At 33.7% G+C, this 922,746-nt stretch carries 770 protein-coding genes, 10 tRNA genes, 1 rRNA gene, 1 pseudogene and 2 riboswitches; of the genes and pseudogenes, 350 read left to right on the forward strand and 432 right to left on the reverse strand.

All coding sequences use genetic code 11. From position 1 onward, the window contains the following. The 3 genes from ACFPTQ_RS00005 to ACFPTQ_RS00015 all read right to left on the reverse strand — a co-directional run. Positions 1 to 118: ribosomal RNA gene (locus tag ACFPTQ_RS00005) — 16S ribosomal RNA — on the reverse strand; the annotation flags it as partial. An 860-nt stretch (positions 119 to 978) separates the two neighbouring features. Continuing rightward, on the reverse strand, positions 979 to 2,214 hold the full coding sequence (locus tag ACFPTQ_RS00010) for an ABC transporter permease (protein ID WP_379772280.1): 1,236 nt from the start codon (positions 2,212 to 2,214) through the stop codon (positions 979 to 981). A 71-nt stretch (positions 2,215 to 2,285) separates the two neighbouring features. Continuing rightward, complete coding sequence (locus ACFPTQ_RS00015; protein ID WP_379772283.1) at positions 2,286 to 2,780, reverse strand: YkgJ family cysteine cluster protein; 495 nt, start codon at positions 2,778 to 2,780, stop codon at positions 2,286 to 2,288. A gap of 74 nt (positions 2,781 to 2,854) precedes the next feature. Here ACFPTQ_RS00015 and ACFPTQ_RS00020 point away from each other — a divergent pair, with 74 nt between their 5' ends. Next, positions 2,855 to 3,559, forward strand: a complete 705-nt coding sequence (locus ACFPTQ_RS00020) for a class I SAM-dependent methyltransferase (RefSeq protein WP_379772286.1) — start codon at positions 2,855 to 2,857, stop codon at positions 3,557 to 3,559. A gap of 60 nt (positions 3,560 to 3,619) precedes the next feature. Here ACFPTQ_RS00020 and ACFPTQ_RS00025 read toward each other — a convergent pair whose 3' ends face one another. From ACFPTQ_RS00025 to ACFPTQ_RS00055, 7 genes are all read right to left on the reverse strand, one after another. Continuing rightward, positions 3,620 to 4,252, reverse strand: a complete 633-nt coding sequence (locus ACFPTQ_RS00025; protein ID WP_379772289.1) for a 7-carboxy-7-deazaguanine synthase QueE — start codon at positions 4,250 to 4,252, stop codon at positions 3,620 to 3,622. Positions 4,253 to 4,376: 124 nt separating this feature from the next. Beyond that, a complete protein-coding gene (locus ACFPTQ_RS00030) occupies positions 4,377 to 6,047 on the reverse strand; it encodes a tetratricopeptide repeat protein (protein WP_379772291.1) in 1,671 nt (556 codons plus the stop codon). Between the two features lie 47 nt (positions 6,048 to 6,094). Next, the gene (locus ACFPTQ_RS00035) at positions 6,095 to 7,003 is read right to left on the reverse strand and encodes a PstS family phosphate ABC transporter substrate-binding protein (protein WP_379772294.1); all 909 of its coding nucleotides are present in this window, start codon (positions 7,001 to 7,003) and stop codon (positions 6,095 to 6,097) included. 232 nt (positions 7,004 to 7,235) lie between these two features. Continuing rightward, positions 7,236 to 8,048, reverse strand: a complete 813-nt coding sequence (locus ACFPTQ_RS00040; protein WP_379772297.1) for an energy transducer TonB — start codon at positions 8,046 to 8,048, stop codon at positions 7,236 to 7,238. A 40-nt stretch (positions 8,049 to 8,088) separates the two neighbouring features. Continuing rightward, positions 8,089 to 8,637, reverse strand: coding sequence for an ExbD/TolR family protein (locus tag ACFPTQ_RS00045; protein WP_379772300.1), 549 nt, complete (start codon positions 8,635 to 8,637; stop codon positions 8,089 to 8,091). Between the two features lie 19 nt (positions 8,638 to 8,656). Continuing rightward, a complete protein-coding gene (locus ACFPTQ_RS00050; protein WP_379772303.1) occupies positions 8,657 to 9,295 on the reverse strand; it encodes an ExbD/TolR family protein in 639 nt (212 codons plus the stop codon). Between the two features lie 40 nt (positions 9,296 to 9,335). After that, complete coding sequence (locus ACFPTQ_RS00055; protein ID WP_278034927.1) at positions 9,336 to 10,154, reverse strand: MotA/TolQ/ExbB proton channel family protein; 819 nt, start codon at positions 10,152 to 10,154, stop codon at positions 9,336 to 9,338. Positions 10,155 to 10,520: 366 nt separating this feature from the next. Here ACFPTQ_RS00055 and ACFPTQ_RS00060 point away from each other — a divergent pair, with 366 nt between their 5' ends. Next, positions 10,521 to 12,050 carry a helicase HerA-like domain-containing protein gene (locus tag ACFPTQ_RS00060; protein ID WP_379772305.1) on the forward strand — a complete coding sequence of 510 codons (1,530 nt, stop codon included), beginning with the start codon at positions 10,521 to 10,523 and terminating at the stop codon, positions 12,048 to 12,050. A gap of 69 nt (positions 12,051 to 12,119) precedes the next feature. Here the strand turns inward: ACFPTQ_RS00060 and ACFPTQ_RS00065 are convergent, their stop codons facing one another. Then, entirely contained in the window at positions 12,120 to 13,457 is a 1,338-nt protein-coding gene (locus ACFPTQ_RS00065; RefSeq protein WP_379772307.1) for an FAD-dependent oxidoreductase, read from the reverse strand. A 243-nt stretch (positions 13,458 to 13,700) separates the two neighbouring features. On the opposite strand from ACFPTQ_RS00065, the gene ACFPTQ_RS00070 reads away from it, so the two are divergent. Beyond that, positions 13,701 to 15,524: a hypothetical protein gene (locus ACFPTQ_RS00070; protein ID WP_379772310.1), complete on the forward strand. Its 1,824-nt coding sequence runs from the start codon at positions 13,701 to 13,703 to the stop codon at positions 15,522 to 15,524. Positions 15,525 to 15,596: 72 nt separating this feature from the next. On the opposite strand, the gene gldC is transcribed toward ACFPTQ_RS00070, so the two are convergent. After that, positions 15,597 to 15,932 carry a gliding motility protein GldC gene (gene gldC / locus ACFPTQ_RS00075; RefSeq protein ID WP_278034924.1) on the reverse strand — a complete coding sequence of 112 codons (336 nt, stop codon included), beginning with the start codon at positions 15,930 to 15,932 and terminating at the stop codon, positions 15,597 to 15,599. Next, complete coding sequence (gldB, locus tag ACFPTQ_RS00080; protein ID WP_379772313.1) at positions 15,932 to 16,894, reverse strand: gliding motility lipoprotein GldB; 963 nt, start codon at positions 16,892 to 16,894, stop codon at positions 15,932 to 15,934. Before gldB ends, gldC begins: the two co-directional genes overlap by 1 nt. A 100-nt stretch (positions 16,895 to 16,994) precedes the next feature. On the opposite strand from gldB, the gene nadE reads away from it, so the two are divergent. Together nadE and ACFPTQ_RS00090 are read left to right on the forward strand one after the other, a co-directional pair. Next, complete coding sequence (gene nadE, locus ACFPTQ_RS00085) at positions 16,995 to 17,795, forward strand: NAD(+) synthase (protein ID WP_379772315.1); 801 nt, start codon at positions 16,995 to 16,997, stop codon at positions 17,793 to 17,795. A 94-nt stretch (positions 17,796 to 17,889) separates the two neighbouring features. Further along, positions 17,890 to 18,519 (forward strand): LuxR C-terminal-related transcriptional regulator, encoded by a 630-nt coding sequence (locus tag ACFPTQ_RS00090; protein WP_379772318.1) that lies wholly within the window; start codon positions 17,890 to 17,892, stop codon positions 18,517 to 18,519. Between the two features lies 1 nt (position 18,520). Here the strand turns inward: ACFPTQ_RS00090 and dnaG are convergent, their stop codons facing one another. The 5 genes from dnaG to ACFPTQ_RS00115 form a co-directional block, all read right to left on the reverse strand. Beyond that, positions 18,521 to 20,584, reverse strand: coding sequence for a DNA primase (gene dnaG, locus ACFPTQ_RS00095; protein ID WP_379772321.1), 2,064 nt, complete (start codon positions 20,582 to 20,584; stop codon positions 18,521 to 18,523). 118 nt (positions 20,585 to 20,702) lie between these two features. Further along, complete coding sequence (locus ACFPTQ_RS00100) at positions 20,703 to 22,295, reverse strand: OmpH family outer membrane protein (protein ID WP_379772324.1); 1,593 nt, start codon at positions 22,293 to 22,295, stop codon at positions 20,703 to 20,705. A 28-nt stretch (positions 22,296 to 22,323) separates the two neighbouring features. Then, entirely contained in the window at positions 22,324 to 23,028 is a 705-nt protein-coding gene (locus ACFPTQ_RS00105; RefSeq protein ID WP_379772326.1) for a hypothetical protein, read from the reverse strand. Next, a complete protein-coding gene (locus tag ACFPTQ_RS00110; RefSeq protein WP_379775523.1) occupies positions 23,015 to 23,575 on the reverse strand; it encodes an RNA polymerase sigma factor in 561 nt (186 codons plus the stop codon). Before ACFPTQ_RS00110 ends, ACFPTQ_RS00105 begins: the two co-directional genes overlap by 14 nt. A 171-nt stretch (positions 23,576 to 23,746) precedes the next feature. Next, a complete protein-coding gene (locus ACFPTQ_RS00115) occupies positions 23,747 to 24,724 on the reverse strand; it encodes a polyprenyl synthetase family protein (RefSeq protein ID WP_379772329.1) in 978 nt (325 codons plus the stop codon). Positions 24,725 to 24,929: 205 nt separating this feature from the next. Between ACFPTQ_RS00115 and ACFPTQ_RS00120 the strand changes: the two genes are divergently transcribed. Next, positions 24,930 to 26,012 carry a sulfatase-like hydrolase/transferase gene (locus tag ACFPTQ_RS00120; protein ID WP_379772332.1) on the forward strand — a complete coding sequence of 361 codons (1,083 nt, stop codon included), beginning with the start codon at positions 24,930 to 24,932 and terminating at the stop codon, positions 26,010 to 26,012. Positions 26,013 to 26,076: 64 nt separating this feature from the next. Here ACFPTQ_RS00120 and rlmN read toward each other — a convergent pair whose 3' ends face one another. Continuing rightward, positions 26,077 to 27,120 carry a 23S rRNA (adenine(2503)-C(2))-methyltransferase RlmN gene (gene rlmN / locus ACFPTQ_RS00125; protein ID WP_379772335.1) on the reverse strand — a complete coding sequence of 348 codons (1,044 nt, stop codon included), beginning with the start codon at positions 27,118 to 27,120 and terminating at the stop codon, positions 26,077 to 26,079. A 108-nt stretch (positions 27,121 to 27,228) separates the two neighbouring features. On the opposite strand from rlmN, the gene ACFPTQ_RS00130 reads away from it, so the two are divergent. Next, entirely contained in the window at positions 27,229 to 27,870 is a 642-nt protein-coding gene (locus tag ACFPTQ_RS00130; RefSeq protein WP_379772338.1) for an O-methyltransferase, read from the forward strand. A gap of 69 nt (positions 27,871 to 27,939) precedes the next feature. Here the strand turns inward: ACFPTQ_RS00130 and ACFPTQ_RS00135 are convergent, their stop codons facing one another. The 3 genes from ACFPTQ_RS00135 to ACFPTQ_RS00145 all read right to left on the reverse strand — a co-directional run bounded on the left by ACFPTQ_RS00135 (position 27,940) and on the right by ACFPTQ_RS00145 (position 29,755). Continuing rightward, entirely contained in the window at positions 27,940 to 28,503 is a 564-nt protein-coding gene (locus ACFPTQ_RS00135; protein ID WP_379772340.1) for a phosphatase PAP2 family protein, read from the reverse strand. After that, positions 28,503 to 28,829 carry a Sec-independent protein translocase subunit TatA/TatB gene (locus ACFPTQ_RS00140; RefSeq protein WP_278034914.1) on the reverse strand — a complete coding sequence of 109 codons (327 nt, stop codon included), beginning with the start codon at positions 28,827 to 28,829 and terminating at the stop codon, positions 28,503 to 28,505. The genes ACFPTQ_RS00135 and ACFPTQ_RS00140 overlap by 1 nt, the downstream gene beginning before the upstream one ends. 185 nt (positions 28,830 to 29,014) lie before the next feature. Beyond that, complete coding sequence (locus tag ACFPTQ_RS00145; RefSeq protein ID WP_379772343.1) at positions 29,015 to 29,755, reverse strand: hypothetical protein; 741 nt, start codon at positions 29,753 to 29,755, stop codon at positions 29,015 to 29,017. A gap of 135 nt (positions 29,756 to 29,890) precedes the next feature. Here ACFPTQ_RS00145 and pepE point away from each other — a divergent pair, with 135 nt between their 5' ends. Further along, entirely contained in the window at positions 29,891 to 30,598 is a 708-nt protein-coding gene (gene pepE / locus ACFPTQ_RS00150) for a dipeptidase PepE (RefSeq protein WP_379772345.1), read from the forward strand. 91 nt (positions 30,599 to 30,689) lie between these two features. Here the strand turns inward: pepE and ACFPTQ_RS00155 are convergent. The 3 genes from ACFPTQ_RS00155 to ACFPTQ_RS00165 form a co-directional block, all read right to left on the reverse strand. Further along, positions 30,690 to 30,762 (reverse strand) — tRNA-Gly (locus ACFPTQ_RS00155). A gap of 83 nt (positions 30,763 to 30,845) precedes the next feature. Next, positions 30,846 to 30,918, reverse strand: a tRNA-Gly gene (locus ACFPTQ_RS00160). Positions 30,919 to 31,060: 142 nt separating this feature from the next. Beyond that, positions 31,061 to 31,789, reverse strand: a complete 729-nt coding sequence (locus ACFPTQ_RS00165) for a murein L,D-transpeptidase catalytic domain family protein (RefSeq protein ID WP_379772347.1) — start codon at positions 31,787 to 31,789, stop codon at positions 31,061 to 31,063. 186 nt (positions 31,790 to 31,975) lie between these two features. Between ACFPTQ_RS00165 and ACFPTQ_RS00170 the strand changes: the two genes are divergently transcribed. Both ACFPTQ_RS00170 and gpmI read left to right on the forward strand, forming a co-directional pair. Then, a complete protein-coding gene (locus tag ACFPTQ_RS00170; RefSeq protein WP_379772349.1) occupies positions 31,976 to 34,390 on the forward strand; it encodes a DUF5916 domain-containing protein in 2,415 nt (804 codons plus the stop codon). 141 nt (positions 34,391 to 34,531) lie between these two features. After that, complete coding sequence (gene gpmI, locus ACFPTQ_RS00175) at positions 34,532 to 36,055, forward strand: 2,3-bisphosphoglycerate-independent phosphoglycerate mutase (RefSeq protein ID WP_379772352.1); 1,524 nt, start codon at positions 34,532 to 34,534, stop codon at positions 36,053 to 36,055. 77 nt (positions 36,056 to 36,132) lie between these two features. Here gpmI and ACFPTQ_RS00180 read toward each other — a convergent pair whose 3' ends face one another. Next, positions 36,133 to 37,056, reverse strand: a complete 924-nt coding sequence (locus ACFPTQ_RS00180) for a LysR family transcriptional regulator (protein ID WP_379772355.1) — start codon at positions 37,054 to 37,056, stop codon at positions 36,133 to 36,135. Between the two features lie 126 nt (positions 37,057 to 37,182). Here ACFPTQ_RS00180 and ACFPTQ_RS00185 point away from each other — a divergent pair, with 126 nt between their 5' ends. The 5 genes from ACFPTQ_RS00185 to map all read left to right on the forward strand — a co-directional run bounded on the left by ACFPTQ_RS00185 (position 37,183) and on the right by map (position 43,579). Further along, positions 37,183 to 38,145 carry a sodium-dependent bicarbonate transport family permease gene (locus tag ACFPTQ_RS00185; protein ID WP_379772357.1) on the forward strand — a complete coding sequence of 321 codons (963 nt, stop codon included), beginning with the start codon at positions 37,183 to 37,185 and terminating at the stop codon, positions 38,143 to 38,145. Between the two features lie 172 nt (positions 38,146 to 38,317). Beyond that, positions 38,318 to 39,979, forward strand: coding sequence for a peptidase domain-containing ABC transporter (locus ACFPTQ_RS00190; RefSeq protein ID WP_379772360.1), 1,662 nt, complete (start codon positions 38,318 to 38,320; stop codon positions 39,977 to 39,979). A gap of 2 nt (positions 39,980 to 39,981) precedes the next feature. Beyond that, positions 39,982 to 41,328, forward strand: coding sequence for an HlyD family secretion protein (locus ACFPTQ_RS00195; protein WP_379772362.1), 1,347 nt, complete (start codon positions 39,982 to 39,984; stop codon positions 41,326 to 41,328). After that, on the forward strand, positions 41,328 to 42,716 hold the full coding sequence (locus ACFPTQ_RS00200; protein ID WP_379772364.1) for a TolC family protein: 1,389 nt from the start codon (positions 41,328 to 41,330) through the stop codon (positions 42,714 to 42,716). Before ACFPTQ_RS00195 ends, ACFPTQ_RS00200 begins: the two co-directional genes overlap by 1 nt. 44 nt (positions 42,717 to 42,760) lie before the next feature. After that, complete coding sequence (gene map, locus ACFPTQ_RS00205; RefSeq protein WP_379772367.1) at positions 42,761 to 43,579, forward strand: type I methionyl aminopeptidase; 819 nt, start codon at positions 42,761 to 42,763, stop codon at positions 43,577 to 43,579. On the opposite strand, the gene ACFPTQ_RS00210 is transcribed toward map, so the two are convergent. Continuing rightward, positions 43,568 to 43,702, reverse strand: coding sequence for a hypothetical protein (locus tag ACFPTQ_RS00210; protein WP_379772370.1), 135 nt, complete (start codon positions 43,700 to 43,702; stop codon positions 43,568 to 43,570). The genes map and ACFPTQ_RS00210 overlap by 12 nt on opposite strands. Between ACFPTQ_RS00210 and ACFPTQ_RS00215 the strand changes: the two genes are divergently transcribed. The 4 genes from ACFPTQ_RS00215 (at position 43,701) to pruA (ending at position 48,060) form a co-directional block, all read left to right on the forward strand. Further along, complete coding sequence (locus ACFPTQ_RS00215; RefSeq protein WP_379772372.1) at positions 43,701 to 44,465, forward strand: class I SAM-dependent methyltransferase; 765 nt, start codon at positions 43,701 to 43,703, stop codon at positions 44,463 to 44,465. The genes ACFPTQ_RS00210 and ACFPTQ_RS00215 overlap by 2 nt on opposite strands. Positions 44,466 to 44,543: 78 nt before the next feature. Then, positions 44,544 to 45,800, forward strand: coding sequence for a DUF5103 domain-containing protein (locus ACFPTQ_RS00220; protein WP_379772375.1), 1,257 nt, complete (start codon positions 44,544 to 44,546; stop codon positions 45,798 to 45,800). A 79-nt stretch (positions 45,801 to 45,879) separates the two neighbouring features. Next, entirely contained in the window at positions 45,880 to 46,266 is a 387-nt protein-coding gene (apaG, locus tag ACFPTQ_RS00225) for a Co2+/Mg2+ efflux protein ApaG (RefSeq protein ID WP_278034902.1), read from the forward strand. A 165-nt stretch (positions 46,267 to 46,431) separates the two neighbouring features. Continuing rightward, complete coding sequence (pruA, locus tag ACFPTQ_RS00230; protein WP_379772379.1) at positions 46,432 to 48,060, forward strand: L-glutamate gamma-semialdehyde dehydrogenase; 1,629 nt, start codon at positions 46,432 to 46,434, stop codon at positions 48,058 to 48,060. A gap of 101 nt (positions 48,061 to 48,161) precedes the next feature. Here pruA and rsmG read toward each other — a convergent pair whose 3' ends face one another. Next, positions 48,162 to 48,791, reverse strand: a complete 630-nt coding sequence (gene rsmG / locus ACFPTQ_RS00235) for a 16S rRNA (guanine(527)-N(7))-methyltransferase RsmG (protein WP_379772382.1) — start codon at positions 48,789 to 48,791, stop codon at positions 48,162 to 48,164. Positions 48,792 to 48,899: 108 nt separating this feature from the next. On the opposite strand from rsmG, the gene ACFPTQ_RS00240 reads away from it, so the two are divergent. Together ACFPTQ_RS00240 and ACFPTQ_RS00245 are read left to right on the forward strand one after the other, a co-directional pair. Beyond that, positions 48,900 to 49,994 (forward strand): fatty acid desaturase family protein, encoded by a 1,095-nt coding sequence (locus ACFPTQ_RS00240; RefSeq protein ID WP_379772385.1) that lies wholly within the window; start codon positions 48,900 to 48,902, stop codon positions 49,992 to 49,994. Positions 49,995 to 50,070: 76 nt separating this feature from the next. Next, complete coding sequence (locus ACFPTQ_RS00245; RefSeq protein WP_379772388.1) at positions 50,071 to 51,261, forward strand: pyridoxal phosphate-dependent aminotransferase; 1,191 nt, start codon at positions 50,071 to 50,073, stop codon at positions 51,259 to 51,261. Between the two features lie 91 nt (positions 51,262 to 51,352). Here ACFPTQ_RS00245 and ACFPTQ_RS00250 read toward each other — a convergent pair whose 3' ends face one another. Beyond that, positions 51,353 to 52,204 carry an AraC family transcriptional regulator gene (locus tag ACFPTQ_RS00250; RefSeq protein WP_379772390.1) on the reverse strand — a complete coding sequence of 284 codons (852 nt, stop codon included), beginning with the start codon at positions 52,202 to 52,204 and terminating at the stop codon, positions 51,353 to 51,355. Between the two features lie 135 nt (positions 52,205 to 52,339). Here ACFPTQ_RS00250 and ACFPTQ_RS00255 point away from each other — a divergent pair, with 135 nt between their 5' ends. From ACFPTQ_RS00255 to ACFPTQ_RS00265, 3 genes are all read left to right on the forward strand, one after another. After that, positions 52,340 to 53,428 carry a mandelate racemase/muconate lactonizing enzyme family protein gene (locus ACFPTQ_RS00255; RefSeq protein ID WP_379772392.1) on the forward strand — a complete coding sequence of 363 codons (1,089 nt, stop codon included), beginning with the start codon at positions 52,340 to 52,342 and terminating at the stop codon, positions 53,426 to 53,428. Between the two features lie 344 nt (positions 53,429 to 53,772). Beyond that, on the forward strand, positions 53,773 to 54,510 hold the full coding sequence (locus tag ACFPTQ_RS00260) for a hypothetical protein (protein ID WP_379772395.1): 738 nt from the start codon (positions 53,773 to 53,775) through the stop codon (positions 54,508 to 54,510). A gap of 174 nt (positions 54,511 to 54,684) precedes the next feature. Beyond that, entirely contained in the window at positions 54,685 to 55,107 is a 423-nt protein-coding gene (locus ACFPTQ_RS00265) for a hypothetical protein (protein WP_379772398.1), read from the forward strand. 135 nt (positions 55,108 to 55,242) lie between these two features. Here the strand turns inward: ACFPTQ_RS00265 and ACFPTQ_RS00270 are convergent, their stop codons facing one another. Further along, a complete protein-coding gene (locus tag ACFPTQ_RS00270) occupies positions 55,243 to 56,106 on the reverse strand; it encodes a helix-turn-helix domain-containing protein (RefSeq protein WP_379772400.1) in 864 nt (287 codons plus the stop codon). Between the two features lie 95 nt (positions 56,107 to 56,201). Here ACFPTQ_RS00270 and ACFPTQ_RS00275 point away from each other — a divergent pair, with 95 nt between their 5' ends. The 13 genes from ACFPTQ_RS00275 (at position 56,202) to ACFPTQ_RS00335 (ending at position 64,802) form a co-directional block, all read left to right on the forward strand. Next, positions 56,202 to 56,564, forward strand: a complete 363-nt coding sequence (locus ACFPTQ_RS00275; RefSeq protein ID WP_379772403.1) for a DUF983 domain-containing protein — start codon at positions 56,202 to 56,204, stop codon at positions 56,562 to 56,564. A gap of 53 nt (positions 56,565 to 56,617) precedes the next feature. Further along, complete coding sequence (locus tag ACFPTQ_RS00280) at positions 56,618 to 57,196, forward strand: Crp/Fnr family transcriptional regulator (RefSeq protein WP_278034894.1); 579 nt, start codon at positions 56,618 to 56,620, stop codon at positions 57,194 to 57,196. A gap of 150 nt (positions 57,197 to 57,346) precedes the next feature. Next, positions 57,347 to 58,063, forward strand: a complete 717-nt coding sequence (locus ACFPTQ_RS00285; RefSeq protein WP_379772407.1) for a pirin family protein — start codon at positions 57,347 to 57,349, stop codon at positions 58,061 to 58,063. 11 nt (positions 58,064 to 58,074) lie between these two features. Next, the gene (locus ACFPTQ_RS00290) at positions 58,075 to 58,359 is read left to right on the forward strand and encodes a GNAT family N-acetyltransferase (RefSeq protein ID WP_379772410.1); all 285 of its coding nucleotides are present in this window, start codon (positions 58,075 to 58,077) and stop codon (positions 58,357 to 58,359) included. A gap of 28 nt (positions 58,360 to 58,387) precedes the next feature. Then, complete coding sequence (locus ACFPTQ_RS00295; RefSeq protein WP_379772413.1) at positions 58,388 to 58,795, forward strand: OsmC family protein; 408 nt, start codon at positions 58,388 to 58,390, stop codon at positions 58,793 to 58,795. A 2-nt stretch (positions 58,796 to 58,797) separates the two neighbouring features. After that, entirely contained in the window at positions 58,798 to 59,031 is a 234-nt protein-coding gene (locus ACFPTQ_RS00300; RefSeq protein WP_379772416.1) for a (4Fe-4S)-binding protein, read from the forward strand. Next, on the forward strand, positions 59,024 to 59,554 hold the full coding sequence (locus ACFPTQ_RS00305) for an NADPH-dependent FMN reductase (RefSeq protein ID WP_379772419.1): 531 nt from the start codon (positions 59,024 to 59,026) through the stop codon (positions 59,552 to 59,554). Before ACFPTQ_RS00300 ends, ACFPTQ_RS00305 begins: the two co-directional genes overlap by 8 nt. Before the next feature lie 160 nt (positions 59,555 to 59,714). Beyond that, a complete protein-coding gene (locus ACFPTQ_RS00310; protein WP_379772423.1) occupies positions 59,715 to 60,389 on the forward strand; it encodes a response regulator transcription factor in 675 nt (224 codons plus the stop codon). 3 nt (positions 60,390 to 60,392) lie between these two features. Beyond that, positions 60,393 to 61,772, forward strand: a complete 1,380-nt coding sequence (locus tag ACFPTQ_RS00315; protein ID WP_379772426.1) for a HAMP domain-containing sensor histidine kinase — start codon at positions 60,393 to 60,395, stop codon at positions 61,770 to 61,772. A gap of 145 nt (positions 61,773 to 61,917) precedes the next feature. Further along, entirely contained in the window at positions 61,918 to 62,445 is a 528-nt protein-coding gene (locus ACFPTQ_RS00320) for a YceI family protein (protein WP_379772429.1), read from the forward strand. 175 nt (positions 62,446 to 62,620) lie between these two features. Then, the gene (gene fabD / locus ACFPTQ_RS00325) at positions 62,621 to 63,493 is read left to right on the forward strand and encodes an ACP S-malonyltransferase (RefSeq protein WP_379772432.1); all 873 of its coding nucleotides are present in this window, start codon (positions 62,621 to 62,623) and stop codon (positions 63,491 to 63,493) included. A 159-nt stretch (positions 63,494 to 63,652) separates the two neighbouring features. Further along, the gene (locus ACFPTQ_RS00330; protein ID WP_379772435.1) at positions 63,653 to 64,441 is read left to right on the forward strand and encodes a HipA family kinase; all 789 of its coding nucleotides are present in this window, start codon (positions 63,653 to 63,655) and stop codon (positions 64,439 to 64,441) included. Continuing rightward, the gene (locus ACFPTQ_RS00335) at positions 64,419 to 64,802 is read left to right on the forward strand and encodes a DUF3037 domain-containing protein (RefSeq protein ID WP_379772437.1); all 384 of its coding nucleotides are present in this window, start codon (positions 64,419 to 64,421) and stop codon (positions 64,800 to 64,802) included. Before ACFPTQ_RS00330 ends, ACFPTQ_RS00335 begins: the two co-directional genes overlap by 23 nt. Positions 64,803 to 64,838: 36 nt before the next feature. On the opposite strand, the gene ACFPTQ_RS00340 is transcribed toward ACFPTQ_RS00335, so the two are convergent. The 4 genes from ACFPTQ_RS00340 to ACFPTQ_RS00355 form a co-directional block, all read right to left on the reverse strand. Next, positions 64,839 to 65,159 (reverse strand): hypothetical protein, encoded by a 321-nt coding sequence (locus ACFPTQ_RS00340; RefSeq protein WP_379772439.1) that lies wholly within the window; start codon positions 65,157 to 65,159, stop codon positions 64,839 to 64,841. Then, positions 65,147 to 65,344: a hypothetical protein gene (locus tag ACFPTQ_RS00345; protein WP_379772442.1), complete on the reverse strand. Its 198-nt coding sequence runs from the start codon at positions 65,342 to 65,344 to the stop codon at positions 65,147 to 65,149. The genes ACFPTQ_RS00340 and ACFPTQ_RS00345 overlap by 13 nt, the downstream gene beginning before the upstream one ends. 106 nt (positions 65,345 to 65,450) lie before the next feature. Continuing rightward, on the reverse strand, positions 65,451 to 65,894 hold the full coding sequence (locus tag ACFPTQ_RS00350; RefSeq protein ID WP_379772444.1) for a nuclear transport factor 2 family protein: 444 nt from the start codon (positions 65,892 to 65,894) through the stop codon (positions 65,451 to 65,453). Positions 65,895 to 65,896: 2 nt separating this feature from the next. Beyond that, positions 65,897 to 67,030, reverse strand: a complete 1,134-nt coding sequence (locus ACFPTQ_RS00355; protein ID WP_379772447.1) for a DegT/DnrJ/EryC1/StrS family aminotransferase — start codon at positions 67,028 to 67,030, stop codon at positions 65,897 to 65,899. Between the two features lie 154 nt (positions 67,031 to 67,184). On the opposite strand from ACFPTQ_RS00355, the gene ACFPTQ_RS00360 reads away from it, so the two are divergent. The 3 genes from ACFPTQ_RS00360 to ACFPTQ_RS00370 all read left to right on the forward strand — a co-directional run bounded on the left by ACFPTQ_RS00360 (position 67,185) and on the right by ACFPTQ_RS00370 (position 71,019). Continuing rightward, entirely contained in the window at positions 67,185 to 68,417 is a 1,233-nt protein-coding gene (locus ACFPTQ_RS00360; RefSeq protein ID WP_379772450.1) for a 3-deoxy-D-manno-octulosonic acid transferase, read from the forward strand. A gap of 39 nt (positions 68,418 to 68,456) precedes the next feature. Continuing rightward, entirely contained in the window at positions 68,457 to 70,631 is a 2,175-nt protein-coding gene (locus ACFPTQ_RS00365; protein WP_379772452.1) for a S46 family peptidase, read from the forward strand. Positions 70,632 to 70,812: 181 nt separating this feature from the next. Continuing rightward, the gene (locus ACFPTQ_RS00370) at positions 70,813 to 71,019 is read left to right on the forward strand and encodes a hypothetical protein (RefSeq protein WP_379772454.1); all 207 of its coding nucleotides are present in this window, start codon (positions 70,813 to 70,815) and stop codon (positions 71,017 to 71,019) included. Between the two features lie 107 nt (positions 71,020 to 71,126). On the opposite strand, the gene ACFPTQ_RS00375 is transcribed toward ACFPTQ_RS00370, so the two are convergent. From ACFPTQ_RS00375 to mutS, 5 genes are all read right to left on the reverse strand, one after another. After that, positions 71,127 to 71,474, reverse strand: coding sequence for a YegP family protein (locus ACFPTQ_RS00375; RefSeq protein ID WP_379772456.1), 348 nt, complete (start codon positions 71,472 to 71,474; stop codon positions 71,127 to 71,129). A gap of 408 nt (positions 71,475 to 71,882) precedes the next feature. Continuing rightward, the gene (locus ACFPTQ_RS00380) at positions 71,883 to 72,176 is read right to left on the reverse strand and encodes a Bor family protein (protein WP_379772458.1); all 294 of its coding nucleotides are present in this window, start codon (positions 72,174 to 72,176) and stop codon (positions 71,883 to 71,885) included. A gap of 131 nt (positions 72,177 to 72,307) precedes the next feature. Then, a tRNA-Leu gene (locus ACFPTQ_RS00385) sits at positions 72,308 to 72,393 on the reverse strand. A gap of 13 nt (positions 72,394 to 72,406) precedes the next feature. Then, positions 72,407 to 72,479: transfer RNA gene (locus tag ACFPTQ_RS00390), tRNA-Gly, on the reverse strand. Between the two features lie 144 nt (positions 72,480 to 72,623). Continuing rightward, the gene (gene mutS / locus ACFPTQ_RS00395; protein ID WP_379772460.1) at positions 72,624 to 75,230 is read right to left on the reverse strand and encodes a DNA mismatch repair protein MutS; all 2,607 of its coding nucleotides are present in this window, start codon (positions 75,228 to 75,230) and stop codon (positions 72,624 to 72,626) included. A 164-nt stretch (positions 75,231 to 75,394) separates the two neighbouring features. On the opposite strand from mutS, the gene ACFPTQ_RS00400 reads away from it, so the two are divergent. The 3 genes from ACFPTQ_RS00400 to ACFPTQ_RS00410 all read left to right on the forward strand — a co-directional run bounded on the left by ACFPTQ_RS00400 (position 75,395) and on the right by ACFPTQ_RS00410 (position 79,666). Then, positions 75,395 to 75,823, forward strand: a complete 429-nt coding sequence (locus ACFPTQ_RS00400) for a DUF1573 domain-containing protein (protein ID WP_379772463.1) — start codon at positions 75,395 to 75,397, stop codon at positions 75,821 to 75,823. Positions 75,824 to 75,911: 88 nt separating this feature from the next. Next, entirely contained in the window at positions 75,912 to 76,448 is a 537-nt protein-coding gene (locus tag ACFPTQ_RS00405; RefSeq protein ID WP_379772465.1) for an RNA methyltransferase, read from the forward strand. A 32-nt stretch (positions 76,449 to 76,480) separates the two neighbouring features. Next, a complete protein-coding gene (locus ACFPTQ_RS00410) occupies positions 76,481 to 79,666 on the forward strand; it encodes a T9SS type B sorting domain-containing protein (RefSeq protein ID WP_379772467.1) in 3,186 nt (1,061 codons plus the stop codon). A gap of 1 nt (position 79,667) precedes the next feature. Here the strand turns inward: ACFPTQ_RS00410 and folK are convergent, their stop codons facing one another. Continuing rightward, positions 79,668 to 80,804, reverse strand: coding sequence for a 2-amino-4-hydroxy-6-hydroxymethyldihydropteridine diphosphokinase (folK, locus tag ACFPTQ_RS00415; protein WP_379772469.1), 1,137 nt, complete (start codon positions 80,802 to 80,804; stop codon positions 79,668 to 79,670). A 108-nt stretch (positions 80,805 to 80,912) separates the two neighbouring features. Here folK and sppA point away from each other — a divergent pair, with 108 nt between their 5' ends. Together sppA and ACFPTQ_RS00425 are read left to right on the forward strand one after the other, a co-directional pair. Further along, a complete protein-coding gene (sppA, locus tag ACFPTQ_RS00420; RefSeq protein ID WP_379772471.1) occupies positions 80,913 to 82,673 on the forward strand; it encodes a signal peptide peptidase SppA in 1,761 nt (586 codons plus the stop codon). 180 nt (positions 82,674 to 82,853) lie between these two features. Then, positions 82,854 to 85,514, forward strand: a complete 2,661-nt coding sequence (locus ACFPTQ_RS00425) for an AsmA-like C-terminal region-containing protein (RefSeq protein WP_379772473.1) — start codon at positions 82,854 to 82,856, stop codon at positions 85,512 to 85,514. Between the two features lie 54 nt (positions 85,515 to 85,568). Here ACFPTQ_RS00425 and ACFPTQ_RS00430 read toward each other — a convergent pair whose 3' ends face one another. After that, positions 85,569 to 86,363, reverse strand: coding sequence for a DUF2797 domain-containing protein (locus ACFPTQ_RS00430; RefSeq protein ID WP_379772475.1), 795 nt, complete (start codon positions 86,361 to 86,363; stop codon positions 85,569 to 85,571). Positions 86,364 to 86,462: 99 nt separating this feature from the next. On the opposite strand from ACFPTQ_RS00430, the gene ACFPTQ_RS00435 reads away from it, so the two are divergent. Beyond that, positions 86,463 to 87,989 carry a GH3 auxin-responsive promoter family protein gene (locus tag ACFPTQ_RS00435; RefSeq protein ID WP_379772478.1) on the forward strand — a complete coding sequence of 509 codons (1,527 nt, stop codon included), beginning with the start codon at positions 86,463 to 86,465 and terminating at the stop codon, positions 87,987 to 87,989. Positions 87,990 to 88,045: 56 nt separating this feature from the next. On the opposite strand, the gene ACFPTQ_RS00440 is transcribed toward ACFPTQ_RS00435, so the two are convergent. The 7 genes from ACFPTQ_RS00440 to ACFPTQ_RS00470 form a co-directional block, all read right to left on the reverse strand. Further along, positions 88,046 to 88,480, reverse strand: a complete 435-nt coding sequence (locus tag ACFPTQ_RS00440) for a VOC family protein (RefSeq protein ID WP_379772481.1) — start codon at positions 88,478 to 88,480, stop codon at positions 88,046 to 88,048. A gap of 47 nt (positions 88,481 to 88,527) precedes the next feature. After that, positions 88,528 to 88,935 carry a VOC family protein gene (locus ACFPTQ_RS00445; protein ID WP_379772484.1) on the reverse strand — a complete coding sequence of 136 codons (408 nt, stop codon included), beginning with the start codon at positions 88,933 to 88,935 and terminating at the stop codon, positions 88,528 to 88,530. A 10-nt stretch (positions 88,936 to 88,945) separates the two neighbouring features. Next, positions 88,946 to 89,359 carry an SRPBCC domain-containing protein gene (locus tag ACFPTQ_RS00450; RefSeq protein ID WP_379772487.1) on the reverse strand — a complete coding sequence of 138 codons (414 nt, stop codon included), beginning with the start codon at positions 89,357 to 89,359 and terminating at the stop codon, positions 88,946 to 88,948. Positions 89,360 to 89,471: 112 nt separating this feature from the next. Further along, positions 89,472 to 90,710 carry a phosphoserine phosphatase SerB gene (gene serB, locus ACFPTQ_RS00455; protein WP_379772489.1) on the reverse strand — a complete coding sequence of 413 codons (1,239 nt, stop codon included), beginning with the start codon at positions 90,708 to 90,710 and terminating at the stop codon, positions 89,472 to 89,474. Positions 90,711 to 90,863: 153 nt separating this feature from the next. Further along, complete coding sequence (gene clpX / locus ACFPTQ_RS00460; RefSeq protein ID WP_379772492.1) at positions 90,864 to 92,096, reverse strand: ATP-dependent Clp protease ATP-binding subunit ClpX; 1,233 nt, start codon at positions 92,094 to 92,096, stop codon at positions 90,864 to 90,866. A 75-nt stretch (positions 92,097 to 92,171) separates the two neighbouring features. Further along, complete coding sequence (gene clpP / locus ACFPTQ_RS00465; protein WP_278034852.1) at positions 92,172 to 92,849, reverse strand: ATP-dependent Clp endopeptidase proteolytic subunit ClpP; 678 nt, start codon at positions 92,847 to 92,849, stop codon at positions 92,172 to 92,174. Between the two features lie 201 nt (positions 92,850 to 93,050). Further along, positions 93,051 to 94,376, reverse strand: coding sequence for a trigger factor (locus ACFPTQ_RS00470; protein ID WP_379772496.1), 1,326 nt, complete (start codon positions 94,374 to 94,376; stop codon positions 93,051 to 93,053). 444 nt (positions 94,377 to 94,820) lie between these two features. Between ACFPTQ_RS00470 and ACFPTQ_RS00475 the strand changes: the two genes are divergently transcribed. Both ACFPTQ_RS00475 and ACFPTQ_RS00480 read left to right on the forward strand, forming a co-directional pair. Further along, positions 94,821 to 97,970 (forward strand): PAS domain S-box protein, encoded by a 3,150-nt coding sequence (locus ACFPTQ_RS00475; protein ID WP_379772498.1) that lies wholly within the window; start codon positions 94,821 to 94,823, stop codon positions 97,968 to 97,970. Continuing rightward, positions 97,957 to 98,358, forward strand: a complete 402-nt coding sequence (locus tag ACFPTQ_RS00480; RefSeq protein ID WP_379772501.1) for a response regulator — start codon at positions 97,957 to 97,959, stop codon at positions 98,356 to 98,358. Before ACFPTQ_RS00475 ends, ACFPTQ_RS00480 begins: the two co-directional genes overlap by 14 nt. Positions 98,359 to 98,380: 22 nt before the next feature. On the opposite strand, the gene ACFPTQ_RS00485 is transcribed toward ACFPTQ_RS00480, so the two are convergent. The 12 genes from ACFPTQ_RS00485 to ACFPTQ_RS00540 form a co-directional block, all read right to left on the reverse strand. Further along, positions 98,381 to 99,187, reverse strand: coding sequence for an MOSC domain-containing protein (locus ACFPTQ_RS00485; protein ID WP_379772504.1), 807 nt, complete (start codon positions 99,185 to 99,187; stop codon positions 98,381 to 98,383). Between the two features lie 36 nt (positions 99,188 to 99,223). Then, positions 99,224 to 101,722 (reverse strand): multicopper oxidase domain-containing protein, encoded by a 2,499-nt coding sequence (locus tag ACFPTQ_RS00490; protein ID WP_379772506.1) that lies wholly within the window; start codon positions 101,720 to 101,722, stop codon positions 99,224 to 99,226. 5 nt (positions 101,723 to 101,727) lie between these two features. Further along, a complete protein-coding gene (locus ACFPTQ_RS00495) occupies positions 101,728 to 104,268 on the reverse strand; it encodes a heavy metal translocating P-type ATPase (RefSeq protein ID WP_379772509.1) in 2,541 nt (846 codons plus the stop codon). Between the two features lie 87 nt (positions 104,269 to 104,355). Continuing rightward, positions 104,356 to 104,916 (reverse strand): helix-turn-helix domain-containing protein, encoded by a 561-nt coding sequence (locus ACFPTQ_RS00500; protein ID WP_379772511.1) that lies wholly within the window; start codon positions 104,914 to 104,916, stop codon positions 104,356 to 104,358. A 101-nt stretch (positions 104,917 to 105,017) separates the two neighbouring features. After that, positions 105,018 to 105,713 carry a DUF3347 domain-containing protein gene (locus tag ACFPTQ_RS00505; RefSeq protein WP_379772514.1) on the reverse strand — a complete coding sequence of 232 codons (696 nt, stop codon included), beginning with the start codon at positions 105,711 to 105,713 and terminating at the stop codon, positions 105,018 to 105,020. Between the two features lie 50 nt (positions 105,714 to 105,763). Further along, entirely contained in the window at positions 105,764 to 106,171 is a 408-nt protein-coding gene (locus ACFPTQ_RS00510; protein ID WP_379772516.1) for a heavy-metal-associated domain-containing protein, read from the reverse strand. Between the two features lie 146 nt (positions 106,172 to 106,317). Beyond that, complete coding sequence (locus tag ACFPTQ_RS00515; protein ID WP_379772519.1) at positions 106,318 to 106,650, reverse strand: hypothetical protein; 333 nt, start codon at positions 106,648 to 106,650, stop codon at positions 106,318 to 106,320. Positions 106,651 to 106,768: 118 nt separating this feature from the next. After that, positions 106,769 to 107,110, reverse strand: coding sequence for a phage holin family protein (locus ACFPTQ_RS00520; RefSeq protein WP_379772521.1), 342 nt, complete (start codon positions 107,108 to 107,110; stop codon positions 106,769 to 106,771). A 71-nt stretch (positions 107,111 to 107,181) separates the two neighbouring features. Beyond that, complete coding sequence (locus ACFPTQ_RS00525; RefSeq protein WP_379772523.1) at positions 107,182 to 109,101, reverse strand: family 43 glycosylhydrolase; 1,920 nt, start codon at positions 109,099 to 109,101, stop codon at positions 107,182 to 107,184. A 2-nt stretch (positions 109,102 to 109,103) separates the two neighbouring features. Beyond that, positions 109,104 to 110,213, reverse strand: coding sequence for a glycoside hydrolase family 43 protein (locus tag ACFPTQ_RS00530; protein ID WP_379772526.1), 1,110 nt, complete (start codon positions 110,211 to 110,213; stop codon positions 109,104 to 109,106). A 123-nt stretch (positions 110,214 to 110,336) separates the two neighbouring features. Next, entirely contained in the window at positions 110,337 to 111,098 is a 762-nt protein-coding gene (locus ACFPTQ_RS00535) for an alpha/beta fold hydrolase (protein ID WP_379772529.1), read from the reverse strand. Between the two features lie 103 nt (positions 111,099 to 111,201). Then, positions 111,202 to 111,915 (reverse strand): pyridoxine 5'-phosphate synthase, encoded by a 714-nt coding sequence (locus ACFPTQ_RS00540; RefSeq protein ID WP_379772531.1) that lies wholly within the window; start codon positions 111,913 to 111,915, stop codon positions 111,202 to 111,204. 115 nt (positions 111,916 to 112,030) lie between these two features. Between ACFPTQ_RS00540 and ACFPTQ_RS00545 the strand changes: the two genes are divergently transcribed. The 8 genes from ACFPTQ_RS00545 to murI all read left to right on the forward strand — a co-directional run bounded on the left by ACFPTQ_RS00545 (position 112,031) and on the right by murI (position 120,519). Further along, positions 112,031 to 112,687 (forward strand): CBS domain-containing protein, encoded by a 657-nt coding sequence (locus ACFPTQ_RS00545; protein ID WP_379772534.1) that lies wholly within the window; start codon positions 112,031 to 112,033, stop codon positions 112,685 to 112,687. Positions 112,688 to 112,692: 5 nt separating this feature from the next. Further along, entirely contained in the window at positions 112,693 to 113,577 is an 885-nt protein-coding gene (locus tag ACFPTQ_RS00550; RefSeq protein WP_379772537.1) for an NAD kinase, read from the forward strand. 166 nt (positions 113,578 to 113,743) lie between these two features. Beyond that, complete coding sequence (locus tag ACFPTQ_RS00555; protein ID WP_379772540.1) at positions 113,744 to 114,427, forward strand: DUF6089 family protein; 684 nt, start codon at positions 113,744 to 113,746, stop codon at positions 114,425 to 114,427. Positions 114,428 to 114,431: 4 nt separating this feature from the next. Then, entirely contained in the window at positions 114,432 to 115,172 is a 741-nt protein-coding gene (locus tag ACFPTQ_RS00560) for an isoprenyl transferase (RefSeq protein ID WP_379772543.1), read from the forward strand. Continuing rightward, positions 115,105 to 117,846 (forward strand): BamA/OMP85 family outer membrane protein, encoded by a 2,742-nt coding sequence (locus ACFPTQ_RS00565; RefSeq protein ID WP_379772546.1) that lies wholly within the window; start codon positions 115,105 to 115,107, stop codon positions 117,844 to 117,846. Before ACFPTQ_RS00560 ends, ACFPTQ_RS00565 begins: the two co-directional genes overlap by 68 nt. Positions 117,847 to 117,881: 35 nt before the next feature. Next, positions 117,882 to 119,108, forward strand: coding sequence for an OmpH family outer membrane protein (locus ACFPTQ_RS00570; protein ID WP_379772549.1), 1,227 nt, complete (start codon positions 117,882 to 117,884; stop codon positions 119,106 to 119,108). Between the two features lie 21 nt (positions 119,109 to 119,129). Further along, positions 119,130 to 119,630 carry an OmpH family outer membrane protein gene (locus ACFPTQ_RS00575; RefSeq protein WP_379772551.1) on the forward strand — a complete coding sequence of 167 codons (501 nt, stop codon included), beginning with the start codon at positions 119,130 to 119,132 and terminating at the stop codon, positions 119,628 to 119,630. A gap of 115 nt (positions 119,631 to 119,745) precedes the next feature. Next, a complete protein-coding gene (gene murI / locus ACFPTQ_RS00580; protein ID WP_379772554.1) occupies positions 119,746 to 120,519 on the forward strand; it encodes a glutamate racemase in 774 nt (257 codons plus the stop codon). A gap of 1 nt (position 120,520) precedes the next feature. On the opposite strand, the gene ACFPTQ_RS00585 is transcribed toward murI, so the two are convergent. Together ACFPTQ_RS00585 and ACFPTQ_RS00590 are read right to left on the reverse strand one after the other, a co-directional pair. Further along, the gene (locus ACFPTQ_RS00585; RefSeq protein ID WP_379772557.1) at positions 120,521 to 121,762 is read right to left on the reverse strand and encodes an aromatic hydrocarbon degradation protein; all 1,242 of its coding nucleotides are present in this window, start codon (positions 121,760 to 121,762) and stop codon (positions 120,521 to 120,523) included. Further along, a complete protein-coding gene (locus ACFPTQ_RS00590) occupies positions 121,763 to 123,085 on the reverse strand; it encodes a DUF4270 family protein (protein ID WP_379772559.1) in 1,323 nt (440 codons plus the stop codon). It lies immediately after the preceding gene. Positions 123,086 to 123,348: 263 nt separating this feature from the next. On the opposite strand from ACFPTQ_RS00590, the gene ACFPTQ_RS00595 reads away from it, so the two are divergent. The 5 genes from ACFPTQ_RS00595 to ACFPTQ_RS00615 are packed head-to-tail and all read left to right on the forward strand — an operon-like array spanning position 123,349 to position 127,344. Next, a complete protein-coding gene (locus ACFPTQ_RS00595; protein WP_379772562.1) occupies positions 123,349 to 124,164 on the forward strand; it encodes a hypothetical protein in 816 nt (271 codons plus the stop codon). Positions 124,165 to 124,179: 15 nt separating this feature from the next. Continuing rightward, the gene (locus ACFPTQ_RS00600; protein WP_379772564.1) at positions 124,180 to 125,184 is read left to right on the forward strand and encodes a Kelch repeat-containing protein; all 1,005 of its coding nucleotides are present in this window, start codon (positions 124,180 to 124,182) and stop codon (positions 125,182 to 125,184) included. Then, on the forward strand, positions 125,174 to 125,533 hold the full coding sequence (locus ACFPTQ_RS00605; protein WP_379772567.1) for a DUF4907 domain-containing protein: 360 nt from the start codon (positions 125,174 to 125,176) through the stop codon (positions 125,531 to 125,533). The genes ACFPTQ_RS00600 and ACFPTQ_RS00605 overlap by 11 nt, the downstream gene beginning before the upstream one ends. Continuing rightward, on the forward strand, positions 125,534 to 126,622 hold the full coding sequence (locus ACFPTQ_RS00610; RefSeq protein WP_379772570.1) for a sensor histidine kinase: 1,089 nt from the start codon (positions 125,534 to 125,536) through the stop codon (positions 126,620 to 126,622). Then, positions 126,622 to 127,344, forward strand: coding sequence for a LytR/AlgR family response regulator transcription factor (locus ACFPTQ_RS00615; protein ID WP_379775526.1), 723 nt, complete (start codon positions 126,622 to 126,624; stop codon positions 127,342 to 127,344). The genes ACFPTQ_RS00610 and ACFPTQ_RS00615 overlap by 1 nt, the downstream gene beginning before the upstream one ends. Before the next feature lie 116 nt (positions 127,345 to 127,460). Here ACFPTQ_RS00615 and ACFPTQ_RS00620 read toward each other — a convergent pair whose 3' ends face one another. From ACFPTQ_RS00620 to ACFPTQ_RS00655, 8 genes are all read right to left on the reverse strand, one after another. Further along, on the reverse strand, positions 127,461 to 127,982 hold the full coding sequence (locus tag ACFPTQ_RS00620; RefSeq protein WP_379772572.1) for a DUF3347 domain-containing protein: 522 nt from the start codon (positions 127,980 to 127,982) through the stop codon (positions 127,461 to 127,463). Then, complete coding sequence (locus ACFPTQ_RS00625) at positions 127,979 to 130,417, reverse strand: zinc-dependent metalloprotease (RefSeq protein WP_379772575.1); 2,439 nt, start codon at positions 130,415 to 130,417, stop codon at positions 127,979 to 127,981. The genes ACFPTQ_RS00620 and ACFPTQ_RS00625 overlap by 4 nt, the downstream gene beginning before the upstream one ends. A gap of 4 nt (positions 130,418 to 130,421) precedes the next feature. After that, positions 130,422 to 131,849, reverse strand: a complete 1,428-nt coding sequence (locus tag ACFPTQ_RS00630) for a RagB/SusD family nutrient uptake outer membrane protein (protein ID WP_379772578.1) — start codon at positions 131,847 to 131,849, stop codon at positions 130,422 to 130,424. A 4-nt stretch (positions 131,850 to 131,853) separates the two neighbouring features. Next, on the reverse strand, positions 131,854 to 135,495 hold the full coding sequence (locus tag ACFPTQ_RS00635; RefSeq protein WP_379772580.1) for a SusC/RagA family TonB-linked outer membrane protein: 3,642 nt from the start codon (positions 135,493 to 135,495) through the stop codon (positions 131,854 to 131,856). A gap of 137 nt (positions 135,496 to 135,632) precedes the next feature. Further along, positions 135,633 to 136,763, reverse strand: a complete 1,131-nt coding sequence (locus ACFPTQ_RS00640) for a FecR family protein (RefSeq protein ID WP_379772582.1) — start codon at positions 136,761 to 136,763, stop codon at positions 135,633 to 135,635. Positions 136,764 to 136,972: 209 nt separating this feature from the next. Further along, positions 136,973 to 137,539: an RNA polymerase sigma factor gene (locus ACFPTQ_RS00645; protein WP_379772584.1), complete on the reverse strand. Its 567-nt coding sequence runs from the start codon at positions 137,537 to 137,539 to the stop codon at positions 136,973 to 136,975. 220 nt (positions 137,540 to 137,759) lie between these two features. Next, complete coding sequence (locus tag ACFPTQ_RS00650; protein WP_379772587.1) at positions 137,760 to 138,275, reverse strand: gamma carbonic anhydrase family protein; 516 nt, start codon at positions 138,273 to 138,275, stop codon at positions 137,760 to 137,762. Positions 138,276 to 138,290: 15 nt separating this feature from the next. After that, positions 138,291 to 139,289: a type IX secretion system membrane protein PorP/SprF gene (locus tag ACFPTQ_RS00655; RefSeq protein ID WP_379772590.1), complete on the reverse strand. Its 999-nt coding sequence runs from the start codon at positions 139,287 to 139,289 to the stop codon at positions 138,291 to 138,293. Between the two features lie 146 nt (positions 139,290 to 139,435). Between ACFPTQ_RS00655 and ACFPTQ_RS00660 the strand changes: the two genes are divergently transcribed. Beyond that, a complete protein-coding gene (locus ACFPTQ_RS00660) occupies positions 139,436 to 140,335 on the forward strand; it encodes a NifU family protein (RefSeq protein ID WP_379772592.1) in 900 nt (299 codons plus the stop codon). A 123-nt stretch (positions 140,336 to 140,458) separates the two neighbouring features. On the opposite strand, the gene tsaB is transcribed toward ACFPTQ_RS00660, so the two are convergent. The 3 genes from tsaB to ACFPTQ_RS00675 all read right to left on the reverse strand — a co-directional run bounded on the left by tsaB (position 140,459) and on the right by ACFPTQ_RS00675 (position 143,867). Next, positions 140,459 to 141,127 carry a tRNA (adenosine(37)-N6)-threonylcarbamoyltransferase complex dimerization subunit type 1 TsaB gene (gene tsaB / locus ACFPTQ_RS00665; protein WP_379772595.1) on the reverse strand — a complete coding sequence of 223 codons (669 nt, stop codon included), beginning with the start codon at positions 141,125 to 141,127 and terminating at the stop codon, positions 140,459 to 140,461. Between the two features lie 64 nt (positions 141,128 to 141,191). Then, positions 141,192 to 142,487, reverse strand: coding sequence for an efflux RND transporter periplasmic adaptor subunit (locus ACFPTQ_RS00670; protein ID WP_379772597.1), 1,296 nt, complete (start codon positions 142,485 to 142,487; stop codon positions 141,192 to 141,194). A 6-nt stretch (positions 142,488 to 142,493) separates the two neighbouring features. Further along, entirely contained in the window at positions 142,494 to 143,867 is a 1,374-nt protein-coding gene (locus ACFPTQ_RS00675; protein ID WP_379772600.1) for a TolC family protein, read from the reverse strand. Between the two features lie 177 nt (positions 143,868 to 144,044). On the opposite strand from ACFPTQ_RS00675, the gene ACFPTQ_RS00680 reads away from it, so the two are divergent. Then, positions 144,045 to 145,451, forward strand: coding sequence for a DUF4403 family protein (locus ACFPTQ_RS00680; protein ID WP_379772603.1), 1,407 nt, complete (start codon positions 144,045 to 144,047; stop codon positions 145,449 to 145,451). Between the two features lies 1 nt (position 145,452). On the opposite strand, the gene ACFPTQ_RS00685 is transcribed toward ACFPTQ_RS00680, so the two are convergent. The 28 genes from ACFPTQ_RS00685 to ACFPTQ_RS00820 all read right to left on the reverse strand — a co-directional run bounded on the left by ACFPTQ_RS00685 (position 145,453) and on the right by ACFPTQ_RS00820 (position 179,751). Further along, on the reverse strand, positions 145,453 to 145,665 hold the full coding sequence (locus tag ACFPTQ_RS00685; protein ID WP_278034820.1) for a hypothetical protein: 213 nt from the start codon (positions 145,663 to 145,665) through the stop codon (positions 145,453 to 145,455). Positions 145,666 to 145,714: 49 nt separating this feature from the next. After that, positions 145,715 to 146,254 carry a DUF420 domain-containing protein gene (locus ACFPTQ_RS00690; RefSeq protein ID WP_379772605.1) on the reverse strand — a complete coding sequence of 180 codons (540 nt, stop codon included), beginning with the start codon at positions 146,252 to 146,254 and terminating at the stop codon, positions 145,715 to 145,717. A gap of 3 nt (positions 146,255 to 146,257) precedes the next feature. Next, on the reverse strand, positions 146,258 to 146,944 hold the full coding sequence (locus tag ACFPTQ_RS00695; RefSeq protein ID WP_379772607.1) for an SCO family protein: 687 nt from the start codon (positions 146,942 to 146,944) through the stop codon (positions 146,258 to 146,260). Between the two features lie 17 nt (positions 146,945 to 146,961). Then, positions 146,962 to 147,597, reverse strand: coding sequence for a hypothetical protein (locus ACFPTQ_RS00700; protein WP_379772609.1), 636 nt, complete (start codon positions 147,595 to 147,597; stop codon positions 146,962 to 146,964). 78 nt (positions 147,598 to 147,675) lie between these two features. Then, positions 147,676 to 148,026, reverse strand: a complete 351-nt coding sequence (locus ACFPTQ_RS00705) for a cytochrome C oxidase subunit IV family protein (RefSeq protein WP_379772611.1) — start codon at positions 148,024 to 148,026, stop codon at positions 147,676 to 147,678. Positions 148,027 to 148,045: 19 nt separating this feature from the next. Continuing rightward, positions 148,046 to 149,020, reverse strand: coding sequence for a cytochrome c oxidase subunit 3 (locus ACFPTQ_RS00710; protein ID WP_278034815.1), 975 nt, complete (start codon positions 149,018 to 149,020; stop codon positions 148,046 to 148,048). A gap of 42 nt (positions 149,021 to 149,062) precedes the next feature. Further along, positions 149,063 to 149,650, reverse strand: a complete 588-nt coding sequence (locus tag ACFPTQ_RS00715; protein ID WP_379772614.1) for a cytochrome c oxidase subunit 3 — start codon at positions 149,648 to 149,650, stop codon at positions 149,063 to 149,065. A 2-nt stretch (positions 149,651 to 149,652) separates the two neighbouring features. Beyond that, positions 149,653 to 150,555, reverse strand: coding sequence for a heme o synthase (gene cyoE, locus ACFPTQ_RS00720; RefSeq protein WP_379772617.1), 903 nt, complete (start codon positions 150,553 to 150,555; stop codon positions 149,653 to 149,655). Positions 150,556 to 150,759: 204 nt separating this feature from the next. Further along, entirely contained in the window at positions 150,760 to 151,209 is a 450-nt protein-coding gene (locus ACFPTQ_RS00725) for a hypothetical protein (protein WP_379772619.1), read from the reverse strand. Between the two features lie 68 nt (positions 151,210 to 151,277). Next, positions 151,278 to 153,398, reverse strand: coding sequence for a gliding motility protein RemB (locus ACFPTQ_RS00730; protein WP_379772621.1), 2,121 nt, complete (start codon positions 153,396 to 153,398; stop codon positions 151,278 to 151,280). 3 nt (positions 153,399 to 153,401) lie between these two features. Next, on the reverse strand, positions 153,402 to 154,145 hold the full coding sequence (deoC, locus tag ACFPTQ_RS00735; protein ID WP_379772624.1) for a deoxyribose-phosphate aldolase: 744 nt from the start codon (positions 154,143 to 154,145) through the stop codon (positions 153,402 to 153,404). A 136-nt stretch (positions 154,146 to 154,281) separates the two neighbouring features. After that, positions 154,282 to 154,671: a VanZ family protein gene (locus ACFPTQ_RS00740; RefSeq protein ID WP_379772626.1), complete on the reverse strand. Its 390-nt coding sequence runs from the start codon at positions 154,669 to 154,671 to the stop codon at positions 154,282 to 154,284. Next, positions 154,664 to 155,044, reverse strand: a complete 381-nt coding sequence (gcvH, locus tag ACFPTQ_RS00745; RefSeq protein ID WP_379772630.1) for a glycine cleavage system protein GcvH — start codon at positions 155,042 to 155,044, stop codon at positions 154,664 to 154,666. The genes ACFPTQ_RS00740 and gcvH overlap by 8 nt, the downstream gene beginning before the upstream one ends. A gap of 83 nt (positions 155,045 to 155,127) precedes the next feature. Continuing rightward, complete coding sequence (gene sprA, locus ACFPTQ_RS00750) at positions 155,128 to 162,351, reverse strand: cell surface protein SprA (RefSeq protein WP_379772632.1); 7,224 nt, start codon at positions 162,349 to 162,351, stop codon at positions 155,128 to 155,130. A 20-nt stretch (positions 162,352 to 162,371) separates the two neighbouring features. Then, on the reverse strand, positions 162,372 to 162,953 hold the full coding sequence (ruvA, locus tag ACFPTQ_RS00755) for a Holliday junction branch migration protein RuvA (protein ID WP_379772635.1): 582 nt from the start codon (positions 162,951 to 162,953) through the stop codon (positions 162,372 to 162,374). 22 nt (positions 162,954 to 162,975) lie between these two features. Next, the gene (locus ACFPTQ_RS00760; RefSeq protein ID WP_379772638.1) at positions 162,976 to 165,264 is read right to left on the reverse strand and encodes an NADP-dependent malic enzyme; all 2,289 of its coding nucleotides are present in this window, start codon (positions 165,262 to 165,264) and stop codon (positions 162,976 to 162,978) included. A 141-nt stretch (positions 165,265 to 165,405) separates the two neighbouring features. Beyond that, entirely contained in the window at positions 165,406 to 165,840 is a 435-nt protein-coding gene (locus ACFPTQ_RS00765) for a CBS domain-containing protein (protein ID WP_379772641.1), read from the reverse strand. An 87-nt stretch (positions 165,841 to 165,927) separates the two neighbouring features. Further along, entirely contained in the window at positions 165,928 to 166,875 is a 948-nt protein-coding gene (queG, locus tag ACFPTQ_RS00770) for a tRNA epoxyqueuosine(34) reductase QueG (protein ID WP_379772644.1), read from the reverse strand. Continuing rightward, a complete protein-coding gene (locus ACFPTQ_RS00775; RefSeq protein ID WP_379772647.1) occupies positions 166,872 to 167,225 on the reverse strand; it encodes a four helix bundle protein in 354 nt (117 codons plus the stop codon). The genes queG and ACFPTQ_RS00775 overlap by 4 nt, the downstream gene beginning before the upstream one ends. Before the next feature lie 84 nt (positions 167,226 to 167,309). Further along, positions 167,310 to 168,332: a Holliday junction branch migration DNA helicase RuvB gene (gene ruvB, locus ACFPTQ_RS00780; protein ID WP_278034786.1), complete on the reverse strand. Its 1,023-nt coding sequence runs from the start codon at positions 168,330 to 168,332 to the stop codon at positions 167,310 to 167,312. A gap of 101 nt (positions 168,333 to 168,433) precedes the next feature. Next, positions 168,434 to 170,230 carry a cytochrome c oxidase subunit I gene (locus ACFPTQ_RS00785; protein WP_379772651.1) on the reverse strand — a complete coding sequence of 599 codons (1,797 nt, stop codon included), beginning with the start codon at positions 170,228 to 170,230 and terminating at the stop codon, positions 168,434 to 168,436. A 27-nt stretch (positions 170,231 to 170,257) separates the two neighbouring features. Next, positions 170,258 to 171,412, reverse strand: a complete 1,155-nt coding sequence (locus ACFPTQ_RS00790) for a cytochrome c oxidase subunit II (protein WP_379772654.1) — start codon at positions 171,410 to 171,412, stop codon at positions 170,258 to 170,260. Between the two features lie 19 nt (positions 171,413 to 171,431). After that, entirely contained in the window at positions 171,432 to 172,799 is a 1,368-nt protein-coding gene (locus tag ACFPTQ_RS00795) for a quinol:cytochrome C oxidoreductase (RefSeq protein WP_379772657.1), read from the reverse strand. A gap of 27 nt (positions 172,800 to 172,826) precedes the next feature. Continuing rightward, positions 172,827 to 173,372: a c-type cytochrome gene (locus ACFPTQ_RS00800; RefSeq protein WP_278034782.1), complete on the reverse strand. Its 546-nt coding sequence runs from the start codon at positions 173,370 to 173,372 to the stop codon at positions 172,827 to 172,829. A 7-nt stretch (positions 173,373 to 173,379) separates the two neighbouring features. Then, positions 173,380 to 173,904 carry a DUF3341 domain-containing protein gene (locus ACFPTQ_RS00805; RefSeq protein WP_379772661.1) on the reverse strand — a complete coding sequence of 175 codons (525 nt, stop codon included), beginning with the start codon at positions 173,902 to 173,904 and terminating at the stop codon, positions 173,380 to 173,382. Beyond that, the gene (gene nrfD, locus ACFPTQ_RS00810) at positions 173,897 to 175,300 is read right to left on the reverse strand and encodes an NrfD/PsrC family molybdoenzyme membrane anchor subunit (RefSeq protein ID WP_066327074.1); all 1,404 of its coding nucleotides are present in this window, start codon (positions 175,298 to 175,300) and stop codon (positions 173,897 to 173,899) included. Before nrfD ends, ACFPTQ_RS00805 begins: the two co-directional genes overlap by 8 nt. A 33-nt stretch (positions 175,301 to 175,333) precedes the next feature. Further along, positions 175,334 to 178,387, reverse strand: a complete 3,054-nt coding sequence (locus tag ACFPTQ_RS00815; protein WP_379772665.1) for a TAT-variant-translocated molybdopterin oxidoreductase — start codon at positions 178,385 to 178,387, stop codon at positions 175,334 to 175,336. Between the two features lie 32 nt (positions 178,388 to 178,419). Then, positions 178,420 to 179,751: a c-type cytochrome gene (locus tag ACFPTQ_RS00820; protein ID WP_379772667.1), complete on the reverse strand. Its 1,332-nt coding sequence runs from the start codon at positions 179,749 to 179,751 to the stop codon at positions 178,420 to 178,422. A gap of 218 nt (positions 179,752 to 179,969) precedes the next feature. Between ACFPTQ_RS00820 and ACFPTQ_RS00825 the strand changes: the two genes are divergently transcribed. After that, positions 179,970 to 180,359: an SPOR domain-containing protein gene (locus tag ACFPTQ_RS00825; protein ID WP_379772670.1), complete on the forward strand. Its 390-nt coding sequence runs from the start codon at positions 179,970 to 179,972 to the stop codon at positions 180,357 to 180,359. Between the two features lie 546 nt (positions 180,360 to 180,905). On the opposite strand, the gene ACFPTQ_RS00830 is transcribed toward ACFPTQ_RS00825, so the two are convergent. The 19 genes from ACFPTQ_RS00830 to ACFPTQ_RS00920 form a co-directional block, all read right to left on the reverse strand. Beyond that, positions 180,906 to 181,166, reverse strand: a complete 261-nt coding sequence (locus ACFPTQ_RS00830; protein ID WP_379772673.1) for a hypothetical protein — start codon at positions 181,164 to 181,166, stop codon at positions 180,906 to 180,908. A 237-nt stretch (positions 181,167 to 181,403) separates the two neighbouring features. Continuing rightward, a complete protein-coding gene (infB, locus tag ACFPTQ_RS00835; RefSeq protein WP_379772676.1) occupies positions 181,404 to 184,301 on the reverse strand; it encodes a translation initiation factor IF-2 in 2,898 nt (965 codons plus the stop codon). Between the two features lie 50 nt (positions 184,302 to 184,351). Continuing rightward, positions 184,352 to 185,605: a transcription termination factor NusA gene (gene nusA / locus ACFPTQ_RS00840; protein WP_379772678.1), complete on the reverse strand. Its 1,254-nt coding sequence runs from the start codon at positions 185,603 to 185,605 to the stop codon at positions 184,352 to 184,354. 14 nt (positions 185,606 to 185,619) lie between these two features. After that, on the reverse strand, positions 185,620 to 186,084 hold the full coding sequence (gene rimP, locus ACFPTQ_RS00845; RefSeq protein ID WP_278034775.1) for a ribosome assembly cofactor RimP: 465 nt from the start codon (positions 186,082 to 186,084) through the stop codon (positions 185,620 to 185,622). Between the two features lie 169 nt (positions 186,085 to 186,253). Further along, complete coding sequence (locus ACFPTQ_RS00850; protein WP_379772681.1) at positions 186,254 to 187,474, reverse strand: M24 family metallopeptidase; 1,221 nt, start codon at positions 187,472 to 187,474, stop codon at positions 186,254 to 186,256. Between the two features lie 26 nt (positions 187,475 to 187,500). Further along, complete coding sequence (locus ACFPTQ_RS00855) at positions 187,501 to 188,484, reverse strand: ornithine cyclodeaminase family protein (RefSeq protein WP_379772684.1); 984 nt, start codon at positions 188,482 to 188,484, stop codon at positions 187,501 to 187,503. Positions 188,485 to 188,519: 35 nt separating this feature from the next. Continuing rightward, on the reverse strand, positions 188,520 to 190,757 hold the full coding sequence (locus tag ACFPTQ_RS00860; RefSeq protein ID WP_379772686.1) for a family 43 glycosylhydrolase: 2,238 nt from the start codon (positions 190,755 to 190,757) through the stop codon (positions 188,520 to 188,522). Continuing rightward, positions 190,693 to 192,795: a beta-galactosidase gene (locus tag ACFPTQ_RS00865; RefSeq protein ID WP_379772689.1), complete on the reverse strand. Its 2,103-nt coding sequence runs from the start codon at positions 192,793 to 192,795 to the stop codon at positions 190,693 to 190,695. Before ACFPTQ_RS00865 ends, ACFPTQ_RS00860 begins: the two co-directional genes overlap by 65 nt. Positions 192,796 to 192,801: 6 nt before the next feature. After that, the gene (locus tag ACFPTQ_RS00870) at positions 192,802 to 195,489 is read right to left on the reverse strand and encodes a DUF5695 domain-containing protein (protein WP_379772692.1); all 2,688 of its coding nucleotides are present in this window, start codon (positions 195,487 to 195,489) and stop codon (positions 192,802 to 192,804) included. 19 nt (positions 195,490 to 195,508) lie between these two features. Then, on the reverse strand, positions 195,509 to 197,200 hold the full coding sequence (locus tag ACFPTQ_RS00875; RefSeq protein ID WP_379772694.1) for a DUF885 family protein: 1,692 nt from the start codon (positions 197,198 to 197,200) through the stop codon (positions 195,509 to 195,511). A 40-nt stretch (positions 197,201 to 197,240) separates the two neighbouring features. Further along, positions 197,241 to 200,294, reverse strand: a complete 3,054-nt coding sequence (locus ACFPTQ_RS00880; RefSeq protein WP_379772697.1) for a beta-L-arabinofuranosidase domain-containing protein — start codon at positions 200,292 to 200,294, stop codon at positions 197,241 to 197,243. A 145-nt stretch (positions 200,295 to 200,439) separates the two neighbouring features. Continuing rightward, entirely contained in the window at positions 200,440 to 202,692 is a 2,253-nt protein-coding gene (locus ACFPTQ_RS00885) for a S9 family peptidase (protein ID WP_379772700.1), read from the reverse strand. Between the two features lie 190 nt (positions 202,693 to 202,882). Beyond that, positions 202,883 to 205,162, reverse strand: a complete 2,280-nt coding sequence (locus ACFPTQ_RS00890; RefSeq protein WP_379772703.1) for an NADP-dependent malic enzyme — start codon at positions 205,160 to 205,162, stop codon at positions 202,883 to 202,885. A 182-nt stretch (positions 205,163 to 205,344) separates the two neighbouring features. After that, positions 205,345 to 206,754 (reverse strand): APC family permease, encoded by a 1,410-nt coding sequence (locus tag ACFPTQ_RS00895; protein ID WP_379772705.1) that lies wholly within the window; start codon positions 206,752 to 206,754, stop codon positions 205,345 to 205,347. Between the two features lie 75 nt (positions 206,755 to 206,829). Beyond that, positions 206,830 to 208,989 (reverse strand): S9 family peptidase, encoded by a 2,160-nt coding sequence (locus tag ACFPTQ_RS00900; protein ID WP_379772707.1) that lies wholly within the window; start codon positions 208,987 to 208,989, stop codon positions 206,830 to 206,832. A gap of 49 nt (positions 208,990 to 209,038) precedes the next feature. Further along, positions 209,039 to 210,274, reverse strand: coding sequence for an NAD(P)/FAD-dependent oxidoreductase (locus ACFPTQ_RS00905; protein WP_379772710.1), 1,236 nt, complete (start codon positions 210,272 to 210,274; stop codon positions 209,039 to 209,041). An 81-nt stretch (positions 210,275 to 210,355) separates the two neighbouring features. Then, the gene (locus tag ACFPTQ_RS00910; RefSeq protein ID WP_379772712.1) at positions 210,356 to 211,366 is read right to left on the reverse strand and encodes a 4-hydroxyproline epimerase; all 1,011 of its coding nucleotides are present in this window, start codon (positions 211,364 to 211,366) and stop codon (positions 210,356 to 210,358) included. A gap of 1 nt (position 211,367) precedes the next feature. Then, positions 211,368 to 212,936 carry an aldehyde dehydrogenase (NADP(+)) gene (locus ACFPTQ_RS00915; protein ID WP_379772714.1) on the reverse strand — a complete coding sequence of 523 codons (1,569 nt, stop codon included), beginning with the start codon at positions 212,934 to 212,936 and terminating at the stop codon, positions 211,368 to 211,370. A gap of 19 nt (positions 212,937 to 212,955) precedes the next feature. Continuing rightward, on the reverse strand, positions 212,956 to 213,870 hold the full coding sequence (locus tag ACFPTQ_RS00920; protein ID WP_379772716.1) for a dihydrodipicolinate synthase family protein: 915 nt from the start codon (positions 213,868 to 213,870) through the stop codon (positions 212,956 to 212,958). A 141-nt stretch (positions 213,871 to 214,011) separates the two neighbouring features. Here ACFPTQ_RS00920 and ACFPTQ_RS00925 point away from each other — a divergent pair, with 141 nt between their 5' ends. Together ACFPTQ_RS00925 and ACFPTQ_RS00930 are read left to right on the forward strand one after the other, a co-directional pair. Further along, positions 214,012 to 214,854 (forward strand): AraC family transcriptional regulator, encoded by an 843-nt coding sequence (locus ACFPTQ_RS00925; protein WP_379772719.1) that lies wholly within the window; start codon positions 214,012 to 214,014, stop codon positions 214,852 to 214,854. 192 nt (positions 214,855 to 215,046) lie between these two features. Further along, positions 215,047 to 215,871 (forward strand): universal stress protein, encoded by an 825-nt coding sequence (locus ACFPTQ_RS00930; RefSeq protein ID WP_379772721.1) that lies wholly within the window; start codon positions 215,047 to 215,049, stop codon positions 215,869 to 215,871. A 44-nt stretch (positions 215,872 to 215,915) separates the two neighbouring features. On the opposite strand, the gene ACFPTQ_RS00935 is transcribed toward ACFPTQ_RS00930, so the two are convergent. Next, positions 215,916 to 215,986: transfer RNA gene (locus ACFPTQ_RS00935), tRNA-Gln, on the reverse strand. A gap of 239 nt (positions 215,987 to 216,225) precedes the next feature. Here ACFPTQ_RS00935 and ACFPTQ_RS00940 point away from each other — a divergent pair. Continuing rightward, a complete protein-coding gene (locus ACFPTQ_RS00940) occupies positions 216,226 to 219,504 on the forward strand; it encodes a DUF2723 domain-containing protein (RefSeq protein ID WP_379772723.1) in 3,279 nt (1,092 codons plus the stop codon). 92 nt (positions 219,505 to 219,596) lie between these two features. Beyond that, positions 219,597 to 220,244 (forward strand): polysaccharide deacetylase family protein, encoded by a 648-nt coding sequence (locus ACFPTQ_RS00945; RefSeq protein ID WP_379772726.1) that lies wholly within the window; start codon positions 219,597 to 219,599, stop codon positions 220,242 to 220,244. A 2-nt stretch (positions 220,245 to 220,246) separates the two neighbouring features. Here the strand turns inward: ACFPTQ_RS00945 and ACFPTQ_RS00950 are convergent, their stop codons facing one another. Together ACFPTQ_RS00950 and ACFPTQ_RS00955 are read right to left on the reverse strand one after the other, a co-directional pair. Next, positions 220,247 to 220,543, reverse strand: a complete 297-nt coding sequence (locus ACFPTQ_RS00950) for a thioredoxin family protein (protein ID WP_278034771.1) — start codon at positions 220,541 to 220,543, stop codon at positions 220,247 to 220,249. A 76-nt stretch (positions 220,544 to 220,619) separates the two neighbouring features. Continuing rightward, on the reverse strand, positions 220,620 to 221,855 hold the full coding sequence (locus ACFPTQ_RS00955; protein ID WP_379772729.1) for a metallophosphoesterase: 1,236 nt from the start codon (positions 221,853 to 221,855) through the stop codon (positions 220,620 to 220,622). 363 nt (positions 221,856 to 222,218) lie between these two features. Between ACFPTQ_RS00955 and ACFPTQ_RS00960 the strand changes: the two genes are divergently transcribed. The 5 genes from ACFPTQ_RS00960 (at position 222,219) to polA (ending at position 228,945) form a co-directional block, all read left to right on the forward strand. Next, positions 222,219 to 222,893, forward strand: coding sequence for a hypothetical protein (locus ACFPTQ_RS00960; RefSeq protein ID WP_379772732.1), 675 nt, complete (start codon positions 222,219 to 222,221; stop codon positions 222,891 to 222,893). Between the two features lie 237 nt (positions 222,894 to 223,130). Next, positions 223,131 to 223,631: a hypothetical protein gene (locus ACFPTQ_RS00965; protein WP_379772734.1), complete on the forward strand. Its 501-nt coding sequence runs from the start codon at positions 223,131 to 223,133 to the stop codon at positions 223,629 to 223,631. Between the two features lie 397 nt (positions 223,632 to 224,028). Further along, positions 224,029 to 224,595, forward strand: coding sequence for a hypothetical protein (locus tag ACFPTQ_RS00970; protein ID WP_379772737.1), 567 nt, complete (start codon positions 224,029 to 224,031; stop codon positions 224,593 to 224,595). Positions 224,596 to 225,181: 586 nt separating this feature from the next. Then, on the forward strand, positions 225,182 to 225,580 hold the full coding sequence (locus ACFPTQ_RS00975) for a hypothetical protein (RefSeq protein ID WP_379772740.1): 399 nt from the start codon (positions 225,182 to 225,184) through the stop codon (positions 225,578 to 225,580). 521 nt (positions 225,581 to 226,101) lie between these two features. Beyond that, a complete protein-coding gene (gene polA / locus ACFPTQ_RS00980) occupies positions 226,102 to 228,945 on the forward strand; it encodes a DNA polymerase I (RefSeq protein WP_379772742.1) in 2,844 nt (947 codons plus the stop codon). Positions 228,946 to 229,010: 65 nt separating this feature from the next. On the opposite strand, the gene ACFPTQ_RS00985 is transcribed toward polA, so the two are convergent. Beyond that, entirely contained in the window at positions 229,011 to 230,060 is a 1,050-nt protein-coding gene (locus ACFPTQ_RS00985; protein WP_379772744.1) for a LacI family DNA-binding transcriptional regulator, read from the reverse strand. Between the two features lie 355 nt (positions 230,061 to 230,415). On the opposite strand from ACFPTQ_RS00985, the gene rplM reads away from it, so the two are divergent. From rplM to tsf, 4 genes are all read left to right on the forward strand, one after another. Continuing rightward, on the forward strand, positions 230,416 to 230,871 hold the full coding sequence (rplM, locus tag ACFPTQ_RS00990) for a 50S ribosomal protein L13 (protein WP_278034760.1): 456 nt from the start codon (positions 230,416 to 230,418) through the stop codon (positions 230,869 to 230,871). After that, positions 230,871 to 231,257: a 30S ribosomal protein S9 gene (gene rpsI, locus ACFPTQ_RS00995; protein WP_278034759.1), complete on the forward strand. Its 387-nt coding sequence runs from the start codon at positions 230,871 to 230,873 to the stop codon at positions 231,255 to 231,257. Before rplM ends, rpsI begins: the two co-directional genes overlap by 1 nt. Positions 231,258 to 231,433: 176 nt before the next feature. Beyond that, complete coding sequence (rpsB, locus tag ACFPTQ_RS01000) at positions 231,434 to 232,198, forward strand: 30S ribosomal protein S2 (RefSeq protein ID WP_278034758.1); 765 nt, start codon at positions 231,434 to 231,436, stop codon at positions 232,196 to 232,198. A 147-nt stretch (positions 232,199 to 232,345) separates the two neighbouring features. Continuing rightward, complete coding sequence (gene tsf, locus ACFPTQ_RS01005; protein WP_278034757.1) at positions 232,346 to 233,308, forward strand: translation elongation factor Ts; 963 nt, start codon at positions 232,346 to 232,348, stop codon at positions 233,306 to 233,308. A 52-nt stretch (positions 233,309 to 233,360) separates the two neighbouring features. Here tsf and ACFPTQ_RS01010 read toward each other — a convergent pair whose 3' ends face one another. Then, on the reverse strand, positions 233,361 to 234,389 hold the full coding sequence (locus ACFPTQ_RS01010; protein ID WP_379772749.1) for a LacI family DNA-binding transcriptional regulator: 1,029 nt from the start codon (positions 234,387 to 234,389) through the stop codon (positions 233,361 to 233,363). Positions 234,390 to 234,544: 155 nt separating this feature from the next. Here ACFPTQ_RS01010 and ACFPTQ_RS01015 point away from each other — a divergent pair, with 155 nt between their 5' ends. From ACFPTQ_RS01015 to ACFPTQ_RS01080, 14 genes are all read left to right on the forward strand, one after another. Continuing rightward, positions 234,545 to 237,169: a TonB-dependent receptor domain-containing protein gene (locus ACFPTQ_RS01015; RefSeq protein WP_379772752.1), complete on the forward strand. Its 2,625-nt coding sequence runs from the start codon at positions 234,545 to 234,547 to the stop codon at positions 237,167 to 237,169. 92 nt (positions 237,170 to 237,261) lie between these two features. Beyond that, a complete protein-coding gene (locus ACFPTQ_RS01020) occupies positions 237,262 to 238,563 on the forward strand; it encodes an MFS transporter (protein ID WP_379772755.1) in 1,302 nt (433 codons plus the stop codon). 4 nt (positions 238,564 to 238,567) lie between these two features. Further along, positions 238,568 to 239,746: a glycoside hydrolase 100 family protein gene (locus tag ACFPTQ_RS01025; RefSeq protein WP_379772757.1), complete on the forward strand. Its 1,179-nt coding sequence runs from the start codon at positions 238,568 to 238,570 to the stop codon at positions 239,744 to 239,746. Position 239,747: 1 nt separating this feature from the next. Then, positions 239,748 to 240,671 carry a carbohydrate kinase family protein gene (locus ACFPTQ_RS01030; protein WP_379772759.1) on the forward strand — a complete coding sequence of 308 codons (924 nt, stop codon included), beginning with the start codon at positions 239,748 to 239,750 and terminating at the stop codon, positions 240,669 to 240,671. 130 nt (positions 240,672 to 240,801) lie between these two features. Further along, positions 240,802 to 241,449: a queuosine precursor transporter gene (locus ACFPTQ_RS01035; RefSeq protein WP_379772761.1), complete on the forward strand. Its 648-nt coding sequence runs from the start codon at positions 240,802 to 240,804 to the stop codon at positions 241,447 to 241,449. A 2-nt stretch (positions 241,450 to 241,451) separates the two neighbouring features. After that, positions 241,452 to 242,012 carry a DNA-3-methyladenine glycosylase I gene (locus ACFPTQ_RS01040; protein WP_379772764.1) on the forward strand — a complete coding sequence of 187 codons (561 nt, stop codon included), beginning with the start codon at positions 241,452 to 241,454 and terminating at the stop codon, positions 242,010 to 242,012. A 160-nt stretch (positions 242,013 to 242,172) separates the two neighbouring features. Next, positions 242,173 to 242,268: riboswitch (TPP riboswitch) on the forward strand. A 69-nt stretch (positions 242,269 to 242,337) separates the two neighbouring features. Further along, entirely contained in the window at positions 242,338 to 242,544 is a 207-nt protein-coding gene (thiS, locus tag ACFPTQ_RS01045) for a sulfur carrier protein ThiS (protein ID WP_379772767.1), read from the forward strand. A gap of 107 nt (positions 242,545 to 242,651) precedes the next feature. Continuing rightward, positions 242,652 to 244,475 (forward strand): phosphomethylpyrimidine synthase ThiC, encoded by a 1,824-nt coding sequence (thiC, locus tag ACFPTQ_RS01050; protein WP_379772769.1) that lies wholly within the window; start codon positions 242,652 to 242,654, stop codon positions 244,473 to 244,475. An 80-nt stretch (positions 244,476 to 244,555) separates the two neighbouring features. Beyond that, on the forward strand, positions 244,556 to 245,155 hold the full coding sequence (locus ACFPTQ_RS01055; RefSeq protein WP_379772772.1) for a thiamine phosphate synthase: 600 nt from the start codon (positions 244,556 to 244,558) through the stop codon (positions 245,153 to 245,155). Continuing rightward, positions 245,128 to 245,883 carry a hydroxymethylpyrimidine/phosphomethylpyrimidine kinase gene (locus ACFPTQ_RS01060; RefSeq protein WP_379772775.1) on the forward strand — a complete coding sequence of 252 codons (756 nt, stop codon included), beginning with the start codon at positions 245,128 to 245,130 and terminating at the stop codon, positions 245,881 to 245,883. The genes ACFPTQ_RS01055 and ACFPTQ_RS01060 overlap by 28 nt, the downstream gene beginning before the upstream one ends. Beyond that, positions 245,876 to 246,514 carry a thiamine phosphate synthase gene (locus ACFPTQ_RS01065; protein WP_379772778.1) on the forward strand — a complete coding sequence of 213 codons (639 nt, stop codon included), beginning with the start codon at positions 245,876 to 245,878 and terminating at the stop codon, positions 246,512 to 246,514. Before ACFPTQ_RS01060 ends, ACFPTQ_RS01065 begins: the two co-directional genes overlap by 8 nt. After that, positions 246,495 to 247,271, forward strand: coding sequence for a thiazole synthase (locus ACFPTQ_RS01070; RefSeq protein WP_379772780.1), 777 nt, complete (start codon positions 246,495 to 246,497; stop codon positions 247,269 to 247,271). Before ACFPTQ_RS01065 ends, ACFPTQ_RS01070 begins: the two co-directional genes overlap by 20 nt. 93 nt (positions 247,272 to 247,364) lie before the next feature. Further along, the gene (gene thiH / locus ACFPTQ_RS01075) at positions 247,365 to 248,477 is read left to right on the forward strand and encodes a 2-iminoacetate synthase ThiH (protein WP_379772782.1); all 1,113 of its coding nucleotides are present in this window, start codon (positions 247,365 to 247,367) and stop codon (positions 248,475 to 248,477) included. Between the two features lie 44 nt (positions 248,478 to 248,521). Next, complete coding sequence (locus ACFPTQ_RS01080) at positions 248,522 to 249,232, forward strand: HesA/MoeB/ThiF family protein (protein WP_379772784.1); 711 nt, start codon at positions 248,522 to 248,524, stop codon at positions 249,230 to 249,232. On the opposite strand, the gene aat is transcribed toward ACFPTQ_RS01080, so the two are convergent. Then, the gene (aat, locus tag ACFPTQ_RS01085) at positions 249,221 to 249,856 is read right to left on the reverse strand and encodes a leucyl/phenylalanyl-tRNA--protein transferase (protein WP_379772787.1); all 636 of its coding nucleotides are present in this window, start codon (positions 249,854 to 249,856) and stop codon (positions 249,221 to 249,223) included. The genes ACFPTQ_RS01080 and aat overlap by 12 nt on opposite strands. Before the next feature lie 126 nt (positions 249,857 to 249,982). After that, positions 249,983 to 250,354 (reverse strand): DUF3127 domain-containing protein, encoded by a 372-nt coding sequence (locus ACFPTQ_RS01090; RefSeq protein ID WP_278034743.1) that lies wholly within the window; start codon positions 250,352 to 250,354, stop codon positions 249,983 to 249,985. A gap of 327 nt (positions 250,355 to 250,681) precedes the next feature. Between ACFPTQ_RS01090 and ACFPTQ_RS01095 the strand changes: the two genes are divergently transcribed. Further along, positions 250,682 to 251,830, forward strand: a complete 1,149-nt coding sequence (locus ACFPTQ_RS01095; protein ID WP_379772791.1) for a sensor histidine kinase — start codon at positions 250,682 to 250,684, stop codon at positions 251,828 to 251,830. On the opposite strand, the gene ACFPTQ_RS01100 is transcribed toward ACFPTQ_RS01095, so the two are convergent. The 3 genes from ACFPTQ_RS01100 to greA form a co-directional block, all read right to left on the reverse strand. Further along, on the reverse strand, positions 251,827 to 252,999 hold the full coding sequence (locus ACFPTQ_RS01100) for a transglutaminase domain-containing protein (protein ID WP_379772793.1): 1,173 nt from the start codon (positions 252,997 to 252,999) through the stop codon (positions 251,827 to 251,829). The two genes, ACFPTQ_RS01095 and ACFPTQ_RS01100, sit on opposite strands and share 4 nt — an antisense overlap. A 64-nt stretch (positions 253,000 to 253,063) precedes the next feature. Continuing rightward, complete coding sequence (locus ACFPTQ_RS01105) at positions 253,064 to 253,453, reverse strand: HIT family protein (RefSeq protein ID WP_278036516.1); 390 nt, start codon at positions 253,451 to 253,453, stop codon at positions 253,064 to 253,066. A 63-nt stretch (positions 253,454 to 253,516) separates the two neighbouring features. Further along, on the reverse strand, positions 253,517 to 253,993 hold the full coding sequence (gene greA, locus ACFPTQ_RS01110; RefSeq protein ID WP_278034739.1) for a transcription elongation factor GreA: 477 nt from the start codon (positions 253,991 to 253,993) through the stop codon (positions 253,517 to 253,519). 162 nt (positions 253,994 to 254,155) lie between these two features. Here greA and ACFPTQ_RS01115 point away from each other — a divergent pair, with 162 nt between their 5' ends. Further along, complete coding sequence (locus ACFPTQ_RS01115) at positions 254,156 to 254,575, forward strand: hypothetical protein (RefSeq protein WP_379772796.1); 420 nt, start codon at positions 254,156 to 254,158, stop codon at positions 254,573 to 254,575. A 54-nt stretch (positions 254,576 to 254,629) separates the two neighbouring features. On the opposite strand, the gene ACFPTQ_RS01120 is transcribed toward ACFPTQ_RS01115, so the two are convergent. The 5 genes from ACFPTQ_RS01120 to ACFPTQ_RS01140 all read right to left on the reverse strand — a co-directional run bounded on the left by ACFPTQ_RS01120 (position 254,630) and on the right by ACFPTQ_RS01140 (position 260,478). Further along, positions 254,630 to 256,792 (reverse strand): TonB-dependent receptor, encoded by a 2,163-nt coding sequence (locus ACFPTQ_RS01120; protein ID WP_379772798.1) that lies wholly within the window; start codon positions 256,790 to 256,792, stop codon positions 254,630 to 254,632. A gap of 91 nt (positions 256,793 to 256,883) precedes the next feature. Continuing rightward, a riboswitch (TPP riboswitch) is annotated at positions 256,884 to 256,979 on the reverse strand. 94 nt (positions 256,980 to 257,073) lie between these two features. Continuing rightward, positions 257,074 to 257,475: an alternative ribosome rescue aminoacyl-tRNA hydrolase ArfB gene (gene arfB, locus ACFPTQ_RS01125; protein WP_379772801.1), complete on the reverse strand. Its 402-nt coding sequence runs from the start codon at positions 257,473 to 257,475 to the stop codon at positions 257,074 to 257,076. Between the two features lie 25 nt (positions 257,476 to 257,500). After that, positions 257,501 to 259,099: a DUF4301 family protein gene (locus tag ACFPTQ_RS01130; protein ID WP_379772804.1), complete on the reverse strand. Its 1,599-nt coding sequence runs from the start codon at positions 259,097 to 259,099 to the stop codon at positions 257,501 to 257,503. Positions 259,100 to 259,110: 11 nt separating this feature from the next. Continuing rightward, a complete protein-coding gene (pnuC, locus tag ACFPTQ_RS01135; RefSeq protein WP_379772807.1) occupies positions 259,111 to 259,752 on the reverse strand; it encodes a nicotinamide riboside transporter PnuC in 642 nt (213 codons plus the stop codon). Continuing rightward, complete coding sequence (locus ACFPTQ_RS01140; RefSeq protein WP_379772809.1) at positions 259,753 to 260,478, reverse strand: geranylgeranylglyceryl/heptaprenylglyceryl phosphate synthase; 726 nt, start codon at positions 260,476 to 260,478, stop codon at positions 259,753 to 259,755. Between the two features lie 131 nt (positions 260,479 to 260,609). Here ACFPTQ_RS01140 and ACFPTQ_RS01145 point away from each other — a divergent pair, with 131 nt between their 5' ends. Together ACFPTQ_RS01145 and ACFPTQ_RS01150 are read left to right on the forward strand one after the other, a co-directional pair. Beyond that, positions 260,610 to 260,891 (forward strand): hypothetical protein, encoded by a 282-nt coding sequence (locus ACFPTQ_RS01145; RefSeq protein ID WP_379772812.1) that lies wholly within the window; start codon positions 260,610 to 260,612, stop codon positions 260,889 to 260,891. Next, complete coding sequence (locus ACFPTQ_RS01150) at positions 260,892 to 261,284, forward strand: group III truncated hemoglobin (RefSeq protein ID WP_379772814.1); 393 nt, start codon at positions 260,892 to 260,894, stop codon at positions 261,282 to 261,284. A 1-nt stretch (position 261,285) separates the two neighbouring features. Here the strand turns inward: ACFPTQ_RS01150 and ACFPTQ_RS01155 are convergent, their stop codons facing one another. After that, a complete protein-coding gene (locus ACFPTQ_RS01155) occupies positions 261,286 to 261,918 on the reverse strand; it encodes a 4'-phosphopantetheinyl transferase family protein (protein ID WP_379772817.1) in 633 nt (210 codons plus the stop codon). Between the two features lie 331 nt (positions 261,919 to 262,249). Here ACFPTQ_RS01155 and ahcY point away from each other — a divergent pair, with 331 nt between their 5' ends. The 4 genes from ahcY to ACFPTQ_RS01175 all read left to right on the forward strand — a co-directional run bounded on the left by ahcY (position 262,250) and on the right by ACFPTQ_RS01175 (position 268,982). Continuing rightward, positions 262,250 to 263,566 carry an adenosylhomocysteinase gene (gene ahcY, locus ACFPTQ_RS01160; RefSeq protein ID WP_379772820.1) on the forward strand — a complete coding sequence of 439 codons (1,317 nt, stop codon included), beginning with the start codon at positions 262,250 to 262,252 and terminating at the stop codon, positions 263,564 to 263,566. Between the two features lie 270 nt (positions 263,567 to 263,836). Then, positions 263,837 to 264,163, forward strand: coding sequence for a hypothetical protein (locus ACFPTQ_RS01165; protein WP_379772823.1), 327 nt, complete (start codon positions 263,837 to 263,839; stop codon positions 264,161 to 264,163). Between the two features lie 217 nt (positions 264,164 to 264,380). Continuing rightward, positions 264,381 to 266,102: a hypothetical protein gene (locus ACFPTQ_RS01170; protein WP_379772826.1), complete on the forward strand. Its 1,722-nt coding sequence runs from the start codon at positions 264,381 to 264,383 to the stop codon at positions 266,100 to 266,102. A 72-nt stretch (positions 266,103 to 266,174) separates the two neighbouring features. After that, positions 266,175 to 268,982: an outer membrane beta-barrel protein gene (locus ACFPTQ_RS01175; protein ID WP_379772829.1), complete on the forward strand. Its 2,808-nt coding sequence runs from the start codon at positions 266,175 to 266,177 to the stop codon at positions 268,980 to 268,982. 327 nt (positions 268,983 to 269,309) lie between these two features. On the opposite strand, the gene rpmA is transcribed toward ACFPTQ_RS01175, so the two are convergent. After that, positions 269,310 to 269,576 (reverse strand): 50S ribosomal protein L27, encoded by a 267-nt coding sequence (rpmA, locus tag ACFPTQ_RS01180; protein ID WP_026712573.1) that lies wholly within the window; start codon positions 269,574 to 269,576, stop codon positions 269,310 to 269,312. Positions 269,577 to 269,600: 24 nt separating this feature from the next. Then, complete coding sequence (rplU, locus tag ACFPTQ_RS01185; protein ID WP_379772832.1) at positions 269,601 to 270,023, reverse strand: 50S ribosomal protein L21; 423 nt, start codon at positions 270,021 to 270,023, stop codon at positions 269,601 to 269,603. A gap of 240 nt (positions 270,024 to 270,263) precedes the next feature. On the opposite strand from rplU, the gene ACFPTQ_RS01190 reads away from it, so the two are divergent. Next, positions 270,264 to 271,589: a M16 family metallopeptidase gene (locus ACFPTQ_RS01190; protein WP_379772834.1), complete on the forward strand. Its 1,326-nt coding sequence runs from the start codon at positions 270,264 to 270,266 to the stop codon at positions 271,587 to 271,589. Beyond that, a complete protein-coding gene (locus tag ACFPTQ_RS01195; protein WP_379772836.1) occupies positions 271,579 to 273,021 on the forward strand; it encodes a M16 family metallopeptidase in 1,443 nt (480 codons plus the stop codon). Before ACFPTQ_RS01190 ends, ACFPTQ_RS01195 begins: the two co-directional genes overlap by 11 nt. A 74-nt stretch (positions 273,022 to 273,095) precedes the next feature. Here ACFPTQ_RS01195 and ACFPTQ_RS01200 read toward each other — a convergent pair whose 3' ends face one another. The 7 genes from ACFPTQ_RS01200 to mutY all read right to left on the reverse strand — a co-directional run bounded on the left by ACFPTQ_RS01200 (position 273,096) and on the right by mutY (position 279,585). Then, on the reverse strand, positions 273,096 to 273,962 hold the full coding sequence (locus ACFPTQ_RS01200; protein ID WP_379772839.1) for a DMT family transporter: 867 nt from the start codon (positions 273,960 to 273,962) through the stop codon (positions 273,096 to 273,098). Positions 273,963 to 274,062: 100 nt separating this feature from the next. Beyond that, entirely contained in the window at positions 274,063 to 274,689 is a 627-nt protein-coding gene (locus ACFPTQ_RS01205; RefSeq protein WP_379772842.1) for a hypothetical protein, read from the reverse strand. 114 nt (positions 274,690 to 274,803) lie between these two features. Then, complete coding sequence (locus ACFPTQ_RS01210; RefSeq protein ID WP_379772845.1) at positions 274,804 to 276,015, reverse strand: hypothetical protein; 1,212 nt, start codon at positions 276,013 to 276,015, stop codon at positions 274,804 to 274,806. Positions 276,016 to 276,152: 137 nt separating this feature from the next. Beyond that, on the reverse strand, positions 276,153 to 276,740 hold the full coding sequence (gene gldD, locus ACFPTQ_RS01215) for a gliding motility lipoprotein GldD (RefSeq protein ID WP_379772847.1): 588 nt from the start codon (positions 276,738 to 276,740) through the stop codon (positions 276,153 to 276,155). Beyond that, entirely contained in the window at positions 276,733 to 278,031 is a 1,299-nt protein-coding gene (locus tag ACFPTQ_RS01220) for a gliding motility-associated protein GldE (protein WP_379772849.1), read from the reverse strand. Before ACFPTQ_RS01220 ends, gldD begins: the two co-directional genes overlap by 8 nt. Positions 278,032 to 278,054: 23 nt before the next feature. Then, positions 278,055 to 278,495, reverse strand: coding sequence for a single-stranded DNA-binding protein (locus ACFPTQ_RS01225; protein WP_278034722.1), 441 nt, complete (start codon positions 278,493 to 278,495; stop codon positions 278,055 to 278,057). A gap of 55 nt (positions 278,496 to 278,550) precedes the next feature. After that, positions 278,551 to 279,585 (reverse strand): A/G-specific adenine glycosylase, encoded by a 1,035-nt coding sequence (gene mutY, locus ACFPTQ_RS01230; RefSeq protein WP_379772852.1) that lies wholly within the window; start codon positions 279,583 to 279,585, stop codon positions 278,551 to 278,553. Between the two features lie 134 nt (positions 279,586 to 279,719). On the opposite strand from mutY, the gene ACFPTQ_RS01235 reads away from it, so the two are divergent. Both ACFPTQ_RS01235 and ACFPTQ_RS01240 read left to right on the forward strand, forming a co-directional pair. Beyond that, positions 279,720 to 280,010, forward strand: a complete 291-nt coding sequence (locus ACFPTQ_RS01235; protein WP_007805026.1) for an HU family DNA-binding protein — start codon at positions 279,720 to 279,722, stop codon at positions 280,008 to 280,010. A 382-nt stretch (positions 280,011 to 280,392) separates the two neighbouring features. Then, positions 280,393 to 281,940 (forward strand): Rne/Rng family ribonuclease, encoded by a 1,548-nt coding sequence (locus ACFPTQ_RS01240; protein ID WP_379772855.1) that lies wholly within the window; start codon positions 280,393 to 280,395, stop codon positions 281,938 to 281,940. Between the two features lie 177 nt (positions 281,941 to 282,117). Here ACFPTQ_RS01240 and ACFPTQ_RS01245 read toward each other — a convergent pair whose 3' ends face one another. Continuing rightward, positions 282,118 to 283,284 carry an MFS transporter gene (locus tag ACFPTQ_RS01245; protein WP_379772858.1) on the reverse strand — a complete coding sequence of 389 codons (1,167 nt, stop codon included), beginning with the start codon at positions 283,282 to 283,284 and terminating at the stop codon, positions 282,118 to 282,120. A gap of 131 nt (positions 283,285 to 283,415) precedes the next feature. Between ACFPTQ_RS01245 and ACFPTQ_RS01250 the strand changes: the two genes are divergently transcribed. Beyond that, the gene (locus tag ACFPTQ_RS01250; RefSeq protein WP_379772861.1) at positions 283,416 to 284,246 is read left to right on the forward strand and encodes a helix-turn-helix domain-containing protein; all 831 of its coding nucleotides are present in this window, start codon (positions 283,416 to 283,418) and stop codon (positions 284,244 to 284,246) included. On the opposite strand, the gene ACFPTQ_RS01255 is transcribed toward ACFPTQ_RS01250, so the two are convergent. Then, positions 284,241 to 284,690: a nucleoside deaminase gene (locus ACFPTQ_RS01255; RefSeq protein WP_379772864.1), complete on the reverse strand. Its 450-nt coding sequence runs from the start codon at positions 284,688 to 284,690 to the stop codon at positions 284,241 to 284,243. The two genes, ACFPTQ_RS01250 and ACFPTQ_RS01255, sit on opposite strands and share 6 nt — an antisense overlap. A 38-nt stretch (positions 284,691 to 284,728) precedes the next feature. On the opposite strand from ACFPTQ_RS01255, the gene ACFPTQ_RS01260 reads away from it, so the two are divergent. Both ACFPTQ_RS01260 and ACFPTQ_RS01265 read left to right on the forward strand, forming a co-directional pair. Beyond that, positions 284,729 to 286,522: a 1-deoxy-D-xylulose-5-phosphate synthase gene (locus ACFPTQ_RS01260; RefSeq protein ID WP_379772867.1), complete on the forward strand. Its 1,794-nt coding sequence runs from the start codon at positions 284,729 to 284,731 to the stop codon at positions 286,520 to 286,522. Positions 286,523 to 286,546: 24 nt separating this feature from the next. Next, positions 286,547 to 287,620 (forward strand): DUF3078 domain-containing protein, encoded by a 1,074-nt coding sequence (locus tag ACFPTQ_RS01265; protein ID WP_278034714.1) that lies wholly within the window; start codon positions 286,547 to 286,549, stop codon positions 287,618 to 287,620. Between the two features lie 4 nt (positions 287,621 to 287,624). Here ACFPTQ_RS01265 and ACFPTQ_RS01270 read toward each other — a convergent pair whose 3' ends face one another. The 5 genes from ACFPTQ_RS01270 to ACFPTQ_RS01290 form a co-directional block, all read right to left on the reverse strand. Then, positions 287,625 to 288,971: a deoxyguanosinetriphosphate triphosphohydrolase gene (locus ACFPTQ_RS01270; RefSeq protein WP_379772870.1), complete on the reverse strand. Its 1,347-nt coding sequence runs from the start codon at positions 288,969 to 288,971 to the stop codon at positions 287,625 to 287,627. A 76-nt stretch (positions 288,972 to 289,047) separates the two neighbouring features. Beyond that, positions 289,048 to 289,509 (reverse strand): RDD family protein, encoded by a 462-nt coding sequence (locus ACFPTQ_RS01275; protein ID WP_379772872.1) that lies wholly within the window; start codon positions 289,507 to 289,509, stop codon positions 289,048 to 289,050. A gap of 87 nt (positions 289,510 to 289,596) precedes the next feature. Further along, complete coding sequence (locus ACFPTQ_RS01280; protein WP_379772875.1) at positions 289,597 to 290,124, reverse strand: hypothetical protein; 528 nt, start codon at positions 290,122 to 290,124, stop codon at positions 289,597 to 289,599. A 256-nt stretch (positions 290,125 to 290,380) separates the two neighbouring features. Continuing rightward, positions 290,381 to 291,130, reverse strand: a complete 750-nt coding sequence (locus ACFPTQ_RS01285) for an SDR family oxidoreductase (protein WP_379772878.1) — start codon at positions 291,128 to 291,130, stop codon at positions 290,381 to 290,383. Positions 291,131 to 291,200: 70 nt separating this feature from the next. Next, the gene (locus ACFPTQ_RS01290; protein WP_379772882.1) at positions 291,201 to 291,488 is read right to left on the reverse strand and encodes an ArsR/SmtB family transcription factor; all 288 of its coding nucleotides are present in this window, start codon (positions 291,486 to 291,488) and stop codon (positions 291,201 to 291,203) included. Positions 291,489 to 291,609: 121 nt separating this feature from the next. On the opposite strand from ACFPTQ_RS01290, the gene ACFPTQ_RS01295 reads away from it, so the two are divergent. After that, positions 291,610 to 293,361: an ABC transporter ATP-binding protein gene (locus tag ACFPTQ_RS01295; RefSeq protein WP_379772885.1), complete on the forward strand. Its 1,752-nt coding sequence runs from the start codon at positions 291,610 to 291,612 to the stop codon at positions 293,359 to 293,361. A gap of 39 nt (positions 293,362 to 293,400) precedes the next feature. Here the strand turns inward: ACFPTQ_RS01295 and ACFPTQ_RS01300 are convergent, their stop codons facing one another. The 6 genes from ACFPTQ_RS01300 to ACFPTQ_RS01325 form a co-directional block, all read right to left on the reverse strand. Beyond that, the gene (locus tag ACFPTQ_RS01300; protein WP_379772888.1) at positions 293,401 to 293,898 is read right to left on the reverse strand and encodes an RDD family protein; all 498 of its coding nucleotides are present in this window, start codon (positions 293,896 to 293,898) and stop codon (positions 293,401 to 293,403) included. Between the two features lie 171 nt (positions 293,899 to 294,069). Beyond that, positions 294,070 to 294,354 carry a type II toxin-antitoxin system RelE/ParE family toxin gene (locus ACFPTQ_RS01305; protein WP_379772890.1) on the reverse strand — a complete coding sequence of 95 codons (285 nt, stop codon included), beginning with the start codon at positions 294,352 to 294,354 and terminating at the stop codon, positions 294,070 to 294,072. Continuing rightward, on the reverse strand, positions 294,351 to 294,569 hold the full coding sequence (locus ACFPTQ_RS01310; RefSeq protein ID WP_379772893.1) for a hypothetical protein: 219 nt from the start codon (positions 294,567 to 294,569) through the stop codon (positions 294,351 to 294,353). The genes ACFPTQ_RS01305 and ACFPTQ_RS01310 overlap by 4 nt, the downstream gene beginning before the upstream one ends. 158 nt (positions 294,570 to 294,727) lie before the next feature. Then, a complete protein-coding gene (locus ACFPTQ_RS01315) occupies positions 294,728 to 297,118 on the reverse strand; it encodes a ribonucleoside-diphosphate reductase subunit alpha (RefSeq protein WP_379772896.1) in 2,391 nt (796 codons plus the stop codon). A gap of 181 nt (positions 297,119 to 297,299) precedes the next feature. Further along, the gene (locus tag ACFPTQ_RS01320) at positions 297,300 to 298,289 is read right to left on the reverse strand and encodes a ribonucleotide-diphosphate reductase subunit beta (RefSeq protein WP_278034709.1); all 990 of its coding nucleotides are present in this window, start codon (positions 298,287 to 298,289) and stop codon (positions 297,300 to 297,302) included. A 253-nt stretch (positions 298,290 to 298,542) separates the two neighbouring features. Further along, the gene (locus ACFPTQ_RS01325) at positions 298,543 to 299,121 is read right to left on the reverse strand and encodes a DUF3109 family protein (protein ID WP_278034708.1); all 579 of its coding nucleotides are present in this window, start codon (positions 299,119 to 299,121) and stop codon (positions 298,543 to 298,545) included. A gap of 203 nt (positions 299,122 to 299,324) precedes the next feature. On the opposite strand from ACFPTQ_RS01325, the gene ACFPTQ_RS01330 reads away from it, so the two are divergent. The 3 genes from ACFPTQ_RS01330 to ACFPTQ_RS01340 all read left to right on the forward strand — a co-directional run bounded on the left by ACFPTQ_RS01330 (position 299,325) and on the right by ACFPTQ_RS01340 (position 300,837). Next, complete coding sequence (locus tag ACFPTQ_RS01330; protein ID WP_278034707.1) at positions 299,325 to 299,903, forward strand: MarC family protein; 579 nt, start codon at positions 299,325 to 299,327, stop codon at positions 299,901 to 299,903. Positions 299,904 to 300,023: 120 nt separating this feature from the next. Then, the gene (locus tag ACFPTQ_RS01335) at positions 300,024 to 300,227 is read left to right on the forward strand and encodes a hypothetical protein (RefSeq protein WP_278034706.1); all 204 of its coding nucleotides are present in this window, start codon (positions 300,024 to 300,026) and stop codon (positions 300,225 to 300,227) included. Between the two features lie 4 nt (positions 300,228 to 300,231). Beyond that, positions 300,232 to 300,837, forward strand: coding sequence for an FAD-dependent oxidoreductase (locus tag ACFPTQ_RS01340; protein ID WP_379772900.1), 606 nt, complete (start codon positions 300,232 to 300,234; stop codon positions 300,835 to 300,837). Positions 300,838 to 300,840: 3 nt separating this feature from the next. Here ACFPTQ_RS01340 and ACFPTQ_RS01345 read toward each other — a convergent pair whose 3' ends face one another. The 3 genes from ACFPTQ_RS01345 to ACFPTQ_RS01355 are packed head-to-tail and all read right to left on the reverse strand — an operon-like array spanning position 300,841 to position 303,446. After that, positions 300,841 to 302,415 carry a S41 family peptidase gene (locus tag ACFPTQ_RS01345; RefSeq protein ID WP_379772903.1) on the reverse strand — a complete coding sequence of 525 codons (1,575 nt, stop codon included), beginning with the start codon at positions 302,413 to 302,415 and terminating at the stop codon, positions 300,841 to 300,843. A 1-nt stretch (position 302,416) separates the two neighbouring features. Further along, positions 302,417 to 302,848, reverse strand: coding sequence for a deoxycytidylate deaminase (locus ACFPTQ_RS01350; RefSeq protein ID WP_278034703.1), 432 nt, complete (start codon positions 302,846 to 302,848; stop codon positions 302,417 to 302,419). A gap of 4 nt (positions 302,849 to 302,852) precedes the next feature. Next, entirely contained in the window at positions 302,853 to 303,446 is a 594-nt protein-coding gene (locus ACFPTQ_RS01355; protein ID WP_379775529.1) for a HupE/UreJ family protein, read from the reverse strand. Positions 303,447 to 303,604: 158 nt separating this feature from the next. Between ACFPTQ_RS01355 and ACFPTQ_RS01360 the strand changes: the two genes are divergently transcribed. Continuing rightward, entirely contained in the window at positions 303,605 to 304,057 is a 453-nt protein-coding gene (locus ACFPTQ_RS01360) for a TerB family tellurite resistance protein (protein WP_278034702.1), read from the forward strand. A gap of 79 nt (positions 304,058 to 304,136) precedes the next feature. Here ACFPTQ_RS01360 and fbp read toward each other — a convergent pair whose 3' ends face one another. Continuing rightward, positions 304,137 to 305,150 carry a class 1 fructose-bisphosphatase gene (gene fbp, locus ACFPTQ_RS01365; protein ID WP_379772907.1) on the reverse strand — a complete coding sequence of 338 codons (1,014 nt, stop codon included), beginning with the start codon at positions 305,148 to 305,150 and terminating at the stop codon, positions 304,137 to 304,139. Between the two features lie 170 nt (positions 305,151 to 305,320). Here fbp and ACFPTQ_RS01370 point away from each other — a divergent pair, with 170 nt between their 5' ends. The 3 genes from ACFPTQ_RS01370 (at position 305,321) to ACFPTQ_RS01380 (ending at position 308,334) form a co-directional block, all read left to right on the forward strand. Next, positions 305,321 to 305,821: a GNAT family N-acetyltransferase gene (locus tag ACFPTQ_RS01370; RefSeq protein WP_379772910.1), complete on the forward strand. Its 501-nt coding sequence runs from the start codon at positions 305,321 to 305,323 to the stop codon at positions 305,819 to 305,821. A gap of 12 nt (positions 305,822 to 305,833) precedes the next feature. Continuing rightward, positions 305,834 to 307,090 (forward strand): aspartate kinase, encoded by a 1,257-nt coding sequence (locus ACFPTQ_RS01375; protein WP_379772912.1) that lies wholly within the window; start codon positions 305,834 to 305,836, stop codon positions 307,088 to 307,090. Between the two features lie 179 nt (positions 307,091 to 307,269). Next, a complete protein-coding gene (locus ACFPTQ_RS01380; RefSeq protein WP_379772915.1) occupies positions 307,270 to 308,334 on the forward strand; it encodes a glycosyltransferase in 1,065 nt (354 codons plus the stop codon). A 77-nt stretch (positions 308,335 to 308,411) separates the two neighbouring features. Here ACFPTQ_RS01380 and phoU read toward each other — a convergent pair whose 3' ends face one another. The 8 genes from phoU to ACFPTQ_RS01420 form a co-directional block, all read right to left on the reverse strand. Beyond that, complete coding sequence (gene phoU / locus ACFPTQ_RS01385; protein ID WP_278034698.1) at positions 308,412 to 309,074, reverse strand: phosphate signaling complex protein PhoU; 663 nt, start codon at positions 309,072 to 309,074, stop codon at positions 308,412 to 308,414. A gap of 63 nt (positions 309,075 to 309,137) precedes the next feature. Continuing rightward, positions 309,138 to 309,896, reverse strand: coding sequence for a phosphate ABC transporter ATP-binding protein PstB (pstB, locus tag ACFPTQ_RS01390; RefSeq protein WP_379772918.1), 759 nt, complete (start codon positions 309,894 to 309,896; stop codon positions 309,138 to 309,140). Between the two features lie 50 nt (positions 309,897 to 309,946). After that, positions 309,947 to 310,891 (reverse strand): phosphate ABC transporter permease PstA, encoded by a 945-nt coding sequence (pstA, locus tag ACFPTQ_RS01395; RefSeq protein WP_379772921.1) that lies wholly within the window; start codon positions 310,889 to 310,891, stop codon positions 309,947 to 309,949. 3 nt (positions 310,892 to 310,894) lie between these two features. Then, the gene (gene pstC / locus ACFPTQ_RS01400) at positions 310,895 to 312,130 is read right to left on the reverse strand and encodes a phosphate ABC transporter permease subunit PstC (protein WP_379772924.1); all 1,236 of its coding nucleotides are present in this window, start codon (positions 312,128 to 312,130) and stop codon (positions 310,895 to 310,897) included. Positions 312,131 to 312,222: 92 nt separating this feature from the next. Then, positions 312,223 to 313,056, reverse strand: a complete 834-nt coding sequence (locus ACFPTQ_RS01405) for a phosphate ABC transporter substrate-binding protein (protein WP_379772928.1) — start codon at positions 313,054 to 313,056, stop codon at positions 312,223 to 312,225. A 104-nt stretch (positions 313,057 to 313,160) separates the two neighbouring features. Then, positions 313,161 to 314,453 carry a porin gene (locus ACFPTQ_RS01410; protein ID WP_379772931.1) on the reverse strand — a complete coding sequence of 431 codons (1,293 nt, stop codon included), beginning with the start codon at positions 314,451 to 314,453 and terminating at the stop codon, positions 313,161 to 313,163. A 337-nt stretch (positions 314,454 to 314,790) separates the two neighbouring features. Further along, positions 314,791 to 315,906 carry a sensor histidine kinase gene (locus tag ACFPTQ_RS01415; RefSeq protein WP_379772934.1) on the reverse strand — a complete coding sequence of 372 codons (1,116 nt, stop codon included), beginning with the start codon at positions 315,904 to 315,906 and terminating at the stop codon, positions 314,791 to 314,793. 47 nt (positions 315,907 to 315,953) lie between these two features. Then, complete coding sequence (locus ACFPTQ_RS01420) at positions 315,954 to 316,640, reverse strand: response regulator transcription factor (RefSeq protein ID WP_278034692.1); 687 nt, start codon at positions 316,638 to 316,640, stop codon at positions 315,954 to 315,956. Positions 316,641 to 316,817: 177 nt separating this feature from the next. On the opposite strand from ACFPTQ_RS01420, the gene ACFPTQ_RS01425 reads away from it, so the two are divergent. The 4 genes from ACFPTQ_RS01425 to ACFPTQ_RS01440 all read left to right on the forward strand — a co-directional run bounded on the left by ACFPTQ_RS01425 (position 316,818) and on the right by ACFPTQ_RS01440 (position 322,428). Next, on the forward strand, positions 316,818 to 319,574 hold the full coding sequence (locus tag ACFPTQ_RS01425) for a TonB-dependent receptor (RefSeq protein ID WP_379772937.1): 2,757 nt from the start codon (positions 316,818 to 316,820) through the stop codon (positions 319,572 to 319,574). Between the two features lie 210 nt (positions 319,575 to 319,784). Next, positions 319,785 to 320,909, forward strand: a complete 1,125-nt coding sequence (locus ACFPTQ_RS01430) for a hypothetical protein (RefSeq protein WP_379772940.1) — start codon at positions 319,785 to 319,787, stop codon at positions 320,907 to 320,909. A gap of 103 nt (positions 320,910 to 321,012) precedes the next feature. Further along, positions 321,013 to 321,357 (forward strand): T9SS type A sorting domain-containing protein, encoded by a 345-nt coding sequence (locus ACFPTQ_RS01435; protein WP_379772943.1) that lies wholly within the window; start codon positions 321,013 to 321,015, stop codon positions 321,355 to 321,357. A gap of 90 nt (positions 321,358 to 321,447) precedes the next feature. Further along, entirely contained in the window at positions 321,448 to 322,428 is a 981-nt protein-coding gene (locus ACFPTQ_RS01440) for an acyl transferase (protein ID WP_379772945.1), read from the forward strand. A 21-nt stretch (positions 322,429 to 322,449) separates the two neighbouring features. Here the strand turns inward: ACFPTQ_RS01440 and uxuA are convergent, their stop codons facing one another. Continuing rightward, complete coding sequence (uxuA, locus tag ACFPTQ_RS01445) at positions 322,450 to 323,658, reverse strand: mannonate dehydratase (RefSeq protein WP_379772948.1); 1,209 nt, start codon at positions 323,656 to 323,658, stop codon at positions 322,450 to 322,452. 146 nt (positions 323,659 to 323,804) lie between these two features. Then, positions 323,805 to 325,097 carry a tyrosine--tRNA ligase gene (gene tyrS, locus ACFPTQ_RS01450; RefSeq protein ID WP_379772950.1) on the reverse strand — a complete coding sequence of 431 codons (1,293 nt, stop codon included), beginning with the start codon at positions 325,095 to 325,097 and terminating at the stop codon, positions 323,805 to 323,807. A 166-nt stretch (positions 325,098 to 325,263) separates the two neighbouring features. Here tyrS and ACFPTQ_RS01455 point away from each other — a divergent pair, with 166 nt between their 5' ends. Beyond that, complete coding sequence (locus ACFPTQ_RS01455) at positions 325,264 to 326,256, forward strand: NAD-dependent epimerase/dehydratase family protein (RefSeq protein ID WP_379772953.1); 993 nt, start codon at positions 325,264 to 325,266, stop codon at positions 326,254 to 326,256. On the opposite strand, the gene ACFPTQ_RS01460 is transcribed toward ACFPTQ_RS01455, so the two are convergent. The 3 genes from ACFPTQ_RS01460 to ACFPTQ_RS01470 are packed head-to-tail and all read right to left on the reverse strand — an operon-like array spanning position 326,249 to position 328,886. After that, the gene (locus tag ACFPTQ_RS01460) at positions 326,249 to 326,806 is read right to left on the reverse strand and encodes a DUF4296 domain-containing protein (protein ID WP_379772955.1); all 558 of its coding nucleotides are present in this window, start codon (positions 326,804 to 326,806) and stop codon (positions 326,249 to 326,251) included. The two genes, ACFPTQ_RS01455 and ACFPTQ_RS01460, sit on opposite strands and share 8 nt — an antisense overlap. Before the next feature lie 3 nt (positions 326,807 to 326,809). Further along, positions 326,810 to 328,150: a dihydroorotase gene (locus tag ACFPTQ_RS01465; RefSeq protein ID WP_379772958.1), complete on the reverse strand. Its 1,341-nt coding sequence runs from the start codon at positions 328,148 to 328,150 to the stop codon at positions 326,810 to 326,812. A 10-nt stretch (positions 328,151 to 328,160) separates the two neighbouring features. Next, positions 328,161 to 328,886 carry a polyprenol monophosphomannose synthase gene (locus ACFPTQ_RS01470; protein WP_278034684.1) on the reverse strand — a complete coding sequence of 242 codons (726 nt, stop codon included), beginning with the start codon at positions 328,884 to 328,886 and terminating at the stop codon, positions 328,161 to 328,163. A gap of 107 nt (positions 328,887 to 328,993) precedes the next feature. On the opposite strand from ACFPTQ_RS01470, the gene ACFPTQ_RS01475 reads away from it, so the two are divergent. The 3 genes from ACFPTQ_RS01475 (at position 328,994) to ACFPTQ_RS01485 (ending at position 330,921) form a co-directional block, all read left to right on the forward strand. Beyond that, positions 328,994 to 329,665 carry a DUF4271 domain-containing protein gene (locus tag ACFPTQ_RS01475; RefSeq protein ID WP_379772960.1) on the forward strand — a complete coding sequence of 224 codons (672 nt, stop codon included), beginning with the start codon at positions 328,994 to 328,996 and terminating at the stop codon, positions 329,663 to 329,665. Positions 329,666 to 329,679: 14 nt separating this feature from the next. Continuing rightward, the gene (locus ACFPTQ_RS01480) at positions 329,680 to 330,429 is read left to right on the forward strand and encodes a uroporphyrinogen-III synthase (protein WP_379772963.1); all 750 of its coding nucleotides are present in this window, start codon (positions 329,680 to 329,682) and stop codon (positions 330,427 to 330,429) included. Positions 330,430 to 330,567: 138 nt separating this feature from the next. After that, positions 330,568 to 330,921 (forward strand): hypothetical protein, encoded by a 354-nt coding sequence (locus ACFPTQ_RS01485; protein WP_379772965.1) that lies wholly within the window; start codon positions 330,568 to 330,570, stop codon positions 330,919 to 330,921. Between the two features lie 102 nt (positions 330,922 to 331,023). On the opposite strand, the gene ACFPTQ_RS01490 is transcribed toward ACFPTQ_RS01485, so the two are convergent. Both ACFPTQ_RS01490 and ACFPTQ_RS01495 read right to left on the reverse strand, forming a co-directional pair. Beyond that, on the reverse strand, positions 331,024 to 331,713 hold the full coding sequence (locus tag ACFPTQ_RS01490) for a zinc metallopeptidase (RefSeq protein ID WP_379772967.1): 690 nt from the start codon (positions 331,711 to 331,713) through the stop codon (positions 331,024 to 331,026). Between the two features lie 210 nt (positions 331,714 to 331,923). Then, positions 331,924 to 335,025 (reverse strand): leucine--tRNA ligase, encoded by a 3,102-nt coding sequence (locus ACFPTQ_RS01495; RefSeq protein WP_379772969.1) that lies wholly within the window; start codon positions 335,023 to 335,025, stop codon positions 331,924 to 331,926. Positions 335,026 to 335,237: 212 nt separating this feature from the next. Here ACFPTQ_RS01495 and ACFPTQ_RS01500 point away from each other — a divergent pair, with 212 nt between their 5' ends. The 7 genes from ACFPTQ_RS01500 to ACFPTQ_RS01530 all read left to right on the forward strand — a co-directional run bounded on the left by ACFPTQ_RS01500 (position 335,238) and on the right by ACFPTQ_RS01530 (position 340,927). Continuing rightward, positions 335,238 to 336,623, forward strand: coding sequence for an alginate export family protein (locus tag ACFPTQ_RS01500; RefSeq protein WP_379772971.1), 1,386 nt, complete (start codon positions 335,238 to 335,240; stop codon positions 336,621 to 336,623). Between the two features lie 86 nt (positions 336,624 to 336,709). After that, a complete protein-coding gene (locus ACFPTQ_RS01505) occupies positions 336,710 to 337,447 on the forward strand; it encodes a sulfite exporter TauE/SafE family protein (RefSeq protein WP_278034678.1) in 738 nt (245 codons plus the stop codon). A gap of 99 nt (positions 337,448 to 337,546) precedes the next feature. Beyond that, complete coding sequence (locus tag ACFPTQ_RS01510) at positions 337,547 to 338,425, forward strand: cell division protein FtsX (protein ID WP_379772974.1); 879 nt, start codon at positions 337,547 to 337,549, stop codon at positions 338,423 to 338,425. Positions 338,426 to 338,508: 83 nt separating this feature from the next. Continuing rightward, entirely contained in the window at positions 338,509 to 338,739 is a 231-nt protein-coding gene (locus ACFPTQ_RS01515; RefSeq protein ID WP_379772977.1) for a DUF3098 domain-containing protein, read from the forward strand. A gap of 73 nt (positions 338,740 to 338,812) precedes the next feature. Beyond that, positions 338,813 to 339,598 carry an undecaprenyl-diphosphate phosphatase gene (locus ACFPTQ_RS01520; RefSeq protein ID WP_379772979.1) on the forward strand — a complete coding sequence of 262 codons (786 nt, stop codon included), beginning with the start codon at positions 338,813 to 338,815 and terminating at the stop codon, positions 339,596 to 339,598. Continuing rightward, positions 339,598 to 340,311, forward strand: a complete 714-nt coding sequence (gene truB, locus ACFPTQ_RS01525) for a tRNA pseudouridine(55) synthase TruB (protein ID WP_379772982.1) — start codon at positions 339,598 to 339,600, stop codon at positions 340,309 to 340,311. Before ACFPTQ_RS01520 ends, truB begins: the two co-directional genes overlap by 1 nt. Before the next feature lie 67 nt (positions 340,312 to 340,378). After that, a complete protein-coding gene (locus ACFPTQ_RS01530; RefSeq protein WP_379772984.1) occupies positions 340,379 to 340,927 on the forward strand; it encodes a hypothetical protein in 549 nt (182 codons plus the stop codon). Positions 340,928 to 340,958: 31 nt separating this feature from the next. Here ACFPTQ_RS01530 and ACFPTQ_RS01535 read toward each other — a convergent pair whose 3' ends face one another. Further along, entirely contained in the window at positions 340,959 to 341,615 is a 657-nt protein-coding gene (locus ACFPTQ_RS01535) for a thioredoxin family protein (RefSeq protein WP_379772987.1), read from the reverse strand. A 106-nt stretch (positions 341,616 to 341,721) separates the two neighbouring features. Here ACFPTQ_RS01535 and ACFPTQ_RS01540 point away from each other — a divergent pair, with 106 nt between their 5' ends. From ACFPTQ_RS01540 to ACFPTQ_RS01555, 4 genes are all read left to right on the forward strand, one after another. Next, complete coding sequence (locus ACFPTQ_RS01540) at positions 341,722 to 342,507, forward strand: patatin-like phospholipase family protein (RefSeq protein WP_379772989.1); 786 nt, start codon at positions 341,722 to 341,724, stop codon at positions 342,505 to 342,507. Between the two features lie 61 nt (positions 342,508 to 342,568). Beyond that, positions 342,569 to 343,276, forward strand: coding sequence for a UMP kinase (gene pyrH, locus ACFPTQ_RS01545; protein WP_278034671.1), 708 nt, complete (start codon positions 342,569 to 342,571; stop codon positions 343,274 to 343,276). Between the two features lie 71 nt (positions 343,277 to 343,347). Then, complete coding sequence (gene frr / locus ACFPTQ_RS01550) at positions 343,348 to 343,911, forward strand: ribosome recycling factor (RefSeq protein WP_379772991.1); 564 nt, start codon at positions 343,348 to 343,350, stop codon at positions 343,909 to 343,911. Between the two features lie 115 nt (positions 343,912 to 344,026). Then, positions 344,027 to 346,522 (forward strand): DUF5686 family protein, encoded by a 2,496-nt coding sequence (locus ACFPTQ_RS01555; RefSeq protein ID WP_379772993.1) that lies wholly within the window; start codon positions 344,027 to 344,029, stop codon positions 346,520 to 346,522. Positions 346,523 to 346,564: 42 nt separating this feature from the next. Here ACFPTQ_RS01555 and ACFPTQ_RS01560 read toward each other — a convergent pair whose 3' ends face one another. The 5 genes from ACFPTQ_RS01560 to ACFPTQ_RS01580 form a co-directional block, all read right to left on the reverse strand. Then, complete coding sequence (locus ACFPTQ_RS01560; RefSeq protein ID WP_379772996.1) at positions 346,565 to 348,835, reverse strand: cation:proton antiporter; 2,271 nt, start codon at positions 348,833 to 348,835, stop codon at positions 346,565 to 346,567. 112 nt (positions 348,836 to 348,947) lie between these two features. After that, on the reverse strand, positions 348,948 to 349,667 hold the full coding sequence (locus ACFPTQ_RS01565) for a LytR/AlgR family response regulator transcription factor (RefSeq protein WP_379772998.1): 720 nt from the start codon (positions 349,665 to 349,667) through the stop codon (positions 348,948 to 348,950). After that, the gene (locus ACFPTQ_RS01570) at positions 349,633 to 350,391 is read right to left on the reverse strand and encodes a sensor histidine kinase (protein ID WP_379773001.1); all 759 of its coding nucleotides are present in this window, start codon (positions 350,389 to 350,391) and stop codon (positions 349,633 to 349,635) included. Before ACFPTQ_RS01570 ends, ACFPTQ_RS01565 begins: the two co-directional genes overlap by 35 nt. Positions 350,392 to 350,410: 19 nt before the next feature. Beyond that, complete coding sequence (locus tag ACFPTQ_RS01575) at positions 350,411 to 350,740, reverse strand: DMT family transporter (RefSeq protein ID WP_278034668.1); 330 nt, start codon at positions 350,738 to 350,740, stop codon at positions 350,411 to 350,413. Positions 350,741 to 350,742: 2 nt separating this feature from the next. Then, positions 350,743 to 353,013: a cation:proton antiporter gene (locus tag ACFPTQ_RS01580; protein ID WP_379773005.1), complete on the reverse strand. Its 2,271-nt coding sequence runs from the start codon at positions 353,011 to 353,013 to the stop codon at positions 350,743 to 350,745. A 196-nt stretch (positions 353,014 to 353,209) separates the two neighbouring features. Here ACFPTQ_RS01580 and ACFPTQ_RS01585 point away from each other — a divergent pair, with 196 nt between their 5' ends. The 6 genes from ACFPTQ_RS01585 to ACFPTQ_RS01610 all read left to right on the forward strand — a co-directional run bounded on the left by ACFPTQ_RS01585 (position 353,210) and on the right by ACFPTQ_RS01610 (position 361,263). Beyond that, positions 353,210 to 355,630: an efflux RND transporter permease subunit gene (locus ACFPTQ_RS01585; protein ID WP_379773007.1), complete on the forward strand. Its 2,421-nt coding sequence runs from the start codon at positions 353,210 to 353,212 to the stop codon at positions 355,628 to 355,630. Positions 355,631 to 355,656: 26 nt separating this feature from the next. After that, complete coding sequence (locus ACFPTQ_RS01590) at positions 355,657 to 356,487, forward strand: mechanosensitive ion channel family protein (RefSeq protein WP_379773010.1); 831 nt, start codon at positions 355,657 to 355,659, stop codon at positions 356,485 to 356,487. Between the two features lie 298 nt (positions 356,488 to 356,785). Then, a complete protein-coding gene (locus tag ACFPTQ_RS01595) occupies positions 356,786 to 359,398 on the forward strand; it encodes an MGH1-like glycoside hydrolase domain-containing protein (RefSeq protein ID WP_379773013.1) in 2,613 nt (870 codons plus the stop codon). 176 nt (positions 359,399 to 359,574) lie between these two features. Then, the gene (locus ACFPTQ_RS01600; RefSeq protein WP_379773016.1) at positions 359,575 to 360,024 is read left to right on the forward strand and encodes a DMP19 family protein; all 450 of its coding nucleotides are present in this window, start codon (positions 359,575 to 359,577) and stop codon (positions 360,022 to 360,024) included. A gap of 190 nt (positions 360,025 to 360,214) precedes the next feature. Continuing rightward, entirely contained in the window at positions 360,215 to 360,823 is a 609-nt protein-coding gene (locus ACFPTQ_RS01605; RefSeq protein ID WP_379773018.1) for an outer membrane beta-barrel protein, read from the forward strand. Positions 360,824 to 361,002: 179 nt separating this feature from the next. Beyond that, positions 361,003 to 361,263: a hypothetical protein gene (locus ACFPTQ_RS01610; RefSeq protein WP_379773020.1), complete on the forward strand. Its 261-nt coding sequence runs from the start codon at positions 361,003 to 361,005 to the stop codon at positions 361,261 to 361,263. 262 nt (positions 361,264 to 361,525) lie between these two features. Here ACFPTQ_RS01610 and ACFPTQ_RS01615 read toward each other — a convergent pair whose 3' ends face one another. Further along, positions 361,526 to 361,648 (reverse strand): hypothetical protein, encoded by a 123-nt coding sequence (locus tag ACFPTQ_RS01615; RefSeq protein WP_379773022.1) that lies wholly within the window; start codon positions 361,646 to 361,648, stop codon positions 361,526 to 361,528. Positions 361,649 to 361,959: 311 nt separating this feature from the next. Here ACFPTQ_RS01615 and asnS point away from each other — a divergent pair, with 311 nt between their 5' ends. From asnS to ACFPTQ_RS01655, 8 genes are all read left to right on the forward strand, one after another. Continuing rightward, a complete protein-coding gene (gene asnS / locus ACFPTQ_RS01620) occupies positions 361,960 to 363,393 on the forward strand; it encodes an asparagine--tRNA ligase (RefSeq protein ID WP_379773025.1) in 1,434 nt (477 codons plus the stop codon). A gap of 84 nt (positions 363,394 to 363,477) precedes the next feature. After that, complete coding sequence (gene rpoN / locus ACFPTQ_RS01625) at positions 363,478 to 364,938, forward strand: RNA polymerase factor sigma-54 (protein ID WP_379773027.1); 1,461 nt, start codon at positions 363,478 to 363,480, stop codon at positions 364,936 to 364,938. Positions 364,939 to 365,027: 89 nt separating this feature from the next. Then, complete coding sequence (locus tag ACFPTQ_RS01630; protein WP_379773030.1) at positions 365,028 to 365,459, forward strand: hypothetical protein; 432 nt, start codon at positions 365,028 to 365,030, stop codon at positions 365,457 to 365,459. A 434-nt stretch (positions 365,460 to 365,893) separates the two neighbouring features. Further along, positions 365,894 to 367,219 carry a sensor histidine kinase gene (locus ACFPTQ_RS01635; RefSeq protein WP_379773032.1) on the forward strand — a complete coding sequence of 442 codons (1,326 nt, stop codon included), beginning with the start codon at positions 365,894 to 365,896 and terminating at the stop codon, positions 367,217 to 367,219. Beyond that, a complete protein-coding gene (locus tag ACFPTQ_RS01640) occupies positions 367,216 to 367,827 on the forward strand; it encodes a response regulator (protein ID WP_379773034.1) in 612 nt (203 codons plus the stop codon). The genes ACFPTQ_RS01635 and ACFPTQ_RS01640 overlap by 4 nt, the downstream gene beginning before the upstream one ends. A 203-nt stretch (positions 367,828 to 368,030) precedes the next feature. Next, the gene (locus tag ACFPTQ_RS01645) at positions 368,031 to 368,423 is read left to right on the forward strand and encodes a hypothetical protein (protein ID WP_379773037.1); all 393 of its coding nucleotides are present in this window, start codon (positions 368,031 to 368,033) and stop codon (positions 368,421 to 368,423) included. Between the two features lie 2 nt (positions 368,424 to 368,425). After that, positions 368,426 to 368,776: a hypothetical protein gene (locus tag ACFPTQ_RS01650; RefSeq protein ID WP_379773040.1), complete on the forward strand. Its 351-nt coding sequence runs from the start codon at positions 368,426 to 368,428 to the stop codon at positions 368,774 to 368,776. 4 nt (positions 368,777 to 368,780) lie between these two features. Beyond that, entirely contained in the window at positions 368,781 to 369,707 is a 927-nt protein-coding gene (locus tag ACFPTQ_RS01655) for a hypothetical protein (RefSeq protein WP_379773042.1), read from the forward strand. Positions 369,708 to 369,950: 243 nt separating this feature from the next. Here the strand turns inward: ACFPTQ_RS01655 and ACFPTQ_RS01660 are convergent, their stop codons facing one another. Continuing rightward, positions 369,951 to 370,361 carry a YMGG-like glycine zipper-containing protein gene (locus tag ACFPTQ_RS01660; RefSeq protein ID WP_379773044.1) on the reverse strand — a complete coding sequence of 137 codons (411 nt, stop codon included), beginning with the start codon at positions 370,359 to 370,361 and terminating at the stop codon, positions 369,951 to 369,953. Between the two features lie 115 nt (positions 370,362 to 370,476). Further along, positions 370,477 to 371,067 (reverse strand): thymidine kinase, encoded by a 591-nt coding sequence (locus ACFPTQ_RS01665; RefSeq protein WP_278034659.1) that lies wholly within the window; start codon positions 371,065 to 371,067, stop codon positions 370,477 to 370,479. 205 nt (positions 371,068 to 371,272) lie between these two features. On the opposite strand from ACFPTQ_RS01665, the gene ACFPTQ_RS01670 reads away from it, so the two are divergent. The 7 genes from ACFPTQ_RS01670 to ACFPTQ_RS01700 all read left to right on the forward strand — a co-directional run bounded on the left by ACFPTQ_RS01670 (position 371,273) and on the right by ACFPTQ_RS01700 (position 378,196). Beyond that, entirely contained in the window at positions 371,273 to 372,310 is a 1,038-nt protein-coding gene (locus tag ACFPTQ_RS01670) for a hypothetical protein (RefSeq protein WP_379773047.1), read from the forward strand. Between the two features lie 23 nt (positions 372,311 to 372,333). Beyond that, positions 372,334 to 373,050: a 16S rRNA (cytidine(1402)-2'-O)-methyltransferase gene (rsmI, locus tag ACFPTQ_RS01675; protein ID WP_379773049.1), complete on the forward strand. Its 717-nt coding sequence runs from the start codon at positions 372,334 to 372,336 to the stop codon at positions 373,048 to 373,050. Between the two features lie 99 nt (positions 373,051 to 373,149). Then, on the forward strand, positions 373,150 to 373,494 hold the full coding sequence (locus tag ACFPTQ_RS01680) for a HopJ type III effector protein (protein ID WP_379773052.1): 345 nt from the start codon (positions 373,150 to 373,152) through the stop codon (positions 373,492 to 373,494). Positions 373,495 to 373,578: 84 nt separating this feature from the next. Continuing rightward, positions 373,579 to 375,267, forward strand: coding sequence for a single-stranded-DNA-specific exonuclease RecJ (recJ, locus tag ACFPTQ_RS01685; protein ID WP_379773055.1), 1,689 nt, complete (start codon positions 373,579 to 373,581; stop codon positions 375,265 to 375,267). Continuing rightward, positions 375,267 to 376,547 carry an MFS transporter gene (locus tag ACFPTQ_RS01690; RefSeq protein WP_379773058.1) on the forward strand — a complete coding sequence of 427 codons (1,281 nt, stop codon included), beginning with the start codon at positions 375,267 to 375,269 and terminating at the stop codon, positions 376,545 to 376,547. The genes recJ and ACFPTQ_RS01690 overlap by 1 nt, the downstream gene beginning before the upstream one ends. 159 nt (positions 376,548 to 376,706) lie before the next feature. After that, the gene (locus ACFPTQ_RS01695) at positions 376,707 to 377,750 is read left to right on the forward strand and encodes a glycosyltransferase family 9 protein (protein WP_379773061.1); all 1,044 of its coding nucleotides are present in this window, start codon (positions 376,707 to 376,709) and stop codon (positions 377,748 to 377,750) included. A gap of 89 nt (positions 377,751 to 377,839) precedes the next feature. Then, the gene (locus ACFPTQ_RS01700) at positions 377,840 to 378,196 is read left to right on the forward strand and encodes a hypothetical protein (RefSeq protein ID WP_379773064.1); all 357 of its coding nucleotides are present in this window, start codon (positions 377,840 to 377,842) and stop codon (positions 378,194 to 378,196) included. On the opposite strand, the gene ACFPTQ_RS01705 is transcribed toward ACFPTQ_RS01700, so the two are convergent. The 3 genes from ACFPTQ_RS01705 to ACFPTQ_RS01715 form a co-directional block, all read right to left on the reverse strand. Continuing rightward, positions 378,193 to 378,936 (reverse strand): UDP-2,3-diacylglucosamine diphosphatase, encoded by a 744-nt coding sequence (locus ACFPTQ_RS01705; protein ID WP_379773066.1) that lies wholly within the window; start codon positions 378,934 to 378,936, stop codon positions 378,193 to 378,195. The genes ACFPTQ_RS01700 and ACFPTQ_RS01705 overlap by 4 nt on opposite strands. Positions 378,937 to 379,023: 87 nt before the next feature. Beyond that, a complete protein-coding gene (locus ACFPTQ_RS01710; RefSeq protein WP_379773068.1) occupies positions 379,024 to 379,476 on the reverse strand; it encodes a 6-pyruvoyl trahydropterin synthase family protein in 453 nt (150 codons plus the stop codon). Between the two features lie 48 nt (positions 379,477 to 379,524). Then, entirely contained in the window at positions 379,525 to 380,292 is a 768-nt protein-coding gene (locus ACFPTQ_RS01715; protein ID WP_379773071.1) for an enoyl-CoA hydratase/isomerase family protein, read from the reverse strand. A 301-nt stretch (positions 380,293 to 380,593) separates the two neighbouring features. Between ACFPTQ_RS01715 and ACFPTQ_RS01720 the strand changes: the two genes are divergently transcribed. Continuing rightward, positions 380,594 to 380,667: transfer RNA gene (locus tag ACFPTQ_RS01720), tRNA-Ala, on the forward strand. A 57-nt stretch (positions 380,668 to 380,724) separates the two neighbouring features. Here the strand turns inward: ACFPTQ_RS01720 and ACFPTQ_RS01725 are convergent. From ACFPTQ_RS01725 to mtgA, 13 genes are all read right to left on the reverse strand, one after another. Beyond that, the gene (locus ACFPTQ_RS01725; RefSeq protein ID WP_379773074.1) at positions 380,725 to 381,207 is read right to left on the reverse strand and encodes a hypothetical protein; all 483 of its coding nucleotides are present in this window, start codon (positions 381,205 to 381,207) and stop codon (positions 380,725 to 380,727) included. Positions 381,208 to 381,309: 102 nt separating this feature from the next. Continuing rightward, complete coding sequence (locus tag ACFPTQ_RS01730; protein ID WP_379773077.1) at positions 381,310 to 383,799, reverse strand: TIM-barrel domain-containing protein; 2,490 nt, start codon at positions 383,797 to 383,799, stop codon at positions 381,310 to 381,312. Positions 383,800 to 383,906: 107 nt separating this feature from the next. Further along, complete coding sequence (locus ACFPTQ_RS01735; RefSeq protein WP_379773080.1) at positions 383,907 to 387,905, reverse strand: ATP-binding protein; 3,999 nt, start codon at positions 387,903 to 387,905, stop codon at positions 383,907 to 383,909. 170 nt (positions 387,906 to 388,075) lie between these two features. Next, entirely contained in the window at positions 388,076 to 389,953 is a 1,878-nt protein-coding gene (locus ACFPTQ_RS01740) for a glycoside hydrolase family 13 protein (RefSeq protein WP_379773083.1), read from the reverse strand. 25 nt (positions 389,954 to 389,978) lie between these two features. After that, positions 389,979 to 390,677 carry a hypothetical protein gene (locus ACFPTQ_RS01745; RefSeq protein WP_379773086.1) on the reverse strand — a complete coding sequence of 233 codons (699 nt, stop codon included), beginning with the start codon at positions 390,675 to 390,677 and terminating at the stop codon, positions 389,979 to 389,981. Between the two features lies 1 nt (position 390,678). After that, a complete protein-coding gene (locus tag ACFPTQ_RS01750; protein WP_379773089.1) occupies positions 390,679 to 394,011 on the reverse strand; it encodes an alpha-amylase family glycosyl hydrolase in 3,333 nt (1,110 codons plus the stop codon). 54 nt (positions 394,012 to 394,065) lie between these two features. Continuing rightward, a complete protein-coding gene (locus ACFPTQ_RS01755) occupies positions 394,066 to 395,184 on the reverse strand; it encodes a SusE domain-containing protein (protein ID WP_379773091.1) in 1,119 nt (372 codons plus the stop codon). Between the two features lie 15 nt (positions 395,185 to 395,199). Further along, on the reverse strand, positions 395,200 to 396,813 hold the full coding sequence (locus tag ACFPTQ_RS01760) for a RagB/SusD family nutrient uptake outer membrane protein (protein ID WP_379773094.1): 1,614 nt from the start codon (positions 396,811 to 396,813) through the stop codon (positions 395,200 to 395,202). Between the two features lie 31 nt (positions 396,814 to 396,844). After that, a complete protein-coding gene (locus ACFPTQ_RS01765) occupies positions 396,845 to 399,826 on the reverse strand; it encodes a SusC/RagA family TonB-linked outer membrane protein (protein WP_379773096.1) in 2,982 nt (993 codons plus the stop codon). A gap of 795 nt (positions 399,827 to 400,621) precedes the next feature. Continuing rightward, positions 400,622 to 402,733, reverse strand: a complete 2,112-nt coding sequence (locus tag ACFPTQ_RS01770) for a glycoside hydrolase family 97 protein (protein WP_379773099.1) — start codon at positions 402,731 to 402,733, stop codon at positions 400,622 to 400,624. Positions 402,734 to 402,984: 251 nt separating this feature from the next. Next, positions 402,985 to 404,628: a DUF6377 domain-containing protein gene (locus tag ACFPTQ_RS01775; RefSeq protein ID WP_379773102.1), complete on the reverse strand. Its 1,644-nt coding sequence runs from the start codon at positions 404,626 to 404,628 to the stop codon at positions 402,985 to 402,987. Between the two features lie 142 nt (positions 404,629 to 404,770). Then, positions 404,771 to 405,718, reverse strand: a complete 948-nt coding sequence (locus ACFPTQ_RS01780) for a lipid A deacylase LpxR family protein (RefSeq protein ID WP_379773104.1) — start codon at positions 405,716 to 405,718, stop codon at positions 404,771 to 404,773. Continuing rightward, on the reverse strand, positions 405,718 to 406,461 hold the full coding sequence (mtgA, locus tag ACFPTQ_RS01785; RefSeq protein ID WP_379773107.1) for a monofunctional biosynthetic peptidoglycan transglycosylase: 744 nt from the start codon (positions 406,459 to 406,461) through the stop codon (positions 405,718 to 405,720). Before mtgA ends, ACFPTQ_RS01780 begins: the two co-directional genes overlap by 1 nt. 128 nt (positions 406,462 to 406,589) lie before the next feature. Here mtgA and ACFPTQ_RS01790 point away from each other — a divergent pair, with 128 nt between their 5' ends. Together ACFPTQ_RS01790 and ACFPTQ_RS01795 are read left to right on the forward strand one after the other, a co-directional pair. Beyond that, complete coding sequence (locus ACFPTQ_RS01790; protein ID WP_379773109.1) at positions 406,590 to 408,491, forward strand: S9 family peptidase; 1,902 nt, start codon at positions 406,590 to 406,592, stop codon at positions 408,489 to 408,491. Between the two features lie 84 nt (positions 408,492 to 408,575). Further along, complete coding sequence (locus ACFPTQ_RS01795) at positions 408,576 to 409,772, forward strand: aminopeptidase C (RefSeq protein WP_379773112.1); 1,197 nt, start codon at positions 408,576 to 408,578, stop codon at positions 409,770 to 409,772. Between the two features lie 260 nt (positions 409,773 to 410,032). Here ACFPTQ_RS01795 and accC read toward each other — a convergent pair whose 3' ends face one another. From accC to pdxA, 6 genes are all read right to left on the reverse strand, one after another. After that, entirely contained in the window at positions 410,033 to 411,379 is a 1,347-nt protein-coding gene (gene accC / locus ACFPTQ_RS01800) for an acetyl-CoA carboxylase biotin carboxylase subunit (RefSeq protein WP_379773115.1), read from the reverse strand. Positions 411,380 to 411,498: 119 nt separating this feature from the next. Further along, a complete protein-coding gene (accB, locus tag ACFPTQ_RS01805; protein ID WP_379773117.1) occupies positions 411,499 to 411,984 on the reverse strand; it encodes an acetyl-CoA carboxylase biotin carboxyl carrier protein in 486 nt (161 codons plus the stop codon). Positions 411,985 to 412,009: 25 nt separating this feature from the next. Continuing rightward, complete coding sequence (locus tag ACFPTQ_RS01810) at positions 412,010 to 413,008, reverse strand: beta-ketoacyl-ACP synthase III (protein ID WP_278034634.1); 999 nt, start codon at positions 413,006 to 413,008, stop codon at positions 412,010 to 412,012. Between the two features lie 176 nt (positions 413,009 to 413,184). Next, complete coding sequence (gene rpmF, locus ACFPTQ_RS01815; protein ID WP_026715365.1) at positions 413,185 to 413,382, reverse strand: 50S ribosomal protein L32; 198 nt, start codon at positions 413,380 to 413,382, stop codon at positions 413,185 to 413,187. Positions 413,383 to 413,391: 9 nt separating this feature from the next. After that, positions 413,392 to 413,934 (reverse strand): YceD family protein, encoded by a 543-nt coding sequence (locus tag ACFPTQ_RS01820; protein ID WP_379773120.1) that lies wholly within the window; start codon positions 413,932 to 413,934, stop codon positions 413,392 to 413,394. Positions 413,935 to 414,024: 90 nt separating this feature from the next. Further along, positions 414,025 to 415,068 carry a 4-hydroxythreonine-4-phosphate dehydrogenase PdxA gene (gene pdxA / locus ACFPTQ_RS01825; RefSeq protein WP_379773122.1) on the reverse strand — a complete coding sequence of 348 codons (1,044 nt, stop codon included), beginning with the start codon at positions 415,066 to 415,068 and terminating at the stop codon, positions 414,025 to 414,027. Positions 415,069 to 415,124: 56 nt separating this feature from the next. On the opposite strand from pdxA, the gene ACFPTQ_RS01830 reads away from it, so the two are divergent. Next, positions 415,125 to 415,712 (forward strand): riboflavin synthase, encoded by a 588-nt coding sequence (locus tag ACFPTQ_RS01830; RefSeq protein WP_379773124.1) that lies wholly within the window; start codon positions 415,125 to 415,127, stop codon positions 415,710 to 415,712. A 27-nt stretch (positions 415,713 to 415,739) separates the two neighbouring features. Here ACFPTQ_RS01830 and ACFPTQ_RS01835 read toward each other — a convergent pair whose 3' ends face one another. The 3 genes from ACFPTQ_RS01835 to mce form a co-directional block, all read right to left on the reverse strand. After that, positions 415,740 to 416,051 carry a hypothetical protein gene (locus ACFPTQ_RS01835; protein WP_379773127.1) on the reverse strand — a complete coding sequence of 104 codons (312 nt, stop codon included), beginning with the start codon at positions 416,049 to 416,051 and terminating at the stop codon, positions 415,740 to 415,742. 272 nt (positions 416,052 to 416,323) lie between these two features. Continuing rightward, positions 416,324 to 416,397: transfer RNA gene (locus ACFPTQ_RS01840), tRNA-Ile, on the reverse strand. A 118-nt stretch (positions 416,398 to 416,515) separates the two neighbouring features. Next, complete coding sequence (gene mce, locus ACFPTQ_RS01845; protein WP_379773129.1) at positions 416,516 to 416,914, reverse strand: methylmalonyl-CoA epimerase; 399 nt, start codon at positions 416,912 to 416,914, stop codon at positions 416,516 to 416,518. Between the two features lie 156 nt (positions 416,915 to 417,070). On the opposite strand from mce, the gene ACFPTQ_RS01850 reads away from it, so the two are divergent. Then, positions 417,071 to 418,756, forward strand: coding sequence for an Ig-like domain-containing protein (locus tag ACFPTQ_RS01850; protein ID WP_379773132.1), 1,686 nt, complete (start codon positions 417,071 to 417,073; stop codon positions 418,754 to 418,756). On the opposite strand, the gene ACFPTQ_RS01855 is transcribed toward ACFPTQ_RS01850, so the two are convergent. The 4 genes from ACFPTQ_RS01855 to ACFPTQ_RS01870 form a co-directional block, all read right to left on the reverse strand. After that, entirely contained in the window at positions 418,753 to 419,517 is a 765-nt protein-coding gene (locus ACFPTQ_RS01855; protein ID WP_379773135.1) for an amidohydrolase, read from the reverse strand. The two genes, ACFPTQ_RS01850 and ACFPTQ_RS01855, sit on opposite strands and share 4 nt — an antisense overlap. A 141-nt stretch (positions 419,518 to 419,658) precedes the next feature. Then, positions 419,659 to 420,405 (reverse strand): succinate dehydrogenase/fumarate reductase iron-sulfur subunit, encoded by a 747-nt coding sequence (locus ACFPTQ_RS01860; RefSeq protein WP_278034628.1) that lies wholly within the window; start codon positions 420,403 to 420,405, stop codon positions 419,659 to 419,661. Positions 420,406 to 420,457: 52 nt separating this feature from the next. Next, complete coding sequence (locus ACFPTQ_RS01865) at positions 420,458 to 422,458, reverse strand: fumarate reductase/succinate dehydrogenase flavoprotein subunit (protein ID WP_278034627.1); 2,001 nt, start codon at positions 422,456 to 422,458, stop codon at positions 420,458 to 420,460. A 12-nt stretch (positions 422,459 to 422,470) separates the two neighbouring features. Then, a complete protein-coding gene (locus tag ACFPTQ_RS01870) occupies positions 422,471 to 423,136 on the reverse strand; it encodes a succinate dehydrogenase cytochrome b subunit (RefSeq protein ID WP_379773137.1) in 666 nt (221 codons plus the stop codon). Positions 423,137 to 423,504: 368 nt separating this feature from the next. Here ACFPTQ_RS01870 and ACFPTQ_RS01875 point away from each other — a divergent pair, with 368 nt between their 5' ends. From ACFPTQ_RS01875 to ACFPTQ_RS01890, 4 genes are all read left to right on the forward strand, one after another. Further along, entirely contained in the window at positions 423,505 to 424,866 is a 1,362-nt protein-coding gene (locus ACFPTQ_RS01875) for a hydroxymethylglutaryl-CoA synthase family protein (RefSeq protein ID WP_379773139.1), read from the forward strand. A gap of 139 nt (positions 424,867 to 425,005) precedes the next feature. After that, complete coding sequence (locus ACFPTQ_RS01880; protein ID WP_379773142.1) at positions 425,006 to 426,298, forward strand: aminopeptidase P family protein; 1,293 nt, start codon at positions 425,006 to 425,008, stop codon at positions 426,296 to 426,298. 227 nt (positions 426,299 to 426,525) lie between these two features. Beyond that, on the forward strand, positions 426,526 to 427,326 hold the full coding sequence (locus tag ACFPTQ_RS01885) for a TIGR00266 family protein (RefSeq protein ID WP_379773145.1): 801 nt from the start codon (positions 426,526 to 426,528) through the stop codon (positions 427,324 to 427,326). 84 nt (positions 427,327 to 427,410) lie between these two features. Further along, positions 427,411 to 428,193 carry an alpha/beta fold hydrolase gene (locus tag ACFPTQ_RS01890; RefSeq protein WP_379773147.1) on the forward strand — a complete coding sequence of 261 codons (783 nt, stop codon included), beginning with the start codon at positions 427,411 to 427,413 and terminating at the stop codon, positions 428,191 to 428,193. On the opposite strand, the gene ACFPTQ_RS01895 is transcribed toward ACFPTQ_RS01890, so the two are convergent. The 4 genes from ACFPTQ_RS01895 to ACFPTQ_RS01910 all read right to left on the reverse strand — a co-directional run bounded on the left by ACFPTQ_RS01895 (position 428,190) and on the right by ACFPTQ_RS01910 (position 436,843). Continuing rightward, the gene (locus ACFPTQ_RS01895) at positions 428,190 to 428,861 is read right to left on the reverse strand and encodes an ATP-binding cassette domain-containing protein (protein WP_379773150.1); all 672 of its coding nucleotides are present in this window, start codon (positions 428,859 to 428,861) and stop codon (positions 428,190 to 428,192) included. The two genes, ACFPTQ_RS01890 and ACFPTQ_RS01895, sit on opposite strands and share 4 nt — an antisense overlap. A gap of 300 nt (positions 428,862 to 429,161) precedes the next feature. Next, complete coding sequence (locus ACFPTQ_RS01900) at positions 429,162 to 431,924, reverse strand: PD-(D/E)XK nuclease family protein (RefSeq protein WP_379773152.1); 2,763 nt, start codon at positions 431,922 to 431,924, stop codon at positions 429,162 to 429,164. 63 nt (positions 431,925 to 431,987) lie between these two features. After that, positions 431,988 to 433,391 (reverse strand): OmpA family protein, encoded by a 1,404-nt coding sequence (locus tag ACFPTQ_RS01905; protein WP_379773155.1) that lies wholly within the window; start codon positions 433,389 to 433,391, stop codon positions 431,988 to 431,990. A gap of 284 nt (positions 433,392 to 433,675) precedes the next feature. After that, positions 433,676 to 436,843 (reverse strand): UvrD-helicase domain-containing protein, encoded by a 3,168-nt coding sequence (locus ACFPTQ_RS01910; protein ID WP_379773158.1) that lies wholly within the window; start codon positions 436,841 to 436,843, stop codon positions 433,676 to 433,678. Between the two features lie 159 nt (positions 436,844 to 437,002). Here ACFPTQ_RS01910 and rbfA point away from each other — a divergent pair, with 159 nt between their 5' ends. Continuing rightward, a complete protein-coding gene (rbfA, locus tag ACFPTQ_RS01915; RefSeq protein WP_379773161.1) occupies positions 437,003 to 437,395 on the forward strand; it encodes a 30S ribosome-binding factor RbfA in 393 nt (130 codons plus the stop codon). A gap of 4 nt (positions 437,396 to 437,399) precedes the next feature. Further along, the gene (locus tag ACFPTQ_RS01920) at positions 437,400 to 438,599 is read left to right on the forward strand and encodes an FtsX-like permease family protein (protein WP_379773163.1); all 1,200 of its coding nucleotides are present in this window, start codon (positions 437,400 to 437,402) and stop codon (positions 438,597 to 438,599) included. Positions 438,600 to 438,607: 8 nt separating this feature from the next. On the opposite strand, the gene dusB is transcribed toward ACFPTQ_RS01920, so the two are convergent. Beyond that, positions 438,608 to 439,600, reverse strand: coding sequence for a tRNA dihydrouridine synthase DusB (gene dusB, locus ACFPTQ_RS01925; RefSeq protein WP_379773166.1), 993 nt, complete (start codon positions 439,598 to 439,600; stop codon positions 438,608 to 438,610). A gap of 340 nt (positions 439,601 to 439,940) precedes the next feature. Here dusB and lepA point away from each other — a divergent pair, with 340 nt between their 5' ends. Continuing rightward, entirely contained in the window at positions 439,941 to 441,737 is a 1,797-nt protein-coding gene (lepA, locus tag ACFPTQ_RS01930) for a translation elongation factor 4 (protein WP_379773169.1), read from the forward strand. Positions 441,738 to 441,826: 89 nt separating this feature from the next. Here lepA and ACFPTQ_RS01935 read toward each other — a convergent pair whose 3' ends face one another. Then, positions 441,827 to 442,759: a 1-phosphofructokinase family hexose kinase gene (locus ACFPTQ_RS01935; RefSeq protein WP_379773171.1), complete on the reverse strand. Its 933-nt coding sequence runs from the start codon at positions 442,757 to 442,759 to the stop codon at positions 441,827 to 441,829. 242 nt (positions 442,760 to 443,001) lie between these two features. Between ACFPTQ_RS01935 and ACFPTQ_RS01940 the strand changes: the two genes are divergently transcribed. Beyond that, the gene (locus ACFPTQ_RS01940) at positions 443,002 to 443,958 is read left to right on the forward strand and encodes a helix-turn-helix transcriptional regulator (RefSeq protein ID WP_379775531.1); all 957 of its coding nucleotides are present in this window, start codon (positions 443,002 to 443,004) and stop codon (positions 443,956 to 443,958) included. Between the two features lie 46 nt (positions 443,959 to 444,004). Here the strand turns inward: ACFPTQ_RS01940 and ACFPTQ_RS01945 are convergent, their stop codons facing one another. Beyond that, complete coding sequence (locus tag ACFPTQ_RS01945; RefSeq protein WP_379773173.1) at positions 444,005 to 444,487, reverse strand: DinB family protein; 483 nt, start codon at positions 444,485 to 444,487, stop codon at positions 444,005 to 444,007. Between the two features lie 182 nt (positions 444,488 to 444,669). Here ACFPTQ_RS01945 and thiL point away from each other — a divergent pair, with 182 nt between their 5' ends. Beyond that, a complete protein-coding gene (gene thiL / locus ACFPTQ_RS01950; protein WP_379773176.1) occupies positions 444,670 to 445,716 on the forward strand; it encodes a thiamine-phosphate kinase in 1,047 nt (348 codons plus the stop codon). A gap of 55 nt (positions 445,717 to 445,771) precedes the next feature. Here the strand turns inward: thiL and ACFPTQ_RS01955 are convergent, their stop codons facing one another. From ACFPTQ_RS01955 to ACFPTQ_RS01975, 5 genes are all read right to left on the reverse strand, one after another. Next, a complete protein-coding gene (locus tag ACFPTQ_RS01955) occupies positions 445,772 to 446,452 on the reverse strand; it encodes a response regulator (protein ID WP_379773179.1) in 681 nt (226 codons plus the stop codon). Between the two features lie 8 nt (positions 446,453 to 446,460). Further along, the gene (locus tag ACFPTQ_RS01960; protein WP_379773181.1) at positions 446,461 to 448,527 is read right to left on the reverse strand and encodes a tetratricopeptide repeat-containing sensor histidine kinase; all 2,067 of its coding nucleotides are present in this window, start codon (positions 448,525 to 448,527) and stop codon (positions 446,461 to 446,463) included. Between the two features lie 98 nt (positions 448,528 to 448,625). Beyond that, positions 448,626 to 448,880 carry a hypothetical protein gene (locus ACFPTQ_RS01965; RefSeq protein ID WP_379773184.1) on the reverse strand — a complete coding sequence of 85 codons (255 nt, stop codon included), beginning with the start codon at positions 448,878 to 448,880 and terminating at the stop codon, positions 448,626 to 448,628. A 179-nt stretch (positions 448,881 to 449,059) separates the two neighbouring features. Then, entirely contained in the window at positions 449,060 to 449,923 is an 864-nt protein-coding gene (locus ACFPTQ_RS01970; protein ID WP_379773187.1) for a LytR/AlgR family response regulator transcription factor, read from the reverse strand. 331 nt (positions 449,924 to 450,254) lie between these two features. Beyond that, positions 450,255 to 451,796 (reverse strand): glycine--tRNA ligase, encoded by a 1,542-nt coding sequence (locus tag ACFPTQ_RS01975; protein WP_379773189.1) that lies wholly within the window; start codon positions 451,794 to 451,796, stop codon positions 450,255 to 450,257. Positions 451,797 to 451,894: 98 nt separating this feature from the next. Between ACFPTQ_RS01975 and ACFPTQ_RS01980 the strand changes: the two genes are divergently transcribed. Next, a complete protein-coding gene (locus tag ACFPTQ_RS01980) occupies positions 451,895 to 452,578 on the forward strand; it encodes a ComF family protein (RefSeq protein WP_379773192.1) in 684 nt (227 codons plus the stop codon). 195 nt (positions 452,579 to 452,773) lie between these two features. Then, positions 452,774 to 453,382: a superoxide dismutase gene (locus ACFPTQ_RS01985; protein ID WP_379773195.1), complete on the forward strand. Its 609-nt coding sequence runs from the start codon at positions 452,774 to 452,776 to the stop codon at positions 453,380 to 453,382. Positions 453,383 to 453,714: 332 nt separating this feature from the next. Here ACFPTQ_RS01985 and ACFPTQ_RS01990 read toward each other — a convergent pair whose 3' ends face one another. The 4 genes from ACFPTQ_RS01990 to purN all read right to left on the reverse strand — a co-directional run bounded on the left by ACFPTQ_RS01990 (position 453,715) and on the right by purN (position 457,844). After that, the gene (locus ACFPTQ_RS01990; RefSeq protein WP_379773198.1) at positions 453,715 to 455,613 is read right to left on the reverse strand and encodes an amidophosphoribosyltransferase; all 1,899 of its coding nucleotides are present in this window, start codon (positions 455,611 to 455,613) and stop codon (positions 453,715 to 453,717) included. Between the two features lie 179 nt (positions 455,614 to 455,792). Next, positions 455,793 to 456,716 carry a PfkB family carbohydrate kinase gene (locus ACFPTQ_RS01995; protein ID WP_379773200.1) on the reverse strand — a complete coding sequence of 308 codons (924 nt, stop codon included), beginning with the start codon at positions 456,714 to 456,716 and terminating at the stop codon, positions 455,793 to 455,795. A 76-nt stretch (positions 456,717 to 456,792) separates the two neighbouring features. Then, positions 456,793 to 457,272 (reverse strand): ribonuclease HI, encoded by a 480-nt coding sequence (rnhA, locus tag ACFPTQ_RS02000; RefSeq protein ID WP_379773203.1) that lies wholly within the window; start codon positions 457,270 to 457,272, stop codon positions 456,793 to 456,795. 2 nt (positions 457,273 to 457,274) lie between these two features. Then, the gene (gene purN, locus ACFPTQ_RS02005; RefSeq protein ID WP_379773205.1) at positions 457,275 to 457,844 is read right to left on the reverse strand and encodes a phosphoribosylglycinamide formyltransferase; all 570 of its coding nucleotides are present in this window, start codon (positions 457,842 to 457,844) and stop codon (positions 457,275 to 457,277) included. 176 nt (positions 457,845 to 458,020) lie between these two features. On the opposite strand from purN, the gene ACFPTQ_RS02010 reads away from it, so the two are divergent. From ACFPTQ_RS02010 to ACFPTQ_RS02035, 6 genes are all read left to right on the forward strand, one after another. After that, positions 458,021 to 458,257, forward strand: a complete 237-nt coding sequence (locus ACFPTQ_RS02010) for an acyl carrier protein (RefSeq protein WP_007137004.1) — start codon at positions 458,021 to 458,023, stop codon at positions 458,255 to 458,257. A 171-nt stretch (positions 458,258 to 458,428) separates the two neighbouring features. After that, the gene (gene fabF / locus ACFPTQ_RS02015; RefSeq protein ID WP_379773208.1) at positions 458,429 to 459,682 is read left to right on the forward strand and encodes a beta-ketoacyl-ACP synthase II; all 1,254 of its coding nucleotides are present in this window, start codon (positions 458,429 to 458,431) and stop codon (positions 459,680 to 459,682) included. Between the two features lie 9 nt (positions 459,683 to 459,691). Continuing rightward, the gene (rnc, locus tag ACFPTQ_RS02020; RefSeq protein ID WP_379773211.1) at positions 459,692 to 460,435 is read left to right on the forward strand and encodes a ribonuclease III; all 744 of its coding nucleotides are present in this window, start codon (positions 459,692 to 459,694) and stop codon (positions 460,433 to 460,435) included. 114 nt (positions 460,436 to 460,549) lie between these two features. Continuing rightward, positions 460,550 to 461,038, forward strand: coding sequence for an IPExxxVDY family protein (locus ACFPTQ_RS02025; RefSeq protein ID WP_379773214.1), 489 nt, complete (start codon positions 460,550 to 460,552; stop codon positions 461,036 to 461,038). A gap of 8 nt (positions 461,039 to 461,046) precedes the next feature. Beyond that, positions 461,047 to 462,480: a pyruvate kinase gene (gene pyk / locus ACFPTQ_RS02030; protein WP_379775534.1), complete on the forward strand. Its 1,434-nt coding sequence runs from the start codon at positions 461,047 to 461,049 to the stop codon at positions 462,478 to 462,480. Positions 462,481 to 462,668: 188 nt separating this feature from the next. Beyond that, the gene (locus tag ACFPTQ_RS02035; RefSeq protein WP_278034599.1) at positions 462,669 to 463,436 is read left to right on the forward strand and encodes a Bax inhibitor-1/YccA family protein; all 768 of its coding nucleotides are present in this window, start codon (positions 462,669 to 462,671) and stop codon (positions 463,434 to 463,436) included. A 53-nt stretch (positions 463,437 to 463,489) separates the two neighbouring features. On the opposite strand, the gene dinB is transcribed toward ACFPTQ_RS02035, so the two are convergent. After that, positions 463,490 to 464,575 (reverse strand): DNA polymerase IV, encoded by a 1,086-nt coding sequence (gene dinB, locus ACFPTQ_RS02040; protein ID WP_379773216.1) that lies wholly within the window; start codon positions 464,573 to 464,575, stop codon positions 463,490 to 463,492. A 10-nt stretch (positions 464,576 to 464,585) separates the two neighbouring features. Further along, positions 464,586 to 466,670, reverse strand: a complete 2,085-nt coding sequence (locus ACFPTQ_RS02045) for a recombinase (RefSeq protein WP_379773219.1) — start codon at positions 466,668 to 466,670, stop codon at positions 464,586 to 464,588. Between the two features lie 234 nt (positions 466,671 to 466,904). Here ACFPTQ_RS02045 and ACFPTQ_RS02050 point away from each other — a divergent pair, with 234 nt between their 5' ends. Then, positions 466,905 to 467,372 carry a CYTH domain-containing protein gene (locus ACFPTQ_RS02050; RefSeq protein ID WP_379773222.1) on the forward strand — a complete coding sequence of 156 codons (468 nt, stop codon included), beginning with the start codon at positions 466,905 to 466,907 and terminating at the stop codon, positions 467,370 to 467,372. Between the two features lies 1 nt (position 467,373). Here the strand turns inward: ACFPTQ_RS02050 and ACFPTQ_RS02055 are convergent, their stop codons facing one another. From ACFPTQ_RS02055 to uvrC, 8 genes are all read right to left on the reverse strand, one after another. After that, positions 467,374 to 467,877, reverse strand: coding sequence for a septal ring lytic transglycosylase RlpA family protein (locus ACFPTQ_RS02055; protein ID WP_379773224.1), 504 nt, complete (start codon positions 467,875 to 467,877; stop codon positions 467,374 to 467,376). A gap of 84 nt (positions 467,878 to 467,961) precedes the next feature. Beyond that, a complete protein-coding gene (locus tag ACFPTQ_RS02060) occupies positions 467,962 to 468,387 on the reverse strand; it encodes a hypothetical protein (protein WP_379773226.1) in 426 nt (141 codons plus the stop codon). Between the two features lie 149 nt (positions 468,388 to 468,536). Continuing rightward, complete coding sequence (gene pgi / locus ACFPTQ_RS02065; protein ID WP_379773229.1) at positions 468,537 to 470,180, reverse strand: glucose-6-phosphate isomerase; 1,644 nt, start codon at positions 470,178 to 470,180, stop codon at positions 468,537 to 468,539. A gap of 174 nt (positions 470,181 to 470,354) precedes the next feature. Beyond that, positions 470,355 to 471,587, reverse strand: a complete 1,233-nt coding sequence (locus ACFPTQ_RS02070; RefSeq protein WP_379773232.1) for a peptidoglycan DD-metalloendopeptidase family protein — start codon at positions 471,585 to 471,587, stop codon at positions 470,355 to 470,357. A gap of 33 nt (positions 471,588 to 471,620) precedes the next feature. After that, positions 471,621 to 472,556: a tryptophan 2,3-dioxygenase family protein gene (locus ACFPTQ_RS02075; protein ID WP_379773235.1), complete on the reverse strand. Its 936-nt coding sequence runs from the start codon at positions 472,554 to 472,556 to the stop codon at positions 471,621 to 471,623. Next, the gene (locus ACFPTQ_RS02080) at positions 472,556 to 473,326 is read right to left on the reverse strand and encodes a DUF3108 domain-containing protein (RefSeq protein WP_379773237.1); all 771 of its coding nucleotides are present in this window, start codon (positions 473,324 to 473,326) and stop codon (positions 472,556 to 472,558) included. The genes ACFPTQ_RS02075 and ACFPTQ_RS02080 overlap by 1 nt, the downstream gene beginning before the upstream one ends. A gap of 430 nt (positions 473,327 to 473,756) precedes the next feature. Beyond that, positions 473,757 to 475,958: a patatin-like phospholipase family protein gene (locus ACFPTQ_RS02085; protein ID WP_379773240.1), complete on the reverse strand. Its 2,202-nt coding sequence runs from the start codon at positions 475,956 to 475,958 to the stop codon at positions 473,757 to 473,759. 40 nt (positions 475,959 to 475,998) lie between these two features. Next, positions 475,999 to 477,798: an excinuclease ABC subunit UvrC gene (gene uvrC, locus ACFPTQ_RS02090; protein WP_379773242.1), complete on the reverse strand. Its 1,800-nt coding sequence runs from the start codon at positions 477,796 to 477,798 to the stop codon at positions 475,999 to 476,001. 123 nt (positions 477,799 to 477,921) lie between these two features. On the opposite strand from uvrC, the gene ACFPTQ_RS02095 reads away from it, so the two are divergent. Then, entirely contained in the window at positions 477,922 to 478,491 is a 570-nt protein-coding gene (locus ACFPTQ_RS02095; protein WP_379773245.1) for a 5-formyltetrahydrofolate cyclo-ligase, read from the forward strand. A 72-nt stretch (positions 478,492 to 478,563) separates the two neighbouring features. On the opposite strand, the gene ACFPTQ_RS02100 is transcribed toward ACFPTQ_RS02095, so the two are convergent. The 5 genes from ACFPTQ_RS02100 to ACFPTQ_RS02120 form a co-directional block, all read right to left on the reverse strand. Continuing rightward, positions 478,564 to 479,166, reverse strand: coding sequence for a lipoprotein signal peptidase (locus ACFPTQ_RS02100; RefSeq protein ID WP_278034590.1), 603 nt, complete (start codon positions 479,164 to 479,166; stop codon positions 478,564 to 478,566). Between the two features lie 110 nt (positions 479,167 to 479,276). Continuing rightward, entirely contained in the window at positions 479,277 to 479,657 is a 381-nt protein-coding gene (locus tag ACFPTQ_RS02105; RefSeq protein ID WP_379773249.1) for a TraR/DksA family transcriptional regulator, read from the reverse strand. An 8-nt stretch (positions 479,658 to 479,665) separates the two neighbouring features. After that, positions 479,666 to 483,067, reverse strand: a complete 3,402-nt coding sequence (gene ileS, locus ACFPTQ_RS02110) for an isoleucine--tRNA ligase (protein ID WP_379773252.1) — start codon at positions 483,065 to 483,067, stop codon at positions 479,666 to 479,668. 421 nt (positions 483,068 to 483,488) lie between these two features. Then, a complete protein-coding gene (locus ACFPTQ_RS02115; protein WP_379773255.1) occupies positions 483,489 to 483,941 on the reverse strand; it encodes a carboxymuconolactone decarboxylase family protein in 453 nt (150 codons plus the stop codon). A 67-nt stretch (positions 483,942 to 484,008) separates the two neighbouring features. Continuing rightward, entirely contained in the window at positions 484,009 to 484,584 is a 576-nt protein-coding gene (locus ACFPTQ_RS02120) for a Crp/Fnr family transcriptional regulator (RefSeq protein ID WP_379773258.1), read from the reverse strand. A gap of 505 nt (positions 484,585 to 485,089) precedes the next feature. Between ACFPTQ_RS02120 and ACFPTQ_RS02125 the strand changes: the two genes are divergently transcribed. After that, positions 485,090 to 485,809: a hypothetical protein gene (locus tag ACFPTQ_RS02125; RefSeq protein WP_379773261.1), complete on the forward strand. Its 720-nt coding sequence runs from the start codon at positions 485,090 to 485,092 to the stop codon at positions 485,807 to 485,809. Positions 485,810 to 486,026: 217 nt separating this feature from the next. Here ACFPTQ_RS02125 and ACFPTQ_RS02130 read toward each other — a convergent pair whose 3' ends face one another. The 3 genes from ACFPTQ_RS02130 to gdhA form a co-directional block, all read right to left on the reverse strand. Beyond that, positions 486,027 to 486,791, reverse strand: a complete 765-nt coding sequence (locus ACFPTQ_RS02130; protein WP_379773263.1) for a hypothetical protein — start codon at positions 486,789 to 486,791, stop codon at positions 486,027 to 486,029. Positions 486,792 to 487,127: 336 nt separating this feature from the next. Further along, entirely contained in the window at positions 487,128 to 487,841 is a 714-nt protein-coding gene (gene recO / locus ACFPTQ_RS02135) for a DNA repair protein RecO (protein WP_379773266.1), read from the reverse strand. Between the two features lie 164 nt (positions 487,842 to 488,005). Continuing rightward, positions 488,006 to 489,349 (reverse strand): NADP-specific glutamate dehydrogenase, encoded by a 1,344-nt coding sequence (gene gdhA / locus ACFPTQ_RS02140; RefSeq protein ID WP_379773268.1) that lies wholly within the window; start codon positions 489,347 to 489,349, stop codon positions 488,006 to 488,008. A 272-nt stretch (positions 489,350 to 489,621) separates the two neighbouring features. Here gdhA and ACFPTQ_RS02145 point away from each other — a divergent pair, with 272 nt between their 5' ends. Next, positions 489,622 to 490,428, forward strand: a complete 807-nt coding sequence (locus ACFPTQ_RS02145; RefSeq protein ID WP_417394293.1) for a THC0290_0291 family protein — start codon at positions 489,622 to 489,624, stop codon at positions 490,426 to 490,428. A 70-nt stretch (positions 490,429 to 490,498) separates the two neighbouring features. Here the strand turns inward: ACFPTQ_RS02145 and ACFPTQ_RS02150 are convergent, their stop codons facing one another. Then, positions 490,499 to 490,954 carry a DinB family protein gene (locus ACFPTQ_RS02150; RefSeq protein ID WP_379773274.1) on the reverse strand — a complete coding sequence of 152 codons (456 nt, stop codon included), beginning with the start codon at positions 490,952 to 490,954 and terminating at the stop codon, positions 490,499 to 490,501. A gap of 81 nt (positions 490,955 to 491,035) precedes the next feature. On the opposite strand from ACFPTQ_RS02150, the gene ACFPTQ_RS02155 reads away from it, so the two are divergent. From ACFPTQ_RS02155 to nadD, 4 genes are all read left to right on the forward strand, one after another. Then, on the forward strand, positions 491,036 to 491,392 hold the full coding sequence (locus ACFPTQ_RS02155; protein WP_379773277.1) for an arsenate reductase family protein: 357 nt from the start codon (positions 491,036 to 491,038) through the stop codon (positions 491,390 to 491,392). A gap of 264 nt (positions 491,393 to 491,656) precedes the next feature. Beyond that, complete coding sequence (locus tag ACFPTQ_RS02160; protein WP_379773280.1) at positions 491,657 to 492,517, forward strand: YicC/YloC family endoribonuclease; 861 nt, start codon at positions 491,657 to 491,659, stop codon at positions 492,515 to 492,517. A gap of 80 nt (positions 492,518 to 492,597) precedes the next feature. Beyond that, positions 492,598 to 493,170 carry a guanylate kinase gene (gene gmk / locus ACFPTQ_RS02165; protein ID WP_379773283.1) on the forward strand — a complete coding sequence of 191 codons (573 nt, stop codon included), beginning with the start codon at positions 492,598 to 492,600 and terminating at the stop codon, positions 493,168 to 493,170. Positions 493,171 to 493,261: 91 nt separating this feature from the next. Beyond that, the gene (gene nadD, locus ACFPTQ_RS02170) at positions 493,262 to 493,843 is read left to right on the forward strand and encodes a nicotinate (nicotinamide) nucleotide adenylyltransferase (protein ID WP_379773285.1); all 582 of its coding nucleotides are present in this window, start codon (positions 493,262 to 493,264) and stop codon (positions 493,841 to 493,843) included. Position 493,844: 1 nt separating this feature from the next. Here the strand turns inward: nadD and ACFPTQ_RS02175 are convergent, their stop codons facing one another. Continuing rightward, entirely contained in the window at positions 493,845 to 494,741 is an 897-nt protein-coding gene (locus ACFPTQ_RS02175; RefSeq protein WP_379773288.1) for a LysR family transcriptional regulator, read from the reverse strand. Between the two features lie 90 nt (positions 494,742 to 494,831). Between ACFPTQ_RS02175 and ACFPTQ_RS02180 the strand changes: the two genes are divergently transcribed. The 3 genes from ACFPTQ_RS02180 (at position 494,832) to ACFPTQ_RS02190 (ending at position 498,095) form a co-directional block, all read left to right on the forward strand. Then, complete coding sequence (locus ACFPTQ_RS02180; protein ID WP_379773291.1) at positions 494,832 to 495,590, forward strand: type 1 glutamine amidotransferase domain-containing protein; 759 nt, start codon at positions 494,832 to 494,834, stop codon at positions 495,588 to 495,590. Positions 495,591 to 495,674: 84 nt separating this feature from the next. Beyond that, positions 495,675 to 496,832: an iron-containing alcohol dehydrogenase gene (locus ACFPTQ_RS02185; protein WP_379773293.1), complete on the forward strand. Its 1,158-nt coding sequence runs from the start codon at positions 495,675 to 495,677 to the stop codon at positions 496,830 to 496,832. A gap of 267 nt (positions 496,833 to 497,099) precedes the next feature. Further along, on the forward strand, positions 497,100 to 498,095 hold the full coding sequence (locus ACFPTQ_RS02190) for an NAD(P)H-dependent glycerol-3-phosphate dehydrogenase (RefSeq protein ID WP_379773296.1): 996 nt from the start codon (positions 497,100 to 497,102) through the stop codon (positions 498,093 to 498,095). Between the two features lie 135 nt (positions 498,096 to 498,230). Here the strand turns inward: ACFPTQ_RS02190 and ACFPTQ_RS02195 are convergent, their stop codons facing one another. The 9 genes from ACFPTQ_RS02195 to ACFPTQ_RS02235 all read right to left on the reverse strand — a co-directional run bounded on the left by ACFPTQ_RS02195 (position 498,231) and on the right by ACFPTQ_RS02235 (position 517,146). Next, entirely contained in the window at positions 498,231 to 499,181 is a 951-nt protein-coding gene (locus ACFPTQ_RS02195; protein WP_379773299.1) for a glycoside hydrolase family 43 protein, read from the reverse strand. A gap of 235 nt (positions 499,182 to 499,416) precedes the next feature. Then, the gene (locus ACFPTQ_RS02200) at positions 499,417 to 501,708 is read right to left on the reverse strand and encodes a GH92 family glycosyl hydrolase (RefSeq protein ID WP_379773302.1); all 2,292 of its coding nucleotides are present in this window, start codon (positions 501,706 to 501,708) and stop codon (positions 499,417 to 499,419) included. Positions 501,709 to 501,795: 87 nt separating this feature from the next. Then, positions 501,796 to 504,072: a GH92 family glycosyl hydrolase gene (locus ACFPTQ_RS02205; protein WP_379773305.1), complete on the reverse strand. Its 2,277-nt coding sequence runs from the start codon at positions 504,070 to 504,072 to the stop codon at positions 501,796 to 501,798. Positions 504,073 to 504,777: 705 nt separating this feature from the next. Next, a complete protein-coding gene (locus ACFPTQ_RS02210; RefSeq protein WP_379773308.1) occupies positions 504,778 to 507,225 on the reverse strand; it encodes a glutaminase family protein in 2,448 nt (815 codons plus the stop codon). Between the two features lie 283 nt (positions 507,226 to 507,508). Next, positions 507,509 to 508,951: an IPT/TIG domain-containing protein gene (locus ACFPTQ_RS02215; RefSeq protein ID WP_379773311.1), complete on the reverse strand. Its 1,443-nt coding sequence runs from the start codon at positions 508,949 to 508,951 to the stop codon at positions 507,509 to 507,511. Positions 508,952 to 509,030: 79 nt separating this feature from the next. Next, positions 509,031 to 509,981: a DUF4973 domain-containing protein gene (locus ACFPTQ_RS02220; RefSeq protein ID WP_379773314.1), complete on the reverse strand. Its 951-nt coding sequence runs from the start codon at positions 509,979 to 509,981 to the stop codon at positions 509,031 to 509,033. Between the two features lie 46 nt (positions 509,982 to 510,027). Next, complete coding sequence (locus ACFPTQ_RS02225) at positions 510,028 to 512,082, reverse strand: RagB/SusD family nutrient uptake outer membrane protein (RefSeq protein ID WP_379773317.1); 2,055 nt, start codon at positions 512,080 to 512,082, stop codon at positions 510,028 to 510,030. 11 nt (positions 512,083 to 512,093) lie between these two features. Next, positions 512,094 to 515,447 (reverse strand): SusC/RagA family TonB-linked outer membrane protein, encoded by a 3,354-nt coding sequence (locus tag ACFPTQ_RS02230; protein ID WP_379773319.1) that lies wholly within the window; start codon positions 515,445 to 515,447, stop codon positions 512,094 to 512,096. A 511-nt stretch (positions 515,448 to 515,958) separates the two neighbouring features. Further along, positions 515,959 to 517,146: an aldose epimerase family protein gene (locus tag ACFPTQ_RS02235; protein ID WP_379773322.1), complete on the reverse strand. Its 1,188-nt coding sequence runs from the start codon at positions 517,144 to 517,146 to the stop codon at positions 515,959 to 515,961. A 297-nt stretch (positions 517,147 to 517,443) separates the two neighbouring features. Between ACFPTQ_RS02235 and ACFPTQ_RS02240 the strand changes: the two genes are divergently transcribed. Continuing rightward, the gene (locus ACFPTQ_RS02240) at positions 517,444 to 519,885 is read left to right on the forward strand and encodes a glutaminase family protein (protein WP_379773325.1); all 2,442 of its coding nucleotides are present in this window, start codon (positions 517,444 to 517,446) and stop codon (positions 519,883 to 519,885) included. 298 nt (positions 519,886 to 520,183) lie between these two features. On the opposite strand, the gene ACFPTQ_RS02245 is transcribed toward ACFPTQ_RS02240, so the two are convergent. Continuing rightward, complete coding sequence (locus ACFPTQ_RS02245) at positions 520,184 to 520,696, reverse strand: RICIN domain-containing protein (RefSeq protein WP_379773328.1); 513 nt, start codon at positions 520,694 to 520,696, stop codon at positions 520,184 to 520,186. Between the two features lie 373 nt (positions 520,697 to 521,069). Here ACFPTQ_RS02245 and ACFPTQ_RS02250 point away from each other — a divergent pair, with 373 nt between their 5' ends. Then, on the forward strand, positions 521,070 to 523,460 hold the full coding sequence (locus ACFPTQ_RS02250) for a beta-L-arabinofuranosidase domain-containing protein (RefSeq protein ID WP_379773331.1): 2,391 nt from the start codon (positions 521,070 to 521,072) through the stop codon (positions 523,458 to 523,460). 186 nt (positions 523,461 to 523,646) lie between these two features. Here ACFPTQ_RS02250 and ACFPTQ_RS02255 read toward each other — a convergent pair whose 3' ends face one another. From ACFPTQ_RS02255 to ACFPTQ_RS02280, 6 genes are all read right to left on the reverse strand, one after another. Further along, entirely contained in the window at positions 523,647 to 524,333 is a 687-nt protein-coding gene (locus tag ACFPTQ_RS02255; protein ID WP_379773334.1) for a basic secretory protein-like protein, read from the reverse strand. A gap of 48 nt (positions 524,334 to 524,381) precedes the next feature. Continuing rightward, positions 524,382 to 526,736, reverse strand: coding sequence for a GH92 family glycosyl hydrolase (locus ACFPTQ_RS02260; RefSeq protein ID WP_379773336.1), 2,355 nt, complete (start codon positions 526,734 to 526,736; stop codon positions 524,382 to 524,384). A gap of 233 nt (positions 526,737 to 526,969) precedes the next feature. After that, complete coding sequence (locus ACFPTQ_RS02265) at positions 526,970 to 528,055, reverse strand: LacI family DNA-binding transcriptional regulator (RefSeq protein ID WP_379773339.1); 1,086 nt, start codon at positions 528,053 to 528,055, stop codon at positions 526,970 to 526,972. 221 nt (positions 528,056 to 528,276) lie between these two features. Then, complete coding sequence (locus ACFPTQ_RS02270; protein WP_379773342.1) at positions 528,277 to 528,876, reverse strand: trimeric intracellular cation channel family protein; 600 nt, start codon at positions 528,874 to 528,876, stop codon at positions 528,277 to 528,279. A gap of 45 nt (positions 528,877 to 528,921) precedes the next feature. Further along, entirely contained in the window at positions 528,922 to 530,112 is a 1,191-nt protein-coding gene (kbl, locus tag ACFPTQ_RS02275; RefSeq protein WP_379773345.1) for a glycine C-acetyltransferase, read from the reverse strand. Then, positions 530,097 to 531,068: an NAD-dependent epimerase/dehydratase family protein gene (locus tag ACFPTQ_RS02280; RefSeq protein ID WP_379773347.1), complete on the reverse strand. Its 972-nt coding sequence runs from the start codon at positions 531,066 to 531,068 to the stop codon at positions 530,097 to 530,099. The genes kbl and ACFPTQ_RS02280 overlap by 16 nt, the downstream gene beginning before the upstream one ends. A 165-nt stretch (positions 531,069 to 531,233) precedes the next feature. Between ACFPTQ_RS02280 and ACFPTQ_RS02285 the strand changes: the two genes are divergently transcribed. Further along, positions 531,234 to 531,695, forward strand: a complete 462-nt coding sequence (locus ACFPTQ_RS02285) for an Lrp/AsnC family transcriptional regulator (RefSeq protein ID WP_379773349.1) — start codon at positions 531,234 to 531,236, stop codon at positions 531,693 to 531,695. A 67-nt stretch (positions 531,696 to 531,762) separates the two neighbouring features. Here ACFPTQ_RS02285 and ACFPTQ_RS02290 read toward each other — a convergent pair whose 3' ends face one another. The 3 genes from ACFPTQ_RS02290 to ACFPTQ_RS02300 form a co-directional block, all read right to left on the reverse strand. Then, complete coding sequence (locus ACFPTQ_RS02290; protein WP_379773352.1) at positions 531,763 to 532,170, reverse strand: hypothetical protein; 408 nt, start codon at positions 532,168 to 532,170, stop codon at positions 531,763 to 531,765. An 84-nt stretch (positions 532,171 to 532,254) separates the two neighbouring features. After that, positions 532,255 to 533,274, reverse strand: a complete 1,020-nt coding sequence (pheS, locus tag ACFPTQ_RS02295) for a phenylalanine--tRNA ligase subunit alpha (RefSeq protein ID WP_379773355.1) — start codon at positions 533,272 to 533,274, stop codon at positions 532,255 to 532,257. Positions 533,275 to 533,385: 111 nt separating this feature from the next. Then, complete coding sequence (locus ACFPTQ_RS02300) at positions 533,386 to 533,742, reverse strand: hypothetical protein (protein ID WP_379773357.1); 357 nt, start codon at positions 533,740 to 533,742, stop codon at positions 533,386 to 533,388. A 131-nt stretch (positions 533,743 to 533,873) separates the two neighbouring features. On the opposite strand from ACFPTQ_RS02300, the gene ACFPTQ_RS02305 reads away from it, so the two are divergent. Then, the gene (locus ACFPTQ_RS02305; RefSeq protein WP_379773360.1) at positions 533,874 to 534,404 is read left to right on the forward strand and encodes a CvpA family protein; all 531 of its coding nucleotides are present in this window, start codon (positions 533,874 to 533,876) and stop codon (positions 534,402 to 534,404) included. Positions 534,405 to 534,457: 53 nt separating this feature from the next. Here ACFPTQ_RS02305 and ACFPTQ_RS02310 read toward each other — a convergent pair whose 3' ends face one another. From ACFPTQ_RS02310 to ACFPTQ_RS02345, 8 genes are all read right to left on the reverse strand, one after another. Then, entirely contained in the window at positions 534,458 to 535,204 is a 747-nt protein-coding gene (locus tag ACFPTQ_RS02310) for a tetratricopeptide repeat protein (protein WP_379773363.1), read from the reverse strand. Positions 535,205 to 535,235: 31 nt separating this feature from the next. Next, positions 535,236 to 536,987 (reverse strand): BatD family protein, encoded by a 1,752-nt coding sequence (locus tag ACFPTQ_RS02315; RefSeq protein WP_379773365.1) that lies wholly within the window; start codon positions 536,985 to 536,987, stop codon positions 535,236 to 535,238. Between the two features lie 47 nt (positions 536,988 to 537,034). Further along, the gene (locus ACFPTQ_RS02320) at positions 537,035 to 537,793 is read right to left on the reverse strand and encodes a tetratricopeptide repeat protein (protein ID WP_379773368.1); all 759 of its coding nucleotides are present in this window, start codon (positions 537,791 to 537,793) and stop codon (positions 537,035 to 537,037) included. Positions 537,794 to 537,835: 42 nt separating this feature from the next. Beyond that, the gene (locus tag ACFPTQ_RS02325) at positions 537,836 to 538,870 is read right to left on the reverse strand and encodes a VWA domain-containing protein (protein ID WP_278034564.1); all 1,035 of its coding nucleotides are present in this window, start codon (positions 538,868 to 538,870) and stop codon (positions 537,836 to 537,838) included. Between the two features lie 88 nt (positions 538,871 to 538,958). Continuing rightward, positions 538,959 to 539,960, reverse strand: coding sequence for a vWA domain-containing protein (locus ACFPTQ_RS02330; protein ID WP_379773371.1), 1,002 nt, complete (start codon positions 539,958 to 539,960; stop codon positions 538,959 to 538,961). Then, positions 539,960 to 541,591 carry a hypothetical protein gene (locus ACFPTQ_RS02335; RefSeq protein ID WP_379773374.1) on the reverse strand — a complete coding sequence of 544 codons (1,632 nt, stop codon included), beginning with the start codon at positions 541,589 to 541,591 and terminating at the stop codon, positions 539,960 to 539,962. Before ACFPTQ_RS02335 ends, ACFPTQ_RS02330 begins: the two co-directional genes overlap by 1 nt. A gap of 38 nt (positions 541,592 to 541,629) precedes the next feature. Next, positions 541,630 to 542,493 carry a DUF58 domain-containing protein gene (locus ACFPTQ_RS02340; RefSeq protein WP_278034561.1) on the reverse strand — a complete coding sequence of 288 codons (864 nt, stop codon included), beginning with the start codon at positions 542,491 to 542,493 and terminating at the stop codon, positions 541,630 to 541,632. 72 nt (positions 542,494 to 542,565) lie between these two features. Continuing rightward, on the reverse strand, positions 542,566 to 543,570 hold the full coding sequence (locus ACFPTQ_RS02345) for an AAA family ATPase (protein WP_379773377.1): 1,005 nt from the start codon (positions 543,568 to 543,570) through the stop codon (positions 542,566 to 542,568). Positions 543,571 to 543,938: 368 nt separating this feature from the next. Between ACFPTQ_RS02345 and ACFPTQ_RS02350 the strand changes: the two genes are divergently transcribed. Further along, positions 543,939 to 544,691 carry an SDR family NAD(P)-dependent oxidoreductase gene (locus ACFPTQ_RS02350; RefSeq protein ID WP_379773380.1) on the forward strand — a complete coding sequence of 251 codons (753 nt, stop codon included), beginning with the start codon at positions 543,939 to 543,941 and terminating at the stop codon, positions 544,689 to 544,691. Between the two features lie 45 nt (positions 544,692 to 544,736). Here the strand turns inward: ACFPTQ_RS02350 and ACFPTQ_RS02355 are convergent, their stop codons facing one another. Both ACFPTQ_RS02355 and ACFPTQ_RS02360 read right to left on the reverse strand, forming a co-directional pair. Beyond that, the gene (locus ACFPTQ_RS02355) at positions 544,737 to 546,836 is read right to left on the reverse strand and encodes a tetratricopeptide repeat-containing sensor histidine kinase (RefSeq protein WP_379773383.1); all 2,100 of its coding nucleotides are present in this window, start codon (positions 546,834 to 546,836) and stop codon (positions 544,737 to 544,739) included. Beyond that, entirely contained in the window at positions 546,833 to 547,579 is a 747-nt protein-coding gene (locus ACFPTQ_RS02360; RefSeq protein WP_379773386.1) for a LytR/AlgR family response regulator transcription factor, read from the reverse strand. The genes ACFPTQ_RS02355 and ACFPTQ_RS02360 overlap by 4 nt, the downstream gene beginning before the upstream one ends. Before the next feature lie 163 nt (positions 547,580 to 547,742). On the opposite strand from ACFPTQ_RS02360, the gene ACFPTQ_RS02365 reads away from it, so the two are divergent. Then, positions 547,743 to 548,207, forward strand: a complete 465-nt coding sequence (locus ACFPTQ_RS02365) for a hypothetical protein (RefSeq protein WP_379773389.1) — start codon at positions 547,743 to 547,745, stop codon at positions 548,205 to 548,207. Positions 548,208 to 548,303: 96 nt separating this feature from the next. Here the strand turns inward: ACFPTQ_RS02365 and ACFPTQ_RS02370 are convergent, their stop codons facing one another. Beyond that, complete coding sequence (locus ACFPTQ_RS02370; RefSeq protein WP_379773391.1) at positions 548,304 to 549,119, reverse strand: DUF4382 domain-containing protein; 816 nt, start codon at positions 549,117 to 549,119, stop codon at positions 548,304 to 548,306. A 107-nt stretch (positions 549,120 to 549,226) separates the two neighbouring features. Between ACFPTQ_RS02370 and ACFPTQ_RS02375 the strand changes: the two genes are divergently transcribed. Continuing rightward, positions 549,227 to 550,369 carry an ATP-binding protein gene (locus ACFPTQ_RS02375; RefSeq protein WP_379773394.1) on the forward strand — a complete coding sequence of 381 codons (1,143 nt, stop codon included), beginning with the start codon at positions 549,227 to 549,229 and terminating at the stop codon, positions 550,367 to 550,369. Between the two features lie 13 nt (positions 550,370 to 550,382). On the opposite strand, the gene ACFPTQ_RS02380 is transcribed toward ACFPTQ_RS02375, so the two are convergent. Both ACFPTQ_RS02380 and ACFPTQ_RS02385 read right to left on the reverse strand, forming a co-directional pair. Continuing rightward, complete coding sequence (locus tag ACFPTQ_RS02380; protein WP_278034556.1) at positions 550,383 to 550,793, reverse strand: response regulator; 411 nt, start codon at positions 550,791 to 550,793, stop codon at positions 550,383 to 550,385. After that, complete coding sequence (locus ACFPTQ_RS02385; RefSeq protein ID WP_379773397.1) at positions 550,790 to 551,872, reverse strand: PAS domain S-box protein; 1,083 nt, start codon at positions 551,870 to 551,872, stop codon at positions 550,790 to 550,792. The genes ACFPTQ_RS02380 and ACFPTQ_RS02385 overlap by 4 nt, the downstream gene beginning before the upstream one ends. A gap of 324 nt (positions 551,873 to 552,196) precedes the next feature. On the opposite strand from ACFPTQ_RS02385, the gene ACFPTQ_RS02390 reads away from it, so the two are divergent. Together ACFPTQ_RS02390 and ACFPTQ_RS02395 are read left to right on the forward strand one after the other, a co-directional pair. Continuing rightward, positions 552,197 to 552,922, forward strand: a complete 726-nt coding sequence (locus ACFPTQ_RS02390) for a metallophosphoesterase (protein ID WP_379773400.1) — start codon at positions 552,197 to 552,199, stop codon at positions 552,920 to 552,922. Between the two features lie 24 nt (positions 552,923 to 552,946). After that, a complete protein-coding gene (locus ACFPTQ_RS02395; protein WP_379773404.1) occupies positions 552,947 to 553,444 on the forward strand; it encodes a DUF6646 family protein in 498 nt (165 codons plus the stop codon). A gap of 69 nt (positions 553,445 to 553,513) precedes the next feature. Here the strand turns inward: ACFPTQ_RS02395 and ACFPTQ_RS02400 are convergent, their stop codons facing one another. The 4 genes from ACFPTQ_RS02400 to ACFPTQ_RS02415 form a co-directional block, all read right to left on the reverse strand. After that, positions 553,514 to 555,067 (reverse strand): aldehyde dehydrogenase family protein, encoded by a 1,554-nt coding sequence (locus ACFPTQ_RS02400; protein ID WP_379773406.1) that lies wholly within the window; start codon positions 555,065 to 555,067, stop codon positions 553,514 to 553,516. A 10-nt stretch (positions 555,068 to 555,077) separates the two neighbouring features. Continuing rightward, the gene (locus ACFPTQ_RS02405; protein ID WP_379773408.1) at positions 555,078 to 555,875 is read right to left on the reverse strand and encodes a hypothetical protein; all 798 of its coding nucleotides are present in this window, start codon (positions 555,873 to 555,875) and stop codon (positions 555,078 to 555,080) included. Positions 555,876 to 555,976: 101 nt separating this feature from the next. Further along, positions 555,977 to 556,516 (reverse strand): 3-hydroxyanthranilate 3,4-dioxygenase, encoded by a 540-nt coding sequence (locus ACFPTQ_RS02410; RefSeq protein WP_379773411.1) that lies wholly within the window; start codon positions 556,514 to 556,516, stop codon positions 555,977 to 555,979. A gap of 171 nt (positions 556,517 to 556,687) precedes the next feature. Next, on the reverse strand, positions 556,688 to 557,782 hold the full coding sequence (locus ACFPTQ_RS02415) for an endonuclease/exonuclease/phosphatase family protein (RefSeq protein WP_379773414.1): 1,095 nt from the start codon (positions 557,780 to 557,782) through the stop codon (positions 556,688 to 556,690). Between the two features lie 234 nt (positions 557,783 to 558,016). On the opposite strand from ACFPTQ_RS02415, the gene ACFPTQ_RS02420 reads away from it, so the two are divergent. From ACFPTQ_RS02420 to ACFPTQ_RS02430, 3 genes are all read left to right on the forward strand, one after another. Next, on the forward strand, positions 558,017 to 558,916 hold the full coding sequence (locus tag ACFPTQ_RS02420) for a S66 peptidase family protein (protein ID WP_379775537.1): 900 nt from the start codon (positions 558,017 to 558,019) through the stop codon (positions 558,914 to 558,916). Between the two features lie 67 nt (positions 558,917 to 558,983). Next, positions 558,984 to 559,343 carry a YraN family protein gene (locus ACFPTQ_RS02425; protein ID WP_278034550.1) on the forward strand — a complete coding sequence of 120 codons (360 nt, stop codon included), beginning with the start codon at positions 558,984 to 558,986 and terminating at the stop codon, positions 559,341 to 559,343. Positions 559,344 to 559,461: 118 nt separating this feature from the next. After that, the gene (locus ACFPTQ_RS02430; protein ID WP_379773417.1) at positions 559,462 to 560,118 is read left to right on the forward strand and encodes an aspartate kinase; all 657 of its coding nucleotides are present in this window, start codon (positions 559,462 to 559,464) and stop codon (positions 560,116 to 560,118) included. A gap of 72 nt (positions 560,119 to 560,190) precedes the next feature. Here the strand turns inward: ACFPTQ_RS02430 and ACFPTQ_RS02435 are convergent, their stop codons facing one another. The 6 genes from ACFPTQ_RS02435 to ACFPTQ_RS02460 all read right to left on the reverse strand — a co-directional run bounded on the left by ACFPTQ_RS02435 (position 560,191) and on the right by ACFPTQ_RS02460 (position 569,206). Next, positions 560,191 to 560,958 carry an SDR family NAD(P)-dependent oxidoreductase gene (locus ACFPTQ_RS02435; RefSeq protein WP_379773420.1) on the reverse strand — a complete coding sequence of 256 codons (768 nt, stop codon included), beginning with the start codon at positions 560,956 to 560,958 and terminating at the stop codon, positions 560,191 to 560,193. A gap of 101 nt (positions 560,959 to 561,059) precedes the next feature. Beyond that, positions 561,060 to 561,992: a helix-turn-helix domain-containing protein gene (locus ACFPTQ_RS02440; protein ID WP_379773424.1), complete on the reverse strand. Its 933-nt coding sequence runs from the start codon at positions 561,990 to 561,992 to the stop codon at positions 561,060 to 561,062. Between the two features lie 69 nt (positions 561,993 to 562,061). Next, a complete protein-coding gene (locus ACFPTQ_RS02445) occupies positions 562,062 to 562,928 on the reverse strand; it encodes a TorF family putative porin (RefSeq protein ID WP_379773427.1) in 867 nt (288 codons plus the stop codon). Positions 562,929 to 562,939: 11 nt separating this feature from the next. Then, positions 562,940 to 564,958 (reverse strand): ATP-binding protein, encoded by a 2,019-nt coding sequence (locus tag ACFPTQ_RS02450; RefSeq protein ID WP_379773430.1) that lies wholly within the window; start codon positions 564,956 to 564,958, stop codon positions 562,940 to 562,942. A 230-nt stretch (positions 564,959 to 565,188) separates the two neighbouring features. Next, complete coding sequence (gene mfd / locus ACFPTQ_RS02455; protein ID WP_379773433.1) at positions 565,189 to 568,560, reverse strand: transcription-repair coupling factor; 3,372 nt, start codon at positions 568,558 to 568,560, stop codon at positions 565,189 to 565,191. Further along, positions 568,553 to 569,206: a hypothetical protein gene (locus ACFPTQ_RS02460; RefSeq protein WP_379773436.1), complete on the reverse strand. Its 654-nt coding sequence runs from the start codon at positions 569,204 to 569,206 to the stop codon at positions 568,553 to 568,555. Before ACFPTQ_RS02460 ends, mfd begins: the two co-directional genes overlap by 8 nt. A gap of 139 nt (positions 569,207 to 569,345) precedes the next feature. Between ACFPTQ_RS02460 and ACFPTQ_RS02465 the strand changes: the two genes are divergently transcribed. Continuing rightward, positions 569,346 to 569,828, forward strand: a complete 483-nt coding sequence (locus ACFPTQ_RS02465; RefSeq protein ID WP_379773439.1) for a hypothetical protein — start codon at positions 569,346 to 569,348, stop codon at positions 569,826 to 569,828. A 120-nt stretch (positions 569,829 to 569,948) separates the two neighbouring features. On the opposite strand, the gene ACFPTQ_RS02470 is transcribed toward ACFPTQ_RS02465, so the two are convergent. The 5 genes from ACFPTQ_RS02470 to ACFPTQ_RS02490 all read right to left on the reverse strand — a co-directional run bounded on the left by ACFPTQ_RS02470 (position 569,949) and on the right by ACFPTQ_RS02490 (position 576,643). Then, complete coding sequence (locus ACFPTQ_RS02470; RefSeq protein WP_379773442.1) at positions 569,949 to 571,823, reverse strand: M1 family metallopeptidase; 1,875 nt, start codon at positions 571,821 to 571,823, stop codon at positions 569,949 to 569,951. 64 nt (positions 571,824 to 571,887) lie between these two features. Beyond that, positions 571,888 to 573,519 carry a S8 family peptidase gene (locus tag ACFPTQ_RS02475; RefSeq protein ID WP_379773445.1) on the reverse strand — a complete coding sequence of 544 codons (1,632 nt, stop codon included), beginning with the start codon at positions 573,517 to 573,519 and terminating at the stop codon, positions 571,888 to 571,890. Between the two features lie 78 nt (positions 573,520 to 573,597). Continuing rightward, positions 573,598 to 574,458, reverse strand: a complete 861-nt coding sequence (locus tag ACFPTQ_RS02480; protein WP_278034542.1) for an MBL fold metallo-hydrolase — start codon at positions 574,456 to 574,458, stop codon at positions 573,598 to 573,600. A gap of 165 nt (positions 574,459 to 574,623) precedes the next feature. Next, positions 574,624 to 575,691: a M48 family metallopeptidase gene (locus tag ACFPTQ_RS02485; RefSeq protein WP_379773448.1), complete on the reverse strand. Its 1,068-nt coding sequence runs from the start codon at positions 575,689 to 575,691 to the stop codon at positions 574,624 to 574,626. A gap of 4 nt (positions 575,692 to 575,695) precedes the next feature. Then, positions 575,696 to 576,643: a YjgN family protein gene (locus ACFPTQ_RS02490; protein ID WP_379773450.1), complete on the reverse strand. Its 948-nt coding sequence runs from the start codon at positions 576,641 to 576,643 to the stop codon at positions 575,696 to 575,698. Between the two features lie 175 nt (positions 576,644 to 576,818). Here ACFPTQ_RS02490 and ACFPTQ_RS02495 point away from each other — a divergent pair, with 175 nt between their 5' ends. The 10 genes from ACFPTQ_RS02495 to ACFPTQ_RS02540 all read left to right on the forward strand — a co-directional run bounded on the left by ACFPTQ_RS02495 (position 576,819) and on the right by ACFPTQ_RS02540 (position 585,129). After that, the gene (locus ACFPTQ_RS02495; protein WP_379773453.1) at positions 576,819 to 577,148 is read left to right on the forward strand and encodes a HesB/IscA family protein; all 330 of its coding nucleotides are present in this window, start codon (positions 576,819 to 576,821) and stop codon (positions 577,146 to 577,148) included. A gap of 130 nt (positions 577,149 to 577,278) precedes the next feature. Continuing rightward, complete coding sequence (gene sufB, locus ACFPTQ_RS02500) at positions 577,279 to 578,730, forward strand: Fe-S cluster assembly protein SufB (protein ID WP_278034540.1); 1,452 nt, start codon at positions 577,279 to 577,281, stop codon at positions 578,728 to 578,730. A 34-nt stretch (positions 578,731 to 578,764) separates the two neighbouring features. Further along, the gene (gene sufC / locus ACFPTQ_RS02505) at positions 578,765 to 579,517 is read left to right on the forward strand and encodes a Fe-S cluster assembly ATPase SufC (RefSeq protein ID WP_379773457.1); all 753 of its coding nucleotides are present in this window, start codon (positions 578,765 to 578,767) and stop codon (positions 579,515 to 579,517) included. A 79-nt stretch (positions 579,518 to 579,596) separates the two neighbouring features. Next, the gene (gene sufD, locus ACFPTQ_RS02510; protein ID WP_379773460.1) at positions 579,597 to 580,913 is read left to right on the forward strand and encodes a Fe-S cluster assembly protein SufD; all 1,317 of its coding nucleotides are present in this window, start codon (positions 579,597 to 579,599) and stop codon (positions 580,911 to 580,913) included. A 215-nt stretch (positions 580,914 to 581,128) separates the two neighbouring features. Then, positions 581,129 to 582,343, forward strand: a complete 1,215-nt coding sequence (locus ACFPTQ_RS02515) for an aminotransferase class V-fold PLP-dependent enzyme (protein ID WP_379773463.1) — start codon at positions 581,129 to 581,131, stop codon at positions 582,341 to 582,343. A 7-nt stretch (positions 582,344 to 582,350) separates the two neighbouring features. After that, positions 582,351 to 582,791 (forward strand): hypothetical protein, encoded by a 441-nt coding sequence (locus ACFPTQ_RS02520; RefSeq protein ID WP_379773466.1) that lies wholly within the window; start codon positions 582,351 to 582,353, stop codon positions 582,789 to 582,791. Further along, entirely contained in the window at positions 582,781 to 583,200 is a 420-nt protein-coding gene (locus ACFPTQ_RS02525; RefSeq protein ID WP_379773469.1) for a SufE family protein, read from the forward strand. The genes ACFPTQ_RS02520 and ACFPTQ_RS02525 overlap by 11 nt, the downstream gene beginning before the upstream one ends. Before the next feature lie 86 nt (positions 583,201 to 583,286). Then, entirely contained in the window at positions 583,287 to 583,610 is a 324-nt protein-coding gene (locus ACFPTQ_RS02530) for an SUF system Fe-S cluster assembly protein (RefSeq protein ID WP_278034533.1), read from the forward strand. 82 nt (positions 583,611 to 583,692) lie between these two features. Continuing rightward, complete coding sequence (locus ACFPTQ_RS02535) at positions 583,693 to 584,205, forward strand: DUF2480 family protein (protein ID WP_379773472.1); 513 nt, start codon at positions 583,693 to 583,695, stop codon at positions 584,203 to 584,205. Positions 584,206 to 584,277: 72 nt separating this feature from the next. Continuing rightward, positions 584,278 to 585,129, forward strand: a complete 852-nt coding sequence (locus ACFPTQ_RS02540) for a DUF3078 domain-containing protein (protein ID WP_379773475.1) — start codon at positions 584,278 to 584,280, stop codon at positions 585,127 to 585,129. Positions 585,130 to 585,246: 117 nt separating this feature from the next. Here the strand turns inward: ACFPTQ_RS02540 and hflX are convergent, their stop codons facing one another. The 9 genes from hflX to ACFPTQ_RS02585 form a co-directional block, all read right to left on the reverse strand. Then, positions 585,247 to 586,473: a GTPase HflX gene (hflX, locus tag ACFPTQ_RS02545; protein ID WP_379773478.1), complete on the reverse strand. Its 1,227-nt coding sequence runs from the start codon at positions 586,471 to 586,473 to the stop codon at positions 585,247 to 585,249. Between the two features lie 101 nt (positions 586,474 to 586,574). Continuing rightward, complete coding sequence (locus tag ACFPTQ_RS02550; RefSeq protein ID WP_379773481.1) at positions 586,575 to 587,054, reverse strand: FKBP-type peptidyl-prolyl cis-trans isomerase; 480 nt, start codon at positions 587,052 to 587,054, stop codon at positions 586,575 to 586,577. A gap of 52 nt (positions 587,055 to 587,106) precedes the next feature. After that, positions 587,107 to 588,456: a DUF5689 domain-containing protein gene (locus tag ACFPTQ_RS02555; RefSeq protein ID WP_379773484.1), complete on the reverse strand. Its 1,350-nt coding sequence runs from the start codon at positions 588,454 to 588,456 to the stop codon at positions 587,107 to 587,109. A gap of 18 nt (positions 588,457 to 588,474) precedes the next feature. Continuing rightward, positions 588,475 to 591,312: a TonB-dependent receptor domain-containing protein gene (locus tag ACFPTQ_RS02560; RefSeq protein WP_379773487.1), complete on the reverse strand. Its 2,838-nt coding sequence runs from the start codon at positions 591,310 to 591,312 to the stop codon at positions 588,475 to 588,477. 257 nt (positions 591,313 to 591,569) lie between these two features. Then, a complete protein-coding gene (locus ACFPTQ_RS02565) occupies positions 591,570 to 592,097 on the reverse strand; it encodes a hypothetical protein (protein WP_379773490.1) in 528 nt (175 codons plus the stop codon). 40 nt (positions 592,098 to 592,137) lie between these two features. After that, on the reverse strand, positions 592,138 to 593,352 hold the full coding sequence (locus ACFPTQ_RS02570; protein WP_379773493.1) for an MFS transporter: 1,215 nt from the start codon (positions 593,350 to 593,352) through the stop codon (positions 592,138 to 592,140). 292 nt (positions 593,353 to 593,644) lie between these two features. Continuing rightward, positions 593,645 to 594,685, reverse strand: a complete 1,041-nt coding sequence (locus ACFPTQ_RS02575; RefSeq protein WP_379773497.1) for a Gfo/Idh/MocA family oxidoreductase — start codon at positions 594,683 to 594,685, stop codon at positions 593,645 to 593,647. 86 nt (positions 594,686 to 594,771) lie between these two features. Next, positions 594,772 to 595,098 (reverse strand): DUF6572 domain-containing protein, encoded by a 327-nt coding sequence (locus tag ACFPTQ_RS02580; RefSeq protein WP_379773500.1) that lies wholly within the window; start codon positions 595,096 to 595,098, stop codon positions 594,772 to 594,774. A 64-nt stretch (positions 595,099 to 595,162) separates the two neighbouring features. After that, positions 595,163 to 596,236, reverse strand: a complete 1,074-nt coding sequence (locus ACFPTQ_RS02585; protein ID WP_379773503.1) for an NADH:flavin oxidoreductase/NADH oxidase — start codon at positions 596,234 to 596,236, stop codon at positions 595,163 to 595,165. A gap of 154 nt (positions 596,237 to 596,390) precedes the next feature. Between ACFPTQ_RS02585 and rseP the strand changes: the two genes are divergently transcribed. From rseP to ACFPTQ_RS02605, 4 genes are all read left to right on the forward strand, one after another. After that, on the forward strand, positions 596,391 to 597,734 hold the full coding sequence (gene rseP / locus ACFPTQ_RS02590; RefSeq protein WP_379773507.1) for an RIP metalloprotease RseP: 1,344 nt from the start codon (positions 596,391 to 596,393) through the stop codon (positions 597,732 to 597,734). A 134-nt stretch (positions 597,735 to 597,868) separates the two neighbouring features. Then, positions 597,869 to 597,942, forward strand: a tRNA-Asn gene (locus ACFPTQ_RS02595). Between the two features lie 369 nt (positions 597,943 to 598,311). Further along, on the forward strand, positions 598,312 to 600,228 hold the full coding sequence (locus ACFPTQ_RS02600; protein WP_379773509.1) for a glycoside hydrolase family 97 protein: 1,917 nt from the start codon (positions 598,312 to 598,314) through the stop codon (positions 600,226 to 600,228). Positions 600,229 to 600,433: 205 nt separating this feature from the next. After that, positions 600,434 to 600,507, forward strand: a tRNA-Asn gene (locus ACFPTQ_RS02605). A 263-nt stretch (positions 600,508 to 600,770) separates the two neighbouring features. Here ACFPTQ_RS02605 and ACFPTQ_RS02610 read toward each other — a convergent pair. Next, on the reverse strand, positions 600,771 to 601,598 hold the full coding sequence (locus ACFPTQ_RS02610) for an SMP-30/gluconolactonase/LRE family protein (protein WP_379773512.1): 828 nt from the start codon (positions 601,596 to 601,598) through the stop codon (positions 600,771 to 600,773). 276 nt (positions 601,599 to 601,874) lie between these two features. Between ACFPTQ_RS02610 and ACFPTQ_RS02615 the strand changes: the two genes are divergently transcribed. The 5 genes from ACFPTQ_RS02615 (at position 601,875) to ACFPTQ_RS02635 (ending at position 605,668) form a co-directional block, all read left to right on the forward strand. Next, positions 601,875 to 603,053, forward strand: coding sequence for a PepSY-like domain-containing protein (locus ACFPTQ_RS02615; protein WP_379773515.1), 1,179 nt, complete (start codon positions 601,875 to 601,877; stop codon positions 603,051 to 603,053). Between the two features lie 144 nt (positions 603,054 to 603,197). After that, positions 603,198 to 603,782 (forward strand): RNA polymerase sigma factor, encoded by a 585-nt coding sequence (locus ACFPTQ_RS02620; RefSeq protein ID WP_379773518.1) that lies wholly within the window; start codon positions 603,198 to 603,200, stop codon positions 603,780 to 603,782. Between the two features lie 8 nt (positions 603,783 to 603,790). Continuing rightward, complete coding sequence (locus ACFPTQ_RS02625; RefSeq protein WP_379773520.1) at positions 603,791 to 604,225, forward strand: hypothetical protein; 435 nt, start codon at positions 603,791 to 603,793, stop codon at positions 604,223 to 604,225. Between the two features lie 74 nt (positions 604,226 to 604,299). Beyond that, positions 604,300 to 604,719, forward strand: coding sequence for a hypothetical protein (locus ACFPTQ_RS02630; protein WP_379773522.1), 420 nt, complete (start codon positions 604,300 to 604,302; stop codon positions 604,717 to 604,719). Between the two features lie 76 nt (positions 604,720 to 604,795). Next, positions 604,796 to 605,668 (forward strand): hypothetical protein, encoded by an 873-nt coding sequence (locus ACFPTQ_RS02635; RefSeq protein WP_379773524.1) that lies wholly within the window; start codon positions 604,796 to 604,798, stop codon positions 605,666 to 605,668. Positions 605,669 to 605,752: 84 nt separating this feature from the next. Here the strand turns inward: ACFPTQ_RS02635 and ACFPTQ_RS02640 are convergent, their stop codons facing one another. The 10 genes from ACFPTQ_RS02640 to ACFPTQ_RS02685 all read right to left on the reverse strand — a co-directional run bounded on the left by ACFPTQ_RS02640 (position 605,753) and on the right by ACFPTQ_RS02685 (position 618,946). Further along, a complete protein-coding gene (locus tag ACFPTQ_RS02640; RefSeq protein WP_379773527.1) occupies positions 605,753 to 607,738 on the reverse strand; it encodes a glycoside hydrolase family 97 protein in 1,986 nt (661 codons plus the stop codon). Positions 607,739 to 607,888: 150 nt separating this feature from the next. Then, positions 607,889 to 609,568: a glycoside hydrolase family 28 protein gene (locus ACFPTQ_RS02645; protein ID WP_379773530.1), complete on the reverse strand. Its 1,680-nt coding sequence runs from the start codon at positions 609,566 to 609,568 to the stop codon at positions 607,889 to 607,891. Positions 609,569 to 609,721: 153 nt separating this feature from the next. Beyond that, positions 609,722 to 611,023: an L-fucose:H+ symporter permease gene (fucP, locus tag ACFPTQ_RS02650; RefSeq protein ID WP_379773533.1), complete on the reverse strand. Its 1,302-nt coding sequence runs from the start codon at positions 611,021 to 611,023 to the stop codon at positions 609,722 to 609,724. A gap of 23 nt (positions 611,024 to 611,046) precedes the next feature. Continuing rightward, complete coding sequence (locus ACFPTQ_RS02655; protein WP_379773536.1) at positions 611,047 to 611,490, reverse strand: MaoC/PaaZ C-terminal domain-containing protein; 444 nt, start codon at positions 611,488 to 611,490, stop codon at positions 611,047 to 611,049. A 103-nt stretch (positions 611,491 to 611,593) separates the two neighbouring features. Next, positions 611,594 to 612,664, reverse strand: coding sequence for a Gfo/Idh/MocA family protein (locus tag ACFPTQ_RS02660; RefSeq protein WP_379773537.1), 1,071 nt, complete (start codon positions 612,662 to 612,664; stop codon positions 611,594 to 611,596). Next, entirely contained in the window at positions 612,664 to 613,893 is a 1,230-nt protein-coding gene (locus ACFPTQ_RS02665; protein WP_379773539.1) for an ABC transporter substrate-binding protein, read from the reverse strand. The genes ACFPTQ_RS02660 and ACFPTQ_RS02665 overlap by 1 nt, the downstream gene beginning before the upstream one ends. Before the next feature lie 5 nt (positions 613,894 to 613,898). After that, complete coding sequence (locus ACFPTQ_RS02670; RefSeq protein ID WP_379773542.1) at positions 613,899 to 615,035, reverse strand: CaiB/BaiF CoA transferase family protein; 1,137 nt, start codon at positions 615,033 to 615,035, stop codon at positions 613,899 to 613,901. Between the two features lie 3 nt (positions 615,036 to 615,038). Beyond that, complete coding sequence (locus tag ACFPTQ_RS02675) at positions 615,039 to 616,175, reverse strand: CaiB/BaiF CoA transferase family protein (RefSeq protein WP_379773544.1); 1,137 nt, start codon at positions 616,173 to 616,175, stop codon at positions 615,039 to 615,041. Next, a complete protein-coding gene (locus ACFPTQ_RS02680) occupies positions 616,172 to 617,320 on the reverse strand; it encodes an ABC transporter substrate-binding protein (RefSeq protein WP_379773546.1) in 1,149 nt (382 codons plus the stop codon). Before ACFPTQ_RS02680 ends, ACFPTQ_RS02675 begins: the two co-directional genes overlap by 4 nt. Positions 617,321 to 617,347: 27 nt before the next feature. Next, a complete protein-coding gene (locus ACFPTQ_RS02685) occupies positions 617,348 to 618,946 on the reverse strand; it encodes a hypothetical protein (RefSeq protein WP_379773548.1) in 1,599 nt (532 codons plus the stop codon). Between the two features lie 264 nt (positions 618,947 to 619,210). Between ACFPTQ_RS02685 and ACFPTQ_RS02690 the strand changes: the two genes are divergently transcribed. Next, on the forward strand, positions 619,211 to 620,080 hold the full coding sequence (locus tag ACFPTQ_RS02690) for an AraC family transcriptional regulator (protein ID WP_379773550.1): 870 nt from the start codon (positions 619,211 to 619,213) through the stop codon (positions 620,078 to 620,080). A gap of 815 nt (positions 620,081 to 620,895) precedes the next feature. On the opposite strand, the gene ACFPTQ_RS02695 is transcribed toward ACFPTQ_RS02690, so the two are convergent. Both ACFPTQ_RS02695 and ACFPTQ_RS02700 read right to left on the reverse strand, forming a co-directional pair. Continuing rightward, positions 620,896 to 621,816, reverse strand: a complete 921-nt coding sequence (locus ACFPTQ_RS02695; RefSeq protein WP_379773553.1) for a dihydrodipicolinate synthase family protein — start codon at positions 621,814 to 621,816, stop codon at positions 620,896 to 620,898. Positions 621,817 to 621,849: 33 nt separating this feature from the next. Then, positions 621,850 to 623,406, reverse strand: coding sequence for a sodium:solute symporter (locus ACFPTQ_RS02700; protein WP_379773555.1), 1,557 nt, complete (start codon positions 623,404 to 623,406; stop codon positions 621,850 to 621,852). A 653-nt stretch (positions 623,407 to 624,059) separates the two neighbouring features. On the opposite strand from ACFPTQ_RS02700, the gene ACFPTQ_RS02705 reads away from it, so the two are divergent. The 9 genes from ACFPTQ_RS02705 (at position 624,060) to ACFPTQ_RS02745 (ending at position 632,603) form a co-directional block, all read left to right on the forward strand. Next, positions 624,060 to 624,833: an HNH endonuclease gene (locus ACFPTQ_RS02705; protein ID WP_379773558.1), complete on the forward strand. Its 774-nt coding sequence runs from the start codon at positions 624,060 to 624,062 to the stop codon at positions 624,831 to 624,833. Between the two features lie 10 nt (positions 624,834 to 624,843). Continuing rightward, complete coding sequence (locus tag ACFPTQ_RS02710; RefSeq protein WP_379773561.1) at positions 624,844 to 625,083, forward strand: hypothetical protein; 240 nt, start codon at positions 624,844 to 624,846, stop codon at positions 625,081 to 625,083. A 79-nt stretch (positions 625,084 to 625,162) separates the two neighbouring features. Next, a complete protein-coding gene (locus ACFPTQ_RS02715) occupies positions 625,163 to 626,287 on the forward strand; it encodes a PQQ-dependent sugar dehydrogenase (protein WP_379773564.1) in 1,125 nt (374 codons plus the stop codon). A 210-nt stretch (positions 626,288 to 626,497) separates the two neighbouring features. After that, the gene (locus ACFPTQ_RS02720) at positions 626,498 to 626,956 is read left to right on the forward strand and encodes a c-type cytochrome (RefSeq protein ID WP_379773566.1); all 459 of its coding nucleotides are present in this window, start codon (positions 626,498 to 626,500) and stop codon (positions 626,954 to 626,956) included. A 109-nt stretch (positions 626,957 to 627,065) separates the two neighbouring features. Then, positions 627,066 to 628,091 carry a hypothetical protein gene (locus ACFPTQ_RS02725; protein ID WP_278034506.1) on the forward strand — a complete coding sequence of 342 codons (1,026 nt, stop codon included), beginning with the start codon at positions 627,066 to 627,068 and terminating at the stop codon, positions 628,089 to 628,091. Positions 628,092 to 628,109: 18 nt separating this feature from the next. Beyond that, complete coding sequence (locus ACFPTQ_RS02730; RefSeq protein ID WP_379773569.1) at positions 628,110 to 628,967, forward strand: polysaccharide deacetylase family protein; 858 nt, start codon at positions 628,110 to 628,112, stop codon at positions 628,965 to 628,967. A gap of 277 nt (positions 628,968 to 629,244) precedes the next feature. Next, complete coding sequence (locus ACFPTQ_RS02735; RefSeq protein ID WP_379773573.1) at positions 629,245 to 630,681, forward strand: circularly permuted type 2 ATP-grasp protein; 1,437 nt, start codon at positions 629,245 to 629,247, stop codon at positions 630,679 to 630,681. 31 nt (positions 630,682 to 630,712) lie between these two features. Then, the gene (locus tag ACFPTQ_RS02740; RefSeq protein WP_379773574.1) at positions 630,713 to 631,666 is read left to right on the forward strand and encodes an alpha-E domain-containing protein; all 954 of its coding nucleotides are present in this window, start codon (positions 630,713 to 630,715) and stop codon (positions 631,664 to 631,666) included. Between the two features lie 4 nt (positions 631,667 to 631,670). Continuing rightward, complete coding sequence (locus ACFPTQ_RS02745; protein ID WP_379773575.1) at positions 631,671 to 632,603, forward strand: transglutaminase family protein; 933 nt, start codon at positions 631,671 to 631,673, stop codon at positions 632,601 to 632,603. Between the two features lie 77 nt (positions 632,604 to 632,680). On the opposite strand, the gene ACFPTQ_RS02750 is transcribed toward ACFPTQ_RS02745, so the two are convergent. The 15 genes from ACFPTQ_RS02750 to ACFPTQ_RS02820 all read right to left on the reverse strand — a co-directional run bounded on the left by ACFPTQ_RS02750 (position 632,681) and on the right by ACFPTQ_RS02820 (position 648,430). Beyond that, entirely contained in the window at positions 632,681 to 634,012 is a 1,332-nt protein-coding gene (locus ACFPTQ_RS02750) for a murein hydrolase activator EnvC family protein (RefSeq protein ID WP_379773577.1), read from the reverse strand. A gap of 24 nt (positions 634,013 to 634,036) precedes the next feature. Further along, positions 634,037 to 634,813, reverse strand: a complete 777-nt coding sequence (locus ACFPTQ_RS02755) for a DUF4292 domain-containing protein (protein WP_379773579.1) — start codon at positions 634,811 to 634,813, stop codon at positions 634,037 to 634,039. Position 634,814: 1 nt separating this feature from the next. Then, positions 634,815 to 636,164 carry a tetratricopeptide repeat protein gene (locus ACFPTQ_RS02760; RefSeq protein WP_379773582.1) on the reverse strand — a complete coding sequence of 450 codons (1,350 nt, stop codon included), beginning with the start codon at positions 636,162 to 636,164 and terminating at the stop codon, positions 634,815 to 634,817. Positions 636,165 to 636,267: 103 nt separating this feature from the next. Then, entirely contained in the window at positions 636,268 to 637,278 is a 1,011-nt protein-coding gene (locus tag ACFPTQ_RS02765; RefSeq protein ID WP_379773585.1) for a sugar nucleotidyltransferase, read from the reverse strand. Between the two features lie 203 nt (positions 637,279 to 637,481). Beyond that, on the reverse strand, positions 637,482 to 637,916 hold the full coding sequence (gene dut, locus ACFPTQ_RS02770; RefSeq protein ID WP_379773588.1) for a dUTP diphosphatase: 435 nt from the start codon (positions 637,914 to 637,916) through the stop codon (positions 637,482 to 637,484). 31 nt (positions 637,917 to 637,947) lie between these two features. Continuing rightward, positions 637,948 to 639,423, reverse strand: a complete 1,476-nt coding sequence (locus tag ACFPTQ_RS02775) for a lipopolysaccharide biosynthesis protein (protein ID WP_278034497.1) — start codon at positions 639,421 to 639,423, stop codon at positions 637,948 to 637,950. A gap of 162 nt (positions 639,424 to 639,585) precedes the next feature. After that, positions 639,586 to 640,446, reverse strand: a complete 861-nt coding sequence (gene atpG / locus ACFPTQ_RS02780) for an ATP synthase F1 subunit gamma (RefSeq protein WP_278034496.1) — start codon at positions 640,444 to 640,446, stop codon at positions 639,586 to 639,588. Between the two features lie 77 nt (positions 640,447 to 640,523). Beyond that, positions 640,524 to 642,101: a F0F1 ATP synthase subunit alpha gene (atpA, locus tag ACFPTQ_RS02785; protein ID WP_278034495.1), complete on the reverse strand. Its 1,578-nt coding sequence runs from the start codon at positions 642,099 to 642,101 to the stop codon at positions 640,524 to 640,526. A 37-nt stretch (positions 642,102 to 642,138) separates the two neighbouring features. Next, positions 642,139 to 642,672, reverse strand: a complete 534-nt coding sequence (gene atpH / locus ACFPTQ_RS02790; protein WP_379773592.1) for an ATP synthase F1 subunit delta — start codon at positions 642,670 to 642,672, stop codon at positions 642,139 to 642,141. 4 nt (positions 642,673 to 642,676) lie between these two features. Next, a complete protein-coding gene (locus tag ACFPTQ_RS02795; RefSeq protein ID WP_379773594.1) occupies positions 642,677 to 643,177 on the reverse strand; it encodes a F0F1 ATP synthase subunit B in 501 nt (166 codons plus the stop codon). An 89-nt stretch (positions 643,178 to 643,266) separates the two neighbouring features. Continuing rightward, on the reverse strand, positions 643,267 to 643,464 hold the full coding sequence (gene atpE / locus ACFPTQ_RS02800) for an ATP synthase F0 subunit C (RefSeq protein ID WP_008465835.1): 198 nt from the start codon (positions 643,462 to 643,464) through the stop codon (positions 643,267 to 643,269). Between the two features lie 51 nt (positions 643,465 to 643,515). After that, on the reverse strand, positions 643,516 to 644,670 hold the full coding sequence (gene atpB, locus ACFPTQ_RS02805) for a F0F1 ATP synthase subunit A (protein ID WP_379773597.1): 1,155 nt from the start codon (positions 644,668 to 644,670) through the stop codon (positions 643,516 to 643,518). 539 nt (positions 644,671 to 645,209) lie between these two features. After that, positions 645,210 to 645,440, reverse strand: a complete 231-nt coding sequence (locus ACFPTQ_RS02810; protein ID WP_379773599.1) for an AtpZ/AtpI family protein — start codon at positions 645,438 to 645,440, stop codon at positions 645,210 to 645,212. Then, entirely contained in the window at positions 645,441 to 645,809 is a 369-nt protein-coding gene (locus ACFPTQ_RS02815) for a bactofilin family protein (RefSeq protein ID WP_379775539.1), read from the reverse strand. Positions 645,810 to 645,811: 2 nt separating this feature from the next. Next, positions 645,812 to 648,430: a tetratricopeptide repeat protein gene (locus ACFPTQ_RS02820; protein WP_379773602.1), complete on the reverse strand. Its 2,619-nt coding sequence runs from the start codon at positions 648,428 to 648,430 to the stop codon at positions 645,812 to 645,814. A 363-nt stretch (positions 648,431 to 648,793) separates the two neighbouring features. On the opposite strand from ACFPTQ_RS02820, the gene ACFPTQ_RS02825 reads away from it, so the two are divergent. Next, positions 648,794 to 649,843: a 2Fe-2S iron-sulfur cluster-binding protein gene (locus ACFPTQ_RS02825; protein WP_379773605.1), complete on the forward strand. Its 1,050-nt coding sequence runs from the start codon at positions 648,794 to 648,796 to the stop codon at positions 649,841 to 649,843. A 76-nt stretch (positions 649,844 to 649,919) separates the two neighbouring features. Here the strand turns inward: ACFPTQ_RS02825 and ACFPTQ_RS02830 are convergent, their stop codons facing one another. The 4 genes from ACFPTQ_RS02830 to ACFPTQ_RS02845 all read right to left on the reverse strand — a co-directional run bounded on the left by ACFPTQ_RS02830 (position 649,920) and on the right by ACFPTQ_RS02845 (position 655,407). Then, complete coding sequence (locus ACFPTQ_RS02830; protein WP_379773607.1) at positions 649,920 to 650,681, reverse strand: GLPGLI family protein; 762 nt, start codon at positions 650,679 to 650,681, stop codon at positions 649,920 to 649,922. A 10-nt stretch (positions 650,682 to 650,691) separates the two neighbouring features. Continuing rightward, on the reverse strand, positions 650,692 to 653,475 hold the full coding sequence (locus ACFPTQ_RS02835) for an outer membrane beta-barrel protein (protein ID WP_379773610.1): 2,784 nt from the start codon (positions 653,473 to 653,475) through the stop codon (positions 650,692 to 650,694). Positions 653,476 to 653,675: 200 nt separating this feature from the next. Next, positions 653,676 to 654,683, reverse strand: a complete 1,008-nt coding sequence (locus ACFPTQ_RS02840; RefSeq protein ID WP_379773612.1) for a glycosyltransferase family 9 protein — start codon at positions 654,681 to 654,683, stop codon at positions 653,676 to 653,678. A 118-nt stretch (positions 654,684 to 654,801) separates the two neighbouring features. After that, positions 654,802 to 655,407, reverse strand: coding sequence for a DUF4254 domain-containing protein (locus ACFPTQ_RS02845; RefSeq protein ID WP_278034484.1), 606 nt, complete (start codon positions 655,405 to 655,407; stop codon positions 654,802 to 654,804). Positions 655,408 to 655,505: 98 nt separating this feature from the next. Between ACFPTQ_RS02845 and upp the strand changes: the two genes are divergently transcribed. Further along, positions 655,506 to 656,159 (forward strand): uracil phosphoribosyltransferase, encoded by a 654-nt coding sequence (gene upp, locus ACFPTQ_RS02850; protein ID WP_379773615.1) that lies wholly within the window; start codon positions 655,506 to 655,508, stop codon positions 656,157 to 656,159. Here the strand turns inward: upp and ACFPTQ_RS02855 are convergent. Further along, a complete protein-coding gene (locus ACFPTQ_RS02855; protein WP_379773618.1) occupies positions 656,154 to 657,083 on the reverse strand; it encodes a DUF6427 family protein in 930 nt (309 codons plus the stop codon). The genes upp and ACFPTQ_RS02855 overlap by 6 nt on opposite strands. A gap of 136 nt (positions 657,084 to 657,219) precedes the next feature. On the opposite strand from ACFPTQ_RS02855, the gene ACFPTQ_RS02860 reads away from it, so the two are divergent. Continuing rightward, a complete protein-coding gene (locus tag ACFPTQ_RS02860; protein WP_278034481.1) occupies positions 657,220 to 657,450 on the forward strand; it encodes a DUF6341 family protein in 231 nt (76 codons plus the stop codon). A 241-nt stretch (positions 657,451 to 657,691) separates the two neighbouring features. Here the strand turns inward: ACFPTQ_RS02860 and purD are convergent, their stop codons facing one another. Beyond that, positions 657,692 to 658,966 carry a phosphoribosylamine--glycine ligase gene (gene purD, locus ACFPTQ_RS02865; protein WP_379773621.1) on the reverse strand — a complete coding sequence of 425 codons (1,275 nt, stop codon included), beginning with the start codon at positions 658,964 to 658,966 and terminating at the stop codon, positions 657,692 to 657,694. 153 nt (positions 658,967 to 659,119) lie between these two features. Here purD and ACFPTQ_RS02870 point away from each other — a divergent pair, with 153 nt between their 5' ends. Both ACFPTQ_RS02870 and ACFPTQ_RS02875 read left to right on the forward strand, forming a co-directional pair. Next, complete coding sequence (locus ACFPTQ_RS02870; protein ID WP_379775541.1) at positions 659,120 to 660,430, forward strand: phenylacetate--CoA ligase family protein; 1,311 nt, start codon at positions 659,120 to 659,122, stop codon at positions 660,428 to 660,430. A gap of 42 nt (positions 660,431 to 660,472) precedes the next feature. Further along, a complete protein-coding gene (locus ACFPTQ_RS02875; protein WP_379773624.1) occupies positions 660,473 to 660,991 on the forward strand; it encodes an ORF6N domain-containing protein in 519 nt (172 codons plus the stop codon). A gap of 167 nt (positions 660,992 to 661,158) precedes the next feature. Here the strand turns inward: ACFPTQ_RS02875 and ACFPTQ_RS02880 are convergent, their stop codons facing one another. Genes ACFPTQ_RS02880 through ACFPTQ_RS02900 form a run of 5 tightly spaced genes read right to left on the reverse strand, consistent with a single transcriptional unit; the run spans position 661,159 to position 666,606 of the window. Continuing rightward, positions 661,159 to 661,959: a glycosyltransferase family 2 protein gene (locus tag ACFPTQ_RS02880; protein ID WP_379773626.1), complete on the reverse strand. Its 801-nt coding sequence runs from the start codon at positions 661,957 to 661,959 to the stop codon at positions 661,159 to 661,161. Between the two features lies 1 nt (position 661,960). Further along, positions 661,961 to 662,944, reverse strand: coding sequence for a UDP-glucuronic acid decarboxylase family protein (locus tag ACFPTQ_RS02885; RefSeq protein WP_278034477.1), 984 nt, complete (start codon positions 662,942 to 662,944; stop codon positions 661,961 to 661,963). A gap of 56 nt (positions 662,945 to 663,000) precedes the next feature. After that, complete coding sequence (locus tag ACFPTQ_RS02890) at positions 663,001 to 664,680, reverse strand: DUF6909 family protein (RefSeq protein ID WP_379773628.1); 1,680 nt, start codon at positions 664,678 to 664,680, stop codon at positions 663,001 to 663,003. A gap of 6 nt (positions 664,681 to 664,686) precedes the next feature. Continuing rightward, a complete protein-coding gene (locus ACFPTQ_RS02895) occupies positions 664,687 to 666,168 on the reverse strand; it encodes a GH3 auxin-responsive promoter family protein (RefSeq protein WP_379773630.1) in 1,482 nt (493 codons plus the stop codon). A 51-nt stretch (positions 666,169 to 666,219) separates the two neighbouring features. Further along, positions 666,220 to 666,606 (reverse strand): peptidase, encoded by a 387-nt coding sequence (locus ACFPTQ_RS02900; RefSeq protein ID WP_379773633.1) that lies wholly within the window; start codon positions 666,604 to 666,606, stop codon positions 666,220 to 666,222. A gap of 330 nt (positions 666,607 to 666,936) precedes the next feature. Between ACFPTQ_RS02900 and ACFPTQ_RS02905 the strand changes: the two genes are divergently transcribed. Together ACFPTQ_RS02905 and ACFPTQ_RS02910 are read left to right on the forward strand one after the other, a co-directional pair. Next, positions 666,937 to 667,122 (forward strand): Sec-independent protein translocase subunit TatA/TatB, encoded by a 186-nt coding sequence (locus ACFPTQ_RS02905; protein WP_379773636.1) that lies wholly within the window; start codon positions 666,937 to 666,939, stop codon positions 667,120 to 667,122. Positions 667,123 to 667,268: 146 nt separating this feature from the next. Next, on the forward strand, positions 667,269 to 667,880 hold the full coding sequence (locus tag ACFPTQ_RS02910) for a porin family protein (protein ID WP_379773639.1): 612 nt from the start codon (positions 667,269 to 667,271) through the stop codon (positions 667,878 to 667,880). 59 nt (positions 667,881 to 667,939) lie between these two features. Here the strand turns inward: ACFPTQ_RS02910 and ACFPTQ_RS02915 are convergent, their stop codons facing one another. After that, positions 667,940 to 670,063: a Tex family protein gene (locus ACFPTQ_RS02915; protein ID WP_379773642.1), complete on the reverse strand. Its 2,124-nt coding sequence runs from the start codon at positions 670,061 to 670,063 to the stop codon at positions 667,940 to 667,942. A 33-nt stretch (positions 670,064 to 670,096) separates the two neighbouring features. Between ACFPTQ_RS02915 and ACFPTQ_RS02920 the strand changes: the two genes are divergently transcribed. Next, complete coding sequence (locus ACFPTQ_RS02920) at positions 670,097 to 670,381, forward strand: DUF1294 domain-containing protein (RefSeq protein ID WP_379773645.1); 285 nt, start codon at positions 670,097 to 670,099, stop codon at positions 670,379 to 670,381. Between the two features lie 64 nt (positions 670,382 to 670,445). Here the strand turns inward: ACFPTQ_RS02920 and rpiB are convergent, their stop codons facing one another. Both rpiB and ACFPTQ_RS02930 read right to left on the reverse strand, forming a co-directional pair. After that, on the reverse strand, positions 670,446 to 670,877 hold the full coding sequence (gene rpiB, locus ACFPTQ_RS02925; RefSeq protein WP_379773648.1) for a ribose 5-phosphate isomerase B: 432 nt from the start codon (positions 670,875 to 670,877) through the stop codon (positions 670,446 to 670,448). Between the two features lie 667 nt (positions 670,878 to 671,544). Beyond that, a complete protein-coding gene (locus tag ACFPTQ_RS02930) occupies positions 671,545 to 671,787 on the reverse strand; it encodes a DUF2007 domain-containing protein (RefSeq protein WP_379773650.1) in 243 nt (80 codons plus the stop codon). A gap of 118 nt (positions 671,788 to 671,905) precedes the next feature. On the opposite strand from ACFPTQ_RS02930, the gene rnr reads away from it, so the two are divergent. From rnr to ACFPTQ_RS02945, 3 genes are read left to right on the forward strand one after another with little or no spacing between them, the layout of a single operon-like run. Beyond that, positions 671,906 to 674,098, forward strand: coding sequence for a ribonuclease R (gene rnr / locus ACFPTQ_RS02935; RefSeq protein ID WP_379773653.1), 2,193 nt, complete (start codon positions 671,906 to 671,908; stop codon positions 674,096 to 674,098). Positions 674,099 to 674,109: 11 nt separating this feature from the next. After that, entirely contained in the window at positions 674,110 to 674,826 is a 717-nt protein-coding gene (locus ACFPTQ_RS02940) for a head GIN domain-containing protein (RefSeq protein WP_379773656.1), read from the forward strand. 39 nt (positions 674,827 to 674,865) lie between these two features. Further along, positions 674,866 to 675,543, forward strand: coding sequence for a LysE family translocator (locus ACFPTQ_RS02945; protein ID WP_379773659.1), 678 nt, complete (start codon positions 674,866 to 674,868; stop codon positions 675,541 to 675,543). A 263-nt stretch (positions 675,544 to 675,806) separates the two neighbouring features. Here the strand turns inward: ACFPTQ_RS02945 and ACFPTQ_RS02950 are convergent. Then, a tRNA-Cys gene (locus ACFPTQ_RS02950) sits at positions 675,807 to 675,877 on the reverse strand. Positions 675,878 to 675,983: 106 nt separating this feature from the next. Further along, the gene (folB, locus tag ACFPTQ_RS02955) at positions 675,984 to 676,343 is read right to left on the reverse strand and encodes a dihydroneopterin aldolase (RefSeq protein ID WP_379773662.1); all 360 of its coding nucleotides are present in this window, start codon (positions 676,341 to 676,343) and stop codon (positions 675,984 to 675,986) included. A gap of 142 nt (positions 676,344 to 676,485) precedes the next feature. On the opposite strand from folB, the gene ACFPTQ_RS02960 reads away from it, so the two are divergent. From ACFPTQ_RS02960 to ACFPTQ_RS02975, 4 genes are all read left to right on the forward strand, one after another. Continuing rightward, the gene (locus ACFPTQ_RS02960) at positions 676,486 to 678,606 is read left to right on the forward strand and encodes a glutamine--tRNA ligase/YqeY domain fusion protein (protein WP_379773664.1); all 2,121 of its coding nucleotides are present in this window, start codon (positions 676,486 to 676,488) and stop codon (positions 678,604 to 678,606) included. A gap of 431 nt (positions 678,607 to 679,037) precedes the next feature. Beyond that, positions 679,038 to 679,337: a YtxH domain-containing protein gene (locus ACFPTQ_RS02965; protein ID WP_379773667.1), complete on the forward strand. Its 300-nt coding sequence runs from the start codon at positions 679,038 to 679,040 to the stop codon at positions 679,335 to 679,337. Positions 679,338 to 679,363: 26 nt separating this feature from the next. After that, positions 679,364 to 679,714, forward strand: a complete 351-nt coding sequence (locus ACFPTQ_RS02970; protein WP_278034464.1) for a competence protein — start codon at positions 679,364 to 679,366, stop codon at positions 679,712 to 679,714. A gap of 2 nt (positions 679,715 to 679,716) precedes the next feature. Then, the gene (locus ACFPTQ_RS02975; RefSeq protein ID WP_379773671.1) at positions 679,717 to 679,971 is read left to right on the forward strand and encodes a DUF6327 family protein; all 255 of its coding nucleotides are present in this window, start codon (positions 679,717 to 679,719) and stop codon (positions 679,969 to 679,971) included. An 18-nt stretch (positions 679,972 to 679,989) separates the two neighbouring features. Here ACFPTQ_RS02975 and ACFPTQ_RS02980 read toward each other — a convergent pair whose 3' ends face one another. Continuing rightward, complete coding sequence (locus tag ACFPTQ_RS02980; RefSeq protein ID WP_379773674.1) at positions 679,990 to 680,970, reverse strand: SPFH domain-containing protein; 981 nt, start codon at positions 680,968 to 680,970, stop codon at positions 679,990 to 679,992. 77 nt (positions 680,971 to 681,047) lie between these two features. Between ACFPTQ_RS02980 and ACFPTQ_RS02985 the strand changes: the two genes are divergently transcribed. Further along, positions 681,048 to 681,689 (forward strand): outer membrane beta-barrel protein, encoded by a 642-nt coding sequence (locus ACFPTQ_RS02985; RefSeq protein WP_379773677.1) that lies wholly within the window; start codon positions 681,048 to 681,050, stop codon positions 681,687 to 681,689. Between the two features lie 34 nt (positions 681,690 to 681,723). Here ACFPTQ_RS02985 and gltX read toward each other — a convergent pair whose 3' ends face one another. Next, positions 681,724 to 683,229, reverse strand: coding sequence for a glutamate--tRNA ligase (gltX, locus tag ACFPTQ_RS02990; RefSeq protein WP_379773679.1), 1,506 nt, complete (start codon positions 683,227 to 683,229; stop codon positions 681,724 to 681,726). A gap of 157 nt (positions 683,230 to 683,386) precedes the next feature. Between gltX and ACFPTQ_RS02995 the strand changes: the two genes are divergently transcribed. The 7 genes from ACFPTQ_RS02995 to ACFPTQ_RS03025 all read left to right on the forward strand — a co-directional run bounded on the left by ACFPTQ_RS02995 (position 683,387) and on the right by ACFPTQ_RS03025 (position 694,975). Then, positions 683,387 to 686,665, forward strand: a complete 3,279-nt coding sequence (locus ACFPTQ_RS02995; protein ID WP_379773682.1) for a hypothetical protein — start codon at positions 683,387 to 683,389, stop codon at positions 686,663 to 686,665. Beyond that, positions 686,662 to 687,081, forward strand: coding sequence for an rRNA maturation RNase YbeY (gene ybeY / locus ACFPTQ_RS03000; RefSeq protein ID WP_379773685.1), 420 nt, complete (start codon positions 686,662 to 686,664; stop codon positions 687,079 to 687,081). Before ACFPTQ_RS02995 ends, ybeY begins: the two co-directional genes overlap by 4 nt. A gap of 164 nt (positions 687,082 to 687,245) precedes the next feature. Beyond that, on the forward strand, positions 687,246 to 689,117 hold the full coding sequence (mnmG, locus tag ACFPTQ_RS03005) for a tRNA uridine-5-carboxymethylaminomethyl(34) synthesis enzyme MnmG (protein WP_379773688.1): 1,872 nt from the start codon (positions 687,246 to 687,248) through the stop codon (positions 689,115 to 689,117). A 174-nt stretch (positions 689,118 to 689,291) separates the two neighbouring features. Beyond that, positions 689,292 to 690,140: a class I SAM-dependent methyltransferase gene (locus tag ACFPTQ_RS03010; protein ID WP_379773691.1), complete on the forward strand. Its 849-nt coding sequence runs from the start codon at positions 689,292 to 689,294 to the stop codon at positions 690,138 to 690,140. Positions 690,141 to 690,390: 250 nt separating this feature from the next. After that, a complete protein-coding gene (locus tag ACFPTQ_RS03015; protein ID WP_379773694.1) occupies positions 690,391 to 691,008 on the forward strand; it encodes an OmpH family outer membrane protein in 618 nt (205 codons plus the stop codon). Between the two features lie 149 nt (positions 691,009 to 691,157). Then, entirely contained in the window at positions 691,158 to 693,428 is a 2,271-nt protein-coding gene (locus tag ACFPTQ_RS03020; RefSeq protein WP_379773697.1) for a helix-turn-helix domain-containing protein, read from the forward strand. A 188-nt stretch (positions 693,429 to 693,616) separates the two neighbouring features. Then, the gene (locus ACFPTQ_RS03025; RefSeq protein WP_379773700.1) at positions 693,617 to 694,975 is read left to right on the forward strand and encodes a rhodanese-related sulfurtransferase; all 1,359 of its coding nucleotides are present in this window, start codon (positions 693,617 to 693,619) and stop codon (positions 694,973 to 694,975) included. A 120-nt stretch (positions 694,976 to 695,095) separates the two neighbouring features. On the opposite strand, the gene ACFPTQ_RS03030 is transcribed toward ACFPTQ_RS03025, so the two are convergent. Further along, the gene (locus ACFPTQ_RS03030; RefSeq protein ID WP_379773703.1) at positions 695,096 to 695,476 is read right to left on the reverse strand and encodes a hypothetical protein; all 381 of its coding nucleotides are present in this window, start codon (positions 695,474 to 695,476) and stop codon (positions 695,096 to 695,098) included. A gap of 51 nt (positions 695,477 to 695,527) precedes the next feature. Here ACFPTQ_RS03030 and ACFPTQ_RS03035 point away from each other — a divergent pair, with 51 nt between their 5' ends. From ACFPTQ_RS03035 to ACFPTQ_RS03050, 4 genes are all read left to right on the forward strand, one after another. After that, a complete protein-coding gene (locus tag ACFPTQ_RS03035; RefSeq protein ID WP_379773706.1) occupies positions 695,528 to 697,018 on the forward strand; it encodes a S41 family peptidase in 1,491 nt (496 codons plus the stop codon). A gap of 208 nt (positions 697,019 to 697,226) precedes the next feature. Next, entirely contained in the window at positions 697,227 to 698,534 is a 1,308-nt protein-coding gene (locus tag ACFPTQ_RS03040; RefSeq protein WP_379773708.1) for a PSP1 domain-containing protein, read from the forward strand. After that, positions 698,518 to 698,997, forward strand: a complete 480-nt coding sequence (locus ACFPTQ_RS03045) for a gliding motility lipoprotein GldH (protein WP_379773710.1) — start codon at positions 698,518 to 698,520, stop codon at positions 698,995 to 698,997. Before ACFPTQ_RS03040 ends, ACFPTQ_RS03045 begins: the two co-directional genes overlap by 17 nt. 9 nt (positions 698,998 to 699,006) lie before the next feature. Continuing rightward, complete coding sequence (locus ACFPTQ_RS03050) at positions 699,007 to 701,310, forward strand: penicillin-binding protein 1A (RefSeq protein ID WP_379773712.1); 2,304 nt, start codon at positions 699,007 to 699,009, stop codon at positions 701,308 to 701,310. A 303-nt stretch (positions 701,311 to 701,613) separates the two neighbouring features. Here ACFPTQ_RS03050 and ACFPTQ_RS03055 read toward each other — a convergent pair whose 3' ends face one another. Then, positions 701,614 to 701,754 (reverse strand): hypothetical protein, encoded by a 141-nt coding sequence (locus tag ACFPTQ_RS03055; protein ID WP_379773713.1) that lies wholly within the window; start codon positions 701,752 to 701,754, stop codon positions 701,614 to 701,616. Positions 701,755 to 702,137: 383 nt separating this feature from the next. Here ACFPTQ_RS03055 and ACFPTQ_RS03060 point away from each other — a divergent pair, with 383 nt between their 5' ends. The 4 genes and pseudogenes from ACFPTQ_RS03060 to ACFPTQ_RS03075 form a co-directional block, all read left to right on the forward strand. Beyond that, positions 702,138 to 703,244, forward strand: a complete 1,107-nt coding sequence (locus ACFPTQ_RS03060; RefSeq protein ID WP_379773715.1) for an efflux RND transporter periplasmic adaptor subunit — start codon at positions 702,138 to 702,140, stop codon at positions 703,242 to 703,244. Positions 703,245 to 703,283: 39 nt separating this feature from the next. Beyond that, on the forward strand, positions 703,284 to 706,397 hold the full coding sequence (locus ACFPTQ_RS03065) for an efflux RND transporter permease subunit (protein ID WP_379773717.1): 3,114 nt from the start codon (positions 703,284 to 703,286) through the stop codon (positions 706,395 to 706,397). A 2-nt stretch (positions 706,398 to 706,399) separates the two neighbouring features. Then, positions 706,400 to 707,869: an efflux transporter outer membrane subunit gene (locus ACFPTQ_RS03070; protein ID WP_379773720.1), complete on the forward strand. Its 1,470-nt coding sequence runs from the start codon at positions 706,400 to 706,402 to the stop codon at positions 707,867 to 707,869. Positions 707,870 to 708,090: 221 nt separating this feature from the next. After that, positions 708,091 to 708,321, forward strand: a pseudogene (locus tag ACFPTQ_RS03075) (CoA-transferase); the annotation flags it as partial. A 29-nt stretch (positions 708,322 to 708,350) separates the two neighbouring features. Here the strand turns inward: ACFPTQ_RS03075 and ACFPTQ_RS03080 are convergent. Genes ACFPTQ_RS03080 through ACFPTQ_RS03100 form a run of 5 tightly spaced genes read right to left on the reverse strand, consistent with a single transcriptional unit; the run spans position 708,351 to position 717,774 of the window. Beyond that, the gene (locus ACFPTQ_RS03080) at positions 708,351 to 709,166 is read right to left on the reverse strand and encodes a DUF3823 domain-containing protein (RefSeq protein ID WP_379773723.1); all 816 of its coding nucleotides are present in this window, start codon (positions 709,164 to 709,166) and stop codon (positions 708,351 to 708,353) included. Between the two features lie 26 nt (positions 709,167 to 709,192). Continuing rightward, positions 709,193 to 711,274: a RagB/SusD family nutrient uptake outer membrane protein gene (locus ACFPTQ_RS03085; protein WP_379773726.1), complete on the reverse strand. Its 2,082-nt coding sequence runs from the start codon at positions 711,272 to 711,274 to the stop codon at positions 709,193 to 709,195. Positions 711,275 to 711,307: 33 nt separating this feature from the next. Next, on the reverse strand, positions 711,308 to 714,478 hold the full coding sequence (locus tag ACFPTQ_RS03090; protein WP_379773728.1) for a SusC/RagA family TonB-linked outer membrane protein: 3,171 nt from the start codon (positions 714,476 to 714,478) through the stop codon (positions 711,308 to 711,310). 26 nt (positions 714,479 to 714,504) lie between these two features. Continuing rightward, a complete protein-coding gene (locus ACFPTQ_RS03095; RefSeq protein ID WP_379773732.1) occupies positions 714,505 to 715,947 on the reverse strand; it encodes a glycoside hydrolase family 76 protein in 1,443 nt (480 codons plus the stop codon). A 6-nt stretch (positions 715,948 to 715,953) separates the two neighbouring features. Continuing rightward, positions 715,954 to 717,774, reverse strand: coding sequence for a carboxypeptidase regulatory-like domain-containing protein (locus tag ACFPTQ_RS03100; RefSeq protein WP_379773734.1), 1,821 nt, complete (start codon positions 717,772 to 717,774; stop codon positions 715,954 to 715,956). Between the two features lie 660 nt (positions 717,775 to 718,434). Between ACFPTQ_RS03100 and ACFPTQ_RS03105 the strand changes: the two genes are divergently transcribed. The 5 genes from ACFPTQ_RS03105 to ACFPTQ_RS03125 all read left to right on the forward strand — a co-directional run bounded on the left by ACFPTQ_RS03105 (position 718,435) and on the right by ACFPTQ_RS03125 (position 722,266). Then, entirely contained in the window at positions 718,435 to 719,136 is a 702-nt protein-coding gene (locus ACFPTQ_RS03105) for a CoA transferase subunit A (RefSeq protein ID WP_379773737.1), read from the forward strand. Between the two features lie 132 nt (positions 719,137 to 719,268). After that, positions 719,269 to 719,928 (forward strand): CoA transferase subunit B, encoded by a 660-nt coding sequence (locus ACFPTQ_RS03110; RefSeq protein WP_379773739.1) that lies wholly within the window; start codon positions 719,269 to 719,271, stop codon positions 719,926 to 719,928. A 3-nt stretch (positions 719,929 to 719,931) separates the two neighbouring features. Then, on the forward strand, positions 719,932 to 720,672 hold the full coding sequence (locus ACFPTQ_RS03115) for a prolipoprotein diacylglyceryl transferase (RefSeq protein ID WP_379773742.1): 741 nt from the start codon (positions 719,932 to 719,934) through the stop codon (positions 720,670 to 720,672). Beyond that, positions 720,662 to 722,059 (forward strand): radical SAM protein, encoded by a 1,398-nt coding sequence (locus ACFPTQ_RS03120; protein ID WP_379773744.1) that lies wholly within the window; start codon positions 720,662 to 720,664, stop codon positions 722,057 to 722,059. The genes ACFPTQ_RS03115 and ACFPTQ_RS03120 overlap by 11 nt, the downstream gene beginning before the upstream one ends. Before the next feature lie 3 nt (positions 722,060 to 722,062). After that, positions 722,063 to 722,266 carry a hypothetical protein gene (locus tag ACFPTQ_RS03125; protein WP_379773747.1) on the forward strand — a complete coding sequence of 68 codons (204 nt, stop codon included), beginning with the start codon at positions 722,063 to 722,065 and terminating at the stop codon, positions 722,264 to 722,266. 111 nt (positions 722,267 to 722,377) lie between these two features. Here the strand turns inward: ACFPTQ_RS03125 and ACFPTQ_RS03130 are convergent, their stop codons facing one another. The 4 genes from ACFPTQ_RS03130 to ACFPTQ_RS03145 form a co-directional block, all read right to left on the reverse strand. Then, positions 722,378 to 723,979 carry a fumarate hydratase gene (locus tag ACFPTQ_RS03130; RefSeq protein ID WP_379773750.1) on the reverse strand — a complete coding sequence of 534 codons (1,602 nt, stop codon included), beginning with the start codon at positions 723,977 to 723,979 and terminating at the stop codon, positions 722,378 to 722,380. Positions 723,980 to 724,228: 249 nt separating this feature from the next. Beyond that, positions 724,229 to 725,062, reverse strand: coding sequence for an FKBP-type peptidyl-prolyl cis-trans isomerase (locus ACFPTQ_RS03135; protein ID WP_379773752.1), 834 nt, complete (start codon positions 725,060 to 725,062; stop codon positions 724,229 to 724,231). 124 nt (positions 725,063 to 725,186) lie between these two features. Next, positions 725,187 to 725,369, reverse strand: coding sequence for a hypothetical protein (locus ACFPTQ_RS03140; RefSeq protein WP_379773755.1), 183 nt, complete (start codon positions 725,367 to 725,369; stop codon positions 725,187 to 725,189). Positions 725,370 to 725,456: 87 nt separating this feature from the next. Next, entirely contained in the window at positions 725,457 to 726,896 is a 1,440-nt protein-coding gene (locus tag ACFPTQ_RS03145; protein ID WP_379773757.1) for a nucleoside recognition domain-containing protein, read from the reverse strand. A gap of 176 nt (positions 726,897 to 727,072) precedes the next feature. On the opposite strand from ACFPTQ_RS03145, the gene ACFPTQ_RS03150 reads away from it, so the two are divergent. Then, a complete protein-coding gene (locus tag ACFPTQ_RS03150) occupies positions 727,073 to 727,279 on the forward strand; it encodes a hypothetical protein (protein WP_379773759.1) in 207 nt (68 codons plus the stop codon). 8 nt (positions 727,280 to 727,287) lie between these two features. Continuing rightward, the gene (locus ACFPTQ_RS03155) at positions 727,288 to 728,325 is read left to right on the forward strand and encodes a hypothetical protein (protein ID WP_379773761.1); all 1,038 of its coding nucleotides are present in this window, start codon (positions 727,288 to 727,290) and stop codon (positions 728,323 to 728,325) included. Between the two features lie 13 nt (positions 728,326 to 728,338). Here ACFPTQ_RS03155 and ACFPTQ_RS03160 read toward each other — a convergent pair whose 3' ends face one another. The 4 genes from ACFPTQ_RS03160 to ACFPTQ_RS03175 form a co-directional block, all read right to left on the reverse strand. Continuing rightward, positions 728,339 to 729,052 carry a 3'-5' exonuclease gene (locus tag ACFPTQ_RS03160; protein WP_379773764.1) on the reverse strand — a complete coding sequence of 238 codons (714 nt, stop codon included), beginning with the start codon at positions 729,050 to 729,052 and terminating at the stop codon, positions 728,339 to 728,341. Between the two features lie 20 nt (positions 729,053 to 729,072). After that, positions 729,073 to 730,224: a serine hydrolase domain-containing protein gene (locus tag ACFPTQ_RS03165; protein WP_379773766.1), complete on the reverse strand. Its 1,152-nt coding sequence runs from the start codon at positions 730,222 to 730,224 to the stop codon at positions 729,073 to 729,075. A gap of 205 nt (positions 730,225 to 730,429) precedes the next feature. Continuing rightward, complete coding sequence (locus ACFPTQ_RS03170) at positions 730,430 to 730,915, reverse strand: methylated-DNA--[protein]-cysteine S-methyltransferase (RefSeq protein WP_379773769.1); 486 nt, start codon at positions 730,913 to 730,915, stop codon at positions 730,430 to 730,432. Beyond that, complete coding sequence (locus ACFPTQ_RS03175) at positions 730,905 to 731,798, reverse strand: LysR family transcriptional regulator (protein WP_379773771.1); 894 nt, start codon at positions 731,796 to 731,798, stop codon at positions 730,905 to 730,907. Before ACFPTQ_RS03175 ends, ACFPTQ_RS03170 begins: the two co-directional genes overlap by 11 nt. 254 nt (positions 731,799 to 732,052) lie before the next feature. On the opposite strand from ACFPTQ_RS03175, the gene ACFPTQ_RS03180 reads away from it, so the two are divergent. After that, positions 732,053 to 732,760: a class I SAM-dependent methyltransferase gene (locus ACFPTQ_RS03180; RefSeq protein ID WP_379773773.1), complete on the forward strand. Its 708-nt coding sequence runs from the start codon at positions 732,053 to 732,055 to the stop codon at positions 732,758 to 732,760. 55 nt (positions 732,761 to 732,815) lie between these two features. On the opposite strand, the gene ald is transcribed toward ACFPTQ_RS03180, so the two are convergent. Beyond that, positions 732,816 to 733,934: an alanine dehydrogenase gene (ald, locus tag ACFPTQ_RS03185; RefSeq protein WP_379773775.1), complete on the reverse strand. Its 1,119-nt coding sequence runs from the start codon at positions 733,932 to 733,934 to the stop codon at positions 732,816 to 732,818. Positions 733,935 to 734,132: 198 nt separating this feature from the next. On the opposite strand from ald, the gene ACFPTQ_RS03190 reads away from it, so the two are divergent. After that, the gene (locus ACFPTQ_RS03190) at positions 734,133 to 734,591 is read left to right on the forward strand and encodes an Lrp/AsnC family transcriptional regulator (RefSeq protein WP_379773778.1); all 459 of its coding nucleotides are present in this window, start codon (positions 734,133 to 734,135) and stop codon (positions 734,589 to 734,591) included. A gap of 56 nt (positions 734,592 to 734,647) precedes the next feature. Here the strand turns inward: ACFPTQ_RS03190 and ACFPTQ_RS03195 are convergent, their stop codons facing one another. The 13 genes from ACFPTQ_RS03195 to ACFPTQ_RS03255 all read right to left on the reverse strand — a co-directional run bounded on the left by ACFPTQ_RS03195 (position 734,648) and on the right by ACFPTQ_RS03255 (position 745,780). Further along, entirely contained in the window at positions 734,648 to 735,046 is a 399-nt protein-coding gene (locus ACFPTQ_RS03195; RefSeq protein ID WP_379773781.1) for a c-type cytochrome, read from the reverse strand. A gap of 63 nt (positions 735,047 to 735,109) precedes the next feature. Beyond that, a complete protein-coding gene (hemB, locus tag ACFPTQ_RS03200) occupies positions 735,110 to 736,105 on the reverse strand; it encodes a porphobilinogen synthase (RefSeq protein ID WP_379773783.1) in 996 nt (331 codons plus the stop codon). 84 nt (positions 736,106 to 736,189) lie between these two features. Next, positions 736,190 to 736,648, reverse strand: coding sequence for an IS200/IS605 family transposase (tnpA, locus tag ACFPTQ_RS03205; protein WP_379773786.1), 459 nt, complete (start codon positions 736,646 to 736,648; stop codon positions 736,190 to 736,192). A 234-nt stretch (positions 736,649 to 736,882) separates the two neighbouring features. Next, positions 736,883 to 737,791, reverse strand: a complete 909-nt coding sequence (hemF, locus tag ACFPTQ_RS03210; protein WP_379773788.1) for an oxygen-dependent coproporphyrinogen oxidase — start codon at positions 737,789 to 737,791, stop codon at positions 736,883 to 736,885. Positions 737,792 to 737,951: 160 nt separating this feature from the next. Next, entirely contained in the window at positions 737,952 to 738,923 is a 972-nt protein-coding gene (locus tag ACFPTQ_RS03215) for a hypothetical protein (RefSeq protein ID WP_379773791.1), read from the reverse strand. A gap of 74 nt (positions 738,924 to 738,997) precedes the next feature. Beyond that, a complete protein-coding gene (gene hemE / locus ACFPTQ_RS03220) occupies positions 738,998 to 740,023 on the reverse strand; it encodes a uroporphyrinogen decarboxylase (RefSeq protein WP_379773793.1) in 1,026 nt (341 codons plus the stop codon). Between the two features lie 48 nt (positions 740,024 to 740,071). After that, entirely contained in the window at positions 740,072 to 740,740 is a 669-nt protein-coding gene (locus ACFPTQ_RS03225) for a uroporphyrinogen-III synthase (RefSeq protein WP_379773796.1), read from the reverse strand. Further along, positions 740,740 to 741,666: a hydroxymethylbilane synthase gene (hemC, locus tag ACFPTQ_RS03230; protein WP_379773798.1), complete on the reverse strand. Its 927-nt coding sequence runs from the start codon at positions 741,664 to 741,666 to the stop codon at positions 740,740 to 740,742. The genes ACFPTQ_RS03225 and hemC overlap by 1 nt, the downstream gene beginning before the upstream one ends. Before the next feature lie 78 nt (positions 741,667 to 741,744). Next, on the reverse strand, positions 741,745 to 743,001 hold the full coding sequence (hemA, locus tag ACFPTQ_RS03235) for a glutamyl-tRNA reductase (protein WP_278034425.1): 1,257 nt from the start codon (positions 742,999 to 743,001) through the stop codon (positions 741,745 to 741,747). Between the two features lie 371 nt (positions 743,002 to 743,372). Continuing rightward, positions 743,373 to 743,960, reverse strand: coding sequence for a hypothetical protein (locus tag ACFPTQ_RS03240; RefSeq protein ID WP_379773800.1), 588 nt, complete (start codon positions 743,958 to 743,960; stop codon positions 743,373 to 743,375). A gap of 17 nt (positions 743,961 to 743,977) precedes the next feature. Next, on the reverse strand, positions 743,978 to 744,406 hold the full coding sequence (locus ACFPTQ_RS03245) for a hypothetical protein (RefSeq protein ID WP_379773803.1): 429 nt from the start codon (positions 744,404 to 744,406) through the stop codon (positions 743,978 to 743,980). Positions 744,407 to 744,523: 117 nt separating this feature from the next. Continuing rightward, entirely contained in the window at positions 744,524 to 745,363 is an 840-nt protein-coding gene (locus ACFPTQ_RS03250; protein ID WP_379773805.1) for a DUF5777 family beta-barrel protein, read from the reverse strand. A 27-nt stretch (positions 745,364 to 745,390) separates the two neighbouring features. Next, positions 745,391 to 745,780: an OB-fold protein gene (locus ACFPTQ_RS03255; protein ID WP_379773807.1), complete on the reverse strand. Its 390-nt coding sequence runs from the start codon at positions 745,778 to 745,780 to the stop codon at positions 745,391 to 745,393. Positions 745,781 to 745,934: 154 nt separating this feature from the next. Between ACFPTQ_RS03255 and ACFPTQ_RS03260 the strand changes: the two genes are divergently transcribed. The 9 genes from ACFPTQ_RS03260 to ACFPTQ_RS03300 all read left to right on the forward strand — a co-directional run bounded on the left by ACFPTQ_RS03260 (position 745,935) and on the right by ACFPTQ_RS03300 (position 753,131). Then, a complete protein-coding gene (locus tag ACFPTQ_RS03260; protein WP_379773809.1) occupies positions 745,935 to 746,303 on the forward strand; it encodes a c-type cytochrome in 369 nt (122 codons plus the stop codon). Positions 746,304 to 746,320: 17 nt separating this feature from the next. After that, on the forward strand, positions 746,321 to 746,860 hold the full coding sequence (locus tag ACFPTQ_RS03265; protein WP_379773812.1) for a YceI family protein: 540 nt from the start codon (positions 746,321 to 746,323) through the stop codon (positions 746,858 to 746,860). Positions 746,861 to 746,964: 104 nt separating this feature from the next. Beyond that, the gene (locus tag ACFPTQ_RS03270; protein WP_379773814.1) at positions 746,965 to 747,831 is read left to right on the forward strand and encodes a helix-turn-helix domain-containing protein; all 867 of its coding nucleotides are present in this window, start codon (positions 746,965 to 746,967) and stop codon (positions 747,829 to 747,831) included. Positions 747,832 to 747,941: 110 nt separating this feature from the next. Then, positions 747,942 to 748,955 (forward strand): ferrochelatase, encoded by a 1,014-nt coding sequence (gene hemH, locus ACFPTQ_RS03275; RefSeq protein WP_379773817.1) that lies wholly within the window; start codon positions 747,942 to 747,944, stop codon positions 748,953 to 748,955. A gap of 34 nt (positions 748,956 to 748,989) precedes the next feature. Then, the gene (locus ACFPTQ_RS03280; protein WP_379773820.1) at positions 748,990 to 749,547 is read left to right on the forward strand and encodes a CopD family protein; all 558 of its coding nucleotides are present in this window, start codon (positions 748,990 to 748,992) and stop codon (positions 749,545 to 749,547) included. Positions 749,548 to 749,627: 80 nt separating this feature from the next. Then, complete coding sequence (locus ACFPTQ_RS03285; protein WP_379773823.1) at positions 749,628 to 751,100, forward strand: sensor histidine kinase; 1,473 nt, start codon at positions 749,628 to 749,630, stop codon at positions 751,098 to 751,100. A gap of 9 nt (positions 751,101 to 751,109) precedes the next feature. Beyond that, positions 751,110 to 751,892 (forward strand): enoyl-CoA hydratase/isomerase family protein, encoded by a 783-nt coding sequence (locus ACFPTQ_RS03290; RefSeq protein ID WP_379773826.1) that lies wholly within the window; start codon positions 751,110 to 751,112, stop codon positions 751,890 to 751,892. A 72-nt stretch (positions 751,893 to 751,964) separates the two neighbouring features. Further along, positions 751,965 to 752,684: an endonuclease/exonuclease/phosphatase family protein gene (locus ACFPTQ_RS03295; RefSeq protein WP_379773828.1), complete on the forward strand. Its 720-nt coding sequence runs from the start codon at positions 751,965 to 751,967 to the stop codon at positions 752,682 to 752,684. Between the two features lie 48 nt (positions 752,685 to 752,732). After that, positions 752,733 to 753,131 (forward strand): hypothetical protein, encoded by a 399-nt coding sequence (locus tag ACFPTQ_RS03300; protein ID WP_379773831.1) that lies wholly within the window; start codon positions 752,733 to 752,735, stop codon positions 753,129 to 753,131. Positions 753,132 to 753,259: 128 nt separating this feature from the next. On the opposite strand, the gene ACFPTQ_RS03305 is transcribed toward ACFPTQ_RS03300, so the two are convergent. From ACFPTQ_RS03305 to ACFPTQ_RS03335, 7 genes are all read right to left on the reverse strand, one after another. Next, on the reverse strand, positions 753,260 to 754,711 hold the full coding sequence (locus ACFPTQ_RS03305; protein ID WP_379773834.1) for a TolC family protein: 1,452 nt from the start codon (positions 754,709 to 754,711) through the stop codon (positions 753,260 to 753,262). After that, positions 754,704 to 757,952: an efflux RND transporter permease subunit gene (locus tag ACFPTQ_RS03310; RefSeq protein ID WP_379773837.1), complete on the reverse strand. Its 3,249-nt coding sequence runs from the start codon at positions 757,950 to 757,952 to the stop codon at positions 754,704 to 754,706. Before ACFPTQ_RS03310 ends, ACFPTQ_RS03305 begins: the two co-directional genes overlap by 8 nt. Positions 757,953 to 757,974: 22 nt before the next feature. Continuing rightward, positions 757,975 to 759,057, reverse strand: a complete 1,083-nt coding sequence (locus ACFPTQ_RS03315; RefSeq protein WP_379773839.1) for an efflux RND transporter periplasmic adaptor subunit — start codon at positions 759,055 to 759,057, stop codon at positions 757,975 to 757,977. Positions 759,058 to 759,211: 154 nt separating this feature from the next. Then, positions 759,212 to 759,625: a hypothetical protein gene (locus tag ACFPTQ_RS03320; RefSeq protein WP_379773841.1), complete on the reverse strand. Its 414-nt coding sequence runs from the start codon at positions 759,623 to 759,625 to the stop codon at positions 759,212 to 759,214. A 158-nt stretch (positions 759,626 to 759,783) separates the two neighbouring features. Then, positions 759,784 to 760,434 (reverse strand): HD domain-containing protein, encoded by a 651-nt coding sequence (locus ACFPTQ_RS03325; protein WP_379773844.1) that lies wholly within the window; start codon positions 760,432 to 760,434, stop codon positions 759,784 to 759,786. A 173-nt stretch (positions 760,435 to 760,607) separates the two neighbouring features. Then, positions 760,608 to 761,594, reverse strand: a complete 987-nt coding sequence (locus tag ACFPTQ_RS03330) for an acyl-ACP desaturase (RefSeq protein WP_379773846.1) — start codon at positions 761,592 to 761,594, stop codon at positions 760,608 to 760,610. A gap of 10 nt (positions 761,595 to 761,604) precedes the next feature. After that, a complete protein-coding gene (locus tag ACFPTQ_RS03335; protein WP_379773849.1) occupies positions 761,605 to 762,339 on the reverse strand; it encodes a lysophospholipid acyltransferase family protein in 735 nt (244 codons plus the stop codon). A gap of 126 nt (positions 762,340 to 762,465) precedes the next feature. On the opposite strand from ACFPTQ_RS03335, the gene rnpA reads away from it, so the two are divergent. The 3 genes from rnpA to ACFPTQ_RS03350 all read left to right on the forward strand — a co-directional run bounded on the left by rnpA (position 762,466) and on the right by ACFPTQ_RS03350 (position 765,387). Further along, positions 762,466 to 762,852 (forward strand): ribonuclease P protein component, encoded by a 387-nt coding sequence (gene rnpA / locus ACFPTQ_RS03340; RefSeq protein ID WP_379773851.1) that lies wholly within the window; start codon positions 762,466 to 762,468, stop codon positions 762,850 to 762,852. A 91-nt stretch (positions 762,853 to 762,943) separates the two neighbouring features. Beyond that, complete coding sequence (locus ACFPTQ_RS03345) at positions 762,944 to 764,581, forward strand: S41 family peptidase (protein ID WP_379773854.1); 1,638 nt, start codon at positions 762,944 to 762,946, stop codon at positions 764,579 to 764,581. Continuing rightward, positions 764,581 to 765,387, forward strand: coding sequence for an OmpA family protein (locus ACFPTQ_RS03350; RefSeq protein ID WP_379773856.1), 807 nt, complete (start codon positions 764,581 to 764,583; stop codon positions 765,385 to 765,387). Before ACFPTQ_RS03345 ends, ACFPTQ_RS03350 begins: the two co-directional genes overlap by 1 nt. Here ACFPTQ_RS03350 and ACFPTQ_RS03355 read toward each other — a convergent pair. The 4 genes from ACFPTQ_RS03355 to ACFPTQ_RS03370 form a co-directional block, all read right to left on the reverse strand. Then, entirely contained in the window at positions 765,384 to 766,349 is a 966-nt protein-coding gene (locus tag ACFPTQ_RS03355) for a DUF4837 family protein (RefSeq protein WP_379773858.1), read from the reverse strand. The genes ACFPTQ_RS03350 and ACFPTQ_RS03355 overlap by 4 nt on opposite strands. 222 nt (positions 766,350 to 766,571) lie before the next feature. Continuing rightward, positions 766,572 to 768,584: a LysM peptidoglycan-binding domain-containing protein gene (locus ACFPTQ_RS03360; protein ID WP_379773860.1), complete on the reverse strand. Its 2,013-nt coding sequence runs from the start codon at positions 768,582 to 768,584 to the stop codon at positions 766,572 to 766,574. Positions 768,585 to 768,692: 108 nt separating this feature from the next. Further along, on the reverse strand, positions 768,693 to 769,880 hold the full coding sequence (locus tag ACFPTQ_RS03365) for a phosphoglycerate kinase (RefSeq protein ID WP_379773862.1): 1,188 nt from the start codon (positions 769,878 to 769,880) through the stop codon (positions 768,693 to 768,695). A gap of 217 nt (positions 769,881 to 770,097) precedes the next feature. Then, entirely contained in the window at positions 770,098 to 770,982 is an 885-nt protein-coding gene (locus tag ACFPTQ_RS03370; RefSeq protein ID WP_379773864.1) for a helix-turn-helix domain-containing protein, read from the reverse strand. 492 nt (positions 770,983 to 771,474) lie between these two features. Between ACFPTQ_RS03370 and ACFPTQ_RS03375 the strand changes: the two genes are divergently transcribed. From ACFPTQ_RS03375 to ACFPTQ_RS03410, 8 genes are all read left to right on the forward strand, one after another. After that, entirely contained in the window at positions 771,475 to 773,397 is a 1,923-nt protein-coding gene (locus ACFPTQ_RS03375) for a glycoside hydrolase family 97 protein (RefSeq protein WP_379773866.1), read from the forward strand. A gap of 25 nt (positions 773,398 to 773,422) precedes the next feature. After that, positions 773,423 to 773,767: an L-rhamnose mutarotase gene (locus ACFPTQ_RS03380; protein WP_379773869.1), complete on the forward strand. Its 345-nt coding sequence runs from the start codon at positions 773,423 to 773,425 to the stop codon at positions 773,765 to 773,767. Positions 773,768 to 773,854: 87 nt separating this feature from the next. After that, positions 773,855 to 775,588, forward strand: coding sequence for an alpha-L-fucosidase (locus tag ACFPTQ_RS03385; protein ID WP_379773871.1), 1,734 nt, complete (start codon positions 773,855 to 773,857; stop codon positions 775,586 to 775,588). A 156-nt stretch (positions 775,589 to 775,744) separates the two neighbouring features. Continuing rightward, positions 775,745 to 776,893: an ATP-binding protein gene (locus tag ACFPTQ_RS03390; protein WP_379773874.1), complete on the forward strand. Its 1,149-nt coding sequence runs from the start codon at positions 775,745 to 775,747 to the stop codon at positions 776,891 to 776,893. Positions 776,894 to 776,898: 5 nt separating this feature from the next. Then, a complete protein-coding gene (locus ACFPTQ_RS03395; protein ID WP_278034407.1) occupies positions 776,899 to 777,282 on the forward strand; it encodes a DoxX family protein in 384 nt (127 codons plus the stop codon). A gap of 21 nt (positions 777,283 to 777,303) precedes the next feature. Further along, positions 777,304 to 777,819, forward strand: coding sequence for an acyl-CoA thioesterase (locus ACFPTQ_RS03400; RefSeq protein ID WP_278034406.1), 516 nt, complete (start codon positions 777,304 to 777,306; stop codon positions 777,817 to 777,819). A gap of 179 nt (positions 777,820 to 777,998) precedes the next feature. Beyond that, positions 777,999 to 779,006: a recombinase RecA gene (gene recA, locus ACFPTQ_RS03405; RefSeq protein WP_278034405.1), complete on the forward strand. Its 1,008-nt coding sequence runs from the start codon at positions 777,999 to 778,001 to the stop codon at positions 779,004 to 779,006. Between the two features lie 170 nt (positions 779,007 to 779,176). Beyond that, the gene (locus tag ACFPTQ_RS03410) at positions 779,177 to 779,602 is read left to right on the forward strand and encodes a hypothetical protein (RefSeq protein WP_379773878.1); all 426 of its coding nucleotides are present in this window, start codon (positions 779,177 to 779,179) and stop codon (positions 779,600 to 779,602) included. A 69-nt stretch (positions 779,603 to 779,671) separates the two neighbouring features. Here the strand turns inward: ACFPTQ_RS03410 and ACFPTQ_RS03415 are convergent, their stop codons facing one another. Continuing rightward, positions 779,672 to 780,412, reverse strand: coding sequence for a lysophospholipid acyltransferase family protein (locus ACFPTQ_RS03415; RefSeq protein WP_379773881.1), 741 nt, complete (start codon positions 780,410 to 780,412; stop codon positions 779,672 to 779,674). A gap of 310 nt (positions 780,413 to 780,722) precedes the next feature. Between ACFPTQ_RS03415 and trpS the strand changes: the two genes are divergently transcribed. Next, positions 780,723 to 781,700: a tryptophan--tRNA ligase gene (gene trpS / locus ACFPTQ_RS03420; RefSeq protein WP_379773884.1), complete on the forward strand. Its 978-nt coding sequence runs from the start codon at positions 780,723 to 780,725 to the stop codon at positions 781,698 to 781,700. A gap of 134 nt (positions 781,701 to 781,834) precedes the next feature. Here the strand turns inward: trpS and ACFPTQ_RS03425 are convergent, their stop codons facing one another. Both ACFPTQ_RS03425 and dprA read right to left on the reverse strand, forming a co-directional pair. Then, positions 781,835 to 783,379 carry a TlpA family protein disulfide reductase gene (locus ACFPTQ_RS03425; RefSeq protein WP_379773887.1) on the reverse strand — a complete coding sequence of 515 codons (1,545 nt, stop codon included), beginning with the start codon at positions 783,377 to 783,379 and terminating at the stop codon, positions 781,835 to 781,837. Positions 783,380 to 783,471: 92 nt separating this feature from the next. Next, on the reverse strand, positions 783,472 to 784,572 hold the full coding sequence (gene dprA, locus ACFPTQ_RS03430; RefSeq protein ID WP_379773889.1) for a DNA-processing protein DprA: 1,101 nt from the start codon (positions 784,570 to 784,572) through the stop codon (positions 783,472 to 783,474). 102 nt (positions 784,573 to 784,674) lie between these two features. Between dprA and ACFPTQ_RS03435 the strand changes: the two genes are divergently transcribed. Continuing rightward, positions 784,675 to 785,634: an SPOR domain-containing protein gene (locus ACFPTQ_RS03435; RefSeq protein WP_379773891.1), complete on the forward strand. Its 960-nt coding sequence runs from the start codon at positions 784,675 to 784,677 to the stop codon at positions 785,632 to 785,634. A 38-nt stretch (positions 785,635 to 785,672) separates the two neighbouring features. Here the strand turns inward: ACFPTQ_RS03435 and ACFPTQ_RS03440 are convergent, their stop codons facing one another. Both ACFPTQ_RS03440 and ACFPTQ_RS03445 read right to left on the reverse strand, forming a co-directional pair. After that, positions 785,673 to 786,665 carry a TlpA family protein disulfide reductase gene (locus ACFPTQ_RS03440; protein WP_379773894.1) on the reverse strand — a complete coding sequence of 331 codons (993 nt, stop codon included), beginning with the start codon at positions 786,663 to 786,665 and terminating at the stop codon, positions 785,673 to 785,675. A gap of 107 nt (positions 786,666 to 786,772) precedes the next feature. Further along, positions 786,773 to 787,723, reverse strand: a complete 951-nt coding sequence (locus ACFPTQ_RS03445) for a helix-turn-helix domain-containing protein (protein WP_379773896.1) — start codon at positions 787,721 to 787,723, stop codon at positions 786,773 to 786,775. A gap of 280 nt (positions 787,724 to 788,003) precedes the next feature. Between ACFPTQ_RS03445 and ACFPTQ_RS03450 the strand changes: the two genes are divergently transcribed. The 31 genes from ACFPTQ_RS03450 (at position 788,004) to galB (ending at position 854,366) form a co-directional block, all read left to right on the forward strand. Continuing rightward, on the forward strand, positions 788,004 to 790,511 hold the full coding sequence (locus tag ACFPTQ_RS03450; protein WP_379773898.1) for an L-rhamnose mutarotase: 2,508 nt from the start codon (positions 788,004 to 788,006) through the stop codon (positions 790,509 to 790,511). Between the two features lie 142 nt (positions 790,512 to 790,653). Continuing rightward, positions 790,654 to 791,718 carry a Gfo/Idh/MocA family protein gene (locus tag ACFPTQ_RS03455; RefSeq protein ID WP_379773900.1) on the forward strand — a complete coding sequence of 355 codons (1,065 nt, stop codon included), beginning with the start codon at positions 790,654 to 790,656 and terminating at the stop codon, positions 791,716 to 791,718. Beyond that, the gene (locus ACFPTQ_RS03460) at positions 791,715 to 793,298 is read left to right on the forward strand and encodes a sodium:solute symporter (protein WP_379773902.1); all 1,584 of its coding nucleotides are present in this window, start codon (positions 791,715 to 791,717) and stop codon (positions 793,296 to 793,298) included. The genes ACFPTQ_RS03455 and ACFPTQ_RS03460 overlap by 4 nt, the downstream gene beginning before the upstream one ends. 1 nt (position 793,299) lies before the next feature. After that, positions 793,300 to 795,483, forward strand: coding sequence for a family 78 glycoside hydrolase catalytic domain (locus ACFPTQ_RS03465; protein WP_379773904.1), 2,184 nt, complete (start codon positions 793,300 to 793,302; stop codon positions 795,481 to 795,483). 3 nt (positions 795,484 to 795,486) lie between these two features. Beyond that, the gene (locus ACFPTQ_RS03470) at positions 795,487 to 797,151 is read left to right on the forward strand and encodes a hypothetical protein (RefSeq protein WP_379773906.1); all 1,665 of its coding nucleotides are present in this window, start codon (positions 795,487 to 795,489) and stop codon (positions 797,149 to 797,151) included. 107 nt (positions 797,152 to 797,258) lie between these two features. After that, positions 797,259 to 798,371: a glycosylase gene (locus tag ACFPTQ_RS03475; protein ID WP_379773909.1), complete on the forward strand. Its 1,113-nt coding sequence runs from the start codon at positions 797,259 to 797,261 to the stop codon at positions 798,369 to 798,371. A gap of 54 nt (positions 798,372 to 798,425) precedes the next feature. Continuing rightward, entirely contained in the window at positions 798,426 to 801,797 is a 3,372-nt protein-coding gene (locus tag ACFPTQ_RS03480) for a glycoside hydrolase family 2 TIM barrel-domain containing protein (protein ID WP_379773911.1), read from the forward strand. 88 nt (positions 801,798 to 801,885) lie between these two features. Next, on the forward strand, positions 801,886 to 805,281 hold the full coding sequence (locus ACFPTQ_RS03485) for a glycosyl hydrolase (protein WP_379773914.1): 3,396 nt from the start codon (positions 801,886 to 801,888) through the stop codon (positions 805,279 to 805,281). 136 nt (positions 805,282 to 805,417) lie between these two features. After that, positions 805,418 to 806,851 carry a sialate O-acetylesterase gene (locus ACFPTQ_RS03490; RefSeq protein WP_379773917.1) on the forward strand — a complete coding sequence of 478 codons (1,434 nt, stop codon included), beginning with the start codon at positions 805,418 to 805,420 and terminating at the stop codon, positions 806,849 to 806,851. Between the two features lie 123 nt (positions 806,852 to 806,974). Next, complete coding sequence (locus tag ACFPTQ_RS03495; protein ID WP_379773920.1) at positions 806,975 to 809,290, forward strand: DUF5703 domain-containing protein; 2,316 nt, start codon at positions 806,975 to 806,977, stop codon at positions 809,288 to 809,290. Between the two features lie 8 nt (positions 809,291 to 809,298). Further along, positions 809,299 to 811,767 (forward strand): pectate lyase family protein, encoded by a 2,469-nt coding sequence (locus ACFPTQ_RS03500; RefSeq protein WP_379773923.1) that lies wholly within the window; start codon positions 809,299 to 809,301, stop codon positions 811,765 to 811,767. 129 nt (positions 811,768 to 811,896) lie between these two features. Next, positions 811,897 to 813,912 (forward strand): aceric acid hydrolase, encoded by a 2,016-nt coding sequence (locus ACFPTQ_RS03505; RefSeq protein ID WP_379773925.1) that lies wholly within the window; start codon positions 811,897 to 811,899, stop codon positions 813,910 to 813,912. Positions 813,913 to 814,219: 307 nt separating this feature from the next. After that, positions 814,220 to 817,570: a SusC/RagA family TonB-linked outer membrane protein gene (locus tag ACFPTQ_RS03510; RefSeq protein WP_379773927.1), complete on the forward strand. Its 3,351-nt coding sequence runs from the start codon at positions 814,220 to 814,222 to the stop codon at positions 817,568 to 817,570. 19 nt (positions 817,571 to 817,589) lie between these two features. After that, positions 817,590 to 819,602, forward strand: coding sequence for a RagB/SusD family nutrient uptake outer membrane protein (locus tag ACFPTQ_RS03515; protein ID WP_379773929.1), 2,013 nt, complete (start codon positions 817,590 to 817,592; stop codon positions 819,600 to 819,602). Between the two features lie 124 nt (positions 819,603 to 819,726). Further along, positions 819,727 to 821,445 (forward strand): polysaccharide lyase, encoded by a 1,719-nt coding sequence (locus tag ACFPTQ_RS03520; RefSeq protein ID WP_379773931.1) that lies wholly within the window; start codon positions 819,727 to 819,729, stop codon positions 821,443 to 821,445. A gap of 91 nt (positions 821,446 to 821,536) precedes the next feature. Further along, a complete protein-coding gene (locus tag ACFPTQ_RS03525) occupies positions 821,537 to 822,202 on the forward strand; it encodes a DUF3826 domain-containing protein (protein ID WP_379773934.1) in 666 nt (221 codons plus the stop codon). 184 nt (positions 822,203 to 822,386) lie between these two features. Next, positions 822,387 to 825,539, forward strand: a complete 3,153-nt coding sequence (locus ACFPTQ_RS03530; protein ID WP_379773937.1) for a DUF6298 domain-containing protein — start codon at positions 822,387 to 822,389, stop codon at positions 825,537 to 825,539. Positions 825,540 to 825,558: 19 nt separating this feature from the next. Beyond that, entirely contained in the window at positions 825,559 to 826,962 is a 1,404-nt protein-coding gene (locus ACFPTQ_RS03535) for a glycoside hydrolase family 140 protein (RefSeq protein ID WP_379773940.1), read from the forward strand. A 102-nt stretch (positions 826,963 to 827,064) separates the two neighbouring features. After that, on the forward strand, positions 827,065 to 828,639 hold the full coding sequence (locus tag ACFPTQ_RS03540) for a glycoside hydrolase family 28 protein (RefSeq protein WP_379773943.1): 1,575 nt from the start codon (positions 827,065 to 827,067) through the stop codon (positions 828,637 to 828,639). Between the two features lie 10 nt (positions 828,640 to 828,649). Beyond that, positions 828,650 to 829,573: a glycoside hydrolase family 43 protein gene (locus ACFPTQ_RS03545; RefSeq protein WP_379773945.1), complete on the forward strand. Its 924-nt coding sequence runs from the start codon at positions 828,650 to 828,652 to the stop codon at positions 829,571 to 829,573. Next, a complete protein-coding gene (locus tag ACFPTQ_RS03550) occupies positions 829,573 to 831,438 on the forward strand; it encodes a six-hairpin glycosidase (RefSeq protein WP_379773947.1) in 1,866 nt (621 codons plus the stop codon). Before ACFPTQ_RS03545 ends, ACFPTQ_RS03550 begins: the two co-directional genes overlap by 1 nt. A gap of 144 nt (positions 831,439 to 831,582) precedes the next feature. Then, positions 831,583 to 834,363: a glycoside hydrolase family 78 protein gene (locus tag ACFPTQ_RS03555; protein WP_379773949.1), complete on the forward strand. Its 2,781-nt coding sequence runs from the start codon at positions 831,583 to 831,585 to the stop codon at positions 834,361 to 834,363. A gap of 11 nt (positions 834,364 to 834,374) precedes the next feature. Next, the gene (locus ACFPTQ_RS03560) at positions 834,375 to 835,817 is read left to right on the forward strand and encodes a prolyl oligopeptidase family serine peptidase (protein WP_379773951.1); all 1,443 of its coding nucleotides are present in this window, start codon (positions 834,375 to 834,377) and stop codon (positions 835,815 to 835,817) included. Between the two features lie 192 nt (positions 835,818 to 836,009). Beyond that, a complete protein-coding gene (locus ACFPTQ_RS03565) occupies positions 836,010 to 838,469 on the forward strand; it encodes a glycosyl hydrolase family 95 catalytic domain-containing protein (protein ID WP_379773953.1) in 2,460 nt (819 codons plus the stop codon). A gap of 88 nt (positions 838,470 to 838,557) precedes the next feature. Further along, positions 838,558 to 840,123 (forward strand): MGH1-like glycoside hydrolase domain-containing protein, encoded by a 1,566-nt coding sequence (locus tag ACFPTQ_RS03570; protein ID WP_379773955.1) that lies wholly within the window; start codon positions 838,558 to 838,560, stop codon positions 840,121 to 840,123. 176 nt (positions 840,124 to 840,299) lie between these two features. Then, entirely contained in the window at positions 840,300 to 843,056 is a 2,757-nt protein-coding gene (locus tag ACFPTQ_RS03575) for a glycoside hydrolase family 78 protein (RefSeq protein WP_379773958.1), read from the forward strand. A gap of 33 nt (positions 843,057 to 843,089) precedes the next feature. Then, positions 843,090 to 844,235, forward strand: coding sequence for a sialidase family protein (locus ACFPTQ_RS03580; RefSeq protein WP_379773960.1), 1,146 nt, complete (start codon positions 843,090 to 843,092; stop codon positions 844,233 to 844,235). A gap of 93 nt (positions 844,236 to 844,328) precedes the next feature. Continuing rightward, entirely contained in the window at positions 844,329 to 845,222 is an 894-nt protein-coding gene (locus tag ACFPTQ_RS03585) for a TIM barrel protein (protein WP_379773963.1), read from the forward strand. 115 nt (positions 845,223 to 845,337) lie between these two features. Beyond that, positions 845,338 to 848,070 carry a hypothetical protein gene (locus ACFPTQ_RS03590; protein ID WP_379773966.1) on the forward strand — a complete coding sequence of 911 codons (2,733 nt, stop codon included), beginning with the start codon at positions 845,338 to 845,340 and terminating at the stop codon, positions 848,068 to 848,070. 145 nt (positions 848,071 to 848,215) lie between these two features. After that, the gene (locus ACFPTQ_RS03595) at positions 848,216 to 851,719 is read left to right on the forward strand and encodes a malectin domain-containing carbohydrate-binding protein (protein ID WP_379773969.1); all 3,504 of its coding nucleotides are present in this window, start codon (positions 848,216 to 848,218) and stop codon (positions 851,717 to 851,719) included. A 208-nt stretch (positions 851,720 to 851,927) separates the two neighbouring features. Next, positions 851,928 to 854,366: a beta-galactosidase GalB gene (galB, locus tag ACFPTQ_RS03600; protein ID WP_379773972.1), complete on the forward strand. Its 2,439-nt coding sequence runs from the start codon at positions 851,928 to 851,930 to the stop codon at positions 854,364 to 854,366. A 56-nt stretch (positions 854,367 to 854,422) separates the two neighbouring features. On the opposite strand, the gene ACFPTQ_RS03605 is transcribed toward galB, so the two are convergent. The 3 genes from ACFPTQ_RS03605 to ACFPTQ_RS03615 all read right to left on the reverse strand — a co-directional run bounded on the left by ACFPTQ_RS03605 (position 854,423) and on the right by ACFPTQ_RS03615 (position 855,469). Then, the gene (locus ACFPTQ_RS03605) at positions 854,423 to 854,806 is read right to left on the reverse strand and encodes an energy transducer TonB (RefSeq protein ID WP_379773975.1); all 384 of its coding nucleotides are present in this window, start codon (positions 854,804 to 854,806) and stop codon (positions 854,423 to 854,425) included. A gap of 143 nt (positions 854,807 to 854,949) precedes the next feature. Beyond that, complete coding sequence (locus ACFPTQ_RS03610) at positions 854,950 to 855,246, reverse strand: type II toxin-antitoxin system RelE/ParE family toxin (RefSeq protein WP_379773978.1); 297 nt, start codon at positions 855,244 to 855,246, stop codon at positions 854,950 to 854,952. Positions 855,247 to 855,250: 4 nt separating this feature from the next. Beyond that, positions 855,251 to 855,469, reverse strand: a complete 219-nt coding sequence (locus ACFPTQ_RS03615) for a hypothetical protein (protein ID WP_379773981.1) — start codon at positions 855,467 to 855,469, stop codon at positions 855,251 to 855,253. 228 nt (positions 855,470 to 855,697) lie between these two features. Between ACFPTQ_RS03615 and ACFPTQ_RS03620 the strand changes: the two genes are divergently transcribed. Then, positions 855,698 to 857,587 carry a peptidase U32 family protein gene (locus tag ACFPTQ_RS03620; protein ID WP_379773983.1) on the forward strand — a complete coding sequence of 630 codons (1,890 nt, stop codon included), beginning with the start codon at positions 855,698 to 855,700 and terminating at the stop codon, positions 857,585 to 857,587. A 536-nt stretch (positions 857,588 to 858,123) separates the two neighbouring features. On the opposite strand, the gene ACFPTQ_RS03625 is transcribed toward ACFPTQ_RS03620, so the two are convergent. The 4 genes from ACFPTQ_RS03625 to ACFPTQ_RS03640 all read right to left on the reverse strand — a co-directional run bounded on the left by ACFPTQ_RS03625 (position 858,124) and on the right by ACFPTQ_RS03640 (position 862,543). Beyond that, a complete protein-coding gene (locus ACFPTQ_RS03625) occupies positions 858,124 to 858,534 on the reverse strand; it encodes a BrxA/BrxB family bacilliredoxin (protein ID WP_026713989.1) in 411 nt (136 codons plus the stop codon). A 111-nt stretch (positions 858,535 to 858,645) separates the two neighbouring features. Next, positions 858,646 to 859,791, reverse strand: coding sequence for a lycopene cyclase family protein (locus ACFPTQ_RS03630; protein WP_379773987.1), 1,146 nt, complete (start codon positions 859,789 to 859,791; stop codon positions 858,646 to 858,648). Continuing rightward, the gene (locus ACFPTQ_RS03635; RefSeq protein WP_379773989.1) at positions 859,788 to 860,291 is read right to left on the reverse strand and encodes a thioredoxin family protein; all 504 of its coding nucleotides are present in this window, start codon (positions 860,289 to 860,291) and stop codon (positions 859,788 to 859,790) included. The genes ACFPTQ_RS03630 and ACFPTQ_RS03635 overlap by 4 nt, the downstream gene beginning before the upstream one ends. Beyond that, entirely contained in the window at positions 860,291 to 862,543 is a 2,253-nt protein-coding gene (locus ACFPTQ_RS03640) for a TonB-dependent receptor (RefSeq protein WP_379773991.1), read from the reverse strand. Before ACFPTQ_RS03640 ends, ACFPTQ_RS03635 begins: the two co-directional genes overlap by 1 nt. Before the next feature lie 107 nt (positions 862,544 to 862,650). On the opposite strand from ACFPTQ_RS03640, the gene ACFPTQ_RS03645 reads away from it, so the two are divergent. Both ACFPTQ_RS03645 and ACFPTQ_RS03650 read left to right on the forward strand, forming a co-directional pair. Then, positions 862,651 to 864,519 (forward strand): Nramp family divalent metal transporter, encoded by a 1,869-nt coding sequence (locus ACFPTQ_RS03645; RefSeq protein ID WP_379773993.1) that lies wholly within the window; start codon positions 862,651 to 862,653, stop codon positions 864,517 to 864,519. Between the two features lie 66 nt (positions 864,520 to 864,585). Beyond that, the gene (locus tag ACFPTQ_RS03650; protein WP_379773995.1) at positions 864,586 to 865,239 is read left to right on the forward strand and encodes a metal-dependent transcriptional regulator; all 654 of its coding nucleotides are present in this window, start codon (positions 864,586 to 864,588) and stop codon (positions 865,237 to 865,239) included. Positions 865,240 to 865,337: 98 nt separating this feature from the next. Here ACFPTQ_RS03650 and ACFPTQ_RS03655 read toward each other — a convergent pair whose 3' ends face one another. The 6 genes from ACFPTQ_RS03655 to ACFPTQ_RS03680 all read right to left on the reverse strand — a co-directional run bounded on the left by ACFPTQ_RS03655 (position 865,338) and on the right by ACFPTQ_RS03680 (position 870,381). Next, positions 865,338 to 865,463 (reverse strand): FeoB-associated Cys-rich membrane protein, encoded by a 126-nt coding sequence (locus ACFPTQ_RS03655; protein ID WP_379773998.1) that lies wholly within the window; start codon positions 865,461 to 865,463, stop codon positions 865,338 to 865,340. Positions 865,464 to 865,469: 6 nt separating this feature from the next. Next, the gene (feoB, locus tag ACFPTQ_RS03660; RefSeq protein WP_379774001.1) at positions 865,470 to 867,569 is read right to left on the reverse strand and encodes a ferrous iron transport protein B; all 2,100 of its coding nucleotides are present in this window, start codon (positions 867,567 to 867,569) and stop codon (positions 865,470 to 865,472) included. Continuing rightward, complete coding sequence (locus ACFPTQ_RS03665; RefSeq protein ID WP_278034384.1) at positions 867,569 to 867,808, reverse strand: FeoA family protein; 240 nt, start codon at positions 867,806 to 867,808, stop codon at positions 867,569 to 867,571. Before ACFPTQ_RS03665 ends, feoB begins: the two co-directional genes overlap by 1 nt. 78 nt (positions 867,809 to 867,886) lie before the next feature. Next, positions 867,887 to 868,564 (reverse strand): SCO family protein, encoded by a 678-nt coding sequence (locus ACFPTQ_RS03670; RefSeq protein WP_379774004.1) that lies wholly within the window; start codon positions 868,562 to 868,564, stop codon positions 867,887 to 867,889. 48 nt (positions 868,565 to 868,612) lie between these two features. After that, positions 868,613 to 869,557 carry a DMT family transporter gene (locus ACFPTQ_RS03675; RefSeq protein ID WP_379774006.1) on the reverse strand — a complete coding sequence of 315 codons (945 nt, stop codon included), beginning with the start codon at positions 869,555 to 869,557 and terminating at the stop codon, positions 868,613 to 868,615. Further along, complete coding sequence (locus ACFPTQ_RS03680) at positions 869,557 to 870,381, reverse strand: NAD-dependent epimerase/dehydratase family protein (RefSeq protein ID WP_379774008.1); 825 nt, start codon at positions 870,379 to 870,381, stop codon at positions 869,557 to 869,559. Before ACFPTQ_RS03680 ends, ACFPTQ_RS03675 begins: the two co-directional genes overlap by 1 nt. A gap of 172 nt (positions 870,382 to 870,553) precedes the next feature. Between ACFPTQ_RS03680 and ACFPTQ_RS03685 the strand changes: the two genes are divergently transcribed. Further along, a complete protein-coding gene (locus tag ACFPTQ_RS03685) occupies positions 870,554 to 871,066 on the forward strand; it encodes a hypothetical protein (RefSeq protein ID WP_379774011.1) in 513 nt (170 codons plus the stop codon). 11 nt (positions 871,067 to 871,077) lie between these two features. Here the strand turns inward: ACFPTQ_RS03685 and ACFPTQ_RS03690 are convergent, their stop codons facing one another. Next, complete coding sequence (locus ACFPTQ_RS03690) at positions 871,078 to 871,449, reverse strand: hypothetical protein (RefSeq protein WP_379774013.1); 372 nt, start codon at positions 871,447 to 871,449, stop codon at positions 871,078 to 871,080. A gap of 218 nt (positions 871,450 to 871,667) precedes the next feature. On the opposite strand from ACFPTQ_RS03690, the gene ACFPTQ_RS03695 reads away from it, so the two are divergent. Further along, positions 871,668 to 873,629, forward strand: coding sequence for a transglycosylase domain-containing protein (locus ACFPTQ_RS03695; RefSeq protein ID WP_379774016.1), 1,962 nt, complete (start codon positions 871,668 to 871,670; stop codon positions 873,627 to 873,629). A 164-nt stretch (positions 873,630 to 873,793) separates the two neighbouring features. Here the strand turns inward: ACFPTQ_RS03695 and ACFPTQ_RS03700 are convergent, their stop codons facing one another. From ACFPTQ_RS03700 to ACFPTQ_RS03710, 3 genes are all read right to left on the reverse strand, one after another. Next, on the reverse strand, positions 873,794 to 874,831 hold the full coding sequence (locus tag ACFPTQ_RS03700; RefSeq protein ID WP_379774018.1) for an NADP(H)-dependent aldo-keto reductase: 1,038 nt from the start codon (positions 874,829 to 874,831) through the stop codon (positions 873,794 to 873,796). A gap of 113 nt (positions 874,832 to 874,944) precedes the next feature. Beyond that, positions 874,945 to 875,886: an OmpA/MotB family protein gene (locus tag ACFPTQ_RS03705; protein WP_379774021.1), complete on the reverse strand. Its 942-nt coding sequence runs from the start codon at positions 875,884 to 875,886 to the stop codon at positions 874,945 to 874,947. A 63-nt stretch (positions 875,887 to 875,949) separates the two neighbouring features. After that, positions 875,950 to 876,714, reverse strand: coding sequence for an exodeoxyribonuclease III (locus tag ACFPTQ_RS03710; protein ID WP_379774024.1), 765 nt, complete (start codon positions 876,712 to 876,714; stop codon positions 875,950 to 875,952). A 137-nt stretch (positions 876,715 to 876,851) separates the two neighbouring features. Between ACFPTQ_RS03710 and ACFPTQ_RS03715 the strand changes: the two genes are divergently transcribed. After that, the gene (locus ACFPTQ_RS03715) at positions 876,852 to 878,654 is read left to right on the forward strand and encodes a GNAT family N-acyltransferase (protein WP_379774027.1); all 1,803 of its coding nucleotides are present in this window, start codon (positions 876,852 to 876,854) and stop codon (positions 878,652 to 878,654) included. A gap of 104 nt (positions 878,655 to 878,758) precedes the next feature. Here the strand turns inward: ACFPTQ_RS03715 and ACFPTQ_RS03720 are convergent, their stop codons facing one another. After that, positions 878,759 to 879,040 carry a TM2 domain-containing protein gene (locus ACFPTQ_RS03720; RefSeq protein WP_278034374.1) on the reverse strand — a complete coding sequence of 94 codons (282 nt, stop codon included), beginning with the start codon at positions 879,038 to 879,040 and terminating at the stop codon, positions 878,759 to 878,761. Positions 879,041 to 879,133: 93 nt separating this feature from the next. Continuing rightward, positions 879,134 to 880,081: a 2-hydroxyacid dehydrogenase gene (locus ACFPTQ_RS03725; RefSeq protein ID WP_379774031.1), complete on the reverse strand. Its 948-nt coding sequence runs from the start codon at positions 880,079 to 880,081 to the stop codon at positions 879,134 to 879,136. 557 nt (positions 880,082 to 880,638) lie between these two features. On the opposite strand from ACFPTQ_RS03725, the gene ACFPTQ_RS03730 reads away from it, so the two are divergent. Then, on the forward strand, positions 880,639 to 881,694 hold the full coding sequence (locus ACFPTQ_RS03730; protein ID WP_379774034.1) for a family 43 glycosylhydrolase: 1,056 nt from the start codon (positions 880,639 to 880,641) through the stop codon (positions 881,692 to 881,694). Positions 881,695 to 881,762: 68 nt separating this feature from the next. On the opposite strand, the gene proC is transcribed toward ACFPTQ_RS03730, so the two are convergent. The 9 genes from proC to ACFPTQ_RS03775 form a co-directional block, all read right to left on the reverse strand. After that, positions 881,763 to 882,542, reverse strand: coding sequence for a pyrroline-5-carboxylate reductase (proC, locus tag ACFPTQ_RS03735; protein WP_278034371.1), 780 nt, complete (start codon positions 882,540 to 882,542; stop codon positions 881,763 to 881,765). 53 nt (positions 882,543 to 882,595) lie between these two features. Beyond that, positions 882,596 to 883,948 carry a magnesium transporter gene (gene mgtE, locus ACFPTQ_RS03740; protein WP_379774036.1) on the reverse strand — a complete coding sequence of 451 codons (1,353 nt, stop codon included), beginning with the start codon at positions 883,946 to 883,948 and terminating at the stop codon, positions 882,596 to 882,598. After that, positions 883,938 to 884,717, reverse strand: coding sequence for a 16S rRNA (adenine(1518)-N(6)/adenine(1519)-N(6))-dimethyltransferase RsmA (gene rsmA / locus ACFPTQ_RS03745; RefSeq protein WP_379774038.1), 780 nt, complete (start codon positions 884,715 to 884,717; stop codon positions 883,938 to 883,940). The genes mgtE and rsmA overlap by 11 nt, the downstream gene beginning before the upstream one ends. 133 nt (positions 884,718 to 884,850) lie before the next feature. Next, positions 884,851 to 885,162, reverse strand: a complete 312-nt coding sequence (locus ACFPTQ_RS03750) for a DUF4286 family protein (protein ID WP_055094966.1) — start codon at positions 885,160 to 885,162, stop codon at positions 884,851 to 884,853. A gap of 49 nt (positions 885,163 to 885,211) precedes the next feature. After that, positions 885,212 to 887,020, reverse strand: a complete 1,809-nt coding sequence (locus ACFPTQ_RS03755) for a tetratricopeptide repeat protein (RefSeq protein WP_379774041.1) — start codon at positions 887,018 to 887,020, stop codon at positions 885,212 to 885,214. Positions 887,021 to 887,151: 131 nt separating this feature from the next. Beyond that, positions 887,152 to 888,423: a serine--tRNA ligase gene (gene serS / locus ACFPTQ_RS03760; RefSeq protein WP_379774043.1), complete on the reverse strand. Its 1,272-nt coding sequence runs from the start codon at positions 888,421 to 888,423 to the stop codon at positions 887,152 to 887,154. A 191-nt stretch (positions 888,424 to 888,614) separates the two neighbouring features. Then, entirely contained in the window at positions 888,615 to 890,006 is a 1,392-nt protein-coding gene (locus ACFPTQ_RS03765) for a sensor histidine kinase (protein WP_379774045.1), read from the reverse strand. 104 nt (positions 890,007 to 890,110) lie between these two features. Next, positions 890,111 to 890,650 carry a DMP19 family protein gene (locus ACFPTQ_RS03770; RefSeq protein WP_379774047.1) on the reverse strand — a complete coding sequence of 180 codons (540 nt, stop codon included), beginning with the start codon at positions 890,648 to 890,650 and terminating at the stop codon, positions 890,111 to 890,113. 195 nt (positions 890,651 to 890,845) lie between these two features. Continuing rightward, complete coding sequence (locus ACFPTQ_RS03775; RefSeq protein WP_379774049.1) at positions 890,846 to 891,496, reverse strand: hypothetical protein; 651 nt, start codon at positions 891,494 to 891,496, stop codon at positions 890,846 to 890,848. A 271-nt stretch (positions 891,497 to 891,767) separates the two neighbouring features. On the opposite strand from ACFPTQ_RS03775, the gene metG reads away from it, so the two are divergent. The 7 genes from metG to ACFPTQ_RS03810 all read left to right on the forward strand — a co-directional run bounded on the left by metG (position 891,768) and on the right by ACFPTQ_RS03810 (position 898,570). Then, on the forward strand, positions 891,768 to 893,831 hold the full coding sequence (gene metG / locus ACFPTQ_RS03780; protein ID WP_379774052.1) for a methionine--tRNA ligase: 2,064 nt from the start codon (positions 891,768 to 891,770) through the stop codon (positions 893,829 to 893,831). A gap of 226 nt (positions 893,832 to 894,057) precedes the next feature. Further along, the gene (locus ACFPTQ_RS03785; protein ID WP_379774054.1) at positions 894,058 to 895,392 is read left to right on the forward strand and encodes an AAA family ATPase; all 1,335 of its coding nucleotides are present in this window, start codon (positions 894,058 to 894,060) and stop codon (positions 895,390 to 895,392) included. After that, the gene (locus ACFPTQ_RS03790; protein ID WP_379774057.1) at positions 895,392 to 896,078 is read left to right on the forward strand and encodes an RloB family protein; all 687 of its coding nucleotides are present in this window, start codon (positions 895,392 to 895,394) and stop codon (positions 896,076 to 896,078) included. The genes ACFPTQ_RS03785 and ACFPTQ_RS03790 overlap by 1 nt, the downstream gene beginning before the upstream one ends. Positions 896,079 to 896,110: 32 nt before the next feature. After that, complete coding sequence (locus tag ACFPTQ_RS03795; protein ID WP_379774061.1) at positions 896,111 to 896,983, forward strand: DMT family transporter; 873 nt, start codon at positions 896,111 to 896,113, stop codon at positions 896,981 to 896,983. A gap of 4 nt (positions 896,984 to 896,987) precedes the next feature. Then, entirely contained in the window at positions 896,988 to 897,674 is a 687-nt protein-coding gene (locus ACFPTQ_RS03800) for an HAD family hydrolase (protein ID WP_379774063.1), read from the forward strand. Between the two features lie 111 nt (positions 897,675 to 897,785). Further along, positions 897,786 to 898,304: a ferritin gene (locus tag ACFPTQ_RS03805; protein ID WP_379774065.1), complete on the forward strand. Its 519-nt coding sequence runs from the start codon at positions 897,786 to 897,788 to the stop codon at positions 898,302 to 898,304. Positions 898,305 to 898,384: 80 nt separating this feature from the next. Next, positions 898,385 to 898,570: a hypothetical protein gene (locus ACFPTQ_RS03810; protein WP_379774068.1), complete on the forward strand. Its 186-nt coding sequence runs from the start codon at positions 898,385 to 898,387 to the stop codon at positions 898,568 to 898,570. A gap of 171 nt (positions 898,571 to 898,741) precedes the next feature. Here ACFPTQ_RS03810 and ACFPTQ_RS03815 read toward each other — a convergent pair whose 3' ends face one another. Next, the gene (locus tag ACFPTQ_RS03815) at positions 898,742 to 899,077 is read right to left on the reverse strand and encodes a single-stranded DNA-binding protein (protein WP_379774070.1); all 336 of its coding nucleotides are present in this window, start codon (positions 899,075 to 899,077) and stop codon (positions 898,742 to 898,744) included. Between the two features lie 220 nt (positions 899,078 to 899,297). Between ACFPTQ_RS03815 and ACFPTQ_RS03820 the strand changes: the two genes are divergently transcribed. The 3 genes from ACFPTQ_RS03820 to ACFPTQ_RS03830 are packed head-to-tail and all read left to right on the forward strand — an operon-like array spanning position 899,298 to position 903,600. Continuing rightward, on the forward strand, positions 899,298 to 900,827 hold the full coding sequence (locus ACFPTQ_RS03820; RefSeq protein ID WP_278034359.1) for a carbon-nitrogen hydrolase family protein: 1,530 nt from the start codon (positions 899,298 to 899,300) through the stop codon (positions 900,825 to 900,827). 3 nt (positions 900,828 to 900,830) lie between these two features. Further along, positions 900,831 to 901,178, forward strand: a complete 348-nt coding sequence (locus tag ACFPTQ_RS03825) for a hypothetical protein (protein WP_379774073.1) — start codon at positions 900,831 to 900,833, stop codon at positions 901,176 to 901,178. Positions 901,179 to 901,200: 22 nt separating this feature from the next. Further along, the gene (locus ACFPTQ_RS03830; RefSeq protein WP_379774075.1) at positions 901,201 to 903,600 is read left to right on the forward strand and encodes a M28 family peptidase; all 2,400 of its coding nucleotides are present in this window, start codon (positions 901,201 to 901,203) and stop codon (positions 903,598 to 903,600) included. A gap of 73 nt (positions 903,601 to 903,673) precedes the next feature. Here ACFPTQ_RS03830 and radA read toward each other — a convergent pair whose 3' ends face one another. From radA to panC, 4 genes are all read right to left on the reverse strand, one after another. Continuing rightward, entirely contained in the window at positions 903,674 to 905,035 is a 1,362-nt protein-coding gene (gene radA / locus ACFPTQ_RS03835) for a DNA repair protein RadA (protein ID WP_379774078.1), read from the reverse strand. Then, positions 905,035 to 906,183: an alpha/beta hydrolase gene (locus tag ACFPTQ_RS03840; RefSeq protein ID WP_379774081.1), complete on the reverse strand. Its 1,149-nt coding sequence runs from the start codon at positions 906,181 to 906,183 to the stop codon at positions 905,035 to 905,037. Before ACFPTQ_RS03840 ends, radA begins: the two co-directional genes overlap by 1 nt. A gap of 134 nt (positions 906,184 to 906,317) precedes the next feature. After that, entirely contained in the window at positions 906,318 to 906,668 is a 351-nt protein-coding gene (panD, locus tag ACFPTQ_RS03845; protein WP_278034353.1) for an aspartate 1-decarboxylase, read from the reverse strand. A 14-nt stretch (positions 906,669 to 906,682) separates the two neighbouring features. Then, on the reverse strand, positions 906,683 to 907,561 hold the full coding sequence (gene panC, locus ACFPTQ_RS03850) for a pantoate--beta-alanine ligase (RefSeq protein ID WP_379774084.1): 879 nt from the start codon (positions 907,559 to 907,561) through the stop codon (positions 906,683 to 906,685). A gap of 79 nt (positions 907,562 to 907,640) precedes the next feature. Between panC and ACFPTQ_RS03855 the strand changes: the two genes are divergently transcribed. The 11 genes from ACFPTQ_RS03855 (at position 907,641) to ACFPTQ_RS03905 (ending at position 921,965) form a co-directional block, all read left to right on the forward strand. Further along, the gene (locus tag ACFPTQ_RS03855) at positions 907,641 to 908,444 is read left to right on the forward strand and encodes a glycogen/starch synthase (protein WP_379774087.1); all 804 of its coding nucleotides are present in this window, start codon (positions 907,641 to 907,643) and stop codon (positions 908,442 to 908,444) included. Between the two features lie 22 nt (positions 908,445 to 908,466). Further along, on the forward strand, positions 908,467 to 910,155 hold the full coding sequence (locus tag ACFPTQ_RS03860) for a DUF4270 domain-containing protein (RefSeq protein WP_379774090.1): 1,689 nt from the start codon (positions 908,467 to 908,469) through the stop codon (positions 910,153 to 910,155). A 9-nt stretch (positions 910,156 to 910,164) separates the two neighbouring features. Further along, the gene (glmS, locus tag ACFPTQ_RS03865) at positions 910,165 to 912,009 is read left to right on the forward strand and encodes a glutamine--fructose-6-phosphate transaminase (isomerizing) (RefSeq protein ID WP_379774093.1); all 1,845 of its coding nucleotides are present in this window, start codon (positions 910,165 to 910,167) and stop codon (positions 912,007 to 912,009) included. A gap of 190 nt (positions 912,010 to 912,199) precedes the next feature. Further along, positions 912,200 to 915,061: a TonB-dependent receptor domain-containing protein gene (locus tag ACFPTQ_RS03870; RefSeq protein WP_379774096.1), complete on the forward strand. Its 2,862-nt coding sequence runs from the start codon at positions 912,200 to 912,202 to the stop codon at positions 915,059 to 915,061. Between the two features lie 249 nt (positions 915,062 to 915,310). Then, complete coding sequence (atpD, locus tag ACFPTQ_RS03875) at positions 915,311 to 916,822, forward strand: F0F1 ATP synthase subunit beta (RefSeq protein ID WP_035656666.1); 1,512 nt, start codon at positions 915,311 to 915,313, stop codon at positions 916,820 to 916,822. A 75-nt stretch (positions 916,823 to 916,897) separates the two neighbouring features. Further along, complete coding sequence (locus ACFPTQ_RS03880; RefSeq protein ID WP_379774098.1) at positions 916,898 to 917,179, forward strand: F0F1 ATP synthase subunit epsilon; 282 nt, start codon at positions 916,898 to 916,900, stop codon at positions 917,177 to 917,179. Between the two features lie 61 nt (positions 917,180 to 917,240). Next, positions 917,241 to 918,434 carry an aminotransferase class I/II-fold pyridoxal phosphate-dependent enzyme gene (locus ACFPTQ_RS03885; RefSeq protein ID WP_379774101.1) on the forward strand — a complete coding sequence of 398 codons (1,194 nt, stop codon included), beginning with the start codon at positions 917,241 to 917,243 and terminating at the stop codon, positions 918,432 to 918,434. 6 nt (positions 918,435 to 918,440) lie between these two features. Beyond that, positions 918,441 to 918,848 carry a DUF2007 domain-containing protein gene (locus ACFPTQ_RS03890; RefSeq protein WP_379774104.1) on the forward strand — a complete coding sequence of 136 codons (408 nt, stop codon included), beginning with the start codon at positions 918,441 to 918,443 and terminating at the stop codon, positions 918,846 to 918,848. Then, on the forward strand, positions 918,849 to 919,469 hold the full coding sequence (bioD, locus tag ACFPTQ_RS03895) for a dethiobiotin synthase (RefSeq protein ID WP_379774106.1): 621 nt from the start codon (positions 918,849 to 918,851) through the stop codon (positions 919,467 to 919,469). Between the two features lie 42 nt (positions 919,470 to 919,511). After that, on the forward strand, positions 919,512 to 920,783 hold the full coding sequence (gene bioA / locus ACFPTQ_RS03900; protein ID WP_379774108.1) for an adenosylmethionine--8-amino-7-oxononanoate transaminase: 1,272 nt from the start codon (positions 919,512 to 919,514) through the stop codon (positions 920,781 to 920,783). A gap of 27 nt (positions 920,784 to 920,810) precedes the next feature. Then, entirely contained in the window at positions 920,811 to 921,965 is a 1,155-nt protein-coding gene (locus ACFPTQ_RS03905) for a beta-ketoacyl synthase N-terminal-like domain-containing protein (protein WP_379774111.1), read from the forward strand. A 130-nt stretch (positions 921,966 to 922,095) separates the two neighbouring features. Here ACFPTQ_RS03905 and ACFPTQ_RS03910 read toward each other — a convergent pair whose 3' ends face one another. Then, the gene (locus ACFPTQ_RS03910; RefSeq protein WP_379774113.1) at positions 922,096 to 922,572 is read right to left on the reverse strand and encodes a regulatory protein RecX; all 477 of its coding nucleotides are present in this window, start codon (positions 922,570 to 922,572) and stop codon (positions 922,096 to 922,098) included. Positions 922,573 to 922,746: the final 174 nt, after the last annotated feature.

A 922,746-nucleotide genomic window follows, 5' to 3' on the forward strand; every position in this document is an offset into this window, starting at 1 on the left:
CATACGCGTTACGCACCCGTGCGCCGGTCTCTAGGTCCGAAAACCTATACCCCTCGACTTGCATGTGTTAAGCCTGCCGCTAGCGTTCATCCTGAGCCAGGATCAAACTCTTCATCGTATATTGTTTATCCTGAATTAATTTCAGGATCATTTTATATTGACTCCAAGTTACTATCGGTTTATTCAAATCTCGCGATTCTATTACTCTTATTTTATTTGTCCCGTTTTAAAAACGAGACGGCTGTCAATTCAATATGTCTAGGAACGTGTCTTTTTGTTTTTAAACTGAATTTATTTCAGTTTCTCGCTTATCTCTCAAAGCGGCTGCAAAACTACAACTTATTTCTTTACTCACAAGAAAAATTTAAAGTTTTTTTTCGATTTATTTACCGAAGCTCAACTCCTCTTCTCTTGTCAATATTTCAAATAACTTTGCGTGTTTTGCGGGGTGCAAATGTAAATCGCTTTTTCAAATCTCACAAGCTTTTTTGAAACTTTTTTTTCAAACTTTCGTCCGAATCATTCTTCTTAGCTTGTCAGTATTTAATAGAACGTTTTCGCTGTTGCGGGTGCAAAAGTAGAACCTTTATTCGATTAAACAAGACCTTTTCAAAACTATTTTTTGTTTATTTTTTAATCAACTGATAACATGTGTTTTAATTTTTAAGAAATTTTTGGTTTTGTAGGAATTTGGAGTTTCAAGTATTGTTTTAACCGCAAAGAGCGGAAAGTTTCTTCGCAAAGAACACTAAGAACAGACCGATATCACTATATTACATAGTAGAAAATAAGCTTTTAAACAAATACCATAGCCCCGACCTGCCTGCCGGCAAGACTGGTAGAAATGGAAATCCTTATTGTTTTTTCTTTAAAAACAATACGATTGAAATGAATAGCAGGAAATAGCTCCAAAGAAAAAGAGGCTAAAACAGCATACAATCCGTTTTAACCTCTTGCCTTTTATTTTTACGTAAGATTCTAATCGAAACGTATTGCTTTTACAGGAGTAATCTTTGTAATAATATAAGAAGGTATCAGCAAAACAACAAAGCAAACCCCAACTGTCAAAACATTTAATAGTAAAATATAAAAGACATTTATATATACAGGCGCTTCGTTTACATAGTAATTTTCAGGATTAAGTTCTACAACCCCAAAATACTTTTGAATTAAAAGAATTGCAACACCAATAAGATTCCCCCACAACAATCCTCTGTATATTAAATAAGATGCATTATAGAGAAACATTTTTCGAATTGACCAATTATTTGCTCCAATTGCTTTCATAATCCCAATCATTTGAGTACGCTCCAATATCAAAACCAACAAAGCAACTACCATATTAATAGTCGCTACCAATATCATCACGATAAGAATCACCACAATATTAAAATCGAACAACTGAAGCCATTCAAAAATATAACTGTATTTCTGCACTATAGTTTGGGAATCCAAAGTTGAAGCTGTATGCTCATACACTTGTTCGCCTACCGTACTGATATTATCAAAATCATCTACAAAAACTTCAAAAGCACCAATCTGATCAGACTTCCATTTATTAATTCTTTGAACATGCCTTATATCACCCAAAACATAAGTAACATCAAATTCCTGGAAACCCGAACTAAAAACCCCTACAATCTTAAAACGTCTTATGTTTGGCAATTTATTTTGACCTTCTTTCATAAAGAAAGTATTGAACTCGTCACCTACTTTCAATTTCAATCTGTTAGCTAGATATTGAGAAATAATTACTTCCGGATTAAGTGAAGCTAATAGATTAGGTAATCTACCCGACACTAAATACTCCTTAATATTATCCCAACGGTAATCAGCACCGACCCCTTTAAAAACTATTCCTTCGAAGGCATCAGCAGTTCTAATAATTCCCGCCTTAGTTGCTACAGCCTGTATATGATCCACATCGGGCACAGAAGTAAACTTGGGATAAAATTTTTGATTTTTAGAAACCGGAACCAAAGTAGCATCGGATTGATTATTATCATAATTAGCAATAATAATATGTCCGTTGAATGCTGAAATTTTCTCTCTAATCTTTTGTTGAAGACCAATTCCAGTTGCCACCGAAACAATCATCATGATCATACCGATAGCAATAGCCGAAATAGCAATTTTTATAATTGGAGCTGATATACTACTTTTATTATCCTTTGCAGTAATAAGCCTTTTAGCAATAAAGTATTCTAGATTCAATTGATTTGGTTTTCGAAATTGATGTTCAAAAATACAGTTTTATTCTTAGCTAACCACATAATAAATAAACATTAAAGAGGCATTTTCTTTTTCATTTCTTCTACAATATTATATACTGCGGGACAAATTGGAATATTCTTTAAAGTAATATTGGTTATTTGTTGAAACTTCTTCCTGTCAGTATGCGGAAATTCACGACAAGCCTTAGGACGTACATCATAAATAAAACAAGTATTATCTGTATCCAAAAAAGAGCAAGGTACTTTTTGCAAAACATAGTCATTATCCTCATCAATTCGCAAATATTGTTCGATAAACTGTTGCGGTTTTTGACGCAAATGTTTTGAGATTCGTTCAATATCTGCCGATGTAAATAAAGGCCCGGTAGTTTTACAACAATTAGCACATTGCAAGCAATCTGTTTTTTTAAATTCAGTATCATGTAAATCCTGCATGACATAATCTAAATTCTTAGGCGCTTTCTTTTTAAGCTTATCGAAATACTTTTTGTTTTCAACTTGCTTATCTTTGGCCAACTTATTTAAGTTATTTAAAATTTCTTTCAAGTTTAAAGTTTAAAATTGAACAGCAAAATTAAACAACTTTAAACTTTAAACCATAAACTTTGAATCATAATACAATGAAGGACCTTTTTGGCAAAGCTATTCTTGATTACCAAACCAATAATTCGCCTCAAAATATTATTACTGAAACTACGATTTCTGAAGAAGACGAAATGAGCATTGCTTATTTATTTAGAAGCTTTGATGAAATGCCCGCTATTGAACAGAAAGCATTAGAGCTCGCAAAAGGCAAAATACTGGATGTAGGATGCGGTGCAGGAAGTCATAGTTTATATCTCCAAAATAAAAAGCAACTTGATATAACAGCAATTGATATATCGGCTAATGCAATCAAAACATGCAAACTTAGAGGTATTCAAAAGACTTTTGTTCAGGACATCTTGACTGTAGAAAATGAAAAATTCGACAGCATTTTACTCCTAATGAATGGAACAGGGATTTTTGGAACATTAGAAAACACTCCTAAATTTCTTCAAAAACTAAAATCTTTATTAAATCCGGGTGGACAAATCTTAATTGACAGCTCCGATATTATTTATATGTTTGACGAAGATGAAGATGGTGCTTTTGAAGTTCCAGCCAATGGTTATTATGGTGAATTAGAATTCACTATAAGCTACAAAGGACAAACTGAAGATTCTTTCCCTTGGTTATACCTTGATTACAACACCCTACAAAATGCCGCTTTAGACAACGGACTCCAATGTGAATTAATTGTAGAAGGAGAACATTATGATTATTTAGCAAAATTAACTCTCTAAATTTTAGCGCACAAAAAAACCAGAAAAGATTACTTTCTGGTTTTTTTATATTGAATGTCCTTAAGGAATATTTAAGTATTTATGTGTCTGAAGTGAAACTCTCCATTTTGGATTATCCATGACATAATCTACAATTAACGGAGTCATTTCTTCTTTTTTACTCCATTCTGGTTGCAAAAACAATTTGGCATTACTATTTACTTTCTCAGCTTGTTCTTCTGCAAAAATAAAATCATGCTTATTATGAATTATCACCTTCAATTCATCAGCATTATCATAAACGGTTTCGGTGGGTAATTTATTTTTTTTAGGAGAAAGACAAATCCAATCCCAAGTTCCTGACAAAGGATAGGCACCTGAAGTTTCAATATGCACTCTTAGATTACGTTCTTTTAATTTCGAAGTCAACAAACTCATATCCCACATTAAAGGTTCTCCACCAGTAATCACAATCGTATCCGCATATTTAGCTGCATTATCTACAATATGTTCAATTTTTGTCGGAGGATGTAACTCAGCATTCCAACTTTCTTTTACATCACACCAATGACAACCTACATCACAACCTCCAATTCTTATAAAATAAGCTGCTGTTCCCGTATGAAATCCTTCACCTTGTATGGTATAAAACTCCTCCATTAAAGGCAACATCGCACCTTTAATTACTTCTAATTGAATTTCTTTTGATAGCATTTTAATAATTTAGTGTGCAAAGATACATATTTTGCATTGGGTTTGTTTAATTTATGAATTGCTTAACAACGAACCATAAAAAAAGCCAGTATTGCTACTGGCCTCAATTATTTTTTTTAATCAACTATTGTAATGATTTAAGTGCTTGTATTGCATATTTATTTGCAGGATCAATCTCTAAAGCTTTATTAAAATGCTCTATTGCTTTTGCTTTATCAAAATTAGCATAACCAGCCCCCATCGTACTGTAGGCTTCAACTAATTTAGTTTTAACAGTAGGCTTAGCTAATTCCTCAGCACCTTTAGCATTTACATGATCTATATACTCTTGATAATACTTAATCATAGCTTGATCATCTTCTAACAAACTATTTGTTCTTGCACGAGAAATATAAGCATCAATAGTTTCTGGAGAAGCTGTCAACACATTTCCGTAAGCCACGTCTGCTTTTTTCAATGCCTCCATATCTCTATCAGCAACAGCTTTACCAGCATTAGCGAAATAAATAGAGTTACCTAAATAATAATTGTCAAGCAAGAACGATTTACTTTCTTTATAAGAAGTTGCTAACTCAAGAATAGCAGCGGCTTCTTTAAACATTTTTTTAGAATATAAATTTTGACCAAACTCACCTAAACCATCAACCACTGAAGGCTCAAGTTCTGCTCCTTTTTTAATTAAACCAACTCCTTCTTGAAATAATGTAGGGTCAATTGCAGATTCATCAGCATTTGTTCCTTTTTTAATTTTAGCTTGACCTAGATACAAATAATCTAAAGAAATAATTTTATTAGACGAATTATTGATAAATTCTTGCAAAGAAGCAATTGCATCATCAATATGTCCATTTTCATAAGCTGCATAACCTAAATATCTTAAAATTCTTGGATTTACTTTGTCCAATTCCTTCATCTTATTAGCTTCGATTTCAAGTGCTTTATAATCTTTTGCTAAAATCAAGAAATCAGCATGACGCATACGAGAAGCTAAAGAATAATCCGTCATTGTCATATACTTTTCATAAAAAGACAAAGCCTCTTTCATATATTGATCATAACGACCAGGAACATTCAAAGCCCAATAATAATAAGTCTCCGCTAATTCTCTATAAACAGGACCATAGTTCGGACTTAATGCAATTACTTCATTATAAGCAGCAACAGCTTCTTTGTATGCTTTTGCACCTTTCAACAAAACACCTAATTGAACTTTAGCTCTAATTAAAGAATTATCAGCTTGAAAAGCATTACGATATGCTGAGAATGCTTCATTTTGATTTTTATCACCATAATACGCATCTCCTAAAGCTAAAAGAACTTGTGGTTCAGCAGCATTCTTTTCTTTTGCCAACTCTAAAGTAGCCAAAGCAGCTTTGTAATCAGGATGAGCATTATTCATATAAGCTCTTGCAATATAAACCAACTCCTCAAAGTCTTTTTTACGCATTTCACTTTTTGCAGATTCAAACTTAGCTTTAGCAGCGGTTACATCATTTTTTTCTAAATCTAATTGACCCAAGCCAATGTAGTTAAAATGTGCTGCTTCTTTAGCTTTTAAACCTTCATCATAAGAGATTTTAGCAGAATCTAATACACTCTGATTTAAATAAATATTACCTAAAAGGAAATAAGCTTTACCTTGAGATGGATTAGATTTAATTATAGATTTTAAAGACGTTTTAGCCTTTTGGAATTGTTCAGCATCAATTTGTTTTTTCACTTCATTAATATCTTGTGCCTGTACAGCAAAAGCAGAAGAAAAAAAAGCAATACTTAAAATTTTAAATTTGTTCATTTTAATTTTATTTAATTTATTCATTTTCATTGTTTCTTAGCGCAACACTATATTCTATTCTTAATCAAAATTTTTCTACCAGGCATTACAGCAGGCAACATCCCCGATTTTAAAACAATTCTTTGCCCTATTTCACCGGCTAAAAAAGAAGCAAATCCCATTCCTAAACCTGTTGTTCCTTGACAGTTAACAATAAACAAATCACGTGCCAAAGGATAAGTTCCCTCTGCTAGATTATTTTGAGTTGGTGCAAAATAAGATTTTTTATTCAAACCTTCAACGTTTAAAACGTTAATATTAGTTAAAAAACCTTTAATTTCAGAAGAAGGTTGCAATAACCAATTAAGACCTACTACTCCTATCATACCATCATTTTCAGCAACAAATTTCACTACTTCTTCATTTGATTTAAATGAATAAACCTCTTTTTGAGGTACTTGCTGCACACCTGAGAGATTTGTTAAATAGCGAACAGTACTAGAATTTGGATTATCGAAAACCAAACCCTTTATTCTAGATTGAGAATTACCCTTTAAAAAAGATACAACATCTTTTAAAGCAATTAAACTATCCAAATCCTTTTTATTAGAGATTAAAGCAATTGCATCTGTAGCAAATTTAGTAACTCTTGGTTTGATTTTAGAGCGTTCAAAAAATTTAATTTCTGTCGAATCTAATGGTCTAGAAAGAATTACAACTCCAGATGTATCTTTCATGAAAGATTGCAATAATTCTTTTTCAGATTTAGCCACAAGAGTAATTTTAGCATTGTAGGTACTTTCAAAAACAGCTATCTGATCTTCAATCAGAGGCTTAACAGTCTCATCAACTAAAATTGTAATCTTACCCTTCAAAATCGACTCTTTTTCTTTTTTTATTTCGGATTGTTTACAAGAAACAAATAACGCAAAAACAGAAAAAACAGAAACTACGACTAACAACACTATTTTTTTCATTCTTCTTCTTTATTATCATTAATAATTCTGACACAACGAATAAAAGCATACACAATTAAAAGTGCTCCAAAAGCCAATCTATAATTGGTAGGTAAGGCTATAGGCAAATTTTTCATAAAAATAACTATAAGTCCCAATATGAAATAGAGTAGAAAAAACAAAATGCCTATAACGAAAAGAAATCGCTCTTTGAGCGATTTCTTTTGAATATTTGTAATAAATTTTCGTAGCATTATTCTGCACTTTGAATAGAAATCGGCAAAGAGTAAAGTACCCTAACTGGCTTTCCATTTTGAATACCTGGATTCCATTTTGGACATTTTTGCAACACTCTTATAGCTTCTTTTCCTGTTCCGTAACCAATATCTCTTAAAACTTTAATATCTGTTAACGAACCATCTTTCTCAACTACGAAAGTAACATACACTTTACCTTTCAAACCTTCTTCTTCAGGAGTACGATAGTTTTTACCCACAAAAGAATAAAACTTTTCCATACCACCTGGAAATTCAGGTTTTACCTCAATACCTGCAGTATTGTATACTTGATCATCTACTTCCTCAACAACTTGAGATGTTTTAGGACCATTTCCAGCTGGAGCTACAGTTAAAACAGCATCTGGATCTCCTTTAATTGTTTCCGTACCTGTTTTTTTATCTTTGATTTCTTCAATCTTAGGTGGTTCTTCAACTACTTCTTCAGCTTTAGCAACCACAGGTTTAACAAACTTCACCTGATCTACTGCTGGTGGAGGTGGTGGCGGCGGTGGTGCATTTAACTTAGGCGGTTCCACTTTCTTTGGAGGCAACTTTACATTTGTAAGCTTTACCTCTTTGATAGAGTTGTCTTCATCATCAGTAGATTTAGGAATCAAACTAATGATAAGAGGAGCACTAACAGCTAAACTAAAGAAGAAAGCACCAATAAGAAGGGCCTTAACAGTAGTCTTGCGGTTAGATTTTCTCAAATCGTAAGCTCCATAAAGTTTATTACGACCTTCGAAAACAATCTCAACCCATTGGTTTTTTAATATGTCTAATTTCATTTTTCTTAATTATTAGGTTATTAAGAAAACAAGATTGCTCTTATTTTCCCTCTAACAATTTTTGTTCGTCCGGTAAAAAATCGTTAACGATAGTATAGGTAGGAATTGAATTAATTGCCATCTCATCTAATACATCTACTACGTTCTTGTAATTTGATTTTTTACCAGGTTTGATAATTACAATCATACCTTGTTCAGGCTTTCCTTTAGAAGCAGTGTAAGCAGCCACTTCTTTTTTTCTCTTTATCAATTCTTTACGAATCCCATCCTTACCATAAGCGATAAGTTTTGGTGCCATAGGTGTATTAATAATACCCATGTAAAAGTACATTTGATCGTTATCTCCTAACAAAATAGTCATGGTACGATTTTCATCTACTTTCATATCATCAACCTTTTCCTTTGGATCTTTATCTGGCAAGCCCAAACTCATTGCTTGAGGTTTTGACAATGAGGTAGTAAGCATAAAGAAAGTGATCAATAAGAATGCTAAATCCACCATGGCAGTTAAATCCACCTTCGAATTCTGCTTCTTACTTCTTACCTTGCCGCCTTTATCACCACCACTGTCGGTATTTAATTCAGCCATTTTAGTATATTTTTTTTAATTAAAAATCTTTTCCTCTCAATCCTGTTACCAAACTAAAAGAATTGATATGTTGATCCTGCAAAATATCCATTACTTTTTTAATAACCGGATACTCTTCTTTAGCATCACCTTTAATCGCGATTTGTAATTCTTGTTTGCTACCTTTTGCATTGTTAAATTCATTGTTAGCAATACGAGCATTATAAATCCACTCTTTTAATTGATTATCCGTTGAATCCATCGGTATACCCGGCTGTTCAGCCTTAACACGATCAGAAGACTTCATATCAATTATTTGCTTAAGACTAGCAATTGGCACTCCAAAATCAGTCATTAAAGCAAACTTTTCTTTATCTTCTTCAGAAAAAGTCACACCATACTTATCCCCCATTAATTCTAGGGTTCTTTTACGAACATCTCTACCTTTTAAATCAAAGAAAACTTTATCTTTTCCATCTTTATTACCAACTGTTAAAGTTGCTAAATCAGACTCCGGTAATTTTGTTTGTACAGTAGACGCAGGTGTATCCACAGGCAATGCCTCAGGAACTTTAGCTGTAGCTGTCAAAATAAAGAAGGTAAGCAAAAGAAACGCAACGTCACACATCGCAGTCATATCTGTCGATGTCGACTTCTTTTTCATTTTTATTTTAGCCATTCTTTGTATTTTTTATTTTGATACAATTATATCAAAATGATTATTGTTTTAAACTTCCTCTAAATTTTCTGTAAGTATTTACAATTGTAGTACCTGCTTCGTCAATTGAATATGTTAAATCATCAATTTTTGCAGTAAAGAAGTTGTAAGCCACAATAGCTAAGATAGATGTAGAGATACCTGTTGCAGTATTGATAAGTGCCTCAGAGATACCTGTTGCAAGAGCAGCTTGGTCAGGAGTTCCAGCAGAAGCTAACGCACCAAACGCTTTAATCATCCCCGATACAGTTCCTAATAATCCTCCAAGAGTTCCTAAAGATACTAAAGAAGAAATAATAGTCATGTTTTTCTCTAACATTGGCATCTCAAGAGATGTAACCTCTTCGATTTCTTTATGAATAGTTTCAGAAGCTTCTTCACTGTTGAATCCTTCTTTTTTAACATCTTGGTATTTTACCAAAGCAGATTTGATAGCGTTTGCTACTGAACCTTGTTGTTTATCACAAGCAGCAATAGCCTCTTCAATTTGACCACCTTTGATACTAGCTTGAACATTTGACATGAAAGCGTCTAAGTTTCCTTTTCCAGCAGCTTTAGTAATTACAAAAAATCTTTCTAATGAAAAAGTAATTACCATTAACAACATACCTAATAATACAGGTACAATGAATCCTCCTTTGTAAACTTGTCCTAAAGTATTAATTGGGTGTCCAGTTTCAGGATTTCCACCCTCAAAGTTAGCAGGTGATCCCATGATGAATTTCCAAATCACAACTCCAACCGCCACACATAATAAAATAATGATTCCTGAAATCATTCCTCCTCCTTTTGAACTGCTCTCTTTTTTAACGTTTGCCATTTTTTTTTAAATTTTAATAGTTTTAAATAATTTATATTAGTTATAATTAACTTGTAGTTCCGCAAATTTATATGTTTCGTTCAAATAAAAAAATTTTTTTTCGTTATATTCAAACTATCCAAACACAAATTAACACTTAAGAAATATTAGGTTTGTTTTTTTATTAATATGATTATGTTTTTTCGGAGATATTAATAAAATTACATGTCAAATAGCTGATTTATACAATAATATTTCAACAAATAAAAAATGACTTTTTTTTTACATTTAACAAATAAAAACACTTAAAATTACAAAAAAAATAAAAAGAAGCACACAATTATGCCATTTAAAAACAATTACTAAAACCGAAACAACAAAATTCCTATGAATACTATTGAAAATTTCATCCAAACAATCAACCTGGGGCACGAATTCAAAGGTGAAAGCATATTACTAGGAACTGCCATTCTGGATGGACAAACTATTCCTGAAGCACAAATAAAAGTTCCATTAAAAACATTAAACAGACACGGTTTAATTGCCGGAGCTACCGGAACAGGAAAAACTAAAACCATTCAAGTTCTTTCTGAACAGCTATCAACTTATGGTATTCCTGTATTAATGATGGATATTAAAGGTGATTTTAGCGGTATTGCAAAAGAAGGTGAAGAAAAATCATTTATCACCGAAAGACACCAAAAAATCAACATTCCTTACACAACCACCTCTTTCCCCGTTGAATTATTGAGTCTATCCGAACAAAGCGGAGTCCGTCTTAGGGCAACTATTTCCGAGTTTGGCCCCGTTTTATTTTCTAGAATTCTAGATTTAAACGATACACAAGCTGGTGTAATTGCTATCCTATTTAAATATTGCGATGACAACAAAATGCCATTGCTAGACTTGAAAGATTTCAAAAAAGTCATCAACTACATTACAGAAGAAGGCAAAGATGAAATCACAGAAAGCTACGGAAAAATATCCACTTCTACCACAGGAATCATCCTCCGAAAAATAATCGAATTAGAACAACAAGGTGGCGATTTGTTTTTTGGAGAAAGATCTTTCGAAATTGATGATTTAATGCGAATAGACGAAAACGGAAAGGGCTATGTCAATATCCTTCGCCTGACTGATATTCAAGATAAACCCAAATTATTCTCAACTTTCATGCTTAGTTTATTAGCCGAAGTATACCAACAAATGCCTGAAAAGGGAGATACAGAGCAACCAGAATTAGTCATTTTCATTGATGAAGCGCACTTACTATTCAAAGAAGCAAGCAAAACGCTATTAGAACAAATTGAAACCATTGTGAAATTGATTCGCTCAAAAGGAATTGGAATCTATTTCATCACTCAAAATCCAATGGATGTTCCTAGTGGTATCTTGGCACAATTAGGACTTAAAATTCAACATGCCTTGAGAGCTTTTACCGCCAATGATAGACAAGCGATTAAACAAACTGCCGATAATTATCCAACTTCTGATTTTTATAACACCAGCGAAATATTAACCAGTTTAGGGATTGGAGAAGCATTTGTAACAGCTTTGAATGAAAAAGGAATTCCTACTCCACTAGCTGCCACCATGCTAAGAGCTCCTATGAGTCGTATGGATATTTTAACAGACAATGAAATACAAGAAATTATAAGCAAATCTAGATTAGTAAAAAAATACAATGAAGAAGTTGATCGCGAAAGTGCTTATGAAATGCTCAATAAAAAAATTGCCACAATAGAAACTGAAACAGAAAAAAGAGAAGCCGAAGAAACTGAAGCCAAACAAACAAGAACCAGTAAACAAGGACCTAGTACAACAGAAGTTGTAGGTAAATCGGTGATAAAAGTGCTCACAAGTGCCACATTTATTAGAGGTGCTTTTGGAATTCTATCAAAAATTCTTAAAAAATAAAAACAATTTCAATACCAAAAATTAATAGCAATTTCGAAAAGCAAAAACTACTTTGAAATTGCTATTTTTTTATTGCAATAATTCTAAAATTTTATTTTCTACTTGCTCACTATCCCAAATCGTTTCAATGTTTTCCATTCTCAAAACTTCTTCCATTATAGTATTTTGAAAATCTCCCAATGCTAGCGCTTCTACATATGGACGATCACTAAAAGTCACTCTACTATATAAAGGTATCCATTTGTCAGGATGTTTTTCTGAAAACCATTTTTCAATTTTCTTTTGCAACAAAAACTTATCATCCGCCGTTTTTGTACTCATTTCCATAAAGTTTCGATACGAAAGTTCAGCAATAGCATCAGCATTAGGTTTTCTAGATTTTTCATACTCTGAGAATACTTTTTCCCAATCATCACCATATTTCTCCATCATTTCATAAAGCACCGTAATATCTTCAAAACCAGCATTCATTCCTTGACCATAAAAAGGTACAATGGCATGACAAGCATCTCCAATTAAGGCAATTTTATCGGTATAAGTCCAAGGAAAACATTTCATTGTAACCAGTGTACTAGTAGGATTTTTAAAGAAATCTTCGGCTAAATTAGGAATTACTTCTACTGAATCAGGGAAATTCTTTTCAAAAAAGGCTTCGACTTCTTTTCGATCTGTTAAAGAAGCAAATGAATTTTCTCCTTCAAACGGCATAAACAATGTACAAGTAAAACTTCCGTCTAAATTAGAAAGCGCAATTAGCATATACTCTCCACGAGGCCATATATGAAACGAATTTTTATCTAATTTATGAGAACCATCTGCATTAGCAGGAATATTCAATTCTTTGTAACCTATATTTAAAAATTCCTGAGAATAATTAAACATACTTTGACGCTGCATACGATGACGAATTCTGGAAAAAGCGCCATCAGCACCAAAAACCATATCGTATTTTCGTTCTTCCCATTCGCCTCTTTCGGTCTCACCAATATGCAAAGTCGCAGTTGCCAAAGTAACATCCCAAATTCTTTGTTCAAAGAAAAATTCAGCACCTGCTGCTTCAGCAAGATCAATCATCTTACGATTCAAAGTTCCTCTCGAAATCGAATAGATAGATTCGCCCTCTTGTCCATAATTTTGAAACTTCAGACTATCCACCAGATGGATGGCACGTTTATCCATTGGGATAGCAATTTCTCGCACTGCATCACCTACACCTACTCCATCTAGCGCTTTCCAACCTCGGTTTGACATTGCCAAATTAATGGATCTACCCGAAAACTTTATTTTTCTTATATCCGGACTTCTATCGTAAATATGAACTGTATGACCAGCTTTTTTTAAGTAAATAGCTAATAAAGATCCCACTAAACCAGAACCTACAACTGCTATTTTTTGGGGAGTTTGCATTGTTTTTTATATAAAAAGTTAGGCAAAATTACTGATTTATTATTTGAACAAGCCTGAAAAAGGATAGTTTTTACCGCTTGAAAATATATATTTTGTTGGATATATCCAAAACCCAACTTCGAATTTGCAAATAATCATTTTACAATTTGCAAAAATACCACACAATATAAGGTACTAATATGATAATTATCAGTTTTTAAAAGAGAGATAATTCTAAAATTTGCACAAATTATTATTACAGGTATGAACAAAACAAAAAATCAACAAACAATTCATAATTTCCATATTCCGGTTATGGGACTCGCCTATACTATTGATAGTCCTATTAGAGTGGCACATTATGGAATTTCATCCGTAATTTCAATTGCAGACGATGAATTAATTGAAAAAATGAGTGCATTTTACCATCAAAAATTCAACTTACCGTATCAAGAAATTACAAAAAAAGTAGCCGATTATAGAGCAAAACGTATTACTTCTTATTTAAATCTAGTTGATACGATTGTAAAAGAGAAATTTGATAAATTTAAAAACGAATTAGCAGAAAGCAAGGAAGCTTTAGAAAACTACATTGCAATTCTACCTAACAAATCAGAAATCAAAAAAGGACTTGAATCGTTTATTGAAGGAGGAATAAATTGGAAGGAGAATGTTAAAAATTATATCGAAAAACACATAACTCCTGGGGCAATTGATGTCAATATTATGACAAAATTAGACAAAGACAACTTTGTAAAAAACGAACAATTGCCTGTTATTTTCAATGATGCGCACGCTGCCTTGAGAGGTTTTGCAAATAGTACTGTAAATTCCTCAATTGTACTTTCGGCGGGGATGAATCCGAGACTGTACAGCTACTTTGAAAATTTTGACAATTTTTACCCTGACGAAAACAACTGCTTAAAAAAGAAAATCACCTTGAAAGTGAGCGATTTTCGTTCGGCTATGATTCAAGGAAACTTTCTAGCAAAAAAAGGACTTTGGGTTTCTGAATACCGCATCGAATCAGGATTAAATTGTGGCGGGCACGCATTTGCTACAGACGGCTATTTATTAGGTCCAATTTTAGAAGAGTTCAAACAAAAAAAAGACCAACTAGTTCAATCTGCCCATGAATTGATGATTAAAGCCTTAGAACAAAAAGGAAAATTAATTCCAAACGAACCTTTAGAATTAAAAATCACAGTACAAGGAGGTGTTGGCACTTCTGAGGAGCACGATTTTTTATTAGAATACTACAATGTTGATTCGGTAGGTTGGGGATCGCCATTTTTATTAGTTCCAGAAGCTACTTCTGTAGATAAAGCCACTCGAAACCTGCTAATTAATGCTAAAGAAGAAGATTTATATTTAAGCCAAATATCTCCTTTAGGGGTTCCTTTTAACACTTTAAGAGGTACAACGAATGAAAAAATAAAGCAAAAACGCATCCAAGAAAGTAAAGCCGGAAGTTCTTGCCCAAAAAAATACTTGGCTTTAAATAAAGACACTGAAGGTAATGGAATTTGCACAGCATCAAAAAAATTCCAAGATTCTAAATTAGAAGAATTGGAAGCCAATCGAAATACAATTTCTAAAGAGAATTATGAAAAAGCGAAACAAGCCATCACTGAAAAATCTTGTCTTTGTGTAGGTTTAGCCAATGCTTCTTATTTAGAGAACAACATTAAAATAAAAGGACAAGATCAAGGTGTCGTTGTGTGCCCAGGACCAAATATGGCTTATTTTGATCAAGAAGTATCGCTGTATAAAATGATTCAACACATATATGGTTATACTTCTGTTTTAAGAACTCCAAATCGTCCTCATTTTTTTGCCAAAGAATTAAAAATGTATATTGACTATTTAAAAAATGACATTCAATCCATTAGTGACGAAATCAACAATGCGAAAACAAAAAAACTAGAATCTTTCAAAGCTAATCTTTTAGAAGGAATCAACTATTATCAAACATTATTTTCAAATATTCCAAATTTTGAATCCATCAAACAGGAAATCAATAAGCAGATTGAAAATTGTAAAAATGAAATCAATGCTATTGAAATTCCAAAATTACAACTGACTTAACAACAAAAAAGCAGCCTTCTCTATCTAATATTGAGAGGGCTGCTCTTTTTATAAAAACAACTTATTGCGATTTTAGTTTGTCAAATCTAATTTTTCAGCAAAATATTCGCAAAAATCTTTCATTGTAGCCGCCATTTTTTCATCACCAGTAGCGCGGTGAAAAGTATCGGACATAGCGACTAAAGTTTGATGAAAGAAAATTTTCATTTCATCTACAGGCATATCTTTAGTCCACAAATCAATACGCATACTTTCTTTAGCTTTACTATCCCAAACAGAAAGCATAATTGCTTTTGATTCTTCTAATTCTATTCCACCGTCTTTAGCCGTCCAATATAGTTTTTCCGGAATACGGTTTTCATCTAATTCTACTAGAAAATTAATTTCTGATTTATGTGTATTTGACATTATTTCTTAGGTTTATAATTTGATTTCTCGAAAATTTCTTTTGCTGATAATTGCATTAATTGGGGCAAAGATACTTCATTATTTTTCATAAACGAACGAACAATTTGCCAGCCTAACCAAGCCCCCACCCTTCCTGGTGATTCATTATCAATTTCTAAATAAAATTTTGAAAAAGGAGCCGGGCTTATAAAACGAGGTATCAACTTTTGATCGTCATCATACAGCAATTGTCCATCGATAAAGTAACGCCAAATATAACTTTCATTTTCCTGACACCATTGTAATTGCTCTTTAGTATAACCCATTTTTTCGGCATCGGTATATTCCTCTTCTAAAAGTGCATCTTTAAGATACAAGCCTTTTCCTGTATCAATCATTGCTGACAAGAACGATTTATCTCTTGTAGGCATTACTTGTCTTCTAGCAAAACTTTCTACCACATCAGGCAGCAATTGTCTCGGTTCAAAATTTTGTTTTATGTAGTTTGGAAATTGATAAAACTTATGGTCTTTACCTAAATACATTTCTAAGGAAATAATCATCAAACTATCAGCGTAAATCACCTTATTCGTATAATCCATTTCCGAGATAATAGTAAAAATCCTTTTAGGTGTTTGTACTTTTGGAAATTCATATTTAATCCTTTTTAAAACCCCTTCTATTTCTAATTGATAAGGCTCAAAATCAGGGAATTTTTTTTCAACTTCGACATACAATTCTCTCCATAGAGGGTTTTGCATTTTTTCTACCCAAACGGAATCATCATTACCTTCAGGGAAGAAAAAAGGGTACTCTTGTTTTATTTTTGATAAATCCTTAGGAGCCGTTTCAAAGAAGATTTTATCAAATCGAACTAGCTGAACATCCATAGGAATAGCCTCTATTTCTTGTTTTAACTTGTTTTTGGTTTCACAAGAACAAAAAAAGAAAAATAGAACTAAGGAAATTACACATGTTTTCATTTTATTTTAATTAAATTTGCAGCAATATATTTAGATAAACAGTAGTTTACATAAAATTTTGCCCAAAGATACGTCCCTAACGACTAAAATTTAAACTATAATGACTAAAAAAAGCACTATAAAAGTTGAAGAAGTTAATAACCAAATTATTAATTGGTTAAAAAGCTATGCAGAAAATTCTAAAGTTAACGGTTTTGTTGTTGGAATTTCTGGAGGTGTAGATTCTGCTGTAACCTCAACCTTATGTGCTCAAACTGGACTTCAGGTTTTATGCGTTGAAATGCCAATTCACCAACACCAAAGTCATGTAAGTCGTGCGAAAGAACATATCGAACAACTCAAAAAACGTTTTACTAACGTAAGTAGTGTACAAAGTGACCTTACCTCTGTTTTCGAAGCTTTTAAAAAGGAAGTCCCTACGGATTTTGATGAATACAAACTTAATTTGACACTTGCCAATACTCGTGCGCGTCTTAGAATGACAACCTTATACTATTACGCAGGAGTACATGGACTTTTAGTTGCAGGAACTGGAAATAAAGTTGAAGATTTTGGCGTAGGTTTCTACACTAAATATGGAGATGGAGGTGTTGATCTAAGCCCAATAGCTGATTTAATGAAATCAGATGTTTTTGCTTTAGCAGCCTACTTAGGCGTACCACAATCTATTCTAGAAGCACAGCCTTCAGATGGTTTATTTGGTGATGAAAAAACCGATGAACAACAGCTAGGTGCTAGTTATGATGAATTAGAGTGGGCTATGCTAGAAGACGAAAACAAAAATTCTCAAGAGAACTATTCAGAAAGACAAAAAGAAGTATTTAAAATCTACAAAAAATTAAACACAAACAACCAACATAAGATGAATCCTATACCCGTTTGTGTAATTAATCGATATTAATATGATTTTATCTATAAAATGTAGTATTATACTTTTTTTTTTCTACTTTTAGAATACAATTCACACAAAAATTAAACCCTAAAAAAAAAAAATCATGATTAAAGTTTGTCTAGCCGATAATTATCCGGTAGTACATTTTGGAGTAAAGTCTTACTTCAAGGACCATTCAGACATCTCAATTGCTGCCAATGTAGGTAGTTTTTTGATGATTAGAGATATCCTTCAAACAAAGGATATAGATGTTCTAATTTTAGATTTAGAATTAGAAGGTCTGTCAAGTATCTTTGAGGTAAAATCGCTATTAAAAGATTTCCCAAAGACTAAAATTATTATTTTCAGTAGTCTTTCTGAACAAATTTATGCGCCAAATGCAATCAAAGCTGGTGTTGCTGGATATGTTCATAAAAAAGAAAAATTAGAGACTCTTGGACAATCAATAATCAAAGTACACCAAGGTAAGGTTGTTATGAATGAAACAATCAAGAAAAATCTTGCTCTAATTGCTAAACAAAGTAAAAGCGAGCGCTTGTATCGTAAACTTTCTAACCGTGAAGTAGAGGTTTTACGTTATTTAAGTGGTGGAAAGAAAAATCATGAGATTGCAGAGATCTTAGGCTTAAACGAAAAAACAATTAGTACTTACAAACTACGTTTATTAACAAAATTAAATGTTACTAACCTAGTTGATTTAGTAAACAAAGCTAAGAATTTAGAGATCGTTTAATTCAAAAACGAGACATGACTCTACCCAGCTTTTTTGAAAAAGCACGAGTCAGTTCATTATAGTCTCTTATCATCATCAAAGACTCCATATTATCCTGATCAGGAGATATGGAGTTTTTTAATTCCTCAATAATTCTGCCTACCAAATACCATCTCAATGTTAGAATAGTTTCAGAAACATTTTGAGCAACAGTTTCCTGTTTGGTTTTAGGAAAAATATTTTGCCCTTCCCAATTATGCATTACCAAACGCTCATCTTCCATTAAAATATCAGTTACTTCCTGAGCGTAATCTGGTGATAAATGCATCAAATACTGCTCTAAACTAAATTTTTCGTTTTGTAAATAATAATTAATCAAGTCGTTAAAAATCTCACGAAACAAAGGATTTGCTAACTCAACCTCATCTTCTTGTAAACTCAAATAAATACGCTGAAATACTTTATAGGACTTCATTTCAGTCACGTTAACTATTTCTCCCTCTTCATTTGTTTTCATCAAAACATCTTCAAACTCCTCTGTTTTATTTCCATATAGCAATAAAATTTCGATAATCTTACGCTCCAAACGGTATAAAACATCTACTTTTTCTGCAGACTGAGCTTGATTAGTTTGATATCCCGGTTCTCCTGGATAATCCTCCGGTGGGCCAAATCTTGGATCTTCAGGATCTCCACCTGCATAACCAGTATTTTGAGGAGGTTGGTTTCTGTGAACTTCAAAAGGTTTTTGTTCCTGTTTTTGCTTTTTAGCAGCTTCAGTAGCATCCTTTTGAATCATCTGGGCTAACGTGCTAATCAATACCTGCTCAGAAATATCCATTATACGGGAACATTCCTGAATATAAACTTCGCGCTGAATACGATCCGGAATTTTAGAAATACTTCCTACCATGTCGCGAATCAAATCGGCTTTCTTGATAGGATCATTCTTAGCTTCATCCATTAGAAGCGAAGCTTTAAATTGTATAAAATCTTTAGCGTTATTCTCTAAATAAGCAACTAAATCATCATGCGGTGTTTTTTTGGCAAAACTATCCGGGTCATCCCCATCAGGAAAAGTACAAACTTTTACATTCATACCTTCTTCCAGAATCAAATCGATTCCACGAATAGAAGCACGAAGTCCTGCTGCATCTCCATCAAAAAGTACCGTTATATTTTTAGTCAAACGGTTAATTAATCGAATTTGGTCTGAAGTCAAAGCTGTTCCTGAAGAAGCAACAACATTCTCTATACCCGCTTGATTAAATTGGATGACATCTGTATAACCTTCAACCAAAAAACAGTTATTCAACTTTGCAATAGATTGCTTCGCTTGAAAAATGCCGTATAAAACCTTACTCTTGTGATAAATTTCACTTTCAGGTGAATTGAGGTATTTAGCCGCTTTTTTATCATTAGTTAATATTCGACCTCCAAATCCTAAAATACGTCCGGACATACTTTGGATAGGAAACATCACACGACCTTTGAATCGATCAAATGGGCGATCTTCCCTAGGGATTGTCAAACCGGTACTTTCCAAAAATTCCAACTTGTAACCTTTACCCAACGCTTCCTTAGTCAAAGCATCCCAGGTTTCCGGTGAATAACCTAAGCTAAACTTTTGAATGGTTTCGTTAGTAAATCCTCTTTCTTTAAAATAAGAAAGACCTATAGCTTTTCCTTCTTCAGTATTTAAAAGGGTTTTATGAAAATAATCCTTGGCAAACTCCGAAACCAAATACATACTTTCTCTCGCATCCATATTGGCTTTTTCAGCATCCGTTTGCTCCGTTTCTTCGATTTCGATATTGTATTTTTTTGCTAAATAACGAATAGCTTCCGGATACGTAAAATGAGAGTGCTCCATTAAGAAAGCCACGGAATTCCCTCCTTTACCCGAACTAAAATCTTTCCAAATACCTTTTGCAGGCGATACCATAAACGATGGAGAACGTTCATCAGAAAACGGACTCAAACCTTTAAAATTACTTCCCGCACGTTTTAATTGAACAAAATCGCCAATAACCTCCTCTACTCGAGCAGTTTCGAAAACAGTATCTATGGTAGCTTTTGAAATCAATTTATTTTTAAGATATAAAGTTGGAAAGCATCAAAGATACAATATCAATGGCAAAAATCAATTTCAATTTCAATGACAATGGCAATTTTAAAATTCAATTACTATTGTCATTAAATTTCTAATTAAAATCAAATCGTAATCCTAAAGAAACATTGTTTTGTTTCACCGGATTATCTTTAAACAACGGATTCAAATCATATTTTAAATACAGACTCGTTGCTTTGTAACCTATATAAGTACTTAATCCATAAACAAAAGTGTTCACGTTATAATCTCCTCGTGTTTTTTCTATTCTATGATACTCATTTTTATCATATTCAAGGATTTGTTTTGACTTCAAATTGGCTCCAAAATAACCGCCTAAACCAAAACGAAAACTATTATGGGATTTAAAATAGGTCTTACCGTCTTTTACAGTTGGTTTAGTAAAATCAAATTCCAAATGCAGTGGAAAAACCAAATTTACATTTCTAAATCGAGCATCTTTTTGAGGGATTGTATTTGTCATTAAATCAGTTTCATTGCCATTTACTACAAAATAACGATTATCAGTAGGACGTAAATCATTATACATCAAAGAAAAACCATATTTGGCACGCAACAAATTGTGATTAGGGAATATTCTGGAATTAAGCGTCAAACCCCATTCGTAAAAACGAGATTGGGCATATTTAAAATTGGAATGTGCCACTGCTCCATCTGTTACGAGATTATTAGCTCCCATTGCAAAAACAATCTGACTTGTTGTTCTTTTTATATGACGATTTAACTTATCTTTTTCTCCATTGTAAACCTTCATTGAAGCGATATTAATCTCTCTACTGTCATCAAAAGAACCATTATTACTTCCTAAAATTAGCGTTCCACCTTTCTTTTTCGGATTAACTTCTTCATCAACTTTTCCATCCACTTGATCCTGAATTAATTGATTTAACTTTTGTTCTTCAACAGCAACTTTTGTTTCAATGCTATCAGCATGTTGTTTTGCTATTTCCAGTTTAAGCTCTTCTGCTTTTTCTTTAGAAATCAACCCTTGTTCTAATTCCTTATCTAATGCATCAATTTCTTTTTTTAAAACTCTCTTTTCATATTCAGTAACCATTTTAATTTCATTACCAATCGCTTTTGCTCTTTTTTCAAAAGAAAGTATTTTATGTTCTCTTCCTTTATTTGGCCCCGTTTCAGGCACACTATCATCTACTATTTCAAGTTTAACATCTTTAAACCAAATCTGACCTGTTCCACTCAATAAAACACCGTAGGAAATCGAAGTTGCTTCATCTGGAACAAATAAAACAACTTCATATTTTGTCCAATCGTTCGTTCCTTTTATAGGTCTTCTCTCCATATTATCGAAAGCAAGAACATTAGTTGAATAATAATCTACACGCATCCAAAGTCCTGCCCAGGATTTCACCTTATCACTTTTTACATAAGCAGTCATTTTAAGCGTTTTTCCTAAATACGAATCCGATTTGATCGTTTTCATTAAAGTACCAAAATCTTTAATTTGACTTTTTACAGATTTAATTGTTAGAATATCTTGACTATCAAATTGTGCACTTTTTTCAGAATTCATTTCATAATTTGGAGATTCAGGCTGCCAATAATTCCAATCTAAAACCTGCTTATAGCTCCCTTTATTTTGTGCATTTAGTACAGTTGTCATTGCCACTAAAACTATTACTGCAAACAATATTATTTTTTTCATACTATTCATTATTAATTGATAATTGCTTTTATTCCTCGTAATTTCTATTAACTAAAACTGTTTTTATAACATTGAATTTTTTATTCAATCTGTCGAATGCCGATTCTCTATAAGATTGATTTAATTCAGTCTCAACATCAGATAACAAAGTATTTGGATCAACCGAAATAATTCTTTTTGTCTTTTGTTCTATTTTTTTGGACTCTATAATTTCAAATTTAGAATCACTAACTTCAGCTAGTAATTTTTCTGGCGAAACATATTTATATGTACTTACTGATTGTTCCTTCTTTTTATTAGACAAAATGATTGCAGTATCACTAGCTTGATTGAGATTTAGAACTTCCCTTTGATTCTTTATAGGTATTTGCTGTTTACTTTGAATACCACTAACTGCAAAACCTTTATGCAATTTCTTTTCGTAAATTTTAGGAAGTAAAATCTCTTTTTGGTTTACATTCTTTTCTTCTAAAACATCTTCACCTATTTTTTGTTCTAAAACCACAGGTGTATTTATATTTATTTTTGCAGAATCAAATTTGTTAAACAAAGCCGTTCCTACCAATAAAAAACCTAATACACTTGCTGCAACATACCACCAAGGAAATCTTCTTCTTGGTTTATCCTCAGCCGAAAGCATTCCCTCCAGTTTTGTCCAAGCTGCTGCTGAAGGATGAATTTCGCGTTCATTTAACTTATTTCTGATTTCTTCTTCAAATTTATTCGGTTCCATTGTCATACTTTTTTAAATTACTAAGCTGTCCTTGCAGCATTTTTCTGGCGTGAGACAATTGCGATTTTGATGTCCCTTCACTAATTCCTAACATAGCCGCAATTTCCTGATGCTTGTATCCTTCGATTACATATAAATTGAACACCATTTTATAGCCATCCGGCAAACTATCTATTAAATACTGGATTTCATCTACCGAAAACTGACTATCAATGTTGTTACAACTTTCTTCAAAATAGTTTTCATCTTCAACATATTTCACTTTCTTATCAACTCGAATGAACGAAATACATTCGTTTACCATAATGCGTCTTATCCAACCTTCAAAACTTCCTTTATGATGAAAATTATTTAGATTCACAAAAACCTTCATAAAAGCAGTAATCATTACATCTTCGGCTTGATGAATGTCTTTTATATATTGACGGCAAACGGATAACATCTTTGGAGAAAACTGAGTATAAATCTTTTGTTGTGCTTGCCGATTGCTCTCGACCGCTAACTGGATTAATTCGTTTTCTTGTTGATGTAAGTTGATTACTTTCAAAATAATTAAAGTGTTTCTATTAGCATAGACGATTTGCAAAACAAAAAGGTTGCATGGAGGGTAAAAAAAATCAATGACAATTTCAATATCAATGACAATAAAAATATTCCAAATCACTTCTAAATTAAAATTGAAATTGATTTTTGCTTTTGTGATTGCTATTGAAATTGCTTATTTTTTTCTTTCAATCACGTAATTAACCATGATTGTTAGAGCTGCTTTAAAATCAGAATCGGGGTAATTCTCTAATAACTGTAAGGCTTCTTGCTGAAATTGAATCATTTTATTTTCGGCATAAGCCAAACCATTATTGTTTTTGACAAAAGCAATTACTTCTTTGACGCGTTTTTTGTCTTTGTTATGGTTTTTAATCGAATTGATGAGCCAACTCTTTTCTTTAGAAGTACAAGTATTCAAGACATGAATTAAAGGCAAAGTCATTTTTTGTTCTTTGATATCAATTCCGGTAGGTTTACCAATGGCATCATCAGTATAGTCAAATAAATCGTCTTTAATTTGGAAAGCCATACCGATAAGTTCGCCAAATTTTCGCATATTCTCTACCTGAATCGCATCTTCAATAACTGATTTGGCTCCCAATGCACAACATGCAGCAATAAGTGTAGCGGTCTTTTTTCGAATAATTTCGTAATATACATCTTCGGTAATATCTAATCTTCTGGCTTTTTCTATTTGCAATAATTCTCCTTCACTCATTTCGCGAACAGCGACTGAAATAATCTGAAGCAAATCAAAATCGCCATTATCTATAGATAGCAACAATCCTTTGGACAATAAATAATCCCCAACTAATACCGCAATTTTATTTTTCCAAAGCGCATTAATAGAAAAAAATCCACGACGACGATTACTATCGTCCACCACATCATCATGCACTAAAGTGGCTGTATGAATCAACTCAATTACGGATGCTCCGCGGTAAGTTCTTTCATTTACATTTCCTCCCGAAATCATCTTAGCCGTTAGAAAAACAAACATAGGACGCATTTGTTTTCCCTTACGATTTACGATATAGTAAGTAATACGGTTTAACAACGCCACTTGAGAAGACATCGATTCATAGAACTTTTTTTCAAAAAGTTCCATTTCTTTAAATATGGGTTGTTTTATTTGAGAAGTAACATTCATTTGGAATTCAAAGGTACATTTTTTTAATAAATTAAAACAAAAATTAGCTTTTGATAAATTATTAAAAAATACTTAAAAATCCGGATGCAATAAAATATCTTTATATACTGGTTAGAAAAGTTAACCTCTCAATGCTGTAAATTAAACTTTTCTTAATACCACACCAATAAAAAGAACTCTATTTTTACCAACAAATAACTATTACATGAAAAAATTACTGATTGCATTATTGATTTTATTTAGCTCAATTAGCAATGCTCAAAATGCAGAAAACATTATTATCATTACCACAGACGGTTTAAGATGGCAAGAAGTTTTTGGCGGAATGGATGAAGTTCTAGCTCGAGATCCAAAATTCAACCAGAATGACAGCACCTATATTTTTAATACCTATTGGGACAAAAACCCAATTGAACGCAGGAAAAAACTAATGCCTTTTTTATGGAGCATTTTTGCAGCACAGGGACAAATATATGGTAATCGAAACTATGAAAACAACGTTAACAATGCCAATAAATATTGGTTTAGCTACCCTGGCTATAGCGAAATCATGACAGGATATGCAGACACACTAGTCAATTCTAATGCTTATCCCCCAAATCCTCATGTGAATGTTTTAGAATTTCTAAACAAACAATCAAAAATCAAGGGTAAAGTAGCCGCTTTTGGAGCTTGGGATGCGTTTGATCGTATTTTGAATGAAAAAAGATGTGGATTCCCAGTAATCTCAGCTTTTGACAAAGTAGGCGGTAACAAACCTACTGAAAACCAAAAACTAATAAATGCAATGCTAGAAGATTCATTTAGACCTTTTCATAATAATGAATGTTTAGATGTTTACACCCATTATGAAGCTTTGGAAGAATTAAAAATAAACAAACCACGTGTGTTGTATATTGCTTACGGCGAAACGGATGAATGGGCTCATGAAGGTTCCTACCGTTATTATCTGGATGCAGCACATCAAGTTGATACCTGGATGAAACAACTTTGGGAATTGATTCAAAAAGACCCTCAATATAAAAACAAAACAGCTGTCGTTTTCACTACTGACCACGGCCGAGGTGATGCCATAAAATCCCAATGGACTAGCCATGGTAGCCAAATTAAAGGAGCTTCCGAAATTTGGTTTGCAGCAATGGGGCCTAATATTCAAGCTAAGGGAGAAATACAGGAAAAAGGACAAATTTACCAAGAGCAATTTGCCCAAACTATAGCAAAAATTTTAGGCTATACTTTCAATGCTAATCACCCCATAGCAAAAGAAATCCTTGGAGTTATAAAATAAGCTACCTAAAAACAATAAAGGGGTTGCTTTTTAGGCAAACCCTTTATTGTTTTTACATTTAAAACTAAGCTTCTTTATTAGCCAATTGACCACAGGCAGCATCAATATCTTTACCTCTACTTCTTCTCACTTTTACCACCACACCTATAGACTCTAATCCTTTTATATAAGCATTAATTGCTTCTTCGGATGCTTGTTGAAATTCTCCATCATCAATTGGATTGTATTCAATTAAGTTCACTTTACAAGGAACATATTTACAAAACTTAACCAAAGCATCTACAGCAGCTTTATTATCATTGATACCTTTCCAAACCACATATTCATAGGAAACTTTACTTCGTGTTTTTCGGTACCAATATTCCAATGCCTCTCGCAAATCTGCTAGAGGGAAATTTTTAGAAAAAGGCATGATACGGGCTCTAACCTCATCAATTGCCGAATGTAAAGAGACTGCCAATTTGAATTTTACCTCATCATCAGCCATTTTTTTAATCATCTTAGGAATTCCTGAAGTCGAAACCACAATACGTTTAGGCGACATCCCCAATCCTTCTTCCGAAGTAATCATATCAATTGCCTTAATCACATTATTATAATTCATCAATGGTTCGCCCATTCCCATGAAAACAATATTCGACAACGGATGATTAAAATACAAGCGACTTTCTCTATCTATAGCAAGAACCTGATCGTAAATTTCGGCAGGTTCAAGATTTCGCATTCTTTTTAATCGCGCAGTTGCACAAAAATTACAATCTAAACTACAACCTACCTGACTAGAAACACAAGCAGTAGTACGGGTTTCGGTAGGAATCAATACCGATTCTACTACCAATCCATCATGCAAACGAACCGCATTTTTAACCGTTCCATCATCCGAACGTTGCATCGTATCGACCTTGATATGATTGATAACAAAATTATCTTCCAGCATGGCACGAGTTCCTTTGGAGATATTGGTCATATCCTCAAAACTGTGTGCTCCTTTGCTCCACAACCATTCATAAACTTGATTTCCACGAAAGGCTTTATCCTTATTGGTCACAAAAAAATTGCGCAATTCCTCTTTAGATAGGGCTCGTATGTCTTTTTTCTCAATTTGCATGCTGCAAATTTAATGACTATTTGTTTATTTATTACATCAATTCAAATAAATGCTCGTGTGTTGTTTTGATAATTTGGTAACTTTGCCCAAAATTGAAAAAATCAAAAAATGCATTTCATCTCTCCGGAATTAGAAGATTACGTTGAACAACATTCTGAAAATGAACCCGAATTATTAAAAGCTTTAAATAAAGAGACTTACCAAAAAATTCTTTTGCCTCGAATGCTAAGTGGCCATTTTCAGGGTCGCGTGTTAAGTATGCTTTCTAAATTAATTCGACCTGTTAACATTCTTGAAATTGGCACTTATACAGGATATTCTGCGCTTTGTCTATGCGAAGGAATGCAAGAAAACGGTATTTTGCATACTATCGATATCAAGGAAGAGCTAGTAGATTTTCAAAGAAAGCATTTTGACAAATCGCCTTGGGGAAAACAAATTGTACAGCATTTAGGGGAAGCTATTGATATTATTCCAACTTTGGATGTCAAATTTGATTTGGTTTTTATTGATGCCGACAAAGAAAATTACCTGAATTATTTTGAAATGATTGTTCCAAGAATGAATAAAGGTGGTATTATTTTATCTGATAATGTACTTTGGAGCGGCAAAGTACTGGAACCATTAAACCCTAAAGACATTAGTACCAAAGTACTATTAGAATACAATCAAAAACTGAAAGAAGATCCAAGAGTTGAGACCGTATTACTTCCTATTCGCGATGGATTAACGGTTAGTAGAGTATTATAAAAGAGTACTTAAACAAAAAACGCACATCTAAACTTTTAAATGTGCGTTTTTTGTATATCGTTTTTACACCTACAGCGGAAAATATTTAATTTGGGTAAACTGATATATTTTGTAAGCCAAGAAACCTGCGGTCATTCCAAAGATATAACCACTCAAAATATCCAGTGGGTAATGCAATCCTAAATAAATACGGCTGTAAGCAAAAATTAACGGCCATAAAAACAAAAAAATTGCATCTCTAAAATAAGGCTTGATAACATGATAAATAAACATGGCTGCTGCCATACTATTAGCGGCATGTCCAGAAAAATAACTAAATGATGATCGTGATTGTACAATCCTAATGAAAGACTTGATATCAGGATTATTACATGGACGCAATCTTTCTACTCCAAACTTCACCAAATTAGTGATTTGATCTGTTACCAGCAACAATAAGGCTATTGATAAAACCACATACAAGGTTTGTTTACCACCTATTTTTTTATAAATAATATAGAGCAATAATAGAAAAAAAGGAGTCCAATTGATTTGTCGGGTAATAAAAAGCCACAACCCATCAAAAGTCTCAGAGCCAAGTCCGTTTAAATAAACGAATAATCGAACATCGAGTGCTAAAAGTTTATCTAACATTAAAGACTACGTTTTACAGGACCTGTAATATCTTCGATATTCTCTTTTAGTTTAGTAACCTGAGTCACCGAATCCCCTAAAAGATCCTCTTTTACTTTATCAATTTGTGTATTTATACCACCTGTCATTTCTGATAAAGATTTTGCATCTAAACCATTTTCTTCAGCTCCTTTTTGGATTTCGCTCTTAATATCGTTAGTAGCATTTTTTAATTGAGCCATTGCTTTACCCATAGTACGTGCCACTTCTGGTATCTTGTCTGATCCAAAAAGCAACAATACCACAAACATTATAAAGACTAATTCTCCTCCTCCTATACCAAACATATTCTGCTTATTTTTTTGGCAAATATACCAATTTTAAAAAAGTCTACTTTAAAATTTTTCATAAATTAAACTCTTTGACAGACTTATAAAAAAGTGATTTAAAATGAAAATACTATCTGTTTTTTTCATTTTTAAAGACTAGCTTATTTAAAAAAAGAAACAAACACAATTCAAAATACACTAACTTATTTTATATCTTCTACTGCAATAATCGATTTGTATTTTTCAGCTAATTCTGCTAACAAAAACTCTATTGAGGTCCTGTTTTTTGTATCCAAAACTCGCGTAAATTTTTGATTATCGACCACATAATATTCAAAACCTTTTATATATTCTGATGGTAAACCTAATTTATTTACAAAATATTCATCGGTAAACATTTTCTCAAGTGTCCCCATGTAGGTCTCCTTCTTTTCGATTGCAATACCTTTTTTTAACATTGCACTTCTACCAGATATAAGATTTATTATTGGATCTAAACCCAGTGGATTTTGACGAAACGAACTTGCAGAAGCGTACTTTCGCTCAGCGGGAGTATATTTTTTTTGATTAGGAGAAATAATACCTAAGGAAACCGCATTAATATTACTGTAATTAATAATTGTAACTTCGTTCAATTCGCGAGCAACTGCGACTAAATGAATATTCAAAATTTTGTCTCCAAAATCATCTTCACACAACACTACTTCTTTTCTTTTAAACTGCAAACCTGAAAATACTAAAGTATCTCCTTCTTGAGCGTTAATAGAAAAATCACCCATTTGATTTGTAAAAACAGCTTGTTCTGTTCTTTTATTAATAACAGATACACCTTCTAAATTTGTTATATAGGCATTGATTTTTCCTTTCAAGACCAAGGAATCCCTTTTTTGTCCAAAACAAAAAACTGAAAACAACCCAAGAAAAAAAAGTAAATATTTATGCATTATTCTGAATTTCAACAGGGTAAAAGTAATACAGAGCTATCCCAATTTGTTATTAAGAAGCTGATAAAAATATGTTAATACTAAACCCTTTTCACATGAGCTATCCCTACCTTTATTGAAAAAAAAATCAAAAGAATGAAGAATTTACTTTTAGCTAGTACTTCTACTTTGCATGGGACAGAGTATTTAGAATACTTGCTTCCGGAATTAAAAATACATTTCAAGAATTGCAAAAACCTTTTATTTATTCCATACGCCAGACCTAGTGGAATTTCACATGAAGAATACACACAAAAGACAGCGCAAGCTTTCGCCAAAATAGACATAAATATCAAAGGTATTCATGAATTTGAAGATCCCGCTTTTGCTATCAAACAGGCAGAAGGTATCTTTACAGGTGGAGGAAATACTTTTTTACTCGTTAGCCAATTATATCAGCATAAAATTATGACTGTTCTAAAGGAAACCCTAGAAAATGGAACGCCATACCTAGGAACAAGTGCAGGAAGTAATATTGGCGGCTTAAGCATGCAAACTACAAATGATATGCCTATAATTTACCCACCTAGCTTTCAAACTTTAGGGCTTATTCCTTTTAATTTAAATGTGCATTATTTAGATAAAGATGCCCAATCAACTCACATGGGGGAATCACGAGAAACCAGAATTAATGAATTTCATCAATTTAACAATTTTCCCGTTTTAGGATTAAAAGAAGGCAGTTGGCTCGAGATTAAAAATAACACCATCATTTTAAAGGGAGGACTAACAGCCAAACTTTTCAGAAAAAATCACGAAGCTATTGAAATCGAACCCAATTCGAATTTAGATTATATTCAATAAAAATTTTTAGTAATAATTCATAAAAGGTTTTGAATTCAAACTAAAAACTCTTGAAAACAAAAAACCCCAAACAATAGTTTGGGGTTTATAGAGCGGAAGACGAGGCTCGAACTCGCGACAACCAGCTTGGAAGGCTGGAGCTCTACCAACTGAGCTACTTCCGCATAACGGGTGCAAAGATAAATTTTATTTCTACACCTCCAAATTTTATTTCAAAAAAACCAAAACTCTAGTTGGTTTCTACTAGAGCGGAAGACGAGGCTCGAACTCGCGACAACCAGCTTGGAAGGCTGGAGCTCTACCAACTGAGCTACTTCCGCATTGCGGGTGCAAATATAAAGAATAAGTTAAGTTTAAAACAAATTTTTTTGATATATTTTTTCGCAGAATTCACTATTTAAAATCTAACTTTTTTAAAACTAAACCATTAGAGCTCTATTTTTTTTATAAAAAAACAACTTGCTAGCTCTGTATAAACTTCGAAGATCTTAAATAGCTTTCCGAAGGATAATAAATAAAAAGGCAGGATTTATTTTTTATTGTATTTATTAAACCATCTGTAATCTCAAGTGGTACCGCAGGACAGCCCAAACTTCTTCCTAAACGCTTATTATTTTGTATAAAAGCGTCCGAAACATAATTAGCACCATGAACCACAACAGCTCTATTTCGAGCATTATCATTTATACCTTTTTCCAAACCGTCCAATCGTAAAGATTTACCATGCTTTCCATTGTAAACCTCAGCTGTTATGTAAAAACCTAAGCTGCTTTTGAATGATTCTGCTTTGTTAGAAAAGCTATTAGCATATTCATCACCCGTATTTTTCCCATGAGCAACAAGAGAATGGAGTAATATAGTTTCTGTATCCAAATCAATCACCCAAAGTCTTTTCACATTTGCCGACAAACTAAAATCGATTAATGTTAAAATATTTTTCGTTACTAAGCCCTGAGTTTTCAATTTATTAAAACCTTGTAACGCCATTTTAAAACTCTCCAACCTTGGCAATCCAAAACCTTCGCTGTGTAAATTATGATACACTTGTTCAATGTTTAATTCCTCATCACCATTCAAACTCATTTTGTTTTTTAATTCTTTTTTTTCATTGACAACTTTTGGCAAAAAGGAAGTAGTAGACATCAATAAAAATAATAATAATAAAAAACTTAAAAACCTTCTATAAACCATTGATTACTATTTAAATACAATTAATTAAATCCTGCCAAAAATATAAAAAATAATTACAGAACAAAACCCAACTCAATGCATTATAACAGCTTTAACTAAACCGTAGTTTTTTAACTACAAAATTTCGCTGTTAAATAATTGTTAATCATATCAATTTTATTATTTTTGCTTTCATATTAACAATTCATGAATCCATTCCGACTAACTACTTATTGTTTTTTCATATTCCTAAATTTTAGCCTGTTTGCTCAAAAAAAAATTCTTGTAGCAAAACCTAAACAAGGGAATATCAATATTGACGGTAAAACGGATGATGAAGAATGGCTTAAAAACAATGAAGTCGCAACAGATTTCATTATGTTTAATCCTGACAACGGTAAAGCAATTGATACCGAAAAAGCAACCTCAGTAAAAGTAATTTACGACAATGATGCTATATATATATCTGCCGTTTTAAAAGACAATGAACCTGACAAAATACAACGCGAATTAACAGAAAGAGATGTTTTTGGTGTAGCTGATAATTTTGCCGTATTTATCAACGGATTTAATGATGGTCAACAAGATTATCGCTTTTATGTAAGTGCTGCAGGAACTCAAATGGACTGCCTAGCTACCGAAGATAATGAAGATTTTACTTGGGATGCCATTTGGCAAAGCAGTGTAAAAATTACTGATTTTGGCTGGACTGTTGAAATGAAAATCCCTTATGCAGCTATCCGTTTTCCAAAAAACAAAAAACAAACTTGGGGTATCAATTTTTTGCGCGAAATTAAAAGAACGACACAAAAATTCACCTGGAACCATATCAACACAAAGATTGGAGCTGTTTTAACACAAACAGGGCAATTAGATGGAATAGAAAATATAAGTCCATCCACTCGACTTTTCTTTATTCCCTACACATCTGCTTATTTACAGAAAGATCGATATACTTCCGATAAAACACTAAAAGCTGGTTTAGACATCAAATATGGCATTAATGATGCTTTTACGTTAGACGCTATTTTAGTTCCTGATTTTGGACAAACCAAATTTGATAATGCCATACTTAACCTAGAGCCTTTTGAACAAAAACTTAACGAAAACAGACCTTTTTTTACCGAAGGTACTAACCTTTTTAATATAGGAAATCTTTTTTATTCAAGAAGGATAGGAGGGAATTCGATTGTAAGTAAAGAAGAAATAGAAAGCAAATTAAGCACATCGGAAGAAATCACAGAATACCCTAACACTGTTGAGTTAATCAATGCTGTAAAATTATCAGGAAGAACTGAAAAAGGCCTTGGTATTGGTTTTTTAAACGCAGTTACCGAAAAAACATTCGCTTCTATAAAAGACAATGAAAACAACTCTACCAGAAAAGAAGTAATTAACCCTTTAACTAATTACAACATATTAGTTTTTGACCAGCGCTTTAGACAAAATTCATCTATTTCATTTATAAATACAAACACCAGTAGAAATGGAAATTATAGAGATGCCAATGTTACTGGATTAATTTTTGATTTAAATACTAAAGCTAATACCTATAATCTTTCAGGAGATTTTAAATATGCTGCTATCAATGACATTGAAGATTATGACGGATTTAAATCTTCTCTAAGCTTTGCAAAGACTAGCGGAAAATTTCGATACATCTTTACTGGTAAATATACTTCTAAAAAATACGATACAAATGACTTAGGTATTTTATACTATTACAATTACCATAGTGGTTATGTAAACGGAAGTTATCGAATATTGAACCCAAATAAACTATTCAATAGTTTTCTTTTTGAACAGGAAGTAAACTTAGATATAGACAACAGTACAAATAAAATACAAAATACAAGCTGGATTCAAACTATTGTCACAGCTACGACACTAAACCTATGTTATTTTCAATTTGGTTTAAACATAGTTCCTTTTGAAACATTTGATTTTTATCTTCCTCAAGAAGATGGAAGATATATATACAATCCTCGAAAAATCAGTGGTTATTTAGAAATCGAAACCAATAAAAATAAAAATTTCACTTTCGATTTCACTCCATCATTTGTTAAATATGATGAAGCCAATCGATTTACGTATAAATTCTACGCTGGACCAAAATACCGATTTAACGATAAATTTTCATTAGCATTTGCTACCGAATATACAAACGAGAACAGTAATATTGGAAGAATAGGAACAAGTAATTCAGACATTATTTTTGCGCGACGCGACAGAGAAATTATTGAATCAGAATTGACCGGAAAATACGCGATTAATGACCGAATGACTTTTAATCTTAAAGCCCGATATTATTGGTCCTATTCAGATAACAAACATTTCTTTACTCTTAATGATGATGGACATCTTTCTAACAATGACACCTATAATATGAATAAAAATAGAAATTTAAACTCGTGGAATTTAGATTTTTCCTATTCATGGTGGTTTGCACCCGGCAGTCAATTATCGATTTTGTATCGAAATTATGCACAAGAAGACACTAATTTAGTAGAAAAAAATCTATCTAAGAACATCAAAACTATCTTCAATTCTAATATGACGAATATTTTCTCGATTAGTCTTCGCTACTTTATTGATTACAACAATGTAAAACACAAATTATAAACTGCATTTATTTTAATAAAAGAGTAATTCTGTAATAAAATTATCATTTTTGACCTCACTAAATTTTAGAAACCATAATAGTTATTTTATTCCTAACGAAGATTTTATAAAAAATTTATCTTTGTCGAAAATTAACTAAAAATGAACAAAAAAGTAATCTTAATGATTTTGGATGGTTGGGGAAAATCTCCTGACCCAAAAGTATCTGCAATTGATAATGCAAACGTTCCATTTATAAACAGTCTTTACCAAAAATACCCTAGCGCACAACTTAGAACTGATGGTTTACATGTAGGTTTACCAGAAGGTCAAATGGGTAATTCAGAAGTGGGACATATGAATTTAGGAGCTGGAAGAATTGTATACCAAGACTTAGCCAAAATTAATTTAGCTGTTGCCAATAAAACTTTAGCTCAAGAACAAGTATTAAAAGATGCTTTTCAATATGCAAAAGACAACAATAAAAAAGTACACTTCTTAGGATTAGTTTCTGATGGAGGTGTTCACTCGCATACTTCTCACCTACGTGGATTAATTGATGCTACCCAAGATTATGGTTTAGATCAAGTTTTTATTCATGCTTTTACTGACGGTAGAGATGTTGATCCTAAATCAGGAAAAAAATACATTCAAGATTTAAGTAATTACATTGCACAAACTCCAGTTAAAATTGCGTCTGTAATTGGTCGTTATTATGCAATGGACCGTGATAAACGTTGGGAAAGAGTTAAATTAGCTTATGATCTAGTAGTTCATGGAAAAGGAACCCCTACTCATGACGTAGTCACTTCAATCGCTACGAGTTACGGCAATGATATTACAGATGAATTCATCGAGCCATTAGTGGTTGTTGATGCTGAAAATAAAGCATTAGCTACCATTCAGGATGATGATGTGGTTATCTTCTTTAACTTCAGAACTGATAGAGGACGTGAATTAACAGAAGCATTATCACAACAAGATTTCCACGAACAAAACATGCATAAATTAGACTTGTACTATGTTACATTGACTAATTATGATGAAACTTACCAAAATGTAAAAGTTGTATACAACAAAGACAACATCACTGAAACACTTGGAGAAGTATTAGAAAAAGCAGGCAAAAAACAAATTCGTATTGCCGAAACAGAAAAATATCCACACGTAACATTCTTTTTCTCAGGTGGTAGAGAAACGCCTTTTGAAGGCGAATCTCGTATCTTGAGAAACTCTCCAAAAGTGGCTACTTACGATTTGCAACCTGAAATGAGTGCTTATGAATTAGCCGATGCACTTTGTCCAGAACTTGAAAAAGGAGAAGTAGATTTTGTGTGTTTAAACTTTGCCAACGGAGATATGGTGGGACATACAGGAATTATGGAAGCAGCTATCAAAGCTTGTGAAGCAGTAGATAAATGTGCCGAAAAAGTGATTACAACTGCTTTAGCAAATGGTTATTCAACTATTGTTATTGCAGATCATGGTAACTGTGAAACTATGATTAATCCTGATGGAACACCAAATACAGCGCACACTACAAACCCTGTTCCTTTCATTTTAGTTGACAATGATCAAGTAGCTATTCAAGATGGTGTTTTAGGTGATATCGCTCCTACAATTTTAGACTTAATGGGTGTAAACCAACCTGCTGCTATGTCTAGTCACTCTTTATTAGTGAAATAATTTTTTTGAAATTTACCATAAAAAAAGAGCTGTTTTTATCATGTAAAACAGCTCTTTTTACATTCTATAAAAACTCATTAATAACTTTCGTTCCAACTAAAATTTTCTTGAATTATCTTATCTTTCTCTTCTTTCAAAAAATCCAAATAAGCCTTAGCAACTGGTGAAAGCTTTTTTTCTTTCAACCAAATTAAACTCCAAGTTGTTTTAATGGGAAGTCCATTTACTGGAATAATACTTAATTCATTATTTTGTAATTCGGTTCGAATTCCAATTAAGGGCATAATCGAATACCCAAAACCAGCCAACAAGGCTTGCTTTATCGCTTCATTAGAAGTTAGTGTTAACTTTTTCAAAACTGGAACCGAATTGTTTTTAAAAAATTCTTCCATTGTTTGTCTTGTTCCCGAACCTTTTTCTCTAAATATTAATGGTAATTCCTTAAAAATATCCCTTGAATATTCACTGTTAATGTCGTCTAATTTGGCGTTACCAACAAGAAATAACTTATTCGGTATTAAATCTAATTTTTCCAATTGAAGTGAGGTAGGCATAACGGATACCAAAGCAAAATCCACCTCATTATTTTCCAAACTTCGTATTACTTTATTTTTATTGGTTACATCCATTAATAACTCTATAGCTGGATTGGCTTTAATAAAATTTGAAAGAAAAAAAGGCATTACATACTTACCCGTAGACACTACCGAAATCTTGAGTCTTCCTGACAAAAGCCCTTTATAAGAGTGACTTTTATAATTAATAGCATACACTTGATTAATTATATTCTCGGCCAGTTGTGCTATCTCCAACCCGAAATCAGTTATAAAAATCTGTCGACCAATCACTTCCGTCAAAGGAATATCAAACTGATTTTGAAAATTCCTTAATTGAATAGAAACAGCCGGTTGGGTTAAATGTAAATCTTCAGAAGCTTTTGTAATACTTCTAGTCTCAACGATTTTGAGAAATATTTGGAGTTGATTTAAAGTATAATTCATAAAATATATTTATGCTTTAGATTACAAATATAAATAAAAATATATAGAATTAAATAATCAATTTTGCAAAGTTTAAACCGAGAAATAGCTATAAATACCATTCGTCCTAACCAAATTTAATAAAAAATGAACTTTAACTTACTCATTGAAAATCTTACAAACCCTGCCCTACTATTTTTTGTACTGGGAATTGTTGCTGTATGTTTAAAAAGCGATTTAGAAATACCACAAAACTCCTCAAAATTCATTTCCTTATATTTATTGTTCGCAATAGGTTTTAAAGGAGGACAAGAATTATCACACGAAACCCTTAGCACCGAAATTGCTTGGTCAATATTATTTGGAGTAGGAATTTCAGTAACAATCCCATTGTATACCTTCTTCATCTTAAAGAAAAAATTAAACATCTTTGATTCTGGAGCAATTGCTGCAGCATACGGATCTGTTAGTGCCGTTACCTTTGTTACAGCGGTTTCATTTTTGGAATCGCAACAATTAAATCTCCACGGGCACATGGTTGCGATAATGGCATTAATGGAATCGCCAGCAATAATCATTGGTCTAATTTTAATATCTACTTTTAATAAAAAAGAAACAAAAACAATTAAAAAAAGATCCATACTCATTCATTCGTTAACTAATGGAAGTGTCCTTTTAATCCTTGGAAGTCTGTTAATAGGTTATATTGCCAATGATAAACAAGCCGAAGGTATAGCGCCTTTTACCAATGATTTATTTAAAGGATTCCTTGCTATATTTCTTCTTGATATGGGGATTACAAGCGGAAAAAAATTAAAATCCTTCTTCTCTTTTGGTCTCTTCCCTACTCTATTTGCTATAATTATTCCCTTATTTAATGGTTGTCTATTCGCGATACTGAGTGCCTTAGTGACAGATGACATCAGCAATAGATTCATCTTTGCAATATTAGCTGCGAGTGCATCGTACATTGCAGTCCCTGCAGCCATGAAAATCACTGTTCCTCAAGCCAATCCTGGGTTATTTTTACCCATGACTCTTGCCATAACTTTTCCAATTAACATAACCATTGGAATGCCATTGTATTTTTTAATCATTAATACGTTCTGAATTTGACCTAACTTAGCTAACCAACTATTTACATTTAAAAATTAGCATTCAAAATTAAAATAACATTAGAATTACTTCTCTATTGACTTAATTTATTGTTAAAACACAAAAAATAAAAGTATTGCTATTAATTTTGTTCAAATAACATAAGAATAATAAACCAACAAAAAATATGACACCTTTAAAACGTTTTTTTAACTTACTGAAATTAGACAGAAGAGATGTCTCGCAAATATTTTTCTATGCCATCTTTGCGGGATTAATCAGTTTGTCATTGCCTTTGGGAATTCAGGCTATCACCAATTTGATACAATCAGGAAGAGTAAGTGCTTCTTGGGTAGCGCTAATCATTTTGGTGGTTTTTGGGGTAATACTAGTAGGTATATTATCATTAATGCAGTTGCGTATTACAGAAAATTTACAACAAAAAATATTTGTACGTTCTTCATTTGATTTCGCTGCGCGCTTGCCTAAAATTAAAATAAACCAACTTTATAACAGCTATCCACCCGAATTAGCGAATCGCTTTTTTGACACCTTAACCATTCAAAAAGGAACTTCAAAATTGCTAATCGATTTTTCGGCTGCTATTTTACAAATTGTTTTTGGTATCATTTTATTATCCTTGTACCACCCTTATTTTATTGTCTTTGGAATTTTATTATTTGGATTTTTATACTTCATCTTCAAATTCTCCTACCAAGCTGGACTTGAAACGAGCTTGAAAGAATCCAAATTCAAATATAAAGTTGCGAGTTGGTTACAAGAAATTGCCCGAAACAATTACAGCTTTAAAAACGAACTTAATTACGATTACAGCTTGCAAAAAAACAATAATCTTGTAGCAGATTATTTAAACTACAGAGAAAAACACTTTAATGTCATAAAAAGTCAATTCTCCCAATTAATTGTTTTCAAAGTTATAATCACTGCTAGTTTATTATTGATTGGAGGATTTCTTGTGCTTTCGCAAGAAATGAATATTGGACAATTTGTTGCCGCTGAAATCATTATTTTATTAGTAATCAACTCTTCTGAGAAAATCATATTTGGCTTAGAAACCTTTTACGATGTCCTTACTTCTATTGAAAAAATTGGTCAGGTCACCGATTTAGAATTGGAGGATGAAAATGTGTCCGATATTGATTATTGCTACACTAACATTTCTATAGAAACGGAGAATCTTTGTTTCAAATTTCCGGATTCTGACACAGAAATTTTAAAATCCATATCCTTAAAAATAGAGCAAGGAGAGAAAATTGTCATTGAAGGAGAAAATGGTTCTGGTAAAACAACACTTATTAGAATCCTTTCTGGCTTGTTACAAAAAACTTCTGGATCATTTTTTATCAATGATGATACATTCAAGAAAATAAACCTTAAACAATACCGCTCACAAATAGGAAGTATTATTCATAGCGAAAGTCCTTTTGAAGGTACTTTGCTAGAAAACATCACTTTCAATGACAAAACTATTAAGGCCGAAGATTTAAAATGGGCCATTGATGGTGTTCAACTAACTTCTTTTGTAAAATCTTTACCTAAAGGATTAGACACTCGTATTTTTCCTGAAGGAAGACAATTATCTTCTTCTAACGCTCAAAAGTTATTGTTAGCAAGAAGTATCATTCACAAACCTAAAATACTATTTTACGAAGACCCAACAGACATGATGGATGAAAAAGTAGCTAATGAAATCATCGATTTCATCACCTCTGATAAATTCAATTGGACAATCATTGTTTCTTCAAAAAATCCATATTGGAGAACAAAATGCAACCGAAGAATTATTATGCAAAATGGAGCTATTCAACTTGATTCAAAAAACAATTAAGCATGTTAAACATCTCAAACAATAAAACTAAACTGCAATCGCTAGAGCGATATGAAACAGTTAAAAACTTGAGCAACAGACCTCACTATAAAATTTTAAACCGAATTATAGCAGGAGTTTCTATTATTGGTCTTGCTGCACTTTTTTTACCGTGGACACAAACCATTTCTGGTTCTGGAAACGTAACCACTTTAAAACCCAATCAACGACCACAATCGATACAAAGTGTCATCTCGGGTCGTATAGAAAAATGGTATGTTCAAGAAGGTGATTATGTAAAAAAAGGAGACACTATCTTATTTATCTCGGAGATAAAAGAAGATTATATGGATCCTAATTTAGTTGAAAATACTAGAAACCAAATGGAAGCCAAAAAACAATCTTTAGCGTCCTATGACTCTAAAGTTGATATGCTTTCTAACCAAATTGTTGCTATTGAGAATGAACGAAAATTAAAATTAGAACAAGCTAAAAACAAAGTCCAACAATCGATCTTGAAAATCAAAAGCGATAGTATGGATCTTGCAGCGGTAAAAACACAGTTACGAATTGCTACTACCCAGTACAATCGAGCTGTACAATTAAATAAAGAAGGTTTAAAACCACTTACCGACATTGAGGAAAAAAGACTCAAATTGCAAGAAGTAGAAGCCAAAATCATTACTCAGGAAAACAAATACCTAACCAGCAAAAATGAATTAATTAATGCTAAGGTAGAAATCAACCGAATCAATGCTGAATATTCAGAAAAAGTATCAAAAGCAAACAGTGACAAGTATACCGCTTTAAGCAGTCAATTTGATACCGATGCTCAAGTGAACAAATTAAAAAATCAATACACCAATTACAGCATTCGTAATGGAATGTATTACATCAAAGCATCACAAAATGGATATATAAACAGGGCATTACAATCTGGAATTGGTGAAACAATAAAAGAAGGAACACCAATTGCAACGATTATGCCTTCAGAATATGACATCGCGGTAGAAACTTATGTAAACCCTATTGATTTACCTTTAATTACTAAAGGGGAAAAAGTTCGTGTATGGTTTGACGGATGGCCAACCATTGTCTTTTCGGGTTGGCCTAATATGTCTTATGGAACTTTTGGTGGAGAAATCGTTGCTATCGAAAACTTTATTAGTGAAAACGGAAAATACCGTGTTTTGATTGCGCCAGACAAAAACGAGGACAAATGGCCAGCACAATTAAGTATTGGTGCCGGAGCACAAACTATAGCTTTATTAGATAATGTTCCCGTGTGGTTTGAAATATGGAGAACCCTAAATGGTTTCCCTCCTAACTACTACAAACCAACAGCTAAAACTACAAAAGAGAAAAAATAATGAAACATATTTTCTTCGCCTTTTTATTCTTAGGTTTTACTTTATCAGCCCAAGAAATCAACTCAAAAGAACTTACATACAATGAGTTTTTGGGCTTTGTAAAAAAGTATCATCCATTGGTTAAAAATGCCAATCTAGAAATCAGTAAATCTCAAGCCAATTTAATGATGGCTCGCGGGGGATTTGACCCAAAAATTGAGGTTGATTTTAGTAAAAAGCAATTCAAAGACAAAGAATACTATTCCATTTTAAACAGTAGCTTTAAAATTCCAACTTGGTATGGAATCGAAATTAAAGCAGGTTTTGATAATAATGAAGGAATCTACCTTAATCCAGAAAACACAGTTCCCAATCAAGGATTAACTTCACTTGGAATAAGCGTACCTTTAGGACAAGGCTTATTCATCAATCAAAGAATGGCCGATTTAAAAAAGGCAAAAATACAACTTCAATTAAGTCAAGCAGAACGAAAACTTCAAGCTATTGCTATCTTATACGATGCTTCTATTGCCTATTTTAACTGGAAAAAAAGTTATAACGAGGTTGTATTGTATAAAGAATATAAAGAAAATGCTGAAATAAGATTTAAAGGAATACAAACCTCAATCAAAGAAGGAGATAAACGTGCCATTGATAGTGTCGAAGCTGGAATGACCGTAAAAAACAGAACCTTGAATTTAATTGATTCACAATTAAAATTAGCAAAAGCTAAATTAGAGCTTTCTAATTTTCTTTGGTTAGAAAACAACATTCCTTTAGAATTAGCCGAGAGCATTATTCCGGAAACGCAACTAGAATTTACAATTCAGGAAACCTTAAAAACTAACGCACTATTAAATCCCGATTTTTCGATTAGTAATCATCCAAAAATCAATGCCCTACAAAGCAAAATTGACATTTTAAATGTAGAGAAAAAATTAAAAGCCAATATGCTTTTGCCTAAAATTGACATTGGCTATTCTTATTTATCAGAACCAAGTTATATTGACAATTACCGTTTTGAAGATTATAAAATAGGTCTGAACTTCTATTTCCCTTTATTTCTAAGAAAAGAAAGAGGTAGTTTAAAATTAGCTAAATACAAAGTACAAGAAACTGAATTTGCATTAGACCTAGAAAAGGTTCAATTAAGCAATAAAATAAATGCTCAAAAATTAGAAATTGAAGCTTTGACCAAGCAAAAAGATTTGATTAAAAGTGTTGTTGAAGATTATGCAACCATGTTAAAATCGGAAGAAAGATTATTTTCTTTTGGGGAGAGTTCGCTATTTTTAATCAATAGTAGAGAAAATAATTTAGTAAGTGCACAGCTTTCTAAAATAGCTTTAGAGAACCGTTTTTTCGTATCTAATTCGGAGCTTTTTAAAATAATGGCGAATCCGGATTAAATAATTCAGAAAATTGTACTTTTGCATTTCGAAAAATAAAAAGTATGATTGTAGTTAAATCCCGTGAAGAAATAGAATTAATGCGCGAAAGTGCCTTAATCGTATCGAAAACATTAGGAATGCTTGCTTCTGAAGTGAAAGAAGGAGTAACCACTTTACACCTTGATAAATTAGCCGAAGAATTCATTCGTGACCATGGTGCGGTTCCAAGTTTCCTTGGTTTATACGGTTTCCCTAATTCACTTTGCATGAGTCCAAATGCACAAGTAGTTCACGGAATTCCAAACAACACTCCTCTTGTAAGTGGTGATATTATCTCTATTGACTGTGGTGCCTATAAAAATGGCTATCATGGAGATCATGCATATACGTTTGAAGTAGGAGAAGTAGCTCCAGAAACTAAAAAATTATTAAAAGTTACTAAAGAATCCTTATATGTGGGTATGCGTGAATTCCGTGCTGGAAATCGCGTGGAAGATGTAGGGAATGCGATTCAAAAATATACCGAATCTCACGGCTATGGAGTTGTTCGTGAATTAGTAGGTCACGGATTAGGTCAAAAAATGCACGAAGAACCAGAAATGCCTAACTATGGTAAAAAAGGTCGAGGTAAACTATTAATAGAAGGAATGGTGGTGGCACTTGAACCAATGATTAATCAAGGCACTCGAAATATCAAACAATTAAAAGACGGTTGGACAATTCTTACTGCCGATGGTAAGCCTTCGGCGCACTTTGAACATGATGTAGCTATTGTTGATGGCAAACCGGAGTTACTTTCTACTTTTGCTTATATCTACAAAGCACTTGGAATTGAAAGTAATGAAGAAGATGAATTTAGAAAAGTGCCTTTAGTTATCTAATCTCGCAAAGAAACTCACAAAAACAGCTCTGAGATTATCAAAGTTCACATTCATTTGAGAATCACTTTGTAAATGTTTAAGAATTCCTTGTAAACCCATTCGAATCTTGGTGTAACAACTCATGAAAAAAGCTTTTAAAACGATACTTAATACCATTCCTCGTCCTCTACTTATTCGTTTAAGTTATGTAGTACGACCAATCATAGCATTTACTTTAAAAGGAGATCGATATACCGATCCAATTGATGGTAAAAGTTTCAAATCAATGCTGCCTTATGGATATGAAACCCAAAGAGAGAATGTTTTATCACCAAGTACACTTTCATTAGAAAGACATCGTTTACTGTGGTTGTATTTGAATGAAAAAACAGATTTTTTTACAGCGCCAAAAAAGGTATTGCATTTTGCTCCAGAACAGGCTTTTTACAAATTGTTTCGAAAACAAAAAAATCTGGATTACACAACAACTGATTTATTTTCACCATTGGCTGATGTAAAAGCCGATATCTGTAATTTACCTTTTAAAGACAATCAATACGATGTAATTTTATGTAATCACGTTTTAGAACACATTCCTGACGATACTAAGGCCATGCAGGAATTATATCGTGTTTTAAAACCGGGAGGGATGGCTATTTTACAAATTCCGCAAGACTTAAAAAGAGCAGTCACTTTTGCCGATGATAGCATCACCGACCCAAAAGAACGTGCTAAAATATTTGGCCAATACGATCACGTGCGTATTTATGGGCGTGACTATTTTGACAAATTAAGAAGTATTGGTTTCAAAGTCTTAGAGGAAGATTACACAAACGAAATTGACCCTAAATTAGTCGATAAATACTGCTTGGCAAAAGGAGAAATCATCCCTGTTTGTTTTAAATAATTCGCACAAAGAGATTGCAAATCCATACGATTTCGTTGCTTATTTTGTTATATTTACACAATAGCAATTATTAAAATTATGGCTAAATCTTTTCTGTTTGGAATCTTATTTCTTTTGTTTTTTAATTTGGCATCTGCCCAAGTTCAAAATGAAGTGATTCCGCCATACCATATCAAAACCGTTTGTTTTGTACAAAACAATCAAAATGCAGTCCCAATTTTCGAATTAGGGAGTGGTTTTCAATTTCAGTTTGATGATCTTTTTGGCAATGAAGCCAATTATTATTACGAAATTATTCATTGTGATTATAATTGGAATCCTTCAAACATCCAAAAAAACGAATACCTTCAAGGATTTGACAACCAAAGAATTCAAAACTACACTAACTCTTTCAACACCTTACAAATCTATTCTCATTACAATCTAAGTATTCCTAATCAGTTTACACAGCAATTACGACTTAGTGGTAATTATATTTTAAAGATCCTCAATGAAGACAAAGAAGTTGTGTTTTCAAGAAAATTTATGCTATATGAAAACAACGCTACTGTTCCTATTCAAGTAAAAAGAGCTAGAAATGTAAGTGTTATAGAACAGAAACATAATTTGGACTTTGCCATTAAATCCAGCACTATAAACTTTCAAAATCCGCTAAAAAATATTAAAGTTAGCCTTATTCAGAATGGCGATTTTAATACCGAAATAAAAAATATCCAACCCCAATACACCATCGGCAATGATTTAATTTACAAATACGATACCGAAACCCAATTTTGGGCAGGCAATGAATTTTTGTATTTTGAAAATAAAGACATTAGAATAGCTAGCAACAATATTGCCCGAGTAGACTCAAGTACTGATATTTATAACTGCCTTTTATATACTAACAATGCAAGAGCAAACTTCCCTTATACGCTTTATCAAGATATAAACGGAAATTTTGTAGTAAAAAATTCCAATGCCAGTAATAACGAAGTTGAAGCCGATTACGCCTGGATCTATTTTAGCCTTTCAGCCCCTACTTTCCGACTAAATAAAGATATTTACGTATGCGGAATGTTTAACAACTATTCATTATCGCCTGAATACAAAATGGACTATAACGAGAAAAAAGGAATTTATGAAAAGGCCATACTCATCAAACAAGGATTTACCAATTATAAATATGTAATTACTGATAGCAAAGGAAACATTGACAATGAAAATGCAATAGACGGAAATTTCTATCAAACTGAAAACGAATATACTATTTTAACCTACTACAAAGAAAATACTGGACGTTATGATCGAATCATAGGAAAAGGCACCGCTAATTCCCTGAACATCATTAATTAAAAAAACAGTTAAAAATAAATGAAAGCAAATAAATTTTCGTAATTTTGCTCCTATTAAACACAGATTAAACAGTTTAATCATGGTTTCTCAAATAACAAGAGGTATAAAAATAACGGTTTTGACTAGTTTTGAAGGCACTTACTTCAAAAACTACAAAATCCATTTTGCCTTTAGTTACCACATTACCATCGAAAACCACAGTAAAGATTCTGTACAATTAACTTCACGTCACTGGGAAATATTTGATTCTTTAAACAATTTAGAAATTGTTGATGGCGAAGGAATTATTGGTAAAAAACCAGTATTAAAACCTGGCGAAAATCATACTTATAGCTCTGGATGCTTACTTTCCTCTCCTTATGGAGCAATGAAAGGACATTTTAATATGATTAATTTCACCAACACTAAAACCTTCAAAGTAATCATCCCTACTTTTAGATTATGTGCACCATTTGCACTAAACTAAAAAATCCTTTATTTTAACTAATTTGCAATTTATTATAATTTTATTACGATAAATTCAATTTAGCTTTTGTACTTTTGCCTTAAAATAATTTATTCTCAATAATACAGCCTTATTCTTTTTCTAGATTTAATACTGTATTATCTAATACATTAAAAAAATAACATTATGCTTAAAGGATTTTTTAAAGTACCCAAAGCAATCAATGAAGCTGTTAAAAGCTACGCTCCTAATTCATCAGAAAAAGAAGCCGTTCTTGCTGCATACAAAAAAATGTGGAACGAAAAAATTGACGTTCCTTTATACATTGGTAGTAAAGAGATTCGAACTGGAAACACTCGAAACATCACTCCTCCACACGATCACAAACATATTGTAGGCAGTTATCATCTTGCCGAAAAAGCACATATCGAAGAAGCTATTACTAATGCCTTAGAATCCCGAACAGCATGGGCAAATATGGCTTGGGAACAACGAGCTTCTATTTTCTTAAAAGCAGCCGAACTAATCGCAGGTCCTTACAGAGCAAGGATTAATGCAGCAACCATGATTGGTCAATCTAAAAACATTCACCAAGCAGAAATTGATGCAGCTTGCGAGTTAATTGATTTTTTACGTTTCAATGTAGAGTTCATGACTCAAATTTATGCTGACCAACCTTATTCGGATTCAAGCGTATGGAATCGTTTAGAATACCGTCCATTAGAAGGTTTCATTTATGCAATCACTCCTTTTAACTTTACTGCTATTGCGGCTAATCTTCCTGCAAGTGCTGCCATGATGGGGAACGTTGTAGTATGGAAACCAAGTGATAGTCAAGTTTTCTCAGCAAAAATTATCATCGACATATTCAAAGAAGCTGGTCTTCCTGATGGAGTTATAAATGTAGTTTTTGGAGACGCTTTAATGGTAACAGATACTATTTTGGCTAGTCGTGATTTTGCCGGTTTACATTTCACAGGTTCTACCCATGTATTTAAAGATCTTTGGGCAAAAATTGGAGCTAATATCCATAATTACAAAACCTACCCAAGAATTGTTGGAGAAACCGGTGGGAAAGATTTTGTAATGGTTCACCCAAGTGCCAATGTAAAACAAGCAGCAACAGGAATTGTTCGTGGCGCATTTGAGTTCCAAGGACAAAAATGTTCAGCAGCATCCCGAGCTTACATACCACAAAGTTTATGGCCAGCCATCAAAGAACAAATCATCACTGATGTACAATCTATGAAAATGGGTTCACCAGAAGATTTTAGCAACTTTATTACAGCAGTAATCCACGAAGGTTCTTTTGACAAATTAGCTAGTTATATTGACCAAGCGAAAAAAGATAGCGATGCAGAGATTATTGTTGGTGGAAACTACGACAAATCCGTAGGTTATTTTGTAGAACCAACCGTTATCTTGACTACAAACCCAAAATACGTTACTATGAAAACCGAATTATTTGGTCCCGTATTAACTATTTACGTCTATGAAGATGCCAAATGGATTGAAACCTTGGAATTAGTAGATCAAACATCAGAATACGCCTTGACTGGAGCTATTTTCAGCCAAGACCGTTATGCGATCGAAGTAGCCACAACCAAATTACAAAATGCTGCTGGAAACTTTTATATCAATGACAAATGCACAGGAGCAGTAGTTGGCCAACAACCATTTGGAGGAGCAAGAGCTTCAGGAACAAATGACAAAGCGGGTTCTATCCTGAATTTATTACGTTGGGTTTCTCCAAGAACCATCAAAGAAATATTAGTTTCTCCAGAAGATTACAGATATCCATTTTTAGGAGAATAAACTAAGATTTTAGAAATCAGAATTAGATTTCAGACAATAATAAAAAACCCACAGCATTTATTTTAATACTGTGGGTTTCTTATTTAAAAAAATTTCATTTATTATACCACAAACTTCAAGGGCAAATGCACCACTTTTTTAGTTTCAAAAAATTCATCTTCGAAAAAATCAGCTAAGTCGTATTGCGTTGCTTTTGGAAAATCTTTTAATTCCTCAGTTAAATCGCCTCCTTTTAAATACAAAATACCATTTTTTAATTCGTGTTTATGTTGTTTTTTAATTTTAGTTTTCACCCAAGAAACAAAATCAGGCATATTCGTCACGGCACGACTTACAATAAAATCAAAATCGCCTTTTACATTTTCGGCACGAATTTGCTCTGCTTTTACATTTTTTAAACCCAAAGCATCTACCACACCTTGTACCACTCTTATTTTTTTAGCAATAACATCAATCAGATAAAATCGGGTTTCAGGAAACAAAATAGCCAATGGAATTCCGGGAAATCCGCCACCAGTTCCTACATCTAACACATAACTTCCTGGTTCAAAATTCATTATTTTAGCGATTCCCAATGAATGCAAAACATGTTTAGTATATAAAGAATCAATATCTTTTCTTGAGATTACATTTATTTTTTCATTCCAATCATGGTATAAAAAATCTAATTTTTGGAATTGCTCTTTTTGTATTTCGGTCAAATCCGGAAAATAGCGCAGTATTTCGTCCATCGTTTTATTTTTTTAACAAAAGTACTATTTTTAAGTTTGAATATTTAACTCAATTTTGCTGCGTTAAAAATTATAAATAATTATCTTTGAACGCTATTTTTTAATTGTATGAGTACAACCCAACCAACATTTGCCAAGCAAGATAAACTAAAGTTCTTTAGAACGCTTAACTCGCGAGTGAACAATTACTTCAAAGAAAACAACATTTCAAAAGCAGGTAATTGGCAACTGCATTTAAAAGCGGTAATTCTATTTACGGTCTTTTTAGTTCCTTACTTTTTAATCCTAACTATAGATATGCCTTTTTGGGCCCATTTACTTTTAACGATTGTTATGGGAATAGGTATGGCAGGATTAGGAATGAATGTCATGCACGATGGTAATCACGGTTCGTATTCGAATAAAAAATGGGTGAATAAAATTATGGGCGGTACCATTTATGTTTTGGCTGGAAATGTATACAACTGGCAGGTGCAACATAATGTTTTACATCACACCTACACTAATATTCCGGGACATGATGAAGATTTAGAAGCAGGTAGAATTATACGTTTTACTAAAAGTGCCAAATGGTATCGTTTTCATCGTTTTCAACACTATTATTCTGTATTTCTATACGGATTACTGACTTTCAATTGGGCTCTTACAACCGATTTTAAGCAAATGAGAAATTACATCAAAAGAAAATTATCTTATGGCGAACCTAAAAGCCCTAAAATTCTATGGACGACTTTGATTATTACTAAAATCATTTATGCTACCATTTGGATTATATTACCCATAATCATCGGAATCGTTTGGTGGAAAGTGCTACTAGGTTTCTTCGTAATGCATTATACAGCAGGATTAATTTTAAGTATCGTTTTCCAATTGGCTCACGTAGTGGAAGAAACCGACAATCCTTCTCCAAATGAATTAGGCGAAATGGAAAACACTTGGGCAATACACCAATTGTTTACTACGAGTAATTTTGCTCCAAAAAACTGGTTAGTAAATTGGTACACTGGAGGATTAAATCACCAAATTGAACATCATATTTTTCCAAATATCAGTCATATTCATTACGGTAAAATTGCAAAAATTGTTCGCGAGACTGCCCAAGAATGCAACTTACCTTATTATGAATATAAAACGATGAGAAGTGCTATTATTGCACATTTCAAACATTTAAAAGATTTAGGAACAAATCCAGAAATGGCTTAAATAAAAAATTAATTAAAATAAATAATTAACCTCCCAACGTTCTATTACCGAATTCGGGACTATCAACACTTTATTAATGAGTAATCCACTTTCAGACAGAATTAACAATCTTGCTACATCACAAACATTAGCAATGGCAGCTTTGGCTAGAGAATTAAAAGCCCAAGGTAAAGACATTATCAGTTTAAGTTTAGGAGAACCTGACTTTAAGACGCCAGACTTCATCAAAGAAGCCGCTAAAAAAGCAATTGACGACAACTACAGCACTTATTCTCCAGTAGATGGATATGCTGATTTGAAAGAAGCTATTTGTAGAAAATTCAAAAGAGATAACGGTTTAGATTACAAACCTGCAAACATCGTAGTTTCTACAGGTGCTAAACAATCTTTATACAACATTGCACAGGTAATGTTAAACGATGGTGACGAAGTAATCTTACCAGCTCCTTACTGGGTTTCTTACTTCGAAATCGTAAAATTATCAGGTGGAGTTCCTGTAGAAGTACCAACTTCTGTAGAAACAGATTTCAAAATCACTCCTGAGCAATTAGAAGCGGCTATCACACCAAAAACTAAAATGATGTGGTTCTCTTCTCCATGTAATCCTTCGGGATCAGTATACAGCAGAGAAGAATTGACAGCTATTGCTAAAGTTTTAGAAAAATATCCAAATATCTATGTTGTTGCTGACGAAATCTATGAGCACATCAATTTCTCAGGAACTTTTTGCAGTATCGCTTCTATCCCAGGAATGTTTGAAAAAACAATTACTGTAAATGGAGTAGCGAAAGCTTTTGCAATGACAGGATACCGAATTGGATACATTGGAGCACCAGAATTTATCGCTAAAGCTTGTACTAAAATCCAAGGTCAGGTAACTTCAGGAGCTAACTCTATTGCTCAACGTGCTACTATCACAGCTGTTGATGCTGATCCATCAGTATTAAACCACATGGTACAAGCATTCCACAAACGTAGAGATTTAGTTGTTGGATTATTGAAAGAAATTCCAGGAGTAAAAATCAACGTTCCAGAAGGCGCTTTCTACGTATTCCCAGACGTTTCTTCTTTCTTCGGAAAAACATTAAGAGGAAAAGAAATCAAAGACGCTAACGATGTTTCGATGTATCTTTTGGCAGAGGCTAACGTAGCTACTGTAACAGGAGACGCTTTTGGTAACCCTAACTGTATCCGTTTCTCTTATGCTACTAGCGATGAATTATTAGTGGAAGCTTTAAGAAGAATTAAAGACGCTTTAGCAGGATAATCTAAAGTTAGAAATAAGAACGAAGAAGTTAGAAGTTTTACAACTAACTTTAAATAATAGAAATGCCTCAAGGAAACTTGAGGCTTTTTTATCATATCCCCCGATACATTTTTCGGTATTGAGAAGGTGTCATTTTTACAAACTTGTGGAATTGCCTGTTGAAGAAACTCAAATTATTATAACCCACTTTATAACCAATTTCAGAAGCAGTCAAATCGGTAGCAATTAGCATTTTGCTAGCCATACTAATTTTATATTCATTAATAAATTCAAAAAAAGATTTTCGAAAGGTCTTTTTAAAAAAGCGACAAAAAGAATCTTTGTTCATTCCTATCTTTTTTGACACCTCTTCTAGACTGATTTGTTGGCTGTACTTTTCTTTCACATAATTGTAAATCAAATTTACTCTTTCACTTTCTTTAACGGTCAAATTAGTCGTAAATCCTTCTCCTGCCAAAAAATGATAGGCGCCACTGCTTGCTAATTCTTGTACTATTTGCAAAAAAGACAACAACCTTTCAAAAGGAGGTAAATCCACTAATGCTATTAATCGCGATTCTACTTTTAAAGCAATAGCTTTATCAAATCGAATCCCTCTGGAAGACAAATCCAATAATTGCTTGATATGTTGAAATTCTTCTTTATGTAACCATTCCCTAAGCATCGCATCATCCCATTGAATAATCACACAGCGCACTTCTTCTTTTTGTTCGCCGATGGTTTTCCAACAATGAGGCAAATTAGAACCGACCAAAACCAAATCACCATATTCAAAATTCCCCATATTATCCCCCACATAGCGAATTCCAGTACTCCCCAAAATATACGTCAACTCATACTGCGGGTGAAAATGCCAAGACGCAATAAATTCCTTCCCTTCAAACAGCGTAGTTGTAAAGGAACTTCCGGGAGAAGGACTGATACTTCGGTATTCCGCTTTCATATAAAAGAGTTTTGAGCTGTCAAAAGTACAAAAACACACTATCTTATATCAATATAGTGTATAAAATCATTATAAATGTGTAAATAGTGTGTGTTTTAGTTTCGTACTATTGTAGAATAAAAAATACAAATCAGCATGAGTTCATCTATAGCCATTAGAGATGTCAAATTATACAAAGCATCCACCACACTTAAAAAACCAATTTCTGACGCTACCCACACCCTAACTGAAATCTCATTTATCGTGATGCGAATTCAATTAGAAAACGGGATTATCGGAGAATCCTATTTGTTGTCTTTTCAATATTCACCCAATGCCATCGTAGGCGCTTTACAAGATATTATTCCGGTTATTAAAGGTTATAACGCCAATGAAACTTCGGCGGTGTATCAAAAACTGGACGACTTAGCCGAATATTTTGGAAATCAGGGATTATTGCGTTGGGCGCAGGCAGCGATTAACATTGCCATGTGGGATGCTTGGGGAAAATTCTTGGGCCAACCGATTCATAAAATTCTGGGCACACACAAAGAAAAAGTGTCTATCTACGGAAGCGGTGGTTGGATTTCCTATTCTATCGACGAACTAATTGAAGAAGTTACCAACTATGCCAACCGCGGATTTAAAGCGGTAAAAATAAAAGTAGGTTCGCCAAAAGTAAGCACCGATGTGGAGCGTTTGCGTTTAGTACGTGAAGCAGTGGGCGATAAAGTCGATATCATGATGGATGCCAATCAGGGAATGGATTTGCCATCGGCAATGAAATTAGCCAGAGAAGCAAGAGATTTAAACATCAACTGGTTTGAAGAACCAATTCACCACCAAAATTTCCAAGGTTACGAAATCCTGAAAAACCAAACCGGAATTTCCTTAGCCATGGGAGAAAGAGAATTTGATACTTTACCATTACGCGAATTAGCTACTCGAAATGCATTAGACATTTGGCAACCGGATATTCTACGTATTGGTGGTGTAGAAGCCTGGAGAGAAAGTGCCGCTTTGGCTAAGAGTTTCCACTTACCGGTTTTACCGCATTATTACAAAGATTATGATGTACCTTTAGTTTGTACCATTTCGAATGGTGTGGGTGTGGAATCTTTTGACTGGGTCGATCCTTTAATTGACAATCCAATGGTAGTTCAGGATGGTTATGCCAAACCTCACAATTTACCGGGTTGGGGATTTACTTTTATTGATGATCGAATGACGGAAATTAAGTGGTAAAATTTAACATAACCCTGACAGCGTTTTGAACTCTGACAGGGTTTCTTACTTAAACAGTTTAAAATTTGAAGTTAATACACTCTAAATTTTAAACTGTTTTTTTTATTTCTTCGTTGTTGAAGTTTTAAAAGAATGGCAACTATTAAATTTTGTAAGATATTTTTATATATTTGAGAAAAGAACAAAGTTTGATACTTGTCATACAAATCTCCCCAAAACTGGATGGCTTGGTGTAATTGTATTATTCATATTATACTAGTTAAAACTAATTTCAGAAAAAACTCGATCATCAATCAAATAGAGTTATGAAACATATTAAAAGAAAATGGCTTAAGACTTTAAAAATGTCTGAAGGTTTAGGAATAAAAGTGGCAACCGAGTTAACTTCGCATGAAGACATTAAGATTGACACTACAGATTTTATTCCTCACGCTATAACAAGTAATGATGAATTTATTCAATGCTTTAAATATAATCTTGAAGGAACAGAAACTCATATTTTGGAACCTAATCCTATAGTAATTTACTTCAATAGTGCTCAAGGTTTTCTTTCAGATACAAATAATTTTAGGAATACGCTCTTTGATGTATTGCTTAAAGAAAAAGACAAATATTATATTGGCAACATGATGAATGCAGTATATGCATTTTACATAAGTGCATCAAATCTAATTACTTCTCTAATGTGTTCAATGGAAGCTTTTATAAATTCAAAAATTCCTATTGATTTTACAATTATTATCTCCGTTAATGGAGAAAGAGTAGAATATGATAAATATAAAACGCTGCGTTATATGAATTTTAAAGATAAAATTAAACTCGCCTTACCAAAAGTATATGACGGAAAAAATTTTGCAAAAGAAAAAAGTCATCTATTTGATAATATAAAAAAAATTGAACATTTACGAAACAACATGATTCATACTAAACCAAATTTAGATTATGATGTAAATTATTATGATGCTTTATACACCGAAGCTCTTAATTTTGATTATACAAAAGCAATGAATTCTGCTAAGGAATTTATAAATTATTATGAAGATAATTTAATAGAACCTTGTGATTGTGGAAAAGATCATTGAATAAATATAGCTACGAAGTTTTAATAATATGTACAATCTACAAATTTTTCAAAGAACTAATAAAAGGCTGGCGCAAGCATCTCGCTCGTGCAAACAAATATGTAAACTTATTTTAGAACAAAAAAAATATAAACTAGTTACTAGCTATTTTATCCAAACTGATACTTAAGATTAATGAATCAAAAAGAATATAATTTTAGATACTCGAAAAGTTTATTAGGTTTTGAATCTTTAACTGTTTTCATAACATTTGGACTTTCTGCATATTTGTTTTTTGAAAAAAACAATAAAAAATTAGCTATAATACTTCTCGTAGTCGGAATAAGTAATTCAATTTATTATCTTACTAGAATTACAAACAAAAAAACTCAGCTGAAAATAAATGCTAATGGAATTACTTTGAAAACCAGATTTATTGCATGGCATAAAATTGATGAAATTCAAATCGATAGAATTCATTCAGGAAAAGTTTCATGTGATTATTTAACTATAATAACCAAATCTTACAAATTTTATGATTTAGAAATTTCCGAATTAAATGTGAGTAATAAAAAACTAAAGGAAATAATTTCCAGTTATGGTAACTTTTTAAAATAAAAAACCTGATCGCTCAGATCATATATAAACGTCAGTAATCCCAATGCTTGGGGAGATTCTCTGAACGGAAAGAGAAGCAACTTTATTGAGTTACAGGATGAGATTGCTTCGTTCCTCGCAATGACTAAGCTGGAATCACTTTTTCGATAATCGAAAATCAGTAGGCGACATTGCAGTATGCTTTTTAAACAAACGACTGAAATACGAATAATCTTCATAGCCTAAGGCAAAAGCAATTTCATTTACTGTCCAGTTTTTATCCAGCAGCATGCGTTTGGCTTCCAGTATCACACGATCTACAACCACTTCGGTGGTTGTTTTTTTTAGAATCTCATTGCATATTCGGTTCAGGTGTTTCAAACTCACATTCAATCCTGAAGCATAAAACGCAGCCGTTTTGTGTTCTTTATAATTTTGCTCTAACAATTGCTCTAATTTTTTAATTTTTACATTATAGGAATGCGCCTGATGAACATGGATTTCGCTATACTTTCGAGCCAACTCAATGTGAATACTGTCCAATAAGTTCATTATTTTATCCTGGCTCCCTAATTGTTTGTTTTGCATTTCGCTGATGAGATGGTCAAAATAAGGCAAAATACTTTTTACCTCCCTTGCCTCTAAGACTATTTCAGGATTATTTTGGACAGAAAAATAAAAAGGATAATCTTCAATATTCTTATTCCCAAAATACAAATTGTACCTCTCGGCGGTATAAAAAACGATATAACCTTCTATATCCTCCGATAAAACCCAATGGTGCATTTGCCCTGGCTGCAAAACAAAAACACTTCCAGGCTGAATTTCGAATCGGTCAAAATCGACTTCGTGCACTCCAGAACCTTTGGTAAAAAAAACCAAGAGGTAAAAATTATGTCGGTGCGGTTTTTCAACAAAACTATGATTAACCAAATGATTTTTAAAGGTATTTATATACAAGTCGCTACTAACGGAATTGCAATTAAACTGTTCTATACTATAAATAGGATACTTTTTCATCTTGCCAAAATGTCTTTTTTGTGCTACAATAAGCGAATATACCAAATAATTAACATTTGAATATCAAATACCTTTGTAAAAAAAAAATAGAAATCATGTCTACAATACTCAGCCACATCCTAAATAATGATTGTCCACATTGTCATCAAGGTAAAGTTTTCAAAGAAAAATCCATTTTTTTCAAATTTAGTTTTCCTAAAATGAATGAATATTGCAGCCATTGCCATCAAAAATTTCAAAAGGAACCAGGCTATTTTTTTGGCGCTATGTATGTCAATTATGGATTAACGGTTGCACAGGCAATTACAACCTATTGTATTGCGCATTTTTTCTTTAAACAAACCTTCGATTTAAGAATCATTCCCATTATTATGGTTGTCATTGTAACTTTATCTCCATTAAACATCCGATTATCAAGACTCTTATGGTTGTATATGTTTAGGAATTATTCGAAATAAGAAATCCATCCCAATAAAATTGTTATATTGCATGACAAACAATAGTACATGTCATGTCTTTAATTATCGACAATATTGAAAAACACGTTTCACTTACGGTTGAAGAAAAAGAACTGTTCCTGAGCAAAACCGAAATTCAACTCCATAAAGCCAAAACCATTTTAGTAAGCCCAGGTGAAATTTGCAAATACTCTTATTTTGTAAATTCTGGTATTTTAAGAAGTTTTAATATCAACGACAATATTGTAGAACATGTATTAAACTTTGCTTGCGAAGGATGGTGGATTGGCGACATGTATAGCCTAATCTCTCAAAAACCAGGAAATCTTTTTATTGAAGTTTTAGAAGATGCCGAGCTGGTATTACTTTCTAAAGAAAACCAAGAACAACTGTATACTGAAATCCCTAAGTTGGAACGTTTTTTTAGAATTCTTACCCAAAATGCCTTGGTTGCCAATCAAGAACGCATCATGGATAATTTGAGTTTATCGGCCGAAGAACGCTTTGATAAATTTTGCAAACGCTATACAGGATTGACGCATAAAATACCTCAAAAACAAATCGCTTCTTATATAGGAGTTACCCCTGAATTTTTTAGTAAAATGAAAAGCAAAATGCTACGAAAAAATTAGCTTGAATTCGTAGTTTGTAGTCACAGTGATAATTTTATAATAATTACAACTTTAAACTTTAAACTTCTTAATCTAGGTTAAGCGCAAAAGAACTACTAGGGTTGTACATTTGTAATGTAATAATTTAATAACCAATAAAACATATACAAAATGGCAACTACAGTTTTACATAAAGCAGATACAAGAGGAAATGCAAATCACGGATGGTTAAACGCTTACCACAGTTTTAGCTTTGCTAGCTGGTACAATCCAGACAGAGTAAATTTTGGCGCTCTTCGTGTATTAAATGATGATACAATTGCCCCTGGAATGGGTTTTGGAACACATCCTCATGACAATATGGAAATCATCACTATTCCACTTGAAGGCGATTTAGCACACAAAGACAGTATGGGTAATGCTGCTACCATCAAAACAGGAGATGTACAGGTAATGAGTGCTGGAACAGGAATTCAACACAGTGAATTTAACCCAAATCATGATCAACGTACTAAATTATTCCAAATTTGGTTATTCCCTAAAACCAGAAATGTAAGTCCACGTTACCAACAAATTACTTTAGATACCACAAAACAAAAAAATAATTTCGCCCAAGTTTTATCACCTAACCCTGAAGACGAAGGCGTTTGGATTCATCAAGACGCTTGGTTTCACTTGGCTGATTTTGACAAGGATTTTTCTAAAACCTATGAATTAAAACAAGAAGGTAATGGAATGTATGTTTTTGTTATCTCTGGAAATATTACTGTGGACGGACAAGAATTAGAAACTCGTGACGGATTAGGAATTGTTGATTTTAAGACCTTAGACATCAAAGCTACTTCTGACGCTAAATTTTTATTAATGGAAATCCCAATGAACTACTAAATAAAAAAACGATGGAAGAATTATTAGAATTAGAATACAACAACAAAAAAGGGTATTTTTACGTAAAAGTAAATGATAATATAGAAGCCAAAATGACTTTCGTTTTTGCTGGTCCAAACAAAATCATTATTGACCATACCGAGGTAAATTCGGGGCATAATGGTAAAAATTTTGGAAAGAAAATGGTAGAAAAAGCGGTGCTATTTGCCCGAGAAAAAAACCTAAAAATTCTTCCTTTGTGTCCATTTGCAAAAAAAGTCTTCGACAAGACACCAGAATATAGTGATGTGTTGTAAGGATATTTGAATCCAAAAAAAGCTAATTATGAAAAGTTTGCTAGAAAATGATGTTACTGGAAATATTGGTTCACAAAAATATTTGTGTACGATTTCCTGGCGCAATGGTCAACTGATTATGGATGAACCCGAAAGCAATGGAGGAAAAGACCTTGGCCCTGATCCCTATTCTACACTTTTAGCATCATTAGCGGGTTGCACTTTGGCTACATTGCGTATGTACATTGATCGAAAAGGATGGGATATTCCAGAAATTAAGATTAGTGTAAATGCACAACAAGAATTGGATGGTGAATTTGAAACGGTATTTTCAAGACAAATTACTTTTTCTTCCGAAATTTCACAGGAACAAAAAGAGCGATTGCTAATCATTGCCGACAAATGCCCTGTTTCTAAAATATTAAAAGGAAAAATAACCATTAACACCCAAATGTAACTATGAATCCAAATGACATCACTAAAGAATATTCGAATGGAGAAGTTACCATTGTATGGCAATCGGCTAAATGTATCCATTCGGCAAATTGTGTTCGCAACAATCCTGATGTTTTTCAACCCAAAGAAAAACCTTGGATTAAACCAGACGCTTCTACAACAGATAAAATTATCGAGACTGTAAAAAAATGTCCCTCAGGGGCTTTAACATACTATTTAAATAAAGAAAATGAATAAAAAAATTATCGCATTTGGTGCTTCTTCAAGTAAAAACTCAATTAATAAACAGCTAGCTTCTTATGCAGCTTCACAATTTAATGGTGCCGAAATTGAACTACTGGATTTGAACGATTATGAAATGCCCATTTTTTCTTTAGATAAAGAAGCTGAAAATGGTATTCCAGAATTAGCAACTACTTTTTTTAACAAACTTAGCACTGCCGACTTAATCATTATTTCTTTGGCCGAGCATAACGGAGCATATTCTACCGCATTCAAAAATATATTTGATTGGATTTCCAGAATCAATCCAAAATTCCTAAATGAAAAGCCAACATTGCTTTTGGCTACTTCTCCAGGACCAAGAGGCGGATTGACGGTTTTAGAAATTGCAAAAAATCGCTTCCCTTTCCAAGGAGCTGTCATCAAAGGAAGTTTTTCACTGCCTAGTTTTAATGACAATTTCGATAGTGAAAAAGGGATTTTAAATGAAGAACTAAAAAATAACTTTTTACAAGTTATCGAAGCAGTAGAATTATAAAAAAAATATTCCATTCCCTACTCAAGCGTTACATCTCGTAACGCTTTTTTTATTTATAGTCGTTTAGCAACTATTTTTTTGACAGAATGAAAAGATAAAAGACAATTATGCCTCATTTTAAACTGACAATTTTTATTTTTGAAACAGAAAAAAATCATTTATGAAACTACTCATCGTTGAAGACGAACCGAATCTTTTATCTATTTTACGAAAAGGACTTTCGGAAAAAGACAATGACGTAAGCGTAGCTCTTGACGGAACTACCGCATTAGAAATGATTTCAAATACTAATTTTGATGTTATCGTCATGGATATTATGCTTCCTGACAGCAACGGAATCGATATTTGCCGTCGATTAAGAGCCGAAAAAAACTTTGTTCCTATTCTGCTTTTAACAGCACTGGGAACCACCGAAAATATTGTTACAGGATTGAATTCTGGGGCAGATGATTACTTGGTAAAACCTTTTAAATTCTCAGAATTAGAAGCCCGAATCGCAGCTCTAGCCAGAAGATCGACTCAAGAACATCGCCCTAATAGCCTAATTCAAATTGAGGATTTAGAAATTGACAACCGAGCCAAATCAGTTAAAAGGAAAGGCGAAATCATACAACTCACCGCTAAAGAATTTAATTTATTGTATTATTTAGCCAGTAATACTGGAAAAATTTTGTCCCGAGAAAACATCTTAGAAAATGTTTGGGATATTAATTTTGACATGAATACCAATGTAGTCGATGTGTATATCAACTACTTGAGAAACAAAATAGACAAACCTTATCCGGTTAAATTAATTCAAACTATCAAAGGTTTGGGCTACATCATTAAATCCTAACACATGCAAATTAGAAAAAAAATAACGATTACTTATATTGTGCTTTCGGGTTTTAGCACCTTGCTTTTATGCATTGTTATTTTTTCGCTGTTCAAACAAAATAACCAATATTATTTTATCAAAAGGCTTCAGGATAGGGCTAAAATTGCCTCATCAGCTTATTACCAAAAAAATCAAGAACACAAACAATATCTCAAAGATTTTAGAAAAAAAGGTCTTGAAGAATTAGTCGAAGAAAAAGATTTTATTTTAAAAGTAAATAGCGAAAACACTTTTGAATACAATACTAACTTACACCTTCCTCCTGAATTTTATAGCACCATAATGAAAAATGGTTCTAGCTGGATCGAAGAAAATCACCGTTATTATTATGGCCAAATTTTTAACGAAAGCGGACAAAAATACATCGTAATCGTTACAGCTATAGACCGTAGAGGAAATACTAACACCATTTATATTTTACAAATTTTAATCTTTGGCGGAATCGCTTTTATAGTTTTAGCTTTCTTTTTTGGAAAATTCTTAGCCCGAAGAGTCATTGATCCTATCGCCAGAATCACAAACGAAGTACACCGCATAAGCGCGTCCAACCTACATAATCGCTTGGCCGACACGGATGGAAAGGATGAGATTTCCGATTTGACAAAAACCTTCAACGATATGCTTGACCGTTTGGAAACTTCGTTTGAAATCCAAGCTAACTTTATTAATAATGCTTCGCATGAACTCAAAACACCAATTACGACCATTATTGCCGAAACCGAAATCATGCTCTTGAAAGAAAGAGAAACAGAAGAATATGTGACTTCTCTTGAAAACATTAACAAACAAGCCTCCAAGTTAGGCAAGCTTACAGAAAGTCTTTTAAAACTGACTCAAACAGGATATGACGGCACCAAACAAGTGCTCGACGAAGCCCGCATAGATGAGATTTTGCTGGAAGTAAAAGCGTCTATTGACACTTTGTTCCCAAACAACCGAGTGAATATTAAATTAAATTCGATACCAGAAAACGAAGCGCTATTAACGATTCCTTGCAACATTCCATTGCTGGAATTAGCCTTAAATAATATTATATCGAATGCAGTAAAATATTCCGATAACGACGAAGTATTTGTCAATTTAATGGTAGATGATTCCCGAATTAAAATTGTCATAACCGATATAGGAATTGGAATTCCACCAGAGGATGTACCTTACCTCTACGAACCCTTCTTTAGAGGAAAAATAGCTTCTAAATACAATGGCTATGGATTAGGTTTGCCCCTTGCTATGAAAATTATCAGAATGCATAACGGCGAATTACAAATTCAATCAGAAACAGGAAAAGGAACCGTAGTTACTATCACTTTTGAAAAAAGCAATCATAAATCCAAAAAATAATTGGACACTACTTCAAAACATTTTAAAACCATCTCACTTCCATATTAGGTGGTTTTTTCATTTCTTAATCTAGGTTAAGTGTCCTACTGCTATTGCCGTAGTAAATTTGTCTTATCAAATTAAAACAATATTAAAACATATAATTATGGCAACTACAAAATGGGCAATTGACGCTACACACTCAGAAATAGGATTTAAAGTTAAACACATGATGTTTACTAATGTTTCGGGAAAATTCAACGAATACGAAGCAACTATCACTACAGAAGACGACAACTTCGAAACTGCAACAATTGAATTTGAAGCTAACATCGATTCAATCAATACCAATAATACAGATAGAGATAATCACCTTAAAAGTGCAGACTTTTTTGACGCCGAAAACCATCCTAAACTAACTTTCAAAGCTACTTCATTTACCAAAAAAGGAGATGATTATGAACTAGCTGGTGATTTAAGCATTAAAGGAATAACAAAATCGGTAACACTTCCAGCAGAATTTAGCGGTTTAATGAAAGATCCTTGGGGAAATACAAAAGCAGGATTGAATATCGGTGGAAAAATAAATCGTAAAGACTGGGGTTTAAACTGGAACTCTGCATTAGAAACTGGTGGTGTTTTGGTAGGTGAAGAAGTTAAATTTAACATCGAATTGCAAGTAATAAAACTATAAATTAAATTCAAACCCTTTTAATTTATCCTAAAACCTCTAGACTTCAAGAAGAAGTGTAGAGGTTTATTTTTTTGCTCCAACTAGATGATTCATTATAAATTCTAAAAAAATAGTACTTTTGCATCCCATTTGAATCTAAAATTCAATCTTTTTATAAAAAATTAAATAAATACAGATGAAAGCATACGTATTTCCAGGACAAGGAGCTCAGTTTACCGGAATGGGTAAAGACTTATATGAAAAGTCTCCTTTGGCAAAAGAATTGTTTGAGAAAGCAAACGAAATATTAGGTTTCCGCATTACAGACATCATGTTTGAAGGGACTGCAGAAGAATTGAAAGAAACTAAAGTAACACAACCAGCGGTATTTTTACACTCTGTAATTTTAGCTAAAACTTTAGAAGATTTCAAACCAGAAATGGTAGCAGGTCACTCATTAGGAGAATTTTCAGCTTTAGTGGCTAATGGTTCTTTGTCTTTTGAAGACGGATTAAAATTAGTTTCTCAAAGAGCTTTAGCCATGCAAAAAGCATGCGAAATAACGCCTTCAACAATGGCAGCAGTTTTAGGATTAGCTGATAATGTTGTAGAAGAAGTTTGTGCTTCAATAGACGGTGTAGTCGTGGCTGCTAACTATAACTGCCCTGGACAATTAGTAATTTCAGGAGAATTTAAAGCAGTTGAATTGGCTTGCGAAAAAATGAAAGAAGCAGGTGCAAAACGTGCTTTATTATTGCCAGTTGGTGGTGCTTTTCACTCACCAATGATGGAACCAGCAAGAGAAGAATTAGCTGCTGCAATTGAAGCAACTACTTTCTCAACTCCTATTTGCCCGGTTTATCAAAACGTAACTGCAGCTGCTGTTTCGGATGCAGATGAAATCAAAAAGAACTTAATTATTCAATTGACTGCTCCTGTAAAATGGACACAATCTGTACAACAAATGATTGCTGATGGCGCTACTTTGTTTACAGAAGTGGGACCTGGTAAAGTATTAACGGGATTAATTGGTAAAATCAATAAAGAAGCGGCTACTGCAAATGCTTAAATAGTATTCAGTGATCCGTTTTTTAGTGATCCGTTATTAAATTATGAATCCTCACGAACTTAGTTTGATGAGGATTTTTATTTTAAAGTAGTTCTCAACGGAACCCTTAATAGAATAGCAGCTGTAATTTTAGCTATCTTTGTTCTAAGCATTTTTTTTATGATTTCAAATTTACGAACTGTAAACGTTATCCGCTATATCACTCCATTGCGAGAAGGAGGTTCCTTACCTGCTTTGGCAGAAGCGGATGATGATTTTAAATATGTCTTAAAATTTAGAGGCGCTGGTCATGGTGTAAAAGCATTAATTGCTGAATTCTTAGGAGGCCAAATCGCAAAATATCTAGGATTACCCGTTCCTGAATTGGTTTTCTGTGAACTTGACGAAGCTTTTGGTAGAACAGAAGCCGATGAAGAAATTCAAGATTTATTAAAATTTAGCCAGGGATTAAATCTTGGTTTGCATTATTTATCTGGAGCCATAACTTATGATGCTGCAGCCAATGAATGTGAAGCTTTATTAGCATCTAAAATTGTTTGGTTAGATGCCTTTATAACCAATGTTGACAGAACCTTCAAAAATACCAATCTTTTAATTTGGAAAAAAGAACTTTGGTTAATTGACCATGGCGCTTCTTTTTACTTTCATCATTCATGGACGAATTGGGAAAAAACAGCCATTACTCCGTTTGCTTTAATAAAAGATCATGTTTTATTACCGAAGGCCTCAAAACTAGAAGAAGCACATCAAGAATTTACGAAATTATTGAACGATTCTTTTTTGAAAGAAATCGTAAATCAGATACCAGAAGACTGGTTACAATGGGATGACCAATCGATAACAGCTGAAGAAATCAAAGCCATTTATTTTCAGTTTTTAAGTCTACGCTTACAAAACGCAGAAGTATTTTTAAAACAAGCTCAAGATGCACGAAAAACACTTATATGAATATGCTGTCCTTCGTGTAGTACCTAGAGTAGAACGCGAAGAATTTATCAATGTGGGTTTGATGCTATATTGCAAGCGTCAAAAATATTTACGTATTCAATATCAAATCCCATCTGAAAAAATCAGTTCTTTTTGTAAAGAATTTGATCTAGACCAACTCAAGATTAATTTAGATTCCTTTGTTGCCATTTGCGAAGGCAAAAAAAATGCTGGCCCTATTGCTCAATTAGAAAAAGACGAACGTTTTAGATGGTTAACAGCGGTAAAAAGCTCAAGTATCCAGACCTCAAGACCGCATTCTGGATTTAGTACGGATTTAGACAAAACCTTTGACAAATTATACAACGAATTAGTAGTATAAAAAAGATTCCTCTTGACCTAAGGTTTGGAGGAATTTTCATTTAAACTCTTTTGCTTCTTCACAATGATTATTGATTATTCCGGTAATCAAAAAATTAGTGGCTCTTTTTTCAAAGAAAATATACCAAGTAGTTCTGGTATTCGATTTATAAAAAATGTAATTGGAGCCTAAGTATTGTAATTTTGAAGGTGCTTTTTTCGAGGGAAAACTTGAAATATCATTAATAATAAAATTTACAATTTTATCAACGTATTGTTGCGCATTTTCGACATAACCGAAATACTCTTCCAAGAAAAGAATATAGATTAATTCATCAAAATAAATTAATATTTCCTCTTTAAATATTATTTTTTCCAAGGATATGCCTTAATTCGTTTCAACATTTCCTCTTTGAATTCCTCAGGAGTATAGCCTTTTTTAAATTCAGCATCAAAATCAAAAGTTTCAGGATCAATTCCTTTTTGTTTAGTTATAATTCGTTCGTAAGAAGTGATTTCCTCCTCGACTTGATCTATTTTAGATTTTTTCCCTTTGGCATTCATAATCTTCTTATTTTTAAGCTATAACGAAGTTACAACTATTTCTTTTAACGAAAAAATCCCAAATTGGCAGTGGCTAATTTGGGATTTAAAAAATACTATTTTATTCTTAGGAAGGTAATTTAAAAGCTTGTCTGGCGATTAACAACCATTTCCCTTTTATTTTTTGCCAAATTAAAACATTACCAATTTTGATATCCTTCTCTACTCCGCTATCTTTAGTATAAGCAGCCAGATTATGTCTCACAATAGCAACATCTCCACTAATTTGGATAGTTTGATTTTGAAATTCAATCGTTACAAAATCCGATTCGCCGTTCATTAATTTTTCAATAAAGGCTTCCTGATTTTGTAAAATTCCGCTAGAGTGTCCATAACTCAAATCTTTCGACGTTATTTCTTTTAAAGATGTAACCGTCGGGTCAATCAAGGCTTTACGAAAAGCCTCTACTCTATTAGCAACCGCAGTTTCTTCATTTGAAATAGTTGAAGATTGCGCCCAATTTGAAAAGCTAATTACAAACAAGGCTATCACTAATAAAGATTTTTTCATAATTATTGATTTAAAAATTCTAAAACAGAATCAGTAATAAATTGAATTTGTTCATCATCTAATTCGGTGTGCATTGGTAACGAAATCACCTCTTTAACCAACTGATTAGTCACAGGAAAATCTTCTTCTTTATAACGCACATCAACATAGGCTTTTTGCGAATGTAAAGGAATTGGATAATAAATAGCACAAGGAATTCCTTTGCTCAACAAATGCTGCATCAAACCATTTCTGTCTTTATTGATGATTCGCAGTGTATATTGATGAAAAACGTGATTGTTCTCATTAGCATCAAATGAAGGCGCAATAATGTTAGGATGCGATGACAATGCTGCATTGTACTTTGTCGCAGCTTCACGACGCGCTTTGTTATAATCATTCAAAAAAGGCAATTTTGCATTCAAAACAGCAGCCTGAATACTGTCTAATCTTGAATTCACGCCAACAACATCATGGTGGTAACGCTCGTACATTCCGTGATTTACAATTCCACGAATCGTATGTGCTAAAGCATCATCATTGGTAAAAATGGCTCCACCATCTCCGTAACATCCTAAGTTTTTAGACGGGAAAAACGAAGTCGCTGCTACATGACCTATAGTACCCACTTTTGATTTCGTCCCTTCAGCCGAAACATAATCGGCACCTATTGCCTGTGCATTATCTTCAATAACAAATAAATTATATTCTGCAGCTAATTCCATAATTTCGTCCATATTAGCCGCTCGACCAAATAAATGAACCGGAACAATTGCTTTGGTTTTAGGAGTAATTACTGCTTTAATTCTTTCTAATGAAATATTCATGCTATCCACATCCACATCTACTAAAACTGGAGTTAATTGCAACAAAGCAATCACTTCAACAGTTGCCGCAAAAGTAAAATCGGCAGTAATCACCTCATCACCCGGTTGCAAACCTAATCCCATCATTGCAATTTGCAACGCATCGGTACCATTAGCACATGGAATTACATGTTTTACACCCAAATAATCTTCTAACGATTTTTGAAATTGTTGCACCTGAGGCCCATTGATATAAGTGTTAGTATCCAAAACTTCTTGTATAGAAGTATTTACAGTAGTAGCAATTTTATCGTATTGACTCTTCAAGTCAACCATTTGAATTTTCTTCATTTGAACTTTATTAAATAATTTCGAAAGTTGTTCTTTTACATGAATTAGGAAACAACAAAACTTTCACAAAAGGGAAACAAAAATAGGTATTATTGGTTTCAAACCAATGATTTTAAGCCAAAGAAAATGTAATTTAGCCGCAAAAATTACACAAATGCTTTTTCTATACAATTTCATCATAACAATTGCTAACTTTTTCTTAAAAATAGTCGCCTTTTTTAATCCTAAAATAAAGCTGTTCGTTTCAGGAAGAAAAGAGGTATTTATTACGCTTTCGCAAAAAATAAGCAAAAACGACAAAACGATTTGGTTTCATGCTGCCTCTTTAGGCGAATACGAACAAGGATTACCCGTAATTGAAAAAATAAAAGAAAAATATCCTTCGCATAAAATTGTTCTTAGCTTTTTTTCTCCATCAGGTTATGAAGTTCGAAAAAACAACACCATTGCTGATGCAACTGTTTATCTGCCGATGGACACTAAAGGTAATGCTCAAAAATTCCTTAAACTCGTTCATCCTGAAATGGCATTTTTTATCAAGTACGAATATTGGCCAAACTATCTCAACGAACTTAAAAAATCAAACATTCCAACCTATTTGATTTCTGGTATTTTCAGAGAAAACCAAATGTTTTTTAAATGGTACGGTCAGTTTTACAGAAAAGCATTAAATACGTTTTCGTTCTTTTTTGTTCAGAATGAAAGCTCTAAAAAGCTACTCAATCAATTAGGAAAAATGAATGTCATTGTTTCTGGCGACACCCGTTTTGACCGCGTTGCTGCAATTTTAGAAAAAGACAATTCCCTTGACTTTATCGATCAATTTAAAAACAACACAACTACGATAGTCATCGGGAGTTCGTGGCCTAAAGACGAAGAATTACTAATAGATTACATTAATTCATGTAAGGAAAAGATAAAATTCATCATCGCACCCCATAACATCAAAGGAGAACAAATCCAACAATTAAAAAATAGTATTCGCAAAAAAACGGTCCTTTTTAGCGAAAGAGAAAACAAAAACCTATCTGAATTTGAGGTGTTTATCATTGACACTATTGGGATCCTAACTAAAATATACAGTTATGCTGATATTGCTTATGTAGGAGGAGGATTTGGCAATCCTGGAGTACACAATCTATTAGAACCTGCGACCTTTGGCGTTCCAATCGTTATTGGTCCAAATTACTCTCATTTTGCCGAAGCCATTTCTCTTGTAAACATAAAAGGCTGTATTTCTATTCATAACCAAGAGGAATTAAAAAGCATTTTTGATACTTTAATTACCGATAGTAATCTGCGAAAAAACAAAGGAAAAATTTGTGAAGAATTTGTATCACAAAACAAAGGAGCAACAAACTTAATATTGAAAACAATTACAAAATAACCGCAAAAATATTTTTGAAAAACAACTCAATTTAAACCTATGAAATTTTTAAAACTTATACTTGTCCTATTCGTAATTCAAACCCACGCGCAACAGGGCGGGATGTGGATACCCTCTTTATTAGATGGCATGAATGCAACTGAAATGAAGAATTTAGGAATGAAAATGTCTATCAAAGATATTTATGATGTCAATCAGTCCAGTTTAAAAGATGCTGTTCCTCAATTTAATGGAGGTTGTACCTCTGAGGTGATTTCGCCTAAAGGATTATTACTTACTAATCACCATTGTGGTTATGCACAAATTCAATCGCATTCAACTGTAGAACACGATTATCTTGCGGATGGTTTTTGGGCATTTAAAATGGAAGATGAATTACCTAACAAAGACTTGTATGTGACTTTTATAGTAAAAATAGAAGATGTAACAAATATGGTTTTAGAGGGAACGGCTTCCATTACAAACGAAGCTGAAAAACAGAAAAAAATCCAAAATAACATCGCTGCAATTAGCAAAAACTTCCCAAAAGAAAGTTGGCAAGAAAACAAAATTCGTACGTTTTACGAAGGGAATCAATATATGCTTTTTGTAACGGAAACCTTTACCGATGTTCGTTTGGTAGGCGCACCACCATCTTCTATCGGAAAATTTGGTTCTGATACAGACAACTGGGTTTGGCCACGTCACACAGGCGATTTTTCAATTTTCAGAATTTACGCTGACAAAAACAACAAACCAGCTCCGTATTCGAAAGACAATGTTCCTTATACTCCCAAACATTTTTTACCAATTTCGCTGGACGGTGTAGCCGAAGACGATTTTACCCTAGTTTTTGGATATCCAGGTAACACAAATGAATATTTACCTGCTGTTGCCATCAACCAGATAGTAAACGAATTAAATCCTGCAAAAATTGAAATCAGAGATAAAGCACTCAAAGTAGCCGACGGTTATATGAGAGAAGACAACGCTATAAAAATTCAGTATGCTTCAAAATATGCCAGTATTGCCAATTATTGGAAAAAATGGATTGGTGAAAGCCAAGGAATAAAAAAATCAAATGCAATAGCCAAAAAACAAGAAGCAGAAAAAAAATTCCTTGACAAAGTTATCCAAGCAGGAAAAGAAAAAGAATATGGAAATCTTTTAAATGATTTCGAAAAAAACTATACTGAAATAGCTCCTTATGTCTTAGCCAGAGATTATTTCCAAGAAATAGTATTACGAAATACAGAATTATTGAAAGTTGCTTACAATTTATACCAATTAGAGCAAGTTTACTTAATTCAAGGTGAGCAATCATTTAATGATCGTAAAAACAATTTAATTGCAGGCCTTTCTGGTTTCTACAAAAATTTCAGTGCTAAAGTTGACAGAGATGTTTTTGAACAGCTTATTAGTTTATATGCAACTAAATCGCCTAAACCATTTTTACCACAAAGTCTAAACAATATAGATGCTAAAAAACTTTCTACAGAAATTTATACATCAACAAAATTATCCAACTACGAAGATTTCAAACAATTATTGACTGGAGATGCTAAAACAGTTCTTAATGCGATTAATCAAGACAAAGCATTCCAGCTCGTAAAAGAATTAAGTATTAAATACCATTCTGAAATCCTTCCAAAATACGATGCTTTGAATTTAAAGATAACTTCTTTACAAAGAAGCTACATGAAAGCACAATTAGAACTTAACAAAGACAGCCGTATTTTTCCAGATGCCAATGGCACATTAAGAGTTACTTATGGGAAAGTAAAAGGATACGAACCTAAAGATGCTACTATTTATAAACCCATTAGTTACTTAGATGGTGTAATGGAAAAATACATTCCAGGAGATTACGAATTTGATGTATCACCAAAACTAATCGATTTATTCAACAAAAAGGATTATGGAATCTATGGCGAAAATGGCCAAATGCCTTTGAATTTTATTGGAACCAATCATACTACCGGAGGAAATTCAGGTAGTCCCGCTATTGATGCCAAAGGGAATCTTATAGGACTCAATTTTGACCGTGTTTGGGAAGGAACCATGAGTGATATCTACTACGATCCTAGTATTTGCAGAAACATAATGGTAGACGCTCGCTACATTTTATTTATCATCGACAAATACGCTGGAGCTCAAAATTTAATTAACGAATTAAAATTAGTGCATCCTAAAAAGAAAAGAACCGTAAAACATAGTAAGCTCAAATTAAAATAGAACTTACAATCTACTGTATATCAAAAAAAAAGAAACTAAAAGCTAAACACAAGGAGGCACTAAGATACACGAGAAATTTGGCTCATTATTTTTTCAAAAAAAAAGCGAAAAAATATTTTACATATTAAAAATTTTATATCTTTGCCTCGAATTAATAATTAACCTTTTATAATAAAGTAAGATGAAAAAAGTATTTTTAAGTTTAGCTGTAGTTGCTGTATTATCTGTTGTATCTTGTAAAAAAGCTGAGGCTGCTACTGAAGAAGTTGCTGCTGATACAACTGCTGTAGAAACTGTTGACACAACTGCTGTTGCTGCTGACACTACTGCTGCTGCTGCTGATACAACTGCTGCTGCTCCAGCTGCTGAAGCTCCAGCTGCTGAGTAATTTTAAATTACAGTAAAAAAATAAGCCGTACAATTGTGACGGCTTTTTTTATACCCATAAGTGAAATTACAGCCTTAATAACAAGAATTGAATTGAATTGAATTGAATCAATCAATAAATTCAAAATCATTGTTCGCAAAATCCAGTATCTCTGCCTTTGCTCCATATTTCACAATCTCATCAATACCTTTTTGCACCATCAATTCTGTACTGTATTTTCTACTCACAGCCATCACTTTACCATCTACTACCAGTCGAAAGAAAAACTTCCCTTTAGAAGTCTTAAATTTCACAAAAGAACAAATATCAAATACAGATCGCAAATACTCTGCATCAGCCTCACAATCCATTCTTAATTCATACACATTACTTGTAAATATAGTTTTCCCTTTTCTAGAAGTAAACTCAAATTTATAATCCCCGCTAAATCTTTTACTAATAACAAAAGTCCCCATATTTTATTAAATTCCAATTTTAAAAAATTCCAGACCCCAAGGATTCAGAATTCACAAAGCTCACTTTTACTTCTAAACACCTCTCACAAGATTCAAAACAAACCACAAAACTAATTTTGATATAAAATAAAAAAAGCTCCAAACATTTGTTTGAAACCCTCTTCACTCTTGAATAAATCGTAAGTTCACACAAAACCAAATACCAACTTTAGACTCAAAAAAACAAATCTAAATTATTTTAGCCCATATTCCCAATTTTCCCTTAAATATTTAACCTTATTAACTTTTAAATCTCCTATTAAAAAACCAATCTCATTCATTTAAAGTTATTGACTTTTAAGTAGATTTCTATAAAAGTCTTTTTTATATAAAGAAAAAGCCTGTTTAAAACAGGCTTTAATCTTTAAATTATTTTTTAACAATAGTAGTAGTTGGCTGATAAAAACCAAACGTCAAACCACCAACCAACATATTTACAAATGAATGCTTAGTAGTAACAGTATAATCTGTTGCTCCACCGGCCATCGCTTTAGAATCAGAAACACCTACTGGAATCAAACCACCTATTAAATAACTATTCCACTTTGTTACTTTAGTTTGCCCTGTTCCTCCATTACCCACAACACTAGTATAAGAATAACAAGAAGACATAAAAATAGCAGCTGAGAAAGCTACTGCTGCACGAGTAATCATTTTTTTCATTTTGTATAAATTTAATTATTAATTTATACGAAAATACACAAAAAAACAAATTATCAAAATAGTTACTGCGTATTTTTAAAAAAAAACCTACACAAAGAAAAAACCCCTTAAAAATAAGAGGTTTTTTATTGTACTCAGAGCGGGACTTGAACCCGCACGAACATTGCTGTTCACTGGATTTTAAGTCCAGCGTGTCTACCAATTTCACCATCCGAGCATGATGTAAATCGAGCGAAAAACGGGGCTCGAACCCGCGACCTCGACCTTGGCAAGGTCGCGCTCTACCAACTGAGCTATTTTCGCATTAACAATTCTCAAAAAGAACCGCGATACTTGTTCTGTATTGCGGATGCAAATTTAAGACCTTTTTCCGATTACGCAAGCCTTTTTTGAAAAAAAATTGAATAATTATACTAAGCTTTTGATTTACTTTAAATTAAAAATAAATTATTTTCGGGTTAACATTCTTTTAATTTCATTCAACTTCATCAAAGCCTCTACTGGCGTAACCGAATTTATATCAATATTCAAAATTTCCTCTTTTATCTCTTCTAATAAAGGATCATCCAAATTAAAGAAACTCATTTGCATTTCCTCTTTCTCCGACTTAATACCCGTTAAAGCATCACCAGAATGATCTTTCTCTAACTTTTTCAAAATCTTTTGCGCTTTCAAAATCACAATTTGAGGCATTCCCGCCATTTTTGCCACATGAATACCAAAACTGTGTGCACTTCCACCCTTTACTAATTTTCGAATAAAAAGCACATTGTCCTTTAACTCTTTTACCGAAACATTGTAATTTTGAATGCGAGTCAACGATTCACTCATTTCATTCAATTCATGGTAATGCGTTGCAAATAAAGTTTTAGGTTTCGAGGGATGTTCATGCAAAAATTCAGCAATAGCCCAAGCGATAGATATACCATCATAAGTACTGGTTCCACGACCAATTTCATCCAACAAAACCAAACTTCTATCAGAGATATTATTCAAAATCGAAGCCGTTTCATTCATTTCGACCATAAAAGTAGATTCCCCCATCGAAATGTTATCACTAGCACCAACACGGGTAAATATTTTATCCACCACACCCATTTTTACACTATCAGCAGGGACAAAACTTCCCATTTGAGCCAATAGCACAATCAAAGCGGTTTGACGTAATATTGCCGACTTACCCGACATGTTAGGCCCAGTAATCATAATAATTTGCTGCGTTTCTCTATCTAGGTAAACATCATTTGCAATATAAGGAACACCTACTGGCAACTGTTTTTCAATTACTGGGTGTCGACCGTTTTTAATATCCAATTCGAATGTTTCATCTAATTCTGGACATACATATTTATTTTCAATAGCTAATTGTGTGAAAGAACACAAACAGTCTAACTGAGCCACCAAATTTGCATTTAACTGAACTGGCTTGATATAAGTCGCAATCCAAGCCACTAATTGCTCGAACAATTCGGATTCTATTTTATGAATTTTTTCCTCAGCACCCAGAATTTTAGATTCATATTCTTTTAATTCTTCGGTAATATAACGCTCGGCATTTACCAGCGTTTGCTTTCTAATCCATTCGGCTGGCACTTTGTCTTTATGCGTATTTCTAACTTCGATATAATAACCAAAAACATTATTAAAAGATATTTTCAAAGAAGAAATACCTGTGCGTTCCGACTCTCTAGCTTCAATACCTTCTAAAAATTCTTTACCAGAAGTCGAAATAGCCCGTAATTCGTCCAATTCCTGATTCACTCCTTTAGCAATAGCATTCCCTTTTGCAATAGCAACTGGCGCATCTTGATTTAAAGTTGTTTTAATTTTCTCACGCAATAAATCACAACTATGCAAATTATCTCCAATTATTTTAACCGCTTCTTGTTTACTTTCTAAAGCCAATGTTTTAATTGGAATAATAGCATCTAACGACTCTTTCAAATAAATTACTTCACGAGGCGAAACTTTCCCTGTAGCTATTTTAGAAATCAAACGCTCTAAATCGGAAATTTGTTTGATTTGGTACTGCATTTTTTGCAATACTTCTTGACTATCCTTCAAATAAGAAACCACTTCATGTCGACTTCTTACCTTATTTATATCTTTTAATGGTAAAGCTAACCAACGTTTTAACAAACGTCCACCCATTGGCGAAAGCGTTTTATCAATAACATCTAAAAGTGTTACCGCATTAGGATTATAACTATGATACAATTCCAGATTGCGAATGGTAAATCGATCCATCCAAACATAAGCATCTTCGGCTATACGTTGAATAGAAGTAATATGTTGTACTTTGTTGTGTTGTGTTTCTGACAAATAATACAAAATTGCTCCCGAAGCAATAATTCCTTCCTTTAAATCCTCAACTCCAAATCCTTTCAAGGAAATAGTTTGAAAATGCTTAGTTAAAGACTCAAAAGCATAATCTTCTTTATAAACCCAATCTTCAAGGTAAAAACAATAGTAATCTTCTCCAAAATGGGTTTTAAAATCATTCTTATTATTCTTTTGAATCAACACCTCACTTGGACTAAAATTCTGCAAAAGCTTATCAATATACTCTGCATTACCCTGAGCAGTTAGAAACTCACCTGTAGAAACATCTAAAAAAGAGATGCCAATAGATTTATTGGCAAAGTAAACCGAGGCTAAGAAGTTATTTGTTTTAGATTGCAAAACCTCATCGTTCATAGAAACTCCGGGAGTTACTAATTCTGTTACACCTCGCTTTACAATCGTTTTGGTCATTTTTGGATCTTCCAATTGATCACAAATCGCTACACGAAGACCAGCCTTTACTAATTTTGGCAAATACGTATTGATAGAGTGATGAGGAAATCCTGCTAAGGCAGTTTCATTATCGGAGCCTGCTCCACGTTTAGTCAAAGTTATTCCTAATATTTTTGCTGATCGAATAGCATCCTCACCAAATGTTTCATAAAAATCACCAACCCTAAACAACAAACAAGCATCTGGATATTTTCTCTTAATCTCATTATACTGCTTCATTAATGGAGTTTCCTTAACCGCTTTTTCTTTAGATGCCAATGTATTTTGTATTTAAATTTATTAGAAAAATATGAAAGCGAATTTAAAAATTTTATAATGAATAACTATCCCCTCAAAAATTAAATACATATTTTAAGTAAATTTTAATTCGTTGGCATGATTTTTTCTTTAGTTTTGTTGTACTAAACCTAAAAAACATAAAAATGAAAAAAATAATTTTACTTGCAGCATTAGTAATTTTTGGTGTAACAACTTCAAAAGCTCAAGAAACTTCAAAGAAAATCAAGACATCTGCTGCTAAAACAGCAAAAGTAAATGGAGCAGGAATGGTTTTTGAGTCTGAAACTATTGACTACGGAACTATTGCTCACAACGCTGATGGAAGACGTGAATTTGTTTTTAGAAACAATGGTAACAAACCATTAATCATCACAAATGCTGTTGGATCTTGCGGATGTACAGTACCTACTTTCCCAAAAGAACCTATTGCTCCGGGAGCTAAGGCGGTAATCAATGTAAAATATGCAACTGACAGAGTAGGTCAATTTTCTAAGACAGTTACTGTTACTTCTAATGCAGAAGGTCAAACTACAAAAGTTTTAACAATTAAAGGAAATGTACTTCCTAACTAATTGACTTTTTAATTTAAAAATACGCAAAAGAGCTTCCTTTCTTAAAATCGGAAGCTTTTTTTATTAAAACAATTGCCATCACTTAAAAATGAGAAAACTAGAAAACAACGAACTGGAACGAAAAACTATTGAAGACTTCAAAAAATCAGAGAAAACACCTCTAATTTTAGTTCTTGACGATGTGCGTAGTTTACACAATATTGGTTCTGTATTTAGAACTGCTGATGCTTTTTTAATTGAAAAAATTTATTTGTGTGGTATCACTGCAACACCGCCAAATAAAGAAATTCACAAAACAGCCTTAGGAGCCACCGAAACAGTAACTTGGGAACACAATGAAAGCGTTCTTGCTACCATACAATCTTTAAAACAAGAAGGTGTAATTACGTTAGCTATTGAACAAGTTGAAAGTGCTATTTTTCTTCAAAATTTTGAAATAGAAAAAAATCAAAAATACGCTTTGGTATTTGGCAACGAAGTTCATGGAGTAGCACAAGAAGCAGTTGCCTTATGTGATGGCTGTATCGAAATCCCACAATTAGGAACCAAACATTCATTGAACATTTCTGTAAGTGCCGGAATCGTTGTTTGGGATTTATTTAAAAAAATAAATTGGCCTAAATAACGCTATATTCAAAAAAATAATATTTTTACAATATGATAAACAAAACTTTACATATTGTAATTGTATTATTTTTTTTTTACAATCATAATTATTCCGCTACTACCTCAACTGTAATTGATCCACCATCAATAACAGCTGAAAGCTATGATATATACTGCCCTCAAACGTATCAAAAAATTGCAAAAAATGTTACTATCAGTCACGACCCATCTGAAACGAGTACTAATGCAGTTTACATTCAAATTTCTTCTGGTTATAGTATTGGACAAGATCTATTGCAATTAAGCAATGATTACAAATTAAACAATCCTTCTATTTCAAGCACATTTATTGCTTCTGAAGGAAAACTAAAAATTTTTAATTCTTCTGGCAATTTAATACCCTATTCAGATTTAAAATTTGCCATAGAAGCAGTTGAATTTTACAATTCCTCTCCTAACCCTTCTGGAACAAGAAGTTTTTCTATAAGTATTGGTAATGGACAGGTAAGCTATTTACCCAGTAATGGACATTATTATGAATATGTAAGCAGCTATGGGATTTCTTGGACTGCTGCCAGAGATGCAGCAGCCCTAAAAAAACACTATGGCCTACAGGGATATTTAGCTACACTAACCTCTGAAGAAGAAGCTCAATTAGCCGGTGCTCAAGCCCCAGGAACTGGATGGATAGGAGGAAGCGATGCTGAAACAGAAAATATCTGGAAATGGATGACAGGGCCTGAAGCCGGAACTGTTTTTTGGAACGGAGGAATTAATGGTACAAGAACAGCACCTTATTTTTATGCAAATTGGAACAACAATGAACCAAACAACAATATACAGCCATTTAAACCAACTGGAGAACATTATGCACACATTACGGCTCCCGGAATAGGAAGGGCTGGCGCATGGAATGACCTATCTAACGATGGAGATCCGCCAGGTAATTATCATCCAACGGGCTACATTGTAGAATATGGAGGCATGCCTGGAGACCCTACTTTGCTACTTTCAGCAAGCACGACGCTAAAAATGGCAAAAATCACAAGTACGACAGCAGCTACAAGATGTGGAAATGGAACAGTAACACTGCAAGCAACTGCCGAAAATGGAACGGTGTACTGGTACGATTCACAAACTGCAACAACTCCAATTGCAACTGGAAACAGTTTCACAACACCTACTTTATCCTCAACCTCTAGCTTTTATGTAGATGCCGGGTGCATTAACGAAAGAAAAACTGTAATAGCAACAGTTAATCCATTACCAATTGTTAATAACATTAGTATTTTACAATGTGATACCGATGCAACACCTGACGGAAAAACACTTTTTAATTTAACCGTGAAAAACGATGCTATTTCTAGCAATTACAACAACGAAATTTTCACCTATTACACTACTTTAAATGGTGCAAATAATGCATTAACTTCTGATTTAATTGCAAATGAACTGGCTTTTGAAAATACAACACCAACTTCTATGGATATTTGGGCAAGGGTAACCAATAAACTTACAGGATGTTTTAGTGTTGCCAAAATCAGCTTAATAGTTTCTGCGACCAACATCCCTGCTAATTTTAAAATTATAGTCCCTCCTGTTTGTGATGATTTATTAGATAGTAATGGCAATAATAACACGAACAATAACGACAGAGACGGTATTAGTTCCTTTGATCTTTCGGCAACAAAAGCAACTATTCAAGGTCTATTACCAACCACCGATATATACAACATCAACTATTACAGAAATGAAGCAGATGCTTTAGCCGAAATTAATAACATTACAGACATTACCAACTACCGAAACATTGGCTATCCAAATACCCAAGATATTTGGGTGCGGGTAGATAGTCAAATCGAAAATGCCTGTTTTGGACTTGGCCCATACATCAGTTTAAAAGTTGAGGCCTTACCTATTGCTCATCCAGTAATAATTAGCCGCCAATGTGATGACAATGATGATGGTATTTTTACATTTAATACATCAACTTTAGAATCTGATTTATTACAAGGACAAACCAATGTAACCGTAACCTATTTCGATTCGAACAACAATCCTCTAAAAGATGCTAACGGAGTACTTATTTCAAGTCCTTTTCAGTCAAATTTCACAACAACATCACAAATAATAAAAGCAGTAGTAACCAATAACACTCCGGCACAATGTTATGACGAAACTACTATTGAATTTATTGTCGACAAAACGCCTCAAGCTTTCTCTGTAAATCCAGCATTTACAGTTAGCTGTGATGACGAAATCAATCCGTTAGAACAAGACGGAAAATATGCATTTGACACCACTGGTTTTGACACCACAATTTTAGGTGGACAAACAGGAATGACTCTAAAATTTCATGATGAAAATGGTGCTATGCTACCTAGTCCGCTACCTAATCCATTTGTAACTGGAACACAAAAGATTACTGCAACAGTTGAAAACCCGAACAATCCAAACTGTACTGCATCGACAATAATTGAATTTAATGTACAACCTCTTCCTAAAATTGATATTAACCTTGACGGGAGTGCTAATGAATTAGTTTGTTCTAACCTATCTACTTTTTATGTGACTTTGGATGCCGGTATTACCGATAACACTCCTACTTCGGATTATAATTATATTTGGAAAAAAGATGGAACCGATTTAGGCATCAACGCACCAACATTAGACGTAAATGAAATTGGAAATTACACTGTCGAAGTTATCAATAGTGTAGGCTGTAGCAGAACAAGAACAATTAACGTAAATGCTTCTAACATTGCTACTATTACATCAATAGACATCGTTGAATTGTCTGATGAAAATTCTATTACGGTAAATGTAACCGGACCTGGAGATTATGAATTCAGTTTAGATGAGCCATCGAATTTTTGGCAGCAATCCAACCAATTTAATAATGTCCCAGCGGGAATTCACGAAGTTTATATTAATGACAAAAACGGCTGTGGTGTAGTTTCTAAAAGTGTAATTGTGGTTGGTATTCCAAAATATTTCACACCAAACAATGACTCTTATAATGATAATTGGGGAATCAAAGGAATGACAAAATACCCTAACGCTTATGTGCAAATCTTTGATCGTTACGGAAAACTTATTAAATTTTTAAACAATGCTAATCCCAATTGGGACGGGACTTTTAACGGAGCTCTATTACCCGCAAATGATTATTGGTATGTGATAAAATTAGAAGAAGGAAAACCAGAAATCCGAGGACATTTTACCTTAAAAAGATAAACTACAAATGAACACGCTTTTGAATTTCCTCTAAAACAAAAAGATAATCCGATTGATTGTTCACAAAATCCCGATTGGTTACATCGATAATTACAACATTCAAATCTTTTTGCAAGTCTAAATAAGCTATGTAAGCGTTATTGATTTGTTCTAAATAGTCAGCAGAAATTTCTTGTTCATAATCTCTGCCACGTTTTTTTATGTTTTCCAATAAGCGCTCAGGATGCTGAAGTAGATAAACATACAAGTCTGGTTTTGGAATTTCTTTATAAATAATTTCAAAAAGATTTTTGTACAACAGATACTCCTCTTCCTCCAAAGTAACTTTTGCAAAAATCAATGATTTAAAAACATGATAATCCGCAACTAAAAAATCCTTTTTCAAATTCAATGTTCCCAACTCATCAGCAATCTGCTGATACCGATCTACTAAAAAAGAAAGTTCTAAAGGCAAAGCGTAGCGCTCCTGATTTTTATAAAACTTTTCCAAAAATGAATTCTCTGCAAAACGCTCCAACAAAGTTTTAGCCCCAAAATCTTCAGCAATTTTTGTTGCCAAAGTTGTTTTTCCAGCACCGATGTTGCCTTCAAACGCAATATAATGCAAATGTCCAAAATCTATTGTTTGCAACGGATTTTCGATTGTTTCCACCGCCACACATTCGCCATCATCTGGACAATCTAAAACTAATTGCGCAATGTTTTTTCCTAAAACAGGATGAGTCCAATTAATTCCTAAATCTTGAAAAGGAAGCAACACAAACTTTCTGTTTTGCATTAATGGATGAGGAACACTAAGATTTTCAGTATCTATAATCTGTTCGTCAAAAGCGATCATATCTATATCAATAACACGCGATTGATATCCATCTGTAGTATTTCGAATTCGACCTAATTTTTGTTCAATGGCTAAGGCCTTGAGCAATACCTCAGCTGCTGATAGATGAGAGTGCAAAACCAAAGCACAATTGTAAAAAGAATCACTATCAAAACCCCAGGCAGCAGTTTCATAAACCTTAGAAACTTGTATTACCGTTCCTATTTCTTGATGAATTAACGCAATACATTTTTTTATAGTTTCAAGACGGTTGCCTTGATTACTACCAATAGATAAAATAACTTGATGTTGTGCTCTCATATTAAGCACAAATTAACTAAAGAATTTTAGAAATAGCAATATATTTGCAGTAAGTGCCTTAGTAAATCATCATAAAAAAGTCGCTCCTCTACAATTAAAAATACTATTATGAAGTTTTTAAGCAATGTTATCGCTACCGTTGTTGGTCTATTTGTTTTTTTAATGTTATCCTTTTTCGGAATCATTTTTATCGCAGCTATTTTTGGAAGTGATAATGAATCTCCAACACTAAAAAGCAATTCTGTATTAGAATTAAATCTGGAAAATATCAAATTCGATTATGCCGGAAAATACAAAGATCCCTGGATGAGTTTTTTCTCAGAAGAGGAAAACATAGGACTTTCGGATGTTATCAACGCTATTGATATGGCTTCAATGGATGACAATATTAAAGGGATTTCTATTTTAAATAACACCTCAGAATTAGGTATGGCGCAAAGCAAGGATTTAAGAAATGCTTTGGAAAACTTTAAAAAATCAGGCAAATTTGTTATGGCCTACGCCAATACATTTTCGCAAAAAGAGTACTATTTGAACTCGGTTGCCTCTAAAATTTATCTCAATCCAGTGGGTGAATTGGATTTTAAAGGACTTTCTTCTGAAATCATGTTTTATAAAGATTTACAAGAAAAAACAGGGGTAAAAATGGAAGTACTACGACACGGAAAATATAAAAGTGCCGTAGAACCCTTCCTTGAAAACAAAATGAGTGAGGCTAATCGAGAGCAAACAACAGCCTTATTACAATCTATTTGGAATTCTGTAGCCGCTGACATTGCTAAAAGTAGAAACATCACGGTTGCGAAACTGAACGAAATTGCTAATGGGCTTTTGGCTAGAACACCTGAAATGGCCAAAAAACAAAAACTGATTGATTATATTGCCTATGAAGACGTTTACCACAACGATATTAAAAAGGCATTAAAATTAAGTCCAAACAAAGAATATAACAAAATATCCATTAGCGACTACACGAATCAAATGATTTCCAACGCCATACTAACCGAAAGTGAAGATAAAATTGCGATTATCTATGCACAAGGAGAAATTTTAAGTGGCGAAGGAGACGTAAACACCATTGGAGAAGGTTCTATGCGTCGTTCGCTTCAAGAAGCTTGTAATGACAAAAATGTAAAAGCAATTGTGTTGCGAATTGATAGTCCGGGTGGAAACGCATTAACATCTGATTTGATTTGGAGAGAAATTGAATTAACTAAAAAAGAAAAACCTGTTGTAGTTTCTATGGGTAATTATGCGGCTTCTGGTGGCTATTACATCGCATGTAATGCCAATACTATTTTCGCGCAAGAAAACACTATCACTGGCTCAATAGGCGTATTTGGGATTTTACCTAATTTCAGTCAGTTGACAAAAAAAGTCGGAATTAATATTGAACAAGTAAAAACACATAGTAATGCCAACGATTACAGCCCTTTTGTCCCTATGGAAGACAACTTTAAAGCGGTTACACTGGAAGGAATTGAGCATGTATACAAAACTTTTGTAAGCCATGTAGCCCAAGGTCGAAAAATGAATTTTGCAGCTGTAGATTCTATTGCGCAAGGAAGAGTTTGGTCGGGTTCTGAAGCTTTAAAAATTGGGCTTGTTGATAAAATTGGCGGTCTGAATGCAGCCATTGTCGAAGCCGCACGTTTGGGAAAAACTCAAAATTACAGTACTCAAAATTACCCAGAATATGAAAAAAGTATCGATGATGTGTTATCAAAATTTCCATTTGGAAGCTCAAAAGCTTCTATCATAAAAGAGGAAATTGGGAACGAAAATTACCAACTTTTACAGCAAATCAAAAAAGTGCAATCTCGAAGAGGAATTCAAGCCTTATTACCTTTTGAGATCGCTATATATTAAACCATTCGCTTAAAATATTCACATCAAAACTCCGTTTTAAGGTTACTACTTAAATGGAGTTTTTTTACTTTTAAAAGTATCTTGAAATGCTGTAACTTATCCCAAGAATATTATAATTTTCTTTCAATCAATTAACTTATTTTTATATCAATAATACTTAATCTTATAAATCCCAAAGCCATGTTACAAAAAGCACTAAAAATCTTTGGAGTTACGATTCTTCTTTTGGCAGGATCGCTATTTGCCATCCCTTATTTCTTTAAGGATCAAATTAAAGCTAAAATCACACAGGCTATCAATGAAAAAGTAGATGCAAAAGTGAGCTTTGCCGATGCTGATTTAAGTTTGTTTAAAAATTTCCCTAACGCTAATGTTACTATTGAAAAATTAGCCATAATCAATAAAGCGCCTTTTGAAGGAGACACCTTAGTTGCTCTGGGCGAATTAAACCTAAAAATGTCTATCAAAGAACTTTTTAAAGGAGAAAATGAGCCAATCAATATTGACGGAATATATTCGAAAGACGGTTTGATTAATATTATTTTCAACAAAGACGGTGTTGGAAATTATGATATTGCTATCAAGGACGATAAAAAAGCTACTGATGATACTAAAAGTAAACCTTTATCCTTAAACATTCAGAATTACAAAATTGAAAATTTTCAATTCCGCTATTTTGACGAAAGTTCCAAAATAAAAATGCTTATCGACAGCCTGAATCATGAAGGAACCGGAGATTTTGCAGCATCTAAATTAGATTTAAATACCAAATCAACAGCCAAAATCAGTTTGGATATGGACAAGGTTAATTACATGAAAAATGTTGCTTTGACTCTAGATGCTGTTCTTGGAATTGATTTAGAAAAAAGCAAATATACTTTTAAAGAAAATAAGGCTTTAATCAATCTATTGCCTTTAGAATTTGACGGTTATATCCAATTAGTAGATGCTGGTCAGGAGTACGATTTGAAATTTAAAACGCCTACTTCCTCTTTTAAAAATTTCTTAGGTGTAATACCTGCCGCCTATGCTGCCAATATTAGCAATGTAAAAACTACAGGAGATTTCACAGTTGCCGGTTTTGCCAAAGGATTGTATTCGGATAAGACAGTACCCAAATTCAATATCGAAATCGCCTCGAATAATGCTTCTTTCCAATATCCCGATTTACCAAAATCGGTACAAAACATTATTATCGATACTAAAATTATCAATCAAACGGGAATCTTAAACGATACTTATGTCAACCTAGACAAACTCTCTTTTCGCATAGATCAAGATGTTTTTAATGCCAAAGCTACTATTAAAAATATTACCGAAAATGCATTAGTAGATGCGATGCTGAAAGGAACAATTAACTTAGGTAATTTCACAAAAGCCTATCCCGTTAAATTAGACAAGCCTTTAAGCGGTATATTAAATGCCGATGTAACTACAAAATTTGACATGCAATCGGTAGAAAAAAGTCAATATGAAAACATAAAAAACTCAGGAACTATGAGTTTGTCAGGCTTTAAATACACTGATGAAAACGGCAAATCGATGAATATTAGTAAGACCGAGATTGCTTTCAATCCGTCGCGAGTAATTTTAAAACAATTTAATGCCGCCACAGGAAAAAGTGATTTGAGTGTGACTGGTGTTTTAGAAAATTTTTATGGCTTTATTTTTAGAAATCAAAATCTACAAGGAAGCTTTAATCTAACCTCTAATCAATTAGCCGTAGATGATTTTGTAACAACTGAAGCCGCTCCTAAAGCTGCATCAGGAGATAGCGAACAACCAAAAACAACGAAGAAAACAGAGGCGATGAAAATCCCAGCTTTCTTAGATTGTTCGCTTACCGCAAAAGCCAACACCGTAATTTACGACAATTTAACCTTAAAAAATGTATCTGGTAAATTAGTTGTAAAAGATGAAAAACTAAACATGAGTAATGTAAAAACATCCATTTTTGGTGGTTCCATTGGCCTGAATGGTTCCGTTTCAACTAAAGAAAAAACACCAACATTCAAAATGGATTTAGGTTTGAACCAATTGGATATTGCCCAATCGTTCACTCAATTGGATATGTTGAAAAAATTAGCTCCAATTGCAGGAATTGTCAATGGTAAAATTAATTCAACGATTAAATTGAATGGAAATTTAGATGCTGTCGAATTAACTCCCGACCTCAAAACGATTACAGGGGATTTGTTAGGACAATTTCTGTCTACCACTATCAATTCAAGTAATTCGACATTGCTTACAGCGTTAACATCCAATATGAAATTCTTAGACCTGAACAAAATCAATTTGAATGACCTTAAAGCGGCTGTTTCATTCCAAAACGGGAAAGTGAGTGTAAAACCTTTTACTATTAAATACAAAGATATCAAAGCTACTGTAGGTGGAACTCATGGTTTTGATCAAAGTATGAACTACGATATAAAGCTTGATGTACCAGCTAAATATTTAGGCCCTGAAGTAAACAATCTGATTTCAAAATTATCCGATGCCGATGCACAAAAACTAGAAAATATCCCCGTAAATGCGCTGTTGACAGGTAGTTTTTCAAAACCGACAATCAAAACCGATTTGAAAACTGCTGCTACTAATTTGACAAACCAATTGGTCAAACAACAAAAAGAAAAATTAGTAACCAAAGGCAAATCAACGCTGACAGATATCATCAACAAAAATAAAAAATCGGGTGATACTACTAAAACTGTACTACCAAGTACTAAAGCGGAAGCCCAACAAAAAGCGAAAGAAGAAGTAAAAGCCAAAGCCTCTGATTTATTAAATGGATTTTTTAATAAAAAGAAAAAAGTAGTGGATACAACAAAAACGAATCAATAATATTCAACAAAAAAGGATGGTTTTTAAAGCCATCCTTTTTTGTTATTTAAAAAGTTAGACCGCAATACTCACAACATATCCTTCGGAACCACGAACATTAAAAACGGTTCCGTCTTCAAAGAGTAAATATTGCCCTTTGATACCTGTTAATTTCCCCTGAAAAGTGGGTGTTTTATCTAAGTTCAAACTCTTTACTTTAGAAGGATATCGCAAAACAGGATAATCCATGTGGTACAAATCATTTTTCTCTGAATAAAAATAATCACGAACTTCAGTTGGGATTAAGTTTTCTAATTTTAATCTTTCGGCAACCAAATCGACTGCTTCAATATCATTAGTGAGCATTTTTCGCCAATTGGTTTTATCTGCATAATGGTCTTTCAAAGCTACCTCGGTAATTCCTGCCAAATAACGATTCGGAACTTCCACAATTGCAATCGCTTCATTGGCACCTTGATCAATCCATCGGGTTGGTACTTGGGTTTTACGGGTTACGCCCACTTTTATTTCGCTAGAGAGAGCCAAATACACAATATGGGGTTGGAGTTGCACTTTTTGCTCATAAGCCAGGTCACGGTCTTCAATGCCTAAATGCGCCGTACTCAATTCGGGTTTCATAATCCAATCGCCCACCGCTGCACTAGAATAAAAACATTCGTAACAAAATCCCTGACGGAATATTTTCTTCTTTTTGTTGCAATTCAAACATTGGTAACCCACAAAATTAATTTCGATGTTTTTATCCAGAAGTTGGTTCACATTCAAAAAACTATTTTCAAAAACCAGATAATATTGAATGGGGTTTCCGTATTCGGTTTCCATCTTTGAGAGTACGCCTTCGTATTGCATTATGTTTGAATTTTAAAAGTTTGCTATTTCGTAAATTTTGCTATTTTTGGTAAAGTTATTACTCCTAGGGTAATTTTCATAACTCTATTTTTTTAAAAAATGCCAACACAGCTCATTAATTCATTTGCCTCTTGGGTTTTAAAACAGCGAATCCATCAGATAGAACTTTTCCTTAAATACCCTAATGAGGTTCAGGAAGAGTTACTTATGAATTTAATTGCTGCCGCTAAAAACACCGAACTTGGCAAAAAATATGATTATGCTACGATAAATTCCTATGCGACTTTTGCCGAAAGAATTCCTATTTCTACTTACGAGGATTTACAACCCTTAATAGAAAGAACACGACAAGGCGAACAAAATGTTTTTTGGGAATCGCCAATCAAATGGTTTGCTAAATCTAGCGGAACCACCAATGCTAAAAGCAAATTTATCCCGGTAAGTTACGAAGCTCTTGAAGATTGCCATTACAAAGGAAGCAAGGATTTATTGTGTTTGTACTTGAACAATAATGAAAATTCGGAACTTTTTACGGGTAAGAGTTTACGATTAGGAGGAAGTTCCCAAATTTACGAAGACAACAATAGCTACTTTGGCGACTTATCGGCTATTTTAATCGAAAACATGCCTATTTGGGCTGAATTTAGTAGTACACCCAGCAACAAAACCTCGTTAATGAGCGAATGGGAAACCAAAATGAAAGCAATAATTAACGAAACCAAAAGAGAAAATGTAACCAGTTTTGCCGGAGTTCCTTCTTGGATGTTGGTTTTGATGAACAAAATGCTCGAAGAAACGGGCCGAGGAAATTTATTAGAAATTTGGCCAAATCTAGAAGTCTATTTTCATGGAGGGGTAAGTTTCAATCCTTACCGTGAACAATACCAACGTTTACTCCCTAAAAAAGAATTTAAATATTACGAAATATACAATGCTTCCGAAGGCTTTTTTGCCATACAGGATATCAATAATTCGAGTGATTTATTGCTAATGCTAGATTATGGCATTTTTTATGAATTTATTCCAATGGATACTTTTGGCACTTTGAATCAAAAAGTAATCCGTCTGGCTGATGTCGAATTAAACAAAAACTATGCAGTAGTTATCACTACAAATTCAGGTTTGTTTCGTTATTTAGTGGGAGATACCGTTCGTTTTACCTCATTAAAACCCTTTAGAATCAGGGTTACCGGAAGAACTAAACATCATATTAATGTTTTTGGTGAAGAATTAATGGTTGAAAATACGGATCAGGCCTTGGCCAAAGCTTGTGGTCTAACTCATGCCGAAATAGTTGATTATACGATAGCACCAATTTTCATGAAAGATAAAGAAAAAGGCGCACACGAATGGATGATTGAATTTAAGAAAAAACCTGTCGACATGGCTGTTTTCCAAAAAGCCTTAGACGAAACCTTGCAAACCTTAAATTCCGATTACGAAGCCAAACGTTACAACAACATGACACTAAATCCTTTGGTGATCAATGTGGCCCGAGAAAACTTATTTTACGATTGGCTCAAAGACAATAACAAACTTGGTGGTCAACACAAAATTCCGAGATTGTCAAATGAAAGAGATTATTTAGAACAGTTGAAAAGTATGCAAGGAAAAATAATTGCTTAGCATCATAAAAAAACCTTAGTTAAAGAGCTAAGGTTTTTATTTTTAACATCAATAGATTATTGATTGGGATTTTCATCAAAATTAACCATCCAGTTAACACCAAACTTATCGGTAAACATTCCAAAATAAGCTCCCCAAAAAGTATCCGCCATCGGCATAAAAGCATTTCCACCTGCTGACAATCCATTAAAGATTCGATCGGCTTCTGCTTTACTTTCTACATTAATTGAAATAGACATATTTCCTCCAAAAACCACATCACCACTTGCCGAATTACTATCACTTCCCATTAACATTGTTTCGCCAATAGGCAAACAAACATGCATGATTCTATTGGCATCTTCTTCAGATAATTTTGGAGAATTAGTATCCGATGGCATATCACTAAATTTTCCGATATAGGGAAATTCTCCACCAAAAACGGATTTATAGAACAAAAATACTTCTTCACAATTACCATTAAAAACCAAATAAGGATTGATTGTTGCCATAATTTTTTAATTTTTTTTATCAAATATTATTTCGCGATATAATCGAATTAAGACAATTTGCTATAGTCCATATGCAAAACACTCCAACGGTGACCATCGATATCAACAAAACCAAAACCATACATCCAAGCCTGACTTAACGTTGGCTCCGAAAAAATCACACCACCTGCCTCTTCCACTTTATATGCCATAGCATCTACTTCTTCCCAACTTTCCACATCGACAGACAATAATACTTCCGAACCCTTACTAGCATCAATAATTGGATTTTTTATAAAATCTGTAAACATAGATTCTTCAAAAAGCATGATTACAAAATTATTCGTACCTGCTAACATACAGGTTGAAAATTCAGTATCGTGTTCTTCATCAAATGCAAAACCAATTTGAGAATAAAATTGCTTCGCTTTTTGTATATCTTTTACTGGAAGATTAAGCCATATCTGTTTTATCATGGTTACTCATTTAGCTCCGATTATTTTCAACATATCGCTTAAAGTTTTCCAAAATAGACAGCCAGCCTTGATATTGTAATTCCTCTGGATGCACAGATTCTGGTTCAAAATACTCTCTAACTTCAAAACCATCTTCCAATTCATCAAAAACGATCATCACACTTCTACCATCTTCTATGGTATACGCAATCAATTTTTTATCCAAAATAACATCATATGTCCCCACAAAATCAAAACTCATGGTACCGTCTTTTGAAGCCATCGTTGATTTAAATTTTCCGCCAACTTTCAAATCATTTTCTGCATAGGGTGTATGCCAATCTTCCGAAGCCGCATTCCATTGAATAATGTGCTCTGGCTTTGTCCACAAATCCCATATTATAGCTATAGGAGCCTGAATTTTTGTTTGAACTATAATCATCATTACCTTTTATTAAGATTCGCTTTATAAAAATACAATTTTAAACGAAACAAAATAAAAAAACCTTAGTTCAAAAAGAAGAACTAAGGTTTATAACTTACTTTAAAATAACTATTTAGATATTATCCATCATATCAATATGGCGGTCGTGATAACCTAACAAATACAAAACACCATCAAGACCTAAACTCGAAATTGAAGTCGCTGCACTTTCTTTTACCTTAGGTTTGGCATGAAATGCTATTCCTAATCCTGCGAGGTTAATCATTGGTAAATCGTTAGCACCATCACCCACAGCAATAGTTTGATTGATATGAATTCCTTCTTTTTCGGCAATTGCTCTTAAATATTCCGCTTTCTTTTGACCATCAACAATTTCCCCTAAATAGTTTCCGGTTAATTTTCCATCTTTAATTTCCAATTGATTAGCGTATACATAATCAATTCCTAATTCTTTTTGTAAATAATGTCCAAAATAGGTAAAACCTCCCGATAAAATAGCCGTTTTATACCCGTAGTATTTCAAAGCTTTCATTAATCGGTGCGCACCTTTGGTAATTGGCAAATTGATAGCCACATTATGCAACACATCTTCGCTTAAACCTTCTAACAAAGCCATACGCTTTTTGAAGCTTTCGCTAAAATCAATCTCACCATTCATAGCCGATTCTGTGATGGCTCTTACCTGCTCTCCCACACCTGCCAATTCGGCCAATTCGTCAATTACCTCGGTTTGAATCAAAGTAGAATCCATATCAAAACATACTAAACGACGGTTTCTTCTGTAAATATTATCTTCCTGGAAAGAAATATCTACATCCAATGTTCTGGATATTTCCATAAAACTTGCTGTCATCGCCGTCTTATCATCTATTTCACCAGAAACTGATAATTGCACACAGGAACGAGGATACACTTCTTCTTCTACAATAGAAGTTCTTCCTGTTAATCTTTTAATGGAATCAATATTTAAATTTTGATCCGACATGATTTTAGTAACGGCAGCCAATTGAGCCGCTTCTAATGTCTCTCCTAAAATATTGATTATATAACGTTGTTTGGATTGTGCTTTTACCCAATTTTCATAATCATAGATACTAATAGGAATAAATTTCACTTTAATTCCTAATTCATAGGCTTTAAACAACAGGTCTTTTAAAACTGGCCCCGAAGAAGAACCTGCTTCAATTTCGAATAAAATTCCTAAAGACAGCGTATCGTGTATATCGGCTTGACCAATATCTAATATAACGGCATTATAGGTTGCCAATACTGATGTTAAACCAGCAGTTACCCCTGGTTTATCTTGACCTGAAACTTTTAATAAAATTATCTCTTTATCTTCAACTGCCATTTTTATCTATATTGATTTAGAAGCGACAAAAATCGACAATATATTGCTTAAAAAAAAGGAGATTTTGTGTTTTTTGCGTTAATAATTTGTCCATATAAAAAAACCTGTTCAAACTAAAGAACAGGTTTTAAAAATGAAATGAATATTATTTTTCTAAGAAGCAATTTCTAGACGCTTCAATAAATTTTTGTTCAAGGTTTCTTTGGCGTAATCTACGTCGATTTCCAAAATTTTATCCTCAGAACTTGGTAATTCGTACATCGCATCGGTTAAAATAGCCTCACAAAGCGAACGCAATCCACGAGCTCCTAATTTGTATTCCAATGCCTTATCCACAATAAAATCCAAGGCTTCATCTGTAATCGAAAACTCAACTTCATCCATTAAAAACAACTTTTCATATTGCTTGATTAAGGCGTTTTTAGGTTGTGTTAAAATAGAACGCAAAGTGGCTCTATCTAATGGATCCATGTGCGTTAAAACCGGCAAACGACCTATGATTTCAGGAATCAACCCAAAATCTTTAATGTCTTTTGGAATAATGTATTGCAACAGATTTTCTTTGTCGATATTATCTTCATTTTTTGAAGTTGAATACCCCACAGCCTGACGGTTCAATCGTTTCGAAATAATTCTTTCGATACCATCAAAAGCACCACCTGCAATAAACAAGATATTTTGGGTATTTACTTCTACAAATTTTTGATCCGGGTGTTTACGACCTCCTTTAGGCGGAACATTCACCACAGTTCCTTCTAATAATTTCAACAAAGCCTGTTGCACTCCTTCACCCGATACATCACGCGTAATGGATGGATTATCACTCTTACGAGCAATTTTATCAATTTCGTCAATAAAAACGATTCCACGTTCGGCTTTTGCTACATCATAATCAGCTGCTTGTAAAAGACGTGTCAAAATAGTTTCTACATCTTCCCCTACATAACCCGCTTCGGTAAGCACTGTAGCATCAACTATAGCCAACGGAACATCTAACATTTTTGCAATAGTTTTTGCTACCAATGTTTTTCCTGTACCTGTTTGTCCCACCATGATGATGTTACTTTTTTCAATCTCAACCTCATCGTCTAATTGTTGTTGCATTAAACGCTTATAGTGATTATACACCGCCACCGACATTACTTTCTTGGTTTGATCTTGTCCTATCACATATTGATCTAAGAAAGCTCTAATTTCTTTTGGCTTTTGCAAAATCAAATCACCAACTAATTTTGAACTTCCGCTTGATTTCAATTCTTCCAGAACAATTCCGTGAGCCTGTTCGATACATCTATCGCAAATATGCGCATTAATACCAGCAATCAATAAATTGGTTTCTGGTTTTTTTCTTCCACAAAACGAACACTCTAATACTACTTTTGCCATCTTTTTAAGTTAGAAGTCAGAAGTTAGAAGTCAGAAGTTTCTATTCGTACCTCTAACTTCTAACCTCTAACTTTTTTATTTTTCTCTAATTAAAACTTCATCAATCATTCCGTACTGTTTTGCTTCTTCAGCAATCATCCAGTAATCACGCTCGCTATCTGCATATACTTTATCAAATGTTTGTCCTGAATGATGAGAGATAATACGATACAACTCATCTTTCAATTTCAACATTTCACGTAAGTTGATTTCCATATCCGAAGCAACTCCTTGAGCACCTCCTGAAGGCTGGTGAATCATTACTCTTGAATGCGGCAAAGCCGAACGTTTACCTGCTGCTCCAGCACATAATAATACCGCTCCCATAGAAGCTGCCATTCCTGTACAAATAGTTGCTACATCAGGTCTAATGTATTGCATCGTGTCATAAATCCCTAAACCAGCATAGACACTTCCACCAGGAGAATTTAAATAAATTTGGATATCCTTAGAAGCATCCGCACTTTCTAAGAATAATAATTGTGCTTGAACAATATTTGCAATTTGGTCGTCAATCCCTGTTCCTAAAAAGATAATTCTATCCATCATCAAACGAGAGAAAACGTCTAATTGCGAAATATTTAATTGGCGTTCTTCAATAATATAAGGAGTCATGTTTGTTGGTGTCATTGCATTTACGATTTTATCGTAATACATAGCATTTACTCCTTGGTGCTTTGTAGCAAACTTTTTAAATTCCTTACCGTAGTTCATATTAATTTTTTCTAAGTTTAATGTTATACCCAGTTTTATTGTACTTAACAAAGGTTATACCTCTTTGTAAACAATGCCATTCTGTCTTGTTTTCGCTCTTAAACTTCTTAAAACAAAAGAGCGTCAAAAGAAACTTCTGACGCTCAAATATAACTATTTTTTTAACTATTGGCTAATGCCTACAGCTATTCAAGAAATTATTTATTCTCCGTAAGAAGCAGCAATAAATTCTTCGTAAGTCACTTCTTTAGTTGTTGGATTTGCTTTCTCTTTGAACAATTCCAATAATTTTTCTGCAACTACTTGATCAGAAAGTCTTTTCACCTCATCTTGGTTTGATAAAACTCTAGCTACAATTCCATCTACTTCTTCATCAGTTGGATTTGTTTGACCAAATTGCGCCATTTGGATTCTGATATTTTTAGCTGTAAATGCTTTTAAATCTTCAAAAGTAATTTTGATATCGTTTTGAGCCAAAGCTTTTCCTTCGATTAATTGGAAACGCAATCCTTTTTCAGAACGAGCGTACTCAACTTCAGCTTCTTCAGCAGTCATTTTTTTCTCTCCTACGGTTTGCAACCATTTTTTCAAGAATTCAGCAGGCAAATCGAATTTTGTGTTTTCGATTAAAAACTCGGTTACATCTCCTAATAATTTTTGGTCCGCTTGTTGCGCAAATTGAGACTCAGCATCTTCTTTGATTTTCGCTTTCAACTCATCTAAAGAAGCTACTTTTCCTTCTCCGAATAATTTATCGAACAACTCTTGATTTAATTCAGCCGGTTCAGAAACAGTGATAGCTTCGATTGTAAAGTCAACATCAACAGCTAAAGTATGAACCACATCATGACTTACTTTTAAATAATCCATTAATTGGTGATCATCTTCAAATAAACCTTGAGTGTTTACAGTTACCACATCACCAACTTTTTTACCGATGAATTTATCAGCAGTCGCTTTGTCTTTGAAAACTGATAATGAAATAGTAGTTGTATTACCAATTCCTTCTGCTTCGTTAGAAAAAATTCCTTTTAAATCAGCACCTTCAACTACAGCGTCTTGTGGAATTGCGTTACCAAATTGTTTTTGAATACGCTCTACTTGTCCATCGATTAACTTATCGTCAGCAGTAACCACATATTTTACGATATCATTTTTAGCATCTAAATCTAATTCGAAGTTTGGCACTAAACCAATTTCATATTCGAATACTAATTCTTCAGCATCCCAATCTAAATTTTCATTTGCTTTAAGAAGTGGAGTTCCTAAAAGATTCAATCTTTCTGATTGAATGTAACGCTCAAGAGCTAAATCAACTACCTTTTTAACTTCTTCTTTCTTGATTGCTTTACCATATTGTTTTTCAACTAAGTCTTTAGGTACTTGTCCTTTTCTAAAACCTTTAACTTGTGCCAATGGCATTTTTTCGTTGATTCTTTTAGCTACTTGCCCTTTGTAATCCATGTGAACCACAGTCATTACAATGGTTTCGTTTACAGCATCTATCGCTACTCTTTTAATATCCATCTTCTTCTTTAATTTACGTAATAAAATTGGACGGCAAAATTATAAATTTTTTAGTCGTCATCCAAGCTTTTTTTCCCTAAGCTTTGGGATTGAATTTCAAGGACTTTAAGCTTCAAAATTAGAATATCTGGTTTTGTTTCGAAATCAATTCAAAAACTAATTTTTATTTCAACGGTAATCAAAATATTTTCAAATTTCAAAAAACCAAAATAATCCGTAACAAATAGTATGGAAATACCAACTCATTTCTAATCAGAAAAAAAACAAAACAGCGCCTTTAATCAACAATCATACCTTTTTAAACACTTGAAACCGTTTTAACATTTGTACACTTATTTTGAAAATATTTCTTGCATTTACACAGCAATATTTATAATTTTAGTCCTGAAAAGGCGTTGAAATACCAATCAATGCAACCCTTTATCCAAAAAACAATTAACCAAGATGAAAATACCATACATCCCGAAAAATGAAAAAGAAAGACTTAATGAACTACATTCTTATAAAATAATTGGGGCATTAGAACATGACGATTACGACTTTTTAACAAAAATGGCTGCCGAAATTTGTGGTACCAAAATTTCATTAATAAGTCTGGTGACTGAGGACAAGCAATGGTTTTTATCACATCATGGTATAAAAGAAAGGGAAACACCTAAAGAATTAGCTTTTTGTGCTCATGCAATTAATGAACCAGAGGACGTTTTTATAATTGAAGACAGCACAAAGGATGAGCGTTTTTATGACAATCCATTGGTAACCGGGCATCCTAGGGTAATATTCTATGCTGGAATTCCTCTAGTTAATGATAATGGTTATCCCTTAGGAACGCTGTGTGTAATAGACGATAAACCTAAAAAAATCTCTGACAAAAAAATAGATTACCTAAAATTACTAGCGAATCAAGTAATTAAACTTCTTGAGCTTAGAAAAAAATCCCTATTGTTAAAAGAACAAAATGAGGAATTGAATAAAATAAACCTTTTATTCAATGAAAGCCAGAGAATAAACAATATTGGCGCTTGGAAACTGGATGTAATTAGCGGAGATATTTTTTGGACCGATGAAGTTTACCACATTCATGAAGTACCAAACGATTTCACATTTGACAAGAAAACAGCTATTGAGTTTTATCATCCTGAAGACAGACAAATTATCATAAATGCATTAGAGAAAACGATTAACACCCAAGAAGATTTTGACGTTCAATGTCGTTTTATCACAGCAAACAATAATCTGAAGTGGGTTCGCTCTTCAGGTAAAGCATTAGTAGAAAACGGAAAAACAATAAAAGTTTTTGGTACTTTCCAAGATATCACCAAGAAAAAAGAATCGGAACAAAAATACCAAGGTATCTTTAACTCTACTTTTTCATTTATTGGACTTTTAGACAAAAATGGCGTTTTAATTGAGGCTAATGACACCGCTATTAAAACGGCCGGAATACAATCAAAGGATGTGATTGGAAAGCTATTTTGGGATTGTTATTGGTGGCAGATTTCTAAAGAAACTCAAAACGAATTAAAAGAAAATTTCAAAAAAGCGCTACAAGGAGAAGAAATATCATATGAAGTAAGCATTTGGATTGCAAATCATATCCCAATGACAATTCTTTTTAGTATGCGACCTGTTTTTGATGAATACAATAAAGTAAAATTTATTGTTCCTGAAGGCCGTCCTATTCAAGAAATTGTAGACGATCGTTTCCGTTACAAAGCCGTTTTAGAAGGAACTAATGTAGGGACATGGGAATGGAATGTTCAAACTGGCGAAACCGTATTTAATGAACGATGGGCTGAAATTGTGGGTTACACACTGGAAGAATTAGCACCTATCAATATCGACACATGGATAAAATTGGCACACCCTGAGGATTTAGAAGAATCAGGACGAAGATTAAATTTATGTTTTGAAGGAAAAGCCGAATTTTATGAACTAGAAGCCCGCATGAAACATAAAGACGGTAGTTGGGTTTGGGTTCATGATAGAGGAAAAGTTTTCAGTTGGACTGAAGATGGAAAACCTCTCATGATGTACGGAACTCATAAAGACATAACAGAGCGAAAAATAAAAGAAGAAAAGCTACGCATCAACGAAGAAGCCTTTAGAGGCAACTTTGAGCAAGCTGCTATTGGAATGGCTTTACTAGATGAAAAAGGAAAATGGCTTAAAGTAAATAAAAAACTTTGTGAAATTTTAGGTTATACAGAAGAGGAACTAAAAGCTCTTACTTTTCAAGACATCACACATCCCGAAGATTTAGAAACTGATTTAAGTTTACTAGAAGAATTGATTTTAGGCAAACGTGATGGCTATACTATGGAAAAACGATATTTTAACAAAAAAGGAGATATTGTATATATCATTCTTGGAGTTTCAATGGTAAAAGATTCCTATAGTAACATCTTATATTTCATTTCTCAAATAGTAGATATAACCGCTCAAAAAACATTCGAAATTCAGCTAGCAAAAACCATAGCTTACAACCAAGCTTTAATGGATGCTAGCACTCAAGTAGCAATTATAGGTACTGACATCAACGGTATCATAACGACTTTCAACGAAGGAGCAGAACAAATGTTAAGCTATAAAGCCGATGAATTAATTCATAAAGAGACACCTCAACTTATTCATGTTGCAGATGAAGTAGAAAATGTAGCCCAAAAACACTGGGAAGAAACTGGTGAAAAAATTACTGGATTTGATGTTTTCGTTCATCGAGCAAAAAAAGGAAAAGCCGAAACACGTGAATGGACTTACATAAGAAAAGATGGGACTGCATTTCCTGTTCTACTTTCGGTTACAGCAATTAAACAAAAAGACACTATTACAGGTTTTTTAGGAATTGCAACCGATATTACCCAAATGAAGCAAGTAGAAAAAGAAACACTAGCTTTACTTGCAATTGCTGAATCACAAAATGAAAGATTAAAAAACTTTGCTTATATCGTTTCGCATAACTTACGTTCTCATTCTGGTGGAATTAGCACACTAATTGAATTAATAGAAAGTAATTTTACTGAATTTAGCCAAAGCGAATTTTTTGATTATCTAAAAAAATCATCGGTTAATCTTTCTGAAACTATCAAACATTTAACGGATGTTGTTCAAATTAATTTATCTACAAAAGAAAAATTAGAACTTATTGATTTAAAAACAGTTATTGAAAATAATATTAGTAGTTTAGTAGCTCAAGCCAAAAAGGAAAAAATTACAATAATAAACGAAGTTGAAAATAACACTCCTGTAAAAGGTATCCCTGCTTATTTAGATAGTATCGTAATGAATTTTATTACTAATGCTATCAAATACAGTTCAAAAGAAAGAGAGAGTTATTTGAAAATTGAAACCGAAAAAACCAACAACCATGTCATCCTAAAATTTACGGATAATGGCTTAGGTATTGATTTACGAAAACATGGAGATAAGCTTTTTGGAATGTATAAAACCTTTCACAACCATAGCGACTCTAGAGGAATAGGTTTATTTATTACCAAAAACCAAATTGAATCCATGAATGGTAAAATTGAAGTAGAAAGCGAAGTTAATATTGGTACAACATTTAAGATATATCTAGAAAATGAAAAAATTTGATCTTTTGTGCATTATAGAAGACGATCCTACACATTTGTTTATTACTAAAAAAATGGTTGAAATGTCCGGACTTGTAGAAAACATTATGGTCTACAAAAATGGTAAAGAAGCCTATGATAAATTAAAAGCTATTTTTCTAAACAGTGAAACACTGCCAGAAATTATCTTACTGGATTTAAATATGCCCATTTGGGATGGATGGCAATTTTTAGACGAATTCACTAAAATTCCAATTAAGACTAAAATTATTGTTTATATACTAACCAGTTCAAATAGTGAGGACGATAAAAAAAGAGCCGAAACATACAATTTAAATGATAATTATCTAGTAAAACCAATAACACTTAAAGAAATCAAAACAATTCTGGATGAAATTACCCGAGAATAAGCCAAGAATTTCGTTAACTCTTTTACCACAGCCGAATACGCTCCGAAACTTTTACCTCACCTTGTTGTTTTGCAATAACATTTTGACCAAAGAGTACCTTATTTCCTTTTTTTCTATAGGTTGATAAGGTAGAAAGGGGGTCTTTACCTGAAAAATTACCCCTTTGTGCATCTACAGTAGTCATTATACAACGTCCGCAAGGCTTTACTCCATGAAATACAAGATTCCCAATACGGAATTCTTTCCATTGTTCTTCCTCATAAGCTTCCCCTCCCGAAAACACAAAATTGGGTCGGAAACGCTCCATTCCCACTTTTTCCTGCAACCTCGTATTCAAATCATCTAATGATGCCTGACCAATAATTAAAAACGGAAAACCATCCGAAAAAGAAGTAATATCATCAGGGGCCACAGCATAATCTGGATCTACTTTACGCAGACTCTCATCAGGCATAAACACTAATCTAACATTAAACCCAAGAATTTCCGAGAACCAAAACGAAACCTGCTCACTAACCTCAATAGCGCTCACACTATCTTCCCAAACCTGTACCTCTATTGGTTGTTTTTCATTCTTTTGCGAAAGCGAAAAAGACACACTCCCTTTAGTTGCATCTTTATGAGAAATTTGCATAAAATCCCCATCAATTTTAGGCTGAAACAACACTAGTTGAGGGTATTTTCTTTGAGTGACAAAAACACCCTTTTCATCCACTAACATCCATCTTCGGTCGTATTCTAAACCTCTTTGAGTAACTCTAGATTTTTCTAATCGAATCCCAGCCAAAGATTTTACGGGATAAATCCAAATTTCTGAAAGTTGTAACATGGTCCTAATTTTTTATCAAAAATACAAACAATGACTTTAGTAATTCAAATTCAAACCAAAACCAATTCCCATATCACTATCATAATGTGTGGTTAGCCCCAAATTTTTAGCAATGATGTATTTTAATCCTGCCATATATTCTTTATCGGTGTTGACCATAAAAGCCATTCGCAATCGTTTTGATAAGGGTATATCCTCACGCATTAATTGAAAACGAAGATTCCCATCATGATACACCTCAGCTTGAGCGATTACTAGCAAAGGTAAAGTATAACTAAGCCCTAAACTTACTTGCAATCTTTTATCCTTAGTATTCGTTTGACCAAAGAGGTTTTTTTCCATTTCACCATGCACTAATTTTCTATATCGGGCATCAAAACCTATAAAAGGCATCAACCATTGATTTCTTCCTATGTACCTCCCAATGTGCGTTTCAGATTCATAACCATGATGATTCATATATCCTAGTCTCCATTCTGTTCCAAAACTCCATCTGGTATTTTGCAACATTGCCATACCATCATTCCCATTAGTTGCAAAATCATTTTCGGCCATGAAATGAAAACTATTACTTTCGGCTTGTAATTTCTTATAAGCAGCTTCTTTATTAGGCAAAAGTGGATTTTCCGGCGAATTTTCATAACTCAAAACACGATTCATCCCTGCCATCATATGATACAAAATATGACAATGAAAAAACCAATCCCCATCTGTATTAGCAGCAAATTCTATCACATCGGTCTCCATAGGCATGATGTCCAGCACATTTTTTAATGGCGAATAATCCCCTTGACCATTCAACACTCTAAAATCATGACCGTGCAAATGCATGGGATGACGCATCATCGAATTGTTATACAAAGTAATACGAACAATTTCTCCTTTTTTAATCAAGATTTTATCCGTTTCCGAAAGCACCTTATTGTCCATACTCCATACATAACGATTCATGTTTCCGGTTAATTCAAATTTTAATTCGCGTACCGGTGCATCGGCTGGAAGTGTAGTTTTTGTGGGTGATTTTAACATCGAATAATTCAATGTAACCAATTTTGCACTTTTAGAATTCATACTATGTCCTGCATGATCTTTATGCGACGAAGCAGCTGATAATTCCGGATACATTACTGAATTCATATCCATTTGCTGAAAGCTCATATTCATCCCCATATCATCCATAGTTCCGTCCATATTCATCATTTCGTTCATCATTTTCATGCCTTCAAAATACTTCAGTTTAGGCATAGGCGTAGCTTCTTTTCGGGTTCCTTCACCAATATAAATCGAAGTCGATTTGGTCCTATCTTCTGGTGTAGCCAAAAAGGCATACGAAGTATTTTTTTCAGGAATAGTGACAATCACATCATAGGTTTCAGAAACACCTATGATTAGTCGGTCAACTTCAACGGGTTCGACATCGTTACCATCATTAGCCACAACAGTCATTTTACCGCCTGCATAAGTCAACCAAAAATAAGAGGAAGCGCCTGCATTAGAAATTCGTAATCGCACCTTTTCTCCTGCTTTAAATTGCGACAACTGACTTTCGTTTTGTCCATTAATTAGAAATTTATCATAATACACATCACTTACATCCATGGCTAACATGCGTTTCCATTCGTTAGTCAATTTGGTTTTAAAATGTCCTTGTTTGATTGCTTCGGCATAACTTTGAGTTGTCCCTTTTTTTATAGCAAACCAATCCGAAGCATTATGCAACATTCGATGCACATTATTCGGATTATAATTCGTCCATTCGCTTAAAATTATAGGCACTTGTGGAATATCGTCTATTCCTTTTCTAAATGTTGGATCTTCGGGTTTCTTCTTCAAAATCATAGCCCCATACATCCCTATTTGCTCCTGCATTCCTGAATGGCTGTGGTACCAATGTGTTCCGTTTTGAATAATTGGAAAACTATATTTATGAGTTGTACCTGGTTCAATTGGCATCTGAGTTAAAAAAGGAACTCCGTCTTCTTTGTTTGGGACAAATAAACCATGCCAGTGCAAAGAGGTACTTTCTTTTAATTTATTATGAACATAAATTTCGGCAGTATCACCTTCGGTAAATGTTAATGTTGGCATAGGAATTTGGCCGTTTACCGCAATAGCACGTTTGGGTTTATCACCAATTGTAACTAGGGTATCACGAACATACAAATCATAACGAACCTTTTTCGAAATAGTCTTTGGCAATTCCGGCAGCACTTCTTTTACTTCTTCTTTAACAAAAGGAACCATTTCTATTACTGGCTCTTTAGGAGTTACAACTGCTGTCTTTGGAACAACTACGGCAGGTTTTTTAGGAATTGGCACTACCGAAGTTGTTTTTTTAATTACTTCTTTTTTTGTTTTTTTCTCTTTTGCTTTTGTCAAATTCATGCCGCATTTTGGGCATTTACCAGGTTTGGCTTCATGGATTTCTGGATGCATCACACAAGTATAATAAAAATCTTGTGTAGCCTTTTTATCCTGCGCTTTTACCATTACTGATAAAGTCAAAAAGCACAATAAGAATAGTATTTTTTTCATCATTTTTAAATTTTAAATGTTCGTAATCTTAGGGCATTAGAAATTACGGAAACCGAACTCAAACTCATTGCTAAAGCAGCAATCATAGGTGATAATAAAATTCCGAAAACAGGATATAAAACTCCCGCTGCAACTGGAATTCCGATTACATTATAGAAAAAGGCAAAAAACAAATTCTGATGAATATTTTTCATCACCGCGTGACTTAATTCTTTTGCTTTTACTATACCTTGCAAATCGCCTTTAACCAAAGTAATCTTGGCACTTTCTATGGCCACATCCGTTCCGGTTCCCATAGCAATTCCTACATCCGATTGAGCCAAAGCAGGCGCATCATTAATTCCATCACCAGCCATTGCAACAATCTTCCCTTCGGATTGTAATTTTTTAATTACTTTCAATTTATCTTCCGGCAAGCACCCAGCCTGAAACGAACTTAATTGCAATTCGTCTGCCACTGCCTGAGCTGTATTATGGTTGTCTCCAGTAAGCATTATTACTTCGACTCCTTTTCGCATCAATTCTTTAACTGCCGAGGCGCTATTGATTTTTATAGCGTCTTTAATGGTCACAAATCCCAAAACCTTTTGATCAATTGCAATATAAGAAACCGTTTTTCCCAATTTTTGCTCAGCAATTACTTGTTTTTCCATTTCAGGAGAAATAGACGCATTAATTTGATCTATAAGTTTAGCATTCCCTAAAGCGACTTGTTTCGCTGCTACAATTCCTACCACTCCTTTACCGGTAATTGCTTCAAAATTTTCGGTATTTAAAAGAGTAATTTTTTTCGCTTTCGCAAATTGGACTACGGCCTGCGCCAAAGGATGCTCACTGTATTGATTGACAGAAGCAATGTTTTGTAACAATTCCTCCTCTTGTCCATTTGAAGCTACAATTTTTTCAACCGAAGGCTTCCCCTCTGTAAGCGTACCTGTTTTATCGGTAATCAAAACATTAACCTTATTCATGTTTTCCAAGGCTTCGGCATTTTTAATCAAAACACCCAATTGAGCCCCTTTTCCCACTCCCACCATTACTGACATGGGCGTAGCTAAACCTAAAGCACATGGACAGGCAATAATCAAGACCGCTACAGCATTGATGAATCCATACACCAACGCATTTTCGGCAGGCCCCCATTGTACCCAAGCAAAAAATGTTAGTATTGCTACCACAACTACAATGGGCACAAAATATTTGGAAATAGTATCGGCTAATTTTTGAATTGGCGCTCTAGATCGACTAGCATCATTAACCATTTGTACAATTTGCGAAAGCAAGGTTTCGGCACCTACCTTTTCGGCCATCATCAAAAAACTTTTGTTCCCGTTAATTGTTCCTGCAACAACAGCATCCTCTTTCTTTTTATCTACTGGAATAGGCTCACCCGTAATCATAGACTCGTCAATGGTACTTTCTCCTTCGATTATTTTTCCATCAACCGGAATTTTATCCCCTGGTTTCACTCGTAACAAATCACCTTTTTTAATCGCGTCAATGGCAATTATTTTTTCAATACCATTTTCAACTAAAACTGCTTCAGTGGGTGCTAATTTTAGCAACTCTTTTATCGCTCCACTAGTCCTACTGTGTGCCCTAGCTTCCAACAATTGCCCCAGTAATACCAAAGTTAAAATAACGGTAGTCGCCTCAAAATACAAATGAACCGTTCCTTCGGCGGTTTTGAATTCTGCTGGAAATACATCGGGAAAAAACAAGCCAACCAAACTAAATAAAAATGCAACACCAGCACCAATACCTATAAGTGTAAACATATTGAGATTCCAGGTTACCAACGATTTCCAAGCACGTTTAAAAAACATCCAAGTAGCATAAAAGACTACAGGAATTGATAATCCAAACTGAACCCAATTCCATATTTTCATATCCAATAAATGCATCAAAGGATTGTGTGGAATCATCTCCGACATCGAAATAATGAAAATAGGAACTGTAAAAAGTACCGCTATTTTCATTTTATGAACCAAGTCTAAATAACTTTTATTTTCTTCGTTTTCTACTGGCTTCATTGGCACCAAATCCATTCCGCAAATAGGACAAGAACCTGGTTCGTTTTGAACCACTTCTGGATGCATCGGGCAAGTATATTGGACTTTAGTTATTTCTAATTCGGGTGCTTTTACTAAATCCATTCCGCATACAGGGCAATCTCCAGCTTTGTCGTACATCTTATCGCCTTCGCAAAACATAGGGCAATAATATTTACCTGCTACAATTTTAGGATTGCTTTTCTGTTCATGGTTATAGGCGTGAGCGACACTACAACAAGTTTTTTTTGCTACCACTTCTTCATGAACCGAATCCTTTGTAGATGTAGTTTCCATTTCTATGGTATATTTCCCAACAGCTGATAAAGCTTTTTGCAATTCATTCGTAGGTACATGTTTCTCCATCGTTATGGTTGCCTGAGGAGGAAGCAAAGTTACCTGAGCTTCAATCCCTGAAATAGTATTCAAGGTTTTCTCCACTTTGGTTCTGCAACCGTCACATGACATTCCTGATATTTTATAAGTATGTTTCATCGTTATTATTATTAAAAAGTACTTATACAAATTTCCGAATCTCGTATGCCTTAACAGTTGCACAATCATGGAAAAGATTTACATTATTTATAAATCGTCAATTTGTTTTCTCTTTTTTTCTTTCAACTGTTTGAACTGAGTAGGTGTGATACCCGTTGTCTTTTTAAATTGATTACTCAAATGAGCAACACTACTATAGTTTAATTGAAACGCAATTTCGCTCAAACTAAGTTCGTTATAAATCAACAATTCTTTGACTCTTTCTATTTTTTGAGCAATAAAATAATGTTCAATAGTGATGCCTTCTGTCTCAGAAAATAAATTACTCAAAGCACTATAATCTTGGTTTAAATCATCCGAAAGATAACTTGACAAATTAATTTTAGGCTGTTCATTTTGATGATGAACTAAATCGATAATACGATTTTTAATTCGCTCAATAGTCTTACTTATTTTATCGTCTAATAATTCAAAACCTAGAGCTTTCAGTTTTTCCGACAATTGTTTTTTTTCAATATCCTCCAAAGTTTTAGAAAGTTCGACTTCGCCTAATTTAATAGAAAGTACCGAAATTTTAATTTCATCAAAAAGAGTTCTCACTGCCATTTCGCAACGAGCGCAAACCATATTCTTAATGTAAATTTTCATTTAAAAAAAGGATTTAACTAGCATTTTTGAACAAAAAAATCCTAACTTAAAATGAGTTAGGATTTTAATAGTTTCATAAGCCAATGAATAATTACGTGAAATTATTTGATTTCTTTAATCATCCCTCCACATTCCAGCATTTCGGAACCAAAATAAGGATTTTTAATTTCTTTCATCTCACTAATCCAATATCCGCTTTTTCCTTCGTTATACATTGGACAATAATCTTGGTACAAATGTTTCGTTGTGCCAAAATTAGCTATCAAAGTCGATATATCTTTACTTAAAGCTGCAAAGTAGGCTCTTTGTTGATCGATATCACTCTTGTTTTTAGCGATTAATTCAGCTTGTTTTTTTGCGTCATCAGTACTACTGCTAAATTTAGCCAATAATTTGGAATCGATTTTAGAAGTATTAGTAGCAGAAACGGCTTTAATGAAATCATTGGCAGCTGTTGCAGCCTCTTCCGAATTATCATTTGCCAAAGCATTTTTAACTTTCAAATAACCATTAACAATAGCTTCAGTAGAAACAGTCGATTTTACTGCCTCAGTAACTTCTGGAATATCTACTTTGGTATCTTCAACAATTTCTGTTGATTTTGCTTCAAGTTCCATACCGCATTCACTACACACATCTCCTGCTTTTCCTGTGATTTCTGGATGCATCGGACAACTATATTGAGACTCAGTATTTGCAACTTCTTGCCCTTCTGACGCTTTTACTTCTTTATTTTTCGAATTACAACTAAGCATTACCAATGCTAATACGAATGTGGAAAGGATTATTTTTTTCATCTTATTGATTTAAATTCAACTAATTATCTTATATAAACAATGCTACTGCATTAGTGTTTATGCTCTTCGTGGTTTTCTTTTTTTTCAGATTTATCAGTCTCTGTACTTGTTGCAGCTTCTCTGTCGTATTGACAACATTTACTTAGCTTATTGTATTGCTCCTCAGTTGCTTTAAACTTTTCGCTATCATATCCTGCATTTGCAATACGTTTTAAAATAGCATCTTGATTTGTTTTCGTCGAATCATAACTAATTTTGGCTATTTTAGTTTTGGTATCCCATACTACAGCTGATTCTTTGTTTACATTCGCTGCTTTTTCTATATTTTTCTTGCACATCCCACAGTTACCAGAAATTTTTACTTCTGCTGTTTTTTCATTTTTAATTTGTGCTTTTAGACTCACTGATGACAACAATACTAGTACTGCTGCGATCATTATTTTGTTTAATGATTTCATGATTGTATTTTTTTAAAATTGTGAAAATGTCAACCGAGTAACAATAGTTCAAAGCCTATTATACTATCGGATTAACGGTAAAATAAATAATTTTGGAAAGCAAAAATTGCTTTTAATTTGATACACCTTTGGCTATCAAGAAAAGTTCAACCTATTTTTGGAATCACCCATAAGCTAGTATAACCATCCGAGGGAACAGACAATACTTGCGAAAAATTTTGTTTGATTTTTACAATATTGAATAATGGTCTATATAAATCATATTGTACAGACACCGAAATTCCAGAGCCTAAAGAAGAAACGCTACACATAGCTTGTCCGCATTTACCTGTACACCCCTTATTTGAAGATTTTGATTGTTTTTTACAACAATCGTGTTTCTTAGATTTTGTAGCGATTTCCATCTTACAAGAATGTCCTTTAGAGGCCAATCCACAAGCATAAGTAGTGCTTGGCATCATTAAGAAGCCGAGCAACATTAGCAATATAAAGTAGATTTTGTTCATCATAAAACGATTACATACACAAATTTAAACAATATATCCTTTAATGTCGAATAGCATTACTTTTTTATGATTTATTTAGAACTTCTAAAGCTTACTTTTTACCTAAAAACAAATTCACTAAGGATTGAGAAACAGATAAAATAATACTAAACAACAAAGCTGTAAAGAAATTATCTACATCAAAACCGCCTACAATTTTATCGCATATAATAATAATCAACCCATTGATGATTAATAAAAATAGTCCAAGTGTAAAAAAAGTAATTGGTAAAGTAAATAGAACCAAAATAGGCTTTATAAAAATATTAAGCAAACCTAAAACGATAGCAACCAAAAGTGAAGTTGTAAAACTGTCTACATGTACCCCATGCATAAAATGAGAGATAAGCAAAACTAATATAGATGTAGTTAGGATTCGAACGAGTGTTTTCATTTACTTAATATTTAAAATTCAAAAATACTACTATTTTAACAATGTCAATTTGTTTGAATAAGAAATTTTATCTAACGTTGAGAAACTCCCTCGGTAGTCATACTAACGCGTTTGATGGATCCATCATTATTATATTGTAAATTATCAATACAAACCGAACGACTGTAACTACCGCCATTAGTTTGAATTGCGCCATTGTGATAAATAAAATACGATTGTCCTTTAAAATCTAGTATTGCTTGATGATTCGTATTTGAATTTCCTGCAATTTCATTCAAAATCCCTTTAAACTCATAGGGTCCCTCAATATTTTTAGACATTGCGTAGGCTATTTTTTCGGGAAACCCAGTAGCATAACTCAAATAATAATAACCATTATGCTTATGAATCCATGGTGCCTCAGTAAATTGTAATCCTTCAAAATCGATTTTCTTAATTGGCCCATCAATTTCAATCATATTCGCTTTCAACTTCACATAATAACACACTCCATTACCCCAAAACAACCAAGCTTGTCCATCATCATCAATAAAAACAGCAGGATCAATACAAGTCCATGAATGTGTAGAAGCAAAACAATCAGCATTGGTTAGAAGTGGTTTTCCAATGGCATCTTTATAAGGTCCTTGCGGCTTGTCGGCAACGGCAACCCCTATTCCTGAACCATTAGTACTGATATACCAATAGTACTTACCGTTTCTCTTTATGGCTTGACCAGCGTATGCATCATTTGTTTTATCCCACTTAAAATCTTCAATTTTTAAAGGAATTGGATACTCTGTCCAATTTTTTAAATCGGTGGTTGAAAATACCAACCAATCTTTCAACTTATATCCTTTTTGACCGCCTTCAAAATCATGTCCTGTAAATAACCAAAGCGTATCTTTTTCCACAAAAGCAGCAGGATCAGCCGTGAATTTATGCTTGATTATTGGATTCCCTTCCGATTTAAACCGATAAGTTCCGTCTTTAGCAGTTAATAAGCTTTGAGGTACTCCACCCCATTTTTCATTTAATAGTTGTGCTTCTTCTTTTGTAATACTCACAACACTACCATGTCTTGGAAAGAAATCTTTGGTAAACGATTCCGTTTTATCTGTAAATTGATATAAATCTTTAGATCGTTGAAATTCATAACGTCCACTCGAATACAAATCATACATTAAAATATAATCATCGCTATCATTCAATTTAAATACAGAAGAACCTTCAACACCAGTTTTTTTATCTGCATAATAATCCAAATACTCAAAACTTTCCTTCCAAGGTCCTAACAATTTTTTGCTCGTTGCCTGTTTAATTCCGTTTTTAATTTCTTTACCGTTTTCATCCTTGGTATTTCCTTTGTAAAACATATGATAAACACCGTCTTTGTATATGATGTCTCCATCAATGGCGCCATCTTTAGGACTGAATAGTAATTTTGGTTCGGCTTCAAAGGCCGTAAAATCTTTATTAGCATATGCGCAATAAAAATCTAATTTTTCATTGTATCTAAAACGAACCGTGAAATACACCAAATACTTTTTAGCCTTTGTATCATAAAAAGTTTGTGGTGCCCATACCCATTTAATATCTTTAAATTTCTTTGGATACAATTTCTCTAAATCAATTACGGATGATTTCCAATCTAAAAGATTTTTAGAATGCATCAAAACAATTCCCGGATTGTAATCCCATCCATTTTTTACGGTATACATATCTGTGGCAACAATGTAAAAACTATTGCCATCGGCACCTCTTAAAATATGAGGGTCACGAATTCCTCCTGTATTTGAAATATCTTTAGAAGCGATTATCGGTTCATTATTATTCAAAGCTTTCCAATTAACTGCATCATCACTCACGGCAAAACGAAGCTGTTCTTGTTTTTCAGCAGGTCCTTTACCCTCGAAATAAGCAAAAAGATATCCCTTATAATCTTTCTTTTGCGCACTTATGTTTATAACAAATAACAAACTACACAATACTATCTTTAAGAATAACTTCATGACTATTTGGTGTTTTTTGGAGTAAAATTCATTCCCCAATGTTTAGCCAAACGTTCCGCTTCCTTTTTAGTTAAATGAATAACCGAACCATGCTTTTGAACCGAAAAATTAGTACGTTTCATTACCCCTTCGTCAAAATGTCCAAGATTAGTAAACGTTTTAAAATCAACAGTTTCTGCAAATCCGAAATTATGCGGATTGACACTAAAAATATCGTACATCAACACCCATTTATTATCACTTAAACGTTTGAAAACATTAGGCGCTTCACATGATTTTTTCTCAAAATCAATTTGTTCTGGTTGGTACCCATAACCTGAATTGACCTTGTCTGAAAAAGCAATTTTAATTCCACCCGGATTTTCCTGTGCCACATACATCATACAAAATCTTCCGTCAGGCAATTTAGTAATATCAGCATCTAAAATTTGTTTACTGCTATCTGGATATTCAAATAAAATTTCAGGAGTAGATTCTAAAGCGGTAAAATCTTTATTCATATAAGCATAATACAACTTGGTCTTCCCTTTGCCTTTTCGCATCGTAAAATAAATCATGATTTTGTCTTTGGCTTCGTCAAAAATCAATTCAGGAGCCCAAACACAACCTACGTTCCACTCCGGATACATCTTGTCAATATCTAAAATTGAATGTGTCCAATGAATCAAATCTTTTGATTTCATCAAAACCAAATCGCGGTTATTTCCCCAGTCATATTTATCTCCAGGACGTTCCCATTCGGTATCTCGATAACCTTTTTGTTTTCCATAAATATGCAAATCAGTCATTGCCATATAAAAATAACCATCATTGCCACGCATGATATAAGGATCACGAATTCCTTTTTGCTCTGCAATAGTATCACCTGCAATAACTGGTTTTCCATTATTCACATCGGTAAACGTATAACTATCATTACTTAATGCAAAATACAAACTGTGGGTATCATCTTTAAAATATACCATTAAATAAGCACTCAACTTTTCTTTTAACGATTTCTGTGTGGAGTCTTTAGTCGTTTTGCAGGCAGAAAATAGCAATACAGAGAGTAACAATAAAACAAGTTGCTTGTTTAATTTATTTTTTTGAAATGAAAAAAGATGTGGTTTCATATTATTTTAGTTGGTTTGTATGTTTTTAATGCAAACAACAAACATAAGTGTTTTTTATACATTTATCAAAATTCAAACAAAAAAACAGCAACCCAATGTTACTGTTTCTATTTTAATCGACTTTTAATTCAAAAAAGAAATAACCATTTGATAAAACAAAGACGGATTTTCGGCATGGAGCCAGTGTCCAGCATTAGGAATCGTTTCTAACTTCATCATTGGAAAATGCATCGCAATATTTTCGATATCGGAATCTAAAATATAATTTGAATTTCCTCCACGTATGAAAAGAGTTGGTTTTTCAAACACTAACTCCTCAGGCAATGGAACTCCAATCTCTTCTATTTTTTCATTGAAAACTGCCAAATTGAATCGGAAAGCCAATTGTCCAGGTTCCACCCAATATAAGTTCTTTAGCAAAAATTGTTTGGTGCCAAAATCGTGAATATACTCACCAATTGTCGTTTCAACTTCTGCACGACTTGGCTTAATTGAAAAATCAACCGCATTCAAAGCCGCTAAAATCGTTTGATGATGTGGCGCATAATATTTCGGTCCAATATCGGCAACTATTAATTTATCGACCATTTCTGGATAACGCGTTGCGAACAGCATAGCGATTTTTCCTCCCATAGAATGACCTAGAATATGAATGATTTTCAATGAATGTTCCTGACAATAGCCATAAACATCCTGAACCATTAACTCATAACTAAATTCATCCGATTGAAAACTACGACCATGATTGCGCATATCTAGCATGTGAACCTGAAAACCATCTTCGGCAAATTGCTGTCCTAAGGTTTTCCAATTGTCGGACATTCCAAGAAATCCATGTATAATTAAAAATGGTTTTCCCTCTCCTTCTATTTTTGAATAAAGCATTAGATTTTAGATTTTAGATTGCAGATTTTAGATTGCAGATTTTAGATTGCAGATTTTAGATTGCAGAAAATAACTAGGCAATCAAATCTTCCAACCAATTATATTATTTTAATTTTCGCAAATACATATTAACAACGTTTTCCAATCCTAAATACAAGGCTTCTGAAATCAAAGCATGACCAATAGAGACCTCTAATAATCCAGGAATATTTTGTTTAAAAAACTGAATATTATCCAAACTTAAATCGTGTCCGGCATTGATTCCCAAACCTAATTCGTTTGCCAAAACAGCTGCTTCTACATAAGGCGTAATACCCTTTTCATTTCCTACGCTGTATTGATGTGCAAAAGACTCTGTGTACAATTCAATTCTGTCCGTTCCTGTTTTCTTAGCTCCTTCAATCATTTCTAAAACCGGATCCACAAAAATAGAAGTACGGATTCCGTTGCGTTGAAATTCCTGAATCATTTCAGATAAATAATCCTGATACTGAATCGTATCCCAACCTGCTGAAGAAGTAATCGCTCCAATAGCGTCTGGAACTAGAGTCACTTGGTCTGGTTTGCATTCTAAAACCAAATCCACAAAATTATGTTGCGGATTTCCTTCGATATTATATTCGGTATAAACAATCGATTTCAAATCGCGGGCATCCTGGTAACGAATGTGTCGCTCATCAGGACGAGGATGAATGGTGATTCCTTCTCCTCCAAATTTTTGAATATCGGTCGCTACTTTTAATAAATCAGGCACATTACCGCCACGAGCATTACGTAAAGTAGCTATTTTATTGATGTTTACACTTAACTTTGTCATTGGAACAATTTTTGATTACGAAAAACAATATTTTGGTAGCAAAAATACAAAGTAAAAGCTAGGGGTTTTTGCCTTTTTTTGATTATTTTGCATAAAAATTGAGTACTCACACAAAATGGAAATTACAAACTACATAACAGCTGATTTTAAACCTATTGATAGCCAAGAATCTATTGCGGTGGTGAGAGATTTTTTAGGAGATTTCAATTTTTCTCATTTCCCAGTAACCGAAGACGGCATTTATATTGGAAGTATTTCTGCAGAAGATGTTGAAACTTTTGAAGAACAGAAAAAAGTAGCCGACTACAAATACAGTTTAGAAACTTTTTTTATCCGAACAAATGCGCTTTGGCTTGAAGTTTTAGAGGTTTTTGCCAAAAACCATTCTAATTTAATTCCGATATTAGACGAAAACAATAAATACGTAGGTTATTATGAACTAGAAGACATTATTATTTTCCTTAACCAAACCCCTTTTATCAAAGAACAAGGAGCCGTTGTGAAAGTAAGAAAAGGAATTCTGGATTATTCTATGAGCCAAATCGCTCAAATTGTGGAAAGTAATAATGGTAAGCTATTAGGAGTATTCATCTCTGAATCGGATATTAGTAGCGTAGAAGTTACTATCAAAATAAGTTCTGGTGCTATTAATGAAATTATACAAACTTTCAGAAGATACAATTACGAAATCATATCAGAACACCACGAAGATTCTTATATCGCTAACCTAAAAGAACGTTCCGACTATTTGGACAAATACCTAAACATGTAATTTCAATGAAAATAGCCATTTACGGTCAATATTATCAAAATAGTACAGAACCTATCATAAAAGACATCTTCGTATTTTTTAATAAAAGAAATATCGAAATTGTAATCGAATCTAATTTTTTAGCTTTAATTCAAGAAAAAAAAATTATCGAAAAGGAATACAAAACCTTTTCTTCACATACCGAACTAGACGCTAGTTTTTCGATGCTACTAAGCATTGGGGGCGACGGAACCATTTTAAGAGCTGCTACACTGGTTCGAGATTCTGGAATCCCAATTTTAGGAATCAATGCAGGTAGATTAGGTTTTTTAGCAACAGTTCAAAAGGAAAATATTGACGAATTTCTGCAACTGGTAATTGACAAAAAATACAGTCTGTCTAAAAGAACGCTTTTAAGCTTGACTTCTTCACCAGAAAACGAGGCCTTAAAAGACATCAATTTTGCGATGAACGAAGTTTCAGTGAGCCGAAAAGACACCACTTCTATGATTACGATAGAAACCTACTTAAATGGTGAAATTTTAAATTCGTATTGGGCCGATGGTTTAATTATCTCTACCCCTACTGGTTCAACGGGGTACTCATTAAGTTGTGGCGGTCCTATTTTAACTCCTGATGTAAAAAGCTTAGTAATTACGCCTATCGCTCCACACAATCTTAATGCTCGCCCATTAGTAATACCAGACGAAACAGAAATTACTTTGAAAGTATCTGGTCGTGAAGAAAACTATTTAGTTTCATTAGATTCCCGAATCACTTCCGTTAAAAACGAAACCATATTAACCGTAAAAAAGACACCGTTCCAAATCAATATGGTAGAAATTCCAAATGAAACTTTCTTAAAAACATTACGAAGTAAATTGCTTTGGGGAGAAGACAAAAGAAATTAATCTTTTATTATTCCCAACACCACACAATACATCAGAAGTTTTCCGTTTTTAATGGAAAGATTCTCATTAGAATAAATCGACTATTTTCTTAAAAAAAGTACATTTATTTTAATGCGTATGGTTTGGTATTGATAATTATTATATTTGCAAGCAATTTTCGATGAAAATGAAAAAAAATTTAAGCATACTAGTTTGTTTATTTCTTAGTATCTATTCACAAGCTCAGATTCATGAAATAGGTGTTTTTTTAGGAGGAAGCAACTATATTGGCGACGTAGGAAACACAACCTATATTGCTCCAAATGAGCCTGCTTTTGGAATAGTATACAAATGGAATCGAAGTCCTAGACATGCTTGGAGAATTTCCTATACTCAATCTACAATAAGTGCTGACGACTTTAATTCGGAGGAACCAAGCAGAAGACTGAGAGGATATCATTTTGAAAATAGCATAAAAGAACTATCTTTAGGCCTTGAATTCAATTTTTTTGATTTTAATCTTCATACATTAGCCCACAAATTTACACCGTATGTGGCTTCGGGAATAAATTTTTTCGCGTATGACGATTTATATATCGAATTAGGAGAAACAATAAAAAAAAGAGGGAAAAACGCCATCGCAATACCGATGATTCTGGGAATAAAAACAAATATTTCAAGAAGCTTGGTACTGGGAGCAGAAGTAGGAGCACGCTATACCTTTACAGATAATCTGGACGGAAGCAATCCTAACGACAACAATTTGAGTGTTTTGCGTTTTGGAAATTTAAATAATAATGATTGGTATGTCTTCTCAGGGATAACATTAACTTATACCTTTGGAGAAAAACCTTGCTATTGTGCAGAATAAAAAAATGAGTGTATTAGATACCATAAATAAAGAAAATCTACCCAAACACCTTGCTATTATTATGGATGGCAATGGCCGTTGGGCAAAAAAACAAGGATTATTAAGAACCATCGGTCATGAAAGTGGTACCAAATCGGTACGTATTACTATCGAAAATTGTGCAAAATTAGGAATTGAAAATCTAACCTTATATGCTTTTTCCACTGAAAACTGGAACCGCCCTAAACTTGAGGTAGAAACCTTGATGAAGCTTCTAATTAAATCGCTACAAAAAGAATTAATTACGTTGCAAAACAACAACATCAAACTCAATGCCATAGGAAATATCGAAATGATGCCTAAAACAGCTCAAAAAGAACTCCTAGAGGTAATGGAAAAAACTAAAAACAACACTCGAATGACCTTAACACTTGCCCTAAGTTATGGTTCTAGAGAAGAAATAGTAAATGCCGTAAAAAGGATTTCTGATAAAGTTAAAAATAATATAATTTCAATAGACTCTATTGACGATTCAATTATAAATCAGCATCTTTACACGCAAAATTTACCTGATGTAGATTTATTAATCAGAACAAGTGGAGAACACAGGATAAGTAATTTCCTCCTCTGGCAAATTGCTTATGCTGAATTGTTTTTTTCTGAAGTTATGTGGCCTGATTTCAGAGAAGAGCACCTTTATGAGGCGCTTATTAGTTATCAAAAAAGAGAACGTAGATTTGGAAAAACAAGTGAACAAATTAAATAATTTTTTAGTGTTGAATAAAAGTATAAAAGCATTACTTACCCTTGTATTACTGGGTAGTTTCTCACAAATTAAGGCACAAGACAGAGTACCATTTGATCAGGGAAAAAGATATATATTAGCTAAGGTTGAATTAACTAACAAACTTAGTTTTAACGACCAAACAGTTGTAACATTTGCTGGCTTACAAAAAGGTCAAGAAATCACTGTACCGGGGGAGGAAATTAGTGCAGCGATCAAAAAACTGGGTAAACTAGGGCTTTTTGATGAAATTGCTTTTTATGTAAACCGAATAGACAATGACAGTATCTATCTTGACTTAGACATTAAAGAACTTCCTAAACTAAATGATGTAAAATTTGTAGGAGTAAAAAAAGGAAAAGTTGAAACTTTTATCAAAGACAATGGTCTTACAAAAGGAAAAGTAGTCAACGAAAACCTTATAACTACGACAAAGAACTACATTGAAAACAAGTATAAAAAAGACGGTTTTTTCAATACAAAAACCAATATTAATATCGTAAAAGACACTTCGGCCACTAACCAAGTTAACATGGTGGTCAGTGTAGACAAAGGTGATAAAATAAAAATTAGCAGCATCGATTTTGTAAATAACAGTAAGATTACTGATAAAAAATTACGTAAAGCGATGAAAAACACCAAACAAAGAAATCCTATACGTGTTTTAAAAGCTTCCAAATTCATTAAAGACAAATACAAAGAAGATTTAGAAAAAGTAATTGAAGCCTACAAAGAAAAAGGTTATAGAGATGCCCGTATTGTTTCGGACACTGTTGCATACAATAAAGAAAAAAATGCCCTTGCAATAAAAATCAATGTTGAAGAAGGAAACAAGTATTATTTTGGTACAATTAAATTCTTAGGTAACTCGGTATATCCTGATCAATTTTTAAATCGATATGTTGGGATCAAAAAAGGAGAAACCTACAACGGAGTATTACTTGAAAAGAGAATTGCAGATAAGTCGAAACCAGACGGTGAGGATATTACCAATTTATACCAAAACAATGGATACCTTTTCTCAAATATCAATGCGGTAGAGGTAAAAACGGCTAATGACACCATCGATTTTGAAATTAGAATTACAGAAGGTCCTATTGCATATTTCAATCACATTACTGTAGTAGGAAATGACAAAACGAACGACCGTGTTATCTATCGTGAACTACGAACAAAACCAGGTGAAAAATACAATAAGGAAGAACTTATTAGAACCGTACGAGAAATTGGTCAATTAGGCTATTTTGACCCAGAAGCGATTGATCCTAAATTCAAAAATGTAGATGGAGCAGCTGGAACTGTTGATATTGAATACAATCTGGTAGAAAAAGGATCTAGCCAGATCGAACTTCAGGGAGGTTACGGAGGAGGAGGTTTCATTGGAACCTTAGGACTTTCATTTAATAACTTCTCGGCAAGAAACATTGGAAACAAATCTGCTTACAAACCACTTCCTATGGGAGACGGTCAAAAAGTAGCCTTGCGTTTACAAGGAAGTACCTATTTCCAAACCTATAGTTTATCGTTCTCGGAACCTTGGTTTGGACAAAAGAAACCAGTACAATTTAACTCTTCTATCTCCTATAGTAAACAATTTGCAAATAACTTTACAACATTCACGGTAGACAAGAGCCGAAGTTTTAATATTTTCACAGTATCGGTAGGTTTAGCCAAAAGATTAACTGTACCTGATGATTTCTTTGTATTATCTCAATCAATCAGTTACCAAAGCTATGATTTGAATAATTACAATGTTGGATTATTCACTTTCGGAGATGGATCTTCAAAAAACATAGCCTACACAGTAGGACTATCAAGAAGCAATAAAGGGGTAAATCCTATTTTCCCAACATATGGTTCTGAATTTAGTATATCAGCGAAATTCACACCTCCTTACTCTTTATTAAATGGAATTGATTATGGTGATTTAAAGAATCAAGATGCATACAAATTAAAATACGATTCAAATTCAGGAATAACAGTTGATGAAAGCAATGGAGTTCCAATTTCGGGAGTTGATTACTTAAAAAGAACGGAATCTGGGACTTATATAAAAGCAAATTCAGTATCGGATGCTTCTGCTGATCAATCTAAAGTAGACCAGAAAAAATACGATTGGTTAGAATATTACAAAATTAAATTCAAAGCAGACTGGTATACAAAAGTTTATGGTAAATTTGTATTAAGAACACTTACTGAATTTGGATTCTTAGGTGCTTATAACCAAGACCGAGGATTGGTACCTTTTGAAAGATTTTTTGTTGGAGGAGACGGTATGGCAAACTATTCTATGGATGGTAGAGAAACCGTACAATTAAGAGGATACCCAAACAACTCCTTAACACCTGTTGAAAATGGGACACAAGCTGGAGCAACGGTATACAATAAATTCTCTATGGAATTACGTTATCCTATAACATTGAAAGCTGCGGCCTCTATTTATGCCTTAGCATTTTTAGAAGCAGGAAATTCTTTTTCAAATTTCAAAAGTTATAATCCTTTTGATATTAAGCGTTCAGCAGGATTTGGTTTAAGAGTATTCATGCCAGCATTTGGATTATTAGGAATCGATTTTGGACATGGATTTGATGGCGTACCAGGATCTAATACTCCAAATGGTTGGGAAACCCATTTCATAATTGGACAACAATTCTAAGACAATTGATTGTTGATTTTCTAAAACTTTAAGTTATGAGAAAACATTTTTTATTTCTATTACTTGTACAAATTACCTTCAATAGTATTTGTGCACAAACAAACCGAGGTAATCGAGTGGGTTTTATTGATATGGAGTATATCTTGGAAAATGTAAATAGTTATAAAGAATCAAATGCTCTACTGGAAGAGAAAGCCGAAAAATGGAAACAAGAAATTGAAGCAAAGAAAATAGAAATCAAAAAAATCAAAGATGCGCTTGCTGCAGAAAAACCGCTTTTAACAAAAACATTAATTGAAGAACGTGAAACAGAAATTAGTTTTTTAGAAAATGATTTATTAGAATTGCAACAAAAAAGATTTGGCCCAAATGGTTTGTTAATGACCCAAAAGGCTTTATTAGTAAAACCTATTCAAGACCAAGTTTTTACAGCTGTTCAAGACATTGCCGAAGCTAAAAAATTTGATTTCATATTTGATAAATCATCCGATTTAAGTTTGCTTTTTGCCGATAAAAGATATGATGTAAGTGAACAAGTGTTGCGAATTATCAACCGAACAGAAAAAAGAGAGCAATTAAGTAAAAAAGAATTAGCTGCAGAACAGGAAAAAGAAAGTAAAGAAGATGCAATAGACAATAATCCTGAACTTGCTGAAAGACAAAAAATATTAGACGAGAGAAAGGCTACGAGAGAAAAAATCATGGCCGACAGAAAAGCAGCCGTAGAACAAAAGAAAAAAGAGTACGAAGAGAGAAGACAGAAACTCCTAGACGAAAGAGCTGCTAAAAAAAATGGCACGGTTTCTGAATCAGCTAAAAATGAGACTCAAAAAGTTGCAACACCTGACTCTCCAACTGAAGCCGAATTAGCCAAACAAAAAGCTGCCGATGCTAAAGCAAAAGCAATTGAAGAAAGAAACAAAACAATAGAAGATCGAAAAAAAGCCTTAGAAGAAAGAAGACAACAAATTATTAACGAAAGAGAAGCTAAAAAAACAACTACTGTTTCTGAAACAGCTAAGAAAGCCGAAAGTACTAACAACGCTAAAACGGAGGTATCAAAAACAACCGATACCAATAAAACAACAGAAGCCGATTTAGCAAAACAAAAAATAGAAGAAGCAAAAGCTAAAACTATTGAAGAAAGAAAAAAAATTATTGAAGATCGCAAAAAAGAATTAGAAGAAAGAAGATTAAAAATTATTCAACAAAGAGACTCTATCAAAAAAGCTAGAGAAGAGAAATTAAAAACAATAAATTAATTACTTAATATTTTAAAACCAATGAAACAAGTTAAAACTTTATTAATTGCTGCTGTATTATTTTTAGGAGCAAACCAAACCATCAATGCACAAGCAAAGGTAGCCCATGTAGATGTAAGTGAGATCATGTCAAAAATGCCAGCTATGCTAGATGCTCAAAATCAACTTGAGAAATTAAGCACCACATATGACGCTGATTACAAAAAAATGGTAGAAGAATACCAAGCAAAATTAAAAAAATACGAAGCTGAATCTGCAACTGTTACTGAAGCAGTTAATACAGAGCGTGGTAAAGAAGTACAAGACATGCAAAAAAGAATTGTAGACTTTAGAGATAATGCTCAAAAAGAATTACAACAAAAAGAATCTGACATCGTAAAACCATTAATGGAAAAAGTGAGAGCATCTATCCAAAAAGTAGGTAAAGCAAAAGGTTTCCAATACGTTTTAGATGGTTCTTCTCTTTTATTAGCTGATGGTCCAAACATTACTGCTGATGTTAAAAAAGACTTAGGATTCTAAGAGTTACAACTCATAAAACTTAAAACAAACCGCTCTTCTTTCTACACAGAATTGAGCGGTTTTTTTATACTATATTTTTTAGGAAAATTAATTCCTAGCTATTAAATTTGTTTTAATGGACAACAAGCAACCCATAGGCGTTTTTGACTCAGGCATAGGAGGTACTTCTATTTGGAAAGAGATTCACAATCTTTTACCTAAGGAAAAAACAATCTATTTAGCCGACAGTAAAAATGCACCCTACGGCGAAAAATCTAAAGAAGAAATCATTCGATTAAGCATGAAAAACACCGATTTTCTGCTTAATTTAAACTGTAAATTGATAGTTGTAGCATGTAATACCGCTACTACAAATGCCATAAGAGAATTAAGAGCTAAATACAACGTACCCTTTATAGGAATTGAACCAGCTATAAAACCAGCCGCAATCCATTCGAAAACACAAGTAATAGGGATTCTAGCCACTAAGGGAACCCTTAATAGCGAATTATTTAACAAAACAACCGAAATGTTCTATGAAACCAAAATCATTGAACAAATAGGCTATGGATTAGTTGAACTCATTGAAAACGGACAAATCGATTCGCTCGAAATGGATCAACTACTCCGCTCCTATTTAAATCCTATGATTGAAGCTAATATTGATTATCTTGTACTAGGCTGTAGTCATTATCCTTATCTCATCCCTCAAATAAGAAAAATTATCCCCGATCATATTCAAATAATTGACTCTGGTTTGGCCGTGGCAAGACAAACACAAAATGTATTAAATGAAATCGGCTTTAATCCTGGCAATGACCACGAGCCCATATTTTACACCAACACCAATCCTAAAGTATTACAAACAATCTTAGGAGGTAAATATATAGTACAAGAAAAAGATTTTTAAACTATTCAATTTTTCGCTTTACAAACCAAATACCATCTAATGATAAATTAATGGATATTTTATGATAATTTTCTTTTATTAAACCATTACTAATTCTACCTCTTTGACCATAAGAATAGGATATATTAAGTACAGAAAAAGTATTTTCAATAGGTAATGAAACACCAAAAGAGATAGATTTGTTCTCTATCCTTTTATTATCAATTTCAAGAAAACCAGTATCGTAATTCAATCCCGTCGAAAATTGCATTCGATCAAAATAACTTCTTAAGTTTTTTTCTTTTCTATATGAAAATCCCATTTTAAATTTTTCTTGATTTAGATAACTCCCATATAAATCAGCCTGATTAGTATCTTTCCAAAAAGCTTTTTCATAATCAACTGTTAGATTCAAATTATTTTTAAAATGCTTATTCAATCCTACTGAAAATTCAAAAGGTAAATAATAATCATCCGTATCTGATTTTACATTCGTTTCAATAGTATTAGAAGCATCCAATTCTGAATTATAGGTTATTACCGACTGCACTTTAGTTGCATTTACTTTTGAAGGGGATTTAAAATTAGTTCCAATAGTTAATGTTGAATCAATTTTAAATTGAGAGCCTAAATTAAAACGTGCTCCATTATAACTAGATTCTTTATCTATGCTTGTAGTAGAATTTGAAATTATATATTCTCTAGAATCTTTAGTACTACCAAACAAAATTGAAGTCGACAATCCTATTGAAACATTTTTTCCAAAACGATGTGCATAAGCAATATCAAAATCATTCAAACCTCCCGTTCCAGTTGCACTCAGAGTATATTCTTCATTACTATCTTGTATAGGCAATTTATAATCAGAAATTTTAAAACCTGCACTAGAATATGGTTTTAAAGACAAACTTACTGCCGACTTGGTACTGATAGGAAAGGCAAAAGCAATATGTGAAAACTGAATATTATTCCGATTCTCTTTTCTAGAAAGATTTTGATAAGAAGTTTGAATTGCCGAACCTCCAACATCAAATAGGAAATGATTTCGATACATAAATCCTAAAGAAGCAGGATTTAAGTTATTAATAAAACGACTTGATGGCAAAGCCACTCCAGAGGAACCAATACCAGGAATCGAACCAAAATCGGACTCATACAAGCTTCCTAAACCAAAAATGGAATAAGGAGAACTCGACAAACTTTGGGCTTTAGAGCTAAAAGAAACTAAAAACAAAAAGCTTATTATTTTGATTGTATTTTTCATCTAATAAGAGATATAATATATTTTCAATTGTATTTTATTACCAGTATTTTTTTGGTTACCCAAAACCAATCGATCCACTCCTTTAAAAATATTAGGAATCGTTAAGATCAATCCTGATTTGGAATCCGATTGTTTAACCATTTCTTTATACAAAAAAGTTCCTAATGGGATGCTGTATCCAATATTTTCATCAAACTCGTCATTATCTCTATTCAAAACCGCATAAATAGAATAACCAGCTGCATTCTTTAAAGTTCCATCGATACGATTTAATTTATCAGCAACATAAACATTTAAGGAATCAGCTAAGGGATAAGTCTTAGAATAGGTACTATTTACAGGTCTAATTATCAACTTAGCATCTACAATAGTACCTTTTTCAGTAATATACTTTAACTCTTTAATATTAGGAAAGTCAATTCTGCAAGCCAAGCCTGTACCCGATTGAATATAGGATTTATTATCTGTCAAGTTACTTGACAAGCGTTCGGTAGTACCTGGAAGATCTTTTAAAATTGTCCCTGTTCTATCTAAAGAAATTCTGTTAAATTGTTTTGAAAGATCATCTATTGTAAATTCTTTTAAAAATGAAGTTTCTGAATCACTTACTTTTTTTGAATAATACAATTGTAACAAACTACTAGTTTGGTATCCTATTACATTAGAAGAATTTTCAGAAACCGAACGAATAACCAAGCCTTTGAAATATTCAACAAATTCATCTGTAGTGGTAATTTCACGCTTTTTTAATTTTTGAAAAAGCGTATTCCCAAAAGTATTGTCGATCTTTACAAAAACAGTATCCTGTCTATTTGGCAAGGGTTTAAAAGAAGCTGTTCCTATACTCTCTGCATCATAATTCAAACTAGAATTATTATAAAAACTATCATCATCCGTATTGGGTTTTACTTTTTGTAATAAACGATGGACACTTATGGATTGCAATTTTGTGGTATCAGCGTAATAATACTTATCCGGCACTAAGACCATTCTAATCGAATCAAAAACATAGTTAGCCCCTTCAGTATCAGAACTTGTGGTTTGCAAATTATAAGAACTAGAACTTAATTGAAAATAACTATCTGATTTTACTTTTCCAAAAATCGGATCATCATAATTACCTACCAGTATTCTACTTTGACTAGAGGTTTTTAAAGAATCAAAATTAATAGTTGAAACCTCAACAGTAGCAGTATCTATTAATATAACCTTATTAGCAACAGTCAAATTATCTGAACCTACAACAAATTTTCCTGCATCAACATCTGAATCACAAGAAGCAAATAGTATCCCAAAAAACAGCACTATAAATAATCTGTACATAAAAATTTTTTAAACAAATATAGCTGGGCTGTATTTACAAAGCCTAACAACTTATACAGACATCGACTTACCGTCTATCAAAAGCCATTTTCAATCTATAAAATCAATTCAAAGATTAAAAAAGAATTCAGCCAAAAAAATAACTGTTTTGTCTATTAAAAAAGGGCATCTATATATCTTCTTTTTTTAAAATAGATAAGGAATATACTTTTGATGCAATAAAAAAATAAATGAAATTAAAATATTCTTTAACGCTAATTTTTATGATTTCAATTCTTAAAATAACTGCTCAAAGTGGCTATTCGATAGAATTGAATACAAAAACAATTCCTACAGAAGAAATAACTAAAAATGAAACAAGTATTCGTTTTGTTATTACTGAAAATTTGAATAAAAAAAACAAAATAACTAACAGTATTAGTTACAAAAATACAGGCCTAAAATACAACTTAGATGACTTTTATTCAGCTGAAAATAAAATCAATCTTAATCGAATCGATAACCTTTTCAAATTAAAACATGAATTAAGTTCAAAAACAGCAATAGAAATTGAGGCGGAAACAGTACTTGGTTTTGAAAAAAAAATGGGTTTCACAAATGCTAATTTATTTGGTGGTCTAAACTTATATTATTCTATAAATCCAAAAAACAATATTCAAATAGGGGTAAAAAGATGGAGTGTTTTTGGAAAAGCACAAATATATCCAACCCTAAGCTTTCTAAGCCAACTAAACGAAAGCACCTCATTTGAAATTGGTTTTCCTAATACAGCAATTAAATATTCAAATAATAGTAGAAACTATTTTAGTTTAACCAACACGTTTGAAGGCGAATTTTACAAACTGTATCAAAACAAAATAATCAGTCCGAATTTAAGTGCTAACAAAATAAGTTTTTCTCAAATGTCTACGGTATTTGAATATGAAAGAAATGTAGACCAAAACTGGTTTATGAATTTTCAAGGAGGGTATCAATTCAATAAAAAATACGTATTAACAAACAGTAGTGGAGCAACAAATTTTAATTTCAATGCTAATGACGGGTACGTTTTTAAAATTGGTATAAAATACAAACAATAACAAATAAAAAAGATTATGACTATTTTAAAAGGAAAAACACTAATTACCATGCTTTTACTTGGTTTGGTATTTGTAAGTTGCAGTAATGATGACGAGGAAGAGTTATTAGGAAATTGGGTTAAAAAATCTTCATTTGATGGACCAGCAAGATCAAGTGCAGCAAGTTTTGTGATAGGCTCTTATGCTTATGTTGCTACAGGCTACACTGGAGATGAATATTTAAAAGACTTATGGGCTTATAACTCCGATGGAGATTATTGGGAACAAAAGGCAGATTTTATTGGTATTTCAAGAAGTTCTGCATCTGGTTTTTCGATAGATTATAATGGATATATTGGTTTGGGATATGATGGAATAAATAAATTAAAAGATTTCTATCAGTACAACCCAAGCAACAACACATGGACACAAAAAGCGGATTTTTCAGGAACTGCACGTTACGCTGCAGTAGGCTTTCAAGTGGGCGGAAAAGGTTATTTTGGAACAGGATATGATGGTAATTATCTGAAAGATTTTTATCAATATGATGCTAATTCAGATACTTGGACACAATTAAACGGATTTAGCGGTAACAAAAGACGTAATGCAACTGTTTTTGTTATAGACGACAAAGCCTATTTAGGAACGGGGGTAAATAACGGAACTTACCAAGCCGATTTTTGGATGTTTGATCCGAGTACTGAAACATGGACTAGAAAACGCGACATCGATCGAGATGATGATGACGATGATTCATACAACGATGATTATGCTATTGTAAGAACAAATGCTTCTGCTTTTTCAATGAATGGATTAGGATATGTTGTAGCGGGAGAAAGTGCAAAAACTATTTGGGAATACAATCCTGTAACCGATGTATGGAACGAAAAAACATCTCTCGAAGGTTCTGGAAGAACTGATGCCATAGGTTTTTCAATTAATGAAAAAGGATTTGTGCTACTAGGTCGATCTGGAACTACATATTATGATGATGTTTGGGAGTTTAAACCGCTAGAGGAACAAAACGATGATGACAATTAATAAAAAACAATCAAAATTCTTCTGGAACACAATCCAGAAGAATTTTTCATTAAAAAAAGTAAAATTCCTTGTTTTATTGAGCTGTTTATTTCTTTCTATAGCCTGTAATCACAAAAAAGAATTAAGCTTAGCATCTATAAAAACGACTACCGGTTGGGGCTATATTATAAAGCTTAATGATAAAGTGATCATTAAACAATCAATAATTCCTGTGATTCAAAATCAAAAATCATTTGAAAGTGAAGAAGAGGCACTAAAAGTTGGGAATTTAGTTTTAAATAAACTGAAAGCAAAAACATCACCCACAATTACAAAAAAAGATTTAATTTTATTGTCAATTAAAACCTAAATGAACTTAGAAAGAATTACAAACTACAATTCTAACAAAATACTGATTCACAGTATCATTTGGTGTTTTATCATTACCGCCTCCTTATTACCTTTTTACCAAAATTTCACCAGTATTACAGGAGAATTTTATGTGCAATGGCTGAGTGGTATTCTATTATTTTACGCTAACTATTTCTATTTTGTACCAAATTTGCTTTTGCAAAAGAGGTACACATCCTATCTCGCAATTGTTATAAGTATTGTTTCGATTTTAACTTGTATAAAAATCTTCTGGTTTAGTCCTGAATTTCATAACATACACCATCAAAGAATATTTGATATTCATGGAAAAGAAATTATTCCTGGAAAAAATCCTTTTAAAAAACCCCAACCCTTTTTCTTTAAGTTTTTTCCATCGCTCTTTTATTTATTTATCGTTTCTATTAGTACTTTAATCAAGACCTTATCTGAATTTTATACCAATCAGCAAAACAAATTAATATCGGAAACAAATAAAACTTCAACAGAGTTAAATTATTTAAGAAAACAAACCAATCCGCATTTTTTATTCAATGCCCTAAATAGTATCTACTCTTTGGCTTATAAAAAATCAGACCTAGTTCCCGATGCGATTGTTACATTATCTGAAATGATGCGCTATATGCTGTATGAAACTGATAACAAAGCCGTATCTTTAGAAAAAGAAATCAACTATATTAAAAACTATATTGATTTGCAAAAACTTCGATTAAATAATATTGAAAACATCTATTTAAACATTCATGGCGAAACAAGGAACAAATTAATTGAACCTTTATTACTAATTTCGTTTATTGAAAATGCTTTTAAATACGGAACTGATTATAAAGGAGCTGCTTTTGTAAAAATTAAAATCAGTATTGAGGATAATATATTAGATTTTTGGATTGAAAATAAAATTGAAAACCACATCAAAGATCCTAACAACTCGGGAATTGGTTTAAGCAATATCAAAAACAGACTGAATATTTTATATCCAAATGCACACCAATTGACAATCGAGCAATCGGATAATAAATACAGTGTTCATTTAAATTTAAAATTGGAAAAACTGGAAAAACCTACATGATGAAGTGTGTAATTATTGATGACGAACCTTTAGCGGTTGATTTAATAAAGGAATTTGTTAGCAAAGTAGAAAGTCTTGAACTCATTAATACTTTCAACAATGCTATAGACGCCATTGCGATGATTAATACATCTAATGTGGATTTAATTTTCCTAGACATTGAAATGCCTCATTTTTCGGGTATTGAATTCCTAAACGCTATTGATAAAAAACCATTAGTAATTTTTACAACTGCCTATTCAAATTATGCTGTGGAGGGTTTTGAGCTAGGTGCAGTAGATTATTTAGTGAAACCTATTCCTTTTAACCGTTTTTTAAAGGCGGTGATTAGAGCCCAACAATTGTTTCTTTCGAATAAAACAAATCCAACAACTATTGCTACTCCTCCAACTACACCTTTAATAACTGAGCCTGATTTTATGTTCGTCCGTTCGGATTATGAAAATGTAAAAATAAATTTTTCAGATATTTTATTCATCGAAGGTTTGAAGGATTATGTAAAAATATTCACTACCGACAATAAATACATCCTTACCTTAACTAGTTTAATTAAATTAGAAAACGCACTAGCTTCAAAAGGTTTTGCCCGAATCCATCGCTCATACATTATCAATATTAAATACGTAAAATCGATTCAGAAAAATAAAGTTATAATGGGCGACAAACGTATTCCAATAAGTGAAAGCTATAAAAACGCTTTCTTTGAAAAAATCAATTTGTAAATAATTATTGAATTCAATAGTAGTAACAACTATTTTTTCAAATACTTATCACTTATCTAAAAAAAATACGGCATTCATAAAAGAAGCCGTATTCATATACTATTTCAAAACAAATTTTACATACTTGCTTTAACTTCACCGCAAGTCAACATATTCTTTGGATAATATGGATTTCTAATTTCTTTACTATCACTTATCCATTGAGCTCCAGTCATTGGGCAAACTTGTAAATGCAAATTGGTATCTACTGATTTAAATTTGGCAGCTTGTTCCCAAAATTTAACAGAAAGTGATTCAAAAATCTTTCTTTGTTCATTGATGTTTTTAGATGTAGCAATAGTAGTCGCTAGTTCAAGTAATTCTTTTCTTGAATTTGTGGCCACATTCATATCCTGAAGTTTTAATTTTTTGAATTTAAAATTCTTTAGTGCATCTTGAAATTTAATAGCATTACTTGAAATGGCCTGCATATCTGAATCAACCATACTGTTTTTTAAGGCCAAATAACTATTGGTAATTTCCTTTTTTTGTTGCTCTCTTTTTGCAACTAATTCTTGAGCAACTTCGTCTTTAGAAGTCAATTGAGCCTGAGTTAAACTACTCAAAAAAATCAATGTTAAAACTAAAATATTTTTCATGTCGTAATTGAATTTATCTTTTTAATTAATTTATCTACCTCTATCAATACATTTTCAAAATGCTCTTTATTCATCCCTACGGCTTCGTTTTTTAATTTTTCGATGTCAGTTCGTAACTTTAAAAGGTGAAGTTTTGCATATAAAGCGACATCACTTCTTTGCGCTGAATTTAATGCCTTAGTAGGATCGATTTCTTTGGGCAATAATAATAAGTTCAATTTTTCAATGTAACTTCTTTGCAAACTTCTTCTATAAAAATCTAATTTTTCATCGCCACTAAATTTAACCCAAACTGTTTTTTGCAAGTCATTTAAAAATTCTGGTACGGTATAAGTACCTTCGAATTGTAAGGCTTTCAAACTAATATTATACAACATTCCTGAACTTAACAACATGTTCAATACTTGATTTTGCTGTTCTGAAATTTCATCTGCTGTTTTTAGAGATATTAGTTGGCTAATTTCCTTTGGATACATCCAAAGTGGAGCTTCAAATAATTGTCTACCTACATAATCAATAGCCGCTTTAACTTTAGCTTTAGGTATTGCCATGTAGACTACAGCTTTTTCATCCACCGTTCTTTTAGTAACATAATTATTACCGATGTTTTTTAACACATGATACAAATACAAAGTATACTGTCTTACAACTGCTTTGTGCATATCGGCTAAATTATCGTATGGGTCATTGGGTTGATAAGTCCATTGAATAAGATTAGGCACTACACGCTTTAAATTTTTAATCCCATAATCGCTTGCCACTACCGCATCGTCTCCTAAATCTTCACTTTGACTTCTTGGGTCTTCGTCCTTACCTTCTCCTCCAAACCATAATTTTGGATTAGCAGTCAATGAATCAGTAGCTATTTTATTTAAAATGTGTTCTTCCTCAAACTCATCTTTTGCATTTGGAAAATAACTGTAACCCCATTTTACTGCCCATTTATCATACATTCCAATACGTGGATAAATTCCTGCTGGCCCTATATTATCTTCTGGCTGTGCCACGTAGTTAAAACGGGCATAATCCATTATTGAAACAGTGTGTCCATTAGCTTCAACCCATTTTTTATCTCTTAATTTTTCGACAGGAGTAGCACTACTAGCTCCCATATTATGACGTAAACCAATGGTATGACCAATTTCGTGAGAAGAAACAAATCGAATTAATTGCCCCATCAACTCATCATCCAAATGCATTGTTCTAGCTTTGGGATCCAGAGGACCTGCTTGAATCATATACCATCTTTGAACTAATTTCATCACATTATGATACCAACCTACATGACTCTCTATTATCTCCCCACTCCTTGGGTCACTAATTCTTGGACCATAGGCATTAGGTGTTTCTGAAGCATAATACCTAATAACCGAATATCTTGCATCTTCTAAACTCATGGTTGGATCATTTTCAGGCCATTCTTTACCCACAATTGCATTTTTAAAACCAGCTGCTTCAAAAGCCTTTTGCCAATCATTGATACCTGCAATTAAATAAGGACGCCATTTTTTTGGTGTGGCTGGATCAATATAATAGACGATCTGTTTTTTAGGTTCTACTAACTCCCCTCTGAGATACTTCTTAATGTCTTTGTCTTTTGGTTCAAGGCGATAGCGTTGAACAATAAATTTTGATTGAGAACGCTGTTGTTCATCATCAAATAAAACATATTTATTAGCAAAAAACCCAATTCTTTCATCTGCAAAACGTTTACGCATTGGTGTTTTAGGAAGTAACACAATTGAAGTATTTAAGCGTAAAGTCATACTCCCGCTACTTTCTAACGAATTCGAATAGGTCTTAGTTGTTTTTATCTCAATATTAATTGGATAAGCATCTATTTTCTCAATGAATGATTTGTCATCTGCAAGAGCGCCTAATTTTTTTTCTGTTTTCTCTTTATTCTCTAATGAAAACATTGGATTGTCTTTCTTAAAAACATCTGTTACTTCAATAACTACATTTTTAGTATCAGGATTAATTGTTTTTATGGGAAAAGAAGCTACAATAGGATTTTCATTACTTCCTGCTAATGCTTTGGCAAGTGCTGAATCGGAACTTTTAACATCTTGTTTATACTGAAATGACCTTAAATAAACCATATTATTAGGCCCTTTTTCAAAATAAATAGTTTGTTCATTTGCTTTTTCACCACCAAATAGCCCAAACCCTGGAGGTGTTGCTAAATATCGAGTTACAACCAACATATAGCGATTAAAAAGACTATCAGGAATTTGAAAATAAAATTTATTATCTACCTGATTCACCACAAACAAACCTAATTTTGTATTGGTGCTATCTTTAATAATCTTGTGATAAGGAAGCAAGCCTTTTTGAGGTACACTGGTGCTATCTGCTTTTTTTTCCTGATTTTGCGTAAAAGCATGCTGACTATAAACAGTCAGCATGATTATGAATAAAAAGAATTTCTTCATTAGTTTAAAACGGAACTTTTTCGTCTGTATTTAAGGTTAATTTTGGATTTTTCATTAAGGCATTCAAAGGGAACGGGATAATATACAATCTTGAATTTGGCTGTAATGTATATGTTTTTTGAGGTACAGTTTTGTTAACAATTGGAAAAACTCTTGTAATCGTTTTTGCATATTCAGTTTCCGTATTTAATCGTTTAAGATCGAAAAAACGATTAAAACCTAAAAGCAGTTCTTTTCTTCGTTCATTAATTACCAATTCCATTGTTTCTTTTCTAGTAGTTGGAACGCTTAAATTAACAGTTCCTGACAAAATTCGTTTGGCACGTAACGTATTTAAAATAGAGACAGCTTCGTTGAAATTATTTTCTCTAGCATAACATTCAGCCAACATCAAATATACCTCTGTAGTTTTCATCCCTACTGTTGGGTAGAAAAACTTAGTATACGTTGTCGCCCAATAAGCCGTATTAGATCCCTGATCTAAATTGGTCGTACTAGTTGTATTGAAAAACAAATTAAAACGGGCATCATTTAAACCAAATAAATTTCTCAATTCAGGACTTATAATATAACTTTGAGCAAAATTCATCTCATTATAACCTGTCATATACTGATAACTAAGAACCTCAACATTATTTGCAGCTGGAACTGCTACTACATTAGGGCCTCCTTGAGCATTATAAGCTACTAAATCAAAAATCTTATTATTATAACTTAATGATTTTTCACAAGCTTCTTTTGCTTTTGCAATTTCACGTTTAAACAAATGCACTTTTGCTTTAAATGCGTATGCAAATGCTATTGAAGGATGATAAACATCCAGTGGTTTTTCCTGCAAATAAGGTAAAGCCTCATCGATATCCTTTTGAATAAAATCATAAACCTGCGCCACTGTAGACTTAGAAGGCTGGGCTTCCAAATCAAATTTATCCATAATACAAATACCTCCATCCGTAGCTGCCGTTTGAGGATCATATCCTTTTGCATAATGATTTACTAATAAAAAGTGATCATACGCTCTGTTGATTTTAGCTTCGGCTTTGGCAAGTTGCTTTATGGCTTCATCTCCTTTGCTATCATCAACAAGTGAAATAATGGTATTCCATCTATTAATATAAGTATAGGCTTGGTTATAAAAACTTGAAGCAGTATACATAGAAACTCTATCTACGCTTTCATCAAATGTAAAATTAACGGTATTGATGTTAGGTGTTACTCCAATTACTTGATTTTCTCTCATCCATTGATCGTCTGATAAATACTGAAAGTTATTAATTGGATAACCCCTATTGGGTAAAGACACCATTTCATGAAATTGATTAGCGGTTTCAATAACCAAGGCTCCTTTAGGAGTGATATCTGTGTACTCTTCGCATGATGTTATTGAAAACAGCATTAGCGAATACATTAAAGCTATATTTATATATTTCATTTTTTTAAAGACTTAAATTAAACCCAAATAAATATGTTTTAGGTAATGGTAAATTACGTGTACCTGAATTTGCCGAATAGACCTCTGGATCAATACGATTTCCTGCAGCACTCCAATACCAAATATTGTTCATCTGAAAAGTAAATTTAGCAGATGAGATATTCATTTTATTTGCAATATTTTTTGGCAAATTATATGCTAATGAAACATTTCTTAACTTGATATAATCTCCATCTACTACATTGGCGCTGGAATTTCTCCATTGACTACTTATTGTACTTGCATAATTCCTAATATTCTCGGCAAAATCTACATATAAACGTGTATTTCCATTAGGATTAGCATCTGTATAACGGTCCGTAATTCCTGAAAGGTTTACTAAATCACTACTCATATCAATTGTTTCTTTACGCATTACATTGCCTCCAGAGAAAACAAATAAGAAATTCAAATCAAATTGTTTGTATGAAAATCGCTGTGATAAAGAGCCTGTATAAGTAGGCATTAAACTACCCATATTTACCAATGCAGCCGTATTTGTAACTGTTTTAATACTCGTAGAAATTGGATTACCACTAGTATCAAACGTAATGGATGGATTACCATTTTCATCTAAAACATAAGGATATCCGTTAGTTATTCCACCAAACTGATAAGCGTACAAACTATTATACGCTTCATTTTCTAAAAAGTAATCACCAGGGGAACTTACATAAACTGATGCGTTTGATTGTGCTCTGGTCACTTTTTTAACTGTAGTTTTATTGAATCCTAAAATTAAATTCGACGCTATTCTAAAATCAGCTTTATTAAACCATTCTGAACCAAGACTAAACTCAACACCCTTATTCAATAAGGCTCCGGCATTAATTCTTCGAGTTAAAGCACCTACAGTTGGATCTAAATCAGTCGTGGCTAATAAATCAGAACTATATTTTCTATAAACATCAATACTTCCGTTTAATTTTGCATTAAACAAACTATAGTCAACACCTAAATTAGTACTTGCTGTTTTCTCCCATCGTAACATTGGATTAGGTTGAGCAGTAATATTAATATATTGCAAAGATTGATACAAGTTATCATTTCGTCTTGTCGCGGTTACATAAGGAGTGGTAGACTGATCAATATTTCCATTAACTCCGTAAGTTGCTCTAAGTTTAAGAGCTGAAACCCATTTTACATCTCTCATAAAATCTTCGTTACTTGCATTCCATCCTATTCCTGAAGACCATAAAGGACGGTTTTTGTACTTAGGATCAACTCCAAATAAATCAGCTCTATCTACTCTATAACTTCCCGTAATGTTATATTTTGATAAAAAGGTATAACCTACGGTACTAAATACAGAAAAATAACGGTGTAAAATTTCTGTTTGAGTTCTAGATAATGCTGACAAAGTTCTATTACTACCATAAATGTAACTCGCTGTTCCAGTTTGACTTAATAAAAGACTGTTAATCACAGCAGAAGTAAGCGTTACTGGATCATAACCATATCTCAATTGTTCGATTGTTCTTGGAACAAAAGTTTCACGCATTTCAAAACCAGCTAAAGCGTTAACTACATGTTTTCCTCCGCTAAACTCTTGATTATAATCCATTTGATTTCTAAATGAATAATTACTTGCTTGACTGCTCATTTGTTTATAACGCCCTCCTGTAGAAAAACCATCTACATATGTATAAGTATTTGACGTTGAATTATAAGCTGTTAATGCATTTATAGCAAAACGCATTTTATAGGAGTTAATATCATAATACTGCTCTTCCTCATTTTTTCTAACCTCATATTGAAATTGAGAACTCAAACTTAATCCTTTCCATATTTTAGCACGAAGATTAGCAAAAGCTCTCAAACTCAAATTCTTTTCGTTAGTAATTCCTTCCTGAAGTGAATTTAAAACATTGAAAGTGACAGGTTTAAAACCACTTAAAGCCGTAATTTTTTCAGCAACAGCTGGATTAATGATACTACTAGAAGTAAATCCATCTCTAATTCCTACAAATGAAGACAATATAGGATTCCCATTATCATCGGTAATACGTTCATATCTTTTTTGAATATCGTAACTGCTGTAATCACCATCTGTGGCATCTTCATTACGATAAGTAGTATTAACTCCAAAAGTAGCGTTTAACCAATTGTTAACTTGAAAACTACTTTTTGCATACAAGTTAAAGGCTTGACTTTTATTGAACTTTATTCTATTTTTAGATTCATCATAATTAATAGAAACATAAGTATTTTGTCTACTTGTACTTCCAGAGAAGGCAACATTGTAACGTTGTCTAAATTCATTTTGCCAAACATTATCACGATAATCTCTTATGTAATCATTATTTCTCCATTGAGCAATCGTATTATCAAAGTCAGTTTTATTTATCTTCCCTTCCTCTAAATTTCTATTTAAATGATAAAGTGGACTATAGTATTTCATACTACTAGTTCCAATATCTCCATAGGCATTAAACATGGTAGCTATATTAGAAAATCTGCCTCTTTCTCTGTTATAAACGGCCTGTTCAAAATCAATAATATCACTAGTTGAAGCATAATTCATATCTTTCAAATTAGGCTTCGTCGATACAAAAAAATCGGTATTAAATGCTACTTTAAGTTTACCAGTACCTTTTTTAGTAGTTATTACAATAATACCATTAGCCGCTCTTGAACCATAAATCGATGCCGCTGCAGCATCTTTAAGTACGTTAATACTTTCCACATCATAGGGATTAATATCCTCTAAAGTTAATTCGGTAGGTAAACCATCAATTACTAAAAGTGGACTGTAACCAACTTGCAAAGATGAAAACGTACCTATACCACGTAATATCGGTTTATCTGCTGAACTTCCATTTGGGTTTTTTTGGAACATTAAACCAGCAACACGCCCTTCTAAAGCTGTAGCTAAATTAGTGTTGATATTTTCGTTTAAGGTCTTTTCATTTACTGTTGTGATTGCACCAGTAGAATGGGTTCTCTCAAGATTTTGATATCCTGTAATCACCACCTCTTTCATAGTAGTAACCTTATCTTCAACTACAAGGGTTAATTGTTCATTGCCGTTTACATGAAAAACCTTGTCTTCTATTGCTATTCCTGAGCATTGAATTTGACAATTATCTGGAACATCTCGAATGATAAAACTTCCATCAGTTTCGGTTATTGCATATAAATTTGTCCCTACTATCCGAAGATTTATTCCCGGAAAAGGTTCTCCTTTGCTGTTTAAAACTTTCCCTTTAATATTAATTAATTTATTGGATTTAGGCTCTTGTTTATTTAGAGCAGTAACCACAATTGTTTGATTAGCAATAGAATACTTCAAACTTTGATTATTAAAAATAAAGTTTAATGCTTCACTTAAATTTACATTTTTAAGATTAACAGTTACTGGTTTTGAATCCTTAAACAACTTTTGAGTATAAAATACTTCGTGTTTTGCTTGTTTAGCGACATCTTTCAAAACCGACTCTAGTGGAGCATCTTTGACATTAATTGAGATTTTCTGTGCTTGTCCATCGAAACTAAAGAGTAAGATAAACAAAAGACTAATTCTCAATAAATAAGCAGAAAAATTAAAACTAAGATTTTTTTTACCGTTTACTCGGTAAGGTTTTTTTTGTTGTAAATTAAATTTCATACATTTACATTCGTTTTTAGTTAAACAATAGTGGACAACTTATACTAACTATCAACTTTATTAACCTACCAGAAGCACTGCAATTGCTTCTGGTTTTTTTTTATTGATAGCAAAATATAAATACGGTGAATTTGAAATTAAGGGTAGACAATAATTGTTTTTCCTTCAATTTTAAATTTTATATGACTTAGCTCAAGTACTTTTAATACCTCAGACAAATTTTTATTCATAAATGTACCTCCGTTAAATCGTACATCCGAGACATTCCCTTTATAGACGACATTAACTCCATACCAACGTTCTAATTGCTGCATTACCGATTTCAAATCAGCGTTATCAAATTTAAAACGACCATTCTTCCATGCTATAGCAGCTTCAGTATCAACCTCTTTTACTTGAATATTATCAAAACTATTTGATACATTAGATTGCTGACCTGGTTTTAGAATCACCTTTTTATTTTTATGACTAATAGCAACACTTCCTTCAAGTAAAGTTGTTTTAATTACAGACTCATCATTATAATTGTGTACACTAAAATGAGTCCCTAAAACTTCCACTGTTTGATCTCCAGATTTAACTATAAAAGGCTTTTTTCTATTTTTGGCTACTTCAAAATAGGCTTCCCCTTCTAATTCTACTATTCTTTTATCACCACTAAATTGTGTTGGATATTTTAAAGATGATACTGCATTAAGGTATACTTTGGTTCCATCACCTAAAACAATATTATATTGTCCACCTGTAGGTGTTGAGAGTGTATTAAATGAATTCGCATCTTCTTTCGAACTGTCTTCTTTCGAATTAATCACATAGGTAACAACTCCATTAGCGTCTAATTTTATAGTAACATCATTTTCTAATGCAATTGTGCCTTTCTCAGAAATATCGGCTAAAACAATCTTTTTTCCATTAGACAAAGTAAGTACACCTTTAGTACCACCAGGTGTAATATCATGTGGCTGATTTACAATTTGATTGCTTTGAGTTTGAGGTTTTGAAAAATAGAATACTCCTAAACCTAACAGTATAGCTACGGAAGCTGCTACAGCTACTCGCTTCCAAAGTTGAACAACCTTAGTCTCTGTAATTGGTGACAACTGAGATTTTAAATAGTTATAACTTTCTTCTAGTTCATTTTCACTAAGCTGCAAATCACTATTAGAAGCCATAGATAAATACCAGGCATCTAATTTGTCTTTATCGGCTTGAGACAAAGTACCGTTTTGGTACCTTTCCAGTAATGCTAAAATTTCAGTTTTACTCATTTTTTTCGATTATGAAAATTTGGTCTTTGTATATAAGACATCTCTAACTAACTTTTGTCATAGACAATGCTAAAAAAAAATTATTATTTTGTTAGCAAAATGAGAAAAGCACTCATTATATGCTAACCAAAAACGAGTAACAACCTCAATATTTACAGAAGATTTAACAAAAAGGATATAAAAACTCAACAATAAAAAAAGAAAAAAAACTACAGAAAAAGATTCAATAATGATTTTAGTTTTTTTCGAAGGATTTTAACTGAGTTATAAACTTGCTGCTTTGCCGTTCTATCGGTGATATTTAATTTAGCAGCAATTTCTTCATACGAAAGCTCTTCAACTTTTCTAAGCAGAAAAACTTCACGCATTTTTTCTGGAAGCAATGAAATTTCTTTAGCAATTATCGCTTCTAATTCTTTTTCTCTTAATTTGGAATCCGCAAAAACATAGTCGTTTTCGATAAAATCAGAAATAGAATCAGCATAACGCGAAACCACTTTTTCATGAGCAATCCGATTTAAAACCCGGTTTTTAGTTGCAGTATAGAGATAGGAAGAAATGGAACCCGTAATGATCAATTCATAACGTTTATTCCATATTGATAGGAAAACATCCTGCACAACATCATTTGCTTCATCCTGATTGCCCAGTATTTTATAGGCATGATTTACTAATAGTCTTGAATATCTTTCGAAAATTTCTGTAAACGCTAACTGATCATCTTCCATTAGAAGATTCAATAAAATATGATCAGCATATTTGCTATAAACAGACATGAATTAAAAAAAGCTTGAAGATCAAAAAGCAATATTAAGCATTTTTCATTAAAAAAGCTAAATAGGTATACTTTCAAAAAGAGTCTTGAAATGCCAAAACAGCACAAAAAACAAGCATTAAAGACTAAAACTAATTCAAAAATAATTTGAATAACATGAAAAAGATGGAATTAAACACAATACTTTACTTACGAATAGCTCTAACTATTTTTTAAGCTTTTTATTCTTCTTTGAACCAGCTGGAATATTTCAAATAATTATTAGCAATTCGTTCAATCTCACCTGCAAAATCTGATTGGTCTAAATCTTTCACTTTTTTGGCAGGAACTCCCGCCCAAATAGAGCCTGAAGTAACAACTGTATTTTGAGTAATTACAGCACCCGCAGCAATAATAGAATTACTTTCTATAGTACAATTATCCATTACAATCGCACCCATTCCTATCAAAACATTATCATGAACTACACAACCATGAACAATGGCATTGTGCCCTATAGAAACATTATCGCCAATTATTGTTGGGTATTTTTGATAAGTACAATGAATAACTGCACCGTCCTGAACATTAACTTTGTTGCCTATTTTTATGTAATTAACATCTCCTCGTATTACAGCATTAAACCAAACACTGCATGAATCACCAAAAATAACATCGCCAACAATAGTAGCATTCTCAGCCACATAACAATCTTCTGGGATTATAGGTGTTTTTCCGTTAACTGATTTGATCAACATAGACTTTCAGAAAAATTAATTGATGGCAGGACAATTACATTCGTATTTTTCACGCTTGCAAAATAGATTAATTCCTAAGGTAATTTGGTGAAAACCACCTGTACCAAACTTCACATCACCACCCAAATGAGAATACGTGTAAGCAAACATAAAATTATTATAGTTTACCCCAACAATTGGCGATACCGATTGATATCTTTGTTTAGAAGTTCCATTTCCATTATTAAATTCAGCTCCATCAAAACTAGTACGATATGACAAACCACCCCATAATGTACCAAAATCCATATTCTTGTAAGCTTTCATATTGATATCTATGGCTTTTTCAGTAGTCACATCAGTATATTGAAACATAATAGATGGCTCCCATAAAATTCGGTTCTTATCCCCAAAAATATATCCTGAACTTAATATCAATTTACGCAAATTATCACTTTCATAACCTGTATAAATTTCGCGACGTGTTTCAATAGCATTTTTTACTGTAGCATGAACATAAAAGTCTAAATAATTGTAAGACATCCCAATATCTACATTAAAATAGGAATCTTTTTGAACAATTGTACCATCTACTACTGGATCAAAATCACCCGATTGCAAAAATCCTGTCTCATCTAATTGACTCTGAATCAAACCTCCGCTAATACCAAAAGACAATTGATTCAAATCAATTTCATCTCTAGAAAACATCAAATGATAGGCATAAGTAAACTTTACTCCTTTTTGTGAATGATAACCATTTTTATCATTAAAAAGAATAATTCCTCCACCTGCTTTTTCACTAATTCTTCCATTATAACTTAAGGTTTGTAAAGAGGGCGCATCTTCCTGATCAAACCATTGTTTACGAGCCGTCAAACGAAGTTTTGAACAGTTTGAAGCCCCCGCCATTGAAGGATGTAACAGATAATAATTATCAGAAAGATAATCTGAATATACCGGAATTCCTTCTTGTGAATAAGAATACAATCCTATAAAAAAACAGATTAAAAAGTACTTTATTTTAGTATACATTTAAAAAATATTAATCCAGTTAAATAGTATAAATTGAAAGAAACTTTGTCCAAAAACTAAAGTTAAGTTAATTTATTCATTAATAATTCAAATATAGTTAATCATAGAAAATAACTTTACTAAATTTGTAAAAATTTACAACAATCATGGCAAAAATAACTGTTAAAGAAACACAAAACCCTACGATATTAAAATTTGAATTTGAAGATTTCATCACTAAAAATGAAAGTTTTGAATTTAAAAACATTGACGAAGCGAAAGCTTCTCCCCTTGCTCAACAACTATTCTATTTACCTTTTGTAAAAACCGTTTACATTTCTGGAAATTTCATTGCGATAGAACGTTTTAGCATTGTTGATTGGAATGATGTAAAAGATGCAGTAGCAGAGCAAATAGAAGAATATGTTAATAATGGAGGTGTAATCATTAATCTTGATGAAAACAAACCCAAAAAACAACCAATCACTGTATACGGCGAAACGACTCCTAACCCTTCAGCTTTAAAATTTGTAGTGAGCCGAATGTTAACTAAAAATGCGGTTGAATACAAAAACATTGACGAAACAGCTTCTTCTCCTTTAGCTAAAGAATTATTCAAATTCCCGTACGTGAAAGAAATATTCATTGATGAAAATTATATTTCAGTAACCAAATACGATTTGAACAGCTGGGACGAAATCACCTTAGAATTAAGAACTTTCATCAAACAATACATTGAAAATGGCGGAATTGTATTAGATGAAACTGTTGTTGCTAATGCTGAGAAACAAGAACAAATTAAAAACGAAGCATTTGACAAATTAGATGTTACTTCGCAACAAATTATCAATATCTTAGAAGAATATGTAAAACCAGCCGTAGCAGCCGATGGTGGAAACATCGCTTTTGAATCCTTTGACGAAGAAAGCAAAGTGGTAAAAGTAATTCTTCAAGGAGCTTGTAGCGGATGTCCATCTTCTACTTTTACTTTAAAATCAGGAATCGAAAACATGCTGAAGAGTATGTTGAACGATGAAAAAATCCAAGTGGAAGCTATTAATGCTTAAAAGCTATAATCAAAGATAAACCAATATTTTAGTTTGTCATTCCGACGAAGGAGGAATCTCTGTTGTGTGAGCAGCTTGATGAGATTCCTCCTTCGTCGGAATGACAAGTTGGTGTTATAGCATTTATTTCTTCGATGCAGTAATTATAAAATCCTTTAAATAATAAGGTTCAAAATAAGCCAGGTCAACAAAATCATTATTTAAGAATTTTTCATAGCTAAAAGCACTCATCTCTTTAGCAGATGGATAAACAACATTTTCTAAAAAAACAAAATTAGTTTTAGTCAACACTTCTTTGCATTTTGCAGCACAATCGCCAACGAAATAAACATTCCCCTCTAATTCCTGAAAAGAATCTTCGGTAATTATTTCTGCTTGAATAGCTCTTAGAGATTCTAAATTTGAAGCAAAAACGGCACTGTACACTTCCATTCGCCTAGCATCCAACATTGGAACAATCACACCTGAAGTAACCTTTACTTGAGCAGCCAAGGCTTTTAAAGTATCAACAGCAATAAGTGGAATTCCTAATGCATAACACAAACCTTTTGCCGCAGAAACACCTATTCGAAGTCCTGTATAGGAGCCTGGTCCTTGACTAACCGCAATAGCAGCTAAATCTTTATAACTAATTCCGGCTTCTTTTACACAATCTTCAATAAATACATGCAAGCGCTCCGCATGAGAATATCCTTCTTCGGCTACTTCTTTGCAAACAATCGTTTTTCCTTCTTTAGCAATCGAAACCGAACATTGTTTAGTTGCTGTTTCTATGTTAAGTATATAATTCAATGGTATTTGTTTTATTTGACAAAATTCAGAAAAAAATCAAACAAAGCGGCGATAATCTTGAAATTTATTTCTCCGATTCTTTGGATTTGAGTTTTACCATATCACCAGAATTCAACTCTTTACTCACTGTTGTATAAGGCCCAGTAATCACTACATCTCCATTTTTAACACCACTTAAAACCTCAATATTAGTATCGTCTTGAATACCTGTTTTTATAATTTTAATTTTAGCTTTGTCACCTACTTTTAAGAAAACACATTCTAATTTTTTCTCATTTTTAGGAACTACATTTTTATCTTCTTTCGGATCGGGTATTTTTTTATCCGAGATAGAAACTGCTGTCGTATCTGACTTAACTACAACTGCACTAATAGGCACAGCCAAAACATTTCTTTTTGTTTTTGTAATAATATCCACTGTGGCTGTCATTCCTGGTCTAAATGGAGAATAGGTTGCGGGTTTACCCACTAATAAATCCTGATAAGATTCTTTTACTATTCGAACCTTTACTTTAAAATTAGTTACTTGATCAGCTGTTAAGGTAGAACTAGCCGAATTAGAAATACTTGTTACTACTCCTTTGAATTTCTTCTTCAAATATGCATCTACTTCTACATCAGCCAAGTCACCTTCTTTGATTTTTACAATATCATTTTCGTTGACATCTACTTCCACTTCCATATTATTCAAATTGGCTACACGCATTAATTCGGTTCCTGCCATTTGCTGTGTACCCAATACTCTCTCACCCAACTCAACATTTAATACCGAGATAGTACCATCGGCAGGAGCATAAATAGAGGTTCTCCCTAAATTATCTTTTGCTTCATTAACCGAAGCAGAAGCACTCTGAACACTATAATAAGCAGATTGACGCGTCGCTTTAGCTACCTCAAACGAAGCAACTGATTTATCCCAATCTGATTTGGAAATTATACCTTTTTCAAACAAAACCTTATTTCGTTCATAACTTGATTTTGCTTCTTTGAACTGTGCTTCACTTTGGGTTAAGCCTGCTTTTGACCCCGATAATCCTGCTACCGTTCTATTCAAGCTTGACAAATACAAATCAGGATTGATTTTTACTAGCAAGTCTCCTTTTTTAACAACCTGACCTTCTTTGACTGGCAAAGCAATAATTTCTCCCGAAACCATCGAAGCTATCTTAACTTCAATTTCCGGTTGGATTTTACCAGTCGCCGAAACCGTTTCCACAATGGTCATTGGAACTATCTTGGCTATTTCAATTTCTTTTGCATCCGTTTTATTACCTAGAATCCCTTTTTTACCTAAGTAAAGCAACACTCCTATTACAACAACAAAAACAGCAACTAGGATATAAATATTCTTTTTTGACATAAGGTTTTAATTTTTTATGATAGGAATTCCAAAATAGAATTCCAATATTTTTGTTTTAAAAATATAATCGTATTTGGTTCTCAACACTTCTGATTGTGCTGTAGAAAGTAAGGTTTGCGATTGACTCAATTCGAAGGCATTCATTAAACCAACTTCAAATTTATCTTTCGAATAATTGTAAGATTGCGTTCTAGCATCCAAAGCTTCAATTGCCGATTCATAGGCTTTCAAAGCTCCTCTAGCATCGGTAAAAGCTGTATATACATTGCGTTGTAAATCCAATTCCTGTTGTTCTAAAACAATTTTTGATTTCTCAAAATTCACCTTGGAACGTTCTACATTATTTCGAGTAGCAAAACCACTAAAGATGGGAATATTCAATTGAGCACCAAAGGACTGTCCTTTATTATCACTAAACTGATCAAAAAACTTAGGTGGCGCTTGCGTTCCAATAACCGCACCAGTAGTAGGATCTCTTAAAGCAACATCGGCATAAGAAACACGACTATTAAAATTATAAAAGCCTCTCAAAGTAGGCTGATAAGTACCTTTAGCAATCAGAACATTTTTTTGCGCAATTTCTAGATTCGTCTGCGCAATTTTTAGTTCCACGCGTTCTAGTTTTGCTTTCTCATAGATAGATATTGGTGTTTGCCCCAATATATTTTGATCCATTTGAAAAGTACTGGCGTCATCTACATCAAAGTTTTCAAAACTGTCCAATTGTAACAGCTGGGCAAGACTTAATTTAGCGATCAACAATGCATTTTCGGCAGCAATTACTTTTTGATTATCCGAAGCTATGGTCGCTTTAACATCTAATAAATCACCTTTGGGCAAATTACCTGCATTGACTAATTCTTCCGTTCTATTCAATTGTTTTTTATCGATAACCAATTGCTCATTTTGAACTTTTAAATTTTCCTTATTAAATAAAACTTGCAAAAAAGCATTAGCCACATTCAAGGCGATATCTTCTTTCATTTTTTGCAGCTGATATTTCGAAGCCAAAACCGAAAGTGTAGTTCTTCTTAAGGTATTCAAATTTTGTAAACCTTTATAAATATCAATTCCAATATTAGCTCCAGCTGAAGTAAATTGAGTTGTTTGATTTTTTAAAAGTCCAGTAGTAATATCCTGATTCAAACCAATATTCCAGGAATGAGAAGCTGAAGCTGAAATGGAAGGCAAAAAATTACCAAAAGCATCTTTTTTATCAATTGCTGCATTTTGAATATCCAACTCCGATTGACGAATGGATATATTATGATCAAGAGCATATTTTACACACTCTTCTAATGACCATTTTTTTGTTTGTCCGTTGGAGTAAAAACTAAGAAAAAACAAAAGTAGCAAACTACCATATTTGGCTAGATTCATATCAATCGAATAAATGAAGTAAAGTTACTACACAAAAATAGCTTTTTTATAGTTAGAAATCTCACATAGTAACAAACATTTATATCTTAAAAAAAGTACATGCATAATTTAACTTTTACATTTTCAAATATAAAAATTCAATGCTTTTCCTAAATTTACACTATCAAATAAACCTAAATGAAAAAAATAGCCCTCTCTTTACTAACTTTCGCTTTTCTATGTCTACTAAGCTGTTCTACATCGCACAAACTGGCCACTTTAAAACCAGAACCAGACGATGCCAGCCCAATTATATATCAAAATGTCCCTTCTTTTATTAGCTTACCTATCAATGTAAAACTTAAAGACATTGAAAACAAAACCAATAGTTATTTAAATGGTTTGATTTACGAAGACAATGACATTGAAGATGATGATATCGAAATGAAGATATGGAAATTAGCACCTATCACTATAAAAAATAGCAAAGAAACCAATGCTGAAAAAATCACAACTATTCTCCCTTTAAAAGCGACCATAAAATATAGAATTGGTACCAAAACAATGGGCGTAAATCTCTATAACACCAAAGAATTTCATCTAAACGGAATTGTAACCCTAAATAGTAAAGTAAATTTAAACAACTGGAGACTTAAAACCGAAACAGAACTAATCGGATTAGACTGGAACGAAAGTCCTACGATGACCGTTTTTGGTAAAAACATGCCTGTTACTTATTTAATCAATCCTTCCATAAAATTATTCAAAGCTAAAATTCAGAAAAAAATTGACGAAGCTATCGAAAAAGCAACCGATTTTAAACCGAATGTATTTGCTGTCTTAGAAAAAATTTGTACTCCATTTCAAATGAATGAAGCCTATGAAAGCTGGTTACGAATTGTCCCTCAAGAAATATACACGACAAGCTCACATTTAAAAAACGATTCCTTCTTTCTTCAAATGGGAATAAAATGCAATATGGAAACAATTATCGGGCAGGTACCCGAAACGAAATTTGACGCTAACAAAATAGCTTTAAAAACAGTAAACAAAATTCCAAGTCAAGTAAATGCCAATATTGTAGCAGTTTCCAGTTATCAGGACGCATCCAGAATTATGAAGAAGAATTTTGCTGGTCAAGAATTTACATCTGGGTCTAAAAAAGTAACAGTACAGGATGTCAATATATGGCACAAAAGTGGCAAAATGGTTATTGCTCTTGATTTAACAGGTTCTTTAAACGCAACCATCTATTTAGCAGGATTTCCAAAATACAATCCAGAGAAAAAAGAAATCTATTTTGACGAGTTAGATTATGTATTGGACACCAAAAATAAATTATTACGCACCGCTAACTGGCTAGCACAAGGTTTAATTTTGAAAAAAATCCAACATAATTGCCGTTACTCCATCAAACCTAACCTAGAGGAAGGCAAAAAAACAATGCTTAGTTACCTAAACAATTATTCACCTATGACTGGAGTTTTCATAAACGGAAAAATGGACGATATTCAATTCCAGAAAATTGAATTAAGTCAAAACGCAATTATTGCCTTCATAAAAGTAAATGGCGAAATCAACATCGCAGTAGATGGTTTAGAATAAACTAATCTACTTTTGTTTTGGATTTTCTCATTTTATAAATAAAATAACCTACAATAGCAACCAATAGATAAGGAACAGCCATCAAAAAAACGATACCGTCATTTACTGCTTTAGCTTGCTCTACATTCGCATCATTATTTAATGCCGCACGACACATGGCGCATTGTGCATAAGTTGAAATTCCAAAAAACAAAAAACAAATTCCAAAAAACATCTTCTTAGTCTTGGAATTTGGAATTTTAAAATTGAGATTTTGTATTTCTTTACACATAATAAGGAGCAATCATTAAATAAACAATCACACCTGTTACAGCCACATATAACCAAATTGGAAATGTAATTTTTGCTATTTTTTTGTGCTTATCAAATACTTGTGCTAAAGCTCTAACATAGGTAATCAATACTAAAGGGATAATTATTACCGAAAGAATAATGTGCGTAATAAGTATAAAATAATAGACATATTTGATGATTCCTTCACCTCCAAATTTAGTAGAATCTGAAGTCATATGATATGCCACATACATCCCTAAAAAAGTTACCGAACAAGCAATAGCCGTTTTCATAAGGTTTTCGTGTAATGTTACTTTTCCCTTTTTAATCGCTACAACTGCCAATACTAACAAAACAGCTGTGATCCCATTAATAGTTGTGTAGATAGGAGGTAAAAAAGAAAGAGGCTCAACATCATAACCTAGTTTTCGTAAATTAACTCCAAAAAGTAATGCTACTACCAAAGGAATAGCAACAGATAAAACTACAATCCACTTATTATATTTTGTTTCTACATTTTGTTTTTCCATGATCTATTCTGCTAATAAAATACTTATATCTTGTTGTATATCTCTAACACCCGCTTTTTCTAATCCATCGTAATATAAAATAGGATTACCAAACTCATCTTTTCTACAACGAATGTTTCCGTTTTTATCAATTAGAGCAAACATTCCAGAATGCTCAAATCCACCGTTTACTTTACTATTTTCTCCAGCATATAAATTATATCCTTTATTAGCCAAATCAAAAATAGTTTGCCTGTCACCTGTTAAAAAATTCCAGTTAGATGATTTCACACCTAACAACTCTGCATGGGATTTTAAGACTGCAGGAGTATCATTTACAGGGTCAATGGTTATTGAAACAATTCCAAAATTTGGATTCCCAAAGAATTTTTTCTCCAAAGTCAACATACTTTGGTTCATTTTTGGACAAATAGACGGACAAGTGGTGAAGAAAAATTCCAAAACATACACTTTCCCCTTATAAGAGTCGTTATTGATTTTCTTTCCATCCTGATTAGTTAATTCAAATTTAGGAGCTGGTCCTATTTTAACTAAACCATCTTCAGCTCTAGAAGATGAAGAAACTTTATCCAAACGATCGCCTTTTACAACATCGCTATTTTGAATTCTGGAAACAATTTTTGGAACAGCATAAATTCCAAAAATCAGGATAATAAAGGCAATTCCAATAAAGGATTTATTTTTTATCATAACTAAACTATTTACAATTACTTAGTAGCATTATTATTTTTTTTAAGAGCGGCACGATATTCATACAAAATGATTTTAAAATCATCAAGCATTTCATTACTTAATTCCGAAGGATGAAAAGTGTCATAACCTTCTTTATATTCTTTCTTATCTTTTCGCCCTCTTAAATTTCGCTCTTTATCAATGATAAAAACATTAGAAGTACCGTAATTAGCATCTAACTTATTAACTAAATGCAATTGATTATAATAGCTTTTAATTTCATCTGGCGTAGTAAAAACAAAATACCAATGTGAAACATCCGTAAAATCATCAAAAGCATCCATAATACTTTTAACATCCTTTTCTGTCCCAAGAGGACAAATCATAACAAATTGCAAATCTTTAAATCCATGATAACGCTGATATATTTTTTCATTTAGATTAAAAAGATTTCCTCGATTTTTTAATAGCTGTGTACCCGAAAACCCTAAAATGGTAATTTTTTTATCTAAAGTAACCTTTTCACCATTTAAAGAGGTCCAATTCCCTATATCGGCAATTTTAGGAGTAATTGTTGGAAGTTTTATAAAACTATTTACACCAGAGGCAAAAAACAAATAGGCAACAATGGGTAAGATAAAAAGAACAAATAGAACTATATTTTTTTTCATCTGGGGAAGTACATTTATTAAGTGCAAAAATAAAAAAAGGCACGCAATAGCGTGCCCTTTTTTTGAATTAATATAGTGTTAAAAATTCCATTTAATAGTTGAATCTTTAAAAACCCCATAAATATAATCCCCTTCAGTCAACAGAATGAAAAGTAAGTATAAGACAAGAAAAATAATAGGTAAAACGATAGACCATTTAAGACTAGATTTTTCACCTTCTAAGTGCATAAATGCCCAAACAATATAATATGCCTTAAAAATTGTAAGTGCATAAAATATCCAATTTAACAAACTCATACCAAGTAAATACCCTCGGTGTAAAGCATCTGGTTTGTAAATCCCTAATATTACCTCTATAATTGTAACTACTGATAAAATTGCAAATACTTTCCAGATTCTACCTGCATTTGATTCATGTGCATGTGCCATAATATAAAACTTTAAAAAATTAAACTAGATAGAAAACTGTAAATACAAATACCCACACTAAGTCTACAAAGTGCCAGTACAATCCAACTTTTTCTACCATTTCATAACTTTTTCTTTTCTCGTATGTTCCTAGTAACACATTGAAGAAAATGATAATATTAATAATAACTCCAGAAAATACGTGGAATCCGTGGAAACCTGTAATAAAGAAAAAGAAATCAGCGAATAATTTACTTCCGTACTCGTTTCTTACCAAGTTAGCTCCTTCCACAACATAAGCAGCATCTTTTAATCTAGCTTCAGACTCCGCTCTTGAAAGAATTGTTTTTTGCTTGTCTTTGATTACTTCCGTTCTTATTAACACATCTGGATGTGCTTTGAAACCAGCTTGAACTTCAGCTACTGAATAAGTAGGCAAAGTAGCCTCTTCCATAAACCAAGTAGCTTTACTTCTTGACAATTGTTCTCTTTCTTCTGGCAACTTTACAGCAAAATCAGCAAGCGCAATTTGTTTTCCTTCTTTATTAACAAATTGTAAAATACTTCCACCTTTAGTTTCAATAGCTCCGTACTCTCCTTTAATGAAGTTTTTCCACTCCCAAGCTTGAGAACCAACGAAAATCAAACCACCAATAATAGTTAAAAACATGTAGATTATCACTTTATTTTTCTTCATTTGGTGACCTGCGTCAACAGCTAATACCATTGTTACAGATGAAAAAATCAAAATAAAAGTCATAAATGCCACATAATACATAGGAGCAGTTACTCCGTGCATAAATGGGAAGTGAGTAAACACTTCATCGGCCAATGGCCAAGTTTCAATAAATTTAAATCTTGAAAAACCGTAAGCTGCTAAGAATCCAGAAAAAGTCAAGGCATCAGACATGATAAAGAACCACATCATCATTTTACCATAACTTGCTCCCATTGGCTCATTGCCGCCTCCCCAAGTTGTTTCTTCGTTATTTGCAGTAGTAACTGTCGCTTCCATAAAAGTTATTCGTTAAAAAGTTCCCAAATTTACGTTTTTTTCTTATTTAAAGAAATATATAAATAAAAATAATAAAACCCATAGTAAATCCAGAAAGTGCCAATACATTGCACCTAGTTCTATACCAAGAGTTTGAGTCGAATTGTATTTTTGTTTAAAATGATTATAAATTATAATTAAAAGAGAAATTATGCCTCCAGCCAAGTGCAATAAGTGCATAAAAGCAATAATATATAAGAAAGTTACCGTAATCGAACTCCCTTGTCCTGTCATATAATATCCACTAGCTATTATCTGCCCAAAACCTTCAAATTGCGAAACAACAAACAACACTCCTAATAACAATGTCGCTAATAACATTATCGTTGTTAGACTACGATTGTCTTTTTGAATTGCTTTTTTTGCCAAATGAAAAGTAACACTACAAGCCACAATTAAAGCTGTACTAACATAAAAAGCGGTTGGCAACTGAAAATCTTTCAACCAGTCTACTCTTGACTTACTCACAATAAAAGCACTAGTTAAACCGGCAAACATCATAAACATACTCACCATAGCAAACAACAAAATCATCTTAGACGACCTTGCACTTCTTATTTTTTGCTCTTCTGCTGTAAAAGTAACACCCATAATTATCTTAAAAATTTATCAATTATATATACTAATTGTAATAATGAAATATAAGACACACTTACTAACATTAATGTACGAGCTGCTTTGGCTGTTTTAATTTTATATAGCTGTACTGCATAATACAACATCCAAAGTCCCAATAAAAAAACAACAACGGCAGCAACTTCCGAGATAAATAATTTTCCCGTATAGCCTAAACAAGGTAATAATGAAGCTATAATTAACCAAACTGTATACAAAATAACCTGCAAAGCCGTTCCGTTATCTTTTTTCCCTGTAGGCAACATATAAAAACCAGCCTTAGCATAGTCGTCATACAAAAACCAACCAATAGCCCAGAAATGGGGGAATTGCCAGAAAAACTGAATTAAAAACAAGGTTCCTGCCTCAATACCAAAATCACCCGTAGCAGCTACCCAACCTAACATAAAGGGTATAGCACCTGGAAAAGCCCCCACAAATACCGACAAAGAGGTTATTGTTTTAAGAGGAGTATAAACACAGGTATATAAAAAAATAGAAATCGCCCCAAACATCGCAGTTTTAGGATTAATCATATATAACAACACTAACCCAATAATCGTGAGCAAACTCGCCACAAAAACTGCCATTGACGAAGACATTCTTCCTGAAGGAACCGGACGATTCTTTGTACGATCCATCAAAATATCTAAATCTTTTTCAATTACCTGATTAAAGGCGTTAGAAGCCCCTACCATGCAATAGCCGCCTACACACAACATCAATAAAACAGACCATTGAAAAGGTTGCGAATCATTGAAACCCAAAAGATAACCCGCAATAGAAGAAAACAACACACTAATAGCTAATCCAGCTTTGGTGATTTCTTTAAAATCGGTAAAAATTGCTTTAAGGGAAAATGTATTTGTGGTTGCGCTCAATGCCTTTTCTATTAGGTTTTTGTAAAACTGCTGCAAAAGTAAGGCATCGAAAGGGAATTGACAAAAAACTAATCATAAAATATTGTTGAAGAAAAATTTAAGTTTTTTCAAAACAAAATTTTCAAAAAAACCAATTAACCAAATTGAGAACGTTAAAATTTATTTTTAGTTAAACAGTTAAGTGTAAAAAACTCTCCATTTAAACTATTTATTAAAACCATCGCATATTTTTAAAGTACTCAAAATAATTTTACTCGTACTTTCATCATATCTTTTCAAATAACATTCTAACTCCTTAACATTCTTTTCATCAAAATAAAATAGAAATTTACTCTTATTTTCAAGCAAACCCCAATAAGAAAGAGCATGACTACCTAAAGAATAAAACCGAACTAGTAAAACTTTATCCCTATTGGGTTCTACGGGAAAAATTTCTAAATATTTTGCTACACCCATACTCCCTGAATAATTATCAACATCTATCTTACCAGTTTCTTTCTTTTCCAACCATTTATCTTCAATTAAAAAAAGTATCATATCTTTTTGATATTTTTTAATTCTAGAATCTTTTTGAACATAAAATCCTTTTTGAGAAAAACCAACACTTGAGATTAACACAAATAAGAGAATAAAGAAATACCTATTTTTATTCATTTTTATAATTAATTATAAAATTTAGCTGATTTAAAAGTTAATAACACAAAACAAGGAAAATCTGAAAATCAATAATCAAAATACCAGTTAAAAATATCCGAACGCACTCCTATTGAGAACCAATTGGTACTTTCTTTAAACGTAGTTAGAGTATTCTGCATTGGGTTAAAATTTCTATAAATATAACTCGCAAACAATTTCAGATTCGTCGAAGGATTAATCAAATAGCCACCTTGAACATCCGTCATAAAGAAATTGGTTTTATTTCCTTGTCCTACTTTCACATTCTTATCAGCAAAACGCTCCAAGTCGTAATCGCGGTAAATATTCGTTCCATAATTAGAATTAGCCCCCGAAGCAGCAAAATCAAAACCTCTAACAGCACTGGTTATTTTCATATCGGCAAACCATCTACCTTGATGGTAACGAGCAATGGCAACAAATTCACCAAAATTTGCACCCCACTGATGCCCTAAACTTTGATTGTTATGACCATAATTTGTGATAGGTTCGCTATGCGAGTACACATAAGGTCGTACTCTATTGTATTCCAATTGCACTAACAAATTAGGTACATTGAAGGCATTGTAATACTTCGCTCCTATTTGATACCCATATTTGTTTTTCCAACTTCCATCACCTTCCTTCATATCATTCAACGAAAATTCATCTAAAAGAAACTGTCCGTAAAAATTAATTTGGTTATTCCATTTGTATTTAAATGTCAAACCAAGAAGCGCATTTCCTGACTTAGAAGAAGAACCAAACTCAACGGCACGATAAAAAATTATAGGATTTACAAAACTAGCATCAAATCCTCTGTCGTTGCTATTTGTCCAAACAACAGATTCAAAGAATCCTAAATTCAATCGATTGGAGACATTCCAACTCAAGTAATGATTTGCCATAAATTTAGTAGCATACGTTTTATCCACCGTCACTTCTGGACGCACATCTTTGAGCCACATAAAAGTATTGGTGTATTTTATTTTCCAAAATTTGGTATTCAACTTAAAATACGGATACGGACTTGCACCATCACTTTCCAACAAAGAACGATAGCCATCCCCAATAAAATTTCTACCATATCCTAATTGCATATCCATAAATTGATTAGGTGCAAATGTTATATTGGCTTCCGCCAAAGGAAAGTCGTAAGCATCTGATTTGAATCCTTTAGCAATACCTATCCCGGGAATAATCGCAGGATTTCCGCCAGATGGCAAAATAGACTCGGCATAACGATTGTAATAATCTGCAAATCGACCTTGACTTTCAAATAAAGTAGTTGAAAAATTAAGTTTATCACCCAATCCTCCTCTAAAGTTAATTGCTCTGGTATTCACAAAAGTATTTACCGATGCAGCACCAGATGCCCTTCCTACTTGTAAATCCAAAACTGGATTCAGCGTAAACCAATAATCCTCACCACGAATTTCAACAGTATTCTCATTCCACAATTTTTTCGACCACCAATCGGAGGCTTTCTTTTTTAATTTTTCATTTTCTTGTTTAAAATTAAAATAACGCGCTACCTCCGAATAATTATAGGGTTTTGAAGCCGTATGATTATTACTTCCCACCTTATTCATTTCGGCATCAAAGTGCGCATAATAACTATGAGAGAATGGAATATTTAAGTGGCTTTCAAACTCTGGATTATTGTATTTTTTATACACAATACTATCCAATTCAGTTAATGGTTCATTTGTATTCCTGATTACCTCGGCTTTTGCTAAATTTTCAGCTTCTAAAGTAGCTGAACTTTTTAAAGGAATCGCAATTGTTATATTATAAGTAGAATAAGTAGGTTTACCATTGTATGTAGCAGGGGTAATTATTGGAAACTTTGCAAAAACCCGCTTAGTTTCTGTCATTAATTTTTCATCAACTGCATTGACATATATCACTTTAAAAGCACCATTGGCATCCACTTCAAAAAGGACTTTTACATTTCCATTGAATTTATTTTGAACCAATGATTCTGGAACAACAAAATTTTGAAAAATGAATTCTTGTACTTCTGTATAAAAACATCTTTCTAATACTTTGTCTTCCAAATTACTACAGTTAGGAAATACAGGAAATCGTTCTGCCGATGAAGGCTTGTCAGTCTGCGCATTACTAACAAAAGCAGAAATACAGAACAATAAAATTAATCCAACTTTATTCATAGGAATGAGGGTCATTATTTAATATTCATTTTGATTATGCCTTCTATTGACAATTTCTTTTGCCGAGGAAGTTCCAATTCTTTTTACACCCAATTGTATCATGGCTACTGCATCTTCATAGGTACGTACACCTCCTGCTGCTTTTACTGGCAAAGGAGAAGCATTTTCTAACATCATAATTATTGATTGGATGGTAGCACCATTAGGTTCATTATTAGCCGTTTTATAAAATCCAGTACTAGATTTGACAAAAACAGCATTATAATCCGCTTCTGAAAAATGAGTCAAAACTACATTTTTTATCAAAGCCGATAATTGAATAATCTGTTTGTCCGTCAAAGCAGCCACTTCAATAATCCATTTGATGATTTTATTATTAGCTAATGCCAATTGAGATCCCTTTAAAATTTCGCTTTTCACTAAATCATTTTCTCCATTTATGAAGGCTTCGTAATTACATACAAAATCCAATTCATCGGCGCCCTCTGTAATGGCTTGACTGGCTTCTTCTAATTTAGTTTCGATAGTTGAATTTCCAGATGGAAAATCGATTACGGTTCCGATCAATAGCTTAGCCGAAGTATCTAAAACAATTTTTCTGGCTAAAGAAATCATTTCTGGTCGAATCATTATCAACTTAAAACCTTCCTGTATCGCTTCGTTTACAAATGTCTTAACAACTTCTTGATTTTGATTCTCGTCAAGTCCAGCTTGAGCAGCTGTCTTTAAATAAGTGGAATCTATAAACGATTTAATATCCATTAATTAGCTTTTTGTCTTTAGTTGATTCACAAAAATACATTTAAAATTCTAAAGCCTAAATGAAATATTTTTAGATTATCCGATTTTTCAATTCTAAAACAGGCATAAATAACAAATCCCGCCTAAGCGGGATTCATTATATCTCAATTTTACTTAAAAAGTCATTCTTATCTAATAAACAAATAGCTATTAACGCCAGTAAAGATCCCGCTGTATTAGCGATTACATCGGTTAAGTCGCCACTTCTGTAAGTTGTAAAATAGGTTTGAAATAATTCTATTGCCGATCCAAATAGTAGCGACATCATAAATACTATCCCTAAAAGATTGGTCCTTTTTTGTGTTTTTAAATAAAAACGCAAGGAATAAAACCACAAAACACTAAATACAAAATAAAAGAAAGCATGTATGTATTTATCAATGTAAGAAATCTTAATTTCAGGTAACTCACTTATTTTTTTTAGGCAGAAATACAAAATAATGACAGCCCAAAAAACAGCAGCTCCTAAACTAATTTTCTTAAGCACCGATAAGTTCTTTGTAAGCTTGACTACTTAACAAACTATCGATTTCGGATGCATCAGAAATTTTAACTTTAATCATCCATCCATCTCCATAAGGATCCGAATTCACTAATTCTGGAGCGTCTTCTAAACCAGTATTGAATTCGATAATTTCACCAGATAATGGTAAAAACAAATCAGAAACTGTTTTTACAGCTTCTACAGTACCAAAAACTTCATCTTTATCAAGTGTTTGATCTAAAGTTTCCACTTCAACATAAACGATATCGCCCAACTCTTTTTGAGCAAAATGTGTGATTCCTACAGTAGCAACATCGCCCTCTATATTTACCCATTCGTGGTCTTTAGTGTATTTTAAATTTGCTGGTATGCTCATAATAATAAGTATTTGTACTATAAAATATATTTTTTTTGCAAATGTAACAATCTTCCAATTAAATTTTACTTCTAAATTAGAAATTAATTACCAAAATTATATCTAAGAGTAAATCCTGAACGAATATTAGTAATCGGATAAGAAGTTGAAATTACCGCTTGAGAAAAAGAATGATCATAGTAAAAAATAGCTGTAAGGTTTTTACTAAACGAATAATCAGCTGTAACTTTTAATGACCATAAATTTTGTCCTCCTCCCAACTGATTGTTATCGTAATCCAAATAGCGAACTATGGTTTGATTGTTACGATAAGACAAATCGGCTTTCAAATTAATATCCCCTTTAATAACACCTGTTGGATTGTCAGCCAATCTTGACGAAAAAACGACATTTTTAAAACGATATCCTAAACCAACTATGTATTCAACCCCTTTTACTTCCGTCAATAAGTTATTATCAAAACTCATGGACAAAGCACGGTCTTTTTTAATCTCAGTAAGCACTTTTAGCGAATTTTTCAACTCAAAATCCAATCGAACTAAAGGGCTAAATTGCTCCACCAAATTGACATTAGAAATTAATGTCTTATTATAAAAATTACCACTATCATCTACTCCTGAGGGATCTTTGTCAAAATCAAAATTAGATCTAAATTGATTGATGGTATAAGAGGCTCTATAGGCGTGTTGTAAAGAAAAACGTCGGAACGTTTTCTTGAATACCTCATAACGCATCAAGCCATTGTATTTTACATTCCAGTTTGGAATTGGGAAACTTCTAAAAATACCTTTGGATACACTCGTCGCATCCGAACCTGTATAAGCAGCTACAAATGCTGGCAATAATACCGATTGACTGTTTTTTCCAAAACCTATTGGATAACCTTGATTATTCGTATATATCTCTCTTTTCTTTTGTTCAGGATCATTGTTTGGGTCTATTGGATCAGCTGGTATCGGATTAGCACTATCACCATATCTTGGAATTGGATTTCCTGCCCCATAATAATCTTCGGCTAAGCGATTAGCAATAATCAAACGATTGTTTCTAAATTCATCAAAAGCAACTGAAGAAAACTCATCACTTTTAGAAAAAGCAGTCTTAATCAACACAGTCGAAATAGAGAACATACCATAATTATAGGGTGAACGCGAATTGTAAGTCCCATCAGAAGCAATATCATATTGTTCTGAAAAATTATTCGAATACGATCGATCCATATTTAAATCAATTTTGAAATCTGGAAATAAATCCACGTTAGCTGTGGCTCGCAACACCTTATTGGTTACCTGAGTATAATTTTGATTAAACTCTTGGTAATTAGTCAACCATCCATTTTTAGCCGCTTCATAACGCACATCATCTTGACTTCCAAAAATAAAACCTAATGAAGGTCTTGAAGAACCTAAGAAACCTATACTTGGCGTATATCCAGGTAAGAGAGTTCCGCTATTTTCAGTATAATTGATTTGAACATTTTTAATACTCGTTAATACTCCTAACAATCCATCCACAAATTCATTTGATTGCACTTGCGGTTTAGGCGCAGCAGCTATTTTCTGTCCTGGTTTAGGGGCTACTGCTGGAGGTCTTCTCACAGGAGCTTTTGATTTAGTCAAGCCTAAATACTTATACAAGGTTTCCATATTGAAACTCGCATTCAAGGCATTAGTTCGTGCATTTTGAACTGTATTTCCTAAATTATAATTAACTCCATCAACTATAATTTCCGAAAGTGCATTTGCTGATTTTTGCCAGCTATAATCTCCTGTATAAGAATAATTTGCTTTTACAAAACTAAATAATGGTATTTTATTAATTGGAAGATCATAATTTAAAACCACCTGTTGTGTATGACGGTTAGGATCGCCAATATCCCAATAGCTATCCCAAATTGTAAAATCTTCTATGGGTTGGTCAAGATCATTCAAATAATTTTTAACCAAATTATTAGTGGTTGCTGCATAACTAAACTTCAATGATTTAGTCAAATTAAAATTGAAACCATAGTTATAATTAAATCCAAAATTTCTTCGGTACAAAGGTTGTAATTCTAAACCAGGAACATTATCCACCTGTCTAAATTGTTGACGATTGTATTGTCTGTTAATATTGGTATTAAAAGTAACATTAGAAGGTAAGTAATTAAAATTAAAATCACTCAACAACTTCCAATAGCTACTTTTTTTCATGAATTTAGTTTTCTTGAAAGGCTCTACTGCTTTGTTATCAAAACTATACGCATAATCAACTGAAGTACTAGCTTGTTGGTCCAAATAATCTTCAATTTCATAATCATGACGTTCTACTTTGTTGAACGATTGCGAAAAAGTAAAATTTTCTGGGTCATAAACATGTGGTTTTTGTTCAGCTCCCCTTTGCTTTCTTACCCCAATAAAGTTGATGCTCGTACGTTTCGTATAATCAATAGCACGATTTCTTAAATTAGCTCTAACATCTGCATCATCCGTTTCACTTAAAAGTTGTTTTAACTTGATATCTTGATTAAAAGGATCGTATTCCGGTTTAATAGTTTCCTCACCTACACTATAATTGAAAGGCAAATTAACACCCCATTTGTTTGGTAACAGTTTCCCTAAATTAATATTGGTAACAATATTATACTGTTGAATATCTTCTCTACTTCTTTCATTTGGTCCTTGTTCAATAGTTCCAAAACCTACCGTACTCATTTTCCCTGTAGCAGAAACAGTGGCAAAATCGGCAAAATTTGTATCAACATTCAAAACAGCGGCCATTCCTCCATGATTGTCCATCTCAGCCAAACGAAGTTCATTGAACCAAACCTCACCTTTAATTTTTTGATGTGTTTCGTTACTTTTTACTCCAATCATCAAGGTACGCACCATACCAAAATTAGGATTTCCTTTTATACCTAATTTTAACTTACTATCGCCATCACGCAATTCTGGAGCTCCTGAAACGCTTGTATCATCATCTAAATAATAAACACCTTCCAAAGGCAGCGTACTAGCATCTACACTCATAGATTTGATTTTTAACTTGGTCAACAAGTCTAAAGTCAAATCAATTTCATTGGCTTGTGGCCATACTTCCTCAGCAGTATACTGACATTTTCCTTCGGTAGTTTGAGTTACTTTCAAAGGAATTTCAATTTGATAAAAATTCTGAGTAAAATCATTCCCGAAACGAATAAAACCAACCATTTGTTCATCGGTTAATGGAATTTCGCCTTGCAAAGATTCAGCATGTAAAAACATTTTCAGTTTTTTAAACTGACGCATATCGACGCTCACATTTTTAAAAACCGCTCTTGAATCTCCAATTTCTAATCCATCACCAGCCACTCTTAAAGATAATGATTGCTCATTTTGATTAATCAAAGTATTATTATTATACAACTGCTCTCTGGTAACACCCGGAGGCGTAATATAATTTACAGGACATCTACTATCATTTTCTTGAATATTTACTGCCGTAATATCTATTTCTGTATTGTCATTATCAACGTTAGTATCAGTAGGATCTAAGGTATTGGTATACCTTCTCCAATCCCCACGAACTAAATCTAAAGCACCAAAACGCACAGTTACTTCCTCTTCAAATCCCGTCATGAACATACGCATAAAACGAATCGATCTAAAATCACTGATATTACCTATTACATTTTCTGGTTGTGATACTGGAATTTTAAATTGTACCCATCGGGCATCGGTAACTTCTCCATTAGGTAAAGGAACCGTTGTTTGTCGAATATCGGTAACATAATTTTCCCCTACTTGCATCCCCGGCTTGATATCAATGCTGTATTCATAATACGCATTAATAGTATTCATGGTATTATCCCTGTTAATATCTTCAACATCTGGTACCGTCGAAGAACCACGATTAGGATCATTTATATCTACTGCCGAATTACCATCTACTCCATTGTAATTCTTGTATCGCTCTTTAATTCCGCCAGATGTATTCAAATAATAGGTATAATCATCTGCAGCAGGGTCAGCTTCTCCAGCAAAATTAGCATATACAGCTGCCTCATCATTATTAGTTAATCCATCTAAACCGACATCTTGATTTTTTCTATTATTACTGTTTGTATCAAATGCATATATTAACGATTGAGAAGCTGGAACATCTCCCCAAACCGGTCTAGGATTAACTAAAACTTGATCCGGACCCAAACCATTTTCAAACTGTTTTCTTCCGTCTTTTAAAATATCTTCTGAAATCTCCCCTAAGTTAAAATAGATTTTACCCGTGTTAGTTCCTTGGGCTTTTCCATTACCCACATAAGGATCTAAAACCCACAACTGAATATACTCGACATTTCCTTGTTCAAAATTGGTTGAATTTAAGGAACGCATAATTCCTCCATAATTTTCTTTTGGCGTCAAAGCAAAATTTGAATTGTTATTATAAGGACCTCTTTCAGAAGGAAAATAAGTTAAATCCAATGTATTGATTACCTGTGTTTGCCCCTGAGCAATATCCGTAAGGGGATACAATTCTTGACTAAACACCCTTCTGGTTGAATTTAACGAAAGATCGTCATTTGAAACACCTGAAGGTCGCTGAACATAAAAAATTGGATCAATGGTATACCAAGCTAATTTGGCTCTTTTATATCCATACGTCAAATCATTTGCAGAAGCATTAAAATTAAAAGAGCTATTTGTATTATTTTCAGGTGTAGAAGCTAATGACCAAGCATAGGCAGAACGCATATCAATTGTAGATTGTGAACCCTCAAAGTCATCTACATACAATGTTGACTCTCCTTGAAATTGATCTATTTTTGAAGCATTAGGTCGTAAAAATGCAATTTCTCCACGAACGGATAAATTAGAAGGCACATCGGTATCTACATTAGGAAGCATGTTTACCAGCCTTGTAAAAAAAGGAACCTCCGTTGAGAAATTAGTATTAAAACCAAAAATGGTATTATTTACAGATTCCTGACCATAGCTCGATTTTTGAGTAAAGGGTCTCTCTGTCATTTTTAAAAAAGTTCCTCCTAAAGTAAAATTATCCGAAAATTTATGTTCTACATTCACTCCCATAAATCTTCGAGTTTGTTGACCAAATATGGAATTATTTTCAAGAGAAACATTAATAGGAGTATTCGAAGCTTGCAAAGAAGGATCTAAAATTTGAACCCTACCCAATTGATAATTCACACTATAATCAACCCCTTCTACTAAAACTCTCCCACCAGCAGTTACCACTACTGAACCTTGAGGTACATTAAAAGCTCCGATAGGTATTCCATCACCACTGGAAGATTTGTATTTACCTCTTAATAAGAATTTATTTTTATCACTATCTTCTAATGCCTTTGCCTGTGTTTTTCGGTACATAGCACTAAACACATACTTGCTTTGATTTGGATTATAGGTAGCCGTATTATTGTAATCCTCACCCGCATTATTGGATAATTTTCGGAATAACAATTCACCAAAAGGTTCCTTAGTTGTAAAGATGATTCTACCATTTTGAACATCCATAGTTAATCCCGACACAAAATCAAAAAAACCATCACCCCCAAGTTGACGGTCATTATTATAATTTAATTTATCCAAATTAAACACATTCAACAATGGTGTTTCGGCCACTTTATCTTCTGGAGAAGCGTTTACGGGAAAAGGATTTCCATTAACGGGTGTGATATAATTTAATGGTGAAGGATCGGTGTAAAGGATATTAAATCTGAAATCTTCTTGTTTGATTTGGTAAGCACCAGGGATTTGATAAATATTCTTCATCATCAAATTCCACACAGGATTAGAAACATTGGTCAAATTACTTTTCAACATTTTCAAAATCAAACTTTGGGTAACTACTGCCTGTGTACTCTGAGGTGTACCGGTAACCAAAGTCGCATCCACTCCATCATTACCAAACTCTCCCACTTGATAAACCTGATCACCTATTGTATATTCATAAGCAACAGCCAAAATTTCATCATTAGATAATCGTTGTTGTAAAGAAATATATCCTAATTGCGGATGATAAGTAAATTCATTAGTCGTTAATTTACGGGCATTCTCTAATTTAGAATAATCCTGACCTTCACTTACCGACACTTTAAAACCAGCATTAGCAGTCGCCATTTCGCGTATTGAGGATGTTAAATAGCCATCAGCCAGTCCAATTTTTGCTGGATTAAATCTATTATTCGCATTATCCGAAGGTGAATCAGGAGCTGCAGTAAACATTCCTGTGGAAGGATTTAAAACCACCACTTCGTTGTCATTTAATCCTGAAAGCTGTGCTTCCCCTAAATCCTGAATTGCGATTACGTTTCTTAAATTATTAGCCGTGGTATTAAGTCTTGTTTGTTTATTAGTTACCCAAACTTCAATTCGGGTAATTTGAACCCTACTATCAATAAAAGGATAATTTTTTAAAGCTGCATCGTAACGATTTCTAAAATATTGGGATAAAAAGAAGTGTCTATCATTATCATAGTCCAATGCAAAAACATCAAAATCTTGAATGGTTCCTCCACCTTGAGAAACTACGGATTTGGTTTGCGATTTTTGCTCAGAATAGACTCCTGTGACAGTAGTTTTACCAAACTGAAGTTGGGCTTTTACCCCAAACAAACTTTGAGCACCTCTAATCAAAGAACTATTAAGAGGCATACTTACATTACCTACTTCAATCTTTTGGATAATATCATCTTCAGTAGGTGAATATTCTAATTTTAATAAGTTTTGAAAAGCAAATGTTGATTGTGTATCATAATTAGCATTTACATTTAATCGAGTACCTACTTTACCCATTAAGCTCATACTAATCCTTTGGTCAAAATCAAAGGCAAGATTCGATCTATTTCTAGGGGAAAAAGAAGGGTTATCTTGTTTAGTATATCTTACCCCAATATCCATTTCAACTGAACCGGTGGGTTTCACATCAATGGTATTACTACCAAAAATCGATTCAAATAAACCCGAATTCACATAATATCTTGGTAACAAATCTTTTTTATCTGCTTCGCTTCCTTTCTTCTTACCATCAATAGCATTCGATTTTTTCTTGAAATAATCCTTCATAGATTCTTTCAAAACCAAATTCTCGTACTCTGCTGGTGTTAAAATAAGCGGATACTTAATTGAAAATCCATCAACCGAATGAGTATAAATATACTTATCTGTTTTTGGATCATAAGTATAGGCCGAAAGGATACTCTTAGGATTTTTCAATTGAACTTTTCCTAATGAATATCCAGATTTAGTAGTATCCTGAGCCGTGGGATTCACTTGAGCTAAAGACAACATACTGCATAATAAAGCTGCCCAAAGAATACAAATTTTATGCATACAATAGTTTTGCTTTGCTTTTATAAGCTTTTTAGTGCTTGTTTAATAATTGTTTCAACAGTTGCATCAGGATTTTCTTTGACAATCTTATCAATTACCTTTTCAGAGGTTTTTTTAACAAAACCTAAAACTTCTAATGCAGATAACGCTTCATCTCGATTTGTATTGCTTTGTGACACCGAAACTTCATCTAAATCAAACAATTTCAATACTTTTTCTTTTAAATCTAAAATGACACGTTGTGCGGTTTTACCTCCAATCCCTTTAATAGATTGAATAGTTGCGACATCTCCTGAAGCGATGGCATTAGTAATTTGTTTAGGGTCTAACGAAGACAACATGGTTCTAGCAATGCCTGCTCCAATACCTGAAACGGAAAGTAACAACTTAAAAATTTCTCTTTCTGATTTTTCCATAAAACCAAAAATAGTATGCGCATCTTCTTTTATTTGAAGATAGGTGAACACTTTAATAAAATCAGAATTAGGGAGCAACGAAAAGGTATGCAATGAAATATGAACCTCATAACCCACACCACCACAATCTATGACCAAATGTGTTGGCTGTTTTTCAACTAATTTCCCCTGTAAATGTGCAATCATTTTATTTTTTTAATCAATAAAATTATTTAGAATTATTTTTCCTCTTTTCCTTTTCCTGTGCATCAATAACTGTAATTGCAGTCATATTAACCATCTCTTCTACACTAGCTCCTAACTGAAAAATATGCACAGGTTTACCCATTCCCATCATAATAGGACCAATTGAACCCGTTTTGTACAATTCTTTCATTAATTTATAGGTAATATTGGCTGCATCCAAACTTGAAAAAACCAGGGTATTTACTTTTTTACCTGCTAATTTAGAAAATGGAAACTTAGCACTTAACATCTCTGGATTTAAAGCAAAATCGGCTTGTATTTCGCCATCAACGATTAAATCTGGATGATTTTCGTGCAAATAGGCTACTGCATCTCTAACTTTTGAAGCATCAGTATGGGTAGATGAACCAAAGTTCGAATAAGAAACCATTGCTATTACTGGCTCTACACCAAAAATCTGAGCTGTTTTAGCTGTCATCAAAGCAATTTTTATCAACTCATCAGTTGAAGGATCAATATTAATTGCAGTATCTGATAAAAACATAGGACCTCTGGCAGTCATCATCATATTGGCAGTTGCTACTAATGAGGCTCCTTTTGCTTTGTCTATTAACTGCAACATTGGTTTAACAACCGTAGCATAACTTCTGGTATAGCCTGTAACCAGCCCATCTGCTTCATCTGTATTGACCATCATAGCGGCAAAATAATTTCGCTCGCGCATTAGTTTTTGAGCATCAAGTAAAGAAATCCCTCTCCTTTTTCGTGCTTCCCAATAAGCATTTGCAAATTTATTTCGTCTGGAATCTTCTTTTTTAGTTTTAGGGTCAATTATTTCTACATCTGCATCAAAACCTAATTCCCCTTTTAATTCTTGGATGATTTCTTCATTACCTAATAAAATAGGAAAAGCAATTCCCTCTTCGTATACAATTTGAGCTGCTTTTAATACGTCCAAATGATCTGCTTCTGCAAAAACAATTCGCTTAGGATCTACTTTTGCACGATTCGTTATAAAACGAACCATTTTATTATCATTCCCTAATCGATCTAAAAGAGTCTCTTCATATTTTGCCCAATCTACAATTGGATTTTTAGCCACTCCTGAATCCATTGCTGCTTTTGCAACAGCAGGAGAAACCGTACTTATTAAACGAGGATCAAAAGGTTTAGGAATAATATATTCACGTCCAAATCCTAGTTTAGTAGCACCATAGGCTACATTAACTTGCTCTGGAACGGATTCTTTAGCCAAAGCAGCCAAGGCACGAACGGCAGCCATTTTCATCGCTTCGTTAATTTTAGTAGCTCGAACATCCAATGCTCCTCTAAAAATATATGGAAATCCTAAAACATTATTGATTTGGTTAGGAAAATCTGAACGTCCTGTAGCCATAATAACATCTTTACGGGTATCAACAGCTAACTTATAATCAATTTCAGGATTTGGATTAGCCATTGCAAAAACGATTGGATTGTCGTTCATGGAAAGCAACATCTCTGGAGAAACAATATTTCCAGATGATAATCCAATAAAAATATCCGAACCTTTCATTGCCTCTGCAAGCGGGATTAAATCGCCATCGACAGCAAATTTCAATTGCATTTCAGTAAGTGAGCTATTACTCTTAGTGAGCAATCCTTTACTGTTGTACATTAAAATATTATTACGTTGAACTCCTAAAGCAATATATAAATCAGCACAGGCTAATGCTGCTGAGCCCGCTCCGGAAATAACCATTTTAACCTCTTCAGCTTTTTTGCCTGCAATCTCTAATGCATTAATCAATCCAGCAGCAGAAATAATAGCAGTTCCATGTTGATCATCATGCATCACTGGAATATTCAACTCTTCAACGAGCCTTCTTTCAATTTCGAAAGATTCAGGTGCTTTAATGTCCTCTAAATTGATTCCGCCAAATGTTGGCGCAATATTTTTAACTGTTTGAATAAATTCTTCTACATTTTTAGTATCTACTTCGATATCAAAAACATCAATATCGGCAAAAATTTTAAACAACAAACCTTTACCTTCCATAACCGGTTTCCCTGCTTCAGGACCAATATCTCCTAATCCTAAAACAGCTGTTCCATTGCTTATTACTGCCACTAAATTCCCTTTGGCAGTATATTTATAAACATTTTCAATATCTTTTTCAATTTCAAGACAAGGTTCTGCCACTCCAGGTGAGTACGCTAAAGACAAATCTCTTTGTGTAGCATATTTTTTGGTAGGTACCACTTGTATTTTACCGGGAGTAGGCTCAGCATGATACAACAAGGCTTCTCTCCTTTTACTCTCTTCATTCATAATTGCAGGTTTATCTTATATACAAAGATAGAAGACTTAACGTAAAAAGTTAACATTTTCCTAATTCTTTTAAAAAAACACCACTTTTTCCATAAAAAAAGCCACTAAATCTAGTGGCTATATTTTAATTACAATCGTACTTTAAGATTGAGTACCGTTAATATAAGAATCCAATAATTGGATTGTCTCTTTCTGCTTCTCAATAATAGATTTTACAACATCCCCAATTGAAATTAAACCAATAACGGTATCATTTTCCACCACTGGTAAATGGCGAATCCTTCTTGAAATCATCATTTCCATACAATTATCTAAATCATCCGTAGGTTTTACCGTGAAAACATTAGTAACCATAATTTCTTGTACCAACATAGTTTTTGAAGACTTATCCTTTAAGATCACTTTACGAGCATAATCCCTTTCTGAGAAAATACCTTTTAGCTGGCCTCCTTCAATTACAAGTATCGCTCCAACATTTTTCTCACTCATTATTTTAATAGCGTCATACACGCTAATAGTAGAAACAACTGAATACACATCGTTTCCTTTAGTGCTTAATATTTGATTTACAGTCATATCTAAAAAATTTTATGAACTATAAATATAGAAAAAAATTAGTAACGTAATTTGAAAAACAAGAAATAATTTGCAGGCGAGATTCGTTTATTTTTTTAGGAATTGGATATTTCGTTGCAAGCCTTGAAACTTAGTTCTTTTAACAGCCGAATTTTTAAATACCACTTTAAAAGTTTCTTCTGTCATTTCCTCCCAGTCTCTTTTAGTCATAGAAAGCAAATCTGGATTGGGATTAAATAGCGGTTCGTTATGACTTTTAGAAAAACGATTCCATGGACACACATCCTGACAAGTATCACAACCAAAAGCCCAATCATCAAATTGGCCTTTCATGGATGCAGGAATATTATCTTTTAATTCAATAGTAAAATACGAAATACATTTACTTCCATCTACAATATAGGGAGCAATTATAGCTTGAGTAGGACAAGCATCAATACAGGCAGTGCAGCTCCCGCAATGATTCGTTGTAGGATGGTCATATTCTAAATCTAAATCAATTAACAACTCGGCGATAAAATAAAAAGAACCCACTTTTTGAGTGATTAGATTACTGTTTTTTCCAATCCAACCTAAGCCACTTTTTGCAGCCCATGCCTTATCTAATACTGGAGCAGAATCTACAAAAGCACGCCCAGAGACTTCACCAATATTTTCTTGAATAGAAAATAACAACTCTTTTAATTTTTCTTTTATTACAAAATGATAATCTTGACCATAAGCGTATTTAGAAATCTTATACGAATCTTGAATTTGTTCTTTTTCAGGATAATAATTCAATAAAAGCGAAACCACACTTTTTGCATCATCAACCAGTAACGTAGGATTAAGTCTTTTGTCGAAATGATTTTCCATATACGACATTTGACCATTATGATTTTTGTTCAACCACTTTTCTAGACGAGGTGCTTCTTCTTCTAAAAAACCAGCCTTAGAAATACCACAAGATAAAAATCCGAGGCGCTTGGCTTCGGATTTTATAAATGAAGTATAGCGGGAAGCCTGAAGTTTGAAGTTAGAAGTAACCCCTATCATCTTAATTTAGCTTTAAAAGCAATTGTCATATTCTTCAAATCAAACGAGTCATTATATAATTTATCGAAGATTTCATTACTGATATATCCTCTTCTTTTTGCCTTATACAAACAAGTAACAACTTCAGCTAGAAATTGTATAGAATAACCAAAAAATCTACTAAATTCAAGATTAGACTGTTCAATAGAGCCTTCAAAAATATTTAAGACCACAGAATCCGAGGCTCTTAATATTTGAGAAGAAAGATTATACATTTCAAATTTTGGAAAATCTTTAATAATAACATTAATTTCTTCTCCAAAGTCCATAGCCTTTTGCCAAATAATTAATTTTTCAAATTTAAAACTCATGTTATTATATTTTGCAATATTGAAAACTAAACATTTTTAAGCAATCCCTCTTCAAACTTCCAACTCCTAGCCTCCAACTAATAGCTAAAACAATCCTCCTTGAATATTAGTTCGTACCTTACCTAAATGTTTATACGCTTTTTCAGTTACTTCGCGTCCGCGTGGAGTACGCATAATAAAACCTTCTTGGATTAAAAAAGGTTCATACACTTCTTCTATGGTTTCACTACTTTCAGATACAGCAGTAGCCAATGTAGTAAGACCAACTGGTCCACCTTTAAACTTATCAATAATAGTATTGAGAATCTTGTTGTCCATTTCATCTAAACCATGAGCATCTACATTCAATGCTTGTAAAGCATATTTTGAAATTTCAATATCAATCGTACCATTCCCTTTTATTTGAGCAAAATCTCGAACTCTTCGTAAAAGCGCATTGGCAATCCTTGGAGTACCCCTACTTCTTCCTGCAATTTCTATAGCCGCTTCCATTGTAATTGGCATTTTCAAAATAGAAGCACTACGCTGAATAATAGTCGACAATAATTCAACCGTATAATATTGCAACCTAGATTGAATCCCAAATCGGGCGCGCATGGGAGCAGTTAAAAGTCCAGAACGTGTGGTAGCTCCAATTAATGTAAAAGGATTTAAATTAATCTGAACCGTTCTTGCATTGGGTCCCGATTCAATCATAATATCAATTTTGAAATCCTCCATAGCTGAATATAAATATTCTTCAACGATAGGACTCAAACGATGAATTTCATCTATAAACAAAACATCTCTTTCATCAAGATTAGTTAATAACCCTGCTAAATCCCCTGGTTTATCTAATACTGGCCCCGAAGTTATCTTAATACCTACACCTAATTCATTTGCTAAAATATTAGCCAAAGTAGTTTTACCTAAACCTGGAGGACCATGAAATAAAGTATGATCTAAAGCTTCACTACGCTGATTAGCTGCTGCAACAAATACTTTTAAATTTTCCAAAACCTGATCTTGACCAGCAAAATCATCAAAACTGAGAGGTCTTAATCTTTTATCAAGATCTAGCTCTTCGGAATTATATCCTCGCGTTGTTGGGTCTAAGTTTTCATTCATTTTGCAAAGATAAAGAAAAGCAATTGTGTTTTAGAAATAATAACAAAAGTAAAAATAGGGCATAAAAAAACCTCTGTATTAACAGAGGTTTGATATATTTATTAGTGGTGTAAAACTGATTCACCTGGTTTCATTGGAACCGTTTGAGGTACGAAATCATCCTCGTGTTCTGGGTTACTATAATCATAAGCCCAACGGTGAACTTCAGGAATTTCACCTGGCCAGTTACCATGAATATGTTCTACTGGAGTTGTCCACTCTAATGTAGTAGATCTCCATGGATTTTGCTCTGCTTTCTTACCAAAGAAAATACTACTAAAGAAATTATACAAGAATACTAATTGGAAAGCTCCTCCAACTAAAGCAAAAGTTGTAATTAATACATTCACATTTTGCAAATCATCAAATAATGGAAAGTTTGTATTAGTATAATAACGTCTTGGTAAACCTGCTAATCCGATAAAGTGCATTGGGAAGAAAACTCCATAAGCACAAACTGCAGTAATCCAAAAGTGAATATAACCTAAGTTTTTGTTCATCATTCTTCCAAACATTTTAGGGAACCAGTGGTAGATACCACCAAACATTCCATAAAGTGCAGAGATACCCATTACTAAGTGGAAGTGAGCAACAACAAAGTAAGTATCGTGAACATTAATATCAAGTGTGCTATCTCCTAAAATGATTCCTGTTAAACCTCCAGTGATGAAAGTAGAAACCATCCCGATAGAGAACAACATCGCAGGATTCATTTGTAAATTACCTTTCCATAAAGTTGTAATCCAGTTGAAGGCTTTTACTGCGGATGGAATTGCAATTAATAATGTTGTAAAGGTAAACACAGAACCTAAGAATGGATTCATTCCTGAAATAAACATGTGGTGACCCCATACGATTGTAGAAAGGAAAGCAATTGCAAGAACTGACATAATCATGGCTCTGTAACCAAAGATAGGCTTACGAGAGTTAGTGGCCATAATTTCAGATACAAGACCCATTGCAGGTAAGATTACGATATATACTTCAGGGTGTCCTAAGAACCAGAATAAGTGCTCGAACAATACTGGTGATCCACCTTGGTAGTGTAAAACTTCTCCAGCAATGTAGATGTCTGATAAGAAGAAAGAAGTACCAAAACTTCTATCGAATATTAACAATAAAGCTGCAGATAATAAAACTGGGAAAGAAAGTACCCCGATAATTGCAGTAATAAAGAATGTCCAGATAGTAAGTGGAAGTCTAGTCATAGACATTCCTTTAGTTCTTAAGTTGATTACAGTAACAATGTAGTTCAAAGATCCCATTAAAGATGATGCGATGAAAATAGCCATCGATACTAACCAAAGAGTCATACCCGTTCCTGAACCAGGAATAGCTTGCGGTAAAGCACTTAAAGGAGGATAAATTGTCCATCCAGCTGATGCAGGTCCAGACTCAACAAATAAAGAAATAATCATTACTACTGCTGATAAGAAAAACAACCAGTAAGAAATCATATTCATAAATCCTGAAGCCATATCTCTAGCACCAATTTGAAGTGGAATAAGTAAGTTACTAAAAGTACCACTCAATCCGGCAGTCAATACAAAGAATACCATGATGGTACCGTGAATTGTCACCAATGCTAAGTAAACATCATTCGCCATTACACCTTCTGGGGCAAATTTATCACCTAATAAAACATTGAATATTTTAAAAGACTCTTCTGGCCATGCAAGCTGCATTCTGAAAAGTAAAGACATGACAATACCAATAATCCCCATAATAATACCTGTGATAAGGTATTGCTTAGCAATCATTTTGTGATCAATACTAAAGATGTATTTAGTAATGAATGTCTCTTTATGGTGGTGTTCGTGTTCGTGATCGTGAGCGTGATCGTGACCTTCTGCTGACATATATTATACTTTAAATTTTCTTAATAATTATTTCATAGCAACTTTAGCAGCCGCTACAGTATCATTTCCTTTAGCCTCTCCCTCTGCAGCTGGTTCACCTTCTGCAGGTTGTTCTAACGAAGCTTTAACTTCATTAACAAGAGTAGTTTGTTGAGCTAACCATTTTTTATACTCTTCTGGAGTATCTACAACTACTTTCATTTGCATGTTATAGTGAGAAGCTCCACAAATCTTATTACAAAGTAATAAATAGTCAAAAGTATAAGGATCTAAACCAGGTTGCCCTTTAGCTATTAATTCTACACTTTTCTTAGCTCTTAATTCGTTAATGTGAGCAACTTTCTCAATCATGTGAGGCATATCTCTATATTCAGCCGTTGTATAGATTGGTGTAAAAGCAAACTCAGTAACCATTCCAGGAACACAGTTCATTTGCGCTCTAAAGTGAGGAAAATAAGCTGAGTGTAAAACGTCTTGAGAACGGAATTTAAAATGAATTTTTTTACCTTTTGGAATATGAAGCTCAGTAACAACAATATCATCTTGAGCATTAGGATCTGATAAATCGACACCTAAAGTATTTACTCCTTCAATATATCTTACATTAGCTTTCCCTAAAATATTATCTTGACCTGCAATTCTAGCAGTCCATTTAAATTGTTGAGCATATAATTCAACCACTACAGTATCTTCTTCCTCATCAATAAACATAATATTTGTCCAAGCATACAATCCGTAAAGAATTAATCCAGCTAAAACTACTGCAGGAATGATACTCCATATCGCTTCTAATTTATTGTTATCAGCAAAATATAAAGCTTTTTGATCTTTTCTACCTTTATACTTGAAAGAAAAATAATATAATAAAAGTTGAGTTATTGCTTGAACCACAAAAATTAAAACCCAAGTAATATTCATTAAATTATCTACTTGACCTCCATGAGCTGAAGCCGGAGTGTGTAATGGTAAATTACCCCACTTGAACAAACCATAAATTGTAAAAATATAAAGGAATGCTAAAAACCCGAACATCAAATACCCTTGTAAGTTGTTGTCTTTATCATTAGCTACTTGAGAGCTATCTGAAGATACACCAACTTGAGTTAGGTCGAATATTTTAGTCAATTGCCATAAAGCAATAGCTAATAAAACTAAAACTATAATTACCAACAAACTTGTCATCTGTTTATCTCTTTAAAAATTAATAATGAAAATGTTTACTTTCTTCGATATAAGGATTTCTTTTTGCTAATAATGGAGCTTTAGTTAATGCTGTAAATACAGTAAAAATAAACAACCCAAGGAAGAAAAGAACTGATGAGATTTCTGGAACACCAATAAACCATTGGTCTCCAACTGTACCAGGCATAATCATATTAAAGAAATCAATATAGTGACCTAATAAAATAACGATACCAGCCATTACAATAACCCAAGTGATTCGTTTGAAATCAGTATTGATAAGAATTAATAATGGGAAAACAAAGTTCATAACAACAGCACCAAAGAATGGTAAGTTGTAATCATTAATTCTAGTTACGAAATAAGTAATCTCTTCAGGAATATCAGCATACCAAATCAACATGAATTGAGAGAACCATAAATAAGTCCAAAACACACTGATACCAAACATGAATTTAGCTAAGTCGTGAATATGACTTGTATTTACATACTCTAAATATCCTTTTGATTTTAAGTAAAGAGTAACCATGGCAATCATAGTTATACCACTTACAAAGAAACTTGCAAATACATACCACCCAAATAATGTAGAGAACCAGTGAGGATCTACAGACATAATCCAGTCCCAAGACATGATAGACTCAGAAACAATAAAGAAAACTAAGAATCCAGCAGATAACTTAAAGTTCTTTTTGTAGTTAGTATTATCATCAGATTCATCTTGAGCCAAACAGTTTTTTCTAGAATAGTGACGGTATAAGTTCCACCCAATTAAGAAGATAGCCGCTCTTACGATCCAGAAACCAAAATTTAAATATCCTGATTTACCAGCAATGATTTCATCATAATTAGGACTATTAGGATCTGTTACACCTTCACCTAACCACGTAAATATATGATTAAAATGAAGACCACACATCACTAAAATAACAAAGAAAATAGCAGAACCATAAGGTAAATAAGCTGTAATACCTTGCATAACTCTAAATAACACTGGTGACCATCCTGCTACTGCAACTTGTTGAATAGCGTAGAAAACTAAAGTTCCCATTGTCAATAACATAAAGAAAATACAAGCTACATATAAAGCAGACCAAGGTTTATTTTGCAATTGGTGCAAAACATGATTTAAATGCTCTTCATGTTCAGCATTCTCTTTTACTTCACTTTTAGCCTCATGAGTTGTTGTTGCGTGAGCATCGTGTGAAGCAGCTTTTGCCTCTTCATGATGAGCCTCACCATGACCACCGTGAGATGATGCAGAAAGGATATTCTCAACTTCGTGAATATCTTTAGGTGCGTTTAAAAAACCATAACCTATTCCTAATATACCAACGGCCATTAAGATTATAGAAAAAGTTTTTAATTTACTTGAAAATGTATACATATCTATTACGATCAGTTTGTTCAACAATTATAATTGGCTTCTAAGTTTCATAACGTAGTCAGCAACTAACCAACGTTCATGAGCACTTAATTGATTGGCATGAGAACCCATCGCATTTAAACCATACGTTTCTACGTGAAAAATACTTCCTTCTGTAATTTCTCTATCTTTATAACTAGGAACTCCAAGGAATTTTTCTCTTTCCACTAATTTTCCTTTACCGTTACCTGTTGCACCATGACAACTAATACAATAGATATCGAAAAGTTCTTTTCCTTTGTCAGAATTTCTATCTAAAGAATCCAAAGGAGATTTTAAATTCGCTTTTGCTAATTCATATCCTTCTGTTGTATTAGGATATTCATAAGGTTCAAAACCTCTATTGATACTTCCTTCTGCAGGAAGTAAACCTACTTTACCACCAGGAAATACTTTAGACTCTGAATAAGTTTCGTAGCCTACTGACTCATACATATTTGGAAAGTACTGATAATTCGGCTCTTTATCATTATGACATGATGCTACTAAAGCAGTTATGCCTAATAATAGTGTTATTTTATATACCCTTTTCATATCTAAATTAATTCTTTTCTATTACTTTAACTTCTACAGCACCTGTATTTTGGAAAAAAGAAACCAATTCTTCTTCGTTATTATTTACAGAAACTTCCATTAAGAAATGATCATCTGTAGTTCTTACATCTGGATTTTCAGCTTCCTTGAAAGGCCATAATTTACTTCTCATATAAAAAGTAATTACCATTAAGTGGGCTGCAAAAAATACAGTCATCTCAAACATAATAGGCACAAAAGAAGGCATATTTTGAATATAACTAAAACTTGGTTTACCTCCAATATCTTGTGGCCAATCATGAATCATGATAAAACTCATCATAGATGTTGCAACAGAAATACCAACACATCCATATAAGAATGCACAAATAGCTAATCTTGTAGGGGCTATTCCCATAGCCTTATCCAAACCATGAACTGGGAATGGAGAAAAAACATCTTCAATATGATGGTGAGCTGCTCTTGTTTTCTTTACAGCATCCATCAATATATCATCGTCATTATAAATGGCGTAAATTACTTTATTACTCATGGTGTGAATCTTTATGTGCTTCTCTTTCTCTAATATAATTATCTCCGGTTGCTTTCAAAATTGTTTTAACCTCTGCCTGTGCAATTACAGGGAATGTTCTAGAGTATAATAAAAACAATACAAAGAAGAAACCTATTGTTCCAATGAAAATTCCAATATCAACAAATGTTGGAGAGAACATTGTCCAAGAAGATGGTAAGTAATCTCTATGTAACGAAGTTACAATGATTACGAAACGCTCAAACCACATTCCAATATTTACAACAATAGAAATAATAAATGAAAACATGATACTTGTTCTTAATTTCTTGAACCACATAAATTGTGGAGAGAATACATTACAAGTCATCATTGACCAATATGCCCACCAGTAAGGTCCAGTAGCTCTGTTTAAGAAAGCATATTGCTCATACTCTACTCCAGAATACCAAGCAATAAACAACTCAGTAATATAAGCCACACCTACTATAGAACCAGTAATCATGATAATTAAGTTCATCAATTCGATGTGTTGTAAAGTAATATAAGCTTCAAGATTAGAAACTTTTCTCATAATGATAAGCAAGGTATTTACCATTGCAAATCCTGAGAATACCGCTCCAGCAACAAAATACGGAGGAAAAATTGTTGTATGCCATCCAGGAATTACAGAAGTAGCAAAGTCCATAGATACAATTGTGTGTACAGAAAGTACAAGAGGAGTTGCTAAACCAGCAAGTACCAACGATACTTCTTCAAAACGTTGCCAGTCTTTTACTCTACCACTCCATCCAAAACTTAAGATTGAATAAACTCTCTTATTAAATGGTGTGATTGCTCTATCTCTTAACATTGCAAAGTCAGGTAATAAACCAGTCCACCAGAAAACTAATGAAACTGATAAATAAGTTGAGATTGCAAATACGTCCCAAAGAAGAGGTGAGTTAAAGTTTACCCAAAGAGATCCAAATTGGTTTGGAATTGGTAATACCCAGTAAGCTAACCAAGGACGTCCCATGTGAATAATTGGGAACAAACCAGCCTGAACTACTGAGAAAATTGTCATCGCCTCAGCAGAACGGTTAATAGCCATTCTCCATCTTTGACGGAATAACAACAATACTGCAGAGATAAGTGTTCCAGCGTGTCCAATACCTACCCACCAAACGAAGTTAGTGATATCCCATGCCCAACCAACTGTTTTATTTAATCCCCATGTTCCAATACCTGTAGATATTGTATAAACTATACATCCTATTCCCCAAAGAAAGGCTGTTAAAGCGATTGTAAATACAATCCACCAATGTTTATTAGCCAAACCTTCGACAGGCGCTGCCACATCTACTGTTACATCATGATAAGTCTTATCACCTATAACTAAAGGCTTTCTAATACTAGAGTCGTATATATGAGACATATTCCTTTATATTGATTTTAAATTTATTTCTTCTTAAGAGTTTCTAACTTTTACGTGATACACCACATTTGGTTTTGTTCCAATATGCTCTAATAAATGATATGATCTTTCATCAGCAGCTAATTTGGCTACTTTGCTTTCTTTATCATTCACATCACCAAAAATCATTGCTCCACTAGAACAAGCACTAGAACAAGCTGTTTGGAATTCACCATCAACTACTTCTCTTCCTTCTCTCTTCGCTTTTAAGATAGTTGCTTGTGTCATTTGAATACACATAGAACATTTCTCCATAACACCACGAGAACGAACGTTAACATCTGGATTTAATACCATACGTCCTAAATCGTCATTCATGTGATAATCGAATTCACTGTTTTTGTTATACAAGAACCAGTTAAAACGACGTACTTTATAAGGACAGTTATTAGCACAGTAACGAGTACCAACACATCTGTTATACGCCATATGGTTTTGACCTTGACGACCGTGAGAAGTTGCAGCAACAGGACAAACTGTCTCACAAGGAGCGTGATTACAGTGTTGACACATTACAGGTTGGAAAGCTACTTGTGGGTTATCAGAAGCTTTCTCCATCTCATTGAATGTAGAAAGTGAACTAGACAAACCAGCAATTCCTTCTTTTCTTTCATTATCTCCCTCAAAAGTTTCTTCAGAAGAATAATATCTATCAATACGTAACCAGTGCATATCACGGCTTCTTCTTACCTCAGACTTACCTACAACTGGTACGTTGTTTTCAGCGTGACAAGAAATAACACAAGCACCACAACCTGTACAAGCATTTAAATCAATAGATAAATTAAAGTGATGTCCAGTAGAACGATCAAAAGATTCCCATAAATCTACAGTTGTAGATTCAACTTCTTTGTGATCTAAAGATACTTTTGGAGTAGGATTCCACTCTTTAGAATCTTTAGTATTAAATATCTCCAAAGAAGTTTCTTTAATGATATCTCCTCTACCCATCAATGTTTTTTGACCTTGAACACAAGCAAACTCATGTTCACCACTAGCTTGAACTAATGTTACAGCTTGAACATCATTAAAACCTTTATATAATGAGTAAGCATTAACACCTACTTGCATTTCTTCTTTTAAAGCCGCTTTACGTCCATAACCTAAAGCTAAACCAACAGTTCCAACAGCTTGACCAGGCTGAACGATAACTGGTACATTTTCTAATGTAGCACCATTAGCAACAGTAATAGTAGCATAACTACCATTTAAACCACCATTTGCAACGATTTCATTAGATAATCCTAAAGCTTTTGCATCAGCATTAGAAACTGTAACATAGTTATCCCATGAAACTCTTGTGATTGGATCTGGAAACTCTTGCAACCAAGGGTTGTTAGCTTGTTGCCCATCTCCCATTCCTGTTTTAGTATACAACACTAATTCTAAACCTGAAGCAGCTTTAGATTTAGCTAATTCATTTGCAGCAGAAGCATAATCAGCAGTTCCACCAGCAGCAGCTTGAGGAGCACCAACAAAAACACCATCATGTAAAACTTTGTTCCAAGTAGAACCAGCGATGAAGTTTGAAGAATATGCTTTTAAATAATCGTAATAAGAACCTGTTAATCCATTCAAAGACATCAAAACTTCTTGGAATTGTTTTGTTTTGAATAATGGACGAATAGTAGGCTGTGTTAAACTGTAAGTTCCTTTAGTAAGAACTAAATCACCCCAAGACTCTAAGTAGTGTGGTACTGGAGCAGCGATTGTAGCAACACTAGCAGTTTCATCTTCTTTTAAAGATAAAGCAACTGAAGTTTTTACTTTTTTAAGACCTTCAACAAAAGAAGCAGAATCAGCTAATGTATATACTGGATTCACTCCACTCATAATTAAAGTATGAACGCTACCCGCTTTCATATCAGTAATCAATTGAGCCACTTGTACATCAGAACCTTTTCTAATTTGTCTAGTTCCTACAGTAGTATAAGCTTCACTTGCCAAAACTTGGTTGATAGCAATAACTAACAACTGAGCATTTTTATCTTGAATACCTGAAACTAAAACTCCTTTAGAACCAGCAGCTTTTAATTGTTGAGCCGCTTTAGTTACTTCTGCTTTTAATTTAGCATCTAAATTAACAGCTACAGAAGAACCTGTAATAACATTATATATTTGAACTAATGCTTGTTTTTGATTAGCAACCGTCATTGGTAAACGCTTATCAGCAGCAGCACCAGACAAAGTCATATTAGCTTCTAATTGGAAATGACGAGACATTTTTCCATTTTTAGGAATTCTGCCTTGTGCATATCCAGCATCAAATCCTCCACCTTGCCAATCTCCTAAGAAATCAGCTCCAACAGAAACAATTAATGAAGCTTTTGAAAAATCATAATCAACTAAAGCTCTTTCACCATAAACAGTTTCAAAAGCATCTAATGCAGCAGATGAAGAAACCGCATCATAAACTACATGTTTTGCATTTGGATTAGCAGTAATAAAATCAGCAATTAATTTTTCAGTTGATGGACTTGCTAAAGTATTCGTTAACAGAACCACTTGTTTACCATTAGCCTTAGCTTCAGCAACACTTGATTTAATTTTCGATTCTACCGCAGACCATTCAGCATCCTTTGCTTCAATTTTTGGTGCTTTCAAACGCATATTATCATACAATGACAATATTGAGGCATGAATCCTAGCATTAGCCGCAAATTTAGCACCCGCAATAGTATTATTATCTATTTTAATCGGACGCCCTTCACGTGTTTTAACAAGTAGATTTGCAAAATCAAAACCATCGAAAACAGAAGTCGCATAATAATCTGCTACTCCAGGGATGATTTGTTCTGGTTGCAATACATAAGGAATCGACTTGTGCACAGGCCCCTCACATGCTGCTAAAGTTGCTGCAGCAGTACTAAAACCTACGTACTTTAGAAAGTCACGTCTTGAAGTTGAAGAAGACGCTAAAGCCTCATTATTTCCTAAAAACTCATCAGTAGGAATTTCTTCAACAAACTCGTTATTTCTAAGCGCCTCAACAATAGAACCATTTTCTAGTTCCTCAACACTTTTCCAGTATTTTTTGTTTGATGACATTGTATATATATATTAAAATCTTAATAATTTGATTAATAGTGGCATTTTCCACATTCTAAACCTCCCATTTGTGCTTCAGTCAATTTATCCACACCATATTTCTTAGAAAGTTCTTCATGTATCTTAGTATAATACCCATTTCCTTCCATTTTAACATCTGTTTTTCTGTGGCAATCAATACACCAACCCATTGTTAATGGAGCAAATTGTTTTTGAATTTCATAAGTCTCAACCGGACCGTGACAAGTTTGACACTCAATTCCTCCTACAGTTACGTGTTGAGAGTGGTTGAAGTAAACAAAGTCAGGTAAATTGTGAATACGAACCCATTTAACTGGCTGTGTTTTTCCAGTATATGACTGAGTTGTTTTATCCCAACCCACTGCATCGTATAATTTTTGGATTTGAGCATCATAGAATGCCTTACTGTACTCAGGAGTAGCAGTTGTTTCAGCAACCTCAGAAATATTTTTATGACAGTTCATACAAACATTTAAAGAAGGAATACCTGCATTTTTACTTACTCTAGCCGCAGAGTGACAATATTTACAGTTAATCTCATTATCACCAGCGTGAATTTTATGAGAATAGTGAATTGGTTGAATTGGCTGATAATCTTGATCTACCCCCACTTGCATCAAGTATCCGTAAACAAAATAACCACTAGCTAACAATAAGAAAACACAAGAAACTAAAACCAAGAACTGATTTTTAACAAAAGCTTTCCAAATAGAAACACGCTCAGCCTTTGGTTCAACTTCGATTCCATTCGCTTTAGCTACTTTTCTTAAAACATTGTTAACCATGAAAAGCATCACAACTAACACTACTAAAACTAAAGCCAACACTCCTAATATAACATTATTAGAACTACCGCTTTCAGCAACAGTTCCAGGAGGAGTAGCTGCACCAGTTGCCGCACCAGCTGCTGGTTCCGCTTTTGGCTCAGAAGTATAGGCTAAAATATTATCAATATCCTCATTAGACAACTGAGGAAATGAAGTCATTACTGCCTTATTGTTTTCATTAAATAATTTTACTGCAGCAGGATCTCCTGATTTAATCATATCAGAACTGTTATGAACCCACTTGTAGATCCACTCCTTGTCATGTTTGTCAGCCACACCTCTAAGAGCAGGTCCTGTTGACTTAGCATCTAGCTTATGACACGCAGCACAATTAGCATTAAAAAGCGCTTTACCTTTTGCCGGATCACCACCAGCAGTAGCAGCTGCAGGAGCAGCTTCGGTTGCAGCTGCAGGAGCAGCATCTTGCGCAAATGAAGAGAAGGAAACAGCTAGCATCAAAGCTATGCTTAAAAACAGTTTCCTTGAGTTCGAATTATGGTTACCCACCTTTTTCATAAAGTATAATGATTATCTACTAAAAATTGGCACAATTTTTTATGCAACAAATTCACATAAAAAACGTTCCTTTATTTTAAACAGCCACAAAAATACGACTTAAGAACTATTCTCAAAACCCTAATTCAGCCCAAATAACAATTTATATTAATTCTAAATAAGTTTTTCTTCTTAGTATTCAACGAATAAATTCTAATTTTACCTAAAATATTCACATTATGAGAATTTTAACTTTTACAAATAAACTTTTGTTACTAATAATACTATGTTTTTGTTACTCGAAAACCAATGCACAAGAGTCAAAAATTAACATTCAACAAAATCCTAAATTTGAACAGCTTCTAAACGACAAAAGAAAAATCAACGCCTCACTAGCTGTAAATGAGGGATATAAAATTCAGGTTTTTAGTGGTGTAAGCGAAAAAGCCAAAAACACTTTAAACGAATGCAAACAACTATTCGCCGACCTGGACGGAACCATAGTGTTTAACACGCCGAATTACAAAGTGTGGATTGGTAATTTTAGAAATCGTATTGATGCTGAAAGAAAACTAATCGAGATTAAAAAAGTATATGGAAATGCTTTTTTGATAAAACCTAAAAAATAAAATTTAACAATCTATATTGTACCAAAAGAGAGGACTATTTTTTTAACCGAAAATTGACCTCTCTTTTTTTATAACATTTTCTATAAAAACACTTAAAAATACAACTACCAAAATATTCTTCTTATAGTGTCTTGCTATTTTAAACAAGTTACAAATGATATGATTTGTTTTCCAATGTAAGTAGGTACTCGCCGCAGGGATTCACCAGAGTTGTTGAAAAACGAGGACGAGTGGACATTTTCTAAAAAAACATAAACCACTCCGTTATGAAGCGGCTTTGTTGTCTTAATTTTGATTACTGTAATACCACAAAAATTGATTATGACGAATGTTGTTTGAAATAATTAATCATCATCACATCTGATACATTACCTCAAAAAAGCGTCTGTAATAAATAAAGAATACCACATACTATACATATTACTCCAAATACATATCCTTTAAAAGTAACACTAAAAAAAGTATTTACTGCTCTTTAGAAGTCAGCCAAATCAAATATATTCCTAAAATTATTAAAAAAGCAATTATTAAAATATCTACCATAATTTAATTACCTTCAGTTTTTTGTTTTTTCTTTTCTTCAATTATCTTTTGAGCTTGTTTTTTCATTTTATCCGTAGCAGCACCAGCAGCTGTTTTTGCTGCTAATTTTGTTACTTTATCTCTACCTGGTATTTTACCAATAGCTTCTCCTGCGACAACGCTTACAGCTTCAACTGCAACTTTTGCCCCTTCTCCTTTTCCAGCATAAGATACTTTTTTTGCAGCTGTTCCTACAGTACTAACAGCTTCCCCAGCTTCATACAATTCTATTGCTCCATATACACCTTCAAGTTGTCAAACTATAGCACTACCTATCCCCACTAAAACGGCTGAAATCTTCATTTTAGCTCCTATATTTCCCCGATTACGCAGTTTTAATGATCACAAACGTTCGCGCAGGCATTTGCCTGTGCCCGCAAAGACTTTTTAAAACTAACAAAACCCTAAAATACAAAAAATCCCGAGTAATCGGGATTTTCTTATAAAAATATATTTGAAATATTATTTCAATTTCTTTTTGATTGCTACTTCGTGGTAGGCTTCAATAACATCTCTTTCTTCGATATCATTAAATCCTTTAATTTGGATACCACAGTCGTAACCTTTAGTTACTTCTTTCACATCGTCTTTGAAACGTTTCAAGGCAACTAATTCACCTTCGTGAATTACTACACCATCACGAATAATTCTGATTTTTGCTTGACGTGTAATCTTACCATCTGTAACCATACATCCGGCAATTGTACCCACTTTAGAAATTTTGAATAACTCTCTGATTTCTGCATTTCCTAATACTTCCTCTTTCATCTCCGGAGCAAGCATTCCTTCCATTGCATCTTTCAAATCGTCAATTGCAGCGTAGATAATAGAATAGTAACGGATATCGATTTCTTCTTTATCTGCCAATTGTCTTGCATTTCCAGCTGGACGAACGTTAAATCCGATAATAATTGCATCAGAAGCAGAAGCCAACATAACATCGGTTTCAGTAATTGCTCCAACCCCTTTATGGATAATATTGATTTGAATTTCTTCAGTCGATAATTTAGAGAACGAATCAGATAATGCTTCTACAGATCCATCCACGTCCCCTTTAAGGATTACATTCAATTCTTTAAACTGACCTAATGCAATACGACGACCAATCTCATCTAATGTAATATGACGTTGTGTACGAACTGATTGCTCACGCATTAATTGAGAACGTTTAGCAGCAATTTGTTTTGCTTCTTTTTCGTCTTCAAACACATTGAACTTGTCCCCTGCTGTAGGAGCTCCATCCAAACCTAAAATAGATACTGGAGTTGAAGGTCCTGCCTCAGTAATTACGTGACCACGCTCATCATGCATAGCTTTCACTTTACCATGGTGTTTACCTGCTAACAAGTAATCACCAATTCTTAAAGTTCCATGTTGCACCATGATAGTAGAAACATATCCTTTACCTTTATCAAGGAAAGCTTCCACAACTGCTCCTTGAGCTGGTTTATTAGGATTCGATTTTAAATCTAAAATTTCAGCTTCTAACAATACTTTTTCTAAAAGATCTTTTACTCCAAGACCTGTTTTCGCAGAGATATCGTGCGATTGGATTTTCCCTCCCCATTCTTCGATAAGCAAGTTCATCCCTGCTAATCTTTCTTTAATTTTATCTGGGTTAGCGTTTGGCTTATCAATTTTGTTGATCGCAAAGATAATAGGAACTCCAGCTGCCTGAGCGTGAGAGATTGCCTCTTTAGTTTGTGGCATGATATCATCATCCGCAGCAATAACGATAATAACAATATCTGTTAATTGCGCTCCACGAGCACGCATTGCCGTAAAGGCTTCGTGACCCGGTGTATCTAAGAATGCGATTTTTTGACCATTCTCCAATTTCACCCCATAAGCTCCAATGTGCTGTGTAATTCCTCCAGACTCACCAGCGATAACATTTTCTTTACGGATATAATCCAGTAAAGAAGTTTTACCGTGGTCTACGTGACCCATTACCGTTACAATTGGTGCTCTGTTTACTAAGTCTTCTTCTTTATCTTCTACAACTTCAATCGCTTCTTCGATATCAACTGTGATAAATTCAACATCGTAACCAAACTCATCAGCAACAATAGTTAATGTTTCTGCATCCAGACGTTGGTTCATAGTCACCATGATACCTAATGACATACAAGTTCCGATTACCTTAGTAATTGGCACATCCATCATTATGGCAATTTCACCTACAGTAACAAACTCAGTAACTTTAAGAATTTTACTTTCTTCATCTAAAGCTCTTTGTTCATCATCTGATTTTTGACGGTGAGAATCTCTCTTGTCTCTTCTGTATTTAGCTGCTTTAGATTTTCCTCCTTTTTTACCTTGAAGTTTTTCTAAAGTCTCTCTAATTTGGTTTTTTACTTCTTCTTCTGTTGGCTCAACCTTAGCCACAATTGCAGGACGATTTCCTTTTACAAATCCAGATCTAGCTCCTTTATTATCTCTGTTAGCATTAAAACCACCAGCATTTGGAGTTATCTTATTTGGATTTGGTGCACCTGGTACTCTTGGTGTTGCCGAAGCATTTGGAGCACCAGCACCTGGTTTAGGAGCAATTCTTTTACGTTTACTTTTGTTAGAATTAGCCCCTTGAGCTCCTGGAGCACCCGGTTTATTAGCCGTAATTTTAGGATCTTCTTTTTTCTTTTTTGGTTTATCAAACTGTGATAAATCAATAGTTTGCCCCGTTAATTTAGCTCCTGAAAGCTTTTGGTATTGAGTCGCGATTGCATCTTCTGCAGGAGCTTCTTCTGTTTTCACAACTTCTTTAGCTTTAGGTTCTACAACGGTAGTTTTATCTTCTTTTTTAACTTCCGTTTTAGGAGTTGTATTTTCAACAACTGACTTACTTACTTCGGCTACAATTTTTTCTTCTTTTTTGTCTGAAGGCGATTTCTCTGGAGAGCTAATTTTAGCAGCCGGTTTTTCTTCGGCAACTTCAGGCTTAGTAGCGCTTACTTTTTCTTCAGCTACTGGAGAAGGCGTAGGTTTAGATGGATTTAAATCAATTTTCCCCACTTGAACAGGTCCTGAAATTACAGCTCTTGCTTTAATAACTTCCTGTTGTTGTCTTTGTAATTCTTCTTCTTGCTTACGTTTATCTTCAGCTTCTCTATCGCGCTCGATACGTAAAGCTTCTTTTTCTTTTCTCTTCTCTTCGCTTACTTCTTTCGAAGCCTCTTTTTTCCCTCTGTCACCCGCAAACTGACCGCACAAGACATCGTATACTTCATTAGAAATTTTTGTGTTCGGATTTGACTCAATCGCAATTCCTTTATCCTTAAGATAATCCACAGCTCTTTCTAAAGAAATATTCAATTCCCTTAAAACTTTGTTTATTCTTATTACTCTCTCTTCAGACATATAAACTTTTTATTATTACCTATTCCGTTGTGTTGATTAGAAGCTTTAGTCTAGCTATCAAACTCTTCTTTCAATATTTTCATAACATCTAGAATTGTTTCTTCTTCTAAATCTGTTCTTCTTACTAAATCCTCTACATCATGTTTCAAGATACTTTTAGCAGTGTCTAATCCAATTTTTGCAAATTCTTCAATAATCCACTCATCAATTTCATCTGAAAACTCTGTTAATTCAACATCGTCTTCATCTGCAGTAGCTCCAGCAACATCTCCTTCTCTAATAACATCTAACTCATAACCAGTTAACAAACCAGCTAATTTAATATTATGACCTCCTCTACCAATTGCTTTAGAAACTTCTTCTAATTTCAAGAACACATCTGCTCTTTTTGTTTCTTCATCAATTTTGATTGAAGATACTTTTGCAGGGCTTAGTGCTCTTGTAATAAATAATTGAATATTATTAGTATAATTAATAACATCAATATTTTCATTCCCTAATTCACGAACAATTCCGTGAATACGTGATCCTTTCATTCCCACACATGCTCCAACTGGATCAATTCTATCATCATATGAATCTACAGCTACTTTTGCTTTTTCACCTGGGATTCTTACCACTTTTTTAATTGTAATTAAACCGTCGAAAACTTCTGGAATTTCTTGTTCAAATAATTTTTCTAAGAACTTCTCTGAAGTTCTAGACATAATAATTTGAGGTTTGTTTCCTTTTAATTCAACGCTTTCAATAATTCCACGAACGTTATCTCCTTTACGGAAAAAGTCGGATGGAATTTGTTTTTCTTTTGGTAACACAATTTCGTTTCCTTCATCATCCACCAAAATTACTACTCTTGGTCTTACATGGTGCACTTCGGCTGTGTAAATATCACCAATTAAATCTTTAAATTGTTTATAAAGATTTGTATTATCGTGTTCATGTATTTTTGAAATCAAATTTTGACGCAATGCTAAGATAGCTCTTCTTCCTAGATCAATTAATTTAACCTCTTCAGAAACTTCTTCTCCAATCTCAAAATCTGCCTCAATTTTTCTAGCCTCTGTTAAAGTAATCTCTTCATTTTCGAAATCCAAATCTTCGTCGGCAACGATTACTCTCCTTCTCCAAATTTCCATATCACCTTTATCAGGATTGATAATGATGTCAAAATTTTCATCTGAACCGTATTTTTTCTTCAATGCATTTCTAAATACATCTTCTAAAATTGCCATAAGCGTTACACGATCAATAAGTTTATTATCTTTAAACTCTGAAAATGAATCGATTAATGCTAAATTTTCCATGCGAATTCTTTAAATTAAAATGTTACTGTAACAACTGCCTCTTTAATATCTGAATAAGGTATTTGTTGTTCTTTCTGTACTGTTTCTTTTCCTTTCCCTACTTTTTTAGGTTCTCTTGCTTTCCAAGACAAAATTATGAAATCTTCATTAGCATCAACTAATTCCGCTTCTATTTTTTCAGTATTTGTAGTCACAATCAAAGTTCTACCAATATTTTTGATATATTGACGGGTCAATTTCAATGGCGAACCAATTCCTACCGAAGCTACTTCAAGAGAATAATCTTGCTCTTCTCTATCTAACTTACTTTCTATTGCACGACTAATATCGATGCAATCCTGCAAAACCACTCCATTATCATCGTCCAAAGTTATCATCACTTTAAACGCATCTGTAATAGTTAAGTCAATCAAAAAAAGCGAAGGTCTTTCCTCTAGAACTTCCTGCAATAATGAATTTACTTTTTCTTTAAATGTCATATTTCTTATAAAAAGAGGGGACATTTAGTCCCCTCATTACCTAGATTTTAATAAATAACCGTGCAAATATAGTGTTTATTTTTATATTCCAAAAATAATTGATCCTTGTGGCGTTTTTTCTTGTTATTAACCACAAAAGCTAAATCACGTATAATCAATTCGAACCGTATTAATAGCCAAAAGGATTTTCGATACTTTGCATCGGTTCTGTAAACCATTTTGGTCCCTCATTAGTCATATAAAAATGATCTTCGTGTCTTATTCCAAATTTCCCAGGAATGCAAATCATTGGCTCATTACTCACCACCATTCCTTCTAAAAGTTGAATCTTACTTCCTCTAACTAAATAAGGATATTCGTGAATATCTAATCCCGTTCCATGCCCCACACGATGAGGCAATCCTGGCAAAGCATAATCTGCACTTAAACCTGCTTCTGCTAATGTTTTTCTGGCAGCATCATCAACTGAACCACAAGTAGCACCTATTTTTGCAGCTTGAAAAGCAGCTAATTGTGCGGCTTTTTCCAAATCCCAAATGGTTTTGTACTCCTCTGAAGGAATGCCATAAACATACGATCTCGTAATATCCGAAAGATAGCCTTCTAAACGACAACCTGTATCGACAATAACAGCATCATTTTCTTTTAAAGTTTGAGGAACAGCCACACCATGCGGATATTGCGTATCATCTGCGAATAAAACAATACAAAAATAAGAACCCGATGCTATTCCTGCTTTTATATGGGCCTTATTGATAAAATCAACTACTTCATCCACACTAATTCCTGGTCGCAAAATTTTAGCAGCTGCACGTTGCACTACCATTGTAATCTCTTTTGCTTGCTGGATAATTGCAATTTCGTTAGCTGATTTTTGCATTCTGCAGCCAGCCGTTATTTGCTGAGCCGTTTGAATACTGCAAGAAGAATTAGCTTTTGCAATTCCATCCACCAAAAAGTAGGAGGCGGATTCGTCAATTGCTAAATTGGCATTGCTTTTATTTTTTTCTTGTAACAACTCACCCACTAACTCATAAGGAGACTCGTGTTCTTCCCAGCAGTAAATAAGAGCTTCAACTTGCCTATATTTTTTAAAAGTTCCTTCTTCAAATTTTGGAACAATGTATTTTAAAGTTCCATCATCAAACAACAAAGCCCCAACCATTCTTTCCGAAGGATTCCATTGTGTGCCTGTAAAATAATACAAATTGGTTCCTGCATTCAAATACAAAACATCCACCGAATATTCTTTCATTAAACGTGTTGCTTTTTGTATTCTCAACAAATATTCATCTATTTGGATAGGCTGAACATTTTGAGTCATATTTGTAATTTTTTCTAACTCAATAGCTGCATTTGAACCACCTACTCCTATTGTCATTTTATTCATTTTGCCTGAATTAATATTGTCTAATTTTAATTAATAACCTTAATTTTTGATTCTTTTGAATCAAATAATTGATAAAAATAAGAGGCCGCTACTAAGTCTTCTAAAGCATGACCAACAGATTTAAAAAAGGTAATTTCTGTATCTGAAGTTCGTCCTTTCTTAACATTAGAACACAATTCAAACAAATCGGCTTTAATGCTTTCTTTAGTAATAATACCAGTAGTCAATGGAATCAAAATATCTCCGCTTTCTTTAAGTCCACCTTGATAGGTATCTAAAAAAACAGATGATTTTAAAATAGCTTCATTATCAGCTTCTCTAGTGTCTTTTTTATAAGCACCTACTAAATCAAGATGTTGTCCTGCTTTTAAATATTTCCCAAAAACCAAAGGCGTAGGCGATAATGTTGCCGACGAAATAATATCAACCTCAGAAATTTTATCTTCTATCTTTCCAACAACAGTGCAAGTAAACGGAAAATCTTTAAGTGCATCTACAATAAGTTGCGCTTTCATTTTATCTCTTCCCCAAATATAAACCTGTTTTATTGGTCTTACGCTTGCGTGTGCTTTGATTAAATTAATAGATAAAGCTCCCGTTCCAATCATCAACATTGAATTAGAATCAGGTCTGGAAAGATAACTACTTGCTAATGCTGATGTTGCCGCGGTTCTCTTGGCCGTTAGCGATTTTGCATCTAGAATAGCTTTAATATTTCCTTTGTGGGCGTCCAGATAAATATACGTTCCTTGAATAGCAGGCATATCATATTTTCCATTATTAGGACTCACAGTAACTATTTTTACCCCTAAATCTTTTCCTGGATTAAATGCCGGCATCAACAACAAAGTTGAATCTTTATCTTCTTCAGGGTTAGAAAAATCATGATGATGGCGCATAGGAACAACAATATCTGCATTTGAAAACCCACCTTGAAGTGCCTTTATCAATTCATTAAAATTGCAATTTTTCTCTATAAAATCATCGGATATTTGACAAATTGTTTTCATTTATTGTTCTCAAATTTTATCATATAGTAATATTCTTAAAGCAATCCTTTAGGTTTAGTTTTGTTCATGAGTTTTATTATTTCCTCAGGACTAATGGCATAATCGTACATTTGAAAAGATGCCATAAAACCAGAATAATTTTCCCCAATATCAGAAGCTCCAATGATAATTTTAGCCTTATCAATTGCTGATGATAACAACATATTTTGGGAATTATCTAAAACACCGTCTACATATATTTTTTCGACAATACCATCAAATGTTAAAACAATATAATGCCATTTGTTTGCTTCGGGTAATTTTGAATAGCGCATATCAAAATGACCGTCTAAATGCGCAACTGCTCCATAATGACCACTATTGTAAGCTAAAGCATTATAAGAATTTGCTAAAGAAAATTCACGTCTATCACACCATGAAGCCAAAATTTCACCTTCTTTATTGATTTCAGGATTTTTCACCCAAGTTGCCACAGTAAATGAACCATTCCAAGCTAAAGTTTTCGGAACATCCTTATCTAAAATTAAAGCTCCTTTTGTAAAGTTAAATGCCTTAATACCATCCGTATTTTCTAAAGAGACTTCGCCGCTTTTTGTAAAAACTCCTCCAATAGTCCCTCTGTTAGGAATGGAGACTAAGGAATCATTTTCAGAAATTTGATTGGGATCAATATCAACTAATAGCTTTTTAGTACTAAATGGTGCTGCTTTTTTAGTTGATTTTTTATTGTGTAACTGCAAGGGAATATCAAATAAAGAACTATATACTTTAATATTCCATACAGCAGCATACAATCCCATCTTTTCTGTACCTAAAACAGTCAATTTTAAATAACGTGCTTTAACGTTATTGTCATCAATCATAGGGCTTCCAGAAGTTTGATTTTTAGATTTATCGGCATACAGAAACCATTTTTTACCATTTACAGAATATTCCAATTTATATTGGTAATAGTAGCTTGCAAATTCAAATTGAGTCATCACCCTTTTTATTGGTTTAACCGAACCTAAATCGACAATTAAATCTTGTGGTGAAGTGTTATCAGCAGCTTTCCACATGGTCGCATTATTGTCATCTGTAGCGTACGAAGATTTATACTCATAATCATATTGAGTTGATTTCAAATGATAAGAAGATGCTATAGTTTTCGCCTTGAAAGCAATATTTTCAGGGACATCTGATCTAACAAAATCATCAATGCCTTTAATTGTTGGCACAACGGTTTTTATCGTAGAATCATTTTCGAAAATCATTTTATCAATACAAACTTGTCTTGCAAGCCCCCCTCTTGTCATAGGATAATCGTGTTTGTGATACACAATATAATAATCATCCTTCTCTTTTAAAATAGAATGATGCCCTGGTCCGTGAACGGTTTGATCAGCATTTGTACTCAAAATAGGATTGTTTTTTCCAGGTGTAAAAGGACCATAAGGAGAGTTTGAGTAAGAATAACGAACATTATAGGTTTCGTCATGACAAGAAGCTCCAGAATACATCAAGATATATTTATCGCCTTTTTTCATCATATAAGCCGCTTCAAAAGGACCTGGAGTTTGTGCTAAAGGTATATTTTTCGAATTCACCATCTCTTTCATCGTTCCAGTATTTAGTTCTCCTACAGCATAACCTCCATTATAATGTACCCAAGTTCCCCAATAACCATATACTTTCCCATCAGTATCTGTAAAAAACTGAGCATCGAGCGAGGGAAATCCTTCTCTTGGGTATCCATTTGAAATTACAGGAACATCTTTATCACTCAACTTAGTCCAAGGACCAACTGGTGTTTCCGAAACATATCCATAAATATTACAGCCCATTTCACAATTACCAAAATATAAATAATACTTCCCATCTTTTCCTTCTACGATATCAGGAGCCCAAAAATTAGTAATCGATTGAGCTGAAAAAGCTGGAATTTCCATCGTGTAATTGTACCAATTTTGAAAATCTCTACTATACCAAACCGTTGGTGCACCCGAAGCTAACATTTCATTATCGGTTGTTGCATAAATATAATACATATCACCAAACTTTTTAATAGTAGGATCAGCAAACCAGCCCGGTAAAATAGGGTTTTTAGCGCCTGGAGTATTGACAGCACTATCTTTTTGTGCAAAAAGAGTTGCTGAAAAAAAAAGTATGATAAAACTGTGTAATAATTTATTGTTCAAAATAGAATAGTATAAATTAATTTTAAACTCCTTAGTATTTCCAAACCAAAACACCTGCAGTTTTGATTTCTTTAGAACCAATAATAATTTCAGCATTAGATGGCAAATTCATAGTATACACTTTATCTGAATAATTGACAGCTATACCAAATCCATCACGATATTCTACCAAAACTCCATCGGGATAATTTTCGATAGCAATATTTTGTTGTTGGTATAATTTGGTCAAAACTTGTTTTTCTAGATCTCCACTTTTTGAATCTAATCCTATATATGTAACAGTCCCTTTGCCTAGTTTACGAGAAATAACAGCTGGTGTTCCAGCGTAAAAATCGCCCTGAAATGTCCCCAAAACTTCCGTTCCAGGATTAGGCTTTAACAAATCACCCCAACTTGTCCAAGCAAATTCCTGATTATTAAACTTAATTGTTCCCGGAGATTGTGGCATTAATAAATCATAAGATTCTATTTGAGAACCAATTAAATTCCACATTGGCTCATAAAATTTAGTTTCCCATAACTGTCCTAGTTTGTTTTGAATTCCAGAGCGACAACTCAAGACTAAATTTCCACCATTTTGAGCATACAAAGTAAGTTTATCAATCATTTTTTGATCAATCATTTGGTAAGCAGGAACAACTAAAACAGGATAGTTAGCGAAATTAGTCGTATCACGAACAAAATCAACTGGAGCTCCAAAAGATTTAGCCGCTTTGTAATATTTCATAAAATGTCCTAGTGTGCTCCATTCTCTGGTTTGCTTATTCAATTCAATGCCCATCACATTATCGGCGTTGAATAAAATTCCTGTTTTGCGTTTTAAATAATAATCAGGTAATGCCGCTTTAGCATCATATTTTTTTCGTAAGACATCTAATTCTTTTATAAACTGAGCAAATTCCTGACCACCGGGAGTGGGTGTAACACCATCCGTTCCTACAATGCCATAATGAAATTGTTCATACCCATACAAAGGAGCACGATAACGATATGTACATGTAAACTTGCTACCACCAGCAAATACATGCCATAACCACAACCTAACAGCACCAGGTAATGGTTGCGGATTAATGCTTCCCCAGTTTACCTGCCCAGGTTGTAATTCCATACATCCATACATGCCTTTTGTAGGGCGAAAAAAATCATTAGACATCGCTATATCAGTATAATTACCTAAACGATAACCGTTTTTACCTATTCCAAGATTTCCTCCATAAACAACATAACGCGTATAACAGTCAAAATCCAATTCTTTACTCATCCCTACGAAACCTTCATTATAGTTTGATCTGTAATTAGAAGTAATCCATTGGTCTCTCGTGATATTTTTACGAATGGTAACTGCTTGTGAATCGAGAAAAGTAGCCGTTTCCTCGTCAGCAAATCGATAGTGATCTAATTGTGCATGCAGATTCATTCCCCATTCTCTATGTAGCGGAATATTAATTTGGTCAAAACTACTGTATGTTCCACTCCAAAAGCTATTTCCCCAAGCTTTATTTAAAACTTCAATAGTTTTGTATTTTGCTTTTAACCAATCTCGAAAACGTTGCTGCGCGTCTGCTCCGTAATCCAGAAAACGAGCCGGTTCATTATCGACTTGCCAACCAATGATATTTTTATTATTTCCATATTTTTTAGCCAATTGTTCAATCATTTTTAAAGAATAACTTCTATAGTAATTACTTGAAAATGATGCGTGTTGTCTGGAACCGTGATCTGTTTTAGTTCCATCCTCATTAGTAGCTAATATATCTGGATGTTTACGTGTGAGCCACACTGGAGGTGTCGCTGTTGAAGTACACATAACAATTTTTAAATTGTATTTTGCTGCAATGGCAACTGCTTTATCTAACCATTTGAAATCATAAACGCCTTCTTGAGGTTCTAATTCAGCCCAAGCAAATTCTGCAAAATGAGTAAACTCAAAACCCATTTCGGCTATTTTTTTCAAGTCTCGATCCCATTGGCTTGGATCCCAATGCTCAGGATAATAATATACTCCTACAGTAGTAAGATCCTTTTTTGGGAAATATTTATCGAATTTTTGTGCATTTAAATTAATACTTATAAAAATTCCTAAAACTATTAACAGTATTGTTTTTACTGAGTTTTGTTCCAATTTGTTTTTCATTCGATATTATAATTTAATAGTAATTTTATTTTTCTGTAATGGGATTTCAAAAGCACCTCTTACTTTGTTATAAGATAGATTTATATCATGATTTACCCTTAAATAAGCATTTGGGGTAAATTCATCTTTAGCGTTCAAGGTAATTTCTAGAAGTTCAGTTTTAGTATTATACGTTACTTTATCAATAGTACCTGCATCCAAAGTAAACCATAACTTTTTTGGAGCAAAATATACTTTAGATTTAGCCGCCGTTGTTAATTTAACCTCCAAAATATCTCCTTTAGTAGTACTATTTCCTCCGAATACCAACCACCCTAAATCGTCATCCTTAGCAATGTAAGTTGATGTATTTACAGAATACCCATAAAAACCAGAACCATAATCACCAGAAAGATAATCTATTCTCAACTCTGTAGGATAAGAGTGAAAAGCCGCTGAACCAAAACCATCTTGTGTAATATTAGAAATTCCTCCTAAAAGTCCGCCGTAACCTACTTTTAACAAATACAAATCATTCGTTTTTCTATATTGATGAAGTACAGGAATTGCATTCAATGAAGATCCATAGTGGTGAATTTGTCTTTCAACACGAGATAATTTTCCGCCATATAAGAAATCCCAATACCTACGAGCATTTCCATTATAAGCCCAGTGCGGCATAGTAGGCATATATGCCTTAATTGCATTAAGCGTAACATTGGCTTTATAATCATACCCAAAATAATCTGACCACATATATACTTCTTCCTGCCCTGTAGAATCCCAAGGCATTTCACTTCCAAATGGATACTCTAAAGCTTCCCAATGATTCGCTCTTAGTTTCATTCTAGCTTCTAAATCAGTTGCCATTACGGTATAATTTTCTGCTTTCAAATCTTCTAAAAGATATAAAAATACCGAACCTTCCATTTGTCCAAATTGGGCATAATAAGGTGCTTGTTCTACCATAGCGATACTTGTAAAATAAGCTTGTTTTAAATACCAGTCCCAATTATGATTTTCAACCAATCCAGAATTATATCTAGCTAAACGATACAATGTCCAATAGGCCGCAACAACGTGCGGGTAGTTATAGGATCTTCCCGGATCATTAGCATCTTTATGGCTCCAAGCGGTCCAGGATTTATAGTTAATATCATCACTGTATGTCCCTTTAGGCAAAGAGTCAGGTTCATAATAAAAAACACTTTTTTTGACACCGTATTTATGTTTCCCTTCTTTGTACTGAATAACACCCCAAAGCGTACTATCCACAAATTTTTCTAGTTTTTTAATTTCCTGTTTATCCGGTTGAATAAGCTGCTTCATTATAGCTGCCAACCAGCCTCCAGCTCCACCTTCATCACTTAAACCACTAATCCAAGATCTACTGTCTTTAGTAACTTGTTTTTTTAGTTCATAATCGTAACTAATAACAGATGGATTTCTGTGAAACGGATCATTAGGTTCATCAAACCATTGTTCTGTGGTTAAAAAACGCCCAAAATCTCTGATTACTTCTGTTTCTGGTTTGATTACCTTATAATTGATAGTTTGTTTTACACCGTTTTTATAATTAATCGTTAACCTCGCTTGGCCCCATTTTAGTCCTTGAACTACATATTTTTTTAATCCTTTTGCGGTTTTACCATCTTCTTTAATTTGGATAGTCCCTTTTGGTTCAACTTCAAATGAACTTACATCGCTTTTGTAATTTAAAAACAATTGAGATTTAACATCCAATGGTAATACATAACCAGGTACGCTGGTTGCTACAGGAATCTCTTCATTTACAAGTGTATTTTGAATTGATTCGATTGCATCCGAAAGAACTAATTTTAAAGCAAAACTTTTAGATTCATTTGGTTTTAAAATTAATGAAGTGGAGGCATTCCATTGGTTGGCTTTTTTCCATTCATTTTCAGCATAAGCTTTACTATAAACCATCCACTCATGGAATCCTTCAAAAACAATACTCCTTGGCGTTGGATCATCCAATAGTGGCCGATAAGCCTCAAAAGACATATTTTCTTTTGGTAAAACTAAAAGTGCTGGTCCTTCTCCACTTAATCGCTTCACTTCTAAATAACCAGCATCCATACCGATATATGGATCAAAAAACACATTTTGTGCATGGGTCTCATTCAGTGATTTTCCTTCTAAAATGTTATTGAAAATCATAGGAATCCCTAATGCTCCTATTTCAATATTATTTGCCGTCTTATTAGTGATTTCAAAGCGCAACACTAATTCATTATTATCTATTTCATAATAGCGTTTAACATTGACAGGAATAGTAGTTGGTAAAGTATTTGTTAAATCTGCCGCAGCTAATACATTGGACTTTGTTTCTAATGGTGTAACTGCTTTACGTTTTGTAGCTGTTGAGTAACTTACCCAATTACCTTCTTTCTCTCTAATTCTCAAATTAATATCTCCTAAATGATATAAGCCGTCTTTATCTCGAATTTCTAAACGATCACTTGGAGTAAAGTCGAATTTTAAATTTTTTATTGGTCGTAAAGAAGCAATTGTTTGAGATGCCTTCACTAATTTTAATTGAAAACTTGGGGTGTCAAATTTTTGATAAACTTCAGAAATACCAAGAGTAGGTTCCTTCTTTTCAATATTTTTCCAATATTCTTGAGCTTGAATACTAAACAAATTTGCTAATAAGCAAAAAATCGACACATTAATTTTTATATTCCTCTTCATTACTTTCATTTTAATAATTTTATTTAAAATCAGTTGAGAATTTCCAATTGGTTTTATAATTTTCTTGTAATGGTAAATCCTGTAATAAGCATCTTAACAACTCTACAGGCATCATATTTTCTTTTAATACTCGATCGTGAAATTGTTTTTCAGTCCACCCTTTTGTTATCATTTCATTCTTAAGGGCATAAAATTGTAATCCTCCCGTCATATAAGCCATTTGATACAAAGGTGCATCCCCACTAGCAAACGAGCGTCTTACCTCAGCTTCTGCATTGGCATATTCATGGCCCACCTCATTTACTAACAAATCAATACATTGTTGCGGAGTCATTTGTCCCAGATGGTATTTTAATGAAAAAATAATTCGGGCACAACGGTGAATTCTCCAAAACAACATTCCTAATTTTTGTTCCGGGGTTTGCGGAAATTGTTTGTTCCAAAGTTCAATTTCCCAATACAAAGCCCATCCTTCCATCCAAAAAGGAGTATCAAACAAGGTTCTATAGGGCTTATTACGGCTATTCATAAAAAACTGCAAATTGTGTCCTGGTAATAATTCATGTTGAACGGTCGCTCGAGAAAAATTAGGATTATTTCCTCGCATACTCATTAATTTATCCGATTGTTCCATATCCTCCGTCGGATAAGAAATACTAATTTCCCAACCTCCTGTAAAAAAAGGATTGATTTTTTGACGTTCAGGAGTCATCATAATCATTTGCCAAGTTTCTTTAGTCAAATCTGGCAAAGTGATTAAGTCTCTTTCTTCAATAAATTGCACGGATTGATTGTACAAATCGGTAATGGCTTGCGGTTGTTCACCAGCAGGGACATACGTTTGTTTTACATGTTCTAAAGCAGCTTTCCAATCGTTACCATAACCCAATTCTGTTGAAGCTTTAATCATTTCTTTTTTACACCATTCAAATTGATTTTGAGCTGCAGAAATCATTTCTTCTGGAGTATACGGAATGTATTCAAAAGCAAAACTATTCAGTACCGCTTCTCTTCCTAGTGGTTTTCCAATTATACCACTTCCATCATCTTTGATGCTAGTTTTAGAATAATTTGTTTTCAAAAATGCTGCATAATCATTTAACTTAGCCGATAACTTTTGGTATGGTTTTTCCATCCACCAAGTAAAATCAGGATCATAGCTATAATAAAACTCATAAGCTTCTTTCAACGCTCTTTTAAATGAATGCACCGCTTTTGCTGCTTTCTCGGCAGCCAACCAATCTTTGAAAGGTTTATTTTTAAGTAATTCTAGTTGCTCGTCAATTCTAACCTCGGCAACAGCAAACTGTTTGGCCAAGACACTAGCAACTGGTTTTTTCCCTCTCCTTCTTTCTTTTATAAAAACATTAATATCAACGGTAAAATCAATTACAGAAGCAATTTCTTTAAAAGATTTGTATTCTATTTGCAAAAAATAATCATCTTTATTGATAACATTTTTCAACAACAAATAATCTACTTTTCCTTGCTGAGAAAGACTGTTAAAATCAATTTCCTTTATTTTCAATTTCCATCCTTCATAAAACTTTGAAAAACGCAAGTAGTATTCCTCGGATTCATTATTGGAATAAAAATTTTGCAAAGCGGTTTTATCTGCCTGATAGGTATTCACAACATCTATAAGCTCGCTAGAAAAGGTGGGAGTTAACATAAATAAAAATAAAATAAAAGTTATAATTGATTTTTTCATACCTGAGAGTTAAGGATTATAAACAGCTTTAATCGCAACACTATTTTAAAGTTACATCCAGATACACTGAATGACGACCATATGTTTGATAAAATGGTTTAAAAACAACACCATCAATGACAAATTCCATTTTTTCAGGATTTCCTTTTATTGTTTGGCTTATATCTTTAGCATCTAAAGTTACTTTACGCCAATTTGTTAAAGGTTCAGGTTCTTGGGCTGCTAATAAAATTGGACCATAAAACAAACTTGCTATATTTTGCTGATCCACTACTGATTCTAAACGAAATTGAAAAGGCATACGCAATTCAATTGTGTCACCGTTTTTCCATTTACGACTTAGAGTAAGATAGCTTCCGGGTTGTGCATTTACTTTTTCTGATTTTCCATTAATTTTTACATAAAAGCCCTTGGTTGCCCAATGTGGTACACGTAATTTGAGATCAAATTTTCCATTGCCTTTAATAGTCAATAGTGTGTGATCTTCATTCGGAAAAGAGGTAGTTTGCTCCACTTTAATTTTTTTCTCTGTCCAATTTAATGTTGAAGGCACATAAAGATTGACGTACAATGCATTGTTATCTGTGCTTTTAAAATAAATGGAATTTTGCAATTTCGTGCTACTTTCTAGAGCTGTCCCATTACAACAGGTGAAGCCTTTCATATCTTCATTACTAAATTGTTTTGCAACACCAGGTCGCAACGACACATGGTAGGTATTAGCTGGAGTATCTTCAGCAACAGATGCAAGAATGTGATTGTATAAACCACGTTCATAATAATCCATCAAAGCTGTTTCTTGATTAAATAAAAACAAGCCACTACTTAATTTAAGCATATTATAAGTTGCACAAGTCTCATTTTGTCCAACAGATGACAAACCGTTTGTGTAAATTGTTGCTGGTTGTGATGTAAAACATTCCGCATTAGCAGGATTACGCGCTCCGGCAACACCTCCTATACTATACATATAATCACTAGTAACTTTGTGCCAAAAATTGTCAGCAATATGATAATATTCAGGATTCTCTACATTGCGATACATTTCAAGAGCCCCTACAATTTGAGGTATATGTTGATTGGCATGTAATCCTCTGAAATTATCTACATTTTTGGCTAAGCCTGTTGAATGAGATGCATCACCGTAAAATAACTTAACATTATCGAATGATTGAGCTAATTGAATGTATTTCTGGTTATTTGTAATTCGATACAATCGAGCCAAAACTTCATTCATACCACCAAACTCGCCGGCAATATATCGATTCCACATACTGATAAGCGTTTCTTGTGGCAACTTGCTTAAACGAGCATGTACCCAATCAGACATACCTTTTGCTGTTTCAAGTGCTTTTGTATTACCACTTATTTCGTAAACATCAATTAAACCAGCTAGAATTTTATGTAACGTATAATAGGGTGCCCAAATTTGTGTTTTTTGACCACCATAATTAGCTCCTTTTTCTAACATAATAAATTGGTCAGGCGGATAAGCACTAATAAATCCTTTTCCCCAATTCCAATAATCCGTGCGAATTCCTTCTTCACTTAAATCAGAATCATAATTTGTTTTTCCTTCAGCTGGAGGCACGGCAGTAGCATCTGAAACATAAGAACCTCCTGTTGATTTTGGATTGCCAGACATTTGGGCTAATTGATACAAAGTATTAACCATGTATTCCATTTTATCAGCAAAATTTGCCTGAAGTTTTTTATCATATCCTGTACTTGCATAGGCCTGAGCAATCGCACTAAGATAATGCCCTGTAGCATGACCACGTAATTTTGTTTCTTGACTGTCCCATACTCCTAGTGGCTCTGCCCCTTCAGGTTGTTTTTGACCAAAAGCGTCACGAAACATATAAAGGAAATCATCAGGATTTGTACTAGCTAATGTTGTTAAAAATTTATTACGGTTCTCAATAAACTTTGAATCATGACCGTGAAAATCTTTGTTTAAAGTAACATCATTAAGATTAAAGACTTCTAATAATTTACTTGGTTTAGTAACTTTATCTTCATTTACTACAGTTACAATTGCTCTTGGTAGAATGTTTGAACCTGGAATTCTTCCAGTTACTGTAAATTGTCCCTCTTTAAGAACATCCTTATTATCGGTTGGTGATGGCCATATAACACGAACGTCTGGACCAATAATACCATCACGAAAAGTACCCTTTACAAAACTTGGTATTCTTGGGAGAATACCCACTGTAGTTTGAACTTCAATATCTGAAACACTCGTTAAGTATTGATTATAAAGTTGAGGATTAGTTTCAGGAAAAACTTCTAAATCATCTACCAAACTTTTATCTTCATTGACAACTGCATCTTCTTTTCCTAAAGCTTTGTTATAAATCGTTTTAATTTGTTTCTCACTCAAAGGAGTTCTGTAGATTCTAAAATCGTGCAATTTTGCGTTTAAATAAGAATTATCACCCAATATAGCTCCCCCGATGTAAAGCTTATTTTTTGAATTATTTCCAATCAATTGTCCTAATTCCAAAGCCAAATTCTTAGTTTCGGCAACAATAACACCGTTAACAAAAAGACTCATCGTTTTAGCAGAGATATTAACAACGATCCCAATATGATTCCATTTTCCTGATTCCAAAACGGATATTTTAGAATTGTAATTGCTTTCAGACTCTGTAACAATATGTGCTTGAAGCCCTTTTTCTTCAATAGTTCCTGTTAGAGCTGCAAAAAAATGAGCCTTAGGACTTTTTCCAAAATCAAAAATTCGTTGTCCCAGTTGCGCAGAACGTAAATAAACCCAAGCGGATATACTAATGGATTCTTCTCCATTTAAAGCTTCACTAGGTAGTGAAATAAAAGTTTTACTATTTTCAGGAAAAGACAATACAGTACCAAATTGTTCATCTTTTTCAAATTTAGCTCCAGAACCTTGAAACTTTGCATGCCAATTATTTCGAGACCAATCTTTAATATCTCCATCAAAAATATAGCGTGCAATCAAATCTGTTTCACCTATTCCATCCAAGATTTGATCCCCATTTTGTGCTAACAAATTCGTTGAACCTAATAGCAGGAAACCCAATATTATATAAATAAATGAATTATACTTTTTCATAAATAATTAGTATTTGTTTTTTTTGTAAAATAATTGACATAAATCTTAATTTCAGTTTTATCTAAATTTCAATTTATTATTAATATTAAATTTTATCAAGTAATATCAGGTTTCCAACCTTTTCCCTTTACTCTTAAAAATAAATCTATTTATAGACTTGTTCCCATTTTGGAGGAGTTACACCTAGTAAATGCTGTACAAAATAATCCCTACGTTTACGTTCGCCATAATCTCCACCTGAAGAATGTCCCATTCCTGGAATGGTTACTAGTTCAAAATTTTTATTGGCTTTGATTAGAGCATTAACAAACTGCATCGTAGATGCGGGATCCACATTATCATCTAATTCCCCTAATATCAACATTAAATTCCCTTGCATTTGAGCTGCATTGGCCACATTTGAACAGGCTTCGTATTCAGGTCCTATAGGATATCCCATCCATTGTTCATTCCACCACATCTTATCCATTCGATTATCATGACAACCGCAGGAAGACACAGCTACATCATAAAAATCAGAATTAAAAACTAAAGCAGCACCAGCATTTTGTCCTCCCGCTGAAGTGCCGTGAATCCCTACTTTTTCAATATTCATATACGGATATTTAGCTGCAGCAGCTTTCATCCAAAGTTTTCTATCCGGAAATCCAGCATCTTTTAGGTTTTTCCAACAAACATCATGAAATGCTTTGGAACGATTAGAAGTTCCCATTCCATCAATTTGTACCACAATAAAGCCTAATTCGGCTAAAGCTGTCATTGACCAATAATACGGTTGAAAATTCTTTGGTACAAAAGAATCATGAGGACCTGCATAAATATATTCTATAATCGGATAAGAACGATTAGGGTCGAAAGTAGTAGGACGAACAATAATTCCCCAAATATCTGTTTTCCCATCTCTTCCTTTGGCACTAAAAACTTCTGGAGCTCTCCAGCCTGTTTTTAACAAATCTGTAATATCAGCTTCTTGTAATTTCATTACTAATTTTGGATCAGCAACACTTTTTAACAAAGCAATTGGAGCTTTATCCACACTTGAATATTGATCCACATAAAACTGATAATCTGAAGAAAAACTTACTTTGTGATTTCCATCTTCAGTAGTTAAGCGTTTAAAGTTTTTACCATCAAAATCAATACGGCAATAATGTACCAAATAGGGGTCTTGATTTACATCTAAACCACTTGCTGTGAAATAAATTTGCTTGTTTTCTTCATCAACCTTAATTACCCCTCTTACTGGCCAGTTGCCTTTTGTAATTTGGTTTTTGATTTTTCCTGTATTGGCATCAATTAAGTACAAATGTCTCCATCCATCACGTTCTGAAGCCCAAATTATTTGATTCGCTTTTCTTAAATTATAACGGTATTTTTTTCCACTGTAGTCTATAAAAGTTGGACTCGTCTCATCAACAATCGTTTTTACTTTTCCATCTGTTGCATTGACTTCTAAAACTCGATACACCTGATGTCCTCGTTGATTGAACTCAAAAGTAAAAGCGCTACTATCATCTTTCCAATCAAAATCAGAAACACTATATTGTTCTTGAAACAAATCAGTAGAAATAGAAATATGTTTTTTTGATGTTATATCAAATAATTGTGGACTTCTAAAAGCTAATTGGTCGCCTGGTTTTAAATAATCTCTCTCCTGTAACTTAGGCTGAAACTGATCTTTAGGACTGGATTCTACAAAATAAATCTTATGCTCTTCTCCTGGTCTTACTTTATAAGCCATAATTTTTTTACTGTCTGGAGACCATTCTAAAAATGAAGTATAATAAAAACCTTTGGATCCATCATAACTCAACTGTGTTTCCTCTTGGGTTTTGACATTTTTTATATATAAATTGTAGTTTTTAATAAATGCAATATGGAGCAAATCAGGAGATTTAACTTCTTTTTTTAATTGTTCATCGAAACGCTCACCCCAATAGGTATTTCTTTTTTGATTTTTTTTATAACCTCCTTGTATTTTAGTTAATTGATAACTTTTTAAATCACAAGAAATTTTAAGACTGTCTGTTGTAAAAACTAAATTTGAGAAATCTTTACTAAACTCTAAATTATCAATCGGGAGTTGGTTTGGATTGATCTTCTTTTCTAAAACTTTAGAAAGTGAAGCCGCTAAGTTTTCTTGATTAAATGCCGGAATTTGTTGTTTTTCTTTGGCATCAACACGCAAAAATTCGGTTCCATTTTTTGTGTTATTTATGTACCAAAAATTGGTACTGTTAACCCAATAAAATTCTTTAGGAGTATTGAAAACTTTATTCTTAAATAAAGAATCAACTGCATTTGCTTTTTGATATTCTTTTAAAGTGCCTTGAGAATAACTCACTATACGACTTAAAACTACCAAAAGGAGACTTATATTTTTTTTTGCTTTTATCATATTATAAAAATAATTTAAATCATAATTAAGATATTTGCTAATATTAACCAATTCTAATACTATATTGGTCTATATAATATTACAGCAGTAGGTTTTTAGTTAATTTACACTAAAACCCCTTATCCTTCAGATTCCTATATTACCTTGGCAATCAATGAAATTTATATTTTAATGTGCCTAAATATTAATACTACTTCTTTTTTCCCTCTCTTTGTTGGGCATCAATAACTGCAACAGCTGTCATGTTAACTACCTCATTTACACCTGCTCCTAATTGCAAAATATGTATTGGCTTATTTAATCCCATCATAATTGGACCTATGGAATCTGCTTTATTTAATTCTTTCAATAATTTATAAGTAATATTCGCAGACTCTAAATTTGGAAAAATTAACGTATTAACTTTCTTTCCTGCTAATTTTGAAAATTGGAATTTACTTTGCAACAAGTCAACATTTAAAGCAAAATCAAATTGTATCTCACCATCTACAACTAAATCAGGTGTAGTAGAATGTAAAATAGCTACAGCATTTCTAACTTTATTAGCATTTGAATGAGTAGATGAACCAAAATTAGAATAGGACAACATGGCAACTACAGGTTCAAATCCAAAAGATTGAGCTACAGCAGCAGTCATTTGTGTAATATCAGCCAACTCTTCTGTTGTAGGTTCAATATTAATTGCAGTATCCGCTAAAAACATAGGCCCCCTATCGGTAGTTAAAATATTAACTGTTGCTGCTTTTTTAACATTAGCAGCTTTACCAATTACTTCAAAAACAGGTTTCACAACAGCAGAATAAGCCCTAGAATAGCCCGAAATCATTCCGTCAGCGTGACCTTCGAGAACCATCATGGCACCAAAATAGTTACGCTCCCGCATTTTATTTTGAGCTCCAAAAAGAGTTATACCATTTCTTTTTCTTTTGTTCCAAAATTTCTCAGCGTATTGCTCTCTTATCAATTTTGATTCTTCAGAATGTGTATCAATTATTACAACATCGGCTGAAAAATCCAACTCTATTTTGAGTTCTTCTATAATCTCTTTATTACCTAATAAAATAGGAATCGCAATTCCTTCTTCAAAAACAATTTGGGCTGCTTTTAATACATCCAATTGATCTGCTTCTGCAAATACAATCTTTTTAGGATTTGTTTTTGCTCTATTATGAAGCATACGAACTACTTTATTATCATTACCAGAACGTTGCAACAATTGTTCTTTATATAAATCCCAATCTTCAATGATTACTTTAGCCACACCACTTTCCATAGCTGCTTTTGCCACTGCAATAGGAACGGAAGAAATTAATCTTGGATCAAAAGGTTTAGGAATAATATACTCTTTACCAAAACTCAAACGGGTTTCACCGTAAGCTATATTAACCTGCTCCGGTACTGGTTCTTTGGCTAATTCGGCCAAAGCTTTTACAGCGGCCATTTTCATAGCTTCATTTATCTTGGTAGCTCTGACATCCAGAGCTCCTCTGAAAATGTAAGGAAAACCCAAAACATTATTCACCTGATTAGGATGATCCGAACGTCCTGTAGCCATAATAATATCTTTACGGGTTTTAACCGCTAAATCATAAGCAATTTCAGGATCAGGATTTGCCATTGCAAAAACAATAGGAGCCTTGGCCATTGAAAGCAACATGGCTTCATTAACCACATTAGCAATTGATAATCCAATAAACACATCAGCATCAACCATAGCTTCTTCTAAAGTGTCTATTTTTCTGTCACTAGCAAATTCCTTTTTCTCTTCCGATAAATTTTCTCTATCTGACCGAATTACCCCTTTGCTGTCAAGCATTACAATATTTTCGGCTTTTGCACCAAATGCCTTATATAATTTAGTACAGGAAACCGCCGCAGCTCCAGCTCCACTGACAACTATCCGAACCTCATCGATTTTTTTATTAGTCAGCTCCAAAGCATTTAACAATGCCGCAGCAGAAATAATTGCCGTTCCATGCTGATCATCATGCATTACTGGTATATCCAATTCTTCTTTTAATCGTCTTTCAATCTCAAACGCTTCAGGTGCTTTGATATCTTCCAGATTTATTCCTCCAAAAGTTGGAGCCATAATTTTCACCGTTTCAATGAATTTATCTACATCCTTAGTGTCCAATTCGATATCAATACTATCTATATCAGCAAAAATTTTAAACAACAAAGATTTCCCTTCCATAACAGGTTTTGAGGCTTCAGGTCCAATATCTCCTAGACCTAAAACGGCAGTACCATTTGAAATAACAGCTACTATATTTCCCTTGGAAGTATATTTGTATACATTTTCTTTGTCCTTCTCTATTTCCAAACAAGGTTCGGCAACACCCGGTGAATAAGCTAATCCCAAATCTCGTTGGGTAGCATACGGTTTGGTTGGTACTATTTTTATTTTTCCTGGTTGCGGTTCCGCATGGTATTGCAATGCATCCTTTCGCATTTTTTCTTTACTCATAATTACTATTCATTTAAAAAAATATTATTGATTAACACTTTTAAGAAGATTAAATTCCTTCCAGAATATTGATTCTAGTACTAAATTATAACCACATTATTTGTTAAATTTTGACAATAAAAAACTAGTCCGCATTAAGCAGATGATATAAAAATTGAAACTATTTTTAAAAAATTATCGAGCTATTTCCCCTTTTTTATAAAGTAATAGATAGGGATGCCCAATAGCATGATTAGTACCCCCCAACCACAGGTAGAAAATTTAGCAAACAATAAAGAGATTGATACAGACGAAGCCACTAATACATAAATAGCTGGTAAAAAAGGATATGCAAATGCTTTGTACGGTCTTTCTATTTCGGGCTGTTTTTTTCGCAGAATAAATATTCCGCATATCGTCAGAATGTAAAAAATAAGAACAATTATAATTACAAAATCTAATAAATCTCCATATTTACCCGTGAAACACAAAGCCGATGCCCAGATGCATTGTGCCCAAAGTGCCCATGCAGGAACACTTTCTTGGTTTAGAACGGATGCTTTTTTAAAGAACAAACCGTCTTTTGCCATGGTATAATACACTCTCGCACCCGCCATAATCAATCCGTTATTACAGGCAAAAGTTGAAATCATAATCATTACAGCAATAATCAAAGTTCCAATATCACCTAAAATGTATTGTGAAGCCACCACTGCAATTCGATCTGATTTTGCTGTCGCCATTTCATCAAGAGACAATACAGAAACATACATTACATTGGTCAAAACATAAATTAATGTTACAATTAATGTCCCTAAAAACATACTTAAACCTACGTTACGTTTTGGATTTTTAATTTCACCAGCAATAAAAGTAACACCCGTCCAGGAATCACTAGAAAACAATGTACCTACCATAGCTGCCGAAATTCCAGAAATCAATGCAACGCCACTAATGGGTGACCAAGAACCATTATTTAAATCAAAAGAACGAGGCGACCAAGCATTAGTCCAGTTTAAATTCCAGACTTCGGCTTTAGCCCCAAGTATAAATCCAAAAACAATTAGTCCTGAAATAGAAGCTATCTTAATTATTGTTAATATGGTTTGTAATAACTTACTATTTTTCACTCCTCTTGTATTTAGGTAACTTAGAAAAATAATCGTTATAACTGATAGTATTTGAGCAGCATTCAGTTTAAAACTATCTATTTCAAATAATATATTTTCATCGCTTACCACAGGGAAAATATAAGCCGTAAACTTTGAGAAGGCAACTCCAACTGCAGCTATAGTTCCTGTTTGGATTACTGCAAAAAAACTCCAGCCATATAAAAACGCGACTAGTTCATTGTAAGCTTCTTTTAAATACACATATTGACCACCAGCTTTAGGAAACATAGCACTCAATTCACCATAACTCACCGCCGCAATCATCGTAATTAAACCCGAAATAAGCCAAATAAGAAGTAACCAACCTACCGAACCTACTTGTCTAGCAATATCAGCACTTACTATAAAAATCCCTGAACCAATCATCGAACCAACGACCAGCATTGTTCCATCAAGTAATCCTAATTCTTTTTTGAAATCTGTATCGTTATTATTCATCATCTGTTCCGTTATAAGGTTAGTTAATTAAAGTAATGCTTGCTTAAAGTATAATTTTCGAATACAATTGTTTAGAAATTATTTAGCTCCAGGCGGACAATTTTCGGCAATGAACTTCATAAAAGTATCCGTTAAATGCTTTCTGGTTCCAATACCTTCGTGAATACTATGAGATCGATTCGGATAAACCATTAAATCAAACATTTTATCATGTTTAATTAATTCATCTATCAATACTTCTGCATTTTTATAATGAACATTATCATCACCCGTACCATGAATATATAATAAATTCCCTTTCAGATTTTTAGCATAAGTAACTGGTGATGCTTGTACATAGGCCGCTTCATTCTCCGAAGGCAATCCCATATAACGCTCTGTATAAATATTATCATAAAAATGCTGATCAGTAACAGCCGCAACTGCAATTCCTGTTTTGTAAATTTCTGGATATTGGAACAATAAATTCAAAGTGACAGCTCCACCACCACTCCATCCATGAACAGCAACCCGAGTGGTATCAATAAAATTCCATTTCAAAATTTCTTTAGCAGCCATCGCCTGATCACGCGTATTTATGATTCCTATATTTTTATAAATAGACTTACGCCATAGTGTTCCTTTCATCACAGGAGTACCTCGATTATCCAGCGCAATTCCAATGTAACCTTGTGGAATTAAATTTGAAATAAAACCGTTAAAATAAGGCACATCATTCGCAACAGTAGCAGCTGGTTCTCCGTAGACATAAAAAAACAAAGGATACTTTTTATTTGGATCAAAATCAAGTGGTTTAGCCATGATTCCATCTAGCTCAACTCCATCGATGGTTTTTACAGTAAACTTTTCAAGGCTAAAATTTCTTTGTGGTTTTACAAAAACATCTTCCTCTTGTGGGAAAATCTTTTTGTGTCCTTCCAAAGAAAGTAATCTCGAATTTGGATTTCTATTAATATTCGAGTTAGTATGTAACGCGTAGACCGCATCTGAAGAAAAACTATAGCTATTTGTTCCGTCAAATTGAGTTGGGGTTACTCGTTTTGTTTTCTTAGTATTCAAATTAGTTACATACAAATATCTTTGAGTAGCATCTGTAGGACTTGATAAATGATAGATATTTTTAGAATCTTGGTTATAATCTAAAAAATAAGTATCAAAATTCACTTTCGTAATTAATTCTTTCTTTTTACCATCAATACTTATTTTATAAATATGCATCCATCCATCGGCATCTGAACTCCATAGAAATGACTTTCCATTATCGACAAACGTACAAGGAAAACCATCATAATTTCCTGCGGAACTATCAAATACATCAATCCAAGTATTAGAATGCTCTTCATAAATTTTAGAAGCTTTACCAGTGTTTGCATCACATTTATAAAGAGTAGCTTGATTTTGTTTTCTATTCAACTGTACCACCATCAACTCCTGATTGTCTAACCATTGCATCCTAGGTAAGTAATTATTATCTGCTTCTCCAGGAATTGTTAACCAATTCACTTGTTTGTTAGCCAATGTAATTACTCCTAACTTAACAGCAGAAGGTTTCTCTCCTGCCTTTGGATATTCCACAGGTATGGTAAAAGGATACAATGCATCGGTATTATTAATCATCAAATGAAACTTAGTTTCAGTAGCATCTACTCTCCAAAAGGCTATTTGACTTCCATCCGGGCTCCATCTAAATCCATCTCTTGCCATGAGTTCTTCTTCATAAACCCAATCAAATGTTCCATTTATAATCTTATCTGTCCCATCAAATGTTAATTGGCTTATTATCCCTGAACTTAAATCTTCTGCATAAATATTATGTTTGGAAATATAGGCAACTGTTTTTCCGTCATTAGAAAATTTAGCAAACATGAGAGAAGCTTTATCTAAACCTTGGCCAATTTGTCTTCCTTTTTTAGTAGCTAAATCCACAAACCAATAATCACCTCTGGTATTGGCTCTCCATACTCTTTGAGAATTAGTATAGATTAAAATTTTATCTTGTTTCGTATTCCAAACAATCCCTTCTATTCTTCCTTGAAATCCAATTGCGTTAAGTTGTTCTTTCGTCAAAAAAACCTTTTTTTCGCCTAATTTATCAGCATTACAAACCACCAGATTCCCTTGTTCATTCAACCAAAAAGAATGTGATTGAGGTAACCAATTCAATTGATTTAAATCAAGAGTGGCTTGTCCAAAAAGAATGTTTATATAAAAGAAAGTAAACAACAGAAATCTATTCATTACAATTGGTATTTAAATTAGTAAAAAGGCATTTGCAAGAAATATTTAACTATAATTGAAACATACTTGTATCTACAGAGGTCGATTTTCCAGCAATCAATTCCGTTACAATTTTGCCTGTTGCAGGTGCTAAACTTAGTCCCATCATAGCATGCCCAGTGGCTAAAATTAAATTTTTAATTTTAGAATCTCTAGCAATTATGGGCATTCCAGTGGGCGTACAAGGTCTAAAACCAAACCAAGTATCGGCCTCTTTTGGCATTTTTATATCTAATTCCGGATAGAAATCATTGATTGTATTAACAATTCCTTTAAGTCTATTTTGATTAATTTTAGTATCTCTAGTACTTGTAATTTCCATAGTACCTCCAAAACGAATATTAGTATTCATTGGAGTTACCGCTACTTTTCCTTCGCAAAGAATTGAAGGTATAGCTGGTTTATGAATTTGTTCATTTAAGGTAAAGCTGTATCCTTTTCCTGGTAAAATAGAAATGGAAATATTAAGTTTTTTTGCTAATTCCGGACTCCAAGATCCCGAAGCCAAAACAACTTCATCAGTGGAAAATACTCCTTTATCTGTAGTAATTTCAGAAATTGTATTTCCTTTAAAAGTAAAATCAGTAACAAGTGTATTACTATGAATTTTAACTCCTAGACGATTTAATTCTGATTTTATAAAATCCATCAATTTTTGTGGATATAAATGCGCATCACTTTTATAATGTACACCACCTATTACATTGGTTTTAGTACCCACTTCCAAGTTTGACACCTGTTCTTTAGAAAGAAAATCAACTTCCAAGCCCACTTTTTGAGCTAACTCTCCTTCATGATGCATCTCTTCTTGTGTTTTTTCTGTTTGATACAACATTAAAAGTCCTTTTTCTTCATAAAAAAAAGAAGTGCTCTCCTTGGCTAAATCCTGGTATAATTCTTTACTTAATAGGGAAAGATTACATAATGCCGGCATGGATTTTTCCACATGTTGCGGAGTCGCACTCTTATAAAATTGCCATCCCCATTTTAATAAATCCATATCTAATCTGGGTTGAACATAAAATGGACTTTGACTATCAAACATCCATTTTATCCCTTGCGCCATCATGCCAGGTTGTGCCAATGGAATAATATGCGAAGGAACAATCATTCCTGCATTACCATAAGAACAACCATCTGTCATATCTGACTTATCAAAAACTATAACTTTATGACCTTCTTTTGCTAAATAATAGGCAGAACATAAGCCAATTATTCCTCCACCTATAACACTTACTTGTTTCATTATTCCTATAAATTTAAAAATCATTGGCAGTAAACATTTTACAACGTACCAATGATTTTTTAATACACACTCATTTCAATTTTAAATTACCTGAAAACCAAACGCATATGGATCATCTTCATCATCAATAATGATGTTATTATATCCGTACACTTTTGCCCAACCCTGAATACTAGGAACAATCGCTTTTATGTTTCCAATGGAAGTTTCTTCTTCCACTCGCCCAATAAATTTGCTTCCTATAAAACTTTCATGAATAAAGTCTTCTCCTTTTTTCAATTTGCCTTTAGCGTGAAGCTGAGCAATTCTGGCTGAAGTTCCTGTTCCGCAAGGCGATCTGTCAATTGCTTTATCACCATAAAAAACAGCATTTCTACCCGAAGAACTAGGATCAAGAGGCTCTCCGGTCCAAAGCATATGTGTGACATCACGAATCGTATCATTTTCGGGATGAATAAATAGATTAGGATATTTTTCATTAATTCGATTTCGAACTACCTGACTGTATTGAACAATTTTAGAAGCTGTAAAATCCTGTACTCCTGAAAAGTTTTTTTGTGGATCTACAATAGCGTAATAATTTCCTCCATAAGCTACATCAAAAACAATTTCGCCTAATTCTGGACAATCTATTGTAAGTCCTTCGGCTGCCAAATAGGATTTGACATTAGTCAAACGAACCCAATCTACTTTTTTCCCGGTTTGTTGGTATTCAATTTGAACCAAACCAGCAGGTGCTTCCATTTTTATTTTCCCTGGATTTTTTGGAATCACCAAACCTTCTTCAATTGCGATGGTTATGGTTCCTATAGTTCCATGTCCACACATAGGTAAACAACCAGAAGTTTCTATAAACAAAATACCAAAATCATTTTCTGGATTACTTGGCGGATACAAAATACTCCCACTCATCATATCATGCCCACGAGGTTCGAACATGAGACCTTTTCGAATCCAATCGTATTCTTTTAAAAAATGTTGGCGTTTTTCACTCATGTTGGCTCCCACTAAATTGGGACCTCCACCAGCGACAACTCGTACTGGGTTCCCACAAGTATGAGCATCTACACAAAAAAATGTTTTTCTTGGCATACTAAATACTATCCTTAGTTATTACATCATTTAATGTTCTGGTAATCGATAAAGGATTTTCATTTTTTAGAGCATCCGGAAGCATCTCGTTTGGCCAACCTTGAAATGATACTGGACGAACCCATCTTTTTACTGCAGTAATCCCTACCGAAGTAAACTTGCTATCTGAAGTAGATGGATAAGGTCCTCCATGTGTCATTGCCGAACAAACCTCAACACCTGTTGGTACACTATTAAAAATTAATCGTCCCACTCTATTTTTTAAAGTATCAATTGTAGTTTTAAAACTTTCTAATTCGGCAACATCAGCATTAAGAATCGTCCCTGTTAATTGCCCTTCTAAATTAGCTAAGATAGTATCTAATTGTTCTTGATTATCACATTTTACAACTATTGAAAAAGGACCAAAAACTTCTTTGTGAAAAGCCTCGTTTTTCAAAAATAAATCACCTGACACTGAAATTAAATTCTGTAAAGCAAAATTCACTTTTACCTCTTTATCCAAATTAGTCAATTGGGTATATCCTTCTTGTGCTAAAATTTCTTTTTTGTGAGACTCGTATAATGCTTTAATGTTAGGGTGTAACATGCAACTTGGTTGGACACCATTAAGTTCTGATGCCAGATTTTCAGCAAAATCATCCAATTCCTTACTTGCTATCCCTAAAATAAGTCCTGGATTAGTACAAAATTGCCCTGTTCCTAATGTTATTGCAGCAGCGTATTTTTGAGCCCATTCTTTATTGGCTTTTTGTAATGCAGAAGGCAAAATGACTACTGGATTGATACTAGACATCTCTGCATATACTGGTATTGGCACTTCTCTCTTGGCAGCAATTTCACAAAGTGCTGTTCCTCCTTTAATACTTCCAGTAAAACCAACAGCTTTAATATCAGGATGTTCAACTAATTTTACGCCAACAGCTATTCCGCTACTGTTCAAATTTGAAAAAACACCATTTGGCATTCCTGTCTTTTGAGCGGCTTTAATTATTGCCGAAGCAACCATTTCAGCTGTTCCAGCATGAAGCGGATGTGACTTTACAATAACGGGACAACCAGCCGCAAGAGCACTTGCTGTATCACCTCCTGCTGTTGAAAAAGCAAGTGGAAAATTACTTGCTCCAAAAACAACTACTGGCCCAATAGGAATCATCATTCGTCGAATATCAACAGTATCACCTACTTTATTGATGATCGCTTCAACCCATGAACCTTCTCTCAGCATGGTAGCAAAAGCTTGTAATTGTACCATTGTTCTGGTTCTTTCACCAGTTGCTCTTCCTGCTGGAAGTCCTGATTCTTTTGTATAAACCTCTAATAAATCATCACCAAGTGCTTCTATTTCTGCTACGATAGCTTCTAAAAATTCTGCTTTTTTTACATCCGAAACAGCACTATATTCATTGAAAGCTTTTTTTGCTAAATCAACAGCTTGATTAATTTCGTCTTCAGTGGCTTCAACAAAAAGTATTGGATTTTCTACATTTTCTACTGGATTTATTGTTCTAAATGTGATTTCCCCTTTAGCGGAAAGCGAGTCTCCAATATAATTTTTTCCAGTAACCATATTTTGTTTTGTATTAGTTTTATAAATTCAAGTAATCAGGCAAAGTAGGTCTTGTTTTTAACGCATTTTCAATAATTAAAAGTACGCGTTCTCTTTCTGTTCCTTGTAATGGTAATCTTGGCGCACGAACAAATTCAGTTCCTAATCCTGTATGCACTTCAGCCAATTTAATATTTTGTACTAATAATGAATTAATATCTAATTCTAATAGAGGTAAAAACCATCTGTAAATTGCTAACGCCTCATCATATCTTTTAGCTTTTGCTAACTTATAAATAGCTACTGTCTCTCTAGGAAATGCATCCACTAAACCAGAGACCCAACCATCTCCTCCCATAAAAAGACTTTCTAATGCTAATGTATCTACACCAGATAGGATTTTAAGACGAGAACCAAAACGATTAATAATTCTAGTTACATTAGAAATATCTCTAGTTGATTCTTTTACTGCTTGAATGTTCTCAAATTTCAACATTTCTTCAAACATATCCAAAGTTACTTCTATTTTATAATCCACTGGATTATTATAAATCATAATAGGTAAAGAAGTACTTTTTGCAACTTCAGAAAAATAAGTCACCGTTTCATGACTAGTTGCATTATAACGCATAGGAGGCAACATCATTAATCCTGAAGCGCCATCTTGTTCCGCTTTATTAGCTGCTATAATTGCCGCACGAGTTGTTTGTTCAGCAATATTCATAATAACAGGGACTTTCCCTTCTACCATTTTTACAGTTTCTCTAACTAACTGTGTCTTTTCTTCTTCTAAAAGAGTACTTGCTTCTCCAAGTGTACCCCCTAATATAATACCACTCACCCCTGCTTCCAGTTGCGCTTTTACATTTACTTCAAACATGTTGAAGTCTAATTTATCATCAGCAGTGAACTTGGTTGTTACCGCTGGCATAACACCCGACCAATTTACTTTCATAAGATATTTACTTTTTTAACAAAATTAAAGCTAATTACAGGAGGGCACTTAGTTATTGTTAACCTCTATTAATACTATATTACCCTTTATATTGCGTAATTATTTTTTTTTGATAATATTTACATAACTAAAATTAATCTATTGAAAGTCCTACCGTTTAAAATACCAAAACCTGAAAAAGAAGCCCTTATTTATCAAGAAGATACAGGGGTATTCTTCTATGATCAACTACATCAACATGAAGAGATACAGATTAGTTATATAGTAGAAGGAAGAGGTACTCTAATCATTGGTGATTCGATTAATGATTTTAAAGAAGATGATATTTTTGTAATAGGGGAAAATATTCCACATGTTTTTAGAACAGATCGAAATTATTCTTCCTCCTCTAAAATGCTCACTCTATTTTTTACAAAAAATTCATTTGGAAAAGATTTTTTCTGTTTAACTGACATGAGTAATGTAGATGATTTTTTTAAAAAATCAGAATACGGAATGAAAGTGTTATCTAAAAAAGAGAAAATTACACTTTTATTCTTAAAATTAGGAAAACAAAATAAAATACAACGTATTTCATCACTTCTAAAAATTTTGAATTACATCATATTTGCCAAAACCAGTCCGCTTTCTTCCTTTGTGAATAGAAAAAAATATACCGAGGATGAAGGTCGACGTATGAATGATGTTTTTGAATATGCTATTAGTTCTTTTGATAAAGTTATTTCTCTGGAAGAAGTTGCAGAAAAAGCCAACATGACAAAAAATGCGTTTTGTAGGTATTTTAAAAAGAGAACAAATAAAACTTTCTTTCAATTTTTAATAGAAATTCGCATTGAGAATGCCTGTAAAATGCTTCATCACAATAAAGATATATCCATTTCTACAATTTCAGAACTGTCTGGATTTCAAGATATAGCAAATTTCAATAGAAAATTTAAAGAATTAAAAGGAATTTCGCCTTCCCAATTTAGGGCTCAGTTTTAGGCACTAATATTTTCCTGTACAATAGCTCTAAAAATTTTGATTTAAAATCCAAAAAAACAAAACTATTAGCTTGCTCAAAAAAACAATTTCCTTTATAAATATCAATAAACCAATTGATTACTGAAAAATTATTCCTTACCTTTATGTAAGCTCAATTTCACCAAAAATCTACTATTAAAACCCAAAAAAACCATGAAACGCATCTTAGTTCCTACCGATTTTTCTTCAAGAGCCGAAAACGCTCTCAAGGTTGCTGCTCAAATTGCTAAAAAAAACAATTTTGAAATTCACCTACTACATATGCTGGAAATTCCCAGTCAAATGAACGATGCTATTACAGGCGCCACTCCCATACCAGAGATCATGCTTTTTATTCAGAAAGCCAAAGAGACCATGCAACAAACTCTAAATAAAAGCTACCTTAAAGACCTAAACATTATCGATGCCATCAAATTAGAAAAAGCTTCTCAAGGAATTTTATCGTATAGTAAAGACAATGCTATAGACTTAATTGTCATGGGGTCCAACGGCGCTTCTGGACTGACTGAGTTTATCATTGGATCTAATACCGAAAAAGTAGTTCGATTATCAACTGCCCCAGTGATTGTTATCAAAGAAGAAATCAACAACTTCGACCCAAAAAACATCGTCTTCGCTTCTGATTTTTCAGAAGAAATAAAAAAACCGTTTCAAAAATTACTCAACTTCAAACAGCTATTCGATGCAAATCTTCAATTGGTTACTATTTGCACGCCAAATAGTTTCAAACCAACAACCTTGGCAAAAAAAATCATGATTGATTTCATAAAAGAATTTAATCTAGACAATTATTCTATTAACATCTACAACGATACTAACGTAGAAAAGGGAATTATACAATTCTCAAATGAAATAAATGCCGACCTAATAAGCCTTTGCACCCATGGCCGTACTGGACTAGCACATTTCTTCACAGGAAGTATTAGTGAAGACCTCGCCAATCATGGAAACAAGCCTTTAATCATTTTCAAAATTTAAGAAAAAGCATAAAAAAAAAGCCTCTCAAATGAGAGGCTTTTTTGTTGGTCCACTAGGACTCGAACCTAGAAAGACGGCACCAAAAACCGTAGTGTTACCATTACACCATGGACCAGCATGTTTTGCTTTACATCACTGTAGTTTTGTTTAGCGAGTGCAAATTTAGAACATTTTTTAGTTTTCACAAATTTTTTTCGATTTTTTTTCAAAAAAAATTCAATAAAAACAGAAGTAATTCATTCTCAAATAATTAAAAAACCAGCTGATTTTGTAGAATTTTTTGTTAATGCCTATATCCTTAAATAAAAAAACATTTTCTTTGTAACTCAAAAAAATTAAACTAAAATTTACTACATGAATAAGGAGTCTTTCAATTTTAAAAAATGGAATACTATTATAGGATGGATTGCATTTGGAATCGCTTTAATAACCTATTCACTTACCGTTGAACCCACAATGAGTTTTTGGGATTGTGGAGAATACATCGCTACAGCCGCAAAGTTAGAAGTAGGTCACCCTCCAGGAGCTCCTTTATTTCAAATGATTGGTGCTTTTTTTGCCATGTTTGCCTCAGATGCGCAACATGTAGCACTAATGGTAAATATGACTTCTGTTTTTTCAAGTGCCTTTACTATTCTTTTTATGTTCTGGTCTTCGACTATGATTTTAAGAAAAATAGTTTCTAGTACCGATGAAACTAACAAAAACAATGATTTTGTTATCCTAGGAAGTTCATTTGTTGGTTCTCTGGCCTATACTTTTTCAGATAGTTTTTGGTTTAATGCAGTTGAAGCCGAAGTTTATGCGATGGCTTCGTTACTTATCGCACTACTATTCTGGTTAGGATTGCGCTGGGAGCAAGACATGGATAAACCAAGAGGAAACAAATGGCTATTAGTAATTTCTCTGGTTGTAGGACTTTCATTTGGAGTTCACTTTATGGCATTACTAACCATTCCTGCAATTGGTTTTTTATATTATTTTAAAAATTACAAAACCGTTACAGTCAAAAACTTCATCATTGCCAATGTAGTAGTCGTTTCGATTTTATTATTCATTTTCAAATTATTGCTTCCGTTAACGATGGCATTTTTTGCAAAAGCAGAAATATTTGCTGTCAACAGCCTTGGTATGCCATTCAATTCAGGAACTATTTTAGCTGCTTTGGCTGTAATTGCTGGTTTTTATTTTGGATTAAAATACACAAAAGAGAAAGGCTTAGTTACTTACAACACGCTTATCCTTTGTGTTTTATTTATTCTTATTGGATTTTCAACCTGGTTGATGTTACCTATTCGTGCTAACGCCAATGTAATTATTAACGAAAACAAACCTTCGGATGCTCGTGAAGTTTTAGCCTATTACAACAGAGAGCAATATGGTTCCAATCCTTTATTTTACGGACCACAATATACTGAAACCTTTGCCGGTTTAGACAAAGACACTCCTTATCTTGACAAAGCACCTAACTACGAAAGAGATTATAAAACAGGAAAATATGTTATTGTAAACAACTATAAAAACGCCGAACAAAACAGTGACAACGCTCACAAGGCGATTTTACCAAGAATGTGGAGCCCAGATCATATTGAAAATTACATCAATTTTACAAATCCGCCTGAGTTTAGAATTAACCCTGATTATCCATACGAAAATGACTTGGCTAATTATGGCGTAGATGCAAGCCAACTTTCGCCAGAAGATTACAACAAAGCCATTGCACAACTAAGAGGTGAAGTTGAAAAAAACGTAGCTGAATTTAGACAAGCCTACGCTCAAAAACAAATTGACAACGAAGGTTTTGTTAAATTCCTACGAAGCTATAGTGATTATTTAATCATTGATAAACCTACCACTACTGACAATCTACGTTTTATGGCCGAATACCAATTTGGTTATATGTACTGGAGATACTTAATGTGGAACTTCGTTGGTCGTCAAAGCGACAATCAAGGTAAATATGACAACCAAGATGGTAACTGGTTAAGTGGAATTTCATTTATTGACGACATGCATTTAGGCTCACAGGACTACTTACCTGCTGACGCCCTAAACAACAAAGGTCGTAATGTGTATTATTTTATTCCTTTTATTTTAGGACTTATAGGTTTAATGTACCATGCAAGCAAAGACTTAAAAAGTTTTTATGTACTATTAGTCTTGTTCCTATTTACTGGGATAGCTTTAAAAATCTACCTGAACGAAAGACCTTTTGAACCTCGCGAAAGAGACTATGCATTAGTGGGCTCGTTTTACGTATTTGCTATTTGGATTGGACTTGGAGTGTATTCCTTGTATGAAAGTGCCAAAAAAAGTCTTTCACCTAAAATTGTAGGCCCCGTAATTGTAGCAGCATCCTTATTAGCAGCTCCAGTAATCATGGCATCTGAAAACTGGGACGATCACGATCGTTCAGGAAAATACACCGCATTAGCAATGGCTAAAGCCTACTTAAGTTCCTGCGATCCAAATGCCATTTTATTTACCATTGGTGACAATGACACCTTTCCATTATGGTACGTACAAGAAATTGAAGGCTACCGTACCGATGTCAAAATTGTCAATACAAGTCTTTTTATGACAGATTGGTACATTGACCAAATGAAAACTAAAACCTACGAATCAGAACCGCTACCTATTTCGTTTACCCACGATCAATATGTAGGAGACAAATTAGATTATGTGGTTAATATTCCAAAAACAAAAAGCCGTTGGAGTGTAAAAGGATTGATGGATTTTATTAAACTTCCTAAATCAACCGTACAAATGCAAAATGGACAAACTATCCATTTTTATCCTACAAACCTTCTAAGAATTCCTGTGGATAAAAACACCATTATCAAAAACAAAATTGCATCTGAAAAAGATTATGATTCTATTGTTCCTTATATTGATATTGACATCAAAGGAGGCGCATTATACAAAAACCGTCTAATGATGCTGGACCTAGTTGCTAATAACAATTGGAAAAGACCTATTTATTTTAGTGGTGGAGCATTTGATGATGAAGAATACCTTTGGATGAAGGATTACCTTCAATTAGACGGTATGGTTTACAAACTAGTTCCTGTAAAAACTACAATTCCAAAAGACGGAAACCCTATGGAAATGGGTAAAATTGACAGTGAAAAAATGTATAATATTATCATGAAATGGGATTGGGGCAACAGTAATGGCGACATCTATCATGATCCTGAAACGCGCCGTGAAAGTATCACTTACAGAACCAATATTTCACGATTAATGTACCAATTAATCCAAGAAGGCAAAATTGATAAAGCTAAAAAAGTAATTGCCTTAGCGATGGATAAAATGCCTGTGGACAAATTTGGATACTACTCTCTACTAGAACCATTTGCCGATGGCTATTATAAAGTAGGCGAAAAAGCAAAAGCACATTCACTTTTAGAAAAACTAGTGGGTAAATACCAAGACAACTTGAATTACTACGGCAAAATGACACCTTCAGATCAATCGAGTCTAGCCATGGATATTGTAACTGATATAGAACGTTATCGTGGATTACTGGAAGTAATGAAGAAAAATAATGATCAAGCACTTTATCAAAAACACCGTGTAGTTTTCAATACATACATCGAAATCTTCAACCGATTTGGCAGAGAAAAAGAATAACTTAAAATATTCCTTTGATTAAAAAAATGTAGCAATTCTAATAAAATAGATTGCTACATTTTTTTTATCTTTAAGTAAACAAGTACAATAAAATGAAACCCTATTGGATTAAAACCCACTTTATCATCAAGAAACTATTTCCAAATCTCATTTGGGACATTCCTAATAAAGAAAAGAAAATCTACTTGACTTTTGATGATGGTCCCACTCCAGAAATAACCCAATGGGTACTCGCCGAATTAGAAAAACACCAAGTAAAGGCTACATTCTTCTGTATAGGTAAAAACATCGCTGCACATCCTGAAATTTTCAATAAAATCATTGAAAAAGGACACAGCATTGGCAATCATACCTACAATCATTTGAATGGATGGAAAACAAAAACTGAACATTATATTGAAAACTCATTGTTATGTGAAAACAACATTTCAAATCTGCAATCTAAAATCTGCAATCTAAAATCTAAACTTTTCCGTCCGCCTTACGGCAAAATAACAGCAGCCCAAACTAAAGAACTAAGACAATTGGGTTATAAAATAATTATGTGGGATGTGCTGAGTGCCGATTTTGACCAAACGATTAGCCCAGAAAAATGTTTAGATAATGTACTGAAAAATACCCAAAGCGGAAGTATCATCGTATTTCACGACAGTGTAAAAGCGTATAAAAATTTAGAATATGTATTGCCTAGAGCCTTGGATTATTTAACCAAAAACAACTATTCTTTCGAAAAATTGTAGTGCTAAATTTGCTCTTGCACAATGCTAATAAGCGAATTAGCATCTAACTCTCCAGATTGTCTCCAAACCATTTGACCGTTTTTGTACACCATCAATGTTGGCAATCCCTTAATTCGTAAGGCTTCGGCTAGTTCTTGATTTTTATCCACATCAATTTTTATCACCTTTGCTTTATCACCTAGAGCAGCAGCAACATCTCTTATTACTTCATGCATAGAAACTGAAGATTCATTCCATTCTGTATAGAAATCTATTAACACTGGAACATGTGCACTTATAAGTTCTCCAAATTTTGACATAAAACCAACGAATTATTTTTTTTAAATCTAAGAAAAAATTCTGTTTCTTATATACAAATGTAGCATTTTTAACGAATTATGCTACTCCATTCCCTTTTTTTAGTTCGATAACTGTAATTTCGGGCATAATGCCTACTCTACCAGGATACGCATGAAAACCAAAACCGCGATTTACATACACATAACGTCCTAAATGCTCATACAAACCTGCCCATTGCGCATATACATATTGTGCCAAACTCCATTTAAAATAACCCGGAATTTCAATCCCAAACTGCATTCCGTGCGTATGACCTGAAAGTGTTAAATGAAAATGTTTCTCATTATTTTTAACCTCGTATTCCCAATGGCTTGGATCATGACTCATCAATATTTTAAACGCGTCTTTAGTCAATCCTTCAGAAGCCTTATTCAAATCACCAGCTTGTTTAAAATTTTTACCCCAGTTCTCCACTCCTACCAAGGCTATTTTGTCCTCTCCTTTTTGAATAAGTCTATGCTCATTCAACAACAACTCAAAACCAATTTGCCCATACAAATCTTTTATTTCTTTGAAATTCTGGTCTTTTTCCGTTTGGGAAGGCCAGGACACATACTCCCCATAGTCATGATTCCCTAAAACAGAATATTTACCATATTCGTGTGCTTTAATTCGGTTAAAAGTTTCAATCCACGGATGCATTTCTTTAGCATGTGTATTCACAATATCACCTGTAAACAAAATTAGATCCGAATTTTGTTCGTTGACCAAATCAATCGCGTAATTAATCTTCTCAGCATCATCAAAACTCCCTGAATGAATATCTGAAATTTGCGTAATCGTAAAGCCATCAAAAGCATCTGGTAAATCCGGGAAAAAGATACGTTGCTTAATGACTTTATAATTGTATTTCCCAACCGTAATTCCGTAAATCAGCGACAAAAAAGGAATCGCAGCCAATCCTAAACCTAGCTGACTAACAAACTTTCGTCTGCTGGGCATAATTTCGTTTCGAGGCACATTGTACAGGGTATAATTGACTAAACTAGTTCCCACACGCACAATATCTTCGGTCAACAAAACAATCGCCAACACAATTTTAGGCACATACACCACCAGCATCAAGCCCATCACAAACATCGTTTGCTTAGTTTGTCCCACCGAGCGGTCAAAACTAAAAAAGCCATACACAATATAAACCAAGATAGCCACACTAATTGCGGCATAACTTATCAAAAACCACCTGTCTTTAAGAATTGTTTTAAAAGCCTGAAAAGCATACAATTCGATGATAAAAAGAAACACTATAAAAAACAACAACCTAAAACCCATTGCAAAATATTTTTACACAAATTAACAACTTCTCTCTCTTACTAAAGAACAACTTAATTAAACTTTAACGGAATCTTTTTATTTTTTGGAGCAGAAAGTTCTCGTATTCAATTATCTCCCCTCCTGCTCTCCGCTATATTCCCGATTAACAAAAACTACGGCAAAAGCCTTGTTTTTTTAAATCGGGAGATGCCGCTTCGATCAGGGCTAATGAGAACTTTTTTATTTTGTAAGAATATTTTAATATATTTGAAAAAATATAATGCGAAATAAAACTTTCGCTTATCTACCTGATTTTGGCTGTATTTGTGAAAGTTTATTGCGTATATTTATGAGTTATAGGGCATTTTAAAAGACGACACAGTGCAAACAAAAAAACATACAGCTTGGAAGAAAAACCGAAAATTTGGTGACGTAATGGGTGGGCGAAAAAGACCCAAACTTGCGGACAAGATTTTCAATAGACAACATAACTTGACAGTCCCACACGAGGGACAAGCAACTCCGATTTTTATTGTTGACAATCCTTCACGTGACTTTTATTTCCCTGTGACAGTGGACGAAGTAAAAGAAATACTAGGACGATTACCCAAAGACCATACAGACCATTTAACCCACATTTGGTTTCAAAAAATTAAAAAGACTGATTATTTGGACGGAAAAACATTTCAAGGTTCTTTTGTTTGTGGAAGTGGAGTATATTTAATCATTCTCAATCCATTCCCGACAGACAACAAAATGAGATTTGGGAAGAACAAGCCACTAACGAAAATCTTAAACTATTACAAAGACTTTACGACAGACTTGAATGAAGACGAAGACGGATGGTATTTAAAATGGACTGAAGAAAAGATTAATCGATATTATTTGGAAAACTTATTAATTCATGAAATCGGACACTCGATTAACAGTTTTTACGAAAGATATTGGAGTAAAGCTACTGAACAAAAAAGAGAAAATTGGGCTGACAATTACGTTGCAGTTTGGGCTGACCAAATAAGAGAAAACTATGAACCGAATGAGAAAAACGCCCTATAACATTGGCTTGTCGCTATGGCGGTTTGGGAATAGATTGAACGACAGAATTTTAAATAAACATTGGAATAGGATTGTGCGGAGTTGCTGAGAAATCGCCACAGCCACAAGCCTCGTCCGTTACCTGCTATTTTGAAGAACATCTCGTAAACCAAACGATTAAAACAAGTCATGAAACTATACAAATCTTTAATATTAACTTTACTTTTATCTGTATTAATTTCTTGTAAATCCAAATCAATGGAAATAGTTTATGAAGCGACTGAACTAAATAAAGCGACTGAACTAAATGAAACTAAACTTTATATACTCAAAAAGCAAACAAAAAATTCTGACTTTGATTATTCGAAATTAGATGATATCGATGACGACTTTGGTTTATTTAAAAAACCAAAAAAAATAATTACAGCTTTTGAGCCTGTAAACGGTAAATATAATTATTATCAATTTATAGCAACGTTCAAAGGAAGTAGCTACAATGATGGTAGCGGTAGTTTAATAAAAGATTTTAATGATATTTTAATCATTAAAACCAATGATGAAAATCAAATAATTGATGCATATCAATATACTTTGGAATGGGCTGAACCACCTTTTCAATATGATGTTTTTAAAAGTTCTGTAAAAAACATAAAACTTACAGACAATTTAGACATCGAAAAACTCAAATTAATGCGAACCAATAATTGGAGTGAAGAAAATAATGAACATAAAGATGGTGGAAAAATTATACTAAAATAAAAAAACAGCAGGTAACAGCGGTAGCTGTTACACAACATCCTCATAAAATTAATTTCGACAAAAAAACATAAAATCAGACCTCTTTTAAAGCGATTTAAAGGAGGTTTATTTTTTAGTCATAATCCTAAAATCTAAAATTAGAATGGGTTATAATCGAGTTTTTGAAGGTGTAAAAATTTACAAAAGCATCGATAAAACGAACCGGATTATCTACTGTAATTTTATCTTCTAAACTACTAAGCTGTAGTTGATGCCGAGAAATTCCTTGGATAGGCTGCATATATAAAAATACGATTTTTCGCTCCAAAAAAGAAATAAAAAACTATATTTGTTTCAAGACTGAGAGGTTTTTTCACAGTCTGACGTTATGCGTCATTTTTGAAACCCAGCATTAATTATGAAATTTATCAAATTAACTTTATTAATTATTCTTTTTTCTTCTTGTTCTGAAAAATTTACAACTCTGGATGAATATTTAAATTTGCCTGTTAAGTTTGCTAAGCAAAAAATATCGTATCCAACTAAAGATTTTTCAATTACAATTCCAAAAAATTGGTTTTGGAAAGTTGAACAATATGACGACAAACAAATATTACTTGGTATTGATGCTGGTCAAACAGACGAAACAACTGGATTCACTAAAATTATTTCCGTTCAAAAATATAAAAGCTTTAAAAACAATGATGATTTAAAAACTGAATTTGAATCTGTTAAACAACTAACTGAAAAGAATTCATCCGAAAAAATTGTCGAAAGTGGAAAATCAAAAAGCACAAAGTTTGAATCATATTTTATACACGTAAAATCAGATAATAAAAAGTCAATTGAAACAATTTCTTTGCTTTTAAAAAGCAAAGAAAACAAAGTGTTTTATATGCTAAATGCTACTTGTCAAATTGAAGATAATTTGGAAACAAATATGAGTATGATGATAAAGTGTCTGAACAGTTTTGAGAAAAATTAAAACGAACGCATAACAGCGGTAGCTGTTGCACAACATCACAAAAAAACTAATTTCGACAAAAAAACATAAAATCAGACCTCTTTTAAAGCGATTTAAAGGAGGTTTATTTTTGACAATGAGTATTGAATTTTAAAAAATGACAACCTTAAAAAAGCCCATTTTAAGCCCTTAACAAAGCTTTTTACAATAAGCGGTATTTCTCCTTCCATTGGATATACAATTCCAGCTTGGGATTTTGATTTTTTGGTGATAACCTTGAGGTATTTCTTCAAGTTGTAGGTTAAACTTGCCATTAACACATGCTTATTGGCGTTTTTGATACCGCGGGTATTCACTCGCTTTAGATTTGTAAAATTAAACCGATAGCGCGGATTTGTAATCCGTGCCCACAACAGTGAGCAAATAAAAAACAAGACTATACCTTAAAGCCCAACGCTACCGCTCAAAATGAAATTCGACGAAGTTAATCCTTGAGTGTAGCAACTTAACCAATCTTTATGGAACAACTTGATGAGATTTCTCCTTCGTCGAAATGACAAGATTAAGGATAACTTCACTAAAAAAAATAATTATTTAAACCAAAAATATGACTAGAGAAGAAGAAATACAGATAAACAAAGTATTAAACAAAGGACAAATTTGGATTAATTTCCCAGTAATGTTTGTCATGTTTGGACTTATGGGACTTAGCTATTATTTAAATAAGTCAGGATTCATTTCAAAACCAATAATGTTGGTTGGATTTGTAATTTCATTTATTTTAGGTTGGCTAGTTTGGTCTTTGTTAATTCCTAAATGGAGAATTTGGGCATTTGAAAAAATTGATGAAAAATTTCATACTATTTTAAAAGAAGAAGCTATAAAAGCAAAACTAATTTGGCCTGACAATCACATTTTTGAAAAAACAGAAATAAGAACTTCAGAACAAAAAACTAAAATTCAAGCTATAAACGATAGAATGAAGGAATTAAATAGTAATCTATAAGCCCAATCTGGCGCTCAATTGCATCGAGTGCCAAAATTCTTAAAAAACTAAACAGAGCGTTTGTAACGCGGTTACAACACAAATTGTTTCTTTTACTCAATATGCATGGAATAACTTAATGAGATTAGCTAAAGCTCAATTCGCTTCGCTCGGGTGCTTCGCTACGCTCGCAAAGACTTGCGAGAGACGGTTCAGATTATTACGAACTTTTAGCTGCGTGAGTGATAGCAGTGGAAAGCCCACAAACAAGTGTAGCGACAGCGCAACTTGTTGAGGACTTGCAACGAATAGCACGACCTAGTTGCTGTATCATTTTTCTAAAACCACTTATCATTCCGCAACGAGGGCACGCCCATAAAAAATCAGTTGTAAAAACCAATCTTTGTAGAGTTACTGGATGAGATTTCTCCTTCGTCGAAATGACAAGATTGTGAAAAGTCTCGAATGACCAAATCAACAATTAGATTAAATGAAGTGTTTTTAAAAAGCTTTGTTTATTTTTACATCCAAATACTATAATTATGTCAGCTCAAAAACGTCTTTTTCTACTCGATGCCTATGCTTTAATTTTTAGAGGTTATTATGCCTTTATTAAAAATCCTAGAATTAATTCTAAGGGCATGGACACTTCGGCCATTATGGGATTTATGAATTCGTTAATGGATGTAATTAAGCGTGAAAAACCAGACCATCTGGCGGTTGCTTTTGACAAAGGCGGTAGTGATTTGCGCAACGAATTGTTCCCAGAATACAAAGCCAATCGCGATGCAACACCGGAAGCGATTAAGATTGCGGTTCCCTATATTCAGGCTTTGCTTAAAGCCATGCACATTCCTATTATTGAAGTGGCAGGTTACGAAGCCGATGATTTGATTGGGACAATTGCCAAACAAGCCGAACAACAAAACTACAAGGTGTACATGGTAACTCCGGATAAGGATTTTGCCCAATTGGTGACCGAAAATATCTTTATGTACAAACCGGCCCGTATGGGTAACGGTATCGAAATCTGGGGAATTCCAGAGGTTTTAGAAAAATTTGAAATTGAAAGACCGGAACAAGTAATTGACTATCTGGGCATGATGGGTGACTCAGCCGATAATATTCCTGGATTGCCGGGTGTGGGTGAAAAAACCGCTAAAAAATTCCTGGCTGAATTTGGTTCGCTGGAAAATCTTTTGGCCAATACACACCAATTAAAAGGTGCTATCAAAACCAAAATTGAAGCCAATGCCGAATTAGGTTTATTGTCTAAAAAATTAGCCACTATCCTATTGGATTGCCCAGTAACATTTGACGAGAAAGACTACGAACTTTCGAAACCGGATGTTGAAAAAACTGATGCTTTGTTCAACGAATTGGAGTTTAGAAGAATGGCAGAACAATTTGATGCTATCTTCAAAAATCCTGCTCCTGCTCAGACTGAAGTACCAGTTGTAGACGAAGCCAAATTATACAAAAAACCGCAGCCCAAAAACGAGGATCAATTTGATTTATTTTCGGCTACTACTCCAGGACAGGATGCTGAAATTGCACACACACAATTTTACAACACACTTGAAAACACGCCACATTCGTACCAAGTGGTTCAAGGTGATTTAGGAATTCGCTTGCTGTTGCAAAATTTACAAAAACAAACTTCCGTATGTTTTGATACCGAAACTACAGGATTGGATGCTTTGCATGCCGAATTGGTAGGTATGTCTTTCTCTTATGAAAAAGGCAAAGGTTTTTATGTTCCGTTTCCAGAAAATCAAGAAGAAGCCCAAACTTTGGCGGAAAAATTCAAACCGTTTTTTGAAAATTCAGAAATTGAAAAAATCGGTCAGAATATCAAATACGATTTAAAAATATTATCGAATTATAATATTAAGGTAGCTGGAAAATTATTTGATACCATGATTGCGCATTATTTGATTAATCCAGATATGCGTCATAACATGGATATTCTGGCAGAGACGTATTTGAAATATTCGCCAAAATCCATCGAAGATTTAATTGGTAAAAAAGGTAAAAACCAAAAATCAATGCGTGATGTCGACCTAGAAGATATCAAGGAATATGCTGCTGAAGATGCTGATGTAACTTTTCAACTGAAAGAATTATTTGCTGTTGAATTAGAAAAAACAGCCACTCAAAAATTATTCGACGAAATCGAAATTCCGCTTGTGCCTGTATTGGCTGCTATGGAAACCGAAGGAATCAAACTGGACGTTCCTTTCCTAAAAGAAATGTCGGTAGAAATGCAAAAAGAGATTAACGCATTCGAACAAAAAATATACGAAACAGCTGGAGAAAAATTTAATCTGGCTTCGCCAAAACAATTGGGTGATATTTTGTTTGACAAATTGAAAATTGGCGGTGCCAAACAAAAGAAAACCAAAACTGGCCAATACGCAACCGGTGAAGAGGTATTAAGTTACTTAGCTAACGAACACGAAATTGTACGTGACATATTAGAATGGCGCCAAATGGTCAAATTACAAAGTACTTATATTGACGCATTACCCAACCAAGTTGATAGCAAAACAGGACGCATCCATACCGATTATATGCAAACCGTTGCCGCAACGGGACGTTTGAGTTCTAATAACCCGAACTTACAAAACATTCCTATCCGTACCGAAAGAGGAAGATTGATTCGTAAGGCCTTTATTGCTCGTGATGAAAATTACACCTTAGTTTCTGCCGATTACTCTCAAATTGAATTGCGTGTCATTGCAGCCTTAAGTGGTGAAGAAAATATGATTAAGGCTTTCCAAAACAACGAAGACATTCACAAATCGACGGCTTCTAAGGTTTTCAATGTGCCTCTGGAAGAAGTAACGCGTGAACAACGTAGCCATGCTAAAACAGTCAACTTCGGAATTATCTACGGGGTTTCGGCATTTGGACTTTCGAATCAAACGAGTTTATCCCGTTCGGAAAGCGCCGATTTGATTGAGGCTTATTATAAAACGTATCCAAGATTGAAGTCTTTCATCACTGAGCAAATTGATTTTGCTCGAGATCATGGTTATGTACAAACCATCTTAGGTCGTCGTCGTTATCTGAAAGATATCAATTCGCAAAACGCTGTAGTAAGAGGTGCCGCTGAACGAAATGCGGTGAATGCTCCTATTCAGGGTTCGGCTGCGGATATTATCAAAATTGCGATGATTAATATTCACAACAAATTAATTTCAGAAAACTGGAAATCAAAAATGTTATTGCAGGTACATGATGAGTTGGTATTTGATGTGCACAACTCGGAATTAGAACGAATCCAACCTATGATTCAACATGAAATGGAAAATGCCTTTAAACTGGATGTCCCTTTTGTAGTGGATTTAGGAATGGGCAAAAACTGGCTGGAAGCGCACTAAGATTTTAGATTGCAGATTGTAGAATTAAGATTTCAGCAGCCTCAAAAAACAAAAAATCCATTTCTTTATTTCTTAGAAATGGATTTTTTTTTGGTTCTAGATGATTCTCTTTCTTTCAGATTCGTTTTAATAACGACGGTTTGGTAAGGTGCTTCGTTTTCTTCATCGGCTTCTAAGCGGTCAATGAGTAATTTGGCCGCTACTTCGCCAATTTCTACGCCGTGTTGACTAACGGTGCTTAAACTTGGCGTTAAACGTCTTGATGCTAAAATTCCATCAGCAAACCCAATGATAGAAAGTTCTTCTGGAATTTTATAGCCTTTTTTAATTGCCACCTTCAAAGCTGCTACTGAATCGCGTTCGTCTAAGGCAAAAACACCATCAATTGTATTGTTTTCAAAAATAGCATCAATTCGTTTTTTCATTTCGTCTTCTGAATTGGTGCGAAGAATGATATCTTCATTAACCGCAATTCCATTATCTGATAAAGCTTTCAAATATCCTTCGGTTCTTAGTTTACCCACACTTAAATCATCTACCGAAGAAATTAGAGCAATATTTTTACAACCGGTATCTATTAAACGTTGGGTTACATTAATTGCCGAATCATAATCATCTACCACCACTTTATCGCATTCAACCTCTTCGGCAATACGATCGAACATGACAATTGGGGTACCTTCATTAATAATATCGGTAAAATGAGAGTAGTCCTGTAATTTTTGGGCCTCTTGTGATACCGATAAAATAAATCCATCAGTAGTACCATTACTCAACATTTCGAGTGTATTGATTTCTTTCACTAAGGATTCATTAGAAATACAGGTAATTACATTATAACCTTTTGCATCGGCTACTTTTTCTATACCACTAAACACTTTGGCAAAAAACGAATTCAAAATATTAGGGATAATAACACCAATCGTTCTCGTTTTTCTGTTTTTTAAGTTTAACCCAATAATATTAGGTTTGTAATTTTTAAGTTTAGCGTACTCCTTAATCTTAACCTTAGTTTGATTACTAATCTCTGGACTATCATTCAGTGCTTTAGAAACTGTAGAAACAGAAACATTGAGTTCTTTGGCAATTTGTTTCAGTGTAGCTTTAACTTTCATATTGAATATATTGTCTTAATTATTTGTTGTTTAGCTTGAAAAATAAAGCAAAAATTTGTTTAAATTCAAGAAACAATGGGCTTTAAAAAGAATAATTTTCACCCTTCCTTCTATATACAGCAAGAATGCAAGGTAATCAAATTATTTTTCAAATCAAATGTAAGATAATTTTAAGACCGAAGCACCAACTCTAATTATAAAAAAGTAGGCCTCTAAAACAAAATAAATATCCAATTGATAATCAGCATAGAAACCAAATAAAATTATTTATTTTTGGATTTGTATTTAAAATAATTAATTGTACTTTTGCAACCCCTTTATTGGGGACGGAATGTTTAATTAAAAAATTTTTATTGTGAACGCATTAAGCTACAAGACAATTTCAGCTACAAAGGCAAACTCTACTAAAGAGTGGATCGTTGTAGATGCAGAGGGTCATAACTTAGGACGTCTTGCTTCTAAAGTCGCTATGATTTTAAGAGGAAAGTACAAGCCAAGCTATACCCCACACGTGGACTGTGGAGATAACGTTATTGTTATCAACGCTGAAAAAATCAACCTTACAGGTAACAAAATGGACGACAAAATTTACATGCGTCACACAGGTTATCCAGGAGGACAAAGAACTTTAACTGCTAAAGTATTGCAAGCTAAAAACCCTGCAGCTCTAGTAGAAAAAGCAGTAAAAGGTATGTTACCTAAAAACAAATTAGGTGCTGAACTTTTCAGAAATTTAAATGTTGTTGTTGGTTCTGAGCACAAACAAGCGGCCCAAAAACCAAGAACTGTTAACCTAAACGATCTTAAGTAATGGGAGTTATTCACAAAATCGGTAGAAGAAAAACCGCTGTTGCACGTGTTTATGTTTCAGAAGGAACAGGAAAAATCACTGTAAACAAAAAAGAATTAGCAACTTATTTCCCAACAGCTACTTTACAATACAAAGTGATGCAACCTTTGTCTATGACAGAAAACGCTGAAAACTTTGACGTAAATGTAAATGTTTACGGAGGTGGAATTACTGGTCAAGCAGAAGCTGTAAGAATGGCAATCGCTCGCGCTATGTGTGAAGCAAACGCTGAAAACAGATCTATCTTAAAACCAGAAGGATTATTAACAAGAGACCCAAGAATGGTTGAGCGTAAGAAATTCGGTCAGAAGAAAGCTCGTAAGAGATTCCAATTCTCTAAACGTTAATATTACCTGTCTTGTACAGATGGTGCAAGACTTTATCAATTATTTATTGAAATTAAAAAACACAGTTATTGTTGCTCTCCTATCGAGGTAGGAAATAGTTTAGCATCTAAATGTATAAAGCCGATCATGTCGCCATTTATACATTGCTAATCAACAGAACGTAAACTAGTACAAAAATGGCAAACAAAGTAGAAGTAAAAGAATTACTAGAAGCAGGTGTTCACTTCGGACACATGACTAGAAAATGGGATCCAAACATGGCTCCTTACATTTATATGGAGCGTAATGGAATTCACATTATCAACCTATATAAAACTGCAGCTAAAATTGAAGAAGCTAACGAAGCTTTGAAAAAAATCGCTGCATCAGGTAGAAAAATCTTATTCGTAGCTACCAAAAAACAAGCAAAAGACATCGTTGCTGAAAAAGCAAAAGCTGCAAACATGCCTTACATCACTGAAAGATGGCCAGGTGGAATGTTAACAAACTTTGTTACTATCCGTAAAGCAGTTAAAAAAATGTCTTCTATTGATAAAATGAAGAAAGATGGTACTTTTAACACGCTATCTAAAAAAGAGCGTTTACAAGTAGATCGTCTTCGTGCTAAATTAGAAAAAAACTTAGGTTCAATCGCTGATATGTCTAGACTTCCAGCTGCATTGTTCGTAGTAGATATCAAAGCTGAGCACATCGCAATAAAAGAAGCACAAAAATTAAACATTCCAGTATTCGCAATGGTTGATACTAACTCTGATCCACGTGAAGTTGATTACGTTATTCCAGCCAATGATGATGCTTCTAAATCAATTGAGAAAATTTTATCTATAGTTACCACTGCAGTTATTGAAGGACTTTCTGAAAGAGGTGCTGAAAAAGAAGTTGCAGAAGAAGCTACTGAAGAAGCTCCAGCTGTTGAAGCTGCTCCAGCTACTGAAGAATAAATCAAATTTTAAATTCCAAATTTTAAATCCCTGTCTGCCGACAGGCTGGCAAATTCCAAAATCAGATTTTTAACTTTCTGATAACTTTGGAATTTGGGATTTGAAGATTGGAATTTTTACTTTTAACATTAAAATAAAAAATACATTATGGCAACAATTACTGCTGCAGACGTAAATAAATTAAGACAAGCTACAGGAGCCGGAATGATGGACTGTAAAAAAGCCTTAGTTGAAGCTGAAGGAGATTTCGACAAAGCAATCGAAAACCTACGTAAAAAAGGACAAAAAGTAGCTGCTAACCGTTCTGACCGTGAGTCTTCTGAAGGAGCTGCTGTTTCTTTTATTAATGCTGACAAAACTAAAGGTGCTATCATCACTTTAAACTGCGAAACTGACTTCGTAGGTAAAAATGAATCTTTCGTTACTTTAGCTAAAGATTTAGTAGAAAGAGCAATCAATTTCTCTTCTAAAGAAGAATTTTTAGCTTCTGATTTCAACGGAATCACTGTTGCTGAGAAATTAATCGAGCAAACAGGTGTTATCGGTGAGAAAATCGAAATCGGTGGTTTTGAAATCTTAGAAGGTGCTTTCGTTGGATCTTATGTTCACGTAAACAAAATCGCTGCTTTAACAGCTATTTCTGCTCCAATTGCTAACGCTGAGACATTAACTAAAGATATCTCTATGCAAGTTGCTTCTATGGGAGCTGACACATTATCTTACAAAGATTTCGATCCTGCTTTCATCGCTTCTGAACTTGAGGCTCGTATTGCTGTAATCGAAAAAGAAAATGAAGAAGCTGCTCGTTTAGGAAAAACATTGAAAAATGTTCCTAAATACATCTCTTACGCTCAATTAACTGAAGAAGTATTGAAACAAGCAGAAGAAGATGCTAAAGCTGAATTAAAAGCAGAAGGAAAACCAGAACAAATCTGGGATAAAATCATCCCTGGAAAAGTACAACGTTTTATTTCTGACAACACTACTTTAGATCAAGAGAAAGCTCTTTTAGATCAAAACTTCATCAAAGATGACAGTAAAAAAGTGGGTGACTATGTTAAAGGATTCAATGTTGAAATCTCAGGTTTCAAAAGAGTTACTTTAGGATAATCCAAACTGTATTCTGAAATATAAAAAGGCGATTTGAATTTCAAATCGCCTTTTATTTTTTTCGCAATGTAGACTCTCTTACAATTACTTGAGTAGCTAACTCTACAATTCTTGGTTCAAAGCCTTTTCCTTTCTTACGTTGCACAATTTCTTCTAACAACAAATTAAAAGCTGCCACACCCATTTCATAACTAGGCTGATCAACCGTACTTAATTTTGGCGTAATAACCTGAGAAACCAACCAATTACTAAATCCAATAACAGCAATATCTTCTGGGACTCTTATTCCTTTTTCATTAAAATGAGCCAAAACACCCACAGCAACTAAATCAGTTATAACAAATATACCATCAATCCCCTTGTCCTCTTCCAGGATTTGCTTTGCAAATTCTACTCCCTGCTCAAAAGTAATCTCCTTACAAGGATAAACTAATTTTGGATCAAAAGGAATTCCGTTTTTTTCCAAAGCTGTTTTATAACCCATAAAACGATCAATAGCATTTTGTGGATTTTCTAATCCCCTTATGTGAGCAATCTTCTTACAGCCCATATCAATTAAATGCTGTACAGCTTCTTGAGCTGCTTTACGGTCATTAATAATTACTTTTGAACTTGGAATCAATTTAGCTATTTTATCAAATTGAACAAAGGGTATTTCCTTATCAATAATATCAATAATATGAGGATCATTATTAGACTCGTTAGAAAGTGACATAATAATTCCGTCGACTCTCTTACTCAATAAAAGAGCAACTTGCTTCATTTCAAGTTCTAAAGATTCATTGGATTGCAAAATAATAACCAAATAACCATTCTTTTCCGCTTCGGCAATGATTCCATTAACAACACCTGAAAAAAAGTGATGCACAACTTCAGGAATAATAAGCCCAATTGTCTTAGACTCTTTCGTTCTCAAGTTAACCGCAAAACTATTAGGCGTATAATGCAAATCTTGCGCTAAAGTAAGAACGGCTTTCCTCGTTTTCTCACTAACATCAGGATAATTCTTCAGTGCTTTTGACACTGTAGTAATCGATATTCCTAAAATATCTGCTATTTCTTTTAATGTCGTTTCTTTCATAAAAACAAATATCGAAAAAAAAACTTATAAAATCGAAAACGTTTTCGGTTAAATCGAAAACGTTTTCGAATAAATATTATGCATTTATTTTATTTAATAAATATACATTTGATAAAAAATAACCTGTTAAATTATTAACCCAACAATTAATAACCATGAAAACAAAACAATCATTCTTACAAAAAATGGGAATAGTAGTAGCTTTAATGCTATTTAACATTTCATTTTCACAAAATGCTACATTAAGTGGAACTGTTTCGGATGCTTCAGGAAACCCATTACCTGGAGTTAATGTTGCTATAAAAAATTCTCAAAAAGCCGTTGCAACAGATATGGATGGAAAATATTCATTTTCTAACCTAAAAAATGGAACTGTAAGTCTTATAGCTACCTATATCGGTTTTAAATCAGTAGAATTAAGTGTCGCAATTAAAGACAATACGGTTCAAAACATAACATTAGCAGAGGATGCCAATGTTTTAGAAGATGTGGTAGTAACTGGGGTTGTTAATCCTAAAGCTAAAATCAAGTCAAGTGTTTCGATAACAACATTGGGCACGGAGCAAATAACACAATCGGCTCCAAGATCTACAGCCGAAATATTCAGAACTATCCCTGGAGTTCGTTCAGAGTCTTCTGGGGGAGAAGGTAATTCAAATATTTCAGTTCGTGGGGTACCTATTTCATCAGGTGGATCGAAATATTTACAATTGCAAGAAGATGGATTACCAGTATTATTATTTGGTGATATAGCATTTGCTACAGCAGATATATTTACAAGATTTGACGGAAATATAGCAAAAGTAGAGGCTATCCGTGGAGGTTCGGCATCAACTTTATCTTCTAACTCTCCTGGGGGTATCATCAACTTTATTAGTAAAACCGGAAAAACCGAAGGTGGAAACATGAGCACTACATTTGGTTTAGATTATGGAAATTTCCGTACTGATTTAGATTATGGTGGAAAAATTGGAGATGGTTTATACTTCCACGTTGGTGGTTTTTATAGAACTGGCGAAGGCGTAAGAAAAACAGGTTTCAACAGTAATAATGGTGGTCAGTTTAAATTTAACATCACTAAAGAATTTGAAAACGGTTCTGTTACTGTTTATGCTAAATTCTTAAATGATAGAGCTGCAGCCTATATGCCAATGCCAGTTGCTGTATCTGGAACAAATGCTAATCCAAATTGGAAAAGTGTAGACGGATACGACGCTACAACAGGATCTTTACAGTCAATATATCTAACACATAGTTTAGGATTAGGACCTGAAGGAAATGTTCGTAGAGAAGCTGTAGCCAATGGAATGCACCCTATTTCAAAATCAATTGGAGCAAACGCTGCCTTTGATTTAAATGGTGGTTGGAAAATCACTGACAACATCCGTTTCACCTCTAATTCAGGTGGATTTATTTCTCCATTCCCTGCACAATTAGCTACTGCAGCAACTATTGCAAATTCTTTCGGAACAGGTTCTAGTTTAGTATATGCCGATAATGGAGCTGCATTTAATAATCCAAACGGATTGGTAGCAAGAATTCACATGTTTGACACTCAATTAAACAACATGGGTAATTTCATGAACGATTTGAGATTGACTAAAAAATTTGATGGTGTTGGAGTTACAGCTGGATTATTTAAATCAATGCAAAATATCTCGATGTCTTGGTTATGGAATTCTTACTTACAAGAAGTTTCAGACAACAATCCTCGCTTAATTGATGTTAAAAATGCCGGAGGCGCTTTATTATCTGAAAATGGTTTGTATGCTTATGGAACACCATTCTGGGGAAATCTTGCTAGAAACTACGACACACAATACAACGTATCAGCACCTTACGTAAATATTTCAGTTGATGCTTCTGATAAGTTATCATTTGAAGGTGGATTACGTTATGACAAAGGAAAAGTAACGGGTTCATTTGCAGGAGGAGTTGCAACTACTTATGATATTAATAATGACGGAAACATATCTGTACCTGAGCAAAATGTATTTGCTGTGGATAATGCTAATGCAACTGCTGTAAATTACGATTATGATTATTATTCTTATACAGTAGGAGCTAACTTCTTAATAAACAACAAACAATCTGTTTTTGGAAGATTCAGTAGAGGTGCTTCTGCAAAAGCGGATAGAATTTTATTTAGCGGTCTTGATTATTTAAATGGAGACAAAATCAATGCATTAGATTTCTTGAAACAAGCCGAAATTGGATACAAACAAAAATTCAACAAAGGATATTTCTACGCAACGGCTTTCCATTCTAAAACTGACGAACAAGGCGGATATGAAGCTACATCTAACAGTATTATCCAAAACAACTATAAATCGTTAGGATTAGAGTTAGAATCAGCATATGACTTAAATGACAATTTAAACTTAAGAGGATCATTAACCTATACAAAAGCAGAAATCACTTCTGGTGGCAACAATGGAAACCAACCAAGAAGACAACCAAAATTGATGTATAGCTTTATTCCAACTTACAAATTCATGAATAACAAAAATACTTTAGGTCTAAGTTTCGTTGGACAATCTAAAGCTTATGCACAAGATTCAAATCAATTAGTAATGGATGGATTTGTAATTGTTAATGGATTTGTAGAAGTAGGTATCGCAAAAGGATTATCATTAAATATTTCAGGAAACAATTTATTCAACACCTTAGCTATTACTGAAGCCGAAGAAGGAAGTATTACTGAAAACAACGTAAACTTTGTAAGAGCAAGATCAATGACAGGTAGATCAATTTCTATGGCATTGGCTTATAAATTCTAAAATTAGATTATTTTCATAAATGTTAGTTGGTTAGCAATTCCTGTACTTTTGAAAGTACAGGAATTGATTTTAAACTTTAAAAAAACACAATTATGGCGCTCTTAAAACCTAAACTTAGCTTTTGGCAAATTATAAACATGAATGTTGGATTTTTTGGAATTCAATATAGTTTTGGTTTACAACAAAGTGCTGTAAATCCAATATATGATTTTCTGCATGCCAGCCCAGATCAAATTCCAATTTTGAACTTAGCTGGACCTTTAACTGGATTATTAATCCAACCCATAATAGGTGCTATGAGTGATAAAACTTGGCATCCAAGATGGGGACGAAGAAAACCCTATTTTTTTATAGGTGCTATAATATGTAGTATAGCCTTGTTCCTATTCCCTTTTAGTAGTTCATTATGGATGGCCGCTGGCTTGCTTTGGATTCTGGATGTGGGGAATAACACTGCGATGGAACCCTATCGTGCTTTTATTGCCGACACTCTCAATGAAGACCAACAACCTACAGGTTTTCAAGCACAAAGTTTCTTTACTGGATTTGGTCAATTCTTATCGTACATTTCATTGTTCCTTTTCCCAATAGTATTTGTAGGCTACACAGGAGAATTACCTAACTGGATTTACGCTTCCTTCTTTTTAGGTGCTGTCCTTTCAGTTACTTCGATTTGGTGGAGTATGAAAAAAACACCAGAAATTCCACCTACAGAAGAGGAGATTGAAAAAATGAAATCAGAGCCTTTAAATGTTTTCTCACCATTTATTGATATCTATCATGCTATTTTAGAAATGCCTAAAGTAATGTGGCAACTTTTTTTAGTGTATTTATTCCAATGGTACGCTTTAATGTGTTTTTGGCAAAATAACTCTAAAAGTATTGCTTTATCGGTTTGGGATGTCACTCCCGTTAATAAAGAAGGCTACGAAAAAGCAGTAGAATGGATGGGTTTGATAGGTGCATTTGGATTTATAATCACTTTTTCGGTTGCTTTTTACCTAGCAAAACTAGCTAAAAAACACAGTCCTAAGATGGTGCATTTTGTTTGTTTACTATTTGGCGCAACCTCCTTTCTGTTTTTCCCTTTGATCCAAAATCAATTTTTATTTTTTGCAGTAATTATTGGTTATGGAATTGCTTGGGCAAGTATGATGGGAATCCCGTACTTAATGGTAGTAAACAACATCCCTAAAGAACGCTACGGTGTATACATGGGTATCATCAACATGATGATTGTAGTCCCTATGATTTTTCAAAATGTTTCCTTTGGATTTATCCTAAAACATTTCTTAAACAACGATCCACGCCAAGCCATCACTTTTGCCGGAGTGTTGTTACTTCTGGGAGCTATGAGTACTTTGTTAATTAAAGCGAATAAAACAACAAATTAATATAATGAATACCGATATTACCTATATAAAGGCCGTCGAATTACTTGAAAATGTCTCATCATCAGAAGGTTTTTTAGCCAGTGCGCAAAACATTTCTAACTACAAAAGAGTTTGGGCTAGAGATGGTGTTATTTGTGGATTAGCTGCCCTTGCCTCAGGCGATGACAATTTGATTGCCACCTTTAAAAAAACGCTGGAAACTCTTGCTAACAATCAACATTCAAATGGAACAATCCCATCGAATGTAATGACAGATGGAAACAATAGCGAGGTAAGTTATGGCGGTTTAGCTGGCAGAGTGGATGCCGTAACCTGGTTCATTATCGGAATTTGTCAATATGCCTACTATAAAAAAGACGCCTCATTTGTAGAAAAATACCAATCTAACATTGTAAAATGTTTGGGATTGATGGAAGCATGGGAATTTAACAACAAACACTTAATGTACGTTCCTTTATCAGGAAACTGGGCAGACGAATACATTACAGATGGTTATGTTTTATACGATCAATTGTTACGAATATGGGCTTTAAAAAGTTATAATCATTTTGCAAATGATGTTAATATCAGCACTAAAATTGAGCAAATAAAAGATCAAATCGAATCTAATTTCATTCCAAATACAACAGGCGAAAAATACCATGAGCGAACATACAATGATTTAAAACTAGTTAATTTCATGCCTTGTTCCTTCTCCCCTGCGGGATACAAAACACCCTTTGATGCTTTTGCTCATTCCCTAGCTTTACTGTTAAACATTGGATCACAAGATTTTCAGGAAGCCATAATTCAACATGCAGAAAAAACCAGAACCGAAACTAAATTAGGAATTCTTCCTGCCTTTTGGCCTCCCATCACAGAAACAGATGCCGACTGGAATTTATTAAAAAACAATTTCAAATACGAATTTAGAAATTATCCAAACGAGTTTCATAATGGAGGGAGCTGGCCCATGGTAAATGGATTTTATGGATTAGCCTTATTGAACAAAAAACAAGTCAAAGTGGCTAAAACACTTCTTAGCGCAATTAATAATGCCAATGCAAAAGAAGACTTTAGTTTCTATGAAAACTTCAATACCGAAACAACAGCAGTAAATGGAGTCCCTTTTTGTACATGGAGTGCAGCCGCAACAGTACTATTGACCCAAGGAATCACAACTAATTTTAAATTATTGATTTAAAATGGAAAAAACAATCGACATTATCTGTATTGGGGAATTACTCATAGATTTCATTAGTCATGAAATTAACACTCCAATTACCGAAATAGAAAATTACAGCCGTTTTTTGGGAGGATCCCCAACTAACGTCGCCATATACAGTTCGAAAATAGGACTAAAAACCGCTTTGGTAGCCAGTTGTGGCAAGGATGGACTTGGTCATTTTATGCTAAAAAAACTCAATGAAAGTCATGTGAACACGGCTCATGTAAAAGAGCATGAACACTATCCGTCCTCGGTAATTTTTGTAACAAAATCAAGCGATACTCCTGAATTTATTCCTTATAGAGAAGCAGATTACCATATCCATGAAACACAAATACCAGATGATTTATTGGAAAAAGCCAAAATTTATCATACCACCTGTTTCGCTTTAAGCAAAAACCCAGCTCGTGAAACTATTTTAAATAAAGCCGAAAGAGCATCCGAAATGGGATTACAAACCAGTATTGACTTAAATTATTCTGAAAAAATATGGCCTGACCGAGCCGAAGCTTTTGAAACTATCAGAAAATATCTTGCTACTAAACCTTTAGTAAAATTAAGTGATGACGATTGTTTTCGATTATTTAATGAAACTAAAAGCGACGATTTTATAATTAATTATTTCAGCCAATTAGGTGCAAAAAGCATCTGCTTAACAAAAGGAAAAAACGGAGTAGTCCTTTGGGATTCTTCAATAGGAACAGTCCATAAAAATGCGCCTTTAGTTGAAAACATCAAAGACACTACAGGGGCAGGAGATGCTTTCTGGACAGGTTTTTTATATGGCAAATTACAACAAAAAGAACCGCTAGAGTGTATCAAAACTGCACAAAAATTAGCCAGTATCAAATTGCAGCATCTTGGACAACTTCCAGATAATGTTCAAATAGAAGAGTCATAAAACAACTATAAAAACTTTACCCTAAAACAAATCCGATTAAGTTCCATTTTAATTTTTAAAGTGGAACTTTTTTATTAAATACTATTTCTAAAAATAAAAAACTAAATTTGGTTGAATCAAATCATACAATATGTTTCAATCCAAAAAAGACATTGTTTATATCATTCTTGCTGGAATATTTATTACCAATGCAGTAGTCGCCGAATTAATAGGAGGAAAACTCATTTATGTAGGACCATATTTAATGAGTGTTGGAATTCTGCCTTGGCCTGTCGTATTTGTCACAACCGATTTAATTAATGAATATTTTGGAGAAAAAGGGGTAAAAAAACTTTCCCTGATCACCGCTTGTTTAATTGCATACTGCTTTGTGCTATTATATGTTGCCTTAAAAATACCCGCAGTCAAAGGTGATGGATTAGTGACCGATGAACAGTTTCATGCCGTTTTTGGACAAAGTATGTGGATTATTGTAGGAAGCATCACAGCATTCCTCGTTTCCCAATTAATAGACGTTACCATTTTTCACTTTTTCAAAAGAAAAACAGGCAACAAAATGATTTGGCTAAGAAGTACCGGTTCCACTGTTATTTCGCAACTTTTCGACAGTTTTATCGTATTGGGAATTGCCTTTTGGATGACAGGAAAAATTTCAACAACAGATTATATTGCTTCGGCATTTACAGGTTATTTTGTCAAGTTAACTATTGCTATTTTATTAACCCCTGTAATTTATTTAGGTCATTCTATAATTAAAAATTACATTCAAAATAAATAAAAATGGAAGCAAAACTACGTTGTGCCTGGTGCGAAAAAGACGATTTATACCGCAAATACCACGATGAAGAATGGGGAACTCCCGTTTATGATGATCCCACATTATTTGAATTTTTAATTCTGGAAACCTTTCAGGCTGGCTTAAGTTGGTACACTGTTTTGGTAAAAAGAGAAAGTTTTCGTGAAGCTTTTGACAATTTCGATTATAAAAAAATAGCCCAATATCCAGAAGATAAAATTCAGGAATTAATGGCCAATCCTGGCATTATTCGCAATCAGTTAAAAATTAGGGCTGCTGTTTCTAATGCTGTTGCTTTTATGAAAGTTCAGGAAGAATTTGGCAGTTTTTCTAAATATATCTGGGGATTTACTGATGGAAAGCCTATCGATAATAATCCCAAAACCCTTAAAGACGTTCCTGCCACTACTCCACTCTCGGATGCCATTAGCAAAGATTTAAAAAAACGCGGATTCAAATTCGTTGGATCTACCGTAGTTTATGCCCACATGCAAGCCACGGGAATGGTCAACGACCACGTGGAAGAATGTTTTACAAGAAAATAATAAAAGTTTCACCATTAAGAAATTAAGAAAATTAAGTTTCTTAATCAACTTAACTTCTTAATGGTTTAAAACTTAGAGTGAAAAATTCTTCTATTAAATCTCAAAATTGTTAAACTTCTATCATTTAACTTCTAACTTCTAACTTTTTAATTACATTTGTCGCACACTTTAGGGGTGTCTGCATGAGCAGGCTGAGATTTTACCCTCTGAACCTGATCTAGTTCATACTAGCGTAGGGAAAAGTAAGATGACTTCCGTAGTCCCATTTTTTTGGGGCACTTTGTAGCCATTCCTAAAGTATTTTTTCATTTAAAAAAATACGAGAATGGAACTAAAAATCAACAATCAAACCAAACAATTTCAAGTAGATGTGCTAAGCGTTCAAGCCTTACTCGATATTGAAATTCCGCAAAAACAAAACGGCATCGCTGTAGCCGTAAATAACAATGTGATTCCAAAATCCAATTGGAACAGTCACCTCCTATCCGAAACTGACGATATTTTGATTATTTCTGCTACACAGGGCGGATAGTATTTTTAAAATTCCAAATTCTAAAATTCCAAATTCTAAACCTAAACAATAATTGAAGGTTTTAGAGACCATATACCGCATAACCCTTAACTCACAACTTCAAACAAATGAATAACGAAGAAAAAATATCCCGAATCCCATTCCCTAATTCGACCAAAGTTTATATCGATGGAGAAATTCACCCGATAAAAGTAGCGATGCGAGAAATCCAATTATCGGATACGAAACTAGCCAAAGGTGGCGTAGAAAAAAACCCGCCAGTAACGGTTTACGACACTTCAGGTCCTTACACCGATCCAAACATCGAAATTGATATTCGCAAAGGATTACCACGCCTTCGCGAGCAATGGATTTTAGACCGTGGCGATGTGGAAGAATTAACTGAAATCACCTCAAATTACGGAAAAGAACGTCTAGCCGATGAAAAATTAAATCATTTACGTTTTGAATACCTACACAAACCCATGCGTGCCAAAAAAGGAGCGAATGTGACCCAATTGTATTATGCCAAACAGGGAATTATTACGCCTGAAATGGAATACATAGCTATTCGTGAAAACCAACGCATCGAACAATTAGAAAATGCAACTCCGGCAATGAAATGCCAACATGCAGGACATAGTTTTGGTGCGAATACACCAAAAAACAAAATCACTCCAGAGTTTGTTCGTTCTGAGGTAGCAGCCGGTCGTGCTATTATTCCAAATAACATCAATCACCCAGAAAGCGAGCCGATGATTGTAGGTCGTAATTTCTTGGTAAAAATCAATGCTAATATCGGAAACAGTGCGGTAACTTCCTCCATCGAAGAAGAAGTAGAAAAAGCTGTTTGGGCTTGCCGCTGGGGAGCCGATACCATTATGGATTTATCTACCGGAAAAAACATTCATGAAACCAGAGAATGGATTATTCGAAATTCACCAGTGCCAATTGGCACAGTACCAATATATCAGGCCTTGGAAAAAGTAAACGGAATTGCCGAAAACTTAACTTGGGAAATCTTCAGAGATACTTTGATTGAACAGGCTGAACAAGGCGTTTCGTATTTCACGATTCATGCAGGAGTTTTGTTAAGATACATTCATTTGACAGCTAATCGTGTAACGGGAATTGTTTCTCGTGGAGGTTCGATTATGGCCAAATGGTGTTTGTTTCACCACAAAGAAAACTTCCTGTACACGCATTTTGAAGAAATCTGCGAAATCATGAAACAATACGATGTGGCTTTCTCTTTGGGAGATGGTTTACGTCCAGGTTCTATTGCCGATGCAAATGATGCCGCTCAATTTGCCGAATTGGAAACGCTGGGCGAATTGACAAAAATCGCTTGGAAACACGATGTTCAGGTTTTCATCGAAGGACCAGGACACGTTCCGATGCACATGATTAAAGAAAACATGGACAAACAATTAGAACATTGTTCTGAAGCTCCATTTTATACTTTAGGGCCATTAACTACTGATATTGCTCCGGGTTACGACCACATTACTTCGGCTATTGGTGCAGCGATGATTGGATGGTATGGCTGCGCGATGTTGTGTTATGTGACGCCAAAAGAACACTTAGGATTACCTAACAAAAAAGACGTGAAAGACGGAGTAATCACCTACAAAATTGCAGCTCACGCTGCCGACTTAGCCAAAGGTCATCCGGGTGCCCAATACCGTGACAATGCCTTGAGCAAAGCCCGTTTTGAATTCCGTTGGGAAGACCAGTTCAATTTGTCGTTAGATCCGGATACAGCAAGAGAATTTCACGATGAAACCTTACCTGCTGATGGTGCCAAAGTAGCACATTTCTGTTCGATGTGTGGCCCTAAATTCTGCTCGATGAAAATCTCACAAGAAATTCGTGATGTGGAAGAAGCTAAAAAAGGAATGCTAGAGAAATCAGAGGAATTTGTTGAGCAAGGAAGCGAGATTTATTCTTAGTATCAAGACATTAGTATTATGTATTAAGACTAAATTCTTGATACTTAATACTTAATACTTAATACTTAATACCCCATAACATGATAGTCATTTCCAATCCAACTGCGATCGCAAACGAAATCCCAATTATCCATTCTCTTTTTGAGGAAGGACTGGAATTATTGCATGTTAGAAAACCTGAATATTCAGCTGAAGAAATGAAAAAATTTGTAACTGCTATTGGATTGGAATTTCGAAATAAACTGGTTTTACACAGTCATCATCAATTAGCGGAAGAATTAGGAATAAATAGAATTCATTTCACAGAAAAGATGAGAACAGAAACTTTTAACTCTCCTGCAAGGTTAGTAAAACCTTGTAGGTTCTTAAAATCAACTTCTACTCACTCCGTTGAAGAATTTAATGCTTTGGCTGCCGAATTTGACTATGCTTTTTTAAGTCCGGTTTTTGAGAGTATTTCGAAACCAAATTATGCTTCAAAAACGAATCTTTTGACAACTATAAATAACCGAACCAATTTTCAAACAAAAATGATTGCTTTAGGCGGAATTCAGGCTTCAAATATTGAAACCACTTTAAAAGCCGGTTTTGATAATGTAGCCCTATTGGGAACCATTTGGAACAGCCAAAATCCAATTCAAAATTTTAAATTATGCCAACAAATCGTCCTTTCGTTTTAAGTATTGCCGGTTTTGACCCATCGGCGGGCGCAGGAGTTTTGGCCGACATCAAAACCTTTGAACAACATCGGGTGTATGGCTTGGCTATTTGTACAGCCAATACCATTCAAACAGAAAATGAGTTCGTGAATATCCAATGGACAGCATTAGAATTTATTTTACAATCTATTGAAACGCTATTTGGTTCCTATGAAATTCAGACCGTCAAAATTGGTATTATTCCCTCTCTAGCATATTTAAAGGAAATTGTTTTTTTGATAAAAAAGCTTTCGCCAAAGACCAAAATAGTTTGGGACACCGTGCTGAAATCCAGTACTGAATTTGATTTTTTGACGATTGAAAACCAAAACGATTTAATTATCATTTTAAATGAATTGGAACTCATTACTCCCAATTACAATGAAATATTGAAATTAGATTCCACTGAAAAATCTGTTGAACTTAGTATCAAAAAACTATCTAAAAACTGCGCTGTTTTATTAAAAGGAGGTCATAATCCTAACGAAATTGGCACTGATTTTTTATATAGTCAGCAACACTTTTTCAGGCTTTCGCCAAATACTACTCAGGTGTTTGAAAAACATGGATCGGGCTGTGTACTGTCAGCTGCCATAACAGCAAACATAGCCCTAGGACAGGACTTATTATTGGCCTGTAAAAATGCCAAAGCATATACCGAAAACTTTTTATTATCAACCCAAAAATTACTAGGAAATCATAATGTATAATCGTTTACAATATATCTCGCAAGGAAACACTATCGACGAGCAATTAAACAACATTCGTCAAGCTTTAGAAAATGGCTGCAAATGGATTCAGCTTCGTTTTAAAAAAGCAACGTCTGAAGACATGGAAACTTTGGCGGAAGCCGTAAAAAAATTGTGCAATGAATTTGGAGCCACTTTTATCATTAACGACAATGTTTCCTTAGCTCAAAAAATAAATGCTGATGGCGTTCATTTAGGTCTAAAAGACATGAAAATATCGAATGCCCGAGAAATTTTGGGACCAAATAAAATCATTGGCGGAACAGCCAACACCTTAGAAGACGTTCAAAAACAAATCCGTTTAGGCGCTGACTATATTGGTTTAGGCCCATTCCGATTTACAACAACAAAAGATAATCTAAGTCCGATTTTGGGTCTGGAAGGCTACCAAAATATGGTAACAGAATTAAGACTTCTGGGAATTTCAACTCCAATTTATGCGATTGGTGGTATTCAATTAGAAGATGTTCCTGCAATAATCCAAACAGGCATTCATGGCATTGCTGTTTCGGGATTAATTACCGAAAACGACAACAAAACCGAATTAATAACAAAACTTAATGAAACATTAAATGAACCAGTCAACATTTAAAATTGGTGATAAAGAACTAAATTCACGATTGTTTTTAGGAACAGGAAAATTTGGTTCGAATGTTCAAATGGAAGAAGCAATTCTGGCTTCGGAGAGCGAATTAGTAACAGTTGCGTTAAAACGTGTCGATTTAGAAACGGATACCGATGCTATTTTGTCTCATTTAAAACATCCCAGAATCAATTTACTACCCAATACATCAGGTGCTAGAAATGCCAAGGAAGCCGTTTTTGCAGCACAACTAGCCCGAGAGGCTTTGGAAACCAATTGGCTAAAACTCGAAATTCATCCTGACCCAAGATACCTTCTTCCCGACCCGATTGAAACCTTAAAAGCAACAGAGGAATTGGCTAAACTGGGTTTTATCGTTTTACCTTACATCCATGCCGATACTGTTTTGTGCAAACGTTTAGAAGATGTAGGAACAGCAGCAGTTATGCCTTTAGGATCGCCAATTGGCAGCAACAAAGGATTAAAAACCATTGATTTTCTTGAAATCATTATCGAACAGTCTAAGGTTCCTGTAATTATTGATGCGGGTATTGGCGCTCCTTCAGACGCTGCGAAAGCTATGGAAATGGGAGCAGATGCTGTTCTAGTGAATACCGCAATTGCGGTTGCCGGAAATCCAAAATTGATGGCGGAAGCTTTCAAAGAAGCGGTTATTGCTGGTCGAAAAGCTTACGAAGCCCAATTAGCACAGCAATTCAATCAGGCGGTAGCTTCGAGTCCGTTAACAGCTTTTTTATATGAATAATACTTTAACCGCAAAGTTCGTAAAGCAAAGCGCCAAGAACGCAAAGCTTAGCGAACTTTGCGTAAATCTTTGTGCCCTTTGCGGTTAAAAACTATGACAACATTTAAATCGGTTTTTGAACAATACAATTGGAACGAAATTCAATCCAAAATTTATAACACTACAACTAGGCAAGTAGAACAAACCTTAGCAAAATCCAAAAGAAATCTGGATGATTTTCTGGTATTGATTTCACCTGCTGCCCAAGGCTACTTAGAATTGATGGCACAAAAAAGTCACGAACTGACTAAGAAACGTTTTGGGAAAACCATCCAAATGTATGCGCCATTGTATTTGAGCAATGAATGCCAAAACATCTGTACTTATTGTGGTTTTAGTTTAGATAATAAAATCAAACGAAAAACACTAAGCGATTCTGAAATCAAAATAGAAGCTCAAGCCTTGAAGAATTTGGGTTTTGATCATGTTCTGTTAGTTACTGGCGAAGCCAATTATACGGTAAATATCAATTATTTCCTGAACGCAATAGAACAAATAAAAGCACAATTTTCCCTTATTTCAGTAGAAGTCCAACCGCTTTCACAGGATGATTATGAACGTTTGCACAAGGCTGGCGTGTATTCGGTATTGGTGTATCAGGAAACCTACCATCAGGAAGTGTATAAAAAATACCATACCAAAGGGAAAAAATCCAATTTTGATTACCGTCTTGAAACCCCTGACCGCATTGGAAAAGCAGGAATTCACAAGATAGGCTTAGGAGTTTTATTAGGATTGGAAGATTGGCGCACCGATAGTTTTTTTAATGCCTTGCATTTGGAATATTTGCAAAAAACCTATTGGCAAACCAAATACTCCGTTTCTTTTCCAAGGTTACGACCAGCCGAAGGCATTATCGAACCTAATTTTATAATGGACGACAAGGATTTAACCCAATTAATTTGCGCCTACCGCTTGTGGAATGAAGATTTGGAAATTTCAATCTCAACCCGAGAAAATGAAAAATTTCGAAACAACATCATTCCAATTGGTACAACGAGTATGAGTGCAGGTTCTAAAACCAATCCGGGTGGTTATGTGGTGGATCCGCAATCCTTGGAACAATTCGAAATTAGCGATGAACGTCCTGTTGCCGAAATTGCCAAAATCATCAGCCAAAAAGGATACGAACCCGTTTGGAAGGATTGGGACAAAAGCTTTATTTAAAAATTCCAATATTTAAATTCCAAATTCCAATCTAAAATTTCAAAATGAGTGTTATACAAGATTTTTTACGATACAACAGACAAGTTATCTTAGCTGAGATAGGCGAAGAAGGACAGTCAAAAATTAAAAAAGCCAAAGTATTAGTCATTGGTGCCGGTGGTTTAGGATGCCCCATTTTACAATACATCGCAACAGCCGGCGTGGGAACCATCGGGATTGTTGATTTTGATACGATTGAAATTCACAATTTGCATCGCCAAATTTTATATACCGAAAAACAAATTGGTTTAACCAAAGCTTCAACAGCGAAAACAACCGTTGAAAAACTAAATCCATTGATTAAGGTTCTAGCTTTTGAAGAAAAACTAACTCTGGAAAATGCTGCAAAAATTATAGCTGAATTTGATATTGTAGTGGATGGTTCGGATAATTTTAAAACACGTTATTTAGTGAATGATACCTGTGTAGCCTTAAACAAAACGTTGGTTTATGGAAGCATTTTAGGCTTTGAAGGTCAAATTGCTGTTTTTAACCATCAGGGAAGTAAAAACCTACGCGACTTATTTCCGGAACCACCCAATCCAAAAGATGTTCCTAATTGCAGTTTTAATGGAGTTTTGGGTACTTTACCTGGTATGATTGGAACAATGATGGCGCATGAAACTTTAAAATTGATTATTGGATTACCGAGTTTACAAAACCAATTGGTCTTATTCAAAACCCTAGATTGGAGTTTTACCAAATTAACTTTTTAAAATCGACACAAAATCATCACGACTAATTTCGCGACAACCTAAACTTTCTAAATGCGAATTATACACCTGACAATCGAGCAGTTTGTAATGCTCTTTTTTTAATTTTTCAACCAAAGCTATAAAGGCAACTTTAGAAGCATTGGAAACCTTGGAAAACATACTTTCACCACAAAAAATATGACCCAAATCAACACCATAAAGTCCGCCAACTAATTCATCATCCTGCCAAACCTCAACGGATTTGGCTATTCCTAATTCATGTAATTTACAATAGGCCTCAATCATGTCATCGGTAATCCAGGTTCCATTTTGCCCTTCCCTTTTTATCGCCTGACAATTGGTAATTACAGCTCGAAAATCCTTATTGAACGTAACTTTAAAAATCTTTCTATTGAGAATATTTCGCATGCTTTTAGAAACGACCAATTCGTCTAAAAACAACACCATCCTAGGATTAGGAGCCCACCAAGTAATAGGTTCACCGTCTTCGAACCAAGGAAAAATTCCGCTTTGATACGCTAACTGAAGCCTTTCGGGCGACAAATCACCACCTAAGCCAATAATTCCGGAAGAATGGGCTAAATGAACGGGCGGGAAAAATAAATCTTCGGTAAGATAAAACATGATTCAATCAATATCCAATTCAATGACAATGCAAAAATCAATAAAAGTTCCAAAAAAGAAATTCCAAATTCCAATTAATAAATAGCTAATTGGAATTTGGAATTTTAAAAATTTAGAATTTAAATTTTAGAATGGTAAATCGTCTGGTTCGTCTTCGTTTAAATTAGTTGCAGGAGCAAAAGCTGGCGCAGCTGGCATAGGAGCAGCAGCAGCTGGAGCTTCAGTAGCTAGTCTTTCAATTCTCCATCCTTGAATACTGTTAAAGTATCTTGTTTCTCCTTGTGGATTAACCCATTCTCTTCCTCTTAAATTAATAGATACTTTTACGGCTTCACCAATATTGTAATTACTCAATAAATCACATTTATCTTGTGTAAATTCAATCAATATATGTTGAGGATATTGTTCCTCTGTAGTTACAACTACTTCTCTTTTTCTAAATGAGGCACTAACTTGTTGTTCTGGATTAACAACTTTAATTTTCCCTGTAACTTCCATCTTCGCTATTTTAACTGTTATATATTATTATTTATCAAAAGTGTTTTTATGCCAGACCAAGTCTTTCATCTTGTATGAAGATCTCAAAATCAATCAAATGGAAAACCGAAACCAAAAAAACATTTGATATACAAATATAACAACTTCTTCTATCTGATAATAAAGATTGTTTTACAATTTCAATTTTATTTTTAAATAGCTGTCAAACAAGGGAATCCTGAAGTTGAATTATTCCTTACTCCTTCTCGTTGATCATGAAAAACTTTGAAGTGAAACTAAAACAATCCTTAGTATATTTCGTTATATTTATAGCTCAAAAAATTATTTATGCAGTTTTCTGATAAAAGAAGTACCGGAAGATGGATACTTATTTTTGCTTCATTTCTTATCATTTCATTAATACTATGGAATACCTATACCTTTTTTCAGATTTTTAAAAATGAAGAACGTCTTAAAATGAATCTTTTGGCGAAAGCCCAAAAAACACTTGTAAATGCCGACGAAAATACTGATGTAGAACTGCCGCTTCAAATTTTTAAAAACAACACCTCAATTCCCGTAATTCTTACCGAAAACGATAGTATTATTAACACTATTAATATTGACGAAAGCATCATTAATGACAAAGAAAAAGCAACACAATTTTTAGCCGAATTAAAAAAAGAAAACGAGCCCATAACCATTGAATATGCCCCTCATAAGTTCCAAAAATGGTATTATGGCAACTCGGCTTTATTGAATAAATTAAAATATTATCCTATCGCCTTGTTACTAATTATTTTCCTCTTTTCGGCACTGATTTATTATTTTTATCGAAGTACCAAAATTGCTACGCAAAATAAACTTTGGGCTGGTATGGCTAAAGAAACGGCGCATCAAATAGGAACTCCGCTCTCTTCTTTAATAGGCTGGGTGGAGATTTTAAAAACAGAGGATATTGATCCTGCGACCACTTCGGAAATTGAGAAAGATATCAACCGACTTCAAACTATTACCGATCGTTTTTCTAAAATTGGCTCGGAACCTGTATTAGAAAAATGCGACATTATTGAGACCACACTTCAAACCTACAACTACCTGCAATCTCGATTTTCAAAACAAATTGAATTTTCTTTTGAAAGTCCCAAATCGGAAATTTACACCTTGTTAAATCCAACATTACACAGCTGGACGATTGAAAATCTTATTAAAAATGCTATTGATGCCATGAAAGGCAAGGGTAAAATTGTGGTAAGTATTCACGAAGATTCTGATACGGTAAAAATTAATGTAACGGATACTGGAAGTGGTATTCCTAAAAATCAGTTCAGCACCATTTTCGAACCCGGATTTACTACTAAAAAAAGAGGTTGGGGATTAGGCCTTTCCTTAACTAAACGTATTGTAAAAGAATACCACAAAGGAAATATCAAAGTTTTACAATCCGAAATAGGAAAAGGAACTACAATGCAAATTAGTTTGAAAAAATTGTTTTAGTTTAAAGGGACTCCAAACCAGCTCACTTTAGAAAACATTGTCTTTCGTTTAATTTTAGAAGCATTCAAATACTCTTTTACAAACAAAGCGTGTTCATCGGCTTGAACCAGAGCTTGCACAATTGACTTTTTTAAGGAACTTAAATTAGACAAATTTTGACTATCCACCATCACAATTTTAAAAACATCATTTTGACATTTTTGTAATTTCTCTCTTGGTATTTGTATCATCTTAGCAATCTTTTCATCTGGAAATGTTGGCTTGAATTTTTTATTTCTGTACATAATAAAATCATTTAGCTGTAACACTGCCTCATTTAATTCGGCAACAATTGCATTCATTTTATCTACATTTTCATTTTGAATTAAGCCACTCCAATGCTCTTTTTTATTTTGATAATAGGAAGAAATCAAGCTGTTTTTTAATCCTGACTTCTCTACTCTTTTAGCTGTTTCAAACAATTGATCTTTCTGCTCTAATTTAGAATACAACGTGATTTCTTTCTCAAAATCAAAATATTTTTGGGTCTTATCCAGTTGTGTTTTGCCTTCATAAAATGCGTCATGAGAAACCGGATAATTCAAAAATTGCCACATATAATCAAAGGGCATATGCGAAACTATCATTTTTGAAGGTTCTACTTTGAAGTAAACATTGTTCAATTTTTTAACAAACTTTCCATTATTCAAACCCCCAGAACCCCATGTTGGATCAAAAATAAACCATTTATTATCAATTTTGGCGGCGCACCAAGCATGAGATAATTGGTCGATTTTTCCATGTTGTTTGGTATAACCATAAATAATTTCAGATTGAATCCCCACTTTTCGAGCAATATCATTAAAAACTTCGGCATAATGAATACAAACTCCTTTTTTAGTATTCAAGGTATTTTCAATTTTTTCTTGCGAAGTCTGAAATTGATTAGGATTATTCATATTCGCCACATCGTAACTAATATTAGTAGCTGTCCAATAAAAAACGGCTCTAATTTTTTCGTTATCCGATTTAAAATGATCATTGATAAATTGAGCTATTCCAGTGGTTGATTTACTCAATTCAACAGGAATCTTGGAAATTTTAGTATCGATATCTAAGTAGGGCGATTTTGTTTGAGCCACATTTAAAACCGATACTAACAAAAAAACAAAAGATACAAATTTTCTCATATCATCATTTTTGGGTGAAAAAAAACACGAATAAAATTCGTGTCGTTTATAGTTGTAAATTGTATTATAAATTAGCGCTAATTTCCTGAGCTAAACTTTCAAATTCCTCTTTAGACAAAGTTACTTTTTTCTGAAATCGAATGTCTTCCATAGTGTTCAAAGGAATCAAATGCACATGAGCGTGTGGCACTTCTAATCCTATAACCGAAATAGCAATTCGATTACAAGGAACCGTTTTTTCGATTGCTTTGGCAACTTTTCTAGAAAAATGCATTAGCCCTAAAAAATGAGCTTCGTCCATATCAAAAATCTTATCGACTTCAAATTTAGGAATACATAACGTATGTCCTTTTGCATTAGGATTAATATCCAAGAAAGCAAAGTAATTTTCGTCTTCAGCTATCTTATAACATGGAATTTCTCCTTTTACTATTTTGGTGAATATACTCATTATTAATTGGGTTATTTGGCTATTCGTTTATCCGATTAAACAAAAAAACAAATACAAATTTAAAAACTACTCTCTTGTGATTTCTAAAATTTCGAATTTCAATTTTCCGTTAGGAACTGTTATTTCGGCTACTTCACCTACTGATTTTCCTAGTAATCCTTTTCCAATTGGAGAAGTTACCGAAATTTTACCTGTTTTTAAATCAGCTTCACTTTCGGCTACCAAAGTATATTTCATTTCCATTCCATTAGCTTGGTTTTTTATCTTAACGCTAGATAAAACCAACACTTTAGAAAGGTCTAATTGTGATTCATCAATTAATCTTGCATTAGCATATAACTCTTCCAGTTTAGAAATTTTCATTTCTAATAAACCTTGAGCTTCTTTAGCTGCATCATACTCAGCATTCTCAGACAAATCGCCTTTATCACGAGCTTCGGCTATATCTTGAGATGCTTTAGGACGCATCACCGCTTTTAAATACTCTAATTCTTCCTTTAACTTTTTTAATCCTTCTGCAGTATAATAAGATACGTTACTCATAATTTCGTCGTTTATATAAATACAAAAAATCCCATCGCAACGGGATTTCTTGCTACAAATATAGTATAATTTTTAATAGTCTATAATTATCTGTTAAGCTTATAACATTTCAAAAGTAAATAAATTAAATTTGTTTCACTAATACTTTCACAAAATATAAACATGAAAAAAATCCTCAACATTTCATTAGTCGTTCTTTTATTTTTTTCTTGTTCAGATAATGGATTTAAGAACAACAATCCTTATATCCCTAACTATAATTTTTCGATAACTTTCGATTTAAATTATCCAGCTTATTCAAAACTTAATTATGCCAGTAACGCTATTTACTATTCAGGACCAGAAGTAGGACCTAAAGGCATCTATGTGTTTTATACTGGGTCAAGCTATAATGCTTTTGATGCTGCTTGCCCTAATCAGGCATTGAGTAGTTGTTCTACATTAACTATAAAAGGAATAAATTTACTTTGTCCATGTGACAATGAAGAATACAGCATGTTTACAGGACAAGGCAAATTACAATATCCTTTAAAACAATACCGCGCTGAGAAAATTGGAAATATAGTTAGAGTGTACAACTAAAACAAAAAGCCTGAAAGTATTAAATTTTCAGGCTTTTTAAATAGAAACTACAAATTAAAACTTCAAAGTCAATCCTGCTAAGAAATTAGCTCCCGCTTGAGGATAATAATACACATAACCTCCTCCATAATCAGCACCATTAGAAACATAGCTTCTGTTAGCAAAATTATTAGCCAAAACACTAATAGTAACTGATTGGAAAACAGATTTAGGGAAAATGGTATAAGTAGTATTAAAATCGTTCACGAAATAATCTTTCAATTTACCCTGACGATCATTTATATTATTCATTAATTGGCTACCCACAAATTTTGATAACCAATTCAATTGCAAATTGGCAATTGGAGAAAACACCACACTATTCGCAGCAATAAACTTTGGAGAAAAAGCAATAGTTGTATTTCCTAAAGCAACCAAAGTGGTTCCATTATCTAAAACAAAATCAATGTTCTGATTATCACTTACCGTAAAATTTGGACTGATTAACCATTTCTTAGACAACTGAATTTTAGCCTCAGCTTCTAAACCCAAACGATAGCTTTTACCTACATTTGTTCGTATTGGATTACCTACATCATCCAATTCCCCCGTTAAAACCAATTGGTCTTTGTAACGCATATAAAATCCGTTAAGATTAATTTGCGTATTTGGAACTACAAAACGCCATCCTAATTCAAAATCATTTAAGCTTTCTGGCTTTACACTTCCACCTTCATAATCCGTACGATTAGGTTCGCGATTAGCACGTGCATATGAAAAATACAAGTTGTTATTTTCGTTTATTGCAAAATTTAAACCTGCTTTTGGATTAAAAAAATGAAAAGTGTCATCTACATTTCCTGTTTCCGAACTATTAGCTTTATAACTGACATTTCTATATTGCAAATCACCATATAAACTTAACTGCTCTGTAAGTTGATAGTTTAGCTTCGCAAAAACATTTCCATCTGTTTTAGTCGAAAAATCATCATAATAACGATCTCCTAATTCTGAAGTTGAAGCATATCGTGCCCATATCACTTTTCCAAAATGATCGCCCTCATACTTATTCCAGCCTCCACCAAGAATAACATCTAAATCTTCATTCTTATAATTTACAGAAAAAGTTGTTCCGTAAAAATCATTATCCAACCATTTTTGACGCACCAAATCAGTTGTAGCTATTTGACCAACGTTGGTTAAACCATAATCAGCCATATCAGCATCTTCCTTATAATTCTCATAATATCCTTTCCCTTTAGTATAATGCAAGGCAAAATTAGAACTCCAATTAGTTGACCATTTTTCATTCCAATGCAATTGTGCATGATCTTGCTGATAATTATCGGTTTCGTTATCGTAAAAACGAACATTCCCGTTTTCGTCAGTAAACATTCCGGCCGAATTAAATTTACGGTCAGTATTGAGTGTTGCTGCATCAATTCCGTTCCAGGATTGATAGGTTTTTTCGGTTCCTCCAAAAACCAAGGCTTTAATCAAACTTGTTTTCCCCACATAAGTTCCTTGTAAAAAATAGGATTTCAAGTCCGAACTCGCTCTATCCACATATCCATCTGATTTTAAAGTAGATAATCGACCAGCCAATTCAAAATGTTCATTCATCAATCCAGTACTAAATTTAACTGTATGTTTACGAGAATTAAAGCTTCCGAAAGAATTCGAAATCTCTCCACTACTTTTTTTCGAATAGGAATCTGTCAACATATTCAAACTTGCACCAAAAGCACTAGAACCATTTGTTGAAGTTCCTACTCCGCGTTGTAATTGTAAACTTTCAACGGAAGAAGCAAAATCAGGCATATTTACCCAAAAAGTTCCTTGACTTTCTGCATCGTTATAAGGAATTCCGTTAATAGTTACATTCACACGTGTAGCATCGCTACCACGAACACGAATACCTGTATAACCAAAACCATTTCCAGCATCTGAAGTAGTTACCACAGATGGCAAATAGTTCATCAAAACTGGAATATCCTGACCTAAATTGCGTGGAGCAATATCCTTTTTGTCCAAATTACTAAAACTAACCGGTGTTTTAGTTGTAACACGAACCGCAGATACTAAAACGACATCTAATTGATTGACTTTTGTGGTATCTTTTTCCTGTGAAAAAGAGAGTAAAGAAGATAGAAGAAAGAAAAAAGACAAGAAATAAGTCTGATTTTTAAACTTAGAAATTTTGTGACTTTGTGACTTTGAAACTAAAAAAGTGTTCATCCGTAATTGTTTTTTACGAATAAAAGGGGGAATTATTCTTTTGTTACTGTAATAAAATAGATTTGTTCAACTCATATACCAATGGCTTTCGCCATTAATTTATCTTAATTTCCCTTAGCAACATTACTTGCTCAGGTTCATTGGGTATGATCTCAGCTCGTTATTTAGAGCACCCCTTTGAGACGGTGCAAAGATAGAAAAGAATTAAAATAAAAGCATCAAGTATTAAGATTTTTAGATAATCCCAAATATCTTAATACTTAATTCTCCAATTCTTGATACTAAAAATCCGGTTTTCTTCTTGATTTTTTTAAATCCGAAAGATTCTTTTTATCCTTAATTCGTTTCTTGATTACCGATTTGGGGACTTTTGTTGCTTTTCTGATTTTAGGAACATGGAGCCCTTTTTTAATCAGTTCCAAAAAACGTTTCGTAACTATTTCTTTGTTTTTAAGTTGGCTTCGGTCTTCATCACATTGAAGTATCAAAACCAAATCAGCAGTTAATCTTGAAGCTAAATTTGTTTCTATCAACAATTTTTCCTCATCGGACAAAGCCTGAGAGTTTTTCAAATCAAAAGACAAAACCACCTTAGACGAAACCTTATTTACATTTTGTCCTCCTGCACCGCTACTTCTAACCGCTTTGTATTGTAATTCCGTTATGATTTTTGGGATCTCCATTGATGCTGAACTTGTTTCAGTATGACTACAAGGACTGATGTGCTTCTTTCAATAAATCGTTGACTGTTTTTACAGGATTAAAAGTAATCAAAGGTACTTCTACAAAAACGGTTAACCAATTAGCCATTGCTCCATTCCACAATCCAGGTAATTCGTAGCCTTTAATATCTTTGCCTTGATGATTTTTTTCGACAATAAAACCGGTGTTTTCATCTACAAATTGGTGCAAATCAAACTTCTCGTTTTTATAATTTTTAGTAGCACAAACTAAATCTACTGGATTAAAATGCGTAGCATTTTCCATTATTTTAGCTTGTTTTTTATCGGATAAATCCACTTGCGAAGATTCTACAATTTGCAATGAAATTCCTTTTTGACCATTTTTTACCCAAAAAGGACCACCTCCAGGTTCGCCTTCGTTTTTAACCATTCCGCAAACACGCATTGGGCGGTCTAAAATACCACGTAATACCTTGATTTTATTTTCAAAAGTGTACAAATCAAAATCCGATTTTACATTTACATTTAGTTTTGATTTCAAGAAAGTTTTGATTTCCTCTATTTGTGAATCGGTAACATTAGAATAATCCATTAGATTCAAACAGGCAAAAATTTCTTGTTGTAATTCTAACAGTACTCCTGCTAGTGCTTTTTTATAAAGAGCAATGGTTTCATTGTTATGAAGAATTACATTATCAATGTTTTTGATAAAAATAATATCGGCATCTAATTGATTTAAATTATCAATCAATGCACCATGTCCTCCAGGTCTAAAAAGTAATTTACCTTCATCGGTTCTAAAAAGCTTATTATTCATGGTTACCGCAATGGTATCGGTGCTTTTATCTTGATAGGAATAGCTTACTTCAATAGTAGTTTGGGTCTCTTTTTCAACATTAGCTTTAACATCATTAATAATTTTTTCAAATTCTTCCTGATGTGATTCTGTCACCGTAAAATGCAAATATGATTTCCCCTTAGAACTAGAATAATACCCACATTCATACAAATGTTCTTCTATAGGAGTAGCGATTCTGGTAGCATATTTGTGGAAAGGCAAAATCCCTTTTGGTTTAGAAGCAAAATCAAAATACTTCGAATCCAACATGAATTTGATGAAATAATAATTTTTGTAATCCCTAGAAAAGCTGTCAAAATTGACAATTTCAGACTTTAATTTTTGATAAATCATTTCAAAAAAAGGCAATTTCTCCATACCCACTATAAAAACAGGTAGTTTACTATCCTTTTTTCTATTAATATAGGCATTAATAGACTCTTTTTCAATATTAAAATCAGCGACAAAAGCAGTCAAAAACTTAAACATTCTCGTGGCTGCGCCCGAAGCGGGAACAAATTTTAATAGTTTCAAATTAGACTTGTGCTCATCAAAGAAATTAGCTTTATCTATAAACTCATCCGTAGTGAATTTTAAAATGCCATTCCCTATTGTTGCCGCTTCTACTAATTCCATCTTAGCAATTCCTTTTTTAAAAATTGCTAATTGCTTTTTTACAACATCTAATGAAACACCGTGTTGGTTCATTTGTTCCAAATCTTGTTCAGACAAACCCATACTTTTACTATTATTTAAATCTTCAATTGATTTTGAATTTTCTACCACTAACTCTTTTGTTAAGTTACAACTGTATTTTCAGATTGCATTTTTTGAACTTTCCATATTTCTTTCCATTCAAAATAAGCTAGTACAGCCAAAATTGTAAAAATGAAATACTGCAAACTTGTAAATGTATATCCCTTACAAAAATACAAAGGTATAGAAATGAAATCTCCTACAATCCAAAAAATCCAATTTTCGACTTTCCTTCTTGCCATTAACCACATCCCAACAAAAAAAAGTGCTGTTAAGAACGTATCTACATAATTATACCAATTAACAAACTTATCAAAATATTGATAAACCAGATAGACAAATACAAGTGTCAACACAAATAAAACCGCTGCAATACTGCCTTCTTTTTTTGTCATTACCGAAATAGGAAACTCGACCTCATTGCCTTTTTTTCGAGTCCAATGGTACCAACCATAAATACTCATGATGAAATAATAGCCATTAATCATCGAATCGCCTAATAAATTCCATTTCCAAAGCAAATAAGCATAAATAAAAGTACTTACTAATCCTGTTGGAAAAACCAATACATTGTCTTTTTTTGCAAACCATACACTAGCCAAGCCAAAAAAAACAGCTACTAACTCCAGAATAATTTCGGAAATAGGATAAGTAGCATATTGAGAAAAAAAATAATCAATCATTTAATGTTCGTTAAAAAAATTACTATTTCTTTCAAAAGCTGTACCTATCACTACTAAATCAGCTCCAGAATCATAGGCCTTTTGAATTCCTTGTGTGTCTATAATTCCTCCACCTACAATAAGTGGAATAGAACTATTTTGAGCCACAGCAGCAATCATTTCTTGGGGAACAGCTTGTTGTGCGCCACTACCGGCTTCCAAATAAATTAGTTTATTACCCAACATTTCGCCTGCCAAAGCGGTTGCCAAAACCAAATCTAAATTATTCCTATCAATCGGTTTAGTATTACTTACACGCTCCACGGCTGTTGTTGTACCACTTTCAATCAAAATATACCCTGTGGAAATAATTTCCAATTGAGTTTGCTTCAAAATTGGCGCTGCATTTACCTGATGCGCTATTAAATAATCGGGATTTCGGCCTGACAATAATGTTAAAAACAAAATCCCATCTGCATATTTTGAAATTTGAGAAGGATGACCTGGAAAAAGAACAATGGGCAAAGTACAATCTTCTTTAATTCTAACAATCAAATCATCCAAAATTGTAGTACCAACATGGCTTCCACCAATAAAAACATGAGTAGCAGGCGATTGATTAATTTTTAAAATTAATTCGGATATAGTTTCCCAAATTATTTTATCGGGATCTAAAAGTATCGCTAATAATTTCTTATTTGCTGACTTTGCTGCTACAATTTCCTGATATATGGTATGCTTTTTCATCTCAGGAGTAAAAGTAATTATATCTGTTAGTAATCCAATTTTAAAAAATAAAAATATTATAGGAACATGATTTATATCATAAAATACGACCTGCAAGCCGTTGTAATTTTGTATTATTAAAACAAATCATTATGACACTTTACAACAACACCTTCGAAAAATTTGATACTAATTATTTTGCATCTGCTTCATTAAGTATCCTAGTACAAAGCTGTTTAGGCGGAGCTGCTGCAATGGCTGTATTAGCTAACGGAACATCTATAACACAAATGATTCAACTCGTTCTTGTTGTTTTCATTAGTATGATTGCTAACACCTCTATTTTAGCACAAATGAAACACAAAGTTGTTTTTAATGCCGTTTTGTTAAGCATGATTTCAAGCGTATTCTTCATCATTATAAACAATTTATAAATGAAAAAAGACATTGAAAACAGAGCCGATATTTCGGTTCTAATACATCAATTCTATGATAAAATAAGGGCTGATAAGGAAATCAGTCCTTATTTTAACGAACTCATTGCTGACTGGGACTCCCACCTAGAAAAGCTAATTGATTTTTGGGAAACTAATTTATTCGGCATCCGTAAATACAAAGGCAATCCAATTGCCGTTCATAACAAAGTAGACGAATATTTTAATAGTCAAATTAGCGCTAACGAATTTGGTATTTGGTTAAATTATTGGTTTCAAACCTTAGATGAATTATATCAAGGAGATAATACAGGTCTTTTAAAAGATAGAGCGCGAAAAATGGGAAGCTTTTTTTACCTCAACATGTTTAAAAACCGAAGTGTATCGGCATAGATTATTTGACTAAAGCATACACTAACGTAAAATTTTCAATTTCTTCAAAGTAAATTTTGAATGCTTTATCCATACCGCCAAAGTGCAAATTGGCAACAGTTTCCGTTTGATTCAAATCGAATGGATTAACAGCAATATGATCTTTAAAACTGATTCCTTTTTCGTTTTGAATTTTAAAAATAGCTTCTTTGGCTCCCCAGATTACTGTTAATTTTTTAATGTATTCTGAAATAGCTTCTTTGTTTAAATATTGTAACTCGGCATCGCAGAATTTATCGGCAATTCGGATGATTTTTTCTCGTTGCAATTCGATATCTATTCCTACTACTTCGTCGCTTACAATAATTGATGAAAATTCGTGAGAATGGGTTATAGAAATATGTTTCCCGTCCTGTAAATGAGGCTTACCAAATTCATCATAATACAAGTCAAAATCGGTATAGCCCGCTTTGTTTAGTAATTTACGTACACTTAAAAAACCACGTTGGTGTAATTCGGATTTCATAGTAGCAATACGCTCCTGACACACCGGATTTAACTCAACTTCCTGAGACAATTGCTCGAAAGATTCGGTTATTTTCCAAATGTATATTTGTGTAGTAGCGTTAAATTCTATCTTTTTAAATAAAGGCATTCTTTTGAATTTGGGATTGAGTTGTGAGTTATGGGTTAAATGTATCTTTTTAATCTTTCTGCTTTCTCTTTTCTGCCTACTGTCTTCTTCTTTCTGTCACTTTAGCCCTGACAGTAACGGAATCTCCCAATTGAGAAAAACAAAGCTTTCAGCCGTAGTTTTTGTTTATCGGGAATATAGCGTAAAGCAGGATTAGCTCCTAAAAAATATTCTCAAACTAAAGTTCTAACTATTAAGACCTTAAACAATTCATAAATATTAGATAAATTAGTTTAATTCTAAAGTTATTATGTAATTTTGCAAAAAATTTATAATTACAAATATACTATAAATGAGTACTACAACAATTCCATATGTACCATACAAAGTTAAAGACATTGCTTTGGCTGAATGGGGAAGAAAAGAAATTCAATTAGCTGAAGCTGAAATGCCAGGATTAATGGCAATTCGCGAAGAGTACGGTCCAAGTCAACCTTTAAAAGGAGCTCGTATTGCAGGATGTTTACACATGACTATCCAAACTGCTGTGTTAATTGAAACTTTGGTGGCTTTAGGAGCTGAAGTTACTTGGTCTTCTTGTAACATTTTCTCAACTCAAGATCACGCTGCTGCTGCGATTGCTGCTGCAGGAATTCCTGTTTATGCTTGGAAAGGTCTTAACGAAGAAGAATTTGACTGGTGTATTGAGCAAACATTATTCTTTGGTGAAGACAGAAAACCATTGAACATGATTTTGGATGATGGTGGAGACTTAACGAATATGGTTTTTGACCGTTACCCTGAATTAACTGCAGATATCAAAGGACTTTCTGAAGAAACTACTACAGGAGTTCACCGTTTATACGAAAGAATGAAAAACGGAACTTTGGTAATGCCTGCAATCAACGTAAATGATTCGGTTACTAAATCTAAATTTGATAACAAATACGGATGTAAAGAGTCGGCTGTTGATGCTGTACGTCGTGCTACTGACGTTATGTTAGCTGGAAAAAGAGTTGTTGTTTGTGGATACGGTGACGTAGGAAAAGGAACTGCTGCTTCATTCCGTGGAGCTGGTTCTATTGTAACTGTTACTGAAATCGACCCAATTTGTGCTTTACAAGCGGCTATGGACGGTTATGAAGTAAAACGTTTAGATACTGTAGTGGATAACGCTGATATCATCATCACTACAACTGGTAACTTTAACATTGTAAGAGGGGAACACTTCTTAAAAATGAAAGACAAAGCTATTGTTTGTAACATCGGACACTTCGATAACGAAATTGATATGGCTTGGTTGAACGCTAACTATGGAGCTACTAAATCAGAAGTTAAACCACAAGTTGATATTTACAACGTAGAAGGAAAAGAAATCATTATACTTGCTGAAGGTCGTTTAGTAAACTTAGGATGTGCAACTGGGCACCCATCATTTGTAATGTCTAACTCTTTCTCAAACCAAACTTTAGCTCAAATTGAACTTTGGAATAACTCAGCTGCTTACGGAAACGAAGTATATATGTTACCTAAACATTTGGATGAAAAAGTGGCTGCTTTACACCTTAAAAAATTAAGCGTAGAATTAGAAGTACTTTCTCAAGAACAAGCTGATTATATCGGTGTTGCTGTTGAAGGGCCATTCAAACCAGAATATTACAGATATTAGTATTAAGCTTTTAGTACTAAGTATTAAGATAGACCCTTGCAGAAATGTTAGGGTTTTTTTTATTGCTTTTAATAAAAACCTTTTGTAATTAAATTTCACATAAGAATTTTATTATTACTTTTAAAATAAAAAACAAAAATGAGAGTAAGCTTAATTATAATACTATTACCCTTTTTTATAAACGCCCAAAGTTTTAATCCAACCAAGTTACGACCATCTTATGATTTTGGAAGAGCAAGTCTAGAATCACGACCAAAACAACCTGAAACTTTGCCTACTATGAAACCACTTAACTTAAGCAGTAAAGATGTTGCAAAAGCAAAATTAGCAAGGGAAGAACAAAAACTAATAAAAATAGCAAGAGAAACATGGGGAATTGAGGCCAACTTAAAAAAAGAACAAGAAAAATTAGTCCAACTTGAAAAAAGTTTAAAAACTAATGATAACTACAAACTCCTAAAAGAAATTGAGACATATAAAAAACAAATTGCCAAATCAAACGACAAACTATCTAAAGCAAAAATCATACTGGAATTAAGAACAGAAAAAGTAAAAAACATAGAATTAGCAATAGAAGAGCTTAAATTTAAAAGATAAAAATCTAGTTTAATTCTCTTTTGAGAAATTCAAATTTTTAATTAAAAAATAAATTCCTGATAAGAAGAAAATACCATAAAACCACATTTACTCTTCTATGCTTTCTGAATAACTGATTTTAACCTTAAAACTTATTATTCAAAACTAAAAACTCTCCACAATAATTTGATTTTAAACAGTTTTAAACTAACTTTAATACACCTAAAATCAGATTATTATGAGAACTATTGCTACGATAATCTTAATCCTTTGCATACTGTTTTACTCCTGTAAAAAAGCACCTCAAGAGGAAAAAAAAATCCTTGCAGGCAGTAATAATTATGGTTGCGCACCAGCTACAACAGATGCCAAATGGTTTGAATCCGACAATAAAGCGCCACTTTTTGACGGAATGGATATTATTGACTATCCTATAAGTACTAAAAATCACGAAGCACAAAAATATTTCAATCAAGGACTTGCGCTAGCTTACGGCTTCAACCATGCCGAAGCAGCCCGCTCCTTTTATTACGCTTCAAAATTAGATCCAAAATGCGCTATGTGTTTTTGGGGATACGCCTATGTTTTGGGGCCTAATTATAATGCAGGAATGGAAGCTGATAATTATGAAAGAGCTTATAAAGCTATCCAACAAGCCATAAAACTTTCTAACAAGGCTACTGAGAAAGAAAAAGATTTAATCAATGCTTTGTCTAAGAGATATACTGCAAAACCTATTGAGGATAGAAGTCAATTTGACATCAGTTACTCAAAAGCAATGAAGGAACTTTCAAAAAAATATCCTGAAGACAATGATATAGCAACAATGTATACTGAATCCATTATGGACTTACATCCTTGGGATTTATACGAAAAGGATGGAACTCCTAAACAATGGACTCCTGAAATCGATTCCATTTTAGAAAAGGTACTAAAACAGAATCCAAAACACATTGGTGCTAATCATTTTTATATTCATGCGGTAGAAGCTTCTCAAACTCCCGAAAGAGGGAATAATTGTGCTAAACTTTTTGATGATGGATTAGCCCCAGCTTCTGGACATCTTACCCATATGTCTTCACACATTTATATCCGAACTGGAGAATATCATAAAGGAACAATGGCCAATATTAACGCTGTAAAAATAGACAGTAATTATACAACTATGTGTCATGCACAGGGCGCCTACCCATTGGGTTATTATCCGCATAATTATCATTTCATGGCTGCCTGTGCGACTTTGGAAGGCAATTACAAATGGGCAATGCTTGCAGCAAAAGAAACTGCAAATCTAGTAAATCCTAAAACCATGATAGAACCCGGATGGTCAACTTTGCAGCATTATTATGTTATTCCTTATTTTATTGCGGTGAAATTTGGAAAATGGGACGACATTCTAAAAATGAAATTAGTATCCGACACCTTAAAATATCCTTTGGCTATTTCGCATTACGCAAAAGGCATGGCTTTTTTAGGCAAAAAAGATTTAGCTAAAGCCAAATCAGAATTAGCTAAACTCGAAATTATATCCAAAGACCCTTATATGAAACAAATGACCATTTGGGGTATTAATTCGATGGATCAAATTTTACAAATAGCCAGCAATGTTTTAAAAGGAGAAATTTTAGCTTCCAAGAAAAATTACAAAGAAAGTATTCCTTTATTTGAAAAAGCAATTTCCATAGAAGATCAATTAAATTATAACGAACCACCCGACTGGTTCTTCTCTGTACGACATCATTTAGGAGCCGTTCAAATAGAATCAAAAGAATACAATGCTGCGATCACAACTTATAAAAAAGATCTAAAACAATTCCCTAATAATGGATGGGCACAACATGGACTAAAATTAGCTTATAAAAAGCTAGGCAAACAAAATTTAGTTAATGATATAGACAAAGAAATTGCTAAAAGCTGGGCTACGGCCGACATAAAAATTAACAGTTCAAGAATTAAATAAATATAAATTTTACACTTATAATTAAACCTTTCTGGTTAAATGACATCTTACGATAAGTTTAACCAATTTATTATGTGTAAATATTTATCTTTTCTATTCGTACTGTTGTTTTCTTTAAATGCATCAGCTCAAAGCTACATTTTAAAAGGAAAAGTACTCAACATCAACAACCAACTTCCATTAGAATCGGCTACCGTATATATTACAACGGTAAAAGATTCAACTGTTTTAGAGTATACATTAACCGATAAAAATGGAGACTTTAGCTTTGCAGTTAAAAAAAACGACAAACCAGTGTTCTTAAAAGTAACTTTTATGGGCTTCGATACTTTTGCAGAAGAACAAAATGGTGTGTCTACTAATAAAGATTTCAGCAATATTTACCTATCTGAAACAGTAAACTCACTGAAAGAAGTAACTGTAAAAGCGGAAGAACCTCCCATTAGAGTTAAAAACGACACTATAGAATTTAAAGCTTCTTTATTCAAAGTACGTCCAGATGCCAATGTGGAAGCTTTATTAAAACAACTGCCTGGAGTTGAAGTAGACAATGATGGGAAAATTACCGCTAATGGTAAAGAAGTAACGCAGGTATTAGTAAACGGAAAACCATTTTTTGGGCGTGATGGCGCAATGGCTTTAAAAAACCTACCTGCTGAAATAATTAATAAAGTTCAGGTATCTGATTTTAAGACAAAAAAAGAAGAATATTCTAAAGACCAAGCCGCTTCAGACAATTCAAGTATCAATCTAACTATTGACGACAATAAAAATAAAGGGTATTTTGGAAAATTCATGGGTGGCTATGGAACTGATGATAGATACGAATCGAGTTTTATTGTAAATTATTTTAACAACAATAGAAAAATTAGTTTATTAGGTTCCTCTAATAATATAAATGCGCAAGGATTTTCTCAGGATGAAGTTTTTGACAACATGGGCGGCGGAAGAAACAACCGTGGTGGATCTTCTGTAAACAGAAGTCAGGCAAATGGTATTACAACATCAAACTTGTTAGGATTTAATTATTCAGATGAATTATTTAAAAATTTCCAAACCAATGCCAGCTACGATTATTCAGATACAAATACGGAAAACAAAAACAGCTCAAACTCTATTGAATTGAGACCCGATGGGAATTTCTTTGAAACCAAATCAAATTCGAATACTAACAACGGAAACACTAGCAATAAAGCTAACTTAGAGGTTGAGTACAAGATATCACCATCTATTCGATTATTTATTGCTCCAAAATTCAATTCATCTATATCCGATAGCAATTCTGAATCGAACAGCTCGAGTAAAAATTTAACAAACAACACTCTAGCAAACGATGCGTTTTCAAAAACAATGAATAAAAATGAATCGAAAAATTTTAGTAATGCAATAAATTTCAATAAGTCTTTTGAAAAAAAAGCTAGAAATTTAAGTTTATCATTCAACAACAACAATTCGAACGCTGATTCTAATAACTTTGTTGGATCTGAAACGAATTTCTATACTACAAACAGAAGTATTATTCGTGACCAAAATATCAAAAACAGCAGCAATAGCGATTCTTATAATGCTGAGATTGAATTTACAGAACCAGTAACAGATTCTATCCGTTTTAGAATTGGAGTGTCTTATGACTACCAAAATAACATCAATGATAATAAAACTTTTGATGATATAGGTAATGACAATTACACTTCTGTTAATCAAGAACAAACTACCTATATGTCTTCAAAACAAAATAGTATTGCTCCAAAAGCTGGTTTTAGAATTCAAAAAAACAAATATACTTTTGACATCAATTCGTCAACATCCATCTTACAATACGACAACTATGCATTGTATAAAGGAGTAGCAACAGATTTAAGCAAAAAATATATTTTACCTAGTGCAAGTACCCAAATTAGATATAGTGTAGATCGTTCTAAAAATTTAACATTTAGATACAATTATAATCAATCGGTACCATCCGCCAGTCAATTATTACCTGTAGAAAATGTATCCAATACTTTGAATACAGTTACTGGTAATCCTGACTTGTTAACTACCGAAACCCATACTGCAAACTTGAATTATAGAAATTTTGATTTCCGAACTCGCTCAGGATACAACTTTTACATTAATGGAAATTACAATAATAATGATGTAATAAGTACAGCCATTTATAACTCTGACAATAGTAGAACAACAACTTACACAAATATATCTGGTAACCACTCCATTTCTGGTGGTGGTAGCTGGAACAAATCTATCAAACAAGAAACCAACTTATTACGTTATGGAATTGCTTTAAATGTTAATTATAGATTTGAAAAAGGATTCACAAACTCCATTCTTTATGGAGCTAAATCAATAGGATTTTCTCCAAGAATTTATTTGAATTATGATTACGGAGAATTTTTCACTGTTGCTCCTTCTTATAATTTTTCATACAATGAATCAAAATATGATATCAGTACCCTTAGATCAAGATCAAATGTAGTTCATAGACTTAATCTACAAACTACAAGTTACTGGCCAACTAACTGGACTTGGGGTAATGATTTTGGATATACTTACAATTCTATCAACCAAGACTTTTATTTATGGAACACCAGCTTATCCTACAGTTTCATGAACAAAACTTTTGTTGCTAAAGTCAAAATTTATGACGTTCTAAATCAAAACCAAAGTATTACGCGAAATATTTCATCAACTGCAGTTACCGATAACGAAAACACCGTATTAAAACGCTATGCTATGTTTTCTTTAACTTATAAAATTCAAAATTTCTCGGGAACACAAAGACCTCCTGGACGAAATTTCAGGAACATGGAAGGTATGGATCGCCCGGGTGGTTTTGGCGGTGGTGGTTTTGGTGGCTTCGGTGGAGGAAGGATGGATTAACCTTCCTTTTTAATCATTCAAGTATATAATACAACAAATCCCTTTCTCTATAAAAGAAGGGGATTTTTCATTAAACGGTATCCGTCCTGAAATAACGATACACAAAAACATCTTTATCCCAAATTCCGCATTAGAAAAAACAGAATCAATAAAGTAAATCTAACCAATGTTTTTTTTTAAAATTCAGGGTTAACCCTAATGGAATCATTAGTGTCTTATTATCATAACTTCCAATGATTAATTCGGGTTTATTTAAAACGGCACAATAAAACACAAAAAAACCGTCTCGATTACTCGGGACGGTTTTTAATAAATTGAGAAAATCAATTAAGCTTCTACTTCAAATGGAAGGATAGAAACATAAGATTTGTTATCTCTTTTCTTTTGGAACTTAACAATTCCATCTACTTTTGCATGTAGTGTGTGATCTTTACTGATGTAAACATTTTCACCTGGATTGTGTTTTGAACCTCTTTGTCTTACGATGATGTTCCCTGCGATAGCAGCTTGTCCTCCAAAAATCTTAACACCTAAACGTTTCGATTCTGATTCTCTACCATTCTTAGAACTACCGACACCTTTCTTGTGAGCCATGATGTTTAAGTTTTAATATTGTTATTACTCTTGAGTATCTTCTTTTTTAGCTTTTGCTACTTTTTTCTTTGGAGCTTCAGCTGTTTCTGTAGTTACTTCAACTGCTGCTTTTTTAGAAGCTGCTTTTTTAGCACCTGTTGCAGTAATACCCTCAATTACAATTTGAGTAAGATATTGTCTGTGACCATTTCTTTTTTTGTATCCTTTTCTTCTTTTCTTTTTGAAAACGATAACTTTATCTCCTTTTAAGTGTTGTAACACTTTAGCTTCTACTGAAGCACCTTCTATAGCTGGGGCGCCTAAAGTTACATTCCCATTGTCATCTAACAAAAGAACTTTATCAAAAGAAACTTTTGATCCTTCTTCGTTAGCTAAACGGTGAACATAAACCTTTAAGTCTTTGCTTACTTTGAATTGTTGCCCTGCTATCTCTACGATTGCATACATACCAAATTGATTTATTGATTTTTAAGGTTGCAAATATACAATTATTTTTTTATCACGCAATTGTTAAATTTAAAAAAATATTAGTTGTTACTTTAAGCTTATTTTCAATACTTTAGATGCAAGAATTTTATCCTTTTTTATATTCCAAAAATAGATTTGGTTATTCAAATCTAAAAAAAGTATTTTTGAAACTACAATAACGCTGATCTAAGTATTGAAACCTCTTTTTATTAATCTTATATGAAAAAAATTATAATGGCAATTAGTTCTTCTCTTTTACTCGGTGGCATTGCCACAGCACAAAAAATTGCTTTCGAAGAATACACCCTCGATAACGGTTTACATGTAATTTTACATCAAGACAATAGCGCACCAGTGGTAATCACATCTGTAATGTATCATGTAGGCTCAAAAGACGAAGACCCAAACAAAACGGGCTTTGCACACTTTTTTGAACATTTATTATTTGAGGGAACTGCCAACATTAAACGCGGCGAATGGTTTAAAATAGTTACCTCTAATGGCGGAATTAACAATGCAAACACCTCTGACGACAGAACCTATTATTATGAAGTTTTCCCTTCTAATAATTTAGAATTGGCTCTTTGGATGGAATCAGAACGATTAATGCACCCTGTTATTAATCAAATTGGGGTAGACACTCAAAAAGAGGTAATCAAAGAAGAAAAAAACTCTCGCTACGACAACCAACCTTACGGAAGAATAATTGAAGCTGTCAAAAAAAATCTATTTGTTAATCATCCTTATCGATGGACCACCATTGGTTCTACCGAACACTTAAACTCGGCTAAACTAGAAGACTTCAAAGCTTTTAACGAAAAATTTTATGTTCCTAACAACGCCGTTTTAGTTGTTGCAGGCGATTTTGAAAAAAACCAAGCCAAAGAATGGATTCTAAACTATTTTGGCCCAATTAAAAAAGGAAAAGAGATTGTTAGAGAAAAATTTGTCGAAAAACCAATCACCGAAACAATCAAAGCGACTCATATCGATCCAAATATCCAAATTCCGATGTTAGCAACGGCTTACAGAACTCCTTCTATGAAAACTAGAGATGCTCGTGCTTTGGATTTCATTTCTTCCTATCTAAGCGACGGAAAAAGTTCGAAATTGTACAAAAAAATAGTAGACGAGAAGAAAAAGGCATTACAAATTGGAGCCGTAGCATTTAATCAAGAAGATTACGGAATGTATATTCTGTACGGTTTACCAATGACTAATTTCACCACCGATGATTTATTAACAGAAATCGACGAAGAAATTACTAAAATACAAACCGATTTAATATCTGAAAGAGATTATCAAAAAATACTGAATCAATTTGAGAATCAATATGTAAACGAAAACTCAAACGTGGAAGGTATCGCCGAAAATCTTGCCCGTTACTATTTACTTCACGGTGACATCGAACTCATTAATAAAGATATTGAAATCTACCGTTCTATTACAAGAGAAGAAATTAGAGAAGCCGCAAATAAGTATCTAAAACCAAATCAACGTTTGATACTGGACTACATTCCAACCCCTGCAAAGAATGAAAATTAAGCCATTTCGTATCATGAAAAAATCAATTATTTTATTTACTCTAATATTAGCTACCGCAATCATGCAAGCACAAGAACGCAAACAACCTATTCCAGGTAAACCACCTGTAGTAAACATAAAAAAACCACAAAGTTTTACACTAGCAAATGGACTAAAAGTAATGGTTGTTGAAAACCATAAATTACCTAAAGTAACTTTTAACCTTACAATAGACAATCCGCCATTTGCCGAAGGCGATAAAAAAGGCGTTGATGAACTATGTAGTAATTTATTAGGAAACGGTAGTTTGAATATTTCAAAAGAAGACTTTAACGAAGAGGTCGATTTTATGGGAGTGAGTATGTCATTCAGTTCCAGCAGTGCCTTTGCGAGTGCTCTTTCCAAATTTTCTAAACGCAGCTTAGAACTTTTGGCTGAAGGTGCTTTAAACCCTAATTTTTCTCAAGAAGAACTCGATAAAGAAAAAGCGAAGCTCATTGAAAGTTTACGCTCTCAAGAAAAAAGTGTCTCTGCTATTGCAAACAGAGTAGTCAACGCACTTGCGTTTGGAAAAAATCATCCCTTAGGAGAATTTATCACCGAAGAAAGTTTAAACAACATTTCACTAGCAGATATAACGAACAATTATAAAAAACGATTTGTGCCACAAAATGCCTATTTAGCAGTTGTAGGCGATGTTAAATTCAACGATATTAAACCCATTATCGAAAAACTTTTTGGCACTTGGCAAAAAACAACAATCAACACCACCAGCTACAAAGACCCTAAGAATGTAGAAGGAATCCAAATTAACTTTATCGATGTACCTAATGCTGTACAATCTGAAATAGCTGTTGTAAATACTTATCATCTAAAAATGAACGACAAAGACTTCTTCCCTACCGTAATTGCAAGTTACATTTTGGGTGGTGGTTTTAATAGTTACCTAAACATGAATTTAAGAGAGGCTCATGGCTGGACCTATGGAGCAAGCACAAGCATAGGTGCCGGAAAATACATAACTAGTATTCGCTCCTCATCGGCAGTAAAAAATCATGTGACAGATAGTGCGGTGGTTGAATTTATCAAAGAAATTAAAAAAATAAGAACCGAAAAAGTAACCACTGAAGAACTAGAAAGCGCTAAAGCAGGTTACATAGGCCGATTTGTAATGAAAGCCGAAAAACCAGAATCGGTGGCCCGATACGCACTCAACACAGCCATAGAAAACTTACCAGCCGATTTCTATGAAAACTACATTAAAATGTTGAATGCTGTAACCAAAGAAGATGTTTTGGCTGTTGCCAATAAATATTTTTTAATAGATAACTCCAGAATTGTTATTGTAGGCAAAGGAAAAGATGTGATTCCTGGCCTGGAAAAACTTAATATTCCTATTTTCTATTTTGACAAATTTGGTAATCCTGTAGAAAAACCGTTTTCAAATAATTAAAAATGTTATGAGTTATGAGTTATGGGTTGTAACTTTTTACACAGCTCAACTCATAACCCACAACAAACAACCGCTTACTTCTTAGCACTCAAATAAACGCCAATTAAAATAATAAATGCGCCAAAAAACTGGATTGGAGTAAGCATTTCTTGATCTAACAAACCCCAAAAGAAAGCTACCACAGGAATTATATAAGTAACCGATGTAGCAAAAACAGCCGAAGAAATCTGTATTAGTTTAAAAAATAAAATATTAGCTATCCCAGTCCCTACAACCCCTAAAATTACTATAAAAAACACCGAAGTCTGCACTTTTTCAACCGCAATAACATCATAAAAACCAGTAAAATAAAGAATTAGTAAGGCTGGAAAAATCAGAAATAAAAAATTACCAGTTGTAATACTAATTGGATCTAAATCAGACAAAAACCTTTTAATCAAATTGACATTTACCGCATAACAAAGCGAGGCAATTAAAACCAAAATAGCGTAATAATAATTCTGCCCCGGATGATTCACCGCTCCGTTAAAAACCAAAAGTAAACTACCTATTAAACCAATAACAACACCTAGAATTTGTTTCTTTTGAAAATCAACACCAAAGAACATCACCCCTAAAACCAAGGTATTCAAAGGAGTCAATGAGTTTAATATGGAACTTACGGAACTATCAATTTCAGTTTGAGCTAAGGCAAATAGAAAAGCTGGAAAAAAAGTTCCTAATAACGAAGTCAGCCCTATAAATTTCCATCTGTCTCTTGGGATTTTAGACAAACTTCTAAAACCAATCAATAATAAAAAAAGTGAAGCAAAAATAATTCGCAAGGAACCCACCTGAATAGCCGATAGCCCAACTAAACCTTTTTTAATCAGTATAAAAGAACTTCCCCAAACTAAGGAAAGCAGCAATAAAAACACCCATTTTACTTGTTTTGATTCCAAAGCTTCAATTTTTTATCAAAATTGTACAATTTTGACGAGATAAGTTTCTTTTTTCAAAGAAAAAATTAATCAAACTTATGAAGTGAAAACAAACCCAAAATTATTTAAACTTTAGCATACCACATGTTTTCTGTATTTCTTGCTTAACTACATCTTCTTGACCATATTTATAAAAAAATAGTATTTCAACTCTACCAACATTATCTTTGTAAACTATTAATTTTTTACATCTTGGATAAATTCCTAGATATAAGTTTTTTCTAACTTTTAAATTATAAACATAAGCTCTATTTGCATTCATTTTTTTTATCTGAGACACACTTAGTAAATTTTTATTTGAGAAACGATTATCCATTTCTGCCACTATAGCTTCTTTCGAACAACGATTCAAATCTCTAGTAGCAATTAAATATTTTTGTATCCTAGTTTTACCTTCAGGATAACGAATAACAGCTACACTAAACATAATCTGATTGTCTTTATTTATCATAGAAATATAACTTTGACTCTGCATATTGTTTGGATATATTTCAAAATAAGAATCAACAGCTCTAACATAGAAATAATTATCTGGCCGATGATAATTAATTATTTTAGCTTCTTTGACAAATAATTGATCATATTCATCCAAATAACTTTGCGATTGCACATTAAAAACAATACAGAAAATAAAAACCAACAACAGTTTCCATTTTCTTTCTTTTTGCGTATTCAAGTTAAATTTCATTTTTGCAAGTTTAAATTAGCTATAAGAAATTAAAAAAATAGTATACAATTTCAAAATTACGTAAAGTAGCTCTCCTGATTATCCTTTCGTTAATCAACTCAAGTACTGATTCCATTAATTAATCTTTAATTCATTTAACCAATTCACAACATCATTAAACACATAATCAGGAATGGTTTCTCCTGCGGGGCGTTTCTCTTTTTTTTCACGAAAAGGAAGTAAACTATGATCTAATCCGTCATAATATTTCAAACTAAAATTAGTCAATTGATAGTCCTTAATGATTTGTTTTACTGAATCAACTCCAGGTTGCAAACTAATATTTATATCTTTCTCTCCATAAAGCATTAATACTGGCTGTTTAATTTTAGGAAAACATAATTTAGGATCCCATTTTACTAATTCTATGTATCTTGGATTAAACATTGCTCCTGATAAAATACCATCCTTAATCAATTTTTCAATAGGTATTTTTCCTTCTTTTTGATCATTGTAATATGTCTTAAATTTAGTTCCCTCCCACTTTTTATTAAACAGTTTGAATGCTTCTGCTTTAATGGTATCGTAATTTGAATATTTGGGAATAATTTGTCTTCCAATTACAGCAATCCCTTTATAAAAATTGTCATAAAAAATCTCTTGAGAAACCTTGTTTTTGTTATTATACACATATCTATTTCCATCATATATATAAACGGAATCAATCATGGTGTTTTGAAAGCCTACCGAAATCACAAAAGGGCGAACTCTTTTTCTAATATCATAATCAATTTCATCATAACCCGTAACACCTGGGGTGGATAGTAAAATTGAAAAAGCAACCTCTTTATGCTGTGAAACTACCATAGCAGCAGCACAGCCAGCCTCGCTAGCCCCCATGACTCCAAGCGGAATTTTTTGGTATTCATCTGTTGATTTCAAATAATTCAAAACTTTTTCTGTATCATCAGCCAAGGTCTTTATTGTTCTCAATGACCGAATAGGATGTTCATTCCATTTAATGTCTCGAGTTAAAAGTAACACTCCTGTACTATTATCTGTAAAGTGCTGGATGTATTGCCTCATCATTGAAAGCGTATCTCTAGTAGCTGTAAAATCAGGATGTCGATCATCTTCAAAAACAGATGTCAAGCATATGATTATTTTATCGGGCTTACAATTAGCAGGCAAATACATTGTTCCTTTTAAAGAATGCAATGTATCTTTTTCTATTGCTATTTTTTTGATAACAGGAATACTATCTGCTTTTTTACAAAAACCAAAGATTACATTAAAAACAAAAAGGAATACTATTAATTTTAAAGAAAAAAGAATAATGTATTTCATAAGTATATTTAATCTTTTTAGTTATAAAAAAATTAAATATACAAGAAAAAACTTTCTAAATAAGATTTTAAAAAAGAAAAAACACGTTTTTTAAACCATAAAAACCACTACTATTTTATAGATGAAAATAAAATACATTACTTCCAAGACAAAGTCTCCATTAAATGCTGCATATCATTTTTGATATAACTTGCCGCTGGCATGATGGAATCAAAATTAGGTTTGGCATAAAAATAAACAGAACCCGTGATAAAATGTCTTGTACTATCGGTGAGATAAAATTGTGAATTGGTTGCCGCATTACCATCCACCTGATAAAACATTCCATAAACCTTTTTTTCTGGATTCAAGTAAGGTTGCTCCAAAATATCATCGGCTTTAATCACATGTTCAAAAGTGAGCTTTTGAGCATCACGCAACAATTTGTTCAGATTATTATTCACAGGCTTATAAGTAAGATATATGGTTGCTTTCATCTTAGGATAAGTAATGGTAAAACCACAATCTTTTTCTCCTTTTATGACAGCTTTTGAATTCATATCAAATGCAAAAGGGCATTGGTTTTCAAAATGCATATAATTTGCCATTGGATAATCCAATCGCAAATAACTTTGTGGTTTAGGCAAGACCTCTTTTTTACAACTAGAGAACAACACAAGAGCTAAGAAAACTAACACAACCGCTTTAAAATGGTATTGCTTAGCGGTATATTTTACATTAAACATTAATCGTTACTTTTATTTGTTTGATACGCTTTTTATCTACCACCTCAATGGTGAAGACACAATTATGAAAAACAATTTTTTGGCCCTTAGCCGGAAAATTTCCTGAAATTTCCAATATAAATCCAGCCAAAGTTTCTGCCTCTCCTTTTCTCTCTTCAAAAACTTCCTCGTCTACATCAACAATTCTATAGAAATCTTTTAGATTAATTTTCCCTTCAAAAAGAAAATTTCTATCATCAATTTGTGAAAAATTAATATCCTCATCATCAAACTCATCACTGATATCTCCCACAATTTCTTCGATAACATCTTCTAATGAAACCAAACCTGAAGTACCTCCGTATTCATCAACTACAATGGCTAAGTGACTTTTCATCGACTGAAAATCCTTTAGTAAATTGTCTAGCTTTTTATTCTCAGGAACAAAGAAAGGTTCTCTTATTAAGGTAGTCCAATCAAATTCTTTTTTGTCAATATGGGGTAATAAATCTTTGATAAACAAAACACCTTCGATTTGGTCAATATTATCGCGATAAACAGGAATTCTGGAATAGCCTTTTTCTAAAATTTTAGAATAAATATCTTCAAATGATTCGGTGATTTCTAAAGCAAAAATATCAATCCTAGGACTCATTACCTGTTTGGTATCTGTATTCCCAAAAGAAACTATTCCTTCTAAAATCTTTTGTTCGTCGGTCGAAGTTTCATCTGTTGCCGTTAATTCTAAAGCCTGCGATAATTGGTCTACCGAAATATTAGATTTTTGTTTTCCTAATTTATTATGCAAATATACCGTTGCAGCCCGCATAGGAAGACTAATAGGAGTAAGGAAATGATCTAAAACCGAAATTGGATAGGCAATACTTTTAGCAAACTTTACATTGTTTCTACTAGCGTACACCTTTGGCAAAACCTCGCCAAATAATAATATTAAAAAGGTTACTACAATAACTTCAAAAATGAATTTTAATGCGGGAGAACTTATTCCCGAAAACAAATCAGAACCAATAAAAGAAAACAAAATAACGACTCCTATATTAATGAAGTTATTTGCTACTAAAAGAGTCGCTAATAATTTTTTGGGTTTTTGTAATAATTCCGATAGAATTTTTCCTGTGGAAAGATTTTCTTGTAGGGTATCGTCGAGGTCTTTTTGCGAAAGCGAAAACAAGGCTACTTCGGCTCCAGAAACAACTGCTGAACAAAAAAGCAACACAAATATTCCTGCAAAACCAAACAATAGATCAAAGTCTAATGTTGAAACAAAATTTAAACTGGGCTCTGGGTCCAAATTAAAAAAAATTAGTTAAACAATTAAAAAGGCAAATCATTGATTGGCAAACCCTTATTTGGTGTGTCAAAGTTAGTGTTTTTTGTAGTATCAGGACTCTGATTTTGTTTATTGTTTTCAGTATCCTTTTTTGTTGTTAAAAAAGTAAATTCCGTTACTTGAATTTCGGTAGTATGTTTCATTGTACCGTCTTCCGCTTGCCACTGACGGGATTTAATCCTTCCTTCTACATAAATCTTATCTCCTTTTGACAAATATTTTTCACATATTTCGGCTGCTTTATTTCGCACCACAAGATTATGCCATTCGGTAGAAACTATCTTTTCATTGGTAGTTTTATTAACATACACCTCATTAGTAGCTAATTGAAATCTACCGATACAATTACCCCCTTCAAAATAGTGCATCTTAACATCATCCCCCAAATGACCTATTAGCATAACCTTATTTAATGTTCCGTTCATAGCCTCATTATATATATGAATACATATCAAAGATACATTTTTTTGTGTTTCATTACTATTCTGATTCAATAAAATTATGAATCACAATTGGAAAAGGATATTGTTTTAAATCCTTTTTTGTAATTCCATTTACCACTTTTCCTTTGACTTTTACTTCCCAAAACTTAATATACAAATGCTGATGCGAAAGTTTATGTACCAAACTTTCATCATTGCAAGCTCTCATACTCATAATAGGATTATCAAAATACGTTGCTTCGCTTATCGCTTTGGAAACAAACTCAAAATCCTCCTCGGCTACTGTTTCAATAAGCGGAAACTCATATAAATTATGCCAAATCCCTTTAGCCGTTCTTTTTTGAATTAATGTTTTATCCTCCTCATCTAATAGAACAATGTAGTTAAAATACCTATTCTTTACCTTGGCCTTTTTTAACTTTACAGGTAATTGCTCTACCTTCCTTTTTTGCAAAGCCGCACAACTAGCATTAAAAACACAAGAACTACAATCTGGATTTTTAGGAACACATTGCAAAGCACCAAATTCCATAATCGCCTGATTAAATAGTGCAGGGGTATCTTTTGGCATTAACTCATAGGCCAAAGCCGTGAATTCTTTTTTAGCAGACGCCTGAGTAATATCGGTTTCAATATCAAAATAACGCGAAAGCACTCTAAACACATTACCATCAACAACTGGAACGGCTTCGTTATATGAAAAGGAAGCAATAGCAGCTGCGGTATATTCCCCAACTCCTTTTAGTTGTAATAATCCCCCATAAGTAGAAGGAAAAATTCCATTGAGTTCAGTAGCTATATATTGTGCCGTTTTATGTAAGTTCCGAGCACGTGAGTAATACCCCAAACCTTGCCACAATTTCAAGACCTTTTCTTCATCGGCTTTAGCCAAATCAAAAACAGTTGGAAAAGCATCCATAAAAGACAAAAAATAGGGCATTCCCTGCGCTACTCGCGTTTGTTGCAGCATGATTTCTGAGAGCCAAATTGGGTATGGATTAGTGGTTTTTCGCCAAGGCAAATCGCGCTTGTTTTGTAAATACCAGTTAATTAATAAGTTATGAAAAATCATTATTAAATATTTGTTGACAAAAGTAAAAGTTTATGTAATTAAAATTTAATGAATTAGCTTGAATAATTGTTTTTTAAATTCATATATTTGCACACTCAAAAAAATTATTACAGAATAATAAATAAGGAAAGAAAATGACGAAAGCAGATATCGTAGCGAAGATTTCAGAAAAATTAGGTCTTGAAAAAGGTGATGTGCAAGCAACAGTAGAGACTTTTATGGAGGAAGTAAAAACTTCATTAGAAACTGGAGACAATGTATATTTAAGAGGTTTTGGTAGCTTTATCGTAAAGACAAGAGCTGAAAAAACAGGTAGAAATATCTCAAAAAACACTACAATTAAAATCCCTGCACACAACATTCCTGCTTTCAAACCTGCAAAAGTTTTTGTAGAAGGAGTTAAAACAAACAACGAAGCAAAATAATATTATTAATCATAAAATCCAAAAGATTATGCCAAGTGGTAAAAAAAGAAAAAGACATAAGGTAGCTACTCACAAACGTAAGAAAAGAGCGAGAGCTAACCGTCATAAAAAGAAAAAGTAGTTTTTAACTACTTTTTTCTTTTTAAACGTTCATTGAAATTTGGTTTTCAGACTTCAGATTTTAGATTTCAGATAGCAGCATAACTGCCGTCTACTTTCTAAATACTGCAAACTGAATTCCTCCGGGTTAATACCTGTTCAAAATATTGTTTAATCCATCCTTGCTGAAAGTTGATGGTTTTTAGTTTTTAGTTTTTAGTTTTTCAACTACAAACAACAAACTTTAAACAACAAACACAAAGTGCGGATAAAAATTTACAACGTGAATAAAGAATTAATCATTCGATCTAGTTCTGATTCCGTAGATTTTGCCTTATTAAAAGATGGAAAACTAATTGAATTACACAAAGAAGAAGAAACAAGCAACTTTCAGGTAGGCGATATTTTTATTGCCAAAATCAGAAAACCAGTTGCAGGACTTAATGCTGCTTTTGTGAATGTAGGCTTTGAAAAAGATGCCTTTTTACATTACCATGACTTAGGCCCTAACCTTACTTCCCAACTGAAATTCATAAAACTTGTAAGCGCAGGTAAAATAAAAGATTTCTCCCTAAAAAACTTTCAGTTTGAAAAAGAGATAGACAAAGATGGAACGATTACTGATGTGATCAATGCCAATCAATCTATCTTAGTACAAGTAGTTAAAGAACCAATATCAACTAAAGGCCCAAGAATTAGCGCTGAGCTTTCTCTTGCTGGACGTTATATTGTTCTGGTTCCTTTCTCTGACCGAGTTTCTATTTCTCAAAAAATAGAAGACAAGAAAGAAAAAGACCGATTAAAAAAACTGGTACAATCTATCAAACCTAAAGGATTTGGTGTTATTGTTCGCACAGTAGCCGAAGGCAAAAACACAGCCGAATTAGAAAAAGATTTGCAGAACCTGCTAAGCAGATGGACTGCAATGTGTAAGAAATTACCAACTGCTCATCATCCCTCAAAAGTATTAGGAGAACTCAACAGAGCCTCATCTATACTTAGAGATGTTTTTAACGATACTTTTACTAGTATTCAAATAGATGATGAAGAGTTGTACTATCAAACCAAGGATTATCTGCAAGAAATTGCACCGTCCAAACAATCTATTGTGAAGTTTTATCAATCAAACGACACGCCTATTTTCGAGAAATTTAATATAGAGAGACAAATCAAAACTTCTTTTGGAAAAACAGTTTCCATGAGTAAAGGAGCTTATTTAATTATTGAACATACCGAAGCTTTACACGTTATTGACGTAAACAGCGGAAACCGTTCAAACAAAGCTACTAATCAAGAAGATACTGCCATGGAAGTCAATATGATTGCCGCAGCTGAAATAGCTAGACAATTGCGTTTACGCGATATGGGTGGTATCATTGTAGTGGATTTTATCGATATGTCAAATCCCGAAAATCGCAAAGTCTTGTTCGACTTCTTGAGAGAAGAAATGAGCGACGATAAAGCCAAACACAAAATCTTACCTCCTAGTAAATTTGGTTTAGTCCAAATTACCAGACAAAGAGTAAGGCCAGAAAGAAACATTAAAACCAGAGAAGAAGATCCAAATAAAGAAAATGGTGAAATTGAAGCACCAATTCTAATCATTGACAAAATCAATGCTGATCTGGAAAGAATTTTAAAAACCCACAAAAAAGTAGTGCTTAATGTACATCCCTTTGTGGCTGCTTACCTCAGCAAAGGTTTTCCATCATTACGTTCAAAATGGTTTCTTGAACATAAAAAATGGGTGAAAATTATACCACGTGACGCTTACACGTATTTAGAATATCATTTCTTTGACAATAAAGGAAATGCTATTACAGAAGAATAAACAAAAAACCGCTTTTCGAAAGATTAGCGGTTTTTTTGTGTTCCATTGCGAAATCTTTTTAAATTCTATAAAACATTTTACTTATATTATAATTAGATTCCTAACTAAAAAACCACTTTTTTACCTTTAAATACAGGAACAAATGCGGCTTATTCCTGATAATTTAAATCAGTAAAATCAAACAGCTGCAAATTTTAAAATTCTTCTTCTTCTTTCCGCTAAAATCACTATAAACAAAACACCAATCAGCGACATTCCAACTCCTACTAGATTAGGAGAAGCATAATTAAACCCAGCTATTAAAGGCAAACCTCCTAAAAAAGCGCCCAAAGCATTCCCTATATTAAAAGAAGCCTGTATAGTAGCCGAGGCAATCATCTCTGCTCCAACAGCTATTTGAATCATCAACATTTGGATAGGCGCAATAAGGGCAAACGCAATACATCCTGTGCAAAAAACCAATAGTAAACTCACATAAGGATGTTCAGAAAAGAAGAATACCATCAATAAATCAAAAGTCATAAGCAAGAGTAAAACAATAAGGGTTTTATCAGGCGAAAATTGATCGGCAAGTTTTCCTCCCAAAACATTACCCACCACCATTCCTGCGCCAGCAAGTATCATGATATAAGGAACATCAACGGCATCAAAACCTGATATTTCAGTCAGTAAAGGAGCAATATAACTAATCCAGCAGAACAATCCCCCTACACCTATTGCGGTTATTAAAATAACTAACCAGGCTTCTATTTTCTTAAAAAACTGCATTTGCTCTTTAACTGAAACCTCTTCACCCACTACTAATTTTGGCATCCAAAAATAAAGCGAAATGAACGTTATAACACCAAAAACAGCAATCAAAATAAAAGTATACCGCCAGCTAAAATGATGTCCAATATAAGTCCCGATAGGTACACCGGCAAGATTAGCAATTGTTAATCCGGCAAACATAATAGAGATTGCCTGAGCTTCTTTGCCCCTCTCTGCAAGTCGGCTTGCAACCACAGCACCAACACCAAAAAAAGCACCATGGGGTAAACCCGAAAGTAATCTGGTGAGAAACAAAAAGCCATAACTTGGCACAACGATAGATAAAGCATTAAAAAAAGCAAGCATCGCCGCTAGAATTAATAATGTTTTTTTAGGTGGATAATTTCTGGCTATAATTACCAATAATGGCGCACCAATTACAACTCCAAGTGCATAAGCCGAAATTAAATAACCAGCAACAGGAATACTCACCTGTAAATCAGTGGCAATATCCGGTAAAATTCCCATCATTACAAATTCAGTAATTCCTATTGTTATACCACCCAATGAGAGTGAAAGCAAACTTTTTTTCATTTTTTAAATTCAAAAATTATTAATTAAGAATAAGACACAAAAACCGCCCTATCTATTTGGCTTTGCAAATTTACCCATAACAAACTCAAAGAAAATTGTAACTTTACAACATAAACTTGCAACTATGCATTATGAAAAAGATACAGTTTGACACATTGGAAATAGATGAATTTGAAGAAGATAAATTCCATCTCCCTCGACACAGTCATACCTATTATGAAATTATTTACATTATAAAAGGGAAAGGAATTCACCGTTTAAACAACAACTTACTTCCCTATGAATCAGGAGACTTATTTGTTCTTTCAACTGATGATGAGCATTATTTTGACATCAACAAAACGACCCGATTTTTCTTTATTAAATTTACGGACACCTATTTTAATTCAAATAAAAAGCTGGCTTGCGATGATTTTTTACTCAATACTCCTGAAAATATTATGCGCGATAAATCACTTAAAGAAAATGTACTGAAACTGGATGCTACTAGTGCGAGCATATTAAAAAATACCATTGATAATATTAGAGCCTACAATAGCAAAGCCAATATTTCTACTTCGCCAATTGTCTTTCATCAAATACTATCAATTTTTGGATTAATAAAAGAAAGTTTACAGCAGCAAAACATAAGAATTACCGGATCAGGAATAGATAACGATCAGATTATCTCTTATATTCATCAGAATATTTACAAACCAAAACTAGTCCAGATTAAAACCATTGCCGAGCATTTTTCAATCTCTCAAAGTTATTTTGGTAGTTATTTTAAACGAAATTTCGAAATAAGCTATCGAGAATATTGTAACCAATTGCGAACACAATTAATAGAAAAACGAATTTTAAGCAAGCAATTATCCATGAAACAAATCGCTTATGAATTTGGTTTCACCGATGAAAGTCATCTCTCTAATTATTTTAAAAAACAACGAAATGTAAAACCAAGTGCGATTAAACAATTATAGTTTATTTCTTCTCGAAACAAAAAAACGCTTCATCAAATCAGCCGCTTCATCGGCTAAAACTCCTGAAACAACAGTGGTTTTAGGATGTAGTTTAGTTCCCATTGCCATAAATCCGCGTTGCTCATCACTAGCCCCAAAAACCACTTTTGAAATTTGGCTCCAATACAAAGCACCAGCACACATCTGGCAAGGTTCCAAAGTAACATAAAGCGTACAATCTTTCAGGTATTTTCCGCCTAAATAATTAGCCGCTGCTGTTATGGACTGCATTTCGGCATGGGCGGTAACATCATTGAGCATTTCGGTTAGATTATGACTGCGGGCAATAACCGTATTATTAATAACAATCACTGCTCCAACAGGGATTTCGCCTTGTTCAAAAGCCATTTCTGCTTCCTGCAAAGCCTTTTTCATAAAATACTCGTCGGTGAAAATATTTTCCATGTAACAAAAATACTGTATTCAATTCGTACATTTGCACTATGCTGAAAAATTTACTTTCAAACATAAACAACCCGTCTGATTTACGCTTACTTGACGAAGCTCAACTTCCACAGCTAGCGCAGGAATTACGCGACTTTATTATTGATATTGTTTCGGTAAAAGAAGGCCATCTGGGAGCTAGTTTAGGTGTTATCGAATTGACCATTGCTTTACATTATGTATTCAAGACTCCCGATGATGTATTAATTTGGGACGTAGGACATCAGGCCTATGGACATAAAATCTTAACCGGTAGAAAAGATATTTTTCACACCAACCGACAATTAAATGGAATTTCTGGTTTCCCCAAAAGAAGCGAAAGTGAATATGATGCCTTTGGCGTAGGCCACTCTTCTACTTCTATTTCGGCTGCTTTGGGAATGGCAATTGCATCCAATTTAAATGGTGATTTCAACAAACAGCACATTGCAGTAATTGGGGATGCTTCTATTGCATCAGGGATGGCATTTGAAGGATTGAATCATGCCGGAGTAACCAATGCTAATTTATTAGTTATCCTTAATGATAACGCCATCGGGATTGACCCAAGCGTAGGAGCGCTAAAAAAATACCTAACTACGGTAAAAGAAGGCAAAAACCCGAGGCAAAACAACATGATCAAATCCTTGAATTTCAACTATTCAGGACCTATTGACGGCAACGATATTTTTGCCGTTATAAAAGAATTAAAGCGATTACAAAAAGTAAAAGGACCTAAATTTCTTCACGTAATTACCACAAAGGGAAAAGGATTACAGCAGGCTGAAGAAAATCAGGTGCAATACCATGCGCCAGGAAAATTTGACCCAATCACTGGGAAAATTATTCCGAAACAAGAAGAAAATCTTCCGCCTAAATACCAAGATGTTTTTGGGTTAACCCTATTAGATTTAGCTCATAAAAACCAAAAAATTGTGGGTATCACTCCCGCAATGCCTACTGGAAGTTCACTAAAATTCATGATGGATGCTATCCCTGAAAGAGCTTTTGACGTAGGAATTGCCGAGCAACACGCTGTAACCTTAGCTGCTGGAATGGCTACACAAGGTTTAACTGTATATTGCAATATCTACTCCACTTTTTTACAAAGAGCGTATGATCAGGTCATTCACGATGTGGCTTTACAAAATCTTCCTGTAATTTTTTGTCTGGACAGAGCAGGATTAGTTGGAGAAGATGGAGCTACTCATCATGGAGTATTTGATATTGCTTATTTACGTTGCATCCCTAATCTAATTATTTACGCTCCCCTTAATGAAATCGCTTTACAAAACATTTTATATACTACACAATTAGAATTACATCACCCAATTGCTATTCGCTACCCAAGAGGAAGAGGAATGCTAACAAACTGGAAAGAAAACTATTTCGGGAACTATCAAACTATTAGTATCGGGAAAGCCAATTGCCTGAAAGAAGGAACTAAACTCGCCATTTTATCAAATGGAACAATAGGAAACAATGTAATCCAAGCATTAGATGAGATAAACAATCCAAGCGAAATGGCACATTACGACTTTTCATTTGTAAAACCATTGGATGACAAAACATTGCATTCCATTTTCAAAACATTTAAAAACATCATCACCATTGAAGATGGCACAATTATTGGTGGGTTTGGAAGTGAAATTCTAGAATTTGCAGCTAAAAACAATTACCTAACAAAGGTACAAACACTAGGAATTCCTGACCATTTTATAGAACAAGGAAGTATCAATCAGCTACAGCAACATTGTGGAATTGACGTAAAAACACTAAAATCAGTTTTTTTAAGTTATATAGAAAGTATTTAACAAAACTAAAATTCGAATTTGATAATGAAAATACGACATCACTTCTTGCTTATAATTGGTACTTTATTCCTGTCGTTTACTTCCGTTGTTGCACAAGAAACTCCCCAAGAAAGCACTAACGATACACTCAAAAAAATTATCCTACCGGTTTTAAACGATAATTTTTATAGAAAACCTAAACCAGAACCTCTAAAATTCTCATTAGCCCGTTATGTAGCTCCTGTGACTATTATTAAAGCACCTCCTTCTCATTGGTCCAAAAAAAGTGTACTTGGATTTGATATATCTGAAATTGCCTTTGTAAACTGGAGCGCTGGGGGAACCAACTCGGTATCAGGATTGTTAAAAGGAGACTTTAACAGAACCTATGAAAATAAGTTAGTTAAATGGGTTAACGAACTTAGTGTTCGATACGGTATGAATAAACAGGACGGAATTGAAATTCGTAAAACGGATGATGCTTTTCGTTTAAATTCTACTTTTGGTTATCGTAAAGACAAAGAAAGCAACTGGTTTCATTCGGCTAAATTGAATTTCAACACACAGTTTACCAATGGATACCGTTACCCAGACAAACAAAACCCAATTTCTAGACTTTTTGCCCCAGCCTATATGTTTCTAGGAACTGGAGCCGAGTATAGCACAAAAACCAAAAGTCATGTGGTATATTTTTCACCATTTACCTATAAAGCGACTTTTGTTTGGGATCAGACCTTAGCTAACAAAGGAGCATTTGGGGTTGAAAAAGCCATCTATGATTCGGAAGGAAATATAATCACAGAGGGAAGAAGAGCTAAAAACGAACTTGGTGTATTATTAACAAACCAATACAAAAAAGAAATCTCTAAAAACGTTGTCTTTGTTAATAGTCTGAGTCTTTATTCGGATTATCTCAATAAATTTGGAAACGTTGATGTTGACTGCGACTTAGCCCTAAATTTAGTGGTAAACCAATATGTTAGAGCCAACATTGGAGCCCGAATAATTTATGACGATGATATTAAAAACAAAACAGAAGTTGCAGGAGCAACGGTTACCGAAGGTCCAAAAACCCAAATCAAACAAGTTCTGGGTGTTGGACTTACCTATGCTTTTTAAACTATTATCGTTTTTTACGACCGTTAATAGTCTCGTATATTTCCAGAGCATTACCATCAGTAAGCAAAGAAACATAATGACAGATATGCAATAAACGGTCGTACAAACTTTCTTTTTCTAAATGGTGTTTTTCAGGCAATAACTTAAGGATTAATTTGTCGTAATTAGAATCCGTGCCATTGAATTTATTATCATAAGCGGTAATAAATTTATCAAGCAGTGTTTGAATAATTTGGTAGCCCACTAATTCCTTTTCAATTACCTCTCGGCTTTGGTATATATTATCAATGCTAATTTTGATGATATCGTCCATTTGTGCTTTGTATTTACTTTTATCCATTAAGGCAAAAGGAAATTTACCCTGCAAAATAGCTTCTTCATGGGTGATAAATACTTTTACCGCATCATTAATTAAACTACTAATTGCCAAAGCTCGCAAATAACTGATTCGATCTTCTTTAGTAAGTAAGGTTTTATATTTGGCCGTATCAATATTGTCTTTCACCAATTTGATTAAATATTCTAAGGCGAAATCCTCAGAAACCAGCCCTAAGTTGATTCCGTCTTCAAAGTCAATAATGGTATAACAAATATCATCGGCCGCTTCGACTAAATAAGCCAACGGATGTCTTTCAAAACCGATATCCTCCCCGGTTTTATTTGGGATTAAGCCCATATCTTTTGCTGCTTCCTGAAAAAATGCTTTATCAGCCTGGAAGAATCCGTATTTTTTATCTGCTATATTTCGGGTTGGTTTTTTTGGCAAACTCTCTTTTGGATACTTCATAAAAGCACCTAAAGTCGCATACGAAATACGCAAACCACCTTCAATTCCCGGACGACTTGAAGTCATCACCGAAAAACCATTGGCATTACCTTCAAAATCAATTAAATCCTGCCATTGTTTTGGAGTTAAATATTCTTTGTATTTCTGGCCTGCTCCTTTAGAAAAATATTCACCAATAGCCTTTTCTCCTGAATGGCCAAAAGGCGGATTCCCAATATCATGTGCTAGCGAAGCTGCAGCCACAATTGCCCCAAAATCATTCATATGAAACCCATGAATCTCTTTTAAATACGGATACTTTTCGATAATTTTTTTTCCTACCAAACGTCCTAATGAACGCCCCACTACCGAAACCTCCAAACTATGTGTCAATCGCGTGTGCACAAAATCGGTTTTAGAAAGTGGAATTACCTGCGTTTTATCTTGCAAACTCCTAAAAGCAGCCGAAAAAATAATTCGATCATAATCTACTTCAAATCCTAAACGGGTATCATCCTGCTCAATTCGTAATCGCTTGCTTGTATCGCCTTGTCGTTTTAAAGATAAAAGTTGTTCCCAGTTCATTTGATTTTTGATTGAAGATTAACGAAATATAATTTATGATTTAAAAAACCAAAAATACATTTTATTTTAGGACTTGTTATAAAGATTCTAATTCATAATATTCTTTTATTTGTTGATCCAACTTAGATTTCAACACAACAAAAGTTTTAGAATATTGATCATGCAATCCCATACTGCGCCCTCTTAAAAAGCTAAAAGGCTCAAATGGAAAAATACGTACCAAACTTCGAATTAAAACAGTCATTACATCTGGTTTTGAACCATCTTCCATAACAACAATTGTCTTTGTAAAATATTTAGCTAGAGAACGAGAAAGAAAAATTTCTGTAATTCCATAATACATAAAAATGATAATACTCCAGAATAAATATCGTTCAATCATATCAAATGATTTTATTCTATTTGAAAGTACTGAAGAATTACTAAAAATCAACACTAAATAAACAATAAAACGAATTATCATTAAATCAATAATCCAATTTACAACTCTAATCTGTTTTGATGCTAATGGGTAGTTTGCAATTTTAAATTCTTCCATAAATTATGGTTTTTAAAATATTTATTACCCAGTTTCTATTAAATCAAATACCCAAATCCTTTGTTGAAGTTGTTAGTGGCTAGCAATTTATTCTTGTTGAATCCATTCATATTTTCCATTCTTTAGATAAATTATTCCTCCGCCACAACTTTCCTTTGCGTGCATGAAAATTCCATCATTCAAGAGTTTGATTTTATCAGATTCCTTTATTTCTTCATCAGTTAATATATCACCTTCATCATTTACGTTATTCCAATACATTTCATTTTTTGGTGCTATTTCAAAAATTTCAGCCCAATCTATTTCGTTAAAACCTTGTCCCAATATATCATTTCCCATTCCGAAATAATCAGTTCTTTTTCCGTTTCCAAATATTATTCTTAAACCACTTTTTCCACTATTTGTGCTCTTTACTATTTCAACTATTTCATTCAATTTATCTCCGTCTAAATCACACAGAATTTTGTTTGTTTTATGTTTTTTTGAAATTTCGATTGTATCAACGCTTCCAACAACTGTTTTTTTTTGTTCTACCGTGTTATTTTCTCTGTTTTGAACTTTTTCAGATTCTTTTTTTATTTCTTTCTTGCAAGAAATAAAAACTAGCATTATCATTATTAATAGCCTAATTTTCATATTTGTGTTTTCGCTGTTTTTGGTTCAACTAGTCTGTAACTTATTTTTAAGCGAAACTTAGTTTCGCGTATACACCCAAAATTAGGTAGATTTGCAAAACTATGTTTCGTATATCCTTTCAAATATATTCCTTTTTTTCTTACACATCTATTCTTATAAATAAAAAAACGCTGATTGCTTTTATACAACCAGCGCTTTTCTCCTTTAAAAACAAGTAATAACTAACTAATATAAATTAAAGTGTAGCTGCACCTCCATCTAATAACAACTCACCACCAATCATAAATTTCGAATCGTCAGAAGCCAAATAAAGGAATCCAGCAGCCATTTCTTCTGAAGTTCCCAAACGTTTTGCCGGTATTCCTGATGCAAAATGTGTTTTTGTTCCATGAGCTTCTTCTTCTGTTGCTCCACCTCTGGTAAAAATAGGCGTATCAATAGGACCAGGAGAAAGCACATTTACTCTGATATTTCTATCTAATAATTCAGCTGATAAAGTTCTGGCTAAAGAACGAACTGCTGCTTTTGAAGCAGAATAAGCCGCTGTAGTCGCAAAACCTTTATGTGCTACAGTAGAAGCTGTAATAATAACCGAACTTCCATCATTCAAATAAGGTAAAGCTTTTTGGATGCTAAAGAAAACTCCTTTGAAATTTATATCGCTGGTTTGATCAAACATCTCCTCGGTATATTCAGCTAATGGAGCAGCAATAAACACTCCTGCATTTACCACTAAAACATCAATTTTTCCGAAAGTATCTTTAACCGTTTTATAAGTCCTTTCGATAGTATTGATATCCGAAACATCGCTTACAAAACCTATTGACGCATTTCCGATTTCAAAAACCGCTTTATCAATTGTTGCTTTGTTTCTTCCTGTAATAGCCACTTTTGCGCCTTCCTCAGCAAACAATTTTGCAGTTGCAAAACCTATTCCACTGTTTCCTCCTGTTACTACTGTAACTTTATTTTGTAATTTTTTCATTGTATTATAGTTTAATTATTTTAAGTATTTAAATATCTAAATATTTCGATGTATTTAGTCAAAAAAAAGGCTAAAGCCCAAAATTAGAAATATACCTTGCATAGGCATCGCATACTTCTTTATTAATTTGAAATTTCAAATTACGCCCTTCTTTATCCGCAATTAACAATTCTGCATCTATTAATTGTTTCAAATGGTGCGACATGGTAGATTGCGCCAAATTAAATTCAGCAGAAACATCACAACATTGCACACAACCTTGCCCTTTGCTAATAATATTCATTATTTTCAAACGATAAGGATCGCCTAATGCTTTTGAAATTTTTTCTACTTGTTTGCTATTTAATTCTGTAATCATGGTACAAATGTAAAAATATATTTTAATATATCGAAATATTTCGATATAAATATTCTAAATTTGCATATCGATACATTTATCTTGTAAATTTACAATCGCTACTTCCTTTAAAAACAATCCTATGCAACTTTTATATTCTTACATCAAAAAACATAAAAGCTTATTATACATCGCCTTATTATTGGCTACCATCAATCAATGTTTTTCTTTGTTTGATTCGATCATCATTGGTAAGTTACTTAACGAATGTGGTGTGGGTGTTGCCAATTTCAACCACAATCAAGCTAGTTTTATTAAAGCCGTGTTAGGTTGGCTGGCATTATCTCTAGGCGCAGCAATGGTTTCCAGAATTGCTAAAAATTTTCAGGATTATTTTACCAATATTATTATCCAACGAACAGGAGCTGAAATGTACACGGATGGCATTCAAAAAGCATTACAACTCCCTTTTCAGGATTTTGAAGACCAACGCAGTGGAGAAACCTTGGGTAAATTGCAAAAGGTAAAAATCGATTGTGAAAAATTTATCACCTTATCTATTTCATTAATCTTTCAGTCGATTGTAGGGATAGTATTTGTGGTGGTTTACGCGGTAAGTATTCATTGGCTATTAGGTCCAATATTCTTGGTAACCGTTCCTGTAATTGCATTTATCAGTTCTTTTTTAGGCAAAAAAATAAAAAAAGTTTCGAGAGAAATATTAGGAGAAACGACTGCTTTGGCGGGTGCTACAACCGAATCCTTACGCAATATCGAATTAGTGAAAAGTTTAGGATTAACCGAACAAGAAATCAACCGACTCAACACCACAACCATTAAAATATTAGGTTTAGAACTTAAAAAAGTACGCTATATCCGTTCGTTGAGTTTTATTCAGGGAACCACCGTTCATTTTATGAGAACTTGTTTGGTTTTCGCCCTTTATATTTTCATTTTCCGAGGCATTATTAAGCCTGGAGATTTAATTACGTTAATGTTCTTTTCATTCTTCTTGTTCAACCCGCTGCAGGAATTAGGAAATGTGATTGCAACTTTCAATGAAACCAAGGCTTCTATGGATAATTTTGCCGATTTGATGAATGCCAAAATCGAAAAAACGCCAAAAAATCCAAAAACAATTGGCCCAATAAATCAATTGAGTTTTGAAAATGTTTCCTTCAAACATAAAACAGCCAAAGGCTATGCGGTAAAAAACATTTCATTTGAAGCTAAAGTTGGCGAAACCATTGCCTTTGTAGGTCCATCAGGAAGTGGAAAAACAACTTTAGTCAAAATGCTTGTTGGACTATACTCCCCTAATGAAGGAGCTATATTTTACAATGAAAAAAATGCCAAAGAAATTGACCTGAACGAATTAAGACAACAACTAGGTTTTGTAACCCAAGACGCCCAATTGTTTTCAGGAACTATCAAAGACAATTTACTTTTTGTAAAACCCGACGCTACCGACGGAGAAATCCACGATGTTTTGCAAAAATCAGCTTGTCAAAATTTATTGAAAAGAGCCGAAAACGGCATTAATACCACCATTGGTGAAGGCGGTGTTAAAGTGTCTGGCGGAGAAAAACAGCGTTTATCCATTGCCAGAGCCTTATTAAGAAAACCGCATTTATTGCTATTTGACGAAGCAACTTCCGCTTTGGATTCGATTACCGAAGAAGAAATCACTAAAACTATCCGAAGTATTTCTTCTAAACAAGATCAAATCACTGTATTGATTGCTCACCGTTTATCGACTATCATGCACGCCGATAAAATTTTCGTTTTGGAACAAGGAAACATTATCGAGCAAGGGAAGCATCAGGATTTATTAGACGAAAAAGGATTGTATTACGCCATGTGGAGGCAGCAAATAGGCGAGAGAAAACAATAAGTTAGGATTTGGACTTAAACAAAATTTAATCCAATACAATTATGCTTTAAGCACGTCGGCATAGGCAGTATTGTGTTTAAGCACCTTATTCAATTTACGTTTTTTCACCACATAGCTTTCCGACATAGCATCGTGCCAGCCTCTTGGATTTTCTTTTAAAAAACTAAATGCTTCAAAAGGAATAAAACGACAGCAGCTTCTAATAAAAATACGTTTTTTGGAAGGCTTAGAACCATCACTATTCACAACAATAGTATGCGTAATTAACTTGGCTATAGTTCTTGAAAAATAGACCTCGGTACTATAATAGTATAAAAAAGCAACAAGTACAGAATAAAAACTTACTTCTAAAATACTAAGATTTTCTACCCAATTTGAAAGTTCAAAATGATTAGCTGATAAAGCAACTAAAATGATGGTGGTTCCTAGACTCAGCACAATGATATAAATAAACATTAAATCGATGCAAAGATTAAGAAATCGCTGAAATTGAGTGGCTCGCAAATCGTTTGTTATTGTAAATTCTTCCGTTTTCATGACTAGAACATTTAGTATTAAAAGAATCCGAAAACAATATAACCTACTCAAATATAGTAAATTATCAGCAAAAAATAAACTAAATAAGATTTAAATATTTGATTATCACCAATAAAAAAACAGCCATCGCAATGATGGCTGTCCTTAAAATAAGTTTTAAAAAAAGAACACCTATAGCTTATGAATATTCATTCTGACATCATAAAATGCCAACAAACAAATTGTGCCTTCAGAAATTTTATAGTACAGAATACTTTTCTTTTTAATAACAGCTTTTCTAACTTCTGTATCTTTATGATAAATTGGGAACATTTCAGGCTGAATTCCTATTTTTTCAACAGTTTTAATGACTTCTGAAAAATACTTTTCTGAAATTAGCTTCCCAAATTTACTTTCGATATAATTTAAAATTTCATCTAGAGTAAGCTCCGAAGTTTTAGTCCAAATTATTCTCATTTTTTAGCAAACTTTGCTTCAAAACGTTTTTTCACATCTTCATGAGAACTAACATTTCCTAATGAAAGATCATTCAATCCACTTTGAATTAATTGATTTTCAAAATCAGCAACCTCCTTATTAGCTTTTAAATTAAGAAGTTCTACTAGAATTTTTTCATCTTTCAATCCCTGAATCCATTGGACTAAGTTCTTTTTTTCAATTGAAATATCCATAATAACATATTTGAATTGTAAAATTACAAAATTAATCTGATTATTAACTAGTTATAACAACCCAGATACTACGTTTATAGAAACCTAAATTCACCCAAAAAAACAGCCATCGTATGATGGCTATTTTTATAATTATTATGAATTAATAATAAACGTTATTAAGATCCACACATTTCGCAATCTTCCGGACCACCTGCCTGAGCTTGCAGAATCATTGCTTTGTATTCATTAATATCAATAGATTCTGTTTTTATTTCTTCGGCAACTGGCTGTTCTTTTTTATCATTATTCAAAGTAAACTTAATCGCATCAACTGCCGATTTTGTTCTTAAATAATACATACCTGTTTTCAATCCTGATTGCCAAGCATAGAAATGCATCGACGTTAATTTTGCATAATTAGCATCTTGCATGAACAAGTTCAATGATTGCGATTGGTCAATAAAATATCCTCTTTGACGAGACATATCAATAATATCTTTCATTGACATTTCCCAAACGGTTTTGTATAAGTCTTTCAAGTCTTGAGGAATGATATCGATATTTTGTACCGAACCATTATTACGCATAATTTCCTGTTTCAAACTTTCGTTCCACAATCCACGCTCTACTAAATCATGCAATAAATGTTTGTTTACTACGATAAACTCACCAGACAATACACGACGCGTATAAATATTAGAAGTATATGGTTCGAATGCTTCGTTGTTTCCTAAGATTTGTGATGTAGAAGCAGTAGGCATTGGTGCCACTAATAAAGAGTTACGTACTCCATGCTCCATTACTTCTTTTCTTAATGCAGCCCAATCCCAACGACCTGATAATTCTTCGTCTTTTAATCCCCACAAATTGTGTTGGAATTCTCCCTGAGAAATTGGAGAACCTTCATAAGTTGAATATGGTCCTTCTTCTTTAGCCATTTCCATAGAAGCAGTAACAGCCGCGAAGTATAAAGTTTCAAATATTTCCTGATTTAATTTTTTAGCAGCATCACTGGTAAATGGCATACGCAACATGATGAATGCATCAGCTAAACCTTGCACACCTAATCCTACTGGACGGTGACGTAGATTTGAATTTTCTGCCTCTGGAACCGGATAATAGTTTCTGTCAATTACCTTGTTCAAGTTTCTGGTTACACGTTTTGTAACATTATATAATGCTTCGTGATTGAATGCTCCATTTTCAACGAACATTGGCAATGAAAGTGAAGCCAAATTACAAACTGCAATCTCATCTTTAGAAGTGTACTCCATAATTTCAGTACACAAGTTTGAAGAACGAATAGTTCCTAAATTCTTTTGATTTGACTTACGGTTTACCGCATCTTTATACAACATGTAAGGCGTTCCGGTCTCGATTTGAGATTCTAGAATTTTCTCCCATAATTCACGAGCTCTAATGGTTTTTCTACCTTTACCTTGGTTTTCGTACTCTGTATACATAGCTTCGAATTCTTCGCCATATACATCATATAAACCAGGACATTCGTTAGGACACATCAACGTCCATTGTCCATCCTCTTGCACACGTTTCATGAATAAATCAGAAGTCCACATCGCAAAGAATAAATCTCTAGCACGCATTTCTTCTTTTCCGGTATTCTTTTTCAAATCAAGGAATTCGAAGATATCAGCATGCCAAGTTTCGATATAAATAGCAAAACTACCTTTACGTTTTCCTCCTCCTTGATCTACATAACGAGCAGTATCGTTAAATACTCTCAACATTGGAACAATTCCGTTTGAAGTACCATTTGTACCACGAATATAAGAACCTGTAGCACGAACGTTATGAATAGAAAGCCCGATTCCTCCCGCTGATTGCGAGATTTTAGCAGTTTGCTTTAAGGTATCATAAATTCCATCGATACTATCATCTTGCATTGCTAAAAGGAAGCAAGAAGACATTTGAGGTTTTGGAGTACCTGCATTAAATAATGTTGGCGTTGCATGCGTAAAGAACTTTTTAGACATTAAGTCATAGGTTTCTAAAACTGCCTGTAAGTCATCTAAGTGAATACCTACAGCAACACGCATTAACATGTGTTGTGGTCTTTCAACAATTTTTCCGTTTATTTTCAACAAATAAGAACGCTCTAATGTTTTGAAACCAAAATAATCATAATTAAAATCTCTATTGTAAATAATATGAGAATCTAAAAAAGCTGAATTTTCCTGAATAACCTTAAAAACCTCATCTGAAATCAAAGGCGCTTTTTGTCCATTTCTTGGATTTACATAATGATACATTTCAGTCATAGTTTCTGAGAATGACTTTTTAGTATTCGAATGTAAGTTTGAAATCGCAATTCTTGCTGCCAATAAAGCATAATCTGGATGCGCAATTGTCATCGAAGCCGCGGTCTCGGCTGCCAAATTATCTAACTCTGACGTAGAAACTCCATCATATAATCCTTCAATCACGCGCATGGCCACTTTTACGGCATCCACTAAATCATTTAAACCATAGCAAAGTTTTTTAATTCTTTCTGTGATTTTGTCGAACATTACTGGCTCTTTCTGGCCGTTTCTTTTTACTACGTACATAAGTTTTAGTTTTTAATAAAACAGAAAATCCCTTCTCTGCTTTGGGTTATTTGTAATCGTTTTTTGGAGCTGTTTCCAGCTATCCGTTGCAATCTTTTTATCTCAAAAAAGAGATAAAAAGGATTTTCACTTCTATCTGGGCTAAAAACACCCAGAAGAAAGAAGAAAATATTTTTATAAATTAAAAATCGGCGTCGAATGAAATTTCCTGAGCATCCGAATCATTAGCTTTCCCACTATTTAAAACTCCAGCTTTTTGATATTCAGACACTTTTTTCTCGAAGAAGTTTGTTTTTCCTTGTAACGAAATCATATCCATGAAATCGAACGGATTAGCAGTATTGTATACTCTTTCGCATCCTAATTCCACCAATAATCTATCCGTAACAAACTCTAAATACTGAGTCATCAAATTAGCATTCATCCCAATCAAACTTACAGGAAGTGACTCAGTGATAAACTCTCTTTCGATATCTAATGCATTCACAATGATTTCTTTGATTCTTTCTTTAGGTACTTTATTTACTAAGTGGTGGTTGTGTAAGTGTACTGCAAAATCACAGTGAACTCCTTCGTCACGAGAAATTAATTCGTTTGAGAAAGTCAATCCTGGCATCAAACCACGTTTTTTCAACCAGTAAATAGAACAGAAAGCTCCTGAAAAGAAAATCCCTTCAACTGCAGCAAATGCAATTAATCTTTCAGCAAAAGAATCCGACTCAATCCATTTTAAAGCCCAATCTGCTTTTTTTCTAATAGCTGGAAAAACATCAAGTGCATTGAACAATTCATCTTTTTCCTTTTCGTCTTTTACATAAGTATCAATCAAAAGCGAATAGGTTTCGCTATGAATGTTTTCCATCATAATTTGGAAACCGTAAAAGAATTTTGCTTCTGCATATTGTACTTCATTTACAAAGTTTTCCGCTAAATTTTCATTAACAATTCCATCCGAAGCAGCAAAAAACGCTAAAATATGTTTGATGAAATATTTTTCGTCTGAATTTAATTTATTGTTCCAATCGTGTAAGTCTTGAGACAAATCAATTTCTTCAGCTGTCCAAAAACTAGCTTCCATTTTTTTATACCATTCCCAGATATCATGGTGCTTAATAGGAAATATTACGAAACGATTTTTATTCTCTTGTAAAATTGGTTCAACTTGCGACATTGTAATTCTATTTTTAATGAGATTTAAGGATAGTTTTTTGCTTTTTGAAGCATTACAAAGATTGTGAAATATTGCCGCAATTAAAAGCCAAACTTATTCACAATAACCCCTAGTTTTTAACAAAGACAGAAAAGACCTCTAATTCTTTATAAAAAAATAAACCATTAAATATCAGTAGTTTAAAAATTCGAAAACGTTGTAAACACTGGGTAAAATATAGAATTTATAAAATAGAAAACAAGAAAAAAATAGTTTATTTTGACTTCACTTTTTTCCACTCTCGAGCCACTTCTTCAAGCTCTAAATACCAGTCTTCGCCAAACCTTCTAATTAATGCTTCTTTGACGAATTTATAAACTGGAACTTCTAATTCTTTACCCAAAGTACAGGCATCATCGCAAATATCCCATTTGTCATAATTCACCGCTGCGAACTCTGTAAAATCTTTCACTCTCACCGGATACAAATGACAAGAAACGGGTTTTTTCCAATCTACTATCCCTTGATTATAGGCTTGTTCAATACCACAAAGCGCGGTTTTACCATCAAAAATAACATAAGCACAATCCTTGTTATCTATTAAAGTGGTTTCTAGATCACCATCGGTCCCTTTTACCCATGTTCCCTGTGCCTCAATAGCTTCAATACCTTCTTTTCGCAAAAAAGGTTTCACTTTTGGATATATCTCTTCTAAAATTTTAGTTTCTTCTTCATTTAAGGGCGCACCCGCATCTCCATCTATACAACAAGCCCCATGACATGCCGATAAATTACACACAAATTCCTTTTCTAAAATATCCTCTGAAACGATTGTTTTTCCTAGTTGAAACATAATTTTTGAAACGCTACTATTATAAGCCACAAAGGTAGTCAATCTAACACTAAGAAAAGAAAGATAATTCGGCTGATGCAAACAAGATTAAAAGACAATTATTGAGTATCTCAAAAAATAATTATACTTTTAATAAAAAAATGATATTGTATCAATGTTAATATAGTCTACAAAGTGTTCCTTTGTACAAAAAAACAAAAAACATGTCCTTATTTGATCTTAAAGAAATTATCACCGTTGGAATGGTCCTTTTTGCAGTTATAGATATTGTTGGTTCTATACCTATTATTGTAGACCTTAGAAAAAAACACGGCCATATCGAATCTGAAAAAGCATCAATAGTTGCTGGATTTATCATGGTAGCCTTTCTATTCATTGGAGAAGATTTTCTGAAAATCATAGGTATAGATGTGCATTCGTTTGCAGTAGCGGGTTCATTTGTATTATTTTTTATTGCTTTAGAAATGATTCTTGGTATTCGAATATACCGCGACGAAGAAGCGAGTTCTGCCTCAATTGTACCTCTAGCTTTCCCATTAATAGCAGGAGCAGGAACTATGACTACCTTACTTTCTTTACGCTCTCAGTTCCACACGATAAACATTGTAATTGCCATTCTATTAAACATTTGTTTAGTTTATATTGTATTAAAATCATCCTCAAAAATTGAAAAATTATTAGGAAAAGATGGACTTGGGGTTATACGCAAAGCATTTGGAGTAGTACTTTTAGCCATAGCTGTTAAATTATTTGCTGCTAATGTTAAAGGACTGTTCTTATAAATTATTTTTTTTTAATTTAGCCCCATAATTTAGCTTGTAACAGTAATTTTGAGTTCGACTAAACAGATAAAACTTCTTGTTTTTAATCGATTTCTTGAGTTATAGGCCAATATAAATGTCATGAAAATTTTTACTAACATATTAGTGTTTGTTGCTTCAGCACTTGTCATTTTCAATATCACTCAATTAGATTTCAACAATCTTTTTAAAGAAGACAACGCTGTAGCTTTTATTGGAATAGCCGCTTCTTGTTGTGCCATCTTAATTCTAATCATTTTTAGAATGTCTAAAAAAATAGAAGACAAAATGAACGACAAACAATAATTTTATGTTTGACGTTTTAATCATTGGTGGTGGAGTATCAGGGATGTCATGCGCTTTAGTGCTTGGCTCTGCCAAAAACAAGAGTTTTGTATCCGATAAAAAAATTGGTATTTTTTCCCATCAAAAATCTTCCTCTTTGCAAGATGCTTTGTTTAACAATGCATACGGAATTCCTGCTGGCAAACTTGGATCAGAATTATTAACAGAAAGTATTGAGCATCTCAACCAATGCTATCCTCATATTACTCAAATTCATAACGAAAAAGTACTTCGCATTGAAGGAGAAGCAGCTAACTTTACGGTTGTTACCAATAAAAACAGTTACCAAACTAAAGCAATTGTAATAGGAATAGGCTCTGCTAATACATTTGCTATTGAAGGATTAATGCAATATGTGATTCCTCATCAAAAAGCACTTCCTGAAAAACAACGAATTCAATTAAAAAACAACGACCATTTAGTTGCTGATGGCATCTATGTCATTGGAACTTTGGCAGGATGGAGAAGTCAACTAGCAATTGCTGCCGGAAGTGGCGCTGCAGTAGCCACAGATATTCTTACTTTATGGAATAATGGCACACAAACACACGCCCACGATAGTATTCGATAAAAACTATTTTTTATTCAACACTTTCTTTATCATTAGATCATCCTTTAAAAGGATATCATAATAAACTTTTTCACCATACAATTGTTTGGCAAATTCGGCATTGATATGTCGTTTTACAAGCGCTTTGGCTTTTGCCAACTGAATACTAGGAATATGTTTGCTCAAAAAGCGATCAAACAAAACAAAATAGGCATCAGTTGTATTCATGTTCTTCAAAAACTGATCCAATGAAAGCCCTTTAAAAGCAGTTCTTTTTTCATCTAATTGTTCAAAAACAAAATTACCTACAACTCCAGTTTCCAACAAATAAACAGTTGCTTCATCGGCGTTTTCAAATTCAAGTGGCACAAAAACATCTGGGACAATTCCGCCTCCACCATAAACTATTTTTCCTTTAGGCGTTTTATATTTCAAACTATCAGCAACTTCAATACACTCTTTATCGTATAGTTCGCCATTTTTATAACGCATTTCCGACTCGCTAAAATAGTGTTCTTGCCCTTTTTTATAAGGTTTTTGAATCGACCTACCTGTAGGTGTGTAATAGCGCGCCACTGTTAATCGTACAGCCGAACCATCATCAAAATTCATTTCACGTTGTACGAGACCTTTACCAAAAGATCGGCGTCCTACAATAGTTCCCCTATCATTATCCTGAACCGCGCCAGCCAAAATTTCACTAGCCGAAGCTGAATTTTCATTGATTAAAACAAATAAATTCCCGCCTTCAAAATCTCCTCGTTCAGTAGCATAAGTCTTATCGATTTTACCATTTTTATTTTTGGTAAACAAAATTAACTTTTGTTTAGGCAACAACTCATCTGCAATTTCAACTGCCTCTTCCAAATAACCACCACCGTTGTCCCTCAAATCAATAACAAGCGATTGAGCACCTTGTTTTTTTAAACAAACTAAAGCAACTTTGAATTCCTCGTAAGTGGTTTCGGCAAAACGATTGATTTTAATATAGGCGGTCGTGGGATTCAACATTAATGCTGCATCGACACTTTTAAGAGGAATAATTCCTCTTCTTATCCTAAAATTAATTTTTCTTTTTTCTGATTTCCGATACACTGTTAACACTACCTGAGAACCTTCTTCCCCTTTAAATTTTGAGAACAAAGAATCTGTTGGTAATTTCCGCCCAAATAACTTTAAGCCATCGGCATATAAAATTCGGTCACCTGGTTTGATTCCAGCATTAGCCGAAGGACCATTTTCAATAGGTTCAATAACAGCAACCGTATCTTTAAAAAGAATAAAACGAACACCAATACCTACAAAATCACCTTTCATATTTTCGGCAACTTCTTTTTGTTCGCTTGCTGGGATATAAACAGAATGCGGATCTAGTTGAGCCAAAATATTATCGACTGTTTTGTTTACAATCGAGTCGGTATTCAACTCATCGACATATTCGTTTTCTATGAAGTCTATTAACTTATTTAGTTTCGCTTTAGAATCATTTGAATTCAACGATTGACGTTGAATCGAAAAACCCAAAAACACACCTATTAGTATTCCTACTGAAAGAATAATACTAATATAAATTGGCATGTATTTGTAATTTATTTTCACCTTAGTCTTCTAATTCTGGGATATGATCGACAACAACTCCCGCTTTTTTCAAAAATTCAATTCCTGATTCGTCACGATATCCATTTTGATACACCACTCTTTTTATACCTGATTGGTGAATCAATTTACTACACTCTTTACAAGGAGAAAGCGTGATGTACAAAGTTGCTCCTTCACAGGATTGGGTAGAACGCGCTACCTTAAGAATTGCATTAGCTTCGGCATGCAAAACATCCCATCTTGTTAAGCCTTCCTCATCTTCACAACAATTGTCAAATCCTGTTGGGGTTCCATTATAACCATCAGAAATAATCATTCGGTCTTTTACAATTATTGCCCCCACTTGCTTACGCTTGCAATACGATAATTGCCCCCATTCCTTCGCTATACGAAGATAAGCCTTATCGTATTTGTTTAATTTTTTTTGTTCCATAATTCTATCTTAACCAAATTTCATTACCTAAAATTATTGGTAAAACTACACCAATAATGAATGCCGACATCACTAAAGTCCAATCTCTTTTAGAAAATCTAAAAACAGTCTGTACAATATAAGCTAAAATTAAAACAACTAAGATAACCACTAATTGAGCCACCTCAATTCCTAATGATGTTTCCAATATTGCTGAAAATTTAGATATCGATGCCTCTTTATGAATATTCCTAAAATGATTTGTAAATCCTAAACCATGAATTATTCCAAAAAACAGTGTTACTATGAAAACCAAATTCACACTTTCCTTTTTCCCAGATTTGCCTGCAGTAAACAGATGAAACAAGGCAACAATCAAAATAGTAATAGGAATTAACAATTCAATAACAGCAACTTTCACTGTAATAATTCCATACAAAGTTAATAACAAAGCCACCGTATGTCCTACTGTAAACGAAGTAACTAATGCTAATATTCTTTTCCAATCTTTAAAAGCAAGCGGAATGGACAAGGCTATCAAAAACAAAATATGGTCGTAGGAATAGATATTTAAAATATGTTTTAATCCTAACTGAAAGTAGATTAAAAATTGGGACATCATAGGTATTATTAATTGATAAGGGATGTAAACTTACGATTAATTTTGAAACTCCTCAATTCAATCTAACAATTCCTTGTGAATAATTATATTCCAAATATAATTTCTCTTCAAATAATATTCAAAAGGAAATTAATAATTTAAAAATTGAATTATATTTGTCTAAAAAAACAAGTATTATGTCATTTTCAGATTTATTTGATAGCGAATTTAAAGAAAGAAATAGAGGTCATTTCTCTGCTATTGTTCGTGTTGCTTTAGCAGATGGAATTGTTTCAACAGAAGAAAAAAACTTCTTAAACAAATTAGCAACGAAACTTGAAATTTCTGATTCAGAGTATGAAGAAATTTTAGAGAATCCAACAATACACCCGATTAACCCGCCTTATTTATACTCTCAAAGACTTGAGCGTTTATACGACCTAGCAAGAATGGTTCATGTAGACCACCAGTTGGGAGATAAACAAGAAACAATCTTAAAGAAAATTGCCATTGGTTTAGGTTTTACACCAAGCAATTCTGGATATATTGTGGGTAAAGCATTATCATTAGTAGACAAAAAAGTAGATTTTGACACTTTTGCTTACGAAATGCAAAACATGCACAAATAATATTTTACGTTAACCATACAAAAAAAGCTCTTGAGTAAATCATTCAAGAGCTTTTTGATTTCTACAAATGCTGATTTAACTATTTCTTACTGGCATTAAGCATAAATTCTTCTGCTTTAGTTACCATATTATAACTTCCACAGAAAAATGGTACGCGTTCGTGTAATTCAGTTGGTTTAATTTCCATGATTCTTCTAAATCCATCCGATGCTTTTCCGCCGGCTTGCTCAGCTATAAAAGCCATTGGATTACATTCATAAAGCAATCTTAATTTTCCTTTTGGCGCTTTAGAACTTGTAGGATAAATATAAATTCCACCTTTAATCATGTTCCTATGAATATCCGAAACTAAACTTCCAATATATCTTGAAGTATAAGGACGATCTCCTTCTTCTGATTGACAATATTTAATATAATCTTTTACTCCTTGCGGAAACTGGATATAATTCCCTTCGTTAATCGAATAAATATGTCCGTCTTTAGAGAATTGCATATTGGGATGTGACAAATAGAAAGTACCAATTGCAGGGTTTAATGTAAACCCATTTACCCCATGACCAGTCGTATAGACTAACATTGTTGATGTACCATAAATTACATATCCAGCTGCCACTTGCATAGTACCCGGTTGTAAAAAGTCTTCAAGAGTAACCGGTGTCCCAATAGGAGTAATTCTTCTGTATACCGAAAAAACAGTACCCACTGAAACATTTACATCAATATTAGAAGATCCATCCAAAGGATCCATCAAAACCACATATTTATTTTTATGATTTTTATCTTGTCCTTCGACGGTTATAAAATCATCATTTTCTTCCGAAGCGATACCACAAACTATCTCTCGATTTTTTAATGTTTGAATAAAAATCTCATTAGCATACACATCTAGTTTTTGCTGATCTTCACCTTGAATATTCCTTTCGCCAGCAGCACCAGTTATATCCACCAGACCTGCTTTATTCACCTTGTAACTAACTACTTTTGCGGCTAATCGTATTGAATTGATTATTCTTGATAACTCACCAGATGAGTATTGAAATGCATTTTGATTTTCAATGATAAATTCCCCTAGAGTTTTAGTACTTTGTTCCATTCCGAAATCGATATAGTTATATTTGCGATAACAAATATCGTTTTTTTTGTGATAATGATTCAATAAAACCTACTTAGTTTTTCAGTATTGTATATTTGCTAAGAATTTAAAGTTGCATACAAATAAAAAAAGCCATATTATTATTTTTCAAACCTTAATAATACGAATTTATGAATATCAGAACTGGTAAAAAAGAAGACATGGCTGCTGTTCTTAAACTCATTCAAGAATTAGCTATTTTTGAAAAAGAACCTGAGGCCGTTATGGTTACGGAAGAGGACTTAATTAGAGATGGTTTTGGTGAACATCCTTTATTTCATGTCTTTGTTGCCGAAATAGATTCTGATTCAAATGAAAAAGAAATCGTAGGCATAGCATTTTATTATTACCGTTATTCGACTTGGAAAGGTAAAATCATCCATCTTGAAGATTTAGTTGTAAAAAATAATATGCGTGGTAAAGGAATTGGATATGCGCTTTATTCAGAAATTATCAAGCAGGCCCAAAAAGATCAAGTACGAAGAATCGATTGGAATGTACTAGACTGGAACACACCAGCGATTGATTTTTATGAAAAATCAGGCGCCAAAGTATTAAAAGAATGGCATGTTGTTCAGATGGATGAAGAGAGAATTGCTAATTTTATGAAAAATAAAATAAAACAAAATTAGAAAAAACAAAATATGAAAGTATTTAAATTTGGTGGAGCATCTGTAAAAGATGCCGCTGGAATAAGAAACGTTTACGACGTTTTACTAAAAGCAGGGTATCAAGATGTATTGTTAGTTGTTTCTGCCATGGGCAAAACTACTAATGCATTAGAAGTTGTAATTAAAAATTACTTCGACAAATCAGCTGAGCTTAACGCTTCGGTACAAGAAATAAAAAAATACCACAATCAAATTCTTTTGGATTTATTTGAAGATGAAAACCATGAAGTTTTTGCTGCCGTACAAAATCACTTTACCGATTTAGAATATTTCTTAGCGCACAATAAATCGCCTAACTACAACTTTGTTTACGATCAAATTGTAAGTATGGGAGAAATTATTTCGACTACCATTTTAAGTTATTTCATGAACTTCATGGGAATTGAAACGCAATGGATCGATGTACGCAACTACATCAAAACCAACAACAACTACCGCGATGCTGAAGTGGATTGGGAATTAACACAAAAAAATATTGCTAACAATATCAAAACTAAAAGCTTAAACATTACGCAAGGTTTCTTAGGTTCTGACGAAAATAACTTTACCACTACTTTGGGTCGTGAAGGTTCTGATTATACTGCTGCTATTTTTGCGTATTGCTTAAATGCCGAAAGTGTTACCATCTGGAAAGACGTTCCTGGAGTTATGAATGCTGACCCTAGATATTTTGAAAACGCAAGTTTGCTTAACCAAATCTCCTACAGAGAAGCAATTGAATTAGCGTTCTACGGAGCAACAGTAATCCACCCAAAAACACTACAACCTTTACAAAAAAAGGAAATTCCTTTACACGTAAAATCTTTTATTAATCCATTACTAAAAGGAACTGTAGTAAGCAAAGGAGCTACTCTTGAACCATTTATGCCATGCTTCATTGTTAAGAGAGAGCAATTATTGATTTCTCTTTCATCAATTGATTTCTCTTTCATTATGGAAGAAAATATTAGTGAAATATTTGGTTTATTCCACGAATTCAAAATCAAAGTAAACCTAATTCAAAACTCGGCTATTAGTTTCTCAGTATGTGTTGAGGATAAGTTTGGCAACTTCAAAGACTTATTGGCAATTTTGTCTAAAAAGTTCAAAGTAGGTTACAACGAAGATGTTACACTTTACACTATCAGACATTTTAATGATGCAGCCGCACAAACAGTTATGGAGGGCAAAACAGTACTGTTAAAACAACTAGGTACTGAAACAATGCAAATTGTGACTAAAGAAAGCTAAGCCTTTTTTATATAACGCTATCAAAGACACTGTTGTTAAACTATTAACTTCAGTGTCTTTTTTTATTCAAATAGCGAATTAAATTATTACATTAGGAAATAATAACTTAATAGTTTGATAATTCATAGGAAAAAATCTAAAAACTTTGTTTGACTATTTTTATCAAAATGTTTAAAACTATGAATTTAAGTACACCAAGTAAAACCATACTAGTAGCGCCTTTAAACTGGGGACTAGGCCATGCCACTCGTTGTATCCCTATCATTAAAGCTTTATTAGACAATAATCACATTCCAATTATTGCTTCGGATGGTGTTGCTTTGGACTTACTAAAAAAAGAATTTCCTTATCTAAAATTTCTCGAATTACCTTCCTATGAAATTGAATACGCTAAAAATAGGAAATATTTCAAATGGAAACTTCTTAAAAATTGTCCAAAAATGATAGAAGCTATCCTTGAAGAAAAAAGATTAGTTAAAAAATGGATAAAGAAACACGAAATTGAAGGCATTATTTCAGACAATAGATTAGGTGTATTTAATAAAAAAATACCCTCTGTTTTTATTACGCATCAGTTAAATGTTTTAACAGGCAACACGACTTGGCTCACCAGTCTTTTACATCAAAATATTATAAAAAAATTCACAGAATGTTGGGTACCAGATTCAAATGGTGCCACTAATTTAGCGGGTGAATTAAGTCATTTAAAAAACCCTGATTTCAACATTAAATACATTGGTCCAATAAGTAGAATGCACTGTAAAAAAGTAGCTAAAAAATATGATTTAATGATCATTCTTTCAGGACCGGAACCACAAAGAGGAATGCTTGAGGAAAAATTAAAAGCAGAAATAGTTAATTATAATGGCACTATTCTTTTTGTAAAAGGAATTATTGAAAAAGAACAAGTCAAAGAACAAATAGACAATGTTACTTATTATAATTTCATGCACAGTCGCCAGCTGGAACAAGCGCTGAATGAAAGCGAACTAATACTTTGTCGTTCAGGATACACTTCCATAATGGATTTATCAAAACTCAATAAAAAAGCATTTTTCATTCCTACACCTGGGCAATATGAACAGGAATATTTGGCTAGAAAATTAAAAAAAGAAGGTCTTGTCCCTTTTGTAGATCAAGAACATTTTACGATAAAGGATTTAGAAGAAATAAATAATTTTAAGGGACTATCCGAAATAAAAACCGATTTAAATTGGGGAGAAATTTTTACCGTTTTTCAATAATAAACAGTGAAATTTCAATAAAAAAGCTAGATAATCAAATAGACAATCTAGCTTTTTTATTGAAATTACATACGTTATTACATTTCGTCAAATTTTTCATGCTTAATAATTTTAGCATGAACCATAAAATAAACGGATTCTGCAATGTTACTGCAATGCTCAGAAATACGTTCCAAATGTTTCAAAACTAAAACAAGATTAGTTCCCGAAACAACTACTTTAGAATTAGCTTTCATTTCTGCAATAATACCATTAATAAGTTCGTCAACATTAGCTTTTATCGAATTATTTAACGGAAAAATTGAAGCAATAATATCAGAATCTCTAGTTAAAAAACACTCATTCGTTTTTACCATTATCACTTCTACTTCTCTCGCAACATCAGCAATATTAAACTTCCCGATTAAATCGTGCTTTTCTTTGATATTTTTCGTTTTCTTGATAATACTAATAGCCAGATCCCCAATTCGTTCAATCTCATTACTAATTTGCAATGAAGCCATGATAAATCTTAAATCAGATGCTACAGGTTGTTGTAGCGCAAAAATTCGTTGACAAATTTCGTCAATCTTAATATCTAATTTATCAATTTTATTCTCAACTTTCTTTATTTCTTTTCCTTCAACTACAGCTTCAGCAAGTACCGCTTTAACTGCTTCACTCACTTGATTTTCTGCTAAAACCCCAATTTTCTGAATTACATTTTTTAATTTATCTAATTCTATTTCAAAGTGTGTCATCCTATTATTTTGTTTTAAAACTGTGTAGATTAAAAATACCTCTTACTTAAGTAATATGCTATTTTATCCAAATCTACCCGTGATATAATCCTCAGTTTGTTTTTTCTCAGGTTTGGTAAAAATTGCATTTGTTTTACCCATTTCAATCAATTCACCCATATAAAAGAATGCAGTATGATCACTGGTTCTTGCTGCTTGTTGCATATTATGAGTTACAATAATAATGGTATATTGCTCTTTCAATTCGTGAACCAATTCTTCAATTTTAGAGGTAGAAATTGGATCCAGAGCACTCGCTGGTTCATCCATCAAAATAATATCTGGGCTAACCGCCAACGTTCTGGCAATACACAAACGTTGTTGTTGCCCTCCAGAAAGTCCTAAAGCCGAATCACCCAAACGATCTTTTAATTCATCCCAAATTGCTGCCTGGCGTAATGAAGTTTCAACAATTTCGTCTAATTGTTTTTTATCATTAATCCCATTAATTCTGGAACCATAAACCACATTTTCATAAATGGATTTTGGGAATGGATTTGATTTTTGAAACACCATCCCGATTTTTTTTCGGATGTTTACAACATCTACATTCTTATCGTAAATATCAACTCCTTCCACAAGCATTTGACCTGTAATTGAAACACTAGGAATCAAGTCATTCATTCGGTTAATACATCTTAAAAATGTCGATTTTCCACAACCAGAAGGACCAATTAACGCAGTCACTTTATTAGCTGGAATTTCCATTGTAATCTCCTTTAGCGCCTTCTTTTCACCATAATACAATGACAAATCATTTACTTGTATTTTTATGTCTTTCATTTTTATTTTATTATAATCTAAAAGTAAATTTTATTAGTTAATGAGCAAAATTATTTTGCTTTTCTTCTGATTCTAGAGCGAATAACTACCGCCACTAAATTTAATGACAAAGTCAAAATCAATAATACTAAAGTCGTTGCAAATTGAATAGGCATTGTCTTTTCAACATCAGAAGATTGAGTAGCCATTATATAAATATGATAACCTAAATTCATAAACTGATCACTCAAAGAACCTGGCAAAGAAGCCAAATAATAAGCTGCTCCAGTAAATAAAATAGGAGCTACCTCACCCGCACCTCTACTTACTGCAAGAATTGTACCTGTCATAATCCCAGAAATTGAACCTGGAAGTACTACATTTTTAATCGTTTGCCATTTAGTTGCTCCCAAAGCTAAACTTGCCTCACGTAATTCACGTGGTATGGTTTTTAAAGCCTCTTCTACCGAAACTATAATTACTGGCAATGTTAATAATGACATAGTTAAACTTGCCCAAAGAATATTAGGCTGTCCCCAACGTAATTGTCCTCCATTGAAAGCGGTATCAAACCCTGCTCCAATAAATTGAATGAAAAATCCAAGTCCGAAAAGACCAAAAATAATAGAAGGAACTACGGCTAAAGTTCGAACTGAAAAACGAACAGCTGCCGCAAACTTAGAAGTTTCACTCGCATACTCCGTCAAATAAATTGCTGTAATTGTACCAAAAGGAACTGCTGCAATAGACATTACAATTACCATGATAAAGGTTCCAATCAAAGCCGGAAAAATACCTCCTTCGGTCATTCCATTAGTTGGAAAAGAACTGATGAATTCCCATGAAAATTTTTCACGCCCTTCATAAATAATAATTCCTAAGATAACAAAAAGAATAGCAATAATAGTGTAAACTGCTAATTGAGTTAGTCCTACAATAACTTTACCTTTTATATCAGTACTTTTGTTTTGAGTTGAAAGCAAGGAACTGTTGATTTCTTTAGTTGCTGTACTCATGATTTATTTTCCTTGAAATTTCTTAATTAATCTACCTTTTACATAAAATTCAGCCAATGCATTTAATCCAAAAGAAAAAATGAATAACAATGAACCAATAAAAAACAACACACTATAATGTGTTTCTCCAAAAACAGTTTCTGCCATTTCAGCTCCAATTGTAGCTGCAAAAGTTCTTACACTTTCAAAAGGATTTGCCGACATCAAAGCCGCATTACCCGTGGCCATCAAAGCAATCATGGTTTCTCCAAAAACCCTACCTACTCCTAATAACAAAGCTGCAAAAATACCCGGAGTAGCTGCTGGTAATACCACATGAAAAGCGGTTTGCCATTTATTAGCACCCAAAGCCAAACTCGCTTCAATGTAGGTTTTAGGAATAGACGAAAGCGCATCTTCAGAAATAGTATAAATAATTGGAATAGAAGCTAAAGCCATTGCAACACCACCCACAAATGCATTTAAACGGGAATCATATCCAAAAATATCCTGGAAAAAAGTTGCCATCACCATCAAAGCAAAGAAACCAATTACTACCGATGGGAAAGCAGCAAGCATTTCTATAATCGGTTTAATAATTTCTTTGGTTCTTTTTGATGCGAAACATGCCGTATAAAGTGCCGCTAAAATAGCAATTGGCCCAGCAATAAGCATCGAAATTATAGTCACTTTTAAAGTTCCAATCAATAAACTTAACAATCCGAATCTTGGATTCTCAGAAACAGGAACCCAATCAGAAGTTAATAAGCTATCCCAAATGGAATCTGATTTCTCTTCAATTACTTCTGTTTTTTCTGCGGATTCGTCTCCTGCGACCAATTCTTCTTTTTCTATTCCGCCATACGATTCCGGCTGTAAGTCTTCCTTTTCAACCCCACCGTAGGATTCTGGTTGTAAATCTTCCTTTTCAACTCCACCATAGGATTCTGGTTGCAATTCTTCTTTTTCAACACCACCGTAGGATTCTGGTTGTAAATCATCTGTTTCAACTCCACCATAGGATTCTGGCGCATTGTTAGTATTCGATGATTGTTGTATTTCAGTTTGAGTTGATTCTTTAGCTGAACTAAAAATTGGCAAAGACTCTTTAAAAACAAAAATAAAGATCAGAAAAATAATTGCAATAGAGAGAAAAGCAACAGATGAAATTATTTTTTCAGCAAGAAACTCCGAAAGTCTGAACTGTTTCTTCAAACTTTCTTTGGTGAAATTTTTTTTGATCGGAATTTGAGAATTCATTTTGAATAATTAAAAATTCATTAAATTATAAATACAACATATCCTTTATCGGGTGTTATAGCCGATAAAGGATAGTATTATTTATCATTCTATTATTTTACTGGAAAATAACCAGTTTCAACAACTAATTTTTGTCCCTCTGGGCTTAAAATCCAATCAATAAATGCTTTTGTTTCACCAGTTGGTTTCGATTTCAAATACATAAATAAGTATCTTGAAATTGGATAGGTTTTATTTTTGATAGTAGCAGCAGTTGGTAATACACCTTTGCTTTTAGCATCTTTTTTCACTTTACAGTCTTTAACACCTTCTGCATAAGCAGCACCACCGTAACCAATACTATATTTATCTTTAGCAACAGCATTTACAATTGCTGCAGTACCAGGCAATGTTTGTACATTAGCAGCAAAATCACCATTTACAACATGCTCTCTAAAGAACTCAAAAGTTCCTGAACTACTTTCTCTTCCATACAAACGAATCTTAGCATCATCTCCACCTACTTCTTTCCAGTTTGTAATTTTACCGGAAAAAATAGCTCCTAATTGCTGAATAGATAATTCAGAAACTTTATTTCCTTTATTTAAAAACACAGATAAACCATCTTTTGCACATGGAATTTCAATACCTGCTGTTTTAAATTTCTCTTTCAATTTTTGAACCTCAGCCGGTTTTATTGGACGACTTGCATTAGCAATTTCTGTAGATCCATTTAACAAAGCAGCTAAACCTACTCCAGAACCTCCACCTGTAACCTGAATTACGGTACCAGGATGCTTAGCCATGTATACTTCAGCCCATTTTTGAGACAAAATTACCATAGTATCTGATCCTTTTACAGTGATTTTTTTCAAAGCTGTAAAAGATAAACCAACAGTCATTATTACTGCTAAAAGAGCGTATAATTTTAAATTAGATTTTTTCATTTTAATTGTTTTATTTTGGGACAAAAGTATTTTAAAGCCCCATCGTTAATGTTAAATTAATATTATATTTACTTTATTAAACCGTTCCGTTAAACAACTATATATTAGAAATTAAATTGAGCTTGTAATCGTAACAAATTCCCTTTTTGTCTGTTATTTTTTAATCCACTATCTTCAAAAGTACGATCGGCAATAACCCATTCCGCTACTAACTCAAATGCCTTAAATGGCTGCCACTCTAAACCTAATTCGTAATCTCTCACTACATAGCTTCTGGCATCTTTTTCAAATTTCTTACCTCCGTTATAATATTGGAATTTAGCAAAAGGGTACAATAAGTGGTGCTTAGGCAAATCCCATTTGTAGTTCAAAGTCACATAACCTCCTTCTAGATGTGAAACATCAACAGAATTTGTTACTTTATTATAGCGAGGCCCTTTACCAATATTATACTCTGCTTGTACTCCAAATGGTTTTGGATACAAAATAAAAGAAGCAGCAGCTCTTTGATCTAATGTATTTAGTTTGTTAGCTGTAGTCACACCTGTAGAAAGTTCGCTACCAAAAGCCCATTTTCCTGTGTAAGCCTGAATTCCTGGCTCAATAATTTGATCACCAATAACAAAAGGATAACTCAATCTTGTAACTACGTGTAAATTTCTATTTCCTTCAGACTTATTAGCTGTTTGACCATTATATGCACCCAATGCAAATACTCCATAATCACCAGATCCTTTATAACCATCTTTAACTAACATTGCAAAACGCTCTCTAACTTCGCTTGGCGCCCAATAGAAAAAAGCCCCTAAATCACGCTCATTTGCAACAGCACTATTTAACGCATCGTTACGATCCAAAGTCAATCTGTTTTGACTTGATTGCATGTTTTCAAAACCATAAGGCACTTTACTTTGCCCTAAACGAACTCTAAATTCTCTTTTTTTATCGAATGACAAATCAAAATAAGCATCTCTAATCTGCATAAAATGATTCACTCCTGATGCAGGCGAACTAGCTAAATCTGGCTGAATATAAATGTATACATTAGGATGAATTTGACCCGAAAATACTAAACGTGCTCGTCTAATAAAAAACCCATTATTTGATTTTGCATCTGGAGCTATTGAAGTTGTCCCCCATGATTTATCACATTGCTCACATGACACTTTATCGTTAGTAGACAACAAACCATTGTAACGTACTTGTACATAACCTCTTAAACCGATGTTATCATACCAGTGTTCTTTTTTAGGCTTTGCATTTTCTTGAGCAACCTTAACTTTATTTATCGAATCCAGTACACGAACTACTTCTTTCGCCACTGCCACCTTATCAACTTCTTGTCCATTCATTAAAAACGAAACCAATAGCAAACCTGTAAATAAATATTTTTTCATTTTAACTTTAAATCAATATTATATTATTTTTATGCAAACCTAATATTAAACTTTATCTCAAATATTAAGTATGAGTTATCATAAAGGGAACTTAACGTAAACATTTGTTCACATTAGCTTCTTTATAATGTGAGAATTTATTTTACCAATATGAGAAAGCCCAACAAATTCAAGCCTTGAAGAGGTTATTTTTAGTTAACATTAAATTAACATTGGGCAAAAGCCGAAAAAAACATGATTCTGAAAAACGATAAATCGGCTTGGATTTTGAATAAAAGCAACAAAAAAAGGCGTAGTTACAAACTACGCCTTTTGGTATTAAAAAAGGAAATAAAGACTACTCTTCGTCTTCGTCTTCGTCCTCGATAATAATTTCTTCTTGTTTTTGCTGTTCTTTTTTAACTGCTTTTTCAATTGTAAAAGAAAACTCAGAACCAACTCCAAACTCACTTTCCACATATATCTTCTCTTTATGGGCTTCGATGATGTGTTTTACAATAGCCAATCCTAAACCAGAACCTCCTTCGGCTCTAGATCCACTCTTGTTTACGCGATAAAAACGCTCAAATAGCCTTGGGATATTTTGTTTTTCAATTCCTTCACCATCGTCGGTAATTCGAACTAACACTTTTTCTTTAGTCAAATTGACCACTGCCACTTCTGTTGTCCCGTCTTTTTTACCATACTTAATAGAATTTACAATCAAGTTTTCAATCACTTGCTGAATTCTATCTTTATCTGCTTTAACAAAATTAGGACGGATGTACTCGTTTTCGAAACAAAGGGTAATTTTTTTCTTGTCGGCTTTCATTTCTAACAAGTCAAAAACATTTCGAATTAATTCAACAATATCAAATTCAGTAATATCCAAATTCAAATCTCCCGACTCTAATTTGGTAATCATATCCAAATCTTCTACTATATATATAAGACGTTCTACACCTTTGTCGGCACGTTTTAAATATTTTTTACGAATTGTTTTATCTTCCATTGCTCCATCAAGCAGCGTAGAAATATATCCTTGAACGGTAAAAAGAGGTGTTTTTAATTCATGAGAAATATTTCCTAAGAACTCTCTTCGGTATTCCTCACGAACTTGTAGCATTTCGATTTCTAGTTTCTTATCCGTGGCAAACTTCTTCACTTCACGTGTTAAAGTTTCCATATCCGTTGTGATAGGCTGATTAATAAGTGTACTGGATTCTAAGAGTGAAACATCGTCATAAATTTTCTTCACTCTTCTGTAAATAAATTTCTCTACACGATACTGTAACACCAAAAAGGAAAAGAGATAAATTACAAATACAAATACTATCCCAAAAGTCCATAAGCTTTTAGGACTAGTATTAAAAATAAGCATTGCTAAAAAAAGAACAAAGGCAGTTGAAAAAACACTAATATAAAATGCCGACTTAATGGCGAACTTATATGTTTTTTTAAAGCTAATTTTCATTTAATAAATTGTTCTTGATTATACTGAAGTAAATATACATATATATGTTATACTTCAAACTTATAACCTACTCCTTTTATAGTTTTAAAAAGGTCATCGCCTATTTTCTCGCGAAGTTTTCTAATATGAACATCAATTGTTCTTCCTCCTACTACAACCTCGTTGCCCCAAACTTTATCTAAAATCTCATCTCTTTTAAATACTTTTCCAGGTTTTGAAGCTAATAAATAGAACAATTCAAATTCCTTTCTAGGTAACGCAATCTCAACATCGTCTTTAATAATTTTATATTCCTCACGATTAATTTCGATTCCGCCTACATTCAAAGTTTCACTGTCTTGTTCACCTGATTCTTTAAGTCTTCGCAATAAAGCTTTTACCTTACTTACTAATAATTTTGGTTTAATAGGTTTAGTAATGTAATCGTCGGCTCCAGCATCAAAACCAGCTACTTGTGAATAATCTTCACTACGAGCAGTCAAGAAAGTTATAATAACTTCTCTCAATTCAGGAATGTTTCTGATGTTTTCACAAGCTTCCATGCCATCCATTTCAGGCATCATTACATCCATGATAATTAAATCTGGTAATTCTTTTTTAGCCTTAGCTATCGCTTCTTTACCATTAGAAGCAGTAACAATTTGGTAGCCCTCTTGAGTAAGGTTATAACCAACAATTTCTAAAATATCTGGTTCGTCATCAACCAATAAAATCTTCGTGTTTTTCTTTTTCATAATCTAGCAAATTTTCTTTTGCGATGTAAATGTAATAATAAAAAAACAGCCTAAAAGTCGTGTTAACCGTAATTTAAAGAGATAACAATTTAGTAATACTGAAGCAACATAATCGTAACAAGTGATTAACACGAACTTTACAAAGCTACCATTTCTTTGCAAAAAATTTAACAAAACATGAAAATTAGATTAATCATTTTAACATTTTTTATTACTGCATTGAGCTTTGCGCAAGGTAAAGGTACGATTTCAGGAGTAATAACAGACAAAGATTCTAATAATGAGACATTACCATTTGCCAATGTTTTTATAAAAGGAACTCAAATTAGTGCTACTACAGATATAGAAGGAAAATACACTATTAGTATTGCTCCTGGAAGTTATGTAGTACAGTTTACATTTGTAGGCTACGAACCTAAAGAAGTAGCTATAAAGATAGCTGCGGGTGAAAAATTAGTATTAGATCAGGCTTTATCTTCAGGGGCTTATGCACTTAAAGATGTTGTCATCACCTCAACAGTAAACCGTCAAAAAGAAACTGCTTTATTGTTAGAACAAAAAAATGCTGTAGAAATAAAACAGGCTATTGGAGCTCAAGAACTATCAAGAAAAGGAGTTAGTGATGTAGCCTCAGCTGTAACTAAAGTAAGTGGTATCACAAAGCAAGAAGGCTCAGGAAGTGTATTCGTAAGAGGTTTAGGTGATCGTTACAATGTAACTACTTTAAACGGATTACCATTACCATCAAACAATCCATCAAATAAAAACATCCTTTTAGATATTTTTACAACAGACATCGTAGAATCAATTGGTATCAGTAAAACTTTTGAATCTCAAAATTATGCTGATTTTGCTGGAGCTAATGTTGATATAGTTTCTAAAAAAATGAGTGGTAATCCATTTGTAGAATTAGGTCTTGGATTAGGTGGAAATAGTAATGTAGTGAAATTAGATAATTTTTACTTACAAGATGGCCCATCATATTTAGGCTTTAAAAAAGTTACTGCACCAAACAATCCACTATTACCATACAATTTCACAACAAGTTGGGACAGACAGGAAAGAAAATACACTCTTAACAACAGCTTTTCATTATCAGGAGGAAAGAAATTCAACGTGGGACAGAATGGAAGCATTGGAACATTTATTACAGCTTCATTTGATAATGATAACAAATACAATGAAGGTGTTTACAAAACAAATATTACTGCTCAAGGTTTAGCAAATAGCGATTTCTTTAGAAAATCATACAAATACAACACTAACACTACCGTAATGGGAAGTGCTAATTACAAAATCGATACAAAGAACACATTATTGTTCACTACTCTATTCTTAAACTCATCTTCACAGGATTATAGTGAATACGACGGAAGAAACATTGAATTCCCAGGAAATGACCCTGTAGGATTCATCAAACGTGGAACATTTGACAAAACACAATTGATTTTAAATCAATTGTTAGGTAAACACGAACTAAACGAGAGATGGAGTACAAATTGGGCTATAGGATACAGCATGCTTGACAATACGATTCCAGATCGTATGCAAAACACATTTGTACCTGTAGAAGACGGCTCAACTGTTTACTCTTTTTTTAAAAACTCTAGTATCAACAACCATAGATACTATCAAAATTTAACTGAAAACGAATTATCTGCTAACCTTTCTGCAAGTTATAATTTTGGAAAAAAAGAAGACGAATTTAGAGGAAAAGCAACCTTAGGCTATTCTGGAAAAATAAAAAATGTAGATTTTAATTCGTTACAATATTCTTTTTTCCCAGAAACCAATAAAACTGTATTTCCTATCGAAGGTTTCAACAACACAGATCTATATTTAAGTAGTACTTACTTTGATTTATCTAATGGAGATAGTTCAAGTAAACTTTCTCAATATTATAATGGACATTTAAATATTCATTCTGTTTTTGGAAATGTAAAATATGATTTTACAGATAGATTATCTGTTATTTTAGGCGGTAGATTTGAACAAATTGAGCAATATGTATATTATGTAAGTTTAGATGCTCCAGATGGTACAGGTAGAACTTATGCTCCGGTTAAGTTTTTACCAAGTGTAATCGCCAAATATAAATTGAATGAAAAGCAAAACTTAAAATTTGCTGCGAGTAACACATACACATTACCTCAATTTAAAGAAAAAGTAAAAATTCTTTTTCAGGAAGTGGGACAAAGTTATGAAGGGAATGATAAATTGTATGCTTCCACAAACTATAATGCCGACTTAAGCTGGGAATTATTTCCAAAATCAGATGAACTAGTTTCTGTAACTGCTTTTGGAAAATTAATTCAAAATCCAATTAATGAAATGTTCACTAATTCATCATCTGGAAATATCACTTATGCTAACACAGGAGAAAAAGCTGTTGTAACTGGAGTTGAATTAGAATTCAGAAAAAACATTTTTGAAAAAACAGATGAAAACAATCTACAACAAAAACTTGCTTTTGGTTTTAACGGTTCTTACATGTATCAAGATCAAGATTTAAGCAATAATAAAGTTGTTATCGAAAATGGATTTGGTGCTAACTTCACCTTTAAAAACTCAAAACTTTCTGGCGCTTCTGATTTCTTAGCCAATGCAGATTTATCATTCACTAAAGAATTCAAAGAAGATAGAGACATTACCGCAACATTAACTTATGCTTACGTATCAGATAAATTGGCTGTAATTGGAACTCAAGAAAGAGGAAACCTTATTGATAAAGCAATAAACCGATTAGATTTTATTTTAAAATCGAATTTGACTAAAAATTTAAAACTTGGATTAGCTTATAAAAACATTTTAAATCCAGCTTACAGAAGAGTGGCAGAGCAAAGCAAAGCCCCAAATATCAAAGCAGAAGACATTCTTGCAAGTTCATACAAAATAGGTTCAAATTTTAGTTTATCCCTTAACTATAAATTTTAAAGAATAGTTATCCACAAAGCATTAAGAGACAGTTAATTTTATAGCTGTCTCTTTTTTTTTACTCAGCGATTAATCGTGTTAACAAAATGTTACTCAATTAGAAAAAACAAACAAAATACTTAACAACAATGTAATAGTTACTTAACCAAGTAAAAACAATACATCTGTTTCTTTGCATTGTTAATAATAAACAACAAAACAAATAAAAAAATGAAAAAATCAATTTTAGCAATCTTATCAATTGCAAGTATAATTTTCACAAGCTGTAGTAATGATAATACTTCAGAAGCATCTAGTTCTTTTACTGTAAATGTAAATGACTTAAAAGGAAACATCACTGATGGTACTGTAACATTAGATGCAACTCAAACTTACACATTGACTGGTGGATTAGTTGTAAAATCTGGAGCTACATTAATTATACCTGCAGGCACAACTATCAAATCAGATCCATCTGCTGATTCTGAAAAAGCTAAAACAATTTATATTGCTGTAGAAAGAGGTGCGAAAATTTACATCAACGGTACTTCTTCTAAACCAGTAATTATGACATCTGGAAAAACTTCCCCTTCTGAAGGTAACTGGGGTGGTTTAATCATTTGTGGTGATGCTAAAGTAAATACTGGAGATAACGGAACATCGGAAGTAGGTGGTTTATTATACGGTGGTAACAACAACGCTGACAACTCAGGATCTATCACTTATTTAAAAATCTCTTACACTGGTTCTAAATTCAGTGACAGTAAAGAATACAATGGAGTTTCTTTCTTCGGAGTAGGTAGCGGTACTACTGTTAACAACATCTACACTTATGAAAGTGGTGATGATGGTATAGAATTTTTTGGAGGTGCTGTTAATGCTTCAAACTTAGTAATCATCAACTCATATGACGATTCTTTAGACTTTGCTGACGGTTACTTAGGTACTCTTACTAATATTTATATTTCTGGTGTTACTGCCGCAGGAGTAGAAGGATCAAACAACGGAGCTAATGGCGCAGCTACTCCACTTACAGATGCTAAAATAACTAATATTTCAATTGTAAAAGGATCTGATGCTAAATTTACAGCTTCTGAAAAAGCAGTAAATTTTAAAGAAGGTGGAGGAAAACAAACGTACACAAACTTATATGTACACACAGATATGCCATCTGCATTTGCTAAATTCAACACAGCTGACCAACCAGCGCTTAATATAATTACTGCTGGAAACTTTAAATTAAACAGCATTAGCTTTGCAACTGCGAATAACACAGTTAGCGCTTATATTACTAATCAAACAGGAGCTGGAAATGGAGCAACCCTTCCTACATGGGCTTCTTGGACTAGCAACTAATTTCTAGATAAAAAAAATCATAAATTACCTTCCATCACAGGGAGGTAATTTTTTTTGGTATAATATTTGTTTTTTGTATATTTACTTATAAAAAATTAAGCTAATGATAAAAAACTACTTTTATATTATTCTCTTAGCGGTTTTTTTCTGTTCCATGAGTATGAATGCTCAGGAAAATAAAACGCAAAACAATCCCAATAGCTCCTCGGTTATTGAGGGCTTAAATTTGTATCCTAATCCCGTATACAATGGCAAGATAACTATCACTACGAAAAATGACGGCGAAAAAGAAATTATTATTTTTGATCTACTAGGAAAAAAGGTACTACAAACGAATCTAAATGCTAATTCAAGGGAACTTAATATTTCCAGCCTTATACCAGGTGTGTATATTATCAAGATTAACGAACAAAACAGTTCGGCAACACGAAAACTCATTGTTCGATAATAAACAAAAATCATCCTAAAGCTTCAATTGAATTTGAAGCTTTTTTTATTTCTAAAAAAAGGATTAAATGATACCTTTGCAAAAAAAATCTTGATAAGCACTACCGATATATTTACGATTTCCAATCAAAAGCAATTTGAAAAAATAGCTTTAAAAATATTTCGTTTTCAACACGAAAATAACGCGGTGTATCGAAAATTCTGTGATTTCCTAAATACAGATGTGCAAAAAGTCAAATCACTAGAAAAAATTCCCTTTTTACCCATTCAGTTTTTTAAAAGCCACAATGTAGTTTCTAACAATCATCCTATCCAAACTACTTTTACAAGCAGCGGAACAACAGGTATGATTACCAGTAAACACCTAGTAACAGATGTAACTCTCTACGAAGAAAGCTACCAAAAAGGATTCTCCGAATTTTATGGCGATATCGAAAACTATGTAGTTTTAGCCTTACTTCCATCCTATTTAGAAAGAGAAGGCTCTTCCCTAATTTACATGGTCGAAGATTTAATTAAAAGTTCCAATCATCCCGAAAGCGGATTTTATCTTCATAATCATGATGATTTGATTAAAAAATTAATTGAACTAGATGAATCAGGTCAAAACGTCATTTTAATTGGAGTTACTTATGCATTATTGGATTTAATTGAAAAGCAGAAGTTCCAACTCCAAAACACCATCATCATGGAAACTGGTGGCATGAAAGGGAAACGCAAGGAAATGATTCGGGAAGAACTTCATGAAATATTGTGTTCGGGTTTTGGCGTTTCAGCTATTCATTCAGAATATGGCATGACTGAATTACTCTCACAGGCATACTCTCTCGGAAACGGAGTCTTTGAATGCCCTTCATGGATGCAAATTCTCATTCGCGATACCGAAGACGCCTTGAATTATATTCCGCAAGGAAAAACAGGAGGAATCAACGTTATTGATTTGGCTAACATCAATTCTTGTTCCTTTATTGCTACGCAGGATTTGGGTAAAAAATATCCCAACAACTCTTTTGAGGTATTGGGACGTTTTGATAATTCGGATATTCGTGGTTGTAATTTGATGGTGGTTTAATTTATCCCTTCCATCTTACATTTATTGATTTGCCATAAAACGAATTCCTGCTTCTAAACCCGCTAATTCAGCTAAACCTTTCAATCTCCCTATCAAAGGATAACCTGGATTTCCACTTCGATTAAAGTCGTCTAACATTTTATGTCCATGATCCGGACGAATGGGAATATTATAATCGGTTCTCCCAGTGTTTTTTCTTCGTAATTGTTCTTCAACAATGGCTTTCATAACTCCTGCCAAATCAACTGTGGGATCTAAATGTTCGGTTTCATAAAAATCACCATTGTCTAATATTTTTGTACTTCTCAAATGAAGAAAATGAACACGCTCGGCATATTTTTGAAAAATTTCTGCAAGTGCATTATCTTTTCTTGCCCCTAAAGAACCGGTACAAAACGTAATACCGTTATGAATCGAAGGACAAGCCGTAGACAGCCACTCAAAATCTTCTCCTGTACTCACAATACGAGGCAATCCTAATAATGGAAATGGTGGGTCATCTGGATGAACGGCTAAACGCACACCAGATTCTTCAGCAACAGGAATAACTTCCTTTAGAAAATAAGCAAAATGCTCTCTTAGTTTATGTTTATTGATTCCATCGTACTCTGCCAATAATTTCAAAAAGATAGCAATAGGCTCTTTTTCATCTTCTCCTACCGCACCATCAATAAAAGATTGGGTAGCTACTATTATATTATAGGCTAAATTCTTCGCCTCTTCAGGGGTTAATGTTTTATAAACTGCCTCAGCTTTTTTTAGCTGTTCATCAGTATAATCCTTTGAAGCATTGGGTCTGTTTAAAATAAATAGATCAAAAGCGGCAAATAAATCGGCTCCAAAATACATAGCCACCGTACCATTTTCCAAAGTATAATTCAGATTAGTTCTGGCCCAATCTAAAACTGGCATAAAATTATAGCAAATGGTTGTAATACCACATTTGCCTAAATTTTTGACACTTTCTTTATAATTGGCAATAATTTGATCACGACTAGGCTTTCCTTTCTTAATATCTTCATGAACTGGCAAGCTCTCGACAACATCCCAAGTAAGACCATAAGATTCAATGTTGTTTTTAGTATTCATAATCTCTTCTACCGACCAAACTTCACCATTTGGAATATGATGCAAAGCAGTAACAATTCCTGTAGCACCAGTTTGCCTAATTTGTGCCAAACTAATAGGATCTTTTGCTCCAAACCATCTCAGTGTCTTTTTTAATTCCATAAATTATTTTTTGTTTCAATAAATAATATATACTACAAGAAAATCTTGAATTCCAAAAATAGAAAACTTTATTTCTAAAAACATAAAAACCTAACTACTTTTATGCAGTCAGGTTTTTAAAATCTATTTAGAAAAACTATAACTTGTTAGACAACTCTAAGCACGAAATAATTTTTCTTTCCGCTTTGTAACAATACAAATTGGTTATTAATTAAATCCTGTGTAGAAAGCACAAAATCTTCTTTTACTTTCTCTCTATTTACCGAAATAGAATTAGCCGTTAATGCACGTCTTGCTTCTCCATTCGATTTCATAAATCCTGTTTTTTCATTTAAAACCGTCACAATATCGATTCCTGCTTCGATTTCAGCTTTAGCCACTTTCGCCTGAGGAACACCATCAAAAACTTCTAAGAAAGTTTTCTCATTCAATTGTTTCAAATCATCTGCAGTAGAATTTCCAAACAAAATATTGGAAGCCTTGATTGCATTTTCTAAATCTTCTGCCGAGTGAACCATAATTGTAATTTCCTCAGCCAATTTTTTCTGCAATAATCTTAAATGCGGTGCTTCTCTGTGTTTTTCAGTTAAATCTTCGATTTCTTCTTTAGATAAAAAAGTAAAAATCTTGATGTATTTTTCAGCATCCACATCCGAAGTATTCAACCAATATTGGTAGAACTTATATGGAGAAGTTCTAGCAGCATCTAACCAGATGTTCCCACCTTCAGATTTACCAAATTTAGTTCCATCTGCTTTTGTAATCAATGGACACGTTAAAGCATAAGCTTTACCCGCTTCAATTCGGCGAACTAATTCAGTTCCCGTAGTGATATTTCCCCATTGGTCACTCCCTCCCATTTGTAATGTACAACTTTTTGCTTTGTACAAATGCAAGAAATCATAACCTTGAACTAATTGATAGGTAAACTCAGTGAATGACATTCCTTCAGCCGACTCAGAAGACAAACGCTTCTTAACCGAATCCTTAGCCATCATGTAATTTACGGTAATGTGTTTCCCCACATCACGAATGAAGTCTAAGAAAGAAAAGTTCTTCATCCAGTCGTAGTTGTTCACTAATTCAGCCGCATTAGGTGCATCTGAAGTGAAATCAAGGAAACGACCTAATTGTGCTTTAATCGATTCTTGATTATGTCTTAATGTTGCTTCGTCTAATAAATTTCTTTCGTTGGATTTTCCAGACGGATCACCTATCATCCCAGTTGCTCCTCCTACTAAGGCCAATGGTTTGTGTCCCGCTATTTGAAAATGTTTCAACAACATTACTCCAACTAAATGTCCTATATGTAATGAATCTGCAGTTGGGTCAATCCCCACATACGCCACACGCATTTGTTCCATCAAATGTTCTTCAGTGCCTGGCATAACATCGTGGAGCATACCTCTCCAAGTTACTTCTTCAATAAAATTTTTCATCTTTTGTAATCAATTTACTTTCATCAGTAAAGCCTTTTCGGCTTTGTGTGCGCAAAGATAGCTTTAATTAGACAATTTGAAAATTTGAAAATGAACCAATTTTAAAAAAATATCTAAAAAACTAATTGTTACCTTATAAAATTGATAAATTGCTACATTTGCATTTATGATTTTAGTCACAGGAGGAACAGGTTTAGTAGGAGCACATTTATTACTTCGTTTAGCAGAAAATGGAGTAAAAATACGCGCCATTTACCGTGATGAAAAAGGAATTCAAAAAACAAAATCTTTATTTGAACATTACCAAAAATCAACATTATTTTATGCTGTCGAATGGATTAAAGGGGACATCCTTGACATTACAGCGCTAGAAGATGCATTTATAGGAATCACTCAAGTGTATCATTGTGCTGCATACATTTCGTTTGACTCAAAAGACGAAAATATACTACGAAAAATAAATATCGAAGGCACGGCTAATATTGTCAATTTTTGTTTAGCCAAAGGTGTTGAAAAACTATGCCACGTAAGTTCTATAGCCGCTTTAGGTGACTTAGCTGCACATGAAACAAGTATTACCGAAGAAACCGAATGGAATCCTGAAAAATACCATAGTGATTATGCTATTTCAAAATATGGTGCCGAAATGGAAGTTTGGAGAGGACAACAAGAAGGTTTACAAGTCATTATTGTAAATCCAGGAATCATCATTGGACCTGGTTTTGAAAATCAAAGTAGTGGACAATTGATTAAAAAAGTCGCTGATGGATTGTTATTTTACACCTACGGAAAAACGGCTTTTGTTGTAGTCGATGATGTGGTACGAATCATGATTGAATTAATGGAGCGTTCAATTTGCAATGAACGTTTTATTCTTATAGGACAAAACATCGTTTTCAGAGACCTTTTTAACACCATAGCCGACACATTAAAAGTAAAAAGGCCTAGCATTGAAGCCAAGCCTTTTCTTACAGGTCTAACGTGGAGATTGTATTGGTTCCTTTCCCTATTTTCTGCTAAACCAAAGCAAATTTCAAAAGACAGCTTACAATCTTTATTGAATAAAAAGGAATTTTCTAATCAAAAAATCAAATCTGCTTTACAAACTTCTTTCATAGATATTCAGCAATATATTAAAGATAACTTTTCAGTTAATTAACTGCTTTACTGGTTTTAATCGTTGCGGCTTTGGTAGTTGAAAGTATTTTTTTCTTGGTGCTAATTGTTTTTCTCTTCAAAAGCAGTGAATCTTTTTTCTTTAGCTTTTTTAATGAATCTTTCTTAGCCAAAGCTACTTTTTTAGCATTAGCAAGTGAGTCCATTTTTCTTTTTTTAGCTTGAATTAAAGAATCTTTCTTGATTTGTTTTTTAACCAAAGAATCATAATGAACTCTATTTCTTTCCATACGTTTCACAACACTATCATACATCGCTTTGTATTTTTCAAAATCTGATGCATAATAAATGTTGCTTTGCGCAAATTGAGCACTATCAACTTTGTATTTTCTCAAAATAAATTCCTTTGGATTTACTATGTATTTCTCGGTAGTACCAGGTTCATTGTATTTTATCGCTTCAAGCAGCGATAAATCATAGATAATGTTTTCCATCACCTCTCGATCAATAAGGCGTTCTGGTTCTTTAACCGCATCGTCTTTACAGCTTAAGAACAACATTACAATTACTAAAAATGAAACCGTTTTTTTCATGACCTATCTATCAAATAATAGTCTCTTTCCAGCGCGAATATCTTTTACTTTAAAAGCATTATACACTAATTGACCGTTTACAAAAGTATGCGTAATTCTTGATTTGAAAGTATATCCTTCAAAAGGTGACCATCCGCATTTAGCAAAGATATTCTCTTTTTTTACACCCCAAGGCAAACCTGCATTTACAATTACCAAATCGGCATAATAGCCTTCTCTAATAAAACCACGTTTTTCAATCTTGAAAATTTTAGCCGGATTGTGGCACATTTTCTCTACGATTTTCTCCACGCTAATTTTTCCTTGGTGATATGCTTCAAACATCGCTACTACTGCGTGTTGTACTAATGGCCCACCAGAAGGCGCTTTCAAATACGATTGCTTTTTCTCTTCTAAAGTATGTGGTGCATGATCAGTTGCAATTACATCTATACGATCGTCTAACAAAGCTTTCCACAAAGCGTCTCTATCCTTTGCTGTTTTAACTGCTGGATTCCATTTGATAAAATTCCCTTTCGTTTCATAATCATCATTGGTAAACCATAAGTGATGTACACAAACTTCGGCTGTAATTTTCTTTTCTTCTAATGGGATTTTATTGGTAAACAAATCCATCTCTTTTGCTGTAGAAAGATGAAAAACATGCAAACGAGCCCCTGTTTTCTTAGCCAATTCAATTGCTTTTGAAGAAGATAAATAACAAGCTTCTTCGTTTCTTATTAAATGATGCGCCGTTACTGGAACATCATCACCATATTCTGCTTTGAATTTTTCCGAATTAGCTTTGATAGTCGCTTCATCTTCACAGTGAACCGCAATAAGCATTGGTGTACTTGAAAAAATTCTTTCTAAAGTAGTCTGATTATCTACTAACATATTCCCCGTTGAAGAACCTAAGAATATTTTAATTCCAGCCACATTTTTAGGATTGGTTTTTAAAACCTCTTCTAAATTATCATTTGTTGCTCCCATCATAAACGAATAATTCGCAAATGATTTTTCGGCAGCCGTTTTATATTTTTCTTCTAAAATTTCCTGGGTAACCGCATTTGGAACCGTATTAGGTTGTTCAATATACGACGTAATTCCACCAGCAACAGCTGCTCTGGATTCGGACTCGATATCACCTTTATGTGTCAAACCTGGTTCTCTAAAATGCACCTGATCATCAATAGCGCCAGGTATTAAAAAATTCCCTTCGGCATCAACAATTTTACAATCGGATGATTTTGCACTAATGCTTTCTGAAATTTCAACAATTAAGTCATTCTCAATTAATACATCGCCTTCAAAAATTACTCCTTCATTTACTATTTTGGCATTCTTAATTAAAACCCTGTTCATTGTTTTTGTTTTATAATCTGTTAACTAATTTTTTTAAACGTAAGGCAACCACCCCAAAAACGGCTTCGACAATTATAGAATTACTCATCTTAGATTGTCCTTTCGTTCTATCGGTAAAAATAATAGGAACTTCGGTAATTTTAAAATTATTACAAAAAGTACGGTACTTCATTTCTATTTGAAACGCATAACCTACGAACTTAATTTTGTCAAGGTTGATTTTTTCTAAAACCTCTCTTTTGTAACATACAAAACCAGCTGTAGCATCATGGATAAGCATTCCAGTAATCATTCGAACATAAACGGAAGCAAAATAAGACAGCAGCACCCTGTTTAATGGCCAATTCACTACATTTACCCCGGTTACATAACGCGAACCGATAGCTAAATCGGCATCGCCAAAATGGCAAGCATTATACAACTTTTCTAAATCATGCGGATTATGTGAAAAATCGGCATCCATTTCGAAAATAAATTCATAATTATGCGCTAATGCCCACTTGAAACCATGAACATAAGCGGTTCCTAAACCTGATTTTTGTTTTCGGCTTTCTAGAAATAAACGCCCCTCAAATTCTGTTTGCAACAAACGAACTCTATCGGCCGTATGATCTGGAGAATTATCATCCACTATAAGTACATGAAAATGTTTGTGTTGTGAAAGTGTTGCCCTTATGATACTTTCTACATTTTCAATTTCGTTATAGGTTGGAATTATAACAATACAATTATTCATATTTTCTAGAAATTTCACCGCAAAAGTAACCTTTTTATAGCATTTGAAACATAATATATAGTATAATAAAAATATTGATTTAAAATTTTACTAATTTTGCTCTTACTATGACAGAATATCTCCTACATCCGAGAATTACAGAAAGCAAAGACTGGGCAACAGCATTATTTGTTCTGGCCTTTGGAATTATTGCGACAATTAAAGGCGTTTATGGTAATCGCTTTAGTGATTTTATTAATCTCATTTTCTCCGACAAATATTCTAAAGTCTATCGTGATAGCAGTCAATTAAAAAGCAGTTTTACTATTTCTTTATTTTTAGTTCAAGTAATTTCATTTGCCTTTTTTATCCAAATTTCGTTGAGTTTATTTGGCTATGCCTCTAAAACCGATTGGATCTTATACATTCGTATCGTAACTTTTCTCCTCTTTTTCATCTTATCGAAGTTTTTAGTCGAAAAAATTATCGCTACAACTTTCAATATTGAAGAATTTATGGAGCAATTTAACCTCCAAAAAATCACTTATCGAACGTATATTGGAATTATCATTCTTCCTATCAATATTATACTTTTTTACTATAATGCTGTTTCACAGAATATTCCTATAGCAATAATTGCCATTATACTAGTGCTAAGTGTACTAACTTACTCACTTGCTATAAAAAAATATCAAAATGTAATATTCAGTAAGTTGTTTTATTTTATTTTATATCTTTGCACTCTCGAAATAGCTCCCTATTTTTTTATGTATTATTTGTTTACAAAAGGGAGCGCTTAGAAAAATGTTAAAATATGAAAGTGAAAACAATTTTGGTATCGCAACCAGAGCCTAAAGTAGAGAACTCACCTTACTTTGAACTCCAACAGAAACATAAAATCAAAATTGATTTCCGTCCTTTTATCCACATAGAAGGAGTGAGCGCTAAAGAAATTAGACTTCAAAAAATTGATCTTAACAATTTTACTGCAATTATTTTAACAAGTAGAAATGCTGTGGATCATTTTTTCAGAGTTGCTGAAGAAATGCGTTTTAAAGTTCCTGAAGGTTTAAAGTATTTTTGTCAATCAGAAGCGATTGCTTTCTATTTACAAAAGTATGTTGTTTACAGAAAACGTAAAATTTATGTTGGCGCAAAAGATTTTGCCGACATGGCTCCGTTAATCAAAAAATACAAAGAAGAAAAGTTCTTACTTCCTGCTTCTGACCAATTAAATGCAGATGCTCCTCAAACCTTAAACAACTTAAAAGTAGATTGGACTCAAGCTACTTTCTATAGAACAGTAATGAGTGATTTGTCTGATTTAGCGGATGTTTATTATGACGTTTTAGCATTCTTTAGCCCAACAGGAATCAAATCATTATATAAAAACTTCCCTGATTTCCAACAAAACAACACTCGAATTGCAGTTTTTGGACCAACCACTCAAAAAGAAGCTTTAGACCACGGACTAAGAGTTGACATTATGGCTCCAGCTCCAGGAACACCTTCTATGACTATGGCATTGGAAAAATACATTAATGAAGTAAATAAAGCTAAATAACAGCTTACTTTTTACATATATTTAAGCCGCGAGTTTCGCGGCTTTTTTTATTCCAGTTATCGAAATTAATTTTAAAATCAAATTAAACCCTAATCCTTTTTTGAGGTCTTAAAAAAAACCAACTTTAATATTAAATTTATGAACAAATTCAAAATTATTGCATTGATGCTTCCTCTAGCAGCTGTACTTAGCAATTGTAGTTCGGCCAAAAAAAACAAAGACTATGTTGATGTAAAAAAAATTACTTACACTAACGATGTAAAACCAATCATCGAAAACAGCTGTACCCCTTGCCACATGCCTCCTCAAGGACGCAAAGAACCTTTTGCTAACTATGAACAAGTTAAAACCCATATAGCTGCCATTCTGGAGAGAGTAAACCTACCTCAAGACAATCGTAAATTTATGCCTCCTGTAAATAAAAAGCCAGCATTAACAGAAGCTCAAGTAGCACTTTTAGTAGAATGGCAAAAACAAAATATGCTGGAATAACAACCGAAAATATTCAATGAAAAAATCCCAAATTCCAATAACACTTCGACAAGCTCAGTGTGACCATTGGAATTTGGAATTTATATTTTGTAATTTATTTTTCTATTCTCTTCTGTTTCCTCCTAAATATATAGACAGATAATACAATAAGGTTGCTATCGAACCCAAAGCCGCTACTACATAAGTACGAGCTGCCCATTTCAACGAATCTTCTGCCCCAGCATACTCCGCTGGATTCAACATATTTTTAGCTTTTAACCAAGCCAAAGCGCGATTACTCGCATCGTATTCTACCGGCAACGTAACAATGGAAAATAAGGTAGTTGTAGCAAACAAGATAATTCCGAAAAGTAATAAACCCGGAAAGGTTTTCAACATAAAAATACCTGCTAACAACACCCATTGCATATAAGACGAAGCTATATTTACAAAAGGAACCAATTTAGATCGCATAGTCAGCCACTCATAGCCACGAGCGTGTTGCACCGCGTGACCACATTCGTGAGCAGCCACTGCTGCCGCTGCTGCATTGCGTTCGTTATAAACAGCTTCACTTAAATTCACAGTTTTATCCGCCGGATTGTAATGATCGGTTAATTGACCTGGTGTCGAAATTACTCGAACATCATAAATCCCATTATCCGATAACATTTTCTGAGCAATCTCAGCACCACTCATCCCGTTTTGCAAACGCAATTGTGAATAATGCTCAAACTTACTTTTTAATCGCGAACTTACTAACCAGCTAAAAAGCATTATCGCTCCCGCAAGAATTAAATAACCACTTCCCATATCTTTTTATTTTTAGTTTTTGTTTTCTTAACAACCAACAAATTATGAACCAAATTACAAAAATGACAATTTGACACTAGTTAAAAAAAACACAATTTCATTAGCAATAGCAATAAATATCAAAAAGCAAAAATTCCAAATCCCAATTACACTTCGACAAGCTCAGTGTGACAATTGGAATTTGGAATTTTAAAATATTGGAATTTATTTCTATCCCACCAAATTAATAATTTTCCCAGGAACGATAATCACCTTATTTGGTGTTCTACCGTCTAATTGTTTTTGGGTTCTTTCGTCTTTCATTACGATTTCCTCAATTTGCTCCTTAGTTAAATCCAAAGGCAATTTAATAGTAAAACGCATTTTTCCGTTGAAAGAAACCGGATATTCTTTTTCTGATTCTACTAAATGTTTTTCTTCGAATTTAGGGAAAGCTACGGTAGCAATCGAACCTTCATGTCCTAAAGCGCTCCATAACTCCTCAGCAATATGTGGCGCATAAGACGAAATCACAACTGCTAAAGGCTCTAAAATAGCACGGGAATGACAATTTTGAGAAGACAATTCGTTAACACAAATCATAAACTGAGAAACCGAAGTATTGAAAGAGAAATTCTCGATATCTTCTGAAACTTTCTTGATGGTTTTGTGTAAAGTTTTTAAGTTGTCTTTGGTTGGTTCGTCCTTATTTACAATCAGACCATTGTCATCAAAATACAAACGCCATAATTTTTTCAAGAATCCAAAAACTCCCGAAATACCAGCTGTATTCCAAGGTTTTGCCTGTTCCAATGGTCCTAAGAACATTTCGTATAAACGTAAAGTATCTGCACCATATTCTGCACAAATAGCATCCGGAGTCACTACATTGTATTTGGATTTCGACATTTTCTCTACCTCACGACCGACAATATATTTGTCGTTTTCGTCTAAGATAAAAATTGCATTTTTATAATCTTGATTTAGTGTGTGATTTTTAAATGCTTCCACATCTAATTCATCAGAAGAATTCACTAAATTGACATCCGTATGGATTTTATTCACATTCGCGACATTTATTCTAATATTAAGAATATTTGAATCTTGTTTCTCAAGACTCTCAATCAATTCAGCAGTTTCTCCTTGAATAATTTTTTCCAAGAAATTATCTTTTATGTATTGATCTAATTTAGATAAGTCTGAAAATGAATCAATAATATTTTTAGATACAAATACAGAAGGAAGGCTTTTTTTGATTTCTTCAATATAAAGAAAACCTGATTTATCTTCTCTGCCAGAAGTTCCAAATATATGTGGAGAAAACTCTAATCTATAAACAAAAGCACTTGTTCCTAAAATCATTCCCTGATTGATCAGTTTTTTGAATGGCTCTTCAGTTGGTGCAAAACCTTTGTCTTTTAAGAATTTGTTCCAAAAACGAGAATACAACAAGTGACCTGTTGCATGCTCACTTCCTCCAATATATAAATCAACCGATTCCCAATATTTCAAAGCCTCTTCACCTGCAAAAGCTCCTTCATTGTGCGCATCCATATAACGCATCCAATACCAAGAACTTCCTGCCCAACCCGGCATAGTATTTAATTCTAACGGGAATACTGTTTTATTGTCTGCCAACTGCGTACTGACCACTGCATTCTGAACTGTGTCCCAAGCCCAAACAGCTGCATTTCCTAACGGAGGCAAACCATCTTCGGTTGGTAAATACTTTTCAACTTCTGGAAGAATGATTGGCAAATGTTGTGCATCAATCATTTTTGGCAAACCATTCACATAATATACCGGGAATGGCTCTCCCCAATAACGCTGACGGGAGAAAACCGCATCACGCAAACGGTAATTAACCTTACCATATCCCTGTCCTAATTTTTCTAATTCGGCAATAACTTTCTTCGTTCCGTCTTTGTAACCCATGCCATTTAAGAAATCAGAATTCACTAATTGGAATCCTTCTTTCCCACCAAACGCTCCTTCTGAAATGTCTTTATCGACAATATTTTTGATTTCAGGCATTCCATTAGTTCCTTTGAAGAAATTAGCAAAAGCATAATCTCTCTCGTCTCCACAAGGAACCGCCATTACTGCACCTGTTCCATATCCTGCCAACACATAATCGCCAATCCAAACCGGAATCGCTTCTTTTGTAAACGGATGTTCCGCATAGGCACCTGTAAATACACCAGAAATGGTTTTTACATCAGCCATACGCTCACGCTCCGAACGTTTAGCCGTTTTTTCAATATAAGCCTCAACTGCTTCTTTTTGTTCTGGAATAGTGATTTGAGCTACCAATTCGTGTTCTGGTGCCAAAGTCATAAAAGTCACTCCGAAAATAGTGTCTGGTCTTGTTGTAAATACGTCAATCTTAAGTTCCTCACTTCTAACTTCTAACTCCTGACTTCTAACTTTGAAAGTCACCATCGCACCAACGGATTTTCCAATCCAGTTACGCTGACTTTCTTTGATGCTTTCGCTCCAATCGATGGTATCTAATCCTTGCAACAAACGCTCTGCATAAGCCGAAATACGCATGCTCCATTGGGTCATCTTTTTACGAATTACAGGATATCCTCCACGTTCTGAAACGCCGTTTACAATTTCGTCATTGGCTAAAACAGTTCCTAATCCTGGACACCAGTTTACTTCGGTCTCTGCCAAATAAGTCAAACGGTATTGCAACAATATTTTTTCTTGTTCTTCTTTTGCGAAAGCATTCCACTCAGCAGCAGAAAAAGATTGAATAGAATCGTCGCAAACTGCATTTACATTTGTATTTCCTTCTTTTTCAAAAATGGCAATTAAAGTCGAAATATCTTCGGCCTTATCTGAATCTTTGTTGTACCAAGAATTGAATAATTGGATAAAAATCCATTGGGTATGCTTGTAATAATCCGGATTTGAAGTTCGCACTTCTCTGTCCCAATCAAATGAAAAACCAATTTTATCCAATTGCTTGCGGTAACCTGCAATTTGGTTTCCTTCTTTATCCACTCCCCCGTCAATATTCACGCGGGTAGTATCTTCCGGACGTTGCCCTGTTTGAATCGCATATTGTTCGGCTGGCAATCCAAAACTGTCGTAACCCATTGGGTGCAACACATTAAATCCTTGATGTCTTTTATATCTTGAATACACATCCGAAGCAATATATCCCAGCGGATGCCCCACGTGTAATCCCGCTCCCGAAGGATAAGGAAACATATCTAAAACGTAGTGTTTTGGTTTAGCTGAATTATTTTCGGCTGCAAAAGTTTTATGATCAGCCCAGTATTTTTGCCATTTGGCTTCTATTTCGTTCGGATTGTATTTCATTCCTTTTATTTTAATTTTAAATTAAACCCATTCAGGGTTTTGAACCCTGAATGGGTTACAAAAAAAATTGAGCCGCAAATTTACGCTTATTGCACATTGCACCAAAGTAATTTTGAGAAAAGAAGAAATAAAACAAATACGGAGTGAAATTCGAATGAGTTAAAAACCTATTTTTGCAAACTATTGAAAGAGTTTACACTATACCTATATTGATGAAAAAAAAGCTTCTATTTCACCTATTTTTCGTTACCTCATTATTTTTTGTTGGAAAAATTTTTGCCCAAGACAATAGCGCAATCACCAATTTGTTGTTGCAAAAAAAACTGATTACTCAAAAAGAAGCCGATTCAATATTAAATTTAAACACTGTTCCCCAAAAGACAACTTTAGAAAACAAAAATTTCACTTTAGGATTAGAATTTCGTCCAAGAATGGAATATCGAGATGGCTACAGACAATTACGAACTTCGGATTCGAAAGCAGCTTTTTTTGGCACACAAAGAAGCCGATTGAATTTTTCATACGACCAACCAAAATTTAAATTTCATACTTCGATTCAGGATCTCAGGGTTTGGGGGCAATATGGTCAAACTTCAAGTTCTGGTTCTTTGAATGTATTTGAAGCCTATGTCGAGGCAGGAATTACAGATCATTTTTCGGTAAAAATGGGTCGCCAAAAACTGGAATTAGACAACGGCCGACTTTTTTCGGCGGCCAACTGGAGTCAGGCAGCCAGAGCTCACGATGGAATCAACCTGATTTACAATAGTAAAAACATACATTCTGAATTCATCTCGGCTTTCAATCAAACTTCCGAACGAATTTTCGAAACCAATTATGCACCAACAACATTTACCAATTATAAAATGCTTCATGTGCATTACTTAAAGGCAAAATTGAGTCCTCATTTTAACCTATCTACACTCAATTCGGCTGATGGTTATGAAAGTAAAATCAATCCAAGAACCATGTACACACGTGTCACTTCGGGTGGCCGAATTGAATTTGAAAAAGAAAATCTATACTTAACGTTGAGTGGTTACTATCAATATGGTCAATTACAGGATGGGAATAAAATTTCGGCCTATTATTTTCAACCTGAAATTCAATGGAAGAAAAACAAATTTACCACGCGTTTAGGAGCGGAATACATGAGTGGCGATAATGCTGATAAACCCAGTTCAACCTCTAAATCTTTTGTTACACTTTATGGTGTAGCCTGGCGTTTTATGGGTAATATGGACTATTTTATCTCTTTTCCTTATGATTTAAAAAATGGTGGATTAATCAATCCTTACCTACATCTTATTTATGATGTGAATAGCAAACTAAGTCTGCGTTCTGATTTTCATTTGTTTTACTTACAAAACAAAGTAAAAGACAATTTGAATAATAATATCAAACCTTATTTGGGTTTTGAAAACGATTTATCCGCCCATTACAAATACAATAACTTTACGATGATTGATTTTGGTTTTTCATTCATGGCTGCCGAAAAAAGTTTGGAGAAAATCAAAGGAGGAAATAGCAACATCATTCCCGTATGGAGCTACTTAATGATCACTTTTAAACCTGAATTATTTAGCTTAAAAAAATAATTCGATATTATAAGATGAGAAAAAACAAATAACTACGTATAAATACTTATTTTTGAAAAATATTTTTTCATAAAACAGTACCAAAAATGGATTATACTACCATAGGTTTGCTTTTTTTATTTGCATTAGTCGCCTTTTTATATTCCTCTGTTGGTCATGGCGGTGCTAGCGGTTATCTGGCGATTATGGCATTAGCAGGAATAGCTCCAGCCATGATGAAACAATCCGCTTTAGTGATGAATTTAGCGGTATCCTTATTTTCTTTTATAGGTTTTTATAGAGCTGGTGCATTTAAACTAAAACTTTTTCTTCCGTTTATGTTAGCCAGTATACCCTTAGCCTATTGGGGTGGAACCATGAGTTTACCAGATGCTATTTATAAAAAAATATTGGGGATTTGCATTTTTATTTCGATCATTCGCCTTATCTATCAATTTGAAGACAGCAAGGAACCGAATCGAGAAATCCCTTTATGGGCTGGATTATTTTCAGGAGGTAGTATCGGATTACTTTCGGGACTACTGGGCATTGGCGGAGGAATTATTTTAAGTCCGCTAATGTTATTAATGCGTTGGGCCAAATTAAAAGAAACGGCGGCTGTATCGGCATTGTTCATTTTTGTTAATTCCTTGTCTGGATTATATGGACAAGTTCAAAAAGGCGGATTTAATCTAACCGAAGATTTACAAATAGCTGTCATGGCGACAATCATAGGTGGACTTTTGGGATCTTATTTTGGTAGTCAAAAATTCAACAGCAAAACATTAAAATATCTTTTAGCACTTGGATTAACTATTGCAGGATTAAAATTGCTTTTTACATAAAAATTTCATGTTTTAGCATACAAATAATGAAACTTTGATCGTTATTAACTTCATATAAAGAAATTCTTTATTATTTTTACCCCATAATTAAAGTAAACTATGAGTTCTTCATTTGATAAGTTCCAAAAACGCAGGTTAATTTCCTCTTATTTTTCGGTAGTTTTAAGTATTTTCTTGGTATTATTTTTACTAGGAACACTAGGGCTTTTTATCATCAATTCTAAAAAATTAGCCGACGACTTTAAAGAAAAAATCGCCATGACGGTTTTCTTTAAAAACGAAGCTAACGATACGATTCTGAAAAATTTTGGTGCCGAACTAAAAAGAGCTCCCTTTGCTAAGCAAATTGTATATGTAAGTAAAGAAGACGCTGCTAAACAACACACCGACATTATTGGTGAGGATTTCCTAACTTTTTTAGGAGAGAATCCTTTGCAAAACTCCTATGACATCCATATCAAAGCGGCTTATGTAGAAAAAGATAGTGTAGCTAAAATTGAACGTCAGCTACGTATGAAAAACCCAATGATTTCAGATATCGTTTACGACAAACAATTAGTAAACCTCGTAAATGATAACATCAAGAAAGTGAGTATGTGGATTTTGATTATTAGTGGTTTCTTGACTTTTATCGCTGTTTTATTAATTAACAGTTCGTTACGACTTTCTATTTACTCAAACCGATTTATCATCAAAACCATGCAAATGGTAGGTGCAACAAAATCATTTATTAGAAAACCTTTTGTATTACGAAGTATCAAACTAGGAATGCTTGGGGCAGCTTTAGCCATCTTAGCTCTCATTGGACTTTTATCTTATGTTCATTCTAATTTCCCTGACTTAGGAATCCTGGAAAACAAAGGACTTATTGCACTTGTACTTCTTGGCGTATTTGGATTTGGGGTTTTAATAACTTGGTTAAGCACTCATTTTGCTACACAACGATTTTTAAATCTAAGAACAGACGACTTATATTAGTTTTTTAAATGTAGATTTAAAAGAAGAAAAGACATAAACTTAAAATATAGGGATGAGATTGCTTCGTCCCTCGCAATTAAAAGATGGAAAACAATAAACAAGAATTCTTATTTGATAAAGTAAACTACAAATTTCTATTTATAGGAATTGCTGTAATTACGATAGGTTTTATATTAATGTCAGGTGGTGGCAGCGATGATCCTAAGGTTTACAGCGATGCTATTTTTGACTTTAGAAGAATCCGATTAGCACCAACAACCGTTTTAATTGGTTTTGGAATTACCATTTATTCCATTTTTAAAAAAAATAAATAGTTATCGTTTTTAGGTAAAAAGGCTTCTACAAGCTCAGCCTGAAAACTAAAAACTGAAAACTGATTACTACAAAATGAACACATTACAAGCTATTGTTCTTGCTATCATTGAAGGAATTACCGAGTTTTTACCTATTTCTTCAACTGGTCATATGATTATTGCGTCTTCTTTTTACGGAATCGCACAAGAAGATTTCACAAAGCTTTTTACTATTGTTATCCAATTAGGTGCTATTCTATCTGTTTTGGTATTGTACTTCAAACGCTTTTTTCAATCTTTTGATTTTTATTTCAAATTATTGGTAGGCTTCATTCCTGCTGTCGTTTTAGGTTTACTTTTCAGCAAAAAAATTGACGCCTTATTAGAAAACCCAGTTACGGTCGCCATCTCATTATTAGTAGGTGGAATCATTTTACTAAAAGTAGATGAATGGTTTAATACTTCCGAAGAAACTGAAATCACTTATACTAAAGCAGTCAAAATTGGATTGTTTCAATGTCTAGCCATGATTCCAGGAGTTTCCCGAAGTGGCGCTTCCATTGTTGGAGGAATGTCTCAAAAATTATCCAGAACTGCTGCTGCCGAGTTTTCATTTTTCTTGGCAATTCCAACAATGTTGGGAGCAACTGCTAAAAAATGTTTTGATTATTACCAAGACGGTTATGTATTAACTGGTGACCAAATTAACTTATTAGTTATTGGTAATATTGTAGCTTTTATTGTTGCACTTTTAGCCATCAAATCGTTTATTACTTTTTTAAGTAACAGAGGATTTAAAATTTTTGGTTATTATCGTATTGCTGCCGGATTAATCCTGTTGATAATTCATTATTTCATTCACCCACTGACGGTTATCTAATGACGCGCGAAGAATATCTAGAAGGACAAGTTTTATTAATAGACAAACCTTTGAAATGGAGTTCATTTCAAGCGGTGAATAAATTAAAATACCTACTCATCAACAAAGTAGGCTTACCTAAAAAATTCAAAATTGGTCATGCCGGAACTCTCGATCCATTAGCGACTGGTTTGTTACTAATTTGCACTGGAAAATTCACCAAAAGAATTGCTGAACTTCAAGGTCAGGCTAAGGAATATACCGGTACTTTTTATATTGGCGCCACTACGCCTTCTTATGATTTAGAAACCGAAATCGACGCTAATTTTCCAACAGCACATATTGATGAAGCTTTAATTCACGAAACGGTGAAACAATTTTTAGGCGAAATTGATCAAAAACCACCCATTTTTTCGGCTATCAAAAAAGACGGAAAACGCCTTTACGAACACGCCCGTGCCGGAGAAGAAGTGGAAATTGCCAGTCGAAAAACTACCATTCACGAATTTGAAATCACCCGAATTGCATTACCTGAAATTGATTTCAGAGTGGTTTGTAGCAAAGGAACTTACATTCGTTCCCTTGCTTATGATTTTGGAAAAGCCTTGAATTCTGGTTCTCACTTGACAGTGTTGCGTCGAACAAAAATTGGCGATTACGATGTAAAAAACGCTATCGATATTACGCTGTTTGAAGAAAGTATAATTTCAACTCACAACAACAACCAATCTTAATTTTAACTAACTTTAGTATATCAAGAATAAGGTGTCTATTTCATACTGATTATCAAAAAATCCAATTATGAAAACCCTAACTTACATACTAATATTAATAGGATACTCATTACCTAGTTTCGCTCAATTTCAACAAGGTTCCTACACCTATTTTGGTGTATCGGTTCCACTAAAAGAAAATGTAAACCGGGGCGACGACGAATATTGGTTTTTACCTGATGGCTTAAGTTTAAAATTCGGAGAGGGCATTCATTTTAACCGAACAATATCCATAGGATTACATTCTGGAATTGACTGGATAGGTTCCAGAAAATTAGTAGTAATTCCTGCCTATGCCAATCTTAAATTAAGTTTACAACTTGGCCCTGAAGATTTTTTATACATCCAACCTGCTTACGGCAAGTCCATAGTCTTAGGTCGCGGAAATCTACATGATGACTTTCAAAAAATAAGCCTCGGATATGAAGGCATTGAAGGTTATTCTTTTTTTATTGAACTCACCCAATATGGATTTAAATTGTACACCCCTGATAAAGTGACCACATTCAGCTTGGGGTTGGCATTTACAGCATTCAACAAAAAAACAAGAACCAACATCAATAAAACAAAACCTTAAAACCTTTTTTGAAAAAACTAATTTGTTTGAACTATTTTAAACCGACTTTTACTTTTTCCAAAATTTCATTTTGCAAAATCTCCTGATCTACCGCTAGCATCATTTCTATAATTTCTTTTTGAGTCGTCATTCCTTTATCATGTAAATACCACAACTGCAATTCCGTTTTGATCGTCTCATCAATAATCCCGTGCTCTTTTTTATAATTTACAATCAAATCAAAAGCGGGTTTAGGTCTTGGTCCCCATTGTGCTACCACATTTGAAGTCTCTTTTTCTAGAACTATCAGTTTAGGGATTGCTCTGGCGTTATTGGTCAAAAATTGATCCATTACGTCCAAATGCTCATCTCTCAGAACGATTCTCATTTCAATTTTACCTTCACTAGCCTCACTCATTTTATTAAAAACAGGCAAAAGTTGGGCTGCATCGCCACACCAACCTTCTGAAATCACAATCCAAACAAACTCATTCTGCAAAGACTTTAGTTGATTAATACTATCCTCCGAAATTTTCATAGTTTTATCCAAACGATTCATACGAGTCTCGTTTAAAGCACTATAATGAGTTAAATCTTCCGTTTGTTGATGTCCTGTTGACTTTCCTTCTTTTAATAAATCGCTTACTAATTGTCTATATGCTGAATAGGTATAGCTTTCCGTTAATGCTCTGGCAATTGATGAAATCATATCTTTTAAGTTTTGAACAAAAATACAGCACAAAGAATGGATTTACTATGACAAAAATCACATTCAAATGAACAAAAATCGTAATTTTATAAAAAACTACCCCAAAATGAACTTACACACAAAATCAATTGGCTTAGCGCTTTCGGGTGGTGGGACAAAGGGTTTAGCCCATGCGGGTGCTATCAAATTTTTAGAAGAACAAAACATACGCCCCACAAAAATTGCAGGAACCAGTGCAGGTTCCATTGTTGGTGCTATGTATGCTTGGGGAAAAACTCCCGAGGAAATCTTAGACTTTTTCAAGTCCATCTATTTTTTTCATTGGCGACATATTACCTTTACTAAAGCGGGTTTGATTGACTCGGAAGCCTTTAAAGATTATTTTCATGCCGTTTTTAAAGAGGCAAAACTATCTCATTTGGAAATCCCTACCCAAATCACCGCTACCGATATGATTAAAGGCCAACTTAAAATATTTGATTCAGAAACTAGGATTGTCGATGCACTCATCGCTTCGTGTTCGTTCCCAGGAGTGATTTCGCCTTATCAAATTAATGGCCATCACTATAGCGATGGCGGTATTTTAAATCATTTCCCTACTGATTTACTTCGAAAAAATTGCGATACTATTATTGGCGTCTATGTAAGCCCTATTAACAACATTAAACCAGAGGATTTAAATTCTATTCGAGCGGTTACCACAAGAGCATTTGATATCCTTTCGGAACACGCTAATATATCGAAATTCAATCAATGTGATTGGATTATTCAACCCAAAGAACTGAGTGTTTATAGTACCTTCGAAACCAATAAAACAAAAATGGATACGATTTTCAATTTAGGCTATGAGGCCGCCAAATACAGCTTTGAAAACAAAATTTATAAAATTTAAGTCGTGCTATTTCAGAAAAAAAGAATATCCCTATATTTGCACCAATCAACGCAACATACACATGAAATACAAAAGAATTCTTCTAAAATTAAGCGGAGAAGCTTTAATGGGAGATCGTCAATATGGAATTGATCCTGTAAGATTAGCTGAATACGCTGAAGAAATCAAAAAAGTTCACGCAAAAGGAGTAGAAATTGCCATCGTAATTGGCGGAGGAAATATCTTTAGAGGAGTTGCAGGAGCAAGCAACGGAATGGACAGAGTGCAAGGAGATTATATGGGAATGCTTGCAACCGTTATAAACGGAATGGCTTTACAAGGTGCACTTGAAGAAAAAGGCATGAAAACACGTTTACAAACTGCTTTAAAAATGGAGTCTATCGCTGAACCTTATATTAAAAGAAGAGCCGACAGACACTTAGAAAAAGGAAGAATTGTAATTTTTGGAGCTGGAACTGGAAACCCTTACTTTACAACCGATACAGCTGCTGTATTACGTGGAATCGAAATCAATGCTGATGTAATTTTAAAAGGAACACGCGTAGATGGAGTTTACGATTCTGACCCAGAGAAAAATGCTTCGGCTGTAAAATTCGACTTTATCTCATTTGATGATGTAATCAAAAAAGGACTAAATGTAATGGACACTACAGCCTTTACTTTAAGCCAAGAAAATAAATTACCTATCCTTATTTTTGACATGAACAAAAGCGGAAACTTAGAAAGAATCTGCGATGGAGAAAATATTGGAACTGTAGTAAATATATAAATAGCAGATGGCAGTTTACAGATAGCAGGAAATCTGAAATCTAAAATCTAAAATCTAAAATCTGAAATAAAATGACTGAAGAAATTGAATTTATATTGGATAGCGCTCAAGAATCTATGGAAGGTTCAATCGCTCACTTAGAAAAAGAATTTCTAAATATACGTGCTGGTAAAGCCTCTCCTGCTATGTTGGGGAGTGTTTTTGTAGACTATTACGGCTCATCTACACCTTTAAATCAAGTTGCTAAAATAAGCGTACCTGATGCTAGAACAATAACTTTGCAGCCTTTTGAAAAAAGCATGTTGCAAACCATTGAAAAAGCAATTATGATTGCTAACCTTGGATTTAATCCAATGAACAATGGTGATGTAATCATTATTAGTGTTCCACCTTTGACAGAAGATCGTCGTCGTGAATTAGCGAAACAAGCTAAAGCGGAAGCTGAAGATGCTAAAATCGGGATTAGAAATGCTAGAAAAGATGCGAATACTGACATCAAAAAACTAGAAAAAGAAGGAACTTCTGAAGATGTATGTAAAAGTGCCGAAGAAGAAGTACAGAATCTAACGAATACTTACATTAAAAAGATTGACGAACTTCTTGTTCTAAAAGAAGCCGAAATCATGAAAGTATAACTTTCAAACAAAAACATATTGAAATCCGTCCTGATGTTCTATCACGACGGATTTTTTATTCCTACTTTTGCCATACCAAAATGAATTCATTTACGTTTTGATATAAACCCACTCTATGAAGCATCTTTTTTTGTTTTTATTCTTTAGCCTTTCGCTTCAAGCACAATTTCGAATCAATGGAATTGTTAAAGAATCCAGCACAACAAAAACACTTGCTTTTGCTACTATTACAACTAACGATGGTGTTATTAGCACTTCAGATGTAGATGGAAAATTCAGCATTGTATCTCAAAACCCTATTTCCTATTTTTATGTTTCCTACATTGGTTACCAAAAAATAAAAATAAATGTTGCGCAAAATAATCATTTTTACCCGGTGCTGCTTACGCAAAAAACAGACAAACTCAATGAAGTAGTAGTCAATTCGGAAAAGGCGGCAATTGCCATCATCAAAAAAACTATTGCATTAAAAGACAATAATAATCCTCAAAAAAGACTGCGAAGTTTTGAATTCAAAACCTACAACAAATTAGTTGTTTCGGCCAATCCTGATTCGATTGCTGGAAAAATAGATTCCATTATCGTCAAAAAAACAAAAGAAGGTATCTATTTTAAAATTGACTCTGCCAATTACAAATTCAAAACTACCGTAAGCAAACGCCATTTATTCCAAACGGAAAAAGTGTCACAATATCAGTTTAGTAACAAAACCTTAAAAGAAACCATTCTGGGGACTAAAATGGCAGGATTAAAACAACCGCTATATGAAATTCTTGCTTTTAACCTACAATCTTTTTCCATATACGAACCCAAATATGAACTTTTTGAAACCAAATACAACAGTCCTATAGCTGATGATGCTATTACGGAATACAACTATAAACTTTTGGATACAGTGGTCATCAGTGGCAGAAATGCTTATATGATTTACTTTAAAAACAAAAAGAAAAGCAAAGCCAAAGGACTAGAAGGTATTTTGTATGTTGACCAAAATAATTACGCTATCACTAAAGCTATAATGCGTATTAGAGGCCTACTGGACATCAGCGGAACTCATGAATTCGAATACAATCCAACAGAAAATATTTGGTTTCCAAAACACAAAAGTTTCCAAATTATCAAAGGAAAAAACGACGATGATATTAAAATATTCGGTGGTACGATTCAATTTGATGGCGACATGAAACAGGATTTAAGTCCGAGAAAAAAACAACCATCGGATTATATTTATTTACTGTCTGACAGCTATAATTTTGATATTAAAAACAACACCGAAGTCCAAATTTCAAATCTAAATTTTGCTGTAGAAATTGATAAAACTGCTTTTAACAAAGAAGATTCTTTTTGGGAAAATTATCGAAAGGACAGCATAGACAACAGAAGCAAAAGGACCTACAGCGAACTTGATAGCATTTCAGTAAGAAGAAAAATTGCAAATCGTGTACAATTTGGCAAGAAAGCAATCAATGGCTATTTACCTATTGGTTTTTTTGATTTAGACTTACGTAAAATATTTAGCTACAACAATTACGAAGGTTTCCGTTTAGGCTTAGGCGGGGTAACCAATGACAGACTGTCTAAACTATTCCGAATAGATGGTTATTATGCCTATGGAACCAAAGATGGAATTTTTAAAGGGAGTATTGGAGCTGCGGTTAAAATGGATAGCCGTACCAACTCTTGGTTAGGGTTTTCCTATACAGATGATATTCGAGAAATTGCGAGTACCTCTTTTTCTATCGAAAAAAAACCTTTCAAAATTTACGACCCAAGACCTATAAATATCAGCACTTTTTACAATTATATAAGTTGGAAAACCTATATAGAAACGAAGAAAATCCCAAAAACTGAAAGCGTTTGGGAGATTTCTAAAAGCGAGATAACACCAAAATTTGATTACGCATTCCATCTAAAAGACAAACTATTTACAGCTTACAACTTATCGACTGCCATGGTTTCCTTACAATGGAGTCCTTTTAGCGATTATATGCAAACTCCAACTGGCCGAATTGAAACAGAAAAACGCTATCCAAAATTCACCTTTCAATTTACTCAAACCTTAGGTAATCTATGGAAAAATGATTTTGATTTTAGCAAATTTGACTTCAAAACCGAATATGAAAAAAAATACCTCAACGGTCATAAAACCTCTTTATTAGTTCAGGCAGGTTATGCCAATGGGGATGTCCCTTTGACCCATTTGTACAATACCTCTCCAAATAATATTACCAAAGAAACCATTATCCAAAGAATTACTTTTGGAGGAAAAAACAGTTTTGAGACCATGTTTTTCAATGAATTTTTCTCTAATAAATATGCCTATTTCCAATTCAAACACGCTTTTAATCGTGTCACCTTATTGAAAAAAATAAAGCCATCACTGGTATTAGTTTCCAGAATGGCTTGGGGAAATCTAGAACATCCCGAACAACATCTGGGATTAAATTTCAAAACCTTAAAGGATGGTTTTTTTGAATCGGGAATCGAATTAAACCAAATTTTTAATGGCTTAGGTTTGACTACATTTTTCCGTTATGGTCCAAATCAGCTACCAAAACTACAAGACAATATTGCCATCAAATTGAGTTATGTACTGAATTTAGGTTTTTAAAAGATGACTTCTATTCTTCACTTAGATAGTACGGATAAAAAACTAGGATTTGATAATCAATACTGATGAAACATTAATTAACCAATCTGATTTAGTGTCAATTCTATTTTTCCAACTTTCTAAACTAATTATCATTAAATCTTGACTTTGAAGAAACTCTTTTCTTATAGTTTTATCATTCATGATCATAATATGATTTGGAGCCACTTGCTCAATAGAACGAATAGTTTCAACAATTTCTGAGGTATTTTTCACTGCTCCATTCGGATCTAATACTGTTATTTGAGAACCGTTATTATTGATTAATTTTTTAGCATATTCCAACAAAAAAGCATCTTCTTTACTAAAAATAGGCATAAAAACCTGATCTATTTCCTCCAAATCCTTGTCTATAAAAATCCCAACAGGCATTTTACTCCTAGTGATAATATGGCGGGTTTTTTCATCAAAAGGTGAATTTTCAAACAAACCTTCTTTACCTGTAAATTTATCAATCAAACGATCAGGATTAACAATTTGAGTAGTAAAGCCTAATATTTTTCCCAAGAAAGTTTCATCATAGATTGAGCGTCCCAACCCAACTAATAACAAATCATAGTCACCCTGATTAGCTGTATCCACAATATCTGTATCAATATCATTAGTCACTCTAAAAACACTTTGTATCTCTTGATTCAGAATTTGTGATTCTTTAATGATGGGCACAAACATTTTTCGCTCATAATCTTTCAAATCAAATGAATGTACTTCGGTACTAAGTGAACAATGCATTCCAGCTACTAGAGAACTATCGGACTGTTTTTTGACCAAACTGTTAGCAATTTTTAACATCTTTTTCCCTTTATCTGGAGTTGAAAACGAAAACAATATTTTGTATTTACTTTTGTTCCCAATCTCAGAAGGAACAATCGTAGGACTATCTTTAAAAATAAAATTAATCAAATCCAAGGCTGGACCAGTCATAAATGTAGTTACTAAAGCCATTATTACCATCATGGTAAAAATTTCGGTAGACAATACGCCTAAATCATATCCAATATTTAATACAACTAATTCCATCAACCCTCGGGTATTCATCAACGCCCCAATTGCTAGGCTATCTTTCCAACTTTGTCCCACAAATTTTGCAGCCAAGGCACTTCCGAAAAATTTCCCAACAACTGCAACTGCGATAATAATTCCAGTAATTTTCCACAAATTCGGATCATTCAACAAACCAATTTGTGTACGTAAACCTGTAAAAACAAAAAACAAAGGCAATAGAACAATTATGGAAACGTCTTCTACCTTTTCTATAAAAATATTTCTAAACTTATTATTTTCAGGCATAATTGCTCCTGCCAAAAAAGCACCAAACAACGCATGAATACCGATTAATTCTGAGGCATACGAAGAGAATAAAAGTGTTAAAAAGAAAATTGCCACGATTGGTTTGTTCAAACTTTCTCTAGTTGCATTCAAATCACCTACGCGTTTTAAAAAGGGACGAACTATCTTTAACATAATAATTACATATACAACCGCCATCCCAATAACATACAAGGAACTAACTAAAGAACCTGCCTTAACAATGGCGATTACAACAGCCAGAATACACCAGGCTGTAATATCATCGGCAGCAGCACACGTAATAGCAATTGTTCCTAATTTAGTTTTTTGCATTTCTCTTTCCTGAACAATACGAGCTAAAACTGGAAATGCCGTAATACTCATTGCAATTCCTAAAAATAATCCAAAAGAGGAAAACGCTACTCCCATAGGAGCAAAAATAGGATAGATAAAGAACGCCAAAGATAATCCTAAAGCAAATGGAATGACAATACTAGCATGACTAATAACAACGGCATCATGAGCCTTATTTTTAAGCACTTTCAAATCTAATTCCATACCAATCACAAACATGAAAAAAATCAGACCAATTTGGCTCAAAAACTGTAAATTACCTAAAGATGCCGTAGGAAATAAAGCTGCTGAAAACTCTGGAAAATACATTCCAACTAATGAAGGGCCTAAAAAAATACCCGCAATCATTTCACCTATCACTGAGGGCTGACCAATTTTCCTAAAAAACCAGCCAAACAATCTTGCTACTAAAATAATGGTGATAATTTGCGCCAATAAAATAGCCAATGGATGCTGTAAATTATCGGCCATAGAATGCAAAAAATCATTCCAGTGGTTACTTTCTATTTTTGTATTACTAATTTGACGTCCTAATTCCAGCGAAGTTCCTTTAGTAATAACCCAATAAATTAAACCCGTAAAACCACCAATAACAGAAACGTAAAACAAAGAATTTTTAATACTAGCCATAAACCATTTTTTAAATTTATGCGGCAAATATCAGCAGGGAATTTTAGCTGAAAAAGAATTTTAAGCCTTTATTTTCAATCTGTGTAACAAGTAGGTAAAACTTTGTAATAAGTTAGATTTTTATCTTTTTCAAAAAATCAAATCGATAGGTTTCACTCAAACTTAGACAAATATTTTTATTGTTTTCATCCTGATAGTGCAATACAATTTCGTTATGATTAAAAAATTTTATTGTGTTTACGGATACGATTTCTTTCTTGCTTACACGACAAAAATCGGCTTCCGGCAACTCTTTCAAAAGAGTATCGAATTTAACATTTTTCAAATGCAAAAAACTCCCATCCCTTAAAAACACCATTTTATCACGGCTATCAACTGCTGCTGTTTTAATATAAACGATTTGATTAAAATACAATAAACTTTTCCCTTTATCAGTATTTAGATTAATGAATTTCTTAGCCTTAGAAGCATTTTCAAAACGCTCTACGGCCTTTACTATCGCTTTTTGCAATCGCTCTAATTTTACTGGTTTTGTAATATAGTCGACCGCATCTATTGTAAATGCGTCTGCTGCATACTCTTTGTAAGCCGTAAAAAATATCACTAATTTGTCTTTTAATAAACTGGCCAAATGCATACCATTCATCCCAGGCATTTCGATATCAGTAATTACTAAATCAAAATCAAGGTGGGGGATTTCAGCTAACAGTTTTTCGGGATTATTAAATGCTTTTACAATTTCTATTTCAGGAAGCTGTTCGCAAAGCATTTTGAGATACATTAATCCAGGCAACTCATCATCTAGAAGTAAACATTTCAGTTTTGTATTCACGCAAATCAATCTTTAAATGAGCAATATAAATATCGTTCTCTACAAACTTTTCAAGGCTAAAATTATTTTTATAGATAATTCGCAATCGGTTTTCTAAAGTAACATTCCCTATTCCACTACGTTCTTTTTTTAATACTTTTTTATCTGAAATCTTGTTAGAAACAGTCATTGAAAAAGTTTGATTTTTAAATTCAAAAATTACAGAAATAAAGGCGTCTGGATTTTGTATATCGGCATGTTTAAATGCATTTTCAATCAAATCAATCGAAATCAAAGGAGCCAGCAAAGGTTCCTGATATAACTTGTCTTCAATATCAATATTCTTCTTTATTTTTAATTCAAAAAGGGGACTGATTTTTATTTTATTGATTTCAATTAAATTCAACGCAAATTCAATTTCATCCTTAGCGGTTACAAATTTCTTTTTGCTTTCGTATAAGATATAATCTAAAACATTAGCTAATTTATCTAAGGCAAAATAGGTTTGATAAGCATGTGACTGAATTGAATTTAAAATATTCTTAAAAAGATGTGGATTTAGTTTCGACTCTAAAGTTTCTAATTGCAAATCATTAACTTTCATTTCTAATTCATAAAAGCTTTTTTTTGCTTCATTCTTTTCTTTCTTTGTCTGAATCAATTGATTAATCATAAAACCAATAATCACCATTAAAAGCAAAATGATGACTATAAAGATATAGAGTAAACTATTACTTAGTTCCATGCTACTAAACTAAAAGAAATTAATGATTTGAAACAAACTTTAACCCGATAATAGAACCTATCAAAGTAACAATAAAGAATAATCGCCAGAAAGTAGCTGGTTCTTTAAAAACAAAGATTCCTACTAGAACTGTCCCTACAGCTCCTATTCCTGTCCAAACCGCATAAGCAGTCCCAATAGGCAATTCCTGCGTGGCTTTGTACAATAAAAACATACTTGCTGTAAGACTCAACAAAAATCCCAACATCCAGTATGCCGATTCCATTCCGGTAGTTTCTTTGGCTTTTCCCAAACAAGAAGCAAAAGCTACTTCAAACAAACCACCAATTATTAATAAAATCCAACTCATATTTAGGCTCTAATAATTAATACAGAAGAAAATCCTAAAGGCAAATTCACGTCTGTATCAAGCACTGCTTTCCAACTTTCTAAACTAATCAACATTAAATCTTGTTCTTTTAAAAAGTTAGTATCCATAACATCCTGATTAATTACACTGATATTGTTTGGAAATTTTTGCAACAAAACCGAAACCGCACTTTGCATCACAAAATTATTTTTCAAAATGCCATTCATATCTAAAATGTTGATTTTAGAATTGCTATTAAAAACCATTTTCTGAACAAAATCAATCAAAATGGCATCATCCGATTTGATTATAGGCACAAAAACCTGATTTAACGCTTCAAAATCATTGTCGATTAAAATTCCCAGAGGTTTTTTGGTCTTAGCCACAATTTGTCTCGTTCGTTCATCAAAAGGCGAATTTTCAAACAATCCTTCTTTTCCTTTGAACTTATCAATCAAACGATCCGGATTAATAATTCTAGTGGTAAATCCAATGACTTTACCCAGCAAACTTCCTTCGAAAATAGATTTCCCAACACCCACCAACAATAAATCATAATCACCGTTATTCGCCACATCAGCTATTTCAGTTTCAATATCATTGGTCACTTTAAAAATAGAAAGCAACTTTACCCCCAAATGATCTGATTCATCATAAATAGGTTCAAAAGTTTCTCTTTCAATTTCTTCCATATTAAACGAATGCAATTCATCACTTTGCGACAAATGCATAGCTGTAATTACCGTTGCCGTTTTTTGTTTTTTAGTTAACCCATTAGCCAAATGCAACAAGGCTTTTCCTTTTTCATTATTGCCAAACGAGATTAGGATACGATATTTATCTTCATCAATCAACTCAGCAGTTTCTGATTCGCGTTTATTCTTAAAAATCAAATCCAACAAATCTAGCGCAGGCCCTGTCATAAAAGTAGTTACCAATGCCATAATGACCATCATCGTAAAAACTTCAGGAGTAAGTACTTTGAGTTCTAAACCAATATTTAAAACAATTAGTTCCATCAATCCTCGGGTATTCATCAACGCTCCAATGGTAAAACTATCATGCCAATTTTGACCCACAAACCTTGCTGCTAAAGCACTACCTACAAACTTACCTACAACAGCTACAGCTATTATTCCTGCTGTAACTTTCCACAAATAAGGATCATTTAGTAAGCCTACTTGAGTATTCAATCCTGTAAACACAAAAAACAAAGGCAGCAATAGAATAACAGAAACATCTTCGACCTTTTCGATAAAAATCATTCGGAACTTAGCAATATCTGGCATAATAGCCCCCATCATAAATCCGCCAAAAAGAGCATGAATTCCAATAACTTCGGTAGCATAAGACGAAATAATCAACAACAGAAAGAAAATTGCCATTACAGGCTTCCCAATATTTTCTTTTTCAGCGTATAAATCCCCTATTCTTTTCAAGAATGGCTTTACGATAAAAAGCATCGCCAAAACATACAGTAATGCTAGAGAAATCACATACAGTGAACCAACAAAATCACCAGCCTTTACAATGGCAATAACCACAGCTAGTAAACACCAAGCGGTAATATCATCGGCAGCAGCACAGGTTATGACAATAGCTCCCAAACGGGTTTTGTGAATCCCTCGCTCCTGAACAATACGAGCCAAAACCGGGAAAGCCGTAATACTCATGGCAATTCCCATAAAAAGACTAAAAGAAAGAAATTCTACACCTTGAGGGGCAAACTGATTATAGACAAAATAAGACAAGGCAATCCCCATAGCAAAGGGAATTATAATACTCGCATGACTAATTACAATAGCCTCACTAGCCTTATTTTTCAGTACTTTGACGTCTAATTCCATTCCGATTACGAACATGAACAGAATTAATCCTATCTGACTTAAAAATTTCAAATTGCCTAAAGAGGCCACTGGAAATAATGCCGCAGAAAATTCTGGAAAGTACATTCCCACCAAGGAAGGTCCAAGAACAATACCCGCAATAATTTCTCCAATAACCGTAGGCTGTCCTATTTTTTTAAAAAACCAACCAAAAATTCGGGCCGTTAGAATAATCATTACAATTTGTGCCAAAAGAATGGCCAAAGGGTCCTGAAAATTATGCAACATGGATTGGATAAAATCATCAAAAGAATTGCCTTGAGTAGAAATGACAACATTGGATTTCTTTAATTCTAACAATTTTCCTTTCTCGATAATCATATAAATTAAAGCCGAGAAAAAACCTGTTACACCCAAATAAAACACTGAATTTTTATATTTTTTCAAAACCATAGTTCAAAAAATAATTAATTTTTATTCCACACAAAGATGCTAAATTCTTTGTTAGAATTTACAAGCTTAAAATTAAGTTTACGATTTCATAAATAAGGGCTTAAAAAAACCTAAATTTAATTTAAAATTTACAAATCGTACTGCGCTTTCCTGCTGATTTCACTACATTTGCAGCCTTTAAATATCAATTATGATCAAGTGGTTTAGTTTGGGATTTTGGGAGTTAATTGCTCGTATTGTTCTTCGAAATAAAATTTTAATGTTATCCATTATCGTTGCGATAACTGTTTTTTTAGGAATGCAATGGAAAAATATCCATTTTACATTCACTGAAGCCAATATGTTACCAGAAGACAATATTGCAAATGTAGAATACAACGCGTTCTTAAATAAATTTGGTGAAGAAGGAAACTTAGTTATTATTGGGGTAAAAGACAATACTTTATTTACGCCAAAAGCCTTCAAAGCTTGGAATACACTAATGAACAGTCTAAAAAAAGACAAAGCAATTGATTTAGTTATTTCCATCAACGATTTAAAAAAACTTCAAAAAAACGATTCCCTACAAAAATTTGAATTAATCCCTTTTGTTGATCAAAACAAAACACTGGACAAAGGCTATCTGGAAAAAATTAGGAAAGAACTTTTTAATGACATGCCTTTTTACGAAGGATTGTTATTCAATAAAAAATCCGGAAGCATTCGTTCGGCAGTTTACATGGATAAGAAAATAGTAAACACCGCAGCTCGTAAAGATTATATTCTAGACAAATTAGTTCCTGCTGTGGAAAAATTTGAAAAAGAAACCAATATTGATTTGCGCGTTTCAGGCATGCCCTATATCCGAACACTAAACGCCAAAACAATTACTGACGAAATCAGTCTTTTTATTGGAGCTTCGTTATTAGTTACTTCCTTATTGTTTTTCTTCTTTTTCCGAAGCTTTAGAGCTACCTTAATCTCCATCATTATTGTGGTTATTGGGGTAATGTGGTCTTTTGGTGTTTTAGGATTAATGAATTACGAAATCACGGTTTTAACCGCCTTAGTACCTTCATTGATTATTGTTATTGGGATTCCAAACTGTATTTTCCTAACTAACAAATACCATCAGGAATACAAGGTACATCGCAACAAAGTGAAAGCTTTACAAAGGGTAACCACAAAAATTGGTATGGCAACTTTAATGACCAATGTTACTACAGCGATTGGTTTTTTCACCTTTATTTCTTCAAATAACGATTTGTTAATAGAATTTGGAAATGTAACTTCTATCAACATCATGCTATTGTTCTTTTTGTGCATTGTAGTTATTCCTATTTTTCACAGTTACATACCTGCACCTAAAGACCGCCATATTGAGCACTTAGACCGTGGATCAGTAAAAAAATTCATGGATTGGATTTTGCACAACATAAAATACAACCGTTTTTCTGTTTATGTAGTAGCCATTTCATTGTTAGTAATCAGTATTATTGGAATTTACGAAATGCGTATTTCGGGAAGTTTAATCGAAGACATGCCTAAAAAAGAAGCCTTTTTTCAAGATATTATTTTCTTCGAAAAAGAATTTGACGGAGTTATGCCATTAGAAATTATGATTGACACTAAACGCAAAAAAGGTGTTATGAAACTTTCTACGCTTAGACGTATGGACGAACTTGAGAAAGCAATAGATGAAATTCCAGAACTATCTAAACCTATTTCTATTGTTAATTTGGTTAAATATTCCAAACAAGCTTACTACAATGGAAATCCAGAATATTATGATTTACCTACTTCGCAAGAGCAGGGATTCATTCTATCTTATGCTAAAAATGCCACTAAGAATTCCAAAGAAAATTTAATGAAAAGCTATGTGGATTCGACAGGTCAATTTGCCCGAATCACTACTTTCATGCGAGATGAAAACGGAAGTGCGATACCAAAAGTGGAAGCTGAAATTAGAAAACAAGCCAATAAAATTTTCCCACCAGACCGTTACAATGTTACAATCACTGGTAAGGCTTTGGTATTCCAAAAAGGAACGGGTTACTTACTAGACAACTTACTTTCGTCATTAGTATTTGCCTTTTTCTTAACGGCATTATTAATCGGATTTATGTTCCGTTCATTCAAAATGATTTTGGTTTCTATTATCCCAAATTTACTACCATTATTGTTAACCGCAGGATTGATGGGCTTTTTAGGAATCCCATTAAAACCATCAACAATATTGGTGTTCGGAATTGCGTTTGGACTTTCGGTAGACGACACGGTCCGATTCTTAGCACAATACCGAGAAGAATTAAAGAAAAACAACTGGAAAATCCGTAAATCAGTCTATGCTACATTTAACGATGCCGGTTTAAGTATGTTTTATACTTCTATCGTATTGTTCTTTGGATTCTCTGTTTTCATGCTTTCAAGTTTTGGAGGAACAATTGCTCTGGGTGGATTAATTTCGTTAACCTTATTATTTGGAATGTTGTCTAACTTAATGTTATTGCCTTCATTAGTATTGACCTTAAACAAAACATTAGCTAACGAACAGGAATTTATAGAACCTAAAATTGACATTATTGAGCATAGTGATGAAGAGATCGACGCTTTAGATAAAATCAAACTTTAAACTTTTAGAAATAAAAACAACTAACAATGTTAATCGATCAACAAGTTACATTAGTTAACAAATACATAGACAAATCTATCGACTTTGGTTTTGAATACGCTCCAAAATTAGTAGGAGGAATTATTGTTTTAGTAATTGGTTTATGGTTTACTAAAATCGTTACAAAAGCGGTTGGAAAATCATTAGAAAGATCCAAAATTGACCAATCGTTGATTCCATTCTTAAGAAGCCTAACTAATATTACACTAAAAGTTTTAGTTGCCATAACAGTTATGGGGATGATTGGTATCCAAATGACTTCTTTTGTAGCAATTCTTGGAGCAGCTGGTTTAGCAGTAGGTATGGCATTATCAGGTACCTTGCAAAATTTTGCCGGAGGCGTTATTATTTTAATTCTGAAACCATTCCGAATTGGTGATACTATCGAGGCACAAGGTTTTATTGGTACGGTAAAAGAAATCAGTATTTTTTCTACAATGCTTAATACTGCCGATAAAAAACTAGTCATTATTCCTAACGGTCCATTATCAACAGGCGCTTTAACAAACCATTCGGCTGAACCTACAAGAAGAGTAGATTGGACTTTTGGAATCGCTTTTGGCGATGATATTGAAAAATTTAAAAAAGCCATGACTGATTTTATCGAACAGGATGCTAGAATATTAAAACAACCTGCGCCATTTATTGGAATCGCTTCTTTAACTGATAGCACAGTAACTATTGCTGTAAAAGTTTGGGTAGACGGATCCAATCACACCACAGTATTTTTTGATATGAACGAAAAAGTATATACGCAATTTACCGATTACAATCTTCATATTTCAGCTCCTCATGTAGACAGCCCTGTGAAGAAATAAGAGTCATTTTTTTTAATAAAAAAAGAAATAGTATAAAATCCTGACCTACAAACCGTCAGGATTTTCTTTTTTGAATAAGGCTATTATCATTAATTCATCAAAAAAAACGCTTGATTTTTTTTGAATAACAAAAAAGAATCTTAACAATACCTATAATCAGCAAATAGTATTGACTAGAGAAGTATTTGCAGAAAAAAATCTTATTTTTACTTAGGTACTTTACAAAAATAGGAACGAAATATTTTCCTTTTTGGAAGGCTTACAAAAGAATGATACCACTAATTAGCATACTAACAATATGGGACATACGAATTCTGAATCAGAAAGATTAGCCGTTTCTGATAATTACAGAAATTGGAAAAAATGGGGACCTTATTTAGCCGAAAGGCAATGGGGAACTGTTCGTGAAGATTATAGCCAACATGGAGAAGCATGGGAATTTATAGACCATGACAAAGCCCGAAGCAACGCTTACCGCTGGGGAGAGGAAGGTATTGGTGGTTTTTGTGACTCCAGAGAAATTTTATGTTTGGCGCCTGCCTTTTGGAATGGCAAAGACCCAATCATCAAAGAACGTTTATTTGGTTTAACGAATAATCAAGGGAATCATGGTGAAGATGTCAAAGAATTGTACTTCCATCAAGTTTCTACTCCTACACATACCTATAACCGCTATTTATACAAATACCCACAAAACGAATTTCCATATAGCGATTTAGTTAATAATAACCGTCGCAGTCGTGAGGAACCAGAATTTGAAATTTTAGACACTAACAGTTTTAACAACAACGCCTATTTTGATTGTTATATCGAATATGCCAAAGCCAATGTAGACGACATTTTAATGAAGGTGACTGTGGCAAACCGTGGAGAAGCAGCAGCCAGCATTCACGTGTTACCACATTATTGGTTCCGAAATTTTTGGAAACACAACAACCGTCATCCAAGACCCAATATGGAATCCTATGGGGATAATGTGGTGCTTTCTAAAAGTAGCCGAATAGGCGATTACTACCTGTACCATGAAGGAGGCCAACAATTGTTTTGTGAGAATGAAACTAACAACAAACGTATTTACAACTTTGCTAACGAATACGAATATGTCAAAGATGGGATTAACAACCATGTTGTAAACGGAGAAGCTACTATAAATCCAAACAAAACAGGAACCAAAGTAGCCATTTGGCATCAGTTAAACTTACAAGCAGGAGAAGAAAAAACCATCCGGATCCGTTTAAGCAATTCGGTACTGGAAAATCCTTGGGCTGATTTTGAATCGGTATTTGATAAAAGAAAACAAGAGTGTGAAAATTTTTATAACGAAACCATAAACGAAAAAATACCCGAAGCCCATCGTGCCATTGCCAAGAGTGCTTTTTCAGGTTTATTATGGACTAAACAATTCTACTATTTCAATATTCACAAATGGCTGTTTGGAGGCATTGAGGAAACTCCAGCCAATAGAAGTAATTTGCGTAATTACAGTTGGCAACACCTAAACAATCGCCACGTAATTTCGATGCCAGACAAATGGGAATATCCATGGTATGCCGCTTGGGACTTGGCTTTTCACATGGCTTCCTTTGTGGAAATTGACCCCTATTTTGCCAAACAACAATTGTTATTGGTTTTACAAGAAAGCTACATGCATCCTAACGGCCAAATTCCAGCTTACGAATGGAATTTTAGCGATGTAAATCCTCCTGTACACTCTTGGGCGGTTTGGAAAGTATATGAAAAAGACAAAAACCGTACAGGAAAAGCTGATACACCATTCCTTGAAAAAGCCTTCCAAAAACTACTCATCAACTTTACTTGGTGGGTGAACCAAAAAGACACCAGTGGAACCGACTTGTTCGAGGGCGGATTCTTAGGATTAGATAACATTGGGGTTTTTGACCGCAATCACATGCCCGAAGGAATAAAAAAAATGCAACAAGCCGATGCGACCAGCTGGATGGCTATGTTTTCGTTGAACATGTTGCGTATGTCATTAGAACTGGCAATCACTAACAAAATATACGAAGAGATTTCGGCGAAGTTTTTCCGACACTTTTTGAATATTGCCTGGGCCATGCACCATATAGGTAAAAAAGACATTTCCCTTTGGGACGACCAAGACAATTTTTACTATGATGTGGTACAAATGTCAAATGGAAAAACCGAGCGCTTACGAGTACGTTCTTTAGTTGGCGTGATTCCATTGTTTGCAGTCGAAATCATGCACAAAGACTTATTTGAGGAGTTGCAAGAATTTAGAAATCGTGCCAATGAAATCATAAGAACCCGTCCCGATTTAGCTTCTTTAATTTCCAACTTAGAAAAAGCCAATGCTGATGGGAATTTCTTATTCTCCATAATGCGTGGTTTTAGATTGGAAAACTTGTTAAAACGCTTGTTAGACGAAAATGAATTCCTCTCCGATTACGGAATTCGCTCGTTGTCTAAATACCATAAAGACCATCCGTTTGTGTTTAACAATTCTCACCAAATTCAATATGAACCAGGTGAAAGCCGTTCAGGTATGTTTGGAGGAAATTCAAACTGGCGTGGTCCTATCTGGATGCCTTTAAACTACATGATAATTCAATCGTTGCGCCAATATTATAAATTTTATGGACCAACATACATCTATGAATTCCCAACAGGTTCTGGCAACAAATTGAATCTAAAACAAATTGCTAACGAGTTGACAAAACGCTTAATCCGATTATTTGAACGCAATAGCGAAGGTAAATTCCAATACCATTCTGACGATCACGAAATGCATTTTGCCAAAAACGAACATTTTAGAAACGAACACCTATTCTATGAATTTTTTGATGGTGACACCGGAAAAGGTTTAGGTGCCTCACATCAAACGGGTTGGACAGCCCTGATTGCTAATTTGATTTTGGAATTAGACGAATAAACTATTTTTTTACAACTTATAAAATCCTGTCTTGTTTTGAGGAACGAGATGGGATTTTCTGTTTGTAGGAGTATTTTTGTATATTTGAATTTAGTAATTTAAATAAAACCAATTACTTTATTTAACTAGAACAACCTGCTCAATTAATTAGCTATTCACAAAAAATCCAATAAAAAATGATAAGAAAAGTTAAATACACATTGACCGATTTACAAAACTCAACGGACGAAAAACTTGTCGATTTGATTTATGAAAAGTCTGCTGAATTAGAACTTGGAACTTTTGGACAAAGTTTAGAAATAGCTGATCCTGCAATGGCAGAATTTCAAGCAATGTGGATTTTGAAAGGAGAAGTACAAAATGGTGGATATGACCAATTCTTTTTAAATAATGGACCTGAATATGGACAAATTGCTTTGGCTGGACTTAAAAGAATTGGCGCAACTGAATTTGCTAATTTGACACAAAAAGCCATAGAAATCTATAAAAATCAAGATTTGAAATTTAAAGACAAACGTAACCCTGAATTTAACGCATTAGATGATGAATTTTATGATTTAGATGGTTTAGAAAGACTACAAGTCAAATACATCAGGAAGAATTATGAAAAATTTATTGTGGATTAAATAAAAAATCCTACCATTCAATATATCTCATAATAGAAAAATGAAGAACATTATTATCAATATTAGAAGTAAGAAAATTCTGTTTGACAAAGTTTTTTTATATATTTGAAAAGCTTCCCTAAGAATTGAACTCCTTAAGTTAGCTAGACATTAGTCTTAATTTGAACTTTGACATTAATTATTTTTTTAAATGAAAAACTTCTTTGTAACTATTATTTTTCTCTTAAGTCTTAAAGGATTTTCCCAAGACTTTAATTACGGATTGTTAATTGGCGGAAATTACTACGATATAGAAATTGATGGTCCAATAAGTGGAGGAGCAGCAAATAGTGATATCAATTTAGGGTTATTTGGAGAATATGTTATGAACGATAACCTCGGGTTAAAACTATACGGTATCTACAATACTACAAACGAAGTTGCTAGTTACGATACGCCTAATGCTGGAAGGCTTTTTGAAAGAGTAAGATTAAAAACATTTCAAGCACACTTATTGACAAAATTTGATGTAAATAAAGAATACAACAAAGGATATTATGTAACAGGAGGATTTAGATTGACTTCAATTATAGATAAAACCGCTCGTACAGATCAAGAACTTCTTGAAGACTTTTATAAAAAATCAAATATTGGGGTTCTTCTTGGCATGGGAGTTAATTTTTCTAAATCTTTAAGCATCGAAGTTTTAGCAGATCGAAATTTAACGAATACTTTGGCTAGTGAAAATAACACAGCTAAAAATTATGGCTTTTATTTGAATTTACTATTCGATATAAGCACATTGATTTCAAAACAATAATGTCTCGAACTGACTCCAATTTAATTTAAAAAATCGTAGCGTTTGCAACGCGGCTAATCCAAACTTGACTAGCTTAAATACTATATTCCGTACCTACTTCGGATGGATTGAAAACCAGATAGCGCGGATTTCTAATCCGTGCCCACAAAGATTTGATTCAAAATTTTAATAATAATTTTATGGTATCCCAAGACCACATAAATAATTTCAACTTGATTTTGACAAAAATTCTAAATCAAGAGATTGAACTTGGAAATGAAATTATAGAAACATCAAAAGGATGGCCAGATGATAAAACTATAATTGTTTTTCTGAAAAAACCTTTTAAAAGAAAATATTCATTTGAAAATGTTGAATATAGAGATATTAACGACCCACATTATTGGAGAGCAGAATATGTTGACATTATAACAAACCACGTTTTAGCTTGTAGATTTTAAATAAATAACAATTACCCGGTCATACAAAATGAAACACGATAGCACGGATTTCTAATCCTACAAAGTTTAGTAAAAGAAAACACATAATCGAATTTCTTGATGAGATTTCTCCTTCGTCGAAATGACAAAATTGTGGCTACTGGACTTTAAAAAAATATTTATTTAAACATCCCCAAACTGCTGCTCGATTGCATCGAGTACCTACCAAAATTAAAAGAAAAAACATAGCGTTTGCAACGCGGCTAATTCAAACTTAACTAGCTTAAATACTATATTCTACACCTATTTCGGATGGATTAAAATCCATCCCTACAAAATATGCCGAGCCTAAGGCTCTTAGATAGACTTTCCTAAAATGAATTGAATTTCTATACCAGATTTTCATAGAAAAGTTCCATAGGAACGACACATTTTGTAGCCCCGAAATTTATTTCGGGGAAAATAATAGAACACGAATCAATAGCTCCGTAGGAGCGGTATATTTATAGTCCTGTAGGGACGACATATATTTCGTTCACACATTTCTAGCCCCGGTAGTAGCGGCATCCTTGTGGGGCTTGGCTTTTGCCCCACAAGATAGAGCGGATAACGGGATGATGCTCCTAATAAGAATTGAATCGAGTTTACTGCTTTGAAAAAATGAATTATATTTGTCTGTGTAAAACAGGATGAATTCTAATCGATATTTATAGATAAATGAAGCATACAAAAGTTAAAGACTTATTGAATAGCGCAGTAACACTACAGGAGGTAAATGCAAAAGGATGGGTAAGGACTTTTAGAAACAATCAGTTTATTGCTTTGAATGATGGTTCGACTATCAATAACATCCAATGTGTGGTAGATTTTGAAAATACACCAGAAGATATTTTAAAAAGAATTACTACGGGTGCGGCGGTATCGGTAACGGGTACTTTGGTTGAAAGTAAAGGGGCAGGTCAGAAGGTAGAAATTCAAGTGGCTAAACTGGAAATCTTAGGAGATTCAGACCCTGAGAAATTCCCAATGCAACCTAAAAAACATTCTTTGGAATTTTTACGTGAAAATGCACATTTGCGTGTTAGAACGAATGCTTTTGGGGCGATTATGAGAGTGCGTTCGGTATTGTCATTTGCGGTGCACAGCTATTTTCAGCAAAAAGGTTTTGTGTATGTGAACACGCCAATTATCACCGGTGCCGATGCTGAAGGAGCTGGAGAGATGTTTCAGGTGACTTCGTTGCCATTGGACAATTTGCCAAAAAACGAAGAAGGAAACATTGATTACAAAAAAGATTTCTTTGGAAAACATACGAATCTAACGGTTTCAGGTCAGCTGGAAGGGGAAACTTTTGCGATGGCTTTGGGACAAATTTATACTTTTGGTCCAACGTTTAGAGCCGAAAATTCCAATACTTCGCGTCACTTGGCCGAATTTTGGATGATTGAACCAGAAGTAGCCTTCAATGATTTGGACGACAACATGGATTTGGCCGAGGATTTTATCCAATATGTGATTCAATACACCATGGAAAAATGTTCAGATGATTTGAAATTCTTAGAAAGTCGTTTGTTAGAAGAAGAAAAATCAAAACCTCAGGCAGAGAGAAGCGAAATGTCGTTGCTTGAAAAATTAAATTTTGTTCTAGACAATAAATTCAAACGTGTTTCATATTCGGAAGCGATTGATATTTTGAGAGATTCGACGCCAAACAAGAAGAAAAAATTCCAATACATCATTAACGAATGGGGCGCTGATTTGCAATCGGAACACGAGCGTTATCTGGTAGAAAAACACTTTAAATGTCCGGTAATCTTATTTGATTATCCGGCTAACATTAAAGCTTTTTACATGCGTTTGAACGAAGACGGAAAAACGGTTCGCGCTATGGATATTTTGTTCCCTGGAATTGGTGAAATTGTAGGTGGTTCACAAAGAGAAGAACGTTATGATGTTTTAATCGAAAAAATGAAAGCCTTAGGAATTAGTGAAGAAGAATTATGGTGGTATTTAGACACTAGAAAATTTGGAAGCGCGGTTCACTCTGGTTTCGGACTAGGATTTGAAAGATTAGTTCTTTTTGTAACAGGAATGAGCAATATTCGCGATGTGATTCCGTTTCCAAGAACACCAATGAATGCGGAATTTTAAAAAAAAGTTATATGTTAAATGTTAGAAGTTAAGCGTCACACTTCAACTTACAACTCATAACCCATAACTCATAACTGAAAATAGATGCTAAAGCAATTTTTAAATTTAAAATTATCTCAAAAATTATCTCCACAGCAAATACAGCTGATGAAGTTAATTCAATTGCCTACGCAAGCTTTTGAACAACGTCTTTTAGAAGAAATGAACGAAAACCCGGCTCTCGAATCCGGAAAAGAAGAGGATGATTACGAAAAAGACGAATTTGAAAATGACGATTACGATGATTATGAGGATTCAGAAAGCATTGATGCAGATGACATCAACATTGACGAATACCTAAGTGATGATGATACTCCTGATTATAAAACCCAAGCCAATAATTACAGTGATGACGATGAAAATCGCGAATCACCCTTAGCGGCTCCTATCAGTTTTCATCAGGATTTAATCAATCAACTGAACACTTTTATTCTGGAAGATCACGAAAGAGAGATTGCCGAATTCTTAGTGGGAAGCATTGACGATATGGGTTACATCCGCCGAAGTATTCCAGACATTGTTGATGACATGGCTTTCACCCAAGGTATTTATACAGATGAATACATGGTTGAACGCATGTTGCAGGTTATCCACCAATTAGAACCATCAGGTGTAGGAGCTCGTGATTTGCAAGAATGCCTTTTGTTACAACTCAAACACAAAACACCAACGGATTCGGTTGATTTAGCTGCCGATATTATCGAAAATCAATTTGATGCTTTTACTAAAAAACATTACGACAAATTGATTCAGAAATACAATGTTTCTAACGAACAGCTTAAAAAAGCAGTTTACGAAATTGAAAAACTGAACCCAAAACCAGGAGGAAGTTTTACAGGGAACAACAAAATCACCGAAAATGTAGTCCCTGATTTTGCCATTCGAATCATTGATAATGAACTCGAATTGACTTTGAATGGACGCAACGCTCCTTCCCTACACGTTTCTAAAGATTATCAAGAAATGTTGCAAACCTATAAAGACTCTAGGGACAAATCGGGAGCTCAAAAAGAGGCAGTTCAGTTTATCAAACAAAAACTGGATTCCGCCAAATGGTTTATTGACGCCATCAAACAACGTCAGGAAACCCTTTTTGTAACCATGAATGCCATTATGCATTATCAGGAAGAATATTTCTTAGACGGTGACGAAACCAAGTTAAAACCGATGATCCTAAAAGATATTGCCGATATTGTAGGTCTGGATATTTCTACTGTTTCCCGAGTGGCCAACAGTAAATATGTGGAAACACCTTATGGCACCAAACTGATTAAGGAATTTTTCTCGGAAGCGATGAAAAATGATCAGGGAGAAGATGTTTCAACTCTTGAAATTAAAAAAATACTTCAAAATGTTATTGAAGAAGAAGACAAGAAAAAACCACTTCCTGACGATCAATTAGCCGAGATTCTAAAAGACAAAGGTTACCCAATTGCCCGAAGAACAATTGCCAAATACCGTGAACAACTCGATATTCCGGTGGCTAGGATGCGGAAAAAGATTTAAAAAATACCTACCAATAAAATACCTATTGATAGGTATTTTTTTTTATATTAGTTTCATTCAAATTTGTAATAATTTTAAAACAAAGCATTATGAAAAATTACAAAGGAAATGGAACTTTTGATAAATCAGGGAAAGTAGATTATTTTGTTGAACTACCTACAGAAAATATCGATAACAAATTCGAATTCTTTGAATATTATGATATTTCAAATAAAGGTGAGAATGGAATTCTTATCTATATAAAACGAAAAAATGAAAAAAAATCTATAAATGATACTCTCGAAAAATACCACCATAAATTTGATTTAAAAAAGACAAAAATCAATCCGTTTGGTGATTCGGAACATTTTGATTTAAATAAAAAAGATGCTTTAGTTGTCATTGTCCACGACATAAATATAAATTTAAAGGAAGTTGAAGAATATTATAATAATATCAAAAAACACATCGAAGAAGCCAGAGATTTAAACAATCAAAGACCAATCGGTATTGGAACAGGATTAATTCGTCAACCTAATTAATGGCAAGAATAAAATTTACATTATATTTTTTCTTCATAATAAACTATATGTATTCGCAATACAATAAAGAATTAGTATTGCTGGATAAATCAAACAATTTTCAATTAGCTTTAAAGCAATTGAAAATTGTTTCTAATGAAAATTTTTCAAAGGCTGATTGGGCCTATTATCATTTCATAAAAGCAAAAAAACTAATTAATAGCGAAAAAAAAGAACAAGCCTTAGAAGAATTATTTATTTCAAAAAAAAAATATTTAGCCCAAGATAGTCTTTTAAAAGTAGCCCAAATAAACACAAAAATTGCTTACTTAATTCAATCTTTGAACCCAAATACAAATAAACACAAAATATATTTGGATGAAAGTTTTAACTATTTTCAAAAAACACAATCAAATAAAACAAAAATTAATGGATTAATAAGTATTGCTTCTTTAATGATTAATAAAAAAGAAGCGAAACAAAGTATCATAATATTTAAAGAGGCTTTAAAAAATTGTATTCAAAACGACCTACAAGAACAAAAATCATTAATAAATAACAACTTAGCAGTTATATACAATGAAATTCTCTATAAGCCTGATTCGGCACTTTATTATTTAAAAGAAGATTTAAAATATTTGAAATTAAAAAAACAGTCCGAAAATATTTGTCTAAACCTTGTTAATCAGTCCTCCTCATATTCAAAAAAAAATGATTTAAACACAGCTATAAACCTTTTAGAAGAGGCAAATAATATTAAACTTTCAAGTGAAAAATTTGAAACTAAATTTTATATCAACAATTATCTATATCAATTATATCAAAAAAAATCAAATTACTTAAAAGCGCTTAATGCATTAAAGAAATCAAATGAATATAGAGACAGCCTAGAACTTGAAAAACAAAAGGCAGCAATCATAGATATTCAAACTAAGTACGAAACAGAAAAAAAAGAACTAGAAAATCAAAATCTAATTCTAGACAACAATCGCAAACAAGTTTGGATATACTTATTTATTGGTCTTATACTCTCAGGTGGATTTATCTCTTATCTGAAGTACAAAAACAGAAAACGTAAGGAAAAAATTCTTTTACAAGAGCAGGAAATTCAAAAACAAAAACTTGAAAAAATACTAAAAAATCAAGAACTAGAAAGTATTGAAGCAATGTTAATTGGTCAAGAAAAAGAGCGAATTAAACTTGCAGAAGATTTACATGACAATTTGGGAAGTCTATTAGCAACGGTTAAACTTAATTTTCAAAACCTAAATACTCAAAAAAGTAAGATTCAAAAAGATGTATTGTTTCAAAAAACAGATATTTTACTTGAAGAAGCCTATCTAAAAGTGCGTTCAATAGCACATATAAAAAATGCAGGAGTAATTGCAAATCAAGGGTTAGTCTTAGCAGTAGAAAATATAGCTACCAAAATGAGTATCCCTAATACATTAAAAATCAACGTCAATGCATTTGGGTTAGACGAAAGATTAGAAAACACATTAGAGATAAGTATTTTTAGAATGATTCAGGAATTATTAGCCAATGTTATAAAACATGCTAATGCAACAATTGTCAACATTGAAATGACACAGCACGAAGATAGTCTAACCATTATAATAGAAGACAACGGAAAAGGATTTGATTATAAAAAAATTAACAAAACAGCAGGAATGGGACTTAGTAATATCGACAAAAAAATAGACTATTTGGGTGGTACATTTTCTGTAGACAGCTTTATAGGAAAAGGAACAACAATAATTTTTGATATTCCAAAATCATGACAACAATAGCAATTGCAGACGATCATCAGGCAATGATTGATGGCATCAGACTTTTTTTAGAGAATCAAAACGAGATAATAATAACCGGAGAAGCCAATGATGGGGAAGCCTTAATTGATATTGTTTTAGCAAAAAAACCTAATGTGGTAATTACCGATATCAGAATGCCTAAATGTGACGGTATACAAGTAACAAAAATTATAAAAAAAATACTTCCTCAAACAAAGATTATAGCTTTTAGCATGTTTGATAGTGAAGATGCAATTAATCAAATGAGAGAAGCAGGAGCATCTGGTTATATGATGAAAAATGCTCCTCTTAAAGATATTCTAGAGGCTATTAATAAAGTAATGTCAGGAGAAGAATACTTTGGAGTATCTTTACCTAAACCTTCTCAAAGAACGGAAAACAAAATCTATCTGAGTACTCGTGAAAATGAAATTTTACAACTCATTGCTCAGGGAAAATCTTCACAAGAAATAGCCGATTGCCTTTTTGTAAGCAAATCTACTATTGATACCCATCGGAAAAATATAGTCCGAAAATTAAATCTTAAAGGTAAAAGCGAATTATTACGCTATGCCTTAGAAAAAAAATATGACTTATAAATCCAGTTAAAAAATCTAAAATCTAAAAATCCCCTCTATTGGGGATTTTTTTATGCTTTATAATTTAACAATTTTACAATGTTGTCAAATTCAATATCAAACTTGTTCTAAATTCCAGCAACAATGGAGTCCAGAAACCATTAAAAAAACGGGGCAAAACCGAAAAGCCAAATGAGTAGGATAAATCAAAAAAACAAATTAAAATGAGTACAGAAAAAAAAGAAATTCACACCAATGGTTTTGGTGGAATATACGTCAAAATAATTGACAATTTAACAAATTCAGACATTCAAATAACGGTTAGAGAATACCCAAACAAATCATTATCGATTGAAGCAAAATGTACTAATGTAGCTGCTGATTTTCCGTTAGCTTGGGCAAGTAATCCTAATGATGAAGGTAAATGTACTTTAATTGAAATTCCTGGAATAGCAAATCTTCTACTGTGGGATGATAAAAATGGCAGTGCATTTTATTCCAAAACAGGTCATTGGTCTTCAAGTGGATTAAAACCTTTTGGAACTCAAAGTTCCTGGGGAGATTATAAACTTACTATTAAAGAAAACGGAAATCTAAGAATGGATAAAATAAATTAATTATGGGAATCACTTCAATTACATCAATTATAAATAAATCCGACGAAACTGTTCATATTGTTAAGAGAGAAGATCCTAGAGGAGATAATGTAACCTTAGCTCCATATGATAATTCCAGCGAAGTTATTTGGATTCCATGGGTTGAAAATCAGCAAGATTTTGAAAACAAAACAATTGAAATCACATATTCTTCTAATAACAGGAAAATTTTCTTATGGCAAACAGGTGACAAAATAAGATACTCTAAAAATAGCTATAAATATCCTGGTGATGCGGTTGAAGGATCTTCGGAAGTAGATGGATTAAAAAAACTTGTCATTGAAAAAAACACAATTAGCTTAATTAAAATTTAATAAAATGAAAATTACATTAAAAGAAGGAGTAACAATGGAATTGACTGCTCCACAAACATATGAAGTAAATTATCTTGATGGACAAAGCACTTATACGGAACCTTTTATAATTATACACTTTACAAAAGCAGCTGCTGATGAAGAATTAAAAGACTTCAGAACGATTATAGATGGTTTGACAGCTTTTTTTGCTACTGCTGCTGCTGGTGGCGCTGCTGCTTCTTTAGGAATTAGTGTTGCTTTAGGATCAATATTAGGTTTATTAACCAAAATTGCCGGCCCATTAATTGAAAGAAAATATTTCCAACTAAATGCCGATGGAACACTTACTCAATACATGGCCTACCATTATTGGGGAAATGCTTCGAATGGAATAGATCCAACAGCTTGGCCAATACCTGGTGTTGATCCACAAGAATGGTTTGAAAAAGTAAACAAATCAATTATCGCCTTCAAAAAACCAAAAATTATAAAAAAAGAAGTAGCGAGTATTGCCGCAGGTATTGAAAATAGTAAATTAAAACCAGAATATGATTTTGATTTTACGGAAATAGAAATTGTTTCTATAAATGAAAAAACAACCCTTAACTTACCAATTATTCAACATACCGATTCTTATCGTCCGAATAATTCAAATGTAACAATAAGCTCAAGTTTTAGTGAAAGTTTTACTTCTTGTATGTCTATACTAGGACTACCTGTCCCTTCTACACTTTTTGATTCAGCCGATAAAGCAGTATCTACAATTAATGCAATCTATTCAGTTGTATTAAAATATGGCAAAAAAGTTACTATTAGTGAATTAATTGGTGCTGGAATTCTTGAAGATGCTTTAGCAGTCGTTGGCGGTTGTACTGCAGCATTCTATTTAGGTGCTTGCATAGGCTGTGGAATCAATGCAGGAATTGGACAACTAATACCTAGCACATAATTTCAATATCAGGTTAAAGAAATAAATTTATATTAATACCGTTTGTTATTTCAAATTAGTCCAATAAAAATTGTACTAAATAAAATATACAACGGAATTATACTTCAAAAATTGGACTATTTACATATTCTAAATGGTATAATTTAAGAACTAATTCCTGAATGCTAAAGTTTCATTGCACTAATAAAAAAGGCTGTTTTGAAAATTCAAAACAGCCTTTTAAACATAAACAAAAACCAAATACTATTCTTTATTACTATCAATAATAGCTCCGGTACCGGCACCTACACCTGCACCAGCTAAACCACCAATAATAGCTCCTTCTCCTTTTTTCTTACTAATGATTGCTCCTGTAGCAGCTCCCACACCAGCACCAATAACAGCCCCTTTTGCAGTGCTACTCCATTTCTTTCTCTCTGCTGGAGCCGCTTGTTGTGGCTGTGCTTGTTGATTAACAACCACTACCTCTTTTTGGGGCGCAACTGCTTCTTGTTTAGCCATTTCCAATTTCATTGAATCAATCGCTTTTTGTTTGGCCATTTCTACTTTCATAGAGTCAATACTTGCCTGACTATCTTTAGTTACTCCTGCTGCTTCTGTTTTTTTACAAGAAACAATCATTAACGACGCTAACATTATGTACAAATATCTCATGACTAATACTATTTAAAAATTAATACTATACAAAGATACGTGCAACAGCCCATCAGAACCGTTACAGGATTTGATCAAAATATTATAGAATTATAATCTGGGTAAAAAAAAGATGCTATTCTTCTTGATTTTTCTGAATAGCTTCAAAGTATGCAGCACGACTCAGGGGTTCGTATTCTTCCGTTTCTCCTAACAAAACTAATTTATCATTGGCTGTTTTTCTAAAACTATAATGCGCTAAATTCCCTGTTCGGGTACAAACGGCATGTACCTTAGTAACATATTCGGCAGTGGCCATCAATGCAGGCATAGGGCCAAAAGGATTCCCTTTAAAATCCATATCCAATCCAGCAACAATTACTCGTATTCCTTGATTGGCTAAATCATTACAAACTCTTACTATTTCGTCATCAAAAAATTGTGCTTCGTCAATACCAACCACATCACAACCTTGTGCCAAAATCGCAATATTAGCAGCAGCTGGAACAGGTGTAGAACGAATTTCGTTAGCATCATGGGAAACTACCATATCGTGATGATAACGAGTATCTACTTCTGGTTTAAAAATTTCAACTTTTTGTTTGGCAAATTGAGCTCTCTTTAATCGGCGAATCAATTCTTCTGTTTTACCCGAAAACATGGAACCGCAAATAACTTCAATCCATCCAAACTGCTCTTTATGATTTACTGTATTTTCGAGAAACATTTTATACTTTTTCTAACTTAAAAAATGAATAGTTTTTATTACTTTGTAAACAGAAAATCGGTTTAAGATTTTATACTTTTACACTTTCTCAAAAGTAGAAAATTTTTAGCAATTCGAAGGTTTATGAGTACTTATTTAAAAGCAGTTCTTTAAAACCTTTGAATCCTGATAAACAAAAAGACATTCGCCAAAATACGTAACCACTATGAAAAAAAAATTAGAAGCCGACTTAATTAGCATCGCACACAGAATTTTACAATTAAAAGATAAATCTGATGTTAATCAATTGTATTTGGAAACCCAAAAACTATATGAAAAGCTGTCTGTTTTAAAATTTATTGAAGAAAATTACGGCGAAGTAAAACCTACTATTGGAAACTACAGCGAAATAGAAAAAGAGATTGAAGAATTCTACGACAAAGAAGCAACTTTGCCTGCAGAAACTGTAATCGAAATGACGGAAAGCAATATTTTTCCAGAAACAAAAACCGAAGAAGCAGTTGCGGCAATTGTAGAAGAAAAAGAAACCGAAATAGTTAGCCCTGTAGAAGAAACCATCCCAGAGGAAACAATAGCTGAAGTTGAAGAAACAGAGGAAGAAGAGGAAGATCTAATCTCGGATGAAGAAGAAGCAATCGAAGAAAATGAAATAGAATTCAATGAAGAGGAAGTCGTAATCGAGGAAGAAACCGAAGAAGAGGAAGAAGTTGAAGTTCCTTCTTTTAAGGCAGCTTTTGAACTAACTGAAGCACCCGAAATCGAAGAAACTAAAAAACCAGAACCACTACAAATTTCATTTGAAGATTTATTAGGTTTAGACTATAGTGAACCGGAATTTGTAAAAGTAGATGATGTTCCAGCAGAAGTAACTAAAGAAATTGTTTTTGAAGCTGCTGAACCTATTGAAACTAAAGAAGAAAAAACGGAGATAATAGAAGAAACTCCTATTGAAAAAGCGGTAGAGACAGCAGAAAAACCAAGTGCAAAAACGGTTACTTTGAACGATAAATTTTCAAAAGGAATCGAAATCGATTTGAATGACCGAATTGCTTTTGTAAAACATCTTTTTGGCAATAGCAACGAAGATTACATTCGTGTTATGAACCAAATCATCACTTTTGATAATTATTACGAAACCAAGAGTTTTATTGATGATATGGTGAAACCAGATTACAACAATTGGGAAGGGAAAGAAGAGTACGAAGAACGTTTTATGGAAATTATTGAAAAAAAATTCCTTTAAAACAACTGAACACTAACTGATTTATGTCTAAATTATATATCGTTCCCACGCCCATAGGCAATCTCGAAGACATGACTTTTAGAGCCATAAGGATTCTAAAAGAAGTCGACTTGATTCTAGCCGAAGATACGCGTACCAGTGGAAAACTCCTCAAACATTTTGAGATAAGCACGCACATGCATAGTCATCACATGCATAATGAACACAAAACCATAGAGAACGTTATTGCACGACTCAAGGCTGGCGAAAACATCGCTTTGATTTCGGATGCGGGAACACCTGCAATTTCCGATCCTGGTTTTCTGCTTACCCGCGCCTGTGTAGAAAACGGAATTGCTGTAGAATGCCTTCCAGGAGCAACGGCTTTTGTACCCGCTTTAGTAAATAGTGGTTTGCCTAATGACAAATTTGTTTTCGAAGGTTTTCTTCCTGAAAAAAAAGGACGTCAAACCCGCTATTTAGAACTAGCCGAAGAAACCAGAACGATGATTATCTATGTTTCTCCACATAAATTAGCAAAAACACTAGCCGAATTTGTAACTTATTTTGGCGAAGACCGACAAATATGTGTTTCCAGAGAACTTTCTAAACTACACGAAGAAAACCGAAGAGGAACAGTCAAAGAAGTATTGGCTCACTTTGAAAAAACAGCTCCACGTGGTGAAATTGTAGTGGTTGTAGCTGGAAAAACTATTGTAAAAGAAGCCAAGAAAAATAAATTTCAAAAAGACGAAGAATAGAACTAATCACTTAATCTCGTTTTGTCACATCGAGCGAAGTCGAGATGCTAAGTGAGTTCGCGACTTCGATCGAACTGACAAAAAAATTATATACAACTCATGAATATCCAAACTTTTTTAGAAAAATTAAAACAAACACCAGAAACAATTACTTTCCCTGAAACTATTGAAGTAATCGAAGCGAACTACGAATTTACTCCAACAGCTTTCCAAAACGGAAATACACATAACGCTGCTGGAACCAACTCCGGTTCTTGCAAATTATTTGCTTTTGCTCAATTACAAAACCTATCTCAAGATGAAACTCTGGCTTGTTTTGGTGCCTTTTATCGCGACGAAGTATTGGGAGATCCTGAAGGAACCAATCACCAAAATATCAGAAACTTTATGGTTCACGGTTGGGGCGGAATCCAATTTGAAGGTACAGCTTTAGAACAAAAATAAATTATTTAAGATTGCAGATTAACGATTTTTGATTACAGATATCAATCTTAAATCGTTAATCACTAATCACAAATCACAAATCAAATGCGTTGGACACTAAAACCCAAACCTTCGGAAAATAAAATCAAACATTTGGCTCAAGCTCTAAACGTTGAAGATTTTGTTGCCCAATTGTTAGTACAACGCGGCATTGAAACTTTTGAAGATGCCAAACGTTTTTTTCGCCCTTCCTTAGATCATTTACACGATCCTTATCTGATGAAAGATATGGACAAGGCGATTGCCCGCATCGAAAAGGCCATCGAAAAAGAGGAACGCATTCTGGTTTTTGGCGATTACGATGTAGATGGCACAACAGCGGTTTCATTAGTTTCATCGTACTTAAGAAGTTTTTATCCTAATGTAGCTACTTATATTCCTGATCGATATGACGAAGGTTACGGAGTTTCCTTCAAAGGAATAGACTTTGCCGAAGATAATGAATTTACGCTAATTATTGCGCTGGATTGCGGTATCAAATCCATTGATCATGTGGCTTACGCCAAAGAAAGGAACATTGATTTCATTATTTGCGACCACCACCGACCAGGAGACACATTACCCGATGCCGTAGCCATTCTCGATCCAAAAAGAGAAGATTGCCACTATCCGTATGACGAATTATGTGGTTGTGGTGTAGGATTCAAACTCATTCAGGCATTGGGTAGTAACAGAGAGCAAACTATTGAAGATTTAGTCCCATATCTTGACTTGGTTGCCACAGCAATTGCAGCTGACATTGTACCTATCACTGGCGAAAACCGTGTTTTAGCTTATTTTGGTTTACAAGTTATTAATAATAGCCCAAGACCTGGAATTAAAGCTTTAATTCATCAGGTTAAAAAACAAACATTAGACATCACAGATGTCGTTTTTATTGTTGCCCCTCGAATTAATGCCGCAGGACGCATTAAACACGGTAATCATGCTGTAAAATTACTCAGCGAATTTGATTTTGAGCAAGCACAGCAATTTGCTTCCGAAATCGAAAAATACAATGCTGATAGAAAAGACTTGGACAAACAAATCACCAAAGAAGCTTTTGATCAAATTGAAAGAAACCAAGAACAAAACCGATATACAACGGTTGTTTACCAAGAAGATTGGCACAAAGGCGTTATCGGAATTGTGGCTTCTCGATTAATCGAAACCTATTATCGTCCTACGCTAGTTTTCACCAAAAGTGGCGACAAATACGCAGCTTCTGCTCGCTCGGTGAAAGGATTTGATGTCTATAATGCTTTGGAAGCCTGTTCTGAGCATTTGGAACAATTTGGTGGTCACATGTATGCAGCCGGAATGACTATAAAAGAAGAAAATTATGCTGCTTTTAAAGAAGCTTTTGAATTACAAGTACAAAAAACCATTCATCCTGACCAATTAATTCCTGAAGTAGAAATTGATGCTGAAATCAACTTTTCGGACATCACACCTAAACTTTGCCGAATCTTAAAACAATTCGAACCTTTTGGACCAATGAATATGACTCCTGTATTTTTGACAAAAAATGTAATCGATACAGGTTATGGAAAAAAAATTGGTTCAGAAGAAGAACATTTGAAACTTTTCGTGAAACAAAACCAATCGGAGGGAATAGCTGCAATTGGTTTTGGATTAGGAAACAAAATTGATTTAACGACCCATCAAAAACCATTTCAAATTGCCTATTGCATAGATGAAAACGAATGGAATGGAAAAGTTTCAACACAATTACGACTTAAAAGCATTCAATAATGACTTCTAAAAAAAGAGATAAAAAAGATCCCTATGCAGCCTTGCGCTACAAAGAATTCAACACCTTTTTATTCATGCGTTTTGCTTTGGTATTTGCCTGGTCCATGCAATTTATTGTTATCGAATGGCAGGTTTATAGTTTAACAAAAGATGCTCTTTCGCTAGGAATTGTTGGACTTATGGAAGTTATTCCTGCCGTATCATTAGCCCTTTTTGCGGGACATATTGTAGACCAAAAAGAGAAAAAAGGACTACTGATGAAATGTATTTTTGGTTTCTCAATTATAAGTTTTGGATTGTTCCTATTAACTTGGCCAGCAGTTGTAAGTGGTTTTTCCAATACGATTATTTTATATTTGATTTATTTTCTAGTATTCTTAGGCGGACTTGTGAGAGCTTTTTTTGGTCCTACAATTTTCTCTCTTTTATCATTAATAGTACCTAAAAAAATATATCCCAATGCAGCTACTTGGAGTAGTTCTGTTTGGCAAATTGCAGCAGTAGTAGGTCCAGCAGTAGCAGGATTTTCGATTACCTTAATAGGCGTTCACTGGTCCTTGTGTTTGGTTTTTGCCTGTTCTTTGATAGGATTGTTAGCCTTAACTCAAATTAGTGAAAAACCAATTTTGAATCCTAAAATTGGAGAAGCCGTAATGGAAAGTTTAAGTGAAGGAATCAAGTTTGTTTTTAACAATAAAACGGTTTTAGGTGCGATCACATTGGATATGGTTGCGGTACTTTTTGGTGGTGCCATTGCTTTATTACCTGTTTTTGCCCAAGATATATTGAAAGTAGGACCTGAAGGTTTTGGTTTTTTAAGAGCCGCTCCATCAGTGGGTGCTTTTCTAACAATGCTTGTCACAGCTTATGTCCCTTTAAGTAAAAATGCTGGTTTGAAATTACTGGGAGCTATTTTCGGATTTGGTGTTTGCATTATCGTATTTGGACTTTCTACTTACTTTTGGATTTCGCTTTTTGCTTTATTTTTTAGTGGTGTTTTTGACGGAATTTCGGTGGTGATACGTCAAACTATTTTACAATTAAAAACACCAGATCATATGCGTGGAAGAGTTTCTGCGGTAAACTCCATGTTTGTAGGTTCTTCTAATGAATTGGGTGCTTTTGAAAGTGGACTTACTGCCAAAATAATGGGAACGGTTACCGCTGTTGTTTTTGGAGGAAGCATGACTTTGCTAGTTGTCATAATCACCGCCTTGGGTTCAAAATCGTTTAGAAATTTAGATTTAACTAAAGATATTGAAGAAAATGAGAAAGAATAGCATCCTACCAACTCATTGTAAATAAACCTATAACACTTTCTTGTTCAGTAGAATTTTCTTAAAAAAACAAATTGATTTGTTAAAAAAAGGAATCGCAATCCTTATATTTATGTAACTATTTGGTGTTTATAGTAATTTCACCGCTTTATAAAAAAACAAATGAGCTTTAAAACAGAAATCAACAAGGTAAGAAGAAAAGTTACGCGTACTTTAACCAAAAATATTGGAAGCACAAAATTCAATACTATTGATACCCATTCCAAAGTAGATTTTAAAAATATTTTAATTTCTCGTCCTAATCACCGTCTTGGAAATTTACTTCTTATCACTCCTCTAGTTCAGGAAATCAACAATACCTTTCCGGATTGTAAAATTGATATTTTTATTAAAGGAGGTTTAGGTCCCATTGTTTTTAAAAACTATTCTTCGGTAGAAAATTATATTGTTTTACCTAGAAAACCTTTTAGCGATATTATCAATTACATAAAAGTTTGGTTTAAAATCAAACAAAAGAAATATGACTTAGTAATCAATATCGATAAAGGTTCTTCGTCTGGACGTTTATCAACTCAATTTGCGAACGCCAATTATAAATTGTTTGGGGAATTAAACGAAGCCATTATAAAATCCCATCCGGATTACAATCACATGGCTAAATATCCTGTATATGAATTACGCCATTATTTGGGGCAACTTGGTTTTGTAAATCAAACTAAAGAAGTGCCAACTATTAACATTAAACTTAGTGATAAAGAGCTTCAGGATGCCAAAGCTACATTGGATGCAATAGTTCCAAACAACAAGAAAACCATCGCTATTTTTACATTTGCGACTGGTGCAAAATGCTATCCCCCTGAATGGTGGAATCCAGTGTATGATAAATTGCTTACCACTTTCACGGATTATAATATCGTCGAAGTATTACCGGTTGAAAATGTATCTCAAATAGGTTTTAAAGCACCATCCTTTTACAGTAAAGACGTTCGTGAAATTGCCGCATTTATCGCTAACACTGAAGTTTTCATAGGTGCCGATAGCGGAATAATGCATCTGGCTTGCGCATCTCAAACTCCTGTTTTAGGTTTATTTTCAGTAACCATCCCAGAAAAATATGAGCCTTACGGCAACAACAGTATTGCCATTGATACCAATGTTACGAATCTTGATGCAATAATTGAAATTGTAAAAAAACAGCTTAGTTAACAGAAGCTGTTTTTTTTAAACAATTTTATGTTATTTTTATTTAGAACGATTAAAAATAATAATTATATTTGTTACCTATTCTTGAAATTATGGAACAAATACATCAAATCTATCTGAACAATATTGGTATTGCTTTCTATTGGGAAAAAAAAGAAGGAAGCATTCCAGGCAGAATCCAAATTATCTTAAAAGAAATAGGTTTATTTTTCAGCCTCAGTGAACTCAAAGATTTTAACTATTTGATTGACGAAAGTATCGCTAAAAATAGTTGTTGTAAAGACTGTGCGCTTAAGAATGCTAATTGCAAATTTTTATTAAAAACACCACTTTATCCTTTAGATCTAAGTGTTTCCATGAATGAATTAAAAGAAATAAAAGATTTAGTAAATGGAACCCTTTTTAAAATAGAAATGGAAATATACCTTTACGGAGAAGGACAAAATTAATTTTCAAATGTTTTGAGTTCGAAAGTTTCACCATCAAAAACACCGTAGGTAAAATAAGAAATCCAATCGCCTAAGTTAACATAATTAGAATTTGGACCCACAGGATGAATCATCGGTAAATGACGGTGACCAAAAATTAGATAATCATAATGCTTGCTTTCTAATTTTCTTTTAGAATACAAAATCAACCATTCCTTATCTTCTCCTAAAAATTTCACATCTGATTCACCAGATATCAATTTGTTTTTTACTGATAAATATTGAGCTAAACGAACTCCTAAATCTGGATGCAACCATCTGAAAAGCCATTTAGAAAAAGGATTGGTAAACACTTTTTTCATGCGTTTATAGCCTTTATCTCCGGGTCCTTTTCCGTCGCCATGACCTATTAAAAATGTTTTTCCATTAAAAGTAAATTCGCGATTATCATGATATACCGGAATGTTCAATTCTTTTTCGAAATAATCTTCCATCCACAAATCATGGTTACCAACGAAGAAATATATTGGAATTCCGCTGTCGCGAATTTCAGCCAATTTGCCTAAAATTCGAACAAAACCTTTAGGAACAACGGTTTTATATTCGAACCAAAAGTCAAATAAATCTCCTAAAAGAAAAATAGCTTCTGCATCTTTTTTTACCTCATCCAGCCAAGCAACAAATTTTTGTTCTCTAGGAAAACTCAATTCGGCAGTAGGAGCACCAAAATGTTGGTCGGAAGCAAAATATATTTTTTTCATTCTTTGAGTTATGGGTTATGAGTTATGAGTTATGAGTTATTGGTCAAATACGCCCCCTTAACTTCTAACTCTTAACGTACAACTTAGTTAAAGATTATCACTTGCAAACCATTCTGCAAATGAAGTATCAGTTTCTTGCAGTTTTAATGAAAACAATTCGATTCCATCAGGCAATCTACTGATAATTCTTTGAGCAAAATCAATAACCATATTTTCGGAAGTAGGTTGATAATCAACCAAAATCACGTGATGCCCACGATTTTTTAATTCTGCAGCCAATTCAATATGAGGAGTAGTTTCATTAAAAACAGTTGCATGATCAAACTGATCTACTACTTCTTCTTTCACGATTTTCTTTAAATCACCAAAATCAATAACCATCCCATATTTCACATCATTGCGATTGGTAATTGGTTTCCCGATAACCGTTACCGACAATTTATAACTATGACCATGTACATTTTTACATTTTCCATCATAGCCATATAAGGCGTGACCGGTTTCGAAACTAAATTGTTTTGTGATTCTGATTTTACTCATCGTGGATAAATTTTGACTGCAAATTTAAGGAATTGCTACGAGAAATAGCTATTTCGCTTTTTTAAACTGCTCCAAAGCACTTTTAGTAAAATCAGACAAGACCAATTGTCCTGAAATAGCAGCTCTTTCCAATAAAAGCGTTTCCCAATCTTCTGTTCCTTCCCAAATCACTTTTTTCATTTCCTGTAAAGCCTGAGGATTGTAGGAAGCTAATTTGGTACTGAATTGAGCAACCGAATGATCTAAAAGTTCAATTGTTTCAAAAACTTCGGCATACAATCCTTTTTGTTGTGCCCAAGTTGCCGATTTCCATTCCAGGGGATTTAAGGTCATTTCGGTCATAGCTGTTGTACCTATTTTTCTGGATACAGCAGGTTCAATCACAAAAGGACCAATCCCGATTGCCAGTTCCGATAATTTAATAGCTGCATTTTCAGTTGCAAAAACATAATCACAAGCCGATGCAATTCCTACTCCTCCGCCAACGGCTTTCCCATGAATACGCCCGATAATTAACTTCGAACAAGTACGCATGGCATTAATTAAATGTGAAAAACCTGAGAAAAAATTCAATCCTTCCTCAGCATTTGAAACCGCTAACAATTCATCAAAAGAAGCGCCGGCACAAAAAGCGCCAGTCCCTGAACTCTTTATAACAATTACAACTACCTCATCATTGGAACTTAAAGCAGTAATTTCAGCTGTCAGTTTATCCAACAAGGAACGTGGAAAAGAATTACTTGCCGGATGTCCAAATTCGACTGTAGCAATTTTATTTTCTAATACTGTAGTTAATGAGCCTTTTGTATCTTGCATAAGAATTATGAATAGTTTAGGTAAAGTTAAAAATATTCAACGGAAAGCATAGTTTTTTCAAAAGTTGTTTTTTGATTCATAGAAAATACTATATTTGCGATGCTTTGGGGGATTAGCTTATTTGGCTAGGCGTCCCGATAGTAATCGGGAAGACGACCATACAAAACAATTGGGGGTTTAGCTCATTTGACTAGGCGTCCCGATAGTAATCGGGAAGACGACCTTACAAAACAATTGGGGGATTAGCTCATTTGGCTAGGCGTCCCGATAGTAATCGGGAAGACGACCATACAAAACAATTGGGGGATTAGCTCATTTGGCTAGAGCGCTACGCTGGCAGCGTAGAGGCGACCGGTTCGAATCCGGTATTCTCCACAAAAAAAGCCTGTAAAAATGAAATTTACAGGCTTTTACTTTTATATTTTTTTGGAATTACTTTCCAGCACAATCCACAGTTGAAAATTTATATTTTACATTCTCATAATCAATAGGTTCTCCTTTTACAAAATAAGTAGCTCCCATTGAGGTTTCCAATTTACCATTTCCTAAAACTAACAAACTATCTTTTTTCAAGAAAGCCATTGGATTTTTATAGGTCACTTTTTCATTTCCTTCATCAATATAGGTATAGCTAACTAATAAGGTATCACCATGATATTCACCATAAATTTCCCCTATTTTTTTAGGATTGGCAAACATTTTCATTACTAAATCCCCGGATACTTTACCATCCTTAAGTGTATTAACTTTTAAATCGACAGTATCATTTTCATAAATAGCCTTATAGCAAGTAGAACTAAGGATTTCCGCTACCTTGTCTTTAGCTTCATTGGCCTCTTTTTTCTCCTCGCTATTTTTACAACTCACAAAAAGGGTACCTACAAACAATAAATAAAATACAGCTGGAATTTTCATATTACAATAGTTTTGATTATTAATTTAGTAAGCTAATTTAAAAATAATTTCAACTCCATTTGACTAATGAGAAGTTAATTATTCGTTTAACTTAGGAAAAAATTATTTCTTAACTAAAGTGACTTTTCCGTTGTAGATTATTTTTTTATCAATAGTGCTTGTTGGACCAATTCCCCCTTTTTTATTAGCATCTACAAATACGATATTAAAAGTTCTAGAAGCTAACATGCCTTTAAAAGTTCCATTTCGTTTACCAATACTAAGTGTTTTAGCTTTATCATTCCATTTGAAAGTAATGGTTGAATAAGCTCCTTTTTCGTAGTTGTAATTGTCATTTTCATCTTCATACAACGTAAATTCACCATCGGCGCCAGGATACACACGAATTTCTAAATTATCCCATTTTTTTTCAGTTGCGTACTGCACTTGTGGACCAAAAGGAATAATACTTCCTGATTTGATATACAATGGAATCTCATCTATTGTAGTTGTTTTTTCAATTTCTTGACCACCATTTATTTCCTGATTTGTCCAAAAGTCAAACCAAGATGTCCCTTCTGGCAAATATACTTTTGTTGATTTATTTTGTGTAAAAGTAACTTTTGCTGTTGCATTATCAACATTAGCATCCTTTTTATTCCAACCTGTTTCTTCGTTTGTCTTTACACTTTTTTCAGGCGTATATTGTGCTTTGACAATGGGTGCAACCAAAATTGATTTACCAAACAGATACTCATTGTTCATGTTGATTACTTTTTTGTCTTTAAAATCCATTACCAAGGCACGCATCATTGTAGATTGTGCATTGGTAATATCCCATGAAGCTGAGTAAATGTATGGCAATAATGAATAACGCAGCTGAATTGTTTTGGCAATAGCATCATAAATAGGCTCCCCTTTTTCTCCAAAATTATATATTTCTCGAGGCACCTCAGTTCCATGAGAACGCATCATAGGAGTGAATGCTCCAAACTGTAACCAGCGCACATACAATTCTTGAAATGATGGATTTTTGGAACCTGAACCCTCACCATTTCGATTGTAAGAACCTGCAAAAAAACCACCTATATCAGAATTCCAATACGGAATTGCACTCATAGAAAAATTAAGACCCGCAGGAATTTGATTTCGTAAAGATTCCCATGACGAATTCACATCTCCCGACCAAGTATTCGCACCATATCGTTGTTGTCCTGCAAATGCTGAACGTGTCAAAATAAAAACACGCTTGTCTGAACTATCAGCACGTTGATGAGAAGAAACTCCTCCAACAGTCATTAATGGAAACGCATTACGCACTTTACGGAAAGACCCTAAATAAGTTTTTATGTCAAAATCTGATGGTTTAAAATCCAAATGATCCGGTTCTGATGAATCCATCCACCAACCATCAATTCCATAAGACAATAAACCTTTACTCAAATATTTCCAGTAAATATTACGTGCTTCTGGGTTATAAGGATCATAGGGTTGAACTCCTGATGGATAATCCCTGTTTGGAGGCCAAAATTCGGATCCTGATTGCGGCCAAGTACCAAAATTTAGCAGCATCCCTTTAGGTTGCATTTCGCGAAATTGTTTGGTTTGTGGTCCAAAAGAATTCCAAATAGAGATAATCACATGAGCATTCATGTTGTGAATATCGTCAACCATTTTCTTAGGATTAGGAAATTCAACATTTAGAAATTCCATTGCATTCCATAAATAATTATTTCCCCAATATTGCCAATCTTGTATTATTCCGTCCAGTGGCACACCCAGCTCACGATATTTTTTAACTACACCTACCAATTCATTTTGGCTCTTGTAACGTTCTTTACTTTGCCAAAAACCAAATGTCCATAATGGAAACATGGGTGCTTGACCAGTAAGATCTCGCATACAAGCAATAGAACCATCAATAGTGTTGCCTAGCATGAAGTAATAATCGATACAATCACCAACTTCTGATTTAAATGAGGCACTTTCGGGCTTATCTTCAAAAACGGTTGGCGAATAATTATCCCAAAACAATCCGTAGCCATTTGTAGAAACAAGAAAGGGAACATAATCATCTAAGTTGCCTTGAACCATATTAATCCTAGCGTTACGCAAGGACAACTCACCACGTTGTTGCTGTCCTAATCCATAAATAGCTTCTTCTTTACCCAAAGTAAAGGATTGATTGATAGAATACGTTTTTGAACCAGCATCATTAAAATCCGTAAAACTAGCACTTGATTCTTTTTCTTTTAAAAGCGGTGAACCATTAACCGATGCGAAAGCTATTGCACCTGATTTTAAATCAATAGCTACTTTTAGTTTATCACTTTTCAACGAAAGTATTCCTCCTTTTTCTTGAACCGCTACTTTTGTCGTTTGTGGTTTTTTAATAACCGACAAACTCTCTTTTTTAAAATCAATTCCTGTTGGGGATTTTAAAACACGAACAATAGTTGGACTATAGAATTGAACTTCAACATCTATTGTTTGAATTGTAGTTTTTACTCCCAGTATTGTTTTTTGAAAACTTTGGGCTACTAAAGAAGAAAAAGACAACAACGCCAGTAACACTAAGTACAGGCTGTTTCTCATCTGAACTGTTTTTTTCATTTGGTTTATTTTTTGTTAATCAATAGGATTCAAAACTATTCTAATTTAGCCAAAAAAAAGGGTCACTATGTTGTTTTCATAGGTACATTTAGTTGCATTTTACAACATTATATCTCATCATCAAGGTTTTTCTCGTTTTGAGTATACTTTGATGGTGACATACCAAAGGCTTCTTTAAAATATTTGCTGAAATATTTTTGCGTATTAAAACCTACTTTCTCGGACACTTCAGCAACCGAATATTGCCCTTGCATTAAAAGTTGCGCTGCGCGTTTCAATCGAATGGAACGAATAAATTCGGAAGGCGCAAGACCTGTAATGTGTTGCATTTTTTTATACAATACGGTTCGGTCCATTCCTAAATCCTGACTAAATTGCTGCACAGAATACGCTGGATTGTCCATATTTTTTTCCAAGAGATTAAGTGCTTTTTCGATTAACTGTTCATCAAGTGAAGTGATTGTTATCTCTTTAGGATTGACTTCTAATTTTTGAGAAAAAGTGGTTTGACGATGATTTTTTTGAGTAATCAATTGTTCTATACGAAGTAATAAAATATCCAGATTAAAAGGTTTGGATAAATATTCATCAGCACCTACTTGATAGCCCGTGATTTTGAATTCCTCTGTAGAACGAGCCGTTAATAATATTACTGGAATATGTGAAGTTTGCAAATTTGATTTAATCCTTTTGCATAATTCAAAACCATCCATTTTGGGCATCATCACATCGCTTATTATTAATTCGGGAGATTTTAATAGTGCTACTTTCAATCCTTCTTCTCCATCAGGTGCTTGATAAACACTGTACTTTTTAGACAACTCGGCAACTAAAAAACGCCTCAAATCTTCATTGTCTTCCACGATAAGGATACTTCCTTGCGTCCTTTTTTCAACCATAACATCAGCAGGTTCTTCAGCTGATGTTGTTAAAAACGGGTTCTCTTTTACTTCAGGAATTAAATTTAGAGGTAATGTAATTGTAAAAACTGTTCGCTTATTGGGTTCACTCTCAACTGCAATAACCCCCGAATGTAAGGTTACATATTCTTTTACGAGATGCAAACCAATACCACTTCCACCTTGTGTAGTTGTTACCTGATAAAAACGATTAAATACGTTTGGAATATCTTTTTCAGGAATTCCTACACCAGAATCGATAACTTCTAACTGAACCCATTTTGAGGCATCACTTTCTACTTTTTGCGAAAGCTTTACTAAAACAGATCCTCCTTTTGGCGTAAACTTAAACGCATTTGAAAGTAAATTTGTAATTACTTTGTATAATTTATCATTGTCAAAATACATGAGTAATTCTGTATCTTGCGATTGAACCGAGAAATCTATTTGTTTTTCTTGTGCCAATTTGCCAAATAAATCTTCAAATTGCTTTACAAAATCCACCCAATCACCAAAGGTTAAATTCAATTTTTCTCCTGAAATTTCCAAACGTCTAAAATCCAACAACTGATTAACCAAATGCTGTAAATTAATAGCATGACGGTGAACCAAACGAATTCTGGATTCAAGATTTGGCTCTTTTATTTCTTTTAAAAGAGATTCTAATGGGGTTATAATTAATGTAAGTGGAGTACGGAATTCATGACTTATATTAGTAAAAAAACTAAACTTCATTTGATTTAGTTTTTCCTCGTTTTTTCTAATTATTTTTTGTGTCGCCCACTTTTTATAATAGCGCAATGAAAAATAGAGCAACATCAAAACCGCTATACCATAAATCATATATGCCAATGGTGTTTTCCAAAAAGGAGGATGAACCACAATACTAATTTCTGAATATTCATTTGTCCAAGCGCTACCGTTACTAGCTGTTTTTACTTGTAGAACATAATTACCCGGAGCCAAATTAGTATAGGTAGCACTTGCTGTTCCATTTTTAGAAATTATCTCCCTCCAATTGTCATCGACTCCTTTTAACCAATAACGATAATAGGTTTGTGTGGGATTTACATAATTTAGTGAAGAGAAATGAATACTTATAAAATTTTGATTGTAACGCAATTCTAACTGAGAGGAAGCTGCAATTGCTTTTTTCAAAATTATATTACCATCATAGGATTTCCCTAATTTTACTTCATTACCAAAGAGTGTTAAACCCGTAAAAAGTGGTTTTGGCAAACGTGTTAAATCCCAAGGTTTTTTCAAGTTCAATACGTTAAAACCATTTACACCTCCCATGAACAGCTTGGCAGTTGGACTGATATAAATTGCATTTGCAATAAATTCATTTTCAATCACTCCATCATAGTGATTAAAATTAGTTATTGCAAATCGAGGCCTTTTTGCTTTCTCATCAACCATAATTCTGGAAACGCCAGCCGCAGTGGTAATCCACATTATACCTTGCTCATCCTCGGCTATACCTTTAATACTGTTGTTGATTATTCCATCATCTGTAAAAAGGGTGTAAACTTCATTTTTTGAAGGTTTCCAAACGTACAATCCATCTTGAGAACCCACCCAAACTATCCCTCGGCTGTCTTTACATAATGTAGTGAAGCCTTGATTTCTATTTTGAAAAAGAGACTTCGAAACAGGACTAATGGAATTATTCTTAAAATGATACACAAACAATCCTGCTTGGCTTATCCCGATAAATGATTGTTTATCAAAAGGAATCATTTGCGAAATAAACCCTAATGACTTTCCATTTAACTTTAATGGCAGCGGTTGCGCCTTGGCACTCTCAGGATTTAATACTGCTAGACCTTGACTGGTGGCAAGAATATAGTGCTCGTTTAAAGTTTCAAATATAAAATGACAATCCTTTCCAAATGCTCTAGCCAAAGTAATTTGATTGTTTTGCCAGCAATACACACCATTATTCCTAGTACATATCCAAATTCGATTTTGGATATCTTTAGTCATCGAAAGACAATCTACATCGGTAGGCAATCCCGGCAGGAGTGACAGTTTAGAATCTTTAGAATTGTAGTTGTATAAACCATTTTTGGTTCCTACAATTATTTGTCCAGCTGTAGTCTCGACAAAACAGTTAACATTAATATCTTTGGATTGGATATTAAAAAAGCTTTTCCCAATATTTTTAAATTTAAAACGATCCGGATGATAATACAGTAAACCATGATTATAAGTCCCTATCCATAGTCCTCCTTGTGAATCATTATAAAGTGTACTGGCTTCGGTATGAATTTGGGCACCATCAACCACTTTAAAAGAGCTTATCAGATACTTTTCTTTTCCGGTTTTATCGATAAACCACAAGCCTTTGGCACAACTTACCCATAAATTTTCTTTATTATCAACCGAAACTGTATTGAGCCAATAATCCGTTTGGAGTAAGGTTACAAAAGTCTTTTTTTGAGCATCATAAACCTGCATAATACCACTACTCCCATTACGGATTTGATATAAAAAATGTTTTGACGGTACAACTAAAAGTGTATTCTGGTATTTTTCAGGATTCTTTTTGGTTAGGGCATTCGTCCTGTATAACTCTTTGGCAGAAGCCAAATCATAGCAAACCATCAATCCATCTTTGTAAAACAAAAAAAGCTGTTTGTTTATTACAGCAACATCATAGAGCTGATTTTTTCTTCCATTAGTGATCGATACATGCTGAAGAAAAACAGTCATTTTGCCATTTTGGGCCTTTTTATACAATAACTTATCGCTGGCGGTTAGCACCCAATAGTTCCGATAAGAATCCATAAAAAAATCGGCTATTGGTTCCTGAATTCCTTTGGAAGCTAATACTCTTTTGGGATTTTGAACAAAATGTTCCTGTTTTACGTCGATTAACATCAACTTCCCATTGTCCTTTATCCAAACATAATTATTGTCTACATAACCATGATGAAAACCAGAATAGGTAGTAAGAGGTACTATCGAATTAGCGCTAAGATGTAAATATTTAAATGTATTTCCGTCATAAATATTGGTCACTCCTTCGGTGGTTATAAGCATTCTTCCGTCATGAAGCTGTAAAATAGTGCGAACCCTGTTGTCCGAAAGCCCTTCTTTGCTATCAATTGGTGAAAACACTAAAGATGGCTGTGAAAAAAGCGATACACAACAACAAAAAAAAGTTAGCAGTAAAATATATACACGAAAATTGCTACTCATAATTTGGTCATACGAACCACAATGGATGTGATTTACAACGAATCTACAAAAAATGTAGTACTCTCAAAGTAAATTTAACCTCATAATATCAAAGAATACCAAATTTTGATTCCCCTTTTTAGATATTAGAACCAAAAAAAGAAGCAAACCGCCTTTACAAAATGTATAAATTATTCGCTTTTAAGGTCTAATTCCATTACTAAAACTGATTGCCCTTCGATTGTTATTGTATCTTCTAAACTGATGATTTTACCAGAAAACACCTCTTTCCCAAACTTCAACTCATTTATATTTTCCTGAAAACGTTTAGGATCAATTGTTTTTGAAGACGAATTATTATTAACTACCACCATCACTTTTTTTGTATCCGTATATCTAAAATAAACATATACATTATCTTCTGGCACATAATGCGTCATTTTTCCAAAATGTAGCGCTTCATTCGTTTTTCGCCAGTGGAACAGTTTAGCGGTAAAATCGAAAAATTGTTGTTGCTCAGGTGTTCGTCCGTTTTTAGTAAAAGCATTAGTAATATCCCCTTTCCAACCTCCTGGAAAATCCAAACGTATCGCACCATCACCCTCATTTTTATTTCCAGCCATGCCAATTTCGGAACCATAATACAACTGCGGAATACCGCGCAAAGTAGCCAGCATTGTCATTGCCATTTGGTGTTTTTTGAAATCCTTTTTGTAAATTTCGTTAAACCGTTGCGTATCATGATTTTCAACAAAAGTCATAATGTTATTCGTATTAGGGTACAAAAAATCATTGGTAAAATTATCATAGACTTTTATAATTCCTTTATCCCAACTAGATTGATTTTCATCAAAAACAGTAGCTAAAGCATTCATTAATGTAAAATCCATGACACTAGGTAAATGGGAATTATAATTTTGAATAGCAGCTACTTTACTATCTTTTTGCCAATAGGCCATTTGTGCCTGATCTTGCATCCATACTTCACCTACGATATTAAAATTAGGATATTCATCAGTAATGGCTTTGGTCCATTTAGAAATTCCTTCTTTATCATTATAGGAATAAGTATCTACACGAAATCCATCTAAATCGGCATATTCAATCCACCAAATAGCATTTTGAATCAAATAATTCAATACCAAAGAATTCGACTGATTCAAATCGGGCATGGATTGTACAAACCAGCCATTGGCACATAATTTTGCATCCTTTTGGGAAGCATGAATATCAAATTGGGTAGTCATTCTATAATTCGTTTGTGCATAACCCGGAAATTGATGAATCCAATCATAAGTAGGTAAATCTTTTATCATCCAATGAGCCGCTCCCCAATGATTAGTCACATAATCCATAACCAATTTCATTTTTCTTTGATGCAACTCAGAAGATAATTTCAAGTACTCTTCATTCGTTCCAAAACGTGGATCTATCTTGTAAACATCGGATTGTCCATAACCATGGTAGGAACCTTGAGGATCATTATCTTCGCAAAGAGGTGTTGACCAAAGTGTGGTAACTCCTAATTCCTGAATGTAATCCAAATGCTGAATAATCCCTTCAATATCGCCACCATGCCTTCCTGAAGAATTGCTTCTGTCTGCTTTTTCAGCTAATGATTTTTGATTGTCATTGGTTGGATTGCCGTTGGCAAAACGATCTGGCATAATCAAATAAATCATATCAGAAGCATCAAAACTTTTGCGTAAAGCCGAATTTTCTCTACGCTGTTTTAGACTGTATTTTTGAGTAAAAACCACTTTATTATTTTTCGAAAAAGAAAATAATAATTCTTGAGCAGCAAGATCTTTGGTATCGATTGTTACAAAAACATAATTGGGATTCTCTGTTTTTTCAACTGATTTAATAGTAACCGCATCAGAAACCGAAACTTCATTTTCTGCTATATTTTTGCCATAAAATACAATTTGAAGTTCGGGATTTTTCATGCCGGCGTACCAAAATGGAGGTTCTACTCGTTGAATTTGCCCTATACTTTTTATAGAAATAAAACAACAAAACAGGAAGCTCCATTTCAAAAATGCCTTTATTTTTCTTATTGGATTCATATCACTTATTCAAAAATTGAAAAATTTAATTGGTCTTAAAATTCCAAACCTGACCTATAGTCTCCCCCCCTTTGTTATCCTTAACCACTACTTTCCAGTAATAATTGGTAGCTGCTTGTAAAGTAGAACTTGTCCATGAAGTAGTGGATATATTACTTGCCACTTTTGTAGTTGGTATAGCTGTTGTTCCAAAATAAACATCATAAACCAGCACGTCACTAGTATCAACATCGGATGCGGTCCATTTAAGAGTTACAGTAGTTGTGTTTACAAAAGAGTTGAGTTCAGGCTGCACCATTTGAGGTAAAAATGGAGCATGGTTAGCCACGGCTTCGGCCTCGGTATAAAAACTAAAGGTAGCCGAATAATTACTTGAAGCATTCTTGCTGTCAGTTGCTTTTACTCTCCAATAATAAGCTACTCCTTTATTTACTGTCAGGCTTTGAAAATTCGATGTTCCTTCGGCTGTTTTTACAATTTGTGAAAATTGATTATCGGTTGCTATTTGAATTTGATAGGTAATCGGATTTTTTTCGTTATCAGTTGAAGCATTCCACTCAAAATTAAGATTGTTAGTAATACACAATTGATTATTCGCTGGCGTAACTAATGTAGGTACTGTTGGGGCGGTGTTTTTGGCTTCTTCGTTAGGCGATGAATCTCCACCACCACAAGAAATCAACAAGCAGGAAGCTATTACAATAAAATAAATATTCTTTCTCATGTTATTCTTTTATAATAGTTATACTTACAGGATTTTCTACTTCAACTTTGGCGATATAAACTGCCGAAGCCAATTTCCCTAAATTCATTTGCACCATTTGATTTACTACTGGATAAATTTTATTAGAAATTAATTGTCCACCAATGGAATACAAAGCAATGTTGACTTCATTTTTAGAAGTAGGAACTGCAATGGTCAAAACCTCCTGAACCGGATTAGGATAAGCTAGCACATTACCCAAATTATCTGCAATGTTTTGTGTATAGATTCCCTCGCATGGAACTGCTGTTTTTACAACTAAAACATCTCCTTTTTGAACCTCAACTGAAAAAATAGATTCGTTAGTTTCAAATTGAGTAACCCCATTCAACTCCACCTGATAAGGCGCTGTTCCTTCGGCTATTTCTATTGCCAATTTATTCGAAGAAAGGGTCGATTTTCCAACTAAAGTTCCTCCAGCATTGATGGTAATTGTAAAGCATTGTTCGAATGTTTTTCCTGTAATGCTTATACAAACCGGATAACTACCCGGAGCCAAATTGGAAACCGTCAAATTATTATTTACAAAATTGTAATTAGTTCCATTGATGTTGGCAACATAATTATAAGATTGAAGCGCAGTGATACTAATTTGCCCATTTTTTTTATTGGCACAAGTTTCTGATTTAGCCTCAACCGTAAAATTATCCGAAGGCAAAACAAAAGGAACAGTAGCAGCAAATGCAGGTTTGTTCCCGTAAATTCGATATTGACCAGCCGGAATGGCAATTGGGTCATTGACATTAGTTACATTCCACACCGAATTATCCATCAAATTGTACCATTCGCCTGAATAAGGAAATCCGGTTGCAACATTTTGGGTAGTCACATCAAAATTGCTCAAAATTACCACATCTTTCAGACTAGTTGTTGGCAAAGTGGCATCGGTAATTTTAATTGTTTTTGTTAGCGAACTAGCACTATTTATCGTTGCCGTCCCTAAGAAAACGGGTTCTTCGGTTTTAAGCTTAATCATTTTCGCCCAATCCGAATAAATTTTAGAGCGATTGTCATTGGCTAACCAATTATTTGTCCATTGTGGTTGAGGCTTGGTAGCCAATTTACAATCGCCTGAAGTAACATCCGATTCGGTATTTACTGTTCCATCTGTACAACTATAAATTGAATTTTCATATCCTAATTCTCCAAAATGCCAAATCATTTTTGGCCCCGGAACCAACAAGGAAACCGCTCCAATAGCCGACATTCGAGACAAAGCTGTATTTAAATTTTTAACATTATGAGCAGTGTTAGCCGAATTCCCAAATTGAATGTTTTTATACATCAAACGTTCTTCGTCATGACTTTCGGCAAATCCTATCAAGCGGTTTTTACTAAAACCTCTGCTACTGCTGTTCATTCGGGCAATATTTGAGGCATACCCCATTGACAATTCGTTGTACTCATTAGTCATTTTCCCCCATAACATAATTCCTTTACTTGGCGATTCAGCAATTCGATAATTAGCCCATTGTTGTTCCTCGGCATCGGTACCCAGATGTTCAAAAATGGTGTAATGTGTTGGATCCAAATTCCAGGAATAATCGGCATAGGATTTTAAAACATCTACACGATCCTGTTGGTAAGCATTGGTACAACTTTCATCAGAAGCGGTACAATTTTGAGTAAAACCTTTGGTCAAATCCCAACGAAATCCATCAATATGATATTCCTGAATCCATTGTTTAATTACTCTTTTTACATAATACTGCGTTAAGGCTTGTTGATGATTAAAATCTTCACCAACATTGTAAGTATGTTTAGCAACGGTATTGAAATAAGGATTTTCGGTAGTAGGCGAACCAAAACCATCTCCATCAGGGTCGTTCATCCACATACGCACCATAGGATTGCGACCAAAAGCATGATTTAATGCCACATCCAGAATAACTGCAATTCCATTTTGGTGACACAAATCGATAAACTCTTTTAATTTGTCCGAAGGTCCGTAAAACTTATCCAATGCCATATGAAAAGAGGTATTGTAACCCCAACTTTCGTTCCCTTCAAATTCCATAACCGGCATTAATTCGATAGCATTGATTTTTAATTTTTTAAAATAATCGATGCGATTAATTAAATCCTGAAAATTACGATGGGAATCAAAATCACGAACTAAAACTTCGTATACTACTAATTTTTCCTTTTCCGGTTTTGTAAAATTAGTCACTTGCCAATTGTAAGCCGTTTGCCCTGTTTTTAAAACCGTTACTTCATAATTTTGTCCCGAAGGATATACTGGCATATTTGGATAAGTGGTACTTGGAATCCCAGCATCATCATAAGGAGAAAGCACTAAAGTAGAATACGGATCAGCTGTTTTGACCATTACAGGTGAATTCGCCAAAGGTGTTTGATCAACCACCCAATATTGGTAGGTATAATTCGTTCCGGAAGTAAGCCCGGTTAATTCCAACCAAAATTTTCCCGTTGTTGGGTCTTTTTTCATGGCATAAGCCGAAGTAGGTTGCCAATTATTAAAACTTCCAGCGACATACACAAAGTCTTTCCCCGGTGCATTCAAAACTAATGTTGCCTTAGTCAAATCGGTAGCATTGTAATTAATCCCATCCTCTAAACCAGATGGGATTGACTGTGAAATAACATTAGGATTGATAATAACTGTGAATTTCTTGGTAAGAACAGTCACTCCCTGAGTCACTTGCAATTCATAATTTTGATTAGTTGTTATTCCTGAATGAGTATAAGAAAAAGAAGCTGTATTTGCATTAGCGTTTAAAATAACCCCATTGGCTTTTAATACATAAGAAGCATTTCCTCCTGTATTTGTTGCCGAAACGGTAAAATTAGATCCCGAAGTTAAAACTGTGGTGCTATTTTCTGCAGGAGCAGTGAGTGTTATTTGAAAACCGCCCACTTCTGCAAAAATATCCTGCGATTTTTTATCTCCGGTTCCGTTTTTGGCTTTTATTAAAAACCCAATTTTACCCAATGCTGTAGCATTATAATAAGTAGCCGGCGTTATGGTTTTTGTATAGGTATCGGTAGCGGCATTATAAGTAAATTTACTTGCTTCGGACGAGGCTTCCCAAGTTCCATTATCAGGAGTCCCTTTGGAAGTAGTATCATCCAAACCGAAAGCCCAAGCCCACATATACAGCGCATTTCCAGTGACACCCCAAGAAGATTCGTTAATACTATTTCCGTTTATGGTAATAGTGATTGCTGTAGTTTCTTCAAAAATAGCAGGACTTACGGAATAGGTAACCGTTTGCTGTTGAGCAAAAGCTATGATTGAAAAAAAACTACATATAAAAAGTAGTGCTTTTTTCATGATTATAAGTTTAGGGAAAAAAAGGCTATCGGATGATAGCCTTTTTTTGATTTCTTATTGTTGATTTGGAATCATCAAGTAACTTCCATCTAAATCGTTAAAATAAACTTTGTATTTGGATTTAGATACTGGAATATTACCACTACTAGTTCCATTAGCTGGGAAAGCAGAAAATGCAGAATCACCACCCCAGTTTACATCCCAACTATTATTAGCTCTGAACTTCGCTTCTCCATCAAAAAGACTAATGGTTAATGTCCAAATATGTGGATCAAAAGAAGATTGTACCATATCTGTATCTTCATCCCAACCTGCACCGGAACCTGTTCTTGATGAACCAATTAATCCAACTGTAGGATAAGTCGTTGCGGCCGAAGCATTATATGGAACTAGCGTATAACTCATATTTTGTACATCCATAGTAAAGGTGTAATAACCTTCATTAGGAATATTAAAACTATTAGGATCATTATCAGCATCCGTTCCTCTGTAAACAATAGCTCCACTATCACCCATACCATACATAGGTGCCCAACTACCTAATTTTGAAATTGCTTTGAAATAACCTGCTTTAAAATAACCGGTGAATTTATACAATTTTGAATTGGATCCACTTCTAAATAATGGTTGGTTACCTTTGTTGTTGTCCCATCCAGAAACGGTTGCATCCCCTACTAAATACCAATCGGTAAATGGATAAGGAACAAGTCCTGAATAAGCAGTAACTGTAATGGTAATCGTATTATTACTTACAATAATTTCGTCGCCTGTTACATTGCATTTTATTTTTACATCGTATTGAGAAGCTGTTCCAGGAACTGCTCCTAATGCAATGGCTGCTTGATTTAAACTTTTAACTGAAACTGAAGCTTCGGCTACACTAGTCGTCGTTGCTAGTATTTGTGGATTAGAAAAGTCACCTCCTTTTTTATCCATCATTAAAGTGTAATTTACAACTACATTATAAGTATAATCAGCTGAAGACCAGGTGAATTTTTGTGCTTCTTTTGTAGCATCTGCTTCAGTAAGAACAAATGTTTTTCCTGTAGCAGGAAGGCTCATCTCTGGACCTGCAATATTATCTAAAACGGGTCTATTATCTACCGCATCAGCGTCGCATGATAAAAACAAAACGCTTACAAAGACGATTACTATTTTATATATATTTTTCATCTTGAATTGTAATGATTAGTTTGAATATTCTGGGTTTTGTTTCAAAGTTGGATTTGCCTGAATAGTTTTAGCAGGAATAGGCATTAAATCTCTAAAAGAAGCTGTAGCAGTTCCGTTTTCGGTTCCACCTTTCCATTGCCAAATCTTATCAGCTCCTGTGAATTTTCCAAAACGAATTAAATCAGTTCTTCTGTGGCATTCCCAGAATAATTCGCGTGCTCTTTCGTCTAAAATGAAATCAAGACTCATTTCGTTCGAAGTAATTGTAGCCGCTTGCGCTCTGTTTCTTAATTGGTTTATATATCCTACAGCTGTTGTCATGTTTGCACCTGAAGCACCTCTAACAGCACACTCAGCATACATTAACATGGCATCCGATAAACGAAACATTGGAAAATCAGTATCTGGAATATCATTACGTTGTGCCGCTGAACCATCTGAATTAACGTTAGTAAATTTAGTTACCGCATATCCATTTGTAAATGTTCCAATATTTGCAATATCTAAAGTTTGACCATCTGTATAGAATGTTCCTCTCTTGTCACCCGTAGCAGTAGCATCAGGAAAAAGTGCCACAAATTCTCTTCGGGTTCTAATACCATACCAACCACCGTTCATACCATATTGAGCAGCGTCCATAGAACCACCAATAGAAGCGTGCAATATAAAACTCATTCCTCCTCCAGTTGCTCTAATGGCATTTCCATCACTTACTACTGGGAAAATAAATTCTGATTGTGCGCCATTTCTGTTATTATCTGCCGAAAACAAATAGCGGTAAGGAACATTAGCAAAAGTATAACCTGAATTATTGATGATATCTGTACATAAAGCAGCCGCCTCAGAATATCTTTCCGTTCCTGTATATACTTTAGCATTCAAATAAATTTTAGCTAATAAAAATTTAGCTGCTGTTTTATCAACTCTTCCGTATTCATTTGCTCTAGAGGCAACTAAACTATTGTCTAATTCTTTCAATTCTTTTTCTACATAAGCAAAAACTTCGGCTCTGGTTTTTTGCTCAGGATAAAAGAAACCTACCGGATCATCCTCAGTTGTAATAGGCACATTACCGAAAATATCCATCAAATTAGCATACGAAAACGCTCTTAAAAAACGAGCTTCAGCTCTAAATTCAGCGATATCCGATTTTAAACTAGCATCTACGCCGCGTGTATTTAATTTTTCATCGGTAGTTTGTCTTAAAAATTCATTAGCCAAACTGATTTGATAAAAAGCTCTGGAATAAGTTCCATACAAAAATTCATTATTTGGAGACCATGTTTGGGTATTTAATGTAGGTAAAGTTCCATCTGCCCATGCAATAATAGCTTCATCAGTTGTAAATTCTTGGGTTACAAAAAGTAAACGCAAATAACTACTAAAATCTCCACCAATACCTGCAATATCCGCTTTTCCATCACCATCATTACCTCCCACATACAAACCTGCATATAGTTTGGCCAAAACTTGTTTATACGAATCCTGATCTTTGAAAAACGCTTCTGACAAATACTCATCGTCATCTTTAGGGGTCACATCTAAATCGTTTGTACACGATACTAGTGACATATTCATTCCTACAACAAATAGGAATAAAATAGATATATATTTAAATGATACTTTCATTTTGTTTAATTTTTGATTTGTTAATTAGCTATTAGAAATTTGCATTTACACCAAACAAGAAAGTTCTTGCGCGTGGATAAATGTTACCATCAATACCGTTAAACTTTTCAGGATCTAATCCGTCGTATTTGGTAATAGTAAATACATTTTGAATTCCTGCTGAAAATCGTAGGTTAACTGTTTTTAATAATGCTTTATCAAAAGTATATCCAACAACTATGTTATCTAATTTGATAAAAGAAGCATCTTTAACAAAGTAATTAGACAAGTAACGTTGTGTACCATTATCTTCAAAAACAAAACCCGTATTTAAATAATCAGAACTAACATTTGCTAAATCAGAATCTCTTCTCAATCCAGCCATTAAATAGCCTTTATCCGAACTTACGTTATCAAAAATATAGTTCCCTAAACTGGCTCTCCAGTTCATAACAAAATCAAATTTCTTGTAGTTCAAACTTGAAAATAATCCAAAATTATAATCTGGTGCAGCTTTATTGAATCTAAAACGATCACTATCATCTAAATTACCATCGTTGTTTCTATCCACATAAGCACCTGGAATTGGTTTTTGATTAGCATCATATAATTGTTCGTAAACAAAGAATGAGTTTGGTGCATAACCTACAGAGTTGATTTGGATTTTATTACCACTACCTCCTTTGATATCACCTACAGAATAGCCCGTAAAACCTGGTACTGTTTGTCCTAAATTGGTGATTTTTTGATCGATGTATGTAGTATTGAAAGCTACATTCCAAGTCAGGTTATCGTTTTTAATAATATCCGATTGAATATTAAATTCAATTCCTTTAGTTCTTAAATTACCAATATTGTTAAATCCTTGGTTTCTTAAATTAGCTCCATCTGGTACTAATACATCGGCTAATAAATCACTTGATTTTTTCTCAAAATAGTTAAGGGAACCTGTGATACTATTACCCAAAAATCCAAAATCCAAACCTAAATTAGCTTCCGATAACTCTTCCCATTTGATATTTTGATTGTATCCTTCTGGTCGAGCGGTAGAATAAACTACTCCGCCAAAAACATATTGAGTATTAATAGAACCTAAAGTTACTCTTGTCAAATAATCATAAGAAGCAGATATATCTTGTTGCCCTGTAGTTCCGTAACCTAAACGTAATTTTAAGGTTGAAATAGTTTTACTGTCTCTTAAAAAAGATTCTTCATTAAGATTCCAAGCAAAAGCCGCTCCCGCAAAATTTCCCCATCTATTTGCTTCAGAAAAGCGAGAAGTTCCGTCTCTTCTGTAATTTAAAGTCAATAAGTAACGGCTATCATATCCTAAATTTAAACGTCCAAAATAAGATTGTAAGTTAATATCTGGGTCAGTAGTAACATCTTCATTTGGATTAGGTTGCGTTGTTTCTCCAGATTCGTATTTTTCTTTTTGAAACAATTGATAGTTATAACCTGCTGTAGCATCAACTTTAATTTTTCCAAAATCTTTAGTATAATTAAAATAAGAGTTCAAGTTCTTATTTTGTAAGGCATCTGTATAAGTAGATAAATTTCCTAAATTCACCCAATTTCCAGATGTAAATGAATTAGGCTGAAATCCTAATGCACTTTCTGTACTTACTCTTGTGAATCCACTACTGTCAAAACGGTCAATACCCGCTTCAGTAATAAAACGTAAATCTTCAAAGAAATGGAATTTATAATCTAATTTAATATTACCCCATTTTCTAGTAGATGTTGCTCTTCTATCATCTTGGTTTAATCTGGCAACAGGGTTTCTAGCTGGTAATAATGGTAAGTTTCCATTAGGTTCTAACCACTCAAAATAGCCACCATAACGCGAACCCGCAGCATAAACAGATTGTGTAGGATCAAAACCGATAGCACTACCAATTACAGCATCTTCATCCTGAAATTGACTTTTACCAAAAGATAAATTTCCGCTAATGTCAATTTTTAAATGATTGTCAAATAATACTGGATTCAAAGACAAAGAGGTAGTTGTTCTTTCAAAATTTGTGTTTCTCAGAATACCTGGGTTTGATACATTACCAACTGATAAACGAATAGGTAATTTATTAAACAATGCTCCACTAAGTGATATATTATTATTAGTTGTTAAAGCTGTATGGAAAATTTCGTCTTGCCAATTGGTATTAGCATTTCCTAAAAGTGCTTTTTGAGCATCAGACCCTTTTTCATTCACTAAAGCACGGTATTGGTCAGCGCTTAATACATCTACAGTGTTTGCCACAGTATTTACTCCTACTTGTGAACTAAAATTTACTTTTACACCACCTTTTGCGCCTTTTTTAGTTGTAATTACAATTACCCCATTAGCAGCTCGAGAACCATAGATTGCGGCTGCCGAAGCATCTTTAAGCACTGTAAATGACTCAATATCATTAGGGTCAATGGTAGATAAAATACTTGTAGAACCTGCTGGCACAGCATTGCTTAATGGTAATCCATCTAAAATAATCAATGGATCATTCGAAGCATTTAAAGAAGAACCTCCACGAATACGAATATCAGCTTTAGCTCCTGGAGCACCTCCTCCAGTTACATTTACCCCTGAAATACGACCACTAATCAAACTTTCTGGAGTTACGTTTTGACCTTTGTTGAATTCTTTAGCAGAAATTTGAGAAACAGAACCAGTAGCATCTTTCTTCTTTACCGTACCATAACCCACTTGTACCACTACTTCTTTCAATTCATTAGAATCTTCTATAAGTATTACTCGAAGTTTTTGATCATTGGCTGCTACTTCTTTTGCAGTATACCCAATAAACGATACAACAATTGTGGATGATTTTTCTTGAGCTGGTAAAGCAAAAGCACCATCGATATCTGTAATAGTTCCAATATTTGTTCCTTTGATAAGAACACTTGCACCTATTAAAGGCAAGCCATTTTGATCCACGACAACGCCGCTAATCTTTTTTGCTGTAGTTTGTGCAACTACATTTGGCATAATAAATAGTATATTACATAAAAGTAAAATGTAAAACATACTTTTTTTCATTTGTACCATAATTTTGTTGGTTTTGGTTGTTAATTAATTTTTGGTTTTACGTTATCAGAATAGGCATTAAAAACATTGTTCAAAAAAACAATTCCCTGATTTTGATATTGTAAAATTATATCGATTAAACCCCCTTCATTTTAACAACAATAAAAATGTAGTTAAACATGCTCTATTATTGATTTTAAAATACTGATTTTCAATTAATTAAATATTTTATTGTTTAAAAAAAAAGTAGTGACTTTGTAGTGAAAAAAACGGGTTTTCATGCATTTTTTAAACGAATTGTAAATCACAGCTTCAAAACTACCATAATTGTATAATTCACAATTATTATTAATTTATTTTACACAAAACATAAATTAAATTACGAAAAAAGATGAAATTAAAAAATATTTTGAAAAAATTATTTCACTGAGTATCAAGCCTCTTTTATGTCAAAAAAAACAAAAAAACAAGGTTTTAACAGCGTAATAAAGGCTCAAAAAAGGATTCATTTCGCATTTAAATCAGCTTTTCATTAGTATTGCTATTAAACTATTTTTTAAATTGAAAAACAGTTGAAAATTGAAATAATAAAAGCCTTATTATCCAAATACAATGACTGAATCACTAACTGCTTTACATATAATTTACAGTTGATACTAAAATTTACTTAAGAAAAAAATAGTAAGTTGACTTAATATGGACAAAAAAAAGAGGCTATCTCACAAAAATGAGATAGCCTCTTGAACCACTATAGTCAGACTATAGCAACCTTCACAATATTAACCAACTACTATTCTACTTTATTAATTACTGTTTTTCGATTATACTAATTGCGTATCCTCCTGCAGGAACTGACAATTGGGTCAACTTCGTTTTATTAGTCACGTTCATTTTTCGAATTGTGTACGCCTGTGGATTTGTTTTGTAATGAGCATTTTTTGCATCAGCATAAATAGTAGCTTCATATTTTTTACCTTTTTCAAGGAAATCAAAACTTATGGTAGATGTACGAGCAGTTTCGCCATTTACATTACCAACAAACCAATTATTAGTCCCCTTAGCTTTTCTGGCAACAGTAATATATTCTCCTGGTTCAGCTTCTAAATATCGGCTATCACTCCAATCTACTGCCACGTCTTTAATAAATTGAAAAGCATCTTGAAAACGGTTGTAATTCTCAGGTAAATCGGCCGCCATTTGTAAAGGGCTATACATTGTAAGATACAATGCTAATTGATTAGCCAACGTACTGTTTAAGTGAGAAGTGTTTTCAGGATTAAGTTTGCTAATATCCATTTCAAAAATTCCAGGAGTATAATCCATTGGCCCACCAATTAAACGAGTAAAAGGAAGAATGGTAACGTGATTAGGTTTAGACCCTCCAAATGCTTGATATTCTGTACCTCTAGCCGATTCATTTCCGATTAAATTCGGATAGGTTCTACAAATCCCTGTTGGACGAATGGCCTCATGTGCATTGACCATAATTTTATATTCAGCTGCTTTTTCTATAGCATATTGGTAATGATTTACAATCCATTGGTTATAATGATTTTCACCACGTGGAAGTATTGGCCCAACATAACCACTTTTTACAGCATCATAACCATTGTCTTTCATGAACTGATAGGCTTTATCCATATGACGTTCATAATTACGGGTAGAGCCTGATGTTTCATGATGCATGATCATTTTAATCCCTTTAGATTTTGCATATTCATGTATTCCTTTTACATCAAAATCAGGATAAGGTGTAACGAAATCAAAAACATAATCTTTAGAATGCCCAAACCAATCTTCCCAGCCTTCATTCCAACCTTCAACAAGAACAGCGTCAAATCCATTTGCGGCAGCAAAATCAATATATTTTTTTACATTAGCGGTATTAGCACCGTGTTTACCATTTGGTTTTGCTTTGGAAAAATCAGTTACTCCTAATTCAACTGTTGGATATTCATCAGTATAAGCCCAAGTACTTTTTCCGGTGATCATTTCCCACCAAACTCCAATATATTTTACAGGTTTTATCCACGAAGTATCTTCAATTTTACAAGGGTCATTAAGATTTAAAGTCATCTTAGAAGCTAATATTTCTCTAGCATCGTCGCTAACCATAATAGTACGCCAAGGAGTTTTACAAGGTGCTTGCATATAGCCCTTATCTCCTTTTGCATCTGGTGTTAACCATGATTCAAAAATCATGTTTTTATCATCAAGATTTAGATGCATACAAGAATAATTAATTAATGCTGCTTCGTGTAAATTGATATACAATCCATCGGCAGTTTTCATCATCAAAGCAGTTTGTACCCCAGTAGGCGAAAATGATTGTTGTGATACATTAGCTGTCATCGCTTTTTCGGTTAAACCTCTAATTTCAGATAATTTTGAAGTCGTGTAATCGTACTCCTGAGTATCATAATCTCCAGGAATCCAAAAAGCAGTGTGGTCACCATTCATGGCAAACTGACTTTTCTCTTCTTTGATTACAAAATAAGTTAGGTTCTTTTGTAACGGGAATTCATAGCGAAATCCTAAACCTTCGTCAAATAAACGAAATCGGATAATCATTTGTCTATTAGTTCCATCCTGGTTTAAAGTCACTGCCAATTCATTATAATGATTACGAATACTAGCCACTTCACCCCAAACTGGTTTCCAAACTTCATCAAAAGTACTAGTCTTTGTATCTACAATGGCAAAACTATTCAATAATGATTTTTCATCATTTTTTAGCTCTAATCCCAATTTACTCGACTTAATTACAGGCTTGCCTTTGTAATTCAAACTATAACTTGGAGTTCCATCTTTTAATAATGAAAACTCCATCTGTAATTTTTGATTGGGAGATTTTAGCTGTTGTGCTACTGTAGTATTGAAAGCAACACTAAGCAGGATTAATAAAAATAATTTTTTCATTTTTGGTTGAGTTAATAATTAATACTATGCTTTGATAAATCTTAGCTAACCAAAATTATATTGATTTCATTCTTGTTTATTTTTGTAACTAAAATTGGTAGTTAAAGACAATAAATAAAAAATATAAACAATTGATTTACAGTATTTTATTTTATATTTAAAAAATAAAAAAGTAGTTATACTGTAGCATAAAAAAAACCTAAATATTGGTAAAACAATATTTAGGCTTTCTTACATTAAAGAAGTATTTCTTATTTGTTAGTTCCAATTTGCATTACATTGGCTTCAAATTCATCTCGAGGCCCCAAAGCTTTATTTCGTAATTTTGTGCGGTAATTGTAAATAGTAGACAAAGAGTATCGTAAAAATTCAGCAATTTTAACACTATCCGATATTCCTAAACGAATCAACGCAAAGATTCTTAATTCGGTATTCATTAACTCTCCATGTTTCAATTTAATATCGTCAGTATCCGATAGCAAACTGCTAAATTCCTCAATAAAATTTGGAAAAAGCAATAAAAAAGTTTTGTCAAAATTATGATAGAATTCTTTTAACTCGATGTCAATAAATTCTTTTGATTTTACTGCTTTAACTAATTCGACGGTTTTACCACTAGAAACAATGACATTCAACTTGCGTCGGTATTCATCCAACTTTCTAATATAAACCGAACATTGATCCATATAACGACCAATATATATTTCCTTCACTAAATTAGCTTCTTGAAGTGTAATATTAGTTTCATTCAATTTTTCATTAAAACTGTTCAATTCTTTATTTAATTCTAAAAACTGAGCATTAGCTAAACTGATTTCTTTTTTGGCTTTAGACAATTTTTTCATTTGTTTAAATAACAGCACCAGCACAACCATCAAGAACAATGATAATATACTTGCACTAACTAAAAAGACAATTAATTGTTTGTTATTGGTGTCGTTTTGTTTTTGATAAGCTTCATTAATAATAGGGAGCATTCGCGATATTTCATACGTTCGCAAACGTGCATTGCAAAAAAGAGCATCTTCTAAAGAACGTTTGATATACTTATATGCCCTATCAATATCTCCTTCTTTATACATAATAAATGCTAGTGAACGAAGGGAGATATATTCTTTCTTTTCTAACTGTAAATCATGTATTGCCGAAATGATAAGCCATTTTTTTTCCTGATCAAAATCTTTTTTTCGCTGGTAAGTCTCAGAAATGATATAAGCCACAACGGCTTTATCAGGATTATTATTATTCATTTTTGGAAAATAAGACTCCAAATCGCGAAGCATTTCATCATATTTTCCTTGTTGAAAAAGTTTATTAGACTGAGTTATAATGTATGAACCTGAATTAACCGGATCATATTTAAAAATAGAATCGCGAAATTGCTTGGTTAACTGCACATATTTGTCTTTTTCCTGCTTAGAAGCAGCATATTCAGACATGTAGAGATAAACTGAACTATTTACCCCATAATAAAAACTTTTGATTTCAGGAGTTGAACTAATATCTAAATTAGTTAGTATTTCCGTTGCCTCCTTATACATACCTAATGTCCCCATAATAGAGGATAAATTAAGCTTTGAGGTATTAATCTTTGTTAAATCTTTTAATGTATTAGCGACTACAAGACTTTTTCGGGCATAGTTTAAAGCCGAATCCGATTGATACGCTCTATATTGATTATACAATTTCTCGTAAATTTCATACTTATGTACATTTGAAGTGGTTAGTTTTAATAAACTTCTTAATTTATTAATTTCAACTTCTTTTCTTTTATGATACAATTCGCTCTTATCAATTGTAGTATCTAATTCATTTAACAATGAGTCAATTTCAACTTGAGAATACAAAAAGAATGGAGAAAAAACAATAAGGATTACCGTCCAGAATTTACACATTGTAATAAGTTTAGATTTGAGTTTATCAGAACTAATTTATTAAATATTTTATTCATAAATGCATTTTTAAAGATCAAAAATCATTTCTGAATAATAAAACTAATCCTTTATTTTTAAAAATTTATTTTACAATAAATAGAACTTAAAAAAGATAAGACAGCATAATAGATCCATAAAAATAGCCTATGTTTCTATAAAATTTCACTTCTTTTCCTCTATAGACAAAAGCATAGGATAGATTCCAATTGTTTTTTCGGTATCTTAAACCAGCCTCACCATTAAATCGAAAAGGCTTAATATCAAAAGTTACTGGACTATCATTATTAAAAAGGCCGCCTTGAATTGTTGCATCGTAAAACTGAATATTGAACGAAGGTGCCATGTAAAAATAAAACTCTGTTTCATTTAAACTCTTATCCTTACTTATGGAAGCACCGTAAAAATTGGAATCAGAAATTGGCAACAATTTTTTAAATCCAATTCTAGCAACAACAGCTGTTGAAAGGGAGTTAAATACGGTACCGATTTTAGCCTCGGATTGCCAATTAAAATCAAAAGTATTGTTTTGGATTGCATGCAAAATTGGCTTTGAATACATCCCGTACAGCTGGATTCCTAAATCATTTTTAATTTGATAATCCCATTCTTCAAAAGAAGTATAATGAAATAATTTATGTGTACTGGATTGAACTCGATCAGCAAAAGAATTAGGACCTATAAAACCTATTTGGACATATTTTTTTAAAACAGATTGATTAGCATAAAATAGCGAATTCCCATATTCTCCAAAAAGATAACCTGCAAAAGGCCTGTCAAACTTTTCTTCTTCATTAACATAAATTTTTCTGGGCATGTACATAAATTGCCCTATTCGAAACTCATTTACTTTTTTTATGAGTGACGGATTTTCCTTTTTAGACAGATACCTATAAAATAGTTGAAGTCCGTTAGTATAATATTGATCGTTCTTTGAAGAAGTGTACAAATCATTATCTGTAATTAGACCCAATTCAACAGTAGCATTTTGACCCGTTAACCGGATCGACAACAAAAGAAAAAAATAAATAAAAAGAAATCGATTCAATCGCATTAATATTCAATTTTTCCAACTGTTCTCATTACACGCATAATTTTGTCTTTGCGTCTATTAATATATGAGGAAGAACTTGTTGCTGTAAACTTTCTAGGATTAGGTAATATTGCAGCTATTCCAGCTGCTTGTTTTCTGGTTAAATTAGCTGCATCCTTTCGGTACCAATATTGTGCTGCTGCTTGGGCACCATAAATTCCGTCGCCCATTTCAATACTGTTTAAGTAAACCTCCATAATTCGCTCCTTACCCCAAATTAACTCAATCAAAACAGTAAAATAAGCTTCGAGCCCTTTTCGCAAATAACTTCTGCCTTGCCATAAAAAAACATTTTTTGCCGTTTGCTGCGATATCGTACTTCCTCCCTTTATTCTTCGACCTCTTTCGTTATTCTTGTATGCTTTTTGCATGGCTTTAAAATCAAAACCATTATGATGAACAAACAAACCATCTTCACTCGCAATAACCGCCTTTTGTAAATTTACCGAAATATTTTCTAGAGGTTCCCAATCGTGATTGAGATAAACAGGTTTTCCTGCCACTTTGTTCTCTATAGCACGTATAAGCATCAAAGGAGTAAAAGGAACTGGAACAAACTTGAACAACACCACTAGAAAAAGGGAAAGCCCCACAAACCATAAAATACATTTAAATATAAAAACTCTCAATCGTGTCATAATACTAGTGGTACCCTTTTTTACAGGCTTTTTTGAATTGGATTTTGAAGTGACTTTTGTCGCCATTTATAATAAATCAAATTTTTTATAAAAGTAAAAAAAATTGTTCCAGTTATTAAAATATAACTTGATTTATCTGATTCGTATTAAAATTAGAATTGGTATTTTTAAAACAATAAAAATAAATGTTCATAATGAAAAAAATAGTTCATATAACACTGATAATAATGAGTTTAAATGCCATTTCACAAAACAAAATGTCACCAGAATTACTATGGAAACTAGGAAGAATAACTACTCTAGGTATTTCTAAAGACGGAAAAAATGTAATTTATGAGGTTCATATTCCTTCAATCGAAGAAAATAAATTGAATTCTAAATATTATTCTTTGCCTTTAAATGGTGGAAACCCAATTAATATTGCATCACCAGATGACTATTTGAAAAACAAAAACATCTCTCCAGATGGCAAATACATTGTTTACAATGAAGAGGTAAAAATTGACAAAATTCATGGAAAAGATTTTTATCCAGAGCTTGAAAAATCAAATGCACAAATTTATAATGGTCTAGATTACCGCCACTGGGACAAATGGAACGAAGGCAAATTTAATCATGTTTTTTACAAAGAAAACAAGGCAGGTTCTATAGGAATTGATATCCTAAAGGGAGAAAATTTTGACAGTCCACAAAAACCTTTTGGTGGAGATGAAGATTATATTTGGTCTCCAGACAGCAAAAGTATTTTATATGTATCCAAGAAAAAATCAGGAACAGCTTATGCTACCAGTACTAATACTGACATTTACCAATACCATTTAGATACAGGAAAAACAATTAATATAACCGAAGGTAATTTAGGTTACGACACCAATCCTACTTTTTCACCAACAGGAAATTTAACTTGGTTACAAATGAAACGTGACGGATATGAATCGGATAAAAAAGATATTATTGTTAATCACAAAGGAATGAAAATCAACTTAACAGCTAATTGGGATGGAACAGTTGAAAGCTTTATTTGGAGCACAGATGGCAAAAAAGTATATTTTAATGCCGCTACTGACGGAACAATCCAGTTATTTGAAGTTGATTTCCCTGGTTTAAATAAAAAAAATCCAGTTGTTACTCAATTAACCAACGGCGATTTTGACATTACTGGATTAGTTGGTTTTTCAGGTGATGCGATAATTGTTACCCGAAGTGACATCAATCACGCTTCCGAAATTTTTTCATACAATCTAAAGAAAAAAACCTGGTTACAATTATCAAATGTAAATACGGATACCAATAAATCTTTAGCGCTAAGCAAAACCGAAAGAAGATATGTAACCACAACCGACGGTAAAAAAATGTTAGTTTGGGTCGTATTTCCACCCAATTTTGATGCTTCCAAAAAATACCCAACATTACTATATTGCCAAGGTGGACCACAATCGGCATTAACGCAATTTTATTCTTTCCGTTGGAATTTTCAATTAATGGCAGCCAACGGTTACATCGTAGTTGCACCAAATCGTCGTGGAATGCCAGGACATGGAGTAGCATGGAACGAGCAAATAAGCAAAGACTGGGGCGGACAAGTTATGGACGATTACCTTTCGGCTATTGACGATGTAGCCAAAGAAAAATATGTTGACAGAAATCGTTTAGGATGTATTGGCGCCAGTTATGGCGGTTATTCCGTATTTTATTTAGCCGGAATTCACAATAATCGATTCAAAACTTTTATTGCCCATGACGGGGTCTTTAATACCCAAAGTATGTTTGGAACTACCGAAGAGGTGTTTTTTAATAATTGGGATTTTGGTGGAGCTTATTGGGAAAAAGACAATCCAACAGTTCAAAAGGCTTACACTATATTTAATCCAATTAACAGCGTGGAAAAATGGAATACACCAATATTAATTATTCAAGGAGGAAATGACTTTAGAGTACCTATTGGTCAAGCACAGGAAGCATTTCAAGCAGCACAATTGCGAGGAATAAAAAGTAGATTATTGTATTTCCCCGAAGAAAATCACTGGGTTTTAAAACCTCAAAATGCTTTAGTTTGGCAAAGAGAATTTTACAAATGGCTAAACGAAACCTTATAAACGTTAAAAAATAATTAATGATTGTCGCTATTTTCCATATTTCCCTTTAATTTGCTCGCAAATATTCAAGCAAAATTAAAAATCATGCAAAAAACTCCTCTTAAAAAAATCTTTATAGCTTCAACATTTTTGTTGGCTATAAACAGTATTTCGGCTCAAGATAATCTTGTGAATTCACTTCGAGTAAATGCTAGCACTAACAGTAAAGAAAGTTTCAAATTTACTGATATCATTAACCTGGCAAATACTTCAGTAAAAAATCAAGGTTCCTCAGGAACTTGCTGGAGTTACAGTACCAATTCATACCTTGAATCAGAAATGATCCGTTTAGGCAAACAACCTGTAGAATTATCACAACTATTTTCGGCTAGAAATGCCTATATCGAAAAAGGTAAAAATTATGTTCGAATGCACGGAGCTGTTTCGCTAGGTGAAGGAGGAGAGCCTCATGATGTAATAAACATGTATGCTAAATACGGTGCAATGCCACAAGAAGCCTATACAGGATTGAATTATGGCACTTCTAACAACAAACTTGCAGAAATGAGTGCTATTGCAAAAGGAGTATTAGAAGCAGTTGTTAAAAACCCTAACGGAGATCTAACACCTAACTGGGAAAAAGCATATACTGCAGTTATTGATTCTTATTTAGGATCAGTTCCTGAAACTTTTACTTATAAAGGTAAAAGCTATTCACCTAAATCATTTGCAAAAGAAGTTGTGGGCATAAATCCAAGTGAATACATTGAAATCTCTTCTTTTACAGATGCTCCTTATTATGAGAAAACCATGTTAATGGTTCCTGACAACTGGGCATTTAATCAAATTTACAATGTAAAAATCGATGATATGACTACCATTATTGATAATGCGTTGAAAAAAGGATATACTGTTGCTTGGTGTGCTGATGTAAGTGAAAAAAGCTTTAGCTGGAAAAATGGTGTTGCATTTGTTCCATCAAAAGAATACAGTGAAATGAGCAATCAAGAAATTGGTAGTATGTTTGTGGGACCTAAACCTGAAATGGAAATCACTCCTGAATTACGTCAAAAAGCATTTGACAATTATCAAACTACCGATGACCATGCTATGCATATTGTAGGACTTTCAAAAGATCAAACAGGAAAAGAATACTACATAGTTAAAAATTCTTGGGGAGCAACGAATGATTATAAAGGGTATTTATATGTAACTAAAAACTATGTAAAATATAAAACAACCGCTTTCTTAGTAAACAAAGGAGGAGTTCCAAGTGAAATTGCTAAAAAATTAGGAGTATAATATACAGCCTGTCAAATCCAGAAAAAATAATACAGGATTAACAAAACGTACAATTTTTAAACAGTAGTAAGCTCTGGTTTACTACTGTTTTTTATTAATTCTTAAAAACCGAAAACATTAGTTATAAAATTAAACCATTATGAAGTTAAGTCTCATTAAGCATTTTCTTAAATCTCTTAATACCTTAATGGTTTAACTAAATTAAAGTATAAAAAAACCTCACTTTTCAGTGAGGTTTTTTTATGTAAATATAAACTTAATTATTCTGGATCATTCATTTTGAAAGTATCCATAAATGCTGTGGTATAATCTCCCGCAATATAGCGAGGATCATCCATTAATTGTCTATGGAAAGGAATCGTAGTTTTGATACCTTCAATTACGAATTCGTCCAAAGCTCTTCTCATTTTACTAATTGCCTCCTCACGAGATTGAGCAGTAGTAATTAATTTAGCAATCATAGAATCGTAGTTAGGCGGAATTGTATAACCTGAATACACGTGAGTATCTAAACGAACTCCGTGACCACCTGGCATATGCAAAGTAGTTATTTTTCCAGGCGATGGTCTAAAATCATTGTATGGATCTTCAGCATTGATTCGACATTCGATAGCGTGTAATTGCGGCATATAGTTTTTTCCTGAAATTGGAATCCCAGCTGCAACCATAATTTGCTCACGAATTAAATCGTAATCAATAACTTGTTCTGTAATTGGATGTTCTACTTGAATACGAGTATTCATTTCCATAAAGTAGAAATTACGGTGTTTATCAACTAAGAACTCAACGGTTCCTGCACCTTCATATTTAATATATTCAGCTGCTTTTACTGCTGCCTCACCCATTCTTTGACGCAATTCGTCAGTCATAAATGGAGAAGGAGTTTCTTCAGTTAATTTTTGGTGACGTCTTTGTACAGAACAATCTCTTTCAGAAAGGTGACAAGCTTTTCCATAAGCATCTCCTACAACTTGGATTTCGATATGACGTGGCTCTTCAATTAATTTTTCCATGTACATTCCGTCATTTCCAAAAGCAGCTGCCGCTTCTTGACGAGCACTTTCCCATGCTTTATGAAGATCTTCTTCTTTCCAGATAGCACGCATTCCTTTTCCACCACCACCAGCAGTAGCTTTCATCATAACAGGATAACCTATTTCACTAGCTACTTTTTTAGCTTGCTCATAAGATTCTAAAATCCCTTCTGAACCAGGAACACAAGGTACACCAGCTTCAATCATAGTTGATTTTGCTGAAGCTTTATCTCCCATTCTGTCAATCATTTCAGGTGCTGCCCCAATGAACTTAATTCCGTGTTCTTGACAAATTTTTGAAAACTTTGAGTTTTCAGAAAGGAAGCCATATCCTGGATGGATTGCATCAGCATTAGTAATTTCTGCTGCAGCAATAATATTTGACATTTTCAAATAGGATAAGTTGCTTGGTGCAGGTCCAATACAAACCGCTTCATCAGCAAACTTTACATGCAAACTTTCTGCATCAGCAGTAGAGTAAACAGCAACTGTTTTAATTCCCATTTCCTTGCATGTTCTAATTACACGAAGTGCAATTTCTCCTCTATTTGCAACTAATATTTTTTTAAACATCTTTTAAAAGTTAGAAGTTAGAAGTTAGAAATCAGAAGTCAAGAATGCTATCAACTTAAATCTAAATATTCATCAAATTCAAATCTGCAATCTAAAATCTGTAATCTAAAATCTTAAATTTATGATGGATCTACTAAGAATAATGGTTGATCAAATTCTACTGGCGACATGTCATCAACTAAAATTTTAACGATTTTTCCAGAAACTTCAGATTCGATTTCGTTAAATAATTTCATTGCCTCAACAACACAAAGCACATCTCCTTTTCCAATAGAAGTACCTACTTCAACAAAAACAGGTTTGTCTGGAGATGGTTTTCTATAAAAAGTTCCAATCATTGGAGACTTGATAGTAATATATTTAGATGAATCATCTGCTGCTGGAGCTGCTGCAACTGGAGCCGCTGGAGCTGCTGCCGCTGGAGTAGCTATAATTTGTTGTACTGGTGCTTGAGCTGGCAATTGTTGAACATAAGTTGGCTCAGGAGTAGTATTTTCTAATACAGTTCTAATGGTAATTTTAACATCATCCATTTCTAACTTTACCTCAGCAACACCAGAGTTGGATACAAATTTGATTAGGTTCTGAATTTCTTTTAAATCCATAATATTTGTGATTTTAGTTTAATTTTTATTTCTTGTCGTATGCCCATTTTAGATAGATAGAACCCCAAGTGAATCCACCTCCAAACGCAGCAAAAATAATAGTATCTCCTTTTTTAAACAAATGTTCGAAATCATTTAATACTAAAGGTAAAGTTGCCGAAGTAGTATTTCCATACTTTTCAATATTCATCAAAACCTTAGACTCCTCTAAATTCATTCGACTTGCAGTAGCATCGATAATACGTTTATTAGCTTGATGCGGCACTAAAAAGGCAACATCTTCATTTGTTAGATTGTTTCTTTTTAAAATTTGCTCACTTGCATCAGCCATATTAGTTACGGCATATTTAAATACTGTTTTACCGTCTTGTCTTATACTGTGTCTTTTTTCTTGAACTGTTTCAATCGTGGTAGGATTAAGTGATCCACCAGCATCAATTTTTAAGAAATCGCGACCAATACCGTCACTTCTTAAATATTCATCTTGCAATCCAAGTCCTTCGTAATTAGGTTCAAACAACACAGCTCCTGCACCATCACCAAAAATAATACAGGTTGTTCTATCCGTATAATCTACAATTGACGACATTTTATCGGCACCAATAAGCAATACTTTTTTATATCTTCCTGATTGAATGTAAGCTGAAGCCGTTGACATTCCATACAAGAAACTAGAACAAGCTGCTTGTAAATCATAAGCAAAAGCATTTGTAGCACCAATTTGAGTTGCTACATAAGCCCCTGTTGCTGAAACTTGCATATCAGGAGTTGCTGTTGCCATTAATACTAAATCAATTTCTAAAGGATCGATATTCGCTTTGGCAATTAAGTCTTGAGCCGCTTTGATAGCCATAAAAGAAGTTCCTTTATCAGCATCTTTTAAAATTCTTCTTTCTTTTATTCCTGTACGCGAAGTTATCCACTCGTCGTTTGTGTCAACCATAGTTTCTAAGACCTGATTGGTTAGCACAAAATCTGGAACATACGCTCCAACTGCAGTTATTGCGGCCGTAATTTTATTCATTATTCTTCGGATATTTTTCCTTCTATTTTCACACAGAAGAAAACATTTTAAAAGGGGTTAAAAATACAAAAAAATCTAATCCCTTCATCTTTAAAAACTTCTTATTTAACGAAAATCACAAACAACAAAAAACTCTCACAAAATGTGAGAGTTCATGTATTTTCTATTAAAATATATTAAGCAAAAGTAGCTTCAGACTTATCAATAACTACTTGTCCTCTGTAATACATTTTACCTTCATGCCAGTAAGCTCTGTGGTATAAGTGAGCCTCTCCTGTAACAGGACAAGTTGCGATTTGTGCTACTGTAGCTTTGTAATGTGTTCTTCTCTTATCTCTTCTTGTTTTCGAGGTTTTTCTTTTAGGATGTGCCATTTTACTATATTATTTATCCGTTAATAGTTGCTTTAATTTGTCCCAACGCGGGTCTATATTCTCTTCTTTATTCTCTTTTTTCTCTACTTCTTTTACTTTTAATTCATTCAGTTTCTCTAAGGCTTCGGTTTTTAAACTTCCGTCTTTAACACCTGGATGAACGCGTTTTAGAGGCACCGAAAGGACAATCATTTCATAAATATATTGCGCTATATTTATTTCAAATTCTCCAAAAGGCAAAATCAGCAATTCTTCATTATCATCATTAAAAGTCTCACCAAAACGGACAATCAACTTCATTTTACCTTTGATTGGCAAATCAAAATCTTCCCCAGTTACATCACAAGGCACATTCACAGTCCCTTTGTGTTTGAAACTTAACTCAAGCATATTGCTTTTTTTCTCCAAAACAACAGATACTTTAATATCCGAATTTTGAAATTCGTCATACTCAAATATCTCAAAGAACGCATTATCAATCTGATATTCAAAATGATGTTTCCCTAGCTTTAAGCCCACGAAAGGAATTAAAAATTCTTTTGTCCTATTCATTTCAACAAAATTTTGCCCGTAACTTCGGGAGTGCAAAGATATAAAATTATTGTAAATCCAATAACCTTATTAATCTTTTTTTATTTACATTTATTTTTCCTTTACTTTTAACGGATTCTCAACCATTTCTTGATACTGAATCCTTGAACGATAGACATCTATAGCCAAATAAACCGCTTCTTTAAAAGAATTAAAATCAGCAATTCCTTTGCCTGCAATATCATAGGCTGTTCCATGATCTGGAGACGTTCTAACCTTATTCAAACCTGCTGTAAAATTTACCCCTTTACCAAAAGACAAGGTCTTAAACGGAACCAAACCTTGGTCATGATACGTCGCAATAACAGCATCAAATTTCTCATAATGCCCACTTCCAAAAAAACCATCTGCAGGAAAAGGACCAAAAACCATAGTGCCTGCATCAAATAATTTTCTCAAAACCGGACGAATCAACTCTTCATCTTCTTTCCCAATAACACCTCCATCCCCACAATGAGGATTCAATCCTAAAACTGCAATTTTAGGTTGATTGATACTAAAATCACGAATCAAAGATTGCTTTACTGTATTTATTTTTTTTATGATCAAATCTTCCGTCAAACGAGAAGCTACCTGATTAATAGGCACATGATCCGTTAAGAGCCCTACTCTCAAATTATCCTGAACCATAAACATCAAAGCATCTCCTTCTAATTCCTGATCCAAATAATCGGTATGTCCAGGAAACTTAAAATCTTCCGACTGAATATTGTATTTATTTATTGGTGCAGTCACTAAAACATCGACCAAATCTTCCTTTAAAGCTTTTGTTGCCGCAACAAAGGATTTTATAGCATATTCACCTACCTTATCATCATTTGTCCCTAAATTCAAATCAACTCCTTCTTTCCAAACATTCAACACATTGATTTTCCCTGGAACAATTTGATCTAACTTATCAATCCCATGAAGACCAACCGTAAGTTCTAAATTTCTTTTTATAAATGATAAAATCTTTACATTAGCAAAAATAACTGGCGTACATAGTTCTAACATTCGAACATCTTCAAATGTTTTAAGAATAACCTCGCTTCCAATACCATTTAAATCTCCAATCGAAATTCCTACGATAATATTTTCTGCTTTTTTAATCATACCCACAAGTTTTTATTGCTAATTTTGAAGTGCAAATTTAGTAAAATAAAACAAGAATGTTTACAGGAATCATAGAAACACTTGGAACTATCCAAGAAATAAAAAAAGAAAAAGACAATATTCACGTTACAATAGATTCTTCTATCACAAACGAACTAAAAATAGACCAAAGTGTCGCTCATAACGGAATCTGCTTAACAGTTGTAAAAATTCAAGACTCACAATATACGGTTACCGCAATTGACGAAACCATTAAAAAAACAAATTTAGGAGATTGGAAAGTAGGTGATCTTGTAAACCTAGAAAGAGCGATGAAATTAGGCGATCGTTTAGACGGACATATTGTTCAAGGACATGTAGATCAAACCGGAATTTGCAAATCCATTCTAGAAACTAATGGGAGTTGGCTTTACACATTTGAATATGACGACAAACTAAACAATTTGACCATCGAAAAAGGATCTATCACAGTCAATGGGGTGAGCCTAACAGTAGTAAACTCTCAAAAAAAAGAATTTAGTGTAGCAATTATCCCTTACACTCACGAACACACTAACTTTAAAAATTTTGAAGTAGGTTCAAAAATCAATCTTGAATTTGATGTTATTGGAAAATATGTATCAAGATTAAGCCAACTTAGATAACAACATAATTGTCTATATTAAAAACAATTAATTTTTAACTTGAGATTTTTTTTGTCGAACGCGTTTATAAACAGAATAAGACACCAATCCAACTCCTCCTATAAAAACTAAAACATTATATATAGGGATATCTACGGTCAAAGGATCACAATATTGATCTGGATCAGTACTCGTTATACACTCATTATATTTCGCTAAATCATCTTCAAACTGAGCACAACATTCAAAACCCGGAGGAGGAGGAGGTGCAGCAAAAAGAATACCACTCGTTAAGAGGGAAATGATTATGAATATATTTATTTTAAAAAGTTTCACCATAAATATTGAAATACCTAGCAATCATAAGAGTCTTTATCTTCATCACTTAAATCTTAATCCTGACTAAACATTAAAGGCAAAGATAGACCATTACTCTGAATTAAACACAATAGAAAAATCCTTTACAACGTTAATTTTAAAGGGATTTCATCGATAATTCAACTTTTTTGTAAATTATATTTCATATTTTTAAAAAATCACTCCTAACTTAAATAACAATAAAGTTTATCAAAAATGGAATTTCACAAAACAAAAAAGCCTCTACATTGCTGTAAAGGCTTGACTTTAAACTGTGGTCCCACCTGGGCTCGAACCAGGGACCACCTGATTATGAGTCAGGTGCTCTAACCAGCTGAGCTATAGGACCGGTTAAGAGTTTGCAATATTACTACTATTTTTTGGTTGCTCCAAATATTTTTAGCTTAGTTTTTTACCTTAGAATTAATTATTAATAATCAAAAAATCAAAAACATTGATTATGAGATTTATATCGTCTGACAGAATTCTATCAAAACACCATTAGTGGTTTTAGGATGCAAAAAAACAACCCATTTATTATCGGCACCTTTCTTTGGAATTTCATTTAAAACTACAAAACCCTCCCCTTTTAACCTTTGTACTTCATCGTTGATATTAGTAACTTCAAAAGCAATATGATGTATACCTTCTCCTTTTTTTTCTAAAAATTTTGCTATCGGACTCTCCGGATTTGTTGCTGCTAAAAGTTCAATTTTATTGGTATCTGTTTTAAAAAAAGAAGTCAAAACTCCTTCGCTTTCTACTTCTTCAAACTTATATGGCGAAACACCTAATAGTTTTTCAAACAAAGCATTCGAAACATCAATATCTTTAACAGCAATTCCTATATGATCTATTTTTTTCATTTAAATTAAAATTTAAAAACGCTTTTCACTAAATCTAATACCGATTATAGTTTAAAGATAATCATTATCCAGCTGAGAGAATCTTAATAAATCAATAAAAAGTTTTAATTCCAGTAATTATAATTGTTATTTTGTAACTTCTAAATTCAGAATTACATGTTGAAAGACAAATTAAAATACATTTCATTATTATTAATTATAATCTTGGCCAGTTGTGCCAAAAGAGGCAGCATTACTGGAGGACTAAAAGATACTATTGCACCAACTTTAAGAACGAGTTTTCCAAAAAATTTCAGCACTAATTTTAATGCAAAACAAATCAAATTAGAATTTGATGAAATTGTTATTCTTAAAGGCTTAAAGAAACAATTGGTCATTTCACCTCCAATGAAAAACGAACCACTTATTTTGCCTACTACTGCAAGTCAAAAAATCACAATTAAAATTAATGATACTTTACAACCTAACACAACCTATAGCTTTAACTTTGGACAAAGTTTAACCGATAATAACGAAGGTAATCCGCTTAACCAATTTAAATATGTGTTTTCAACAGGAAACTATATTGATTCCTTAGCAATTGGAGGTAAAGTAAAGTATGCATTTGAGAAAGAACCTGAATCCTTTATTTCAGTAATGCTTTACGAAGTAAACGACACCTACAACGACTCTATCATTTACAACCAAAAAGATTCTGGAGGAAAAATCCCAGGACCAAGATATATTACCAATACCCTTGATAGCTTAAAAACATTCCGATTAGAAAATTTAAAAGCGGGCAAATACCGATTAATTGCTATAAAGGACCTAAACAACAACAATAAATTTGATCCAAAAACAGAAAAAATTGGATTCATCAAAGATTATATCTCGGTTCCCAATGACACCTTATACGAAATCGAACTTTTTAAAGAGGACATCCCCCTTAAAGTTTTCAAACCTACACAAGAAGCAGCTAATAAATTATTCTTAGGTTATGAAGGAACTATAAACGAAGCAAAAGACGTCCCAAAAGTTGTTTTAAAAAATAAAAATGAAATCATAGAAAGTATTGTTACCAAATTACCAAAAAAAGATTCATTACAAATTTGGTTCAAACCTTTAAAAACAGATTCTTTAAAAGTTGATGTAAACAAAGATGCTTACAACAAAAATTTTGCTTTAAAATTTAAAAATCAAAAGAAAGACACCCTAACAATTAGCGCTGTTAATCCTACTAATTTTCATGATTCTTTTGCTTTAGAAGCTACTACTCCATTAATAAAATTTGATGAAACAAAAATCAAATTGATCAATAAAGATTCCGTTCTGGTTAAATTCACGACCAAATATGACGCTTTTAATCAAAAGTTATTTTTTGATTTTAAGAAAGAACCAGAAGACAAATACTCCTTTCAGATTCTCCCGGGCGCAATGACCGATTTTTTTGAACGCACTAATGACACATTAAGTTATCAAGTTAGCACGAGAAAATTAGAAGAATACGGTAACTTGAAAGTTAAATTGGAAAACGTAAAACGTTATCCAATTATACTTGATTTAATAGATTCTAAAAGCGATGTGGTTGCTACCCAATACCTTGAATCTTACCGTGAAGTAGACTTCAATTTATTGAATCCCGCTATTTATGGTCTTCGAATAATATACGATGATAACAAGAATAAAAAATACGACTCTGGTAATTTTATAGAGAAAAGAAACTCCGAAGAAGTCATCTATTATTCAAAAGAAATTGAAAATGTTAGACCAAATTGGGATGCCATTGAAACTTTTGATGTTAGCATTCCTTATAGCCCTCCACCCAAAGAAAATAAACTAAAGCCAAAGAAAAAACAATACTAACACAATTGAAAAGCATCGCTATCATTAAGGAAACCAAAAGATTTTCTAGCTGATAGCATTTTATCACGATCTAAACGAATCACAAAAACATTTTCGGTTTCTTGTGGTTCTAACTCATAATTACCCAGAAAATCGATTACTTGTGAGTGACCCACATATTGATGCTGATTATCATCTACACCAACGCGATTCACCGCTACCACATAACTCATATTTTCGATGGCACGTGCTTTTAACAAAGTATCCCAAGCTTGAATTCTTTTTTCAGGCCAGCTCGCTACATACAAAAGCAAATCGTAATTTTCAACATTTCTGGAAAATACTGGAAAGCGCAAATCATAACACACCATCGGACAAATTTTCCAACCCAAATAATCGACAATTAATTTTTTATTCCCTGCTGTATATACTTTTTCTTCTCCAGCCAGCGTAAACAAATGTCTCTTGTCGTAGTGTTCAATTTCACCTGAAGGAAACACAAACAACATTCGGTTATAAAAATTCCCTGATTCTTCAATTACCACACTCCCTGTTATAGCCGTTTTTTTAGCTTTCGCCAAAGATTGCATCCACAGCACAGTTTCTCCTTGCATGCTTTCAGCTACAGCATTAGGATTCATCGTAAAGCCTGTCGTAAACATCTCAGGTAACACAATCAAATCGACTGACCCATTTATTTCATTGATTTTATTTTCGAAAATATCTCGATTAGCTTTGGGATTTTCCCAAATTAGATTGGATTGAATAAGTGCTATTTTCATATTAAATCGTTTGCTGCTTCACAAAGATACGCAAAGCCAAAAAGAGATTCACAAAGATTTGAAACAAACAAAAAACGCATTCAAATCAATGAATGCGTTTTTATATAACAATCTTGTTCCCCTTTAGGGGCAAGGGGTATATTATCCTTTCAAACTAGCTGAAAGATATTCTCTGTTCATACGAGCGATGTTCTCTAATGAAATTCCTTTAGGACATTCGATTTCACAAGCTCCTGTATTCGTACAGTTACCAAAACCTTCTTCGTCCATTTGTTTAACCATGTTCAATACACGGTCAGCAGCTTCTACTCTACCTTGTGGTAACAACGCATATTGAGAAACTTTAGCCGAAACGAATAACATAGCTGAAGAGTTTTTACATGTAGCCACGCAAGCTCCACATCCAATACAAGTTGCAGCATCAAACGCTTTATCAGCATCATCTTTGTTTACCGGAATCGTGTTAGCATCAATAGTATTTCCAGAAGTATTTACCGAAATAAATCCACCTGCGTGTTGGATTCTGTCAAAAGAACTTCTATCTACTACTAAATCTTTCACAACTGGGAAAGCAGCGGCACGGAAAGGCTCGATAGTGATAGTATCTCCGTCTTTAAACATACGCATGTGTAATTGACAAGTAGTTACTCCTCTATCTGGTCCGTGCGCTTCACCATTAATGAATAAAGAACACATTCCGCAAATTCCTTCACGACAGTCATGGTCAAAAGCTACTGGTTCTTCACCAGCATTGATTTGTTGTTCGTTGAATACATCAAGCATTTCAAGGAATGACATATCAGGTTCAATTCCGTCGATTTTATAATCAACCATTCTCCCTTTATCTTGAGCGTTTTTTTGACGCCATATTTTTAATGTAAGTTTCATTTTCTCTAAGTATTAAGTATTAAGAAATAAGTATCAAGACTTTCTCTGAATACTATTTATAACTACGTTGTACTAATTTAATGTTCTCGTAATTCAACGGCTCTTTGTGAAGTACCGCATCACTTGGTTTTCCTTTGTATTCCCAAGCAGCAACATAAGCAAAGTTTTCGTCATCACGAAGTGCTTCACCTTCTTCTGTTTGATATTCTTCACGGAAGTGACCTCCACAAGACTCATTACGGTGTAAAGCATCTTTGGCGAATAATTCTCCTAACTCTAAGAAATCGGCAACACGAATTGCTTTTTCTAATTCTTGGTTGAATTCTTTATCTGTTCCAGGTACTTTTACATCTCTATAAAACTCTTCACGTAAAGCAGCGATTTCTTCGATTGCTTCTTTTAATCCTTTTTCGTTACGAGCCATACCTACTTTGTTCCACATAATTTTTCCTAATTTTTTGTGGAAGTGATCAACTGAATGTTTACCATCATTATTGATAAATTTAGCAATCAAATCTTTTACAGATTTCTCAGCCTCTTCAAATTCAGGTCTATCTGTAGAAATAGGTCCCATTTTGATATCTGGTGCTAAGTAATCACCAATTGTGTATGGCAATACGAAATAACCATCAGCTAAACCTTGCATCAAAGCAGAAGCTCCTAAACGGTTCGCTCCGTGGTCAGAGAAGTTAGACTCTCCAATTGAGAAACAACCAGGAATTGTAGTCATTAAGTTATAATCAACCCATGTTCCACCCATTGTATAGTGAACCGCAGGGTAAATCATCATTGGCGTAGTATATGGATCTTCGTCAACGATTTTGTAATACATTTGGAATAAGTTTCCGTATTTACTTTTTACAATTTCAGTACCTAATTTAGTTACTAAAGCATTGTCATTAGCATCTAAACCTTTTACATAAGCCGCTTCTTTTCCGTAACGTTGAATAGCTGCAGCAAAATCTAAGTAAACTGCCTCACCTGTTTTATTAACACCAAAACCAGCATCACATCTTTCTTTAGCAGCACGAGAAGCTACGTCACGCGGTACTAAGTTACCAAACGCTGGATATCTTCTTTCCAAGAAATAATCTCTGTCAGCTTCAGGAATATCAGTTGCTTTTTTCTTTCCTTCGCGGATAGCTTGTGCATCTTCTAATTTAGCAGGAACCCAGATACGTCCGTCATTACGTAACGACTCTGACATCAACGTTAATTTTGATTGGTGGTCACCTGAAACCGGAATACATGTTGGGTGAATTTGAGTATAACAAGGGTTTGCAAAGAAAGCTCCTTTTTTGTGGATTTTCCATGCTGCAGTAGCATTAGAACCCATTGCGTTAGTTGATAAGAAGAATACGTTTCCGTAACCTCCTGAAGCAATTACAACAGCGTGAGCTGAATGTCTTTCGATTTCTCCCGTAATTAAGTTACGAGCAATGATACCTCTTGCTTTTCCGTCAATTTTTACTAATTCAAGCATTTCGTGACGGTTGTACATTTTGATTTTTCCACGACCAATTTGACGGTTCATTGCAGAATAAGCTCCTAACAATAATTGTTGCCCTGTTTGACCTTGTGCATAAAATGTACGAGAAACCAATGTTCCTCCAAAAGAACGGTTATCTAATAATCCACCATATTCACGAGCCAATGGCACCCCTTGAGCCACACATTGGTCAATAATATTAGCAGAAACTTCAGCCAAACGGTAAACGTTGGCCTCACGAGCACGGTAATCTCCTCCTTTTACAGTATCGTAAAACAATCTGTAAACTGAGTCACCGTCTCCTTTATAATTTTTTGCTGCGTTGATACCCCCTTGTGCTGCAATAGAGTGCGCACGACGTGGTGAATCTTGGAAACAAAATGCTTTTACGTTATATCCTAATTCTGCTAAAGTAGCAGCTGCAGAACCTCCAGCCAATCCTGTCCCAACAACAATAATATCTAAATTACGTTTGTTAGCAGGGTTTACTAAATTAATATGATCTTTATAATTTGTCCATTTGTCCGCAATTGGACCATGTGGAATTTTTGAATCTAATGCCATTATAATTGAATATTAATGATTGAAATGATGAAATAATGCAATAAACACGAATCCTAAAGGAACGATTACTGAAAACCATAATCCGAAGTTTTTCATTCCTTTAGTGTATTTATTATTTTGTCCGACAGATTGGAAAGACGAACTGAATCCGTGACGCAAGTGTAAAGACAATAAAATAAATGATAAGCTGTACAAAGCTGTACGAACCGGACTTTCAAACTTGTGTACTAATTCAGGAAAATAACGAGTCTCGTCAGCAGCATTGAATTCTACATATTTGTATACAATTTCTGGAACCCAAAAATCATAAAAATGCAATCCTAAAAACGCTAAAATAACTGATCCTGAAATAATCATGTTACGTGAAGCCCAACTTGCATTTGCAGCTCCATTGTAGCTAGCGTACCCAATAGGTCTTGCTTTTTTGTTTTGAATATCCAAAACAAACCCCATGATAAAGTGAAAAACAACCCCAAAAATAAGGACAGGCTGAAGAACAAACTGAATCAAAGGATTAGTCCCCATGAAATGAGAAATCGAATTAAAAACATCAGCACTAAAAACTGACATCATATTAATAAAAAAATGCTGCGCTAAAAACAACATCAAAAAAAGTCCTGAAAGTGCCATAGCTACTTTTTTTGCTATTGACGATTTCAATAATCCAGATTTTGCCATAATATTTTAGAATATAATTTAAAAAAGTACACAAAAATAAAGTAATTAGCAACGAACTACAACCTTTTCGTTCTTATTTAGAAACATTATAAAGTTGTCAATAAAAAAAGTACAGACACTTATAAAAACAACCCTAAAACACTTAATAACAACTAGTTAATTAAAAAATACAAAAAAACAGACAGAAAAACACTGCTAAAAAAGAATTATAAATCCACAGTAAAAAGCCTAAAAAAAACAGATTTAATAATTTTTACATTCTTTTACTTTTAAATCAACAAAAACACAAATTCCAACTATTTTGTGTTGATAAAGAAACTGAATTTCTAAAACGGGATTTTATCTTTGCATTTTCAAAAAAACTGGAAATGAAAACAGGAATTGACGCACTATCTTTTGATGTAGCCAAGCTACATTTACCCATAAAAACATTGGCAGAAGCCAGAAAAATAGAGCCTGAAAAACTAGAAAAAGGTTTGGGATTACTCAAAATGACCTTAACAGATGCGCACCAAGACAGCGTAGTTTTGGCCGCAAATGCTTTAACCAAATTAATTACAGACCACAACCTTAATCTTAACGAAATAGCCCGAATTTATGTAGGCACCGAAAGCGCTATTGACAATGCCAAACCTATCGGTTCCTTCCTTGTTGATTTAATGGAGCAAAAATTTGGCGAAAACACCTTAGCCGAATGCGACGTGGTCGATTTTACTTTTGCCTGTATTGGCGGTGTAGATGCCATGCAAAATTGCCTTGACTTCATCCGTTTAAATCCAGACAAAAAAGCCATTGTAGTTACTACTGATATTGCTAAATACGATTTGAACTCTACTGGCGAATACACGCAGGGAGCTGGAGCAATGGCGATGTTGATCACAACTAACCCAAGAATTATTGCTTTTGAAAATAATTGGGCAACGAACACCAAAGGAGTTTTCGACTTTTTCAAACCACACCGAACAATTTCTAAGGAAACGATAACTGGAAATACAAACAACGAAGCTTGGTTTGACAATCTGGAAGCCGAAATTGAAATCCACAAAGACCAACCGGTTTTTGATGGACAATATTCGAATCAGTGTTATATGGATAGAACCCGCAACGCTTATTTTTCGTTTAAAAAATTAAAAAAGACTTCAGAAACTTTATACCAAAGTTGGAACAGCATTATCATGCACTTGCCTTATTCCTTCCAAGGAAGACGTATGTTATCTGAAATCTATGCTTTGGATGCCGAAAATTCAATAATTTCAGGAAATGAAACTCCGGCAGAATACCAAAACAAGCTAAAAGAAACTAGCAAAACAGCCGAATACAAAACTTTTGTGGATGAAAAACTAATGCCTGCCGAATTGGCTTCTTCTTTGATTGGTAATCTTTATACTGGATCTATTTTTATGGGATTCCTTTCTACTTTGTCACATTTTTGTAATACGAATAAAGAGATTACTGGAAATATTTTTGGATTCCTAGCCTATGGAAGTGGTTCTAAATCTAAAGTTTTTGAAGGAATTATTCAAGACCAATGGAAAGAAGCTTTAGCTAATGTAAAGCTGTTTGAAATCTTGGATCAAAGTTTCGAAATTGACTTTGAAACCTATGAAAAACTCCATAAAAAAGAACAAAAACAAAGTATTCAAACTCCGAAAAACGAATGGATTTTAGACCGAATCGAATCTGAAAATCCAAATTTATTAGGAGCTCGTTACTACAAATGGGTAAATTAAAGATTTTTCAAAACACATATTCAAGCCGAAAGAATCGATTCTTTCGGCTTTTTTTATAGCAAAACTTTAAGAAATCAAACTTAACACGCGTCTTATAAATCATTAATTTTGCTTTTTTAATCAAAAAACACATTCAAACATGAAATATCATCAAATTAGCAACAGCCTTTTTATAAAAAACCGTAAAAAATTCACGGCTCAAATGAAACCTAATAGTGTTGCCGTTTTTAATTCGAACGATATTTATCCCGTAAGTGCCGACAGTACTTTGCCTTTTGCACAACACCGCGATATTTTTTATTTAAGTGGAATTGATCAAGAAGAAAGCATCTTGTTACTTTTCCCAGATGCACCTTACGAACATCAAAAAGAAATCTTATTCCTCAAAGAAACTAACGAGCACATTGCTATTTGGGAAGGAGCTAAATTAACTAAAGACGAAGCTTTTGCCGTTTCAGGAATCAAAACCGTCTATTGGCTTCAGGATTTCGAAAAAATATTGTTTGAATTAATGACGTATTCAGACACTATTTATATCAATACAAACGAACATTATCGCTCTAAAATTGAAACCGAAACTCGTGAAGCGCGTTTTGTAAAATGGTGGAAAGAGAAATACCCAGCACATCAAGTCGCTAAGAGCAACCCTATTTTGCAACATTTACGTTCGATAAAAGAAAGTGAAGAAATCGATTTGATTCAACAGGCTTGTAACATTACAGAACTTGGTTTCCGTCGTTTACTATCATTTGTAAAACCAAATGTAATGGAATACGAAATCGAAGCTGAACTGATTCATGAATTCATCCGTAACCGTTCAAAAGGTTTTGCCTATACACCAATTATTGCCTCAGGAAAGAACGCGAATGTATTGCATTACATCGAAAACAACCAACAATGTAAAGAAGGCGATTTACTTTTACTGGACGTTGCTGCCGAATATGCTAATTATTCCAGTGATTTAACACGTACCATCCCTGTATCAGGCCGTTATTCTGAACGTCAAAAAGCAGTTTACAATGCCGTTTTACGCGTGAAAAACGAAGCGACTAAAATGCTTACACCGGGAACACTCTGGAAACAATACCATATTGAAGTGGGCAAAATCATGACTTCTGAATTATTAGGACTAGGACTTTTGGATAAAGCCGATGTTCAAAACGAAAATCCAGATTGGCCTGCTTACAAAAAATACTTCATGCACGGTACTTCGCACCACATGGGACTAGACACACACGATTACGGACTTTTGACTGAGCCTATCCAAGCCAATATGGTTTTCACGGTAGAGCCCGGAATTTACATTCCTGAAGAAGGTTTTGGAATCCGTATTGAAGATGATGTTGTGATCCAACCAACAGGCGAACCTTTCAATTTGATGCGCAACATACCAATTGAAGCAGATGAAATTGAAAGCTTGATGAACGCTTAATTTTCTTTAGAAAAAAGAAACAAGATAAAAGAACAAAGACGGCTTGCAGTAATGTAAGCCGTTTTTTTATGGCACATCCCTTCGGGTCGGGCTGTACGCTATATCTTTTATCTCGTTCTGAAAAACGAGAGAAAAGGATGCCGCTTCCATCCCTTGTGCAAAAAGAAAAACATCAGAAATTAATTTCATTTTAGTAACTTTAACTTTCAATTTAAACGAATAAAAAAATGCGAGCACACGAAATAGATTACGAGATTTTTGGCGAAGAAATGCAATACGTCGAAATCGAACTCGACCCACAAGAAATTGTCATTGCCGAGGCAGGCAGCTTTATGATGATGGACAACAATATCCAAATGCAAACCATTTTTGGAGATGGTTCTGAGCAGCAAACGGGAATTTTCGGAAAATTACTAAGTGCTGGAAAAAGAGTACTGACTGGCGAAAGTTTGTTCATGACGGCTTTTATCAATCAAAATTATGGCAAAGCCAAAGTTTCTTTTGCTTCCCCTTATCCTGGGAAAATTCTACCAATTGATTTAACCCAATTCAATGGAAAATTCATTTGCCAAAAAGATGCTTTTTTATGTGCGGCCAAAGGAGTAGCTGTAGGCATTGAATTTTCAAGAAAATTAGGTCGCGGACTATTTGGTGGTGAAGGTTTCATCATGCAAAAAATTGAAGGCGACGGAATGGCTTTTGTACACTCAGGAGGAACAATGGCTAAAAAAGAATTAAAACCAGGCGAAATTCTAAAAGTCGATACGGGTTGTATCATAGGATTTACTCAGGATGTAGATTACGACATTGAATTCATAGGCGGAATTAGAAATTCTATTTTTGGAGGCGAAGGTTTGTTTTATGCCACCCTTAAAGGTCCAGGAACAGTGTACATACAATCCTTACCATTTAGCCGTCTTGCCGACAGAATCATTGCTTCAGCCCCAAAAGCTGGAGGAAATAGTCGTGACGAAGGCAGCCTACTAGGCGGATTAGGAAATTTATTAGATGGAGATAATCGTTTTTAATAACAAAACCTAACAGCTTTTAAAGAGCTGTTAGGTTTAAAAAAAAATAAAAATCCTATTTTTGCCGTATAAAAGTCAACCCCATTGAAATCAATTCTCTTTAAAAACACCCGCATTTCGTATACCGATTCTGGCAAAGGAACGGCAATAGTTTTGCTACATGGTTTTTTGGAAAATAAAACAATGTGGAACGCTTTTATCCCCGAATTCTCTAAAAAACAACGCATCATTACTATTGATTTACTGGGTCATGGTGAAACAGAATGCTTGGGTTATGTCCATTCTATGGAAGACAATGCCGATGTAGTTCATGCTGTTTTAGCCGAATTACGCATTCGAAAAGCCGTTTTAGTAGGACATTCCATGGGCGGTTATGTCGCTCTGGCTTTCGCCGAATTGTATCCTGACAATGTAAAAGGATTGGTTTTATTAAATTCCACTTCACGAGCAGACAGCGAAGAACGAAAATTGAACCGTGACCGCGCCATTAAAGCGGTTAAACAATCTTTTACAAATTTCATTTCGCTTTCGATAGCCAATTTATTCAGCGAGGAAAATCGCGAGCGTTTAAAAGACCAAATCGAATTGGTAAAACAAGAAGCTTTAAAAACACCTCTTCAGGGAATTGTAGCTTCATTGGAAGGGATGAAAATCCGCATGGACAGAGAAGTAATTCTGCACCTCACTCCTTATCCAAAAATGCTGATTCTAGGGCAAAAAGATCCTGTTTTGAATTATGAAGAAAATCGAGAACAAATTGAAGAAACTGATGTTCAGCTAGTCACTTTCCCTGACGGTCACATGTCACACATTGAAAACCAAGCTGAACTAACAAATGTATTATTAAACTTTTTCAAGAAGTTTTAAAGCATCTCCGATTTCAAATACCCTTTGGCGACTAAATCATTTTTATCATTCAGATGATACAACTTCCCTTCTTGCATCAAGACTAACTTTGTGGAAATTTTTAGCACGTTTTCATAATTATGATCCGTAATAATAATTCCCTTTGTTTTAGATTTTTCAATTAACAACTTATTCACTTCCTCAATCATAATTGGAGAAAGACCATTGTATGGCTCATCTAACAAAACAAATTTTGTGCTCTTACAAAGGACTAATTTAATCTCCAGATATCGCAATTCCCCAGCTGACAAATGCTTTATTCTCTTAACTTGAATACTCTGAATCATTTCATCATCATAGAATTCCTCTAGCCCATCCTTAATAATAGAAAGTTGAATTGCTTTTTGAACAGAAAATGAATTAGGAATAAAATTCTCTTGTGGTAAATAACTAATTTCAGCTACTAAATCTTTTGTTTTAGATTTGACCGCCCCATCAATTCGAACAAATTTAAAGTTCGCATTTTCAATTCCATAAAGTATTTTTAAAAAAGTTGATTTCCCAGAACCATTTCTCCCTAAAAGCCCAACAATATCAGTGGTTTCACTTCTCAAATACGCATCAGAAATTATATTTCTCCCTTCATATTGTTTTTGAATACTATCAACTTCCAACACACTTTTAATCATAGAAATACCTTATTTGATTAAAAATATAAATAAAAAAGAAAGAGTAAATAACATTCATCAAAAAACTAAAACCTAACAATTTTAATTTTGAAATTCCATTAGAATAATAAAACAAATATTCATTTTTAGAATTCACCTCTTTAAATAAAACACTTATCCAAAACCCTAAAAGAACGAATATTATTTTAAACGTTTCAAATCCTCCAAAAACAAATCCCAAAAGACTCAAAGCAATTGTTATTGCCAAAGTACTTTTGTAAAACTCAAAAATATTTTTAAATTTTCTATACAAATCAATTACTAAATTTTCTCCTCAAAAGGGATTGTTTCATCCAAAATCTCCTTCAGCAACAACACAATCTCCTCTAAATAATTAGCCACTATTTCCTGATTGATAATTTGCTGTAATTCTTTGTCTTCTTTAAAATTAAAAGGAAGAAAACCTGATTTCAAATTCTTAAACGAAATGATTCCTGCTTCTATAGGTTTTCCTTGGGCTTGTTCTTCATACATGAAAGCATAAGCCAAAACCTGAATGATTTTATCATTTTTAATGTCCTGTGCTAATCCGTTCCAGGATTTCAAACTTACATTGCCTTTCTCAACTTTTCCGGTTTTATAATCTACAATTCGAATATTTCCGTTGCGTTCTTCAATTCGATCCACATTTCCTTTGATTAATACAGGAAATGGCAAATCCGGATGATTCAAAGTACGCTCAAAAGTTTTTTCTAAAGCAATAATCTTAACGGCATCACCTTTTTTGATGCTTTCTAATTCCGTTTTCAGAAAATTAGAAACGTTACGTTTAGCTACCTCAAAAGCCAAAAGATTTCGTCCTTTTTTGATTTCCCCTTCTTTATAAACAATTTTAAATTGCTTTAAAACCTCATCATCAATTAATTTGAAAGCATCTTCAATATCTTTTTCAGAAACAAATTTCCCAATAAAAGGTTCATATAAAACCCTTAAGGTTTCGTGAATAATTGTCCCTAGTGTATTCAGAGCAATATTCTCTTCTACTTCCTCTACTTCACGAATGCGTAATATTTTTTGAAAATAAAACTGAATAGGATTTCGAATATAAGATGTTAATGCCGAAGACGAAAAACCTTCTTTCGCTATTACAGTCAAACGCTCCATCACCGCCTGGGATTTTTCAATCACCATAGGTTTATAAGCCGTTTCAGGTAAAACAGCATTGTAAATTTCGTGTGTCAAAATATGATTAGGCTGTTTTTCCACTTCCAATTGCGTGATGAATCGGCTTTTTTCACCAGCATCTAAACCTTCACTTTCGGTATTGTACAACAAATAAATATTCTTAGCACGTTGCAATAAATGGTAAAAGTGATAAGTATAAATAGCATCCTTTTCTTTGAAAGTGGGCAAACCTAATTCCCTTTTTACATCATAAGGGATAAAGGAATTTTGCGATTTCCCGGCCGGAAATTTCCCTTCATTCATGGAAGTTACAATCACGGTTTCAAAATCCAAAACACGACTTTCTAAAACTCCCATTATCTGCAAACCATTCAAAGGTTCTCCTTCAAAAGACACTTCTGCCAAATCAATTACTTGTTTATAAATGGCATGTAAAGTTTCTATTTTATCAATATGCTGATGTTTTGAATAATAATTAATTAACTTATTAATCACTTTGAAAATGGCAAAAACAAAGGCTTTGGTAATTTTTTCTTCTTCGTTGTCATTACTCAAATTCTCTTTGATGTTCAATAATAATTGAGATACGGATTGTAGTACTGCAATAGAACCTGATTCCCATTTTTGAAAAAGCAGTAAAAATAAATCGGTAGGATTTTGATTGAGCTCAAGTAACTTTTGATGACTAATAAAAGTGTAATTGTTTTTATTGATGGTATTTACTAAATCACTTGTTTTAGCATAAGGTTCTACCAATGGATGTGTCAAAATATCCAATACATCTTTATAATAGAACACATAACTCGATGACTTTCTAGACAAGGCATTGGTATGCATTTTAAATAATTTGGCAATCAAAATTTGGGCAGGATTATTTTTACTTGAATATCCCATGGTGATATTCAAAGCACCTACAGTGGACGGTAAAGAATACAAAAGAGGTACTAATACATTTTCTTCACCAAGAACAATGGCTACTTTATCCAAGGAAGTTAAAGGATTATCTTCAGTAATTTTTTCGATAATGCTTCCTGCTATTTTGGCCTGACCAATACTTTTTGGTGTCCCAATGATTTGAATGTTTTTAGTTTGTGAAAAATCATCCACAATCCATTCAAAAGGATTGGATTTATAATGTTTCCAACTTTGCTTGAATCGACGCAAAAATAAAGCCGCATCATGGTAAGGATCATTTAAAAAAATTTGATCGGCATCCCAATAAATTTCAGCGCAATCATTAGCTATTAAATGCTGAATGATTTTTTCTTCAGAAGCATTTAAGGCATTAAAACCGGCAAAAACAAATTGATTATTAATTATTGAATTCGAAAAATGATTTAAATTTTTAACAGCCTCACGGTAAATTAAACCCTGATAACCGATTCCTTTTTGAAGCAAATGAGCATATAATGACTGATAATAAAGCGGCAATAATTTCCAAAAATCAATATATTTTTCAATCAATGTGGTTTTGTTCTCCACCTCAACACCCCATTTTTTGATATCTTCAATATCTTTTAGGTACGATAAAACATGAGTAGGGTCTAACAAATAACGATCGATTTCATTAAAATCTTGCAGTAATGTTTTAGCCCAATTAGCAAACATCTCAAAAGTTTGTTGATTTGCCTTTTCAGTAACCGACAAATAAACTTCGTAGAACTCGAATAATAATTCAATTGAGTCAACAGTTCGAATCGCTGCTATATCCTGAATAAAATCTTCAATACTAACAATCTTAGGAGCAAGGATATTAGTTGAAATTTGTTTTTTAAGTGCCTCAATCAAAAAGATTTTAGCACGTTTATTCGGCAAAACTACAATTGTATTTACAAGTTGATCCGAATATTTTTCAATTAAAACCTTGGCTATTTTATCTAGAAAAGTACTATTTATCATAGTATAAAAATAAAAAAACGCCCCGATAAATCGAGGCGTTTTTCAATAATTATTTAGAAGAAATTATTTGATTAATTTCACTTCAGTTCTTCTGTTTAATGCTTTTCCAGCAGCAGTTTTATTAGTTGCAATTGGCATAGACTCACCGTATCCAACTGATTTTAATTTGCTAGAAGAGATTCCTCTGTCTAATAACGCTTTTTTAACAGCAGCAGCTCTAGACTCAGAAAGTTTTTGGTTGAAAGCATCAGAACCATCGCTATCAGTGTGTCCTTCAATTAAGAACTCAGAGTTAGGGTAGTTTTTAAGTAATGCAGCCATAGCATCTAATCTCTTAGGAACGTCAGCAGTTTTGAAAGTAGCTTTTCCAGTATTGAAATAGATAAATCTAGCTTGAGATTTCAATTCATCCATAGCTTCTTGTGGAACTTCTGGACATCCGTTATTACTAGCTGGACCAGCAACCTCAGGACATTTATCATCTTTATCAGCTACACCATCTTTATCAGTATCAGGCCATGGGCATCCTGCATTTTCTTTAGGACCAGCTACGTTAGGACATTTATCATCTTTATCAGCAACACCGTCTTTATCAGCATCTGGACAACCTTTCAATGAAGCTAAACCAGCAACATTTGGACAAGCATCCTCCGCGTCAGTGATTCCATCACCATCAGCATCTGGACAACCTTTCAATGAAGCTAAACCAGCAACTTCTGGACAAGCATCTTCTGAATCAATGATTCCGTCTCCGTCTGTATCAGGACATCCATTGAATTGTTTTAAACCAGCAACTTCTGGACAAGCATCTTCTTTATCGTAGATACCATCACCATCAGTATCTTTTCCACCAAATCTGAAAACGATACCAGCTGTGTGTTGGAAGTGAGAAGGAGCGATTGGAGCACCTACATTACTCATTCTATCTCCAAATGATTTCTTGTATGTAGAACCTAATTCAATACCTACATTTTCAGAAACCCAAAAAGTTAACCCAACACCTCCATTTAAAGTTCCAAAACTAGTATCCCCTAAGAAAGTATATCCTCCTCCTAAATTCACATTAGGATCAATAACTTTAGAATTGATTAATTTTGCAAAACTATACTTCACAAACCCATCAATTCCGTAATACATCAAATCACCAGGATTTTGAACCAAAAGAGGATTTACGTCTACTACGAACTTATCCATTTTATTAACAGATCCTTGAAGTCCAACTGTAAAATTACTACCAACATATCTTGATACTTTTAAATAAGATACTGAAGGAAGAATATTCCAGTGATCTTTCACATCGAAAAATTGGTCGAAGTGATTACCTATTTTATCGTCACCGGCACTAGTTCTAGTGTCAACGGCATTAACTCCAAAAGAGATTGCCCATGGGTTGTTACTATCTTGAGCTTGAGAGCTTACACCCATCGCCATCAAGACAGCAATAAAAAGTTTGTTAAGATGTTTCATACTTAATTTTTTTAATTACAATTTAGTTAATTATCAACAAAAGTAACGCGTAATTTTTTAACTACAAAATAGAATCTTAAAAAAATACATTGTCGAACATTAAAAACATTGAAAACAACTCAACAACTTATACAAAAAAGACTAAAAAGCCAACAAAATCAGCAACAATAGCCAATTAACACTAATTTATTTTCAAAAAAACTAAAAAAAATAATCAATGTCAATTTTTAATAAAGAATGAACAAAAACCAGCTTACACTGCTTTAACCCTAACTTTTCTTTCATTAAAACTGAACAACTTCTATGTTTTCCCCAATATACACTATTGTTTTACCCAAAACTTCCAACCCCATTTTAGCTATTGATTTTTCATACTCCTCTAATTGCTTTTGATATTTTGAATTATGAACACCTGTTTTATAATCAAGCAAATACACTTTTTTATCTTTTGTAATAACAATTCTATCTGGCTTAACAATCTTTCCTACCTTTTGAATAATTGTTTGTTCATTTAACACTTCATTCCCTTCTGCAAAAAAATGCATCAAATCCGGATGATTTACAAGTTTAAAAATGGTATCACTTACAAGCTCTTTTTGTTCCCAATTAATTAATCCCGTTTCTATAGCTTTATTTAATGCTAAATCTACATCATTTTGGGTTTTTACGTAAGATAAAATCTCATGAACTATGTTTCCGTATTCAATAGATTCTTGCTGGTGCGTACCCCACATTAACGCTTCCTTTTGTGCAATTTTTATATTCTTAGGATTTAAGGTTTCCTTTACTACATTAATTGACTTAGAAGTATCAATATGTTTTGAATGGGATGATAATTTGGACTTATCACCAAACTCATATTCAAACGTATTTTCATCAAATACATTTTTAGCGATTAAATAATTAATAAAAAAAGCGGACATATCTTCATTTTTTACTTCATCTTTGGCTGTCAAATTCATATTTGAAATCACATACAACTGTTCTTCTGCACGAGTCAACGCTACATATAAAACATTGATATTATCTAATAATTCTTCCTGCTTTTTTTGCCCATAAATAAGCTTTGCCTCCTCCCCAAAACCTTCAACAGCTTTACTGTTATCTATCAAAGCCTTTGGCATATCCAAATCTTCAACATCCAGCCACAATTTATCTTTAGGTTTCTTTACATAATCTTCCTCTGCAAAAGGCATTATCACAACTGGAAATTCCAAACCTTTTGATTTATGAATGGTCATAATTCGAACTGCATTATTTCCTTCCGGAGATGGAATACTATATTTATGTCCGCTTTTATCCCAAAATTCCAGAAAATCTGCAATTCCAGCCTGATTGCGAACATCGCGTTCCAATACAATATCTAAAAAATATTGTACATAAGCATTTCCAGCCTGATTATCATTTGACAATAATTTCGAAACAATAATTTCTACCGTTTCATACAACGATTTTTTACGTATATTTTGGAACGAAAGCGAAATTCCAAAACCTAACAACCATTTTTCAAAATCTTCTTCACTTTTCAGTTCCATACCAACAGCAATAAAATCATGAACACCCAACTGGTCTTGAAGATTCTCGGCAACATAATGCAAGAAAAACGCTTTCGATTCTAAATCGGCATTGTTTTTTAAGTATTTCAAAAGATGGATAATCAATCGAACTTCAGTCGCATTTTGAATCATTAAAGTTTCCGAAGACAACAAAGGAACACCTTGTTCTGTTAAATAATTTGCAATCGCAACTCCCTGATCGCGTTTACGAGTTAAAATCACAATGTCTTTGTATTCAAAACCTTGTTGCACAACCTTCTGAATGGTATTTAAGGTAGCCAATACATACAAATCCGTTTTATCCAATGCTTCCTCTTCATTTTCTGCAGTTTCCACTCTAGGAATAAATGAGATATTTACATATCCACCCTTTTTAGCATTGGTATGCTGAAAACTATGATTTTCGTATAAATCCTTATAATCTGGGTGCTCAAATTCTGTAGCAATTAATTTGAAAAAATCATTATTAAATTCAATAATCTGAGAATAGGAACGGTAATTTCGATCTAAATGTTCTATTTTTTTATCGGGATTATTAAATGGATTTTTATCCTTGCTCAACTCGATAAACTGCTCCGCTTTCCCTCCACGCCAACGATAAATGGATTGCTTTGGGTCACCCACAATCATCAAAGTTCCTTTATTTCCATAATCGTCCTGACCCGAAAGCGCATTATCAATAAGTGGAATTAAATTTTGCCATTGCATTTCGGAAGTATCTTGAAACTCGTCAATGAAAAAATGACGGTAACGCTCCCCTAATCGCTCATATATAAAAGGTGCCGGCTGATTTTGAATTTCACGATGAATAATAGCATTAAACTCCGAAATGGAAAGCACATTTTGCTCTTCCTGAATTTTAGCCAACTCATTATTAACTGTATTCAATAAAGAAAGCGGTGTAATGTTTTTCAGAAAGGCTTTGTAAAAATCTCTTTTTTCGAAATTCTTATATACTGTATCTAAAATTTGCAATAACTCAGGAATGATATTTTCAATCAAAGTGCGGTCTTTAGCCGTTTTATTAATAGCAATATCATCAAATTCGTGGAAGGTTTTGTTCTTTGGATTGAATTTCCCATCTCGAATACTCGCCATATGATTGGGGAAAGTTCCTCTGGAAAAAGATTTTAAATCAATTCCGTTTTTTTCAATTAAATCCAAAGCTTCAGCGGCTTTTGCAGCATTTTCATTTTCTAAATCTTTGCAAACCGTATTTAATTTCTTTTTGATTTCGACAAATTCAGCGATAGTTTTATCCTGAAATTGTATAATTTCATTACGATTATTTTCATTTTGAACCAACTTCCCCGTTTCCAAAATTTCTCTTGAGATATCCCAGGACTTATCATCGTCGGTTTTTTCCATGGTAAAATCGATCAGTAAATCGGTCAGGGTTTTATCTTCTCCCGCTTGGGCAATGATAGCATCTACCGCTTCAATTAAAAGATTTTCAGTGTCCAAAGTAACTTCGAAAGTCATGGGTAAATTCAAATCATAAGCAAAAGCACGAATCACTTTATGAGTGAATTTATCAATGGTCGAAATATCAAAAGCCGCATAATTATGAATAATATGCTTAATAATCTGTTGTGATTTTGCCTTGATTAGATTTGGCGACAATTTTACTTCCCAATCCTTAGTATCATTGACCAAATCCTGTATTAAATCCTGTGCTTTTTTGGAAGGTTCATCTTTAGCAAACTCCGAGAGACTGCCTACAATTCGGCTTTTCATTTCATGCACTGCTTTATTGGTAAAAGTAATTGCCAGAATATTGCGATACGCATCATTTTTAGGTGAAGTCAAAATGATTTTTAAATATTCTTTAACCAAAGTATAGGTTTTACCTGAACCTGCTGAAGCGTCGTAAATAGAAAAAGAGTGTCTTTGCATGAAATGTTTATTGTTGAATTTCAAAACCCTAGCCCCGATAGCAGTGAAAATCCTTTTTAGGTCCCTTTTTTTGAGACCTAAAAAGATTGTAACGAATAGCGGGAATAGCTCCTGAAAAAACTTTGCTTATTTAATGCTTAAAAGTAGTATTTTTGCACTATGGAAACAAACAGACAGAAAAAAATAGGCGGAGTTATCCAAAAAGATTTGGTGGATATCTTGCAAGGTGAAGTGCGAAAAAATGGAGTTAGTAATTTGGTTATTTCGGTATCCAAAGTTTCGGTAACTTCTGATTTATCTGTAGCTACAGTTTACTTGAGTATTTTTCCTCAGGAAAAAGCAAAAGAAACATTGGAAGGAATTAAGTCGAATACCCCATTGATTAAACATGATTTGGCGCAACGAGTTCGCAAACAATTACGTAGAGTTCCTAATTTAGTTTTCTTTATCGATGATTCTTTGGATTATATTGAAAAAATAGACAATGCTTTGAAAAACAAAGAAAATCCAATTGAAAATAGAGATTTATTAGAAAGAAGAAAACAATTTTAAGAACTTGAATTTTCCGCTATACATAGCCAAACGTTACATTCGTAGTAACAGTAAAAACAATGCCATCAACATCATAAACCGCATTGCCAGCATGGGCATCATTGTGGGTGCTATGGCTTTGTTTGTGGTTTTATCAGTTTTTAGCGGATTAAAAGTTTTTAGTCTTTCATTTAGCAACGATATTGACCCCGATTTAAAAGTTACGAGTACACTAGGAAAATCATTTTTTGTAACTCCTGAACAAGAATCCGCAATTAAAAAAATTGATGGCATAGCCTCTTTTTCAAAAATTATTGAGGAGCGTGTGTTATTTACTTTTGACAACAAACAAGAGGTAACTTACCTGAAAGGTGTTGACCCTAACTATAGCAAAGTCAACAACACCAAAAAAATCCTTTACAACGGCCAATGGATTGAAGAAAACACCTATCAGGTTGTGGTGGGTTTTGGGTTAGTTCAAAAGCTTTCACTAGGTTTAATGGACTTTAACAAACACCTAGAAGTTTTAGTTCCAAAAGCAGGTAAAGGAACCATTGAAAATGCCGAACAGGCTTTTAATAAATCTGAAATTTTCCCTGTGGGTGTTTATGCTATTAATGAAGACTTAGATTCTAAATATGTTTTTGCCGATTTAGGCTTAGCTCAGGAATTATTAGAATACAAAACCAATCAGGTTTCAGGAATTGAACTGAAAGAAAAACCAAATGCTAACGAAGCCGCAATCATCAATCAACTAAACAGCATTTTCAAAGGAAAAATTACGGTGAAAAACCGAGCTCAGCTTAACGAGTCACTTTATAAAATGTTGAATACGGAGAATGTTGCGGTGTATTTAATATTTACTTTAGTGATTGTTGTGGCTCTTTTTAACCTTATTGGCGCACTAATCATGATGATTCTAGACAAAAAAGGAAATTTAAAAACCCTTTTTAATTTAGGTGTAGAGATTAAAAACCTTCGTAAAATATTCCTGCTACAAGGCACTTTATTAAGTGTGATTGGAGGAATCATCGGACTTGTTTTAGGAATCATCATCGTTTTGATTCAGGAGCATTTCCAATTGATTATGATTACCCCAACGCTGGCTTACCCAGTAGTGTTTTCTATTGAAAATGTAATTATAGTGATACTAACCATTACTACACTTGGCTTTATCGCTTCTCTTATTGCGAGTAGTCGTGTAAGTGAAAAATTATTGGATTAGGTAAAATCTTAAACCACTTCGTAACCAGCATAAGCTAGAGTAATCTCATCCAGAACCGCAAATAATTCTTCAGGATGATCTAAGGTAACTAGTTTTTGTTTAAATGTTTTAAACGAATGAATTCCTTTGAAATAATTAGTATAATGCGGACGGGTTTCCACAATTCCTAATCGCTCGCCTTTCCAATCCATTGCCCAAGTTAAGTGATTTCTAACTGCTTCTACTCTATCGGCAACAGTTGGTTTAGCCAAGTGCTCTCCGGTATTGAAATAGTGTTTGATTTCGTTAAAAATCCAAGGATAACCAATAGCAGCACGACCAATCATGATTCCGTCGATACCGTATTTATTTTTGTATTCTAATGCTTTTTCAGGCGAATCAATATCTCCGTTACCAAAAATTGGAATATTTATTCTCGGATTATTTTTTACTCGGGCAATGTGAGTCCAGTCAGAATGACCTTTATACATTTGGGCACGGGTACGCGCATGAATACTCAAAGCAGCCACACCAATATCCTGTAAACGCTCGGCCACTTCATCAATATTAATCGAATTATCATCCCAACCTAAACGGGTTTTTACCGTTACAGGCAAATGGGTACTATCAATAACCGCTTTAGTCAAACGCACCATTAGATCTACATCTTTCAAAACTCCGGCTCCGGCACCTTTACAAACTACTTTTTTCACAGGACAACCAAAGTTGATATCAATCAAATCAGGATTTACTGTTGAAACAATTTTTGAAGACAAGCCCATTGCCTCTTCATCACCTCCAAAAATCTGAATTCCTACCGGACGCTCGTAATCAAAAATATCTAATTTCATTCGGCTTTTTATCGCATCACGAATCAAACCTTCCGACGAAATGAATTCAGAGTACATCATATCAGCTCCATGCATTTTACACAAGCGACGGAATGGTGGATCGCTCACATCCTCCATAGGCGCTAATAATAGTGGAAAATCAGGTAATTCTATGTTGCCAATCTTAATCATCTTCTCAATTTTGCTGCAAAATTACGTTTTTTAAATGAAACGGTAAAAATTTCAATATCAATGACAAATTCAAAAATCAATAATGAACTTTAAAAAGACACAAATAAACTTTTGTGAATCTTTGTGTTGACTTTGAGCAACTTTGCGAAATATTACGCTTTGAACGTATAGAATTTAGCGTATATTTGCAGATTAATTGCCTTGTTTTTTCGGGACTGCGTTAGGGATTGCAGCGGCATCCTTTTATGGAATGCAATGGAATAAAAGATAGAGCGGAAAGCCCGACCCGTAGGGGTACGCCCAAAGAGACAAGACAGGAAAAATTGATACAAAAGAAGAAATGAAGCACATTAGAAATTTTTGCATTATTGCACATATTGACCACGGAAAAAGTACGTTGGCTGACCGTTTATTGGCAGCTACGCAAACCGTTACGGCTCGTGAAGAAAAAGCACAGCTGTTGGACAACATGGATTTAGAGCGTGAACGTGGAATTACCATTAAGAGTCACGCCATTCAAATGGAATATAAATACAAAGGTGAGGAATACATCCTGAATCTGATTGACACTCCGGGACACGTGGATTTCTCTTATGAGGTTTCGCGTTCGATTGCTGCCTGCGAGGGCGCTTTGTTGATTGTTGATGCTGCTCAGAGTATTCAAGCGCAAACTATTTCGAACTTGTATTTGGCTTTGGATAACGACTTAGAAATTATTCCTGTCTTGAACAAAGTAGATTTACCAAGTGCTAATCCGGAAGAAGTAAGTGACGATATTATTGACCTTTTAGGTTGTGATTTGGAAGACATTATTCATGCTTCAGGTAAAACCGGTTTTGGAGTTGAAAATATTTTGGCTGCTATTATCGAAAAAATTCCAGCTCCAAGCGGAAACAAAGAAGAGCCATTACAAGCTTTAATTTTCGATTCACACTACAACCCTTTCCGTGGAATTGAGGTTATCTTTAGAGTTGTGAATGGTGAAATTTCCAAAGGTCAGAAAATTAAATTCATGGCTACAGGAAATGAATATTTTGCTGATGAAGTAGGAACTTTAAAATTAAATCAGGTTCCTAAAAACAAAATTTCTACAGGAGATGTTGGTTATTTGATTTCTGGTATTAAAGAAGCAAAAGAAGTAAAAGTGGGTGATACCATCACTGATGCTAAAACACCAACCAGCAACATGATTACCGGTTTTGAGGATGTAAAACCAATGGTATTTGCCGGAATTTACCCAGTAGACACAGAAGATTTTGAAGACTTACGTGCTTCAATGGAAAAATTACAATTAAACGATGCTTCTTTGGTATTTTCTGCTGAAAGTTCGGCTGCCTTAGGATTTGGTTTCCGTTGTGGATTCTTAGGAATGCTACACATGGAGATTATCCAGGAGCGTTTGGAGCGTGAGTTCAACATGACGGTTATCACAACGGTTCCGAACGTTTCTTATTTGGCTTATACCAAAAAAGAACCGGATACTCCAATTATCGTAAACAACCCATCTGATCTACCGGACGCCACAAAATTAGACCGAGTAGAAGAGCCTTATATCAAAGCTACTATCATTACTAAGGCAGATTTCGTAGGAAACGTAATGAGTTTGTGTATCGAAAAACGTGGTTTGATTACGAACCAAACCTATTTAACTACGGAGCGTGTGGAATTGAATTTCGACATGCCTTTGGCAGAGATTGTATTTGATTTCTACGACAGATTGAAAACAGTTTCTAAAGGTTATGCTTCGTTTGATTACCACCCAATCGGGATGAGAGAATCTAAATTGGTTAAAATGGATATTTTATTAAATGCTAATCAACTGGATGCTCTTTCTGCTCTTATTCATGCGGACAACGCCTATACTATTGGTAAAAAGATGTGTGAAAAATTACGTGAGTTAATCCCAAGACAACAGTTTGAGATTCCAATTCAGGCTTCTATTGGAGCTAAAATTATTGCTCGTGAAACCATCAAAGCTTTACGTAAAGACGTAACTGCAAAATGTTACGGAGGAGATATTTCGCGTAAGCGTAAATTATTGGAAAAACAGAAAAAAGGTAAAAAACGTATGCGTCAGGTAGGAAACGTAGAGATTCCACAAGAAGCGTTTATGGCTGTACTTAAATTGAATGATTAAGATTTCGGAGTATTAAGAATTAAGTACAAAGAATTAAGATAGAAAACCTGACGATGAAAATTGTCAGGTTTTTTTTGTTTCTTCCAATTCTATCTTTCCTTTAACCAATCAAACAATCTCAAAGCATCTTCTTTTTTAAAAAGCTGCGTTCCTTCGTTCATGGTTGCAGCAGAACCACAGGCTACTCCCCAACGAATAACTTCTTTCAGGCTTTTATTTTGCGAAAGCGCCCAAGTCATTCCTCCTACCATACTATCACCAGCACCCACAGTACTTTTCTTAAGAACATTAGGAGCTGGTACAAATTCATATTCTTCATTAGTCACTAAAACTGCTCCCTGAGGACCCAATGAAACCACCACAATTTCGGCTCCTCCTTTTGCAATAATTTCCTTTGCAGCTTCTCTGACTTCATTCAATTCCAGGTGTTCTTTACCTACTAATTTTGCCAATTCTCCTATATTCGGTTTTATCAAATAAGCCCCTGTTTGCAACACTTTTTTCAAAGCTTCGCCCGAAGTATCCACAATAAGTTTTGCATTGGTATTCTTGGCAATTTTTGCTATTTCCTGATAAAATCCATCTGTCAAACCTTCGTTCAAACTTCCGCTTACCACCAAAAAATTTGTTTTCAAATTAGCTACTACGCCCAAAATATTTTCTACCTCTTCTTCAGTAATTTTTCCTCCAGGAAACCCAAAACGATACTGAGAATTCGTATTATCGTCCACCGCAATAAAACTTTCTCTGGTCCATGCTTCTACTTCGATGGCTTTTGTTGCAATAGCTTCTTTTGCTAATAAATTTTCCAACATTTTTCCTGTTGGCCCTCCAGTTGTAAAAACAGCCAGCGAAGCTCCTCCTAATCTAGAAATAGCTTTAGAAACATTAATTCCGCCTCCACCAGCGTCATATCTGGGTGCCTCACATCTTATTTTTTGTTCTGGAACCAAACCTTTTAAGTGTGTACTTTTATCTACTGCTGGATTTACTGTAAGCGTAACAATATCGAATGTATTCATTATTAAAATTTTAGTTTTCTAAAGATGCGAAAAAATGAAACCATTACCAAATAGAAACGTAAAGATTCAGCAAGAGGCGTTTATAGCCGTTTTGAAATTGAAAGACTAATTACTTTTAGAAAATAGAGAAGCGAACATAGAATAAAGAAAAAACTTGACTGTGAAGATTGTCAGGTTTTTTTGTTTGCCAATTAAATTTTAAAAATCAAAACGTATCTTTGAAACAAAAGACTTTACGGATTATGCTTGATGAAACTCCCAAACGATTTGACCGCATTGTTGCCATTCTTATTCAATTACAATCCAAAAAAATTGTAAAAGCGCAGGAATTGGCTAATCGCTTTGAGGTGAGTTTGCGCACTATTTATCGTGACATTCGTACATTGGAAGCTTCAGGAGTTCCTATTTATAGTGAAGCTGGCGTGGGTTATGCATTGATGGAAGGTTACAGATTGCCTCCTGTAATGTTTACTCGAGAAGAGGCCAGCAGTTTTATAGCTGCAGAAAAATTAATGCAAAAATTTACCGATCCCACTCTAGGAAATCATTACGCTTCGGCGATGTACAAACTCAAAGCAGTTCTTAGAAGCGATGATAAAGATTGGGTTTCTACTATTGAATCAAATGTTGTAATGCAATCATCAGAACAGCTTTTTAATGACAAATCTCCTAATACATTAGCAACTCTTTTTGAAAGCATTGCCGAAAAAACACAGGTGATTTTGTCGTATGAAGCCATTCAATCGGAAGGAATTACATTGCGGCATATTGAGCCTGTTGGTGTTTTTCACGAGAACAACAATTGGTACATGTTAGGCTATTGTCATTTACGAAAAGATTATCGCCAGTTTCGAACCGATCGGGTTCATGAAATCAAAAAAACAGCAATTCCTTTTTCATTAGAGCACGATGCTCTGGAAACGTTTTTGGATAAAAACAAAAATATTTCCACTACTAAAATTCGGATTATTATAGATAAAAAAATTGCAAAATATTTAAAAAGTGATCGAAAATACTATGGTTTTGTTTCAGAAAAAACAATTGGAGACAAAACTGAGATGACTTTTATGTGCAGCGCCATAGAAGGTTTTTCACGTTGGTTTCTAATGTTTGGCGATTATGCGACTATATTGGAGCCCGAAAATTTAAAACCAAAAATTTTAGAATTGCTTGAAAAAACAAAACAACTTTTACAATAAAAAAATCGCAGATTCGCAGATTTAATCTACAAATCTGCGATAAAAACTACCTTTCCCAGAAGAAAGGAGGCTCTATTCCTAAAGCTCGCAAATACACATATCCCTGACCACGATGGTGCACTTCGTTATCAATAAAATATAGAATATTCTGGATAATCGGAAATTCATACTGACCAAATAAATTAAATGTCTCGTTAAAATCTTCTATTGTTAATCGCTGCCAGTAGGCATTAATTTCTTCAGTAGCTTCATCCCATTTTTCAAGATATTGTGCTTTGAAAATTAATTTTTCTGCTCCTTCTTCATTATACGGCTGAATATCTCTATTAACAATTCCTTTCAAAGCAGGCGATGCAATAGCTAAAAGCTCATCGGCTAATTTTGCAAAAGGTCGCATTCCGCCTATCGAAAATTCGAAAAAATCTTTTTCAGGAAATAATTCAATCACTCTGCGGGTCAAAGCGCGGTGCCCTTGCCAATGTTTCAATAAATCTTCTGGAGTAATCACTTGTGATGCTAGTGTTTTCATAGTTTTAAAATTTTTATTTTTTACATTTCAAAAGTAAATACGGCATGTGACAACAGTTTGTCAACAGTGTTTTTCTTTTTCTAAAAAAAATAAAAAACAGAACCGCCTTTTTCATTTAACCCGCTAAACCTTTGCTCCCGAAGCTAAGGGATTGTATCTTTGCACCTTTGAAACTTAAAACTATGATTGAAGATAAAAACCCACAACGTACAAGCATTGCTCAATTGGGCGAATTTGGATTAATCGAACATTTGACTAAACATTTTGAAATCAATCAGGCTTCTACTTTAAAAGGGATTGGTGATGATGCGGCTGTTCTAGATTTTAAAGACAAAAAAGTAGTGGTTTCAACTGACATTATGGTCGAAGGCGTTCACTTTGATTTGGCCTATATGCCATTGAAACATTTAGGTTACAAAGCAGTTGTAACAAATGTATCCGACATTTGTGCTATGAACGCAAAGGCAACACAAATCACGGTTTCTATTGCCGTTTCAAATCGTTTCCCTTTGGAAGCCTTAGAAGAATTATACGAAGGAATTACGCTCGCCTCTAACGAATACAAAGTAGATGTTATTGGTGGTGACACCACTTCTTCTCAAAAAGGTTTAATTATTAGCATCACCGTTTTAGGTGAAGCAGACGCCGAAGAAATTGTATATCGCAATGGTGCTAAACCAACTAATTTATTAGTAGTCACGGGCGATATTGGCGCTGCATATATGGGATTACAGGTTTTAGAAAGAGAGAAACAGGTATTCCAGGTAAATCCAAATTCGCAACCTGATTTAGAATTATACACTTATTTAATTGAACGCCAATTAAAACCAGAAGCCCGAAAAGACGTTTGCACTTTATTACACGCATTAGAAATAAAACCTACTGCCATGATTGATATTTCAGATGGTCTATCTTCAGAAATTATTCATTTGTGCAAACAATCTAATGTAGGTTGTAATTTATACGAAGACAAACTACCTCTAGATCCACAATTTATAAATGTTTGTGAAGAATTTGATATCGACAGCACAACTGTTGCTATCAACGGAGGTGAAGATTATGAATTACTATTCACTATTCCAATTGAAGATTTTGACAAGATCAAAGGAAATCCAAACTTCACTATTATTGGACACATGACTGAAGAAAGTGAAGGCATTCATTTAGTTACTCGTGCCAATACCAAAATCGCTTTGAAAGCTAGAGGTTGGAATCCTCTTGGTGAATAAAACAAAAAACCGCAACTCATTTATTACTGAATTTGCGGTTTTTTTGTATCCTTTTTTAGAAAATCAAACCTTTATTTTTAGCTGCTTTAACCAAATCTAAATCATCTTGAACTTCAAGTAAATTTCTAAGATTTGCTTTGCGTGACTCGATCGCATTTAATGAAATTGGCACAAACTGAGGGATATCTTCTAACTTTGTTCCTTTAGATAAATGAAATAAAATTTGTTTATCAAATAAATCAATCTCTATAGAATTATCATGTGAACTAAGCATTTCCAGTATTGATTTACTATAATACAATTCATTATTAATCACCTTGTCAAAAGCACTCAATAACTCGTCAAACGTTAAATCGTTTTTAATAACTATTCCGCTAGGACTTACTTTGTTTATTAAGGTTTTTAATTTTAAAAACTCGGTAAACATAGTCAACATAATAATCTTGCAATTAGGCATATATTCCAAAACTAATTTAGCTAAATCTTCGCCAGAATACAACTCTTTCTCTTCATAAGCAGGCATACTAATATCTAAAAATGCGATATCAAAATTCATTTGATCATTAGTAATTAGATTGTAAGCCGACTCGCAATCTTTAGCTTCGAAAATTGTAAATTCAAATTTATCTGGATTATACCTCGCTATGGCATTTTTGTATCCTTGAATAATAAATGGATGATCATCTACAATTAAGATGTTCATTTTAAGCCTAGCTGTAGCTGTTTCAATAGTCATTTTATTTGTTATGATATTTGATTTTCTAATGGTATACTCACCGTAATGGTAGTACCCTCTCCAATTTTAGATTGAACATGAAACTCTCCCTTACATTCTTTGGCTCTGGATATCATATTCTGTAAACCAATTCCTTTTTTCTTTAGATTAGCATTAAATCCAGCTCCATCATCAGTAATTGTTAACACAATCGTATTATCCTTTCTTTTCAATTCGACATTAATAGTGGTTGCATTAGCATACTTATTAATATTTTGCAATGATTCTTGGATAATTCGGTACAAATTAATCTTCACTGAATTGACCGCTAAATCCCATCTAATTGTCGAATCGATAGTCGAAAATAATTTTGCTGAAAAAGTTTTTCTTTGTTCCTCAAAAAGATTATCAACAATTGCAACGAAGTTATTAATTAATTCTGATTTTTCCCTATTCAAATCATGTGAAATTTCACGAATATCTTGCTCGATTTTTTTCAATTCAGCTAAGTAATCCAGTCTTTGTGTAACCGCTAGATCATCATTAAATTGATTCAAACCTTCTAAATTCATTCGTACACCAAACATTCTACCCAAAACACCATCATGTAATTCTTGAGCCACACGTTTTTTTTCTTGAACCCTATTAGCTTCAATAGTATTCTGCTGGGAAATCATCAAATTATAAATTTCTTCATTCGCTTTTTGCTGTTGCTGTTTATACAAAAGTTCCCTGTTTTTTGCCTTTTGAGATTTAATGATATACACAAAAAAGCCTAAGATGGCTATTGCAGTAAAGAAGTAAACCAACTTCCGATTTTTAGCTTCTAAATCAGAATTTTCGTCTTTAATTTCGTCTGTTTCGTATTGAATTCTAGAGAATTTTTCTCCTATTTTACGTTCTTCTTTTTGTAGTTCTTCGTTTATATGAATATATTCTTTGGTATAAGCAGTTGCTTTTTGAGGATCTATTGTAGCAATATGTTTCAAAGCCACCATAATATCATGTCTATCATTGGTTTTTCGAACAAGTGTCAAAGCCTGATTTGCAAAATTCAAAGCTTTTTGTCTATCATTTTTAGCTTCAAAATATTCCGATAAGTGTATTAAATTTAAAAATTGTCCTGAATTTGACTTTAATCCACTACTAACCTTCATTGACTGATAAAACAAATCCGGCAATCTATTTTTATCATTAAGTTTAAATTTACTATAACCTAAATTATCCAACAACATTGCATAAACACTTGCATCCTGATTATCTATCAACTGCTGCTCAATTCCTTTATTAAAATACAATTTAGCTTGCTCATAATTCTTAAGATTCATGTAAACCAATCCTAAATTCAAATAAGAAATTGCCATAGTTTGACTTTTTCCAAAAATTTGAGAATCTTGAATACTTCTTATTGCCTTATCATGATAAACAATAGCTGTTTCATAATCTCCCATCCCATTATACACTAACCCCAACGTATTATAAGCATCGTATTTCACATAATCAATCTGATCTATATTTTTAGATGTATTAGTATTAATTATTCGTAAAGCTTTAAAAACCTCTTTTTCACTACCAACAAAATCACCAACTCTAAATAACAAATTAGCTTTATTAATAATAATCTTAACTAAAGGAATTTTATCATTGTATAATCTATCACTATATAATTTTTCAGCTTTATTGTAAAAAAGAAAGGAAGAATCCGAAACTAATTTAATTCTATAATAATCACCTAGATATCCATATGCTCTTGACATATTTACAGTATCTCCAGCTATTTCTGAATTCTCTAAAACTAAATTTACAGTTTTATAATATTCTTTAAAAGAATTAATATTATAATAACGATTGGCTATTTTAAAAAGATTGGCTCTATTTAAAGAATCATTAATCTGACTAACTACTATTTCATTAGCCTTAGTTATATATTCTAATCTTTTTTCTTTTTGAAGATTAAAATCATTTGCTAAAGAAAAATAAATATCCAAACTATCATTAGAAATATTAACGGATTTATTATCTGATTTTTTTTGGCTACACCCAAAAAAAACAAACAACAATAGTATACAAATCCTTTTTCCCTTAATTGTTTTCAATAGCACTTTCCAAATTTACCCAAAAATACTAATTTTAAATTATTAGCATAAAAAAAGGCTATCAAATGATAGCCTCTTTAAATAATATTTTAAAAAAATTAATCTTGCTTAATTTCTCTTGTTCCTCCAATTGTGTAATCTTGTTTAATCTCTCTTGTTCCTCCAATTGTGTAATCCTGCTTAATTTCTCTTGTTCCTCCAATTGTGTAATCCTGCTTAATTTCTCTTGTCCCACCAATTGTATAATCTTGTTTAATTTCTCTTGTTCCTCCAATATCTTCTTTAGAAACTGTGAAAGAAGTTAAAACTAACATTAATGTAAATAATCCGAATGTTACGATTGATTTTTTCATGACTTGGGTTTTTTATGTTTTTTAATACTTTTTTACTTGTTTTAATGAAAGCGTTTGTGCGTTTTCTTGAAGTAAAATTACATAGCGAACCCTTATTTCAAACGTGTTTTCAAGCGTTTATGGTAGAATGCCATCATTTATGAGTGAATGAACCCCAAATCTGGGTAGATGACTATTTTTTAAATTTCCAGATAATTTCCATTTGAAATTTCCGAAATTATAAGATCTATATTTGCCTTATAGGATTTAGAGAAAGGTAATTTTATAGCTGTGTTTTTAATGTAACACAATGCATTTCCTGTATGTATTCTGGAAATACAATTACTATTAACAATATAACTGTTATGAATACGAACAAAAGGATAAGGCAGCACTCCTTCAAAAAGTTTAAGTGTTTTAAAAGCTGTAACCATTTCTCCATTGATTAAATGAATATCGGTAGAATTGTTATCTGCTTGAAAATAGGCGATGTCTCTAGTATCTATATACCGGTAATCGCCATAGGATTTAACACATAAGATTAGAGGCTCTTGTTGAATTCCAAGTGTTTCAGTTCTAACAACACTTGGAACACTAATTTCTTCAGGTTCAGGATCTGTTTCTTTAGAAGTAATCTTTACTGGTTCAGTTTGATCTATTATATTAGACTTACCAATTTTTAATAGAGACTTCACCATATCAAATCGGGTTACCGGTTTGATAAAATAATCCGAGACCTCATATTGTATAGCTTCAAATGCTAATTCTTTTTTAGAGGTGGTTACAATAATCTTAGGAACAACATTTAGGTACCTGTATAATTCACTAATGAGCGCCAATGATAAATTACTTTTTTTATCAGCTGGCTCAATTTCAAGAAAAATTAATTTTGGTTTGTGTTCGAGAATTAAATTTAGACCTTCATCATAATTACTGGCAATACCCAAAAATACAAGTTCAGAAAAACCATCAGTGATCGTTTTCGTCTGTTCAGCACTTTCTTTATTATCATCAATTATGATGTATGAGTAATTCATAGATGGCAATTCCCCACGATTAGGCATAAATAACTATAACAATTGAAACATAAATGCTTCAACCATCTATTAGAAAATTAATGTGGTAGTTTTGGGAAAACTATTCAGAATATTTAGTCAAATAAACTAATATTCTAGAAGCTAAAAATAAACATTTAACTCTTTTTTTACATTAATTTTCAACAGAAATCGACAAAGTGTGTATATGAATTGACAAAGGGTAAATAAATCCGACCAAGAACTAAATTAGACGATTTTAATCTCCAAAATTTTACATTTTTTCCGAACAAAAAACGCTTTAAAAACAAAAAAACTCCCCTATAAAGGAGAGTTTTACTATTTAGTTGAAAATTACATCTTACATTTTCATCAACCAGTTCTTCATTGAAACTTCGCTTTCGATAATTCCTCTTAATTCAGAAATTTTAACACGATCTTGTTTCATTGTATCTCTATGACGAATAGTTACCGTTTCATCTTCTACTGTTTGATGATCTACAGTAATACAAAATGGAGTCCCTAAAGCATCCTGTCTTCTATAACGACGCCCTACTGCATCTTTTTCATCATATGCCACATTGAAATCCCATTTTAAATCGGCAATAATTTTATGTGCAATTTCTGGCAATCCATCTTTTTTAACTAATGGCAATACCGCAGCTTTCGTAGGAGCCAATACAGCCGGTAATTTTAAAACAGTTCTTGTTGTTCCATCTTCTAAAGTTTCCCCTTGTAACGAAGTAGCAAATACAGCCAAGAACATTCTATCTAAACCTACTGAAGTTTCCACCACATAAGGCACATAATTTTCGTTTAATTCTGGATCAAAATATTGCAATTTTCTTCCAGAATATTGCTCATGTGCTTTTAAGTCAAAATCAGTACGCGAGTGAATTCCTTCTAACTCCTTAAATCCAAATGGAAAATTAAACTCGATATCAGCAGCTGCATTAGCATAGTGCGCTAATTTTTCGTGGTCATGGTAACGATAATTCTCTTTTCCAAGACCTAACGATAAATGCCATTTTAAACGCGTTTCTTTCCAATGCTCATACCATTTCATTTCTTCTCCTGGACGCACAAAAAATTGCATTTCCATTTGTTCAAACTCACGCATACGGAAAATAAACTGTCTAGCTACAATCTCATTTCGAAACGCTTTACCGGTTTGAGCAATTCCAAAAGGAACTTTCATACGTCCTGATTTTTGAACATTCAAGAAGTTTACAAAAATCCCCTGAGCTGTTTCTGGACGCAAATACAAATCCATTGCATTATCAGCAGAAGCACCTAACTTCGTTCCAAACATCAAGTTAAATTGTTTTACTTCTGTCCAATTTCTAGAACCTGATTCAGGACAAGCAATTTCTAACTCTTCAATTAATGCTTTTACATCAGCCAAATCTTCATTTCCTAAAGAACGAGCCATTCTTTCCAGAATTTCTCTTTCTTTGGCTTTATATTCTTTTACACGAGCATTTGTCGAAACAAATTCTTCTTCATTAAAAGCCTCTCCAAAACGCACTCTTGCTTTTTCGATTTCTTTGATTGCTTTTTGATTTAGCTTTTCAGCATAATCTTCAATCAAAACATCGGCTCTATATCTTTTCTTAGAATCTTTATTATCAATTAATGGATCATTAAACGCATCAACGTGGCCAGAGGCTTTCCATGTCGTAGGATGCATTAATATCGCAGCATCAAGCCCTACAATATTTTCATTCATCTGAACCATTGCTTTCCACCAATATTCACGGATGTTCTTTTTTAACTCTACTCCGTTTTGTGCATAGTCATAAACTGCACTTAAACCATCGTAAACTTCGCTTGACGGAAAAATAAATCCGTACTCTTTTGCATGCGAAATTACATTCTTAAATATATCTTCTTGTTTTGCCATAGTGGTGCAAAAATATAAAAAGTGAATTTAAAAAAAAGAAAATTATTAAAGTTTGAATCATTGATTTTTATATTTTTAGAATAAATAAACCTTAGAATATGTTACAAAGCATTCTAAATCTATTTTTTCCTAAAACTTGTATGGGTTGTGATAGTTTATTGACCCAGAACGAAATCGTGATTTGCAGTATTTGTAGACATCATATTCCATTAACCAATCATCATTTATGGAAAGAAAATGAAGCTTTCAAGAAATTCTATGGCCGAATACCTGTAGAACACGCATCTGCTTTTCTTTATTTTCATAAAAAAGGAATCGTTCAAAAACTCATCCACAATCTGAAATATAAAGGACAGCAAGAAATAGGCTCTCTTTTAGGCGAATGGTATTCAGACGAATTAAAAGAAACATTCCAAAATAACAAGGATTGCGAAATTATTATTGTTCCATTACATCCTAGAAAATTCAAAGAAAGAGGCTATAATCAAGTTAGTACTTTTGCAAAATCACTTTCAAAACAACTTCATTGTATCTACAACGATACTATCTTGTATCGAAAAGTATATTCTAAAACACAATCCAAAAAAAATCTATTAGGAAGAACCGAAGGCATAGACACTGTTTTTGATGTGCATTTTTCTGAGAAAGATTATAACAAACATTTCATACTTATTGATGATGTTATTACAACTGGAGCAACTCTCGAAGCCTGTTCGAGAGCGGTACTAAAAATTCCTGGTGCAAAAATTAGCATTATTTGCATAGCCATGGCACAATCGTAATCTTTACCAACAAAGAAAATTAGAATAATACCGCTTTTGACAACTACTTAATTTATTGTTAAAAAAACTACTTTTTATCTAATAAAATAACAAAAAAACGCAATATTAAATTTATTTAACGAATCAGAGTTTCCGATTACAAACTTAAATGTTTAATTTTGGATAAATTTTTATAAATCTTTAAACAAAAATATCATGGCTTTTGAATTACCTAAATTACCTTATGCGTATGACGCACTAGAACCACATATTGATGCTCGTACGATGGAAATTCACCACTCAAAACATCACAATGCTTACACAACTAACCTTAACGCTGCTATTGCTGGTACAGACATGGAAGGTAAAACCATCGAAAACATATTAATTAACCTTGATATGACTAACGGTGCTGTTCGTAACAACGGCGGAGGTTTTTATAACCACAATCTTTTCTGGACAGTTATGTCACCAAATGGAGGTGGACAACCAACAGGTGATTTATTAGCTGCTATCGAAGCTGCTTTTGGAACATTTGAAGAATTCAAAGCTAAATTCAGTAAAGCTGGTGCTACTCAATTTGGTTCTGGATGGGCTTGGTTATGTGTTCAAAAAGGTGGAAAATTAGACGTTTGTGGTACTCCAAACCAAGACAACCCATTAATGCCAGGTGTTGGATGCGGTGGAACTCCAATTTTAGGAATGGATGTTTGGGAGCATGCTTACTACTTAAACTATCAAAACAGAAGACCAGATTACATCGAAGCTTTCTTTAATGTAATCAACTGGACTGAAGTTGCTAGAAGATACGCTTTAGAAAAATAATAGCTTTTTAATTAGCTATATTTTTATTCAAAATAGACAAATTGACTCAAAGTTAATTTGTCTATTTTTTTTATTCTTTTCCAACACCAACTTGTAATAACAAAAAACGGACGATAATATATCGTCCGTTTTACTATTCAACTATTTTCAGTTTTTATATCTCACTTAATTATAATAAAAAAGGTGGAATTTCTTCCACCCTTTTTGCCCCAAATCTACCATAAACTTAACCTACTAATATTATGGTATTACAAATGTATTTTAGTTCTAACTTACCGGCAAATATTTAAGATAAACAACCTAAAAAACCGACAAATAACTTAAATCAATCATTAATAAGCTCTAGCGTCCTTACCTTCATAAAAATTCATAAAAGCTCGGTTCACTACTCTATTCCCTCCTGGAGTAGGATAATCACCTGTAAAATACCAATCCCCAAGGTTTTTAGGACATGCTACATGTAAATTATCCACAGTTTGGAAAATAATTTTCACTTCTGCTTTAATTTCAGGAGAACTTAACATTTCAGCTATTTTATTTGAAATCTCCTGATCCGTAAATGGTTCATAAATTGCCGTCACATAATTTACTACATCAACATCTTTAAAGTCTTCTTGCGATTTACATTTTGCATAAACTTCATCTACGATATGATACATATTTCTTTCTTTCAAAAGAGCCAATGCAGCTCTAAAAGCAACTAAACCTTCTAATTTAGCCATATCAATACCGTAACAATCCGGATAACGAATCTGTGGTGCAGAAGAAACAATAACAATTCGTTTTGGATTTAATCGATCCATCATTTTGATGATACTCTTTTTAAGAGTAGTTCCTCTTACAATACTATCATCAATAATAACCAAGTTATCTTCTGGTTTAATCACGCCATAAGTGACATCGTATACGTGAGCCACTAAATCATCGCGACTATCATCCGCTGTAATGAAAGTTCGTAATTTAGCATCTTTAATCGCTACTTTTTCAGTACGAATCTTAACTGCTAATAATTCCTTTAAAGTTTCAGCCGTTAAAATATTTCTATTTTCTAAAATATAATTATTCTTTCTTTGATTTAAGAAATCCTGAGCCGCTTCAACCAATCCAAAGAATGAAGTCTCTGCGGTATTTGGAATATAAGAGAAAACCGTATTGTCAGTATCCTGATCAATTGCTTCTAAAACTGCTGGTAAAATTAATTTACCCAAATCTTTCCTTTCTTGATAAATCTCAGCATCACTACCTCTAGAGAAATAAATACGTTCAAAAGAACATGCTTTTTTTACAGTTGGAGTCACAATTTCTTTCATGGAAACTGTTCCATTCTTCTTAATAATCAAAGCACTTCCTGGATCAATTTCATTTACTTGATCAAAAGGAACATTGAAAACTGTTTGAATAACTGGTCTTTCTGAAGCTACAACAACCACTTCATCATCTTGATAAAAATATGCCGGACGAATACCTGCAGGATCTCTAAAAACAAATGCATCTCCATGACCTAATAAACCAGCCATTGCATAACCACCGTCGAGATTTTTCGCCGAACGAGCTAAAATTTTGGCCACATCTAATCTTTCAGCTATTACCGGCGAAGCACTTTGTTTAGAATAACCTTCAGCCTTGCAATCTTGATATAATTGCATTACTTCTTTATCCAAGAAATGACCTATTTTTTCCATCACAGTTACGGTATCTGCCATTTCTTTTGGATGCTGACCTAATTCAACCAAATTTTGAAAAAGCTCTTTAACATTGGTCATATTAAAGTTACCCGCCAAAATAAGATTTCGATGCATCCAGTTACTTTGTCTCAAAAACGGGTGAACACTTTCGATACTATTTTTACCAAAAGTACCATAACGCACGTGACCCAAAAACAACTCCCCGATGTATGGAATATTTCTTTTTTGAGCCGCTACATCATCAGCATATTCAGGGTTAGACGTTAACTCCTCATTGATACGCTCATTAATTTGAGCAAACACATCCTGAATAGGTTGCGCCTGATTAGAACGCACTCTACTAATATATCTTTCCCCTGGCTCAACATCTAATTTAATACTTGCAAAACCAGCTCCATCTTGCCCGCGATTGTGCTGTTTTTCCATCATCAGATACATTTTTTGTATCCCATAAAAAGCAGAACCGTACTTTTCTTTGTAAAATTCAAGCGGTTTAAGTAGTCTAACTAAAGCTATTCCACATTCATGTTTTAAAGCGTCGCTCATTGTAGTTGTGTTTGTTATTTTGTTTAATCTATGCTAGCAAACTTTAATAAATTTACTATTTGTTGTTTTTTGAATGTACAAAGTTCGTTTTTTCATTCCTTTTTAAGGTTAATCTAGATTAATAAATCTAGAAAGTACTAGTTACGGAACAAAAAAACCCCGTTTCCGAGGTTTATCTATTATAATTCTATATCAAATTGTGTCAATGATTTAAATTGTTTCAATCGAGACACAACTTCTTCTTTCTCTAAACTAAGCATTCGTTCCGTTCCAAATTTCTCCACACAAAAAGAGGCTAAATTTGACCCATAAATAATTGCATTTTTCATGTTTTCAAACGAAACATTCTCACTTTGAGTGATAAATCCCGTAAAACCTCCAGCAAATGTATCACCCGCTCCTGTTGGATCAAAAACTTCCTCTAATGGTAAAGCTGGCGCAAAAAACACATTGGTTTCATGGAATAACAATGCTCCATGCTCACCCTTTTTTATCACCACATATTTAGGTCCCATTTCCTGAATTTTAGCCGCAGCTTTTACAAGTGAATATTCACCAGAAAGCTGTCTTGCTTCTTCATCATTGATTGTAATTACATCTACCCTTTTAATTACATCTAACAATTCAGGCAATGCACAATCCATCCAAAAATTCATAGTATCTAAAACTACTAATTTTGGTTTACTTTCTAATTGATCTAAAACACCACTTTGCACTAATGGATGCAAGTTTCCTAGCATTACTACATCGGCATTTTTAAAATTTTGAGGAACTTTTGGCTGAAAATCGGCCAAAACGTTTAATTGCGTATCTAAAGTATCTCTTGAATTCAAATCGTTATGATAACGCCCACTCCAAAAGAAAGTTTTTCCACCTTTCACAACTTCTAATCCAGAAATATCAATATTTCTTTCTGTCAATAAATCAATGTATTCTTGTGGAAAATCATCGCCTACGACTGAGACAATGGCTGATTGTAGTTTAAAAAAAGCCGCAGAAAAACCAATATACGTTCCAGCACCTCCTAAGATCTTATCCGTTTTCCCAAATGGGGTTTCAATTGCGTCGAAAGCGACTGTTCCAACAATCAATAATTTATTCATTTTATGAATTTCAAATTAAAGCTGCAAAGATAATTTATATGTTGCAATCTTGCAAAAGTTAAAATCCACAAAATTATCACAAAATACGCCCCTCTTCTTTTTCATAAAATGCATCAATGGATAAGTTTTTCTGACTAGATGCAAAAACAGCCAGTTCATCACAACGTTCATTTTGAGGATGACTATTATGACCTTTTATCCATATAAAATCGACAAGATGTTTTCTATACACAACTAAAAAACGCTTCCACAAATCTGCGTTTTTCCGCCCAGCGAATGATCTTTTTTCCCAACCTAAAACCCACTTTTTAACAACTGAATCAACCACATATTTAGAATCTGAAACAACTAACACCTTCATGTTTGGCTTTTTTAATTTCTCAAGACCTACAATCACAGCCAATAATTCCATTCTATTGTTAGTAGTATACCTAAAACCCTCATAAAATTCTTTTCGATGAGAAGAACCTACTAATTCCATCACAATTCCATAGCCTCCAGGACCAGGATTTCCCTTAGCCGCCCCATCTGTATATATATGTACTTGATAATCCAATTTTACGATTTAGATTTAAGTACATCCTCAATTACACTAGGAAAATATTTTTGTTCTAGTTCGTGAATTTTTTCCGCAACCACTTCCGCGGTGTCAGTCCCTAAAACAGTCACTGATTTTTGAAAAATTATTGCGCCTTCATCATAATGTTCATTTACATAATGAATACTAATACCTGTTTCTTTCTCTTTATTTTCCACTACAGCTCTATGCACATACATACCGTACATCCCTTTACCACCATACTTAGGCAATAATGCTGGATGAATATTTATGACCTTATCAGGGTAAGCGCTGATTAATTCATCTGGAAATTTCAACAAAAAACCAGCTAAAACAATTAAATCAGGCTTGATTGTATTAATTTTTTGTACAAAATTACTTTCATAAAGTTCGGTCTTTGTAAAAATTTCTACTGGCACTGCATTATTTTTTGCTCTATCAATCACCTTCGCATTTGCATTATTGGTAAAAACACTTACAACCTCTCCAATTGCACTTCCTTTAAAATATTTTATAATATTTTCAGCATTTGTCCCAGATCCAGAAGCAAAAACAACTATTTTTTTCATAATTCATCACGTTAATTTGACACAAAAAAAAGAATAAAAAACCAAATTATACGGCTTTAAGAACTCTTTGTTCAAAAATATTTTCTAATTTAGATGTTACATTTATCAACTTAATGGTGGTTTTAAAATAAAGTTTTTTATTTTTGCCTCCAAATTAAATTCTAAAATTAAAGATTATGTCAGACATTGCATCAAGAGTAAAAGCGATTATCGTAGACAAATTAGGCGTTGACGAAAACGAAGTTGTAACAGAAGCAAGCTTCACTAATGATTTAGGAGCTGACTCATTAGACACTGTTGAGCTTATTATGGAATTCGAAAAAGAATTTGACATCCAAATTCCAGACGATCAAGCTGAAAACATTGCTACTGTTGGTCAAGCTATCTCTTATATCGAAGAAGCAAAAAAATAATACACGTACACCCGATTACATAAATCTGTTGTCGGGTGTTATTATTTTTAAAAATTAAAAATACAGATTGAATTTCAATCTACATAGATAATACAGCACCCCATGGCTCTTAAGTAAACACAAAAGAAAGCGTGGGTTTTGTTTGTTTAAAGATAACAAAATACAGAATATATGGTATTAAGACGAGTTGTTGTAACAGGTTTAGGTGCACTTACTCCTATTGGAAACAATATTGAAGAGTATTGGAATGGCCTTATTAACGGAGTTAGCGGGGCTGCACCAATAACTTATTTTGATGCTTCAAAATTTAGAACACAATTTGCTTGCGAACTTAAAAACTTCAACGTTGAAGAATTTATCGACCGAAAAGAAGCCCGTAAAATGGACCGTTATGCTCAATACGCCATGGTTTCTTCTGAGGAAGCAATGAAAGACGCAAATTTTGATTTAGACAAAATTGACAAAGATCGTGCAGGAGTAATTTGGGGATCAGGTATTGGAGGTCTAGAAACTTTCCAAATTGAAGTTCTTAATTATGCTGCAGGTGATGGAACACCTCGATTCAACCCTTTCTTTATCCCAAAAATGATTGGAGATATTGCTTGTGGACACATTTCAATTAAATATGGTTTTAGAGGACCAAATTTCGGAACCGTTTCCGCATGCGCTTCTTCTACAAACGCTATTATTGATGCTTTCAACTATATTAGATTAGGTCATGCCGATGTAATGGTAACTGGTGGTTCTGAAGCCGCAGTGACTATTGCAGGTATGGGTGGATTTAACGCTATGCACGCTTTATCAACAAGAAATGATGACCCAAAAACAGCTTCTAGACCAATGGACAAAGACAGAGATGGATTTGTACTAGGAGAAGGTGCAGGAGCAATCATTCTTGAAGAATACGAACATGCAGTAGCTCGTGGTGCTAAAATTTACTGCGAAATTGGAGGTGGAGGTATGTCTGCCGATGCACACCATATCACTGCTCCACACCCAGAAGGTTTAGGTGCTAAAAATGTAATGTTAAACTGCTTAAGAGATGCTGGTTTAAAACCAACAGATGTTGACGGAGTTAACATGCACGGTACTTCAACACCTCTAGGAGACATGGCAGAGAGTAAAGCAATCGAGCAAGTTTTTGGCGAACACGCCTACACAATGAACTTGAACTCAACTAAATCTATGACAGGTCACTTACTAGGTGCTGCCGGAGCTATTGAGACTATTGCTGCCATTCTTTCTATCAAACACGGAATAGTTCCTCCTACAATTAATCATTTCACTGATGACGAACATATAGATCCAAAGTTAAACTTTACTTTCAACGTTGCTCAAAAAAGAGAGATGAATGTTGTTATGAGTAATACTTTTGGTTTTGGAGGTCATAATGCTTGTGTATTAGTAAAAAAATTAGGATTCTAATTTGATACTATGAGTATATTCAAAAAAATATTTACAAAGTCCCGTCGTCCTCAAGAAGACGGGATTTTTTTTGAAGCTATTCAAAAAATTCTAGGCTTTGCTCCTCATGAATTAAATCACTACCACAAAGCATTTACACATCGTTCTTCGGGAAAAACCGATTCTAACGGTAACCCAATAAGCTATGAGCGATTGGAATTTTTAGGAGACGCAATGCTTAGTTCAGTAATAGCAGCACATTTATTTAACGAAGTACCACATGGCGACGAAGGGTATTTAACGAAAATGCGTTCTAAAATTGTAAGTAGAGAACACCTAAATGAATTAGGCAAAGACTTAGATCTTATCCGATTTGTGGACAGCAAAGTTCCCGTACAACATTTTGGTGAAAATATACACGGAAACATCTTTGAATCGCTCATAGGAGCAATCTACCTAGATAAAGGTTATCCATTTTGTGAAAAATTTATTCAAAAAAAAGTAATTCTTCCTTATGTTGATATCGCAAGACTCGAAGGTAAGGTGATTAGCTATAAAAGTTTAATTATCGAATGGTGTCAAAAAGAAAAAAGACAATTCCATTATGATATTTTTGAAGACAATGCACTAGACGGACAACGTTTATTTGGGGTAAAATTAAGCATCGATGAAAAAGTAGTTGCCAAAGCAAGAGCCACCTCTAAAAAGAAAGCTGAAGAAAAAGCTTCTCAAAGAGCCTATTTTGCATTTCAAGAAAAAATGAACAAAAAATAAACACAAATACACAATAGCTATATCGATTTCGTTTTAAATTTAACGAAATGATTATTTTTTAAACAGTTAAACTTCGGGAGAAATAGTATATTTACAGCCTTATTTTTAATGAAGATGGCTGTTCATAAATTAAGTCTTGATGAATTCGATGAAATTGATTACAATCTTATTGCAATTCACACTTCTTTAGAGGATTATAGATTGGCATATTTTATCAATCAAAAACTTCCCATAAATCTAGCTAAAAGCTCAGATGAAGTTCATATCAATATTAAAGAAGGGGAAACAAAATTTTCAAGGTTTTACTTTTATGACGAAGAAAGTACTGTGGGGTGGAACTTAGTAGAAAACATTAATGAAGTAGTACAAAAAAATAATGGTTCTACCCAAGATTTATTTTCAGATACAAATGAAGGTATTACTACTAAAGTATACCTTTTACCTGAATTTAAAAAAGCAGATTATTTTTTAAAAATTGAGAACGCAGATGATAGCATTGACATAAACAAAATAAAGACAATATTAAATACTATTGAAAACATAACAACGGTATATACTGTTGAAACAAAACAAATAAAATCTAAAAACAATCTAATTTTTTAATGCAAATGATTACTACAAACAAGAAAACTAAAATTGTGGCTACCCTTGGGCCTGCTTGCAGCACAAGAGAAACCATTAAAGATATGGTTGAAGCAGGTGTAAATGTGTTTAGAATTAACTTTTCTCATGCTGATTACAATGATGTAAAAAACAGAATCGAAATCATCAGAAGTCTTAATGAAGAATTCGGATACACTACAGCAATTTTAGCTGATTTACAAGGACCTAAACTTCGTGTTGGAGTAATGAACGACGGTGTGGTTGTTAATGATGGAGACCTAATCACTTTTACTACAGCTGAAGACATTATTGGAACAGCCGAAAGAGTTTTCATGAAATATAAAAACTTTCCTAACGATGTTAATCCAGGAGAAAGAATCTTATTAGATGATGGGAAATTAATTTTCGAAATCGTTTCAACAGATAAAAACACAGAAGTTGTTGCCAAAGTTATTCAAGGTGGTGAATTAAAATCTAAAAAAGGGGTAAACCTTCCTAATACTAAAATCTCTCTTCCTGCTTTGACAGAAAAAGATATTGCTGATGCTATTTTTGCAATTGAGCAAAAAGTAGACTGGATTGCGCTTTCTTTCGTAAAAACACCACGTGATTTACAAGACTTACAAGACTTAATTGCTGAACATTCAGAATACAAAATTCCAATTGTTGCCAAAATCGAAATGCCAGAAGCATTAGAAAACATGGATAAAATTGTAGCGTATTGTGATGCTTTAATGGTTGCTCGTGGTGACCTAGGTGTTGAATTACCAGCGCACGAAGTTCCATTAGTACAAAAAGACTTAATCCGCAGAGCAAAAACAGCTAGAATTCCTGTTATCGTTGCTACACAAATGATGGAGACAATGATTACTAGTTTAACTCCTACTAGAGCTGAAGTAAATGACGTAGCGAACTCAGTAATGGATGGTGCAGATGCTGTTATGCTTTCTGGAGAAACTGCAACTGGAAACTACCCAGTACAGGTAATTCAAAAAATGACTCAAATTTGTGAAGCAGTTGAAAACTCTCCACTTATCCAAGTTCCTCAAAATACGCCACAAATTAAAACGAATCGTTTTATTACAAAAACAATTTGTCGTCATGCAGCGGTTATGGCTAACTCAATCGAAGCTAAAGCCATTTCTACAATGACTAACAGTGGTTATACTGGATTCCAGTTATCAGCTTGGAGACCTACAACTGCTGAAATTTTAGTATTTACATCAAACAAAAGAATCCTTACACAATTAAGTTTGCTATGGGGAGTTAGAACTTATTTTTACGATAAAGAAGAAAGTACAGATACAACAGTAACCGAAATCAACTCTATCGCTAAAGAAAAAGGACATGTTCAAGCTGGTGATTACATTATAAACCTTGCTTCTATGCCTATTAAAGATAAAGGAATGGTTAACACTTTGAGAGTTTCTGAAATTAGCTAATATTTCGACTATTCTAAATAATACAAACCCGTCTTGTCATTAAAAGCAAGACGGGTTTTTTGTAAAAACAACTTTCAATCTATCTCATTAATAAAAAACAAGCTAGATTCTTTAAGAAAATTAAGAAGATTTAAACAATGACCTAAGAAAATATCTTTTATATTTGACTAACATAAAATGAATACAGTATGAATTTCAAATCTAGAAACCCATTTTTAAACAATAAAAGCTTCTCACCTACTTCGAGAGCTGAGCAAATTCACGAAGCAACCGTTATTGGTTATGATCAAGAAATGTCATTATCAGGAACCATAAACAAAACCATTTTACTGTTCTTGTTATTAACTGCATCTGCAATGGTAATTTGGTGGCTAACATTTAATGGCATGAACCCTATTCTTCCTGCTATTGGTGGTGCAATTGTTGGTTTTGTATTAGTTATTATTTCCGCTTTCAAACCACAATATTCAGGATATCTAGCTCCAGGATACGCATTATTTGAAGGTTTATTTATTGGCGGAATTTCAGCTATTTTTGAAGCAAAGTATCCAGGTATTGTAATTCAAGCTGTAGGAGCTACATTCGTAACGTTTGCTGTGTGCTTAGGATTGTATAAATACCGAATTATCAAAGTTACAGAACAATTTAAATCAGTGGTAGTAGCAGCTACTTTGGCGATTGCTACTTATTACCTTATCTCTTGGCTTTTTTCTTTATTTACAAGTTACCAACCTGTGCACTACGGAAATTCGTTATGGAGTATTGGTATTAGTGTTTTTGTAATCGTGATTGCTGCATTAAACTTATTCTTAGACTTTGACCGAATCGAAGAAGGAGTACAACAAAGAATGCCAAAATACATGGAATGGTTTGGAGCCATGGGATTAATGATTACATTAGTATGGCTGTATATCGAATTCTTGAGATTATTATCAAAACTATCAAGTAGAGATTAATTGACCTCCTATATCATTACAAACCCTTCTTTCTCAGAAGGGTTTTTCTTTTTTTAGAAATTAAATTTCAATTGCACAGCTACTACTGCTTTCTTGACTTCCGTATTTAAATTACTCATTGAGATCCCCAGTAATCTAACCGAATCTTTCATTCGTTCTTGATATAACAACTCTTTTACTGTTTCCAGTATTAACCCTTTGTCAGCAATAAAATAAGGCAACGTTTTACTTCGAGTTTGCTGTGTAAAATCACTATACTTTATTTTTAATGTTACAGTCTTACCTGAAACATTGTGCTTTTTGAGTCTTCTTTCTAAACTATTAGCAATAAGTTCTAATTGCTCCAACATAAATACCTCCGAAGACAAATTAACATCAAAAGTATGCTCTGCGGCTACAGATTTGGCAATACGAGTCGGTTTAACTTCGCTATTATGAATACCCCTAACTACACTGTAATAGTATTGGCCTGATTTTCCAAAATGCTTCTCAAGAAACTCTAATGATTTACTTTTCAATTCTAATCCCGTAAAAATTCCTAGTTGATACATTTTCTCTGTAGTCACTTTGCCTACTCCGTAAAATTTTCGAATAGGTAAGGCCTCTAAAAAAGAAATTATTTCCTCAGGAGTTACTGTTTTTTGACCATTAGGTTTATTATAATCACTGGCTATTTTTGCGACAAATTTATTAATAGAAATACCCGCCGAGGCAGTTAAACCAACTTCATTATAGATGCGATTTCTAATTTCTTGAGCTAATAAACTAGCGCTTGGATTCCCTTTTTTATTTTGAGTTACGTCTAAATAGGCTTCATCTAAAGAAAGTGGTTCCACTAAATCAGTATATTCTCTGAAAATTTTATGAATTTGATTCGAAATTTCTTTATACCGTTCAAATCTTGGTCTTACAAAAATTAATTCCGGACAATTTCTTTTTGCTAAACTTCCACTTATAGCACTTCGAACACCAAATTTTCTAGCTTCATAACTTGCCGCAGCAACTACACCCCTGTTTTCTGAACCACCAACAGCAATAGGTTTCCCTCTCAATTCTGGATTATCCATTTGCTCCACCGAAGCAAAAAAAGCATCCATATCGATATGTATTATTTTTCTGTTGGGATTAAATTCTTGCATCTTAAAAAAATCAATGGCTTGTATCTTTCTTTGTTTGCAAATAATTTTCAATAACTTCTGTTTTTACTTTTTGCTCCATTGGAAAAAAGAAACTAAAAGGTCTGGATTTAAAATGACTCCAAATGGAAGCTGAAATAAAACGAAGTTCTGATAGCGGTATTGCTCTAGAGCGAAATGCTAACCCTAAAGACAAACTAAAACTAACCATAAAATTAACCAATCCTATAACTCCAATTCCAAAAATTCCCCAAAATAACATGGTATCACTAACCTGATAATTGGCACCATACAAAGCCAATGCCAAATTACCACTAGCAAAAGTAATATGTCTAATATCAAGATTTAATCCAAAAAAAAGTCCCAAAGCAGAAGTACTCCCCATAAAAACACCAAACCAAAAATTAGAAACAATGCCTGCCCATTTTTTCTCATACAAAGCAGAAAATTTCAGCGTTCTTTTCTTTCCAAAACTCTTTTTCAACAAAGGATGTTCGGCAATTCTAAAATAAACCTGATTGTGTTTATCCCTATTCGCTACACTTCCAGAAATAATTCCCGATAAAAACAAAAAAAGTCCTGCAATTGCCGCATGAAAAATAGCTAATGAATGTACAGGACTCAAATCACTTAAGAGGGTTTGCCATTTACTGGAAGCAATATTATAACCTAATGAATAATCAATAAGCCAAATCCCTAATAAAGAAACTGGAAATGCCAAAATTACATTACCTATAAATGCTATAAATTGAGACCTAAAAACCCGAGCAAAAAGAATTGCAAATGCATTATATTTTTGCGTATTATTCCCCTGTTTAAACATTCCTTCCTCCAAAGCTTTGATTAATGCAGAAGCTGTCATGGCTGGTTGTTTTGTTGCTAATGTATAGCCCATTAAATAAATAGCGATGAAACCTAACGCATAATTCATACTGTACAAGAAAGCATGACCAAAAATACTTGTATCAACCTTAGAAAGTAAAATTTTGATAATACACAAAAAACCAACAATTATTCCGCCACCTGAGGCATTCCAAAACATTTTGAAATATTCATTACGATTCTCTGTAATATATTTTTCGCCTGTTTTAGCTGTATGCTGGGTAATTTCATAAGAAATCAACTGAATGCTTTCGGCTATAAACTGCCGCACATTGTTTTTATAACAATTAAACTTAATTAACTGTAAGCCCATTAAAATTCCATTGTTTTTTTTATCTTCTTCCTTCTCTACTTTTAACAATGAAATTAGAAACTTAAGCCTTTCTAATTGCTGCTTAATTTTTAATAAATTTTGATTTACACGAAGGGAAATTCCATATTTTGAACTATTACGAAAAGCTTTTTCTACAAACTCTTCACATTGTTTGAGTAAAACAATTAATTGAGCAAAAGACAAATCATCAGAATCAACATAATGCTTTTCTAAATTTTTGATTTGATCTTCGATTAAAAACAATTCTTTTTCAAATGCCGAAAAAGGACTTTCTAAACCATCGAATTCTGGAACCATCTTAATTACATCCGTCTCCATTGCACGACCACTAATGCGCTGAGTAATTAAGTGCATAGCTGTTAACACCTCTGATAAAGCCGAATTTAGTGTAACACTTTCATACATGGAAGTAAACCCAAAGAGATCATACAATTCATGCAACTGATGTATAGGAATTTTATCAATCCAAACCCCATCATTAGCCAGATAAAACACCTGATTTAAAACATATTCTAAAGTTTCCTTCTCAGGTTGATAAGGTAAAAATTTGGCGATAATTCTTTTTCTAACTTCGAATACAAAATCTACATCTTGTAATATAGCCGCATCCGAAAAAATTTTATTAAACTTCCTGTCTTTAAGAATATCTTTCAAATAGAAAGAAAAAGCATCTCTATAAGACGGATTATCCTTTAACAGAGTAATAAGAGGTTCCAAATCTACTATTTGTAAATTTCTAATCTTCAACGGACGAATCAATTGAACCAATTCAATTAAAGGCTCTAAATTGTCTTTTTCCTCAAGCCATAACTGACTTCTATCGAAAAAATCAGTTAACAACTCCTGTAACGATGGTTTATTCTTTACTTTAAAAAGCGACATAATTTATCAATTCAATTCCTGTAAAAATACAAATCACCCCTTGAAAAAGCTCTAACTATATCATAAAAAAAAACACCGAAAGCTTTTTTATAATCTACTTTAAAAAGAAAAGGAGATAAAAACAGTACTTTAATTTATGTATATAAAATACATAGGAATAGAAAAAAAGTATCTTTACACCAGATTTCTTACCCCAAAAAAAGAATTTAGAATACAACACTAAAAACGGTCAAAATGATAGAAATAGAAAGAAAATTTTTAGTCAATTCTGATGCTTACAAAAATGAAGCCTTTTCTAAAAAAAGAATTATTCAAGGCTATTTGAGTTCAAATCCTGAACGCAGTGTTCGTATCCGAATAAAAGAAGATAAGGCCTATATTACAGTAAAAGGGATTTCAAATACTTCAGGTATATCTCGTTTTGAATGGGAAAAAGAGATTTCTGTTGATGAAGCCGAAAAATTATTACTGTTATGCGAAAAAGGAGTTATTGACAAAACTCGTTTTGAAGTAAAATCAGGACCTCATGTTTTTGAAATAGATGAGTTTTACGGCGAAAATGAAGGTCTTGAAATGGCGGAGATTGAATTGCAATCGGAAGATGAAAATTTTGAAAGACCTACTTGGTTAGGTGAAGAAGTAACTAATGACAAGCGCTATTATAATTCGTATTTAAGCAAAAATCCTTTTAAAAGTTGGTAAATTAATCTACAATTTCTTCAATAGTTACAATCATTGAACCCGATCCTTTATTAGTTGCAATTTCCATGAAAGCTCTTTTTGTCAAATCAATTTCTCTTGATCTTACAAAAGGTCCTCTGTCAATAACCTCAACAATCACTGACTTACCATTGGATTCATTGGTAATTTTCAATTTAGTCCCGAAAGGAAATTTCTTGTGCGCTGCCGTATAACCGCTGTTGCTAAATCTCACACCACTGGTGGTACGTTTTCCATTAAATTTATCTGCATAATAAGAAGCATGTACACTTTTTTTATACAATTTTAATTTACGTGGCGGTTCAATTGATGAAATTGTATCCTTAAGGATTCCTTTTTTTAAATTAAAAGAGATTTTTTTATCTACTGTATCTTTTGCTTCTATATTTTTTTTGACAGGAGACTTTTGCAGCGTTGATTTTGATGATTGAGCATTAACCAAAACAACCGAAAGAAATAAAAAAAATAGTGTAATTGATTTTTTCATATTAACCTTTTTAGTTCGAATCTTATTTAAAACAAAAACTATACCTCGATAAAAAAAGCCCTTTTCAGGACTTTTTTTTAAGTTTTATTTAAACCATAACGACCATGGGATCCTACTTAGTATAAGCACTAATCCTAATCCGTAAAAAATAGAAAAAGTTTTAAATTTTGATTCGCTTGTGGTTAATTTTTTATGTTTTGACCATCCAATTGTAATCAAAGTAATCGCAATTAAATTGATTAACGGATGCTCTAATGAAGTTAAACGCAACATTTTATCTGACATTTGCCCAAATGAATCAAGTCCTAGAGGAGAAACAAAATATAAAATCAAACCAATTAATAATTGTGTATGAGTTCCAATTAATCCAAAAATTGCAATCTTTCTATCTTTAGCCGTAAACTCTTTCTTAGAAGTGAAACCAATTAAAGCATTGACTACTGCAATTACTAATAATAAAAGTGCTAAATAAGCCCAACCAGAATGAAACTTTTGAATAAATGCGTACATGTTTTTGAATGTTTTTTTAACAAATATAAACAAAAAGGGATGAAAAAAACCTCATATAACTAAAAGCTAATGAGGTTTTTACTAATGCAATTTATCGATTTTAAAAATAAGTATTGAAAATCAAATACTTACAAAAAAATAATACTATGTTATTTATTTCTTAAAAAATGACGTAATAAAGAAGTAGTTGAACTGTCATGATTTTTCACATCATTCGAATTAATTTCATCTAAAATCGAATTGGCTAATTGTTTTCCTAATTCAACTCCCCATTGATCATAACTGAAAATATTCCAGATAAATCCTTGTACAAAAATCTTATGTTCATATAATGAAATTAATGAACCAAGAGATTTTGGAGTTAATTTTTGAATCAAGAAAGTATTTGTTGGTTTATTACCAGAAAACACTTTAAATGGCAATAAAAATTGAGCCGCCTCTGCTGATAAGCCTTGTTTATCAAATTCAGCTTGAACTTTTGCTTCCTCTTTTCCGTTTAACAACGCTTCTGTTTGCGCAAAAAAGTTAGACATTAATTTATCATGATGATTGTTATCTCCATACAAAGGCTGAACATAACCAATAAAATCAGTAGGTATTAACTTTGTTCCTTGGTGAATTAATTGAAAAAAGGCGTGTTGAGCATTGGTTCCAGGCTCTCCCCAAATAATTGTTCCTGTTTGATAATCTACTGCTTTACCATCACGACCTACACTTTTACCATTACTCTCCATTGTTCCTTGTTGCAAGTAAGGCGCTAATTTTTGCAAGTATTGGGTATACGGAATCAAGGCTTCGCTTTCGGCTCCAAAGAAATTATTATACCAAACACTTAATAAAGCCAAAACAACTGGTATATTTTTATCAAAATCGGCAGTTTTGAAATGTTCGTCCATTTCGTTAGCCCCATTTAATAAAGATTCAAAATTATCAAATCCAACCGCTAAACTAATTGACAATCCAACGGCACTCCAAAGTGAAAAACGTCCACCAACCCAATCCCACATTGGGAACACATTATCAGGATTGATACCAAATTCGGTTACTTTTTGTAAATTAGTTGAAACTGCCACAAAATGTTTTGCAATATCTTCTTGCTTAGCCGATTGTAAAAACCATTTTTTAATAGTCTCAGAATTACTCAAAGTTTCCTGAGTTGTGAATGTTTTAGATACAATAACAAAAAGAGTTGTTTCTGGATTTAATTTTTTTATTACTTCTTGAACATGATCTCCATCAACGTTAGACACAAAATGAACATCCAAGTCATTTTTATAATATTTCAAAGCTTCAACAACCATGGCTGGCCCTAAATCAGAACCTCCAATTCCTATATTCACTACATCTGTAAAAGCTTTACCTGTATATCCCGTTTTTACACCTGAAGTAATTTCATTTGTAAAAGTTTTAATCTTGTTTTTAACTTCATAAACTTCAGGAACTACATTCACTCCATTTACATTAATCACAGCCGATTTTTTAGCTCTTAATGCAGTATGAAGCACTGCCCTATTTTCGGTTTGATTGATTATTCCTCCCTCAAAATATTCTTGAATCCCATCTTTAAGACCCATTTCATTTGCTAATTCAAGCAACAAATCCATTGTTTCTTGATTAATGATATTTTTAGAATAATCAATCAAAAATTCATTCCAAAGAATACTAAATTTCTCTGCTCTTGTTGCATCTTCATTAAACATTTCTTGCATCGTAACATTTTGCAATTTTTCAAAATGTTGTTCCAGCTTCTTCCATGAAGCAGTTTGTTTTGGGTTTAAAGTACTTAAAGCCATTTATTTTTTGTTTTTTAGTTTTTTAGATGGTCGTAAAAATACTCAAATTAGTTGTATTTGTCGAGTGCTTTACAACTATATAACACATCTGTAAATTATTTTTATAAAAAATTAGGAGAAAGAATTGAATAGCCAACTCTTTCTCCTTTAAGTTTTCAACTTCAATAGATTCGATTAGAGGTTTCCTATACTATCTAATTCACGTTTTAAAGGTTCAATCATTTTCATAAATCGAGCTTTATTTCTTCCTTCCATTGGAGTCCCAGTAGGCAATTTTAATTTTAAAGCATCTACTTGCACCCCATTTTTCCAAAAACGATAACAAACGTGTGGTCCTGATGCTAAACCTGTACTCCCTACTCTTCCAATGACATCACCTTGATTGACTCTCTGACCACGTCTAACTAATATCTTTGACATGTGTAAATATTGGGTTGCATAGGTACCGTTGTGTTTTACTTTTACAAAGTTTCCATTTCCTGCTGTATAACCCGTTTTTTCAACAACACCAGAAGCAGTTGTCATAATAGGTGTTCCTCTAGGCGCAGCATAATCTGTTCCTTTATGAGCTTTCCAACGATGTTGTACCGGATGAAATCTATTCATGGAAAATCTTGAAGTAATTCGGCTAAACTTAATAGGCGATTTCAAGAAAAAGTTTTTCATTGTTTTCCCTTCTTCGTCATAGTATTCAACCTTTCCAGATGATTCATTTTGAACAAAAGGGAAAGCATACATAATTTTTCCTTTGTATTCAAAAAAGGCCGCCTCAATATTACTGACACCGTTATACACCGTATCGTTAATATAACGTTCATTAAAGGCAATCCCAAAACGGTCTCCTTTTTTTAATTTAAAAAAGTCGATAGACCATGAGTATATTTTTGTAATTTGATTGGCTAAATTGGCTTCAACTCCTGCATTAGATAGCGTCTCAGACAAAGATCCTTTTAAGACTCCAGTTATTACTCTTCGTTTATAGCTAACTGGTCTCACTTTTTTATGAGCAACGACTACTGAATCACGAAGATCAAAAACATAATACATTAAATCATTTGGTTGGTAAACAAAAACCTGAAGTTTATTGGTTTTATCCTTAGAACGCAACATTGTAAAGGCTTTATTAGGCCTAATGGATCGCACATCAAAAGTATCTTTAATACTACTTACAATTTCATGAATTTTTCGCTCTCCAATATTTTGTTTATTTATAATTGTTCCAAAAGTATCTCCTTTTCTAACAGTATCCTGAACAACATTAAAATCGGAAAAATTAAACCCAAAATCAGACTTGTCTTTTTCTGGAGCTGATTTCTTAACCAACTTTTTAGCTTCCGTTTCCTTATCCGAATTTTTACAAGATACTACTAGTGTTAGTGCAATTATAAATGTTAAAACGTATTTCAAACTTTTTCAATTTATTCAATTCTACATAAAACTTTATTGTTCTTGACCCCAATTTTCTAATTCAATCTCAGACCATAATTCTGGAAAAAATATTCTTTTTTGATATTTTGGATGCATATATTTTCTCCAATCACTACCTCCGGTTGCTTCACCGTCACCCATACCACTTTGATCAATATACTTTATGGCTACATTTAGATGTTTCATAACCCAAGTTATGTTAACCGTATAATCTAAATGCCTCATGGCTTCCTTCAAAGCAGTTGACTCTTGATCTTCAACTGGTAATTGTTTATATTTTTGCCAAATATTAACTGATTTACAGGCTTCCATATATTCTAAAAATACCGTTTTGTATTTTTTTTCAAATGCTTCTAAAGTATACGTCTTTTTTCCTGTTTGATAATCTTTACCAGCTGCTTGCCAATACAAAACTTCAAACGCTTCTTCATTAGAAATAGTATCATTGTAACTAGCTCTAAAACGATTATCTATCAAATTAACTAAATCAGTAGCGCAAAATTCTATTAAACGATATTGAGCACTTTGAAATCCACTAGCTGGAGTAAGTGTATTTCTAAATTTCATATACTGATCTACATCCATACCATTTTCCATGATAGTAAATGAAGTTGAAAGCATATCAAAATAGCGACTTATACGTGATAATCGGTCGGTAAAAAAATCAGCTTGAATAGTAACCATAGAAGAAATTTGATTCATCTCCCAAAGTATCATTTTGAATATTAATTCATTTACTTGATGATAGAGAATAAAAACCATTTCATCGGGAAGTGTTGTTTTTTGAACTTGTAAATTCAACAACGCGTCTGTTTGAATATAATCCCAATAAGTAGTTGGTTTAGACCACAACAATCCTTCTAATTGCGTATCTGTTTTTAGATTGATGGAATCGTATTTTTGTTCTATTTCCTTTAAAATACTTAGTGTATTCTCGTTAATATTCATTATTTCTTTATTTTAAATGGTGCTTTCAATCCTTTGAAAGCATCCAAATCGGCTTTTAGTGAACCTACAGCCAAATCTGCCTTGATGCGAATAGGCAATCTATTCTCGTCATCTGAAACCCAAACAGTTAAACTTTCTTGTTCTTTAAAAACACGACCTGATTGAACCAATGGTCTAAAAATCATTGAAGATACAACTCCAAATTTAGTTTTAATATCCTCACGACCCATAAATTTTAACTTAAATTTTGTGGTTTCGTCATCAAAAAACATATCGATTTCCACAAACTCACCTGGTCTTATTTTATCAATAGTAGGATAATTACGTAAATAGTAAAAAGCGGAAAGAATATCCTGTGTGTTTTTAGGAACAACAAAAGTTTTTTCAGTCTTATTTTTATAGTCCTTTACAGTTACCCTATGTAAAGGTTGATTAAAAAAGCCTTCTTGATTTTTAGTGTAGCCGCCTTCATTAATATTTCGTACAAATTGATACGGATTACCCGTTTCTTTGTCTATATAACTTTCGTAAATATCTACAACTTTGAAAAAAAAGCGTGAAACACCAGTAGTGAATCCTTTTCCTACTACATGAAAAACTTTTCTATTGTTTATGACTGCATCTTTTACTTCGAGAGTAGCATATCCTGCATTTACAAATCCATAATGTATACGAAATTTAAACCACTCACCTACATCAAAAGCGTCATCAGAACGAGAGTCAAAACTAACGGTCAAAATCAATAATAAGAGTAACATTATTTTTTTCATAATTTACTGAGTTTTCTATTATTGATCGAATTTGCAAATTTTGTTCCAAAGATATTAAAACAAAAAAACTCAGTCAAATGATGACTGAGTTTTTATGCTATTAACCAACCAAAAAATTATAAATTATTAATTTATATAACCCAAAAGGAAACCACCCCTTTTGTTTTGATGTTACAAATATACGGCAACCAAATGCGATATTCACAACAAAAATTGAGTTTAACAAAATTTTAATCTAAGATTCTGAATATTTAGTCTTTTTTTTTAATAATCATAAAAAAAGTAACAATAAAAAATTAAAGTGATAATTTTTAATTTACTCCAGAAGTTAAAAAAGTGTTGAATTTGTAATTTTTAAGATATATTAAAGAAAAAAATAGCTGTTCTGAATGGATTTAGCCACCGAATAACAGACTTTTTTAGAAAAAAATTAAAAAGGAAAACCTACACTGAACCAAGTATAACTTTTTTTGGTTTCTGGAGACCAACTGCGTTTTATTTCTATAGGACCTAACATGGTTTTTAATCCATAGCCTAAAGCATAACCCGATATTTTAGGAATGGATATCCAACTTACCGATTCAAAAATATCATTACCTATATTAGCATAGTTAGCCGTAAGATTGATATGATTGTTTTTAAAAATTTCATAATCAAAAGTAACCGCTGTCTTTATATAACTATTAGCGCCCAAACTCAAAAAATCATAGCCATAAAAATGACTAAAGTTATTAGAAATAGCATAACCATATCCGCCCAAAACAAAGTTAAAAAACGATACACTATTACCACCAATGGCAGAACCGGCTTCGGCTTGAACTTTCATTGCTCCTGATTTGAATAAAGGAAAAGCGATTCCAAAATTAGCCTTGAAAATTGAAAACGGATTAAAATCGTTAGTATAATTCGAGGAATACAAATAAGAATGAATATCTCCCGAAAAAGACCAGCCTCTTTTAGGAAAAAATTTATCATCCATAGAATCATAATCTAATCGAGCAAAAACACTTAAATAATCGCTTTTATCAATTTTTGCACTGGCATTCGACAATGTTTTAGAATCGATATTCAAATATTTATACTCTAAACCTCCTCCAATTAAAAAACGTTGTAAAAACTTGGTTTGAAAATACAACTGATTGGTTAGATCTAACAAATCAACATTCAAAGAATTGATCCCCAAATCCTCAAAATTGACATTACTGATTTGACCTTCAATATTTCTATTAAAATTATTTAAAAAGGATTTGAAACCCACGCTAATATTGTATCCATTTTCAATATAATAATCAAAATTATACCTGAAATTATCACCTAAAATCACATCCAGAGAGGCAACATCATTCTTGAAAATATTTTTCTTGTGCGTCACGTTTACTAAAACAGCACTTTTATAAAGTCCATCATAATGCAGTCCGAATTTTAAAAAACTATCTATGGGATTTTCTTTTAAAATCAAATTCAAATCATCCTTTCCGTTATTATTCTCAAAATAATAATCTATTGCGCTAAAGTTTTCAGTAGCATTCAAATTATTAATTCCAGTTTGCAATTGTGAATAACTGATTTTAGTTCCTGGCTTAAATCGTAACTTACCATAAACATATTCTTTTGTATAATTCTTTAACGTATTGCAATTGATGTTGACAATATCCAAACTATCTATAGAATTTGATAATTGGGGTTTTTTGTAGTTGTTAGCCAATTCTCCAAGCTGTTGTAATCGTTCAAAAACAGAAAAAGCGGCTTCCTCTCCCTTAGCTAATATTTTTTGACCGCTATCAAAAGACATCACACTGTAATCGTTTATATCTGGTCGAATGTAAATATCCGTTTTCAAAACGTTGTTTTTCATTTTTTCAATGGAATGTAAATTGGTGATTTGCACTAAAATTTTAGTCGCATCATTCAATTCTTTTCTATTCAATAAATTACTTTGTACATCAACCCCAATAATTATATCGGCTCCTAATTTTCTTATCTCATCAACGGGATAATTATTAATCACACCACCATCTACCAAAAAATGATTTTGATATTCAACCGGAGAAAACAAAGAGGGAAAGGCGGAACTAGCCAACATAGCACGAGCCAAATTACCTGTATTCAACACCACCTGTTCTCCTGTTTCAATATCCGATCCAATACATAAAAAAGGGATGGAAAGTTGATTAAAATCCCTTACATGCCTAACATGACTTGTTATTCGACTTAATAAATTGAAATTATACAAGCCTTTAGAAAGCGCATCTGGAATACCTAATCTATATTTATCAAAAGGCAAAACAACAGAATACACTTCGTTATTTCGTTTTTCATAAGAATTTTTAGTATACCTAGGAATATAATCATTTAGTAATTCATCAAAATCAGTAGCTTTAAATATAGAATCGAGTTGAGCAGCATTATAACCCGCAGCGTACAAACCACCGACTACAGCCCCCATACTCGTACCTCCAATATAATCGATTTTAATTCCCGCTTCTTCAATCACTTTAAGTACACCAATGTGCGCAAAACCTTTGGCACCCCCACCACTCAAGACTAACCCAATTTTAGGTCTATCTTTTACCTGAGAAAAAACCGCTAGACTACAACAAAAAAGGAGTAACAAAAAGAAATATTTTTTCATAAAAAGGTCTCTTTTTTGAGATTAAACAGCCACTATCCAATCAAGGCGCTGATGTTTTGTAAAAATCGGTAATTTTTTTGGCTTTTGATACACCTACAACGTCTGAAATTTCTTTTTCTGTTGCCAATTGCAATCTTTTAACACTTTTGAAATGTTGTATTAATGTTAACATTGTTTTTTCACCAATTCCAGGTATCGATTCTATCGAAGAATTCAAAGCAGCTTTACTTCGCTTATCCCTATGATGAGTAATCCCAAAACGATGGGCTTCATTGCGTAAATGCTGAATAACTTTTAACGTCTCTGATTTTTTATCTAAATAAAGCGGAACCGGATCTTCTGGATAAAACAATTCTTCCAAACGTTTGGCAATCCCTATAATACTTATTTTACCACGCAATCCTAAATCGTCAATACTTTTTAAAGCCGAAGACAATTGTCCTTTTCCACCATCTATAATAATTAGTTGTGGCAAAGGTTCGTTTTCTGCCAATAATCGTTTATAACGTCGATAAACCACTTCTTCCATCGAAGCAAAATCGTTTGGTCCTTCTACGGTTTTAATATTAAAATGACGATAATCTTTTTTACTTGGCTTTCCGTCTTTAAAAACTACACAAGCCGAAACTGGATTCGTTCCTTGGATATTCGAATTATCGAAACATTCTATATGTCTTGGTTCTACTGGCAAATGCAAATCTTTTTTCATTTGCGCCATAATCCTATTGGTATGTCTATCTGGATCCACTATTTGCAATTGTTTCATTTGTTCAATGCGATAAAACTTAGCATTACGAATAGACAAATCTAAAATTTGCTTTTTATCACCTAATTGTGGAACGGTAACTTTTACATTTTCGCCCAAATCAACTTCAAAAGGAACAATCACTTCTTTAGACAACAACTGAAATCGATCTCTTAACTCAACAATAGCTAATTCTAATAATTCTTCATCAGTTTCTGCTAATTTTTTCTTGATTTCCATTGTATGCGAACGAATAATCGAACCATGAGAAATTTGTAAAAAATTCACATAAGCGGCACTTTCATCAGAAACTATGGAAAACACATCTATGTTAGTAATTTTTGGATTTACAATAGTTGAACGAGATTGATAATTTTCAAGAACTTCAATCTTTTCTTTTATTTTTTGGGCTTCCTCAAAATGCATATCATTAGCTAATTGCATCATCAATTTCTTGAAATCTTTAAGGCTTTCTTTGAAATTTCCTTTCAAAATTTCCCGAATCGCATTGACCTGTTTCTGATATTCTTCTAGGGATTCATAACCCTCACAAGGCCCTTTACAATTACCAATATGATATTCCAGACAAACTTTAAATTTCCCACTGTTTATATTCGATTCACTTAAATCAAAATTGCAAGTACGCAGCGGATACAGTTCTTTAATGAGTTCCAAAATAGTATTCACTGTTTTAAAACTGGTGTAAGGACCAAAATATTCCGAACCATCTTTCACCATTCTTCTAGTAGAAAATATTCTGGAAAAAGGTTCTTTTTTAATACAAATCCAAGGATAACTTTTATCGTCCTTTAAATTGATGTTGTAACGCGGTTGCAAGGTTTTAATCAAATTGTTTTCCAGCAAAAGAGCGTCTGTTTCTGTTGGAACCACAATATGTTTTATGGTTACAATTTTCTTAACCAAGACATTCGTCTTAGCCGTATCATGTATTTTATTAAAATAAGATGAAACCCTTTTCTTTAAGTTTTTGGCTTTCCCTACGTATAATATTTTACCTTCTTTATCAAAATATTGATATACTCCGGGACTATCGGGTAAGGTTTGTATTTGTAGTTCGAGGGCAGTTTGTTGCATTAAAATTTATTTCAAAAATGGTGAATCTATAGAAAATAACATCTATTGGGAATTCTATTCAAATTTACGAATTACAAATAATTATTTCTACATTTAAGTTTTAATTGGGTAGTATAATTTAAAATGGAAAACACAAAAAAAGAATTACGTTCTAAATACAAAAACTTGCGTAAACAACTTTCTGAAAGCGAAATCGAAGAAATGAGTTTAGCAATTAGCAATCAATTATTAAAACTCAAGATTTGGGACAAAAATTACTTTCATATTTTTCTTCCTATTGCGGAGCACAAAGAAGTAGATACCGAAATGATTTTGCATTTGCTTTCAGGAAAAGACAAGGAGATTCTAATTTCAAAATCTAATTTTGAAACCAGAGAAATGACGCATTATCTTTTGACCGACAATACTAAAATCAAAAAGAACGAATATAATATTCCAGAACCTGTTGACGGAATCGAAGTAGCATCAAAAAAAATAGAAGTGGTTTTTGTACCTCTTTTGGCCTTTGACAAAAAAGGAAATCGCGTAGGTTACGGCAAAGGATTTTACGACAAATTTTTAAGCGAATGCAATCCAGAAACCTTAAAAATAGGACTTTCTTTTTTCGAAGCCGAAGAACAGATTGAAGATGTTTTTGAAAGCGATATCCAATTAGATTATTGCGTAACTCCAAAAAGCATTTACCAATTTTAATTCATAAAAAAATCCGTCCTGAAACCGATAACAATCGTAACAAGACGGATTTAATTTTTATTTTGGTTGTAATTAATGCTTATGAAATGCTTTTTTATTAAATACAATTAAAATCCCAACACCTGTTGAAATGGCTACATCTGCCACATTAAAAATAGCATTAAAAAACGTAAAAGGTTTACCTCCTAGAAACGGAACCCACTCTGGCATTGGATAATCTTTTATTATTGGAAAATAAAACATATCTACCACTTGACCGTAAAACCAAGTACCATAAGGTTGATCTGTAAATAGAGTTGCTAATTGAGCCGTACTATCATTGAAAATTACCCCATAAAAAACAGAATCGATAATATTTCCTAAAGCTCCCGCAAAAATAAGTGCTATGGCAACAATTAAATAATTGCTACTGTGTTTACGTTCTACCGAATCCCATAACCAATAGCCAATTCCTCCTACAGCCACTAATCGAAATAAAGTAAGAATCAATTTTCCGTACTCACCAGGAATTTTTGTTCCCCAAGCCATTCCTTCATTTTCAATAAAATGAATTTTAAACCAATCAAAAACCTCAAATTCACCGCCTAAAACAAAGTTGGTTTTGACATATATTTTAGAAATCTGATCCACAAGTAATACTACGAAGATGAGTAGATACGCTTTTAGTAATGACATTTTTTAAATTTTAATTGCGCAAAAATAAGTAATTTATAAAAATCAAATTCCAAATTCCAACTTTAATTAAATTATTGGAATTTGGAATTCTACTAGTGAAAAATCAATTGTTATCGTTGAAGATTTTTAGCCTCGATACTCATCGTAGCATGAGGAACGATTTTTAATCTTTCTTTACTAATTAATTTTCCTGTTACTTTACAAACACCGTAGGTTTTATTTTCTACGCGAAATAAAGCATTCTTCAAATCGCGAATAAACTTCTCTTGACGGGTTGCTAATTGAGAGTTTGCTTCTTTAGACATTGTTTCACTTCCTTCTTCGAAAGCTTTGAATGTAGGTGATGTATCATCCGTACCATTATTCAAGTCATTCATATAAGCACTTTTTATCAAATCTAAATCGGCCTGAGCTTTCTCAATTTTCTTTTGAATTATCTCTTTGAACTCTGCCAAATCGGCGTCGGAGTATCGTGCTACTTCATCTACCATAATCAATATTATTTAGTAATTGTTATCTTCGTTTTAATGTCATCAAACTCAATTTCTATACCATTTTCAATTTGAACTTCAAACACTAACTCTTCTGTCAATGTTTCTGATTTGATATAAGCCTTATTCGTATTTACAGCAAGCTCCAGAGCTGGATTACTTTGTAAACTTACTTTAATCTTATCAGTCACTTCAAATCCAGAATCTTTTCTGATGTTTTGAATTCTATTTACCAACTCTCTCGCAATCCCTTCATTTCTTAATTCATCAGAGATTGTGATGTCAAGCGCTACGGTAATTCCATTAGAATTAGCAACCAACCAGCCTTCAATATCCTGCGATGTGATTTCTACATCCTCTAAGGATAAAGTTACGTCTTTTCCTGCAACTACAATACTTATGCTTCCTTCCTTGTCTAATTGGTTAATTTGCTCCGAAGTAAAACTTTGTATCTCTTTGGAAATCAATCCCATATCTTTTCCAAAACGAGGTCCAAGCGCTTTAAAATTAGGTTTAATTTGCTTAACCAAAACTCCAGAAGCATCGTCCAAAAGTTCGATTTCTTTCACGTTTACTTCGGCTTTTATCAGGTCAGAAACAGCCTCAATTTCTAGTCGCTGATTCTCGTCAAGTACTGGAATCATTACCTTTTGCAAAGGTTGACGCACTTTGATCATCTCCTTTTTACGTAGTGATAAAACTAGTGATGAAATGGTCTGCGCTTTCTGCATTTTGCTCTCTAACGATTTATCAACAAAGTTTTCAACGTATTTTGGAAATTCCGCCAAATGTACACTATCAAATTTTTCTGTCTGTGTAGCCTGTGTTAAGTCTCTGTAAATCTTATCCATAAAGAAAGGAGCTATTGGCGCACTTAGTTTACTTACGGTTAACAAACAAGTATATAAGGTTTGATAAGCCGCAATTTTATCCTGTGCATATTCTCCTTTCCAGAAACGACGACGACACAAACGAACGTACCAGTTGCTCAAGTTTTCCTGTACGAAATCAGAAATAGCACGAGCAGCTCGCGTTGGTTCATAATCGGCATAGGCTTCATCTACTAATTTGATTAAAGTATGCAATTCAGATAAAATCCAACGGTCAATTTCTGGTCTTTCATTCAATGGCACCTCTGCCTCATCAAATTTGAAACCATCGATATTAGCGTACAAACTAAAGAAAGAATAGGTATTATAAAGTGTACCAAAGAATTTACGTCGCACCTCAGCTACTCCTTCAATGTCAAATTTCAAGTTATCCCAAGGATTTGCATTTGAAATCATGTACCAACGCGTAGCATCTGGTCCGTATTCTTTTAAGGTTTCAAATGGATCAACGGCATTTCCTAAACGCTTCGACATTTTTTGCCCGTTTTTATCTAATACCAATCCGTTAGAAACTACATTTTTATAAGCAATGTTATCAAAAACTAAAGTTCCAATAGCATGCAAGGTATAAAACCATCCACGTGTTTGATCCACACCTTCGGCGATGAAATCAGCTGGGAATGATTTATTATTATCAATTAAAGCTGCGTTTTCAAAAGGATAGTGCCATTGCGCATAAGGCATCGCACCTGAATCAAACCAAACATCAATCAAGTCTGATTCACGCTTCATTGGTTTTCCAGAAGCAGAAACCAAAGTGATTCCGTCAACTACATTTTTATGCAAGTCAACCAAATCATAATTGCTTTCGCTCATGTTTCCAATTTCAAATCCTTTGAATGGATTTTCGGATTGAACACCAGCAGCAATTGCTTTTTCGATTTCGTTGTACAATTCCTCAACTGAACCAATCAGGATTTCTTCCTGTTTGTCTTCTGTTCTCCAAATTGGCAATGGAATTCCCCAATATCTTGAACGTGATAAGTTCCAGTCATTGGCATTTTTTAACCAGTTTCCAAAACGACCTTCTCCGGTTGCTTTAGGTTTCCAGTTGATTGATTCGTTCAAATCAAACATTCTATCTCTTACCTCAGTGATTTTGATAAACCAAGAATCAAGAGGATAGTATAAAATAGGCTTGTCTGTTCTCCAGCAATGTGGATAACTGTGCACGTATTTCTCTACTTTAAACGCTTTATTTTGTTCTTTTAAAAGGATAGCAATTTCTACATCAACCGAACGCTCTGGCGCCTGATCGGCATCATAATATTCGTTTTTCACATATTTACCTCCAAAATCACCTAAACTAGGAACAAATTTACCTTGTAAATCTACTAATGGAACCGGAGTACCATTTTCGTCCAATACCAACATTGGCGGTACTTCAGGTGTAGCTTCTTTGGCTACCTTAGCATCATCAGCACCAAAAGTTGGAGCTGTATGCACGATACCTGTACCATCTTCTGTAGTAACGAAATCTCCCGAAATTACTCTAAACGCATTTTCCGGATTTTGGTATGGCAACGCCCAAGGCAATAATTGCTCGTAACGGATACCTACCAAATCAGCACCTTTTGCTTCTGTTAAAATTTGGTATGGAATCTTTTTATCTCCTGCTTTGTAATTTTCAAAATCAGCTGCTTCTTCAGTAGCAAAATATGTTTTACCAAACTGTTTCCCTACTAAGTTTTTAGCCAAAATCACATTGATTGGCTCAAAAGTATATTGGTTGAATGTTTTAACTAAAACATAGTCGATTTTAGGACCCACTGTCAAAGCAGTGTTCGATGGCAACGTCCAAGGAGTTGTCGTCCAAGCCATAATGTGGATAGTTCCGAAACCTTCTAAAAAGCTTGGCAAACTTTCAGCAATTGCTTTAAACTGAGCTACAATAGTCGTATCCGTCACATCACGGTAAGAACCTGGCTGATTCACCTCATGCGAAGACAATCCTGTTCCTGCTTTTGGAGAATACGGTTGAATCGTATATCCTTTGTACATCAAATCTTTGTTATAGATTTGTTTCAAAAGCCACCAAACACTCTCCATATATTTTGGTTTATAAGTCACATACGGATCTTCCATATCTACCCAATACCCCATTTTTTCGGTCAAATCATTCCATACGTCTGTATAACGCATGACTGTTTTTTTACAGGCTTCGTTATATTCGGCTACGGTGATGGTTTTCCCGATATCTTCTTTGGTGATTCCTAATTCTTTTTCGGTACCTAATTCTACAGGTAAACCGTGTGTGTCCCAACCCGCTTTACGCTTTACTTGGAACCCTTTTTGAGTTTTATATCTACAAAAAATATCTTTAATCGCACGTGCCATTACGTGGTGAATTCCAGGTAATCCATTTGCCGAAGGTGGCCCTTCAAAAAACACATAAGGAGCATTTCCTTCGCGAGTGCTCACACTTTTTTCAAAAATATTTTCTTTCTTCCAAAAATCAAGAACTTCCGACGCTACCGTTGGCAAGTCAAGTCCTTTGTATTCAGTAAATTTTGTACTCATTTTATCCTTTTCTTAATCGAGGTGCGAAAGTAAGGAATTTTGAGGAAATTAGAGAAAAGAGGAAAGAAAAAAGAGCGAATAAACACAATAATAGAAGATTTTTGCAAAAAACAAGAAAGTTGCAACAATTAAAATGTTTACAACTTTATGGATTTTACCACAAAGCTAGTCATTGCGAGCGTAGCGAAGCAATCTCACTAAGCAACGACAAAGTTGCTCCTCTTTGTGGGTCGGAAAACATTTCCGCACTATCAGTTGAGTTTTTGTACAATTAGGAGTTATACCGTTTAGAAGTATAAACTGTTCCTATTGTCAGTTCGAGCGCAATGGAGAATCAGAAGTCAGGAAACTTCGCAAAGCGAATATCCTTTCTGAAAAAAAATCATAGGCTGTGAGACCTATGATTTTTTTTGCAATAGTTCTATGCAAGACTTTGTCCAATCTGTAGGTGAGTACTTAGCACAACTCTGTTCCAAAGATTGATAGTAATTACAGCCGTGATAATATCTGCTATTTGGCTTTCGCTAAAAAATTGCAAGGCGCTTAAATAAGTTTCATCAGACAATCCATTTTGATGGATTAATGTGATTTCTTCTGTTATTGCTAGCACTACTTTTTCTTCTTCCGTAAAAACATCCTCAGCTTCTTTCCATGCACTTACCAAAAAAATACGCTGATTTGTTTCGCCATTTTTAATTGCGTCTTGAGTGTGAATGTTGATACAATACGCACAACCATTAATTTGTGAAGCGCGGATTTTTATAAGTTCTTTGGTAGTATTAGATATAGAAGCCTTTGAAAGATACATTTCTAAACCAATCATTGCTTTTAGTGCATTTGGAGCAACTTCCTTAATGTTTAATCGTTTTTGCATTTTATTATTCTTTTAAATTATTCCATACAAAATTGAAGAATAAGAAAATGAAAAAAATTAAACTGGTTTAAGAAAGAAGCCTCTTCCGAATCTCACTTAAATATTCGGGAGTAAATCCCAGATAAGAAGCAATTAAATATTGGGGAACACGTTGGACAAAATCGGGATGATTTTTAACAGCCTGGAAATAAAATTCTTCTTTCGAAAACGAAAAAAGAAATTGGATACGCTTTTGAGCCGCTGCATAAGCTCGTTGATAGATGAAACGGAAATACCGTTCCATAGCTGGAAATTCCTCTAATAACTTTTCCTGTTTCTCTTGTGTGATATAAAGTATTGTTGATTTTTCTACAGCCTGAATATAAAACTCCGTAGGAACTTGGTTTTCATAAGCAAAGTTATCCGTAAGCCACCAGGTTTCTATGGCAAATTCAGTAGTTTGTTCAATACCTTTTTCATTGATATAAAACTTTCGCAACAAGCCAGTCAAAACAAAATAATGATGTCTGCAAATTTGTCCCTCTTCCAACAGATTTTCTTTTTTAACCACCTCTTTCGTGCTAAAGAATTTTTTAATTTCTTCAAATTCTTCGTCTGATACTTGTGCAAATTTACTTATATGTTTTTTGAAGATTTCGAGCATCTTTTTTATATGGATTTCTGTAAGATTGTAGCTAATGTGAGACTGTGAAAAAACATTACAGTCTAAAAACAAATATAGTATTTTATCTGTTTATATCCATATAATTAAGTTTTATACCTACAACATAGCCTAGGAATTTGAGGTCATTAGTAAAAAAACCAGCCCCAATAATTAAAGAAAGATCTCATCAAATAACGCTACAAAGTTGCTTATTGGTGCGGGCACAGAATACAATTTTGCGCTGACGTTTACGTATATCAGAGCGATCGGGTTAACCCTATACTTTTCAAGTTAAATTAAACCGCTAATAACGTTAAAAAGCCAATAATTATGAGTAAATTTATATGTACCTCATTATAGAAAAAAATCTAAAAATCAATATATTAAACAAAAAGAACCTTCTTATTCACACCCAAAAACAAGGTTAAAATATTCCCGAATTTACCTAAAACTGATTTTACTCTTTATAAATTTTTCTGAAAACATTTATATAAAAACTAAAATCATGAAAACAATTACGCTCATTATTTTTTCAACAATTTTGATAGGATGCGCCCCTGTGTACTATGTACCAAATACGCAAAACATTCCTATTATGAAAACGAAAGGTCAAACCAATTTAGGTATTGCTTATAGCGAAGGTGAATTTACCAAAGGCTACGAACTTCAGGCTGCTCATGCAGTTACAAATCATATCGCTTTACAGTTAAACACCGATTGGGTGAAAAATTTTGAAAACATGACTACAAATGACTATTCCGAAGAATTCAAAGCATCCGGTAATATGTTAGAAGTAGGTATTGGCTATTTTAATGATATCGCTCCTAATTTTACTTTTGAAACCTATGGGTTAATATGCTTTGGCAAACTCAAATACGAACCTATCTCCGCAACAGACAATCAAGATTTTTCAGCCAAATTCAATCGTATAGGAATACAACCTAGTTTAAGTTATAGCAGAAAATATTTTAACGCTTCTTTTTCATCAAGAATTGTCCATTTAAAATACAAGAATGTAAATGGAAATTTAAATGATATCAATCCTAATTACTTAAAAGAAAATAATGCCTATTGGCTATTAGAACCTGCGCTTACTCTTCAGGCAGGTTTTGAGGATGTAAAATTTCAATTACAATATATACACAGTTACAATCTAACGAATTCTTCATTCGAACAAGAGACAGACATTATTTCTTTTGGCATTAAGCTAAATATTAATCCTTAAAACATCACATTAATAAATAAGCAATCTAAGAGAATGTACAGTCTCGTCATTTTACGAGACTGCGCTAACCTTTTATACACATATCCAAGTGTTCAGGGTTTTATTATTGAGGTTGCAAACACTAAGATGTGTTTTATCTTTAAAGTAGGTACTCGATGCAATCGAGTACCAGTTGGGATCACGCAACGAATACCTTAACTGTTATAAGCAGTTTCTTTTAACTATGGTGAGTAATAAAAAATGTTTGAATATTATCAATCCAAGTCGGTAACTTTTTCAAGCCATCTTTGAGCAGAAATTTATAGATTTCCTTTTTTGCAACATCAGAGACTTCAACAAATGTCTGCAAACTAAATTTTTTAATTTTTGCCAGAATTTTCGAAAAGCGTCTCGAGAAATCTTTCTTAGTAAGATTTTGAATATTGTCTCTCAAATCAATAGTTTCAGTACAAATTTTTTCAACTTCTGAATTGTCAGGATGTTTGTTTTCTAAATAAAATGTTGCTGCGGATAAGAATTTATATAATATTACCTGCTGAAAATTATTGAAAGGATGGGTTTCAGAATCATCATCAACAATTTCAAATTCGACAAAGATTTCTTCTTCGTAAAATTTAGCAAAAGTTTCTTCTTCTGTAAAGCTAATGCTGTTAAACTCATATATCAAATGTAGCCAATCTTCAAAGCACTTTTCTACTTCGTCGTGAGTGCAATAATGATTTATGTACGAAAGAGAATTTTCATTTTCTGGAACATATGTAATTGGAAATATTGTTTCGTTAGCGGGGTCATCTCGAGTTGGTTCTCCTATATAGAAAACGAAATTTTTATGAGATCTATCGTGAAGATAAAAGATATAATCAGTATTTACTGATTCAATAATGCTTGAATTTGCTTTCTCAAGTCTTCGCATGATTTGCAATACACGTTGGATGTCTTTTGAAACATTTAGCGTAAAATTCTTCGCGTTTAAATTTGCCATAAATTTTTAACGTTGTCTAGTTCGAAATTGCATATAACATCAGACTGTGAAACAACCTCCCAGTCTAGCAACAAATATAGTTTTTTTTATTTTATGGAGAGAAAAATCGTATTTTTAAGTATACAACCTATTCAAGGAATTTTTCGCCATCAATTACAGCTAAGTAGTTTAGTAGATTAAACCCTTTCAGAGTTTTGAACTCTGAAAGGGTTGCTACTGCAAGTTTTTTATTGAAAATCCGTCTAATCCATCATTTATTAAATGAGTGAAATCTAAACTTATCAGATTCAAATAATAATTCGTGTATTCGAGGCAAAAAAAGACAGTTATGAAAAATCAAGAAAAAACCTCTTTGAGTACTTCCAATGATTTTGGACGTTTAAAACCATCCAAATGATAGACATAATAATCAATCAGGATTTTTAAAAGCAGTTGCCTTTCGACCACATGAAATACTTTTTGATGGTTGTCTAATTTTAAATGAATAAGTTTTTTGAACAATTGGGTTTCGTGTTCGCTCAAAGAACCCATAGCTTGAAAAGGAGTAAAAACGCCTTCGTTCATTTCGAAAAAAGGCATGTCAATATCGGAAACATCGGGGTAAAAACCAAAGTATTTGGTCATTTCCATCATTAGAATCAAGTGAAAATTAGCCATTTCGTCATGTTCGTCTAACCAATGCAAAGCGGTTTCCAGAAAAACAAAAAGGGCTTCGTTTTTTTCTTCTTCATGAATAGAATGATGCAAAATCTCTGAAAGAAATAGGACAATCGTACTCTTGTAAATATCGGAATGGATGGTATGAAAAGGATTCGCAATTTTAATTTCCTTGAAATGCTCGAGCGTTCCTTTGTTTTTATGAGTTGCTTCGATTTCAATAATAGTCATTGGCTGAAAATAGGCCATTTTTTGACTCGTTTTTCTACTCGAAAAAGCATCACGAACAAAATAGGATTTCAATCCATGCGACAAAGTAAAGCATTTCACAATCAGGCTTTTTTCTTGGTACTTTAAAGCCGAAATAACGATTGCCTTGGTTTTAATTTGCATGAATTGGATGTTGCTAAAATGAATTGCGAAGATAGTTAAAAGTCCTTAGTCCTTAGCTTTGCAAAATATAAAGTCCCTAGTCCTTAGTAGTTAGTCCTTAGAAAACACTAAAAAAGAAACTAAAACTAAGGACTAGGGACTCACCAACTAAGGACTAAAAAAAACTAAACCACCCCTTGAGCCAGCATCGCATCGGCCACTTTTACAAAACCAGCAATATTAGCGCCTTTTACATAATCAATATAACCCTCTTCTGTACTGCCATATTTTACACAGGCAGCATGAATATTAAGCATAATGCCTTTTAATCTTTCATCGACTTCTTCGGCTGTCCAACTCAAACGTAAGGAATTTTGCGACATCTCTAAGCCCGAAGTAGCTACTCCACCGGCATTAGAAGCTTTGCCTGGGGAGAATAAAATTTTGGCTTTATGAAATACAGCAATACCTTCTGGAGTAGTAGGCATATTAGCGCCTTCGGCCACACAAATACAGCCATTGGTAACCAAATTTTTGGCTTCTTCTTCATTCAGTTCATTTTGAGTAGCACATGGCAATGCAATATCGCATTTTACTTCCCAAGGACGTTTCCCTTCAACGTATTTTGCATTTTGAAATTTCGAAACATATTCACTAATTCGCCCCCGTTTTTCATTTTTTAATTCCATAACGAAAGCCAATTTCGCTGCGTCGATTCCGTCAGCATCGTAAATATATCCGTTAGAATCCGACATCGTTACCACCTTAGCCCCTAGTTGCGTTGCTTTTTGAACGGCATACTGCGCCACATTTCCAGAACCAGAAACAACAATGGTTTTTCCCTCCAGACTTTCAGCTTTATTTTGAAGCATACTTTGTGCAAAATAAACCACACCATAACCCGTAGCTTCAGGACGAATTAAGGATCCCCCAAAAGAAATTCCTTTTCCAGTTAAAACACCTGTAAATTCATTTCGAAGTCGCTTGTATTGGCCAAAAAGATAACCTACTTCTCGACCTCCTACTCCTATATCTCCTGCAGGAACATCGGTATCAGCCCCAATGTGTTTGGCTAGTTCGGTCATGAAACTTTGACAAAAACGCATCACTTCATTATCCGATTTCCCTTTTGGATCAAAGTCCGAACCGCCTTTTCCACCACCCATTGGCAAAGTGGTTAAACTGTTTTTAAAAGTTTGCTCGAAAGCTAAAAATTTCAGGACACTCAAATTCACCGTAGGATGAAAACGAAGTCCGCCTTTGTATGGACCAATCGCCGAATTCATTTGAATGCGATAGCCTCTGTTTACTTGAATTTCTCCTTTATCATCAATCCAAGTGACGCGAAAAGTAATAATCCTTTCGGCTTCTACCATTCGCTCTAAAAGCATTTTGTTTTGGTACTTTTTATTGTTTTCTATAAAAGGAATCACCGTTTCAGCCACTTCAAAAACAGCTTGTAAAAATTCAGGTTCGTTGGGGTTTTTTAAAGTAACCCCATTCATAAAATTTTGGACAGCTTGAGACATAATATTTAATTGGTTAATAGAGTTAAGAAAACGTTTTCGTAAAGGTAAAACAAAGTTTGGTTTTATATCCTCATTACATTAGTTTAGCCCCTTTTTAGACTACGAATTATCTAAAGTTAAAACTTCTTCCCAAAATTCAAAAATTACTATACCAACTCTTATAAAAACATTAACATTACAACAACTAAAATGCTGTTTTACAACTTTATTTTAATTGCTATTATCCCATTTAAAGTTTTTCATATCTTTGTTCCACCCTGACTTACACTAAGATGCTCCGAAATAATTGGCTAGGTATATTTATATTATTTGTTTTACTTGGAATTTCAAGTAAAATGAAAGCTCAGTTTGGTTTTTCTCATGAAATAGGTGTGATTGCTGGACCTGTAGCTTTTCAATCCGATTATGGTGTTCGTCATGATTTTGAAACCAATGTAGGAAACACAGGAAATGGAATAGGAATAATTCATTACCTCAACTTCTCCTATAAAGCAGAATGTAACTGTTACACACCTGAAACCTATTTTAACGACCACTTCAAGCTACGAAGTGAACTATCGTATAACAAAACGAATTTTGAACATTTAGGAGAATGGGTAAAAAGGACTTCTCTTGAGGCGATGCAATTACGAGAAATGAAAGGAGAAAGTGCCGTAACCAATATTGGAATGCAATTAGAATACTTCCCTCTGAGTATTCGCGACTTCACAGCACGTATTGGGAGTCTTGGTCCTTTTGTGAGTCTTGGTGCTCAATTTAGTAATTACAATGCTAAAGCTTATTCTACGATGGGTCCCTTAGGAACTCCACTTACCACTTATCCAAAATACCTCACCCCTACAGATGATAGACAATATGGTTTTTCTACCGAAAACGGAACCGTATGGTCTATTGTTTCCAGTGTGGGTACGCGTTATAAATTATCGCCATTAAGCGATTTGATGGTTGATTTACGTTTTCAATATTACTTTTCGGATTGGGTTGATGGTTTAAAACCTAATCCAGATTTGTACAAAGAAAACAAAGCTAATGACTGGCTGGTTTGGTTTAATTTTGGCTACATTTATTATTTGCAATAGCTAATAAAAAATAAAAAAAGAGCTCCGTACAAGAAACTCTTTCTTTTTAAAATAGTATTCGTTAAGAATATTAAACCAGTTTTCGGATTGCCATGATTACTCCAATGTGAAGACCTTCATGAAAATTATTAAACTCCATAGAATCCGCATTGCTTTTTAAAACAAAACCTGTAGAGGTTGGATATTCAGTGAAATTTTGAAACAAATTATTATCGATATCTTTTGCGGTTTGTTCAACTGTTGCATGTAACAAAGATAATATTTCGTCTACTTCTTCTTGTGTTGCCTGATGTTCTGTTTTAGTTCCTTTCATGTATTTTTTAACTAATTCATCAGAAATCATCATCGGTAAGCCCGCTAATTTATATACCAACAATTGTTGCGTCACTACGATATGACCTACATTCCAAATCAAATTGTTATTAAATCCTGCCGGAACTTTGTTCAATTGCTCTAATGTATATCCCTGAATCAACTTAGAAACCATGTTTCTACTGGTTTTTGTAATCTCTAATAGCTCTTTCATTGTATTTCAATTATAAAATTTCGCGTAAAAATAAGCATTTAAGTCGCAAATGATTTTTCTTTGCATAAAGAATTAAAAATTATGAGCAATAAAGTATATCATCTTTCTTCTTGCGACACTTGTCGAAAAATTATCAAATCCTTACCTGAAAATCATAATCTAGAACTTCACGATATCAAACAAAATCCAATTTCAGTTGAAGAATTAGAAGAGATGCACCAACTTTCTGGTAGCTATGAAGCGCTTTTCAGCAAAAAGGCACAGTTGTATAAATCAATGGGATTAAAAGACCAAAACTTAACCGAAGCGGACTTTAAAAAATACATTTTAGAACATTACACTTTTTTAAGTCGTCCAGTTTTTATCATTGATGACAAAATTTACATTGGCAACAGCAAACAAAATATTGAGAATGTAATTTTGGCTTTGCAAAAATAAATCCTTAATTGATGCCAACAATCTAAGCTATTAAAAAAAGGTTACCACAAATTACACCAATTGCCACTAATTTATAGGAGGATTTAAATCGAATTTCTCTAATTCTCTCCATTTAAATGGTTCGTGAAATAAAAAACAAGTACTAATTTGTGTTTTTAGTGTAATTAGTGGCGAAAACCTTTATGGTGATTTCCTTGCACTGAAAACTGACTACTGACTACTGAATACTTTTTTAGTATCTTTGACCACTTTTTAGAAAATGATATGATACAATCTATGACCGGTTTTGGTAAAGCGACTTTGCAATTACCAACCAAAAAAATAACAGTCGAAGTAAAATCGTTAAATAGCAAAGGACTTGATTTAAATGTGCGAATGCCTTCTGTGTATCGTGAAATGGAATTGGGTTTACGTAACCAAATTGCCGCTGCACTGGAAAGAGGGAAAATCGATTTTTCTATTTTTATCGAAAGTACTGCCGAGCAAACTTCGACCAAAGTGAATGTACCTATCGTAAAAGCTTACATTGCCCAACTAAGAGAGGTTTACGCCGATGCCGATGAAACGGAGTTAATGAAAATGGCTGTTCGCATGCCAGACACCATGAAAGTGGAAAGAGAAGAAATCGACGAAAACGAATGGGCTCAAATAAAAAATGTTATCGACGAAAGTTTAAGTAACATTCTTTCTTTTAGAAAAGATGAAGGTGAATCACTTGAAAAAGAATTCCAATTGCGTATCAACAATATTCGTCAATTTATGAACGAGGCTTTGGCTCTTGATCCGGAACGCGTTCAAAACATCAAAGACCGTTTGCAAACCGCTATAGATGAGTTAAAAGTAAATGTTGACGAAAACCGTTTTGAACAGGAATTGATCTATTATTTAGAAAAACTAGACATTACGGAAGAAAAAGTACGTCTAACCAATCATTTAGATTATTTCCTGGAAACCATCAAAGGCACCGAAGCTAATGGTAGAAAATTAGGTTTCATTACCCAAGAAATGGGACGCGAAATCAACACCATGGGGTCTAAATCCAATCACGCGCAAATGCAAAAATTAGTCGTGATGATGAAAGACGAATTGGAAAAAATCAAAGAACAGGTATTGAATGTTTTATAAGTAAATAGTACCTAGTCCATAGTCCCTAGCATTAAAAACTAAGGACTAGGGACTAAGAACTAAGGACTAATACTAAAAAAATGAAAAAAGGAAAATTAATCGTATTCTCGGCACCATCGGGTTCGGGAAAAACAACTATAGTTAGGCATTTATTAAAACAAGAAGACTTGAATTTAGAGTTTTCTATATCAGCAGCCACTCGTGATGCCAGAGGCGAAGAAGTAAACGGAAAGGATTACTATTTTATCTCTTTGGACGAATTTAAAAACCATATCAAAAATGAAGATTTTGTTGAATGGGAAGAAGTATACAGAGATAACTTTTACGGTACTTTAAAAAGTGAAGTAGAACGTATTTGGGCTTTGGGTAAAAATGTAATTTTTGATATTGACGTGGCTGGAGGTTTGCGTATCAAGCACAAATTCCCTGAAGAAACTTTAGCTGTATTTGTAAAACCACCTAGTGTTGACGAGTTAAAACGCCGTTTGAAAGAACGCTCTACCGAAAGTGAAGACAAAATCAATATGCGTATCGCTAAAGCCCACGTAGAATTGGCTACCGCTCCTCAGTTTGATGTAGTAATCAAAAACTATGATTTGAATGTTGCTTTGGAAGAGGCGACTGAGTTAGTTAGGAATTTTGTGAACAAATAAAAATTAAAAGATTGAAAAATTGAAAGATTGAAAAATTATAAGAATACTCAATCTTTAAATCTTTGAATTTTTAAATCATTAAATTAAATCAATGAAAATCGGACTCTATTTCGGCACCTTCAACCCCATTCACGTGGGGCATCTCATTATTGCCAATCATATGGCAGAGCATGCCGATTTAGATCAAGTTTGGTTAGTAGTTACACCACACAATCCTTTGAAGAAAAAAAGTACTTTGCTGGATGATTACCACCGCCTGCAAATGGTTTTTCTGGCAACAGAAGATTATCCGAAATTGAAACCTTCAGATATTGAATTCAAGTTGGCGCAACCTAATTATACAGTAAATACTTTAGTCCATCTTGAAGAAAAATACCCAAATCATGAATTCTCTTTGATTATGGGCGAAGACAATCTTAAATCATTTCATAAGTGGAAAAACTACGAAGCCATTTTAGAACATCACGAGATTTATGTGTATCCGCGAATTTCTGCTGAAGATGAAAATCAGGAATTCAAAAATCATTCTAAAATCCACATGATTGATGCTCCCGTTGTCGAAATTTCTTCGACAGCAATTAGAAGCAACATCAAATTAGGTAAAAATGTCCGTCCTTTATTGCCTGAAAAAGTTTGGGAATACATTGACCATAATTTGTTTTATAAGAAGTAAATCAAGCCAACACTTTTTTTAGTTCTTCCTCAATTTCCTGAGCAGCCGAATTAAAACCTGAGTGTTTACCCGATAAAAGATAAACCTCTGTATCTGGCATTCGGTCCGATTCCCATAACAATTGTAATTTTCCTGATTGAAGAAAGGACTTCGCATTAATATCCCAAGTAACCGCTACCCCTGTATTTCTGGAAAGCATTTCTAACATTTCATATTCGGATGGAATAATATAATTAGACACCATAGAAGGCCTTTTTTTATTAAAAACATGCAGCCAAAATAATTTGATATGAGGAATTCCTGAATCATGACTGTACCATTTTTGTTCGTTTAACCAATTCTCAATCGCAACACTATCTTCTTTTTGAATATATGCCTGTAATGGATTGGCATCAATATTATTTGAAGCAACAACGATTTGCTTAATTTTCCCTATCTCCTTTTGTACGGTATCAAAAGTTTCTATCTTTTTAGTAACGATAGCAAAATCAATTTTTTTCGTATTGACTAATTCAAAAAGGCTATTATTTTCACAAAAACTAAAATCAATATAATCGAATTTTGCAATTAGAAAACTACCAATACTACTAAACAGATGTTTTGAAATCCCTACCGTAATCAATCGATTAGCATCGAATGCTTTGGAACGAAAACCGTTTTCTACATTTTCCAGACGATCTAAAGCTTCAATGATTAAGTTATTGAGTAACTTAGCATATTCAGTAGGCTCAACTCCTTTTGATTTTCGGTTAAATAATTTATAGCCCACATGAGCTTCTAACATAGAAATTTGCTGACTTACTGCTGGTTGGCTGATAAATAATTCTTTAGCAGCTAATGAAAAATTACCATTTTTATATACTGATTTAAAGGTTCGATACCATTCTAAATTGACCATGATATAAATATATTTATCACAAACATAATTTAAATTATTTTTACTAATAACATATCCGCCTTAAATTTGTAAAAAATTAAAAAACGAATCATGAAAAAAACAACCGTATTTGCTTTGGTCCTCGTAACAATCAATAGTATCGTAGCATTAGCACAAAATAAAGAAAAGATGAAAAAAGTATTGTTTGTAGTTACCAGTCATGACCAATTAGGGAACACAGGAGAAAAAACAGGTTTTTGGTCAGAAGAATTTGCGGCGCCGTATTATGAATTAGCCGATAGAGGAATCCAAATTGATATTGCTTCTCCATTAGGTGGTCAACCGCCTATAGACCCAAGAAGTGCCAATCCAGCTTCGGCAACAGAAGACACGAAACGATTTGATAAAGACACTGAATTATTAAACAAATTAAAGCATACTTTAAAATTAGCGAACGTAAAAGAATCTGATTACGATGCTGTTTTTTATCCTGGTGGTCACGGTCCTTTATGGGATTTAACTAAAGACAAAAATTCTAAAGCATTAATTACTTCTTTTTATACCAATAATAAGCCTATTGCTTTTGTATGCCATGCTCCAGGAGTATTAAAAGATGTAAAAGTAAATGAGGAATATTTAGTAAAGGGCAAAAAACTTACTGGATTTTCAAATACTGAAGAAGCAGCGGTAGGATTGACAAATGTAGTTCCATTTTTATTAGAAGAAGTGCTTCAGGCTAATGGCGGAATCTATTCAAAAACCGAAAATTGGCAACCCTATGCAGTCGAAGATGGCTTATTGATTACAGGACAAAACCCTGCCTCTTCAAAACTTGTGGCTCAAAAATTAGTAGAAAAATTAAACAAATAAGACTCTAAGTCCCAAAATAACTAAGAAGTTAAGATTGAAATAACTAGCTGCTTAGAATCTTAGTATCTCAAAAACGAAAAGAATATGATAAACTTCGAATTATATAACCCTACCCAATTGATTTTTGGAAAAGGTCAAATAGAAAAATTAAACACCCTAATTCCACAAGGAACTAAAATTCTCTTAGCTTACGGAGGTGGAAGCATTTTTAAAAATGGAATTCATCAGCAGGTAATTGAAAACCTTAAAGGTTATGAAATTGTAGAATTTGGCGGTATTGAACCCAACCCTCATTTTGAAACTTTGATGAAAGCGGTTGCAGTAATCAAAGAACAAAAAATTGATTTCATTCTGGCTGTGGGTGGAGGCTCTGTAATTGATGGTGTGAAATTTATTTCGGCAGCAGTCAACTTTAACGGAAACCCAATTGATATTCTTCAAAAACGCATTTTAATAAAAGAAAAAGCAATGCCTTTTGGAACAATATTGACTCTTCCAGCAACAGGAAGCGAAATGAACTCAGGGTATGTAGTAACAATTAAAGCGACTCAGGAGAAATTAGCTGCTGGAGGAAGTGCTTTATTTCCAAAATTTTCAATTTGTGACCCAACGGTTATTCAATCTTTACCTAAAAGACAATTAGAAAACGGCGTAGTTGATGCCTTTACCCACGTAATGGAACAATATTTAACCTACCCACACGACGGATATTTACAAGACCGAATTGCCGAAGGAATTTTGCAAACATTAATTGAAGTAGGTCCAAAAGTAGTAGAACAGCCAGAAGACTATACTTTAGCATCCAATTTTATGTGGTGTTGTACAATGGCCTTAAACGGATTAATCCAAAAAGGAGTTCCTAGTGACTGGGCTACTCACATGATTGGTCATGAATTAACTGCTTTGTATAACATTGATCATGCTAGAACGTTGGCCATCATTGGTCCAAATCTATATCGCGTATTGTTTGAAGCTAAAAAAGCAAAACTAGCACAATACGGAAAACGCATTTTTAATCTTTCCGGAAGTGAAGAAGAAATTGCAAAAGAAGCGATCGAAAAAACAGTAGCATTCTTCCATCAAATGGGAATGGATACCCAACTTTCTCAATATACAGATGATTATTCGAAAACAGCCGATTTTATCGTTAAGCGTTTTGAAGAAAGAGGATGGAAAGGATTAGGAGAAAACCAACAAGTTACTTTAGAAAAAGTAAAATCTATTGTTGAATTGAGTTATTAAAATCATTTCACTTTAAAACACCACAAAGGCGTCTAGGATTTTCTAAGACGCCTTTAAAATTAACACCAAAACCAAATTAACTAACTCTAATAACTAATAAAAACACAAATTTCTAATAACTAATAAGTTACAACGGAAATAATGTATATTTTATTATATGATATTGTAAAAAAAAAATTAAAAAAATTTCTGCTCTCTTCGACTAAAACGGATAAGCCTTGCTTCGTTAGTACATTTTTAAGTACTTTTGATTAAACTATTAAAACAATGAGTCAAAATATAAAGTTTGCGGTAATAGGTGGAGGAAGCTGGGCAACGGCTATTACAAAGATGCTTTGTGTGAATCTTGATGAAGTTTGCTGGTACATGCGCAACGAATCGGCAATTGAACACTTAAAAAACTACAAACACAATCCAAACTACATAAGTTCGGTTGAATTTGACACCAAAAAATTGCTTTTAACAAATGACATCAATGAGGCTGTAAACTATGCCGACTATCTAATTTTTGCCATTCCATCTGCATTTTTAGATACCGAATTGCAAAAACTTAATGTTTCCCTTAAAGATAAAATCATTTTCTCGGCCATCAAAGGTATCGTTCCCGAAACCAGTTTAATTGTAGGTGAACATTTTCACTTTCAATATGAAATACCCTATTACAACATTGGGGTAATAACAGGACCTTGCCATGCAGAAGAAGTAGCATTAGAACGTTTATCCTATCTGACTATCGCCTGCGGTGACCCAGAAAAAGCTAAGAATGTAGCTAAAAATTTGGCCAGCAATTATATCAAAACTAAAATTACGGATGATATCATTGGAACGGAATATGCGGCTATGCTTAAAAATATTTACGCCATTGCTGCTGGAATTGCACATGGTTTAGGTTATGGTGATAATTTCCAATCGGTGTTGATGAGTAATGCCATTCGAGAAATGAAAAAATTCATTCGAAAAGTACATAAAATGAAACGCAACATCAATGATTCGGCTTATTTAGGCGATCTATTGGTTACAGGATATTCCGTGTTTTCCAGAAATAGAATGTTTGGAAACATGATTGGTAAAGGCTATACTGTAAAAAGCGCTATGATGGAAATGAGTATGGTTGCTGAGGGCTATTATGCCGCAAAAAGTGCTTACAAACTTAACCAAGGTTATGGTGCTAAAACACCAATTATCGACGCTGTACATGACATTTTATACGAAGGTAAAAACGCGAAAAACGTCTTTAAAAAACTAACTGAGAAACTGGATTAATTCATACTTTTTAGATAAAAAAACCGCAAATTCACCGATAATAATCTTTGAATTTGCGGTCTTTTTACATTATAAAATTAAATATTAACTTTTTTGAATCGTGCTAATAAATAAAATAGCCACTGAATAAAAATATTATTTATTCTTACTTTTTGATGCATCAAGTTTAACAGGAATTATAAAACCTTTTTCATCGAAATGCATTTCATCAATACAAACAACTCTAGAATTTTGATCTGTTTCTGTTAATGGACGTCTATGATATACAATATAATATTGATCTTTTTCTGGATTTTTCATCACAGAATGATGTCCAGCACCAGTAGCTACATTTATATCCTGCTGAAGAATTTTTCCAATTCTTTTAAAAGGTCCTAATGGAGAATCCGAAATCGCATAAGCTACACTGTAATGAGGTCCACCCCATCCACCTTCAGACCACATGAAATAATATTTATTTTTTCGTTTGAACATAAATGGTCCTTCAACATAATTTTCTGGAGTTACTTCTTTGAATGTAGAACCGTCTTTGAAAGGAACAAAACCCGTAAAATCTTTATTTAATTGTCCTACATTACAATGACCCCATCCTCCATAAAACATGTAATATTTGTCGCCATCGTTAAATACAAATTGATCTATAGGTTGGGCACCATTATAAAATTTATCAATTAGTGGTTTACCTAACAAATCCTTAAAAGGACCTGAAGGTTTACTTGACACTGCCACACCAATACCCCCTAACTCTGAATTATTTTGAATATCATTTGCAGCAAAAAACAAATAATACTTATTATTTTTTGCAATAATAGCTGGAGCCCACATAGCCCTTTTGGCCCATTTAACTATTGAAGTATCAATAATTCTCGAATGAAATTCCCAGTGTTTCAAATCTTTTGAAGAGAAAGCATCTAAAAAAACTTGTTTGTCATAGGGTGCAGAATAGGTTGGATAAATCCAATATTTATCATTAAAAACAACACCTTCTGGATCGGCGTACCAACCTGGAACAACTGGATTATTTTGAGCATTCAAACTCAAACATACAGACAAAATTAAAAAGTAACTATAAATTATTTTCTTCATTATTTAATCAATTTTAAAATAGGAATAGTAATTGTCTTAAAACCAAAACAAGAACAACATTGCTAAACCATATAATACTTAAAAACAAGTAATTAACAACACCAGCTCCAACAACAAAATACATAGATACCTAAACTCTGCAATTTATCTAAAGGAGCCGATGTATTTTCAATTTTTTTGAAATACCACAAATACAAAAAAATGAAATTGAACTGTTAATTATTTATTATCCTTTTTACTCGTTAGTTAATGAATAAGGAAGGTCTGATTTTTTTGTCCCTCTTTTTTGATTTGGTTCTGAACCCATTTCAAAATCTAAAGTTGCACCTTTCAAGAGTTCAGAATGACTTAACCAGTTTTTAGTATAGCTCTTACCATTGAATTCTAAAGATTGGATATAACGGTTTGTATCATTATTGTCTTTAGCATTAATTGTAATTGTTTTTCCATTTTCTAAATGCACTTTAGCTTTTCCAAATAATGGCGCTCCCATTACATATTGATCACTTGCCGGTGTCACAGGATAAAACCCTAATGCTGAAAACACATACCAAGCAGAAGTTTGTCCATTATCTTCGTCTCCGCAATATCCATCTGGAGCAAAAGAGTACATACGGTTCATCGTTTCTCTAACCCAATATTGAGTTTTCCATGGCTGACCACCATGATTATAAAGATAAATCATATGCTGAATAGGCTGATTTCCATGAGCATATTGTCCCATATTTACAATTTGCATTTCACGTATTTCATGAATAACTCCACCATAATAAGTATCATCAAAAACAGGAGGTAAAGAAAACACTTTGTCTAATTGTGAGGTAAACACATTGCTTCCTCCCATTAAGTCAATTAATCCTTGTATATCATGAAAAACAGACCAGCTATAATGCCAGCTGTTACCTTCGGTGAAAGCATCTCCCCATTTAAATGGATTAAAAGGTTTCATGAACTCTCCATTTTTGTTTTTCCCACGCATAAGTTTTGTCTCTGGGTCAAACAATTTTTTATAGTTCATAGCTCTTTTTCTATACTCTTCAATTTCAGATTGTGGTTTCCCCAATTTTTTGGCCAATTGATAAATTGCAAAATCATCATACGCATATTCTAATGTCCTTGCTGCATTTTCATTAATACCTACATCATAAGGCACATAACCTAAATCTTTATAATATTCTATACCAGCTCTACCTACTGCTCGCATTGGTCCAGCGTTATTTGCTCCATGTATTAGCGCTTTATAAAGATTTTCAATATCATATTTATATGCGTTACCACTTTTTAAATAACCTTCGGAAACAATTGAAGCAGAATTGTTACCTACCATAATATCACGTAAACCTGGACTTGCCCATTCTGGCAACCAACCACTCTCATTGTAGGCATTAGATAAACCTTCCTGCATGTGTGCTGTTAATTCTGGATACATTAAATTTAAGAATGGGAACAAAGCTCTAAAAGTATCCCAGAAACCAGTGTCAGTAAACATATAACCATCAAGTACTTTTCCGTTATATGGGCTGTAGTGAACCACTTTTCCTTTTTCGTCGTATTCATAGAACTTTCTAGGAAACAATAATGAACGGTATAAACAAGAATAAAATGAACCTATTTGATTATGGGTTCCACCTTCAACCTCTATTCTACCTAATTCTTTATTCCAAATATTTTTTCCTTTTTCTTTTAATGCATCAAAATCGTTATTTCCAATTTCATTTAGATTTCTTTCTGCCTGCTCAAAACTGATAAAAGAAGAAGCTACTTTAGCATTAACTTGCTCTCCTCTTTTAGTTTTAAAACCAATAACAGCACCCGCATGATTAGATTGTATTTCTAATTCTGTTTTCAATTTTCCTTCACTAAATGCCTGATTAAAGCTGAAATCTTTATCAAAAACAATCACAAAATAATTCTTAAAGTTTTCAGGAACTCCTCCGCTATTTTTAGTTGTATATCCTATTATCTTTCTTTCACTAGGAATAACTTTGATGTAGGAACCTTTATCAAATGCATCAACAACAATATAGGCTTTATCTGTTTCAGGAAATGTAAAACGAAAACGTGCCGCTCTTTCTGTTGGAGTAATTTCGGTTGTAACATCGTAATCTGCCAAATACACTTTGTAATAATGAGGTTTTACGATTTCTGTTTTATGTGAATACCAACTCTGGCGATCATTTTCATTAAAAACTAATTTACCTGTCACTGGCATAATTGAAAACTGTCCGTAATCATTCATCCACGGCGAAGGTTGATGTGTTTGTTTGAAACCTCTTATTTTGGTATCTCTGTAATTATAGACCCATCCATTACCCATTTCTCCTGTTTGTGGTGTCCAAAAGTTCATCCCCCAAGGCATAGCGATAGCTGGATAAACATTACCATTAGATAAACTATGATTAGAATCAGACCCCATAAGTGGATTTACCCAATTAATAGGTTCACTTACCTTTTGAATTAAATTTTCCTGTGCCTGAATAAAATTCATGCTCAAGACAAAAAGTGTAATTACTTTTAATTTTTTCATGTTTATAATTTAAATTCGGTTAATAGTTGTTGTTATTAAAAATATTTTAAAAAGCATTTAAATGCTGCATAATGTATTCGAAACATCTTATTTAGTCAAAGAAAAAGGTTTATCTTCATTTTTAAGACCTCTGTTTTTATTAGGCTGATTAGCCATTTCAAAACTTAATATTCCGCCATTCATTATCTCACTATATCGTAAATAATTCCTAGTAAATTCTTTACCATTAAATGAGGCACTGCTAATATAAACATTCTCTTGATTGTTATTTTTTCCTTGAATCACAAACTTATTTCCATTTTCTAGTGTTATTGTTGCTTTTTTAAATACTGGACTTCCTATAACATATTCATCTGTACCAGGGCATACACTATACATTCCTAAAGCACTTAATACATACCATGAAGAAGTTTGTCCCTGATCCTCATCACCTGGATAACCATCTTCAGTATGACTGTATAATTTAGACATTACTTCCCTTAATCTACTTTGTGCTTTCCAAGGTTGACCAGAATAGTTATATAAATAAATCGCATGTTGAATGGGCTGATTACCATGTGCATACTGTCCCATATTAGCCATTTCCATTTCTGTCATTTCATGTATTCTACCTCCATAGGTTCCTACAACAATTTTATTTGGAACTGAAAATACTGAATCTAGTTTTTGGTTAAAATTATCTTCTCCTCCTAACAGATTAATTAATCCTTTTGGGTCCTGAAATACTGACCAAAGGTAATGCCAAGCGTTTCCTTCTGTAAAAGGTCCTCCCCACTCAAATGGATCGAAATTTTCTTTCCATTCTCCTTTTGAATTTCTCCCATTCATAAATCCCGATGCACTATCATACACATTGCGATAATTGTACATATGTCTTGAGAAAATATTTTTATAGAAGCTATTATTGGTCATATCAGCCAAAGTGTAACCGCAAAAATCATCATAGGCATACTCTAATGTTTTTGCTGTTGCCTCTCTAATATTTGGATAAGGTACATAACCCAGTGTATAATATTCTTTCCAACCCTCTCTTCCATTTGCTGGTCCCCAAGGCCCTTTATTTGTTGCTTCATGGTAATAAGCTTCTAAGGCCTTTTTAGGGTCAAAAGTCCTGATACCTTTAGCCCAAGCATCTGCCAAAAGCGAAATTGCATGATTACCTACCATACTTCCAGCTTCACTAGGAAATGACCATGATGGTAACCATCCACACTGATCTTTTGCCTCTAAAAGAGCCGACATGTACTGTCCATGCATTTTTGGATATAACATTGCATTTAATGGGAACTGCCCTCTAAAGGTATCCCAAAAACCCGTATCAGTGTACATATACCCATCATGAATTTTTCCATCATATGGGCTGAAATAATAAGGATTTCCATTTTGATTTATTTCATAGAATTTTCTAGAAAAAAGACTAGCCCTAAAAAAACAAGAATAAAATGTTTTAAACTGATCTTCTGTCCCACCTTCAACTAATACTTTTGATAAATGATTGTTCCAAACTGCTTTTGCACTTTTTTGGGTATCTTCAATGCTTTTATGTTTTCCTAACTCAGTTTGAAGATTTCGTTCAGCCTGTTCTAAACTAATATAAGACGAAGCTATTTTAGCCTGAACTATTTGACCTGATTTAAACTGAATATACGCCCCAATACCGTTTCCTTCCATTGAAAGTTGATTATCCAAGGTCGTATTATTTCGATTTTCCCATAGTTTAGCTACTTCGAAAGACTTATCAAATTGAATAACAAAATAATTTTTGAAATTATCAAAACGCTGCATTCCCTCTCCATTTCTAACATAACCAGTAATTCTATTGTGTTTTTTATCAATAGTAACTTGGCTACTTCCATTATAACCATCCAATACTACCCAAGCATTTTCATTTTTTGGAAAAGCAAAACGAATATGAGCCCCTCGTTCAGTTGGTGCAATTTCAGTATTGATTCCGTTATCAAATTTCACTTGGTAATAATAGGGTTTTGCCGTTTCCTTTTTATGAGAAAATCGAGTACCTCTCTCTTTATTATTTAATTTTAATTTTCCAGATATTGGCATTAACGAAAAAACTGCATAATCTCTTGTCCAAGAGCTACACTGATGTGCCTGTTGAAAGCCTCTAATTTCGTCCTTAAAATATTGGTATTTCCAGCCATCACCATTTTCTCCTGTTTGGGGAGTCCAAGTATTCATACCAAAAGGCAGAGCGGTAGTAGGATAGGTGTTTCCTCTAGTCAATTCGTGTTTTGAATTAGTTCCCTGAAGCGTATTGACATAATCCGCCAAATCCATAGTTGGTTTCTGAGCTGATAGTTGACTAACACTCAGTATAAAACCAAAAAACAAATATTTAATTTTCATTTATATTTTTTATTTAAACGATACTCATTATTCATATGCCTTTTACAAAAACGTCTATCTGATACTTTTACAAGTCTTATAATATTCATTTCAAATTAATAGAACACCCTAGTATCATTTGTATTTTTCTACGACTCTATAAAGAGTAAAGCTGCGAATATACTAAAACGATTTAGTAAAAAAGAAAAAAATCATTCCCTTTTTATTAATTTTAGATAAAAGTTACAAGATTCTTAACAAAAAGTATTCCAATTTGAGTATTACAATAGTAACATTTTAACTTTTCTAAGAATTGAAAAAGGAAATCACAATTATAATGGTACTTGTATAATGGTACTTGATTAAAACTCCTTTAATTTGACAATCATATGAACTTACTTTCAATGTTTCGAAAACTAAAATTATCACATTATCAATTTTAAAGAAATTAAAATTCAGCATTTTACTTGAAAAAACCGCTTTTAAAGAAATTTCTCGACCTTAAAATCAAAACCAATAATCAATTGTTCATTTTACCTTTTAATTTATGAAAGAATATAGCCCTTGGCTTCAAAGTTCTAAAAGCTAAAACAACGAACACCTGAAACCAAAGGCTTTCAATTCCTTTATCATTAATATGAATAGACTATTCTTAAAATAATTTATCTTATTAAACAACTGTTTCTATTTAATACATAAAATAGGTAATACAGCTATTAATAATATTTACTTATTATTATTCATCCATTCTTTAGCAAGCAGCTTGATAAAATATCCACCTACAACACTTCTTGCCTTAAATCCAGTCATTTTTCCTGAACTTGTAAAATGCCAATCACTCATAGGTACTCGATCAGGCGTTTCTAAAGCAAATTTATAAACCGGATTGGCTATTTTATTAAATACTGATTCATCATCAGCTAAAGTAGCTGTCCACAATATCCAGTCCGATTTAGTGTAATCAGATCTATTATCAAGAGGTAAACCGTAAGCATTTTGTTTTCTTAGGTAATATTTAAGCTCTTTTTCGATAACTTCATCAGGAAATGTATTTAATCCCATGATTTTATCCCAAACTAAATTGTATTTCTGACTCCAAGTGTTTTTATCATTAAAAGATAAAGCATAGTGATCTCCAGCTTCTGCTAGTTTCATCCATTCTTTAGCCATATCTTTTGACATTTTTTTATATTTTTCAGCAATATCATTCTTACCCAGTTTCTCAGCTAGATAACTATAACCCGCAATAGCTACAATTGCCTTTACAGAAAGATTGGCATTTCTGGCTAAGTGACCTGCAAAATCATCAGTACACAATTGATTTTCTGGATCCAATCCTGCTTTTACTAAATAGTCATTCCATAAAGTAAGTGTTTCCCAATGTTTTTTAGCATAATCAGCATTACCTTCTGCCATAGCAATTGCTGCAGTTAAAATTAACATATTCCCTGCTTCTTCAACCGGCATATCACCTCCATAAGTTTGACCAGTTGCAATAGGATATGTACCTAAATCATGCGCTGGGAATGGTTTTTGCCACTTACCACTTTCAGAATAATAGAAAATACCGTTAAGCATCCCTTTTAATAAATCAGGATTATAAACTAAATATTGTGGCGCAGATGGATAAGTAACATCAACCGTATTAATAGATCCATTACTATTGTTTTCTTTTGAAAGGAATAAAATTTCTCCCTGCGGACTTTGTACTAATTTATGAGCTGCAATTCCTTGACGATATCCAATTTCTAATATGTTTGCATAAGATTCACCACCAGCTTTAAGAGCATCTTTGTAAAATTGATCGTCAAATGCAATACATTTTTTAATTATTGATTCGTGGTCTTTATAAGCTGCTTCAAGTTCTTTTTCAATTGAACTATTATTGTCTTTATTCCACCAAGGGCGAAGGAATTTATCAAAATAATTGATTGCATAAACATCATCATAACCTACCATAATGGTTTCTTTTACTGATGTCGTTGATACTTTACCTGTTTTGATAATAGTATTTAAAAACAATTTTGTACTGTTTAGTTTTGCACTTCTATCAATTGAGAAAGGATTTGTTGAAAATTCATTTGATACAAATTGTTCCACTCCTTTTTTGGTAGGAACTGCTACATACAGATAACCCCAGTCAATTCTTAGATCGTCTCCTCTCTTTTTAAGAATAGCTTGTTCCACTGTACCTGCTTTTAAAACACTTAACTTATTTGTATTGTATTTCTCTGCTGTAACATTTTGATTTGTATTATTAACGGCTATATCAGATGAAGCTCCAAAATACAATTCTGTTTGGTGTGCTTTACCATCGTTAGATTTTATTTCTGTGTCTATATAAGAAACAGGTCTAGACATTAAGTTCAAATCATTCATTAATAAAGGCGAAGTAAAGGTAAGTTTAAGATCAACTCCACCACATTCAAAGTCGTATACAGTTTGTGTAGCATTAAACTCTACTTTCTTTTGCTTGGCTTTTAAATCTTGATTAGGTACAATAATTTTATCAACTATTCCCGCATCTAAATGCCCTGGTCCACCTGTATTAACAGCATGAATGGCCAAAATATTTTTACCTTTCTTTAACTGAGAAGAAATCTTTTCTCCTAAAGATACCATTTTGTATGAATCATTACAACAACCTGCTTCATAAACCAGTTTACCATTAACATAAACAAAAATATTATCATCATTTCTGACTTTTAATACTGGGTCAAAATCTGTTTTTTCTAAGTTAAATTCTCTTCTTACCCAAATATCTCTGGAATTCCATTGGGTTTTATAACCTTCTTGTGAACTCCCTATTGGTGCAATTGCTGATTTCCAATTGCTATCATCAAAATTAGGATCCATCCAATTGCCTTCTGGTTTGGATTCACAATATTTTACTTTGTAATTTTCGATATCTGCAGATGAAAGTACTTCTTTGTAAACTTCACTTTTATTACCTAAAAAACGATAGGTTTTTCCATCCACTTTAATCATTCCCAGCAATGAATGATCTCTTCCTGTCCAATGTTTTGTGGTTTCAGCATTTGCCTCATCACTCATAGACCAAATACTAAAATTGGGGTCATGAGTAATTAATGGATATGCAGGAGCTTTTCGTTGTTGGGCATTCATTGACAACGAAACCAATGCAGATGATAAGAATAAGAATCTTTTTAACATGATTATTTAATTATTATTGTTTAACTCGATTTGACATGATATCAGTATTAAAGACTAATATCAAAGAGATTTTGAAAATGGATAAATAAAACCTTACCGTATTATTTTGATACTTTATACTATTTTGTTTCAAGTTGTTCTAGTGTATAAAGCATTTTAAAAAAAGATAGAGCCAATACTTTTTTTGTTATTGGCTCCCCTTTTTTGTTTTTACTAAAGAATGACATCTTAGTAAAATAGATCGTTTTTTTGAGGAAATAAGCTTTAAAAACCCAACACCAAATTATTTACCTAATGCTTCGAAGGCAATTTTACGAATACGGTGATTTGCTTTATCTCCAATATAAAACGCTTTTTCAGTTTCATCATAGGCAATTCCTGTAGGTTGATCAAATCTTGCCTCCAATCTAAGATCTCCATCTACATAACCCCAAGGATTAGAATTTATACTTGAACTTCCTCTTCCGGCAAAAGTTGTCACACTACCTTCAGGAGACAATTTTCTAATAGCATGGTTTGATTTATCTGTAAAATAAAAATCGTATTCATCTGGTTTTCCTGCCGTGGCGTACTCTTCATTTTTCACAAAAACTCCTTGGTATGGTGTATTCAAACGAACACTAGCCCCAACTCCATCTGCATATCCAGCAGCTCCTAGTTGACCACAAACCAAATAAGGTTGATTAAAACGTTTCTTATCCCAGTTATAGTCACAACGAAGTATATAATGTCTATTAATAATAACAATGTAGGCATAGTTCCCCGATGGATGTATAAAAATCTTATATTCCCATGAAGGATCCTGAATTACAAATAAAGTTTCATATGCTTTATCTCCAAGACCTTCGGTAAAATATTTATTCAAATCAAAGCGGAAAAATTGTCCTTTTTCATAACTATTGAAATACATTTCACCATTTACAGGATGAATCGAAGCACCATTACACTGTTTGTATCTCGTTATGATTTCTCTATCCTGCCACAAAGCTTCACGTGACAGACGGTAGGTCGCTCTGTCATTTTCTCCACCACGGTCCTCTGCAATAATCATATACTTCTTATCTAATGTAAAATCAACGCTCCTTGGTCGATCAAAATCAGCACGTTTTTTGGTTACAGTACTATCTGCAAAATTTACCAGATAAAGACCGTTATTTCCATCAAATGTTATCCATAAATGTTTTGGATTAGCCGGATCAAACTTAAAGAATGAATCATTCCAAAATCCACTAGCCATTTTATTTTGATCTGGATCGTTAAACTTACCATCTCTCCATGGCTCATCTCCTCTGGCATTTTTATAGCCCACTACTGTAGAGACCACCATTTTTCGCTGATAATTAAATTTGTCTTCAGAAATACCGATTACCTGAGTTTCACCTTCACCTATTCTAATTTCAATTTCACCTGAAAAAGCCTGTTTAGGCACCAAACAATAAAGGGACTCTCCATTAACACTAATAACCTTTGCTGGCTTACCTCCGATAAGAACCGTTACAATACTAGGATCTGTTCCAAAGTTTTTTCCGTATATGACTAAACGTTGCCCTGCTCCCCCAGAAGCTGGTATAAAACCGGAAACGGCTACAGGTTCGGATGGATTAAACTCTTGCGCAAAATTTTCTGCATCATCGTTTTTACAGCTGTAAAAAATTACACTTACTAAAGTAAATAGTAAACAAAAAGAAAATAATCTTTTTGAATTGTACATTATATTTGAATACATATTTTTTTGAATTAAATTTCACAAAATTAAATTTCATAAGGGTTGATGTTATTTTCAACCCTTATGTAAGGGCTCACTCTTACCATTCAATTGCCTGATCTTCATCAGGAATCTGGGTATTCAATCTTCGCTCTAAAATCAAAGAACCAGAAACTCTATATTTTATACTCTTACTAGGTACCATTGTATAATCAGTATACTCATAATCAATATTATTAATGGTTAGATATTTATGCATTAAATATGGGCGAACTTCATCCATTTTCTCAATCAAAGTATAACTAGCATCTTTATTTATTTTGAATTCAATATTTGGATTATCTGAAGACAATGTAACTCCACCATTTGAATTAAATGTTGCATAAATTTTATAATTTCTACGATCAATACGTTCCTCATCGATACTACCTGCATAGAAAAATATTTTATTTTCATTTACTACATAAGATTTAATTTCAGACTTCACAATTGGAGTTTGATTTTCATAGCCTTTCATAACTGTCCTTAAAGCAGTCCCACTGTAAGTACCAGAATAATCATTAAACGGATTGATACGCAGCAGTGCTTTACGATAATGTTTTCTTGGATTAGCCACATAATCATAAGAAGCATCATTTAATATAGTCAAAGGCAATACCCATTTATCAACCATATCAATATCTTTCAAAGTAAATTTCACATCTAATAACGAAGTATTTTCACCTTTTTTAATTGCTACTTCAGAAGGAAAAGTAAAATACTTACTATCTAGATTTCTATAATAAAAATCTTGACGATTTTGAAAACGTTCATAATTAAGAACGTCTAATGTATCGGGATCTACAGCAACATGAACTGTTCTGTCTTTATCATTTACTCTTGAACCACTAATAATTAACGGCAATTTAAATGAAGTTTCATCATTTCCTTTATAACGAATATAGATATCACTAACTCCCCCACTTGTTATAGGTGCCTTAAAGGATACTAATTGTTGAAATTGTTCATCAGTCCATTCATCATTACATGCACCGCAGATCAATATCAGCATTAGAGCAAAAAAATGTTTAAATAATTTATTCATGACAATATTTTTTTTAATCGTTATAATTCCACCCTGGATTTTGCGTAAGACGCTTATTGCGTTTTAACTCTTGAAGGTCAATAGGCCAAAACCACATTTTATCAGCAAAAGTTGTTTTAAGTGTCCAAATTGCTACCGGTTGATGAAACAAATCACGCTCTTGTTCATTCATAAGAACATTACAACCATAGATAGGTAAAGCTTCTTCTACCTTAGCATCCATCCATCTACGTAAATCATAATAGCGTTGTCCTTCACCCATAAGTTCGATAAAACGCTCTCTTTTTAAAGTTTTTCTTAGCTCTTCTTTATTATTATAAATTGAAGTAGCATAATCTGGTACACCTGCACGAATACGAACAGGGTGAATACCTCTTTGCATTTCTGTGATATTACGAGAGATTTCATAAGTTCCTCCATTCCAAGCATCGATGGTAAATGTTCCATCCAATTCATTTAAAGCTTCTGCGTATAATAATAGAATATCAGCGTATCTGATGGCTGGTTCTGTTTTAAATACAATTTTATCCATATTACCTCCCTCATAGGTATCGCTAACATTAACGTATTTTTTTACCCCGAATCCAGTTCTTAACCAATAAGCATTTGCTGAGTTAAAACCATTCCCACTTGCATTATCACGGTAATAAAATACTTGTTGATTTCTATTACGTTCCTGCGATTCATTTAACAAGGTCCAAAAACTACCATTATAAGCAACAGAAGCATAAAATCTTGGTTCACGATTTGCATATTGTAAAGAAACACCTGGACGTAATGGTTTATAAAGACCTAAATTATAATCGGTTTGTGTAACATATCCACTTACACGATTTGATCCATTACCACGTCCAATTTCTTTGTCTTTACCAGGAGCATCTGTACCATCATTCATATAATACGCATCAATTAACTTTTGTGTTAATCCGTGAGTATTCCATCCTGTAGCCGATCTTGGCAATTGATGTGCAACCATAGCACGAATACTTTCACCATCCTGATTATTTCCTCTAGTAAAAATCAATTCAGGATTTCCTGATGGTTGTAATGTTCCATCAAAAACTCTTGCATATGATTTTGCAGGGTCGATGTTGGCCCAGCCTAAAGGCCAAGCTTTTTGAGCAAAATTATTATCATTTGGAGGAACAATTGTTGCATCAGTTCCCGTTGTTTGAATTGCCACTGTATACAAAGAATAAACACCAAGTTCAATTACATCTCTTGCTGCGGCAGCAGCTTTAGCCCATTTAATTTCTTTATATTCAGAAGAAAGCAAAAGTTTACCTTTATCATCTACCAAACGATTTGCAAAATTTGATTTATTACCATTTGCTAATGGGCTTGCAGCATAAATTAAAGCTTTAGCACGAGTTGATAAGGCTGCTCCAACTGTTGGTCTAGCCGTTGCGTCCTGCCCACGTGACATTCCTAATTCTTTCATTTCATTTGCAGCAAGTAACATTTCATCACTAATATACTCTGCACAATCTTCATAGGTACTTCTTGGAATAGCAAGATCATCATAACTATCAGAATAATCTAATCCTTCATCCGGTAATAGTGGAATAGGACCATATTTACGTAATAATAACCAATACATATATGCTCTTGCAAATCGCGCTTGACCTGTGTAATCCTTAATCTCTTTTTCGGACATTTCTTTATTCATATAAATGTTATGAATAAATGTAGAGGCATTACGAATTCCACGATAACATTGAATCCATGTTCCTTGTTTGTCGGCTTCAGTATATTGTCCCATTTTGAACATATTGTACGAAAGTTCATTTTTGGATGGGTCAAAATCTTTATCTCTATCGCCATAGAACATGTCATCGGCAAAATTATGAGGCGTTAATCCTTTACTGGCAACATCTGCATTTATACCTCTTAATTCTTCAAACACATTGGCTAACCATTGTTCTGAGTATACTTTGCTAGAAAATACTTTTTCTGTTGTGAGACGATCTTTAAAATATTGACTGGAATCTAGGTAATCACTACATGAAGTAACAAAAGCTGTGATACCTACTAGCAATAAAACAATATATAATTTTTCTTTATTCATCACTTTTCACTTTACAAATTAACATTAATACCCATTGTAATGGATTTGGAAGGAGGATAATCTTCACCTCTAGAAGAAGCCAATTCTGGATCCCAAAGTTTAAATTTAGACCATGTAACTAAATTGCTTCCTACTACGAAAACTCTAATATTTTCAATACCTAAACGTGTTGTTATCTTTTTTGGTAAATTATAACCAATATCCAATGTTTTAAGACGAAGATATCTTCCATCTCTTAACCAAAAAGTTGACTCTCTGAAATTATTTGGATTAGCTCCATAACTCAATCTTGGATAAGACGCATTTGGATTTTCAGTAGAGGGATCCCCTGAAATATCTGCAGCAATCCAACGATTATTGCCCATAACACCTTTCATAACTTGTCCCCACTCTCCTTCACTAAATGCATACACTGTTTTTCCGAAAGTTGAGAATGTAGATTTTCCCGCTCCTTGAAAATGAACACCAATACTAAATCCTTTCCAGTTTGCAGAAGCCCCCAAACCGTATATTAAATTTGGACGTCTTGTTGCACCAATAGCCACACGGTCACCATCGTTTATAACTCCATCACCATTAACATCTTTGTACTTAATATCACCTGGTTGATAAACTCCAAACTGCTGTGTTGGACTATTTCTAATATCATCATAATCTTTAAAAAGTCCTAAAGCAATTAATCCTTTTGACTGATCTACACGATAACCTTCTTGATTTTGATAGGCATAAACATTATTTTGTTCATCCATTTCTAAGATTTCATTTTTACTATAAGTAACATTACCTCTCATAGATAATGATACATCTCCTATATTTTTATTGTATTGAAAACGACCATCCAAACCTCGTGATTTTACAGCCCCAACATTAGCTCTTGGTGTACTTTCCAAACCTACCATTGCTGGTAAAAAATTTCTTACCATGTAAATCCCTGTACGTCTCTCATCATAGAAATCAATATTGGCAATCACACCTCTTGCTTCAAAATCAAAACCTAAATTTTGTTTTTTAGCTACCTCCCAAGTTACATTACTTGATGCCACCTGAGAAAATATCATACCGTTATAATATCTATCAAAACCAAAATCAGCCCATTGATATCCACCTCCTGAAAGGCCTGAAATTGTATATAAATAAGGGAAACGTTCACCTCCTAACAATTGGTCATTACCTGCTCTACCATTGGAATATCTGATCTTAAATAATCGAATCCAATCTAAATTATCTTTAATAAATTTCTCTCCTGCAATATTCCAAGCAAAAGAGATAGCAGGGAAAAATCCATATTGTTTACCTGGAGCAAAGTTTTCTGAACCAGTAAAACCGAAATTGAAATTCACAAAATATTTACTCTTCCAATCATAAAATACACGTCCAGCCAAAGCCTGATGTTTACGGGCAATACCATTTTTAATATCAGTACCCAAATTAACTGTTTGTACAAAGGCATCACGATTAAATCGTGCACTAGACCCGAAATGATGATTAGCTAAAGTACGGTCGTAATTAAGCATGAAATCATAAAATTCTAATCTTTCACCGGAAGCTCCACTTGTTTGAAACAACTCGTTAGGACCACTAATTTGTGTAAATACTAAATTTCCATTTGCATCACGAGCACGTTCTGCTCTCCATTGCTCTGGCCATTTACGACGCTCTATATTATTGTTATTTGTGATATCATAACCCACAATACCTCTGGCCGTTAAGCCCTTTACCAGAAAATTTAAATCTTGTTCTACAGTAATATTAGTCTGAACAAGATTTACCCAATTTTCATTAAATCCGGTTTGTGTTGCAACTACCCATGGATTAGTACGGTTACCCGATCCAATTGCTGGAACATAACCATTAGAATATAGAACTGGAGTACGAATTGGTGAATAACCAAATAAAGCATCCCAAAAATAGGCATCTCCCAAACCAGGACTATTTCTTTTACTTAAAGATCCTGCAACTCCAATTTTAGCAATTGTAGTTTTAGTAACATCAATATCTGTATTCAAACGATAATTCCAACGTTTGAAATTTGCATTTGTATTATAATCTTCTTTAAGCGTTTTATCAACTTGATACATACCTCCTTCGTTTACATAACTTCCGGAAACAAAATATCTAGCTGTTGGTCCACCACCACTCATATTTAAATTAGCGCGGTAAGTCATTGCAGAATTTCTTAAGAGCATACTTTTCCAATCTACATTGGGATACAAATCTTTATCTAATCCCAAACGTAGAATTTCTAATTCTTCCGGCTGATAAATCGGAGCTTGATTACGAGTAACACGAGCTTCGTTTAAAAGTTTAGCATAAGTTACACCATCTTCAAATTCTGGAGTAATAGTTCTCGTATTATAAATAAACTCATCTTTAAAATTAATTCGTATTTTACCATCAGCACCTCTTTTAGTTGTAATCAATATTACTCCATTAGCTCCTCTGGATCCATACATTGCTGTCTCGGCAGCGTCTTTTAATATCGATATGGATTTAATATCTTCAATATTGATATCATTTAAAGTTCTCTCAATATTATCTACTAAAATTAAAGGATTACTTCCACCTCCAAAAGTTGAAATTCCACGAATCCAAAATTCTGAAATATTTCTTCCTGGTTGACCAGATTGCATCATACCCATAATACCAGATGCATTACCTATTAAGGCATTTGAAATACTTGAAGTAGGATTGTTTTTCATATCATCTACATCAATAGTAGAAACTGCACCGGTAAGAGATATTTTTTTCACCTTACCAAATCCAGTAACAACAACCTCTTCCAAACTAGAAGCCGCTTCTTTAAGTTGAATTTTAAGGTTTGTCTTACCATTAAGTGAAATATCTTGAGTAGTAAATCCTACAAATGAGATAGATAATATTGCATCCTTTTTAGAAACTTTAATTGAAAAATTTCCGTCAAAGTCCGTTATAACAGAATTATTTGTCCCTTTTTCAGTAATAGTAGCTCCAGGTAATGGTGCACCATCATCAGATGAAGAAACACGACCTTTTATTTCAATCTCTTGTAAATTTGAAGCAGATTGATTACTGTTGTTTGTAGAAGTGTTGACTGTTAAATTATTATTCTTAGAAAAAGATGACTCACTATTGGATTTATTGGAATCATCATTTGATAAAAACACTGAATGTAATGTTGCATTTGAAGCTACAAAATTTTTATTCAATGCTGCTTTTATTTTTAAACCATATTTAATACTGTTTGCATTTGCTTTGGCATGAATATCAAATAATGAAGTTAAAAATAAAAAAATTAATAGTTTCGCCTTTAAATCTCTATTAAATGCGAAAAGTGAAAAATCCTTGGTCATGGGATTTACCACTCCTTTCATTATGATTTTTTTCATAATTAATTTTTTGAATTGGTTTAGTTTTTTTTAATTGTTTAAATGGAAAAGAAATTTATATTTCAATCCTTTGTCTGTTAATTACTTTGTTTTCGTCATAGAAATATTTTAGAGTTAATAATTTATTATTTGAGCGGACTAATATACTAAATCGATTTAGCTAAACAAAAAAAAGAGTTAAAATTTTATTAATTAATTTTATATATCCTATTTATGTTAGGAAAATAAAAATCGGAACTTTAAAATATATTAACACGCTATTAATCAATTAATTAATTTTTTTACTGATTTTCCAACCGTTTAGATTTCTTCAATTGACAATGAATACCCAATTAAAATCGCTCTCTTTCGTTAACTATTTTTTAAAAATATATTACAAATAGTATAAAAAAAATCTAAATATGTCTATTGAAGTTAAGCAATTTCCATAACCATTACAGCTTCAAAAGAAGAAATCTAACAATCGAAATTTTAACCTTAAAGCCTAAATTTCAATGAGGTTGAATTAAAATTATTTTTGAACAGAAAATTTATATTCTGAAACTGTTGAATAGGTTTCGCCAGGTTTTAAGATAATAGTTGGAAAATTTTTATGATTAGGTGCATCAGGAAAATGTTGCGTTTCTAAACAAAATGCTGATCTAAAAACATCTCTCTTACCGGATTTTAGTAAATTTTGTGATTTCATAAAATTACCACTATAAAACTGTAAACCAGGCTCTAATGTATAGATATCCATTACAATTCCAGATTGATCTCCTATCACTCTTGCAGCGTGTTTTTTATTTTTGTTGTTTTCAAAACCAGTAAGCACATAATTATGATCATATCCACCTCCATATTTTAGCTGTGTGTCATTAGCATCAATTCTTTCACCTATTTTATGTGGTAATGTAAAATCAAATGGAGTTCCTTTTACATCTTTTAATTCTCCAGTAGGAATAAGTCCGTCATCTACTGGTGTATACTTATTAGCAAATAATTGTAAAGAGTGATTTAATATTGTGCCATTTCCTTCACCATTAAGATTAAAATAAGCATGGTTTGTTAAATTTACAATAGTTGTTTTATCAGTTGTAGCTTCATATTCCATTTTTACGGTATTATCTTCAGTAATAGAATAAGTAACTGTTACTTTTAAATTCCCTGGAAAACCTTCCTCCATATCAGGAGAAACATAACTTAACTGCAGTGTACTTTGATTAAGTTGTTTAGCATCCCATACTACATCCTGAAAACCATGAAAACCACCATGTAAAGCATTTTTTCCATTATTTGTTGGAACAGTATATTCTTGGTTTTCTAAAACAAACTTACCTTTAGCAATACGATTCCCAACTCTTCCTATAGTAGCCCCAAAGTATGATTCATCATTAACTATATAATCTTTAATATTACCAAGACCAATAGATACATCAACTTCCTTACCGTCTTTATTAGGTACCCAAAGCCCAACAAATCTACCTCCATAATTGGTAATAGCTAACTTTATATTTTTATTTTCAATCCAAAACAATTTCACAGTCTTTCCACTCAATACTGTATCAAAGCGCTTTGAATGGATTAGCTCACTTTGTTCACTATTAGGCTCTACAGCCTTAGATAATTCCTTTTTAGCACTTTCCTTACAAGAAGTATTTATAATTAATGCTGCAAACATCAAAACCGAACAGGTCCTTTTGGTAAATTTATTTTTCATTTATAACTATATTAATTGGTGATTGATTCATATGTAGCGTTAATAGAACCACGAAATAAAATTCATTATATATAATTTAATTATTCCAATATTATATATTTTAAAAAAAAGAACATATAAATTATCCTATTAATAAATTTTGGTTTTTTTAACAGTTCACAAATCTAGAAAAATTTTCATTACTAACTAAATCGATTTACTAAATTTTACTAATTTAGCCCATTATAATTTTAAACAACCTATAATCATTACAAATTAACTTAAATGAGATTATTAAAAAAAACTAAAAAACTGTGTATGATAGCATTTTTTGCTACTACAACCCTCTCTTTTTCTCAAGAAAAATTAAGAGCTCCTTCTTACCCATTAGTCACTCACAACCCAAATTTTAGTATTTGGTCCAATAATTCAGAACTAAATGGTGCCGCAACCCAACACTGGACAGATCAAGACCATTCATTATTGGGTATTTTAAAAATCGACGATACCTACTATCATTTTTTAGGTGCCGAAACTAAAATTTATGAATCAGTTGTTGCAGCATCTGATGAAATAGAATATAAAGTTGATTATACAGAATCAAAACCAAATTCAAATTGGGAACAGCTTAATTTTGATAGCAGCAGCTGGAAAAAAGGAACTGCACCATTTAGCGACGATTCAAGAGAGGCTAAGACAGTTTGGAAAAGCGACAACCTATGGTACCGACGAACTTTTGATTTAAGTAATACTGATTTTAAAAGTCTGTATCTAAAGTTGAGGCATGATGATAATGTTATCGTTTATTTAAATGGAGATAAAATATACGAAACTCAAGGATGGATTCATCGCTATCAGTACATCCCAATTGATCAAAAGACTATCAAAAAATTAAAATCAAAAGATAATGTATTAGCTATTCACATAAAAAATACGGCAGGTGGACAATGGTTAGATGCTGGTTTAGTAACCGATGCTCCAACTATGCAAAATGTGGAAATTAAAAAGGCCAAACAAACTAATGTTGTAATAAATGCTAATCAAACTATCTATACTTTTGATTGTGATAATACTACCCTAACTGCAACATTTACTACTCCATTATTAATGGACGATTTAGATTTAATGAGTAGACCTATTTCATATATATCGGTAAAACTAAAATCTAAAGATAACAAAGAACATAAAGCAAAATTATACCTAGGTGCTTCAAGTAATATTGCAGTGTATACACCACAACAAGAGGTAGTAGTGAGCAAATACACTCAAAACAATCTCAATATCCTTAAAGCAGGTACAGTTGAACAAGCTGTTTTACAGAAAAAAAATGATGACATGCGAGTGGATTGGGGCTATGTGTATTTATCGGCTCCTTCCGCTAATAGTCAACACTATATAAGCAGTGCAAACACATCTTTACTTCCTTTTGTAACCAACGAAAAAATAAATACTAAAACTGAAGTAACTGGAAAAAACTTGGTATTAAACACAATTAGTGATTTAGGTACTGTAGGTTCAACGGAAAAAGAAACGGTATTTATGCTAGGATTTGATGAAATTTATAGCATTAATTATTTTGGATCTAAATTAAAACCATGGTTTAAAAAAGGGGGCAGTTCAATGGACAGGGCATTAGCAGTAGCTGCTAACGATTATAAAAATATCATTGAGAAAGTAAAAGCTTTTGATGAAAAATTATATAAAGATTGTTTAAAAGCTGGAGGACAAAAATATGCTGATTTATGTTTACTCACTTATAGACAAGCTATCGCTGCGCACTCCTTAGTAGAAAGCCCAGAAGGAGAAATCCTTTTCCTTTCCAAAGAAAATAATAGTGGAGGATTTATTAATACTGTTGATGTTACCTACCCATCTGCACCTTTATTTTTAATTTATAATCCTGATTTATTAAAAGGTATGTTAAATGGTATCTTTTATTACAGTGAAAAAAGCGGAAAATGGTCAAAACCATATCCAGCACATGATTTGGGAGTTTATCCTGTTGCTACCGGACAAATCTATGGCGAAGATATGCCTGTTGAAGAAGCAGGAAACATGATTATACTAACAGCTGCTATTGCAGAAAGAGAAGGAAATGCCGAATATGCTAAAAAACATTGGGAAACACTAACTACATGGGCTAACTATTTAGTTAAAGATGGTTTCGATCCAGGTAACCAATTGTGTACAGATGATTTTGCTGGCCATTTAGCCAGAAATGCTAATTTATCTATCAAAGCTATTTTAGGTATTGCATCTTATGGTAAACTTGCGGGTATGTTAGGTCAAAAAGAAGTAGAAAAAAAATACATCGAAATTGCTAAAAAGTTAGCTGAAAAATGGAAAAAAATTGCTGCCGATGGAAATCATTATAGCTTAGCTTTTGAGGCAAAAAATACTTGGAGTCAAAAATACAATTTGGTTTGGGATGAATTATTGGATTTAAATATTTTCTCTAAAACTATTGCTAAAGACGAAATCAAATTTTATTTAACCAAACAAAATAAATACGGTTTGCCTTTAGATAGCAGAAAGACCTATTCTAAATCGGACTGGATTATCTGGACTGCAACTTTAGCTGAAAATAAAAAAGATTTTGATGCCATTATTAACCCTGTTTGGGACTATGCTAATGAAACTCCAGACCGAGTACCAATGAGCGACTTTTATGAAACTACTGATGCTAAACATGTAAACTTTAAAGCTCGTTCTGTTGTTGGTGGATATTTCATAAAACTTTTAAAAGACATGAAAAAATAAAAGTTAATTATTTTATAATACCTTTTACAATTTACAATGATATCATAAAATATCAATTCCGAATTAGTTTAAAAGATATTATTAGTAGGTATAATTAAAAAAACGCATTACAAATTTTAGTTTGTAATGCGTTTTCACTTTTAAATAAAACATCTAAAAACTCAATCTGACTCTAGGATCAATTTCAAAAAAATGCTGTATTGAATGATTTTAATATTAATTTTTTTTTGCTTATTTACACTTGAACATTCATCATAATAGTTATAAAAATTAGCGTAACGATTCCAGTAGGAATGACTTACATAGTAGGATTTTGACGGTATATTTTCCAATATTGGGTTGAATCTTTTTTCCTTTTTTCTAATAAAATTATGGAATTTACTTCTCCAGAATTACCAGAAGGCGTAAGATACAAATCCGAATCTTTAAGTCTGATTAAATAAATATTATCCTTAACCAATATAAATTCATAGGATTGTTTGGGTTTGTTTGCTACTAACACCTGCTGATATAGTGCAAAATTTTGAACAGAGTCAGTATCATTCATTTGAAATGTTTTACCAGTAAAAAGATTTTTTAATTGGTATACATTCTGTCCAACTTCAATAAAATCCCAGGTTACACATTTCCAATTAACTGGATTATATAACACTATTGGAACACCATTGCCATTAAGAGCGTCTTTTACCCTTAAAACTTTAGCTCTATCTACATTTTCTATAGCGAAAGCACCTTTTATACTTTGAGCACTAAGCCCATTTTCAAAATTAAAAACCAGTATAAAACTAAAAATTATCTTTAATAATCTCATAATTTATATTTTAAAAAAATTACTCCAAAAACAACTAGTAGATTAGGATTACAGAATGTAGAAATTAATACTATCCATCGTAATTAAATGAATTTGGATCAAAAGACTAATTACCAACCTTATTAATCTCTATTTATGCAAATAGATTTAAATGAAAAATACATATTTTTGCTAAAACGATTTATTAAAATTATGCATTTTAATTAAATTACCAATAACCAACCAAATAAAAATAACTTTGAAACACACTAATTACTTCTCGGATTTTTATCTGCTATTACTTTTGAGTTTCTCGATTTGTTGTTACTCTCAACAATCAAATTATAGAAATAATATATTTCCTTTACACGAAACACCATTCATTGCACTACCTATGGGAAGCATCACCCCACAGGGATGGTTGCATCAAGAACTACTTTTGCAAAAGAACGGTCTTACAGGACATTCTGAAACGATTTATCATGAATTAAATTCTAATTCATCATGGTTAGGAGGAAATGAGCCTGAATCAGATTGGGAACGTCCTCCTTATTACATTAAAGGATTAGTAAATTTAGCCTACACATTAAATGATGCTGAATTAAAGAAAAAAGCTCAAAAATGGATTGATTGGACAATAAACAGCCAGCAACAAAATGGCGATTTTGGTCCAAAAACACTACAAGACTGGTGGCCAAAAATGCTAATGCTTACCACATTAATGGACTACCATTATGCTACTTCAGACAAACGTGTGGTTCCATTTTTGACTAATTATTTTAAATATCAACTAAAAACACTAAAAAATAAACCACTCCAAGAATGGGCAAAAGCAAGAGCCTCTGACAATGTAGAAGTGATATTTTGGTTATACAACATAACAAAAGAATCTTACCTTTTAGATCTAGCAGATTTAATAAAAGATCAAGCCTTTAATTATTCTAGTATTTTTAATAATAATAAGCTTGTAACCCAAGACCATTTTCAATATTACCATTCTGTTAATGTTGCTCAAGCGCTAAAATACGGGCCTGTATTTTATCAAAAATCTCACAATGAAGAAGATAAAAAATCATTTCAAAACGGGATTCAATTCCTCCAAAGAGATCATGGTCAAATTACAGGAATAAATTCAGGAACAGAATTTATATCGGGTAACTCATCAATACAAGGGGTAGAATTATGCGCAACTGTAGAACGTATTTACAGCAATCAAGTTGCTACTAGAGTCTTCGCTGAAGCATCTTATGGTGATAACTTAGAAAAAATTGCTTTCAACCAATTAGCAGCTAGTTTAACTAAGGATTTTAAACAATTACAATATTATACACAACCAAATCAAGTTCAGTGCATAATCGGACAACATGGATTTGGTCAAGATTATAATAATGGAACCGTTCCAGGTCCATATTCAGGATTCCCTTGTTGTCGATTCAACTTTCATATGGGATGGCCTAAATATGCTCAGTATTTGTGGATGGCAACAAATGATAACGGTTTAGCTGCGGTGTCCTTCGCTCCCTGTACAGTAAAAGCAAAGGTTGCAGACAATGTCGAGATTACAATAATAGAAGAAACCAATTATCCATTTGATGAACAATTAAAGTTTAAAATAAGAACTCCTAAAAAAGTTCACTTTCCACTAAAACTTAGGATTCCTGAATGGTGTATCGCTCCAGTGATTAAAGTAAATGGCAAGATACAACCTAATGTTATTGCAGGTAATTATTACACCATTGATCGCTTCTGGTCGAATGAAGACATTGTTTTACTTGAGGTCCCGATGAAAATTAAAACCTCTACTTGGGTAAATAATTCAGTAGGTATAGAACGTGGACCTTTAGTCTTTTCATTGGTAATGCAAGAAAATAAAAAAGTAAAAACATCTCATAATTTTAACGGAATCGCATTTGATGAACTAGAAATTATTCCTTCTAACAAATGGAACTATGGTTTGATAATAGATAGAAAAAATCCAGAAGCAACTATTAAAGTAGAAAAAAGGATTGTACCTGAAAATCCTTTTATTGGTTTTAGTACACCAATACGATTAGTTACCAAAGCCAAAAAAATTCCTTCTTGGGGATTAGATTTTAATAAAATTCATGCTTCTGAACCTCCTTTTAGTCCAGTACATTCGGAAGAAGCCGAGGAAACTATATATTTAGTCCCATTTGGTACTGAACAAACCCGTGTGTCTTATTTTCCAGTAATTGGTAAAGAAAATACGGAACAGCCCGATAACTATATTGAAAATTTCGATAAAGAAACACTTTCAAAAACCTGGACTTCTTTTGCCGGTGGATGGCAGCCTATAAATAACAATACTTTACATGCAGATTCATTTGAATTAAATGGTATTAAATATATCAATATGTCAAAAGAATATAGCAATATATCTACAACTGTGAATCTATCAATTGAAACAGAAGGTGGTCAGGCAGGAATTATTTTTAGAGGCAATAATTTTGGTATAGGTGTAGATAATCTTAATGGCTATTATACTGCAATAGATCATCGTACAAAAGAATTGATTCTTGGAAGATTCAACAATAACAGCTATACTCAATTAGCTCAAACATCCATAAATGTGAATCTCAACAATTTTTATAAATTGAGAGTGGAAACATTGGGCTCAAATATCAAAATTTATTTTGATGAATTGAAAGAACCACTTTTAAACATTAACGATAGTTTTTATTCTAAAGGATTTGTGGGCTTACGTTGTTACGCAGGTCGTAAAGTAAACTTTAAAAACTTATCTGTTAGCACCTTAAAAAATTGATGAAATTACCATAAAAAAAGAGGAGTTGCCCATAAAAAGCTACTCCTCATTTACAACTTGACAAGTTAACTTTAAAATAGATTTTCAACTTAATCAATCATAAGAATCTCATTTTTACTACTGTATTAAGTAGTCTAAAAAGGAAAAACAACAACCCCTTAATTGAGGTGAAAATTGTTCTAAAACTTAATATTTCAGTTCTGTATGACCAGATATTTTAGCATATTCATCCCAAAGTTCATCTAGGGATTTATTTGTATAATTTTTCCATAAAGCTGCCGAATAATTATTCAACCTCATTTCTTTGTCCAACAACTTTACAATTTTCTTATTATAAGTTTTGCTAATCCATACTAAAAACTTAGCTGTAACTCGATAAGAATTCGTGTAATGACTTCCTTCTTTCCATTTAGGCAAAGACCATTTAGCTAAATCATTATTCAATCCAAATTTAAATCTTGCATAATCTGCAACACCTTCTACTAGCCAACCTGGAGAAGAACCACCTGGATATTGCTGTACAATATGCATCGCTTCATGTGTTATTAAATCAGCATCATACGGATTATTTTTCATCCATTTAGCACTTATAGTAATTTGTCCATTATGAGCATAGGCTACGCCAGTATATTCAGATTCAATTTTAATTTTAATTTGCTTAATTGCCTCCTTATTATATTCCTTACTTAATTTAGGATACACTTGAAAAAAAGTATCCAAATACAGCTTAACAATAGAATCATTTACAGATTGATCCTCATTTATAAATTCAACAACAATTCCATTTTTAGAAATTCTATTTTCAATTTTAGCTGTAATTGTGTTAATTGAAAAACAGAGGAAACACAATACAAGCACTTTTCTTTTTATCATTTTCAAAACTATTTAATTTTAAATCCTACATTAAATTCAATTTTTGGCTTATTTGGTATAACAATTAAAATTAGGTTTGTCTCCCATATAAAACTTTAAAATCCCTCCTTTTACAATATCATCATGAGATATAAAAGGTGTTTTTAACGGTTTACCATTAAGCTCTACTTTTTGAATAAACACATTGCTGTCTGATTGATTATCGGTTACTATTTCAAAAGTATTTTTATTTTCAAGATTCAATTTAGCATGTTTTAAAGCAGGACTACCCAATGCATACATTTTTGAACCAGGTGCTACAGGATAGAACCCCAAACTACTAAAAATATACCATGCACTCATTTGACCAAAATCATCATTACCACCCAGTCCATCAGCCTTAGCTTTGTACATGGCTTTTAATATCATTCTTATTTTATCCTGGGCTTTCCAAGGTTCATTAGTCCAATTATACAAATAAGCAACATGATGAGAGGGTTCATTTCCATGAACATAATTCCCAATTATTCCTTCCCTAGTAATATCTTCGGTATTTTCAAAATATTTATCCGGAAGTTCCATACTAAATAAGGTATCTAAATGTTTAGAAAATATGTCCTTTCCCCCCATCATTTCAATTAATAAATTCGGATTATGTGGAACATACAAACTGTAATTCCAAGAGTTCCCTTCGATAAATCCCTGTCCATGGGTATCTAAAGGATCAAATTCTTTTTTAAAACTACCATTACTCAATTTAGGTCTCATAAAACCCGATTCTTTATCGAATACATTAATAAAAGAACCGGATCTTTTAATAAATTCATCAAACACTTTCTTATTCCCTATTGTATTTGCTGCCTGAGCAATAGCCCAATCATCATAAGCATACTCTAATGTTTTAGACACGGAAGAAGAATTTTTATCCTCTGGAACATATCCTAAATTCATATAGTCTTTTAATCCATCATAGTAAGGTACTTTAGCTGTTTGAATAGACGCTTTTAAGGCATGATTGACATCAAAATTAGTATTCCCTTTTACAATTGCATCTGCAATAACAGAAACACTATGATATCCAATCATACACCAATTTTCATTAGCATAATGTGACCAAATTGGTAACATATGATGTGCGCTTTGGTCATAATGAGCAAGCATTGAATTAATCATATCTGAATTTCTTTGCTGTTGCACTAAATTAAAAAGTGGATGCAAAGCTCGGTAAGTATCCCATAATGAAAAACTCGTATAATTGGTGAAATCTTTAGCCTCATGAACATTCAAATCTAAGCCCATGTATTTGCGATCTACATCCATATATTCTGTAGGTCCTAAAAAAGAATGATACATTGCTGTATAAAAATTTACTTTGTCATCTTCTGCAATACCTTTTATTTTAATTTTATTGAGTTCTTCATTCCAAATAGTTTGACTTTCATGTTTGACTTTTTCAAAATCCCAGTGCGGAATTTCTTTTTCCATATTATTTATTGCTCCTTGTGTACTTACCGGAGAAATAGCAAACTTTACTTTAATTTCTTCGTTTTCTTCTGTTTTAAAATCAAAAAAAGCTCTTATATTTTTCCCAGCCATTTCGGGAAAATTTTCTTCCTGATTGAATTTTCCCCAAAATCCTCTATAAGAAACTTTATCATAGTTTTTATGTCCATAATTAATAAATGGTTTACTGAATGACATTGCAAAATACACTTTTCTGGTTCTGGCCCAACCATTAGTTTGTCTATATCCCGTAATCAATGTATCATTTTCTACTCTAACAAAAGTCCAAACATTTTTTTCATCATGATTGTATATACCTGATTTTAAATCTAAAATTATATGCAAACTATCTGATTTCGGACAGGTATAACGATGCATCCCTACCCTAGTAGTAACGGTCAATTCGGCTAAAATATTATAATCTTGTAGTTTAACTGCATAATAGCCTGCTTCGGCTTTTTCATCAGCATGACTATATCTGGAACGGTATCCACTTTCTGGATTTTTTTCTGTACCTGGATTTAATTGAAGTTTTCCAGTTGTAGGCATAATCAGAAAATCACCTAAATCTGAATGGCCAGTTCCGCTAAAATGTGTATGACTAAACCCTACAATAGTACTATCGTCATATTGATAACCAGAACAGTACTTATAAACATCCTTATTATACTTCCCCCCTGAATTATAAGAAACGGTATCCGTATCAGGACTCAATTGAATACTACCAAAAGGGACTGTAGCTCCAGGGTAAGTATGCCCCATTTTTGCAGTTCCAATCATAGGATCAACATATTTTACTACATTTTCTAGTTTATTTTTATCCATTTTATTCATAACTGTTTGATTATTGGGAAGTTTACACGCAATAATTAAAAAAAAGAGTAATACGTTAATCCCCTTAGTTATATCAGTCTTATTCATATTTAGATTTCCTGAATTTAATACTATTTCTTTTGAGTTAAATGATTTTTAATTGAAAATAGCAACCCGCCTATTTTGTTTAGGTAGCAATTGCGTTAGATTTCCCTTCACTATTTATTTTCATTTTTACCATATATATAGTAAATCTGAATTAATTAATATTATCGATAACAATTGCTAAATCGATTTATCAAATAAAGTGAAAATATTTAATTTAAAAAAGTTTACTGATTTTATTTTTTAGAGGAGGATTCCCTAACTATTAAAGTTACGGGCAATAAAGTATTTTTATCCAAATCAACATTATCTGTTTCATTTAACAACTGCATTGAAATCCCTTTTACAATTCTCTCAGCAAAAAGAGCTACTGGTTGATCAATGGCGGTAATAGTTGGCTCATGTAGTTGATAAAGTTCTCTATCGTCAAACGTAACAACACCAATGTCTGTAGGAATCTTTAATTTCATTTGTTTAATAACTCGCAAACCAGGTATTGCCAAATGATTAGATGCAAATAACAAACTATCTAATTGTTTAAATTCAGTTATAAAAGATTTAATAAGAGACTCTTTTTCTTCCATAGAAATGGCATATGGTACTCTTAAAATATATTGCAATAAGCCATTTTGGGTTACACAATCAATATATCCATTCATTCTGTCCATGATTTGGCTTTGATCTAAGTCTACAGTAACAAAACCAATGCTCTTATATCCATTATCAATTAAATGCTTCGTTCCATCAAAACTAGCATTATAATTATCTATTATAACATTAAATGAATCAATTCCAGACACTAATCGATCAAATATAACGACTGGATATTTTTCAGCTATTAATTGTTCTAATTCTTTCTCGATTCCATTTGTAGGAGTAACTATAAATGCATCAACCTGACGGTTTTTAAGATTTTCAATTACATTTTTAGCTCTGGTGGCGTCATTTTCAGTACTTGCATAAATCATGGTATAGCCCATTTCTTCAAATTTGTCTTCAATTTGCTTTGCTATACTTGCAAACAATGAACCTGAAATATCTTCGGCTATAAAAGCAATTGTTTTTGACTTCCCTATACGTAAGTTTCTTGCTACAGTACTAGGGGAATATCCAACTTCTGAAATAAAATGTAAAACATCATCTATTACTTTTTTACTAATTCTTTTCTCTTCTCCTTTTCCATTTAAAATAAATGAAACTGTTGTTATTGAAAGATTTAATTCGTCAGCAATTTTTTTAATAGTCCATTTTTTAACCATCCTTTTTATTTCATTTACTTTAGACAAAGATATTTTATAAGGCGTAAGATATGAATTAATCAAAGAAATAATAATCTTAATTAATAAATATTTGAAATTGATTGGCTATAATTCTAACTTGTATTATATCTAATTATAGTATTTTCAAATCCTTTTCAATTTTTTTAAATGACAATAATTACTTTTCGCATAAGATTAATAATCTCGAAAAGGAAATAATAGAAAAAACCATATCATAAACACAAGACGGTTATTTTGTTTTTATATCAGTACCTGATAAAAAGCTATCTGTACTTTGGAAGCGACAAATTATACTTTACACTTATCACACGAATAGCAATTATAAGCGATACCGTAATGATATTTAAAAAATCATCCTGAATTTGAAAGTTTCTAAGAACAATATAGACCAAAGCACCTATTAAACAAGCTGTAGCATAAATTTCTTTTTTAAAAATCAACGGAACTTCATTACAAAGTGTATCACGAATTACGCCTCCCAATACAGCAGAAAAAAGCCCCATGATACAAGCTAAAATAGGATGAATTCCAATATCTAATGCTTTCTTCAAACCTATAATGGTACAAATTCCTATTCCAATGGCGTCAAACAAAAAGAGTGTTTTTCGCAATCGAAAAACTACTTTCTTAAACACTATAGAGACTAATACTCCTAAAAGAATAACCAAGAGATAATTAATATCCTTAAGCCAACTTACAGGCAAATTACCCAATAATAAATCTCTTAAAGAGCCACCGCCTATTCCAGTAACAAATGCTAAAAAAGTGATTCCAAATAAATCAAAATCCTTTTTTGAAGTTACAGTCGCTCCACTTATAGCGAAAGAAAACGTTCCAATTAAATCCAGTGCATAAAATATCATTCTAACTTTTTTAAATCGTTTCTATCACTATAAATCTAAAAAAGTTTATTGGATTACACCTAATTCTTTCCCCACTTTTACAAAAGCCTTAATTGCTTTTTCAATATGCTCTGTTTCGTGAGCTGCCGAAAGTTGGACTCTTATTCTAGCTTTTCCTTCAGGAACTACCGGATAGAAAAATCCAATGACATAAACACCTTCGTCCAATAATCTTTTAGCAAATTCCTGAGCCAATTTAGCTTCATACAACATTATAGGCACAATAGGATGAATTCCTGGTACAATATCAAATCCTGCAGCCGTCATCTCGGTTCTGAAAAACTTCGTATTTCTTTCTAATTTATCTCTCAAACACGTTGAATTAGAAATCATATCCAAAACTTTCAAAGAAGCACCAACAATAGCAGGAGCCAAAGTATTAGAAAACAAATACGGACGAGAACGTTGTCTTAAAATATCCACTATCTCTTTTCTAGCCGCTGTAAATCCTCCAGAAGCACCTCCTAAAGCTTTACCATAAGTTCCTGTAATGATATCAATTCTATCCATTACTTTGTATAATTCATGTACTCCTCTTCCGGTTTCACCAATAAAACCAGTTGAGTGACACTCATCCACCATGACCATAGCGTCATATTTATCAGCTAAATCACAAATTTTATCTAATTGAGCGATTGTTCCATCCATTGAAAAAGAACCATCAGTAACAATCAATTTTCGGCGAGCACCAGAAGCAGCCTGTAACTGCGTTTCTAAATCACTCATGTCATTATGAGCGTATCTAAAACGTTTGGCTTTACACAAACGAATACCATCAATTATAGAAGCATGATTTAAAGCATCAGAAATAATGGCATCTTCTTCATTTAAAAGAGGTTCAAAAACACCACCATTAGCATCAAAAGCAGCAGCATACAAAACACAATCTTCCATACCTAAAAAAGCCGCTGTTTTTTGTTCCAACTCTTTATGAATATCTTGTGTTCCACAAATAAAACGTACTGATGAAAGTCCGAAACCATATGTTTTTACAGATTCCACTGCCGCTTCAATAACTGTTGGATCAGCTGATAATCCTAAATAATTGTTGGCACAAAAATTAAGTACTTCTTTTCTTTCTACCGTATCAATTTCTGAACCTTGCTTAGAAGTAATTACTCGTTCACTTTTATAAAGACCATTTTCTTTAATGGCTTCAATTTCATTAATCAATTGATTTTTTACTGATGCGTACATGCTAATTCGTTTATGTTTTTAATTGATTCTAAATTTTTAATCATATCCTCAGTCATTGTTTTCAGATTGTATTGGGGCTTCCAATTAAAATCTTTCTGAGCCTGAGAATCATCAATACTCATTGGCCATGAGTCGGCTATTTTTTGTCTATAATCTGGATTATATACAATTTTAAAATCAGGATAATTTTCCTTGATAGACTCGTATAATTCCTGTGGCGTAAAACTCATTCCTGCCAAATTATAAGAAGTTCGCAAAGTGATGTTCTCCGCCGGAGCTTCCATTAATTCAATCGTTGCACGAATGGCATCCTCCATATAAATCATTGGTAACTTAGTAGCTCCATCTAAAAAGCATTCAAAAGTTTCATGATTGATTGCCTTATGAAAAATATCTATAGCATAATCGGTTGTTCCTCCACCCGGCAATGATTGGTAACCAATAATACCCGGATATCGCAAAGAACGAATATCTAAACCGTATTTTTCATAATAATAATTAGCCCAATTTTCACCAGCCACCTTACTATTTCCATATACAGTTGAAGGATTCAAAATAGAATTTTGAGGGGTGTTTTCTCTTTGAATATTGTTTCCAAAAACAGCAATTGAACTTGGATAAAAAACCTTTTTTACATCGCAATTCTTAGCTGCTTCAAGTACATTAAAGAATGTTTGCATATTAATATCCCAAGTACGCAAAGGCGCTTTTTCACCGTTGGCGGATAAGATGGCCGCTAAATGATAAATTTGGGTCACCTTGTATTTTTCAACAATACTTTTTATAGCCTCATAATCGGTAGCATCTAAAGTTTCAAATATTCCTTCAAAATTAGCTTTAACATTCAAGTCGGAGGCAACAATGGCATCCATTCCATAGCGCTCTTGCAATTTTTTGGTTAAAACTGAACCCAACTGCCCATTAGCACCTACTACTAAAATTTTTTCTTGTATCATATTTAAAATCTTAATGATACAAAATTAGTTCAGAAATAAATTCAAAAGACAATATCGCTGAAACACCAATTAAATTAAGTAATTTTGACTTACATTTAACACTATTAAAGTATTTTTACCTTAAAAGTACTTTTTTAACGCACTCAAAAAGAAATTTTATCTGCCATGGAAAAACTAGACGAAATTGACTTAAAAATATTACGAATTTTACAAAAAGATTCAAAGAAAACCACCAAAGAAATCGCCGATGCGCTTAATCTTACCAGCTCGCCTGTGTATGAAAGAATTCGCCGATTAGAGAATAAAGGTTATATCAAAAAGTATGCGGCTATCTTGAATAAAAAATTGATTAACCAGCCGGTAACGGCTATTTGCATGGTCTCGCTTCGTTATCACAACGAAGGTTTCATTGACACTTTTGAAAAACAAATCAAAGCCTTGAAAGAAGTTCAAGAATGCTACCACATGGCTGGAAAAGTAGATTTCTTTTTGAAAATAAACCTAAAGAGTCTGGACGAGTACCATGAATTCGTCCGATTGAAATTATCCAAAATTGATAACATTGGGGTCTTAGAAAGTTATTTTGTACTGAAAGAAATCTTTCATACTACGGAGTATAACATCTAAACAAAAAACCGCAAATTCACATTTATAATTTGTGAATTTGCGGTTTTAATTATTGTTCAGAAAAAGTTTATCTCACGATAACCCCATCTACAAAAAGAATAGGCACTTCTTCTACATTATTTTCATTAATAGTATTGGCTTTGAAAATATATTTCTTGTCGTATAAAGTATTACCAATAAAGAAAGTCAGCATGAACTCGTTATTCAATGGCAACAAACTTTTTTCGATCATTTCGATTTTCACTACCGAAACAGCAGGTACCTGAACAAAAGCATGACGCAAAACTGAAGTTTTCTTCATTTCGCCATCAATAGTTCCGAAAGCTTTAGAAACCACCATCACGCTATCGATATCAAAGTCACTGTCGTTTACTAAATAGGCATACCAAACTTTCTCCATAAAATCATCGCTCCACTCTTGAACAGCAGCAATGAATACGTTTTCTACTTCGGGAATATTGATGTCTTTTTTCATAGTATAGATTAAGAGTACTTAGTCCCTAGTCCTTAGTAAAGTGTATTTGCTAAGTACTAGGGACTAAAAACTAAGGACTTATAATTATATTATTGATTTGAATTGCTCTAAGAAACGTACGTCGTTTTCATAAAACATACGGATGTCACCTATTTGGTACAACAACATCGCAATACGCTCTACTCCCATTCCGAAAGCAAATCCATTATATTCATCAGGATTGATGCCACAGTTTTTCAAAACATTAGGATCTACCATTCCGCAACCACCAATTTCTAACCAACCTGTTCCTTTAGTAATTCTATAATCGGTTTCCGTTTTTAATCCCCAGTAAATATCAATCTCGGCACTTGGCTCTGTAAACGGGAAATAAGAAGGACGCAAACGGATTTTAGATTTTCCGAACATTTCTTTAGTAAAATACAAAAGGGTTTGTTTCAAATCGGCAAAAGAAACGTCTTTGTCAATATACAAACCTTCTACTTGATGGAAAATACAGTGCGAGCGTGCCGAAACAGCTTCGTTACGAAAAACACGTCCTGGAGAAATCGTTCTTATAGGCGGTTTATTGTTTTCCATATAACGTACTTGAACCGACGACGTATGAGTTCGCAATAAAACGTCAGGATTTGTTTGAATGAAAAAAGTATCCTGCATATCACGCGCTGGATGGTATTCAGGCAGGTTCAAGGCTGTAAAATTATGCCAATCGTCTTCAATTTCTGGACCTTCGGAAACATTAAATCCAATAGTCGAGAAGATATCGATAATTTGATTTTTTACGATAGAAATAGGATGACGAGAACCAATAGTTACTGGTTCAGCGGTACGGGTCAAATCGCCATAAAGTCCTTTAGCTTCTTCCTTGCTTTCTAAGGCTTCTTGAATAGATTTTACTTTTTCTTCAGCAGAACTTTTAAGTAAATTAATTACTTGTCCAAATTCCTTTTTTTGCTCATTAGGCACGTTTTTAAATTCGGCAAAAAAATCTTTTATAATTCCTTTACTTCCTAAGAATTTAATTCTAAACGCTTCTAGTTCGGCAGTATCTTGTGTTGAAAAAGCTTGTGCTTCACCAATATATTCTTTTATCTTATCTATCATTTTCATCCAATAATTGAGTGTGCAAATTTAAGTAAAAGTTAGAAGTTAGAAGTTAGAAGTTAGAAGTTTTTCTAAAATTCTTAACTGATTACTGCTACTGAACATTGAATACTAATCGATAAGTTCTTTTTCTATGAAATAATTCACAATGGCTTCTTTCATTAAAACTGTTTGCTCTCCAGCTTTTAAGGGTGGTAATTCCTCTTTTACTTTGTAATGAGGCCAGCCATCTTCGTCGAAAAAGTCAAATTCATAAAAACCGTAAGGTTCTAATAATCGACAAATAGCAATATGCATCAGGTTTACTTTTTCATCTTTTTTAAATTCACGATGAAATTTACCTAATTCCTGAACTCCAATTAAAAAAATGATGGCATCTAAATCCAAATCTTCACCTTGTGAAAATTGATTAGAAAGTATATCGACGAGCTTTTCCCAGCGCTCTTTTAGTTGTGTATCTCTTGACATGTTTAAAAGTTAGAAGTTAGGAGTTAGAAGTTAGAGGAACACCTTCAAATTTCTTTTTCCTACTATTATTTCGGCAAAGATACCAACATAATTCTTTTATCTTTGCCCTTTATACTTTTCTATTTTTTTCTATGAGTTTTTTAGACATTATTTTAGGCGCCTTACTAGCCTTAGCCATGTATAAAGGAATTGTAAACGGTCTTTTTACAGAATTGGCTTCATTTCTTTCTTTAATGATTGGAATTTATTTTGCAGTAAAATTTTCTGTGATTACTAAAGATTTTCTTTCTGAACATGTTCATTGGAATCCAAATAGTATTCAAGTTGTTGCTTTCCTACTCACTTTTATTCTTGTTGTTGTTGGAATTCACTTCCTTGCCAAAATACTCACGGGCATTGTCGATTTTGCCTTTTTAGGCTGGATCAATAAATTAGGCGGCGGAATATTTCGGGTGTTAAAAATAGTATTGATTATTGGAATGCTTTTTTCTCTTTTTGAAAAAATAAATCACAATCACTTTTTTGCTAAAAAAGAAACTTTGGATAAATCTATTTTTTACTATCCTATTCAAAAAACAGCAGCTTTTATGTATCCGTCTATTGCCAAATGGTATGGAGATTTTAAAAAAAGTGGGCAGACTTCAGAAAGCAATGAACAGTAAGCAGATTTCAGAACTAAGACGTGATCTGCATTCTGAAATCTATAATCTTATTTCTATTTTACTTCACGAATGGCTTCGCTTTCAATCCAGCCTTCGGTTCCATCGGTCAATTGGACTTTTTTCCAACTGTCAAGTGTTTCGATTACATAAACTTTAGTCCCTTCATGTAAAACAACTACATCGGCCGCTTTATTTTGTGGTTCGCTTTTTACTTGGGTCATTTCGGCAAAAATGATAGCTGGTCGTTCGTTTTTAAAATAACTTTTCTCAAAACTTGCCGAGGCAACTCCTATAAGAACCAAAACCAACATTAAAAACATTCCAAAAAAGAATAATCGTTTATTGAGAGCTAGGACTGAAAAATAATATCCTAAGAAGCATCCCAAAAACATAATGGAAAATACCACTGAAATCCATGCCCAAGTGTTATAATGATACATGCCTGTAAAATCACGTAATAATTTGTCGAATCCTACTTTTGGAACTACTTTGATTTCATCGACAGTTCGCTTTTGAGCAAACTTCAAATTGTTCACTATGTTATTATCATTTGGACTTAATACCAGGGCTTTTTCATAGTTATAAATTGCAGGCGCTACTTTGTTTAACTTATAATAGCAATTTCCAATGTTGAAATACAATTCTGCCGATTGTTTCTTTGTACTCAAAACAGCATTATAAGCCTCCAAAGCTTGCTCGTATTTCCCATTTTTATAGAAATTATTTCCTTTTTCAAAATTATCTTGAGCAAAGAAAACCTGACTAACTAAAAAGAATATTATGGTTACTAAATTTTTCATTTCAATTTGTGTTCTTCGTGGTTAAAAAAAATTAAGACAGTTGTTTTTCTAACTCTGAAATTATCCCTACCGCTTTTTCGTAATCATTTTGAATACTTGCACTTGAAGAAGGTGCATATCTAGCAATTTCGCAATTTTCTGTCAATGCAATAAACTCGTTCACTGCTTGAGGATTTGCATTTTTAGACAACAAAATTTCTTTGATATTATCCTTACTCATCTCCGAAGTTTCAATGTGCAGCTTTGCTTTTAGGAAATTATGCATCGCTTTTTCCAATGCCACATAAAATGGTTCTTTGTTATTGATGTGCTTTTTGGCTTCCGATAAATATTTTTTAGCCAAACGGTTATTTCTTTTAATTCGGTTTCCTACAACATCGCCATCTATTGCTTCTTTTTTCTTCTTAGCCAATATTATCACAGGCAACAATCCAAAAGGAATTAACAATAAACTATAGAACAATTTAGAGCCAAAAAAGTCTTGAGTAGCTATTGGTTCTAACTTAGTATCCAACTTAATATACTGAAATTGTTCATTAGCCACTACTTTATTCTTAGCTTCACCCGAATTTGGAGTGGAAGCGGTAGCAGCGGTAGGCCCGTCTAATACTTTAATAATAATTTCCGGTGATGTAATGGTTTTATAGCTTCTTGAATTCAAATCAAAATAAGAAAACTGCATCGGTTTAATTGGATATTCTCCTTTAAATTGCGGAATGATAGTATAACGATCCGCAATTTTTCCAGCCATTCCAGAAAGTGGTGTATTTACCTGTTCTTTATGTTCAGGATCATACATTTCTAATGCATTAGGCACTATAGGTTTTGGCAAGGTAAATAATTTTAGGTTTCCTTTCCCAGCTACACTTACGGTTAAATCTAAACTTTCTCCACTTTTAAGCTCTGTTTTGCTGGGGATAACTTTAAAATCAAAACTACCTACAGCTCCAGAAAAATCGGCTGGTTTACCGGCTTCTGGAAGTGATTTCACAGCAATAACTCTAGCCCCTGCCGAAACTCGTTTACTGTCTTCTTTGATAAGCATTTGTCCAAACATATTTCTACGATTGGTAGGTAATTCTACATCAATATCAAGAGCAAGCGGGTCGATAGTGAGTTTTCCTGATTTTTGCGGATATAAAACCACTTTTTTCAAAACCACATATCGAAATTTTTCGCCTTTAAACATTCCTTCTTCCAAAGACAATTGTTTGATATCAATGTTTTGACTCCAAAAATCATTGTACTTAGGTTTGCCAACATCTCTCCAATTTTTAATTCCAATATTGTAACTGAAATACAACTTATAAACCACGGTTATAGGCTCGTTGATATAAGGATTTGTTTTTGAAATATCGGCCACCAAATACAAATTATTATCTACCGAAACACTAATATCATTAGGGTCTTTAGGTTGTTCGATAGCATTAGTCACCGTTACCTTTACAGCTGCTGTTTTATACACTTGACCATTATATTCAATGGTAGCTGGTTTAATTACAATAGCCCCTTTGTGAGTAGGCATTAAATAATAAGAATATATTTTTTCAAAAGAACTTCTTCCGTTAATCCACGACTGACTAACCTGCTGACTAGGCCCAGCAATTACTCTAAATCCTTCAAAAGAAGGTTCGTTAAAATTATCGCCATCTATATTCATTACAAAATCCACACGAAGTCTTTCATTAAGACCAAGTGTGTTCTTGCTTACTTTAGTCTCAAACTCAACTTGAGCCCAAAGTCCTTGAAAACATAACAGTAGTAATACTAAATATTTTTTCATTTTTCTACCTCTTATCCTTTATTTAGAATACAATCATTAAATAGAAATTACCAATCTTTGTCTGTTTGAACGGGTCTTCCTTTTTCTTTATTCGATTTTACCTTGTCCTGAACTTTCTTTTCTTCATTATTTACCGCATCCAAAAGATTTTTTAAACGGTCTTGAGAAATTCCTCCTGGCTGTGGTTTTGGCGGCTGATTTTGATCTGGTTTGTCTTTGCCGTTATTTTTGTCTTTATTTTGATCCTTATTGTCTTTTTTGTCTTTGTCTTTATCTTGGTTTTTCTTGTCCTGATCTTTTTTGTCCTTATCCTTATCCTTGTCTTTATTTTTATCTTTATTGTTTTTGTTATCTTTAGGAGGATTTTCTTTTAGCATTTTTTTTGCCAAGGCATAATTGTATCGGGTTTCCTCATCATTAGGACCATTTCTAAGTGCGTTTTTATAAGCTTCCACAGCTTGAGAATAATCTTTCTCTTTCATAAACACATTTCCTAAGTTATGATAGGCTTTGTGTTTTTGAACTCTTGACCTAGCGTTTTTTAAGGCTTTTGCGTAAGCGTATTTGGCCTCCGAAGCTTGATTTTGTTTGTAAATAGCATTTCCTAAATTAAATGGAGCAACTGATCGATTAGGAAATTTTGAATTCGATATTCTATAATTAGCCTCTGCTTCAGCAAACTTACTTTTATTGTATTCATCATTGGCTTTCGGTAAAGATTTATCTTTTTCCTGTGCCAATACAACACCTAATCCTAAGAATAGGAAAGCAAAAAAAATAAATCCGTATTTTATAAAATTCTTCATTTTCATTTTATTATGTTCTTTCTCTACAGCGAGAATTGACATTTATTTTTCTTCGTTAAACAAGTCTAACTTCTTCACCCAATTTGTCTTTTTCTCCAAAAGGAATACATCCAAGAATAAAAGCACAAAGGCAAATCCTAAAAACCATTGAAATTGCGATTGAAAATTGGACATTTGTGTCGATTCAAATTCGGTTTTTTGAATATTATCCAAGGTTTTCTTGATGTAATCCAATACTTCTTTGGTATTATTGCCACTTACATAACCCCCTTTTGTTTCTTTTGCAATTTCTTCTAAACTTAGCGGATTTAATTTAGTAACTACCACTTGATCATTTTGATCTCTTTTATAACCTTGAATTGTGCCATTAATTCGCAACGGAATTGTACCTCCTTTTTCAGTTCCAATTCCTACTGTTACAATACGCATCCCAATTTTATTAGCTTCTTCAGCGGCTGCCTGAGCTCCTTCGGAATGATCTTCTCCATCCGAAAGCATAATTAACAACTTAGATGTTTTGCTTTTTTCGTCAAAATAAGTAGATGATAATTTGATTGCTTCATCCAAAGAAGTTCCTTTAGACGAAACAATATCAGTGTCCATACTTTGTAAAAACATTTTGGCAACACTATAATCAGTAGTAATGGGTAGTACGGGAAATGCACTCCCTGCATAGGCTACAATTCCTATACGATCACTTCCTAACTGATTGATTATCTGAGAAACAATTTGTTTACTTTTCTCTAATCGATTAGGTGCAACATCCTCACAAAGCATACTCTTTGAAACGTCCATTGCAAAAACAATATCAATTCCCTCGCGTTTTACTGTTTCTAATTTGGTTCCTATTTTAGGATTCACCAATCCTAAAATTAGACCAAGTAATGCCAATAAAAGAACAATCAATTTGAAAACCGGTTTAAAAACAGAACGTTCCGGACTTAGTTTATTGATCATTTCTAAATCACCAAACTCCTTTTGTTTTTTCTTTTTCCAATACATATTCATTAGAAAAAGTAAAACCAATAAAGGCAGTATTATGAGTAAGTACAAATATTTTTTTTCGTCTAATTCCATATCATTTTTAAGTTCCAAAAATTAAATTCCAAATCCCAATTGTTGGAATTTGGGATTTTAAAACTTGTAATTTTTTTATTCTCGAAAATCAAATAAAGCTTCTATAAACTGTATTTCTTAATCCCATTTCGATTAAAACCAATAAACAGGCAAACAATACAAAAGGCCTGAATTTTTCGTCATAATCATAAAATTTTAATTCCTGAATTTCCGTTGTTTCTAGCTTATTGATTTCGTTATAAATTTCAGCCAATTTGCTATTACTTGTCGCTCTAAAATACTTACCATCCGTTTTTTGAGCGATACTTTTCATCAATCGTTCATCAATTTCCACCTTCATCATTTGGAACAAGAAATCTCCGTTTGGCGCTAAAGCATAAGGAAACATTGCCATTCCATTTGTCCCAATACCGATTGTATACACTTTAATACCGTATTGTTTTGCAATATCTGCAGCCGTTTCTGGCTCAATAAAACCAGCGTTATTTACCCCATCCGTCAATAAAATAATAACCTTACTTTTAGCTTTGCTATCTTTTAAACGATTGACTGCTGTTGCTAATCCCATTCCAATTCCGGTTCCGTCTTGCAAAACGTTATCGTACTTGATACTTCCAATAGCCTCTTCTACAATAGCTTTATCACTTGTAACGGGTGTTTTAGTATAGGCTTCAGAAGCATAAACTACTAAACCTATGCGGTCGTTAGGACGTTGCATTACGAAGTCAGCAGCTACTCTTTTTAAAGCTTCCATACGATTGGGCTTCAAATCTTTAGCGAGCATACTTCCTGAAACGTCTATAGCCATTACAATGTCAATTCCTTTAGTCGTTTTGGTTTTATTGCTAATATCAACCGTTCTTGGTCGGGCCAAAGCAATAATTAAGGAACACAATGCCAGAATACGTAAAACACTCAAATAAGGCTTTAGTTTTGCCAATGTTGAAGGTTTCGTTTTAAAACCTTTAATCGAACTCACTTTTAAAGTTGCCGATTGCTGGTTTCTTTTTACAACTAACCAAGCAATGGCCAATGGAATTAAAAGAAACAACCAAAAAAACTCTGGATTTAAAAAAGTTATATTTTTCATTATATCCCTTCGTGTTTTAATTCAACGGAGTGCAGCACTCGTTCTGAAATTTGATTCGCATAATTGTCGCCTTCCTGGTGCAAAATTAATACTTGTTGCAATCCTCCATCTTGGCTAAACAATAGGACTTCATAATACATTCGCTCTTTTTCATTCAATATTGAATTATTTCTTGTAAACGTACCATAGGCTTTCAGTCCAGTAATACCTTCACCTGTTTCAAAATCTTCCTGTTTCACAATCATATTTTGTGCTCCTTGCGATTCCATAGTTTGCAAAGTAACATCCATTGTTTTTTTCAAATCAATTTGTGTTTCTTGCTTGTATTTTAAAGTAGAAACCATCAAATAAAATGGATCTATTAAACTGCCATAGGTGAATGACTGCATTTCTTTGACAACGGCCAATCCTTCTTTAGGTAATGATTTTGTCAAATCGGTACGCACCAAAACCTTAGGTGTTTCAATAATTACTCCTGGATTTCCATATTCACTTTTCACCCATTCGCCCTCTAATAATTCTTTGGATGGATGCCCCAGAACATTATCTTTCACATAATCAAATCCTCGAGTGATCATGAAATAAAAAGTAGTAGCTAATAACAAGCAAATGATAGTAGCTGTGCTAATGATAATACGATCTTTTCTCTTTTTCTTTAACTGAAGTGCTATTTGCTTTTGTCTTTGAACTTCATTTAACAACACATCTTCCTCTTCAGGAATTTCAACTGGAATAGCACTATCTAAGGTTAAAATCGCTTTTTGGATTTTTTCTTTATCGCTAGTAATCTCATACTCTAAGGGTTTGGATTTAGCAAATTTTACTAAATCGGCTTGTTTTAAAACTCTTTCTAAGTTTTCTATTGTCTCAGGCGTTACAGTCATTTTCTTTTTTACCGAAGCCGCTCTTAGACCTGCAATCAACTCAGAAGTTGTACTTTCCATTGCTGGAATTTCGATAGCTTCTTCAATATAATTTCGGGCAATATCCGTCAATTCACTGTAATATTCTTTTATTTCTCCTTTTTGCCAAAGTTCTTTCTTTTCCAGATTATTCAACAAACTCGTTGCCTTTTCTATTGGCGTTTTATAAACCTCCTCCTCAATTTTTTTCTTTTGCTTGTTTTTTACAAACCAATAAACTCCTGCGCCAATTGCTAAAAGGATAAGCAATCCAACAAGGTATTTCCACCAATTACCAATAGAATCATTCGCCGGTTGAATATCTTTGATATCAAACATTTTTTGCTTTAAAGTATCCACTTGAACATTGGCTACCTCAACAACGATAGAATCACTTAAATAAGGTTTATTATTGATAAGAATCTTAACACTAGGAATCACAAATCGCCCAGAATCAAACTGAGTCAAACCGTATTTTTTTATCAATTCATAACGGTCGTTGTTTTTTACAGTATCAATTGGATACGATTGGATAACCTCTAGACTTCCAAATGACTTTAGATTAGGAAAAACAACTTTTGACAAAGTATCTACGGATGTTTTAAAAGTTAATTTGAACTCGGCTCCAATTTTATTTTTTGTAGTATCAATACTTGTTTCTACTCTTTTTTGTTGAGCAAAAATGCTGGTAGAAATAACTAGTAGTAATAAGAAGAATGATTTTTTCATTTTGTATTAATCCGATTAAAATCTTCAATCCAGATTCTCTATCTCGATTTAAAATAACCCAATAACTTAGTTACGTAACTTTCGTCAACTCTTGTATTTACAATACCCGAACCTGATTTACTGAAAGTCTCTTTGAAATAATTCAACTGATCTTGATAATACTTCTCATAACTCATTCGAACAGCCTTAGAACCCGTATCGACCACTTGGATTTCGCCTGTTTCGGCATCAATCATTGGAACCATTCCAAGATTTGGCATTTTCTCCTCTCGTATATCATACACTCGAATACCGGTTACATCATGTTTTTTTGCTGCAATTTTTAGTGTATGCTCATAATCAGCCGACATAAAATCGGAAATGACAAAAACAATGGCTTTCTTTTTTTGAGTACTCGATAGGAATTTCAATGCCTGAGCAATATCTGTTTTGTGACTTTTCGGTTCAAATTCTATCAATTCACGAATGATACGCAATACGTGCGACCTTCCTTTTTTAGGAGGAATGTACAATTCGATTTGGTCTGAAAACAAAATCAGTCCAATTTTATCATTGTTTTGCGTAGCCGAAAAAGCCATCGTGGCAGCAATTTCTGTTACGATGTCTTTTTTAAATTGATTTTTAGAACCAAAACTTTCTGAACCCGAAATATCTACCATAAGCATCATGGTTAATTCGCGTTCTTCTTCAAAAACTTTTACGTGAGCTTCATTATAACGAGCGGTAACATTCCAATCAATATTTCGAATATCATCGCCATACTGATATTGACGCACCTCACTAAAAGTCATCCCACGCCCTTTGAAAGAAGTATGATATTCACCAGAGAAGATATGATCACTCAATCTTCGGGTTTTGATTTCTATTTTTCGTACTTTTTTTAAAAGCTCTTTTGTATCCATAAGTTCAGTGTTCAGTGTTTAGTGCCCAGTGATCAGTTACTGCTAACTGAATACTGATAACTGCAAACTAAATTAAGGTACTTCTACTTCGTTTATAATTTTGTTGATTATATCTACCGAAGTGATGTTTTCGGCCTCAGCCTCGTAAGTTACACCTACTCTGTGACGTAATACATCATGAACTACAGCGCGAACATCCTCTGGAATTACATAACCTCTACGTTTGATAAATGCATAACATTTTGCCGCATTGGCTAAATTGATACTTCCACGTGGAGAAGAACCAAAGCTGATTAATGGTTTTAAATCGGCTAATTTGTATTTTTCTGGGTAACGCGTAGCAAAGATGATATCTAAGATGTATTTCTCAATTTTTTCATCCATGTAAACTTCACGAACAGCCTGTTGCGCACGCAAAATTTGTTCAACTGAAACAACTGGATTTACTGTTTCGTAACTTCCTGTTAGGTTTTGACGAATTACCAAACGTTCTTCATCCATTTTAGGATAATCAATAACTGTTTTTAGCATAAAACGATCCACTTGTGCTTCTGGTAATTGATAGGTTCCTTCTTGTTCAATTGGATTTTGTGTAGCTAAAACCAAGAAAGGTTTTTCTAATTTAAAAGTGGTATCTCCAATGGTTACTTGCTTTTCCTGCATTGCCTCTAGCAAAGCCGATTGTACTTTTGCAGGAGCACGGTTAATCTCATCGGCAAGAACGAAATTTGCGAAAATTGGTCCCTTCTTAATGGAGAATTCATTTTGCTTGATATTGTAAATCATTGTCCCGATAACATCGGCAGGAAGTAAATCAGGGGTAAACTGGATTCTGCTAAAAGAACCTTGAACTGCTCTAGAAAGTGTATTAATTGCTAATGTTTTTGCTAATCCCGGCACTCCTTCTAATAATATATGCCCTTGCCCTAATAATCCAATCAATAATCGTTCAACCATGTGCTTTTGACCCACAATCACCTTGTTCATTTCCATAGTAAGAAGATCTATAAAAGCGCTCTCTCTTTCTATCTTTTCATTGATTGCTCTAATGTCTAAAGTCGATGTATTCTCTTCCATAAAATTATTTTTAATTCCTTGAATTTAATGCCTCAGTTTTGATAGTGCAAATTGAATTTTTTTTTAGAGGAAAGATGTTAAAAAATGGTTAAAACTTCTACAAATACTGCAATTTTAAGGACGAATTATGATACAATTTCCATAATTTTAAGAACTTTAAAAAATACATTCTAAAAAGTTACAGAAATCCATTTTTCTAAAAAAGAAACCTATTTAAATCAATTCTAATTTACAGAATGTAAAGCCTTTAGAAATAGATATTAGAATTATATATTTCTACCTAATTTTGCTATTTTTTTAATTCCTATTATTTAAAATATACGCTAACAAAATTTTCAAACTGAATTCTTAAGTTCAAATACAACATCATGACTAAAACAGCCTTAATAACAGGAGCTACAAGCGGAATTGGAAAAGCTACAGCACAACTTTTAGCAAAAAATAATTACAAAATTATCATTTGTGGAAGACGAAAAAACCGTCTTGAAGAATTGGAAAAAGAACTGAGTCAATACACTAGTGTTTACAGCCTTGAATTTGATGTAAGCGACAAAAATGCGGTTTTTGCAAACATCGATTCACTCCCTGAAACCTTTTCAAATATTGATGTTTTAATTAATAATGCGGGTAATGCACATGGACTAGATCCTATTCAAGATGGGAATCTAGACGATTGGGAAAACATGATAGATATTAACCTAAAAGGATTATTGTATGTATCTAAAGCTATCATTCCGAAAATGATTGCTCAAAAATCAGGACATATCATTAACATCGGTTCTACAGCTGCCAAACAGGTGTATCCAAACGGGAATGTGTACTGCGCTACTAAACACGCTGTAGATGCTATAAACAAAGGAATGAAAATGGATTTAAATCCTTATGGTATACGTGTTGGAGCTATTCATCCGGGACTGGTAGAAACCGAGTTTAGTGAAGTTCGTTTTAAAGGCGATACCGAAAAAGCAGCAAATGTATACAAAGGGTTTACACCACTAAAAGCCGAAGACATTGCCGATATTATTCATTTTGTCATTTCCAGACCGTACCATGTTAACATTTCTGATATGGTGGTTATGTGTACGGCTCAAGGTTCGGCAACTCTTGTTCAACGGGAATAATTTAGAATCCTTAATTTCAAAAATAGTTCAAAAGAATTACTGTTTTTAGTCTAACAACCCAATTTTTACGTGCACTCTTGTTCCCAAAGAATTACCTTTTGCATCTACTAAATCTTCATAAACTAAAATGTCTTCGATAGGTTTAGATTCATTCAAAAGTTGTAAACGCTGTGCGATAGATTGGGTTGAAAAAGAATTATGCTTACTATTCGCTTTTATTTCTTCTGATTTCTTTCTACCTATTCCGTTGTCTTCGATAACACATACGAGATACTCTTCATCGTCTAATAGGAAGTTTATTTCTAATTTTTTTTGGCCATCTTTATGTAGCAGCCCATGTTTGATACTATTTTCTACAAAAGGCTGAATAAGCATTGGCGATAATGACACATATTGGTCGTCAATAGTATCTTCGATAGAAATTGAATAACTAAATCCTGTATCAAAACGCATTTTTTCGAGTTCAAGATATTTGGTTAAAATTTCTACTTCTGTAGCCAACGAAATTTTCTTTTTCCCAGAAACGGAAAGAATTTGTCTAGTTAAATACGTAAAATTACCCATTTGTTCGTTTGCAATTAGTTTATCACCGAACATGAATTGCTCCTGAATAGAGTTAAGCGCATTGAATATAAAGTGAGGATTCATCTGGCTTTTCAAAGCTTTTAATTCACTCTCGGTTGCTTTTTTCTCTGCTTCCAAGGTCTTTTCTCTTTCTTCAAAAGTCACCCTCAACAGTTCATTTTCTTTATTTGATTTGTATCTCTTAAAAATTAAAAAAACAATTATGATGGTAAAAATCAAACCAATAATTACGAAAAGAATGATTGTTTTTTGCTTTTGATTTTCGAGTTCAGTGATTGTTTTTTGTTGGGATAATAATTGAATTTGAGCTTCTTTTTTATCCGTTTCGTGTTTGAACTCAGATTTTAAAACATTGCTTTTATTTTCATCATAAAAAATACTATCACCTATAGTTTTTGCTAGTGACTGATAAAAATAGGCTTCTTTAAAATTCTTATTCTTTTTGTGAATATCACTCAACAATTCTGAAGCCATTTTTTTCTCAGCAGGATAATTAGATGTGTTGGCAATTTTAAAGGCAGAACTAGCACTTTGGAAAGCTTCTAATACATTTTCGTTTTTAAGATGAATTAATCCAAGATGAATTAAAACCTTGGCATAACTATTATAAACCTTATACTTTTCAAATAATTTTGCCGATTCTAAAAAATAGGTTTGCGCAACAGCTAATTTATTTTGACTAAAATTAATATCTCCTAAATGCATTAAAGACATGGCTTTTGCCGTTTCAAAATTGTCTTTCTGGGCAATAATCAAACTTTTATTAGCATAACTTTCAGCTTCGTTAAATTTCTTAAGTTGAAAAAAAGAATTAGACAAACTGTTTAGTATTACACAGATTCTATTGTCGAAATTATTTTTAACAGCTATTACCAATCCTTTTTTATAATAAGATATAGCTTTATTAAATTCTTTTTGTCCATCAAAAATTCTTCCTAAAGCAAAATAGGTTCTTTCTATGCCTTCAAAATCTTTAATTTCTTCAAATACTGTTAACGCCTTCAAGTTATTTTCGATAGCTAGGCTAGTGTTTCCTTTTAAATTATAGACATGACCTAAATCAGTTAATACATAAGCAATGTTCGATTTGTTTTTAGATTGATTTGCAAAGATTAAAGCTTTTTTAAAATAAACTAAACTGCTATCTAACTTACCTAAATAGTCAAAAGCTGTCCCAATATTTTGAAGATTCGATGCACACTCTTCATAAAAATGAATGGACTTAGCAACAACAAATGATTTTTTATAATTAGCTATTGCTAATTCATATTGGTCACAATAATTATAAAAAGCACCTTGATTAAGCAAAGCCGTTGCATAATATTTTTGAAATTGTTTTCGAAATTTCTGGTCTTTGCAGTTAAAATTAAGAGCACTAATTTTTTTTAGATTATCATTGTAGCGAATCCAAATGAGATGATTATTTTCATTCTCAATTTTTATATTTAGTTGATAACATTTTAGTGTATCACTTGCCCATTGCGTGCTATTATGTTCTTGTGAAAAAACAACACAAAAAATTAAATTACAGAATAAGAGAAAGGTGTATTTTTTTCTCATACTACCATTTCACTTATAAATTCATCAAAATCATTTTTCTTTTCTCGCGCTACAGGTATTAATTTATCGTTTTCAAAAACAAGTGTAGCACCCTCTTTTTTATTATACTTAGAGATTTTTAAAATATTGACTAAAAAAGAACGATGTACCCGATAAAAACGATTATCATTTTGCAAAAGCTCATCAAAATCTTTTATTTTTTTACAAACCAAATAATTAGCAGCTGTAGTAACAACTTTTGTATATGAACCATCAGCTTCAAAATAGAGTAAGTCATCAATTTTAATGAATTCTAAACCATCTGATAATGGTAAGCCTATTTTTTCCAACTTGGTCGCAGATAAGTTCTCTTTTAAAACAGAAATCTGGTCTATAATTTTATTTTGACCCCTTGTTTTTATTGCTTTTTCTACTGCACTTTGAACCTTACTAATAGCGATAGGTTTTAAAATATAATCGATTGCCGAAACTTCAAACGCTTGTAATGCATACTCTGAATAGGCCGTACAAAATATGGTTTCAAAAGGTGGAGTATCGAAATAATCAAATAAAGCAAAGCCATTCTCATTTGACATCTCAATATCTAAAAAAACAATATCGGGTCTTTGTTTGTTTATGATTTTAACTGCTTCTATAACACTTGAAGCATCTTCGACTAAATCGATTCCTTGGCAATATTGCAATATAATATTCTTAAGAATTGATCTCGCTTTAGGTTCGTCATCTACGATTATAGCTTTCATCTGTAAAATGTTATTTATTCAAAAATACTGTTTTTATGCTTCGAAAAACAAATAATAAAATACGGTTCATGAAGTCAAAACAGCCATTCATAAAGTCATCCCCTACAAACTTACATGACTTAAGTACATTTACATCATAAAATTCTTAAAAAAATTATTTATCATGAAAAAAGCTTTAAATCTTTGCCTACTATTATTTTGTGTAGCACTTACAAATCTATCTTGTTCAAATGACGAAGAAACAAAACCTTCTATTGTAGGAACTTGGGAATGGAGTAAAAGGGGAAGTATTGGTGATGACAATATTCCTTATGATATTACAGATTATGTCAACGGATGTTCATCAAAAAAAGACAATTGGATTTTTACCAAAGAAGGAATATTTAAAACAACTGAAAATGGTGACTGTGATGATGAACCTTACACACGAACTTACAATTATACTTTGGAAGATGGACTTTTAAACTATGTAAATACTAATAACGATCAAGATGCTGTTGAAATCAACCCTTCCTATACGGTGTTGTCTATAACAGCCACACATTTAAAATTGAAAAAATCTTCTAGCAAACTAGCTAAGTTAGAAAAATCTTCTGCAGATCAATATTTTGAATTTGTAAGGAAATAAAAAATACATCCTGAATTGATTTTTGGTTTATATTATTTGTGTTATTCTTAAATTAGGATAAAAAAAAACAGCTCATAAGAGCTGTTTTTTTTGTAATTAATTAAAAGTAACTGAACCTACATCGGTGACTTGACCATTGGACACAACCACACCATTAACTACTACGGCTGTTTTTCCTGATGCCGTTTCTGGAGTTAAAGTCAAAGTATAAGTCCCTGCAGGAACACCATTTAACTGAAACTTTCCAGTTTCGTCTGCAAAAGTTGTAATAACATCATCCCCAACTGGTACAGAAACAGCAACCTGATATCCTTCAAGTACAGGACTAATCATCCCTTTTATCACGCCTGAAGTTGCAGCAGCCGAAACACGAATAACAGGTTTTAAATTATACGACCCTGAACTACCTGCAGAAACAATAGATTTACTAGCATCAAAATCCAAAACAAACTCATAAGTTGCACCTGCAAGCAATGTTTGTTTTACATTTAACTTTAATCCAGATTGCATAGCACTTGGGGTACTTAATTGCATTACTTGATCTCCTTTTACTAAGGTATTATTTTCTCCTAAAACCAATCGAATTTGTCCCAAATATCCAGAGGGAACAACATTGTCAGCTAATAAAAGACTTACGCCTCCTGTTAGGTCTAATAAATTATATACACCCGGAGTAAAATTATCATCAACAATACTTATCCAGCCTTCTGAATCATCGGTACCATCTGATTTTTTAATCATTATGTCTTGGACATCAATGTTTACTTCATCATAATCTCCTGGCGCATCTACCATTCGAACCATAACTCTAGATGTTTGATTTCCGTCATCATTATCATTACAGGCAGTAAAAAAAATTGCAAGCAAAGCAATGATAAAAAACGATTTAGGGCAAAATTTAATCTTTTTCATTTTCTTTGATTTATTTAAAATTAGTATCTTAACAACGTAATAAAAGCAATAAAATTGTATTAAAAAATAAGGTTTTTCAAAAATCAAATCGTAAATCTTACTCTCAAATGATTAACAAACGGCTTTTAATAAAAAACTTGCTTGCTCATAATGATGAAAATAGTTTTTACGACAAAAAACGGCAATTAAATTTACACACAAAAGAAGGAAAATCCAAATTCTTAAAACACATTTGCGGACTGTCAAATTCAAATCCGGCTAACAATTCCTATATAGTAGTAGGAGTTGAAGACCAAGACAACGAAATTATAGGCACTGATTTTTTTGACGATAGCCATATCCAAAATCTTGTAAATGCCTACCTAGACAATCCGCCAAAAATTCAGTACGAAAATGTTCCTTTTCCCAACTTACCCAAGGATAAAGTAATAGGTTTAGTAACTATAAAGCCTAAAAACAAAGTATCCTCCTTTAAAAAAGGAATCCATACTATTCCTGCTCATAGTATTTTTATTAGGCGAGGAAGTAACACCACTCCTACGGAAGATAAAATTGAAAAAAACTACTTAAATACCGCAACGGTAATTGACCTTGAAAATAATTCCCGTAATAATATCCAATATACGCTGGACGGCTTCTATGATTTCATGAATTCGAGACATAAAAATATGGATCCAAAGTACAAGGTTTTCAAGGAATTATTTGTTATTTGCTGGGCAGGAATTCCTAAAACAGTAAGAGATAAAACCTTTTTATCAAGAGTAGATATCGAATTAATTAACGAGCATATTAAACTTTTTTATTCGGCGCAGGATGTAGTAACGATCTCTTTTGATCAAAACAGTTTTACAATTATCGAATATATTCCACTGGGATTAAATGATAAAACCAGTTTTTACCCTTTAGAACAACAAACTATTTATTTTTTTGAAAATGGCTATTATAAAATTGAAAGCAAAATGTTATTTGAACCACCCGTTTTCAATAAAAAAATGCTTTTTCATATTTATAATTCAAACGAAGCATTAGTAAACAAACTTAAAAAAGGCATGCAGCTCACGCCAAGAGAACTAAAAGACTTAGAAAATCTTCCTTCTACATTCATGATTTGTTATCTCAATGGTTTTGATGATGCCAAAAGAAAATTAATAGACGCAAAAACCTACTTAAAACCTTTTCCCGCTATTTATTCTTTGTTTAAAGAAGCGATGCGTGTTCTTAGAAAAATGAAATATGATGTACAAACCTAAAACAGAATTTCAATCACATATCTTCAATCATATTTTTTATCAATTCAATTAATTTTTCTTTAGTAATAGGCTTAATTACGTAATCTGTTACTAAACTATTTTTTTTAGCCAATTGAATATCATTAGGAGATATGGACGAGGAACAGAGATATATAATTATTTTTTTATCAATTTTAGGTGCTAACTTCGAAAATTGATCTAAAAATTGCCATCCATCCATAATTGGCATACTTAAATCCAACAATATAATTTCAGGCAAAGCATCCACATTATTACTATTTTCTCTTAGAAAATCAATAGCATCTAATCCATTACTAAAAACCCTAATCAATTCTACTAAATGGGTTCTTTCAATTGCTTTTTTAGTCAAAAAAACAAAAACCTCATCGTCATCAATTAAGGTCATATTATTAATTGTCTTCATAATTTTAAATTTTTAAATTCAACAAAAAAAGTACTGCCTACATCTACTTTACTCTCTACCCAAATCCGACCTCTCATTGCCTCAACCTGAGTTTTAATTAAATACAGACCAAATCCTTTTGCATCTTTGTGTCTATGAAATGTTTTTCGTATTTTAAAAACATGATGCTTATGCATATCCAAATCAATCCCTAGTCCGTTATCGCTTACAGATAATATAAATTTATCTTTTACTTGTTTGGCTTCAATTGTTAGGACTAATTTTCTATCGGGAGAACGATATTTTAAAGCATTACTAATCAAGTTAGTTAGTATACTATCAATATATTTTTGTGGAAAATAAATTAAAGAAACATCTAATAAATTTGTTTTTACAGTAACATCGTACTCTTTAATTTGAGTTTCAAAAAAACTTAAATTGTTTGCAATACAATCCCCAATATTAATTTCATCAATTTTAATACCTGCATCTTGTTGTACTTGAATCGACTCTACTAATTCGTTAAAAACCTCCAATAAATGGTTGATTACCGGTTTGATTTTCACTTGAATTTCTTTGCGCTCCTCTTCATCATCACTCTGCTCAATAAAATCTACTAACATTGCTATATTAGTTAATGGTGCTCTTAGATTATGGGAAACAATGTTACAAAAATCAATCAACTGCTTATTTGTAATTTCTAGAGCAGTCGAATATCGAATTAAATTTTCTTCCGCCTTTTTTCTATCAGTGATATCCGAACGTATGGCAACATATTGATAAGGTTTACCATATTCATTTATAAAGGGAACAATAGTAGTATCTACCCAATAGGTTGTGCCGTCCTTAGCTTTATTTTTTAATTCTCCTTTCCAAATATTCCCTCTCGATATAGTCCTCCATAAATTTCTTATAAAATCTTTAGAATGATAACCTGAATTGATAATTCTATGATCTCTACCTAAAAGTTCTTCTTTAGTGTATTTCGAAATTCGACAAAAGTTATCATTAGCATGAATAATCACCCCTTTTTGATCTGTAATAGCAACTATTGAGGATTCGTCAAGAGCATGTTTGTAATCTGAAAGTTCATTTTTCATCCTTTATCCTTTTTAAAAGTAAACCCATTAATAAAGTTAAATTCTTCCCACTTGAATCATTAAAAACTAGACCTTTACAGCTTTCAAGAAAACCAATATCCATTATATATACTTTTTCTTATAATTAAAAGTATTGATTTTCAATATTTTGCATAAAAATATAAAAAAAATATCACAAAAAAAATCACCAAAAGTGGGTATTTTTAGCACTAATAATACCCATTGAAAAAACTCAAAATCTTAAATAATTATCTTAAATAAAAGTTCCTCTAAACAGTTTTATATATTTTTACTATCTTGAAAAACTAAAGAAGATTTTAAAAAATGAGAACATTAGTTATTGGAGACATTCATGGCGGATTACGTGCTCTGCATCAAATAATGGAAAGAGCCAAAGTAACAAAAAAGGATAAGCTCATTTTTCTTGGGGATTATGTAGATGGATGGAGTCAATCTCCGCAAGTATTGGATTATTTAATAGAATTAAACAGTACCAATGATTGTATTTTCATTAGAGGCAATCATGATGAATTACTACTCCATTGGTTAAAAGACAGCAAAGACAACCTTTTATGGTACAATCACGGAGGAGAAGCCACTGTACTAGCGTACGAAAAAGTAAGTACTGAAAACAAACAATTACATGTTGAGTTCTTACAATCTTTACAGGATTATCATCTGGATGACAAACAACGCTTGTTTATTCATGCAGGATTTACCAATATGAATGGAGTAAATTATGAATATTTTCCAAAACTATTTTACTGGGACAGAACCTTATGGGAAACGGCTTTAGCTTTAGATACTAGCATCAATCCAAATGATGTAAGCTACCCTAAAAGACTCACTTTATACAACGAAATTTATATAGGTCACACCCCTGTGACACGAATCAACAAAACGATCCCAATCAAAAAAGCATGTATTTGGAATGTTGATACTGGAGCTGCTTTTAAAGGTCCTTTGACCATTATGGACATTGATACCAAAGAATTTTGGCAAAGCGAGCCCTTACACCAATTGTATTTTGACGAAAAGGGCAGAAATTAATTGTATTACTTTCAAACTCATACTATGAAAAAAATATTTGTATTATTAGGAATACTATCAATTGGCTTGGCAAATGCTCAAGCTTATAAAGGAAAAACGGATCAAAAATTTGATATCGTGGCCAATCTTCAAGAACATGGTTCCGGAATTAGAATATCAAATGATTATGGATTAGGCGAAAACATTTCGGTGGGCGGAACTATTTCCTATTTACTGTCGGTTAGTAATGACGCACTTGGTAACAAACCTGATTTTGGAGACAGATTCGATCTAAAAATTCGCTTTAATGCCAATATTGGTAACATCTTCGATAGTAACGAAAAATTAGATATTTATCCTGGGCTGGATTTAGGGTTGAGAAATTTTGGTGGTCATTTAGGGGTTCGTTATTTCTTTACAGATGGCTTTGGAGTTGTAAGCGAAATTGGTTTTCCAATTTCCAAATACAAACCAGAAGCTACTGGATTTGACCTTTTGAACAATCAATTTACTTTTAATATAGGTGCTTCATTTAATTTGTAAACGAAAAACAAAGCCAAAAAAGACAATTGAATTGGTTTAATTGTCTTTTTTAACTCACTCTATACCTAGCTACAAATCAAACTTTATTCCTTGTGCCAAAGGCAAGCTAGTACCATAATTAATCGTATTAGTTTGTCTGCGCATATAGACTTTCCAAGCATCAGAACCCGATTCACGACCGCCGCCTGTTTCTTTTTCTCCACCAAAAGCACCACCAATTTCGGCTCCGGAAGTTCCAATATTGACATTAGCTATTCCACAATCAGAACCTGCAACGGATAAGAAAAGTTCCGCTTCACGCAAGTTGTTTGTCATTATTGCCGAAGATAATCCCTGTGCAACGTTGTTTTGAAGAGCAATAGCATTTTCAACTGTTCCTGAGTATTTTATTAAATACAAAATCGGAGCAAATGTTTCGCTTTGGACAATTTCAAAAGCATTATCCGCTTCAACAATGACCGGTTGAACATAACATCCACTTTCATATCCCGAACCAGAAAGCACTCGTCCTTCTACCAGAATAGTAGCCCCTTCAGCAACTGCTTTTTCTAATGCTTTGTTGTATTTTTCCACAGCATCTGCATCAATAAGAGGTCCCACATGATTATTTTCATCCAATGGATTTCCTATACGCAACTGTTGGTAAGCAGCCACCAAGGCCAATTTCAACTTTTCATAGATACTTTCGTGAATAATTAAACGACGCGTCGAAGTACAACGCTGACCTGCTGTTCCCACGGCACCAAAAACTGCACCTATAATAGTCATTTTGATGTCGGCATCAGGAGTTACAATGATTGCATTATTTCCTCCTAATTCCAATAGCGATTTACCTAATCGAGCAGCGACAGTTTGCGCTACTATTTTCCCCATTCGGGTTGAACCTGTAGCAGAAATTAATGGAATTCGAGAATCCGTAGTTAATAATTCTCCTATTTTGTAATCGCCATTAATTAAGCACGAAATTCCTTCAGGTAACTTATTTTCTTGTAAAACTTGTGCTAAAATGCTTTGGCAAGCAATACCACACAGCGGTGTTTTCTCTGAAGGTTTCCAAACACAAACATTGCCACAAACCAAAGCCAAAGCTGCATTCCAAGACCAAACAGCTACTGGAAAATTAAAAGCCGAAATGATTCCAACCACTCCAAGTGGATGGTATTGCTCATACATTCGATGATTAGGTCTTTCCGAATGCATCGTCAATCCGTGTAATTGACGAGACAATCCCACGGCAAAATCACAAATATCAATCATTTCCTGAACCTCGCCATAACCTTCCTGCAAGGATTTACCCATTTCATAAGAAACCAATTTCCCTAAGGCTTCTTTATTTTGACGTAATCTGTCGCCAAATTGCCTCACAATTTCGCCACGTTTTGGAGCCGGAATTAAACGGAAGGTTTTAAAAGCTTCAGAGGCTGTCTGCATTACTTGTTCGTAATCAGCAGCTGAAGTCATTTTTACTTTCGCAATTAATGTTCCATCTACTGGAGAGTAACTTTCCAAAACCTCTCCTTCTGAGAAAAAATGAATTCCCGTAGAAGTTCCTTCATTTACTTCCTGAATTCCTAATTGCTTTAAAGCTTCTTGAATTCCAAATTGTGTAGCGATTGTTGACATGATTAATCTTTTATTTATTTCTCTTATCCATCCCTTTATAAACCTCCCAATTTAAGTTATTTTTCAAACACAATTTTTTAAAAATTTGAAAACTAAACTGACACATAAAATCTATTAGATTCTTGAAATATAAAATATCTAATTTAACTCTGATATTTTCATTATCAACTTCATTATACATAAATAAATCAACAAATAATTCTTTCTTATTAGTTGAGCAAAATATTTTTGATTTTGTTAAAATATAATTGTTGTGAACTATGTTATGTCTAGTTTTCGACAAAACAAAATATGCAGTTTTTAAATCGAATTCTAAATTTCCTTTTTGATATAAGAACGAATCCAAATACTCATCAATAATTTCTAAAAGTTTATCTCCAGTTGGCATATTATTTCTAGAAAAAAATTGATTATTATATAACTTATTCTCAATCGCATTTTTCAATACTTCATCAATAGATGCAAACTGAAATATCATATCTTTCAGCAATCTTTCTAAACCTTCAAAAGACTGAACATAAAATAAACAAAATTGTTTAGAAATTAAATCATATATAAACTCAGCATAATCTTCTTTAGCAGTATACAACATACTATCTGTAGGATAAGCAAATGCGTATCCATTATCTGTTTCACCACTCCAATCTCTTAAAATTAAAGAGGAAGCAAATTTCATTTTAGAATCTTCTGAAGTACATCTTTTTAAATCATTAAACAAAATTGAATTTGTTCTTAATGCTACATGCTTATATTCTATTAATGTATCAAAATAATTATCTAAAAACTTTTTAAGTTCGATTTCTAACATTTTTATTTTATTTAGCCCCGGTAGGAGCGGCATCCTTTTCCTATCCGCCGCGGCGGACAGGAAAAGATATAGCGGATAACGGGAATAGCTCCTAAAAAAAATTATTTTTTAGCAATAAATCTTGGATCGGTTGCCATAACAGTTCCGCATTTTTCGCAAGAACGAAGACTTTCTGAATTATAAAAATGTTCAAAATGAGGCAGAAAATCTTTCTCTATATTATTCAATTCAAAATAGACCTCGTGCAATTTGTGATTGCAATTGTCACAAAACCAAAGCAAACCATCTACATAACCTTGATTGGCTCTTTTGCGCTCAATCACTAAACCGATAGAACCTTCGGAACGGCTTGGAGAATGCGGGACTTTGACAGGATGCAAATACATATCTCCAGCATTTAGTTGCATTACTTTGCGTTCACCTTCTTCCTGAATATGTACTTCTATGGAACCCTCCAACTGATAAAACAACTCTTCTGTTTCGTTGTAATGAAAATCTTTGCGGGCATTAGGCCCAGCTACAATCATTACAATATAATCGCCGGAATCAACATATAAGTTTTTGTTCCCAACAGGTGGTTTTAATAATTGACGGTTTTCGTCAATCCATTTAGTAAGGTTAAAAGGTTTTGAAATTGCCATTTTGCGTTGTTTTTGAGAAATGCTAAGGTACGAAAAAAAGAATTTTGGTTTCTATCTAACCGCAAAGTACGCAATGAGAAATCATTCTTTGTCTTTACAACCGCAAAGAACAGAAAGTTTTGCGATCCTTGCGAAATACTTTGTTTCCTTTGCTGTTAGACCTTATACTATCTATTTTGCCTGTTTTATCAAATAAATATAAACAGGAAAATGATCACTAAAACCCACTTCGGTAGCCGAATGTCGTTTGGGATATCCTTTGTATCGCCCCGAATTTTGAATCAAATAACTTTTATTAAAAATGCCTGCTTTCCAATATTGATAAGTTGAAAAATCGTTTTTTATCAATGACTGACTCACAATAATTTGATCAAAAATATCCCAAGCATCCCCAAAAGCAATGGTTCCCAACCCTTTTTTAGCCATTTCTTCAAAAGGGTTATACATCCCTAATTCAGGAACCTCCTGTTTTTGAGCTTTAGCTCCCAAAGCTTTTTTGACACTATTATTAAAAGGACTATCGTTCAAATCGCCTAAAGTAATCACCTTAGCATTTGGATTTATCTTTTGTAACGAATCAATTATCTTTCGATTTAAAAGACCAGCAGCTTCTCGATACGGACTTGATTTTTTCTCCCCACCGGAACGAGAAGGCCAGTGATTAACAATCACATGAACTTCTTCACCCTCTAACAATCCTGTCACTAAAAGCTGATCACGAGTAAAAATTCGGTTTTGATAGCTTTTTTCGGCAAAATCTTCCGCTGTTTCTTCTGAATCCGGAGCCAATTCTTGATTTGCTTTTTTATAAATATACAAGGGTATCGTAGTAAATGAAATGGGTTGAAAAAATTTCTTTTGGTACAAAAGCGCCACATCAATACCCCGTTTGTCCGGTGAATCAACATGAACAATCCCATAATCATGAATCGCTAGATTGGGTTGTTGAATTAAATCCTCTAGAACAGCTCGGTTCTCAATTTCAGCACCAGCAATTAATGTAGGTGAGTTGGTATTTTCGGGTTTTCCAATTTCATTCAAAACCCTAGCTAGATTCTGTAATTTTTGCTGGTACTTATCATAAGTCCAATGTTGTTTCCCTTGAGGTGTCCATTCCTCGTCATACGTTTCAGGATCATTTAGGGTATCAAATAAATTTTCGAAATTATAAAAAGCTACGGTGTGAATACGATAACTTTTAGGTTGTGCGAAACCTATTTGAAAAAAAATTAAAAAAAGAAATACAACACTTCCTGATTTAGACATAAACAACTCGTATTAAAGGTGTTTCGTAAATTTAATCCATTTCGTATAATTTGCAATACAGTATTTTTTAATTTTAGCTATCTTTGTTTTGATACTTAACAGAAGTATTTTCATTTTTTAATTTTTCAGGAGAACACTCGTATGCCTACTTCTCGATTTTTATCTTTAAACCGAATATCAAGTGTATTCCTATTATTCTTTTTTCAAACTTTCATCATTCAAGCCCAAGAACCTATGATTACACCAGCTACTTTACAAAAAGGAGACACTGTTGCCATTGTTGCAACTGCCCGAAAATATACTGAAAACTTATTACAACCTGCCATCGACCTTTTACACAATTGGGGACTAGAAGTGGTAATTGGTAAAAGTATTGGTTTAGACAACAATCAACTTGCGGGTACTGATGAAGAAAGAACGGCCGATTTTCAAGCCCAACTAGACAATCCAAATATTAAAGCCATTTGGTGTGTCAAAGGAGGCTATGGAACAGTTAGAATTATTGATTCATTAGATTTTACACAATTCAAAAAAAATCCAAAATGGATTGTTGGTTTTAGCGACATTACCGTTTTACACAATCATCTTAATACACTTGGTTACAAAACCATTCATGGAATTATGCCTGTAAGTATTCCAAGAGCCACTTTAGAAGCCAAAGAAACATTAAAGAAAGCTTTGTTTAATGAAGCTTTACGTTACGAAATCCCTTCGGATCCCATGAATCGATTAGGCAAAGCAGAAGGAGAATTAGTGGGCGGAAATTTATCTATATTATATAGTTTATTTGGCTCACCTTCGTCCATAGATTGTACAGACAAAATATTATTCATTGAAGATTTAGATGAATATTTATACCACATCGACCGCATGATGATGAATTTAAAACGAAATGGTTGTTTAGAAAGTATCAAAGGTATCGTTGTAGGTTCAATGACAAAGATGAAAGACAATGAAATCCCTTGGGGGAAGAATGCTGTCCAAATTATTGAAGATGTAACTAAAACTTATAACATCCCAGTGATTTACAATTTCCCGGCGGGACATATTCAGGACAACAGAGCATTGGTTTTCGGCAGTCAGGTAACTATGGAAGTTACAGCCGAAAAAAGTATTTTGAAATTTGAAGACTAGTCAATTTTAATAATTGAGCAACTAATACGCTGAATACTAAAAAACTTACTACTGAAGACTCTTACAAATGGCCGAACACAACGAATTAGGAAAATTAGGAGAAGAATTAGCCGTTGATTTTTTAAAAAACAATGGCTATTCTATAGTAGAAACTAATTGGACTTTTCAGAAAGCCGAAATAGACATTATTGCACAACTTGAAGATACACTTGCCATAATTGAAGTAAAAACGCGTTCGTCACTTGAATTTGGCCTTCCACAAGATGCTGTAAACAGCAAAAAAATAAAACTACTTACGAAAGCGGTTGACAACTACGTAGTCGAAAATAATCTTGATCTCAACGTCCGTTTTGACATTATTTCCATTCACAAATCCGATAAATCATTTGTAATTGAACATATTACTGATGCTTTTTTTCATTTTTAACGACATTTTATCTGTTATTTTTATAACAAATTGTTTTTTTTATTATATTTGCGTGCATTTTTAACGATTTAACTAAGTAAATCGAATTTAAAACTACGTAAAAATACCTAAATTAATTATGAAAACTGTTTCATCAATTGTCGAGAATTACATCAAAACAAAGCCTTTTCTTTTAAATGCTCTGTCCCTTGGAATTATCAATTTAACCTCTTTATCCCGAAACATCATGTCGGAATTAGAGAGTGAGTTTGGAAAAGAAGTTAAACAAGGAGCTGTTGTAATGTCCTTGAAAAGATTAACAGAAGAATTGGATTTTAGATTAAATCATAAAATCAATAAAGTAATCAAAAACATTGGTGAAATTACGGTTCGTTCGGCATTGACTGATTACACTTTTGCGGTTTCAGAAACTGTTTTAAATAAACAAGCCGAATTAATTTCGGATATAAATGGTTTTCCAGATGTTTTTTATACTTCGTCAAGAGGAGTAAACGAAATTAATATCGTGGTAAGCAATACTGTAAACAAACTAGTAGACAAACACTTTGCTAACGAGAAATTAATTCAAAAGTTAGACAATTTAGCGTCTATAACCGTAAAATTACCTAAAGAAAACATAGTTGTTCCTGGTATTTACTATTTTATTTTTCAACGTTTGGCTTGGGAAGGAATCATTATAAACGAAGTAATTTCGACTTCTAATGAATTCACAATCCTAGTAGGCGAAGACCAAGTAGACGTTGCCTTTAAAGTGATAAAAGATTTGAAAAATTAATCCATTTTTAACAACATAAAAAAGCTTCCAATCTATTAAGATTGGAAGCTTTTTTTATCTATCAAGCTATAATTACAAATTCATTCCTCCTGAAACTTCAATTCGCTGTGCATTTACCCATTTAGCATCTTCGGTACATAAAAAAGCCACAACACCACCAATATCGTCTGGCAAACCTACTCTTCCTAATGCTGTTATCGAAGCAATAAACTGATTTAACTGTTCATTATCACGAACAGCACCTCCGCCAAAATCAGTTTCTATAGCACCCGGAGCAACAATATTAACTCGAATTTTTCTTTCACCTAACTCCTTAGCCTGGTATTTTGTCAATGTTTCCATTGCAGTTTTCATACTTGCATAAGCAGCATAACCAGGAAATGAAAACCGAGTTAGCCCAGAAGAAATGTTCACAATTCCACCACCATCATTCATTAACATCAATGATTTTTGAGTTAAAATAAAAACCCCCTTAAAATGAATATTGAACATGTTATCAAGTTGTGTCTCTGTAGTATCCATAAAAGTTTCATGAACTCCAACACCTGCATTATTCACTAAAAAATCAAATTTATCCTTACCAAAAGTACCTTTTAAAGCGATTGTTATTTTTTGGAAAAACGAATCAAAACTATTTGATTCTGCTACATTCAACTGAACAGCCACCGCTTTTTGTCCAATTTTTTCAATTTCAGCTACAACTGATTGCGCTTCATCAATTTTACTATGGTAGGTCAATAATACATCAATTCCTTTTTTAGCAAGACTCAAAGCCATTTCTTTTCCTAATCCGCGACTACCACCAGTAACAAGCGCTATTTTATTTTCTTTAAATTCCATCTTAAAATTTGTTTTAAATTAATAAGACAAAATTAGGAATGAATGAAAGCGTAATAATTGTAAATATCAATCGATAATTTGCAAAATTCAAATTACACGTTTCAAATTCTAAAGGACATTGGAGTCAAAGTGGTTTGTTTTTTAAAAAAATTAGAAAAATGAGCCAACTCCTCGAAACCTAGTGAATAGGCAATTTCTGAAACATTCCAATCGGTTTCTTTTAATAAAATCTTTGCCTCGTTAATTAAGCGTTTACTAATTAATTCTGTTGTTGTTTTTCCTGTGTTTTCTTTCAACACCTTGTTCAAATGATTGACATGAATAGACAAACGACTAGCATAATCTTTAGCAGTTCTCAGTTCTAACCTTTGACGTGGAGACTCAATAGGAAATTGTCTTTCTAATAATTCTGCAAAAAGAGAAGCAACTCTAGCGCCCGAATTATGCTTAGAATACAATGCTGTAGCTGGTTGTAATTTTTGCCCAAAATGAATTAACTCTGAAACATAATTGCGAATCAAATCGTATTTATACAAATAATCTGAATTAATCTCGCTGTGTATCTTTTTAAAAATCAACTCAATTTCTTCAGCCTCCTTATCTGATATTTCAAAAATTGGAAACCCATCTGGTTGAAAAATCGGAAGTCCTTCTAAATCAATTCCACTTTTTTCTTTAGTAAAAAACTCTGTTGTAAAAACACAAAAATTTCCAGATTGTTGTTGTAAATCATGAGGAACATAATGATATGGAATCTTTGGAGTGGCAAATAATAAGGCATGTTTTTCAATATTAATTACCTTATCTGCATATTCTGCTCTGTTCTTACCCTTTATCAAACTTATTTTATAATAAGCCCTCCTGTCATAAGGCATAACAGGTTTCTCTTTAAACGTTTCATATAGTTCTTTGATATTAAAAACATTGAAATGACCAATCTCTTTTTGAATACCATCTGGCAATAAAGAAATTTGTTCTGCCCCAGTAAAATCGGTGATTTCGTTATAAAACTCGTCTATTGATTTTAATTTCATAAAATATACATTTGCAAAAATCAAATATAAAATAAAATGAAAGATAATTATAACAATTCAAATAGTTAATTAATAACCAAAACTAATTCCTGCAATCAAGAAATCTTTACCAAAAAAATTAGTGTTTGCCGTAGCTGCATTGTGAATATAATTTATTGTAAAAGGCATCACAATATTATTTCCTAAATCAAATTCTTTCTTTGCTTTTAAAGACAAATTGACAAGTGAAGCTTTGTCATAGTCAGCAAAATTATAATAGGCTGCTTTATTATTCAAAACAACTCCTACTGAAGGAGACAACTCTATATGCTTACTATATTTATTTTTGGATTCTGCAAACAAGTCAAAAACATATCCCATCTCGAGATAGGTTGTAAAATTACGTTTTGGCGAATCATTCGCATCATAACGATAATCATTCCCACCCACCAAAGTACTGATTGTAGCATTCAACGGAATGTGATAAGCCTCTAAAAAATCAAAATACAAAATAGCATCCAATGTTTGTGAACTACTAGGACTATAATCAAAAAGTTTGTTGCTTACACCTTCAACCTTTGACACTGAGGGCCAATAATAATCCCAAAGTTGGAGCTGTAAAAAATCAGTAATTTGATAGCTCAAATACAAATCAATTTCTTGATATCCCCTATAATAATTTTCATTATCAGGATAATAATACTCTTTTTTAAAATTGGTGGTTGCCCAAGTTCCAATGGAAAATTTAGGAGTAATTGCGTACTCAACTGATGGCTGTATAGCCGCATAATTTCCTCCCCAACACTGACCTCGCCACAAATAGCGACTCACTAAATCGATAGTAAAAGTCCAATGCTTATCTTTTGAATTCTCCTCTGCTGAGAGATTATCTTCTTGCGAAAAGGAACAAAAAGAGCAAAACAACAGTACTAAGGAAAACTTTTTCGCAAACTTCATTTACATCCGTTTTAATACTTGTCAATTAATTCAAATAAGCGTTCTCTATTAAGCGGTTTTGTAATATAATCATCAAATCCTGCATTCTGAATTTTTACCTTATCCTCCGAAGAAGAATAAGCTGTTTGGGCAATAATTGGTAGCTCAGGACGAACTGGTTTAATTTTTTCTACCGCTTCAAAACCATTCATGACCGGCATTTTGATATCCATTAAAACCAAATCAATTTCGGTATTATTCAAACATATATCAACAGCTTCTTGACCATTTACAGCTCTGATAATCTGAAAAGATTTGTCTTTCATCATTTTTTGGAATAACAAAAAGTTAATGTTGTCATCCTCGGCAATCAAAATCGTTTTATGGTCTACCGTTGTTTTTACTTTCTCTTTTGCCGTCTTAGGCTTCTCTGGTTTTTCTTCAACATATTGCAATGGAATTGAAAAATAGAAAGAAGATCCTACTCCAATTTTAGACTCTAATTTGATGGAACCTCCTAACATTTCAATGTAAGCCTTAGATATTGAAAGCCCTAATCCTAGACCACCTACTTTAATTGTCTTGTCATTTTCAACACGTTTAAAACGATCAAAAACATAATCTCGATTATTTTCATCAATTCCAGAACCAGTATCTTCAATGGTAAAATAAACCCAACCATTCGTTTCATCAATTTCATATTTAAAAAGAACTTGTCCTTCATCTGTATATTTTATGGCATTGGTCAATAAATTGATAAGAACTTGTTTCAGTTTAATTTCATCAGTGACAATATTTCGAGCGGCAGGAACACTACTTTTTTCTAATTTAAACTGCAAAGGCTTCTTTTTAGGTATCGTAACTTTTATAGTTTTAAACAATTCCTCTATACAAGTTTCTAAATTAGTCTCACTGTAATTAGGCGCAATTTGATTCGCATCAATTTTTGACATTTCAATCAAATCATCAATAATTGATGTTAAATTTTTTCCGTTTTGTTGAATGATAGTCAGATATTCTATTCGTTCTTCTTCACTAAGTTCTGTGTTCAAAATAAGATCTGTAAAACCATTTATAGCATTCATGGGTGTTCGTATCTCATGTGATAAATTGGCCAAAAAAGAAGCTTTCAATAAATCACCCTCTTCGGCTTTTAATTTTGCCTTAATCAAAGCTTTCTTTTGCTTGTAATTTTCTTCGAATAAATTCCCTATGTAACTAAACTCACCACTCGATTTCTTCAATTCGGCTATAGCAGTGAGACTAGCTTTTTGGAGTGCTTTTCTAACCAAAAAAAGAGGACGGTAAATTAACTTTTGTGTAAAATAAATACTGACAACAAAGTAGATAATGAAAACAACAATGATGATATAAAGTATTCGAACGGTATTTTCAAAATAAACATCAAAATTGCGCTCAAAGAGCAACTTACCTATCAATTGACCTTTTGAATTTTGCAAATGATAAACAGAACTCACCACGTGTCTACGTTGCGGAATAGTATCTTGACTTTGAAGTAATTTGACTTTAGAAAAGGTTGTTTTTTCTAGATTATTGATAAATTTTAGGTTCAGTAAACGTACTGCAAAAAAATAACCATAGCACTTGGATTTGTTCTTATAAGGATCATCAGAAGGATGAATGGTTGCACCCGTTACTTCAGCAATGCCTTCAGGAATTTGAATATAAAACTTGGCTACTCTTTTTTTATCCAAAACAGTCATAGCTTGTTTGGGAATCAAATCAATAGTTGTTATAACGGATGTTGGAGTACGAGTGATAAATTTTTTATTTTGATCATAAACTCCTAAATAATCTGCGCCGTAAATTCCTAGTTCATTGCTAATTGTTTCGTCATACCATTTTTGATCTCTAGTAGAAATAAAATCAACAAATTCATCCCAATTCGTATCATTCTTCAAGGCAGTTAGAATGGGTTTTGACTCTAACAATAATAATTCTTTGATTTTACTTTCAAATAATTCAACCGAATTCCGATAAGCATCTTTTTCTGTTTTCTCAATGTAATACAGTAAAACACCGTAAAGCATTAAAAAAATAACACTAGAGGAAATGATTAAAAAAAGTATTTTTGGGGACGTTTTTTTTAATATCATCTTTCAATTACAACTACTAAATAATTTAGTATTTAAAAAATAAATATAATAAAAAAACTGTAAAAATCTAGCAGTTATAAAGCAATTATTTATCTAGTTTAAAAAGTATTTAAGCAATAGTAGAAAAAAACCTGTTTTATTGAAAATACCCTAAAATCCTAAAACTATTCCTTCCCTCCCAATAGCTCCATCAACTCCAAAGCTTTTTTAGTCGATTTTACATTGTCAAAAGTCAATAATAAACGCAAACCATTAGGAGTTTGTTTTTCTTTCATTTTACAAAGTGTTGGATGTTTTTGAACAAAGACTAAAACTTTATGAAAACGATTCGATTGGTAAAAATCCGATTGTTGATCAGAAACAAAATAACCTATCATTTTCCCTTGTTTCATCACCAATTTTTCGATTCCCACACGAGTAGCCACCCATTTGATTCGGATACTATTCATTAACGCATTAGCTCTTGGAGGCAATGGACCAAAACGGTCAATTAATTTATTTTGGAAAACCTGCAATTCTTCTTCGTTTTTAATAGCGCTCAACTCGTTATACAAATTCATACGCTCCGAAATATTATTGATGTATTCATCCGAAAACAACAATTCAAAATCGGTGTCAATCTGAAGGTCTTTTACATATTCTTTGGTTTCAATATCATTTTCAACCGGATACAAATCCTTAAATTCGTTTTCTTTCAGTTCTTCAATCGCCTCGTTCATGATTTTCTGATAGGTATCAAAACCAATTTCGTTGATAAAACCGGATTGTTCTCCACCTAACAAATCACCAGCACCACGAATTTCCAAATCCTTCATGGCAATATTGAATCCGCTACCCAATTCAGAAAATTGCTCCAAAGCTTGAATACGTTTTCGGGCTTCCTCAGTCATCGACGAATAAGGCGGACAAATAAAATAACAGAAGGCTTTTTTATTGCTTCGTCCCACACGACCACGCATTTGATGCAAATCTGATAGTCCAAAATTATTGGCATTATTAATAAAAATAGTATTGGCATTAGGTACATCCAATCCACTTTCGATAATAGTCGTCGCTACCAAAACATCAAATTCACCATTCATAAAAGCAAGCATCAACTCTTCGAGTTTTTTACCGTCCATTTGTCCATGACCAATTCCCACTTTGGCATTTGGCACCAAACGCTGAATCATTCCAGCTACTTCTTTGATATTTTCGATTCGGTTATTGATAAAATACACCTGACCGTTACGCTGAATTTCATACGAAATCGCATCACGAATTACTTCCTCATTAAAACCAACCACATTCGTTTCAATAGGATATCTATTCGGCGGAGGTGTTGTAATAACTGACAAATCACGAGCTGCCATTAATGAAAACTGCAAGGTTCTAGGTATCGGTGTTGCTGTCAAAGTCAAGGTATCTACATTGGCAGCTATGGTTTTCAACTTGTCTTTTACGTTGACACCAAACTTCTGTTCTTCGTCTACAATTAGCAAACCTAAATCTTTGAAAACGACATTTTTGTTCACCAATTGATGCGTTCCAATAACAATATCTAATTTCCCTTCAGCTAATTCTTTTAGGGTTTCTGCCTTTTGTTTGGCTGTTCTAAAACGATTCAAATAGCCAATTTTTACTGGCATATCTTTTAATCGCTCCGAAAAAGTTCGATAATGCTGGTAGGCTAAAATAGTTGTTGGTACCAAAACAGCTACCTGTTTACTATTATCCACTGCTTTGAAAGCGGCTCGAATAGCCACTTCGGTTTTTCCAAAACCTACGTCTCCACAAACCAAACGATCCATTGGGCGGTCGCTCTCCATATCGGCTTTTACTTCGGCTGTCGATTTGATTTGGTCCGGTGTATCTTCGTAAATGAACGAACTTTCTAATTCGTTTTGCAAATAACTATCCGGCGCGTATTGAAAACCTTTTTCCAATCGCCTTTTAGCATACAATTGAATCAGGTTGAACGCAATATGCTTAACTCTGGCTTTGGTTTTTTGTTTTAAAGCCTTCCAGGCATTCGATCCTAATTTATATATTTTAGGAGGCGTTCCGTCTTTGCCGTTGTATTTAGAAATTTTGTGTAGCGAATGGATACTCACATACACAATATCATTATCGGCATAGACCAATTTAATGGCTTCCTGCGTTTTGCCCTCGACCTGAATTTTTTGCAATCCACCAAATTTCCCAATTCCGTGGTCAATATGCGTTACATAATCGCCAACCGAAAGTGTAGTAAGCTCTTTTAAGGTGATATTCTGTTTTTTCGAATATCCGTTTTTGATGCTAAATTTATGGTATCGTTCAAAAATTTGGTGATCGGTATAGCAGGAAATTTGATTTTCTTCGTCAATAAAACCTTGATACATAGGCAACACAACGGTATTGTATTGCTTACGGATATTCTCCGAATTGGCTTCATCTAGGGTTTCAAAAATATCATGAAAACGCTTCGCCTGCGACTCATTCGAACAGAATAAATAATTTTTATAACCATTAAAATGATTCTCGCTCAAATTATTCAGCAACAAATCAAACTGTTTGTTGAACGAAGGTTGTGGCTGAATGTGGAATTCAAACTTTTTACTGGTTCTGAAAATCGCTTTTGAACACAATTCGACAATAGAAAAATCCAGCGCCCGTTTTACAAAAGCCTTTTGATCTAAAAATAATTGCTCCGGAGTAGCATGTTTGATGTCTTTGGACAATTTCTCAAAAGCTTCTTCGGCACGGGCAAATTGTTTGTCTAATTGTGATAATACATCTTCGGTATTTTGAATAAACAACACCGTTTGCTCCGAAATATAATCTAAGAAACTCTCTCTGTTTTCCTGAAAAAGTTTGTTTTCGACATTAGGAATAATGGTGATTTTCTTTTGCTGCTCAATCGATAATTGGGTAGCCACATCAAAAGTTCGGATACTTTCGACCTCATCGCCAAAAAACTCAATTCGGTACGGATTATCATTCGAAAACGAAAACACATCGACAATTCCTCCACGAACGGAAAACTCACCGGGTTCCGTAATAAAATCAACCCTTTTGAATTCGTATTCAAATAAAACTTCGTTGATAAAATCGATCGAAACCTTATCGCCAACACTTACTTTCAAAGTGTTTTTATCCAAATCACGACGGGTCACCACTTTTTCAAAAAGGGCTTCAGGATAACTAACAATAACAGCTGGTTTTTTGCGCGAATTAATTCGGTTCAACACCTCAGCACGAAGCAATACATTGGCATTATCCGTCTCTTCAATTTGGTACGGACGACGATAGGAACTAGGATAAAACAACACGTCTTCCTCACCTACCATTTGTTCTAAATCGTTCAAATAATAAGCCGCTTCTTCTTTATTATTTAAAATAAGTAAAAAAGGAAGTTCCGCTTTTTTAAACACCGAACGAATGACAAACGACATGGCCGAACCTAACAATCCACTTAGATGTAATTTGGCACCCTGCTTCTCTTCTAACGCTTTGGTAATTTGTATTATTTTAGGAGAAGTTTCGTAAATGGTATAAAGGGCAGATTTACTCAACTCTCGCATCGTTAGGGTTAATAATTGCTCTTGTACTTGAAGGCATCATCGAGCCATTTGGCATCATTGGACCGTTAGGAATCGCTCTTGCCGAATCCAACAACATTCTTCTCATCTCGTCTTCGCCTTCTTCAACAGGAATTTTACTTTTCTCCGTTATTATATCCATTTGACGTTGCAAAGTGGCCAATTCTTTATTGACTTCACCTACTAATTGTACTACTTTTTTATCCGGAATATTATCAAGATGGATGTACATATCCAGTAATCGCACCTTAGTAATCAAAACCTGAATACGGCTTTTAATTTGTGGTTTATCAAATAATGGTGGAATATTCACGTTCAACACCATGGCTTTTTTTGAAATCGCATCCGATTTTTGTTGGAATGCGCCAATCGTTTTTTTAGGTTTTTGTGCCAATTCCTGCATGAACATACGAAGTTCATTCCAGGATTTTATACTTTCTTCTGTAACCTCATTGATGGGTTCATCATAAAAATCCCAGCCTTTCTGGATGTTTTCAAAAATGACTTTTTTCTTTTGGGCGTCTTTGAGCTGTTCAGCTAGTCTTTTTCGATTGTCTTCTTCCTTACAAGAAACCATCAAAAGCAACAAACCAAATATATAGAATAGCTTATATTTCATCGTAATTTTCATTGAACCGCAAAGTTACAAAGTAAAACTAATTTCGTACACTTCTTTAAGTAAAGAATAACAACCGATAAGTGTAAGAAGTTTTTTATTAGTTTTGTTAGAAAGTTTAATAAGTATGTTATCGGTAATTATGAAAAAAAGAAACAACTCTATTATATTGATAATCTTTCTGCTGACAAGCTGCATAGGTGCGGGAACTCTAGGTGGTTTTGACTTACGAACTTTTCCTGTATCTAAAAGAAAAATAGTTTTAGCAATTGATACTCTTTACAAACATTATCCAGAGTATAAAATCCCAGATAAATGGAAAATCTATGACGATTGGCATAAAAGAGGTTATGATTTTTTAGATAGTAGAATATTTTACTTTAAAAAATATCCTGAAGAAATGTATTATGTAACATTTTATGGTGACGCAAATGATTCTATTCAAGTAGACACAACTAAAACGAGTTTATCGATTAGAACCTATCATAATGAACAATTTAACAGATGGATAAAAGAAGAAAATTGTAATTCAAAGGAAAAAAAGAGAATACAAAAAAGGTTTGATGAAGAAATAATTTCAAAAGTAGAATTATATTTAAATTCAAAAGTAATAATTGAAAAATAACCCTGATTGTTTATAAATTTAAACAAACATTGAAATAAGATTTGCCTGTGACCTTAAAACAAAACCCGACAGCTTTCTAAAAACTGTCGGGTTTATTGTTTCTAAAAGTGACTTTAAAAATTACTTCACTTCGTAACTATTATTTTCTGCTTTGACATCCGCCATTAAACCACTTGGGTCAATGGTGATTTTTTTGATGCTGCTTTTTACCACGGGAATGCTTAATTCATATTTTGGATTCGCCCAAGTCCAATCGCTTAGGATTGTTCTTTTAACATCTGGATTAGCATTTGCTTTTTCAAAATACATCATGCGCAATGGAATGTAAAAATTTTCTATCGTCCCATCTGTATATTCGACTTGTAAGTCAATAGGCATAGGCATTCTACCTATTCGCTCTAAATTAATTATTGTTTTATCTCCTTTTTCCACAACAGAAGAAATTCCGTAATCTATCGTATTGGTTGTTTGTGTCCAATCTGTTAAATACCAATCCAATTCGGCTCCCGATACACGCTCCGCTGTACGTTTAATATCATTAGGTGTAGGATGTTTGAACTTGAAATCATTGTAGTACCTCTTTATGGTTTCTGCTAATTTATCCTGACCTATAAGATAGCCCAACTGCGACAAAAAGATACTCCCTTTGATGTAAGACGAAATGCTATAAGGTCTGTTTTCATCATATCGGTCGGCATGGGTAGTTTGCGGTTGTTCCTTACTGGAATTCACCAGTGAATAATAAGCTTTATAATTTCCTTCAAATGGATTCTTGGCTTTATTGCCTAAAACTTCATTGACCGCTAAATCTTCAACGTATGTCGTAAAACCCTCGTCCATCCATGGATGCTTAGATTCATTAGAAGCTAAAATATGCTGAAACCAAGCGTGTCCTAGCTCATGTGTTGCCGTTCCAAAAGTCCCCTCAAGTGTTCCATTTCCTAAAATCAATGTACACATGGCATACTCCATTCCGCCATCGCCTCCTTGGATAAACGAGTACTGCTTATAGGGATAATTACCAATGTTTTTATTGTAAAAATCCATCACCTTAACCATTAAAGGCTGCATTTTTTTCCAGTTTTCAATAATTTTAGGATTGTTTTTGTACAGGAAATGTAGGTCTACATTATTAGGGCCTTTTACCACATCATGTAGATATTCCTTATCGGCTGCCCAGGTAAAATCATGAACCATAGGTGCAATAAAATGCCAAGTTAGTTTTTTAGTTCTTCGGGAATGTTTCACAACTACTCCAGCATCTTGATAACCATGCCCTATTTTATTAGGCTTTTGTAAATAGCCTGAACCACCCAAAACGTAATCTTTGTCAATGGTAATTTTTACATCAAAATTTCCCCAAACCCCATGAAATTCTCTGGCAATATAGGGATCGGCATGCCAACCTTCAAAATCAAATTCGGCTATTTTAGGATACCATTGTGACATGGATAAGGCTACACCTTCGGCGTTATTTCGACCTGAACGACGAATTTGCAAAGGTACTTGTCCTTCAAAATCCAACGTAAAAGTGGTTTTCGAATGAGGCAAAATGGGCTTTGCTAAGAGCACTTCTAGAATAGTACCTTTTGTCTTTGTTGTAGCTTCAAGTCCATCTTGCTTAAAATTAGTTACTTTCAAATAACCAATTTCGTTTGGCTTTAAATTTTGAATCCGATTTTCTTTAACAATAGAATCTCCTACTTTATTTTTTCGTACCATTCGGGCATCAGGATCTTTGATGTTATCAGCCCTTTCGGCCATTTCGCTTCCTGGTTGGAATGCATTATTATATAAATGGTAATACACTTTTTTTAAAGTATCTGAAGAATTATTAGTGTACACCAATTGTTGTTTTCCTTTGTACTGATACTTTTCGGCATCTACAGCTACTTCCATCTTATAATCAACAGCTTGTTGCCAATAAGGCATTTTTTGAGCCTCAACAGAAAATGCATTTATAAAAAGGAATGCAAAAAATAGAATTTGTTTCATACTAGTTGTAAAATAAAAAATGGAAGGATGTTAGGTCCTTCCATTAAATTTCGATAAAGATAAATTATTTTTTAGCCATTTCATTAGCCATTAAAATAGCATTGTAAGCATTGACGATTTTTCCTGTTTTAGACAATTCTTTAAACGGACGAACATCATTAGGATTCCCTCCCACAAAAACATCCTTATCAATTGCCACACCAGATTCCATTAAAATATGTTTTACTTGTGCAGCTGTTAATTTTGGATAATATGAGCGAATTAACGCAGCAACTCCAGCAACATTAGGAGAAGCCATTGACGTTCCTTGTAAAAACTGATAGCTATTTTCAGGAGTTGTAGCATAAATTTGTACTCCTGGTGCAAAAACATCTACATTGATTTTTCCAATATTTGAAAAACGAGCTACAATATTTTTATCATATTGAAAATTTAAAGCACCAACAGTGATTACATTATCTGCAATTTCTGTGATTTTATCCTCAGAATCATTTGGAAAATTATTAGCATAGTCAATATTTTTAGCATCATTCCCAGCAGCATGAACAAATAAAACATCTTTTTTAGCAGCGTATTTAATAGCATCAAAAACCCAATCTTTGTGCGGAGAAAATGATTTACCAAAACTTCCATTAATTACCTTCGCTCCATTATCTACTGCATAACGAATAGCCAATGCGATATCTTTATCATACTCATCTCCGTCTGGCACGGCACGAACAGTAAGGATTTCGACATTATTACTAGCTACTCCATCTCCGCCTAAACCATTTCCTCTCGTTTGAGCTACGATACCAGCAACATGAGTTCCATGAAGTGCTTCTTTTTTGTCTGGTCCTATTACATTTCCATTTCCATATTTAGTATCAGTGATGTCATTAGGATTATCGCCCAACACTTTTCTGTAATCGATATTTAAAGCTTCTTGTCCTTTTAAAATTTCATTCTTAGCTTCTATTTGCTGTTGAATTTCTGATTTCAACTCTGCAATTGGTATTCCATAGGAAAACATTCTTTGCATAAGTGTTTTACTTTTTTGAACCAAAGTATCTTTAGATTCGACAGCCTTTAAATCATCCGCCGTATAAATTGGTTTTCCTAATAATTTTTGAAGTACTTTATCGGCTTCTTCAACATTAGCACTCATCTTGGTGTAATAACTCATTTCGTTTTGAGCATCAACAAATTTTTTATCATAAAGCTTTTTAGCTTCTTGGAAAGTCGTTTCATCAACTAAGGATTTATCTTTTACAATCCTTTCATATTCCAGATGCTCTTTTACAATATCTCCAAGGAAATTCCATCCATGAACATCATCTACAAAACCATTTTTATCATCATCAATTCCGTTACCAGGAATTTCTTTTTTATTTGTCCAGATAACAGGTTTCAAATCCTCATGCTCAATGTCAACACCTGAATCTACAATACCTACAATTACTTTAACGGCTTTACGGTCCTTCAACAATTCGGCATAAGCCCTATCCACACTCATACCTGGAATAGTATCTTTTACTAGGTCTAAGTGACTCCATCTTTTTAAATCCTCCTGTTTTAAGGGAGAAACTTTTTTTATATTTAAAGGAGCGCTAATAGCCTTGAAAGCACTATAATTTGCTACTTGTCTTTGTGAACCACAAGCTGCCAATACTAAGGCAGAAATAAGTGATATACCACTAACTTTGATACTATTCATTGATACAATTTTTATTATATGTATGGTAAAAATAACAAAAGTATGTTTTTTTGTTAATTAGACAGCTTTTGGTTAACATTAAATTAAGAAATCTTCATTAGACAAAATTTCTTTCAATCGCACACCTTTCTCAGTATGTTGCACTGTGATAATTTCATTATGGGCATCATGTTCTAAAAACAAATAGTAATTATTACTAGCAGCTATGTTCATGAACTTGGTTTTCTCATTCATTGTTAGCAAGGGTCTAGTATCGTATCCCATGACATACGGAATAGGAATATGACCGGCAGTAGGCAATAAATCGGCGCAAAAAACAATGGTCTTTCCTTGATATTGGATAAGTGGAATCATCTGTTTTTCGGTATGACCGTCTACAAAGAAAATATCAAAACCCAACTCGGATTTATCTACAAAATCACCTTCATATCTTTTAATAAAATGCAACTGCCCACTTTCCTGCATTGGCAAAATATTCTCTGACAAAAAGGAAGCTTTTTCTCTTGAATTGGGTTCAGTAGCCCATTTCCAATGATTTTCATTCGACCAAAATCGGGCATTTTTAAAAGCTGGCTCATATCCTGTTCTGTCTTTATTCCATTGAATACATCCACCACAATGATCAAAATGCAAATGGGTTAAAAACACATCCGTAATATCATCGCGATGAAAACCATATTTAGCCAAAGAGGCATCCATAGAATGTGTTCCCCAAAGCGAATAATATCCAAAAAACTTTTCCGATTGTTTATTTCCCATTCCGCTATCAATTAAAATTAATCGGTTTCCATCTTCGATCAACAAACATCTTGCAGCAATATCGATTAAATTATTAGCATCAGCTGGATTGGTTTTATTCCAAATGGTTTTTGGCACTACGCCAAACATAGCGCCTCCGTCTAATTTGAAATTTCCGGTTTCTATAGGATATAATTTCATGTTCTTTAAAATTGAAAAAAATGAATAGAAGATTGTTATCTTCCTATTAAATTAACAAACGACTAAATTAGATTATTTTATAGATTGAATGACTTCTAATAAAAAAAAAGTCACAACGAATGATTTTAACATCTTCATTGCGACTTAATAAAACAAATTGCTTTTTTATTCTTTTAATTTCTGAAACAAAGCGTTTAGAGTTGCTTTTTCCTCATAAGGATATCCTCTCTTTTTTATCATTTTATCAATATAATCTATCCTGTTTTCGGTAATTGGATGCGAACTGAGAAACTCAGGCATAGCAATTAACTCTTCGTTTTGTAGTCTTTTCATCAAATTAGACATTCCTTTTGGATTCACTTTATTTGCAACCAATATTTTAAAACCATCGGTATCGGCTTGTTGTTCAAATTCTCGAGAGAAAGACAGCGACTGAAAACTATTAACATTATCGCCAATAACCGCCATAACACCATTGGCATCACCTAGAATGAGTGAAACAAACAAATAGCCTGATAAATTGCGACAAAGCATCTTCATCGAATGCCTGTTGTTCACGTGAGAAGCTTCGTGACCAAGTAAACCAACTAGCTCGTCATAATTTTTCATTTTCTCAATAATTCCAGTAAAAACAACTATGTTTCCATCTGGCAATGCAAAAGCATTTACCTGATTTGAATTAACAACCGTAAACTTTAATTTCTTAGTGTTTTTTAAATCTAATTTCTGAGCAAAAGCATTCAAGGTCTTAGTTTTAGCCGAATCAATATCCATAAAATATTGATTACTTACCCAAGCTGAACTTCCTAATTGATTATCATAAGATTCTGGAATTAGCGTCACTGATTTTTCACCTACCCAGGGAATTACATAAAAGTAACAGAGTCCTATAATTCCCATAATTGCAAAAGCAAGAATCGCATGCACTCCTACACCAAAATCAATTAGTTTTTGATACCAATTGACATGTCCATTTTCCTTTCTAAAAGTTTGAATTGTTTTTGCAAAATCAGCATCTTCAATTTTTATATGTTGAATCAATTCGGTTCCATAATCCAGAAACAATCCAGTTGGTCTCTTATCAAAACTAATATCTTTTATTGACCAATTATGCTTTTCACCATTTTCTGATTGAAAACAAAGAAGACCTCTTTGATTTTCCAAGAACAACTCAATTTGCTGTGGAACTGAGGTTCTTCCATCGTAAAAAATAGCTGTTGTTTTGTTTTTCATAAAATTACATTACTGCATCCAAATCTAAGAAATCACTTAAATCTTCACCTGTAGCATCTTTATAATTTTCTTCAGTTTGCATCAAAGTATCTAAATTCAAATCACCATCTAAGGTTATATTCGAGAAGATAAATTCCATTGTTCTAGTAACTACCCATGCATATCCTAAACCAAGAGTAAAAATTAAAATCAGAAGATTTACAAGTATCAAACTAAAAAAATCGCCTCCAGATGCCGTTGAAGTAAAATTGATTTTCTCATTGCCTTTACGAATAGTCAAATTGTTCACATAATATTCAAACAAATCTTTTTGCCACCAAAAACCATAAATCCCTAATGTTATAATTGTAAGAAAGTAACCTTTTAGATTAAGAACAAAATAGTCACCACCATCTCCATCATATTCAAATTCAGCATCTCCAAAACGGACATTTCCTAACAAATAAGTGCGCAAGTTTATTGTCATCCAAGCACCATAAATTCCTAATGTAATAATGGTTAAACCTATCCACTTGAAAAACAATTTTATTAATTCGTTTCTATCTCCTCTATAACCAAAACGAATTCCTCGCCATGAAGTACGAGACATTCTATAACGGTAAGATCCATGAATAGCTAATGGAAATATTGCTATTAATCCAATGTAAAACAGTAAAAGCCCAACAAAAGGCATTTCTAAATAGACGAATAAAAACAGTGTTCCGTATAATATCCCGAATATCATAATTGCTTTTATAAATCCTTTAAACATTTCTTTCCCAGTTCCATGAAATGAAAATGCATCTCCATTTAAACTAGTAGAACTATAAATAAACTGAAGTTGTTTAGCCTTTGCCCAAGGATAATAAAATCCAAGTGTAATGATTGTTAACAACCAATTGACGATAATGATTCCGAAAAAATCACTTCCTTTCCCTTTAAAATCGAGTTCGTAATTTTGATTTCCTTCCATAAAATAAGACTGTTTATTTATAAATTAATGATGTTAAAAATATAATATTTTTTTTACTAAAGAAAATAAAATAAATAATATCTATTTCCATATTAGTTATAAAAATGTTATCTATTGTAGAATACAGTTTTTATACCTTATCTTTGCAGTTAATTTAGACAAAATCTATACAACAATGATAAAGGTTTCTGATACAGCCAAAAAGAAAATTATCGACTTGATGCAAGAAGATGGTTTTGATGCCGCGACCGATTATGTTAGAGTAGGTGTTAAAAGTGGCGGATGTTCGGGCTTATCTTACGATTTAAAGTTCGACAAAAACAAGGGTGAAGATGATAAGATTTTCGTAGACAATAACATCACTATTGCTGTGGAGAAAAAATCATTTTTATATCTAGCTGGAACAATTTTAGAATATTCAGGTGGATTGAATGGAAAAGGATTTGTTTTCAATAATCCAAATGCAACAAGAACCTGCGGATGTGGGGAGAGTTTTTCTCTATAATCAAACAGAACAATGATTTTTAGGATTTATCCTTAACAAAAAAATAAACGATTAAAACTATTTAAAGAAACCCAATTCTTTAAATTTTTTCGTCTCAAATTAAAGACGAAACAATCTTTAAACACACAAAATGAGTAATAAATATACAGAAGACGATTTAAAAATCGAACTCGAAACGAAAGAGTACGAGTATGGATTTTACACCAATTTGGAATCGGAGACTTTTCCAATTGGTTTAAATGAAGACATTGTTCGTGCCATTTCACACAAAAAAGGCGAACCACAATGGATGACTGATTGGCGCATTGAAGCCTTTAGAGCATGGGAACAAATGATTGAGCCAGAATGGGCTAATGTACATTATGCCAAACCTGATTTTCAAGCGATTTCCTATTATTCGGCACCAAAAAAGGTTGATCCAAATAAAACACTTGACGATGTAGATCCTGAACTTTTAGAGATGTACAAAAAGTTAGGTATTTCTGTCGATGAGCAAAAAATGATGAATAATGTAGCGATGGATATCGTAGTTGACTCGGTTTCGGTAGCTACAACATTTAAGAAAACATTAGGCGAAAAAGGAATTATCTTCATGAGTATTTCTGAAGCTATCAAAGAACATCCAGAATTAGTGCGTAAATATTTAGGAACAGTAGTGCCGCAAAAGGACAACTTTTATGCTGCTTTGAACTCAGCTGTTTTCTCTGATGGTTCCTTCTGTTATATTCCAAAAGGAGTAAAATGTCCAATGGAACTCTCAACTTATTTCCGTATCAATCAGGCGGGAACAGGTCAGTTTGAAAGAACTTTGGTTATTGCCGATGAAGGAAGTTATGTATCGTACCTTGAGGGTTGTACGGCTCCAAGTCGTGACGAAAATCAATTACACGCTGCAGTGGTTGAATTAATCGCTTTAGATAATGCTGAGATTAAATATTCTACTGTTCAAAACTGGTTCCCTGGAAACAAAGAAGGAAAAGGTGGAGTTTACAACTTTGTAACTAAAAGAGGTTTATGCGAAACGAACGCTAAAATTTCATGGACTCAGGTAGAAACTGGTTCAGCTGTTACTTGGAAATACCCTTCTTGTGTATTGAAAGGAGACAATTCGGTAGGTGAGTTTTACTCGATTGCTGTAACGAATAACTTCCAACAAGCAGATACTGGAACAAAAATGATCCATTTAGGTAAAAACACTAAATCGACTATTATTTCTAAAGGTATTTCGGCAGGGAAATCGCAAAATAGCTATAGAGGATTAGTGCAAATTAGCCCAAGAGCCGAGAACGCCCGTAACTTTTCTCAATGTGATTCCTTATTAATGGGTAACAACTGTGGAGCACATACTTTCCCTTATATCGAAAGCAAAAATCCAACGGCTAAAATAGAGCACGAAGCAACGACTTCTAAAATTGGTGAAGACCAAGTTTTCTATTGCAATCAACGTGGAATACCAACTGAAAAAGCCATTGCCTTAATCGTAAATGGTTTCAGTAAAGAGGTTTTGAACAAGTTGCCAATGGAGTTTGCAGTAGAAGCTCAAAAATTATTAGAAATCTCGTTAGAAGGTTCCGTAGGATAGTCATAAATCAAAGTATAAAAAACACATTCGAAAAATGTTAAGCATAAAAAATCTACACGCCACTGTAGGCGATAAAGAAATTCTTAAAGGAATTAACCTTGAAATAAAAGGAGGAGAGGTTCATGCGATAATGGGACCAAATGGAGCTGGAAAAAGTACACTTTCTGCAATTATTGCAGGAAACGAAAATTACGAAGTAACTGAAGGAGAAATCCTTTTGCAAAACGAAGATATTTCAGAACTAGCTCCTGAAGAAAGAGCACACAAAGGGGTATTCCTTTCTTTCCAATACCCTGTTGAAATCCCAGGTGTATCGGTAACTAATTTCATGAAAACTGCTATCAATGAAACTCGTAAAGCAAATGGTCAAGAAGAAATGCCAGCTAACGAAATGTTGAAACTAATTCGTGAAAAATCAGAATTATTAGAAATCGACCGTAAGTTTTTATCTCGTTCATTAAACGAAGGTTTCTCTGGTGGAGAGAAAAAACGTAACGAAATTTTCCAAATGGCAATGTTAGAACCAAAATTAGCTATTTTGGACGAAACCGATTCTGGTTTGGATATCGATGCTTTACGAATTGTTGCCAATGGTGTAAACAAATTAAAAAGCGACAAAAACGCAATTATCGTTATTACCCACTATCAAAGATTATTAGACTATATTGTTCCTGATTTTGTTCACGTTTTATACAACGGAAGAATTGTAAAATCTGGTGATGCTAGCCTAGCCTTAGAATTAGAAGAAAAAGGATACGACTGGATTAAACAAGAACAAGAAGTATAAAAATTTGTTTATCGTTTATAGTTTGTTGTTTCGAAATGAACAATAAACAAAAAACCATAAACCATAGACAGTAAAAAATATGGAATTAAAAGAAAAATTAATCTCATCGTTCATGGCATTCGAAGCACGTGTGGATGTTCAATCAGAACTTCATGATGTGAGAACTTCGGCATTAAAGAACTTTGAAGAAAAAGGTTTCCCAACAAAAAAAGAAGAAGCTTGGAAATACACTTCGCTAAATGCCATTCTTAAGAATGACTTTACTGTTTTTCCTAAAAAAGATAGCGCTATTGAATTTAATCAAGTAAAAAAATACTTCCTTCATGAAATTGACACTTACAAAGTAGTCTTTATCGATGGTATTTTTAGCTCGCACTTGTCTTCTACAACTCACGACGGAATCGATGTTTGCCTAATGTCTTCGGCATTGACAAAACCTAAATACAAAATGGTTATAGATAACTATTTTAACAAAATCGCCAATACAGAAGACAGCCTTACTTCATTGAATACTGCTTTTGCAATCGAAGGTGCTTATATCAACATACCTAAAAGTAAAGTGGCCGACAAACCAATTGAGATCATGTATTTCTCTACTGGAAACGAAGCAGCTTTAATGGTACAACCAAGAAACTTAGTAATTGTAGGTGAGAATTCACACGTACAAATTATTGAACGTCACCAAAGTTTAAGCGATAATCCGATTTTGACCAATTCAGTTACGGAGATTTTTGCTCAAAAACGTGCCATTGTTGATTATTACAAAATTCAAAATGACAATCACGAAGCCAACTTAATTGACAATACTTATGTATCTCAACAAAAAGAAAGTCACGCTTCTGTTCATACATTTTCTTTCGGTGGAAATTTAACGCGTAACAATTTGAATTTTTACCACTTTGGCGAAAGATTGACCAGTACATTAAACGGAATTACCATCATTGGAGACAAACAACACGTAGATCACTATACTTTGGTAAATCACGCTCAGCCAAACTGCGAAAGTTTCCAAGATTATAAAGGGATTTACAATGACCGTTCAACAGGAGTTTTCAACGGAAAAGTTTTCGTGGAAAAAGAAGCGCAAAAAACAAATGCGTTCCAACAAAGTAACAACATTGTTTTAAGCGACAAAGCAAGCATCAATGCAAAACCTCAATTGGAAATCTTTGCCGATGATGTAAAATGTTCACACGGATGTACCGTAGGGCAATTAGATGAAACCGCTTTATTCTACATGCAACAACGCGGAATTCCTAAAAAAGAAGCCAAAGCCCTTTTGATGTATGCGTTTTCTAATGCAGTAATCGAAAACATTAAAATTCCTGAATTAAAACAACGAATTACAAATATCATTGCTATGAAATTAGGAGTGAAACTAGGATTCGATTTGTAATTTTAGACAAAAAATAGTTCAAAGGGCACAAAGTTTATTCCGATAATCTTGTGCCCTTTTTGATTTTATAATACAAAAATGAAATAGAACTATTTTTAGACTATAAATCCTTCTCATAAATTAAACTGATACCACAATCAATCAAAACAAATAATTGAAGCAAAAAACAATTTTAGTTTTAGTACTTTTGTAAAATAGAATTTTTCTAAATAGTTATGCTAGACATTCAAAAAGTAAGAGCCGATTTTCCGATTTTAAATCAAAAAGTAAACGGAAAACCATTAGTATATTTCGACAACGGAGCCACTTCTCAAAAACCACAGGTGGTAATTGATGCTATTGCAAAATATTACCAAGAAATCAATGCCAACATTCACCGTGGTGTTCACACCTTAAGCCAACTAGCTACTGATGCTTATGAAATAGCTCGTGGTAAAGTTCAAAATCATATTAATGCCAAACATGCTCATGAAGTACTTTTTACTTCGGGGACTACTTTTGGGATTAATTTGGTTGCCAATGGTTTTGCTTCGATTTTAAAATCAGGAGACGAAGTTCTGGTTTCGCATCTAGAACACCATAGTAATATCGTTCCATGGCAGATGCTTTGCGAAAAAACAGGCGCTACGCTAAAAGTCATCCCAATGGATGAAAATGGCGAATTGATTATGGCTGAATATGATATATTACTTTCTGAAAAAACCAAAATCGTCGCTGTTAATCATATTTCGAATGCTCTAGGAATTATCAATCCTATCAAATACATGATTGACAAAGCCCACGAAGTAGGTGCTGCTATTTTAATTGACGGAGCGCAATCTGTTCCCCACTTAAAACCAGATGTTCAAGCGCTGGATTGTGATTTCTATGCTTTTTCAGGACACAAAATGTGCGGACCTACAGGAACTGGTATTTTATACGGAAAAGAAACTTGGTTAAATAAATTACCCCCATATCAAGGAGGAGGCGAAATGATTAAGGAAGTTTCTTTTGAAAAAACGACCTATGCCGAATTGCCTCATAAATTTGAAGCAGGAACGCCTAATATTGCAGGTGGAATTGTTCTAGGAACAGCAATAGATTATATGAATTCTGTTGGTTTTGAAAACATTCAACAACAGGAATTGGAATTATTAGCTTATGCCACCGAAAAACTTTCTGAAATTGAAGGTTTACGTATTTACGGAAATTCTAAAAATAAAACATCGGTTGTATCGTTTAATATCGAAGGCATTCATCCTTACGATATTGGAACTATCATCGATAAATTAGGAATTGCAGTACGTACAGGTCATCACTGTGCCCAACCGATTATGAATTTCTTTGGGATTCCGGGAACTATTAGAGCTTCATTCTCTTTTTACAATACCAAAGAAGAAATTGATGCCTTGGTTGAAGGGGTAAAAAAAGCAAAAATGATGTTATCTTAACTATTATATGAAAGCACTAGCCTTATTTCTATTAACTATTTTTCTAAACAAAGGCTGCTGTGAAGGCGATGCACAAAAGAAAATGCAAAAAGCACAGCTAATTTATACAGCCACTTCCAGAGGATTTTTTAGAGAAATAATTATCAAAAATAAAGAAGTTAGTGTACAATCAAATAGAAAAGAAAACATTGTTACCACTAAAATAAATGATACCGACTGGAAAGAACTGATACATCTTTTTAACGAAGTTCATTTAGAAACTATTAAAGATTTAAAATCACCAACAGAAAAACGATTTTATGATGGTGCCGCGATAGCGCAATTAAAAATAGTCTTTGAAGGAAAGACCTATGAATCACAAAGTTTCGATCATGGTTATCCTCCTGAAGCATTACAAAAATTAGTGACTAAAATAAATTCATTTGCAAAACAAGACAATGAAAATTAAAGACATACAAGAAGAAATAGTAGACGAATTCTCGATGTTTGATGACTGGATGCAACGTTATGAATACATCATCGAGTTAGGAAAAAATCTTCCATTAATCAAAGAAGAATACAAAGTAGACGAAAATTTAATCAAAGGCTGCCAATCTAAAGTTTGGTTACAAGGTGAAAAAGATGACGACAAAGTAGTTTTTACAGCCGATAGTGATGCTATTTTGACCAAAGGAATTATTGCAATTTTAATACGTGTTTTTTCTAATCAAACGCCAAAAGACATCATCGATGCCAACATGGATTTTATTGATGAAATTGGATTAAAAGAACATTTATCACCTACCCGTGCGAATGGTTTGGTTTCGATGATTAAAAACATTAAAATGTATGCTTTGGCATTTGATGCTAAGAATTAAAAAAACAAATAACTTATATGACTCCTGCCTGTCGGCATACAGGTATATGTTTAAAAAACAAGTCATATAGAAACTCAAAAATAAAAATGGAACAAGTAATAAATACCGAAGAATTAGGAGAATCAATCGTAATGAAATTAAAAACCATTTACGATCCGGAGATTCCCGTAGACATTTACGAATTAGGTTTGATTTATGACGTAATGGTAAATACAGACAACGAAGTAAAAATCTTAATGACACTTACCTCTCCAAACTGTCCGGTAGCAGAAAGTTTGCCTAGAGAAGTAGAAGAAAAAATCAAATCCATTCCTGGTGTAAAAGGAGCCGAAGTAGAAATCACTTTTGACCCACCATGGAGCAAAGATTTAATGAGCGAAGAGGCAAAATTAGAATTGGGAATGCTTTAAAAAAAGTATTCAGTAGACAGTAGCAGTAGGCAGACAGCATATCTACTGTTTACCATAAACTATAAACTGAACACTAATGATAATGGAAGAAATAGTAAACAAAGTAGCGAATAGTGTTTTGGAAGTTTTCGATTTAGAAGATTACTTTCCAAAGGGCATTCGTACGCAAATTGACATTTCGCAATGGTTATTTGAAGGTTTTTTATTAAGGGAAAAGGACTTTAGAGAACAGTTAAAAAACCATGATTGGTCTCAATACCAAGATCATTTTGTTGCGATCAATTGCAGTACTGATGCTATTGTGCCGGCATGGGCATCTATTTTAGTTGCGGTACATTTAGCCCCTTATGCCAAAAAAATTATAGATGGAACAATTGATGATTTGAATGCAGCATTGTATGAAGAATTACTTCCTAAAATCGATTATACCGCTTATGAAAACAAGCCTGTAATCATTAAGGGCTGTTCTAAAAAACCGGTTCCAACTCGTGCTTACATCTTAGCTGCTCATTATTTGCAAGCTTACGCCAGAAGCATCATGTATGGAGAAGCCTGTTCGGCTGTACCTTTGTACAAGGCACCTAAAAAAGCTTAGGAAAATACTAACTCAAATGCTACTTTTTAAGTAGCATTTTTTTTATATTTACTTAACATAAAGTCCAAAAAAATGAAAAACATTCTTCTTACCACCGTATTTGTATTTTCATTCTTAATCACAAAAGCACAAGAAACAATAAAGGATACTACTAAGGTTTGGACAACCAAAGGCAATATGAACCTATTATTAAGCCAATCTGCCTACAACAGACAATGGCTAGGTGGAGGAACGAGTAATGTTGCAGGGAATTTTGGTATAAACTATGATTTCAATTACAAAAAAGGCAATGTAGTTTGGGATAGCAAATTCATATTAGCCTATGGATTGAGTAAAATTAAAGGGAATGAAAGAATAGCAAAAACGGATGATCGCCTTGAATTAAATTCGCTATGGGGTAAAAAATCGACGGCTAAAAATTGGTATTACTCCATGTACTTTAATTTTAAATCACAAATGGATACTGGACTTGATAAAAATGATGTCAAAATTTCGCATCTTTTTTCACCAGCGTATTTCCAATTTGGGCCAGGATTTTTATGGAAAAAAGACAACAATGCCAGTGTAAACTTCTCTCCTGCAGCAGGAAAATTAATTGTAGTACACCAACATTTTACAGATTTGGGTACTTCATTTGGTGTTGCACAAGGGAAAACTACCCGATTCGAATTAGGAGCAAGCATATCAGCATATTACAAAGTAAGTCCCATAACTAATGTGTCTATTGAAAACATTCTGAATTTGTATTCTAATTATCTTGAAGACCCACAAAATGTAGATATTAACTATCAGATGAACATCGTCATGAAAATTAACAAATACCTTTCGGCCAATATCAATATGCTGGCTATTTACGATGACAATGCCATCAAAGCAGTTCAGGTTAGGGAGATTTTTGGCTTAGGAATTAATTATGGATTTTAATTCTAGTATATTTAGCATAAAAAAATCCCTTTTAAATTTTAGAACTCAAAAGGGATTCTTTATTATAAATATGTCTCGACTGCGCTCGAACTGACAGATGGTACCTTATAGAAAATTCTACTCTTCCTTTTCCAAAGCATCCTTATAATCCGGATACAGGAATTTGTTATAAGGAAAACGGGTAATATGAATTTGACGTACGGCTTCGTAAACTCTTTCTCGGAATTCTTCGAAATTTTGCTTTTGAGCTGCCGAAATAAACAAGGCATTTTGCTCTCCTACACGACTCATCCAGGTCGATTTCCACTCGTCAAGTGTGTAGTGTTTGGTCGTTTTCTCAGTCATCAAATCGTCTTCATCAATGGTCAAATGACGGTAAGCGTCAATTTTATTAAATACCATCAATGTTGGTTTATCACTCGCTTTAATGTCTACTAAAATTTGGTTTACCGAAGCAATATGATCCTCAAAATCTGGATGCGAAATATCTACTACATGCAATAACAAATCGGCTTCACGAACCTCATCTAGCGTACTCTTGAACGATTCTACCAATTGTGTAGGCAATTTCCGAATGAATCCTACGGTATCCGAAAGTAGAAACGGTAAGTTTTTAATCACCACCTTTCGAACAGTAGTATCCAAGGTTGCAAACAATTTGTTTTCGACAAAAACATCGCTTTTCCCAATGGCATTCATCAAAGTCGATTTTCCCACATTGGTATAACCTACTAAAGCCACACGAACCATAGCGCCACGATTACTGCGTTGCACGCCCATTTGCCTGTCGATGGTTTTGATTTTATCTTTCAACAATGAGATTCGGTCACGTACAATACGACGGTCGGTTTCAATCTCCGTTTCCCCAGGACCACGCATCCCAATACCTCCTTTTTGACGCTCTAAGTGTGTCCACAATCCTGAAAGTCTTGGTAACAAATATTGGCATTGTGCCAATTCTACCTGAGTACGCGCATAGGAAGTTTCGGCTCTTTGGGCAAAAATATCCAGAATCAAATTCGTCCTGTCCAAAATTTTACAATCGATAATTTTAGAAATATTTTTTTGTTGCGAAGGCGTTAATTCGTCATCAAATATGATAGTTGAAATACCATTTTCTTTTACAAAATAATGGATTTCTTCAATTTTACCTGTACCTAAAAACGTTTTAGGATTCGGTTTATCCATTTTTTGCGAAAAACGTTTCACCACCTGTCCACCAGCGGTAAAGGTCAAAAACTCTAACTCATCAAGATACTCATTGAGTTTCTCCTCACTCTGGTTTTGGGTAATGATACCTACAATGACCGATTTTTCAAAATTTATTACTTCTTTTTCTAACATGTCTTTAAATAAGGTTACAAATTTAGTGATTTGTAACGTAGAAATGGGATTTATAATTCCTTAAAAACACCCTAAAAACCATTGAAATTTAAAAAAAGAAATTAGTTAACTGAAATCAATTTTACATCAAAAATCAATACGGAACCTCCTGGAATTTTACCGTTATCATTTCCACCATAACCTAATACAGCCGGAATAACAAGGATAGCGCTTCCGCCTTCTTTTAGATACGAAATTCCTTCTGTCCAACCTTTAACTACTTGATTTAAATTAAAAGAAATTCCTTTTTCATCACTTTGATCAAATACATTTCCATCCATAAAATAGCCTTTGTAAGCAACCGTTACATTAGATGCTGGAGTAGCTTGCTTTCCTGTACCTGGATTATTAATTACATAATATAATCCTGATTCGGTTTTAGTTCCTTTTAATCCTTTTTTAGCTACATAGTCTTCAATTTCTTTTTCATTTTTAGCAATGTACGGAATCTCGCTTGGAGCTACACTACTGCTTTCGCTAGTTTCTTTTTTACAAGAAATAAAAAGAGTCATAACCAATAAGGCCGATAATAAATGTTTCATAGTTAATTTTATTTTTTTAATAGCCAAATATAGTAAAGGGATTTACAAAAAACTAATCTCCATAAATTTGAACATCATCTATTTGAAAAGTACCATCTAAAGCTAGATTTTTTCCTGAACCAATATATCGAAAAGCAATATTGATTTTCCCTGTGTAACTCGATAAATCAATAGCTCCCGAACCTATAAACTCATTCCAAGGAGTAGATTGAGTGGGGATTTTTGCAGGGAGTTTAGTCCATGTTGCGGAATTTACATGCAGTCCATCAAAATTAGTTGAAACATATACTTCCAAGGTATTTAATGGCGAATCGACATCCAAGTGGTCTTGGGCTGAACGAAATGATAAACTTTCATGAGTATGTGTATCCATATCAATTTTTGGTGAAATTAACCAAACAATATTTGAGGCAACTTTAGTCCCCGTGATTGCAAATTCGGCATAGCCATTTGTACCAGAAACGCCTCCTTTCCAAACAATTGCTCCTGCTTCTATAAGATTACTCCATCCGGGCAAACTTAAATTTGTCCCATCGGTAACATCTTGAAAATCTTCAACAAAAAAAGGAATATTTCGACTAGTAGTCATTTGAACATCGGCTTCTTTTCTGGCTATTAACTGATAATCGGTATCGTATTTAGTGAGCACGCCTCTAACTTTTCCGCTTCCTGTAGGCACTAGATTCTTTGAAAAATCAGCGAAGGAACTCGTTCTAAAAATAAGTTGGTTCCCATTTTTGTCTACCAAATTCCAATTGGTTGCACCGCCTACATTATTCGTTTCTTCAAAGTAGTGGCGCCCAATAGCCGGTTCTGTAAACTGTACATCCGACAATTCAACAAGCGTGTTTAAATGACTATCGTTAATTTCAGCTAAATTCAGCGCGCTAACTAATTGTTCCTCTTTTACATTCGTACAGGAAGCATACAAAACTTTTTTATAATCATTTTGCGAAAGCCTACCGACTCCTCCCAAATTAAAAGCATTGACATACAAAGAACCGATACGCAAACCTCCAAAGTACAAATCAGTATATTGATTTTTTAATTTCACATACACTTTATTACCCACTCTATAATCTACGTACAAATTAGACACATCAACAGGAACCGAAAATCCCTGAGCAGGACTACTCGCAGTAGGCAACGTTTGCAACGAAATCGTCTTAAAAAAATTACCGTTTTCATCACTCGAAACAACATAAGCCTCAATTATATCATCATAAGTATATTGAGCCACAATTTCTGCTGAAGCGGATTTAATATCCAAAACGGTTTTATTTACTGTAAAATCAGCCTGATTACAGACGAGTTTTGGAATTTGAGTTTCATCATTTGCGCAAGCTCCAAAAAACCATAAACCAACTAAAAGATAAATAAAGGTAGTATTGCTACTTTTCATAAAATTTCCATTTAAAAATTAGAAACTGAAGTACAGATTTACAAAATAAGTGCGGCCAAAACCATTAAAATACTTGTTACCAAAAGCAGGTGAACCACTGGAAACATCTTGATTGAGTTGCCTAAAATTAGCATTTCGGGCTTGCTCATAACCACCTGTTTTAAATTGTGTGTCCAGCAAATTATTAATACTCACAAAAAGTCCGAGCGTGTTAGTTTTAAATCGCCAAGATTTACCACCAATCAAATTGAACAATAAAACCGAATCCAATTTTTCTTGTCGCAATAATTCCGCTGCTCTTTCCTCAGTTGCTTCTGGAAATGGAAAACCACTAGCTGGATTGGTATAAAAACGATTGGTTCTGGATAATGGTGAAATATCAATATAAGTGTCAGTTAAGAAATTCACATTGGTTCCAATCCACCAATATTTAGGATTGCGGTATTCCAACCCTAAACTATACGCCTGCTGCGGCATACCTGCCTGTTTGTAATTTTTTAAAAGTGCGGTTCCAAAATCAAATGAAGGTGTTGTGTTATCAACACTTGCCACCGCATCATTATTAAGGCTCACATTAGGGTTGCTATCATAGGTATATTGACCATAAGCAGCAGAAAAAGTAGTTTTAAGCGTGGGGTCTATTTGATATTCCAAACTGAATTCGGCTCCCCAATTCTTTTTATCCAAATGAGTCAATGTCTGACTTACAAAAGCATTTGTATTCGTATAGCCTGCTTCATTATCAAAAATTCCTTCGGCATAAAAAAAGCTGATTTTCGTTGCATCTTTAATCGTTGTATAATAGGCCGTCAATCGGGTTTTGATTTTTGGGGTGCGAAAAATATAAGTCGCATCGATACTATTGAGTGTTTCACTTTCCAGTCCGTCCACCACACTATTATTCAAACGGGCATTAGAAAAACTGTTTCTCAAATTAGGTGCTCTTGTTAGATGCGCGGCATTACAATTCAACGATTGATTTCCAGCAATTTTAAAAAGAACGCCCCCTTTGAATCCAAAATTTTCAAAGTTAAGTTTTTGGCTTTTGCCAAAAGAAGTCGTGGGATAAATTCCGTTTTTATACAAACCTTCTCGTTGGTAATTGGTTTTCGAAAACGACTGAGCCAAATAAAAATCAACTTTGTTATAGGAAAATTTAAACTGAGTAAAGGCTTCTACAACAGTTGCCGAAAGCTTATAATTATAAGCATAAAGATCGCCCACTTTCACCTGACGATTGGGATTATTCAAGTCGGATTGTGCTTGAGAACCACTATAAAACCCATCAATATCTTCAAAGAAAGTTCCGCCCAATAAATCCAAGAGTTTTTGAAAATTATGCGACTTCAATTCCCGAAAAGAGATTCCGGCATTGAAAATCATATTTTCATTAAGTTGCGAATTGAAATTAGTAGACATCGCCAGTGTTTTATCGTCGGAACGATCCTCGTACAATACATAATGACTTTGCGCTGGCTCATAACCAATGATATTAGAATTTGAATCTACTACAGGATTTTGATTGGCACGATACATCGCTTCCCAATCGATTTGAGGATGGGCTAAAAAAGCTTCTTTACTTTTCGCTGCATTTTCATAATCGGGTATAAAATCTCCCGAATATTCTCCGTTATCAGGAGCATACATGGACAAATAATAGCTTGGCATTTTTCGATAATAAGTAGGATCGGGACTATTCGCATTTTGATAATCAATATTGCTGTTGCCTACTTTTCCCCATTGGTACATTAGACCCGAATTGAGATTGCTATGGTCGTTAACTTTAAAATAATGGTTGAGCATCACTATGGGTTCGGCTACAGTTCGCACTCTGGAATTTCTAATTTTCCCATTTTGATATCCCCAATACGAATTGTATTTTTCGTTTGTTAATTGGATTACTTCGGCCGTATTTGGCGAATTTTTACCTCTTTCATTTGGGGTATAAAAGCCTGAAATGTTAAGCGAATGCTGGTTGTTTAATTGCTTTTCGATACTAAAAAATAAAGAATTAGCATCATAATTTGTACCTTGAAAATACCCTTCTTGTGCATAGCGTTTCCCTGCCGAAATTACATAAGCCCAGCCTTTGTTACTCATTCCTGAAGCGTAGGTTGCCATAGCACGCCAAGTATAATTTGTATTTGTTCCTGAAAAAGTCAGTCGGCTTCCTTCTCTGTATATGGAAGCTCTGGTATTGATTTCCTGTGTCCCTAAAATTCCTCCAAAAGTATAATCAGAAGGAGTCGTTCCTACCGAGAATTCCTGATTTCTAGTGGCATCGTTGAGTCCGCCCCAGTTGTTCCAATTGGGTCTACCATCATATATTTTATTCATTATGATTCCATTAATCATGGTACTTGCATTTTCAATATCCAAACCCCTGATTCGAAAACGAGCTTGTCCCCAATTGAAAGCGGCCGCCTGTTGAAAAGCATCTTTAGAAGATTGTAATAAACCCGAAGTAGTTTCTGAACTACTGTTATCGTCTGTCAAATCGTCTTCCAACAGTTGAATAAGAGCTGCTTGTTGGTCCGTAATTTGATCTAGTTCTAATACAATAGTCCCTAAATCGACTTCTAATGAATTTTGAGTTGAAACGGGAAACAAAGCATCTTTATAGCCTTGACTATGAAAAAGAATTAAATAATCGGCAGTGGGAATGGACTCAAAAATGACTATTCCATCCGAATTAGAAAGTTGTGTATAGGAGGTATTTTGAATAGAAACCACAACACCTACAAGTGGTTTCAACGTTTTAGAATCTAAAACCTTAGCTATAATTCGCGCCTGATTTTGTGCAAGTACACTTTTGAATACCCCAAAACTCAAAAGTAGAACAAGAAAATATTTCATAAATCCAAATGATTTTAATGCCATAACTAAAGACTCAGAAATATTCGAAAAATGAATATTTCCAATCCATTAGGATTCTTGTTTTTGGGAAATCAGACTATTGTCATAAATGAACCGAGCCTAATTCAAAGCGGTGGTATCAAACCACTTAAAAAAATGATTCGGCACTTTGAATAAATTAAAAGTAAGAAAAAAATGATTTGATTAACTAATTTTGCAATGTTTTTTTAGCTATATCAAAAAATTAAGATAGCCGATTAATCTTTAAATCGGAAAACCTGATTTTGAGTAGTATTCTTTAAAATTAAAAAAGTACCTGTGTGTTTAAGAAATTCAACTTCTATAGTATCTCCCAATTGCCAATCATAACATTCTGGTCTTTTGAGATATATTTTTTGTCCATTCCTATTAGGATTTAGTTGAAGTCGAATTTCATATTTATCATTATTTATTCTTGATTTTCTTTCAATTTTTGTCTGATAAATGTATTTATATCCCTGACTAATATCCTTTTTCAAACGAACAATAATTTTAAAGTATCCGCAAAAAATTATTAATGAAAAAAATAATCCAAACCAAAAAACAGCATCTATATAACTCATTTTTTGAATTAATGCTTTTTGACCAAATTTACCAGGTAAATAAGGTGCTATAAAAGTAAGAAGCGTAAAAAATATTGCTATTCTTAAAAAAGCTTTTTTCTCTTTAGGTAGTAAATCTTCATTAAGGAAAATTTTATCCTCACTCGTAAATAGTAATTCTTGACTTTGAATTGTATTTTTCATATCCATATTTGCTTTTTGCAAAACAAATATAAACAAAATCCTACTGAATCACTTTAATTCTTGGAACAAGGAAAGCAATAATAATCCCGAAAACACCAATAAAAGCAAATGAAAATCGAAGCCCAAACAATTCGGCTATGTAACCAATTACGGGTGGTCCCATCAAAAAACCAAGGAAACTCACACTAGAAACAGCTGTTAAGGCTTCCCCAGGAGGAATAGTTGGATGTTTTCCTGCCAGACTATAAAGTGTTGGTACAATGGTTGAAACACCAAGTCCTACCAACATAAATCCAATCATTGACGAAACCAAATAGGGAAAAAATACGGCTGTAAACAATCCTGTAGAAATAAGAATTCCTCCTGTTTGCAATACTAATTTCCTTCCATAACGATTAATCATACCGTCGCCTAAAAAACGTCCAGTAGCCATCATAATCATAAATGAGGTATAGCCTAAAATAATTAGTGGACCAGGTACTTGAACGATATCTTTAAAGTAAATTCCGCTCCAATCAAACATAATTCCTTCGCTTGCCATTGAACCAAATCCTATAACCCCCAACCAAATCAAAGCCGAATCCGGTTTTGAAAAAAGTTTTTTCTTCTCAGGAGCCTTTCTTTTTTCTTTGGCTTTCACCAAATATTTATAATTGAATACGATAAGTAAAATAGTAATAATCCCTACTATAATAAAATGATAGTACGGAATTAAATCCAATGCTAACATTCCTAAACCAAGTAAAGCTCCTGTAAAACCAGCAAAACTCCATACTCCATGAAAAGAGGCCATTATGGTTTTTTTGAAAAGTTGTTCGGTATAAACGCCTTGGGTATTGACAGCAATATTGTTCATATTCCCAAACATTCCAAAAACATATAAAGCCAGAGCAAGCTGCCAGGCATTTGTAGCTAATCCTAAATTAGTTAAACAAAAAGCATATACACTCAACGAAATAACCAATAAACGATGACTGCCAAAACGTGTAACTAATTTACCCGAGAAAGCCATCATGGTTAATTGTCCCACAGGCAAAGCAAATAAAATAGAACCCAAATCGGCATCACTAAGATGAAGCGCTACTCTAATATCTGGAATCCTACTTGCCCAAGTAGCAAAACACAAACCCATTGCAAAATAAAAAGAAGCTACAGCAAGTCGAACTCTATTTAAATAAGAAATCTTAGCATTTCTAAAACTCTTTTTTATCTTTCCTTGCGCTCTAAAGCTCCCTATTAAATTTAATCGTAACAAATGCTTTGTATTTTAAGGTTTATAGACGCAAAAGTACAAAAATCAAACTTCCTGTTTCCGATCATGAGAGCTGTGCACTAGTATTACATCGTTATCGTATAAATTTTAACAGATTAAAATAAAAAATTAAGAAAGAATTTGTAATAAAATTACACAAAACGACTATCTAGCATTTTAAAACACAAGCAAAGACATTGTAAAAATCTCAAAAAACACTACAAAATCATAAATTTTAACTAATAATTTTACAGATTATGAACGATAAATTGTCAATTCAATTATTAAAAATTTATTACAAATCAATAACTCTTTTCTCATTAGAACTCAAAATAGCGGTTTCAATAATTCGCATCACTTTGGCACCCTCTTCGGCCGTAACAGGTTCTAATGTATCATTAACTATTGCATTGTAAACCCCATCAAAAAACTCATAGTAATTCCCCTGAAGCGTTGGGATTTTGCCATGCATAATTTTACCATCAATTTCAGTATGAAGAAAACCTTCTTTTTCTAAAGGTTCTGTTCCCCAAGTATCCAAATTAGGTTTTTCCATCACTTTCAAATCGTCTTCCTGAACATCACCTCGATGTTTTAAGAAAGAACCTTTTTTACCATGGAGAACATAGGCCGGATTCGGCTCGCGTACAAAGAAACTCGCTTTCAAACGTACTCTTAAATCAGTATAGTATAATACCAAATCTATCCAATCATCAACTACTGATTTTTCACGAGTTATGCGAATATCAGCAAAAACAGCTTTTGGGAAACCAAACAAATACAAGGCCTGATCAATAATATGCGGACCCAAATCTTTCAAAATTCCCGAACCTGAATTCACCGTTTCCTTATGTTGTTTCGGACTCAAAAGCGGATTATAACGGTCAAAATGGAATTCGGCTTCTACGATGTCACCCAGAGAACCATTTACTAGAACTTGACGAACCGTTTTAAAATCACTATCCCATCTCCTGTTTTGGAAAACGGCTAATTTAACCCCATTTGCCTTTGCCAAAGCAGCTAATTCTTCCGCTTCCGCTACTGTTGACGTGAACGCTTTTTCTACAATAGCATGCTTGCCCGCTTCCAAAACTTTTTTGGTATATTCAAAATGCGTATCAATGGGTGTATTTACCACTACCAAATCAACATCATCAGCCAGAATTTCATCAATAGAAGCATAACTTTTTACGTGTGGATAATCTTCCTGAATTAATTTTTTACTTCTTTCCCAAGAACCAACTAACTCAAATCCTGGATGTAATTCTAAAAAAGGTGCCTGAAACACTTTTCCAGACATTCCATAAGAAAGTAAAGCCGCTTTTATTGTTTTCATATTTTTATATTTTCAACATTATTATTTTTTTAAACCATTAAGGAGTTAAGATTATTAAGTAGTCTTAACCTTTATAAACATTACTTTTATTTATCTTGAAAAACTTCCCACTTAAATTCATAACCATTCTTTTCAAGAAAGTTTTTACAATTATTTAAAAAAATCGATGAATTTTCAGTCGGTTCATATTTCATAACAATTGATATTATTACATCTTTATTTAAAGCAGTAGAATAACTCTCTAAAATCTGTCCACTTTCTATAAAACTTAAATAAGCATTTAATTTGTTTTGTAAAATCAATAAATGATTTTCTTCATCATTCCATTCTAAATGATCTGAAATAGTTAGTTGAACTTTTCCATTTGAAGTGGTACTTATAAAATCTATTTTATCAACTTGCTCTATACTCATCATTTTGATTTTTAAAACATTTTAAAACTCTCAATAAAACTTAATATCTTAATAAGTGCAATTTCTATTTTAATTTTGCTCTTTCGTATTGTTTTGGCCAATCGACTTCTGCTCCTAATGCTTTCGCAAAATCCAATCCCAAATTAGGATTGCGAAGCGATTCACGAGCAAAAAGAACCATGTCTGCTTGTTGATTTTGCAAAATTGCTTCTGCCTGAAATGCATCAGTAATTAATCCAACAGTTCCCGTCAAAATTCCGACTTCTTTTTTAATTCTTTCGGCAAAAGGAACCTGATACCCCGGACCTAAAGTAATTTTTTGATGTGAAACTGCACCTCCCGAAGACACATCAATTAAATCCACTCCTTTTTCTTTTAGAATTTTAGAAAGTTGGATAGATTCTTCTACATTCCATCCACCTTCCGCCCAATCCGTAGCCGAAATACGCACAAATAAAGGTAAATTTTCAGGCCATTCGGTTTGAACTGCCTCCAGAACTTCCATCGTAAAACGAATTCGGTTTTCAAAACTTCCTCCATATTCATCGGTTCTAGTATTCGACAATGGTGATAAAAACTGATGGTTCAAATATCCATGAGCCGCATGAATTTCTAAAACCTCATAACCTGCTTGAACAGCTCTCTTTGTTGCTGCTTTAAAATCAGCAATCACTTTTTGGATTCCGTTTTTGTCCAAAGCTTCTGGAAGAAAAGGTTCTGAATCGTGATAAGGTATTGCAGATGGCGCCACTGTTTGCCAACCGCCTTGTGAAGCATCCAGTTTTTTATTTCCTTTCCAAGGCGAAGAAACACTCGCTTTTCGACCAGCATGCGCCAGCTGAATTCCCGGAACAGCATTTTGACTTTTGATAAAAGCAGTAATCGCTTTTAGTTTTTCAATATGCTCGTCTTTCCAAATTCCTAAATCTTCGGGTGAAATTCTTCCTTCAGGCGATACCGCTGTAGCTTCCTGAATAATTAGTCCTGCTCCTCCACTAGCTCTACTACCCAAATGCACTAAATGCCAGTCATTTGCAAATCCATCGATAGATGAATATTGACACATTGGTGAAATAACAATTCGGTTTTTAAACGTTAGTTCTTTAATTTTTATTGAAGAAAACAATTGAGACTCCATAGACTGTGATTTTTTAAGGATAGTAAAATTACTATTTGATAGTTGCAAAATGAAAATTATTAACAAACATTTATTACGCATAGTTCTGTGTAAATCTTTGCAACTATAACAGAAAATGTTACTTTAGCCGAATATATAGAATTGAAATTTAAAAATGGAAATAATTATCAAGCTTTCTCAATTTTTATTGAGTTTATCATTACTTATTATACTTCACGAATTAGGACATTTTATTCCTGCCAAATTATTCAAAACCAGAGTTGAAAAATTCTATTTGTTTTTTGACGTTAAATTTTCCTTGTTAAAAAAGAAAATTGGCGAAACCGAATATGGAATTGGTTGGCTACCACTAGGTGGTTATGTAAAAATCTCTGGAATGATCGACGAGAGTATGGATAAAGACCAGATGGCTCAACCGCAACAACCATGGGAATTTCGTTCTAAACCGGCTTGGCAACGTTTGATTATTATGTTGGGTGGAGTTACGGTAAACTTTATTTTAGCTTTTATTATTTACATTGGGATGGCATTTGCTTATGGTGATACTTATGTAGCAATGCAGGATATGAAAGATGGTCTTTTAATTGAAAACCCTGCCATGATCAAAGCTGGTTTTAAAACCGGAGATAAAATCCTTGCTGTTGATGGTACTTCAATTGTCAAATTTGACAACGAAATCAACATGAAAATCGTAATGGGTAAAGAGGTTCTTATTGAAAGAAACGGTACTGAACAAACTATAAAAATGCCTAAGGATTTTATTGACCAACTTACCAAATACGAAAAATCGCCTGTAGTTTCAATCCGTATGCCTTTTGTAATCGGGGCTATTGCTGAAGAATCTACTAATAAAGCTTTACAATCTAAAGACATTATCTTATCCTTAAACGGTCAAAAAACAAAATACTTTGACGAAGCCAAAAGCATTCTAGAAAGTAATAAAGGAAAAACGATTACTGCAGTTGTTTTACGCGACCAAAAAGAAACTTCGGTTCAGGTAAATGTAAACAAAGAAGGAAAATTGGGTGTTCAAATAGGTGGGATAGGTATGGATTCATTAGAGAAACTAGGTTATTACAAAGTAAGCACTCAAAATTATGGTTTCTTAGAATCTATTCCAGTTGGAATCGAAAAAGGAAAAGACCAATTAATAGGTTACGGAAAACAATTGAAAATGATTTTCAATCCAGATACAGGTGCCTATAAACAAGTAGGCGGATTTGCTGCTATTTATAATATTTTTCCAAATAGCTGGAGCTGGGAAGTATTCTGGGGGATTACCGCTCTATTATCAATCATGCTTGGTGTAATGAACTTATTGCCTATTCCGGCTCTTGATGGTGGACACGTTATGTTTTTATTATACGAAATTGTTTCTGGTAAAAAACCAAGTGATAAATTCTTAGAGAATGCACAAATGGTTGGTTTTGTATTACTTATTACACTATTAGTATTTGCTAATGGAAATGATATTTATAAGGCCATTGTAGGCAAGTAAAAAAAATGTATTTTTTTTCATTTTTTGTTTGCCACATTCAAAAATCGTCTTATATTTGCATCCGCTAAGAACAAGCTAACACAGCTTAACAATAGCCACTAAAAACGTTCCTTACGCATATTAAATATACAGTTTCCTCCTTAGCTCAGTTGGTTAGAGCATCTGACTGTTAATCAGAGGGTCCTTGGTTCGAGCCCAAGAGGGGGAGCTTTTATTTGAAGCCTTTACAGCAATGTAGAGGCTTTTTTATTTTAAAATAATTCGGACTGGATTCGAGTCCGCCAAGAAAGAGAAGTATTACTGGAAAAATTCATCAGAAATGACGAGCTTTTTTCAAAAACCTTTCAAATTCTATCATCCAAATACCTATTGTTTACATCATCCATACTTAAGGTACACTCATTTCAATATCAGCGAAACCCCAAACACCTCGTTAATTCTAAAATAATTGAAAAATAAATCAATTGCCCTTTAATAAATTGATTTAAATTTGTTGATTAAAGAATTATTCTAATTTTATTTGAAAAACATTTGCTGATTATTTATTTGATAACACATACCGATTAAAATTTAAAACATGAAATTTTTAAAGCTATTTTTAATTCTCCTATTATCTTTCACTGCATTACAAGCCCAAAGCTCGCAAAAAGTTTACATTATAAATTCTCCTAATAAAAAGTTGGAAATAAAAGTGGAAAAACAGCCCAACGGTAGTTATGAGTATAGTTTTTCTGCTAACAAAAAATTGATGATTAGCAAATCTCCTATGGGGTTTGAAACAGTAAACAGCGGTAAGATTCCCTCCGAAAAATGGATAGTAACTGGCCAAGAACGAAAAAAAATAAATTCTGTTTGGAAACCTACTTGGGGAAAGAGAAAATTAGTTTCAGATAATTACAACGAATTAACACTTAAACTAGTTTCTGCAGATCATTCAGAGAAAATGAACATCGAATTCCGTGCCTATAATGATGGCGTAGCATTTCGTTATCTTATCCCTGAAGATACTAAAACTAAAAATAAAGTTATATCCGAACTTACTGGTTTTAATTTTTCCGGTGATTATACTGCTTGGTATTACAATTTTGAAAAACACAATATCGGACCTGAATTACTATCTATGGCTGACGGCGAAAGAATGCCTGTAATGACTATTAAAGCTGATGAAAATCAATTTATGGCCATTCACGAAGCCTACTTAGAAGAAGGAGAACCACTTAGATTGAAATCTAAAAAAGGAGCGCTATCATTTTCAATTGCCTCAAAACCTCAAGAACTTCACTCTAACTATCAATCTGCTTGGAGGGTAATTTTCTTTGCAGACTCACCAGGTAAAATAGTAGACTCCCATTTATTAGAATTACTAAATCCTGCTCCTGAAATGGATTTTTCTTGGGTCAAACCAGGAGTAGCACTTTGGGATTGGAGAATTGACGGAGCTGTTTGGAATGGTTTCCATTACGGAATGAATTATACTTCTTGGGTTAAAATGATCGATTTTGCAGCTAAACAAGGCTTCCCTAACTTAGTATTAGATGCTAACTGGTATGGACCTGAATTTTCAGACGAATCAGATCCTTTAAAAGGGGACAAAGCAAAAGACGTACAAAATATCATTAAATACGGAAAAGAAAAAGGTGTGGGGGTATGGCTCTACCTAAACGATGTTGGTGGAAAGAAATTCCCAATAGAACAAACATTAGAACATTATCATCAATGGGGCGCTGCTGGAGTGAAGTACGGATTCATGGTAGGCAACCCAGAAGAAAAAAATATACGCACAAAAATGCTTACTGAGCTTTGTGCAAAAAACAAGCTAATGGTTGATTACCATGACGAGCCTGTTCATCCATACGGTCAAATGCGTACTTGGCCAAATGCTGTGACAAGAGAATATTGCAAAGCACAACTTGACGGAAGAGATATTTTTTATCCAAAAACTTTTGTGACTTCTACTTTTGTAAATATGATTGCTGGACCTGTTGATATGAACAATGGAATGTTTGATCTACGCCAAGGAAAAACAACTCGAGTAGACAACAATATGGAAGTCCCATCTACGGTTGTTTCAGAGGCCGCTCGCACTCTTATCACATTTTCAGGAGCTACCATTATTCCGGATATTCCAGAATATTACGAAAAATATCCAGAACTGCTTGGTTTTCTATCAGCACAAAAAATGCCTTGGATGGAAAGCAAAACACTTGCTGGTGAAATTGGTGAATATATAGTAACCATGAGACAAGCTTCAGATGGGGTATACCTTATAGGTGTTGCTACAAACGAAAAAGAACGAAACATTCAGATTCCAATGTCTTTTTTACCAAAGGGTAACTTTAAAGCTGAAATTATTGAAGATGGCGATACAGCACACTATTTAACCAATCGTGAAACCTACAAGGTTACGACAAAAAACATATCAAATAAAGAGGTAATAAATGTTAAGCTAGCTCCTGGTGGTGGTGCTTGCATTAAAGTAGTTCTAAACAAATAAAAGACTATTTCACAATCTATTAAAAAAGACTGTCATTCTTGATAGTCTTTTTTATTATATAAACTTTCAAAATAGGCATTGAATTAACCACTCTTTTATTTGTTACATTCAAAAAAGCTGTTATATTTGCATCCACTAAGAACAAGCTGAAATAGCTTAATAATAGCCATTAAACACGTTCCTTACGCATATTAAATATACAGTTTCCTCCTTAGCTCAGTTGGTTAGAGCATCTGACTGTTAATCAGAGGGTCCTTGGTTCGAGCCCAAGAGGGGGAGCTTATTTTTAGAAAAGACTATCAGCAATGATGGTCTTTTTTTTGCTCTAAACTTTCCAAAACAATTTCTAAAATAGAATTAATCTGAGGGTTCTTGTTCCGATAATTATCGGAACGAGCTCAATAGGAGGAGCTTTTATTTCAAAACCTTTACAGCAATGTAGAGGCTTTTTTTGTTTTTTACTCAACAATAGGTAACCTGGCATATAAAAAACCTCCGCATCACTGCAAAGGTTTTTCCGTTTTATATTCTTAAAAAATTTTTTAGTCCATCAATAGCTTATAAGCAATCACACTGTTATGGTTAAAAGTGGGGATATACAGTACATTTTCTTTGGGATTATAACCTAAATCAGCGGTGTTCATTTGTCCTTGTACATCCTGTAATTTTTTGATTTCGCCATTGGCTTTGACATAATAAATCAATCCTGCCCAGCATGTAACTATGAAATCGCCGTTTTGAAACTGCTCCACACCATCGCCCGGTTTTTCGAAACCTTTGGCAATAACTCGAATACTTTTCTTTTCGTCAATTTTCCAAAGTTCATTATTAGCCAGAACATAGAGGTTTTTGTCAATCCATTTCAAACCATTGGCACTGGTTACGTTTTCTAGGTAAAGTTCGCTTTTACCATTTTTGATACGGTGAATTTTGTTGGTACGCGTATCCGACACATAAACAACGCCTTGATTATCTACTGTAACATCATTTAGGAAAACCGCATTTTCAATTTCCAGTTTGTTTATAATTTTTCCTGTTGGAATATCAATGCTTACCACAGCGGTTATATCTGCCACATAAAGCGTTTTTTTATAGACAGCCAAACCTTTAGGAGCGTTTAAGCCTTCAACCCAGTTGGCTTTTTTTACACTGCCATCAAGATTGAGTATGGCAATACCTCCTTTACCATCTTTTACATTTCCTGCTCCGTCAATCAAACTAACATACAATTGTTTGTCTGCAGCATGATACAACACTGATTCAGGCACAGCCAAATGCTGAGTTTCCCAAAGCGGTTTTGAAAGCTGTTGGGCTTTCGTTGTAAAACTGAATGCTATAAAAGTGGATAATGCTATAAAAGAGTATTTCATCGTATTCGTTTTAAATGATTTTCAGGAGTACAAGTTAAAACAAAAGTACGAGCAATGATTCCAACAAAGAAATTTACTTGCTAAAATCTGTGTGTGCTAAAACAGATATCGTGCTTGAGTAAAAAGCTATTCAGTGTTAAAGTAAACTTTTTCAATTTTTTTTGCATTCGCTAAAACTTTTTTAAAAAAGCAGGGTCTATAGGTTTATAAAAGGAATTCCAAAAATGCATTTATGAAATACCATTACCTACTATTAACAATTAATCCCTTAAAAAAATGAAAAAGATTTCTCTATTAGCAATCGCATTATCTTGTGCGTTGTACAGTTGTTCAAATGATGGCACAAATTCAACTGACGATTCCACAACGGCAGCATTAACTTATGAAACCACCAGTGCAGCTACCTTACCTACCTCAATTAGCAGCTACGTTGCTAAAAACTATTCGGGAGCCAGCATTTCAGAAGTCAATTTAAATTCTGACGGAACCTATACCGTATATGTAAAAACGGGAACAGCTTCTAAAGGCATTATTAACATCAATGCTATTTTCAAATTAAATTTTACTGCCAAAGGACTTTTATCCAGCTCCAGCACAATTACTCCTGTAGCCATTAGCGATTTACAGGCAGCTATTGTAACTTACATCAATACTAATTATGCAGGAGCAACTATCAATTCAGCTCATTTAGAATCGGATGGAAGTTTTGATGTATTAATTACAACTGCTGAGAGCGTTAAAATGAAATTGAATTTTAGCAGCACAGGTGAATTTATTTCGGCACGTGAATTAAAAGCCAAAGGAAATCACAGACATCAACATTCAGACAGACACCGTCGAATTGCACTGGCTAATTTAGTATCAAGTATTACTACTTATATTAGTGATAATTATCCTGGATCAAAAACAGTAGCTGCTTTTAAAGAAACTGATGGAAGTATCGATGTATTTGTAGTTACTGCAGACGGAGCAAAACTAAATTTAAACTTTACCGCTGATGGTACATTTGTCTCAGTAAGTACAATTGATGTTTATCATTTAGGAGAACATACTGTAGTAGCTGTTGCCGATTTACCAACTGAAATCACTACTTACATTAGCACTAATTATGCTGGTGCAACTATTTATCTGGCACACATTGAGCCTGACGGAACTTACGAAATATATGTTACTACAGCAGCAAGTGTACGTTTAAAACTAACCTTCTCTGCAACCTATGAGTTTGTTTCTGAAAAAACAAAATCTGATTTTGGAGACCATTCCTCTATTCCTTTAACTGATTTAATTACTGCTATTAAAACCTATATTGAAACCAACTATCCTGGTGCTGTAATTAATGGTGCTCATAAAGAAAGAGACGGAGACATTGAAGTGTACATCACCACAACTGATGCCACTCATTTAGAATTGGAATTTTCAGCTACAGGAGTATTTGAAAGTGTAGAAACCAAGTAATTTCACTCTCTATATAACCCATACAAGCGTTTGTTTCTTTCACTTGTATGGGTTCCAATTACGGAAAGGACAATGATTAAACCATTTTGTAGTAACAATTTACATTCAAAATTGTAATTTTGAATAAACAAATAAATGTAACTGTTGGTAAACGAATCCGATTTTATTGAGCAATTGATTAGCGAGACTGATAGAGACAGAGCATTTAACAAACTCATAGATCTGTATCAAGTTAGACTCTATTGGCATATCAGAAAATTAGTCATTACACATGAAAATGCCGATGACGTGTTGCAAAATACATTCATAAGAGTTTACAAAGGAATTAATAAATTTTCTAAACAAAGTTCGCTTTATACCTGGATGTATAAAATAGCCTATAACGAATCTATTCGTTTTTTAGAACAAAATAAAAACAAACATTCCATTTCGATAGAGGACGTCAGTTCGAAATATTTAAATAGTTTATTGGAAGATATTTTTTTTGATGCCGATGTTTTACAGTTAAAATTACAAACAGTAGTATCGGAATTAAACTATAAGCAAAGGCAAATTTTTAATATGAAATATTATGACGAATTAAAATTTCATGAAATTGCCAGTATTTTAGAAATGAAAGAAGGAACAATAAAAACATTGTATTACAATGCCGTAAAAACGATTGAGAGCAATATTGAAACACTGAGTTTAAATAAAAAAGCCTTAGTTGAAAATACACAAAAAAGTTAAGCAGCACTATGGAAGCAAAGGATAAAATGAATCAGATGAAAGACGATGAATTAAACAAAATTCATTCGGATGCTTTAGGACTTACTATTCCTGAAAATTATTTTTCTAAATCAAAAAATGAAATTCTGGATAAAATTGCAACCCAAAACGAAACTAAGGTTATCCCTTTTTACAAAAAAAGAACAAGCTGGTTAGCCGCTGCCTCAGTCACCTTGCTTTTGGGATTAAGTATTTTAAAAACCTATAATTCGCAAAACCCGGATCGCATTGCATCACCACTTACGGACAGCATTGTTCAAATGGATATTAAAAATCCAACTACAAACAATCCTATACCTAATTATAATTTGACACATGAAAATGATATTCTCATTTCTTCCTTATTTGTAGACGATAAGGAAATAGACGAATACATTACCAACTCTATTTTAGACGATATATAATACTTTTTAATAGTATTTCCATTTTGGGTCTAATAAAAAAACGCTAATTTAGTACTACAATAAAAACATCAACAATGAAATCAATAATTACAATAACAGCGTTTCTCTTTTTTATGGTAATGTACTCTGGAAGGGCGCAAAAGAGCACTGTGATTGATAATTTCACTACTGAACAGCAAAAACTAGTTAAAGAACAACGCGATTTGATAAAAGCCAATCGCGAAGCATTCAAAGCCTCTCTTACCCCCGAACAATTGGCTATTTTAAAAGACGCTAGCTTAAGCAAAGAGCAAAAACAAGCGGCACTGATTCAAACCTTTACAGCAGCTCAAAAAAACTTACTCAACCAGACAAAAGAAAACTTCAAAGAGTTAAAAAGAGATTTTAAAAATAGTCTCACCACTGAACAACGACAACAAATTCAGGAACGCAATACTAACCGAATTCGAGAAACCCTCAAAGATTCTAGGTTAAGAAATGTGAGACATAGATAAAAAATAGTATTTTTATACTATGAAAGTAAGTGATTAATAAACTTTAATCACTTACTTTTTTTAATTATACAACTCAATGAAAAAACTCTTTTTACTTGCTATACTATTCACCTTTGGCACAATAACATATGCCCAGGAGACAAGCACAAAAGAGCAGGAAACCGATGCAATTTTAGACGACTTATTAGAAAAAAATCAAGATTTTGAAGACTTACTAAAATCAATGTCTAAAATTCAGTTCCTATATCTTTCTTTAAATTATAATGATAAAACTTATTTTTCTGGTCGTGATATAGGCATTAACCAATACAACCTCTCCCCAAAAATTAGCTATATGCATTCCTCCGGAATTTACGCAAGCTTATCTGGAATTTATTATAGTGAATTCGATCCTAATTGGGATTTAATTACGACCACATTAGGCTACGGAAAAGACCTTGGCAAACACAAAAAGCTCCGATTTAACACCTCCTATTCCAGATATTTCTACAACAATAATTTGGATAATGCTTATAGTAATGTGATAAACACCGCCCTTGCATTTAGAAACAAAAAAAGAAATTTTAATTCGCAACTTTCCTTTTCTTATTTATTTGGAAATGAAAATGGAGTCCAAATCACCTCTTCTAATTATGCTATACTAAACCTTTATAAAAATAAAAACACACAACTATCACTAAAACCTCAATTAAGTATTGTTGCCGGAAACCAAACTATTGAACTCGCGAGAACCTTTTTCTTTAATGGTTTCCCAATAACGGTTTACACTACCAACTCAACATTTGATTTAATTAATACCCAAATCAATTTACCACTTAACGTAAACTACAAATCCTTTGACTTTGAACTGGGTTACAACCTCAACTTTCCAAATGCATTGGATGGCGAACCTAGATTAAAAAACACCTCTTACTTTAATCTTGCAATAGCATATTTGATTAATTTGTAATGGCACTTTTACACATTATCTGATAACAAAAAAAGCTTATAAGAACAACTTCCTATAAGCTTTTTCAAAAAACAAATCGTTCGATTAATTAATAATCAGTGTTGCTCCATTGGTTGGAATAACCAATTCCATTTCTTGATTTTTCTTCAATTTAGTACTAATCACTTTTCCATTTAATTGCGCATCATCAAGATATTGTTTCAATTCCGCACCAGCAGCAATCATTGGTAATTTTACTTTAATCTTCAAGGTTTCTTTTTGTGCATTAATTCCTGCCACGTACCATTTAGTACCATGACGACGCGCAATTACTGCATATTTTCCTGGATAACCATCGATAAAACGCACCTCATCCCAAGTAGTAGGGACTTCCTTCATAAAATCGATAGCCCATTTTGGAGCATCGGTTAAATTGTTTGGTGCCAAAGCAAAATGCTGTACGCCACTTTGAAACAATACTGCCGTTGCCAATGCATACACATCCGATGTCATTCGTTTAGAACCTTTATTAGGCGTATTGTTCTCATTGTAAAATTTATTCAAAGCACTTCCTCCAAAATCCATACTTCCCACTGTATTTCGGATAAAAGTATGTAAAGTAGCACTGAAAGCTTCCAAATCACAACTTCTTTGACCGAAATACAAATTCTCACTAGCTAGAACCGCTTCACTTGATGCATAATTAGGATACATGCGTTCCCACCCACGAGGTAAAGTAGTTCCGTGAAAAATTACCATAATTCCGTAATCATTGGCATCGTACAAAATGTCTTCATACAATTTCATGGTTTCTTGTTTGTCTCCTCCAAAGAAATCTACTTTGATTCCTTTGATACCAATACTTTTCATCCAAGCCATCTCTTTACGACGCGCAATGGTTTTATCCATAATTCCTCTTGGACTTTGTGGCGCATCATTCCAATATCCATTCGAATTGTACCACAAATACAAACCAACTCCTTTTGTTGCTCCATATTTCGCTAACTCGGCAATCTTATCACGTCCTACTTGAGTATCCCAAAGCGCATCCACTAACAGGGTTTCATAACCTAAGTCAGCACTAAAATTGATATACCTTAGTTGCTCATCATAATTCATACTTTTATCCATCCCAATAATCCAACTCCAAGTTCCCTTTGTGTATTTGTATTTCTGTGAAGCCTCATATTTTGGTTTTACCAAATCAAATGGAACCGTTGTTTCAACAATTGGAGCCAATGTTTCTCCAATAGTAATGGTACGCCAAGGTGTTTCACCTGGAAGCGCAATTCCAGGTGTTGGTGAACCAACTCCATTATTTTCTCCATCCATAGGGAAACCAATACTGTAAAAACCTTTCTCATGACCTATCAATCGACTGGCACAATACTGACTGTCCACACCTGTTTCGGATACTGAAATCCAACCTCCATTGTTTAATTTAAAAAGACAAGGAAAAGTGTAACCATCGCCATTTCCATTTTTCCCCGTTGGAGCATCAACTACATAAGGTATTTCATAACTTGGCATCGTACGGGCATAACCCACCATTGCCTTACTTTGAGCTGAAAGAAATGAAGTAGTACCCTCTGGAAATATAAACCCAGAAGCTTCTTCCTTAACCACTGCCGAAAGCGTCTCTTTTTGAGGATATACCTTGTATTTAAAAGCTACATCATTATTGCTTACTCTGAAAATAACATCAATAGCTGAACGGTTATCTTTTACAAAAGAAAAAACGGATTCATTAGCTACATAATGCACTTTAGATTGTTTAATATTAGGCAATTCATACGTTTCATCAATTGTTTTTTGATTGACTTTATCTTTCAACTCTAAACCCGAGCTAAAATCACCCACATTGGTTTTTAACCCCAATGGAGATGGCTCTAAATATACTTTCCCTTTATAAGAAACACTATAGGATGCTGTACCGTTTTTTACCAATACATTTACACTAAGTTTCCCATCAGGACTTGAAAGGGTCTTAATTAGTTCTTGAGAATGAACATCTGAAAAATTGAACAATAAAAAAATAAAAGCTACTTTAGAAAAAAGTATTTGAAAAGTTTTTGAAATTGAATCAGTCATTTTTGGTTTATAATTGAGTTAAAAATCAAAAATAACAAATAATTATACTCTAATAACGAATAAAGTGTTAATTACACACTAATTTGTAATTTTAACAAAAAAAGCTCCAAAATCTAACATTTTGAAGCTTAATATCCTTGGGGAATTGCATTAAAACTTGACTGCTTTTTTGGAAACCTTATCACCCATTGTTGTTTTATTAGACAAATTGGAAGTCGTCAAATCAATATTCTCACAAGCTCCTCCATTGATGGTAACTGCCTTAGGAGAAGTGGAATTGATTTCAACGTTTTTGAACACACTATTTTTAATATTGAAGATATCAATTACATTACTTTCTTTAATGTCCAATTTGGCGTTACTAATTTTAATTCCTTTAGCATCAATAATGGTAACCCCTTTATCGGCTTTTACAAGCAAATTAGAAATCTCAATATTTTCCAGATTCATCTCTGGCAATCCTTGTAAAAACACCGCCTGTGCAGCACCAGCTATCGTGATGTTTTTCATTACAATATTTTTGAATTGTGGTGTTTTTTCATCTACTGGAAGCGCTTTGTTTTCTACGGGTGTTCCACCTTCTTCTAGTGTTTCGGCAATTGATTTTCCTCCATAATACAAATTAAAAGAGATCGCTTGCGAAGGAATATCAGTCATATAAATATCTGAAATGAAGATATTTTCTACTACACCACCACGACCACGATTACTTTTAAAACGCAATCCTACATCGGTTCCCATAAAAGAACAATTGGAAACGTGCATGTTTTTAACTCCACTAGACATTTCGCTACCTACTGTTACCCCTCCATGACCGTGATAAACTACATTATTTCGGATGATAATATTTTCACAAGGCTTTTTTCGATCGCGACCGTCCTTATCTTTTCCTGATTTGATACAAATAGCATCATCACCCACATCAAAACTAGAATTCTCGACCAAAACATTTTTACAGGATTCAACATCCAATCCATCTCCATTTTGTGAAAACCATGGATTACGAACTGTTACATTACGAACAATCAGATTTTCAATCATCAATGGATGAATATTCCATGCTGGAGAATTTTGAAACACCGGACCATCAAAAAGAACATTTTTACTGTTTTGAATACTTACTAATACGGGGCGAAGAAAATCATGAATAGCTTCAAATTCTTCCTTGGTTTTTAAATCCAAACGAACGTTTTGATCCGCACCTTCTGAAGCTTTCATAAATACTTCGGATGGATACCAACTGGTTTTAGAGGCATTGACAACTCCACCAGAAGCCACAATTTTTTTCCACTGACTTTCTGTTAATTTTGCTTTTTTAACCTGTCTCCAAACTTCGCCAGAACCGTCCCAAACACCGTTTCCGGTAAAAGCTACATTCTCTAAATTTTTACCATAAAGAGGCGAAATACAACGCCAAGTATTTAAACCTTCAAAACTAGTTTCAACTAATGGATACAAACTTTTATCGGTTGAAAATTTAATTAAAGCACCTCTTTCGGCGTGTAGTTCTAAATTGCTCTTCAAAATAATTGGACCAGTAAGCCAAATTCCCGGAGGAATAATCACTTTCCCTCCTCCTTTTTGAGAAACAGCTTCAATAGCATCCGCAAAAGCTTTAGTGTTTAAAACATAGCCACCATTAACAGCTCCAAAATCTTTGATATTTACAGCATTATTTGGAATATGAGGCTCTTGAATTTTATTCATTTTAAATTCTATCCCAGAATATACTTCAACGGAATTTGCATTTTGAGCTTCAACAGGATTAGAATAACTTATCATTAAAAGCATTAAAGCCATACATAAATGTTGAATCGGTTGTTTTTTCATTTTTTTAATTAGTTGGTTATTAATAAAATACAATTTATGTAATCGATTATCCTTCAAATATATTTAATTTTTTTTGAATTACATCATATGATAAAAAATCCCCTCCTTTCCATACAGAAAAGAGGGGATTCTCATTTTATAAAAGTATTTAACTTATTCTACATTTTTAACCTTATGTCCAAAAACTCCAAAGTAAAGAATAACCAGAAAGCAAACTAAAGGAATCAAATATCCCGATTGAATATTATCATGGTTCATATCAATCAACGTTCCCATTCCGTAAGGTAAAATAGCTCCTCCCACAATTGACATTACCAACCATGAAGAACCTGTTTCAGTATTTCCTTTCAAGCCCACTAATCCCAAAGAAAAAATCGTAGGAAACATAATGGACATAAAAAATCCAATTGCTCCCAAAGCATAAATTACCACTATACCTGTACCATAAATTGCCACCGCACAAAGAATAGCGCTTAAAACGGCATAAATAGAAAGCAACACATAATCTTTTACAAACCTCAGGAAAAAAGTTCCAATGAATCGCCCAGCCATAAACAACACTCCATAAAGTCCTAAATAATAAGCCGCCGTTTTTTCATCCATATTTGCTCCTTGTTGTGCCATTCTAATAAAAAAACTGGTTACACAAACCTGCGCTCCCACATAGAAAAACTGTGCTACCACTGCCCAACTCAAATGGCGGTGTTTTAAAACCGAGAAAAATCCAGGTTTCACCTCCGCCTCAGCAGGCTCTGACTTCATTGATGGTAAGTGCATGAAATAAAACAATATGGCCACCAAAACCAAAATCGTTCCTAAAACAATATAAGGTATTTTAACTGCTGCTGCTTCTCCAGCAAGATATGTCAAACGTTCTGCTTCGGGCATAGCAGCTAATTGTTCTGGGTTATAACTTTTCCCAGAGAGGATAAACATTGAACCAATTATTGGGGCCACCATTGCCGCCAAACCATTAAAAGAGGCCGCTAAATTTAAGCGTTTAGAAGAAGACTCTTGCGGACCTAATATAGCGGCATAAGGATTCGCACTAGTCTCTAAGATAGTCAATCCACAACCAATAATGAATAAAGCTACTAAAAACAACTCATAAGCCTGTGTATCTGCTGCCGGAACAAATAGAAATGCACCTGTTGCAAAAACTAAAAGTCCGATGATAATACTGTTTTTATAACCTACTTTTTTAATAATCATCCCTGCCGGTATCGCCATTAAAAAATAAGCTAAGAACACCGAAGTATCAATCAGTGTTGATTGCCTATTATTTAACTGACAAGCTTTTTTAAGATGTGGAATCAAAATAGAATCCAAATTGTGAGCCATTCCCCAAAGGAAAAACAACGATGTAATTAAAATAAAAGGCAACAGATATTTAGTTCCTTTTCCTCCCTCTGTAGGCACAGCGTGCTGGTCTCCCATTTGATTGGTTATCTGCATAATTTATAATTTATTTTGGTTGGTTAATTTTTTCTTTTCACTAATAACAAATGGTCACACACCATCACCACTTCTCCCCTTTGGTTAATGATTTCCACATGTTCGGTTACGGTTCCCATTTCTGGTCTTTTGGCATCTCCTTTTTCCGAAATCGTAATTTCAGAATGGATTGTGTCCCCAATGTGAACCGGTTTTACAAAGCGCATTCTATCATATCCTTTAGAAAAAGCTTCCGGATTTATCTCCGAAGCCGTTAACCCAATCCCAATGGCAAACACCATCGTTCCATGCGCAATTCGTTGTCCAAAAGGCTGTGTTTTACACCATTCTTCATCCATATGATGCGGAAAAAAATCGCCTGTATGTCCGGCGTGCACCACAAAATCGGTTTCTGTAATCGTTCTTCCTAAGGTTACACGTTTTTCACCTAATTGGTAATCTTCAAAAAAAGTTGACTTAAAATACATATTTTTTAGTTGTTTAGTTGTTAGTACTAAGTCCTTAGTCCCTAGTCCTTAGATATTAGCCAAAATACTAAGGACTCAGAACTAGGGACTAAGGACTACATTTTTATAAATCATTCAGTAGTATTCCACCCTTTTCATTGCTAATGTAACAAGCTTCTACCACTTTCATGGTGCCTAGTACATTTTCTACACTGGCATGCAATACCGCATCCGAACCTTCTTTATAACGCATCAAATTAGCCATAGTACCCACAAAAGCTTCCGGAAACCAAGAACCTTCCAATTGTACTTTGGTCCATTCGTAGTTGCCATTTTCGTTTTTAACCGAATATTCGAAAACATCTTCCAAACCAGTCGGGTAATTCATCAACAAGCCCATTTTGGCTTTGATGGCTCCTTTGGTTCCTTCCCATTTGATATAACTTTCTTCGTGTTCCGGACCAAAATGATGATCGTGATTCGTATTAATTACGGCACGCATCGTATCGCCATAATCCAAAATAATAGTCGAACGCGAAGACGATAAATCCTTCAACGGATGTTTCCATGTCTTCGCCAAAACCGTTTTTGGATCACCAATAAACGAACGGATACAATCAATATAATGCACCGAGTGGAATAAAATCTCCAATCGCGGATGTACTTTCACCACAGGAAACATTTCCCAAGGTGTATTTACAGTAACCTTAAATTCCATATCATACAATTCACCAATAATTCCTTCATTAATCAAATGACGCGCCGAGGCCACAAATGGTGCAAAACGCAACTGGAAATTGATTGCACCTACTAATTTTTTTCGATTACAAACTTCTAGAATGGCTTTGGCTTCGGCCAAATCATTCCCCATTGGTTTTTGAATCAAAACTGCAGCTCCATCTGGTAATTGTTCTAATATTTCAATGTATTGCTCGGGCATCACCGTGATGTCATAAACCGCATTCGACGGAGCGTTCTTTACAGCATCTGCAACCGTTTCAAAAGCATGAGGAATACCAAATTCTTCTGCCATTGCCTGCGCTTTCGCAAAAGTTCTGTTGGTAATACCAAAAACCTCAAATCCCGCCATTTTGTAAGCAGGCAAATGGGCATCTTTTACAATTCCGCTAGCACCAATAATTACAATAGGTTGCTTTGTTTGGGGTAATTCAGGTTTATAAGGAATTTGCATCATTATACTATTTTTTGAATTTCAATTTGTGTATTTTTTAATAAATCTGCCGATGGGATATCTGTTTTTAAGGCTGTCAAAACCATTTGGTCAATCAATATGGCAATGTCCGGCCAAATAGCAATTTGCGGTAAAGTCAACGCATTTTCATGTAAACTTTCCAGTTTGTGGTAATACGGAATGGTTTTGTTAATCTCAGCATCAGCCCAGGTTGATTTTCTACAACCAATTCCTCCTGCATTCGTTAATAATTTATCACTTTCGGCTGTAGTAGCAAATCGTAAAAAGTCATAAGCCAATTGCTTGTTTTTACTTCCTGTACCAATCGTGTATAACCAATACACATTCAACGAAGCTGTTTTCCCGCCTTCGGCAAAAGGAAGTGTCGTAACATCTACTTTTCCTTTTACTTTGGATTCGGCTATGACCTCACACATCGAGGCAAAACCAAACCAGTTAATCGTCATAGCCGCTTCTCCTTTAGAGAAAGCGATTCCTGCTTCTACCGAACCAAAATCAACTGATCCGGGATGAACCGCATCTGTTTTCTTAACGATGTAACGATAATAATCCAGCGTATCTATTGCTTCTTGTGTATTGATATTAATCTTCTTTTCGGCATTTAACAATGAACCTCCTCGAGTCCATAAATGCAAACAAAAATCAAATACCATATTATGTCCGTCAGGATAATTGGCAAAAACACAGCCGTATACATTTTCTTCCGGACGATTAAAGAATGTGGCAATTTGTTCAAATTCCAGCCAGCTTTTTGGTGGCGCTAATTCGTAACCAAACTGCTTTTTAAAATTCTCTTTCTCAATCGGATTTTCGAATAAATCCTTTCTGTAAATCAAACATTCAGGGCCATCATGAAAAGGCAATCCGTAAATCCCTCCATCAATTTCCTGTAAATGCAATAAGGAATTGTGCCAGCCCTTCGGAAAATCCTGCGGAGGGTTTTTAGCAATAAAGGAAGTTAAATCCTCAACTGCATTGGCTTTCGCTGCATCAAAAATCCAATCGGTATTGATATGTGCAATATCCCAATCGCCTTTTCTTAAACCGCCTTCACTAATGGTTTGTTCATACAAATCATGCAATTCCAAGGGAACCATTTCTACTGCTATCTTGATCTTGTGTTGCAAACAAAAAGCATCCCATAGCTGTTGCATGGCTGTTTCAAAAGGCCCAAATTTTCTAACCGCTATTTTAAAAACTGATTTCCCCATGCGTATCAAAGATTAAATTCTTTTATAATGTTTTCATTATCCTGACCTAATTTCGGAGAGGCTTTACCCGAAGTAAATAATTCCCCATCAATTCGAATGGGACAACGTGTTGTTTTGTATTGGTAACCATCAATCATTTCTACTTGTTGTACGAAATCCAAAACCTGAAAACCTTCCTGAGCAAAAAGCTGTTTGTAGTTCAATACATTGGCACACCAAATATCGGCTGGTTCTAAAATATTCAACCAATATTCGGAATCCTGCGTACGCAAATGCGCCGCCAAAACCGATTTGATTTCGTCTCTTAAAGTGAATTTATTTTCTGGAAATTGTTTTAGTTCTTCACAGGATAATAATTCGGCTAAAACCGGAATCGAGCCCATGGCCAGACTCATATAACCGTTTTTGGTTTTGTAAATGCCATAAGGCGCACCTAAATAAGCATTTGCATTATTCGTTTTGGTTCTTACCGGCAATTCACCTCCATCATTAAAGAAAGTGGTAATGGTTTCAAACTGAAAATCAAATGCCGATTCCAACATGCTTACTTCCACTAAAGCACCAACATTTTGGGTTACTTTTCGATACAAAGCCGCTAAAATCCCTTGTGCCAAATGTGCTCCTGCCAACATATCCACGATAGACAATCCCATTGGAACAGGGCCATCGCCTTCGTTTCCGGTCAACCAGGTCAAAGCCGTCAAGGATTGCAATAACAAATCCTGACCCGGTTTGTCTACAAAAGGTCCTTTTGTTCCATAACCACTAATCGAAGCATAGACTACATTCGGGTTGATGGCTTTTACTTCTTCATAACTTAGTCCGATGCGTTCCATAACTCCAGGTCTGAAATTATGCATTACCACGTCGGCTTTTGCCAATAACTTTTTCAATTTGGCTAATTCCTCCTGCTGCTTGAAATCAATAGCAAAGGATTCTTTATTTCGGTTGATGGTATGAAAAACAGAGGATTCTCCGTTCATAATCAAATCCGAAGTATATAAGGTTCTGCAAATATCACCAGTTCCGGGTTTCTCAATTTTAATGACACGAGCACCCAAATCGGCTAAGCGCAAACTCGCCGAAGGACCAGAAAGAAACTGGCTGAAATCGATAATTAAATAATCTTCTAAGGGTTTCATGTGCTAATTGATAATCGTTTGCTGAATAATTGTATTGTGCTCTCCTACTTTTGGCGCTGCCTTTCGACTCGTCAAAATTTCGCCATCCAACTGAATCGGACTTCGGGTGGTCGTAATGGTTTTTTGTTCCGAATTCTCAATGACTTGTTTCATTGGCATACCAAAATCAATAGCATCCAAATCCTGATAATTCAATACTTTTCCGCACCAAATCCCTTTTTCCTGTAATAAGGCAACCCAATAATCTGAAGTTTCTTGAAGGATTCGCTCCGCCAAAATCGTACGGATTTCATCACGACGGGCAAACCACAAATGCTTTTCCTGAAAGGCATCCAAATTGACTTCCAACAATTGGCCAATGTACATCAAATCGCCCATAGCCAATGAAAGATAACCATCCTGAGTTTTATAAACCCCATAAGGCGCACTTAAAAAAGCATGCGCACTTCCGGCAACATCGCCTCTTTCCTGCAATTTTCCACCGTCATTTAAGTACGATGTAATAGCTTCAAACTGTACATCCAAAATCGATTCCATCAAACTTACCTCAACCAAAACCCCTTTATTGGTTTTAGCTCTTTTTAACAAAGCGGCTAAAATTCCTTGAGTTAAATGATTGCCACACATAATATCGGCTGTTGATAAACCAAAAGGAACCGGTCCCTGACTTTTTCGTCCGCTTAACCATGTTAATCCTGATAAAGATTGTACAAGTAAATCCTGTCCCGGTTTTTTAGACCAAGGTCCTTCATCGCCATAACCGGAAACTACTCCGTAAATAATTTTAGGGTTGATGGCAATAGCATCTTCGAAAGCCAAACCTATTTTATCCATTACTCCTGGTCTGAAATTATGCGTCATAATATCCGCCTTGGCAATGAGTTTTTTTACTAATTCTAAATCGTCCGGATTTTTTAAATCGGCTGCAAAAGAATCTTTATTTCTGTTTATCGTATGAAAAAGCAAACTGCTTTCGTCCACAAATAAGTCTTTAATACTCAATTGGCGACAAGCCTCACCTTTTACGGGTCTTTCAATTTTGATGACTCTGGCACCTAAATCGGCCAACTTTAATCCGGCAGAAGGCCCTGCCAAAAACTGGCAAAATTCAAGCACCACTATACCTTCTAAAGGTCTCATACTTTTTGTCTTTTTAAAGATTCCACATACAAAGCATCCATAGCCGCTAAGACTTCTTTTTCATCGCCACCTTTCATCAAATAATCACGCACTACATCGCCTGCATGGTCTTGAAAATACATGTGCCCGGCATATCTTGGACGTAAAAATGCTCTTTCCAAAGCCGGTAAAGTATTCTTGAAATAATCGTGAGTGATTCCGTTGATTCTTTCGCTTTTCCAAGCTTGTAAATGTCCTGGCTGACCGCCATTATCTGCAAAAATATTTTGTTGCACCTGCGAAGAACCCGTGAATTCAGCATATTGCAAGGCTTCCGTAAGGTGTTCGCTAAAAGAAGAAACAGCAAGTCCTGTACCACCTAACGAGCTAATCATGGGTTGATCGTTCAGCTTCACTAAGTCATAGAAATGCAATAAGTTTTTGCTGTAACCTGTACGTGAATAATTAGAATAACCATAAGCAAATGGGCAATACGCAATAGCATCGGTATTCACCATCGCTTCATACACCTGAATTGGGTTTCGGTTAAAATTAGCCGGATCCATCAGTTGTGCTAATTCGCGGTGCATTTGCAAAGCTTTACTTCCTATTTCATCCGAAATCACTTTGTCTTTCGATAAAAAAGGCGCTTCGCCCAAACTGCAACAAAACGAATAAAAAGTCATCAATGAATCTACTGGAATTCCCGCAAAAGCCAACAATCCTTTTTTGGCCAAAGCCAATAAATCTTCATAGGTTGTAGGCACTTCAAAACCTTTGCTTTCTAAAATATCCAAACGTGCTGCTGCCACCGGAGTAGCTGCATCAATAGGTAAAGCCCAAAGTTTGTTGTCAAAAACATAACTTTCGTATGATTTACCTACGGTATTTACTTCCTGATCTTTGATATATTCACTTGAAAAATGGTCCGATAATGGAACAATCGTATTGGTAGCCGCACCAAAACCGGTCCAAGGATGATCGATAACCAATAAATCAAATCTTTTTGCCAAATCCTCAATCGAGGCATCGGCAAATTCCTGTAAACTTCTTTTCTCCCAACTAATTTCTACATCCGGATGTAGCTCTGTAAAACGCTGAGCTGTAGCAACCATAGGCAAAAGCCCTCTTGTATGGTTCCAGGTAATCCCTTTCAATTTCTTCATTTTCGTCTTTTTCAATTTTTTATATAATTACACCGCTACATCCCCACAAAAGTGCACCTGAATACCTAATTCCTGTAAAGCAGCCGCTTTGATTCGGCACAATTTATTGGCTTCGGCTTCATTTTCGGCATAGACCACATGAATATGATTCGCTTTGTGACGCCCCATCATTTGGTCGCGACTTACACCTTTTAGCACCGCATTCATAATAGGCCATTGGGGTGTAGTCATATTCCATCTTCTGTCTAATTCCTCTTTAGGTAAATCAACTGATTCTCCAATTCCCATATCACAATGCAAAGCATCATCCATTACATAAATTCGGCTCCAAACAATCGAACCCGGCTTGCTCACTCCTTTCACACTTCCACCACCTAATCTGAAATACATTTCAGGTTGTCTTTCGCTCGAAGTTCCTTTATAACCATTAACAAAATGCTCTGGTGGTGCCGCTCCACTAATTAAGAATACCCAAACAAATCCGTCAATAGTTTCATTTTTATAATATTCGCCGTAACGTAAATCGTGTAAGGTATTCTCCCCTTTCAATCCCATGGAACGCCATAAATTGTATGTCAGCAAAGCATCAATTCCGGCACATTCGTCCACTTCATTAAAATGCGGCAAAGCCTCTCCGGCAAACAATTCGTTTCCTACTTCGTCATACACTGGAGGACGATTTTGATTATTCAATAAACCTTCGACCAAATCACTGGCAGGAACCAAATCCTTCAAACCTTGTTGGTACTGAATCCCGATAGTATCACAGCCAAATTCAGCTGCGATTCGTACCGCTGCAATATACATTTTGCATTGTAACAGCGTTTGGTTTCTGGTTAGCTGAGTAGCTTCATCGGTTCCCCAATCGAATTGCATTCCTTTGTCTAACAACCATGATAAAACGGCTTCGGCTTCTTCGTCTTTTACTGTTAGCATTTTAGCATATAAGGAAGATTGCGATAATCTTTCTTTGTAAATTCCGGTTGGATGTAATAAATGATCGGGTACAATAGCATTGAACATTCCCATACAACCTTCGTCAAAAACACCCATAATGGCTTTTTCTTTTCGGAATGCTTTCGCAAAATCGACTCCTTTTGCCAACTCATCCGCAGGAATAACCGCTTTATCAAAGGCTTTTACGTGACTTAAATCAGGCTTTACCGTTGCAGATTGCATCCAGTTTTTCAGATTATTTTTGAAAAAATCATCACTAAAATCAACACTCCAAAGCGTGCTGTACTCTACTCCTGCCTTTGTCAATGAACCATTCAAATTCAGCATTCCTACCAATCCAGGCCATTCGCCACTCCAGTTGGCCACCGTTAAAATAGGTCCCTGATGCGTAATCAAACCTGCCAAAACATGGTGCGAATATTGCCAAACACTTTCAGCAACAATAAGTGGTGCGGTTGGATCAATATTTTTAAAAACCTGCATTCCCATTTTTTGGCTATCAATAAAACCGTGTTTCTTGGTTTCATCATAAGCATGCGCTCTGATGATTTTACCGCCTGCCTCGGCTACAGCTTCTGCTAATAATTGTTCCATTTGGGCTTGTGCTTCCCAACATACTTGATTTGCTGATAAACGCAAATCGCCACTTGCTACTAAATAAATGTCCATATTTTTAAATCATTAATAAGCAATAAAGCACAAGACCATTTGAAAATTTATCCAAATCGTGTTGTGTTCCGCTATTGTTTTACTTGTAATTTTTAATTGACTGTTTCAGGAAACAAAATCCCCTTGTCCTATTCCAAATATGCTAAAAATTAGACTTTGAGTGTTATCATTTATTTGCATCTCTTTATAGGATATTATCATAAAATGGGTTTGTAATTGTTGAAATTACACTATTTTAGCAAATCCATATCAAACAAGCTGTTTATGAAGCCTTTATTTCACAAAGTACCAACCAGTATTCAAAGTTCTTTTGAGGTAAGACACAACAAAGAACCGAATTTTGGGAAGATTTGGCACTACCATCCCGAACTGGAATTGCACTATGTAATCAAAGGAGAAGGTGTGCGTTTTATTGGCGACAACATCAGTAATTTCAGCTCTGGAGAGTTGATTTTACTGGGTGAAAATTTACCTCATACTTGGCGTTGTCACGAAGAATATTATCAAAACAACAAGGATTTAGATGTCGAAGCCATTGTAATTCAGTTTTTACCCGATTGTTTAGGCAAAGATTTTATACACTTACCCGAATCTTTCCTGATCCCGAAACTTTTTGAAAAGGCCAAAAAAGGCATGATTATTCAGGGTAAAACCCGCGAAAAAATCATAGAACAAATGCGAAAAGCACCTCATGCGAATCACATTGACAAGCTGATTATTTTATTAAACATTTTAAAACATTTATCAGAAACAGAAGAGTATACCGAAATTACTTCTTCGCATGCTTTTTACCAATCCAATGAATCGGATTCTATTCGATTAAATAAAATATGCAGTTACACCCTTTCGAACTATAAAAAAGAAATTACCCTGACCGAAATTGCAGCTTTTAGCAACCTAAGCGTGACTTCTTTTTGCCGCTACTTTAAGCTGATGACCAAGAAGACCTATTATGATTTTCTAATTGAAATTCGTATTAGTCATGCCTGCCGATTACTGATTGAAAACAAGATTCCTACCGAGATGATTTGTTTTGAATGCGGATTTAATAACGTTTCAAATTTTTATAGACACTTCAAGAAAGTAGCAGGAATTACTCCGATGGAATATAAGAAAAGGTATTTATCGAATTAATTTTAGTTTAACCGCAAAGGACACGAAGGTTTTCGCTAAGATTTTTTTAACCATATAAGCCATATAAGTTTTTAGATTTCTGAAAAAGACAAATGAAAGTGCAGAAAAGTTATTTTCATTTATGAAAAATAAATCCGTGGAATTCTAAACTCTAAGATTAAAAATCAATTCGAGCATTCGTGGCTGTTATTAAACGCAAAGTAAACGAAGTTTTCCGCAAAGTAGCCTAAGATAGTTTAAACATATAAGTCATATAAGTTCCTATATTTTCTAAAAGAGAAAAAGAAGTGCAGATAAGTTATTTTCATTTATGAAAATGAAAATCCGTGGAATTCTAAACTCTAAGATTAAAAATCAATTCGAGTATTCGTGGCTGTTATTAAACGCAAAGTAAACGAAGTTTTCCGCAAAGTAGCCTAAGATAGTTTAAACATATAAGTCATATAAGTTCCTATATTTTCTAAAAGAGAAAAAGAAGTGCAGATAAGTTATTTTCATTTATGAAAATGAAAATCCGTGGAATTTTAAACTCAAAGATTTTAAAAATTAATTCGAGTATTCGTGGCTGTTATTAACCGTAAAGTAAACAAAGCAAAAATCTGTGACAATCTGTGTAATCTGTGGTTAATATTTTAAAAATTATTAATCCGTCTGTTCAAAAAATTTCCAATGGAAATTGTATTGAGAACCAAAATTATGGTCAAAAAAAAGATTCTCTTCATTTTTACACTACGACCAAAAATGGGAGGAGGGTCTTTGTACAAAAACTATCGAACAGACGACTTAATAATCACTAACACACCATAAATAAAAAACTAAAATGATAACTCATTTTGTAAAATTGTATACTCATTTTGCAGTTGGTCCACTGCATTTTTTACAATTGGAGTAAAATCGCCTACGGCTCTTCTGGTAAAATTAGAGATAGGCAAACCTCTTTTATGCAAGGTATATTTGGCCACAATCGGGTACACATCGTGCATTACATCCATATTGTTTATTAAAAATTGTTGCACCGCTGCTAATTCTTCCGCTTTGGTTGGATCGTTATAATGATCACAAATCCAAACTATCAATTCCGGAAAGAAATTCCCCTGAATACAGGACAATCCCGCCGAACCAGCTTTCAAAGATTCGATAGCATGCACCATATAAGCATCATACAAACCGAATTCCGGATTTTTAGCGACACTCAATTTGGCCTTAATTTGATTGATATCTAGACAAGTATCTTTGTGATAAATCACTCTTCCTGTATTCACAAAATCCTCTAATTGCGCTGCCGATAAAATCCTTTTATAAGGAACTGGACATTCGTAAAAACCCGTTGGCACACCCGGAGTTAAATCCAACAACTGATGTACATTGTTCACAAAAACTTCGTCTGAATCTGTTTCTTTGGCCAATAAACCCGAAATCAAAATCACAGCGTCAATTCCTGTTCCGTAAATTGTATTGGTAAAATCGGCCTGCTGCTGTATCGTTCCTTCAAAAGTTCCCGTAGCCACAATAGGCACTTGGCCCGCTACAATATCTACAACATGTTTAGTCACTTGTAAACGTTCGGCTTCGGTTAATTCAAACATTTCACTCGACAAACAATTAGCAAATAAACCAGTAACACCCGACTTTAAATAAAGCTCCGTAAGCGTTGTTAATGTTTTGTAATCAATGCTGCCGTCATTGTTGAATGGCGTTAACATTACTGGAATAAATCCTTTTTTTGAATTGTTCATCGTTATTTTGTTTACTCTTTTTTATATAATGAATTAAGCTTTTACACTTCGTATTTTTGCTATAAATGCTCCTGATAAATAAATGGAAAGGGTTCCTACCACGATAACCATATTAGCATGAAGCGGACTTCTTAAAAAACTATATTCATCAGGAATCAAATTAGATATTGACAACCACAGAATAACCATAATTCCTATTACAGTTGCCGCAATTGCCTCTGTATTTCCCGATTTTTTACTGATAATGCCAAGCAGAAACAGCCCAAGCATTCCACCTGCAAATATCCCTGACAACTGCCACCAGATATCCAGAATACTCTTAACTCCAATCATGGCAATTCCACAAACCATTCCGCCAAGTCCAAACAAAACCGTTGCGATGTAAAGCAAACGCATGTTTTGTTTGTCACTAATTTTTAATTTGAAATATCTCTTATAAATATCCTCCGAAAATACCGTTGCCGAAGCGTTCATCCCTGAACTAATCGTACTCATCGCTGCCGAAAGGATGGCCGAAACGATTAATCCTAACAATCCCGTTGGAATCATATTCACCATAAAATGAGGCATCACCTTATCGCCATAATCAGCCGGTTGCAAAGTAGCCGCATAGTTTGCAATTTCTGACTGTGAAGCTGCAACTCCCAGATGTTCGGCAGCCGCTTTTAATTTAATCGGTTCAATCAATTCAGGCGACATTTGGTAATAAGCAAACAAACAAGAACCAATCATAAAGAAAACTAAGGAAACCGGCACAAACATCCATACACATAACCAAATCGATTTGGCCGCCTCTTTTTCAGAAGAAGACGCATGGTAACGTTGTACATAATTTTGGTCCATCCCAAAATTGTTCAAATTGATAAAAAAGCCATACAACAAGACCACCCAAAAAGTCGAAGTCGTAAAATCCAGCGAAAAACTCCCCAGACTAAACTTATCATTTTGCTGACCAATTTCGATAATTTTAGAAACCCCGCCTGGCATTTTAGACACAATCAAATACATGATTAAGAGTGCGCCGGCTGTTTTTAAAACCGCCTGAACCACCTCGGTCCAAATCACCGCTTCGATACCTCCTAAAACTGTATAAATCACAATACAAATTCCGGTAACCAGCATGATGGTTTCCATGCTAAAACCCGTTAAAGCCTGTAACGTAAGCGAAATTCCAAAAAACACCGAACCCATTCGCGTAATTTGTGTCAACAAAAAACAAACCACCGCATAGGTTCTGGCCCAGGAACCAAAACGTTTTTCAAGGTTCGTATAGGCCGAAACCTCGCCGGTGCTACGGTAAAACGGCACAAAATATTTGGCCGCTACCCAAGCCGCAAAAGGCATCGAAATACTAAACACAAAAGCATTCCAGTTGCCGCCAAAAGCCTTTCCGGGAACACCTAAAAAAGTATTACTGCTTAAAAAAGTAGCATAAATAGACAAACCTATCGCCCATCCGGGTATCTTGCCCGAGGCTTTAGTATATTGCTCTGAACTCTTGTTTTTTCTGGAAAAATAAATTCCCACGCCAACCATTGCCACCAAATAAAGGGCAATTATAGCGATATCTAATAATGGTAAATTTTTCATTTATTAAAGATGGGATTTTATATTTAATTTTTCAAGCCACCTAAACATATCGTACAATGTTTTGATGTTTTTACAAAACTATTGGAAAACTACAACGATTTCCTATGAGATTTTTTCAGAATACTATAGGATATTAGCATATAGTGTTAAAGGCACGTTTCTATTTTTTCAATTCCTGCTCTGAACAACCGTATCTAAGCCCAAAACACTCGAGTCAACACAGCAACAGCTCGTTATAATAAAACCGAACATAGCCACAAAATTGTCATCCCGAAGCACGAAAGCATCAGCAATCAATGACATTAAGTTAACGAATACAGGCCTGGTTTGTCTTTTCGACTAGAGGGAGAAATCACATTAAGTAATCTATTTATGTGATTCCTCATTCGTCTGAATGAAACTGGATGTTTAAAATAAGATAAGAAGCTCTATCCTGCCCTCCGCTCCACTCTGATTTTGCCGACTTGCATTTTTCTAAGCGCCAAAAAGGAGCTTCCTTCAGTCGCTCTTTTGGCACAAGAAAAAATTCCAAGCCGGCCGCATCAGGAGTTCCACTGCGGTCAGGGCTAGGGAACTTTGCTAATTTTAAATATGTAATAATTTATTGTAATTTTGAATATAAATGTGTTGAAGAAATCAAACAATAGTAAATAATGGCAGCAAAAAACCTTTGGACAAAAGAAGAACTAATACTTGCCTTCAATCTCTATTTAAAAATAGAATTTGGAAAGACTCATAAAGGAAATCCACAAGTTATAGAACTAGCAAACTTATTAGGAAGAACACCTAGTTCAATAGCTATGCGTTTAGGAAATTTTGCTAGCGTTGATCCTTATCACCTACAAAGAGGGATTGGTGGATTGCAAAATGGAAGCAATCAAGTTCAGCCTATTTGGGATGAATTCTTTAATAATCAAGAAGAATTAATATTCTTAAGTGAAAAAATATTAGCAGAAAAAGAAAACTCAACTATAGAAAACAAATATCAAAATTTACTTTTTGATTTAAAAGATTTAAAGGGAGAAACCGTAAAGAGAGAAATTAAAACAAGAGTAAATCAATCTGTTTTTAGACAAATAGTTTTAGCCAACTATAACAATAAATGCGCCATCACTGGAATTGACATTCCAGAACTTTTATTAGCTAGTCATATAATTCCTTGGTCAAAAAATGAAGAACACCGATTAAATCCTGAAAATGGTATCTGTCTTTCTGCCTTATATGACAAAGCTTTTGACAAAGGCATTCTTGGAATCAATAAAAATTACACTGTAATTTTGTCAACTAATTTAAAAAAGAAAAAAGACACAGCTTTTTTTAAAAGCTACTTTGCACCAATTGATAATCAAAAAATTACAACAGCTGTAAAATATTTTCCTAGAGTCGAATTTTTAGAATTTCATCTTGATACTATTTTTGAAAAATAAATCTACACTTATGATTAATTCTGAAAACGAAACTTACTGGTCATTTATAGAAAAATATTATCCAAAATATTACTCATGTAATGATATCCTAATGAGTGATATTTTAAGAAGAAAACTGGAAGGCGAATTTATTTCTAAGGAAGACGAAGAAATAATTATAGATTGGAATATTAAGAAAGAGCTTTTAAAACTTGACCAAAAGATATTTTCTAAGGCTCTAGAAAATTATTTAAACACTACTTTTTCTTAAATATACTTTTGTAAAACCCTAAAAACACACTTCTCAATCTTTTTCCCTACCTTTAAATCCGAAGTCTAACACTAAACCTATGAAAACTTTAGCTTTATTATTCTTTTCCTTTTTCATTTTTAATTGTGAGGCACAGTTAAAAACAAACGATGCTATTCCGCTACAGGAAGAGGCGGTAAACTACCGTTTTGAAACGGTTGCCGATGGCATTAACAATCCTTGGGGCATGGCCTTTTTACCCGATGGTTCTCTATTAGTTACCGAAAAATCAGGTATTTTGTACCATGTCAAAAATGGCGTTAAAACCGAAGTTAAAAATGTTCCTGCGGTGTACAATCGCGGTCAAGGTGGTTTAATGGATATTGAATTGCATCCGGATTATGCCAAAAATGGCTGGATTTACATGAGCTATTCTTCCATGGAAGGCGAAGGCGAAGCAGGTGGCGCCAATACCGCCATCATTAGAGCCAAACTGGAAGATGAAAGTTTAGTAAATATCGAAAAGATTTATAAGGCAACGCCTAATTCCAAAAGATCGCATCATTTTGGTTCCCGAATTACCTTTGACAATGAAGGTTATTTGTACTTTTCTATCGGGAGCCGTGGTTTTGAAAATGAAAATCCGCAGGACCTTACTCGTGACGCAGGTAAAATTTACCGCCTTAACGACGACGGCAGTATTCCAAGAGACAATCCTTTTGTAGGTAAGGCCAACACAAAAGAGGCTATTTACAGCTATGGTCATCGTAATCCGCAGGGATTAGTCAAAAATCCCTTTACAGGTGCTATTTGGGAACACGAACACGGTCCGCAAGGTGGTGACGAAATCAACATCATCAAAAAAGGCGCAAATTACGGCTGGCAAGTCATTACCTATGGCATCAACTATGACAACAGCATTATCACCACTCAAACCGAAAAAGCCGGAATGGAACAGCCTGTTTATTATTGGGCACCTTCTATTGCTCCTTCTGGAATGACTTTTGTGACCAGTGATAAATACCCAGATTGGAAAGGACATTTACTAGTGGGTTCGCTCAAATTTCAATATTTGGAATTGGTAAAACTCAATGGTGATAAAGTCATTGGCAGACAAAAAATTGCCGCTAATATAGGCCGCCTTCGCAATGTAAAACAAGGACCGGATGGTTATATTTACATGGGTGTAGAAGGAAAAGGCATTGTGAAAATTATACCGAATTAATCCAATATGACTGTCCGCTTTGCGGACTAATAACTCAATATAGCACGCAGATAACACGGATTAGGCGGATTTTCACAGATTAGTGAACTAAAAAAATCCGTTTTTATCGATTTAAATCCGCCTCACCTGCCTGTCGTCAGACAGCTTCGTGTGCCATTTTTAAAATAAGTACAAGTAACAGATCGTAATTTAATTCAAACAAATTTCCTAATGATTAATAAACTTTCTTTCGGATTCTCATTATTGGCTGCTGTCTATTTTTATCATTCGCATAGCGAAAAAAACTTCAGTTCAACATCATCCTATCTAAGCCTTACTGAAATCCAACAACAAACCGCTTTGCAAAAAAGTATTGCCCGAGGCAAAGAAATCTACAGCGAATTTTGTATTCAATGCCACATGGCCAATGGCAAAGGAAATGCTAGTACGTTCCCTCCTTTGGACGGTTCCGATTGGTTAAAAAAGAAAAGAACAGAAAGTATTCATGCGATAAAATACGGTCAAAAAGGAGAAATTCTAGTCAATGGCAAAAAATACAATGCCATGATGCCTCCAATGGGTTTGAGCGATGAAGAAGTTGCCGATGTAATGAATTATGTGTCAAATTCTTGGACAAATTCAAACAAAAAAATGGTAACTGTTAAAGAGGTTTCCTTAGTTAAACCCTAAAAGTCAGATAGGAAAAATTAACATATTTCGGCTTGAGAATCCTTGCTAAAATCCAAAATCGATAGCCGAAATACTTTACATTTGTGTACAGTCTCAAATTGATTTTTCTATGAAAAAATATGCTTTAGCCCTACTCATTAGCCCGTTTTTATTTTTTGTTTTTACCAATTGTAACCAAAGTAAATCGGATACAAAAGAAGCAAAGAACATCGATAGTACCGAAGTAAAAAAGGATTCGGTCGTTACGAAACCCAAAGTCATTGACACTGTCGATTACAACAGGAGAATGAAAGCTTTAGCCAATAAAGATACCACGGGTTTGTGGCCCGTAAAAGCGCCTTATCCATTGCCGGGAGCGTTATTACCCTACCACCGAATTATTGCTTTTTATGGTAATTTGTATTCCAAAAGAATGGGCGTACTGGGCGAATATCCAAGAGCAGAAATGATTGAAAAATTAAAAGCCGAAGTAGCCAAATGGCAAGCCGCCGATTCGACTGTGATTACAATTCCTGCCTTACATTACATTGCAGTTTCGGCTCAGGGTGCACCTGGAGCGGGCAATCGCTACAATATGCGCATGCCTTTTAAACAAATAGACACTCTTTTAAACTGGGCCAAACCCATTAATGCTTTAGTGTTTTTAGATATTCAAGTGGGGCACAGTACGGTGAAAGAAGAAGCGACTTTATTAGAAAAATATTTAGCCTTACCTAATGTTCACCTAGGAATTGATCCTGAATTTTCGATGAAAACAGGGCATGTTCCTGGTAAAAAAATCGGAACCATGTCTGCCGATGATATTAATGACGCTGTCACTCTTTTGGCGAGAATTGTACGCGAAAATAAATTACCACCCAAAGTCTTAGTGGTACATCGATTTACTCAAGGAATGGTAACGAATTACAAAGACATTAAAAAAGTACCCGAAGTCCAAATTGTGATGGACATGGACGGTTTTGGTAGTCAAGTATTAAAACGTTCTACTTATTTAAGATACATTTACAGAGAACCAGTACAGTTTACAGGATTCAAATTGTTTTATAAAAATGACAATTGGAATGATTGGAAAATATATACTCCAGAGCAATTGTTAGAATTCTCTCCAAAACCAAGTTATATTCAATTTCAATAATTTTAGCCCATTTCTACAATGAAAAAATGGATATTACCTGGCATTTTCAGTCTTTTTTTAATGTTCTCCTGTCAGGAAAAAAAGAACAAACCAATTGAAAAAGAAGTCAGTGCTACTCCTGATACTATTGCTGTTCCAAAAGTACAACCGAAATCAGTTGCCAATAATGCAGCCGCAATTTTAGCACGCAAAGAAGTTCCTATTTTATGCTATCATAATATCAAAGATTTTTCGGCTTCTGCTGGGGAAATGACCAAAACCTACACCGTAAAACCAGCTGCTTTTGCCGAACAAATGAAAGCCCTTTCTGATGCGGGTTACCACAGTATTTTACCCCACGAATTATATGATTATTTGGTGTACAACAAAGCATTACCTTCAAAACCAGTGATGATTACTTTTGATGATACTCGTGGAGAACAATACAGCATTGGTGCAGCCGAAATGAAAAAATACAATTTCAAAGGTGTTTTCTTTATCATGACTGTTGCTATTAATCGCCCTAATTATCTAAGGGAAAGCGAAATCAAAACACTTTCTGACGATGGAAATTGCATTGCCGCTCATACTTGGGACCACCACATGGTAACCAAATATACTGGCGAAGATTGGAATACACAATTGGACAAACCTAAAAAAAGACTGGAAACCATCATTGGAAAACCAATCGATTATTTTGCCTACCCTTTTGGATTATGGAACACCGCTGCAATTCCTGAACTTAAGAAAAGCAATTATAAAATGGCTTTTATCTTAGCGACCAAAAGAGATTCTATCAATCCCTTGTATACCGTTAGACGAATGATTGTGTCTGGGAATTGGTCTACTGATAAAATGATGAAAGCGATGGAAGCTACTTTTACCAACTCCAAATAAAAAACAATAATCCCTACTTCTAATTTTTACTAGTTTATTTTTCACCCAAATAGACTAGTAAAGGTATTCTGCGTCAATTTTTGATTGAGAAATTTTAAAAAAAAATGTTTTAAAAACACTATTTATCAAAAAACATATTGACAAAAAAAGAATGTTATATAAATTACATTATTCATAACCTATTTTAAATTACTTATCTTAAAAATTATTAAATTAGCCTAAAGACTAAAATATTTTTAATAAAATTTAGCTTTTATTAATTTTTCAATAATTGCAGATGGTAAATTTAACACCTAAATTAAGCCCAAAAGGATGGGACGAAATGTTTTCTAAAGAGGGCGTAAGAGATGCTTACAAACAAGTATTGCAAACATTAGAAAGTCTAACTATTGACAAACTTAATGTAAAACAGAAACAGGCTTCGGATATTTTTATGAACCAAGGTATCACCTTCACAGTCTATAGTGATGATAACCAAGGAATCGAAAGAATTTTTCCTTTTGACATTATTCCTAGGATTATTACCAAAAACGAATGGATCGAAGTTGAAACTGGAATTGCACAACGCTTAAAAGCCTTGAATTTATTCTTAGAGGACATTTACAACGAACAACTAATTATAAAGGAAGGAATCATGCCTGCTTCATTAATTGCTTCTTGTCCGCATTATATTCCTGAGGTACACGGTATCAAAGTGCCGCATGATATTCATGTTCATATTGCTGGAATCGATTTAATAAGAGGTGAAAAAGGCGAATTTTATGTTCTAGAAGACAATTTAAGATGTCCTAGTGGGGTAAGTTATATGCTGGAAAATAGAGAGATTACCAAACGTATTTTCCCAGAAATGTTTCAGGCAAATAATGTGAGCATGGTAGCCAATTATCCGATGATTTTCCATAATATTTTAGTTTCGCTTTCGCCAAGAAGCATTTCAAACCCCAATGTAGTTTTGCTGACTCCAGGGGTATACAATTCGGCTTATTACGAACATACCTTTCTGGCTAGACAAATGGGAATTCCGCTTGTGGAAGGTCGCGACCTAGTGGTAAACAATCATAAAGTGTATATGAAAACCACTTCGGGATTGCAACAAGTTGATGTTATTTACCGCCGTTTAGACGATGAATATCTAGATCCACTGGTGTTTAAACCTGATAGCGCCTTAGGTGTTCCAGGATTAATAAGTGCATACAAAATGGGAAATGTCGCCTTAGTAAATGCAGTAGGAAATGGTGTTGCCGATGACAAAGCCATATATGCTTATGTACCACAAATGATTAAATATTATCTTAACGAAGAACCCATTTTGAAAAATGTTCCTACTTACCAAATGGAAAATCCTGAGGAACGAGAACTGGTTTTTGCCGATATGGGTAATATGGTAATCAAAGAGACGAATCAAAGTGGTGGTTACGGAATGGTAATGGGAAACAAAGCCTCGGATGAAGAACTCGAAAATGCTAAAAAAGCAATTCTCAAAAATCCGAGAAATTTTATCGCTCAACCTATCATTCAATTAAGTACCGTTCCTTGTTACATTGATGGCGAATTAAAATTGCGTCATGTTGATTTACGACCTTATGCTTTATGTGGTCCTAATGGAGTAAAAATAGTTCCTGGGGGATTAACACGTGTGGCGCTTACCGAAGGCTCATTAGTGGTAAACTCTTCGCAAGGAGGCGGAAGTAAGGATACTTGGATTATGAAATAACTTGTTTTTTTAATACTTTAAAATAATCACTATGGAAGTAAATATGCTCAGTCGTGTAGCCGACGGAATGTTTTGGCTTAACCGATACATGGAAAGAACCGATGGGATGTTACTTACCCTCAATACGCTTTACATTATGTCTTTTGACCAAGAGACGAATGATTATCAAGGATACAAACCGCTATTAAAATACTATACCGATTTATCTCCTGAATACATCGCCGAATACCAACACGACACTAATTTTGTGTTGAAATATATCATTTGCGATAACAAAAACATTAATTCGGTTCGAAATTTAATCACTAAAGCGAGAGAAAATGCAAGAGGTTCTCAGGATAAAATTACTAAAGAACTGTGGGAACACATCAACTCGATGTATCATTATATCAATGCCGCCGATTTGCCTAGCCGATTAGAAACTCCGGAAGCCATTTCTATTTTAGCCAAACTCAATAAAGATTTTTTACTTTACAACGGTATTTTTCATGTAACCATGCCTAGAGGTTTGGGCTGGTGTTTTTCAAGTATTGGTAAACATATCGAAAGATGCCTGCAAACCATTTCGATGACACAATCCTATTATGCTCCTATCGAATACAATCTGGAAGGCAAAGAAGATTTGTTGTACTGGAGAAAATTATTGTTGTCATTATCGGGCTACGAATTGTATCTAAAAAGTTATAGTAACATACCCCACAATAGAAAGGTGATCCAACATGTTATTTTCAATCCAGATTTTGCCCATTCGGTGATATTTACATTGAATTTAATTGAAACCTATTTGGATTGTATCTTTAAGAATAACCATTTAATCGAAGCAAGAACGATGCGTAATCAATTTGGTCGACTAAAAAGTTATGTGGAGTACACCGACTATCATCATCTAACCAACTTACAATTAGTACATGTACTCAAAAACACAAAGGAACAATTGAATGATTTTTCGATGGATTTCTCTAAATTATTTTTCTCATATACCTAAAAAAATGGCTTTTTTCAACATAATTCATATTACCAAATACACCTACAATTTACCCATTAAAGAAAGTATTAATGAGTTACGCTTATTTCCACACAATTTTGAAAATCAAGACGTTCTTCAATACTCCCTTTTAATTTCTAATGACCCAAATGTATCTTTTACTAATGATTATCATGGTAACAAAGTGGGGAATTTTAATATCCTGGAGGCACACACCGAAATGACTATAGAATCCCGAATGCTAGTGCGAGTGAATCATTCGCTCAAAATTCCTGAACTTGACGACACTAAGGTTTGTGATTTGAATTTGCATAACGATATTTATTTGTTACGTCTTTGTACTCCGGAAACCATCAAAAAACAAGAGGAGATAAATGCCATATTAAAGGAAATAAATTACGAAAACAAATCCATTATTGCTATTGCATTTGACTGTAGCCAATATATTTTCAATCATTTTACGTATACCAAAGGCATCACAAATATTGAAACAACAGTAGATGAAATTTTAGGTCATCGAAAAGGCGTATGCCAAGATTTTGCTCATGTTCTTTTGCAACTATTAAGAACCGCTGGTATCCCTTCAAGATATGTAAGCGGATATATTTGTCCAAACGAAAGCGGACTTCGAGGCGAAGGAGCAACCCATGCTTGGGTAGAAATTTATACCCCAAAACAGGGTTGGCTAGGTATTGATCCTACTAACAATATTTGGACTATGGATAACCATGTCAAACTATCTGTTGGGATGAATTTTAAAGATTGTACTCCTGTAAAAGGGACATTTAAAGGATTTTCTAAACAAACACTCTCTGTATGTGTTTCCATTGGCTACGAAGATGGCCGTCACTTTGAAGGTATTAATGATGTAGAATTAGAAAAAAATTCTGTTGAATACGACCTACAATTAGCACATGCCGAACAACAACAGCAGTAATTTTTTCGAAAATTTCAAATCAAAATATAAAAAAAGCGAATCAACAGATTCGCTTTTCTATTTTATAAATGATTTTTTTAATTGGCTAACCAACCCTGTGGATTCATATAGGTTGTATTTTGCAACAATAAAAACTTGATAACGGTTTTACCGGTATCTCCACTAGTACGGATTCTACCCAAACTTTGTTTCGTACTTACCTTATCTCCTTTACTTACATTAACAGAACTTAGGTTTTGATAAATCGTAAAATAATCTCCATGTTGAATCATTACCGCTTTGTTTACTGGAGATAATACCATGACACTGGCTACTTCTCCACCAAAAACGGCACGAGCATTAGCTCCATCATTAGTAGTGATTTCCACTCCACTGTTATGTACAACCAAAGTATTGTAAATCGGATGCGGTTGATCACCATAGCCTAAGGAAATAAATCCTTTTTCTACTGGCCAAGGCAATTTTCCACGGTTAGCTCTAAAATTATCTGCAACTAATTTATCTTCTGGAGTCATTTCGATTCTTGAAGAAGACACAGGTCCTCGAGAAACTGTTTCTCTTACTTCTTTCTCTTCTTTTGCAGAACTCTTTTCTTTAGACGAACCCTTAGTAGTCGATGCTTTTGATTTTTCGGCAGCAGCTAAGGCCGCAGCTTTAGCACGTTCGGCAGCTGCTTTTCTATTGGCTTCGGCGATAGCTTCACGTATTAAACGATTAATTTGAGCATCAATCGTTTTAGATTCTCTTTGTTTTTTTCGAATTTCAGAAACAATTCGGTTTTTGTCTTTCTTGATTTGGTTCACTAATTTTTCTTGCTCTTGTTTTTCTTTCAAAAGCGATTGTCTTTCCTTTTCATTTTCGGCAATTAATTTTTGCTTCTCAATTTTTTGAAGTTTTAATTTTTCATTATACTTCACTAATTCTGTTGATTTAGCATAAATTTCCTCTCCTTGTGATTTTCTAAAACTGGTATATTGTTTTAAATATTGTGCTCTTTTATAGGCTTGCAAAAAATTCTCAGAAGAAAGAATAAACATTGCTCTACTTTGTTCTGAGCGACTTTTATACGAATTGACAATTTTTTTAGCATAATCCTCTTTAAGCGCATTCAACTCTCTATTCAACTTATTTATTTGAAGCTGATTTCGATACATATCATCTGCCAAAAGTCGTTTTTGCTTTTCGGTTGTATTAATCAAATTCTCTTTCAGCTTGATTTTGTTTTTTTGAATCAAATAAACATTCATCGCCGATTTTTCCTTCGATTTAACGTTTTTCAACATCTTTTCGTTCTCTCGAATTTCTTTTTGAATTTGCGCTTTACGTTGTTCTAACTTTTCTTGCTGCGTTTGGCTCCACATCACAGAAGTCAAGCATACAAATAACAGGCTAAGGAAATATTTTGGCATCTTAAAAATTTTCTTTTTGCAAATTTACTTAATTATTATTCTTTTGTAACCATCTGGCACACTATATGGAAAAGAAAGTTCTTCATTAAATGAAACCGAATTATAATTCAAATTAATTTCTGAATTGCCTTTAGGTTGTAGTGTTTTAATGGCTATACTGGCTGGTAAATTAGCTTCTTTATATGCCACTCTTTCGGGATATGAAATTTGAATATTTCTATTTTGTGTTGGCTGAGAAACTTCTTGTTTATTGATGGTAAAATCAGTGACATTAAAATAATAGGTTTTCTTAGTGTTCTCGCTTTTAGCATCATCCAAACGGTACAAATTATCCACTAAAATTTCGGTGTATTTTCCTTTATTCAAATCGTCTAAAGCTTCACCCACTAACATATTTTGGATTTTAGAATAATCTAAATCTGTTCCTAACCACTGACTCAATGTAGTAAAATCGCCTTCAAAATAAGTGCCTTTTATTTTTTCGTAATAACTAACCGAAGTAGGTGTTATGGAAGCTTTAGCCATTGTAATTCCTAGAAAACGAATACTAACTAAAATTTGTTGGTCTTTTTTAATTCGGATTTCAGCATTTATATTTTGAGCTTGTTTATCATCAGTATAACGTGCGTTAGCTTTAATATATAAGGTCAAAAAATCAATTTTATTGTTGTAATGATTATTGATTATTTTGCTTGACTTCATATAATCAACTGGTTCTGCAACGTTTGTAGCCGCCACGATGGCTTTGGGCTTACATGAAACCATGATACTAATTATTGCAAATGCTAAGACTTTTTTCATTTTACTTTTGTTTTTTTAATAATGCTTCGGCTTTTGAAAAATATACTGCTTTTTTATAGTTATCCCCCAAACCGTTGTAGGCTTCTCCTAACTGAATATTATAATTAATTTCCAATGTAATATCCTCTACTACATAATCCATGCCTGTTTCAAGCATTTCTTTTGCTTTTTTATATTGCTTTAGTTGATTATTAGCTAATCCGGCATAATAATAAAATTGTGGTTGCACTGGATACAACTCTACCATATCGCCCGCAACCTTAGCCATTTTATCATAGTTTTCTAATTGCGTGTAGACTTCTAAGAGTAACAAACTGGATTCTATATCGGGTGTTGCTGTTTTTGAAAGTCCTATTTGATAATATTTTTCGGCCTTATCCCATTGCTTTTTAGTGTGGTAATATTTGCCTATTTCTTTACCTACATTCACACTGCTGTCTTCCTCAAAATAGGCAATTGCTTTGTCTAAATCGGGAGTCAATTCAGGATGGGTATTCACATAAATTAAAAACTCATTAAAAATACGATGCTTTATTTTACTGTCAATTTTAGTGCTGCCTAAAACAATATTCATGGCTTTTACAGCCTTATCACTTTCGTTAGCCACTAAATAATTTTTGAATAAACTCACTTGTGCCCACTCCGAATTTGGGATTTCTTTTTCCAATTTTCGGGCAGTTTCCAGCACTTTTTCTAAATTGTCTTTCTTAGAATACAGATAAATCAGCGCAATATAATTTTCTTCAAGCTTTGGATATTTATTAATTTGCTCAACTAGGTTTGTAATTTCTGTATCTTGGTGTTTGCCTTGGGAAAGAATTTGAAGTTTGTAATTTTCCCTTCTTTCTGATTTACCAACGGTTTCGTTTAATTCATTGATAAGCAACAAGGCTTTATCAAATTCGCCCGTATTCATGTATAAAGAAGTTAGATCTTCTTTGAACTTTGCATCAAAGGGAATTAGCTTTTCGATTACTTTTACAGCATCTGCATAATTTTTGGTAGCATAATCCACATCATACATTCCTATTAAAAACCATTTGTTTTTAGGATCAATGGCATTTGCTTTTTCAAAAGAAGCATAGGCGTTTTTATAGTCTTTTTGAGCGAAATAATTTTTACCTAATTCATGATAAATGGTAGCATTATTAGCATCTAATTTCAAACAGCGTTCAAGTGCTACGATGGCTTTATCGTAATTCTCGATGGCTTTTTGCTTTAAGGCTTCATAAAAATATTCCTGAAATTTATTTTCTTCTAGTTTAATGGCATCAGGCTCGGTTTGAGACCAAGACAAATCTGGATTGCAAAGCAAAACAACCATTATCCCAAAAAAAATTCCTTTTTTCATTTTTACCTATTAGACTTCAAAGTACTTAAATAATTTTACCATTAAGAAATTAAAACATAAAATTTAACTCCTTAATGGTAAAACGTTTATCTGCTATTAAAAATTATTCTAAAACCGAATAATCTCCAATACTAATACTTGTAAAATTGCCATCAAAACTAGCGTGATTTCCAATCATTGCGTTGTCTAAATTGGCATTTTTAATATGCGCATGTGTTTGAACCAAACTATTTTTGATACTACTGTCTATAACATGGCAACCGTTACCTAAAGAAACGTTAGGCCCTACGGTAGCGTTGATTAAAACTACATCATCCCCAATAAAACACGGTTCTATGATGGTAGAGTTTTCCATTTTCACTTTAGAAGAAACCAAACTTTCTTTGTCTTCTGCAAGGAAAGCTAACATTCGCGAATTGGTTTCAACAGTTACATTTTTGTTACCGCAATCCATCCAAGCACTTACTTCACCCGTTTTGAAAACTTTCCCATTCGCCATCATGTTTTTGATACCATCATTAATTTGGTATTCACCCCCATTCTGGATGTTGTTGTCTAAAACATTTTGCAATTCTTGTTTTAGGATAGCGATGTCTTTAAAATAATAAATACCAATAACTGCCAAATCACTAACGAATTCTTTTGGTTTTTCAACCAATTCAATGATTTCATTATTAGCATTCAATTTGACAACACCAAAAGCTTCTGGATTTTCAATTTGTTTCACCCAAATTACAGCATCGGCTGTTGGATCTAATTCAAAATCGGCTCTAATCAAGGTATCTGCATAAGCAATTACGGCTGGACCAGAAAGAGATTCTTTGGCACACATAATCGCATGTCCTGTTCCTAAAGCTTCATTTTGATAATAAATGGTTCCTTTTGCTCCTAATTTTTGGGCAATAGCAATTAAGTCTTGCTCTACTTTTTCGCCAAAGCTTTCATGAATAATAAAGGCTACCTCTTCAATTTCCTGATTTAAAACAGCCGCGATATCTTCTACCAATCGATGAACGATTGGTTTCCCAGCCACTGGAATGAGTGGTTTAGGAATAGTTAATGTATGTGGGCGAAGTCGGGAACCTCTACCCGCCATAGGGACGATTATTTTCATTGTTCTTAAGTTGGTTATTTAACCGCAAAGTTCGCGAATTCCCTCGACAAGCTCAGGATGATACGCAAAGTTCACGAAGGTTTTTTTATTAATTTAACCCACGGATTAAACGGATTAACGTGGGTTTTTATTTAAACGTTATTAAAATATTTCAGATTGTATTATAACAGCGCCTGAAAACTAAAATTCTGAACACTGATTACTTACTTCACCCCAGTACTCCCAAAACCTCCTGCTCCTCTAGACGTTTCGGTCAATTCAGTTACTTCTTCCCATTCGGCACGCTCATGTTTAGCAATGATCAATTGAGCAATGCGTTCGCCGTTTTGAATTTCAAATACATGATTCGATAAATTCACTAAAATCACACCAATTTCTCCTCGGTAATCCGCATCAACTGTACCAGGACTATTTAAAACCGTAATTCCGTTTTTAAAAGCCAGTCCGCTTCTTGGTCTTACTTGTGCTTCATAACCTATTGGCAATTCGATAAAAAGACCGGTTTTTACTAAGGCTCTTTCTAGGGGTTGCAAAATAATTGATTCGGTTAAATTAGCTCTTAAATCCATGCCTGCCGAAGCTATGGTTTCATAATTAGGCAAGGCGTGTTGTGATTTATTGATGATTTTTATTTTCATTGTAAATATGGTTATAAAGGCAAAAAACCGCTTATACTCGCGGATTGCTTTTTGTTTTAATAATACCCATCAAAGTAGCTTTCTCATTGTGGTAAATAAAATAGAGAAACAAAAGTAATAAAGTGATTCCAACAAAATAATTTTCTCTGAAACCATAAAATGAAATCACCGAAAATAAAACAGAGGTACCTAAATAAGCGCCTATTTTTTTGAAATCATACGGAATAGGATAATATTTATTCCCTAAATAATACGAAATAAGCATCATGCTACCATAAGCTGCTAACGTAGCCACTGCCGAACCCATATAACTCATCTTTGGAATTAATAGAAAATTTAAAACTAAAGTGATGATCGCTCCAACAATTGAAATATAAGCCCCAACATAGGTTTTATCAATCAACTTATACCAAACCGAAAGATTGGTGTAAATTCCCAAACAGAAATTAGCCAAAATAATCAATGGTACTACTTTCATCGCTACCCAATAGGATTCGTCACGAATCATGATCATTTTAAATAAATCGGCAAAAACAATTACGCTTAACATGATAAAAGAACCGAATATCACAAAATATTTGGTTACCATGGCATAAGTTTGTGGCGCATTTTTTTCGGAAGCGTGACTAAAAAAGAAAGGTTCAATTCCAAGTGTATAAGCCGTACGGTACAACACCATAAACAAGCCCAACTTATAACAAGCCGAATACACGCCTACTTCGTCATCAGCGATAGCTTTCGGTAGTAATTTAGACAATAAAATTTTATCAAATTGTTCGTTAACGGCAAAGGCTATTCCTGCAAACAGAATTGGCAAACCATATACCATCATTTTTCGCCATAAGCTAAAATCAATTTTCCATCTTAAGAAAACATAATCGGGTGATAGTACCACAAAAGTTAACAAACTGGCAATTATATTTGCCAAAAAGATATAACCTACCTGAAAGTTTTCGATATAAAAGGAACTCACTAATCCTGTTGGATTATGCTCTGATAATTTGGGTAAATAAATCAAAAATAGAATACTAAGTAATAAATTCACTAAGACATTCCCAATTTTAATGACTGCATACATAATAGGTCTTTGCAATGCTCTTAACTTAGAAAATGGAATAATTACTAAGGCATCCAATACTAAAATCCAAATAGAATAAGTAATGTATTGTGAATCAATCCCAGACCATTCAGCTAAGGTAGTTCTAAATAAAAGTGCTGTAACTAAAAAAACAATAGTTGTCCAGAAAATAGAAACCATTGAAGTTTCCACCACCGATTGTTTGTCTTCTTCCTTATTAAAAAAACGAAAGAAAGCGGTTTCCATACCATAAGCCAAAATCACATTGAAGAAAATCATCCATGCGAATATGATGGTTACTTTTCCGTATTCGTCTTTGGGAAGCAAGTCAGTATATAAAGGCACTAACAGGAAGCTAAACATCCTTGGGACAACCGTTGCGAGTCCGTAAATAGCCGTTTGTTGAAAAAGTTTTTTATATAACCCCAAAGTATACTGTCTTAATACATTTCGTAAAACAAAAATAACTAAATCTTTGGTTTAATCAGCGTAGGAATAAATGGATTCTGTTCTTTTTATAAACAGTTGGTACAAAAAAAATAGCCGTGCAATTGACACGGCTATTTCTATATATGAAAATGAACTTTTCTATTAAGCATTCAAAGCTTCCGCTCCACCAACAATCTCAAGGATTTCGTTAGTAATAGCAGCCTGACGTGCTTTATTATATGTTAATTTTAATTGATTTCTCAACGCTGTTGCATTATCAGTTGCTTTGTGCATTGCTGTCATACGCGCACCATGTTCTGAAGCAAATGAATCACGGATTCCTTTGTACAATTGTGTTTTTAATGATTTAGGAATCAAAGTCAACACAATCTCTTCTTTTGATGGTTCGAAAATATAATCAGAAGCAGCAACATTTACATCCGATTTTACAGGAGCCAATGGTAAAAATTGTTCTGTTTGAACGATTTGAGTAGCCGCGTTTTTAAATTGGTTATACACCAATTCGATTCTGTCATACTCTCCTGCAACAAATTTTTCAGTTAATGTATCAGCAATTGCAGCTACGTTATCAAAAGTCAAAGTATCAAAGATTGCACTTTGATTTGAGATTACATTGTTAGTTTTGCTTAAAACATCATTTCCTTTTTTACCAATAGCAAAAACGTCAACTTGTTTTCCTGCATAAAATGCAGCACGATTTTTAACTTCTTTAATTACGTTTGAATTAAAAGCACCACATAAACCTCTGTTAGAAGTAATCGCTACTAATAACACTTTTTTAATTTCACGTTGTGTAGTAAATTCTTCTCCTACTCCTCCTTCAAGAGTCGCAGAAAGACCTTGTAATAATTCCGTTAATTTTTCGGCATAAGGGCGCATGGCTGTAATTGCATCCTGAGCTTTTTTAAGCTTAGCTGCAGAAACCATTTTCATCGCCGATGTGATTTGCATCGTAGATGAAACGGAAGTAATTCTATTACGGATTTCCTTTAAATTTGCCATTTTTCTTTTGTATTAAGACTTTAGTATTAAGTACAAAGACCATCTTGATACTTTGTACTCAATACTTAATACTTATATTAGTTATATTTTGCAGAAACTTCTTTCGCTACTGATTCGATAACATCAGTAATTGTATCATCAAGTTTACCTGCTTTTAAAGCATCAAGAGTTGGTCTGTGCTTAGCGTTCATGAATTCTAAGAAATCTTTCTCGAATTCTTTTACTTTAGCAACAGGAACATTTCTCAATAAGTTTTTAGATCCAGCATAGATAATAGCTACTTGGTCTTCTACAGTATAAGGATCGTTCAAACCTTGTTTCAAGATTTCAACGTTTCTTTTTCCTTTTTCAATTACGTTCAATGTAACAGCATCAAGGTCAGAACCAAACTTAGCGAAAGCTTCTAATTCACGGAATTGAGCTTGGTCTAATTTTAAAGTACCTGATACTTTTTTCATTGATTTTATTTGAGCGTTACCTCCAACACGAGATACAGAGATACCTACGTTGATTGCAGGACGAACCCCAGAGTTGAACAAGTCACCATCAAGGAAGATTTGTCCATCAGTAATAGAGATTACGTTTGTTGGGATATATGCAGAAACGTCACCAGCCTGAGTTTCGATAATTGGTAAAGCAGTTAATGAACCACCACCTTTAACGATTCCTTTGATAGACTCTGGTAAGTCGTTCATGTTTTTAGCAATTCCGTCATCAGCGATTACTTTACAAGCACGCTCTAATAAACGAGAGTGTAAGTAGAAAACGTCTCCAGGATATGCCTCACGTCCCGGTGGTCTTCTTAATAAAAGAGATACCTCACGGTAAGCAACAGCTTGTTTAGATAAATCATCATAAACAATTAAAGCTGGACGACCTGAATCTCTGAAATATTCTCCAATAGCAGCACCAGCGAAAGGAGCGTAAACTTGCATTGGAGCTGGGTCAGAAGCATTTGCAGCAACGATAACTGTATAAGCCATTGCACCTTTTTCTTCTAACATTTTTGCAATTCCTGCTACCGTTGAAGCTTTTTGTCCAATAGCAACATAGATACAAAATACTGGTTTACCAGCATCATAAAATTCTTTTTGATTTAAGATAGTGTCGATACAAACAGTTGATTTACCTGTTTGACGGTCACCAATAACCAACTCACGTTGTCCACGTCCAACTGGGATCATTGCATCTACTGCTTTTACTCCAGTTTGTAATGGCTCAGTAACTGGTTGACGGAAAACTACTCCAGGAGCTTTTCTTTCCAATGGCATTTCGTATAATTCTCCACCGATTGGTCCTTTACCATCAATTGGTTGACCTAAAGTGTTTACTACACGTCCTACCATTTGCTCTCCTACTTTAAGAGAAGCGATACGTTGTGTTCTTTTTGCAGTAGAACCTTCTTTGATTCCAGTAGATGGTCCTAAAAGTACCACACCTACATTATCTTCTTCTAAGTTCAATACAATAGCCTCAAGACCATTTTCAAATTCTACTAACTCTCCGTATTGTACATTTGAAAGCCCGTAAATACGAGCAATACCATCTCCAACTTGAAGTACCGTTCCTACTTCCTCTAGCGTAGCGCCAGATTCAAAACCTTCTACTTGCTTTCTTAATATTGCTGAAATTTCAGCTGGTTTGATTTCCGCCATCTTAATTTATAATTTAGACACTTAGTGTGCAATAAAACTAGTTACTTAATTCTTTTCTTAATACTTGTAATCGGTTAGCGATAGATGCATTGTATTGCTTATCACCTATAGTTAAAATAAATCCTCCAATGATAGCAGGATCTACTATATTTTTGATTGTCACTTTTTTATCTGACAAAGATGCAATTTTAGCCAATACTTTAGCTTCTAAAGCTGCATCCATTGGAATAGCTGTTGTTACTTTGGCTACTTCAACACCATTAGCTGCATCAAATTGACTTGAATAAGCTACTGCAATAGCTTCAAGGATTTCGAATCTTCTATTTTCAAATAATAAATGAAACAATCCTTTAGTTACTCCATTAATAGAAGCAAAAACCTCTAACAATGCTTTTTCTTTAACCTCAACACTAATAGTTGGACTCTGAATAAAAGTATTTAACTCAGCGTTACTTTTAATTGTTGAAGCGATTAAAATCATATCGTTATTCACCTCACTAGCTACTCCAATAGAGTCTGCCATATCAAGGATTGCTTTTGCATAACGAATTGCTGCTCTTGTACCTGCCATAATATTAGTTTAGCTTTACGTCACCTAACATTTTCTCAACTAATTTAGTTTGAGCTTCAGTATTAGATAATTCGTCTTTCAATAATTTTTCTGCGATACTCAATGATAATGTAGAAACTTGAGATTTTAATTCAGCCATAGCCGCATTTTTCTCGCTTTCAATAGCAGCTTTAGCCTGATCAATCATTTTTTGACCTTGAGCTTGAGCTTCTGTTTTAGCGTCAGCAACCATTTTCTCTTTCATCTCACGAGCTTCTTTCAACATAGCATCACGCTCTGCTCTAGCTTCGTTTAAAATTCTTTGATTATCAGCTTGAAGATCTTGCATTTCCTTTCTTGCGTTTTCAGCTGATTCCAATGCATTTTTGATTCCTTCTTCTCTATCTGTAATAGATTGAACAATAGGTTTCCAAGCAAATTTTACCATTAATAAAATTAATACCAACAAGATAAATGCTTGCCAAAAGAACAAACCAAAAGAAAAATCGTTAACTAACTTCTCCATTATATATAACTTTTTATTAAATTTAATTTCTTTAAAAATATAACAACATCTCTAACCAACCGTTAAAGATGTTGTCATTGTCTTCTTTATTATTTTCCTAAGATTAAAGCAGCAAATGCTAAACCTTCTAATAAAGCCGCGATAATAATCATCGCAGTTTGAATTTTACCTGCAGCTTCTGGTTGACGAGCGATAGCATCCATTGCAGATCCACCGATTTTACCTAATCCTAAACCTGCACCGATTACTACTAAACCTGCACCTACTAAAGTTGGAATTGTTCCCATAAAGTATATATATATATAAAATTAAACTTCTAAATTAAATAAGACTTTTTATTAATGTGCTTCGTGCTCATCATGGTGATGGTCTTGAACAGCCATTCCAATAAATAACGATGAAAGCATTGTAAAAATAAAGGCTTGTAAAAAAGCAACTAAAACTTCAATTACTGAAATAAATAATGTTAATCCTAAAGAGATTGGTAAATCAGCAGCTAAATTTTTACCCACAAAAATCATTGCAATCAAACTCATAATTACAACGTGACCTGCAGTAATATTAGCATAAAGACGAATTAACAATGCAAAAGGTTTTGTCAATGTTCCTAATAACTCGATTGGAGCCAAAATAATTTTCATAGGAACTGGCACTCCTGGCATCCAGAAAATATGTCCCCAATAATCTTTGTTAGCACTAAATTGCGTAATAATAAAAGTAAATGCCGCCAAACAAATTGTGATAGCAATATTTCCAGTAACATTTATTCCCAGAGGAGTCATTCCTAATAAATTCAATAACCAAACAAAGAAAAACACTGTCAATAAATAACCCATGAATTTTCTATATTTTTTCTCTCCAATATTTGGTATAGCAATTTCATCTCTGATAAAAAGAATTAGTGGTTCTAAAACTCTTCCAAATCCAGTTGGAATCGGACCTTTTTTATATGACTTAGCTAAGCCAACGAACATTAATAATAATACTACAGAAACAAATAACATTGAAACCACATTTTTAGTTATTGAAAAATCTAATGGTTTCTCGTTTTTAGGATGCCCATGTTCATCTAAACTAATTGTTCCTGATGCATCTGTTTTGTATATTTTACCGTGAACTAATTTATAATAACTACCATCAACTTCTGCAACTTCTTCTCCGTGATGTAATTTTGACGAAGAAAAGATTTTAAGTCCTCCATCTAACAATATTACTGGTAATGAAAAACCATAATGTATATTCTCTTTTTCATCTGAAAAGAAAACAAAATCGTGAGAATCTTGTAAGTGATGATCAATAAAGGCATTGATTTTTTCTTTTGGATCAGTTGGCTCTGCATGACCTTCTTTATTGTGTCCTTCAGCTACAGCTTCATGAGTGGTTGCTTCATGAGTTTGAACCGAATTAACTTCTTCATTTGCAAAACTAATCAACGGAAGACACGCTAAAAATGCTACTAAAATCAATCTAAGTGGTCTCTTTATAATCACCATAATTACAGAATATGTTATATTTACGTTTCTAAAATTTGGCGCAAAGGTACATTTTTTATTAATATCCGAAAGGATATGAAAACATATTTTTTATAATCCCTTGCTAAACCCTGTTTTTTAAGCCTTTTTGCTTAGTATTCTTATAGTTACAATTGTTTCAATTGTTAAAAATAGGATAAACATAACAAAAAAATTTCGCTTCTCAATTGTTATGTCATGATGCCTAATCTCCAGAATAGGTTTCAATAGTAAATAATAAATACCCATTTTGAAAGTTGTTACCAACAAAAAAGACATTCCTACCTGATCAAAATTACGCTTCTCAATGATTAATAATATCGTAATAACGACAAATGTGAGCCCAAAAAAGATAGCATAAAGTTTTTCCAAACTATAATAAAACAGCTCTTGATTTATATTGAATAGATAAAAACTCAATTGGTGTAACCCATAACCTATAAGCACTAAAAACACTAATAATAAATAGGTTTTATAATTTTTCACAAACATCTTTGCTGTTTTAAAAAAGCAATTTTTAACTATTCTTTATCCTTATTAATTTCATTAACTTGACGTATCACATTGTACAGCGCTACAAAAACACCTACTAAAACAAACACTTTATTGTAATAGAATTTAGGATGCGGATGATTCTCATCTAACCAATCACCTAAATAAGAAAACAAAAAAATGATCACTCCCATTTGAATTGGAATGTTTATCAAGGCTAACCATTTACTTGTTCTTTTATTGTTAGGCTTTTTATCCATCTATTCTATTATTTGATTGTTTTTCATGATACAAGTTGCGCTAAAATCGGCACCAGGTTCAACTGCTAATTTGCCTACAATGGCCTCACCATGAATACTCGCCTTAGATTTTACATTTAACAATTCCGTCACTTGAATTTTTCCTTTAAATATTCCTTCAATATCAATATTGTTGCAACTTATATCACCTGTAACACTGCCCGAAGGCCCAATGACCAATTTACCTGTAGATTGAAAATTACCTATTAATTCTCCATCCAATCTAAAATCAGCCATAGAAACGATATCACCTTTTATTACCGTACCTTCCACTATTCGATTGGTTTTTCCTAAAATGTCAGTATACGGTTTTTCTTTTTTATTAAACATCATTATTGCTTTTTAAATTCTAAATATAAATTTAGATTTTTCTTCATTTGCACAAGATTGTAATTTTCGTTTGATATTACAATTGCTGCAGTTTCCATTTTATAAGTTGGATTTTCCTTAAGCATTGAGGCAACATAATTAGCATAGTCCTGTGAACTAATACCTTGAACGATTACAAATCCACTAGTAGCATCATAATTTTGATAGCTTACATTCATTTTTGAAGTGTTTTCAAGCTGAATAAATTTAGCTATTTTCTCCTCAATCGCTTTTTTATCATTTAGTGCTGTTATTGCTACAGGATATAAAATTTTCCAATTTTTGGATGCTGTATTTTCAAAATTTTTATTTTCTAACAACGGAATTTGTTCTGCTAAGATACTCGTGGCACTTTTACCCTCTTCGGTATTAGGATAATTGCTGGCTACATTTTCCAAGGCTGCTTTGTATGCTGCTAATCCATTTTGTTTTCCAATCGTATTGGCTTTTAACAATTCTAATTTAGAGACAATTTCTTCACCTGAAAATTGATTAATTAATCCGTCAATTTTTGCCATCACCACATCAAATTCTTCGTTAAGGTATTGCTGGTAGATTTTTTTATAAACCACTTCTGGACTCCCTTCATCGATTACAACATTAGCATTATTGAGTATTTGAGCATATCTTGAGTCAGGATACTGTGTAATAATCTTAGTTCTATAAGTTTCGGCTTTTTCACTATCTAAAGTTTGATAAATTTTATACAAATGGTACATAATAGGAAGGACCAATTTTTCTTCGGGTTGATAGCTCAATAATTGCTCGAGTTTTTTGGCTGCTAATTCATTTTCTTTGAACTTCTCTTTGTAAATAACTCCTAATTGGTAATAAGCATCAATACGTTCCTTAGCAATACTATCAATAGCAGTTGTTGCTGTAGGTAATTGCCCTATATAAAAATCTGGAGTATATCTTGGATTTACTTCCTCTACTGGGTTTGGATTTCCGGCTGTTGCTTCTTCTGAAACTACCGCTGTAGAATCATTTTGTTGCTGATTAGCAAGACTCGATGTCGAAGAGAGTCTCCAATAGCCTCCTAAAGTACGTTTGCCCCAATTTTTCTTAAATGCTACTTTTCCAAAAGAAACTGTATTGGGATTGTAAAAATAAAAACTGTTTTCTGATGGAAGATTTGCCATTGAAGGCGGTGCAAATGGAAGTGCCGCTACTGGGTTATTAGCAGATACAGGGCCGTCGTTTACTGCCGCTTTGTTATTTCTTTCGATGTTTTTTTGCTTTTCAGCTTCTTTTTCTTCTAGCTTTTTTTTAGCCTCATCTTCTTTTTTAAACTTTTGGATTTGCTCTTCGTAGTACGTTATTTTTTCTGCTTCTGGTAATGCTACTACTCTAAGGATACTATCATTCCTAAGTGCTATTGCTTCGTAGAAAATAACTTCATCCAAATTTTTACGTCTCTTTTCAATATGAATAAATTCTCTGGTCTTAGAATTTAATTTTACCAAAGTACTATCGTAATATGTAGCCGCTTGTAAATAACGAGCATTTCTGAAATGAATATTTCCAATATTTCTATAATTGGAAGCTGTTAAATAATTATCCGATTGGGATTTCCTCAAAGAGGTAGTATAGTATTCAATAGCCTTATCTTCCTTTCCTGTTTTATCATAAAAAATCGCCATTTGATGATTTAAAATATCCAAATACGGACGATTTTCTCTGTTTTCCAACAATTTATGGTATTTTTCATCAAAGGCCAATTTGTCCCCATTTTGATAATCGAATAGCTGAGCTAACCGGGCTTGAGAATGCATCATGTATTTCCTATCCGATTTTCGGTTCATCTTAATTACGGCTTCATAATAAGCTCTTGCTTGATCATTATCTCCTTTCTCTTGGTACAATTGTCCTATAATAAAACGGTATCTGGCTTTTTCATTGTTTCGGGTGCTAAAATTGACTGCTTTTTTTAAACGAACAATAGCACTGTCTTTTTCCTCTAAATTCAAAAAAGAGGCAGCCATTAGTGCATTGGCATCAGCCATAATTTGTTTTTTGGGATGGGTTTCGTTGAGCATTTTAGAAATGTTTTTAATAGCTAAAACATCATTTCCCAAACGCATATTGGTTTTTTCACGCCAAATTTTAGCCTCATCTATACGGCTACTATTAGGATATTTATACAAAACATAATTAAAAGCATCTAATGCGGGAATAAAACGTTTGTCGTAATAACGTGCTTTACCTAATAATATATAAGCTTCATCGATTTGCGAGTTACGCTCCCTTCCTTTAATATACATGGAATGCTTTTGAATAGCCTTAGTTGCTTTTTCCTCTGCTTTTGCAAAATCGGCATTTTTAGAAGTATCTGCCACCACTAGATCTTCATCAATGTTCATTGGCTCAACTGGCAAAAGTTCCCAAAAATTATCTTGGTTACTTGCATCGATTGCCTTGATTCCCTTATCCAATGCAATTTGTCCATTATATAAAATGTTATACTGTGTACTTAGTGCATGTGAATTTCTAGCCAAAAAAGTATCCTTCCTTGTAGAGCAGGCTACTAATATGCACAAACATCCTAAAGGAATGGAATATTTAAATCTATTGGTTTTCAATGATTGACGTTTTTTATCATTAAACTTTCAAAAAGTTTTTTTAGTGTAATGACTGGTAAAAATACGTTTCTTTTTGAAATATAGAAATTTAAAGAAAGAAAAAGCTTGCTATGATTTTGTGTTAAATCAATACGTAGTAACGACGATCATCTAAGCTTAAGGATTATCACCATAAATTATCTGAGAAAACACTGTTTTCAAATCATTAGTAAACTTTGAAATTAGTAAAACAGCTACTTTTTTAGAGTAAAATTTCAAATAAATAGTTTTATAAAACAAAATTTGAATATTCTTCAAAATATTCCTTATTCAGAGTGACTTAATTTATTTATGGTTTTTTATTTTTGTCAAAAATTATATCACATGCCAAATTTTTTGAAACTCCTTATAAAAGAGGTAAAAAGAGAAACTGCCAATGCCGTTTCTATCCTTTTTAATGTACCTGAAGAATTAAAAGAAAATTATAAATTCATTGCAGGACAATATGTGAATCTTAAATTAACCCTTAATGGTAATGAGATTCGTCGTGCCTATTCTATTTGTTCCTCTCCTGAAAGTGGCGAATTGCGCATTGCTGTGAAAGCGGTAAAAGAGGGTTTGTTTTCTCAGTTTGCTAATAACAAATTAAAAGCTGGAGATGTTCTTGAAGTAGGAAAACCAGAAGGAAAATTTACATTTGAACCAGAAGTTAATCGTCAAAAAAATTACGTAGCTTTTGTTTCTGGTAGTGGAATTACTCCCGTAATGTCGATTATCAAATCGGTTTTAAAAAGTGAGCCAAAAAGTTCATTTGTATTGGTTTACGGGAACAAATCTCCGGAAGAAACCATTTTTCACCAAGAATTACACGACTTGCATTTGCAATATGTAAACCGCTTATTTGTGCATTATGTTTATAGTCAGACACGAGCAGAAGATGCTTTGTTTGGTCGCATAGACAAATCGGTAGTGAATTATGTTTTAAATAATAAACATGCAGCTTTAGAATTCGAAAAATTCTATTTGTGCGGACCGGAAGCAATGATTGATACGGTTTCTAATGTTTTAAAAGAGAAAAACGTAAAAGACTCGGCTATCAAGTTTGAATTGTTCACGGCTTCGGCTTTTGAAAACGAAATCCAAGATTTATCAGGACATTCAAAAATTACCATTATGGTGGATGACGAAGAAACTTCGTTTGAAATGTCTCAAAAAGAAACGATTCTGGAGGCAGCCTTAAAACAAGGTATTGATGCTCCGTATTCTTGCCAAGGCGGAATTTGCAGCAGCTGTCTTTGCCGCGTAACGGAAGGAAGTGCCGAAATGAAGAAAAACTCCATCCTTACCGATAAAGAAATTGCCGAAGGTTTAATCCTAAGCTGTCAGGCACACCCAACATCAGATACAATTTATGTAGATTTTGATGATTTGTAAATATTAAATTCCAATATTTAAATTTCCAAATTCCAAATTTATACCGTTGGAATTTGGAAATTTTTATTAGTACATACTACAGGAAAGCATTCCAAATAAACATATTTTTTTGACGTTCGTTTTCTTCTTTGTCATCACCGTAACTAAACCAGTCTTTTGTTTTTTCTTCAATCAATGACTTTAGACCTGTAAAATCATAGGTTTTTTTGGCAGTAACAGGTGTTATTTCTGCTGCATTACTATAACTAACATCAACCTTTGTAGCAATATACGAAGTATACAATCTAGGAATGGTAAGTCCTAAAATCATACCCGGCAAACCACTTATAGAACAAGGACCGCCTGAAATGGTGATATCATCGGTGTAAAAGGCAAAAACATAAACATCATTCATAATTTTACCTACCGCTTTTCGGCAATTATAACCCGCTATTTCTCGGTTTTCATTAGTGATTTTCCATTCAATTTTGGGAATACTATCGGCAATGACAAAATTTGTTCCTACAATTTGTTTTTGCATGTTCATTGTTCCTGTATTGAAGTCAAAATACCAACTGTTTTCTTCATCTACTTCTTTGTAATATTTTGGAATTCTGGTTTTTGGGCTCCATCTGTTGAATTTGAAAACACTTTTATTATTCGCAAAAGTATAGTCGAAATAGGATATTTTTAAATCAGAAAGATTCTCTTTCATCATCTCGTCCCAACTATCATTAGTCATCGTTTTTTTTAGATTGGTACTCACTTCAAATTCAATAACCGCCTTTTCTACAAATTGCTGAGCAAAAGTAGTTGTTGTAAATAATAGCGCTGTAATTATATAATATAGTGTCTTCATCAATTTAAACTTATTTTTTAGTTCCACTCCCATTTTTAAAATTCCAGGTAAAGCCTACCATCACATATCGTTTTAATCGATCGTTTTGTTCTTGTGAGATGGTATTGTTATATGCATATCTTTGAATGCCTATGTTTTGATTTAAAATATCTCGAACAAATAGATAGGCTGTAAATTCATCATTTTTAAAAGTGCGCTGCAATCTTGCATTCCACAATTGATTGACTAAATTATCTTGAAAATCAACCGTTTTTTGTCTAGTATTTAAGCTGTAATCAGTAGATAACTTCCATTTTTCTGCAAAATATACACCTACAACTAAATCCAGGGTGTTTGTATTGAACGATTTGATTTCCGTATTTTGAGTGGTGCTATTTCGATTGTAGGTAAATTGATTACTTAAACTAATTTCGTATTGTTTTTGTTTTGACTTATTTAAATAAACTGAAAATCCCGCATTTAAATTCTCTGCTTTACCCATTTTGTTATTAATACTTAGAATTGACTTATTAAATCCAAAAGAAGGACTAAAATCAGCTCTCAAATCTATTTTCTTAATTTTAAATCCATAACCCATATAATAATTTCCAGAAAAATTTCCATTGGTATTAATTGGTTTTGAAGTGGTTTTTGCCGTTTGAGTATCTATTACACTGCTATAAATAATAGCGTTTGTTGTTGTATTAAATGAAAGCCCTTGATAGATTTGAGTTTCGGATAGCATATCATAACTACTCTGACCTATGTTTATATTATTTGTGAAAGATTGTTTTAAATCAGGATTACCCAAAGTTTGATTAAAAAAGTCTTGATTGTTTCTTAAAGGCTGCAATTGATCCAGTGAAGGTTGTCTGGTGTAACCTTGATAATCAAATCGTAAATTACTGTTGTTTTTATATCTGTAAGTGAACGTTGCCGCTGGAAAAAAATTAGTATAGCTTCGCTTGTACTCCTTTTCCATTGTTTTATCTAATAAATCAAAAGAGGTAAAACCAAAACCACTTCCTATACTGTAATTGATTTTTTTTGTGTTATAATTCAGTTTTAAATTGGGTCTGTGTGTAATTATGTCCTGTTCAAATTCATTAGACAATGCACTTACTAATTGATCATATTTACCTGATGCACCTGAATAATCGTAAGTATAATAATTGTTTTTACCCCTATCATAATTTAACTGATAAGCAAATTGTAAAGAAAGTTCTTTTGATAAAGGTTCAGAATAACTCAAGCCAACAGATAAATTTTGATTGGATCTATCACCAATTTTATTCTGATCAACATCAATTTTAGAATCAAAATTTCCATCTATATAACTTTCGTTAGATGACTTTAAAAAATTATTAGAGTTTGTATTCAACATACTCCAACTACTATTTAAGGTAAAAGTACGTCGCGGTTTGGCAAATTTGTGTTTGAATAACATACTTGCTGAAAGTGATGTCTTATCCGAATTTGTTGAAGACATCCTTTGTTGTTTATTTTTCAATATACCGCCATCACCTGTGGTACTACCCTGTGTAAATTCATCACTATCCGTATCATAAAAATTAGTTTTAGCAGAGAATTTTATGGAATTTACCGAATCTAATTTTACATCATAAATTGCACTCAATTTAAAGTTGCTTCTGTTCACGTTTGTTACAGTAGCTCTTTCTTGATTTAATTGCGTATCTCCTATTTGAGTTTGCGAAATACTACTATTATTGTTTGTATAAATTTGTTTATTGAATTTTGGCGAAACATTTAGGTTTTGCTTATCGTTCCATTTGTTCGTGTATTGTAAACCTGCATTTGTGTTTTTAGTAAATCCGTTTTGTGTATTTATATAGGGTTCATCATCATTATTGCCACCAGCCCATTCGTAACTTACATTTCCATCATCATCCATGTTCATACTCCAACTGTTATCACGAGCTCCAAATTTCTCACTATCTTCCCATCCCAAACCATCTTGGCCCGTGTTTCCATTTAATAAAAAGGCAGAAAGTTTTCTTTTCCCTTTAAAAGTACTGAACATTAAATTCGTGTTGTACCTGGAGTCGGCATCAGTAAAAGGCTGATTAGCGCCGTCAATTTTTCCAAAATATCCATTCTTTTTATCTTCTTTTAATTTCAGATTAATTGTTTTTTGAGTTTTACCATCATCAATCCCTGTAAATTCGGCTTGCTCGCTTTTTTTATCAAAAACTTGTACCTCTTTTACCGCATCAGCCCTCAAATTTTTGACAGCCATACCAGGATCATCACCAAAAAATTCTTCTCCGTCCACCAATACTTTTTGAACGGTTTGACCCATTGCTTTTATAGCCCCATTTTTATCAACTTGAATTCCGGGTAATTTTTTTAATAGTTCTTCAACATTAGCGTTCTCACTCACTGCAAAATCACTGGCTCTATAACTTGTCGTATCACCTTTTATTCTAATGGAACCCGATTTAACTACAACCTCTCTTAATACTTCGATTTTACTTTTTAAAACAATATTATCTAACTTTAAATCCTTTCCATTGGTAATAATGGCATCTACATAATCAGCGTATTGATTATGAGAAGTCATCAAAATATAATTTCCAGATTTTACCTCTTTGAAATTAAATTTACCCTGTTTGTCTGAACGTGTAAATTGATACAAAATGGAATCGGTAGGTGTTAATAATGCTACAACCGAATTATAAACAGCTGATTTATCTTTACTATCCGTTATTAAACCAGAAACACTTACTTTTTGAGAAAAAGCCGAACATGATATTAAAAATAAAATTGTTGTAACAAAACCTAAGTTTTTTTTCATAAATATTTTTGCTTTAAAGTAGTAACACTGCTCAATTCTCAAAACAGACTAATACCAGTTAAAAAATAGTGTAAAACAGATATATTAAAAAGGTAAAATTAGCATTATATACTTACAAAAAACAAAGGGGATTGTTAAAAATAATATAAAACTATTCTTTCAGAAAAAACATCTTAAAAAAAATATACCCTATAAATAGCTTACATACAATTGTATAGAGCCGCTAGGATAGAATCGACAGTTATAGTTCGCATGGCATCTTCATAACCAGCCACCATCTTATTCCCGTATACAGAAGTAGGTAACAATGGGTACTTTTCTCTATCGGAAACTAAGGCATTTTCGATGGGTTGATTGAATGGCAAAAAGCCTGCATAAGGATGTGTAGCGCCCCAAAGCGTAACCACTTTTACACCTAATAAGGCAGCAATATGAGCGTTTCCGGAATCCATGGAAAGCATCACGTCAAGATTACTGATAAGTTCTAATTCTTGCTGAAATTTAATTTTTCCAGCTATAGTAATGACATTATCATGGGAAGCTGAAATCGATTCTAAAATTTCAATTTCTTTTTTTCCTCCACCAAAAAGAAGTATTTTATTAGAAGATTTTTTTGCTAATTGAGCAATGACTTCTTCCATTAAATCCAAAGGATACACTTTAGAATCGTATTGTGCAAAAGGTGCTATTCCAATTAATTTTTGATGATTTTCGCCAATAATTGCTTTAATATCATCCGTTAAAACAGCCTTGTCTGGAAAGCTAGGATTAGATAAATCAATGTCAAAACCCAATTGTTCAAACACTTTTGTATGTCTTTCAAACATAGTGGGTAATTGTTTAAACACTTTATTCTCGGGAGCTGTTAGTGATTTTTTCTCAGCACGACCTTTATCTACAGCGGCTACTTTTTTTCCGCTCAAGGCAAAAAGTATTCGCACTACTTTAGAACGCAAAACATTGTGTAAATCGGCGAAAGCATCTATTTTTAATTGTTTCAGATCAACAAATATTCGAAGTAAGCCCACAAAGCCTTTATGACGTTCTTTCTCATCAAAAGCAAAAAAACTAACATTAGGTATCGTTTCAAAAAAAGGCTTGAAAAACGGACGTGAAATAACCGTTATTTTAATATCTGGATGCTGTTTTACAAAAGCTCTTAAAACAGGAACCGTCATGGCGACATCTCCCATAGCGGATAGTCTCATGACGGCTATATGTTTAATTTTTTTTGACAATTAATTAATGAAATAAAACCATTAAGAAAGTAAGAATCATTAAGTTTTACTTAATTGGCTTAATCCCTTAATGGTAAAATTGTATTTTTTATTTTTTTGCCTGATACAAAATCGGGTTCAATTCATCATCATTGTACATTTTCATTTGTTTGTACACTTTCATGAATTTATCACCATTTTCAATGTCGGTCAACAAATCATCAATAGCAGTTGACAAATCAGTTCTTTGTTCTAAAAGAACATTTAATTTTTCCTGACATTTATCTCTGTGCTCCTGAGTAGCTTCTGCACGAGTAGCTTCTTCTTGCATGTGATAAATTTTTAAGGCTAAAATAGACAAACGGTCAAAAGCCCAAGCTGGACTTTCAGAGTTGATTTTGGCATCATCTTTTACAACAACCTTACTGTATTTTTGCAAAAAATAACTATCAATATATTCCACCATATCGGTACGTTCTTGATTAGAAGCGTCAATTCTTCTTTTCAAAGTCAAAGCGGCAACTGGGTCAATTTGTGGATCACGAATAATATCTTCAAAATGCCATTGAACCGTATCAATCCAGTTTTTTAGATATAATAAATGTTCAAACTGATCCTTAGGATACGGATTGTTTATCGGTTGGTCAACATTATCAAATTGATGATAATCTTTTATACTTTGTTCAAAAACGGAATAAGCTAATTTTGAAAACATCTCTATATTTTTATTTGGACAAAGATACTTTTTATACTTTTATAAAAAAATAAGAATTCTATTTTATATTCTTCATTTCAAACCCAAAAAAATCAATTATGCAAATTCATTATTTATCAGAAAAGAACAGCATTCTAAATCATTTTTTAGGAGAAATAAGAGATGTAAATATTCATAATGATGCCATGCGTTTTAGACGAAATATAGAGCGTATTGGCGAAATCATGGCTTATGAAATTAGCAAAAATTTAGAATATAAAGAAATAGCTATTCAAACACCATTAGGTATTAAAAAAACAACTCAAATTGCCAATTCAGTGGTGCTCTGTTCGATTTTAAGAGCGGGTTTAAGTATGCATTTGGGCTTTTTAAATTATTTTGATAAAGCCGAAAACGGATTCATTTCAGCCTACCGCTACCATCCTAACAATGATGATTATTTTGAAATAAAAGTTGAATATCAAGCCATAGCCGATATTAATGACAAATGTCTTTTACTTGTTGATCCAATGCTGGCAACTGGACAATCTATTATAGCGGTTTATAAACGTTTGATGGAAAGAGGAACTCCCAAAGAAATTCACATTGCAGTAACTATTGCAGCTCCAGAAGGAATAGCCTATTTACAACAATATTTACCCGAAAATTGTCATCTTTGGATTGCTGCTTTAGATGAAAAACTAAATGAACACAGCTATATTGTTCCAGGTCTTGGAGATGCAGGTGATTTGGCCTACGGAATCAAATTATAATTGGGAGAAAAAACAAAATAAACTACACAAAATTAAAACGCCTAAAGCTAATTCCTGATTTAATTTCTGCTGTGGCATTTCGATATGTGCGGTTGTTATCATTGCCAAAGGAGCTATGGTAAACAATAATAAATCATTGCTCTTGTTAGCCGAAATTACATAAATACCAACAGCAATAAAAAAAGCAAACAACAATTTTTTAAACGATGCATGCAATTGCAATGGTCGCGAAGATAGCGTTGTTACCATTGAAAAAACAAATACCAAAGCAACCGTGGCATAAATAGAAAGTGCTGCATTTTGATAATTATTAGTAAAATAATCGATACTAAAATTCATTTGAACACCATTAGTTATATAGGCTATAACATCTGCATTAAAAAGCAATGAATACATGGCAAATAAAATAACTATTGCAAAAAAAGCAATAAATGGTAATAGCCAGTTTCTATAATCGCCTATAACGTGAGCAATGATTGAAATGAAAACCAAAACCAAATACAAAATAGACCAAAAATGGAACAATGAAGCCACTAATATCCAAAAAGAAGCATCAAATATTTTTTCTTTAGAGGCTTTTTGAGACTGTAAAGAAATCAATCTTCGAAGCGCCAAAAGAATAAAAAAATTAGCAAATACTACATTAATATTGTCAAAAAGACTGGGAAAAAAAAGAAAAAACAACAAGAAGAATAAAACCGTATAAGCGCTGTCTTTACTAAGTCCGTTGCGTTTTGAGATAAAATTAGTAAGCAATGCCGAAAACAAAATCAACAACCCAATTCCTACTTTTTTAGCTATTGAAATCGCCGAATGAGACCAAGCTAAATCTTGCATTTGATAGATAAAATCAAAAAACAATATCAAAAATACTACTAAGGAAAAATTTAATGGTGTAGATTTTTTAAAAACACTTGTAATCATAAGGATATTTTATACTTTTGTGACTGTAAATATACTACTTGTTCAAATAAGGAAACGAGTTAAGACAAAATTATTATTCGCATAACGATTTTAGATATTTACTTTTCAACGATTACTAAAATTTAAATTCTATATCATGAAGGCATTTTTCGAAGGAATACAATCACTTTTTGTTGATTTTCTTTTCAAACCATTAGATTGGTTACGCTCTTTAGAACTTGTAAGCTGGTTTGGAGCTAACACTTTAAACTGGATTTTTATGATTATCTGTTCAGCAGCAATCGTTTATTGGATTAAACAATTACGTATTTTTGATGATGCTGGAACTGAAAATCAAGATACAACAGCTCACTCTTTCTTGAAATAAGAAAAAATCAAAATATAAAAAACGGTTCAGATAGCAGTCTGAACCGTTTTTTTATACCCCTTTTTATTTATACCATTAAGGCATTAAGTTTAGTTAAGCTTAATATTCTTAATCTCTTAATTGTTAAATTTAAAACTAATGTTTTTTTAAAGCTTTAAGAAAAAAAGCAGCAAGCCGAAGCTTACTGCTTTTTAAAAATTGTATTTTTTATTAGTCCTGTATACTAAATATTTAGTTTCAACTAAACTAAATCGAAACCAATATCTTTTCTGAAATACACATTTTCCCAGTTGATTTTTTCAACATTTTTATACGATTGTGCTAAAGCTTCCTGGAAAGAATCACCATAAGACGTAATAGCCATTACACGACCTCCATTAGTCACTACATTTCCATTATCAAATTTAGTTCCTGCGTGAAAAACTATTGAATTTTCAACTTTATCTAAACCTGAAATTACTTTTCCTTTTTCGAAATCTTCTGGATAACCACCTGAAACCATCATAACAGTTGTAGCACTTCTTGGATCAATTTTTAATTCAAATTCGTCTAGTTTTTCATTGGCTACAGCCAAAAACAACTCCACTAAATCAGATTGTAATCTAGGTACCACAACTTCCGTTTCAGGATCACCCATTCTTACATTATATTCAATTACCAATGGTTCGTTTTTCACATTAATTAATCCAATGAAAACAAATCCTTTGTATGGAATTCCATCTTTTTGTAATCCTGCAATTGTTGGTTTTACAATACGTGTTTCAATTTTTTCCATTAAAACTGCATCTACATAAGGAACCGGAGAAACCGCTCCCATCCCACCTGTATTCAATCCTGTATCTCCTTCGCCAATACGTTTGTAGTCTTTAGCAGTTGGTAAAATTTTATAGCTTTTTCCGTCAGTTAATACAAAACAGCTTAATTCAATTCCGTCCAAAAACTCTTCGATAACTACTTTTGAACTAGCAGCTCCAAATTTTTGTCCCACTAACATATTTCTTAATTCTGATTTAGCCTCTTCTAAATCCTGAATAATCAAAACTCCTTTTCCTGCAGCTAAACCATCCGCTTTCAAAACATAAGGTGGTGCTAAAGTTTCTAAAAAGGCACATCCTTGCTCTACTGTTTCAGCAGTAAAACTATCATAAGCAGCAGTTGGGATATTGTGTTTTACCAAAAATTCTTTGGCAAACTCTTTACTTCCTTCCAATGTTGCACCAATTTTTGATGGACCAATCACAGGAATATGACTTAAAGCAGCATCATTTAAGAAGAAATCATAAATACCTTTTACTAATGGATCTTCTGGACCTACAACAACCATTTCGATATTTTCTTTGATAACCAAAGCTTTAATCGCTTCAAAATCGGTTACAGCAATCGCTACATTAGTGGCAATTTCAGCTGTTCCAGCATTTCCAGGTGCCATAAAAAGAGTATCGCAAAGGGGACTTTGAACCATTTTCCATGCAAATGCATGCTCTCTTCCTCCTGAACCCAATAATAATATATTCATGTCTTTAAATTTTAGTTGTAAAAAACCTTCTTTCGAAGAACGCTGCAAAAATAATTGCTTTTGAACGGATATTATAATTATTTTCTAAAAACTTCTGGAAACTTACTCCATAGTTCTAATCAGAATAGTAATTTTGAAGAAATAACGCCTCCGATGTTTTCAATTTTCGACATTACGCTGCAATTGAATGCTTTCCCAATCCAGAAAGCAAAATCCGATTTGAATCAAATTATTGCACTTTCTCCTTCCGAAAAAAAACAATTCATTGAAAACCAGAAACAAGCAATTGTAAAATATCATTTAGAAAACAATTCCTTTTATCAAAAGTTAGTTGGCTCTAAAGACTGTAAAAACTGGGAAGATTTACCCATTTTGAATAAAACCAATCTTCAGGTTCCTCTTGAATCCAGACTTTCAAAAGGTTTTACTTTAAAAAATTCCTATACCAATAAAACTTCAGGATCGAGTGGTGAACCCTTTATTTTTGGCAAAGACAAATATACCCATGCACTTACCTGGGCGTCTAATATGTATCGTTTTGGTTGGTTTGGTATTGATTTTAACCGTTCGCTTCAAGCTCGATTTTATGGAATTCCATTGGATTTTATTGGAAACAAAAAAGAGCGAATCAAAGATTTTCTGGCCCATCGTTATCGCTTTCCCATTTTTGATCTTTCGGATGTGGTTTTAGAAAAAATGGTCGAAAAGTTTCAGTATAAAAAATTCGAATACCTCAACGGTTACACAAGTTCAATAGTTTTGTTTGCTAAATTTTTGCGTAAGCGAAACCTCATCTTAAAACAAATTTGTCCTAGTTTGAAAGTATGTATGGTCACTTCCGAAATGCTATTTGAAGAAGATCGAAAATTACTCGAATCACAATTTGGCATTCCTGTTGTCAATGAATATGGGGCTTCGGAGCTGGATTTAATTGCTTTTGAAAATAGCAACAACGAATGGCAAATTAATTCCGAAACCCTTTTTGTAGAAATAGTAGATGAAAACAATCAGGTTTTACCCTATGGTCAGGAAGGGCGAATTGTAATCACTTCACTTTTTAACAAAGCCCATCCCTTTATTCGTTACGATATTGGTGATATTGGAATTTTGGACGAAAAAAGTACTTTGGACAAACCTATTCTAAAGCAACTTATTGGTAGAACAAATGATATTGCGGTTTTGCCAAGCGGTAAAAAATCGCCGGGATTGACTTTTTATTATGTCACCAAATCCATTATTGAAGACGATGGAAACGTCAAAGAATTTGTTATCAAACAAAGAAAAATTGACCATTTTGAGATTGAATACGTCAGCGAAACCAAATTAGATTTAGCACAAATTCAAAAAATAGAACAAGCTATTGCTTTGTATTTAGAGCCTAATTTAACTTTTGAATTTATTCGAAAAAACACTCTGGAAAGAACTGCTAGAGGAAAATTGAAACAGTTTACTTCTTTTATATAATGTAAATAAATTCATATATTAGTTGTTTCTAAATTTGAAACAATGGATTCTAAACATATTCTTTCAGAAGAAACAATTGCTAACACTATTTATTACATCAGAAATCAAAAAGTGATGTTAGATAGGGACTTAGCAACTCTTTATGGTATTGAAACAAGAGTGTTAAAACAAGCTGTAAGACGGAATATCTCTCGATTCCCCGAAGATTTTATGTTTGAATTGTCTAAAGATGAGTTTCAAAACTTGACATCACAAATTGTGACATCAAGTTGGGGTGGAAATAGAAAACCTCCATTTGTATTCACAGAACACGGCATTTTAATGTTATCCAGCGTTTTGAATAGCGAAAAAGCCATTCAAACGAATATACAAATCATGCGTATTTTTACCAAAGTGAGACAAATGTTACTAGACACCACCGAAATGAAATTGGACATTGTCCAAATCCAGAAAAAATTGGAAAATCAAGGCAAAAATATTGAATTGGTTTTCTCTTATTTAGATGAGTTAACCGAGAAAAAAGAAGAAAAGCCAAGAACCAAAATTGGTTACAAAAAATGATTAAATACTTTTATGACTATTTGTTTCTTATACCAATCATTGAGAATGGCACACAGATGAAACGGATTTAACAGATTATCACAAATCGTGAATCACAAAGAGCTTCAAAAATCCGTTTTTATCTGTAAAATTAGTGTCAGCTGCCTGACGGCAGACAGGTCTGTGGTCTATTTTTTATTTAGTCCGCTATGCGGACAATAATAAATCCTTTTAATGTAACTCGGTTTTACAAACAATTGCGTAAACAAAAACCCAAGCATACATAATCCGGAAACCAAGACATTAAATCCGTGAAACTGTCTATAAACCGCAAAATTGTATCGGATTAATTCGGTTTTTGAAGTAGAAAGCGAATTGCTTCGTAAACGGTAAAAAGCCAAACTTTCTGGTACTGGTTTTGCACTTTTTATTTTTTTCAAAATGCTGAGCCAAAGCATCCAATCCTGACGTTTTCGGATACTGGAAATACTTATTTTTCCAAAGTAATCCACATCATAAATCCCGGTTAAATTCCCCACATAATTGCAAAAAAACAATTGCCAGTACGATAAATTTCGGGGAGCTTCTACCCTTTTTCCTAATGCATTTCCTTCTTCGTCAATACAATCATAAAACGAAAAAGTAAAAGGCAAATTATTGGATTGCATGAAAGCAATTTGCTTTTCCAATTTTTCAGGCTTCCACAAATCATCAGCATCTAAAAAAGCGATGTATTTTCCCTTGGCTTTCGCCAAAGCAGCATTTCGGGCTATTCCTGTTCCAGAATTGATTTCCAACGGATAAAATTGAATCCTTTTATCCGTTAGAAAAGAAGTAATTATTTTTGGTGTTGTATCCGTTGAACAATCATCTACTAAGATAATTTCCCAGTTTTGATACGTCTGATTTTGAACCGATTGAATAGCATCTGAAATGTATTTTTCAGCATTGAAAGTGGGAATAATTACAGATACTAATGGGCTTTCCATTCTATTTAATATAATCAGTAAAGTCTTTGTGCTCTTCTTTAGAAAGTTCTTCAGGAGACAAGGATTTAAAATACTCATAAGTAATTTTCATCCCTTCGGCACGGTTTACTTTTGGCTCCCAACCTAATATTTCTTTGGCCTTTGTAATATCTGGTTGGCGTTGTAATGGATCATTAACCGGCAATGGATGATACACTACTTTTTGATCTGTTCCTGTTAATTTGATGATTTCTTCAGCAAAATCTTTAATAGTAATTTCGTCCGGATTTCCAATGTTTACTGGATACACATAATCTGAATGCAACAAACGGAAAATACCTTCGACCTGATCATCTACATAACAAAACGAACGCGTTTGCATGCCATCCCCAAAAATGGTTAAATCCTCACCTCGAATTGCCTGCCCTATAAAAGCCGGAATTACACGACCGTCATTGAGACGCATTCTTGGTCCATAAGTATTAAAAATTCGAACAATGCGGGTTTCTACACCGTGAAACGTATGATAAGCCATCGTAATGGATTCCTGGAAACGTTTCGCTTCATCATACACTCCACGTGGTCCAATAGTATTTACATTTCCATAGTATTCTTCCGTTTGTGGATGCACCAAAGGGTCTCCATAAACCTCAGAAGTAGAAGCAATTAAAATTCTTGCTTTTTTCACTCTTGCTAAACCTAACAAATTATGTGTTCCTAACGAACCTACTTTCAAAGTTTGAATTGGAATTTTTAAATAATCAATTGGACTGGCTGGTGAAGCAAAATGTAAAATATAATCCAACTCACCCGGAACATGCACAAACTTGCTAATATCGTGATGATAAAATTCAAAATTTTCCAGTTTGAACAAATGTTCGATGTTTTTTAAATCACCTGTAATGAGATTATCCATCCCAATAACATGATAACCTTCTTTAATAAAACGATCGCACAAATGTGATCCTAAAAATCCCGCAGCTCCAGTAATCAGTATTCTTTTCATAGTTGTATTTTAACCGTTGCAAGGTATAAAAAGCATTCGAAATGCTCACTCCTCCTCTATTGTATATTAAAAATTTGTTCTAAAATTTTTATAGTAATCAAGTACGTTGGTTTTACGCCTGTAGTTCCCAATCCTCCAGATGCTAAGGTACTTCCGGTTTCCAAGGGATTATCCGAAGCATAATAGGCATAACGAACTTTTACATCTTTCGGGATACTTTTTCGGATTTTGGATGCCGATTGTATGGCTTTTTGATAATGTGAACCTTCCATTTCTAGTCCAATCACGCCCCAAGTAGAATCATGGAAAAACTTCAATAAATCCCTATTTTGCAATGAAGTTCCTAAAACCGTAACCATGGCTCCTTCGTAAACTGCAATACCGTTCCCCTGAAACATGGCAGCCGTTAATTCATTTTCAAAATAATAATTATCGGCTGTGCCTTCGTTGATATGCGCATTCGGAATCATAATATCTCCTTTGCAGCCTTCAAGAATTCCTGCTTTTCCCATGATTGAAACCGATTCGACATTCAAAAAAACATTCTTTTTATAGGGTTTTAATAACTCATCTACCGTTTCATAAGCCTGTTCCCCAAAGGCATAATCCATCACAATTAAAACCGGTTTTGGACCTTCAAAATTAGCTTTTGCAAAAGGGGTTTTTGTCCAATCAATTTTGGCGGTATCAAATAGTTGCACATCAATATTAGTGCCTTCGGTTTCAGGAAGGAAAATCATTCCTTGTTCTAAGGCCAATTCTTTAACGGCATTTCGAACACCATTGGCAGTTGGTTTACTCAATTCTTCAAAAATCTCAAAATCCGATTTGTCTTTAAAAATGGATTGTAAGGCACTTTTCGCGAATATTGAATTCATCACCGAATGCATATTAGCACTTATAATATGAATTGGACGTTCTAAAAGCCCATTTGTCTTTAAAACCTCCTTGATATTCGTAGCCCAAATTTCGCCATGAATATGATGCCCTAAACGCTCTCTGAGAATAGGACTAAAAGTGATCGTTCTTTTATTGTTATGAACCACCTCATCAATTGCTAATTTACCCAACCAAAAAATGATGTGTAAAAAACGATCTGGCATTTCTTCGGTTCCAAAATCATCATATATTTCTAACACATCTTCAAAAGTTCTTGCCAAAATATTTGCCGCGTGCGAAATAGAGATTTCTTTTTCTACTAAAGATAAAGCTTCATTTTTCAAAACAGCCTGTTCTAACTTTACCCAATCACGAGAAACTTCTCCGCCTTCGTCTAATAAAACGCGGTTTTTGATTTTATGTGATTCGATAAATATAAACGTTAGATGGGTCAAAATATCGTAAATATCCGAACGGCCACGGGTGATTTCAACGTTCATTTGTTCCTCATCAATTCGATAGCAATTACGTCTTCTTTTAGGTGGCACTATCGCCTGAAAATGTGATTTGGAATAACCTTCATCAGAGGTCAAATTGATATAACGACATTCTTCAATTCCCAGTGGCAAACGCTCAATCACGTATAAAAGTCCCTTGAGTTCAACCTTTTCATCGGCTATATTTCCATAAATTTCTGGACGTAAAGTCATCAAAGCTTCACGCAAAGAATCACCAGAAACGCCCATCGGTTTATAAAAACCCCTACTGAACAAATGGCGCATGGTAATGTACATTTTTTCAATGGCTGCTGATGATTCCTGAGCTCGGGTTCTTGATATGTTTTTGGATTCTTTCATTATATTTTAATTAAAAAAATCAGCAATTTTTCTATCATTAGACAAACGCGGAATTTTATTTTGACCACCTAATTTCCCAATGGATTTCATGTAGTCCTGAAAGCCATTTTTAGGCACTTTGGTAATGACTACTTTTTGCAGAATGTTCCCCACAATCAAATCATCATAATAAATATTTTGCTTGCGCATGGCGTTGTCTATCGCTTCCGCAAATGCGTTCATATCTGCCGGTTCCTGTTCAAATTCAATTAACCATTCGTGATACGGTAAACCTTCCGTTGGATTAATTTGAGGAGCAACCGTAAACTCATTTACCCGAATGTCAGTTCCTTCCATCGCTTCCTGCAAAGCACATTCTACTTCTTTGCCAATAACGTGTTCACCAAAAGCCGAAATATAATGTTTGATTCTTCCCGAAACAATCACGCGATAAGGCGCTAATGAAGTAAATTGAACCGTATCACCTATGTTATATCTCCAAAGACCGGCATTAGTAGAAATTATCATCACATAATTCACGCCTAATTCTACCTCACCAATAGTATAGGATTTTGGATTTTCTGAAAAGAATTCTTCGGATTTTATAAACTCATAGAAAATACCTGAATTCAACAGTAACAACATTCCTTTTTCCTTCTGACTATCCTGATAAGCAAAAAATCCTTCCGAAGCGGGAAACAATTCGATGCTATCCACTTTTCGTCCAATTAAGTTTTCAAACTTGGCTCTATACGGTTCGTAATTCACACCACCGTAAATAAACAGTTTGAAGTTTTTGAAAATTTCGCCCACAGGCTGCTGCCCTTTTAGTTGCAAACGCTCAAAATACATTTGCACCCAAGACGGAATTCCCGAAATCACGCTCATATTCTCATTGAAAGTTTCTTCAACAATGGCATCAATCTTCGTTTCCCAATCGTCAATGCAATTGGTTTCCCAAGATGGCATGCGGTTTCTTTGCAGATACTTTGGAACAAAATGTGCCACAATTCCGGAAAGTCTTCCAAACTGAATTCCATTTTTTTGTTCCAAAATAGGACTTCCCTGCAGGAAAATCATTTTACCATCCACAAAATCGGCTTTGCCTGTTTCATGTATGTAGGATAAAATCGCATTGCGCGCCGCTTCAATATGATACGGCATAGATTCCCTAGTTAGCGGAATGAATTTAGCTCCAGAAGTCGTACCAGAAGTTTTGGCAAAGTACAAAGGTTTACCTTTCCACAGCACATTTTCTTCGCCATTAACGACCTTTTCCACATAGGGTTTTAAATCTTCATAATCGCGAATAGGAACTTGTTTGGCAAAATCTTCGGTAGTTTTTATTTGGTCAAAATGATGGTCTTTTCCAAATTGTGTTTGCTGCGCGTCTTTTATTAATTGTTCAAAAACGGCTTGTTGCGTGGCCACAGGATTTCTAGCCCAAGATTGTGTTTTTTTGTGAATATGTTGCGCAAATAATTTTGCTGCTATTGATTTAATTGACATTTTGATTGACTGATTAAAATGGTTGAAGAAAAAAATGGATTGAATTTAAAACTATTTCTTCTTCTTTGGTTCTGCAGACTCCTGTGCTTTTTTATCTTCTTTTTCTACTTCAGCCCTCAATACTAACTCGGCTTCTGAAGGTGATAAATCTGTTTTTGGTATCGAATCTACTGCAACTGCTAAGATGGAATCTTTATTGAATTTAGCATAATCTAATTTACCCGTTAATACTTTTTGTATGGATGAAATATAAGCTTGGTTTTTCTTTAAAATATTAGTTAGCGAATCTGATTTTAAGGCTAATTCCATGGCGTCTTTTTTCAATTTGGTAGAAGAATAACCCGGAATAAATTCGCGCAATGGTGTAAAAGCAATAATAAAAGTGGTTACTGCAATCAGGAAAATCGCTCCTAAAGATGCCACGACAAAAACATTCATCAGGGTTAATTTTAAAGAAAAGGTTTCCTCAAAAGTATCCTCATTCAAAATAACCAAACGGTTTTTGGTGAACAGTTTTTTGTGTAATTTTTTTCTTTTTAGCCTTTTTTCGGACATGCTTTTTGCTTTTTCACAAATATACTAATTAAAGTCAATCCCTGTGCTTTGCCGGTATTAGCTTCTAGTTATAAATGTTTGAAAAAAATTAAATATTTTTTAACGCCATATAAATTAAATAATTACCCTAAAATGAATTCATATTAATTTATTCTATTTACATTTGTAGCTAGTTTTTAATTACAAATTTGCTTCGGCACAAATTATTCAATCATGGGAAAATTTGGATTAACAGAAATCCTTGTTATACTGGCAGTAGTTTTATTACTTTTTGGAGGTAAAAAAATTCCAGAATTAATGAAAGGTCTTGGTAGTGGAATTAAAGAATTCAAAAATGCTGCTAAAGACGATCAAAAACCAGCCGATAAAGCTGATACTAAAGAAGAAGAAACTAAATAAAAAATTCTTTTTTTATTAAAAAACCTGATTCAAATTGTCTCAATTTGAATCAGGTTTTTTTTATTATTAACCGAAATTTTAAATTAAATTTAGATTTATAAGTTTTTACTTAATACATTTGCGGTGTAAATTTTAACTTATAAAAAATGAAAAAAATTGTATTATCATTTGTTGCAATAGGCTCTTTTTGTTTAGCAAGTGCTCAAATGAAAGAAAAGGGAGTAATTGAAATTACACCTAAAATTGGAAGTTCTAGTTTCGCTGAATATAATGAAGATAATGATGGAACTGATTATAATTCTGGAGTAGAGTTTGGGGCTACTATTGATTATTATTTTAACAATAGATGGAGTTTACGATCAGGACTTATTTTTGATAAAATGGGAGGAGAATATTCTTTTAATGGGGATAATTATGAAGACAAATTAAACTATGTCAGTATTCCTATAAATGCCAATTGGCACTTTGGAAGTACAAGAAAATGGAATTTAAATTTTGGATTCAGTCCTTCTTTTTTAACAAATGCAGAAGTTGAAATAAATGGAAACACTATTAAAATGAACAAAAATCAAATAGAATCTTTTCAATTAGGATTAACTTTTGGAATTGGTTACAAAATTGAAGTCAATAACAGATTTGGTATTTTAATAGATGGACAATGGTTTAATGGTCTAACAAACTTCAGCAAAATAGCTGAATCAGGTAAATTAACAAATCATGGTTTTAGTTTAAATTTAGGAGGAGTAATTCAATTATAAAAGTAAAATTTTAAAAAACCAGTTTCTATATTGTAAAGAAACTGGTTTTTTTATGCATTTTAAATTACCATCGTCAACTGGATACGTTTTCTATCTTCATCGACTTCGGTTACTTTTACCTGAACCTGTTGGTGTAACTTTACTACTTCGTTTACATCACTCACAAAACCAACCTTTAGTTGGGAAATGTGAACCAAGCCACTTTCTTTGATTCCTAAATCAACGAAACAACCAAAATTGGTAATATTATTCACAATTCCGGGTAAAACCATGCCTGTTTTAAGGTCTTTTATGGTTTTTACATTTGGGTCAAATTCAAAGATTTTAGCTGCTTTTCTAGGGTCTAATCCCGGTTTTTCTAACTCTTTGATGATGTCCTTAACTCCTAAAATTCCAATGGTTTCATTGGTATAATTTTCGGCTTTTATTAAGGCTGTTTTTTCTTTATTGGCAATCAAATCATTTACAGAAATTTTCAAATCTTTCGCCATTTTTTCCACAATTTCATAGGCTTCCGGATGTACCGCCGAATTGTCTAATGGATTTTTTCCTTCTTTAATTCGAATAAAAGCCGCTCCTTGCTGATAGGCTTTTTCACCTAAACGTGGTACTTTTTTCAGTTGTTTTCTATCTTGGAAAGGTCCGTTTTCCGAACGGTATTGCACAATATTTTCGGCCAACTTCTCTCCTATTCCACTCACATAACTCAATAAATGTTTACTCGCCGTATTGATGTTGATCCCCACGGAATTCACACAACGAATTACGGTATTATCCAGTTCTTCTTTTAATTTACTTTGGTCCACATCATGCTGATACTGTCCTACACCAATCGCTTTTGGGTCAATTTTTACCAATTCGGCCAAAGGATCACTCAAACGACGACCAATAGAAACCGAACCTCTTACTGTAACATCATAATTAGGAAATTCTTCGCGGGCAATTTTAGAAGCCGAATATACCGAAGCTCCTGCCTCCGAAACGACAAATACCTGAATTGGCTTATCAAAAGCTATTTTTTTAATGAAAAATTCGGTTTCGCGGGAAGCAGTTCCGTTTCCAATAGAAATGGCATGAATGTTATACGCATTGACCATCGAACGGATTTTTTTCATAGCCATAGCCGTTTCATTTTGTGGCGCATGTGGATAAATGGTTTCATTGTATAATAAATCACCTTTTTCATCCAAACAAACCACTTTACAACCACTTCTAAATCCAGGATCAATAGCTAAAATGCGTTTTTCTCCCAAAGGTGGCGCTAACAACAACTGACTTAAATTGGACGCAAAAACCTGAATGGAATTGGCATCCGCCTTAGCCTTAGCTTCCTGTAAGGTTTCATTAGAAATAGCAGGCTGTAAAAGACGTTTGTAACTATCTTCAATTGCCAATTGTACATGATGAGTCGTACTATTTTGCCCTTTTAAAACCAATTCATCAATAATATCATAGACTTCATCAATATCGGCTTCCACTTTGAACTTAATAAATCCTTCGTTTTCAGCACGTAACATCGCTAATAATCGATGAGAAGGTGCTTTTGAAATTGGTTCTGACCAATCAAAATATTGCGAAAATTTTTTGGCTCCCTCCTCTTCTTTTTTGGATTTTACCACTTTGGTAGTAATGGTCGCTTTACGTTGATACAATCGGCGTAATTGTTTACGAACAAAAATGTTTTCATTAATCCATTCGGCAATAATATCACGTGCTCCCTGCAAAGCTTCCTCTTCATTAGCCACATTTTCATTTAAATATTTGGTTGCCAAAAAATCAACATCATCATTGTTTTGCGCCATGATGATTTTAGCCAAAGGTTCCAATCCGTTTTCACGAGCCACATCAGCTTTTGTTTTTTTCTTCTTTTTATAAGGCAGATAAAAATCTTCTAATTCTTGTAAATCAAAACTTTGCTCAATTTTTTTCTCTAATTCAGGCGTTAAGGCTTTTTGTTCCTCTATTGATTTTAATATGGCTTCTTTGCGTTTTACAATTACTTCGTACTCTTTTTGAAGTTTAGCAATTTGTTCAATCACCGTTTCATCCAGATTTCCGGTTTTATCTTTTCGGTAACGGGAAATAAAAGGAATGGTACAGTCTTCTTCTAATAATTGAACCGTATTTTGAATGTTTATTGCTGCCGTAGCAACGCTTTTGGAAATGAATTGTATATTGGTCATTGTAAATTTTTTCGAATAGCTAAAATAACATCTTTGGAACTTATAAAAACTAAAATACCTGTTTTATTCTATTTTTTTTTGATTGTAAATGTCTTTACTTTTTTCCAAACTGCTTATGATAAACGTCAAGCTATAAAAGGCGGAAGAAGAATTTCCGAGCGAAGTTTATTAACTTTTGTATTCTTGGGAGGAACTATTGGAGCCAGTTTAGCCATGCTTATTTTTAGACACAAAACGGCTAAAGTATCCTATTTATGGAAGTTTTTTGGGATTATAGTTATCCAATTGTTAATAAGCTATTGGATTTTTCAATCATAAAAAAAGCCCGGTGAAATACCGAGCTTTAACTATTTACTTTGATGCGAAGCACCGCGAATTTTTTTTAAGAACAAGCAATTTTGTTTACTCTGTTTTGATGTCTTCCACCTTCAAAAGCAGTTTCTAAGAAAGTTTCCACAATTTCAATAGCTTGTTGAATAGAAGTATAACGAGCAGGAATACTAACAATATTAGCATCGTTATGTAAACGAGTTAAATATGCAATTTCTTTTGTCCAGCATAAACCAGCTCTTACTCCGGCATGTTTATTAACAGTCATTGCAATTCCATTTCCGCTTCCACAAATTACAATTCCAAAATCAGCTTTTCCTTCTTCAACATCTGAAGCCACAGGATGTCCAAAATCTGGATAATCAACAGAAGCTTCTGTATCCGTTCCATAATTAGTTACTTCGTAACCCTTAGCTTCTAGCCACTTAACAATTGCTTTTTTATATTCCGGACCTGCGTGATCGTTTCCTATTGAAATTTTCATTTTAGTATGTTTTAATTTTGTTGCAAATTTACCAAATCTATTTCTATTTTATTCTTTTTTAAAAAGCTAAAAAATACCACAACAATTTTAAAAATATAAATAATACATTTCCAGATAGATATGAGGTTGTCAATATTTTTAACAATTTATAAATTATTGAAAATCAATAGATAATCCATAATTAATTTGTTAAAATTTTACGTTGTTAATATTGAAACATAAATCGTTGATTTTCAGTTAACTTTAATTTAACACGAATTGTTAATAAGTATGAAAAGAAAATTAGAACTTTTTTTTGTTTGAATGGGAAAAATTTACAATCAAAAATTGGAATTAAAAATCCAAACAAAGTTTCTTGAATTTTTGGAATAGTTTTCCATATTCGAAATTGAGGTTATCAACAATTATTAACAATCAACTTATTTACATTTTAAAGTATTTTCATGTTATTAACGGTTGTTAATTATAATTCAAAAAGTCTTAAAAATTAAAGATTTAACTATAAATAACTATGTTAATAACTCTTGATAACAAGCTAAAACTTGATTTAAAAACAATTTCTAAAATAATTATTGCAACTATTAACACACTATAATAACAATAAATATTTTTTAAAATTTTAAAATTTCTTTTTTATAATAGTATTATATGTTGACAACTTTGAAAACTAAACAATTTTTAGATTGTTATTATCGTATTTCATTTCTTGTAGAATTGTTTTTACTGTTTCAGAATCGTTAGGGTGAATTTTAAGTTTGATTCCACCCAGAGCAGTAGAGTAGAAGGGAGCAATGGCTGTCATGAATTCGTTTTCAAAATAGTATTGTAGGCCTTCTTGATCTAAACGATGTTTCAAAATTTCGATTTCATGGATGTAATTAAAAGTAGCGATGGTAATAAAAGTTTCCATATCGAATTGATTTTATTGAAGAAACAACTCTAGTATACGTTATAATTTCTTTAAAACTGATTCTTTTCTTTAGAACTGGCTAACTATTTCGTAATTTTCGACTTTTAAGAAAAGAAGTATGGGAAAAAGAATAAGAAAGCCTGCTAAAAAAGAGAAAAGTTTCTCTGATAAAATTATAAAAATTTTGTCTAAAAGTGCTAATAAAGCATTCAATTATAAGCAAATAGCAGCCATTTTAGAGAAAGATGATACACAAAGTAGAAATCAAATTATAAAAGATTTAAAAATTCTTACTGCCGAAAAGAAAATCATCGAGTCAGAACCTGGAAAATATTTAATTAAAGCTGTAAGTCAAGATTATTACGAAGGAACTATAGATATGACGAGCCGTAAAACGGCTTATTTTATTTGTGAGGAATTTGAAGATGATATTTTTATCCCTACCAATAATTTGAATCATGCTTTAGATAAAGATAAAGTCAAAGTGTATGTCTATAACCGAAGAAAAGGAAGACGTCCTGAAGGTGAAGTAGTTGAAATTATAGAAAGAGCTAAAACTGATTTTGTAGGTGTTATTGATATTCAGAAAAACTTTGCTTTTGTATCGACTGCCAATCCTAAAATGTATACTGATATTTTTATTCCAAAAGATAAAATAGAAGATGCACAAAACGGAGATGTCGTTTTGGTTCATATTGAAGATTGGCCAAAAAAAGCTGATAGTCCTTTTGGAAAAGTAGTTAAAGTTCTGGGAAGACCAGGAGAACATGATACTGAAATCCATGCTATTTTAGCCGAATATGGTTTACCGGCTGAGTTTCCAATTGAAGTAGAAACCTATGCGCAAAAGATTGATACTTCGATTACTGAAGCTGAGATTGCTAAGCGTCGTGATATGCGTGATACGCTGACTTTTACGATTGATCCAAAAGATGCAAAAGATTTTGATGATGCTCTTTCGTTTAAAAAATTAGAGAATGGTCATTACGAAATTGGTATTCATATTGCCGATGTTTCGCATTATTTAGAAGAAGGAACTATACTGGATGAAGAAGCGTATCAACGTGGAACTTCAGTGTATTTAGTAGATAGGGTAGTGCCTATGTTACCTGAAGTGTTATCTAATTTTGCTTGTTCCTTACGTCCACAAGAGGAAAAATATACCTTTTCTGCTGTATTTGAAATCAATGAAAAAAGTCAGGTTATCAATCAATGGTTTGGTAGAACCGTTATTTATTCAGACCAACGTTTTTCATACGAAGAAGCACAATACATCATTGAAACTAAAAACGATGTAATTCCGGAAGAAATTTCATTAACGGGTACTTCTTATCAAGTTCCTGCCGAAATTGTCACAGCAACGCTTAAATTAGATGAATTAGCTAAAATTCTTCGTAAAAAGAGAATGAATGATGGAGCCATTTCATTTGATAAAGTAGAAGTAAAATTTAATTTGGATGCCGAAGGAGAACCAGAAGGAGTTTATTTTAAAATTTCTAAAGATGCTAATCATCTGATTGAAGAATTCATGTTGTTAGCCAATAGGAGAGTAGCGGAATTCATTGGTAAACAAAAGAAAACTTTCGTTTACAGAATTCACGACGAACCGAATGAAGACAAATTAATTGCAATGCAAACTGTGATTGCTAAGTTTGGTTATAAAATTGATTTCCGTAATCCTGGTGATATTTCTAAGTCTTTGAATAAACTGATGGAAGATGTAAGTGGTAAAAAAGAACAAAATTTAATTGATACACTGGCTATTAGAAGTATGAGTAAAGCCAAATATTCTACGGATAATATTGGTCATTACGGTTTAGCTTTTGATTATTATTCCCATTTTACTTCACCAATTCGTCGTTATCCAGACGTAATGGTTCATCGTTTGTTACAGTATTATCTGGATGGTGGAAAATCAGCTGATGAAGAATTGTTTGAAACAAAATGTTTGCATTGTTCTACCATGGAAGGTTTAGCAACCAATGCCGAAAGAGATTCTATCAAATATATGCAGGTAAAATACATGCAAGACCATCAGGATCAGGAGTTTTTAGGTGTTATTTCTGGTGTTACCGAATGGGGAATTTACGTTGAAATTATCGAAAATAAATGCGAAGGAATGATTCGTATTAGAGATATAAAAGAAGATTATTACACCTTTGATGAAAAACAATATGCTCTAGTGGGTGCAACTTCTCATCAATTATTACAATTAGGAGACGAAATTTACGTTAAGGTTAAAAACGCTGATTTAGTTAAAAAACAATTGGATTTTAATTTTTTAAGAAGATCAGAAGAAACAGAAATTTAATGTAAATGAAAATGAAATCAAACATGCAAGATTACCAAAAAAGAAAAACTTATAATAAGTTAAATACCGTTTTTATAGTCGCATTTTTAATTGTAACCCAATTTACATTTGCGCAAGTAACCAAAAACTTAGGAGATTTTAGTTCAGTTAAAGTATTTGATAAACTTACAGTTCATCTTATACCAGCAAACGAAAACAAAGTTGTAATTAAAGGAAATAGAGAAAAAGAAGTAGAAGTTGTGAATAACAATGGTGAACTAAAATTGAGAATGCCTTTCCCAAAATTGTTATCAGGAGATGACATTTCGATACAATTGTATTATAAAAATATTGATGATATTTCGGCAAGTGAAGGCTCAGTAATAAGTAGTGATGCTGTTTTTAAAGAAACAATTTTAGGAATAAGTGTAAAAGAAGGAGCTAAAATAACTGTAAAAGTAGATGTTCAAAAAGTGAATGTAAAAGCGGTTACCGGTGGGGTTATTGAATTGAGCGGAGCTGCTGCTAATCAGGATGTAGTAATCATGTCTGGTGGTATTTTAAAAGCTAAAAATTTACATACTTCACAAACTACAATTAACCTTTCCGCTGGAGGTAATGCCGATATTAATGCTAGCACCTTAGTTGATGCTAAGGTAAAAGCAGGAGGTACTGTTTCGATTTATGGTAAACCTAAACAAATTAATCAACAAACTATTTTAGGAGGAAAAATTGAAGAAAAAGAATAAAAAAAATGTATTTTTATTCTCTTTAAAATTCTAAAATTAATGATTAACGATATTTTATCAGGTATTCCTTGGGGAATATTCTTGAGTTTTATGATTGGTCCTGTTTTTTTTATTTTACTGGAAACCAGTATTATAAAAGGATTCAGGGCCGCTCTTTTTTTTGATTTAGGAGTAGTTACTGGAGATATTATTTTTATTGCAATTGCCTATTTAGGTAGTTTTAGATTAATTCAAAGTTTAAAAGATAAGCCTGCTTTGTTCATATTTGGAGGAATATTAATGCTGGCTTATGGTATAATTTCTTTTATAAGTTTAAGGAAAGAAAAGAAAATTAATACTAAAGAGATTGATAAAGAAATCCTTAAAAAAGATTATTTCAGTTTGTTTATGAAAGGGCTTTTTTTAAATATTATTAATATTGGAGTATTAGGTTTTTGGTTGGCTGTAATTATTTCTGTAGGACCAAAATTAGAGATGCAAACTTCCAGAATGATGACTTTTTTTAGTACCGTAATCATCACTTATTTGTTAGTCGATTGTATTAAAATACTTTTAGCAAAACAATTAAAATCTAAAATGACACCTTCTAATATACTTAAAATTAAAAAAGGAATTAGTATCGTTTTGATGGTTTTTGGATTAGTTTTAATTGTTCAAGGTTGGTTTCCAAAAGAAAAAGAAATGGTGAAACAAGCTTTTGAAAGGATTGAAAAATAATAACAAAAATGATATTTAAACCGCTTATTTTGAGCGGTTTTTTTGTGTTTTGCATTGCGATCATAGCTTGGCAATCTCACTAAATTTAATCTCACTAAATGAGATTGCTTCGTTCCTCGCAATGACTAAATAATTGACATAAAAAAACCTTTTAATTTCTTTATAGATTCTAGAGTAATCGTCCGGATTCGAACCTATGCTTTACTTAATTTTTCTTAAAAATTAGATATAAAAAAAGAGACACATTTCTGTATCTCTTTCTGAGGCATCGTCCGGATTCGAACCGGAGTAGGAGCTTTTGCAGAGCCCAGCCTAGCCGCTCGGCCACGACGCCATTGTTTTTATGGACTGCAAAGGTAAAATAAAAAATCATAAATCCAAATGTCGAATTCTAAATAAAACGGTTTGAAGTCAAGTTTTAAAATATGAAGTCACAAATCCTAATTTCTGCTTTCTTCTAAAATTAAGGTAACTGATTCAACATCACCACCTATTGGAGGGTTTAATTTAGATACGGCAACTTTAGTTTTTTGAACCATTGGTAATTCGTCAAGTATTCTTTTATTGATTCTTTTAGCTACATGTTCTAATAATTCCGATCGTATAGCCATTTCCTCTACTACTATTCGATTTAAATGTACATAATCTACAGTATCAGCCAGCTTATCAGATTGAGTTGATTGTTGTAAATTAGCTTTAATCGTTAAATCAACAGTGTAATCAGAACCTATTTTTGCTTCTTCTATTAAGCATCCGTGATTAGAAAAAGTTCGGATATTTTTTAATTTGATAGTTTCCATATTCTTGTTGCTGATTTATTAGTTTGAATTGGTGGTAAAAGTACAAAATATTTGAAATTTTAGCCTTCAAAGTCAATATGCAATTGTTCTATCCTTTATTTAATGAACAATTTTGATAACTTTGTCTTTTTAAAATTTAGACATGTCAACTGAAGAAAAATCACTGCATTTCATAGAACAAATTATTGAAGATAACTTATCAAAAGGTTTTCCTCAAGATAAATTAAGATTCCGTTTTCCGCCTGAACCTAATGGTTATTTACACATTGGACATGCTAAATCCATTTGTTTAAATTTTGGTTTGGGATTAAAGTATAATGCTCCTGTAAACTTACGTTTTGATGATACAAATCCGGCTAAAGAAGAGCAGGAATATGTAGATGCAATTAAGGAAGATTTACAATGGTTAGGTTTTCAATGGGATAAGGAATTGTATGCTTCTGATTATTTCCAACAGTTGTATGATTGGGCTATTATTTTAATTAATAGCGGTAAAGCTTATGTAGATAGTCAATCTTCAGAAGCTATGGCTGAACAAAAAGGAACACCTTCTCAACCAGGTGTTGATAGTCCATTTCGTAATCGTACAATAGAGGAGAATTTAACTCTTTTTAATGCTATGAAAAATGGTGAATTCCCTGAAGGAAGTCATGTTTTAAGAGCTAAAATTGATATGAGTTCTTCTAATATGTTGATGCGTGATCCTATTATGTACCGAGTTTTACATAAGGAACATCATAGAACAGGAAATGATTGGTGTATTTATCCAATGTATGATTATACACATGGAGAAAGTGATTATTTAGAACAAATTTCGCATTCTATTTGTACACTGGAATTTGTAATGCACCGTGAATTATACGATTGGTTTTTAGACCAAATTTATGATGCTACCTTAGTTAGACCACATCAATATGAATTTGCACGTTTAAACCTGAATTATACTGTAATGAGTAAAAGAAAACTGTTACAATTAGTTCAGGAAAATCATGTAAATGGTTGGGATGATCCAAGAATGCCTACCATTTCTGGTTTAAGAAGAAGAGGTTATACAGCTGCTTCTATTCGTAAATTTTGTGAAAATATTGGTGTTGCCAAACGTGAAAATATCATTGATTTCTCTTTATTAGAATTCTGTTTGCGTGATGATTTAAATAAAACTGCACCTCGTGTAATGGCTGTTTTAGATCCTGTAAAAGTTGTAATTACTAATTATCCTGAAGGAAAAGAAGAATGGTTAGATGCCGAAAATAATCAGGAAGATGAAAGTGCTGGATTTAGAAAAGTACCTTTTTCTCGTGAAATGTACATAGAAAGAGAAGACTTTTTAGAAGAAGCTCCTGCTAAATTTTTCCGCTTAAGTTTAGGTAATGAAGTACGTCTTAAAAATGCCTATATTATTAAGGGTGAAAGTGTTGTAAAAGATACTGAAGGAAATATTACTGAAATTCATGTTACTTATGATGAAGACAGTAGAAGTGGAAGTGGAAGTGAAGCTTCTAAGCGTAAAGTAGCAGGAACATTACACTGGGTTTCTATAAAACATGCTGTTGAAGCCGAAGTTCGTTTGTATGATCGTTTGTTTATAGACGAAGCTCCAGACTCTCATAAAGAGAAAAGTTTTCTTGATTTTATTAATCCTAATTCGTTGTTAACAGTAAAAGGATTTGTGGAACCAAGTTTACAAACTGCTGTTTCTGGTGATAAATTCCAATTTCAACGCCTAGGATATTTTAATGTTGATAAAGACTCAACTGCTTCAAAATTAGTGTTTAACAAAACAGTTGGATTGAAAGATGCTTGGGAAGAAAAAGGTAAAAAAGATAGTAACAGTATTAATAATGCTTTGAAAGATATCAACAAATATTTCAAAGTAAATACTAGAGAAGAGCGTATTGCAATAAGAACTGCAATAGGAGAGACCCTTGCCGAAATTTCTAATTATAGTTTATTACAAAATTCATTCAAGAAAAATATTAACAATAATAAAAGTTCATTGTTGTTTGCTAACTTGATTTTGAAATATGCTCCTTTGAAAATTTCTGATTATGACAATGAAGAAATTTCAAAATTATTCACCATGTCATTACGAAGTGAATCTACTTTTGTTCGATCGAGGGCAATTTTGAATTTATGTAATTTAGATTTTGATTCTAATTTCAAAAATGCATTCAAAGAGGAAATTTTAAAATTAGAATCGAATCCTCCGAAAAATTCCTCCGAAAGAGAAAGGGAATTTATAGAACAATTTTTAAATCAATAATTTTTATTAAAAGCGCTTATATAAGCGCTTTTTTTTATTATTATAAATATCTATTTAATTTTTAAAAACTATAATTTTTATAAATTAAAACTCGCTTTCATATTTTAATTTTAAGAGCTTTTTTTAAATCTGTCGATAAATAACTCATCTTTTGTATTTTTATTAATTAGAAAGCTTTATTTGAGTTTTTACTTTTTTTATGGCTATTTTTTTTAAATTCAGGAGTTAAAAATTTATACTACTTGTTTTTCGAACTTTTCTTCTTCTAAAAAAATGGAGAACCATTTTTTAAAGTTTCTTGTGAAACATTTTACTGTCTTTAGATCTTATTTTTTCCTTTTTATGAAAATATTATAAATTTTATATAAATTCTTATAAAATGCTTTTTTAAAATTATCGTATCTTTATAAAGAACTTAAAAAAATAAAATTATGGCAAGTAGTACAGGAAAAACTTTGATAGCTCTTGCAAGTGGCGCTGCAATTGGAGCTGTATTAGGAATTTTGTTTGCTCCAGACAAAGGAGAGAAAACCAGACAAAAAATTAAAGACGGTTATAAAGATTTGGAAAAAGATATGAAATCTAAATTAGCAAATGCTAAAGTTGATTTAGAAGAGTCTTATGATAATATGATTTCAAATATGAGTTATAAGACAGAAGATGCTATTACTTTCTTAGAAAAAAAATTAGCTGAATTAAAAGAAAAAAATGCTAAACTTCATAAGAATTAGTTACTTATTAACTCAATTAGACAAATATGGCTTTTGAAGAACTAAAAGAACATACCGAAAATATTCAGGAGAATACGAAAGAATTCATTGAAAAAAATCTTGAATATTATAAGTTATCGGCATTTAAGATGGCTATGAAATCAACGACTATGATTTTCAAGTTCACCTTAATTTTGCTTTGTATTTGTATGGTTTTATTGTTCTTTTCAATAGCCTTAGCTTTTGCTATAGGAAATTATCTTGGAAGTTATACTTTTGGTTTTCTTTGTGTAGGTTTTTTGTATATCATTTTTACTGGACTATTGTTTTTGGTTAGAGATAAAATAGTAGAAGGACCTATTTTAGAGAAATTTTCAGAAATCTTTTTTAATGAATAATTATGGGAAAGAAAAAATATTCTTCTTATGCTCAAATTGATAGCGAATTAGAGATTCTGAAAGTGGAAAAAGAAATTAGTTATCAAAAGTTGATTTTAAGTATTGAAAAGACTAAAGATAGTTTGTCTTTTTTAAATGTAGCATCTAATGTTGTAGGAGTTATTAAAAGCAGTTTTTTTAGCTCCTATAGTACGATTTTACAGTTGTTGATACCAATAGTCATTAAATGGTTTAGAAATAAAAAAAGAGGCGATTAAGCCTCTTTTTTGTTGTATTTATGCCTGATCTGTTTCAGTTGTAGGGTCTTCAGGTTTATCTATTTTTTTCTTTTCTTGTTTTGTATTTGATTTTACCGTTTTCCTCATTGATTCTCCTACCAAATTACTTGCAGTAAAACTAGCTACCATGTTGTTAAGCATATCACTTCCGGCTTGTGGCGAATTAGGCAATAAAATTAAATTAGAATTAGTATCTGCACCTATGGCTTGTAGCGTATCATAGTGTTGTGTAACCACAATCAATGCAGATGCTTCTTGCGAATTGATTCCAACTTTATTTAAAACGTCCACACTTTCTACTAATCCACGAGCAATTTCACGTCTTTGATCGGCAATACCTTGTCCTTGTAATCTTTTGCTTTCTGCTTCGGCTTTAGCTTTTGCTACGATTCTAATTCGGGATGCTTCTGCTTCAAATTCGGCTACTGTTTTTTCTCTATCAGCCGCATTAATTCTGTTCATAGCATTTTTTACCTGAATATCCGGATCAATATCAGTAACTAAAGTGTTGATGATGGTATATCCATAAGTGGTCATGGCTTCGTTTAGTTCTCTTTTTACGGCAACAGCTATATCATCTTTTCGTTCAAAAACATCGTCTAGTTTTAATTTAGGAACTTCGGCACGAACTACATCAAATACATACGAAGTAATTTGATCATGTGGATATTCCAGTTTATAAAAAGCATCGTAAACGGTTTCTTTTACCACCATAAACTGAACAGAAACTTTTAGTTTGACAAATACATTGTCTTTCGTTTTAGTTTCAATAATTACATCTAATTGTTGGATTTTTAGATTTACACGACCCGCAATTCTATCAATTAAGGGAATTTTTAATTGTAGTCCAGAATGTCTAATACTAACAAATTTTCCAAAACGTTCTATAATAACAGCCGTTTGTTGTTTCACTGTGAAGAAGGAGGAAAGGAAAATAAACAGTGCTATGAACAATAAAAATAAGAATGGTACATTCATAATGTGTATAATTTAATTAGAAAATATCTGTTAAATTACAAAAAAACTTTAGGTTTGTGCCTGTAAAATCTTTTTATATGAAAAAGCTAACTTTCTCTCTTTGTTTTCTTTTGGTATCTGTCTTAAGTATAGCACAATATCATTATCGAGATTCTAACAGAATTGGAATTACAGTAGGGGTGAACCAATTTACTTTAAATACCGATAATTTTGAAACAAAACCAGCTAATGGTTGGAATGCAGGTTTATCTATGAGAGGTAATTTTTATAACAGTTGGGATATGGTTTACGCCATTCAGTTTTCTGAAAACAATTTTTCTGTTGAAACTAATTCTTTAACTTCTTTACAAGAAGAGGTCAATTATAAGATTCCATCGGCTCAAATTTCTTTAGAACTAAGTTATGTACTTGTTGAAAATCATTTATCGATTGAATTTGGTCCATTAGTTCAAATAAATGGTAAGTCAAAAGTGCAATCTGGAAAAGAAAATAATGTGATTTTAGGTACTACTTTATTGGCAAAAGATATCCAAGATATCAATAAATTCAACTTTTATCCAACAGTTGGACTTACTGCCGGAGCGAAACATTTCAGAGTAAATGTTTCTTATCAATATGGAATAACTAATATGTTTGGAAATTTGAATAGCAATTATCCCAATAACAATTTGAAAGCTAATCCAGGAATTCTTAACGGAAATGTTATTATTTATTTATAAAAAAAGTCCCGACTAATTATCGGGACTTTTTGTTTTATATAGTTTCGATTGCTTTTTGAATTCTTGAAATACTTTCTTCTTTTCCAATAATTTCAACAATGTCAAATAGGTGAGGACCTTTTAAAGCGCCTACTAAACTCAATCTAAATGGTTGCATTACTTTACCTATTCCAATTTCATTTTTAGTTAACCAGTCTTTGACAATAGTTTCAATATTAGCAGATGTAAAATCAGTGATTTCTTCCAGTACTGAAATTAATTCCTGCATTAAAGCCGGTGTTTCCTCTTTCCAGTTTTTCTTAGCCTTTTCATCATAAGCTGTTGGAGCTTCAAAAAAGAAATCACTTAAATCCCAAAATTCAGAAACAAAATTTGCTCTTTCTTTTATTAAGGAAACAATTTTGCTTGTCAGTTCTAGCGAAGTCGAGAACCCTTTTTCTTTTAAAATAACAGCAAAATCTTCGGCTAATTTTTCATCTTTTGCTTGAACTAAATATTGGTGATTAAACCATTTATTTTTCTCAGGATCAAATTTAGCTCCTGCTTTATGCACTCTGTTTAAATCAAAAGCTTCGACTAATTCTTCTAAAGAAAACAATTCTTTATCTGTACCGTCATTCCAGCCTAATAAAGCCAGGAAGTTTACTACAGCTTCTGGGAAAAACCCTTTTTCTCTATAACCAGATGATGTTCCGTCTTCCGTTTTCCACTCTAATGGGAATACTGGAAAACCTAATTTATCTCCATCACGTTTAGATAATTTTCCGTTTCCAACAGGTTTTAAAATCAATGGTAAGTGTGCAAATTCAGGTGCAGCCCATCCAAAAGCATGATACAATAACACGTGTAATGGCATAGATGGCAACCATTCTTCTCCTCGAATTACGTGTGTGGTTTGCATTAAATGATCATCAACAATATTGGCTAAATGATAGGTTGGCATCCCGTCACTTTTAAACAAAACTTTATCATCTAGTAAGTTCGTTTCAAATTTTACATGACCACGAATAATATCTTTTAGATGTAAAATTTCATCAACAGGAGTTTTAAAACGGATTACATAATGTTCTCCATTAGCAATTCTTTTTGCCGTTTCCTCTGCAGAAAGCACTAAAGAAGTATCCAGTTTTTCTCTGTTAGTATGATTGTAAATAAAAGTTTTTCCTTGTTCTTCTTCTGTTTTTCTGTAAGTATCTAAAGCTTCAGGAGTATCAAATGCATAATAGGCCCAACCAGATTGAATCAATTGATCAGCATATTGTTTGTATAAATGTTTCCTTTCGCTTTGACGGTAGGGTCCAAATTTTTCATTTTTTCCAATTGTTTCATCGGGAGCTATTCCTAACCATTCCAGAGCTTCCATAATGTATTCTTCTGCTCCAGGTACAAAACGATTTTGGTCAGTATCTTCAATTCTTAAGAAGAAAGTTCCACCTTTTTTCTTCGCAAATAAATAATTAAATAGGGCAGTACGTACACCACCAATATGTAAAGGTCCCGTTGGACTAGGTGCAAAACGCACACGAATTGGGTTTGACATTTTTATATAATTTTTTGCAAAGATACTTAGAAGTTAGAAGTCAGTAGTTAGAACTTAGAAGTTTTTCAAATTATAATGTAAAATTTGGAATTTTGTATTTGATTTTTTGTATTGTTATAATTGTTACTTTTATAGGTTATTATAAAGCATAATTATTTTGAATAGTTCCAATTTTATATATCAAAAATTAGAAGCTTTCATCCGAAAGTATTATATAAACGAACTAATAAGAGGCATTGTTTTCTTTATTGGTTTGGGTTTATTGTATTTTCTTTTTACCCTGTTTATAGAATATTTTCTTTGGTTGAAGCCATTAGGAAGAAGCATTTTATTTTGGACTTTTGTTGGGGTAGAAGTGTTCTTACTGTTTCGCTTTATATTATTTCCTATTTTCAAATTATTAAAATTTAAAAAAGGAATTGATTACAATGATGCTTCAGCTATTATTGGAAATCATTTTTTAGAAGTAAAAGATAAATTACTCAATTTTATTCAGCTTTCTAATCCTGAAAATCATGGAGCAAAATCGGAATTGTTATTAGCTTCCATTGAACAAAAAGCGAAAGCTTTGCAACCAATTCCTTTTACAAATGCTGTAAATTTTAATTCGAATAAGAAATATTTACCGCTTGCTTTGATACCTCTTTTCTTGTTTTTTTCTTTTTATTTTTCAGGAAATAAAGGAATCATTACTCAAAGTTTGAATAGAATAGTTCATTCCAATGCTACTTTTTTACCACCTGCTCCTTTTGAATTTGTTGTTTTAAATTCAAATTTACAAACCGAACAGAATAAAGATTTTGTTTTAAAAGTGAAAACTACGGGAAAAATAGTTCCTGAAAATGCTATGATTTTCATTAATGATGAAAGCTATTTTATGGAAACTATTAAGCCTGGAGAATTTCAGTTTACAATTGAAAAGCCAACTGCCGATATTGATTTTCATTTACAGGGTAATGCTGTAACGTCCGGGGATTATCATTTGAAAGTTGTTGCTGTTCCTTCTATTTTAAATTTTGAAATGCTTTTGAATTATCCTGCTCATCTTAATCGTAAAGCAGAAATTATTAAGGGGACTGGTAATGCAGTTATTCCTGAAGGAACTAAAGTAACCTGGAAAATTAACACTCAGGCCACTCAAAAAGTAGTTTATTCTAATGGAAATTCTGTTTCTGAATTCTCTAAAACAGAAAATAGCTTTGTTTTAGCTAGAAATATTATTGAAAATACAGATTATCAAATTATTAGCTCTAATTCTTCCATAATAAATTATGAAAAACTCAATTATCAGTTATCCGTAATCAAAGATCAGTATCCTAGCATTACAGTGAATCAAGCTCCTGATAGTTTGCACCTTGCTTCTAACTATCTTTTAGGAAAAATTAGTGATGATAATGGTTTACGTCTTTTGCAGATAGTCTATTATGAATCGAATAAACCTGCAACTGCTAAACGTGGAACAATTGCTATTAAGCAGGGTGTTTTTGATCAATTTATTTTTTCTTTTCCTGCTAATCTTCCAGTAGAAGAAGGCGTAAGTTATGATTACTATTTCGAGGTTTTTGATAATGATGCTTTACATCGTTTTAAAAGTGCTAAGTCCGCGGTATTTTCTAATCGTATTAGAACTGCTGAAGAAAAACAAGATATGCTTTTGCAACAACAATCTAACAATATTGATGGTTTACAAAAGTCTTTAAAAAATCAAGATAAACAATTTTCACAGCTCGATAAGATTCAAAAATCTGGTAAAGAAAAAGAAAATTTTGAGTTTAATGACCAACAAAAAATAAATGATTTTATCCAACAGCAAAAAACTCAAGATGAGATGATGCGTAATTTTATGGATAAAATGAAAAATAATTTAGATGATTCTAAATCAAAAAAAGAAGATGATTTTAAAAAAGAATTAGAAAAACGCATTGATAGAAATAATGCTGAATTAGAAAAAAATCAAAAGCTTTTAGATGAATTGAAATCCTTGAATGATAAATTAAAGAATGAAAACTTATTAGAAAAATTAGATCAGTTTAAACAAACAAGTAAAAATCAAATTAAAAATTTACAACAATTAGTTGAACTTACTAAGAAGTATTATGTTCAAAAGAAGGCTGAACAAGTAGCTGATAAATTAGATAAACTATCTAATAAGCAAGATAAACTTTCGGAAAACGAAAAGGAGAATTCATTAAATAAGCAACAGGATATTAATAAAGAATTTGATGCAATTCAAAATGATTTAGATCAATTACAAAAGGATAACAAGGAATTAAAATCTCCTTTAGATATTCCTAATAATGATGCAAATGAAAACAATATTGATTATGATTTAAAGAAAGCTTCTGATGAATTAAAGAATAATAATACTTCTAAAGCCAAACCAAATCAAAAAAATGCTGCAAAAAAAATGAAGTCTATGTCCATGAAAATGGAACAAGGTATGGAAGGTGCAGAGATGGAACAAATGGAAGAGGATGTAAAAATGTTACGTCAGGTTCTAGATAATTTATTAGCCTTTTCTTTATCTGAAGAAGCGGTGATGGTTCGTTTCAAATCATTGAATTCGGCTTCACCAGCTTTTAATAAAAATATAAAATTACAACAAGATTTGCGTTTACAATTTAAACATATTGATGATAGTTTATTTGCTATGTCTTTACGTAATCCTAAGTTCACAGATGACATAACGAAAGAAGTGGGTAATGTCCAATACAATATTGATAAAGCTCTTGAAAGTTTAACCGATTCACAATTTTCTAAAGGTGTCTCTCATCAACAATATGCTGTAGCTTCCGCTAATAAATTAGGTGATTTTTTAAGTGAATTGCTAAACAGCTTGCAAATGTCTTTATCCAGTATGGGTCAAGGAACACCTAAATCTGGTAAAGGTGAAGGCATGCAGTTACCCGATATTATATCCAAACAACAATCACTTGCAGACAAAATGAAAGCCGGATTGAAAGCTGGTGAATCCCAAAAAGGAAATGAAGGCGATAAAAAGAATGGTGATTCTGGTCATGATGGAGAAGGAGATGCTCGTTCTATTATGGAAATATATAAAGAACAAAAAGCTTTACGCGAAGCCTTAGAAGGAGAGTTAAAAAAGCATGGTTTGGGTAATTCAGGTCAAAGTACTTTAGATAAAATGAAGGATCTTGAGAAGCAGTTATTGAATAAAGGTTTTAAAAATGAAACGATTCAAAAGGCTAATTATATCAAACAGGAATTACTAAAATTAAATACTGCTATCCGTCAACAGGGAGAAGAGAATAAACGTCAATCTGAAACTAATCTAAAAGAGTTTTCTAATACTTCAAAAGCTTTACCTAACAGCTTGTTAGAATATCTAAAAAGCATAGAAATATTAAATAGACAATCACTACCTTTGCGCTCGAATTTTAACCGCAAGGTTCAAGAATATTTTAATACAAAATGATAGATTTTAATTACGAATGTGATTTTACTTTAGAGAACGAAGAGGCTATTTCTGCATGGTTATCGGCCGTTATTGTTTCTGAAAATAAGAAAGAAGGTGAGATTAATTATATTTTTTGTGATGATGAATATCTTCATAAAATCAATATGGAATACCTAAATCACGATACCCTTACGGATATCATTAGTTTTGATTATACTGTGGGTAATGAATTAAATGGAGATATCTTTATTTCTGTAGAACGTGTTCAGGATAATGCTAACGATTTTAATGTTTCTTTCGATGAAGAATTAAAGCGTGTTATTGTTCATGGTGTTCTTCATTATTGTGGTTATAAAGACAAGGATGAAGAAAGCGAACAATTAATGCGCGCAAAAGAAGATGAAAAAATTGCTATGTTCCACGTGGAACAGTAATCTTAAAATTCTACTTTTTTAATAGTATGTTCCACGTGGAACGTTTGAAAAAATAATAAAAAATTGCTTCCGTAGGAAGCGAAATTTAAACTGGTTTTTTTGATTTCATTTTTGTGTTTGTTTTCAAAATGGCTTCCCTGAAAAGAGGGTAAATAATATAAAGAATGTTTCTAGAAGAGTACGATGTAATTGTTGTTGGTGCTGGTCACGCAGGTTCTGAAGCTGCTGCCGCTGCCGCAAATTTGGGTTCAAAAACTTTATTGGTTACAATGAGTTTGCAAAACATTGCCCAGATGTCTTGTAATCCTGCAATGGGTGGAATTGCAAAAGGTCAAATTGTTCGTGAGATTGATGCGCTTGGTGGTTATTCAGGAATTGTTTCTGATAGAACGGCAATTCAATTTAAAATGTTGAACAAATCAAAGGGTCCTGCCATGTGGTCTCCGCGAGTTCAAAGTGACCGTATGCGTTTTGCCGAAGAATGGAGAATGATGTTAGAAGGAACTCCAAATCTTGATTTCTATCAAGAAATGGTTAAAGGTTTGATAATTGAAAACGAAAAAGTAAAAGGAATTAAAACTTCTCTTGGAGTCGAAATCCGTTCCAAATCGGTTGTGTTGACCAATGGAACTTTTTTGAATGGATTGATTCATATTGGCGAAAAACAATTTGGTGGAGGTAGAGCAGGAGAAAGTGCTGCTCACGGAATTACCGAAGATTTAATCGAAGCCGGTTTTGAAGCCGGAAGAATGAAAACAGGAACGCCTCCACGTGTGGATGGTCGTTCGTTGGATTATTCTAAAATGAATGAAGAAAAAGGAGATGCAAAACCTTCTAAGTTTTCTTATTCCGATTTGACTTCTCCATTAACACATCAACGTTCTTGTTATATGACGTATACTTCTAATGAGGTGCACAATATTTTAAGAGAAGGTTTTGATCGTTCTCCAATGTTCAACGGGAGAATAAAAAGTATTGGTCCAAGATACTGTCCTTCTATCGAAGATAAAATTAATCGTTTTGCTGATAAAGAACGTCACCAACTTTTTGTGGAACCGGAAGGATGGAATACTTGTGAAGTTTATGTAAATGGTTTTTCAACTTCGCTTCCAGAGGATATTCAATTTAAAGCTCTACGTACGGTAGCAGGTTTTGAGAATGTAAAATTCTTTAGACCTGGATATGCTATCGAATATGATTATTTTCCACCGACACAATTAAAACATACTTTAGAAACAAAGTTAGTTGAAGGTTTGTATTTTGCTGGACAGATTAATGGAACAACCGGTTATGAAGAAGCTGCTTCGCAAGGATTGATGGCTGGTATTAACGCGCATTTAAAAGTTCATGAAAAAGCACCTTTAATTTTAAAAAGGGACGAAGCTTATATTGGGGTTTTAATTGACGACTTAATTACGAAAGGTACAGAAGAACCTTATCGTATGTTTACATCACGTGCTGAGTACAGAACTTTATTGCGTCAGGATAATGCCGATTTTAGATTAACTCCAATGTCTTATGAAATAGGATTAGCTTCTGAAGCTCGTTTACGCAGAATGGAACGTAAATTGAATGAATCTGAAAAGATGGTTTCTTTTTTTAGAGAAACTAGTGTTACGATAGGAGAGACCAATCCAATTTTGGAATCGAAAGAATCTGCACCAATTTCGCAAGGCGATAAAATGTTTAAAATTTTCTCTCGTCCGCAAATTGATTTAGAAGATATGATGAAGTTTGAAAAAGTTCAAGCTTACGTTTCCGAAAATGAATTAGACGAAGAAATTTTAGAACAAGCCGAAATTCAGGTAAAATATTCGGGTTATATCGAAAAGGAAAGAAATAATGCTGATAAATTGTCTCGTTTAGAAGATGTAAAAATCCCTGAAGATTTTGATTATAATAAAATTAAATCGATGTCGATAGAGGCGAAGCAAAAATTAAATAAAATCCGTCCGGTAACTATTTCTCAAGCTTCAAGAATTAGCGGAGTTTCTCCAAGTGATATTTCGGTATTACTGATTTATATGGGAAGATAAATAAAAGTATGCAGTCGCATTTTTAGTTTTCAGTTTAATGCTGTGACTAAAATTGCGACTGTATATTTTATATGTTCCACGTGAAACTACACTGTTAACCCTTATAATAGCTGGGAATTCTTTTTTTAATAAAATATTATCTGATAACTATTAACTGACTACTGACCACATAAAATGGATATTTCAAATAAAAAACATTTTCTTACTGTAAAAGATCATTCGGTTTCCAAAGAAATCTTTGAATTGTATTATGACGAAAATTTGGATATGTTAATTACGCATCCGCAACCAAGTTTAGATAATTTAGGGAAGTATTATGAAAGTGAAGATTATATTTCGCATACGGATAATAAACGATCTTTATTTGAAAAAGCCTATCATTTTGTAAAAGGAATTGCTTTAAAAAATAAATTGAATTTAATTAATTCTCAGCAATCCCAAAAAGGCCAAATTTTAGATATTGGTGCCGGAACAGGTGATTTTTTAATGGTTGCTAAAAATGACGGTTGGCAAACAGTGGGAATTGAGCCGAGCGATAGAGCGAAAAGTATAGCAAAGAACAAAGGAATTTCTTTTGTTGAATGTACAACCGTTTTGGAAAATCAATCTTTTGATGTGATTACAATGTGGCATGTTTTAGAACATGTACCTGATTTAGATTTTCAAATCAAAGAATTAAAACGATTATTAAAACCAAATGGAACTCTAATTGTTGCAGTACCTAATTTTAAATCTTTTGATGCTAAATATTATGATTCGTTTTGGGCAGCTTATGATGTGCCTATTCATTTTTGGCATTTTTCCAAAAAAGCTATTCAAATGCTTTTTGCAAAACAAAATATGAAATTAGAAAAAGTACTTCCAATGAAATTTGATTCTTTTTATGTGAGTTTGCTTTCTGAAAAATACAAAAACGGAAAAATGAATTTTATAAAAGCTTTTTTTATCGGATTGCAGTCAAATTGGAAAGCAAAACAAAATTTAGAGTATTCTTCCTTAATTTACGTGCTAAAAAACAGCTAAAACTTATTTTAAAGCCTTTTAAGAGGCTTTTTTTGTTTAAATAGTATCATTTGCTGTCTTTTTTTAGATTTGTCTTTATTTTTAATTTATTTAAACCGTTTTTTATAGTTATAAATTATGGGTTTTGGTTTTATTATAGTAATTCTTAATAGTTTAAAATTTTCCCATTTTTTTGTTGTTTCTTAGGTTACTATCTATTTTTTTATATTTTTGCTCACACACACATATTTTAATTACAACTTAATCCAAAATGAAATCACAGATTTACGAATACCAAAAAAGCAATTTTTATAACATGAGTAAAAAAGTATTATTAATTATCGCAATATCTATTTCAGTTGTTGCTTGTAACAAAAACAAAGAAAAAGTTAAGGAATTAAAAACAGCTTATATAGATACTTCGGAATTGATGAAAGAATATACAGAGGCGAAAGATCTTGAAGCGAAATACAAAGCACAGTCGGAAGAAAAAGGGAGACAATTAGAAGCTGAAATTAATCGTTTTAAACAAGATGCTGCTAATTTTCAGGCTCAAGCTCAAGCAAATGGTCAAGAATGGGCTCAAAAAAGAGGTGCTGAATTACAAAAAAGAGAGCAACAGTTAGGCTATGCACAACAAGCTTTAGCACAGCAATTACAGCAAGCAAGTGGTGCTGAAATGGATAGTTTAGTCACAGGAGTTAAAAAATTCATTAAAGAATACGGTAAGAAAAATGGATATGCTTATATCTATGGAACTGGTGATGCTGCTTCTGTTTTATATGCTGAAGATAAATATGATATTACAAAAGAGATCATTAAAGCTTTGAATGAGAAGTACAAATCTTCTTCTAAATCAGAGGATAACAAAGAAGAAGAAAAGAAATAATTTTTTCTGATTAAAAATATAAATGCCTTAGTCTACTAAAGATTAAGGCATTTTTTTATCAAATTATTTTATTGTAAATAATTACTTATAATTATATTTTAAGTTATTCCCTATTTATTTTATTATTTTTATCCCAAATTTTTCACTCCATGCAAACCTTGTCAGAAGCCGCTAAATATACTTTACAGTTCATTAACCAAACGCAACGTTCGGTTTTTTTGACTGGAAAAGCGGGTACAGGTAAGACTACTTTGCTTCGTGAAATTATTGAAACCACTCATAAAAATACGGTGGTAGTGGCGACTACAGGAATTGCAGCTTTAAATGCAGGAGGGGTTACCATTCATTCGATGTTTCAACTGCCGTTCAGCGGATTCATACCTTCGCATACAGCCGAATCTCAATTTTCCGAAACGGTTAAATTTGAAACTAAGGAAAGTTTGCGTAGGCATTTCAAAATGAACAGTTTAAAGAAATCGGTGATTCGTAATATGGAATTACTGGTTATTGACGAAGTGAGTATGCTTCGTGCCGATTTGCTGGACGCGATGGATTACATGATGCAAACCGTTCGCAAAAAAACGGCTCCTTTTGGTGGTGTTCAGGTCTTGTTTATTGGCGATTTATTACAATTGCCACCTGTGATTCGGGATGAAGAATGGCGTACTCTGCGTAATTATTACAAAGGGAAATTCTTTTTTCATTCGCATGTTATTCAACAATATCCGCCTTTGTATATTGAATTGTCTAAGATTTTCAGACAGACGGATGCCAATTTTATTTCGGTTTTAAATAATTTGAGGAATAATCAGATTACACCTCAGGATGTTCAGATTTTAAATCAGTTTGTAAAACCCGATTTTGATTTAAAAGCTAATAGCGGTTACATTACTTTAACCACCCATAATGCCAAAGCTGATGCGATGAATGCACAGTCATTGGAAGATTTGAAAGGGGAGTTAATTACGTATACTCCTGAAATCACTGGTGATTTTCCGGAGAAAATTTATCCGATTGAATACAATTTGCAATTGAAAGTGGGAGCTCAAGTCATGTTTGTCAAAAACGATTTGAATTACGAAAAGAACTACTTTAATGGAAAAATGGGCGTCATCAAATCGCTTTCGAGTCAGGAAATTTTGGTGCATTTTCCGGAAGAAAATAAAACGATTGAAGTAGAACGTTACGAATGGCAAAACATCCGATACAAAGTCAACGAATTAACCAAGGAAGTAGAAGAAGAGGTTTTGGGGACTTTTGTGCATTATCCTATAAAATTGGCTTGGGCCATAACCATCCATAAAAGCCAGGGATTGACTTTTGACAAAGCTGCGCTTGATGTTTCGCAAGTTTTTATGCCGGGACAAGCTTATGTCGCTCTTTCGCGTTTGCGTTCGTTAGAGGGCTTAATTTTGCTTTCTCCGTTGCGAATGAATGGTATTTCCAACGATCAGGATGTGATGGAATACGCCCAAAATAAAGCCTCAGAGGAAGTATTAAAGCAATCATTACATTTTGAAACTAAGAATTTTATTCATAATTATTTGATTAACAGTTTCGATTGGTACGACTTGGCTCAGGAATGGCGCAATCATAAATTTAGTTATTCGGATAAATCGGAAAGCTCAATCAAATCCAAAAATGCACTTTGGGCTGCCAAACAATTAGCGAGTATTGAATCGATTTTGGATCCATCCAAAAAATTCATCATTCAGTTGAATAAAATTTTTGCCAATGAAACGGTCGATTTGATTCATGTTTCCGAACGCATTCAGGCAGCAATAAGTTATTTTTTTAAACCAATGGATGATTTGGTTTTTGAAATTTTATGGAAAATCGAAGAAGTTAAACGCGCCAAAAAAGCCAAAACTTATTTTGAAGAATTATCCGAATTGGAAGAATTGCAATCTAAGGCTGTGTTGCGATTGTTGAAAGCCAAATTGTTGATCGAAACCGTCATGGCAGGAGAAGCTATTTCGAAAGAAAAACTCAGTTCGGACGAGATTAAAAAATACCTTTCAAGGAAAAAAGAAGCCATTCAAAATCAGTTCAAAGCTACTCATGTGAATTTGATTGAAGATGATGCCGATGTAGAACGCTATATTTCGAAGAAAAAAGATAAAAAGGAACCCAAAAAATCAACTGTTGAAGAGACTTTCGATCTTTGGATTGCCAAACATTCGATTGAAGATATTGCCAATATTCGAACTCTTTCGGTAAATACCATTCAGGGGCATTTGGTCAAATTGATTCAGGATAAAAGAATTTCAATCAGCGAAATCCTTCCTCAGGATACCCTTGACGAATTGGCGGAAGCCTTTAAATTGTACAAAGAAGAATCGCTGACTCCGATGAAAGAACAATTTGGAGAAAAATACAGTTGGGAAGAATTACGAATGTTCAAGGCTAGTTTGAATTAGGTTTATTCTAAAAAATTAAAAAAAATTATACCGCAGATTCGCAGATTATTATTAATCAAAATGCTTAAATTTTAAAATAAATCTGCGAATCTGCGGTTCTTTTCTTTTCACAAATTTCTAATCAGGCAGTTTCTATTTATTTTTTATACTTTTGCAAAAAAATTTTCTAAACTTAAACTGTTTATAGCATGCAACTGTACAACACCTTAAGCGCAGAAGAAAGAGCTGAATTGATTGATCAAGCAGGTAAACAACGACTTACGTTGTCTTTCTATGCGTATGCCAAAATTGAAGATCCCAAAAAATTTCGTGATGATTTATTTATTGCCTGGAATGCACTCGATGCACTAGGTCGTATTTACGTTGCCCATGAAGGTATTAACGCTCAAATGAACGTTCCTGCCGAAAATTTTGAAGCTTTCAGAGAAACGCTGGAAGTCTATGATTTCATGAAAGGCATTCGCTTGAATGTAGCTGTTGAACATGACGATCACGCCTTTTTGAAATTAACGATTAAGGTGCGTCACAAAATTGTTGCTGACGGACTGAACGATGCTACTTTTGATGTTACCAACAAAGGGGTTCACTTGAAAGCTAAGGAATTCAACGAAATTCTAGAAGACCCAAATACCATTGTGGTAGATTTTAGAAATCATTACGAAAGTGAAGTAGGTCACTTTAAAGGTGCTATTACTCCTGATGTGGAAACATTTAGAGAGAGTTTGCCTATTATCAACGAACAACTTCAAGACTTTAAAGAAGACAAAAATCTGGTAATGTACTGCACCGGTGGTATTCGTTGTGAAAAAGCCAGTGCTTATTTTAAACACCAAGGTTTTAAAAATGTGTTTCAATTAGAAGGAGGAATCATCAATTATGCGAAACAAATCCAGGAAGAAGGTTTGGAAAGCAAATTCATTGGAAAAAACTTTGTTTTCGATAATCGTTTAGGGGAAAGAATCACGGATGATATTATTGCACAATGCCATCAGTGTGGAAAACCATGTGACAATCATACGAATTGCGCTAATGATGGTTGCCATTTATTGTTTATCCAATGTGATGACTGTAAAGCAGCTATGGAAAATTGCTGTTCTACCGAATGTCAGGAAATCACGCATTTATCATACGAAGAGCAAATTAAACTACGAAGCGGAAAACAAGTTGGGAATAAGGTTTTCCGTAAAGGAAAATCAGAAAGTTTGAAATTCAAACATTCAGGTGAATTGTCAGATGCTGCTTTGGCAACTGCTTCAAGAACAAATGATATTCGCCAGAAAATAAAAGTAAAAAAGACCTTAGTAAGTAAAGCCGAGCATTATTATGTGAAAGCAGGAATTGGTCTTTTTACCATTGAAAATCAAGAATTAAATCTTGGTGATAAAATCCTAATCTCGGGTCCAACAACCGGAAATCAGGAATTGGTTTTAGAAAAAATGTTTGTCAATGGATACGAAGGGACTCAGGCTGTAGCTGGCGACAAACTTACATTTGCTGTTCCTTTCAGAATTCGTTTATCGGATAAATTGTATAAGATTTTAGACTAAAATTTTAATGATATAAAAAGTAAAAAGTCTGTTTCAAAATTTTTTGAAACAGACTTTTTTTTTAAGAATAAAAATCCTGTTGAATTATTTTCTGAGTAGGTAACTTTAAAGTAGCTAAAACTAATCCGTAATTAATTTGAATTTCACAGGCTGAAAAAACACCTTCGAATCTTTCTCAAAATAGATTCCGTTTTCTTTTTGCTCTAATTTTAATTGGTAATTGTGAATCAAACTAGTTTGTGCAATCACATTTACTTGATATTTTTTATCGGTTTTGTTTGCTACAGATATATTTTGAATAATTCCATTAATCACAATCGATTTGGGAATAATTTGATCATTAATAAGTTCAAAACTAACGATATATCCTTTTTCAGTATCTCGGTTATAGCTTTTATAAGTTTGGTTTTTAATGTCTAAAAGTTGCTTAGAGCAAGATGTAAGAAAAAGGCAAACGAATGAAAGTAAAATATAGATGGTTTTTGACATACTATTTTTCATAATTTTAGAGTTTTATTACTTTACAAATCTAAATTAAACAATTGAATAATAATGAAATTAAAATATATCCTTTTATCATTGCTTGTTGGTTTGGTTTTTACTTCTTGTAGTAAGGATTCGGATTCAAATGCAAATACAACATCCGAGCCAGACGAGATTAACGACTTTGTCTGGAAAGCAATGAATTCTTGGTATTATTGGCAATCTAAAGTTCCTAATTTATCCGATAGTAAATCGACTTCAAGCAATAGTTATGCTAATTTAATTAATGGAAAAACGCCTGATGCCCTTTTTTATTCACTTCTTTATCAAAGAGGAACGATTGATCGATTTTCTTGGATTGAAAATAGTAATGAAGTAGTCTATGCTTCAAAAATTGCCGAAGTTGAAAAAAGCGGTGGTTTTGCTTATGGACTTTATCCTAAAGATGGGAATAATGTAAATTTTGTGGCTTTGATAGATTATGTTGTTCCTGGTTCTCCGGCAGCTTTAGCTGGATTGAAAAGAGGTGATGTAATTACAAAAATCAATGGTAAGCAACTTACCTCAAGTAATTATGATCAACTAACCGAAACACAAATGGTACTTACTATAGCAGCAACTGTCTCATTAACAAATTCTGCTTTGGTAACCACCGATAAAGCGACAACGGTATCTGTTACCCAAGTCGATATTGATGAAAACCCAATTGCTTATTATGAAAAGAAAGTTTATGGCAGTAAAAACATCGGTTATTTAGTGTTTAATAGTTTCAAATCGGATTATAATGACGAATTGAATGCTGCTTTCGCCAAAATGAAAACAGATGGAATTAACGAATTGGTTTTAGATTTAAGATACAATGGTGGAGGTTCTTTAGAAACAGCAATTGCTTTGGCACAAATGATTAATGGAAGTAATACAAACAAACCTTATGTTTATTTAGATTTTAATGACAAACATAATAGCGAAGATGGCTTTGAAAACCTTTCAGACAAAGTTCGAATTTTCAACTTGGTTGATAATGAGCCTATCTATGAAAGAGAAGAAAGTGTTAACAGTCTATCTTTAAGCAAAATATATGTTTTAGTTAGTTTTCAAACGGCTTCAGCCAGCGAACTTACGATTCAATGTTTAAAAAAATACATTAGTGTGACTACCATTGGCGAAGAGACCGTAGGAAAGTTTGTTGGGTCAAATACATTGTATGATAGCCCGGCATCCAATTACACTTCTTATGATGATAGAAGTACCAAACACAAATGGCAATTGCAACCTATTACTTTTTCATATTACAATAAAGACAAAGATGCAAATCCAACAGAAATTACCCCTGATTACGAGATTGATCCGTACTCAATTTTCGAAAATCGGGTGGAATTTGGAAACGTAAAAGATCCTTATTTAAAAAAGGCGATAGAGCTTATTACAGGGCAAACTTTGCGAACTAATAATCAAAAATCGGAAACAGCACTGACTTTTAGAAACGACAATCTTGCTTCGTTCAATCCTACCAATGCTGCCAAAGGATTATACATTGATGATTTTAAAAGATTAAAATAGTAAGTAAACCAAAGGTTTAAAGTCTAAGTACAGTTAGAAATGGTTCTTGTTTATAAAATTTGTTAAGTAGTCTGTATTTCATTTAGCTAAAAATTAAGAACTAAAGCTATTTTTAACAATTGCAACTTACGATTAAAATATACTATCTTTACCGATTCAACATTTTAAGAACTTAAGTTGCGCGCGTCGCAACACTACATATAAAATTATGGCATGTGCAAGTTGTTCAACCTCTGATGGTAGCGCACCTAAGGGTTGTAAAAATAATGGTACTTGCGGCACCGATAGCTGCAACAAATTAACGGTTTTCGATTGGCTTTCTAATATGAGTTTGCCTAATGGCGATGCCCCTTTTAATTGTGTTGAAGTCCGTTTTAAGAATGGAAGAAAAGAGTTTTACCGCAATACCGAAAAATTGACTTTGAGTATGGGGGATATTGTTGCTACAGTAGCTTCTCCTGGTCATGATATTGGAATTGTTACTCTTACAGGTGAATTGGTTCGTATCCAAATGAAGAAAAAAGGAATCAATCCAGATGCGAATGATATTCCTAAAATTTACCGTAAGGCTTCTCAAAAAGACATTGATATTTGGACAGCGGCTCGAGATAAAGAGGAGCCAATGAAAGTACGAGCACGCGAATTAGCGATAGCTCAAAAACTGGAAATGAAAATATCTGATATCGAATTTCAAGGAGACGGTTCTAAAGCAACTTTTTATTATACTGCTAATGATCGTGTCGATTTTAGACAATTAATCAAAGATTTTGCTAAAGAATTCAATACCCGAATCGAAATGAAACAAGTAGGTTTCCGTCAGGAAGCGGCTCGTTTAGGAGGAATTGGTTCCTGCGGACGTGAATTGTGTTGTTCGACTTGGTTAACGGATTTCAGAAGCGTGAATACTTCGGCGGCGCGTTACCAACAATTGTCGTTAAATCCTCAAAAATTAGCCGGACAATGTGGAAAGTTAAAATGTTGTTTGAACTATGAGTTAGATACTTACATGGATGCCTTAAAAGGTTTTCCAGAATTTGAAACCAAATTAATTACCGAAAAAGGAGATGCTGTTTGTCAAAAACAGGATATTTTCAAAGGATTAATGTGGTTTGCTTATACCAATAATTTTGCCAATTGGCACGTTCTAAAGATTGATAAGGTTAAAGAAATTATTGCTGAAAATAAGTTAAAAAATAAAGTTTCATCATTAGAAGATTATGCTATTGAAGTGACTCAAGAGGTTGAAAAAGATTTCAATAACGCAATGGGTCAAGAAAGTTTAACACGTTTTGATCAGCCAAAAAGGAACAAGCGAAACAATAAAAAGGCTAAAAAAACAGTTGAAAGTACAGCGGCAGCACCAAATGCTAAAAAACCGTCACATAAAAATAAACCATCTAATAAACCAGCACAGGGAGCTCCAACAGCTACAACTGAGCAAAAACCAGCAGGAGATAAAAAGTCCAAAGGACCTAGAAAACCTATAATTATTAAAAAAAATGAAGCTAAAAAATAGCGTTTTAATACTTTTAGTGAGCGTGTTCTTTTTGTCTTGTGATGACAAAAGGGTTTTTGATGAGTACAAGTCGGTAGGGAGTGCTTGGCATAAAGATAGTGTGGTTTCTTTTAACTTACCAGAATTGGATTCGACTAAAAAATACGATCTTTTTTTAAATATCAGGGACAATAATAATTATCCGTTTAGCAATTTATTTTTGATTGTAAGTTTAGAAAAACCAAATGGTTATACTAAAGTAGACACTTTAGAATACGAAATGGCGGCACCTGACGGTACCCTTTTAGGTAACGGATTTACAGATATAAAAGAAAGTAAATTGTACTATAAAGAAAATGTAAAATTTAGAGGAAAATACAAACTCCATATCAAACAAGCCGTTAGAGAAGGAGGAAAAGTACCTGGAGTTACCCAATTAGAGGGTATTACAGAAGTGGGTTTAAGAATTGAAAAAAAAGAATAAAAAATAGTTATGGCAGTTAAAAAGACAAATAATACAGAACAGGATATTAAATATTATGCTAAAAAATTCTGGAAGTTTTTCTTTTATGGATTAGGAGGTGTTTTTCTCTTTTTCTTATTTGCTTCCTGGGGTCTTTTTGGACCTATGCCTTCTTTTGAAGATTTAGAAAATCCAGATTCTAATTTAGCAACCGAAATTATATCATCAGATGGGGTTGTAATTGGGAAATATTTTCAAGTAAACCGTTCGCAATTAAAGTATTCTGATTTACCTAAAAATTTGGTTGACGCATTAGTAGCAACTGAAGATGAGCGTTTTTACGAGCATTCAGGAATTGATGGTAGAGGTACTTTAAGAGCTATTTTAAGTTTAGGAACCAATGGTGGTGCGAGTACTTTAACCCAACAATTAGCAAAACAATTATTCCACGGAGAAGGTTCTAAATTTTTACCGTTTCGTATCGTTCAAAAAGCGAAAGAATGGATTATAGCTATTCGTTTAGAAAGACAATACACTAAGAATGAAATACTTGCAATGTATTGTAATGTTTATGATTTTGGAAATTATGCTGTAGGAGTGAGTTCGGCAGCTCAGACCTATTTTTCAAAAACACCTAAAGAATTAACGGTAGAAGAATCGGCAATTTTGGTGGGAATGTTCAAAAATTCTGGATTATATAATCCTGTTAGAAATCCTGTGGGTGTTAAAAACCGTAGAAATGTGGTGTTGGCACAAATGGAAAAAGCAGGTATGATTACCAATGCACAGAAAGAAAAATTACAAGAGTTGCCTATCAAATTGAAATTTAAATTAGAAAGCCATAGAGAAGGTACAGCGACCTATTTTAGAGAATATTTGAGAGATTATTTAAAAAAATGGGCCGAAACCAACAAAAAACCAGATGGTACGGACTACGATATTTATAAAGACGGTTTAAAAATTTATACTACGATAGATTCAAGAATGCAAGCCCATGCCGAAGAAGCGGTGGCTGCCCATATGGCGAATCTTCAAGAGGAGTTTTTTATAGAACAAAAGAATAACAAAAATGCTCCTTTTGTAAGTATTACAGAGAAAGAAACCAATCGAATTTTAAAGCAAGCCATGAAGGCGTCTAATCGTTGGTTTATTATGAAATCAATGGAAAAAACGGATGATGAGATCATTGAATCTTTTAATAAGAAAGTCCCAATGACGGTATTTACTTGGAAAGGTGAGAAAGATACCATCATGACTCCGTTGGATTCTATCCGTTATTACAAACACTTTTTACAGGCAGGTTTAATGGCAATGGAACCGCAAACTGGTCATATAAAAGCTTGGGTAGGTGGAATTAATTATAAATATTTCCAATACGATCACGTAGCTCAGGGCGCAAGACAAGTAGGTTCTACCTTTAAACCCTTTGTTTATGCCACCGCAATTGAGCAGTTAAATATGTCTCCATGTGATACCATTATTGATGCGCCATTCACTATTCCTGTAGGACGTCATCATGTAACTGAAACCTGGACACCTAGAAACTCTAATAACACTTATCTTGGAATGGTAACGCTTAAAAAAGCGTTGGCCAATTCTATTAATACGGTTTCGGCTAAATTAATAGACAAAGTAGGTCCAGAGGCTGTAATTAAGTTAACGCACAAATTAGGAGTTAAAACTCAAATTCCTGCTCAACCTTCCATTGCACTTGGAGCAGTTGATATTACCGTTGAAGAAATGGTAGCAGCTTACAGTACGTTTGCTAACCAAGGTGTTTATAATAAACCACAATTTTTATCCAGAATTGAAGATAAAAGTGGGGTAGTTATCTATGAGCCTATTCCAGAATCTCATGATGTGTTGAATAAAGATATTGCTTTTGCAGTAGTTAAATTGTTGGAAGGGGTAACCGAAGGCGGTTCAGGTTCTCGATTACGAACAGAATACGGAGGAAGTGGAGATAATAGATGGACTGGATATCCGTATATGTTTACTAACCCAATCGCAGGTAAAACAGGTACTACACAAAATCAATCAGATGGTTGGTTTATGGGAATGGTACCAAATTTAGTTACCGGTGTTTGGGTAGGATGCGAAGACCGTTCGGCACGTTTTAAAAGTCTTACTTACGGACAAGGAGCAACGGCTGCCTTACCTGTTTGGGGGTATTTTATGAAATTGTGTTATCAAGATCCTGATCTTAAAGTGTCGAAAGAACCTTTTGAAAGACCGGCTAATCTTTCTATAAAAGTAGATTGTTATCAGCCAAGAGTTGTTAGAGATACAGTCGCTAAAGATACCGTTCAAACAACAGATGAATTTGAATTTTAAAATCAGTAAAAGAATAAAAAAATAAATAGTTAAGACGGTTGTAAATCATTTTTTTACAACCGTTTTTTTATTGTTTTTTTCTAACGGTTAAAAGCTTAAAATTAGTTTTTAAAACAGACAATATTATTGATTAATACTACACAAATGGGTTGCTCGTCGGAATAAATTTAGCTAGGATTTTGTTAAATAGTTTCCTTTTGGACTCTGAAAACGTATCTTTGGAAATTAGATTTTTTCCCAATATAAGCCCTGTTTTTTTATAATTACAGCATCGATTAAGTTAATGAAACATTTAAAGATTTTTTACATGGTAATAGCTCTTTGGCTTTCCTTTACAGGGACGGCTACTGCTAAACCGGTTTTGAAATCTAACGAATTAATCGACCAATGTGTTCCTTTAACATCCACATTAATCAATCCTAATTTTACTTTTTCAAAGTACAATCCCTATATTACATTTTGTAAACATAAAAGGAATACAAAAATAAAGTCATTCTTTAAAAGTAGAATGAAACGTAAAGCCAGACAGTTAGAAACAAATAGTCTGATAAAGCTTTATATAAATGATTTATTGTTCCAAAAGCGTTTTGCACATAACCATGATTATAGCGTTAATGTGCAATTTTGGATCGCATTACATACTTACCTCCATCTATATCAGCTATACTAGTTACAGCATATCATAAATGATACTCATTATCTTATGGAAATATTTCCTTATAAGATATTTTTTATGCCTACAATTAGCAGGCATAAATCTCTATGCATATATAATTCAATTTAAGTTGCCCTATGCGGCATTATAATTATTTATTTTATTTATCAATATGAAACTATTAAAAAAACATCTTATATGTGTTGTATCTCTACTTGCGTTATTTTCATGTGGAGATAAAGACAATAGAAAAAAAGTTGAAGTTAAAACCGTACCTGTCTATAAAGTAGTTCAAAAAGACACCATATTATCTAACCATTTTGTAGCTGATATACACGCCAGAAATAATGTTGAGATACATACCAGAGTTTCCGGTTTACTCGAAAAAGTTTTTGTAAGTGAAGGACAAAAGGTAAAAAAAGGTCAGCTACTCTTTAAAATAAGCGACATCGAATTACAAATACAACTTTTAAAAGCACAGGCTGAATATAAAAACATGCTAGCTAATAAACGTATTGTAGCTTTAGAATTAGAACAGGCTCAAACCTTGTTTAACAAAAAAGTTATTGCTGACAAAGAAGTTGAACTGGCTAAAGCAAGATATGAAGCTGCAGCTGCAAAACTTGCTCAGGCAGATGCTGAACGAAAAGCTGTAAATCAACAGATAAGTTTTACAAATATTGTTGCTCCTTTTGATGGTATTATAGATCGTTTGCCGTATAAAGAAGGTAGCTTGGTAGAAAATGGAGTATTACTAACTAACCTTTCACAACTCGACGATGTATATGCCTATTTCTCTTTGCCTGAAAATAGTTATTTTCAAATGATGAAAGAGAAAAGTCTAAACAATAAGAGCGATATACAGCTCATATTACCCAATGGAATAGTATATGCTGAAAAAGGTGAATTACGTACTGCTGACGGTGATATTGACCGCCAGACAGGCTCAATACAATACAAAGTAAAATTCCACAATCCTGAAGGTTTTATTAAACACGGTACCTCAGGTAAACTTATTATATCCGAACCTCGTAAAGATGCTCTATTAATTCCTCAAAAATCGGTTTTTTCTATACAGGATAAACAATTTGTTTTTGTACTAAACAAAGACAATACAGTCAAAATGGCCAATATTATCATAGGTGGTACTTTGGATAGTATTTACATCGTAGATAAAGGACTTAAAGCTGATGACCGTATTGTACAAGAAGGTACACAGTCACTTCGTGACGGCGATAAAGTCAATGTTAAAAATACTGAGCCTAGAAAAACATCTTAAAATTATCCATTTACACAATCAGAAGAAAGAGAAAACAACATGATAGAGCTATTTATCAAACGAAAGATATTGTCTTTGGTTATCTCGTTAATACTTGTACTCCTTGGGGTACTGGCATTAACCGGGCTTCCCATTACTCAATTCCCCGATATCGTACCGCCATCGGTAACGGTAACAGCTAAATATACAGGAGCTAATGCCGAAGTATCGGCTAATGCGGTTGCCCTGCCGCTAGAAAGGGCCATAAACGGTGTACCTGGAATGACGTATATGTCTACCGTAACCAGTAACGACGGACTTACTCTAATTCAGGTATTTTTTGAGGTAGGTACCGATCCGGACCTGGCAGCAGTTAACGTACAAAATCGTGTAACAACAATATTAGATGAGTTACCGGAAGAAGTTATACGCGCTGGTGTTACTACGGAAAAAGAAGTTAACAGTATGCTAATGTATCTGAACGTAACCAGTACCGAAAAGATTCAGGACGAGAAATTCATATATAATTTTACCGATATAAATGTTTTACAGGAATTAAAACGTATTGACGGTGTGGGACGTGCCGAAATTATGGGTCAGAAAGAATACTCTATGCGAGTTTGGCTCGATCCGCAAAAAATGCACTCCTATAATGTTTCGGCAAATGAAGTTATAGCTTCTTTGCAAAAACAAAACATTTCGGCAGCACCGGGTAAAGTGGGTGAAAGTTCAGGACAAATGAATAATGAACTGCAGTATGTCATTAAATACGGTGGTAAATTTTTTGAACCTGACCAGTATAAAGAAATCCCTATAAAAGCTAATGCCGATGGTACTATTCTAAAACTAAAGGATATTTCAAATATAGAGTTTGGAGCCATGAGTTACGGAATGGTTTCAAAAACAGATGGAAAGCCTTCAGCTTCTATAATGATCAAACAACGTCCTGGTTCTAATGCTTCAGACGTTATAGCAAGTATTAAGTCTAAAATGGCCGAGTTGAAGCAGTCTTCTTTCCCTCCGGGTATGGACTACAACATTGCTTATGATGTTTCCCGATTTTTGGACGCTTCTATAGACGAAGTACTACATACTCTTATTGAAGCTTTTTTACTTGTAGGTTTTGTAGTATTCATCTTTTTACAAGATTGGCGCTCTACGCTTATACCTGTGTTGGCAGTACCGGTAGCGCTTATTGGTACATTTACCTTTATGGCTATGTTAGGTTTCAGTATTAACCTGCTTACATTATTTGCCTTAGTGCTTTCTATAGGTATTGTAGTAGATAATGCCATTGTAGTGGTAGAAGCAGTACATGTAAAAATATCAGAAGAACATATGGCTCCACTACCAGCTACAATCAGTGCTATTAAAGAAATAGCGGGAGCTGTTGTAGCCATTACCATTGTTATGGCTGCTGTGTTTGTTCCTGTAGCATTCCTGAGCGGACCAGTTGGGGTGTTTTACAGGCAGTTCTCCTTAACGCTTGCCATCAGTATTGTAATATCTGGTATTAACGCACTTACTTTAACTCCTGCGTTGTGTGCTATAATATTGAAACCGCATAATCCGAATGCTACTAAAACATCTTTCATTGACCGATTTTTTACCGGATTTAATAATGCTTTTGAACGAATTACAAACAAATATACATTACTACTCAATAAATTTGCTACACGTACTACGGTAACCATAGGAATACTAGTGGTATTTTGTTTGCTTACCTGGGGAGTAGGTTCGGTTTTACCTTCAGGTTTTATTCCTGGCGAAGATCAGGGAATGGTATATGTTAGTGTAACCACTCCGCAGGGAGCAACGGTAGAACGTACCGAAAAAGTGCTTGACGAAGTTACTGCTATAGCACAACAAATAAAGGGTGTAGATAATGTAACCAGCTTGGCAGGATACAGTATTGTAACCGAAATAGCTGGTGCTTCTTATGGTATGGCTATGATAAACCTTAAAGACTGGAGTCAACGTAGTATATCGGTTGATGATTTAATACAACAACTTAATGAGAAAACAGCAGGGATAACCGATGCGGAAATACAAGTTTTTGCACCGCCCACCGTTCCTGGATTTGGTAATGCAAGTGGTTTTGAATTAAGACTGCTTGATAAATCAGGTGGTAGTATTGAAAATACTGACCTGGTTACCAAAAAATTTATACGAGAACTGAATGCCTCACCAGAAATTGAAAATAGTTTTACCAGTTTTGACGCTACCTTCCCGCAATACCTTATTCATATAGATTATGATATGGCGGCTAAAAAAGGGGTTTCGGTAGATAATGCTATGTCTACATTGCAAACTATGCTGGGCTCTTTTTACGCTACTAACTTTATACGTTTTTCACAAATGTATAAGGTGATGGTGCAGGCTAGTCCTCAGTTTAGAAATGCACCAGAAAGCATATTAGATATATATGTGAAAAATGACAATGGTGAGATGGTACCATTTTCTACGTTTATAAAACTGGAACGAGTTTATGGCCCAGAGGTACTTACACGTTACAACATGTATACCTCTGCTATGATTAATGGAGAACCTTCGGAAGGATTTAGCAACAGCGATGCTGTAGCTGCTGTAGAGCGTGTTGCTGAAAAAAAATTACCGAGAGGCTTTAGTGTAGAATGGAGTGGTATGACGAGGGAGGAAATCCTTTCAGGTAATCAAACTATTTACATATTTGGGTTGTGCGTGCTTTTTGTATATCTGTTACTGGCTGCACAATACGAGAGCCTGCTATTGCCATTTCCGGTATTATTAAGCTTACCGACAGGTATCTTTGGATCCTATTTTGCACTACTTGTTGTTGGTCTTGAAAATAATATTTATGCACAGGTAGCATTGGTAATGCTCATTGGGCTTTTGGCTAAAAATGCCATTCTGATTGTAGAGTTTGCTATCGCTCGTGCCAATGAAGGCTTTGGTATAGCTGAATCGGCGATTGAGGGTGCTAAACTCCGTTTCAGACCCATACTTATGACCTCATTTGCATTTATTGCAGGTCTTATTCCATTATGTATTGCCTCAGGTGCCGGTGCAGTAGGTAACCGTTCAATTGGTACCGCCGCAGCCGGAGGTATGCTTATAGGGACAGTCTTCGGACTTATAATTATCCCCGGATTGTATATTATTTTTGCCAAAATGCAAAACGCCTTAAAAAAATAATCATGAAGAAATTACCCTATATAAACAGAATAAAATGTGCGTCTTTAATACTGTTCATGGTATTTTTTATAGCTTGTTCAGTACCTAAAGCCACACAGGAACAACAATTAAAGTCATTGCCTGAAAAACTGGATGTTCCACAGCTCAATAAACTATCAGATAAACCGGTTTATGTACCTGTTACGGTTTCGAGCTATTTTAAAGATCAAAAATTAGAGGCATTATTACAAAAAGCACTTAGTCAGAATCCAGATTATTTAATAATGCAGGAACGAATAGCTATTGCTAATGCACATTTGAAAGTTTCTAAAATGGCATTATTACCTTCTCTTGATATTGTTGCCGATGCATCGGCTACACGCTATGGTAAATACACGATGGAAGGTATAGGAAATTATGACACTAACTTGTCTCAAAACATTACACCTGAACAACGCATTGCTACTGATGCAACTCCAAATTATTTTCTTGGAGGGAGAGTATCCTGGGAGGCAGATTTGTGGGGCAGACTTAATAATAAAAAACGCGCTGCATTACAACGTTATTTTGCATCTGAAAAAGGTATGAAATTGCTGGAGGCAAAATTGTTAACCGACGTAGCAGATTTATATTTTCAACTTGTTGCACTTGATAAGAAAGCTATTATTTACAAGCAAAATTTGAAAACTCAAAAGCGTGCTCTTGACATAGTTTCTGCACAACGCTCTGTTGGTAAAGCATCTGAACTTGCAGTACAACAATTTGCAGCTCAAAACAGTAACATTCTTGCTGAGGCCAGAGAAATTGACCTGAGCATAAATCAAATTGAAAAAGCCCTATTGACACTTACAGGAGAATACGGAGGTGAAATAAACCGCTCTGCTGATTTTTTGTCAGGAGATTTAGCTGTTCTAAACCAACAAATAAGTGCTGGCAATATTATTCATAAAAGACCTGATGTCGAGGAAGCTTTCTTTGAATTTAGTGCTACACGAGCAGATGCAAAATCGGCACGTGCTGCATTTTTTCCTAAACTTACTGTAGGTGGCTATGTCGGGATAAATTCTTTTTCATTTCCTACCTTGTTTGATGGAGGCTCGCTAGCATGGCAACTTCTAGGCGGTCTTGCTGCTCCTGTCTTTAATAAAGGGGAAATAAAACAACAATTTCTGGTTGCAACAAAACAACAACAAATTGCTTTTTATCATTACCAAAACACTGTTACAACAGCTTTTAATGAGCTAAGTGCATTATTATTCCGTACTACGGCTTTTGGGGAGGTACTGAATTATAAGAGTAACGAAATAGATCATCTTGAGATAGCAGTCAATGTAGCTAATGAACTTTATGTTACCGGTTATGCTAATTATCTGGAAATAATCAGTGCACAAAAAAATAAATTACAGGCTGAACTTGATTTTGTAGAACTGCAACTTAAAAATTCTGGCGCACAAGTACAATTATATAAAGCTCTAGGAGGCTTAATAAAATAAATTCTTTTTTAGGATTTATGTATCAAAAACCCCGAAAATTACTTAGTAGTTTTCGGGGTTTTCAATAAAATAAACATTTTAGTTCTCAAGTAATATATTTATTTATCTGAAATTCTTGGATTTGGCTTAGAATTGTTATTTAAAACGAGTCATTTTAATATTGTTTTTTGTTTTTGAAAATAAAGCCTTATTTTTAAGAAACTAAAAAAGAATTGTTTGCTATGATTTGTAAAAAAGTTCACTCTGTTCAAGAAGCATTGCAGGATATTCAGGATAATGCAACTATTATGCTGGGAGGTTTTGGATTATGTGGAATTCCAGAAAATTCCATTTCTGAATTGGTTCAAAAAGGCACTAAAAATCTAACTTGTATTTCTAACAATGCCGGAGTAGATGATTTTGGTTTAAGACTGCTTTTGCAAAAAAAAAGCTGTCCGAAAAAAATCTCGAACAGCTTTCAAAAAAGTAAATTAAACAACTTTTAAGGCATTAAAATCTCTAAAGGCATATTGTAGTTCCATCTTCTTGTTCCGCTTCCTCTAGGGGTGTCAAAATTGATTCTTGCAGCTGCTCGAATATATACTTTTCGCCCAGAAGGAATTTCTCCATTACTTTCAATAGTTATTGTTTGTCCTAAAAGATTTTCAAATTCTGAACCAGTATATTCTATTTTATTAGACCATCTTTCATCACGAGCACGATATCCTACTGTAGAGGAATAACTTACAAATAATTGAATGTCAGTTATGTTAACAAAAGAATCTTTATATCCTCCCATTGGTTCAATTTTAGATCTAAAATCTTCTTTAGAAATTGCACGTGTAATTTTAACTTTAGCTTTGATTTTTCCATTAATAATTGTTGGTTGATCTACCCATTCTACTTTTAAAAATGGTTGAACTTCATATTTAACTTTTTTTACACCTTCAATTTTTACGTTCATTGTTTCATTTGCCAATGGAACGCCATCTTGGTCCTCTCGGAGTAAAGGAATAAAAGGACCATCAATATTGATATTATATTCTCCTTTAAAAATTTTTGTATTTCTAAAAGTTCCATTTGGCATACAAAAGAAATCAGGATTTGGAGTAACATTATCACCCCAACTTAATTCTGTTAAACGCACTCTAATACCTTCTGCTCCTTGATCCGTATATACAGGTTCACCAGTTGCAATATCTACAACTTCACCTTCTATCGTTTCTTTTGGTTCATCATAGTTATCAAGCTCTATGACTTCACAAGAACAGAAGAAAAACAGAGTAAATACTAATATATATTTTGTTATTTGTTTCATACTTTCTATTATTTATTGAATTTTAATTACCTATTAGGCTGTTGATCTATTACTAGACTTTTTGCTACCTCATTTCTTGGTATTTCAAAATAATAATCAACAACATTATATTCAAAGGTTTTCAAGCTAACCCATTGAAAACGGGCATCGAAAAAATATCTTCCAGATTCGGTTGAAAAGAATGGATATAAACCTCTAAATCTGTATCTAGAATTATCACTATATTTATTTTTATCTCTATTCTCTCCCCAAAATCCATCTCTATTTTCGTAATGTTGCACTCTCCATCTGCGTAAATCCCACTTAGTTTTATGTTCTAAAGCTAGTTCTTTACGTCTTTCTTTACGAACTATATTACGTCCTCCAACATCTGCTGTAAGATTTCCTGAAAGTAAACTAGCTCCACCACGATTGCGTATTTCGTTAATAGATTCTGTTGCTACTTGTAGTAAATTTGATCCATCTGGTGAAGTTTCTCCAGCCATAGATAGTTCAACGGCAGCTTCTGCAGCATTCAATAGTACTTCAGCATATCTCATTAAAATAAAATGTTGATCTGATCTACCCTCACCAGCTTGAAATGAAGGATCTGGATTTAACCACTTACGGCCATATAATCCAGTTAAACAACCTTCACCATTATCGTAAAATGGACCATTTTCTCCTGCAGCTGTAATATTTCTACCATTATAGTTTAAAATTTCTTGTCCATTTCCTTCTCTAGGGCTCAGATATAACTTTTTAGGAGTTTGTTTATATAAGTCCAATTGTTGGTATCTTGTTTCTGCTTTACTGAAAGAATAGTCGTTAAACAATGGTTGAATTGGTTCATTTCCAGTGTAAACCCCTGCTCTAATTTCAATATCTTTTCCTTTAAATCGATCACCTGGAAAAATTACGAATGCACGTAAACGAGGTTCAGCATTTTTAAAGAAATCCATAGGAGTATTATATAAAATATAATTACCATTTACATTTGAAGTACCGGTTGTTGTTTTAATTGTTCCATCAGCATAACGGTCAAAACCTTCAAATAATTCAAGAAAATCTAAAGTAGGACAAGTACCTGATGCCAATGGAGCTTTAAAAATAAATGGTGCACTATATGCATCGTAACCATGAGCAAATGTTGGGTAATTATATTCTTTAATGTATATGTTTTCAGGGCTAGATATATCACTAAACATATCGACCATGTTTTGATATTGTGCTTCAGGGTTAGAAGCAGCCCATTTCTTTGTGTAAAGAGAATATTTTTTACTTTTTATTACTTCATTTGCGGCTAAATAGGCTTCTTTAAAATATTTTTTAGAGGCTGCTAGATATGTACTTTCGCTAAATCCTATTACCCTTACACCTGTTTTTTGTCCAATACCTGTTAAACGTCCTTGTACTGTTTCGTTGTATTTTGCAACACTTCCTGCATATAACATCGCTTCTGATTTGAATGCTAGAGCTACATATTTATTAGAATACCCTCTTTTAGGACTATTCTCTTGTAATAAGCTTGTAGCTTGATTAAAATCGGCTAATATTTGATCCCAAGTTTCTTCTTCTGAAGAGCGTTTTACTTCCAATTCACTTTGTTCAGCTGGGTAAGGAATAACTTTAGTGACAAGAGGAATACCTCCAAATCTTTTTGCCATGGCATAAAATACATTGGCCCTTACAAAATACGCCTCACCTAAGTAATGATTGTATATAATTTCAGGAAATGAATTTTTATATTTAGGTAATGTTTCTAAAAGATAATTTGCATCGCGTATTAATCTAAAGGCATTAGCCCAATATGGAGTTCTCTCACCAGTAAAAGCTCTACAAATACCATCACGATTAAGTGCTTCTCCTGTTCCTTCTATTCCCATAGAACCTAACCAAGAATTATATTCAAATCCCCATTCACCCATATATTTAAAATCCTCAAAAGGCATTTTACTATACATACTCGAAATATAGATTTCCATACCAGCCTCATTAGACATTATATCATCATCAGAAATAATATTTTTTGGATCTATATCTAGATCAGAGCATCCACTTAAGAATATTGAACTTACCAATAACAGTGAAAAAGTTCTTTTTATAATATATTTTAATTTATAATTCATATCTTCTTAATTTATAATAAATATTAGATCATTCTAAAATGACATGGAAATTCCCATTGTAACATTTTTGTTTAGTGGATATAATCTTCCAAGTTCATCATCAGGGTGTTCAGGATCTACAAATTTTACGTTAGTGATTGTTAATAAGTTATAAGCATTAACAAATAAACGGTAAGTATTAGAATTCATCTTTTTATTAGTGAATGTATATCCTAACTCAATACTTTTCAATCTAAGATAATCTGTTCTAACACGGTTAAATTCTGAATTCCCAAAAGGATAATTCCCAGTATAACCATAATAACCCTGATTCCATTTTGTTTCTGGATCATATGGGTCTGCTGATGGATCCAAAGGATGCCAACGATCAAGATATTGTTCTAAAGTTCCTCCTCCATTGGATCCCCATATAGAATATAATGGTTCTCTATATTCTACAGAACCAAGTGCTGAACCTTGTAATAGTAAATTCATATCAAAATTTTTATACCTACATTCTAATCCTAAACTAAAATTTACCCATGGTGTTTGATCGAATGCAAAAGGATGTTGATCTAAGCCGTTAATTTCTCCATCACCATTCCAATCTTCGTATTTATAATCACCAGGTAGTATATTTTTATCTTTGTAAATTTGATATGACCATATATCATCCCAGTTTTCATATCTTCCGGCACTTTCGTAACCAAATTGTACTCCTTGGTATCGATTTGTTAAGTTATCATTTCTCCATTTTTCATAAGAGTTGCCATAAGGGCCATTTTCAGAGGCAGTTAGATGCTTACTACGTGTAACTGTAGCAATAGCTTTGACTTTATATTTAAAATCACCTATTTGATAACGATGATTTAGCTCTAAGTCAATTCCGAAATTTTGATCACTATCTAAATTCTCTCTTGGAGCAGTAGAACCAATTACAGTAGGCAATTCACCATTACTTCTGGCAAATAAACCTTCTCTTTTACGATTAAAATAATCAATAGAAAATCCAAATAATCCATTCCATCCTTCAAAATCTACCCCAAAATTAAATGTATGTGAAGTAAACCATGTTATTGATTGATTGGGTAAAGCCAAAGTAGATAGTCCGAAAACGAATTTATCTCCAAAAATGCTTCCAGGAGCATAACCAGAATAATATCCATTATTTGGGTTACTTCCTGTTGCTGGATAAATATAACCTGTTGCCCAGTCAAATTCTGCCGATCCATCATCTCCTAATACACCATAACTTGAACGTACTTTTAACTGATTGATAAATGATAATTTGGATATATTTTTAAAAAAAGGTTCTTCTGATAGACGCCATCCTAGAGAGACTGAAGGGAAGAATCCCCATTGATGACCTTTGGCAAATTTAGATGTGCCATCGTGTCTGAATTGAAATTCACTAATATAACGGTTTTTAAATGCGTAATTAACTCTTCCAATTAATGCAGAATTTGCTATTTCATAAAGATCATTATTTCCAACATACATTCCTCCTATTTGATCTTGAGCTACTCCTGCAAAAAGATAATCTGTACTAAATGCTAAGTCACGTTGTGCATAGAAATTATCACCTCTTCTTTTTTGTGACTCCAATCCAATTAAACCACTTACTTTATGAGTTTCATTAAACGTTCTGTCATAATTGATGATAAACTGACCTAATAACTGATCTTTTGTAAAAACTTCTCTTCGAATTCTACTTGGAGAACTTTGATTGTATAGCTTTGAATCGTAAGTATTAGTTAAATTATTATATGCATATTGATAATATTCCTTCCTAAAACTAGTGTTGTTATCAAAACGATAGTCGTAATTGATTAAAGCTTTTGCTGATAAACCTTTAAGGGAATTAGATAAAGTGCCAAAGTCATAGTTTATTTCTGCAGTAGATTGAAAATATTTTTTTGTTGATTTTCTATAACCCGAAATATCCGAAGTCATTTTAGCAACTGTGTTTTCTTCTAAATCTAAACCTTGATAATTAAGTAAGGTATTATCACTATCAGCAAATGCAGGAAATAAAACTCCTTGTCTCCAATAATTACGAATAATATCCGAAGAGGTTGAATAAGGTGAATTTTGAACATCTGCTATACCACTAAGTTTTAAACTAAATTTTAAACCTTTAGCTATTTCTGTATCAATATTAGCTCGAATATTAAATTTATTATAATTTAAATCTCCAGATTTAAAAATTCCTTCCTGATATAAATAACTAGACCCTATGTAGTATTGAGTTTTTTTACCACCTCCGCTAATACTCAAATCATGTTCATGTTGAGGTGAAAAGTCAGAAATTATCAAAGAATTCCAATCTGTTGTTTTACGTGTTCCATTTGCAAAATCCTCAAAATCCTTAGGGGTAAAAATAACATTTCCACCATTGATATTATTCATTGCTCTTTCATTATACAATGTCATTGTATCAAAAGCATTAGCAAGTTTGGGCATTCCTGATGGTCTTTGTAAAGTATAAGAGCTGTTAATAGAAATTTTAGTTTCACTATCTGTAGACCCTTTTTTTGTTGTTACTAATAATACTCCATTTGCAGCACGCACTCCATAAATTGCAGCCGATCCATCTTTAAGTACAGAGATATTTTCAATATCGTTAGAACTCATTCGTTGAAATTCTGCCATGGTTCTTGGTACACCATCTATAACTACCAATGGACTTCCTAATCCTCGAATATCCATATTGTTATTAAATGATCCTGGTTCTGCACTTTTTTGCCAAACACGTACTCCGGCAACTCTTCCTGTAAGCATGTTTTGTGGATTCTCATTCTTTGTTTGGCGTAACTCTGATCCCTTTATACTTGAAACAGCTCCTGTCAATGAAATTTTTTGTTGTTTTCCATATCCTACAACAACAACTTCATTTAGTACTTGTTTGTCTTCGGTAAGTTCAATATTTATGGATAATCTATTACCTACTTTTTCTTCTTTAGTTACGAAACCAGTATATTTAAATACCAAAATAGTTTCAGCAGATACATCGGTTATTGAATATGAACCATTAATATCAGTTACTGTACTTTTTGTGGTATTTTTAATATTTACAGTTGCACCTACAAGAGGTTGATTGGTGTTATCCAATACAACCCCTGATACGGTTAAGTTTTGACTCCATGAAACAGTAGGGACTAAAGCTAGTAGCAATAGAACCATATACAAATATCGGGAGGCTTTTATATTATTTTTTTTTATCATAATTATGTTATAATTAGTTTAATAGCTTATTTTTCTAACTCAAATTTTGCTAAAACCGCATATTCTGCAGCATATGCAAAAGTGAACATGCCTTCTACATAATTTTTTCCTTTGTCAGGATTCCATCCTACAAGTAAGTTGATTGGTAGGAACCCGTCCTGTAAATATTTTTCATAACCATAATCTAAGTTGTTTTGAAAAGTATTTATATAATTATCAACATTTTTGTAAATAGGATATACATCTATATACCCTTGCATTAATACACTATTAAACCAATTATTAAAACCACTTACATTGTAATAATAGTAGCCTTGTTTAGGTTGATTAGGTTTAGCGAAATGATTGAAACTGATATCTGATAATAATACTGCGTGTGCTAGATATTTGTTTTCACCTGTAGCTTGGTATAAATCGGCAGCACCTGATAGCATTGTTCCCGAATTATAAGTAATAGCTGGACCTGCTTTATCTAAACATTTGGAACCTTTACGGTAAGTTACCCCATCAATATTTTCAGTTTCAGGTGTAGATGAAGTACATCCACCTACTAAATCATCATATACGCCATCCGTTCTTAGCAAATATTTTTTTTGCCATTCGTATATTTTTTTAGCATAATCTAAATAGTATTCAGTCTTTTTTAAAGTTTTCGTTTTACGTGTTTTTCGATCAACTTCATCAATATATCGATGTTCTATTTCATCGTTTTTTCCTTTGTATAATTTATGTAACCATACCAAAGGACTAATTAATGGAGAATTGCTACAAGCATGTTTTGTTACATATCCTGGTCCCCATGTTATACCTCCAACTTCAGTTCCATCTGAATTTCTTGATGTATCCCATCCATCAAGAACATATTGAGTTAGATACTCTGCTTTTTGTAGATATTTATCGTTATTGGTTATTTTATAGGCCAATAATAATTCGCGTATAAGCCACATTTGGTCATCATATACGTTTGCGATTCCATCTACTTTTGCTGTTCCTTTTGAAGTTGAACGATTAACACCATATACAGACCATGTTTTGGTCTGTGTGTATGATGTTAATTGAAAAGTTCCTAAATAATAATCAGTATTATCGATAAGCTTATCTAGAATAGCGATGTATTTATCATGATTTGCTTCCCATAGCTCAGTGTTTCCTTTTGCTTTGTAGACGTCCAATGCTTCAATAATTGCGCAAGTAGCCTGGATGGCACTGGTATACATCCAAACACTGCCTATTTCAGTAGAACTGGTTTTTAAAAATGGATTATAACTTCTAGCCATAGACATTCCTTCACCATTAAACTGCTTATTTATTACATTTTCAGTCAGTTGCATGGCTCTAAATAGGTTTTGTTCAACTAGATTTTTAGGCAATACAACAGTTTCCGTGACTTCTTTTTTATCCGGTTCATTACAGGCTGTCATTGTTAATAAAACACCTATAATGAAAAATATTTTTTGTGCTATTTTCATTATTTTTTATTTTAATTCGACCTTGTAAATTGAAACTTTATTTTCCCCTGTATTCGCTTCCCCATTATAAACTCCTAATACAATACATATATTTTTACCATTGAATTGGGATAGATCATATACAAATTGTGCATAATCATTTGGTGAGTCAGGACTTCCTTTGTCGTTTTTAAATTTCCAACATCCATCTGGTGCAGCACTGGCTTGAGTAGCCGTATTTGTTGCTGGACTAATGTGTGTTACATTACCATTGTCTTCTATTGCAGTAATTTTGAAGTATGTATAATTTGTTCCAAAGTTTCTTATCTTTAGTGATAACATATTAGCTCCTGAACTTATAGCAAATTTTGAATAGAAGTACGATTCTGGAACTTTTGTGTCTACATCTGAAGTATTACGTGTTTTTAAAACATATCCTTCAGAAGCAAATACTTCTGGATCTTTTTTGATTGGCATAAAAATCCAATTTGCTCCAATATGGTTATTATCACGCCAAGCACGATATGCCCCAACATAATTATCACGATTTCCACTTACACTACTTATTCCAGTAAAGCTTTTCTTTGTGTTTATCATTGTAGATCTGGCAGTTTCTATTGATAATTTCCAACCTGGAATAACCTCAGTTCCAGGTAACCAATCCCAGTTTACTACTTTTCTATCAGAGAATCGAATAGCTCTTAATACTAATTGTTTCCAGTAATCACCGGTTGCTTGACGGTATATCCCGATTGCAATAACTACTTCTTTTCCAACGTATTCACTTAAGTTGAATTCAACGTCTGAATAGTCACCTGAGCCATAGGTTTTTACTCCACCAATTTTAACAGCTACAGGATTGTTTTGATTAATGTCTACAACTTGTACGCCATAATATGCTGGATTATTAGCATCGGCACTATGTGTACGTAATCTTAGAGATAAAATTTTATTATCGTTTGTGATCTTTTTGCTTCCATATACAAAAGAATCAAAAACATCTAAGTTTGCTGGGTTATTTCGCTCTTCATTATTGTTTCTAATCTGTAATGTTGTCCCTTCATTTTGTTCTTCCCATGCTCCAACAAAATTTAGTGTACTCATGTAGTTACAAGCCCAATCCCAGTGAGGATATGCATCGGCATTACGTCCACCTCGATATTCGTTATAATACCATTTTTCTGCATTAATTAAATTATCAATAGTCAAACCTCTAAGTAATTCTAAATTACCCATTTGAACATCTATTGTAATAATTCCATTATTGCTGTTAAAATCTTCAATGTTTATATTTTTTTCAATTGTGCTATAGCCATCTTTTATAAATGTAACTTTATAATTTTCAGCAACTAAATTATTTATTTCATAAACGCCTAGATTATTTGTTGTGGCTGAACCAGCTACTCCAATACTAACCACAACTCCAGATAATGGTGCTCCTCCATTTTTACCATCTGTTACTTTTCCTTGTATTTTGTAGGAAGCTTTAACCATTGAAACATTTGCTGTTGCAGTGTTTTTATCATCAAAGCCACCTGCTGTAACAGTAACTGCTACCGTGAGCCACCCTGTTTTAGTGAATTTAACAGAATGTGTTTTTAAACTGATATCTTCAATTGTATATCTACCGTCATTTCCAGTTACAGTAGTTGAATTTTCTTCATCAATTCCTGAAACTGTAACAGTTACATCAGATATTGGATTTCCATCTTTGTCAGTAACGATTCCAGTTATTATCCCATCGTTGCTTGTAAAAAAATCATCTTTATTACAAGAGTTGAGTGTTAACATTATCCCACATACTATAAACGTAAATAGTAGGATTCTAAATTGGTTGGTTTTTTTCATTTTATTGATATTTAGGTTATTTTAATTTTCTTTTTTGATGTATACTTTTTGCAATTACTTTACTTTTAACATAATTACTAAAACGATTTACTATTTTGTCAATAATTTATTTCTGTCTCCATTTTTTGTTACTTAATAAATTGATTTTTTGTAATATTATTTCTGTGTTTAAGAAATAATTAAATGATTACTTATTTTATAAGCAAGAATAAAGTTTAGAGGTATTTCTCTAAAAGTATAACTTTCGAAGTTTTTTAAATTAAGATTTGTTTTTTTTATTGTTTTACTAAAACGATTTAGTAGTTTTCAAAACTATAAAATTAATTTTATTAAAAAAAATTAATTTCTCACAAAATTTATCTTAATTTTTTTGATAATTAATTTTTACAATAAAATAAAAGAGAATACAAGAATTATTTCCTTTTTTTAGATTGGTTTTCACGTGATAATCTAGTGTTAAAAGTTTAAAATCTGTTGTAAATTCTTTTCATCCGTTATTGATTCAAAATATAAAATTTACTTTTAAGTGTTATATGGTTGGTTTAAAAGACAATTTTTAAAATAATTATTTTGTATATATTAATCTTAAAACTTCATTGCTTATTGCGACAATAATTCGTTTTGTTTTCTTATTTTTAAATAAAAAGAAATCCATTTGTTATGATTAATAAAAAAGTAAATACAGTTCAGGAAGCACTTCAAGGAGTTGAAGATGGGATGACACTGATGTTAGGCGGTTTTGGATTATGTGGAATTCCAGAAAATTCCATTTCTGAATTGGTTCAAAAAGGCACCAAAAATCTAACTTGTATTTCAAACAATGCCGGAGTAGATGATTTTGGATTAGGACTGCTTTTGCAAAAAAAACAAATAAAAAAAATGATTTCTTCTTATGTAGGAGAAAATGCCGAATTTGAACGTCAAATGCTTTCGGGTGAACTTGAAGTCGAACTCATTCCACAAGGAACTTTAGCCGAACGTTGTAGAGCGGCTCAAGTAGGTATTCCTGCCTTTTTTACTCCTGCAGGTTATGGTACGGAAGTAGCCCAAGGCAAAGAAACCCGAGAATTCGATGGAAAAATGTATGTAATGGAAGAAGCTTTTCAAGCCGATTTTTCTATTGTGAAAGCCTGGAAAGGCGATACAGCAGGAAATTTAATCTTCAAGGGAACAGCCCGAAATTTCAATCCTGCCATGGCCGGTGCTGCCAAAATTACCATTGCCGAAGTGGAAGAATTAGTAGAAGCCGGTCAGTTAGATCCTAATCAAATTCATATTCCCGGAATTTTTGTGCAACGCATTTTTCAAGGTGAAAAATATGAAAAAAGGATTGAGAAGGTAACAGTGAGACCAAAACAGTAAACAGTTTTCAGTAGCAGTATTTAGTATTCAGTTTGACAAAACTTATATGAACTTAAATGTCTTATATGGTTTATAAGTTCAAAGGTTGATTAAAAAACTTATATGACTTATATGTTTCAAAAAACGAAAATTATGGCTCTAACAAAAGAAGATATAGCAAAACGAATTGCTCAGGAATTACAAGACGGCTTTTTTGTTAATTTAGGGATAGGAATTCCTACGCTGGTAGCGAATTATATACCAGAAGGAATAAACGTCGAAATTCAAAGCGAAAATGGCGTTCTGGGTATGGGGCCTTTCCCTTTCGAAGGAGAAGAAGACGCCGATGTGATTAATGCGGGAAAACAAACCATAACTACACTTGCTGGAGCGAGTTTCTTTGATTCAGCGATGAGTTTTGGGATGATCCGTGGGAAACACGTTGATTTAACTGTTTTAGGCGCTATGGAAGTAGCCGAAAACGGCGATATAGCCAACTGGAAAATTCCTGGAAAAATGGTCAAAGGAATGGGTGGTGCGATGGATTTGGTGGCTTCTGCCGATAATATCATTGTAGCCATGATGCATGTAAACAAGGCCGGAGAAAGCAAAATTCTCAAAAAATGTACGTTGCCGTTGACGGGTGTAGGTTGTGTGAAAAAAATAGTAACCGAATTGGCCGTAATGGAAGTAACGCCAAAAGGTATTCGATTACTCGAAAGAGCTCCTGGTGTTTCTTTGGAGTACATAGTTTCCGCCACTGAAGCCGAATTGATTATTGGAGGGGACATTCCTGAAATGATTATTTATTAAAAAATGAAAATTCCGTTTAACCCAATTCTTTTTGGTTACCAAATAAATGTTCACCTCATTTTGGAATACCTAGCCTTTTTTCTGGGGTTTAGGTATTATGTATTTCTTCGAAAAAAATCCAAAGATCCTATTTCAAACACCAATAGACTCTCTATAATTCTTGGGGCGATTTTTGGTGCTTTTTTAGGTTCCAGAATAATGGGGTTTCTTGAAAATCCTGATATTCCTACTTCACTCGAATCTTTAATGGAGATTTTTAATTATAAAACCATCATGGGTGGTTTGTTCGGAGGTTTACTGGGTGTAGAACTTTCGAAAAAAATAATTGGCGAAAAAGAATCATCCGGCGATTTGTTTGTTTTTCCTATTCTATTGGGAATTTTTATTGGGCGAATCGGTTGTTTTCTTTCGGGGACAAATGAATTTACCTATGGAAAAGAAACTTCCTTTTTCATGGGAATGAATCTTGGAGACGGTTTACAAAGACATCCTTTGGCCATATACGAATTGCTTTTTGTAATCCTTTTGTATATATTTTTGTTTATCATAAAAGATAAAAAAAGAGAAAATGGTTTGCTATTTCAATATTTTATGATTGCATATTTTGCTTTTCGTTTTTTTATCGAATTCTTAAAACCCAATGTGTTTTTTATTTTCGGTTTGAGCAGTATTCAGTTATTGTGTTTAGTATGCTTACTATATTATCGCAAAACCATTTTAAATCTATTTAAAAATGCCTGTTAGAAATTATACCTATTACGACTATACGTTGAGCCTTTGTCCCGAATGCTTAAAGCGAATTGATGCCAAAATTGTTTTCGAAAACGATAAGGTGTATATGCTCAAAAATTGTTTAGAGCATGGAAAATCCAAAGTTTTAATCGCTGATGATATTCCGTATTACAAAAACATCAGAAACTACAATAAGCCTTCGGAAATGCCTTATAAATTCAATACCAAAACGGATTATGGCTGTCCGTATGATTGTGGCTTGTGTCCGGATCATGAACAGCATTCCTGTTTAACAGTTGTTGAAGTAACGGACAGATGTAATTTGACATGTCCTACCTGTTATGCAGGATCTTCGCCTAGTTACGGAAGGCATCGCACGCTGGAAGAAGTCAAACAAATGCTGGATACTATTGTCCGCAACGAAAAAGAACCTGATGTAGTTCAGATTAGTGGTGGCGAACCAACGATTCATCCGCAGTTTTTTGAAATTTTGGATTATGCGAAATCTTTGCCTATCCGACATTTGATGCTCAATACCAATGGAATTAAAATTGCTAAAGACAAAGAATTTGTCAAACGATTAAAAAGTTATGCCCCTGATTTTGAAATCTATCTGCAATTTGATTCGTTTGAAAATTCGGTTTTACAAGAATTAAGAGGAGCAGATTTGAATGAGATTCGTCAGCAGGCAATTGAAAATCTGAACGAATTGAATTTATCGACCACTTTGGTTGTTACTTTACAAAAAGGACTGAATGATAACGAAATAGGTAAAATAATTGAATTTGCTTTACAGCAAAAATGCATTCGCGGTGTGACTTTTCAGCCAACGCAAATAGCCGGAAGATTAGACAATTTCAATCCTGAAACGGATAAAATGACTCTTACTGAAGTAAGAAGAAAGATTTTGGAACAAACTCAAATTTTTAATTCGGATGATTTATTACCTGTTCCCTGTAATCCAGATGCTTTGGTGATGGGATATGCCTTGAAACTGGATAATGAGGTTTTTCCGTTAACCCGATATATCAATCCTAATGATTTGTTAGATAATAGCAAAAACACTATTATTTACGAACAGGATGATGTGCTTAAAGAGAAAATGATTGAACTTTTCAGTACCGGAAACTCGGTTGAAGTTGCTGAAGAAAATTTAAAATCAATCATGTGTTGTTTACCCAATATTGACGCACCCGATTTAGGTTATGATAATTTATTTCGAATAATAATCATGCAGTTTATAGATGCCTATAATTTTGATGTTAGAGCGATTAAAAAGTCTTGTGTGCATATTGTTGACAAGGACAACAAAATTATTCCTTTTGAGACCATGAATCTGTTTTATAGAGATGCTAAAAAGGAACGTCTGGAAGAATTGAGAAACGAGATAAAATTTTAAGTTATGATAGCTTTAGAAGGAAATATTGATATGGGCGGGATATTCATTATGTTGATTTTGATTATGGTTGGTCCGCCAATTATATTATCAATTATTGGCTTTGCCATAAAAAAATACAATCCTAAACCAGCAAAAGTGCTTTTTATTCTCGCAGCCCTGTACCTGCTTATCGGTTTAGGTATCTGTGGCAGTTTGTTGGCAGGATAGGATTAATTTAAAAATAAACCGCAGAATCGACTTGAAATAATCAGCGAATCTGCGGTTAAAATATTCTATATAAACTTTTGCGAAAAACTTAGTGTTCTTTGCGGTTAATCTTTATAAATTTTCAAAGAAATCATTTCCTTTATCGTCAGTAATGATGAAAGCAGGAAAATCTTTGATAGTAATTTTACGAACAGCTTCCATACCTAATTCTTCAAAATCTACTACTTCTACTGAAAGAATGTTTTCTTTAGCCAAAATAGCAGCAGGACCTCCGATAGAACCCAAATAGAATCCACCGTAAGTTTTACAGGCATTCATCACATCTTTAGTACGGTTTCCTTTGGCAAGCATGACCATACTTCCACCATTTTTTTGGAATTCTTCCACATACACGTCCATACGTCCGGCAGTGGTTGGTCCAAAACTTCCTGATGGCATTCCGTCCGGAGTTTTTGCTGGACCTGCGTAATAGATTGGGTGATTTTTGAAATAGTCTGGCATTGGTTTTCCAGCATCCAGTAATTCTTTGATTTTGGCATGCGCAATATCACGTGCTACAATCAAAGTTCCGTTTAATTTCAAACGCGTTTTGATTGGATATTGCGATAATTTTTTAAGAATTTCGCTCATTGGCTGATTCAAATCCACTTCAACAGCTTCTTCTAAATGTGGCGGTGTTTCAGGCAATAATCGTTTCGGATTTACCTCTAATTGCTCTACGAAGATTCCGTCTTTAGTAATTTTTCCTTTAATATTTCTATCAGCAGAACAAGAAACGCCTAATCCAACCGGACATGATGCAGCGTGACGTGGCAAACGAATTACACGTACATCATGCGTGAAATATTTTCCTCCAAATTGCGCTCCAATAGCACTTTCCTGGCAAATTTGCTGTACACGTTTTTCCCATTCTAAGTCACGGAAAGCCTGACCAGCCATGTTTCCTGTAGTTGGTAAATTATCATAATAACCAGCAGAAGCTTTTTTAACAGCTGCTAGAGTGGCTTCGGCAGAAGTACCTCCAATCACTAAAGCTAAGTGGTATGGTGGACAAGCCGAAGTTCCCAAATCCATGATTTTTGCACGAATGAAAGCATCCAATGATTTTTCGTTCAACAAGGATTTCGTTTGTTGGTACAAATAGGTTTTATTGGCAGAACCTCCACCTTTTGCTAAAAACAAAAAATCATACGAAGCCCCTTTTTTAGCATAAATATCAATCTGAGCCGGAAGATTTGAACCTGAGTTTTTTTCTTCAAACATGCTAATTGGTACAATTTGGGAATAACGTAAGTTTCTTTCCTGATAGGTGTTAAAAATTCCTTTGGATAGCCATTCTGCATCATCAACACCTGTATATACATCTTCTCCTTTTTTAGCCATTACAATCGCTGTTCCGGTATCTTGACAGGAAGGCAATTCGCCATCGATAGCTACAACGGCATTTTGCAATAAATTGTAAGCTACAAATCGGTCGTTGTCGGTCGCTTCTGGATCATCAAGAATCGCTCTTAATTTCTCTAAATGCGAAGTACGCAACATAAAAGAAACGTCTTTCATTGCTTCTTGCGAAAGTAATTCTAAAGCTTTTGGATCAACGTTCAAGATTTCTCTGTCGCCTAATTGTTCCACTTTTACGTAGTCTGAAGATATTTTACGGTATTGGGTATCGTCTTTTAAAATTGGATAAGGATCCTGATAAATAAAGTCCATGGATATTTTATTTTTTTGTCAAAGATAAAAAATTATTGCCGTTGCATAAGGCTTTAACAGCGGTGATTCCTTTAAAAAATCACACTTTTTGTTATAAAAATTAATAAAAAAGAGATGCTCATCTATATGAAAAGCATCTCTTGATTCGGTTTTAGTAATTATTTTTTAACTCAATAAACTAGTAAGTAAAAAGATAATCAGTAACCCAATTGCGATGTATTTAGTGTATTTTGACATTTTTATTTGTTTTTAATTAACTGAAATTAGCTTAACATCAAAAATTAATACCGAACCACCTGGAATAGAATTGTAATTGTAACTGCCATAGCCCAAAGTAGCAGGAATCAAAAGTTTTCCGCTTCCTCCTTCTTTAAAATACGGAATTCCTTCCGTCCAGCCTTTAATTACTTGTTGCAGATTAAAAGAAACTCCACTGGCAGTACTTTGATCAAAAACAGTTTTGTTTGTAAAATAACCTTTGTAGGCAACAGTAACATTTGAGGTTGATGTAGGTTGTTTTCCAGTTCCCGCTTCGTCAATAACATAATACAAACCAGATTCTGTTTTTACGGCATTTAATTGATTGTCAGAAATATATTTTACGATTTGAGCATCATTAGTGGCACTAAATTCAACCGCCAATAATTTAATTTCGAAAATTAAAACAGAGCCTCCAGGAATTTTTTGATAATTTTTACTTCCATAAGCTAAATGTGCTGGAATCAACAGAATACCACTTCCGCCTTCTTTGAAGAAAGGAATTCCTTCAATCCAGCCTTTAATTACTTGTTGTAAATTAAAAGAAACTCCAGTTGTACTGCCTGTGTCAAAAACAGTTTTATCCGTATAATAACCTTTGTAAGATACAGTAACTACTGAAGTTGATGTAGGTCTTTTTCCTGTTCCTTCTTCATTGACTACATAATACAAACCAGAACTTGTCCTTTGTGCATTCAAATTATTTTCTGCGATATATTCTTGAATTTCAGCTTCATTTTGCGCACTATAATCTATCAACTTTTCGGAATCATTACTGCATGACATAAAAAATACAGCAATAATAGCAAGAAATGAATATTTCATTTTAAGTAAATGTATTTTGATAAAATTTATGATAATAAACTAGTAACTAAAAATAGGATAAGTAAAACTATGGCAATGTATTTCGTGTATTTTGACATTTTATTTGATGATTTATAGGATATAATTATTTGTTTTGACCTGGTGCATAATACTTAGCACTTTTACTTCCCGTCATTTTTTTTGCTTGCCCAGGAGGAATTTTTCCTGATGGGTTCGATTTATTGTAGTAAACACCACAGCTTATCAAACTAGTTATTAAAAAAAGTAAGATTAATAGAATTGCGATATATTTAGAATATTTCTTCATTTTGTAAAATTAATAGTTGTGTTGATTCTAAACTCAAAAGAATGAAAAAAAGCTTGATAATCCTAATACCAAAAACTAATAATTAAATTAAAAAAACCAGCTCGCCACGAAAATAGCGGTTATGACACAAATTACATCCACTAAAAGCATTGTTCCAAGAGCGTAACGAGTGTTTTTGATATTTACCGAACCAAAATAAACCGCAATAACATAGAAGGTACTTTCGGCACTACATTGGAAAATAGAGCTTAATCTTCCTGTCATCGAATCGGCACCAAAGGTATTCATAGAATCGATTAAGAAACCTCTTGAACCAGCTGAGCTAAAAGGGCGCAACAAAGCAACAGGCAATGAATCTACAATTTCTTTATTTACTCCCAAATTCGAGAAAACAAAGCCCAATCCATTGCTGATGATTTCAAATAATCCGCTGTTTCTGAATAGCGAAATAGCAACAAGCATCCCTAAAACATAAGGGAAAATCGTTACTCCAGTTTTTACGCCGTTATTCGCTCCTGATACAAAAGCATCAAAAACAGTGGTTTTAGCTTCGGTAAATTTTGATTCCTTCATAAACGAAAGGAGAAGCGTAGCCACAATAATCACCAGTAAAATCAATGCCGATAAGTTAGAAGTGAAATAATTTTTACCAATTAAATCCAAATGATTTACATACATCAGTAAACCAATAATAGCACCGATTAATCCCATTAAAGCAGCCACTAGAGAGGCACTTTTGAAATTGATTTTTTGTTTGATTCCCACAATTAAGAAAGCAGCAATAGTTCCAATGAAAGAAGTAATGATACATGGCAACATTACATCGGCAGGATTAGCTGCACCGGCTGCCGCACGATATCCAATGATGGAAGTTGCAATCAAAGTTAAACCAGAAGCATGCAAACACATGAACATGATTTGGGCATCACTGGCTTTGTCTTTTTCGGGGTTGAGTTCCTGCAAACTTTCCATCGCTTTCAGTCCGAAAGGGGTTGCCGCCGAATCCAATCCGAGGAAATTGGCAGCAAAATTCAAGGTCATGTACGAAATAGAAGGATGGTTTTTAGGGATACTTGGAAACACTTTTACGAATACTGGACTCAGTACTTTAGCCAGTTTTCCGGAAGCTCCGGAGATGATTAGAAGTTCCATCAAGCCACAGAAAAAAGCCAAATACGCAATCAAAGGCAGGATTAAATCTACTAAAGTGTTTTTACAAGTGGGTAATAATCCGTCCGATTTTTGAATGCCGCTGTAGATTTTAACGGTTTGGTTTTTGTAAACATAAGTCGTATCCGCATTTAGCGTATCACGATTGATAATCATAGTCTGATCTGGCGCTTTTTTAATGCTGTCTTTGATGAAAGCAGGAAGCTGTTCGGTAAATTTTTCATTGATTAAGATAGGTTCGTCTTTTTTGCCATTCAACACGTTATCAATGGTGTATGCATCATTAGTAAACAAACTCACAAAAATAAAGGCAATTGACGAGATAAAAATTGCCAACCAGAATCTACTTAATACCATAATTTATAATTTTTGTAAATGTAAATATTTAAATTACATATTAAAAAACAATCAAGATTAAAAGATTTATATTATAATTTATTATAACTTTAATTAAAATTAGTTTTTCATTCATTACTTTTGCCAAATAAAACACTAAAAACTAAATTACTATGACAACTTTAAAAGTTATTTTAATGTCTCTTTCTACGTCACTTGGTTTAGTTAAACAACAAGTGGTTAGAACATTTGGAAGAGATACTTCTATTGTTGATAAAGAAGCAGTTGATGTTATTTTGTCTAATTCTTCCAACAAAAAAAAACTTATTGATAGATTAAATCAGAATAGTCATTCTTCAGTTGAAATTGAAATTGATGGTAATGACTTTAATTTTGTTAATTAAGTTTAATCATGGAAATAGCATGGAATTCTATCATCCTTTTTTTGCTATTCATTTTTCCAGGAATTGTATTTAGAAGATTTTATTATGTTGGAGAATTTTCTAAACAATTTAATTCTTCTAATTGGATTAATACTTTTTACATTAGCTTAATACCTGGGTTGATTATACAGGTCTTTTCTTATTTTATTTTTATAAATTTAATTTATAAAAAATTACATCCTCAAGAAACTCCAAATTTTAATAATTATAATTTTTTAAATTCAATTTATGTAAAATTAAAAAGTAACTCTTTACCAAAAGAGTTATTTGATTTTGAATTAATTTGTTGGATATTGGGATATATGGCGGTTGTTATATTTATCTCTTTTATAATAGCACAATTATGTTGGAAAATAGTAAGAACTTTAGATTGGGACAAAAAATTTTCTCCTTTAAGATTCAATAATTATTGGCATTATTATTTAAGCGGAGAATCCTTAAAGTTTAAAGATTTTAGAGGTATTCTCCCAAATCAAAAAGTTTTATTAACTGAAGCTGATGTTTTAGTTGATTTGGGAAACGAAGGCACTAAACTTTATAAAGGATTTTTAAGACAACATACGATTTGCAAAAATACAGGTGATTTAAAAGCAATATATCTTACAGATGTTAGGAGATATAGAAAAGACTTACCTCCGAACAACATCAGAGAGGTTCCAGGACATATAATGATCATTCCTGCTGAAAAAATTTTAAATATTAACCTAACGTATATCACAAAAAGTGAAAAAATTATAAATTATTCAGCATTGATATTGATAATATTAAACTTAACTATTTTATTAATTTTAATGTTTAACCCATTAAATATTTTTCTTAAAAACACGACTTTATTAGGCGATATTATTGGTAGATTTTGGTTGTTTTTAGGCTGGATTTTAATAGCAACATTATTTGATACATTTGTAAATCCAAACAAACGGGCGGATATTAATCAATCTAGATTTGGCTTGCTATTTTTAATATTTATAATTTCAATAATAATTTATTTCTTCTTTTACTTGTAAGAAGTAATTGTTTCTAAACATGAATAATCTCCTCTTCAATCAATAAATCTTCTCTACGTAAACGCAGGAAAATCTGAGCTACAGCAATGGTGTCTTTTTCGCAATAGGTTACAATGCGGTCAATGTCTTTTTCGACATAAAAAACATGACCTACCTGACTACCATCGATATCGCCTTTTGGAGAAGGAATTCCAAGCACTTTACACATCAGTTTCAAAGAAGTGAAATGTTTGTAATCGCCAAACTTCCACAATTCCAGGGTGTCTAAATGCGGAATCTCCCAAGGTTTTTTGCCAAAAAGATTCAGTTTGTCTGGAATGGCAATATTATTAATAATCATACGGCGAGCGATAAAAGGAATATCAAATTCTTTAGCGTTATGGCCACAAAGCATGTGCTGAGGTCCATTGAAATGGTTGTTCAACAGATTGCTGAAATCTTTCAATATTTTCTTTTCTTCTCCAAAGAAAGAAGTCACTCTAAAGTTTCGTATGTCATTTTTATTGGCAAAAAAACCAACGGATATACAAACAATTTTTCCAAATTCTGCCCAAATCCCAGCACGCTCATAAAATTCCTCAGCCGAGATTTCTTCCTTACGCTGGTATTGGGTTTTTTGTTCGTACAAAGCCTGCATTTCCGAATCCAATTCGTTAAAATCGGCTGTTTCAGGAACAGTTTCAATGTCCAGAAATAAGATGTTGTTGAGATTTATTTTTTCAATCATCCGTTTATGTTTTTACAAAATTAGTGTACTCCCAGCATTTTATAGCTTTCTTCCAGATATACGAATAAGTCTTTACTATGCGGATTTTCGATAGTTCCCTTATGTTCTTTGTTTCCTAATCGAACAATGATTAACTGATCTTCAGGAATGACAATCACATATTGGCCTAAATGACCTCGCATGTAAAAAAGCGGTTTGTTTTTGTATTGGCTTAGCCACCAACCATAACCATATTGAGGTGATTCTTTAAAACGTGGTCTTACTGATTTGGCAACAAAAGCACTGTCTAAAAGTTGTTGGCCGTTCCATTTGCCGTTGTGAAGATAGAGTTTTCCAAAACGGGCAAAATCCCTAGCGTTACTGGCGACACAACAGAAAGCCTTTACCAATCCTTTTTTATCGGTTTGCCAGAAGGCATCACTCTCGGCGCCCATAGGTTTCCAGAAAGATTCCGAAACATAATCGGCTAATTTTTTTCCTGTGGCTTTTTCAATGCACATAGCTAGTAATTGTGTGTTTCCGCTTAAGTATTTATAGGTCTTTCCGGGTGTGTCGATTCCTTTTAAACCTAAAATAATCGGGGTTAAATTGTCATCAAAATAGGCTTGAGTGGTAATTGAAAAAGGGCTGTAGTAAGCTTCATCCCAGTTTAATCCTGAAGCCATAGAAGCCAAATCGCCCACAGTCATTTCAGCTGATTTTCCTTTGGAGAATTCAGAGAAAAAATCACTGACTTTCTGGTCTAAACTTTTAATTTTTCCTTCCATGATGGCTTTTCCTAAGGATGCAGACACGATACTTTTGGCCATGGAAAATGAATTCGATTTGGAAGAGGCAGCGTAATCATCATAATAGTTTTCGTTCCAGATACTGTCGTTTTTTATAATTACAAAAGCGACTGTTCCCATTTCTTTATGCAAGTCTTCTAATTTAGAAGTTGGTTTTACCTTGTTATAATCTTTGGCTAAATCCCAGGGTTGTGGTTGATTGCTTTTCTGAATGATTGCATTATCAAAGTATTTGTAATCATCCAAAAAAGCTGTTGAATGTCCGTTGAGGTAGGTCACCCGAACTGCTCTTAATAAATAATCCTTTTTAAAAATATAAAGTGAAAGTATCAGAAGTCCTATCACAATAACGAATCCGATTAGAATTTTTTTGAGTTTTTTCATGGATTTGGATTTAGCTTCGGTACGAATTTACATAAAAAAAGATAATTGAAATTATCAATTATGCTTTTAATTAAACCATTCAGGAGTTAAGATTCTTCGTTTTCTTTGCGTAAAACTTTGTATCCTTTGCGGTAAAGTAGAATCTTAATTTACCTTAATTTCTTAATGGTTAAAATCTGTTAAAGGTTAATCGTATTGTTATTGTTTAAAACAACAATTCTTGTTTTCGGGCAGGATTTTCGTGTTCCAACAACCATTTTTTTCGCCACAAACCACCAGCATAACCCGTAAGTGAACCATCGGTACCAATAACTCTGTGGCAGGGAACTACAATCCAAAGCGGATTTTTTCCGTTTGCGGAAGCTACTGCACGAATGGCTTTCACATCGCCTAGTTTTTTGGATAAATCCAAATAGCTCATCGTTTTTCCAAATGGAATTTCGATTAATGATTGCCAAACTTTTTGTTGGAATTCGGTTCCTTTTGGATTTATTTTGAAATCAAAGTCTGTTCTTTTCCCATCAAAATAGTCCTGAAGTTGATGCACGGCTTCTTCTAAAACAGCAGGAATTCTTTCAGTTATTTCTCCATTATCCTGAATGGATATTTTCGAAATTCCGTTTTTATCACCAATAATTTTAGCGATTCCTAATGGAGTTTTGAAAAAAGCGGTTTCTGTATTACTGTTCATTTTTACTTTTTTTTTGGGTCAAAAATGTGATGGCTTTTTGAGCTATTTCCGATGGATTTCCTTTTGGTGTTGCCAATAAAATATCGGTATAACGCTGTGCTTTTTGAAGGTTTATATATTTCAATTCAGGATAATTATGTGTTTTTTGTATCGCCGAAGGAACAATGGAAATCCCTAATCCATTTTTTACCAACTGGATTATGGACGAAATATTGTTTGATTCGTGAACGACTTTTGGTTTAAAACCATATTGCGAACAAATTTCCAATAAAGCATCATGAAAATGTGGAGCATAATCTTTGTTGAAAAAGACAAAGGTTGCCGTTTGTAAGTTTTCGAAATCCTTATCAGATGTAATCGGATAATGATTTTTATTGAATACCAATGAAAAACGGTCTTTGAACCACAACTGCGAATCGATTTTTGGAGAATGTAAAGGCGCACGGATAATTCCAAAATCAATTTTACCTTCTTCCAAGGCTGCAATTTGTTTCACAGTAGGTACTTCATACAATCGAAAATTGACATAGGGATATTCATTCGACAAATACTGAATCAATTTTGAAATATCTCCTGAAAAAGTAGAACTCACATAAGCAATCCGGAATTCACCACTTTTATTTTTAGATATTTTTTTGGTCGTTGCGTTAATACGTTCCAAATTTTGAAGTAATTCTTGAACTTCTTTTTGGTAATATTTACCAGCTTCGGTTAGGATAACCCTTTTGTTATTGCGTTCAAAAAGCCTTGCACATAGTTCGGTTTCTAACTCTTTTATTTGACGGCTCAAAGGGGGCTGCGAAATAAATAACTTATCGGCAGCGCGCACAAAGCTGCGTTCTTCGGCTAATTTGAGGAAATATTTAAGGTGGCGTAATTCCATAAATACCTAATAAGTATTAATAATTGACAAAATAAGTATTTTTAAGTCATATATAAAAATTCTAGGTTTGTGAAATAAAAATCTATTTCGCTGAGTATTAGCCACGAATTCACGAATTAATTTTAAAATCGGAAAACAAGAATTATACGAATCAATTAGTTAAGCTTATTGTTAGTGAAATATTGAATTTAGTTAAAAATAATAGTTCGTGAATTCGTGGCAAATAACAGATCCAAACAATTAAAAATTGAATTATGAAGAAATCAACAGTTGCAGAAATCAGAGAACGTTTTGATAATGAGGTAGAACGTTTTTCTAATTTAGAAACGGGGCAAGTGGCTACTATGGATGCTACCATTGCTTTGGAATTAATTACAAGTACGGCAAAAGCTGTAAAACCAAATGCCAAAAGTATTTTGGATTTAGGATGCGGAGCAGGAAATTATACCTTGAAAATTCTTTCTAAAGTGGCGGATTTAGATTGTACTTTGATTGATTTGAGTCAGAATATGTTAGATATAGCCAAAGAGCGGGTTTCTGCTGAGACGAGAGGAAATGTAGCTACTATTCAGGGCGATATTCGGGATATCGAGTTACCTAAAAATCAGTTTGATATTATTTTGGCTGGAGCCGTTTTACATCATTTACGTGAAGATTCCGATTGGGAAATGGTATTCCAAAAAATGTATGATAGTTTAACGCCTGGAGGCTGTTTTTTAATTTCGGATTTGTTGGTTCAGGATCATGTTGAGGTAAATCAAATTGTTTGGAAAATGTATGCTAATTATTTGATAGGTTTAGGAGGGGAGGAGTACCAACAAAAGGTTTTTGATTATATCGAAAAGGAAGATACACCACGCTCGATGAGTTATCAATTGGACTTGATGAAGAAAGTAGGTTTCTCTTCGGTAGAAATATTGCATAAAAATGCCTGTTTTGGTGCTTTTGGAGGAATAAAATAAACAAAAAACCCTTTCTGCAAATGAAAGGGTTTTGAGTATTATTAAGTGTGTTTTATTAGCAAACAGCTTCTTCGATAGTTTCGTTATAAGGAAGGTTGAAAGCTTCGGCTACTCCTTTGTAAAGGATTTTACCGTTAGCAATGTTTAATCCTTTCTTCAATTCTTCGTTCTCAGCACATGCTTTTTTCCAACCTTTGTTTGCTAATTGTAATGCATAAGGCAAAGTAGCATTTGTAAGAGCTAACGTAGAAGTGTAAGGAACCGCACCTGGCATATTGGCTACACAGTAGTGAACAATATCGTCAATGATGAAAGTTGGGTTTTCGTGAGTGGTAGGAGTACAAGTCTCGATACATCCACCTTGGTCAACAGCAACGTCAACAACTACAGTTCCAGGGCTCATTAATTTCAACATATCACGAGTAATCAAGTGAGGTGCTTTAGCTCCAGGAATTAATACCGCTCCAATTACTAAATCAGCAGTTGCGATTTCTTGACAGATGTTGTAGTGGTTAGACATTAAAGTAGTTACGTTAGCTGGCATAATATCATCTAAGTAACGTAAACGAGGTAAGCTTAAATCCATGATAGTTACCTGAGCACCAAATCCAGCAGCCATTTTAGCAGCCTGAGTACCTACAACACCACCACCAAGAACAACCACTTTAGCTGGTTTTACTCCAGGAACTCCTCCTAAAAGGATTCCTTTTCCTTGTAATGGTTTTTCTAAGAATTTAGCACCTTCTTGGATAGACATACGTCCAGCTACTTCTGACATTGGAACTAATAAAGGCAAACTACGATCTGCTTTTTCAACAGTTTCATAAGCTAAACATACTGCTCCGCTTTCGATCATTGCGTGCGTTAATGGCTCACAAGAGGCAAAGTGGAAGTAAGTAAATACTAATTGATCTTTTTTAATTAATGGGTATTCAGAAGCGATAGGCTCTTTTACTTTGATGATCATCTCAGCAATTTCATAAACCGCTTCAATTGTTGGTAAAATTTCAGCTCCAGCCTCTACATAAGCAGCATCACTAAATCCACTGTTGATACCTGCATTTGTTTGCACATATACAGTATGTCCAAATTTTTTAAATTCAGCTACACCAGATGGAGTAAGTGCTACACGATTCTCATTATTTTTAATTTCTTTTGGAACTCCGATTATCATAGTTAGTAATATTAGATGATTGATTGTTATTTCATTACAAATGTATTCATAAGTGTTTTTTACTGATTATACTAGGTTTAAATAAGAAAATTTTCGTTTTATTGTTTATTTTTACACAAATTATTTCTGGTTTGTTCACTTAATCGTTTTCGCAACAGAAATTTTTTCTTTTGGAGTCTTTTAATAAAATGAAATGTTATGGTATTGGACGAAACGGATAAAAGAATTTTGCGCTTATTGCAGAAAGATGCACATTATAAGCTAAAAGATATTGCTGCTAAAATCAACTTGTCATTGACTCCAGTTCATGACCGAGTAAAGCGATTAGAGCGGGAAGGTATTATTGATAAATATGTGACTGTTTTAAACAAAAAGAAACTGGGAAAGAACTTAACGGTTTATTGTCAGGTGACATTGGTTAAGCAGAATTATGATATCTCGGTAGTTTTTAATCAAGCTATCCTCAATATGCCAGAGGTGGTAGAGTGCAATTTTATTTCAGGTAGTTTTGATTATTTACTTAAAATTGTTTTGGAAGATATGGAGAGTTATCATCATTTTCATCAAAAAAAACTCTCTGTATTGCCTGAAGTTTCATTGATCAACAGTTTCTTTATTATCTCAGAAGTAAAAAATACGACGATGTTGCCCTTATAAACACAAAAACCATTCGATGTTCCGAATGGTTTTTGCGTTTTTTGATGACTTAGGATTTATTTTAAATGCGAATTAATGTATGCTTCTAATCCTTCTAATTCTTTCTCAGAAAATGTTTTTGTTAGGTTTAGATTCGCCTGCATTACCGCAAATTGAGACGGATCTACAATGGCATCGCTTTCCCCTTTTAAGAAAGTGACGATGCTAGCATTTTTATCTTTATAGATTTTTGCAATTTCTTTCAAGCTTGGTCCAATTAATTTTTCCTCTGTTTTATGGCAGGAAATACAATTTCCTTTGCTTTCAAAGATTACTTTACCTAATTCTTCAGGTGCCAATTCTTTTTCTTCACTAGCAACGGTTGTTTGTTGTTCTTCATTTCCAAATGATTCCTGACTTTCTTTTTTACAGGCAAAAGTTAATAGAATCAGACTCAAGAGTAGTAATTTTTTCATTGTTATAAATTTTTATACCAAATATACTTTTTAAGAGGCAATGATAAAATGATTAATATCAGTTTATTGGTTCAAAAGAATGGCTGCTTCTTTAGCGAAATAAGTCGAAATCAAACTAGCACCGGCTCTTTTGATGCACATTAACTGTTCCATCATGATTTTGTCATTGTCCAGCCATCCACGTTCGGCAGCGGCTTTAATCATGGCGTATTCGCCCGAAACATGATAAACGGTTACGGGAACATTTACAGCGTCTTTTACTTCGCGTACGATGTCTAAATAAGCGATTCCCGGTTTTACCATGACCATGTCGGCACCTTCTTCAACATCCCAAATCGCTTCTTTAACCGCTTCAATACGGTTTGCGTAGTCCATTTGGTAGGTTTTCTTGTCTTTTGGTACCACAACATCGGCTTCTTTAGGTGCAGAGTCCAAAGCATCTCGGAAAGGTCCGTAAAAAGCAGAAGCGTATTTAGCCGAATAACTCATAATCCCCACGTTTTGAAATCCTGCGGTATCCAATCCCTGACGTAAACGCAATACACGTCCGTCCATCATGTCTGAAGGTGCTACAAAATCGGCTCCAGCCTGTGCATGAGAAACCGCCATTTTTACTAAAGCTTCTACGGTTGAATCGTTTTCGATATCGCCATTAGCGATGATTCCGTCGTGTCCATAAATCGAATACGGATCTAAGGCTACATCTGGCATTACAATCATTTCCGGACAAGCAGTTTTAATTGCACGAATGGCTTGTTGCATTAATCCATTAGGATTCCAAGCTTCTTTTCCGGTATTGTCTTTTAAATCTTCGCTTACTTTTACATAAATATTTACGGCACGAATTCCTAAAGCGAACAATTCTTTGACTTCTTCTACAGTTAAATCAATCGAACGACGAAAGATGCCTGGCATAGAAGGAATTTCTACTTTTATATTTTCGCCTTCGGCAATAAACATTGGAAACATAAAATCCGAAGGACTTAAGGTTGTTTCTCTAACTAAACTTCTTATTGATTCGTTGACTCTTAAACGACGACCTCTGTGTATTGGGAACATAATTATTATTTTTCAAGCTCCGTAGGAGCGTAATATTTATAGTTTATTTTCGATTCGTGATGTTAGCTCCAGAGGAGCGACATGTTAAATATCTTCGAATAAATATTCGTTTTTAAAATCAACATTAAACAATTTTAAAAATTCGACATATTCTTCTTTAAATGTTTTTGTTTTATGGTGTTCTTCCTGATTTTGAATATAATTGATAACATTAGTTAATTGCGAATGGCTATAAGTGAAAGCACCAAATCCTGTTTGCCATTCAAATTTACCATTTATCCATGCTTTTTCGTTGATGAATCGGGATGAATTGGCTTTGATATCTCTGACCAATTCAGATAATGCTTTATTGGGCTTTAATCCAATTAGAATATGAATATGGTCAGGCATTCCGTTGATAGCAATCAATTTTTGATCTTCATTTGTGACAATTCCTGTTATATATTTGAATAATTCATCTTTCCATTTATTGGAAATCAGATTTTGTCTTCCTTTGACGGCAAAGACAATTTGAATATATAATTGCGTATAGGTATTTGCCATTCGAAATAGATGTTAATTAAAATTTGTCATTCCTACGGGATTCAATATAGATTGCATAAAATGTTTCTATAAATATATCGCTCCTACGGAGCTCAATTAAAATATCTAAACTTTTGCTATAAATATGTCGCACCGATGGTGCTTTTTTTTTAAATATTGTTTATTGCTACAAATATATCGCTTCTTCGGAGCTCCTTCAAAAATGATAAATCAACAGCTATAAAAATAACGCTTCTACGAAGCTATCCAATCAACTGGTTTTTCTAACACTTTCAATAACTTTTCTTCTTCACTTCCGGCTTCTGGATGATGGTCGTATACCCATTGTACATGTGGTGGTAAACTCATCAGGATACTTTCGATTCTTCCATTGGTTTTTAAGCCAAATAAAGTGCCTTTATCGTGAACCAAATTGAATTCTACATAACGGCCACGACGGATTTCCTGCCAGGTTCTGTTGGCTTCAGTGTAAGGAAGATCTTTTCTTCTTTCTACAATTGGAACATAAGCCTCTAAGAAGCTGTTTCCAACTTCTGTAACGAAATTGTACCAATCGTTCATTGTCATTTCTGGAGTGGCTTTTAAATAGTCGAAAAACAAACCGCCGACACCTCTGGCTTCATGTCGGTGCGCATTCCAGAAATAATCGTCACATTTCTTTTTATAATTCGGATAAAACTCCGGATTGTGTTTGTCACAGGCCGTTTTACAAGTTTGGTGAAAATGCTTTGCATCTTCTTCAAACAGATAATATGGCGTTAAATCCTGGCCGCCACCAAACCATTGGTTGATGATAGTTCCGTTTTCATCATACATTTCAAAATAACGCCAGTTAGCATGAACCGTTGGAACCATTGGATTCTTAGGATGAATCACCAAACTCAGTCCGCAGGCAAAGAAATCAGCTTCGCCAACGTTGAACATTTTCTGCATGGTATCTGGCAATTTGCCATGAACGGCTGAAATATTGACTCCCCCTTTTTCAAAAACAGCTCCGTTTTCAATCACACGGGTTCTTCCGCCACCACCTTCTGGACGGTCCCATAAATCCTGACGGAATTGAGCAACACCATCTATCTTTTCTAATCCGGCACAGATTTGGTCTTGGAGTTGTTGTATGTAAGCGTAAAATTTGTCTTTCATTTTTATTCTTTTCTTTCTGGGTCTTCAAAACTGTTTTCTTTCTGGTCACGTTTTGAGCTACTGAATCTTTTTTAGATAAATTAAAAATTTCTTTAGAAACAGAAGCTTGAATTTTATTATTGAATCCGAAATATTCACAAACTCATTTTGGGAAATTATCTTAATAGTAGGTTATTTTTCTTTCAACAATAAACACTTTATTTTTTGTTACAATAGTTTTTTTAATCCAGTTTTCAAATTTATCATATACGTAACTTATCTTTTCTTCGTTTTCCAAATTTCCATCAGCATCAAATTCTTTTGTTCTGATTTCATTACCCTTTTCATAAATATATTCTATTGAACCTTCTTTTTCTCCTTCAAAATAATTTGTCCAATTTTCAGTTATTTTTTCGCGATTATTGTACGTTATCAATGTTTCTTCTAATAAACCATTTTTATTATCTTTCCATTCAGTTTTATACAGTAAATTGTCATTATTAAAATAATAGTTATACCATTCTTTTCTGTCTGAATATTTCAATTCTCGATAAATCAAATTGTTATTTAGGTCATATTTAAAATTTTCAACAGATACTTGATTTCCAGATAAATTACTTTCTATTTTTTGAATAAGTTTTGAATTTTTAGAATAGAAATATTTAATAAATGTTTCTTTCTTTAATGGGATACTTTCTTTTCCCGTTGTTATTTTTTTTGGCTGTTTATTAATGAATTTTTCTGATGTAATTTTACCAAATTCATCATATGAAAAAAAACGATTTGCATAGAGAACATTAATTTCAGTTATTTTTTTGTTCTCATATTTATAAAAATCATTTCTTATTGGTTTAGAATTTTCAAAATACGTTTGATTAATTAAATTTCCATTTATATCAAATTTTTGTTCATTGTTTTTTTGCCAACTAGATTGCCATCCTTCAATGGTTTTAACATAATTATTACCATTCTTTTTGGCATTAAAAGATTTTTCCGCTATAGATTTTACTTTACCTTTTAGATGTAGGGTCGTTAAATTTTTGAACTCCTCTTCTTTATTTACTTGCCCTATACAGACTAGGAAATTATAAAACATTAAAAGTATAGAAAATATAATCCTGCAGTTCGTCATTTCTTTTGTTATTGCAACCAATTTATAGGTTTCTTATATAAGTCAAGTTTTTTTAATATTCCTACAAGGTTTTTAAAACCTTGTAGGATATCTAACTAATTCCCGTACTCTTTCACCGCGTCAATAAACGCTTTGGCATGATCCACAGGAATATTTGGTAAAATTCCGTGACCCAGGTTTACGATGTATTTGTCTTTTCCGAATTCGTCAATCATTTCGTGAACCATTTTCTTGATGGTTGGAATTGGCGATAACAATCTTGATGGGTCAAAATTACCTTGTAAAGTCACATTTCCACCTGATAAATAACGTGCATTTCTTGCTGTACAAGTCCAGTCTACACCAAGAGCCGAAGCCTTGCTTTTACCCATTTCGTTCAAAGCAAACCAACAACCTTTTCCGAAAACAATAACCGGAGTAATATCGGCTAAAGCTTCAACGATTTGGTTGATGTATTTCCATGAAAATTCCTGATAATCCGTTGGAGAAAGCATTCCTCCCCAAGAATCAAAAATCTGTACGGCATTAACACCTGCCTTTACTTTTTCTTTTAAGTATAAAATAGTAGTATCAGTGATTTTTTGTAACAAAGTGTGCGCTGCTACTGGATTTGAGAAGCAGAAACCTTTGGCAGTATCAAAACTTTTCGACCCTTTTCCTTCAACTGCATAACAGAAAATAGTCCAAGGAGAACCAGCGAAACCAATTAATGGCACTTCGTCGTTCAACATTTCTTTGGTCAATTTTACCGCGTCCATTACGTAACCTAAAGTTTCTTCGATATTAGGAACAAATACCTGATTAACTTGCTCCATGGTGCGAATTGGATTCGGGATAATAGGTCCTAAATTGTCTTTCAATTCTACATGAATTCCCATAGCTCTTGGTACTACCAAAATATCCGAAAATAAAATAGCAGCATCCGGAGCAATACGACGGATAGGCTGAACCGTGATTTCAGCAGCTAATTCCGGAGTTTCGCAACGGGTGAAAAAATCATATTTGTCACGTAAAGCTCTAAATTCCGGTAAATATCTTCCTGCCTGACGCATCATCCATACCGGTGGACGTTGAACAGTTTCTCCTTTTAATGCTTTTAAGAATAAGTCGTTTTTTATCATTTTGATTTTATTTAACCCTTTCAGAGTTCAAAACTCTGAAAGGGATTTTTATTTAAATTCTTCTATTACTGCTTCGATGACATCTTCGATGGTAGGTTGTGCCGCCACAATGATGTTTTTTGTTTTATTTTCTAATGCTGAAGCTGTGGTTTCGCCAATGCAAAAGCAAACTTCTTTTGTGATTGTATTATTTGTCAGGTAACTTTCTACTGCCGAAGGGCTAAAAAACAGAATTCCATCAAAATTTTCTTCTTTGGAAATTTTAAATGGCGCTAATTTGGTTTGATACACCTCAATTTCATTGAAAGTGATACCAGCATTTTTCAAGGCTTTTGGTAAGGTTTCTTTGCGAAGATTTCCGCTGAAAAATGTATAGCTTTCATACCAATAAATTAGAGTAATTATTTCTGCTAATTCTGATGCGTAATCCATGTAAGCTTCTACTTTAAAACCATTTGCCTCGAGTAAATCTTTGGTTTTTTCGCCTACGCAAAAAACACTTTTGGATGTAAGTTTTTCCCAGCCTTTTTGTTCCATCAAACTTAATACAGCATTTTGACTACTGAAAATCAGATTGGTATTGATTTCTTTTAGTTCGAAATTGTTGTTTTGGATTTCGATGAAATCTTGTTCTAATAGGTCGATTTCGGCATCAAGAAAAGCCTGACGTTGTGCAACGGATAAGGTTTTGGTCGAAAGAATACTTGTCTGACTCATTATTTTTTCAAAGTTGCTTTAATCGTTGCCATCAATTCGCTTCCGCCATTATCGAGAATTTCTTTAGCAGAATAGAAACCTAATTTTTTCCATTCAGATATATCCACCACTTTGTTGATTTCGATTTTTTGTTTTCCATCCAAAGAAAATAAAACTCCATCCAAATGAATAGTGTCTTCGTCTTCATTGTATTTTGCTAAAGCACCAATAGGAGCTGTACAACCACCTTCTAAGGTTCTCAAAAATTGGCGTTCGATATAGGTACAAACTTCGGTTTCGATATCGTTTAATTGCGAAACAGCATCTAAAGTAAATTCGTCATTAGCCATAGCAACTACCAACATGGCTCCTTGAGCAGGTGCCGGAATCATCCAGTCTAAATCGATATAATCACTTGGTTTCAAGTTGATTCTTTCCAATCCTGCAGCGGCAAACACAGCGCCATTCCAGTCACTATCTTGTAGTTTTTGCATGCGGGTATTTACGTTTCCGCGTAAATCCACTACAGTATGATTAGGATATTTATTCAACCATTGTGCCTGACGACGCAAACTTCCAGTGGCGATAGTTCCTTCAGTTTCCAGAAAATCCAGATTACCTTTGTGCACTAAAATATCAAGGGTATTGGCTCTTTTTAAAACGGCTGCCTGAACAATTCCGATAGGTAGGGCAGTGGGTACATCTTTCATAGAATGTACTGCGATATCTACATCGCCGTTAATCATGGCTATGTCTAATGTTTTGGTGAAAATTCCAGTAATTCCCAATTCGTATAGTGGCTTGTCAAGAATAATATCACCTTGTGATTTTACGGCTACGATTTCAGTTTTATAACCTAAATCGTTGAGTTGTTTTTGAACAGTATGTGCTTGCCATAAAGCGAGTTCGCTATCTCTTGTACCTATACGTATTGTTTTTTCTGCCATTTTATTTTTTTGCCATAAATATAGAAAGTAATTATGACTTAATTAATTTGTGAAAATTGGTGTAATTTGTGGTGGATTTTATTTTACCACAGCTTCAATTTTAAAGACTTTTTCAATCCATTCGATGCTTTCATCTACCATTGTGTTTTCATCTTTTAGGTGATTGGCAAAATGCGTAGTGATTTTTTGAATGATTCTGTTGCTGATGATTTCAGCTTGTTCTTCGTTAAAATCGGCTATTTTTTTACTTTGAAAATCCAATTCCGAATTTTTGATTTCGTTTAGTTTGGCTTTCAATGCATTGATAGTTGGAGCAAATTTTCTGCCTTTGGTCCAGGTATTAAATTCGTCTTTTATTTCTTCGATTATCGCTTCAGCAGCAGGAATATGTTCTTTTCTGTTTTCTAAAGTCTCATCGGTAATTTGTGATAAATGGTCCATGTGAATTAGCGTCACACCTTCTACTTCTGTTACATTTTCATGTACGTTTTTAGGAATAGACAAGTCTAATATCAACAAAGGTTTTTTAAGGTTCAAAATGGCTTTGTCAACCGTTGGGTTTTGAGCACCTGTGGCTACTACTAACACATCGGCTTTTTGTATTTCCAATTGTAAATCCGAATAATCTTTAACTACTACATCCAACTTTTCGGCTAATTTTTCAGCCTTGTCTTTGGTTCTGTTGATTAAAGTAATTTGTTCGTGTTTGCTGTGTTTTACCAAATTTTCACAGGTATTTCTACCAATTTTTCCGGTTCCAAAAAGTAAGATATTTTTATTAGCAATATCTTCTACATTTTTGATTATATATTGAACAGATGCAAAGGATACTGAAGTTGCACCTGAAGAAATTTCGGTTTCTGTTTTGATTTTTTTACTGGCTTGTATCACCGAGTTTACTAAACGTTCCATGAAATTGTTTACTAAACCATAGGATTTACTTTGTGTAAAAGCATTTTTTATTTGACTGATGATTTCAAAATCACCTAAAATTTGGCTATCTAATCCGGTTCCAACACGAAACATATGATTAATAGCCTCTTGGTTTTTGTAGATATAAGCTACTTCTTGAAAATCTTGTACCGAACCGTTACTGTTTTCGCAAAGTAATTTGATTAACTCATAAGGATGGTTAGCAAAACCATAAATTTCAGTTCTGTTACAAGTTGAGGTAACTATAATTGATTCGATTCCTTCTGCTTCAGCTTGCATTAATAGAACGGATTGTGCTTTGGCATCTAAGCTAAATTTTCCTCTAATCGTTGCATCTGCTTTCTTGTAACTTAAACCTAAAGCGTAAAAAGTGCTGTTTCTGGACATATTAAAATTTTCCATAATTATACTTTCCTTAAAAAGTTCTACAAAATTATTATTAACTATTTTATAAAAACAACGCTGTAAGTTCTTTTTGTATCGCTTCGTGATAATTTGATCTAAAAACGGTATTACAAAATCAATTTTAGTATAAAATAGTGCAAAATCGGCTTTTTTTTGAGTCATTGTGTAGATTTATTCTAAATAACTCAAAGCATTTTTTCTAATGATAGATACGAAAAAATATCGCTTAGGGTTCTTGATGGTTGTTGTTAAATATAGATTTAGATGTTTTGTAAATCTATTGAACAACTTTTTTTTAGGAGTTAAATCCATTTTTTTAATAAAAACGCTACCTTAAAAAAGGCAGCGTTTTTTATCTCAAAAAAGAATTATTTTTGAACGATAGGTGTTCTTAATGATTCTAATACGACTACGATATCAGTGTATAATTCTGTATTTGCAGCTACACCATTGGAATTAGCTGCAGCACCTACATAGCCAACAAATTTCGTATAATCTGCATTGCTAGATTTTGTACCCATACGTGGATTTTTAGCTGGATCATGTGCATCAACCATATTTAATCCTGAGTAGGTATTCACAGCATTTGTTCCTCCAGTATTGAATGAGAAGAAGTCGGTTAGATTATCTACTAAAATAGCCAATTTGGTTGTATTTCCGGCTCCAACTTCAGTAAGAACAGGAGCAAAATGTGCTCCTAGATTTCCAGATGCATTGGATTGAACATCGGCTACAATTAATCCTACTGTAGAATTAACCACTTTGCGGAATGCTAAACGTCCTTTTTCAATCATTTGCCCTGAATTATCTGGGTCAGCAACCATTGTCGAACCTCCTAAACGTGCATAGATTGATGCTTTTGGTTCTGGTTTTGGATCATCGTCATTGCTGCAAGAGGTGAATGAAGCCGACGCAATTAACATTACACTTAGTGTGATTTTAGAAAAATTTCTCATAATAATAGATTTAAAGGTTAATTAAAAAATTGATTTATTGTTTTGAATGCTTTGTAACTTATACTGTTTTGATCTATTGGGCATACGGGCTTGTTTTCCATACTGGCAGGTAATAAAAATCGTTCTGCTTTGTAAGGGCGCTTTTGCATTAATTCATTGAATACTTTTTCTGAATTAGTGATTTTATTGTTGTGGAAATAGACCACTACATTTCTTTTTACAATAATAGAATCTGTGGTTAAACCTTTGATGGATCTTAGGTCGGCACAAATTTGTTTGGCTTGCACCGAATCAATCGTGTTTTCAAAATCAATGCGACTCACTTGAATAGTAGCATTTTCATATACGGCTGGTTTTGCTGTTATGATATGATAGATCAAAATAGCAATGAACATTACTACAATACCACCTAGGATTACCAATACTTTTTTTACTGTTTTATTCATGATTATACTATTTTATGGTTTTGTAAGTCATTTACGTAGCTTGGTTTTGTTTGGTTTTATATTTTTTACGAAATAGACTAATTTGGAATTGTTATAAATAACTATAAGTCCGGGCAGTTAGAAAACTCTTAGCAAATTGAAACCAAAAAACACATCGCCTTTTGTCCAGTCACCAGTAGTTTGACCTAAATACCCCGCTTCGTGAATGCCTTGTGAACTCGTAAAATGCATTTGGAAAACATGCCCACCCGTATCTAAATCGAAACCAATGGATAATGGATTTTTATATAATGAGTTTGAGGCTCTATTGAGATGCGCGGCATAATCAATATTAAGAGACCAACGTTTTGAAAGTTTATAACGACCACCCATTCCTATGGCATATTGGGTATTGTTTTGGAGCGTGTTGTCAATGAAATTTTCGTGAAAAAGGGTTGGAGCGATTTCCAGGGATAGTTTTTCTGAAAATTTTCGGGAGATTAATAATTGTTGAACAAAAGTGAATCGGTCATTAAAAGTAAGTTTTGGATACAAACTCTCTTTAAGAGTATTATTGATGGCAAGGCTACTAAATCCAGCGATGCTCACTGGAAAACCTTCTGTTTTTTGGTTAAGCAGGGTGTATTTGGTCGAAAAATCATAAGCCAATTCACTTCTAGCGGCACTTATGGTTAAATAATCGGTTAAACCGTAAACAAATTTGAGTTGGGTATTCGCATTATCTAATCCAAAGAAGCCTTCAAAACCATCTTTCACGGAACCAAATCGATGGGCAACTATAAAATACAAATCACCTTTGGCTGCGAGTTTTGTCGATTCTAAGTTGACAATCTTCAATCCTTTAAATGCTGATGTAACATTTTCTTTTGTTGCTGTGCTGTCTATACCAGCTAATAAATCATTTTGAGAAAATGATAGTAATGGAATGAATACGAATAGGAGGAGTAACTTTTTCATAAATAGGATTTTGATGGGTTAGTAGTCTCAAGGAACTATGGAACATTGGTCCATTTTAAATTCTTCTAATAATTCGTCATAGCCTAAAAAGCGACCTTTAATACTTGTTTTGTGACCTATGATGAGATCATGAGGAAGACTGTCTGAGAAACTTGCAAATAAAGTGTTGTCTAAAATCACCGCTTTAATTTCTATATCGATAGCAGTAACCTCTGCTTTTATTTCAAGGGTTTGGTCTTGGTATTTTAGTGTAGCGAGGCTATCATTGTCTGCAAATTCTTTTTCTAATTCAGATACGGTTAAGCTGTATGTAGCTTTTTCGGTACTTATAGTTCGGTGTTTTTGGTAAGCGTAGCGAAATAGCCCAAAAGCAACTAGCAGTAGGATTAAAATACCATATAGTAGTTTTTTATTCATGGTTTTGTTTTATAGTTATTTGAGTACTTACGATAAAATTGAAATGTTGGTTTTTGTTTTAAAAAAATAAATGGGGATAAAACTATAGGAAAGGTTTTCTCGTATATGAATTTCAGTTGAGAAGACCTCATTTATTAATTCAAAATCATACGTTATGAAATCTAAAATTCTTTTATCTTTAGTTGTGTTTAGCAGTGTTTTAATGTCCTGTTCTAGTGATAATCCTGAAACTTTAATGGAAGATCCACCTGCTGTAGAAGGTAAAGTGACTTACAAGCAAAATGTAAAGTCAATTATAGACAACAATTGTGTTTCCTGTCATGGAGCAACACCAACAGGAGGAACTTCTTTATCATTAGTTACCTATACTCAGGTAAAAAATGCGATGCAAAACCGCGGATTGCTCAATCGAATTTCCTTAAATAATGGAAATAGTGCTTTGATGCCACAAGGTGGACCAAGATTGCCTCAGTCGACTATAGATATGGTAGCGAAATGGCAACAAGATGGACTTTTAGAATAATTATTAAAATCCTAATTATGAAAAAAGTTATCGTTTTAAGTCTATTGTTTGTTGTCAATTTGGTATTGGCACAAGACAAAAAGATTGCAAAATCAGGAGTCATTACTTTTGAAGCTTCGGTGCCTTCTTTTGAAGAGGTAAAAGCAACCAATGCAAGTACAACCGTGGTGCTAAATACACAAACTGCCGAAATTGCCAGTTTGGTTTTGATAAAAGGATTCCGTTTTAAAATCGCATTGATGGAGGAGCATTTTAATGAAAATTATATCGAAAGTGATCGCTATCCTAAAGCCGTGTTTAGAGGGAAAATAGAAAATTTTGATACGCATAGCATCACTGCGACACCCAAAGATTTTATAGTGAATGGAACATTAGAATTACATGGAAAATCAGTTCCAATTAGAGTAGTTTTAAAAATGAATCAACTGGCAAATGGTTTACATTTGAGTACTAATTTTTCTGTAAATGCTAGTGATTTTGATATAAAAATACCGTCAGTTGTTAGTCATAAACTATCTAATAAAATCAAGATTCAACTCCAAGCCGTGTTGAAATAGAGCCTTAAAAACAATAAAGAATTTATAAATTTAGAAGGAAGTAAAGAAAAACCGTTAAAAAGATTTAATTTTGAAAGACTAAAGCAATAAAGTAATTCGAAAAAATGGAAGAGGAAATAAAAATTGACGATGATTTTATTTTAATTCGTTTTCAAAATAATACCGATACGGTTTTAACTTTTCAGCGACCTGTTCAATTGGGCTTGATACAATTTCATTTTGGGTTAAAGGGTAGTGCTAATTATATTTTTAATCAGGGCAATTATGTGCTGAATCTCAAAGAAGAAAAGGCTTTGTTGTTTTATAACACCGAAAAAGAATTGCCTTTGAACGTGCAAATAGCTCCAAAATCCTGGTTGATTTCCATTTTTGTTTCTATCAAAAAATTTCATGGTTTGTTTACCAATGATGCCGAACATATTCCGTTTTTGAGTAAAGAAAATCAAGAGAAAAAATATTATAACGAAAGCGATATTAGTCCGTCGATGGCCATTGTTTTGAACCAAATGTTTCATTACAATTTGAATCCTTCTATCAAAAATTTGTATTACAAAGGAAAAGGCTACGAGTTGTTGAGTCTTTTTTTCAATCGAAATGAAGATCCAAATGCTGAACAATGTCCGTTTTTAGTAGACGAAGAAAATGTTTTGAAAATCAAAAAAGCCAAAGAAATTATCATTGCTAATATGGCCGAACCACCAGGTTTACCGGAACTGGCAGATCAAGTAGGGCTGAATTTGAAGAAATTAAAAATGGGTTTCAAGCAAATTTATGGCGACACGGTGTATGGCTTTTTGTTTGATTACAAAATGGATTTCGCTCGTAAATTATTAGACAGCGGTTCGTACAATGTAAACGAAGTAGGACTGAAAATTGGCTACAGCACCGGCAGTCATTTTATAGCCGCTTTCAAGAAGAAATTTGGAACTACTCCAAAAAAATATTTGATGTCAATCAATCCAAGCGCATAGTCGTGATTGATTTTCTAAATTAAACAATAAATAAAAAATAACATTTATCATAGATCTACAAAGTGGCTTATGCTATTTTTGGAGAAAATCAAAAAACAAAAAATCTACACATGAAAGGAGTATTATTAGTCAATTTAGGTTCACCAGAAAGTCCAACGCCAAAAGATGTAAAGCCGTATTTAGACGAATTTTTGATGGACAAATACGTGATTGATGTTCCGTTTTTATTACGTGCCTTATTAGTTAGAGGGATTATTTTAAGAAAAAGACCAGAAGAATCAGCTCATGCTTACGCAAAAATTTGGTGGGATGAAGGTTCGCCATTAGTAGTTCTTTCTGAAAGAATGCAGCAAAAAGTTCAACCTTTAGTAAATGTTCCAGTTGCTTTGGCAATGCGTTACGGAACTATGACTATTGAAAAAGGATTACAGGAATTGCACGATAAAGGTGTTACCGAAGTATTACTTTTTCCTTTGTATCCACAATATGCAATGGCTTCAACTTTGACTATTTTAGTCAAAGCAGAAGAAATTCGCAAAAAGAAATTTCCTCAAATGACTTTTACCGATGTGCCTGCCTTTTATAACAAGCCAGATTATATTCAGAATTTGGCCGATTCAATTAAAAAACATGTAGAAGGTTTTGATTACGATCATTTATTGTTTTCGTATCACGGTATTCCGGAGCGTCACATTCGCAAAACCGATGTGACTAAATCTCATTGTAAAATTGATGGTTCTTGCTGTAATACGCCTTCGCCAGCACATGCATTTTGCTATCGTCATCAATGTTATGAAACTACAAAACTGGTGATTGAAAGATTAGGAATCCCAGAAGATAAATACAGCTTAACTTTTCAATCTCGATTAGCAGGTGATAAATGGTTAGAGCCTTATACTGATGTTGAAATTAACAATATGCCGTCAAAAGGAATTAAAAAATTGGCGGTGGTAACTCCAGCTTTTGTATCGGATTGCTTAGAAACCTTAGAGGAAATTGCTATGCGCGCCAAAGAAGAATTTGAAGAAAATGGTGGTGAAGAATTCTTAGCAATTCCTTGTTTGAATGATGATGATGCATGGTGTCAAACTGTAGGGAATTGGATCAATGATTGGGCTAAGTAGAGAATAGAAGCTAGAGTAAAGAGAAAAGACTTTTATGGAGTACTACAACTATCTAAAATCCCTTCATCTCATATTTGTAATCACTTGGTTTGCGGGTTTGTTTTATATCGTTCGCTTGTTTGTGTATCAAATTGAAGCTGCTGCTAAACCTTCGCCTGAAAAGGAAATTTTGCAAAATCAATTCAAAATTATGAGTTATCGTCTGTGGTATATTATCACTTGGCCGTCGGCAGTTTTGGCTAGTATTTTTGCTTTTTGGATGCTGTTGTTTACTCCTACAGGAAATGCTTGGTTGCAAATGCCTTGGATGCATGTAAAACTTGGCTTTGTTTTTGTGCTCTATTTGTATCATTTAAAATGTCATCAAATATTTAAACAATTACAAAAGGATGAGGTAAAATATACTACTAATTTCATGCGTTTGTGGAATGAAGGAGCGACCATTATTCTTTTTGCTGTTGTTTTCTTAGTAATATTAAAAAATGCGGTCAACTGGATTTATGGTGTAATCGGGATAGTTTTATTCTCGGTTTTAATCATGCTAGGCTTTAAATTTTATAAGAATATACGAGAGAAAAATAGTGGTCAGTAATTAGTATTTAGTGTTCAGTTACTTTGAAACTGAACATTTAAACTGAATACTTAAACCTGAACACTGAACACTAAAAGTAAATGTTGAAGAACTTTAAATTATCCATGCTTTCGTTGCGAATTCGAATTTTTCTTTCGATGATCGTTGTGATAATTATTTCTTCGGTTTTATTAGCATCCATTTCGATTATTCAATTTAAAAATGAGGCTAAAGAATACCATCGTGAACGTTTAGAACGTAAAGAAAATGCGGTAAAAGAACATATTAATTATATTCTTTCCACTACCACTTATCCATTGAATACGGAGAATTTAGATTTAATTTTTAAGGATAAAATCCATGAATTAGCACATATTCACAACATCGAGATCAATATTTACAATCTGGATGGAAAGTTATTAAAATCCTCCAAAGAATTTTTTTCGGTAGATAAAACAGCACCTCCTATTCCTAAATACATTCTGAAACTGGTTCGCTCTTCTATTGAAAAAAGATATGTGGATATTAAAACCATTAATGGTATTAAAAATCGTTCTTCGTTTACCCAGATTAAGGATGATAAATTCAAACCTTTAGGGGTACTTAATTTGCCTTATCAGGAGGATGACGGTTTTTATGACAAAGAGTTAAATAGCTTTTTAATTCGGCTGGGGCAGGTATATTCTTTTATGTTGATTGTCGCATTTGCCTTGGCGTATTTTCTTTCGTCCTATATAACCAAATCGCTGAAAACCATTTCGGATAAGTTGAACGAAACCCGCTTGAATAAGAAAAACGAAAAGATTTTGCTTTCTGCCAGTAGTAAAGAAATCAATTTGTTGATCAGTGGTTACAACCAAATGGTAGATGAATTAGAAAAAAGTGCCATTAAATTAGCCCAAAGCGAAAGGGAAGAGGCTTGGCGTGAAATGGCAAAACAAGTGGCACATGAGATTAAAAATCCGCTTACGCCAATGCGTTTAACCGTGCAGAGTTTTCAGCGAAAATTTAATCCTGAAGACCCTAATATTGTCCAGAAAATGAGGGATTACTCCGAAACATTGATTCAGCAAATTGATACGATGACATCGGTGGCTTCGGCTTTTTCTAATTTTGCTTCGATGCCAGCACAGCAAAATGAAACGCTGAATGTAGTTGCAGTTGTCGAACTGGCTTTGGATATTTTTAATGAAGATCAAATAGTTTTTGAAAGTAGTGCCCCTGAAATAATTTCTAAGATTGATCGAACACAATTAATCCGAATTATTACTAACTTAGTAAAAAATGCCATTCAAGCAATTCCTGAATTACAAGAAGAAAAAAGTGTGGCAGTATCAGTAAAAAAAGAAAAGGATAATGTATTGATAGTGGTTGAAGACAATGGAGTAGGCATTAAAGAAGAAGATATAAACCGAATATTCGAGCCTAAGTTTACTACAAAAAGTAGCGGAATGGGATTGGGATTAGGAATTATAAAAAATATTATCGAAAATTATAAAGGCAGCATTCACTTTGAAACAGAATACGGAAAAGGAACCCGTTTTACGGTTTCGCTACCCATTATTAACTCTTAAATCAATACAATGAGCTACCAAAATATTTTGATTGCAAAAGAGCATAATATTGCAACCATAACGATTAATCGTCCAGAAAAATTAAATGCTTTAAACAAAGTTACGATTCAGGAACTGCATCATGCTTTTTTAACCTTAGAAAGCCATAGAGATATTCGCGCTATTATTCTAAAAGGAAGTGGCGATAAAGCTTTTGTGGCTGGTGCTGATATTGCTGAGTTTGCCGAATTTTCGGTAGAAGAAGGCATTCAATTATCTGCTCAAGGTCAGGAAACTTTGTTCAATTTTGTTGAAAATCTAAGAGTCCCTGTTATTGCAGCCATTAATGGATTTGCCCTTGGCGGCGGATTAGAGTTGGCTATGGCTTGTCATATTCGTGTGGCATCTGAAAATGCTAAAATGGGACTTCCAGAGGTGTCTTTAGGTGTAATTCCGGGTTATGGAGGAACACAGCGTTTACCACAATTAATTGGTAAAGGACGTGCCTTAGAAATGATCCTGACTGCAGGTATGATTTCTGCCGAAGAAGCCCATAGAGTGGGCTTAGTAAATCATGTGGTAAAACAAGAGGATTTGCTTTCTGTGTGTAATGAAATTGCTCAAAAAATGATAAAAAATTCCCCTGCAGCCATAGCAATGGCGATTCAGGCGGTGAATGCCAACTTTAAAGAAGGGGAAAATGGTTTTGAAACCGAAATTAAATCTTTCGGAAGATGTTTTGGAACCGAAGATTTTAAAGAAGGAACTAAAGCCTTTTTAGAAAAAAGAAAAGCCGTTTTTACGGGAGAGTAATTTTGAGTATTCAGTTTGAAGTTTTAAATCAGAAAAAATCTCTTTAGTATAAATAAATTTAAAAACTTTCCGTTGAAAATTGTAACATGGAATTGTAATGGTGCGTTAAGAAATAAATTTAAAGAATTAAGCTTCTTTAAAGCTGATATTTATATAGTCCAAGAATGCGAAAATCCAATAGAAACAAAAAATCAAGAATTTATTTTTTGGGCAAAAAACTATTTATGGATTGGTGATAATAAAAATAAAGGAATAGGAATTTTTGCAAATTCAGATATAAAATTAAAGAAATTAGATTGGTCAGATATTTATAAGGACCATAAAGTGAAATATTTCTTGCCTTGTAATGTAAATGACGAATTTGATTTATTAGCTGTTTGGACTCATAATAACAATTCACCAACGTTTGGATATATTGGTCAATTATGGAAATATTTACAAATAAATAAATCTAAATTGGCTAATACTTTAATTATTGGAGATTTTAATAGTAATAAAATTTGGGATAAATGGGATAGATGGTGGAATCATTCGGATGTTGTTAATGAGTTAAAAGACATTGGGATAGAAAGTTTTTATCACAGTTTTTATATCGAAGAGCAAGGAGAAGAACGTCAGCCTACCTTTTATCTTCAAAGAAAAATAGAAAAACCATATCACATTGATTATGTATTTGGAAATAATCAATTTTTATCCAATTTAAAAGGGATTGAAATCGGTGAAAAGAATAAATGGTTAGTTATAAGTGATCATTTACCGATTATTTGTGAATTTTCAGTATTAAAAAATTAAAAAATTAAAAAATTAAAAAATTAAAAAATTAAAAAATTAAAAAATAAAATGTCATACGAGCCCGTATTTACCCTTTTTTGGGAAAGAGTGAAACAAAGTATAGAAGATAAGACTTTTGCCAAATTAACCCTTGCAAAAACCATAGGAGATACTGAATTGAAAAATATTTATGTTCGCCCCATTTTAGACGAAAATAATGAGATGAAAATGTCTGTTATTGCGCGTTATAAAACCGAAGAAGCAGAAAGTTTTTATTCTCTAGAAGAAACATATCCTGTCTTGTGTTCCTATATGAACAAGCCTTTTTTAAGTGCTTTGTTGTTTACTACTGATAATGATGTGGTTTTTAAACTCAATAAAAAACGAGCAGGAAGTATTACTGAGCAAGCTCCTACTTTTTTGAATCCTTCGGATGTAATTCTGGAAATGAAAGCAAAGGGAATGTGATTTTAAATTGCAGAAATTAGATTGTAGAATCGAAGTAAATATAAACAACAAAGCCACTCTGAGAATAGTGGCTTTGCTTTATCATTAGGAATAGCTTTTAAAGACTATCAAACTTTAAAATTTTAGAACTAATTCCATCCTCCTCCTAATGATTTATACATGTTAACCTTAGCAGCTAATTGTTCTTTTTTGGTTTCAACCAATTGAAGTTTGGATTCTAAAGCATCACGTTGCGTTAACAAAACTTCCATATAATCGGCTCTGGCAGCATTGAAAAGTTTAGTAGTGATTTCGATAGAATTTGTCAAAGCTTCCACCTGATGTACTTTTTGCTCATAGCTTTTCTTCAGGTTGTCAATTTTAGACAAACCATTTAATACTTCGATATGCGCATTTAAGATGGTTTTTTCATATTCAAAAACGGCTTGCAATTGTTTGTCATTTGCATTGTAATAAGCGGCTTTAATAGCATTTCTGTTGATTAAAGGTGCAACCATATCACCCGCTAAACCATACAATAAGGACTCAGGAGTTGAAGTAAGATACTTGGTTTGGAAAGCTTCTAAACCTACACCAGCTCTTAACGTAAATGACGGATAAAAATTAGCTTTAGCAACCTGTGTATCCAGTTTGGCTGCTTGCAATTCATATTCTGCTCGTCTAATGTCAGGACGATTGGTTAAGAGCTGTGAAGGTATGCCTACATACATAGTATCTATTTCTTTTTCTACAAATTGTTCCGAATTACGCTGAATAGGTTGAGGTGCGCGACCTACTAAGAAATTCAATTTGTTCTCCGTTTCTACAATTTCTTGTTTTACAGCAAACAATTCGGCAGTGTTTTTATATACTTCTGCTTCTAATCTTTGTACGCCCAGCGATGTAGCCTTAGCCGCCTGCATTTGAAGTCGAATAGTTCTCAAACCATTGTTTTGCAATTCTAAGTTTTGAGTTAGAATTTTAAGTTTGTTGTCTAAAGCTTGTAATTCGTAATACGAATCGGCTATTTCAGCAATCAAATTCGTTACCATGAAATTCTTCCCTTCAACTGTAGAAAGGTATTCCATTACCGCTGCTTTTTTGGCGTTACGCAATTTTTTCCAAACGTCTAATTCCCATGTTGCAAAAGCCCCAACTTTATAATTTTGCAAAGGTTCTGGGAATTCTTTTCCAGGTTTAATTTCGGTATTGGCATCATTAGCTCCCTGACTGGTATAACGACCTACTTTTTCTACTTCGGCAGCAGCTTGAAGACCTACAAATGGCAAGTATTCTCCTTTTCTGGCTTGGATTTCATTCTTTGCCATATCTATTTGTTGCAAAAAGATATTTAACTCCTGATTGTTTACCAAGGCCGTTTCAATGAGTGCATTTAAATGTTCATCATTAAAGAAGGTCTTCCATTTAATTTGTGCCGAATTAATAGTGTCTTTAGAGGCAACATTTTGAAATTGTTCGGGTACATCCTTTTTTTCTTCGCGTACGGTTTTTGTTGGTACACAACTTTGAAAAATCAGGCTTGATAAGGTCAGTGCTACTACTGACCTTATGTTTATTAGTTTGAAAATTGACTTATTCATTTTCTTCCTCTTTTTTCATTAAATTTTTCAATAGTTTGTTCATTTCTTTTAGCTTCAATTTCAGCTTACTATCGCCTTCACTAACTCTCATGAATTCCTCTGATACAGGTTCGTTATGTTCGTCTTGAATCATATTACGGCCATCACTCATTTTAGCAAAAATGTAATACAATCCAGGAATTACAAAGACTCCAAATAGGGTTCCTATAATCATTCCTCCCATAGCGGATCCTCCAATAGTTCGGTTACCAATAGCTCCAGCTCCTGTGGCAAGAACTAACGGAATTAACCCAGCGATAAAGGCAAAGGAAGTCATCAAAATAGGACGGAAACGAAGTTTAGCTCCTTCTATTGCCGAATCAACTATACTCATACCCTGAGCCCGTTTCTGGACGGCGACTTCAACAATCAATACGGCATTTTTACCCAGTAATCCAATAAGCATGATAACCCCAATTTGAGCATAAACGTCATTAGATAATCCCATGAGTTGTAGTAAAGCAAATGAACCAAAGAAACCTACTGGTAACGATAGTAATACGGCTAATGGCAATAAGAAACTTTCATATTGTGCCGCTAAAACCAGATAAACGAAGATTAATACGATTCCAAATACATACATGGCGTCATTCCCTCTGTTAGCTTCATCATACGACAAACCTTCCCAGGCAATGTCGTAGCCTCTTGGTAACTTTAATTGAGCGACCTCTTTGATGGCATTAATCGCATCGGCACTGGTGTATCCTTTAGCTGGTAATCCTCTAATGGCAGCCGAGTTGTAGAGGTTGTATCGGGTAATCTCATTAGGCCCTAGTTCTTTTTTTACTTTCATAAAAGAAGAGTACGGAACCATTTCGCCAACTTCATTTTTCACAAATAAATTTTCTAAATCCGAAGGGATTCTTCGGTATTCAGGTCCTGCTTGCGTGTATACTTTGAAAAATTGACCAAATTTGATAAAACCTTGTTCGTACGTACTACCAATAAGGATGTTCAGATTGTCCATCGCTTTTTTGATAGTAACTCCTTTTTGCATTGCCGCTTTGTTATCAATGTCTAATTTCAATTGCGGATAATTAGCAGAATAAAAAGTAAAGATTCCTGTTAATTCTTTGCGTTTTTCTAATTCGGCAAGGAAATCATTATTTACCTTTTGGAATTCCTGATAATCGGTTCCATTGGTTTTATCCAATAAACGTAAAGAGAAACCTCCAGAAGAACCAAATCCTGGTACTGCAGGTGGTTCAAAATATTCAATTACCGCACCTAGATTTTTTGATTTTTCTTCCAATTCTTCCATGATTTCATGTACAGAATGGCTTCTTTCTTCCCAAGGTTTTAAGTTAATCAAACAGGTTCCGGCATTCGATCCACGACCTTCGGTCATAATTTCGTAACCTGCTAAAGAAGATACAGAAGATACTCCGTCGATTTCTTCACAGATTTTCTGTAGTTTTTTAGCAACATCATTGGTACGTTCTAATGTTGTTCCTGGAGGTGTTTGAATGATGGCATAAATCATTCCTTGATCCTCACTAGGGATAAATCCAGCAGGAAGAGTTTGATTTGTATAATAAGTTGCCACGCTAAATCCGATTAAGATTCCAAAAGTGATAACTCTACGGTTTACAATGTGTTTTAAGATGCCAATATAGTGTCCAGTAAGTTTTTCAAAGCCTTTGTTAAACCAATCAATAAATCGATCAATAGGTGATTTTTTTCTAGGTTGACCATGGTTGTTTTTTAATAACATGGCACAAAGAACCGGTGTAAGTGTCAAGGCTACAACTGCAGAAATGATGATAGATCCTGCCATTGTAATAGAGAATTGACGATAGAATACCCCAACTGGTCCAGACATGAAAGAAATTGGAATGAATACCGAAACCATTACCAATGTAATCGCAATAATAGCACCACCAATTTCACCTAAAACGGCTTTAGATGCCTTAAATGGACTGAGATGTTCTTCTTCCATTTTTACGTGAACTGCTTCCACCACAACAATAGCATCATCGACTACAATACCAATGGCTAATACTAAGGCAAAGAGCGTAATCAAGTTGATGGATAAGCCAAACATTTGCATAACAAAGAAGGCTCCAATCAACGAAACGGGAACGGCAATAACTGGAATTAGTGTCGATCGCCAATCGCCTAAGAACAGGAATACGACTATGGATACTAGAATGAATGCATCTCTAAGCGTATCTATAACTTGTTCGATAGAAGCATTTAAGAAACTGGATACATCATAACTGATTTTGTAGCCTACTCCTGGAGGAAGGTCCTTCTCTAATTCTTTTAATTTTAGTTTAACGGCTTTAATTACATCGCTACCGTTTGTTCCAAGTGTTTGTTTTAATACGATGGATGCGGATGGTTTTCCGTCTAAATTGTCGTAGATGTCATAAAATTCACTTCCTAATTCTACATTCGCAATATCACCTAATTTGATTTCTTCACCATTTGCATTAGCACGGATAATTACATCTTTGTATTCTTGTGGAGTCGAATATCGATCTTTATAGGTTAAAACATATTCGAGTGATTGTGATTTTATTCCAGAACTTTGTCCTAAACGTCCTGGTCTGGCAAGGATACTTTGTTCCTGCATGGCTTCCATCACTTCTTCTGCCGAAATATTGTAAGCACGCATACGGTCTGGTTTTAACCAAATACGCATCGCATATTTACGGCTACCTAAGATTTGTGCACTGGCAATACCGTCGATACGTTGAATTTCACGAAGCATGTTGGTATAGGCATAGTTGTAAAGGAATTTTTCATCTGCTTCATGTCCTTTTTTGCTGTATAAATCCACATACATCAACATACTTGGTTGGACTGGAGTAATGATAACCCCTTCACGTTGTACTAAGTCGGGCAATAAGGGCATTACTTGGTCGACCCTAGTTTTTACCCTAATAACGGCGACGTTGGGGTCGGTTCCGGGTTCAAAAATTACACGTATAGTTCCTTCACCAGCACTGGTAGCATCCGATGCAATATAACGCATTCCTGGTACACCATTAATGGCTGTTTCTAATGGGATTAAGGTCGATTTTACTAATACATCCGAACTCGAACCTGGATAGGCGATAAAGATGTTTACAGTGGTTGGCGCAATTTCAGGGAATTGTGAAATGGGTAATTGTTTGATAGCAAGCAAACCCATAAATACAATGATGACCGAAATAACAATCGCTAAGACCGGTCTTTGAATAAACTTTTTAAACATTTTGTTGTATTTTTAAGGTTGATTACTCGGCGTAAACATCAAGATGTGTTAATACATGTTTCGCATTTTCAACTTTGAATTTTATTTTTTCGTTGTTTTTAACCAAGCGTAAACCGTCTAATAAAATGCGATCGCTTTCCTGCAATCCTTTTTTAACAACAAAAAGGTTTTCTAAAGTGGTTCCAATAGTAATTTCTCTTTGTCTAACTACTCCGTTTTTATCAATAACAAAAACATAGCGTTTGTCTAATACTTCAAAAGTTGTTTTTTGAGGAATCAGTAATACATTTTTCAACGGAACAGTCATCAAAATAGAGCCTGTTTCACCGTGTCTTAAAATCCCTTTTGGGTTAGGAAATGTGGCTCTAAAGGCAATATTTCCGGTTTCATTGTTGAATTCTCCTTCAATGGTTTCTACCACTCCTGTTTGATCAAATACATGATTGTTAGCCATTAAAAGCTCTACTTTTTCTTTTTTGTTCTTGTTAGCACTTTCCATGTAGTTTAAGTATTCGGCTTCCGGAACATTGAAATAAACCCACATTTTACTGTTGTCTGAAAGTGAAGTTAATAATTCACCTTCTTCTAGTAAACTTCCTTCTCTAGCAATTAAATGGTCCATTACGCCGTCAAAAGGTGCTCTAACAGTAGTAAATCCTAAATGGGTTTTAGCAAGGTCAATTTCGGCTTTGGCTTTGTCGTATTTAGCTCTTGAAAGTGCTAATTCGTTTGGAGAAACTACTTTGCTATCGGCTAAAAGTTTCGTGTTTTTGTATTCAATTGCGGCCACATTTCCTTCTGCTTTTGCTTTTTGTAAATCGGCTTGGTAAATGTTAGGCATGATTTGGAACATCAATTGCCCTTTTCTAACTTTCTGACCTTCGTCAACACTTATTTTTTGAAGGTATCCTTTTTCCATGGCTCTCAATTCGATATGGCGAATAGAGTGAATCTGGCAAACGTATTCTTTTATGATAGAGGTATCCATTGCTACAGGATTAGTTACTTGAAATGTCCTCTCTTCCTTTTTTTCTTCTTTGTGTGAGTTACATCCAATAGTGCATATAGCAGCCACTAGACCAATGAAAATTGCATTCTTTTTCATGATAGTTTTTTTTAACGATAAAATATTAGGATTGTTTTTGTTGTGAAAATGATAAACAACAGCAAATTGCGCTCTATTTGCTTGCTTTTTTAATTACGGCAAGAAATAAAGTTGGAATAACCAACAAAAGGAGTTGCTTACTAAGAAGAAAAAATCAAATACGAAATACCTCGAAGATGATGTAAAGTGAGGTAAATGATGGTAAATAAAAAAACGCTTTGCAAAAGGACTTTGCTAAAGAGTTAAAGTTGTAATTCGTTAAAAAATAGGTTGGTAATGAGCTTGAAAATGCGATATAGGAAATCGTTTTTTCAAGTTGTTTTTTACCGTTTAGGATTTCAGAATCTTCTTCTTCATAATCCGTAATTATTTCTTTTTTTGCCTCGGTTTCTTTTGTTGGAGTAGTAATATCTGTCAAGTCCGAAAGCTGGATTTTTTTGGTAAAAACCGACTCATCTTGAATTGATGTTTGAACAGAAATGAACGATTTGGCTGGAGTATGAGCAAACAAGCTATTGTTACTAATAAGTAACAGCAGACACAAAGTTAGAATATGTTTGATTCTCATTCTCATTTCTGATGCAAAGCTAATTTTTCAAATACAATTTTTGAAAGTAGGCGCTCATAAATATTTGTTAATTGCGGTAAAAACAACAAGTAAACTGTTAAAATGCATGAATATATGCAATTGAAATTAATTATAAAGCAATTAATTTTTTCCAAGATTTATTTTACCCCATCCCATTCGGCATAAAACTGAGCCAAAAAGCTTTCCATGAAACGATGCCTTTCTTCAGCAATCTTTTTAGCTGTAGTAGTATTCATTTTGTCTTTAAGCAATAATAGTTTTTCGTAAAAGTGATTGAGGGTAGGCGCTTGGCTCTTTTTGTATTCCTCAGTACTCATGTTTAATTTAGGGGCAATTTTAGGGTCGTATAGCGCTCTGTTTTTAAAACCACCATAATTGAATGCGCGAGCTATTCCGATGGCTCCTATAGCGTCTAAACGATCAGCATCTTGAACGATATCTAATTCTATCGAACTGAATTTCTTTTCAAAATTTCCGCCTTTAAATGAAATGTTTTCAATGATAGCAATAACATTACTGATTTTTTCAGAACCAAGTTGTTGCGATTCTAAATACTCACGGGCTATTTTTGGGCCAATAGACTCGTCGCCATTGTGAAATTTACTATCGGCTATATCATGAAGTAATGCGCCTAATTGCACGATTTGCAAATCGCATTTTTCCTCTTGAGCAATTAATAAAGCGTTTCTATATACTCTTTCAATATGAAACCAGTCGTGTCCGCCTTCGGCATTTTCTAATTGTTTTTTTACAAAAAGGATGGTGTTATTTATTAAATCTGTGTTCATGTGTAGCTTTGGAATAAAAAAGCTGATTTTTAAAGTCTAAACCTCAAAAATCAGCAGTATATATTAATAGCAAAAATCAATTTCAATGGTAATTTCAATTGAAAAAATCAAAAATCATTTTTCTATTTCAAACCAAATCTGAAATCAAAAATCGTTAATCTTCAATCTGAAATCTATAATCTTGCAGGTTCAACCCATTTGAAAATGTGCGATTCTTTAGGGATAACCAATCTTTCAGAGATTTTAGCCATTCTTGCTGGTAATTTCATTAAGTAATCACGAGCTTTTTCGGCTTCATCAGTTAATCCAGATATTTTTTCAATTTCCCATTTGTCAATCAATTTCTGCATAATTTCAACATAATCTTGAGCAGTATAAACTCCAATACGCTGTGCAGAATCAGAGAACAATTCAAATGCCGAACTTATTTTAGCACCTGATTCTCTTAGGAAATGTGCTGGCATCACGATTTTAGCTTTCATCATGTATTGGAAAGCAAGCATCATTTCGCTTGGATCTACTTTGAAAATTTCGCTCACAAAGTGACTGTAGGCATGGTGGTGACGCATTTCGTCTCCAGCAATCATTTTGCACATTTTTGATAATTTCTTATCGCCATATTTTTTGGCTAATTGCGAAACTCGGTTATGAGAAACGTAAGTAGCTAATTCTTGGAAACTAGTGTAAACGAAGTTTTTATATGGGTCTCTACCTGTACCAATGTCGAAACCGTCATTGATAAGGTGTTGGGTTGTCATTTCTATCTCGCGCATGTTTACACGACCTGATAAGTACAAGTATTTATTTAACAAATCACCATGGCGATTTTCTTCACCGGTCCATTGACGTACCCAAGCAGACCAACCGTTTCTTCCTTCATTATCTACTCCTTCTACCTCCATTAACCAGTTTTCATAGGTAGGAAGTGCCTCTTCGGTAATCATGTCACCTACCATAGCTACCCAAAAATCATAAGGTAAATCTTTTGAGATTTCGCGTAATTCTTTTACTTCTTCTAAGAAATTATCTCCTTCAGAATTCGGTAAAAAATCCGATGGCTGCCAGATTTGTTCCACTGGAATCAAGTATTGATCCATGTAGCCAGTCACGTTTTTTTCCAAAAACTGCATAACTTCTAATCGAATGTTTTTTATTGACATTTTATATGTATTAAAATTGTATTCCTTTTACTACTGCACTTTCCGTCTTCTCCATTAATTCAGGAAAATTATAATCGCTCACTTTAAGTGGATTATGGATTACAAAGGTAAGATGATTTCCTAAACCAACAGGAAAAAAACCAAATTTTACCATTTTCCATGAATTATTAATGCTTACAGGAACAATATATGCGGATGGTGCGCTTTTACACAATATTTTTAAGCCAGTTTGAGCAAATTCTTTGGGTTTTCCGGTTTTGCTTCGGGTGCCTTCTGGAAAAATTACTGCTGATCGTGTATTCTTTTCAATATAATCTCCTAATTTTTTTATTTCGGGAATCGCTTGTTTAGGGTCTTTTCTGTCTATCAAAGCAGCTCCTCCATGTCTTAAGTTATAAGAAACACTTGGGATTCCTTTGCCTAACTCTTTTTTACTTACAAATTTACAATGAAATTTACGCAAATACCATATCAAGGCGATAATATCGTACATACTTTGATGATTAGCTACAAATACCAAAGGTACTCCCTCAGGGATAAGTTCTCTGTTTTTGAATGAATAGGTTGTTCCTACTAAGTTAGTACATTTTAGCAAAAAAAAGTTTAAATAATCAACACTTTTTTTGTGCGCCTGATACCCAAAAACATTGAGGCAAAACCATTGAATAGGGTGGAAAATGACTAATGTAAGTCCAAAACACAAATAATAAATAACCGATATAGGATAGGAAATAAGTTTTTGCATTTTAAAAAAAATTAGCTGCAAAAGTATGAAATAATTTTTTAGCGGTATTTAAAACCTAAATAATAAGTAGGTTTAGCGTTAAATTGTACCTTTGTTGTCTAAATTATAATATTTATTAGACACTAAATGAACTTTAACTATCCAAAGAACGAAAAACTTAAAAGCAAAATCAGCATTGGATTGTTGTTCTCTGAAGGAAAATCAGTTTCTAAATATCCCTTGCGTTTGGTGTATCATTCGGGGACGTTGAATGAAAATGAGAAAATCAAAATGGGTGTTTCGGTTTCTAAAAAGTATTTTAAAAAAGCAGTGGATCGAAATCGTTTCAAACGCATTCTTCGCGAAACCTATCGTTTAAATAAGCATATTCTACTAGATAATTTAGATAAACCGTATTGCTTTATGTTTTTTTATCAAACCAAAGAGCGTTTGTCTTACGATGAGATTAATACCAAAACCATTCAGTTGTTTGAAAAGTTTGTGGCTCAGGTTTTAAAAAAAGAAAACCCCTAAATTGGTTTACTATTAATTACTTAGATAGTTATTCTATTTCCTTTTTATTACTGATAAATTGTTATTTTAGTAATTCACAATTAATAATATTATGAAATTTTCTTTCCAAAAAAAATACATCATTCCTGTAGTCGCTTCGGCTTTTATTTTCATTGGTTCTAGTTTTAAAGATGATTTTTTTGAAATTGCTAAGCAAATCGAAATTTTCACGACACTATTCAAGGAATTGAATACCAATTATGTAGATGAAACCAATCCAGGCGAATTGATGGATACCGCTATCAAAGGGATGCTAGCCAGTTTAGATCCGTATACGGTTTATTTTAATGAACAAGATGTATTAAAATTTAAGATCAATAATACCGGGGAGTATACGGGAATTGGCGCTTTAATAACTCAAAAATCAGGGAAATTAATTTTACGTGAAGTATATAAAAATTTCCCAGCCGATAAAGCTGGTTTTAAGGCTGGAGATGAGATAGTACAAATTGGCGACATACAAATGGCCGATTTAAAAGAAGATGCTTCTCAGTTATTAAAAGGTGCAAAGAATACAAAAATTGATATTAAATACCTGCGTCAAGGGAAGTTGTATTCCACTCAAATAACTTTGGATGAGGTAGAAATTAAGTCGGTTCCCTATTTTGCAAAAATTGACGATAAAACAGGTTATATTGTTTTAAGTCGTTTTAACCGAAAAGCATCTAATGAAACTAAAGAAGCTTTGTTAGAACTAAAAAAACAAGGCGCACAGCAAATTGTTTTGGATTTGCGAAACAATCCTGGGGGACTATTAAACGAAGCAGTAAATATTTGTAATTTGTTTGTGCCAAAGAATGAGGTGATTGTAACCACCAAATCCATCAACGAAAAACACAATAACACTTATAAAACCGCATTTGATCCTGTTGACTTGGATATTCCATTGGTAATTATTGTCAATGATAAGAGTGCTTCGGCTTCGGAAATTGTTTCGGGGGCACTACAGGATTTAGATCGTGCCGTTATTGTAGGTAGCAGAAGTTTTGGGAAAGGTTTGGTTCAAAAACCAATTGATTTAACCTATAACACCCAGTTAAAAGTGACCATTTCAAGGTATTTTACGCCTTCTGGAAGATGTATTCAGGCTTTGGATTATGCGCATAAAGACAAAAATGGTTTGGCCATACGAACAAAAGAAACCAGTTATAATTCGTTTAAAACGCGCAAAGGAAGAACAGTTTATGATGGAGGAGGGATTTTGCCAGATGTCCAAATGCCAGAATCAAAAACCAGTGTGATCGCTAATGCTTTGATTAAAAACGAGGGTATTTTTAATTATGCCACTACGTATTTTTATAAGCATCCCAATTTGGGTAATGAAATACCAAATTTCACTAATGCTGATTTTCAGGATTTTAAACAGTTTTTGAAAAGTCAAAAGATTAATTTAGATACTGAAACCGAAGAGTCATTGAAAAACACTTTGGCACTGGCAAAAAAAGAGGCAATTGATGCCGCTATTATTTCCGAATACAATCAGTTATTGGCAGCAGTTCAAAAATCGTCGGAGGCTCAAATCGATACTAATCAGGAAGAAATTAAGAATTTACTTTTAGAGGAAATTATTAAACGATATCAATATCAAGAAGGTTTTTATGCGTATTATATGAGAACCAATTCAGAGATTAAAAAATCGGTTAAGATTTTGAACGATGTTGCTACTTACAGAAACATTTTAAAAATGTGATGAAAACGTCAATTCTACTACTTGCTTTTCTTGTTTTTGGGAATGTTTTTTCTCAAGAAAAAAAGATTGGTACGGTATATTTTGAATTTGATAAATACACAATCGATGCCGTTCAAGAACAAATTATTATTGATTTTATTCAAAAAATCGATACTTCTAGACTTGAATCGATTCAAATTTATGGTTATTGTGACGATAGAGGCGATAATAATTACAATTTAAAATTATCTCAAAATAGGGTTAATGCGGTTCGTGAAATACTAACGGCAAACGGTTTTAATAAGAGCAAAATCGTAATGATTGAAGGTAAGGGCCGTGTGTTAATTGATAATTTTTCAGGTGGAAGTTTAGAAGATGTTCGCTCAAAAAACCGAAGAGTAGATTTATTAATTGTGAAGAAAAATAGTTTCGGAAAAGGGATGTTTAATTCTTTTCATGATCATCATGAAATTGGAGATCGAATTTTTCTAGAAGATATTTACTTCGAATTGGGTAGTAGTAAACTTACTGAAGCTTCTAAAAAAGAGCTTGACCGAATTGCCGAAATCCTTTTGAAAAACAAGAATATCGAATTTGAAATCCGAGGTCATGTATGTTGTACCCCAAGCACGTATAAAGATGCTATTGATTTTGCTACCAAGGAAAGAAAGTTGTCTTTAAATAGAGCCAAAAGTGTTTTTAGGTATTTAATTTCTAAAAATATCAATAGCTTACGAATGACTTACCGTGGTTTGGGTAATCAATTTCCTTTAGGAAAAGGAGATGATTATGATCGCAGGGTCGAGTTTTTAATTACCAAAAACTAGTTGGTTTTCTTTTGAGCTTGTTTTTTGATGATTTCAGTCGATTTTATAATAGCTTCGGTCTCGAACATCAAATCTCTTTTTTCTTTTGAAGGAGCGTAACAAAATCCCTCTAATACCACTATTCTATTATTCGCCTTGTCGACAATTCCATAATTGATAAAAGGTCCCGACATAAAGTCGTTTTTGAGTACCCATGTGCCTTTAGTTTCATAAGCTCTTTTGTAATCGAGTACTATGTTAGAAAAATAGGGAGCGTAGGCCTCTTCAGTAATCATATCTGTTTTTTCTTCCTTACCATGAATGTATAATTTACCTATCGAATCTCTCATTTTGATGATGTGAGAAATTTTATTTAATTTATTTTCGATAGTATTTAAAGGAACTTCATAGATTAAAATACTGGTGTTACCACTGATGATTTCTTTTTTAAACCAAACAAAGCCTTTTTTTTGTACCATTAATTGATAACTGGTAGGCATTTCTAGTTTGATTTTAAATTTATCTTCGAAATATTTAGAATCTAAAAGTGATTTCCTGTGTTGACGTTGTAATTCTTCAATTTCGGTTTGATGAATTTTTTTTATAATTTCAGGAGCATGTTGTTGGATTAGGCACAAGATGTCATCAGCGGTTTTACCCGAGATTTGAAAGATGTTTTGTGGCGTAGCGTATTTGTCTTTTAGGATATTAAAATTTTCATTCGTGTCTTTTTTAATCACAATAATGTTGCGACTATCCGTCAAATAGCCCTCCATTAATTTTACTGGAAATTGATTGATAGTAAAGAGCGGTTCTTCTTGAGGTAATCCAATAACTGGGGAAGCAAATTTATTCCGAATGCTGTCGCCAATTTCACCATTCCATAACAAATCATCAATAATTACCGATATGGTATTGATTTTCCCATTTGGTTTCTTAGGGTCTGTATTTTCTTGTTTACAGGAAACAAAAAAAAGCGACATGCATACTAATATAAAATGGACTTTATTCATTTTACGATTGTAACGATAGGATAAAAAATGTGAATCTTGATTTTATCGGTTATGATTTCTTTCGAATTTACACCGCTAATATCGTTCCATTTTTTTAAATGAATTGCAAAATGATTAATAAAATGCCATTTAGAAGCAAAAAAGGCTTTATTTTTTTATCAATAAAGCCTTTTTAGTATTGTATTTTCGATATTAACCTCCAATTTTTAATTTCATTCCAGGTTTGATATCTTCATTTTTAATATCGTTCCATTTTTTAATATCTGAAACGGTTACGCCTGATTTTTTTGCAATGCTAAATAAAGAATCTCCTTTTTTGACTAAATAGTCACGTTGCAAAGCAGCACTTTCTAATTTGTTTTTCTTAAAAGTAGCTGCAGTGGCTTTAGCGGTATTTATGGCAATTTCGTCTTTGGCAACAATCAATGTTTTACCCAAAGCGATATTGTTATCGGCTAAATGGTTCCATTCTTTTATATCGTTAATTGGAGTTCCAAACTTTTTTGAAATAGTACTCAGATTGTCTCCTTTTTGAACGATGTATTCAATGTTTTTTAATTCGACTGCAGGATTTGCAGCGGCAACTTCGTTAGCTTCGATTTCTTTAGTAGACACTTGTAAGTTCATTCCAACTTGAATCGTGTTTCCAGTAAGTTTATTCCATTCTTTAATTTGAGCTACTGTTACATTATTTTCTTCGGCAATGGTATTTAAGTTGTCTCCTTTTTGAACAATGTAATTGCTTGTTTTATTACTTGCAATGATCGAGTCGGCCTTAATTTCTTTTTTAGCCTTTTCAACCTTGCTGTATTTATTGTCAACTTCTGCTATGGCAGTGGTGTTGTCTTTTTCTGAAGTTACTATGGTGAGTACTTTGCCATACGAAAGCGAATTACTGCTCAATCGATTCCATTTCTTTAAGTCATTGATGTCAACATTGTATTTGGCAGCAATAGCACTTAAATTGTCCCCTTTTTTGACTTTGTAATATTGCGTTGCACTTCCTTTTGGGAAAACAATTTTTTCTACTGGAGCAGCTGCAATTGCAGTGTTAGGAGTTATGTTTTTAAAATAAGGATTGTTGTTTTTTAATTCTGCTTCATGTTGTATATAAGCGTAAATTTTGTCCTCATTAGAAACAAAAAGCCCAATTTTTTCTTTTGGTAATCGCAAGTATTGATTTTGATCTTGATATTGCGGAATTACGTTTAATTTATAAGAAGGATTTAGTAACTGAATTTGAGAAATAGGCACATCAAGTAAATCGGAAATTTGTTTAAAAGACATCTGTTTTTTAATCATTACCGTATCGGTAGCAAAGTGTTGCAGATTGGCTTTGTTAGGTTTAATCCCATGCTCTTTATGGTATTCGTACAAATACATCGTTGCTAAGAAAGCAGGAACGTATCCTTGAGTTTCTTTAGGTAAATTTGATTTAATACTCCAAAAGTTTTGTTGTCCTCCAGAACGTCTAATTGCTTTAGATACGTTTCCTGGTCCAGAATTATAAGAGGCTAAAACCAATTCCCAGTCCCCAAAAATTTCAAACATATTTGCCATGTATTGTGCCGCCGCTTTGGTAGCTTTTAATGGGTCACTACGTTCGTCTATGTAGGAGTCAATATTAAGGTTGTATTGTTTACCGGTATGATACATAAACTGCCAAATTCCAGTGGCACCTACTCTGGAAACAGCTTTTGGATTTAATGCAGATTCTACAATTGCTAAATATTTGATTTCTAATGGAATGTTGTTTTTAGCAAATACTTCTTCAAACATTGGGAAGTAATAATCAGAAATAGACATTAGTCGTTCGAAGGATTTTTTTCTGTTTTTTAAGAACGATTTAATGATGTTTTCTAATCCTTGATTGTACTGAATGTTAAATGGTGATTTAGCATTCATGGCTTCCAATCTTGATTTTAATAGTTCTGTTGGCAATTCATAATCAACTTTCTCATCGGTATTAATGCTTTCAATATCTTTGTTAAGTTCATTATAGATGTTTAAATCGGTTAATTCTTTGGTCCATAAACTATCCACACAACTAGCCATGTCATCATTTACAAAGCTACGTTTGATGGAGTCCAGATAAGAAAGCTTGGTTTCTAAAACAGCAACTCCCTTGCTTTCAACAATTTCTTGTGAAAACAGGGGAATTGATAGTAATAGAAAAAATGATATAGTGATTTTTTTTATACTCATATTTTTAATTGTCAACGTCCTTAATTTTAAGTGGTTACAAATCTGTTTTTGCAAACTTAAGAGGTAAAAACTAAAAAAATCAATAAAAATTGTTAAAAGTGTTATTTTTTATTCTAAAATAGCGGCAATACCAGGTAAAGTTCTACCTTCTAACATCTCTAACATTGCTCCACCACCTGTAGATACATAACTCATTTTGTCTTCAAAACCGAATTGTTTTACGGCAGCAACTGAGTCTCCACCACCTACAAGAGAGAATGTTCCGTTAGCTGTTGCAGCAGCGATAAAGTTTCCTAAAGCGATAGTCCCTTTTGCAAAAGTTTCCATTTCAAAAACTCCTAACGGACCATTCCATAAGATTGTTTTTGAATTCATAATTACTTTTTCGAAAGCTTCTAATGATTTTGGTCCAGCATCCATACCTTCCCATCCATCAGGAATGTTAGTTACATCTACCACTTGAGTATTAGCGTTATTAGAGAAATCATCTCCAGCAACTACGTCAACTGGAATGTGAACTTGTACTCCTTTTTCTTTAGCTAATCTTAAAATTTCAAGGGCTAATTCTTGTTTGTCATCCTCGCAGATAGAATTTCCAATTTTCCCTCCTTGCGCTTTAACAAATGTAAATGTCATTCCTCCACCAATAATCATGTGGTCTACTTTGTCAAGGATATTTTCGATAACTGTAATTTTTGAAGATACTTTAGAACCTCCTAAAATAGCTGTTACTGGTTTTTCGCTGTCTTTTAATACTTTGTTGATGCTTTCAATTTCTTTTGCTAATAAATAACCGAAACATTTAGCTGTTGGGAAAAATTGAGCAATAATTGTAGTAGAAGCATGTGCTCTATGCGCAGTTCCAAATGCATCATTTACATAAATATCTCCTAATGAAGCTAATTCTTTTGCAAAAGCAACATCACCTGCTTCTTCTTCATTGTGAAAACGTAGATTTTCTAACAATAAAACTTCACCTGCTTTTAATTCTGCTGCTGCTTGTTTTGCTACATCACCGATACAGTTAGCTGCAAATTTTACTGGTACACCTAAAATATCGCTCGCTGTTTTTAATATGTGTTTTAATGAATATTTATCTTCAGCTCCTTTTGGACGCCCTAGGTGAGACATTAAAATTACACTTCCTCCATCTGCAAGAATTTTAGAAATGGTAGGTTTAGCAGCTTCTATACGAGTAATATCGGTTACGTTAAAATTTTCGTCTAAAGGCACGTTAAAATCTACACGGATAATCGCTTTTTTATTGTTAAAATCAAAATCGTTTAAAGTCTTCATTAGTTTAATTTTAGATTATTTTTTTGAAAGTGAAACAAATATAGAAATTTTCTAGTACTATAAAATTTCAAAACTTTAAAAAATCCTTTTTTTTATAACGAAAACGATGTAAATACTCAATTATTTTGATTTATAGTTGTCAATTTGAAAAAAATATTTCTAATGACATTTTTTTGTAGATGAGAAATTGGTGCTTTTTTAAAATGGAGTTAGCGTTTTAATTGTTGAGGTAAAAATCATTTTTACTGCGGTATTCTCCAGGTGTAAGACTTACAATTTGTTTAAATATTTTCGAAAAGTGTTGAAGGTTAGAAAAACCAGTGTCTAAAGCGATTTCTAAAAATGTTTTATTGGTAGTAGCAATAAGATATTGAGCTCTCTCAATTTTTTTTTCATGTATGTAATTCAAGGGTCTTTGTCCGGTATGTTGAAGAAATTGTTTCGAAAAATAATCTTGGTTTTGGTTTACTCTTTCGGCAAGTTCTGCAACTGTTAGGTTTTTATTTAGGTTTAATTGTATGTAACTCATGCTGTCTAATATTTTTGAAGGAGTAGCTGTATTGCTTTTTTGTTTAAAAATGGGGTTGTCTAAAAATCTTGAAATTAATTGAAGCATAATTCCTTGATTTTCAAACTTTTGATGAATTTTCATATTATTGTTTAAAGACTTATATTCTTTATAGTATGCTTCTTTTTCGTATACTTTTGGGTTGTCTGAACGGTTAATACCTCTTCCTGGATTTATTTGCAACATTCTCTTGATGAGGTTTATATCCATTTCGCTAGCCGGAAGTTTTATTACTGATCTATTTTGGTTAAATAAAGAAATTCCATCAGGTGATTCTTCAAAAAATTGAATGAAATACTGGCTTAAGTATTCTTTGCAGTTTAAGTTGCAAATGGTGAAGCTTGGTATCAAATATAAAAAACCAGGTTCTAAAGTTAATCGTCCAGAGTTGTCTGAAATGTAGCCTATTCCGTCGTCTATATAGTAAATACGATAATAAGGACTTATGACATTACTATAATTCCAGTTGTGATTAAGTTTTACATAATCAATGTGTAATAACGAAAAGTGATATTTACTAATGTTTCTAGACATAATTTGTAATTAATTAGAAAAAGTCGGTTTTGTATAATAAAAAATCGGTTTTAAATAAAAAAGTCAGATAGAGTGTTTTCTATATTTGTTTTTTTATTCTTATTTTTTTTATCCAAAAATAATAAAAAAGTAATTTTTATTGTTAAAATTTTTAATAATGAAAATTATGATTCAAAAAATTATCTTTATTAGAAGAAAGTTTTTTTTAAAAATAATCTAAATAGTGTTGCTTTTATCGGAAATAGATAATTTTTAAAAAAATTGAGAGGATTTTGATGATTAAATATTAGAAATTTTAAGAACAAAATCCTTCAATGTGATTTGTAGATAAGTATGATGTGTTTGTTAGTGATTTTTACGTACTAAAAATTTAATTTTCTGCAAGTTTATTAGATGTTTTCCATGTTATGGACTCTTTTTTTCTTTAAAAAATGAATAGAATAATTATTAGTGTATTTAGTAGTTTTATATAGTAAAAATTTATAAACAATTATGAAAAAAATCTTTCAAACGTTATGTTTCTTTACATTGACTTTGGTTTCTTTACAAGCTCAGGAAATCATCTCCCCAAATAAAAATATCAAAGTAGTTGTTGAGAATAAATCTGGTTCAGAATCATTTGGTCAGGTCTATTTTAAAGTTTTATACAAAAATCAATCGGGATATACTGAGGTAATTCCAAATTCACCTTTGGGAATAATTCGTAAGGATCAACAATTTTCAGATAATCTAAAGTTTATTAGTGTATCAAAGTCTAAAACAATCAACGAAAAATATGAAATGATTTCTGGAAAAAGGAAATCGTGTGGGAATTTAGGTAACGAAAAGGTGCTTAAATATGTAAATTCAAACAATAAACCAATCAATATTGTTTTTAGAGTTTATAATGACGGGGTTGCATTTCGTTATGAATTTACTGAGAAGTCTAATTCGGTTACTGAAATTGTTGATGAAACTACTACTTATGTAATTCCTGAAACTACTTATCGTTGGGTGCAACCATTTCAAAATTCGTATGAAGAATTCTTTCCTTTTTCGGAGACAGGAAAAGGGGAAAACAATAAACAAGTATGGGGATTTCCAGCTTTGTTTAAAATAAATAATACTAGTCCTGTTTGGGTATTGCTATCAGAAGCAAATATTACAGAAAATAATTGTGCTGCTAGATTAACAAACATTCAAAATCCAAATCATTATAAAGTTACTTATCCTCCAACAAGAGAAGATTTCAAGCAAGTAGGGGTAAAAACGACATTGCCATGGTCTTCACAATGGCACACCATAATCATGGGGCAATTGTCTGATGTGGTTGAGTCAACTCTAATTACCGATGTTAGTGAATCAATAAAATTAAAAGAAACAAGCTGGATCAAACCAGGAGCTGTTTCATGGATATATTGGGCATTTAATCATGGTTCTAAAGATTATCAAAAAGTGGTTGAATTTACTGATTTAGCCGTTGAAATGAAGTGGCCTTACGTACTTATTGATTGGGAATGGGATGTAATGACTAATGGTGGAGATATCATTGCGGCTGTAAAGTATGCAAATAGTAAAGGTATCAAACCTTTAATGTGGTATAATTCAGGTACTGAATGGCTTGAGCCAACTCCGGTTGACCGTATGTTAACATCTGAGAAAAGAAATAAAGAATTGGCTTGGCTAAAAGAGATAGGTGTTTATGGTATTAAAGTAGATTTTTTTAATGGAGATCAGCAGGATATGATGAAATATTATATCGATATTTTGAATGATGCAGCAAAATACCAAATAATGGTTAACTTTCATGGGGCAACCGTACCAAGAGGATGGGCTCGTACTTATCCAAATTTAATGACAACCGAAGCTGTTTATGGAGCTGAATGGTATAACAATAAGCCTATCTTAACAAATAAGGCTGCTGTTCATAATACAACATTACCATTTACTAGAAATGTAATTGGTTCGATGGATTATACTCCAGTAACTTTTTCTGATTCTCAGCATCCTCATATTACTTCTTATGGTCATGAATTGGCTCTGTCAGTAGTTTTTGAATCCGGTTTTCAACATTTTGCCGATAGACCTCAAGCTTATTATGATTTGCCTAAAGAACCTAAGGAATTTCTAAAAAATGTACCTGTAGCTTGGGATGACACTAAACTGGTAGACGGATACCCAGGACAAAAAGCTGTAATAGCACGCAAAAAAGGGAATCAATGGTATTTAGGAGGAATTAACGGAAAAGAGGAAAAACAAACATTAACCGTTTCATTTGATTTTCTGGACAAAGGTGATTACACTTTAAAACTTATTAAAGACGGTGAAAATGATAAATCATTTGATACAGAAGTTTTGAAGGTAAAAAAAGGGGATGTTGTCAATGTAGAATGTCTTCCTAGAGGTGGATTTGTTGCTGTATTAGATAAATATTAATTCAGGTATTATTTTAAATAAGTTTATGAATTCTAAAAAATTATGTTTCGCTTGCGATTTAGTAGATAATCCCAAGTTAATCGAAGAATACAAACAATATCATGCCAAGGGTAATGCTTGGCCTGAAATCACTCAAAGTATCAAGGAGGCTGGTATTGTCAATATGGAAATTTATTTACTTGCTAACCGTTTATTTATGATAATGGAAGTAGATGAAACTTTTTCTCCAGAGCGCAAACAAAAGATGGATGCCGAAAATCCGAAAGTTCAGGAATGGGAAAAATTAATGTGGCAATTTCAGCAAGCACCACCCGGGGCAAAAGATGGAGAGAAGTGGCTGCAAATGGAGCAAATTTTTAAACTAAGTTAATATTTTGCTTAAATAAGTTGTTTTAAGTTTAGGATGTGTATTTCTGATATTAGAACTGTGTTTTAAATTCAATTTCAATTAATTACAATGAAACAAAAAATTATAATAGCTTTAATTACGGTCTGTCAGTTTCACTTGCATGCACAGGACAAATACCCGATGCCAGTTGTTCCAGCACCTTTGGCAATCAATAGTGTGCCTCTGGGTGATTCAGAGAAATTTCCAGAAGTACAGATTGCTATTCCTATTGCAAAAGGGCCTTTTGAACCAACTTGGGAATCTATAGAAAAGAATTATCCTGAAGAACCAGAATGGCTTCGTGATGCCAAATTTGGAATTTGGGTTCATTTTGGTCCTCAAGCAGCTGGAGAAAGTGGGGATTGGTATGCCCGAAATCTTTATAAATCAAATAAAGAAGCTTATCATAACCATATAAAAAGATTTGGACATCCTTCTGAAGTAGGTTATAAAGAAGTTTTGAGGGATTGGAATCCTACTAAGCTCGATCCAGAGAAACTGACTAAAATTTACAAAGATGCAGGTGCTCGTTTTTTAATGATTCAAGGAGTACATCATGATAATTACGACCTATGGAATTCAAAATACCAGCCATGGAATTCTGTTAATATTGGGCCTAAGAGAGATTTAATTGGAGAGTGGGCAAAAGCTTGTAAAGCAAATGGAATGCGTTTTGGCGTTACTTTTCATCATGAATACACCTGGTGGTGGTGGCAAACTGCTTTTGGAAGCGATAAACAAGGGCCTAAAAAAGGGATTCCTTATGATGGAAATTTAACATTAGCTGATGGTAAAGGAAAATGGTGGGAAGGATTTGATCCTAAAATGCTTTATGGAGTTGATTTAAGAGAATACAAAGGGGTTGAAGAAAATGCACATACTGATTGGTCACCACCACCAGCTGGCATTTTTACAAATCATTTAGGGTATGCAAAATGGTTTGCAACCAATTGGGCTTTAAGAATGATGGATGTTGTGAAAAATTACGACCCCGATTTTATTTATACTGATGGTACAGTACAAGGACCTTTTACTGGTAATGGAACAGGTACTGGATTTAAAGCAAATGCGATGCAAACGGTCATAGCCGATTTTTACAACCGCAGCTTGGAACGTCGAGGGAAGGTTAATACTTTTAGTATTGTTAAATTTAGAAACATAACTAATGGAACAGTAAATACCGAAGAATTTGGAATACCAGCTCCCATTAAAAAAGATCAGCCTTGGATTGCCGAGGCTCCAGTAGGAGATTGGTTTTATGCGCCAGATTTCACCTATGATTCAGGAATGATGATTCGTTATATTATTGAAGCTATCGCACGTGATGGAAATGCAGCGATATGTATTTCACTTTTACCTGACGGTTCAATAAATGAAGAGAGTCAAAAGATGTTGAAAGAAGTTGGAAACTGGATGCGAATTAATGGTCAAGCCGTTTACGGAAGTCATGCCTGGGTAATTCCAGCTGAAGGAGAAATAATCAATGGGAAGTTAAAAATGCTTCCGGGTGGGAAATTAGGTCGTAGTCAAGCCGAATTTAAGTTCAATTCACAAGATATCCGATTTACAATTGGTAAAAACAATAAACTATATGCCTTTTGTATGAATGTTCCTGAACCAAGTACTCAAATACAAATTAAGTCTCTAGCAGCCGCTGCTAATCATTACAATAAAAAAGTGAAAAGCGTTAAGTTATTGGGATATAAAGGAAAACTAAAATGGAAAGAAACAGTTGATGGATTAGTTATAACTTGTCCTAAGGTTATGCCATTTGCTACAGCTGTAACCTTTGAAATTGAGTAAAGAAAGAGTTATTCTATTAAGGCAACTTTAATTCATTTAGAGTTGCCTTTTTTTATTTTAAAAATGGAAGAGCAATTTAAATTTGGTTCTTACTTAGACGTTTAAACTTTATAATCTAAAATTTTAGACTTATCCATTTTCTGCTATCTTTGCTTCATGCAATTTTCTGAAATTTTAGGACAAGAACACATTAAAAACCATCTCACAAGAACGGCTGATTTGGGAAGAATACCCCATGCACAGTTGTTCGTTGGTCCAGAAGGAAGCGGTACTTTGGCTATGGCAATTGCCTATTCTCAATATATTTTATGTAGTAATGCAAACGGAGAGAATGAGGGTGAAAATCAAGCCTGTAATCTAAAATTTCAAAAATTATCCCATCCCGATTTGCATTTTGCTTATCCTACTGTTACTACCGATGAGGTTAAGAAAAACCCAAAAAGTATCGATTTTATTGCCGATTGGAGAGCCTTTGTTCTTGAAAATCCCTATGGAGGTCTTTTTGATTGGTATTCCGTATTAGGAGTGCAAAATAAACAAGGAGAAATTCGTGTTGATGATGCTCAGGAAATTCTAAAATCATTATCCTTAAAAGCATACGAAGGAGGTTATAAAATAATGATTGTGTGGATGGCAGAGAAGATGAATATCGCTGCTTCTAATAAATTATTGAAATTACTCGAGGAACCACCAGAAAAAACCATTTTTATTTTGATTGCCGAAAATGAAGAGGATATTATACAAACCATTCGTTCGCGTTGTCAAATATTGCATTTCAATGGTTTGAGCGAATCGGTTATAACTGATGCTTTGGTAACTCGTGAAGGAATTGATTCAAAATTAGCCTCAAAATTGGCGCATCAGGCACAAGGTAATTTTAATGCCGCTTTGCATTTGTTACACGATAACGACGAAGAACATCCATTTGAACAATGGTTTGTTACTTGGGTTCGTGCTGCTTTTAAAGCAAAAAAAGATGCTGCTGCGATACAGGATTTGATACTTTGGAGTGAAAAAATAGCGGCCTTAGGTAGGGAAGCACAGAAAAAATTTCTTCAGTTTTGTATGGAAATGTTTCGTCAGGCTTTGTTGCTTAATTATGAAGCGCCAAGTTTGGTCTATTTCGAACCTAAAGTAGATAAATTCAAATTAGAAAATTTTGCTCCCTTTGTCAATGGAAATAATATTCAGGATATTTTTAAAGAGCTTTCGGACGCCATGTATCATATTGAACGCAATGGAAATGCAAAAATCATTTTAACCGATTTGTCTATCAAGTTAACACGTTTAATCCATAAAAAATAATTGTTATGAACAATCCAGCCTCCTTTTTACTATTAGTATTTTTTGGGATTACTTTTTTACAGTCGAGTTACGAAAAATTATTTTATTGGCAAGATAACATGACTTGGTTAAAAGGGCATTTTGCAAAAACAATTTTAAAAAATCATGTAAAATTAGCCTTAATTAATTTGGTAATTATGGAGTTAATTTCAACAATTTTGTGTTTTGTGGGTTGTATTGAATTGTACGTAAATAACGGAAGAATCTTTGGTTTTTATGGTGCCGTATTTTCATGTATTACTTTATTGATGATGCTTTTTGGTCAGCGATTGGCCAAAGATTATGATGGAGCAAGAACCATCGTTATTTATTACATACCCGCAGTTATGGCGGTATATTGGTTAAACTAAAATTTTAAAATAAACTATTACATGTCTTTAACTCCTAAACATCCTTCGGAATCTTTAACGATTTTAACCGATTTGGTTTTGCCTAGTGAAACCAATCATATTCATAATTTATTTGGAGGTGAATTATTAGCTCGTATGGATAGAGCTGCCAGTATTGCTGGTCAAAGACATTCCAGATGTATTACCGTAACAGCTTCGGTGAATCATGTGGCTTTTACTAAGGCTATTTCTTTAGGAAGTGTAGTGACTATTGAGGCAAAGGTTTCCCGCGCTTTCAGGAGCTCTATGGAAGTTTATATTGATGTTTGGGTGGAGGATAGAGAATCAGGTGTAAAGACTAAGGCAAACGAAGCGATTTACACTTTTGTGGCAGTAGATCAAAATGGAAAACCAGTAGAAGTAGCCCCAATTATTCCTGAAACCGAATTAGAAAAACAACGTTACGATGCTGCTTTAAGACGCAAACAATTGAGTTTAGTATTAGCAGGAAAAATGAAACCTAGCGAAGCAACAGAGTTGAAAGCTTTATTTACATAAAATTTTATTTTTTTGATTCGAAATTTTTTTCAAACTGAAAAATAACATCAAAAAAAGAAGTATTTTTACGAACCTTAAAAATTAAAAACTAATAAAAATTAGGAAGAACGTAAAGGCTTTGTAATTTTCTAATTAGTAGAAAAATAGAATAATTTAACTATAGAAAAGCGAAATAGAAGATGAGTACAGAGAAAGAAGCCAAATTAAAAGCATTACAGCTTACCCTTGATAAACTGGATAAAACCTACGGAAAAGGTACGGTTATGAAAATGGGGGATAAAGCCATTGAAGAAGTAGAAACCATTTCTTCAGGTTCTCTAGGGGTAGATTTAGCACTAGGAGTAGGTGGTTATCCAAAAGGAAGAATTATTGAAATTTACGGACCAGAATCTTCAGGAAAAACAACCTTAACACTTCATGCCATTGCCGAAGCTCAAAAAGCAGGCGGTATTGCCGCTTTTATTGATGCGGAACATGCTTTTGATAGAAATTATGCCGAAAAATTAGGTGTTGACATCGAAAATTTAATCATTTCGCAACCCGATAACGGAGAGCAAGCTTTAGAAATTGCCGAGAATTTAATTCGTTCGGGTGCTATTGATATTGTGGTAATTGACTCTGTTGCAGCTTTAACTCCAAAAAGTGAGATTGAGGGCGAAATGGGTGACTCTAAAATGGGATTACACGCTCGATTAATGTCGCAAGCCTTAAGAAAATTGACCGCTACGATTAGTAAAACAAATTGTACCGTATTCTTCATTAACCAATTAAGAGATAAAATTGGAGTAATGTTTGGAAGTCCAGAGACAACAACCGGAGGTAATGCCTTGAAATTCTATGCCTCTGTTCGTTTAGATATCCGTCGTTCTACACAAATTAAAGATGGTGAAAATGTTTTAGGTAACAGAACCAAAGTGAAAATCGTTAAGAATAAAGTAGCACCTCCGTTTAAAGTTGCTGAATTTGATATTATGTACGGTGAAGGTGTGTCTAAAACGGGAGAAATTTTGGATTTAGCAGTTGAATTTGAAATTGTTAAAAAATCAGGTTCTTGGTTTAGCTATGGAGAAACGAAGTTAGGGCAAGGTCGCGACGCTGTGAAATCGTTAATTAAAGACAATCCTGAATTGGCAGACGAATTAGAAGAAAAAATTAAATCAAGAATCAAAGAATTAGCTGATAATTAATTCAATTCAATAATAGAATTTATTAGAAATGCCTGGTTTATACCGGGCATTTTTTTGTTTCTACAAGGCATTGCGAATTTTATTTGAAAAAAAATGTATTGAAAGAAGCAACCTTTTTATGGTTTAGTAGTCTTGTTAATGAATCATGATTAACATAAAAAAATTATAAAATGAAAAAAATTGCATTGCTATTAGTTTTAATGACTACTTTTTTAAGTTGTAGTTTAGATGAAGGAGATAGGTATAATTATATGGTTCTGCCTGTAGAAAGTTATACATTACCTGAAACCTTTAAAGTAGGTCAATCTCACGAAATCAAGTTGAAATACAAAAAACCTACCCCTTGTCATATTTACGGTGGCATTTATTATTATTCAGAAAATAATACAAGAACAATAGGTATTCATTCATCTGTAAAGGTAGGTGAAACTTGCGCAGATAATTCAACACCTGCGCTTACAGAAGTTTCTTTTAATTTTTCGCCTCTAACAGCGGGAACTTATACTTTTAAGTTTTATAAAGGAGAAAATTCTGCAGGAGAGGATACGTTTGAAAATGTGGAAGTTGTTGTAGCTGCTGCTACTACTCCAAACTAAAATGGTTTTATTTATTTGATAAAAGGCTGTCTGAAAAGACAGTCTTTTTTTTTGTAATTAGTTTTAAGTTTATTTTTCAAAAATTAAAAGCTGATTGTAAATAGTATTTCTAACAGCTTCCCTGATTTCTTTTCTTTCTGATTCGTCTTTGCCTTTGGTTTCAACTTGTTTATGGATTTTTACACGCATGATGCCTGGAGAACCAGCAAAAATGGTGTAAGGAAATCGTTTTTTGTTGTCCCCAAAAGTGATTGGTAAAATGGGAATTTGATGTTGAACGGCTAATTTAAAAGCGCCTTCTTTAAAATGGTCTAAAATGACTGATTCGTCATCAGGAACACCTCCTTCTGGAAAGATGCAAACACTCAGTCCGCGTTCAATTCTTTTGTGCGCTTTCGTAAAAACAGCCATTCGGCTTTGCGAATTTTTACGATCGACTAAAATGCAGGTTCTTTTGTAGAAAAAACCAAAAATCGGAATTTTAGCTAATTCCTGTTTGCCTACAAATACAAAAGGATTTTTAATCACGGCTAGCATGAGCATAATATCCGTCATCGAAGTATGATTGGCTACAATCATATAGCTTTTCTTTGGGTCGATATCTTGTTCTTTTTCTACTTTATAATAAAATCCCATTCCAAAGAGAATGAATTTGGCCCAAATTCTGGCTATTTTAAAAAAATAAGGATAACCTTTTTCAGATAAAATAGTTAGAATTAAAATAGGGAAAAATGCTAAGATGGGTACAGCCATAAGGATATAAAACCAAATGCGCCATAAAATCCATAAAATTATTTTGATGCTCTTCATATGCTCAAAAATAAGGAATAGAATAATATTATTGGTATTATTTTTAAACATATAAGTCATATAAGTTTTTATTGTTTTATCTTATATGAACTTTTTTTGAATAAGATTGATATCTTTTAATTACGAGTTTGATGCTGTATAGTAGTTTAAAGTACATTGAAGTAATTAGTTAAATGAATTGCTTATATGACTTATATGGTTAAGTCGCTTTAAGTTAATTTTTAAAATTTGCGAATTTGCGGTTGAATAATAGAATAAACTTTGTTTTCTTTGTGGTGAAACAAAGTTTCAGCGATAGAAATACATTATAATGGCAAAAATACTTACGGGAGTTCAAAGTACTGGGACTCCACATTTAGGGAACTTACTGGGAGCAATTATTCCAGCAATTCAATTATCTAATCATTCAGCAAATGAATCTTTCCTTTTTATTGCCGATTTACATTCGGTAACCCAAATAAAAAACGGAGAAGTTTTAAGAAACAATACGTATAGTGTTGCGGCAGCTTGGCTGGCTTTTGGATTAGATGTGAATAAGGTAGTTTTCTACAGACAGTCTGATGTGCCACAAACAGCTGAATTGTCTTGGTATTTGAGCTGTTTCTTTCCGTATCAAAGGTTGACTTTAGCACATTCATTTAAAGATAAAGCCGATCGATTAGAAGATGTGAATGCAGGTTTGTTTTCGTATCCAATGTTGATGGCAGCTGATATTTTATTGTATGATGCCGAGTTTGTTCCGGTAGGAAAAGACCAATTGCAGCATTTAGAAATGACACGTGATGTAGCTTCTCGTTTCAACCATCAAATGGGGGATACATTCGTATTGCCTGAAGCTAAAATTCAGGATGATAGTATGTTGATTCCGGGTACCAATGGAGGAAAAATGAGTAAATCGGCTAATAATATTATTAATATTTTCTTAGAAGATAAGGCTTTGCGCAAGCAGGTCATGAGTATCGAAACGGATAGTACGCCACTGGAAGCACCTAAAAATCCAGATACTTGTAATGCCTTTGCTATTTATTCTTTGTTAGCCAATGAAGAGCAAATTGCAAGCATGCGCGCTAATTATTTAGCAGGAAATTATGGTTATGGTCATGCCAAACAAGCTTTGTTTGAATTAATCTGTGAAAAATTCAAAACTGAAAGAGAAAAGTACCACTACTATATCAACAATCTTCAGGAAGTAGATACTTTGTTGAAAATTGGAGCTGAGAAAGCTTCGGCTGTAGCTGATAGTGTATTGGCCAGAGTGAGAGAGAAATTAGGTTTCGAGCAGCGATAGTTTTTTTAGATATTTTACCGCAAATTCGCAAATTATATAACTTTTTAATTTGCGAATTTGCGGTTTTTTGATAATTTTAAACCCGACAACTATACGAAAGCTGTCGGGTTTATCGATAAAAAAATATGTGTTTTTTACATTGATATTGCAGCTTCCAATTGTTTTGTGATAGTTTCTCTGTTCATCGGATAACCAGCTTTTGAAAGTTCATAACTTCCATCTTTCTTTATAATAATATAAGTAGGATAACCGGTTCCTTTTGACTTAGTCATAATATCATTGGTTAGTTTATAATTTGCCAAAATATGAAAGCCCTCAATACTTTGATAAGCTATGATTTTTTTCCAATTTTCAGGATTATGAATGTCAAAATTGGCAATATAGAGAAATTGTACATCTTTGTCTTTGAAATATTCATGTAAAGTTTCGCTGTGTTGTGCAATTTCTTGTCGGCAAGGGTCACACCAGGTTCCCCACATATCTATCAATACAGTTTTTCCTTTAAATTGGTTTATGACTTCTTCGAAAGAATTGAACTGTTCTCCATTTTTTACAAAAATCATTTTGTCTGTTAGGGGTTTGTTGTTCTTCTCGATGATGATATCAATTTTAGGTTGTAAGTCAGAAATATAACTGCTGTTTGGAAATTGCTTTTTAAAATTTTCAAATATTTGAGGTAGGTTCTTGTTGTTTTCTTTTTTAATGGATTTATTTAGAAGCAAAACATAAGCAAACTCAGCTGATTTTCCTGTGTAATATTTTTGAATGATTTTCTCAGTTAATATATTTGTCATGTCATCTCTAAAGAGTTTATCTCCTTCTTCGATTGATGTATTGTACCACTCTTTAAAAAAGTTTTTTTTGTTTTCTCCGGATGCTTCTTCCAATAGTTCTTCTTTGGTGCGTAGTAAAATGTCTCCTACAAGATTTTGATAATTAGGAGCGTTTAAAGCTTCGTCGTTATTTATTTTGATCTTTGAAAATAATTCATTGCGTTTTGCTTTCCATTTATCGATGTTACGTTTGTAAGCATTTCTATTGGTGAATTTGTTGTTGTGTTCAAAAGAATAATAAGTTTCAGGAGCTATATATTCTAAATTGGTTTGCCAGTATTTTATAAATTCTTTAGATGGTTTGTGTTCTTTTATATATTTCTCTAACTGTAATTTGTTATTAAGAGCTATTTGCTGAATTTCTTTATAAACGTTGTCTGGTAAAGTATCTCCCTTAAATTTTTGAAGATCTATATGGGTTGAAATATTTAAAAATTGATTGTTCTCTTGGTGTTTGCCTTTTACTTTAACATTTTCTGGTTTTAAAGTATTATCAATGGTAATTGAAAGTTCATCACCAGGTGCAACAAATAAGTTGTATAAAAGACTTTTTTTGGAAGTTGTATTGTAATATTGAAGGTAAACTATTTCAGGATTGGAAAGATTTACTTCCTGATAAAAGTTTCCTAATGTGTCAATTTTCGTGTTGAAAATACTTTTTTTATTATCTTGGTCAAAGTAACGATTTGGTATCACTATTCTAAAAGCAGCGTCTTTGAAATTGTCAACTTTTCCTTTTATAATGGCTTTTTGGGCAAAAGTTGTAATTGTGTTTAGTGAAATAAGTAATAACAGAATCAATGATTTCTGCGAGATTAAAGAGGAAAATGGATGGTTTTGTTTCATAAGAATGCTTTTTTATGTTTTACATTGTTAAATTGGTGAAATGAAGATATTAAAAATTCTTACAAAATATGTTCTTTTTATGGTTTTTTCTTTCAAATCGCCTCAAACAATTTTCCTGGTAAAGGACGAATGACACCTTTAAGCTCCATATTCAATAAAATACTGGAAACTCTGTAAATAGGGAATTCACATTCCAAAGCAATAATATCCATTAATTCCTTGCCTGTTTTTAGGAGAAAGTCGTATATTTTTTGTTCGTCATTATCAAGGGAAACAAAGAGTTGTTTTTGAACGGCTTTGGGTTCTTCTTTGATGTCCCAGTTGAGAATGTAAACCAAATCCGCTGCAGAAGTCAGTACATTCGCTTTTTGGGTTTTAATGAGGTTGTTACAGCCTGTGCTGTATTTGTCGGTGGTCCGTCCCGGAACCGCAAAAACATCGCGGTTGTAATCATTAGCCATGTTCGCGGTAATCAACGAGCCACCTCTTTCAGCCGATTCAATGACAATAGTAGCTTCGGAGATACCTGCCACAATGCGGTTTCTTTTGACAAAATTTTCTTTATCAGGATTGCTGGAACTCCAAAATTCGGTCATAAATCCGCCATTTAGCTCCATTTTAGCTATGTATTTCTTGTGGTTTTTTGGGTAAATTTGGTTCAAACCATGCGCCAAAACTCCGATGGTTTGCAAATTATTTTCCATAGCCAATTGATGGGCTACAATATCCACTCCGTAAGCAAATCCACTCACAATTACGGGATCAAGCGGAATCAAATCTTCAATGAATTTTTTGCAAAATTCCGTTCCGTAAGAAGTGATTTGGCGTGTGCCTACAATACTGATGATTTTTCGGTTTTTTAAATCGATGTTTCCGGCAGTAAATAGTAATACAGGGGCATCCACACAATGTTTAAGTTTGTCTGGATAATTTTCATCTTGAAAAAAACTAACGTTGATGTTGTTGTTTTGAATGTATTCCAATTCCTTATTAGCTTTGTCAAAAACGGTTTCATCTTTCAAATTCTTTAATAGTGAGCTGCCTACACCATCAATTGCTGCCAATTGCTGTGTTTTGGTTTTAAAAACAGCTTCTGCCGAACCGCAATGACTCATTAGTTTTTTAGCCATAATGTCGCCTACACCTTCTACTTTTTGCAGTGCTAATATGTAAAATAATTCGGATGTTGTCATGGTAAATATTTGAAATTGAAATGTATAAATTTTCTTCTGAATTGTTAATAAAAATTGTGAATAAAATTTTGATAACTATATTGTATGTATAACTTTGTATGTATGAATATAGAACATTACATAAGCCAACTATTGTATCGTTATCAATGCGTTACTGTTCCTGGTTTCGGTGCATTTTTAACTGAAATCCAGTCAGCGCAATGGGTTGAGAGCGCTAATTCTTTTTATCCGCCTAAAAAATTGATTTCTTTTAATACCAACATTAAAAACAATGATGGATTATTAGCCAATCATATTGCTAGAGCTGAAAAAACTTCTTATGAATATGCGATAAGTGCTATTCAGTATCAGGTTTTGAATTGGAAAAAGGAATTAGAACAAAACAGAGCCTTAATGGTTAAAAATGTAGGTAGTTTTGTTTTGAATGCTACCGATAATTTGATTTTTACCCCATCGGAACAAAAGAATTATTTGACTGCTTCTTTTGGATTGTCTTCATTTATAGCGCCAGCCGTAAAACGTGATGCAAGTGAAGAACAAGATTTAGCTGTTATTGAAGATAGGGAAGTAATTGCTTTAGTTCCTGAAGAAAGAACGGGGCGTTCGTATTTAAAATATGCTGCTATCTTTATTCTTGGATTAGGTCTAGCGGGTACTGCAGCTTACACAGTATATAATAAGCAAATAGAAACGCAAACCGTTTTAGTAGAGAAAGCGGTACAAAAGAAAATACAAGCTAAAATTCAAGAAGCTACTTTTTTTATTAAAACACCAATGGCTCCTGTAACGCTATCTGTTAAATCGGACAAAGAAGAAGTTAAAGAAGTAAAAATGCCGTATCACGTTGTGGCAGGTGCATTTAGAGATGAAAAAAATGCAGAACAAATCTATAAAAAGTTGGTAAAAGAAGGATATAATGCCCGCCGATTAGAGATAAATAAGCATGGTTTGTATCCTGTTTTATACGGAAGTTTTGCTACTTATGCCGAAGCTCAAAAAGTGAAAAATGAAGTTCGTGAATCAGAAAATCCAGATGCCTGGTTACTGGTTGAATCACTATAATAAAAAAGCCTTTCTCTAGAAAGGCTTTTTTATTGGAGTTATTTTAATAATGAATCTAATCGAGTAACTAACTCTGGTGATGAAGGTCTTTCGGCATCGCTACTGATGAAATTACCTTGTGGATCAATAAGTATGAATCGTGGTATTGCATTGATTCCATAAGTAGTAACAAAATCTGAATTCCAGTTTTTATCAGCAATTAATTGGATACCTCCCAGTTGTTTATCAGTAACCATATTTTTCCATTTCTCATAGTCTTTTTCAACATCAACAGAGATACTCACAAATTCGATATTTTTTCCTTTGTATTTTTCTTCTATTTTTTGCAAGTATGGAATTTCTCCTAGGCAAGGCATACACCAAGTAGCCCAAATATCGATATACACATATTTGCCTTTTAAATCGCTCAATTTGGTTTTTCCTCCTTTGTGGTTTTCGTATTCAAAATCCAAAGCCGCTTTCCCAATTAAGGCTTTCGATTTTTGAATATTAGAATAATTACTTTTAATTCTGCTTAAGTTGGATTCGTAACTTCTTGTAATATTTTCTTTGAATTCAGGATCGATAGTTGCCTTTGCCAATACGTTTTTTTCTGTTTCATCTTGCTCAGCTATTGCTTTATCAAATGCTTCTTGATCTTTATTGTAAATGTCTGCTACAAGTTTGTTTGTTCGGGCTATAATTTGGGTTAAATAATTGTTTTCATTAGCTCCATTTCCTTTAAAAGATAGGTTTTCATTGAATTTTTTCTCATCCGTGTTAAGTTCAATGTCTTTACCTGGAATGAAGTACAAATTGGTCATATTTTCTCCATAAGTCAATCTATAAAATCCTTTAGGTACCGTAAGTTCCTCTTGAAATTGTCCTTTGGAATTTACAGGAATTTTTTTCTCGTATTTTTGGGCGCCAACTATTACTATGGTGTCAATTGATCTGTTTGCAATTGAAGCTGTAAACTTAGTTTTTTCAATTGCTGTTTGCGCAAATGAACAAACTCCTGAAAGCAACAAAAGGAAAGTTAGTTTTTTCATTTTTTATATGGTTTTTTGATTTTTGTTGCCCAAATGTATATAATCGAGCGTATATCTGATTAAATATTAAGGATTTATTAACGGATTTGTTTGTTGGATTGTGATAATCATTTCCTTTTTTTCTGTTGTTGAATCTGGAATTTCCGTGGACTAATCCCATTACGTTGTGAAAAGGTTGAAGTAAAATGCTGCAATGATGAAAATCCGCAGCTATAGGCAATTTCTGCCATGTTTACCTGACTGTTGTTTTTGATTAAATTAATGGCTCTTTCCAGTTTGAGGCTGATAATAAAGCTGTTGGGAGGAAATCCAGTAAGTTTTTTTACTTCATAAGTGAATTTGGTTTTTCCCATATTAAAAACAGAAGCAAGGTCCTCAATGTGCCATTTTTTAGTCAAATCACTTTCAATTAGTTGGCTTAATTTTTCAATGAAGTTATCGCTTTCTTGGTTTTTATGAATTTTATTCGAAAGTTGACGATGCAAATCGATAAACAGATTTTCCAGAATGTTTTGTACCTTGATTTCAAAACCTTCTTCCTGATAAGCCAATTCGTTTCGTAATTCGTCAAAATACTTCTTGAAATTTTTGGCTTTTTCCAATACCGCATTGTTGGCATCGCCAATCATTTCGCCTAAACTTTGTTGAAAAGCTTTCGATAATTTGCTCCAGCCACCAAAATCTAAGGCTTTTTCTTTTGTGAATTCCGAAGGTTTGATAATAATCCAATTGATTTGACCTATATCCATGATGCCCGAAAGGCTTCCATTTTCATGCCAGGGTGCCGTAACAGATAGGTTTTCGGGTAAGAGTTCGATTTCTTTGCCTTCGATAACCCAGTCGTATTTTCCGCTGTTTACATAATGAATTTCAATTCCGTCATTGAGGTGCGGACGCATGGTTTCATCAATGCGCACTTTAGAAAATTTCATACTACCAAACTGACGGATAAAAGGCAGTTTTTGTAATGGTCCGGGGTTGTTTTCGTGCCACCAAAATCCCGAATTGCCATGCTCATCTTTCTCCTTTATGTTTTTTGGTAATGAAATGGAATTCATAAATTTATTTGTATTAAATTGGTATAAAGATAATTATTAAAATAGTTATTGCGATAATGGAAGTTTTTATAAAATCGACCGTTGTTTAAAAATATGATTTTTTTTTGAATAAAAATAGCTATCTTGCCCAACCCAATTTATTTATTTCAAGGGTATTAGAGTCGTCAGACTTTTTTTTTTACTTTTAAAATGATAACGTTTACATTTTGTAAAAAATTAAAAAATATTGATTGTGTAAGTGGTTGGTATACAAAGTGAATCTCGAATTAAAAATAATGATATGTTTCTAATAAATCGAAATCGTTTCTTGTCTTTTTCCTTGCTGTTTTTCTCTGCGTTTTCAATGCAGGCTGCAGATATTTGGGTAGCAACAAACGGGAATGATGCTAATGAAGGTACAAAAGCAAGTCCGCTGGCTACTGTTCATATGGCATTGCGAAAAGCGAGAGAGTTGCGTCGACTGAAAGATACTTCGATTCAAGGTGGAATTCATATTATTATTAAAGACGGAACTTACTATTTTGATGAACCATTATTCGTAAGACCTGAAGATTCTGGAACTCCGGATAGTCCGACGATTATTGAAGCGGATGTGAATTCAAAGCCTATTTTTAGTGGCGGAATTCCAATTAAAAACTGGAAAAAAACAACTACAGTGATCAATGGCTTGAAAGCAGGAACGGTGTGGGTTGCCGATGCTCCACAGAAAGGAGGCGAAGTAATCAATTACCGTCAACTATGGGTTAATGATTACAAAGCGGTTAGAGCTAAAAGTACAGTCGGGACAACAATGGACCGTATTTTATCTTGGGACAAAACAACAGAAACATGCTGGATTCCATTCAAAGATAAATCGGTAAAATTTGAACCGGGAATGGAAATGTACATTGTACAATGGTGGGCCATTGCTAATTTACGTATTAAAAATATTGAGGTTGTTAAAGACAGCGCCCGACTTTCATTTGAAAAACCGGAAAGTCGTATTCAGAGTGAGCATCCTTGGCCGGCGCCTTGGATTTCTAAAAACAACGGAAATTCGGCATTTTATTTAAACAATGGGATGTCTATGCTTAATGAAGCAGGTGAATGGTATTTGGACAGAAAAAAAGCGAAGATTTATTATATCCCAAGAAAAGGCGAAGATATGACTAAGGCCAAAGTGATCGTACCGGTTTTAGAAAATTTGGTTGAAATAAAAGGAACGATAGATTCACCGGTTCACGACGTAAAATTCAAAGGAATTTCTTTTCAATACAGCAATTGGCTTCGTCCGTCGCAACAGGGACATGTGCCTTTGCAGGCGGGAATGTATTTGCTGGATGCTTACAAATTAAAAATTCCTGGAACACCTAATCAGGCTTCTCTTGAAAATCAGGCTTGGGTAGGACGACCAAGAGCGGCTGTAGAAGTGAATTTTGCTCATAATACTACTTTCGAAGGCTGTCGTTTTGAGCATTTGTCATCTACAGGATTGGATTTGAACAAGGGAACGCATCACAATACCGTTCAGGGAAATTTATTTAAAGACATTGGTGGAAACGGAATTTGTTTAGGAGTATTTTCCGAAGAGCCTTTCGAAGCGCATTTGCCATTACAAGTAAAAGACGAAAGAGAAGTTTGTTCGAATGAACTAGTGGCGGATAATATGATTACTAATGTTGCCAATGAAGATTGGGGTTGTTTAGGTATTGCAGCCGGTTTTGTAAAAAATCTAACGATTGAACACAACGAAATTTCGGATGTGGCTTACAGCGGAATTTCGATGGGGTGGGGTTGGACGCACACCGAAAATGTGATGCGCAACAATAAAATATTGGCTAACAAAATCCATCATTATGCGAAACATCTGCACGATGTTGCGGGGATTTATACGCTTTCTTCTCAGCCGGATAGCCGCATTGAGGAAAATTATATTGACAAAGTCTACAACAGTCCGTATGCGCATGACCCATTCTTGTGGTTGTATCTGTATACTGATGAGGGAAGTCAGCATTTTACTATCAAAAACAACTGGATTCCTATTCAAAAAATCCTTAAAAATAATAACGGCCCTGCCGGGAATATTTGGCAGGATAATAATCAGTTTGTGAGTACTTCGATCAAAGAGAATGCGGGTATACGAGCTCCATTTGCCAACTTGAAAAAAGAAGTAATTGTTGATGAAGCCTGGGGATTACAGGAAATGCCACAGTCAGTAGCCTTGGAATTGGTGGGTAAAGATTTGGATGTTGCTAAAATTAAATCGACAATTAAAGGTTTTAGAATCGTAGGTGAAGAATTGTACCAATGGGAAAATCATTTGGTGATTTATGGTTTAATGAATCAACCGGAACGAGTGAAAAAGAAATTGGCTTTGGCTTTCCCTGATTTGAAAATTAAAGTGTACGAAAAACCAGTTTACGATTTCCAAAATTTTGAAAGATGCCCGAATTCCAAACCGGCATCAGAATGGGAAAATATCGTGTTGACAGCCAATTTGGTAGATGACCCAAAAATGCAACAGGAATATCTGGATTATCACACAACTCAATTTGAAAAATGGCCGGAAATAGCCAAAGGTTTCTGTAATGCCGATTTCCAACAATTACAGGTGTTTAAAAATGGTCGCCAATTGATGTTGATTATCAGCATTCCAAAAGGTGAAGATTTAGACAAATTAAATCCAAAAACAACTGAAAATATTCCGCGAGTGGACGAGTGGAATGCTTTGATGAAAAAGTACCAAACCGGAATTGAAGATGCAAAAGCCGGTGAAACCTGGATTTTTTTAAAGAAAATAGAAAAGTAATATAGCCACAAATTCACGAATGAAAATTTATAAACTCTTGAAATGATTTCACAAATTAAGTTGGTGAAATTTAAAAGAGCAAATTAGAAGAAAACATTAGTGAATTCGTGGCAAACACAAATAATTAAATAAAAAGTAACCGATGTTAAAAATAGCCATTTTAGGTCTTGGAGAAGGACGAAGTACCATGTCGGCAGCTCTTGAAAGTAGCAAATTAGAATTGGTAAAAGTATGTGACAGAAATGAAGAATTGTGCAAGCAAAGAGCTAAGGAATTTGATTTTCCACACTACACCACCAATTATGATGATTTGTTACAAGACGAAGCTATTGATATTATTGCTATTTATACACCGGATCATTTACATGCCGAGCATGTAAAACAGGCTTTGTTACACGGAAAGCATGTGGTTTGTACCAAACCTTTTATTGATGATCTTTCAGATGCTAAGGAATTATTGGAACTGAGTGAGAAGACCGGTAAAAAAGTTTTCGTAGGTCAAAGTTCCCGTTTCTTTGAGCCGGCTAAACGACAAAGAAAAGATTTCGAAGCAGGAGTAATTGGAGATTTGATTACTATCGAATCGCATTATCATGCCGACCACCGTTGGTTTTTAAAGAAAGAATGGTCTTTGTTACAATCGTTCAAATGGTTATATGGAGGTTTAAGTCATCCTGTGGATTTCATTCGTTGGTATTTACCTAATATCGAAGAAGTAATGGGTTACGGAATGATTAGTAGTAATGGGAAAACAGCAGGTTTAAAAAATGAAGATACGATGCACTTTATTTTCAAAGCGACTGATGGTAGAATTGCACGTGTAAGTGGAGTATATACTTCGCCAACACAACCTACCAAAAGAGACAGCGGAATGTCGGTTATCTTAAGAGGTACTGAAGGAGCTAGTCAGGCTGATTATCATGAATTGCGTTATTCGGTTACGGATAAAGAAGGAGAAGAAAGAATCATTCATTGGGGTGATGCTACGATTAAATATTACTTCCGTTTTGAAGGACAAAGTCATCATGGTGGAGAATACCAAAACTATTTGGAATATTTTGCTGATAGTATCGAACAAGGATTCACGGCTTGTCCGGATATGAAAGAAGGAATTGGAACGGTGGCTTTATTGCAGGCTATGGACAAAACTTTACAAACCGGAATGCCGGTGAAAATTGCTGACGTTTTAAAAGAATATAACCTATGAATAATTCCATCTACGAAAAATTAACTGCTTTAGACTTTATCATTGTCGCTGTTTATTTGGTGATATTATTGGTTATTGGATACATCGTAAGTGTCAAGCAAAGCAAAAAGAATGAGACGCTTTTTATGGCGGGAAATTCATTAAACTGGTACAACATCGGATTCAACATGTGGGGAACCAATGTAGGACCTTCCTCGTTATTAGCTTTTGCCAGTATTGGTTATGCAACTGGAATTGTTGCCGGAAATTTCGAATGGTATGCTTTTGTGTTTTTACTGTTATTAGCTATTGTTTTTGCACCAAGATATATTGCCAGTAAAGTAAGTACGATGCCCGAATATATGGGAAAACGCTATGGCGATAGTACACAAACTATTTTGGCTTGGTACGCTATGGTTAAAATTTTGGTGAGTTGGTTGTCTTTAGGATTATTCAGTGGCGGAATTTTGGTGCGTCAAATTTTAGGAATCCCAATGTGGCAAAGTGTAACCGTATTGGTGATTTTCTCAGGAATTTTTACCTATGCCGGTGGATTAAAAGCGATTGCAAAAGTGAATGTGTTTCAGATGATTTTGTTAATTGTAGTTTCACTTACCTTATCCTATTTGGGTTTACAAAAAGTAGGAGGAATCGATGCTTTGATAGCCAAAACACCAAGTAATTTTTGGAATTTAGTTCGTCCTGCCGATGATTCTCATTATCCTTGGCCTGCTATTTTATTGGGTTATCCAGTAGCAGCGGTCGCTTTCTTTTGTACTGATCAATCGATGGTACAAAGTGTATTGGGAGCTAAGAATTTAGAACAAGGACAATTGGGTGTGAATTTCATCGGATGGTTAAAAGTAATGGCATTACCATTGTTTATTTTACCGGGAATCCTTTGTTCGGTTTTATATCCGGAATTGGGTAAAAACTCCGATTTGGCTTATATGACTATGGTGACTAATTTATTCCCTAGCGGAATGAATGGTTTGGTTATTTGTGTGATGATTGCGGTTTTAGTAGCTACAATCGGTTCATCATTGAATGCTTTAAGTACCGTTTTTACTAATGATATTTATGTAAAAAAAATCAATCCGGAAGCTTCTATTCAGCAACAAATTAAAATTGGGCGTATTACAATTGGAGCAGGATGTGTTTTTGCTATTCTAATTGCAGTGGCTATTGATAACATCAAAGGACAGAATTTATTCAATATTTTCCAGGCTGTTTTAGGATTCTTAGCGCCTTCTTTATCGGTTGTATTCTTACTAAGTGTTTTCTGGAAACGTACTACAAAGAAAGCGGTTAACGCAATCTTATCATGGGGTTCGGCTTTTAGTTTGTTTGTGGGAGTTTTGTATTTATGGATTTTCCCGGCTGATGAGTACGCAATTTGGCCACACTTTTTATTAATCTCATTTTACATTTTCGCTGTTTTATTGGTATCTGCGATGCTTATTTCTTTGACGGATAAAAATCCGGAAACCAATTTTGTTAGTGAAACGGATATTCCTAAAACAAGTAATAGAGTTAAAATTTTATTCGCCTTGTTAGGATTAGCCATTTTAAGTTTATACCTCATTTTTAATTTCAATTAATATGATGAAAATATTTCCTTCTTTGAGTCAGCGTTTTAGGACGATTGTTTGCTTAGGAACATTATTGCTTTTGTCCGAAGCGGCTTCGGCTCAAACCTGGATTTGGTATCCGGGCGATTTTGAAGTTTGGTTAAGCAATAAAATGCAGGTAAGACGTACAGAACGCGAAGCGGTATTTCCACCACTTTGGCAATATTATAGTCCGTATGCACTAGTTACTTTTCAAACAGAAGTAGATATTCCGCAAGCCGATGAGGTGAAAATCTATTCCGAAGGACCTTTTCAGTTACTTTTAGATGGAGTTCAAATTTACGGACAACCAAAATCATTAAAAATTCCAGCCGGTAAGCATAAAATTTCTTTTAAAGTATACAATCAGGAAGTACTGCCTGCTATTTATATTGCTGGTAAATATGTGAAATCGGATGCATCCTGGAAGGTGACCAATGAAGACAAATTGTGGATTGACGAAAACGGAAAAGCACAGCAATCCGGAACACCATGGGTGCCTGTTGGTTCTTGGAATTTCAATACTCCGGAAAACAAACCTTCACAGTTTAAACTAACAACTACACCTTGGTACACTAAAAAAACAGAAAAGACAGCAGCGGGTCAGTTGGTTGATTTTGGCAAAGAAACCTTTGGTTATATCAAGATTCATGGTTTAAAAGGAAAAGGGAAAGTTGCCTTGTATTACGGGGAATCTCGAGAAGAAGCATTGGATACAGCCAAATGTGAAACCTTAGACCATTTAACTTTTGACGGAAATCAATCAGAAACCTACACACATAATGGGTCGAAGGCATTTCGTTATGTTCAGGTGAAAGCGGATCCAATGGTAAAATATGATTCGATTTCGATGCTTTACGAATATTTACCTTTACAATATCGTGGTTCATTCAAATCTTCGGACCAACAATTAAATAAAATATGGGATGTTTCGGCTTATACGATGCATTTAACCTCTCGCGAATTTTTTATTGACGGAATCAAACGTGACCGTTGGGTTTGGTCAGGCGATGCCTATCAAAGTTATTTGATGAATTACTATTTGTTCTTTGATTCGGCTTCGGTTGAGCGAACACTTTTGGCACTTCGTGGTAAAGAACCTGTAACAGCGCATATTAATATTATTATGGATTATTCCTTGTATTGGTTTGTAGGTGTTTACGATTATTATTTGCATACTGGGGACAAGAAATTTATCCAAACTTTTTATCCTCGAATGAAATCCTTGATGGAATTCTGTTTGAAAAGAAGAAATACTAACGGATTCTTGGAGCCTTTAGAAGGGGATTGGGTTTTTATTGACTGGGCAGACGGATTACCTAAAACCGGGGAGGTGAGTTTTGAGCAAATGCTTTTAGCAAGAAGTTTAGAAGCTATGGCGGTTAGTGCCGAAATTGCAGGTGAAAAAGAAGATCAAACGCAGTATCAAAAACTGGCAGCTGATTTAAAAACCAAATTATTCGATGTGTTTTGGGATAAAAACCAAAACGTGATGAAGCACCAGCGAATCAATGGTAAAATGCAGGATATCGTGACCCGCTACGCGAATATGTTTGGTATTTTCTTTAACTATTTTAATGAAGAACAAAAGCAAAGTATCAAAAATAAGGTGTTGTTGAATAATGATATTCTTAAAATCACAACTCCCTATATGCGTTTCTATGAGCTGGAAGCCTTGTGTGCCATGGGCGAACAAGATTATGTGTTGAAAGAAATGAAGGATTACTGGGGAGGAATGTTAAAAGAAGGTGCCACTTCTTTTTGGGAAGAATACAACCCAAACAAAAAAGGAACGGAACATTTAGCCATGTATGGGCGTCCATATGGAAAAAGTCTTTGCCACGCCTGGGGTTCCAGCCCGATTTATTTGTTAGGGAAATATTATTTGGGAGTAAAACCAACTGCTCCGGGATATGCTCAATATGAAATCAAGCCGAATTTAGGTAGTTTACAATGGATGGAAGGTAAAGTGCCAACACCAAAAGGTGAAGTGGCCTTGTATGTGAGTCAATCGGAGATAAAAGTGAAAGCAGTTGAAGGTGAAGGAAAACTGATTATTGAAAGTAAAAGCAAACCAAAAACCAACTCGGGAACGATTGTTGTGTTAGGGAAGAACAAATATCAGTTAACAATTCAACCTAATGTTGCTTATCAAATTAGTTACAAAGCTTTATAATTTATGAATCTATCAAAACTACATAAGTGTTTTTCAGCACTATTTATTTTCATTGCACCTGTTTTTGTGATTGCACAAAATCAGGAGTTGAAGGCTGTTTCGTATACCGTTGCAACAAAGAAACTGCAAACCTATACCATGCAACAATATGCACATGTGTTTTTGGGTAGCAAGCACAATGTAGTGGGTTTTGCACCGGAACTTAAAGGCTTAAAATCGGTTCGCCTTCCACTTGAAACTTATAAAAATGGAACTCATGAAGCATTGCGATTAAATTTTTCGCATAATTCAAAATTATTAGTTGGAATTTTTAAAGACAGCTCTTCAGATTATTTACAACCCAATCAATTAGGAAAAGCACAATTAGTTATTCAAAATGGAGTTACAGTTACCGGACTTCCGGCAGTTGATGTTTATGCTTTAGATTTTAGTAAAGGAATCCAAACGGTTTTAGCCAATCAAAAAGGTTTATTTATGGTAATAGGTGCTGTAAATAATACACCTCCTTTGGTGCAAACCGATGCTAAAATGTTAGATGGAAGACAATGGAATCCAACTTATATTATTGAAGATTTTTCAGATGAAAAACCTTTGTTTGAAATTATAGGTGGTGAAAATGCGCCTGTAATTGATGAAGGATTCCCAGGAACGGAGGGTATTCAGGGTGGTTTTGAAGGTGGCCGTGTGGTAAAAGTGGGTGATACTTATCATATGTTTCCAACTGAAAGAGCCGGTGAAAAAGGAATCGAAATGTACTATGACCGTGTGAAAACAAAAATCGGACATTGGATCAGTAAAGATGCCATTCACTGGAAACGTGAATCGACTATTTTGCAAGCCAGTGGTACTTATGCAATTACCGAAGACGATAATCCAATGAATGACCGTCGTGCGGCAATTTGGTCGTACATGCCTGTTTTTAACGAAAAAGCAAACAAATGGTATGGCTATTATTTAGCTTATACGGTTCACAAAGAAATTGAGCCGAATCATTCCTTTGGGCGTATCTGGCGTTGTGAATCTACTGTGGAGGGAATCAATGGAATTGCCGGACCCTACAAGGATATGGGTATCATTATGGAACCGGGACTGAACTCACAACCTTGGGAAGGGCGTCAAGGAGTAGCTTCCTTTTTTCCCTATCAGGTGGGGGATAAATTTTATGGTTTTTATAGTGGCGCTTATCCTTTTGCTTCCTGGGCGGATTATCCAAAAAAGTCGGGTAAAGGATGGTTTGTGGCTTTGGCGGAATCGAATAGTTTAGAGGGGCCTTGGACAAGATTAAATAAAGGTTTGGAACCTATTAAAACCATTCATCCTCGATTTGTAGAAAATCCTATTGTGAGTCAGTTGCCAAATGGTTTATACATCGCCATTTTTGACGGAGGGCCGGAAGGTTGGGGACATCATTTACCCAATATGATGGGCTATACACTTTCCAAAGATGGAGTGAATTGGAGTGAAGCAAGATATATTCCGATAGAAACAAAAGTGAAAAAATGGTGGGATATCATGCGTACTCCTTTGTGTTTAATATCTGAAGGAAATGATGTGTATACGATTGTTTACAATGCGATCGATTTGAAAAAAAGATTTCACCCAACAGGAATGGTAAAATTGAAATTGAATCGTGAGGTGATGGAGCAGAGATTGAAAGAATTGAAATAATTTATGGGACACAGATTTTACAGATTCGACGGATTAACACAGATTCTAGTTAAATCAGCGATAATCGATTTAATCCGTGTCATCAGTGATCCATTAAAATTAATAAAATGAAAAAAATAATAATTGCCTTTTTAGCTTTTACAGTAATTGGTTGCGCGACCCATTACAAGAAAAGAGAAATTACCGATGCAGTAATGAACGAAATTTACAATGAAATCAAAACGCCTTATAAATACGGTTTAGTAATGGTGCCAACAGACAATTCCTATAAAATGGATTGCCCTTCGGTTTTTAGAAAAGAAGGCAAATGGTTCATGACTTATTTGATTTATGATGGTCGTGGTTATGAAACCTGGTTGGCTGAAAGTGATGATTTATTGCATTGGAAACATTTAGGCAAAGTGATGTCTTTTTCTAAAGATGAAAAGGAATGGGATGTGAACCAAAAAGCGGGATATATTTCGTTGCAAGATTATACTTGGGCTGGAAGTTATGAATGGAAAAAATACGATGGGAAATATTGGATGAGTTATTTTGGTGGAAATACTACGGGTTATGAAGCCGGAGTCTTATCCATTGGAATGGCTTATACCAAAGAAGCGCCGACAAAAGCACATGAATTTGAACGTTTGCCAAAACCGGTTCTAACGCCAAAAGACAAAGATGTCAGTTTTTGGGATAACAGTACAATGTACAAAAACTCGGTTATTGAAGACAAAGAGCGTATCACAGGAAGTAAATTTATCATGTATTATAACGCCCGAGGCGATAGTTTGAATCCTGCTAAAGGAGCGGAACGCATTGGAATGGCCGTTTCAAATGATATGAAAACCTGGAAAAGATACGGCAAAAAGCCATTTTTAAATCACCATAGAGGGATTACAGGAGATGCTTATATTCAACGAATCAATGATACCTGGGTGATGTTTTATTTCGGAGCTTTTTGGAGAGATTGGAATCAGGGAGCATTCAATCGTTTTGCTGTTTCGAATGATTTAGTCAACTGGAAAGAATGGAAAGGAGATAATTTAATTGAGTCTTCGGAACCTTATGATAATATGTTTGCGCACAAATCATTTGTTGTAAAACATAACGGAATTGTGTACCATTTTTATTGTGCGGTAAACAAGGCGGAACAAAGAGGAATTGCTGTGGCTACTTCCAAGGATTTAGGCAAAAGCCAAATGAACTTTGTAGCTCCTCCGGAAAAGAAGAATTAAGAATTAAGAATTAAGAATTTGATTAATCATCTATTAATTCTAAAAGAAAAAACTATGGTCAATTTTCATCAAAATAATTTAATCAGAAAGGCTTTGAATTTCTCAGGAATTTTAAGCTCAATTCTTTTTTACCTAAAGGTCTTAATACATAGTTCTTCGTACTTAATACTGTTTTTAATACTTCCTTTTGCTGCCAATGCCCAATTAGTGACCGGTGAACCTGCCGGTGTGCCAAGAGTGCCTCAAAAATTCATTGATAATCCTTGGGAAAACCCAATGGTTACCAGTATTAATCGGGAACCCGCAAGAGCAACCGCTTATTCGTATGCTACTGTAGCCGATGCTTTAGAAGGTAATAGAGCTAAAAGCAGAATCAAAATATTGAATGGAGATTGGGATTTTAAATTTGCCAAAAACCTTCAAGAAGCACCACAGGATTTTTATAAAAATGAAGTGAAAGGCTGGGATAAAATCGAAGTGCCTTCGAATTGGGAAATGAAAGGCTACGGAATGGCAATTTACAAAAGCGCTGTCTATTCGTTCCGACCTGTAAATCCTCCTTTTGTACCTCAGGATGATAATCCAGTTGGTTCGTACCAACGCAAATTTACCGTTCCTGATAACTGGAATGGCATGAATGTCAGCCTTCATTTTGGAGGAGTGAGTTCGGCATTTCAGGTTTGGCTTAATGGAGATTTTGTGGGTTACGGTGAAGATAGCTGTAATTCGTCCGAATTCAATATTACACCTTATCTTAAAAAAGGGGAGAATATTTTATCAGTGCGTGTTTTCCGTTACAGCGATGGCTCTTATTTAGAAGATCAGGACCACTGGCGTTTGAGCGGAATTCAGCGTGAAGTTTATATTATGGCTGAGCCAAAACTGCGTATTGCCGATTTCTTTTATCAAACCAAATTAGACAAACAATATAAAGACGCAGTTTTCCAATTACGTCCACGTTTAGACAATTTTACGGGTGATACCATCAAAAATCAAACTTTTGAAGTGCAATTGTATGATGTGCAAAACAAGCCTCTTTTTGAGAAAGCTTTAGTTCGAAAAGCTTCTGAAATTATCGAAGAAGTTTCGCCTCGTTTGGATAAAGTACGTTTTGGATTCTTTCAGGAAACCATTAAAAACCCTTTGAAATGGAGTGCCGAAAAACCGAATCTGTACACCTTAGTCATGACACTTAAAAATGCTGATGGAAGCATTAGTGAAGTAAAAAGTTGTAAACTAGGATTCCGTTCAATCGAATTTTCGAAAGAGAATGGAAAAATGCTCATCAATGGAAAAGAAACCTATGTATATGGGGTAAATCATCACGGACATCATCCTGCTAAAGGCGAAGCTGTAAGTCATGAGGATTTAGAGGAAGATGTGAAAGTGATGAAGAAATTTAATTTCAATTTTGTACGTACGAGCCATTTCCCGGATGATCCTTATTTCTATGAATTATGTGATAAATACGGTTTGATGGTGATGGACGAAGCCAATTTGGAAACCCATGGATTAGGCGGACATTTAAGTAACGACCAAACATGGACAGCTGCTTATATGGAGCGCATGACCCGTATGGTGCATCGTGATAAAAACCACCCAAGTATTGTGATGTGGAGTTTGGGTAACGAAGCCGGAAAAGGACCTAATCATGCTGCTATGGCGGGCTGGACACACGATTATGATATCACTCGTCCGGTACATTATGAACCGGCGCAGGGAAATCCAAGATTAGACGGTTACATTGATCCTTTAGATCCTCGATATCCAAAAACAGTTGACCATTCGCACCGCTTTGAAAATCCACAGGACGAACCTTATGTGGATATGGTGAGTCGTTTTTATCCAGGAGTTTTTACGTCTAAGTTTTTAGTAGACCAAAAGAAAGATACCCGTCCCATTTTGTTTGTCGAATATTCGCATTCTATGGGGAATTCTACAGGAAATTTAAAAGAATTATGGGATGAATTCCGTTCCACTCCTCGTGTAATTGGAGGATGTATTTGGGATTTAAAAGATCAAGGCTTACTTCGTAAAGATCCAAAAACGGGTCAGGAATATTTTGGTTATGGTGGTGATTTTGGAGAGAAAAAACACGACGGAAACTTCAATATCAATGGATTAATTGCACCTGACGGAAGACCTAAGGCAGCCATGTATGAGAACAAATGGATTTATCAACCTGCCACTTCTACTTTAGGTAAGGATTATAAACTAAAGATTCATAACCGTCAAACAGTTCAAAATTTAGCCGAATTTATTCCTGTTTTGAAAGTTTTAGAAGACGGGAATGTTGTGAAAGAAGTAGTTTTGAAACCAATGGATATTCCTGCAGGAACGGATTTGGTTTTAGACGTGAAGTCTTATTTGCCGAAGATGAAAAAGGATTCGGAGTATTTCTTGAATATCGAATTCCGATTGTCGAAAGACGAATTTTGGGCAGCAAAAGGCTATCCAGTAGCTACCGATCAATTTTTGTTACAAAAGAAAACCGAAGTAACTTTGGCGGAAGCCAAACAAAAAGGGAAGTTATCCGAAACAATGGAGGCTTATACCATCAACGGAACGGATTTCAGTATCAATATTGCTAAAGCTAACGGAGCCTTAAGTTCGTATATGTACAAAGGAAAAGAACAAGTAAAAGCACCATTATTGCCTAATTTCACGCGTTCTCTAACGGATAATGACCGTAAAGGTTGGAAACCGCATAAACTAATGAAGCAATGGTATACAGCCAAACCAATTTTGAAAAATTGCAATGTTGAGCAAGCTGCTTCAGGAGTAAAAATTAGTAGCGAATACGAAATTATCAAAGACAGTGCTCAGGTGAAAGTAGTTTATAACATCAATGGAAACGGAATTATAAAAGTAGATTATCAGTTAAACGCTTCCGCAAAATTGCCTCACATTCCTAGAATCGGAATGCAAATGGGAATCAACAAAGAGTACGAACAGATTTCCTGGTATGGAAAAGGCGAATTAGAAAATTACTGTGACCGTAGTTTTGGATTTACGGTGGGTAAATATTCCTTGCCAATTGACAAATTCATTGAGCCTTATGTAAAACCGCAGGAAAACGGAAACCGTATGGAAGTGCGTTGGATGGCTTTTACAAATTCAAATAAAAACACAGGTTTGCTGGTGATGGAAGCTAATAAGTTATTAAATATGAGTGCCTGGCCTTATACCCAACAAAATTTAGACGAAGCCAAACACACCTTCGACTTGGTTAATCCGGGCTTCCTTACAGCAAATATTGATTTAATGCAGATGGGTGTGGGAGGAAATGATAGCTGGTCGCCGGTGGCTGCGCCTTTAGAAAAATACCAAATCCCTTCGGGAGATTATAATTATAGTTTCTACTTAGTTCCTTTTGTAGAAGCGAAAAACGGATTGGAAACTAATTTGAAGAAATTAAAGTATTAATGAGTCATTGCGAGGAACGAAGCAATCACACTTAGGTGTTTTTGTTATGAGATTCCTCGTTCCTCGGAATGACAGAACAATAACAATAATGCTCAATAAAAAAATCATCTTTCTTTTTTTGTTTTTTGTGGGAATGCTTTCCGCACAGGAAATTAGTAAGAAAGAGAATAGCTTTTTTCAACCCACTATCGAATCCTCAAAACCTTGGGTGTATTGGTATTGGATGAAATCGGCTTATTCTAAAGTGGGCATCACCGCCGATTTAGAAGCCATGAAACAAGCCGGAATTGAAGGTGCGTATCTGATGACCATCAAAGGTCCAAGCGAACCGCCTTTGATTAATCCACCTGTATTGCAATTGAGTGCTGAGTTTTGGGATATGGTGCGTTGGGCATTTATTGAAGGAGATAGATTAGGTGTTAAACTGGCTTTCCATGCTGCCGATGGTTTTGCAGTGGCTGGAGGACCTTGGATTACTCCGGAAATGTCGATGCAAAAAGTAGTTTGGTCCACAACGGAATTCATAGGAGGGAAAAAGAAAATAGTACAATTGTCTGTTCCTGCACATTACAAGGACTATTATAAAGACATTGCCACTTTTGCTATTCCGATTCAAGAATTCGAAAGTAATTCGCAAATACAATTGCCTAAGGTAACTGTTTCCAATGGGGAAGAGGCTTCTTTTCTGGCGGATGCTAAGAAAGACGGCAATTTGAAAATTGCTACTAAAGGTTGGATTCTATACGAATTTGAGAAACCATTTTTGTGCCGAAATATTAAGATTGAAACCAAAGGATTGGATTTTCAGGCGCAACGATTGATTATTGAAACCAGTAATGATGGAGTCAATTTTGCCTTTCATCAACGATTGCAGCCACCTCGTCAAGGTTGGCAAAATACCGATTATGGGACGACATTTGCCATTAAACCAACAACGGCCAAGTATTTCCGATTTGTTTTTGATCCAGCTGGAACCGAACCCGGAGCAGAAGATTTGGATTTTGCCAAGTGGAATCAGGCGAATTTAAAAGTGAGTAAAATCACGCTTTCAAATCAATCTTTGATTGATAATTACGAAGGGAAATCGGGAGCAGTTTGGAGACTGAGTCCAACAACTTCAACCGAATATATTCCAAATACGGATGCTTTCGCAAAAGCTTCAATAATTAATGTGAGCCAATTTGTGGATACCGATGGCAATTTGAATTGGAAAGCACCAAAAGGAAAATGGAAAATTATCCGAATGGGACATACTTCAACAGGTCACGAAAATGCTACTGGTGGAGCTGGAAAAGGCTTGGAAGTGGACAAATTCAATCCGGAGTTGATTCGTTTTCAATTGGATCATTGGTTTGGGGAGGCCGTTCGTACCGCAGGTCCGGAGTTAACTTCAAGAGTGTTGCGCATTTTACATTTGGATAGCTGGGAATGTGGCAGTCAGAACTGGTCTGCAGTTTTTCAAAGCGAATTCAAAAAACGACGCGGTTATGATGTAGTGGATTATTTGCCGGTTATGGCAGGAATTCCGATTGAAAATATAGATTTTTCAGAGAAAGTATTGTACGATGTTCGTAAAACCATAGCCGACTTAGTAGCGGATAATTTCTTCGAAACGGTAGCGAATATTGCCAAAGAAAATAATCTAAAATTCAGTTCCGAAAATGTGGCGCCAACGATGATGAGTGATGGTTTACTGCATTTTAAATATGTGGATTATCCAAGTGGGGAATTTTGGTTAAAAAGCCCAACCCACGATAAACCATTTGATATGTTAGACGCTATTTCGGGAGGACATATTTATGGAAAAGACATCATTCAGGCGGAAGCTTTTACGGCTTTACGAATGGATTGGGACGAACATCCGGGGAATTTGAAAACGCTGGCCGACAGCAATTATGCTTTAGGGATTAACCGTTTTTTCTACCATGTTTTTGTGCACAATCCTTGGTTGGACAGAAAACCGGGAATGACTTTGGATGATATTGGTTCGTTTTTTCAGCGTGACCAAACTTGGTGGAAACCCGGAAAAGCTTGGTTTGAGTATTGTCAAAGAGTGCAATTCCAATTACAAAAAGGGAAACCGGTAGTGGATTTGGCTGTTTTTATTGGCGAAGATTTGCCTTCTCGTTCTTTAGTTCCGGATCGATTGTTTCCTTTTGTACCCAATGTTTTTGGCGAAGCTAGAGTAAAAAGCGAAAAAATCCGTTTGGAAAATGAAGGTCAGCCAACGACTAAAATGCCAAAAGAAGTGACCTATTCTAAAAATGACACCGATTTGTCCGAATGGGTAAACCCAATGAACGGTTACCAATACGATTCTTTCAATGCCGATGTTTTGGTAAATCGTGCCAAAGTGGTGAATGGTAAAGTAAGTTTCGATGGAGGAATTGAATACGGCGCTTTATTGTTTCCGGGAAGCAGAAGAATGGCGCCTAACAAAGTTATTTCTTTGGCTGTAGCCGAAAAAATATTGGCATTGGTAAAAGAAGGGGCAACAGTATTCATTAATGAAAAACCAATCGCAGCACCAAGTTTTCAAACCGAAGCCGAAGCTAAAAAATGGCAGGCAGTTGTAGATGAATTATGGTCGAATGCCAATCAGCAATTAGGAAAAGGCAAAGTGGTTAAATTGCCATTTTTGGATAATGATTTTTCTAAAATTGGAATTGATGCTGATGTGTTGTTTGAAGATGCTCAAAATCCAGACAGAGCTTCAATCGCCTGGACGCACCGAAGAAGCGCTGACGAAGAGATTTATTTTATTTCGAATCAGTTAGAAAAGCAACGCAGCCTTCATTTGTCATTTCGCGAAAGCGGAAAAATTCCGGAATTATACAATCCGGTAACCGATGAAACGATTGTTTTGAAACAATGGAAAGTGGAGAATGGTAGAACGATAATTCCTCTAGAATTGGATAAAAATGAATCTTGTTTTATTATTTTTAAAGAGAAAACGACTTTAACTACTGCTGAAAATGGTTCGAATGTAGCCAACTTCAAAACTATTAAAACGCTAGACGAAAACTGGAATTTACAATTTGATACTGCGTTCAAAGGACCTGAAAAAGTCTTGAAAATCAATAAATTGTTTGATTGGAGTGCTTCTTTGGATGAGAATATTAAATACTATTCAGGAACAGCTGTGTACTCAAAAGAATTTGTTTGGGATGGAAAAGATAAAGAAGCAGTGTATTTGAATGTAGGTTCGATTGCTAATTTGGCTGAAGTAACCCTAAACGGTATAGATTGCGGGACGATTTGGACTTTCCCATATCGTACCCAAATTTCGAAAGCTTTGAAAAAAGGGAAAAACACTCTGATGATTAAAGTGACCAATACTTGGGCGAATCGATTAATTGGTGACCAAAAATTACCTGAAAAAGACCGATTGACTTGGACATTGGCAAGATACCGATTAGTTGAAAGTGAAAATTTATTAAAAGCAGGTTTGTTAGGACCGGTGACTTTAGAAATTAAAAAATAAGTCATGGGAAAGTCATTGCGAGCGTAGCGAAGCAATCTCATAACGAGAGCAACTACTGTGATTGCTTCGTTCCTCGCAATGACTTTTAGACTACTTTTAAATGTTTGAAAAGAACGATAAAAAGAAATACAGAATAATGAAAAATTTTAGAAAATCAATTTTTGCGATTTTATGTTTATTAGCCAGTTTTCCAGTGCTTGCAGCTATCAAATTACCGGCTTTGTTTTCGGATAATATGATATTGCAACAAAAAACGAAAGCACCTATTTGGGGATGGGCGAATAAGAACGGAACGATAAAAATCAAAACTTCCTGGGATGCTAAAATCTATGAGGTGAAAACTGATAATGCAGGGAAGTGGAAAACACAGTTACAAACACCTGCAGCAGGTGGACCTTACTCAATTGAAGTTACGGAAGGAAAAGATAAGGCAGTTATCAAAAACATTTTGATTGGTGAAGTTTGGTTGTGTTCCGGACAATCCAATATGGAAATGCCTTTGAAAGGTTTTCCGGGTCAGCCTGTTTTGAATGGGAATGAAATGATAGTGCATTCGACCAATAAAAATATTCGATTCATTACAATTCCAAGAGCAACGGTTTTGACGCCAAATGAAGATTTTCAGGGGAAATGGGATATTGCAGGGCCACAAACCACAGGGAATTTTAGTGCTACAGCCTGGAATTTTGGTTCATTAGTGCAGGAATTGTTGCAGGTTCCGGTGGGTTTAATTCATGTTTCTTATGGAGGTTCTAGCATGGAAGCCTGGATGAATCAGGAAATGTTGAAGGATTTTAAAGAAACAAAAATCCCAACGACCAAAGAAGACTTAGCCAAAGATCCCAACCGAGTAGCTACGACTTTGTTTAACGGTATGCTTTCTCCGGTCATTGGTTACGGAATTAAAGGTTGTATCTGGTATCAGGGGGAATCCAATTATGAAAGAGCGGGACAATACAAAGACTTAATGAAAAAGATGGTGAGCAGCTGGAGAGGACTTTGGGGACAAGGCGATTTTCCGTTTTATTACTGCCAGATTGCACCGTTTAATTATGCGCAATTTCATCCAACTGACAATAAAGTAGCGTTTAATTCGGCGTTTTTGCGAGAAGCCCAATTGCAGGCTTCTGCGGAAATTCCAAATTCGGGAATGGCTGTTTTGATGGATATTGGCGAAGAAAATAACATTCATCCGGCGGATAAAAAAGCAGGAGGTAGTCGATTGGCTTATTTGGCCTTGACCAAAACCTATGGTTTGAATGGTTTTGAGTTTGAAAGTCCGGAATATAAGGCAATGGAAATCAAAGATAATTCGGTGACGGTTTCCTTTGATAAAGCACCAAACGGAATTACCTCTTATGGAAAAGAAGTAGTTGGTTTTGAAATAGCAGGAAGCGACAAAGTGTTTTATCCGGCTAAGGCAGAAGTGAGAAGAAAGTCGGTGGTGCTGACTTCAGACAAAGTAAAAGAACCAGTTGCTGTGCGTTATTTGTTTAAAGATTTTGCGAAAGCGGAATTGTTCAGTACAGGAGGATTGCCAATTTCTTCTTTCAGAACGGATAATTGGTAATTTGGTTTTAAAAAATAGAAACACGATTTTGTCATTCCGACGAAGGAGGAATCTCATCAAGTGACTCACATAGCGGAGATTCTTCGTTCCTCAGAATGACAAAGTAGACTAAAATAAATAAAATTGAAATATATAAAATACATCTTTTTTCTTTTGTCGCTATGTGTCAAGGCGCAAATACCTGTGCTTGATACTTATAATCCAGTTTGGACCACACAAAGTACCAATGCATCAGAATCTATGCCTTTGGGTGGTGGCGATATCGGTGCGAATGTTTGGGTAGAAAAAGGCGATTTGTATTTTTATTTTTCACGTTCGGGAACTTTTGACGAACACAACACTTTACTCAAATTAGGAAGAATCAAGGTAAGTCTGAGTCCGAATCCATTTCAAGATAATGAAGGTTTTAAGCAGGAATTACGTTTGAAAGATGGAAATATTAGTATTTCCCAAAACGGAACTACGGTAAAACTTTGGGTGGACGTTTTTAATCCAGTGATTCATGTGGATGTGATTAGTAAAGTTCCAACACAAATGAATGTTTCGTATGAAAGCTGGCGTTATAAAAACAGAGATTCTAAAGGAAAGGCTAATAATGCCAATTCGTACAAATGGGCGCCACAAGGCGATATAATCACTTATAAAGATTCGATTTCATTTGAAAAAAATAGGGTGCAATTCTATCACAGAAACAGAGCAACTACTGTTTTTGATGTGACGGTAAAGCAGCAAAAAATGGAATCAGTAAAAGACCAAATGCTGAATCCTATTGGGAATCTGACTTTTGGAGGACAATTATATGGAAGCAATTTAAAAGCAAACGGAACGTATAACGGAATTTATCAGGATACTGATTTTAAAGGTTTCCAACTTTCGAGTATAAAATCATCTAAAAAACATCAATTCCAAATTCAGTTGCATACGAATCAATCAGTAGATGCCAGTTTGTGGAACAAAGAATTGCAAAAACAAATCGCAACTTATAAAAAAGACAAGAATAAGACAGTTGCTTGGTGGCATAACTTCTGGAATCGTTCTTTTATTTATACACAAAAGGCAAAGACAGAAAAGGATTCAGTATATCAAATGGGGCAAAACTACCAATTGTTCCGTTACATGCTGGGTTGCAATGCTTATGGAAAATACCCAACGAAATTCAATGGCGGATTGTTCACGGTTGATCCCGTACATACCAATAAAGATTTGAATTTTACTCCGGATTTTCGCAATTGGGGTGGTGGAACGATGACGGCACAAAACCAACGATTGGTTTATTTTCCGATGCTGAAATCTGGTGATTTTGACATGATGCAATCCCAATTGGATTATTATTTGAGTTTGCAAAAAAATGCCGAATTGCGTTCACAAGTCTATTGGAAACACGGTGGATCGTCTTTTACAGAACAATTGGAAAATTTTGGCTTGCCCAATCCTGCGGAATATGAATGGAAACGCCCTGCCGATTATGATCCGGGAATGGAATACAACGCCTGGTTGGAATACGAATGGGATACGGTTTTGGAATTTTGTCAAATGATGCTTTCGCAAAAGGACTATGCGAATGCCGATATTAAAAAATACGAGTCTTTTATCCTGAGTTGCCTTCGGTTTTTTGACGAACATTATCAATATTTGGCCAAAAACAGAGGTCGAAAAGCCTTGGATGGCAATGGTCATTTGGTGCTGTATCCGGGTTCAGGAGCCGAAACCTATAAAATGGCGTACAATTCGAATAGTACAATTTCGGCGTTAAAAGTAATTTCGGAACAGTTATTGATGTTGTCGGCTGACTCCTTATCGAAAGAAGATTTGGACTATCTGAAAGCATTTCAAACCCGAATTCCTCCTTTAAATTTCAGGGAATTTGATGGATACAAAACATTGGCTCCGGCAAAATCTTGGGAACGAATCAATAATACCGAAGTGCCTCAATTGTATGCAGTTTATCCGTGGAAGATTTACGGATTAGGAAAAGCGGATATTCAAACGGCTTGGAATACCTGGAAATACGATACAGATGCGTTGAAATTTAGAAGTCATATTGGTTGGAAACAGGATAATATTTTCGCCGCCCGATTGGGATTAACAGAGGAAGCAGCCCAATTCAATTTGAAGAAGATGGCCAATTCCGAAAGACGTTTTCCAGCCTTTTGGGGTCCCGGATTTGACTGGGTTCCAGACCATAACTGGGGAGGAAGTGGCATGATAGGCATGCAGGAAATGCTTTTGCAAAGCAATGGGGATACCATTTATATTTTCCCGGCTTGGCCAAAGGATTGGGATGTGCATTTTAAATTGCATGCTCCTAAAAACACTACCGTAGAAGTGAAATTGGAAAATGGAAAACTAACTTTTTTGAGTGTTTTTCCAAAAGAAAGAGAAAAAGATATCGTGAATCTGCTGGGAATGTCTTTGGCAGAGAAAGAACAATTAAAATAATTTAAGAAATGAATGCAGTAAAACAACTGGCTTTTTACGCCTGCTCAATGATAACGTTTACATCGGTGTTGAGTGCTCAAAATAAAGAGGAATTTCCCTTAACAAAGTCTTTAAAAGTCGATTTGGATTTGGCACAAAGAAGAACTCAGGAGGTAAATGATCCTAATTATATTTCCTGGCCCATCAGCGAAGGAACTTCCATTGAAAAGTCTTTTGGAACCATAAAAGTCACTTTAAAAGGCACTATCAATTCGAGTTGGTACAAAACAGGAGTTCAGGCTCCTTATTATGCCCGTTTAGTCAATGACGGAATAGTGGCTGATAAAAGCGTTGAAATGATTTTTAGTGGTTTGTCAAGAGGATCGCATACTTTGCTGACTTTCAATAATACGTTTGATAGTCCTGAATTGGCCAATTATGCTCCGGTTAAAGTATTTGTAAACGGCGTGTATTCGCAAACTATTTTGCCATCTAATCGTGCGACTTCAACCATCGAAGCAGCTACTTCCTATATCAAGTTTGATGTTCAGGATGCCAAAGAGGTGGTAATTCGATTAGAAGCTGATGCACAAGCTGCAGGGAAAATCCAAAAAGTAATTTTGAATGGTTTCGAATTGGATTTGCCTAACCTTAAAAAACAAGCTCATACACCAAAACCTGCCAATAATGATGAACATGTGGTTTTAGCAAATGATTTTAAATTAGAATGGAAGTCACCGGAAGGAACAATTTCTCATGATTTTTATTTTGGCGAAAGCCAAGGTTTAGTAACCAAAGCCAATCATGATTCGGCGGAATTCAAAGGGAATTTGAAAATGAATGAAGCTACGATTGACATTAGTTCATTAGATAATTTGAAAAGTTATTATTGGAGAGTTGATGCAATTGATGCCAATAATGAAGTGACGAAAGGCAAAGTTTGGTTCTTTAAACCAGCCCAAATTGCTTTCCCGGGTGCCGAAGGTTATGGTCGTTTTGCTATAGGAGGAAGAGGTGGAAAAGTGGTTGCCGTGACTAACCTAAATGATAGCGGACCGGGAAGTTTACGAGATGCGGTAGAGCAGGAAATTGGGCCTAAAACCATTGTTTTTAATGTTTCAGGGAATATACAGTTAAAGTCAAGATTAGTGGTAAGTCAGCCTCATGTTACGATTGCCGGGCAAACCGCTCCGGGTAAGGGAATTATGATTAGCCGAGCGCCAATTGGATTAACCGGAAATGACGGAATTATTCGTTTTTTGAGAGTTCGTATTGGTGCAGGAACTACTTATGACGGAATGGGATTAACCGGTGCCAACAATAGTATTATTGACCACTGTTCGATTAGTTGGACTATTGATGAATCCTTCAGTTCTCGTGGAGCGCACAATATCAGTTTGCAACGAACTTTAATTGCCGAAGCTTTAAATGTGGCAGGTCATGATAAGTATGGATCTGGTAAAATGCACGGTTATGCGGCGACAATTGGTGGAGATGTAGGTAGTTTTCATCACAATTTATTAGCTCATAATTATGGTCGTAACTGGAGTATTGGTGGTGGATTAAATGGTGATGGCTATTATGGTGGTAAGGTTGATATTCGTAATAACGTAGTGTATAACTGGGGACACCGTGCTACCGACGGCGGTGCCAATCAGGTGAATTTTGTAAACAATTATTACAAACCGGGAGCGGCTACCAATTTCTTTTTTGCTTTAAATGCACAACATGAAGGAGTGGGAAAAGGAAAACAACAATATTATTTTGATGGGAATGTGATGCCGGGTCATTTTAATGAAAAAAATCAGGAAAAAGGAAGAACGGCGAGTTATTCTAATGGAGATAAATCTACATACGAGACTTTCTTAAACAAACCATTCTTTGAATCTTTTGTAACTACACAATCGGCTGAGGCAGCTTATAAAAATGTGTTGTCTGATGTTGGGGCTAACCAACCAATTTTTGATACGCATGACCAAAGAATTATTAAAGAAACTTTAAAAGGAACTTATACTTTCAAAGGAAGTAAAAGTGGTTTAGGCGGAATGATTGATACTGAAAAAGATGCCGGAAGTTGGGAAGAGTATCCAAATGAAGCTCGTCCAACCGACTGGGATACCGATCAGGACGGATTGCCAAATTGGTGGGAAACTGCTAAAGGATTGAATCCGAATTCTACACAAGGTGATTTTTCGGATGCTAATGCAGCTACTAAAAATGGGTACACCCAATTGGAGGATTATTTGAATTGGTTGGCACAGCCGCACTATGTTATCAGTGAAAATGAAACTTTACAATTAGATGTAGAAAGTTTCTTCAAAGGTTATACAAGCAAGCCGAAATACATAATTGGTAAAGTGAATAATGGTTCTGCTTCGATAGCTAAAAAAGAAATTGTTTTTAAAGCAAACAAAAAAGGTTTTGCTACTCTTGAAGTAAGTGTTCAGGATGCTGATGGAGATAGTATGAATAGACTAATAAATGTATTTGTGAAATAATTTTTTTAACCGCAAAGTACACAAAGCTTTCGCAAAGAGCGCAAAGCTTTGTGTTCTTTGCGTCACTTAAAGCTAGTTAAAAGGCTTTGATAACTTTGCGGTTAGATTTTATAATTAAATAATTAGAAAATGAAAAAGAACATCATTGTAGTTTTGGCAGTCCTTTTATCTGCTATTTCTTTCGCCCAAAATAAAGGTTTGGTGGATAATTCAGCTAGTCCGTTTACCAAATTAAAAAGTGTTGGTTTGCAGGATGTTAACTGGACTGGCGGTTTTTGGAAAGAACAGCTTAATGTTGAAAATAATCAGACCTTACCGTACATGTGGGACTTGTATCATAATGATGAGGTGTGTCACGCTTACGCCAATTTTGAAATAGCTGCCGGAAATAGAAAAGGAACTTTCAAAGGACCTTCTTTTCATGATGGGGATTTTTATAAAATTTTTGAAGGAATGGCGGCGACTTATGCAGTGACCAAAGACAAAAAGTTGGATAAACAAATGGACGAAGCCATAGCCTTGTTTGCTAAAGTGCAACGCAAAGATGGCTATTTACATACGCCTGTTTTGATAGACCAGCGTTGGGGAACTTTAGGTCCTGATGAAGTGAAAAAACAACTGGGCTTTGAAAAATACAACATGGGGCATTTGATGACTGCCGCTTGTATACATTATCGTGCTACCGGAAAAGATAACTTTTTAACTATAGCCAAAGGTGTTGCCGATTTCTTGTATGATTTTTACAAAAAAGCATCACCTGAGTTAGCTCGTAATGCTATTTGTCCTTCGCATTATATGGGAATTGTCGAAATGTATCGTACTACTAAGAATCTGAAATATTTAGAATTGGCCAATAATCTTATTGATATTCGTGGAACAACTAATGACGGAACCGATGATAATCAGGATAGAATTCCGTTTAGACAGCAAACAACTGCAATGGGACATGCGGTGAGAGCTAATTATTTGTACGCCGGAGTGGCCGATTTGTATGCTGAGACAGGTGAGAAAAAATTATTAGATAATTTACAGTCTATTTGGGAAGATGTTGTTTATCGCAAAATGTACATTACAGGTGCTTGTGGAGCCTTGTATGATGGCGTTTCTCCGGATGGAACTTCTTATGACCCTACAGTAGTTCAAAAAATTCATCAGGCTTACGGTCGTCCTTTTCAATTGCCCAATGCTACTGCGCATACGGAAACCTGCGCGAATATTGGTAATGTATTGTGGAATTGGAGAATGCTTCAGTTAACGGGAGATGCTAAATATGCCGATGTTTTAGAATTGGCATTGTACAATAGTGTTTTGTCTGGAATTAATCTTGAAGGAAACAAATTTTGCTACAATAACCCTTTGACAGTTACTTCCGATTTGCCTTTTCAACAACGTTGGGGGAATGAACGTGAAGGTTATATCGCCTTGTCCAATTGTTGTGCTCCAAATGTAACCCGTACGGTGGCCGAAGTCAATAATTATGCCTATAGTTTAACAAAGGAAGGTTTGTATGTCAATTTATACGGAAGTAATAATTTGAATTCAGCAACTGAAGAAGGAGAAAAAATACAACTACACCAACAATCGAATTATCCTTGGGATGGAGCCATAACCATTACAATGGACAACGCACCAAAGGAAAATTATGCTTTGTTTTTAAGAATTCCGGGTTGGAGTAATGGAGCTACGATAAAAGTTAACGGTAAAGTTGTTGAAGGAGCAGTCGTTTCAGGAAGCTATTTTAAATTGGAGCGTAAATGGAAAAAAGGAGACATTGTTAGTTTAAATATCCCAATGCCAGTTGAATTAATGCAGGCTAATCCATTGGTTGAGGAAGCGAGAAATCAAGTTGCGGTTAAAAGAGGCCCACTAGTTTATTGTTTGGAATCTAATGGGATTTCAAAACAAGCTTCTATAAATGAAGTGGTTTTGGATGTTCATTCCGATTTCAAAATTGAAAATACTAAAATTGATAATAGAGATTTAGTGGCTATTAAAGCAAAGGGATTTTTGAATTCGAATACTTGGGATAAAAAGTTGTACCAACCTTTACAAAATGCTAAAGAACCTATTTCTTTACAATTAGTTCCTTATTTCGCATGGGGAAATGGCAATAGTAAAGAAATGGCAGTTTGGTTTTTACGTTAAAAAACTTGTTAAAATCCTTCAATTAATTGAATAAAGAAAATTTAACATAAAAAAAACACGAAATATTAAAAAAATGTTGTCAAAAAATCGTGTTGTAATAAAAAATTAGTACATTTGAAATATGTAAACGTTTACATAGTCTTTTGTCATTAGGAAATTAGTCTAAAAGCATTTCTTTTTCTTACAAAATGTAAACGTTTACATAGTCAAAATTAGAATAAAAAAACTATCAAATTGAGTATTCAATTTTTTAGAAAATATAAACCAAACAAAAAACAATTAAATTTTAACCAAAAGAAACACAATTATGAAACAAACATTTAAATTGGTGTTTAGTGTATTGCTGTTCAGCTTGATGAGCTGGAGTGGTTTTGCGCAAAGTACAACTATCACAGGTAAGGTGGTAGATAAAGACGGACTAGGAGTTGTTGGTCTAAATGTTATTGAAAAAGGAACAAAAAATGGGGTTTTGACAGATATGGATGGGGCATATAAAATCCAAGTCCCAAAAGGTGCTGTACTGCAATTTTCTTTCATGGGTATGAAAACGGTAGAGAAAACAGTGGGGAATTCTTCTTCAATTAACGTTGTTATGATAGACGATTCTGCAACTTTAAATGAGGTGGTGGTTGTAGGTTATGGTACACAAAAGAAAGGAAATCTTACGGCATCGGTAGTTACAATAAAACCTGATGATGTAAGGGATTTGCCTGTTTCTAATTTATCCGAGGCTTTAAGAGGATTGGCTCCTGGAGTAAATGTTAGTAATGCTAACGGTTCAAGTCGTCCAGGAGGGTCAGCTGATATAACTATTCGTCAATCTTATGGATTTACTAATGCGACTTCTCAATTTAGTGTGCCTTTGATTGTTATTGATGATATGGTTCAAATTGATCCAGCAACTGGAAGAACATCACAAGAGGCATTTAATAGATTGGATCCTTCAGAAATTGAAAGTATTACGATTTTGAAAGACGGTTCGGCAGCGATTTATGGTTCTCGTGCTTCTCAAGGTGCTATTATCGTGAAAACTAAAAGAGGTAAAGAAGGAAAAGCTAGGTTTAATTATTATTCTCAATTTGCAGTTAATGACGCTGTCAGTCATCAAAAAACGATGAGTGCTTACGAGCATGGTGTTTGGAAAAACAGATTTTTAAGTTCAAATTTGGATGCAGATCAATCAAAATATTTCACTTCTGATGAATTAGAAAAAATGAAAAATTTGGATTATGACTGGTTGAAAAAAGCTTGGAAAGCAGCTACCCAACAAAGACATACACTCAATGTAAATGGAGGTACGGATAAGGCTACTTATTTTGCAGGTGTTGCTTTTTATACTCAGGGTGCTAATTTAGGAGAACAGGATTATAAAAAATGGAATTTTCGTACAGGTACAACTGTTAAAGTAACAGATAATCTAGAGTTTTCTGCTTCTCTTTCGGGTACTTCAACAGATACACAAAAATCATTTACGAAGGCATCGGCTAACTTAAATGATAGTAGTTTTGGTTCTCTTTCTTCAGGAGAGCAGGCTGATTATATGTATTTGTTGCACATGCCTAAATACATCCCATGGGAAACAACTGTTAATGGTAAAAAATATTGGATGTCTCCATTTCCTCGTACAGATAAAAATTTAGGAAGTGCAAATAATAGAGCTACTATAGCTGGTTGGAATTATTTTGCAGCCTTGGATGCAGGAAAGCAAACAGAAGAAGAATTCAATTATAATGTAAATTTGAATTTGACATATAAAGTCCCTTTTATCAAAGGAATGTCGATTAAAGGTAGTTATGCCAGAAGCCAATCTAGTTATGCTTCTGAACAGATGCAGTTGCCATTTGATTTGGCTAGAATAACAAATTATGAAACAACAGGTAATCATCTTGAAAATGAAAATTCAATCTACGCAATTGAAACCAATAGTGCTCAATCTAGAGTTTATTATTACAATGATGTAGACAAAGCGATACAATCCAATATTTTTGCGAATTATAATAGAACTTTTGGCGATCATGCTATTGACGCAATGGTTGGTGTTGAACGTTCTGAGTTAAATAGTAGAAGTGTTCGTTTAGCTTATGAAGGTACTGGTAAAGATTATCTAGGAGAATATACCACTGCAGGACCGATAAGTTCTAATTCTACAGCTACAAAAGCTGAGTCAGGAACACTTTCTTATTTAGGACGTTTGAATTATGGATATAAGGATAAGTACTTAATGTCGTTAATTTTTAGAAGTGATGCTTCTACCAAATTTGCTCCTAAAAACTATTGGGGGTTTTTCCCAGGTGCACAATTGGGGTGGGTAGTATCTAAGGAAAACTGGTTTAGAGACAATGTTTCCTGGGTAGATAATTTAAAATTCCGTTATTCGATTGGTAAAACAGGAAAAGATGCTATAGATGCATGGAAATGGCAACAATTGTATGAAACAATTGTAGATAAGGGAGCTCAATTTGGAAATTTGGGAGGGACTTTGGGATCAGGAATCACTCCAAGAATTACTCCAAATTCAGAAGTAAGATGGGATACAAGTCTTAAGCAGAATTATGGTATCGATTTAGCTGTATTGAATAATAGATTACAAATTAATTTTGATTATTTTTTCAATAAAAACACTGATTTTTTAGTTGATATGGCAAGTGTTGTAGGGACTCCAATTTCAGTTGGTGGTGGTTTAGCAGAAGTAAATTATGGAGCTATTAATGACTGGGGTACAGAGTTTTCAATAAATTGGAACGATAAAATTAAAGATAAATTCAGTTATAATGTTGGGGTGAATTTTGGTTTTAATAATAGTGAAATTAAGAAATTTCCTGAGGCTGCTTTAGCATTAGAATCTGATAATGTAAGACGTGTTGGTTCTCCTGGATATTTTCCAGTTTGGGGATTTAGAACTTGGAAAGAAACCTCTTCAGGAGATGGGATTTTGCGTACCGATGAAGATATTGCGAAATATTGGCAGTATCTAACAGATAGAGCAACAGCAGTTGGAGGGACTCCTAGTTATTTTACAGTTTCTAGTGTGTCTAATATGAGAAAGGGTATGCTTGCTTATGAAGATATTGGAGGTGTATTTAATTCTACAACTGGTGTTCAAGCACCGGCGGATGGAAGGATTGCTGTAAGTAATAAAGGAGAAGATTATGTTAAATTATTGAATACTAGTAGAACCTATGGATTTACAACAAATCTTGGTTTTAAATACGGTAGTTTTTATTTTAAATCGCAAATTGCAACTTCTTGGGGTGGTTATAATGCTTTGGATTTGATAAAACAAGGAATTGGAACGGGGTCTACTTCTTCACATAATGATTGGTCACATGAAATTTTTTGGACTGATATGTATGATGCTACTACAAATCCTAATGGGAAGTATCCAAATATGTATCAAACAAATAATTTTAACCCATCTGATTTCTGGCAACTAAGTAATTTCAGATGTGTGATTAGAAATTTATCTTTAGGTTTTGCTATCCCAAAAGAAGCTCTTAAAACCATTAAAGTGGATGGTGTGAATTTTGGTATTACGGGTCAAAATCTTTGGGATTTATACAATCCATATCCAAAAAAATACCGTAACATGTATGATGATTCAACTACTAAATACCCAACTCTTAGAACATGGTCTATTAGTATGAATGTATTATTTTAATTTAAAAATTAATTTTTATATGAAAACAATATTTAATAAATATATATCTGTTTCATTATTACTGATAATGGGGCTTTCTTCTTGTAGTGATGATTTTTTAGAAGAAAAAAAACAATATAGATATTATGATGAGAGTTTTTTAGAAAACGAAACTCGTGTAAATCAGTATGTGAATAATTTATATTATGATTTTTATGATGGTTATAAATCTCCTCTAGCTATTAGAGTGGCATCATGGACAACTACTGAAACTTCCTATACTGAAGAATTAGGAGGGATTTCAAATCTTATTAATCCTGGTGTAACTTTACAAAATGCCGATGATGGATCCAGCTATTATGGGAATAAACTTGGTACTACTCTTAGTAATAATCCTTATACTAGAATTAGGGATTGTAATTTTTTATTAGATAATTTAGATAGAGTTGGAGCTGCTTTATCACAGACTTTTCGTGATCAAATAAAAGGGCAGGTTTATTTTCTACGTGCAATACAGTATTTTGATTTAATGCGTACCTATGGAGGTGTACCAATTGTGACAAGTGTATCAGATGCTAACTCTATTGATGAGTCCATTAAAATACCTAGAGCGACAGTTACAGAAACTGTTAATCAAATTGTAGCTGATTTAGATTTAGCTGCTACATTGTTACCCGGAAACTGGGGAGCATCTGATTATGGACGTTTCACACGAGGTGCAGCATTGGCTCAAAAATCAAGAGTTTTATTGACTTATGCGAGTCCTTTATTCAATAAAAATTGGGACACATCAACTGCTCGTTGGGATGCAGCTTTAGCTGCTAGTTTAGCTGCTGAAACCCAATTAACGACAGATGGATATGGTTTATATGGTACAAATGCTAAACAATGGGCTGAAATGTTCTATATTAACGATAATGCTAAGAATAGTGAAGCAATTGTTGTTAAACTTTTGGCAAATGGTACATCTGCATTATATTCAAATAATGGATGGGAAAAATCAATTAGATTAGCCAGTCAGGGTGGAGCAGCTGGTTCGGGTGTAAAAGTACCGAAGAGAATGATTGATTTATTTCCTATGGCTGATGGGACACGTCCTATGAATGATATTACAGGAACAGCTATTAATGGTTATGATCCATTCCTTTTCTTTAAAGGACGTGATCCACGTTTTTATAGAACTTTTGGTTTTTCTGGATGTTATTGGCCATATACTAATTCACTTGGAAATACAACTCAACCAACCGTTTGGGCTTATCGTTGGGCACCAACTACTACTTCAACATCTTTTGGTTTTAGTATGGGTAATGATGTGCCAAGTCCTGCTTTCGTTCGTAAAATGTCTAGTCCGACGGTAAGTAACACTTCAAATTTTCAGTATTCAGGTACGGATATTATGGAATACCGTTTTGCCGAGTTGTTGTTAAACATTGCTGAATGTTATGCTGCAAAAGGAGATGTTGCAAATACGCTGGTGTATTTAGGTAAAATAAGAAATCGTGTTGGTATACCTTCTACAAATAATTATGGAATTGGAACTTTAGCTGATAAATATGCCGCTCTTGAGGCAGTTTTGTATGAGCGTAGAGTTGAGTTAGCTTATGAAGGAAAACGTTTCTGGGACGTACAACGTTGGATGTTATATAGTGATGATAGTTCTGTAAATGTTGATAATACAAATACAAAACTTAATATTCCTGCTATAAACGGGACACAACGTATAGGTAACTATTTGCATTGTAAAGCCTTAAGCGCTGTAGGTACAGACCCTTTAACTTCAGCACGTGCAGCTATTTCAGTAGATCCTGATAATGCTAACTTTACAACTCAAATAAATGCTTTAGCGGCATTTTACACCGCCAACTTTGAGTTAAAATCACCTCCATCACCAATGGATAATGTAAGTAGTGTTGCAACTAATATTTTATGGAGACCTAATTATTACCTTTTTGGGCTTACGGCTACGGTTTTATCCCAAAATCCTTGGTTAATACAAACTAAAGGATGGAATGATGCTACGAATACTATGGGAACTTATGACTATCAAGAATAGTAAATAATACAACAATAGAAATGCCTGAAATTAATCAGGCATTTCTAATTTTAACTACCAAATTTTAATTTAATAAATAGCAATTCTAACCCAATGTTTTTTATTAATTAAGAATTACTTTAAAATGAACAAATTAAATTTTTTATTGGCTTTTTTAGTTTTGGGAAGTGCGAATTGTTTTGCACAATACCCAAAAATTTCACCTGAAGTGCAGGCGAGAGAAAATGCGATTAAGGCGGAGGCTGAAAAGCTTTCTAATGAGGCTTGGGAAAAAGCTAAGGTTATTGTAGAACAAGAAGCGGCACAGGGTAAACCATTTGTTCCTTGGGCGTCAAGACCTACCGATTTACCACAGGCTGATATTCCTGCTTTTCCGGGTGCAGAAGGAGGAGGTATGTATAGTTTTGGAGGTCATGGCGGTAAAGTCTTAACAGTTACTAGCCTTGAAGATAGAGGGCCTGGTACTTTGCGTGAAGCTTTAGAACAGGGTGGTGCAAGAATAATTGTATTTAATGTCTCTGGAATTATCAAATTAAAAAGTCCATTAATTGTACGTGCTCCTTACGTAACTATTGCAGGTCAGACAGCTCCTGGTGACGGAATTTGTGTGGCAGGTGAAACGATTTGGGTTAATACCCATGATGTAGTAATTCGTCATATGCGTTTCCGAAGAGGAGAAACATTCGTTGGTCGACGTGATGATGCTATTGGTGGAAATCCTGTAGGTAATGTAATTATCGACCACGTTTCGGCAACTTGGGGATTAGACGAAAATATGTCTTTCTATCGCCATATGTATGATGATGAAACAGGTGGTCCTGAAAAGAAAATGGGCATTGTGAATGTTACTATTCAAAATAGTTTATTTGCAGAAGGATTGGATACTTACAATCATGCTTTTGGAAGTACATTAGGAGGTGAAAATTGTTCCTTTATAAGAAACTTATGGTCTTGTAATACGGGAAGAAATCCTTCTATTGGTTGGAACGGAATTTTCAATTTTGCTAATAACGTTATTTTTAACTGGGTAAATCGTTCTATTGATGGAGGAGATTATACCGCTCAGTATAATATTATCAACAACTATTTTAAACCGGGTCCTGCTACGAACAAAGACGAGCCTATTAGCTATCGAATTTTGAAACCAGAATCAGGAAGAAGTAAATTGCCGTACATGGTTTTTGGAAGAGCATATGTAAATGGAAATAAAGTTGAGGGCAATGAAAAAGTTACTAAAGACAATTGGAATGGTGGTGTTCAAATGGAAAATAAAAAGGGAGAGCAAATGTCATTTGAAGAAGCGTCAACCTATTTTCCTAAAATGAAATTTGATAAACCTTTTCCAATGCCATGGTTAAAAAAGTTTATGAGTGCTGATGAAACGTATGATTATGTACTTAAAAATGTAGGAGCTAATTTACCTTTGAGAGATCCAGTTGATACTCGCATTATAAGAGTAGTTAAAACAGGTGTTCCTGAATATGCTAAAGGTTTAGAGAAAAAAACTTTCTACCAGTTTGAGCACCGTCGTTTACCGATGGATTCATACAAATTAGGAATTATTACTGATATTTCTCAAGTAGGTGGTTATCCAGAATACAAAGGAAAGGCCTATAAAGATTCTGATAAAGATGGAATGCCAGATGAATGGGAGAAAAAATACGGTTTGAATCCTAATGATGCTTCTGATGCTAATGGCGATATTAATGGAGATGGATATACTAATATCGAAAAATATATTAACGGTATCGATCCTACTAAAAAAGTAGATTGGAAAAACTTGGATAATAATGAAGATACTTTGGCTAAATTAGGTCAAGGATTAGCAGAGTATAAGAAATAATTTGATGATAATAGGCATATTTCTTGCTCTGTCAGTGTTTGATAGGGCAAGAATTTTGCTTTATAGGAATTAAATTTTAAATAAAAAATGGATGAAAACATATAAAAAAATTGTAGTAGCATTGATGCTATTTGTCGCTTCTAATGTTGTTTTAGCTCAGAATGCTAATGATGTAGAATATGTAAAAGTGACCAATGAAAGAGCACAAAAAATTGTTAACGACCTTAAAATTAAATCGGCTAAAGACCAATTAGCAGTAAGAGATATCATAGCCGAACAATATCGTTCTTTGGCAAAGATTCACGAAGGGCGTGATGCTCAAATTGCAGCAATCAAGAAAACGATAACCGAAAAAGAAAAGCAACAACAAGCAATCGATAAATTAAAAAAAGAGGCAGACAAAAATATAGCCTTATTGCACAAATCCTACTTAAAAAAATTAGGGAAAAAATTAAATGCTGATCAAATTAATCAAGTAAAAGACGGAATGACTTATGGTGTTCTTCCAATTACAGTAGCGGGTTACAACGATATGTTGCCTAATCTAACAGCTGCTCAAAAAAAGTATATCTACGAAGCTTTAGTAGAAGCCCGAGAACATGCTATGGATGGAGGTTCATCAAAAGAGAAACATGGTTGGTTTGGAAAATACAAAGGAAGAATCAATAATTACCTTTCTAAACAAGGTTATGATTTGAATAAAGAAAGCGCAGACTGGCATAAAAGATTAGAAGAAAGAGAAAAGAATAAAAAGTAATACAATATTAATTGCTCCATAAGTCTTTGAAGAGTAATTAAGTGTATTACATATTAATCGTGATACGTATTTAACGATTTGGAACTAATCAAATTAATAGATTGGTTAGCAATAGAAAATAATTGAATTTGTATCTAAATGTCTTTTTGAAATAGCTAAATTACAGCTCAGTAAATTTTTTACAATGAATTCTATTTTATCAAACAATAGTAATGCTCTTTCTGTATTTAAGCTGTCCTTGTACAGTTGGTTATTCTTTTCTATGAGTCTAGTTGCTCAAGAGAAATTTCCTGATATTGAAATAAAAGCCAAGAATAAAATTGTAGTCACTGCTGATGCATTAGGCAATCAGATTCTTGATTTTTCGTATGCCGGTTATATGGCTTCTGAAAATGCAATTCCGAATATTGATAACAAGATTTTTGTTCCAAAACAAGAACAAGATGCTACCCAAAAAATACAAGCTGCATTAGATTATGTGAGTAATTTAAAGCCTAATAAATCAGGATTTAGAGGAGCAGTTCTTTTAGATAAAGGAACTTTTAAAGTAAGCGGAACTTTATTCATCCGTAAATCAGGTGTGGTGTTACGCGGAAGCGGGAACAATGAAAACGGAACTGTACTTTTAGGAACTGGTTTGAAAAGAGAATCAGTGATTCGTGTTTTAGGAGTGGATGATAAAAAATTAGGCGAAAGTTTTGAAATAAACACTGTTTATACACCACTTGGAACTCAAAAAATCCAATTGAAAAACGCAGCCAAATTAAGAGCTACCGATGAAATTATCATCAGTAGACCCTTAACCGATTCCTGGATCAAAGAATTAAAAATGGACGATTTTGGTGCCGAAACCGCTTGGGTAGGTTGGAAAAAAAACGATTGGGATATTAGTTGGAATCGAGTTGTGAAGCAAGTTAATGGAAATGAAGTGACTTTAAATGCTCCTTTAACGATGGCTTTGGATACTAAATATGGCGATACCAAAGTAACTATTTACACTTGGTCAGGTCGAATAGAAAATATTGGAATTGAGAATATTTTGATGAAATCTACCTATGATGTTTCTAATCCTAAAGACGAAGAGCACAGATGGCAGGCTATCAGTATTGAAAACACCAGAAATGCATGGGTAAAACAAGTTAGCTTTAAACATTTTGCAGGAGGTGCAGTTTCTGTTTTAAAATCATCCCAACAAATTACTGTTGAAGATTGTATGGCTACAGAGCCAATTTCAGAGATTGCAGCTTTTAGAAGACATACTTTTTATACCGAAGGACAACAAACCTTGTTTCAAAGATGTTATTCTGAAAACGGGTATCATGATTTTGCTGTAGGCGGTTTTGGAACTACTGGTCCTAATGTTTTTATTCAATGCGAATCGTATTTGCCTTTTAGTAATAGTGGAGCCATTGGAAGTTGGTCAACGGGCGTACTTTTTGATGTTTCTTATGTAGATGGTCACGCCATTAGCTATAACAACAGAGAACAAAATGGTCGAGGTGCTGGATGGACGGCTGCTAATAGTGTGATTTGGGAAACTTCGGCTTCCAGAATAGATTGTTACAATCCTCCAACGGCTCACAACTGGGCTTTTGGTGTTTGGGGTGGAATAATGGCAGGAGATGGACATTGGAAGGATGTAAACAACCACATTTCTCCAAGAAGTTTGTTCTATGCCCAATTAGAAAACCGCTTGGAAAAACTTCCTGTTAATCCCTATGTTTTTGATTTAGGTTCTGAACCTTCATCCAGTCCATCGGTTGATGTTGCTCAGGAATTAACTAACAAAGCTGCTACCATTACCAAAACGTTACAAGAATGGATTGCTGAAGTATCCCTATTAAATCCGATAAACACGAATCCTTCAGGACTTAAAAATGCCAATGATTTAAAACTTGATGCTCAGAATTCGAATATAAATTCGTCCAAAGTCATTGTTAAAAACGGCTGGCTTACTTATGATGGTAAATTAATGACTGGAGCACGTTTGAGTGTGCCTTGGTGGAGAGGAAGCCTTAGAAATAGCGATTTGTCGAAAGCACTTCCGCATGTTACCCGATATGTTCCGGGTCGAAGAGGAACCGGATTGACCGATAATATTGAGGATGTGGTGTCTTATCTAAAAGAACACAATACGGTTGCCTTAGAGCATAATTATGGTTTATGGTACGAGCGTCGTATGGATGATCACGAGCGTGTACGTCGTTTTGATTCAGATGTTTGGCCTCCATTTTACGAGCAACCATTTGCAAGATCAGGCGAAGGTTTGGCTTGGGATCAATTGAGTAAATATGATTTGACTAAGTTTAATAATTGGTATTGGGATCGTTTGGCTCGTTTTGCCAATTTAGCGGAAACCCAAGGTCAACTATTAGTGAACCAACAATATTTCCAACACAATATTATCGAAGCAGGGGCGCATTGGTCTAGTTCACCTTGGCGTTCAGCCAATAATGTAAACCAAACTGGATTCCCTGAACCGCCACCTTATGCCGGAGACAAACGTATTTTCATGGCAGAACAATTTTACGATGTCAATAATCAGGCACGTAAAAAATTACATCAGGGATTCATTCGTAAGAGCTTAGAAAATTTCGAAAACAATTCTAATGTAATTCAGTTAACAAGCGCCGAATATACAGGACCGTTACACTTTATGCAGTTTTGGTTGGATGAAGTTCAAAAATGGAAAGACGAAACTGCTAAAAAAGCAATCATTGGTTTAAGTGCGACCAAAGATGTTCAGGATGCTATTTTGAATGACGCACAAAGAGCCAAAAAGGTAGATGTAATTGATATTCGATATTGGTATTACAAAGAGGATGGAACGGCCTATGCTCCCGAAGGCGGAAAAAATTTAGCACCAAGACAGCACGCCCGATTAATGAAAGTAGGAAAAGAAACGGACGAACAGGTGTATCGTGCCGTTCGTGAGTATCGCGAGAAATATCCGGACAAAGTAGTTTTATATTCTACTGATGGTTCGCCTCGTTTTGGATGGGCTGCTTTGATGGGTGGCGCTTCTTTACCAGCATTGCCAAAAGTAGCACTTCCTGAATTCTATCAGGCTATTGCTACTATGCAATTGGTTGCCGGAAATAATTATCAGGACGCTATTTGGAAATTAGAAAACAAAGGACAAAGTTATTTGTACTATGTCAAAAATCCACAGGAGGTGTCTTTAGACCTTAGCAAATACAAGGGAACTTTCGAAGTCTATACAATCAATACGACTACTGGAAATGTTACTAAAAAAGAAACTTTAGCCGGAGGGAAAACAGTGGTTATACCTGCGAAGGATACGAATGATAAAGTGTTATTTATTTTAAAAAAATAAAAATTAAACGAATTTAAGAATGAAACTAAAGTTAAATTTTTCAGTTACTCTTTTGATGTCTTTACTACTAATGTTAATGGCAGAAAAAGGAAATTCACAATCAAAGGAATTATTAAAACTGGAAGTATCTAAACAAAATCCACATTATTTTCAAACCGAAGACGGAAAACCATTCTTTTGGTTAGCCGATACCGGTTGGTTGACTTTTGGAAAATTAAGTCGTGAAGAATTGAATACCTATTTTCAGGACAGAAAGAAAAAAGGCTACAATGTAATTCAGGTGATGGTTTTGCATACGCTAGCTGTAAAAAATGTCTATGGCGATTATGCTTTAGTAGATGGAAATGTTTCAAAACCGTTGACTAAAGCTGGAAATGATTTCAAAAATCTTGCTGAATATGATTTTTGGGACCATGTTGATTATGCACTGGATGTGGCTCAAAAGAACGGAATTTACTTGGCGATGGTGCCAGTTTGGGGAACTAATATTAGCAGTAAAGACAGCAAAGTAACCAAAACAGATGTTGAAAAATACGCACAGTTTTTAGCGGATAGATATAAAAATAGAACCAATGTGATTTGGTTAAATGGAGGAGATACTTATGGGGATAAATTCACCGATATCTGGAATGCCATTGGAAATATATTGAAAAATAATACCAATCAGTTAGTGACTTTCCATCCTTTTGGACGTACCGATTCATCTGAGAATTATCACAATGCCAAATGGTTGGATTTTAATATGTTCCAATCCGGTCATCGTAGATATGATCAGGATACCTTGCCTAATTCGTTCAAAGAAGACAATTACAAATTTGTTTTGAGAGATTATGCTTTAAAACCAACTAAGCCAACATTGGATGGAGAACCATCTTACGAGGGAATTCCTCATGGTTTACATGATACTTTGCAACCAAAATGGAAAGATCAGGATTTAAGAAGATATGCCTATTGGTCTGTTTTTGCAGGTGGTGCTGGATTTACGTATGGGAATAATGCTGTAATGCAGATGTTTCACAAAGGGGAAAAGAAAGGGGCATATGGAAACAAAGCCATTTGGAGTGATGAGTTAAATGCTCCGGGAGCTGGCCAAATGCAATATGTAAAAAAACTGATTTTGAGATTTAATTTTAATGATAGAATACCGGACGAATCGATGGTAGCCAATCAGGGAGTGAAATACAATTACATAGCAGCTACACGCGGAAAAGATTATGCGCTGGCTTATACCTACAATGGTAAAAATATCATTCTGAATATGGGTGTAATTCAAGGAGATAAAGTAAAGGCTTCCTGGTTTAATCCTAGAAACGGTAAAGAAAAAACAATTGGGTTATTTGCTAATAAAGGGGTTCAGGATTTTAATCCTCCAGGAGAAAAAGTAGATGGAAACGACTGGGTTTTAGTTTTAACTTCCAAGTAGCTAAAATCTTGTTATACCGAGGAACAAGGAATCTCAAAAGGATGACAAAAATGAAAATGAATCTGCGCAAATCTGCAAAATCTGCGTGAAAAATAAAAGACTATGAAAATTAAATCATTACTTATAGTACTCTGCCTTTTTACAGGATTTAATTTCGCTTTCGCAAAAGAAGGTTGGATTAATATCTTGAACGAAGGTGGAAACAACAAAGGAATTTTGTGTACCAAAGCCATTCAGAAAGCCATAGAAAAAGCGGCTGCCAATGGCGGAGGAACAATCTTTTTTCCTGCTGGAAATTATTTGACAGGACCTATTCAATTCAAAAGTAACATCAGTATTTATCTGGATGCCGGAGCCGTTTTGAAATTCTCTGACAATTTTGATGACTATTTACCTTATGTCGAAATGCGTTACGAAGGTTTGATGATGAAAACATTTAAGCCCTTATTTTATGCCAAAGATGTGGAGAATATCAGTATTCAGGGAAGAGGGATTATCGATGGTCAAGGTAAAGCTTGGTGGAATGAGGTGTACCGAATTGAAACGGCCAAAGGTCCAATTCCTCCAACAAAATATCAAACCATGTGGGTGGAACAAAATCCGGGAATCAAATATGAAGCCTATTATAAAAGAACGATTGATAAGCATTTTTTCAGACCTTCTTTTTTCCAAACACTCAATTGTAAAAACATTTTAATCGAAGGAGTTACTTTTCAAAATTCCCCTTTCTGGACGATTAATCCGGAGTTTTGTGAGAACATCACCATTACAGGAATTACTATCAATAACCCGCATTCACCTAATACGGATGGTATTAATCCTTCTTCTTGCAAAAATGTGCATATTTCCAATTGTCATATTAGCGTAGGCGATGACTGTATTACGATTAAATCCGGTCGCGATGAAGACGGTCGTAAATATGGCGTAGCTACCGAAAATGTAACAATTACCAACTGTACTATGCTAAGCGGTCATGGTGGTGTTGTTATTGGTAGCGAAATGTCGGGCGGCATCAAAAAAATCACCATTTCTAACTGTGTTTTTGATGGAACCGACAGAGGAATCCGTTTGAAATCGGCTCGTGGTCGTGGCGGTGTGGTAGAAGATATTCGAGTAGACAATATCGTGATGAAAAACATCAAAGAAAATGCTATTATCATGGATTTGTTTTATGATAAATCTAGCAAAGAAGAACCAGTTTCAGAACGAACACCTATTTTTAGAAACATTCACATCAGTAATTTAACAGGAACCGATGTTAAAAAGGCAGGATCTATTGTTGGAATTACTGAAATGCCAGTTCAAAATATTTCTTTTTCGAACATAAATATTCAGTCTGAAGACGGATTTACATTGAACACCACAGATAATGTTGAATTTCACGATGTAAAAGTTACCACTAAAATGGGGGCTTCTTTCGAAATCGAAAATTCATCCAATTTAATTTTAGACAATGTAGCCACTATGAAACCTATTGCAAATACTCCATTGATTAAGCTAACGGATGTTTCTAATATGGCGATAACGAATAATTTTCCAATGTTTACTACGGATGTTTTCTTAGATGTCGATGGTGTTAAGACTAAAGGAATCTTTTTGAAGAATAACATTTTTAATAATGTAAAAAAAGCAGTGAACAAAGGTGCAACCCTGAATCCAACTGCGGTAGTGGAATAAAACAAAGCGCATGAAAAAAATTATCATCATACTAATTGTAAGTTTCACAATTTTGAGTTGTTCCAATTCAAAAGAGGCGTATCTATTTACTTCTTTCAGAGAACCAGCTACCGATGGTTTGCATTTGGCTTACAGTCAGGATGGTTACCATTGGAACGGATTAGAAGGTTCGTTTCTAAAGCCGGAAATAGGTAATAGTGCCACTAAAATCATGCGTGATCCATCTATCGTGAGAGCTAAAGATGGCGTGTATCATATGGTTTGGACAACCGACTGGAAAGGTGGAAACGGATTTGGCTATGCCAGTTCAAAGGATTTAATCCATTGGTCAAAGCAACAATACATTCCGGTGATGAAACACGAACCGGAAGTAGTAAATGTTTGGGCACCTGAAATTTTTTATGATGATGAAAACGAGCAATACATCATCATTTGGGCTTCAACCATTCCTTTTCGTTATCCAAAAGGACAGGAAGAAGAAAAGAACAACCACCGCATGTATTATGTAACCACTAAAGATTTCAAAACATTTTCGGATACTAAATTATTCTTAGATCCTGGTTTTTCAGTTATTGATTGCGTACTTTTAAAAAGAGCTAAGAACGATTATGTCTTGGTTTTAAAAGACAATACCCGACCAATGCGAAACATCAAAGTGGCTTTTGCAAAATCGCCTCTTGGACCATTTGAAAATATCTCTGAACCATTTACCGATCATTTGTCGGAAGGCCCAACGGTTTTACACAAAGACAATTATTGGTTGATTTATTACGATAATTACGGAGCGAAAAATTATAAAGCATTAAAGACTTTCGACTTTAAAAAATTTGAAGATGTGTCTTCGCAAATTCAATTACCGGAAGGGCATAAACACGGAACAATTACCACTATTTCAAAGAAAACTTTGAAAGCTTTAATTGAAAATAGAAAATAATGAAAACATTCTTAAATATAAAAGGAAGTATTTTAGCAGCAGCAGTTACAATGGCAAGTTGTATTACTGCAGTTGCGCAAAATGACACCATCAAATACGTTGGAAAAACACTTTCTAATGTAGATTATCATCATGGGCAATTGAGTCCGGCAGTTGGGGTTCACGCTACGCAAATTATGCGCGCCAGCCGTGAACATCCGGAAAAAGCGGATGGTTTTGGCTGGACCTATAACCATCAGTCGATGATGGCCTATTGGAACAACACCTTTTATTTGCATTATTTGAGCGACCCTTCGGGAGAACACATTCCTCCGAGTCAAACCTTTGTAATGACTTCAAAAGATGGAGTCAACTGGACAAAACCTCAGGTACTTTTCCCAATATATCGCGTTCCTGACGGATTTAAAAAAGCAGAAGTGGAAGGTGTGGCTAAAAACCTTGACGCCATCATGCACCAGCGCATGGGATTTTATGTTTCTTCGGATAACCGATTACTTTCTCTGGGCTATTATGGTGTAGCCATGGATAAAAAAGACGATCCAAATGACGGAAAAGGAATTGGTCGTGTAGTAAGAGAAATTTACAAGGACGGTAGTTTTGGGCCAATTTATTTTATTCGATACAACAAAACAGCAAATCCATTACCAACGACTTTTCCATTTTATAAAAAGAGTAAAGACAAGAAATTTATCAAAGCCTGCGACGAATTGCTCTCTAAGCCTTTGTTGATGCAACAATGGGTGGAAGAAGCCGACAGAGAAGACGAATTAATTCCGTTAAAAAAACAATACAAAGCCTTTAATTATTATCATTTGTCAAATGGAAATGTAGTCGGACTTTGGAAATTTGCGCTAACTTCTATCAGTAAAGATGAGGGTAAAACCTGGGAATATGTGCCTTTGAGAGCACCGGGTTTTGTAAATAGCAATGCGAAAATCTGGGGACAAAAAACGTCTGATAATCGTTATGCAACGGTTTATAATCCTTCGGAATACCGTTGGCCATTAGCTATTTCAACTTCAGATGATGGATTGACTTATAAAGATTTATTGTTAGTTCACGGCGAAATCAGTCCGATGCGATACGGTGGTAACTATAAATCGGCCGGACCGCAATATGTACGCGGAATTTTGGAAGGCAATGGAACACCCCCTGATGGCAAACTTTGGGTGAGTTATAGTGTGAACAAAGAGGATATTTGGGTAGCTTCTATTCCGGTTCCGGTAACCAGTGAAGTAAAAGAGAATGCCAATGATGTTTTTAATAATTTGCCTAATGGCGAAGAATTAAAATTATGGAATACTTATGATTTGTCTTGGGCTTCCGCCAAAATTGAAAAGAAAGCCGATGGTCAAAAAACCTTAACATTACGTGATCATGATGCTTTTGATTACGCTCGTGTGGAGCGCGTGATTCCTTTTGCTCAAAAAATGGAAGCTTCTTTTATAGTTGTTCCTGAGCAAAATAACCACGGACTTTTACAGGTAGAATTCCAAAATAAACAAGGGCTTCCTGCTATTCGAATTGTATTCGATTCAGATGGTGAAATAAAAGTAAAACACGGAGCTCGTCATGGTGGTTTGGGCAAATATGAAGCAGGCAAAGAGTACAAACTGACTGCGAAATTAGATGCTACTTCCCGTTCGTATACGATTCAAGTGAATGAGGGTAAAGAAACCCCTAAGATATTTTATGCTCCGGTTGATGGAATTGCACGAATTATGTTTCGTACCGGTGAGCAACGTCATACCCCAAATCCAGATACCGAACCGGATACCCCTGATTTTGTGGATTTACCGGATACAGGAAAATTAATTCCAGAAGCGGTTTTTAATATTAAATCTTTGGTGACTAAAAAGTTATAATAGTTTTTACCATTAAGAAATTAAGGAAATTTAGTTTTTGCTTAATTTAACTTAATGTCTTAATGGTTTAATTGAAAAATCACAATCTATAATCTGTGCATATCTGATCCCGATAGCTATCGGGACTGCGTGAAACTAGAAATGATGAAACATTTAAAATCCATATTATTTTTTCTATTAGTTGCTTTTACCACTAAAGCTCAAGTTACGGTACAACATTTAATTTGTAATAATGCAACCAATCCGTTGGCAATTGACAAAACGGCTAATTTTAGTTGGCAATTATCTTCAAAAACGTATAATGTGTCGCAACAGGCTTATCAAATATTAGTTGCTTCTTCCGAAGAGAAACTAAAGAAGAATATAGGCGATGTTTGGGATAGTGGTAAAATAAATTCGGATGCCAGTCAAAATGTGGTTTACCAAGGAAAAGCATTAAAAATCGAAACCAAATATTTCTGGAAAGTCAGAGTTTGGTTGAATGAGAATAAGGCTTCCAAATGGAGTGCAACGGCTTATTTCAGAACCCAACCATCCGATTTGAATCCTACTTGGATTGGAGCCATTACTAAGGCAGATAGTCATTTGCCGGAAGGCAGAAATTACCATACTGCCACTTTCAAAAAAGAAAAAAGACAGGCCATAGTCGATGCTACCGATTCATTGGCTCGTAGAAGTATTCAATTGCGAAAAGCATTCATTATTTCGAAAAAAATAAAAGAAGCAGTGGTTTATGTTTCTGGATTGGGGCATTACGAACTGACTTTGAATGGTAAAAAAGTAGGGAATAGCGTGTTTGCGCCTTTATGGACGGATTATGATAAGACTGTTTATTACAATGCCTATGAAATTAGTGCGAATGATTTGGCAAAAGGCGAAAATGTCATTGGAGTATTGTTAGGGAATGGAATGTACAATATGATTGCCGAAAGGTATGCGAAATTCTTCGTGAGTTTTGGTCCTCCAACCTTGTTCTTAAAAATGAAAGTGGTTTATGAAGATGGTTCGGAACAAATTATTAAAACGGATAAAAGCTGGAAATATTCCAAGAGTCCAATTACTTTCAATAGTATTTTTGGAGGAGAAGATTACAATGCCAATTTAGAACAAAAAGGCTGGGATTCGAAAGGATTTAACGATGCCAATTGGAATCCGGTTGTGATTCAGGAAGCACCCAAAGGGGTTTTACGAGCGCAACAAACGACTCCGGTACAAGTAGAAGAACAATTTGGCGTAAAAGCGGTGACCGAACCACAGTCAGGTGTTCGTGTATTTAATATGGGGCAAAATCTTTCCGGTTTTCCAACGATTAAAGTGCAGGGTAAAAAAGGACAAAAAGTACGTCTTTGGGTTGGTGAAGGTTTAAATGATGATGGCACCGTGGGTCAGGGACGTTCCGGTAAACCGTATTACTTTGAATATACTTTGAAAGGCGAAGGCGTGGAAGAATGGCATCCTAGATTTAGTTATTATGGGTACCAATACATACAAGTTGAAGGAGCGAATTACAAAGAAATGAAAGACGCTTCTTTACCAACAATTCTGGATTTAAAATCCAATTTTATTTATAATTCGGCAGGAAAGACGGGAAGTTTTACTTCTTCCAACGAGATTTTCAACAGAACCCACGAATTGATTAATAATGCTATCAAAAGTAATTTTCAATCGGTGTTGACGGATTGTCCGCACCGTGAAAAATTAGGCTGGCTGGAAGAAGCCCATCTGAATGGACCGGGCTTGATTTTCAATTACAATTTGAGAAATTATATTCCGGCAATCATGCAAAACATTGCCGATGCCCAACGTGAAAACGGTATGATTCCTACGATTGCTCCTGAATACGTAGTTTTTGGTGGTGATTTTACTGATTCACCGGAATGGGGTGTTACAGGGGTAATTTTGCCTTGGATGTACTATGAATATTATGGTGATGATTCTTTGTTGCGAACTTTTTATCCTGTGATGAAAAAATACGTGGATTACCTGACTTCTAAGGCTGAAAGCGGTATCGTTTCCTATGGTTTGGGTGATTGGTATGATTACGGCGAACATGCAGCGGGTTATTCTAAAAACAGCCCGATTGCACTATCAGCAACTTCGCATTATTATTTCGGAATTGACTTAGTAGCGAAAGCGGCAAAACATTTAAATAAGACAGAAGACATCGTGTTTTATGAAAATTTAGCAAAAAGTGTTAAAGATACATTTAATGGCAAGTTTTTTGATGAGAAGACCAAACAATACGGAACCGCAAGTCAGTTTTCTAATGCCGTACCTTTGTTTTTAGATATGGTAGCAACGGAAAACAAACAGGCAGTTTTGGATAATTTGGTTAAGGATATCAAAGTCAGAAATTATCGTTTGACAACGGGTGATGTAGGGAATCGTTATTTGTTTCAGGTTTTAGCAGATAACGGATTGAATGAGGTAATGTACAAAATGCACAATCACTATGATGCGCCTGGTTATGGTTTTCAGATTAAATTTGGCTTAACCACCTTAACCGAACAATGGGATCCGCGAAAAGGGAATTCCTGGAATCATTTTATGATGGGGCAAATTGAGGAATGGTTTTATAAAAGTTTAGTTGGGATTGTTCCTGATGAAGCGAATCCTGGTTTTAAACATTTCTTTTTAGAGCCTGAAATAGTTGGAGGTATGACTTTTGTAAAAGGAAGTTATGCTTCGGTTTTTGGAGAAATAAAATCGGAATGGGAGAAAAAAGACGGAAAATTGTATTTTAAATGTACTATTCCTGCTAATACAACTGCTACGGTAAAATTACCTGTGGCGAAACAGTCAGCCATCAAAATAAATGGTAAAATCCTTGGGGAGGCTAAGCAGGTGTTGAAGGTTATAGAAAATGAAATTAAACCTTCATTTGTCTTAGGTTCAGGAATATATGTAATTGAATGTGCTTTGTAATTAAAAATAAAATGATAATTTTAAGGAGTATAGTGGATAAAATGGGGATGGTGTTTCTGTTAGGAATACTGTTTTTGTCGTCATTTTATGTAAAAGCACAAACATCGGATTCTAATTATAGAGAGCCAATTATAAAAACCATATCCACTATTGAATCTATTTTCAAAGTAAAAATCAATGATAAAGATGGTTTGCTAAAAGGCAAGGAACTGGATTATGCAGCATGGCGCATTCGTCAGGGAAATTTAGAAGTTTCACTGACTGCTGTTTTAGCTCCTTTTGATTTGACTTTTTTTAAAGAAAATGATTCCACTTATGTGATTCGAAAGTTTGAATATGCCAGAAGATCGGCAGATGTAGGTAAAGAACGCTTGGAATTTTTAGTCGATTTGTATCCCAATTTAACAGTTTGGGAAAGCAGAAAGGCCGATTTGAAACAATGTATTATCAGTTCGATTGGTTTGGACAAAGCGCCGCCAATGCCAAAGAAAAAGCCGTTTTTAACTCCGGCAAGAAAGTATGGCGATTATACGGTGGAGAATATTGGATTGGAAATTATTCCGGGTGTTTTTGTAACAGGTTCGATTTATAAACCATATCCATTAAAAGGGAAAGCGGCTGTGGTAATTTCACCTAACGGTCATTTTGGTGACGGAAGGTATCGAAAAGACCAGCAATTGCGTTGCGCTATTTTGGCAAAAATGGGTGCTGTTGTAGTGGATTTTGATTTGTTTGCTTGGGGCGAATCTACTTTACAGTTTGATTCGACTTTGCATCGTCAAAGTATTGCACAAACCATTCAGGTTTTGAGTGCCGAAAGATTATTGGATTATTTAGCTACGCAAAAATACGCCGATATGAAACGAGTAGGAGTGACTGGTGGTTCGGGTGGAGGATCGATGACAATGTTTCTGGCAGCAATTGATGACCGAATCACAGTTTTAGTGCCTGTGGTGATGACTTCCTCTCATTTTGTGGGTGGTTGTCCTTGTGAAAGTGGTCGTGGTTTACATCTTTGTGGCAACGGAACCAACAATGCTGAAATTGCAGCAATGGCGGCTCCAAAACCACAATTAATTGTTTCTGATGGTGGCGATTGGACTTCGACTGTTCCGGAATTGGAATTTCCATTTATCCAAAAAACCTATGCGATGTATGGGAAAAAGGATGTAGTTGAAAATGCCCATTTTCCAAAGGAAGGACATAACTATGGGGAGTCAAAACGTATGGCGATGTATCCTTTTATGGCTAAATATTTAGGGTTGGATTTGAATAAAGTAAAAAATAAAGAAGGTCAAATTGACGAATCGACTTGTGTGATAGAACCAACAGAAAAGCTATTGGTTTTTGGAACAAAAGGAGAAAAATTACCTTCTTATGCTATAAAAGATATTAATCAGTTGTACGCTCTTTTTGGAGAGAAAAACGAAAAAAATGTAGAAGTTAAGAAGTAAATTTAGAGCTGAATTGTTTTACACGATATTGTCATTCCGATGAAGGAGGAATCTTCAATGCAAAATCGACAAAGATTGGGTCTTTGATTACGGAGTTACTTGCGGAGATTCCTCGTTCCTTGGAATGATAAACAAGGCGGATTAAGAAATAAAGAAAAATAATTGGTTCATTTAGAGTCAAAAAAATAAAATATGAAGTTAAAGTATAAAATAGCAAGCTTTTGTTTCGGAATTCTGTCATTAGTTTTAAATGCACAACAGCAGCCATTGAAATTATGGTACAATACGCCAGCTGCTATTTGGAACGAAGCCTTGCCTTTAGGGAATGGTCGTTTGGGAGCTATGGTTTTTGGTGATCCGTCAATTGAACGTTTGCAATTGAATGAAGAAACCATTTGGGCGGGTTCTCCTAATACCAATGCACATTCCAAATCCTTAGCCGCTTTGCCTGTGGTAAGGAAATTAGTTTTTGAAGGAAAATACAAAGATGCTCAGGATTTGGCTACTCGTGATATCATGTCGCAAACCAATGACGGGATGCCGTATCAAACTTTTGGAAGTGTGTACATTTCGTTTAACGGACATAACGATTACAAGAATTATTACCGCGATTTAGATATTGCCAATGCCACAGCATCGGTTCAGTACGAAGTGGATGGCGTTACGTATAAAAGAGAAGTTTTGACTGCTTTTGCAGATCAGGTTATTGCAGTGAAATTATCGGCAAGCAAAGCCGGGAAGATTAGTTGCAATGTAATGATGAACAGCCCGATTGATAAAACCGTATCTTTTTCGGATAACAACGAAATTGTGATGAACGGTACCGGTACTAATTTTGAAGGTGTAAAAGGGAAAGTAAAATTTGAAGGTCGCCTTGCTGTTCAGAATAAAGGAGGAAAAGTAAGTTCTAAAAATGGAGTTTTAAGCATTAATGGAGCCGATGAAGCCACTTTGTACATTTCTATTGCTACTAATTTTGTTGATTACAAAACCTTAGATGAAAATCACGAGCAAAAATGTAAACGTTTTCTTGAAGCTGCTTTGACAAAAAACTTCGAAGAAATTAAGAAAGCTCATGTTTCTTACTACCAAAAATTCTTTAACCGTGTAAGTTTAGATTTAGGTGCTAATGAAAATATTAAAAAACCTACTGATGAACGTATCCGTGATTTTAAAAAGGAATTTGATCCGCAATTAGCGGCGCTTTATTTTCAGTTTGGACGTTATTTGTTGATTTCTTCTTCGCAACCGGGTGGTCAGCCGGCTAATTTGCAGGGGATTTGGAACGATATGGTTTCTCCTCCTTGGGATAGTAAATACACCATGAATATCAATGCCGAGATGAATTATTGGCCAGCCGAATTGACCAATCTTTCGGAAATGCACGAACCTTTTATCCAGATGGCAAAAGAATTGGCGGTAACCGGACATGAAACGGCTAAAACCATGTACAATTGTGATGGTTGGGTGTTGCACCATAACACTGATATTTGGCGTATAACCGGACCGGTAGATCAGGCAGCTTCAGGAATGTGGCCAACAGGTGGTGCCTGGGTATGTCAGGATTTGTGGGAACGCTATTTATATACTGGAGATAAAAAATATTTAGCCGAAATTTACCCAATTATGAAAGGAGCGGCTCAGTTTTTCTTGGACTTTATGGTAGTAGATCCAAATACTAAATATTTGGTTGTTGTACCTTCTTCTTCGCCTGAAAATGTACATGCTGGCGAGGATGGAAAATCGACTATTGCTTCGGGGACGACTATGGACAATCAGTTGTTGTTTGATTTGTTTAGCAATGTGATTAAAGCCACTGATATTCTTTCAGAAGATGTTGCTTTTGCCCAAAAAGTAAAAGAAGCTTTGGCTAAAATGCCACCAATGAAGGTAGGACAACACAATCAATTACAGGAATGGCAAGACGATTGGGACAATCCTAAAGACAATCACCGACACGTATCTCATTTGTATGGTTTGTTTCCAAGTAATCAGATTTCGGCATTTAGAACTCCGGAATTATTCGAAGCGGCTAAACAATCTTTGATTTACAGAACCGATGAATCTACAGGTTGGTCAATGGGATGGAAAGTAAATTTGTGGGCAAGACTTTTAGACGGAAATCATGCCTATAAATTAATCCAGGACCAATTGCATTTGGTTACTCCCGAACAACGAAAAGGGGGAGGAACTTACCCAAATATGCTGGATGCACATCAGCCTTTCCAAATTGATGGAAACTTTGGATGTACAGCCGGAATTGTGGAGATGTTAATCCAAAGTCAGGAAGGAGCGATCCAGTTATTACCTGCTTTGCCAACAGTGTGGAAAAACGGTTCTGTAAAAGGAATTGTAACCAGAGGTGGTTATGTAGTAGATTTGGAATGGAAAAATAATAAAGTTTCAATGGTAAAAATTCACGCCAAATTGGACGGAAACTGTCGATTGAGATTGGAAAATAGCTTAAAAGCAAATGGATTTTTGATTAAAAAAGCAAAAGGTCAAAACCCGAATCCATTGTTCCAAACAGCAGAAATTAAAAAACCAATTGTATCCGAAAAAGCCAAGTTGCCAAAAGTACAATTGCCAAAGTATAACGAATACGATGTGGAAATGAAAGCCGGTAAAACCTATACTTTTTATGGGAATTAATAATAAAACCATAGAAGTCATATAAGAACATATAAGTTTAGCTTCGATGAACTTATATGGCTTACATGGTGTAATAAAAATAAATTAAATGTTTAAAAATTTTACATACAGAATCATCGCTTTAGTAATCCTGATAACAGCTTTTAGTAGTTGTAAATCGGCTGACGGGCATTCCAAAAGAGACACAGCCGCCATTTTGAAATCATCAAATTATAAGCATTATGTGGATTACTTCAATACGATGGAGGAGGAGAATCTAAAATTTGCCATTCCAAATGATAGTGCTTGGACTTGGATGCAAAAGAATATTCCGTTGTTCGAATGTCCGCAGCAAAATTTTGAAGAAATCTATTATTTCCGTTGGTGGACAGCTCGAAAACACATTAAAAAAACGCCACAAGGATATGGAATTACGGAGTTTTTGGTAGACCGTTCCTATGCGGATAAGTACAATTTAATTGCTTGTGCGGTGGGGCATCATATCAATGAATTCAGATGGATTCACGACCCAAAATACATTGAACAGGATGTGAAATTATGGTACAGAGGTAACGATGGTAAGCCAATGAACAAATTGTATAAATTCAGTAGTTGGACAGCCAATGCTTTGTACAATCGTTATTTGGTAAACAAAGACAAACAATTTTTATTGGATATGATGCCGGATATGGTTACGGATTTTGCGGTTTGGGAAAAAGACAGAATGCGTCCGGACGGTTTGTTTTGGCAACATGATGTAAAAGACGGTATGGAAGAATCCCTAAGTGGTGGTCGTAAAGTCCAAAATGCAAGACCTACGATTAACAGCTATATGTATGGAAATGCCGTGGCAATTGCAAAAATGGCGGAATTAAAAGGCGATAAAGTATTAGAAGAAAAGTTCAAGGCTAAAGCCGATAAATTGCAAAGTCTGGTAGAAACAAAATTATGGAATTCCAAAGCAGATTTCTTTGAAACGCTTACGGAGAAAGATACTTTGGCTCAGGTTAGGGAAGCGATTGGTTTTATTCCATGGTATTTTAATTTACCAACAAAAGGAAAAGGTTTTGAAAAAGCCTGGGAACAAATTAAGGATGAAAAAGGATTCTCAGCTCCTTTTGGATTAACTACTGCCGAGCGAAGAAGTCCTCGTTTTAGAACTCATGGAACCGGAACCTGTGAATGGGATGGCGCAATTTGGCCTTTTGCCACATCACAAACCATGACGGCTTTGGCAAATGTGCTAAATAATTACACTCAAAATGTAGTTGATAAAACCGACTATTTCAGGCAAATGAACCTGTATGTGGAATCCCAATATTACCGTGGTCGACCATATGTAGGGGAATATTTGGACGAAACAACCGGTTATTGGTTAATGGGCGACAGAGAACGCAGCCGTTATTACAATCACTCGACTTTTAACGATTTGATGATTACCGGATTGGTTGGTTTACGTCCAAGAGCTGATGAAAAAATTGAAGTGAATCCGTTGATTCCACAGGAAAAATGGGATTGGTTTTGTTTAGACAATGTATTGTATCATGGCAATATCATCACGATTCTTTGGGATAAAACAGGGGAGATATACCATAAAGGCAAAGGGTTTAAAATATTCAAAAACGGAAAGGAAATTGCAGCTTCTGATAAATTGGAAAAATTGGTATCGGAATAGATTTTTGGATGCTTCGGAGAAGCATAATATTTATAGCAAAATATTTGCATGAAGATAAAAAGCTCCATAGGAGCGATACATTAAAAATATACCGCCCCGATGGGGCTCAATGAACCAGACTATTATAAATCTATAAATATATTGTCCCTATGGGACTTTACATTGGATAAAACATTATGAGAAAGCTTTTTATACATATAACCTTAATCCTAATTTGTTCGCTTAGTTTTTCTTTGGCGAAAGCCCAAAGCAAAATCAGCCTGACTAATTTGCAATGCGAAATGCTGACCAATCCCGAAGGTATCGATGTGGTGCAACCGCGTTTGAGTTGGCAATTGAATAGTTCATTGTCTGGTTTGGAACAAACGGCTTATCAAGTTTTAGTAGCATCAACTAAAGAAAAATTAGAGGCTAATGATGCCGATTTGTGGGATAGCGGAAAAGTAAATACGAATCAATCGATACATGTTGTTTACAAAGGGAAAAAATTAACTAGCAGGCAAGGGGCATATTGGAAAGTGAATGTTTGGACCAATAAAGGAGAGACTTCCTGGAGTGCTGTTAATTATTGGAGCATGGGGATTTTGACTTACGCCGAATGGAAATCGACGCGATGGATTGGCTATGAAAAACTAACGAATGATGATAGTATTTCACAGTTCTCTAAATTGTCCGCTCGTTATTTACGAAAAGGAATCGATTTGAAAAAACCAATCAAAAATGCCAAGGTGTACATTATGGGAATGGGCTTGTATGAGTTTTATATTAATGGAAATAAAATTGGCAATCAGGTTTTAGCACCTGTTCCTACAGATTATACCCAAAACGTAAAATACAATGTTTTTGATGTGACTTCGCATCTAAAAGAAGGGCAAAACATGTTGGGGACTATTTTAGGGAACGGACGTTTTTTTGCGATGCGTCAGGATTATAAACCGTATAAAATCAAATCTTTTGGTTTGCCTAAAATGGCTTTGCAGTTGTTTGTGGAATATACAGACGGAAGCAATGAAGTAATTAGAGCCGACGACACATGGAAATTAACGACTGACGGACCTATTTTAGCAAATAACGAGTACGACGGTGAGGAATACGATGCCCGTAAAGAAATGAAAGGCTGGGCTACGACCAATTTTGACGATAAAAACTGGGTAAATGCCAGATATGTTCAGGAGCCGGGCGGTTTTTTTGAAGCGCAAATGACTCCGAGTATGAAAATTATGGGCGAAGTAAAACCCATTTCAATCAAAGCGACTCCAAGAGGAACTTATATTCTCGATATGGGACAAAATATGGTAGGTTGGTTGCAAATTAAAGTAAAAGGGAAGAGTGGGGATAGAATAACAATGAAATTCGCCGAGTCATTGCAAAAAGATGGTTCCTTGTATATTGCTAATTTACGTGATGCAAAAACTACGGATGTCTACACTTTAAATGGGGAAGGCGAAGAAATCTGGGAACCTCGTTTTGTTTTTCACGGTTTTCGATTTGTAGAAATTTCAGGTTTCCCAACGAAGCCTGAGTTAGATAATTTCCTTGGGAAAGTGGTGTATGACGATATCAAAACAACTGGAACTTTTGAATCTTCGGATGCGATTATGAATCAGATTTTCAAAAATGCTTGGTGGGGAATTAGTGGGAATTACAAAGGAATGCCTATTGATTGTCCACAACGAAACGAACGCCAACCTTGGTTAGGCGACCGTACAACAGGCGCTTATGGGGAAAGCTTTTTATTCAACAACCAGACTTTGTATGCCAAATGGCTGGATGATATTAAATATTCACAAACTCAGGATGGTGGATTGCCTGATGTAGCTCCTGCTTTTTGGCGCTATTATGGAGATAATGTGACCTGGCCGGGAACCTATATCACTGTTGCGGATATGTTGTACCAGCAATTTGGAGACGCAGCAGTAGTAAAAAAACAATATCCGTCTATGAAAAAATGGATGGTGTATATGGAAGAGAATTATTTAGAAAATGATTTGATGGACAAAGATAAATATGGTGATTGGTGTGTTCCTCCTGAATCATTAGAGTTAATTCGTTCCAAAGATCCGGCTCGTTTAACGGATGGACAATTGTTGTCGAGTGCGTTTTATTATCAGCTTTTAACGATCATGAAAAAGTTTGCCAAAATTGCAAATGCCGATGCTGATAGTACGCATTATGATGATTTGGCAACCAGAATCAAAAAAGCATTCAATGCCAAATTTTTAAACACAGAAAAAAACTATTACGCCAATAATACGGTAACGGCTAATGTATTGCCATTGGCTTTTGGAATGGTTCCAGAAAACCTGATTGATAAAGTTTTTCAAAATATGGTTCACGAAGTAGAGGTGACTAAACAGGGACATATTAGTACAGGAGTTATTGGGACACAGTTTTTAATGCGAACATTAACCAATTTTGGCAGAGGGGATTTGGCTTACAAATTAGCTTCAAACAAAACCTATCCAAGTTGGGGCTTTATGGTCGAAAATGGAGCTACTACCATTTGGGAATTATGGAATGGAAACACCGCCGATCCATCCATGAATTCGCAAAACCACGTCATGTTGTTGGGTGATTTATTGATTTGGTATTATGAAAATATGGCGGGTATCAAGAGTAATCCTGAAATGCCAGGTTTCAAACAAATTATTATGAAACCTGATTTTAATGCAGGACTGACTTTTGTAAATGCTTCTTATGAATCGGTTCATGGTTTAATAAAAAGCAATTGGAAAAAGGAGAAAAAAGGCATGCAATGGAATATCAGCATTCCTGCTAATACTTCGGCTTTGGTTTATTTACCAACACAAAACATAAAAAATATTGTGGTGAACAAAGTCAAATTAGACAAAACAACATTTACTCATAAAACGGATGGTAAGCAGGAATTACTGACTTTACCATCAGGGGATTACAGCATTATTTGGAATTAAAAAAACGAAAACTATAATTATAAAACAATAAAAATGAGAGGATTAAAAGTAGCATTATTGCTTATTGGATTAATAACTTTAGGAAGTTGCAGCTCTGCTTTAAAACATAAAACATGGAAAGAAGGAATTTTAGTTGACCAATTTATTTATGACAAAGCGCCTTATCCTTCCTGTCATGCGGTGACTATCGTAGAAGCTACCAATGGTGATTTAGTAGCTTCTTGGTTTGGAGGAACGCACGAAAGACATCCTGATGTTTGTATTTATGTGGCTATAAAACCTAAGGGAAGTGATAAATGGAATGAAGGTGTTCAGGTTGCTGATGGAGTGATGCCTGATGGAACTCGTTTGCCTACTTGGAATCCGGTTTTGTATCAAATTCCCGATGGCGATTTGATGTTGTTTTATAAAATTGGACCAAAACCTTCTGAATGGTGGGGAATGTTAAGACGTTCTAAAGATGGTGGAAAAACTTGGTCAGCTGCCGAAAAAATGCCTGATGGATTTTTAGGCCCTATCAAAAACAAACCGGTATTGTTGAGCAACGGAACCTTATTGTTGCCTTCAAGTATTGAGGGAGACGGATGGAGATTGCGTATGGAATCGACTCCTGATTTTGGAAAAACTTGGGTGATGGGTGATACTTTAGCCAGAGGAAAGCAAAAAATCAATGCCATTCAGCCGAGTGTTTTATTTCATAAAGACGGAAGCATTCAGGCTATTGGTAGAACCAGAAATAGAGCTTTGTTTTCTACCTTTTCTAAAGACAATGGGAAAAGCTGGTCGGATGTGGAGTTGTTAGATATGCCAAATAACAATTCAGGAACTGATGCAGTTACGCTTAAAAACGGAAAACATTTGTTAGTATACAATCATGTTTTGCCTCCGGGTACAGAAGCTAAAGGACCAAGAACACCTTTAAATGTTTCGATTTCTAATGATGGAATCCACTGGAAAGCAGCTTTGGTATTGGAAGATTCTAAAATCAGTCAGTACTCGTATCCATCAATGATTCAAAGTAAAGATGGTATGGTGCATATTGTATATACTTGGAGAAGAGAAAAATTGAAATATGTAAAAGTTGATCCATCTAAGTTAGTGGCTTTGCCTATCAAAAACGGAATCTGGCCTGGGCAAGAAGGAGTAGAAGTAAAAGCAGTAAAAGCGGAAGAGGAATAAAAGTTAAACCATATAAGTCATATAAGAACATATAAGTTAGGCGTGTTATTTTAGAAATGCTTAAATGACTTATATGGTAAAAAAAATAAAAACATGAAGTTAGAATATTTAAAAAGAAACTTAATTGTTGCAATCTTGGTTGTTTTTTTGGGAACATCCAATAATGTGATTTCTGCACAATCGATCAAGAAACAACGTTATAAAGTTGCCGTTTGCGATTGGATGATTCTAAAAAGACAAAAGTTAGGTTCTTTTCAATTAGCCAGTGAAATAAAAGCTGATGGAATCGAACTGGACATGGGTGGCTTAGGGAAAAGACCCACATTCGACAGTAAATTAGGTGACCCGATTGAAAGACAAAAGTTTTTGGATAAATCCAAAGAAACAGCTGTAGAAATCAGCTCTATCGCCATGTCAGGATTTTATGCACAGTCCTTTGCCAAAAGAGATTCGATCAACTTGATGATCAATGATTGTGTGGCGACAATGAAAAACATGAAAGTAAAAGTAGCTTATTTACCTCTAGGTACAGAAAGTGATTTGAAAAAAAATCCAGAATTACGCCCCATCATTATCGAAAGATTAAAATGGGCTGGTAGACAAGTTGGTAAAATTGGAGGCGTAATTGCCATCGAAACTTCATTGAGTGCGACCGAAGAGAAAAAGCTGTTGGAAGAAATTGGATGTAAACACATTAAAAGTTCGTTCAATTTTGCGAATGCCGTAGATAATGGCAGAGATATTTCGGCTGAATTGAAGATTTTGGGCAAAAAACATTTGGCACAAATTCACGCTTCAACAACTGATAGCGTTTGGCTGGAAAACGATAAAAATGTCGATTTACCAAAAATCAAAAAGACTTTAGACAAAATGAAATGGAAAGGTTGGCTAATCGTAGAACGTTCCCGAGATATCACACAGGTTCACAATGTGAAAGCTAATTATGGCGCTAATGTGGCCTATTTGAAGAAGATTTTTCAGAATTAAATTTATGCCACTAAGTCACAAAGACACAAAGGAATTTTAATTCAGTAGTTTGAATAAGAAATTACAATTTAAAAACTTTGAGTCTTTGTGCCTTAGTGCAAAAACAACAAAACAAATGAAATATTTAAGTTTACTTTTTTTAGGATTCTATATGACTTTTGCGTCAGCGCAAAATCTAATAATTGTTCGTGATGCTAATGCACCCAGAGCGCAATTTGGTGCCGAAAAATTATCGGAAGCAGCAACCGCAAAAGGGATCAAAGTTGTTTTTACTGATAAAGCACCTAAAAAATCAAAAGACCGAGTTGTAGTTATTGGCGAAAAAGGAAGTGATTTTTGGAAACAAAACACTAAGAATAGTGTCATTGACGACAGTAAATTAACTAAAAAGGAAGGCTTTTTAATCCGTAGCCAAAAAAATAGCATTTTCATTGAAGGAAATGATGCTACCGGAGCCTTATATGGAGCCTTGGAATTGGCTGATCGAATCGAAACTTCTGCTGCAATCCCTGCTACAATCAATGTGGAAGACAGTCCGGAAATGGTGCTAAGAGGAACCTGTGTTGGGATTCAAAAACCAGTTTATTTACCGGGTAGAGATGTTTACGAGTACCCTTATACTCCAGCGTCTTTTCCATGGTTTTATGATAAGGCACTTTGGATAAAATACTTAGATATGATGGTGGATAACCGTATGAATTCTTTGTATTTATGGAACGGACATCCTTTTGCTTCTTTGGTAAAACTAAAAGACTATCCATTTGCTGTTGAAGTAAGTGATGAGGATTTTAAAAAGAATGAGGAGATCTATAAATTCCTTACGGAAGAAGCTAATAAAAGAGGAATTTGGGTGATTCAGATGTTTTACAATATACTTGTTTCAAAGCCTTTTGCGGAGCATTACAATATAAAAACTCAGGATCGTTCCAGACCAATTACTCCTGAAATTGCCGATTATACTAAAAAATCGATTACTGCTTTTATTGAAAAATATCCAAATGTGGGATTGTTAGTTTGTTTAGGAGAAGCGATTAATACCATTGACGATGATGTGGAGTGGTTTACTAAAACCATTATTCCAGGAGTTCAGGATGGATTAAAAGCATTAGGAAAGACTCAGGAACCGCCAATTATTTTGCGTTCGCACGATACTGATGCACCTGCGGTTATGGCAAAAGCTTTGCCATTGTACAAAAATTTATATACGATGAGTAAGTATAACGGGGAGTCGTTGACGACCTATACTCCAGGTGGACCTTGGGGAGAAACGCACCGTCAGTTGAGTTCGTTGGGTTCTATTCATATTGAAAACGTACATATTTTGGCCAATTTAGAGCCATTCCGATACGGTTCGCCTGACTTTATTCAGAAAACCGTTCAGGCGATGCATTCTGCTCATGGGGCTAATGCGCTGCATTTGTATCCTCAGGCGTCTTACTGGGATTGGCCGTATTCGGCGGATAAAACGGCATCAGGGAAACGTTTGTTGGAAATGGATCGCGATTGGATTTGGTACAAAGCCTGGGCTAGATATGCTTGGGAAAGTAAAAGAGACAGAACACAGGAAATCCAATTTTGGGACAAGCAATTCACTGATAAATACGGTGTAAATGCTCAGGCCGCTAGAGATATTCTGGAAGCTTACGAACAAATAGGTGAAATCGCTCCTAAAACGCTAAGACGTTTCGGAATTACCGAAGGAAACCGTCAAACCTTGTTGTTAGGTATGTTCGAAAGTCAATTAGTAAATCCGGCTAAATGGCGTGTGTACCCAGGATTCCACGAATCTTGCGGTCCGGTAGGTGAATTGCTTTTGGAATACGCCAAGAAAGAATGGAACCACGAAGCACATGTGGGAGAAACACCTCCGCAGGTGATTAGCGAAATTGTACAACACGGAAAAATAGCTGTCGAAGCAATTGATAAAGCGGCTCCAAGTGTGACTAAAGACAAAGAAGAATTCAACCGATTGAAGAACGATGTGTATTGCTATAATGCTTTCGCTAATTGTTTTTCAGAGAAAGTGAAGGCTGCAATGTTGGTATTGCGCTACAGTTATTCGAATGATATTGCCGATTTAGATAAAGCGGTACCACATTTAGAAAAAGCTTTGGAATATTATGAGGAATTAGTAAAACTGACCAAAGGCAGCTATTTGTATGCCAATAGTATGCAAACTGCTCAACGCCGAATCCCAATTGGTGGCGATGACGGAAACAATAAAACCTGGATAGAATTATTGCCTCATTACGAAAGAGAGTTGGCTAATTTTAAACGTAACTTAACTCTTTTAAAAGCATCAAAAGATGGAAAAGTAGAGAAAGTAGCGGCTAAGCCTTGGCAAACGGCTGAGGTAACTTTACTAAGTGAAAACAAAGGTACTTATGCGGTGAAAACCGGAACTCAGGTGTATGGAACTCCAATTTCAGAATTAGTGAAAATTGCACCCGAATTGCAAAATTTAAAAGGAATTGCATTCGATGAAACTTCGCAGAATGAAAACGGAACCCATTTGAAATTCAAAAATAACAAGGCAGTAAAACTGGTTGTGGGTTATTTCAATTCCGACCAAAAAAGATTTTTATTGCCGCCAAGTTTAGAGACAGATGCTGCCGGAAATGCTTACGGTCAGGCAGAAGTAATTTTGGCTAGTGCCATCAATTTGAAAGAATTGCCACGTATCAACATTCACACCTATACTTTCCAACCGGGTGAAAACAAGTTGGATTTAGGAAAAGGAAGAGTCTTGATTCTTGGTTTTATCGATGCCAATCAAACGATTACAACCCGTGATGTGGGCTATATCGACGCAGGCGAAAAAGCTGCGGTTGACTGGTTGTTTTATTAAAATAATGTGGGCGTGACCCTCAGTGAAAAACTTCGGGTCGGGCTGTACGTTTCAATCTTTTTATTTTGTCATCCTGAGCTTGTCGAAGGACAAAATAAAAAGGATTTCCACTTCCATCCCTCACGCAGGAGAAGAAATAAAAACAATGAAGAAATTAATTTACATACTATTTTTAATAACAAGTCTTTCGTGGTCGCAAACACGGGAAGAAATCTCCTTGAATGCCAATTGGAAAACCACAATAGTAGATTCTAATGCGAATTTAGATCTTGATTTCTCCAGAAGTTGGCCTGTAGATATCAATTGGAAAACAGTCGATGTACCACATAACTGGGATCAGTACGAAGGTTTTCGCCAGATGAAACATGGCAATTTGCACGGAACGGCTTGGTATTCGAAACAGTTGAAAATAGGAAAACAACAAAAAGACAAACGCTATTTTCTGTTTTTCGAAGGAGTCAATAGCTATGCTACTGTTTGGGTCAATGGAAAAGAAGTGGGGCAACACAAAGGTGGTCGTACCACTTTTACCTTAGACATTACAGATGCTTTACAATTTAATGCCGAAAATAAAATTTTGGTCAAAGCTGCTCATCCTGCTTTCATCACCGATTTACCTTGGGTGTGTGGTGGCTGTTCCGGCGAATGGGGATTTTCAGAAGGCTCACAACCTATGGGGATATTTAGACCGGTAACTTTGGTTGTTACTAATGAAGTTCGCGTAGCGCCTTTTGGAGTGCATATCTGGAATGACAAATCGACAACAAAGGAAGAAGCTATTTTGCATACCACAACCGAAATTCAGAATTTCAGTCCAACAGAAAGAACAATTACAGTTGTCAATACTCTTTTGGATAACAAAGGAAAAGAAGTAGCTTCAGTTAAGAACGAAATCCTACTTTTGAAAGGAACAAAGGAAATTCAGCAAACTTTGCCTGTTATCAAAAATCCTAATTTATGGTCGCCGGAGAATCCCTATTTATATACCCTTTCGACAACTATTCTTGGAAAAAAAGACAGTATTTTAGACAAAATCACAACGCCTTACGGAATTCGTTGGGTTTCTTGGCCAGTTGGTAGAGTAGGCGATGATAAACGTTTTTTTATCAATGACAAACCCGTATTTATTAATGGAACTTGTGAATACGAACACCAATTAGGACAAAGTCATGCTTTTTCGGATATCCAAATTAAAGCGAGAATCGAGCAGATTAAAGCGGCCGGTTTTAACTCATTCAGAGAAGCACATCAGCCACATAATTTAAAATACCAACAGCTTTTAGACGAAAGCGGAATTCTATTTTGGTCTCAGTTTTCGGCCCATATTTGGTACGATACACCTCAGTTTAAAGAAAATTTTAAGACTTTATTGCGAGAATGGATTAAAGAACGACGCAACAATCCGTCGGTGGTGTTATGGGGATTGCAAAATGAAAGTACCATTCCAAAGGAATTTGCTGAAGAATGCACCCAAATCATTCGTGAAATGGACCCAACTGCCGCCGAACAGCGCAAGGTGACTACTTGCAATGGTGGTGAAGGAACAGATTGGAATGTGGTGCAAAACTGGTCAGGAACCTATGGTGGAGACCCCTATAATTACGATGTCGAAATGACCACTCAATTATTAAATGGAGAATATGGTGCTTGGCGTAGTATCGATTTACACACTGAAGGGGAATTTGACCAAAAAGGAATTTTGAGCGAAAACCGTTTTTCGCAGTTAATGGAAATCAAAGTCCGCGAAGCCGAATCGGTAAAGGATAAAATAGCTGGACAATTCAATTGGCTTTTTGCTTCTCATGAAAATCCGGGTCGTGAACAAAACGGTGAAGGTTTCAGAACCATGGATCAGGTTGGGCCGGTGAATTACAAAGGATTGTTTAGTATTTGGGGCGAACCGCTTGATGCCTATTATATGTACCGCGCCAATTATGTTTCGAACAAAACCAATCCGATGGTGTATATCGTTTCACATAGCTGGCCAAATCGTTGGGAGAAAACAGGGGTAAAAAATGGAATTGATATCTATTCCAATTGTGATGAGGTCGAATTGTTTAACGATGTGAATCACGAATCTTTAGGGAAATTAAAAAATCCAGGAAAAGGACAGCATTTTCAGTGGAATAATGTGAATATTCAGTACAATGTTTTGTACGCAGTGGGTTATGTGGATGGCAAAAAAGTAGCTCAGGATTATGTAGTGTTGAATAATTTGCCAGAAGCGCGTTATTTTAAAGATTTAAACAAAAATAATGAAGAAGTTGTTGTTGCAAAACCAAATTACAATTACCTCTATCGCGTAAATTGTGGTGGGGATGATTTTGTAGATACTAAGGGGAATCTTTGGATGGCAGATGTTCATAAAAGTGTAAAAAACAGCTGGGGTTCTTTATCTTGGACGGATCATTTTAAAAATCTTCCGGCTTATTTTGCCAGTCAGCGTACCACATCGGATTTAGTGGATGGCACACAAAATGATGCTTTATTCCAGAATTTCCGTTACGGGATGAATCAGTTACGCTATGAATTTCCGGTTGCTGATGGCGAGTACGAAGTCGAATTGTATTTCTCAGAACCTTGGTACGGCCTTGGAGGCGGAATGGACTGCAAAGACTGGCGTGTATTTGATGTGGCTATCAATGACCAAGTCGTTCTAAAAGATTTTGATATTTGGAAGGAAGTCGGTTTTGCGAAAGCAATCAAAAAAACATTCAAAGTAAAAAGTCAAAACGGACAATTAGTAATTGCTTTCTCAAAAGTAAGTTCGGGAGAAGCGATTATTTCGGCGATTGCGATTGCTTCTAAAGATAAATCACTCAAAGCAGCTGAGCCTTCACCAAAAAACATTATGGATGTTAAAGCAAATGCTTCTTTTGAAATTGGTTCTTGGTTGAATTTGAATGCAAAGCAATATGTAAATTCGGAAGAGGTATTTACCCAATTACCGGCTCATTTGTACACGGCTGATTATCTTCGTTTGTCCAATGAAAATAATATAACCGGTTCTTTTATTTCGAAAGAGGATGCAACGGTTTCGGTATTGATAGATGCTAAAATTCAATCTACTTTAGCTTGGCTTTCAAATTATAAAAAATCGGAAGCTACCGCTAAAAACAGCAAAGGAGTGGTGTTTTCGATTTTCGAAAAAGAAGTTAAAAAAGGAGAGCAAGTCACTTTTGGGAATAATGAAAATACTTCGGCAATGTATTCAATTGTGGTAGTGCCAAGTTCGGATTTAGGAAAAGTAAAAGACGATCGTCCAACTTTGAAATTGGAAGCCGAATTGGCAAAAATCAAAGGGGAAGGCGTTGAAAAAGGCAATTTCAAATCCAGTGATTATGTAGAATTTACAAAAGCTTCAGCAAATAGTATCGAATTTGAAGTAAATCCGGGTGTGGCTAATGTGTATTTGATGCGTTTTAGATACATGAATATGACCGAAGCACCCATAAAAGTGAAATTGATTATCGAGGATGCTTACGGGATTTTGTTGCGAAATGATACGATTGACTTTGCTGTGCCTACCGAAAAATGGAAGCTTTTAAACACCACTTCGGGCGGTTATATCAATGCCGGAAAATATAAAATCCGTTTAGAATCGGACAATATGAAAGGATTGCGTTTGGATTCTTTTGAGTTTCAATAGAAAATAGGATGAAATTAAAAACATATAAGTCATATAAGTTTTTTAAATCTGCGTAAATCTGTTAGATCTGCGTGAAAAAAACAAAAAATAGAGTCAGTAAAATTGAAATAAATTTATAACCATATAAGATGTTTAAGTTTATATAAGTTATGTTTAAGTTTAGCTTAGATGTACTTATATGACTTATATGGTTTAAAAAAACGTCGCAATGATAAATAAACATAAAAGTGTTTTACAAAAAACGGGAACAGCAATCGTCTTGTTGTTCTTGATGGCTTGTGCATCAACAAAAAATGAAAGTAGACAAATAACCGATTTTAATCCGGATTGGAATTTTAAATTAGGAGATTTTCCAACGGCTATTCAAGCTGATTTTGATGCTAAGGATTGGCGCACTTTAAACCTGCCACACGATTGGAGTATCGAAGGAACTTTCAGCAAAGACCATCCAACCAAACCGCAGCAGGGTGCTTTGCCGGCTGGAATGGGTTGGTATCGCAAAGCATTTACGTTGCCAGAATCGGCTAAAGATAAAAGCATCGCTATCGAATTTGATGGTGTTTTTTGTAATAGCGAAGTGTGGATTAATGGCCATCATTTAGGGAAACGTCCGTTTGGATACATTTCTTTCTCTTATGATTTAACGCCTTATTTGAACTTTGGCAACCAAAAAAATTATATTGCTGTAAAAGTAGATAACGATGCCCAACCAAGTTCCAGATGGTACACTGGTTCCGGGATTTATAGAAATGTGCGCCTCGTAACTACCGCAAAAGTACATGTAGCGCATTGGGGAACTTATGTGACTACGCCAAAAGTTTCGGCAGCAAAAGCCACGGTTAACTACGAACTTACCATTCAAAATGATGCAGCTATTACTAAGAATGTAAAAGTAATAACGAATATTTTGGATGCGAGTAATCGTTCGGTGTCGCAAACAACAACAGAGGAAACCATCACTGCCCTATCCAAATTAATTAAAAACTATCAATTGGATGTGAATAATCCTAAATTATGGGATACTAAAAATCCTAATCTATACAAGGTGGTGACTCGAATTTATGAGGGTTCAGCATTGGTTGATTCTTATACTACGCCATTGGGTTTCCGCTATTTTGCTTTTGATGCCGAAAAAGGTTTTTCATTGAATGGCGTGCCAACCAAGATTTATGGCGTTTGCTTGCATCATGATAATGGTGCTTTAGGTGCGGTGGCCAATTTTGATGCTATCAAAAGAAAACTGACTATAATGAAGGAAATGGGAGCCAATGCAATTCGAACGGCTCATAATCCGCCTTCTTTAGAATTGTTGCAGTTGTGTGACGAAATGGGTTTTATTGTGCAGGATGAGGTTTTTGATGTATGGAAAAAGAAAAAAGTATCCAATGATTACAACAAATATTGGGACGAATGGCATCAACGTGATTTGGAAGATTTCATCAAGCGTGACCGTAACCATCCGTCGGTGATGATGTGGAGCATTGGTAATGAAATCCGAGAGCAATTTGATAGTACGGGTGTTCGCATTACTAAAGAATTGGCGCGAATAGTAAAATCCTTGGATACCACCCGTCCGGTAACTTCGGCTTTGACGGAGAATGTTCCCGAGAAGAATTTTATCTATCAGTCGGGAGCTTTGGATTTATTAGGATTTAACTACAAACATGCTGATTATCCAACATTTCCGGAGCGTTTTAAAGGGCAAAAAATCATTGCTTCCGAGAGTGTTTCGGCCTATGCAACCCGAGGGCGTTATGATATGCCAACGGATACTATCCGTTTTTGGCCTAAGAAACACGGCGAAACTTTTGATGGGAATCCTGATTTAACGGTGACAGCCTATGATAACGTTGCTTCTTATTGGGGAACCACCCATGAGGAAAACTGGAAAGCAGCAAAGAAATATGATTTTATTGCCGGAACCTTTGTTTGGACTGGTTTTGATTACATTGGCGAACCCGATCCGTATCCGTATCCTGCCCGTAGTTCGTATTTTGGGATTGTGGATTTAGCTGGATTCCCAAAAGATGTGTATTATATGTACCAAAGCGAATGGAGCGATAAAACAGTCTTACACTTATTGCCACATTGGAACTGGAAACAAGGCCAAATCATTGATGTTTGGGCCTATTACAACAATGCCGATGAGGTGGAATTATTCCTAAACGGGAAATCGTTAGGATCGAAATCTAAAAAAGGAGACGAATTGCACATTGCCTGGAAAGTGCCTTTTGAAGCCGGAACTCTGAAAGCGGTTTCCAGAAAAGCAGGTAAAGTAGTTAAGGAAACGGAGATTCATACTGCAGGTGAAGCTGCAAAAATCAATTTGCAAGCAGATAAAACCAAGATTAAAAATGACGGCTACGAATTGGTTTACGTGACGGTTTCTTTACAGGATAAAGACGGAAATCCACTTCCTACAGCCGATAATTTAATCAACTTTAAAGTTTCTGGAGGTGCCAAAATTGTGGGTGTAGATAATGGATATCAGGCGAGTTTAGAGCCTTTTAAAGCGAATTACCGCAAATTATACAATGGGAAATGCTTAGTGATTTTGCAATCCAATAAAAAGGCGGAAAATATTATTTTTGAAGCGACTACTGATGGGAATATTAGCGCTGGAATAGTAAATATTAAAGTGGATTAATTTTTCTCCCTATACTTAGTTTTTAAAAGCACGGATTTCGATTCGTGCTTTTTTGTTTAAGGGATAACTATTGGCATTGCATACAAACATCTTACAATTTTTCCAGCTTTTTTTGCAGGATTCCATCTTGGCATATTTTGGATTACTCTTTTAGCTTCTTTGTCTGTTCCATGGCCTACATGTCTGAGAATTTTTAAATTTGATATAGTTCCGTTTTTTTCTATTACAAATATGACATAGACTCTACCAAATATTTTTTTTCCATTTACTATTGGCGTTCTAAAATTATCCTTGATAAATTGTTCTTTTTTTATCCGACCCAATATTTGGGGTTTTACATCTACTTCAGACAAATTATATATTGTGTTTTCATCATAAATTTTATTTGAATTTTCATTGCAACAGCAGCTGATAAACTTCCATTTGGAAAGTGAAGGCATATTGGAAGATTTTTCTTTGTTTTTACTTTGCCCAAATGAAAATGAAAAGAAAAAAATAAATAATAACGAGATTAGTTTTACCATTGATTGTAATGTTTTATAGTGCTATAAATATACAGAACAATTTTTGTAAATAAAATCTTTTATTTTTTAGATGGTTTGCTTCCGGGATTTCTCCAAGTATTAAAAACGGCGTAGACAATAACACTTTTGTTTTCAATTTCAAAAATGATCAAATAAGGAAAATCTTTTATAAAAACTTCTCTGTAAGGATTTCTTTTAATTTGATAGTGTTCAGGATATTTTTGTATACGATCAATGTAGATTTCTAAGGTTTCAATAAAACGTTTTCCTAAGCCTTTCTTTCGACTTTCATAATAGAGATAAGCTTCTTTAATGTCAAGAAATGCTTCGTGTTTAACCTCTAATTTGTATTTCATGGGATTATTTTTCAAGAATGTTTTTCTTTACTTCATCCCATGAATAGGAAGGACTTTCTTCTCTTAAATGATGTTCCCTTCTCTCATCAATAATTTTATAATCAACTTCACTAAGATGAACCTGATCTTCTTCCAATATGGCTTTTACTTTTTTTAGAACAGATTCTTTTTGAGTACTTAAAAGCATTTCTATAAGTTCCATTTTTGCTAATTGTAAGTCCATGGTTGTTATGATTTTAATATTTCAAAGATAAGTTTTTTTTAAATGAGTCTTTATTTGACTATTTGGTTTTTTTATGGATTTGGTTAATAGTTTGGGTAGTTGTGTTTTGTAAAGTGTTCTTTTTCAGTTTGTTTTAATCTTAATTTTGTTGAAACCCTGCATTTTCAAGAACAATTTTATACTTTTGCACTCTGATTCCAAAAAACAAGGAATCGAAGTACTGATTATATGAAAAAGAAAGTAGAAATTCTTGCTCCGGCAAAGAACCTGGTTCAGGGAATTGCCGCTATCAATGCGGGTGCAGATGCTGTATATATTGGAGCACCACATTATGGAGCGCGTACCAATGCCACCAACTCTGTGGAGGATATTGCCGAGATGGTCAAATACGCCCACTTGTTTAAGGCTCAGGTTTTTGTGGTAATTAATACCATTTTGTACGACAACGAATTAGAAGATTGTAAAAAATTAATCTATCAATTATACGATATCGGGGTGGATGCGCTGATTGTGCAGGACATGGCTATTATGGAAATGGACTTGCCACCAATTGTGATTCACGCCAGTACTCAAGCGAACAATCGTGATCCAAAACACGTAAAATTCCTGAAAGATGCTGGAATGCAACGTGTGGTTTTAGCGCGTGAGCTGAATTTAGATCAGGTGAGAGATATTGCTGCTGCAACGGATGTAGAATTGGAATTCTTCGTTTCGGGTGCGCTTTGTGTGTCTTTCAGTGGAAACTGCTACATGAGTATTGCCGGTGGTGAGCGTAGTGCCAACCGTGGTTCTTGTGCGCAAAACTGCCGTTTGCCGTATAATTTGATTGATGGAAACGGAACGACTTTGTTAACCGAAAGTCATTTGCTTTCGATTAAAGATTTGGATTTAAGTGATCAATTGCCTAACCTAATTGAGGCGGGTATCACTTCTTTTAAAATTGAAGGTCGATTAAAAGACATCGTTTACGTTAAGAACAATACTTCCTTTTTAAGAAAGAAACTAGATGCTTTCTTAGAGAATAATGATCAATTCCAAAAAGCATCTTCGGGTAGAACGTTTTATAACTTCGAGCCGGAAATGGACAGAAGTTTCAACAGAGGTTACACGGATTATTTTGTAAACCACCGTAAAGAAAAAATCGGAAACTGGGAAAGTCCGAAATCACAAGGGCAACACATTGGTAAGGTAGTTGAATTGAAAGCCAATGGTTATGTGATTGAAAACTACGAAAAGCTGAACAATGGTGACGGTTTGTATTTTATCAATGCTGATGGTGTGGCTGATGGTGTGCAAATTAACATTATCGTAAATGATATTGTAGTTCCGAATACGTTCAAAAATATTCCTGTTGGAACCATGATTTACCGTAATTCGGATGCAGAATTCAACCGAATTGTAGAAAAAGAAAACGCTGCGGTTCGTAAAATTGGCGTTGAAATGCGTTTTGTGGAAACAGCTGAAGGCTTCCAATTAATCGTAACTGATGAAGACGGACACCAAAGTGTTTCGACTTTAGAAACTGAAAAAGAAGAAGCGAAAAGTACCGAATCTGTTATTCCTAATATCTCTAAAAACTTAGCCAAAACAGGAAATACGCCTTTCATTGTAGATGCGATTGCCGTGGAATTTACTAAAAACTGGTTCTTGCCAATTTCTAAGGTGAATGAAGTGCGAAGAATTGCTTTGGAACAATTAATCGACATTCGTATCAACGAATATCATAGAGAGGAATTCCAGATTGTACCAACGGACCATCCTTATCCAACAGAAAAATTGGATTTTACTTTTAATGTTTCGAATAAATTAGCGAGAGCTTTTTATAAAAGACACGGAGTAACGGAGATTGAAAAGGCTTTCGAATTGCAATGGGATCCTGGAAAAGCCCGTGTAATGACGACCAAGTATTGCGTGAAGTACGAATTGGGTAAATGTGCCCGTTTCCAACGTGAAACTATGGGAGAGAAGGTAGCCGAGCCGCTAACTTTGAAACACGGAGAGAACGAATACAAACTAAAATTTAACTGTAAACCTTGTGAGATGGAAATTTGGGAAAAAGACGCCGAATTTGAAATCATCGATCAGGATGAACAATTGGATTACGTGAAGAGAAGATAATTTTTTTAACCGCAAAGAGCACAAAGGAGGCGCAAAACACATAAAGTTTAAAACCATTAAGGAGTTAAGTTTAGTTAAGATTGCTTTTGAATTCTTTGCGAAAAACTTTGCATTCTTTGCGGTTAATTTTAACCACATAAGTCACAAAAGAAATTTAGACCATTAAGATTAAGTTTAGTTAAGAAGCTTTGCATACTTTGCGTGGAAACTTACCGTCCTTTGCGGTTAATTTTAACCACATAAGTCACAAAAGAAATTTAGACCATTAAGATTAAGTTTAGTTAAGAAGCTTTGCATACTTTGCGTGAAAACTTACCGTCCTTTGCGGTTAATTTTAACCACATAAGTCACAAAAGAAATTTAAACCATTAAGGCATTAAGTTTAGTTAAGAAAGCTTTTCATACTTTGCGAAAAACTTAGCATTCTTTGCGGTCAAACAAATCCTAAATTCCCTTAATTTCTTAATGGTTTAAAACAAAAAACCGCAAATTCACTATTTGTAAATCTGCGGTTTGTGTTTTTTAAGAAGTTTTGCTTAGCAGAACTCGTTGTAAGCATCTTGTAAGTTCTCAGCAATCATTTCAGCTGGGCGACCTTCAATGTGGTGACGCTCTAACATGTGCACTAATTCACCGTTTTTGAACAAAGCCATAGATGGTGAAGATGGAGGGAAAGGAAACATGTGTTGTCTTGCAGCATCAACCGCTTCTTTATCAACTCCTGCAAAAACAGTGATTAAATGATCTGGTTTTTTAGCACCTTCTAAACTCATTTTTGCTCCCGGACGTGCATTTCTTGCAGCACAACCACATACAGAGTTTACAACTACTAAAGTTGTTCCTTCTGCTTTGATAGCATTGTCTACTTCTTGTGCACTATGTAAATCTTGAAATCCTGCCGCTGTTAATTCAGCTTGCATTGGGATTACCATTTCTTGTGGATACATATCTTTTGTATTTTAATTTGTAAATTGAATGTTGCAAAGTTACAAAGAATCTGCTGAACAGAATCGTTTGCATTATAAAGTTTTGTTATAGTTTGATAGTCATTTTTATAACTATAAATAACGTCCAGCCCTCAATAATGCTTTGATGAAAAGTGTTTTTGGGCATTTCAGAATAACCTTGATGTCTTCGATTAAGGTAGTTTCTTCATCTAGAAATTTAAAAATTAATGCTGGATTTCCTTTTTTAAACATGGAAGAAAAAATAAGAGAACCTACTTCGTTTTTTCGGTGCAAAATGTCTAATAAAAGCAAATCGTAGAACCAGAATCGGCTGTTTTGGTGGAATTTTCTAAAATCGTTTTCCTTTTGTATAAAATCCACTAATCGGGATGATTGTTTGTCGGCATTTTTAAAAGTATAACCCGTACTGGCTTTCGTCCATCCGCCTGCAGTGCCTATGTTTAAGACTCTTTTAGTGTTTTTTTTCCAAAAAGGATATGAAGTCATCGGGATGCTGCCTTGTTCTTTTTCGATGATTTGATAGTGGCTGATGCCTAACTTTTGAATGTAATTTTCAATCTCTTCTTCGTATTCTTTATTATCTAAAAGATGTTCCGAAAACAAGGTGTATTCCAATAACGCTTCTTTTTCCGAAAAAGGCAGTACATACATGAATCGGGTATTTCCTTTTTGAGCAACCGAAAAATCCATAAAAGTAGCTTCTTTGGGGTTAAATGCAGCTTCGGAAGATTCTATGTGCCAACCGATAAAATGTTGTTGTAAAATGGGAAATTTAGACTGTTGTGTTAATGAGTTTCTGTTCCAAATACTATTTAAAACTTGGTCACAAGTGAACTCGGCATTTTCTGTCGAAATATAGACATGGGTGTCTAATTCGTTGATGTTAGTTACTTTTTCGTTTAAGAAGCTAATGTTTGTTTCTTTCGAAAGAGCATCAAAAACAAAATTGTAAAAATCAATCCCGCTGATTTTGCAATATTCATAGGGATTTATATCAAGATTGCGTCTAAAATTCTCATTGGCAAACCATGCTGAATCCCATTTTTTACTAATCACAGCTTCCCAAATTGTGTTTTCTTTTTGCCAAAAACACCAGGTTCTATCGTTGGATTTTTTAGAAGATTCATCCACTAACAAAATGCTTTTGTTTTTAAAATTTCCGGATTGCAGCATTTTGTAAGCCGTCATTAGAGCAGCTAAACCAGAACCGGTAAAAATATAATGATAGTGTTTCATGGATTTGGGAACGAATTCTTCTCAAAAATAGCTATTTCTTGTGTTTTTTCGAGTATTCGAATCAGTTCTTTCGCTTTTATATAGGATTGTTTTTGGAACAAAATATCTTTTTTAGTGTCCAGAATAGTAATAGTAGGGTAGCTAACTTGGTTGTTTACGGTGGCTAAAGCTGTGGCTAATTCATGAATTCCGGTGTTTTGTCCTGTTGGTTTGTATTTGAAGATGTAATTGTTAAAAGTAATGTTATTTTTATTTTCTGCATTCAAATCAACAAAATAGAATTGCGTATTCAATAGTTGTATAATGTCTGAATTTTTCAAAGTTGAATTTTCCATCATAGCACAGTATTTACACCAATTGGTATGAATGTAAATGATTATGGGTTTCGGGTTTTGGCTTGCTAATTTTTCTACTTCTTCAAACGAATAGCTTTTCAGTTGGGCAAAACCGAAAGGAATTACCCAAAAGAAAATCACTGTTATGTAGAAAAGGTTTCTCATTATTTTAAAGTGTAACGTAATCCAAAAAAGCTTCTGATTCCCTGATTTGGTCCATAAACATAACTTGGATCAAAGCTTAAAGCGTATGGATTTTCGGGTGTAGCCTGAATATTTCCATTAGTATCGTATTCCACATTTTTGTCAAAAGGATCATGAGCACGGGCAATAATAAAAGGATTTCCCTTGTTAGGTGTCCAGTTCAACAGGTTTTTGATGCCGGCATATATCTCCATGTTTTTGAACTTGTTGAAAGTGAATTGGATGTTTTGAATGCTCCAAGTAGGGGAATACTCCTTTCTTGGATCTAAATCTCCAAGGGTAGGTAGGCGCATTGGTCCATAAAGATTTCCAGTGTAATCTATATCAAGAAATAATTTGTTGATTCGATACGAAATTGCCCAGGTTCCTGTGAATTTTTCTGTTAGTATTTGACGGGTTTTTATTCCGTTTTCGGTTTTGTTCACCTCCATAAAGGTAGCTCCTAAAATCAGTTTTAAACCATTATTGAAAACCATGTCGATATTGCTGCTAATTCCTTTTGTTACTGCATAGCCATCCAGATTTTTGTAGATAATCTCATTCGGGTTGGTGTCATAATCGGGAATGATGGAGTTGGTAAAATGCGTATACCAAGCCGTTGTTTCTAGTCCGATGAAATTACCGTTTTGAGTGTATATTTTTTTTAAATAATTCAAATTGGCGTTGTAAGAACGTTCCGGTTTGAGTTCTTCGGCAATAATCACTTTACGAGAACCGGTTAGTGCGGCGTGTTCTTCGGTAAACAGATTGACAATTCTAAATCCTGTTCCGGTATTGAATCGCAGAATATTGTTGTTGTTTATTTTCCATTTGTATGCCAATCTGGGAGTAAAAATAGAACCGTGGTTGTTGTTGTAATCATATCGTGAACCTAATAAAAGCTTGTGTTTTTCGGCTAATGTGATTTCGTCCTGAACAAATAAACTTGGAATCCAATTGATGTCTTTTGTTTCAGTTGCTGGAGTATTATCGTTGTAGTATTGATAGCGAATTGCCGTTCCAAAAAGCATATCGTGATTGCCTAGTTTTTTATCCCAAGTTAATTGCCCAAAACCGATGCGTTGTTGTGCTAAATATGGAGTGTTTCCATAAACCGAGTTTTGGTCATGGTCGGTATAAGAGAAAGAGAAAAGCATTTTTTCTTTTATTGGGAGTTCGTAAGCTCCTAATAATTCCCATCTTTTGGTGTAAATGCTTTCTCCGTAAACTTCGCTGCCACCACGATAGTTTTTGTTCCATTGTATCTCGCCACCCCAACGGTCTTCATAGAAAAATCTTCCTGCCAATGAAAATAACTTGTTGCTTTTTCGACTAAAGTTCCATTTTTGGAAAACAGAGATTCGGTCTTGCAAAGTCACATCGGTAAAATTATCCTTGTTGTTGTCAATCGGATTGCTGTAGTTAAAGTAATTTACTCCAGTTAAAACTGATGCGAATTGATTGAGATTGGCTTTAAAACCTAAATCAAGATTGACTTCTCCCCAATCGGTAGCGTAACTGTCTGCTGAAAATACCGGGGCATTGTTTGGGTTTTTAGTGATGATGTTAATTAATCCACCTACTGCTTCACTTCCGTAAAGAGAAGAGGCTGGGCCTTTTACAATTTCAATGCGTTCCAATAATGAATTTGGAATTCCGGATAATCCGTAAACGGTTGAAAGTCCGCTTACAATAGGCATTCCGTCAATCAGGACTAAGGTATAGGGTCCTTCCAATCCGTTAATATGAATATCCCCGGTGTTGCATACATTACAGTTTAGTTGCGGGCGTACTCCATTGACATTTTGTAGCGCTTCAAAAATATTTGATGTTGGGTTTTTTTTGAAAAAAACAGGCTTGTATACTTCGACAGGAACAGCACTTTCTAAGCGATTGACTGCCTTTAAAGTTCCAGTAACAACGACTTCGTCCAAGCTGTTATTTTCTTTTAAATCAAAATTCAAATAAACTTCGGTGGTATCTGAAATTTGAATCTTCTTAGTCTGACTTTTTAATCCAGTATAAGTAGCTATCACTTCATATTCTCCAATTGGAATTTTTGAGATACTATAATTGCCTTCTTCATTGCTAATCGTTGCTTTTTTGATGCTTTTCATTTGGATATTAGCATAATGAAGCGGCACGCCATCAGAAGTTATTTTTCCTTTAAGGCCGGCTTGCGCAAATGAAATTGTGCTGATGAGAACACTAAAAACAATTATTAGTTTTTTCACAATAATAATTTAGATTGACTTATTTTTAATTTTAGACAAATCTAAAAATTATATTTTATATAACAAAAAAATATAATTATATTTGCCTTAACTAGTTAGTAAATAGAATGGGAAAGTCACTTGAAGAAGTACATCAGTCGGTTTCGACACAAAATAAAAAATCAGTTTTTAGAAAAATAATGGCCTTTTTTGGTCCAGCCTATTTGATTAGTGTGGGTTATATGGATCCAGGAAACTGGGCTACGGATTTAGCTGGTGGAAGTCAGTTTGGTTATTCCTTACTTTGGGTTTTATTGATGAGTAATTTGATGGCTTTGTTATTGCAAAGTCTCAGTGCGCGATTGGGAATAGTTACCCAGCGTGATTTGGCTCAGGCTTCCAGAGAAACCTATTCGCCTTTTATTAATTACATTTTGTATTTTCTAGCAGAGATTGCTATTGCTGCCTGCGATTTGGCTGAGGTTTTAGGAATGGCTATAGGGATTAATTTGCTTTTTGGTATTCCATTGATTGAAGGGGTATTGATAACTGTTTTGGATACTTTTTTATTGTTATTTTTAATCAATAGAGGGATTCGAAAAATGGAAGCTTTTATTATTGCTTTGGTGGCGGTAATAGGTGTTTCTTTTATTTTCGAAATGATTTTTGCTCAACCTGAACTCGATAAAGTGGTTTTAGGATTAATTCCTTCGATGCCAAATGAAGCCGCTCTTTATATTGCCATTGGAATTATTGGAGCCACGGTCATGCCGCACAATTTGTATTTGCATTCTTCTTTGGTACAAACCCGAAAATTTGATAGAACTCCTGTGGGAATCAAGCAGGCATTGAAATATAATTTTATCGATTCGGCTATTGCGTTGAATCTGGCTTTTTTTGTTAATGCGGCGATTTTAATTCTGGCAGCTGCAACTTTTTTTAAAAGTGGCATGCACGAAGTCGCCGAAATTCAAGATGCGCACAAGTTTTTGCAGCCTTTGTTAGGAACAAAATGGGCGCCTATTTTGTTTGCCGTAGCTTTGATAGCTGCAGGACAAAGTTCGACAGTTACTGGTACTTTGGCTGGACAAATTGTAATGGAGGGTTATTTGAATTTAAGAATTCAACCTTGGGTGAGACGTATTATAACGCGTTTAATTGCGATTGTTCCTGCTGTGATTGTAATTACCATTTTTGGTGAAAGTGTCACGGGGAAATTATTAATTTTTAGTCAGGTGGTGTTGAGTTTGCAATTAGGATTTGCGATTATTCCGTTGATTCATTTTGTGAGTGATAAAACCAAAATGAAAGGTTTCCATATTGGCAAAACGACTCAAATTGCTTCATGGATTATTGCCACGATAATTGTTTCGCTCAACGCAAAATTAGTTTTTGATGAAATAAACGGTTGGTTAGAAGCTTCTGCAAACCCAATGGTTCTTTGGTTAACGGTTGTTCCATTGGCTTTTAGTTTCTTGATTTTGTTGCTTTATATTGTTTTCAAACCTTTTATTGCCAAAACTAGAATGGCAATACAAAATCATTCTCCTCATAATTTAAAATTGCATTTTTCTAAATCGGAATCCTACACGAAAAAGAAGATAGCGATTTCGGTCGATTTTTCATCAGCAGACGAAATAGCTTTGAATAGCGCTTTTGAATTGGGTGGAAAAGAGGCTAATTATACATTGATTCATGTGGTTGAAACAGTAGGGGCAATGGTTTATGGTGAACACATTGACGACCACGAAACCATAGTTGATGAAAAACTCCTTAAAGAATATCAGCAAATGCTTGCCGAAAACGGATTTAATGTCGCTGTACAATTGGGTTTTGGTAAACCAAACAAAGTAATTCCTGAATTAGTAAATGCAGGTCGTTTTGATGTTTTAGTTATGGGAACTCATGGTCATACAGGTTTTAAGGATTTGATCTTTGGGACTACAGTGGATAAGCTAAGACATAAAATTTCGATACCTTTGTTGATTGTTAAATAAGTTTAAACACAAAGTTCACATTGTAGTGTGAAAATCAAAAATCGTTAATCTGCAATCATAAATCAAATGACTTTTTCAGAAGAGAATTACCTTAAAGCAATTTATCACTTAACTGTCGTTTCTACTTCGGGTGTAAGTACTAACGCTATTGCCGAAGTGATGGAGACCAAAGCGTCTTCGGTAACAGATATGCTTAAGAAATTAGCCGAAAAGGATTTGGTAAACTATAAAAAATACCAAGGTGTTACGCTTACCAATAAAGGTAAATTAGAAGCCAAAATGATTGTTAGAAAACACCGTCTTTGGGAAGTGTTTTTGGTTGAAAAATTAGGTTTTTCCTGGGATGAGGTACATGATATCGCCGAACAATTGGAACATATCAAATCAGAGAAATTAATTAATAGTTTAGATGATTTTCTGGGGAATCCTACCGAAGATCCGCACGGTGATCCTATCCCTAATGCTCAAGGTCAACTCCCTAAAATCGACAAGCAATTGCTCTCGGATTTAGCAGAAGGACAGAAAGGTATTTGCGTAGGCGTAAAAGATACTTCTTCAGATTTTTTAAAGTACTTGGATAAGCAAGGAATTGCTTTAGGTTCTTCGATTGAAATTATAGGTAAAGAAAGTTTTGATTTGTCTCTTCGAATAAAAGTTGATGCGAATCACCTTAATATTTCGAATAAGATTGCAAGTAACCTTTTTGTGAAGTTGAGTTAGATATTCTCAACTTATATTGACTTAAATTATTTTTTTAAGAATACAAAAAACTTAAATGACTTATATGGTTATTAAAAATTACCACATAAGTCATTTTTTTAATGACATCCGCAATCATCACCACCGCAGTTTTTATCTTTCTTTTTCTTCTTCAAAAAGAACTTTTTAAAAAGATATACTACAGCAATTCCAAGGATTAAAAAGGCAATGATTTCCTGAAACATCGATTTTTATTTTAATAGTTGATAAGCAATCAAAGCAGTAAGATAAGCAAAACTACTCATAAAAATAAGCTGTCCTAAAGGCCATTTCCAATTGTTGGTTTCCTTTTTTGTAATGGCAAGCGTACTGGCACATTGCATAGCAAAGGCATAGAATAACAATAGTGAAATTCCAGAGGCAAAATTAAATATTTTTACTCCCGTAACCGGATGTACTTCCGATTGCATTTTGTTTTTTATGGTGGTTTCATTCTCCGTTCCGCCTACACTGTAAATAGTGGCTAAGGTTCCCACAAATACTTCTCGAGCGGCAAACGAACTGATGATAGCAATTCCTATTTTCCAGTCGTAGCCTAAAGGTGCAATTACAGGTTCAATGCTTTTACCCATGATACCAATGTAGGAGTTCTCCAGTTTGTAAGCTGCAATTTTATTGTTTAATTCGGTTTCAGAAATCGTTTTGTTTACTGTTTGCGAACTGATAATTTTTTCGGCATCTTTAAATTTTTCTCCAGGACCGTAAGAAGCTAAAAACCATAGAATAATAGAAATAGCTAAAATGATTTTTCCAGCACCAGAGATAAATGCTTTGGTTTTTTCGATTACGTTAATGGCTACGTTTTTAAACAAAGGCAATTTGTAATTAGGCATTTCGACCACAAAAAATGTTTTACCGCTTACTTTCATTACTTTGTTAAGGATATAAGCCGATAATATTGCCATTCCAAAACCTAAAAGATACAATAACATTAGTGTAAGCCCTTGAAGGTTTAAAAAACCAAAAACACGATTGTCTGGGATAACCAAAGCTATAATAATAGCATAAACGGGTAAACGGGCCGAACAGGTGGTAAACGGCGTTACCAGAATCGTGATTAAACGTTCTTTCCAGTTTTCGATATTTCGGGTTGCCATAATCGCCGGAATAGCACAGGCTGTCCCAGAAATTAAAGGCACGACACTTTTTCCTGATAATCCAAAACGGCGCATAATTTTATCCATAATAAAAACCACACGACTCATGTAGCCGCTTTCTTCTAGGATGGATATAAAAAGGAATAAGAAGGCAATTTGCGGAATAAAAATCAGGATTCCACCGATGCCGGGTATAATTCCTTGCGAAATCAAATCGGTTAAAATACCAGCAGGAAGTTGCTCAGCAGCCATTGTGCTTAAACTAGCAAATGTGCTGTCAATGAAATCCATAGGAACCGAAGACCAGTTGAAAATCGACTGGAAAATAATGAAAAGAATTGCAAAAAAGATGACGTATCCCCAAATTTTATGGGTTAAAACGCGGTCTAATTTGGAACGGAAATCTTTAGCAATGCTTTTATCTACCGTTAATCCTTCTTTTAGTACGTCATTGATAAATTGGTAGCGTTTTATGGTCTCTTTTTGTTGTAAACGTTTTAGTTCGGTATGTGATTTGGTAAACGAACTTTTGATTTCTTTTCGCTCTAAATTCAAAAAGTTTACATCTTGGGTAATTACTAACCAAAGTTTGTATAACAATTGATCCGGAAAGGCCTTTTGTAAGTTGGTAAAATATTCTTTGTCAATTACCGAAGCATTTAAACAAGGCTCCGTTGTAATCGATTTGTAGCTAACAATTAGTTCTTTTAATTCTTCAATTCCTTGTCCTTTTCGCGAACTAATTAAGGCGATTTTAGTTTTTAATTGTTCTTCTAAGAAAGGAATGTTTAGCGAAATCCCTTTGCTTTCCATACGGTCAGCCATGTTAATCACTAAAATGGTTGGAATTTCAAGGTCTTTTATTTGAGTAAAAAGCAATAAGTTTCTTTTTAAATTTTCCACATCCGTAACCACAAGGGCGACATCGGGATATAACTTATCATTTTTGTTTAATAACATTTCAATTACAACATTTTCGTCAATTGAACTGGCGTTTAGGCTGTAAGTTCCTGGTAAATCCAGAATGTTAGCTTTGATGTTATGGTTTAATTTGCAAAAACCTATCTTTTTTTCAACAGTAATTCCAGGGTAGTTTCCTACTTGTTGATTCAAACCCGTCAATTGGTTAAAAACCGAAGTTTTACCTACGTTAGGATTACCAATTAATGCTACGTTAATATTTTGATGCATCATTAAAGCGTAGTATTGATAAGTTCAACTTCAATTTCTTTGGCTGTTTCCACTCTAATGGCCACGTGTGAACCGTTGACATCTAAATACAAAGGATCACCAAAAGGGGCAATCTGAAGTAATTCGACAGTATTTCCCGGTAAGCAACCCATTTCAAGTAACTTTAAAGGGATAATGTCAATATCAAAATCTTTGATAATGGCTTTTTGACTTTTCTTTAAGGAATGTATAGTGGTACGCAAGGCTTATTTAGATTGAATTAAGATTGCAAAAATACAGATTAAATTGTTAACTGAAATGATTATAGTCAGTTTTATGATTTAATTAGATTCTTTTTCTTTACTTAAGAAATTAATATCTTCAATAAGTTTTTGAATGTCTTCTTTTTTAGTACCGTCATAAAAACCACGAACTCTTCTTTTTGCATCTACAAGTACAAAGTTTTCGGTGTGAACCATATCGTACAATTCGCTTGGTTTGCCCAATTTTACCGCCAAATAGGATTTTCTGGCCATGGCATAAATTTCTTTTTTATCGCCAGTAACCAAGTTCCATTTACTATCTACAACACCATGTTTTATTGCATAGGCTTTTAAGGCTTCTACTGTGTCTACTTCTGGGAAAACGGTATGCGAAAGCAGCATTACTTTCGGATTATTAATAATGGCTTTTTGAACTTCCTCCAAATTGGAAGTCATTTTAGGGCAAATGGTACCGCAGGTAGTGAAGAAAAAATCAGCTACGTAAATTTTGCCTTCATAATCTTTTTGGGTGACGGTTTTTCCGTTTTGATTGGTAAATGAAAAATCAGCAATCGTATGGTATTTGCTTACATATTGTACCGTGCTGTCTACCAATTCCGGATTCACATCGGCTGGATTGTAAATAGGAAGTGTTTTTTGCGGTTTTAAAGCATTGTAAAAAAGAGTAAGTGTAATAGCCGAAAAAATAATAAAGATACCAATGAATATTCGGTATTTGTATAATGCAGATTTCATGAATTTTTTTTGCAAAAGTACAAAAACTGTGTTGGAAATCAGGAAGCTTTATTTGATTAAAATGTTGGTCTTCTTTTTGCTTTTACGTAAAGATTTGTTCACTAAATACAAACCAAATAAGGTTACAATTCCTCCAATAGCTATTGAAATACTCAAAGTTTCGCCAAAAATTATCGAACCTAAAAGTACCGCAACCACAGGATTCATGTAGGCATAAAGACTGCTCATCTCTGGTGGAAGATGTTGCAAAGAATAAATGAAAACCGTAAAAGTAATCAGTGAACCTACAATAACTAGATAGGCTATTGCCAGCCAAGTGTTTAAAGGGATTTCGTTTAAATTGACTGAAATTCCTGTGGCACCGTTATAAGCAAATAGTAGAATACTCGAAATAAGCATTTGAAATCCAATACTGAAATAGGGATTATAAGAGGCGGCTTTTTTCTTGGTGTACAAAGTACCAAAAGCCCAGGTTATGGTAGCTACTACCGAAAGAAAAATTCCCAATTGGAAATCAGGTCTTAGAAAATCGGCTAGGTATTCGTAAAAAATAACACAAACACCACCAAAACAAACGAATACACCTGTTACGGCTAGTTTAGCAATTTTTTCTCCTCTAAAATACGATATAATTACAATCCAAATGGGGAAGATAGCGGCAATTATAGCTCCTAATCCACTACTGATGTATTTTACTCCTGCGGTACTCAATCCGTTACTCATCGTAAAATTAAGAATGGCCAGAATCACTATGGTTTTCCATTGTTTTCCTTTTGGCCAAGGAGATTTCGTAAAAATTAGATAGAGTATGTACAACAAACCGGCTATAAATTGTCGGATGGCAGCCATCTGAATTCCAGGTATGTAACGTACTCCTTCCTTGGATGCAATCCAAGTAGTTCCCCAAAAGAATCCTACCCAAATAAGGGCTAACATAGGAAGTCCTATAGCATTTACCCGAGTTGAAACTGCATTTTTAACTTTAGTAATCACTATAATTGAGGTTTTTTGAAGGTGTAATCTAAAACTTTTATGAGATGTTCTGATAAAATTGTTTTCCCTACCGATGGGGCTTCCTCATTAAAAGAGGGCGGTACTAAGTTTTCGTCTAGGGCTTTTTCTGTGTAATAGACTTTTCGGCTTGGGTGAAAAGGAGATGCCGCATTCAACGTTGTATTCCAGCAATTAGTAGTTATAATTTTATGGATAATGCCAATGCAATCTTCCAAATGAATCAAATTGACAGGCGCATCTGGATTAGGAATATTTTCTTTTCCAGCTAGGAATCGAGCTGGATTTCTATCGGGACCTATTAAACCTCCAAAACGCAAAATAGTAGTTTTAAAATGAGTATTAGAAAGTAATAGTTGTTCAATTTCCAACAATTGTTTTCCACTTTCCGTTACAGGATTGGGAATGGAGTTTTCATCAATTGTTTCATTTCCTTCGCCATACACTGCTGTCGAACTGATGAAGAGTACATTTTTTACCGAAGCTTTTTCGATAAATGGCAATAGGTTTTTAATTTTTTGAACAAAGGAAGTGTTTGGAGCATCCGAATAATCTTTGTTTTTCCCTCTTAATTTGGGAGGAATAGCAATGATCAATGTTTGACTTCCGTCCAAAAAGGCATCAACTGGAGATGAGAAATTTTCGACTTCTAACGCAATGGGATAATGCGTTATACCAGCATTTTCTAGTAATTCTTTTTTATCGATAGTTGTAGTGGAACCTTTTACTGAATAGCCTTTTTCTAATAAGGCTTTCGCCAAAGGAAGTCCTAACCATCCACAACCTAAAATGCTAATTTGTGTCATTTTGCTCTTCATTTTTCAGAATACAAATTTCTCATTAATATTTGGTTTTTTTAGAGTTGCAAAGGATTCTTTTTTTACTTGAAAACATTTTAATAAAACATCACTAAAAGTGGGTATTGTTTACTGCTGCTAATAAGACTAATATTGGTTTATTCATGTAAATTGTAAAGAAATGAAAAGAAATTTCGTAGTACTATTGTTTTTAATTTCAATTGTTGGATTTTCTCAACAGCTTAAATATGGTAGTGGAGGAACAGTGTATAACGTTGAAAATCAGAAAATAAGTCCAGAAGGAGTAAGAAAATTGTTAGCGATGAATGAAGAGGCTTTGTCGTTATACAATTCTGGAAGAAGTAAAAAAACCTGGGGGAATGTTCTTTTTTACGGTGGATTAGGACTCGTTACAACCAATCTTTTAATAGGAATGCATACTGATAATACAACAGTATCGTATCCCGGAAATGGAAATTATCCATCGGTACAATCAGAGCGAACTGATATGACAATGGCTTTGATAGGAGGTGCGATGATAGTTGCATCTATTCCAGTAAAAATTGGATATCCCAAAAAAATAAAAACGGCATTGGGATTGTGTAATAAAAGTTTGACTAATCACTATAGAACAGAACCCAGAACAACACTATTAGCTAGTGCTAACCAGATTGGACTCAGAATTGAATTTTAAGTTTTAGTGAATTATTTTTTAACAAGCGTTATTTTCATATCCTCATTTTCCAGAACCACTTGGTCATCTGTAATCATACAGTCGTAAGGATAGGGAGTGCCTGTTTCATCTTTAATGGTCAGGTTTTTTCCTTTTTTGGTTAAGGCAAAAGTTCCATTATTGATTTCGCCTTCTAAAAAACCGTCTACATGGCCGTCTTTCGTAAAAGTTAGTGTCCCTTTAGTTAAGATTTCATTTTTAATAGAATCTGAAAGGGTTGTTTTAGCTTCTACGTTGGTTATTTTCCAGGAATCCACTAAATCATTTCTTTTTTCATGGCACGAAAACAAGATAAGCGCTGCTATTGTTGTTAAGCCTAGTGTATGTAAAATTGATTTTTTCATGACTTTTTAAGTTTGGGTTAGTTACCTCCAAGTTACGATATTTTTTTTAAATTAGCTATATTTCAATGCATTGTGTTGGACTTGGTCAAAAATTCAAATGATTATTTCCTCCAAATAACAGATTGCTATTTATCATTTTTTAAACTTTAAGTTAAGATTCCTGATAAAAGTGAAAAAGTTACTATTTTAGCTTTTTTCCAAAATATGTTTCTGTAATAATGAGAAGCCGTAAACAAAAAATAGTCTTAGGTTTTAAAATAGTGTTCGTCATAATTGCGTTGGCTGCTATTGGGATTTTTAGTTTTAGAGAAGCGCTTTTGCAACAAATTATAGCCAAAACAGCTCATAAAATGGAAGTCGATTATGGAAGTCAATTTTTGGTTAAAGAAGCGGGTTTTGATGGATTATCTGGAGTTCATTTTACCGATGTGACTTTGGTTCCTAATCATGCGGATACTCTTTTTTCGATTCATAAAATCAAAACTTCGGTTAATCTTTGGAAATTATTGGTTGGAGATGTTCAATTAGGAACTTTGGAAATTAGTAAGGGTTATATCCAACTGACAAAAAAAGGGAAAGTCAAGAATTTTGAAGCCTTTTTAAAAAGAGATAAAGACGAAGAAAAATCAACGGATAAAAGAGATTATGCGGCTTTTGCTTACCGAATTATTTCTAGAGTATTGAATCTCATTCCAACGGATATGAATGTCGAGAACTTAAGCTTTAAACTGGATGATAACGGTAAAAAAGCCAGAATTGATATTCAGAAATTAGTGTTGTCTAATAAAGAATTAGAAACTTCTATTCAGGTCAAAACGAACACTTTTGCGCAGCGCTGGAAAATAAAAGGTTTTGCTGATCCAAGAAACAAACGTGCCGATATTCGATTATTTAATATAGATACTGGAGCAATCAAAATACCTTATTTTGATGAACGCTATAATCTCATTTCTAGTTTTGATTCCATTCGTTTAAATGTTGACAATTTAGATAAAAGTATGGGGGAACTCCACATTGATGGTTTTGCCTCGATCGCTAATTTGAAAATCAATCATGCTAAAATTGCTAAAAAAGATGTGCTGATTAAGAATGCTCGTTTTGATTACCGATTCCTTTTAGGTTCTGATTTTGTTTCGGTGGATAGTAGTTCGACTGTACAATTCAATAAGGTGAAATTCCATCCGTATTTGGCTTATGAAACGGAAGAAGATACCATTTATAAACTCAAAATCAATATCCCAAAAACAAAAGCACAAGATTTTATCACATCGCTTCCGGATGGTTTGTTTACGCATTTTCAAGGAATGGAAGCCGAAGGAACTTTCGATTATAAACTGGATTTTGAATACAATAAAAATAAACCAAATGCCTTGGTTTTTAATAGCAATCTACGAAAAGAAAATCTTAGAATTACAAAGTATGGTGAAGCCAATTTGAATAAATTGAATGGCGAATTTATTTACCGTGCTATTATCAACGGAGTATTGCAACGTCCTGTTTTAGTGGGGGCAGCCAATGCGAATTATACGCCACTGGATCAGATTTCGCCCTATTTACAAAAATGTGTGCTGACTACCGAAGATCCTTCTTTCTTTAATCATCATGGTTTTATCAATGAGGCTTTTAAGCAGTCTATTGTAAAAAATATTCGAACGAAGAAGTTTTCTCGTGGAGCGAGTACCATTAGCATGCAGTTAATCAAGAATGTTTTTCTAACCAGAGAGAAAACCTTGTCTCGAAAATTAGAAGAAATTCTATTGGTTTACATCTTGGAAAACAACCGAATTGTGAGCAAAGAACGCATGCTGGAAGTGTATTTCAATATTATCGAATGGGGGCCAAATGTGTATGGAATAGGCGAAGCAGCGCAGTATTATTTCCAGAAAACACCAGCCGATTTGACTTTTAACGAATGTTTGTTCTTAGCAAGAGTGATTCCAAGTCCGAAGAAGTTTATGTATTTGTTTAATGAAGAAGGGAATCTGAAAGAATCGGCGATGAATCAGGTTTCTTTTTTAACCAATCTGATGATTAAACGTGGTTTGCTTACCGTGGATGATACTATTTACAAATCACAGCAAACTGTTTTGTCTGGACCTGCTAAATCGCTACTTCGTATTAAAGTGAAAGATACTACAGTGGTAGATTCTTTGAAAATGAATGATGAATTTGAGTTTTAGTTTAAATACTAAGGAGTTAAAGTTGAAAGTCTTATTGATAAAAAACCATTAAGAAATTTAGGTTATTAAGGTTTAACTTAATGAAGCTTAACTTCTTAATGGTTTATTTAAAATATACCTTAGTTTTCTTTGCGAAAAACTTAAAAAACTTTGCGGTTTAATAATTATGGTGCAGGATCAGGAATCACCGCATGAACTGCATTGATTTCTGCGATAATTTCGTCGGATAAAACAAGATCAATGGAACCAATGTTTTCCTTTAATTGTTCCAAAGTAGTCGCTCCAATAATATTACTGGTTACAAATGCCTGTTGGTTTACAAAAGCCAAAGCCATTTGTGCCAAAGAAATTCCGTGTTTTTTAGCAATTTCACTATAGCGTTGCGTTGCTTCGTTGCATTGAGAACTATTGTATCTTGAAAATTGTGGGAACAATTTGATACGTGCATTAGGATGACTTTCGCCTGTTAAGAATTTCCCTGAAAGCACTCCAAAAGCCAATGGCGAGTAAGCAAATAGCCCTACGTTTTCACGTATACAAATTTCGGCAGAACCCACTTCAAACTGACGATTTAGTAATGAAAAAGGATTTTGTATCGTACTGATTTTGGGTAAATGGTTGTATTTACTCTCGTTCAGAAAACGCATAATTCCCCAAGGTGTTTCATTTGAAAGTCCGATATGTTTGATTTTACCTGCTTTGATAAAACTTTCTAACGATTCTAAAACTTCATGAATGTTGTCTTCCCAGCCGTCTTCCTGACTTTCAAAACCTCGTTTTCCAAAGAAATTGGTTTTGCGTTCTGGCCAGTGGAGTTGGTACAAATCGATATAATCGGTTTGTAAACGTTGCAAACTTTGGTCTAAAGCAAATTTAATGCTGGCAGGAGAAAAATCATTTTTCTCACGCATATAGGTGAAATTCGGATTGGGTCCTGCAATTTTGGTAGCCAAAACAATTTCGTCTCTTTTGCCGGTTTTCTTAAACCAGCTTCCCAAGATTTTCTCGGTACTTCCATAGGTTTCTTGACGGGCTGGAACCGAATACATTTCGGCTGTATCAAAAAAGTTGACACCGTTTGCCACAGCATAATCCATTTGGGCATGACCCTCAGCTTCCGAGTTTTGTTCGCCAAAAGTCATTGTGCCAAGGCATATTTTGCTCACTTTTATGTCAGTATTGGGTAGTGTAGTGTATTTCATTTTAGAATTTATAAAATTTAAAAGATAAAGTTACAAAGGATTTAAGGAAGAACTTTAATCAAAAAAGCTTCGAAGGTGTTCTTCGAAGCTTTTTAACTTTTATTTAATGCGTTTTAGTTGATTTCGTTCAACATTTCGGCAATTTCATCTAGTTTTGGTGTTAGAATAATTTCGATTCTGCGGTTTTTTGCTTTCCCTTCAGCAGTTTCATTCGTGGCTAATGGTGAAAACTCTCCACGACCGGCAGCAGTCAGATTCTTTTTGTTGATGGCTTTGTTTTCGCTTAATATAGCTACAATAGCAGTGGCTCTTTTAGTCGATAAATCCCAGTTGTCCGCAATTGGTCCTGAACCTCCGTAAGGATCATTGTCGGTGTGACCTTCAATAAGTACGGCAATATCTGGGTTTTCGCCTAATACCTTTCCAAGTTCTACTACTGCTTTTTTACCTTCAGAACTTACCGCCCAGCTTCCTGAGTTGAAAAGTAGTTTGTTTTCCATAGAAACATATACTTTTCCGTTTTTTTGTTCTACTGTCAAACCTTTGCCTTCAAAACCATTTAAAGCTTTAGATAAGGTTTCTTTTAATTTTCGCATTGCTGCTTCTTTAGCGGCAATCATTTCCTCTAATTCATTTAAACGTTGCGCACTTTTGCTTAAACGTTCCTGTTCGATCGATAATGCTTTTTGTTTGGCTTCTAATTCGGCTAATAAGTCGCGATTCTTTTTCATGTTAGATTGCAAAGCATCATTGCTGTTTTTCTCTAAAGCATTGTAGGATTCTTGAAGGCGAGCAATTTTTTCATTTAATGCTTTTTGATCGGCAGTTAGTTTGTCACGTTCTGATTTGATTTTGCTTAATTCATTTTTTAAAGCATCACGATCTAATTCCAATTGGTTTTTCGCTTTTAGCAAAGACTCGTTTTCATCGGATAAGTTACCGTTTTCTTTTTTAAGATCATTGTATTTGTTTTCTAAGTCGGTATATATTTTTTTAGAAACACAAGAGGTTGAAAGCGCTAGAACTAATAGTCCTATTGAAATTTTTTTTATCATGTTATTTAATTTTATTTGAACCTAAATGTTTTTTCACATTGTCATTGCTATTGCAATTGTTTTTTATTCTATATCTACAAGAACGGGGCAATGGTCAGAATGTTTTGCTTCTGGTAAAATTAGTGCTCTTTTGATCTTTTCTTTTAAAGGTTCACTAACCAAACAATAATCAATACGCCAACCTTTATTTTCGGCTCTTGCGGTTTTTACGCGTACCGTCCACCAAGAATAATTACCAGGTTCTTTGTTTAAAAATCGGAAACTGTCTATAAAGCCATTTTTCAAGAAACCGTCTAGCCATGCACGTTCTTCAGGAAGAAAACCAGAAACTTTAGCGTTTCTTATTGGGTCGTGAATATCAATGGCTTCGTGACAAATATTGTAATCACCACAAATGATGAGGTTAGGGATTTCATTTTTCAAATCATTAATATAATTTTGGAAATCGTCCATAAACATGAACTTATGATTCAATCTTTCAATATTTGTTCCCGAAGGCAAATACAAACTCATCACTGAAAAATCCTCAAAATCGACACGAATATTTCGTCCTTCGAAGTCCATGTGCTCAATTCCTGTGCCATAAACTACATTTTTTGGTTTTGTTTTAGATAAAATAGCAACACCACTATAGCCTTTTTTGGTAGCAGGAAACCAATAATGGTATGGGTAACCCGCCATTTCAAAATCCATTAAAGGGAGTTGGTCCGGAGTTGCCTTAATTTCCTGAAGACAAACCACATCGGGTTTAGCTTGTTCTAACCAATTGATAAAACCTTTTGTAATAGCGGCTCGAATGCCATTGACATTATACGATAAAATCCTCATTTTTTTATTTTTTAGATTTCCAAAAATACTAAAAAATATAAGGGACTATTGGTAAATATTAAAATCAAATTCGGCATATAGTCGGATAATGGAGTTTTTTTCTATCTTTGTTTTTCGCTCAAAAAAGAAAAATATAAATGGGTTTAGTTACCGCTAAAGAAGTTGCAAAAGCAATAAATGTTGAGAAATACGGGGTCTTAGGGACTTTTTCCGGGTGGCTATTGATGAAAGTGCTCAAAATTTCTACACTAAATAAAGTGTATAATCGTAACAAACATTTAAAAGAAATCGATTTTTTAAATGGAATTGTAGATGATTTACAAATAAAATTTGAAATACCAGAAGAAGATTACAAGCGTTTGCCTAAAGATGGCGCTTACATTACCATATCGAATCATCCACTTGGAGGGATAGATGGGATTTTGTTGTTGAAATTAATGCTTGAAAAAGAGCCTAATTTTAAGATTATTGCTAATTTTCTATTGCATCGTATTGAGCCTTTAAAACAATATATAATGCCAGTTAATCCTTTTGAAAATCATAAGGATAAAAAATCTAGTGTTTTAGGTATAAAAGAAACGTTACGTCATTTAAGTGATGGAAAGCCTCTTGGGATGTTTCCGGCAGGAGAAGTTTCTAGTTACAAAGATGGTCAACTGATAGTGGATAAGCCTTGGGAAGAAGGGGCTATTAAGGTGATTCGAAAAGCCCAAGTACCGGTTGTTCCTATTTATTTCCATGCTAAAAACAGTAATCTGTTTTATTTGCTTTCTAAAATCAGTGGTACTTTACGTACGGCCAAATTGCCTTCGGAATTGTTTAGTCAAAAGAACCGCGTGATTAAGGTGAGAATTGGTAAACCGATTTCGGTTGCTGAACAAAATGAATACGAAAATATTGATGCCTATTCGGAATTCTTGAGAAAGAAAACCTATATGTTAGCGAATCCATTTGAAAAAGAAAGTAAATTGATTACTACACCTAATCTAAAAATTACTAAGAATCCAAAAGAAATTGCTACTCCTGCAAATCAAGATAAGATTATTGCTGAAGTAAATGCCTTAAGAAATACCGATTGCCGATTGCTTCAGAGCAAGAATTATGAAGTCTTTTTTACAGAAGCAAATAGGATTCCTAGTATTTTACATGAGATAGGTCGCTTACGAGAAATTACTTTTAGAGAAGTAGGAGAAGGGACTAACGAATCTATTGATTTGGATAAATTTGATAAATACTATCACCATCTTTTCTTATGGGATGATGAGGCGCAAAAAATTGCAGGTGCTTATCGAATGGGATTAGGAGGAGAAATTTATACTAAATATGGTATTGAAGGTTTCTATCTGAATGAATTGTTCCGTTTTGAACCAGAATTGTTTGAAACCATGCACCATTCTATCGAAATGGGACGTGCTTTTATTATCAAAGAATATCAGCAAAAACCAATGCCTTTGTTTTTACTCTGGAAAGGAATTATTCATACTACTTTGCGTTTTCCAGAGCATAAATATCTGATTGGTGGAGTAAGTATAAGCAATCAATTTTCGGATTTTTCTAAATCATTGATGATTGAGTTTATGAAGTCCAATTATTATGATCCGTATATTGCGCAGTACATTCATCCTAAAAAAGCATATAAAGTTAAATTGAAGGATGCCGATAAGGATTTTATTTTCAATGAAACAGAAGCCGATTTGAATAAATTTGATAAGATTATTGATGAGTTAGAGCCTGGAGTACTTCGTTTGCCAGTATTAATTAAAAAATACATCAAACAAAACGCAAGAGTAGTGGCTTTCAATGTCGATCCGTTATTTAATAATGCTATTGATGGTTTAATGTATATCCGAATTGCGGATATTCCAGAAAGTACGATGAAGCCTGTTATGGAAGAATTTCAAGCGGAATTAGAAAAGAAATTAAGTGAAAAAGGGGAATAAGTTTCCTTAATCATAATAGTACATATATCACACAACCGCTGATTAGCAAATTAATTCTCAATTCTGCTAATCAGCGGTTTTTTGTTTATGGTTAATCTTAATTCTTAAAACCAAGGTTTTCGACCTATTTGATAGGTTTTTATAAATTCTTCATCTGATTTAGTCAAATAAATGATGCCTTCTATAAGTCCTAATAAGCCTGTTAGTGTAGCAAAACTAATCAAACTTAGAAATAGCCAAATTATACCTTCTTTAGTATAGCCTAATAAAAATTTATGGATACCAAAAGGTCCTAAAATAATGGCTAGTATGCCAGCGGCAATTCTTTTATTGTCTTCTTCAAATGCTTGCGGTTGATTCCAGTGTTCGTATTTTGAATTTTCCATAATCCCATAATTTAGTGATTATCAATTACTAAATTTATGAAATTATTTTGTAATTCGGAAATATAAATTCCTTAAATACAGTGTGTTTCTGTTTTATTTGGAATACAAAGCTTTGATTTTATCAACTATTGTTTGTGCTAGTCGTTCATGACTTTCAAATGTCCATCCCGCTACATGGGGAGATAATAATACATTATCGGCTTCTAATAAATACTGAAAGGCTTCGGGTGTATTTTTATCTTGAAATAATGTTTCGAAGGAAAGTTTCTCATATTCTAAAACATCTAGTCCTGCTCCTAATATCTTCTTGGATTGAAGGGCTTCCACTAAGTCGGCTGTAACGATGTTTTTTCCTCTTGAGGTATTAAGTATCCAGAATGCTTTTGCAAAAGCGTTAATAAAGGCAGTATTGACCATTTTATCAGTTTCTGGAGTCCAAGGAAGGTGCAAACTTAAAACGTCTGTTTTTTGTTGTAATTCGGTTAAAGAAACCTGTTTGGCGTTTTCATCACCCACGTTATCTTTAATGTCATAACAAAGTACTTCAACATCAAAACCTCTCAATTTCTTAGCAAACCATTTTCCCATGTTGCCATAACCAATAATTCCAACCGTTTTTCCATCTAATTCATGTCCGCGGTTGCTTTCTCGATTCCAATGTCCTGCGCGAATTTCTCGATCGGCACGATTCAAATTATTAAATAGCGATAATAGCATACCTAGAGAATGTTCAGCAACTGCATTGCGATTCCCTTCAGGAGCCGCAATCAAGGCTATGTTTTTTGAAGAAGCATAATCACAGTTAATACTTTCTAAACCAGCTCCTACACGAGCAATAAATTGCAAATTTGTAGCTTTGTCAATGAAGTTTTTGTCAATCTTAAAACGACTTCGAATCACTATGCCGTGGTAATCCTTTATCTTGGCTTCGATAGCTTCTTTTGATGATTTGAAATCTTCATGGTTTTCAAAACCGGCTTCCTGTAATTGTTGAAGTAAAACAGGATGGTTGCTATCGATGTGAAGTATTTTGATGCTCATAATTCCTTTTCTATTGAGGAATCAAAAATAACAAAAAAACCATTTCTGATTTTAAACAAAATCAGAAATGGTTTTCTGTTGAATTAATCAAAAACCTAAAAAGTAATTTTTTACATAAGCTGCGGTTTTTTTTGTGGTATTGGTTTAATATCTCACCATAGTTTCGTCTCCGAATAAAAAGCGTGAGATTTTGTCGTAAAACATGTTGAATAACTTTTTCATAATAATGCTTATTTAGTGTTAGTAACTCCAGTAAACCATTAAATAGAAAAGTCAAAAGTAGATTGGGCTCTCTTTGTTATAAAATTACAGTATTTTTTAGTTTTATAAAAGGAACTTTTAGGGTTTTCGATATCGTGCTTTTTTAATCGATAAAATACATGATTATCAATAATTTGCATTACTATTTTTACATTTTAAATAAGTCTAAAAAAAGCTTTTTTTGTTAATTTTTAAATTTTCAAAAAATGAAACATTAAATACATTATATTTACAATCTTTTTAATAAATGTATATTTTACATTTAAAATTATTGTTTCGCTTTTTAGAAGATTATCATGAATTTATCTTTACAATTTTTACGTATTTGTGTAGTTTTTAGTTTCATTATTTTGGGAATAAATAGCTATGCTCAAAAACTTAAAAAGAACCAATTTGAGAATCCTATAGCTTTGCAGCGTGCCGATCCTTTTGTGACAAAAACACCAGAGGGGATTTATTATTTTATTGCAACTGCTCCTGAATATGACCGAATTGAAATTCGAAGTTCAAAAACGATTAATGGTATTAAACAAGCAAAACCGGTAGTTGTATGGCGTAAACACAATTCAGGTCCTATGGGTCATCATATTTGGGCTCCTGAGTTGCATCGTATTGAGGGTAAATGGTATATATATTTTGCTGCGGGTTCAGCCGAAGATATATGGAAAATACGTATGTATGCTTTGTCTAATCCTTCTGAAGATCCAACAAAAGGAGAGTGGAAAGAAGAAGGTCAATTGAAAACCAATAAAGATATTTTTGCATTAGATGCTACCACTTTTGAACTAAAAGGGCAACGTTACTTGGTTTGGGTGGATAGAGGTCCTGGAAATGTAGTAAATACTAGTTTATACATTGCAAAAATGACAAGCCCAACAACGGTTGATGAAAAACAAGTGGTTATTAGTCAGCCTGATTATGATTGGGAAATGCATACTTATAAAGTGAATGAAGGACCGGCGGTATTGGTGAAAAACGGCAAAGTATTTATGACTTTTTCAGCTAGTGCTACTGATGCGACCTATTGTCTAGGTTTGCTTTGGGCAAATGAAGGCGCCGACTTATTAGATCCTGCTTCTTGGCACAAATTAGGCCAACCTGTTTTCTTTACCAATGAAAATTTTAAACGTTACGGACCAGGGCATAATTGTTTTACTTTAAGTGAAGATGGGAAAACAGATATTATGATTTATCATGCCCGCGATTATGAAAAGATACAAGGAGATGCTTTGTCTGATCCTAATCGTCATACTCGTGCTAGAGTGTTGAGATGGACAAAGGACGGTATGCCTGATTTTGGTCAGGATATAGATGATAACAATATGGCTTTGAAAGCCAAGAAGAAAGAATAGTTGTTTTTTTATATTAGTGGAAAGGGCCTCTCATTTTTTTTTGGGAGGCCTTTTTTTAAACTAAAATTTTAAAGATCTTTAATTTTCTTAACGGCTGCTTTAATTCCGCGGATGATAGACGAACTGAAGCCATGTGATTCCATTTCGCTCAATCCTGTAATTGTGCAACCTTGTGGTGTAGTTACACGGTCAATTAATTGTTCCGGGTGCATTTGTTCTTCCATTACCATTTCGGCAGCTCCTTTTACAGTTTGTGCTGAAATTGCTAATGCTGTTTTCCAGTCAAAACCTATTTCGATTCCTGCCTGCATAGAAGCTCTAATATAACGCAAGGCAAAAGCGGTTCCACTAGCAGCTAAAACTGTGGCAGCATCCATTAATTTTTCGTCAATAACAGGTGCTGTTCCAAGTGATTCAAAAATGGTAACTAGTTTTTGTCCTTCGGCTGCATGTTTTTCATCAAAGGCAATACAGGTTGCTGATGCTGCATATTGAGCCGCAATATTAGGCATAATACGAACTGCTTGATGGTTTGGTCCAATTTTCTTCTGCAAAGCTTCAGTTGATAATCCTGTTACAGCCGAAGCAATCGTTTTATTAGATATCACCGGAAGGATTTCTTTTAAAACCGTTTCCACCTGATAAGGTTTTATCGTTAAGATGATAACATCAGCCTCCTGGATGTTGTGTTTGTTGTCGGTAGTAACCGTAACGCCTAATTTTTCTAAATAAAGGATGCTAGCGGTATTTCTTCTTGTAACTGTAATTTGGTGTTCACTAGTCGTTTTTGCCATTCCTAATGCAATGGCCGAACCTAGATTACCTCCTCCTATTATGTGTACTTTCATTTTCTAAAATTTATGAATTCGATATTAAAAAGTGATTTTGGTATTGTAAATATTTAAAATCCTAAAATCAATTTTGCAATTGAAAAATAGATTAAGATTCCGCAAATGTCATTACTCGTTGTGATAAATGGACCTGTTGCGAGAGCAGGGTCAATTCCAAATTTATCCAGTAATAATGGTACAAATGTACCGATTAAAGATGCAATTATAATTACTGAAATCAAGGCAGTACAAATTACAAATCCAATGATTACAGGTTCGTTTAAAATAAGATAACTTCCAACAAATAATATAAATGCTAATATGGAACCACTTAACAAACTTTGTGAAATTTCTTTTATCAATCTATTAAATAGGGATCCGCTCAAAGTATCATTGGCTAAACCCTGAACGATAATAGCTGAGGATTGTACACCAACATTCCCTGCCATTGCAGCAATTAAGGGTGTAAAAAAGAATAATTTACCGTGCTCGGCCATAGCGCCTTCAAACAATCCCAGTACCCTTACGGTTATGAATCCTCCTAAAAGTGCTAAAACTAACCAAGGTAATCGTGCTTTAGTCAATTCAAGAATGCTATCATCGGCTTCTACGTCTTGAGAGATACCCGCTGCTAATTGGTAATCTTTATCAGCTTCTTCACGGATTACGTCAATAATATCATCAATGGTAATTCGGCCCACTAATCGACCCATGGCATCAATTACTGGAATAGCCTCCAAGTCGTATTTTTGCATGATTCTTGCTACTTCCACATCTTCGGCATCAACACTTACAGAGGTAACGTTTTTGATGTAAATTTCGGAGATTTGTGCTTTTGTGGATGTGGTTAATAAATCTTTGAGTGATAATCGTCCTTTTAATCGATTTTGATCATCAACTACATATATAGAATGTACTCTAGAAACATTTTCTGCTTGAGCACGCATTTCTTTAACACAGGTTAGTACGTTCCAGTTTTCATTGACTTTTACTAACTCTTTCCCCATCAAACCCCCTGCGGTATCTTCATCATAACGCAATAAGTCGATGATGTCTTTAGCGTGTTCTAAGTCTTCTAATTCTGAGATTACCTCTTCTTTTTTGGATTGGGAAAGCTCGGCAATGATATCAGCGGCATCATCGGTGTCGAGCTCGTCTAATTCCTCTGCAATTTCTTTGGCCGAAAGGCGACTCAAGATATTTTCACGTAAATCATCTTCTAATTCTAGAAGAATTTCTGCTGTTTTTTCGGAATCTAGAACTTTAAAAATATAGGTGGCTTCATCAAAATCAAGCTCGTCTAAAATCTCGGCAATATCAGCATGGTGCATGTCATTCAGTAAGGATTCTAATTCCTTGTCCTGATGATTTGCAATGTGCTGTTTGAGTTCGAGAATTAAGTCTTTGCTGATTTTAAATTCCATCGGCTTCTATTTTTTGAGTAAGTTCGATAAATTGTGCAACGTCCAATTGTTCCGGACGGAGGTCAAAGATACTATCTTCTCTTAAATTATCCGATAAATCGAGTGTTTTTAAACTGTTACGTAAGGTTTTGCGTCGTTGTTGAAAAGCAGTTTTTACCACTGTAAAGAATAATTTTTCGCCACATGGTAAGCTATAATCTTCTTTTCTACGCATTCGCATTACTCCTGATTTTACTTTTGGAGGTGGGTTAAATACGTTTTCATCAACTGTAAAAAGATATTCGGTATCGTAAAAAGCTTGGGCTAATACCGATAAAATTCCGTAAGCCTTGCTGCCTTTTTTTTCGCAAATGCGTTCGGCTACTTCTTTTTGAAACATACCTGAAAATTCAGGAATTTGCGCTTTGAATTCTAATACTCTAAAAACGATTTGGGTAGAAATGTTATAAGGGAAGTTTCCTATGATAGCAAATGGTTTGTTGCTAAAAACTTCGTTGATATTGTATTTTAGAAAATCCTGAGAAATAATTTTGCCGTGTAATTTTGGATAATGTGCATTTAAATAATCCACCGATTCCGTATCAATTTCAATTACATAGGTAGTAATGGGTTTGTCCAAAAGGTATTTGGTTAGAACACCCATTCCTGGCCCTATTTCCAGTACGTCTTCATATCCTTGTAAACTTAATGTGTCGGCAATAGCTGCAGCGATACTTTCGTCTTTTAAGAAATGTTGTCCGAGGTGTTTTTTTGCTTTTACTTTATCCATTTTATGCTGAATTTATTTCAGTAATTTTTTGTTGCGAGGCACGAAGCAATCTCACTATTTTAAATTATTATGCCACGAAGGCGCAAAGACACTAAGTGTTTTTTAACTGTGAACATGTAATTGAAAACCAGAATTAGTGTTCCGAAATCAACTGTAATTCAGTTTTAAATGTCAGCATTTTTTCTCCAAAAAGTTTTTGACCTTCAGCCTGAAATACAGCCTCATTTTCCTGGTAGAATTTTTCTAAGGTTGCTAAACTATCGGTTGTAAATTGAGCTGAGTAAGTCACTCCGCCCATTTCTTCTTCTACTAAAACACGAACTAATTTGGCATTTGTAAATTTTCCAGTTGCTAACATTTCAGGGATGTGTTTGTGTTGCATCCAAATCATCCATTGGTCGTGAACACTTTCGTGAATATTTGTAGTAACGTTGTATATAATCATTTGTTGGTTTATTTGGTTAACCGAATCAACGACTAACCGATTAACATTTTTATAAATTTTTGTCTCCTCTTAACTCTCTAAATCGCTTTCGGGCTTCTACAAAGTAGATACTGTCCTGATGATTAAAGATAATTTTTTCAAACAGCGACTTGGCTTTTTCAGCATCGTTTATTTTTTTACTGTAAATTTCTCCCGAAAAAAAGAGCGCTTCGTCTACATAAATTCCATCGCTATGATGGTCTATAATCGCTTGATATTGGCTTAAAGCCAAATTGTATTCGCCGGTTTTTTCATAAAGTTGGCCCAGTCGCAATTGGGTTACAGCTTCGATTTGCTTCGCCTGTTCCGGCATAACCCTCGAGTCTTGCCCTTTGAAATTTTTTAAAATCAATTGAAACTGCGTAATGGCTTCTTGATTTCTGTTTTGATAGATTAAATAATCGCCTTTGGCAAATTCCTTTAAGGCTGTTTGTGTCGAATCGGCAACGGTGTTGTCATTAATCAATAAAAAATACTCCAAGGCATCATTGGCAATCAGCTGTGTATTTGCGGCTTTTAATTCTTTAAATTGTTTTAGTGCCCAAGGAAAATCGCCTTTAAAATAGCTCGTTTTAGCGGCTTTCAAACTGGCTTCATGCGCTACTGCATCGTTTTTTAAATCGGTTTCAATTTGTGAATAATATAATAAAGCTTGATTGAATTTTTCTTCGAAAAGGAAAATGTCGGCCAATTTCATTTTAGCTTGCGCTACTTCGTACTTGTTTAATTGCAATTCCAAAGCTCTTTTGATGATGTCCTTTCCTTGCTCTGGTTTCTTTAAATTAAAGGTTACAAAGTTAGCTTGAACGAGCTGCAAAGATAGGGTAAAAGGGCTTATTTCAAATTCTTTGAGTAGGGCTTCTATTTCGGTGTTAATAGTCGCGTATTCTTTTTCAGTAGCTTTTTTGATTTTTAAGTTAATTAAGTAACTATGAGCTTGAACTAGTAAATCTAAATCTTTGGTGTTTAAAATAACAAAATCTAAAATCTCTTTGGCTACTTCTTGATCATCTTCTTCAATGGCTAAATTGGCCAGATTTAATATCGACGAGAGTGATTCGGGATTACGTTTGTAAATAGCTTTTTCTTGAATAAAGGCTTTTCCAAATTCTTTTTGTTGGACATAAAACCAACTCAAATACCGATTCCAAAACAAATCCTGATTCTTTTGAACTTTTAGGATTAAAGCTTTTCTAAGAGCGTCACTAAAGGAATTATCAGCTTCTTCGGTTATAAATCGTGAAAATTGATTTTGAATTACAATTGAATTTTGAGGATTTGTATAGGCTTCTTCTAAAAATGTAGTAATCATTTTGTCAAAATCACCCAGTTGACCATAGAGTAATCCTTGTTGGTAATTAAAATTAAAATTAGGTTGGATTTCAGTAGCTGTTTGGTAGGCTTTTAAGGCGTATTCTAATTGTACTTTTTTTTCAAAAGCATTGGCTATGCCGTATACTTCATTGGGGTTTTTACGAATCCGATCAATCGCTTGTTCGTAATAGATTTTGGCTTTTTCGTCGTTTTTTTGCAATTGAAAGTTATAACCTAATTCGACTAAAAGGCTAGTTAAATTGTATTTAGTCAATCGGTTTTGGATGGCTTTTTCAGCGATGTCAAATTGTTTTAATTGCTGATAACAATCAATTGTTCTTAGAAAATATTGATTGTTTTGAGGAATATTAGCAAGTAATTCTTCAAAACTTACTTTGGCTTTTTCAAAATCTCCTTTGTCGTAATAATACTGTGCTAATTGTTCGTTTTGACCAATAGCAAACAGCGAGAATAACAAATTGATATAAAGAAAGAGCTTTTTCATAACCAGATAAGGTTTGAAATTAAATTTGAAAAATTTCTTTTTTCTTTAAACCATTAAGAAATTAAGTTTATTAAGCTTAATGTTCCTTAACTTCTTAATGGTTATTAAGAATTAATTCTGTTCAAACAGAATTAATTGATGATATCAAATCCGCAGTAAGGACGTAAAACTTCTGGGATTACAATTCCTTCTGGAGTCTGGTAATTTTCAATGATGCCTGCTAATACACGTGGTAAAGCCAATGAACTTCCATTTAGGGTGTGAGCCAGATGGTTTTTCCCCTCTTTGTCTTTAAAACGCAATTTCAAACGATTAGCTTGGAATGTTTCAAAGTTAGAAACGGATGAAATTTCTAGCCAACGGTCTTGAGCGGTTGAGAATACTTCGAAATCATAAGTTAAGGCTGAAGTGAATCCCATGTCGCCACCACAAAGGCGTAAAATACGGTAAGGTAATTTCAATTCGTTCAAGATTTCTTTTACGTGTTCGACCATTCCGTCTAATGCTTCATAAGACTTTTCAGGGTGCTCGATACGGACAATTTCTACCTTGTCAAATTGATGCAAACGGTTTAATCCTCTTACGTGTGCTCCATAAGAACCTGCTTCACGACGGAAACATGGCGTGTAAGCCGTTGTTAAGATAGGCAATTCACTTTCGTTTAAAATCACATCTCTGAACAAGTTAGTTACCGGTACTTCAGCCGTAGGGATTAAATATAAATTGTCAACACCTGCATGATACATTTGTCCTTCTTTATCTGGTAATTGTCCCGTTCCATAACCTGAAGCTTCGTTTACTAAATGCGGTACTTGCACTTCGTTATAACCTGCAGCAGTATTTTTGTCTAAGAAATAATTGATTAAGGCACGTTGTAAACGAGCACCTTTTCCTTTGTAAACTGGGAAGCCAGCTCCAGTGATTTTATTTCCTAATTCGAAATCGATGATATCGTATTTTTTTACCAATTCCCAGTGTGGTTGTGCTCCTTCGTGTAAAACTGGGATTTCACCTGCTTGAAACACATTTAGGTTGTCATCGGCTGATTTTCCTTCAGGAACAATGTTAGCTGGTAAATTAGGTAATGTGTATAGTTTTTCGGTTAGTTCGGCAGCGATTGTATCAGCCGCTTCTGCTAATTGTTTGCTTCGTTCTTTGTTGCTTACTGTTTTTTCTTTTAATAGAGCAGCTTTAGCTTTTTCTCCCGCTTTCATTAGCTCTCCTATGTCTTTGGACAATTTATTAGATTCAGCTAGGATGTTGTCTAATTCTACTTGCGTAGCACGACGACGCTCATCAAGTTCTACTACTTCTTCCACCACTGTTTTGGCATCCAGATTTCTTTTGGCCAAAGCTTGGATTACTTTTTCTTGATTCTCTCTAATAAATGCAATTTGTAACATAGTTGGATTTTTATAACTATAAATTTTTAATAACGGTAGCAAATTTAAGGAAATGTTTCATAGAAACGTGACAAAGTTTACTTTGAGAAGTAACAATTGTGTAAAAAAACATCTGTATTCTTCGCAATACGAGATTTGAAGTTTTGTAAATGGAATTGCTACTAATTGTTTTGATCGAAAAAGAAAAACAATTAGTCGTGATCTGGGATGCTGAAAACAAAGCTACTTCCTTCACCTAGTTTACTGTTGACCCAAATTTCACCTCCATGCTTTTCTACGAAATCTTTACAAAGCATCAGTCCTAAACCTGTTCCGGATTCATTATTGGTTCCTAAAGTGGTTTCTTTTTGATTGGTGGTAAATAAGTTTCCAATTTTATCTGTAGCAATACCCGTTCCATTATCTTCAACAATAAATAGTGTTTGATTGTGTTCTTTTTTTGAGGAAATCAATACTTTACCATTGTTGTTGGTAAATTTTAGGGCATTTGCAATTAGATTTCTAAAAATGGTTTCGAGCATATTTGTGTCGGCAAAAAGATATAGGTCTTTTTCAATTTCAGATTGGATCGTTATGTTTTTACTCTTAGCAACATTGCTCAATAAATGAATGCTTTTATCTATTATGCTGCTTGCTTCTATCTTTTTGGGATTAAATCCTAGACTACCTGTTTGTGATTGTGCCCAGGTAAGAAGATTGTCTAGTAAGGAAAAAGTGTTTTTTGAAGATTGATGGATCAGTTCAATGAATTTGTTTGTTTCTTCACTATCCAGATTGTTGTCCTTTTCTAATAAAAGTTCGGATAAACCAATTATTCCGTTGAATGGTCCTTTTAAATCATGTGCTATGATGGAGAAAAATTGATTTTGATCGTCTAATAATTTTTTTACTTGTCTTTCTTTTTCTTCTTGTAATAAAAGTAAATAGCCTACACCGCTAATATTCATCATTATAAAAATGATTAAAAAGATGATTTTTTGTGTAGCATCTACAGAATATAGGCTAGTTGTAGTATTAAACAATGGGTAGATGATTCTGAAAATAATTACTAGCAATAGGATACCGTAATTAAAACCAAGAATTCTTTTGAATAAACCACCATTGATTTCTGTTAAGAATCGCCAAGTAGGGATAATAGTGATTAGTAAAATGTTTAAAGAAGCTACCGAAACTCTAATATTACTTGGTGCTTCTAGAGCAACTGTTGTATAAAAGGCTACTAAGTTTACAATAAATAAAACCAATTGTGTATGAAATGCTTTTTTAGTTTGGTTTTTTACAATCATCAACATGGCAATTGATTCCAAATAATAACCAGCAAAAACTAAGGTATTTGTGATGATGAATTTGAAAGCATCGAATGAGGTTATATCTTTTCTAAGAAAAAAAGCTAGCCATGCCAGTGCTAAAAATGTTTTTGATAATCCAAAAATCAATAATTTTTTTCTGGATTCTTTATTATCAAGGGTGTAACGAAAAGTGAAAACTAGAATGGCTAAAGTGAAATTACCCCAAAATAATAAACCCATCGTATTGCGAATATCCAATACAAATAATTTCGTAAATTGATTTAGTAATTCCATATGTTAACTACTATTCCCTTTAAATTTAAAGAATATTGTACATACAAAAATAAATTTATTTTGATAGTATTCTAGTAAATAAGTAGTTAATTTGATGTTTTAGGTTAGTTTCTTTTAATTTCTCGGTCTAAATAATCTTCCAAAAGTTCAAAAATGGCATCTACAGCCAGAATTTGAGTATCAGGATGATTTTTTAAAAAAGCAGCATTTAGTTCCACGATATTTTCGTCAATTTCAAAAAAGCGATTATCGTTAAGCGTATCTCTTATTGGGTTTACACCTACTAATTTTCCTTTGAGGAATTTAGCCAATTTTACACTACTCATCAATCTTACTTTTTTAGCTTGTTGCTGGAATAGTTCCAAATGCTTTTGAGCTCCAATGATTTCTAAACCTTCTTCTATTAATTCGTTCAATTCTTTGTTCCATCCTGAGTTGTACACAAACTGTGCAAAATTACCTTGAGTGTATTGAGCTACGTAATAATCCAGATAATAGCTCATTAAGGCGTCGGCGTGAATGTCTTCATCGTCTATTTTTTCTTCACGCATCAGGTTTACAATCGAAATGTTAGAGTTGATTACATCTTGAGGATTTTCACTGTTGGCTGCGCTTTCTGAGATTAAGATACTTCCGAATTCCATGAGTTAAGATTTAAATGGACTGCAAATTTCGATTTTTTGCAACAGATTACACGAGTTTAAATCGGTTTATTTCGATCAAGTTGTAATTTTTTTTAAAATCCACTTATCTTTTACAGATTCAAGCAGGTAATTATTAAAGTCTGCCTAAATGTGCAAAATCCAAATTCCTATTTGTTGACTGTATCTGGTAAGGTTTTAATTTAATAGCTTGATTAGAATGTAGATTGGAAGCGAAATCAGTCCAATGTAAAATATTTTCTTACCATGAGCTCTATCTTGGTCTGTATATGAATTGACTGTTTCGCCATTGGGTAGGTTTTTTTTCGAAGTCCATAAGGAATATCCAATGATAATACCAAGAAACCCGCCAAGCAAGGCAAAAGTATATCCAGCAATTATCCAAGGTTTTTGGTTATTTTCTGGTTCGGCTAATGTTTCTATGCGTTGTTTTTTCAATGCATTGAGTAAATCGATATCAATTGATTTGCCTCTTTTAGTTAAAATGTTTTGCGCTAATTTATAATCAAATTCGCTCCATTCATCTGATTTAAGTAACACCTCATACAGTTCTTCGTCGGTAAAATCAAATAAATAATGGTCGTCTTCTACTTGATTAATTACGTTTTCTACTTCTTTTTCAAGAATTAATTCTGCTTTTTCAAAATCCTCAATAAGAATTTTTATTTCATATTCATTTAATAGCGTAGTGCCTGATAACGAGGGATCAATAGGAGGAATGTTATCTGTGAGTTGAGTAGTAATGTTGTTTTGTTGTAATAAATTCTCTAATCCTTTAGCTTGAAGAATCGTTGGATATTTTCTAAATACGGAATACTTCTCTGTCATATGATTAATTTTTGCAAATATAAAAAATAATCTTACAGTTTTATTGTGATGTTATTTCTTTTGTAAGAAATTGTTATTTTATTTCGTCGATAATTATTTAGGCTTATGATGGAATTCGAATCTTGATTAAAAAAACAGTTTTGTTTTTAATCCATTATTTTCAGAAAATATGTGGCTTTAGGCCAATGTGCCTTTTAGTCAGGACAGCTCCAAATAAAATCCGATGATTTTCAATTGGATTCCTTATTTTTGCGCTCAATAAAATTGAATTATGTTACAAAATCCAGAAAGATATACGATTACAGCGGCTTTGCCATATACTAACGGGCCTATTCATATTGGGCATTTAGCGGGGGTTTATGTTCCTGCTGATATTTATTCGCGTTATTTGCGTTTGCAAAATCGTGATGTTTTGTTTGTGTGCGGAAGCGACGAACACGGAGTTGCGATTTCGATGAAAGCCAAAAAAGAAGGGATTACACCTCAGGAAGTAATTGATAAATACGACGGAATTATCCGTAAATCATTCGCTGATTTTGGAATTGCATTCGATAATTATTCGAGAACTTCATTGCCTATTCACCATGAAACGGCTTCGGATTTCTTTAAAAAATTATACGATAACGGTGACTTTATCGAAGAAGTAACGGAGCAATTGTATGATGCTAAGGCGAATCAGTTTTTGGCAGACCGTTTTGTTACAGGAACTTGCCCGAAATGTGGAAACGAAGAAGCTTACGGCGATCAATGTGAAAAATGTGGTTCGACTTTGAACGCTACCGATTTGATTAATCCAAAATCGACTATTACTGGAGAAACTCCGGTTTTGAAATCAACTAAACACTGGTTTTTACCTTTGGATAGATACGATGCTTTCCTGAGAGAATGGATATTAGAAGGTCATAAAAACGACTGGAAACCGAATGTTTACGGACAAGTAAAATCATGGATTGACGGAGGTTTAGAACCACGTGCCGTAACCCGTGATTTGGACTGGGGAATTGATGTTCCTGTAGAAGGTGCCGAAGGAAAGAAATTGTATGTGTGGTTTGATGCGCCTATCGGTTATATTTCATCTACTAAAGAATGGGCAGCGAAAGAAGGAAAAGACTGGGAGCCTTATTGGAAAAATGAAAATACGAAGTTGGTTCACTTTATTGGAAAAGATAATATAGTTTTCCACTGTGTGATTTTCCCAGCGATGTTGAAAGCAGAAGGCAGTTACATTTTACCAGATAACGTACCTGCAAATGAGTTCTTAAACTTAGAAGGAAACAAATTGTCGACTTCTAAAAACTGGGCGGTTTGGTTACACGAATATTTGGAAGAATTCCCAGAGCAACAAGATGTATTGCGTTATGCTTTGACTTCGAATGCGCCGGAAACTAAAGACAACGACTTTACCTGGAAAGATTTCCAAGCTAGAAATAATAACGAGTTGGTTGCCATTTTTGGTAACTTCATCAACCGTGTGGTGGTGTTAACTAATAAATACTACAACGGAATTGTTCCAACTCCAAACGAATTGACAGAGGTAGACGAGCAGACTTTAACAGAATTACAGGCTTATCCGGCTGTAATTGCAAGTTCGTTGGAAAGATACCGTTTTAGAGAGGCTTTAGGCGAAATGATGAATGCGGCTCGTTTAGGAAATAAATATTTGGCAGACGAAGAGCCTTGGAAAATGATTAAAGAGAATCCGGAGCGTGTGCAAACTCAAATGTATGTGGCTTTGCAGATTGCTGCTGCTTTGAGTTCGCTTTGTGAACCTTTCTTGCCATTTACTGCGGCTAAATTGAAACGTATTTTAAATTTAGGTGAATTAAAAATCGATTGGAATACAATTACTGATACAGCAGATGTAATGCCAGCCGGTCACCAAATTGGACAAGCAGAATTACTTTTTGCAAAAATAGAAGACGAAGCAATACAAAAACAAATAGATAAATTGGAAGCAACTAAAACAGCTAATTTGGCTGAAAACAAAAAAGCTGAGCCTCAGAAAGATTTAATTCAGTTTGAAGATTTTGCTAAAATGGATTTACGTGTTGGAACTATTTTAGAAGCGGAAAAAATGCCAAAAGCAAACAAACTATTGGTTTTAAAAGTAGATACCGGAATTGATGTTCGTACTATTGTTTCTGGAATTGCCGAGAGTTTCAAACCAGAAGATATCATTGGGAAACGAGTTACTGTTTTAGTGAACTTAGCACCTAGATCTTTACGTGGTGTAGAAAGTCAGGGAATGATTTTGATGACCAATAATGCCGAAGGTAAATTGGTTTTCGTGAATCCGGATGCTGACGGAGTAGGGAATGGAGAGACAATCAACTAAAATATTACCGCAAATTCGCAAATTATTTTTAAAGCGTGAATCAGTTAAAAAAATAATTGATTTCACGCTTTAATGTATTAAGATGAGAAATAATCGTTAATTTTTTCGAAAAAATCGCTATTTTGTTTTTTTTATTAGAGTTGTATTTGTTATTTTACAGCATGGTAAATATTTTTAACGAAAAAATCGTAAAATCATGCTAATTCGTTTTGTTGTCAGTAATTTTATGTCTTTCAAAGAAGAGACAGAATTTAATATGCTTAAGAGTAAAGGAAATGGCTCTCAACAACTTAAACACCATATAGTGAAAACCAAGTCTGGTATAGACTTGTTAAAGACTGCGGCTATTTATGGAGCAAATGCAGCAGGAAAAAGTAATCTAATCAAGGCAATTGAGTATTTCAAAAATATAGTCTTTAATGAAGAATCCTTATTAATGCCACAAAGTAAGAGATTCAGAATTGACGAAACCTACAAAACAAAACCAACAACTTTTAGAATAGAATATGAATATAAAAAAATTCATTTTGATTATGCAATTGAAGTATTCAAAGGTAAAATTGTTGATGAATGGCTTTATTTAATTGAATCTGTAAAGTCTAATAAAGAAACATTATTATATAAAAGAACAAATAATAATGTAGAATTTGGAGAAATATTCAATAAATCAAAAGATTTAAGCTATATTAAAAAATATATAAAAAAAGAACTCAAAGATAATCAATCTGTATTAGAAGCTAGTTTTGGAGTTATAGATGACATTGATATTTTAGATAAGATTTACGTCGGATTAAGTAAACTAGCAATTGTTAGTCCAACCTCTAAAAATTATCTTTATTCTGAATCTATTTTGACAGGAACAAAATCAACAAAATTTGCAACCGACTTATTAACTAATAGCCGAACAGGTATAGAAGATTTAGTCATAAAAGAAATTGAAGCAGATGTGTATTTCAGTTATGCTGATGATGATTTTAAAAAAGAAATGATAGATGAACTGGAAAGTGCTCTGGAAGCCCGAAAAGTCAAGTCCGAAGATGTTGTATTAACATTTTCTTTCAATTCTCAGATAAATGTTTTAAAGAAAAAAGGCGACAAATACTATATTTCCATTTTAAAAACAAAACATTTTAATTCAGATGAATTATTTGATCTTTATGAAGAATCTGATGGTACAAATCGTCTATATGAACTTTCACCTGCATTCGAACAATTAATTCACGAGAGTGACATCGTATATATTATTGACGAACTCGAAAGAAGCATGCATCCTCTTTTAGCCAAAGAGTTATTGAAATTGTTTTCATCATCAAAAACGACAAAAAGTCAATTAATCTTTACAACTCATGAAAGTCATTTGTTAGATGACAGTTTACTGAGAAGAGACGAAATATGGTTTACAGAAAAAAAATCTGATGGCAGCACTAAACTTTACCCTTTAAGTGATTTTAATCCTCGTGGTGATAAAGTTTTAGAAAGAGGTTATTTACAAGGACGTTATGGAGGTATTCCTTTTTTAGGAGATTTTTCCAAATTATTAATTGATGAAAATCTAGTATAATGCAAAGAAGAAAATATTCTCTTGAAGATTATAATAAGAAAGATCCTTTTGATGATTCTTGCATTAAGTTTTTTATTTTATATGAAGGTATTGATAAAGAACCCAATTACTTTCAAGCATTTTGTGACACTTTCTTAGAAGAAAAAAGAGTTTATGTTCATCATATTTTAGAAACTAATTCAAATATCAAAGGCAATATGCCGAAAAACTTATTAGACAGAGTTAAAGATTTTCTTGATAATCCTCCAAAAGATTTAAAATTTACCCCATCAAATGAAGATAAATTCAGATTTGTTCTTGATGTAGATAAACACCCTAAGCAACAAATTGTTAATTTATATGAGTATTGTGAGACTTTATTAGATTCAAATCTTTACATAAGTAATTTTTGTTTTGAAATTTGGTTGTGGTTTCATTTAGATGAGCAAGAAAATATATTAGCAACAAAATCCAAAGAGATAAAAACTGAACTTGGAAAAAAGCAGAATCAATCAGGTGTGAATTTTCCACACGGTTACATGAGTTTTGAAAAAATAAACAAAGCCATAGAAAGAGCTGAACTTGCAGACATAAATAAAGAAGATTATTTTCCTGCCGAAAAAACTACAAAAGTTTATCTTTTAATGAAAGAACTTTTAAAATATTCATTGATCAATACTGAAATCTTTGAGTCAGAAGAAATATAAACGGACTATTGTTGTTTTATAGCGCTAAAACCATGAATAATTCAAAACCCAAATTAGCCTTAGCGATTGGAATACTTTGTATTTCTATCTTTCCTATTTTGGTTCGTTTGCATTTAACTGATGGATTGATTTCTGCTTTTTACCGTATGTTTATCGCTGCGGTTTTTTTATTGCCGTATGTTTTTATTAGCAAACGGTTTCTGCTGCCAGAAGGTCGTTATTTGTTGCTTTCGGTTATTTGCGGAATTGTCTTCGCTACGGATATTGCTATTTGGAATTTTGCGATACAACATTCTAGTGCTACTCAGGCTACTTTACTGGCAAATTTAACGCCTGTTTGGGTGGGTATTGGGTCTTTCTTTTTTTTAAAAAACAAACCTAGTGCTAATTTTTGGCTTGGAACTATTGTGGCACTTTTTGGTATGTTTGTTTTAGTAGGATTTGAAACCTTTCTCCAGTTTAAAATAGATCTAGCCTTTGTTTTAGCAGTTATTTCAGGAATGCTTTATGCTTCTTATATTTTAATCAGTAAAATTGTTTTAGAAAAACTAGATGTACTTTCATTTATGAGTATTGTTTTGTTCTCTTCTAGTTTGTTTTTGGCTTTAATTTGTTGGGTTTCTGGTGAAAATTTTACAGGTTTTTCCACAGCAGCTTGGTTGGTTTTATTAATACAAGGATTGATTTGTCAACTGTTGGCTTGGTTAATGATTAGTTATTCTACTCAACATTTGAAGGCTACTAGAGTGTCTTTGAGTTTGTTAGCCCAAGCCGTTTTAACAACATTTTTAGCATGGATTTTTTTAGAAGAAAAGATGAGTTGGGATAGGATTCTTGGTGCTGTTTTTTTACTTTTAGGAATAGGAATTACCTTTTATAATAAACCTTTGTCAATAAAAAAATAAAACTATGTCTTTTAAAGTAATAGCATTTGATGCTGATGATACGTTGTTTGTAAATGAAACCTATTTTTTAGAAACAGAGGAAAAATTCTGTGCTTTAATGAGTGATTACCTTTCGCATCAATGGCTTTCGCAGGAGCTTTTTAGAATTGAAATCAAAAATTTATCCATATACGGTTATGGAATTAAAGCTTATATACTTTCGATGATTGAAGCCGCGATGACCATATCAAATAATACTATTCCTGTTGAAGTAGTTGCCAGAATTATTGAATACGGTAAGGAATTGTTAGAGAAGCCAATTGTGCTTTTGGATGGGGTAGAAGAGACTTTGGCTACTTTGTATGGTAAATACAAATTAGTAGTTGCTACCAAAGGGGATTTGCTGGATCAACGACGTAAATTGCACAATTCAGGTTTAGGTAAATATTTTCACCATATCGAAGTGATGTCGGACAAACAAGAACAGGACTATCTGGATTTGATAAAACGTTTAGAGATAAAGCCTACAGAGTTTTATATGATTGGAAATTCTTTAAAGTCAGATGTTTTGCCGGTTTTGAGTATCGGAGGGCACGCTGCACACATTCCATTTCATACCACCTGGGCGCATGAGAAGATTGATCATGAAGTGAGGCATGAAAATTTTAGATCTTTTGAAAAAATTACCGAAATATTGGAGTTGTTGAGATAAAAAACTTCATCTTTTATTTCGTTAAATAAAATCCAAAATGGATTTAGATCTTATATTTTAATCCGTTTTTTACTAACTTTACGTAAAGTATAATAATAAAAACCCAATTGTATGTTATCAAAAAATATAGAAACCGCATTAAATAAACAAATACGTATAGAGGCCGAATCTTCCCAAACTTATTTATCCATGGCTTGTTGGGCAGAAGCTAACGGACTCGAAGGAATTTCACAGTTTATGTACACGCAATCTGATGAAGAACGTGCACATATGCTTAAATTAATTAAATATGTAAATGAACGTGGTGGGCATGCGCAAATTACCGATTTGAAAGCTCCTAAAACTACCTATTCAACGTTCAAAGAAATGTTTGAAGCTTTGTATGAGCATGAAGTATTTGTTTCCAATTCGATTAACGAACTGGTGCATATTACTTTTTCGGAGAAAGACTATGCCACGCATAACTTTCTACAGTGGTATGTTGCGGAACAAATAGAAGAAGAAGCTACCGCTAAAACCATTTTGGATAAAATCAATTTAATTGGCGATGACAAAGGAGGATTGTATCTCTTTGACCGTGATATTCAACAATTAACTGTAACAAGCTCAGTTGCTATTAATCCAAAATAAAAAAGTTAAAGTTTATTTAGAATACATAAAAATAATATTTTTTCTTTTATATTTGCTTCAGTTTTAAACGGGAAGCCAAAGTGAGCAAAAAAGACAAAGAAAAAGACAAGAAAAGGAAGAAGAAAGACAAAAAGAAAAAGGAAGCTCTTAATGTCATAAAGAAAGTCGAGAACTGTAAATCTTCTTGTTGTGAAAAATTTAAAAAGTCAGAAAGTAAACGTTGCAAACGTTGTCCGATGTATGATTTAATCAAAAAAGTAGCATAATTAGCTGCATATAATAGTAAAACCCATTAGCCACGGCTAATGGGTTTTTTTGTTTAAGGTTGTTTTTTTTAAAACCATTAAGATTAAGAGATTTAAGGTTAAGCTTAGCTCAATGTTTCTTAACATCTTAATTGTTTACTTTTAAAACTAATGTTTAATAGCTTTTGTCAATTAGTTTTTGCCCAATAAAAGTAAATCACTAACAACCACTTCAGTAACATAGCGTTTTTCTCCGTTTTTGTCGTCATAAGAACGGTGTGTTAATTTGCCTTCAATAGCAATTTCTTTACCTTTAGTCACGTATTTTTCAATAATTTCGGCAGTTTTGCCCCAAGCTACTAAACGATGCCATTGGGTTTCTTCTATTTTTTCACCTTTTTCATTTTTATAACTTTCATTAGTAGCCAAAGTAAAATTGGCTAATTTTTTACCTCCATCAAAATTTTTGATTTCTGGATCGTTTCCTAAGTGACCGATTAACTGTACTTTGTTTCTTAATGCATTCATGGCGTATAAAATTTAATTGTTAATATTATTTTTTTAAGTCTTTATTGATATTGTTATTGTCATTGAAATTAACATTGTTTTTGTTTCATTTCGACGAGACAAAGTTGCAACAACAGCCAACAGTTAGTCGGTAGTTAGTTGTTTACTTTCGGTTGTAAATATTTGTAAACGTTTGTAAACGGATATTATTTTTTGTATATTGCAGAAAATCAATGAGTTTATGCAGGCAGAAATCAATAAAGTCGAACTTAGAAATTTAAAAATTCAAGACTATAAAGAATTAAAAAATTCCATGATTGAATCCTATCCCGAAATGATAGATGATTATTGGAGGGAATCGGATATTAAAAAATTACTTAAAATATTTCCAGAAGGACAACTGGTTATTTTAGTTGACGATATTGTGGTGGGGGCTGCACTCTCACTGATAGTTGATGAAGATTTAGTCGAAAAGAACCATGATTATGCTAAAATTACGGGTGATTATACCTTTTCTACGCATAATCCTAATGGAGAAGTGCTTTACGGAATTGATGTTTTTGTGGTTCCTAAATATAGAGGATTGCGTTTAGGTCGAAGATTGTATGATGCTCGAAAAGAAATTTGCGAGCAATTGAATTTAAAATCGATTGTATTTGCGGGGCGGATACCAAATTACGGAAATTATGCCCATGAATTAACTCCTAAGGCTTATATTGATAAGGTAAAAAGAAAAGAAATTCATGATCCCGTATTGTCTTTTCAGTTGAGTAACGAATTTCATGTAATGCGTGTAATGCGAAATTATCTGGAAGGCGATCGTAAATCGAAGCAATTTGCCGTTTTGTTAGAATGGAATAATATCTATTATGATGAAAGTCCGCAAATAATTAATACTACAAAAAGTGTTATTCGATTGGGTTTAATTCAATGGCAAATGAGACCTTTAAGAGATTTGGATGCCTTAATTGAACAGGCTGAATTTTTTATTGATGCCGTATCGGGTTATGGAAGTGATTTTGCCGTTTTTCCAGAGCTGTTTATTGCGCCTTTAATGGCAGATTATAATCATTTATCAGAAGCAGATGCTATTCGGGAATTGGCTAAATATTCAGAACCCATTCGCAAAAGATTTCAAGAACTAGCGATTTCTTATAATATCAACATCATTACAGGTAGTATGCCTACTTTGGTAGATGGTGTTTTGTACAATAGTGGTTTTTTGTGCAAAAGAGACGGAACGTATGAAACCTATACCAAAATTCATATCACACCAAATGAAGTTTTTCATTGGGGTATAACAGGAGGAAACACTATTAAAACCTTCGATACTGATTGTGGCAAAATAGGAATCATGATTTGTTATGATGTAGAGTTTCCAGAACTGTCCCGATTAATGGCCGATGAAGGCATGAATATCTTGTTTGTGCCATTTCTGACCGATACTCAAAATGGTTATACACGTGTAAAACATTGCGCACAAGCCAGAGCCATAGAAAACGAATGTTATGTAGCCATTGCCGGTTGCGTGGGGAATTTGCCAAAGGTGAATAATATGGATATTCAATACGCGCAAACAGCAGTTTTTACCCCTTCCGATTTTGCTTTTCCAAGTAACGGTATAAAAGCCGAAACCACTCCCAATACCGAAATGACTTTGATTGTTGATGTCGATTTGGACTTACTCAAAGAGCTACACGAACACGGAAGTGTCAATATTTTAAAAGACCGCCGTCACGATTTGTACCGAATCAAAAAACTAAAAAGTTAGCCTATGAAAAACTGTTTAGAATGCGGTGAAAAAATTATTGGCCGCGAAGACAAGAAATTTTGCAGCGATGGTTGCAGAAACGCCTATAATAATAAGATGAATAAGGATAGCAATAATTTCATGCGCAATGTTAATAACAAATTACGTAAAAACTATCGCATTCTTACTGAACTCAATACGGATGGAAAATCAAAAGTTTCCAAAACAAAACTGCTTAGTAAAGGTTTTGATTTTGATTTTTTTACCAATATTTTAAAAACAAAAACAGGAAATATATACTATTTCTTGTATGATCAGGGTTATATGTTATTAGAAAATGATATGTATATCCTTGTCAAAAAGGATAATTAAAAAATACCCAATCTACCTAAAAATGAAAAAAAATTTATCCTCAATCGTAGCAATGCTGTTTTTTACAGGGATAATTGCTTGTTTATACCTAAGCCTTATGCCCAGGTGGACGGACAATGATGAAAAACCTTTGGACGAATTTTCGACCAAAAGAGCTATGGTTCATATTAATAAAATGAGTCAAAAACCACATTATGTAGGTGCTGATTATCACAATCAGGTGGCCGAATATTTGCAGTTTGAATTAACAAAGTTAGGCTTGCAACCACAATCTCAAGAAGGATATACCTTAACCGAATGGGGAAATCTAACTCAATCGCGTAATATTATTGCTAGAATAAAAGGGACTGGAAACGGCAAAGCCTTGTTGCTGCTTTCGCATTATGATAGCGCACCACATTCGGTATCAAAAGGAGCTAGTGATAATGCAGTAGGTGTTGCTACCATTTTAGAAAGTGTTCGGGCCTTTTTACAAACTAAAACAGCACCTAAAAATGATATTATTATTTTGTTTACTGATGCCGAAGAATTAGGTTTGAATGGCGCTGCTCTTTTTGTAACCCAACACAAGTGGGCTAAGGAAGTAGGTTTGGCTTTGAATTTTGAAGCCCGAGGAACGTCAGGTCCAAGTTATATGTTAATGGAAACTAACGAGGGCAATGCGGGAATGGTTAAACAATTTGAGGAAGCTAATCCAAGTTTTGCAGTTTCTAATTCGTTAATGTATAGCATCTATAAAATGCTGCCTAATGATACGGATTTGACCGTTTTTAGAGAACAAGGACAAATTCAAGGGTTTAATTTTGCTTTTATTGATGGTCATTACAATTATCATACAGCCCAAGATGATGTGAAGCACCTAGATAGGAATTCGCTAGCACATCAAGGTGCTTATTTAATGCCTTTATTGCACTATTTTTCCAATAGTAATTTAAATGAGCTTCAATCAGCAGAAGATGAAGTCTATTTTACCATTCCTTTTAGTTTTATCAGCTATCCTTTTAGTTGGGTAGTTCCTATGCTGATTGTAGCTACTGTATTGCTGTTGTTTTTTATCTTTTTAGGGATAGCCAAAAGAATTTTGACCGTTCCAAAAATGCTTTCGGGTTTTGTTCCGTTTTTAGGAACGATGTTTACAGCCGCTTTGCTCACTTTTTTAGGATGGCAAATTTTGTTACAAGTTTATCCACAATACAATGATTTGCTCAATGGATTTACCTACAACGGACACGATTATATTGCTGCTTTTGTATTTTTGAGTGTTGCAATCGCTTTTGCTTTTTATCATTTTTTTGCCCCAAATAAAATTACAGCCAATCATTTTTTGGCTCCATTATTTATTTGGTTATTGCTTAATGGTGCCATTGCTTTTGGTTTGCAAGGCGCTGGTTTTTTAATCATTCCTCTTTATTTTGGGATTTTTACCTTTGGGTTTTATATTCTCACTCAAAAATACAATCCAATCTTAAATCTAGTGCTTTGTATTCCGGTTTTATGGATTGTGGTGCCTTTTATCCAGATGTTTCCAATAGGTTTAGGATTGAAAATACTATATGTAAGCGCTATACTCACTGCACTTTGTTTTGGTTTGCTTTTAGCTGTTTTGGGAAATTTTGTTCAAAAAAGAACTTGGTCGGTACTTTTTCTTTTGGTTTCTATAGGCTTTTTTGCGAAAGCGCACACCGAATCCGAATATGAAAAAGGCAAAGCCAAATCAAATAGCTTAGTTTATCTTTATGATGCCGATACGAATTATGCCCAATGGCTTACTTATGATAAAAATTTAGATTCCTGGACTAAAAGTTATCTGGGTGAAAATCCACAAGAGCCAAAAGGACTAGAAGCTATTCCGCTTTTTAGCAAATATGATACACAATTTACCTATTCAAATTCAGCACCAATACAAAAACTTGCCGAACCTACCATCGAATTTTTGAGGGACAGTATTGCCGATAGTCAACGTTATTTGAAAATTCGAATTTCGCCCAATCGGAAAGTGAATCGCTATGATATTTTTGCCAATGAAAAAATGGATTTGTACAATATCAGAGCTAATGGTGTAGCGCACTTGGAACAAAAAGAAAAAATTTATGAAAGAGAAGGGAAGCGACTGTTGAGTTATTATGTAGTAGATAATGCGCCTTTGGTTTTGGAATTTAACATTAATAAGCAAACGGTCTTAGATATGCAATTATTGGAAAGTTCCTTTGATTTATTACAAAATCCTTTGTTTAAAATAAATAAACGTGCCGATTGGATGATGCCAACGCCTTTTGTACTCACAGATGCCATTGCGATTAAAAAAGCCATTCGTCCTAGCGGAAGAGTGGTGCAGGATACGGTGCCTGTTATTGTGCCTAAGATGAAATATAGGAAACCAATTAGAGTTGAACAAGTCTCGGTAGTTGATAGTATTAATTGAATAAGATAGTGAAATAAAACCAGACAATATCTCAAGATTGTCTGGTTTTGTTTTTTATGAAAACAAATGTTTTTCACCCAAAAAGCATACTTGCCACATCTTCAATTTTAGCGACTAATTCGATTTTGATGCCTGTGTTTTTTAAGGCTATTTTATTGTATTTAGAAACAAAAATGGTAGAGAATCCCAGTTTTTCGGCTTCCTGAATGCGTTGGTCTACGCGGTTTACGGGTCTAATTTCGCCTGAAAGACCAACTTCGCCAGCAAAGCAGAAACCTTTATCCACAGGAATATCTTCATTCGAAGATAAAATCGCGGCTACTACAGCTAAATCGATCGCAGGATCATCTACGGTAATTCCACCTGTGATGTTTAGGAAAACGTCTTTGGCACCTAAACGGAAACCGGCTCTTTTTTCCAAAACCGCCAGAATCATATTCAGACGTTTGGCATTGTAACCTGTGGTGCTGCGTTGTGGCGTTCCATAAACAGCGGTACTTACTAAGGATTGGATTTCAATCATCAGTGGGCGCATACCTTCGAGTGTGGTGGCAATGGCAGTTCCGGATAGTTCTTCGTCTTTGTGAGAAATCAATATTTCGGATGGATTAGAAACTTCTCTTAATCCGCTGCCCAGCATTTCATAGATACCAATTTCGGAAGTGGAACCAAAACGGTTTTTTAACGAACGAAGGATTCGGTAAATGTGATTTCTGTCGCCTTCAAATTGCAAAACCGTATCAACCATATGTTCCAAAATTTTTGGTCCTGCAATATTTCCGTCTTTGGTTATGTGACCAATTAAGATTACGGGAATATTACTTTCTTTGGCAAACTTAATAAGTTCGGCAGTGGTTTCTCTAATTTGAGAAATACTACCCGCCGTCGACTCGATATAATCGGTATGCAGGGTTTGAATCGAATCGATAATGACGATTTCAGGTTCAATGGATTCAATTTGTTTGAAAATGTTTTGCGTTTTAGTTTCAGTCAAAATGTAGCAATTGTCGCTGGAAGGGGTTATTCTTTCCGCGCGCATTTTGATTTGCTTCTGACTTTCTTCGCCCGAAACATACAAAGTTTTATAAGGTAGTTTTAATGAAATTTGGAGTAAAAGCGTACTCTTTCCAATTCCAGGTTCACCGCCTAACAGCGTTAAAGAACCGGGTACGATTCCGCCACCCAATACTCGATTTAATTCGGAATCAGTTGTGTCCATTCGGATTTCCTGAGTCGAATCGATTTCGGTTATTTTTAAAGGTTTGGGTACTCTATTGCTTGGAGTTGGTTCACTTTTCCAGGCAACCTTATCTTGTTTTTGAATGATTTCTTCGGCAATGGTATTCCATTCTTTGCAGGCGTTGCATTGGCCTTGCCATTTAGCATAGGAAGTTCCGCAACTCTGACAGAAAAAAGAGGTTTTAACTTTTGACATTATTTTTTAACACTTAAACTTTTCAAATCTTCATACTTATTGTACATCATTTCCTTGGTCAAATCGCCAATTTCTTCTAATTGTGAAGCGCGTTGGTATTTGTTAGCTGCTTTTTTGTTATCGCCTAGTTTTTCATACATAAGGCCCAATTCATAATCAGCAAGCATTGATTTAGGATAGTTTTTATTGGCTAATTGCGATAATTTTTCTAATTCTTCGTAGGCTTTGTTTTTTAAAATGGCGGCTTCAATTGCTTTGAAATCATTTATACGAATGGGATTGTTTAGTCCTAGTTTTTGAGCCGAATTTTCATATTTCTTGATAAGGTAATCCACATAACCTGATGGTAGAATTACAATTTTTTCTGAGAATTCGGTAGAAGAAATAGGTTTGTAGCTATCAAAAATTTGGTACAAGGCATTAGGAATAGAATATAAAACTAATGAATAGTGCGAGGCATTATTGAATTTGTCGTATTGGTAATTGACTAAAGGATTTTGAATGGCCGTTGCTTTGATATTAGCGTCTAATTCTTCTATGGGTTGTCGCAGTTGCTTGATATCCCCATCGGCAGAAGACTGATAGTAAAAAATATTTTTTTTAGTATTGTTTAATGTGGTAGGAACTTGACTTGCCATATCTGAAGATAATTCAGGACTTAAGGAGATGTAGGCGTTAAAATAGGAGTTTTCGCGATACAAGAAGAAGTTTAGAAATCCAGCCGTAACGTCGTGACCTGCAATTATTCGAAAAGGTGCTAAACGATATTTTTTTTCTGCAAAAGGCATCATTTCTTCTACTATAAAGTTATAGAAAGCAGCCGCTCTTTTAGTAGGGGTTCCTTGCGCCTCATCGAAAGCACAATCACTCATTCGGCTGTTTTTTTGATGGATGCCTATAATAATGGTTTCTGGTAAATCATCCCAATATTCGCCATAATGCAAGGCGCCTTGAAAAGGGTCAAATAAATAATCGCCATCTAGAAGTACTAAAACGGGGTATCTTTTCGTGGGGTTACTTTCGTAGGAACTGGGAAGATTTATGGATATTTCTCGGGTTTCTCCCAAATGGTTTGATTTGATTAATTCGTTTTTTTTTTGCGAAAATGCTAAAATCGAAAAGAAAAATAATAGTAGCGCTTGTTTCATGATTTGGGGAAGTTTTTAGATGAACATTCAGAACGACAAAGCAAGATACTAAAATTTAGTGAAAGTAAAATTTATACTATAAAAACAAAAAGCGCTTCTAAAGAAACGCTTGCCATTAATTTTTTAACCTTTACTTATGTTAGTGAATTGTCTTTTTCGTTTGGAAAAATAATCCAAGGCTGGAAAGTTTTGGCTTCTTCAAAGTCCATGGTTGCATACGAAATGATAATAATGATATCGTCTTTTTGTACTTTTCTAGCTGCTGGACCATTCAGTGTTATTTCGCCTGAATTTCGCTCTCCTTTTATGGCATAAGTGTCAAAACGTTCTCCATTATTGATGTTAACAATAGAAACTTTTTCTCCTTCAATAATATTAGATGCTTCTAATAAGGTTTCATCGATGGTAATACTACCAATATAATTTAAATCGGCGCCAGTTACTTTTACCCGATGAATTTTTGATTTTAAAACTTGAATTTGCATGGCACAAAAGTAAATTATTTTAGTGAAATGGTATCAATCAATCGAATATTATTCACAAAAACGGCAATAAATGCACGATAATTTTTATCTTTTAAAATGCTTGTACAAGGAATAAGCGTTTCTTCGTCAGCGATTTCAAAATATTCTAATTCAAACATTGTATTCGGTTCAAAAACTGCTTTAACCCATTGTTTCACTTCTTCACAACTTAGGGTTTTAAATTGTTCTTTGGCTTCTAATAAGGTTTTGTAAATAATGGAAGCTTTGTCTCTTTCTTGGGTTGTTAATCGTTCGTTTCGGGAACTCATAGCAAGTCCATTAGCTTCTCTGAAAATGGGACAACCAATGATTTTTACGTCTAAATGGTTTTTGCTAACCATTTTTTTAACAATTTGTAATTGTTGGAAATCTTTTTCGCCAAAGTACGCATTTGTAGGTTTTACAATTTCGAAAAGACGTTTTACAATGGTTCCTACTCCATTAAAATGACCAGGTCTAAATTTGCCTTCCATTTGGTTTTCGAGTCCGTCGTAATCAAAATTTTGAGATACCACATTTCCTTCGTAGATATCATCTACTGAAGGTGCGTATACAATAATCGATGGGTCTAAAGAGACAATTTTTTTAGTGTCTTCTTCTAGGGTTCTAGGGTATTTTTCTAAATCCTCGGGATTATTAAATTGGGTAGGATTAACAAAGATACTAACCACAGTATGCTGGTTTTCTGCTAGAGATTGTTGCATTAGGGAAAGATGACCTTGGTGGAGCGCACCCATTGTTGGAACAAAACCAATAGGGGATTTAGAGGCGTTAACTGAATTTAAAAACGCTGCTAAAGCTACTTTTCCATAGAAAACAGGCATGGTAATTTTATTAAAATTGAGTGCAAACATAATATATTAGTTAATAACTGCATAAAATTTTGTAATTTTGCGTGGTTTTTATTACCAACATAACTAACTAAAATACAATATGAAAGATAAGAGGATATTATATGTATCATCTGAAGTGGTGCCGTATTTGGCTGAAAATGAGGTTTCTTTAATGTCTTATGATGTTCCTAAGATGGTAAATGACCAGGGAGGACAGATAAGAATTTTTATGCCTAGGTATGGTAATATCAACGAGAGAAGGCACCAATTACATGAAGTTATTCGTCTTTCAGGAATGAATTTGGTAGTAAATGACTTAGATATGCCTTTAATTATCAAAGTGGCATCAATTCCAAAAGAAAGAATTCAAGTATATTTTATCGATAATGATGAATACTTTAAAAGAAAAGCCACATTTGCCGATGAGGATGGGAAATTATACCCTGATAATGATGAGCGTGCTATCTTTTTTGCTAAAGGAGTTGTCGAGACAGTTAAAAAATTAAATTGGGTACCAGATATTATTCATGTTCACGGTTGGATGGCAGCCATGTTGCCTGTGTATATGAAGCATTTTTATAAAAATGAAGCCTTGTTTTCTGATACTAAGATTGTTACTTCTGTTTATGGGCAATCATTTGATGGTACTTTAGATGTTGAAATGATCAACAAAGTAAAATTAGATGGAGTGCCACAAGAGGCAGTTGATATGCTATCAACTCCTGATTATGAGAATATTATTAAAGCAACTGTAATGCATTCGGATGCTGTTATTATTGCTTCTTCAAATCTTAGTTCAAGTTTAACAAAATTTATTGAAACTTCAGGGAAACCTTTTTTACCTTTCGTCCCTAAAGATGCTTTTGCTGAGGCATATAATAATTTTTATAAAGAAATGCTTTAAACCCAACTTTTTATTATTTAATATGCGTAATAATTCTATTCTAAAGATATTTATTCTTGCAATCACTGCTGTTTTTTTTACTTCCTGTGACAAAGATTTTAACACCATAGGAGGAGACTTAATTGGTGATGAACATTTTGGATTAGTACATGATAGTATTAATGTTCTTTCTTATAATCAAAATCTTGGTCCAGTTCAATCTAATAATTTGCCTGTAAATCCTTTGGGGATTTATGAAGATGAAACCTTTGGTACTATCGAGGCTAGTTTTGTTACTCAATTAGTTTTGGCATCGCCAAATCCGGTTGTTGGGAATAATGCTATAGTAGATAATGTGGAGTTATCTATTCCTTATTATAGCGCTGTTGTTGATCGTGATTTAGAAAGTGGAGCCAGTGTTTATCGATTGGATTCAATCTATGGTCCGGAAGCATCTAAGATTAAATTAAGTGTATATGAGAATGGCTATTTTATTAGGGATTTAGATCCTAATACCAATTTTGCAGATGCTCAAAAGTTTTATACTGATCAAGCTAGTCTTTTCGAAGGCTTGAAAAGGCCAGTGTTATTAAATGATTCTATAAACACTCCTAGTCAGAATCAAGAATTTTTCTTTAATAAGGCAGAAAGACAGAAAAAAGTTTCCACTAATGGTGTTGAAACAACTACAAGATTTGCTCCTGCAATGGTACTTGCTTTGAATAAAAGTTATTTCCAGAACGTTATTGTTAATGTTGCTAAAAAAAGTGATGGGACTGATCCGGGTAAATTAACTAATAACGATGTTTTTAAAGATTATTTCAGAGGACTTTATTTTAAAGTCGAAAAATCTGGTGCTAGTCCAGGTCAATTAGCGATGATGAATTTTAAAGCAGGAACGGTTACTATAAATTACAAGGAAGATTTAGTTACTACAGCAAACGGTCAGTCTACAACGACAAGAGTAGCTAAATCTATCGTGCTTAATATGACTGGAAATACTGTTAGTTTGGTTAAAAATACTAAGAAAACAGTTTACGAGGATGCGATCACCACTAACGTTAATAAAACAGCAGGGGATAGTCGATTGTATGTAAAAGGTGGTGAAGGTGCAATGTCTGTTTTAGAACTTTTTGATAAAACAGATGTTTTAGGTTATGATGCTAGTGGAAATGTTTCGAACGTTCCTAATAATATTCCTGATGAATTGGATGAATTAAGACGTATTGATCCTCTTACTAAAAGAACTAAAATGATCAATGAGGCTAGTTTAGTTTTTCATGTAGACAAGGCAGCTATGGGAACTACTAAATTACCTAATCGTATTTATTTGTATGATTTATCGAATAGTACGGTTTTATTAGATTATTTGTATGATTCTTCAACGGGAACTAATGCAAAAAATGGTCAGCTTATTTTTGGAGGGCAATTGCAAAAAAGTACTGATGGGGAGTATTATTATAAATTTAGAATTACAGAACACATTCGAAATTTAGTTAAAAATCTTTCTTCAAAAAATGTAAAGTTAGGTGTTGTAGTTACTGAAGATATTCGAAATACGACTATGAATGCTTTGTTTTCAAAGTTTACTTTGAACGATCAAAATGAAATTTTTAAAATCCCACAGGCATCAGTATTAAATCCACTTGGTGTGGTGCTTTACGGAGGAGCGGCATCTGTTCCAGACGCAAAAAGATTGAAGTTGAAAATTTATTACACAAAACCTAATTAATAGAAATTTATGTGTGGAATAGTTGGTTATATAGGTCACAGAGAAGCTTATCCTATAGTTATCAAAGGTCTTAAAAGACTGGAATATCGCGGTTATGATAGTGCTGGAGTAATGGTGTATGATGGTGCGATTAAAGTTTGTAAAACAAAAGGTAAGGTAGTTGCTTTAGAGGAGCGTGCTTTGCAAGAAATTGATACTAAGGGAACTATTGGAATAGGTCATACAAGATGGGCCACTCATGGGGTTCCTAATGATGTGAATTCGCATCCTCATCTTTCAAATTCAGGTGAGTTAGCTATAGTGCATAACGGAATCATTGAAAATTATGCGCCATTAAAGGAAGAATTAATAAAGCGTGGTTACGTCTTTCATTCAGATACTGATACAGAAGTATTAGTTAATTTAATTGAAGAAGTTCAAAAGAATGAAAAAATCAAGTTAGGCAAAGCGGTTCAGTTAGCGCTTAATCAAGTAGTGGGTGCTTATGCAATTGCTGTTTTTGATACAAAGAATCCAAGTGAAATTGTTGCTGCTCGTTTAGGAAGTCCTTTGGCAATTGGTGTTGGAGAAGGAGAGTATTTTATTGCTTCTGATGCGTCACCTTTTATTGAATATACTTCTAATGCGGTTTATCTTGAAGATGGCGAGATGGCTAATATCAGTTTGAAAAAACCAATTAAGATTAGAAAGATTAAAGATGATAGTTTGGTAGATCCTTATATTCAAGAGCTTCAAATGAATTTAGAGCAAATTGAAAAAGGAGGTTTTGATCATTTCATGTTGAAGGAAATCTATGAGCAACCAAATGTTATAAAAGATACTTATAGAGGAAGATTGCATGCGGATAGGGGTATTGTTCAAATGTCGGGAATTGAAGATCATTTGGAAAAATTCTTAAATGCTGACAGAATAATCATAGTTGCTTGTGGGACTTCATGGCATGCAGGTTTAGTTGCTGAATATATTATTGAAGAATTTGCTCGTATTTCTGTAGAAGTAGAGTATGCTTCGGAATTTAGATATAGAAATCCAATTATTAAGCCTACAGATGTTGTTATAGCTATTTCTCAATCAGGTGAAACGGCCGATACAATGGCAGCTATTAAATTAGCAAAAGAACATGGTGCTTTTGTTTTTGGAGTTTGTAATGTGGTAGGTTCTTCTATTTCTAGAGAATCTCACGCAGGAGCTTACACGCATGCCGGACCAGAAATTGGTGTAGCATCTACTAAAGCTTTCACTACTCAAATTACTGTATTGACAATGTTAGCTTTGCGTTTAGCTAAAGCAAAAGGTACTTTATCGCATTCTGATTTCCATAGGTATTTATTAGAATTAGAGTTAATACCAGAAAAAGTAAAAGAAGTATTAGAAACTGCGGAGAAAACAAAAGAAATTGCTGCAGCTTTCAAAGATGCGCCTAACTGTTTGTATTTAGGTCGTGGTTATAATTTCCCAGTAGCATTAGAAGGTGCTTTGAAGCTTAAAGAAATATCATATATTCACGCTGAGGGTTATCCAGCAGCCGAAATGAAACATGGTCCTATCGCATTGATTGATGAGCAAATGCCCGTAATTATTATTGCGCCAAAACAAGGGCACTATGATAAGATTGTAAGTAATATTCAAGAAATAAAATCACGAAGCGGTAAAATTATTGCTGTAGTGACAAAAGGAGATACTCAAGTTAGAGAATTAGCTGATTATGTAATTGAAATTCCTGAAACTTCAGATGCATTATCGCCCTTGATTACAACAATACCATTACAGTTGTTGTCTTACTATATCGCTGTATTTAGAGGTTGTAATGTGGATCAGCCACGTAACTTAGCTAAATCAGTTACAGTAGAATAAAATTTGTAATTACTATATCAAAGGCGAGATGAAAATCTCGCCTTTTTTATTTCTGGTGAATTGATTTTTTGTGAATTTGTTAAAATTTTGAAATCATGGTTAATTATTGATAAAATAGCTTTGTGTATTTTGTGATTGTGTCAGAATTTATTATTATTTTAGTAGTACCAATCCTTAAAAACTTAACCCTATGAAATCCTTCTTCCTTTTTTTATTGATCCTTGTGTGTGGCGTAAATTTCGCTCAAAATACCATTGAAGGTTCTATTGTTGATAAGAATAAAATGCCCGTTGTGGGTGCTAATATTGTTGTTACAGGAAAAACAATCTCAACAGTATCGGATAGTGATGGTAAATTTATATTAGAAGCTTTGCGTTTTCCATTTGAAATCGAATTAAGTTGTGTGGGCTTTCAAACCATGAAAATTATGGTTGGTTCAAAACAACAATTGCTCGGAATTGTTTTAAGTGAAGAGCAAAATGTACTTGATGAGATTGTTATTTCGGCATCCAGAACTCCTGAAAGAGTTTTTGAATCGCCAGTTACCATTGAAAGGATGGGTATAGCTGATGTTAAAAAAACGGCATCTGCTACTTTTTACGATGGATTAGAAAATTTAAAAGAAGTACAAATGAATACCAGTAGTTTGACTTTTAAATCCATTAATACTCGTGGTTTTGCAACTGTAGCCAATACGCGTTTTATGCAATTAGTGGATGGAATGGACAATTCTTCTCCTTTATTGAATTTTGTATTAGGAAATATGGTGGGTATTTCTGAAATCGATATGCAAAGTGTTGAGTTATTACCAGGAGCATCTTCTGCTTTGTATGGTGCTAATGCTTTTAATGGAATTTTATTTATGAATTCGAAAAGTCCGTTTAATTACCAAGGGATAACAACCTATGTGAAATACGGTCAAACGAGTCAAAAAGCGGCTGGGGTTAATGATTTTGTTGATTACGGTATTCGAATGGCGCATGCCTTTGATAAACATTTTGCTGCCAAAGCGAATTTTACGTATATGCGTGGTACTGATTGGTATGCGACAGATTATAGAGATAGATTTGTGGTTGGAAGAGATAGAGCGAATCCTAATTATGATGGTGTCAATGTATATGGAGATGAAGTAAGTACGAATATTTACAATGTTGGACAAAAAATGATAGCCAGTGGTGCGTGGGCTGCAGCAGGTTTGCCTTCTGGTTTTGCTTCACTTTTGCCTAAGGAAAATGTTTCAAGAACAGGTTATAATGAAACTGATTTGACCGATAATAAAGCAAGTAATACTAAAATTGATTTGTCTTTTCATTTTAGACCTTTTGGAGATGAACGATTGGAAGTAATTTGGTTAAGTAAATTTGGTTTTGGTAATGCGGTGTATCAAGGTGCTAATCGCTACTATTTGAATAACTTTTTTATGCAACAACATAAATTAGAGTTTAAAGGCAAGAATTTTTTCTTAAGAGGGTATACTACAACTGAAGACGGTGGTCAATCATATGATATGCTTTTTACAGGGATTAATGTAAATAGAGCTTGGAAATCAGATGAAACATGGTTTGGTACTTATGCGGCTAATTATGCTGGTGCTGTTGGGAATCCTCAAAGTCCATTATATAACAATTCGGCTGGTGCGCATGCTTATGCTAGGGCTCAGGCAGATGTGGGTAGATTGATTCCTGGAACATCCGCTTTTAAATCGGCATTTAATAGTGTTATCGCTGAGCCTAATGTGCTTTCGGGATCTAAATTGGTTGATAATTCTAAAATTTATCATTCGGATGCCAATTATAATTTTAAAGATGTAATACAATTTGCTGAAATACAAGTTGGTGGTTCTTTTAGAGAGTATCAATTAAATTCTAATGGAAGGATTTATACAGATGCAAATGGTTCTATCCACTATAATGAATATGGAATGTATACCCAATTGATGAAAAAGTTTGTAGATGAAAGATTGAAGTTTACAGGATCTATTCGATATGATAAATCACAAAATTTTAAAGGAAGTTACTCTCCTCGATTGTCGTTAGTGTATGCAGCAGGTGAAAATAAGCACCATAACATTAGGGCTTCATTTCAAACCGGTTTTAGAAATCCAACAACTCAGGATCAGTATATAGGTTTTAATGTGGGTAATGCGGTTTTAATTGGTTCGGCTCCTGATAATTTATCAAGATATTCTGAAACATTGCCAGTGAATACTGTTGTTGGTCAATCTTTGAATAGCGGCACTACTAAGGTTATGACTGGTTTAAATGCGTATGGGAATTCGTATATAGCGTCAACGGTTCAGGCATTTGCAGCTTTAGCGCCATCAAATCCTGTAGCTGCTTCGGCTTTGTTAAGAAAAGCAAATGTGAATTATGTGAAACCAGAACGAGTAAAGGCTTTTGAGTTAGGATACCGATCGTTTGTAAATAAGATGTCTGTAGATGTTAGTGGTTACTATAATATTTATAATGATTTCATTGGTAATTTAACAGTGATTTCTCCTTATTATGGTATCGTACAAGATGCGCCAAATCCTTTAGCGGGACCAACTGATCCCGGTGCGCAAACATTGCATGCATTGCAAAATGATAATTTTAGAGCGTATCAATTGTATACGAATACTGATGTCGAAATCAAATCTTTTGGTTTTGGATTGGGACTCTCCAGAAAAGTGTACAAGGATTATGAAATTGGTGTAAATTATAATTATGCTGAATTTAGTTTTGATCAATCAAAGGATCCAAGTTTTGAGGCTGGATTTAATACGCCTAAGCACAGAGTGAAAGCTTCAATTGGGAATGAAAAGGTGTTTAAAAATTTCGGATTTAATGTTAGTGGAAGATGGAATACATCGTATAAATGGGAATCTGCAATGGTTGATGGCATGGTGCAATCGGCTACAGTAATTGATGCGCAAATGAATTATAGTATTCCTTCGCTTAAATCAACTTTTAAGGTGGCTGTAGCTAATCTTGGAGGAAAAGAATACATGCAGGTATTGGGTGCTGGATTAATAGGGCAGCAGTATTTTGTTTCTTGGGTAATCAATCCATAATTAAGATTGGATGTTTTTATAAAATATAATTTATATAATATAACGAAATGTTTGTGGTGAATAAATTTGTTGGAAGCGAGATTTATAGCGGTTTTTAACCCTTGTTTTATTTTTTAATGTTTTTTAAATAAAAGTGTTGATTTTTTATTTTAAAAAATTATCTTTGCGCTCGGAAAAAACACCTAATCAGTCAAATTTGATGGTGTCTATTTCATAAACCTAAATAGCTGTTTAATAAATACATAAGTAATGTCTAAAGTAATAGGAAAAGTTGCCCAAATCATTGGCCCAGTAGTTGACGTTGTTTTCAACGGTAAGGATGTTGAACTTCCAAAAATTTATGATTCATTAGAAATCGTAAAAAAAGATGGTACTAAATTAATCCTAGAAGTACAATCTCACATTGGAGAAAATACTGTTCGTACCATTTCGATGGATTCAACAGATGGTTTGAGCAGAGGTTATGAAGTAATTGGAACAGGAAACCCAATTCAAATGCCGATTGGTGCAGATGTTTACGGACGTTTATTCAACGTAGTTGGAGATGCTATTGATGGTTTGCCAGAATTACCTAAAACAGGTGAAAACGGTATGTCAATTCACCGTCAAGCTCCAAAATTTGAAGATTTATCTACATCTTCTGAAGTTTTATTCACAGGTATTAAAGTAATCGATTTGATCGAGCCTTATGCAAAAGGAGGTAAAATTGGATTGTTTGGTGGAGCCGGAGTAGGTAAAACAGTATTGATTCAAGAATTAATTAACAATATCGCTAAAGGTCACGGTGGACTTTCAGTATTCGCAGGAGTAGGTGAAAGAACACGTGAAGGGAATGACTTGCTTCGTGAGATGTTAGAGTCAGGAATTATTAAATACGGTGAGGAATTCATGCACTCTATGGAAAATGGAGGATGGGATTTGTCTAAAGTAGATTTACCAGGAATGAGAGAGTCTAAAGCTACTTTCGTTTTCGGACAAATGAATGAGCCACCAGGAGCACGTGCTCGTGTTGCACTTTCTGGATTATCTATTGCTGAGTATTTCCGTGATGGAGCTGGTTCTGACCAAGGTAAAGACGTATTATTCTTCGTAGATAACATCTTCCGTTTTACACAAGCAGGTTCTGAGGTATCGGCTTTATTAGGACGTATGCCATCTGCGGTAGGTTACCAACCAACTTTAGCAACTGAGATGGGTGCGATGCAAGAGCGTATTACATCTACAAACAAAGGATCTATTACATCTGTACAAGCGGTTTACGTTCCTGCGGATGACTTAACGGATCCAGCACCAGCAACTACATTTGCTCACTTAGATGCTACTACAGTATTGTCTCGTAAAATTGCTGAGTTAGGTATTTATCCAGCGGTAGATCCATTGGATTCTACTTCTAGAATTTTGACTCCACACATCTTAGGTGATGATCACTATAACTGTGCACAAAGAGTAAAAGAGATTCTTCAAAAATACAAACAATTACAAGATATCATCGCTATCTTAGGTATGGAGGAGTTATCTGAAGAAGATAAATTAGCAGTATCTAGAGCACGTCGTGTTCAACGTTTCTTATCTCAACCATTCCACGTAGCGGAGCAATTTACAGGTATTCCAGGAGTATTAGTTGATATCAAAGATACTATCAAAGGATTTAATATGATTATTGATGGTGAATTAGATCACTTACCAGAATCAGCTTTCAACCTTAAAGGAACTATCGAAGAAGCTATCGAGGCTGGAGAGAAAATGTTAGCAGAAGCATAAAATCAGTTAGCAGTTTTCAGTTGGTAGTTTTCAGAGACTTCTAACTTCTAACTTCTAACTTCTAACTCAAAAAATATGATTTTAGAAATAGTATCACCAGAAGCCAAATTATTTTCAGCAGAAGTTACTTCGGTAAGTTTGCCTGGAGTTAATGGTAGCTTTCAAATATTGAATAATCACGCGCCAATCGTTTCTATTTTAGGAAAAGGTATTGTGAAAATTGATGCTCCAAGCTTCAAATTTTCTAAAGAGGTTGCGGGTAAATTTACAAGAGTAACTGACCAAACCTATACCTTAGCTATTGAGTCAGGTACTATTGAAATGAAAGACAATAAAGTAATTGTTTTAGCTGACTAAGACAATTTAAATTAATATAAAACGTCAAGCTTAGCTTGGCGTTTTTTTTTACTTTTGATTTATGAAATTACCCGAAAATCTTTCTAAGAAACTCGAAATTCGAATTCAAAACAATGCATTACGTCAATTGCCTTTGGCGAATCATTTAATTGATTTTGCGTCTAATGATTATCTTGGTTTTTCAAAATCAGAACATGTTTTTAACGATACTCATCAGTATTTGATTGATAGAGGATTTACCCAAAACGGAGCAACGGGTTCTCGATTGCTTTCAGGAAATCATCAAGTTTATCAGGAGGCAGAAAGTTATATTTCAGCTTTTCATCAATCAGAATCAGCATTACTTTTTAATTCGGGCTATGATGCCAATGTGGGTTTTTTTAGCGCGATTCCTCAAAAAGGAGATTTGATTTTGTACGACGAATTGTGTCATGCTTCCATCCGAGACGGGATTCAGCTATCGAATGCGAAGTCTTATAAATTCAGGCATAATGATTTTGAAAATCTTGAAAATCTTATTTTGCGTTTTAGTAAAAAAGAGGTGGTTCTGAACGGAAATGACGGATTGCTTCTAACTCCTAACTCCCAACTCCCAACTATTTATATCGCCACAGAATCGGTTTTCTCGATGGATGGAGATGCGCCTAATTTGGAAGAATTAGTAGCTCTAACAAAAAAATACAATGCTTATTTGGTTATAGACGAAGCGCATGCCTTAGGGGTTTTTGGAAATCAAGGTGAAGGTTTGGTGCAAATGTTAGGTTTGCAAGAAAAAGTATTTGCCCGAATCATGACCTTCGGAAAAGGATTAGGTTGTCATGGTGCGGCGGTTTTAGGAAGTACAAAATTAAAGCAATATTTAGTCAATTTCGCCCGAAGTTTTATTTACACTACGGGACTTTCTCCCCATTCCGTAGCAACTGTTTTAGTGGCTTATCAGTATTTAAAAAAGGATAAGGAAAAGATTGCAGCTTTAAAGGAAAATATTATCCATTTTAATCAGCAAAAGAATTTATTGGGTTTAAAACCGCTTTTTGTACATAGTAAATCGGCTATTCAATGTGCTATTATTCCTGGAAATGAAAAGGTAAAACAAATAGCTAGCCAACTTCAAGATAAAGGTTTTGATGTCAAAGCGATTCTTTCACCTACTGTTCCAGAAGGACAGGAAAGACTTCGTTTTTGTTTGCATGCTTTTAATTCGAAGGAAGAAATAACAGAAGTGTTGCAATTGTTGAGTACTTTTGCATTTTAAGAGCATATGGAAGAAATTTTTGAGCAAGTAGGAATCTATCAATATTCGTCAGAAGCGATAATTTTCAAAGGTAAATTAGAATCTGAAGGAATAACAGTTTACATGAAAGATAATTACACAATTGATGCTAATCCTTTGTATAGTAATGCTGTTGGTGGGGTGAAACTTTTAGTTTCAAAAAAGGATTATACGAAAGCTATGGAAATTATTTCACAAATATCCGAGTATTCATTAGATGATCAAAATACGCTGATGAAATGTCCTAATTGTGGAACAGCACAAATCAATATGGTAACCTCAATAAAGGATTTCAAATCTCTTTTTATCTATCTTTTTTCATTGTTACTAGGTTTGCTTCCTTTTTATTCGAAACAAAAATACAAATGCAATAAGTGTAATTTTGAATTTAATTAAATGAAACTATTTATAACAGGAATAGGTACCGATGTGGGTAAAACGATTGCTTCGGCAATTATTACAGAGGCTTTAGAAGCTGATTATTGGAAACCCATTCAGGCAGGTGATTTAGCTACTTCAGACAGTCATAAGATTAGGGCCTATTTATCGAATGAAAAGACTGTTGTATATCCAAATAGTTATGCTTTAAATACTCCGGCAAGTCCGCATCTGGCAGCTGAATTGGATAATGTGCTTATTGATATTAATCAAATTATTGAACCTGTAACAGAAAATCATTTGGTGATAGAAGGAGCAGGAGGCATTTTTGTTCCCATAAATGATACAGAAACTATTGTCGATTTGATTAATCCTGATTACAAAGTAATTGTAGTTTCCCGTCATTATTTAGGAAGTATTAATCATACTTTGTTGACTATCGAAGCTTTACAAAATAGAAATGTTGCTATAGCAGGAATTCTTTTTAATGGGAAAGAAAATCCATCTACTGAATCTATAATTTTGACGAAATCAGGATTGAATTGTCTTGGAAGAATTGACGAAGAACCGTATTTTGACCAAAATGTAATTCGCGAATACGCCGATTTATTTAGAAGCAAATTATTGGAAATCCAATAACAGTCCGAAATCAAAAATCGTTAATCTTCAATCTAAAATTAAATGACGTTAACTGAAAAAGACAGCCAATATCTTTGGCATCCTTATACCCAACATAAAACAGCTCAATTACCGATTGCAATTACTAGAGGTGAAGGTGCTTTGCTTTGGGATGAAAATAACAAGGAATATATTGATGCGATTGCATCTTGGTGGGTAAATCCCTTTGGGCATTCCAATCGTTTTATTGCCGATAAGATTTACAAGCAATTAACTACATTAGAACACGTTCTTTTTGGAGGTTTTACACACGAACCAGCTATTCAGGTGGCAGAGCAATTGATGAAAATTTTGCCAAAAAATCAACAGAAAATATTCTTTTCAGATAATGGTTCGACTTCGGTGGAAGTAGCAATAAAAGTGGCTTTACAGTATTTTTATAATAAAGGCGAGAAACGTACAACTGTTATTGCATTTGAAGATGCATTTCATGGAGATACTTTTGCAGCTATGGCTGCGAGTGGGATTTCGTTATATACTCAGGCTTTTCAAGGGATGTTTATTGATGTAGTACGTATTCCGGTGCCTGTAAAAGGAAAAGAAGAAGCCAGTTATGATGCTTTGCGAAAAGTGATACAGGAACATCAATGTGCCGCTTTTATTTTTGAGCCTTTGGTTCAGGGTGCCGCCGGAATGGTGATGTACGAGGCCGAAGCTTTGGATGAATTAATTAAAATTTGTCAGGAAAATAAAGTGTTGACGATTGCCGATGAAGTGATGACCGGTTTTGGAAAAACGGGTAAAACCTTTGCAATGGATTATGCTCAGGAAATGCCTGATATGATGTGTTTGTCAAAAGCTTTGACGGCAGGTACTATCCCAATGGCAATCACTACTTTTACTCGGGAAATTTTTGATGCTTTTTATGATGATGATATCAATAAAGCCTTGTTTCACGGACATACTTTTACCGGAAATCCTACGGGTTGTGCAGCGGCTTTAGCCAGTTTTGAATTGTTGCAAACTCCAGAAATGCAGGAGAATATAATTCGAATAAATAAAAGACATCTGGCATTTCAGGAATATATAAAAAATCATCCTAAAGTAACCGCAACTCGCGTTTTAGGAACCATTTTTGCTTTAGATATCAAGAAAGAAAACGAGGAAACCTATTATGGTTCTATGCGAACCAAACTCTATAATTTCTTTATCGAAAACGGGGTGATTTTACGCCCAGTTGGTAATATCGTTTATATTTTGCCACCTTATATCATGACCGATGAGCAATTGCAAAAAGTATATGATGTCGTCGAAAAAGCATTGGAAATAGTTTAATTTTGCAGCTCAATAAATATTTAGGATTTGTCAACAACCATTTCAATAACAGCCTTAGCTTCCATTTCTCCATTAGGTAATGATTTAAAAACCATTTGGAAAAATTACCTTTCACCGAATCATTGTTTTTCTAAAACATATTTAGACAATCAAGAGACTTTAGTGGCTGCATTGGATCTAGATTCAAAAAAAGTTATTGAAGCTTTAAAAGAATCGGATGTTAAGTATAAAGCATTGGATAAGTCTGTTTTGTATGCGATGGCAGCTTCACGCAAAGCTGTAGCTGACGCTGGTTGGAATTCGGATTCTGTTTTCGGAATTAATATTGGTTCTTCTCGTGGGGCAACCGAGTTGTTTGAAAATCATCATAAAGAATATTTAAATACTGGAAAAGCGCATACTTTAGCTTCTCCCACAACGACTTTAGGAAATATTTCTTCTTGGGTGGGTCACGATTTGCAAAGCTCAGGGCCTGAAATTTCACATTCCATTACTTGTTCAACTGCTTTACATGCGCTTTTAAACGGTGTTGCCTGGCTGCGTTCAGGTATGGTGGATAAATTTCTTGTTGGTGGCAGTGAGGCGCCTTTAACCGATTTTACGATTGGGCAAATGCGTGCTTTAAAAATCTATTCGCATAGTGAGGAAGCTTTTCCTAATCAGGCATTGAATTTTGAGAAAAAATGGAATTCAATGATTTTGGGCGAAGGAGCTGCCGTTTGTTGTCTTGAAATAGGTAAAAAAGATAATGCTTTGGCTTATATTGAAGGTGTAGGTTATGCAACGGAAATTTTGGAACATAATATTTCTATTTCGGCAGAAGCTACTTGTTTTCAAAAGTCAATGAAAATGGCTTTAGAACATACTAATTTAGAAGATGTAGATGCGATTGTAATGCATGCGCCAGGAACTAAAGCTGGTGATTTAACCGAGTATAAAGCAATTCAGAAAATCTTTGGTGAAAAGCTACCTTTATTAACTACCAATAAATGGAAAATAGGACACACTTTTGGTGCTTCGGGTATTTTAAGTGTTGAGTTAGCAATCTTAATGATGCAACACAATCAGTTCATCGGAGTTCCTTTTGCGAAAGCGCAAACAAAAATGAAACCAATTAAAAAAGTTTTGGTAAATGCCGTAGGTTTTGGTGGTAATGCCGTCAGTGTATTGTTGAGTTTATAAAGAAGTTATTACGCAAAGTTTCGCTAAGATTTCTCAGAGTTACGCTAATTATTATTTCATTTCAATCTTTGCGGTAAAATAGTACTTGTCCTTTTCAGTTGAAAGTTATCTGACTGAAAACGGAGACTGATCAATGCTCACGGGCTTCTAATTCTTTTACTTTCTCGTAAACTAAATTACTTTCGAAACCTCTTCGAAGCATATAATCACAGAATTTCTTTCTTTTTTTGAGTGAATTGGTTTCTGTAATGGACTCCCAATGTCTTTTAGCCAAATTTTCAAAAGTGCCAAAATATTCTTCAGGGCTAATCTCTTTTAAAGCAATGTTGATCAAAGTTTGATTGATGCCTCTAAATTTTAATTCATTGGTAATTCGGATTTTTCCCCAATGTTTAATTCTATGTTTGCCTCTGGCAAAACTACAAGCAAAACGTTCCTCGTTAAGAAAGTTTTCATTGATAAGATGCGAAATGATTTCATCAATTTCTGCGGTACTCATTTTCATGCTGCGCAATTTCTGCTCCACCTCTTCGTGGCAACGGTCTTGATACGCACAATAATGTTCGATTTTTTGGATGGCTTCATTAACAGAAAAAAAATCTTTCATTTTATCAATAAATTGGGTTTAAAAGAAAATGTAAAGGTATTTATTTCTGTTAAAAAGCGGATTTAATCCTGTCAAAAGATGTTTTTTCAGGTAAGTATGTATGTTGGCGACAAAAAATGCCTGTCATCGATTTTGTTTTACTATCTGATTCTTAATATTTTAATTTATTTCGTT

Source organism: Flavobacterium sp. GCM10022190 (genome assembly GCF_042656445.1).
Taxonomy (GTDB): domain Bacteria; phylum Bacteroidota; class Bacteroidia; order Flavobacteriales; family Flavobacteriaceae; genus Flavobacterium; species Flavobacterium nitratireducens.

Bases quoted from the DNA above. Each gene is read 5' to 3' on its own strand.
- ACFPTQ_RS00020 (WP_379772286.1), top strand. From the start codon at position 2,855: ATGAAGGACCTTTTTGGCAAAGCTATTCTTGATTACCAAACCAATAAT.
- ACFPTQ_RS00025 (WP_379772289.1), bottom strand. From the start codon at position 4,252: ATGCTATCAAAAGAAATTCAATTAGAAGTAATTAAAGGTGCGATGTTG.
- ACFPTQ_RS00030 (WP_379772291.1), bottom strand. From the start codon at position 6,047: ATGAACAAATTTAAAATTTTAAGTATTGCTTTTTTTTCTTCTGCTTTT.
- ACFPTQ_RS00035 (WP_379772294.1), bottom strand. From the start codon at position 7,003: ATGAAAAAAATAGTGTTGTTAGTCGTAGTTTCTGTTTTTTCTGTTTTT.
- ACFPTQ_RS00040 (WP_379772297.1), bottom strand. From the start codon at position 8,048: ATGAAATTAGACATATTAAAAAACCAATGGGTTGAGATTGTTTTCGAA.
- ACFPTQ_RS00045 (WP_379772300.1), bottom strand. From the start codon at position 8,637: ATGGCTGAATTAAATACCGACAGTGGTGGTGATAAAGGCGGCAAGGTA.
- ACFPTQ_RS00050 (WP_379772303.1), bottom strand. From the start codon at position 9,295: ATGGCTAAAATAAAAATGAAAAAGAAGTCGACATCGACAGATATGACT.
- ACFPTQ_RS00055 (WP_278034927.1), bottom strand. From the start codon at position 10,154: ATGGCAAACGTTAAAAAAGAGAGCAGTTCAAAAGGAGGAGGAATGATT.
- ACFPTQ_RS00060 (WP_379772305.1), top strand. From the start codon at position 10,521: ATGAATACTATTGAAAATTTCATCCAAACAATCAACCTGGGGCACGAA.
- ACFPTQ_RS00065 (WP_379772307.1), bottom strand. From the start codon at position 13,457: ATGCAAACTCCCCAAAAAATAGCAGTTGTAGGTTCTGGTTTAGTGGGA.
- ACFPTQ_RS00070 (WP_379772310.1), top strand. From the start codon at position 13,701: ATGAACAAAACAAAAAATCAACAAACAATTCATAATTTCCATATTCCG.
- gldC (WP_278034924.1), bottom strand. From the start codon at position 15,932: ATGTCAAATACACATAAATCAGAAATTAATTTTCTAGTAGAATTAGAT.
- gldB (WP_379772313.1), bottom strand. From the start codon at position 16,894: ATGAAAACATGTGTAATTTCCTTAGTTCTATTTTTCTTTTTTTGTTCT.
- nadE (WP_379772315.1), top strand. From the start codon at position 16,995: ATGACTAAAAAAAGCACTATAAAAGTTGAAGAAGTTAATAACCAAATT.
- ACFPTQ_RS00090 (WP_379772318.1), top strand. From the start codon at position 17,890: ATGATTAAAGTTTGTCTAGCCGATAATTATCCGGTAGTACATTTTGGA.
- ACFPTQ_RS00100 (WP_379772324.1), bottom strand. From the start codon at position 22,295: ATGAAAAAAATAATATTGTTTGCAGTAATAGTTTTAGTGGCAATGACA.
- ACFPTQ_RS00105 (WP_379772326.1), bottom strand. From the start codon at position 23,028: ATGGAACCGAATAAATTTGAAGAAGAAATCAGAAATAAGTTAAATGAA.
- ACFPTQ_RS00115 (WP_379772329.1), bottom strand. From the start codon at position 24,724: ATGAATGTTACTTCTCAAATAAAACAACCCATATTTAAAGAAATGGAA.
- ACFPTQ_RS00120 (WP_379772332.1), top strand. From the start codon at position 24,930: ATGAAAAAATTACTGATTGCATTATTGATTTTATTTAGCTCAATTAGC.
- rlmN (WP_379772335.1), bottom strand. From the start codon at position 27,120: ATGCAAATTGAGAAAAAAGACATACGAGCCCTATCTAAAGAGGAATTG.
- ACFPTQ_RS00130 (WP_379772338.1), top strand. From the start codon at position 27,229: ATGCATTTCATCTCTCCGGAATTAGAAGATTACGTTGAACAACATTCT.
- ACFPTQ_RS00135 (WP_379772340.1), bottom strand. From the start codon at position 28,503: ATGTTAGATAAACTTTTAGCACTCGATGTTCGATTATTCGTTTATTTA.
- ACFPTQ_RS00140 (WP_278034914.1), bottom strand. From the start codon at position 28,829: ATGTTTGGTATAGGAGGAGGAGAATTAGTCTTTATAATGTTTGTGGTA.
- ACFPTQ_RS00145 (WP_379772343.1), bottom strand. From the start codon at position 29,755: ATGCATAAATATTTACTTTTTTTTCTTGGGTTGTTTTCAGTTTTTTGT.
- pepE (WP_379772345.1), top strand. From the start codon at position 29,891: ATGAAGAATTTACTTTTAGCTAGTACTTCTACTTTGCATGGGACAGAG.
- ACFPTQ_RS00165 (WP_379772347.1), bottom strand. From the start codon at position 31,789: ATGGTTTATAGAAGGTTTTTAAGTTTTTTATTATTATTATTTTTATTG.
- ACFPTQ_RS00170 (WP_379772349.1), top strand. From the start codon at position 31,976: ATGAATCCATTCCGACTAACTACTTATTGTTTTTTCATATTCCTAAAT.
- gpmI (WP_379772352.1), top strand. From the start codon at position 34,532: ATGAACAAAAAAGTAATCTTAATGATTTTGGATGGTTGGGGAAAATCT.
- ACFPTQ_RS00180 (WP_379772355.1), bottom strand. From the start codon at position 37,056: ATGAATTATACTTTAAATCAACTCCAAATATTTCTCAAAATCGTTGAG.
- ACFPTQ_RS00185 (WP_379772357.1), top strand. From the start codon at position 37,183: ATGAACTTTAACTTACTCATTGAAAATCTTACAAACCCTGCCCTACTA.
- ACFPTQ_RS00190 (WP_379772360.1), top strand. From the start codon at position 38,318: ATGACACCTTTAAAACGTTTTTTTAACTTACTGAAATTAGACAGAAGA.
- ACFPTQ_RS00195 (WP_379772362.1), top strand. From the start codon at position 39,982: ATGTTAAACATCTCAAACAATAAAACTAAACTGCAATCGCTAGAGCGA.
- ACFPTQ_RS00200 (WP_379772364.1), top strand. From the start codon at position 41,328: ATGAAACATATTTTCTTCGCCTTTTTATTCTTAGGTTTTACTTTATCA.
- map (WP_379772367.1), top strand. From the start codon at position 42,761: ATGATTGTAGTTAAATCCCGTGAAGAAATAGAATTAATGCGCGAAAGT.
- ACFPTQ_RS00215 (WP_379772372.1), top strand. From the start codon at position 43,701: ATGAAAAAAGCTTTTAAAACGATACTTAATACCATTCCTCGTCCTCTA.
- ACFPTQ_RS00210 (WP_379772370.1), bottom strand. From the start codon at position 43,702: ATGAGTTGTTACACCAAGATTCGAATGGGTTTACAAGGAATTCTTAAA.
- ACFPTQ_RS00220 (WP_379772375.1), top strand. From the start codon at position 44,544: ATGGCTAAATCTTTTCTGTTTGGAATCTTATTTCTTTTGTTTTTTAAT.
- apaG (WP_278034902.1), top strand. From the start codon at position 45,880: ATGGTTTCTCAAATAACAAGAGGTATAAAAATAACGGTTTTGACTAGT.
- pruA (WP_379772379.1), top strand. From the start codon at position 46,432: ATGCTTAAAGGATTTTTTAAAGTACCCAAAGCAATCAATGAAGCTGTT.
- rsmG (WP_379772382.1), bottom strand. From the start codon at position 48,791: ATGGACGAAATACTGCGCTATTTTCCGGATTTGACCGAAATACAAAAA.
- ACFPTQ_RS00240 (WP_379772385.1), top strand. From the start codon at position 48,900: ATGAGTACAACCCAACCAACATTTGCCAAGCAAGATAAACTAAAGTTC.
- ACFPTQ_RS00245 (WP_379772388.1), top strand. From the start codon at position 50,071: ATGAGTAATCCACTTTCAGACAGAATTAACAATCTTGCTACATCACAA.
- ACFPTQ_RS00250 (WP_379772390.1), bottom strand. From the start codon at position 52,204: ATGAAAGCGGAATACCGAAGTATCAGTCCTTCTCCCGGAAGTTCCTTT.
- ACFPTQ_RS00255 (WP_379772392.1), top strand. From the start codon at position 52,340: ATGAGTTCATCTATAGCCATTAGAGATGTCAAATTATACAAAGCATCC.
- ACFPTQ_RS00260 (WP_379772395.1), top strand. From the start codon at position 53,773: ATGTCTGAAGGTTTAGGAATAAAAGTGGCAACCGAGTTAACTTCGCAT.
- ACFPTQ_RS00265 (WP_379772398.1), top strand. From the start codon at position 54,685: ATGAATCAAAAAGAATATAATTTTAGATACTCGAAAAGTTTATTAGGT.
- ACFPTQ_RS00270 (WP_379772400.1), bottom strand. From the start codon at position 56,106: ATGAAAAAGTATCCTATTTATAGTATAGAACAGTTTAATTGCAATTCC.
- ACFPTQ_RS00275 (WP_379772403.1), top strand. From the start codon at position 56,202: ATGTCTACAATACTCAGCCACATCCTAAATAATGATTGTCCACATTGT.
- ACFPTQ_RS00280 (WP_278034894.1), top strand. From the start codon at position 56,618: ATGTCTTTAATTATCGACAATATTGAAAAACACGTTTCACTTACGGTT.
- ACFPTQ_RS00285 (WP_379772407.1), top strand. From the start codon at position 57,347: ATGGCAACTACAGTTTTACATAAAGCAGATACAAGAGGAAATGCAAAT.
- ACFPTQ_RS00290 (WP_379772410.1), top strand. From the start codon at position 58,075: ATGGAAGAATTATTAGAATTAGAATACAACAACAAAAAAGGGTATTTT.
- ACFPTQ_RS00295 (WP_379772413.1), top strand. From the start codon at position 58,388: ATGAAAAGTTTGCTAGAAAATGATGTTACTGGAAATATTGGTTCACAA.
- ACFPTQ_RS00300 (WP_379772416.1), top strand. From the start codon at position 58,798: ATGAATCCAAATGACATCACTAAAGAATATTCGAATGGAGAAGTTACC.
- ACFPTQ_RS00305 (WP_379772419.1), top strand. From the start codon at position 59,024: ATGAATAAAAAAATTATCGCATTTGGTGCTTCTTCAAGTAAAAACTCA.
- ACFPTQ_RS00310 (WP_379772423.1), top strand. From the start codon at position 59,715: ATGAAACTACTCATCGTTGAAGACGAACCGAATCTTTTATCTATTTTA.
- ACFPTQ_RS00315 (WP_379772426.1), top strand. From the start codon at position 60,393: ATGCAAATTAGAAAAAAAATAACGATTACTTATATTGTGCTTTCGGGT.
- ACFPTQ_RS00320 (WP_379772429.1), top strand. From the start codon at position 61,918: ATGGCAACTACAAAATGGGCAATTGACGCTACACACTCAGAAATAGGA.
- fabD (WP_379772432.1), top strand. From the start codon at position 62,621: ATGAAAGCATACGTATTTCCAGGACAAGGAGCTCAGTTTACCGGAATG.
- ACFPTQ_RS00330 (WP_379772435.1), top strand. From the start codon at position 63,653: ATGATTTCAAATTTACGAACTGTAAACGTTATCCGCTATATCACTCCA.
- ACFPTQ_RS00335 (WP_379772437.1), top strand. From the start codon at position 64,419: ATGCACGAAAAACACTTATATGAATATGCTGTCCTTCGTGTAGTACCT.
- ACFPTQ_RS00345 (WP_379772442.1), bottom strand. From the start codon at position 65,344: ATGAATGCCAAAGGGAAAAAATCTAAAATAGATCAAGTCGAGGAGGAA.
- ACFPTQ_RS00350 (WP_379772444.1), bottom strand. From the start codon at position 65,894: ATGAAAAAATCTTTATTAGTGATAGCCTTGTTTGTAATTAGCTTTTCA.
- ACFPTQ_RS00355 (WP_379772447.1), bottom strand. From the start codon at position 67,030: ATGAAGAAAATTCAAATGGTTGACTTGAAGAGTCAATACGATAAAATT.
- ACFPTQ_RS00360 (WP_379772450.1), top strand. From the start codon at position 67,185: ATGCTTTTTCTATACAATTTCATCATAACAATTGCTAACTTTTTCTTA.
- ACFPTQ_RS00365 (WP_379772452.1), top strand. From the start codon at position 68,457: ATGAAATTTTTAAAACTTATACTTGTCCTATTCGTAATTCAAACCCAC.
- ACFPTQ_RS00370 (WP_379772454.1), top strand. From the start codon at position 70,813: ATGAAAAAAGTATTTTTAAGTTTAGCTGTAGTTGCTGTATTATCTGTT.
- ACFPTQ_RS00375 (WP_379772456.1), bottom strand. From the start codon at position 71,474: ATGGGGACTTTTGTTATTAGTAAAAGATTTAGCGGGGATTATAAATTT.
- ACFPTQ_RS00380 (WP_379772458.1), bottom strand. From the start codon at position 72,176: ATGAAAAAAATGATTACTCGTGCAGCAGTAGCTTTCTCAGCTGCTATT.
- ACFPTQ_RS00400 (WP_379772463.1), top strand. From the start codon at position 75,395: ATGAAAAAAATAATTTTACTTGCAGCATTAGTAATTTTTGGTGTAACA.
- ACFPTQ_RS00405 (WP_379772465.1), top strand. From the start codon at position 75,912: ATGAGAAAACTAGAAAACAACGAACTGGAACGAAAAACTATTGAAGAC.
- ACFPTQ_RS00410 (WP_379772467.1), top strand. From the start codon at position 76,481: ATGATAAACAAAACTTTACATATTGTAATTGTATTATTTTTTTTTTAC.
- folK (WP_379772469.1), bottom strand. From the start codon at position 80,804: ATGAGAGCACAACATCAAGTTATTTTATCTATTGGTAGTAATCAAGGC.
- sppA (WP_379772471.1), top strand. From the start codon at position 80,913: ATGAAGTTTTTAAGCAATGTTATCGCTACCGTTGTTGGTCTATTTGTT.
- ACFPTQ_RS00425 (WP_379772473.1), top strand. From the start codon at position 82,854: ATGTTACAAAAAGCACTAAAAATCTTTGGAGTTACGATTCTTCTTTTG.
- ACFPTQ_RS00430 (WP_379772475.1), bottom strand. From the start codon at position 86,363: ATGCAATACGAAGGCGTACTCTCAAAGATGGAAACCGAATACGGAAAC.
- ACFPTQ_RS00435 (WP_379772478.1), top strand. From the start codon at position 86,463: ATGCCAACACAGCTCATTAATTCATTTGCCTCTTGGGTTTTAAAACAG.
- ACFPTQ_RS00440 (WP_379772481.1), bottom strand. From the start codon at position 88,480: ATGGCAACAATCAATCCTTATTTGGTTTTTAATGGTAATTGTGAAGAA.
- ACFPTQ_RS00445 (WP_379772484.1), bottom strand. From the start codon at position 88,935: ATGATAAAACAGATATGGCTTAATCTTCCAGTAAAAGATATACAAAAA.
- ACFPTQ_RS00450 (WP_379772487.1), bottom strand. From the start codon at position 89,359: ATGATGATTATAGTTCAAACAAAAATTCAGGCTCCTATAGCTATAATA.
- serB (WP_379772489.1), bottom strand. From the start codon at position 90,710: ATGGCAGTTGAAGATAAAGAGATAATTTTATTAAAAGTTTCAGGTCAA.
- clpX (WP_379772492.1), bottom strand. From the start codon at position 92,096: ATGGCAAAAGTAGTATTAGAGTGTTCGTTTTGTGGAAGAAAAAAACCA.
- clpP (WP_278034852.1), bottom strand. From the start codon at position 92,849: ATGAACTACGGTAAGGAATTTAAAAAGTTTGCTACAAAGCACCAAGGA.
- ACFPTQ_RS00470 (WP_379772496.1), bottom strand. From the start codon at position 94,376: ATGGATATTAAAAGAGTAGCGATAGATGCTGTAAACGAAACCATTGTA.
- ACFPTQ_RS00475 (WP_379772498.1), top strand. From the start codon at position 94,821: ATGAAAATACCATACATCCCGAAAAATGAAAAAGAAAGACTTAATGAA.
- ACFPTQ_RS00480 (WP_379772501.1), top strand. From the start codon at position 97,957: ATGAAAAAATTTGATCTTTTGTGCATTATAGAAGACGATCCTACACAT.
- ACFPTQ_RS00485 (WP_379772504.1), bottom strand. From the start codon at position 99,187: ATGTTACAACTTTCAGAAATTTGGATTTATCCCGTAAAATCTTTGGCT.
- ACFPTQ_RS00490 (WP_379772506.1), bottom strand. From the start codon at position 101,722: ATGAAAAAAATACTATTCTTATTGTGCTTTTTGACTTTATCAGTAATG.
- ACFPTQ_RS00495 (WP_379772509.1), bottom strand. From the start codon at position 104,268: ATGAAACATACTTATAAAATATCAGGAATGTCATGTGACGGTTGCAGA.
- ACFPTQ_RS00500 (WP_379772511.1), bottom strand. From the start codon at position 104,916: ATGAAAATTTACATTAAGAATATGGTTTGCGCTCGTTGCGAAATGGCA.
- ACFPTQ_RS00505 (WP_379772514.1), bottom strand. From the start codon at position 105,713: ATGAAAAAAATAATCCTTTCCACATTCGTATTAGCATTGGTAATGCTT.
- ACFPTQ_RS00510 (WP_379772516.1), bottom strand. From the start codon at position 106,171: ATGAAATCATTAAACAAAATAATGATCGCAGCAGTACTAGTATTGTTG.
- ACFPTQ_RS00515 (WP_379772519.1), bottom strand. From the start codon at position 106,650: ATGTTGCTCGGCTTCTTAATGATGCCAAGCACTACTTATGCTTGTGGA.
- ACFPTQ_RS00520 (WP_379772521.1), bottom strand. From the start codon at position 107,110: ATGAAAACACTCGTTCGAATCCTAACTACATCTATATTAGTTTTGCTT.
- ACFPTQ_RS00525 (WP_379772523.1), bottom strand. From the start codon at position 109,101: ATGAAGTTATTCTTAAAGATAGTATTGTGTAGTTTGTTATTTGTTATA.
- ACFPTQ_RS00530 (WP_379772526.1), bottom strand. From the start codon at position 110,213: ATGAAACCACATCTTTTTTCATTTCAAAAAAATAAATTAAACAAGCAA.
- ACFPTQ_RS00535 (WP_379772529.1), bottom strand. From the start codon at position 111,098: ATGCTTTATTCAAAAATAGAAGGAGAGGGAAAACCATTTTTAATTATA.
- ACFPTQ_RS00540 (WP_379772531.1), bottom strand. From the start codon at position 111,915: ATGACAAAGTTAAGTGTAAACATCAATAAAATAGCTACTTTACGTAAT.
- ACFPTQ_RS00545 (WP_379772534.1), top strand. From the start codon at position 112,031: ATGGAAATTACAAACTACATAACAGCTGATTTTAAACCTATTGATAGC.
- ACFPTQ_RS00550 (WP_379772537.1), top strand. From the start codon at position 112,693: ATGAAAATAGCCATTTACGGTCAATATTATCAAAATAGTACAGAACCT.
- ACFPTQ_RS00555 (WP_379772540.1), top strand. From the start codon at position 113,744: ATGAAAAAAAATTTAAGCATACTAGTTTGTTTATTTCTTAGTATCTAT.
- ACFPTQ_RS00560 (WP_379772543.1), top strand. From the start codon at position 114,432: ATGAGTGTATTAGATACCATAAATAAAGAAAATCTACCCAAACACCTT.
- ACFPTQ_RS00565 (WP_379772546.1), top strand. From the start codon at position 115,105: ATGAGGCGCTTATTAGTTATCAAAAAAGAGAACGTAGATTTGGAAAAA.
- ACFPTQ_RS00570 (WP_379772549.1), top strand. From the start codon at position 117,882: ATGAGAAAACATTTTTTATTTCTATTACTTGTACAAATTACCTTCAAT.
- ACFPTQ_RS00575 (WP_379772551.1), top strand. From the start codon at position 119,130: ATGAAACAAGTTAAAACTTTATTAATTGCTGCTGTATTATTTTTAGGA.
- murI (WP_379772554.1), top strand. From the start codon at position 119,746: ATGGACAACAAGCAACCCATAGGCGTTTTTGACTCAGGCATAGGAGGT.
- ACFPTQ_RS00585 (WP_379772557.1), bottom strand. From the start codon at position 121,762: ATGAAAAATACAATCAAAATAATAAGCTTTTTGTTTTTAGTTTCTTTT.
- ACFPTQ_RS00590 (WP_379772559.1), bottom strand. From the start codon at position 123,085: ATGTACAGATTATTTATAGTGCTGTTTTTTGGGATACTATTTGCTTCT.
- ACFPTQ_RS00595 (WP_379772562.1), top strand. From the start codon at position 123,349: ATGATTTCAATTCTTAAAATAACTGCTCAAAGTGGCTATTCGATAGAA.
- ACFPTQ_RS00600 (WP_379772564.1), top strand. From the start codon at position 124,180: ATGACTATTTTAAAAGGAAAAACACTAATTACCATGCTTTTACTTGGT.
- ACFPTQ_RS00605 (WP_379772567.1), top strand. From the start codon at position 125,174: ATGACAATTAATAAAAAACAATCAAAATTCTTCTGGAACACAATCCAG.
- ACFPTQ_RS00610 (WP_379772570.1), top strand. From the start codon at position 125,534: ATGAACTTAGAAAGAATTACAAACTACAATTCTAACAAAATACTGATT.
- ACFPTQ_RS00615 (WP_379775526.1), top strand. From the start codon at position 126,622: ATGAAGTGTGTAATTATTGATGACGAACCTTTAGCGGTTGATTTAATA.
- ACFPTQ_RS00620 (WP_379772572.1), bottom strand. From the start codon at position 127,982: ATGAAAAATATTTTAGTTTTAACATTGATTTTTTTGAGTAGTTTAACT.
- ACFPTQ_RS00625 (WP_379772575.1), bottom strand. From the start codon at position 130,417: ATGAAGAAATTCTTTTTATTCATAATCATGCTGACTGTTTATAGTCAG.
- ACFPTQ_RS00630 (WP_379772578.1), bottom strand. From the start codon at position 131,849: ATGAAATATATAAATATAGCTTTAATGTATTCGCTAATGCTGTTTTCA.
- ACFPTQ_RS00635 (WP_379772580.1), bottom strand. From the start codon at position 135,495: ATGAAATTTAATTTACAACAAAAAAAACCTTACCGAGTAAACGGTAAA.
- ACFPTQ_RS00640 (WP_379772582.1), bottom strand. From the start codon at position 136,763: ATGAGTAAAACTGAAATTTTAGCATTACTGGAAAGGTACCAAAACGGT.
- ACFPTQ_RS00645 (WP_379772584.1), bottom strand. From the start codon at position 137,539: ATGTCTGTTTATAGCAAATATGCTGATCATATTTTATTGAATCTTCTA.
- ACFPTQ_RS00650 (WP_379772587.1), bottom strand. From the start codon at position 138,275: ATGTTGATCAAATCAGTTAACGGAAAAACACCTATAATCCCAGAAGAT.
- ACFPTQ_RS00655 (WP_379772590.1), bottom strand. From the start codon at position 139,289: ATGTATACTAAAATAAAGTACTTTTTAATCTGTTTTTTTATAGGATTG.
- ACFPTQ_RS00660 (WP_379772592.1), top strand. From the start codon at position 139,436: ATGGCAAAAATAACTGTTAAAGAAACACAAAACCCTACGATATTAAAA.
- ACFPTQ_RS00670 (WP_379772597.1), bottom strand. From the start codon at position 142,487: ATGTCAAAAAAGAATATTTATATCCTAGTTGCTGTTTTTGTTGTTGTA.
- ACFPTQ_RS00675 (WP_379772600.1), bottom strand. From the start codon at position 143,867: ATGAATCTAGCCAAATATGGTAGTTTGCTACTTTTGTTTTTTCTTAGT.
- ACFPTQ_RS00680 (WP_379772603.1), top strand. From the start codon at position 144,045: ATGAAAAAAATAGCCCTCTCTTTACTAACTTTCGCTTTTCTATGTCTA.
- ACFPTQ_RS00685 (WP_278034820.1), bottom strand. From the start codon at position 145,665: ATGTTTTTTGGAATTTGTTTTTTGTTTTTTGGAATTTCAACTTATGCA.
- ACFPTQ_RS00690 (WP_379772605.1), bottom strand. From the start codon at position 146,254: ATGGAAAAACAAAATGTAGAAACAAAATATAATAAGTGGATTGTAGTT.
- ACFPTQ_RS00695 (WP_379772607.1), bottom strand. From the start codon at position 146,944: ATGATAAAAAATAAATCCTTTATTGGAATTGCCTTTATTATCCTGATT.
- ACFPTQ_RS00700 (WP_379772609.1), bottom strand. From the start codon at position 147,597: ATGAAAAAAAATATAGTTCTATTTGTTCTTTTTATCTTACCCATTGTT.
- ACFPTQ_RS00705 (WP_379772611.1), bottom strand. From the start codon at position 148,026: ATGGCACATGCACATGAATCAAATGCAGGTAGAATCTGGAAAGTATTT.
- ACFPTQ_RS00710 (WP_278034815.1), bottom strand. From the start codon at position 149,020: ATGGAAGCGACAGTTACTACTGCAAATAACGAAGAAACAACTTGGGGA.
- ACFPTQ_RS00715 (WP_379772614.1), bottom strand. From the start codon at position 149,650: ATGGGTGTTACTTTTACAGCAGAAGAGCAAAAAATAAGAAGTGCAAGG.
- ACFPTQ_RS00725 (WP_379772619.1), bottom strand. From the start codon at position 151,209: ATGAATAAAAATAGGTATTTCTTTATTCTCTTATTTGTGTTAATCTCA.
- ACFPTQ_RS00730 (WP_379772621.1), bottom strand. From the start codon at position 153,398: ATGACCCTCATTCCTATGAATAAAGTTGGATTAATTTTATTGTTCTGT.
- deoC (WP_379772624.1), bottom strand. From the start codon at position 154,145: ATGGATATTAAATCGTTTATAGATTCCACTTATTTAAAGACAGCTGCT.
- gcvH (WP_379772630.1), bottom strand. From the start codon at position 155,044: ATGAGCATACCAGCAAATTTAAAATACACTAAAGACCACGAATGGGTA.
- sprA (WP_379772632.1), bottom strand. From the start codon at position 162,351: ATGCATAAAATTTGTATTCTTTGGGCAGCTTTATTATGCAGTATGTTG.
- ruvA (WP_379772635.1), bottom strand. From the start codon at position 162,953: ATGATTGCACATTTACAGGGGAAATTAGTTGAAAAACAGCCAACACAT.
- ACFPTQ_RS00760 (WP_379772638.1), bottom strand. From the start codon at position 165,264: ATGAATGAAGAGAGTAAAAGGAGAGAAGCCTTGTTGTATCATGCTGAG.
- ACFPTQ_RS00765 (WP_379772641.1), bottom strand. From the start codon at position 165,840: ATGACTGTAAATCAAATATTAAGCACTAAAGGAAACGATGTGTATTCA.
- queG (WP_379772644.1), bottom strand. From the start codon at position 166,875: ATGATAGGGGTTACTTCTAACTTCAAACTTCAGGCTTCCCGCTATACT.
- ACFPTQ_RS00775 (WP_379772647.1), bottom strand. From the start codon at position 167,225: ATGAGTTTTAAATTTGAAAAATTAATTATTTGGCAAAAGGCTATGGAC.
- ruvB (WP_278034786.1), bottom strand. From the start codon at position 168,332: ATGAATGAAAACTTAGACCCAACAACGCGAGGATATAATTCCGAAGAG.
- ACFPTQ_RS00785 (WP_379772651.1), bottom strand. From the start codon at position 170,230: ATGTCAGCAGAAGGTCACGATCACGCTCACGATCACGAACACGAACAC.
- ACFPTQ_RS00790 (WP_379772654.1), bottom strand. From the start codon at position 171,412: ATGACAAGTTTGTTGGTAATTATAGTTTTAGTTTTATTAGCTATTGCT.
- ACFPTQ_RS00795 (WP_379772657.1), bottom strand. From the start codon at position 172,799: ATGTATACATTTTCAAGTAAATTAAAAACTTTTTCTATAATCTTAATG.
- ACFPTQ_RS00800 (WP_278034782.1), bottom strand. From the start codon at position 173,372: ATGAAAAGGGTATATAAAATAACACTATTATTAGGCATAACTGCTTTA.
- ACFPTQ_RS00805 (WP_379772661.1), bottom strand. From the start codon at position 173,904: ATGAGTAATAAAGTAATTTACGCCATTTATAATGACGATGATATATTG.
- nrfD (WP_066327074.1), bottom strand. From the start codon at position 175,300: ATGTCTCATATATACGACTCTAGTATTAGAAAGCCTTTAGTTATAGGT.
- ACFPTQ_RS00815 (WP_379772665.1), bottom strand. From the start codon at position 178,387: ATGTCATCAAACAAAAAATACTGGAAAAGTGTTGAGGAACTAGAAAAT.
- ACFPTQ_RS00820 (WP_379772667.1), bottom strand. From the start codon at position 179,751: ATGAAAAAGGTGGGTAACCATAATTCGAACTCAAGGAAACTGTTTTTA.
- ACFPTQ_RS00825 (WP_379772670.1), top strand. From the start codon at position 179,970: ATGAGAATTTTAACTTTTACAAATAAACTTTTGTTACTAATAATACTA.
- infB (WP_379772676.1), bottom strand. From the start codon at position 184,301: ATGTCTGAAGAGAGAGTAATAAGAATAAACAAAGTTTTAAGGGAATTG.
- nusA (WP_379772678.1), bottom strand. From the start codon at position 185,605: ATGGAAAATTTAGCATTAATCGATTCATTTTCAGAGTTTAAAGATAAT.
- rimP (WP_278034775.1), bottom strand. From the start codon at position 186,084: ATGACATTTAAAGAAAAAGTAAATTCATTATTGCAGGAAGTTCTAGAG.
- ACFPTQ_RS00850 (WP_379772681.1), bottom strand. From the start codon at position 187,474: ATGAATAAAATGACAATAGGAGTAGGTGGTTCAAATGCAGCTATTGAG.
- ACFPTQ_RS00855 (WP_379772684.1), bottom strand. From the start codon at position 188,484: ATGAAAACAATTTGTCAAATATCCGATGATTTTATAGAGAAAAATTGC.
- ACFPTQ_RS00860 (WP_379772686.1), bottom strand. From the start codon at position 190,757: ATGCTGAAATTATTATTGGTTCTAAAGAAATCAAAACTGCAGGTGTTT.
- ACFPTQ_RS00865 (WP_379772689.1), bottom strand. From the start codon at position 192,795: ATGAAAAACAAATTGGAACAAAACTCAGTAAAAACAATACTGTTAATA.
- ACFPTQ_RS00870 (WP_379772692.1), bottom strand. From the start codon at position 195,489: ATGAAGAGGAATATAAAAATTAATGTGTCGATTTTTTGCTTATTAGCA.
- ACFPTQ_RS00875 (WP_379772694.1), bottom strand. From the start codon at position 197,200: ATGAAAAAATCAATTATAACTTTTATTTTATTTTTATTTATGTTAACT.
- ACFPTQ_RS00880 (WP_379772697.1), bottom strand. From the start codon at position 200,294: ATGAAAAAGTATAATTCATTTATTTATATAATATTGGGTTTCCTGCTA.
- ACFPTQ_RS00885 (WP_379772700.1), bottom strand. From the start codon at position 202,692: ATGATAAAAGCAAAAAAAAATATAAGTCTCCTTTTGGTAGTTTTAAGT.
- ACFPTQ_RS00890 (WP_379772703.1), bottom strand. From the start codon at position 205,162: ATGAGTAAAGAAAAAATGCGAAAGGATGCATTGCAATACCATGCGGAA.
- ACFPTQ_RS00895 (WP_379772705.1), bottom strand. From the start codon at position 206,754: ATGATGAATAATAACGATACAGATTTCAAAAAAGAATTAGGATTACTT.
- ACFPTQ_RS00900 (WP_379772707.1), bottom strand. From the start codon at position 208,989: ATGAATAGATTTCTGTTGTTTACTTTCTTTTATATAAACATTCTTTTT.
- ACFPTQ_RS00905 (WP_379772710.1), bottom strand. From the start codon at position 210,274: ATGAAACAAGTAAGTGTTATAGGTGGAGGAATAATTGGCTTATGTTCT.
- ACFPTQ_RS00910 (WP_379772712.1), bottom strand. From the start codon at position 211,366: ATGCCAAGAAAAACATTTTTTTGTGTAGATGCTCATACTTGTGGGAAC.
- ACFPTQ_RS00915 (WP_379772714.1), bottom strand. From the start codon at position 212,936: ATGGTTACTGGAAAAAATTATATTGGAGACTCGCTTTCCGCTAAAGGG.
- ACFPTQ_RS00920 (WP_379772716.1), bottom strand. From the start codon at position 213,870: ATGAAAGTAAATTGGTCGGGTGTTATGCCAGCGGTAACAACCAAGTTC.
- ACFPTQ_RS00930 (WP_379772721.1), top strand. From the start codon at position 215,047: ATGAAACGCATCTTAGTTCCTACCGATTTTTCTTCAAGAGCCGAAAAC.
- ACFPTQ_RS00940 (WP_379772723.1), top strand. From the start codon at position 216,226: ATGAATAAGGAGTCTTTCAATTTTAAAAAATGGAATACTATTATAGGA.
- ACFPTQ_RS00945 (WP_379772726.1), top strand. From the start codon at position 219,597: ATGAAACCCTATTGGATTAAAACCCACTTTATCATCAAGAAACTATTT.
- ACFPTQ_RS00950 (WP_278034771.1), bottom strand. From the start codon at position 220,543: ATGTCAAAATTTGGAGAACTTATAAGTGCACATGTTCCAGTGTTAATA.
- ACFPTQ_RS00955 (WP_379772729.1), bottom strand. From the start codon at position 221,855: ATGGGTTTTAGGTTGTTGTTTTTTATAGTGTTTCTTTTTATCATCGAA.
- ACFPTQ_RS00965 (WP_379772734.1), top strand. From the start codon at position 223,131: ATGGAAATAGTTTATGAAGCGACTGAACTAAATAAAGCGACTGAACTA.
- ACFPTQ_RS00970 (WP_379772737.1), top strand. From the start codon at position 224,029: ATGAAATTTATCAAATTAACTTTATTAATTATTCTTTTTTCTTCTTGT.
- ACFPTQ_RS00975 (WP_379772740.1), top strand. From the start codon at position 225,182: ATGACTAGAGAAGAAGAAATACAGATAAACAAAGTATTAAACAAAGGA.
- polA (WP_379772742.1), top strand. From the start codon at position 226,102: ATGTCAGCTCAAAAACGTCTTTTTCTACTCGATGCCTATGCTTTAATT.
- ACFPTQ_RS00985 (WP_379772744.1), bottom strand. From the start codon at position 230,060: ATGAAAGTTAAAGCTACACTGAAACAAATTGCCAAAGAACTCAATGTT.
- rpsI (WP_278034759.1), top strand. From the start codon at position 230,871: ATGGGAGTTATTCACAAAATCGGTAGAAGAAAAACCGCTGTTGCACGT.
- rpsB (WP_278034758.1), top strand. From the start codon at position 231,434: ATGGCAAACAAAGTAGAAGTAAAAGAATTACTAGAAGCAGGTGTTCAC.
- tsf (WP_278034757.1), top strand. From the start codon at position 232,346: ATGGCAACAATTACTGCTGCAGACGTAAATAAATTAAGACAAGCTACA.
- ACFPTQ_RS01010 (WP_379772749.1), bottom strand. From the start codon at position 234,389: ATGAAAGAAACGACATTAAAAGAAATAGCAGATATTTTAGGAATATCG.
- ACFPTQ_RS01015 (WP_379772752.1), top strand. From the start codon at position 234,545: ATGAAAACAAAACAATCATTCTTACAAAAAATGGGAATAGTAGTAGCT.
- ACFPTQ_RS01020 (WP_379772755.1), top strand. From the start codon at position 237,262: ATGGCGCTCTTAAAACCTAAACTTAGCTTTTGGCAAATTATAAACATG.
- ACFPTQ_RS01025 (WP_379772757.1), top strand. From the start codon at position 238,568: ATGAATACCGATATTACCTATATAAAGGCCGTCGAATTACTTGAAAAT.
- ACFPTQ_RS01030 (WP_379772759.1), top strand. From the start codon at position 239,748: ATGGAAAAAACAATCGACATTATCTGTATTGGGGAATTACTCATAGAT.
- ACFPTQ_RS01035 (WP_379772761.1), top strand. From the start codon at position 240,802: ATGTTTCAATCCAAAAAAGACATTGTTTATATCATTCTTGCTGGAATA.
- ACFPTQ_RS01040 (WP_379772764.1), top strand. From the start codon at position 241,452: ATGGAAGCAAAACTACGTTGTGCCTGGTGCGAAAAAGACGATTTATAC.
- thiS (WP_379772767.1), top strand. From the start codon at position 242,338: ATGGAACTAAAAATCAACAATCAAACCAAACAATTTCAAGTAGATGTG.
- thiC (WP_379772769.1), top strand. From the start codon at position 242,652: ATGAATAACGAAGAAAAAATATCCCGAATCCCATTCCCTAATTCGACC.
- ACFPTQ_RS01055 (WP_379772772.1), top strand. From the start codon at position 244,556: ATGATAGTCATTTCCAATCCAACTGCGATCGCAAACGAAATCCCAATT.
- ACFPTQ_RS01060 (WP_379772775.1), top strand. From the start codon at position 245,128: ATGCCAACAAATCGTCCTTTCGTTTTAAGTATTGCCGGTTTTGACCCA.
- ACFPTQ_RS01065 (WP_379772778.1), top strand. From the start codon at position 245,876: ATGTATAATCGTTTACAATATATCTCGCAAGGAAACACTATCGACGAG.
- ACFPTQ_RS01070 (WP_379772780.1), top strand. From the start codon at position 246,495: ATGAACCAGTCAACATTTAAAATTGGTGATAAAGAACTAAATTCACGA.
- thiH (WP_379772782.1), top strand. From the start codon at position 247,365: ATGACAACATTTAAATCGGTTTTTGAACAATACAATTGGAACGAAATT.
- ACFPTQ_RS01080 (WP_379772784.1), top strand. From the start codon at position 248,522: ATGAGTGTTATACAAGATTTTTTACGATACAACAGACAAGTTATCTTA.
- aat (WP_379772787.1), bottom strand. From the start codon at position 249,856: ATGTTTTATCTTACCGAAGATTTATTTTTCCCGCCCGTTCATTTAGCC.
- ACFPTQ_RS01090 (WP_278034743.1), bottom strand. From the start codon at position 250,354: ATGGAAGTTACAGGGAAAATTAAAGTTGTTAATCCAGAACAACAAGTT.
- ACFPTQ_RS01095 (WP_379772791.1), top strand. From the start codon at position 250,682: ATGCAGTTTTCTGATAAAAGAAGTACCGGAAGATGGATACTTATTTTT.
- ACFPTQ_RS01100 (WP_379772793.1), bottom strand. From the start codon at position 252,999: ATGAGAAAATTTGTATCTTTTGTTTTTTTGTTAGTATCGGTTTTAAAT.
- greA (WP_278034739.1), bottom strand. From the start codon at position 253,993: ATGAGTAACGTATCTTATTATACTGCAGAAGGATTAAAAAAGTTAAAG.
- ACFPTQ_RS01115 (WP_379772796.1), top strand. From the start codon at position 254,156: ATGAAAAAAATCCTCAACATTTCATTAGTCGTTCTTTTATTTTTTTCT.
- ACFPTQ_RS01120 (WP_379772798.1), bottom strand. From the start codon at position 256,792: ATGAACACTTTTTTAGTTTCAAAGTCACAAAGTCACAAAATTTCTAAG.
- arfB (WP_379772801.1), bottom strand. From the start codon at position 257,475: ATGGAGATCCCAAAAATCATAACGGAATTACAATACAAAGCGGTTAGA.
- pnuC (WP_379772807.1), bottom strand. From the start codon at position 259,752: ATGATTGATTATTTTTTTTCTCAATATGCTACTTATCCTATTTCCGAA.
- ACFPTQ_RS01140 (WP_379772809.1), bottom strand. From the start codon at position 260,478: ATGAAAAAGCATACCATATATCAGGAAATTGTAGCAGCAAAGTCAGCA.
- ACFPTQ_RS01145 (WP_379772812.1), top strand. From the start codon at position 260,610: ATGACACTTTACAACAACACCTTCGAAAAATTTGATACTAATTATTTT.
- ACFPTQ_RS01150 (WP_379772814.1), top strand. From the start codon at position 260,892: ATGAAAAAAGACATTGAAAACAGAGCCGATATTTCGGTTCTAATACAT.
- ACFPTQ_RS01155 (WP_379772817.1), bottom strand. From the start codon at position 261,918: ATGCCTTTATTTAAAAAGATAGAATTTAACGCTACTACACAAATATAC.
- ahcY (WP_379772820.1), top strand. From the start codon at position 262,250: ATGAGTACTACAACAATTCCATATGTACCATACAAAGTTAAAGACATT.
- ACFPTQ_RS01170 (WP_379772826.1), top strand. From the start codon at position 264,381: ATGAGAACTATTGCTACGATAATCTTAATCCTTTGCATACTGTTTTAC.
- ACFPTQ_RS01175 (WP_379772829.1), top strand. From the start codon at position 266,175: ATGTGTAAATATTTATCTTTTCTATTCGTACTGTTGTTTTCTTTAAAT.
- rpmA (WP_026712573.1), bottom strand. From the start codon at position 269,576: ATGGCTCACAAGAAAGGTGTCGGTAGTTCTAAGAATGGTAGAGAATCA.
- rplU (WP_379772832.1), bottom strand. From the start codon at position 270,023: ATGTATGCAATCGTAGAGATAGCAGGGCAACAATTCAAAGTAAGCAAA.
- ACFPTQ_RS01190 (WP_379772834.1), top strand. From the start codon at position 270,264: ATGAAAAAAATTATAATGGCAATTAGTTCTTCTCTTTTACTCGGTGGC.
- ACFPTQ_RS01195 (WP_379772836.1), top strand. From the start codon at position 271,579: ATGAAAATTAAGCCATTTCGTATCATGAAAAAATCAATTATTTTATTT.
- ACFPTQ_RS01205 (WP_379772842.1), bottom strand. From the start codon at position 274,689: ATGAAATTTAACTTGAATACGCAAAAAGAAAGAAAATGGAAACTGTTG.
- ACFPTQ_RS01210 (WP_379772845.1), bottom strand. From the start codon at position 276,015: ATGAAATACATTATTCTTTTTTCTTTAAAATTAATAGTATTCCTTTTT.
- gldD (WP_379772847.1), bottom strand. From the start codon at position 276,740: ATGTTTAATGTAAAATATACCGCTAAGCAATACCATTTTAAAGCGGTT.
- ACFPTQ_RS01225 (WP_278034722.1), bottom strand. From the start codon at position 278,495: ATGAACGGAACATTAAATAAGGTTATGCTAATAGGTCATTTGGGGGAT.
- mutY (WP_379772852.1), bottom strand. From the start codon at position 279,585: ATGATTTTTCATAACTTATTAATTAACTGGTATTTACAAAACAAGCGC.
- ACFPTQ_RS01235 (WP_007805026.1), top strand. From the start codon at position 279,720: ATGACGAAAGCAGATATCGTAGCGAAGATTTCAGAAAAATTAGGTCTT.
- ACFPTQ_RS01245 (WP_379772858.1), bottom strand. From the start codon at position 283,284: ATGAAAAAAAGTTTGCTTTCACTCTCATTGGGTGGTATAACAATAGGA.
- ACFPTQ_RS01250 (WP_379772861.1), top strand. From the start codon at position 283,416: ATGAAAAAGATACAGTTTGACACATTGGAAATAGATGAATTTGAAGAA.
- ACFPTQ_RS01255 (WP_379772864.1), bottom strand. From the start codon at position 284,690: ATGGAAAATATTTTCACCGACGAGTATTTTATGAAAAAGGCTTTGCAG.
- ACFPTQ_RS01260 (WP_379772867.1), top strand. From the start codon at position 284,729: ATGCTGAAAAATTTACTTTCAAACATAAACAACCCGTCTGATTTACGC.
- ACFPTQ_RS01265 (WP_278034714.1), top strand. From the start codon at position 286,547: ATGAAAATACGACATCACTTCTTGCTTATAATTGGTACTTTATTCCTG.
- ACFPTQ_RS01270 (WP_379772870.1), bottom strand. From the start codon at position 288,971: ATGAACTGGGAACAACTTTTATCTTTAAAACGACAAGGCGATACAAGC.
- ACFPTQ_RS01275 (WP_379772872.1), bottom strand. From the start codon at position 289,509: ATGGAAGAATTTAAAATTGCAAACTACCCATTAGCATCAAAACAGATT.
- ACFPTQ_RS01280 (WP_379772875.1), bottom strand. From the start codon at position 290,124: ATGATAATGCTAGTTTTTATTTCTTGCAAGAAAGAAATAAAAAAAGAA.
- ACFPTQ_RS01285 (WP_379772878.1), bottom strand. From the start codon at position 291,130: ATGAAAAAATTACAAAATAAAGTTACAGTAGTAACAGGAGGAAACAGT.
- ACFPTQ_RS01290 (WP_379772882.1), bottom strand. From the start codon at position 291,488: ATGATTACAGAATTAAATAGCAAACAAGTAGAAAAAATTTCAAAAGCA.
- ACFPTQ_RS01295 (WP_379772885.1), top strand. From the start codon at position 291,610: ATGCAACTTTTATATTCTTACATCAAAAAACATAAAAGCTTATTATAC.
- ACFPTQ_RS01300 (WP_379772888.1), bottom strand. From the start codon at position 293,898: ATGAAAACGGAAGAATTTACAATAACAAACGATTTGCGAGCCACTCAA.
- ACFPTQ_RS01305 (WP_379772890.1), bottom strand. From the start codon at position 294,354: ATGAGAATAATTTGGACTAAAACTTCGGAGCTTACTCTAGATGAAATT.
- ACFPTQ_RS01310 (WP_379772893.1), bottom strand. From the start codon at position 294,569: ATGGATATTTCAATTGAAAAAAAGAACTTAGTCCAATGGATTCAGGGA.
- ACFPTQ_RS01315 (WP_379772896.1), bottom strand. From the start codon at position 297,118: ATGTACGTAGTAAAAAGAAACGGCCAGAAAGAGCCAGTAATGTTCGAC.
- ACFPTQ_RS01320 (WP_278034709.1), bottom strand. From the start codon at position 298,289: ATGTCGCAAGTTGAACCAATTTTACAAGAGAATAAAAATCGTTTCGTA.
- ACFPTQ_RS01325 (WP_278034708.1), bottom strand. From the start codon at position 299,121: ATGTTTCAACTAGGAAAAACAATCGTTTCAGAGGATATTTTAGAAAAG.
- ACFPTQ_RS01330 (WP_278034707.1), top strand. From the start codon at position 299,325: ATGTCCTTATTTGATCTTAAAGAAATTATCACCGTTGGAATGGTCCTT.
- ACFPTQ_RS01335 (WP_278034706.1), top strand. From the start codon at position 300,024: ATGAAAATTTTTACTAACATATTAGTGTTTGTTGCTTCAGCACTTGTC.
- ACFPTQ_RS01340 (WP_379772900.1), top strand. From the start codon at position 300,232: ATGTTTGACGTTTTAATCATTGGTGGTGGAGTATCAGGGATGTCATGC.
- ACFPTQ_RS01350 (WP_278034703.1), bottom strand. From the start codon at position 302,848: ATGGAACAAAAAAAATTAAACAAATACGATAAGGCTTATCTTCGTATA.
- ACFPTQ_RS01355 (WP_379775529.1), bottom strand. From the start codon at position 303,446: ATGTCCCAATTTTTAATCTACTTTCAGTTAGGATTAAAACATATTTTA.
- fbp (WP_379772907.1), bottom strand. From the start codon at position 305,150: ATGGAACAAAGTACTAAAACTCTAGGGGAATTTATCATTGAAAATCAA.
- ACFPTQ_RS01370 (WP_379772910.1), top strand. From the start codon at position 305,321: ATGAATATCAGAACTGGTAAAAAAGAAGACATGGCTGCTGTTCTTAAA.
- ACFPTQ_RS01375 (WP_379772912.1), top strand. From the start codon at position 305,834: ATGAAAGTATTTAAATTTGGTGGAGCATCTGTAAAAGATGCCGCTGGA.
- ACFPTQ_RS01380 (WP_379772915.1), top strand. From the start codon at position 307,270: ATGAATTTAAGTACACCAAGTAAAACCATACTAGTAGCGCCTTTAAAC.
- phoU (WP_278034698.1), bottom strand. From the start codon at position 309,074: ATGACACACTTTGAAATAGAATTAGATAAATTAAAAAATGTAATTCAG.
- pstB (WP_379772918.1), bottom strand. From the start codon at position 309,896: ATGAAAGACATAAAAATACAAGTAAATGATTTGTCATTGTATTATGGT.
- pstA (WP_379772921.1), bottom strand. From the start codon at position 310,891: ATGAGTACAGCAACTAAAGAAATCAACAGTTCCTTGCTTTCAACTCAA.
- pstC (WP_379772924.1), bottom strand. From the start codon at position 312,130: ATGAATTCTCAAATTCCGATCAAAAAAAATTTCACCAAAGAAAGTTTG.
- ACFPTQ_RS01405 (WP_379772928.1), bottom strand. From the start codon at position 313,056: ATGAAAAAATCTAATTTAAAATTATACGCTCTTTTAGCAGTAATAATG.
- ACFPTQ_RS01410 (WP_379772931.1), bottom strand. From the start codon at position 314,453: ATGAAAAAATATTTATTTACAGGTTTGCTATTGGTTTCGTTTTTAATG.
- ACFPTQ_RS01415 (WP_379772934.1), bottom strand. From the start codon at position 315,906: ATGAAAATTAGCTTTAAAAAAACATATAAGTTCGCCATTAAGTCGGCA.
- ACFPTQ_RS01420 (WP_278034692.1), bottom strand. From the start codon at position 316,640: ATGAAAAAGAAAAACACGAAGATTTTATTGGTTGATGACGAACCAGAT.
- ACFPTQ_RS01425 (WP_379772937.1), top strand. From the start codon at position 316,818: ATGAAAATTAGATTAATCATTTTAACATTTTTTATTACTGCATTGAGC.
- ACFPTQ_RS01430 (WP_379772940.1), top strand. From the start codon at position 319,785: ATGAAAAAATCAATTTTAGCAATCTTATCAATTGCAAGTATAATTTTC.
- ACFPTQ_RS01435 (WP_379772943.1), top strand. From the start codon at position 321,013: ATGATAAAAAACTACTTTTATATTATTCTCTTAGCGGTTTTTTTCTGT.
- uxuA (WP_379772948.1), bottom strand. From the start codon at position 323,658: ATGGAATTAAAAAAGACACTGAGATGGTTTGGAGCAAAAGATCCTATT.
- tyrS (WP_379772950.1), bottom strand. From the start codon at position 325,097: ATGAAAAATTTTATTGAAGAAGTAACTTGGAGAGGTATGCTCCACGAT.
- ACFPTQ_RS01455 (WP_379772953.1), top strand. From the start codon at position 325,264: ATGATTTTAGTCACAGGAGGAACAGGTTTAGTAGGAGCACATTTATTA.
- ACFPTQ_RS01460 (WP_379772955.1), bottom strand. From the start codon at position 326,806: ATGAAAAAAACGGTTTCATTTTTAGTAATTGTAATGTTGTTCTTAAGC.
- ACFPTQ_RS01465 (WP_379772958.1), bottom strand. From the start codon at position 328,150: ATGAACAGGGTTTTAATTAAGAATGCCAAAATAGTAAATGAAGGAGTA.
- ACFPTQ_RS01470 (WP_278034684.1), bottom strand. From the start codon at position 328,886: ATGAATAATTGTATTGTTATAATTCCAACCTATAACGAAATTGAAAAT.
- ACFPTQ_RS01475 (WP_379772960.1), top strand. From the start codon at position 328,994: ATGACAGAATATCTCCTACATCCGAGAATTACAGAAAGCAAAGACTGG.
- ACFPTQ_RS01480 (WP_379772963.1), top strand. From the start codon at position 329,680: ATGAAAGTGAAAACAATTTTGGTATCGCAACCAGAGCCTAAAGTAGAG.
- ACFPTQ_RS01485 (WP_379772965.1), top strand. From the start codon at position 330,568: ATGAACAAATTCAAAATTATTGCATTGATGCTTCCTCTAGCAGCTGTA.
- ACFPTQ_RS01490 (WP_379772967.1), bottom strand. From the start codon at position 331,713: ATGGGAAGTGGTTATTTAATTCTTGCGGGAGCGATAATGCTTTTTAGC.
- ACFPTQ_RS01495 (WP_379772969.1), bottom strand. From the start codon at position 335,025: ATGAAATACAATCCGAACGAAATAGAAGCCAAATGGCAAAAATACTGG.
- ACFPTQ_RS01500 (WP_379772971.1), top strand. From the start codon at position 335,238: ATGAAAAAAAAGCTTCTATTTCACCTATTTTTCGTTACCTCATTATTT.
- ACFPTQ_RS01505 (WP_278034678.1), top strand. From the start codon at position 336,710: ATGGATTATACTACCATAGGTTTGCTTTTTTTATTTGCATTAGTCGCC.
- ACFPTQ_RS01510 (WP_379772974.1), top strand. From the start codon at position 337,547: ATGAGTTCTTCATTTGATAAGTTCCAAAAACGCAGGTTAATTTCCTCT.
- ACFPTQ_RS01515 (WP_379772977.1), top strand. From the start codon at position 338,509: ATGGAAAACAATAAACAAGAATTCTTATTTGATAAAGTAAACTACAAA.
- ACFPTQ_RS01520 (WP_379772979.1), top strand. From the start codon at position 338,813: ATGAACACATTACAAGCTATTGTTCTTGCTATCATTGAAGGAATTACC.
- truB (WP_379772982.1), top strand. From the start codon at position 339,598: ATGACGCGCGAAGAATATCTAGAAGGACAAGTTTTATTAATAGACAAA.
- ACFPTQ_RS01530 (WP_379772984.1), top strand. From the start codon at position 340,379: ATGAAAACCCTAACTTACATACTAATATTAATAGGATACTCATTACCT.
- ACFPTQ_RS01535 (WP_379772987.1), bottom strand. From the start codon at position 341,615: ATGATTTCATCAATTGCCAGAGCATTAACGGAAAGCTATACCTATTCA.
- ACFPTQ_RS01540 (WP_379772989.1), top strand. From the start codon at position 341,722: ATGAACTTACACACAAAATCAATTGGCTTAGCGCTTTCGGGTGGTGGG.
- pyrH (WP_278034671.1), top strand. From the start codon at position 342,569: ATGAAATACAAAAGAATTCTTCTAAAATTAAGCGGAGAAGCTTTAATG.
- frr (WP_379772991.1), top strand. From the start codon at position 343,348: ATGACTGAAGAAATTGAATTTATATTGGATAGCGCTCAAGAATCTATG.
- ACFPTQ_RS01555 (WP_379772993.1), top strand. From the start codon at position 344,027: ATGAAGCATCTTTTTTTGTTTTTATTCTTTAGCCTTTCGCTTCAAGCA.
- ACFPTQ_RS01560 (WP_379772996.1), bottom strand. From the start codon at position 348,835: ATGGCTAGTATTAAAAATTCTTTGTTTTACGTTTCTGTTATTGGTGGT.
- ACFPTQ_RS01570 (WP_379773001.1), bottom strand. From the start codon at position 350,391: ATGGAACTAAGTAATAGTTTACTCTATATCTTTATAGTCATCATTTTG.
- ACFPTQ_RS01575 (WP_278034668.1), bottom strand. From the start codon at position 350,740: ATGAGTTGGATTTTATTAATAATTGGTGGTTTGTTTGAAGTAGCTTTT.
- ACFPTQ_RS01585 (WP_379773007.1), top strand. From the start codon at position 353,210: ATGATCAAGTGGTTTAGTTTGGGATTTTGGGAGTTAATTGCTCGTATT.
- ACFPTQ_RS01590 (WP_379773010.1), top strand. From the start codon at position 355,657: ATGTTAATCGATCAACAAGTTACATTAGTTAACAAATACATAGACAAA.
- ACFPTQ_RS01595 (WP_379773013.1), top strand. From the start codon at position 356,786: ATGGGACATACGAATTCTGAATCAGAAAGATTAGCCGTTTCTGATAAT.
- ACFPTQ_RS01600 (WP_379773016.1), top strand. From the start codon at position 359,575: ATGATAAGAAAAGTTAAATACACATTGACCGATTTACAAAACTCAACG.
- ACFPTQ_RS01605 (WP_379773018.1), top strand. From the start codon at position 360,215: ATGAAAAACTTCTTTGTAACTATTATTTTTCTCTTAAGTCTTAAAGGA.
- ACFPTQ_RS01610 (WP_379773020.1), top strand. From the start codon at position 361,003: ATGGTATCCCAAGACCACATAAATAATTTCAACTTGATTTTGACAAAA.
- ACFPTQ_RS01615 (WP_379773022.1), bottom strand. From the start codon at position 361,648: ATGAAAATCTGGTATAGAAATTCAATTCATTTTAGGAAAGTCTATCTA.
- asnS (WP_379773025.1), top strand. From the start codon at position 361,960: ATGAAGCATACAAAAGTTAAAGACTTATTGAATAGCGCAGTAACACTA.
- rpoN (WP_379773027.1), top strand. From the start codon at position 363,478: ATGCTAAAGCAATTTTTAAATTTAAAATTATCTCAAAAATTATCTCCA.
- ACFPTQ_RS01630 (WP_379773030.1), top strand. From the start codon at position 365,028: ATGAAAAATTACAAAGGAAATGGAACTTTTGATAAATCAGGGAAAGTA.
- ACFPTQ_RS01635 (WP_379773032.1), top strand. From the start codon at position 365,894: ATGATTAATAAAAAAGAAGCGAAACAAAGTATCATAATATTTAAAGAG.
- ACFPTQ_RS01640 (WP_379773034.1), top strand. From the start codon at position 367,216: ATGACAACAATAGCAATTGCAGACGATCATCAGGCAATGATTGATGGC.
- ACFPTQ_RS01645 (WP_379773037.1), top strand. From the start codon at position 368,031: ATGAGTACAGAAAAAAAAGAAATTCACACCAATGGTTTTGGTGGAATA.
- ACFPTQ_RS01650 (WP_379773040.1), top strand. From the start codon at position 368,426: ATGGGAATCACTTCAATTACATCAATTATAAATAAATCCGACGAAACT.
- ACFPTQ_RS01655 (WP_379773042.1), top strand. From the start codon at position 368,781: ATGAAAATTACATTAAAAGAAGGAGTAACAATGGAATTGACTGCTCCA.
- ACFPTQ_RS01660 (WP_379773044.1), bottom strand. From the start codon at position 370,361: ATGAGATATTTGTACATAATGTTAGCGTCGTTAATGATTGTTTCTTGT.
- ACFPTQ_RS01665 (WP_278034659.1), bottom strand. From the start codon at position 371,067: ATGTTTCTCGAAAATACAGTAAATCATAAAGAGCAGTTTGGATGGATT.
- ACFPTQ_RS01670 (WP_379773047.1), top strand. From the start codon at position 371,273: ATGAAAAAAAAATTAGAAGCCGACTTAATTAGCATCGCACACAGAATT.
- rsmI (WP_379773049.1), top strand. From the start codon at position 372,334: ATGTCTAAATTATATATCGTTCCCACGCCCATAGGCAATCTCGAAGAC.
- ACFPTQ_RS01680 (WP_379773052.1), top strand. From the start codon at position 373,150: ATGAATATCCAAACTTTTTTAGAAAAATTAAAACAAACACCAGAAACA.
- recJ (WP_379773055.1), top strand. From the start codon at position 373,579: ATGCGTTGGACACTAAAACCCAAACCTTCGGAAAATAAAATCAAACAT.
- ACFPTQ_RS01690 (WP_379773058.1), top strand. From the start codon at position 375,267: ATGACTTCTAAAAAAAGAGATAAAAAAGATCCCTATGCAGCCTTGCGC.
- ACFPTQ_RS01695 (WP_379773061.1), top strand. From the start codon at position 376,707: ATGAGCTTTAAAACAGAAATCAACAAGGTAAGAAGAAAAGTTACGCGT.
- ACFPTQ_RS01700 (WP_379773064.1), top strand. From the start codon at position 377,840: ATGGAACAAATACATCAAATCTATCTGAACAATATTGGTATTGCTTTC.
- ACFPTQ_RS01705 (WP_379773066.1), bottom strand. From the start codon at position 378,936: ATGAAAAAAATATATTTTGCTTCCGACCAACATTTTGGTGCTCCTACT.
- ACFPTQ_RS01710 (WP_379773068.1), bottom strand. From the start codon at position 379,476: ATGAGTAAAATCAGAATCACAAAACAATTTAGTTTCGAAACCGGTCAC.
- ACFPTQ_RS01715 (WP_379773071.1), bottom strand. From the start codon at position 380,292: ATGCAAGATACAAAAGGCTCATTAACTACAGTATTAGAAAATAAAATT.
- ACFPTQ_RS01725 (WP_379773074.1), bottom strand. From the start codon at position 381,207: ATGAAAATTCCAGCTGTATTTTATTTATTGTTTGTAGGTACCCTTTTT.
- ACFPTQ_RS01730 (WP_379773077.1), bottom strand. From the start codon at position 383,799: ATGAAAAAAACAGTTCAGATGAGAAACAGCCTGTACTTAGTGTTACTG.
- ACFPTQ_RS01735 (WP_379773080.1), bottom strand. From the start codon at position 387,905: ATGAGTAGCAATTTTCGTGTATATATTTTACTGCTAACTTTTTTTTGT.
- ACFPTQ_RS01740 (WP_379773083.1), bottom strand. From the start codon at position 389,953: ATGAATCCAATAAGAAAAATAAAGGCATTTTTGAAATGGAGCTTCCTG.
- ACFPTQ_RS01745 (WP_379773086.1), bottom strand. From the start codon at position 390,677: ATGAGAAAGAATATTTATTTTATTGTAATAGCTTCCTGCTTGTTGATT.
- ACFPTQ_RS01750 (WP_379773089.1), bottom strand. From the start codon at position 394,011: ATGAAAAAAGCACTACTTTTTATATGTAGTTTTTTTTCAATCATAGCT.
- ACFPTQ_RS01755 (WP_379773091.1), bottom strand. From the start codon at position 395,184: ATGAAAAATATATATAAAATAGTAATCGTCTTTGTAAGCGTTTTGTTT.
- ACFPTQ_RS01760 (WP_379773094.1), bottom strand. From the start codon at position 396,813: ATGAAAGTATCATTTAAATATATATCTATTTTATTCCTATTTGTTGTA.
- ACFPTQ_RS01765 (WP_379773096.1), bottom strand. From the start codon at position 399,826: ATGAAAAAAAGTATGTTTTACATTTTACTTTTATGTAATATACTATTT.
- ACFPTQ_RS01770 (WP_379773099.1), bottom strand. From the start codon at position 402,733: ATGAAAAAATTATTTTTATTAATCCTGCTTAGTGTTGCTTTCAATACT.
- ACFPTQ_RS01775 (WP_379773102.1), bottom strand. From the start codon at position 404,628: ATGTGTAAATTCTGGACGGTAATCCTTATTGTTTTTTCTCCATTCTTT.
- ACFPTQ_RS01780 (WP_379773104.1), bottom strand. From the start codon at position 405,718: ATGCGATTGAATCGATTTCTTTTTATTTATTTTTTTCTTTTGTTGTCG.
- mtgA (WP_379773107.1), bottom strand. From the start codon at position 406,461: ATGGCGACAAAAGTCACTTCAAAATCCAATTCAAAAAAGCCTGTAAAA.
- ACFPTQ_RS01790 (WP_379773109.1), top strand. From the start codon at position 406,590: ATGAAAAAAATAGTTCATATAACACTGATAATAATGAGTTTAAATGCC.
- ACFPTQ_RS01795 (WP_379773112.1), top strand. From the start codon at position 408,576: ATGCAAAAAACTCCTCTTAAAAAAATCTTTATAGCTTCAACATTTTTG.
- accC (WP_379773115.1), bottom strand. From the start codon at position 411,379: ATGTTTAAAAAAATATTAGTTGCAAATAGAGGAGAAATTGCACTTCGT.
- accB (WP_379773117.1), bottom strand. From the start codon at position 411,984: ATGGATTTAAAAGAAATTCAGAACCTAATCAAATTTGTATCCAACTCT.
- ACFPTQ_RS01810 (WP_278034634.1), bottom strand. From the start codon at position 413,008: ATGAATAAAATTACGGCCGCAATAACTGCAGTTGGAGCGTATGTTCCA.
- rpmF (WP_026715365.1), bottom strand. From the start codon at position 413,382: ATGGCACATCCTAAAAGAAAAACCTCGAAAACAAGAAGAGATAAGAGA.
- ACFPTQ_RS01820 (WP_379773120.1), bottom strand. From the start codon at position 413,934: ATGAATAGGACAAAAGAATTTTTAATTCCTTTCGTGGGCTTAAAGCTA.
- pdxA (WP_379773122.1), bottom strand. From the start codon at position 415,068: ATGATTAAAAAAGCAGAAAATATTATCGTAGGAATTTCGATTGGAGAT.
- ACFPTQ_RS01830 (WP_379773124.1), top strand. From the start codon at position 415,125: ATGTTTACAGGAATCATAGAAACACTTGGAACTATCCAAGAAATAAAA.
- mce (WP_379773129.1), bottom strand. From the start codon at position 416,914: ATGAAAAAAATAGATCATATAGGAATTGCTGTTAAAGATATTGATGTT.
- ACFPTQ_RS01850 (WP_379773132.1), top strand. From the start codon at position 417,071: ATGTTGAAAGACAAATTAAAATACATTTCATTATTATTAATTATAATC.
- ACFPTQ_RS01855 (WP_379773135.1), bottom strand. From the start codon at position 419,517: ATGAAAATAGCACTTATTCAATCCAATCTAATTTGGGAAAATCCCAAA.
- ACFPTQ_RS01860 (WP_278034628.1), bottom strand. From the start codon at position 420,405: ATGAAACTTACATTAAAAATATGGCGTCAAAAAAACGCTCAAGATAAA.
- ACFPTQ_RS01865 (WP_278034627.1), bottom strand. From the start codon at position 422,458: ATGGCATTAGATTCAAAAATTCCACATGGTCCAATTGCGGACAAATGG.
- ACFPTQ_RS01870 (WP_379773137.1), bottom strand. From the start codon at position 423,136: ATGGCAAAATCTGGATTATTGAAATCGTCAATAGCAAAAAAAGTAGCT.
- ACFPTQ_RS01875 (WP_379773139.1), top strand. From the start codon at position 423,505: ATGAAAACAGGAATTGACGCACTATCTTTTGATGTAGCCAAGCTACAT.
- ACFPTQ_RS01880 (WP_379773142.1), top strand. From the start codon at position 425,006: ATGAAATATCATCAAATTAGCAACAGCCTTTTTATAAAAAACCGTAAA.
- ACFPTQ_RS01885 (WP_379773145.1), top strand. From the start codon at position 426,526: ATGCGAGCACACGAAATAGATTACGAGATTTTTGGCGAAGAAATGCAA.
- ACFPTQ_RS01895 (WP_379773150.1), bottom strand. From the start codon at position 428,861: ATGATTAAAAGTGTGTTGGAAGTTGATAGTATTCAAAAACAATATGAA.
- ACFPTQ_RS01900 (WP_379773152.1), bottom strand. From the start codon at position 431,924: ATGATAAATAGTACTTTTCTAGATAAAATAGCCAAGGTTTTAATTGAA.
- ACFPTQ_RS01905 (WP_379773155.1), bottom strand. From the start codon at position 433,391: ATGAAACATCTTAACAAACTTTTTATTGCTGTCTTGATGGCGATGGGT.
- ACFPTQ_RS01910 (WP_379773158.1), bottom strand. From the start codon at position 436,843: ATGCAAAGACACTCTTTTTCTATTTACGACGCTTCAGCAGGTTCAGGT.
- rbfA (WP_379773161.1), top strand. From the start codon at position 437,003: ATGGAAACAAACAGACAGAAAAAAATAGGCGGAGTTATCCAAAAAGAT.
- dusB (WP_379773166.1), bottom strand. From the start codon at position 439,600: ATGATTAAGATTGGCAACATAGAATTACCTGATTTTCCACTATTATTA.
- lepA (WP_379773169.1), top strand. From the start codon at position 439,941: ATGAAGCACATTAGAAATTTTTGCATTATTGCACATATTGACCACGGA.
- ACFPTQ_RS01935 (WP_379773171.1), bottom strand. From the start codon at position 442,759: ATGAATACATTCGATATTGTTACGCTTACAGTAAATCCAGCAGTAGAT.
- ACFPTQ_RS01940 (WP_379775531.1), top strand. From the start codon at position 443,002: ATGCTTGATGAAACTCCCAAACGATTTGACCGCATTGTTGCCATTCTT.
- ACFPTQ_RS01945 (WP_379773173.1), bottom strand. From the start codon at position 444,487: ATGAAAACACTAGCATCACAAGTGATTACTCCAGAAGATTTATTGAAA.
- thiL (WP_379773176.1), top strand. From the start codon at position 444,670: ATGATTGAAGATAAAAACCCACAACGTACAAGCATTGCTCAATTGGGC.
- ACFPTQ_RS01955 (WP_379773179.1), bottom strand. From the start codon at position 446,452: ATGACTATTGAAACAGCTACAGCTAGGCTTAAAATGAACATCTTAATT.
- ACFPTQ_RS01965 (WP_379773184.1), bottom strand. From the start codon at position 448,880: ATGAAAAAATCAATCGTAACATTCGGATTATTTACATTAATGTTAGTT.
- ACFPTQ_RS01970 (WP_379773187.1), bottom strand. From the start codon at position 449,923: ATGCCTAATCGTGGGGAATTGCCATCTATGAATTACTCATACATCATA.
- ACFPTQ_RS01975 (WP_379773189.1), bottom strand. From the start codon at position 451,796: ATGGCAAAACAAGAAGATATATTTAAGAATGTAATTTCGCATGCAAAA.
- ACFPTQ_RS01980 (WP_379773192.1), top strand. From the start codon at position 451,895: ATGTTACAAAGCATTCTAAATCTATTTTTTCCTAAAACTTGTATGGGT.
- ACFPTQ_RS01985 (WP_379773195.1), top strand. From the start codon at position 452,774: ATGGCTTTTGAATTACCTAAATTACCTTATGCGTATGACGCACTAGAA.
- ACFPTQ_RS01990 (WP_379773198.1), bottom strand. From the start codon at position 455,613: ATGAGCGACGCTTTAAAACATGAATGTGGAATAGCTTTAGTTAGACTA.
- ACFPTQ_RS01995 (WP_379773200.1), bottom strand. From the start codon at position 456,716: ATGAATAAATTATTGATTGTTGGAACAGTCGCTTTCGACGCAATTGAA.
- purN (WP_379773205.1), bottom strand. From the start codon at position 457,844: ATGAAAAAAATAGTTGTTTTTGCTTCTGGATCTGGGACAAATGCTGAA.
- ACFPTQ_RS02010 (WP_007137004.1), top strand. From the start codon at position 458,021: ATGTCAGACATTGCATCAAGAGTAAAAGCGATTATCGTAGACAAATTA.
- fabF (WP_379773208.1), top strand. From the start codon at position 458,429: ATGGTATTAAGACGAGTTGTTGTAACAGGTTTAGGTGCACTTACTCCT.
- rnc (WP_379773211.1), top strand. From the start codon at position 459,692: ATGAGTATATTCAAAAAAATATTTACAAAGTCCCGTCGTCCTCAAGAA.
- ACFPTQ_RS02025 (WP_379773214.1), top strand. From the start codon at position 460,550: ATGGCTGTTCATAAATTAAGTCTTGATGAATTCGATGAAATTGATTAC.
- ACFPTQ_RS02035 (WP_278034599.1), top strand. From the start codon at position 462,669: ATGAATTTCAAATCTAGAAACCCATTTTTAAACAATAAAAGCTTCTCA.
- dinB (WP_379773216.1), bottom strand. From the start codon at position 464,575: ATGCAAGAATTTAATCCCAACAGAAAAATAATACATATCGATATGGAT.
- ACFPTQ_RS02045 (WP_379773219.1), bottom strand. From the start codon at position 466,670: ATGTCGCTTTTTAAAGTAAAGAATAAACCATCGTTACAGGAGTTGTTA.
- ACFPTQ_RS02050 (WP_379773222.1), top strand. From the start codon at position 466,905: ATGATAGAAATAGAAAGAAAATTTTTAGTCAATTCTGATGCTTACAAA.
- ACFPTQ_RS02055 (WP_379773224.1), bottom strand. From the start codon at position 467,877: ATGAAAAAATCAATTACACTATTTTTTTTATTTCTTTCGGTTGTTTTG.
- ACFPTQ_RS02060 (WP_379773226.1), bottom strand. From the start codon at position 468,387: ATGTACGCATTTATTCAAAAGTTTCATTCTGGTTGGGCTTATTTAGCA.
- pgi (WP_379773229.1), bottom strand. From the start codon at position 470,180: ATGGCTTTAAGTACTTTAAACCCAAAACAAACTGCTTCATGGAAGAAG.
- ACFPTQ_RS02075 (WP_379773235.1), bottom strand. From the start codon at position 472,556: ATGAATATTAACGAGAATACACTAAGTATTTTAAAGGAAATAGAACAA.
- ACFPTQ_RS02080 (WP_379773237.1), bottom strand. From the start codon at position 473,326: ATGAAAAAAATAATGTTACTCTTATTATTGATTTTGACCGTTAGTTTT.
- ACFPTQ_RS02085 (WP_379773240.1), bottom strand. From the start codon at position 475,958: ATGAAAAAATATTTCTTTTTGTTACTCCTTTTTTGTTGTAGTCTAGCG.
- uvrC (WP_379773242.1), bottom strand. From the start codon at position 477,798: ATGCAACAAACTGCCCTCGAACTACAAATACAAACCTTACCCGATAGT.
- ACFPTQ_RS02095 (WP_379773245.1), top strand. From the start codon at position 477,922: ATGGAAAACACAAAAAAAGAATTACGTTCTAAATACAAAAACTTGCGT.
- ACFPTQ_RS02100 (WP_278034590.1), bottom strand. From the start codon at position 479,166: ATGTCATTACTAAAAGCGTATCTACTCATCTTCGTAGTATTACTTGTG.
- ACFPTQ_RS02105 (WP_379773249.1), bottom strand. From the start codon at position 479,657: ATGGTAGATGAAGTAGCACGATACTCCGACGCCGATTTGGCAGAGTTC.
- ileS (WP_379773252.1), bottom strand. From the start codon at position 483,067: ATGAGTACAAAATTTACTGAATACAAAGGACTTGACTTGCCAACGGTA.
- ACFPTQ_RS02115 (WP_379773255.1), bottom strand. From the start codon at position 483,941: ATGCAAAAACGATTAAACATTAAGGAAGTTGCTCCAAATGCACTAAAA.
- ACFPTQ_RS02120 (WP_379773258.1), bottom strand. From the start codon at position 484,584: ATGCTCGAAATCTTCAAAAAACATATAAGTAAATTTGCACAAGTATCA.
- ACFPTQ_RS02125 (WP_379773261.1), top strand. From the start codon at position 485,090: ATGAAAACAATTACGCTCATTATTTTTTCAACAATTTTGATAGGATGC.
- ACFPTQ_RS02130 (WP_379773263.1), bottom strand. From the start codon at position 486,791: ATGGCAAATTTAAACGCGAAGAATTTTACGCTAAATGTTTCAAAAGAC.
- recO (WP_379773266.1), bottom strand. From the start codon at position 487,841: ATGCAAATTAAAACCAAGGCAATCGTTATTTCGGCTTTAAAGTACCAA.
- gdhA (WP_379773268.1), bottom strand. From the start codon at position 489,349: ATGTCTCAAGCTGTCCAAAATTTTATGAATGGGGTTACTTTAAAAAAC.
- ACFPTQ_RS02145 (WP_417394293.1), top strand. From the start codon at position 489,622: ATGCTCCGAAATAATTGGCTAGGTATATTTATATTATTTGTTTTACTT.
- ACFPTQ_RS02150 (WP_379773274.1), bottom strand. From the start codon at position 490,954: ATGAAAGAGCTATTAGAGATTACAAAAACCAGTAGAAACATGGTTTCT.
- ACFPTQ_RS02155 (WP_379773277.1), top strand. From the start codon at position 491,036: ATGAGCAATAAAGTATATCATCTTTCTTCTTGCGACACTTGTCGAAAA.
- ACFPTQ_RS02160 (WP_379773280.1), top strand. From the start codon at position 491,657: ATGATACAATCTATGACCGGTTTTGGTAAAGCGACTTTGCAATTACCA.
- gmk (WP_379773283.1), top strand. From the start codon at position 492,598: ATGAAAAAAGGAAAATTAATCGTATTCTCGGCACCATCGGGTTCGGGA.
- nadD (WP_379773285.1), top strand. From the start codon at position 493,262: ATGAAAATCGGACTCTATTTCGGCACCTTCAACCCCATTCACGTGGGG.
- ACFPTQ_RS02175 (WP_379773288.1), bottom strand. From the start codon at position 494,741: ATGGTCAATTTAGAATGGTATCGAACCTTTAAATCAGTATATAAAAAT.
- ACFPTQ_RS02180 (WP_379773291.1), top strand. From the start codon at position 494,832: ATGAAAAAAACAACCGTATTTGCTTTGGTCCTCGTAACAATCAATAGT.
- ACFPTQ_RS02185 (WP_379773293.1), top strand. From the start codon at position 495,675: ATGATAAACTTCGAATTATATAACCCTACCCAATTGATTTTTGGAAAA.
- ACFPTQ_RS02190 (WP_379773296.1), top strand. From the start codon at position 497,100: ATGAGTCAAAATATAAAGTTTGCGGTAATAGGTGGAGGAAGCTGGGCA.
- ACFPTQ_RS02195 (WP_379773299.1), bottom strand. From the start codon at position 499,181: ATGAAGAAAATAATTTATAGTTACTTTTTAATTTTGTCTGTATGTTTG.
- ACFPTQ_RS02200 (WP_379773302.1), bottom strand. From the start codon at position 501,708: ATGAAAAAATTAAAAGTAATTACACTTTTTGTCTTGAGCATGAATTTT.
- ACFPTQ_RS02205 (WP_379773305.1), bottom strand. From the start codon at position 504,072: ATGAAAATTAAATATTTGTTTTTTGGTTTTATACTGAGTGTTAGTCAA.
- ACFPTQ_RS02210 (WP_379773308.1), bottom strand. From the start codon at position 507,225: ATGTTAAAAAGATTCTTATTCTTATCATCTGCATTGGTTTCGTTGTCA.
- ACFPTQ_RS02215 (WP_379773311.1), bottom strand. From the start codon at position 508,951: ATGTATTCAAATATAATGTACAATTCAAAAAGATTATTTTCTTTTTGT.
- ACFPTQ_RS02220 (WP_379773314.1), bottom strand. From the start codon at position 509,981: ATGCTGATATTGATCTGCGGTGCATGTAATGATGAATGGACTGATGAA.
- ACFPTQ_RS02225 (WP_379773317.1), bottom strand. From the start codon at position 512,082: ATGAATAAAGAAAAATTATATATTGTTTTATTGCTAGTAGGTATCACA.
- ACFPTQ_RS02230 (WP_379773319.1), bottom strand. From the start codon at position 515,447: ATGAAAAAAATCATAATGAAAGGAGTGGTAAATCCCATGACCAAGGAT.
- ACFPTQ_RS02235 (WP_379773322.1), bottom strand. From the start codon at position 517,146: ATGAAAAATAAATTTACCAAAAGGACCTGTTCGGTTTTGATGTTTGCA.
- ACFPTQ_RS02240 (WP_379773325.1), top strand. From the start codon at position 517,444: ATGATAGCATTTTTTGCTACTACAACCCTCTCTTTTTCTCAAGAAAAA.
- ACFPTQ_RS02245 (WP_379773328.1), bottom strand. From the start codon at position 520,696: ATGAGATTATTAAAGATAATTTTTAGTTTTATACTGGTTTTTAATTTT.
- ACFPTQ_RS02250 (WP_379773331.1), top strand. From the start codon at position 521,070: ATGGGAAGCATCACCCCACAGGGATGGTTGCATCAAGAACTACTTTTG.
- ACFPTQ_RS02255 (WP_379773334.1), bottom strand. From the start codon at position 524,333: ATGATAAAAAGAAAAGTGCTTGTATTGTGTTTCCTCTGTTTTTCAATT.
- ACFPTQ_RS02260 (WP_379773336.1), bottom strand. From the start codon at position 526,736: ATGAATAAGACTGATATAACTAAGGGGATTAACGTATTACTCTTTTTT.
- ACFPTQ_RS02270 (WP_379773342.1), bottom strand. From the start codon at position 528,876: ATGATATTTTATGCACTGGATTTAATTGGAACGTTTTCTTTCGCTATA.
- kbl (WP_379773345.1), bottom strand. From the start codon at position 530,112: ATGTACGCATCAGTAAAAAATCAATTGATTAATGAAATTGAAGCCATT.
- ACFPTQ_RS02280 (WP_379773347.1), bottom strand. From the start codon at position 531,068: ATGATACAAGAAAAAATTTTAGTAGTAGGTGCTAATGGGCAGTTGGGT.
- ACFPTQ_RS02285 (WP_379773349.1), top strand. From the start codon at position 531,234: ATGGAAAAACTAGACGAAATTGACTTAAAAATATTACGAATTTTACAA.
- ACFPTQ_RS02290 (WP_379773352.1), bottom strand. From the start codon at position 532,170: ATGAAAAAAGACATCAATATTCCCGAAGTAGAAAACGTATTCATTGCT.
- pheS (WP_379773355.1), bottom strand. From the start codon at position 533,274: ATGATAGATAAGATAAAAGAATATATTGGTGAAGCACAAGCTTTTTCA.
- ACFPTQ_RS02300 (WP_379773357.1), bottom strand. From the start codon at position 533,742: ATGTCAAGAGATACACAACTAAAAGAGCGCTGGGAAAAGCTCGTCGAT.
- ACFPTQ_RS02305 (WP_379773360.1), top strand. From the start codon at position 533,874: ATGAGTTTTTTAGACATTATTTTAGGCGCCTTACTAGCCTTAGCCATG.
- ACFPTQ_RS02310 (WP_379773363.1), bottom strand. From the start codon at position 535,204: ATGAAAAATTTAGTAACCATAATATTCTTTTTAGTTAGTCAGGTTTTC.
- ACFPTQ_RS02315 (WP_379773365.1), bottom strand. From the start codon at position 536,987: ATGAAAAAATATTTAGTATTACTACTGTTATGTTTTCAAGGACTTTGG.
- ACFPTQ_RS02320 (WP_379773368.1), bottom strand. From the start codon at position 537,793: ATGAAGAATTTTATAAAATACGGATTTATTTTTTTTGCTTTCCTATTC.
- ACFPTQ_RS02325 (WP_278034564.1), bottom strand. From the start codon at position 538,870: ATGGAATTAGACGAAAAAAAATATTTGTACTTACTCATAATACTGCCT.
- ACFPTQ_RS02330 (WP_379773371.1), bottom strand. From the start codon at position 539,960: ATGAAAAATATAACTTTTTTAAATCCAGAGTTTTTTTGGTTGTTTCTT.
- ACFPTQ_RS02335 (WP_379773374.1), bottom strand. From the start codon at position 541,591: ATGAAAAAATCATTCTTCTTATTACTACTAGTTATTTCTACCAGCATT.
- ACFPTQ_RS02340 (WP_278034561.1), bottom strand. From the start codon at position 542,493: ATGGATACAAAAGAGCTTTTAAAAAAAGTACGAAAAATAGAAATCAAA.
- ACFPTQ_RS02345 (WP_379773377.1), bottom strand. From the start codon at position 543,570: ATGGAAGAGAATACATCGACTTTAGACATTAGAGCAATCAATGAAAAG.
- ACFPTQ_RS02350 (WP_379773380.1), top strand. From the start codon at position 543,939: ATGACTAAAACAGCCTTAATAACAGGAGCTACAAGCGGAATTGGAAAA.
- ACFPTQ_RS02355 (WP_379773383.1), bottom strand. From the start codon at position 546,836: ATGAGAAAAAAATACACCTTTCTCTTATTCTGTAATTTAATTTTTTGT.
- ACFPTQ_RS02360 (WP_379773386.1), bottom strand. From the start codon at position 547,579: ATGAAAGCTATAATCGTAGATGACGAACCTAAAGCGAGATCAATTCTT.
- ACFPTQ_RS02365 (WP_379773389.1), top strand. From the start codon at position 547,743: ATGAAAAAAGCTTTAAATCTTTGCCTACTATTATTTTGTGTAGCACTT.
- ACFPTQ_RS02370 (WP_379773391.1), bottom strand. From the start codon at position 549,119: ATGAAAAAGATTAAATTTTGCCCTAAATCGTTTTTTATCATTGCTTTG.
- ACFPTQ_RS02375 (WP_379773394.1), top strand. From the start codon at position 549,227: ATGATTAACAAACGGCTTTTAATAAAAAACTTGCTTGCTCATAATGAT.
- ACFPTQ_RS02380 (WP_278034556.1), bottom strand. From the start codon at position 550,793: ATGAAGACAATTAATAATATGACCTTAATTGATGACGATGAGGTTTTT.
- ACFPTQ_RS02385 (WP_379773397.1), bottom strand. From the start codon at position 551,872: ATGAAAAATGAACTTTCAGATTACAAACATGCTCTTGACGAATCCTCA.
- ACFPTQ_RS02390 (WP_379773400.1), top strand. From the start codon at position 552,197: ATGAGAACATTAGTTATTGGAGACATTCATGGCGGATTACGTGCTCTG.
- ACFPTQ_RS02395 (WP_379773404.1), top strand. From the start codon at position 552,947: ATGAAAAAAATATTTGTATTATTAGGAATACTATCAATTGGCTTGGCA.
- ACFPTQ_RS02400 (WP_379773406.1), bottom strand. From the start codon at position 555,067: ATGTCAACAATCGCTACACAATTTGGAATTCAAGAAGCTTTAAAGCAA.
- ACFPTQ_RS02405 (WP_379773408.1), bottom strand. From the start codon at position 555,875: ATGTTAGAAATCGAACTTAAAAAGTTTTTAGATAATTATTTTGATACA.
- ACFPTQ_RS02410 (WP_379773411.1), bottom strand. From the start codon at position 556,516: ATGGCAATTTCAAAACCTTTTAACCTTACTAAATGGATTGACGAAAAC.
- ACFPTQ_RS02415 (WP_379773414.1), bottom strand. From the start codon at position 557,782: ATGTCTAAATCAGGAAGTGTTGTATTTCTTTTTTTAATTTTTTTTCAA.
- ACFPTQ_RS02420 (WP_379775537.1), top strand. From the start codon at position 558,017: ATGATTACACCAGCTACTTTACAAAAAGGAGACACTGTTGCCATTGTT.
- ACFPTQ_RS02425 (WP_278034550.1), top strand. From the start codon at position 558,984: ATGGCCGAACACAACGAATTAGGAAAATTAGGAGAAGAATTAGCCGTT.
- ACFPTQ_RS02430 (WP_379773417.1), top strand. From the start codon at position 559,462: ATGAAAACTGTTTCATCAATTGTCGAGAATTACATCAAAACAAAGCCT.
- ACFPTQ_RS02435 (WP_379773420.1), bottom strand. From the start codon at position 560,958: ATGGAATTTAAAGAAAATAAAATAGCGCTTGTTACTGGTGGTAGTCGC.
- ACFPTQ_RS02440 (WP_379773424.1), bottom strand. From the start codon at position 561,992: ATGAAATTAAAATCAATAGACGAGTTTTATAACGAAATCACCGATTTT.
- ACFPTQ_RS02445 (WP_379773427.1), bottom strand. From the start codon at position 562,928: ATGAAGTTTGCGAAAAAGTTTTCCTTAGTACTGTTGTTTTGCTCTTTT.
- ACFPTQ_RS02450 (WP_379773430.1), bottom strand. From the start codon at position 564,958: ATGCTTTACGGTGTTTTACTGTATTACATTGAGAAAACAGAAAAAGAT.
- ACFPTQ_RS02460 (WP_379773436.1), bottom strand. From the start codon at position 569,206: ATGAAATATAAGCTATTCTATATATTTGGTTTGTTGCTTTTGATGGTT.
- ACFPTQ_RS02465 (WP_379773439.1), top strand. From the start codon at position 569,346: ATGAAAAAAAGAAACAACTCTATTATATTGATAATCTTTCTGCTGACA.
- ACFPTQ_RS02470 (WP_379773442.1), bottom strand. From the start codon at position 571,823: ATGAAACAAATTCTATTTTTTGCATTCCTTTTTATAAATGCATTTTCT.
- ACFPTQ_RS02475 (WP_379773445.1), bottom strand. From the start codon at position 573,519: ATGAATAGTATCAAAGTTAGTGGTATATCACTTATTTCTGCCTTAGTA.
- ACFPTQ_RS02480 (WP_278034542.1), bottom strand. From the start codon at position 574,458: ATGAAATTATATCCTATAGAAACCGGAAATTTCAAATTAGACGGAGGC.
- ACFPTQ_RS02485 (WP_379773448.1), bottom strand. From the start codon at position 575,691: ATGAAAAACAAAACAACAGCTATTTTTTACGATGGAAGAACCTCAGTT.
- ACFPTQ_RS02490 (WP_379773450.1), bottom strand. From the start codon at position 576,643: ATGGAAGGAAATCAAAATTACGAACTCGATTTTAAAGGGAAAGGAAGT.
- ACFPTQ_RS02495 (WP_379773453.1), top strand. From the start codon at position 576,819: ATGATAAAGGTTTCTGATACAGCCAAAAAGAAAATTATCGACTTGATG.
- sufB (WP_278034540.1), top strand. From the start codon at position 577,279: ATGAGTAATAAATATACAGAAGACGATTTAAAAATCGAACTCGAAACG.
- sufC (WP_379773457.1), top strand. From the start codon at position 578,765: ATGTTAAGCATAAAAAATCTACACGCCACTGTAGGCGATAAAGAAATT.
- sufD (WP_379773460.1), top strand. From the start codon at position 579,597: ATGGAATTAAAAGAAAAATTAATCTCATCGTTCATGGCATTCGAAGCA.
- ACFPTQ_RS02515 (WP_379773463.1), top strand. From the start codon at position 581,129: ATGCTAGACATTCAAAAAGTAAGAGCCGATTTTCCGATTTTAAATCAA.
- ACFPTQ_RS02520 (WP_379773466.1), top strand. From the start codon at position 582,351: ATGAAAGCACTAGCCTTATTTCTATTAACTATTTTTCTAAACAAAGGC.
- ACFPTQ_RS02525 (WP_379773469.1), top strand. From the start codon at position 582,781: ATGAAAATTAAAGACATACAAGAAGAAATAGTAGACGAATTCTCGATG.
- ACFPTQ_RS02530 (WP_278034533.1), top strand. From the start codon at position 583,287: ATGGAACAAGTAATAAATACCGAAGAATTAGGAGAATCAATCGTAATG.
- ACFPTQ_RS02535 (WP_379773472.1), top strand. From the start codon at position 583,693: ATGGAAGAAATAGTAAACAAAGTAGCGAATAGTGTTTTGGAAGTTTTC.
- ACFPTQ_RS02540 (WP_379773475.1), top strand. From the start codon at position 584,278: ATGAAAAACATTCTTCTTACCACCGTATTTGTATTTTCATTCTTAATC.
- hflX (WP_379773478.1), bottom strand. From the start codon at position 586,473: ATGTTAGAAAAAGAAGTAATAAATTTTGAAAAATCGGTCATTGTAGGT.
- ACFPTQ_RS02550 (WP_379773481.1), bottom strand. From the start codon at position 587,054: ATGAAACATTTATTATCGGCCTTATTGGTTATGACTCTTTTTATTTCT.
- ACFPTQ_RS02555 (WP_379773484.1), bottom strand. From the start codon at position 588,456: ATGAAAAGTAGCAATACTACCTTTATTTATCTTTTAGTTGGTTTATGG.
- ACFPTQ_RS02560 (WP_379773487.1), bottom strand. From the start codon at position 591,312: ATGAAATATTTTCTTGTTCTACTTTTGAGTTTTGGGGTATTCAAAAGT.
- ACFPTQ_RS02565 (WP_379773490.1), bottom strand. From the start codon at position 592,097: ATGAAAAATACAATTCAAAGTCAAGAATTACTATTTACGAGTGAGGAT.
- ACFPTQ_RS02575 (WP_379773497.1), bottom strand. From the start codon at position 594,685: ATGAAAACAATAAAAGCGGCTTTACTTTCTTATGGAATGTCTGGAAAA.
- ACFPTQ_RS02580 (WP_379773500.1), bottom strand. From the start codon at position 595,098: ATGAGTATAGAGCAAGTTGATAAAATAGATTTTATAAGTACCACTTCA.
- ACFPTQ_RS02585 (WP_379773503.1), bottom strand. From the start codon at position 596,236: ATGGAGTCTCAATTGTTTTCTTCAATAAAAATTAAAGAACTAACGTTT.
- rseP (WP_379773507.1), top strand. From the start codon at position 596,391: ATGGAAATAATTATCAAGCTTTCTCAATTTTTATTGAGTTTATCATTA.
- ACFPTQ_RS02600 (WP_379773509.1), top strand. From the start codon at position 598,312: ATGAAATTTTTAAAGCTATTTTTAATTCTCCTATTATCTTTCACTGCA.
- ACFPTQ_RS02610 (WP_379773512.1), bottom strand. From the start codon at position 601,598: ATGAAATACTCTTTTATAGCATTATCCACTTTTATAGCATTCAGTTTT.
- ACFPTQ_RS02615 (WP_379773515.1), top strand. From the start codon at position 601,875: ATGAAAAAGATTTCTCTATTAGCAATCGCATTATCTTGTGCGTTGTAC.
- ACFPTQ_RS02625 (WP_379773520.1), top strand. From the start codon at position 603,791: ATGGAAGCAAAGGATAAAATGAATCAGATGAAAGACGATGAATTAAAC.
- ACFPTQ_RS02630 (WP_379773522.1), top strand. From the start codon at position 604,300: ATGAAATCAATAATTACAATAACAGCGTTTCTCTTTTTTATGGTAATG.
- ACFPTQ_RS02635 (WP_379773524.1), top strand. From the start codon at position 604,796: ATGAAAAAACTCTTTTTACTTGCTATACTATTCACCTTTGGCACAATA.
- ACFPTQ_RS02640 (WP_379773527.1), bottom strand. From the start codon at position 607,738: ATGACTGATTCAATTTCAAAAACTTTTCAAATACTTTTTTCTAAAGTA.
- ACFPTQ_RS02645 (WP_379773530.1), bottom strand. From the start codon at position 609,568: ATGAAAAAACAACCGATTCAACATTTATGTATGGCTTTAATGCTTTTA.
- fucP (WP_379773533.1), bottom strand. From the start codon at position 611,023: ATGCAGATAACCAATCAAATGGGAGACCAGCACGCTGTGCCTACAGAG.
- ACFPTQ_RS02655 (WP_379773536.1), bottom strand. From the start codon at position 611,490: ATGTATTTTAAGTCAACTTTTTTTGAAGATTACCAATTAGGTGAAAAA.
- ACFPTQ_RS02660 (WP_379773537.1), bottom strand. From the start codon at position 612,664: ATGATGCAAATTCCTTATAAACCTGAATTACCCCAAACAAAGCAACCT.
- ACFPTQ_RS02665 (WP_379773539.1), bottom strand. From the start codon at position 613,893: ATGGGGAAATCAGTTTTTAAAATAGCGGTTAGAAAATTTGGGCCTTTT.
- ACFPTQ_RS02670 (WP_379773542.1), bottom strand. From the start codon at position 615,035: ATGAAACCCTTAGAAGATTATTTAATTATCGATTTCAGCCAGTTTCTT.
- ACFPTQ_RS02675 (WP_379773544.1), bottom strand. From the start codon at position 616,175: ATGAGACCTTTAGAAGGTATAGTGGTGCTTGAATTTTGCCAGTTTTTG.
- ACFPTQ_RS02680 (WP_379773546.1), bottom strand. From the start codon at position 617,320: ATGAAGAAATTGAAAGGGATTACCTGGAACCATACAAGAGGGCTTTTG.
- ACFPTQ_RS02685 (WP_379773548.1), bottom strand. From the start codon at position 618,946: ATGGACATTTATTTAGTAGCAAGTGGCGATTTGCGTTTATCAGCAAAT.
- ACFPTQ_RS02690 (WP_379773550.1), top strand. From the start codon at position 619,211: ATGAAGCCTTTATTTCACAAAGTACCAACCAGTATTCAAAGTTCTTTT.
- ACFPTQ_RS02695 (WP_379773553.1), bottom strand. From the start codon at position 621,816: ATGAACAATTCAAAAAAAGGATTTATTCCAGTAATGTTAACGCCATTC.
- ACFPTQ_RS02700 (WP_379773555.1), bottom strand. From the start codon at position 623,406: ATGAAAAATTTACCATTATTAGATATCGCTATAATTGCCCTTTATTTG.
- ACFPTQ_RS02705 (WP_379773558.1), top strand. From the start codon at position 624,060: ATGGCAGCAAAAAACCTTTGGACAAAAGAAGAACTAATACTTGCCTTC.
- ACFPTQ_RS02710 (WP_379773561.1), top strand. From the start codon at position 624,844: ATGATTAATTCTGAAAACGAAACTTACTGGTCATTTATAGAAAAATAT.
- ACFPTQ_RS02715 (WP_379773564.1), top strand. From the start codon at position 625,163: ATGAAAACTTTAGCTTTATTATTCTTTTCCTTTTTCATTTTTAATTGT.
- ACFPTQ_RS02720 (WP_379773566.1), top strand. From the start codon at position 626,498: ATGATTAATAAACTTTCTTTCGGATTCTCATTATTGGCTGCTGTCTAT.
- ACFPTQ_RS02725 (WP_278034506.1), top strand. From the start codon at position 627,066: ATGAAAAAATATGCTTTAGCCCTACTCATTAGCCCGTTTTTATTTTTT.
- ACFPTQ_RS02730 (WP_379773569.1), top strand. From the start codon at position 628,110: ATGAAAAAATGGATATTACCTGGCATTTTCAGTCTTTTTTTAATGTTC.
- ACFPTQ_RS02735 (WP_379773573.1), top strand. From the start codon at position 629,245: ATGGTAAATTTAACACCTAAATTAAGCCCAAAAGGATGGGACGAAATG.
- ACFPTQ_RS02740 (WP_379773574.1), top strand. From the start codon at position 630,713: ATGGAAGTAAATATGCTCAGTCGTGTAGCCGACGGAATGTTTTGGCTT.
- ACFPTQ_RS02745 (WP_379773575.1), top strand. From the start codon at position 631,671: ATGGCTTTTTTCAACATAATTCATATTACCAAATACACCTACAATTTA.
- ACFPTQ_RS02750 (WP_379773577.1), bottom strand. From the start codon at position 634,012: ATGCCAAAATATTTCCTTAGCCTGTTATTTGTATGCTTGACTTCTGTG.
- ACFPTQ_RS02755 (WP_379773579.1), bottom strand. From the start codon at position 634,813: ATGAAAAAAGTCTTAGCATTTGCAATAATTAGTATCATGGTTTCATGT.
- ACFPTQ_RS02760 (WP_379773582.1), bottom strand. From the start codon at position 636,164: ATGAAAAAAGGAATTTTTTTTGGGATAATGGTTGTTTTGCTTTGCAAT.
- ACFPTQ_RS02765 (WP_379773585.1), bottom strand. From the start codon at position 637,278: ATGAAAATAATCGTCCCTATGGCGGGTAGAGGTTCCCGACTTCGCCCA.
- dut (WP_379773588.1), bottom strand. From the start codon at position 637,916: ATGAAAATAAAAATCATCAATAAATCACAACACGCCTTGCCTAATTAT.
- atpG (WP_278034496.1), bottom strand. From the start codon at position 640,446: ATGGCAAATTTAAAGGAAATCCGTAATAGAATTACTTCCGTTTCATCT.
- atpA (WP_278034495.1), bottom strand. From the start codon at position 642,101: ATGGCGGAAATCAAACCAGCTGAAATTTCAGCAATATTAAGAAAGCAA.
- atpH (WP_379773592.1), bottom strand. From the start codon at position 642,672: ATGGCAGGTACAAGAGCAGCAATTCGTTATGCAAAAGCAATCCTTGAT.
- ACFPTQ_RS02795 (WP_379773594.1), bottom strand. From the start codon at position 643,177: ATGGAGAAGTTAGTTAACGATTTTTCTTTTGGTTTGTTCTTTTGGCAA.
- atpE (WP_008465835.1), bottom strand. From the start codon at position 643,464: ATGGGAACAATTCCAACTTTAGTAGGTGCAGGTTTAGTAGTAATCGGT.
- atpB (WP_379773597.1), bottom strand. From the start codon at position 644,670: ATGGTGATTATAAAGAGACCACTTAGATTGATTTTAGTAGCATTTTTA.
- ACFPTQ_RS02810 (WP_379773599.1), bottom strand. From the start codon at position 645,440: ATGGATAAAAAGCCTAACAATAAAAGAACAAGTAAATGGTTAGCCTTG.
- ACFPTQ_RS02815 (WP_379775539.1), bottom strand. From the start codon at position 645,809: ATGTTTAATAAAAAAGAAAAACCGTATACTGACATTTTAGGAAAAACC.
- ACFPTQ_RS02825 (WP_379773605.1), top strand. From the start codon at position 648,794: ATGCCAAATTTTTTGAAACTCCTTATAAAAGAGGTAAAAAGAGAAACT.
- ACFPTQ_RS02830 (WP_379773607.1), bottom strand. From the start codon at position 650,681: ATGAAGACACTATATTATATAATTACAGCGCTATTATTTACAACAACT.
- ACFPTQ_RS02835 (WP_379773610.1), bottom strand. From the start codon at position 653,475: ATGAAAAAAAACTTAGGTTTTGTTACAACAATTTTATTTTTAATATCA.
- ACFPTQ_RS02840 (WP_379773612.1), bottom strand. From the start codon at position 654,683: ATGAGACTATCCGCTATGGGAGATGTCGCCATGACGGTTCCTGTTTTA.
- ACFPTQ_RS02845 (WP_278034484.1), bottom strand. From the start codon at position 655,407: ATGTTTTCAAAATTAGCTTATTCCGTTTTTGAACAAAGTATAAAAGAT.
- upp (WP_379773615.1), top strand. From the start codon at position 655,506: ATGCAAATTCATTATTTATCAGAAAAGAACAGCATTCTAAATCATTTT.
- ACFPTQ_RS02855 (WP_379773618.1), bottom strand. From the start codon at position 657,083: ATGATTACAAGTGTTTTTAAAAAATCTACACCATTAAATTTTTCCTTA.
- ACFPTQ_RS02860 (WP_278034481.1), top strand. From the start codon at position 657,220: ATGAAGGCATTTTTCGAAGGAATACAATCACTTTTTGTTGATTTTCTT.
- purD (WP_379773621.1), bottom strand. From the start codon at position 658,966: ATGAATATATTATTATTGGGTTCAGGAGGAAGAGAGCATGCATTTGCA.
- ACFPTQ_RS02870 (WP_379775541.1), top strand. From the start codon at position 659,120: ATGTTTTCAATTTTCGACATTACGCTGCAATTGAATGCTTTCCCAATC.
- ACFPTQ_RS02875 (WP_379773624.1), top strand. From the start codon at position 660,473: ATGGATTCTAAACATATTCTTTCAGAAGAAACAATTGCTAACACTATT.
- ACFPTQ_RS02880 (WP_379773626.1), bottom strand. From the start codon at position 661,959: ATGGAAAGCCCATTAGTATCTGTAATTATTCCCACTTTCAATGCTGAA.
- ACFPTQ_RS02885 (WP_278034477.1), bottom strand. From the start codon at position 662,944: ATGAAAAGAATACTGATTACTGGAGCTGCGGGATTTTTAGGATCACAT.
- ACFPTQ_RS02890 (WP_379773628.1), bottom strand. From the start codon at position 664,680: ATGAAAGAATCCAAAAACATATCAAGAACCCGAGCTCAGGAATCATCA.
- ACFPTQ_RS02895 (WP_379773630.1), bottom strand. From the start codon at position 666,168: ATGTCAATTAAATCAATAGCAGCAAAATTATTTGCGCAACATATTCAC.
- ACFPTQ_RS02900 (WP_379773633.1), bottom strand. From the start codon at position 666,606: ATGAATGTTTTTGTCGTGGCATCTTTAGGAGCGATTTTCCTGATTGCA.
- ACFPTQ_RS02905 (WP_379773636.1), top strand. From the start codon at position 666,937: ATGGGAAAATTTGGATTAACAGAAATCCTTGTTATACTGGCAGTAGTT.
- ACFPTQ_RS02910 (WP_379773639.1), top strand. From the start codon at position 667,269: ATGAAAAAAATTGTATTATCATTTGTTGCAATAGGCTCTTTTTGTTTA.
- ACFPTQ_RS02915 (WP_379773642.1), bottom strand. From the start codon at position 670,063: ATGACCAATATACAATTCATTTCCAAAAGCGTTGCTACGGCAGCAATA.
- rpiB (WP_379773648.1), bottom strand. From the start codon at position 670,877: ATGAAAATTTCAATAGGAAACGATCACGCAGGTCCGGAATATAAAAAA.
- ACFPTQ_RS02930 (WP_379773650.1), bottom strand. From the start codon at position 671,787: ATGGAAACTTTTATTACCATCGCTACTTTTAATTACATCCATGAAATC.
- rnr (WP_379773653.1), top strand. From the start codon at position 671,906: ATGGGAAAAAGAATAAGAAAGCCTGCTAAAAAAGAGAAAAGTTTCTCT.
- ACFPTQ_RS02940 (WP_379773656.1), top strand. From the start codon at position 674,110: ATGAAATCAAACATGCAAGATTACCAAAAAAGAAAAACTTATAATAAG.
- ACFPTQ_RS02945 (WP_379773659.1), top strand. From the start codon at position 674,866: ATGATTAACGATATTTTATCAGGTATTCCTTGGGGAATATTCTTGAGT.
- folB (WP_379773662.1), bottom strand. From the start codon at position 676,343: ATGGAAACTATCAAATTAAAAAATATCCGAACTTTTTCTAATCACGGA.
- ACFPTQ_RS02960 (WP_379773664.1), top strand. From the start codon at position 676,486: ATGTCAACTGAAGAAAAATCACTGCATTTCATAGAACAAATTATTGAA.
- ACFPTQ_RS02965 (WP_379773667.1), top strand. From the start codon at position 679,038: ATGGCAAGTAGTACAGGAAAAACTTTGATAGCTCTTGCAAGTGGCGCT.
- ACFPTQ_RS02970 (WP_278034464.1), top strand. From the start codon at position 679,364: ATGGCTTTTGAAGAACTAAAAGAACATACCGAAAATATTCAGGAGAAT.
- ACFPTQ_RS02975 (WP_379773671.1), top strand. From the start codon at position 679,717: ATGGGAAAGAAAAAATATTCTTCTTATGCTCAAATTGATAGCGAATTA.
- ACFPTQ_RS02980 (WP_379773674.1), bottom strand. From the start codon at position 680,970: ATGAATGTACCATTCTTATTTTTATTGTTCATAGCACTGTTTATTTTC.
- ACFPTQ_RS02985 (WP_379773677.1), top strand. From the start codon at position 681,048: ATGAAAAAGCTAACTTTCTCTCTTTGTTTTCTTTTGGTATCTGTCTTA.
- gltX (WP_379773679.1), bottom strand. From the start codon at position 683,229: ATGTCAAACCCAATTCGTGTGCGTTTTGCACCTAGTCCAACGGGACCT.
- ybeY (WP_379773685.1), top strand. From the start codon at position 686,662: ATGATAGATTTTAATTACGAATGTGATTTTACTTTAGAGAACGAAGAG.
- mnmG (WP_379773688.1), top strand. From the start codon at position 687,246: ATGTTTCTAGAAGAGTACGATGTAATTGTTGTTGGTGCTGGTCACGCA.
- ACFPTQ_RS03010 (WP_379773691.1), top strand. From the start codon at position 689,292: ATGGATATTTCAAATAAAAAACATTTTCTTACTGTAAAAGATCATTCG.
- ACFPTQ_RS03015 (WP_379773694.1), top strand. From the start codon at position 690,391: ATGAAATCACAGATTTACGAATACCAAAAAAGCAATTTTTATAACATG.
- ACFPTQ_RS03020 (WP_379773697.1), top strand. From the start codon at position 691,158: ATGCAAACCTTGTCAGAAGCCGCTAAATATACTTTACAGTTCATTAAC.
- ACFPTQ_RS03025 (WP_379773700.1), top strand. From the start codon at position 693,617: ATGCAACTGTACAACACCTTAAGCGCAGAAGAAAGAGCTGAATTGATT.
- ACFPTQ_RS03030 (WP_379773703.1), bottom strand. From the start codon at position 695,476: ATGAAAAATAGTATGTCAAAAACCATCTATATTTTACTTTCATTCGTT.
- ACFPTQ_RS03035 (WP_379773706.1), top strand. From the start codon at position 695,528: ATGAAATTAAAATATATCCTTTTATCATTGCTTGTTGGTTTGGTTTTT.
- ACFPTQ_RS03040 (WP_379773708.1), top strand. From the start codon at position 697,227: ATGGCATGTGCAAGTTGTTCAACCTCTGATGGTAGCGCACCTAAGGGT.
- ACFPTQ_RS03045 (WP_379773710.1), top strand. From the start codon at position 698,518: ATGAAGCTAAAAAATAGCGTTTTAATACTTTTAGTGAGCGTGTTCTTT.
- ACFPTQ_RS03050 (WP_379773712.1), top strand. From the start codon at position 699,007: ATGGCAGTTAAAAAGACAAATAATACAGAACAGGATATTAAATATTAT.
- ACFPTQ_RS03060 (WP_379773715.1), top strand. From the start codon at position 702,138: ATGAAACTATTAAAAAAACATCTTATATGTGTTGTATCTCTACTTGCG.
- ACFPTQ_RS03065 (WP_379773717.1), top strand. From the start codon at position 703,284: ATGATAGAGCTATTTATCAAACGAAAGATATTGTCTTTGGTTATCTCG.
- ACFPTQ_RS03070 (WP_379773720.1), top strand. From the start codon at position 706,400: ATGAAGAAATTACCCTATATAAACAGAATAAAATGTGCGTCTTTAATA.
- ACFPTQ_RS03080 (WP_379773723.1), bottom strand. From the start codon at position 709,166: ATGAAACAAATAACAAAATATATATTAGTATTTACTCTGTTTTTCTTC.
- ACFPTQ_RS03085 (WP_379773726.1), bottom strand. From the start codon at position 711,274: ATGAATTATAAATTAAAATATATTATAAAAAGAACTTTTTCACTGTTA.
- ACFPTQ_RS03090 (WP_379773728.1), bottom strand. From the start codon at position 714,478: ATGATAAAAAAAAATAATATAAAAGCCTCCCGATATTTGTATATGGTT.
- ACFPTQ_RS03095 (WP_379773732.1), bottom strand. From the start codon at position 715,947: ATGAAAATAGCACAAAAAATATTTTTCATTATAGGTGTTTTATTAACA.
- ACFPTQ_RS03100 (WP_379773734.1), bottom strand. From the start codon at position 717,774: ATGAAAAAAACCAACCAATTTAGAATCCTACTATTTACGTTTATAGTA.
- ACFPTQ_RS03105 (WP_379773737.1), top strand. From the start codon at position 718,435: ATGATTAATAAAAAAGTAAATACAGTTCAGGAAGCACTTCAAGGAGTT.
- ACFPTQ_RS03110 (WP_379773739.1), top strand. From the start codon at position 719,269: ATGGCTCTAACAAAAGAAGATATAGCAAAACGAATTGCTCAGGAATTA.
- ACFPTQ_RS03115 (WP_379773742.1), top strand. From the start codon at position 719,932: ATGAAAATTCCGTTTAACCCAATTCTTTTTGGTTACCAAATAAATGTT.
- ACFPTQ_RS03120 (WP_379773744.1), top strand. From the start codon at position 720,662: ATGCCTGTTAGAAATTATACCTATTACGACTATACGTTGAGCCTTTGT.
- ACFPTQ_RS03125 (WP_379773747.1), top strand. From the start codon at position 722,063: ATGATAGCTTTAGAAGGAAATATTGATATGGGCGGGATATTCATTATG.
- ACFPTQ_RS03130 (WP_379773750.1), bottom strand. From the start codon at position 723,979: ATGGACTTTATTTATCAGGATCCTTATCCAATTTTAAAAGACGATACC.
- ACFPTQ_RS03135 (WP_379773752.1), bottom strand. From the start codon at position 725,062: ATGAAATATTCATTTCTTGCTATTATTGCTGTATTTTTTATGTCATGC.
- ACFPTQ_RS03140 (WP_379773755.1), bottom strand. From the start codon at position 725,369: ATGAAGAAATATTCTAAATATATCGCAATTCTATTAATCTTACTTTTT.
- ACFPTQ_RS03145 (WP_379773757.1), bottom strand. From the start codon at position 726,896: ATGGTATTAAGTAGATTCTGGTTGGCAATTTTTATCTCGTCAATTGCC.
- ACFPTQ_RS03150 (WP_379773759.1), top strand. From the start codon at position 727,073: ATGTCTCTTTCTACGTCACTTGGTTTAGTTAAACAACAAGTGGTTAGA.
- ACFPTQ_RS03155 (WP_379773761.1), top strand. From the start codon at position 727,288: ATGGAAATAGCATGGAATTCTATCATCCTTTTTTTGCTATTCATTTTT.
- ACFPTQ_RS03160 (WP_379773764.1), bottom strand. From the start codon at position 729,052: ATGATTGAAAAAATAAATCTCAACAACATCTTATTTCTGGACATTGAA.
- ACFPTQ_RS03165 (WP_379773766.1), bottom strand. From the start codon at position 730,224: ATGAAAAAACTCAAAAAAATTCTAATCGGATTCGTTATTGTGATAGGA.
- ACFPTQ_RS03170 (WP_379773769.1), bottom strand. From the start codon at position 730,915: ATGAACAGTAATACAGAAACCGCTTTTTTCAAAACTCCATTAGGAATC.
- ACFPTQ_RS03175 (WP_379773771.1), bottom strand. From the start codon at position 731,798: ATGGAATTACGCCACCTTAAATATTTCCTCAAATTAGCCGAAGAACGC.
- ACFPTQ_RS03180 (WP_379773773.1), top strand. From the start codon at position 732,053: ATGAAGAAATCAACAGTTGCAGAAATCAGAGAACGTTTTGATAATGAG.
- ald (WP_379773775.1), bottom strand. From the start codon at position 733,934: ATGATAATCGGAGTTCCAAAAGAAATTAAAAATAATGAGAATCGTGTA.
- ACFPTQ_RS03190 (WP_379773778.1), top strand. From the start codon at position 734,133: ATGGTATTGGACGAAACGGATAAAAGAATTTTGCGCTTATTGCAGAAA.
- ACFPTQ_RS03195 (WP_379773781.1), bottom strand. From the start codon at position 735,046: ATGAAAAAATTACTACTCTTGAGTCTGATTCTATTAACTTTTGCCTGT.
- hemB (WP_379773783.1), bottom strand. From the start codon at position 736,105: ATGTTCCCAATACACAGAGGTCGTCGTTTAAGAGTCAACGAATCAATA.
- tnpA (WP_379773786.1), bottom strand. From the start codon at position 736,648: ATGGCAAATACCTATACGCAATTATATATTCAAATTGTCTTTGCCGTC.
- hemF (WP_379773788.1), bottom strand. From the start codon at position 737,791: ATGAAAGACAAATTTTACGCTTACATACAACAACTCCAAGACCAAATC.
- hemE (WP_379773793.1), bottom strand. From the start codon at position 740,023: ATGATAAAAAACGACTTATTCTTAAAAGCATTAAAAGGAGAAACTGTT.
- ACFPTQ_RS03225 (WP_379773796.1), bottom strand. From the start codon at position 740,740: ATGAGTCAGACAAGTATTCTTTCGACCAAAACCTTATCCGTTGCACAA.
- hemC (WP_379773798.1), bottom strand. From the start codon at position 741,666: ATGGCAGAAAAAACAATACGTATAGGTACAAGAGATAGCGAACTCGCT.
- hemA (WP_278034425.1), bottom strand. From the start codon at position 743,001: ATGGAAAATTTTAATATGTCCAGAAACAGCACTTTTTACGCTTTAGGT.
- ACFPTQ_RS03240 (WP_379773800.1), bottom strand. From the start codon at position 743,960: ATGAGAAATTTTTCTAAAATCACACTAAGTGTAATGTTAATTGCGTCG.
- ACFPTQ_RS03245 (WP_379773803.1), bottom strand. From the start codon at position 744,406: ATGAATAAAACAGTAAAAAAAGTATTGGTAATCCTAGGTGGTATTGTA.
- ACFPTQ_RS03250 (WP_379773805.1), bottom strand. From the start codon at position 745,363: ATGAAAAAGTTACTCCTCCTATTCGTATTCATTCCATTACTATCATTT.
- ACFPTQ_RS03255 (WP_379773807.1), bottom strand. From the start codon at position 745,780: ATGAATAAAAAACTACTATATGGTATTTTAATCCTACTGCTAGTTGCT.
- ACFPTQ_RS03260 (WP_379773809.1), top strand. From the start codon at position 745,935: ATGAAATCTAAAATTCTTTTATCTTTAGTTGTGTTTAGCAGTGTTTTA.
- ACFPTQ_RS03265 (WP_379773812.1), top strand. From the start codon at position 746,321: ATGAAAAAAGTTATCGTTTTAAGTCTATTGTTTGTTGTCAATTTGGTA.
- ACFPTQ_RS03270 (WP_379773814.1), top strand. From the start codon at position 746,965: ATGGAAGAGGAAATAAAAATTGACGATGATTTTATTTTAATTCGTTTT.
- hemH (WP_379773817.1), top strand. From the start codon at position 747,942: ATGAAAGGAGTATTATTAGTCAATTTAGGTTCACCAGAAAGTCCAACG.
- ACFPTQ_RS03280 (WP_379773820.1), top strand. From the start codon at position 748,990: ATGGAGTACTACAACTATCTAAAATCCCTTCATCTCATATTTGTAATC.
- ACFPTQ_RS03285 (WP_379773823.1), top strand. From the start codon at position 749,628: ATGTTGAAGAACTTTAAATTATCCATGCTTTCGTTGCGAATTCGAATT.
- ACFPTQ_RS03290 (WP_379773826.1), top strand. From the start codon at position 751,110: ATGAGCTACCAAAATATTTTGATTGCAAAAGAGCATAATATTGCAACC.
- ACFPTQ_RS03300 (WP_379773831.1), top strand. From the start codon at position 752,733: ATGTCATACGAGCCCGTATTTACCCTTTTTTGGGAAAGAGTGAAACAA.
- ACFPTQ_RS03305 (WP_379773834.1), bottom strand. From the start codon at position 754,711: ATGAATAAGTCAATTTTCAAACTAATAAACATAAGGTCAGTAGTAGCA.
- ACFPTQ_RS03310 (WP_379773837.1), bottom strand. From the start codon at position 757,952: ATGTTTAAAAAGTTTATTCAAAGACCGGTCTTAGCGATTGTTATTTCG.
- ACFPTQ_RS03315 (WP_379773839.1), bottom strand. From the start codon at position 759,057: ATGAAAAAGAATGCAATTTTCATTGGTCTAGTGGCTGCTATATGCACT.
- ACFPTQ_RS03320 (WP_379773841.1), bottom strand. From the start codon at position 759,625: ATGAGAATCAAACATATTCTAACTTTGTGTCTGCTGTTACTTATTAGT.
- ACFPTQ_RS03325 (WP_379773844.1), bottom strand. From the start codon at position 760,434: ATGAACACAGATTTAATAAATAACACCATCCTTTTTGTAAAAAAACAA.
- ACFPTQ_RS03330 (WP_379773846.1), bottom strand. From the start codon at position 761,594: ATGTCAATAAAAAACATTCGATTAGAAGTTATGCAGTTTTTGGAAAAA.
- ACFPTQ_RS03335 (WP_379773849.1), bottom strand. From the start codon at position 762,339: ATGCAAAAACTTATTTCCTATCCTATATCGGTTATTTATTATTTGTGT.
- rnpA (WP_379773851.1), top strand. From the start codon at position 762,466: ATGAACTTTAACTATCCAAAGAACGAAAAACTTAAAAGCAAAATCAGC.
- ACFPTQ_RS03345 (WP_379773854.1), top strand. From the start codon at position 762,944: ATGAAATTTTCTTTCCAAAAAAAATACATCATTCCTGTAGTCGCTTCG.
- ACFPTQ_RS03350 (WP_379773856.1), top strand. From the start codon at position 764,581: ATGAAAACGTCAATTCTACTACTTGCTTTTCTTGTTTTTGGGAATGTT.
- ACFPTQ_RS03355 (WP_379773858.1), bottom strand. From the start codon at position 766,349: ATGTCGCTTTTTTTTGTTTCCTGTAAACAAGAAAATACAGACCCTAAG.
- ACFPTQ_RS03360 (WP_379773860.1), bottom strand. From the start codon at position 768,584: ATGAGTATAAAAAAAATCACTATATCATTTTTTCTATTACTATCAATT.
- ACFPTQ_RS03365 (WP_379773862.1), bottom strand. From the start codon at position 769,880: ATGAAGACTTTAAACGATTTTGATTTTAACAATAAAAAAGCGATTATC.
- ACFPTQ_RS03370 (WP_379773864.1), bottom strand. From the start codon at position 770,982: ATGTCTAGAAACATTAGTAAATATCACTTTTCGTTATTACACATTGAT.
- ACFPTQ_RS03375 (WP_379773866.1), top strand. From the start codon at position 771,475: ATGAAAAAAATCTTTCAAACGTTATGTTTCTTTACATTGACTTTGGTT.
- ACFPTQ_RS03380 (WP_379773869.1), top strand. From the start codon at position 773,423: ATGAATTCTAAAAAATTATGTTTCGCTTGCGATTTAGTAGATAATCCC.
- ACFPTQ_RS03385 (WP_379773871.1), top strand. From the start codon at position 773,855: ATGAAACAAAAAATTATAATAGCTTTAATTACGGTCTGTCAGTTTCAC.
- ACFPTQ_RS03390 (WP_379773874.1), top strand. From the start codon at position 775,745: ATGCAATTTTCTGAAATTTTAGGACAAGAACACATTAAAAACCATCTC.
- ACFPTQ_RS03395 (WP_278034407.1), top strand. From the start codon at position 776,899: ATGAACAATCCAGCCTCCTTTTTACTATTAGTATTTTTTGGGATTACT.
- ACFPTQ_RS03400 (WP_278034406.1), top strand. From the start codon at position 777,304: ATGTCTTTAACTCCTAAACATCCTTCGGAATCTTTAACGATTTTAACC.
- recA (WP_278034405.1), top strand. From the start codon at position 777,999: ATGAGTACAGAGAAAGAAGCCAAATTAAAAGCATTACAGCTTACCCTT.
- ACFPTQ_RS03410 (WP_379773878.1), top strand. From the start codon at position 779,177: ATGAAAAAAATTGCATTGCTATTAGTTTTAATGACTACTTTTTTAAGT.
- ACFPTQ_RS03415 (WP_379773881.1), bottom strand. From the start codon at position 780,412: ATGAAGAGCATCAAAATAATTTTATGGATTTTATGGCGCATTTGGTTT.
- trpS (WP_379773884.1), top strand. From the start codon at position 780,723: ATGGCAAAAATACTTACGGGAGTTCAAAGTACTGGGACTCCACATTTA.
- ACFPTQ_RS03425 (WP_379773887.1), bottom strand. From the start codon at position 783,379: ATGAAACAAAACCATCCATTTTCCTCTTTAATCTCGCAGAAATCATTG.
- dprA (WP_379773889.1), bottom strand. From the start codon at position 784,572: ATGACAACATCCGAATTATTTTACATATTAGCACTGCAAAAAGTAGAA.
- ACFPTQ_RS03435 (WP_379773891.1), top strand. From the start codon at position 784,675: ATGAATATAGAACATTACATAAGCCAACTATTGTATCGTTATCAATGC.
- ACFPTQ_RS03440 (WP_379773894.1), bottom strand. From the start codon at position 786,665: ATGAAAAAACTAACTTTCCTTTTGTTGCTTTCAGGAGTTTGTTCATTT.
- ACFPTQ_RS03445 (WP_379773896.1), bottom strand. From the start codon at position 787,723: ATGAATTCCATTTCATTACCAAAAAACATAAAGGAGAAAGATGAGCAT.
- ACFPTQ_RS03450 (WP_379773898.1), top strand. From the start codon at position 788,004: ATGTTTCTAATAAATCGAAATCGTTTCTTGTCTTTTTCCTTGCTGTTT.
- ACFPTQ_RS03455 (WP_379773900.1), top strand. From the start codon at position 790,654: ATGTTAAAAATAGCCATTTTAGGTCTTGGAGAAGGACGAAGTACCATG.
- ACFPTQ_RS03460 (WP_379773902.1), top strand. From the start codon at position 791,715: ATGAATAATTCCATCTACGAAAAATTAACTGCTTTAGACTTTATCATT.
- ACFPTQ_RS03465 (WP_379773904.1), top strand. From the start codon at position 793,300: ATGATGAAAATATTTCCTTCTTTGAGTCAGCGTTTTAGGACGATTGTT.
- ACFPTQ_RS03470 (WP_379773906.1), top strand. From the start codon at position 795,487: ATGAATCTATCAAAACTACATAAGTGTTTTTCAGCACTATTTATTTTC.
- ACFPTQ_RS03475 (WP_379773909.1), top strand. From the start codon at position 797,259: ATGAAAAAAATAATAATTGCCTTTTTAGCTTTTACAGTAATTGGTTGC.
- ACFPTQ_RS03480 (WP_379773911.1), top strand. From the start codon at position 798,426: ATGGTCAATTTTCATCAAAATAATTTAATCAGAAAGGCTTTGAATTTC.
- ACFPTQ_RS03485 (WP_379773914.1), top strand. From the start codon at position 801,886: ATGCTCAATAAAAAAATCATCTTTCTTTTTTTGTTTTTTGTGGGAATG.
- ACFPTQ_RS03490 (WP_379773917.1), top strand. From the start codon at position 805,418: ATGAAAAATTTTAGAAAATCAATTTTTGCGATTTTATGTTTATTAGCC.
- ACFPTQ_RS03500 (WP_379773923.1), top strand. From the start codon at position 809,299: ATGAATGCAGTAAAACAACTGGCTTTTTACGCCTGCTCAATGATAACG.
- ACFPTQ_RS03505 (WP_379773925.1), top strand. From the start codon at position 811,897: ATGAAAAAGAACATCATTGTAGTTTTGGCAGTCCTTTTATCTGCTATT.
- ACFPTQ_RS03510 (WP_379773927.1), top strand. From the start codon at position 814,220: ATGAAACAAACATTTAAATTGGTGTTTAGTGTATTGCTGTTCAGCTTG.
- ACFPTQ_RS03515 (WP_379773929.1), top strand. From the start codon at position 817,590: ATGAAAACAATATTTAATAAATATATATCTGTTTCATTATTACTGATA.
- ACFPTQ_RS03520 (WP_379773931.1), top strand. From the start codon at position 819,727: ATGAACAAATTAAATTTTTTATTGGCTTTTTTAGTTTTGGGAAGTGCG.
- ACFPTQ_RS03525 (WP_379773934.1), top strand. From the start codon at position 821,537: ATGAAAACATATAAAAAAATTGTAGTAGCATTGATGCTATTTGTCGCT.
- ACFPTQ_RS03530 (WP_379773937.1), top strand. From the start codon at position 822,387: ATGAATTCTATTTTATCAAACAATAGTAATGCTCTTTCTGTATTTAAG.
- ACFPTQ_RS03535 (WP_379773940.1), top strand. From the start codon at position 825,559: ATGAAACTAAAGTTAAATTTTTCAGTTACTCTTTTGATGTCTTTACTA.
- ACFPTQ_RS03540 (WP_379773943.1), top strand. From the start codon at position 827,065: ATGAAAATTAAATCATTACTTATAGTACTCTGCCTTTTTACAGGATTT.
- ACFPTQ_RS03545 (WP_379773945.1), top strand. From the start codon at position 828,650: ATGAAAAAAATTATCATCATACTAATTGTAAGTTTCACAATTTTGAGT.
- ACFPTQ_RS03550 (WP_379773947.1), top strand. From the start codon at position 829,573: ATGAAAACATTCTTAAATATAAAAGGAAGTATTTTAGCAGCAGCAGTT.
- ACFPTQ_RS03555 (WP_379773949.1), top strand. From the start codon at position 831,583: ATGAAACATTTAAAATCCATATTATTTTTTCTATTAGTTGCTTTTACC.
- ACFPTQ_RS03560 (WP_379773951.1), top strand. From the start codon at position 834,375: ATGATAATTTTAAGGAGTATAGTGGATAAAATGGGGATGGTGTTTCTG.
- ACFPTQ_RS03565 (WP_379773953.1), top strand. From the start codon at position 836,010: ATGAAGTTAAAGTATAAAATAGCAAGCTTTTGTTTCGGAATTCTGTCA.
- ACFPTQ_RS03570 (WP_379773955.1), top strand. From the start codon at position 838,558: ATGTTTAAAAATTTTACATACAGAATCATCGCTTTAGTAATCCTGATA.
- ACFPTQ_RS03575 (WP_379773958.1), top strand. From the start codon at position 840,300: ATGAGAAAGCTTTTTATACATATAACCTTAATCCTAATTTGTTCGCTT.
- ACFPTQ_RS03580 (WP_379773960.1), top strand. From the start codon at position 843,090: ATGAGAGGATTAAAAGTAGCATTATTGCTTATTGGATTAATAACTTTA.
- ACFPTQ_RS03585 (WP_379773963.1), top strand. From the start codon at position 844,329: ATGAAGTTAGAATATTTAAAAAGAAACTTAATTGTTGCAATCTTGGTT.
- ACFPTQ_RS03590 (WP_379773966.1), top strand. From the start codon at position 845,338: ATGAAATATTTAAGTTTACTTTTTTTAGGATTCTATATGACTTTTGCG.
- ACFPTQ_RS03595 (WP_379773969.1), top strand. From the start codon at position 848,216: ATGAAGAAATTAATTTACATACTATTTTTAATAACAAGTCTTTCGTGG.
- galB (WP_379773972.1), top strand. From the start codon at position 851,928: ATGATAAATAAACATAAAAGTGTTTTACAAAAAACGGGAACAGCAATC.
- ACFPTQ_RS03605 (WP_379773975.1), bottom strand. From the start codon at position 854,806: ATGCCTTCACTTTCCAAATGGAAGTTTATCAGCTGCTGTTGCAATGAA.
- ACFPTQ_RS03610 (WP_379773978.1), bottom strand. From the start codon at position 855,246: ATGAAATACAAATTAGAGGTTAAACACGAAGCATTTCTTGACATTAAA.
- ACFPTQ_RS03615 (WP_379773981.1), bottom strand. From the start codon at position 855,469: ATGGACTTACAATTAGCAAAAATGGAACTTATAGAAATGCTTTTAAGT.
- ACFPTQ_RS03620 (WP_379773983.1), top strand. From the start codon at position 855,698: ATGAAAAAGAAAGTAGAAATTCTTGCTCCGGCAAAGAACCTGGTTCAG.
- ACFPTQ_RS03625 (WP_026713989.1), bottom strand. From the start codon at position 858,534: ATGTATCCACAAGAAATGGTAATCCCAATGCAAGCTGAATTAACAGCG.
- ACFPTQ_RS03630 (WP_379773987.1), bottom strand. From the start codon at position 859,791: ATGAAACACTATCATTATATTTTTACCGGTTCTGGTTTAGCTGCTCTA.
- ACFPTQ_RS03635 (WP_379773989.1), bottom strand. From the start codon at position 860,291: ATGAGAAACCTTTTCTACATAACAGTGATTTTCTTTTGGGTAATTCCT.
- ACFPTQ_RS03645 (WP_379773993.1), top strand. From the start codon at position 862,651: ATGGGAAAGTCACTTGAAGAAGTACATCAGTCGGTTTCGACACAAAAT.
- ACFPTQ_RS03650 (WP_379773995.1), top strand. From the start codon at position 864,586: ATGACTTTTTCAGAAGAGAATTACCTTAAAGCAATTTATCACTTAACT.
- ACFPTQ_RS03655 (WP_379773998.1), bottom strand. From the start codon at position 865,463: ATGTTTCAGGAAATCATTGCCTTTTTAATCCTTGGAATTGCTGTAGTA.
- feoB (WP_379774001.1), bottom strand. From the start codon at position 867,569: ATGATGCATCAAAATATTAACGTAGCATTAATTGGTAATCCTAACGTA.
- ACFPTQ_RS03670 (WP_379774004.1), bottom strand. From the start codon at position 868,564: ATGAAATCTGCATTATACAAATACCGAATATTCATTGGTATCTTTATT.
- ACFPTQ_RS03680 (WP_379774008.1), bottom strand. From the start codon at position 870,381: ATGACACAAATTAGCATTTTAGGTTGTGGATGGTTAGGACTTCCTTTG.
- ACFPTQ_RS03685 (WP_379774011.1), top strand. From the start codon at position 870,554: ATGAAAAGAAATTTCGTAGTACTATTGTTTTTAATTTCAATTGTTGGA.
- ACFPTQ_RS03690 (WP_379774013.1), bottom strand. From the start codon at position 871,449: ATGAAAAAATCAATTTTACATACACTAGGCTTAACAACAATAGCAGCG.
- ACFPTQ_RS03695 (WP_379774016.1), top strand. From the start codon at position 871,668: ATGAGAAGCCGTAAACAAAAAATAGTCTTAGGTTTTAAAATAGTGTTC.
- ACFPTQ_RS03700 (WP_379774018.1), bottom strand. From the start codon at position 874,831: ATGAAATACACTACACTACCCAATACTGACATAAAAGTGAGCAAAATA.
- ACFPTQ_RS03705 (WP_379774021.1), bottom strand. From the start codon at position 875,886: ATGATAAAAAAAATTTCAATAGGACTATTAGTTCTAGCGCTTTCAACC.
- ACFPTQ_RS03710 (WP_379774024.1), bottom strand. From the start codon at position 876,714: ATGAGGATTTTATCGTATAATGTCAATGGCATTCGAGCCGCTATTACA.
- ACFPTQ_RS03715 (WP_379774027.1), top strand. From the start codon at position 876,852: ATGGGTTTAGTTACCGCTAAAGAAGTTGCAAAAGCAATAAATGTTGAG.
- ACFPTQ_RS03720 (WP_278034374.1), bottom strand. From the start codon at position 879,040: ATGGAAAATTCAAAATACGAACACTGGAATCAACCGCAAGCATTTGAA.
- ACFPTQ_RS03725 (WP_379774031.1), bottom strand. From the start codon at position 880,081: ATGAGCATCAAAATACTTCACATCGATAGCAACCATCCTGTTTTACTT.
- ACFPTQ_RS03730 (WP_379774034.1), top strand. From the start codon at position 880,639: ATGAATTTATCTTTACAATTTTTACGTATTTGTGTAGTTTTTAGTTTC.
- proC (WP_278034371.1), bottom strand. From the start codon at position 882,542: ATGAAAGTACACATAATAGGAGGAGGTAATCTAGGTTCGGCCATTGCA.
- mgtE (WP_379774036.1), bottom strand. From the start codon at position 883,948: ATGGAATTTAAAATCAGCAAAGACTTAATTCTCGAACTCAAACAGCAC.
- rsmA (WP_379774038.1), bottom strand. From the start codon at position 884,717: ATGGATAAAGTAAAAGCAAAAAAACACCTCGGACAACATTTCTTAAAA.
- ACFPTQ_RS03750 (WP_055094966.1), bottom strand. From the start codon at position 885,162: ATGATTATATACAACGTTACTACAAATATTCACGAAAGTGTTCACGAC.
- ACFPTQ_RS03755 (WP_379774041.1), bottom strand. From the start codon at position 887,020: ATGAAAAAGCTCTTTCTTTATATCAATTTGTTATTCTCGCTGTTTGCT.
- serS (WP_379774043.1), bottom strand. From the start codon at position 888,423: ATGTTACAAATTGCATTTATTAGAGAGAATCAAGAAAAAGTAATCCAA.
- ACFPTQ_RS03765 (WP_379774045.1), bottom strand. From the start codon at position 890,006: ATGGAATTACTAAATCAATTTACGAAATTATTTGTATTGGATATTCGC.
- ACFPTQ_RS03770 (WP_379774047.1), bottom strand. From the start codon at position 890,650: ATGGAATTCGGAAGTATCTTAATCTCAGAAAGCGCAGCCAACAGTGAA.
- ACFPTQ_RS03775 (WP_379774049.1), bottom strand. From the start codon at position 891,496: ATGACAGAGAAGTATTCCGTATTTAGAAAATATCCAACGATTCTTCAA.
- metG (WP_379774052.1), top strand. From the start codon at position 891,768: ATGTTACAAAATCCAGAAAGATATACGATTACAGCGGCTTTGCCATAT.
- ACFPTQ_RS03785 (WP_379774054.1), top strand. From the start codon at position 894,058: ATGTCTTTCAAAGAAGAGACAGAATTTAATATGCTTAAGAGTAAAGGA.
- ACFPTQ_RS03790 (WP_379774057.1), top strand. From the start codon at position 895,392: ATGCAAAGAAGAAAATATTCTCTTGAAGATTATAATAAGAAAGATCCT.
- ACFPTQ_RS03795 (WP_379774061.1), top strand. From the start codon at position 896,111: ATGAATAATTCAAAACCCAAATTAGCCTTAGCGATTGGAATACTTTGT.
- ACFPTQ_RS03800 (WP_379774063.1), top strand. From the start codon at position 896,988: ATGTCTTTTAAAGTAATAGCATTTGATGCTGATGATACGTTGTTTGTA.
- ACFPTQ_RS03805 (WP_379774065.1), top strand. From the start codon at position 897,786: ATGTTATCAAAAAATATAGAAACCGCATTAAATAAACAAATACGTATA.
- ACFPTQ_RS03815 (WP_379774070.1), bottom strand. From the start codon at position 899,077: ATGAATGCATTAAGAAACAAAGTACAGTTAATCGGTCACTTAGGAAAC.
- ACFPTQ_RS03820 (WP_278034359.1), top strand. From the start codon at position 899,298: ATGCAGGCAGAAATCAATAAAGTCGAACTTAGAAATTTAAAAATTCAA.
- ACFPTQ_RS03825 (WP_379774073.1), top strand. From the start codon at position 900,831: ATGAAAAACTGTTTAGAATGCGGTGAAAAAATTATTGGCCGCGAAGAC.
- ACFPTQ_RS03830 (WP_379774075.1), top strand. From the start codon at position 901,201: ATGAAAAAAAATTTATCCTCAATCGTAGCAATGCTGTTTTTTACAGGG.
- radA (WP_379774078.1), bottom strand. From the start codon at position 905,035: ATGTCAAAAGTTAAAACCTCTTTTTTCTGTCAGAGTTGCGGAACTTCC.
- ACFPTQ_RS03840 (WP_379774081.1), bottom strand. From the start codon at position 906,183: ATGAAACAAGCGCTACTATTATTTTTCTTTTCGATTTTAGCATTTTCG.
- panD (WP_278034353.1), bottom strand. From the start codon at position 906,668: ATGCAAATTCAAGTTTTAAAATCAAAAATTCATCGGGTAAAAGTAACT.
- panC (WP_379774084.1), bottom strand. From the start codon at position 907,561: ATGTTTGCACTCAATTTTAATAAAATTACCATGCCTGTTTTCTATGGA.
- ACFPTQ_RS03855 (WP_379774087.1), top strand. From the start codon at position 907,641: ATGAAAGATAAGAGGATATTATATGTATCATCTGAAGTGGTGCCGTAT.
- ACFPTQ_RS03860 (WP_379774090.1), top strand. From the start codon at position 908,467: ATGCGTAATAATTCTATTCTAAAGATATTTATTCTTGCAATCACTGCT.
- glmS (WP_379774093.1), top strand. From the start codon at position 910,165: ATGTGTGGAATAGTTGGTTATATAGGTCACAGAGAAGCTTATCCTATA.
- ACFPTQ_RS03870 (WP_379774096.1), top strand. From the start codon at position 912,200: ATGAAATCCTTCTTCCTTTTTTTATTGATCCTTGTGTGTGGCGTAAAT.
- atpD (WP_035656666.1), top strand. From the start codon at position 915,311: ATGTCTAAAGTAATAGGAAAAGTTGCCCAAATCATTGGCCCAGTAGTT.
- ACFPTQ_RS03880 (WP_379774098.1), top strand. From the start codon at position 916,898: ATGATTTTAGAAATAGTATCACCAGAAGCCAAATTATTTTCAGCAGAA.
- ACFPTQ_RS03885 (WP_379774101.1), top strand. From the start codon at position 917,241: ATGAAATTACCCGAAAATCTTTCTAAGAAACTCGAAATTCGAATTCAA.
- ACFPTQ_RS03890 (WP_379774104.1), top strand. From the start codon at position 918,441: ATGGAAGAAATTTTTGAGCAAGTAGGAATCTATCAATATTCGTCAGAA.
- bioD (WP_379774106.1), top strand. From the start codon at position 918,849: ATGAAACTATTTATAACAGGAATAGGTACCGATGTGGGTAAAACGATT.
- bioA (WP_379774108.1), top strand. From the start codon at position 919,512: ATGACGTTAACTGAAAAAGACAGCCAATATCTTTGGCATCCTTATACC.
- ACFPTQ_RS03910 (WP_379774113.1), bottom strand. From the start codon at position 922,572: ATGAAAGATTTTTTTTCTGTTAATGAAGCCATCCAAAAAATCGAACAT.